Raw genomic sequence first — 914,736 nt, 5'->3', positions numbered from 1 at the left:
GCTGCCGGGCTCCGCGCGCAGTTCGGTCGTCTGGGGCCGGGTCCGGGTACAGGGGCGCTGCACGGCGACCTGGGAGTCGTAGCGACGGTCGCGGACCAGGCCGTCGGTCAGACACAGGCGTGGTGCGGAGAGGGGGCGCAGCCGCACCGCGCCGCGCGGCACGTCGGCCGCGGCGCTCGCGGCTCCCGCCCCGGCGTCGTCGGCGGCCCTCCCGGTGGCGTCCGTGGCGGCGGCCGCGCCGGGATGCGGCTTCCCGCCGCCCGGCTCGTCACGGGTGCCGACCACCGCGGCCGCGGCGGCGAGCAGCACCGCGACCGCGAGCGGCACCAGCAGGCGAGTCCGTAGAAAGCGCCGTGCCGCCCGCCGACTGGGAGCGTCGACCGGTGCCGCGGCGGGATCGACGGAAGCGGAATCGGCAACGACGGAACCGGCGACGACGGAATCGGCAGCGGCGGAACCGACGGCGTCAGCACGGGCGTCGCGCTCGGCGAGTTGGTCGCGCAGCCGGAGCCAGTCCGTCAGCCGCCGCTCGTGGCCGCAGGCCCGGACGAATGCGGCCAGCAGCTCGGGGCGGGGAAGTCGCCTGCCGCTGAGCATGGAGGAGAGCGTGCTGCGGGGAAGGTAGTCACCCGCAGCGGCGGCAAGCTCTTCGAGCTGCCGCAGCGTGAGGCCCGATGCCTCCTTGAGGGCCCGCAGGCACGCCAGGAACTCGGAGACGTCCTGAGCGTGCCGTAACCCGGTCTTCTCCTGGGAATCCATGCCGTACCCCTACCAGACGGGTGGCTGCCTGACCACTGGTTCTCTGCCGGCTCCCCGCGCTCCCACGGCAGGACAGGGCGGGTCCGCCGGCGTACGCCCGTCCCACTTTTACGATCTTCAACAGCCGGGAACCGGCCGCTCGGTCACCCGTCCCCCGTGCAATTGGGCGAAGTACGGCGGCCGGGATGCCGGGAACCGTGGCCGCGCGCGTTCGAAGATTCGCGACGCGTAGGCTGGAGCCATGGCTGACCCGAAACAATCCGAGCTCGACGCCCTGTACGAGGACGCGAACGCGGGCGTGATGGAAGCACGGCAGCGCGTGCGCGACGCGGCCGCCGGAAAGGACAGTGCCAGGCTCGACACCGCGCTGGACGAACTGGAGGCGGCGCTGGCCCATCGCGAGGCGGCGCGGCTGAGGACTCGGGAAGACGCCTGGATTCTGACCGCGCTGGGTGCGGCGAACGCGATCGACCCGGAGTTCCACGGCGGCGACCCGACGCAGGCGTCCGACGCCGACGACGACACTCCGCTCGCCAGCTGAACGCCGCTCCCCGGCTCTCGTCGGCCGTCGGCCGACGAGTCAGCGTCCCCGGGGCGCGTACATGATGACGGCCATCCCGGCGAGGCAGATCAGCGCGCCGGCGATGTCGAAGCGGTCCGGCCGGTAGCCGTCGGCGAGCACGCCCCAGAGGATCGATCCCGCGACGAAGATCCCGCCGTACGCGGCCAGGACCCGCCCGAAGTTGTCGTCGGTCTGCCAGGTCGCCACCACTCCGTACAGGCCGAGCGCGACCACACCCGCACCGGTCCACAGCAGGCCCCGTTGTTCCCGGAGCCCCTGCCACACCAGCCAGGCTCCGCCGATCTCGAAGAGGGCGGCGACGGCGAACAGGGCGAGGGAGCGGGCGACGAGCACGGCGGGGTCTTTCCGGGAGGCGGCGGAGTGAGCTTCCAGGATGCCTGTGTTCAGCGCGCGGCGACGACGTCGCCGGTCAGTGGGACGGCCGGAGCCCGGGTGTTGGAGACGAGCGTGAGACGGGGGCCGTCGGGACCCTGGCGCCACTGGCCTCCGGCAAGGGGCACCAGGGCGATGTTGGGGGTGGGTCCCTGCGTCCAGTCGAGCGGGCCCACGACCGTGTCGGTGCGTGTCTTGGCGAGGGCCTGGGCGACGGCCGCGCGGTCGGTGGGGTCCAAGGCGGTGGCCAGCGCGTGGTGCGCGACCTCGAACAGCGCGTGGGCCAGGCCGAGGGGCTGGAGCCACAGCTGTCCGGTCTCCTCGCGGTAGGCGCGGGCCAGTTCTGCGCAGCCGGTGCCGTCGAGGCTGGAGCGGTAGGGGTGCTCCGGGCTCCAGTAGACCATGGTGGCCACGCTCGCCCCGGCCAACTCCCGGTGCACGTCCGGGGAGCGTGTGGTGTGGGTGGGCGGATAGGTCAGCCAGCGCGAGCAGGTGATCAGCCGGGGAACCGGTCCCGTGGTGCGTGCCTGCCGGAGGAACAGGGCGAGATCGGCCGCGGTGGCGGCGCTGGTGAGGATGTCGGCGCCGTGGTCGCGCAGGCGGGCGAGGTGGGAGTCGAACCCGGTTGCCGGCTCGGGGTAGCCGCCGGGGTCGACCAGGGTGTGTCCGCGTGCGGCTGCCACCGGGGTGAAGCCGAACCGCTCGTGACGCAGCAGCCGTCCTTGGAGACCGTCGTTCCACAGGCAGCCGACGGTGTGCCGGGGCCCGAGCTGTTCCCACATGTCGGCGAAGACGGTGGCGATGTCGTCCAGCCCCCAGGCGAAGTGGTAGGTCCACCGGAAGCTGCGCAGCGGGTCGCCGCCGCGTGCGCAGCCGTACGCCTGCCAGGGGAAGGTGGTCGATACGCACGGGACGCCCAGCTGTTCGCAGGTGTCGGCGGCGGCCGGCAGCACCTGGGTGCCCGCCATGGTGAGGACGATGTTCGCGCCCTCATCGTCGGCCAGTTCGTGTACGGCCAGGCGCGCGCCCTCGGGGTGTGAGCGGCTGTCCCGTACGGCGATCCGTACGTCATAGGTGCGGCCGCTGTTGTGCAGGCGCGTCAGCCGCCGCGCCAGCGTGCGTACGGCGAATGACAGAGGCTCGCCCAGCGGAGCGAGCCTTCCGGTCTGCGGAGCCACCACCCCGACGCACACCCGCGTTGCCGCCCCGGCCATCGTCATCACCGCTTCCGTGCCGCGTCGTCGATCCTGTGGTCCGGCGTCGGCCCAGTACGCCGGGCCCGAACGGAACAACGCGCCACAGTTCGCCAAGTGCGGCCTCTATGGGGTGAATCTCGGCAAACCGCACCATCGGTGCGTATTGCGCAGCACCTGCCCGGTGTGCGGCATGTGTGGTGAGGCGGCCCCGGCGGGGACATACTTCCTGGTCCGACGAGTGTGCGGAGAATCCGCGGGGGAACGGGGGACGGCCATGGTCGCCTGGCTGGTTTTCGGAGTGCTGCTTGTGCTGGTCATCGCGTGCATCACCCACTGGACGTCCAAGCCGTCCAGCCGCAATGCCCGTTCCTTGGGGCGGGGAGCGGGTTACGGCTACACGGGGCAGGCGTGGACGGCCGGTGACGGCATGGATCACGAGAGCGGAGGCGGCGAGGGCGGAGGCGGCGACAGCGGCGGAGGCGGCGCCTCATGCGGAGGCGGCGGCGGGGCCTCGTGCGGGGGCGGCGGAGGCGGCGGGTTCTGACCCCTGGGCGTCCGGCCGCGAGGCGGCGCGGCCGCGATCGGGACGAGCGCGGGGCCGCCGACGCAGTGAGCGGCCCCGGACGGTCACGACGAGCGGCGCCGGATCAGCTCCGTGGGCAGGACCAGGCGCGGCTGGTCCTGCGTACCGTTCCCGGCGTGGGTCCTGGCCCGCCCCGGAGCGTCGCCGTGGGCGCGTGCCATCAGGTCGAGCAGCATCCGGACCATGGCGCGACCCATCTCCTCGATCGGCTGCCGTACGGTCGTCAGCGGCGGGTCCATGTGCCGGGCGACGGCCGAGTCGTCGAAGCCGACGAGTGCCACGTCCTCGGGCACGTCCCGTCCGGTTTCGCGCAGCGCCAGCCTGGCGCCCGCCGCCATCACGTCCGAGGCGCAGAAGACCGCGTCGACCTCGGGGTCCCTGCGCAGCAGTTCGAGCATGCCGCGGTGACCACCTTCCTCGGTGAAGTCTCCCTCCACAACCAGGTGTTCGTCCGCCGGGGCTGTCGACCGGCCGGCGGCGCGGAGCGCCTCGTGGTAACCCTCCAGACGGCAGCGGGCCACATACATGTCCAGGGGTCCGGTGACGGTGGCGACCTTCCGGCGGCCGCGTCCGATCAGGTGCTCGACGGCCAGCTGGGCACCGAGCAGGTTGTCGGAGTCGACGTAGGGCAGGTGCTCGGCGTGTGAGCGGCGGCCGCTGAGGACCGCCGGCATGCCGACGTCGCGGAGCAGGTCGGGCAGTGGGTCGTCGCCGTGTACGGAAACCAGCAGCACACCGTCGACGCGGTGTGCCGCGGCGTACTGGGCGAAGCGTTCGCGTCCGCGCTCGTCGCGGATGAGGGTCAGCAGGAGCTGCATGTCCGTGTCGCCGAGTTCGGTGCTGACGCCGCGCAGGATCTCGGAGAAGTAGGGCTCGGCGAACAGCCGGTTCTCCTGTTCGGGGACGACGAGTGCGATGGCGTCCATGCTTCCGGCCGCCAGGGCCCGCGCGGCACGGTTGGGGACGTAGCCCAGCTCGGCGACGGCTGCCTGGACCGCGGCCCGGGTGCGTTCGCTGACCCGCGGCGAGCCGTTGATCACCCGGGAGGCCGTGCCCCGGCCGACGCCCGCACGCGCGGCGACCTGCTCCAGGGTCGGTCCGGACTTACCGGCGCCTTCCGCGCGGGCTGCTGGCATGGACGCGTCCTCCTTGCTCCAGTGCCCTGGCGGGCGCTCTTCCTGCCGCCCTGTCGGGCGCTTGGTTCTCCTGCCCTGGTGGGGCGGTTGCTCGTCGCCCTGGTGGGCGCGTCCGGGGCGGCCGGTGTGGTGTGTCGGGCCCATTGAACTACATCCCGGGCCGCCCGGTACCGGGAGCGCTCCCTTGACATAGACCTTGACGGGAGCGGCTGCCTCGCGCATGCTGCAACGCATCGTTGGGAGCGCTCCCACACTGACGTGCACCGGGGCGGCTCCCTGCTCTTCGCGGGTCCGGGAGGGACGGCACAGCCATGCGTACGACCAGAAAGAGAACGATGCGGCACCCACTGAGCAGCCGACCCGTCGCCTACGGTCTCGTGGCCGTGCTGGGGGCGGGTTTACTGGCCGGGTGCGCCGAGGACGGCGGCGGCTCGGAAAGCGGTGACGGCAAGAAGACCATCTCCGTCGGAGTGTTCGGCGTCTTCGGCTACAAGCAGGCCGGCCTCTACGACGAGTACGAGAAGCTCCACCCCGGCATCCGGATCAAGGAGAACTCCACAGAGCGCAACGAGGACTACTACCCGGCCCTGCTCAACCACCTGACCGCCAACAGCGGGCTCAGCGACATCCAGGCCGTCGAGGTCGACAACATCAACGAGATCGCCGGCCGGCACGCGGACAAGCTCGTCGACTTCACGAAGGTCGACGGGGTGGACAAGTCCGACTGGCTCGACTGGAAGTGGAACCAGGCCAAGTCCGAAAAGGGCCAGGTCGTCGGGCTGGGCACGGACATCGGCCCGATGGGCGTGTGCTACCGCAAGGACCTGTTCGAGAAGGCCGGGCTGCCCACCGACCGGGAAGAGGTCGGCAAGCTGTGGCAGGGCGACTGGGGGAAGTACGTCCAGGCCGGTGAGAAGTACATGAAGTCGGCGCCCAAGGGCACCGCGTTCATGGACGGTGCCGCCGGTCTCTACAACGGCGCCGTCTCCAGCTACCCGGTCAAGTACTACAACGCCGACGGCAAGCTGATCTACAAGAAGAGCAAGGGCGTCCGGGAGTCCTGGGACCTGGCCATGCGTGCCGTCAAGGGCAAGATGACCGGCAAGCTCAAGCAGTTCGACAAGGAGTGGGACCAGGCGTACGCCAACGGCGACTTCGCCACCGTCGTCTGCCCGCCCTGGATGCTCGGATACATCAAGGAGAAGGCCGGCGACAAGGGCGCGGGCAAGTGGGACGTGGCCGCGGCGCCCAAGCCCGCCAACTGGGGCGGCTCGTTCCTGACCGTGCCCAAGGGCGGCAAGAACGAGAAGGAGGCCGTCAAGCTCGCCAAGTGGCTGACCGCGCCCGAGCAGCAGGCCAAGCTGTTCAAGAAGCAGGCCAGCTTCCCCAGCTCCAAGACGGCCTACGCGCTGCCCGAGGTGAAGGACGCCGAGCACGCGTACTTCAGCAACGCACCCATCGGGAAGATCTTCTCCGGTGCCGCCGAGGGCATCCCGACCACCCCGCTCGGCCCCAAGGACCAGGTCATCAAGACGACCATCTCCGACATCGGCATCCTCCAGGTGGAACAGCAGGGCAAGAAGCCCGAGGAGGGCTGGAACGCCGCGGTGAAGAAGATCGATGACGTCGTCGAGGACTGAGCCGCTCCCCCGCGTCCAGAAGGACGGGCTCGCCGCTGGGGCGGACGGCGACCGCGAGCGCTCCCCGGAGCGCCGCGGCCGCCGGCGCCACCGGTGGGACGCCCGGTGGAGCCCCTACGCCTTCATCGCACCGTTCTTCGTCTTCTTCGCCGCCTTCGGCCTCTTCCCGCTGCTGTACACGGGCTGGGCCTCGCTGCACCGGGTCTCGCTGCACGATCCCTCGCACATGGAGTGGGTCGGGATGCGCAACTTCTCCCGGCTGCTGGAGGACGATTTCTTCTGGAACGCGCTGCAGAACACCTTCACCATCGGCGTGCTCTCGACGGTGCCGCAACTGCTGATGGCCCTGGGCCTGGCACACCTGCTCAACTACAAGCTGCGCGGGTCGACGTTCTTCCGCGTCGCCATGCTCACTCCGTACGCCACCTCGGTCGCCGCGGCGACGCTGGTGTTCACGATGCTCTACGGCCGCGACTACGGGATGATCAACTGGGGCCTTGGGCTGGTCGGCATCGACCACATCGACTGGGAGAACGGCACCTGGACTTCGCAACTGGCCGTCTCCTCCATCGTCATCTGGCGGTGGACCGGCTACAACGCGCTGATCTACCTCGCCGCCATGCAGGCCGTGCCCGACGACCTGTACGAGTCGGCGGCGCTGGACGGAGCCAACCGGTGGCAGCAGTTCCTGCACGTCACCATCCCCTCGCTGCGGCCGACGATCCTGTTCACCGTGGTCGCCTCCACCATCGGCGCGACGCAACTCTTCGGTGAGCCGCTGCTGTTCGGCGGCTCCCAGACCGGTGGCGGCTCGCACCAGTACCAGACGCTGGGCCTGTACCTGTACGAGCAGGGCTGGTTCGACTTCCAGCTCGGCCGGGCCTCCGCCATCGCCTGGACGATGTTCCTGATCCTCATCGTGGTCGGCCTGCTCAACTGGCTGATCGCCAAACGACTCAACAAGACCCACTGAAGGGGGCGGGACATGCTGCCGACCACGGCCCAGCGCCGCACCCGTACGGCCGCCACACCGGCTGTCGGAACGAGCACCACCACAGCGGCCGGCCCTCCGGCGGGCCCACCTCCCCGCAAGGCCGGCCGGAGGGCTGGCAGTGCCGGAAAACACCTGCACGCGGGGCGGATCACCTACGGCATCCTGCTGCTGTTCACGGCCGGTTCGCTCTTTCCGCTGCTCTGGACCGCCATCGCCGCCTCCCGGGACAACCAGCGGCTGGCCGAGACACCGCCGCCGTTCTGGTTCGGCGGCAACCTGCTGACCAATATGACCACCGCGTGGCAGGACGCGAACATGGGCAAGGCGCTGCTCAACACGACGTTCGTGGCGGGCGCCATCGCGCTGAGCACCGTCCTGTTCGCCACGCTCGCCGGGTACGCCTTCGCCAAGCTCCGCTTCCGCGCGAAGAACGCCCTGCTGCTGATGGTGATCGGCACGATGATGGTGCCTCCGCAGCTCAGCGTCGTACCGCTGTTCATGGCGATAGCCGAGCTGGAGTGGACCAATCAGCTCCAGGCGGTCATCCTGCCGATGATGGTCAACGCCTTCGGCGTGTTCTTCATGCGGCAGTACCTGGTCAACGCGCTGCCGACCGAGCTGATCGAGGCCGCGCGCGTCGACGGCGCGCACAGCCTGCGCATCGTCTGGCACGTCGTCTTCCCCGTCGCCCGGCCCGCGATGGCCGTGCTGGGGATGCTGACGTTCGTGCTGGCCTGGAACGAGTTCTTCTGGCCGATCATCGCGCTCACCCAGGACAACCCCACCGTCCAGGTGGCGCTGACCGGGCTCGGCCAGGGCTACGTCCCCGACGAGTCCGTCATCATGGCGGGCGCTCTGCTGGGGACCCTGCCGCTGCTGGTCGCCTTCGCCCTGTTCGGCAAGCAGATAGTCGGCGGCGTCATGCAGGGGGCCGTCAAGGGCTGACCCGATCCCGGACGGCACCGGAGCCGTGGGACCCGGTGCCGCACCGGCCGGAGCCGTGAGGGAGGCCGTGTGGGGCGGCTTTCCTCACGGCTCCACCCCCGGCTCTCCGCCCGGCTCCCCTCCCCTACCCTCCCCTCCCCTCCCGCACCTCCGCACCATGACGAACCAGGGCACCACTGTGCCCGCACAAAACTATGGGAGCGCTCCTATGACATCCGTGCAGGCTGATACCGCGGTGGACACCACCGCGCCCCTCCGCTTCCCCGCCGGCTTCCTGTGGGGCGCTTCCACCGCCGCCTACCAGATCGAAGGCGCGGTGCGGGAGGACGGACGCACCCCGTCCATCTGGGACACCTTCTCCCACACCCCGGGCAAGGTGGCCGGCGGCGACACCGGAGACGTGGCCTGCGAGCACTACCGCCGCTACCGGGACGACGTCGCGCTGATGGCCGAACTGGGCCTGGGCGCCTACCGCTTCTCCGTCTCCTGGTCGCGCGTCCAGCCGACCGGACGCGGCCCCGCCTCGCAGCGGGGGCTCGACTTCTACCGGGCGCTGACCGACGAGCTGCTCGCCGCCGGCATCACGCCTGCTGTGACCCTCTACCACTGGGATCTGCCCCAGGAGCTGGAGGACGCCGGAGGCTGGCCGGCGCGGGAGACCGCGTACCGCTTCGCGGAGTACGCGCAGCTCGTCGCCGAGGCGCTCGGTGACCGCGTCGAGTTGTGGACGACCCTCAACGAGCCGTGGTGCAGCGCCTTTCTGGGCTACGGCTCCGGTGTGCACGCGCCCGGCCGTACCGACCCCGTCGCGGCGCTGCGTGCCGCGCACCACCTCAACCTCGGCCACGGCCTGGCCGTACAGGCACTGCGCACGGCCCTTCCGGAGGGCGCCCGGATCTGCGTGAGCCTCAACCCGGCCGCCGTACGGCCCCGTACCGGGTCCCCGGCCGACCGGGACGCGGCCCGGCGCATCGACGCCCTGGCCAACCGGGTCTTCACCGGCCCCATGCTGCACGGCAGGTACGACGAGGACCTGCTGGCGGACACCACCCACCTCACCGACTGGGCCTTCGTCCAGGACGGCGACGCGGCACTCGCCGGTCAGCCGCTCGACGGGATCGGGGTGAACTACTACACGCCCAGCGTGGTCTCCGCCGTACCGGAGGGCACCGTGCCCGAGCGCAACGACGGACACGGCGGCGGCGAGCACTCGCCCTGGCCGGGCGCCGACCGGGTCGCCTTCCACCAGCCGCCGGGCAACCGGACGGCCATGGGCTGGAGCATCGACCCCAGCGGCCTGACCGAACTGCTCCTGCGCTTCCACCGCGAGGCCCCCGCGACGCCGCTGTACGTGACCGAGAACGGCGCCTCCTACCCCGACGCACCCGACGCCGACGGCCGGTTCCACGATCCCCAGCGCATCGACTACGTCCACCGCCATCTGCGGGCCGTGCACCGCGCCATCCAGCAGGGCGTCGATGTACGGGGCTACTTCATGTGGTCGCTGATGGACAACTTCGAATGGGCCTGGGGGTACGACAAGCGCTTCGGACTGGTGCACGTCGACTACGAGACCCAGCGCCGCACCCCCAAGTCCAGCGCCCACTGGTACTCCCGCATCGCCCGCACGGGAGAGCTGCCCCCGGAGTGAGCCAGGGGGCGGGGATCACGGCTCCCCGTCGTAGACCAGCAGCCCGTCCTCGCGCAGCCGGGCGCCGGGGGTGGGCGGATGCTCGGTGAGGCGGCCGTCGTGAGCGAGGTGCAGCACAGGCCGCCCCCTGGCCAGCACCGCGAAGTCGGCGATCAGCCGCCGGTGGCAGCGCCACCACACCGACTCGCCGCACATTACGGCTGTGCGCTGCTGTGCGGCGTCGCGCAGCAGCTCGTCCATGGCGGCGAGGAACTCGGGGCTGCGGGTGTGGCCCGCGTAGCCGCGGAAGGAGGCGTTGCGCCAGAAGGTGTCGGGTGCGTCGGGCACGGCCCGGCGGAAGCCGCCCAGCCGCCGCTCCCACCGGTAGCCGACGCCCTCGGCCGGCAGCCACTCGCGCAGCGCCTCCCGGTGCACGTCGGGGTTGCGCCGGCTGCCGGGCGCGGTGCGTACGTCCACCACCGACCGCACCCCGGCGCCGTGCAGCAGCCGGGCGAGCTCTTCCCGCCCGGCGGTGCCGTGGCCCAGGGTCAGCAGCGGCTGGACGCTCTCCACCCGCCCAGGATGACACCGCCCAGGCTGCTCGGCCGGGCGGCGCCCCTCACAGGCCGCACCGGTCGGCGCCCCTCACAGGCCGTGCCGGGCGTTGCCGGTCACCAGCTCGCTGACCCGCGCCTCGGTCGCTGCGGAGAAGGGGGCGCGGTCGCGGTGTGCGGCGACAGCGCGGCGGGTCTCCTCGGCGATGAGGTCGGCGTTGATCTGCGCCGCAGCCCCGGCTCCGGCGGCCGCGGCGCCGCCCACCTGCGCCGAGAGCTCGGTGACGTTGCCCGCTACCCACAGCCCGGGCACGTCGGTGCGGCCGGTCGCGTCGGCCGGGAGGTGCTCGCCGATCCCCGACGGGTGCGGCACCGGCCGCAGCCCGAGCGGTGCCAGGAACGCGGCACGCGCCACCAGTCGCGACGCGACGGCCACCACCTGGCGGCCGACGACGGTGCCGTCCGCCAGCCGTACCCCTGCCAGGCGGTCCGCGACGATCTCCAGGCCCGACACCTCGCCCTCCACCACCGGGATGCCGCGGGCGGCCAGCTGCTCCGCCTCCTGACCCGCGGGCGACGGCAGGGTGTGGGTGAAGAGCGTGACGTCGGCGCTCCACTGGCGGAACAGCAGCGCCTGGTGCACCGCCATCGGTCCGCAGGCCAGCACGCCGATGGCCCGGTCCCTGACCTCCCAGCCGTGGCAGTACGGGCAGTGCACCACGTCGCGGCCCCAGCGCTCGCGCAGGCCCGGCACCTGGGGCAGCTCGTCCACGAGTCCGGTGGCCACCAGCAGGCGGCGGGCCTCGACTGTCCGGCCGTCGGCCAGGGTCACCACGAATCCGGGGACCTCGCCGGGCGGCGCGGACGCGGACGCCTGCCGGGTCACGGACTCGACCTGGCCGGAGACGAGGTGGCCGCCGTAGCCGCCGACCTCGGCGCGGCCGCGTTCCAGGAGTTCGGCCGGGGGGACCCCGTCGTGTCCCAGGAGCCCGTGCACGCCCTCGGCCGGGGCGTTGCGCGGGGTACCGGCGTCGATCACCGCCACCGAACGCCGGGCCCGGGCCAGCATCAGCGCCCCGCTCAGTCCTGCGGCGCCGCCGCCGATCACCACCACGTCGTAGCCGTCTGCCTGCTGCTGTGTCATCTCGACCACCTCCGCCACCGACCTTGCGACCACCGTGGGTCAAGCGGCAAATTCCGTTGCCGGTCTGGCAAACTGGAGACATGGACGACGATCTGGACCAGGCACTCGACGCGGTCGGCCCCCGGCTCCGCGCGCTGCGGCGACAGCGCGAGACCACGCTGGCCGAGCTGTCGGCGACCACCGGCATCTCGGTGAGCACGCTCTCCCGGCTGGAGTCCGGCGCCCGGCGCCCGACCCTCGAACTGCTGCTGCCGCTGGCCATGGCACACGGGGTCACGCTCGACGAACTCGTCGACGCGCCGCCCACCGGTGACCCGCGCATCCATCTGCGTCCGGTCTCCGCACACGGGATGACCCTGCTGCCGCTGACCCGCCGGGCCGGTGGCATCCAGGCGTACAAGCTCGTCATCCCGGCCGACACCGCCGACAAGGAGCCCGAGCTGAAGACCCACGACGGCTACGACTGGGTGTACGTCCTCAACGGGCGGCTGCGGCTGGTGCTGGGCGAGCACGATCTGCAGCTCGGTCCGGGGGAGGCGGCCGAGTTCGACACCCGGGTGCCGCACTGGTTCGGCGCCGCCACCGCGGAGCCGGTCGAGATCCTCAGCCTGTTCGGCAGACAGGGCGAACGCGCCCATCTCCGCGCCCGCCCCAGCTCGGCGGGCACAGCGAATTCGGTGGGCGCGGCCGGTCCGGCAGGCACGACGGCCTCGGCGGACCAGGACTGAGCGCGGGCCGAGCTGCGCGGGTGGTCAGCTCGGCTGCGCGGGTGGTCAGCTCGCGGGGTTGTGTGCGAGCACTGCTTCGATGAGGCCCGGCTCCCCCTGCGGGAAGTCCATGGGAACGATGCCCAGCCCCGTACGCCCGGCCATCTCGGACCCGTTGAGGAAGTCCTTCACCTGGGGGTTGAGCCGGTCCGCGTTCCACTCCGGCGGGAGTCCCGCCGCGGTGCTCACGAAGTTGATGTAGAAGGGGCCGGGGTGCGCCGCGGCCTCGCGGAACTGCTCCGTGATCCTGCGGTACTTGGCGAACGGCTCGGCCTGGTAGTCGTCCTGGACATCGAAGATGGCGGAATCGGCCCAGCGCACCCCGGGCAGCCCGCCGTTGTCGGCGAGCAGCACGACCTTGCCGCGCGCCTCGCCCAGCGTCGGAAGGGTGTCGGCGAGCCGGAAGAGGGAGCGCCAGCCCTTCTGGTCGAGGTACACATCGAAGATCCGGCGGAACTCCTCGTCGCTGACCGTCGAATACTCCTGCTTGACGCGCATCAGCACCGTCTCGCCGGGGTGCGCGGCGAGGAAGTCACGGCAGGCGATCAGCACATCCCCGAACATCAGCTGCTGGAAGAAGGCGCCGTGATGGATGGCGAACACCCCGTCGATGGCCCGGCAGCGGACGTCCAGGAACCGGATTCCGGCCGCCAGTTGGTCGGCGATCGACGTGTCCTGGCACTCGACCCAGGCGCCGCCGTGCCGCGCACCCGAGTCGTGGGTGCCGGGTATGGTCAGCGAGCGCAGCGCGGTCGACGCCGCCAGCGGCTTCATCCAGTCCTGCGGCGCCTGGCGGGTACGGGCGCGGGTCGCGCTCCGTGCGGTGGCGACACCGCTGCCGCCCGCGTACGCCAGCACCCCTGCCGCCGGCAGTACGGCCGCGCCTCTCAGGAATCCCCGCCTGTCCATGTCCGAACTCCCCCCATGTGCCCTGGCCGATGTCGGTGGACATCCTGGTTCACGCCGTGACGCGGGGGAAGGGTGCGTCGGGCGGGGTGACCGTTCGACCGCACGCCTGTGACGGGGCCACGACATCTGCCGCCCACCACGCCGCCCCGGGTGGGCGACGGGGCGCCTGAGTGGCCGTCAGCTGTCCCCGCCGTACGATCGGCGGGAAGGAAGCGCGCGGGGAGGCGGGAGAGGGCGGAGCGACACCATGGATGCGCAGCAGGAGGCGGAGCCCGGCGCCGGTACCGTGGCCTTCCGGTCACCCACCGGACGCTGGGTGCTCCTGGCGACCGTCCTGGGATCGGCCATGGGCTTCCTCGACGCGACTGTCGTCAATGTGGCGCTGCCGGTGATCGGGCGGGACGTCGGCGCCGGGGTGTCCGAGCTGCAGTGGGTGCTCGACGGCTATCTGCTCACGCTCGCCGCGCTCATCCTGCTGGGCGGCTCGCTGGCTGACCGCTACGGGCGCAGGCGGGTCTTCACCCTCGGTGTCGTCTGCTTCACTCTCCCCTCCGTCCTGTGCGCCGTGGCACCGACCGCGGAAGTCCTCATCCTCGCCAGAGCCCTTCAGGGCATCGGGGCCGCGCTGCTCACCCCGGGGAGCCTGGCCATCATCCAGGCGACCTACCGCCCCGCCGACCGGCCCGCGGCCATCGGCGCCTGGTCGGCACTCACCGGGGTGGCCTCGGCGCTCGGTCCGATCGTCGGCGGCTATCTCATCGACGCCTTCTCCTGGAGGTGGATCTTCCTCATCAACGTGCCGATCGGCGTCTTCGTCGTCGCGGCCACCGCCCGCCGGGTCCCGGAGAGCAGCGACCCGGCCGCCACCGGCCGACTGGACCTACGGGGTGCCGGGCTGGCCACCGTGGGGCTGGCCGGAGTCACCTACGCGCTGATCGAGGGGCCGCGCGGCGAGTCCCCCGGCTGGCTGACCGTGACCGCGCTCGTCGTCGGCATCGCCGCGCTCGCGGGCTTCGCCCGGACGGAGAGCCGTGCGGCCCACCCGATGCTGCCTCCGGGCGTCTTCACGGCCCGTCAGTTCCTCAGCGCCAACGCCGTCACCTTCGTGGTGTACGCGGCGCTGGGCGGCGTCTTCTTCCTGCTCGTCGTCTTCCTGCAGACCTCACTGGGCTACAGCCCGCTGGAAGCCGGGGCCGCCTCGCTGCCGGTGACGCTGCTGATGCTGGCCCTCTCCTCGCGGGCCGGGACGCTGGCCCAGCGGATCGGACCGCGTGTTCCGCTGACGGTCGGGCCGCTGCTGCTGGCCGCGGGCATGCTGCTGATGCTGCGTATCCCGGTGGGCGAGAGCGGTGCGGGTGGCTACGCCGCCTCCGTGCTGCCCGCTGTCCTCGTCTTCGGGCTCGGCCTGGCCACCACCGTCGCGCCGGTCACCGCGACGGCCCTTGCCGCGGCACCTTCCGAGCACTCCGGCGTGGCCTCAGGCGTCAACAACGCCGTCTCCCGCGTGGCCCAGCTCGCGGCCGTCGCCGCCCTTCCGGTACTCGCCGGGATCAGCGGCGGCGACTTCCAGGACCCCCGCGCCTTCGCCGACGGCTTCCGTGCCGCCATGCTCATCACCGCGGGGCTCGCGGTGGCCGGAGCGGTTCTCGCCTTCGCGACGATCCGCAGCGATGTGCTGGCGCCCGCGCCGGAACCGGTGACGGAGCCGGGTTCCCCGTACGAGTGCCCTATGGCGGGCGCCCCTTTGCGGCCCGCGCCCCCTCACGAGTCGCACAGCGGCGCCCCCTCATCGGAACAGGAACCGCAGGACGAGCCCTAGTCGAGGTTGTCGTCGTCCCAGTCGACGGCGGGCTGGAGGACGGGCCAGGTCGTACGGCCCATGCCGTGCGGGCACGTCCAGGTCGCGACGCCGTTCAGCTCGGCGGCGACGGCGGGGTGGCCGTGGCCGGGACAGGGAGGGCCCGCCACGCCGCCGGTCTCCTCCAGCACCGCGTCCTGGAACCGGTCGGCCAGCAGCACCACCGCGTCGGTCTCGTTCGTCCCCGCGTCCAGTTCCACGGAGACGGCCGAGCCGTCGGCGAAGCTCAGCGTGGCCTCGATACGGGCCCGTCCCGGCCCGGCCATGGCCTCTTCGGCTCCGTCGGCCGGGAGCGCGCCGCCCTCCTCGTCCCAGACCAGTTCGAGGGAGGATTCGAAGGCGGATGCCACGCCCGCGCCCCCGCCCCTGTCCTCCGGAGCCTCCACGTTCCCGTCGCCGGGGCGTTCGCTCACGGCGAGTGTGGCTCCGGACGGTGCTCCCACCTGCCGGAGGACCGATTCCGCCCAGCGGCGGACGAGTTCGCGCGTCGCCTGCCGACCCGTCTGCCGCCCGCTCATCGCCACTTCTTCCCGCATGCGTCGCTGGTCCAGGGCACGGTACCGATGCCGGTCCGGCCGCCGCGTGCCACCGGGGCGACGGCCACCGTGAGGTATCTCCGCGTCGACATCCCTGGTTCTCCCTCGGGGCGCTGTGGTCGGTCGTCACCGTGGGCGGCCGCGACGACCGTGATCGTACAGCCGCGGCAGCGCTGAGCCGCCGTCACACACCGTGCCCCGCCGGGGTGTCGTCCTCCGGCCGCCGGTGCCCCGTACAACCGAACGAGCCACACCCGGGCGACCCGCGGGTGCCGCGCGTGCCGGTGCGGCGCGCGTAAGTTCGTCGTCGCGGAACCGTCTCGGACAGCGATGGGGTCGATGGGGGCCGGATGCGCGTTTCTGCGTACGTCATCGTGCCGGCGAGCGTGCTCGTCGTAGTGGCCGCGCTGCTGGGGTCGGTCCCGCTCTCGCACGCCCGCGACGGAAGCACGGCCGGGTCACGGACCGCGCCAGTGGGCGAGGCCGCGGGCGGGCCGGTGACCGCGCCGGGGGTCAGCCGGGGATTCGACCAGCCCGCACGGGGCTTCGCGCCGGCCGACACCGTGCTGCTGCGCAGGACACCCCGCGAAGTCGGGCTGAATCCCGCACCCATCGACGCCTTCCTCCGCCGGCTCGCGGACTGGACCGACCCGGCGCGCGGTGCCGGGTATCTCTTTCCCGGGGCCACCGCGCTGCTGGCGCACGACGGTGCCGTCGTGGCCCGGCGGGCGAGCGGTGACGCCGTACGCTACGCACGCCCGGGGGTCGAGCTGCCCCCGGGTGAGCGCGTACCGGCCCGCCCCGACACCATCTACGACCTGGCGTCGCTCTCGAAGCTGTTCACCACCCTCGTCGCCATGCAGCAGGTCGAGGCCGGGCGGCTGCGCCTGGACGCGCCGGTCGCCCGCTATCTCCCCGCGTTCGCCGCCGACGGGAAGGGCGCCATCACCGTCGAGCAACTCCTCACCCACACCTCGGGACTGCCCGCCAACCCCCCGACCCCGCTGTGGGAGGTGAGCGGCGGACTGTCCGCGCGGAAACAGGTGATCCTCCGCGCCCGGCCCTTCGCCCGGCCGGGCACCCGCTACCGTTACTCCGACCTCAACATGCTCATCATGCAGTTGCTGCTGGAGAAGGTGACCGGCGACCGTCTCGACACCCTCGTTCAGGAAGGCATCACCGAGCCGCTGCGGATGCGCGACACGGCGTACAACCCGCCCGCCGCCTGGCGCCCCCGCATCGCCGCGACCGCGTACGCGCCACGCCCCGGGACTGGCGTGCTGCGCGGCTCGGTGCACGACGACAACGCCTGGGCCATGGGCGGCGTCGCCGGTCACGCCGGGCTCTTCTCCACCGTCGACGATCTGGCGGTACTCGCGCAGACCCTGCTCAACGGCGGTACGTACCGGGGCCGGCGGATTCTCGGCCCGCACTCCGTCGAGCTGCTTGGGCGCAACTACACCGCCCGCTTCCCCGGGAACGAGCACGGACTCGGCTTCGAACTCGACCAGGCCTGGTACATGGGCGGGCTCTCGTCCCCGCAGACACTCGGGCACACCGGGTTCACCGGAACCTCGCTGGTGATCGACCCGCAGTCGCGCTCGTTCGCGATCCTGCTGGCCAACCGGGTGCACCCCAAGGACGAGACGCCCTCCACCAACCCCGCGCGCCGCGCCGCGGGCCAGGCACTCGCCCGGTCCATCCCGGTGCGGGCGCCCGGCGGCGGGCGCTCGTGGTTCGACGGGCCGACGGACGGCGAAGGGAGCGAGGGCGAAACGGGCGGGCATGGCGGCACGCTGACGTCCGGGCAGCTCATAAGGGTCGCTCCGGGCCGCACCACCCGGCCGCGTGACAGGGCCGGGCGGCTCGGTACGCGCGGTCCGCTGCACATCCGCTACGACGCCTTCGTCGACACCGACGCGAGTGACCTGTTCGTGCTGGAGCGGAGCACCGACGGCGGCCACACCTGGCAGACAGTGCCCCAGACCGCGCGGTCGGGGTACCACCGCCGCACCTGGCAGCGGGTGCGGGCCACCTTGCCGGCCGGCCCGTATCCGCAGGGCCTGCGGCTGCGCTGGCGCTACGCCGGTACCGCGCTCTCCGGCGGCCGGGGCGTGAACCTCTCGGGTGTACTGGTGACGGAAGGGACACGGGTGCTGTTCAACAGCGACTGCCCCGACGCCCCGCTGACCGCGCGCGGCTGGCAGCCGTTGCCCCCGCCCTGGCCGCTGGCGACCGCGGCCGGACTCCCCTACGGCGGCGCCCCTTTCGGCTGCCGGTAGGCCATCGGCCCGCTCCCGGGCGGGCCCGCGGTCGGAGGGTGGTGGCTGCCCGCTCGCCGTTCGCGAGCTCTCCGGACGCTGCCGCACGCGTGCGGCAGCTCGCGCACACGGCCGACAGGGGCCCTGAGGGCCGCGGGCGGTGCGGGAGCCGCTGCGGTCAGGCGGCGGACGGCGACTGTCGTCCGGGGCCGAGCATCTCGTAGGCGGCCGCGGTCACCGCGCCGTAGACCAGGTGCGGCACCAGGTCCGACAGCCAGTCGGCCGGTCGCCAGGTACGCGGCTGTGAGACCTTCAGCAGCGCCATCGGCAGGTCGGAGCCCGCCATCGCCGCCAGGCCCGTGGCGAGCCCGGCCAGCGGCGGCGCCGGGCGCCATGGGAGCGCCCGGGAGGCGCCGTACAGCGCGCCGACGCCGACGCCGGTGAGGATGCCCAACAGCGCGCCCGTCGCCGAGGCGCGGTTCTCCCGCGCCTCGGCCTCGCCCGGTACGGGCACATGCGTGCGAGCGCTGAGCCGGTGGACGACGTCCTCGGGTGCGGAGCTGGCGCCCCGGCCGCGCACCGCCATGTCCAGGTACGTGACGGTGTTGAGTGCGGTCGTACCGGCCGCCCCGGCGACGATCCCAGCCCATGTCCGGCGCATCATGTGCCCGCCGTTCCCGGGACGACCGCGTTCTCAAACCTCGCACGCGCGCTTCCCGGTGCCCCACCGGGAGAGCTCGCGACGGGTGTCACTCGAAGGGCGTCATCGTGAGCTTCAGCTCCGTCGCTGCGCCGTCCTCGATGTACGAGGCGAAACCGGCCACGTCGTCGAAGGCGAAGCCGTACGCCTTTCCGTCCTCCGTCGCGGCGTGCATCGCCTTGGCGTAGTGGTGGGTGACCTCGCCCTGGTAGAAGGTGGCGGGGTCGGTGGTGGGCTGGGCGGCCGAGGAGAGCAGTGTGGTGCGGTTGAAGGCGGCGCCCAGGACGGCGGCCACCGGGCCGGTGGTCCCGTCGTTGGGTGCCGCCAGAGCGCCGTCGCAGAAGAGGACGTCCTTGGTGCTCGGCTTGGCGAAGGAGACCTCGGCCGGTCCGGTGAAGGCCAGCCTGCCGCCGCTGATGCGGCCGGTGAAGGTGCCCGCGTTGGTGGTGACCTTCAGGTCCTTGCTCCCGTAGGCGTCCCACACCTGGTCGATGTACGAAGCGAAGTAGTCGTCGGCGAACAGTCCGGAGCCGATGCCATGGCCGGGCGCGATGACGCGCTTGTCGTCGATGACGAGCTTGGAGAAGGCCTCGACCGAGCGGACGGAGTCGAATATCCGGCCGCGCGCCCCGGGCTTGAGCGTGCCGGTGGTCTGGCTCCTGTCGCCCTTCAGCTCGATGGACAGGGGGACGCTGAACATGTCGACCATGGTGGTGTTGCAGTACATCGCGCCGCCCTTGTACGTGAACTCCGCACAGTCGTGCACAACCGGGTAGTTGGGGTCCGACTTCACCCATCCGGCGGGATAGGCGAGGGCCGCGCCGTTGTCGGTCTCGACGGCCTTGAACTTCAGCTTCTCGCCGCAGGCGACATAGATACGGCCGGACATCTCGGGCAGCGAGATCGTGGTCTCGGTGCCGGTCAGCGGGATGGCGTAGTCGGTGAAGCCGTCCGGACCGTTGTCGGACATCTGGACCTGCTTCAGCGCGCCTTCCGGGGTGACACGGCACTGGTTCTTGCCGTCGTTGCCCACGATGTAGACGTGGACCGAGGTGTTGTCATAGGCGCCGCTGTTGTTGACGATCTTCAGCGCGAGCCCGGCGGTCTGCCCGCCGAAGAGGCTGCCCGCACTCGCCTGGTGGGTGACGAGCCCGGCAGCGGGGACGGCGACGGCTGCTGCTGCGGCTCCGCGGATCAGGGCGCGGCGGCTGACGGGACTCATCGGACGGTACCTCCGGAGACGGCGGAGACGGATGGGCGGACAGGGTTGACATCGTTGTCGGCGACGGCACGCGCGAGGAAGGAGCCGCCAGGGCAGGCGGCGGATGGCGCACCCGGGACACCGGATTCGGCCGGGCGGGGTTTTCGCGCAGGCGTGGTCAACGCAGTCATGACATGCGCTCCTCTGAGGTGGGGGGTGGGTGAGCGCTCTCACGTCACGGCACAGCACGGTGCCGAAGGTATGGACCTTCGTCAAGGGCTTCGCCGGAACCGGCCGCTCCGAAGCGGAGCCCGCAAACCCCGTGCGGGTGCGGGGAGTTGCCGTCGGCCCAGGCAGCGCAGCCGTGCCAGACGGCCGCCCCCGAGCGGCCCGGCCGCACCAGACAGCTCGCCGCCTCAGGCCAGGGGTGGCTCCTGAGGAACGGTTGTCAGCGGCAGCTCGGCCCAGATGGTCTTGCCCTCCGGGGTGTACCGGGTGCCCCAGTGCTGGGCCAGCTGAGCGATCAGGAAGAGGCCGCGGCCGCCCTCGTCCACCGTGGTGGCCCGACGCAGATGCGGGGCCGTGCTGCTCCGGTCGGAGACCTCGCAGGTCAGGTACCGGTCGCACAGGAGCCGTACGGTGACCGGGGGTTCGCCGTAGCGAATGGCGTTGGTGATCAGTTCGCTGAGGATGAGCTCCGCTGTGAAGGCGGTCTCCTCCAGGCCCCACTCGGTCAGTTGGGACATACAGGCGGCGCGGACGGGGGCGACGGCTTCGGGGTCGCTGGGGACGTCCCACTGGGCGATCCGGGAGGACGGCAGCATGCGGGTCTCGGCGACGAGCAGCGCGATGTCGTCCCGGTCTTCGTTGGTACGGTCGGGCAGCAGGGCCTCCAGCACGGCGGCGCAGGTCTCCTCGGGACCGTGCTCGACACGGGTGAGGGCGGTGCGCAGCATGTCCAGGCGGTCGTCCAGGTCGCGGCTGCGCACCTGCACCAGACCGTTGGTGTAGAGCACCAGGCGGCTGCCCTCCGGCAGGATGAGGGAGAAGGTCTCGAACGGTGAGGTGCCCAGTCCCAGCGGCAGGTTCTCCGGAGGGTCCAGCACCGTGGTGGTGCCGTCGGGGCGCGCCAGCGCGGGCGGCGGGTGGCCGGCCATGGCCAGGTGGCACTGACCGGATGTGGGGTCGTAGATGGCGTACAGCACGGTGGCGCCGGTGACCGGCTCGGTCTCCGGACCGAGAGTGGGGTCCTGGTCGATGCGCGCGACCAGCTCGTCCAGGTGCGCCAGCAGTTCATCCGGCGGCAGGTCGAGCGAGGAGAAGTTGTGCACCGCGGTGCGCAACCGCCCCATGGTGGCGGCCGCGTGCAGCCCGTGCCCGACCACGTCACCGACGACGAGCGCCACCCGGGCGCCCGGCAGCGGGATGACGTCGAACCAGTCGCCGCCGACCCCGGCCTGCGCGGGCAGATAGCGGTAGGCGGCGCCGACCGCGTTCTGTTCTGGCAGGCCGCCGGGGAGCAGGCTGCGCTGGAGCGTGACGGCGAGGCCGTGTTCCCGTGCGTAGCGGCGGGCGTTGTCGACGCACACCGCGGTGCGCGCGACCAGTTCCTCGGCCGAGGCGAGGTCCTCGGGCTGGAACGGCCGCTGGTCCCTGCGCCAGAAGCTGGCGAGCCCGAACACGGTGCCCCGGGCCCGCATCGGCACGGTGATCAGGGAGTGGAAGCCGGCGCCCAGGAGGCGCTCGGCCCGTTCGGGGTCGACGGCCCGCCACTCGGTCGCGGCGGCCAGGTCGGCTTCCACTACCGGCTCGACCGCCTCGCCGCCCGCCTCCCCCGCCACGGCGTGCCCGGCACCGCTGCCCGCTCCGGCTGCCCCGCCTTCCCCGCCTTCGACGCCCTCCACGCCTTCCCTTCCCTCCACGCCCTCCTGACGAATCGTCACGGGCGGGATGGACGGCCTGCTGCCGACGGGCTGGAGCGGGTGGGCCTCACCGACGGCCGAGCGCAGCGCGACGCGGCGCACGGGCGCGGAAGCGGGGTCGGGCAACGGCTCCTTGCCGCTGATCACATGGTCGAACAGGTCGACGGTGACCACGTCGGCGAATCGGGGGACCGCGACCTCGGCGAGCTCCTCCGCTGTTCGCACCACGTCGAGTGTCGTACCGATGCGCAGGCCCGCCGTGTAGAGCAGTTCCAGGCGCTGGGCCGCGACCTGGGCCTGTCCGGCCACTTCCCGCAGCTCGGTGGTGTCGCGCAGGGTGGCCACACTGCCGGCGGGTCCGTCGCCGCGGCCGGTGGTGCGCTGGTTGACGGCCAGCATCCGGTCGCCGACCACGTGCACTTCGTCGCTGGCGGTGCGGCCCGAGGACAGCAGCTCGCCCAAGTCCGACTCCAGCCGCAGTTCGTCGACGTGCTGTCCCTGGGCCTGGTCCGGCAGCCCCAGTAGCCGGTGCGCCTCGTCGTTGGCGAGCACCAGCCGCCGTTCGCCGTCGAGTACGAGCACTCCTTCGCGTACCGAGTGCAGCACCGCGTCATGGTGCTCGTACATCCGGGTGACCTCGGCCGGACCGAGGCCGCGGGTCTGCCGGTTCAGCCGCCTGCTGACAAGTGCGGCGCCCGCCGTGGCCAGGAGCAGCGCGCCGGCCGCGCCCACCCCGACCCACGGCAGTTCGCGGTTGAGCCGGGCGGCGACGGTCGTGAGGTCGACGCCCGCCGTGACCAGCCCGATGTTCTTTCCGTCCGCGTCGCGTACGGGGGCCACGGCACGCACGGAGTCCTTGGGCTCGCCCTGGAACTGCTCGCTGTAGGACTCTCCGGCCAGCGCCCGGCTGAAGTCGCCGGAGGCCCGCTTGCCGATCAGGTCAGGGATGGGGTCGCTGAGCCTGACGCCCTTCGTGTCGAGGATCGCGACGAAGTCGATCCCGCACACCCGGGTCGCCCGCACACTCAACGGCTGCAGCCCGCGGGTCGGCTCGGAGGACCGCAGGGCCGCTGCCACGGAGGGTGCCAGGGCCAGCGTTCTGGCGCAGGTGAGTGAGCGCTCCCGGGCACTGCGGACGTCCGCTGCGCGGGCCTGCCAGGCCAGAATCGCGGCTGCCCCGATCACCAGCAGCAGCACGATCGCCAACTGCAGTACGAAAACCTGCCCGGCGACGCTCCGCCTCGCGAACCTCGGGCCGCGTTCCCCTGCCCCTGGACGCTTTAGAGTCATGCAGCATGGTTTACCGTTATTTGCCGTGAATTACGCGGATGTACAATTCGCCCATGTCTGGGCGCGGCCAGAGCGCGGCGCGCCGGACTGCCGGATCAGGCGGAACGGTCGTCGATGTCCTTCAGGGCGCTCAGCCGGTGCGCCGGTGCGGTTCCCTCCGCCGCGTCACGGAACGCCTTGAGTCCTTCGTAGAGCACGCTGCGCGCTCGCGGCGGCATCGACGCCAGTGTCGTGGTCAGCGCTTCCTCGCGCTTGAGCCGAAGGTCGCTGAGGTACTTCCTGCCCTGGTGCGTCAGGTTCAGTTCCAGTTCACGGCGGCTGACCTGACTGGGGAGCCGTTCGAGGAAACCCAGCGCCTGGAGGCGGTCGCACAGCCGGCTGACCGAGGAGGGGGCCGAGCCCAGCATCTCCCCCAGCGTGCGCAGGTTCATGCCTTCGTCACGGTCGAGGCAGTAGAGCACGCGCAGTTGCGAGGCGGAGACCGGCGAGGAGGAGACCGCGTCACGGCCGTGCTCCCAGAGGACCTCCAGCAGTTCGATGACCTCGCCGGCCGTCTCGGCCGCCTGCTGCGCACCACAGCGCCCCGGCTGGCCCCTACGGGGGTTCTCGCCCGTCACAGCGCCGCTCCGAACCGGTGCGACCGGTCGATGGCGGGGGTCGACGTCACGTTTCTCTCCACAACTTCGGCACTCTTGCCGCCCGGCTCTGCGAGGCTCCCTCGCCGCTGTCAAGGGCCAGGGAGAGCTTATCTCTCCGCACGCCCGTCGGACAGGCCCGCACCGGCAGCCGGCGCCGACCCGCGCGGTGACCACGGTCGGAGCTCCACCGAGGTCGCACCACGCGCATCTGTTGTCATGCGGCGAATGTTTCCGTGCGACGATAATGTCTGTCCGGTCCGTGGAGGAAGCAGTGCTTCACCGCCCGGCCGCTGCACGTATGGCAGACAGAGAAGCAGGAGACGTGGACAGATTCGCCGTGGTCGAGCGCGCCCTGCGCACCGCCGCACCGCCCGCGTTGACGGACGTCGTCAAAAAGGCACTGCGAGAGCACTACGGCGCCGTCCATGCCGAGTTGCGTCTGGCCGACTACGGTATGCGAACCCTGCAGGTGGTGGAGGACGTACCGCTGACCGCGGAGCCGCTGCTCATTCAGGACAGTCCCCAGGGCCGGGCGCTGCGGGCACCGGAACCCGTGGTACTGACCGACCGGGCGACGGACACCGTGGCGATACATCTGCCCGTGAGCGTCCGGGGTGACCGGCTGGGGGTGCTCTCGGTGACGCTGCCGCACCAGGACCAGGCCATCGGCCTGCTGCCCGAGTTGGAAGACCTGTGCGAGGCGCTCGGACACGCCATCACGGTCGCCGAGCGGGACACCGACCTGTACGAGCGGTCCCGCCGGGCGACCCGGCTGACCGTCGCCGCCGAGATGCAGTGGCAGCTGCTGCCAGGACACTCCTTCCGGCGCCGGGAGTTCGCCCTGGGCGCCCATCTGGAGCCGGCGTACTCCATTTCCGGCGACAACTTCGACTGGTCGGTCTCCGCCGAGCACCTGACCGTGACCGTCACCAACGGCATGGGCGAGGGGGTCGAGGCGGCGCTGCTGACCAACCTCGCCGTCAGCGCGATGCGCAACGCGCGCCGAGCCGGTCTCGGCCTCGCCGACCAGGCGGCCCTGACCGATCAGGCCGTCTACGCCCACTACCGGGGCTCGGCCTACGTCTCGATGGTGCTGTTCCGCTTCGAACTCGCCACCGGCGAGGTGGAGATAGTCGAGGCGGGCTCGCCCCGCGCGTGGCTGTGCAGGGACTCCAAGGCCGAGAATCTGATCTTCGACGCGCAGCTTCCGCTGGGCATGTTCGAGGACACCCACTACGTCACCGAGCACTTCCGGGTCCAGCCCGGCGACCGGCTGCTGCTGGCGACCGACGGCGTGTACGAGCCGCTGTCCCGCGCGGGTGAGCCGTTCGGCGACCATGCGCTGGCCCGCTCCCTGGCCGGGAACCGGCTGCTGCCGCCGACGCAGGTGCCGCGCGCGGTCTTCCACGACCTGGCGAGTCACCGGGGCGCCGGTCCGCTCGAGGACGACGCGCTTGTCGTGTGCGTCGACTGGTACGGGCGCGAGGAGCACGGCGACGCCGCTGGCTGACGGGACGGGCGCGCGGGCCGGGGACTCACAGTCGCCGCACAGGTTCAGCACAGGTGGATGACAGCGCGGTTCGCGATGTTCGGGGCACTACGGACCTGACAGAGAGCGGACCACCGAATGACCACCCTCACCTCTTCCGGCAGTGCGGCGGACACGCCCGGCACCGGCGACGGTTCCGCCGCCGGAGACCGGCAACCACTCGGCGACCGGCTACGGGCCCGGTCACGGCACCGACGTGCCTCACGACCACGCTGGGAGACGCCCGCCTTCTGGACGCTGCTGGCGGCCACCGCTGTGCTGTACCTGTACGGCCTCGGCTCCTCGGGCTACGCCAACTCCTTCTACTCCGCCGCGGCGCAGGCGGGCAGCGTGAGCTGGAAGGCGTTCCTGTTCGGCTCGCTGGACGCGGGCAACGCCATCACCGTCGACAAACCGCCGGCCGCGCTGTGGCCGATGGCCCTGTCCGTACGGCTTTTCGGCCTCGGCTCCTGGCAGATCCTGGTGCCGCAGGCGCTGCTGGGCGTGGCCTCGGTCGGCGTGCTGTACTCCGCCGTGCGGCGCCGTACCGGACCGGCCTCCGCGCTGCTCGCCGGAGCGCTGCTGGCGCTGACCCCGGTGGCGGCCCTGATGTTCCGCTTCAACAATCCGGACGCGCTGCTGTGCCTGCTGATGGTGGCCGCGCTGTGGTGCGTGAGCAGGGCCATGGAGGACGCCCGTACCACGTGGCTGGTGCTGGCGGGCGCCTGTTTCGGCGTCGGCTTCCTGGCCAAGGCGCTGCAGGCGTGGCTGATCCTGCCGGTGGCCGCGCTGGTCTACCTGGTCTGCGGGCCGACCAGGCTGCGCCGCCGGATCGGGCAACTCCTGCTCGGCGGGCTCACCCTCCTCGTCACTGCCGGCTGGTGGGTCGCGCTCGTCGAACTGTGGCCCGCCTCCTCGCGGCCGTACATCGGCGGCTCGCAGGAGAACAGCTTCCTGGAATTGACCTTCGGCTACAACGGCTTCGGCCGGCTCACCGGGGACGAGACCGGCAGCGTCGGCCGCGGAGGCGGCGCCCGGGGCCCCGGCGGCGGTGGCGGTATGTGGGGACAGACCGGGCCGGGACGGCTGTTCGGCGACACGATCGGCGGCCAGATCGCCTGGTTGCTGCCCGCCGCGCTGCTGCTGTTCGTCGCGGGCCTGGTGGTGACGCGCAAGGCGGCGCGCACCGACGCGCTGCGGGCCGCGTTCCTGCTGTGGGGCGGCTCGCTGCTGATCACCGGGCTGACCTTCAGCTTCATGTCCGGGATCTTCCACGAGTACTACACCGTCGCGCTCGCGCCCTACCTCGCCGCCGTGGTGGCCATGGGAGCCACCCTCCTGTGGCGCGAGCGGAACCGGCTCCCGTGCGCCGCGGTGCTGGCGGCGGCGGTCGCCGGAACGGCCGGATGGGCGTTCGTGCTGCTGGGCCGGGCGACGGACTGGCTGCCGTGGCTGCGCTGGGCCGTACTGGTGGTGGGCATCGTGGCGGCCTGCGGGCTGCTCGCGGCCACCGTACTGCCGCGCACCGTCGGCGTGGCCCTCGCCGGGCTGGGGCTGCTCGCCGCGGTCGCCGGGCCGGTGGCGTTCACCCTGAGCACGGTCGGTACGCCGCACACCGGCTCGATCGTCACCGCGGGGCCCGCCGTGAGCCGGGGCGGCCCACCCGGCATGCCGGGCGGCGGCACGGGCATGCCGGGCCCGGGGCAGGGCACCGGACAAGGCCAGGGCCAGGGTGCCGGACCAGGACAGGGCGCCGGGCAAGGACAAGGCGACGGGCAGGGGCCGGGTGCCGGTCAGGGCCCGCCCGGCCAGGCGGCGGGGAACCGTCCGGGCGTCGGCAACCAGCAGGGCATGCCGCGCCCTCCGGGAGGCAACGCGCAGCGTCCGGGCACGCCGGAAGGCGCGGGCGGCCGCCAGGGTCCCCGCGGAGGGATGGGCGGGCTGCTCAACGGCAGCGAGGTCTCCGCGAAGGCCGAAGCGCTGCTGCGCAAGAACGCCGCAGGTCACACGTGGGCAGCGGCGGCCGTCGGCTCGCAGAACGCGGCCGGCTACCAACTGGCCACCGGCCTGCCGGTGATGGCCATCGGCGGCTTCAACGGAACCGACCCTTCCCCGACCCTGGCCCAGTTCAAGACGTACGTGGAGCAGGGCAGGATCCACTACTTCATCGCCGGTCCGCGGGGCGGCCCCGGAGGCGGACAGGGCACGGCGTCGAAGATCACCTCCTGGGTCACGAAGAACTACACCAAGGTGACGGCGGGCAGCACCACCTTCTACGACCTGACCCGGCCCAAGTAACGCACACGGAGTTACGGACACGAGCGGGGCGGCGCGACCGGTACGGGCGCGCCGCCCCGCCGCGCGCTCGGCGCTCGCAGCTCGGAGCTCGGAGCTCGGCCCTCGGAGCCGTTTTCCGTCCGGGCTATTGACGGCTCTGTGGGCCGAGCTCTAGGTTCCCGGGCATCGATAGGAAAGTTTCCTAACGAACGCCGCCCACGCACCGCACACACCCGGGCGGCCCGACGCACAGGGCACCAGCCCGGACAGAGGGCACCACCATGGCCACACTCCCCGGCCCGAGCGGCACACCGGCGACCCCCGGCACCCCGCGTGTGCTGCGCGCGATGAACGACCGCGCCGCACTCGATCTCCTCGTGGCCCATGGGCCGCTCACCCGCACCAAGATCAGTGAGCTGACCGGTCTTTCCAAGCCCACCGCCTCCCAACTCCTCGGCAGGCTGGAGGAGACGGGGCTGGTCCGCACCCGCAGCAAGGAGCGCGGCAGGCCGGGACCGAACGCTCTGCTGTACGAGATCGAGCCGGCGGCCGCCCATGTGGCGGCGCTGTCCGCCGATCCGCACGGCATCTCGGCCGTCGTCGCCGACATCACCGGAACCGTCGTCGGCCGGGCCCGCGTGGAGGCCGATTCCGTCGCCGAGGACGTCCGGCACCGCACCGCGCAGCTGGTCAAGGAGGCCGTCGACGGAGCGCTGCGGGAGGCCGGGCTGGGGCCCGCCGAGCCGCACACCACGGTCATCGGCACCCCCGGCGCGCTCGACCCGCACACGGGCGAGCTGCGCTACGCGCCGCACCTGCCCGGCTGGCACTCCCGCACGCTCCGCGCCGAGCTGGCCGAGGTGCTCGGCACGCCCGTGACCATCGAGAACGACGTCAACCTCGCGGCCGTCGCGGAGCAGCACGCGGGCGCGGCCCAGGACCACGACGACTTCGTCCTGGTCTGGGTGGACAGCGGCACCGGCGCCGCCATCGTCGTGAACGGAACCCTGCTGCGCGGGGCCACCGGAGGAGCCGGCGAGATCGGCTACATGCCACTGCCCGGTGCTCCGCTGGCACGCGGCGGTCCCGGCACCTACGCCGCCTCGAGCGCGGGCGGCGGCTTCCAGAGCCTGGTCTCGGCACCGGCCGTGTGCCGACTCGCGGGCGGCAAGCCGCTGGCCGACGCGCTGACCGATCCGTCCGTGCGGGAGGAGACCGCGCGCCGGCTGGCGGACGGAATCGCCGCCGTCGTGGCGGTCATCGATCCGCAACTCGTGGTCCTGTCCGGTGCGGTGCCGCGAACCGGGGGTGAGGAGTTGCGCACGCTGGTGGAGCGGGAGCTGACCGGGCTCGCACTGCCCAGGCCGCTGCTGCGGCTGAGCGAGCTGGAGGACGATCCGATCCTCAGCGGAGCCCTGCTGTCCGCGCTGGCGCAGGCGCGTGACGACGTGTTCGACACCGCCTGAGGGCACCCTGCGGCTTCCGCACGGCATCCCTTGAGCCGCTCCCCCTGAGCCGTTCCTCTTCGGCCGTCCCGCTTCCCCTTCTCCCTCCCGTTCCCGTCTGCCGTCTGCCACTCCGTCCTGCCGTGAAGGAGACCGCCATGCCGCCTCCGCGTCCGCGCATCTGGTCGGCCGCGCTGCTCGCCACCGGGCTGCTGCTGTCCGGATGCGCCAATCCGAGCGTCGGCAGCGCCGACGACGATCCGAAAGCGCCGGTCACGCTCAAGTTCTGGCACGGCTGGTCGGAGCCGGGCGAGGTCAAGGCGCTCGACGAGAGCATCGAGCGCTTCGAGAAGCTGCACCGCAACATCCACGTCGAGACCACCGGCAACGTCAACGACGCCACCGTCAACCAGGCCCTGCGGGCAGGCGGTGACAAGGCTCCGGATGTGGTGTCCTCCTTCACCACCAACAACGTGGGGCAGTACTGCGACTCGGGGATGTGGGCCGATCTCGACCCGTTCCTGGCCAAGAGCGGGATCGACAAGCGGAAGGTCTTCCCGCGCACGCTGCTCGGGTACACCCAGTACGAGGGCACGCAGTGCGCGCTGCCGCTGCTGGCCGACGCCTTCGGGCTCTACTACAACAAGGACGCCTTCGCCGAGGCGGGCATCGAGCGCCCGCCCCGCACGATGTCCGAGTTCCGCGAGGTCGCGGCCAAGCTGACCGAGCGCGACGGCGACCGGATCGAGCGGGCCGGGTTCATGCCCAACTTCCGGCTGTACCAGAACAGTCCCGACCGGATGTTCGCGCAGTGGGGGCCGCGCTACTTCGACGCGCACGGCAAGGCACGGCTCTCCGAGGACCCCCGCACCGGGCAGTTCTTCCGCACGATGCGGAAGCTGTCCGACGCGCAGGGCGGCTACCAGGCCCTGGAGCGGCTGCGGCAGAGCTTCGGCGACGAGATGTCCAAGCAGAGCGGCTTCATGACCGGGAAGCTCGCGATGCATCTGGACGGTGAGTGGCGCGGGCTGATGCTGAAGGAGGCGGAACCCGGCTTCGACTGGGGGGTGGCGCCGTTCCCGGTCCCCGACGACCAGGCGGACACCTATGGGCGGGGCTATCTGACCGGGACGGTCGCCGGTATCGCGCACAGCAGCAGGCATCAGAACGCCGCCTGGGAGCTGCTGAAGTTCCTCACCACGGACACCGAGCAGGTGGTGTCCTTCGCGAACGCGATCCACAACGTGCCGTCCACCAAGGCGGCCTTGAACTCCCCGCGGCTGGACGCCGACCCGTCCTTCCGCACCTTTCTGCGGATCGCGAGGAACCCGCACAGCCAGGCGCTGCCGCCCTCCACGACCGGCGGCCAGTACGTGACGGCGCTGCAGGACTTCGCGTACTCGGTCGAGGCCGGCCGGGTGCCGGACCTGGACGCCGGCCTGCGCGCCCTCGACCGGCAGATCGACGCCGACACCCTCCAGGCACAGGAGTAGGAGCCGGGCATGGCACTCTCCCTCTCCCCCGGCGGCGCCGACCCGCTGCGCCGTAAGAAGACGCGGGACAGGCTGCGGACGGTCGGCTTCCTCTCGCCCTGGCTCGTCGGCTTCTCGGTCTTCTTCGGCTATCCGCTGATCGCGACCGGCTACTTCTCGTTCATGCACTACAACCAGATCAAAGAGCCGGAGTTCGTGGGCTGGCGGAACTGGTCGTATGTGTTCACGCAGATGCCGCTGTTCGGCCCCGCGCTGTGGAACACGCTGTGGCTCGTGGTGGTGATGGTGGCGCTGCGAGTGGTCTTCGGTATCGGCGTCGGGCTGCTGGTGACGAAGCTCAAGAGCGGCATCGGCTTCTTCCGTACCGCCTTCTACGTGCCGTACCTGGCACCGCCGGTGGCCGCCACGGTGGCCTTCGTCTTCCTGCTCAACCCGGCCACGGGGCCGGTGAACGAACTGCTGTCGGCCATCGGCGTCGACGCGCCGAACTGGTTCAACGACCCGTCCTGGGCCAAGCCCTCGCTGGTGATGCTGTCGCTGTGGGGCATCGGGGACCTGATGGTCATCTTCATGGCCGCGCTGCTGGACGTGCCCAAGGAGCAGTACGAGGCCGCCGAACTCGACGGCGCGGGGCCCTGGGCCCGGTTCCGCTATGTCACCTGGCCGAACATCACCCCGATCGTGATGTTCGCCGTGGTGACCGGCGTGGTGCAGACGATGCAGTACTACACGCAGGCCCTCGTCGCCGGAAAACTGGCATCCGGCGTCACGATCGGCCCCGGAACGGTCATCCAGCCGGGCTACCCCGATCACTCGACGATCACCGTGCCGCAGCTCGTGTACCAGCTCGGCTTCCAGAACTTCAACACGGGCGCGGCCTGCGTGCTCTCCCTCGTGCTGTTCGCGCTCGCGATGGCCGTCACTGTTCTGCTCATGCGCCGCAACAGCGGCCTGCTGTCGGCGGAGGACTGAACCGATGACCACTCCGACCCCCTCGGCCGCCCGCGCCGCCACCGTGCCGGCACCCGCGGCCGGCCGGCTCCCGGCACCCCGTGAACCCGCGTCCTCGTCCTCGCCCTCCCCCGAATCCGCCGCTGCCCTGCGCCGCGCCCGCCGCATCAGGGTCCTGCAGTGGATCGCGGTGCACTCCACGGCGGTCGCGCTGGCGCTGGCGTTCGTGCTGCCGTTCGTCTTCGTCTTCCTCACCTCGGTGATGAGCGACGGACAGGCCATGAGCGGCGAGCTGTGGCCGGCCTCCTGGCACTGGGAGAACTACGCCACGGTCTTCCGCACCCCGGGCTTCCTGGACTGGTGGCGCAACTCGCTGATGTACGCGCTGCTGGGCACACTCTTGACCGTCTGCTCCTCGCTGCCGGTGGCGTACGCGCTGGCCAAGTTCCGCTTCCGGGGGCGGCGGGCGGCGATGCTCCTGGTGATCTCCACCATGATGCTGCCGCCGCAGGTGATCGTGGTGCCGATGTACCTGGTGTGGGCCCAGCAGTTCCAGCTGTCCGGCACGCTGTGGCCGCTGATCATTCCGATGGCCTTCGGCGACGCGTACTCCATCTTTCTGCTGCGGCAGTTCCTGCTGACGATTCCCAGGGAGTACATCGAGTCGGCCCGGGTGGACGGCTGCGGTGAGCTGCGTACGCTGCTGCGGATCATCGTCCCGATGGCGAAGCCGGGAATTGCGGCCGTCGCGCTCTTCCAGTTCTTCTACTGCTGGAACGACTACTTCGGCCCGCAGATCTACGCGGCCCAGAACCCCGGTGCCTGGACGCTCAGTTACGGGCTGGAGTCCTTCAAGTCGGCGCACAGCGTGGACTGGAACCTCACCATGGCGGCCACCTTGCTGGTCATGGCGCCGGTCATCATCGTCTTCTTCCTCGCACAGAAGGCCTTCGTCGAAGGCGTCACCCTCACCGGAGTAAAGGGCTAAGGCATGAAGCTCGCAGTGGTCGGCGGAGGATCGACCTACACCCCCGAACTCATCGACGGCTTCGCGCGGCTGCGCGAGGTGCTGCCGATCGACGAGCTGGCGCTGATCGACCCCGCCACCGAACGGCTGGAGCTCATCGGCGGACTGGCCCGGCGCATCTTCGCCGGACAGGGTCACCCCGGGAGCGTCACCACAACCGCCGACCTGGACGCGGGCGTGGACGGCGCCGACGCCGTGCTGCTCCAGCTGCGTGTCGGCGGGCAGGCGGCGCGCGAGCGGGACGAGACCTGGCCGCTGGAGTGCGGCTGTGTGGGACAGGAGACCACCGGCGCCGGCGGGCTGGCCAAGGCGCTGCGCACCGTACCGGTCGTCCTGGACATCGCCGAGCGGGTCAGGCGCGCCAATCCGGAGGCTTGGATCATCGACTTCACCAACCCGGTCGGCATCGTCACCCGTGCGCTGCTCGACGCGGGGCACAAGGCGGTGGGCCTGTGCAACGTGGCGATCGGCTTCCAGCGGAAGTTCGCCGCGCTGCTGGACGTCGCCCCTCACGAGGTGCACCTGGAGCACGTCGGCCTCAACCACCTCACCTGGGAGCTCGGCGTCCGGCTCGGCGGCCCGGAGGGCACCGACGTGCTGCCGAGGCTGCTGGCCGAACACGGCAAGGCCGTCGCCGAGGACCTGCGCCTGCCCCGGGCCCTGGTCGACCGCCTCGGTGTCGTCCCGTCCTACTATCTGCGCTACTACTACGCGCACGACGAAGTGGTGTCGGCGCAGCGCGGCAAGCCCACGCGCGCGCGGGAAGTCGCGGAGCTGGAGCGGCAGTTGCTCGAGATGTACGCCGATCCGAGCCTGGACACCAAGCCCGAGCTGCTGGCCCGGCGCGGCGGCGCCTACTACTCGGAGGCCGCCGTCGACCTGGCCGCCTCGCTGCTGCGCGAGGGCGGCAGCACCCACCAGGCGGTCAACGCCCGCAACCGGGGAACACTGCCCTTCCTGCCCGACGACGCCGTGATCGAGACCCAGGCCCGTATCGGCCGGGACGGCGCCCATCCGCTGCCGGTGCCAGCGCTCGACCCGCAGTTCACCGGGCTGATCGCCCATGTGACGGCCTATGAGGAGCTGGCACTGCGGGCCGCGCTGCACGGCGGCAGGGACCGTGTCTTCCAGGCGCTGCTCGCCCATCCCCTCGTCGGCCAGTCCGGCTACGCCGAAGAGCTGACCGACCAACTCCTCGCACACAACAAGGAGCACCTGGCGTGGGCCTGAGCCGACCCCGTTCCGGCCCGGACCCCGTACCGGCCCTCCTCGCCATCGACGCGGGCAACAGCAAGACCGACGTCGCGCTGCTCGGCTCTGACGGCACCGTGCTGGGCACCGCGCGGGGCGGCGGCTTCCGCCCCCCGGCGGTGGGGATCGACGCCGCAGTCGACGTCCTGGCCGAGGCCGTGGCGCGGGCCCGTGCGGCAGCCGGTGCCGACCGGGCGGGCGCCCCGGGGCAGGGCCCGGCGCCCGTCCGCCAGGTGATGGCCTGCCTGGCCAACGCCGACCTGCCCGTCGAGGAGGAACAGCTGGCCGCCGCGCTGGCCGGGCGCGGCTGGGGCCGGCGTGTCACCGTGCACAACGACACCTTCGCCGTCCTGCGCGCCGGGCTGACCCGGCACGACGGTGACGCGGCGCCCTGTGGGGTCGCGGTCGTGTGCGGGGCCGGTATCAACTGCGTCGGCCTGCGGCCGGACGGGCGCACCGCGCGCTTCCCCGCCATCGGCCGGCTCTCCGGTGACTGGGGCGGCGGCGGGGGGCTGGGCGAGGAGGCGCTGTGGCACGCGGCCCGCGCCGAGGACGGCCGCGGCGAGCCCACTGTGCTGCGTACAGCGCTGCCCGCGCACTTCGGGCTGGACTCGATGTACGCGCTGATCGAGGCCGTGCACCTGGGCCGTATCCCGCACGCGCGGCGGCTGGAGCTGGTGCCGGTCCTGTTCGATGCGGCCGACCGGGACGATGCGGTGGCGGACTCGCTGGTGGCGCGGCTGGCCGAGGAGGTCGTCACCATGGCGGTTGTGGCGCTGCGCAGGCTGGAGCTGCTGGAGGAAGAGGTTCCGGTGCTGCTGGGCGGCGGCATCCTCGCGGCGGGCCGTCCCCGCCTCGACGACCGCGTCACCCGGCTCCTCGCACAGCGCGCCCCCCGCGCCGTGCCGCGCGTCGTCCGTGCCCGTCCGGTGCTGGGCGCGGCGCTGCTGGGGCTCGACGCGCTCGGCACCCCGGTGACCGCACACGAGCGGGCGCGCCGCTACTTCGAGACCCGGACGGAGCCGGGCGGCCGGGCGGACACCGGGAACCCGGCGGAAGTCCGGAACCCGGCGGGCACCCGGGACCCGGCGGACGCCGGGAGCCCCCGGAGCACCGAGGCACACTCCCCCGGACCCGTCGATGGGCACTCCGGGGTTCCGCGAGGGAGGATGGGAGAGTACGGCCCCGGCCAGGAAGGTAGCCGCCGTCGTGAGGAACCGCGAGGAGCCGCCCCAGGGTGATGCCGACGGGACCCCGGGCGTCAGCCTCTCCCCGCCCGGCGGGCTCCTGGATGTGCTGACTGTCGGCGCGGTGGTGCTGGACGACCGGGGACGGATCGTCCTGTGGAGCCCCCAGGCCGAGCAGTTGTTCGGGTACTCGGCCCAGGAGGCGCTGGGCCGGTACGCGGCCCCGCTGCTGGTGCCGGACGAACACATCGAGCTCGTCCTGAGGCTGTTCGACGAGGTGATGCGGGAGGGAAAGAGCTGGGCGGGGACCTTCCCCGTCAAGTGCAGGGACGGCAAGGTCCGCGCCTTCGAGTTCCGCAACATGCGGCTGCGCGACGATCAGAGCGCCGTCTACGCGCTGGGGCTGGTGACCGACCAGGCGGCGCTCCGCCAGGTCGAGCGCGACCTGGCCTTCTCGACGCTGCTGATCCAGCAGTCCCCCATGGGCATCGCGGTCATGGACACCGACCTGCGCTATGTCTCCGTCAACCCTGCCCTGAGCCGCCTCGACGGGGTCGGCGAGGAGAGACACCTGGGCAGAACTGTCCACGACGTCCTGCCCCCGGGCCACGCCAGGGACTCCGAGGCGGCGCTGCGGCAGGTCCTGGAGACGGGCGAGCCGGTCATCGACCGGGAGGTGCTGGGCGGCGAGACCCCGGCGGGCAAGGGCCACGCCTGGTCGGTGTCGATCAACCGGCTCGACGACGCGGGCGGACGTCCGCTGGGGCTGTCCGTCGCGGTCACCGACATCACGGCGCGGCACCGGGCGGCGATCCAGGCCGAGCAGGCCCGGCGGCACCTCTCCCACCTGGCCGAGGCCTCGGTACGCATCGGCACCACACTCGACCTGGAACAGACGGCGCACGAACTCGCCGAGATCGCCGTTCCCGAGCTGGCCGACGTCGCCGCGGTGGACGTGCTCGACGCCGCCGTACGCGATCACCCCGTCCGCATCCCGCACGAGGAGACCGCCGCCTTCCGCGCGCTGGCACTGGCCACCGCGTACCCCACCGTCGCGGCAGAGGCTGCCGACCCGACGGGAGAGGTCGCGCACTACAGCGCCGAGCGGCTGGTCACCCGCTGTGTCGCCCTGGGGCAGCCGGTCGTCGTACCCGCGGTCCAGCCCGAGGACCTGGGCAAGATCGCCCGCGACGAGCACGCCGCGGCGCTCCTGGCACGCGCGGGCGTCCACTCCTACATGGCGGTCCCGCTGATCGCCCGCGGCGAGGTGCTGGGAGCGCTGGACCTCAAGCGCAGCCGGAACCCCAAGCCCTTCGACCACGACGACACCATCCTGGCCTGCGAACTCGCCGGCCGCGCCGCCGTGTGCATCGACAATGCCCGGCTCTACCGGCAGCAGCACAGCATCGCCCTCACACTGCAGCGCAGCATGCTGCCGACCCCTGCCACCACCTCGACTCGGCTGCGCATCGCCTCCCGCTACCAGCCGGCCGGGGCGCACAGCGAGATCGGCGGCGACTGGTTCGACGTCCTCGAACTGGAAGAGGAGTGCACAGCGCTGGTCGTCGGCGATGTGATGGGCAGCGGCGTCAACGCGGCCGCCACCATGGGCCGGCTGCGCACCGCGACCCAGACGCTCACCCAGCTGGCGCTGCCGCCTTCGGACGTGCTGCGCCACCTGGACCAGATCACCACGGGTCTGGACCCCTACTTCGCCACCTGCCTCTACGCCGTCTACGAGCCCCGGAACCACCGGTGCCTGATCTCGTCCGCCGGGCACCTGCCGCCCGTCCTCGTCCCCACCCGGGGCGAGCCCCGGCTGGTCGAGGTGCCCACCGGGACGCCGCTGGGCATCGGCGGCGGCGAGCACGGCACGGTCACCGTCGACCTCAACCCGGGCGATCTGCTGGTGCTCTACACCGACGGGCTGATCGAGACCCGGCACGACGACATCGAGGACCGGCTCGCCGTCCTGCTGGACCTGCTGCGTCCCGTCGCCGGTTCCGCCCGTTCCCTGGAGGAGACCTGCGACCACCTCCTCGAAGCGCTGCGCAACCCCGAGAACCACGACGACGTGGCGCTGCTGCTGATGAGCCCCACGGAATAGCCCTGCGACAGCGCGGTCGGCGCGGACGTAGGGTCGGGCGGTAACGGGGCCGCGGCAGGATGCGGCCCGTGCTGGCTGGAAGGCGACCGTGACTGCGAACACCGAGCACCCGTCCCTGCTGGATCTGCCTCCGCTGAGCGCGGAGCACTTCGCCGCCATCGAGGACAAGATCGCCTCGTTGCTGCGGACGCGCTGCGACATCGTCACGATGCAGGGCGAGGCGCTGCTGCCCCTTGAGGCGTGCATCCGTGCGGCGGCGCCGCGCGGCAGTACGGCGCTGAACATCGTCACCGGCCCCTACGGTGAGACGTTCGGCGGCTGGCTGCGCTCGTGCGGAGCCGAGGTCGTCACGCTGAACGCGCCGTTCAGCGGTTCCGTCGGACCGGACGAGGTCGCCCGGGCTCTGCGGGAGCACCCGGAGACCGGGCTGGTGAGCCTCGTCCACGCCGAGGCGGCGACCGGCAACACCAACCCGGTGGCGCAGATCGGCGCGGTGGTGCGCGAGCACGGGGCGCTGCTGATGCTGGACGCGGTCGCCTCGGTGGGCGCCGAGCCGCTGCTGACCGACGACTGGGGTGTCGACCTGTGCGTCATCGGCGGCCAGAAGGCGCTGGCGGGCCCGGCCGGGGTGTCGGCCGTCTCGGTCAGCGCACGGGCGTGGGAGCGGATCGCAGCGAACGACCAGGCCCCGCGCCGCTCCTACCTCTCGCTGCTCGACTGGAAGGAACGGTGGCTGGACAGCGGCCGGACGGCGCTGCCGCACGCCCCGGCGCAGTTGGAGATGCTGGCGCTGGAGCAGGCCGTCGACCGGGTACTCGCCGAGGGCCTTGACGCGTCGATCGCCCGGCACCGTGCCGCGTCGGCCGCACTGCGCGCGGGCGCCCGTGAGCTGCCTGGGCTCGCCCCGTATGTGGTGCGGGACCAGGACGCGGCCCCGGCTGCCACGACGCTGCGCGTACCGGCCGAGGGCGTGGACGCGCGTGAACTGGTGGCCGCGGCGCTCAAGTCGGAAGCGGGAGTGCCTCTGCAGGCCGCTGGGGGTGCGCTGGCCGCCGAGATGCTGCGCGTCAACCACTACGGGCAGGCGGCCGACCGCACGGTGGTGCTGGACTCGCTGCGAGCGCTGGCCGCCGGGCTGGAGACGCTGGGCGTGGCCGGCGCCGGAGCCGCCCGCGACCAGGCCCTCGAAGCGGCGGGCGCGGCCTGGGACGCCACAGCGGCGGCCTGACGCTCCGCTGTCCTCCCCACCCGCACGTCCGGCCCGCCCGCCCGTCCGGCCCGCGGTCCGTCGTCAGAAGGTCACTCCGGCCAAGGGGAGTCCAGGACCATGCGCACGAAGTCGCCGCGCCGGAAGTGCGGGTCGTAGTGGGCGAGCACGTCGGCCTGCGCGGTGCCGTACGTGGTCTGCGGCCGGGACCCCGCGCCGTCCGCGAGCGCCCGCAGGATGCCCTGTTTGAACGCGGGGCGCGGGTGCGCGGCGACCACGGCGTCCCGGTCGGCGGCCTCGATCTCGTCGTACGCGGAACCGAGCACGTCGTAGTCCACCCCGGCCGCCAACAGCGCCACCTCGGGCTCCATGAACTCCGGGAGGCCCGGGGTGGTGTGCAGAGCGACCGCCGTCCACACGCGCCGGACGCGGTCCTGGGGGACCTGGCGGGCCTCGAGGAAGCGGCGGGCCTCCTCGGCACCGTCCACCTCGAAGCGCCGCCCGCTGTCGCGGAACGGCTCCCCCAGCCCCACGTCGTGGAACAGCGCCGCCACATAGAGCAGTTCCGGATCCCAGTCGATCCCGCGGGCCCGGCCCAGCAGGCTGCCGAAGAAGTACACCCGGCGCGCGTGGTCGTAGAGCAGGTCACTGGTGGTGTCGCGCACCAGCTCGGTGGCCTCCGCTGCCAGCCGGGAGTCCGGCACCCGAACCCCCGCAGGACCGTACGCGTGGCTCACCACTGCCCGCCCGGGGTGGGCTCCAGCACGAGGACCGGGATCTCGCGCGCCGTCATGTCCGGCCGTACTGGGCCGTCCACGCCGCCGGAGCGCTCGTACAGCTCGACCTGGTCCCGCACCCACGGCTCAGGGCTCGGCTCGTACTCACCGTCGATCGGCATGCTGGGTACGTCCCCTCGTCGGATCCGCTCGGGCCTTCTCGGCTTACCACGGGGAGCGCGGACGTACACGTACGCGACGCCGGACCGCACCGGCCCCAGGTCAGGGGCGGCTGCGGCGCGTGCGCGGGGCGAGGATAGCGTGACCGGGAGCGTGCCGACGGGCACGTGATCGGTACATTCACTCGGAGGTAGAGGCTGTCGTGGCCCGTATAGAGGACGCACGCAAGACCTTTGAAAAGTTCGATCGGGACGGTGACGGCTACGTCACCCCCACCGAGTTCCAGCAGGCCATGGTGGAGCTGGGCGACCGGCACTACACCGTGGGCCTCGCGGAGGCCATCGTGAAGACCCGGGATGCGAACGGCGACGGCGTCCTGTCCTTCGAGGAGTTCTTCGAGAAGGCCAAGGACCTCTGACGGCGGGCGTCCTGCCCGACGCCTCCCTCTGACGGAGACCAGGCGGCCGCCCGGACGGGCGGCCGCCTTCGCCGTCCGCTGCTGCTTCCGCTCTGGGTCCCCGTGCTCTTTGTTGCCGTGTTCTTGGTCGCCGTGCCTGCTGTCGCCTTGCTCTTCCATCGTCTCGCGGGCACCGGTTCCGCGGTTTCGCGGGCACCGGCCTGTGGGCCGTCATGTGACCGCCAGCGGCCCGCCGGACGGACACCGCACGGTACAGCGCGAGTTGGGCCGGGCCGCGTACGGCTGCTCAGGCGTTCGCCTTCGTCTTCGCGGTGCCCGGGCGGGGCTTCTTGGGCAACTGTCCCTGGCTCCCCGCGGGCTCTTCCTTCGCGCCGGTGATCTCCGCGCTGGCTTCGGCCGCGATGTCGTACAGCTCCTCGTTCACCTCGTGGGCAGCGCGCTTCGCGTCCGACGCGATTTTCACCGAGGTCCTCACCACGCCCCGTACGACCGGCTTCAGCATTTTTTTGACGAGCGGTGCGGCGATCACTCCGACCGCGAAAACAGGAACTACGGGGGGCATGGCAATACGTTCCTCTCAGCTCTCCATTCGCGGAATCCTCAGCTTTTCCGAGGGTAGCTGGCCGAGCATACGCCCGGCCAGCCCTGTTACCGCTCTTCACCCTTTCGAGTATTCAGCGGCCGGAATTGAGCATTTCCGTTCCCACGCGTGAAAAGTGAGACGCCCGGGAAAATTGAGGCTGTTATTTTCTCAGTAGCGCACGGTGCGCTGACCCGACCTGGAAGGACCCATGTCCCAGAAGACAGATACCCCAGCGGACAACGTCCTCTACTCCGCGCAGGTACGGTACGAGGACGGCCGCTACACATTGACGGTGACCGATCTGGTGAACGACACCGTGCAGGTGTTCCCGGTGGCCGAGAAGGCCGTGGACCGGCTCCCCTTCTACCTCGACATACTCAAGCGGAAGCTGTCGTGAAAACCCGCCGACAGCAGCGGGTGCCGCTGCCGGCGATCCGGCAACGGTGGCCGGCCACCGTTGCCGGTCTCGAAGTCAGACGCCTTGGAAGTCAGTGCGCCTTGGTGGCGGAGCGGCTCTTCGGAACCGTCTTCTGCTCCGGCTCCGCAATGTCGTCCATAAGGACCTCGGCACCCGCCTCTGCTGCGATATCACGCAGCTCATCATTGAGCTCGTGAGCGGCGCGCCGGGTATCAGCGGCCAGCTTCAGCGAAGTTTTCACCGCACCACGGACAGCGGGCCTGGCCACCTTCTTCGCGAGCGCGGAGACGAGAATACCCGCCACGAAGGCAGGGAGTACGGGCATGGGGATTGGTTTCCTCTCCGGGGAAGTGAGCTACGCAGCCCGAAGCCTAGGCCACGGATCACGCCCGCCTCCCCGCATTCACCCGTACGGGTATTCCCCGCGCAGAATTTCCCCCTTTTCAGTCAATCGGCCGGTCCGGGCGCGGAATGTGGTCGAAGCCGTCCCCGCGCAGCGCCTCGGCGGTGGCCGTGCCGGTGATACCGGCGACGGGGCCCTGGTAGAGGATCCGTCCGCCGTACCGCCCCGGGCCGGGGCCCAGATCGATCATCCAGTCGGCTCTCCGGATGACATCGAGGTTGTGCTCGATCAGTACGACGGTGTGCCCGCGGTCCACCAGTCCGTCGAGGAGGCCGAGCAGAGTGTCGACGTCCTGCAGGTGCAGTCCGGTGGTGGGCTCGTCGAGGACGTAGAGGGCCGGGCCGACGGAGTCGCGAAGCTCCTTGGCGATCTTCACGCGCTGGCACTCACCTCCGGAGAGAGTCGTCAACGGCTGGCCGAGCCTGAGGTATCCGAGACCGACCTCGTCCAGGTGGCGCAGAGCTCTCACGATCGCCCGGTCCCCGAGCCGGTCGATGGCCTCGCTGATCGTGAGGTTGTCGACGTCGGCGATGGACAGCCCGTCGACCGTGTGTTTCAGCACCTCGGGCGTGAACCGGCGTCCCTGGCAGGTCTCGCAGACCGTCTCCTGGTCCTCCAGGAAGGCGAGGTCGGTGCGGACGACCCCGAGCCCCTTGCAGTCCGGGCAGCCGCCCTCGGAGTTGGGGCTGAACAGGCTCGCGGAGACGCCGTTGTGCCGGGCGAACAGCTTGCGGACGAGGGTGGCGATACCGGTGTAGGTGACGGGGGTGGAGCGGCGGTTGGTGCTGACCGGTTTCTGGTCGATCACCACGGCGTCGTGCTGGTCGACGAGTTCGCCCGCGAGACTCGTCTTCCCCGACCCGGCCACCCCGGTGAGCACCGTCATCACGCCCGTGGGGATGTCAGCGGTGACGTGTGCGAGGTTGTTCCGCGTGGCGTCGGCCACGGTGATGTGCCCCCGCGGCGTCCGCGGCCGGTCCTTGACGGGCCGGTGCCGGGCCAGTGCGGCCGCCGTGGCGGTGCCGGCCCGGCCGAGTCCCTCGAAGGTGCCCTGGTAGACGAGCCTGCCCCCCTGCTCACCGGCGCCGGGCCCGACCTCGATGACCTGGTCGGCGATGGCCATGACGGCGGGGTCGTGCTCGACGACCAGGACGCAGTTGCCCTTGTCCCGCAGCTGTTTGAGCAGCTCTGTCATGGCGGAGACGTCGTGCGGGTGCAGTCCGACGGTCGGCTCGTCGAAGAGGTAGATCATCTCGGTGAGGCTGCTGCCCAGGTGCCGAAGGGTCTTGATCCGCTGGGACTCGCCGCCGGAGAGCGTCGCGGTGCCGCGGCCCAGGTGGAGATAGCCGAGCCCGATGGTGACCATCGCCCGGAGCCGGTCCGTCAGCGCCGAGACGACCGGTGCCACGCTGGGCTCGGTCACCCCTGCCACCAGCTCCGCGAGTTCGCCAACCTCCAGCCGCGCCATGTCACCGATGGTGCGGCCGAGCACCGTTGCGGTGCGGCTCGCTTCGTTCAGCCGGTCCCCTCGGCACTCCGGGCACACCTGGGAGCGGGTGAACCTGGTGAGCGTCTCCTTCTTGCGCTCGGACATGTCCTCGGAGCCGCGCAGGTAGATGCGCTCGAAGCGCTCGACCACGCCCTCGTAGCCCGTGGGGAGCCTGTCCGCCTGCGGTCCGGCCGCACCGGTGCCGTACAGCAGCGCGTCCAGCTCGCTGCGGCTCCAGTGGCGCAGCGGCGTATCGAGGCGGAAGACCCCGATGTCGGCGAAGTTGGCGTACCAGTAGCCTCCGGCGGCGAACCCGGGCAGCAGGACAGCGCCCTCGCTCAGCGACTTGTCCATGTCGAGGAACCGGTCGACGGCGCCGGCCACCACCTCGCCCAGGCCCGAGCAGGTGGGGCACATGCCGGCCGGGTCGTTGAAGGAGAAGCAGGTGGACTCGCCGACGTGCGGGGTGCTCAGCCGGGAGAACAGGAGCCTCAGCAAGGTCCAGCTGTCGGTGATGGTGCCGACCGTCGAGCGGGCGTTGCCGCCCAGCCGTCGCTGGTCGACGACCACGACCGGCGAGAGGCCGTCGATGTGGCCGACGTCCGGACGGCCCCACTTCGGCAGACGGTTGCGGATATAGGGCGGGTACGTCTCGTTGAGCTGGTAGCCGGCCTCGGCGGCGATCGTGTCGAAGACCAACGACGACTTTCCCGAGCCGGACACTCCGACGAACACCACGATGTGCGCCCGGGGCACATCGACATCGAGGTGCTGCAAGTTGTTGGTGCGGGCTCCCCGGATGCGGATGCTGTGCTGGATGCGGATGCTGCGCTGCGGCATGGTCCGGACCGTAGGTCAGGATGTGGCCGGAAAATGGCCTCGATTCCTGCGAGACTGTGGGCATGGCCGACGTCATGCACCGGGTTCTCGCGCTGCTGGCGGTGCTGCAGACCGGCAAGAGGTTCTCGGGTGAGGAGCTGGCGGCTCGGCTGGACGTGCCCCCGCGCACGCTGCGGCGCGACATCAGCCGGCTGCGCGGCTACGGATACCCGGTCGAGACCCAGCCGGGCCCTGGCGGCCATTACCGGCTCGCGGCCGGGCGTGCCATGCCACCGCTGCTGCTCGACGACGACGAGGCCGTGGCCACCCTGCTGGGTCTGGCCGCTCTCGGCTCGACCGGCAGCGCGCGCGAGGGCAGCATCGATGAGGCAGCCGTGCGCGCCTACGGCAAGGTGGACCAGTTCCTGCCCAAGCGGCTGCGCCCCCGGGTGGCCGCCCTGCGCGCCAGTCTGGAGACGATGCCGACGCCCGCGCCGAGCACCAGCGCGGAGACGATGACCGAGCTCGCCGAGGCGATCGCACACGAGCGTGTCGTCACCTTCGACTACGTCGGTGCGAGCGGGAAGGCCACCGCTCGCCAGGTCGAGCCCCATCGCCATCTCCATCTGCACCAGCGCTGGTACCTGCTGGGCTGGGACGTCGACAAGCGGGACTGGCGCGTCTTCCGGCTCGACCGCGTCGCCGGGCTCCGGGCGCGGAACCGCAGGTTCTCGCTGCGCCCACTGCCGGCGGGCACCGGCCTCGACTACCTCAGGGAGGGCCTCAACAAGCACCGGAAGCGCGTGGTGCTCACCATCGAGGCGCCGATGGCGAAGGTGGCCGACGCCTTCACCCGGCAGGACGTCGAGCTCACCGCGGCACCAGGCGGCGGGACCCGGGCTGTGCTCGCGCTGGACACCTGGCAGTGGCTGCTGCCGGGGCTCGCCTTCCTCGACGCCGACTTCACCGTCGAGGAGCCCGAGGAGTTCGGCGCGGCGCTCCGGCGGTTCGCCGCGCGCCTCGGCCGCGGCTGACCCGGCCCCGGCAGCGCGCGTTCGCCGCCCTCATCCGGTGCGCGGTTCCCCTCGCCGTCCCAGCGTGGCGGTGGCGATCTCGAGAAAGTCGCGCAGCAGCTTCTCGCGCCGGTCCGCGAGGACGGCCAGGCACCGTTCGAACGCCGGAGCGTCCACGACGGGGGTGTGGACCAGGTCGGCGCGTGCGTAGGAGCGCGCGACGCTCAGCGGTACGAGCGCGATGCCGTGCCCCGAGGCGACGAGCTCGAACTTCTCTTCGAGGGACGACGTACGCCGGGTCGGTGTGTCGAGCTTCCGCACCCCCTCCAGGTCCGCGAAGGTCAGCTCCTCGCGGGCCGCCAGCGGGTGCGCCGTCGGCATACAGGCGACCCTGGGCTCGTGGCCGACCGGGATGGTGCGCAGCCCCGTGTCGTCGAACGGCCGCCGCAGATATCCGACCTGGGCCCGGCCGTCCCGCAGCGGCGCGTCCTGCTCCCACCAGCGCGCCGGGACGACACCGATCTCGACCTCCGGATGACGTGCGGTGAACGCCCGCAGGGCGTCCGACACGTGCAGCCCGGGCGAGAAGGCGACGGCCAGTCGCTGGACGCCCCGGTCGACGTCGTGCACGCGCCGTACCGCCGTTTCGACGGTCGCGAGAATCGCCTGCGCCTCCTCGTAGAGCTGTTTCCCGGCTGCCGTCAGCTCCACGCTGCGGGTGGTCCGGTCCAGCAGCGTGCACTCCAGCTCCTGCTCGAAGGCCTTGATCTGACGGCTGAGAACCGGCTGGGCTATGTAGAGCTGTTCAGCGGCTCGGCCGAAGTGCCGGTGGTCGGCCACCGCGACGAAGTAGCGGAGCTTGCGCAGATCGAGATCCATGTCCTCACGGTATCGATGGCCCAGGAAGGGTATTGGACGCCGCGGTTGGGCCGCCGCGAGACTCGACACATGATCGTCATCACCGCACCGACCGGCCAGATCGGCGGCCGGCTCCTGGACATCCTGCTCGACGAGGCTCCCGCTCACGGCGAAGAGCTGCGCGTCATCGCCCGCGACCCCGGGAAACTCCCCGACCCGGTCCGCGCCCGTGTCGAGGTCGTCACCGGCTCGCACGCCGACGCCGAGGTCGTCGGCCGGGCCTTCGAGGGCGCCGACGCCGTCTTCTGGCTGGTCCCGCCGGCCTACCGGGCACCGAGCCTGGACACCGCGTACGCCGGGTTCACCCGCGCCGCCGCGAAGGCGTTCACGGCCCACGAAGTGGGGCATGTCGTCGGCGTCTCGGCGCTCGGCCGGGGCACACCCGTCGCAGACCGCGCCGGACTGGTCACCGCGTCGCTGGCCATGGACGACCTCATAGCGAGCACAGGAGTGGCCTACCGGGCGCTCGCGAACCCGAGCTTCATGGACAACCTTCTGCGGCAGGCCGCTTCGATCCGCGACAACGGCGTGTTCACCGACACCGTCGCCGCCGACCGCAGAGCACCGGCGGCCGCCACCCGGGACATCGCCGCAGCCGCCGCCGGACTGCTGCTCGACCGGTCGTGGACGGGGACCGGCGAGGTGCCCGTGCTGGGCCCCGAGGACCTGTCGGCGAACGACATGGCGCGCGTCATGTCCGAGGTCCTCGGCCGCCCCGTCCGCTACGAGCGGCAGCCGCTCGACGACGTCCGTGCCTCGCTCACCGGACACGGAATGTCGGAGGCGTTCGTCGAAGGCTTGGTCGACATGATGCGCGCCAAGGACGACGGCCTCGACGAGGGCGTGCAGCGCACGCCGCAGACCGCGAGCCCGACGACCTTCCGCGCATGGTGCGAAGAGGTCTTGAGGCCGGCGGTCCAGGCGTGAGCGGCAAGACAGCTCTCATCAGGACATGGTCGAGGGAGGCCAAGGAGCCGCCCCGGTCGCCGTCCGCGATTCACCGGTCGGTTCAGGAGGCTGCCCGGACCCGGCGATCCCGTGCGGAGGCGAAGCCCAGCCAGGTGTGCCGGTTGCCCGCCCAGCACCAGCCGACCTTGGCGGCGTCGCGGCGTTCGCGGCCGTCCCGCCCGGTGCCGTTGCTGATCCAGATCGCCGGAGTGCGGGAGTCCAGGCTGCCGTTGGCCTTGCGCAGCCGGGAGCCGATGGTCATGAAGCAGTGGTTGCGCTCCAGGACGGCCGGCTGCTGCAACACCCAGTGGATGCCCTCGGTGAGCAGCAGTGGGGTGCGGACCTGTTCGACAAGAGCGGGGAGCGCCTCGTTCGGGCTCCAATTGGCCATCCCGTCACCGCGGTCGGGGCCGGCGACGAGGTAGAGCGGCGCGTCGGGCAACGTGACCGTCTCCAGCGGGGCGAACAGGTCGACGTCGGGCATGTCGGTGACGACGAAACCGGGCTTGGCGTCGCGGCGGATCAGCGGCGCGAGGGCGGAGGCAGGCGCCCGGTCCGGGTGAACGGCGAGCAGGGCGGGTTCTTCGTCCCCGGATATTCCGGCCTCCGCGGCGAACGTACGCAGCTCCGTGGCCGACAGCCCGGCGATCTCTGGCACCCCCAGCTCGATCAGACGCTCGGCCTGCGCGCTCAGGGGCGGGAGTGCGGGGAGAGTGGTGGAGGTGACGGACGTCGTTTCGTGCACGATGCTCCCAGGGGCGGCGAGGCGTACAGGGCTCCTTGGCAACGGGCCGGCCCCCCGAAAGATTCCCCCGCAGCCGTCTCATCCGTAGCCGCGAACCGTGCTTGGCCCGTGGGGCGGTGGCGCTTCATCCACGGCTGGACGGTCATTGCCGCAGCAGGTGGTCCAGGTGGCGTCGGAGAATGGTCCGCGCCGTTTCTGGAGAGTGGTGGCCTGCCAGAACATGGACCGTCAGCCCATCGGCCACCGCGAGGAGGCTCTGCGCCTCGCTCGCGGGGTCGAAGTGCCGGGGGATCTCCCCGGTGTCCTGGCCGTAGCGGATGAGCCACTCGACGAGGTCGTGCAGCTTGACGTAGGTGTCGTGCAGGACGGCGGCCAGTTTGCCGCTGGACGGGGCATGGGTGACGAATGCCAGCCAGACATGTGCCTGCGCCTTCGACTCCTCGTCCAGCAGCGCGACTTCGGCCAGGGTGTGAGACAGCAAAGTGGCTGCGGCCTGCGGGCTGGGGGCTGGGGGCTGCGGCGATGCGCTGGTTGGCGCGGTCGCTGACGCGTTGGGAGACGTGCTCCAGGGCGAAGAGCAGCATGTCGTCCGTACGACACGATCCAGCCGGTCTCCCAATGACTGTACGTACCAGGCTGCGAGTCCGACGGCCGGATCAGCTTCGTTGCGCGCGCAACGCCTGTGACAGCGCGTCGACGGTCACGCCCACGACAGCCAGGAGCTCCGCCGGGCTCGCCCCGGCCCTGCTCATGACGGCGAGCGACTGGTTCACGGCAGCCGCGTGTACAGCGAAGGCTTCGGCCTCCTGGTCGGTCAGTCGGCCGGCCTTCAGCGCGGCGCGCAGGCGTTTGCGCTGGAAGCTGAGCTTCTGCTCAGCGTGCGCTGCGACGCTCGGACGCAGGACCGGAATTGCCATGACTGACTGGGCAATCAGGCATCCATCAGGTAGTTCGGGATCGGCGATGCGCTCGAGGGTGACGTCGAAGAATTCACGTACAGCGGCAACGGGTTCCGAGGCTGCACACGACAGGGCGGCGTCGTACTTCTCGCCATAGCGCGCGGCGTAGAGATCCAGGCAGCGCAGGAAGAGCGTGTCCTTGTCGCCGAGGGAGGAGTAGATGGAACTGCGGTTCAGGCCGGTTGCCCGCGACAGATCGTCCAGCGAGGTGTCGGCGTAGCCGTCGCGCCAGAACTGGATCATCGCGGCGTCGAGCGCCGTGTCCATGTCGAACTGCTTCTTGCCTGCCACGCCGTACTTCCTTGCCGATGCGTCGATGGTTCGGACCGTGCTGGGCACCATTCTATCTTGAACTGGTTAGTTCAAGATGTGTTAGCCTTCGATCGTGGCCATGACGGGAATACGGCGCACTTCGCGACCGCGCGAGTGACACGCCACGTGGTTCCAGCCGCCGTCAGCCACACCGCCCCAACCTCACACCTGACACCTGACTCCGACGGAGGATCCCCGTGGCCGGCTCAGCAACCAGCACTCCGCAAATCTCCGAAAGCAATCCCGTCCGCGACCTGCCCCTGCAGCATCTGGCCGGATTCACTCATCGCTGGGTCGACGCGGACGGCGTCCGCCTTCATGCCGTCGAAGGCGGACGGCCGAGCGGCCCGGCCGTCGTCCTGCTCGCTGGATTCCCGCAAACCTGGTGGGCCTGGCGAAAGGTGATGCCCAGCCTCACCCACCGGTTCCGCGTCATCGCGATCGACCTGCCGGGGCAGGGCCACTCCGAGCGTCCGGAGCGCAGTTACGACACACACACGGTCGCCGCGCACGTCCACTCCGCCGTGAAGGTTCTCGGAGTGTCGACCTACTCCCTGGTCGCCCACGACATCGGCGCCTGGGTCGGTTTCTCCCTCGCCCTCAACTTCGAGAGCCATCTGCGCGGGGTCGCTCTGCTCGACGCCGGAATCCCCGGTATCACTCTCCCGGAGACGATTCCCACCGACCCGGAGCGAGCGTGGAAGACCTGGCATTTCGCGTTCCATATCGTGCCCGACCTCCCCGAGATGCTGCTTGCCGGCCGCGAACGCGAGTACGTCGGCTGGTTCCTGAAGGCGAAGACCCTGTCTCCCGACACGTTCGACGACGCCGAGATCGACCACTACGCGGCGGCCATCGCCGTCGACGGCGGCCTGCGCGCCTCTCTCGCGTACTACCGAGACGCCGCGGAGTCAGCGCGCAGGAACCGGGAGGCGCTCAAGTCGCGGCACCTGACCGTGCCCGTCCTCGGTATCTCCAGCAGCCACGGCTCCGTTCCGGACATGGCCGCGTCCCTCAGCCCATGGGCCGACAACACCACCCGAGTCGTCGTGCCCGACGCTGGACACTTCATCCCCGACGAGCAGCCCGAAGCTGTCGCTGCCGCGACAACAGACTTCATCGCCGACGACGACTGACACCCTTCGGACCTACCGCTGCCTGCATCCTCAGCAGCAGAGGCGGCCGGGCGACTGAGACACCGAATACCTCGCTAGCAGTGGAGCGGGAGCGCAGTCGCTGTTCGAGAGCGACACATGGACGCCATACTCGGTATCCACTGCCTGGTCACGGAGTACGCAACGGGCCGGCACGGAGACCGGGGCGCGACTCACTCGGACTGGATGACAACTGCACCCCTGCGATCACGCAGTACAGGGCTGTCCAGGTGTGCCCCACGGAGCCGAGGTACGCCTTGCTCACGCAATGGCCGGGGCGGGCCGCAGACCTGCTGCGGCGCAGCGTCGGGCCGGCCTGAGCTGCGCAACCCGCCAAGGACGGGTCCCGATGGGCGCCGCCTTTCTCAGCTCTACGCCTCCGCGCAGCGTGTGCTGAGCCGGTCGTGCGATCCACTGGTCCCCCGGAGGCAACAAGACCCCGAGAGGTCACGCGGGTATCAGATGCGTGACGGCCCACGCCCTACGCGAGAGACTGTCCCGGGACGGACGATGGCGATCAGAAGTTCGACTGATGTGCCGTCAGGAGAGCCAGCGACAACTCAGCATCAGCCCCCGACAGTTCCCCGACCCCGAGGCGCCGTGAAGCGCCGAGATCAACACCCCTTCGATCCACCGCCAACCTGTTGTGACCTGCAAAGATACTGGTCACAGCGGCAGCCGCTACCCTCGCGTGGAGGTACACATGAAGATGCTGATCAACGTTCCCGAGTCGGTCGTGCCCGATGCGTTGCGCGGGATGGCGGCGGCTCATCCGGAGCTGACGGTGGACGTCGACCGGCGGGTGGTGGTCCGCAGAGACGCGCCCGTGGCCGGGAAGGTGGCGCTGATCTCGGGCGGTGGTTCGGGGCACGAACCGCTGCACGGCGGGTTCGTGGGGCCCGGAATGCTGGACGCCGCATGTCCGGGCGAGATCTTCACCTCCCCCGTCCCCGACCAGATGGTCGCCGCGGCGGCGGCCGTGGACAGCGGCGAGGGCGTGCTGTTCATCGTCAAGAACTACACCGGGGACGTCCTCAACTTCGACATGGCCGCCGAGCTGGCCGAGGACGAGGGGATGCGCGTCGCCAAGGTGCTGGTCGAGGACGATGTGGCGGTCACAGACAGCACGCACACGGCCGGGCGCCGCGGTACCGGTGCCACCCTTTTCGTGGAGAAGATCGCGGGCGCGCTCGCCGCCGAGGGGGCACCGCTGGAGCGCGTGGAGGCCGTCGCGCGCCAGGTGGCCGAGTCCGCGCGCAGCTTCGGGGTGGCGCTGAGCGCCTGTACGACGCCCGCGAAGGGCAGCCCGATGTTCGAGCTGCCGTCGGGCGAGCTGGAGTTGGGCGTGGGCATCCATGGTGAGCCGGGCCGTGAGCGGCGCGCGATGATGACCTCCGGCGAGATCGCGGACTTCGCCGTTGACGCCGTGCTCGAGGACCTGCGGCCGGAGGAGCCGGTGCTGGCCCTGGTCAACGGTATGGGTGCGACGCCGCTGCTGGAGCTGTACGGCTTCTGCGGCGAGGTCCACCGGGTGCTGGCCGAGCGGCGGATCCCGGTCGCCCGTACGCTCGTCGGCAACTACGTGACCTCGCTGGACATGGCGGGCGCCTCCGTGACGCTGTGCCGGGCCGACGAGGAGCTGCTGCGGCTGTGGGACGCGCCGGTGCGCACTCCGGGGCTGCGGTGGGGCGCCTGAGCCCACGCCGGCGGCGGCACGGCACCACGGCGCGCGGTACGGCGCGGCGTGGCTCGGCGCGGCGTTTCAGCAGTACCGCGTTACAACAGCACAGCATTTGCACCACTACAGCAGCACAGCAGCACAGCGTCACAGCGGTAGAGCGGTAGAGCGGTAGAGCGGTAGAGCGGTAGAGCGGCAAGGTCTCAGCTCTGCCGCACCGTACGCAGCAGCGCTGCCGTAGTCGACAGCAGCAGGACCGGGACCGGGACAGCGGCGAAGGAGCAGGAGTGAGCGGCAAGGTGACGAACAACGCCGGTGGGTCCGGCGAAGGTGGCGAAGGCACGAGCGAGCTGGACGCCGCCTTCTTCGCGCGCTGGATGACAGCCACCGCGGACGCGGTGACCCGGGAGGCCGACCGGCTGACCGAGCTGGACTCGGCGATCGGCGACGCGGACCACGGCGAGAACATGCGCCGCGGTTTCGAGGCGGCACGCGCGGAGCTGGGTGAGGAGATTCCCGCGACGCCCGGTGCCGTGCTGATGACGGTGGGCAGGAAGCTCGTCTCCACTGTCGGCGGAGCATCCGGGCCGCTGTACGGAACGCTGCTGCGCCGCACCGGCAAGGCGCTCGGCAGCGGGGAGCGGGTGAGCCGCGAGGAGCTGGCCGGCGCGCTGCGTGCCGGAGTCGAGGCGGTGGCGCAGCTGGGTGGTGCCGCCGCGGGTGACAAGACGATGCTCGACGCGCTGTTCCCCGCCGTCGAGGCGATGGCGGACAGCGGCGGCAAGGACTTCGAGGCGGCACGTGCGGCGGCGGAGCGGGGCGCGGAGGAGACCGTGCCGCTCCAGGCGCGCAAGGGCCGGGCCAGCTATCTGGGCGAGCGCAGCATCGGGCACCAGGATCCCGGGGCGACTTCAGCGGCGCTGCTGATGGCCGCTTTGGCGGCTGCGGACACCGCGCAGGACGCGGAACCCGGCGACAGCGGCGGGAGTGAGTGAGCGTGGTGGAGGCGAAGGAGACGAATCGGGTCGGGATCGTCCTGGTCTCGCACAGCAAGGAGGTCGCCGACTCGGTCGCACAGTTGGCCGCCGGTCTCGCCGGGGTGCCGGACGCTCCGGTGGCGGGCGCGGGCGGGCGGCCCGACGGCGGCCTGGGCACCAGCGAGGAGCTGATCGTCGAGGCTGCTCGGCGGGTGGACCAGGGAGCAGGTGTCGCGCTCCTGGTCGATCTGGGCAGCGCGGTACTGACCGTCAAGACGCTGCTGGCCGAGGGCGACGAGCTGCCCGAGCCCGCGCGGCTGGTGGACGCCCCGCTGATCGAGGGTGCCGTGGCCGCCGTTGTGACGGCCGCGGGCGGCGGCGACCTGGCGGCGGTGGCCGCGGCGGCGGAGGAGGCGTACACCTACCGCAAGGTGTGAACGGCGGGGCCGCGCGCAGGCTGTGAACAGCGCGGCGGTTCTGGTGGGGCCCGGGTGCGTCGGGCCCCACTACCGCCCTCGGTCCCGTCTCAGTCCCCGGCGGGCGGGGACGCGGCGAACCAGGCGGGGCCTTCCTGGGTGGCCTGCTTGATGCGGAAGTGCGCGTACTCCTTCATCGTCGGCAGTTCGTCCAGACCGAACCAGCCGACCTCCAGGGACTCGTCGTCGTTGACCCGCACAGCTCCGGCCGCCTCCGCGTCGGCGCGGCAACGGAATGTGATGTCCATGAACTGACAGACATCGCCGTTGGGATAGGTGACGGGTTTGTCCAGGCCGTACACGGAGACGACGCGCTCCGGCACACAGCGCACATTGGTCTCCTCGAAGACCTCGCGCACCGCGCAGTCCGCCGGCTGCTCGCCGGGCTCCGGGATCCCGCCGATCACCGACCACTTGCCGGTATCGGCACGCCGCCCGAGTAGCACCCGCCGCTGGTCGTCGAAGACGATGACGCTGACGCCGGGCAGATAGAGCAACTGGTGCCCTGCGGAACGCCGCAGGTCGCGGATGAAGTCGGGTGTGGCCATGCCCAGACCCTACGCCGCGGTCGCACGGCCGGTACGACAGGTCGGTCCGCGTGCCGGTCGCGCGCAGGAGCCACAGGCCGGTGCCGCAGGCCAGCACCCCAACCTCGGCCGGTCTGCCCGGCCGGTCCCCCGGTCCGTCAGGCCGGCTCGGTGGTGCCCAGTGCCTGGAGGCGGGCGCGGATGTGGCGGACGGCTGCCTCGGCGTCGTCCACCGTGACGGTGAACAGCCGGCCGTCACCCAGCCGGAGGACGATCCCCTCGCCTCGGCGGATCACGACCGCTGTGCCCTTCTCGGGCCGCCAGCGGTAGCCCCAGCCGCCCCAGTGCCGTGGGGTGACGCTGGGGGCGTGGTCGGCCTCCACCACGTCCCGCAGCGGGATCCGGCGACGCGGCACTCCGGCGTGCCCGCACCGCACCTCGACCGTGTCGCCCTCGACCTTGACCTCGACGTGGACGAAGGCGAGGGTGCCGAAGAGGATGAGCAGCCCGGCCGCGACGCAGCCGACGACCGACATGACCAGCGGTACCAGCCCGCCGGACCAGGTCACATCCACCGCCAGGTCGATACCGAGGGCCACACAGCCGGCACCGACGGCGGCCAGCGCCCACTGCAGGCGACTGGTCGCCCTGCCGGTCCACACCTCGGAGCCCGGCGGCAGGACGGCGTTCTCCACGGGCGCGGGGCTGCCGGTGGTGTGTTCGCTTCCGCTGAAAGACGCGGCGCCACCCTCGGCGAGTGGTGCGCCGTCGCGGGGATGGTCACTCATGTTCGGCAGCGTACTCCCGGGGACCGGCACCGGCAGCTCATGCAGGCAGTGACCGCCGAACGCCGCTGCGGCACGCTCCGTGAGGGGGAGAAACGCTACGTCAGGAGAGGGAGGCGGGCGCGGCGGCCAGCAGCCTGCCCTCGGCGTAGGTGAGGGCCGCTTCCGGCAGCGCGGCCGCCCTGCCGCTGTGCAGGACGGTGAGGTCCCCGGTGGGCGCGGCGCCGGGGTCCGGCCGGGCGCCCGCACGGCGCAGCGCCTGGGCGCAGACAGCGGCGGCCGAGCCCTGGAGCGCGGGTCCCTCGGTGCGGGTGCCGCGCAGTGCTTCCCGGATGCGGTTGCCGACCAGCTCGTAGTGGGTGCAGCCGAGTACGACGGTCTCCACGTCGGCCGGGGTGCGCTCGGCGGCGGCCTGGACGGCGGCCGTGATGAGGTCCTCGTCGCCGCTCTCGACGGCGTCGGCGAGTCCGTGGCAGGGCACTGGGGTGATGTCGGCGCCGTTGCCGAACTCGTTGATCAGTCGGCGCTGGTAGGGGCTGCCGGTGGTGGCCGGGGTGGCCCAGATGGCGACGCGGCCGCCGGTGCGGACTGCGGCGGCCGCCGCCGGTTTGACGGCGGGGACGGTCCCGATGACCGGCAGCGCGGGCTCCAGTTCGGCGCGGAGGGTGGGCAGCGCGTGCACGGAGGCGGTGTTGCAGGCGACGATCAGCGCGTCGGGCCGGTGTGCAGCGGCGGCGCGTGCGCACTGCAGAGCGCGCTCGATGATGCCCTCCGGGTCGCGGGGGCCCCAGGGCAGACCGTCCGGGTCGGAGGAGAGCACGAGGTCGGCGTCGGGGCGTGCGCGGCGTACCGCCGCGGCTGCGGCCAGCAGGCCGATACCGGAGTCCATCAGCGCGATCTTCACGTCAAGCAACTGTACTTCACGCGCAGCGAGGGGCTCCGCTCAGCGCCTCCGGTCGCACCCGGCGGCCGGTCGAACCACCACCAGTCGCCCGGCCGCTCTCACCCACCGCCAGTCGCACCCACCGCCGTCGGCGCCGCAGGCGGCTGCGGCAGGCGTGGCCGACGCGCCGAAGGGTGCTGTCGGGCGGTGGCGTGCGGCAGACTGCCGCACGTGCTCACCTGGACCGCCGTCGTTCCGCTCGCCTCGCTGGCCGCGTGGGTGTGGCTGCTGCTGGGGCAGGGGTTCTTCTGGCGGACCGATGTGCGCATGCCGCCCGTGCCCGCCGACGGGGAGCCGGCCGACTGGCCCTCCGTCGCCGTCGTGGTGCCCGCCCGCGACGAGGCCGAGGTGCTTCCGCTGACCCTGCCCACGCTGCTGGCGCAGGACTATCCGGGGCATGCGCGCATCCTGCTGGTGGACGACGGCTCCGGCGACGGTACCGGCGCGCTCGCCCGGGAGCTGGCCGACCGCGCGCCCGACGGACCGCCCTTGACCGTCCTGCGCCCCGGCGAGCCCGAGCCCGGTTGGACGGGCAAGCTGTGGGCCGTACGGCACGGCATCGCTCACGCCCGGTCCGGCACGGCCGAGCCGGAGTTCCTGCTGCTGACGGACGCGGATATCGCGCACGAGCCCGACTCGCTGCGCCGGCTGGTGCGCGGGGCGCTCGCCCAGCGGCTCGATCTGGTCTCGCAGATGGCGCGGCTGCGGGTGCGGACGGGCTGGGAGCGGCTGATCGTTCCCGCATTCGTGTACTTCTTCTCGCAGCTCTATCCGTTCCGCTGGGTCAACAGTCCCCGAGCGCGCACCGCCGCCGCGGCGGGCGGCTGTGTGCTGCTGCGGACACAGGCCGCGGTGCGGGCGGGGGTGCCGGACAGCATCCGGGACGCGGTGATCGACGACGTGACGCTGGGCCGGGCCGTCAAGCGGTCCGGCGGCCGGATCTGGCTGGGGCTGGCGGACGGAGTGAGCAGCGTGCGTCCGTATGCGGGGCTGGGCCCGCTGTGGCGGATGGTCTCGCGCAGTGCGTATGCGCAGCTGCTCAACAACCCCGTTCTGCTGGTTGCCACCGTTCTGGGGCTGCTTGTGGTGTATGTGGTGCCGCCGGTGTGGGCGTGTGCCGGCTCGCCGGTGGGCGGGGCGGCCTGGCTGCTGATGGCGCTTTCGTACGTGCCGACGCTGCGCTACTACGGGCAGCCGCTGTGGCAGGCGCCGCTGTTGCCGGTGACTGCGGTGCTGTATCTGGCGATGACGGTCGATTCGGCGGTACAGCACTACCGGGGCCGGGGTGCGGCCTGGAAAGGCCGCACCTACTCGTGAGCCACGACGCTCACTCAGCCATGACGGTCACTTGCGGCCGGGGGTCCACTTCATGCCCCAGCCGTACTCCTCGTCGACGGTGCGCTGCGGGCTGATGCCCCGCCGGGGCACGAGATAGCGCGACTCGCGGCGGACCATCAGCTCGCCGTTCTGGTTGGTGATCAGCGCGAGGGCGCACACGTTGGAGGGGACCGTGCACTCGTCGAGGGAGAAGTCGACGGGTGCGCCGTGCTGCGGCTGGAGTGTGACGGTGGCGTGCAGTCCGGCGAAGCTGCGGGCCCCTTCGTAGATGGTGACGAAGATGAGGATGCGGCGCAGCTCGGAGGTGTGGTCCAGGTTGATGGTGAGGTTCTCACCGGTGGCGACGGCGCCGGTGCGGTCGTCGCCGTCGAGGTGGATGTAGGGCGGACGGTTCAGCGCCCCGAAGGAGTTGCCGAGCGCCTGGACGACGCCCTTGCGGCCGTCGGCGAGTTCGTAGAGGGCGCACAGGTCCAGGTCGGGTCCGGTGAGTGCGCCCATGGCGCGGGTGAGCCGCCCGGCCAGGCCCTTGGGCGGCTGCGCCTGGGTGGTCCAGTTGAGGTTGACGCGCATGGCGCCGGAGGTGCCGCCCTGCTTGGTGAGCGAGACGGAGGGCGCCTCCTTGGTGAGCGTCACCTTGCTCAGCCGTACGGGCGCGGCGGGCGCGCCGGAAGAAGTGGGTGCCGAGGGTGCGGCGGGGGCGGTCGGCGCCGGGGGCGGCGTGGGCGCGGACGGCGGGGTGGGCGCCTGCGGTACGCGCGGCGCCTGCACACCGGGCGGCGCGGGCACATCGGGGGGCCCGGCGGTGTGCGGTTGCGGCGGCACGGCGGTGCCGGGGGCCGAGGGCGCGGCGGGGGCCGGTGCGGGGTCGTCGACACTGATGCCGAAGTCGGTCGCCAGGCCCGCCAGTCCGCTGTCGTAGCCCTGTCCGACGGCACGGAACTTCCAGGTGCCCTGGCGGCGGTAGAGCTCACCGAGGAGGTACGCGGTCTCGCCTGCCGCGTCCGCCGGGTCGAAACGGGCGATCTCCCGGCCCGCGCCTGGGCCGCCGCCGGCACTCGCGTCGAGCAGCCGTACGTACAGGCCGGGCACCTGGCCGAAGCTGCCGCCGTCAGCCGAGGCCGCGATGACGACGCGGTCGATGTCCGGTTCGACGCTGTCGAGGTCGACGGTCAGCTCGTCGGTGCAGGAGGCGCCCATCGGCTTCTTGCCCTCGTGCCGTACGGCGGCGGAGGAGTGCCGCGGCTGGTTGTAGAAGACGAAGTCGCCGTCGGAGCGGACCTTGCCCCCTTCGGTGAGCAGCAGGGCCGAGGCGTCGACGTCCGGCACTTGTGGGCCGGACGACCAGCCCAGTTCGACTCGCACGGCCGTGGCGGGTACAGGGACATTTGTCCCCTTGCGCATCGTCATGGCCACTCCCCCTGGGCTCGGTTGCCTGCGTGCCGTCCCCAACCTATTGCACGGTGCCGCCGCTGCCGAAGCCCTCTTCTCCAGGAGTCACCACGAGTCGTCGGGCTCGAACCTCCGAGAACGACATGGGCGTTCTCAGTCATGGCCGGTGGGCTTATGCTTCTGTCAGCTTCCTCTCCCGCGCGCCCGAAACAGGGACAGGCGGGAACAAGCCAGTTCCCTGTGCCTGACCAGCCGTCACCGTGGTCGGCATGGGGGGTATTCGCCCTGTTCGGGCTCCCGCGCGTGCGCCGTTGGCGCGGCTGCCCCCGTCGGGGCGGAAACCGGCTCCCGCCTGCACTGATGCGGGTGGGGCAGGCGTTCCTTCTGTACCTCTCTAGTGCCGATGCTGATTTTGGGCTTAACTTATGAGCATGACCTCCCCCCGCAGCTCTTATAGCGGCGGCTACTACGCTGCACCGTCCTACCCCGAGACGCCGATCTACGACAGTCTCGTCGCCGAGCGGGGCACGCCGCAGATCGCTCCCATCCGGGTGCCGTCGGCCTATGACACGGGGGGCACGGGCAGCGCGCTCGCAGCGCTGCCTCCCGCGCTGCCTTCGGGCCCTTCCGCGCCGCAGCAGCAGATGCACCCCGCGCCTCTGCAGCACACCCCCGCGCCCTCCTACGGCGGCTACCCGGGACCTGCCGCGCCCCAGCCGCAGATGCCGCAGCCCGCGCCGCAGCAGTCGGCACCGATGCGGCAGCAGCCGATGCGACAGGCACCGGCGGCGCTTCCGCCCGGCGGTGGCGGAGCCGGCCAGGGTGGTCCCGTACCGCTGCAGCACACACCCGCACCGCACATCCCGCAGCAGGCGCCGCCGCGGGGCTACGGCTACCCGGGGCCGGGGGGCCCGGCACAGCAGCAGCCCATGCAGCAGCAGCCGCAGCAGCCGCAGGTCCAGGTGCAGCAGTACCAGCAGCAGCCGGTGCACAACCAGGCGACGCAGTACATGCGCCCCGTAGCGCCCCGGCCTGCTGCACCCCGGCCGATGCCCAACCAGTACGAGGACCCCTACGACGGCGGCCACCAGTACCCGGGCCGCGGCTACTGAGCCCCGCGCGCACCAAGACTGTCGGCCTCCGCACCTCCCCTGGCAGCCACCGGCCGAGGCCCCAGGGCGGCGCCCCGGGGCCGGGCGTGGTGCGGCGCTTCAGTCCAGCAGACGGGATCTGATCAGGAAGCGGACTCCCTCCGGTGCTTCAAGGGAGAAGCCGCTGCCCCGGCCGGGGACGACGTCGACGGTCAGATGGGTGTGGCTCCAGTACGCGAACTGGCTGGCGGACATCCAGAACGGCACCGGCTCCGGCACGCCTTCGATCTCCAGCTCGCCGAGGAGGACATCGCTGTCCCCGGTGCGGAACTCGCCACGCTGGTAGCACATGGGACTGCTGCCGTCGCAGCAGCCGCCGGACTGATGGAACATCAGCGGTCCGTGTTTTCCGGTCAGCTCCCGCAGGAGCCGGGCCGCCGCCTCGGTGACGGCGACCCGCTCCGGTTGCGTTCCGTCCATCAGAACAGGCCGAGTTTCTGCGCGGAGTAGCTCACCAGCAGGTTCTTCGTCTGCTGGTAGTGGTCGAGCATCATGTGGTGGTTCTCGCGGCCGATGCCCGACTGCTTGTAGCCCCCGAATGCAGCGTGAGCCGGATATTGGTGGTAGCAGTTCGTCCACACCCGTCCGGCCTGGATGGCGCGCCCGGCACGGTAGGCGCGGGAGCCGTCCCTGGTCCACACACCGGCGCCGAGGCCGTAGAGGGTGTCGTTGGCGATCGCGATGGCGTCGTCGAAGTCCTCGAACCCGGTGACGGAGACGACGGGGCCGAAGATCTCCTCCTGGAAGACCCGCATCCGGTTGCCGCCCTCCAGGATGGTCGGCCGTACGTAGTAGCCGCCCTCCAGTTCGCCGCCCAGTTCGGCGCGGGTGCCGCCGGTGAGGACCTTGGCGCCCTCCTGCCTGCCGATGTCGAGGTAGGAGAGGATCTTCTCCAGCTGGTCGTTGGAGGCCTGCGCGCCCACCATGGTGTCGGTGTCCAGCGGGTGGCCCTGCACGATGGCCTCGGTACGCTCGACGCCCGCGTCCAGGAAGGCGCGGTAGTGGCTGCGCTGGATGAGGGCGCGTGAGGGGCAGGTGCACACTTCGCCCTGGTTGAGGGCGAACATGGTGAAGCCTTCGAGGGCCTTGTCGTAGAAGTCGTCCTGGTCGGCCGAGACGTCGTCGAAGAAGATGTTGGGGCTCTTGCCGCCCAGCTCCAGGGTGACGGGCTTGAGGTTCTCCGAGGCGTACTGCATGATCAGCCGCCCTGTCGTGGTCTCGCCGGTGAAGGCGACCTTGGCGACGCGGGCGCTGCTCGCCAGCGGTTTGCCCGCCTCGGCGCCGAAGCCGTTGACGATGTTGACGACGCCGGGCGGCAGCAGGTCGGCCACCAGGCTCATCCAGTAGTGGATGGAGGCCGGTGTCTGTTCGGCGGGCTTGAGGACGACGGCGTTGCCCGCGGCGAGCGCGGGGGCCAGCTTCCAGGCGGCCATCAGGATGGGGAAGTTCCACGGGATGATCTGGGCGACCACACCCAGGGGCTCGTGGAAGTGGTAGGCGACGGTGTCCTCGTCCAGCTGGGAGAGCGAGCCCTCCTGGGCGCGGATCGCGGCGGCGAAGTACCGGAAGTGGTCGATGGCCAGTGGAATGTCGGCGGCGAGCGTCTCGCGGACCGGCTTGCCGTTCTCCCAGCTCTCGGCGACCGCCAGTTCCTCCAGGTGTGCCTCCATCCGCTGCGCGATCTGGTTGAGGAGCTGGGCGCGCTCGGCGGGCGGCGTACGGCCCCAGGCGGGTGCCGCCTCGTGGGCCGCGTCGATGGCGCGCTCGACGTCCTCGGCCGTACCGCGGGCGATCTCGGTGAAGGGCCGGCCCGTCACCGGGGTGGGGTTCTCGAAGTAGCCGCCCTGTTTCGGGGCGACATAGCTGCCGCCGATCCAGTGGTCGTAGCGCGGCTGGTAGCTCATCAGCGCGCCATCGGTTCCCGGTGCGGCGTAGCGGCTCATTGCTGTGCCTCCCTGTGCTCGGCGTACCAGGCGTCCTGCCCGGTACTCGGCGGTCCCGGCCGCCCTCGGTCGGCGGCGCGGTTGCCCGGGAGGCTAGTTCCGGGAACGTTGCGGATACGTTGCGCGCCGCTCCCCGGTCCTGGGGGGCGGCGGATCGGGCGGCAACAGACCGTAGGACTCCCGCAGTTCGGCCACGCGTATCGCCGTGCGCGGGGTGGGCCGTACGGCGTGCAGCGCCTCCCACACCTCCAGGTCCTGCTCCCCCTCCGCGGTGCACAGCCAGCTCTCCAGCAGCCGCGCCTCCGGCCTGGCCAGCAGGCGGCGGCGCAGACGCTGCTCCAGCAGCCTGCGCAGCCGTACGACGCCCGGCGCCTGGGAGCAGGGCAGCGGGGGGCCGCTGTACGCGTCGAGGGCGGCCGCGGGGTCGTCGGCGGCGAGCGCGTCGGCGACGGTGTCGTAGTCGGTGTGCGGGCGGTCCCGCAACCGGTAGGGGCGGGAGGCCAGCAGCGGTCCGAGAAGGTGCCGCAGCCTGGAGAGTTCGGCGCGCAGGGTGACGGGGTTGACGTCACGCTCGCCGTACAGTTCCCGTGCGAGCTCCTCGCCGCTCAGCCCGTCGGGGTGGGCCGCGAGCAGCAGCAGGATCTCGCTGTGCCGCCGGCCCAGCCGCAGCGGCCCGCCGTCGGCGCGGGTCGCCGGGGTGTGCAGCAGTGCCTCGTCCCTGCCGAGGACGGCGAGCGTGCAGCCGTTCGGCGGCGGCGGTGTGCCGCCCGTGGTGGGTGCCGGTTCGAGTGCGGCCAGCCGTGCCTCGGCCGCGCGTGCCGTGGCCTGGACGAGCGCCAGGCTGTGCGGTGAGGCGAGGTGGTCGCCGCCGGTGAGGTCCACTGCGCCGATGACCCGCCCGGTGTGCGGGTCGTGCACGGGCGCCGCCGCACAGGTCCAGGACTGTACGGGCCGGCAGTAGTGCTCGGCGGCGAAGATCTGGACGGCGTGGTCGACGGCGAGCGCGGTGCCGGGCGCGTTGGTGCCGCTGGCGCGCTCGGTCCACTGGGAGCCCGGCACGAAGTTCATCCGCTCGGCACGGCGCAGCACCTGGCGGTGGCCCTCGACCCACAGCATCGTGCCCCGCTCGTCGCAGACGGACAGCAGATGGGCTCCGTCGTCGGCGATGGTCCCCAGCAGCTCGCGGAAGACGGGCATCGCGTGGGCCAGCGGGTGGGTGGCGCGGCGCAGGGCGAGTCCGGCGTCGTCCACCTCGACTCTGGCCATGCTCTCGGGGCCCAGCCGCGCCCCGGCGCAGCGGCGCCAGGAGTCGGCCACCACCTCGCGGACGGGGGCGGCGATGGGGCCGCCGGTCAGGAACCGTTCGTGGGCGCGGCGCAGCTGCCCGGCCCGCTGGGTCGCGTCCGCGCCCGCCTCGAGCGCCAGCCATGGATTGCGCACCCCGTCATCGTGCAGCGCACGCGGGCGGCAGACAACGGCTCCGGCGCAGTATCGCCCCCACTGACCACGGTTCGGCCACCTGACCCCGTTCCGGCCCGCTGACCGGGGATCACGGGTGTCGGAACCGGTGCGCCCTGGTACCCATCGGGCATGCCGGAACACATGTCCCTCACCGACCGCGAGGCCGAGGCGCTGGACGCACACTGGCGTGCCCTGAACTACCTCTCGGCCTGCCAGCTGTATCTGCGTGCCAACCCGCTGCTGCGCGAGCCGCTGCGGCCCGAGCACATCAAGCCGAGGCTGCTGGGCCACTGGGGCACCTGCCCCGGTCTCGCCCTTGTCCACACCCATCTCAACCGGCTGATCCGCGAGCGGGGGCAGCGCGCCATGGGGGTGTGGGGGCCGGGGCACGGGGCCGCTGCCGTACTGGCGGGGGCCTGGCTGGACGGCAGCTATCAGGAGCTGCGGCCGGACGTGCCGCGGGACGGCGCCGGTATGGAGCGGCTGTTCGCGGACTTCTCCCAGCCGGGCGGCGTCCCCAGCCATACGTCGCCGAGCGTCCCCGGGTCGATCCAGGAGGGCGGCGAGCTGGGCTATGCGCTGGCGCACGCCTACGGTGCCGCGTTCGACAACCCGGATCTGCTGGTGTGCGCGGTGGTCGGCGACGGCGAGGCGGAGACGGGGCCGCTGGCCACCTCCTGGCACGCGAACAAGTTCCTGGACCCGGTGCACGACGGCGCCGTACTGCCGGTGCTGCATCTGAACGGGTACAAGATCGCGAACCCGACGGTGCTGGCCCGGCTGCCCGAGGACGAGCTGGGCGCGCTGATGCGCGGCTACGGCTACGAGCCGCTGTTCGTCACGGCTGAGCAGGACACCCCGCCGCTGGAGGCGCACCGGGCGCTGGCCGAGGTCTTCGACGGGGCGCTGGAGCGGATCGGCGCCATCCAGCGCGCGGCACGCTCGGGTGCCGCCGAGGCGGATGGGCGGCCGCGCTGGCCGATGGTGGTGCTGCGTACGCCCAAGGGCTGGTCGGGCCCCCGCGAGCTGGACGGGGAACCGGTCGAGGGCACCTGGCGCTCCCACCAGGTGCCGCTGCCGGGGGTACGGGACGATCCGGAGCGGCTGCGGCAGCTGGAGGGGTGGCTGCGTTCGTACCGGCCCGAGGAGCTGTTCGACCAGGACGGCAGGCCGCGGCCCGAGGTGCTGGAGTGCGTGCCGGAGGGGGATCTGAGGCTGGGCGCCGTCCCCGAAGCGAACGGCGGCCGGCTGCTGCGGGAGCTGCCGCTTCCCCCGCTGGAGTCGTGCGCGGTGCCGGTGGAGCGACCAGGGGCCGGGGCGCACGAGCCGACACGGGCGCTCGGTGAGCTGCTGAGGGGGCTGCTGACGGCCACCGAGGAGCGCCGCGACTTCCGGCTGTTCGGCCCCGACGAGACGGACTCCAACCACCTCTCGGCGGTCTACAGCGCCTCCGACCGCGGCTGGCAGGCCGGGCTGCTGGGCACCGACGAGCATCTGGGCCGGCACGGGCGGGTACTGGAAGTGCTCTCCGAACACCTGTGCCAGGGCTGGCTGGAGGGGTATGTACTGACCGGCAGGAACGGGCTGTTCGCCTCCTACGAGGCGTTCGCCAACCTCGTCGCGAGCATGGCGGCGCAGCATGTGAAGTGGGTGCACAGCGCCCGTGAGGTGTCCTGGCGGCGGCCGGTCGCCGCGCTCAACTACCTGCTCACCTCGCACGCCTGGCGCCAGGACCACAACGGCTTCTCGCACCAGGACCCCGGCTTCATCGACCATGTACTCAGCAAGAGCCCGGACGTGGTGCGGGTCTATCTGCCGCCGGACACCAACACCCTGCTGTGCGTGGCCGACCACGCGCTGCGGACCCGGGACACGGTGAACGTGGTGGTGGCGGGCAAGCACCCGTGCTTCGACTGGCTGGATCTCGACCAGGCGCGGGCGCACTGTGCTCGCGGCGTGGGCGTCTGGGAGTGGGCCGGCACCGAGCGCGGTGACACCGGGCCCGATGTGGTGCTGGCCTGCGCGGGGGACGTGCCCACGCAGGAGACGCTGGCGGCCGCCTCACTGCTGCGTGAGTGGCTGCCGCAGTTGGCGGTGCGGGTGGTCAATGTGGTGGACATCGCGCGGCTGATGAGCCCCACCGAGCATCCGCACGGTCTGAGTGACGCGGAGTTCGACACCGTCTTCACCCGGGACCGGCCGGTGATCTTCGCGTACCACGGCTATCCGTGGCTGGTGCACCGGCTGACGTACTCCCGCGCCGTGCACGGACAGCTGGCGGTACGCGGCTACCGCGAGTCCGGCTCGACGACGACGCCGTTCGACATGGTGGTGCGCAACGGCATGGACCGCTACCACCTGGTGATGGACGTCATCGACCGGACCCCGGGGCTGGGCGCGCGGGCCGCGGGCGTGCGGCAGCGGGCGGCCGATCTGCGCGAGCGGCACCGGGAGTACGTGCTGGCACACGGCGCGGACATGCCGGAGGTCACCGACTGGCGCTGGCCGAGCCGGTGACCTCCGGAGCGGGGTCCGGCCCCTGCCACCTGGGGCCGGACCCCTGCTGAGGGGGTCGGTCGGGTCCGGTCAGACCTCGACGTCCTCCAGGATGCCCAGCGCGTCCGGCACCAGGACGGCGGCCGAGAAGTAGACGCTCACCAGGTAGGAGATCAGCGCCTTCTCGTCGATGCCCATGAAGCGGACGTTGAGGGAGGGCTGGACCTCGTCGGGGATGCCGGTCTGGTGCAGCCCGATGACGCCCTGGTCCTCCAGGCCCGTGCGCATGGCCAGTACCGAACTGGTCCCGTCCTCGCGTACCGGGATCTTGTCGCAGGGCAGCAGCGGGATGCCGCGCCAGGCGTGCGCCCTGGCGCCCTCGACCTGGGTCTGTTCGGGGTAGATGCCGCGCTTGCTGCACTCGCGGCCGATGGCGGCGATGGTGCGTGGATGCGCCAGCAGATAGCGGGTCTTGCGGCGGCGTGAGATCAGCTCGTCCAGGTCCTCGGGGGCCGGCGGGCCCGACCGGGCGCGGATGCGCTGGCTGAGGTCCGCGTTGTACAGCAGCCCGAACTCGCGGTTGTTGACCAGCTCGTTCTCCTGGCGCTCGCGCAGCGCCTCGATGGTGAGCCGCAGCTGCTCCTGCACCTGGTTCATCGGGTCGTTGTAGAGGTCGGCGACCCGGCTGTGGACCCTGAGCACGGTCTGTGCGACGGCCAGCTCGTACTCGCGGGGGCGCAGCTCGTAGTCGACGAAGGTGCCGGGCAGCGGTTGCTCGCCGACGTGTCCCGAGGCCAGCGCGATATCGGCCTCGCCGCGCCGGTTCTGCGCGGGTACGGAGCGGGCCAGCAGGGTGTCGAGGTGCCGGCGCAGCGGCGGGGCGGCGTCCGCCGTCTGCTGGAACGTGCTGCGGGGCAGCGCGAGTACGGTGCAGCGCGTGGTGGCGCGCAGCGTGTACTCCCAGCTGCCGGGGTCGCTGGTGAGGATCTGATCGCCGGCGTGGTCGCCGTCGGCGATGACACCGAGCTCGATCTCGTCGTCGTACTGGCCCGCGGCCTGCTTGACGACGCGGCCGTGCGCGATCAGCAGCAGCTCGTCGGTGGGCTCGCCGCGGACGGCCAGCGCCTCGCCGGGCGCGTACTCACGCTGGGTGAAGCCGTCGGCCAGCGCGCGCAGGGACGCCTCGTCCTCCAGGCCGCGCAGCAGCGGGATCTCCCGCAGCTCGGCCGGGATGACGCTGACGTCGGTGCCGGTGGAGACGAACTCGATCCTGCCGTCGCCCAGGGTGTGGGTGAGCCGCCGGTTGACGCGGTAGCTGCCGCCGGTGGTCTCCGTCCAGGGCAGTACCCGCAGCAGCCAGCGAGGGGAGATCCCCTGCATCTGCGGCGGCGTCTTGGTGGTGGTGGTCAGCTTGCGCGCGGCCGCTGTGGAGAGGCTCGAGCGGTCGTGCTGCTGGACTTCTTCGGGATGCGTCGTCATCTGTACCCGGTTCCTGGTGTTTCCGACTGCCTGTTGTCCTGGTGTGCCGACGGCGGCTGTCCGCCGGTGCCCCGAGTCCGGGCGCGGTGTCAGTGCCCGAGTTCGACGTCCTCGAGAATTCCGAGCGCGTCGGGCACGAGGACGGCAGCGGAGTAGTAGGCGCTCACCAGGTAGGACATGACGGCCTTTTCGTTGATGCCCATGAAGCGCACCGAGAGACCGGGGCTGTATTCGTCCGGGATTCCCGTCTGGTGCAGTCCGACGACTCCCTGTGCCTTCTCGCCGGTGCGCATCGCCATGATGGAGGTGCTGCCCTGCCGGCTGACCGGGATCTTGTTGCAGGGCAGGATGGGCACACCTCGCCAGGCGGGCAGGGAGTGACCCTCGTAGTCGACCGACTGCGGGTAGACCCCGCGCCTGCTGCACTCGCGGCCGAACGCGGCGATCGCCTTGGGGTGGGCCAGGATGACGCTGGGGTCCTTCCACACGGTGGCCAGCAGCTCGTCGAGGTCGTCCGGCGTGGGCGGGCCGGAGCGGGTGTGGACGCGCTGCCTCATCTCGGCGTTGTGCAGCAGGCCGATCTGACGGTTGTTGACCAGCTCGTGCTCCTGGCGCTCGCGCAGTGCCTCGATGGTGAGCCGCAGCTGCTCCTCGAGCTGGTTCATCGGGTGGTTGTACAGGTCGGCGACCCTGGTGTGGACGCGCAGCACGGTCTGGGCGACTTCCAGTTCGTACTCGCGCGGGCTCAGGTCGTAGTCGACGAAGGTGCCCGGCAGGGGCGGCTCGCCCACGTGGCCGGAGGCCAGCTCGATCGCGGACTCGCCGTTCTCCGTGCGCTGGGACGGGATCAGCGAGCGGGTGGCGGCCAGATGGGAGCGGAGCGAGTCGGAGTCGGCGAGGACGGCGTCGAAGGCGCGCCGCTCCAGATAGAGGACGGTGCCGCTGGTGAGTGAGGTGAGGGTGTGGTCCCAGGTGCCGGTCTGGCCGGTCAGCCGGTCGTCACCGACGAAGTCCCCGTCGGCGAGCACGCCCTGGGTGATGTCCTCGTCGTACCTGCCGCGGACGGAGCGGCGCAGTTTGCCGTGGGCGATCAGGACCAGCCGGTCCGCCGGCGCGCCCTCCTCGACGATCACCTCACCGGGGCGGAAGTCGCGCTGTTCGCAGCGGTCCGCCAGGGCGCTCAGGACCTCCTGGTCCTCGTAGCCGCGCAGCGGCGGCAGCTCGGTCAGCTCCAGCGGGATGACCCGCACCTCGGAGCCGGTGGAGACGAACTCGACCCGGCCGTCGCCCAGAGTGTGGCTCAGCCGCCGGTTCACCCGGAAGGTGCCACCGGTGACCTGGACCCATGGCAGGACCCGCAGCAGCCACCGCGAGGTGATCCCCTGCATCTGCGGAGGTGTCTTCGTGGTGGTCGCGAGATTCCGTGCCGCTGCTGTGGCGAGGCTCTGCTGGGCCTGCTCCGCGCTCTCGCTACCGGAATTCCGCTCCGCCGCAGTCGTCATCCGACACCGCCTGTCCTCGTGATGATCAGTCAATTCACGTGCTGCGGATCGAAGTTAGGTGAGCGGCGAGAACAGCGGCAATCGCTCAAAAGATGCGAGCGGCCCCCGAATGCCCGCGCGATCAGCTGGGTACGGACCGCCCTTCGGCCATACTTTCCTCACGTACGGTAATGAAACTCCATAAATGATCACCGCCCGCAACAACTCCGGGAGCGGGAATATCATCCGCCGCTCCCTGAACCTCTCCGGAGGTGCAGGCGCGCAAGGGGGCGCACGCCACTCTGATCCGCGCCCGCTGTCGGAGGCCGGAAAGCCACTCAGTAAACTCGTTCCGACCACGAGGGGAACGAAGCGAGCCGGCGAAGAGCCCGACGGACGGACGAAGAGCCCGACGGACGGACAGGGAGACAGCGGACCCGAAGACCGCAAGACGGTCGCATCCCGCGGTTCGGGGCCCTTCGGCCCTTCTCGTGCATGCACCGCTCCCGGTGAGGTACGTAAAGGGACGGCGAGAAGGGGGTGAGCGGCCGTGCGCATGATCGTCGGCCTGTGGCGCTGGCGCGGAAATCCGCTGTGCCGCGGCACCGACCGCCGTGAGGCGTGGCTGTCCCTGTGGGCCGCGCTGCTGATCGTCCTGGGTGCCCCGCTGGCGGGCTGGGGCGCGGCGGCGGCCGCCCACGACATGCTGCTGCGCACGGCACACGAGCAGCAGCGGGAACGGCAGCGGATCTGGGCGACGGCCGAGCACGTCACCGTTCTGCCGCCGCTGGACTCCGAAACCGAGACAGCGGCCGGGGCGCCGAACCGCAACCGGGTCGCGGCACGCTGGACGGGCCCCGACGGCACCCCGCACACCGGAACGGTCATGCTGCGCCACCCCGTGGAGCCCGGCGGCCGGTTCCATGTGTGGGCCGACTCGCACGGCCGTCTGACCTCCCGCCCGATGAGCGCGCGCAGCGCCGGCTCGTACGCGCTGCTGGCCGGACTGGCCGCCGCGGCCTGCACCGCCACAGCGCTGGAGGCCGGGCGCCGGGTGACCGTACGGCTGCTGATGCGGCGACGGTACGCGCGCTGGGACGCGGAGTGGGTGCGGATCGGTCCCGACTGGGGCCGCACCGGCACCAGCAACTGACGCGGCACCCGGCAGCTTTCGAAACGGTTCCGAAAAAGGTTCCAAAAGGGTGTCCGTGCCGGTCACTCGGTTGGACCCGTCACCGAGGACCACCAGCGCACGCTACGGTGGTGCGGCCGGCACGGGCGGCGCACTCGGCATTCCGTGCGACAGGCTTAACGCATCTTGGCACGCACGAGGTTGGGGCACAGCACTCCATGGCACAGGGCTCGGTCCAGGTGACGCACAGCGGCACGTCACGGTGGCGGCGGCGTACGGGCGAATACGCGTCGTTGTCCGCCGCGCTGGAGGCGGCGGGCGACGGTGACGTACTCACCGTGGCGCCCGGCACCTACCGGGAGAACCTCGTCATCGAGCGCATGGTGACCCTGCGCGGCCCGGAGCGCGGCGGCTCAGGACCCGTGCGTATCGCACCCTCCGACGGCGTGGCGCTGACCGTGCGCTCCGCCGCGCTCGTCCAGGACCTCCAGATCGAGGGCCAGGACTCGGCCGTGCCCGCCGTGCTGGTGGAGGACGCGGCGCCGGAGCTGGCCGGGCTGCGGGTGATGACCCGCTCGGCCTCGGGCATCGAGGTGCGCGGCGGCGCCCGGCCCACGGTGCGGCGCTGCACCGTGGACAACCCGGCCGGGATCGGCATCAGCATCACCGGTGGGGCGAGCGGCGTCTACGAGGAGTGCGAGGTGGTCGCCGCCGGCCAGTCCGGGGTCCAGGTGCGGGACGGCGCCCGTCCGCGCCTGGCGCACTGCAAGGTGCACCTCGCCTCGGGTGCCGGTATCGCGCTCCAGGGCGAGGGCAGCACACTGGAGGCGCTGGACTGCGAGGTGTACGAGATCAAGGGCAGCGGGCTGCGCGTCGCCGCGCGTGCCAGCGGGCACTTCACCGACTGCCGGGTGCACCGCACCTCGGCCGACGGCGTCACCCTGGAGGGCGACGCGGTGCTCACCCTCGCCGACTGCGACATCCACGACATCCCGGAGAACGCGGTCGATCTGCGCTCCCGTTCGGTGCTCACGCTGACCCGCTCGACGGTGCGCCGCTTCGGCCGTAACGGTCTGTCGGTGTGGGACCCGGGCACCCGTGCGGACGCCAACGGCTGTGAGATACATGAGAGTACGGGCGACTATCCGGCGGTGTGGGTGAGCGACGGCGCCACTGCGGTGCTGGACACCTGCCGGGTGCACTCGGTGCCCGACGCGCTGTTCGTCCTGGACCGGGGCTCGCGCGCGGATGTGCTCGACAGCGACCTCTCCCAGGTGCGCGGCACCGCCGTCTCGGTGAGCGACGGCGCGATCGTCCAGCTGGACGACTGCCGGATCAGCAAGGCGGCCACCGGTGCCTGGTTCCGCGACCACGGCAGCGGCGGGGTGCTCAACGGCTGCACCATCGACCAGGCTGCGACCGGCGTCATCGTCACCAAGGGCGCGGACCCCACCGTCGAGCGCTGCACGGTCAGCGGCTCGGGCGAGGCCGGGTTCTATGTGTCGGCCGAGGGGCGCGGGACCTTCCACAACTGCCGGGTGACCGGCTCGCGCGGCTACGGCTTCCACGTCATCGACGGCTGCCGCACGACGCTGCGCCGCTGTCGCACCGACCGGTGCACGCGCGGGGGCTACGAGTTCGCCGAAGAAGGCCCGATCGTGGAGGACTGCACCAGCGACGAGAGTGCGGCAGCCGTCACCGCGCTGCCCGCCACCGCCACGAGCGGCGCGGCCTCCGCCACCGCCCCGCAGGCCGCTGACGCCTCCGCCGCCGAGGGCTCGGCCGGGCTGCTGACCGCGCAGGCCGCACTCCCCAGGCAGCGCTCGGAAAGCTCGCTCACGTCGGGGCTCGCGGCGGCTCCGGCAGCCACCGGTGCGCCCGGCGACGATCCGGCGGGCGGGGACCCGGCAGGGGACGCGCCGCGTCCGGCCAAGGAGGTGCTGGGCGAACTCGACGCGCTGGTCGGGCTGGAGAGCGTCAAGCGCGAGGTGCGGGCGCTCACCGACATGATCGAGGTCGGCCGCAGGCGGGAGGCAGCGGGGCTCAAGGCGGCCTCCGCGCGACGGCACCTGGTCTTCACCGGCTCACCGGGCACCGGCAAGACGACGGTGGCCCGCCTCTACGGCGAGATCCTGCGCTCCCTCGGTGTGCTGCGGCGTGGCCACCTGGTCGAGGTCTCCCGCGTCGACCTGGTGGGCGAGCACATCGGCTCGACGGCGATCCGCACCCAGGAGGCGTTCGAGAAGGCCAAGGGCGGGGTGCTGTTCATCGACGAGGCGTACGCGCTCGCCCCGCAGGACTCGGGCCGCGACTTCGGCCGCGAGGCCATCGACACACTGGTGAAGCTGATGGAGGACCACCGCGACGACGTGGTGGTGATCGTGGCGGGCTACACCACCGAGATGGAGCACTTCCTGGCCGCCAACCCGGGCGTTGCCTCCCGCTTCTCGCGCACGATCACCTTCGGTGACTACGCGCCGGAGGAGCTGCTGCACATCGTCGAACAGCAGGCCGAGGAGCACGAGTACCACCTGAGCGAGGGCTCGCGGCAGGCGCTGCTCGGCTACTTCGCGCGGATGCCCAAGGGGCCCTCGTTCGGCAACGGGCGTACGGCGCGGCAGACGTTCGAGGCGATGGTCGAGCGGCACGCGGGCCGGGTCGCCCAGTTGCCCGACCCGAGCACCGAGGACCTCACCCTGCTCTACCCGTCTGACCTGCCCGACTCCGCCTGAGCCGGTCCGCAGCCGGGTCCGGGACGGACTCCGGCTCCGGCTCCGGCTGCCGCGGTACGCCCTCCGTGGGCTGCCGGAACCGTACGGAGCGCTCCTCCAGTCGGGCCAGCAGCCCGGCGCGCTCCTGTGCGAAGGCAGGGTCCGCCTGATAGTCGCCGTGCGCCAGGATCGGCTCCGGCAGCGGCAGTTCACGCGTGCGGCCGTAGACGAGCGGGTCGCGCAGCGGGCCGCGGTCCACGCCGCGGCACTCCTCGGGCGGTCCGGGCTCGGGGGTGTCGGCGCTCTCCGGCCGCACGGGGCCCCCGATCGGGTCGGTCAGCCGCCACAGGTTGCGCCAGCACTCCAGACCGCCGTGGAACGAGGCGAGCCGGTGCGGCCCGAAATAGGCGGGGAACCAGCGCCCGTAGAGGCGTTCCAGCGGGGAACCGTAGGTGAGCAGCGCGATCTGGCGGCGGGTGTCCGGGTCCAGCTGCCAGACGGCGGCTGCCGCCAGCACGCTGCCCTGCGAGTGGCCGGAGATCACCAGGCGGCGCTCCGGCCGCTGGTCGGTCCACATCGCCATCCGCCAGGCCAGGTCGGGCACGGCGCGCTCGGCGTAGCAGGGCGGCGCGAACGGGTGGGCGCAGCGCGGCCAGAAGGTGCCCACGTCCCACAGGATGCCGACGGTGCGGCGGGCCGAGGCGTCCTTGTAGGCGCGGCGGCTCCAGGCCAGCAGCAGGACGAAGGCGAACCCGACCAGCCAGGAGCCGAGGGTCTGGACGGTGTCGGCGAACCCCGCGACGAAGTCGGGGGCGCCGTCGGTCGCCTCGCCGGGCACCTGCCCGGTCCACAGCGTGCCGACCACGGCGACGCCGCCCAGCACGAGGGTGGCGGCGGCGACGGTGGCCACCAGCCAGGGCGCCTGGTCGGTGAGGCCGGCCCTGGCGATCGCCGAGGCGATCCGGCGGGACCGCGACTCGTCGGGCAGAGAGTCCGGATAGCCGGCCGCCACATCGTCGGTGAGCCGACGCGCGTCGCGCCACACCCGGAAGACGAACCAGCAGGCCAGCAGCAGTACCAGCGCGAGCAGCACCGGGATGATGGACGCCTGCCAAGTGAGCACGATGGGCGGTCCGGCGATGTGTCCGCCGCCCTGGCCCGGGGTGCCCGGCCCGTCCAGCCAGTCCCCGACCCGCTGGGAGACGCCACCGGAGAGCAGTCCGCCCAGCCCGCAGGCGAGCATCCCGACGCAGCCGGAGGCCAGCCCGGCCAGCGCCGTACGGGGCACCCTGGTGAGGCGGTGCAGCCGCAGTCCGAGGACGCCGAGCGCGACCACGAGGGCGCCCTGGAGCACGGCGAGGACACCGAACGCCTCGTCACCGGGGAGGGGGCCGCTGGAAGTCCAGCCGGGGCGGCTCCAGCCGCTGTGCACGACGGCGAGCAGCAGTACGGCGAGGGAGGCACCGGGCAGCCCGTGCACGGCCGGCGAGTCGGCCTCGTCGTCCGGTTCGCTCTCCTTGCGGCCCCTGCGGCAGACGACGTAGAGCACCCAGACCGCGCCGGCCAGCACCAGCCCGGTCAGCAGCCAACCGCAGACATCGAGCACGGCGTTGCCGCCGGGCGTCCGGTCGTGCTTGGTCGTGGCAGCGGTGAGGGCCCCGGCCACGGTCAGGAAACCGGCGGCGGTGTGCGCCGCGCGCAGCCGGGCGACGAGGCGCTTGCCGTACCAGAAGCCGGGCAGCGACAGCGGCGGGCGCCCGTCGGCTGCGGGGTCGTCCTCGGGCACGGTGCGCTCCAGCGGCGGCTGGGACTCGTACGCGCTCCAGGTGCGGTGCGAGAGCCACCACAGCAGCACCGTCACGGCGGTGGGCAGCACGGCGGCCAGGGCGAGCCTGCGGCCGGGCTGGCTCCACCAGCCGCCGAGGTCCCCGGGTCCCTGCGGCGCGGCCATGAACCCCAGCCAGGTGCGCTCCTGGGCGCAGCGCTCGCTTCCGGCGCACTGCCAGGCGATCAGGTCGAGCGCCACCTCGCAGGCGGCGGCGATCAGCAGCACGGTCAGCGAGAGCGCGATCAGCCGGACCAGGAGGCCGTGCAGCCGCACGGTGCGGCGGCGGCCGTGTGCGGCCGGCCGGGTCCAGTGTGCGAGGTTGGCGACCATGAACGGCAGCAGGATCAGCCACAGTGCGCGGGCCCCGTTGCCCGAGGTGAGGTTCGACCAGCAGTACGCCTCCGGGACCGGTCTGCCCGCGTAGTCCTCGGGGTGCCGCTCGGCGTCCACGTCGTCGGTGCGGCGGTGTATCGCCGCCGTGCTGTCCCCCGTGACGCGCTCGGTGCGCGGGTCGCCGAGCATCTCGGCGGGAGTGGTTCCCCCCACTCCGTGTACGAGCAGTTCCAGCGCCAGGCCCGGCTTTCCGGGCGCGCTGTCGGGTGCGTGGTCTGACGGCACTGTGCTTCCCCCGAGTCCCCCGAACGGTGTGTCAGCTATGCGTCGGCTGTGTGTGACAGCGTGTCCGATACCTGTGACAGCATCACCGTCCGGGCCGCCGCTGTGCCACCCCCTCACGGGTGAAGGTGGCGTGCCCGGTGCCGGATCGTGACAGGAGCGCCCCGGTTGTACGCGTGGGAGGATGGCCCCCACCAGCGGCCTCCCCCACAGCCCGGACAAGTCGGTCAGGAAGGAACGGAGACAGCGGCAGTGAGCGACAACCAGAACCTCCTCGCCGAGCAGCGGCGTGCGCTGATCCTGGAGGAGGTGCGGCGGCGGGGCGGGGCGCGGGTCAACGAGCTGACCCGGAAGCTGTCGGTCTCGGACATGACGGTGCGGCGCGACCTGGACGCGCTGGCCCGGCAGGGCGCCCTTGAGAAGGTGCACGGTGGTGCGGTTCCGGTCGCCGAGGCGAGCACGCACGAGCCCGGGTTCGAGGCGAAGTCCTCGCTGGAGCTGAGCGCGAAGGAGGACATCGCACGCGCGGCCGCCACCATGGTCCAGCCGGGCACCGCGATCGCGCTCTCGGGCGGTACGACGACGTTCGCGCTGGCGCGGCACCTGCTGGACGTGCCGAATCTGACGGTGGTCACCAACTCGGTGCGGGTCGCCGATGTCTTCCACTCCGCGCAGCGTGCGAGCAACGGCGCGGGCGGGACCCGTGCGGGCGCGGCCACGGTGGTGCTGACGGGCGGGGTGCGTACGCCCTCGGACTCGCTGGTGGGTTCGGTGGCGGACGCGGCGATCCGCTCGCTCCACTTCGACGCGCTGTTCCTGGGAGTGCACGGGATATCGGTCGAGGCCGGGCTCTCCACGCCGAACCTGGCCGAGGCCGAGACGAACCGGCACTTCGTGGGCTCGGCGCGCCGGGTGATCGTGGTGGCCGACCACACCAAGTGGGGGACGGTGGGGCTGAGTTCGTTCGCCTCCCTGGACCAGGTGGACGCGCTGGTGACGGACGGCGGGATGCCGCCGGAGGCGCGCGAGGAGATCCGGGAGCGGCTGCCGGAGCTGGTGGTGGCCGGTGAGCAGGATGCGGAGGGGGCGGCGGACGCGCTCTGACGCGAACGGGGCGTGGACCGACAGGCGGCGCCGGGGTGCAGGCGGCGCTAGGGTGGTCGCACCGCACACCCGTTCGCGTACCGCTGGGGGTCGTTCGTATGGCACGTCAACTGCCGGTTCGGCAACTGCGTCCCGTGGTGCTGGACTTCGCAGACACCGCACCGCTGCGGCTCTCCTTCACCGCCGATCTGTCGGTGCCCGTCGAGCGGGTCTACACGGCGCTGGCTGACGAGGTGGAGGCGTGGCCGAGCTGGTTCGCCGCGGTGACCGAGCTGCGCCCGACAGCCGACGGCAAGGGGCGGGAGGTCCGGCTCAAGGGCGGGGGCTTCTTCGACGAGACGGTCATGGCGGCGCTCCCCGGTGAGCGGTACGCCTACCGGGTCGACCGCACCAACGCACCGGGCGTTCGCGCCTTGCTGGAGGACTGGCACCTGGCCCCTTCTCCGGCCGGAGGCGCGAGGGTGCGCTGGACCATGGCGGTCGACGGCACCCCCGCGCTGCGTACGGTACTGCGGCTGGGCAAGCCCGGACTGGGGGCCTCGTTCCGGGACGCCATGCGGAAGCTGGAGCGCAGGCTGCGCCCCTGACGCCGTGCGCGGCTCACGCTAGCCGGAAGTGTCGGCGCGGGCGGGCCAGGCCAGCTCCGTCCAGTCGCCGGTGGCCAGGAAGCGCTCCAGGGTGCGCGCGTAGGGCACGATGTCCAGGCCCTGTTCGGCGAGCCAGGCGTCCGAGTAGTACTTGTCCAGGTACCGCTCGCCGGGGTCGCACAGCAGGGTGACGACGCTGCCCCGCTCCCCCGCGGCCAGCATCTCGGCGACGATCCGCAGGCTGCTCCACAGCCCGGTCCCGGTGGAGCCGCCCGCCTTGCGTCCCAGCACCCGGTCGAGCGTGCGTACGGCGGCGACGCTGGCGGCGTCCGGGACCTTCATCATGCGGTCGATGGCTCCCGGGACGAAGCTGGGCTCCATCCGCGGCCGCCCGATGCCCTCGATACGGGAGCCGGTCTCGCTGGCGGCGTCCGGGTCGCCGCGCGTCCAGCCGTCGAAGAAGCAGGAGTTCTCCGGGTCGGGCACGCACACCCGGGTGTCGTACTGCATATAGCGGATGTAGCGCGCGAAGGTCGCCGAGGTCCCGCCGGTTCCCGCGGTGGCCACGATCCAGGCGGGTTCCGGGTGACGCTCGCGGCTCAACTGCCCGTAGACGCTCTCGGCGATGTTGTTGTTGCCGCGCCAGTCGGTGGCCCGCTCGGCGTAGGTGAACTGGTCCATGAAGTGGCCGCCGCTCTCGGCGGCCAGCCGTGCGGAGACCTCGTAGACGGTGCGCGGGTCGTCGACCAGATGACAGGTGCCACCGTGGAACTCGATCAGCCGGGTCTTCTCACTGCTGGTGGTGCGCGGCATCACGGCGATGAACGGCACCCCGATCAGCTTCGCGAAGTATGCCTCGCTCAGCGCGGTGGAGCCGCTGGACGCCTCGATCACGGGCCGCCCGGGGCGGATCCAGCCGTTGCACAGCGCGTACAGGAACAGCGAGCGCGCCAGGCGGTGTTTGAGGCTGCCGGTGGGGTGGGTCGACTCGTCCTTGAGGTACAGGTCGATGCCCCACTCCTCGGGGAGCGGGAAGGCGAGCAGGTGCGTGTCGGCGCTGCGGCCGCTCTCGGCCCGCACTTTGCGTACCGCCTCCTGGAGCCAGCGCCGGTGGTCCGGGTCGCTGCGGTCGACGTCCTGGGTGGGGAGGTCGGGGACGGGAGGGGCGGGTTCGGTGGTGCTCACGGGCCGATCATAGAGGGGGGTTGGTAGACAGGCCCGGACGTGGGCATGCTCACGGCGAGGGGTGGAGCTTCTCCGGGTGTACGGACACCGCTGGGGGGTACCCCTGCTCGGCAGGACGCGGTGGGAGGCGGTGTGACGTGGCGGAGCCGGAGTTCGACGCGACCGGGGTCGGGATAAGCCGGATGCTTCGCTCACTCACCCGGGCCGGCCATGTGCTGGTGCGGGACGGCGAACTGGTGCTGATGACCAGCTACGGCAGTGAGATCGACAGCGCGCCGGTCGAGGAGGTGCGGATCAGCGGCTACGGGCTGCGGGATCAGGCACTGGCGACGCTGGGCGGCAGAAGCTATCTGCTGCGCCTCGGCCTGCGGCACCGGGAGGGGCTGCTGGCGGCCGTGCGGACGGCGCGGGCCAAGGCCGCCGCCGAGCGCGGCGTGCTCGGCAGATGAACGGCCGTCGAGCGACCATCGGGCAGGCGCCGGGCAGACGCTGAGCAGACACTGAGCCCCCTGCGTGACCGAATCGTCGCTGTGCGTTTGCACCTCCGCTCGTCCGCTCTCATCCTGGCTCTGTAGCGCACGTCACATGTGATCCGTCCCCGCCCGCCGGGCGGCCCCTCGTGAGGGAGTCACAGTCGTGATCAGTCCACCGAGCAGCACGAGCAAGCACATCCCCCCGGAGCGGCACTGTGCCGTGGAGTTCCAGGCGCTGCCCTCGCGGATAGGCCAGGTCCGCAGGATCGTCTCCGCGCAGTTGCGGTACTGGCGTCTGGACGCCCTCATCGATACGACGGCCCTCGGGCTGACCGAGCTGCTGGCCAACGTACACCGGCACGCAGACCCCGAGGGGCGGAGCGGCGGCCAGAGCCCCGCGCCCGCCGACAAGCACTGCACCGTGGAACTCTCCTACATGTGGAACCGGCTCACGGTCTCGGTGCGCGACCACGATCCCCGGCTGCCGCGGATTCGCGGCGCGGCGCCCAGCGAGCCGCTGTCCACCAGCGGGCGGGGGCTGGCGCTGGTGGCGTCCCTCAGCGAGAGCTGGGGAATGCGCACCCAGCCCGACGGCGCCGGGAAGATCGTCTGGTTCTCCCTCCCGGCCCCGCCGCCGGATACGACAGCCCGGCACCGTACCCGAAAGGGCGGTGCCGCACGCGACACCGCCCAACCGGACCATCCGGCCCCCGCCCCGGCCCCCGTGCCGCCTCCCGTCGAGGCGGAGCCCGCCGCAGCGGGCTGAGGCTCGGCCCGCGCGCCCGGCGTGCGGGGTGCGCTTGCCCGCCGGCGCGCCTCACGCAGCGACAGCTCTCAGCATGTCCAGGCGCGCGGCCCTGCGCGCGGGGCGCCAGCCCGCCAGCAGCCCGGCCAGGACACCGACCAGGGCGACGACGGTCAGCTGCAGCGGCGGCAGACTGAAGACGCTCACGCCCCTGCTGTCGGTGGCCCGCACAAGGGCCCAGCCGAGGAAGGCACCGAGTCCGAGCCCGCCAGCCGTGCCGAAGGCGGCGACCAGCACCGACTCCCACCGCACCATGGCCCGCAACTGGCCGCGCGTCTGGCCGACCGACCGCAGCAGCCCCAGCTCCCTGGTGCGCTCGTACACGGCGAGCGTGAGGGTGTTGGCGATGCCCAGCAGCGCGATGAGGACGGCGAGGCCGAGCAGCGCGTAGACGAGGGTCAGCATCATGTCGATACCGGCGGCCGAGGACTGCGCGTACTCCTCGCGGGTCTGCACATCCGGCTCGCCGTAGCGGTCGGCGACCCGCTCGACGGCGGCTTTGCCCGCCGCCTGTGAGACGCCGTCCTCGAAGCTGACGGCCAGCAGGGTGTCGGTGTCCTGGGTGCGGTGCGGCGCCCACGCCCGGTGGGTGATGACGTAGTCGCCGGTCAGCTCGCTCGTCTCGTAGACGGCGCGGACGGTGAAGCGCTGTTCGGTGCCGTCGGTGAAGGCGAGCTTCGCCGTGGAGCCGGGCCGCCAGCCGTGGTCGGCGGCCTCGCTCCGGGAGACGGCCATTCCGTGTGCGCCCAGGCCGGTGAGCTTGCCGTCCACCTCGCCCAGGTGCAGCACGCGGGGCAGCGCCGCCGGGTCGGTGACGGTGAGCTCCTGGCCGACGCCGTCGACGCGGGCGACGCCCTTGCCCAGCCCGAGCGCGGTGTCCACCTCCGGCAACCGCTGCACGGCGGGCGCCAGCCGGGGGCTCAGGCCGCTCCCACCCGCGCCGAAGCCGGGGGTGCTGACCGCGACGTCTCCGGCGAAGTTGCGGCTGACCGTCTCGTCCATCATCGCCTTCAGTGAGGAGGCGAAGACGGTGAAGAGCGTGACGACGGCGACGCCGATCATCAGTGCGCCCGCGGTTGCCGCGGTGCGCTTGGGGCTGCGCAGCGCGTTGCGCTGGGCGAGCGCCCCGACCGTTCCGCGCAGCCTGGCGACCGGCCCGCCCATCACCCGTACGGCGAGAGCCGCGGCCACCGGGCCGAGGACGACGAAGGCGGCGAGCACCGCGACGGCACCGGACGCCGTCAGGGTCACCGACCTGCTGCCGGAGGCCGCGCCCAGCACGGTGAGCCCGGCACCGGCCGCGCCGAGCACGACACCCACGGCAGCACGTACCCGGGAGACGCGGGAGTGCTCGACGGCGGTCTCCCGCAGCGCGGCCAGCGGCGCGGTGCGCCCCGCCCGCACGGCGGGCAGCAGCGCGGAGCCGAGGCACACCACGATCCCGGCCCCGAGCGGCAGCAGCAGCGAGAGCCCCTTGATGACCAGCGCCTCCTCGGGGAAGGGGAACCCGATCGCCGGGAAGAGCGCCTGGAGACCGGCGGCGATGCCGATGCCGGCGGCGAGTCCCACGGCCGAGGCGACAGCGCCGACGGCCGCTGCCTCACCGAGCGTGGTGCCCAGCACCTGCCGCCGGGAAGCACCGAGGGCCCGCAGCAGCGCGTTCTCACGGGTGCGCTGGGCGACGACGATGGCGAAGGTGTTGTGGATGGAGAAGACGGCGACCAGCAGCGCGATACCCGAGAAGACCAGCAGCATGCTGGTGAACAGGGTCAGGAACTGGCCGGAGATGTTCTCGGAGTTCTCCTCGGCCGCCTCCTCGCCGGTGACCGCCTCCACGCCCTTGGGCAGCGCGGCCTCCAGGCGCTCGGCGAGCTGCTGCTGACTGGTGCCGTCCTCGGCCCGTACCCGGATCGAGGCGGCCATGCCGGGCTCGGGCATCAGGTACTTCTCGGCGTCAGCGCGGGTCAGCCCGGTGAAGGTGGCCTTCCCCATGCCGCTCTCGCCGCCGAAGGTGGCCAGGCCGACGATCTTCACTCGTACGGGGTCGGGGGTGCGCAGCGTCGTGACGTCCCCGATCTCGAGCTTGCCGGCCTCGGCGGCGCCCTCGTTGACGACGGCCTCCCCGGAGGCACGGGGCGCCCGGCCCCGCGCGAGCTCGTAGGGATTGAGCTCCTTGTCGTGTATCCAGTTGCCCGCGGTGGTGGGCGGGCCCTTGCCGCCGACGGGTTCGCCGCCCGCACCCACGAGTTGTCCGGCGCCCTCGATGCTGGGCTCCGCCGCGGCGACGCCGGGCGTGCCGCGTACGGCCCGGAGGCTCGCCGCGGTGCGCAGCGGGCCGCGGGTGCCCATGGCGTCGTCGGAGGTGGTGATGACGCCCTCGCTGCGCACCACGGCGTCGGTACCGCTGGTGGCGTTGCCGAACAGCGTGTCGAATCCCGCCCGCAGGGTGTCGCCCATGACGAGGGTGCCGGTGAGGAAGGCGACGCCCAGCAGCACGGCGGAGAAGGTGCCGGCGAAGCGCCGCTTGTGGGTGCGCAGCGAGGCGAGGCTGATCCGCAGCGCGGTGCGGGCGCTGCCGCCCGCGCTCGCACCGGCTCCGCTGTCGGCGCTCATCGGGCCACCCCCGCACGGTCGTAGGACTTGAGCTGGTCCAGCACCCGCTCCGCCGTCGGCTGCGGCATCCGCCCGGACAGCCGGCCGTCGGCGAGGAAGACGACCTCGTCGGCGTGTGCGGCGGCCACCGGGTCGTGGGTGACCATCACCACCGTGCGGCCCATCTCGTGCACCGCGCGGCCGAGCAGCCCGAGCACCTCCTCGCCGGAGCGGGAGTCGAGGTTGCCGGTGGGTTCGTCGGCGAAGACCACCTCGGGCCGGGAGGCCAGCGCCCGGGCGACGGCGACGCGCTGCTGCTGGCCGCCGGAGAGCTCGCTCGGCCTGTGGCGCAGCCGGTCACCGAGGCCGACGACGTCGATGAGGGCCTCGGTCCACTCCGGGTCGACGCGGGAGCCGGCCAGGTCCTGCGGGAGCGTGATGTTCTCGGCGACGGTGAGGGTCGGCAGCAGGTTGAACGCCTGGAAGACGAAGCCGACGCGTTCGCGGCGCAGCACGGTGAGCTTCTTGTCGCTGAGGGAGCCCAGTTCGGTGCCGCCGATGAAGGCCTGCCCCGAGGTGAGGGTGTCCAGCCCGGCCGCGCAGTGCATCAGGGTGGACTTGCCGGAGCCGGAGGGCCCCATGATGGCGGTGAAGCGGCCCGTCTCGAAGCCGAGCGTCACCTCGTCGAGTGCGCGGACCTCCACCTCACCGCTGCCGTAGACCTTCACGGCAGCGGTGACGCGGGCCGCGGCGGTGCCGCTCATCGCTTGCCGCCCTCGGATGCGCCGCGGCTGCGCTCACGGGTGCTCTCGTTCAGCACGGAGACGCGGCGCCAGTACTCGTCCTCGTCCATCTCGCCCTGCGCGAAGCGCCGGTCGAGCATCTCGAGCGGGCTCTCGGCGCCCTGTCCGCCGTGCGGCTGCGGCGTCCGCCAGGGGCCGCGAGGGCCACGGCCGCGCCAGACGGTGCGGCGCAGCAGGAAGATGCCGCCCGCGATGACGGCGGCCCAGATGACGGGGAACAGCAGGATCCAGGGCCCCGGCCCTCCGTCGCCGTGCCAGTGTGCCAGCGTCTGCATGGTTCTCAGCTCCTCGGTAGCGGTCTGTGGTGCCTTTTCGCTACCGAGAGTGCGCGCTGGGAGGGAGCCCGGTCGTCGTACGGCCAGCGGCAGTTCGCATACCTCCCGGGGAGTACGGGAGGGGATGCCCGAGTGCGACGTGGGGAGGCGGTGGGGGTGCCGTCCGGCCGCGTCGCCCCGGCTCATGGGGCCTGGCGACGCGGCCGGAGACGTGCGGGATCAGACCCGTCAGACCCGGGGTGAGGCGGTGACCGAGTAGTGCTTGTAGCCGTCGCCGTCGTTGTTCCAGTTCAGCTTCCAGGCACCGTCACCGAGTGCGTAACGGGAGATGGCGTGCCGGAAGGTCGGGGTGGTGTAGGAACCGTCACCGGCCTCGAGCCGGCCTTCGATACCGAAGTCGCGGTAGGCGCGGATCGGGTCCGGCGCGCCGGAGACGCTCTTCTTGAGGTAGACGCGGAACTTCGCGGCGTCGAAGGTCAGGTAGGGAGCGCTCCCGTGCGCATCGGGCATGTCCCAGCTCAGCTTGGCGTAGCTGTAGATGTAGCCGCCGGACCGGTACGAGCACATGGTCGACTTCAGGATCCAGTTGTCCGGCCACGGGCCGGTGTACCCGCGGTCGTCCACGGACTTTTTGGTGGTGTTGCAGGACGCAGCCGTGGCCGGGGTGGCCGTGACGACCGCTGCGCCCGCGAGGGCGGCGAGGCAGGTCGTGGTGACCGTGGCTCTGCGCAGGAAGGTGCGCAACTGTACAACTCCTCATTCTCCGCACGAGGGTGCGGCGTGGATGGGACAGGACGACCGCGCCCCGGTGCCGGCACCTGTGCGCGGACGCCGGGATCGTACGTACGCCGGCCGCTGCCCCGCCTCGTGCATCCGAGGCGGGCGACTGTGCATGTGAGGCGCCCGCCTCGGAGCCCTGTCACGCCCCTGGCGCCACCGGATCCGGTACGGCGGTCACCGGGACCCGCCCGGCGGCCACCAGCAGCCACAGCGCCTGGTACCGAGCGGCTCCCTGCTCCCCCAGCGGCAGCCTCAGCCGCGCGCCCAGCGCCGACAGCCGGGCCGCGAGGGTGTTGCGGTGCATCCCCAGTGCCTCGGCCGTCGCGCCCGCACGGCAGTCGTGCGCGAGCCAGGTGGCCAGCAACCGCTGGGCGTCGCCCTCCTGCTCCAGCAAGGCCAGCTCGCGCTTCGCCCAGTCCACGACCTGGTACTCGCGCAGCAGTGCCCGCAGTACAGGAGGTGCCTGCGGTATGTGGTCCGGCGGCACCGGCAGGTCGGTGAGCTGGAAGGCGAGATCCGCCACCGCGCGGTGTGCGACCTGCCGGTGATCCAGTCCCATGGCCTCGAGCACCAGCCGGAGCCGCTTGTTGGCCGTTGTGCGGTCGACGCCGAGCAGCCGGCCGGCGCGCAGCGCCCCGTACGACAGCGCGCGGCGAGCGGTCGGTACCGCCTGTGACCGCTGTTCCTCCGTGAGCTTCCGCAGCCCGACGCAGACCTGGTGGGACCACGAGCGCGCCCGCGGGGACAGGAACGCCAGGAGTGAGGACTCGCCGGGGTCCCGGGCGATCCCCCCGGGTTCGTTCCGGGCGGCCGCCAGCGCCCGTGTCGCGGCTTGGTAGGCCAGTGCGGTCTGCGACCACGGCCGTGGCCCGGATACACCGGCGAGGTGTCCGGGGGTCCTCTCCACCACCCGGCGCAGCCGGGCGGACGGTTCCCCGCCGTCCGGGTCGTGCGGGACCAGCACGATGACGTGCCGGGGGTTGGCCGGGCACGGGACGACCAGCCCCCGGTCGCCCACCGCCTCTTCGCAGGCGGCGACGGTCTCCGTGAGGTCCTTTCCATTGGCGCTCTGCACCACGGTCACCACACCGCGGGCGGCGGCCAGCACTTCGCCGACGCTGTACTCGGCGGCTCCGAGCCGTGCCAGCGGTTCGGCGACGCGTACCGCGCCCTCCCAGTTCCCCAGCATGAGGTACTGCAGCACGGACACCCGGACGCCTCGCAGCGCGGTGCGCAGCACCTCGCGGTTCCGGCGGTGTCGTGCCGAACAGTCCAGCAGCGCCACCTGGCCCGCCGTGTGGGCCAGCAGCTGACGCAGGTGCGGCGGCCAGTCCCCGGGTCTGAGCGCGGCCAACACCGGGTGCGGCCGGTCGCGTCCCACCGCGTGGAGCAGCAATTCCTGATCACCGAACGGCACGGCGGCCGCTCGTACCCGCCCGCACCGCACCTCCTCCAGCGTCCCCGGGTGCTCTGCGGCCAGCCGGTCCCACTCGGCCTGCCCCGGCTCGACCAGCGTCAGCGGGCCGCCGGTCAGCGCTGCCACCTCCCGCAGCAGCCGCGCCGGACCCTCCGCCTGCTCCGCGAGGGAGCTGGAGAGCGCCAGCACACGTGCTGTTCGGCGGGTGTGCTCCCGTTCGGCCGTCAGTTGCCTTCGCAGCACTCGGCGCAGGGTCTCCTCGGCGTCCCAGGGACCCGCAGGCACCAGGAGCGGCAGCCCGGCCGTCCGGGCGGCCTCCTCGGCGGCGGGAGTCGCCGCGGGTGCGAGCGCCACCGCGACCACTCCCGCGGCGAGGAGTCCCCTCAGCGCCGTCCCGGCGCACTGCGGCCCCGCGCCGTCGGCGGGGCCGGTGGGCAGCACGGCCAGCCCCGCCCGCGCCCGGGGAGTGTCCGTCGGCAGCCGCCAGCGCGCATCGCACACCACCACGTCCTCGACGTGCTGCGCCATCGTCCGTGCCGCCGCCTTCGCAGGCTGCTGGGGCTGTTCGGGCCGTTCGGGCTTTTCCGGAAAGCGCAGTATCGGGTGGGGTCCGGTGGTCAGGTGGCGGAGATTCAGCATGTGGTGAGGAGGAGAGGAAGGGGCCGGGTGTGGGACCCGTGGATGCTACCCGTTCGGTTTCACACCACACGTACTTGCTTGGGTCACCGGTCCGGCCACCGGTCCCTCACTTCGCGGCGCATGCACACCCTGGGCCAGCGGTCCAGACCGGCTGTTGACTCTCTGGCGCGGATCTCCCGCAGCCCGGGGGAGAGTTCACGCGTGTCCAGGGTGCGGAAGCCCAGCCGGGCGTAGTAGGGCGCGTTCCAGGGGACGTCGGTGAACGTGGTGAGGGTGAGCGCCGGCATCCGTCCGGCAGCCGCCCGGTCCGCGAGGTGGTCGAGGAGGGAGCGCCCGATGCCGCGCCGGGCCTGGTCCGGGTGTACGGAGAGCTGCTCGATGTGCAGGCAGCCGTCCACCGGTTCGGTGAGCGCGTAGGCGACGGCCGGGCCGCCCGCGGCTTCGGTGACGACCCACAGCCCGTCGGCCTCCGCGTACTCGCGCAGGCACTGGACCGAGGGCGGCTCGTCGTCGGCTATCTCGTCCATCCCCAGGTCGCGGAACCATCGGCCCGCCGCGCGCTCGATCGCCTGGAGCCTGTCGAATTCGCGGGCGGTACCCGCTCGGATTCGCATGGGGGTCATCCTCCCAGCGCCCCGAGCGGGTCATCGAGCACCGGTTGCCAGGCCAACTCGGCGGCGCCCACCAGGGAGTTGTGCTCCAGCTCGCTGGGCAGTACGGGCACGCTGCCGCTGCGCCCCCACAGGCTGCGGTCCGCGACGACGCCGCACAGCCGTTCGCCGTCGGCCTCGACCAGGGCGCGGTGCAGTCCGGCGAGCACGATCCGGTCGGGGTTGAGGATGTTGACGAGCCCGGCCAGACCGAGCCCCAGCCGGTCGATGAGGTGGCCGGTCGCCGCGCGGACCGCGGGGTCGGTGGCGTACTCCGTACGGATGAGTTCGGCGGCCTGGGTCAGCAGGGAGCCGGTGGTCTCGGCCGTGCGTCCCGCGGCGTCGAAGAGGGCGACCGGGTCGGTCTCCACGTCCAGGCAGCCTCGGCTGCCGCAGTGGCAGGGGCGGCCCTCGGGGTCCACGGTCAGATGGCCGACCTCCATCGCGAGGCCCGAACTCCCGGTGTGCAGACGCCCGTCCAGGACGAGCGCGCCGCCGACGCCGTGGTGTCCGGTGCCGACGACGAGCAGATGGCGGGCTCCGCGTCCGGCGCCGTGCCGGTGTTCGGCCAGCGCCGCGACGTTCAGGTCGTTGGCGGCGAAGCCGGTGACCACGGGGCCGTACGCGCGGCCGGTGACACCGGCTTCGGCCAGGCAGGCCCGGAAGGTGTCGCGGACCGGGGCGCCCGCCTCCCAGGCGAGGTGCAGCGGGTTGAGCGCGGTGCCCTCCGGCTCGGCGACGGCCGAGGGTACGGCGAGCCCCGCGCCGACGCAGCGGCGCCCCGTGCTGCGCAGCAACTCGGCGCCCACCTCGACGACTTCGCTGATGACCTGTGCGGGGTCGGCGTCCACGGTGCCGCAACCGGGCGCGGTGGCGACGATGCGCCCGCCGAGACCGACCAGCGCCGCGCGGTAGCCGTCCGCGTGGATCTGCGCGGCCAGCGCCACGGGTCCGGCGGGATCGATGGCGAGCCGGTGGGAGGGGCGGCCGTGGCTGCCGACGGGAGCGGTGGGGTGGGCGTCCACGGTGATCAGCCCGAGGGCTTCCAGCTCGGCGGCGACAGCCCCGGCGGTCGCGCGGGTCACGCCCAGTTCGGCGGTGAGCACGGCGCGGGTGGGCGCCTGCCCGGTGTGGACCAACTCCAGTGCGGGCCCGAGCGCCGAACGCCCTCTCTCCAACCTTGTTGTACGCGTCTGGGTCACGCCTCTATTCTCTCTTTGTGCCGACACTAAACAAAATACGGTCGGCGCTCGCCGGTGCAACGGGGCACGGCGGCCGGTCCTCCGCCGCCTCCCACCGCCCGGACCTGCGCCGCTTCCGCTACGCCCTGACCGCCTTCTTCGCTCTCGATGGTTTCCTCTTCGCCGGATGGGTCGTCCGGATTCCCGCAGTCAAGGCCCAGACGGGCGCCTCGGCCAGCGCACTCGGCCTCGCGCTGCTCGGCGTGTCGGCGGGAGCCGTGGCCACCATGATGGTGACCGGACGGCTGTGCGCCCGCTTCGGCAACCAACCCGTCCTCCTCGCCTGCGGTTTCCTGCTGCCCCTCAGCGTCGCACTCCCGCCGCTCACCCGCTCGGTACTCGCGCTCGGACTGGTCCTGCTGGTCTTCGGTGCCGCCTACGGCGGGATGAATGTCGCCCTCAACAGCACAGCGGTCGACCTGATCGCCGCACTGGGCCGCCCCGTCATGCCCGGCTTCCACGCCGCCTTCAGCCTCGGCGGCATGCTCGGCGCCGGTCTGGGCGGGCTGCTCGCCGGAGAGTTGGGCCCCACCCCGCACCTGCTGCTGCTCGCCGGAGCCGGACTGCTGGCCGCCGCTCTCACCGCCCGGCCGCTGCTGCGCTTCCACCTGCCGGTGGCACGGCGTGCGGAGCCGGTAGAAGAGCGTACGGGGCCGGTGACCCCCTCAGGCCACGACGCGGGCACCGGTCACCCGCGGGCCGGGACCGGGGCCGAGGCTGCGCGGACCCGCGGACTGGTCGCCGTACTGGGGCTGATCGCGCTGTGCACCGCGTACGGCGAGGGGGCGCTGGCCGACTGGAGCGCGCTGCATCTGACGGACGATCTGGGAGCGAGCGCGGGCCTGGCCGCGTCCGGCTACTCCGTCTTCGCCGGAGCGATGACACTCGGACGGCTCTCGGGGACCACGCTCGTCGAGCGGCTGGGCCCCGTACGGGTGCTGGTCGGTGGCGGGGCACTGGGCTGCTGCGGGATGCTGCTGGGCTCGCTCGCGCCGTCGGTGTGGATGGCGCTGGGCGGCTTCGTGCTGACCGGCCTGGGACTCGCCAACGTCTTTCCCATCGCCATCGGGCGCGCCGGGGACCTGGCGGGGCCCCGTGGCGTCGCCGCCGCGTCCACCTTCGGGTACGGCGGAATCCTGCTCGGCCCGGTGGCCATCGGCTTCCTGGCGGACTGGTTCTCGCTCGAGGCCGCGCTGCTGACGGTCGCGGTGCTCGCGGCGCTGGCGTCGCTGACGGCCGCGGTGACACGGCGGGCGGTGCTGCCGGAGGGGTGACGGTGGCAATGGCGGTGGCGGGGGCAGGGGCAGGGGCAGGCAGCGACGGTGGCGGTGGCCGTGGTCGTGGCCAGAATTTTGCGCTTGTCGTCGGTCAGGCCAATGTTCTGCCGCTCCCCCGGCGCGCAGAGTGGTGCCCATGAACGACACATGGACGCTGGACCGTACATTCGAGAGCTCGACCGGAACGGTGCGCTGGGCCGTCCTCGGCGACCCGGCGTCGCCGCCGGTGGTGCTGCTGCACGGGACGCCCTGGTCCTCCTACACCTGGCGGAACGTGGCCCGCGCGCTGTCGGCGGAGCACCGGGTGTACGTGTGGGACATGCCCGGGTACGGAGCCTCGGCGAAGTACGAGGGGCAGGACGTCACCCTCGGGGCACAGGCCCGGGTCTTCACCGAACTCCTGGCGCACTGGGGACTGGAGCGGCCCGCCGTACTGGCACACGACTTCGGCGGCACGGTGGCCATGCGGGCGCATCTGCTGCACGGAGCGGCCTACGAGAGGCTCGCCCTGGTCGACGTCGTGGTGGCCTTCGATTCCTGGGGCTCGCCCACCTACAAGCTGATGGGCGCGCACCCCGACATCTTCAGCCGGCTGCCGCCCGCGCTGCACCGCGCCCTGGTGCGTGAGTACATCTCCTCCGCCAGCGCGCGCGGCCTGCACCCCGATGTGCTCGACCAACTGGCCCGGCCCTGGCTGGGCGAGGAGGGACAGCCCGCGTTCTTCCGGCAGATCGCGCAGAACGACCAGCGCTGGACCCGGGAAGCCGAGGAGCGCTACGGCGAGACCGCGGTGCCGGTGCTCGTCTGCTGGGGCAGCGACGACGCGTGGATCGCGTCGGACAACGCGCGGGAGGTCGCAGCGCGCATCCCCGGGGCCCGGCTGCGGATGATCGAGGGCGCGGGCCATCTGGTGCAGGAGGACACTCCGGCGGAGCTGACCGCGGCACTGGTGAGGTTTCTGAGCGAGAAGTGATTACCAGGCAGTAATGACCGGTGCTACCGTCCCGTCATGGCCAACCCGCTGCGCACCCCGAAGGGGCTCTCCCGGGCCCTGAACTGGTATCCGCCGTACCTCTTCGCGGGCATCCGCGTCCTGGAGATCGCCGAGGACTGGAGCAGCGCCCGGGTACGGCTCAAGCTCGGCCGACTGAACCGCAACTACTTCGGCACCCAGTTCGGCGGCTCGCTCTACTCGATGAGCGACCCCTTCTGGTGCCTGCTGGCGGTCAACCGGCTGGGCCGGGACTACGTGGTGTGGGACAAGGCGGCGGAGATCGAGTTCGTCTCCCCCGGCCGCGGTGACGTCTACACCGAGTTCACGCTGGCCGAGGACCGGCTGGAGGAGATACGCGCCGCGACGGCGGACGGCTCCAAGGCACTGCCCTGGTTCGAGTCGACAGTCACCGCGGCCGACGGCACGGTCGTCGCCCGCGTCCGCAAACAGCTCTACGTACGCCGCAAACGGGACCGGTGACGGCCGCAGGCGGACTCCGGACGGCTCAGCCGAGCCAGCCCGGCCGCACCAGTCCCGACTCATACGCGAGGACGACGAGCTGGGCGCGGTCGCGGGCGCCCAGCTTGACCATCGTGCGGCTCACATGGGTCTTGGCGGTCAGCGGCGAGACGACCAGCCGGCGGGCGATCTCCTCGTTGGAGAGCCCTATGCCCACCAGTGCCATCACCTCCCGCTCCCGCTCGGTGAGTTCGGCCAGGCCCTCGACTCCTGCGGGCTGCTTGGAGCGGGCCGCGAACTCCTCGATGAGCCGCCGGGTGACCCCGGGCGAGAGCAGCGCGTCCCCGCCGACCACCGCCCGCACGGCCCGCACCAGTTCCTCCGGCTCGGTGTCCTTGACCAGGAACCCCGACGCCCCCGAGCGCAGCGCCTCGAAGACGTACTCGTCGAGCTCGAAGGTCGTCAGCATGACCACCTTCACCTCGGTCAGCTCCGGGTCCGAGGTGATCCGGCGGGTGGCGGCCAGACCGTCGACGAGCGGCATCCGGATGTCCATCAGTACCAGGTCCGGGGCGAGTTCCCGTACCAGCGCGACCGCCTCCTCGCCGTCGGCCGCCTCGCCCGCCACCTCGATGTCGGGCTGCGCGTCCAGCAGTGCGCGGAAACCGGCGCGCACCAGGACCTGGTCGTCCGCCAGCAGCACACGGATCACGAGTCCGCCTCCGTCTCCTCTTGTCTCTCCCCGCCCGGCGCGTCCCGCGGCCGGGGCCGTCACTGTAGCGGCGCCCGGTTCTCACCGGAGCGCAGTGGAATCGTCGCCCTGACCCGGAAGCCGCCGTCGGGGCGCTGTCCCGCCTCGACCGTGCCGCCGAACGCCGCTGCCCGCTCCCGCATCCCCACCAGCCCGTTGCCGCCACCGGTCGGCCCGGCGCCGGTGGCCGGCCCCTCGTCGTCGACGAGCAGCTCCAGCACATCGGCACCGTAGCGGACACCTACGCGGGCGGTGCGGGAGCCGGAGTGCCGCACGATGTTGGTGAGCGCCTCCTGGACGACGCGGAACGCCGCAAGGTCCGCGCCGGGCGGCAGCGGCACGGGCGTGCCCTCGGTCCGCGTTGTGACCCGCAGCCCGGCGCTCGCGGCCTGCTCGGTCAGCTCGCCGAGCCGGTCCAGTCCAGGCGCCGGGGCACGCGGCGCCTCGCCCTCACCCGACGCCCGGAGGGTGGCGAGCACCTGCCGCACCTCCCCGAGCGCCTCCTTGCTGGCGGACTTGATGGTGGTGAGCGCCGTCCGGGCCTGCGCCGGGTCGGAGTCCAGCAGCGCGAGCCCGACGCCCGCCTGCACATTGATGACGGAGATGCTGTGCGCCAGTACGTCGTGCAGCTCGCGGGCGATCCGCAGCCGCTCCTCGTCGGCCCGGCGCCTGGCCGCCGCCTCTGCCTCCCGTTCCCTGCGCTCCCGCTCGGCGCGGCGCACCCGGGCCAGTTCGCCCGCCGTGCACAGCGCCACCATCCATACGGCCATGAACAGGTCGGTGCCCCAGGCCCCCGGCCCGTCCCTCTGGGGCGGGAGCCAGCGGTAGAAGGTGTGGGACGCCAGCAGCTGGCCGCACCACAGCACCCCCAGCGCGCCCCAGGTCGCGTACCGGTACCCGGCCACGAGCGCGGCGAACCCGGCGACCACGACGCTGACCAGCACCGGCCCATAGGGATAGCCGGCGGCCAGATACCCCAGCGTCACCGCCGACGTGCCGAACACGGTGGTACGGGGATACCGGTGCCGCAGCAGCAGAAGGAGCGGCCCCAGCGTCAGCAGGACTCGCGCCGCGACGTCCGGGGCAACGGTGTCCGCCCGCTGGTTGTGCGCCGCGAAGCCCGTGCCGACCTGCTGGAAGACGAGGATGGCGAGCGAGGAGGGCCACGGAATGCGCCGCGCTGCCGGGGCCCGCCCGAACCCGCCCCACCACGGGGGGAACGGGGGCCGCCACGGGCCGAACGGCGGCAGCCTCCTTCCGGCACCGGCCGGGCCGGGCGGGTCGGATGGGCCGTGCGGGTCGGCGGAGGGCGGCGTGCTGGTCACATCCCTCACGCTAGCCCGGTACTTGCCGCGCGGCGTCAGCCGAGCGCGGTGCGCGCTGCTACTCCCCGGGGAGTATCAGCGGCGGAGGCCCACCTGGTCGGCCAGGCGCTCGACGGCATGGTCGAAGAACGCGTCGCGGGCGTCGACGACATTGGTGAACTGCCCGAACAGCTCGAAACTGATCAGCCCGAACAGCTGCGACCAGGCGGCGACCGCCTCCGCCGCCACGGCCGGCGGCAGTTCCACACCGATGCGCTCGACCAGCAGCTCGGCGTCCTTCAGCACGGCCTCCGGGGCCGCGGCACCGGATGCGGGCTCGCGAAGCGCTCCACTAGAGTGCGCGTCCCGCAGGACCGACAGCAGGGCCAGACCGACCCGGGAGGCCGGCCCGGTGGTGCTGGCCGGCGCGGCGTAGCCGGGCACGGGTGAGCCGTAGATCAGCGCGTACTCGTGCGGATGCGCCAGCGCCCAGGCACGCACGGCCCGGCAGACGGACCGCCAGCGGACGAGATGCGAGTCCGCCGCCGATTCCGCCTCGGCGAGCGCCGCCTCGGCCGCCGCACCGACCGCGTCGTAGGCGTCCGTGATCAGCGCCGTCAGCAGGTCGTCACGGCTGGGGAAGTACCGGTAGAGGGCCGACGAGACCATGCCGAGCTCGCGGGCCACGGCGCGGAGGGAGAGGCGGGACGCGCCCCCGTCCGCGAGGTGGCGGCGCGCCTCGTCCTTGATCGCACTGGTGATCTCCCCGCGGGCCCGCTGCCGGGCGTCCTGAATCCTGCTCGTCATGGAGAGCAGTGTCTCAACTCGGAGAGCGGTGCTCAAGAACGGGAGCGCCGCACGTGAACGAGAGCGGTGCTCGCGAGTCAGATCGGCACTCGCTTCCAAGAGCGCTGCTCTTGCATTGGAGCACCCGGGGTGCAACACTGCTCCACGGAGAGAGCAGTGCTCTCGGAGCGGATCACCGCTCCACCCGCCAGCCGCCCCCTATGGAGGAAACCGATGTCGACCACGCCGTACGTCAAGCGCCCCGGTTGGTTCACCAACAAGATGCTGAACCCCCTCGTCTCCTGGTTCTCGCGGCGAGGGGTCAGCGTGGCAGGGTCGGGCGTACTCGCGGTCAAGGGGCGCAAGAGCGGCGAGTGGCGCCGCACCCCGGTCAACCCGCTCCACCACCGAGGCGAGATCTACCTGGTGGCCGCCCGCGGGCATGTGCAGTGGACGCACAACATGCGCGCGGCGGGCGGCGGCGAGATGTTCCACGGCGGCCGCGGGCGGCGCTTCTCCGCAACCGAGGTGCCCGACGGTGAGAAGCCGGAGATCCTGCGGGCCTATCTGCGCAAGTGGAAGTGGGAGGTCGGGGCGTTCTTCCAGGGGGTGGGCCCGGACTCCTCCGACGAGGAGCTGCGCGCCGCGGCCGGACGCCACCCCGTCTTCCGGCTCACCTACCTCGACTGACCCGCGGAAGGGCTCATGGAAGGCTCGCGAGAGGTGCTCGCGGTAGGGCAGCAGGGCCCGCGAACGGTCGCGAGGGCTAAGCGGGGCGCCGGGGCGCCGCCTCCTCGCCGCTGCTGCCGCCTGCCTCGTCATCGCCGTCGGCACCGGTCCCGGCCGTGGCCGCGCCGTCAACTGCCGCCTCTCGTCCGGCCTCCCGGCGGTCGAGGGTGTCCAGCGCGCGGCGGGCGACGGGGTGGACGCGGACGACCTCGGCGAGCGAGGTGGCGCCGCGGGTGAAGCGGGCGAAGACGTTCCAGGCGGGGCGGAACCCGGTGAGCGCGGCGTGGAAGAGGCCGGGGCGGCGCGAGAAGATCCGCAGCAGCCGCCGTCCCACCCCCATCTCGACGCCGAGTCCCGCCTTGACGGCGAAGGCGTAGTTGAGGGCCTGCCGCCGTGCGTCGACCGCGTCGTGCGACTCGGCGATCCGTACGGCCCACTCGCCCGCCAGGCGCCCGGAGCGCAGCGCGAAGGAGATGCCCTCGCGGGTCCAGGGTTCCAGCAGCCCGGCCGCGTCGCCGCAGACCAGCACCCGGCCGCGGGAGAGCGGCGAGTCGTCGGCGCGACAGCGGGTCAGATGGCCCGAGGAGACGCTGGGTTCGAAACCGGCCAGGCCGAGGCGTCCGATGAAGTCGTCCAGATAGCGCTTGGTGGCCGCGCCCTCGCCACGGGCCGAGATGACGCCGACGGTGAGGGTGTCGCCCTTGGGGAAGACCCAGCCGTAACTGCCGGGCAGCGGGCCCCAGTCCACCAGAACGCGTCCGGCCCAGTCCTCGGCGACGCTCTCCGGTACCGGGATCTCGGCCTCCAGGCCGAGGTCGACCTGGTCCATCTTGACGCCTACGTGCGCCCCTATCCGGCTGGCGCTGCCGTCGGCGCCGACGACGGCGCGGGCCAGCACGGGCTCCTCCTCGCCGGCGAGGACGACGGCGACCGTGCGGCGGTCGGGCACGGCGGGTCCGTGCTGCTCGACGCGGGAGACCATGACCCCGGTGCGTACCTCGGCGCCGGCCTTGACGGCGGACTCGACCAGGCCGTTGTCGAACTCGTCCCGGTTGACGAGGCCGAAGAGCATGGTGCGGGAGCGGCGGGTGCGGGTGAGCTTGCCGTTGAGGGTGAAGGTCACGGCGTGCACACGTTCGCGCAGCGGCAGGTCGAAGCCGGGGGGCAGCGCGTCGCGGGAGGGGCCGATGATGCCGCCGCCGCAGGTCTTGTAGCGGGGCAGTTCGGCCTTCTCCAGGAGCAGTACGCTGCGGCCCGCGACGGCTGCGGCGTAGGCGGCCGAGGCTCCGGCGGGTCCGGCGCCCACCACGACGACGTCCCAGACGGGGCGGTCCTGGGCCCCGTCGGCCGCGGACTCCTCGGCCGGGCTCTCGACGGGGTTCTCCGTTCCGGATTCCGCCGCCCGGCCCGTGCCTGCGTGCTCCGCGGGTTCGACGTCTTCGTTCCCGGCTGCCTGCTCGCTGCTCACGATGTGTTGTGCTCCCGCTTGACCTCGGCTTACGGATGGCCCACCGCATCCTACGGGCCCGCCCATGTGCGATACACATGTCTCCGTACACGTGTGCCAACGTCGCGCCCACAAGGAGCGTTCCCCATGCAGCAGCCTTCGTCCGACCCGACGGCTATGCCTTCCTCGCCCGCTTCGCCTGCTTCGTCCGCGTCTTCCGGTTCCTCGGTCTCCGACGTGGCGGCGACCGTCGCCTCGCTGATGCCGCGGGCGAGGACCGAACTCGCCGAGCTGGTGGCGTTCCGGTCGGTCGCGGACCCGGAGCAGTTCCCCCGGAGCGAGTGCGAGGGCGCGGCCGACTGGGTCGCCGAGGCGCTGCGCGCCGAGGGCTTCCAGGACGTGGCGGCTCTCGACACCCCGGACGGCACCCGGTCCGTCTACGGCTACCTGCCGGGACCGGAGGGAGCGCCGACGGTGCTGCTGTACGCGCACTACGACGTACAGCCGCCGCTGGACGAAGCGGCCTGGCGCACCCCGCCGTTCGAGCTGACCGACGGCGCGGACGGGCGCTGGTACGGCCGGGGTGCGGCCGACTGCAAGGGCGGCTTCATCATGCACCTGCTCGCGCTGCGTGCCGCCAGGGAGAACGGCGGCCTGCCCGTCTCGGTGAAGATGATCGTGGAGGGCTCGGAGGAACAGGGCACCGGCGGTCTCGAGCAGTACGCGCGGCAGCACCCCGAACTGCTGGCCGCCGACACCATCGTGATCGGGGACGCCGGCAACTTCCGCTGCGGGCTGCCGACCGTCACCGCCACCCTGCGCGGTATGACGCTGCTGCGCGTACAGGTGGACACGCTCGAAGGGAACCTGCACTCGGGTCTGTTCGGCGGCGCGGCACCCGACGCGCTGGCGGCGCTGCTGCGCACCCTCGACTCGCTGCGGGACGCCGAGGGCAACACCGTCATCGACGGGCTCGACGCGGATGCGCGGTGGGAGGGCATGCCGTACCCGGAAGAGGATTTCCGGCGCGACGCCAAGGTGCTGGACGGGGTCGGTCTGATCGGTGACGGCGCCGTCGCCGACCGGCTCTGGGCGCGGCCGGCCGTGACCGTACTGGGCATCGACTGCCCGCCTGTCGTGGGCGCCACCCCCTCGGTGCACGCGTCGGCCCGCGCGCTGATCTCGCTGCGGATTCCGCCGGGCACGGACGTCGAGAAGGCCATCGAGCTGCTGATCGCGCATGTGGAGTCGCACGTGCCGTGGCAGGCCCGGGTCTCGACCGAAGTGATCGGCAAGGGCCAGCCGTTCAGCGCGGACACCTCCAGCCCGGCGTACACGGCGATGGCCACGGCGCTGAGCGCCGCGTACGACAGGCAGGAGATGCAGGTCGCCGGGATGGGCGGCTCGATCCCGCTGTGCAACGCGCTGGACGCGCTCTACCCCGACGCCGAGATCCTGCTGATCGGGCTGAGCGAGCCCGAGGCGCAGATCCACGCCGTGAACGAGAGCGTGGACCCGCGCGAGCTGGAGCGGCTGGCGGTGGCCGAGGCGCTGTTCCTGCGCGGCTACGCGGAGCAGACCACCGGAGCCTGACCATCAAACCCGTGGCGGTAGGCGCGGCAGCTGCGTTCCGCGTACAGGAGTCGCTCCGCGGGCGTCAGCGCAGCAGGCGTCCCGAGCCGGTGGCCCCGGTCGGGACGCCGCCTTCCAGGTAGAGCGGATGTCCGGCCCTGCGGGCCCGCAGGGCGCAGCGCAACCGCTCAAGACGCACCGGAGGCAGCAGTTCGGCGGCTTCCTCCTCCGTGACGAAGCGCCAGCCGCGCAGTTCGGCGCTGGGCAGCAGAAGCGCCGCTGCTTCCTCGGCCGCGAGCCGTCCGCCGTCGAAGAGCAGCCGCATCCCGCCGAACCCCGGCGGGTGCGGCGGCTCCCAGTCGACGACGAGCAGCGCGAGTTCCCCTTCTCCGGCCAGCCGCAGCCCCAGCTCCTCGAACACCTCCCGCACTCCGGCCGCGCTGGGGGCCTCGCCCTGCTCGACGACGCCGCCGGGGAACTCCCAGCCGGGCTTGTAGGTGGGGTCGACGAGCAGGACCCGGTCCCGGTCGTCGAACAGCAGAATCCCGGCGGCGACCGTCTCGGCCGTCGGCTCGGGCGTCTGCACGATGTCCACCGCGCCCTCTCCCGCGCTGATCACCTCGGCGAGACGCTGGGCCGTGCCGCGCGGGGTGAGGTGGGTGGTGTCGATGGTGTGCGCTTCCGCGGTGATCCAGGGCAGCGCCTCCCGGTACGGGCCCAGGTGGCTCAGGCACCACGCCCGGGTGGCGCCGCCGTCCGCGGCGGCGCGGGTGTCGATGCGTTCGCGCAGTACCGCCTCCTCGGCGTGCAGCAGCAGGTGACGTACGGGTATGCGGCGGGCGGCGAAGGCGCCGAACATCTCGTCCCGGTACTCGCGCCGCAGGAGCGTCATCGGGGTGATCAGCGGGCCCGGGACCTCGTTCAGCAGAGCGGCGGCCGTGTCCACCACGAGCCGCCGCCATGACCGCAGGTCCTGGAAGTCGGTTATCTGCGCGAGCCGTTCCTTGGGCAGCATCCAGCGCAGTTCGGCGCCGATGACCTCGGGATCGTAGAGCGTGCTGCCTGGCAGCAGGTCCAGGAGTTCGTACGCCGCGGTGGTCTTGCCCGCGCCGAACGCGCCGTTCAGCCAGACGATCACGGTGTTCCCCCCTCATCCGTTTCCCCGTTCAGTTGCCCGCATCACCCGGTGCGGGAAACGCGCCGGGTCGGCTCTCCCGGCGCGGAAAGAGGCACGGCGCCCGCGCCCCGGCGCGTTCGGCAGGCGCGTGCGACCCCTGGGGGGATCCGGAACGACCGGAGGGGGATCAGCTCGGGGTCCAGCCCGGGTCCCGCCCTGTGACCATCAGCAGCCGCTCGAAGGGGGTGGCGTCGGGCGGCGGCGGGATCTCCTCACCGAACGCGCCGGCCTTGCGGGCCATGGGCGCCATCTCCTCGAACCCGGGGGCGACCTCACCGAGCGCGGCCGGATCGGGGCGGTAGTCCTGGCCCGTGGCGCGGGCCAGGTCCCAGCCGTGCACGACCAGATCGCCCATCACCATGTGCGCGACCGTGCGCTGCGGCAGGCCCATGCCCTGGGAGACGCCTTCCAGCGCGTCGGGCGCCGACCACGCCTCGGCCAGTTTCACCGTCTCGTCGCTGAAGCGGGTACGCCAGTCGCCCTCGAGGTAGTCGGGGGTGGTGCTGAAGTCGGCGGTTCCCCGGGCGGCCAGCGCCTGGAAGCTGACGACGACGTGGAAGAGGTGGTTGAGCAGTGCCCGCACGTCGTACTCGGCGCAGGGCGTGGGCCAGGAGAGCTGCTCGTCCTTGACACCGCGGATGACGGGGTCGGTGGCGCGGGCAGCGCTGTCGATGAGGGGAGAGAGTGCGTTCGCCATACCGTCACGCTATGCCGAGCCACCCGCCGCGACTTGAAGAAACGCGACATAGGATTCCCGTCATGGCAGGTCACAGCGACCGCGGCGAGAGCGGCACAGCCGGGTGGACGGTGCCTGGCGACGCCGACGACACCGGCGGCACCCGGCGGCCCGGGAGCCCGGAGGGCGGCACCCGTCCGCGCCGGGACACCTCGGGGGCCGGTCCGCGCCGGGACACCCGGGGGATCGTGCTGGCCCCCGACCTGCTGGCGCGGGTCCGCTTCCGCCGCAGGCTCCCGGCAGAGCCGCTCCGCCGCTGGGTAGAGCACTACTGGCTGATCGACTGGGACCTCCAGGAGCCGTACGTGTCCCAGGTCGTCCCGCATCCCTGCGTCAATCTGGTCTTCGAGCGGCGCGGTCCGGCCGGACTCGCGCCCGGCACCGGGCTGGTCGCCGGGGTCGGCACCGGGGTGTTCACCACCAAGCTGGAGGGGACCGGCAGGGTGTGCGGGGTGCAGTTCCGGCCCGGCGGCTTCCGCCCCTTCCTCGCCCAGCCCCGCCCGCTGTCCACGCTGACCGGCCGCCACCTCCCCCTCGACGAGGCGTTCGGCACCGGAGGAGACGCCACCTCCCGCGTCCTCGGCCCCGGCCTGGAGGACGACCGGGTGGCGGCACTCGACGCCTTCCTGCTCGCCCTCTCCCCCGCCCCCGACCCGGCCGCCGACCGGGCCATGGCGCTGGCACACCGGGTACGTGCCGACCGCTCCGTACTGCGCGTCGAGCGCCTCGCGGCGGACGCGGGCATGTCCGTACGGACCCTCCAGCGGCTGTTCGGCACCTATGTGGGCGTCACACCGAAGTGGACGATCCTGCGCTACCGCGTGCACGAGGCCATGGAGCACGCCACCGCGCACCCCGGGACGGACTGGGCCCGGCTGGCGGCCGAACTCGGCTACAGCGACCAGGCGCATCTGGTCCGCGACTTCACAGCCGCGGTGGGCGTCACGCCGTCCGCGTACGCCCGCGCCGCAGCGCAGGCCGCGCCGGTGCGTGACGTCGAGCGGGGGCCGGGCGACGAGGAGACGGTGCCGGGCCGGGCACCGTCATGACGGAAGGTTCTCCCGTCCTGGACTCGTCGGCTCCCCGGTGAGCCGGTGCAGGGTGAAGCGGGCGGTCTCCCGCAGCCCGTCCCACAGGGTGGCGCCCAGGTGCGAGGCGATGCTCGTGGGCAGGCTGAGCAGCGCGTACGGGGCGAGCGAGGGAGTGAGGCCGGTGCCGATCGCGGGGGCGGCGGCCTCGACCGCCGGCGGGGTGGCATCGGGCGGCGCGGCGGCGGTGCCGGCCGCCGTCGGAGCGGCGGCGTCGGCCGCCTCCGTGCGGCCCACCGTGCCGAAGCGGCGCTGACGCTGCTGGTACAGCTCCACGGCGTGCCGGAAGTGCGCCGTGCGGAAGTCGGGCCACAGCACGTCGAGGAAGACGAGTTCGGCGTAGGCGCAGTGCCACAGCAGGAAGTTCGACAGCCGGTGCTCGCCCCCGGTGCGCAGCAGCAGGTCGACGTCGGGCAGTTCGGGCAGCAGCATGTGGCGGGCGAGGTTCTCGTCGGTGATCTCCTCGGCCGGAACCTCCTGGAGGAGGAGGGAGCGTGCGGCCTCGCACAGGTCCTGGCGGCCGCCGTAGTTGAACGCCAGGCTCAGTTGCAGCGTGCTGTTGTCGCGGGTGAGTTCCTCCGCCTCCCGCAGCCTGTCCACCACCTCGGCGGGAACGCGGGGGTCCGTACGGCCCAGCAGGCGCAGCCGCACGCCGCGCTCGTGCAGGCTCCGTACTCCCCTGCCGATGACGTGCTGGGCGAGGAAGCGCACCAGGAAGCTGACCTCTTCCTCCGGGCGCGACCAGTTCTCCGTGGAGAAGGCGAACAGCGTCAGCCACTCGACCTCGTGCTCCAACGCGCCGTCCACAACCGCTTCGAGGGCAGCGCGTGCGGCCATATGGCCGTGGGTGCGCTCCAGCCCGCGGTGCTGGGCCCAACGGCCGTTGCCGTCCATGATGCAGGCGACATGCCTGGGGGGAACCCCGAGTGTCATCGACTCTCCAGCGCGCACATAGAGCGACTATTCAAATCCGGAGAGTGCATGCCCGGGTGCGGGTGCTTGTATCCCTTCGCCGCGGCACTCTCGGAGAAGACCGGCCGGGCTCCCCGGAGGGCACCGGCCGGCCGGTGCCGCGCGGAGCCCCTCGGAAGGTGTGCCGGGCGCCCGATGTGGTTACCCGCCGGGCTGCGGCGTACTGGAAACGCCGCAGCTTGGAGACAGCGGCGCCGCCGGTCGGCGAAGTGAGCCGGCCGGACGGCGCCGGACAACCGGAATCCCTGCCACCGAGGAGGCCGGAAGCCCATGTCAGCACAGCAGCCCGACGCGCTCCCGCTGCCCGACTACGACCAGTTGCCGGCCGGGAGTGTGGAGCACCGGATCAGGCCGCTGCGGAGTGGCGAGGTGCGGCAGCTCCTGGAGTACGAGCAGGAGCACGCCGACCGGCCGCAGGTGGAGCAGATCCTGACCGCGCGCCTGGACCAGCTCGAATCCGGTGCCGAGCCCTCCGAGGGCGACCCCGGCGCTGCGGGTCCGGACATTCCGTCCGACACCCCGGGCTCCTCCCCCGTCTCCCCGGCGAGCGCGGCCGAACCGGAGGAGCCCCTGCGCCACGGCAAGCACGAACTGTGACTCTCAGGCCACCTGCAGCCCCAGCAGCTGCCAGCCCGCCGCGGCCGCCCCGATGAGGCCGGCGTCGGTGCCGGTGGCTGCGGGGGCCAGGGTGAGGCCGTGGAGGTAGGGCAGGGTCGCGTAGCGCTTCAGCTCCGCGCGAAGGGGGTCGAAGAGGACCTCGCCGGAGCGGGCCACCCCGCCGCCGATGACGGCGATCTCGAGTTCGACCAGGGCTGCGGTGGCCGCGATTCCGGCGGCGAGGGCGCGGGCCGCACGTTCGAAAGCGGCGCGGGCCGGTGGATCACCGGCCCGCGCCGCCGCGGCGACGCCCACCGCGGTGGCATCCTGGCCGGGTCCGGGCCGCCAGCCCGCCTCCCGGGCGCGGCGGGCGATATTGGTGCCGCTGGCGATGGTCTCGACACAGCCGCGCGAGCCGCAGGGGCACGGGTCGCCGTCCATGTCGACGCTGATGTGCCCGATGTGACCTGCGTTTCCGGTGGGCCCCGAGTGGAGCGAGCCGCCGAGGATGAGTCCCCCGCCGACACCCGTGGACACGACCATGCACAGTGCGTCTGCGCGGCCCTTGGCGGCGCCCTGCCAGTGTTCGGCCGCGGCGATGGCCGGGCCGTCGCCGATCAGTGAGACGGGCAGGCCGCTCACCCGTTCGCGTACGTCGGCGACGAGCGGGTGGTCGCGCCAGGCGGGGATGTTGACCGGGCTGACGGTGCCCGCTTTGGCGTCCACCGGTCCGGCGCTGCCGATGCCGACGGCCCCGACGCGGTACCAGTGGGGCGTGGCGGTCAGTTCGCCGAGCACCCCGTCGACCGCTGCACCCAGGCGCCCGGCGCTCTCCCGCGCCGGGGTGGGCCGCTGGGTGCGGGCCAGGAGTCTGCCGCCGCTGTCCACCAGAGCACCCGCGATCTTGGTACCGCCGATGTCGAGCGCGGCGACGAGGTCGTTGGGCATGGGCAGTTGCTCCTGCACGTGCGGCGGGCGGACCCGCACGGTGCGCGGGATTGCCCGCTCAGTTTCGCAAGAGTCGGGGGATCTGACAACGTTGTCCAGACCGGTGGCGCCACCGCCGCTATGCTGCTCCGTATCGCGATCAACGACAAGGACTCCGACCGTGGCCGCCGACGTCTCCGACACCGCCGATCCCGCACGTCCCCCGCTCCCCACGAGCCCCCGAAGTGCGGGTGCGCGCCGTGGCGGACCACGCCATGCGGGCCGCCCGACGATGAAGGACGTGGCGGCGCGGGCCGGCGTCGGCCTCAAGACGGTCTCCCGCGTCGTCAACGGCGAGGCGGGCGTCTCCAGCGACACCGAGCGACGGGTGCAGGAAGCCATCACCTCGCTCGGCTTCCGGCGCAACGACAGCGCACGGGTGCTGCGCAAGGGCACCACGGCCAGCATCGGGATGGTTCTGGAGGATCTGGCCGACCCGTTCTACTCGCCGCTCAGCCGCGCGGTTGAGGAGGTGGCCCGGGCCCACGGCGCGCTGCTGATCAACGGGTCCAGCGCGGAGGACCCGGAGCGGGAACAGGAGCTGGCACTGGCGCTGTGCGCCCGCCGGGTCGACGGCCTGGTGATCGTCCCGGCCAGCGACGACCACCGCTATCTGGAGCCGGAGATCGCCGCGGGGGTCGCCACCGTCTTCGTCGACCGGCCGCCGGGGCGGATAGCTGCCGACCTGGTGCTCTCGGACAACTTCGAGGGGGCGCGCGCGGGGGTCGCCCACCTGATCGCGCACGGGCACCGGCGGATCGGCTTCATCGGCGACCGGCCCGGCATCCACACCGCCGAGGAGCGGCTGCGCGGCTACCGGACCGCGATGGACCAGGCAGGGCTGCCGGTGGCGGACTCCTGGATGGCCCCGGGCAGTACGGACTCCGCCCGGGTACGGGCGGACGCGGCGCGCATGCTGGACGGCGCCGACGGCACCGAACCGGTGACCGCGTTCTTCTCCGGCAACAACCGGGTGACCGTCACGCTGGTGCGGGTGCTGGCGGCGCCCGAGCGGCGGGACCGGCCGGTGGCGCTGGTCGGGTTCGACGACTTCGAGCTGGCCGATCTGCTCTCGCCGCCGGTCACGGTCGTCGCCCAGGACCCGGCGGACCTCGGCCGCAGCGCCGCCGAGCTGCTGTTCAGGCGACTGGACGGGGCCGACGACGAGCCCCGCACGGTCTCCCGTCCGACGACGCTGATCGCCCGCGGCTCGGGCGAGATCCCCCCGCACGAGCGGTAGCCCGCAGCTCCGGTCACCGCGTGGACGGCACCGTCGGCTGCGCCCGGAAGATGCCAACTCCCGTGCTTAAGTGGGTTCATGGCTGACGAAACCCCGGAAAAGACCACCACAACGGACCCCGCGCCCGCGGGCCCCTCCCCTGCCGCGTCCACCGCCCCCACCGCACCCGACGTGCTCACCACCGCACCCGGTTATCAGGTGCGACGTCTGCATCAGGCGTATCTGGCGGTGTGGTCGCGCCACGTCGGCCAGACGCTGACCGGACCGCAGTTCGCGGTCCTGACGACCGTACGGGCCCACCCCGGCCGGGACCAGAGTTCGCTCGCCTCCGCCGTGGCACTCGACACCTCCACCATGGCGGACTTGGCGCGGCGGCTGGAGAACCGGGGGCTCCTGGAGCGCAGAACGGCGGCCTCGGACGGCCGCCGCAAACTGCTGCACCTCACCCCGGAGGGTGAACGCGCGCTCCGCGAAGCCGAAGGCAGGGCCCGCGCTCTGGACGACCGGCTGCTGGCCCGGCACGCGCCCGGGGGCCGCGAACGGCTCCTGCACGAGCTGACATCGCTGGCCGACGAATGGGAGCGACTGGGCGCCGACTCCTAGGTGCGCCATCTGCTGCGTGTGCCGTCCGAGGGCAGCGGTTCCTCGCGGTCAGATCTGGCGAGCGCGGGACGCGAGGCGATCGGCGAGCGCCGTGACGAGGTCGCGCAGTTCATCGGGGCGTTCGATGACGAACGGCCGGTCGAGTGCGGCGAGGAGGGGAGGCAGCCAGTCGAGCCGCTCGGCGCGCAGCTCGACGCGCAGCCAGCGCTCGCTCGCCCGGTCCTGGCCTGCCGCGGGCTCGGGTTCCTCCAGGTTCGCGACGGCGGCGGGGAGGTGGGCGCGGACCTGCTCAACTGTCCCGTGGATACGCAAGGTCACCTCGTGCCGGTACTCGGCCGTGGCGAACCCTGACAACACGCGCTGTGCCGGACCGGGCCCCATGGGCGCTTCGAACGAGCCGGGCAGCACCCGCGCGTCCGCGATGCGGTCGAGCCGGAAGGTCCGGTCCTCGCGGAGCCGGGCGTCCTCGCCCGTGACGTACCACCGGCCCGCGTGGGCGACGATCCCGTAGGCGTGCAGGGTGCGTTCGCTGCGCCGTCCGTCGCGGTCGGTATAGCGGATCGAGACCGGACGGTGGTGGCGCACCGCATCGGCGAGGGTGAGCAGGACCCCGGAGTCCGGGGTGCCGGACTCCGGGGGCTGTTCCGTGAAGGCGAGGGATTCCAGAAGGGTGTCGAGCCGGCGGGCGATGTGCTTGGGCAGCACCCGCCGGATCTTCGCCGATGCCGTCTCGTTCGCCGTGTGCTGCGCGGTCGTCAGCCCTGCTCGGCGGCCGGCGACCAGGCCGAGCAGCACGGCCAGCGCCTCGTCGTCGCTGAGCATGAGCGGGGGCAAGCGGTACCCGGGAGCGAGCCGGTACCCGCCGTAGCGGCCGCGCACCGACTCCACGGGCACGTCCAGGTCGATCAGCTGGTCCACATAGCGCCGCACGGTGCGCCCTTCGACGCCGAGCCGGTCGGCCAGTTCGGCCACCGTCCGGGTGCCGCCCGACTGCAGCAGCTCCAGGAGCGTCAGTACACGGGCAGTGGGTCTGGGCATGTTCCGCAGCCTAACCCGAATACCGGACCGGTTCTGTCCACTATTTCTCCTAGCCTGCGACGTGCACGCCTCCAGCACAGCCAAGGAGATTCCCATGGAGTTCGTCTCGATCCGCATCATCACCAGCGACGTAGCGCGCCTCGTCGAGTTCTACGAGCGCGCCACAGGGGCGCGGGCGACGTGGGCCACCGGAGAATTCGCCGAGCTCAGGACCGCGGGCGCCACCCTCGCGATCGCCGGCACCAGCACGGTCCCGGTGTTCGCGCCGGGCTCCGCACGCGCGGCGGACAACCAGAGCGTGATCACCGAGTTCCTCGTCGACGACGTGGACCGCGTTCACGAGAACCTGACCGGCTTCGTCACCGACTTCGTCGCCAAGCCCACCACGATGCCCTGGGGCAACCGGTCGCTGCTCTTCCGCGACCCCGACGGCAACCTCGTCAACTTCTTCACCCCCGTCACCCCGGCGGCCATCGAGAAATTCGCACGCTGACACGCGCGCCGGTGTCGTGAGCCACGACAACCACGGGCGGCCGCGCGAGACCTGGGCGGCCGCCCGTGGAGCGGGGTCGCGGACGCGCGTCAGCGGCCCGCGAGGCGGTCGAGCGCGGCGCGGTCCAGGCCGGAGACCTCCGCCACCTCGGTGCTGTCGAGCGCGCCGCAGTCGAGGCCGCGCAGCAGATAGCCGCTGAGGGCCCGCGCTGTGGCCGGCTCGTCCATGACGTCACCCTGCGCGTCGCCCACATAGGCGGCGAGCCGTTCGCCCGCGCGCCGCATGCCCTCGCGGTAGAAGGCGTACACGGCGGCGTAGCGGGTGGGCAGGTGGCCGGGGTGCATGTCCCAGCCCTGGTAGTAGGCGCGGGCCAGTGAGCGCCGTACCAGGGAGTGGTGGAGCCGCCAGGCGTCGTGCACCTGCGCCTGGTCGCCGGTGGGGACGATATTGGTGGAGCCGTCCGAGAGCCGGACTCCGGTCCCCGCCGCGGCCACCTGCATCACGGCCTTGGCGTGGTCGGCGGCCGGGTGGTCCATCGCCTGGTGGGCCGCTGAGACTCCGCACGAGGCGCTGTAGTCGAAGGTGCCGTAGTGCAGCGAGGTGGCGCGCCCCTCGGCCGCGTCGATCAGCCGGGCGACGGTGGCCCGGCCGTCGGCGCCGAGGATGGACTGGGTGGTTTCGATCTGGATCTCGAAGCCGATACGGCCCGCGTCGAGGCCGCGCGCCTTCTCGAACTCCTCGCACAGCCGGACCATCGCGGTGACCTGCTCGGGGTAGGTCACCTTGGGCAGCGTCAGAACCAGCCCGTCGGGCAGCCCGCCGGCCTCCATCAGTCCGGTCAGGAACAGGTCCAGGGTGCGGATGCCGCGGTCGCGGACGGCAGCCTCCATGCACTTCATCCGGATGCCGGCGTACGCGGGTACGGGCCCCTCGGCGCCGTCGGCGAACGCGTCGGCGATCAGCTTCGCGGCCCGGACGGCGGCGGCGTCCTCCTCGTCGTCGGGCCGGGCGCCGTAGCCGTCCTCGAAGTCGATGCGCAGGTCCTCGACGGGTTCGCGCCGCAGCTTGTCCTGGATACGGGTGTGGACCGGCCCGGCCAGTTCCTCGTCCATCCCGAGGACGCGGGCCAGGGACGCGGCGTCGGGCGCGTGGGCTTCGAGCAGCGCGCGGGCGGCCTCGCCCCACTCCCGTACGGTGCCGGGCGTAACGGTGTCGGCGGGCACATAGACGGTGTGCACCGGCTGCCGGGTGCCCGGGTCCCCCGGGTAGCGCCGGGCGAGTTCGGCGTCCACCGGCTCCAACAGCCGGGAGACCCCCTCCAGTACGCCGCTGCCCAAGCTGGTCCCGTCCGTGACGCGCTGCGCCATCTGTACTCCCTCTGCCGCACTCCGACCCGAAATCAACAAAACGTTGAAGCCGGTGCCGTGACGCTAATGGGGGCCTGACCAGCCAGTCAAGGGTGGCCCCCGGGAACGGTGCGGCAGGGGCGACGCAGCCGCCAGGAGCGGGCCGAGCCACTGTTTCCGGTCGTCGTGGAGCGCCGGGGATCAAGCCATCAGGGCCGAACAAACGCGCTACGAAAGGACGTTGCCGCAGGCGGCACACGTATACGGGCGTCACTTTGCGCCACTGATTCAACGCGAAACGTTACCGAAACATAAGGGGCCGATGTGCTTTCTCTCCACGGAATCGGCAAACTCACTTTCGCCGATAGATCCGGCACTTACCTCAAAGCGGAAGGAAGCACACAATGCGGAAGACCGCACCCTGGCGCACCGTCCTCACCACGGCGGCTGCTGTCACGGGGGCCGTCAGCGCCCTCGCGCTCACGGCAGCACCTGCCCAGGCCGCGCCTGCGAAGCCCACCTCGCTCTACGCGCCCTCGGCCCTGGTGCTCACCATCGCGGACGGTGAGAGCGCCGCGACCACGGCACCCCAGCGTGCCGTCACGCTCAACTGCATGCCCGCGCCGTCCGGCACCCACCCCGCGGCCGAGGAGGCCTGTGCGCAGCTGCGTGCCTCGGGCGGGAACCTCGAAGCGCTCGCCAAGCCGGCCGAGGAGACCTACTGCACCAAGGAGTGGCGGCCCGTCGTCGTCACAGCGCAGGGCGTATGGGAGGGCCAGCGCGTCAACTACGAGCACGTCTTCGCCAACAACTGCATGAAGAGGGCGACGGAGGCATCCGTCTTCTCCTTCTGACAGGGCCACCGGCGGAGCTTGTGACAAACGCCGAGGAGCCCCGTACCGAGCACGTCGGTACGGGGCTCCTCTCAGGCCTTCGGGCCTCGAGCTGCCGGAGGGGTCAGCCCTTGCGGGTCTTGATCTCCTCGGTCAGCTGAGGGACGACCTCGAAGAGGTCGCCGACCACGCCGTAGTCGACCAGGTCGAAGATCGGGGCCTCGGAGTCCTTGTTGACGGCCACGATCGTCTTGGAGGTCTGCATACCGGCGCGGTGCTGGATCGCGCCGGAGATGCCGGTGGCGATGTAGAGCTGCGGCGAGACGGTCTTACCGGTCTGGCCCACCTGGTGGGAGTGCGGGTACCAGCCGGCGTCGACCGCGGCGCGGGAGGCGCCCACCGCGGCGCCCAGCGAGTCGGCGAGCTCCTCGATCAGCGGGAAGTTCTCGGCGCCGTTGAGACCGCGGCCGCCGGAGACCACGATGGCGGCCTCGGTCAGCTCCGGACGGCCGGTGGACTCGCGCGGGGTGCGCGAGGTGACCTTGGTGCCGGTCGCGGCCTCGCCGAAGCTCACCGTGAGCTGCTCGACGGCACCGGCGGCGGAGGACGCCTCCGGGGTGGCCGAGTTCGGCTTGACGGTGATGACCGGGGTGCCCTTGGTGATCCGGGACTTGGTGGTGAAGGCGGCGGCGAAGACCGACTGCGTGGCCACCGGGCCCTCGTCACCGGCCTCCAGGTCGACCGCGTCGGTGACGATTCCGGAGCCGAGGCGCACCGCGAGGCGCGCGGCGATCTCCTTGCCCTCGGCGGAGGAGGGGACCAGCACGGCGGCCGGCGAGACGGACTCGTAGGCGGCCTGCAGCGCGTCCACCTTGGGGACGACGAGGTAGTCGGCGAACTCCGGCGCGTCGGCGGCCAGTACCCGGGTGGCGCCGTACTCGCCGAGGGTCCTGGCGGCGTCCTCGGCGTTCGGGCCGAGGTGCACGGCGACCGGGTCGCCCAGCCGGCGGGCGAGGGTCAGCAGTTCGAGGGTGGGCTTACGGACGGCGCCGTCCACGTGGTCGACGTAGACAAGGACTTCAGCCATGGGGTGCTCTCCTGCGGAAGATCAAAGGGAGGTCGGAGGGAAGGTGGCGGGCGCGCTCTGCCGAGCGTGCGGCCTGCCGGGCTGCCTTAGACGAACTTGCGCTCCGCGAGGAAGCCCGCGAGCTGCTTGCCGCCGTCGCCCTCGTCCTTGACGACGGTGCCCGCGGTGCGCGGCGGGCGCTCGGCCACGTCCTCGACCTTGGTCCAGGCGCCCTCCAGGCCGACCTCCTCGGCCTCGATGTCCAGGTCGTCGAGGTCCAGCGACTCGACGGGCTTCTTCTTGGCGGCCATGATCCCCTTGAAGGAGGGGTAACGCGCCTCGCCCGACTGGTCGGTGACGGAGACGACGGCCGGAAGCTGCGCCTCCAGCTGCTCGGTGGCGGCGTCGCCGTCGCGGCGCCCGGTCACCTTGCCGTCCGCCACGGAGACCTCGGACAGCAGCGTCACCTGCGGCACGCCCAGCCGCTCGGCGAGCATGGCGGGCATGACGCCCATCGTCCCGTCGGTGGAGGCCATACCGCAGACGACCAGGTCGTAACCGGTCTTCTCGATGGCCTTGGCCAGGACGTAGGAGGTGCCCAGCGCGTCGGTGCCGTGCAGGTCGTCGTCCTCGACGTGCACGGCCTTGTCGGCCCCCATGGACAGCGCCTTGCGCAGGGCGTCCTTGGCGTCCTCCGGGCCGACGGTGAGCACGGTGATCTCCGCGTCGTCGACCTCGTCCGAGTCCGCGATCTGCAGCGCCTGCTCGACCGCGTACTCGTCCAGCTCGGAGAGCAGGCCGTCGACCGACTCACGGTCGGTGGTCAGGTCCTCCGCGAAGTGCCGGTCACCGGTGGCGTCGGGCACGTACTTCACACAGACAACGATCCTCAAGCTCACGCCGGCTCTCCTACTGCTTCGACTTACGGGTTCCGGTCCGGTGGGACCGGGCGTCCGTCCACAATATTACTCGTCAGTACATCCAGCACGTTCCCCGTTCTCAAGACCGTCGAGGTGTGACGTTGCCAACGGGGAGAGTGAACAGCCCAACTCCATCACGCGGGACGGTACGAAGCGAGTGCCACGGAGCGGGATCTGGATCACCCCGGGGGCCCGGGACCGCCCGCCTCAGGCGATGGCGAGGCCGAGCGCCGCGATGACGTCGGCCTTGCGGGGCTGCCCTGTGGCCCGCTTGACGATCCGGCCCGCCGCGTCGAGGACGAGTACCGTGGGCGTGCCCGTGATGTCCAGTTCGCGCACCAGGGACAGCTGCTCCTCGGCGTCGATCTCGACGTGTACGACGCCTTCCACCATGGCTGCGACCTCGGCAAGAGTGCGCCGGGTTGCGCGGCAGGGCTGACAGAAGGCGCTGGAGAACTGGACGAGGGTGGCCCGCTCCCCCAGCCCTGCCACGGCACCGATCGCCTCGGCGCCCACCGGTTCCGCCTGCTCCGCCACGAAGCCCTCCATTCCCGCGTGCATATGGACAAGTCTGCCGTGAGGGTAGCCAGGAGCAACGCTTTGGGGAACGATCTGCCGGAGCCGGAAGTTACGCACCCGTAAGTACCCACGGGTAAGCAGCAGGATCCGAGTAAGTCCGGCATCCCGAGACGAAGGGTTACCCCGACGTGGCAGATCTCCTCTACCCGCCGGTGATCGGTGCGGCGCGAGCGTGGTTCAAGGCTCTCGACCTGCGCTTCGACATCCGCGGCACCGCACATGTGCCCTCGCGCGGCGGCGCCGTGCTGGTGAGCAACCACATCAGCTACCTGGACTTCGTCTTCACCGGGCTGGCGGCCCGCCCCGCCAAGCGCCTGGTGCGGTTCATGGCCAAGGAGTCGGTCTTCCGGCACAAGGTCTCCGGGCCGCTGATGCGCGCCATGAAGCACATACCCGTGGACCGCTCGCGCGGCGAGGACGCGTACGCGCACGCGCTGGGAGCGCTGCGCTCCGGTGAGGTCATCGGCGTCTTCCCTGAGGCGACCATCTCGCCCTCCTTCACCCTCAAGGACTTCAAGACCGGCGCGGCGCGACTGGCGCAGGAAGCCCGGGTGCCGCTGGTCCCGGTGGCGCTGTGGGGTACGCAGCGGCTGTGGACGAAGGGCCACAAGCGGGACTTCGGCCGCAACCACTTCCCTGTCGGCATCCACGTCGGCGAACCGGTCGAGCCGGAACGGGGCGAGACGGCACTCAGCGTCACCGAGCGGCTGCGCGAGCGGGTGCAGGAGCTGCTGGAGGCGGCGCAGCGCGCCTATCCAGCCGTGCCGCAGAGCGCCGCTGACGCGTGGTGGCTGCCCGCCCACCTGGGCGGCACCGCACCGACCCCTGCACAGGCCAACGCGGTGTAGGCCGCGCCCGGTCTGCCCCTTGCCGCGACCTGCGGACTGCCCGTTCGTGGTCGCTCGCGCAGTTCCCCGCGCCCCTTCGGGGGCGCAACCCGCCCCTCGAAGCCGGGGAACCTAGCGCCCCGCGTCGGCGAGGGCTCGCAGGAGGGGGGCCGTCGCCAAAACGCCCACGGCCTCCTCGTCCGAGAGCTCGTCCAGGCGCTCCAGCAGTACGTCGGCCTCGCCGAGGGCGACGCCGCGCAGGGCGGTGATCCCCTCATCGGTGACGGCCACGCGCGTGGCGCGGCCGTCGGTGGGGTCGGGCTCCCGGCGTACGAGCCCGAGGCTCTCCAGCTCGGCGATGACGGCGGTGGCTGTCGGCTGGGAACAGGGGACCCGGTCGGCGACGACACCGATCCTGCTGGGACCGGACTCCGTCAGCAGGGACAGGACGATCAGCTGGGTGGGCTGCAGCCCGCCCGTCGGGCCGGCCCGGCGCAGCGACCGCAGCAACCGGTGCAGGGCCAGGACCATGTCGAACGCCGCGTCCTGCCGGGTCCCCATCGTTCCCCCATGGGCTCGTCCTGATCGGATCAGTGGATCATGAGCTGATCAGGTCTTGATCGGATCAGGAGAGTGTAAGCGTCGGGTGGTACATGTCCATCCACAGCGCCAGGTCGAGGACGCGCTCCAGACCGCGCCGGCCGGTCTGGGTGATCTGCGGGGTCTCCACCTTGACTGCCCGCTCCAGCCACTCCCTGCTGACCAGGTCGAAGACCTGGTGCGAGGGCTCGGCCAGCAGGTCCTTGACGTTCTCCTGGAGCGCCGTGTGGTACTTCGGGTCCTGGGTGGAGGGGTAGGGGCTCTTGACCCGCTCGTAGACGGAGCGCGGCAGCAGATCGGCTGTCGCCTCGCGCAGCAGGCTCTTCTCCCTGCCGTCGAACGACTTGAGCGCCCAGGGGGTGTTGTAGACGTACTCCACCAGCCGGTGGTCGCAGAACGGTACGCGCACCTCCAGTCCGACGGCCATGCTCGCACGGTCCTTCCGGTCCAGCAGGACGCGGACGAACCGGGTCAGATGGAGGTGGCAGATCACCCGCATCCGGTACTCGAAGTCGCTCTCCCCTTCCAGGCGCTGGACCGAGGAGACGGCCGAGGAGTAGCTGTCGCGCACATAACCGGGCAGGTCGAGAGCGCGGGTGACGGAGTCGTTGAGGACATTGCTGTCCTCCCCCATGTTCTGTGCGAACTGGACCAGCCATGGGAAGGTCTCGGCGTTGCGGGCCGCCTCGTCGAAGAACTGCTTGTAGCCGCCGAAGACCTCGTCGGCCGACTCGCCGGACAACGCGACCGTCGAGTGCTGCCGGATGGCCTTGAAGAGCAGATAGAGCGACGCGTCCATGTCGCCGAGGCCCATGGGGATGTCACGGGCCCGGATGACACGGGAGCGCACCTCGGGGTCGGCGAGGTCGTCGGAGCTGAGCACGATGTCCTGGTGCTCGGTGGCCGACTCGCGGGCGACGTCGTGCACGAAGGGCGTGTCGGGGGTGGCCCGCAGTTCGTCCGCGACGAAGTTCTCGGCCTGGCCGACGAAGTCGACGGCGAAGCTGCGGACGGTCTCGCCCCTCTCCTTCAGTTGCCGGGCCGCCAGCGCCGTCATCGCCGAGGAGTCGAGGCCGCCGGAGAGCAGGGTGCAGCGCGGTACGTCGGAGACCAGCTGGCGGCGCACGATGTCGTCCATCAGCTCGCGTACGTGCGCGAGCGTCGCGTCCTTGCCGTCGGTGTGCGGCCGGGTCTCCAACTGCCAGTAGACGTGGGTGCGCACGCCGTTCTCGCCGACGGTCACCACCGTGCCGGGCTCGACCTCGCGCATGCCCTCCCACACGGCGTGGCCGGGCGTCTTGACGAAGGCGAACAGCTCGCGCAGGCCGTCGAGTGAGACCTCGCGGCGGGCCAGCGGGTTGGCGAGGATCGCCTTGGGCTCGGAGCCGAAGAGCACGCCGTCGGCGGTCTCGGCGTAGTAGAAGGGCTTGATGCCCATCCGGTCGCGGACCATCACCAGCTGCTTGGAGCGGCTGTCCCAGATGGCGAAGGCGTACATCCCGTTCAGCCGCTCGGCCAGGGCGGGGCCCCACTCCAGATAGGCGTGGAGCACCACCTCGGTGTCCGAGTCGGTGCTGAACCGGTGGCCGCGGCCGGCCAGTTCACGGCGCAGCTCGGTGTAGTTGTAGGTCTCCCCCGAGTAGACGAGGGCGACGGTGCCCTCGGGTGTCTCGACGGTCATCGGCTGCCTGCCGCCGGGTAGGTCGATGATCGCCAGCCTGCGGTGTCCCAGCGCCGCCGGACCGGCTATCCAGGTGCCGGTGTCGTCGGGACCGCGGCAGGCCATGGTCTCCGTCATGGCGTCGACGGTCGCCCGCTCGGCCGTCAGATTCCTGTCGTAGGAGACCCACCCGGTGATTCCGCACATGCTCTTCCCGCACCTCCAGTATGTGTAGCGGCCACCTATACATCTGCCACTGTGTCACATTCAGATTTCGACGGATACCCGGGGACGGGAGGAGCGCATGGATCACGCCAACCGGGAGAGGGAACACGCCCCACCGGCAGGGGCACCCCCTCACCAGCGCAGGCGAGGGGGCGGGGCCGCGTCACAACGCCGTGTCCAGCAACTGCCACAGCTGCGTGCGGTCCGTGGCCTGCCGCAGCGCGCGCAGGACGACCGGATGCGGCTCCGCGTAGAGCACCGGGTAGTCGCACTCCCCCTTCTCCGGCCACACGGAGAAGGCGAGTTGCTCGCGGTCCAGGCTGAACTGGGCGTTCACTCCCGGCTTGTTGCCTCGCGCATCCTGCCGGACCCAGCGGCTCGAGCCGGGCAGCCGCAGCGCGACCAGCCCGTGCAGCACATTGAGCTTCTGGTAGCAGAACCCGGCCGGAATGCCCTCGGCGCGCAACAGCGCGACCAGGGCGTGAGATTTGGCGTGGCAGATGCCGACCCGCTTGGCGAGCACATCGGAGGCGCGCCAGGTGATACGCCAGTCCCCCACATCGGCGGAGTGCGGGATGGTGTCGCGGACGAACTCGTAGGCGGCGCGCGCGTAAGCGTTCAGCTCGCCGTCCGCGCCGGCGCTCAGCCGGGCAGCCGTCTCGCGGACCAGCGGGTGGGTGTGATCGACGACGTCGTCGGCGGCGAGGTAGGCGGACTCGTCAGCGGTGACGGGAGTGAGCATCATGCCGCGTCAGCGTAGAGGCCGGCCCGCCGTAACTCAATGGAATTACGGCGGGCTGCATAATTATGCAGTCTAGTAGAGTGCTGCAGGGCGCTGCCGCGACCTGTTACCGCCCCATCTCCTCCCGGAGCGCGGCCAGAAAGCCGTCCACGTCCTGCTCCGTGGTGTCGAACGAGCACATCCAGCGCACCTCGCCCGCCGCCTCGTCCCAGAAGTAGAAGCGGTAGCGCTTCTGGAGGCGTTCACTCACCTCGTTGGGCAGCCGCGCGAAGACGGCGTTGGCCTGCACCGGGTAGCTGATCTGCACACCGGGCACCTGACGGACCCCCTCGGCGAGCCGCTGCGCCATCGCGTTGGAGTGCCGCGCGTTGCGCAGCCACAGGTCCCCGGCCAGCAGCGCCTCCAGCTGCACCGATATGAAGCGCATCTTGGAGGCCAGCTGCATCGACAGCTTGCGCAGGTGCTTCATATGGCGGACGGCGTCCGGGTTGAGGACGATCACGGCCTCGCCGAAGAGCATGCCGTTCTTGGTGCCGCCGAAGGAGAGGATGTCCACACCGGCGGCGTTGGTGAACGCGCGCATCGGAACGTCCAGCGCCGCTGCCGCGTTGGCGATACGGGCCCCGTCCAGGTGGACGTACATGCCGCGCTCGTGCGCGTGGTCGCACAGGGCGCGAATCTCCTCCACCGTGTAGAGGGTGCCGAGTTCGGTGTTCTGCGCCAGGGAGACCACCTGCGGCATGGCGCGGTGCTCGTCGTCCCAGCCGAACGCCTGCCGGTCGATCAGCTCGGGGGTCAGCTTGCCGTCCTCAGTGGGCACGGTCAGCAGCTTGAGGCCCCCCACCCGCTCCGGTGCCCCGCACTCGTCGACGTGGATGTGCGCGCTCTCGGCGCAGATGACCGCACCCCAGCGGTCGGTCAGCGCCTGGAGCGCGACCACATTGGCACCGGTGCCGTTGAAGACCGGGAACGCCTCGGCACGCCGCCCGAAGTGGCTGCGTACGACGGTCTGGAGGTGCTCGGTGTAGTCGTCGGCGCCGTAGGCGGACTGGTGGCCGCCGTTGGCCACGGCAAGGGCAGCCAGGATCTCCGGGTGCGCGCCCGCGTAGTTGTCGCTGGCGAAGCCGCGGACGTCGGGATCGTGGCGGCGCCTGGCGTCGGTGACCGGCGCCGCCGCGTCCCCGGCCGGGTCGTTCAGGTGTTGGGCGTCAGCCACAGGCGGGTTCCGTTCAGTTCTTCGGCGGGCTTGTTCCAGGTGTCGACGACAGCCTTCGCAAGGTCCTTCACGTCCGTGAAGCCGGCGAACTTCGCGTTCGGCCGGTCGGCACGCATCTGGTCGTTCACCAGTGCCTTGACCACCAGGATGACAGCGGCCGCCGGGGGCCCGCTCTCGCCCCCCGCCTTGCGGAAGGAGTCGCCGAGCGCCAGGGTCCACGCCTCGGCCGCCGCCTTGGAGGCCGCGTAGGCGGCGTTGCCGGCTGTCGGCTTGCTCGCGCCCAGCGCGCTGATCAGCAGGAACCGGCCGTCGCCCGCCCGCTTGAGCGGCGCCTCGAAGGCGAGCGAGGTGTGCTGGAGGGTGCGGACCAGGAGGTTGTGCAGGGTGTCCCAGTCGGCCAGGTCGGTCTCGGCGAACGAGGCCGAGCCGCGCCAGCCGCCGACCAGGTGCACCAGGCCGTCGATCCGGCCGAACTCCTTCTCCGTCTTGTCGGCCCACGCCCGGGTCTCCTCCAGGCTGAGCAGGTCGACGGTGTCACCGGTGACGGTGGCTCCACCGTGCGCGAAGCGCGCGGCGTCCACGGCCTGCGCCAGGCGCTCCGCGTCCGCGTCGCAGGCCACCACGGTGGCGCCCTCCTCCGCGAGCCGCAGCAGCGTGGCCTGGCCCGCGGGGCCTGCCGCGCCCGCGACCGCGATCACCCGCCCCTGCAGATCGCCCTCGCCGTTGCCCTCGTAACCACGCCGTGTGGTCGAGTCCGTGATGCCTGTCATCTCCGTCGCCTCCTCGCGCTCCCGCTCCTGCCCTCCGCTGTGCCCTGGGGGCTGCCCGCTCATGCGGCGGCGGCCCGGGCCGGAGCGTCAGCGGTGATCCCCTGGGTCGATGCGATCACACTCCGGAGCTTCTTCGCGAGGGCTTCGTAGAACATGCTGAGCGGGAACTCGTCCGGCAGCACCTCGTCGACCAGCTTGCGCGGCGGAAGGGTCAGGTCCAGCGCGTCCGGGCCCTTGGCCCACTTCGAGCCGGGGTGCGGGGCCAGATAGGTGGAGACCAGCTCGTACGCCTTGAACCAGTGGACGATCTTGGGCCGGTCGATGCCCGCGCGGTAGAGCGTCTCGATCTCCTCGCGCAGCGCGACGGTGACCTTGCGGGCGAGGTCCCAGTCGATGGACAGCTTGTTGTCCCGCCAGCGCAGCGCGTCGTGCTGGTGGAGGTAGGCGAAGAGGAGCTGCCCGCCGAGGCCGTCGTAGTTGCGCTTGCGCTCACCGGTGACGGGGAAGCGGAAGAGCCGCTCCAGGATCACCGCGTACTGCACGTCGCGGCCCTGCGGGTAGCCGTCGGCCTCCAGCTTCGCCGCCTCGTGGAAGGCGGTCAGGTCGCAGCGCAGCTCCTCCAGGCCGTACATCCAGAACGGCTGCCGCTGCTTGATCATGAAGGGGTCGAAGGGCAGATCGCCGTGGCTGTGGGTGCGGTCGTGGACCATGTCCCACAGGACGAACGTCTGCTGGCAGCGCTCCTGGTCGGCCAGCAGCTCCTCGGCGTCGCCGGGCAGCTGCAGGCTGGTGACCTCGCAGGCGGCCTGGACGACGCGGCGGAAGCGGGCCGCCTCGCGGTCGCAGAAGATGCCGCCCCAGCTGAAGCGCTCGGGCGCCTCGCGCACGGCGATGGTCTCCGGGAAGAGCACCGCCGAGTGGGTGTCGTAGCCGGAGGTGAAGTCCTCGAAGGTGATGCCGCAGAAGAGCGGGTTGTCGTAGCGGGTGCGCTCCAGCTCGGCCAGCCAGTCGGGCCAGACCATGCGCAGGACGACCGCCTCCAGGTTGCGGTCGGGGTTGCCGTTCTGCGTGTACATGGGGAAGACGACCAGGTGCTGGAGACCGTCGGCCCGGTTGTGCGCGGGCTGGAAGGCGAGCAGCGAGTCGAGGAAGTCCGGGACGCCGAAGCCGTCGTCGGCCCAGCGGCGCAGGTCGGCCACGAGGGCGCGGTGGTACTCGGCGTCGTGCGGCAGCAGCGGCGAGAGCTCCTCGACCGCCGCGACGACGCGGTCGAGCTCCTGCCGGATCTCCTGACGGGCGGGGGCGCCCTCGGCCTCGAAGTCGATCGAGCCGTCCTTGGACTGTGCGGGGCGGATGGCTTCCACGGCGGCCTTCAGCACCGGCCAGGCGGGGTGCGCGGCCACACTCTCGACTGCTCCGCCGGCAGACGGCGAAACGCCGCCCTCGGCAGGCACTTGCGAAAGAATTTCCGTCATATCGACCCCTCCACAGGAGAAACTCGCGTAAGGAAACCGTATACGTGCGAGCGGTCCCGCTCAAGGGGAGAGATCAGGAGATTATCCTGTCCTGCCCGGATCAGACCGCTGTTTTTCCGGCGATCAGCGGCCTACATCGCCCCTCCTTTCAGCGCTGGACGGTACCCGTCCCGGCTCGGGACAGGCTCCGCCGCCGTCCGGCGGAACGCGTACCGGGGGCCGTTAGGCTGGCGCTCCACGACCGTCACCGCACGAAAGCGAGCGCGCCCGTGCCACTGCTCACCGTCGGACACCGCGGAGTGATGGGCGTCGAGCCCGAGAACACGCTGCGCTCCTTCGTCCGCGCCGAACGCGAAGGGCTCGACGTCCTCGAACTCGACCTGCATCTGAGCAAGGACGGCGAGCTGGTGGTGATGCACGACGCCGACGTGGCGCGTACGACCGACGGCAGCGGCCCGATCGGTGATCTCACCCTGGCCGAGCTGCGCGAGCTGGACGCGGGTCAGGGCGAGCGGGTGCCGGTCTTCGAGGAGGTCGTGGACGCGGTACGCAGCCCGCTGCAAGCGGAGATCAAGGACCGCGCCGCGGCGCGGGTGCTCGCCGAGACCATCCAGCGGCGCGGGCTGCACCAGCGGGTGACGGTGATCTCCTTCCACGCCGAGGCGCTCCGCGAGACCCGCGAACACCTGCCGGACATCCCGATCGTGCTGGTGGCCGGCCGCTCCACGCCCACCGCGCCGGAGAGGGCCGAGAAACTGGGCGCGGGGATGATCTCGGTGGAGCTGCAGCACGTGGACGCGGACGTGGTGCGCCGGGCGCACCAGGCCGGGATCGAGGTCATCACCTGGACCGTCAACACCGACGAGGACCTGGCCCGGGTACGGGAGCTGGGCCTGGACGGCGTCGTCACGGACATGCCTGACATCAAGCGGGCCGTCGAACGCGCGGACTGAGCCCGTCCCGGGCCCGGGCGGGGTGTCGCCCGCCCGCGGCCCGGATGCGCTCTCCGATCACTCACCCAGCGGTTTGACCAGCAGTTCGAAGACGAGGTCGGAGCGGCGGGGAATGCCGAAGCGCTCGTCGCCGTAGGGGAAGGGGCTCAGCTCTCCTGTACGGGTGTATCCGCGCCGCTCGTACCAGGCGATCAGGTCCGCGCGCTGCTTGATCACCTGCATCCGCATCTGCTCGGCGCCCCACTCGGCGCGGACCGTGCGCTCGGCCTCGGCGAGCACTCTGCGGCCGACCCCGCCGCCCTGCAGCAGCGGGCTGACCGCGAACATGCCGAAGTAGGCCCCCTGGTCACGGCGTTCGAGCTGGCAGCAAGCGACGACGGTGCCGTCCCGCTCGGCGAGCAGCATGATGCTCTTCGGGGCACGGACCACGCCCGCGACCCCTTCCGGGTCGGTCCGCTGGCCGTCCAGCAGATCGGCCTCGGTGGTCCACCCCGCGCGGCTCGCCTCGCCGCGGTAGGCGGACTCCACCAGCTCGGTGAGCGCCGCGATGTCGGACTCGACCGCGCGGCGGAAGATCAGGGGCGGCTCGCCCGGCTGTGCGGCATCGTTCATGTCCGCAGACTCTATCCCCACGCCGCGGAACTAGAGTGCGGGCATGGTGCATGTACTGAGCAGCCGGGTACTGCTGCGGCCCACCGATCCGGACAGGTCACGGGCCTTCTACGGCGGGACACTCGGCCTCGAGATCGCCCGCGAGTTCGGCACCGGACCCGAGCGCGGCACCGTCTACTTCCTGGGCGGCGGCTTCCTCGAGGTCTCCGGGCGGAGCGAGGAGCAGCCGACCCCCACCCTCCAGCTCTGGCTCCAGGTCGCCGACGTGGCCGCCGCGCACGAGGAGCTGCGCGCGGCGGGCGCCGACATCCTGCGGCCGCCTGTCGAGGAGCCCTGGGGCCTGATCGAGATGTGGATCGCCGACCCGGACGGCCACCGCCTGGTGCTGGTGCAGATTCCCGCGGAGCATCCGCTGCGCTACCGTCCGGGCATCTGAGCCCGGCCCGGGGCCGCGCCGCCGGGCCGCCCGTCGGCGGTCAGCAGCGTGCCGAGCACGGCGATGCCCTCCGCGATGGCGGTGGGTGCCGCGGCCGCGTAGCCGAGGACCAGTCCCGGGCGGCCGGGCAACTGGGTGTGCCAGGACAGCGGCTGGGTCTTGACGCCGTGCGCGAGGGCGCGGGAGGCCAGCTCGGTGTCGCGGACGCCGGAGGGGAAGGTGACCGTCAGATGCAGACCGGCGGCGGCGCCGTGGACACGCGCGTGCGGCAGGTGGCTGCGGATGGCCGCGATCATGGCGTCGCGGCGGACCCGGTGGCGGCGCCGGATGAGCCGTAGGTGGCGCTCCAGCGCGCCGGACTCCATCAGCCTGGCGAGCACCAGCTGGGGCAGGGCCGCGTTGCCCAGGTCGGCGAAGCGCTTGGCGTCGGTCAGCGCGTCCCGGTACCGGGCGGGGGCCAGCAGCCAGCCGACGCGGAGCGCCGGGGCGAGGAGTTTGGAGATGCTGCCGGAGTAGCAGACGTGGTCGGGGGCCATCGCGGCGAGCGCCGCCACCGGGGCGCGGTCGTAGCGGTGCTCGGCGTCGTAGTCGTCCTCGATGACCAGCCCGCCCTCCCCCGCCCACCGCACCAGCTCGCGGCGGCGCTCGCCGCCCAGCACGACACCGGTCGGGAACTGGTGCGCCGGGGTCAGCAGCACGGCGGGCGCGCCCGAGGCCCGGAGCGCGTCGACGCGTACTCCCTCGGCGTCCACGGGCACGGGCGGGGTGGTCAGCCCCCAGCTGTGCAGGTGCTGGCGTGCGCCGAGGGAGGAGGGGTCCTCGACGGCGAGCCGGTCGACTCCCTCGGCGCGCAGCACCTGGGCCAGCAGGCCGAGCGCCTGCGCGGTACCGGCGACGATGATGATCTCCTCGGGCTCCGCGGTGATGCCCCGGTTGACGCGCAGCCATCCGGCGACAGCGCCGCGCAGCGCTCGCGTGCCGCGCGGGTCGCCGTACCCCAGGTCGGAGGAGGCCAGTTCGGCCAGGACGGCGCGTTCGGCGCGCAGCCAGGCGGTACGGGGGAAGGCGGCGAGGTCGGGGAGCCCGGGCGACAGGTCGATGCGCGCTGTGGACGTACGGAAGGCGTCGAAGACGTCGGCGCCCGGCGGGGCGTCGAAGACGCCGGCCCGCTGCTGGGCGTCGAACACCTCGGTGGCGGCGGGGCCGGCCGGGGCGGCGCCGGCCGAACCGGCCGCACCGGTCGGACCGGCCGCACCGCCCGTCCCGTTCAGCGGGGTGGCGGCCACCACGGTGCCGGCGCGGCCCCGGCCGACCACATGGCCGTCGTCGACCAGGCGGCGGTACGCCTCGGTCACCACGCCGCGCGACACCTTGAGGTCGGCGGCGAGCACGCGGGTGGCGGGCAGCCGGCTGCCGGTGGGCAGCCGGCCGTCGGCGATGGCCTGCCTGATCCGGTCGACGAGCCAGTCCGACAGGCCGCCCCTGGGTACCGCTTCGGCGGTGAGCTGGAGGAAGTCGGAGGCCGCCGGAGCCGCCGAGCCGCCCTTTATGGTCCTGTCGACCGCAGATCCATTGGCTCTGTTCACAGGCCCATTCTGCCGACAGGGTCAAGGCATGGACTTTCTGCTGACCGCACTGGTGATCGTGGTGACCCCCGGGACGGGCGTGCTGTTCACGATCGCCGCCGGGCTCTCGCGCGGGAGACGGGCGAGCCTGGTGGCCGCCCTCGGCTGCACGCTCGGCACCCTCCCGCAGGCCCTCGCGGCCATCACAGGGCTCGCCGCGCTGCTGCACGCCAGCGCCATGGCCTTCCAGATCCTCAAGTACCTCGGTGTCGCCTACCTGCTGTGGATGGCATGGAGCACACTGCGGGACAAGAGCGCCCTCGCGGCGCCCGACGCCGAGGGCCGGGAGGCCGGGAGCGCTCCGCGTACGGCGTCGAGCGTCGTGGTGTCGGCCGTCCTGCTCAACGTGCTCAACCCCAAGCTGACACTGTTCTTCATGGCGTTCCTGCCGCAGTTCGTGCAGGAGGACGATCCGCACGCCGTGTTGCGCATGACGGAGCTCAGCGCCGTCTTCGTACTGCTGACCTTCGCCGTCTTCGCCTGCTACGGGCTGGCGGCCGCGACCATGCGCGCGCACGTCATCTCCCGCCCGCGGGTGGTGCGGTGGATGCGCCGGGTCTTCGCCGGTACGTTCGCCGCGCTCGGCGCCCGACTCGCCTTCTTCTGACCGCACCGGCTCCCCGACCCAGCCGGCTCCACGACCCAGCCGACGCCGACCCGAACACTCCTTGGAGGAAACCGCACCATGCACTTCGAGCACTCCCCGCACCTGTGGCAGGACTTCCCCCAGTTGGTGCCCGGGGTACTGCACGCCAAGGGCATCACCGCCCGGCCGTCCGTCCCCGTCGACGCGTCCGTACGGGAGCTGTGGTCGCGGGCGGCGGCACGCAACGCCGCGGGCGAGGGTACGGAGAGCGGGCTGCCGCAGATCCAGGCCTGGCGGCGCGCCTTCGCGTCGATGGGGCTCAAGCCGACCCAGTACCGCTGCGCCGCCGAGTCGCTGCTGCGGCGCTTCCGCAGGGAGGGGTCGCTGCCCGAAATCCACCCGCTGATCGACCTGTGCAACGCGGCCTCGCTCGCCTACGCCATCCCGGTGGGCGTCTTCGATCTGGCGCGGATCGAGGGGGATCTCCAGGTGCGGTACGCGCTGGGCGACGAGCGTTACGAGACCTTCGCCGGGGACGAGGAGCGGCCGGAGCCCGGCGAGGTGGTCTTCGCCGACGAGGCGGGCCGGGCCCACGCGCGCCGCTGGACCAACCGGCAGAGCGGCCGGTCCGCCGTGCGCGAGGACACGGAGGAGGTACTGATCGTGGCCGAGGCGCTGCACGAGACCGCACCGGGTGAGATGGCCGAGCTGACGGACGTGCTCGCCGACGCGCTGCGCACCCACTGGGAGACCGTTCCGCGCTCCGCCGTTCTCACCCGGTCGGCGCCCCGGTTCGAGGTGTAGCCGGGCCCGGGTCGGTGCTCTAGCGGATCGGCATACCCGAGAGGGTGCGGGCGATGACCAGGCGCTGGATCTCGCTGGTGCCCTCGAATATGGAGTAGATGGCCGCGTCCCTGTGCATCCGTTCGACCGGGTACTCGCGGGTGTAGCCGTTGCCGCCCAGGAGCTGGATGGCCTGGGCCGTGACCTTCTTGGCCGTCTCGCTGGCGAACAGCTTGGACATCGAGCCCTCGGCCGACTCGAACTTACGGCCGGTCACGCCCATCCACGAGGCGCGCCACACCAGCAGCCGGGCCGCGTCGACGCTGGTGCGCATGTCGGCCAGTTGGAAGGCGACGCCCTGGTTGTCGATGATGGGGCGGCCGAACTGCTCGCGGGTCTTGGCGTATTCGAGCGCGACCTCATAGGCGGCACGCGCGGTGCCGACCGCCATGGCGCCGACGGCGGGGCGGGACGCCTCGAAGGTGGCCATGGCGGCGTTCTTGACCCTCTCGCCGCTCCCCTTCGCCCGCTCACGCGCGCGGGCCAGGCGCTCGTCCAGCTTCTCCTTGCCGCCGAGCAGGCAGTGCCCGGGGACCCGGACGTCGTCGAGGACGACTTCGGCGGTGTGCGAGGCGCGGATGCCGTGCTTCTTGAACTTCTGCCCCTGGGAGAGGCCGGGGGTGCCGGGCGGGACGATGAAGGAGGCGTGGCCCTTGGAGCCGAGTTCCGGGTCGACGCTCGCCACGACCACGTGGACGTTGGCGATGCCGCCGTTGGTGGCCCAGGTCTTGGTGCCGCGCAGGACCCATTCGTCCTTGGCCTCGTCGTAGACGGCGCGGGTGCGCATCGAGGCCACGTCCGAGCCGGCGTCCGGCTCGGAGGAGCAGAAGGCGGCGACCTTCACATCGTTCGCGTCGCCGTACATCTGCGGCACCCAGGTGCCGATCTGCTCCTCGGTTCCGTTGGCGAGCACCCCGACGGCGGCCAGCCCCGTGCCGACGATGGACAGCGCGATACCCGCGTCGCCCCAGAACAGCTCCTCCATCGTCATCGGGATGCCGAGTCCGGTGGGGTCGAAGTACTGCTGGGCGTAGAAGTCGAGCGAGTACAGGCCGATCTTGGCGGCTTCCTGGATGATCGGCCAGGGGGTCTCCTCGCGTTCGTCCCACTCGGCGGCCGCGGGGCGCATCACATCGGCGGCGAATCCGTGGAGCCAGCTTCGGACCTCCTTCTGGTCGTCGTTGAGATCCAGTGCGAACTCGGTCTCGGCCATCGTCGGGGTCCTCCGCCTGTCTCAGAAGCTCGTTACCATCGGTAATCCGCAGTCTGTTACCCGTGAGTAGCCTCTGTCAACTCCCCTTCGCCGAGGCATCAGTGCACGTGAGGGTGTTACGTTGCGGCGGGGAAACGCAGACAGGGGCGGGGAGAGACACCGTGGAGTCCACACAGCAGGCCGACCGGGCCGACAGCACCGAGCAGCGCCGCAGACAGCTGCTGGAAGCCGCCGAACGGGTCGTGCTCCGCGACGGTCCCGGGGCCTCCATGAACGCGATCGCCGCCGAGGCGGGTATCACCAAACCCATCCTCTACCGGCACTTCGGCGACAAGGGCGGCCTCTACCGGGCGCTGGCCACCCGGCACACCGAGGCGCTGCTGGCCTCACTCCGCGCCGCGCTCGACGCCCCGCGCCAGCGGCGCGAGCGCGTGGAGGCCACCCTGGACACCTACCTGGCCGCCATCGAGGCCCATCCGCAGGTCTACCGCTTCCTGATGCATCCGGCCGAGGACTCCTCCAGCAGCGAACGCGGATTCGACGTGGGCCAGCACTCGGCGCCGCTGCTGCGGCGGCTGGGCGAGGAGCTGGCCAAGGTGATCGCCGAACGGCTCGACCTGGGACCCGAGAGCGAGGAGCTGGCCCGGGTCTGGGGGCACGGGATCGTCGGCATGATGCATGCCGCCGGGGACTGGTGGCTGCGCGAAAAGCCCTGCGAGCGGGCTGTGTTGGTGCGGCACCTGGCTGATCTGCTGTGGGGGCGGCTCGCTGCCGCCGGTGACCGCGTGGGCGGTACCCCGTTCTGAGCCCAGGGGGCCGGTCGCTACAACTTGCGGGCCGCGCGCAGTGTGCGGCGGCGGGCCCACCCGGTGAGGCGGTCGACGTAGACGCGGCCCTCCAGGTGGTCGTACTCGTGCTGGAGGCAGCGGGCGAAATAGCCGCTGCCCTCCACCCGCACCGGCGCTCCGGTCAGGTCCTCGCCCTCGATCACGGCCACGTCGGCGCGCGGGGTGGGCGCCTCCAGACCGGGCAGCGAGAGGCATCCCTCGGGACCGCGCACGGTCATCCCGTCCAGACGCGTCAGACGGGGGTTGACCACGTGGCCCCGATGGCGGCGGTCCTCGTCGTCCGGGCAGTCGTAGACGAACACCCGCAGCGGCACCCCGATCTGGCAGGCCGCCAGCCCGACGCCGTACGCCGCGTACATGGTCGCGTACAGGTCCTCGACCAGCGCGGGCAGCGAGGCGCGGTCCTCAGCGGCGACCGGGCGGCCGGCGGTGTGCAGCACCGGATCGCCGTACGTCCGCAGCGGGTGTACGGCGCCCGTGCTGCCGGGGATGGGGCCGCGTCTCATGACTGTCAGCCTACGCCCGGTACCGCATTGTCGATCTTTGCAGGGGTGGCGCGGTCAGGTGCCCGGCGGGATCTCGGTAGGCTTCTCTCCTATGCGCGAGGGGCAAGGAGGTTCAGACACGATGGCAGGCAACACGGAGCCGCTGTCGCCGCGGTCCCGGCTGGCCGTGACGGCGGGCAAGGCGGCCGCGGCGGTGTCGCGGGCTGCGGGCCGCGGGAGCGGGTCGGTGATCGGCGGCAAGGTAGCGCTCAGGCTCGACCCCGACCTGCTGCAACGGCTTGCCCAGCACCTGGACGTGGTCCTGGTGTCCGCCACCAACGGCAAGACGACGACCACCCGGCTGATCGCCGAGGCGCTGCGCGCCAACGGCGAGGTGGTCTCCAACGCGCTGGGCGCCAACATGCCTGCCGGTATCACCTCGGCGCTGGCCGGCGGTTCCAACGCGCGCTACGGCGTCATCGAGGTGGACGAGAAGTACCTCTCCGGTGTGGCCAAGGATGTGACGCCCAAGGCCATAGCGCTGCTGAACCTCTCGCGTGACCAGCTCGACCGCGCCGCCGAGACCCGGATGCTCGCCGAGCGGTGGCGCGAGGGCCTCTCCGGGCAGAAGGCGGTCATCGTCGCCAACGCGGACGACCCGCTGGTGGTCTGGGCGGCCTCCTCCTCCCCCAACGTGGTGTGGGTGGCCGCGGGACAGGAGTGGAAGGACGACGCCTGGTCCTGCCCGGCGTGCGGCGGCGTGATGCAGCGCCCCGGCGACGACTGGTTCTGCGCCGAGTGCGGCTTCCGCCGTCCGACGCCGACCTGGGCGCTCTCCGGCGACCACGTACTCGACCCGCACGGCTCCGCCTGGCCCATCCACCTCCAGCTCCCCGGCCGCGCCAACAAGGCCAACGCCGCGACCTCCGCCGCCGTGGCCGCCGCCTTCGGGGTGCCGCCGCAGGTCGCGCTGGAGCGGATGTACGCGGTCAAGGCCGTCGCCGGGCGGTACGACGTGGTCCAGTACGAGGGCCGGGACATGCGGCTGCTGCTGGCCAAGAACCCCGCCGGGTGGCTGGAGACCTTCTCCCTGATCGACCCGCCGCCCACCCCGGTGATCCTCTCGGTGAACGCGCGCGGCGCGGACGGCACCGACACCTCCTGGCTGTGGGACGTGGACTACGGACGGCTGGCCGGGCACCCGATCTGTGTGATCGGCGACCGCAAGCTGGACCTCGCGGTGCGCCTGGAGGTCGCGGGCGTGAACTTCCAGGTCTGCGAGAGCCCAGCGGACGCGGTGCGCCGGTGTCCGCCCGGGCGGATCGAGACGATTGCCAACTACACCGCTTTCCAGGACCTGCGCCGCGCAGTCGGCAACTGATCACCCGTATCTTGGGGGTTCCGGGCCTTCGCGCGCCCGACCCATCGATCCGCTCGAGGAGACTGGCGGCATGAGTGACACGAGTCTGCGTCTGGTCTGGGTCTACCCCGACCTGCTGAGCACGTACGGCGACCAGGGCAACGCGCTCGTGGTGGAGCGGCGGGCGCGGCAGCGCGGGCTGGACGTCCAGCGGCTGGACGTCCGCTCGGACCAGCCGATCCCGACGTCCGGCGACATCTATCTGATCGGCGGCGGCGAGGACCGGCCGCAGCGGCTGGCGGCCGAGCGGCTGCTGCGCGACGGCGGTCTGAACCGGGCCGTGGACAACGGCGCCATCGTCTTCGCGGTGTGCGCCGGCTACCAGATCATGGGCCACGAGTTCGTCAACGATCTGGGCGAGCGCTCGGCCGGACTCGGGCTGCTGGACGTGGTCAGCAGCCGGGGCGAGGCCGAGCGGTGCGTGGGCGACGTCCTGGGCGAAGCCGACGAGCAGCTGCGCCTCCCGCAGCTCACCGGCTTCGAGAACCACCAGGGCATCACCCACCTCGGCCCCGGCGTGCGCCCGCTCGCCCGGGTGCGGCTCGGCAACGGCAACGGCACGGGCGACGGCACCGAGGGCGCCTGGCGGGACACGGTCTTCGGCACGTATCTGCACGGCCCGGTGCTGGCCCGTAACCCGCAGATCGCGGACCTCCTGATCAAGCTGTCGCTGGATGTCAACGCGCTGCCACCGACCGACGACACCTGGTACGAGGCGCTGCGGCAGGAGCGGATCGCGGCGGCGACCCAGCCCGCCTGATCCGGACACCTCCATACGTCGTCACACGCGCGACGTCGTCATACACGCGCCTCGCGGCGGAACCGCCCGCCTCGGCCGCCCCCGTGCGGGCGGCGGAGGCGGGCGTTCTAGTCTGGTGCGGGCTTATCGGTCGGTTGCGGGAGAGTTCGGATGGATCACGGCGGACACGGCATGACGATGGACCTACCGCCGTTCACGCTCGCGCGGGGCCTGGAGTTCACCGGCGAGCCGTTCTTCCTGACCGGGTGTCTGCTCGCGCTGGCGCTCTACGGCTGGGGAGTGGCGCGGCTGCGGCGCCGGGGCGATGCCTGGCCGGTCAGCCGCACGGTGGGCTTCACCGCGGGTGTGGCCACGGTGGCGCTGGTGATGTGCACGGGGCTCAACGAGTACGGCATGGTGCTCTTCAGCGTGCACATGGTGCAGCACATGGTGATCAGCATGCTGTCGCCGATCCTGCTGCTGCTGGGCGCCCCTGTCACGCTCGCGCTGCGGGCGCTGCCCTCGGCGGCGCGCAGCCAGGGGATGCGCAAGGGCCCCCGGGAGCTGCTGGTGGCGCTGCTGCACAGCCGCTATGTGCGGGTGATCTCGCATCCGGCGTTCACCATCCCGCTGTTCATCGCGAGCCTGTACGCGCTGTACTTCACGCCGCTGTTCGACCTGCTGATGGGCTCCAAGGCCGGGCACATCGCGATGATGGTGCACTTCCTCGCCGTCGGCCTGGTCTTCTTCTGGCCGATCATGGGCGTGGATCCCGGCCCGCACCGCCCCGGCTATGTGATGCGGATGCTGGAGCTGTTCGCGGGGATGCCGTTCCACGCCTTCTTCGGCATCGCGCTGATGATGGCCTCCGAGCCGATGGTGGACACCTACGCGAACCCGCCGGCCTCGCTCGGCGTCAGCGCGCTCTCCGACCAGACGGCGGCCGGCGGTATCGCCTGGGCGTTCAGCGAGATCCCCTCCGTGCTGGTGCTGATCGCGCTGGTGTTCCAGTGGTACGTCAGCGAGCAGCGCCAGGCCCGCCGCCGGGACCGCCGCGCCGACCGGGACGGCGACAAGGAGCTGGCCGCCTACAACGCCTACCTCGCCTCCCTCCAGACCCGGGGTGACTCCGGGGGCACGTGAGGGCGATCGGCACGGGCGCGTTGGAGCGCGCAGTGGCGCACGGGGCCACGGACGGGTGACCATAGGGACCTGGCCGCGGCCCCTGTCCGTGCGCGATCCGTAGGTCTCGGGGCCGCCGGGAGGAGGACGTGCTGTGATGTCTGGGATGACGCGCATGCCGGTGTCCGCGAAGGCGATGACCGTGTGCACGGTCATCGGTCTCGTGGTGGTGACGGCGTACACCGCGGCGCTGGGGAGCAGCGGATGGCTCTGGTTCTGCTGGATCGTGCTGGGGTTGGTCACACTGGGAGTTTTCGCGACGCGTGACTGAGGGGTCGCGCCGCGTAACTGGGGGGACGCGCCGCGTGACTGAGGGAGGAGCGTCACGCGTGACTGAGAGAAAGCCACGCGTGACCGGGGGACGCGTCACGCGTGGCTGAGGGGGACGGGAATCGGGGGGGGGGAAGCGACTACGACGGACGGTGCCGGGGCGCGTCAGCTCCCGGCGCCGAACTCCGTCAGGAACGCCTTGTCGAACGCCTCCAGATCGGCCGGCTTGCGGCTGGTGATCAGCTTGTTGTTGCCGCCGTCGCAGACCCTGACCTGCTCGTCGACCCAGGTGCCCCCGGCGTTCTCGATGTCGGTGCGCAGGCTCGGATAGGAGGTCAGCGTACGGCCGCGCACCACATCGGCCTCGACCAGCGTCCAGGGCGCGTGGCAGATGGCCGCGACGGGCAGCCCCGCGTCGAAGAAGCCCTTCACGAACGCGACGGCGTTCTTGTCCGTCCGCAGGAAGTCGGGGTTGGCTACGCCGCCGGGCAGTACGAGTCCGTCGAAGTCGCCGGGCCCGGCCTGCGAGACCAGTTGGTCGACGGGGAAGGTGTCGGCCTTGTCCAGGTGGTTGAACGCCTGGACGGTGTCCCCCCGGGTGGAGAGCAGGACAGGCGAGCCGCCCGCCTCCTTGACGGCGTCCCACGGGTCGGTCAGCTCGATCTGTTCGGCGCCCTCGGGCGCGACGAGAAAGGCAACACGCACGTATCTCACGTCCTTTCCGTCATCTCGCGTGCGCTCCGCCGGGTCCCCACCGGGACGGTCACCTATGCGTCGGGGCGCGGGAACGGGAAGCGCGCGCCGTCAGCCTTCCTCGGTGCCCGGCTGCTTCCCCGTCGGCAGCACCGGGTGCCTGCCGAGGATGAAGACCCCGACCACCACGGCCAGCAGCCCGATGACCTCGCCTGCCAGCGCGCCCGGCGTGAGCCGGATGGAGTCCCCCAGGAAGCCGATGCCGCAGGCGATGCCGGCCAGCGGCTCGGAAGCCGTCAGGGACGGCAGCGACATCCGCAGCGGGCCGCCCTCGAAGGCGCTCTGTACGAGCACCAGTCCGATCACGGCGAGGGCGACGATGGTGTAGCCCTGCCAGGTCAGCAGCACCCCGACCAGACCGGAGGAGTCGTAGATGTCGCCGACGACGCGGGTCAGGGCGTCCTGGAGGCCGTAGAGCGAGCCGGCCGCGGTCGCCAGCAGTGGCGGTTCCTTGAACAGTTCGAGGTGGCGCGCGATGAGCACCAGAATCACCGCGATGCCGACGAGGATGCCGAAGATCAGCCAGTGGCGCAGGGGCCCGGCCTCGCGGTCGGTGCCCTCCGGCCGGCCCGCGAGGATGAAGGCGGTCACTCCGCCGCTGAGCAGTACCACCCCGCCCCAGCCCGACCAGCCCAGCCGCTGGCTGCTCAGCCGCCGCGCGAAGACCATCGCGAACACCAGATTGGTCGCCAGCAGCGGCTCGACCGTGGACAGGTCGCCCTGCATCAGTGCGTAGGCGCTGGTGAGCTGGCCGGCCACCATGCTGGCGATGCCCAGCAGCCAGCGCGGGACCCGCACCAGGTCCAGGAGCAGCCGGAAGGACAGTACGTCGGCAATCGGGGCGCGGGAGGCGGCGTCCTGTTGCAGTACGAAGCCCAGGCCGAGGAAGCAGGCGGCGACCAGCCCGTAGACGTAGACAGCCACGGGACGCCCCTTTCCGCCGACCGGACGGTGCGAGTGCCCTCCAGCGCGTGCGCACGCCTGTCCGCGCCGTCCGCCTGGGAACAGCGCCGCCGAGATTAGGTGGCCGGGGAGGCGGAGACCACGACACCCGGCCCTCGGCCGGGCGGCACACCCCCTAAGCATGAAAGCCCGAGGGCCGAATGGCGCTTCCAGGGTGCCTCTAGCCGGAGCCGCCACCCTGGGGCCGACATGCGCGACATCGCCACCGGACCTCGGACGGGACATGACCAAGGATCTGAGAGTCGGCCCGTTCCCCAGGCAGCGCCGGCACACCGCCTGCTTCCTGAGCGAGCTGCGCGGCTTCGCGCCGGTGTTCCTGGGCGCGGAGATCGATATGAGCGCCGTACGGCGCCACCAGGCGAGCGCGGACAGTGGCGGCTGTTCGACCCTCGGCTATGTGCTGTACACGGCGGCGCGGGTACTGGCCGCTCATCCCGAGGCCAACGCCGCACTGCGCGGCCGGCTGCGCCCGCGAGTGGCCCACTACCGCACGGTGGCCGGGAAACTGACGCTGGACAAGCGGCTCGGCGGGCGCCGTGTGGTGCTCTCGGCGGTGCTGCCCGAGCTGCATCTGATGAGTCTTCAGGAGATCGCCGAGCAGCTCGCGCACCACCGTGACGGCGACCCCGCGGTGATGCCCGAGTACGCCGGTGTGCGCACCCTGCACCGGCTCCCGGGGCTGCTGGGGCGGCTCGCTTACCGGATGGCGACCCGGCCGCTGCGCCGCCGGGCGGAGACCACCGGCACATTCTCCGTGACGTCGCTGGGCCGCCGCCCTGTGACCTCGTTCCACTCGGTCGGCGGCACGACGGTCACTCTCGGCCTGGGAGCGGTGGCCGACCGTCCTGTCGTACGGGACGGAGAGCTCGCCGTCGCTCCGGTGCTGCCGCTGTCGCTCACCTTCGACCACCGGGTGATCGACGGCGCCGAGGCGGCGGATGTGCTCGGCGAGCTCAAGGAGGCACTGGAGAGCTTCGGCGACTTTTGCGACACCCCCCGGCGAGTTCCGCGAAACCGCGACGACGTCTCAAAACTGTCTCATAATGAGGGGGCTACTTTTTGAGATGCCGGTAGACGGTCGCCCGGGACACCCCGAGCCGCGCCGCGATGGAGTCCACCGTGTGCTCACCGCTGGCGTGCCACTCCCGGGCCAGGTCGGCGTCGGCCGTCGACAGTGATCTGGGACGTCCGCCCCGCGCCCGGCGCGCGCCGGGGGCCGAATCCGGAAGCAGGCGCCAGGCCCCGGCCAGCAAGTGGTCCCGCAGCACCTCGTTGGTCAGCTGCGGCATCAGTGCGACCGGGTCGGTGACCGCCGAGACGGCCTGTGCGACGGCGATGCGCTCGGGGATGCCCGCCTCGGCGCCGGCTCCGACCTCGATGCCGTACTCCATGGTGCGCAGCAGGCGGCTGAAGGAGTCCGAGGGCGTCGCCGGCAGCTCCCTCAAAAGGGTGACGAGGGTATTGCGGTAGCGCAGGAAGACATCCAGCCAGCCGGTTATCAGCGTCCTGCGCACCGCCCCGATACCGCCGGCCTCCTGCTGGGCGACCGCGTCCTCCAGCACCTGCTCCAGCTCGGCCGTCATCGGGTTGAGCAGATCCCCGAGGATCTCCGCCTTCGAGGGGAAGTGGTAGTACAGCGCGGCCTTGGTGATGCCCACCCGGTCGGCGACCTCCTGCAGGGCCGTCGCGTGGTAACCGCGTTCGACGAACAGCCGCTCCGCCTCGTGCAGAATCCGCTCGCGCGTACTGGCCTGCTGATCCAATGTCCGCACCCCCGCTTACCCTCGGTCAGTTTTGCATGTACGCTCTACCTACCAAGAGTAGGCACAGCGGCAAGGAGTTTTGCAATGCTGACCAACGTCCCGTCGCCCGGTGGTGATCCCGGTGTCGCGATCAGTATCCGCGACCTGGTCAAAACTTTCGGTGACACGACGGCGCTCGACCATCTCCAGCTGACGGCCCGCTCCGGCGAGGTCCACGGCTTCCTCGGACCGAACGGCGCCGGCAAGTCCACCACCATCAGGGTCCTGCTCGGGCTGCTGCGCAAAGACTCCGGACACGCCACTCTGCTCGGCGGCGATCCGTGGAACGACGCGGTCGAGCTGCACCGCAGGCTCGCCTACGTACCCGGGGATGTGAACCTGTGGCCGAACCTGACGGGCGGCGAGGCGATCGATCTGCTGGGCTCCCTGCGCGGCGGACTGAACGAGGCCCGCAGGCGTGACCTGCTGGAGAAGTTCTCGCTCGACCCGGGCAAGAAGATGCGCACCTACTCCAAGGGCAACCGGCAGAAGGTCGCCCTGGTGGCCGCGTTCTCCTCCGACGTCGAGCTGTACATCCTGGACGAGCCGACCTCCGGTCTCGACCCGCTGATGGAGGCGGTCTTCCAGGAGTGCGTCCAGGAACTCCGCGAGGCGGGCAAGACCATCCTGCTCTCCAGCCACATCCTCGCCGAGGTGGAGAAGCTCTGCGACCGGGTGAGCATCATCAGGGAGGGCCGCACGGTCGAGTCGGGCACCCTCTCCGAGCTGCGCCACCTGACCCGCACCTCGCTCCAGGTGGAGACCGAGACACCGCCGGCCGAGCTGCACTCGATGCCCGGCGTGCACAAGCTCGTCGTGGAGGGCCACCACGCCACGTTCGAGGCGGACACCGCCCAGCTCGGCGAGGTGCACCGGCACCTGGCAGCGCTCGGGGTCCGCTCGCTGACGAGCACCCCGCCCACCCTCGAGGAGCTGTTCCTGCGCCACTACGGCGACCAGGAGACCGCCGAGACCGCCGACAGCGTGGTGGGTGTCCGGTGAGGGCGCTGACCGGCACCGGGGTACTGACCCGGCTGGCACTGCGGCGCGACCGCATCCGGCTGCCGCTGTGGGTGGTCGGACTGGCCGGGCTGTTCGCCTCCATCGGCAACAGCATCACCGGCCTGTACGAGAACGAGGCGGCGCGGCTGGAGAACGCCCAGGTCCGCGCGGACAACGTGGTGACCCGCGCGTTCACGGGACCGGCACCGGGCAGCAGTTCGGGTGCGCTGACCGTGTCCGAGGGACTGGTCTTCACCTGTGTCCTCGTCGCGCTGATGAACATCCTGCTCGTGGTCCGGCACACCCGGCAGAACGAGGAGCTGGGCCGGGCCGAACTGGTCGGATCCGCGGCCGTCGGCAGGCACGCGGGGCTGACAGCCGCCCTGCTGGTCGCGGGTCTCGCCAATGTGCTGCTCATCGTCCTCAGCACGCTGGCCCTGATCGGCATGGGGATGCCGGCCGGCGGCTCCGTGCTGGCCGGAGTGGCACTCGGCACGGTGGGGCTGGCCTTCGCCGGCCTCACGGCGATCGCCGCCCAGCTGACCGAGAGCGCCCGCGCCGCAACCGGGCTTGGAGGTCTCGTGCTCGCCACGACATTCCTGCTGCGCGCCGCGGGTGACGCCTTCGGCAACACCGCCTCGGACGACATCACCGTCAACCCCGCCTGGCCGAGCTGGTTCTCGCCGCTGGGCTGGGGCCAGCAGCTGCGCCCCTACGGAGAGAGCCGGGTGTGGCCGGTGGCGCTGCTGCTGGTGTGCACCGCCGTCAGTGTGCTGCTCGCGGTGTGGCTGAGCGTCCACCGGGACGTGGGCACGGGCATGCTGCCCGCACGGCGCGGCTCCGTCCGGGCGAGCTCGTCCCTGCTCAAGCCGCTGGGGCTGGTCTGGCGCCTGCAGCGCGGGCTGCTGCTCGGCTGGATGGTCGGCATCGCGGTCTTCGGCGCGGTCTTCGGCGGCATCGGCGACCAGGTCGAGGATCTGTTCAGCAGCGAGGAGAGCGCTCAGTTCGTCCGGGACCTGGGCGGCGAGGGCGACCTGGTGAACGCGTACTTCGCCGGAATGATGGGCCTGCTCGCGGTGGTCGTCTCCGGCTTCACCGTGCAGGCGCTGATCCGGCTGCGCTCCGACGAGGAGGGCGGTCCCGCCGAGGCGGTTCTGGCCACCTCGGTGAGCCGGGCGCACTGGGTGCTGGCGCACGCGCTGGTGGCCCTCGTGGGCACGGCGCTGGTGCTCGCGGTGCTCGGGCTGAGCACCGGCCTGGCCTACGGAGCGGTGTCGGACGATCTGACGGGGGCGCTGGGTGACCTGCTGGAGACGACACTGGCACAGCTCGCGCCGACCGCGGTGCTTGCGGGCTTCGCGCTGGCGGCCTTCGGCCTGCTGCCCCGGCTGGCGGCGGCGGTGACCTGGGCGGCGTTCGCCGTCTGCCTGGTGATCGGCCAGTTCGGCACCCTGCTGGACCTGCCGGACGGGCTGATCGACATCTCGCCCTTCAGCCACCTGCCGAACCTGCCGGCCGAATCGCTCACCGCGACGCCGATCGTGGTGATGGCGGCGCTCGCCGCCGTGCTCGCCGCGGTCGGAGTGGCGGGCTTCCGTCGGCGCAGCCTCGCACTCGGCGGCTGACCAACCACGAAGGGAGGAAGTGCACGGTGGAGATCGTCAAGGAGTTGAACCATCCGGAAGGACTGGCCCTCAAGTTGCTGAGACTGCCCGTCCACTTCTACCGAATCGGTCTGGGACGGCTGTTCGGCGAGCGCATGCTCATGATCAACCATGTCGGGCGGGTCACCGGGAAACAGCGCAGCACCGTGGTGGAGGTGATCCGTCACGAGCAGCAGGACGACAGCTATCTGATCGCCTCCGGATGGGGGCCGCGGACGGACTGGTACCGCAACCTGCTGGCCAGGCGCCGGGCCACCATCCAGGTCGCCGGCCGGACGAAGCCGGTACGGGTCGAGCCCCTTCCCCAGGAAGAGGCGACGGAGATCGTGGCGGGCTACTTCTGGCGGAACCGCGCCATGGCCAAGCGGCTGCTCCCCCGGCTCTACGGCTACGCGGTCGACGGCTCGAAGTCCGACTTCTACGAGGTCGCCAGGCACGTGCCCATGGTGCGGCTGGTCCCGACCCGATGATCCGGCCGCAGCGGCCCGCCCCCGGCTGGGGGCGGGCCGCTGGGCGGCGGGGCGGAGCCTCCGCCCCGCCGCCCAGCGGCCCGGACACGGGCTCAGACGAGGAACAGCGACACCGTGTCCGCCACACAGGCCGGGCGCGGCTCGTCCTCGATCTCCACCGTCATCCTGGCCGAGACCAGCCAGCCCCCGGGAACGCCCTGCGCCCCGGTGAGTTCGGCACCGCCGCGCACCCGGGCGCCCACCGTGACCGCGCGTGGGAAGCGCACCCGCTCCAGCCCGAAGTTGACCCCGGTACGGGACCGTTCGACCGTGAAGATCGCCCGCATCATCGACGGCAGCAGACCGAGCAGCAGAAATCCGTCAGGGGCGGCCGGATCGGCGGCGGGGCCGGCCGGTGTTCCGGAATTCCCGGAACTCACGGGCGGCCGCGGAGAATCACCCGCTGCTCGCGCGAATTTCTCCACCCTCTCCGGAGTGATCTCCAGCCATTCGCTGTAGCCGAGGTGCTGGCCCTTCGCTGAGACCAGTTCGTCCAGTCCGGAGAAGTTTCTCATGGCCCCGATTCTGTTGACCGGTGCACGGGCGTACAAGAGTTCAGCTCCCATTCCCGACGAGCCGTCAGCGGCTTGTCAGCCGGCTCTCAGCAGCACGTCAGTGCGGGATCAGCCGGGCTCGGCACACTCCGTTCCATGGCTGCGACTTCCGCCGCCCGCGGCGAGCGCACGCGGGCGCGCCTGCTCGACGCCGCGGTACGGCTCATCGTCGAGCAGGGCTGGGGCGAGGTGACCACCCGGAGGGTGGCCGCACGCGCGGGGGTTCCGCAGGGAACGGTGCACTACCACTTCGCCACCGTCGGCGACCTGCGTATCGAAGCCGCGCTGGACGCGCTGGCGCGTGCGCGAGTGACGGTGGACGGCGCCGATCCGTCCACCGCGGTGCTGCTGACCGAGACCCTGCTGGCGGCCACCCGCGAGGACCGGCTGCGCGGGGAGCTGTCCGCGCTGATGCGGCAGTGGCACGCCGGGGAAGAAGATGTCGTCACGGCCGCGGTGCTCGCTGCCACCCTGCACAGTCTGGTGCTGCACCGCCTCGTCGATCCCGGGACGCCCGCCACGCCGCCGCAGGGGGCGCTGCGGCGGCTGGCAAGGCCGGACGCGGGGGGTGGGTCAGCCGGCGGCTGACCCACCCCCCGCGTCCGGCCGGGGATCTCAGAAGAAGACCGAGTCCCGTCGTTCGAGCGTCTCGTTGAGCGCGTGCTGGATCGTGTCCTTGACCTCTCCGGCGAGTTTCTCCACGACGCGGGCATCGTCCGCGGCGCCCGCCGGGAAAGTGTCGGTGCATACCGGGGGGTGGAAACGGATGGTCCATTTCGTCGGCATCGGCACCAGTCCCAGCGCCCCGAACAGCGGGAAGGTGGGCGTGATGGGGAAATAGGGCAGGCGCAGCATACGGGCCAGCGTGCGGGATTCGCCGACCATCGGGTAGATCTCCTCGGCGCCCACGATCGAACAGGGCACCATCGGGCGGCCGGTGCGCAGCGCGGCGGCCGCGAAGCCGCCACGGCCGAAGCGCTGGAGGCGGTAGCGGTCCTCGAAGGGCTTGCCCAGGCCCCGGTAGCCCTCCGGCATGACGCCCACCAGCGCGTCGGACTCCAGCAGCCGCATGGCGTTCTCGGGGCAGGCGCGGACGTGACCGAGCTTGCGGACGATGTCGCGGACGACGGGATAGGCGAAGGCGAGGTCCGCCGCGAGCAGCCGGAGGCTCCGCTGGACCGGGTGGTGGTCGCGGATGGCCAACTGCAGCATGAGCGCGTCCAGCGGGAGCGTACCGCTGTGGTTGGCCACCACCAGGGCGGCGCCGTGGGCCGGTATGTGCTCCAGTCCCGCGACCTCGACCCGGAAGTACTTCTCGTACAAGGGGCGCAGGGCCGGCATGAGCGCCTCGTCGACCAGTGCGGGATCGAAGCCGAAGTCGTCGACGGCCCCCTCGTCGGAGGACAGCCTGCCGTAGAGCTCCATGCCGCTGGCGAGGATCTCCTTGAGCACGTCGGCGATCAGTGAGGCCTGCTCGCCGGGGCCGGATGTGTTCTTGTCGCTCTCTTCGCGCTCCCCCCGGGGGCCACGGCTCCTCGGCGAAACGGGCAGCTCCTCGTCTTCTGGCATGCGCTCTCCTCACTGAGTGATCGCTGTCCCTGCGGTCTCACAAGGGGTGGTGCGCCGCGGCGCGGCGGCCGTACCGCCGCGCCGCGGGCTCCCCTCCCGGTCCGGACCGGGCCGTACCGGGCATCCGGGGCGAGGCAGTCCGTGCTCAGGACCTCGCCGCCGCGCGGTCCCCGGACGGGTTGTCCTCCTGCTCGGCGGGCACGGCGGCGCTGTTGCCCCTTCCGTTGGTGGCGCTGCCGTTGGTGGCAGCGCTGCCGTTGGTGGCGGCCCCGCCATTGGCGCTGCCGTTCCCGTTCGCGCCGCTTCCGTTGGCGTGCCCGTTCGTCCGGCCGTTGGCCTGCCCGTTGCCTTTGGCCCGGCCGTTGGAGCGGGCGGGGGTGCGGCGTTTGCCCTCCAGTGCGGCCGGCTGTCCCGGTCCGACCTCGTCGGTGGCCATGTCCAGGTCGCCGACCATACCGTCGGAGACGTCCCCGGCCGTGACCGTGCCCTCGCGGCGCTCCCTGGCTTCCCTCAGCAGCCGGGCGCGGGTCTTGATGAACTTGGCGTTCATCTCGTCCACGGGGATGAACTTGTTGACGCCGCCGCCGCTGATCCTGGGCTCCTGCCGGGCCATGATCTTGTAGTCCTGCGGGTCCTGGACGTACTTCTCCAGGTAGCACTGGAGCGTCGACATGGCGCGCCGCAGCTTCTCGTGCCGCAGGATCGGCTTGAGCTGGGGGAACTCGTAGACGCGGAAGATGTGTTCGGTGTGCTCCTCGTCGATCGGCGAGAACCACGACGTCGTCGCGAACGCCTCGGTCTCCACATGCACCATGCACGGGAAGGAGAACGTGATGACGTAGTGGATGCTCCGCTCGGGGTTGTCCTCCTCCCCGTGGTCGAACGAGTAACGGAAGGTCATTCCGTCGTCGTCCGTCTCCACGTGGTGATTGTGGATCATCGTGGCTTTGAGGTAGTTCTCCTTGCCGTCCAGCCCGAACTTCTTCTTCGTCCCGTAGAGGAACATGAAGTCCAGCCAGTTCAGCCAGTGGTCCCGGTGCACATAGGTGACGTGGTAGAACTCCTGGACGCTTTCGATGTACCGGGTGTAGTGGACCGGCTTGTTCCACGAGATGGTGTCGTAGACCCGGTCGTTCTCCCTGATCTCGCGGGGCGCGATGATCTCCGGGAGTTCGCTCTCGGGCCGGTCGTCACCCCACCACACCCAGATCAGGCCGTACTTCTCCCGCACCGGATAGACCGGCACCTTCAGCGATCCCGGGATGCGGGCGTTCTTGCCCATCGCCGGCGTCAGGGTGCACTTGCCCTCCGGGTTGAACAGAAACCCGTGGTAGGGGCATTCGATCGCGTTGCCCTTCATCCGCCCGTCGCCGAGCCAGGCCCCCTTGTGCGGGCACCGGGCACCCTGGCAGACCACCTTCCCGTCGAGGTCGCGCCAGAGGACGATCTCCTCGCCGAGACGGCGGATACCTTTCGGCTTCTTGTCGGTGACATCCCCGGATATAGCCACGGGATACCACAAATCGGGAATCATGCAGTCCCTCTCTTTTCCGAGTTTCCCGCCGAGCACCGGCGGGCTTTCCTGGCCTGCGGCACCGACCGTCGAGGGGCGGCCGTCCGGTCAGGAGTTCTCGACGACCTCGACCGTGCCGGCGTCCCCGTCGACCACGATCAGGTCCCCGGTGCGGATGACCTGCGTCGCGTACTTGGTGTTCACGACGGACGGCACATGGAATTCCCGCGACACGATCGAGCTGTGCGAGAGCATCGACCCGATGTCGGTGACGACGCCGCCCGCGATGGCGAACAGCGGGGTCCAGGTGGCGTCCGTGTAGCGGGTGATCAGGATTTCCCCGGCCTGGAACTCGTCGGCCTGCCAGACCAGGTCCTCGATGATGCGGGCCCGGCCCACCACGCGGCCCGGGCTGGAGCCGAGCCCCTCGAGGCGTTCCCCGTCGGGCACGGGCCGGACGGCGGAGGCCGGGTCGTGCTCCCCGACGAAGGTGAGCGGCGGCTCCGGCAGCCGCTTGTGGTACTCGTGCAGCCGCCGAGCCGCGTCGATCTTCGCCCGGTCGAAGGCCACCGCCTCGGAGTCCTCACCCGCCACATAGGCGCGTACGTCCTCGAAGTCGAGATACGCCACCTCGTCCATGGAGTGCAGCACCCCCGCCTCCAGCAGGCGCCGGCCCACCTCGTAGACCACGTTCCGCACCAGCCAGATCGAGGTGATCATCGACATCCGGGTGATCTCCCGGAGCTCGCTGTAGGTCCGGTACATGGCGATGGCCGTCTCCACAGCCTTCCGCTTGGGCAGCGGCAGCCGCTCCAGCGCCTTGCGCGAGGTGTCCTGGTGACCGCCGCTGCGCCGCAGGATGTCGTCGGCGGAGAAGCCGTCAGCGGCGTAGCGGCGGATCATCTGGAAGACGTACGAGGGATCGTCGATCCACCGGGGATGGGTGATCTCCATCTCCTGGGGGCCGCGGGTGCCGTGGGCGCGCAGGAAGGGCTCCATCCGCTCCTGCCAGAACTCGCGCCCCTCCTCGTCGGCGCGCAGGGCCGTCTCGACGCCGTCCAGCGGCAGGTCCTCGATGATGCGCAGCACCCGGGGCCGGTCCTTGGCGGCCTGCGCCAGCGACCAGATCTCCTTGGCGGACTCGACCGTGCGCAGGTTCGACATATCGGTCTTGATGCGGTTCTGCAGGTTGACGCCCTCGGCGCCGAGCCACCGTTTGCACAGCTCCGCCAGCACCGCGTAGAAGCCGAACGCGTGGATGTAGTAGGGCATGTAGCCCACATGCATGTCGTGGAAGTACGCCAGGCGGCGCTCCAGCTCCACCTTCAGCTCGGACCGGCTCAACCGGCTCAGGTCCATGGCCCGGTCGCGGTCGAACTCGTAGCTGCGGGAGGAGGACATCCGCTCGGCCCGCGCCCTCATGTCCGTCAGCTCGTTGGCGGTGGAACGGAACCAGAACGCCGTCGACAGGGCGTCGGCGACGCCGCCGGGGAATTCACCGAAGGGGTTGCGGTAGTCGGTCAGGTCCACCTCCTCGCTGACGAACCGGCTGGTGAACCGCCACTGGTCCCGCGTGGGCAGGCACTGCGCCATCACATACGCGCTGTAGGAGATGTTGAGGTAGACGTGCCCTTGCACATAGCCCATCGGAAGGTCGGGGTCGCCGGTCACCCGGGCGCCGAGCGCCGAGGTGCAGTCCAGGTGCACATGCTGCTGGTAGTACCGGGCGAAGCTCAGTCCCAGCGGGGTCATCAGCCCGACGAAGATCTCCCCGATGTCCATCCGCGACCAGAGGGTGCCCTGCTCGATCTCCTCCGTCTGCTCAGTCACATAGGGGCTGGCGGCACTGCCCGGGTTGCCGCCGGAACCGGCCGCGGGCGCCGTGGTGATGGGCCGGGTCTGGAAGAGCTGGAGGACGCCGTCGCGCATGCCCCACTCGATGTCCTGGTCACAGCCGTACCGGCGGCGCAGGCGCAGGGCGTGGCCGCAGAGTTCGGCCAGCTGCTCCCGGGAGAGGCAGGGCACATTGCGGTCGGCGGCGTCGACCCTGGTCATGCCGATCTTCCCGGGCTCCAGCGGGGCGCACTTGGTCACCTTGTGCCTGACCCGCTCCTCGACGACCTCCAGGGTGCGGTCGTCGACCACGAAGTAGTCGCTGGAGACCCGGCCGGACACCAGCCCCTCCCCCAGCCCCTGGCACGCCTCGACCACGATCCGGTGCGGGCGCGCGCTGACGGGGTCGACGGTGAAGACGACGCCGCTCACATCGGAGTGGACCATCTCCTGTACGACCACGGCGATGGCTGCGGGCGCGCCGTCGTCGTCGCGGTAGGTCGTGGCACGGTCCGACCACAGGGAGGCCCAGCAGCGCCGTACGGCGTCCAGCAGCGCGGCGTCGCCGGCCACGTCCAGGATCGTGTCGTGCTGGCCGGCGAAGGACTGGGCCGCTGAGTCCTCCCGCGGCGCCGAGGAGCGGACGGCCACCCGGGGCCGCCCGAGCCTCGCGTACGCGGCCAGGACCGCCTCCGCGATCGAGGGGGGTATCTCGGTGGCCAGCACCTGCTCCCGCAGGGCACGGCCGTCGGTTCCCGGCACCTTGGCCGCCAGGCCGGTCTCCTCCAGGAACGCGGTGAACAACTCGGTGGTGAGGCAGAAGGCGGGCGGTACCGGCAGCCCGTCGGCCAGCATCTCGCCGAGCCTGGCGGCCTTGCCGCCGAGGACGGCCGGGTCCGGCTGGGGTCCGTCGCCGAGGACGACCACCTGGCCGGCGTGCGGCCCGGCAACGGGGGTTCGGGTGGCGTGCGTTGTCATCGTGAGGTCTCCTGACCGTTCAGTCCAGCGCGAGCTGTGCGTTGGTGCCCGTGCAGGCGCGGAACTGCTCGCCCGGGATGATCTGGGCCGCTTCGACGTCGGTGAACCCCGCCTCCTCCAACTGCCCTACGAGTTCGCCCTCACTGGGCAGCGGACCGCCGAAGTCGGAGAAGTGGAACCACAGGTTGAGCGCCTCCAGTCCTGCGTTGCCGCCCTGGCAGGAGGTGGTCAGCAGGAGCTTGCCGCCGGGCGCGAGCATCCGGCGGGCCCTCCGCAGCGTCTCGACCCGTTCGTCCTGCGGGAAGTAGTAGATGTTGTTGTGCATGGTGACCAGGTCGAACTGCGGCTCGAGGTCCAGCGCGCGCAGATCGCCCTGCCGGGTCTCGACCCGGTCGGTGAGCCCCCACTCGGCCATGTTGGCGGCCGCCTGGTCGGCGACGCTCTTCTGCATGTCGATGGCGAGCGCCGAGAGCCTGGGGTTGAGCTCGGCCGCGTAGCGCACATACGTTCCGCTGCCGCAGCCGATCTCCAGCAGCCGCACCGGCCGGGAGCGCTCCAGGCTCCGGTCGACGGCCGCCTCGACGAAGGACTCGACGACCCGCGTCGAGCGGGCGATGACCGCCCCGTCCTGGTCGTCCAGCGAGAACCGCTCGCCCCCGCGCAGCATGCTCGGCCCGTGCAGCAGGGCCGGGACATGGAAGCGGATCACTTCCTCCAGCGCGGCGGCCACCGCGTCGTTGCCCGGCTGTGCGAGGAACTTCGCGGTGAAGCTGTTGAGCCGGTAGCAGCCCTCCCCGGTGCCGAAGTCGCCCAGCTTGACGCCCATGTCGAGCCAGGCGCGGAGCCGGTCCTTGTCGGCAGGGCCGACCGCGAGCCTTTCGGCGAGCGACTCCAGGTCGCAGGGGCGCGCCGCCAGACAGCGCAGTACGCCCGAGTTGGAGGCGGAGGCGAGGAAGGCCAGCCGGTATGTCGGCTCGATGAGGCCCTTGGACAGCGCCAGCAGCACCGGCATCCGGGGGTTGCCCAGGACTTTCAGTATCTGCAGCAGGCCGCTCACCGGTTCCTCGACACGGTTGCGGACAGTGGTGGCGAGACTCAACAGATCCATGGTGCGTTCCTTCGCGCGTTGGCGGGCTGGGGTCCGACGGGTCGGGCGTCCTGTCCTGTGCGCACTCCGGCGAGCTCGTCGCGCAGGCTCCGCAGCAGCCGCTCCCGGGAGGGCCCGCCGTTCAGGAAGAAGTGATCGCCTTCCAGATGGCGGCGCAGGAAGGAACTGGAGGTGTACGCGCGCCACGCCTCCGTATGCGGCGCGGAGGCGAGCGCGTCCCGGGTGGCGGAGAAAGCCGTCATCGGGCACCCCAGCGGGGCGCGCGGCCGCCACCGGTAGGTCTCGCACACACGCAGGTCGGCACGGAGGACCGGCAGCCTGCGCTCGAAGTAGGCCGCGTCGACGGCCCGGTCCCGGTCCAGTCCGCCCAGGTCGCTGACGAGCCTGCGCAGTTCCTCGTCGGGCAGGAGGTGGTCCTCGCGGGTCCCGTACAGGTGGGGTGCCCTGCTGCCGGAGACGAACAGATGCGCGGGCTCGGGCGCGCCCCGCTCGCGCAACTCGCACGCCACCTCGTAGGCGAGCAGCGCTCCCATGCTGTGGCCGAACAGCGCGTAGTCGTGGCACAGCCGGGCCTCCAGCAGCGCGGTGGCCAGCTGGGAGACGAGCGGTCCGAGCGCCTCGTAAGGTGCCTCGCGCAGCCGCAGGCCCCGGCCCGGCAGCTGGACGGGCACCACGTGGACGTCTGCTCCCAGCCGCTCCTGCCAGGCCCGGTAGACCGATGCTGTGCCGCCCGCGTACGGGATGCACACCAGCCGCCTGGGGCCGGCCTCCTCGGGGCTGGTGCCGGGGAACCAGGCAGCGGCCGGCGAGGTGGTCTCAACGGGCAACATGTTTACGCCCTTCGGCGGAGTCGAGCCAGGCGACGGTGCGGCGCATGCCCTCCGCGAAGCCGACGGGGCTCTTGAAGCCGAAGTCCCGCTGCGCCCGCTTGATGCCGTAGGACTGGTCGCGGTCGAAGAGGTGGACGGTGTGCCGGGTGAGGATCGGGCGGGAGGTGATGCCCAGGGCACCGTAGATCTTCTCGGAGGCAGTGGCGGCGGCGGTGGCCACGGAGGCGGGCAGGTTGAGCCGGGGCGGCTTGACGCCCATCCCCGCCGCGAGGGCCTCCACGTACTGCCGCCAGGTCGTCTGTTCGGGGTCACGCAGGTTGTAGGCCTTGTCGACCGTCTCCTGGGAGGTGGCGGCGGCGATCATGGCGTCGACCGCGTTGTCGACGTAGAGCAGGCCGGCCGGGACCTTGCCGCCGCGGATGTAGAGCATCTGCTTCTGCAGCAGGAGATTGCCGATCTCGATCACGAAGTCCTTGCTGCGCGGCCCGTACACCGACACCGGGCGCACGATGGTCACCGGCACACCGGTCTCGCCCGCGGCCTTGCGCACCGCGCGCTCGCCCAGGATCTTGCTGCGGTTGTACGGCAGGCCGATGTCCTTGCAGGCCGCCGACTCGTCACCGGGCTGCTTCGGATAGCCGTACACATCGGTGGTGCTGACGTGCAGCACCCGGTCGACCGTGCCGGCCAGGTGGGCGGCCTCGACGACCTTCCTTGCGCCCTGGACGTTCGCCCGGTGGAAGTCCTCCCAGGGCCCCCAGTCGGCGGACATGCCCGCACAGTTGTAGATGTAGGAGACGCCTTTCGCCGCGCGGGCCAGGCTGTCCAGATCGTCCAGGTCTCCGGTCTCGGTCTCGATCTCGTCCGCCACGTCCTCGAAAGCCGAGCGGTCGCTCTCGGGGCGCACCAGGACCCGGACGCGGTGGCCGCGTTCGGCCAGCCGCCGGGTGAGGTGGCCGCCGATGAATCCGCTGGCGCCGGTGACCAGGACATCGGGCGTGCCGTCGCGGGACGCGTTGCTCGCTTCGGCCGGGGAGGGGTCAGTGTTGTGGGTAGCCATGATCACACCAGAAGGTCGAGGGACTGTTCGAGGTCGGCTTCGCTGTGGTCGGCGTTGATGAAGAAGCGGAGGCGGCAGGCGTCGCGGGGCACTGCGGGGTAGCCGATGGGCATGACGTTGACGCCCTGCTCCAGCAGCGAGTTGGACAGCGCCATGGTCTTGTTCCAGTCGCCGACGATGACCGGGATCACCGCCGACTCCCGGGACACCCCGACGTCCAGGCCGCGCTCCCTGGCCCCTGTACGGAACAGCTCCGCGAGCTGCCGCACCCGCGCCACCCGCTCGGGCTCGTCCCGGATGACCCGGAACGCCTCCAGGGCCGCCGCCGTGTTGGCCGGCGAGATCCCGGTGGAGAAGATGTGCAGCGGCGCCGTGTACTTGAGGTACTCGATGATCGGGTGGCGGGCCGCGATATAGCCGCCGAGGCTGCCGATCGCCTTGCTGAGGGTGCCCATCCACAGGTCCACGTCGTCGCGCGCGATGTGGAAGTGCTCGCCGACGCCGCGGCCCGTGCGGCCGAGCACCCCCAGGGAGTGGGCCTCGTCGATCATCAGCATGGCGCCGTGCCGCTGCTTGACCTCGACGAAGCGGGGCAGCTCGGGGATGTCGCCGTCCTGGCTGTAGGCGCCCTCGATGACGACCAGCGCCCGGCGGTAGCGGGACCGGCCGGCGGCGAGGATCCGGTCGAGGGCTTCCCAGTCGTTGTGCGGGAACGGCCTGCGCTGGGCGCCGGAGAGGATGCAGCCGCGCACCGTGCTGTCGTGGCTCCACTCGTCGTGGACGATCAGATCCTCCGGTCCGAACAGGTGCCCGACCGTGGCCACGTTGGTGGCGTGGCCTCCCGAGAAGACGATGGCGCCCTCGGTCCCCAGGAAGGAGGCGACCTCCGCGTCGAGTTCGTGGTGCAGCGGTGTCTCGCCGAAGAGCAGCGGTGTCGCCGAGCTGGAGGTGCCGTAGGTGTCGATCGCCTCCTTGGCGGCCTGGCGTACCCGCGGGTGGTGGGAGAGGGCGAGGTAGTTGAAGGCGGCGAAGTTGACGGCCTTACGGCCGCCCACGGTGACGATGCCGGAGTTGAAGCCCTCGTGGGTACGGCCGTAGGGGTTCTCACCGTGTGCGACGGTCTGCCGCAGGCGGTCCTGGAGTTCCGCGTACTCCGGCCACTCCTCGATGGTGTACTCGGGCTTCACCGCGGGCGCCTGCCGGTTCGGCGGCTCGGCCGCGAGTACCGGCGGCACGGCTGCGGCCTGTGCCGCGGCCTGCGCTGTCGCCTGCGCTGCGGCCTGTGGGGACACCGGCAGCCGTGCGCCGCCGCCCTGGCCCGCGCCCGCTTCGGTGAGCAGGTCGATCACGTCCCGCACGGTGGGGTCTTCCGGCAGGTTGTGCCGCAGCCGCTCCGCCTCGTAGGGGAAGCAGGCCGAGATCCGGCGCTGCAGGTCGGTACGCATCAGCGAGTCGAGGCCCAGGTCCATGGCGAGCCGGGCGTGGGCGGGTATCTGGTCGGCGGGAAAGCCGCAGACCCGGGCCACGCTCTCCAGCACGATCTCGCCGACGGCGGCCGGTGCGCCGGAGCCGGTCGTCGGGGAGGGTGGGGAGGGCACGGCAGGGGACGGGGGACGGGGGAAGGCGGTGTCGGGCAAGGCGTCCTCCGGGCCGGGGAAGCAGGGCGATGCCGGGGAAGCGGGGAAGGCGCCGGAGGCGCTCCCCGTGCCGGGTGCCGGGACGGCCGTGTGCGGCGTGAACCAGTACGACTCGCGCTCGAAGACCGTGTGCGGCGCGTGGGTACGGACGGGCGGGGTGTCCCGGTCGAGTTCGCGCCAGTCCACGGCACCGCCGGCACAGTGCAGACGGCCGAGCGAGCCCAGGAGCGTGGCCCACTCGCCCGCGCCCCGGCGCGCCGACGGCAGCCACAGCGGCCGCCCGTCCGCCGCCTGGTGGTCCTGGGACATGACACGCGCCGAGGAGAGCAGCGTGGGGTGCGGGCCGATCTCGACGAAGGAGTCGCAGCCCATCCGGCGCAGCGTCGCGAACCCGTCGGCGAACCGGACGGTGCCCAGCATGTGCCGTACCCAGTAGTCGGCGTCCACTCGCTCGACGCGTTCGCCGGTGGCGTCCGAGACCCAGGGGATCTCCGGCTGCCCGAAGGCGACGCCGTCCAGGGCCTTCCGCAGCGGGGCCGCCGCCTGGTCCATCATCGCGGAGTGGAAGGCGTGCGAGACGGCGAGCCGGCGCACCGTGATCTGCCGCGCCTCCAGCTCCTGGCCGGCGGCACGGACATCCACCGCAGGTCCGGAGAGCACCACATGGCGGTCGGTGTTGACGGCGGCCACCGAGAGGGACGGGAACCGCGCCGCCACTTCGAGCGAGACCTCGGCCTCACCCGCGCACGCGATCATCTCGCCCTCGCCGGGCTGTGCGTCCATGTGCCGGCCGCGCTCGACGGCCAGCACGAGTGCGTCCTCAAGTGAGACGGCGCCTGCCACGCAGGCCGCGCCGATGGCGCCGACGCTGTGTCCGAGCACGGCTGCGGGCCGCACGCCGAGCGCCTTCCACAGTTCCGCCAGCGCGACGGAGAACGCCACCATGGCGGGCTGGCAGTACCGGGTGCGTCGCAGCCGCTCGCCCCCGTCCTCGTCGAAGAGGAGGTCGAGCAGCGAGAGGCCCAGCAGCGGCCGCACGGTCTTCTCGGCACGGTCCAGGACGTCGGCGAAGGCGCTGTGCGCGGCGTACAGTTCGCGGCCCATGCCCGCGTACTGCGTCCCCTGGCCGCTGAAGAGGAAGGCCGTCGTGGGCGCGGGCGCCTCGACGGTGCTGCCGCGGGTCACCGCCATCGACCGTTCGTCCCGGGCCAGCGCGTCGAGGGCCGCGTCGAGTTCGGTGGCCGTGGAGAAGGTGAGCGCGGCCCGGTAGGGCAGATGCGTACGGCCGGTGTTCGCCGTATGGCACAGGCCGGCCAGTGACAGCTCCGGCCGCGCGGCGACATGGGTGCGGTAGCGGTGGGCGAGCGAGGTGAGGGCCGTGGGGGTGTGCGCCGACAGACACAGGGCGTGCGCCGGGCGAGCGGTGGTCACCTGCTCCTCCTCCCGTACGGTTTCGGGCGGGGCCTCGACGATCAGGTGGACGTTGGTGCCACCGAAGCCGAAGGAGCTGACACCGGCCCGCGCTGTGGCACCGCTCGGGAGCGGCCCGCGTTCGGTGGGGACGGCCAGTCCCGAACCGTCCCAGTCCAGGCGCCGGTTCGGGGTGGCCAGATGGAGCAGTGGCGGTACCTCGCGGTGGCCGACCACCAACGCGGCCTTGATCAGCCCCGCGACGCCCGCCGCCGCCTCCAGGTGCCCGATGTTGGTCTTGACCGACCCGACGAGGCAGGGCCGCCGCGCGGGCCGCTCACTGCCGTACACCTCGGCGAGCGCCTCCCACTCGACGGGGTCGCCCAGCGCGGTGCCCGTGCCGTGCGCCTCGACGTAGTCGATCTGCCCGGCGGTCACCCCGGCCTGGTCGAGCGCCTTGGTGATGACGGAGCGCTGCGCCGAACCGCGCGGCGCGGTGAGGCCGTTGCCGCGGCCGCCGTGTACCAGCGCCGAGCCGGTGATCGTCGCGTACACGCGGTCGCCGTCGGCCAGCGCGGCCGAGAGCGGCTTGAGGCACACCAGGCCGACGCCCTCGCCGCGTACATAGCCGTCGGCGGCGTCGTCGAACGTGCGGCAGCGGCCGCCCGGCGAGAGCATCTCGCCGTCGGACAGCGCCGCCGACAGGCCCGGGGTGAGCAGCAGATTGACTCCCCCGGCCAGCGCGAGCCGGCTCTCGCCGCTGCGCAGGCTCTGGCAGGCCATATGGACCCCGGCGAGCGAGGCGGAGCAGGCGGTGTCCACGACGAGGCTCGGGCCGCGCAGGTCGAAGAAGTAGGAGAGCCGGTTGGCCGCGACAGACGGTGCGTTGCCGGTCGCCGCGTAGACGTCCGCGGACCCCGGGTCTGCGAGCTGGAGCTGCCCGTAGTCCTGGCTGCTCATCCCGATGACGACGGCGGTGTCGCTGCCGGCCAGCCCGGCGGGTGCGATACCCGCGTCCTCCAGCGTCTGCCACGCGGTCTCCAGCAGCAGCCGTTGCTGCGGGTCCATGCGGAGCGCTTCGCGGGCCGAGATGCCGAAGAAGCGGGCGTCGAACTCGTCCACCCGGTCCAGGAAGCCGCCCTGCGCCGGGGTCCGTGCCGCGTGCGGGTTCCACCGCTCGCCGGGCACCTCGCCCACCGCGTCCCGGCCGTCGAGGAGGAGCCGCCAGTAGCTCTCCACGTCAGGAGCGCCGGGGAAGCGGCACCCGATTCCCACGATCGCGATCGGCTCGCCGGGGGCTGTGGGGGCACCGGTGCGGCCGGTGGTACGGACGGTGGCGGTGGCCGCGGTGCCACCGGTCGCGGCCTGTGCTGTGCCGTGCGCGCCGAAACGTATGGCGACGTCCCGCACGGTGGGGTGGTCGAAGACGACGCCGGTGGGCAGCCGGCGGCCGAGCAGTTCGCCCAGCTCCCCGGCGACCGCCACGGCCTGCTTGGAGTCGAGTCCGAGGGAGGCGAACGTCCGGGTGGGGTCGATCACCTCCGTCGGCAGGCCGAGCCGGCGGGCGACCCGCTCGGTCAGCCAGCCTTCGAGCTCGGCGCTGTCCGGCTCCGTCCGGTCACGGTTCCCGTCGGACTTCCCGTCGGACTTCCCGGCGGACGGGCCGGTCGTCGGGCCCTGTGCGGCGCCATCGCGCTCCGCGTCGGCCAGTTCGGCGAGCAGGAGTTCGACCAGGGTGCCGGTGTCCGGGCGTACCAGCAGTTCACCGACCGGAATGTGTACCCCCAGCTGCTGTTCGAGCGCCGCCACTAGTTGCAGCAGCCGGGGGTAGTCGAGGCCCAGCGAGGCCAGATCGCGCGGGACGGGCGGCTCGGCAGGGGTACCGCTCGCCTCCGCCGTGGCGGAACCGCCCGCCGAGGCCAGTGCCTCGGTGACGAGGGCGGCCACCTGGGAGCGGCGCTCCTGCTCGGACAGGCCGGACAGCGCCGTCGGCCGGGAGGAGGTCCCCTCGGTGGCCGCTTCGGCGTCCTGCGCGGGCTCCTCCGCCTCGCGTGCGACGCTGGCGGCGACCACGGTCATACGGAGGTCGAGGAAGGCCCGGCGGGTCGCCTGGCGCTGGATCTTGCCGCTGGTCGTCTTGGCCACGGAGGAGTGCCGCACCAGCGCCACGGTGTGCGGGGTGACCTGGTGCTCCTCGGCGAGCGCTGTGCGCAGCCGCGCCAGCACGGAGGCGGGGTCGTCGGTGCCGCGGCCGATCTCGTAGACGAGCGCGAGCTGTTCTCCGCCGGGGGTGGGGACGCCGAAGGCCGCTCCGTTGTCCGGGCGTACGGCCTCGGTGGCCTGCTCGGCGGTCAGTTCCATGTCGTGCGGGTAGAAGTTGCGGCCCTGGACGATGACGACGTCCTTGGTGCGGCCGACGAGGTAGAGCTGGCCGTCCCGCTGGAACCCCAGGTCGCCGGTGCGCAGCCAGGCCTGTTCGGGTTCGTCGTCGAGGCGCGCGTCGAAGGTCTCGGCGGTCAGTTCGGGGCGGTTCCAGTAGCCGAGGGCCACGCTCGGGCCCGACAGCCACACTTCACCGATCTGTTCGCTTCCGGTGCGTCGCCGCGTGGCGGGGTCGACGACCGCGACCCGGGCGTCCGGGACCGCCGGACCGCAGCCGACGACACGGGTACGGCGGGACGTCCCGGTTCCGGCCTCCCGCACCTCGCCCGCCGCGAGCGCGTCGGCATCGAACGCCTGCACGGTGGGCGGCTCGCCGGGGCCGATGCCGGTGGCCATCAGGGTGGCTTCGGCCAGCCCGTAGCAGGGCAGCAGGGCGCGGCGGTCGAAACCGGCCGGGGCGAAGTAGTCGGCGAAGCGCTCCAGCGTCTCGGCGCGCACCGGCTCGGCTCCGTTCAGCGCCAGCCGCCAGTGGCTCAGGTCCAGCGCGTCACGCTCCTGCGCGGTGACGCGGCGCAGGCACTGCTCGAAGCCGAAGTTGGGCGACACGCTCATCGAGGCGCGGGTGCGGGAGAGGGTCTCCAGCCACAGCAGGGGCCGCTGCACAAAGGTCATCGGGGCCATGAGGTGCGCGGTGAACCCCCCGTACATGGGGGTGAGCAGTCCCCCGATGAGACCCATGTCGTGGTAGGGCGGCAGCCAGGAGACCATGCCGGAGCCGTCGTCGAGTTCGAGCCTCAGATGGGAGGAGCGCAGGTTCCGCACCAGGTTGCCGTTGCTGACCATGACGCCCTTGGGCGTGGCGGTCGACCCGGAGGTGTACTGCAGGAAGGCGAGTGAGTCGCCGTTGGTGCCGGGCTCCTCCCACTCGTCCGCCTCGGCCGTGCTCAGCTCCTCCTCGGTCAGCCAGGTCAGCCGGTCCAGGCCCAGTGCGGCGAGCTCGGCGCGGTTGCCGTGCGCGGCTTCCCGTACCTCGCGGGTGGTGAGGGCGTGGTCGGCGCCCGAGTCATGGGCGATGGCGGCCAGACGCTGCATGGTCTGGCCGAACTTGGCGTTCTGGGGCGGGTAGGCGGGCACCGCGACGGCTCCCGCGTACAGGCAGCCGAAGAACGCGGCGATGTAGTCGAGCCCCGGGGGGTGGAGCAGAAGTACCGGCCGGCCCTTGAGCTGTGCGCGCTGGAGGTACGCCGCGACAGCGCGGGCGCGCCGGTCGAGCCGGGTGTGGTCCCACGACTCCTCGGCGCCGGAGGTGTCGGTCAGAAAACGGTAGGCGACCGCGTGCGGAGCCAGTTCGAGGCGCCGCCGCAGCAGCCCGGCGACGGTCGTCGGCTCGGCACCTTGCCAATGCGCCTCGAGAGAATCTGGAGTCACAGTCGTCCGCTCCGTCACTGTCGAGCCGCGCCGGTGGGCGCCGCTGTGGACTGGGCCGGGCCGTGCGCCAGCCGGCGGTAGTCGGCCTTGCCGTTGGCGTTGCGCGGCAGTTGGTCGAGGCAGGTCGCCGAGTGCGGCAGCATGTAGGTCGGCAGGCGCCGTGCGCAGTGCTGCTTGATCCGCACCAGGCTCGGCTTGGGCGCTCCCGGGTGCAGCGTGTAGTAGAGGACGAGGCGCGCCTGGGGTCCCTCTCCGGTGAGGAGCACCGCGGCGTCCGCGATGTCCGGGTGCTGCTGGACGGCCGCCTCGATCTCACCGAGTTCGATCCGGTAGCCGGAGACCTTGACCATGCGGTCCTCGCGGCCCCGGTACACCAGCAGGCCGTCGTCCTCGTAGCTGACCAGGTCACCTGTGGGGTGTTGCCCGGCGCAGTGGAAGGCGGTCGCCGGGTCGGTGGTGCGCCGCCAGTAGCCGGGGGTGACGCAGGCTCCCCCGACGATCAGATGTCCGATCACGCCGGGCTCGGTGACCGGGGCCCCGTAGTCGTCGACGACGTCGAGCCGGGCGCCGGTGATCGGCCCGCCGATGGGGACGGGTGTCTCGCGCCGCAGATCCTGTGACCTGACCCGGTGGAAGGTGCAGACGTTGGTCTCGGTCGGCCCGTAGAGGTTGTACAGCGCGGTCTCCTCGGGCAGCAGCGCCGCCAGCTCCCGGAGCCGGGGTACGGGGAAGACCTCGCCGGCGAACAGCACGTAGCGCAGCGAGCCCGCCCCCTCCCGGGTGAGCGCTCCGGAGGCGGTGAGCAGGCCGAGGATGGAGGGGACGGAGTACCACACGGTGACGCCGTGTTCGCGGATGCCGGCCGCGAGCGCGGACACGTCCCGGGCCGCCGAGTCGCCGACGATCCACACGGCGGCACCCACGGTCAGCGCGGTGAACAGGTCGAAGGTGCTCAGATCGAAGTTGAACGAGGCGTGGTTGGCGAACACGTCGTCGGGGCCGACGTCGAGCTCCTCGCGGGCCCAGCCGATGAAGTTGGCGAGGTTGCGGTGGGAGATCCGCACGCCCTTGGGCGCGCCCGTGGAGCCGGAGGTGTAGAGGATCGCGGCCAGGTCCGTCGACCGGAGGGAGGGCAGCAGGGTGATGCGGCCCGCGGCGCCGCCCGCGAAGTCGGTCCAGGAGCGGACGGGAACACCGGAGACGGTGGCGGGTGACGCGGCACCGTCGACGACGATCATCGTGAGGGAGGACGGCAGTTGGCCGCCGTCGAGGGCCGCCAGGTGGCGCTGGTCGGTGAAGAGGACGGTCGGTTCGGCGTCGGCCAGGATGGTCAGCACCCGCCGGCTGGGCTGGCCGCCGTCGAGCGGTACGTAGGCGCAGCCGACGTCCAGCGCGGCGAAGACCGCCTCCGCGTAGCGGGGCTGCTTGTCCATCCAGACGGCGATCCGGTCGCCTGGCCGTACGGCCAGGTCGAGCAGCCGGACCGAAAGGGCGTCGACGCGAGCGGTGAACTCGGCGTAGCTGACCGGTTCGGCTCCCACGAACGCCGGGCGCTCGGCCTGCTCGGCCGACAAGTCGCGGGGCAGCCGGATCACGGCGGGGTGTGCGTCCATCGTCCTTGCCTCCTGTGCGCTCACCGGTCGGCCCGCAGCACGCCGGTCTCACGGGCCGCGTCGAGGAAGATGTCCGCGGCGAGTTCGAGATCCTCCGGGGTGTGCTCACAGGTCACGCTGACCCGCAGCCGGGCGTCTCCGAGCGGTACGCCGGGGAAGACCACGGTCTGGCAGTACAGGCCCCGGGCCCGTACCGCGCGGCCCATCTCCATCGCCAGCCGCTCGTCGCCGATGCGGATGGGCAGGATGGCGCTCTCGGAGTTCTCCAGATCGAACCCGGCCTCCAGCAGCCGTGCGCGGAGCGCGCCGATGTTCGTCCACAGGCGCTTGACCCGCTCCGGCTCCGCCTCCATGACATCGATCGAGGCGATCAGTCCGGCGGCGACTCCGGCGGGGATGTTGGCCGCGAAGACGTAGGAGTTCGAGTAGAAGCGGAGGTACTCGACGACTTCCTCGTCACCGACGACGAACCCGCCCATGCCGGCCAGTGTCTTGCTCATGGTGCCGAGTTCCAGATCGACCTCGCCCTTGAGGTTGAAGTGCTCGGTGGTTCCGGAGCCGCGGGCGCCCAGGACGCCGGTCGCGTGCGCGTCGTCGATCATCACGCGGGCGCCGTACGTCTTGGCCAGCCCTACGATGCCGGGCAGGTCGCAGATGTCGCCGTGCATGCTGAAGACGCCGTCGGCGACGATGAGGGTGCCGCCGGGCGAGTCGGCGCCGCGCTTGAGCACGCGTTCGAGATCCGCCATGTCGTTGTGCTGGTAGATCCTGCGGCCGGCGCCGGAGAGCTTGGCACCGTCGACGATGCTCATGTGGTTGAGCTTGTCGACGACGAGCGTGTCGTAGCTTTTGACCAGCGCCGAGATGGCGCCCAGGTTGGCGGAGTAGCCGCCCGGGTAGACGATGCAGGCCGGGCGCTGCTTGAAGGCGGCCAGGCGGCGTTCCAGCTCCTTGTGCAGCATGTTGGTCCCGCCGATGAACCGCGATCCGGTGTGTGTCGCCCCGTAGGCGCGGGTGGCGTCGCAGACGGCTTCGATCACCCTGGGGTGGTTGGCGAGGCCGAGGTAGTTGTTCGAGGCGAACATCAGGAACTCGCGCTTGCGGCCGGCCAGTTCGTCGAAGATGACCGCACGGTTCTCGCAGCGGGAGTGCAGTGGCATGCCGTACCAGTAGAGCTGGTCCGCCTCGCGGCCGCGCAGATAGGTGCCGAAGGTGCGGGCCTTGGCGAAGATGTCGGGGTCGCGCTGCTCCACGAAGTCCTTCATCGAGCGGCCGTCCCACCCGTCCTCGGCCGCGTCGGGTGCCGGCTGCCGCTGCGCTTCCCCGCCCGGTGCGGGCAGGTCCGGGGCCGGGGCCGCCTCGGTCTGCGCCGCCTGTGCCGGTTCGGGTCGGGGGGCCATGGTGCGGGGGGCCGTGGTCCGGGGGGTCACGGTGTGGGGTGCCATGGTGCGGGGGGTGTGCTGGGACCAGGCCGCGCTCAGCCGGTCGGCCAGCTCCCGGAGCGTGGTGGCCTCGCCGAAGCCGGGCACTGTTTCCGGCGCCCCGAAGGACTGTGCCACCTCCGCCACGACAGAGGTCAGGATCACCGAGTCGATGCCCAGGTCCCGCTCCAGGTGGGCGTCGAGGCCGAGTTGTTCCGGTCGGTACTGCGTCTGGCGCTGCGCCGCCGACAGGAGGGCCGACAGGATGGCGTCGGGGCCGTCGGACCAGGCGGCCCCGGCACCGCCCCGTCCCAGTTCGGCGGCGACGGCGGCGACCAGTTCGCGGAGGGTGGTCACCTGCCCGCTCAGCCTGTCGGGCAGACCGAAGTGCTCCTTCACCGCGGCGAGGATCGACTCCAGGATCACCGAGTCGATGCCCAGGTCCGCCTCGAAATGGCTGTCGGGCAGCAGGTAGGACTCGTCGTACAGAGTGCGCTCGGCGACGATTTCCACCACCTGCTCGTGCAGGCGCGCCAGATCGGAATGTTCTGCACCGGTCTCCGTCATGCGGCATTTCCCCCCTCGTCCTGGCGCAACCGGCCGACCAGCGCGGAAATGGTGTGCACGGAACGGAAGTTCTTCAGCGTGACCTCCTGAATGGGGACGGTGATGGAGAATTCACGCTGGAGGAATCCGACGAGGTCGAAGATTCCCATCGAGTCGATGATGTTGAGTTCGGTGAGCGGGGTGTCCGGTTCCAGGCTCTCGGCGTCGCCGTCCATCCAGACATCGACGATGTAGTCGCTGATGAGTTTCTGAGGTGTCATTGCCGTCCTCGGTTCGGTCGCCGTGGCGTGCCTGTCCGGCAGCGCTGCTCACGGTCCGTCGGTCAGCTCCGTTCGACAGCGGGCCAGGTGAGCGTCGTCGCGCCCCACGTCAGGCCGCCGCCGAACGCGGTCAGCAGCACACGGTCGCCGGACGTCAGCACGCCCTCGGCGTGCGCGTGGGCGAGTGCCAGGGGGATGGAGGCCGCTGCGGTGTTGCCGACCTCGGCGATATTGCTGACGGCCCGCTCGCGCGGGAGCCCGATCTCGTCGGCCAGCCGTCGGGTGATCCGGTGATTGGCCTGATGGGCGACGAGATGGTCCACGTCCTCGACCCGCCATCCGGTACGGTCCAGAACCGTCTGGGCGCTCTGGCCCATCCGCTGCACCGCCAGCCAGAAGACCTTCTTGCCCTGCATGGTGAAGTAGTAGTCGTCGGGTACCGGGTCGGGGTGGGCGCCGCCGGGCGGGGGGCCGCCGGCCGGCACGGTGATCAGCTCCACCCCTTCGCCGTCGCTGCCCAGGTCGAACGGGCCCAGCGCTCCCTCCTCCTGCGGGCTGCCCGCGCGCAGCACCACGGCACCGGCTCCGTCACCGAAGATCACCGAGGTGGAGCGGTCGGCCGGGTTGAGGATGCGGGAGAAGGTCTCCGCGCCGATCACCAGCGCGCGCTCGGCGACGCCGGTGGCGATGAGCCCGGCGGCTGAGGCCAGCGCGTAGAGGAATCCGGAGCACACGGCTGAGACGTCGTAGGCCGCCGCGTGGCCCAGGCCCAGCTTGCCCGCCACGGTGGGCGCTGTCGCCGGACACGGGCGGTCCGGTGTCGTGGTGGCCACCACCAGGGCGTCGACGTGCGGATCGCCGGAGGACTTCAGCGCCCTGGAGCCGGCGCCGACGGCCAGGTCGGAGGTGAGCACGCCCTCTTCCGCCACGTACCGCTGCTTGATCCCGGTCCGCGAACGCACCCATTCGTCCGAGCTGTTCAGCCGCGCGGCGAGCTCCTCGTTGGTGACGAGTCTGCGCGGCAGGCAGGCGCCGATGCCGGCCAGTACGGCCGCGCGGGTCACCGGGCGCTGCCCGCTGGACGGCTGTTGGTACGGATCCTTTGACGAGGCGCTGGACGTGGCCGAGACGTAAGACGACGGCAGGGAACCACCGCGTGCTCCTCCCCGTGGATGACAGCCCGTGGGCTTCGGTCGCTCGCAACGTATGAGTCAGGACTGACGGCACGCTGACCGATTGCTGACCCCTCGTCCCGTCAGGCATCGGTCAGCGCACGGTCAGCCGGCGACCGCATAGTTGCCGCAACGCGTCACAACGCATTTCACGCGGTGCGGTACCGGTGCGGTGCCGCGCATTCGGGACGCGTCGACACGACGAGTCGGTCGGTCTGTTCCTCAGAAGGGAAGACACAGTCATGAGTGCCATGTACGAGAAACTGGTTGACATACTCGTCAATCACTTCGCCGTGGACCGAGGAAAGATCACCCCCGAAGCCACTTTCGAAGAGCTCAAGATGGACTCCCTCTTCCTCGTCGAATTCCTGCTGGTGATCCAGTCGGAATTCGATGTGAAACTCGACGACGACGCCGCGACGCTGACCGACACCATCGGCCATGTGGCGCGGCTGCTGGAGGACCAGACCAAGGCCACGGCGCAGTGACAGCCCCCTCACCCGTCGCCGTCACCGGGCTGGGGCTGGTCACAGCGGCCGGCATCGGGGTGGAGGAGACCTGGGAGGGCGTCTGCCGGGGCCGCTCGGCGGCGGCGAGGGACCCCCGCCTCGAAGGACTCCCCGTCGACATCTCGTGCACGGTGCCGGGTCTTGACCCGGCGCGGCACGTCGGCAGGCGCAGCCCCTTGATGCACGACCGCTTCATCCAGCTGGCGATCGTCGCCGCCCGCGAAGCCGTCGCCGACTGCGGACTCGACCCGGACACCTGGGACGGAGCCCGCGTCGGCGTGGTGGTGGGCTGCGGGCTCGGCGGTATCGGCACCATGGAGACCCAGCACCGCAGGCTGCTGGAGAGCGGCCCGGAGTCGGTCTCGGCGCTGCTGCTGCCGATGCTGGTACCCAACATGGTGGCGGGCCACCTGGCGATCGATCTGCGGGCCACAGGACCCAACTTCGTGACCGCGACGGCCTGCGCCTCGGGCGGTACGGCGATCGGCACCGCCGCGAGCCTGCTGCGCGACGGCTCGTGCGACGTCGTGCTGGCGGGCGGCACCGAGGCGAATGTGACGCCGCTGATGGTCACCGGCTTCAACCAGATGGGAGCGCTCTCGCGGCGGGTGGACGAGCCGGAGGCCGCCTCCCGCCCCTTCGACCAGGACCGCGACGGATTCGTCATCGGCGAGGGCAGCGGCATCCTCGTGCTGGAGCGGGAAGCGGACGCGGCGGCCCGCGGCGCCCGGGTCCGGGCGCGGCTGTCGGGTTACGGCGCCTCCGCCGACGCGCACCACATCACCGCGCCCGAGCCGGAGGGCGCCAGCGTGCTGCGGGCCGTGCACACCGCTCTGGGCCAGGCCGGGGTCGGTCCGCGCGAGATCCGGCACGTCAACGCGCACGGTACCTCGACGCCGCTGAACGACGCCGTCGAGGCGCGGATGCTGCGCCGACTGACCGGTGACGGTGCCGCCGTCACCTCCACCAAGGGGGTGCTCGGCCACACCCTCGGCGCGGCCGGCGCGATCGAGGCGGCCTTGACGGTGCTGGCCGTGGAGCGGTCCACGATCCCGCCGACCGCCAACCTCCGGCACCAGGACCCCGCCCTCGAGCTGGACATCGTGACCGGCGAGCCGCGCGAGGAGAAGGTCGAGGTCGCCATGAGCAACTCGTTCGGCTTCGGCGGCCAGAACGCGGTCCTGATCTTCACGCCCGGCAGTTGATGCCGTGCCCGACCGGAAGGAGGTGGCGCCGCCATGACGTTCACCGTCCCTGACAGCGATCTCGGCTCTCTGGAAGAGCGCGTGCAGACAGCGCTCAGGACCAGTGACGACTCCGCGCTGAACCTGCTGGGCTACGGCGAGGTGACCCTGGTGCTGGAGCTGGAGTCCGCGAGAGGTTCCTTCGCCTGCAAGCGGCTCCCGGTCTTCCCCGACGGCGCCCGGTTCCGCGACTACGAGCAGACCCTGTGGACGTATCTGCGGCGCCTGCGACAGGGAGGTGTCCGGGTCGCCGAGACCCGGCTGTGGCACCAGCGGCGGCCCGGGGGCGGGATCGTCGGCTACTGCGTCCAGGAGACACTGCCCCGCAAGCGGCTGTGCTCCAACCTCCTGCACAGCGAGAGCGAGGCGTGGGCCTCGGACTTCTTCGCCCGGTTCCTGGACCAGGTCGACGGAGCCGTCTCCCCCACCCTCGGGCTGGACGCACAGGCGTCCAACTGGATCGACCTGGACGGCGAGCTGCTCTACATCGATGTGACCTCTCCCCTGATGCGGGACGCCACGGGACGCGAACTGCTGGATGTGCGGCTGTTCTTCGCCTCGCTCCCCTGGCTGGTGCGCGACCTCGTCCGTATCGCCACGGCCAAGTCGATCTTCGACAAATTCTACTCGACGCGCGGCGTGGTCCTCGACTTCCTCGGCAACCTGCACAAGGAGCGCCTGACCGGGCTGATACCCGGCTTCCTGGAACAGGCCAACGCGCGCCTCGAGGCGCCCCTCACCGAGCAGGAGGTCGCCGACTACTACCGGTCCGACGCCCGTGCCTGGGCCCTCATCCAGCGGCTCCGCAAGGCCGACCGGCTCTGGCACCGGGCGCTGCGCCGCCCCTACCCGTTCCTGCTGCCGCCCGATGTCGACCGCTGACGCCCCACCCCGCGCCCTCGCACCGCCGCGCCCGGCCACCGGCGCGGCCCTGGGCATCGCACTCGATCCGGGCTCGCCGCTGCGCGTGTACCACCTCGCGCGGCGGCTGACCCTGGCGGTGGTGTCCATCGCCTGGCTGGACGCGGCCGGGGACGCGGTGCGGGAGCGGCTGGCGTCCCGTCATCTGACCGCGCACGAGGCGGCGTACGCGGCCTCGCTGCCGCTGCGGCAGCGGCGGTGCGAGTGGCTCGCGGGGCGGCTCGCGCTCAAGCACAGCGTCTGCGCCCACCAGTTGCGGCACTGGGGCAGGCTCGTCAGCAGCCGCCACATCCGCGTCGACACCGTGGTGGGCGGTATGCGGGCGGGAAAGCCGGTGGTGGACGCGCCGGTCGAGGTGGGGCTGTCCCACTCGGCCGGTCTGGCGGTGGCCGTCTGCGGTCCGCACGCGGTCGGCGTCGATCTGGAGCACCGGCGGGAAGTGCCGCCCCTGCTCGCCGAGTTGCTGCTCGCCGAGGGCGAACCGCATCCGACAGAGCCCGGGCAGCGGCTGCTGGCGGGGATGCCGCTGCCGTTGCGCTGGGCGTGCAAGGAGGCCGTGCTCAAGCACTACGGCTTCGGGCTCCGGGTCGACGCCTGCGAGGTGGCACTGACCGGGTGGCGGCCCGACGGCCGCTTCTCCTGGCGGGCCCGCTCCGGGCTGCTCCGGCACGCGCCCGCCGCGGCCGACGGGCTCGAGGAGAGCTGGGCGTTCGAGATCGACGGGTATTTCCTGGCCGTGGTGAGCACCTAGGGAGGAAGCATGCAGCCGACGGGCCCTGTGGCGCCCGAGCTGGAGCGGCGTTTCGGTGAGGCTCTCGCCGGGGCTGCCGCGGTGGCCGGCCTCAGTCCCTCGTCGCACAACTGCCAGCCCTGGGGCCTCGCCCGGCTGGTCAGCGAGGGCGCGCGGGAAGCCGCGGCCGCGCTGCTGGGCCGCGAGTGCGGGCGGGACGAGGAGTACCTGGTGCTCGCCCTGGACCGGCGCCGCGAACTGGTGGCCCTGCCGGCCCACGCCGTGGAGATGCGGGTGAGCTGCGGCGCCTACTGGCGGACGCTGTCGCGCGGACTCGCGGCACAGGGCTGGACCGCCTCCCGGATGGAGGTTTCCGGGAACGGCGCTGCCCTGCCCGTCCGGGGCTGGCCGCCGGAGTGGTCGCCGCTGTGCGTGGCGGCCCTGCGGTACGGCGAGGGGTCCGGCGAGCGGCTCGAGGACCTGCGCGCGCTCGCCCGCGACCGCCGTACCCGGCGCGGCCCCTACGGTACGGAGCCGCTCGCCGCCGGTCTCCTCGACGCCCTGCAGACCGCCCGGCCCGTCGCTCAGCCGCAATCGGACGCGGTGGTCGTCCAGCATCTGACGAGTCGTGACCAGCGCGAGGCCTTCGCCGCGTTCTGCGCCCAAAGAGCCGGACGGGACTTCAGCCACCGGCGGGCGTGGCGGGAGACCCACTCCTATCTGCGCTGGAGCCCCGCGCACGCCGGCGCCGAGGGGGACGGTTTCACGCTGCCGCAGCTCTTCGGTCCCCTCTCCCCCGCCCGGCACCTGGCCAAGCGCGTACTGCTCCATCCTCGGGTGCTGCTGCCGCTGTGCCGGCTGGGCTATCACCACCGGCTGGCCGGCGGACTCGCCGCCACCGTGCGCACCGGTACCCCCGCCCTGGTGGCCATGGGCTTCACCGCCGCACGGCCCCGGACTGCCGACGCGCTGGCCGGGGGCGCCCGGCTGGCGGACTACTGGCTGACGGCGACGGAGGCGGGTCTCGCGCTGCACCCGGTAAGTGTCGTGGTCCAGCACGAGGACCTCAGACGCGAGTTGCAGTCCCTGCTCGGTCTCGAGGGCCGGACGTTCTTCGTCAGCCGCCTCGGGCGGCCCGTGGACTCGGCGGCTCCGACGGCGAGACGTCCCGACGCCACGGCTCATCTGACGCTCTGACGGCCCGCCGGGGACGGCAGGGACGGCGCTTAGCGGCCCGGCGGGTACGGCGCTCCGCCGCCCGGCGGCGGGGCGGTGCGTCTGCCGAGCCCGGGGAGAGCGAGCGTTTTCCCCGCGCCGTCAGCCTTGCCAGGAGAACACGTCACAATACGGTTGTGTGAGGCAACTGGTTACCCCATTCCATGTGTTTGAATACTGTTCAACTACCCGCGATTCACTTACTCCCATTGCCCTGGCTACCACCGTCAGACCGTGTTAAAGTGACGCATTCCAGCGGACGGGGGACGGATGCTTATGAGGGTGTGGTTGTTGACGTATCGCTCAATTACCTGGACTTACGGCAAACCTCCCCGGACCCTCCCGCGGGAAGCACACGCGTTCGACAGACCCCCTCGGCACCCCGCCCGGGGGGGTCGGTCATGAGCGCCCGCATACTGATGTGCTGCGACAAACTCATCATGTGCGAAGGCATGCGTGCACTGCTCGAGCAGCACGACATGCAGGTCAGAGGGGAGACCTCGGTACAGCGCGCGGTGGCTCTCGCCGCCGAGGACCCGCCCGAGGTGATCGTCGTGGTGAGCCCGGTGCTCTCCGTCGACGACCGGAACGAGCTCACGGCCCTGGCGCGGCTGAGCAAAGTCCTCATGCTCGCCAAAGCGGAGAACATGCACCGCGCTTTCGAGGCATTGCGCGTAGGTGTACGCGCCGTTCTTTCCGTGGAAAGCTCGGTGGAAGAACTCATTCACGTGATCAGAACTCTTGTCGAAGTGGATGCGATTGTGGTGCCGGTCGCCGCACGGAAATCCGTGGAAATGATGGCGCGCAATTGCTGCTTACCCCCTGCGGCAAACACCTTGACCGGACGGGAGAACGAGGTGTTGCTGCTCCTGGCCCAGGGGATGGCCAACGACGAGATCGCCGAGAAACTGTCGGTCTCCAGTGCCACCATTCGCTCTCACGTTCATAATGTGCTGCACAAGCTCAGTGTGCGGTCACGCGCGCAGGCCGTCGCCGTCGCCTACGAGACCGGGCTCATCAACACGATCGAGCAGAAGGTCACCCGTCGGTGAGTAGCCTCCGTCCGCGCTGCGGCCCGCAACGGAGCGGGGCCGCCGGCCCCGGAGCGGGCCGCGGGGTGTCGCCCGGCCCGGAGCGGGCGGCAGCGCCGCCCGGCCCGCCCTGTGGCCCTCAGGCCGCGCGGTAGCCGGGCTCCAGCCGCTCGCCCGCCAGCTCGTCCACGACCGTCGCCAGCTTCTCGAACTCGGCCGCCAGCCCCTGGAACGTGTCTCCTTCCATATCCCTGCGGAAGTCCTCGCGGCTGCTGACCGAGATCACCTCGAAGTAGTGGAAGGGCGCGGCGGTTTCGGCCTCGACCCGCTGCACGTCGAAGGAGACGACACTGGGCAGCAAAGGGCAGGTGGCGTAGTCCGTCTCCCGCACCCATGATTCGAACGTGGCCCGGTCGACCCCGTCCCGCAGTCGGATGCGGTGAATGATGATGTCCATTCCTGTTCCCTTTCTCTTCCTGCACGACGGCCCCGCACACTGGTCGGCGCCGCGGTTTCACCGGCGCTTGGCGCTGCGCCGAGGAGGGTTGAGGCCGAGCGCGCGGGCCACATTGTTCTTCTGGATCTCGTTCGTTCCGGAAAAGATCCGGGCGGGCAGGGCATCCCGCAGGAGGGATTCGGCCTCGCCGTCCAGGACGCCGAGGGCGCCGCGCAACTGCACCGCGTCCAAGCCCAGTTGCACCGCCGCCTCGCTCACCGCGATCTTCGCCAGTGCGGGGCCGATCTCGTCGTCGGTGCCGTCGGCCAGCCCCCGGGCCGCCTTGTAGAGCAGCAGCCTGGCCGCCTCGTGGCGCGCCATCATGTCGACGACGCGGTGGCTGACGGCCTGGAAGGCACCGATCGGCGTGCCGAACTGCTCGCGCTCCCTGACGTGCGCGACCGTGGAGTCCAGTACCCGCTTCATGGCTCCCAGGTAGGCCGCGAACAGACAGGTGCGCTCCCACTTCATCGAACAGGAGAAGATGGCGGCGCCTGATCCCTCGGCACCCAGCACCTGCGTGTCGGGCACCAGGCAGCCGTCGAAGTAGACGTCGGCCATGGGCGAGCCGCGCAGTCCGACCTTGTCGTAGCGTTGGCCCACGCTCAGCCCCGGCGTGCCCGCCTCGACGACGAAGGTGGTCAGCCCGAAGAAGCCGCCGCCGGGGTCGGTGGCGGCCTGCACGACGAACAGGTCGGCGACCGGGGAGTTGGTGGTGAAGCACTTGTGGCCGTCGAGCCGGTAGCCGGCACCGTCCCGCGTGGCCCGGGTCCGCAGCCGCAGGGTGTCGGAGCCCGCCTCCGGCTCCGTGATGCAGTGCGCCGCTATGAGCTCACCCGAACCGAGCGCGGGGAGCCAGCGCTTCTTCTGCTCCTCGGTACCGAACTCCACGACGGGCATCACGGCGGCGAACAGGTGCGCGGCGACGGAGAACGCGAAGCCGGTGTCCTCGCAGCCGAACCCGAGGGCCTCCATCGTCGCCGCGGCCTCGACCGCGTCAAGGCCGCTCCCGCCGTAGGCACGGGGAACGCAGCTGCCGACGAGCCCCTGCTGTCCTGCCGAGCGCCAACGGCGGCGGAAGTCCTCGGTGTCGAACTCGGCAGGCGGGGTGAGCTCGCGCTGGGCGAAACGCACGACCATGTCGCGCATCTCTTCCGTTTCCGGTGAGAGGTCAAAGTCCATGGCTGTCCGTGTACTCCTCTAGGAGCAGGTGATAGTTGATGCCGCCGGTGCCGAAGGAGCTGACGCCCGCACGCCGCGGCCGGCCCGGCTCCGTGCGCCAGGGCCGCGCTTCGCCACAGACCCGGGCGGGGATCAGATCGAGTTCCAGCCCGGGGTCCACCTTCCGCAGGTTGGCGTTGGGCGGAAGGGTCCGTGCGCCGACGGCCAGCAGCGCCCGCAGCAGTCCCGCGGCACCGGCGGCCGCGAAGGTGTGCCCGAAGAAGGATTTGGCCGAACCGATCTCCAGCGGCGCCTCGCGCTCCGGGCTCGCGTAGACCTCTGCCATGGCGGCGGCCTCCACCCGGTCGCCCACCCGGGTGCCGGTTCCGTGCGCCTCCACGTAGTCGACGGCGCCGGGGGCGAAGTCGACCTGTTCGAAGGCCTGCCGCATGGCGCGCGACTGGCCTGCCGCATCGGGTGCGATGAGGGATTTGGCGTCGTTCGAGCCTCCCACGCCGCGCAGCAGACCGAGGATCGGATCGCCGTCGCGCCTGGCGTCGTCGTACCGCTTCAGGAGGAAGAGCGCGCAGCCGTCACCCGGGCTGAAGCCGTCGGCCGCCAGATCGAACGGGGTGATCTTGCCGTGCGAGAGCAGCCCCAGCGCCGAGCAGAGGATCATGTCGCGTGCGTTGCAGGGCAGTTCGACGCCGCCGGCGAGAGCGTAGTCCGCGCCGCCCGTCCGCAGCCGGCTGACCGCCATGTCCACGGCGGCGAGCGAGGAAGCGCAGGCGGCCTCCACCGCGACGGGTACGGCGGCCAGCCCGTACTCGTTCGCGATGAGCGCCGCCACACCGCTGGCCAGGCAGCCGTCGAGCGCCACCGGGGAATCGACGGACCCCGCCTCGCCGTACAGCTCACGGACCGACTTCAGCAGGGGCTCCACCTCCTCCCGGGACCACGGGGCGAGCGTGGAGAGGGAGCGCACGAGGTCCTCGAGCACATCCAGGCACAGCACCGTGTTCAGCTGCCGCTCCCGGGAGAGCCCCAGATTGCTGCCCACGGCCACGAGCCCGGTCCCGCTGAGGGTGCCGGCCGGCGCCGCCCCCCGGCGGGCGAAGAGTTCACCGGCCACGGCCAGTCCGACCCGCTGTGCCGCGTCCAGTGCCTGGTAGCGGCTCGGCGGGATACGCACCCCGGGTGGAGGTGCGCCGGGTACCGGCATCGGAGCGCCCTGCTCGGCATAGCTGCGGTTGAGGCCGAGCGCTTCCGGGCTGTGGTAGAGCTCCCGGTCGAGCAGCGCCCCGGAGACCGGCCGGATACGGTCCCGGCCGGACAGCGTCGCGGCCCAGAAGGCGTCGGCGTCGGCCGCGTCGGCGAACCGCCCGCCGAACCCGACCACGGCGATCGGCTCGGGACCGGCCGCCGTCCGCCGGGAGACGGCCACGCGCTGTCCCGTACGCCTCACCGGCCCCGCGCCCCCCTGATGTCCCGCGGACTGCTCCGGCTCCCGGATGCCCTCGGTGGCCCGGTGTTCCTGGACGACCAGCCGGCACACGGTGCCGGTCAGCGAAGCGCCGGTGACCACGGCGAGACGGGGTCCGCCGTCCGCGGGCCGCTGCCACTCCTCCGCCTCCGCGGCGGCACGGAACGGTGCATCGCCGACCGCACCGAACGGCGCCTCCGCGAGCGGGAGCTGCGGCCGCGCGCCGGCGTCCGTGCGCTGCGGTGGCAGCCGCTGGTGATGGAGCGCCAGCGCGACCTTGCTGACGGCGGCCACCCCGGCGTTGGCGAAGGTGTGCCCCAGCCGGTCCCGGACGGTGCCGGCGGGTACCGGGGCTGCCGCGCCGTCCGCGAGACCGGCCCAGGCCCCGGGCTCTCGCTCCGGACCGCGCCCGGTGTACTCCACGTACTGGACACGGGCCGCCGGCACACCTGACCGCCGCCAACTGGCGGCGGTGGCCCGCCGGTACAGCTCGGCCGAGGTCGGGTAGCGGAAGACGCCGGGGCGCGCGTCCTGCTGGAGGGTGCAGTCCAGCAGCGTCGCGTAAACCCGGTCGCCGTCGCGCTCGGCCGAGGACAGCCGTTTGAGCAGCAGCCCTCCCACTCCCTCGCTCACAGCGGGGCGGCTGTCGGCAACGGCCGGATCGCCGTGCGGGCGGCCGGGTCCGGCGGTGGACAGCCCCTTGGCCGCCAGGGCACGGGCGGGAAAGCGGCCCTCGCGGCACTGGCCTGCCAGCACCAGTACGGCGTCCGTGACCTCGCTGCGGAGGCTGTCCATCGCGTGTGCGATGCCCAGGTAGGAGGTGGCGTCGGCCGACTCCAGCGCCAGGGTCCGGCCGTGCAGTCCGAACGCCGCCGCCACCCTGGCCGGGATCGTGCTCGCCATCTCGCCGATCCGGTCGTGGGGCGAGGCACCCAGATGCCGCAGCGCAGCGGAGCGGAGTTCCTCCGCGGCACGGGGTGCGGCTCCGCCGAGATCGGGGTTCTCGGCGGAGGCCATCGCCCGCTCCAGATCGCGCGCGTACCGGCTGCTGGCCACCCGCAGGGCGTTGGCGTACTGCCGGTCGAGCCCGAAGCAGGTGCCGGTCACCACGTCCGTGCGGTCGGAGGGCAACGGCCGCTGCCCGTACCCGGCGTCGTCCAGGCACTGCCGCGCAGCCTCCAGCATGAGGAGCTGCATCCGGGCCATGGAGGGCGCCTGGGCCGGCGGGATGCCGAACCGGGCGACATCGACCTCGATATCGGCCAGGCTCTCGGGGGAGGCCGGGGTGCGCGGTGCGCCCGGGGCGTCCTGTGGCGTGGCCGCGGAGTCACGCGCTGTCCCCTCGGTGAGCAGCCGCCAGTAGTCGGCCACCCCTCGGGCCGTCGGGTAGAGCGCCGCGATGCCCACGACGGCGATCGCCTCGGGTGCGGCTTCCGCCTGGTCCTCACCGGTGCTGCTGCCCCGTCCCGCGTGCATGCCGGGCTGCTCCTGTTCCTCGTCGGGGGTGGTCATCCGGTCTCAGCCCGTCGGCAATCCGTCGCGCCCACGCTCCCGGTGGCCCCACAGCGCGCTGGGGTGGCCGAGCGAGGGGTCGTGCGCGAGGATCTCCGCGTGCCGGCGCTGCAGCGGTGCCGCGGGCTGGATGCCCAGTTCCTCGTCGAGGCGCCGCTGGGTGAGGCGGAACAGCTCCAGCGCGTCGCTCTGCCGGCCGGTCCGGTACAGGGCCAGCATCAGCAGTTCGCAGAAGCGCTCGCGCAGCGGGTACTGAGCGGCGAGCTGGCGCAGCTCGGCGATCGCCCGGGATTCGTCGCCCACGATCAGCCGGGCGCTCGCCAGGTCCTCCCAGACGGTCAGCCGCCGTTCCTCGAAGAGCGCTCCCGCACTGCGGCACCGCAGGCCGTCCCCGGCGTCGAGCAATGCGGGCCCGCGCCACAGTGCGAGGGCGGATTCCAAATGCCGCAGCGCGAGTTCCGGTGCGCCGGGAAGTGCGTCCGCGCCCCGCACCGCGTGGTCGAGAAACCTGTTTCCGTCGACGCGGCCCCGGGACACATTCAGAAGATAACCATTGGGTACGGCGCGCAGAATTGTGGCGTCCCCTGCGGGCTGGCCCAGCACTTTACGGACACGCGTGGCGTGCGCCTGCAGCGCGTTACGGGGATTCCCGACCGGGTGCCCCGCCCACAGTTCGTCGGCCAGTTCCACGTGCGAGACGACATGCCCTGGCTCCAGCGCCAGCGTGGCCAGCATGGCGCGGACCTTGCTGGCACGCACCGCGACGGTGCGCCCCTCGCAAGAGACGGACAACGGACCGAGTATGTCAATGTCCACAGCGTTGTTCCCCCATGACGCTTGAACTCGTGTACCGGCCGTAGCCGATAGAAGTCGCGCTCTGAATTCTTATGTGACTCGAATTACGTCACCCGCCGGGCAGGCCGTAAGGCTGTTGCACTGTCGCGCTCGCACTTTTCGTCGGCCCGCACCAGAAAGCGGAATTCAATATCAGCGCTTGTCCACAGAACCGTGGCTCGAAACCTGTTTTCTTCTCCGCCGATACCCTCTGTCGAGAGGGTCGGTTTCTTTCAGGCAAGCCATGCTTTCAGCCACACAGGAGGGTGTCACCCATCAACCGACTCGTTTTGCCCATGAACGGACGATCGAAGGCTCCGCTGCGGCTCAACCATTCGTTGAGCGGCGGCAAGATCACCTCAACGCAGCACCAGGGACCACAGCAAAGGGGGGCCATGGTGACCAACGGGGCAAAGAGGGCCGCGGTGCGCGCACAGCCCCCACCGCAGCACGAACATGCCTGAGAGCAGTACCACGAACACAGGCCCGGCGAGGCGCTACGATCGTGTCCCGATCACATGAGGTGACGTTCAGTCAGCAGCCAACAGGGGGTCAGCATGAGTCCGGTCGGACCTGATCACAGGAGATCAGCCATGCGCACCACCCCGGCACCCCCGGTCCCCGCGCCGACCGGCGGAAACCCCACCGCCGAGCCACCGCGGTAGAGCCGGGAGAGGCACCGTGTTCTATTACGTACTCAAGTATGTACTGCTGGGACCGCTGCTGCGGCTGGTGTTCCGGCCCCGGATCGAGGGCCTGGAGAACGTACCGGACGAGGGGCCCGCCATCGTCGCGGGCAACCATCTCTCCTTCTCCGACCACTTCGTGATGCCCGCGATCCTCAAACGCCGCATCACCTTCCTCGCCAAGGCGGAGTACTTCACCGGCCCGGGCCTCAAGGGCCGGCTGACCGCCGCGTTCTTCCACAGCGTGGGCCAGATCCCCGTCGACCGCTCCGGAAAGGGCGCCGGTCAGGCGGCCATCGACGAGGGCCTGGGGGTGCTCCGCAAGGGCGAACTGCTCGGCATCTATCCGGAGGGCACCCGCTCCCACGACGGGCGGCTCTACAAGGGCAGGGTCGGCGTCGCCGCGATGGCGCTCGGCGCCGGGGTGAAGGTCGTCCCCTGCGCGATGGTCGGCACCTTCGAACTGCAGCCACCGGGCCGGAAGGTGCCCCGTATGGGCCGGGTGACGATCAGATTCGGCAAGCCCCTCGACTTCTCGCGGTTCGCGGGGATGGAGCACGAGCGTACGGTGCTGCGCGCGGTCACCGACGAGATCATCCACGAGATCATGCTGCTGTCGGGTCAGGAGTATGTCGACATGTACGCGCCCGACGCCAAGGCGGCGCAGGCCGAGGAGCGGGCCCGGGAGAAGCAGGAGAAGACCCGCCAGAAGCCGACGAAGAAGAGCGGCGGTGCGCAGCGCTGAACTCAGCGCGGTCGCCGTACGCCTGGCGTGCGGCCGTGACGTCGCTGAGCTGGAGCAGCGTCGCTGAGCCGGTGGGCCGGGCGCGAGTTGGAGCACGAACAGCTGAGGGGCGGCCCGGACTCGTCCGGGCCGCCCCTCGCCTGCCGGCCTGACGCGGTCGCCCTCTCACGGTCGCCCTCTCACGGGCGAGCGCTCACGGGGTGGGCGTCGGCACCGCCGCGGCCCTGGCCTTGGCCGTCGCCTTGGCCGGGGACTTGACCGGCTGCGGCGTGGCGTGCGGTGCGCAGGTCACATCCTTGGCGTCGACGGTGCCCTCGAGGAGGTAGGCGTCGACCCGCTCGTTGATGCACGGGTTCTTCAGATTGGTGATGCCGTGCGAGCCCGCGTCCTTCTCGGTGATCAGGCGGGAGCCCTTGAGGCGCTTGTGCAGCTCGACACCGCCCGGGTAGGGGGTGGCGGCGTCCCGGGTCGCCTGGATCAGCAGGACCGGGTGCGAGGTCTTGGCACGGATCTCCAGCGCGTCGTGCTGCTTGAGCGGCCACACGGCGCACGGGTAGTTCATCCAGGCGTTGGCCCACGTCAGGAACGGGTACTTCTCGTGCAGCCGGGTGTTGTCCCGGTCCCAGGTCTTCCAGTCGCGCGGCCACTTGGCGTCGTTGCACTCGACGGCGTTGTAGACGGCGTTGCCGTTCTCGCTCCGCTTGTTGCCCGCCACATCGGACATGTCCGGTGCCGCGGCCTCGATCAGCGGCTTCTCGTCGCCCTTGAGGTAGGCGGACCACACGGAGGCGACGGCCGCCCACGCCGAGTCGTAGTAGGGCGCGCTCTGGAAGAAGCCCAGCAGTTCGGCCGGTCCGACGACGCCGCCGATGGGGTCCTTCTTCGCGGTGGCACGCAGCTCGCGCCACTTGGCCTCGACCTTGTCGGGCGTGGAGCCGATGCCGTAGACGTCGTCGTGCTCGGCGACCCACTTCTTCCAGTCGTCCCACCGGGTCTGGAAGGCGATGTCCTGGTCGAGGTTGACGTCGTACCAGATCTTCCGCCGGGACGGGTTGACCACGCTGTCGGTGATCATCCTGCGGATGTGGCCCGGGAAGAGCTCGGCGTAGACGGCGCCCATGTAGGTGCCGTAGGAGACGCCGAGGAAGTTGAGCTTCTTGTCGCCGAGCGCGGCGCGGATGACATCCAGGTCACGTGCCGCGTTGGGCGTGGTCATCTGCGGCAGCAGGTCGCCGCTGCGCTCCTTGCAGCCGTCCGCGTACTCCTTGGCGAGCTTGCGCTGGGCGCGCTTGTCGGCCTCGCTGTCGGGGACGGGGTCGTCCTTGGGTGCCTTGACCCACTCCTGCGGGTCGGCGCAGGAGATGGGCGCCGAGTGGCCGACGCCGCGCGGGTCGAAGCCCACGAAGTCGTAGGCGGTTGCGGCCTTCGCCCACAGCGGGTTCTTGTCCGGTATGCGGTTGGGGAAGCGCAGCCCGGAGCCGCCGGGGCCGCCCGGGTTGTAGACCAGGGAGCCCTGCCGCTTGTCCTTGCCCCCGGTGCTGCGCGCCCGGTCGACGGCGAGCTTGATCTTCTTGCCGTGGGGCTTGGCGTAGTCGAGGGGAACGGTGACCCAGCCGCACTCGACGCCTGCCTTGGTGCCCCAGTCGGCGGGGCATTCCTTCCAGTCGATACCGGCCCGCGCTGCGCGGGCGGCGGCGATCTTGACGCCCCGCGCCTCGGCGGCGCCGGAGCGCTTCGCCGTCCGCTCCTGAGCGGTGGTGCCGTCCGCGACGGCGGACGGCACGGATATGAGCCCCGCCGTGAGGGCTCCGGCGGCGATGGTGCCGGCGGCGGCGATGGCCGCCTTCCGTCTGTTCACGTCTCTCCCCCTCCGGGTACTGCCGAGTGTGACGGCGGTGTCCGTGACCACGGTGGTGGTCTTCAGAGGGGATCCTTCATCGTCGTCGGCGGTAAGGGACAGTGCAGGCGATCGTTCTTTACCAAGAAGTGAATGTCAGTGCGGAGTCGAGCACTCTCCGCAGTCGGAGCGCGTCCGGCGCGACGGCGGTGACCAGCACCCCCGGCCCCGCCAGCGGGGTCACGACCGCCGAATCGCCCAGTACCCGTGCCGGGAGGGGCTCTTGGGCCTGCTCCGGGCCGACCACGAGCAGCTGCCCCACCGCCCGGTGCCCGCCGAGGACCGCGCCACCGTCCCAACCCGGCGCGCCCGGACCGAAATCGAGCTGCTGGTCCAGCAGCGGGCGCCCGCCGCGGCGCACGGTCAGGCGAGTGCGCAACCGGCCGGACTCCTCGCCCGCGCGTCCCAGCACCTGCTCGTCCCGCAGCACGAGACGGGCGCCGGGCGACAGTTCGGCGCTCAGGTGCTGCCGCAGCTCGCTGCCCCGTACGGAGATCAGCGGCTCGGGCAGCCAGTGCAGCCGCCCGCCCTCGCCGACCTCCAGGTGCACGTCGTAGCGGGCGGGTTCGGCCGTGCGGCCCGGGAGCGCGAGGGTGGCCGCGCTGCCGTCGATCCGCAGCGCGGCACCCGGTTCGGCCCGTGCCTCGATGGTGATCCGGTCACCGCCCAGCGGGGCGCTCATCGCGCCGACGAGGGTCACCCGGGCCGTTGCCGGGTCCGCCGAACGGGTGCGGCGCGGTGCCACCGGTCCCCCGCCGGCCAGCGACGGCAGCGCTGTGCCACCCCGCCCGTCGGGTACGGCGGTGATCCGGGCGCGGGCGCTGACACCCGTGGCGGGAGCCGTCATGCCGTCGCAACCGCCCGCGCCGTCCAGGCGGTGAACTGCTCGCGCACCCACGCGGCGACCGGACGGGCCCCCGGCTCACCGCGCAGCGACTGGAAGAGCACCGGGAGTTCGCCCCGCTGCTGCTTCGCGTCCCGCGCCATGCCCTCCAGGTCCGAGCCGACATAGGGGGCGAGATCGGTCTTGTTGACGACCAGCAGGTCCGCCGTGGTGACGCCGGGGCCGCCCTTGCGGGGGATGTCGTCGCCGCCGGCCACGTCGATCACGAAGATCTGCGCATCGACCAGCCCCTTGGAGAAGGTCGCGGTCAGGTTGTCGCCCCCGGACTCGACCAGCACCACATCGAGCGGCGCCCCCTTGGCGGACAGCGCTGTCTCCAGGTCCTCGACCGCCTCCAGGTTGGCGGAGATGTCGTCCCGGATCGCGGTGTGCGGACAGGCGCCCGTCTCCACCGCGGCGATCCGCTCCGGCGGCAGCACAGCCTCGCGCAGCAGGAAGGCGGCGTCCTCCTGGGTGTAGATGTCGTTGGTGACGACGGCGAGCGAGAGCCGGTCGCGCAGCTCGCGGCAGAGCGCCGCGACGGTGGCCGTCTTGCCGGAGCCGACGGGCCCGCCGAGACCGACGCGAAGCGCGCGGCGGCTGCCGTCCGGCAGGGCCGCCGAGGCGCTGTACCGCTCGGGGTGGCCGGTGTGGGAGTGATCGAGGTGCACGGGTTTCTCCGGGGGTCGAGTCGAGTCAGAGCAAGTCGAGTCAGGGCGAGTCCGGGTCGGAACAAGTCCGGTGAGCGATTCCGGGTCAGGAGGCGAAGAGGCGTACCGGCCAGGTCGCGTGCTGCTCGGCGGTGATCTCCAGGAGCGGCGCCGAGGCGGCCGGAAGGTCCTCGACCGCTCCCCTGCCCGCGGTCTCGGCACGCCGGGCCACCTCGTCCGTCTCGGGCGCGAGCCGGGCCAGTAGGGCGGTGGCGTGGAACGGGTCGAGGCTCAGCAGGCGGACGGCCGCGGTCGCGGGCCCGCTGACGTTCTCGTACGCGGAGGCCTGCGCCGCCTCCAGCGGGCCGAGCCCCGCCGAGCGGGCCGCGAGCCCCAGCACCACGGGCTGGTGCACGCCCTGCGGGCGGGCTGCGGCCAGCTCGTCCAGTTCCGGCCCCGGCCAGGTGGCCCGGGCCGCGCGCATCAGTTGCCGGCCCAGCTTGCGAGCGGTACGGCGCAGCGCGGGCGAGGGAGTACGGGCATCGGCCGCCTCGTCCAGTACCAGAGGGTCGTGTCCGGCCGCGGCCGCGGCGGCGAGGGCCGCCGCGGTCAGCCCGGCCGTGTGCAGTCGGCCCCTGCAGAACTCCTCCAGGGTGGCCGCGTCGTGCACCCGGCCCGCCTTGACGGCGGCCTCGGCACCCTGCGAGTGGGCGTGCCCGCCTGCGGGGAACCGGCCGTCGGCGAGCAACAGCAGTGCGGCTGCACCAGCCATCGTGCGGACCTCCGTTCAGAACAAGAAGTACCGCTGGGCCAGGGGCAGCGTCTCGGCGGGTGACGGGTCGACCGGGGTGCCGTCGATGGTGACGGTGAAGGTGTCGGGGTCGACCCGTACCTCGGGCCGGGCGTCGTTGTTGCGCATATCGGCCTTGGTGACGGGGCGGGTGTCGCGGATGGCGACGAACCGCTTGGCGAGCGGGAGCCGGTCGGGGAGCCCGTCGTCCAGCGCGGTCCGCGTCACGAAGTTGACGGAGTTGCTGCCCGGGGCGCGGCCCTTGGCTCCGAACATGGGGCGCGGCAGCACCGGCTGCGGGGTGGGGATGGAGGCGTTGGCGTCCCCCATCTGGGCGTAGGCGATCTGTCCGCCCTTGAGCACGAGCTGCGGCTTGACGCCGAAGAACGCCGGGTCCCACAGCACCAGATCGGCGAGCTTGCCGGCCTCGACGGAACCGATCTCGGCGTCCATGCCCTGGGCGAGCGCCGGGTTGATGGTGTATTTGGCGACATAGCGCCTCGCGCGCAGGTTGTCGGCGCGCCCGTCGCCCGCGAGAGCTCCGTACCGCTCCTTCATGACGTGCGCCGTCTGCCAGGTGCGCAGCACCACTTCGCCGATGCGGCCCATGGCCTGCGAGTCGGAGGAGATGATCGAGATGGCGCCGAGGTCGTGCAGGGTGTCCTCGGCCGCGATGGTGCTGGGCCGGATGCGGGACTCGGCGAAGGCGAGGTCCTCGGGCACGGCCGGGTTGAGGTGGTGGCAGACCATCAGCATGTCGAGGTGTTCCTCGATGGTGTTGACGGTGTGCGGCCGGGTCGGGTTGGTGGAGGAGGGCAGCACGTTCGGCTCGGCGACGACGGTGATGATGTCGGGCGCGTGCCCGCCGCCGGCCCCTTCGGTGTGGTACGCGTGGATGCCGCGTCCGGCGATGGCGGCGAGGGTGTCGCCGACGAAGCCGGCCTCGTTGAGGGTGTCGGTGTGGATGGCGACCTGGGCGCCGGTCTCGTCGCAGACCGACAGACAGGCGTCGATCACCGCGGGGGTCGCCCCCCAGTCCTCGTGGATCTTGAAGCCGACGGCGCCGCCGCGCAGTTGGGCGAGCATCGCGGCGCGCGAGACGGTGTTGCCCTTGCCGAGCAGACCGACGTTGACCGGCAGCCCGTCCATACCCTCCAGGGTGCGCGCGGTGTGCCAGGCGCCAGGGGTGACGGTGGTGGCCTTGGAACCCTCGGCGGGCCCGGTGCCGCCGCCGACGAGCGTGGTGATGCCCGCCGCGAGCGCCACGTCGGCGAGCTGGGGGCAGATGAAGTGGACGTGGGCGTCGATGGCGCCGGCGGTGAGGATCTTCCCGTTGCCCGCGATGATCTCCGTCTCGGGGCCGATGACGAGGTCGGGGTGTACGCCGTCCATGGTGTCGGGGTTGCCGGCCTTGCCCAGTGCGGTGATGCGGCCGTCGCGGATGCCGAGGTCCGCCTTGACGACGCCCCAGTGGTCGAGGACGAGAGCGCCGGTGATCACGGTGTCGGGGGCGCCTTCGGCGCGGGTGGTGAGCGCCTGGCCCATGGATTCGCGGATGACCTTGCCGCCGCCGAAGACCGCCTCGTCGCCGGCGCGTCCAGGCCCGCCGGAGAGGTCGTCCTCGATCTCGACGAAGAGCGAGGTGTCGGCGAGCCGCACCCGGTCGCCGGTGGTGGGGCCGAACAGATCGGCGTACTCGGCACGGGAGAGTTCACGCATCGAGGGCGCCCCCCGCTGCCGAGCGCAGCCCCGCGACGATCCGCTTGCCGCCGATGGGGACGAGGGCGACCTCGACGGGGATGCCGGGCTCGAAGCGGACAGCGGTGCCGGCGGCGATGCCGAGCCGCTTGCCCCATGCGGCCTCGCGGTCGAAGTCCAGGGCGGGGTTGGCCTCGGCGAAGTGGTAGTGGGAGCCGATCTGCACGGGCCGGTCGGCGGCGTTGAGCACGGTCAGCCGGGTGACCTGGGCGCTCGCGTTGAGCGGCACGGGTCCCTCGGCGTAGTGGATCTCTCCGGGGATCATGGGCGACTCCTCGTCGGCGCGGTCAGGAGATGGGCTCGTGGACGGTGACGAGCTTGGTGCCGTCCGGGAAGGTCGCCTCGACCTGGACGTCGTGGAGCATCTCGGGAATGCCCTCCATGACGTCGTCGCGGGTGAGGACCTCCCGTCCCGACTCCATGAGCTGGGCGACGCTCCGCCCGTCGCGGGCGCCTTCGAGGACATGGACCGTGATGAGGGCGACGGCCTCGGGGTGGTTCAGGCGCAGTCCGCGGTCCTTGCGCCGCTGTGCCACGTCCGCCGCGACATGAATGAGCAGCCGCTCCTGCTCATGGGGGGTCAATTGCATACTCTCCACCTCATCGTCGTCGCCGGGCCCGGGATGCCGGGACGCTCGCTGCGACGACACACGCCCGGTAGATGTATCACACACATGCCATGGGGCCGCCAACTCCCCGGACATTACGGCAGCGCCGTTTCGCCGGTGTTAACACTCACCGGGCGTGGTCCGGCCCCGTTCAGGGCGATGACCTTCCGCTCTCCGTAACTTCCTGTCCGGTATGCGCTCTTGACGGGCCGGAGCGCCCGCAGCAGTCTCATGTCCGCGTCAAAAATTGCCGCACGCGCCGGACCGGATGCCCCCAGTGCGTACCGGCATCGCACACCAAGCCGCCGCTCCGGGCGGCATTGCCGCACCCGGCAACCCACCCCCCACCACCCCCACACCATCGGAGAGCTCAGCAGTGATACGCGGACACCACAGACACCAGCGCCGTGCTGCCCTCACCGCCTCGGCGAGCACCGTGCTCGCACTCGCCCTGCTCGGCGCGGGCGGCGCAGCCGCGCAGGCGGACCCCGAAGGCACCGCCGACCACCCCAGGAGCGGCGGCAGTTCCGGCGGCAGGGCGGCCGAGGCGCCCGATATCGACGTCGCCGCCGTACAACGGGATCTGAAAGACCTCCAGTCCATCGCCGAGGCCAACGGCGGCAACCGCGCCCACGGCCGCCCCGGCTACCGCGCCTCCCTCGACCACGTGAAGAAGAAGCTGGACGCCGTCGGCTTCAAAACCACCGTGCAGAGGTTCACCAGCGGTGGCGCCACGGGCTACAACCTGATCGCCGACTGGCCCAAGGGCGGCACGGACGCGACCGTCATGGCCGGCTCCCACCTGGACTCGGTCACCTCGGGCCCTGGCATCAACGACAACGGCTCGGGCTCCGCGGGGATACTGGAGACCGCGCTGGCCGTCGCCAAGGCGGATCTGAAGCCCGCCAAGCATCTGCGGTTCGCCTGGTGGGGAGCCGAGGAGCGGGGCATGGTGGGCTCGGCCCACTACGTCAAGAGCCTGTCGAAGGGCGAACTCGGCAAGATTGACACTTATTTGAACTTCGACATGATCGGCTCCCCCAACGCGGGCCACTTCGTCTATGACGACGACGCCGCTGTCGCGTCGGTCTTCAAGGACTGGTTCAGCACCAAGGGCGTGTCCACGGAGGCGTCCGAGGAGACCAACGGGCGCAGCGACCACGCCCCGTTCAAGCAGGCGGGCGTCACCGTCGGCGGCACCTTCACAGGCGCGGGCGAACGGAAGACCCAGGCGCAGGCGGCCAAGTGGGGCGGCGAGGCCGGCCGACCGTACGACCCGTGCTACCACTCGGCCTGCGACGACACCTCGAACATCGACGAGAAGGTGCTCGACCTGCACAGCGACGCCATCGCGCACGCGGTCTGGAAGCTCAGCTCCTGACCTTCGGCCCGCAGGGGCTCAGTTCTCCCGGCCCGGCCGCCGCTCCCCGGCGGCCGGGCCGCGGTGTTCGGCGGCGATCCCGAACCGCCGCGCCTCGCGCGGCACCGCGCCCTGGCCGATCTCCCGGAATCCGGAGACGGTGCTGATGATCTCCTCGGACTCCGGCTGCTCCCGCTCGGCGGCGTCCAGGGCCTCCAGGCGCTCCAGGTCGGCGGCGGAAACCAGTCCGACGAGCGGCTTTCCGTGCCGGGTGACCACCACGCGCTCCTCGCCGTAGACGACCCGATTGATCAGATCCGCCAGCTCGGCCCGCGCCTGCGTCACCGGAATCTCGTAAGCCATGCCGCCATTCTAGGGGCGAGCACGAAACCGCAGGTCAGAGCGGTATCACGGGCTCTTCTCGCCGACTGCCCCCGCTTCGCCTTCAGCGGAATCCGCCCTGCTCGGGGGGACGTTGGGCGCCGGCCGTGGCAGGCTGCTCCCCGTACGTTCTGTACGTCCTGTACATTTTCTCGCCCGAGAGCGGAGTGCGACGCCATGCGGAACCAGCCGACAGCCCCGACGGCCCGGTACGTCCTGCCCGAGTTCACCGAGCGCACCAGCAGCGGCATGCGGACGATGGATCCGTACTCCAAGCTGATGGAGGAGCGGATCGTCTTCCTCGGCACCCAGATCGACGACACCTCCGCCAACGACGTGATGGCACAGTTCATCCACCTCGAACACGCGGCGCCCGATCAGGACATCTCGCTGTACATCAACTCGCCGGGCGGCTCGTTCACGGCGATGACCGCGATCTACGACACGATGCGATTCGTCTCCTGCGACATCGAGACCGTCTGCCTGGGCCAGGCCGCCTCCGCCGCCTCCGTACTGCTGGCCGCCGGAACGCCCGGCAAGCGGCTCGCGCTGCCGAGCGCCCGCATCCTCATCCACCAGCCCTCGCTCCACGAGCCGCTGCGGGGCCAGGCGACCGATCTGGAGATCCAGGCCCAGGAACTGCTGCGGACCCGCGAACGGCTGGAGGAGCTCTACGAGCGCCACACAGGACAGCCGCGCAACAAGATCAGCCAGGACATCGAGCGCGACAAGATCTTCACAGCCCAGCAGGCCGTCGAGTACGGCCTCATCGACCGGCTCACCACCAGCCGCAAAACGGCGCCCGTCTCGCCGGTGCGGCGGTGAGGCACGGATGGACCGCCAGTGGCCGCCGGAGCTGCCACCGCTCCCCGCGCTGACCCGCGCCGAGTGCGAGGTGGTGGACGCCTATCTGGAGGTGCTGGACCTGCTCGGCCGCATCAACCCGGCACGCGGCCGCGACACCTACGGTGGACTGCGTGCCGCACAGGGCCTGGTCGGCAAGGCGGCACGACTGCGGGACGCGCTCGTAGTGATGCACGAGCGCGGGGAGAACGAACTGCACGCGGCCACCCTGGAGCGGGCGCTGCGGGTCCTTGACGGGGAGCGGCGGGCCGGGCTGGTCGGACCGCCCGACCCGAAGCCCGGTGAGAAGTCTTAGACCGCGGGGGAAGGTTTCCCCGCCCAGTCCCGCCCCGCCTCGCCTGTGCCGGGCAGGGGGTGCCCCTGCCCGGCCGTCGCGGACTGCGGGGTGTTCTCCGGCTGGGCGCGCAGCTCCCCGCGCCGCTTCGGGGCACTGGTCGAAATCCAGGTGACGACTGTCGGACCGGGTGCTTAGAGTGCCGACCATGATCTCGGCGAAGCTGACGCTCTCCCCGCCCACCGCGTAGGGCGGGCGGCCACGCGCGACTGCCGCGACGGACGGATGACCGTCCGCCGCGGGGGTCGGTGGTGCCCGCGGACGGGACCACCATCCGACCCTCCTTGCGCGGAGAGCACTCTTGTCGACATCTTCCGCCGGTTCCGCCGGCTCCTGCGGCCTGCCCGTCGGGCGTGGGCTGCTGTTCCTCGCCGCTGCCGGTGCCACCTGGGGCACCACTGGCGCGGCCATCGATCTCCTCTTCTCCTCCAGCGATCTGGGCCCTGTCGCCGCCTCCTTCTGGCGCTATGTCAGCGGGCTGGCGCTGCTGCTGACCGGGCGCGCCGTGCTGGTGCGGCTGCGTCCGCGCGGCGTTGCCACGGCACCCCGGCTGCGCCCGGGACTGCCCCGGTCCCGGTTCGCGCTGCGGCTGGCGACCGGGCTGCTGCTGGCCGTCTTCCAGACCGCGTACTTCGCCGCCGTACCGGCGACCGGAGTGGCCGTCGCGACCATCGTGACGCTGGGCGGTGCACCGGTGTTCGTGGCGCTCGGCGCCTGGCCCGCGCTGCGCGAGCGGCCCGGCCGGGGCGGCGCCGGTGCCGTCGCCGCCGCGCTGACGGGGCTGACCGTGCTGGTGCTGGGTGACGGGGGCGGCCAGGTGCGGCTGGGCGGTGTGGCCCTCGCGCTGCTGTCCGCGGCGGCGTTCGCCGGCTCGGTGCTGCTGGCCCGGTGGGTGGGCAGCGCCGGGCCGGCGGAGAGCTCCTTCACCCTCACCGCGTGGTCGTTCGGGGTGGGCGCCGTCGTCCTGCTGCCGTTCGCGGTGGCCGAGGGGATCTGGCCACACTCCGGTGAACCGCTGCGGGTGCTGCTGCTGTTGCTGTACGTGGGCGCGGTGCCCACGGCGCTGGCGTACCCGCTCTACTTCGCCGGTGTGGCAGTCGTACGTGCCGCCACCGCCTCGGTGGTCATGCTGATCGAGCCGGTCAGCGCGGCGGTGCTGGCAGTCGGACTGCTCGGCGAACGGCTGACGGTGCCGATGGTGGTGGGCACGCTGGTGCTGCTGAGCGCCGTGGTCTTCCTCACCCGTGCCGAGGCGGCGCGGACCGCTTAGGCTCCACGGGTGGACGAGCTGGCGAAGATCCTCGAAGCCGCCGCGCGAGGCGAATTCCCGCCCGCCGACGGCGGATTGACCGTACTGCCGCAGCCGTCACCGCGTGACGCGGGCGTGCTGGCGCTCACCGGCCATGCGGTCGTCTTCGCCGATGTGCCACCCGAGTGGATACGGCGCCAGGTCCCGCCGGGTGACCTCGGCGCTCCGCTCGGGCCGCCGTTCCTGACGGCCCTGTGCGCCCGTACCGGCCGGGAGGCGGGCAGCATCGACGTGCTGCTCGCCCTCCCGCCCGGGAGGGGCACCGCCGGGCACGGAACCGCCGCGGCCCGGGAGCTGGTGGAGACCACGGACCAGTCCCATCCGCGCGTGGTCAGAGCCCTGGCGCACCGTTCGGATGTGCGGGTATGGACGGCGGCGGACGGCGGGACGGTGCTGACCGGACGCGGTGTCGCGGGCCGCTGGGAGGTCGCCGTCGAGGTGGAGGCGGCGGCGCGCGGCACCGGCCTGGGCCGGGAGCTGGCCGCGGCGGCCCGGGCCCGGGCACCGGCGGACGAGACGCTGTGGGCGCAGGTCGCCCCGGGGAACGCGGCGAGCCTGCGGGCCTTTCTGGCGGCGGGATTCACCCCGGTCGGCGCCGAGGTGCTGCTCTCCTCGCCGGAGGTCCCGCGCTGAGCACGGCGCGGGGTACCGCCGAGAACGACGCAGGGCACGGATTCACGCCGCCGGCACCGGCAGCCAGGGAAGCTCGACCCAGACCGTCTTGCCGCCGTCCGGCGTGGGCGTGATCCGCAGTCTGCCACCGGACTCGGCAGCCAGCGTACGGATGATCACCAGCCCGCGCCCGTTGTCCTGCTGCACGGCGGCGGGGAGCCGGCGCGGCCTGCCGGGGTGGCTGTCGGTGACGCCGAGGCACAGCCTTTCGGCTCTCTCCAGCCGCAGCTGGACGGTGAAGGTCGGCGACCTGCCGAAGGTGTGCTGGACGGCGTTGGTGGCCAGCTCGGAGACGATCAGGCGCAGCGAGTCCACGGCGTCCGCTGCCTCGGGCAGCCCCCAGGCCACGAGGGTGTCCGTGACATGTCTGCGGGCGGCGGTGACGGAAGCGGGCGCACTCGGCAGGGTGAGCGTCGCTTCCTGGTGGTCTGCCATGGCGAGGCCGTCCCTTTCCCGGGGCCGTTGGCTCCTCAGTCGCGCGGCAGCGGGCCCGCGCTCCGCCCTCGCGAAGAGACGGAGAGCGTCCCGGAACCGCTGCGCGACAGAGTGCCACTCCCGGCGACGCCGTGCGGCCGATCCACCTGCTTGCGCGGAGTTCTGTCGCCCGAAGCGGTGAACTCTGCCAGGTGAGCGCACATGGAGCCGCACGGCCCGCTCCGGGTCAGACGGCCGTGGTGGGTGCCTTCGCGATCACGGTGTCGGCGGCCCGGGCGAGCACGGAAGCAGACAGGTCGCCACGCGCGGTCAGGCGGAGGCGCGAGACGCCGTCGGGGACGGACGGCGGGCGGAAGCAGCCGACATGGAGCCCGGCGGCCCGGCAGTCGGCGGCCCATCGCACGGCGGCCTGCGGCGAGGGGGCGCGTACCGAGACGACGGCCGCGTCGGGACGGGTGGCGTCCAGCCCGGCTGCTGTCAGCCTGGCATGCAGTTCGGTGGCGACGGCGCGGGTGCGTGCCGCGCGTTCCGGTTCGCGGCGCAGCAGTCGCAGGGCGCCCAGCGCGGCGCCGGCCGCCGCGGGTGCCAGTCCGGTGTCGAAGATGAAGGTCCGCGCGGTGTTGACCAGGTGCGCGATGACGTGCGCCGGTCCCAGGACAGCGCCGCCCTGGCTGCCCAGCGACTTGGACAGGGTGGCGGTCACCACCGTGCCGGTGCTGCCCGCGAGCCCCGCGGCGTACGGCGCGCCGCGGCCGCCGTCGCCGAGGACGCCGAGGCCGTGCGCGTCGTCGACGAGCAGCCCGGCGCCCGCCGTGGCGCAGACGGCGGCGAGTTCGGCCAGCGGTGCGGCGTCGCCGTCGACGGAGAAGACGGAGTCCGTGACGACGAGCGCCGGCCCGTCGTCGGTGTGCCCCTCCAGTTCCTTGGCCACGGCCTCCGGGTCGGCGTGCGCGGCGACGGCGGTACGGGCGCGGGAGAGGCGGCAGCCGTCGATCAGCGAGGCGTGGTTGTAGGCGTCGGAGACCAGCAGTCCTCCGCCGCCCGGCGCGTTGGTGAGCGCGGTGACGGCTGCGAGGTTGGCGGCGTACCCGGAGGAGAGGACGAGTGCCGCCTCGAAGCCGCAGAAGGCTGCCAGCTCCCGCTCCAGTTGGGCGTGGAGTTCGGTGGAGCCGGTCACCAGCCGGGAGCCGCCGGCCCCCGCGCCCCAGTGGCGGGCCGCATCGGCGGCGGCGGAGACGACTTCGGGGTGCCGGGAGAGCCCGAGGTAGTCGTTGCCCGCCAGGTCGAGCAGCGGCGAGTCGGCTGGGCGCGGCGCGAGCGTGCGCAGCAGCCCGGCGGCGCGGCGGGTCTCCAGCGCCGCCGCCGTCCATCCGAAGGGGTCAGCGGCGCGGGCTGAGGGGTCCTGGGGCATGGCGGCTCTCTTCGTCGCCGGAGCGTTCGGTTTGTTGGCAGTCAATAGAACCTAACCTGCCATGCCGGACGTCGACGTGTGACAACATCCACACCTCGCTCAAGCGGTCTTGTAGGCTTCCTCCATTACCCGGCACGGTCGCATGGGCAAGGATCGTGCCCATGGACGACCTGCTGAACTCACTGGTGAACAAGGGGCTCCGCGGCGAGACGCCCACCCGCGACGAGGCACTGGCGGTGCTGCGGACCACGGATGACGACCTGCTCGATGTGGTGGCGGCGGCGGGCAAGGTGCGCCGCCGGTGGTTCGGGAAGCGGGTGAAGCTCAACTACCTGGTCAACCTCAAGTCCGGACTGTGCCCCGAGGACTGCTCGTACTGCTCGCAGCGGCTCGGCTCCGAGGCCGGGATTCTCAAGTACACCTGGCTCAAGCCCGAGGAGGCGGCCGACGCGGCGGCCGCCGGTGTGCAGGGGGGCGCCAAGCGGGTCTGCGTGGTGGCCAGCGGGCGGGGGCCGACCGACCGCGACATCGACCGGGTCTCCAGGACGATCGAGGCCATCAAGGACCGCAACGAGGGCGTCGAGGTGTGCGCCTGCCTCGGCCTGCTCTCCGACGGCCAGGCGGAGCGGCTGCGCGAGGCGGGGGCCGACGCCTACAACCACAACCTCAACACGTCCGAGGCCACCTACGGCGACATCTGCACCACGCACACGTACGAGGACCGGGTGGGGACCGTCAAGCAGGCCCGGGGCGCCGGGCTGTCGCCGTGCTCCGGGCTGATCGCCGGGATGGGCGAGACGGACGAGGACCTGGTCGATGTGGCGTTCTCGCTGCGGGAGCTGGACGCGGACTCGGTGCCGGTCAACTTCCTGCTGCCGTTCGAGGGCACGCCGCTGGCCGAGGAATGGAACCTGACGCCGCAGCGCGCGCTGCGCATCCTGGCCATGGTGCGGTTCGTCTGCCCCGATGTGGAGGTGCGGCTGGCGGCCGGGCGCGAGGTGCATCTGCGGTCGCTGCAGCCGCTGGCGCTGCACCTGGCCAACTCCCTCTTCCTGGGGGACTACCTCACCAGTGAGGGCCAGGCGGGCAAGGCCGATCTGGAGATGATCGCCGACTCGGGCTTCGAGGTGGAGGGCACCGAGGAGACCACGCTGCCCGAGCACCGGCGCGAGGAGCAGGCCCGTCCGCACGAGCGGGTGGCCGTACGGCTGCGGGGAGCTGGGACGGAGCTGCCGCCCAATGCCTGAGAGCACCACCCTCGGGACCCCGCACGGCCCAGAGCCGGGCGAGGTGCCCGGGAGCGCCACCGACGCGCTCCTCACGCTGGACCGGCAGCATGTGTGGCACCCCTACGCGCCGATGCCGGGGACGAGCGACCCGCTGGTGGTGGAGTCCGCTTCCGGCGTACGGCTGCGGCTGGCCGAGGCGGCGCACGGGCAGCGGGAACTGATCGACGGGATGTCGTCCTGGTGGTCGGCCATCCACGGCTACGGCCACCCGGTGCTCGATAAGGCAGCGCGTGACCAGCTCGGCAGGATGAGCCATGTGATGTTCGGCGGGCTCACCCACGAGCCCGCCGTACGGCTGGCAGCGCGGCTCGCCGAGATCTCGCCCGGCGACCTGGAGCACGTCTTCCTGAGCGACTCGGGCTCGGTCTCGGTCGAGGTGGCCGTCAAGATGTCCCTCCAGTACTGGCGTTCGCTGGGGCGGCCGGAGAAGCGGCGGCTGCTGACCTGGCGCGGCGGCTATCACGGGGACACCTGGCAGCCGATGTCGGTGTGCGACCCGGAGGGCGGTATGCACCATCTGTGGTCCGGTGCGCTGCCCGTGCAGGTCTTCGCCGAGGCGCCGCCTGCGGGTTTCGCCGCGGAGCCCGACGAGGAGTACGTGGCCCACCTGCACAAGATGGTGGAGCAGCACGCGCACGAGCTGGCGGCCGTCATCGTCGAGCCCGTGGTGCAGGGTGCCGGCGGGATGCGGTTCCACTCCCCCGCGTATGTGCGGGCGCTGCGCGAGGCGTGCGACGAGCACAGTGTACTGCTGGTGCTGGACGAGATCGCGACCGGGTTCGGCCGTACCGGGGAGCTGTTCGCCGCGCAGCACGCCGGTGTCACCCCGGATGTGATGTGCGTCGGCAAGGCGTTGACCGGCGGCTATGTGTCGATGGCAGCGACGCTGTGCACACCGCGCGTGGCGCGCGGGATCGCCAGGGGCTCGGTGCCGGTGCTGGCGCACGGCCCGACGTTCATGGGCAACCCGCTGGCCTCCGCGATCGCGGGCGCCTCGCTGGATCTGCTGCTCTCCCAGGACTGGCGTGCCGAGGTGCGGCGGGTGGGCGAGGGCCTGCGTGCCGGGCTGGCCGGGGCCGCCGGGCTGCCGGGGGTGCGGGAGGTGAGCGTGCTGGGCGCCATCGGCGTCGTACGGCTGGACCACGAGGTGGACCTCGCCGCGGCGACGCGGGCCGCCGTACGGGCCGGGGTGTGGCTGCGGCCGTTCCGCGACATGGTCTACGCCATGCCGCCGTACGTCACCCAGGACGAGGACGTCGCACGGATCGCCGCCGCGATGTGCGCGGCCGCGCGGGAAGGCTGACGGGAGGCCGAGAATGCGGAACAGCCCGGACATGCCGGACACCAGGGGCGTGCTGTGCGTCTCCGGGGCCGGGACGGAGATCGGCAAGACGGTGACGACCGCGGCGCTGGCGGCGTGCGCGCTGCGCGCCGGCCGCTCGGTGGCCGTGCTCAAACCGGCGCAGACGGGCGTGCCGGCCGGGGAGCCGGGGGACGTGGCGGAAGTGCTGCGGCTGGCCGGCGGCCAGAGCACGGCGCCGGGCGCGCTGACCGGCGCCGAACTGGCCCGCTACCCCGAACCGCTGGCGCCCGAGACGGCGGCCCGCCGCGCGGAGCTGCCCTACGTCTCGGCCGGTCAGATCGCGGAAGCGGCCGAAAAGCTGGCGGCCTCGCACGACCTGGTGCTGGTCGAGGGCGCGGGCGGGCTGCTGGTGCGGTTCGACGACCAGGGCTCGACCCTGGCGGACGCCGCCCGGCTGCTGGCTGCGCCGGTGCTGGTCGTCGTCCAGGCGGGGCTGGGCACGCTGAACACGGCGACGCTGACGGCCGAAGCGCTGCGGGCCCGGCGGGTGGAGTGCGCGGGGCTGGTGATCGGCAGCATGCCCGCTGAGCCGGGGCTCGCGGAGCGCTGCAACCTCGCGGACCTGCCGCGGTACTCGGGGCTGCCGCTGCTGGGGGCTCTGCCCGAGGGCGCAGGCGCTTTGGCACCGCCGCGGTTCGCTGCGGAAGCGCCCGGCTGGCTGGTGCCCGCGCTGGGCGGCACCGCGACGGCCCAGAGCTGAGGGTGTGCCCCTGGCCGGCGTCCGCACGGTGCGGGTGTGCTCGGGCTGATCGCGCCGTTCCCCGCGCCCTTTGCGGGGCGCGTTGCCCCCTTACCGGGTGGGCGCGATGTGCCGGGCGTGTTTAGGATCAGGGCCGGTCCAACTCGGCGCTGTCCCAGGAGGCTTGGCGTGTCCCATCCCATACGGCCGTTCCGGTTCGGCGTCAACATGGTGACTTTCGGCTCGGGCGAGGAGTTCCGGGAGCGCTGCCGCCGGGCCGAGGAGCAGGGCTACGACATCGTCCAGGTGCCCGACCATCTGGGCCTCAGCGCGCCCTTCCCGGCACTGGCGGCCGCCGCCGAGGTGACCGAGCGGCCCCGGCTGGGCACCTTCGTGCTCAACGCCGGCTTCTGGAACCCGGCACTGCTGGCCCGCGAGGTGGCCACCGTCGACCAGCTCTCCGGCGGCCGGCTGGAGCTGGGGCTGGGCGCGGGCTATGTGAAGGCCGAGCACGACACGGCAGGTCTGCCGTGGGCCTCGCCGGGTGGCCGGGTGGACCACCTGGAGCACCTGGTCGCCGAGGTGAGCCGGCTGCTGGCCGACCCCGACCACGCGCCGCGCCCCGTACAGCAGCCGGTGCCGCTGCTGATCGGCGGCAACGGTGACCGCGTGCTGAGGCTGGCGGCGCGCACCGCAGCTGTGGCCGCCTTCACCGGTGGGCGGCAGGTGCCGGGCGAGCCGGAAGGCACGATGAAGCTGATCTCCCCTGCCGAGCTGGAGCAGCGCACAGGGGCGCTCCGCGCGTTCGCGGCGGAGCGGGCCGAACCGCCCGAGCTGAACTACCTCATCCAGTACGTCGCACAGACGTCCGGCCCCGGCGAGGCGCTGGAGCGCCTGCGCCCGTACGGTCCGGCGATGAGCGACGAGGAACTGCTGGCGCATCCGGCCCTCCTCCTGGGCTCCCCCGAGGAGATGGCCGAACAGCTACGCGCCAACCGGGAGCGCTACGGCTTCTCGTACTTCACCGTGCTCGACCCCTGTATGGACGCGTTCGCTCCGGTGGTGGCGGAGCTGAGCGGCAACTGACCGGTGGCTGAGCCACGCCGTAGACCAGTGGCTCACCAGGCGAAACAGCGTGGCGGCCGACGCACGGGTGGTGCTGGGATGCGGCCCATGAGCGATCTTTCGATACGGGCCGCCGACGAGCGGGACATCGACCAGGTACTGGCCTTCTGGCGGGAGGCCGCCGAGGGCACCAGCGTCAGCGACGACCGGGATGGGGTCGCCCGGCTGATCGCCCGCGATCCGGAGGCCCTGCTGCTGGCGGAGCGGGACGGGCGCCTGGTCGGCACCGTCATCGCGGGCTGGGACGGGTGGAGGTGTTCCCTCTACCGGCTGGCCGTACTGCCGTCCCAGCGGCGGCAGGGGATCTCCCGAGCCCTGCTGGCCGCGGCCGAGGAGCGGTTCACCGCACTGGGCGGGCGGCGCGGCGACGCCATGGTGTTGGACGAGAACGAGCGGGCACACCGGGCATGGCAGGCCGCCGGTTACACCCCGCAACCCCAGTGGAGCCGCTGGGTCAAAACGCTCACCCCGTGAGGCGCGCCTCGCGCCGGCGTGGGGAACCGGTCAGCCGTCCGCTCCGTTTACGCTGTACAGCGCCGGACCCGCATTCCCGCGGGCCCGGCACAGTCATCGGATTCCGAAAGGTGTGAGCGTCCGCCCATGGGCGACCCTCCCAGTAGTGGCTCCCGAAGCAACCACCGACATCGCGCGTCCCGGCGCCCCCTGCCCCACGATGGGAAGGAGGTGAAGGGCCGATGACGGAAGTTCTGCTGCTGTTCGTGGCACTGCTGCTGTCGCTGGCCTGCGGTGGCTTCGTGGCGGCCGAGTTCTCCCTGACGACCGTCGAGCGCAGCGAGCTGGAGCGGGCCGAGCAGCGCGGCGACCGGGGCGCCGCCAGCGCGCTGTCGGCTGTGCGGTCCCTCACCTTCCAGCTCTCCGGCGCACAGCTGGGCATCACCGTGACCAACCTGATCGTCGGTATGCTCGCGGAGCCTTCCATCGCGAAGCTGATCGCCGGACCGCTGCGCTCGCTCGGCGTACCGACCTCGGCCGCCTCGTCGGTCGCCCTGGTGCTCGGTACCGGGCTCTCCACGATCGTGCTGATGGTGGTCGGCGAGCTGGTGCCCAAGAACTGGGCGATCTCCATGCCGCTGCCGGTCGCCCGGAGGGTGGCCACCCCGCAGCGGGTCTTCTCGGCCGCCTTCCGCCCGCTGATCCGGCACCTGAACAACACCGCCAACCGGGTGCTGCTGCGGATGGGCCTCGAGCCCACCGAGGAGCTGGCCTCGGCCCGCTCGCCGCAGGAGCTGGTGGCGCTGGCCAGGCACTCCGCCAAGGAGGGCGCGCTGGAGGAGGACACCGCGGATCTGTTCGTGCGCACCCTGCACCTGGCCGAGCTGACGGCGGAGAACGTGATGACGCCGCGCGTACAGGTCACCTCGCTGGAGGTACAGGCCACGGTCGAGGACGTCGCCAACGCCACCCGCGCCACGGGGCTGTCCCGCTTCCCCGTCTACCGGGGGAACCTGGACACCGTCGTCGGCATCGTACGGATCAAGGACGTGCTGGCCGTGCCCGCCGCTGAGCGGCGGCTGCGCCCGGTGACCGATCTGATGCGCGAGCCGCTGCTGGTGCCCGAGTCGCTGACCGTGGACCGGCTGCTGGACCAGCTCTCCGGCGGTGACCGCAGCATCGCGGTGGTCATCGACGAGTACGGCGGCACGGCCGGCGTGGTCACCCTGGAGGACATCATCGAGGAGGTCGTGGGCGAGGTCCGCGACGAACACGACCCGCTGGAGACGCCGGACCTGGCGCCCGCCGGGCAGGACGCGGAGGGCCGGCGCCTCTACGTCGCCGACGGCTCCGCCCGCACCGACCAGCTGCAGAGCATCGGACTGCGCGCCCCTGAGGGCCCCTACGAGACGCTCGCCGGGCTGATCGCCACCGAGCTGGGACGCATCCCGGCCGCCGGTGACACGGTCTCGGTCGCCGGCTGGCTGATCGAGGTCATGGACGCGACCGGACGGCGGGCGGCGCAGGTGCGGCTGCACGGACCGAGGCCGGGCGAAGAGGCGGCCGCCTCGGAGGACACCGACCGGGCGGAGGCGCGACGATGACGGTACTTCAGCTCTTGCTCGGACTGCTGACGCTGGTCGCCAACGCGTTCTTCGTCGGCGCCGAGTTCGCCCTGATCTCGGTGCGGCGCGCCCAGATCGAACCGCTGGCCGAGGACGGCGACAAGAGGGCCCGCAAGGTGCTGTGGGGCCTGGAGCATGTGTCGCAGATGCTGGCCGCCGCCCAGCTCGGGATCACGCTGAGCACCCTGGTGCTCGGCGCCGTGGCCGAGCCGGCGATCGCGCACCTGCTGGAGCCGGTCTTCCACGCGATGGGCGTGGCCGACGGCGTGGCACACGGTGTCTCCTTCGTCATCGCACTGTCGCTGGCCACCTACCTGCACATGCTGCTGGGCGAGATGGTGCCCAAGAACATCGCGCTGGCCGGCCCCGAGCGGACGGCGCTGCTGCTGGGCCCGCCGCTGGTGGCGCTGTCGCGGGCGCTGCGCCCGGTGATCTTCGCCGTGAACTCCTTCGCCAACGGGCTGCTCAAACTGATCCGGGTCGAGCCCAGGAACGAGGTCGAGGCCGCGTTCTCGGACGACGACCTGGCACAGATGGTGGCCGACTCCAGTGAGGCCGGACTGCTGGACGACCGCTCGACCGAGCGGCTGCGGGACGCGCTGGAGCTGGGCAGGCGCCCGATCGGTGATGTGGCGCAGCCGCTGCCCAAGGTGGTGACGGCAGGCCGCGGCGTGACGCCCGAGGGGCTGGAGAACCTCTCGGCGCGGTCCGGCTTCTCCCGCTTCCCCGTGGTGGACGACGACGGGCGGGTGCTGGGCTATCTGCACGTCAAGGACGCGCTGGACGCCTCGCCCCGTGAGGCACCGTTCCCGCTGACGGCGATGCGCCCCATCGCCCGGGTGCGGGCCTCGCTGCCGCTGGACGACGTGCTGGCCGCGATGCGCTCCAGCGGCACCCATCTGGCGGCCGTCACCGGGCCGGACGGGCGTGCGACGGGCGTGGTGACGATGGAGGACGTGCTGCGGGAGCTGGTGGGGCAGGCGTAGGCCCGCCGGGCGGTCGTCGCACCGGGCGGGGGTCGTTGCACTGGGCGGGCGGTCGTTGCTCCGGGCAACCGGATACCATCGGCGACCGTGACCAGTGCAGCGATCACCGCCTCAGCGGAAGGCACCCGACCGTCTCCCGCCTTCCGCTCCTTCGTCGCCCTCGGCGACTCCTTCACCGAAGGCATGTCCGACGTACTGCCGGACGGCAGCTACCGGGGCTGGGCCGACCTGCTGGCGGCCCGGCTGGCGGAATTGGAGCCCGGGTTCCGGTACGCGAACCTCGCGGTGCGCGGCAAGCTCATCGGACAGATCGCGGCCGACCAGATCGCCCCGGCCGCCGCGATGAAGGCCGATCTGGTGACGCTGGTGGGCGGCCTCAACGACGTCCTGCGGCCGGGCTGCGACACCGCGCGGGTGTGCGCGCTGCTGGAGGAGTCGGTCGCCGCGCTCGCTCCCTCCTGCGGCACGCTGGTGCTGATGCGCAGCCCGGGCCGGCGCGGCCCGGTACTGGAGCGCTACCGGTCCCGGATGGAGCAGCTGTTCGATTTCATCGAGGACCTGGCCGACCGGTACGGCGCTGTGGTGGTGGATCTCTTCGCCTCGGAGGCATTGGGCGATCCGAGGATGTGGGCCGACGACCGGCTGCACCTCACCGACGAGGGACACCGGCGGGTGGCCGAGGCCGTCTGGCAACGTCTCGGGCTGCCCGCCGAGTCCGACTGGAACGCTCCGCTGCCGCCCGCCGAGCCGCCTTCCTGGACGGCCCGCCGTGCCGCGGATGTGCGCTTTGCGCGGGTTCACCTGCTGCCGTGGATCGGGCGCCGCCTCACGGGCCGCTCCTCCGGCGACGGCCGCACCCCCAAACGGCCGGAGCTGGCCCCCATGTAGGCGCACCCGGCAAGGGGGCGCTGCGCTTGCCCACCCTGCGCCCCTGGCGCAGACTGCCCAAGCGCAGAGGGGGCCCCGTCAGGGGCGCGGGGAACGGCGCGACAAGCCACAACCCACCCGCAGCCCGCAACGGCGAGCAAGGGGCACCCCCTCCCCGCAAGGAGCGGACCCTCTCCCGCAAGGGGCGGCACAGGCACCGCGCAGCGGCCCGTAGACTCGGGCGACGTGAGTGACAAGCCGCGCATCCCGAACGTCCTGGCGTCCCGCTACGCCTCCCCCGAACTGGTCCGCATCTGGTCCCCGGAGTCGAAGATCGTGCTGGAGCGGCGGCTGTGGCTCGCCGTCCTCAAGGCACAGCGGGACCTGGGCATCGCCGTGCCGGACGAGGCGCTGGCCGACTACGAGCGGGTGGTCGAGAACGTCGACCTCGCCTCGATCGCGGAGCGCGAGAAGGTCACGCGGCACGACGTGAAGGCGCGGATCGAGGAGTTCAACGCGCTGGCCGGCCACGAGCACGTCCACAAGGGCATGACCTCGCGCGACCTCACGGAGAACGTCGAGCAGCTGCAGATCCGCCTCTCCCTGGAGCTGGCCCGCGACCGTACGGTCGCGCTGCTGCACCGGCTGGGCGCGCTGGCGGGCGAGCACGCGGCGCTGGTGATGGCCGGCCGCTCGCACAACGTCGCCGCACAGGCCACCACGCTGGGCAAGCGGTTCGCGACCGGCGCCGACGAGCTGCTGGTCGCCTTCGAGCGGCTGGAGGAGCTGCTGCGCCGCTACCCGCTGCGCGGCATCAAGGGCCCGGTCGGCACCGCGCAGGACATGCTGGACCTGCTCGGGGGTGACCAGGAGCGGCTGACCGACCTGGAGCGCAGGATCGCCGAGCACCTCGGTTTCGGCCGGGTGTTCACCTCCGTCGGGCAGGTCTACCCGCGCTCGCTGGACCACGAGGTGGTCACCGCGCTGGTGCAGCTCGCCGGTGCCCCCTCGTCGCTGGCCAAGACGATCCGGCTGATGGCGGGCCAGGAGCTGGTGACCGAGGGCTTCAAGGAGGGGCAGGTCGGCTCCTCGGCGATGCCGCACAAGATGAACACCCGCTCCTGCGAGCGCGTCAACGGCCTCATGGTGATCCTGCGCGGCTACGCCTCCATGGCGGGCGAGCTGGCCGGTGACCAGTGGAACGAGGGCGATGTGTCCTGCTCGGTGGTGCGGCGCGTGGCACTGCCGGACGCGTTCTTCGCCTTCGACGGGATGCTGGAGACGTTCTTGACGGTGCTGGACGAGTTCGGCGTCTTCCCTGCCGTGGTCTCCCGGGAGCTGGACCGCTACCTGCCGTTCCTGGCCACCACCAAGGTGCTGATGGGCGCCGTACGCGCCGGGGTCGGCCGGGAGGTGGCACACGAGGTGATCAAGGAGCACGCGGTGGCGTCCGCGCTGGCGATGCGCGAGGGCGCCGAGCACAACGAGCTGCTGGACCGGCTGGCGGCGGACTCGCGCATCCCGCTGGACCGCGCGGCGCTGGGCGAGCTGATGGCGGACCGGCTGTCGTTCACCGGCGCTGCCGCCGCGCAGACGGCCGAGGTCGTCAGCCGCGTCCAGGAGGTCGCCGAGCTGCACCCCGAGGCCGCCGCCTACCGTCCGGGAGCGATCCTCTGAGTCCGCGGTTCACCAAGCAGGAGCTGGAGGCGGCCCGCGGCAAGCTGGTGCCCGATGTGGCCGCCGAGGGGCTGCGGGTGCTGTTCTGCGGCATCAACCCGGGTCTGCTCTCGGCGGCGACGGGTCACCACTTCGCCCGCCCCGGCAATCGCTTCTGGCCCGCACTGCACGCCTCCGGGTTCACCCCGCGCAGGCTGCGCCCGGACGAGGAGCGGGAGCTGCTGTCGTACGGGCTGGGCATCACCAACGTCGTCGCCCGGGCGACGGCGCGTGCCGATGAGCTGACCCGCGCGGAGTTCACGGAGGGCGGCCGGCTGCTGGAGGCGAAAGTGGCGCGGCTGCGGCCGAAGTGGCTGGCGGTGCTGGGCATAACGGCCTACCGCGCCGCCTTCGACGAGCCGGCCGCTGCCGTGGGGCCGCAGGACCGGCTGGTCGGCGGAGCGCCGGTGTGGGTGCTGCCCAACCCCAGCGGGCTCAACGCGCACTACACGCCCGCGGCGCTGGCCGAGGAGTTCGGCAAGCTGCGGGTGGCCGCCTCAGCCGAGGACTGAGACCGCGCTCCTGCCCGGCTCCCCCGCCGCCGCGAGCAGTTGCAGCGGTATCTCCTCGCCGCGGCGGGCCAGGCCGACGCCCATCCAGCGCTGGTCCACGCGCCACACGGACAGCTGGGCGACGCGCCAGCACAGCGTGCGCTCGGGTTCGGGCAGCGGCTTCCCCTCGGCGGCTGCCAGCAGCAGCGCGTCGAGGTCGACGGTCTCCGGCTCGCCCCACTGCTGGGACAGCAGCACGACCAGCGCCTCGTGGTCGGCCCGCACTTCCTGCTCGGCCTCCAGGAGCGCGACAGGGTCGCCCTCCGGGTCCGGGTCGGCCGTGCGTAAGGCGGCGACCTGGGCGGCGGGCTCGGCCTGCAGGCGGCCGATGGCGGCGAGATGCTGTGCGAGTCGCATGAGAACAGTCAACCTCCCGGCACTGACAGCCGGTTGAGCGGCCGGTTGGGACGTAGGGCGTAACCGTGGGGTCGGCCGGGGTACCCCGGCCGCTCGCCGTGACTCCCCACAGCGGTTACGATCCGCCCCACGCGCACAGGCAGGGAGGCGGAGCGTGAGCAGGCTGACCGGAAGGGACCCGTCACTGCTGCGGCGGATCAACTCCACGGTCGTGTTGCGGGCGCTGCGCGGCACCACGACCCCGTCGGCGCTGACCCTCACCGAGCTGGTGCACGCCACCGAGCTGTCCCGGCCCACGGTCGAGGGCGTGGTCGAGGATCTGATCGAGGCGGGTCTGGTGGCCGAGGCCGCCGACGAGCCGGGCGGTACGGCACGACGGGGACGCCCGGCGCGCAGATTCCGCTTCCGTGCCGAGGCGGGCCAGCTGCTGGGGCTCGAGATCGGACCGCACCGGGTGGCGGCCGTCCTCTCGGACCTGACCGGCCGTCTCACCGGCTCCCTCTCCAGGGAGGTGGCCGAGACCGCGGAGGCCGACGCGCGGCTGGAGCGGATCCGCGCCACCGTCGCCGAACTGCTGCGCAGGACCGGCACAGCGCGCGACACCCTGCGCGCGGTCGGGGTGGGCACCCCCGGCATCGTGGAGGCCGACGGGACGGTACGGCTGGGCACGGCGCTGCCCGGCTGGACGGGCCTGGCGCTGGGTGAGCGGCTGCGGCGGTCGTTCCGCTGCCCGGTGCTGGTGGAGAACGACGCCAACGCGGCGGTGCTGGCCGAGCACTGGAAGGGCGCGGCGCGCGGCGTGGACGATGTGGTGATGGTGCTGGCCGGGTTGAGTCCTGGCGCGGGTTCGCTGATCGGCGGCCGGCTGCACCGCGGGTTCGGCGGCGCGGCCGGGGAGATCGGGGCGCTGCACCTGCTCGGCAGGGAGGCCAGGCCGGAACGGTTGCTGTCCACGACGGACGAGCCGCTGCACCCGCTCGACGAGGCCGCCGTCGCCCAGGTGTTCGCGCGGGCCCGGGGCGGGGACGACCGGGCGCGCCGGGCGATGGACCGCTTCCTGGCCCGGCTGGTGCACGACGTGGCGGCGCTGGTGCTGGCGCTGGACCCGGAGCTGCTGGTGGTCGGCGGCTGGGCCTCGGGGCTGGACGGCGTGCTGGACCCGCTGCGCGCCGAACTGGAGCGCTACTGCCTGCGCCCGCCGCGGGTGGCTCTCTCCCGGCTGGGCGAGACGGCGGTGGCGACGGGGGCGCTGCGGGTCGCCCTGGACCACGCGGAGAGCGAGCTGTTCACCCTGGAGGAGACCGAGCCGGCGCGCTGACGGCCGCCTCGGGTCGTCGGCCGGTCCCGGTCGGCTCGCCTCCGAGTCGGCTCGCCGATGAGTCAGCTCGGCTCGGAGTCAGCTCACCTCTGGGTCAGCTCGCCGATGCGTCAGCTCGCCAGCAGCGAGACGTCCTCACCGTCGCTGAACGAGAGCCGGCAGGTGTCGGCGCGGTAGGTCGCCACGGAGACCGCGGCGGTGCCGCCCTCGGCGACGTACCGCGTCGTGACGACCAGCACCGGGGCGCCGGGCAGCCGGTCGAGCCGGCGTGCGTCGTCGGCGCGCGCCGAGCCCAGTTCGACCGTACGGTCCTGCCCGGCGAGCTGGAGCCGGTGGAGTTCGCGCAGCACAGCGCGGGCCCTGGCCGCTGTGTTCGGCTCCTCCTCGGCACCTGACGGAATGGCGGGGACCGATTCGGTGGGCACGTACAGCACCTCGGACGCCACCTGCTGGCCGCCGGTGGTCCGGCTGCGGAGCACCGCGTGCACGGCGGCGTCACGCGCCACACCGAGCATCCGGGCCACCGGCGCCGGGGCCGGGGCCGTCCGGTGCTCCTCGGTGTGCCAGGCGTCGCCCGCGGCGCCCGGCCAGGCGTGCGGGCCGGCCTCGGAGCCGACGTCCACGCCCACCCGGGGCGGCGCGACGGTGGTGCCGACGCCGCGGCGGCGCTGGAGGCGGCCCTCCAGCTCCAGCTGTTCGAGGGCTTGGCGGAGCGTCGCGCGGGCCACGCCGAACCTGGCGGCCAGCTCGCGCTCGTTCGGCAGGATCTCGCCGACCGTGAACTCGGAGTCGAGCGCCTCGGAGAGCACCGTCTTCAAGTGCCAGTACTTCGGCTCCGGCACCGTCTCCAGCTGCGTGGTCCCCACCCTTGCCTCCGCGATCCCCGTGCGCCCAACGGGCGGTGTGTGTGGCGGTGTTTACGTGCACTTGTTTTTTAAAGGTTCTTGCGTATGCCCAGACCATAGGACGGCCCCCACCCTTGGTCAAGACCAATGCCCTGGCCCCTGGCACTTGCCGAGCTGCGGCTGCGAGTGCTTTGATCGATCATCGATCATTCCTGACCGCCACCGGTCACCGACGCCCGGAGGACCCCATGGCCCGTCCCCTCAGCCCCGCCTCCCGGCAACGGGTCACCGTGGTGACCGGCGGCAGCCGCGGCATCGGTGCCGCCACAGCGCTGCGGCTCGCCCGGGACGGCCACCACCTGGGCATCGGCTACGCGACCGACGAGCCGGCCGCGGCCCGTACGGCGGCCCTGGTGCGCGAGGCAGGCGGCGAAGCCGTCACCGTCCAGGTGGACATCAGCGAGACCGACGCCGTGGACCGCCTCTTCGGCACCGTGCGCGAAGCGCTCGGTCCGGTCACCGGGCTGGTCGCCAACGCGGGCGTCTCCGGGCCGCTCGGCCGGTTCACCGAGACGTCGCCGGAGGTGATGCGCCGGGTGGTGGACGTCAATGTGACGGGCACGCTGCTGTGCGCGCGCCGTGCCCTGCGGGAGATGTCCACGGCGTACGGCGGGTCCGGCGGCGCCATCGTGAACATCTCCTCCAGCGCCGCCACCCTCGGCTCCCCCGGTGAATATGTGCACTACGCCGCCTCGAAAGCGGCCGTCGACGCCATGACGGTGGGGCTGGCCAAGGAGTTCAGCGGTGAGGGCGTACGCGTCAACTGCGTACAGCCGGGCTCGGTGCTCACCGAGATGCACGCCAAGATGGGCGATCCGGACAGGGCGTGGAAGAAGGCCGAGATCACCCCGGCCGGGCGCCCCGGCGAGCCGGAGGAGATCGCCGACGCCGTCGCCTGGCTGCTCTCCGACGCCGCGTCCTACACCTCGGGTGCCGTGCTCAGGGTCGCGGGCGGCCTGTGACGGCGAGCCGCCGGTCGCCTCACTCCGCGAGCTCCGCCAGGTGGGCGAGCTTGCCCGGGTTCCTGATCAGGTAGACGGCCCGGATGACCCCGTCGGCCACATCCACGGAGAAGACCGTGTCGGGCCGTCCCTGGTAGGTCGTCAGCACCGCGGGGCCGCCGTTGAGCTCAAGGAACCGGATGCCGAACGCCGGGTCGCGCGCACCCTCCGGGGCGACCGCCGCGACGAAGCGGCTGACCTTGTCGGCGCCCAGGATGACGCGGCGCGGCGCCTTGGCACCGCCCGCGCTGTCGGAGACCAGCCGCGCCTCGGGCGCCAGCACCGAGACCAGCCCCTGCACATCGCCTTCCACGGCGGCCTTCAAGAAGCGCTCGGTGAGCTTCCGCCGCTGCTCGGGGTCGACCTCGAAGCGCGGCTTGCGCTCCGCCACGTGCTGCCGGGCACGTCCGGCGAGCTGACGCACGGCGGCCTCGCTGCGCTCCAGCGTCTCGGCGATCTCCGCGTACGGGAAGCCGAACGCCTCGCGCAGTACGAAAACCGCGCGCTCCAGCGGCGAGAGGGATTCGAGCACCACCAGCATCGCCAGTGACACCGACTCGGCCAGCACCGCCCGTTCCTCGCCCTCCTGGGTGCGCCCCGCCGTCAGGTCCAGGTCGGTGACCAGCGGCTCGGGGAGCCAGGAGCCGACGTAGGACTCCCGCCGGGCCTGGGCCTGACGGAGCCGGTCGATCGCCAGCCGGGTGGTGATCCGTACCAGATAGCCGCGCGGCTCGCGCACCCGCCCGCGGTCGGCCGCCGACCACCGCAGCCACGCCTCCTGCACCACGTCCTCGGCGTCGGCCACCCGGCCCAGCATCCGGTAGGCCACCCCGTCGAGGACCTGCCGGTGCTCCTCGAAGACCTTGGTCACATCAGCGGTCAGGTCAGCGCTCACGCCGTCATCATGCACCGGGCACGCGACGGCGGGCCACCCGGGGCTTCCCCGGACGGACGCTTGCTGACATCGTGTCAACGAGCCCATGAGCCGAGGCGGCGTCCGGGCCCCGGCTCACCGGCCCCGCCCCACCCCGCCGCCCAGCACCGCAGGAACCGTAGGGAGTGGCCATGCCAGCCGTCTTCACCCCGCAGACGCCCGTCCGACGCTCCGCCTCCGTCGTGGAGGTCAGGGCCGCAGGGCGGCCGACGGTCCAGCTCGCCTACGAGCGGCGGGGCCGAGGCGAGCCGATGCTGCTGCTGCACGGCATCGGACACCACTGGCAGGCGTGGGAGCCCGTACTGACCGTGCTCGCGGGAAGCTACGACGTGATCGCCCTCGACCTGCCGGGGTTCGGTGACTCGCCGGGACTGCCCGAGGGCGTCTCCTACGGGATGGAGAGCGTGGTGCCGATGCTCGCCGAAGCCTGTGCGGCGCTCGGCGTCGACCGCCCGCACGTGGTGGGCAACTCGCTGGGTGGCCTGCTCGCACTGGAGATGGGGCTGCACGGCTCCGCCCGTTCGGTCACCGCCCTCTCCCCCGCCGGATTCTTCACCCGTCCCGAACGCGTCTACGCCTACGCGGTGCTGCGCGGGATGCGCGCCGGCGCACGGGCGCTGCCGGACCCGGTCCTCTCGCTGCTCGCCCGTACCGCCGCCGGACGCGCCGCGCTGACCAGCACCATCTACGCCCGCCCCGGCCGGCGTTCCGCCGACGCGGTGGTCGCCGAGACCCGCGCCCTGCGGCAGGCGCCCGGTTTCGCGCCGGTACTGGCCGAGGGGCAGCGCCCCGGAGCCCTCTTCAGCCAGGACGTCCCGGACATCCCGGTGACCATCGGCTGGGGCGACCGCGACCGGCTGCTGCTGCGGCGGCAGGGCATACGCGCCAAGCGCACGATCCCCGGCGCCCGCCTCGTCCGGCTGCGCGGCTGCGGTCACGTGCCCATGAACGACGACCCCGCCACGGTCGCCCGCGTCATCGCGGACACCGCCCGCGCCCTCGTCTGAGACAGCGGCGCCGCTCAGCTCAGCGCGCTCTCGATCCGCAGCTCCAGCGCCTCGGCCTCGCTCACCCGCTCGGCCACCGCACCGTACGGGTCGGGCGTGCCCGCAGGGTAGGCGGCCCGCACCCGGGTGAGCCGGTCGACGGCCTGGTCGTACCGGCCCAGTTCCACCTCGAGTCCGGCGGCCCGCAGCTGGGCGCTCGTCGCCTCGTGCAGCCCCGCCTCACCGCAGGCGTGGAAGGCGCTCACGGCGCGGTCCGCGTACTCGATGCCGCGCGCCAGGCGGTCCAGCGCGGCCGCACCCTGCACGGCGCCCGACTCGCCGGGCGCGGGGGCCGGCGGCACCGCCACCGGCTCCACCAGCAGTTCGGCGGTCTGCCGGTAGGTGTGGCCCGTCTCCAGCCGCAGCCGGAGTCGCTGTTCCTCGTCCAGTACGCCCTCCGGGTCGCCGAGCACCTGGGTGATCTCGCGCTGGGCCGCGTCCATGAAGCGCAGCGACTCCTCCACCGGGGCACCCGACTCCATCGCCAGCCAGCCGCGCGCGTGCAGCGTACGGATCACCGCGTGCGGGTCGCCCACCTCCCGCCACAGCCCCTCGGCGCGCGCGTACAGCTCCGCGGCAGCGGGGTACCGGCCGGAAGCGCGGTGGGTGTCGGCGGCCAGGTGGGTGACGACGGCACGACCGTACCGGTCCTGCCACGGACGCGGCGGCTCGGCCGCCCGGCGGAACAGCCCCGCGGCAGCGCTGAGCTGTGCGGGCCGCGCACAGGACTGGCCGAGCCACACGCAGGCCTGCACGATGCCCGGTTCGTCGGCCGGCTCGGGCTCCTCCAGCAGCTCGCCGAGGGCCGCGACGAGGAAGGCCGCCGCCTCGTCCGGCTGTTCGAGGGCGAGCAGGCAGCCACCGAGCCGGAGCCTGGCACGGGTGGCCTCGGCGGCGGCGCCCGAGCTCTGGAGCGCGTGCACGGCGTGCCGGAGGGATTCGGCCTCCTCGGCCAGCAGGCCCTGGGCCGCGTGCACATCGGCGTGCGCCAGATGGAGCCGCGCGAGGTCGGCAGGGGTGCGGGCGGCGCCCTCGCGGTCGTGCAGGGCCCCGCGCAGCACCTCGGCGGCCCGCTTGTGGTCGCCGGTCTCGCTCAGCAGCCGGGCCAGGGCGAGTTCGGGCCCGGTGGCCGACCAGGGGCGGCCCGCCTCGTGGAAGAGACCGGCGGCCTCGGCCAGCAGCTCGCCGGCGCGTACCGCGTCGCCGCGCCGGGCCGCCAGCCGCCCGCGGGTCTCGGTGGCCTCGGCGATCCGGGCGCGGACCGCGGGCTCGGAGCTGTCGGGCAACGCGAGGGCGACCAGGCCGGCCAGTTCCGCGTCGAGCGCGTCGGCGGCCGGTCCCAGCGGGTCGGCGGCCGGGCCCGGCCGGTCCGCGGCGCCGTCCGTGTCCGTGTGCTCCGTCCCTCTGGCCGTCGCCCGGGCCGGGTCGCCCGCGTCGAACGGCGTACCGTCTCCGCCCACCTCGCCGTCCCGCGTCCCGCCGAGGTCGTGGGCCCGCATCCGGGCGCGGGTCAGCAGTACGGCGGTGGCGTGCCGGGTCCCGATCCGCCCTTCGGCGTGCAGGCGCAGCGCCTCGGCGCAGAGCGCGTCGACCGGCTCGGGCGGCAGGGTGTCGCCTTCCGGCGCGAAGGAGGCGGCGAAGACGGCGCGGGCCCGGCAGGCGAGGGCCTCGCCTGGCAGTCCGGCACCGGCGAAGAGGCTCGCCGCCTCGGTGAAGCGGGCGGCAGCCGCGGCGGGGTCGGTGAGGGCCAGTTCCATGGCGCGGTGGTCGAGGAGTTCGGCCCGCTCGTGCTGCGGGAGCCGGTGGCCGGCCCGGGCGACCGCGTCCTCGGCGGCAGCCCACCGGGTTGCCGCGTCCGGGTGCCCTTCGGCACTCAGCCGCCGCGCCTCGTCCAGCAGCCGGTCTGGATCAGCGGCCTCGCTGCTCCCCCCGGCGGGCCCGGCCTGCGGGAGTGCCACCGCGCCGAGGCCGAGCGGCAGGAACGGGACCAGCTGCGGCGCGGCGAGCCGGGCCCGGACGGCGGCGCCGTGCACCGTGGTGCCGGCCCGCCGGTCGAAGCGGTCGGCCACGTCCTGCGCCTGCGCGGTCGCGTACTCCAGCAGCGAGGCCGCGTTCCACTCCCGCCCGCGGGGTCCGGGTACGGGGAGGGCGCCCTGTCCTTGTTCGTCCAGTCGCCGCATCAGCAGCGCCACCGCACACATCCACGCCTGGTGGCCGGGGGCGTCGTCCTGCCACTCCCAGCGGGTCTCGTCCTGCTCGGCGAGGATCTCCAGTCCGCGTGGCTCGTTGCCGGTGCGGGCGCAGAACTCCACGTGCCGGGCGAGGGCACCGCGGCCGGTCGGGTCCTCGCGCACCAGCAACTGGCCCGAGAGGTGCCTGCCGCGGGCCTCGGCGGCGCGGCCGAGGCGCAGCAGCGGGGCCAGCGAGGCGGCGAGCAGATACGGCTGCTGTTCGGCGCACGGGTACTCGCCGCGCAGCACCGGCTCCCACATCCGCAGCGCCGCCTCGTCCTCGGCGGCGCCACCGCCCGGCGCCCGGGCCTCGGCCTCCTCGGCGCGTGCGGCGTGCGCCCGCCCACGCCAGGCCAGCTCGCAGCCCGCGCAGTCGGCGCCGCGGTCGCGCTCCGCCTCCAGCCAGGCGTCGTAGGCGCGGGCGGCACGCTGCCGGTCGCCGAACCGCTGCGCGGCGAGGAACTCGCGTGCGTGTACGGCACGTTGGGACAGGCCCGCTTCGGTGTGCGCGCGGGCCATCAGGGCGAGCCACTCCTCGACGTCCGCGACCGGTGTCGCCGGGTCGGCGATCAGGTCCTCCACCGCCCATCGGAGGGACCACAGGAGTGCGAAAGCGGTCTCGGCGTCGAACGCCTCCGGGTCCTCGTCCCGCAGCCGCAGCGCGCGGGCCACGGGGGCCGGTGTGGTGCGTCCGGCGGAGCCGAAGGCGCGGCTCGCTGCCAGGTGCACCAGCGCGGCGCCCAGCGCGGCACGCGCCTCACGGGTGCCCGCCGCCGATTCCTCGGCTTCCGCCCCCAGAGTCTCGCCGTCTGCTACCAGTGCCTCGGCTTCCGCCACCAGGTCGGCGGCGCGGGCGACGCGCTCGGGCCCGTGCGGCGCCGATCCCCACGCCCGGATGTCCGCGCGGAGCTGCGCGTGCGTACGGCTGGTGCTCATCGGGCCTCCTGGGCCGGGGTGGGGGAGCGGGCGGCATGCGGGTGGAGTGGTCCGTGGAGCGGCATCCTAGGCCGCCCGGCGCTGCGGGACACCCGTGGCGGGCTGCCCCCTTCTGTCCGGTGTGACACCGGTGTTCACTGGGGCTTCGTGTGCACGGCACACGACCGGGATACAGGTATCCACGAGACCGGTAAGAGCTGACACGCTTCAAGGAGGCCCGCACATGGCACAAGGCGATCCGGCGACCGGCAGATCCCCCGGGCGGCGGGCGGTGCTGCGCGGCACGGTTGGTGCGGGCGCGGCGCTGTCCGTGCCGCTGCTCAGCGGCGCGGCACCGGCGCAGGCGCGGCGCGGCCGCCCGTCGGCCGAGTGGGGTGTGCAGGCCGGGGACGTGACGATGTCCTCCGGGCTGGTGTGGGTACGTGCGGACCGCCGGGCGCGGATGGTGGTGGAGACCTCGGCCACCGAGACGTTCCGCAACCCGAAGCGGTGGTACGGCCCCGTCGTGGGTCCTCAGACCGACTTCACGGGGCGTACGGCGCTGCACGGGCTGCCACCGGGCGAGCAGATCCACTACCGGGTGACGCTGACCGACCCCGACGACCCGCGGCGCTCCGGACGGCCGGTCGAGGGCACCTTCCGTACCGCGCCGGCGCGCCGCCGCGATGTGCGGTTCCTGTGGTCGGGTGACCTGGCGGGCCAGGGCTGGGGCATCAACCCGGACCGGGGCGGCTATCCGATCTTCGATCAGATGCGGAAGCTGAACCCGGACTTCTTCCTCAACAGCGGCGACACCATCTACGCCGACTCCCCCATCCAGGAGCGGGTGGAGCTGCCGGACGGCGGGGTGTGGCGGAACGTCACCACAGAGGAGAAGTCCAAGGTCGCCGAGACGCTGGCGGAGTTCCGCGGCAACTTCCGCTACAACCTGCTGGCCGAGAACCTGCGCCGGTTCAACGCGCAGGTGCCGTGCGTCGTGCAGTGGGACGACCACGAGGTGCTCAACAACTGGTATCCGGGCGAGATCCTGGACGACGACCGCTACACCGTCAAGGACGTCTCCACCCTCGCGGCCCGTTCGCAGCGGGCCTTCAGCGAGTACTTCCCCATCAGCACGCTGCCGCCGAAGGACGAGGAGGGCCGCGTCTACCGGGTCGTGCGGCACGGGCCGCTGCTGGACGTCTTCGTGCTGGACATGCGCTCCTACCGGAACGCCAACTCGCCGGGCCGCCGGCCGGACGACACCCAGGGCATCCTGGGCGAGCGGCAGCTCAAGTGGCTCAAGCGGGAGCTGTCGCGCTCCCGCGCGGTGTGGAAGGTCATCGCCTCGGACATGCCACTGGGGCTGGTCGTAGCGGACGGCAAGACCGACTTCGAGGCCGTCGCGCAGGGCGATCCGGGTGCGCCGCTCGGCCGGGAGCTGCAGATCGCGGAGCTGCTGCGGCACATCAAGCACCGCCGGATCACCGGCACCGTGTGGTTCACCACGGATGTGCACTACACCAGCGCGCAGCGGTACGCCCCCGAGCGGGCGGCCTTCAAGGACTTCGCGCCGTTCTGGGAGTTCGTCTCCGGGCCGCTGAACGCGGGTGGTTTCAAGGCGCTGAAGCTGGACGGCACCTTCGGCCCCGAACAGAAGTTCCTCAAGGCCCCGGACCGCGCCAATACGCCGCCGACCGAGGGCGGACAGTATTTCGGCCAGGTGGACATCAACGGCTCGACCGGAGAGCTGACGGTACGGCTGCGCGAGGAGAGCGGCGCGGTGCTGTTCACCAAGGTTCTGCAGCCGGGCCGGGTGGGCCAGTAGCGCGGGCGGCGAGGCCGTGACCACGCACCCCGGCTTCAGCTACGCGCCCGTCGGCCGCACCGCCCACGGGGTGACGCCGCCCGCCTTCCGCGCGCTGTGCGTACACACCTGGCTGGGCTCCGGCGAGGCCGTCTTCGCGGCGGCCTCGCGGGCCGTGCTGGAGTGGCGTATGCACCGCGCGATGGGCGTGCGGATGGTGACCGACGCCGAACGGGCGGCGCCCGGCGTCCGGGTCACGGTCGGCCTCGGCGTCGGTCGGCTGCGGGTGCACGGGCCGTGCCGGGTGGTGTGGGCGGTCGAGGAGGAGCGGCGGGCCGGCTGGGCGTACGGAACGCTGCCGGGGCACCCGCAGTGCGGCGAGGAGGCGTTCTGGGTCGAGCACGCCGAGGACGGCCGGGTCCGGCTGTCCGTGTGGGCCTACAGCAGACCGGCCGTGTGGTGGACGCGTGCGGCGGGCCCCGTGGTACCGGTGCTGCAGCGGCTCTACGCGCACCGGTGCGGACAGGTGCTGCGGCGGCTGGTCCGGGACTGACCCGCCGGAGGATGAATACTCAACAGATGGCCTAAATAGGGCGTTTGACGGCCAGGTGCTCTTTTTACGCACCTGTCACGCCTCGTTCGTGGTCAGGCAATGACCGTCCTGAAGGGTGGTCGTATGGCTGATGACTCTGCCGACGGGAAGACCGGCACCACGACCGGAGCGGCGACAAGCCCCTGGCTCCGCGCGAGGACGGCTGCGCGGGACGGGTGGCGGGCGTGGCGCGCCCGGCGGGCCCGCGACGGGCGCACCGGCGGGGGCCCCGCGGCGGGTGACCGTCCGCGCCACAAGGACGCCACCACGCTGTGGCGGGTGCGCACGACCGTACGGGAGGAACCAGGCTCCCTCGCACAGGTGTGCGGCGCACTGGCGGCGGCCGGAGTCGACATCCTGACCCTCCAGACCCACCCGCTCGGGGACCGCACAGTGGACGAGTTCCTGCTGCGCGCCCCCGCGGCGCTGGAGCCGCACGAGCTGACACGGCTGCTGTCGGACGCCGGCGGCAGCGACACCTGGAGCGAGCGGGCCGACGCGCACGACCTGGTCGACACCCCGACCCGGATACTGGGCCTGGCCACCCGCGCAGCCGTCGACACCGCCGAACTCCCCATGGCGCTGCGCGCGTTGCTGGGCCGCTGCACCATCCGTTCGGTCCCCGGCAGTACACCTCGGGAGGGCACACTGGAGGGAACGTTGCTGCGCCTGCCCGACCCTGCCGGAGGAGAGATCGTCGTGGAACGGCACCATGTGCCCTTCACCCCCACCGAGTTCGCGCGGGCACAGGCCCTGGTGGAGCTCGACGCGCGGCTCGGGCGCCGTACCCCGCGCGAGCAGCACGCGTACACCCTTCCCGAGGGGCGTGCCGTCACGATCCGCCGGGCCGACGAGGGCGACCTGGAGGCCGCGCTGGCGATGCACGCCCGCTGCTCCCGGCAGACGCTCGGCCGCCGCTACCACGGGCCGGTCAAGGACGCCGACCGCTATCTGCGCCACCTGCTCTCGCCGCGCTTCGGCCGCACCCTCGCCGTCGAGTCGCCCGCCGGTGAGCTGGTCGCCCTCGGCCATCTGCTGTGGGACGGCGACGAGACGGAGACCGCGCTGCTGGTCGAGGACGCCTGGCAGCGGCGCGGCATCGGCTCGGCACTGCTGCGGCGGCTGGTCGCGATGGCCCGAGAGGCGCGCTGCGAGAGCGTCTACGCGGTCACCCAGTCGTCCAACACGGGCATGGCCGCGACAATGCGGGGGCTCGGGCTGCCGCTCGACTACCAGATGGAGGAGGGCACCCTGGTGGTGACCGCAGCGCTGACACCGGCGGCGGTGGCCCGACGCTGACCGCCGGGCGGCGCGACATGGTGCATCCCGGTATCTCCCGGGTGCCTCCCGGTGCTGACGGCAGGGCGACCGGCATACGAGGATGGGGCCCATGTCCGATTCGATCAACACAGCGACCACCGGCTCCCTGCCCCGTCAGGTGGCCGACACCTACGTCGACGCGCTCGTCGAACTCGACCCGATCGCCGGCACCTACCTCGGGGTGCCCGAGAGCCACGGCAAGCTGCCCGACTTCTCTCCCGAGGGCCAGGAGGCGATCGCAGCGCTGAGCCGCGCCACCCTGGCTGAGCTGGCCGCGGCCGAGGCGCGGCCCGGCGGCGACAGCGACGAGGAACGGCGCTGCGCGCGGCTGCTGCGCGAGCGGCTGACCGCCGAGCTGGCCATCCACGAGGCGGGCGAGGGACTGCGCGCCCTCAGCAACATCAGCTCGCCGCTCCACTCGGTGCGCGGCATCTTCACCGTGATGCCCACCGAGACGGAGGAGGACTGGAAGGCGGTCGCCGACCGGATGCGGGCCATGCCCCTCGCCTTCGACGGCTACCGCGCCTCCCTCGCCGAGGGGCTCTCGCGCGGCCTGTACACCGGACCGCGGCAGGTCTCCACCGTGCTGGGGCAACTGGCGCAGTGGCTGGGCGAGAAGGACTCGGACGACGACCGCGGCTGGTTCGCGCAGTTCGCCGGCGGCTGTCCCGACGCGCTCCGCTCCGAACTCGGCGAGGCCGCCGCCGAAGCCACCCGCGCCGTCGCGGAGATCCGCGACTGGCTGCGGGACGTGTACGCGCCGGGCATCGCCGGCGCCCCCGAGACGGTGGGCCGTGAGCGGTACGCGCGCTGGGCGCGCTACTGGAACGGCGCCGACCTCGACCTGGAGGAGGCGTACCGCTACGGCTGGGAGGAGTTCCACCGGCTGCTCGGCGAGATGCGCACCGAAGCGGAGAAGATCCTGCCCGGCGCGAAGACCCCCTGGGAGGCGCTGCGCCACCTGGACACGCACGGCGAGGCCATCGAGGGCGTCGAGGCGGTGCGCGAGTGGCTCCAGGGACTGATGGACGAGGCCATCTCCGAGCTGGACGGCACCCACTTCGAACTGGCCGAGCCGGTGCGCCGGGTGGAGGCCATGATCGCCCCGCCCGGCAGCGCGGCGGCGCCGTACTACACCCAGCCGTCGCTGGACTTCTCCCGGCCGGGCCGCACCTGGCTGCCCACCATGGGCGAGACCCGGTTCCCCGTCTACGACCTGGTCACCACCTGGTACCACGAGGGCGTGCCTGGACACCATCTGCAGCTGGCGCAGTGGACGTACGTCGCCGACAAGCTCTCGCGCTACCAGACGACCGTCGGCATGGTCAGCGCCAACGCCGAGGGCTGGGCCCTGTACGCCGAGCGGCTCATGGACGAGCTGGGGTTCCTGACCACCCCGGAGCGGCGGCTGGGCTACCTGGACGCCCAGATGATGCGCTCCACCCGGGTGATCGTCGACATCGGCATGCACCTGGAGCTGGAGATCCCGGCCGACTCCCCCTTCCACCCCGGTGAGCGCTGGACACCTCAGCTGGCGCAGGAGTTCTTCGGTATGCACAGCGGCAGGCCCGCGGACTTCGTGGAGAGCGAGCTGGTGCGCTACCTGGGCATTCCGGGCCAGGCGATCGGCTACAAGCTGGGCGAGCGCGCCTGGCTGGAGGGCCGCGACGCGGCGCGGCGCGAGCGCGGCGCCGCCTTCGATGCCAAGGCGTGGCACATGGCAGCACTCTCGCTGGGTTCGCTGGGGCTGGACGACCTGGTCGCGGAGCTGTCGGTGCTGTGAGCTGAGGCTCTTCCGCTTTGTGACGGTGCCGGATCCGCCCTGGGTCGGGGTGGGTTCGGCACCGCCGGACGGGTGCGTCGGGTGCGGACGTCAGACATCCGCCGGGGTGGTGTGGTGGCGCAAGGTGGAGCCGGACCGTGCCTTGACGACCTCCAGTTGTGCGGGCACCCGCTGCCGCAGGTCCGTCACATGGCTGACGATGCCCACGCAGCGGTCCCTCTCGCGCAGCGAGTCCAGCACGTCCAGCACCTCGTCCAGCGTCTGCTCGTCCAAGGTGCCGAAGCCCTCGTCGATGAACAGGGTCTCCAGCCGGGTGCCGCCCGCCTCCTCGGTCACCACGTCGGCCAGGCCGAGGGCAAGGGCCAACGAGGCGAAGAAGGTCTCGCCGCCGGAGAGAGTGGCGGTGTCCCGCTCGGCGCCGGTCCAGGCGTCCACCACATGCAGCCCGAGCCCGGATCTACCGCGCCCCGAGGCCCGTTCGTCGGAGTGCACCAGCGTGTAGCGGCCGCCGGACATCCGGGCGAGACGCGTGGAAGCCGCAGCGGCCACCTGTTCGAGCCGCGCTGCCAGCACATACGACTCCAGCCGCATCCGGCGCTCGTTCTCGGCCGAGGTGCCTGCCGCGAGACCGGCGAGGCGGGCGATACGGTCGTAGGCCGTACGCAGCGGCGCCAGCCGGCGGGCGCGGTCGGTGGCGCGCGCTCCCAGCCCGTCCAGCGCCTCGACCCGGGCGCGTGCGGCGTGGTGTTCGGCGTCCGCCGCGCGCAGCCGCCCTTCGGCGGCCTCCGCGGCGGCCTGCGCCCGCTGAGGATCCGCCGGGGGCGCGGCGGCCGCCGCAGCGAGCGCGGGGTCGGCCAACTCCTCGTGGACAGCCGCCTCTTCGGCCCGCAGTTGCTCCAGCCGGCTACGCAGCTGTTGCTGCTCGGATTCGGGCAGTACGGCCCGCTCGGCCTCCTCTGGCGTGCTGAATCCCGCCCGGTCGGCGGCCTCGGCCAGCTGCTCCGCCGCCTCGGTGAGCCGGTCGGCTGCGCGTGCCGCCGCGTGGGCGGCCTCCGCCGCCTGGGACAGCAGTCCGACACGGCGCTCCAGTTCCGCGAAGCGGGCAGCGACGCTGGGCGCTTCGCCACGGGCTCTCGTCAGCCGCTCGGTGAGGGCGGCCAGTTCTCGCTGGAGCGCGTCCCGGGTGGAGGTGCCGGCCGCGAGGCGGCGTTCGGCTTCCTGGCGTGCCGCCTGCCGCTCGGTGTACTCGCGCTCGGCGGCGGCCAGTTCCTCCTCCGCTTCGCGGATGCCGGACGCCTGGGCGCGGGCCTGCGCGTGCTCCCGCTCCAGCGAGGCGACGGCGTCCGCCAGGGCCTCGGTGCTCGGGGGCGCGTCCGCTCCCGCGTCCTCACCGACGGCGGCGCCCTCACCGACGGCGTCCCCCTCGCTGTCGGCTTCTCCCTCGGACACGGCTGCCGTCCGGCCGCCTGCCGCTTCCTTCTCGGCAGCGGCATGGTTCTCGCGCAGCGCGGCGAGCCGCTGCTCGGCCGACTGGCGGCGCTCCGCAGCCCGTTGGGAGACGGTGAGCGCTTCCTCCTCGGCCGCGCGGTCCACGTGGCCGGGCTCCTCGCGGGCGGGGTCCGGATGGGAGGTGGAGCCGCAGACCGCGCAGGGCTCGCCTTCGGTCAGGTTCGCGGCGAGTTCGGCGGCGATGCCGCGCAGCCGCCGCTCGCGCACGGCGAGCCAGCGTTCCTTGGCCTCGGCTGCCTCGTCGCGGGCGCCCCGCAGGTTCTCGGCGGCTGCCTCGATCTCGCCGGCGAGCTGGTCACGGCGGCGCGCGGCCTGGAGGCGGGCGCGGGCCGGGTGGAGCAGGCCACCGAGGTGCTCGGCGCGGAGGGCGGCGTCCCGGGCCTCCTCGATACGGCGTTCGAGTGCGGGCCGCCGCTCCTCCCAGCCCGCGAGCCACTCCCCCGCCTCGCGCAGCACCTCCTCGTCGGCCCTGGACTCGGCGTCCAAGCGGCGCAGTTCGGTCTCGATCCCGGCGGCTCGCGGCTCCTCCTCGCGGGCGGCGCGCAGTGCGCCCAGCTCCTGGCGCAGTTCGCGCTCGAGCTCCGCCAGCCGCTCGGGCGCTGCCCCCGCCAGGGTCCCGGGCAGCCGGGCACGTGCTTCCCGCTCCGCCTCCTGGGCGCGGGAGTGTCCGTCGTGTGCCGTACGACGCAGGTGGAGCGCGGGGGCCACGGCCTCTGCGGACTGCGCCCGCTCCAGCTGTCGCCGCAGCGCCTCCCGCTCCCCGGCCCTGGCCGCCAGCTCGTCGGCGCGCTGCCGGGCGCGGGCGAACCGCTGCTGCTCGCGGCCCAGTTCGCGGGCCGCCTCCAGGTCCCCCGCAGCGGTCCGGTACCGCTCGCGGGCGGTCTCGGCGGCGAGCGCGGCGCAGGTGAGGCGCTCACGGGCGTACGAGCGGGCCTGCGCGGCCCAGGCCAGCACCGCGTCGGCGAGGCCGGGGTCACCGGGAGCGAGCCCGGCGCGCCCGGGGGCCTTGGTCTGCCTGCCACGCGAGCCACCGCGCCGCGCGCCGCGCCCGTCCGCGCGGTTACCGGCCGCCGGGGCGGTGCGCTGAGCCGGGAGCGGGTCCGGGAACGCGTCCGATTCGGAGGCTTCCGTGGGGCCCTCGGCCAGCTCCGGCGGGTCCCCGACCGCCTGCCGCATCCGGTGGGCGAGGCCCAGCAGTTCCTCGTCGGCGGTGGCGACCTCCTGCTGCGCGCCCTTGCGCATCCGCGCCAGCTCTTCCTCCACCGCGGCGAACCTGCCGGTGTCGAAGAGGCGTCCCAGCAGCTTGGCGCGGTCCTCGGCGCCGGAGCGCAGGAACCGTGCGAAGTCGCCCTGCGGCAGCAGGACCACCTGGCAGAACTGGTCCTTGCTCATGCCGAGCGCCTGCTTGATCTCCTCCCCGGTCTCCTGGTGCGAGCGGCTGAGGCCGTGCCACTGGCCGGTCGCCGGGTCCCATACGCGCAGTTCGCAGCGGGCCCGTTCGCGGGTGAGGCCGGTGCCGCGGGCCTTGGGGCGGAGCTGTTCCGGAGCGCGGGTCAGCTCCAGGCGCCGGCCGGCGACGGTGAGTTCCAGAACGACCTCGGTGCGGGTGCGCGGGTCGGCGTGGTCGCTGCGCAGGGTGCCGCCCGGCTGCTGGCGGGCGCCGGGTACACCGCCGTAGAGGGCGAAGCAGACGGCGTCCAGCACGGAGGTCTTGCCCGCGCCGGTGGGGCCGTGCAGCAGGAACAGCCCGGCCGAGCAGAGGGCGTCGAAGTCGACGGTGTGGGTGCCGCTGAACGGGCCGAAGGCGGTCAGGGTGAGCCGGTGGAGCCTCATCGGGCCACCTCGCGGTGGCCTTCGCGCGCCCCTGGCCCGTTGCCGGCAGCGGCGTGTTGCCCGGATGTGGTCGGCCCGGCGGCGGGTCCCGTACGGGACACGGCGGACGCGGCCGACCCGTCCGGCTCGGCCGCCTCCGCGACCCGCACCGCCTCCAACGCCTCACCCAGCATGTCGCGTTCCTCGGGCGCGGCCCGCCTGCCCGGGCGTACGTGGCCGACGAAGTCCTCGGCGATCTGCCGGTCGGTACGGCCCTTGAGCCGTACGGCGTAGGAGCGCCCGTCGTCGGTCTCCTCCCGCTCCGGTGCGAAGACGAGGCTGACGGTGTGCGGGAAGCGCTTGGTCAGCCGCGCCATCGGGTCGTGCGGGCGCGCTGCGTCGGTGAGGGTGGCCTCCACCCAGGCTTCCGTGTGCTGCTCGTACGCCGGGTCCTCCAGGAGTTCTTGGAGTGTGCCGCGCAGCCGGGCGAGTGCGCGTGGCACGGGGCAGTGCAGCCGCTCGGCGGTGAGTTCCCCCGCGGGGCCGAGGTCGACCAGCCACATGGACTTCGGGTGCCCGGCCTCGGAGAAGGAGTAGGCGAGGGGGGTGCCGGAGTAGCGCACCCGTTCGGTGATGCTCTGACAGTTGTGCAGGTGGCCGAGGGCCACGTAGTCGACGCCGTCGAAGACGGAGGCGGGCACCGAGGCCACCCCGCCCACCGTGATGTCCCGTTCGCTGTCGGAGACTTCGGCGCCGGTGACGAACGCGTGCGCCAGGACGACGGAGCGGGTGCCGGCGGGCCTGGTGGCCAGGTCGGCGCGGACCCGGTCCATCGCGGCGCGGAGCACCGCCGTGTGCCCGGTGCCCTCGGCGCCGAGCGTCTGCCGCACCAGCGAGGGCTCCAGATAGGGCAGCCCGTATACGGCGACCTGGCCGCCGGAGCCGGCGCCGTCGAGCAGCACGGGGGTACCGCACTCGCGTGGGTCGGTGCGCAGATGGACGCCCGCGCGGCCCAGCAGCTTCGAGCCGACGCCCAGGCGGCGTGCCGAGTCGTGGTTGCCGGAGATCATCACGGTGGGCACGCCGAGGTCCGCGAGGCGGTACAGCGCCTGGTCGAACATCTCGACGGCGGCGAGGGAGGGGACGGCCCGGTCGTAGATGTCGCCGGAGACCAGGACGGCGTCCACCGCTCGCTCCTCGACGGTGGCCACCAGGTGGTCGAGGAAGGCGCGCTGGGCATCGAGGAGGCTCACGCGGTGGAAGCTCCGGCCCAGATGCCAGTCCGAGGTGTGCAGCAGACGCATGGTCAACGACCTTAAGCCCCACCACTGACAGCGCGTGCCACACCCTGGCAGCACGTGCAGCCCACGGGCGGGCCGGCCGCTCGCTCAGACGGTGCCGAACGCCTCGCCGCCCACCTCGAGGCGCGCGGTTCCCGCTGTGGCGTCGGCCAGCCAGCCCGGGAAGTCGGCGAGATCGGCGTCGGGGAGCTGGAGCTCGATGCTGACTTCGGCGCCGTACCGCACGTCCCGCACCTGGCGCCCGGCAGCCCGCAGCTCGTTCTCCAGCCGTCCGGCGCGCTCGTGCCCGACGGTGACGGTCACCACCCGGTAGCGCCGCCGGGTGACGGTCCCGATGGCGTCCAGCGCCTCGCCCACCGCGCCCCCGTACGCGCGGATCAGACCGCCCGCGCCCAGTTTGACGCCGCCGAAGTAGCGGGTGACGACGGCGACGGCGTAGCGCACGTCGCGGCGCAGCAGCATCTGGAGCATCGGCACGCCCGCGGTGCCGCCCGGCTCGCCGTCGTCGTTCGCCTTCTGGACGCTCGCGTCGGCGCCGATGACGTAGGCCGAGCAGTTGTGGTTGGCGCCGGGGTGCTCCTTGCGGACGCGGGCGATGAACTCCTGCGCCTCGGCCTCCGTGGCGGCCGGTGCCAGGGCGCACAGGAAGCGGGAGCGGTTGACCTCGGTCTCGTGCACGCCCTCCGCCGCCACGGTGAGGTACTCCGCAGGCCCCTCGGGCCGTTCCTGCTGTGCGCGCTGGTCGTGCTGCATCATGCCAGCCTATGGCCGCACACCGCGGGAATCGCCACGGGGTGCGCACCGTTGTGCGGGGGTGTGTGCCCGCCACGGGCCCGCTGACGGAGGAGAGAGCGATGTACGGCGATTCCGGGACGGTACGGAGGATTCTCACCGAGCTGGGTGACACCTGGGCGGTGGTGGGGCTCTCCGGCAACACCGCGCGGCCCGCGCACGGGGTGGCCGAGGTGCTCCAGCGCTACGGGAAGCGGATCGTGCCCGTCCACCCCAAGGCGGAGACGGTGCACGGCGAGCGCGGCTACCCGAGCCTGGCCGACATTCCCTTCCCGGTGGACGTCGTGGACGTCTTCGTCAACTCCGAGCTGGCGGGCCGGGTGGCCGACGAGGCGGTGGCGGTCGGCGCCAAGGCCGTGTGGTTCCAGCTCGGGGTGGTGGACGAGGCGGCGTACGAGCGCACCCGGGCTGCCGGTCTGTCGATGGTGATGGACCGCTGTCCGGCGATCGAAATTCCCCGGCTGGGGTGAGTACCGGTGCGCTAGCGTCCGGCCATGAACGCCATACGCCGAGCCACGCCTGACGACGCCGAGGAGATCGTGCGGCTGCGCCGGGTCATGTTCGCCGCGATGCTCGGGCGGGACGAGCCGGGGCCGTGGGAGAAGGAAGCCGTGCGGATCGCCCGGCGGCAGCTCGCACAGCCGGACTCCCCGCTGCTGGCCTTCGTGGTGGACGGCGAGTCCGCGCACCCGGCCCATCTGGCGGCGTGCGCGGTGGGCCGGATCGAGGAGCGGCTGCCCGCGCCGGTGAGCCCGCAGGGGCTGTTCGGCTTCGTCTTCAACGTGTGCACCGACGAGCGCTACCGCGGCCGGGGCCACGCCCGGGCGACGACCGCGGCGCTGCTGGCGGAGTTCGCCCGCCGCGGCGTCACCCGCGTGGATCTCCACGCGACGCCGGAGGCCGAGGCGATGTACCGGTCCTTCGGCTTCGCCGAGCACTCCATCCCCTTGTCCCTGGATGTGAGCACCCTGGATGCCGCCCGGCCTCCCCGGGCCTGAGCGCCGGGCTAGCCGCGCACTCCCAGCCCCTCCACGATCTCGGCGCCGGGGAGCGTCGCGAGCGCCTTGCCGGGGACGATGAGCTTGCCCCTGCGGCTGCCGCTGCCGATCAGCACCCAGGGCAGCGCCGCCACTTCGGCGTCCAGCAGCAGCGGCCAGCCGGCGGGCAGCCCGATGGGGGTGATGCCGCCGTACTCCATGCCGGTCTCACCGACGGCGGTCTCGTGCGGTGCGAAGGACACCTTCCGGGCGCCGAGGCCGCGGCGCACCGCCCCGTTGACGTCCACCCGGCAGGACGAGAGGACCACGCACCCGGCGAGGGTGCGCGCTCCGCCCTGTTTGGCGGCCACCACGACGCAGTTGGCCGACGTCTCCAGCAGGTCCTGGCCGTAGGTCTCCAGGAAGACGGCCGTGTCGGCCTTCTCCGCGTCGGTGTCGACGTGCAGCAACTGGTCGACGGGGACGGGGCCTTCCCAGTCGCGCACGGCGGCGGCGACGGGAGCGGCCAGCTGGTCCAGCAGCTCGGCGGCCGGACCGGCGTTGTCGAAGTCTCCGATGGGCGCTCGCATATCGGCAGCCTAGCCAGTCGCCGCCGCGGGGTCAGCGCGGTTCGGGGACCGAGACGGCCATGGTCATCTCGACGTCTTCCGTTCCGTCGTTGCGGTAGCCGTGCGGTACGTGCGACTCGAAGCAGGCGGAGGTGCCGGCCGGGACGGTGTAGGTGTCACCGTCCACCTCCAGGGTGAGCGTGCCGGCGGTGACGTGGACGAGTTCGGTGGCGCCTATGGGGTGCGGGTCGGAGCTGCTGGCGTCGCCCGGTACCAGCTTCCAGTGCCACAGCTCCAGCGGACCGGGCGCCTCGGTGCCCGCGAGCAGCGTGCTGTGGCTGCCCGCCTCGGTGGCCCACAGCCGTACGGCCTGCTCCGGGGGGACCAGCCGGACCTGTGGCTCCTGGTCGAAGTCGAGCAGCGAGGTGATGCTGACCCCGAGCGCGTCGCCGATCTTGACGACGGTGCCGACGCTGGGGTTGGTGCGGGCCTGTTCGATCTGGATGAGCATGCCCCGGCTGACTCCCGCCCGCGCGGCGAGCGCGTCGAGGGTGAAGCCGCGCTCGGCCCGCAGGTGCTTGAGGTTGCGGGCGAGGGCCTGCGTGAGGTGGTCGAGGTCCGTCACTGTGTTCGGCACCATCCAAAATATTAGATTGCAGAGTGCACTGCTCTGAACTACGGTGTGGTGGACTTGAGTGTTCACCACACTGTACTGCGAGGGATTCCGCCATGACCGCTGTCTTCGCCCTGGCCACCAGTCTGCTGTGGGGGCTGGCCGACTTCGGCGGCGGGCTGCTCAGCAAGCGACTGCGCGAGCTGACCGTGGTGGTCGTCTCCCAGGGCGCGGCCTGCCTGGTGCTCGGCGTCATCGTGCTGGCCACGGGCGCCTGGAGCGAGCTGGACGCCCGTCTGCTGTGGTGCGCGGTGGCGGCCGGTGCCATCGGGCCGGTGTCCATGCTCTGCTTCTACCGGGCACTGGCCATCGGCCCGATGGGCGTGGTGTCCCCCGTCGCCACTCTCGGCAGTGTGGCCGTACCGGTCGCCGTCGGCATGGTGCTGCACGGCGAACGGCCCGGTCCCATACAGGCGGTGGGCACCCTGGTCGCGGTCACAGGCGTGGTGCTGGCCGGCGGTGTGGGCGGCGGCGGAGCGCCCGTGCAGCAGCGCACCATCCTGCTCACCCTGGTCGCGGCCTTCGGCTTCGGCGCGACGATGAGCCTGGTCGCCGAGGCGTCCACCACCGTCGCGGGGCTCTTCCTGACGCTGTTCGTCCAGCGGGTGGTCAACGTGGTGGTGGGCGGCGGCGCGCTGTACGCCTCGGTGCGGCGCGGCAGCCCCGCGCTCCCCGAGGAGGGGATACGGGCGGTGTGGCGGATGCTGCCCGCACTGGCCTTCGTGGGTCTCGCCGACGTCGCCGCCAACGGGACATACGCCGTCGCCGCGCAGCACGGCCCGGTCACCGTGGCAGCTGTGCTCGCCTCGCTGTACCCGGTGGTCACCGCGCTGGCCGCCCGGGGCGTTCTCCACGAACGGCTGCGGGCCCTGCAGACAGCGGGCGCCTCACTGGCGCTGCTGGGCACCGTACTGCTCGCCTCCGGCTGACGGCTCCCGGGCTCAGCCACCGTCCGCGCCCCCGTCCCGGTCGCCCCGGAAGGTCCCGTCGCCGCCCGGCGAGGTGCCCTTCTCGCCCCTGAGGGTCCCGTCCCAGGGGCCGTGCGGGCGGGGCAGCTCGGCCAGGGCCAGCAGCTGCTGCGGAGTGACGCCCTCCGGGACGGGAACGGGCGGCGGGGTGCGCAGCGGCGGCTGCCACCCCTCCTCCGGGTCGAAGCGGCGCACCACCTTGGCCGGGGCGCCGGCGACCACCGCGTGGTCCGGCACCTCGCCGCGCACCACGGCACCGGCCGCGACCACCACGTTCCGCCCCAGCGTCGCGCCCGGCAGTACGACGGCGCCCGCACCGATCCAGCTCCCGGAGCCGATCTCGACGGGCGCGGTACGCGGCCACTGCTTGCCGACCGGCTGCGCCGGATCGTCGTAGGAGTGGTTGGTCGAGGTGATGTAGACATACGGACCGCAGAACACATCGTCCCCGAGGCTGACCCGGGTGTCCGCGATGACGTGGCTGCCCCGCCCCAGCACCACGCCGTTGCCCAGCCGCAGCACGGTCTCGGGGCCCAGGTCCAGGTCCGGCATCATCCCGGCCGTCAGCGTGACGTCCTGGCCGACGATGCAGTGGTCACCGATCTCGATCCACGGTGTGCCGAAGAGCGTCCCCTGCGGAAAGGCGAGCCGGCTCCCGGTCCCCAGGCGGCGGAACGCGTACGGCCCGGGGCGTTCGGCCGTGACGGCTCCCGCGCGCTGCGCCCGGCGCCAGATGCCGTGCACGGCGCGGGAGGTAAGGGACGAGAACGTGTTCTTGAGGGATGGCACGCCGTCACCGTAGCGCTCCACCGCTCTTCTGCCGCCATGAAGTTCCTCACGAGTAACCCCGCCGCCGCGGCTCAGGAGGGCGAGGGGCCCTCGGCCACGGACGCCTCGCGGTGCCGCTTGGCGAGCTCCACATACGCCAGAGCGTTGAAGCGGATGCTCTCGCGCTCCTCGTCGGTCAGCTCGCGCCGCACCTTGCCGGGCACCCCGGCGACCAGCGAGCCGGGCGGTACCACGGTGCCCTGCGGCACCAGGGTCTGCGCGGCGACGAGGGACCCGGCACCGATCCGGGCGCCGTTGAGGACGGTGGCGCCCATCCCGATCAGCACATCGTCCTCGACGGTGCAGCCGTGCAGCACGGCGTTGTGGCCCACGGTCACGCGGGCGCCGACGGTGACGGGGAAGCCGGGATCGCCGTGCACGGTGCAGTTGTCCTGCACATTGCTCTCCTCGCCCAGCACGATGGGGCCCGCGTCGGCACGCATGACGGCGCCGTACCACAGGCTCGACCCGGCGGCCATGGTGACCTGCCCGGCGATCACGGAGGTCGGGGTGTGGAAAGCCGTGGGGTCCAGCCGGGGTTCGTGCCCGCCGACGTTCACGATCAGTCCGCCCTGTGCCACGTCTGTTCTCCTTCTCGGGGTGCTGCTGAGGGGTGCCCTGACGGGGCGCGCACCCTCTAGTCGGCGGCCGGCGCCGGTGCGGCCTCCGCGAGTTCCTCGGTGGCGGCGTCAGCCGCCTTCGCCGCGCGGCGCTTGACGATCACCATGGAGCCCAGCCCGAACAGCAGGGCCACCACCAGTCCGAGCCAGGAGAAGCGCTTGAGCCACGCCTCGGCGACGATGCCGACGTAGTAGATGACGGCGGTCGTACCACCGGCCCACACCACACCGCCCAGCACGTTCGCCGTCAGGAACTTCCAGTACGGCATCCTCAGCACGCCCGCGAGCGGCCCGGCGAAGATCCGCAGCAGGGCGATGAACCGGCCGAAGAAGACCGCCCACATGCCCCACCGCTGGAAAGAGCGCTCCGCGGTGGCCACATGGCTGGGCCCGAAGTGCTTGGGGAACTTCCTGCCCAGCCACTCCAGCAGCGGCTTGCCGCCCTTGCGGCCGATGGCGTACCCGATCGAGTCGCCCACCACGGCGCCGACGGTGGCGCACGTGCCCAGGATCAGCGGGTCGATGTGGCCCTGCTGCGAGGCCAGCAGCGCGGAGCTGACCAGGACGATCTCCCCGGGCAGCGGAATCCCCAGGCTCTCCAACCCGATGACCACCCCCACCAGGAGGTACACGCTGACGGCCGGGACGCTCTCCAGCCACTCCTGGATGTGCAACTGCGGCTTCCTCTCACGTCATCGGGGCATGAGCTGTCATGCCTGCACGAATCCGGAAGCCTACTCGACCCCGCCTCGGCCCGTGCCGAGGCCCGGGGCCGCTCCGCGCGGGGTCAGTCGTTGGGCCGCAGGGTCCACACGATGGTCATCTCGCTGGTGACGGCGCCGTCGGGGCGGCTGAGCGCGACCTTGACCGGGAACTCCGGGCGCTGCCCGCTGTCGAGCTCGGCGACCACGTCGGCCACCGGACGGCCGAGTTCGGCGGTGGCGGTGACGACGCCCGTGGCGATCTTCTTGAAGTCCATCTCCGCGTGCACCGGGAGCGGGACGGCCCGGGAGAGCTGGTCGGCGAACGCGGCCAGGGTGATCGCGCCGCTCGCGGATTCGGCGAGGGTGAACATCGCTCCGGCGTGCGGGCCGCCGACGTGGTTGTGGTACTCGCTCTGGTCGGGCAGCGAGACGACGACCCGCTCCGGCGAGGTCTCCAGGTACTCCAGGTTGAGCGTGCGGGCCATGGGCACGGAGGCCCTCATCAGCTCGCCGATGTCCGGCTGCGACTGTGTGGTCATGGCCGCACGTTACCACCGAGTAACTGCTGGCGGGAGGGCCGCTCCTTCGCGCTCCGGACCCATTCATGTAGCGGGTGCGTACCGATCGGCGGGCGGCCGTGGCCGCCATGGACAGCGCACCATAGGGTTATCAGCCATGTGGCCAGGACAGCAGCAGCCCGGGGGCGAGCAGAACCCGCAGCAGCCGAACCCGTATCAACAGCCCGGCTATGGGCAGCCGAACCCGTACCAGCAGCCCGGATACGGACAACCGCCGTCAGGTCAGCAGCCCGGCTACGGGCAGCCGCCGGCCGGCCAGCCGTCCGGTTACGGGCAGCAGGGCACCCCGCCGTACCCCTACGGCCAGCAGCCGGGCGGTCCCGGCCAGTCGGGCCAGTGGGGTCCGGGGAGCATGCCCGGCGGCCCGCAGTCGCCCAAGGGCGGCGGAGGCGGCGGCAAGAAGAAGACGATCGTGATCTCGATCGTCGCCGCTGTGGCGGTGATCGCGGCGACGGTGACCGGTGTCGTCGTGCTGGGCGGTGACGACTCGGGTGGCAAGAAGAACGAGGCCGACAAGTCCGCCTCGCCCTCGGTGAAGACGAAACCGGAGAAGAGCAAGAAGGGCGAGCCGGGCGGCGGCGGGGCCTCCAAGGACCCGTCGGACCCGGTGATCGCCGGGTGGCAGACCGTCATCAATCCCAAGTGGTACTCCGCCTTCGACGTCCCCGACACCAAGGACTGGACGCTCGCGAGCCAGGGAACCATCACCGGCTTCGAGAACGACAAGGGCAAGGTCCTGGTCGCCATGTCGGCGCCCGCCTACTACAAGGACAACTGGTGCAAGGAGTCCACCCGCGCCGCCGTCGGCACCAAGGGCGGGCAGGGCTCCAAGAACACCAAGGAGGCGGCCCGGATCGCGGCGGGCAACTTCGCGATAGCCGGCTACGACCAGAAGCAGAAGGGCACCCTCAAGGTCTCCAAGCCCAAGCCGTTCACGAACAAGCACGGCATCAAGGGCCACACCGCCACCGCGAAGGTCACCGGGGCGCCCAAGGCGGACAAGTGCTCCACCAGCGCGGGCAAGGTCGTCACCGTCTCCTGGATCAACTCCAACGGTGACCTGGCGATCTGGGTGCTCTACACCGACGCGGGCGTCAAGGATGAGCTCTCGGACGCCACCATCAAGAAGATCATGGGCAGCCTCCGCACCTACGACGGCGGCGGGGACGAGCCCCGCGGCTGACCCAGCACCGCTCCGCGCGGTCCAGGCCAGGGACGGCGCCCTCAGCCGATGCTGAAGGCGCCGTCCGGCGGTTCGGGGGACGGTACGGCATCGCCGTCGTCGACCGGCCGCACGCCGCGCGTGAAACGCTCCAGCGCGGCGCCGTGCTCGACCCGCGCCGGGAACGGGTCCGCCGAGCAGCGGCGGGCCAGCTCGGACAGCGGCTGCTCGTCGTGCGAGGCGAGCAGCAGGATGTTGCCGAACCGCCGCCCGCGCAGCACCGCCGGCTCGGCCACGAGCGCGAGCTGCTCGAAGACCGCGGCGGCCGTGGCCAGTTGCGAGGCGAGGAAGGAGAACGGCGCGGCGTCGGCGAGGTTGGCCACATAGCTCCCACCCGGCCGCAGCACCCTGGCCGCCTCCCTCGCGTACGGCAGCGTGGTCAGATGCGCCGGGACCCGCGATCCGCCGTAGACGTCGGCCAGCAGTACATCGGCGCTCCCGTCCGGTGCGGACTCCAGCAGCGCCCGTCCGTCGACCGCCTCCACCTCGATCCCGGCTCCTTCGGGAAGCGGCAGGTGTTCGACGACGAACGCGGTCAGCTCCGCGTCCGGCTCGGCCACCCGCTGCCGGGAGCCCGGCCGGGTCGCCGCGAGGTAGCGGGGAAGCGTGAGCGCTCCCCCGCCCAGGTGCAGCACGTCCAGCGGCGCTCCGTGCGGCGCCGCCACATCGAGCAGATGGCCGACCCGGCGCGCGTACTCGAACTCCAGGTGCTCGGGAGCGTCGAGATCGACGTACGACTGCGGGGCTCCGTCCAGGGTCAGCAGCCACGCCCGCTCGCGGTCGATGTCCGGCAGCAGTTTGGCGGTGCCGCCCGCGACGGCTCGGATGCGGGGTATCTGCTCCCCGTCGGCGTCGGTGTCCACGGCTCCATTGTGCGGCCCGTCCGAGGGCTCACAGCACCTCGGGCAGCGGTACATAGGTGTCGACGGCGTCCAGCAGCGCCTCGATGGTGCCTTGCCAGCGCGGATCGCCCTGGAGCGCGCTGCGGGCCGAGACCCGGACGGCCGGGAGCGTCTCGCCCGCGTAGCCGTGCCGGGTCAGCAGCTCCCGTACCTCGGTCTCGACCAGCTCGGTCAGCTCGTCGCTGCCCGCGTCGGCCATGGTGAGGGCCACGACCAGGTGGGCGAGACCGCTGCGGCGCGCCAGCGCCAGCTGACCGGCGGTGCAGGGCCGGACGCCCTCCAGGACGGAGACGACGATCACCGCGCCGTCGAGCCCGCGCAGGGCCTCGGCGCCGAGCGAACTTCCAGCGCTTTCAAGGCTTTCAGGACAGCCAGGGCTTCCTGGACATTCCGTGTGGCCCGGGTCCAGCAGTGTGTAGCGCCGGGTGTCGGTGGCGTACCGGAAGCTGCGGGTGCCGGTCGCGCGGCGGGATCGCCGTCGCCGCGGATCCGGGCGGACGGGGGCGCCGTGCGCGGCGGCAGGGTCTCGTGCCGCCGCCAGCGCCGCGGCCAGCGTGGTCTTGCCATGGCCTCGGTGCCCCAAGGTGCCGATGGTCAGGTGCGGGATCGGGTGCGGGATGCAGGACGGGTGGGTGTGGCCGGACATGGGTGCCCTCCTGGGCCGGTACGGGACGAGGCCGGACCCCACGGAATGACCGACCCTCCCCCTGTGGGGTCCTCGGGCGGTCCGGGAAGGGTCAGCGTCGGCGCAGCCGGACGCCGGGAGGGAGGTGAAGGGCGTGCACGCCCCTGGTCACCGCGCACACGCTCCGGGACGGGGACACACACCCGCCGGGGGTCGGGAAGAGGGCAGCCGGCGCGGCGGCCGCGACGGCGGCCGGAGCAGAGAGCGGGGGCTGCCGGAACACCGACAGATCATCGCTCGCTCAACCGTCCTCGGTCGAACGGTTTTCGACGGCGGCCTCACCCGGCCGGACCGGTCCGGTGCGCACAGTCTCCGTCGCAGGTGAAAGCGGAGATGGACGGCGAGCGAACACCGGTTCCGACAGGCATCTTTCGGGCTTTACGTACAGCACCGAACAGCGGAAGGGTCCATTCGTCGGTTACGCTCCCAGCGTGCCCGTCCCCGCCGTGCAGCCAGACGGACTCCCCGGCCGTCTCACCAAGACGCTGCTCTCACCATGGTCCCGCCTCGCCCTGCTGGCCGTACTCCTGTGCGGGGCGGCGACGACGATGCTGCTGTACGAGCCCCAGCGCCTGCTCGCCCACGGCTGGCCGCCCGAGGCCGCCGGCGGTGTGGCGGTCGCGCTCTTCGGCGCCGCCTACGGGCTGTGCACCGCCGCCTTCGTGCCCCGCCCGGTGCTCAATGTGGCGGCGGGTGTCCTCTTCGGCGCCCAGGCAGGCACCTTCTCGGCGACGGCCGGCACGGTGATCGGCGCGGGCATCGCCTTCGGGCTGGGCCGGCTGCTGGGCCAGGACGCGCTGCGCCGACTGCTGCGCGGCCGCTGGCTGACGGCGGCCGACCGGCAGTTGAGCAAGCACGGCTTCCGCTCGATGCTGGTGATCCGGCTGCTGCCCGGTGTGCCGTTCGCGGCCTCGAACTACGGCGCCGCCGTCTCCCGGATGAGCTGGCCCGCCTTCTTGAGCGCGACGGCGCTCGGCTCGGTTCCCAACACCGCCGCCTACGTCATCGCGGGCAGCAGCGCGGCGAAGCCCACCTCGCCGGTCTTCCTGGCCTCGTTCGGCTTCATCGCGCTCTCCGGACTGGCGGGCGGCGTGGTCGCCTGGCGCAAACGCGGCCAGCTGCGGGGCCCGGCCGCGCGGGACAGCACCCGGCCGGCGGCCCCGCCCGAAGCCTGCTCGCCGGCCGTGCGCGAGCCGGTCTCCCCGCACTGACCTCCGACTACCACAGGGACGAGCCCCGCCGCAGATGTCTTGGTTTGAATCCTTTGTCCTCGGACTCGTCCAGGGACTGACAGAGTTTCTCCCGATCTCCTCCAGCGCCCATCTGCGGCTGGTCGCGGCGTTCGCCGGCTGGCACGACCCGGGCGCGGCCTTCACCGCCGTCACCCAGATCGGCACCGAGACCGCCGTCCTGATCTTCTTCCGCAAGGACATCGGCCGCATCCTCGCCGCCTGGTTCCGCTCGCTCTACAACCGCGAGGCCCGAGCCGACCACAACGCGCGGATGGGCTGGCTCGTCATCGTCGGCTCCATCCCGATCGGGGTGCTCGGGCTGGCCTTCAAGGACCAGATCGAGGGCCCGTTCCGCGATCTTCGGCTGATCGCCACCACCCTGGTGGGCATCGGCCTCGTGCTGGGCGTCGCAGACCGGATGGCCGCCCGCGACACCAAGGGCGGCCGCCACCGGGCTCGCCGCGAGCGCAAGTCCCTCGAGCAGCTGACCGTGCGCGACGGCCTGCTCTACGGCTGCGCGCAGGCGATGGCGCTGGTACCCGGCGTGTCCCGGTCGGGCGCCACCATCAGCGGCGGCCTGTTCATGGGGTACCGGCGCGAGGCGGCGGCCCGCTACTCGTTCCTGCTGGCGGTCCCCGCTGTGCTCGCCTCCGGCCTGTTCGAGCTCAAGGACATCGGCGAGGGCCATGTCTCCTGGGGGCCCACGCTCTTCGCCACCGCGCTGGCCTTTGTGGTGGCATATGCCGTCATCGCGTGGTTCATGAAGTTCATTTCAACCCGCAGCTTCATGCCGTTCGTCATCTACCGCATCCTGCTGGGGCTGGCGCTGTTCGCGCTGATGGCGGCGGGCGTGCTCAGCCCGCACGCGGGCGAGTCGGTCGGCTGAGCGGGTATTTTCGGGGCGCGGTGACCGGGTGAATGCCCTAGTGGCTTCTAGTAGTTTTTAGAGTCAGATCGAGCCTGCTCCCCATGATCATCTCCCACTCGTCTCCCAGCGTCTCCCAACGTCTCCCAACGCAGGCGGCCGGCCACTCGGGGGCACCTACTTGGGAGGTAGGACTGGCGCCCCAAGGGTCGACCACCTGCTGATCATTAACCGTAGGGACGGGCTGGCCGAAATTCGATCACTCATTCGAGTGATGAGTGTGCCGTGACTCCCACACAAGGGGGGTGCAGAGGGAGTCACGGCAGCTCAGGGGGCGGCTAAGCACGAGTACCCGCAGCGTGGACCCCTAATCGGAGGACAGGTGAAGGCGTTGGGAATTCAGCCACCTACCCCCACCCCTCTTGCAGCCGCGTTGGGCCGAACCGCCGATCACGACAACCCCTCTGAGGGTAGCCGCTATGCATCGCTACCTATAGCTATAGGGAGCTACCCATCGATCTGTGCAGCTCAGGGGCGCTCTACCGTGTGACAACATGGGAGATGATCTTGGTGGGCGGGTTGACCCCAGCCTGCCGGTCTACGTGTATGTCCAGGTGGCCGACGACCTCACGCGTCGCATCGAAGCCGGTGAGCTCCAACCCGGCGCCCGCCTGCCCGCAGAACCAGACCTTGCCCGCGAATACGGGGTCTCCTACATGAGTGCACGGAGGGCAATCCGGGTGCTCCGCGACCGCGGGCTGGCCATAACGGTCCCTTCCAAAGGCACCTACATTCAGGCCCCCGAGGGCGGCTTCGCTGACGGTGCGAGCTCTTAGACTCGCCCCATGACCACGACGGGGGTGTGCTGCGGCCGGTGCATCACGGCGACTGCGGCGAACGCGGCGATCCGCCGCCATGTCGCCGGCCGTGTGGTGTGGACGCCGGAGGCTCTGGCGGAGCTGGACAGGCTGCGTGCGGTGTGGCGGGAGGCCGTGGCGCGGGAGCTGACGGCCGCGGCGTGAGTTGTCAGACGGCAACCGTAGGATCGCAGCATGGCGAATGTGATCGACCCCGAGAAACACGCGCACCTGATCGAGCTGCAGCTGAAGGTGTTCGCCGCGGACCGTGAGCTGATGGCGTACACGGGGGATGATCCGGAGCCGCTGCGGGAGAAGATGCGGCAGGCCGCCGCCGCGAAGAACGCCGCCCTTGAGGACTCCGGGCTCGTGGCGGAGCATGGCTGGAACGCCGCCGAGCAGGGGCTCAAGCAGGCCGCACGGGCAGCCGAGGCAGGCTAGGGCTCCTCGTCGCCCAGGCCGCTCCACACGCGATCCACCTCAAGTGACGGGCATTTGCAGGGCTGCCCGTAAGAGTCGTAGCCCGAGCACGGTCCGTGGGGGTGACGGAAGTCCGCGTGCATGCACGTACAGACGCGGGCCGCGCGGGGGTCGAGCCGGTCATCATCGGCGGGGCGGGGCTTCATGGCTCCCCCTTTCTCACGGCGTCGGCCCCGCCGCGCTGTTGGCGGGGCCTGCCGTCCACATGCAGCCAGCACGATGGATGATGCGTCCAGTGTGGCAGGCCAGGGTGACAGGCGGTGGGCTATGAGATGCCCTGTGCGCGGGCGTTGGCGAGGAGCGCCTTCAGCCCGCTCACGTCGAAGTGGACGAGCTTGCCCATGTTGCTGGTGTGGTAGCCGCCGCTGGGCGAGCACATGATCGGCTTGTTGCCGTAGCTGGTGGCGACGCACTCATACGGCTCGACGGTGCCGTCGCCGTCGAGATCCACGTTGGGGTGGTTGAGTCCCATGGCGTGTAGGACCTCGTGGACGATGGTGTTGTGGAGGTTGGCTTTGCTGATGTACCACGAGCCGTCCCAGTACTCCGAGTTGTAGATGACGAGGCCGCCGCGCCCGAGGCCCTGCGGTTGCCAGGGGCAGGGGACGCCCTTGCTCCAGCCGGGGGTGCCGACGGGCCTGTAGCGTTCGGTGACCTGGATGTGGTTCTTGGGCCCGCACTGGTTGATGTCGACGGGTTCGACGCCGCCGATTTCGATGTGGATGCCGGCGTCGCGGATCTGCTTCAGCGCTTCGGTGTAGTACGGCGCGTAGCGGGCTTTCATCGCGGCCGTCTCGAACGTGATGGTGTACGTCTCGCTGGGGCTGATGGCGTACACGCCGACGATGTCGGTGAGTTTCCAGCCGTAGCCCTGCATGGTGAGGGTGCTGCTGGTGGCCTGCTGCGCCGTGGCCTGGGAGCCGGTGAGGAACGTCACGGCGGCGATGGTGGCGGCTATGACGCCGAGGGTTCTACCCAAGATGATCTCCTTATTCAGTTGTGGGGGGTCACGCCCGTTGTGGCGGCCTATGCGTGGATTCATCAGGCTGACGCATGGGATACCCGCATGATTGCGGGTTCAACCAGAGTTGCGTATGCGCGCCTGACCCGGGCTCCAGGGCACAAGCCGGTGAAGCAGAAGACCCCCGCCCACAAGACGGGCGGGGGTCCTAACGCGTAGCCCCGCAGTGGCGGGGAGCAGGCGCCGGGCACTGTGCAAGAACCGGCGCTAGCTACGCCTGCGCGTTGCAGCAGGCGATCGCAGCCAGGAGTGGAGCTGCGCGCCTCACGCAGGCGAGCTCGTTGATTATGGCACGGACAGAGAAGAGTCACACAACCCCCCTTGCGCTTTCCTATTTTAGGAAGCTACATTGGTGGCATGAGGTCAGGGGAACAGCCCCAGACCCCACCGGAAGGACCCGGACGATGAACACCACCGCAGCCGCCGCCCAGGCAAACGTCACCGTCGACACCATCCGCACCTGGTGCCGCTACGGAGCCGTCTCCGCCGTCAAGCAGGCCGGCCGCTGGGTCATCGACTCCGCCTCCCTCGCCGCCCGCATCGCCATCGGCGCCCTCAAGCGCCCCGCCCGCACAGTCGAGTTCACCGTCGACACCATGACCGCGATCGGCGGCAACCGGTGGCAGAAGAACGGCCACGACCGCGTCTACATCAACAACTGGGCGCACTTCGCGGGCATCGAGACCAGCCGCTACAACACCGGCAACATCTCCTCTGCCAGCTACCAGGGCGAGCGCATCCCCAACTCCCAGGCGGGCAAGCTCCTCGGCTCCATCGACAAGGTGTGGTACGACGCCGCCGACGGCAAGCTGCACTGCCGGTTCGGCTGGAGCGAGTCCCGCGTCGCCGACCGCGACGAACTGTGGGAGGCCGTCGTTGACGGTATCCGCAGCGCCATCGCCGCCCTCTGACTCAGAAGCACCGACATCCAATCAAGCAAAGGGGACTGCTATGACCACCACCACCGACTACGGCACCTGGTGCAATCACGGCGACAGCTACAACGTGTCGGTCGAGGCCACCATCCTGGACGCCATCAACGGCGGCGACAGCGAATGGCAGAAGCGTATGGAGACCTCCGGCGCCCTCGACCGCATCGCCTCCGACTACCGCGACGCCATCGACAACGCACTCCCCGAGGGCGTGCACCTGGTGGGCAACGACTTCATCGGCCCCTTCTACCCGGACGACTACACGTGGGACGGCGAGCTGGACATCAGCGAAATCATCGAGGGCATCGACCTGTTCGCCATCATCCAGCGCCACGACGTCGACAACGACAGCGCCCCGCTCGCGGTCGGCGACAAGGTCAGCGTCTCCCCCGACTCACTCCCCGAGGGCTGGTCGTCCACCGGCGAGGTCGAGGACGTGACGAACGAGACCGTGGTCGTGCTCCTTGACGACGGGCACCGCCAGGAGGTCCCGGACAGCGAGGTCACCCGAGCCCTTCGCGACGCCTGACCATCATCACGTGCACGAGGGCCGCCTCACCCCGGTCGAGGCGGCCCGCTGCTATCCCTGGAGGGACGCACCATGACCGAGTACACCGATCCACCCGGCATGCCCGAGGACGAGCGGATGACGCCCGCCGAGTTCAAGGTCGTGCGGGAATTCCTCGGCCTGACGGGGGACTGGCTCGCCGAGCACCTCGGGGTCTCGGGGCGCACGGTGCGGCACTGGGAGCAGGGCAAGTACGCCATCCCCGACGGGGTCCGTCTGGAGATCGAGGACCTGGAGCGGCGGACCGGGGAGTTCGTCTCCGGCATCATCGGCAAGCTGATGGATCTGCCCGACCCGGGGGTGATCACGTACCGGGACGATGCCGAGTACCACGCTGCGCATCCCGAGGTCCCGTTCCCCGCGTCCTGGCACCGTGCCGTCATCGCCCGCGTCGCCCAGGAAGTTCCCGCCCTGTCCATCGCCTACGCAGACGCCGCCGACCGGCACGAGGCGCAGGCATGAGCGACTGCGCAGCGTACCGGCGCGGTTGCGGCACCCCGAACGGCTGGCGCAAGGGAGGCCGCTGCTGGCGCTGCCGGGCCGCACACAACGCGGAGACCCGCAAGTACCGCGGCCTGACCCCGGAGCAACGCAGCGACTTCCTCGCCGCACGCCGCGCGGGGGAAAGCGTCGATCAGGCCGCCGCCAGGGTCGGCGTCACCCGCTCCGCGCTGTCGAACCACGCCGTAACCGACGGTGAGCTGCGCGCCGCCATTGACGGGCTCCCTGAGACCGTCCAGAAGGCCGCGCAGATGGGCGACTACCTCGCTGCCCTCACCCGCACCGGCGGCGCGGTCAGTCTGTCCATGACCGTCACCGGTCTCTCTGCCGGGGCTCTTGAGCGCTACCGCAGGGCTGATCCCCATTTCGCGGCAGCGGAAGAAGCGGTGCTGAAGTGGCTCGACCAGCTCACCGTTGTCCCTCAGAACGCGGTGACCCAGCGGCGCCTCGATATGGCAGTTCAGGTTTTGAAGGAAGGCGGAACCATCAGCGCTGCTGCTGCGAAAGCCCGGTTGAGCATCACGCATCTACGCTCCCAGGCCGCGCGCCACCCGCAGCTTGCGGCCGTCCTTCCTCCGCCGAGGCGCCGTGGGGGACGCCCGAAGCGCACGATGAGCGCCGCACAGGAGCAGCAGTTACGCGAAATGTGGACCGATCTGTCTTTCACCGTGACGGACGTGCACCGCCGCCTCGGCGTCTCTTACGCGGTGATGCGCCGCTGGGCCGACGAACTTGAGCTTGACCCACGACCGGTGGCAAAGCGGGGTAAGCAGCCAAGGCGTCGAGGCGCGCGACAGCACATCGGAACAGCTCTCAGCCACGACTGAGCATGGGCCCCGTCCACCAGGTCGGATAGCTGCCAAGATGCGCCCGCGCCCACCGTGTCGCACGGTGGGTGTATGGCCCCCGTCGTCGTGTATCCGCCTGACGCTGAGGGCGGCCGGCGGGTGGTAGCTCGGGGCCGGATCCTCGGCGTCGCCTACAACGCGATGGACGTGCTGGACATGCTGGAAGAGGTCGGGCTGGAACGGGAGCATGTGCGGCTCGACGACACCGCCCTCATCGACTGGCGCGGCGGCGGAGCCTGGGAGTGGGCACCCAGCGGCGGGTAGGGTCACACAGCGGTGCCCCCGCCACTACGACTGGCGGGGGCACCGTTCTGCGGGCGGGTCAGCGGCGTTCGCTCTGCTCAGCGCAGCACTCCGCGCGCCACCCCAGCGAGGCGCGCATGCGGATCGCAGCACCGGGCTTGAACCGCTTCCCGCAGCCCTCACAAGTGCCGGGGAAGACGGCAGGGAACCAGCCCTGTTCAGAGTCCAGCAAGCGGGTACGTAGGGGATTGGTGTCGGACTTCGGCATGGTCACTTCTCCTCTTCGGTGTTGAGTCTGGCGGCGAGTTTCGCGGCGAGGCTGTAGGCGGGATGGTCAGTCGTCGGGTTCGGTGCGGCGTGCGAGCTTGAGCCACGGGTTCTCGGCGCGGGACTGTGCCCGATCGAGGTACTCGCGTTTCACCACGGCGCTGCCCGCCTTCCAGCGGCCTTGGGCGGTTGGGTCTCCCCCGGCGTCGGCGATGGCTTGGGCGCCGCCTCGTCGCAGCCCGTGCGCGGTGATCTTTTCCCAGCCGGTGATGCCGGCTTGCCGTGCGCGCCCTCGTACCCAGTCGTTGATGGCGTCGCCGGTGACGTGTTCGCCTCGTTCGGTCGCGGTGATGCGGGACTGAAGGCGGCCTTCGCGGGTGAGTGCGCGGATGAACGCACCGTCGTGGACGTCGAGGCGGTGGAGGACGTCGAGCCAGGCGCGGGTGGCGCGGACGGGGTCGAGGAGCGGGTCGTCCCAGGCGGGGATAAACGTCTCCTCCCCTTTGGCCTCCTGGTCGGTCTTGGAAGCCGCGAACCAGAGAGCGACGCCGTCGGTCTCTACCGTCACGTTGCCGATGGTGAGGTCGGCGAGTTCGATGCGGCGGTTGAGTGCGCCGCGGCCGAGGAGGAGGACGGCTCGGTCGCGGATGCCGATGGGGTGCTGCTCGTCGCAGGTGGCCACCATGGCGCGGAGCATGGTGTCGGTGATGGCGGGTGCCTTCTTCACGCCGACGCGGCGGGCCCACTCCTTCTTGTACTCGTTGAGCATGCCGCGTGCTTCTTGGGTGCCGGGTTTCTTGTCGTCGGGCATCCAGGTGCGGATGGCGGACATGGCGACGGAGATGCTGTTCGGTGACTTGCCGGACTCGATCAGCTCGGCGACGTACTCGACGTAGGTGGCGGTGGTGCAGGGCTTCGCCACCCGGCCCTGTCGCGTGCACCAGGCTTCGAAGAGGTCGCGCTGGTTCCTGTAGGTGCGGCTGGTGTTCTTCGGCTTCGACTTGTTCTTGAGCCGTTCGGCGGTGCGCTCGGAGACGCGGATGTCGCGTTCGGTGTAGGTGGGTTGGTCGGCTTCGGTGGGGAGTGGGTCGCCGGGGGCGAGAATGGTGTGTTGGTCCACCACCGGCCGGGCGGGCTCGGTGGCGGGTAGCGGGGCGGGGAGGTGGCCGTCGTCCACCAGCTCGGCGTCGACCGTCTCCTCGGGCTCGCCGGTCATCGCGCGTCCTCGCCAGAGACAAGGTCGCCGTCCGAGGTAACGAGCCGCAGCCGGAACGGCTCCTTCTCGGGCGCAGACTCCTCGCCGGACGTAGGCCAGTCGTCAGCCCGCAGCCCGTACTTCTTCGGGGGCTCCCACCGCCTGTCGCGCTTCCATTCAGCGGCTTCTCCATAGAGTCGCGCCCACGCCTGCTCCTCACCCTCGGCCATCAGGTAAGAGACCACGAGGCCGCCGGCATTGGGGATCGGCTCCGGTCCGGGATTTTCGTGGCGTGCAGCGCGAAGGCTTCGCCCCCAAGTCTCATGGCGGCGGCAATACCAGACCGCTGTCCGCCACCCAGTCTCCTGGTCGACGATCCAGTCGTGGTCGACGCCGTGTTGCCCGCACAGGCCAACTCGGCGGATCATCGGCGCCGCGCACTCTCTCGTTTCCCAGCCGCTGCGCTTGTCCTCGTAGCGGGGGCGGTCCGCGTACAGCAGGTCCGCGAGGCGAGATCCCTTACGTGGGCCGGGACCGTACTCGCCGAGGATCGCGGAGGCACGCTTCCTCCAACTGATGAGCTGGCCGTCTTCGTCGAACCTGTCGGGGTCGCGGGCAGCAAGCCAGGCGAGCAGGAGGATCAGTTCGCGAGCTTCGGGCGTCATCCGCTTGTCCTGGTAGACGCGGTGGACGAGCTTGTCGTAGCCGTCGCCTCCCCCTCCGCCACGCTTGCGTTTCCTCTTCGGCGGCGGAGGTGCCTGCGTGGCGTGTGCAAGGTGTAGCGCTGCCCCCATCTTGGTCTCCTTCGGGCGGTCGAGATTCCCTCGTATAAGGGAAATTATACGGGGCTACCGTCGGTAACGCCCGTCATGCGGAGGAAGTTGGAGACGCCATTCCGCAACGACGAAGGGCCCCACTCCGATGGAGTGGGGCCCGCGATATTGCATGTTATCGAGGGTGAGGCAGCGTCAAGCGGGCGCGCGTTCTGAGCACACACATCAGGGCCCCATCCCGGGATGGGGCCCTGATGTTGCAGCCAGTCAGTTGAAGCAGGCGAAGTTGAAGGTGACGTCGGCGCCCCCCTCGTCGAGGACCTGGATGCCCCAGGCTTCGCCGCGGTCGGCGGCGCGGACCAGGAGTGCGCCGATGGTTTCGACACCCTTGCTGCCGCTGGCGGTCTTGGTGGCCGGCCCGCCAGGGGTGGTGTAGGTGAGGGTGTACTGGGGCTCGACGCCGAGGTAGGTGCCGGACCCGCGGAAGTCGGGGTACTGCTCGCGGACCTCGCTCCAAGAGGGGCGTGTGCGGGGGCTGAGGACGCGGGCGATGCGCTGCTCACTGTTGGCGGCGTAGGCGATGAGGTGAATGGCCATGGGAGCCTCCTGGGCGCCTAGGTGGGTGGCGGAACACCAGTACCGTAAGGGGACCCCTTATAGAATGTCAACCCTCCCCCTACACTGGCTCCATGACGACCCCGCCAAGCCCCTTCGAGAACCTCAACCACCTCGCCCAGCAAGACGATCCAACCCAGCGAGCCAAAGACGTGAGTACCGCACTCCAGGCCATCCCCGACCTACAGAAATGGCTCCGAGAGATTAGGCAGCGAGCAGTGCAAGAGATGCGCAGCGACGGACTGAGCCACGCCCGAGTGGCCGCCGAGCTCGGCATCAGCCGGGCGCGTGCACAGCAGATCGCAGAAGGACGCGCTACAGGAAAGCGGGCCGAGTCATAGGTCTCCACGCGACGAATCGCCCCGCCGCCCGAAGGCAGCGGGGCGTTGTCATGCCGCCTCGTCCGGCGGCGGTGCGGGTTCGAGGAACGGCTGCGTGCTGGGCGGTGGCGGCGGCTCCGGCGACGGTTCGGGCGGCGGCTCCACCCACCCCATATCCACCTGGGAGCCCAGGTCGGCGCCGGCCGGGTCCGGGCGAGGGGTGACAGGCTGGGGCGACTGCAGAGGCATAACGTCCTCCTAAGGGTAGGTGCGGCGGCTCGGATCGAGAGCAGCGGTCTCGGGTTTCGTGCCGCCCCCGTCAGGCTCACCACCGCCAGACGGCTGGCAGTTGTACGACGTGGACCCCTCAGAGGTCGGGCTGCACCGGTAGGTGACTCCGTTGTAGGTGAACGTCCAGCCGGACGGCGCCGGGCCGGCGGGCCCACGCTCTCCCCGCGGCCCCTGCTCCCCGCGAGGGCCAGATGGTCCAGGTTCACCCTTCGGGCCTTGAGGTCCGGGCTCGCCCTGCTTGCCGTCCTCGCCCGGCTCACCTTTCTCACCCTTGGGTCCGTCCGACCCTGCCTTACCGGTCTTGCCATGGGAGCCGGTGTCGCCGTCCTTTCCGGAAACGCCCCGCTTGCCGGTGGGGCCGGGGCTTCCACGGTCGCCTTTTTCCCCCGCCGGCCCGCGCGGACCGCGGGGGCCACGCTTCGCCTCGTCGGGGTCACCACGCGATCCGGGCGGGCCGGCCACCGGCTTCTCGCCGAGCTGCTCAACCTGCTTGGCGAGAGCGTCACGGGCTTCGTTGGCGTCGCGCAGGTCACCGTTGAGGCCCTGCACCACCAGCACGATCCAGGCGATGGCACCGCCGATAGCGACCGCGCAGAGGATGGCCAGCACGTCTCCGCGGCGCCAGCGTCGCTCCTCTTGCCGCAGATGGAGGGGTGTCACGATCCGCCCCCTCGAGTCAGCAGCAGCACGACCGGCAGGAGGATGCCCACCAGCGGCACGATGACAGCGCCGAGGAGCCAGCGGCGGGTGGCGACGATGCGTTCGGTGTCCTTCTCCCGCAGAGTTTCCAGGGCTGCGACGCGGGAGGCGAGCGCTTCGTGCCGCAGGTCGTACACCTCTTGGGAGACCTTGCCGTCGATGCGCTCGCCGAGTTGCCTGATGTCGTCTCGGACGTCTGCGAACCGATCCTCGAATCGGCGGACGATCTCGCCGAGGGTCGGCTCGTCGCTCATGGTGGGCTCCCCGGTCAGGCTCCGGCTGCCGGTGCGTCGGGCTTGGAGGGGGTCACCTGCCCGCGGGACAGCAGGGCGAGGGCGGCGAGGACGAGGCCGTTGACGGCGCCCACGGTTTCCGGGGCTACCTCGAAGCCGAAGGCGGCGACGAGTACGGCGACGGCGGCGACGAGGCCGGTGAACGCGTTCGGGGCGATGGGCCGGGTGACGGCCGCCGCTACTGCGGCAAACACGGCGCTGACGACGGCGACGATGGAGCCGGCCTGCTCGGTGGACAGGCCGAACTGGAAGGTGACCAGCAGGGACAGGGCGGCGGATACGGTGTTGATGACGAGCGCTGGCTCACGCATGAAGGTTCTCACGGCAGAATCCTTCTGAGAGAAGAAATGGACTGATCGCGTTCCGGTTCAGGCATGTCCTGCTAGCCAGCGCCGGACGATCTGGTTGTGGCGGGCGTCGGCGAGCGCGTTATGCTCGCCGCTCTCCTGCTGGGGCAACTCGTCCCAGCCGAAGCCGAGGCGGCGAGCCTCCTGCTGGATGTCGTTGGTGAACATCGGCACGCCCGACGGCAGGTCGATCATCCGGCCCCAGAGCTGGGCGAGACACACGTGGTCGTAGGCGCCGTAGTTCGCCCACAGTTCGACGTCGGGTCCGGCCGCTTGGATGAAGTCGCGGACCTCGTTGGCGATGGCCCAGTGCGGCTTCACCTGGATGTCTTTGGTGTCCGCCCCAACCATGTCCAACGGGGGCTTCGGGTAACTGTTCGCAGGGACCTTGAGGTAGCTGTCGATCGAGGTTCGGCCGGTGATGGGCAACGAGGGGAGGACGTTGCGGATCAGCCAGTCGTTCTTGCGGATGCGGTCCCAGGGCGCATCGGAGTTGACGGCGTAGTATTCGCGGTCGTCGTCGCACACCATCCCGATGGAGATCAGCTCGATGGTGCGGCCGTCCTCCAGGAACTCCAGGTCGTAGTCGATGGCCGTCACGTCTGGTCCGCGCTGAGTGCGTCCCCCAGCCTGTCGAGCGCGGCCTGCGCGCCGGCCTCGGCCGCAGCCTGCACCTCGGCGGCCGTCAGCCCGCCGCCCTCGGCAAGCTTCGCGAGGACCGCGTCCCGGGCCGCACCCTTCGCCGCCAGCTCGGCGACCGCAGTCTCCAGGTTCTTCACCCGTCCCCGGGTCTCCCGCGCTACCTCACCGACGTGGATGAGGACGCTCTTGGGCTTCCATTCGGGGTTCGTGTCGCTGCCCCAGGGAACGGCCATCTGGCCGTCGAGTTCCCAGACGCCGTCGTACAGCTCCTTCTGAGTGGGCATGTTGTCCTCCTGTGTGCTGCCACTGCTGCCGGTGGCCCACGCCTTCATGGCGGCGCGGGACGCGAACCGGGCGACGTTGGTGTCGACGGGGGTACTCGTGTACTGGTGGATCAGCCACGGCGCCCGGATGCTCGGCGAGCCGGGATGGCCGTTGTACTGGGCGATCCACAGGGCGTCGCCCGCGTTGCTGGTGGTGTCGCGGCGCGTCCAATAGTCGACGTTGCAGTACAGGCCCACCTTGTGGGTGCCGCCACGGAGCCGCTTCACCTCGGCAAGGAAGCGGTCCTTGTCCGCGCAGCTCACGCGCGGGTCCTCCCAGTCGGCCCACAGCGGGTCACCGTGTTGGCTGGCGCACTTCTCCACGAAGTAGCGGGCCTGCGCGGACATGCTGCCGGGGCGCAGAAAGTGGTAGAAGCCCACCACGAGCCCTGCCTTCCGTGCCCGGTCGGCCTGCGCTCGCATCTTCGGGTTGATGTACGCCGTGCCCTCGGTGGCCTTGACGAATACGAAGTCGTAGCCGCGGGTGCTGTACGTGCTCGACTGGTAGGAGCTGACGTCGATGCCCTTAATGGTCATGGGGCCTCCAGGCATGAGAAAGGCCCCGACTCGGCGGGGCTGGAAACGGGAAACGTGCAGATCAGGCTACGGTGATGTTCGACCAGGTGGGCTTGTTCGTGAGACTGTTGACGCTGCCGACGGACAGGTGCCAGTACTGCCCGCGGCGTGAGGTGTCATTGACGGTCAGCGTGTAGGGGCCTACATCCGACCGAGTGATGATCACCTGCGTGGCGGTGACCTGAATCGAGAAGTCCATGTAGGCGCCGGCGACCGGGGTCTCGGTGGTCATTGAGTCGACCAGCGTGGACGATGACGACCCGGACGTGTGGGTGCGCAGCTCGACGTCCCCGTTGGCACGCAGGAAGAGGGTGTAGCCCGCGCTGTTGTCGGTGGCGAAGTACTCGAACTTGTCGTCGCTGGCCTTGCAGAACGCCACGTCGGAGTGGAGCGTCGGTGTCGGCAACGTGTCCCACTTCATGGAGAACGCGATGGTGTGCGCGTTGCCGTCGGGTGCCCGGTGCCCGCCCATGAGTACGGCCTCGTTGGGCACGACGTTGATGTAGGCGCCGCCGGATCCGTCGTACTTCAACGCGTAGGTCGGGTTGTAGTTGGCGACTCCGAGGGTGCCGGGGATGCTGACCTGGGAGGCGAACAGGTCGACACCGACCTCGGGCTGGTTGTTGAGGTACACCCACTGGGCCTCCATCAGGCCCTGCACCCCGAGTCCGGTGAGCCGGGTGACGTCGGTGTGGCGGTGGACTTCCCAGCAGATGACAGGCTTGCCGCGGTTGACGACGTCAGTGATGCGGGCGTCGGTCATGCCGTGCGGCACGCCCCACATATCGACGTTGGCGTCGACGGCGTCCATCTGCGCATCGGTGGTGCCAGCGTCCACGTAGGCCCAGGTCGTGAACTCGTTGCTCTTGGCCCAGGTGAGGCTGGTGGACTGATAGTACGCCTTCCACACGACGCTGCGCGTGGCCCCGGGGTAGCGGGCGAGCAGCAGATCCTGCAGGGGCACGATGGCGTCGTTGCTCTTGGCTTCCAGGAAGATCACACACCGGCCGTACAGGGCCTGCATGACTTCCTCAAGTGTGGGGATGGGCTGGTCGGCCCAGCCGGCGCCGAGCAGCCCTTGCGGCGTCACACGGACCTGCTCGCGGAGTGCTGCGAATGTCCAGTCGGCGAGGTTGCCGGTGTGGTCGGTGACTCGGTCCAGGGTGGCGTCGTGGAAGGCGACGAGGACGCCGTCGGCGGTGCGCCGCACGGACACCTCAATCGCGGTCGCCCCCGCGGCGAGTGCGGCCTCGTAGGCGCGCAGCGTGTGCTCGGGAAACTCGCCGCCCGAGCCGCGGTGGGCGATCGTGAACGGATTGTCGACGAGCAGGGCGTCGATACTCGGGGCGTACACGTCGGCTAGATCGCTGAGCCTGGTGCCGTGCGGATTGGCCGCCCCGGTGTGGGCATCCAGGTCCGTGCGCAGGGTAGTGACGTCGTCGCCGAGGTCCGTGGCAAGGGCCCGCCGGCGTGGGCCCGCGCCCCCGTTGGCGTCGAGGTAAACGCTACGGACGCCGTCGGGCCCGTAGAACTGGGGCACGGCCCCGTTCGCGTCGGCGGTCAACTCGCCGTTGACGATCGCGGTGGTGCCATCGGATTCGGTGAGGTCGGTGTACTGGGTGCCGCCGGTCGTCATGTTCCAGCAGGTCACTGTGGCGCCGGGCTGGAGTACGGCGGCGTTGCCCGCCCCGAGGCTGATCACATAGTCGGCTATGCCGCCGAACCGATGCCGAGCCATCTCTCTCCTAGATCTTCAGGTAGCTCATGGTGAGGGACAGCACCCGGCCAACGGTGACGTTGGAGTCGTTCTCGGTGATCCAGATTTCTCCGGTGTCCCCTCGCACTTCCACCCGGGCGTTTCCTCCGGATCCGGTGAACCGGGCGGGGAAGAAATTGTTGTAGGCCGACACCAGCTCCGACGGGACCACGCCGATCTTTGAGCCGTCCGGGTCGTTCACGGAGAACGTGGAGCCGGTGCGCTGTACCCACACCCGTAGGTACACCCAGCCGTTACGGAGCTGGCCGACGTTGTTGTAGATCTGGTTCCACGTGGAGAACCCCGGGGCGATGGTCAGCAGGCCGGTGTCTTCGTAGATGCTGACCCAGTTGGAGCCGTTCCAGCCGCGCCATTTGCCAACGTTCGGCCGGTAGGAGATTTCCCCCAGGTCCGGGTTCGGATGTGCCGAGCCGTCGTTCTCGGGGCGGATGCGACTGCCGATGTACTGCGGCCGGGAGGAGACAGTCACCGATGATGCTCCGTCGGGGACCGTCACATACGCGAGCAGGATCTCATAGGCGCCGGTATCGCCGATATCCTGTGTGAGCGTCGGAACGCCGGAGCCCGCCGCGCCTTCCACCACCACCGCCCGCACGTCCCATGTGGAGCGGTCGAGACGCAGCACCACCGCGTCGTACCGTGTCGACCCCGCCGCGTTGGCTGAGATCGTCAGCGTGTCGTCCACCGAGCCCGAATACCAGGTGAAGCCCCGAACTGAGGCATACACTCCGGACCGCACCACGACCTGCAGCCCGGTACCGGCAGAGACCACCGCGGCATCGAGTGGGGTGCCGTCCACGCCGTCGTCGGAGAACCGGGCGGCTATCCGCTCGTATTCGGGGTCGGTGACGTTTCTGCTGTTGTGGTTCGGCGACGGCCAGCTGTCCTGCGCCACGTGCTACCTCGCTTCCAGTCGGCCGAGCCGGCGGCCGAGCTTTCGTACCAGCTGCACCATTCGCGGGTCGCTGGTGGCCTCAGGTGATCCGATCAGCGTGGTGACGTATTCGCCGCTGGTCGGGGTGGCCTGCAGGTGGATGGACCGCACAACGTCCGCTACCTCAAGTCCCGTCGGCAGTTCGACGGTGACTTTGTCGCCGAGGTCGAAATCGGCGCCGGCACGCAAATCTTCGGTGTCGACTGTGACGGTGGCGAGTTCGATAGGGGCCGCGCCCTCGGCAAGCTCGGCATTCCCGTCTTGGGTCAGCTCGCCGTCGGTGTCAGTCTCCGCGGATCCGTCGATCAGCTGCTCGACCCTCCACCAGTCGCTGGCTGCGGTCGCGTGCGAGACCTCCACGAAGATGCGATCCGCTGGAGCCTCGACTTCGCTGCCCTGCACCAGGGCGTGCGTGATGGTTGGCGCGGACTGCTTGTATTGGACGCTGCGGAGGTTACCCAATCCGGTGGAGAACCGGGCGGTGGCGGTGAGGTCCTGCGGTGCATACACCTCGAAGAGGATCTGTGTGCTGGTAGCGCGGGTGCGGAAGCCGAGGCCGCCGCCGTCGACAGCGACGCGGCGGCACGTCTCCAGCAGTCCCTCGAACCTTGTGTTCACAGACGTGGTGGTGCCGACCCCTGCGGCTGTGTCGAGTGCGAAGTTGGCGAGCCGCCTCGCTGCGAGAGCACTGGGGCCGCAGTTGACGTCCACGAGGGTGCGGATGATGGTTTCGGCGTTCGTGTTGGTGATCGAGTAGGCGGCGGTGTCTGGCTGGTTGGCCCAGGTTGCTGTTGGGTCTGCCCAGGTGATGTATCCAGCGGGCAGAGCCAGGTCGTCGGTGAATTCGACGGTGACCTTGCCGACGCCCGGCTCCGGGGACTCTCCGATGCTCCACGAATAGTCCTGGGGGATCTCCATCGGGCCGGACATCCACACTTGGCCGTCACGGATCACCATCAACCTGTAGCCGGGCTGCAGTTGCGCCATGACCTCCGGGTAGGCGGGCAGTTCCACAGTGCCCGACCCAGGCTCGTTGAACCTGCGGGTGCAGTCCAGGCTGGTCCAGTGCCCGATCGGATCGCCCACTACCGTCAGGTTCCCATCGGTGATGAGCAGGTCAATCGCCATGTCAAGCCGTCTCGTACCGAGGATGGAACGACAGGTCCACAGCGCTGCCGGCCCCAGACCCGTCGAGTTGGAAGGTGACTGCGTTGTCTCCGGGTTCGAGCGCCCACAGCACGGCGCCGGGCCAGTTCAGCGCGCCGACCCAGTTGGTGGTGGCGCCCGGTGTGGTCGTCGCGACGGTGACGGTGCCGCCGGTCAGCCCAGTCGGGGTGATCGTCACCTCGGGCACGTCCACACCTAGGTATTGGCCTGCGAAGGACAGGCTGATCGTGGCGGGTAGCGGGCCGCCGGTCACGGTGATGTCACCCGCATCAACGTTCGGCAGGGCCTCAAGCGCGGCCTGCACCGTGGCGGCGTCCGCGTCGTAGGCGATGTCCGTCGTGGTGTAGCCGTCGAAGGTGATGGTGATGGTGCCTGCGGTTGCCCCGCCCAAGTCGATCGTCTGCACCTCTGCGGTCTGCTTCCGTACTCGCGGGGGGTCGGTGGTGACGGTGACCTGCTCGGTTGCCAGTAGAGAGCCGCCCAGCAGTGTGGGGTCGAGGGTGAAGGCGTCACCGGAGTCGCTGCGGGTGAATGTCACGGACGATGCCGGGCCGGTGATCACCCATTCTGGCCACACCACCACATCGCCCGGATTCGTCACCGTCGTCGCACCCAGCACCTGCGAGCTGGACACCGACGGGTAGGGCACGAAGAAGTCCTCCCCCACGCCCTGCTCGCGGTGCACCACTCGCGGGACGGCGTCGTACCAGTAGGGATCCTCGCAGTACAAGGTGAGCACCGCTCGGTCCCAGGTGACGCCGGTGCCCGGCTGGCCGAGCCCCTCGAACCCCTCCTGGTAGTAGACGTGGATCTGCCGACGGCCGCCGTCCGGGCGAGCGAACTCCAACACTCCCGGGCCCTCCCGCAGGGTGCGTGTGAACGCTCTCGCGAGCCGCCGCCACGTGTTGACGAATTCCTGGTGGTTGTCGCCCTGCACATGGATGGGCCAGACGATGCTGCGCGAGACCGGCTGCGCGTGCCGCAGCCGCGAGCCGCCTCGCGGGTAGTCGTCTGTCGTCAGCTCCACCGGGGCGGCCCCCAGCCCCGAGATGCCATCCGAAAGGGCGTAGTAGTCCCGGGCCCGGTCCGTCATCGGCCACACGGCCCCTGTCGGGTCGATGTAGGTGACCGACGCGTAACCGACCCCGGGCACCTCGACCGGCGGTGTGGTGGGCGCGCCGGACGACGCAGTAGTGATGATGGGCATCTACCGCGGCCTCCCAACCCTCGCGCGGGCCTCCTGGCGGCGCTGCAGCAGCTCTAGGTCACGCAGCGTCATGTCCCGCTGGTACAGGTGGTAGGTGCTCTGGTAGGTGTCTCCACCACGCGCGCCCTGCCTGGCCAGCATCTCCAGGCCGCGGGTTGCCTCCGGGGACAGCACCCTCCCGGGCTGGTCAAACATCAGCAGTTCGCGGCCACGGTCGCCGACACCGATCATTTGGCCGGCCTGGAAAGTGCCGCCGTGCCCGTACCAGTGTGGGGACCGGTGCTGCCAGGCTGCCAGCGCAGCGGCTGGCGAGCCGTACCGGGATTTGATGTAGCGCATCCCCCACTTGATCTGGGTGGCCGGGTTGGTGCGCCAGTCCTTACCGGCTGACGCCATTTTCGACGCGGGGAGCGAGTTACCCGTGAGAAAGACATCGTCACCTTGACGGGCTGTCCAGCTTCCCAGGTCGGTAGTCACGCACCACACGTCCTGAACGCCGATCGACTCGTCCTTCCAGCACTCCTTCCCGTTCACGGAAGTTCGCGGTTCACCTGTACGGGGGGACGTCAACGTGATCGTCCACACCGGCACCGTGCCGTGACGCTCACCTGTGCGCTTGCTGACGTACACGCTGGGGCGGCGCCCGGAGAGATACACCGCCAGTACGATCGCCTCAGCAAGCGGACCGGCCTTCTGAGTGATCTGAGTGACAGGCTTTGCCTTGCCTCGCGGCGCCGACACATTCCCCTCGGCTGCGATGATGGCCTCTAGCCATGCTTCCCGCTGGGCGGTGGACATCCCGAGAACCTGCTGTACGCAGTCGGTCTTCGGGTTGCCTGCTCGCTCAGTGAGGTCCCTGGCATAGGGGGCCGAGAGACGCCACTCGCGGTCTCGCCGCAGCTCACCCTTGACGTGGCGCTCCCGCGTGCGGGTGATACGACCATGGTCGCCGACGGCAGCGTCGATTGCCTCCCAGTTCTCCTCCTTGGTCTGACCGATGAAGTAGGTCATCGACGTCGACCCGGACTTGTAGCCCTTCTCGACGTTCTTCCCGCGAACAGGGCGCGGCTTCTGCTGCCAGCCGTCACCCGCTATCCACGCAAGCAGGGCCGCCTCTTGGATGGTGATGCCCAAGCTGGATGCAGTCGCGGCCGGCCGGGCGAGGACGATCTGCTGCCCGCGCTGCAGCGCCTGCTGCTCGACGAAGTACTCGTGGGTCGAATCAGGGTTACGCCGCTTTCCGCGGGCGTGATGGCCGTGCAGGTAGAGGTTCGGCTCCCCTCGCTTGATGCCCTTCTCGGGTACAGGGTTCCTCGCCGGAGCGGTGGTCCCGCCGCAGCCGCACTGGCATTGTCCGTATGGGATCGAGCCGGGCTCCGGGGGCAGATCGCACAGGGGAACAGTGCGCTCAACCAGCCAACGGTGATTCGGAGTGGAGACTGCCGACCACAGCGATGTGCCGAACCGCCTCAGCTCACCGACGCCGTGGTGGATGTCCGTGACGCGAGTCCATTCGCTTTTGCCGGTGCTCTGGTTGTAGCCGATGGTTTCGTCGCCGACACGAACCTGGTCATGCGTCAGCCAGCCTCGGCGAGTCAGGATTTGTGTGTTTAGATCCACACACTGAGGTATACCGTAGGCGCCGCTGCTACGGTTCAGCGCCCTGTGGTTCCAGCCGGATTCGCCCTGCCACAGCGCCCGTAGTGCGGACCACTGGTATCCGGTCCAGCCGTAGGCGGCGGCCATGGCCCGGCCGAGACGCTGGTTCGCGTTTGAGTTGCCCCCTCCGCTGAAGCCGATGAGGTCCAAGAACTGGCCGCCGAGCCCACCGAGGGCTTTGAGTGCCTTCCCGGGCAGGTTCTGGACCGACACCAGTCCCTTCTTGACGAGTGCCCCCAGTGCGGATGGCATGTCACCGAAGATCTTCTTCGCGATGGCCTTTCCGCTCGTCCTGGCCAAGCCCTTCATCAGGCCGGCGACGAGGTTGCCGCCGATCCCGGCGAAGACGCGGCTGGGAGAGTGGATGCCGAAGAACCGCTTGACCGCACGGACGATGGGGTCGATCAGGTGGGACTTGAGCCAGCGTCCGATGCCCTTGACTGCGCTGATGATGCCGTTCTTCAGGCCGGAGACCAGGGACTTGCCTTTGCCGTACAGCCAGGATCCGGCTGCTGAGAAGCGGCTCCTGATTGGCGAGACGACGTGACTGCCCATCCATCCCTTGATCCCGGAGGCCGTCTTCAGGACGCCGCGCTTGAGTCCGCCGACGAAAGCTTTCCCCTTGCTGTACAGCCAGGATCCGGCTTTGGCGAACACGTTGACGGCAGGGCGTCCTGTGTGGCGCCAGATCCAGGAGCCGATGCTCTTTCCGATAGCCAGAGCGCCGCGCTTGAACCCGCTGACGAACGCCTTGCCTTTGCCGTACAGCCACGATCCGGCTCGCTTGAACGCGTCGACCACGGGCTTGCCGACTCTGACCCATACCCAGGAGCCCATGCCTTTGGCCCGGTTCGCTATGCCGCGAGCCAGACCCGCGACAACTCGCCCCCCGCGCTTGACCAGCCAGGACCCTGCCTTGGCGAACGGTTTGAGCAGCCAGCCGATCAGTTCGCCGATCTTTGAGATGACCCAGCCGGTACCACGCTTGATACCACTTCCCAGGCCGCGGACTGCTTTGCCTCCTGCTTTGAGCAGGTCGAGACCCCACACGCCCAGGCGGGTAGTGAGCAGCCCCGCTTCACGCTCGAGGACGGCAGCGGCCCGGGGAAAGACTCGGGCTATGCCCTTCCACAGCGAGCTTCCGAAGAATTTGATCACCTTGCCGACAGCTTTGGAGATCGGCGCGGTCACCTTGTCGATCTTTTTCAGGAACGGGGCGATGGCCCGCAACACAGGGATCTTCGTGAAGATCTTCCCGAGTACACCCGCGACCTTCCCGACACCCGTAATGGAGAGGAGGCCGACGATCAGGTCCCAAAAATGCTTCTTCCAGAACGTCGGGTTGACGATCTCACTACCGAAGGAGGCCAGGAATCCGATCAAGAACCCGAACGACTGGGAGCCCACCTTCTTGCCGATGTCGGTCCAGTCCAGCTTGCTCAGCGCACCGAGCAGCTTGTTGGAAATCTCGCCGATGTGCCCTGACAGCCAGGTGATGGCCTTGCCGATCCCCGCACCGAGCGATGAGCCGAGCTTCCCCCAGTCCAGCTTCGAGAGGCCGCCGGCCACCGCATCCCGGATCTGCCCACCGACGCGCTTCGCCGCGGATGGCTTCATGCCTGCGACAGTCGGAGCCGGATCGTAGGCGTGCCCCTTCCCTCCCTTGGGCATCGGCGCCTTGCGGGGCCCCGCAAGGGCGCCGAAGAAGTCCCCGACCAGCTTCTTGGCCGTCCCGAACGTGTGCTTGATGTCCTTGACCGGGAGCATCTCGGACATCCGGTCGCTGAAGGCGTCGATAGCGGGCAGCCCGTGCTCGTTGACGAGCTCAGACAACCCGCGTGTGGCTGTGGTCAGGCCCTCAACAGCTCCCGTGGCGACCTTCAGCACGCCAAGATCGCCCAGCTCAATGAGGAAGCCCTCCCAGGCACTTTTCAGGGCCACCATCTGCCCCTTGAGGCCCTCCATCTGCACCTTGGCGATGTGGTCCGCTGTCCCGCCCGAGTTCTCCAACTTCTTCGTCAGCTTCACCAGGGCGCCCGCCCCCTGGTCGACGAGAGAGGCCATCGCCGGGCCCGCACGCTGACCGAAGATCGTCATCATTTGGCCGGTGGTAGCGCCACTGTCGTGCAGCTGCTTGATGATCTGGTTTAGTGGCAGCAGGTTGCCGTGGGCGTCCTTGACCGTGATGCCGAGGTCATCCAGTACGCCCTGCACTTTCTTCGTCGGCGCGAGGAGTCGCGAGATGGCGCCGCGCAACGCGGTGCCCGCCATGGACGCCTGGATGCCGGCGTTGCCCATCAAGCCGATCGCGGCGCTGGCTTCCTCGAACTTCACCCCAGCCGAGTGCGCTACGGGCCCGGCGTACTTGAAGGCGTCACCAAGCTGCTGGAGATTCGTGTTCGTGCTGGTGAACGTCTTGGCGAGGACATCGACGACCTTGCCGGTCTTCTCGGCCTTGAAGCCGTAGCCGGTGAGGATGTTACTGGAGATGTCCGCCGCTCGGGCCAGGTTCATCTGCCCAGCGGCTGCCAGGTTCAGTGTGCCCGGCATCGCCTTCATGATCTGGGTCGTGCTGAACCCGGCCATGGCGAGGAATCCCATGGCGTCCGCCGCCTGTGTAGCGCTGTACTGCGTCGTCGCACCGAGATGTTTGGCCTGCTCGCGTAGGGCCTTGAAGTCCTTACCGGAGGCGCCGGTGACAGCCCGCACCCGGTTCATGGCCTTCTCGAAGTCGCCGGCCGCCTTCAACGTGGCGTAGGCCAGCCCGCCAGCCGCGACCCCGCCGATTGCCAGGCCCGCCTTGACTGCTGCGCCGACGCCTCGGGATGTACGAGACAGGCCATGCATGCTCTGCCCGACCCGGGTGAAGGTGCGGCTCGCCCTGTCGCGGGCGATGACGTCGTAGACCACACGGCGACCGGCCACGGCTCACCCCCTACGCTTCTCGCGCTCCACTGCTTTGTCGATCTCGCTGCAGAAGGTGAAGAACGCGCTCGCGGGCAGCCGCCACGCGTGCGGGTAGGTCAGGCCGAAGTACCGCCAAAGGCCGGCGGAATAGTGCCGGACCTGTCCGTCGAGCCCACCGTGCTCAGCGCTCCATTGAGGATCGGGGTCGGGTCGACGGGGGCGGCTGCCGGTTTTCCCGCTGCGGCCTCAGCCAGCCGGGCAGCCTCTTTCTCCTCTTCGTCATCGATCATGTCGAATCCGGTGAAGTCGACATCGATCGCGTCGAAGGGGATCTCCACACCGTCCCGGCGGTGCAGGAGATCCAGCAGGCACGCCATGGCGTCGGGATCCCCGTCCACCATGGCTTCCTGGAAGCCGCGCGCTGTCCAGCCGAACATCTTCTTGATGCGCCGCAGTTCTAGCAGGGTCGGCTCGTCGTATACCCACTCGTGGGGGGTGCCGCAGTTACGGCACTTGTCGATCTTCGCGATCACGTGATGTTCCTCGTCACTCGTCCCAGCGCGTCGTTGATGCCGCGGCGGGTCTTCACCGCGAGCGGCCGAACCGTCTTGTAGAAGAAGGGGTGCGGTTCCTGCTGCACCCACACGTCTCGCCCGTACACCGGGTGACGCCACCGGGTGTCTGCGCGCCGCCCGCGGACTACAGCCTCACCCTCCATCAGCGCCGGAAGGGCCTTCTCGCCCCACGGCATCTTCTTCGGATCCACCGAGATGGACACCCCGGCATGGCGGCCAGTGGTGCGCACGTTGACGGTGACCGCGCGGGCCAGACGCTGCCGCAGGCCACTGTGCTTGGGGCCCTTCGCGGGGATCGCCAGAGCCGCCTGACGCACGGCAGGCACCAGCAACTGCACCTCGGCCCGCACGCCCGAGGTGAGTTGCCGCCGCAGCTGCGGCCCACCCGCGTCCCGCACCTGGCGGGCCAGGCGAGCGAGGTCCCCGCCGCCGCGCACCCGCACGTCGATGCTCACGGGATGGTCACATCCTCTTCGGGCTCGCGGGTGACCGCAAAGTTCACCTGGATCTGCGCGGGGTTGTCCATCTCCCGCTGCTTCGGTACGGAAACCACCTGCACCGGGAAGACGTCCATCAACTGGCCGGCGACGTCGCCCTCGTCCATCCACACCACGTATCCGGTGGTGCCGCGGGGCAGCAGTGTGCGCACGTCCGAGGAAGTCTTGTCCGCGTACAGGGTCAGGCTGGAGTCGTCCGCACTGATCGTGCCGTTGATCTTGCCGTTGAACAGGCTTCCGAGCGCTGGGGTCTCGACTGTGTCGGAGGTGACCTCCCAGCCGTCGATGGCCGCCACCTCATCCGACAGATCCGTGCCGGCGTCGAGCTCGACGCGGGTGGGGCTGGCCGGGGCGCTGATAGTCGGCACCCAGTACACCTTTGTGACGCCGCGCCGGAAATACCGGCTCGCTGCGGCGATCGGAGTCGCAGACATCAGTCACTCTCCTCTGCTGCACGCCGACGCTTCGGCGGCGTCTTGGACTGCGATGACGAGCCCCCAGGCGAATCACCTGGGGTGGGGTGGGGTGCGGCTTCGGGTGGTGTGTCGTCGGCGACTTGCCAGCCGGCGGCCCGGTGGTGCGGCACTGACCGCTCGGCCACCTCGATTTCCCGCCCTGGCAGATCCGGGTGGCGCATCCGCACGGCGCTCATGACGCGGCCGTCCGGATCACAGCGACGGTCACCGACGTGACAGCGTCGTAGGTGATCGAACAGCGGCCGGTGGACGGATCCCGATACCGGTCGGTCACCGGGATGGCCGCATCCTGGCCGGCGGCCACAGCGACAGCTCGGTCTTCCAGTGCGAGGTCACCGTCGAACGTCTGCGGCGTCGCCAGCGTGACCGTGTGCGAGGCAGCGTCGCCGTTCTTGACCAGCAGGAGTACCCCTGCGCCGGTGGCGCAGTTATCCCCGCCAGCAGCCGCCGCGGTGAATAGGTTGTCGGTCCGCAGCCCCGCGAGTGGGACCACGTTGGTGGTGAGCGCGGCCATGTTTCTCCCAACAAGGATCAGGCGGCTCGTTGACCGCCGTTGCACGGGGGCGGACAATCCGCCCGACGAAGGGGGGTGCGTCGCTGTGAACTTGCGCGATGCCAAGGCGCAGATCGAGCGGAACCATCCGGAGCTCACCGGCACAGCGAAGATCGAAGCCATCAAGGCCCTACGCGAGGCTGTGGCTGCGGAACAGCAAGACGGCCACTCGGCGCCCGAGAAAGCCGAGCCGGACACCGAGCAACTCACAGTGCCTCAGGCATGGTCGTTCTTCGTGGTCGTGTTCGCGGGCGTCCGTGTCATCGGCTGGGCCATCTGGGGCGACCCATGGGGCATGCCCGTCTGGTTCGACGTGGTGTACCTCGTGCTGCTCGGCGCCGCCGTAGCCGGACTCGTCAGCGCCTACCGGCAGCGCCCCTAGACGGTGAACGCGTCCACTGCCACGCCGAACGTGGCCATTGCGGTGGCGCCGCGGTCGTCCTGAGTCTGCCGCAGCGACCACGACCCGACACTGGCCTGCAGTACCGTGCCGCCCAGTGTGCGGTCCCGCGCGATCGCAGCGCCGCATGCCGCCAGCAGCTCGAACACCCGGCTACGGGCGGCAGAGATGTCTCCCGCGCCGTTCAGGACGGCCGCCGCGCACTGGATGGTGTACCGCTCCCGGTCCGGTGAGGCGGCCATCCCCTCCGGCTCGACCTCAGCCTCGATATCCAGCTCCTCGTCGCCGCCGGCGTAGCCCACCGACACGACCTCCAACGCTGCCTTGTCGACCACCGTCGGCCCGTCCCGCACATCCACGCCAGCCAGCCCGTCCGCCGTCTGGATCGTGGCCAGCAGCGCACTCAGCGCTATCGGTGCTGTTGACCCCCACGCCATCTACGCCACCCCCGGCAGTGGGGTACCCAGCAGCTCCAGCGCCCGGCGTGGCAGTGCGAACCCCAGACCGAACACCGGCTCCCCCTCCCCGCCGACGGACACACCCATCGCGCCACGTTGCGTCTCCCACAGATGCTGCACGATGATCAACGCGGCGAGCTGGTAGTCCTCGGGTACCGTCGCGTACCCCGCCGTGTACGTGACGGCCACAAGACCTGTCACCGCGGGCCCGGACAGTACCGTCACCTCACCCGACGCCGAGTCGACATGCATGTCTGCCACGGCCCAGATCTGCGTGCCGTCGACTGTGGCCACCGCATCCAGGGAAATCACCGGCGTCCCGGACAGCATGAACGACGTCGCCCCCGACAGTCGCAACTCGTCGGTGAGCTGACGCTGGTCGACAACCTCGCCGAGATGGCGCTCCACCGGCGTCGTCACGGCGTCGACATACCGCTGCAGCTCGACATCCTGACTCGAGTCAGACGTGGCGATATTCAGCTGCTCCTTCGCTGCGTCCAGCGTGACGATCGCCACCGGTCACTCGCCTCCGTGCGCAACCTGGTACGCCTCCACAACGGAGTCCGGGAGCTTCCCGCGGGCAGGCACCTCCAGGCCCTGCTCGGCGGCCCACGCCCGCACAGCCTTCGCGTCCACCTTCGCCGCAGGCTTCTCGGGCTTTTGCGGCTTCGGTTCGACCGCGGCCTCCGGCGGCCTTTCCTGATCGGCACGCTCCAGCCCCGCCGCCCTAGACTGTGGCTCGTCGGATTCGGATTGCTCCACGTTGGTGCCGTACCGCTCCCGGAGAAGCGCCGCCACGCGGGCAGCGTCCTTCGTGCGGCCGGCCCTGCGGTATGCGTGGTACTCGTCGAGGTGAGCGGCACGGTAGTCCGCCTCGATGTCGCGTGTGGCCACCGGAGCCTCCTCATTCCGCAAGCAGGTAGTAGTGGTTATTCAGTCCCCAGCTGCCCGTCCGGTAGTGCGGGTGCCGCACCACGCGGAGCCGGCCGCCGTAGGTGGGCCGCAGCAGGTCGGCGATCTGCTCTCCCAGGTCAGCGTGGTGGATTTCGATGAACAGTTGCGGAGCCGACTGAAGCACCTGACGGGCGCCGCGTATGACGGCGACCTCATGCCCCTCTACGTCGATCTTGATGAAGTCCGGGGTGCCGTAACGCTCGGCGAGAGCATCCAGCCGGGCCCCGGGAACCTCGCGCTGCCCCAGTACCGGCCCCCAGGTGGCTTCTGACAGGCCCTCCGGGACGCTGTCGCCCGGGTGGGTGGTGAGCTGCCCCGTGCGGATTGAATTCTCCTGCACATCCAGACGAGCCGGCCCATCGTGGTCTGTGACCGCAAGCTGGACAGCCTCCAGGTTCGGCACTTCTGCGGCGTTCTCGGCGAGGATCCCGAACGACTCGTCGGCCGGTTCGAAAGAGACCACATGCCCGAATCGTTGGGCGAGCCGGGCAGCCACATGCCCCCAGTTCCCGCCAACGTCGAACGCCAGAGCCCCGGAGAAGCCGAACAAGATCCGCTGTATCTCCTCTGGGTCTCCCGGGGCTGGCCCTCTGGGTCGCATCCGTCATCCCCCCACCTGCTCGAGTGCCGGCTTCCAGTAGTCAGCCGCTACCCGGTCAGCGTCGTAGCTGAGGGCGAACTCGCGTGCCCGCCGCCCCATGTCGGGGTCACCCGCCGCGCTGTACGCCTGCTCCAGGCAGGCAACGATCGAGCCGACATCCGGCTGTTGAAACCAGGCTTGCATCAGCTCGTTCCACGCCCGCTCCCCCTCGCACTGCCACCCTGCGCCGCACAGCTCCGGCATCGACGAGAAGCCGTTGACGATGACGGGGGTGCCGCAGGCCTGCGCCTCCACGATTGGGATGCCGAAGCCCTCGCAGTACGAGGGGGACAGCAGCACATCCATCGCCGAGTAGGCGGCGGCCAGATACTGCGGCGGCAGACCCATCGCATAGGCGTCCTGGTCCACGGTGCGCACCGCGGACTCTGGAAGCCCGATCTGCCTCATGTAGTGCAGCAGATCCATGCCGATGTGCGTGGGCCCGCCCAGCAGCTCGGTGTGCAGGTAAAGCAGCGCATCCGGATGCGTGCGCCGGAACTCGGCAAACGCCATCAGCGCCTGCGGGAACGCCTTCCGCGGCGGCGCGGTGCCCTTGTTGGCCGCCACCATGCCCACCAGAAACGCAGACTCGGGGATGCCCAAAGCCGCCCGCACCGCGGCCCGGTCCTGCGGCTGGTACACGTGCGTGTCGATGCCGTGCGGCACGTACACCGGGTCGAAGCCGGCATCCTGCAGCATCCGCTCCCCGAACCGGGACATCGCGATGGGCTGGGCCTCATGGTGGGCCAGCGCCATCACGGTCTGCGGCGGCACCGGATCGTGATCGACTGGTATCCACGCTGCCACGCGGTGCTGCCGCATGCCGACGGTTTTCATCATCACCCACAGATCCAGCAGGGTGACGATCAACCCATCGTCGTCGAGATGCCGCCGCGCATACGGGCCGACGATGTCGTTGCCGTGCGGGTCCTCCCCGCCCGGCCACACCTCCAGGCCGCCCCAGTGCAGCGCGGCCCCCTGCAGGCCGTAGTAGGCCGAGACAACCACGTCGTGCCCCATGCCGGCCAGCCGCGGCGCGAACAGCGCGGTCTGCTGCCCGTAGCCGGTCAAGTGGGCACCCAGGGAGCATTGGAATGCCAGAGGATGCGCACGAAATCACCTCCCCAGGGTCACCACGGTGCATTACTATGAAGCAGTGCCTAGAGGTGACAAATATCGCAAACTGACACCGACTCAGATCGAAGAGATCGTAAGTCGCTATACAACTCGCCTTCCGGACGGAACGTGGGAAGGAACTTCAACGCTCGCGCGGGAGTTCGACGTCAGCCCCACCACGATCAACCGATGGCTTCGCATCCACGGTGTCGACGTGCGTTCAGCGTCCGAATCTCACTCAGGCGGCAAGCGATGCAAGCCGGTCAAGAATCTGCCCTATGGGGATCCTCCTGGCTGCGGATGCGGGTGCGGTAAAAGCACCGCATGGAACCGCCGCAAGAACCGATGGAACCGCTACGTCGTCGGCCACTACCGGCGACCCGCCCTGTACAAGCAGGACGCCTGGCTGCGTGCCGAGTACGTCGACAAACGACGCACGGCCGCTGAACTGGCCACCGAGTGCGAGGTGTCCAAGTCGACAATCCTGAAGTTCATGAACCAGTTCGAGATCAGTCGACGCAACCTGAGCGAATCCCGCATGGGGCGCCACGTAGGTACGCTCAATCCAGCCTGGAGAGGCGGAGTGGCTGATTGGCCATACTCGCCGGACTGGAAGGTCCTAGCCCGAAGGATCCGCGACGAAGCGATTTGGACCTGCCAGGACTGCGGTGCGACTCGAAAGCGTTGGGGTAACCAGTTGCACGTCCACCACATCGACGGCAACAAGCTAAACAACGAGCGACACAACCTCGTCGCTATCTGCGCTCCTTGCCACCGAGAACGCCACCGGCAGATGAATCTCCCTCTGGTGTGAAGATCCTCTCCAAGGCGGGTGCCCGTTCGACGGAGAGACGGGCACCCAGCCTTCGCGATCAGAACGTCGGGCTGACCAGACCGGATCCGCCGATCTCGACCACGCTCTTCGGGTACCGCTCGGCGGTGAAGGCGAGGTAGCCGTACACCTGCAGACGCACCGTGAGCGTCCCCGATCCCACCTCTGGCAGGACCCGGGTACGAATGCCCGACTCGTACAGCAGCACGTCGGATGCACGCAGAACATGCACGACGTCCTCGTTGGTGCCTGCGCCCAGGTTGGTGGGCATGGACGGGTCGGTGACGACGGGCAGCCCGTGCATCTGGCCGACTACCTGCTCCGAGCCGACCGCACCGAGGGTGGCGACCGCGTTCTGCGGATTACCCGCACTCGGCACGACCAGCGGCCGACCAGAGTTGTCCGAGGCGGCGAGGAACCATGCCCACCGCCGCGGGTGCATCACGATGACCGTCGGGGCCATGAACCGCAGCGTGTGGACGCGCTGCACCGCGTCCGCGATCTTCGAATACACCTCGGCGACCGTCGGCGACCCCGAGGTGTATGTGACAGTCTCGATGCCGGATGTGTTACGTACACCTGTGACCTGACCTGCCGAACCAGATCCGGAGATGACCTGCTCGTCCAGCTTCGTCGCGTAGTCGGCCACCAGGTCACGGAAGATGACCTCGTCGAACGACACCGGGGACTGGTCCAGCAGTTGGATCGCCACGTCCTGCTGGCCGGCGATCGTGCGCACCGGCGCGTTGATGAACGTGTCCGTCAGGTCCGTCTCCGAGACCGCCGCATTGTCCGCGGTCTGGACGGCGGCCGTAGTGCCAGTGGCGACCTTCGGGATGTTGATGGAGTCGGTACCGCCCGGCAGCGGCTGCATGTTGACGACGTTCGCGTAGGCGCGGCCCGCACGGGCCAGCTCCACGAACTGCGACATGAGCCACAATGGGGGGACGAAGTAGCCGCCCTGCCCGTCAGTGCGGTCCAGGTCGCGGTACTCCCGCTCCGAGGCGACCTCCTGCGCGTGCCGGACCAGCCGCTCGCGGGCACCGCCATCGGCGTCCATGTTGAGCTGCAGCTTCGCCAGGTCCTGCAGGTAGGAGCGCCCGTTGCCCTTGTCGTAGGTGCGGCCCTCCGACACGGACTCCACCCGGGCCTGGGCCCGCTTGACGGCCATGGCGCCCTCGGTGAGCTGCTGGGAGCGTTCGGACTCCTCCGTCAGCTCCTTGATGCGCTCATCGAGACCGGCGAGTTCCTCGTCCTTGGCCTTGATCTGGCCGGTGAGTTCACGGTGCTCGGCGTCCTCCTCCGGGAGGAGGTCCTCGCGGGCCTCCTCCTCGGCGAGGTCGGTGATGGCCTTGCGTGACGCTACCAGCGCTTCGCGGTCCTTGGCGGCCCGGTCGCGCCTGGCGATGAGCCGCTTGAGTCGCTCGTCCACGACGAGCCTCCTTATGTGGATTCGGTTCATGACGGCGGCCAGTGCCAGGCCGTGATGAGCCGTCGGCGGCCAGTGCCAGGCGGTCGACAGCAGCCCGCGTCAGCGCGTGATCAGCGCGCGGGTGCGGAAGTTCAAGATGTGTCAGTCGGCGTCGGCGAGGTGACGGCGCAGGTGCGCCTCGGCCTCGGCAATCTGCTCGTCGGTCATGTCCGTCTGGTGCGGCAGACGCGACAGGGCGTAGCGCACCGCAGACAGGTTCGCCGGAGCGCCGATCCGGCCCTCATGGTGTGCGAACCGATAGGACTTCTTGTCCTGCGGGTCACCCTGCGGGTCGACCCAGGCGTGCATATATCGCAGCGTCGTCGGATCGGCGGGTGCCTCCCGGACGATGGACAGCCGCTCGAAATCGCCGTCCACCACCGGCGTCCTGTGGGTGGGGATCGCCGCCGCCAGCCGCACCTCGCCCGAGCCGTCCGCCTCCAGCGCCCGCGCCTCTGCTACCGATAGGCGCCGTTTGCCCTGCGTGGGTCGGGCGGACCGGTGCAGGGCGATCACGGTGTCCCGGGCGCGGGTCAACTGCTCGAGGTCGATGACGCCGCCCGAGCGGAGTTCCGCCATGGCGGCGTCCGGCTCCATGCCGGCAAGCACTTCCAGCGCGCTCGCGCTGTTCATCTGCGCACTCGTCGCCGGGTTCGCCCCGAAGTTGACCACGGACACGTCGCCCTTGTGGAGGGAAATCTCCGTCAGGCGCCGCTCGCTGTAGTCGTCGTTCCACTCCTGCCGTTTCACGCGGAAACCGAACGACATCTCGTCCATGTCGCCGCGGGACATCTTGCTGCGCAGCCGCTGCACGTCCGGGTCTTCCGCGTCGAGTTCGGCCTCCACGTGCAGGCCGGTCTTGTCTGCGGCCAGGCGCAGCGTGCCCGACTTGGTCCGCGCGAGCGGCATCCCCTCATGGTTGATCAGGAGATGCAGGTCGGGTTTCGCCGCGAGGGTGGTGTCGAACGCCCGCTTGTCGACGATCTCCGTCCATCCCAGCGGCGGCCCCCCATATACCTCGTAAGGGGACTCGAAAACGCTGGCGTAGCCGGTGAGCTTCAGCCCGTCCCCACCGGCACGCAGCTCCAGCCCGCCGCTCATCCTGATAGCGCGCCGCTCGGGCACGTCCAGGAGGTCTCGACGGTCAACCATGGTTCCCCCTCGGGGTTCTCACCAGGTGCAGCCCGGCATTGTCGTCGTGGGCCCGTACCTGCGGGACGGTGACACTGGTGCCAGCCTGGATCGGCAGCGGCGTGTAGTCCTCGCCCTCACCGTTCGGCAGGGGCGGCATGTCCTCCCGCGCCCGGATCTCGTCCCGGTTGAGGACACCGATCAGACGGCCCTTCTCGTAGGTGTCGAAGCGGGTAGCGATATCGGTGCGGATCAGGGCGTCGGCGTTGAACCGGATGTACTGGCCGCGGGGCAGCAGCGCGGTCAGATGGGACTCGAGCTTGGTCAGCCACGGCAGCAGCGCGTCTTGGATGAACTCGATCTGCCGCTGCTCCGGGCTGGAATACGTGTAGGAGCCGCCGGTCTCCCCGCCGATCTTCTCCGGCGGAATGCCGTAGATCGCAGCCACCTGCGTTGCCGTCAGCCGCAGCGTCTCGACGAACTGAGCCTCCTGCGGCGAGACGGTGATCGGCTCGTAGTCCCAGTCCTTGCCGTACACGATCGGCTCATGCGAGCGGATCGCCTGGATCAGGCGCCGCTTGATGACGTTCGCTTCCTTCTGGTTAACGGTCTGCTCAGCGTTCTTGAACCTGCCCGGCGGCACCCCACCGGAGCGGAACCAGTCATCCGAGAAACGCTGCGCCGCCAAACCCGTCGACACCGTCACCGCATAAGCGCCGATCGGCGATAGACCCCACACCTTGCCGGGCAGCGTGAACCAGGGGATGTGCACGATGTCGTAGGCCGGGATCTCCACTCCCTGATAGCGCCACACCGGCTCCGTAGGCGAGCCACGCCGACCGAGATTCTGCGAGTCCTCCACCCGCACATCCGCCGGGTTCAACCACTCAATCCGCGTCGGGTACTCCAGATAATCCCGCTCCGTGATCAGCCCGACAGCGTTACCCCGGTACACCAGACTCGTCATCGCCCGCCACAGCCAGTCATCTAGCGTGCCCTGCGCAGCTGGCTGCACAAACAGCGGCGACGTCGCAATGCGGGTCCGCTCGTCGCCACGCCGCCGGTACTGCTGGATCGGAAGCGACGCCACCGATGACGCCAGCAGTCGGCCCGCCGCGAACACCGGGGCCAGCCGCAGCGCACCATCCACCGTCACCGCCGATGGAGCCGCCAGATCCTCAACCGGCCACGGCACTGAGCCGGCCGTCAGATCACGCTGCTCCGCACCACCAGTCCGGCGAAACAATCCTCGGAAGGGGTTACGCACCGGCGGCCCCCTTCCTCAGAAGATCGACGCGAGGACGTCATATTCGGCCCCCGCCAGCAAATGCGACCGCGTCACGAACGACCACATGGCCAGCGTCATCGCCACCAGCGGGCTGATATCCACGTCCGCACCCTTAGCCGTCCACGCGATCGTGTCGGCCGTCTGCCGCGTTTTTGCCCCCGCCACCGCCACATCCAGATGCCGCGACGGCACGTACCGGAACGCCTCCTCCCGGACCGCCTCCAGGACCTGGCCCGCGGCAGCGGCCATATCGACCGCGCTCGTCACCGCCAGATCCCCATGCCGCGGCGCCTCCGGATCCTCCGGCCGGACGAACCCCGCCTTGTCCAGCGCCGTCTCCAAGAACGCGAACGTGCCCCGGCCCATAGCCACCGCAACCGGCCCCAGCGCCTCCCGCAACTCCACCAGCCGCGGAATTACCCACTTCGTGCCCGGCCGGTAGTCCGCCAACTGCGCATGCCCCAGACCGTCCTCACGCAGCCCGTACACGCACACCGCGGCATAATCCCGCAGGGGCGAGATATCCAGCCCCAGCGCTACCCCGCCCGAACGGCGCGACTCCGGATCCGCCAGACGCACCCACGTACCGGGATCAATGACCGTGTTGCCCTGCGACACCCGCGGCCACACACACAACCGCTCCCGGGCAAAACCCGCGTCGCTCATGGCCCGCCGCTCACGGAGAATCTTCTCCTCCGTCAACCGCGTCCCGAGCGCCGGATTCGACGCCGCCCACAGCGACCGGTCATCCAAATCGATCTGATCAATGTGGTCCAGGTCGCCGGCCACACCCCAATCCCGCCACCCCAGGCTGTCGTCCCCGCCGGAGTCCGCGCGCTGCTTCAGCGCGAACATCACCTCGCCCGACTCGCCATCCAGAGGCGGCGATGACGTGTAGATGATCTGCGGGTTCGGGCGGGAAATCAGCGTCGGCATCAACGCGTCCTGATGCAGCAGCGTGTAGGCGAACGCCTCATCGATGATGTTCAGGTCACCGGAGAAGCCTCGCCCGCTGCCCTTGGAGCGGGCGATGAACTTCACCCGCGCCCCCGTGTCCAGCCGCTCGAAGGACTCTTCCCCGTTGGTGTTGATGACCTTGATACGGACGCCGTCAATATCGAGCAGATTCTCGGTGAGCATCTCGCCGAGCTGCTTCAACAGTGCCTTGAACCGGCGAAACGCCTCCATCGACGTCTTGTACTCGTGAGACGACCACATTATGAGCTGCTCACCCAACAGCAACAGCCCCGCCAGCACCCGGGCCTCGAGAATCGCACCCTTGCCGTTCTGCCGCGCCACAATCTCGCCGTACTCGTAGCACGCCCACCGGCCATCCGCCCGCACGGACAGCATCAGGTCGACCGCATCCGCCTGCCAGTCGTCCAACACCAGGCCCGCACGGCGAGCCAGCTCACGCGCCTCCGGCCCCAACGTGTACGAAAACGACGGGCGCACCTCAACTCGAGGCTTCGCCCCGCCGCTCAGCGATCCGGGCACTGAGGTCTGCGACACCCGCACCCCCCGACCCCGAAGAAGACGGCGGCTTCGCCGCCTTCTGCTGACCCGCCCGCAGCTCGCCGAGAATCCCCTTCAACGTGCTCTGCTGCTGCCGAGACTCCGCCAAAAGCGCCTGAACATCACCGATATCGGCCTCACGGATCGCACCATCCAGCTTGTTCAGCCGGTCAGCGATGCGGCATGCCTCCTCCAGCAGCACCAAGTGCGCCGGCGACAAGTCCCACGCCTCCGCCGACTCCCGCCACATTCGACGGCCCCGAGCAGCCAATCCCACCGGTGTCTTCATCCGCCACCCCCGCATGCTGTTGACAGCGGCCCACACTCGCAGGAATATGGGATCCAAGGCAGGAACGAGCCCCCGGGAGAGCAACAGAGCGCCGGATGCAGGCCACCGCCTCAGATCCCGAACCGGATCAGCGAATCCACTTCAGAACCATCGAGCTCCCTCCAAGGTTGGACCACCCTGTGGCCGGCTTCGGGGGGAGATTTTGGTTGAGGGGGTTGCGGGGTCAGTCAAGATCGTGATCAAAAAACGGATCCGAGATCACCCCAACGCCGATCACCGAAAACCCCCAGGTCAGAGACTCGAAGCATCGACGATCACCACATCGCCCCGCCTCTCCCCTCTCATCTGATTCGACTTGATCGAGTTGCAACGCCGATGCGCGAGCCGGGCGTTCGTCCGGTCCAGAGGGTCACCGCCCTGCCACAACTCCTGCAGGTGGTCCACCGTGCGGGACATCGGATGCGTCATCGGCAATGACTGGTCCACCCACCGGCCACAGAGCCAGCAGTGCGTCTCCTCCGCGAACACCCGCGCCCGCACCCGATCCCACGGTCGGCCACTACGACCACGACGCACACGCATACTGGGACGGATACCAGCCACAGCCGACCCCTCTCGTAGGTGCCGGCCGCCCGTTCGACTCAGTGGCGGGCAGCTGGGGTATCGGTTCCCGCCGCCTGCCGCGGACCCCAGGCGGCGGGAGGATGTTGGTGGCCGCCCCGTGCCCTCAACAGGGCGGCCACCGCGGGGCTCAACAGCAGGGGGCTGGAGCACCCGAGCTCAGGCAGCCCGCGGGGCGCGTTGGGGCAGGGGTGGGGTGTCTTCGTGCCACAGCACTTCGCGCGTGTACTCGTCGCGCACAGCGAGGGGCAGCTCGTTGAGGTCGTAGCGCACCTTGCCGCGGCCGGAGCCGTACCGGTGGATACGGCCTTCGGCGGCCCACCGTCGGATGGTGGAGGCTGGCCGGCCTGCGTGGTAGGCGGCGAGGTCTTCCGGGACGAGAGTCGGAGCAACTGGGGGCATCGAACCTCCCCGGAACAGCACGAAGGGCCACCCGCAGCGGATGGCCCTGAGCGACACAGTGGTCCAATTGAGAACCATGGTGCGCTCGCGCAGGTCAGGCTGTCAACTCAGGCTGACCTACGGGCGAGTGGCCCCGCCGCGCTGGGGGTTTGGCGGGGCCACGGTCTTCACGGTGCTGGGGTGCTGCTGGTGCTGGTAGGGCCGGACGGCCCGGGACTACAGTGCGGGCACCGCCCCTCCCGATCACCCCGGGAGGGGCGGGCCTATGCGGCGAAGGTGCCGACCATCGCGTCGGGGGACTTGGCCAGCGGGTCCGGCTTATCGCACGGCTCCTCGACGGCTTCCTCGTGGCGGCCGTCGCAGTCCACACGTCGGGTGCGCATCCGGTCGGGCTGGTGGACGATGCGGCCGGCGAGGTCCATCTGCCCGTCGGGCAGCGTGGTCTCTCGGGCTACACGGACGGCCACCCGGTGCACGGCATCGTCGAGGCCGCACAGCAGCAGGCCGGCCTCGGTGTGCCACCCGTACAGGTCGTTGCCGTCGCTGTAGCCGAGGGCGTACTGGACGGCCTCCTCGACCGTGGGCAGGTGCATCAGGTCGTCGTCCTCGTCGTACAGCACGCCGCACACACTGCACACCGCGACATAGCATCCGGACACGATCTCCTCCTCAGTGGTTGAGCGCGTCAGATGCGGACGAGTGCCTTCTGCAATTCCTTGAGGAACTCCTGCTGGGTCTTCTTGGCGACGTCCTTGTCGGAGCACACCTCGCTGTTGTTGTACTCGGCGAGGGTCTGGAGTCCCTTGGGGATGTACTCGAAGAACGGGCCGTACAGGTTCCAGGCCCTCTCGGCGCTCATGGTTCCGCACATGGGCATGGGCCGACCGGTGATGGTGCTGCTCATGCGGTCGAACACGTACTCGTGGACCAGGTCGCTCCAAGAGCCGGACCATGTCCGGTTGGGGACGATGCAGTAGTACTTCTTCCCGAGGACGACGCTCTTCGCGAATTTCCGCCCGTCCTTGCCTGCCTTGTACTGGCCGATCTGCTGGTCGATGGCGCTGAGGATTCCCATGCTGTGCTCCTTCTGTAGGTGTGTGTCAGGCGATGCGGGTGGCCTTGAACTTGAGGGTTTTGGCGTGCGCGGGGACCTTGCCCCTGGCGGCCATGTCAGCGCGCAGGCCGTCGTGGATTTCCTCGCCCTGGGCTCCCGCCCCGGCGACGGTCTCGCCCCGGTAGGTGACTTCCTTGCCGCCGTGCAGGACTGTGATCTCCCACTGCCATGTGCTCGTTGCCATTGGGTGTCCTCCCTGGGGTGTTGGTTTCTGCGATTGCGGGATGGGTGGGTTAGCGCCAGGTCCAGGCGCTGCGGGTGTCGGCGGCCTTGCGTGCCGAGTCGGCGAGCTGCTGGGCGTCCTGCGCCCAGTCGGCGGGCATCTTGGGGTGCTGTGCGGAGGCGGTGAGGATGCGCGCCATGTCGCCGGCGTCCCGGGCGCTGACCGTGAACGGGTCTCCGGACCGCCGGTCGAAAAGCGGGCGGACGCGGCGCCAGTCGCGGGCGGGCAGCACGTGCGCGATCTGCTGGCCGAGGTTGTGCGTGCTCGTGGCCGAGTAGCACATGTCGTCGGCGTCGGGGCGGTGCGAGATGTTCCAACCCATGCGGGTTCTCCTTCAGTGGATGGTCGGGCTGTGGTTACAGCCCGCGTTGTGTGGCGAGGTCTGCTGCGGCGGCGAGGATGGCTGCGGCGTGTGCGGTGTTGGTGAGGCGCCGGTTCTGCTCAGGGATGGGGTCGCCTCCACCGAGGGCCCGGCGCAGCAGCAGACGGGCTTCGCCCTCCTCGGCGTGGCTGCGGGCTTCGACGTGGATGGCCTCCAGGAGGCACATGCCGCCGCCGCTGTTGTGTGCGGCGCCCCGGCACCAGCCGTCGCGCAGGATGCGGGCTCGGGCCCGGTGCAGCAGCGCGGCGACGGGGTTCTGTTCGGCGGCCGACTGGGTGTCGACGGGCAGATGCGGAAGCGTCGGGCTGTCGGGCAGGTGGGCGGTGTTCACCGCGTGAGCGAGCGCGGCCCGGTCGAGGCGAACGATCACCGCAGCGTCGGCCATGGCCATGCGCGTCTCCAGGTCCAGCTCCCCCACCGGGGCCGCCACGGGGGCGAGCGTGGCCGCGGTCATCGGGCCACCTCTTCGAGGAAGCGCCGCAGGGGCCCAGTACCGGACGGCCCCCACACCGGATGCACGACGGCGACGGGCTGGGCGTCGGCCACGGCTCGGTAGGCGGTGCGGTGAATGCCGGGCCACATGCTGCGCAGTACCCGGCCGTCGACACGCTGCCCGAACGCGGTGATCGGCTCGCCGGCGCGCTCGGTGACGACCGTCCACTGGCCGCCGGTGGTGGCCCGGAGTCCATGCCGCTGTGCGGCGCGGCGTACTCGCTGCAGCATGTCCGGGTCGGCGACGAAGCCTTCGACGGCGGCGCGTTGCCGCCAGCGGGCGCCGTCAAAGCCGGCGCCGTCCGATCCGGGCTGCGAACAGGTGGTGAGGAATCCGGCCCGGTTGGCAGCGGCCAGAGCCAGCACGAGGGGGCGGGTTTCGTCGTCGGGCCCGTAGCCGGCTTCGTAGCCGGGCCACGACTTGAGGTCGCCGGTGAGCCAGCGGGCCATCAGGTGGCCGAGGTCTGCGACGGTGCGGGCGTCGGCCCATGTGCGGCGGTCCGCGCGGGACATCCCCATGATCGAGTCTCCTGTTCAGTCGATGGTGCATGTGTGGATCTTTCGGGCATTACGGTGCGTGCTCAGCCTGCTCCGTTGCAGGTCAGAGGGTTTCCGGTTCCTGCTCGGCCTCTGCTCAGAGCAGATGCTGAGCAGGCTCTGAGCAGCATCCTGAGCGGCTGCGACCTGCGACGATGCAGGGCTGAGCAGGCTTGAGCAGGGGGACGATCAGGACTTATCGGTCACAGAAGACGGGCCAATGCCTCCCGCTTGAAGCCCCGCGGATTGGCCATCCCATCCAGTGCTCCAAGCGGTACGGGACTGCCAGCCCCCGCCTCGCGGAGCAGAGACTTCAGTTCCTCAACAGTGATGAGGCCATAGAGGTCCGGCATGAAGTCGGCGAGGGCCGCAACCAGCGGCTCTGGCCGCATCCGGTCCACACCGGCCTTGTCCATGACATCGACCGCAGCGGCGACGGCGAGGCGAGCCGGACCTTCCTCAACCTCCTGCTCGGCCGGCTCCGCATCGCACAGCCTCAGCAGTTGCTCCCAGGTGAGGAGCTGCACCGGCGCCTCGCGCTTGATGTTGCCCTCAGCGTCGAAAGTCGGCTCCACGTATTCGGGAAGATCGACGCCGGCCATGGCCTCCAGGCTGTCCCGGTCCGGCTCCACCAGCCCAGCCTCGCGCCGCTCGGCGGCCAGCTTCTTCAACCTCTCCGGCTGGGGCTCGTGCACGGCGTACTCGATCGGCTCGTCGGCCATCCCCGGCACACCCTGGAGGTAGAGGTGCCCAGCATCCTTCGGGTCGATCTCCGTGGCCGGGGACAGGCGGTGAGGCAGCCAGCCCTCAGCCACAGCCCCGTCACCGAAGACCGCCCGGGTGTCACCGACCTTGCAGGGTCCCACGGCCTTCAGAGCGACCATCTGGGCGAAGTTCTCCCCCAGGTACAGTTTCGTGCCGCCTTGGGAGGCGATCTCGACCTCGATCAGCTCCTTACGGCCGACCAGCAGCAGATCGAACGCGATCTGCTTCGCCAGTTCGGACGCCTTCGGGAACTCGTCGAAGAAGATCGTGACCGCAGGATGCTCGGGGCTAGCCTTCCACTTCCGGCCCATGCCCAGCTTCTTCCGCAGCCTGGCCCGCGCCTTCGACATGACCAGGAAGAACAGCAGCACCGCTTCGATCTTCCGATTGTCGCGAGCGGTGATCCGGACCGCGTCATGCAGATCCTCCAGGCCATCACCGTGCGGGTCCAAGTCGATCGTGATGTTGTCGTAGCAGGCAGTGGTGCCCTCGGCCAGCGCCTGCAGAATGCTCGTCTTACCGCCACCGGACGCCGCCACCCACAGGCCCATCACCCCAGCCAGGCACACCTCCAACGGATCACCGCCGACCGACGTGCCGATACGGAACTTGTCCGAGATGGACATCGACTTCGGAGCCCGGTACGGCATGCCCGGCGCCGAAGCGAAGGGGTCCGCACCGCGGTCCACGAACCGCATCACAGTGCAGGCCCGCCGCTCCCTCAGCGGGGTCGGTCGGACGCCGTTGGCGGCAAGATCCAGCCGGGTCTCCAGATCACCGGCCTTCTTGATGATGGCCTCTGGGGTGCCCTCACTGACTCGGACGATGCACTGCCACCCCCACGACAGCCGCACCACGTCGCTGACCTCGGCGACCGGCAGCCCCTCGGCGACGCACGCCGCCAGCACGCATTCGGCGAGCTGCATAGGGGTACGCGCCTGGGCAATCGGGAACGGGCTGGCCCCCTCCGGCAGCTGATCGACGGTCATGAACACCTGGCCTGTGTCGAGGCCGAAACCACCGTCGGCCTGCTCGATGACGGACAGCGGAGGAGCGGCGATTCCGGCAGCACGCTCAGGTCGCCCGTGCCACACGCCGACGGTGTACGCACCCAGCGCCATGGCGAGATCGATGAGTCCCCCGCCGGCTACTGCCCCGGTGACTGCCCCGGCCGCACCAGCCACGCTCCAGCCGGCCGTCTTGCCGAGGTGCATCAGCTTGTGCTGGCGGTACTCCTTGCGGCGCGACTTCACGAGGTCGTGCGCATCCGATTCGGCGCTGGTGTTGCCCTTCGCGGCTTTCCGGTCGGCTTTCGCCGAGGCGATCATCTGGGGGTAGTCATCGCGGTACGCCGCGAGCCAGCGCTGGGCGAGGTTCTTGTAGCCGCGGGCCGACCAGCCGATGTACAGCTTGTTGCCGACCGCATGGTCCTTGACTGCGGTCACCCTGGCGGCGGCGGACTCGATCCACGCCGGCCGGACCGCCGCGCCCTGGTGCTCGATGACGGTGCCCTGCACCGGCTCGGGGGTGTCCTTCACGAGGGCCAGCGGGGGCCGCTCCGCGGTCGTCTCGGCAGCGCCGTCAGCGACCCGCATGGTGGTGTCGATACTCATCTCGTCGGGTCCTCTCACTTACCGCCGACGGCGGGCTTGGACTTGCGCTCGAAGCTCGCCTGCTTCTTCGCGATCGGACTGACCGGCTGGCTGTCGCCAGGCGTCCGACGGGGCGGTGTCCCGCCGTTGAAGCGGCGCCCATCGGGGGCCTCCGGGTCACGCTTCGCCTGGCGGGGTCGATGGGAATCGACCTGCGCGAAGTCGCCCAGTATCGGCATCTCGCCGACGGCCTTCATGCGGGCCTGCGCCGCCCGGCTCTGCTCCTCGATCGTGGCGTCGATACCGACGCGCTTGGAACCGGTGACGAGGTACCAGGCGTCGCCCCAGATCTGTTCGGTGACGGTCGCCGAACCGCGGGCGGACCGCAGCTTCTCGGCAACCTTCCACACCTCCGGGTGGTGGTTCCGCCGGTCCTCGTCGCGCCAGCCCTGCTCGATCTCGGCCTCGCGCTTCTGCGCCGCCTTCTCGTCCGCGGCCTTCTTCGCCGCCGCAGCCCGCTCGGCCTGCGCGCGGGCCTTCTCGGCGGCTTCCAGCTTCTGCTTCTTCTCCTCGGCGCGTCGCTCCCGGTACGAGGGGATGCCGTCGGCCTTCTGCGCGATGCCGTGCTCGTAGGCCATCAGCACGATCGGCCCACCCAGGGAGGCGATGGCACCAATCAGACCGGCGTTGAAACCGATCGCCCTGTCGGTCATGCCGCCGTACAGGTTGATCGCAGCGGCGATCAACGCGCCGAGCATGATGCCCACCCGGTACGGGGCCACGTCACGCTTGTGGGCCACCGCCCACGCGGCGCCGCACGCCAGGACCAGGGCGAAGCCCTCCAGCAGGCCGGGCGCGGCGATGAGGAACGGACGCTCGGGGTCCCAGAAGTGCAGGAACTGCACCGGCGCCGCGATGATCAGGCCGACGGCGTAGATGCCGCGGGCGCCCCACTTCCAGTACCTCTCGCTGCGCTGCTGCTCCGCAGCCCGGTCGGCCTCCTGCTGGGCCTCCTCGGCAGCCTGCCGCTCGGCCTTCTCCTTCGCGGCCCGCTCTTCGGCTGCCTTCCGCTGCTGCTCGGCGACGTGCCGCTCGTGCGCTACCCGGTCCCGCTCCAGCTTCATGGCGGCCCGCTCGTTCGCGAGGCGCTGCTTCTCCGCCTCTTCCTTCGCGCGGATCTTCGTAGCCTCCGCCTCGGCCTCGGCCTTGATCCGGGCGGCCTCGGTGTCGGCGTAGGACTTGGATCGGATCGCGTCCGCCTCAGCCTGCGCCACCGGGTCGGCGGCCTGGCGCTCGTAGCCATTCACGTGCTCGGTAGCGGTAGACATCGTTCAGCCTCCTTCCTGGTCAGACGGTTGAGTGCGGTCGGTTCTGGTGCTTGCTGGCGGCCTCGGTGCGGACACGGCCCTCATCCACGGCCCCGTCGAACACGAGGGCGGCGAGGACGAGGCCGGCGATGGCGATCCGCACCGGGGCCGGGGCGTCCAACCCGACGAACCAGGCCAGACCCGCGATCAACAACGCGAGACGCGCCCTCGTCGCCGCGATCAACACGGAGATGTTCATGACGTCCTTCCAAAGACAGTGGGGGTGGGGGTGCTCGGCCGGTTCTCCTTGAGCGCCCGGCACGGAGGTCCGGGCGCCCGCGGACAGCCGGTCAGCGACCTCGCCGCACCTGCTGCTCCTGCGCGTAGTTGTCCAGCAGGTGATCCAGACGCTGCTCAAGGTTCCGCTCGCGCGTCCCGTCACCCTCACGGCGGGCCTCGTCGATCAGGCCGCGCACGTTGGAGATCTGCGTCTCCCGCTCCTCCTTGCTGAGGAACACGTCATTCGAGTTGCGGACCTTCATGGGTCTCCTCTCCGGTGCCGGACTGTCCGGCCCCACCACGCCCGCCAGCCCGCAGGGGCTGGTTGGCGCGGAAGGGCCAGTCAGCGCTGGATGACCGGCTTGTCAATGTCCCGATGCGACAGCGACACCGACAACCCGCGGCCCAGATACGACACGCCCAGCGCCCCCAGCGACGGGTGCATGTCGCGGGCCGTGTCGACGAACCCCGACATCACCGCATGGAGGGCGATGGCGACGGTGGGGGCGCGGTGCCGGCCGCCGGTGCAGCCGACCGCGATCCGCACCGGGCCCTCGTACTCGGCATCCAGATAGGCGTCCACCGACGCCAGCACCGACACCACCAGATTCACGACCCCGGGAGTGGCCATCACCGTGCGGCGCACCTTGAGGTCCTTCGCCGTCATGTGCCGGAACTCCGGCGACAGGTGCGGGTCGCGGAACGGGCGCAGGTCGCGCACGTCGTGGGCTGCGGGGGCCGGGTCGTGGCCAAAGCCGAAGCTCGACACCTCGATCAGACGAGACATCACCGGTCACCCGCCTCGACGACAGCGGGCCCGTAGTGGCGGGCATACGCCTCGCCCTCGGCCAGCAGGTTCAGGACCTGCTCGATGGTGCGGCCCGGCACCAGGTCCCACAGGATCGGATCCGCCGCGGACGCCCCGGTACGGGCGCAGATCAGCAGTTCCAGCACCTGCCGGGCGACCATCCGCACATCCCGGTCCCCGTCCAGCACCTCCCACAGACCGAACTCGCCCGGCATCCAGCCGTCCCGGCGGAACGTCGCCGACGCCTGGGCCAGCCCGTCCGCCAGCCGCCGGGCCGGCACCAACTCACCCGACGAGCCGAACCACGCCCGGCGGCCCGTGTACCAGCTCGCCTCGAGGGCGGCAGCCTGCTCCAACACGCCACTCACGCCGCCACCCCCTCGACCGGCTGGGCGCCGAACAGCTGGGCGGCGTGAAGCTGCTCGAACAGGGGGTCCCGCGACGGGTGCGCCACGTCGAAGTCCTTCGCGGCCTGCAGCGCCCGCAGCTCCCCACACTCGTCGCCCTCGGCCCGCGCCCGATCGAACGCCACCTCCAGCTCGGTGCGACGCTCCGCGACCTGCCGGGCCTCGATGTAGGCGGCCTCCACCTCAGCCTCCGCCACCGACATACGCGACCGACGCGCCGCAGTGAACGAAAACACCGTGGCCGCATCGCCATCCGACAGCAGCGACAGAGGAGCAGGAGACGAAGACAGGGTCGTGACAGGATTCATTGCGGGTCCCTCCATGGGGGATCAAGGCCCCGGCCGGCGGTTGGGTCGCACGGCCGGGGCCGCTACGGGGTGAGAGTGAGATCAGGCGCCGGGCATGGCGTCGACGACGCGGCGCAGGTGCTCGACGTGGGCGGCGATCCGGTCCAGCTCGGCGCGCGCCTGGTGCTTCGACAGCTCGGAGAACTCGCCACTACCGGTCGCGTCGAACGCGAACCTCGGGCGGGACTCGCCGGCGAACGACCACTCGGCAACGTGCCCGACCAGAACGTCCTCCCGGCGGCTCACGCCCACCGGCGCCGACACCGACAGGGAATCGGACGAGTGGGAGACGTCCTCCAGGAAGTACTCGTCCCGGGCGGCATGCACGACGGTGCACCACGCCGGACAGTCGACGATCAGACGCTGACCGCGGACGTAGGCGACGGCCTGGCGGGGGTGGTCCCCCGAGCTGGCGGGGGCGGACGTGGCTACACTGCTGCTCATGGGGTTGCTCCTTCTGCGATAAGGGGCTTCCTCGCCCCGTTCGGTGTTGGCGCACCGGGCGGGGCATTTTTCGTGGCCTGTTCTTCTGCCGCGATGACTCCTATAGTTGCAACATGACGCATCAGATGCAAGCCCTTCGAGGAATCCGCTTCAGACCACACCCCGGCGGTTGCAACCACATGTGGGAACATGCGGTCATGACGAGCGAGGAGAGAGAGCGGGAAGCGGCAGCCCTGGCGGAGCTCGACGAGCTCACAGCCGCCTATCAAGAGGCCGAGGAAGTCCTCGACCGAGCCCGCGAAGCTCTCCAGGCGTCGATCATCAAGCACCTCATGGAGCGCAACGCCGCCCCAGGAAAGATCGCGGCACACAGTCCCTATGACCGGAACCACATCCGGCGCATCGGCGTGCAAGCCGGCGTCCCTCCGCTGCGCGGCAAGACCGTGCGCAGCGCAAAGACGTCCGACTGATTGGTGATCGTTCATGTCGCCCTCCCTCGCACCCTGAGGGAATCGCGGAGCGCGCACGTGAGGACACCGTGAGCAGCACTCACTCATAGATCACGCACAGGCACAGGGGGACCCATGCCTGAAAGGCAGCAAGGCGCAGACTTCGTCGCCGAGCTGAAGTATTGGCGGGACGTGCGGGGGTTCTCGCAGTCGAGGCTCGCGCATGCGGTGGGCTACACGCCGTCCTACGTCTCGAAGGTCGAGGGCGGCAGTCAGCGGCCGTCGGAGTCCTTCGCGCGTCAAGCCGACACGGTGCTACGGGCAGGCGGTGCCATCATGCACGCCTTCCGCGAGCTGGAGGCACACGGCCGACCCATTCCCACCCAGCACTCGGGACTGGATCACGGCGCGCCGCACGAGGCGAGCCTCATTGTCGAGCACGAGGACACGGCGCTGTTCTACGACGGGTCGACGTACCGGGCGACGCAGCGGCGCCGCCTGTACAACGACTCCCCTGACCCGATCACCCAGTACCTCATTCGCATCTCCGTCGACCGCTACCCGGGCAACCCCGAGCGGTCGAATCAGCACTACCGGGAGAACCCGCTGACCTGGGGAGAGATCGACCTCAGCGCCAGCATCGACGGGGAACCGCTCACCTGGACAGTGCGCCACGACCGCGACGCGTTCAAGGAGCTGTGGCTCCTGTTGGAGAACGAGCACGGGCGGTATCCGCTGTACCCGGGCGAATCGGCTTGGCTGGAGTACAGCTACACCGTCGGCGACGACAAATGGGGATCCTGGTTCCAGCGCGCGGTCCGGCTCCCGACCAGGCGCCTGAGCGTCCGGCTGGATTTCCCGGCCGAGCTGGACCCGACCGTGTGGGGCACCGAGACCACGATGACCGCGACGGCGATGCCGTTCCGTACCGCGATCCGCCGCACCGATGAGGACGGCCGGCGCGTCTTCTCGTGGTCGACGGAGGACCCGCCGTTGCACGCCCGCTACAGGCTCGAGTGGAAGTTCCGCAGTCAACCCGAGGAGGAGATCACCACGGACGTGACCGCCGTGAGGCCCAGTGACCGCATGCAGGAGATCGGCATCGTCCAGGAGGGCGACCCGATCCTGACGAAGGCGGCACGCGAGTTCGCCCTGCCCGACGAGGCCGAGGACGCCCGCCGCGTCATCGCCGAGCTCGTGTCCGCGACTGAGCGCGCATCCACGGTGCACACCTTCGGCAAGGGCATGGGGATCGCCGCCCCGCAGATCGGCATCGACCGGGCTGCCGCCATCGTCCGCACGCCCGACGGCGAGAACATCACGCTGCTGAATCCGCGGTACGTCGAGGAGTCGCAGGAGACCGACGAGCAGTACGAGGGCTGCCTCTCGTTCTTCGACGTGCGGGGCATGGTGCCGCGCCCCCTGTCGATCAGCATCGAGCACACTGGCATCGACGGACAGAAGAGGATCACCATCTTCGAGCGGGGTGTTGCCCGGCTCGTCGCCCACGAGGTCGACCACCTGCACGGGATGCTCTACCGGTCCCGCATGCGGCCCGGAGTCGACCCCATTCCGGTCTCCGAGTATCGGGGCACCGGGAACCGATGGAGCTACGGGGAGGGACGATGACACGGCCGACCACCGAGCATGTATACGTGATCGGGGTGCCCGGCAGCAGCACAGTGAAGATCGGCCGGTCAGTGGACGTACAGAAGCGCCTCAAAGAGATTCAACGCATGTCACCCGTGCCGCTCCAGGTCCTGTGGATACATCCTGGTGGGCACGAGTTGGAGACCAACCTTCACCGCCATTTCAAGGCCCGTCGATCTCACGGCGAGTGGTTCACGTTCGATGATGACCCGCTGGAGATGGTGCGGCGCGCGGTGGCGGAACGCCCCTGGGATGCGAAACGCCTCTTGGCGGTGCCACGCACCTTCCGTGGACCCGCACAGGCGGTGCAACTGTCGCTCCCTGACTCACTTCCCTCCACGCCCTTCAGTGAACAGCCAGTGATGCACCGGCTGACGGAGGTCCTCGCTTCTGCAGAGGCCGACCTGGCGCGCATCCCGAACACAGTCGAACGGGTACAGAAGATAGTTGAGCATCGCGAGAAGATCGCGAAGGCTAAGCGCGAAGCCCTTCGGCTCCAGAGAGAGTCTCTGCGCGAGATGAAGAAGACCAGGACCTGGAAAGAAATGGGCGAGTTCCTCGGCGTGAGCACCGCACGCGCACACGCAATCACCCAAGGCGACTAACCGCCGCGGCGGCCGGCCAGCGAGCGGGAGCGCTGGGTGCGGGTACTGCTGGCCCACCGGGAGGGCTACAGCCGCGACGAGGTGCAGGAGGCGTTCGCGGCCATGTAGCCGCGCATGAGAGGAGCCCCCGGCCGCAGTGCGGTCGGGGGCTACCCGGTGAGGGTCCAAGACTGGACCCTTCGGCGTCAGGCCCTACGAATGATTCGTAGATGGCGGGAGCGGCGGCTTCATGCGTTCGAGTGGTTGCTGGTGGGCTCTTCGGCAAGGCCGGTGATACACATGTGACCTGCGGTTTTCGATCTGGGCGAGGTCAATACAAGCTCAATCGTTGTCTTGCAACGCCTCGTGGCCGGCTGTAGTGTTTTAAGAGTCAGGAGCCCGCTGGAGGGCTGCCGGGATGAAGGTCGGAACCAGGGAACTGGATCCCTCCACCCGTTGAGGTGGTTGTGGCCCCCGGGAGTCCCCCAGCGGGTTTTCTGCTGTTCAGGGGCGTGCCCAGTCTGGCCACCAGGCTCGTCCCGTGACGAACGTTTCGTCACCGATCACCTTCACTCCGTGTCCGAGGACCCTGCCGTCCCGGGAGCGGCGGAGCTGGTGTCTGCACAGCAGTAGGTTGCTGGCGCAGTCGCGGTCCGCGGGATCTCCGGAGAGCGCGGCATTGAGGAGGCCGGCATGGATGTCGGCAAGCTGGATGCCGTCCCGTTGGGTTGTTTCCCAGGTCGGCGGCCATTTGATCAACGCCCAGGGGACCGAGTAGGTCTCGCATCCTCCGTTGCGCACGTGGTCGAGGTGGCTTTCGGAGGTGGAGTGGTCCATGTGTTTGACGGCGCCGAGCCGGACGATGGCAAGACGCTTCCCGCCGGGCCAGCCTTGAGCGGCGCGGGCGACACGCTCGAGGAGGAGCCTCGCCGTGTAGTTGTAGAAGTGCTCCTTGCTGCGCCGCATGACGGAGTCGTGGCCAAGGCTGTCTTTGTGGGTGATGACGTGGATGACCTTGGCGTCGGGCATTTGTGCGAGCACTTTCGCGGCGTGCAGCCGGCGCTCCGGCCGTTTGGCCTTAAAGTGCTCCACCCAGTGCAGCGGCTTGAGGCGCGCTTCGGGCGGCCCGCTGTGGACGAGGGCCCGCAATCCGCCAGCGGTGTACTTGACCGTCCATTCCTCTTCCGCGGGGACGAGGAGGGCCGTCATAGCGAAGAAGGGAGACTTGGCGCGGGACTTGTCGCTGAACCCGCGGTCGCCGGTCTCGTCGACGTATACGTGCAGTTTGGGGAGGTGGCCGAAGTCTTGGCGGAAGTAGAGCGGCGTCATGCGGGCCGCCGACTGTCACGCCTCTGCGCGGGCAGCGTCGCGCTACGGTTGTTGTGCACCACGGGAGGCTGCTTCTCCTCTGGTCTTGCTCTCGGCGGGATGGGCCCCGCCGAGAGCTTTCTTCTGTACGTGTCCGGGCCGTTGCCCCCGCCGCGCTCCGTCCGGTTGTACGACGTTACACCCGATTGGCCGTCAGCTTTCCAGTGAGAATCGGGACGTCACAAAGCGGCGTCACCCGTTTGGGTGACGCCGCTTTGTCATGCCGCGGCCTGGTTGGCGAGGGGCAACTGCCGGAGTTCGGCCCACCCGTATTGGGTGCCACATTGGCAGCGTCGTCCAGGGGTGTCGAGCGTGATCCGCATCGTGGCATCGCACAAGACACACACGACGGTGACGCGGCGGGCCGGGGGCTCGCCGGACACCTGCGCTTTGCAGGCGCCTACCGCGTCCCGTACTTCGGTGAACAGTTCGCGGAACGCCTCGTGGTTCTCGGCGGCCCACGGGAGGAGGATGCGGAGCCGGCTGACGGCTTGGTCGAGCTGGCCTTGCAGCCCGCCCTCCCAGCGGGGGTGCTGCCAGCCGAGCTGCTCGTGAAAATCAACGAGCCACGTCTGCAGCACGGTGACGACTCCCCCGCGGCTGGCGAGTGACAGCGGCTCCAGCCGTATCGGGAGGGGTGCGGTGCGGCTGCCGGAGACGCGGGCGGTGTCGCCGACGGTGCCGGGGCGGAGCACGGTGGCGAGCTGGGCATACAGCCCGCGGGGCCCGGCGAGATCCTGCAACAGCCGGTCGAGCTTGCGGGTGCAGGCGCCGCACGCCTGGTGTCCGAGCTCGCTGTCCCACAGGGGCTGCTGGCAGACGGTGCAGGTGGTGTCGTCCATGGGTGGCTCCTGTCGCGCGGTGCGGGGTGGTGGCCCGGCCGGAGGGGAACGACCGGGCGGTGGGCTAGTGGGTGTAGCGGCGGGTGGCGATGGCGTCGGAGAGGGCGCCGTCGTGGGGGATGGACACGCCGTGCGTCTGGCGGGTGGTGGGTGGGGCCACGGCAGAAGACACAGCGGCGGGCGCGTAGGCCGTGCAGTCGCACACCAGGCACGGCCCGGCGTCCGGCTGGTGCTCCGGCTCGATGTGCGTGCAGCTGCTGCACGGCGTGTACTCCGGGCCCTGCGGCGGCGGGAGCAGCGTCGGCTCGCGGTGCTGGAGTTCGGCGTTCAGGAGGTCGACGACGGAGGGCAGCGTGTCGTCGGGCTGGGCGGGGCGGAACCGGGCGGCCTGCTCGGCGTGCTGGGAGGCGAGTCCGAGAGCGGCGCGCAGGATTTCGGTGGGCTCGTTGGCGAACGGTCGGTCGGCGGGCTGGTTGGTCATGGTGGTCTCCGGGGTGGCGCGGAAGGTGTCGGGGACAGCCGCCGACGGCGTGAGGGTGTCGAGGGCGCGGTCGAGCCAGGCGCGGGACTGGATCACTGCTGCTCCTGGTTGATGGCGGGCTGGCCGCAGGTGGCTTCGTGTTCGGCGAGATCGGTTTCGCGGGTACCGGGTGGGCGTCGGAGGCCGCAGCGCCCGCATTCCCAGACGGGGCAGCCGTTGACGTAGATCGACCGGAAGCGGGCGCGGCGGCGGGTGGTGGGCGGCATGAGCACGTAGTCCTGTTGCTGGGCTTCCTGCGCCCGACGCGCAGCTCTGGCGATGCGGCGGAGTGCTGCCGCGATAACGGCGTCGGTCACGGCTGGCCTCCTGCGTGGTGTGCGGCGATGCGGAGCCCGGCGGCGATGCCGTCGTGAGCTGCGGCAGCCTCAGGCGTGCGGGACCGGGTGGCGGCCTGGTCTTCGCGGTCGGCCTCGGCACGGCACCAGGCGGCATGGGCAGCGAACTCGTTCTCCAGCCGGACCGCCACCTCCCGGGCCCGGTCACGCTCGGCGCGGAGTTCGGCCTGCTCGGCGACGGCAACGCGAATGGCCGCTGCGGCGAGGTCGTCGAGGACGTGCGGGTCGAAGCGCCACTCGTCGCTCAGCGCTTCCGCGTACCGCTCCCGCCGCCGTGCGGCGGGTGCCTGGTCGGTGGGGCAGCCGCAGCCCCAGTTGTGGGTCTCCGGTGTGGGGCAGTGCTCGTCGTGGTCGAGACCCGCGTCGCACGCCGGGCAGTCGGGGTTCTGTGCGCCTGTCTGCGGCTCGTTCTCGGTGTCGGGCGGGCACGGTGTCGCCGGGGCGCCTGTCGCGCCGTCCTGAAGCCATATGAGGCCCGGCACGGGCGTGTTGGGGTGGTCGGTCATGCGGCGGTCTCCTTGGGTGTGGTCGTTGCGGGGGCCGTGCGGGTGACTGTGCGCCCGCTGGACGGCCGTTGGGGGTTCGGGTGGGGCTCGGGAGCCTCGCGGGCTCCTGCGGCGCTCTGGCGGCCGTGTGGCGGCTCGGCGGCTTTCCGGCGGGCCTTCAGTCGCCGCCGGTACTCGCGGTCGCCCTCCCGGCACGCCTCGCACGGCTCCTCGCCCCGGTACATGTGCGCCGCGAACCCGGCGTGGTCCCCGTGCCGTCGCGGTCGGCCGTCCAAAAGGCCCGCCCGGCATGCCAGCAGCACCGCGTGGGCGATCGTGTGGGCGCCGAGCTTGCGAAGGGCGTGCGAACCGTGGGACCGGACTGTGCTCTCGTCGACGCCCAACTCGCGGCCCAGCAGCCGGTACGACGCGCCCTCCGACATGCGCCGCAGAACCTCAAGCTCCCGCTCGCTCAGCACCGGGCCGGTCATGCGGCGACCGCCAGTTCCGGGCCGCGGTCCTGCGGCGTGTGAATGACGGCCCGCAGCCGGGACCCGATCCAGGCCCCCACCTGCGGCGAGACAGCGTTCCCGAAGCCGTCGACCTGGTTGCGGGCCGAGCCCCACACGGTGAAGTTGCCGCGGTGGCCGGGAAAGTCGACGTCGAAGCCGCAGCCGCGGCCGATCTCGTACTCCCGCATCATCCGGTAGTGGCAGTCCTCGAGCGGCAGCTCCGCGAGCGTCGACCGCCACAGCGCGGAGAGCTGGGCTGCCGCGACGCTGTCGCCGACCGTCGCCGCCGCCGACAGCAGGCCCGGGATCTGGTCCGAGGTGAACGTCGGCATCGCCTCGCCGTGCACCGCGGGAAGAGTGTTCCTGCGGTAGGGGACGACCCCGGACGACACCACGGCGAGCGTCTCCGAGCCGACCTGGGTGGGCAGCGGCTCTCCGGCCCCGCGCGGGCCGCCCTGGAAGTTGTCCACGGCCACGGCGACCGCGGACTCGTCCCACAACTGCTGGATGACCGGGCCGGTCGAGAGGATCGCCGTCTCCTGCTGGCTCGTCTGTGTCGCCATCGGCTGCAGCAGGAGCCGCTCCGAACCGTGCACGCCCTTCGCCGGCATGAGGATCGCGGGGAAGTCCGCGAACCGCTGGCGGCACCGTTCCGCGCGGGCCATGGTCGACGCCGCGAACGGCCCACTGGTGCCGTCTTTGAACTTGCGGATCGGCCGGTCGCCGATGCGGGTCCCCAGGTCGCTCAGGTCGAGCGCGGCCAGCGACGGCGTCATCGGCGGGACGACTTCGCGGCGGCACGAGGGGCACCGGTACTCGTACTGCTTGCCGTAGGCCACCGTTCCGGTGGGCGGGATCCCGGTGCGCCAGGTCCACACCGCCTCGACGTCCTTGTCGCAGTGGTGGCACCGCGTCACCGGCCGGTGCTCGAGGTCGGGGGCCGGGAGGGACTTGTCCCAGAACGCCCAGTAGCCCCGGTCACGGGACTGCGGCACGCCGAAGAACTGGCTGTTGAGGTACAGCACCTTGTGGTCGTAGCCGAGCGCGTCGAACTGCTTGAGCCACCACCGGTAGGTGGAGCCGTCCCCGACCTTCGGCCGGTTTGGCAGCGCTGGCCCCCACGAGGTGAGCTGGGTGGTGCATTCGACGAGGATCATCCGCGGGCGGTGCTGTGCGGCGTAGTGCAGGACGCAGTTCGCGGTGGCCCGGTCTCGCTCGGACCTGGTGACTCGCGTCTCGAAGTCGGGGTCGTCCAGCTCGAACAGCGTCAGGCCCTCCTCGTATGCCTTGACCGTGTTGGCCTGCGAGTGGTTGACGCAGCTCACGCCGGCTACCAGGAGGTCTGCCGGGGGGAGGTCGCGGGCGGAGTGGTAGTCGGCGGCCTCGGGGTCGACGAGGTCGGCGATCCAGTGCTCGGCGTGGGGGTGGTTCGCCTCGTGGACTTCGACCTTGTAGCTGTTGTGATTCGCAGCCATGATCGTGGTGAATCCGGCGATCTCGACACCGCGGGTGAGGCCGCCGAAGCCGGAGAACAGGTCGACCGCGATGAGGTCGTCGTGCCGGAAGCGGCGGCGCCTGCTGGCCGGCCGGTGCGTGGCGGTGCGGGTCGTCTTCTTGGACACGGCGGACATCAGGCGGCTTCTCCTTCGAGTCGGATCTGGGGCGGGGGTGGGAGTTGGCGGCCGGGGACGAGGGTCCAGGTGCAGGTCCATATGTGGCGGCAGGCCCGGCACCGGTACGCGGCGGTCAAAGACCCGCCAGCGGCGATGCCGTTGGTCGGCGGGTTGTCGCGGTGCAGGCAGCGGGGGCAGCCGTCGCAGTAGAACGGGTTCAGATCCGTCACGCAGCCACCTCCTGGCCGTTAGCGACGCGGGGCGCCCAGGACAGATCGGCCATGTCGACGAACCGGCTGTAGTGCGGCTGAGCGGCAACGGTGATCGAGGCGCGGGCTCCCCCGCGGTGCTTGTCGACGATGAGGTCGGCCTCGCCGGCGCGCGGGGATTCGGGGTCGTGCATGTCGGGCCGGTGCAGCAGGATCACCATGTCGGCGTCCTGCTCGACCGCTCCGCTTTCACGAAGGTCGGAGATCATCGGGCGCTTGTCGGTGCGCTGCTCGGAGGCCCGGTTGAGCTGACACAGCACCACGACGACGAGTTGGAACTCTTTGGCCAGCAGCTTGAGTTCCCGCGACATGGTGGCAACGGCGACCTGCCGGGACTCGGCCTTCGGGGCCTGCATCAGCTGGAGGTAGTCGACGATGACCATGCGGAGGCCCTGGGTACGGACCATGGTGCGAACCTGGTTACGCAGGGAGGGGATGGAGACACCTGGGGTGGCATCGATCCACAGCGGGGCATCCGCTACGGCCTGGCGCTTCCGTGCCAGCTTGCGTACCTCGTTCGCGTCGCAGGAGCCCGACACGAGGTGATGCTGTGCAACGCTGGCTTCGGCAGCGACGACGAGGTCAGTGATCTCCTCGTCGCCCATCTCCAGGGTCTTGAACAGCGTCGGGAGGCCGCCCTTGATGGCGGCGGCTCGGGCAAGTCCGGTACCGAAGAGGGTTTTGCCGACACCGGGGCGGGCACCGACGACGACCATGCGGCCGGGGCGCAGGCCGCCGCTCGTCAAGGCGTCGAGGTCGGCGAAGCCGGTGGGGATACGGTCGCCCGGGTCGGGCGGGGTGACGGCCCGCTCGAGAGCATCATCGACGAGGTCACCGACTCGCTTAGCGCCGCCGGTGTCGTTTCCAGCCCGGAGGATCCCGTCGAAGGCAGCCTGCAGCGCGGCGAGGTCTGCGTTCTCGTCGAAGGCGGCGTTCATCCCGGCCTGCTGCACCTTCAGGCCGAAGTCGACGAGGCGGCTCGCAACGGCCTTCTTGGCGACCTGCTCGGCGAAGTAGCCGGCTGACGCGGGCATCGCCTCGCGGAACAGGATCGACAGGTCGCCTTCGTCGAAGGGCACCCCGGGGATACGGCCCTCGGCGCGCATCTTCAGCAGCCGCTTGTGCACGGCGTGCGGGGCGATGGGGCCGCGGATGTCGTGGCGGAGCTCGTCGACGGCGTACCAGATGTGGGCGTAGCGGGGGTCGGAGAAGTCGACGGGGTCGACGAGGCCGTCGAGTTCGTCGATCAGCTCGGACCGTTCCATGATTGAGGCGGCGACGGTGCGTTCGGCTTCAAGGTCGCGGGGCCGCGTCCAGGTCTGCTCGTCAGCGGGTTCGGTGAGTTCGCCGGTCCACAGGTCGGTCATGCGGCACCTGCCAGACGGCGGTCGGCGCCGCGCATCAGGTGGATACCGCCGCGGCACATCTCGGCGAGGCGGGAGGCGACCCGGTCACCGACGACGTCGGCGAGCTTGGCGGGCAGCACGTCGCAGGTGATGAGGACGGGCAGCTGGCTGGTGTACCGCTCGTCGAAGATCTCGTACAGCCTCTCCTGGGTCCAGCCGCTGGGGCTGACGCGGGCGGCGGCGAGGTCGTCGAGGTACAGCAGCCCGCAGGACTGGGCGGCCTTCGTGACGGCGCGCGGGTCGTCGCCCTCGGGGCGGAGCGCGTCGAACAGCTGCGTGGACCGCCACGTCTGGATGCTGGGGCTGCCGGGCCGGCTGTCGCGGTGCTGCCGGTCGAGCCAGCGGCGGGCGGTGTGCCACGCGGTGTGGGTCTTGCCGACGCCGATGTTGCCGGTGAGGAACAGGCTGGCGGGGGCGTCGTCGATGCTGTCGGCCCAGTCGGCGGCGGCCTGGGGCAGGTCGATGGGCTTGCGGTAGAGGGCGGGGATGCGCTCGTCGAAGCGGGCCAGGACGTTGCGGCGGCGTTCGTCGAGCCACTGCTGCTGGGGGGTGAGCTCGTCACCTGAAACTGAGTGCACTCTGGATCTCCTCCTCGGTCATGTCGTCGACGTTTTTGGTGGGGGCAGGGCCGGCCGGCTGCTTGCGCCGCTCGCTCATGGCTTGGCGGCGGAGGGTTTCGTACTTGGCGCGGAGCTTGGCGGGGCTGAGGATGTGCGCCTGCCAGAAGTCGTTGGCGAGGGCCCAGTCGATGGCGGCGATGGCCTGGTCCGGTGTGATGCCGTCCTTGTCGAGCAGGAGCCGCGTGTCGTTGCGCCACTTCTTGGTGATGGCGGGCCGTTTGGTGCCGCCGGCCTCGATGGCTGTGGCGAGGTGCTTGCAGACGCGTTCGACGTCGTGTCGGGCCGGGGCGTTGTCGGGCTCCGCAGGAGTTCGACTGTTCTTTTCTTTTACTTCTGTCTCTGTCTCTGTCTCTGCTTCGGTTTTGCTTCGGTTTTGCTTCACCAAATCCGAAGCAAGTGCTTCGCGGTTTGCTTCGGCGGTGGAAGCGGCGCGGCGGGACTCGCCGGACCGCTTGCCACCCCTGCGACCTGCGGCTGCGCGCTTTTCGCGGAGGTCTGCGACCTCGGAAGCGGAACGCTGGTGTTCCGTGTAGTCGTGGATGACGTAGGTGTCGGGGGCTGCCTGGGGGCATCGCGGGCAGTCGTGTTGGCCTTCGTGCCACAAGCCGACGCGTAGCAACGCTGAAGCACTTGCTTCGGGGTTGCTTCCGTCCGTCAGGCGAGGGACGAGGCGCTTAGGGATCACGCCGTCGGTCAGCTGGCGGGAGGAGTAGGCGAGCCCGCAGATGTAGAGCCAGCCGGCTTCCCCTCCCGCTTCGATGATCTTCGGGTGGTCCGGCAGCCCGTCGTGCACCTTCACGTAGGTGCGCTTGTCCTTCTCGGCCATCGGGAACGTCCTTCAGCTTGTGGCGGTTCGGCTGCTATGCGGCGGCGGGTGCGGGGAGGGTGGGGTCGAGTACGGCGCGCTCTGCCGGTGTGTGTCCGCCGGCGATGCCGTGGCGGTCGCCAGCTCGGCGGCCTTGCTCGGCGTCCAGCGCTTCTCGGAGGCACTGCTGGCGGATGGGGCAGCGTGTGCGGCAGATGTGCGCGGCTTCGGCGGCTGCGGTCTTCCAGGCGCGGGTGTGGCTGTTGCCAGGCGGGAACCAGCCGTCGGGGTTCTTCAGGCAGGGCGCCGGCTTGGGCCAGAGGTCGCGGATGGTCATGCCGCCTCCACCAGTTGGGCGGCTTCGGCCTCGGCGGCGGCTTTGGCTGCTGCTTCCTTGGCTGCCTTCTTCGCAGCGGCTTTCTCCTCGGCCCGCTTGGCCTGGAGGTGGGAAACGCACAGGCCGCGTCCGACCTTGGCCCGGTTGCAGTCGTCGGCAGTGCAGATCCGCTCCGGGGGCAGGAGGCCGGCGTCGGCGAACCATTCGCAGATGAGCCGCTCGTAAATGCACAGGCGGGTGGAGGTGGGTTTGATGCCGTATCCGGCGCGGCCGAGGAGGAGTGCGGCTTCGCGGCGCTCGTCGTCGGTGAGGAGCCTTGGGTCGTAGTCGTCGCGGGCGGCCCGTTCGACGGCGATCCAGTCGACGCCGGTGGTTTCGTCGGTTGGGGTGGCGGATGGGGTGGTGAGCCGGATGAGGTTGCTGTAGGTGCGGGCTGCGGTGAGGGGGCGGTCTGCGTAGCGGGTCATGAGCGGTTCTCCTTCCTGGTGGTTGATGGCGACGCCGAGTGCGAGGCCGGCGGCGGTGGAGAGGGCGGTCCAGGCGGCGAGGACGACGAGGAGGGTCATGCGGCGGCCTCCCACAGCGTTCGGGGCATGTGCTCGGTGCCGTGGGGATCGCGTGGACGGGACGGGCAGTCCCAGCCGGGGCGGGCGGGGCGTTGAGCGATGACCCTCCAGCCAGCTGCGCGAAGGCTTGCGCCGCTTTCTCCCGCCTGCGTGTACGTGATCAGCCGGGTGTAGCCGAGGGCCCAGGCCGCTCGGGTTGCGGCGCCGTACAGCATCGAGTTGGCGTTGGCTGTGCCGTCTGTGGCGGTTCGGGTCACCTCGAGGGTTTGTCCGTTGTCGAGGTGTCGGGCGACGGGCCGGCCGACGATGGCGACGCCGCGGAGTATGCGGTTCTCGTCGGCGACTCCGACGGCGAAGACCATGCCGACGGGTGGCGGGTGGTGGCGGTGCCACATGGCGCAGTAGTCGCGGGCATCGCGGAAGCGCACGGGAGTCAGGTGGAGGGTCATGCGGCGGCCCGTCCTTCGCGTGCGGCGCGGGTGCCGATCCAGCGGCGGACTCCGGATTTGTCGCGGGTGAGGCCGAAGCCGTTGGTGCGGATGAGTCCGTCGCGGTGGAGGCTGGCCATGAGCCGGCCCCAGTCGTGGTCGCGGTCTGGGGGGTCGGGCAGGTTGTGGTCGCGGGCTATCTGCCAGCAGAGGAAGCTGCGGCCCGAGGCGGCGACCTGCTCGAAGGTGGGTCGCACTTCGTTGACCCACAGTTCGTAGTCCTCGACGCGGCGGCGGGCCTTGGAGACGCTGGCGGCGGGGATGGTGCCGTCCAGGGCGGGCTGCACCGTGTCCGTGGCGGCCAGACGCTCAGCCGGAGACAGGCGGCGAGTCATCGGGTCACCTCCGCGGCCGGAATGGTGCTGTAGGAGGCCCACCAGGTCTCGCGGGTCTCGGGGTTGTCGAGGCTCGGGCGGCGGGAGAAGTCCTCGGTGGCCAGCACGCGGTACTCGTAGGCGCCGTCCGAGTAGGGCCCCTCGATCTCGCGGATCGTGGCAGTGCCCTTGCACGCGGCATGCCACTGCTGGCCGATGTGCCTGACGCGGGTTCCGACGGGAAGGGGGTGTGTCACGGCGTGGTTTCCTTTCGGGTGGGGCCGCCCCGCCTGTTAGCGGCGGGCGGGGCGGCCCGAGCGGGGTTACTGGGTGGGGGTGTCGTTCCAGAGCGGGGGCTCGTCGTCCTGCGGCGCGCTGTCGGCCGTCGCCTCGTCGCTGCCGTTGTCGGGCGCGGGCGGCGTGACCTCGGGCTCGGGGGCCGGGGCGGGCTCGGTCTTCTTCCGCGAGATCTTGCGGGTCTTCGGTGCGGGCGCCGTGTCGTCGTTCTCGTCGGCGAGCTCTTCGGCGCTGTACGGCATGCCCATCAGCACGTCGGCGGCGATGAGGCGGGCGCACTCGGAGGTGGCGCGGGCCAGCAGCATGTTCTGCGGCTGCGTCTTGTAGTTGGGGTTCTTCGCGGGGAACCCGGCCTTCGTGGCGCGGTCCATCGTCCAAGTGACGCGCTCCTCCTGGGCCTGGCCCTTGCGGCGCCCGCACACGATCGCCCGGGTGGAGGTGGACTCCTCGGTCCACATCTCGTGGCCGTGGGCCTGGACGAGGCCGCGGAGGGAGATGGCGGACAGTCCGGCGGTGCCCTGGATGACGTGCATGGAGCGGAGGGCGGCCATCGGTGAGAGGCCCATCTCCTGGCCGGCGAGGATCGCGGCGGTGACCTCGTCGGGCTTGCCCTGGAATGCCTTGGGGACGAAGGACGTCTTGGCGAGGGACTGTGCGATGTTGTTGGCGGCTACGGCGGACTCGGCCCAGGCGACGAGTTCGGAGCCGGGGTGCTGGGGCTGTTCGTCGGTGAGGGCGGGTGTGTTGCCGTTCTGGCGGATGGCGAGTTCGGTCATGCTGCGGGTGTCTCCTTGGTCCAGGTGGGTGTGTCGAGGGCGGGGCTGATGAAGGTGTCTTTGAGGGAGCGGGCGGCGCGGGCCACGTGGGCGACGTGCTTGAACACCTGGAAGGCGCCGTCGAGGTCCTCGACGAGGTAGGTGTCGTAGCCGTCGGGGCGGAGCCACACGGCGAGTCCGGCGTCCACGTGCGGGACGGGCTGCTCGATGCCGTGCTCGTCGAGGTAGAACTCGGCTTTGGCGTAGGCGGCGAGCTGGAGTGCGGTCTCTCCCCAGATGCCGGAGCGGCCCGACTTGTAGTCGCAGATGAGGCGCCGCCCGTCGGGCACGTCCCCGAACAGGTCGGGGGTGCCGGAGTACCACCAGGTGCGCGATGCGAGGGGCCGCTCGACGATGACGGGCTGGATGCGCCAGTCGTCGAGGAAGCGGGCGCAGGACTCGATGTAGCCGACCAGCTCCTCCGGCGCCTCGACCTCTTCGCCGGCGACGAGTTGCTCGGCGTAGGCATGGATGCTGGTGCCCCGTACCGCCGCGGTGTCGCGGGCCTTTTGGTGGCGGGTCTTGAGGTGGTCGACGAGCTGCTCGCGTCCCGCGTCGCGGTGGGACTCGACGTCGGCCCAGTTGTCAGCGACGTACTCGGCGACCTCCCGGGCGGCCCAGTCGATGAGCTTGGGTTTGGGCAGGCCGCCGTTGATGAGGGTGGTGACGCCGGTGACGCGCCGCCCGTCGAGTTTGTAGTAGTGGCCGGTCTTCGTCTCGATCCGCTGGAGGGTCATGCGGCGCCGCCGACGGGTTCGTCGCGGACGGGGATGCCGACCATGCGCATGCCGCCCTGGCCCATGCGGTTGCCTACTCGGTACGCGGCGGATACGTCGTAGGGGTGGTCGTCGTCGGAGATGAAGTACTGGAGGTTTCCCTCGTAGCTGTCGCCTGTGGCGACGCGTTCACGAATGTCGTCGAGAAGAGCGACGAGGTCTTCGCGGCTCATGTTCTGCATGTCGGTCGCCTCCTTTCTGGGTGTGCTGGTCCTGGGGCACCGCGTGTGCGGTGTCCCTGTGGGTGGTTGGTGGCCCGCGCCGGGGGCCTTTGGTCATCCGCCGGCGCGGGACGAATCAGGCGGCCTCGGCCCGCTCGGTGGCGGCGGCGATGCCGTCGCAGGTGGCCTTGTCGGCGGCCTGCTGGGCGAGGATGCGGCTGTTGTTGGCCGCCGCGCCGAGGAGGAACGCGGTGGCCTCCTCCTCGGCGGCGGACATCGGCATGTTGTCTTCGCGCTCCCGCTCGGCGCCCCAGCAGCGGACGCACAGGAGGGGCTGCTTCTCCCGGTCGCACCACTCGCAGGGCACGGGGATGGCGTGCATGTTGTGGTCGGGCTCGTACAGGAACAGGGGCCGGGTCTGCTTGCAGTGGTCGCAGCGGGCCTCGATCGGCGTCGTCACTGCCCCTCCTTGGGGAGTTCGTGGTTGGTGGTGGCTCGGATCGCCCGGGGCTGGCTGCCGTGGTGGAGCCGCGTGGCCTGGTGGCTGGCCTGCTCCATCTCCACGGCTTCGCGGGCGCCGTCGAGGGCGTCTTGGAGGTCGGCGATCTGCTGCTGCAGGCGGGTGATCTCGATGGCGGCGGCGAGGCAGACGAGGAGGGTGAAGCCGTACATCTCGGCGGCGGTCCCGTTCACGCGGCCTCCCTCAGTGCGTGTGGCGGCTGGTACTGGGCCCACGTCTCGGCGTCCATCTCGGGCGGCGGCTGGTACTGGGTCCACACGTCGTTGATGGCGGCGTCGTAGGCGTCCCACGTGCCCGCGAGCCACGAGTCGTCCGGGCCGTGTACGCGGTGGAACGTCTCGTCCACGTCGGCCAACTCGAACTGGATCTGGTCCGCGGCGGGCAGGGCCGCCAGGTGCAGGGAATCGAGAGTCACGGCCGGTCACCCGCCTCGGATTCCGTGCGGAGTGCGTGTGCCGTGGCGTGCAAGGCGACGACGATGGTGTCGAGGTCCGCAGTCTGCTGCCAGGTCAGAATGTCGGCACCCACGTGACGGCGGAGAGATTCACGCGCCCAGCCCACCGCGTCCTGCTGGCCACTCCGGCCGCTCCCGTCGGGGCGCAAGCCCGCAGCCGTGTTGATGGCGCCCAGTACGTCGAGGCGTCCCTGCATGTCGGTGAACGTGGCCGGCTGCCACCCGCGGTGGACGAGGAGTTTCGCCGCCTGGTCGAGGACGGCGGCAACGTCCAGTGCAGTGGCCACGCCGAGGTCCCTGGTCCAGTCGGGGAGCTGATTGAGCAGGCGTGCTGCGGAACGCTGCGCCGGGCTGGTGAAAGTGGAAGGGCTCAGCATGAGGAGTCTCCTGCGGTGTCGGCCCGGTGGTACAGCTCGTCGCGGATCTCCTCCACGACCTCCGGCAGCCCCCAGGTGGCAGGGTCGCCGCCCGAGCGGCGCATGTAGTCCACCCAGTCCGCGGTCTCGCGCAGCACCTCGGCGCGGTAGGCGTTGAGCAGCTGCTCGGGAGTGGCGTCGCCGATGGTGCTGCCGTCGGCTGCGCGGAGCCCGGCGAGGATGTCTTCGCGGGCGTTCATGCGGTGCCTCCGGGGGTCCAGCCGGGGTAGTCGGCGTCGGTGTGGCATGCCTCGGGGTGGGCGAGGAGGTACAGGTCGAGGGCGTACACCGAGCGGTCGGCGTCGGAGGTGGCGCCCTTCATCGCGTCGCGCAGGGTCTGGCAGTCCGCCTCGTACTGCTCGTCGGTGGCCCGGTGCCAGCGCTGGCTGTCGCCACAGGCAGCGCACAGGCCCGGGGCGCGGGGAGCGTCCGAGATGAAGCCGCTGCACTGCTCGTGACCCTCCGGCGCGGGCGCGGGAATCGCGAGAGCCATCACCACGCACCTCCCAGGCGCTGCGGGACGTTGCCGAGTTGCTTGTCGGCCCAGGCGATGTCGGCGAGGACGTCCTCGCGGGTCGCCGTGTCGGGCAGGAGCGTGAGGTTGCGTTCGGCGTCGGCGCGGACCAGCAGCGCGGTACGCACCTCGTCGGGCCACTGGGCGGCCTTGAAGTCCGCCACCGCGTCCGGGATCGGGGTCGGCTGGGTCATCGCGCACCCCCTGCGGCTCGGACGTGCGACGGTTCGACCGGCTCGGCGTCGGCCAGCCGAGCAGTGGGGCACGGGTGGGAAACCAGTCCGTCGCCTCCGGCTACGTAGGCATCTGAGTCGAAGCACGTCGGGCAGGGACCCATCGGCGAGTCCGTGTGGATCGCCCGGATCTGCCGCTGCGCAGCCTCCAGCTCGGCGACGCGGGCCCGCAGCCGGGCAGCTTCCTCGGCTTCGGCCAGCAGCAGGAGCATCGACTCCTTCGCACGCGCGCTGTGGAAGCTGATCGAGGACTCGTACCGCAGGAGCGCGCGGGCCTCGGCCAGCCGCTCCGGGGAGAGCGGTGTGGTGGGGTTCGTCATCGCGCACCGCCTGTCCGCAGCGCGTCGATGGCGGCGATGACGTCGGAGACGGCCCGGTTGTAGGCGCGGTCCTCGTCGGAGCCGGTGTCGTCCGTCAGGTACTCGCCACGGGCCTGTTCGATCGCGTGCCGCAGCGTCTTCGCCCGGGTCTCCTCCTGCACCTCGGCAAGGGCAGCGTTGCATTGCTCCAGCCATTCGTCAGATCCGTCAGCGTTGACGAGCAGCGCCCACGCGCCGCTGGCCTTCGGGTTCTGGGATGATGTGGACACGGTCCACTCCTGTTCTTCAGGGTTCTGGTGGTGGATCGAGGCCCCTGCTGCCGGTGTGTGGAAGCTCGGCGGTTGGGGCCGCTTGCCGCTCAGGCAGTCGCAGCCAGCTCGGCGTCACACGGAGTCGGCTTCTTCACAGCCGGCTTGCGGGCCTTACGGACGCGTCCGCGGCGCTCGGGAGCGTTGACGTGCATCTCCGCGATCTGCGCGAGCTGCGACTCGGAGAACATCAACTTCCCGGCCATGCGGGTGCAGGGGAACGGCTCCCCCTTGCTGCCGTCGGCCGGCCGGTTGGCTCCGTCACGCAGCCACTTCTGACCGCTCCAGTCGGACTCGTCTTCTGTGGCGATGCCGAGTCGGACGGTGGCCTGCTTGACGGTGTAGTAGGTCTCGAGTCCGCGGGGCGTGGGGGTCGAGCGGGGAGACATGGTCACCTCTTTTCGCGTGTTGGTTCCTCGTCGATTGGTGCGAGGAGTTGGTCGTCGGTGGCGCATAGGGCTGTGCGGAGTGCGGCGTAGGTGTCCGGCCTCATCTGGGTGCGGGTCCCGGTCTCCAGGCGGCTGAGGTAACTGGCAGTGATGCCTGCCGCACGTGCCGCTTGTTTCTGGTCGAGCCCGTGGCGCATTCGGATGTGTCGGACAGCCGCCCCGTTCACCTGGTAGGTGGCTGGGGGTTGTTCCATGAAGAGAAGGTAGCTGCTTCTTCTAGCGGTTTCTAGTAGGACTCCCGAGTAACATAGATGTTTCTCGCTGTTTCTGGTGGTAGCGCTACGGACAGGAACCAGCCGATTACAGACCTTCCTGGCGGTTCCTAGGCGTTCCTGAGAAGATGCAGCCCATGCCCTCCACAGCGAAGGAAGACCGCCAGCGGCTGGCCGAGCAGGTACAGCTGCGGCGCACGCAACTCGGAAAGACGAAGGTCGACGTCGCCCGCGACGCCGACCTCAACATCAACACCTACAACCAGGTCGAGGCCGGCCAGTCCGTCCGCGACAGCACCTACGGAAAGATCGAGCCCGCACTCGGCTGGGCTGCAGGCTCATGCCGAGAGATCCTGCGCGGCGGCAGCCCCACTCTTGTCGAGGCCGGGCCCAGCGGGGCCGTGTTCTCCCCCGTCGCGCAAGAGGACCTGCAGGGCGCAGTCGAGCGGGCCGTACAGGACGCTGTTGTCGCCACGACGGACCTGACCGCGAGTGAGATCCGGAAGCTCAAGCAGCGCGTCATTGAGGAGCTGCAGCGGCAGGGAAAGTTGGGTTAGGCGTACAACCTTTGCCGTTCACCAACTTGTTACGTCACTCCCGTAACTCCCGTAACTCCCGTAACTCCCGTAACGGATGCAATTGCAAGAGCAGTTGAATATGCCACTATTGGCGACCACTTGGGAGGTTCCCCAGCGCTTCCGGGAAGGGGGAGCCCATGCCTCACGACATGGTCACGTTGGACCTCGGGGCCGAGTTCTACGGCTTCCGAGGAAAGATCGATGACAGAATCGTGTGTGCAGCGACGCCGAGAGTCGAGCATGACGCCCGCATCCGCGGCATTGTGCGAGACATGATCAGGCGTCAGGGAGGAGACTGCGCAACCTGCCAGGCGTGCATCATCGGGCGTTTGGCATAGCGCGGTCGAGCGGGAAAGCGCGGCGGACAGGGGGTGCCCGCCGCGCACCGCCGAACCGAAGGAGCGCATGATGCCGTACATCGAGCGGCGAGGCCGAAGCGTTCGAGTGCGATGGGACACCGGACGGGTAGACCCCGAGACCGGCAAGAAGATCTACGACTCCAAGTCGTCCACCGAATGGGACGAGCAGGAGGCATACGACTACGGGCTCGACCGGGAAGCCGACGTCCGCAACGACCGGTACATCAGCCGGCGTGACGGCTCCATCCTCATGCGGGACTACTGCCGCACCTGGCCCGACACCCTCGACGTCGGCCACCTGCGCCTACACAACGTCAAGTCGTACATCCGCCTGTACATCGAGCCGCGGTGGGGCGACGTTCCTGTGGGCGACATCAAACCCAGCCAGTACCGGCTGTGGGAGAAGGAGCTGAAGGCCAAACCGAACGTCGGCCCCCGGTACGCGCAGGAGATCCTGTTGGTCTTCTCGATGATGATGGACGACGCGGTCGACGACGGGCTGCGGGCCGCCTCCCCCGTGAAGCGCAAGAGCCGCCGCGGGAAGTACAAGAAGAAGCCGCGTGAGAAGAAGCGCGAGCTGCGCGTCGAGGACGTGCACCGTCTCGCACTGAACGCGCTGGCCTTCTGGGGGCTCGACGGGTACGTCTTCATGTACACGATGCCGTTCACCGGGATGCGTCCCGGTGAGCTGTACGCTCTGCGCCGCGAGTTCTGCCACCCGGTATGGCCGACGTCGGACCCGGACGCGGAGCGGCGCGAGGAGGCCCTGGAGCGCTACCGCGGGGCCGATCCCATGCCGGCGCTGCGTGTCCAGTGGCAGTACCAGCGGGAGAACGGCACAGGGCCCATCGCGCTGTTCCCGCCGAAGTACGAGTCCTACCGGGACCTGGTGCTGCCGCCGTTCCTGGCGGAGCTGCTGGACATGCTCCTCGCCTCGCATGAGGCTCCGACCGTCTTCCGTGCGATCGGCGGCGGGTCGCTCGCCAACGCCAACTTCACCTACCACTACTGGCGCCCCATCGCCGACGGTCGGGAGAGCCGCGAGAAGTACGACCGCGTGTGGAAGGGGAAGGAGCAGACGGCCGGCTCACGGCGACCGGTGCCGGAGCTTCCGGCGACCGGGTATGCAGGGAAGCGCCTGTATCTGCTTCGGCACGGCCATAAGGAGTGGCTGGACGAGGACGGGCACAGCCGGATCGCCACGGAGACCCGCATGGGTCACGAGGTGGCCGGCGTGGAGGGCCTGTACGCGAACGTGACAACGGGCATGGAGCGGGCCATCATGGAAACGCTGCAGGCCAGGTGGCTGCGGTTTGTCGCCCGGGAGGGTGAACGCCTGTGGGAGGCGTCTCCCATTTCTCTCCCATCACCACTCATGGAGTGGATGAAGGCGCAGGTCAAAGCCGCCGCAGACTTGAATTGATGTACTGGTTCATGAAGTTCATTTCAACCCGCAGCTTCATGCCGTTCGTCATCTACCGCATCCTGCTGGGGCTGGCGCTGTTCGCGCTGATGGCGGCGGGCGTGCTCAGCCCGCACGCGGGCGAGTCGGTCGGCTGAGCGGCCCGGCCCGGCGAAGCTGAACGGCCGGGCGTCGCCGCGAAGCCGAGCTGCCGGGCGCGACTCACGGTCGTCCGCGCTCCTCGCGCTCCTGCCGTCGGCGGCGCTTGAGCACCAGCAGATCGACGGCCGCGCCCAGCGTCAGCGCCCCGCAGACGGCGGCCAGCACGGTCAGGAGCCGGTCGCTGGGGGTGCTGTGGCTGTCGGAGACGGCGGCCCACCAAGCGAACAGCGCCGTGGCCGCGGCGAAGAACGGCACCCCGATGGACGACAGCAGAGTGCGCAGCCAGATGTCGCTGCGCGCGGTCACAGGCTCCGTACCGGAGCGGGGGCGACGGCGGGAGCGGCGGCCGTCGCGGTGCGGTCCTGGCTGCGGGGGCTGGGACACGGTGCTGCCTTTCGCCGGTGGACTCCCCCATGATTCCCACCGGGTCCCCGGAATCCGGGATCACACGCGGAAACCGGGTCACAGGCGGAAACCAGCCCACCGGCGAGAACCAGGTCACAGGCGAGAACCAGCCCACAGGCGAGAACCAGCCCGCAGGCGAGAACCAGGCCACGGGCGGGAATTCCGGATCACAGTCCGGGCAGCGCGTCCTGGTCGACCTCCTGCGGGGGCGGTGTGGGGGCGGTCCGCAGGGCGAGTTTGTGTCGGCAGTCGGGGCCCAGGCCCCACAGCCGGGAGGCGCGGTCGCGCAGCGGCTGGCCGCACATCCGGCACAGCACCCGCCGCCCGGCCACCGGCTCACTGCCGGGCAGCACACCCGGCTCCCCCGCCCCCTGACCTGCGGTGTTGTCCGTGGACCGGTCCCCGTTCACCTGCGGCCCCCTTTCCGTGCCCCGCACGAGTCCCCTCGGCCACGCACGGTACCAACACGAACACCCGCCCGGAGTAGTCCGAAATGCGCGGCGCCTTTGGAGCCGCACACGGTGGGCGTGGAGACAACAACCACCTCTCTCTGGGAGAGACCATGCGTATTCGTACCGCCATCGCAGTCGGCGCGCTCTGCGCCACGGCCCTGCTCGGCTCCACCGCCGGCACGGCCGTCGCCGACGATCCGGTCGTAGGCAAAACCGGTAAATCACCCGGCAACCTGTCCGGGGACAACATCCAGATCCCGGTGAACGTGGGCACCAACGTCTGCGGCAATCCCATCCTCCTCCCGCTGCTGAGCCCGGCCGCACAGAACTACTGCAAGAACAAGTTCTGAGGCTTCGGCCGAACAGCAGGTCACATACGGCACGTCGGCAGTCGGGCCCCGTCTCCCGCACCGCGGGCGGCGGGGTTCCGTCAGTCCGCGACAGGCGGAGAGCCGAGTTCACCCGACCGCGGCGGGCAGGCAGCCGCACGGCCCGTCCACCGCGGGCAGGAAAGCGGGTTTGGCCGGTTCGCGGCGAGCGATCACCCTGTCACCACAGTGCCAGGTGGGACACGGACTGCCACACTGGCCGTATGGACAACTTCTACCGTGGTCCCGCGACGTTGCTGACCGGAGCCGCCGAGGTGCCCGTCGACGCGGCGCTGTTCACGGAGACCACCGGCCCCGGAACCGCCTGGTCCGGCACCATCAGGCCGGAGGGCAGCGAGCCGCTGTGGACCGAACTGGAGGGCGACACGGCGCGGCTGCGGCTGGCCGACGGGCGCGTCTGCCAGGTCACCCTGCTGGGCAGCGGGTTCGGACCGGTCGAGGTCTCGGGCGAAGGGCCGCTCCCGGCACAGCCCTAGCCGTCGTTACGACCCTGGTCCCACACCCGGATGTCACCTGGCAGGGGGATACGACCACCTGCCCTACTCCTGTGGCTGTACATCAAGACGATCCTGACAGGTGACGACAGATCACCGTGGGCACGGAATCGTGGAAGTCATGAATCCGATGCCCAATCCGCGCAGCACGGACCGGATATGAGTGCGCTGACCATGGCGGTGCTGCTGTCCCTGGTGTCCGCCATCAGCTACGCGCTCGCCGCGATAGTGCAGGAGCGGCTCGCCACGACGACGGCAGCGAGCCGGTGGGGGCTGCTGCGCTCCGGAATGTGGTGGACCGCGGCCGTGCTGCAGGGCTCGGGTGCGCTCCTGCACGTGGTGGCGCTCGGTCTGGGGCCGCTGACGGTCGTCCAGCCGCTCGGCGTACTCACGCTCGTCCTCGCGGCGCCGATGGCCGCCCTCCTGGGGCGGCGGCCGGTGACCCCGGCCGCGTGGCGGGGCATCGTACTGGTCTCGGCCGGGCTGGCCGGGATTCTGCTGCTCACCAGCGACCGGGGCACGGGCTCCCTGGACGGCGGCGGCCAGTTGGCCCTGGCGGCCTGGGTGCTGGGCTCCGTCGCACTGCTGGTGAGCACGGCGGTGGCGGCGCGGCGGATAGGAGGCAGCCGCCCCGGCAACCGCGTGGTCGCGCTGCGCAGCGTCTCCCTGGCACTGGCCGCCGGGATCGCGTACGGCGCCGCGTCGGTCTTCGTCAAGACGCTCGCCGACAGCTGGACCTCCGAGCCCCTGGCCGCCTCCGTGCCGCTCGCCGCGCTCACGGTGGTGCTGGCGGTGACCGGTCTGGCGAGCTCGCAGGCCTCCTACCGGGACGGTGGCCTGGCCACCCCGCTGGCCACCGCCACCGTCGCCAACCCCGTGGTCGCCGCGGCCGCCGGCATCCTGCTGCTGGGCGAGGGCTTCCGGTACGGCGCGGTGGGCACGGTGCTGGCCGTGGGCGCCGGCGCGGTGGCCGCCTGGGGCCTGGTCGTCCTGACCTCCGACAGCGCGCGGCAGGCACGTACGGAGGAGACTCCGCCGGCACAGCGGCAGGAGCGGCACGGGCACAGGTCCCACGGGGCGGGCCGTACCGCGGAGGCGGAGTTCGCCTCGCGGCACGCGCCGCAGGCAGCGGTGCCGGCCGTGGTCGTCCCGGGGCCCCGTGCCCCTGCGAGCCGCCGGCCGGTGCCCACGCCGTAGCGGGCCTGTGCGCCCTCTCGCTCGCGCGCGTACCCTCCCGCACACTGGTGATCGAGACCGGAAGATCGCCGGATGAAGGAGGGGGTCCATGCGTCCGTGGCCGGCGCCCCGCTGGGCGCGCCCGGCACTGCCACTGGTGGCGGGCGCGCTGCCCGTGCTGGCGTTCCCCGAGCCCGCGCTGTGGTGGCTGGCGTATGTCGCGCTGGTGCCGTGGCTGCTGCTGCTGCGCGCCGCGCCCTCGGGCCGTGCCGCCGCGTTCGCGGGCTGGCTGGGCGGCACGGGTTTCATGCTGGCGATGCACCACTGGCTGATGCCGAGCCTGCATGTGTTCATCCTCCTTCTCGCGGCGCTGCTGGGGCTGTTGTGGCTGCCGTGGGGCTGGCTGGTGCACCGGCTGCTGGCGGGCACCCCCGGTGGCGGGCGGCTGGCGGCGGCCGTGGTGCTGATCCCTTCGGGGTGGCTGCTGGCGGAGCTGGTCAGGTCCTGGGAGTACCTGGGCGGCCCGTGGGGGCTGTTGGGGGCGAGCCAGTGGGATGTGCGGCCCGCGCTGCGGCTGGCCTCGGTGGGCGGCGTTTGGCTGGTGAGCTTCCTGGTGGTCGCGGTGAACACCGTGGCCGCGGCGCTGCTGGCCGTGCCGCGCGCCCGACGGGTGGCCGTGGTGTCGCTGGTCTCCGTCGCCGTTCTCACCGGCGCCGTCTGGCTGTGGGCCCCACGGCCCGAGCCCGCGGGCAGCACGCGGATCGCCGTCGTACAGATCGGGGAGACGCAGTCGCGGCAGGAGCGGTTCGAGCGGGGTGAGGAGCTGACCCGGCAGCTGGCCGGCCGACACCCGGACCTGGTGGTGTGGGGCGAGAGCAGCGTCGGCTACGACCTGGGGAGCCATCCCGCGCTGGTCCGCAGGCTGGCCGCGCTCTCCCGGCTGACGGACGCACCCCTGCTGGTGAACGTCGACTCGCGGCGCGCCGACCGGCCGGGCATCTACAAGAGCTCCATCCTGGTGGACGAGCACGGCCTGACCGGGCAGCGCTACGACAAGATGCGGCTGGTCCCGTTCGGCGAGTACGTCCCCGCCAGGTCGCTGCTCGGCTGGGCCACCTCGGTGGGCCGGGCGGCGGACGAGGACCGACGGCGTGGCCAGGAGCCTGTGGTGATGCGGGCCGACGGGCTGCGGTTCGGCCCGCTGGTCTGCTTCGAGACGGCGTTCCCCGACATGAGCAGGCACCTGGCGGCCGACGGCGCCCAGATTCTGGTGGCGCAGTCCTCGACGTCGACCTTCCAGCACACCTGGGCACCCGAGCAGCACGCGACGCTGGGGGCGCTGCGGGCCGCCGAGTCGGGTCGGCCCATGGTGCACGCGACGCTCACCGGCGTCAGCGCCCTCTACGGTCCCGACGGCGAGCGGGCCGGGGCGCCGATGGGCACGGAAACCAGCGCGGCGCGACTGACCGAGGTGCCGATGGCCACGGGCACGACGCTCTACGTCCGTCTCGGCGACTGGACGGTGTGGCTGGCGCTGAGCTCGCTCGCGGCGTACGGCGCGGTCGAGGGCGTGCGGGCGGTGCGTGGCCGCGGCGCCGACAGCCGGCTTCGCAGCGGTGGTCAAGGCGGCCGCGGGAAGGGCCGGGCGGAGTTCAGCTCGACTGTTCCAGCACGTCGGTGACGACGCGTTCGCACAGCTCGTGCGTGCGCAGGGCGTCCCGCGCGCTCAGCGTCCGGCCCTGGCGTACGGCGTCGAGGAAGGCGAGCACACACCCTTCGATGCCGCGCTGGCGGGCGACGGGCACCCAGTCGCCCCGGCGCCGGACACTGGGCTGGCCCTTGTGGTCGGTGATCTGAGCCAGATCGCGTACCTCGCGCTTGGTGTCCTGGCCGGAGACCTCCAGGATCTCCTCGGCCGACCCGGAGAGCCGGTTCATCACGCCGAGCGCGGTGAAGCCCTCGCCTGCGAGCTGGAGCACCACATGGTGCAGCAGCCCGGCTCGGACCCTGGCCCGTACGGCGATGTGGTCGGCCTCGGCCGGAGCGAGGAAGCGGAGGGTGTCGACGACGTGGACGAAGTCGTCCAGCACCATCGTGCGGGGCTCCTCGGGCAGGCCCACCCGGTGCTTCTGGAGGAGGATCAGATCCCGCGGGTGCTCCAGGCACTGCGCGTATCCGGGCGCGTGACGCCGGTTGAAGCCGACCGCGAGGCTGGTGCGGCGCCGCTCGGCCAGCTCCACGAGGGCGCGCGAGGTGGCCAGGTCGTAGGCGAGGGGCTTGTCGACGTAGGTGGGGACGCCCGCGTCCAGCAGCCGGCGCACCAGCTCCGGGTGGGCGCTGGTGGCGGCGTGCACGAAGGCGGCGTCGGGGCGAGCGGCGAGCAGCCCCTCGAGGCCGGTGTGCCGGTGGGCGGCCGGCACCCGGTAGGCGTCCGAGAGGGTCGCCAGCGTGGCCGGATCACGGGTGACCAGATGCGGTTCGAGGCCGGGCTGGGCCATGAGCACCGGCAGGTACGCCTTCTTGGCGATGTCACCGAGACCTATCACACCGATCCTCACGGGCCCTCCCTCACTGCGGCACGGGTGACTGCGCCTGCGCAGCATACGTGCGCCCGGGAACGGGCAGAGCTCCCACCCCGCACGCCGCCTGGGCCTTGCCGCGAAGCATGAGGGATTCGGCGACGCGGAGACGGGCGCCGAGGCGCCGGCCGTCTGGCAGCGCGAGGTCAACCGCCTCTCCGCGATGGGTCTATCTGCACATGATCGGCGAGTACGCACGCGCACGGCCCCGCCGACCTGTTGCGGGAGCGCATCGACGGAGCGACCGGCTTCTGAGCGCTCCGCGATCACCCGTGGGGGGACTTCCGTACCGGGGCGCGGGTGGGAAGAGTTGCCGGAGTGTCACGTATGACGAAAGCCATGGCCGTCGCGGGCGTGGCGCTCTCGGCCGCGACAGGGTGCATCACCGTCTCCGGGAACCCCGCCGGGCCCGGCGACGGGCCCTCGACCCAGCACTCCTCAGCTCCCGGCCGGGGTGCGGCGCCGACCCGTCTGGTACGGCCGCCCACGAAGGAGGGGCTGTCCCGCCTTCCCCGCCAGGACGCCTCCCCGGGCAGCCGGCGCGACGGAACCGCACGCACGGGCGGGACCGCTCCCCGTGCGGGCGGTAGCGGGTCCGCTGGGGGCGCGGAAGCCGGTTCGGGGCAGCAGCACGCTCCACTTCCGGTGCCGCGCAACCGGAGACAGGGCCCGGCAGCCGGTGGCGGGGGCTTGGGCCACGCGCACCCGGGAGGCGAGCGGCGCGGCGGCGGGGGCGGCCGTGACGAGCACCACCGCCACCACGGCCCCGCGCGGCCCGGCGCGGGGCACGGCGCCGGGGTGTGCGAGCTGGGTGAGGCCTATGGGCGCTGGGATGCGGACAGCGCGCAGGCGCGGATCTGCCGGGAAGCGTATGGGAGATGAGCCGCACTGACGGGGCGCCGGCCACCATCGGGCCTCGGCGACTGTCGCGGGGCTGCCTCACCGTCGCGGAGGTGGCAGAAGCGCTGCACTGCACGGGCCGAATACGGCAGAGAGCCGCGTGCGGCACAGGGGCGGCGGTCACGAGGATCGGGCGGCCACGAAAGAGAGCTGGCTACGGCAGCCGGGACGGCCACACAGAGAGCCGCCTGCGGCAATGGGCCAGCCACACCGGAAGGACGACCACGGCACAGGGCCGGGGACGGCACAAAGCCGGTGACCGCAGAGTGCGGCCACGGCACCGACGCGGTACAGCACCGACGGGCTACAACACAGGGCCCGCGCCGTCGCCCGGACCGCGCCTCCCCTCGCCGGGTGAGGCGGCGCCGTCGGCGATCCGCTTCTCCAGGCGCACGATGGCGGCGCGGATGCCCTCCCCGTACGCATCGGCGGGCAGCGCGTCGAGCCTGCTCCGTGCCCGCTCCAGCTCACAGCGGGCCGCCTCCTCGTCGCCCAGCTTGACGTGGTCGGCGGCGAGGTTGAGGTACAGCGAGGGGTAGAGCGAGCGGACCGCGAGCTGGTGCTCGCCCCAGCTGACCCGGTCCCGGTCCAGCGCGTCGGCGGCGGCCAGGGCTCGCAGGTCCCAGGCGAGCTCGTCGGCCGGGTCGTCCTGGGTGTCCGCCATGTAGTGCGCGATGGTGCAGCGGTGGAACAGGTCGGCTTCCACATCGGTCTCCGCCCACAGCGCCGCGAAGCGGTTCCGGGCCTCTTCCCGGTCTCCACCGCGGTGCAGCATGATCGCCTGGCCGATTCTGACCATCGTCGCGTCCTGGTCGCCCTGGGGCGCGTCCTGCTGGGCCTCCGCCACGAGGGGGCTCCTCCCGTTCGCCATCTGCCGGTTCCCGGTCGCCATCCACCGGCACATACGACGCTAACGGCCACCACTGACAATGGCGCTCACCCAGGGAGGAGCCCCGCGTGGCTCAGCCCAGGTCGGGGATCCGCCAGTCGATGGGGGTGTGCCCCTGCGCCGCGACGGCCTCGTTGATCTGGGTGAAGGGCCGGGAGCCGAAGAACCGCTTGGCCGACAGCGGCGAGGGGTGGGCGCCCTGCACCACCGCGTGCCGCTCGGTGTCGATGAGCGGCAGCTTCTTCTTCGCGTAGTTGCCCCAGAGCACGAACACCGCCGGGTCGGGGCGGTCGGCGACGGCCCGGATGACGGCGTCGGTGAACTTCTCCCAGCCCTTGCCCTTGTGCGAGTTGGCCTCGCCCTCGCGTACGGTCAGCACCGCGTTCAGCAGCAGCACGCCCTGCTCGGCCCATGGCATCAGATAGCCGTTGTCGGGGACGGGGTGGCCCAGCTCGTCCCGCATCTCCTTGTAGATGTTCCGCAGCGACGGCGGGGTCTTGACGCCCGGGCGCACCGAGAAGCACAGCCCGTGGCCCTGGCCCGGGCCGTGGTACGGATCCTGGCCCAGGACGAGCACCTTCACCTGCTCGTACGGCGTCGCGTCGAGGGCGGCGAAGACCTCCTCACGGGGCGGGTAGACCGGCCCGCGCTCCCGCTCCTCCTCGACGAACTCCGCCAGCTCCTTGAAGTAGGGCTTCTCGGTCTCCTCGCCGAGGACGCCCTGCCAGGACTGGGGCAGCATCTCTTTCACGCGCTGGTACCTCCGCTGCGGTGGTGCTCTTGGGGACTCTCGGGGGTGGTGCTCATTGATCGTCCCGAAGGTACCGCCCGGCACTGACAGCCCGTCGGCCGCCTACCAGTTCGACTTCTTGTACAGCTCCCACATGCGCATGATCATCGAGGCGTCGATCGCCCACTCGACACCGGCGACGTCCTTCTCGGCCGCGATGTAGACGTTGCCCTGCCACAGCGGCAGCAGCTGTACGTCGTCGGCCATCAGGCGCTGTGCCCTCGCGAACGACTGTCCGGCCGCGCCGCGGTCGCTCTGCCGGCGCGAGTACGGGAGCAGTTCCTCGGTCAGCTTCCGGTTCCGGTAGGGGGCGCCCATCGCGTTCTTCTCGCCGACGAAGGGCGTGATGTAGGTGTCGGCGTCCGGGAAGTCGCCGGACCAGCCACGGCCGAAGACCGGGTACTCGCCTTTGAGGTAGCCCTTCTGGAACGCGTCCCAGGGGCGTGACTTGAGGGTGATCTCGAAGAGTCCCGAGTCCTCCAGCTGCTCCTTCAGCTCGGCGAACTCCCGGCCGGCCGAGTCCCCGTAGCGGTCGTTGGCGTACCACAGGGTGAGGTGGACCTTGTCGGTGATACCCGCTTCCCTGAGCATCCTGCGGGCCTTCTTGGTGTCGGGCTCACCGTAGCGGTCGAGGAAGGCGTTGGTGTGCCCGGTCACGCCTGTCGGCACCATGGAGTAGAGCGGCTCTGCGGTCCGGTCGTAGACCTTGCGCACCAGCTTCTCGCGGTCGACTATCTGGGCTATCGCGCGGCGTACGGCGGGCTTGGCGGCCTGCTTGTCCTTCGGGTTGAAGACCAGGTAGTGCACCTCGGAACCGGTTATCTCACTCAGGTCGATGGAGGTGTCCCCCTCGGTGGCGGCGTCCTGGAACTCCATGATCTCTTCGGGGGTCAGACCGCGGTAGGTGAGGTCTGTCCGGCCGGCCTTCAAGTCGCTGACCATCTGCGTCGACCGCTTGTAGTACCTGATGGTGACCGTGTCGTTCCGGATCTTCGCGGTGCCCTTGTAGTCGTCGTTCCTGGTGAGCACGGCCCGCTCCCCCGGCTCGTAGCTGGTGAGCTCGTACGGACCGGAACCGGTGGCCGTGTTGCCGGGGTGCAGGGTGGCGTCCGGATAGTCCTCCGGATCGACGAGGGACGTCGCGGGGGTGGAGAGGATGTACGGGAAGGTCGCGTCCGGCTTCTCGAGCCGGAAGACCACCACACGGCTGCCCTTGGCCTCGACCTGCCGGAGGTTGGCGAGCAGCGCCGCCGGGCCCGAAGGGGAGTCGATGGCGGTGACGCGGTCGAAGGAGTGCTTGACCGCTTGCGCGTCCAGCGGCCTGCCGCTGGAGAATTTCAGTCCCTTGCGGAGTACGCAGCGGTAGACCCGGCTGGCCGAGTCGGTGAAGCCGCACTCCTTGGCGGCCTCCGGCTCGGGCGTGGCGCCGGAGTTGGGAATGGTCATCAGGGTCTGGAAGATGTTCCGGTACAGCTCCCAGGAGCCGTCCCAGGCAGCAGCCGGATCGAGGGAACTGGGTTCGCTGGTGGTGCCGACCACGATTTTGCGCTCCTCGTCCCCACCACCGCCGGGGAGCGAACCGCACCCGGAGACGAGTGCGAGGGAAAGTATGGTCGCTGCGGCTCTCGGCAGCCCGTTCCGGTCGAACACATGCGCTCCTCAGTCGGCGGTGCCTGTGCTGCTGGTGCGGTGCCCATGGGATGCGCCCACGCTCGGAGGGGGGCGTCACCCAACTGCGGGAAAACGTTTGGACACTACCCCAGCCACAGCCGTGAGGGAGCCGAACCGGATGTCCGGGTGCCGGTACCTGCGGTCCGGCACCCGGACATCCGGGCCAGAGGATGTTCACCGCGCGGAAAGGCGGCGCCCGCCCAGCGGCCGCTCATGCCGGCCCAGCGCCCGTCCCGCGCCCGCCCGGCGCCCCGACGGGCGGAGCCGAACCGGCCCACGCGCGAGCCAGAGCGGCTATTCGACGCCGGCGTTGAGGAACAGGCCGCCGTCCACGGTCAGCGTCTGGCCGGTGATCCAGCCGGCATCGTCGGAGGTCAGGAACCGCGCGGCACCCGCCACGTCCTCCGGGGCGCCGAGCCTGCCCATCGGGTAGCGGGCGGCCGCCTCCTCCTCACGCCCCTCGTAGAGCGCGACGGCGAACTTCGTCTTGACCACGGCCGGCGCCACCGCGTTCACCCGGACCTTCGGCGCGAACTCGTGCGCGAGCTGCTGCGTCAGGTTGATCATCGCGGCCTTGCTCATGCCGTACGCGCCGATGAACGGCGAGGCGGAGATGCCCGCGATCGAGGCGACATTGACGATCGTCCCGCCGTGCTCCTGCTGCCAGGCCGCCCAGGTGCGCTGCGCGAAGCCGAGCGCCGAGATCACATTCGTCTCGAACACCTTGCGCGCCACCGCCAGGTCCAGCTCGGCCATGGGGCCGAAGACCGGGTTGGTTCCGGCATTGTTGACCAGGTGGTCGACACGCCCGTAGGCCGCCATCACCCGCTCGACGGCGGCCGCCTGGTGGTCGAGGTCGTGCGCCTTGCCCGCGACCCCCATCGCCCGGTCCGCGCCGAGCCGTTCGACCGCCTCCTTGAGCGCGTCCTCGTTCCGGCCGGTGATGCACACCCGGTCGCCGCGCGCCACCAGCGCCTCGGCGATGCCGTAGCCGATGCCGCGGCTGCCGCCCGTCACGAGGGCGACCTTCCCGGTGTCCGGGCGCGGTCCGCCCGCTGTCTGCTCCGTCATCTCTTCCGCTCCTCGCCGGCCGTCAGTTGAGGGGTCCGCCTGCGACGTACAGCACCTGGCCGGAGACGAAGCCGGCCTTCTCGTCGGCGAAGAACGCGACGGCGTTGGCGATGTCCTCGGGCTCCCCCACGCGCTGCACCGGGATCTGAGTGGCGGCCGCCGCCTTGAAGTCGTCGAAGCCCATGCCGACGCGCTCGGCGGTGGCAGCGGTCATATCGGTGGCGATGAAGCCCGGGGCCACCGCGTTGGCCGTGATGCCGAACTTGCCCAGCTCCTTGGCGAGGGTCTTGGTGAAGCCCTGCATACCGGCCTTCGCCGCCGCGTAGTTGACCTGGCCGCGATTGCCGAGCGCCGAGGAGGAGGAGAGGTTGACGATGCGGCCGTAGCCGGCGTCCACCATGTGCTTCTGGCAGGCGCGGGACATCAGGAACGCGCCCCGCAGGTGCACGTTCATGACCGTGTCCCAGTCGCTGTCGCTCATCTTGAACAGCAGGTTGTCGCGCAGCACCCCGGCGTTGTTCACCAGCACCAGGGGGGCGCCGAGCTCCTCGGCGACGCGTGCGACAGCGGTCTCGACCTGCGCCGAGTCGGAGACGTCACAGCCGACGGCGAGCGCCTTGCCGCCCTGCTCGGTGATCTGCTCGACGGTGTCGGCGCAGGCGGCCTCGTCGAGGTCGAGGACGGCGACGGCGTGGCCCTCCGCCGCCAGGCGGACGGCCGTGGCCGCGCCGATCCCTCGGGCGGCGCCCGTCACGATGGCGACTCGCTGCTCGGTGCTGGACATGCTGGTCTCTCCTCGGCCTGAGTGGGTGAGCAACCGCTTAGTACCTTTAGCAGTCGTGACGCTATGGGGCGGGCGATGCGGTGTCAACGCCCGCCCCTGGCGAGCAGCCGGTGAGCAGTCGGAGCAGTCGGCTCCTTGCGGCCGTCACCGCACCAGCAGGTCCAGCAGGCGCTCGCTCTCGGCCTCCGGGTCGGCGGTGAGCCCCGTGTGCACCGGGCCGGGCTGGACGACCGTGCTGCGCGGCGCCACCAGCCACCGGAAGCGCCGCCCCACCTCTTCCCCGGCCGCCTGCCCGGCCTGCGGACCGCCGCTGCACACTCCCTCGACGGCGTGCAGCGCGGCTCGTACGCCGCGCACATCGGCGCACGGATCGAGGGCGAACAGCCGGTCCTCGTCGAGATGGGTGCGCGCGGCGAGGAAGGAACGCGCCCGGCAGTAGACCAGGACCCCCGCGTTGATCAGCTCGCCGCGCTCGATGTGGGGAACGACACGCAGCAGCGCGTACTCGAACACATCGAGATCGCCGCGCGCCTCGCGCGCCCCTGCCGCCGTACGAATCCGCTTCACTTGGCACCGCCGCCCTTCCCGGTGAGCCACCCCGGCGCTTGCGAGGGCCCGTCCTTGCTCGGCTCGCCGAGCGTGATCCGCTCATGGATCGTAAGGGCGCGGGAGGCCAGGACCTCGGTGTACGCGGCGCGCACCTCGTCCGCGTCGGCGAAACCGGGCTCGTCGGCGAGCCACTCGTCGGGGATCTCGGCGGCACACTCGGCCAGCAGCTCCCCCGTCACCCGTGGCGCCAGCGCTGCGGCGGCCTCCTCGACGTCCGGCGCGAAGGGGGCCAGCGCGTGGTCGGACGCGTCGTAGGGCCGCTCGGCGGAGGCCCGCGCCGTCGGCCAGTTGTGGTGGAAGATCAGCGTCGCGCCATGGTCGATCAGCCAGAGATCGCCGTGCCACACCAGCATGTTGGGGTTGCGCCACGACCGGTCCACGTTGTTGACCAACGCGTCGAACCACACCACACGGCCGGCCTCTTCGGCCCCCACCTGATAGGCGAGCGGGTCGAAGCCCAGCGAGCCGGGCAGGAAGTCCATCCCGAGATTGAGTCCGCCGCTCGCCTTCAGCAGCTCCTGCACCTCCTCGTCGGGCTCGGACAGACCGATCACCGGATCGAGCCAGGTCCGCACCAACTCGGGCACCCGCAGACCGAGCCGCTGCGCGAGCCGCCCGCACAACACCTCGGCCACCAGCGTCTTGCGACCCTGGCCTGCGCCGGTGAACTTCATGACATAGGTCCCCAGGTCGTCGGCCTCGACCAGACCGGGGAGCGAACCGCCCTCGCGCAGTGGTGTGACGTAGCGCGTGGCTGTGACTTCGGGGAGCATTTTCCCAGGTTATACGGCCGTGCACCCTTGAGATCGACGGTGGGTTGCCGGACCCCTCCGACCCGACAACCCGCCCTGACCCCCTGGGGAGAATGCGGGGAGTAGCGTGGTGGGCGGGGAGAGCCGCGATCGGGTGCCGCTGGGGGCGCATCCGGAAGCACAGACAGGGTGGGCAGGAGCTTCCAGGCGTCGGCGTCCGGTGTACCGGCATCGGCGCTGTGGGCGGTGAAGGAAAGACCGTCCTCACCCGGCGGGTCCAGCCTTTCGGGGATGAGTGCCATCTTGCCCACCGTCAGGCGCAGGAAATCGCTTCATCCCTGTGGTGCAGTCGGACACGTGGCACCGGGGGTACCCTTCGCAATTCCGCCCAGAAGGCGATCTCAGGGCGGAAGAATGCAGACAAATACCAACAGGCGTTGCCCGTTCGACCTGGGGAATCCAGGTGCGGTGTCCTCGTCTGCTCCGTGCCCTGCCGCTACCCAGTAATTTCCCAAGTGTTCCATAGAATTTACAAACTTATCTATGATGCGTGTCACGTCCCGGTTCTCCAGGGGAGGGGAGCCGAGGGCGCGGAACGGTGCGGTCAGGTATGGACCGGCGCCGTGCGTAGGGAGGGGTGTGCATGCCCGAGGGGCAGGCGGTTTCCGCAGCGTCGCGAAAAGTCGCAGAGCTGGTCCGCGCTTTCCCATCCGGAATCTCTGAGCGGGACCTGGCCGTCGAGGCGAAGAGGCAGTTCGGCAGGTTACCCGAGCAGCGGTTGGTCAAGCTCGTCGCCGAAGCGGTCCGCGGAGGTCTGCTGATCGCCTCCGGGGGCCGCCTCCTGCCTGCTGCTCCGCAGGAATCGGTGATCCCGGAACAGGGGGCGCCGGAACGACGGAAGCCGGGCACCAAGGCGGCTGTTGTCACGCCGTTGGACGAGACATCCGTGTTGCGGGCCGTCGCCCTCGACGTCGAGAGCATCGTGCGGACGACGGCGACCGCTCCCTACCTGGAGCGGCACGTCTACGAGGTGGCAGCCGTCAGGTTCGGCGCCGACCGGGAGTGGGTCGCGGCGGCGCCCCGTTGGCAGCGGTACCTCAGGTTCCCGGACGATGGTGAGGAGCTGCGTGACGGCAGCGTACGGGACGCCGTGCTGAGCCAGGGGGTACCCGGGCAGCAGGCATGGAACGAGCTGGGCGACTTCCTGTCGGACGCCGATGTCATTGTCGCTTACAACGGCACGGCACTGGACTTCCCCGTCATCAGCCAAGCGGCGAAGGAGGCCGGTAGAAGCGATCCGCTCTCCTCCGTTCGCCCCGTCGACGCCTTGTACCTCGCGCTCGCTGTCTGGCCGACCGCCACCTCCCACCGGCTTCAGGACCTGGCGCTCCAGCTCGGCGTGTCGCGTTCGGGCCTACGAGCCCACACAGCGGACGGTGACGCGGTCCTGCTCGTCCGCCTCCTGGAACGGGCCGCCGCCGATTTCGCCTCGAGAACAGCCGAGTTGCGCGACCTCGTAGCCGACGTCTGCCCCGACTCCGACGCGTGGCGGCTACTGCGCGAACTGGCCAAGGGCAAGGCCACCACCGAACGGGAGCCGCTCGTGTGGGAGCAGGCGCACGTAGCCCGCATCTTGGGTGCTGAGTTCGCACACCACGCACCGCGCCGCACCCCTGATCGAAGGGCACCGGGCCGGGGCGCCGTAGACGTACCGGACACCTTGCGAGGGGCGGGCAAGCGGGTTGAGCCGACCGCTCTCGCTCGGGTCGTACACGGCTCCCGCGTGGAACCCCGGCCTGCCCAGCAGGAGATGACGACGACACTGCACGACTGGACCGACCGCGGCGTCAGTGGCCTGCTGGAGGCACCCACCGGCACCGGAAAGAGCTACGCCGTTCTCGCCGCCGCGCTCGACTGGCTCGCCGGAAGCGAGAGCCGTACCGCTGTCATCGCCACGTACACCAAACAGCTACAGAGCCAGCTGGCGAAGGACATCCAGGATCTGGAGCGGGCCCTGCCCGGCATCCTCGAGCTGGCTGACCTGGTCAAGGGCAAGTCCAACCGGCTCTCCCTTGCTGCCCTGACGAAGGCCCTCGCCGAAGCCACCCGCCGGCGCCCCTCCGCGGGTGCGACCCGCACCCGGCTCTCCAAGCCGCGCCGCTTCCGTGAACTCGCGGTCTTCCTCGCGCTCCGCCTGCTCACTGCCGAAGCTCCCCCTCAGTCGTGGACGGCGCGCTCCGTCGACCCGGTGGACCTGCCCGCCTTCTTCACCGACTACATGGGGCGCGGTCTTGCGCGGTGGCTCGAGTCGCTGTCCCAGCGGGACGGCGACTACGGGCCCGCCGCAAGCAACCCGCTCACCGTGCACACCGACACCGTCCGGGAGGCCATCGGGGGTCACCGCCTCATCCTCGCCAATCACGCGCTCGTCCTCTCCCACCTGGACGACCTGCGCGCACTCGGGTCCGATGTGCTCCTGGTGATCGACGAGGCTCACGAGTTGGAGAACGCCGCCACCTCCGCGCTGACCGTGGCCGTCGACTACCAGGACCTGGAAGCGCTGCTGCCGGAATACCACGCCTGGGTCACGGACGCACACCCGGGCACCGCACGCGACCACGCCGCCGCGGCGATCACCAACCTCGAACGGTTACTCGATGACGAACGGCTCCCCCGGCTCGCGGCTCAGGCCTTCGACGCACAGGCCAAGGGGGTGGGCGTACGGATCGGCAGCCGGGCGACCACGCTCGCCAGCCCCTACACAGGCACCTCCGGTACCAGGAACACGCGACGGCTCGCGCTGGTGCTGGAGAGCATCGCCAAGGCACTCGCGAGCTGCCGCATCGCCCTGGAGCGGTACGTGGCCCAGCATGCGGCCGGGATCGACCCGCTGGTGCGGGAACGCCTGACCGCGCTCGGGGAGCACACCGACTCCCTCACCACGGCCCTCGACCGCATCACATCCGACGTCCGCGCCTTCCTCGACCCCGCCCTGCCCCTGGACGAGGTGCTCCCTTCCCGGGTGATCCACCTGGAGGAACTGGCCGATCCCGAGCCAGAGTTGCGCTCCTACCGCTTCCGCGTCGCCACCAGCCCCGTGGACCTGCCCGCCGATCCGGAGTGGCGGCGCTACCTGGAGTCCTTCGACCGCGTCCACTACGTCTCCGCGACGCTGCGCGTCGCAGGAGAGTGGGACTTCATACGGAGCCGGCTGGGGCTGCCCGAGGACCTGCCTGTGCTGGCCCTGCCCTCCCCGTTCGACCTGAGCGGCCAGGCCGAAGTCGTGTGCTTCTCCGACTTCCCCTCCTGGGCCGAACAGGAGGAGGGCGCCCTGCGGACCGTCGCCCACCAGGTGGCCGGTTTCGCCGCCGAGATGACGCGTGAACGCGCCGACGGAAGCGGGTTCGACGGCGGCGGCATGATCCTCACGACCGCCCGGTCGACTGCCGCCGGCATCGGCTTCCACCTTGTGGAAGAGCTGCGCTCCCGAGCCCTGGACACTCCGGTCGTCGAGGCGCTCACCCTCGGCAACGGCCGGGCCTACCAGGCCTTCACCGACCGGAGGGACGGCGGAGGGTTCCTCGTCGGCACCAAGGGGCTCTGGCAGGGAGTGGATGTCTCCGACGCCGAGCGGCTGCGTCTGGTCTGGATCAACAAGCTGCCTTTCGCTCCCTTCGCCGCTCCGATCGTGGAAGCCCGGCGCGCGGCGGTCGCCGAGCGCGCCGGGCGTGCCGGCCACCCCGATCCGGACGGCGCCGCCACTGAGCACTTCTATCTGCCGCTCGCCGCGCTCCAGCTCCGCCAAGCGGTCGGTAGGCTCATCCGCTCCGACCGGCACCGCGGCGTCGTCGTCATCAGCGACCGGAAACTCGCCGGAGAGAGCAGCCTGCGCCGCTCCTACCGGCGCGCCTTCCTCGGCAGCCTCGACGACGGGCTGGAACGCCCCGACCCGGACACCGGCGACACCGGCGGTGGCAACGTCACCACCATGGCCGAAGGCTGGCGTCGGATCTGGGAGTTCATGGCGGCCCACAACCTTCTGGAAACCGCCCGGGCCGGCGAACTGTGCACAGACGAAGCCCTCGAACGGCACACTCTCCTGCCGCACACCCGGCGCATCCGCGCACTCGCGCTGACCGCGAAGGAGACGCGGATACTGCGGGAACAGGGGCTGCTCGCCGACGAGGTCAGGGACCGCTGCGCCCGTATCGGCGGCCTGCTGCGGCTCACCGACGAACCCGTGGCCCTCAAACCGGCCCAGCAGGCCGTCATCACCGCTGTCGCGGAGGGCCGCAACGCACTCGGACTGCTGCCCACCGGCTTCGGGAAGAGCTTCACCTTCCAGCTTCCCGCGCTGGTCCTGCCCGGCGTCACCGTGGTCGTCAGCCCGCTCGTCGCCCTCATGCACGACCAGGCCCTCGAACTCAACCGGTCCATCGGCGGCGCGGTCCGGGCCTTGATCTCTCCGCTGCGCGAGTCCAGCAGCAGGGCCGGCAAGACGGAAGTGACGGACCAGTTGCTCGGCCGCGCCGACCACGGCATCCGCCTGGTCTACGTCAGCCCGGAACGCCTGTGCCAGCGGCGCTTCAGAGAGACCGTGCGCGCGGCCGCGGGGGCGGGCCGGGTGTCCCGGATCGCCGTCGATGAGGCACACACCCTGGCGCAGTGGGAGGACTTCCGGCCCAGCATGCGGCGGGTCAGCAGATTCCTGGACGAGTTACGCCGGGACCATGGGGTCGCGGTCACCGCGGTGACCGCGACCGCCAACCGTGCGGTTCACGAGGCGCTGCGCGAAGGGCTGTTCGGCCTGGCAGCCGAGGTGCCGGAGCCCGCCTCGGCAGCGGCGGGGGCGGAAGCTGAGAATCCCGGTGTGGTCGGTGGGCTGGTGACGGTGCACGAAAGTCCGATCCGGCCCGAACTCGCCGTCTTCCGCCGCTCCCTCGACCGGTTCGGTCAGAGCGGGGTGGCCGGACTGGTGGAGAGCGTCGTGGATGTGATCGACGGTCACGCCATCCTCTACTGCCTCACCGTCAAGGAGGTGAACACCCTCTACAAACACCTGCGCGAGTACATAGGTGATGCCGGTATACGCGTGCTGCGCTTCCACGGTCGGCTGACGGAGGCGGAGAAGGCAGCCGTCATGACGGAGTTCCGGGAAGCGCCCCGGGAGGGGGACGACGGCTTCGTACCAGTCGTGGTGATAGCCACCTCCGCGTTCGGGCTCGGCGTCAACAGGCCCGACATACGAACCGTGCTGTGCGTGTCGCCGCCCACCGACCTCGCCGCGCTCTACCAGCAGCTGGGACGGGCCGGACGCGACAGCGCGGGCCTGGGAACGACCGGCGAGGGCCCGGTCAACAGCGGTCTCGCCCTGGCGACGAGCCGGGGCCTGGGCATGGTCCGCTTCATGACGGGCCATGAAGTCCCTGCCTCGCTCCTGCGACGCATGGGCGCCCTCGTCCTCGCACAGCGGAACGGCACGCTGGACCCGGCACGACTGGCCGACGCACTCATGGCCGAGGACGCCGCGAGCGGTGCGCTCAGCGAGGCGGAGCTGGAGGACCGGCACACACACGAGCGCTACCAGGGCGGCGTCATGCGAGCGTTCAGCGCGCTCGCCGACCTAGGCGCGGTCGAGGACCTCGGCGACCACCCACCGTACTGCGCGGTCCGGCCCGGCGACCTCCAGCCGGCCGGCCACGGCACGGGACGGACGCACACCGCATCTGAAGGGCCCGGAGACACCGAAGCTGAAGAGTGCAGTACGGAGTGCGATGCGGAAGCGGCCGGGCTCGCGCGGCTGGAGCAGGACCTCATCGACACCGCCCTGTCCTGGCCCACCCGAAAGCCCGTCGATGTGCGGATCCTCGACCGGGAACTCTCCGCCCGCTGCCCCGAGTACCGTTCGGTTGCCGACGGACCGGCGGCGACCTGGGAACTGCTGGCCGATCTCCACGACCGTGGACTCCTGGACGTCTCCGCGGCACCCAGCCGCCGCCTCGTGACCGGCCTGACGATTCGAACCCGCACTCTGCCGGACGGCTTTCTCCCGGTGCTCGGCCGACGCGGGCGCCGAGCCGTCGAGGAGCTGGGCAGGCTGCGGCACTTCTTCGACGCGAGCACGGTCTGTGCCCAGCGGATCTTCGCTGACTACTTCGGCCTCACCGACCTGCCCGAGGGCTGCTGCACCACGGCCCGCTGCCGCTGCTCCGCCTGCTGGGACACCGGCCACTGGCCCGTGGAAGAGCGCCGCCCAGCCGTCGCCCAAGCCTTCGGCAGCCCGCGCCCCCGCGAAGGCGGCAGCACCGACACCGCGCTGCGGAACCGGCGGGTCGACATCCAAATGCACCGGCTGCTGCAACTCCAGCCGCAGGGCGCGCACCCGCGCCGACTGTGGCACGCACTGCGCGGGGACGAGTCCTCCTACAACCCGAGGAACCGGAAGATGACCCTACTGCCAAGGGCGATACGGGAGAGCCGCCACTTCGGCGGCCGGGCCGATCTCCCCTTCGCCGAAGTCGGCGCGAGCCTCGCACGGCTGGCCGCAGCCGAAGCGGCCGTCGAAGGGCCGGACGGCCTCTGGCGCGCCGTCCGCCCGGCGCGGCATCCGGGGTCCACTCGGCCGGGAAGCGGCCCAGCGCGGAAGGGGGGCGAGGCATGACCACGGTGATCACCAACGGGGCGGACATCTGGCAGCCGTACGACGCCGAGCCGGTGCTCACCCCCTCCATGACCGGCGGACACCGGAACACGCCCCCCGAGGACCTGGAGCGGCTGCGCCGCTATCTGGAGGCGGTGGTCGCAGCCCGTGCGTGTCCGGTGCACACCACGGTCGCCTTCAACGCCGCCTACTTCGGCTACGAACTCGGCGGCGACGGCCATGGGAACGGTCCCTTCGACCTGGACGCCTTCCCCTCCCTGACGCTGGGTGACGAGGCACCGGCCCTGCCCGTCGGAGCGCTCGTCCGGATCGCAACCGGCTCCGATCCGCTGTTCGCCGAGATCGTCTACAAAGAGGGCCGCCACCCGGCGATCGAGGACGGCGCCGACGTACCCGCGTGGGTGTCCGGGGCCCCGGCAGGCGTGCGGGAGCCGCAGGAGAGTCACAAGGCACCGCGGCCCGTTCGCCGGGAGCTGCTGGTACCCGACCTCACGGCCTTCGGCCCGGCGCTACAGCTCGGCGAGGCAAAGCTGACGAGGTTCCGGGCACACCAGAAGTGGCTCAACAGGGACGGACATGTCGTCATCGACGCCCGGTACGGTTCCGCACGGCAGACCGAGCTGGACGACTCGACCGCCTTCGTGCACCACCTGCTCACCCACCAGCGGGAGGCGCTGCTGAGCCCTCTCGTTCCGGTGTCCGTCGCCCACCTGGCTGGAAGCAGCACCCAGGAGCGGATCGAAGCGGCCCTCATCGGGCTGCTGGACACGGTCGCTCATGCCCTGCGCACCAGCGACGCACTGCGAAGCTGGGGCCACTACGCGCTGACCCGTAGCCGCATCGGGGCCGGGCTGTGCCACGACGGGCCACTGGGCGGAGCCGATCTGCGAGCGCTGACGGGCTCACTGGAGCGCAGCGCCGCACCGGCCACTCGCCGACGTCATGGCTTGAGCGACTCCCGCACCGTGTACACGGCGATCGGGCCCTGGCTGCGCGGCGTGGACGGTGCCGAACCACTGCTGACGGGTGTGGAGTACGCGGTCTCGGTGTGCCGCGCCAACCTCGCGGTCGCGGACTTCATCCGCGGGGACACGGACCACGGCCTTCGCGCCGGGGCCGACGTACGGATCACGCTCGACGACGACTTCGAGAGCGGCGGGATCTGGCGGGCGCACCATCCCGGCTCCGAGGAAGCGGACGACAGCAACCCGTTGCGCCCGGCGGGACGCGGCTGGCATGGCGCGGTGCAGCCACCCGAACCGCCCCTGCGGAGCGCTTTCCACGAGGAAACCGAGGAAGAGCGGTACCTCGAAGCGGAACCCGCCGACGCGCCGCTCCAGGACAGCGACCGGATCGGCCCGCCCAGCTACGTACGGATCGACGACAGCGAGATCTGCTGGCAACTCCCGCTGCGTCTCGCCCACCTCCTGGAGGACAGACTGCCGCTGAGGCGGATGGTCCGGGACGGGCTGAGGTATCTCGGCCTGGAGCGTGTCCCCGCCCGCCTGGAGCTCAGCCATCCCGGTGGGGAGCTCGACCCGTCCGAGGAGGCCCAGGAGGTCCTTGTGGACCTCACCGAGGGAAGCGGCATGCTGCGGAACGTCCAGTGGCCCATCGACTTCTTCCCCGGGCTGTGCCTGTACATCCAGTGGCCGCGCGGGGGCACTGCGTTCCGCGTCCATACCGTCGAGCTGGAGGACCCCGTCGAGATCGACGGGCAGCTGATCGCGCACCGCTACGCCCCCGCGGTCCTCACCCGGGAAGGAGCTCCGGGCAGCGACCGGGACGGCGACTCCTCCGTCGGCCTGGACACCCGACGCCTCGTCCTTCGGGCCGTACGACGCTTCGGCCGGCTCACGCCCGACGGGCATGCCCTGCTCGACCGGAGCGCCCTTCCCCGCGGCGTCTACGACACGGCTCCAGCCCCGCACCAAGTCACCGCGTTGGAGCAGGCCGTGGAGGAACTCCTCGTCGAACGGCACCTCTTCCCAGCCGTCGGCAGCCGTGGCGCGGACGGCGAGCCCCACTACCCCGCCCGCGAGGACGAGCCCACGATCGCCCTGATCGGCTACGCGCCGAACCCCGTGATGGTGCCACGGCCAGGCTCGGGATTCGGTAGGCCCGCACAGGTAGGGGGTGTGGAGCACTTCGTCCACGGTTTCCTGCGGAGGCTGCCCCCGAACTCGGAACCGACCGACGCGCAGCGCGCCGCCTACCGCGAACACTGCCGCCACGTGGGAAAGGCGGACGGCTGGGAGCTGCCAACCGGCTACACCTTCGTCACCGCACACTTCCGCCGTCGCTGACCTTCTGGCGGACCGAGCACGCCAGCGCGCCGTACACCCCCCGCATCCACACCACGGAATCCAAGAGATCGGGACTGAATGACCGCCAGCTATCGCGTGGTTGCCGAACCACCGTTCTCCCCGCAGGGCACACCGCCGACTGTGCTCAAGGAACTCGCCGCAGCCCTCGACGGGCTCGGCCCGGTCCTTGACGGTGCCCTGGACGGCCTCACCGTCACAGAGACGGAACTCGCGCTCAACTCGCTCGGGCCCAAGGACCGTCAGACCATCATGAGCGGCCTCGGGTTCCGCAAGGTGGAGCCGCGGCGCTTCGGGCACGTACTCAGCGAGCAGGTACTCAAACGGATGCGACGGGTGGAGCCGGTCGCCCGCAGGCACGCCGCGTCCCACCTCACGGCGCGGATCATGGACGACCTCGACCGCACGGTCGGGGAGCACGGAGCCGCCCGCAACGGGCCCGGCCTCGTGGACCGCTGGGGAGCACGCCTGCTCCGCCTGGCGTTGTTCTCCCACATCCAGGCGTCGGCGTACGACGCCCGTGTCCTCATCTGGGCCGCCGACCACGACTGGTTCGGCATCGAAGCGGGCGAGTCCGCCCGGGACGCGGTGGCCAAGGCCGCCCAGCGGGTGATCGACGAGACTTCCGCCTTCGACCGGCCCCCGGAGCCGCATGAGGACGCGGCGGCCGAGGGCACCTCGCAGATGGCGGCCATCCCGGCTCCCCGACCCGACGACACGGAGCCCCCGAAGCAGGCCGGGCCCACCGCGGAGGACGGACGCCGGCCCCGCGGTGAGCGGGAGTCCCTGGATGAGTTGGCCGCGGCTGAGGAGGAACTCCAGCGCGTCATCGAGGAGGCGCGAGGAGCCGCCGACCGCCTGCGCACCTCCCTGCTGGACGGGCGTCCGCCCGCCGACACCGATCTGGCACCGCTCACCGCCGTCGCTCCCGCGTTCTCCCGCGCGCTCTCCGTACTCGCCGCGCTCGGCGCCACCAGCGTCACAGAACGCCTCACCGATATCCGCACGGCGATCGACGAGCTCCGAGCGCGCGCCGAACAGAACGAGAGGAACGCCGAGACCCGTCGCATGCTGGCGACGGTGACAACCTTCGACTGCTTTCCGGACAGTGCTGTTGCCACGGTGGTCGCTGATGCCAGACAGCTTGCGGAGGGGCTGCTGGCCAAGCAGCGGTGGGACGAGAAGGACGACACCTGCGCGCGCTTCCTCACGCTGCTGGCACGCCTCGCCCTCATGGAGGACCAGTCCGACACACAGCAGGAGATCATCGACCTCCAGCAGCAGCTGTCGGTCGCGCATCCGCCCTACGCCGTCGCCGCGGTGCTGTACAAGCAGATCACGGTGGGCGAGAACAGGATCGCCGATGACGACACGGCGGCCCCGCTGGGCACGGGCAACGCCGAGGCCGCCGATGCTCAGGAGACCCCGGCCCCAGCCGTTGCCTCGGAAGCGGCCACTGCTGCGGGCGGCGACACCGGCACGCCCGTGGCGCAGGACCGGCAGAACCAACACACCGCCGTTTCCGGTCCGGAGGAGCATCCTTCCCGGTCCAGCGATGCCGCGGAGCCGCAGCCTGCGCCGGCCCTGCCGGTCATCGCCGAGCCAACGGCGACCGCAGAGACCGTCACCCGTGACGCCGACGGCACTCGCTCCAAGAAAATCGAGCCGGTCCTCGCCCGGCTCATCGCCGAAAAGCGCTTCGGGCTCGCCGCCCATCTGTCGCAGGCCGCCGACCGCCCGGAAACCGAGTCCGCGGTCCTGCGCCTTGCAGTCGCGGCGACACTGCTGCGCTCCAGGACCGGCCGCGTGGCTCAGGTGATCGAGGAGTCGCTGCACGAGTGGGAGGCCCGCAAGGAGAGCGACACCGACGCTCTGTCCCTGCTCCTGCTGCCCACGCTGGTCCGAGCAGCTCTGGTGACGGGCGCGCCCGTGGTCGGTGCGCAATTGCGGGCGCTGGCCCCTCAACTGCCGGACGCACTGCACGAGGTGGCCACCACGGTGGCGGAGCGCGCCCTTCAGGGCGCACTGCTCGTGGCGCCGCCCGACACCGTCGTCGCCGATGTCTCCCACACCGAGAGCGAGCTGCGGTCCGCCGTGGAGGCCTGCCAGGTTCTGCTCACCGTGCCTCGGATGCGATTCCAGCGGGCCAGCGCCATGGTGCAGCACTGGCTGGCTCCGACCGGGCTGCTCGGCAGCGTGCTGACCGCGATCGTGGCGGGGGCCCCGGATGCCGCGACTCGAGCGGACGAGCTGCTGGAGAACCTCGCGCGGCGCACGCAGGTCGAGGCGGCGATAGACGAAATGGACGCAGCACTGCGTGGGCCGGGCGGTCGCAGCATCCAGGGGTCGGGCCGCAACAACGTCCGCCACTGCATGGAGCGGGTGCGAGACGCCGTGCGGCGGTGGCGTGCGGTCAAGCGCGACCTGGAAGCAGAACGTGCGGAGGAGAACGTGTGGGCGTTCCAGTCCGTCGCCTCGCTGCGACTCTCCCTCCTCGATCTGCGCGAACGGGTCACCGACGACCTCACCGCGGCCGAACGCAGTTCCTCGGTCCTGGCGAGATCCACCGCTTACGTGGCCCGGGACCTGTTCGCCGAGATCTTCGCCGGCCTGGACGCCGGCAGCCGGCCGGTCCAGAAGGGAGCCGAGCCGGATGTCCAGCAGGTCATGGACGTCGAGCTGTACAAGGCACGGCCGACCATGCTGGGCGAGAGGCCAACCCTGGACGGCCTGCTGGAAGCCGTGGACCGTACCTGGGACGACGCGATCGAGCACCGGCTGGCTGGTGACGAGTTCGGGGTCGTCCGTACGATTCTGGGGCTCGCCGACCTCGGCCTGCTCGCGGCGGCCCACACACTGACCCTGTCCGAGGAGCGCCGCGCACAGCTCACCACGTTGGAGATCGAGCGCCGCTCGGCGCTCGGCGAGAAGCAGCGGCACTTGGCCGCCCGGCTCCGCCGGTCCCAGGCGGACGAGGCGCTCACCGTCGAGCAGGACGTCAGCCTCCAGGAGCTGCTGGTGGACGCCAGAGCACATCTGGCGCACGACGGGCCGGACGAGCTTGCCGCGGTCCGCCGCAACCTCGACCGGGTCGAGGAACTCCTGCCCCGCTACCGCAAGGAAGCCGCCGACCGGCTGCGTGCCCGACTGGCCGCGCTGACGGACGTGAGCGCGGAGGACCGCGAACGAGTCCAGCGCAATCTGGACACCGACAACCTGGCCACCGCGGCCGAACTGGTCTACTTCCTCGAACTGGGTGAGCCGGTACCGGAGATCAGGTCCGAGGACTCTCATCTGGAGGCGTTCTTCCCCGCAGTGCCCGAAGCGCTGCCCGGCGGTATCTGCCCCGAGCTGATCGCGGCCGTCCGGGCCCGAGGACGACACGGTGACGACACCGTTCTCGACTACGCCGGGCTCTCGGAAGAAGAGGCCGAACGCGCTGCCGGGGCCCTGGAACTGTGGAGCACGCTGGCCGCGACCAAGGACCGCATCAAGATCAACCCTCGTGCGAGCCTCACCCCGGCCCTGTCCCTGCTCGGATACGAGGCGCGGCGGGCCCGGCCCCTGGACGACCTGCCGCGCGGCAAGGATTACCGGTTCTTCGAGCTCGCGGAGGTGCACGTCACCGGCCGTGCCTGGGCTCCGGCGTTCGGGTCGCAGATCAAGGACCGGGGCGGCAAACTGCGTGCCCTGCTGATCTGGGGCCGCCCCGCGGCGAAACTGCTCATCAGCCGCGCGCTCCAGGACCCCGACGAGAGCAGCCTGCTCGTCGTCCACTTCGGGACGCTGGACAGCAGGACCCGTATCGAGCTGGCCGCCGCCTCCCAGGGCACCAAGCCGATCCTGGTCGTCGACGACGCCGCGCTGGCTTACCTCGTCGCGCACGGCAACCGGCGGGTGGACGCCACCACCGAGACGCTGTTGCCCTTCTCCGCTGTGAACCCGTACATCAAGGAGAAGCGGGGCCAGATCGGCCGGGAGATGTTCTACGGCCGGGACCGCGAGCGCAAGAACATCCATGACCCCGCGGGGACCCAGATCCTCTACGGTGGCCGGGGGCTCGGCAAGTCGGCCCTGCTCGCCGACGCCGGCGACCGCTTCGAAGAACAGCGCCCCGGAGCACACCGCAAGCTCTACCTCAATCTGGACAAGATCGGCATCGGCCGGGGCACCGCACTCGGCGCGGAAGCCATCTGGCCCACGCTGGACCAGGAGCTGATCAGGGAAGGGGTCCTGGAGGAGCCCCGGCGCCGGGGGCCACGGCAGGAGTCGTGGCAGCGGGTCACCGGCGGGATCGCCCGCTGGCTCGCTGAGGACCCCGACCGGCGGCTGCTCATCCTCCTCGACGAATGCGACCGCTTCTTCGAGGCGGACGTTCCCGAGTGCACAGAGACCCGACGGCTGCGCGGGCTGGGCGAGGACTCGCGCGGCCGTGCCAAGGTCGTCTTCGCCGGTCTGCACTCGGTGCAGCGCTTCACCCGGCTCGCCAGGAACGGCCCGTTCAGCCATCTGGCGCAGACGCCGACGGTCGTCGGACCGCTTGCTCCCCAGTTCGCAGCCGACCTGATCGTGCACCCGATGCGGGCGCTCGGCTTCGAGTTCGCCGACGTCGACCTCGTCAACCGGGTGCTGGGCTTCTGCTCGTACCAGCCCTTCTTGCTGCAGATCTTCGGCAGCAGGATGGTGCAGGTCATGCAGGGCAAGAGGGCGGGCACACCGCTCGGCCCGCCTCCCTACACGATCGAGGAGTCCGACGTGGACGCGGTGGAGCAGGATGCTTCGCTGCGTTCGGATATCACCGCGGCGTTCAAGGACACCCTCGCCCTGGACGACCGCTACCACGTCATCGCCAACGTCCTCGCTCAGCACGCCCGTGACAACGGCCTCGAAACGCGGCTCAGCGACCGGGAGTTGCGGGAGGAATGCGCCGGCTGGTGGCCCCGCGGATTCGAGCAGCTGGACAGCGAGGGCTTCCGCGCCTACCTCCAAGAGATGGTGGGCCTCGGTGTCCTTGCGCCCAACAACGACGGGCAGGGCTGGCACCTGCGAGGGCCCAACGCCCTCCGCATGATCGGCACTGCCCAGGAGATCGAGGCGCGGCTGCTGCGCGCGGAGAAGGAGTCCCGGCTGGAGGAGACGGTCGTGTTGGAGAGCCGTCCGGACCTCTTCGACGACCGATCCACCCCGCTCACCGTCAACCAGATCGACTACCTGCTGGGAGAGTCCGGCAACCAGGTGCGTGTCGTGCTCGGTACACAGGCAACGGGCATCGCGGACGTGGAGCGGACCTTGCGGGCAGTGACCGGCAAGGTGGCCGGCTGGTCGGTGCCCCCGATCGGCAGCGCCAAGACGTTCCGCAGAGAACTCGCCGCAGGCCGGGCAGGCGAGCGGCGACTGCTCATCAGCGATCTCTCACTGAGCAGTGAGAAGTCCTGCCGTGAGTCCCTCGACCTGGCAAGCACGGTCCTGCCCGAGGCTGCCGAGGCCACCAGGTCCGTGGTCCTGGTGTCGGGTGTGGCCCAGCTCGGTTTCTGGTCCGACCTCCTCACCGGGCCCGACGCCGACCACGACACCGTCGTAGTGTTGCGCCGACACGATCTGCGCAGCCTGAAGGACTGGACGCAGCGCTACAGCCTGTGCGAGACAGAGGAACGACTGACCCGTCTCGCGGCGGCGACCGGCGGCTGGCCGTACCTGCTGGACCTGGCCTTGCAATTGCGAAAGGGTCGGCCCGACCAGGACAGAGTGCTGAGCGACCTGACGTCGTGGCTGGCGCAGAGCAACGGTGCCGAACAGTTCGTCGAGGCCGTGGGTCTGCTGGAGAGCGACGTCCTCAAGACCGCATACGACGAGGTCGTCGAACAGCTTGGTACGGAATGGCACGACGACATCTACCTCGTCACCGCTGCCGAGATGGCCGGCCTCTCCACCGACGAGGCGCGCGAGGCCATCAACTGCCTGGAAGCCCTTCAGGTGTTCGACCGGGACGGCACGCGCCTACACGTCGAACCTGTGCTCCACACGGCGTTGGGCGTGCTCGAGGGAAAGGGGTGAGCTGCTGGGGCGACCTGGGCCCGTAAAGACGTTGGGCGGCTGTGGTGCCACGATGCTCATTCGGCCATGGGACCTGTCCGACCGGGCGCGCGGCACCACCACGGGCGCCCGGGCCGCTGTCGAAGACGTGATCAACACCGACGGCGACCACCCCTGACAGTGCCACAGGCGGCACCTTTCCCGCCCCCGCCGGCCAGGGTCCGCGACACCTCGCTGCCCGGCAGCGCACCGCCCCCTGCTCAGCGCTCGCGCTCCCGCCTGCTTCTTGAGCCGACCGACCGTGCGCGGCTCAGCCGGGGCCGGGTTCCACCGGTGCCCACAGCCGGTCGGCGTCGCCCTTGGCCACGCTCTTCCGGTAGGTCTCGATCTTGCGGTCGATCGTCTTCAAGTTCTCCTGGGTCTCGGCCAGTCTGGCCAGGACATCGGCACGGTGGGCTTCCATCAGGGCGAGCCGTTCGGCTTCGTTGCCCGGTCCCGCGGCGACCAGTTCGGCGTAGCGGCGAATGCCTCTGATGGGCATGCCGGTGGCGCGCAGTTTGGTGCAGACGACGATCCACTTGAGGTCGAGTTCCCGGTACCGGCGGCGGCCGCCGCTCGTGCGGTCGACCGGGGTGACGACCAGGCCGGCGCGCTCGTAGTAGCGGAGCGTGTGCACGCTCACCCCGGTGCGGCGGGCCGCCTCGCCGATGGTCAGGCCCTCCGCGGGCACGGCGTCGGCGCGTGCTTTCGGCTCGGCGGCAGCACCGGAGGCCGATTGGGGTTTGATTTCGAGCACGCTCTAAATCCTAGCGTCCTTGCCATGAGTTCCTCAGTGCTGTCTCCCCCCAGGGCTGCCGAGATGAGCCGGCGCCGCAAGTTCCTGGTGCTCGCGGTCTGCTGCGCCAGCATGATCGTCGTGGTGATGGACATTTCCATCGTCAACGTCGCGCTTCCCGCCATGGGCCGTGATCTGGGCGCCTCGGAGTCCGGTCTCCAGTGGACGGTCGACGCCTACACCCTGGTGCTGGCCGGGTTCCTGGTACTGGCCGGGTCCACTGCCGACCGGGTCGGCCGACGGCGCGTCTTCCAGGCGGGGCTCGCCGCCTTCGGCCTCGGGTCGCTGCTGTGCGGCGTGGCGCCGGGCATGGGCTGGCTGATCGCGGCGCGCGTGCTGCAGGCCGTCGGCGGAACCATGCTCAACCCGGTGGCCATGGCGATCGTCGCGAACACGTTCACAGGCGCCGCCGAGCGGGCACGGGCCATCGGGATCTTCGGCTCGACGTCCGGGCTGGCGCTGGCGCTCGGCCCCATCCTGGGCGGCGTGCTGGTCGACGCTCTCGGCTGGCGGTCGGTCTTCTGGATCAACGTCCCGGTCGTGGCCGCGGCGATCGTGTGCGCCGCGCTGTTCGTGCCCGAGTCCCGTGCCACCCGGGCTCGCCGGTTCGACCCGGTCGGGCAGATCTTGATGGTCCTGGTCCTGGGCAGCGTCGTCTACGCGGTCATCGAGTCGGGGTCGCTCGGCTGGTCCTCGCCGGTCATCGTCGGGCTGCTCGTCGTGGCCGCGCTCGGTGCGGCGGGGCTGCTCCGGTACGAGTCGCGCCGTACCGACCCGCTTCTGGAGCTGCGTCTCTTCCGCAGCGTGCCGTTCAGTTCGGCGATCGTGGCGGCGCTGTGCGCTCTGTGCGGCTTCGGCGCGTTCTTGTTCGTGACCACCCAGTACCTGCAGGACGTACGCGGGCTGCCGCCCGTGGCGGCGGGGCTGTGCCTGCTTCCGGTCGGGCTGCCGGTCCTGGTGGTCTCCCCGCTCGCCGGGCGGATGGTCGGCGAGCGCGGCCCCCGGCTGCCGCTGGTGGCAGCCGGGAGCGTCCTGGCCCTCGGCGGCGGCGTGTCACTCACGCTGCGGCCGGACACCCCCCTCCCGGCCGTGCTGGCGGTCTACCTGCTGTTCGGCGTCTTCCTCGGTGCCGTCAACCCGCCGATCAGCAACTCGGCGATCTCCGGGATGCCCCGCTCGATGGCCGGGCTGGCCGGCTCCCTGGCGTCCACCGGCCGCCAGGCCGGCACCACACTGGGCGTCGCGATATCCGGAACAGTGATCGGCCCGCAGATCGCACGCGGCGGAACGGCGTTCACAGGCGCGGCGCACGGCGTGTGGTGGATGACCCTCGCACTCGGCGCGAGCATCGTGGCCCTCGGCGCGATCGGCTCCACCCGCTGGGCCCACGGCACAGCCGAACGCGTGGGCACCCTGACCGGTCCCCGGCTGTGAGCTGGGGGCGCAGCAGCGGGGAAGGGCTGTGCAGTTGGGCCGTGCACGGAACGATCGAATATCGGGTGCCGGGTGGGAGAGGGGAAGGCAGACTTGGCGCATGGCGGACATGGGGGCGTTCCGGGACGCGGTCAGTGGTTGGGCGAATGGTGGTTCCGGCGGGTCGGCGGGCGAATTGGCCCGGCGGCTGGGGGTGCGGACGGCCGTGCTGCTGGAGGGGGCGAGCGACTTCGCCGCCGTTGAGACGCTGGCCGCGCGGCGGGGGCGGGACCTGGCCGCCGAGGGGGTGTGCGTCGTACCGATGGGCGGGGCCATGAGCGTCGGCCGGTACGCCGGGCTCCTCGGACCGCCCGGCCTCGGCCTGCGTCTGACGGGTCTGTGCGACGAGGGCGAGCAGGGCTTCTACGACCGGGGGCTGAGACGTGCGCGGGTGCCACAGGGGGGTTTCTTCGTATGCGTGACCGATCTGGAGGACGAGCTCATCCGTGCGCTGGGCACCGCGAGAGTGGAGGGGATCATCCGAGCGGAGGGCGACCTCCGCGCCTGGCAGACGTTCGTCCGCCAGCCCGCGCAGCGCGGTCGGCCCCGGCAGCAGCAGTTGCGGCGGTTCCTCGGTACGAAGAAAGGCCGCAAGATCCGCTACGGCCACCTCCTCGTGGATGCCCTGGCCCCCGAACAGGTGCCGGCTCCGCTCGACGATCTCCTGGCGAGCTTGTGACCGGCCCGCCTGCCCGCCCCGGGGCGGCGGCGTCGTAAGGGCGGGCATCCTGCCGCGAGGGCGGAGCAACCTGATACGCCATCCCTCCGGAGGGCATCCGCCTGTGTGAGGTGCCTGTCAGGCCAGGCCGTTGCGCTGCGTCAGCCTGCTGCTCGCGGTCCCCCTGGCCGCCGTCGGACCGGAAGCCGCCTCGACTTGCGGCAACCGGCAGGACGGCGACGGCGGGAATCCCCAGGTCAGTAGGAATGTTCTGCGGAATACTTTCCCGGATTCCCCGGCATCGGTGATCTCCCCGTGCCACGATCCCCGCCATGCGTATTCACAAGGCCGCGGCCTGCCTTCTCGCCGCGACGGCACTGTTGCTGGCGGGCTGCTCCGATGACGGTGGCGGCAGCAAGAAGTCAGCGCGTGGCGGCGGCAGTAGCAGCAGCGGCGGCAGCGATGCGAAGGCGGACGGCGGCGACGGCATGGTGACCGTCGAGATCAAGGTGACCGGCGACTCCCCGGCAAATGTCTACGTTCCGGGCGTCCTCGGCAAGGGAGTCGACAGGGAGGACCTGGACATCGACGGGCTCAAGACGCCCTGGTCGAAGAAGTTCAAGCTGGAGTCGGGCCGCATGGTGAACATGCAGACGTCGTCCTCCGAGCCCAAGGCGGAGATCGGCTGCCAGGTACTCGTCAACGGCAAGGTCGTGAAGCAGAAGGTCACCAAGGCGAAGCCGGGCAAGACCCTCGTCTCCTACTGCTACACCACCGTGTAGTCCGGAGCCTGTCTGCCGGGAGGCATGGGTGGCGGACGCGGCGGGTCAGTCCGTCCAGCGTGCCCGCACCTCGTCGGCGGTCGTGACCGTCGCGACCAGCGCCAGCGTGTGCTGGATCATCGCAGCCGTGTAGTCGGCGGGCACTCCGGCGATGGCGTCGGCGGGCACCACGGCGGTGTAGCCGAGGTTGACGGCGTCGAAGACCGCGTTCGGCACCGCCACATTCGCCGAGACGCCCGTGACGACGAGCGTACGCACGCCGAGGTTGCGCAGCAGGGCGTCCACGTCGGTGCCGGCGAGCGGCGAGAGGCCGTGCAGTCGCCGCACGACCAGATCCTCCTCCGCGACCGGGACGGGCTCGGCCACCTGTACGGCGGGCGAGCCCGCCAACTGCCGTACGGGCAGCCGTTCGGCAGCGCGGAAGAGCCGCGCGTTGCGGTTGGCGCCCCTGCCGTCCGGGCGGCGCTCCGCGACGGCGTGCAGGACCTGTACGCCCGCCCGGTGCGCCGTGGCGGTCAGCTCCGCGATACGGTCCAGCACGCCCGTGCTCCGTACCTGGTGGGCGAGTTCGGGCAGGGCGCTGTCCGCGCCGACCACGCCTCGCTGGCATTCGACGGTCAGCAGCGCGGTGGAGGCGGGGGCGAGTTGGGCGGCGAGCGGGTCGGGCGAGGGCTGCGAAGACATGCGCCCTCCCTTCGGTCGTCGGAACACCATCAGCCGGAGCACCCAGGAGTCGGAGCGCCCGCAGGATAGGGAGCATTGCGCGAGACGAGAAGAGCCTTCATGCTTTTCTGACGGGCAGTCAGCAACGACGAACAACAACCGGTCAGACCGGCTCGCCTCGGCGAAAGAGGACAGATGGCCGACGTGCAGCAGCGGCGGGGTCGCCGGATCATGATGACGCCGCAGGAGCGGGACGCTTTCCTGCGCACCCGGCGCACCTGCCGGGTCGCCACGGTCGGCCGGCGGGGCGCGCCCCATGTGGGCGCGCTGTGGTTCTGCTGGGACGGCCGGGCGCTGTGGATGTACTCGCTCACCCGCAGCAGGAGATGGGCGCAGCTGTGCCACGATCCGCGGCTGGCCGTGCTGGTGGACGACGGCGAGGAGTACGGGGAGCTGCGCGGGGTCGAGCTGTCCGGCCGCGCCGAGTTCGTCGGCGAGGCCCCCCGCACGGGCGAGCCGTGTCCGGAACTCTCCGAGGTGGAGCGGCTGTTCCCCGCCAAGTACTTCGCCATGGACCGAATGCCGTACGACGGTCGGCACGCCTGGCTGAGGCTGGTCCCCGAGTCGGTGGTCTCCTGGGACTTCCGCAAAGTGTGAACCGGCCGCATGAGTAGTGGCCCCGCGCCCCGCCCCATCCCCGGCCTCCAGACCCGTGACCGCCTCGGCGTCAGTCGTACCGCGCAGCCTCCGCCGGGCGCAGCGCCGCGGCGACGTCGTCGGCGAGGCACTCGATGTCGGCCAGGGACAGCGGTGAGACCGTCAGCCGCAGCCCGGGCGGCGAGCCGAGCCGGAAGCGGGCGCCGGGTGCCGCCGCCCAGCCCGCCTGGAGCAGCCGCGCCACCGGTCCGGTCTCGTCCCGCACGGGCACCCATACATTCATGCCGCTGCGCCCCCGCGCCGGGACGCCCCGCGCCGTCAGCGCGTCCACCAGTGCGGTTCGGCGGGCACCGTACGCGGCGGCCACCCGCGCCGGGTCGGCAGCGCCGGTCTCCCACAGGTGCGCGACGGCGCGCTGCAGCAGGTGGCTGACCCAGCCGGGGCCCAACCGCTGGCGGCCGCGTACCCGGTCGACGGTGAGCGAGTCACCCGTCAGTACGGCCAGCCGCAGATCCGGCCCGTACGCCTTGGCCGTGGAGCGCACCAGCGCCCACCGGCTGGTGGTGCCCGCGAGGGGATGCAGCGGGAGGTCGACGATGCCGTGGCCGTGGTCGTCCTCGATCAGCAGCGTCCCGGGGTGTGCCGCCAGCACGGTGCGCAGTTCGCGGGCGCGCACTGCCGAGACGGCGGCGCCTGTCGGGTTCTGCGCGCGGGCGGTGACGATTGCGGCGCGCGCCCCCCGGCCGAGCGCGCCCTCCAGTTCGGCGGGGAGCGGCCCGTCGTCGTCCACGGGCACCGGGAACGGTCGCAGCCCGAGCGCCGGGACGAGGTCGAGCAGGGAGCCCCAGCCGGGGTCCTCGACGGCTACGGCGTCGCCCGGCCGCAGGTGTGTCGCCAGCACGCGTTCGATGGCGTCGAGCGAGCCGGAGGTGACGGCGAGCGGCCCGCCCCGCACCCCGTCGGCGTCCAGCGCCTGGCGGGCCAGGGCGGCGAACCGCGGGTCGGCGTCCGGAGCGCCGTAGAGCACCGGGGCGCGTGCCGCAAGGTCGGCCGAGACGGCGAGGGCTTCGGTGAGGGAAGGGAGCAGCGCGGGATCGGGGTTGCCCGTGGAGAGGTCCACGCCGCCGACGGGCGGCTCGACCCGAACGGCTTCGCGCGGCGCGGTGGCCGGTCGCTGCCGCACGCGGCTGCCCCGTCGGCCGGCGGTCTCGATGACGCCGCGGTCGCGGAGCGTGCGGTACGCCGCCGCGACGGTGTTCGGGTTCACACCCAGTTCGGCCGCCAACTCCCGCAGGGGCGGAAGCGGTTCGCCCGGCAGCAGGGCGCCGCTGCCGACGCCGTGCTCCACGCTGTCGGCGATCTCTGCTGCACCCCGGCCTTTGATCCGGTACTCTCCTAGCACAAACAAGATTATGCACTAGTGCAATAGGAGTATGCAAATGGCCGACTCGCCCTCCGGTGCGGACAGCTACCCCCGGACCCCGCGCACCACTGGCAGCAGGGCTCGCGACCGCATGTCCTACGACCGCGCAGCAGTGCACGCCGTGCTGGACGACGGCTACCTGTGCCACTTCGCCTACGTCCGCGACGGTGCGCCCGTCGTCCTGCCCACGCTGTACGCACGGGTGGGCGAACGGCTGTATGTGCACGGCTCCACGGGGTCCCGGCCGTTGCGCGAGGCGGGCCGTGAGGACGGCGGCATGCCGGTGTGCGTCACGGTGACCCACCTGGACGGGCTGGTGCTGGCCAAGTCCGCCTTCCACCACTCCGTCAACTATCGCTCGGTGGTGGTACACGGCCTCGCCCACCAGGTGACGGACCACGAGGAGCGGCTGATGGCACTGGACGCCATCGTGGACAACGCCATCCCGGGCCGGGCGGCCGACTCGCGCAGGGCCGACCCGAAGGAGCTGGCCGCGACCGCGGTCGTACGCGTCGACCTGGAGGAGGTGTCGGTCAAGTCCCGCGCGGGCGGACCCAACGACGAGCCCGAAGACCTCGACCTGCCGTACTGGAGCGGCGTTCTGCCCGTCTCCCCCGTATACGGCACGCCGATACCGGCGGACGACCTGGCACCTGACATCCCCGTCCCCGGCTACCTCACCGCGCGCTGACGTCCTCCGCCGCACCGCCGGTTCCGGGTGCGGTACCGGAACCCGCGGCGGGGTCGGCGCGGGCTTCGGGCACTGCCTCGCCGCTCCGCGCCTTGGGCGTGGAGCGCTGCGCGATGAAGGCACCGAGCAGCACCACAACTCCGCCCGCCAACTGGACGGCGCTCAAGTGCTCCTCGAGCAGCACCCAGGCGAGCACCGTCGCGACGACGGCCTCCAGACAAGCGACCACACCCGCCACCGCCGGGGAGAGCCGCCGCACCGCGACCACCCCGGTCAGATACGCGGTGGCGGTGGCCACCAGCACGATCCAGACCAGCAGCCCCAGCCCGTGCACCTGCGTACCGTGCACAGTGGCCGTCCCGGTCAGCACCGGCCAGTCGGTGCGCCACGGCCTGGCGACGACGGTCAGCGCCAGCGCGCCGAACAGCAGCCCGTAGGCGATGACCCCCATCGGGTCGGCGGGCGGCTTGGCCGTATCGCCCTCCTCGGCCGTGCTGCCGTGGTCCGCGAGGACGAAGTAGCCCACCTGGCAGCAGGCCGCCCCCAGCGCCAGCAGCAGCCCCAGTCCGTCCAGCCGGAGCCCGGCCCACACCTCGACGACACAGCTGAGGCCGCCGACCGCCAGCACCATGCCGACGGCGGCGGCCCGGGTGACCGTACGGCGCTGGACGAACCGCACCCACAGCAGGACCAGGGCCGGGGCGAGATATTCGATCAGCAGCGCGACACCGACGGGGATGCGGGAGAGCGCGGTGAAGTAGAAGGCCTGCACCCCCGCGACCGCCAGCAGCCCGAAACCCAGCAGCAGCCAAGGCCGCTCCCGCACCAGGGCGCGGTGCCGCCAGGCGAGTGGCAGCAGCACCAGCGCAGCGCCGGTGGCCCGCAGCCATGTGACGTGCAGGGGCTCCAGGCCCGCCTCGATGAGCGGCTTCGCCGCGACGCCCGAGCTGCCGAACGCGCAGGCGGAGACCAGGGCGAGCACGAGGCCCGAGGTCCGGGCGCGGGAGACGTCCATGGCGGACGGGTCGGTTCGCATCGCCGCATCATCTCAGCGGACGACAGGAGTGTCATCCCCGAGACCCCTGACACGGGCTGTGACTGACGCTTTGCGGGGGGCGCTGCGACCAGCGCTCTGCGATCGGCACCGCGCTTGATACCGCGGCCCGGTTGTCGCCGCCTCAGACCTCGTCGCCCATCCCGAGCCGGCCGGCCAGCCGGGCCACGTCCACTCCGGCGCGGCGCAGCACCTCGACCGCTCGGCACTCGGGGTCGGCCACCACCCCGGCGAACAGATCGACGCCCTCGGTCCGCTCCTTGGCCAGCCGCCGGGCGCGGTCTGCTGCGAGCTCCAGCGCCGCCTGCGCGCTGGGCGACCAGCCGGGCACACCGCCGGGCTGGTCGGATACGGCGGGCACGGCGCCGGAGTCCTCCACGGTGCTCTGCCAGCGCAGGCCGTAGCCGATGCTGCGCTGCACGAGATAGCCGAGCAGTTTGCCGAGCTGCGGGCCACCGCCGTCCAGCAGCTCCCAGGTGCCGCCGTCGGACTCCAGCAGGCTGTGCAGCAGGTGCGCCGTGTCGATCTGCCGGTCGCCGTCCCGTGCCGCACGGCGGCGCGCGGTGGCGATCACATCAGCCAGCGCAGCACTGACCTGCGGGTCGACGACGGCGTCGACTCCCGCTTCGGCCGAGAGACTGGGCGGTGTAGAGCTGTGCACCGAACCACCACATCACACGCACCTGTGAGAATTCATCAACGTGCCGTGGCATATGCCGGTCCCCCCAAAGGTGGGCACGGAGGTCGGACGTCTCCTCCCTGGGAAGGAGACACGGTGGCCCGGACGCTGCGGCGCACGCCCCAGCCCGCCGTGGCGGACGAGGGACACCGGCGAGCCGGGGCCTGGACTCAGTCCTCCTCGGCGAGGATCAGGTAGAGGCTCTTCTTGGCGTCGTTGACGACCCGGAGCGCCTTCTGCCGCTGCTCCTCGGTGCCGGTCGCCCACACCTGCTGGAAGGCCGCCGCGAGCCCGCCGGCCGCGGAGCGCACCTCCTGCACGGCCTCCCAGTCGAGGCCGCGTCCCGCGTCCTCCCAGGGGGCCTCGGCACCGGCCTCGGCCTCGGACCTGCCCGCTTCGGTGAGCGAGAAGTGCTTCTTGCCGCCCTCGCTCTCGCTGGCGATCAGACCCTCGTCCTCCAGCAGTTGCAGCGTCGGGTAGACGGAGCCGGGGCTGGGCTTCCAGGCGCCGCCGCTGCGTTCGGCGATCTCCTGGATCATCTCGTAGCCGTGCATCGGACGCTCCTTGAGCAGCGCCAGGATCGATGCCCGCACGTCACCGCGCCGGGCCCGGCCCCGGGGCCCGCCCCCGCGCCCCCGGCCACCGAAGGGCCCGCCGAAGGGAGGCCCGAAGGGGCCGAAGGCCGCACGCCCCCTGCCGGGGCCGTACCCCCGGCCCCGGCCATGACCGTGCCCGCGGCCGCGCGGACCGAAGGGCACGCCACCGGCCGGCATCTCGCCGCGCTCCCCGCCGGGACCGTACTGCCGGGCGCCCTGTTCCATGCCACGTTCTGCACCGTAGGGATACATCGTTGACTCCTTCGCATCACATCTTTGATCCGTCGCGATGCTTCGACGATATATCGGAAGCAGTCGCCTGGCAAGGACTCGCGACAACGGCACGCACAGTCACACGACAGCGGCCCCCGGCAGCGCCCCACAGCCCGGCCCGGCCGCCGGGCCCGCAACCGCGCCGACCAGGGGCTCAGCCGCCAGGAACGGCTCCGTAAGCTGTACGCAGGGGGGCGGTCGGCGCCTTCCGCGCACTGTCAGGAGCCGCCCGCATGTCCACGCCCGCCGCCTCGGCAGCCCGCAGCCGTCGGGTCCCGGCGCTCGTCGCCGCCCTCCTCGCAGTGGCCGGCCTCGCCGCGTGCGGCGGCGGCCCGGACGGTGGCACCCCGGACCACGAACGCACCTCCACGGCCGACCGGCCCGCACTGCCGCCGGTGCACGCGGGCTTCGACTACCAGATCGGCGGCGGCTACACCCCGCCCGACGGGGTACGGGTGGTCTCCCGAGACCGCTCGGACAAGCCGGCGGCCGGGCGGTACAGCATCTGCTACGTCAACGGCTTCCAGGCCCAGCCGGGCGCCCTGGACTGGTGGCAGGAGAACCATCCCGAGCTGGTGCTGCACGACGCGGACGGCAAGCCGGTGATGGACACCGACTGGAACGAGGCGCTGCTCGACACCCGCACCGCCGCCCGCCGCAAGGCGCTGGCCCGTATCGTCGGGCGCTGGATCGAGGGCTGCGCCGAGAAGGGGTTCCAGGCGGTCGAGCTGGACAACCTCGACTCCTACGAGCGCTCGGGCAAGCGCCTCACGCGGGGCGACAACGTGAAGTTCGCCGCGCTGCTGACCCGGCGCGCACACCGCAGCGGCCTGGCAGCCGGCCAGAAGAACGGCCAGGAACTGCTGGAGCAGCGCTCCGCGATGGGGTTCGACTTCGCGGTGACGGAGGAGTGCGGGCAGTACAAGGAGTGCGGGCAGTACGCGAAGGCGTACGACGACCGGGTGCTGGACGTGGAGTACACGGCAAAGGGGCTGGCGGCGGCGTGCCGCACATGGGGCGAGCGGCTGTCGATCGTCCGGCGTGACCTGGACGTCAGTGCCGAGGGCGAGGACGGGTACCTCTACAAGCGGTGCTGAGCCACTCGGTGCCAATTGGACCTGCACTCGAAAGCCCCGGCGCCGTAGCGTGCCAGAGCATGAGAATCCGTACCGTTGACGCCTTCGCCGCCCGCCCCTACACCGGGAACCCCGCCGCTGTCGTGCTCCTGGACGGGGACGGATTCCCGGAGGAGAGCCGCCTCCAGGCCGTCGCGGCGGAGCTGAACCTCTCCGAGACCGCCTACGCCCATCCGCTGCCCGGCGACCGGGACGCCGACTGGGCACTGCGCTGGTTCACGCCGACGACGGAGGTGGACATGTGCGGCCACGCCACACTCGCCACCGCCCAGGTTCTCGCCGAGGACGGCCTGCTGCACGAGGGCGAGCGGGTGCGCTTCCGCACCCGCAGCGGGGTGCTGAGCGCGTCGCGCGAGCCGGATTCCACCCTCACTCTGGACTTTCCCACCGCAGAGCTGACGCGGATCCCGGTACCGGACGGCGCCGGACAGGCGCTGGGGGCCGAGGCCGTGGCGGCCTGGGACACCGGCACGCTGGGCATGCTGGTGCTGGAGATCGCCGACGAGAAGACGGTGTGGGAACTCGCCCCCGTCTCCGCCGCCGTCGCCGCCCTCCCGGCCCCGGTCGTGGTGGTGACGGCCGCCGCGGCAGTGCCGGCCCAGGACAGGTCCGGACCCGGTGAGCCGGGGCACGACTTCGTTTCGCGGGTCTTCGCGCCGTCGCAGGGGCTGCCGGAGGACCCCGTCACCGGCAGCGCGCACACCGCGCTCGCTCCCCTGTGGTCGGGGCGGCTCGGCCGCGAAACGCTGACGGGCCTTCAGGCGTCACGGCGCACCGGCCGTGTCCGTACGATACTGCGCGGCGACCGCACCCTGCTGAACGGGCAGGCGATCACCGTGCTGGACGCGGAGCTGCGCACCGGGCTGTAGCCGCTGTCACGGTGTGGGCAGCCAGTCCACCCGGCCGGCGAGCAGCGCGTACCCCACGAACGCGACGATGTCGATCAGCGCGTGGGCCGCCACCAGCGGCCCCACGCGGCCCCAGCGCCGGTAGAGGAGACCGAAGACCAGGCCCATCGCCAGGTTGCCGAAGAACCCGCCGATGCCCTGGTAGAGGTGGTAGGAGCCGCGCAGCACGGCGCTCGTGGAGAGCGAGGCGAGGGGCGACCAGCCCAGTTGGTCGAGCCGGCGCAGCAGATAGCCGACGACGATCACCTCCTCCAGCACGGAGTTCTGCACGGCGGAGGCGATCAGCACGGGGTACTTCCACCACACGGCAGGCAGTGACTCCGGCTCCACGGTGAGGTTGAAGCCGCCGGCCTGTGCCAGCAGGTAGAGGCCGATCCCGCAGCCGCCGATGCCCGCTGCCACCACTGCACCCCGGCTCAGGTCGAAGGCCGGCTTACGGAGATCGAAGCCGAGTACGCGCAGCCCGCCGGTGCCCTCGCGGACCAGCAGATGTGCCACCAGCGCGACGGGAACCAGCGCTGTGGCGATCCCGAACAGCTGCCAGGCCAGGTCGAGCCAGGGCCGCCCGGGCGCCTGCGAGGAGTTGAGCCGGGCCGCCTGGTCGGCCAGCCCGCCCGGTCGGGTGAGTGCTCCGAGGAAGCTGATCAGCGACGAGACGGCGCTGGCCCCCAGCGAGAGGGCGAGGACGAGCAGCAGCTCGGTGCGGAGCCCTCGTCGCGACAACCCCTCGGCGGGGGCCGCTGGTGCGGGCAGTGGGTCGTCAGGCGCCTGTGCGCGCACGCGAACCTCCCGTTGCGAACGCCGTGTCCATCCCGTCTCCTCCTGTCACCCCCACCTGCCCCGGCCCGCTGCCGACCGGCGGCACACGGGCCGCAGTACCGCCGTCAGGGCCGCAGTACAGCCGTCGTGCCACGTCACAGCTTGCCCGATGGCTTCGGCGGGCCGGACACGCGGGGCCCGCCGTCCCGGCAACCGGGATCGGCGGGCGTTGCAACGGACTCGGCCACCTGGTCGCCCCTGCGCTGATGTTCCGCTACGGCCCCTCCGTCCAGGTGTGCACCGCGGCGCCGTCCGACGCCCGGTCGCAGTAGGCGCGGGCCACGGCGGCCAGCGCCTTCTCCCGGTCGAGGCCGGAATCGACGGCCCGGTGGTAGGCCGCCGCCTGCCAGGAGGCGCCGTTGACCCGCAGCCGGCAGCGCTCCTCGATGACGGAGAGGTACCGGTCGCGGTCCGCCGCCTCCACGCCCCAGGCGTCGAGCCCGGCGGCGGCCAGCGGCAGCAGTTCGTCGCGCACCAGCCGGGTGGCGGGCTGCCGCACCAGCCCGGCCCCCCGGCCCGAGCGCGGCCACCACAGCTCGGCCTCGATCCCGTACCGGCAGGCCGCGTCGAAGTTCCGCTCCGCGTATTCGAACGGCATCCGGTTCCACACCGGCCGCGGATCGTCGGCCAGGGCGCGCACCAGCCCGTAATAGAAGGCGGTGTTGGCCAGCACGTCGGTCACCGTGGGACCGGCCGGCAGCACTCTGTTCTCCACCCGCAGATGCGGGGCGCCGTCCATCACTCCGTAGACGGGCCGGTTCCAGCGGTAGATGGTGCCGTTGTGCAAGGTCAGCTCCGGCAGCGCGGGAACTCCGCCCGCGGCCAGCACCCGCTGCGGGTCCTCCTCGTCACAGATGGGCAGCAGGGCAGGGAAGTAGCGCAGGTTCTCCTCGAACAGGTCGTACGCGGAGGAGATCCACCGCTCCCCGAACCAGGTGCGCGGGCGTACGCCCTGGGCGGTCAGCTCCGGGGGGCGGGTGTCGGTGGCCTGGAGGAACAGCGGGATGCGCGACTCGCGCCACAGCTCGTGCCCGAACAGGAAGGGCGAGTTGGCCCCCATGGCGATCTGCGCGCCGCTGACGGCCTGCGCCGCGTTCCATACGTCGGCGAACCGGCCGGGCGTCACCTGGAGGTGGAGCTGCACGGAGGTGCAGGCGGACTCCGGCGCTATCGACTCCGAGGTGCTCACCAGGTGTTCGACGCCCTCGATGTCGAGGGCCACTTCCTCGCCCCTGGCCGCCATGATCTGGTCGTTGAGCAGCCGGTAGCGGTCGCCCTCGGTGAGATTGGCCAGGGTCAGGTCGCGCGCTGTCAGTGTCGGCAGGGTTCCGATCATGACAATACGCGCGTCGACCTCGCTGGCCTGCCGGTCCGCGTACGCCAGCCCGGTGCGGAGTTCTTCGGCGAGCTGATCGAGAACTCTGCCGGACAGCGCGTGCGGCACGATATTCACTTCTAGATTGAACTGCCCCAGTTCGGTCTGGAAATCCGAGCTGGCGATGTGCTGGAGTACCTCCGCATTCACCATGAGGGGCTGACCCTGGGCGTCCGCGAGATTCAGCTCGATCTCCAGCCCCATCAGATTCCTGGGGCGATCGAACCTCTTCTCTTCCAGGAGCTGCCACAGTCCCTGGAGGCACTTGTGCAGCTTCTGCCGGTATCGCCGTCGATCGGACAGGTCGAACCTGTCGGCGACGACCTTCTCTCCCATCGGAGGCTTCCTCCCTGCTGGTGGATGCTGCCGGAGGTCCCGGCCGAGCGTGCACCGATGATGCCCTGCCGCGCCCCGGATAACGCCTGGCAGGGCTGACGCGGCGGGTAACTGCCGCTAGGCTGGCGTACGGCGGACGGCACATTCCCTCGGCATACGGCGGCGTCCAGCCCGTGCGGCACAGATCTCCGGAAAATCACCGACGCCATCCGGCCGACCGCGTTTCCCCCAGAATCCGAGGTCATCCACGCATCCTCGCCATCCGTGCAGGTGAAAAGCCTGCCGATTCGGCCGGATATGACCTTACGGGAAACAACGGGGCACGTTAGCAGAAACACTTCTCGAACACATCTCGTATAAACTGCGCGAACGAGGCAGAGACTTGGCGATCCCGGCCCGCCCCCGTCGACCCCTCCTGCCGCTTCCGCGGCCATCCCGCGCCGACACAGCCGTCGCGCCCCCGCCAGCACCTTGTGTCTCCCAAGAGAGGCGACCCGCCATGCCGCTGCACGTACCCTCGGCCCCGGCCCCCGCCCTGCGCAGTGTCCTGACCGCCCTCGGCTCCCCGAGCGCGGTCCGGAGCTCCCGAGCCCCCATGGCACTGCGCACCGCTCAGGGCCCCCTGCGTCCCGAACTTCCGCTCCCGGCGTACGAGATGGCGCGTGTCGCGCCGCGCACCACCGAACACGCCGTCGAGCGCTCCACCGGACGCGCCGACGAACCGGCGGCCGCCGCTCCGCGCACCCGGCTGACGGGCTGGCGCTTTCTGCTGTCCGACGAGGGCATGGGCGGCGACGGTGCTCAAGGAGCGTACGTCGGGACAGCCGAAGCCGTACTGACGGCGGACGGCTGGGCCTTCGGCCAGTTCCGGCAGGGCCCCTACGTCCTCTCGACCGTCCGGGCCATGCGCCAGGCCGAGTTGCTGCCGGCGCCGTACCAGCCGCGGCTGCTGTCGATGCCCGAGCTGTACATGCTCACCCTGTGGCTGCACGCGGACACCGCGGCCGACCCCTGCGGCGGTACGCCAGATCCGGCCGACCTGCTGATCCCGCTCGCCCCCGCGCCGCCCGGCATCGCCCCGCACACCGCGCACCGCGTGGACGCGCTGCTGCCCGTGCTGACCCGCAGGCTGGTCGCCTCCGCGACCCCGGCGACCGGACACGGCCCCGGGACGGGCTCGCAGCCGGCTCCCCTGCTGCGTACCGCCTGAGAGGGGTGGGCAATCGGCGTCCGGGACCGTCGTGCGACCGGCGGCTGTCCCCGCGACTCGCCCTTTCACCGCTGTGCGCCCCTCCGGATGGGCTAGTCTTCGCGAGAGCCGAACCCCCCGGAATGACCGTGCAGTTGGGCGCAACCGCCCGCCCGGGTGATGCGTCTGTGCGGTTGGGTACGAGCTGACGCGAAATCCCTGCGGATTCGAGCCGGCAGCGGAACACTGGGAGATGACCGGAACGTACGCACGTACGTGGTTACGGGGGAACGGCCATGCACAGCAAGAGCCGCACAACAGACGCCACTACACGACGGAAGACGACACCGACAATGTGCCAGCACCAGCCACCGTGCCCGACAGCGGAGTCAGCAGACCGGGAGGCCGCGCAGCCCGTGGCCCACCACCCCGAGCAGGGCTGGAGCCTGCTCTGCAACGGAGTTCTGCTCTTCGAGGACACGGGAGAGCTGCTGCCGGACGGCCAGATCATCGCTCCGCACAAGCCGCTCGGCACGCGCCACGTCATCACCGCCGCGTAACCCGCGGTCGCGGGCCGGCCGAACGTGACCGTTGCGGTCGTCGCAGGGCCGCCGGATCCTCACCCTGGTGGTTGCCCTCCCCCGGCCTTCGGCCGGGAGGTGCCCCCGGTCGCGGCGGAGATATCCGCGAGGACGAGAGTCCGGCGGCCCTTACGACGGGCTCAGCCGAAACTTTCGGCGCCCGACTACCCCGCGTCGTACTCCGCCATCGGCGGGCAGGAGCAGATCAGGTTGCGGTCACCGTAGGCGCCGTCGATGCGGCGCACCGGCGGCCAGTACTTGTCGGTGGCCCGGACGCCCACCGGGAAGACGGCCTCCTCACGTCCGTAACCCTGCTGCCACTCGCCGCTGAGCATCGCGGCCGTGTGGGGGGCGTTGCGCAGCGGGTTGTCCTGCGCGTCCCACTCCCCCGTGCCGACCTTCTCGATCTCCGCACGGATGGCGATCATCGCTTCGCAGAAGCGGTCGACCTCGGTCAGATCCTCGCTCTCGGTCGGCTCGATCATCAGCGTGCCTGCGACGGGGAAGGACATCGTCGGCGCGTGGAAGCCGTAGTCGATCAGCCGCTTGGCGACGTCGTCGATGCTCACGCCCGTCTGCTTGGTCAGCTGCCGTACGTCGACGATGCACTCGTGCGCCACCAGGCCGTTCGGCCCGGTGTAGAGCACCGGGTAGTGCGGCTCCAGGCGCTTGGCGATGTAGTTGGCGCTGAGCACGGCCACCTGCGTCGCCCTGCGCAGCCCCTCGGCGCCCATCAGCCGCACATACGCCCACGAGATCGGCAGGATCCCGGCCGAGCCCCACGGCGCCCCGGAGACCGGCCCGATGCCCGTCTCGGGGCCGGCGGCCGGCTGGAGCGGGTGGTTGGGCAGGTACGGCGCCAGGTGCTCGCGCACCCCGATCGGACCGACACCAGGGCCACCGCCGCCGTGCGGGATGCAGAACGTCTTGTGCAGGTTGAGGTGCGAGACATCAGCGCCGAACCGGCCCGGCCTGGCCAGCCCCAGCAGCGCGTTGAGGTTGGCGCCGTCCACGTACACCTGACCGCCCGCGTCGTGCACGGCGGCGCAGACCTCGGTGATGTGCTCCTCGAACACACCGTGCGTCGAGGGGTAGGTGACCATCAGGACGGCCAGCTCGTCGCCGTGCTGCTCGATCTTGGCGCGCAGGTCGGCCACGTCCACGTCACCGTTGTCGCTGGTCTTGACCACGACGACCTTCATCCCCGCCATCACGGCACTGGCCGCGTTGGTGCCGTGCGCCGAGGACGGGATGAGGCAGACGGTGCGCTGCGGCTCGCCGTTTGCCCGGTGGTAGGCGCGTACGGCCAGCAGCCCGGCCAGCTCGCCCTGGGAGCCGGCGTTGGGCTGCAAGGAGACCTTGTCGTAGCCGGTGACCTCGGCCAGCCGCTCCTCCAGCTCGCGGATCAGCGTCAGATAGCCCTCGGCCTGCTCGGCGGGCGCGAAGGGGTGCAGCGCGCCGAACTCGGGCCAGGTGACCGGCTCCATCTCCGTGGTGGCGTTGAGCTTCATCGTGCAGGAGCCGAGCGGGATCATGCCGCGGTCCAGCGCGTAGTCGCGGTCGGCCAGTCGGCGCAGGTAGCGCAGCATCGCCGTCTCGGAGCGGTGCTCGTGGAAGACCGGGTGCGTGAGGTACTCGTCGGTGCGCAGCAGCTCGCCGGGGAGCGCGTCCTGACCGAGCGCGGCGTCCAGCGCGTCCAGGTCGTCGGCCACGGTCACCCCGAAGGCCCGCCACACCGCGGTGATCTGCTCGCGCCCGGTGGTCTCGTCGCAGGCGATGCCGATGTGGTCGGCATCCACCTGGCGCACATTGATCCCGGCCTCGCGGGCCCGCTCGGTGATCTCGGCGGCGCGGCCGGGGACGCGTGCGGTGACGGTGTCGAAGAAGCGCTCGTGGACGATCTCCACGCCGCCGTCCCGCAGCCCAGCGGCCAGCAGCGTCGCGTAGCGGTGGATGCGCCGGGCGATGGCGGCCAGCCCGTCGGGGCCGTGGTACGCGGCGTACATCCCGGCCATCACGGCGAGCAGCACCTGCGCGGTGCAGATGTTGCTGGTGGCCTTCTCGCGGCGGATGTGCTGCTCGCGGGTCTGCAGGGCGAGACGGTAGGCCTGCTCGCCGTCGACGTCCTTGGAGACGCCGACGAGCCGGCCGGGGAGGCTGCGGGCGAACTTCTCGCGGACGGACATATAGCCCGCGTGCGGCCCGCCGAAGCCCATCGGCACACCGAAGCGCTGGCTGGAGCCGACGGCGATGTCGGCGCCCAGCTCACCCGGCGAGGTCAGCAGGGTGAGCGCCAGCAGATCGGCCGCGACGGTGACGACCGCGCCCAGCTCGTGCGCCTGCTCGATCACCCGGCGCTGGTCGCGGACCGCGCCCGATGCGCCCGGGTACTGGAGGAGTACGCCGAAGACACCGCCGCGCCCGGCCAGCTCCTCGGGGATGCCGTCGCTCAGGTCGGCGGCCACGACCTCCACCCCGGTCGGCTCAGCGCGCGTGCGCAGCACGGCGATCGTCTGCGGCAGGCAGTCGGCATCGACCAGGAAGACGTCCCCGCCGCTCTTGCCGACCTTGCCGACCCGGCGCGAGAGAGCCATCGCCTCGGCGGCGGCCGTGGGCTCGTCCAGCAGCGAGGCACCGGCCGTCGGCAGCCCGGTCAGATCGGAGACGACGGTCTGGAAGTTGAGCAGCGCCTCCAGCCGGCCCTGGGAGATCTCCGGCTGGTAAGGGGTGTAGGCGGTGTACCAGGCGGGGTTCTCCAGCACATTGCGCAGGATGACCGCCGGGGTGACGGTGCCGTAGTAGCCCAGGCCGATCATGGAGTGCAGCACCTGGTTGCGGCGCGCGAGGGAGCGCAGCTCGGCCAGCACCTCGGCCTCGCTCCGCGCCTCGGGGAGCCGGAGCCGCTCGGTGCTGCGGATCACCTCGGGAACCGCAGCAGCGGTCAGCTCGTCGAGCGACCCGTAACCGACCTGCGCGAGCATCTTGGCCTGGGCGCCGGCGTCGGGTCCGATGTGGCGGCTCTCGAAGGGAGTGCCGTTCTCCAGTTCGGAGAGCGGGGTGCGATGGGAAGTCATCTGCGGGGGCCTCCTGGTCTCTGCGACCTGCGAGGGGCACCTTCCACGGGTGCCCGGACGGCCTCCCCCTCTGTCATCTCGACCTGAGAGTTTCACCGAGCCGCCCAGGTGCGGGACGCCCGGCTTACACCGTCGGTGAGGAGGGGCTTCGGCGCTGGTCCGGGGCCCGCCCTGCTTTCCAGAGTGACCTCGTCCGCGCGGTACGTGAGCCTGAGAGATTCCGGGGAGGAGTTGCTCCTTCGGCGCCTCCGGATGCTGCACCGGAGGACTCTCCCGCACGGGGTCGACAGCCACTTCGAGAGTATCAGCGCCCCCTTGAGTGGTAACCCGGTGTGCGCTCAAGTAGCCATCCGTCGAAAAGTGCCTTTTCGTGGAGATTACGAGCATTGGTGAGCCGAGCGTGGCGAGCCCGAGCTTGGTGAGGACGAGCGTGGCGAGCACGCTGCGACCCTGTGGGAGGAGACCCGTGCAGACCGAGATAGATCCGCGGAGCCTGATCGGCCGTAAAGCGTTCGACAGCGAGGGTGTCAAGATCGGCACGGTGGACGAGGTGTACCTCGACGACGCCACAGGTGAGCCGGAGTGGGCAGCGCTGCGCACCGGCATCTTCAGCCGCGACGCCTTCGTACCGCTGGAGCCCTCCAGCCTGGACGAGACAGGACTGCGCATCCCGTTCGAGCGCGCGCTGATCAAGGGAGCCCCCGACTTCGGCGTCGGCCGGCACCTCTCCCCGCAGCAGGAGCTCCAGCTCTACCGCCACTACGGGCTCGACGTCCCGGCGGACGAGGACACTCCCCCGCCGCCGGACCGGGACTTCGGGCGGATCGCCGGCGCCGGGGACTGAGCCGGCGGCGGGGACTGAGCCGCCAGCGCGGCGGCGATGTCCGCGTCCAGCATCCTCGGCTCGGCCGGCAGCAGATCGGGGTCGTCGACGGAGAAGGTGCGCACCCGGCCCGGCGGCGTGTCCGGCTCCTCGAAGCGCACCGTGACCTTGCCGACGCCGCTGCCCTGCACCCAGCCTCTGCCGTACGCGGAGTGGCACACGTCCTGGCCCGGAATCCAGCGCCGGTCGGCGGGCACGGCCGCGCCCGGCTCCTCCACGGCGGACGCGGGCTCCAGCGCGGCGCGGGCCGTCCGCGGCTGCCCCTCGGCCCCGCTGTGGCTCCCTTCGGCCCCGCGGTGGCCTCCCTCGGCTTCCTCCGTCTCGGCCGGGCCGGGGGCACGCTGCGGCCCGCTGCCCTCGGTCCTCCCCTCGGCCCTACCGTCGGCCCGCTCCTCGCTCAGCGCCGCCTGAGCCTGGGCGAACAGGTCCTCCTGCGTGAAGTCGGCGAGCCCGCTGACCCCCACGCCCAGCAGCCGCACACCGGCCGTGGTGTCCACCCCGTCCAGCAGCCGCAGCGCCGCCTCCCTGACCACCCCGGGATCGTCGGTCGGGCCCCGGAGGGTCTCCGATCTGGTGAGGGTCGAGAAGTCGTAGCTGCGCACCTTGATGACCACGGTGCGCCCGGATCTGCCGGCGGCGCGCAGCCGCGTCACACAGCGCTCGGCCAGCCGCTCCACCTCGAGCCGCACCCGGGTGCGGTCGGTGAGGTCCACGTCGTAGGTGTCCTCGACGGAGACCGACTTGGCGTCCCGCTCGGCCACCACCGGACGGTCGTCGATGCCGTGGGCCATCGCGTGCACCGAGGTGCCATGGGCCTTGCCGAGCAGGCGCAGCAGTTCGTCCTCTCCCGCCTCGACGATCTCCCCGACGGTGGTGATGCCGGCCTTGCGCAACACCTCGGCGGTGGCGGGGCCGACCCCCGGCAGCGTCCGCACGGACAGCGGCGCCAGCATCCCGCGCTCCGTGGCCACCGGGATGAGCACCAAGCCGTCCGGCTTCGCCTGCTCCGAGGCGATCTTCGCCAGCATCTTGGACCCCGCGAGCCCCACCGAGCCGGTCAGCCCCGTCGCCGCCCTGATGTCCCGCCGCAGCCGCTCACCGACCTGACGCGCCCCCTCGGTGCCGCTCTGCGTCCCTTTCAGCGCCTCCCCGGCCTCCAGGTCCACAAAGGCCTCATCGAGGCTCAGGGGCTCCACCAGAGGCGACAGCTCGTGCAGCAACTCCATCACCACCTCGCTGACCGCGCGGTAGAGGCCGAAGCGCGCACCCAGATACGCCGCGTTCGGCGCCAACCGTCTGGCCTGGGCCGTGGGCATGGCCGAGTGCACCCCGAACCGCCTTGCCTCGTAGGAGGCGGTGGAGACCACCCCGCGCGGCCCCAGGCCGCCGACCACCACCGGCTTCCCACGCAGGCTGGGCTTGGATGCCTGCTCCACGGCTGCGAAGAAGGCATCCATGTCCAGATGCAGGATGGTCGGCGACGCTCTCACGCCCTTGATGGTGCCGCACCCCACTGACAATCGGACCGCGCCCCGTCAGGGGCAGGGCACTGCGCACACAGCCACAGCGGACCGGAGGCTCGCGCCAACAGTCAGGGCAGCCTCGGCCGACATGGGGTCGCCTCGCTAGCCGGCGCGATTCCTGCGCCGCGCCAGCTCGTCCTCGGGGTGATCCCTGACCAGCGTCTCGCCGGTGTCGACGCGCTCCCCGTGCAGCTGTGAGAGAGCGCCCTCGACGTCCTTCCAGACCACCCCTACGGCGATACCGAAGACGCCCTGACCGCCCTGCAGGAGGTCGACCACCTCGTCGGGCGAGGAGCACTCGTAGACGGTGGCCCCGTCGCTCATCAGCGTCATCCGCGCCAGGTCGGTACGGCCTCGGGAGCGCAGGTGCCGGACAGCGGCGCGGATGTTCTGCAGCGAGACACCGGTGTCCAGCAGACGCTTGACGATCTTGAGGACGACGATGTCCTGAAAGCTGTAGAGGCGCTGGGTGCCCGAGCCGTAGGCGGGGCGGATGCTGGGCTCGACCAGCCCGGTACGGGCCCAGTAGTCGAGCTGGCGGTAGGTGATCCCGGCCGCCGAGCAGGCGGTCGGGCCGCGGTAGCCGACCTGCTCGGCCGGGGAGTCGGCCGTGGGCCCCGAGGCGCCACCCGGCAGCGGGCCGGGGGACGGTGCGGGGGACGGCCGCCCTGGGGCGACCTCCCGGCCGGAGGCCGGGGGTGGGCCGTCGGGTAGGGACGAGTCGCCAGCCGCCGTACCTTCGCCGCCGGTGCTTGTCACGCCGACCTCCGTCCTTCACATCCCGGGTTACCCCCGGAACCTGCCCACATGAAGGTAGGCAGTCACTCCGAGTGCGTCAACGATCGCCACACTCGGCACGGCGAGTGATATTCCCCCAGAGGGTGGTTTCGCGTACCCCCGGCCGGGGAATAGCTGGCCGAATGGTCAGCGGCGCCACTCCGCACCGCACACTCCTCCCCGGCCTCCGGCCCGTGGCATCCGGTCCGGCGGCGGCTCCCGCGGAGCGTCACTGGCTGCTGGTGCCGAAGTCCTCCGGAGAGATCTGGTCGAGGAACTCGCGGAACTTCTCCACCTCGTCCTCCTGCTCGTCCGGAATCGCGATACCCGCGTCGTCCAGCACACCGTCACTGCCGTAGATCGGCGTGCCGGTGCGCAGAGCGAGCGCTATGGCGTCGGACGGGCGGGCACTGACTTCCACACCACTGGCGAAGACCAGTTCCGCGTAGAACACGCCTTCCCGCAGATCCACGATGCGGACCGCGGTCAGCTCCTGACCCACTGCTTCCAGGACGTCCTTGAACAGGTCATGGGTGAGTGGGCGTGCGGGGGTCATGCCCTGCTGGGCGAAGGCGATCGCGGTCGCCTCCCCCGGGCCGATCCAGATGGGGAGGTAACGGTCGCCTCCCACTTCTCGCAGGAGCACGATCGGTTGGTTGGTGGGCATTTCCACCCGGACACCCACGACGTCGAGCTCATTCACACAGCAACCCTAGGCCGTGCCGCGCCTGTTTGGGTAGTCGGGCAGCCGTCCGGCACCGGCATCCGTGTGCTGATTCAGTCACCCCGCGTGCCGACTGCCTGTACCGCGGACTCCACAAAGGCCCCGTAGAGCCGCACGGAGAGATCGACCAGTTCGTCCGCCGTGCTCTCGGCACGCTCCCTCGTCCGCTGGTCCGGATGGCGCCGAAGGGGGGCGACCAACTGCTCGACGAGATCGAGCTGGCGGTCCGCCGTGGCCTTCACCGCCCGTAGATGACGCGCCTCCACCCCGTGCCTGCCCAGCTCAGCGACCAGCCGGGCCACGGCCACCTCACCGAGCCGGTAGGTGCCGTCCTCGGCCGGGGCGAGCAGTCCGTACTCCTCCCACTCGGCCAGTTCCCACTCCTCGGCGCCCACGAGCCCGAGCAGCTCCTTGCGCCCGGTACGGACGACCGGAGCCGGAGGGATCGCCTCAGGTCCCTCCGGGTCACGGGGCCCCACCACCGGTGCGGGCGGCTGGGCAGCGGCCTCGCCGCCCGCTTCGAGGTGCTCCCTGATGACCTTCAGCGGCAGATAGTGGTCACGCTGCATCCGCAGCACATAGGCCAGCCGCTCGACGTCCTCGGCCCGGAACTTGCGGTATCCGGACGGTGAGCGCGCCGGCTCGACCAGCCCCTCGGCCTCGAGAAACCGGATCTTGGAGACGGTGACCTCGGGAAACTCCGCACGGAGCGCCTGGAGGACGGCCCCGATGCTCATCGACGCGCTCTCGGGCCCGGCGGCGGCGCCCGTTCGGGCACCGCCGGACGGCGTGTGCAGCATGACCCTCCCTGCCGGGACTGTCAGTAGGTGCGCTGGTTCGCGTAGAAGACCAGCCGGTACTTTCCGATCTGGACCTCGTCGCCGTTGCTGAGCGGCACTCCGGTCTCGATCCGCTCGCGGTTGACATAGGTGCCGTTCAGGCTGCCGACATCGGAGACGGTGAAGACCCCGTCCGGGCCGCGCCGGAACTCGACGTGGCGGCGCGAGACGGTGACATCGTCCAGGAAGATGTCGCTCTCCGGATGGCGCCCGGCGGTGGTCAGCTCACCGTCGAGCAGGAACCGGCTGCCCGAGTTGGGGCCGCGCCGCACGATCAGCAGTGCCGAGCCCATGGGCAGCGCGTCCACCGCCGCCTGCGCCTCGGGCGGCAGCACCGGGGAGGCGTGCTGGCCGGTCGATTCGGAGTCGTACGCCTCGAGCCCCGAGATGGAGATCGTGGACGTCGTCTCGGACGACCCTTCCGCGGGCACGCCGCCCCGCAGTGGAGCGCCGCAGTTGGAGCAGAACCGGCTCGCTTCCGCGACGCGGGCTCCACACCTGTTACACACCGGCAAGGCAGAACCTCCACCCGAATTTGAGGTTGGCGGTGCCTGGGAACCTATGCGTCCCTGTGTGCCAGGGTCAACAGAAACCGCGCCGTGACCACCCGAATTGTCCCCTCCGGGTCCGGCCACCTCATCGCGGAACAGTGGGCGCTCGGTGCCGCTCTCCGGGGCACCGCCCGGGGTGTCCGCGCCCTGGGGGGCACGGTGCCGTGCAGTTCCCGTGTCGCCGCCCCGACGGCCCTTGCCGAACAACTTCGAAAAAAAACTCACGGGCGATTCCCCTCGCACGAAACAGACCCGCCCGTGGGGCAGGACAGACCCTCGATGCTCTCATTGGTCACTCTCGACGCCGGGATAACGTCCGTGACCCCTAGACAGTTTCCACCACGCGGTGCCCAACTCGCCCGCCGACCCCCCGAAACTCCTATCACCATCTCAGCGCGATGACGACCGAGCGTAGTCAGGCCGCTTCGCCTGTCGCAAGGCGTCCACGGTGACCTTCCCCGAGCGGGTCACATCCACTGTGGCCTGCTTGTTCTTCAGCGTCTGCACGACACCGCCGGGGATGTTGAGCGCCGGCTCCAGATCGGCGGGCTTGCCGATCACCTCGAAACGGTAAGGCTGTTTGATCCTATGCCCGTCCACGTCGACTCCGCCGCCACTGTCGGTGAAATGCGTGCTGGCGACCACCCGCACACCGTTGACCTCCATGGCTTCGGCTCCCGCGGCCCGCAGCTCCTGGACCGCGTCGAGCAGCGTATCCGAATCGGCCGCTCCCGCCCGGTCCTTGATCGTCATCCGGATACCGGGCCCCTCGGCCGCCACCGTACCGGCGAGCACCCCGAGCTGGGCCTCCTTTTCCTTGGTCTGCTTACGGGCCTCTTCGGCCTGGTCCGAGGACGTCTCCAGCTCGGTTCGCTGCCCCTCCAGCTTCCGCTTCTCGTCCTCCAGCCGCTTGGTGCGGTCGTCCAGCTCGTCGAGGATACGGACCAGATCCTCGCGCCGAGCCCCTCGCAGGGCGCTGTTCTCGCTGGTGGAGCGCACCTGGATGGCCAGCCCAAGGCCGAGGACGAAGAGCAGGAGCGCCACGATGAGTTGGGCGCGCGTCACCCGCGGGGGCCATACCGCCTGGGCGAGCCGCTGCCGTCCCGTGAGCCGCCGGCCGCCGTCCTCCGCCCGCTCCCGGGGCGCGGACGGGCGCTCTGGGGGGCGCTCGCGCTCGGGAGGCAGCTCGTTCTCCGGGAGCCGGCGCTCCGGGGGCAGCCCGCGCTCCGGCGGAAGGCCGTTCTCCGGCGTGTTGTCGTCACTCATCGGCCTCACGCCCTGAACACATGGCGACGGATGGCGGCCGCGTTGGAGAAGATCCGGATCCCCAGAACGACAACCACACCGGTGGAGAGCTGGGCGCCGACCCCGAGCTTGTCGCCAAGGAAGACGATCAGCGCGGCCACCACCACGTTGGACAGGAACGAGACGACGAAGACCTTGTCGTCGAAGATGCCGTCCAGCATCGCGCGCAACCCGCCGAAGACCGCGTCCAGCGCGGCGACGACGGCGATGGGCAGATACGGTTCGACCGCCAGCGGCACCACGGGCCGGACGACGAGTCCGGCCACGACTCCCACGACGAGGCCCAGTACGGCGATCACGATGTGCTGCCCTTCCCTGTCCGCACAGGTTTCGCTGTTCTCAGAATCAGACTCGGCGCGGCAGGCAGCCGCACCTCGTCCTGGACGGAAATGCTGGTCCTGGCACCGTAGTCCTTGTGCAGGATGTACAGGTACTGGCCGTCGACGCTGTCCTGGAAGGTCCGGGAGAATCGTTGCCCGGGACCGATCGCCAGCAGCGTGTAGGGCGGGACCAGCGGCTTGTTGTCGACCAGGATCGCATCGCCGGCAGCGCGGATGGCCGAGCGTGAGGTGAGACGCTGGCCGTTGATCGAAACGGCCTCGGCACCGGCGGCCCACAGCCCGTTGACGACCCGCTGGAGATCCCGGTCGCGGATCCGACCCGTGTCGGAGAACCCGTCCGTCTTCCGGGGCCCGTCGCCGTCGCCGGACTCGGTGTCCTTCGCGTCGTCCACCACGAGCTTGAGGCCCGGCCCCTTGACCGCGGTCGCACCGGAGAGCAGCGCCGTGGTCTTCCCCCGCTCGTCGCCGTGCTCCTCCAGAGCTTTCCGCTGCTGACGTTCCACCGTGGTCCGCAGCTTGTCCACGTCCTTCTGGAGCCGGTCGGCACGGTGACCCCCCGACTCGATCCGCTCGATCAGCTCCTGCTTCTCCTTGGCGACGCTCGGCGCCGAGATCTGCGCCTGCGCCGCGCCCACGGTCACCACCAGCGCCGCCAGCACCAGCCCGAACGCCAGCCCCAGCTTGGCCCGCAACGTACGCGGCATCTTCGAGCGCCCCACCTCGCCCCTACGGGCGGCCGCCTCCGCATAGCCGTCGTCGAGGCTGTGCTCCATCACGTTGGTCAGCAGCGACATGGAAGCGTCTGGCCGCGGGGACCGCGGCGGAGTGCTCCGGGTGGGGTGCTGCTGCGACATGCCGCACATCGTCGCACGTCGGGATCCCCGGCGCCGAATGCACCCACCCCAGCGCCCAGCGGCGGGACTTGCCCTCGCGAGGAGGGCGAGCCCCGCCGGGGTGCTCAGTGACCGGCACCTGCCCAGTGGCCGGGTGCCGGCTCAGTGACCGGCGCTGTCGACCACGGCCGCCCACTCGTCCAGCAGCGCCTGCGCCGACGCCTCGTCGGGCCCCTCGGCCCACAGGTGGGTGACCGCCTCGGCCGGGTCGGGCAGCACCATCACCCAACGGCCGTCGGACTCGACCACGCGCACCCCGTCCGTGGTGTCCACGGACCGGTCCCCGGCCGCCTCGACGACGGTACGCATCACAAGTCCCTTGACCGCCCATGGCGTTGCCAGATCGCGTCGGCTCACATGCGCACGCGGAATGCGCGCGTCGATCTGGCTGAGGGTGAGCTGGGTACGCGCCACCAGTCCGATGAGCCGTACGAAGGCGGCAGCGCCGTCGAAGACGGAGCTGAACTCGGGGACGATGAAACCGCCCCGCCCGTCCCCGCCGAAGATGGTCCCGTCGTCCCGGCTGACCCGGGTGAGATCGTCGGGCGACGTCGTCGTCCACTCGACCTGCGTGCCGTGATAGGCGGCGACCTGCTCGGCGATCCGGGTCGTGGTCACCGGCAGCGCCACGCGGCCGCTGCGCCGCTCGGCCGCGACCAGGTCGAGCATCACCAGCAGCGCACGGTCGTCCTCCACGATCCTGCCGTGCTCGTCCACCAGCGAGATGCGCTCCCCCACCGGATCGAAGCGCACACCGAAGGCCGCGCGAGCCGAAGCGACGATCTCCCCGAGCCGCACCAGCCCGGCACGCCGGGACTCCGCCGACTCCGTGGGACGCGACTCGTCCAGCCCCGGGTTGATCGTCAGCGAGTCCACGCCCAGCCGGCCCAGCAGGCTCGGCAGGACCAGCCCCGCACTTCCGTTGGAGGCGTCGACCACGACCTTCAGGCCGGATTCTGCGACCCCGGTGGTGTCCACGGCACGCAGCAGGGAGCCCGTGTACGAGTCGTAGACGCTGGAGGGGAAGCTGAGGTCACCGATCTCACCCGGGAAGGCACGACGGTACTCCTGGCGCGCATAGACCCGGTCGAGCTTGCGCTGCGCAGCCTGGGACAGGTCGGCTCCCCGCTCGTCGAGGAACAAGATGTCGACCGAATCCGGCACCCCGGGCGTCGTACGGATCATGATGCCGCCGGCGCTGCCCCGTGCCGTCTGCTGCCGGGCCACCGGAAGCGGCACGTTCTCCAGGTCGCGCACGTCGATGGCGCTGGCCTGGAGCGCCGAGATGATCGCCCGTTTGAGGGCGCGCGCGCCCCGGGAGTGGTCACGCGCGGTGCAGACGGTGGAGCCCTTCTTGAGCGTCGTCGCATACGCGCCCGCCAGCCGCACGGCCAGCTCCGGGGTGATCTCCACATTCAGGATGCCGGAGACACCGCGCGCCCCGAACAGATGCGCCTGCCCACGCGATTCCCAGATGACGGAGGTGTTGACGAACGCACCGGCCTCGATCGTCTTGAAGGGGTAGATCCGCACGTTCCCCTGGACGATGGATTCTTCGCCGATCAGGCACTCGTCGCCGACGACCGCGCCGTCCTCGATCCGCGAGGCCCGCATGATGTCGGTGTTCTTGCCGATGACACAGCCGCGCAGATTGCTCTGCGGCCCGATGTAGACGTTGTCGTGGACGACGGCCCGGTGCAGGAAGGCACCGCTCTTGACGACCACGTTCGAGCCGATGACGGAGTGCTCCCTGATCTCAGCGCCGGCCTCGACCTTCGCGTAGTCCCCGATGTACAGCGGACCGCGCAGCACGGCGTCCGGGTGCACCTCGGCGCCCTCGGCGACCCAGACTCCGGGCGAGATCTCGAAACCGTCCCGCTCCGCGTCGACCTTGCCCTCGAGCACATCGGCCTGGGCCTTCACATAGCTCTCGTGGGTGCCGACGTCCTCCCAGTACCCCTCGGCGATATAGCCGTAGATCGGCTTGCCTTCCTTCATCAGCTGCGGGAAGACATCACCGGACCAGTCGACGGGCACATCCGGCTCGACGTAGTCGAAGACCTCGGGCTCCATCACATAGATGCCGGTGTTCACCGTGTCGGAGAAGACCTGGCCCCAGGTCGGCTTCTCCAGGAACCTTTCGACCTTCCCGTCCTCGTCCACGATGGTGATACCGAATTCCAGCGGGTTCGGCACCCGGGTCAGACAGACGGTCACCATCGCACCGCGTTCCCGGTGAAAGCGGATGAGGTCGGTGAGGTCGAAGTCGGTGAGCGCGTCGCCGGAGATGACGAGAAACGAGTCATCCCGCAGGGCTTCCTCGGCGTTCTTGACGCTGCCGGCCGTTCCCAGTGGCTTCTCTTCGTTGGCGTAGGTGAGCTCCATGCCGAGCTCCTCGCCGTCACCGAAGTAATTCTTGACCAGCGAAGCCAGGAATTGCACGGTCACGACGGTCTCGGAGAGCCCGTGACGCTTGAGCAGCTTCAGCACATGCTCCATGATCGGCTTGTTGACCACCGGCAGGAGCGGCTTGGGCATGCTCGCGGTCATCGGGCGAAGGCGCGTGCCTTCGCCGCCAGCCATCACGACGGCCTTCATCTCGGAAGCGTCCTCCTCGTACAGACGACGGTCATCCCGACCATGACCCCTCCAGGATGACCTACAAAGGCGTAATCAGGGCAACCGACCTCCGGAGCGAGGAAAGGCGGGTTTCAGTCGGTCGTCTCGGTGTCAGCCCTGACCAGACGGCGGACCTGGACCACATAGAGGATCCCTGCCCACCAATAGAGAGCAGTACCCCAACCTGCGAAGGCCCACCCGAAAATCGCTGCCAGTGATGAAACCCAGCCACTTCCGTCACTGAGCAACAGCAGCGGGAAGGCATACATCAGGTTGAAGGTCGCGGCCTTGCCCAGGAAGTTGACCTGCGGCGGGGCATAGCCATGGCGGTCGAGGATCCACACCATGACCAACAGCAACAGCTCTCGGGCCAGCAGAGTGGCGGTGAGCCAGAGCGGCAGAATCTCCCGCCACGTCAGGCCCACCAGAGTGGAGAGGATGTACAACCGGTCGGCGGCCGGGTCGAGAATACGGCCGAGACTGCTGATCTGATTCCACCTGCGGGCCAGTTTGCCGTCCAGGTAGTCGCTCACGCCGCTCAGCGCGAGGACGAGCAGCGCCCACAGATCGCGGTTGGGGCCGCCGAACTCGGGCCAGAGAATCAGCCACAGGAACACCGGCACGCCCACCAGGCGAGCCATGCTGAGGACGTTCGGGATGGTGAGGACCCGATCCGTCTGGACCCGCGTCTCCTGGACCTCCACCCGTGGGCCTCCTGAGCAACCGTGCCGACGCTACCCCCTGACCCTACCCGGCAGCACTCACCCAGCGTGCACGGGGTCGGCGGTGGGCGGCGAAATGGCGTCGAAACGGGCGCCGGCATGGACGCCAGTGGGACGCCCAAAACACGAAAAGGGCCCTGCCGACTGAAGTCGGCAGGGCCCTTTTCGTTCTTCAAGAATAGTTCGGCGGTGTCCTACTCTCCCACACGCTCCCGCATGCAGTACCATCGGCGCTGAAAGGCTTAGCTTCCGGGTTCGGAATGTAACCGGGCGTTTCCCTCACGCTATGACCACCGAAACACGGCGAAACAACAACCAGGTTGTTGTCTCAGAACCAACACAGTGGACGCGAGCCTCTATGGACAAGCCCTCGGCCTATTAGTACCGGTCACCTCCACCCATTACTGGGCTTCCAGATCCGGCCTATCAACCCCGTCATCTCCAGGGAGCCTTAACCCCTCCAAGGGGGTGGGAGTCCTCATCTCGAAGCAGGCTTCCCGCTTAGATGCTTTCAGCGGTTATCCTTCCCGAACGTAGCCAACCAGCCATGCCCTTGGCAGAACAACTGGCACACCAGAGGTCCGTCCGTCCCGGTCCTCTCGTACTAGGGACAGCCCTTCTCAAGACTCCTACGCGCGCAGCGGATAGGGACCGAACTGTCTCACGACGTTCTAAACCCAGCTCGCGTACCGCTTTAATGGGCGAACAGCCCAACCCTTGGGACCGACTCCAGCCCCAGGATGCGACGAGCCGACATCGAGGTGCCAAACCATCCCGTCGATATGGACTCTTGGGGAAGATCAGCCTGTTATCCCCGGGGTACCTTTTATCCGTTGAGCGACGGCGCTTCCACAAGCCACCGCCGGATCACTAGTCCCGACTTTCGTCCCTGCTCGACCCGTCAGTCTCACAGTCAAGCTCCCTTGTGCACTTACACTCACCACCTGATGACCAACCAGGCTGAGGGAACCTTTGGGCGCCTCCGTTACCCTTTAGGAGGCAACCGCCCCAGTTAAACTACCCACCAGACACTGTCCCCGATCCGGATCACGGACCCAGGTTAGACATCCAGCACGACCAGAGTGGTATTTCAACAACGACTCCACGAACACTGGCGTGCCCGCTTCACAGTCTCCCACCTATCCTACACAAGCCGAACCGAACACCAATATCAAGCTGTAGTAAAGGTCCCGGGGTCTTTCCGTCCTGCTGCGCGAAACGAGCATCTTTACTCGTACTGCAATTTCACCGGGCCTATGGTTGAGACAGTCAAGAAGTCGTTACGCCATTCGTGCAGGTCGGAACTTACCCGACAAGGAATTTCGCTACCTTAGGATGGTTATAGTTACCACCGCCGTTTACTGGCGCTTAAGTTCTCAGCTTCACCAGGACGAATCCTGACTAACCGGTCCCCTTAACGTTCCAGCACCGGGCAGGCGTCAGTCCGTATACATCGCCTTACGGCTTCGCACGGACCTGTGTTTTTAGTAAACAGTCGCTTCTCGCTGGTCTCTGCGGCCACCCCCAGCTCACCAAGCATGTTGGATCACCAGGCGTGGCCCCCCTTCTCCCGAAGTTACGGGGGCATTTTGCCGAGTTCCTTAACCATAGTTCACCCGAACGCCTCGGTATTCTCTACCAGACCACCTGAGTCGGTTTAGGGTACGGGCCGCCACACAACTCGCTAGAGGCTTTTCTCGACAGCACAGGATCACCCACTTCACCACAAACGGCTCGGCATCAGGTCTCACCCCTATGCCAGGCGGATTTACCTACCTGACGGGCTACACCCTTACCCCGGGACAACCATCGCCCGGGCTGGACTACCTCACTGCGTCACCCCATCACTCACCTACTACAAGCTCGGACCGTCGGCTCCACCACACTCCCACTCCGAAGAGCAGAAGGGGCTTCACGGACTTAGCATCACCTGATTCGATGTTTGACGCTGCATAGCGGGTACCGGAATATCAACCGGTTCTCCATCGACTACGCCTGTCGGCCTCGCCTTAGGTCCCGACTTACCCTGGGCAGATCAGCTTGACCCAGGAACCCTTAGTCAATCGGCGCACACGTTTCTCACGCATGTATCGCTACTCATGCCTGCATTCTCACTCGTGAACCATCCACAACTCGCTTCCACGGCTGCTTCACCCGGCACACGACGCTCCCCTACCCACCCACACACCCGTTAGAGCTATTGTGTGAGTGACACGACTTCGGCGGTGTACTTGAGCCCCGCTACATTATCGGCGCGGAATCACTTGACCAGTGAGCTATTACGCACTCTTTCAAGGATGGCTGCTTCTAAGCCAACCTCCTGGTTGTCCCTGCGACTCCACATCCTTTCCCACTTAGCACACGCTTAGGGGCCTTAGTCGATGCTCTGGGCTGTTTCCCTCTCGACCATGGAGCTTATCCCCCACAGTCTCACTGCCGCGCTCTCACTTACCGGCATTCGGAGTTTGGCTAAGGTCAGTAACCCGGTAGGGCCCATCGCCTATCCAGTGCTCTACCTCCGGCAAGAAACACACGACGCTGCACCTAAATGCATTTCGGGGAGAACCAGCTATCACGGAGTTTGATTGGCCTTTCACCCCTAACCACAGGTCATCCCCCAGGTTTTCAACCCTGGTGGGTTCGGGCCTCCACGAAGTCTTACCTCCGCTTCACCCTGCCCATGGCTAGATCACTCCGCTTCGGGTCTTGAACACGCTACTCAAACGCCCTCTTCGGACTCGCTTTCGCTACGGCTCCCCCACACGGGTTAACCTCGCAACATGCCGCAAACTCGCAGGCTCATTCTTCAAAAGGCACGCAGTCACGACAGACAGTGCGAACACTGCCTGCGACGCTCCCACGGCTTGTAGGCACACGGTTTCAGGTACTCTTTCACTCCGCTCCCGCGGTACTTTTCACCATTCCCTCACGGTACTATCCGCTATCGGTCACCAGGGAATATTTAGGCTTGACGGGTGGTCCCGCCAGATTCACACAGGATTTCTCGGGCCCCATGCTACTTGGGAACAACACAAGCGAGCCGTGCAGATTTCAGCTACGGGGGTCTTACCCTCTACGCCGGGCCTTTCGCATGCCCTTCGCCTATCCACACGGTTTCTAACTCACCCAGCCGCCGGCAGACGACTGAAGCGCAGTCCCACAACCCCGCATGCGCAACCCCTGCCGGGTATCACACACATACGGTTTAGCCTCCTCCGGTTTCGCTCACCACTACTCCCGGAATCACGGTTGTTTTCTCTTCCTACGGGTACTGAGATGTTTCACTTCCCCGCGTTCCCTCCACACCGCCTATACATTCAGCGGCAGGTGACAGCCCATGACGACTGCCGGGTTCCCCCATTCGGACACCCCCGGATCACAGCTCGGTTGACAGCTCCCCGGGGCCTATCGCGGCCTCCCACGTCCTTCATCGGTTCCTGGTGCCAAGGCATCCACCGTGCGCCCTTAAAAACTTGGCCACAGATGCTCGCGTCCACTGTGCAGTTCTCAAACAACAACCAGCCACCCACCACCCCAACCACACAAGCTGAGTTCACTGGGACCGGCGCAGAAGGACAGCCACCAACGGCCGCACCCTCAGACACCCAACAGCGCGCCCGACACGACCAGATCACCTGCGTTCCACGCCGAAGCAGTACTAACAGACACCCTGACCGTGCCGAATAGTCAACGTTCCACCCATGAGCAACCCACCGTCAGACACTCGCTGACGCAGTGGGCCTCTGGACCGCCGAAGCGGCCAAAGATGCTCCTTAGAAAGGAGGTGATCCAGCCGCACCTTCCGGTACGGCTACCTTGTTACGACTTCGTCCCAATCGCCAGTCCCACCTTCGACGATTCCCTCCCCACAAAGGGGGTTGGGCCACCGGCTTCGGGTGTTACCGACTTTCGTGACGTGACGGGCGGTGTGTACAAGGCCCGGGAACGTATTCACCGCAGCAATGCTGATCTGCGATTACTAGCGACTCCGACTTCATGGGGTCGAGTTGCAGACCCCAATCCGAACTGAGACCGGCTTTTTGAGATTCGCTCCACCTCACGGCATCGCAGCTCATTGTACCGGCCATTGTAGCACGTGTGCAGCCCAAGACATAAGGGGCATGATGACTTGACGTCGTCCCCACCTTCCTCCGAGTTGACCCCGGCAGTCTCCCGTGAGTCCCCAACCACCCGAAGGTGTTGCTGGCAACACAGGACAAGGGTTGCGCTCGTTGCGGGACTTAACCCAACATCTCACGACACGAGCTGACGACAGCCATGCACCACCTGTACACCGACCCAAAGGGGGGCACTGTCTCCAGCGCTTTCCGGTGTATGTCAAGCCTTGGTAAGGTTCTTCGCGTTGCGTCGAATTAAGCCACATGCTCCGCCGCTTGTGCGGGCCCCCGTCAATTCCTTTGAGTTTTAGCCTTGCGGCCGTACTCCCCAGGCGGGGCACTTAATGCGTTAGCTGCGGCACGGACGACGTGGAATGCCGCCCACACCTAGTGCCCAACGTTTACGGCGTGGACTACCAGGGTATCTAATCCTGTTCGCTCCCCACGCTTTCGCTCCTCAGCGTCAGTATCGGCCCAGAGATCCGCCTTCGCCACCGGTGTTCCTCCTGATATCTGCGCATTTCACCGCTACACCAGGAATTCCAATCTCCCCTGCCGAACTCCAGCCTGCCCGTATCGAATGCAGACCCGGGGTTAAGCCCCGGGCTTTCACATCCGACGCGACAAGCCGCCTACGAGCTCTTTACGCCCAATAATTCCGGACAACGCTCGCACCCTACGTATTACCGCGGCTGCTGGCACGTAGTTAGCCGGTGCTTCTTCTGCAGGTACCGTCACTTGCGCTTCTTCCCTGCTGAAAGAGGTTTACAACCCGAAGGCCGTCATCCCTCACGCGGCGTCGCTGCATCAGGCTTGCGCCCATTGTGCAATATTCCCCACTGCTGCCTCCCGTAGGAGTCTGGGCCGTGTCTCAGTCCCAGTGTGGCCGGTCGCCCTCTCAGGCCGGCTACCCGTCGTCGCCTTGGTAGGCCATCACCCCACCAACAAGCTGATAGGCCGCGGGCTCATCCTGCACCGCCGGAGCTTTCCACCACCAGACCATGCGGCCGGTGGTCATATCCGGTATTAGACCCCGTTTCCAGGGCTTGTCCCGAAGTGCAGGGCAGATTGCCCACGTGTTACTCACCCGTTCGCCACTAATCCACCACCGAAGCGGCTTCATCGTTCGACTTGCATGTGTTAAGCACGCCGCCAGCGTTCGTCCTGAGCCAGGATCAAACTCTCCGTGAATGCTTTCGCTTCGCGGAAGAGCGGAACCAGGGGAGGAATAATCCCCATGGTTCACAGCGTCCTCGCTGCTAATTTTCCAAAGGAACCTCAACCCACCACTGAAGGATGGGCCGGGGTATCAACATATCTGGCGTTGACTTTTGGCACGCTGTTGAGTTCTCAAGGAACGGACGCTTCCTTCGAAACCGTTTCACCGGTCTCTCCGGACGTTTGCCCTTTCGCTTCTTCCCAAGCTTACCACCGTGATTTCGATGCTCGGAAACCGCTCCGCGCCGAGGCGCGACGATCGGCGGACCGAAATCAGTTGGTAGTGAGAAGTGCTGCCGACGCCTCTCGGCGCCCGGCAGGCATACGACAGTACAGCGGGCCTCACGGCAGAGGCAAATCGGTTCTGCGGCTCCGACGCCGCCGGCACCGTCCCACTGCCGTCCGGACACTGCCGCAACAGTGCGCCGACGAGGCACGACGGTGGGTAGCGGCCCGGCCGCGCCTCTTGCGGAAGGGGATGTTCCTATGACTTACGCTTCTGCACGGTGCGCCGTCCTGAACAGGTAGCGACGGCGGCTGATCGAGACTCCGCCCTTGGGAGGTCCCCATGACCACCGTGTCGTCCCCGCTGACCGGACGGGCCATCGGCTTGGCCGCTGTGCCTGATCCGGTGTTCTCCGGGGCGATGGTGGGCCCCGGTACCGCCGTCGACCCCGTGCGGGAGCGCACGGAGGCCGTCGCGCCTGTCGACGGAATCGTCGTCTCACTGCACCCGCACGCGTTCGTGGTGGTGGACTCCGAGGGGCACGGTGTGCTCACGCACCTGGGCATCGACACCGTTCAGTTGAACGGGGAGGGTTTCGAGCTGCTGGCCGCGAAGGGAGACACCGTCACCCGAGGACAGCCGGTGGTGCGCTGGGACCCGGCGGCCGTGGAGGAGAAGGGGAAGTCCCCCATCTCCCCGGTCATCGCGCTGGAGGCCACCGCCGAAGCGCTCGGTGATGTGCTGGAGGACGGGGACGTCGAGCGCGGACAGGCGCTCTTCGGCTGGAGCTGACGTACGGGCCCGGCCCGCTCCCTTTTGTCATCCCCCACGCGCCACCGGGAGCCTCCCGCCGCGCGTGTCCGGGCCGGGCGGAAACGACTGCGGTGGTCACTGGCCGCCGCCGAGCGGAGACGGGTGAGATGGACACAACGCTTCGAGGCGTGGGCGTGAGCCACGGGGTGGCGATCGGCGAGGCGCGGCACATGGGCACGGCCGTGCTCGAGCCCCCGGCCAAGCAGATCGCCGCCGATGAGGCGCCCCGCGAGCAGCAGCGTGCGCGGCAGGCGGTGGAGGCCGTCGCCGCGGACCTGGTCGCCCGCGGAAATCTCGCCGGCGGTGAGGCGCAGGCCGTGCTGGAGGCACAGGCCATGATGGCGCAGGACCCCGAGCTGATGGCCGATGTGGAGCGGCGGATCGCCGTGGGCAGCACGGCTGAGCGTGCGGTCTACGACGCCTTCGCCGCGTATCGCGCGCTGCTGGCCCAGGCCGGTGACTACCTGGCCGGGCGAGTGGCGGACCTGGACGACGTGCGCAACCGTATCGTCGCCCGGCTGCTGGGCGTCCCCATGCCGGGGGTGCCGGACAGCGACCGGCCGTATGTGCTGATCGCGCGGGATCTGGCGCCGGCCGACACGGCGCTGCTGGACCCCTCTCTGGTGCTGGGCTTTGTGACGGAGGAGGGCGGGCCCACCAGCCACAGCGCGATTCTCGCGCGGGCGCTTGGCGTGCCCGCCGTGGTGGCGCTGCCCGGCGCGGGCGAGCTCGCGGAGGGCACGGTCATCGCGGTGGACGGCAGTACCGGCGAGGTCATGGTGAACCCGACCGACGCCGAGCGCGATGAGCTGGCGCGGGCGGCCGACGAGCGCAAGGCCGCTGTGGAGGCGGCCAAGGGTCCGGGGGCGACCTCGGACGGTCACAAGGTGCCGCTGCTGGCCAACGTGGGTGGTCCGGCCGATGTGCCGGCTGCGGTGGAGGCCGGTGCTGAGGGCGTGGGGCTGTTCCGCACGGAGTTCCTGTTCCTGGACGACAGTGAGCGGGCGCCGTCGGAGGAGAAGCAGGTCCAGGCGTACCGGCAGGTGCTGGAGGCGTTCCCGGAGGGGCGTGTCGTGGTGCGCGTGCTGGACGCGGGCGCCGACAAACCGCTGAGCTTCCTGACGCCGGCCGACGAGCCGAACCCCGCCCTCGGGGTGCGCGGGCTGCGGACGCTGCTGGACCACCCGGAGGTGCTCCAGGGGCAGCTTCGGGCGCTGGCGAAGGCCGCCGAGGGGCTGCCGGTCTACCTCGAGGTCATGGCGCCGATGGTGGCGGACAGGACCGATGCGCGGGCGTTCGCCGACGCTTGCCGGGAGGCGGGGCTGAGCGCGAAGTTCGGCGCGATGGTGGAGGTGCCGTCGGCTGCGCTGCGGGCGCGTTCGGTCCTGCAGGAGGTGGAGTTCCTGTCGCTGGGGACCAACGACCTGGCGCAGTACACCTTCGCGGCCGACCGGCAGGTCGGTGCCGTCTCGCGGTTGCAGGACCCGTGGCAGCCGGCGCTGCTGGACCTGGTGGCTCTCTCGGCTGAGGCCGCGAAGGCGGAGGGCAAGAGCTGCGGCGTGTGCGGTGAGGCCGCTTCCGACCCGCTGCTGGCGTGTGTGCTGGCGGGGCTCGGGGTGACGAGCCTGTCGATGGGGGCTTCGGCGATTCCGTTCGTACGGGCGCAGCTGGCCAAGCACACGATGGCGCAGTGCGAGCGGGCGGCGGCGGCCGCGCGTGCCGCGGACAGCGGTCCTGACGCGCGTGCTGCCGCGCAGGCGGTGCTGTCCGGGGAGTGATCCGGTCGGACGACTGACCCGGTGAGGGCCGCTCCGCTGTTGCGGGGCGGCCCTCAGCGTTCGACCGATTGTCTGTCAGCCGCGCTCGCGGGCGAGTTGTTCGTAGAAGTGGAGCAGTTCCGCGTTGTCGACGGAGCCGGGGTTGACGGCCTTCTCCATGGCGGTGCCCTGGAGGAGCCGTTTGACGGGCACTTCCAGGCGCTTGCCGGTGAGGGTGTGCGGGACGGCGGGGATCTCGATGATCTCGTCGGGCACGTGGCGGGGCGAGAGGCTCTGCCGGATGGTCTGCTTGACGCGGTCGCGGAGTGCGTCGTCCAGGACGGCGCCTTCGGCGAGGTGGACGAAGAGCGGCATCCAGTAGCCGCCGTCGGGCTGTTCGACGCCGATGACGAGGGATTCGCGGATCTCGGGGAGGCGTTCGACGGCCTCGTAGATGTCGGCGGAGCCCATCCGGACGCCCTGCCGGTTGAGGGTGGAGTCGGAGCGGCCGTGGATGACGACGGTGTTGCGGCTGGTGAGGGTGATCCAGTCGCCGTGCCGCCAGACGCCGGGGTACATGTCGAAGTAGCTGTCGTGGTAGCGGGTGCCGTCGGGGTCGTTCCAGAAGCGGACCGGCATGGAGGGCATGGGCTGGGTGACGACCAGTTCGCCGACCTCGTCCACCAGTGGCTTGCCGTGCGGGTCCCAGGCGGCGAGGTCGGTGGCGAGGGAGGGTGCCTGGAGTTCGCCGGTGTAGACGGGGAGGGTGGGGACGGCTCCGGCGAAGCAGCTGCACACGTCGGTGCCGCCGCTGACGGAGGCGATCCACATGTCGGGCGAGACCTCGTCGTGAATCCAGCGGAACCCGTCGGGTGGCAGCGGGGAGCCGGTGGTGGCCACGCACTTGACGCGGGAGAGGTCGAAGTCGCGCGCGGGGTGGACGTCGGCCTTGCGGCAGGCCATGACGTAGGCGGCGGAGGTGCCGTAGATGGTCGTGCCGGTGCGTTCGGCGACGCGCCACTGCGCTGCTGTGTCGGGGTAGCCGGGGCTGCCGTCGTAGGTGACGACGGTGGCGCCGGTCAGCAGCCCGGAGATCAGCAGGTTCCACATCATCCAGCCGGTGGAGGTGAACCAGAAGAACCGGTCGCCCGGTCCCATGTCGTTGTGCAGGGTGAGCTGCTTGAGGTGTTCGACCAGGATGCCGCCCTGGGACTGGACGATCGCCTTGGGCAGTCCTGTGGTGCCGGAGGAGTAGAGGACCCACAGCGGATGGTCGAAGGGCACCTGCTCGTAGTGGGGCTCCGCGTCCTGTGCGGTCAGGACGGCCCACTCCAGTGCGCCCTCCGGCGCCGGAGTGCCCAGCAGCGGTACGTGGACGACGGCGCGGAGGGTGGGCAGCGCGGAGCGGAGTTCGGCCACGGTCTCGCGGCGGTCGTGTTCCTTGCCGCCGTAGCGGTAGCCGTCGACGGTGAACAGTACGACCGGTTCGACCTGCTGGAAGCGGTCCAGGACGCTGCGGGCGCCGAAGTCGGGTGCGCAGGAGGTCCATACGCCGCCGACCGCCGCGGTGGCCAGCAGTGCGACGGCCGCTTGGGGGATGTTGGGCAGGTAGCCGCTGATCCGGTCGCCGGGGCGGACGCCGAGGCGGCGCAGCTCTTGTGCGAGGGAGGCGACCTGGGCACGCAGTTCGGTCCAGCTGACCGGGGTGGGCTCGTGGGTCTCGTCGACGTGCAGGAGCGCCGGCTCGGCGGCGCGTGCGGGGTCCTCGGCCGGGCGCAGTGCGTGTTCGGCGTAGTTGAGGGTGGCGCCGGGGAACCACTGGGCGCCGGGCATCCGTGTATCGGCGAGGACGGTCTCGTACGGGGTGGTGAAGCGGATGCCGGACCACTCGGCGAACGCGCCCCAGAAGGTGGCCAGGTGCTCGGTGGACCAGCGGTGCAGGGCCGCGTACGAGGCGACGGGGTCGGCCGGGTCGGGAGCCGGCGCTCCGTGGTGGCGGGCCGCCCAGTCCTGGAACCGGGTGAGGCGGGCCGAGGGGAAGTCGCCGGGGTCGGGCCGCCAGAGTGGCGCAGGCTGCGCAGACGCGGAGGACTGCGGGGTCTGGGCGGTTCTGTCGGCTGCGGTCATGGCGGCTCCCTGACGTCCTGTACGCGTCGTCGCGTCCCTTCGCGCGGGACGATGCCATGTGATCATCGGTTGTGCCAGGGCAGGAGTCACACAGCGCGGCGGTGTGGAGTGTGCGCGGCGCCCAGGGGCCGGGGTGACCACCAGGTGAACGGCCATTGAACAGCCCTGACGCGGCCGGTTGCCGATGGCAGGCTGAGCAGCATGGACGGGCGGGGCCTGGTGCGGTCGATGACGGTGGTCGGTAGGGGGCGGAGGGCGCTGGCTCTGCGCGCTGCCTGGCGCAGACGGCGGGCCGACGCGGCGGGGCTGCCGCGGCAGCGTGCCGAGCGGGCGCGGACACCGGGTGAGGCGACGGGTGCGGAGCCTGGGCCCGGCGGCGGGCGGGTGGACTTCGCCCGGTCGGCGCTCGAGGTGCGGGTGACGGTGGGCGGTGCGGTGTTCCTCGGGTGGGACGGCGCGGAGCCCGAGCCGTCGTACGCGCTGGCGGGTGGGGGTCCTGAGCCGGATCCGCGAGCACGGCTGGAGCCGGACAAGGACGGCGGCTGGCGGGTGGTCTCCGAGCGGATGCTGGTGATCGTCTCCCGGCGGGGCGCCGTGGAGATGCGTACGCCGGGCGGCGCTCTGCTGCGCCGCGACCAGCCGCCCCGGTGGTGGGAGTGCGCGGAGGAGCCGGAGGGCGGGGCCGGGACCGGGGGCGGCCCGCGGTGGATGCAGCGCTCGCAACTGCCGCCGGACGTACGGTTCTTCGGGCTGGGCGGCAGGGCGATGGGGCCCCGGCTGCGGGCGGGCACCTATCGGCTGTGGAACACCGAAGCGGGTCCGTGCGGTCCGGGTACCGATCCGTTGTCGGTCACCATGCCGGTGCTGGTGAGCGTGGCGGACGCGGGCACGCTGCTCGTCTTCCACGACAACTCCTGGGACGGTTCGGTGACCGTGCGGGAGGGGGCCGAGGGGCGGGGCTCCGGCCACGACAGGCCCGCGCGGTGCGAGGTGCGGATGAGTGGCGGGCCCATGCGGTACTGGGTGGTGGCCGGGGCACCGTCGCGGGTGCTGCACGGCTGGGCGGCGTTGACCGGGGCCCCGGCCGTGCCGCCCCGCTGGGCGCTGGGGCACCAGCACGCGCACCGGGGCGCCGCCGGGGAACCGGAGGCGCGGCGGATCGCGGAGGGTCACCGTGAGCGGGGGCTGCCGCTGGGCGCGCTGCAGCTGGACGCCACGCACGACCGAAGCGGCCGCGGCTTCACGGGGGAGGCGTCCGCGGGGGCCCGGCCGTGGGCGGCCGGGGTGCGGTTGGTCTCGGTGGTGGCACCTGGTGTACGGGCCGAGCCGGGCAGCCCGGTGTTCGACAGTGGCAGCGCGGCCGGTCTGTTCGTACGGGACGCGCGGGAGCGCACAGTGCTGGGCGGGGCGCCGTGGGGTGATGTGGTCTTCCCCGACTTCACCGACCGGCGGGTACGCAAGTGGTGGGGCGCGCTGTACGCGGAGCCGCTGGAGCGGGGTTTCGCCGGGGTGTGGCACTCGGGTGACGAGCCGGCGTCGCTGTGCGCCTTCGGGGACCGGACGCTGCCGCGCTCGGCGCGGCACGCGCTGGAGGGCCGGGGCGGCGACCACCGCGAGGGGCACAACGTCTACGCGCTGGCCATGGCGAAGGCCGGCTACGCGGGGCTGCGGGAGCTGCGTCCCCAGGAGCGTCCGTTCGTCCTGGGCCGTGCGGGGTGGGCAGGCATCCAGCGGTACGGCGGGAGTGGCGCCGCCGAGCTGGAGACCGGCTGGGCCGGTCTGCGGGCCACGCTGTCGCTGGTGCTGGGTCTGGGGCTGTGCGGGGTGCCGTACGCGGGACCGGACGTCGGCGGTCACACCGGGCGGCCCTCTGGCGAGCTGTTCGTGCGCTGGTTCCAACTGGCCGCGTATCTGCCGCTCTTCCGTACGCACACGACGGGGCGGGCGGGCGGCGCTGCGTGGGAGTTCGGCGAGGAGGTGCTGGAGCACGCGCGTGCCGCCTCGGCGGAGCGGGAGCGGCTGCTGCCGTATCTGATGACGCTGGCCCAGCTCGCGCACCGCACCGGCGCGCCGTATGTGCGGCCGGTTTGGTGGCAGCATCCGCGGGACCGGGCGCTGCGGGACTGTGAGGACGCGTTTCTGCTGGGCGACGCCCTGTTGGTCGCGCCGGTGCTGGAGCCGGGCGCCCGGTCGCGTACGGTGCGGCTGCCCGCTGGCCGCTGGTACGACACCGGGTCCGGGCGTGGCTTCACCGGTCCGGCGACCGTGCGGGTGGCGGCGCCGTTGGGGCGGGTTCCGGTGCTGGCCCGCGCCGGCTGCGCCGTGCCGGTGCGGGGCGCGGGCGGGCGCACGGAGCTGGAGGTGTGGCCGCCCGCACCGGGCCGTACAGGTGGTGGGCTGCTGATTCCCGATCCGGGTGACGGATGGGACCGGCCGGCCGCCGAGCGGTTCACGGTGCGGCAGGGACGGGACGGTGCCGTCGTGGTGGAGCGGGACGGCGGCGGAGCCGTCGAGCACCCGGTACGCGTGCGCCGGCCCGCCGGTCAGCCCGCGTGGTAGCCCGGCCGGTCCGCGCGGGCGGTGGCCCGGCCGGTGCGCAGCGCCGCGGCTGCCGCTGTCAGCTCTTGCGGCCGACTCCGCCGTAGGCGGCGACCTCGGGCGGTTCGCCGAACGGCAGCGCCTCGGGGCGCCAGTGCGGTACGGAGACGATGCCGGGCTCCAGCAGCTCCAGCCCCTCGAAGAAACCGGCCATCTGTTCCGGGGTGCGCGGGGTGTAGGGCACGGCGCCGCTGCGTTGGTTGAAGCGGCGGATGGCCTCCACATAGGCGGGGTCGGTCGTACTGCCGTCGTTGTAGCCGAGGTAGCTGCCGGGCGGCAGTGCGTCCAGCAGCTCGCGGGTCACGGCACGCGCCTGGTCGTAGTCCCCGACCAGGCCGAGGACTCCCATCAGCATCAGCCCGACGGGCTGGTCGAAGTCGAGGGTGTCGGCGGCGGCCGCGAGGATGCCGGCCGGGTCGCGTACGTCGGCGTGCAGATAGCTGGTGGCGCCCTCGGGGGTGCTGGTGAGCAGGGCCTGCGCGTGTGCGAGGACCAGGGGATCGTTGTCGACGTAGACGATGCGGCAGTCGGGAGCCACCCGCTGGGCGATCTCGTGCGTGTTGTCGACGGTGGGCAGGCCGGTGCCGATGTCGAGGAACTGCCTGACGCCCTCCTCGGCCGCCAGGTGGCGTACGACGCGGCCGATGAAGGCCCGCGAGTGGCGGGTGATGTCGACCATCCCGGGGAAGACCTCGCAGACCTTGTCGCCTGCCTCGCGGTCGACGGCGTAGTGGTCCTTGCCGCCCAGGAGGTAGTTCCAGATCCGCGCGGAGTGCGGGACCGTGGTGTCGATCTGTGTCGCGAGCTGTTGTGCCCGTTCCATGCGGTCCGTCATGGCTGGCTCCCCTGGTCGGTCGGTGACTGTGCCGGGCTTCCCGGTGGGTGGCTGTCCGGAGGTTGGTTCCGCCTCAACCTAGCGCCAATGGTCCGGCCACCGGAGCCCTGTTCGCGCTTTGGCCCGGGGCGGCTCCGGTGGCCGGTGGTCTCAGCGGTGAGAGGTCAGCGAGTGCCGGGAGACGGGGAAGTCGAAGTAGGTGTCGGGGAAGGTCTCCGGCTTGTGCGTGAAGTGCCACCACTCCTCGGGCAGGTTGGTGAAGCCCTCGCGCTCCAGGGTGGTCTTCAGCAGTTGCCTGTTGGCGCGCTGTTTCCCGGTGATGCGGGGGTCGTCGGTGTGCGAGAGGGTGTCGAAGCAGTCGAAGCCGGTGCCGGTGTCCACGGAGTTGTCGGGGAACCGCTCCTCCTTCGGCGCGTAGCACGGCACCAGCGGTTCACCGGGGTGGTAGGGACGGGTGGGCCGTGCGGGCAGCTCGGCGACAGTGATGTCGACGGTGCTGCCGCGGCTGTGCCCGGACTTCTCCGCGATGTAGCCGTCCTCGAAGAGCCGGTTCTTGTCGACCCGGGGGTAGAACTCGGTCTTCATCTTCTGGTCGTCCAGGTCCTTGGCCCAGCGGACGAAGTGGTCGACGGCGCGCTGCGGCCGGTAGCAGTCGTACACCTTGAGGGTGTAGCCGCGGGCGAGCAGGGAGCGCTGGGCCCTGGCGAGCGCCTTGGCGGTGTCCTTGGTGACGATGCACATCGGCTGCCGGTAGCCGTCGATGGGCTCGCCGACGAAGTTGTGCGCGGTGAAGTAGCGGATGTCCTGGCGGATGGTCGGTGCCACGTCGTGGAGGGCCACGAACTCCCGGGGCGCCTTGGGTTCGTGGCCCTGCCCCTGGCTCTGTCCCTGGCCCTGTTCCTGTCCATGACCGTCTTCCGAGGCCGCCTGCGCGGGCGCGGGGGCGGCTGCGAGGGCGAGGAGGACGGCGGCAGCGGCGAGCGGGGCGTGGGGTGCGGTGCGGATACGTCTCATGCCCCTCTCCTTTATCAGGGGCCACCGGGCCTCCACCAGAGACCGGGCCTCCCGCTTCGGCGGAGAGGACGGCGGGAGAGCGGGAGAAGAAGAAGGAGAACGGCGGCTCGGGATCACCCCCGTCGGTCCCGTGCCGCCGTTCTGTTCAGTGTGGACGCCCGCCTCCCGGGGACGGTTCGCGTGTTCGGCGGGACGTACGGGGGCGTGAGGATCTGGTGACACCTCGGTGACAGTCGCGACAGGAGCGTCGCACAGGGGGGCGCGACCTTCCGGTTGTGCGCCCGGCCTTGACTGCCTCTCAGCTGGGCTGAACACTGCCGTCACGCTCGTCGCGGACACCGCCGTCAAGCCGGGTGGAGCCGCCGATCGGCGGGGCCTGAAGGCTCTGCTCGGCGGGGCTTCGGCGTGCTGCTCCGCAAGGCCGCATTCTGATCGTGACGTCCGAACGCACCTATCGAGGGGTCGTCAAACCATGACGGACAAGTACGTCGCTGCCATCGACCAGGGCACCACCTCCAGCCGCTGCATCGTCTTCGACCAGCAGGGCGGGATCGTCGCCGTCGACCAGCAGGAGCACCGCCAGATCTTCCCCAAGCCCGGCTGGGTGGAGCACGACGCGAGCGAGATCTGGACGAAGGTCCAGGCCGTGGTCGGCGGCGCTCTGGAGCGGGCAGGGCTGCGCGCCGACCAGCTGAGCGCCATCGGCATCACCAACCAGCGTGAGACGACGGTGCTGTGGGACCGGGCGACGGGCGAGCCGGTGCACAACGCCATCGTCTGGCAGGACACCCGCACCGCGGCGCTCTGCACCGAGCTGGGTGGCGAGGTGGGCCAGGACCGCTTCCGTGACCGTACGGGACTTCCGCTGGCCAGCTACTTCGCCGGGCCGAAGGTCGCCTGGCTGCTGGACAACGTGCCGGGGCTGCGGCAGCGCGCCGAGAGGGGCGAGATCGCGTTCGGCACCATGGACTCGTGGCTGATCTGGAACCTGACCGGCGGCACCGACGGCGGCCGGCACGTCACCGATGTCACCAACGCCTCCCGCACCATGCTGATGAACCTGGAGTCCCAGGAATGGGACCAGTCGGTGCTGGACGCGATGAACGTGCCTGCCGCCGTGCTGCCGGAGATCAGGTCCTCCTCGGAGGTGTACGGCACGGGTGTGGGGCAGCTGGCCGGGGTGCCGGTGGCCTCCGCGCTGGGCGACCAGCAGGCGGCCGTATTCGGACAGACGTGCTATGGCGTGGGCGAGGCCAAGAACACCTACGGCACCGGCTCCTTCCTGCTGCTGAACACCGGAAACCGACCGGTGCCCAGCAAGCACGGGCTGGTGACCACGATGGGCTACCGGCTGGGCGAGGAGCCGCCCGTCTACTGCCTGGAGGGGTCCATCGCCATCACCGGAGCCCTGGTGCAGTGGTTCCGCGACCAGTTGGGCATCATCAACGACGCCTCGGAGATCGAGCCGCTGGCGGCCAGCGTCGAGGACAACGGCGGGGCCTATATCGTGCCGGCGTTCTCCGGCCTCTTCGCTCCGTACTGGCGTTCGGACGCCCGGGGTGTCATCGCCGGGCTGACCCGGTATGTGACCAAGGCGCACCTGGCGCGGGCCGTGCTGGAGGCGACGAGCTGGCAGACCCGGGAGGTCGTCGACGCGATGTACCAGGACAGCGGGGTGGAGATCACCACGCTGAAGGTGGACGGCGGTATGACGGCCAACAGTCTGCTGATGCAGCACCAGGCCGATGTGCTGGGCGTGCCGGTGATCCGCCCGGTGGTCGCCGAGACGACCTGTCTGGGCGCCGCCTACGCCGCGGGGCTGGCCACCGGCGTCTGGTCCGACCTGGACGAGCTGCGCGCCCACTGGAAGCGGGACGCCGAGTGGACGCCGTCGATGAGCGAGGAGGAGCGCGACCGCGAGTACGCCAACTGGCACAAGGCCGTCGACCGCAGCTTCGGCTGGGAGAAGTCCGACTGAGAGCCGGAGCAGGCGCCCCGTCGACCCCTACATATCGGCGGGCGCCCGCGCAGCGTTCCGCATGGCGTGCTCGACCACCGAGACGAGCACGTCCCGCGCGGACTCGCGCACCCGCGCGTCGCACAGCAGTACGGGTATCGCCCCGTCGAGATCGAGTGCTTCACGGATGGTCTCGGCGGGGTACCGCTCCGCGTCGTCGAAGCAGTTGACCGCCACCGTGAAGGGGATGCCGCGCCGCTCGAAGTAGTCGATGGCGGCGAAGCTGTTCTCCAGCCGTCTGGTGTCGGCGAGCACCACGGCGCCGAGCGCCCCGGTCGCCAGTTCGTCCCACAGGAACCAGAACCGGTCCTGGCCCGGGGTGCCGAACAGGTACAGCACGAGCCCGTCGTTGATGGTGATACGGCCGAAGTCCATGGCGACCGTCGTCGTGGACTTCGCCTCCACCCCCTTGATGCTGTCCACGGGGAGGCTGGCCTCGGTCAGCAACTCCTCGGTGCGCAGTGGTTTGATCTCACTGACCGACCCCACCAGCGTCGTCTTGCCGACACCGAAGCCCCCGGCCACCAGGATCTTCAGTGTGACCGGTTCGGCCGGGGCCGCGGTGCCGCCCCGCTCAGAGCGCCCGAAGACCATTGATCACCTCTCTGAGGATGCTCTCGTCCGGCAGCTCCGCCGGAGGGACGGGGCGGGTGACGCGCACCAGTTCGACTTCCATCAGGTCGCCGATCAGGACGCGTACCACCCCCACGGGAAGGTCGAGCTCGGCCGCCACTTCCGCCACCGAGAGCGGCGCGCTGCGGCAGAGGGCGACGATATCGAGGTGCTCGGGCACCAGCGAGTGGTCGGCGAGGAGCTTGTCCTCCTCCTCGGGCAGGAGCCCGCTGCCGGTCGCGCCGTCCGGCTCGGGCCCGCCCGCGTTCTCGGCGATGACGAGGGCTATGAGGTCCAGCTGCGCGTCCTTGGCGCCGCTGCGGGTGCGGCCGCGCGTCATCGCGTACGGCCGCACCACGGGTCCTGCCGCGTCGTCGAACCAACGGTCCGTCATGGCCAGCCCCGCCCCCTCACTCCCTCGTCACGTCGCCCTGTCCGTCCCGTCGTCGCCCTTCAGCCCGCGCCGCCGGGCGGTGTGCTGCGCGTCGGGGTGCCCAGATGGGCCCCGACCCGCTTGACCAGGAGCGTCATCTCGTAGGCGACCTGGCCGACATCGGCCTCGGCGTCCGCCAGGACGGCCAGGCAACTGCCGTCACCGGCGGCGGTCACGAAGAGGAACGCCTCCTCCAGTTCGACCACGGTCTGCCGTACGCCGCCGGCGCCGAAGTGGCGGCCGACGCCCTTGGCGAGACTGTGGAACCCGGAGGCGACGGCCGCGAGGTGCTCGCTGTCCTCCCTGGTGAGCCCCTCCGAGGCGCCTCTGGCGAGGCCGTCCCCGGAGAGCACGAGTGCCTTGCGGATGCTTCCGACGCGCTGGACCAGCTCGTCGAGGAGCCAGTTGAGCTCACCGCCTCCAGCGTTGTGCGATGCGGCGTCTGGTGCGGTCATCGACCGTCCCCTCCCGGTGTTGTTCCTGGTGCTGACTCCCCCGCGTCGTGTGGCGGTTCGCTCTCGCGTCTGCCGCGTTCCCAGCCGCGCTGGAGGGAGGCCATCTTGCTGCGCACTTCGTCGGCGTCGCGGTCGGCGACGTCCGGCGTGCTGGATCCTTGGGTGTCCGTCGGCTCCTGCGTCCGCTCCCGCGGCATGCGGGTGTCGACGGTCGGTGCGTCCGACTTGAGCTGCGGCGCGAGGCTGGCCTGCCGGACCCGGCGCGGCAGCCCGCCCGCGCCGGACGGTGCCGCGCCGGACGAGTCCGGTGCGCCGGATGAGCCCGTTGAGTCCGATGAGTCCGGTGAGGCGCCTGTGTCGGGCTTCTTGCGGCGGGGCAGCGGTGCCGGGCCGTCGCCCCTCGTGCGCTCGGCCGGGGTCTGACGGTCAGGACCGACCGTGCGCCCGTTGTCGGAGACCAGCACCGGAGCGCCGGGCCGCCGCCGCGGCAGCGGTGTGGGGCCGCCGGAGCCGCTGTCGCCGCCCGGCCGGCCGCCGCTGCCGGAGTTCGCCTCTGCGTCGGCGCGTGCCGTGGGAGGGGCCTCGTCCCGCGCCTGCTGGTGCTGTTCACCCGCGGGCACGACCGAGGCCGACGCCGGTTCCCGCTCGCCCCTGCGGGGCCCGCCGATGCTCTTCGGCGAGGCGCCGGGGTCGTCCTCCAGCGGGGCCTCCAGCTCCACGGGCCCGTCGAGCGGCCTGCCCGGCTTGGCGGCCTCCACGGCGGGGCGGCCCGGCCGGCGCTGGTCGTCGTCCCGGCCGGGGGTCTCGGTCAGTACGCTGCCGGGAATCAGCACGACGGCGGTGGTGCCGCCGTAGGGCGAGGGTTGCAGGGAGACGCGTACGCCCTGGCGCTGGGCGAGCCGGGAGACGACGAACAGGCCGAGCCGATCGGTGTCCGACAGCTCGAACTCTGGGGTCTCGGCCAGCCGCAGGTTGGCGTCCAGCATCGCGTCCGCCGTCATGCCCAGACCGCGGTCGTGGATCTCCAGGGTGAAGCCGTTGGCGACCCGCTCTCCCAGCACCTGGACGGCGGTGTGCGGCGGGGAGAAGACCGTGGCGTTCTCCAGCAGTTCGGCGATCAGGTGCGTCAGGTCGGCCACCGCGCTGCCGTCGACGGCGAGGCGGGGCAGCCTGCGCACCTCGATCCGCTCGTAGTCCTCGACCTCGGCGACGGCGGCCCGTACGACGTCCATCAGCTGTACGGGCTTGCGCCACTGCCGGGAGGGCGCGGCGCCCGAGAGGATGACCAGCCCCTCGGCGTGGCGGCGCATGCGGGTGGTGAGGTGGTCGAGTTTGAAGAGGTCGGCGAGTTCGTCCGCGTCCTCGGTGCGGCGTTCCATCACGTCGAGGAGGGTGAGCTGCCGGTGCAGCAGCACCTGGTTGCGGCGGGCGAGGTTGACGAAGACCTCGGAGACGCCGCGGCGCATGTCGGCCTGTTTGACGGCGGCTTCGACGGCGGCCCGCTGGAGGGTGTTGACGGCGTGGCCGACCTGGCCCATCTCGTCGGTGGGGTACTCCAGCCGGGGGGCCTCGGTCTCGACGTCCACCCTCTCACCGGCGGCCAGCCTGCGCATCACGCTGGGCAGCCGCGCGTCGGCCGCCTCGTTGGCCTCCTTGCGCAGCGTGTTGAGGTCGCGTACAAGGCTGCGGGCGACGCGGATGGAGATGACCAGGGAGGCCAGTACGGCGAGGAAACCGAGCACACCCGCGGCCACGGCCTGGACGATCACGCGGGTGGCGACCGGGTCGACCCGGTCGTGGAACCGCTGGTGCGCCTGCTCGCCCAGCTCGTGGAGGTCGTGCATGACCGTGTCGATGGCGGAGCGCCAGCGCTCCTCGCCGACCGGCCCCTCGTCGGTACGCGGTCCGGCGGCGATGACGGCGTCCTCGTAACTGCGCAGGGTACGGCCGGCGGTGCCGTTCCAGTAGTTCTCGAACAGCTGCCGGTCCTCGGCGGGCAGCGTGGGCAGGTTGGTCTCGTAGCTCATGTTGCGCTCGGCGACACGGTCGGAGAGCGCGCGCTGGTCTCCGCGGGTGAACTGGCCGGCGGCGTACGCTGAGGCCATCAGCGCGTCCTCCCGGGAGAGGTACTCGCCGGCGCGGTTGACGCCGACGAGGGCGCGGCCCTCCTTCTCCAGGTCCACGTCGTCGACGGCGCTGAGCGAGTTGACCAGCGCGTAGGCGTGGTCGATGAGTTCGTTGTACGCCTGGAAGGCGCCGCCCCGGGTGATGGTGTTGTGCTCGACGCGGGACCGCAGCCCCTTGAGTCCGTCCAGCGCTTCCAGAAAGTCCTGCAGCCGGGCCCTGGAGTCCGCGCCGAGTTGAGCACGCTCGCCGCCGTCCGAGGCGTTGCGGCGTACCGCGGCGGCCTTGCGGTCCGTGGCCCGCTGGAGGTCGTGCAGCTTCGACAGGCTCGCCCCACCGCGCGGATCGGCGACATGGATCATGATCTGGCGGCGCTCGTGCTGGAGGGCCCGGACCGTGTTCTCGGCCGGCTCGCCGATCTTGTGGGTCACCTCGTCGAGTCTCAGCAGGCTGTTCGCCTCGGTAGCGGTGATGTAGGTCGCGAAGCCCCAGATGGACAGCAGGGAGACCAGCGGCACCAACAGCAGCACCACGATCTTCCGGCGGATGGACTTCCCGCGAAAGCGCATGGCCTCCCCTACGTCCTCCCCAGCTCGCGGGGGCGTGTACCGACAGCAAACGGCGTGAGCTTACTACTGACGCGCCGGCAACTCGTAGGCATGTATGAGCGTCCGAACAGGCAGTCCAGGGTGCCTCATCCTGAGTTGTCCGTCGATGCCCCGCCGGACGTACGAAGTCTGTGGCACAGCACACGTTCAGGGAACCGTGCGAGGATCGGGTGCAGTGAAGGGGGAGTGAAAAAGATGTATGCGAAGCCCCGCCTGCCGGACCCGGTACGGGCGGCGGCGGTGCGGGCGGTGATCATCGCGGCTCTGACGCTGGTGCAGCTCATGGTCGCGTTCTTCTGCTCGCTGGCCGCCGTCTGGCTGGCCTTCCCGATGGTGCTGTCCACGATCGCCAGCACCATCGTGGCGACTTGGGCCGTGCTCGACGTATGGATCACCCGGCAGGTCTGGGTGCAGCGGCACGGCGTCGTCTCGGAGCCCAGCAGCGCGGCCAGACGGCGCGCGCTGGCCGACCGCCGTCAGGCTCCGGGCGACGGGGCCGCTGGGGGCGGCGCCCCCGTGCCCGGCACGGCGCGCGGCGTCAGGGGCGGGGCGAGTGTGCCGCGTCCGGCACGTCACCCGGCGGATGAGGGGCGGGGACGTCCGGCCGGGCATCCGGCTCCGGCGGCTGCGCACTCGGCTCGTCCCGGGCGTCGGACGGGTCGCCGGGGCGGCGGAACATCCGTGTCGCGGTGATCTCGCCGTGCACCGCGGGCTCGTCCTCCTCGGCCTCCGGCCGGGGCAGGCCGGGCCGCAGATGCTCCTCGACGCTGATGTACTTCAGCCCCGCGCGCAGATCCGCGTCGTTGCGCAGCCGGATCACCAGCGGGAACTCGGCCAGTGCCGTGGTGTCGAACAGGCCCGTGGTGTAGAGCAGCTGGACGCCCAACGCGTCGGCCACCGCCCGCTGCAGCTCCAGCAGATAGGTGGCGTTGGCCCGCCCGATGGGGTTGTCCAGGAACAGCGTGCCTGCGTGCCGGTGCTTGTCGCGGCCCCGGTCGTTGCTGCGCAGCGCCGCCATCGTGCAGTAGAGGGCGATGGCCGCGGTCAGCAACTGGCCGCCCGAGAAGACGTCTCCCATCTGTCCGACCGGCACCCGCTCGGCGCGCAGCACGGCGTCCGGTTTGAGGATCTCGACCGCGACACCGCGCGGTTGCAGCGCCGCGTGCACTCCGCGCAGCAGCAGCGTCATTCCGTCGCGGCGCAGATCGGAGTTCTTGCGGACGGCCGCGCGGGTGGCCTCGTCGATGACCTCGCCCAGCCGCTCGGTGAGCGTGGCCTGGTCCGGGTCCTCGAAGCGGATACGCAGGAACTCCTGGCCCGACCACTCCCCCAGCCCCTCGGGCAGCCGGGAGAGCCGCTGCGCCGAGCGCAGGGTCGTCAGCGACGACTCCACCAGGCCGCGCAGCCGGTCCACGATGCTGTCGCGGTTGCGCTCCAGCTGCGCCAGCTCGTCCGTCAGCACGCGGAGCCGGGGCGCGAACGCCGACGCCCAGGCGGCGGCGTGGTCCGGCAGCGCGGAGGCCGGCAGCTCGCGCACCTGCTGCCGCGCCGGAGTGCGGACCTGCTCGTAGCGGCTGGAGTTGGCGTGCCGTACGAGCGCGTCGCACGCCTCACGTACGGCCTGCTCGGCGGCGGTGAGATCGGCGGCGCAGCCGCGCAGCGACCGCCGTGCCTCGGCAGCCGCCTGCCGGGCCTCGGCCGGACTGCCCGCGTACGGCTCGGGCGGCTCCTCGCCGTCCTGCTCCCCGGACGCCGGGGCCGCGGGATCGCGGAGCAGGTCGCGGAGGGTCGCCGCGGTCTCGTCGAAGCCGCCGGCGGCGTCCTCGGCGGCTGCGTGTGCGCGCTGGAGCGCGGTGTGCGCCGCGCGCGCGGCGTCCAGTTCGTCGCCGCGGGCCGCCAGTTCGGCGTTGGCCGTCCGCAGCAGGGCCTGGGCCTGCGCGGCATCGGCGGGCACCAGTTCCTCGGGAAGCTCGGTGTGGCAGTCGCCCTCGGCGGGCGCGAGACGCTCGGCCTCACCGCGGAGCCTGCCGAGCTGTTCGCTGGCGTCGGAGTTGCGTGCCTCCAGCCGCTGGACGAGCGCTTCGGCGCGGGCCGCCGCGGCCTGCCGGGAAGGGCCGTCCGCGCCGTCCGGTCCCTCCAGCAGCTGGGCCGCGCGGGTGCGCACCTTGTTGCTGAGCCGGTCGAGCGCGGCCTTGGCCGCGGACTCGTCGCCCTCGGCGCGGGCCTGTTCGGCGCGCAGGTCGGCGCCGACGCCCACCTTCTCGTACAGCTGCGAGGCCGAACGGTAGGCCTCGCGCAGGTCCGGCAGTGACGCGGTGCGCTCGGGCGCGGGCGTGGGCCGGTCACCGGCCGCCCCGCCGTCGGTGCCGTCGGCGCCGTCGTCCGCGCCCTCGGTCGGCGCGGGCGCCCGGGGAGTGTCGGGCACACCCGCGATCTCGGCGCGCTCGGCGCGCAGGGTGCGGGCCGTACGGCGTGCGTCGTCGGCCGCGCGCTGGGCCGCGCGCCGTTCGTCGTCCACCGAACGGGCCCGCTCCAGGCACTGTTCGGCGCGTTCCTGCGCGGTGGCGACGTCGTCGGCCAGCTCACGCAGCCGGCTCTGCCACTTGGCGCGTTCCCGCAGCCGGAAGGCCAGTCCTGACAGTGCGTCCGCGCTGCGGCGGGCGCGCTGGGCAGCTTCCTGGCGCTCGTCGCGGACACGCGCTGTCTCGGCGGACTGCTCGTCGGCCTCCGCGCGGGCCTCGCGTACCTCGGCGAGGTGCCGTTGGGCCGCCTCCGCTGCCTCCCGGGCCTGCTCCGCGGCCTCGGCCAGCTCGTCGAGGCGGCCTTCGGGGCAGCCGCTGCGCCAGGAGGCGAGGCGCGCCGCCAGCGACCGGTCGGCGGAGAGCCGGGCCGCCAGCCTGCGGATCTCCTCGTCCCGTGCGGCGGCGCGCTCCCGCAGTTGGCGCCGCTCGTCGTCGGCCGCGTGCTCGTCGTGCATGGCCGGGTTGGGCGGCACGAGGAAAACGCTGAACACGCCGGAGTCCGCTGCCGCACCGCCGCTGTCCGGCGCGGGCGCGGGCGCCAGCAGAGCCGCCGAGGTGCCCACGGCGACGGCGGAACGGGGCAGCAGCGCCGCGCCCGCCAGCACCTCGCGGGCACGCGCGTGGCTGTCCGGGTCGGTGATGATGACGCCGTCGACCAGTTCGGGCCGGGCCGCGAGCACCGCGGCGTGGTCGGCGGGGTCGACGGCCTGCGCGAGATAGCGCCAGCCCGGCAGCGCGGGGACACCGTGCTCGCCCAGGTACTCGACGGTGGCCGTCACATCGGGACCCGGTGGAAGCAGCCCGCCCTCGCCGAGCGCTCCCAGCATGCGCGCGTCGTCCGCCGCCGCGGTGCGCAGTTCGAACAGCTGCCGCTCGGCGGCTGCCACGCCCTCCTCCAGCAGCTCCTGGAGGGCTTCCGCGTTGCGGTCGAGCTGCTCGGCGGTGAGTGGCCCCTGGCCGGCTGCGGCGCTGCCGTCGGCGCCGGCCCGGGCGGCTGCCGGGCCCGGCCCGGTCCGGGCTGTCCGGGCGCCGCCTTGGCCCGGCACGGTGCCGTTGCCCCGGCCTGCCTCGGTGCCCCCGCCCGCCTCGGGTGAGCTGCCGGCGACCCGTTGTCCGGGGAGGGCGGCCCTGGCCGTTCCGGACGCTCCTGCCCCCGCCGCTCCGGCTGCTCCGACTCCCCCAGTTCCACCGGCCGTGTCCGGCGCGCCCGGGTGCGGGCCGGGCAGGCCGAGCAGTTCGGCGAGGCGCTCCTCGGCGCCGAGCGTCTCGGCGGTGGCGCGTTCGGCCGTGTACGCGCTCTCGGCGGCTTCGGCGGCGTCCGCCGCGCGGGCCGCGGCGAGTTCGGCGCTCGCGTGCCTGCTCGCCAGCTCGCGGGCGCGCTCGGTGCTGCGGGCCGCCGCCTCGCGAGCCGACTCGAAGGCGGCAACCGCGCTCTTCTCGGCGTCGCCGGCGGCCAGCGCCGCGCGTGCCGGATCGGCGTCCGGGTCGCTGTCGTCGAGCCAGCCGGCGCGCACCGCCTGGTCCATCTCCTGTTCCACCTCGGCGAGACGCTGACGCAGGTGTTCGGTCTCGCTGCGGGCTCGCTGCGCCTCGGTGGCGGCGGACGTGGCGTCCCGGTGGGCGCTCTCGCTCTCGGTCTGCAGCGCGGCGGAGCGCTCTTCCTGCTCGCCCGCGATGCGTTCGCTGTCCTCGGCCGCCGTGTTGAGGGCGCGCACGAGCGCGGTGGCGGCCTGGGCGCGGGCTGCCAGCGCGGGCGCCGCGTCGCGCTCGGCCTCGCGGATGGCGGCGGCGACCCGGGCCGAGCGGTCGGCGGCTGTGCGGTGCGCGAGCACCGTCTCGGCAGCCTGCCAGGCGGAGTGCAGCGTCCTGGCCTCGCTCAGCTCCCGCTTCTGTGCCGCGGCGGACTTCTCCGCTGCGGCCAGCGCCAGCGAGGCGTGCCGGTAGGCCAGCTCGGCGGCGATACGGGAGGCACGGCCGCGCGCGTCCTCGGCTTCGCCGACCGACTCACGGGCCTGCTCCAGCTGTTCGGCCAGCTCCGCTGCGCGGCCGCGCTCCTGGGTGCCGCGGGCCGTCAGCCGGTGTGCGAGGTGGCGGGTGCGGCGTTCGGCTCCGGTGTGGATCTCCCGGGCCCGGGCGCGTGCCTCGGCGGCCTCGGTGATGCGGTGCAGGTGGTCGAGGGAGCCCGCGGTGAAGTCGCGCTCGGCGGTCAGCTCCGCTCGGCGGCCGAGTTTGTGTGCGAAGCCGTGCACGAGGTCGGCCAGGCCGTCGGTGTCCCGGTTGTCGGTGACGGCGCGCAGCAGCAGGTCGGTGAAGTCGGAGTCGTTCTTGACCGCGAACAGCCCGGCCGCCTCGCCCTCGTCGGCGTTCATCTCACGCTGGTAGCGGAAGAGTTCGGGGTCGAGGCCGAGCGTGGTCAGATGCTCGTTCCAGCGCTCGTGCACCTCTTCCCACACCACATCCAGGTTGGGATAGGCCCTGCCGGTTTCGGTCAGTATGTCGCGGAAGCCCTTCATGGTGCGCCGCCTGCCGCGCGCCGAGGAGGTGCCCTCGGCCCGGGGCCGCAGCGCCGCCGACTCGGCCACGGGGAGGGAGTCCAGGGACAGCCCGGGGCCCGGCCGGAACGAATACCACGCCTCGGCGAACTTGCGGGGATCGCCCGAGACCTGACGGCCCCGCCACTCGCTGGCCTTGCCGACGACGATCGTCTCGCCGGTCCTGGTGTGCTGCCACTCCAGGGCCACATGACCGCAGTCGTCCGCCAGCAGGAACTTGCGCAGCACGCCCGAGCTGGCACCGCCCAGGGTGTTGCGGTGCCCCGGCAGCATGACCGAGAAGATCAGCTTGAGCAGCACGGACTTGCCGCCGCCGTTCTCCAGGAAGAGCACGCCCGCGGGCGCGGGGCGCCGGGGCGGGCCCTGCGGCTCCTCCTCGAAGAAGTCCGCCTGCGTCGGTGCCGGGCTGGGCACGGGCTCGCCGACTCCGCGCAGGTCCAGCACGGTGTCGGCGTAGCGCGCACCGGCGGGCCCGATGGAGTAGAGGCGGATCCGGGACAGCTCGTACATGGCGGCGGACTCTCGTCGGTGGTGCGGTGGCTGGGTCTGACAGGTCGGGTGGCGGGTCGTACGTGTCGGCGGGTGGCGGCGGTTCAGGAGTGGAAGGGCAGTCCCGCGTCCGGCGCCAGCTCCAGGCCCTCCTCCTCGGGCGGTGGCAGCAGGCTGGCCGTACCGTCCGAGACCGGGACGACGCCCAGCTCCAGCAGCTCGGCCATGGCGGCGCTGCCCGCCATGTCGCGGACCTGCAGCTGATAGCGCGCCGTGGTGCGGTAGGTGCCGCCCGCGTCGTCCCCGGTGCGCTGGAGGAAGCCGGAGTCGGCGAGGAAGGCGACGGCCTTGGCGATGATGCCCGTGGTGGAACCGGCCAGTCTGCGGGCGTCCTTGGTGGCGCCGGTGGCGCTGCGCCGCGCGTAGGCCCGCCAGGCCGCCTCCAGCCCCGGCGCGCCGGTGGCCGGGTCGGTGTTCTCGCCCTCGGCCTCGGCCCGCTCCTCCAGCCTGCGGCACGCCTGGCGGACGAAGGAGTCCACGCCGTTGACGGTGATGCGGCCGATGTAGCCGTCGTCGGCCAGGTCCTCGGGGCGCGGGAAGGCCATCGCCGCGCAGGCCAGATGGGCGAGGCCGTGCAGGAAGCGGTCCGTGGAATCGGCACCGGCCCGCCGCGCGTAGTCGCCCATGCGCACCGCGAAGACCGAGTCCTCGGCGGCGGCCAGCGCCATGCCCGCACGGGTGGAGACCTCCAGGACGACGAGGCCGAGGCCGGTGGCGACGGCGTCGGCCAGCCGCGCGAACGCGGGCTCCTCCAGATAGCGCCGCAGCAGTTCCGTGTACTCGGCGTCCCTGGCGGGGGCCAGCTTGGGGTGCAGGCCGAACGAGACGAGGCGCGCCGCGTCGGCGGCGTCGGCGGGGGTCACCTGGTGCGCGGGGCTCTTGTTGCCGAGCCCCTCGTCCGGGTCGGGCTCCGGTACGAAGTCAGTCATGGTTGCTCATTCAGCTCGTGCGGGGGGGGGGCGGTCATGTGGTGCGGGGTGCCCGTCATGCCGCCTCCGTCCGGTCCGCGGCCATGCCTGCCGCGTCCAGCAGTGCCGTACCGACGATCAGGTCGGCTCCGCCGAACTCCGGGTCGTCCAGCGGGGTGCCGTCGTCCACGGCGAACAACAGCCGCTCCTCGCCCTGCCGGTAGGCGGTGCCCACAGGCGGGCTGGCGGCGTGCACGGCGAGCAGGGCGATGAGATACGGCAGATCGGGGTCGCGGCGGCGTGCGTCGGCCAGCAGGCCGGAGAGCCGCCGCGGCGCGTCCGGCGGCAGCTCCAGCAGCTCCATGGCCGCCGCCAGCTGCTCCTCGCTGAAGCGGCTGTCGTCGGGCGTGGCGACCAGGTCGGGCTCCGGCATCTCGGCGCCGAGGTGCTCCCGGGGCGCGGGCGGGGTCAGCAGCATGTCGGTGAGGTCCCCCAGGCGTACGGCGCCGGGCGTGCGCAGCCCGGTGCCCCGGGCGAAGAACGCGTCGGTCACGCGGGTGGCCGCCTCCAGCGGCAGCGGCAGTACGGGCGCGAGGAGCTGGCCGTACAGATCGAGCCCGGCGCGGGCCGCGGGCGGCGCGAAGGCTTGGCGGTCCTGTTCGGCGCGGAAGAGCGGGCCCGCCTCCAGCAGCCGGGACTGGAGCTGGGTGTGGCGGCGGATGCAGTCCTTGACGATGTCGACCAGTTCGGCGGCGCGGCGCTTGTGGTCGGGGCCGCGTTCGGAGGCGGCCTCGTCGCGGGCCTTGCGGATGTTGGTGAGGATGGCGTTCTCGTGGCGGTAGCGGTCGGCGACGTGGTCGAGGGCTTCGCTGATCATGTCGGGGACCGCGCTGAGCCAGTCGACGGCGCGCACGTCGCGCCGGGTGGCCTCCAGGGTGCGACGCAGCGCCTCGGCGTACTGGACCGTGCGGTAGCGGGCCTGTTCGGCGGCCAGCTGGGCGTCGGCGAGGCGGCCTCGGCTGATGAGGACCTCCAGCTTGACCTCGGCGGCGATCTGGGCGCTGGTGACGTCCGTGTCGAGCGCGCCGACCAGCACGTTGACGGCCTCGTCGGTGGTGCGCAGATAGACGCTGCCGCCGGGCCCCGGCAACTCCTCGATCAGCTTGAAGTCGTAGTCCCGCCGCACGTAGGTGCCGTCGGGGTCGAAAGTGCCGTAGACGGCGCGGAAGCCGCGGTCCACGCTGCCGACGTTGATCATGTTCTCCAGCACCCAGCGGGCCACCCGTTGGTGCTCGGCGGGGTCGCGCGTGGGGGCCTGGGCCGCGACGCGGGGCAGCAGCTTGGCGACGACCTGCTCGTGGTCGGCGCCGGTGTCGAAGTCCATCTGGAGCGTGACCAGATCGATGGCGGCCAGTGCCAGCTCGGCCATCTCGTAGGTGCTGTACTCGCCGGCGAGGTTGGCCTTGCGGGTGTCCAGGTCGTGCAGCGGCGCCGTGCAGGCGAGCGCGCGCAGCCGGCGGGCCAGGCCCTCGTCGGCTGCGGGGCCCGGGGCCGGCGAGGGCATGGACACACCTGTCCTCGCCGGGGTGCTCGTCCTGGTGGCGCTCTCAGTCACGACGGACAGATTAAGCGGTCGCACTGACAAGATCCGAAACGGCACGGTTGTCACGGCCTGGGACGGCCTGGGGCGGTTGTCCCCGCCCGTCCGTGGCCCTGGTGCCGCTCGGGCCGACCGGTCAGCCTAGCCGGTGGGCGTAGCCCTCGGCGAGCCGGCGCCGGGAGTCGTCGAGGTAGACGGCGAGCTGCCGCTCTGCGCTGGGAGCTTCGCCGCGCTGCAGCGTACGCAGAATCTGCTCGTTGCGCGGCAGATAGGGTTCGTGTAACTGGCGCGGGTTTTCCATCATGTGGAACACCAGCCGCAGTTCGGCCAGCACTCCGCGCATGATCTCGTCGGCGCGCGGGCTCCCGGCGAGCGCAACCAGCGCCTGATGGAAGCGCATATTGGCGGTGCCCAGGTCGCGCCAGCGCTGTTCGGCAGCGGCGTGCCGCCCCGCCGTCACGGCCGCCTCCATGGCCCGCATGGCCTCCGGCGGGTAGGGCGGCGCGGTCAGTTGCCGCAGCGTGGCGCACTCGACGAGGCGGCGGACGCGGTAGAGATCCTCCAGGTCCTCCACGGTGAGCGTGCGCACGAACATGCCCCGGTTGAGCTCGTGCACCAGCAGCCGCTCGTGGGTGAGCAGCCGGAACGCCTCGCGCAGGGTGTTGCGCGAGATGCCCAGGGCGCTGCCGATCTCCTCCTCGGCCAGCCGCGTACCGGGCCGGAAGCGGCCTTCGGTGATCCGGGTCCGCAGGATGGCCGCGACGCGCTCGGCGGTGCTGGTCCTTCCCAACTGCTCCCGCGCGCTGCTGAGTTCGTCCAGCACCTGGTTGCTCATGCCTGAAGTCAACCGCAGTTCCGTCAACGGGACAACGAATGACCCGGCGCAGCCGGCCTGCCGTAGCCGCCGCCTCCCGGGGTGTGCAGCACCAGTGCGTCACCGGCGCCGAGTTCGGCCACATCGCGCCCGTCCAGTGCGGTGCGGGTGCCGTCCGCGCGCTCCACGGCGTTGACGCCAAGCGCACCCGGGCTTCCGCCCGCCATCCCGTAGGGTGCCACGCGCCGGTGGCCGGTCAGCAGCGCGACCGTCACCGGCTCCAGGAAGCGCAGGCGCCGCACCACGCCGTCGCCGCCGCGCCAGCGGCCGGCGCCCCCGCTGCCGCGGCGCACATGGAAGTCCTCGACGCGCACCGGGTAGCGGAATTCCAGCACTTCGGGGTCGGTCAGCCGCGAGTTGGTCATATGGGTCTGCACCGCGTCCGCGCCGTCGAAACCGTCCCCTGCTCCGGAGCCGCTGGCAACCGTCTCGTAGTACTGGACGCGCTCGTTGCCGAACGTGACGTTGTTCATCGTGCCCGAGCCCTCGGCCTGGACGCCGAGCGCGGCGTAGAGGGCGCCGGTGACGGCCTGGGAGGTCTCGACGTTGCCCGCCACCGTGGCGGCCGGGTAGCGGGGCGCCAGCATGGAGCCCTCCGGGATGCGCACCTCGAGCGGGGCGAGGCAGCCGCTGTTGAGCGGGATGTCGTCGGCCACCAGCGTGCGGAAGACGTACAGCACCGCCGCCGTCACCACCGAACTGGGCGCGTTGAGATTGTCGTCCCGCTGGGGCGAGGTGCCGGTGAAGTCGAGCAGGGCCGTACGGTTCGCGTGGTCCACGGTGACGGACAGCCGGATGACCGCTCCGCTGTCGGTCTCGTACGCGCAGCTGCCGTCGCGCAGCCGGGGGATGATGCGACGTACGGACTCCTCCGCGTTGTCGCGTACGTGCCGCATATAGGCCTGTACGACGTCGAGGCCGAACTGCTCGGTCATCTTGCGCAGTTCCGCGATGCCTTTCTCGTTGGCGGCGATCTGGGCGCGCAGGTCGGCCAGGTTGGTGTCCGGGTCGCGGGAGGGGTGGCGGGCGCGGGTGAGCAGCGCACGGGTCTCCTCCTCGCGCAGCCGCCCGTCGCGCACCAGCAGCCAGGCGTCGAACAGCACGCCCTCCTCCTCCACGGTGCGGCTGAAGGCGGGCATCGACCCCGGGGTCAGTCCGCCGATCTCGGCGTGGTGGCCGCGGGAGGCGACCAGGAAGAGCAGCCGTGGCTCCTTCGTGCCGTCCTTGTCCGCCCCCTTGGCGCCCTCGTCGTCCCTCCCCTGGTCGAAGACAGGTGTCACCACGGTGATGTCCGGGAGGTGAGTGCCCCCGTGGTACGGATCGTTGACCGCGTAGACGTCACCGGGGCGCATCTCGCCCTCCGTGCGCCGCAGCACCTCCTGGATGGACTCGCCCATCGACCCCAGGTGCACCGGGATGTGCGGGGCGTTGGCGACGAGGTTGCCCTCCGGGTCGAAGAGGGCGCAGGAGAAGTCGAGCCGCTCCTTGATGTTGACGGAGTGCGCTGTCTTCTCCAGCCGCACCCCCATCTGTTCGGCGATCGCCATGAAGAGGTTGTTGAAGACCTCCAGCCGCACCGGGTCGGCCTCGGTGCCAGCCGCGGGTGCCGCCTGCGGCGCCCGTACCCGGGTCAGCAGCAGATGCCCGTGCGGGTCGGCCGCGGCCTGCCAGCCGGGGTCGACCACGGTGGTCGCGTCGGCCTCCACGACGACGGCCGGGCCGGTCACGCGCTGTCCTGGGCGCACCTCCTCGCGCCGGTACAGCGGGGTCTCCCGCCAGCGCCCGGCGGTGAACATCCGCACCACGTCGAGGGGTTCCGGACTGCCCTCACCGGGTTCCGGCATGGCCGCGCGTGCGCTGACGGGGCCCGCTGTGCCGGTCGCCTCGGCCACCGCGGTGGCGACCACCAGCGGCTTGTCCATGGTGAATCCGTAGCGTGCCCGGTGCTCGGCTGCGAAGTTCTCCGCCATCCGGTCCGCGCCGTCCAGCGGTACGGTCAATGTGGCGTCCGTTCCGGCGTACCGCAGGTGCAGTCGGGCGGTCGTCGTGATCGCCTCGTCGGGCAGCCCGTCGGCGCGCAGTTCGTCCCTGGTCTGCCGCCGCAGCCGGGCGCACAGTTCGCGCACACCGGCCAGCCGTTGCTCGGTCAGCTCGCTCTCGACGGACTGTTCGCGCAGTGCGGTCGCGTCCGCCACGCCGATCCCGTACGCGGACAGCACGCCCGCCAGCGGCGGTACCACCACCGTGCTGATGCCCAGCGCGTCGGCGACCGCACAGGCGTGCTGCCCGCCCGCGCCGCCGAAGCTCGCCAGTGCGTAGCGGGTGACGTCGTGGCCACGCTGTACGGAGATCTTCTTGACGGCGTTGGCCATGCTGAGCACCGCGATCTCGAGGAAACCGGCCGCGACCTGCTCGGCCGTGCGCCCTCCGCCGGTCTCCTCGGCAATCCGCCGGAAGCCCGCACGGACCGCCTCGGTGTCCAGCGGCTGATCGCCCTCGGGGCCGAAGACGGCGGGAAAGTGCGCGGGGTGGATGCGGCCCAGCATCACATTGGCGTCGGTGACCGTCAGCGGCCCGCCGCGGCGGTAGCAGGCGGGGCCGGGGACCGCGCCTGCCGAGTCGGGGCCGACGCGGTAGCGGGCGCCGTCGAAGTGCAGCACCGAGCCGCCGCCGGCCGCCACCGTGTGGATGTCCATCATGGGCGCGCGCATCCGCACTCCCGCGACCTGGGTGCCGTACACGCGCTCCAGCTCTCCCGCGTAGTGCGAGACATCGGTGGACGTACCGCCCATGTCGAAGCCGATGACCCGCTCGTGCCCCACCTCGGCGCAGCTGCGTGCCATCCCGACGACGCCACCGGCCGGTCCGGACAGCACGGCGTCCTTGCCCCGGAAGTGCCCGGCCTCGCGCAGACCGCCGTTCGACTGCATGAACATCAGCCGCACCCCGTGCAGCTCACGCGCCACCTCGTCGACGTAGCGGCGCAGTACGGGCGAGAGGTAGGCGTCCACGACGGTGGTGTCCCCGCGCGGGACCAGCTTGATGAGCGGACTGACCTCGTGGGAACAGCTCACCTGGGTGAACCCGGCCTCCCGCGCCAGGCGGGCGACCTCACGCTCGTGCGCCGGGTGCCGGTAGGCGTGCAGCAGGACCACGGCAGCGCTGCTGAAGCCCGCGCGGCGCGCCTCGCGCAGGGCGTGCGCCGCGGCGTCGAGGTCGAGCGGCTGTACGACGGTCCCGTCGACGCCCATCCGCTCCGGCAGCTCCACGACCCGGTGGTACAGCGCCTCGGGCAGCACGATGTGGCGGTCGAAGATGTGCGGCCGGTTCTGGTACGCGATCGTCAGGGCGTCGCGGAAGCCCCGGGTGGTGAGCAGGACCGTCGGCTCGCCCTTGCGCTCCAGGAGGGCGTTGGTCGCCACGGTGGTGCCCATCTTGACGGCATCGATCCGGTGCGCCGGAACGGGCGCCCCTGGCGGCACCTCGAGCAGCTTCCTGATGCCCGCCACTGCGGCGTCCTGACCGGGACGCGCCGGATCGTGGGAGAGGACCTTCTCGCTGACGAGCGTCCCGTCGGGCCGTCGCCCGATCACGTCCGTGAACGTTCCGCCCCGATCGACCCAGAACTCCCACCGTCCGCTCACCCACCCATGGTGCCCCGGTCAGGCCGGGCCCGCCGTGTCCTGCGTACCCGGACAGCACAGCGGGAGGGGCGCGTGCCCCGTCAGAGGCATCGCCTCACCGGAACAGGTTCCGCGGGAGCGGCCTACGCGGGCGGGGTGAGGCGGCCGCGGATGGTGGTCTGGACTCCGGCCTCCTCGGCCGGGTCGGCGGCGAGCCGCCGCAGCCGTTCCACCACCCGCGCGTCCCCGGTGGCGGCGCACTCGGCGGCGACCTGGCGGGTGGACTCCTCGCAGTCCCACAGGCACTCGATGGCGAACCCGGCGGGGAAGGACGGGTCGGTGGCGGCGAGCGAGCGGGCGGTGCGCCCACGCAGCTGGGAGGAGGCGGTCTCGCGGTAGATGTGCCGCAGCACGGGGGCCGCGCAGCCGATGGACAGGCGTCCGGCGCCGTCCACGAGCGGCCACAGGGCCGGGCTGTCGGGGCCCTCAAGACGGATGGTGCGGCGCAGCGCGGCGAGGACGGAGTCGGCGTCCTGCTCGCCGCCCCGGCAGGCGAGCATCTCGGCCGCGGCGGCGGCCAGCCCGGGCGGCAGGGTGCCCTCGGCTGCCGCGGTCCACCGCCTGGCCCGCTCCAGCGCTGCCAGGGACCGCATACGAGCGAAGGAGGAGACCGCGGCTTGTGCGACGGTCTCGCACGGGTCGGCGGCGGCACCCTCGATCAGGTCGAGCACATCCGGGTCGTTCCGATCGGCGAGGTGGCGCAGCGCTGCGGCCCGTGCGGCCTCCTGGGGGCCGCGTGCGGCGTCCAGCAGCAGCGGCCTGTCCTCGGGCCCTGCGACGGCGGACAGACAGCGTGCCGCCGGAGCCTCACGGTGCTGGCGTGGGTGCTGTTCGTAGCCGTCCTGGGCCCATTGGAGGATCTCGCGCACGCTCCAGCCCGGACGGGGTCCAGGGGTGCGGAGCTGGCGCTGCCAGCGGTCGAAGGAGCGGCATTCCCGGGCGCGCCGCAGCCGGTCGGCCTGCTCGGGGTGTGCGGAGTCCTCGGCCCACAGCCGCCAGGGCCGGGGCTCGAAGGCGTCACGGGCGGCCGCGGCGAGCTCGGCGTCGCCCTCGGGGGTCTGCGGGAAGCGGGCCAGGATGGCCGGTCCCAGGGGGCGCAGCCCGGCGTCGTCGTCGCGGACGGCGAGCTCGTCGAGGGCCCACTGCCAGTTCGTGCCGGTGGTGGCATAGCGGCGCAGCAGCCGCAGGGGGGCGTTCTCCTGCCAGCTCTCGCCCTGTGCGGCCGCGTAGGAGGCGAGGTGGCCGAGGACGGAGAGCGCGAGGCCGGTGCGGACCTCGGCCTCTTCGGGGGTGCACAGCAGGTCGGCGGGGTCGAACAGGTGTGCGGCGATGTCGTCGAGCCCGGCTTCCAGCTCCCTGTGCAGGCGGGCGTAGTACAGGGAGCGGTGTTCGATCTGCCAGTCGCGCCTGGGGTCGCGAAGGACGCAGTGCCGTAGCGCGCTGAGCGCCTCGGCGCGCGGCGCCGCGAGGGCGTGCAGCGTCCCGTCGCCGCGGCCCCTCTGGAGGAGGCCGAGCAGCGTGCCGCTGGGCGCTATGTCTGAATCGACGGAATCGACGAACATAAGAGTCAGCATCCGGTGCGGGGTATTCGACTGGCAACGGGATTTCCGTTGCCGGGCATTCTTGCCGGTGACCGCGGTTCTACTCCTGCGTTTTACCTTTGGGAGCGGGCGCCCGGTCAAGAGCTGGAGCCTACCCGGAAGCAAAGATTCCGCCGACCCCGCGGCCCCCAGGGACATATGCCGGCGACTCACCGGGACATATGACAGCAGCACCACCGCATCGAGTGTGGCCGAATCCCTTACGGGCAGTCGCGGGCTGTGTCACAGTCGTAACCGACTCTCCCCCGTATCGGAGTTCTCCATGGCCTCCCATCTCCATGCGGATCGCTCAGCACCGCAGCCACCGGACCGCGGCACGCTGGATGCCCTGATCAGCCAGGCGCGCACCCTGCGCGGCCGCCTCGACGCGGTGCGGCGGGGCGCCGGAGGGAGCGCGGACCGAGGGACCGAGCCGGACCCCGGGGTGGCCGGTGCGGACCCGCGCACGCGGTGGCAGCGCGCGCTGTGCGAACTGGCCGTGCACCAACTCGACGACCTGGGCAGCCAGCTCGATCAATTACGCGAGGGCATGCCCCCCGAGGCACCCAGGGCGTGGCCGTCCGCCGATCAGCCGCCCGGCCGGACATCCGAGCGGACGCCCGGCGCCGCCTACGGCACACAGTCGTCGCCGGACCGGGAGCGGCCCTCCGAGCTGGTGGGCCGGGTCGGCAGCGCCGAGTGGAACCTGCTGACCGACGGGGTGGCCTGGTCCCCCGAGCTCTTCCGGATCTTCGGCAGAACCGAGGAGGACGGCCCCCTCACCCTGGACGAGCTGCCCTCCTGGGTCGTCCCCGAGGACCAGACCGCGCTCGCCACCGCGTTCACCGACTGCCTGGTGGACGGCAGGGCGATCGACCGCGAGTTCCGGCTGGTGCGGCCCGACGGCTCCGTGCGGACGGTCCACATGGTCGGCGAGCCCGTGCTCGACGACGACGGGGGCACCGCCTCGATGTGGGCGGTTGTGCGGGACGTCAGCGAACTGCGACGCAGTGAGCACGCGGTGCGCGAGAGCCGGGACTCGCTCCAGCGCGAGCGGCACATCGCGCAGACCGAACGCAGGCTCGCCGTCGAGCTGCAGGAGGCCGTGCTGCCGCCCTGGCGCGGCTCTCTCCGGTTCCCGCACGGCGACGAGCGTGTCACCGGAGCGCTCGACCTGGCGGCGCACTATCTGCCGTCCGCCTCCAGCGCGCTGATCGGCGGCGACTGGTACGACGCGATGGAGCTGCCGGACGGTGCCACGCTGCTGACAGCCGGCGATCTGACGGGGCACGGTGTCACCGCGACCTCCGGCATGGCCATGCTGCTGGGCGCCGTGCGCGGGATGGCACTTGCGGGTGTGCGGCCCGGCGCGCTGATAGGGCATCTCAACCAGCTGCTCGACTCCTCGGCGCAGCCGTCCCTGGGCAGCGCCCTGTGCTGCCGCTACGAGCCGCGCTCGTGCACGCTCACCTGGGCGCAGGCGGGCCACCCGGCGCCGCTGCTGTTCCGGGACGGCGCGGGGAGGGTGCTGCGGCGCCCCGAGGGCGTGCTGCTGGGCGTCACCTCAGGAGCGACGTACGAGCAGCGCACCGAACGGCTGCGGCCCGGCGACCTGCTGGTGCTGCACACCGACGGACTGGCGCCGGACGACACGCAGGGAGCGCCCACGAGCGGGGAGCCGGGGGACGGTGCGCCCCGTAAGCCGGGTCTCCACGCGGGCAGTGCCCGAATGCTGGGCCTGGCGGCACGGTTCGCCACGGCCGGCTCCGCACAGGAGTGCGTCCGGGTGGTCGCGGAGGAGTTCGCCGACCGGGAGCGCGAGGACGACGCCTGCGTCCTGGTCGCCCGCGTGACACCGTGAGCCGCAGCGCGACTGCCCCGGTGGGCGCGCGCGTGGTGCGGTGAGCTGCGTGGTGCTGCGAGCCGCGTGGTGCTGCGAGCGGTGAGGCGGGCCGGCCGCCGGGGCCGTCCGGCTCACTCGGCCCGCTGCCGCCTCACGCCCTCTGCACGCCTCACACGGACCTGACTCCTTTGGAGCCACGTGCGCTGCGGATGTCCCGGATGTCGCCGGGTGCCCGCTTCAGTTCGTCGGCGTCCTTGAGACCTCTGCCGCTCCGCGAGGGTTTCGGCGCCCGGGGCAGCGCCTCCTGGATCTCCGCGCGCAGCTCCTCGATCTTCCCGTAACCGGCGTACTGGCCGGTGAGCCGGTACATCTCGCGCAGCCGGTCCCAGGTGCGGTGCGAGGAGTTCTCGTTGATGGACAGCAGTGCCAGGCGGGCGTAGCGGTCCGCCTGCTCCGGGTCGTCGGAGATGAAGCAGGCCGAGGCCATCGAGATGTAGTCGAAGATCTGGGAGCGCTGCCGCCCCTCCGCACGGAGTGCCAGGGCCCGTTTGGCGTGCTGCTCAGCCGTCCGGGCCGCGACGGGTTCGTGGTCGGCGAGCGTACGGAAGGCCAGCGCCTCCATGCCGTACAGATCGGCCTCGTCGAACATCTGCATCCAACTGGGCGGCGACACATCGCCTTTGTCCGAGGCGAACAGCTCCTCGGCCCGGCCGAGGGTGCGCCGCATCTCCTGGCCGCGGCCCATGGACGCCTGCGCCCACGCCTCGATGGTGCAGAACATGGCGCGGGTGCGGGGCAGCGCCTCGTCGCCGGAGCCGGACTGGGCGAGCTGCACCAGGTCGAGCGCGTCGTCGGGACGGCCCAGGTGCACCATCTGCCGGGCGGCGCGCGAGAGGGCCTCGCCGGCGCGCGGCCGGTCACCGCCCTCCCGTGCCGCGTGGGCCGCGATCACGAAGTACTTCTGCGCTGTGGGCTCCAGGCCCACGTCGTGCGACATCCAGCCGGCGAGCACCGCGAGATTGGCCGCGACGCCCCACAGCCGGCGCCGCAGCGGCTCGGGGTGGTGGTAGGAGAGCATCCCGCCCACCTCGTTGAGCTGGCCCACCACGGCCTTGCGCTGGAGGCCGCCGCCACGCGCGGCGTCCCAGGCGCGGAAGACCTCGACGGAGTGCTCCAGCGCCTCGATCTCCTGCAGCCCCACGGGGGCCGCCTCGTAGCGGTCGTAGGACGAGTGGCCGGCCGGTACGGCCTGGGCCCCTCCTGTGGCACCCTGCGCAGCGGACCTCGCCGGGTCCGTGCTGAGCCAGTTGTGCATGGCACTGCTGAGTGCCGATCCTGCGGCGAGCGCGGCGCCCGCACCCACCAAGCCGCGTCGGTTGAGCATGAGGTCCATTCCCGTGAATTCGGTGAGGACCGCGGCGATCTGTCCGGACGGCAGCGGCAGCCCTTCGACGGGCTCCGAGTGAGCTGCCTGTCCCGGCCTGGTGAACCCGAGGTCCTCGATGGTCACGACACGGCCGAGTCGCTCGGTGAACAGGGACGCCAGCACCTTGGGCACCGGATCGCGCGGGGTCTCCCCCGTGTCGATCCAACGCCGCACCCGTGAGGTGTCCGTCGCCAGCTGCGCGTATCCCATCGCCGCGGCCTGCCGGTTGACCAGCCGGGCGAGCTCGCCCTTCGACCAGCCGGCCAGGGCGAAGAGGTCCGCGAGACGTGCGTTGGGTCCCTTTGTCACATCAAGCCCCCAGGTTCTCGGCTGAGTTGACAGTAGCTTCCGTACGACTCGGTACGGCGGCCCCGAGCGCATTCGCCAGGGTTCGCCAGGGTCCGCCAGATGGTGTGCCACCCGCGCCGGGGTGTCCTGTAGGAACGCGCCACCCCGGTCGCTCCGTCCGGCCGCATTCCCCAGGGTGCACAGGCTCCGGGCGGACCGCCGGGGAGGCGCGGAAACCCGTCGGCACACGAAGGGATCTCGCGCGCCCATGTATTCAGCCCCATCCCCCGTGTCCGTGCAGCGCCGACCGCGTGCGGCCCCCGCGCCGCAGCCGTACGGAAGGGGACCGGCAGTGCTGGCTCCCGATCCGTCGCGCGATCCCTCGCGCGCGCCGGGCCTGCCCGGCCCGCGCGCCGGCGCACGTATGGGCCTTCGCGCGCCCAGTACCGTGTCCCAATCCGTCAGCGGGAGGCTGGACTTGTCCGGCCCGCAAGGCGCGCAGCTCCGTGCCGCCATCGCCTCGATCCACCGGATCTGCCCGGAGTTCACGCCGGTCCAGCTGCTGCGCAAGCGAGGGCGCTCGGTACTGCTGGCCGGAACAGCGGGCCGCAACACCGTCATCGCCAAGTGTCTGCTGGACCACTCCCCCGCCTGGGCCGAGCGCTTCCAGCACGAAATAGCGGCCTACCGCGCGTTCGTGCGGCACCGGCCGCCCGTGCGGACCCCCCGGCTGATCGCCGCCGACCCGGACACCTGCACACTGGTGATCGAAAGGGTGCCCGGCAGGGTGGCGGCGGCGCAGCGGCATCCGTTCGAGGCTCCGCCGCGCGCGGATCTGCGAGCGGCGATCGGCACCTTCCGCCGGGTCAACCAGTGGGAGCCGCCGCCCTCGCTGTTCGAACGCCCCCTGGACTACCCGGCGCGGCTGTCCCGCTTCCACGAGCAGGGGCTGCTGACCGACCGGGACCTGGGCGACCTGCAGAAGCTGCTGCACGGACTGGCGCAGACCCGCCGCCCCGGCGGCCGACGGGGAGTGCCCTGGCAGTTCTGCCACGGGGACGCCCTGCTGACCAACGTGATGCTCGGTCCGACGGGGCCCTCGCTCGTCGACTGGGAACACGCCGGCTGGTACCTGCCCGGCTACGACCTGGCGTCGCTGTGGGCGGTGCTCGGGGACGCGCCACTGGCGCGCCGCCAGCTCAGCCAGCTCGCCCAGGCGGCCGGCCCCGCGGCACGGGACGCCTTCCTGGTGAACCTGATGCTGATCCTCACCAGGGAGATCCGCACCTACGAGATGGCGGTGCAGCGCACCATGCGGGAGCCCTCGGCGCAGGTCGCGGCCGAGGCAGCGGCGGCGGTCAGGGCCGGTGGGATTCCGACGGGCGAGGAGCAGCGGCTGCTGCTGCGCAGGCTGCACGACGACTGTGCGACCGCGCGGCGGGCCGTCCGTGCCGCGGTCGGCACCCGCTGAACCGGATGAGGTCACCCGATCGGGTGGGGCGCAGCGGCGTCACCGGTCTGCACCGGTGACGCCCCGGGTGCCCGTCACACCCGGCCACCCGGTCGACGTGCGACGTTTCCCGCCGGTCTGTCGGCCGAACGTGTGCGTCGTGCGGAATGATTGACGGATCGTCGGCAAATGGGTACGTCTGAGGACTGCTCGCGCACGTGATCCCACGGCGCCCAGTCCGAGGAGGCGGCATTGCCACGATCCGTCCGTGCCCCTGACAGCACCACCGCCGACGACGGCCGCAGCGACACAAGCGGCGGCAAGCCAACCGGCAGACGTTCCGGCAGACGTTCCGGCAGACGCAGCGACAGACACCTCAGCCGGCGCGGTCCCCGCAGCGCGGTCGTCGGCGCGGCGGCGGCCGCCCTCGTCGTACCGCTGCTGGCGGCCGGCACCAGCGCGAGCGCCAAGCAGCCCCGCCAGGACACGCTCCAGGAGCAGTTCACCGCTGCCGCCGACCGCTACCAGGTGCCCGAGAAGGTGCTGCTCGGCGTCTCGTACCTTCAGTCGCGCTGGGACACGCACCAGGGCGCGCCCAGCGTCTCGGGCGGTTACGGCCCGATGCATCTCACCGACGCGCGTACCGCGCTGGCCTCCTCCCGGCAGCACGGCCACGCCGGTTCGGAGGACGCCCGGGGCGACAGCGCGCGCCCCGCCAAGGTCGCCGCGGAGCCGGCCACGCCGAAGCGGCCGGGGAAGCTGCCCGCACGACTGCGCACGCTGGAGCGCGCGGCCGAGCTCACGGGGGTCTCCCCCGGCCGGCTGCGCACCTCGACGGAGGCGAATGTGCGGGGCGGCGCCGCGCTGCTGGCGGACGCCCAGCGGCGGCTGGGTCACCCGCTGAGCGCCGATCCCGCCGACTGGTACGAGGCCGTGGCCGCGTACCCGGGTGGCGGCCGGGGCGGGCCGAGCGCCACGGCCTTCGCCGCCGACGTGTTCGAGGTGCTGCGGGAGGGTGAGCGCCGCACCACCGACACCGGCGAATCGGTCACCCTCCGGGCCACGCCGAAGCTGCGCGTCCCGGCCGCCGCCGACCGGGCACGCCACGCCGACAGCCGGGCCGAGTGCCCGCGCAGTGTGGACTGCGAGTGGTACCCGGCGCCGTACGAGAAGTGGACGGACAGCAACGGCGAGGAGGACTACGGCAACCACGACAAGGCGCGGCGGCCCCGGTCGCAGAAGATCGACTACATCATCGTGCACGACACCGAGGGCAGCTACGAGACGACGCTCGATCTGGTGACCAATCCCAAGTACGTCTCGTGGAACTACACGCTCCGGTCGTCCGACGGCCATGTGGCGCAGCATGTGCGCAACAAGGACGCCGCCTGGCACGCGGGCAACTGGTACGTCAACTCCAAGTCGGTCGGGCTGGAGCACGAGGGGTTCCTGACCGACCCGGACGCCTGGTACACGGAGGCGATGTACCGCAGTTCGGCGCGGCTGGTGAAGTACCTCGCCAAGCGGTACGACATCCCGCTGGACCGCCAGCACATCCTCGGCCACGACAATGTGCCGGGCCCGACGGCCTCCAGCATCAGGGGCATGCACACCGACCCGGGCCCGTACTGGGACTGGCAGCACTATTTCACGCTGATGGGCAAGCCCTTCACGCCCAAGGCCGGGCCGCGGTCCGGCGTGCTGACGATCCGGCCCACCTACGACAAGCACAAGCCGCTGTACACGGGATGTGAGTCAGCGGGCAAGCCCTGCCCGGAGCACGGCTCGTCCGCCGTTCGGCTGCACGAGGCGCCGGACGCGTCGGCGCCGCTGGTCAAGGACGTCGGGCTGCGGCCGGACGGCTCGCCCTCGACCACGGGAGTCAACGACACCGGGGCCCGGGCCACCACCGGCCAGCAGTACGCCGTAGCGGACCGGAAGGGCGACTGGACGGCGATCTGGTACCTCGGCCAGAAGGCGTGGTTCCACAACCCCGCCGACCAGCCGACCGCTGTTCCGGGACGGGGCGCCGTGATCACCCCCCGTGCCGGGCTGGACGAGATCCCGGTGTACGGGCGCGCCTACCCGGAGGCCTCCGCCTTCCCCGAGGGCGTACCCGTGCAGGCTCTCTCGCCGCTGCCGTACAAGGTGGCGGCCGGTCAGCGCTATGTCGCGGGCCTGAAGACGTCGGGCGAGTACCTGTACGCGGTCACCTACGACCCGGACGCGAAGAACTTCCAGGTGGTACGGGGCAAGCAGCGGTACTACCAGATCCAGCTCGGTCACCGGGTGGCCTTCGTCAAGGCCGAGGACGTCCGCGTCCTCCGCTGAGCGGGCACGGGCCCGAGGGCGGCCGGCACAGCGCGTGCCGGCCGCCCTCGCGGCGTACGGCTACCGGGTCACTGCTGGAACATCTCCGCGGGCAGCGGCTTGAGCAGCGCGTACAGGTCGTTGGTGATGGGCCGGTCCCAGCTCGCGATGGTGACCAGCACACCGTCGCTGCGGTCGAACTGGACGCAGGAGATCCGGTCTTCGGAGAGCTTGATACGGCGCATGATCAGCAGGTTGTCCTCGTGCATCACCGGGTCGTCCTCCGTACCGACGACCTCGACGTGCTCGTCGTTCTCCAGCGCGGAGAGGAGCTGCGCCACCTCGAACGGGATCTCGCCCTCGGCGACCTCCCGGGCCGGGGAGCCCTCGGGCAGATTCCCGATGATCATCGCCGGGCCGCGGCCGCCGAACAGGTCGTAGCGCAGGAAGACGCCCTGGCAGGTGCCGTCCGGTGCGGGCAGCAGACCGGCCCCGAGATTCCCCGGCCAGTCGGACGGGTCCATGGCCAGGACATCGAAGTCCGGGCCTGCGGGCACGGCGGCGCTGCGGCGGCGGAGGAACGACATGCCGCAATAGTACGTGGCCGCTCGTGATCGCCCCCAGTCAGTGCCCCGTTACCGCCGGGCGCCCCGCTCCGCCAGGAGGGTGCGGGCCAGAGCGAGGTGTTCGCCGTGCAGTCCGGCGCGCTCGCAGGCGGCGATTCCCTCCAGCAAGAGCTGCTCGGCGCGGTCGGGTCTGCCGCAGTGCAGGAAGGTGAGAGCGACGAGAGCGGGGGTCTCGCAGCCCCAGGGGTCGTCGGTCCAGGACAGCCCTGCCGCGACGGCTTCCTCCGCGTGCCGGAGCACCGTGGCGGCGGGCTCCCCGCACCGCAGGGCCTGCCAGGCGCGGAGGGCCGGGTGGGACGGCGCTCCCTCGGTGCTGTCGGCGCCCTGGGAGGCTTCGGTGGCGCCAGTGTCGTCGGTGGCGTCAGCGCCCTCAGTGGCGTCAGTTTCGTCGGCGCGGGCCCCGGCGCGAGGGCCGGCCCCGGCGTTCAGCGCGCGCCACACGGTCAGCTCGGCGTGCAGCGCCTCCCGCTCGGCGGGTGCGCTCGCGCGTCGGGCCTGCGCTTCCAGCGCTCCCAGGGCCTCCCGTCCGCGCCCGGCACGGGAGAGCGCCCGCGCCAGGAGGCGGACGGCGGCCAGGCGCAGCTCGGCGCCGCAGGCGGGCTCTTCGAGCGCGGCGCGCAGCGGGTGCACGGCGGCGGCCGGGGCGCCGGAGCGGAAGGCGGCTGCGGCCAGCTCGTACAGGACCGTGGGCCGGTCGCGCGAGGCAGGCGGCTCCCGCAGGGCTCGCCCCAGGCACCGGTAGGCGGCCTCGGGCGCGCCCGCCACCGTGTACTCGTGCGCCGCCCGCCGCAGCTGCTCGACGAGGTCCAGGTCACCGTCGGGGTGCACCTCCAGCAGATGGCGCACCGACGAGCCGTACGGGCTGCCGGGGTCGGCTGCGAGCGCGGCTGCCGTCTGGCCGTGCAGGGCCGTACGGATGCTCGCGGGTACGGCGCGGTAGACCTCTGCGGCGACGGAGGGGTGGGCGAAGGAGAGCGGTTCGCCGTCCGCGCCGTCGGGCACCTCCAGCACCCGCGCCGCGCGGAGCCGGGCCACAGCGCCCCGTGCCGTCTCGCCGCGGAGCCCGGCGACTCGCGCCGCGAACGGGAGCGTGGCGTCGGCGCCGAGCACGGCGACGGCCCAGCAGAGCCGTACGCAGTCGGGGCCGAGGTTCTGCAGCCGGTGCGGGAGCTCCGCTCCGGGCGCCGGTGGTGCGAGTCCGGCCAGCCGCGGCACGCTGTGGTGGCGCGGCTCCAGGCCCGCATCGCGCGCCTGGTGCAACAGCTCTGTCACCGCGCGCGGGTTGCCGCCGGTGAGTTTCCGGCACTCTTCGGCGAAGGCGGTGTCGGCGACCTCGGCAGTGGTGTCCCGGGCGAGCCGGGCGACGGCGTCGGTGCTCAGCTCGGTCAGGCCGTACGGCGGCTCCGGCGCCCCGTCCGCGGCCGCCCGGAAGGGCGCCGCCTCGGGGCGCAGCTCCTGGGGGTCGTAGCCGAGCGCGCACAGCAGCCGCAGTCCGGGGGCGCGCGGCGCGAACCCGGTGAGCCAGGCCAGCGACGCGGGGTCGGCCCAGTGCGCGTCGTCGACGAGGACGGCGAGCGGCGCGTGGCGTACGGCGAGGTGGCCGAAGAGCCGGTCGAGGGCCAGGCGCACTCCGCGCGGGTGCGGCACCACGGTGCTGCCGGGGGCCGGGAGTCCGGCGGCGGGTGCGGCCAAGTCGTACCAACTGCCCAGCTCGGCGCGGAGCTCCCGTTCGTCGAGTGCGGGGCGCAGCGGTGCGAGCAGTCGGCGGACGACGTGGAAGCCGACCTCCTGTTCCTGCTCGCCTCCGCACGCGTACAGCACGGTGCCGCCGCGTGCGGTGACGTGGGCCGCGGTCTCGCGCAGCAGCGCGGTCTTGCCGAGTCCGGCCGCTCCGGTGAACGCGAGGAGACCACCCGTGGACGCCGCTCTGTTGTCGGTGTCGGGTGCTGCGGGGACGCCGGTGCCGCACAGCAGGGTGACGGCGCGCTCGACAGCGGCGAGTTCGGCCTCCCGCTCCAGCAGCGCCACCGTCGCCGTCCTCGCCGTTTCGCCGTCCGCTGTCTGTCCGTTGTTCCCGCCGTTCCATCTCCCGGGCGGATTCCGGCGGATTCCCTCCGGGACGGGCAGAGCTTACGCCCGCGGGCGGTGCCCGTGCCGGCGAAGGCCGAAAGCCGTGACACCGGACGTCGCGTCGGGGCCTCAGGTCAGATCGAACTCGCCCTCGCGCGCCCCGCGCACGAAGGCGCGCCACTCCCCCGGGTCGAAGATGAGCGCGGGCTTGTCGGGCTGGCGACCGTGCCGCATCGCCACGAACCCCTCGACGAAGGCGATCTCGACATCGCCGGTGCCCCGGCTGCTCGACTGCCACTGTGCCCGGCTCAGGTCGAGTTCGGGCTGCCCGATGGTGCTGTCGGCCACGCTGGTGCTCCTCCCGGTCATCGTCCGTCCCGGCGCCACCCTAACCACGGCCCGGGCCGCCGGGACAGGGCGCGGAACGGGGGAAAACGAGGGGATACGCCCCCTCCCGCACCCGCTGTGGCACCGCGGACACGGCACGGGTTCGCAGCACTGTGGCCCGGTGGCGTCACGTCCCGGGCGGCTCGGTTCCGACCAGCCACATGGCGAAGAACTGCGAGCCGCCTCCGTAGGCGTGTCCGAGCGCCCTGCGCGCCCCTGGGACCTGATGCGCGCCTGCCGTACCGCGTACCTGGAGGGCCGCCTCGGCGAACCGGAGCATCCCCGAGGCGCCGATCGGATTGGTGGACAGCACGCCGCCCGAAGGGTTGACCGGCAGGTCGCCGTCGAGTTCCGTCGCCCCGGACTCGGTCAGCTTCCATCCCTCGCCCTGTTCGGCGAAGCCGAGGTTCTCCAGCCACATCGGCTCGTACCAGGAGAACGGCACATACATCTCCACGGCGTCGATCTCGCGGCGCGGCTCGGTGATACCCGACTGCCGGTAGACATCGGCCGCGCAGTCGCTGCCCGCGCGGGGCGAGACCGCGTCCTTGCCCGCGAAGAGCGTGGGTTCGCTGCGCATGGCACCGCCCTGTACCCAGGCAGGCGGGCGCGGGGCGCGCGCGGCGCCCGCGCGGTCGGTCAGCACCATGGCGCAGGCCCCGTCGGAGGAGGGGCAGGTCTCCGAGTAGCGGATGGGGTCCCACAGCATCGGTGAGGAGCGCACCTTCTCCAGGGTGATGTCCTCCTCGTGCAGGTGGGCGTACGGGTTCTTCAGCGCGTTGCGGCGGTCCTTGTAGGCGACCAGTGCGCCGATGTGGTCGGGCGCCGAGGTGCGGTGCATATAGGCCCGCACATGCGGAGCGAAGAACCCGCCGGCTCCCGCCAGCAGGGGCTGCTGGAACGGGACGGGCAGCGAGAGGCCCCACATGGCGTTGGACTCGGACTGCTTCTCGAACGCCAGGGTCAGCACGGTGCGGTGCACGCGAGCGGCCACCAGACCGGCGGCCACCAGCGCTGTGCTGCCGCCGACGGAGCCTGCCGTGTGCACCCGCAGCATGGGTTTGCCGACCGCGCCGAGAGCGTCCGCCAGGTACAGCTCGGGCATCATGACGCCCTCGAAGAAGTCGGGCGCCTTTCCGATCACCACGGCGTCGATGTCGGCCCAGCCGAGCTCCGCGTCCTGGAGTGCCCGTGCCGCCGCCTCCCGCACCAGCCCCGCCATGGAGACGTCTCGGCGGGCCGAGACGTGCTTGGTCTGGCCGATGCCGACGACGCCGACGGGCTCCTTGCCGCTGCCGGGCCGGGTCTGGCCGCTCATGTGTGGCCCCCTTCGCCTTTGCCTACGCCGTCGCCCTGACCGTCGCCCTTCCCGTCGGACTCCAGGACCGCGACGAGGTTCTGCTGGAGGCAGGGTCCGGAAGTGGCGTGCGCGACAGCACGGCGGGCCTCGCCGCGGGAGACGCGCGCCGCCGCCTCACCGATCCGTACGAGCCCGGCCGCCATGACGGGGTTGGCCGCCAGCGGGCCGCCCGAGGGGTTGACGACGGTGTCCGCACCGAGCCGCAACGCCTTGCGCAGGACGACCTCCTGGGAGGTGAAGGGTGCGTGCAGTTCGGCGAGGCCCGGCGGCGGTGCACCGGGGTCGAAGAGTCCGGCGCGCTCGGCCGCCAGCCGGGTGGAGGGCGAGTCGGTGAGGTCGCGTACGCCCAGACTGTGCGCATCGATCCGGTGGTCCATTCCGCGGATCCAGGCGGGACGCCGGGCCAGGCGGCGCGCCGTGTCCCCGGCGGCGAGCACCACGGCTGCGGCACCGTCGGTCACGGGCGGTACGTCGTGCAGGCGCAGCGGCATGGCCAGATAGGCGCTCTCCAGCAGCGTGTCGGCGCCCGGTGAGCCGCCCAGTTGGGCCCAGGGGTTGTCCTCGGCCGCGTTCCTGCTGCGTGCGGCGATCCCGGCCAGCTCCCGCTCGTCGGTCTCGCCCGCGTCCAGCAGGGCGCGGGCCTGGAGGGCGGCGAGCGAGAGGGAGTCGGGCCACAGCGGGGCGACGTAGTAGGGATCGAGCTGCCGGGTGAGGACCTCGGGCAGGTCGCCGGCGGAGGACTTGCCGTAGGAGTACACCAGTGCGGTCTCCGCCTCACCGGTGAGGATCTTCACCCATGCCTCGTAGAGCGCCCAGGCGCCGTCCATCTCCACATGGGACTCGGAGATCGGCGGCCAGGCGCCCACCCCGTCCAGCGCCATGGTGAAGGAGAAGGGGCGCCCCGCCAGGTAGTCGCAGGAGCCGGAGCAGATGAAGTCGAGCTCTCCGGTGGACAGTCCCGTCCGGTCGAGCACCTCGCGCAGCACCGGCATCAGCATCTCGACCTCGGACAGGTTGTCCGCCGCGCGTACGTGCGCCGTCTGCGCGAAGGCGACAACGGCGACGTCGCGGGCGCCCGTTGAACCGTTCACCGCTCCGCCTGTCACAGCAGCTCCTTGTACGTCTCGTACTCGGCGTCGGGCTCGCCGGTGGGCCGGTAGTGGTCCGGATAGCGCCCGCTCTCGGCCCATACGGGCTCCACGCGCAGGCCCATGCGCACCTGGTCGTAGGGGATGCCGGCGATCCGGCCGTGCAGCGCGAGCCCGGCGCCGTCCAGCGCGATGTGCGCGTAGACGTACGGCACGTCGATGTCCAGGCCCTTGGCCTTGATGTTGACGACGCAGAAGGTGGTGACGGTCCCGCGCGGGCCGACCTCGACCTGTTCGCCCGTGTGCACCCCGCAGGTGGGGCAGGCGCCGCGCGGCGGTACGTACACCTTGTGGCACCGGGGACAGCGCTCGCCCAGGGTGCGGTGGGTGGCCAGCGCGTCGAGGTAGCGGGTCTGTGCCCGGCCGGGCGTGTAGGTGTAGTCGAGGCGGGCCGGTGCGACGATGCCGGTGACGGGGTCGGCGAACTCGCCGGTGTGCGGCTCGGGCCGGTGGACCGGTTCGCGCTCGCCCGCGGGCCCGGAGCTGTCGCCTGCGGGTCCGAAGCGGTCGCCCGCGGGCTCGAAGCAGGCGATGTCCGTGATGGTGCCCGCGCGGTCCGCCGCCCAGCGGATACGGACGCGCATGCCGGTGCTGACCGAGTCGGGTCCCTCCGGCGCGTCCAGTGCGTGCAGGAGGGCGGTGTCGGCACCGTCCAACCGGACCAGTGCCCAGGCGAAGGGGTGCCGCAGGGGCTGACCTCTGCGCGGGTTGCCGTTCCACGACCAGGTGGTGACGGTGCCTTCCTGTCCGACCTCCACCAGGTCGCGGATCTCCTCGCTGGTGACGGGGTCGTACTCGGTGGGCGGTACGACGACGCGGCCGTCCGACGCCTGGACGCCGAGGACCGTTCGGTCGCGGAGCCCGCTGAGGAAGGCGCTCTGAACGGGGCCGAGGGAGCGGGTGAAAGGGAACTCGACGACGAGGGGTGCGCTGAGAACTCTGGGTGAGGGGACCGCGTTCAAGGGTGGGTACCTTCCCGTGAGGTGGCTGAGGCTCCGGGGCTGCCGCCGTTGCCCGGCCTTCACTCCCGCCTGAACCGCGGCGGGCGCTTCTGGGCGAAGGCCCGTGCGCCCTCCTTGGCGTCCGCCGTCTCGAAGACGGGCCAGCCTCGCTTCAACTCGGCGGCCAGACCCTCCTCTTCCGTCATGGCTGCCGTCTCGTAGACGGACGCCTTCACCGCCTCGACGGCCAGCGGCCCGCAGGCGTTGATCCGTTCCGCCGTCTCCAGGGCCGCGTCCAGCGCTGTGCCGTCCGCCACCACGCGTCCGATCAGCCCGATGCGCGCTGCTTCCTCCGCGCTGTACGGACGCCCCGTCAGCAGCATCTCCAGCGCGTGCGTCTGGGGGATCTGCCGTGGGAGCCGGACCGTCGAGCCGCCGATGGGGAACAGGCCGCGACGTACCTCGTAGAGGCCGAACACGGCGCTCTGCCCGGCAACGCGGATGTCCGTGCCCTGGAGGATCTCCGTTCCGCCCGCCACGCAGTGGCCCTCGACGGCGGCGATCACCGGTTTGCGCGGCCTGTGGTGGCGAAGCATCGCCTTCCAGTGCAGGTCGGGGTCAGCGCGCAGCCGCTCGCGGTGAGGACCGGCTGCCATGCCGTCGCCGGCGAGGGCCTTGAGGTCCATGCCGGCGCAGAAGGTGCCGCCCGCGCCGGTGAGGACGACGGAACGGACCGTGTCGTCCGCGTCGGCCTCCAGCCAGCCGTCGTACAGGCCGACGAGCAGCGGAAGCGAGAGGGCGTTCTTCGCCTCGGGACGGTTGAGGGTGAGCACCAGGGTGGCGCCCTGGCGTTCCACGGTCAGATGCTCGGTGCCGCTCATCGCGGTTTCTCCCGTCTGCCGGCCGCCTCGGGACCTGGAACAGGTTGCAGTAAGACCGCGCGGACTTCAAGAGTTTTCTGACGCGGCGTCATATTTCTTCCGCGGAAGCCCTTCCCGTCAGCACTCGCCGGTGCTCTGATGACGCCGGACGACACGAGCACGTACGGGGGGCGCACACGAGACGAGCGGGTACGCCGGGCCGGGGTATGGAGGAGCGCGCCGTGGAGTACAACCTTGCCGATCTGTTCGAGTCGATCGTCGACACCGTCCCCCACCGTGAGGCACTGGTGCACCTGGACCACCCCGGCACCGGCGCCGAGCGCAGGCTCACCTACGCGGAGCTGGACCGGGCGGCCAACCGGCTCGCACACCACCTGACGTACGCGGGCGTCGGGCCCGGCGCGCACGTCGGGCTGCATTTGTACAACGGTGTCGAGTACGTGCAGACCCTGCTGGCCTGTCTGAAGATCCGCGCCGTCCCCGTCAACGTCAACTATCGCTATGTCGCGGACGAACTGGCCTACCTCTACCGGGACGCCGACCTGACCGCACTCGTCTTCGACGGCGAGTTCACCGACCGGGTGGCCGCCGCAGCCCCGGGCGCCAGGAAGCTGCGCCACCTCGTACGCGTGGGCGGCCGGCCGCGTGTCCGGCAGCCGGGGCCGGACATCGCGCTCACCGTCGCCCCGATCGGCGTCGCCGAGTTCGCCGAAGCGGAGGCGGCCGGGTCACCGGAGCGGGACTTCGGCCCGCGCTCGCCCGACGACCTGTTCCTCATCTACACCGGTGGCACCACGGGAATGCCCAAAGGAGTGATGTGGCGGGCCGAGGACCTGTTCTTCGCCGGGCTCGGCGGTGGCGCGCCCACCGGCCGGCCGGTCTCCCGCCCCGAGGAACTTGCCGAGCGCGTCGCGGCCGGCGGCGAGGGGCTGGTCTTCTTCCCTACTCCCCCGCTGATGCACGGCACCTCCACCCTGACCCTCTTCATCGGGCTCAACTACGGCCAGAAAGTGGTGCTGCACCGCAAGTTCGTCCCCGAGGAGGTGCTGCGCACCATCGAACGCGAGCGGGTCACGGCGGTCTCGCTGGTGGGCGACGCGATGCTGCGCCCCCTGGTGGACGCGCTGGCCGGACCACTGCGCGGCACCGACTGCTCGTCCCTGCTGGCGGTCTCCAGCTCCGGGGCGATCCTCTCCGAGACGGTACGGAATCAGTTCACCGCGCTGCTGCCGCACACCACCCTCATCAACAACTTCGGTTCCTCCGAGTCCGGGTTCAACGGCACCGCGACAGCCGACTCCGGCCCGGCGAAGGGCTTCCGGATCACTGTCAACGACCGCACGGCCGTCGTGGACCCCGCAACTCACCGACCGGTGCGGCCCGGCGAGGCCGGCCGTATCGCGCTGCGCGGGCATGTGCCGCTCGGCTACTACAACGACCCGGACAAGAGCGCGGAGACGTTCTTCCAGGCGGACGGCGCCCGGTGGGTGCTGCTCGGCGACATGGCGACCGTCGACGAGGAGGGGGTCGTCACGGTGCTGGGGCGGGGCTCGCAGTGCATCAACACCGGGGGCGAGAAGGTCTACCCGGAGGAGGTGGAGGAAGCCCTCAAGTCGCACCCGGACGTCTACGACGCGCTCGTGGCGGGAATCCCCGACGAGCGGTGGGGCCACCGCGTCGCGGCCGTGGTCCAGCCCCGGGCTGCCGCCTGTGCGCTGACCGCCGAGGGGGTGCGGGAGCATGCCCGCACCCGGCTCGCCGGTTTCAAGGTGCCGCGCACCATCGTCATCACGGAGCAGATCCAGCGCTCTCCCAGCGGCAAGGCCGACTACCGGTGGGCCCGGCGCACGCTGGAGAGCTCACGCCCCTCCTGACGCCCCGGAGCGCACTGGGATTCAGGACTCTTTCAGAAGGGACTCCTTCAGGAAGTCCAGGACCGCCCTGGTGAACTCCATCGGCCTGGCCTCATGGACCAGGTGCCCCGCGCCGTCGACGGTGAGGACCCGCGCGTCGGGCATCCGCTCGGCCATCAGCCGCAGGTCCTCCTGCGGAAGGTGGCTGCCGTTGCCGCCGCCCACCAGCAGCGTGGGCGCTGTGACGGCCTCGAGCCGCTCCCACCAGCGCGGGTCGGGGTCGTTGCGCTGCCGGGTCCACTGCACCTTGACCTCCCAGTCGAAGGCAGGGGTGCCCGGCGGCGGTTCGGGGACCTCCTGCGGGGGCCGGACCGGCCGCATCGCTGCGGTCTCCTCCAGCACCAGACGGTCCACCCGCCCGGGGTGCTGCTGGGCGAACAGATAGGCGACGACGGACCCGAAGGAGTGGCCGACCAGGATCGCCTTGCCGATGCCGAGCTCGTCCAGAAAGCCGCGCAGGTCGCCGACGAAGTCGTCCATGGCGTAGCTGCCGGGCCAGTCGCTCTCCCCGTGGCCGCGCAGGTCGAGCGCGTGGACGGGGTGCTCCCCCACGAGCGCCGAGATGAGGGGGCCGCGCCAGTCCTCACCGTCCTCACCGAGACAGTGCAGCAGGACGACGGGGACACCGTCGCCCTCGCCCCAGGAGCGGTAGCTGAGCCGGATGCCGCCCGTGTTGACCGTCTGCGTTCCGTTTTCGCTCATACGGGGGACCGTACTATCTGTCACCTACCGCTTCCCGGAGAGGGCGGAAGGGTGTCGGAGGGCCGCCTGGCCAGTTCGGACCTGCGGTAGGAGTAGCCGAAGTACACCACCATGCCGATGACGAACCACACGGCGAAGCGCAGCCACGTCTCCGAGGTGAGGTAGGTGGTCAGCCAGAGGGAGAAGACGACGCCGAGCGCCGGGGTGACGGGCATGCCGGGGACCTTGAAGGTGCGGGGCAGGTCGGGGCGGCGGTAGCGCAGCACGATGACCGCGACGCAGACCACGACGAAGGCCAGCAGGATGCCGATGTTGGTCAGCTCGGCGGCCTCCTGGATGGGCAGCAGGCCCGCGATGACGGCGGAGACGCCGCCCACGATCCAGGTGACGCGCACGGGCACGTGCCGGACGGGGTCGGTCTTGGCGAACCACTTGGGCAGCAGCCCGTCGCGGCTCATGGAGAACCACACCCGGGTGACGCCGAGCATGAAGGTGAACATCACGGTGAGGATGCCGATGATCGCGCCGACGGCGATGATGTCGGCGATACCGCCGAGCCCCACGGACTTGAAGGCGGTGGAGAAGCCGCTGTCGGGGTCGATGTCCTTGTAGTTCTGCATACCGGTCAGCACCAGACAGACGGCGACGTACAGCACCATGGAGATGACCAGCGAGTAGATGATCGCCTTGGGCATGTGCTTCTGGGCGTCGGTGGACTCCTCGGCCGCCGTGCTCATGGCGTCGTAGCCGAAGACGGCGAAGAAGACGGTGGCGGCACCGGTGAAGGCGCCCGAGATGCCGAACGGGAAGAACGGGTGCCAGTTGCCGGTCCTGACGTGGAAGACGCCTACGACGATGACCAGCAGGACCACCGCCACCTTGAGGCCCACGACGATCAGCTCGAAGCGGGCAGCGTTCTTGATGCCCCGGGTGAGCAGATAGGCGATCAGCAGGCACAGCACGGCGGCGAACAGGTCGACGCGGTGCCCGTCACCGCTCCCCGGCGCGCCCAGCATCCAGGCGGGCAGGTCGATGCCGGTCTCTCCGAGCAGGAAGGAGAAGTAGCCGGAGATGCCGATGGCGACCACGGCGACGATGGCCGTGTACTCCAGCAGCAGGTCCCAGCCGATGAACCAGCCGCCGAGTTCGCCCAGCACGGCGTAGCCGTAGGTATAGGCGGAGCCGGCCTTCGGGATGAGTCCGGCGAACTCGGCGTAGGAGAGCGCGGCGCAGGCGCTGGCCAGTCCTGCGACGAGGAAGGAGATCAGCACGGCGGGGCCCGCCTTGCCGTTGGCGACCGTGCCCGCGAGGCTGAAGACACCGGCTCCGATGATGCCGCCGACGCCGATCGCGGTCAGGTGACGCAGGCCGAGGGTGCGCGAGAGCCGGGGTCCTGCTCCGCCCTCGGTCTCCTCGATGTGCTCGATGGGTTTGCGGCGCAGTACGCCCTCGCCGCTCCAGAGCCCGGCCATGGGGTCCTCCTGACGTTGGTGCGTATGACGGCGTCGCCGTGGACGGCACCCACGACGCCCCGTGATCATCATGGCCGCGCCAGGAAGGGGTGAAAAGTGGCCACGAGGTCTGGTTTGGGCAAAGATCCAAGACGTACCCGTCTGGTCTCACCCGAGGACGCCGGTCACAGCGGCCGCTCCCGTTCCTTCCAGTACGGTTCCCGCAGTCTGCGCTTGTAGAGCTTGCCGTTGGGGTCGCGGGGCATCTCGTCGGTGAAATCCACCGTTCTGGGGCACTTGTACCCTGCGAGTCGGCCGGCGCAGTGCTCCAGGATCTCCGCCGCGAGCCGCGGCCCCGGTAGCCGGCCCGGCGCCGGTTCGACGACGGCCTTGACCTCCTCGCCCCAGTCGTCGTGCGGCACTCCGAAGGCGGCGGCGTCCGCCACCGCCGGATGGGTCAGCAGCGCTGCCTCGATCTCGGCGGGGTAGATGTTCACGCCGCCGGAGATGATCAAGTCGATCTTGCGGTCGCGCAGGAAGAGATAGCCGTCCTCGTCCAGATACCCCAGGTCACCGACGGTGAAGAAGTCCCCGATCCGGTTCTTGCGGGTCTTCCCCTCGTCCTTGTGGTACGAGAAACCCCCGGTGCTCATCTTCATGTAGACGGTGCCCAGCTCGCCGGGGCCGAGCCGGTTGCCGTCGTCATCGAAGACGGCCAGTTCGCTGATCGGCCAGGCCCTGCCGACCGTGCCGGGCTTCTTCAGCCAGTCGTCCGCGGTCGCGAAAGCGCCACCGCCCTCGCTCGCCGCGTAGTACTCCTCCACACAGCCGCCCCACCACTCGATCATGGCCCGCTTCACATGGTCGGGACAGGGCGCGGCCCCGTGGATGGCGTGCCGCATCGAGGAGACGTCGTAGGCGGTGCGCGTCTGTTCAGGCAGCGCGAGGAGCCGGTGGAACTGTGTCGGCACCATGTGCGTGTGCGTACAGCGGTGACGGTCGATCAGCCGCAGCATCTCCTCGGGGTCCCACTTGTCCATCACCACGAGCCGGTGCCCGAGGTGCAGCGCGGCGGCTGCGAACTGAAGCACGGCGGTGTGGTAGAGGGGCGAGCACACCAGATGGACGTTGTCGTCGAACGGCTTGATGCCGAAGATGCCGAGGAAGCCGCCGAGGTGCGTCTCCTCCGGCCGCTTTCCGGAGAGCGGCCGCCGGATTCCGCGTGGGCGGCCGGTGGTGCCCGAGGTGTAGTTCATCACCCAGCCGCTGGTGCGGTCCCGCTCGGCCGGCGGCTCGTCCGGTTGGCCGCTGAGCAGTTCGGCGTACGGGCGGAAGCCGTCGATCTCCCCCACGCAGTAGCGCCGCGCGTACGGCACCTCCGCCTCGTGGGCGGCCGCCCGTACCGGTTCCGCGAAGCGCGCGTGTGCCAGCAGCGCCTTGGCGCCGGAGTCGGAGAGTATCCACGCGATCTCGGGGCCCACCAAGTGGTGGTTGACCGGCACCATGTACAGCCCTGACTGGGCGGCGGCCAGATAGGCGGCGATGAACTGAGGACCGTTGGGCAGTACGGTCGCGAACGCGTCGCCCGCCGCGAGACCGGCCTCCCGGAGGGCGTGCGTGAGCCGGTTGCACTCCGCGTGCAGCCGGGCGGCCGACCACTGCTCGCCGTCCGGCGCGACGAGCACCGTGCGCCCGGGATCACGCCGGGCCTGCGCCCAGAATCCGTTGGGTGCCTCCACCGTGGCTCTCTCCTTTCGGGGGCGTACGGGCGAAGCTGCTCACTGCCGGTCCGCGAGGGCGTTGAGACGGGCCAGGGTGCGTTCGAAGCCGCGTGTGAGGTCGTCGACGACCGCCTGCACCGACCGGCGGCTGTTCATGGAGCCGACGATCTGCCCCACCGGGGTGCCCAGCAGCGGTTCCACCTCGTACCGCTGGATGCGCGAGTTGGCCTCCGCGACCAGCAGCCCCTGGAGGGGCATGGGCAGGGTGCCGGGCCGGCCCTCGCCGTCCTCCCAGGCATCGGTCCAGGCGGTCCGCAGCTGCCGCGCGGGCTTCCCGGTCAGCGCGCGCGACCGTACGGTGTCGCCGGACCCGGCGGCCAGCAGTTTGCGGGTCAGCGCCCGGGAGCCCAGATCCGCCTCGGTGGTTGTCAGCCACACGGAGCCGAGCCAGGCACCCTGCGCTCCCAACGCCAGTGCGGCCGCGAGCTGTTCGCCGCTGCCGATGCCGCCGGCGCACAGCACGGGCAGCGGGTCGACGGCGCGTACCACCTCGGGCGTGAGCACCATGGAAGCGATCTCCCCGGTGTGGCCGCCCGCCTCGTACCCCTGGGCCACCACGATGTCGATACCCGCCTCCTTGTGCCGCTGCGCGTGCCGGGGGCTTCCGGCGAGCGCCGCCACCGGGATGCCGCTTCGGTGGGCGCGCTCGATGACGTCGGGCGGGGGCGAGCCCAGTGCGCCGGCCAGGAGTTGGATCGGATAGTCGAAGGCCACGTCGAGCTGGCCGCGGGCCACGTTCTCCAGCCAGCCGGTGATGCGCCAGCCGCCGCTCTCGCCCTCGGGGAGCTCGGGGACGTCGTACGCGGCCAGGACGTCGCGCACATAGCGCCGGTGCTCCTCGGGGATCATCGCCTCGATCTCGTCCTCGCTCACGCCTTCGACCTTCTTGGCGGGCATCACCACATCCAGGCCGTACGGCAGTCCGTCGGTGTGCGCGTCCAGCCAGTCGAGGTCGCGGCGGAGGTCCTCGGCCGCGCCGTAGCGCACGGCGCCGAGCACCCCGAAGCCGCCCGCGCGGGTGAGCGCCGCCGCGACGGCCGGGAAGGGCGTGAAGCCGAAGATGGCGTGCCGGGCTCCCAGCTTTCTGCTCAGCTCCGTCTGCATGGGCGGCAGGATGCCGCAGCGGCGCCGAGGAGGGAAGACGTTTTCTGATGCCGCGTCAGATAGTCGCTTGTTCAGGCCCGTCAGCCAACTCCCGTGAGACGCCCGCCGTCAGACCGTCGCCGCCTCCCCCGGGCGGCCCAGCCGCTGAAGGCAGTGCGCCTCGTCGTTCCTGCTGGCCACGGTGGCCGGATCGGCGGGGCCCAGGACACGCTCGCGGACGGCGGTCACCTGCCGGTGCACCTCCAGTGCCTCCGCCCAGCGCCCGAGCCGCCCCAGCGCGTGCCCGAGCTCATGGCGGACCGCGAGAGTGTCGGGGTGGTCGGGGCCCAGCACTGTGGCACGGCCGGCCGCTGTGCGGACGTACTCCTCCAGCGCCTCGCGGTGGCGCCCGAGCCGGGCGAGCGCTGAGCCGGTCTCGTAGCGGCTGGCGAGGGTTTCGGGGTGGTACGGACCGAGCAGCCGTTCGCGTTCGGCGGCGACCGCGCGGTGCACCTCGTACGCCTCCTCCCAGCGGCCGAGCCTGCCCAGCCGCAGCCCGGCGTTGTGCCTGCCCGCCAGCACGGTGAGCCGTTCCCGGGGCAGCGGGGAGCGCATGGCGGCGCGCGGGGCCTGCCGCGGTATCCGGGGCGGCGTGTGCGGCGGCGCCACATGGGTGGTGTCCGCGGACTCGCGCGTGAGCTCATCGGGCCCGGCGCCCTCGGTCCAGCGTCCCGTGAGCCCGCTCAGCCCGGGTGCCCACGTCGCGGCCCGCGGCCGTGTCGCGAGGGCGCCACCGGCCGCGAGGCCGCCGTCCATGCCGTGCGTCCACGGCGGCACCGTGCCCCTCGCACCCGTCCCGGCGCCGTGGAGATGGGCCCGGGCGGCGGCCAGCTCGTCCGCCAACTGCTCCGCGCCGTACGGGCGTTCGTCCGGCGCTTTGGCCAGCAGCCGCAGGATGGCCGCCTCCAGCGGCGGCGGCAGGTCCGGCCGGTGGGCGCGCGGCGGCACCGGCGGGGTGTCGCGGTGCCCGACCAGTACGGCCCAGGGGTCGCCGCCCTCGAACGGGGGCGCTCCGGTGGCGATCTCGTAGAGAACGCACCCGAACGAGTACAGGTCGCTGCGGTGGTCGACGGCAGAGCCCGCGATCTGCTCCGGCGACATGTAGTGCGGGGTGCCCATCGCGACGCCGGTGCCCGAGAGCTTGGCGGTGAAGCCGATGTCGTGGGCGAGGCGGGCGATGCCGAAGTCGCAGATCTTGACGGCACCGTCCTCGGTGCGCATGACGTTGGCCGGCTTCAGATCGCGGTGCACCACCCCCTGGGCGTGGGTGTAGGCCAGTGCGCCCGCGACCTGTTCGGCCACGTCCACGACCTCGGCGACGGGGAGCGGCCGCCGCTCGTTGTCCACCAGGAGCTGACTGAGGTTGCGCCCCTCCAGCAGCTCCATGACCAGGTAGAGCAGCCCGTCGTCGTCCCCGAAGTCGTGCACCACCGTCACGCCCCGGTGCTGGAGCGCGGCGGCGACGCGCGCCTCGCGGCGGAAGCGTTCGCGCAGCATGCTCACGAACGCCTCGTCGTCGCGCCGGGCCAGGGGTTTGAGGCACTTGACCGCCACCCGCCTGCCCAGCGACTCGTCACGCGCCCGCCACACTTCGCCCATGCCGCCGCGCCCCACACGATCGAGCAGCCGGTACCGGCCATGGATCAGGGTGCTGTGCGCCATCCCTGTTTCTCGCCCCCGTAGTTGCCGCTTTCCGTCCCTCCCCTGTCTGCCCAGTATGGCTGCCTCGTTCCTGCGCGTGTATGCCAACCGAGGACGAGGTGTACGCGTTTGACTGGTTCGCTGCGGTACAGGCGTATACGGACGTGTTCGTTGGCGTGGATGGTGCGGAAGTTTCCTCCCCGGCGGGGAGCGGGTCAGCGCCGTACGCGTGGCATGCCCAGGCCGATCCAGGAGATGATCTCGCGCTGGATCTCGTTGTTGCCGCCGCCGAAGGTGAAGATGACGGCGCTGCGGTACCCGCGCTCCAGTTCGCCGCCCAGCACCGCGCCCGCCGAGCCGTCCTTGAGGGGGCCTGCCGCGCCGGTCACCTCCATCAGCCAGGCGTAGACGTCCCGGCGGGCCTCGCTGCCGTAGACCTTGACGGCGGAGGCGTCGTGCGGGGTCAGCGTCCCCTTGTCGAGGGCGTCGACCATCTGCCAGTTGAGCAGCTTCATCGCCTCCAGCCGGGCGTGTGCGCGGGCCAGCCGGGCGCGGACCCAGCCCAGGTCGATGACGCGGCGCCCGTCGGAGAGCTTGGTCTCGCACGCCCAGCGGCGGGTGTCCTCCAGGGCGCGGATGGCCATGGTGCCGTGCGCGGCGAGCGTGACCCGCTCGTGGTTGAGCTGTGTGGTGATCAGCTTCCAGCCGCCGTTCTCCTCGCCCACCCGGCGGCTCGCCGGCACCCGCACGTTCTCGTAGTAGCTCGCGGTGGTGTCGTGCGAGGCCAGGGTGGTGATCAGGGTGCACGAGTAGCCGGGGTCGCCGGTCGGTACGAGCAGCATGGTGATGCCCTTGTGCGGCTTGGCTTCCGGGTCGGTGCGCACCGCGAGCCAGACCCAGTCGGCGGTGTCCCCGTTGGTGGTCCAGATCTTCTGCCCGTTGACGATGTAGTGCCCGGTCCCGGTGTCGCCCTCGCGTACCGCGCGGGTGGTGAGGGACGCCAGATCGGTGCCCGCGTCCGGCTCGCTGTAGCCGATGGCGAAGTCCAGCTCCCCGGAGAGTATCCGGGGCAGGAAGAACTCCTTCTGCTCCTCGGTGCCGAAGCGCATCAGGGTGGGCCCGACGGTGTTGAGCGCCATCAACGGCAGCGGGACGCCCGCCTGCGCCGCCTCGTCGAAGAAGATGAACTGCTCGACGGCGCTCATCCCCCGGCCGCCGTACTCGCGCGGCCACCCCACGCCCAGCCATCCGTCCCGGCCGAGCTGCCGTATCGTCTCGCGGTAGAACCGCTTACGGGCCGCCGGCTCCTGGTACCGGGTGTGCGCGTCCTCGGGCACGAGCCCGTCCGGGCCGGTGAAGTAGTCCCGCAACCGGGCCCGCAGCTCCTGCTGTTCGGTGGTGTATTCGAGGTACACGGTCCCCTCCGCTCCACGACGGTGTGCCGATGGCGGCGCACACAGTAGAACGTGTTCCACCACAAGGGAATGCCCGCCGCACTCCGGGGACCGCGGAGTGCGGGCTCAGCCCTCGGTCGTCCGCGGCCGCGGGGCCAGCCAGGCGAGGGACGCGGTGACCAGCGCCCGCACCCCCGTGTCCAGGGTGGGCTGGAGCACCGGTGCGAAGCGGGGACTGTGGTTGCCGGGGATGTCCTGGTGGACGGTTCCGGCGCGCTCCGCCTTCCAGTAGGTGTCCGGGTCGGTGCCGCCCAGCCCCCAGTAGGTGCTGGGGCAGCCGAGTCCGGCCGGCAGCTCGCCGAAGTCCTCGCTGGCCGGAACGGGCCCCGTGGTCAGCGCCCGGTGCTCGCCGAAGTAGGCCGCGAAGGCCGCCGCCACCCGATCGGTGGCCTCCTCGTCGTTCTCGGTCACGGAGAACTCGCTGAGGGTCTCGAACTCCGGTTCGCGGTCCGCACCGGCGGTGGCGCACTCCCCTACGACGATCCGGCGCACCGCGGCCAGCACGCGGGAGCGGGCCTCCTGCTCGAAGGTACGGATGTTGAGCTGGATCTCGGCGCTGTCGGGGATGATGTTCGGACCGCTGCCCGCGTGGATCGCGCCGACGGTCACCACGGCAGGGGTGGTCGCGGAGATCTCCCGGGAGACGACGGTCTGCAGCCGCAGGACGGTCGCCGCTGCCAGCACCACGGGGTCCAGGGTCCGCTCAGGCATCGAGCCGTGTCCGCCGCGCCCGTGGAAGGTGACCCGGAGGCTGTCCGAGGCCGCCATCATGACGCCCGCCCGGGTCAGCAGGGTGCCCGCGGGCACGGGCAGCACATGCTGGCCGAGCGCCACGTCCGGCCGGGGGATGCGCCGGGCGAGCCCGTCGTCGACCATGGCGCGGGCGCCCGAGCCGTTCTCCTCGTTCGGCTGGAAGAGCGCGACGAGGGTGCCCCGCCACGCGTCCGTCTCGGCCGCCATCAGGCGCGCCGCGCCCAACAGACAGGTGACGTGGACGTCGTGGCCGCAGGCGTGCATCACCGGGTGTTCGACCCCGTCCGCGTCCGTGCCGGTTTCTGTCGAGGCGTAGGGCAGCTCGGTCTGTTCGCGTACGGGCAGCGCGTCCATGTCGGCGCGCAGCAGGACGGTGGGACCTTCGCCGTTGTGCAGTACGCCCACGACCCCGGTGCCGGCGATGCCTTCGGTGACTTCGTAGCCCCACTCGTTCAGCGCCTGCGCGACATGCCCTGCCGTCCGCCGCTCCTGGAAGCCGAGTTCGGGGTGCTGGTGGAGGTCCTTGTAGAAGGACTCCAGGCTGTCGCGGATGTCGGACAGGCCGGCCAGCACCGCGTCCGCGGCGACGGTTGTGGGGTCTTTGTCGTTCACGGAGGGCCCTTCCACGGGGGAGATGTGTGCCACGGGGTGCGTGTGTCCCACGAGGTGGAGCTTCCACCGGGAGCGCGGCAGCGACACGACCCGTTCAGGGGCGTTAGCCGAGGAATCACCCAGTTGCCAGCTTCATACGATCCGTCCGATCTGTGAAGCTGGTGAAACTCATGGTGACCGTCCCCTACATCAGGAGTGACTGGTGATTCTCTCGATTTCGGGTGTCGTACTGCTGGGCCTGATCGTCTTCCTCTTCTTCCGCAAGGACAACCTCAAGGTCTCCCACGCACTGGTGTGCGCCCTCTTCGGCTTCTACCTGGCGGGCACCGCCATGGCACCCAGCATCAAGGCGGGAGGCGAGAGCCTGGCGAGCCTGCTCGGCGGGCTCAAGCTCTAGCTCCGCGAGGCCGAGGAGGCCCACGCGGCAGACGAGGACGACGAGCCGACAGGGCCGACAGGGCCGACGATCAGTCAGCGGGCCGGGAGGAGCTGGGCGTGGGGCGGTGGGCGGTGCCGTCGCGGCGGGACACACGGAAACTCGTGCGTGCCACCACGGACGGCGTGCTCGACGTACTGCACCCAGTGCTCGTCCTCGGCAGGGGAGCGCGCTGTCTGGCGGCGCACGGCCGGGCCTGGTGGGCGCGGACGCCCAGCGAACGGCGGGGTCCCACGCTGTTCGCCGTCGCCGCCTGCGGGGTCCTGCTGTGGCTGCTGCCCTACGGCCCGGTGCTGGCGGTGCTGGGTGCGCTGGCCACCACCGCCTGGTACGGCAGGCAGGGCCCGGCCGGTCCGGGCACCTTCCGTGCGGGCCCCACCACCGGGGAGCGCGCTCGGCTGCAGACGGTGTACGAGGCGCTGGTGCCGTACTTCGCGCTGGACGGCGACCCGCACCCCGAACCGCTGTACGCGTACGACGGCCGATGGGAGCGCGCGTTCGAGGAGTTCGCCTTCCGGGACGGCCGGATCTGCGAGCTGCTGCTGCGCTACCCGGCCTCCTTCCGCGACGGCGAACTCGCCGAACGGCTGCGGGTCGAACAGCTGCTGGCCGCCAAGACGGGCCGCGGCCGCGAGTTCCGCTTCTGCTGGGACGAGGAGTGCAACCTGCTGGAGATGACGGCGCTGGAGCCGCTGCCCACCGGCATCCACGCCCAGCCGTTCGTGACCGCCCCCGGCGAGACGGTACTCGGCTTCACGGACGGCTGCGAGATCACAAGGACGGTGCCGGTGTGCTTCCTGGACGAGGACGCGCCCCGCGACGTACCGCCGGTGATGTGGCGTACCGGACCACGCTCGACGGAAGCGCACCTGCTGGCGGTCGGCACCCCCGGTTCGGGCACCAGTTCGCTGCTGAGGTCACTCGCCCTCCAGGCGCTGGGCCGCGGCGAGGTGCTGTTCGTGGACGGTGACGGGGGCGGCGAGTTCGCGGCTTTCGCGGCGCGGCGCGGCGTGCTGGGTGTGGAGACCACGCTTCCGGGCGCGCTGTCCGCGCTGGAGTGGGCGGCGCGTGAGACGGAGCGCAGGCTGCTGGAGACGAGCCGGTACCGGCAGCGCGGCGAGCCCGTTCCCCAGGAGACGAGCCGGCCCCTGTGGGTGCTGGTGGACCGTCCGGCGGCGCTCACCTACCTCGCACGGACCCAGGGGCGGACCGATCCGCAGGAGCTGCTGCGGATCCCGCTGCGGCACGGCCGCGCGGCCGGGGTGACCGTGGCGGTGGCCGAACAGTTCGACGGCACGGAGGAGTTGGGGGACGCCGTGCTGACGTACACCAGGGCGCGGGTGGTGCTGGGTGCCGTCTCGCCGGAGCAGGTGGGCGGCGTGCTGGGCGAGGCGCCGCAGACCGGACCCGCACCGGACGTACCGCCCGGCCGGGGCTTCGCACGGCTCGGCCACGGCCCCGTGCTGCGGCTCCAGGTCCCGGCCACCCCGGACCCGCAGGACGAGACGGCGCGCGAGGCGGCGCGCAGCGCGGTCCAGGAGCTGCTGCCCGAGCCGGTCCGCGCCCCTGCCGATGAGGAGCACCGGCAGGTGCTGTTCCGGTAAGCGGGTGCCCCCTGGGTGACGTCTGCGGTCTGCGGGGAGCGGCGGCGCTCAGGCCACGTAGGAGCGCGGGACGTCGGAGGGGGTGGGTGCCCCGGACCGCACCAGGTCGGCGGCGGCCGCCAGCCGGGATGCGGCCTCCCTCGCGAGCGGCTCACCGATGGTGAACGGCAGCCGTACGAACCCCTCGAAGGCACCGTCCACACCGAACCGCGGCCCGGAGGGCACCCGGACGCCGAGCCGTTCACCGGCCTCCGCGATCCGGGAGCCGGAGAGGCCGCCGGTGCGCACCCACAGGGTGAGGCCGCCGAGCGGTACGTCGAACTCCCAGTCGGGCAGGTGGTCGCGGAGCGCCGCCGTCAGTGCCTCCCGGTTCTCCCTGGCCCGGGCCCGGCGCTCGGTGACGGCCGCCTCCCAGCCGTTACCGCCCAGCAGTTCGGCGACGGCCAGCTGTTCGAGCACGGGGCTGCCCAGATCGACGTAGGCGCGGGCCGCCGTGAGGCTGCGGATGATCTCGGGCGCTGCCCGTACCCAGCCGATCCGCATCCCCGCCCAGATCGACTTGCTGACCGAGCCGACCGTGATGACGGCGGAGCCGCCCGGGTCGAAGGAGGCCATCGGCCGCGGCATCTCCAGCCCCGGCGCGCCGGTGCTCGGCGTTCCGGTGGCGCCGGGCGGGCCCAGCGGCAGGTCGGCCATGGTCTCGTCGGCGATCAGCACGGTCCCCGCGGCGCGCGCCGCCGCCACCAGTTCGCGGCGCTGTTCGGTACCGGCCAGCGCCCCGGTGGGGTTGTGGAAGTCCGCGACGACGTAGGCGAGGCGTGGCGCCGCCTCCCGCAGGGTGCGGTGCCAGGCGGGCAGGTCCCAGCCGGCCAGACGGTCCGCCATCGGAACGGGCACGAGCCGACCGCCCGTCTCGCGCAGCAGTTGCAGGACGTTCGCGTAGGAGGGGTGTTCGACGGCGATGCGCTCCCCGCGCGGGACCAGCATCCGCGCCAGGGCCCCCACTCCGCCCAGCGCCCCGGTGGTGACCATGATCTGCTGCGGCATCGTGGGCACGCCGAGCGCGGTGTAGCGCTCGGCCAGCGCCTCGCGGAGCACCGGCAGGCCGGCCGGATAGTCGCCGTGGGTGTGCGCGTAGGGCGGGAGGGCCGTCAGCGCGCGCTGGAGCGCCTCGCTCAGGGCCGGCTGTGCGGGGAGCGCGGCACAGCCCAGGTCGATGACGGTGCCCTCGTTCTCGGGCGGGAGGGGGTGGAGGCCGCGGCTGGGCAGCGGCTTGCCCGCAGGTACGGTCGTCCAGCTTCCCGAGCCGCGGCGGGATTCGAGGAACCCGTCGGAGCGCAGCGCCTCGAAAGCCGCGGCCACCGTGGTGCGGCTCACCGACAGCGCCGCGGCCAGCTCCCGCTCGGCGGGCAGCCGGGTCGCCACCGGAATCCGGCCCTCCAGGACGAGCAGCCGCAGCCCCTCGGCGAGCGAGCGGTAGGCGGGCACCTTCCGGGTGGCCTGGGCCGTGCGCGTCGCGACCACCCCGGTGGCCGGTGCCTCGGCGGGGCCTGCCATGCCTGCCGCGGCGGTGCTCTCCCGCGCCGCTTCGGGGTTCTCGCGCCGCGTGGCGTGCTGCGAGCCGAGCAGCCGCGCGAGCTGTGCGGCCCCCACGGCGGAGTTCCAGTGCGCCATTGTTCGGTCCACCTCTCCCGGATTGGCCGTTGAAATGGCCTGCTTCCATGCCACAGGGTGCCACGAGACAGTCCACTGGCACGAGAAGGGGTAGACCTTTGTCCATATCGAGGGGTTCTGGCAGGCATCTGGTCCGTCGGTTCACGCAGCTGTACGTGGGGCTGCTGCTGTACGGCGCGAGCGCGGCGCTGATGGTGCGCGCCGGACTGGGGCTGGACCCCTGGGACGTCTTCCACCAGGGCATCTCCGAGCGCACCGGGCTGTCCATCGGTACGGTCGCGATCATCGCGGGCGCCGCGGTGCTGCTGCTGTGGTGGCCGATGCGCGAGCGCCCCGGCCTGGGCACGGTCTCCAACGTCTTCCTGGTGGGCCTCTCGATGGACGCGACGCTGTGGCTGCTCCCCGAGGTGGAGGCGCTGGCTCACCGCGTTCCGCTGCTGCTGGGCGGGGTGGTGCTGAACGGTGCCGCGACAGGGCTCTACATCTCGGCGCGGTTCGGACCCGGACCCCGCGACGGGCTGATGACCGGACTGCACAAGATCACCGGGCGCTCGATCCGGCTGGTGCGGACGGGGATCGAGGTCGTGGTCCTGGTCACCGGGATCCTGCTGGGCGGCTCGGCCGGGGTGGGCACGGTGGTGTACGCGCTGGCGATCGGGCCCCTCGCCCAGTTCTTCCTGCGCTTGTTCGCGCTGCCGGACAGCACCGAGCCCGGCGATGCCTCCCGCGTGGTGGCCCGCGGCGGCAAGCAGGCGCGCGCGATACCGCGCCGGTGACGGCTGCGGCGATACTGCCGCGGTGACGAACACACGAACGACCAAGGGCCGCCACCCCTCCCCCGGCCGGGGCCACGGCCACCCGTTCCTGGATTCCGCCGTACCGCTGGCCTTCGCACACCGGGGCGGTGCCGCCTCGGGGCTGGAGAACACCCACGCGGCCTTCGCCCGGGCCGTCGGGCTCGGCTACCGGTATCTGGAGACCGACGTGCACACCACGGCGGACGGCGCGCTGGTGGCCTTCCACGACACCACCTTGGACCGCACCACCGACAGCGGCGGCGCGCTGGCCGAGCTCAGCTGGGCCGAGGTGAGCCGGGCTCGCGTGGCGGGCTCCGAACCCGTACCGCTCTTCGCCGACCTGCTGCGCGCGTTTCCCGGGGTGCGCTGGAACATCGATGTGAAGACCGACAGCGCCCTGGTTCCGCTGCTGGAGCTGCTGGCGCGCGAGTCCGCCTGGGACAGGGTGTGTGTGGGCTCGTTCGCCGAGGCGCGGGTGGCCAGGGCGCGTGCGCTGGCGGGCCCCCGGCTGCTGACCTCGCTGGGCACCGGCGGGGTGCTGGCACTGCGGATGCGCTCCTACCGGCTGCCGTTCCGGCTGCCGACGGGCGCCGGCTGCGCGCAGGTGCCCGAGCGCCACGGCAGGCTCCGCGTGGTGGACCGCGCCTTCGTACGTGCCGCGCACGCGCGGGGGCTGCGGGTGCACGTGTGGACGGTGAACGATCCGGCCCGCGCCGCCGCCCTGCTGGACCTCGGCGTGGACGGCATCATGACCGACGAGTTGGAGATGCTGCGCGAGGTGTTCGCCGCACGCGGCGCCTGGCCCCGGACATGACGGCTCGGCCCGGCCTCAACGCGACAGCAGGAGCGCGCTGTTGACGGCGACGGCTTCCCCGTCGGAGGGAGACGGGCTGTAGTCTCCCCGGACCGGTTGCGGAGATCGTTCGCATTCTGCGGGTCGAGCGCCGAGAGCAGCCCGCACAACCGGAGACGGGGAGGAACGGGGATGGGAACGGTCGCACCTGATGCGCCGGATGCGCCGCAGACGCCGGATCGGAGCGCGGCTCCAGGGAAGTTGGCGGCACCGGGCCGTGAGCGCCGCCGCGAGCAGCGCGGATGGTACTTCTACGACTGGGCCAACTCCGTCTTCTCCACCAGTGTGCTCACCGTTTTCCTCGGCCCGTATCTGACCGAGGTCACCAAGTCGGCCGCCGACACCGACGGCTATGTGCACCCGATGGGCATTCCGGTGCGGGCGGGCTCCTTCTTCCCGTATGCGGTCTCGGCCTCCGTACTGCTCTCGGTGCTGGTGATGCCGCTGGCCGCGGCCTTCGCCGACCGTACCGGGCGCAAGAAGCCGCTGCTGGGCGCCGCCGCCTATCTGGGCGCGGGGGCGACCACGGGGATGTACTTCCTGGACGGCGACCGCTATCTGCTGGGCGGCGTGCTGCTGGTGGTGGCGAACGTCAGCTTCGCCGTCTCCATCGTGCTCTACCACGCCTTTCTGCCTCAGATCGCCGCGCCCGAGGAGCGCGACAGGGTCTCCGCACGCGGCTGGGCCTTCGGGTACGCCTCGGGCGCACTGGTGCTGGTGGCCAACCTCGGGCTGTTCCTGGGGCACGAGGCGCTGGGCGTCGCCGAGTCGACGGCGGTCCGCATCTGTCTGGCCTCCGCCGGGCTGTGGTGGGGCATCTTCACCGTCGTCCCGCTGCTGCGGCTGCGGGAGCGGCCGGCGGTGGCGCACAGCGCGGACGGCGCCGCGCGCGCGGGGCTCGGGCAGGGGTTCCGCCAGTTGGCGGGGACGTTGCGCCAGTTGCGCCGCTATCCGCTCACCCTGATGTTCCTGCTGGCGTACCTGCTCTACAACGACGGCATCCAGACGGTGATCACCCAGGCGTCGGTCTACGGCTCGGAGGGGCTCGGGCTGGACCAGACGACGCTGATCGGGGCGATCCTGCTGGTGCAGATCCTCGCCGTGGCGGGCGCCCTGCTGCTGGGCAGGCTGGCGGCGCGCTACGGGGCCAAGCGCACCATTCTGGGCTCGCTGGTGGCCTGGACGGCGACGGTGGGCGCCGGGTACTTCCTGCCCCGCGAGGACCCGGTCTGGTTCTACGCGCTGGCGGTGGGCATCGGCCTGGTGCTGGGCGGCAGTCAGGCGCTGTCCCGCTCGCTGTTCTCGCATCTGGTCCCGGCCGGCAAGGAGGCCGAGTACTTCGCCCTGTACGAGATCAGCGACCGGGGCACCAGCTGGCTCGGCCCACTGGTGTTCGGACTGACGTACCAGCTGACGGGCGAGTACCGGAGCGCCATTCTGTCCCTGGTGGTCTTCTTCGCGCTCGGTTTCGCGCTGCTGCTGCGGGTACCCGTAAGACGTGCGGCAGCGGCCGTGGGCAACGTCGCACCGGGCCGGATTTAGACCTGTGGGTGCTGGGCCGGTAGTGTACGCCTTTGGCCCACCGGGATGGACCGTTACTGCACGCCGAAGAGATGCGAACAGTGGGTGACATCTTCTGTCAGTTGTGACAAACCGGTCACCGGGGGGTACCGCAGATCAACGAAGCGGCGGCACGAAGGAGCAGCGGCGCGCAGCCTTCCGTCACGGTTGGAGGTGCGTGACGGGTGGGCGATATCCCGATTGCGGGAATCTTCACCGGCGGCCGGACGTTGACCGGATGACGACGACAGCGACACCTGTCCTGTGGGCGACCAGCCCGGGAGGCACGAATTCATGAGTGAGCGAGCTCTTCGCGGCACGCGACTCGTGGTGACCAGCTACGAGACCGACCGCGGCATCGACCTGGCCCCGCGCCAGGCCGTGGAGTACGCATGCCAGAACGGCCATCGTTTCGAGATGCCGTTCTCGGTAGAGGCCGAGATTCCATCCGAGTGGGAGTGCAAGGTGTGCGGCGCACAGGCACTCCTGGTGGACGGCGAGGGTCCGGAGGAGAAGAAGGGCAAGCCCGCGCGTACGCACTGGGACATGCTGATGGAGCGGCGGACCCGTGAGGAGCTCGAGGAGGTTCTCGCCGAGCGGCTCGCCGTACTCCGCTCCGGCACCATGAACCTCGCGGTGCACCCCCGCGACGACAACAGCGGAAACAAGCGCAAGTCCGCCTGATATCGGTGCGGCGCGCCATCTGAGGAGCGGCGCACCGAGAACAGCATGAGAGGGCCCGAGGCACGCCGAGCGCGTGCCTCGGGCCCTCTTGTGCTGCCTTCACGGTTGGGAGCGCCCTTCACACCTGGAAGGCCGGGGTCACTCCCCGCGCTGCTCGTCGTCGCGGACGACCTCGCCCTGGACGACCTTGCCGTCCGGGCGGTGCATCCGCACCTGCTGCTCGGCCGTACGCGCCTGCTGGTAAGCGTCGCCGAGGGTGCCGCGCGGAAAGCCGCTGCGGCGGTCCAGGGAGCGCTGCACGGTGCCGCGCAGCAGCTTGGCCGTGGGCGGGAAGAGGCACAGCAGCCCTGCCGCGTCCGAGACCAGCCCGGGGATCATCAGCAGCAGCCCGCCGAGCATCGCCGTCCCGTTGCCGCCACGGCCCTCGGTGGCGGCCTTGTCGCCCGGGGCACCGGCCTCGTCGCCCCCGCGGGTCTGCTCCTGGGCGCGCTGGACGGTCTCCGCCAGGTTGCGCCAGGCGCGGCGGCCGGCCCGCTTGATCGCGGCGGCGCCGAGCACGAAGCCGCCGGCCAGCACGAGGAAGACGGTCAGGCCTCCCGCCGCCTGGCCGAGCAGGGTCAGCAGCCAGATCTCCAGCACGGCCCACGCCGCGATGCCGAGCGGCAGCAGGGTGCGGCCCTTCGACCGAGGCGGCCGGGGCGGATGCTGCCCGCCGGAGCGGGCCCCGGCTCCCTGCCCCGGACCGCCGTCTGCACCGCCCGAGTCCTGTCCCTGGGGCTCGTACGGGAAGGGTGCGCGCGTCGTCATTCTTCCAGTGTGCCTGGTGTCGCGTAGGCCCGGGATCAGCACCGCGGTGAGCGCTGCTGCCGGTGCCTCGGATCAGTGCTCCGGGCGGTTGCCCGAACGGTTCTCCCCCCGGCCCAGCACCTTCTTGACCCGGCCCTCGACGCCCCAGGCGGCGATCCGCCACAGCGCCTCGGCCATGATGTCCCGGCTCATCTTGGAGTCGCCGCGCTCCCGCTCGACGAAGGTGATGGGCACCTCCACCACGTGGTACCCGGCGTGCACGGTGCGGCGGGTGAGGTCCACCTGGAAGCAGTAGCCCTGGGAGGCGATGGAGTCCAGGCCGATGCCCTCCAGGGTCTCCTTGCGGAAGGCCCGGAAGCCGGCCGTCACATCGCGTACGTCGACGTCCAGGAGCAGCCTGGAGTAGGTGCTGGCGCCGCGCGAGAGGAACTCGCGGGACTTGGGCCAGTTGACGATCCGGCCGCCCGGCACCCAGCGCGACCCGATCACCAGGTCGGCGCCGCCCAGCGCGGTCAGCAGCCGGGGCAGTTCCTCGGGCGGGTGGGAGCCGTCGGCGTCCATCTCGATCAGTACGCCGTAGCCGTTGTCGATCCCCCATCGGAAGCCGGCCAGATAGGCGGCGCCCAGGCCCTCCTTGCCCTTGCGGTGCAGGACGTGGACGTGGTCGTCCTCGGCGGCGAGCTCGTCGGCGATCTTGCCGGTGCCGTCGGGGCTGTTGTCGTCCGCGACCAGGATGTGCGCCTCGGGCACCGCCTCGCGTACCCGGGAGACGACGGGCTGGATGTTGTCGGCCTCGTCATAGGTCGGGATGATGACCAGGGCCGTCCCTAGCGGGCCGTATCGCCGCTGTCCGCCGTCCGTCACTGGTGCTGCCCCTCCGCTTGAGCCTGTCGGTCGTGCTCGTCGTTGCCGTCCCCGTGGCCGGCGGCGTCCGGTGCCCCCGGCTGTGTGCGGGCACCGCGACTCCTGCGGCCCAGGAGCACGGCTCCGGCGCAGGCGAGCACGCCCACGATAGCGATCACCCATTCGGGAGCGGCACCGACGCGGTCGGCAAGGGTGATCTCGTCGCGCAGCGGGAGTTTCCCGTTGAGGACGTCCTGGGTGAACTCGTCCGTGCGCTGCTGGACCGTCCCGTCGGGCGAGACGATGGCGCTGATGCCGCTCGTCGCGGCGGTCACCACGGCGCGGCCGTGCTCGACGGCGCGCAGCTTGGACATCGCGAGTTGCTGCTCGGGCTGGCCGGTCCGCCCGTAGGTGGCGTTGTTGGTCTGGACGACCAGCGCCCGGGCGCCGTCCTTGACGGTGTCCCTGGGGATCTCGTCGTAGGCGACCTCGAAGCAGATCACGTCACCGAGGCGCGCCGGGCCGGTCTGCAGGACGCCGGTGTGGTCGCCCGGGTAGAAGTCGCGGGGCACCTGCTGGAGACGGGTGATGACCTTGCTGAGCTGGTCGCGGAAGGGGACGTACTCGCCGAAGGGAACCGGGTGCTGCTTGGTGTAGGAGGCGCCGGGGCCCTTCTCGGGGTCCCAGACGATGCCCTGATTCTCGACGTAGCCGGACTTGGTGGGGTGGTCCACCAGGGCGCCGACCAGCACGGGGACGCCGACCGCCTTGACGGCCTTGTCGATGCGGTTGCGCGCCTCGGGGTACTTGTACGGGTCGAGGTCGGAGGAGTTCTCCGGCCAGATCACCAGGTCGGGTCTGGGCTCCTTGCCCTTCTTGATCCGGTCGGCGAGATCGAGGGTGGCCTCGACGTGGTTGTTGAGGATCTGCATGGGCCGGCCGAGGAAGTGCATGCCCGGCTGCTGGACGTTGCCCTGCACCACGGCGATCCGCACGGTGTCGGCCGCCTTGGTCGGCACCGGCACCGCGAACCCGGCGGCGGTGACCGCCCCGGCGAGCGCGAGGGCGCCGGCTCCGGTGGCGTACGCGCGGGTGGTGCGCGCCGGCGCGGAGCGCAGCCGCCCGCCGGTCAGCGCGACGGCGGCCAGCAGGGTGCCCGTCAGGGCCACCGCGAAGGACACCAGCGGTGCGCCGCCGAGCGCGGCCAGCGGGGTGTAGGGCGAATCGGTGTTGGCGAAGGCGAGGCGGCCCCAGGAGAAGCCGCCGAACGGCAGCCTGTCGCGCAGGAATTCCTCGGTCAGCCACAGGCACGCGCCCCACAGCGGCCAGAGCGGCAGCCGAGAGGTGACGGCGAGCCCGGCGCCGAGTCCCAGCACGAACAGGCCCTGCAGGAAGGCGAGTCCGATGGTCGCGTCCCAGCCGACGACGTGCAGCCACTTGAGCAGGACGACGAAGAAGGGCCAGCCGAAGGCGAGTCCGAGCCAGGCGCCCTGGCGTCCGGTGCGCTCGCGGGTGAGAAGGCTCAGCGCGGCGACGGCGACGAACGACAGGGGCCAGATCCCGTAGGGCGGGAAGGCGAACGCGAGGGCGACGCCGCTGAGCGCGGCCAGCGCTGTGCTGCGCGCCTCCCGCCGTGCGAGCGCCGCCAGCCTGCGCGTCCGCCCGGGGCGCCCCGCCTCTTGGGACGCGGGCTGCCCGGCGTCCGCGGAGACGTTACTGCTCACATGCGGTGACTCGCCCGGCGCGCTGCGCCGCGCGGCAGGTGCCGTCTTCCGCTCCCGGGAGCCGTCCGGGGCGGAAGCGGAGGTGGTGTCGGGGCCCGATGCCAAGGTCGCGGCCTTCCTAGCAGGTCGTGCGGTGGTGTGAGCCGACGGTACAACGCTCGGGGGCCGGTGCGGGGCACGGGACCGTAAAGCGACGGTTTGGAGGGCGGGACGTGTTCGCCGGATCGCAGCATGTGATCTCTCACCGCGTGGGCGTGTTCGGCAGGGGGCCACGGCCGATCCCGTCCCGGCCAGGGACCCGGCGCCCTTCGGGCCGACCTGGGACCCGCTGGCTGCGGATCGTCCGAAAGCCGTTGTCTACTGAGCGTCCGGGCCCCGTCCCGGGTCACACCCGCCGACCGGCGGAAACCATCTGTCCCCGTGCCGCGGGCGCTGGACCTGGCTCGCAGTGGTGGTGCGCCGGTGCGGTACACCACCCCGTGGCCCAGCGGCGTTCGACGACAGCGCGGAAGATCCCCGGTCGGACGTCCTGTGGTGGACGCGGCCGAACCTACCGGGCTTCGGGCAATCATTGTCAACAGCCCGGTCACCTGGGGTGTTTCGGTGAAATACCAGGTCAGTGCGGAGAAGGCGGCGTCAGGGCGGCGGACGGAGGGGGTCTCGTTCGGCCGTATCGCCCTCCGTCAGATCACTCGTCCGGCCGTGCGTAGACCGTGCGTCCGCCGACCACCGTCCGCAGACAGACCGGGACTTGACCGCCCGGCGTCAGGTCGGGCAGCCCCGGGGTCCCCGAACGGGGGTCGGTCGACCAGTTGGCGACCCGGGTGTCGGGGGCCTGGACGATCAGCTGTCCGGTGCGCCACAGCGCGTAGTCGGCGGGGGCGCCGGGCACCAGCACTCCGGCGTCGTCACGGCCGAGGGCGCGCCAGCCGCCACGGGTGTGCGCGGTGAAGGCGCCACGGACGGAGATCCGGTGCTCGTGGGTGTGGTGGAAGGCGGCGGCGCGGATCGCCTCCCAGGGGCCGAGCGGGGTGACGGGGCTGTCGGAGCCGAGCGCGAGGGGCACTCCGGCCCGCAGCAGCGCCGCGTACGGGTTGAGTGTGGCGGCGCGTTCGACGCCCAGGCGGCGCGCGTACATGCCGTCCGCGCCGCCCCAGGCCGCGTCGAACCCCGGCTGTACGGAGGCGGTGAGGGCGAGGTCGGCGAAGTCGGCGATGGTCTGCTCGGTGAGCATCTCGGCGTGCTCGACCCGGTGCCGGGCCGCACGGACGCGGGCGAGGCCGACCCTCTCGGCGGCGCCGCGCACCCCGGCTGTCACGGCCTGGAGCGCGGCGTCGCCGATGGCGTGGAACCCTGCCTGGATCCCCGCCTCGGTGCAGGCCGCGACGTGGGCCGCGACGGCCTCGGCGTCCAGCAGAGCGCTCCCGCTGGTGTGCGGCGCGTCCGCGTAGGGGGCGCACAGGTGCGCGGTGTGCGAGCCGAGGGAGCCGTCGGCGAAGAGGTCGCCGGCGGCGCCGACCGCACCGAGCTCCCGGACCCGGGCGGCGTCCTTGGCCGAGGTGAGGTGTTCCGCCCAGTAGCCGTGGACGCGGGGGCCCGGCTCCTCGGCGGCGAGCGCCAGCAGCCCGCGCAGATCGTCCTCGCCCGAGATGTCGGGGCCCGCGCACTCGTGCAGCGCGCCGATGCCCAGCGAGGCGGCATGGGCCCGCGCCGCGCGCTGCGCCTCGGTGCGCTGGCGCTCGGTGAGCGTGGCGTAGGCGGCCTCCCGTACGGCGTGGTGTGCGTCACCCGTCAACGGTGCGTCGGGCCGGTACCCCGCACGGGTTGTGAGGTCGGGGACGAGGTCGAGCATCGCCGTGCTGGCGAGCGCGGAGTGGACGTCGATCCGGGTGAGATACAGCGGCCGCCCGCCGCTCGCCTCGTCGAGTTCGGCGCGGCCGGGGTGGCGCTGCTCGGGCCAGGCGTGGGCGTCCCAGCCGGTGCCGAGCAGCACCCGGTCGTCCGGCCGGGCCTTTGCGTATGCGCGCACTCGCGCGAGCGCGTCGGCGAGCGTGGGAGCGCCCGACAGATCGAGCCCTGTCAGCGCGAGTCCGGTCGCCGTTGTGTGCACATGGGCGTCTGTGAAGGCCGGGGTGACCAGTGCGCCGTCGAGCTGCACCACCTCGTCGACGCCATCGGCGAAGGAGTCGGCAGCACCCTCGGAGCCGATCCAGGCAATGCTGTCGCCCTCCACGACCATCGCGGTCGCGAACGGATCGGCGGGGCTGTGCACCTCGCCACCGCGCAGCAGCAGGGTACGGGGCCGGGAGGGGGTCGCACTGTCGCTCATGGCAACAGTCTCCCGCCTGCGGCCGGGCACTCCTGCCCGGGGTCGGACGCGCGGCGTCGGACCGCTGGGTCAGATGCGCGGCGGGCGCGCCTCGTACGGGGTGGACAGCACGACGGTCGTGCGGGTGGAGACCCCGGCGAGGCTGCGGATCCTGGCCAGCAGGTGCTCCAGTTCGATGGGCGTGGCCACCCGCACCTTGAGGATGTAGTTCTCGTCCCCCGCCACGCTGTGGCACGCCTCGATCTCCGGGACGTCCGCCAGCCGCTCGGAGATGTCGTCCGGCGCGCTGGGGTCGAACGGTTTGACGGAGATGAACGCCGTCATCGGCAGCCCGACGGCCTCGGGGTCCACCAGCGCGGCGTAGCCGCGGATGACGCCCCGCTGTTCGAGGCGGCGTACGCGCTGGTGCACGGCCGAGGTGGACAGGCCGGTGGCCTTGCCCAGGTCGGTGTAGCTCATCCGCCCGTCCTTGACGAGCAGTTCCACGATCTGACGGTCGAGTTCCTCCACAGCGGATCACGGTACCCGCGCTCGTGCGCCCGGCGCACCGGGAACGCTCCGGAACGAGCGGACGGCGCGCCGCGTCGCGCGAGCGCCGGGGGCGAACACAGGAACCGTGGGTATGTGACGAAGGACACACTTATGCACCCGCGTCCTCCCGTGCGAGGTGATTATGCGCGTGGCACGGCGGGAAGTGCTTGCTGTGGCCGGAGCCCAGTCGCCCGGCCGTTCCATCGAGGGGGATTACATGCGCACGACGAAGTCCGCCCACTCCGCTCGCCGGTACGACGAGACGCAGCAGCACGACGCGGCCGCTCCCCCGGACGGCCCTGACGTCTCCCCAGAGTTGACAGGACCGGTCGCCGAGGACGAGATGTACGAAGGTCTCCGCGTCAAGTGCCCCGAATGCCGCCAGGCCATCGCGGTCTTCACCCACGAGGAGAAGCTGCCGCGCCACGGGCTGTGCGCCTCACCCTGGGACCCGTTCGGGCTGACGGTGTGCCAGGGCTCGGGCCGCCCGGTGCGGGAAGCCACGCCCTGGGACAGTGAGACCCGTGAGCGCGCGGTGAGCGAACTGCTCACGCTGCCCGAGGGACTTGACTGGCGCACCCAGCCGTTCTCCCACGCGGGCCGCCCCGACCACCGGCCGGTGCGCGCCGGAGCCCGGCCGTAGTCGGCAGGTGGTCGGACGGTCGCCTTCCGTTCCCTTCCGTTCCGCTCCCTTCCGTTCAACGTTCCGTTCCGATACGGAGCGTTGCCGACACTCGGTGACGAAACGGTGCCATGGCGCTATGCGCGTTTTCGGCAGGGCCCCACTGAGGAACCCGTGAGCGGGTAGCTCCGTGCGGGCCCGGCGTGGGTCCCGCACGGGTGGGACCCGGTGCCGAGGAGGCGTCATGGCAGCGAACACGAGCACGAAGAGCAGGACGGGCAAGTCGGCGGGCACCAAGCAGGGCGGCAAGCAGGACCAGCAGCAGCGCGCCCTGGTGCGGGAGCTGCTGAAGCTGCACGGAAAGACCTACGCGGAAGAAGCGGGCATCACGCTGCGTGACACCCCGCAGCCGCTCTACCAGCTTCTGGTGCTCTCCCTGCTGCTGAGCGCCCGCATCCGCTCGGACATCGCGCTCGCCAGCTCACGAGCGCTCACGCGGGCCGGGATGAAGGACCCCAAGCGGATGGCGGAGGCCACCTGGCAGCAGCGGGTCGACGCGCTCGGCGAGGGCGGCTACCGCCGCTATGACGAGCGCACCGCCACCCAGCTCGGCAAGGGAGCCGAGCTGCTGCTGGACCGCTGGGGCGGGGACGTGCGCAGGATGCGCAAGAGCGACGATCCGGAGCAGGCGCTGCGCGAGGTCCCGGGCATCGGTCCGATGGGCGTCGCGATCTTCCTGCGGGAGGCCCAGGCGGTGTGGCCCGAGTACCAGCCGTATCTGGACGACAAGGCGCTCCAGGGCGCCGAGCGGCTGGGGCTGCCGAAGTCCCCGGAGAAGCTGGCCGGGATGGTCAAGAAGGACGAGCTGGCACCGCTCGCGGCCGGACTGGTGCGGGTGGCGCTCAGCAAGGACGTCGCCGAGGAGGTGTGGGACGCCGCCCGCGGGTGACCGGATCTCGCCCGCGGGCAGTGCCCCGTCAGAACCTAGAGCTCGATCAGCGCCTGGACCGGCAGGTGGTCGCTGGGGTACTGCCCGCCCCGCTCGAAGGTGTTGATCGAGGCCCGGCGTACCCGGACGCCGGGAGAGGCCAGTATCCAGTCGATGCGGTCTCCGTCGGGCACCAGCGGCCGGTAGCCGTGGAAGGTCCCGTACGGCTCGCTGCGACTCTCGGCCGCGTCCCAGGTGTCGACGAGCCTCCCGTCGGCCAGCAGCGTGTCGTGGACGGGGTTGCCGTGCGCCGGGACGTTGAAGTCGCCGGTCACCAGGCGCGGCAGAGCCGGGTCGAGCCCGCCGAGCCGCTCGTTGATCAGCGCGGCCGACCGCTCACGCGAGGGCTGACTCCGGTGGTCGAGGTGGGTGTTGAGGTGGTAGAGCTCGTGCCCGGTGGCCAGATCGCGGAACCGGACCCAGGTGACCATCCTGATGACGGTGTTGCCCCAGGTGGCCGAGCCGATGAGGGCGGGCTGGTCGGAGAGCCAGAAGTGGTCGTACTCCAGCGGCCGCAGCCGCCGGACGTCGTAGAAGATCGCCATGAACTCGTCCCGGCTGCCGCCCGCGCGGCCGATGCCGAGCCAGTCGTAGCGCGCCCACCCCAGGTCGGCGGCGATGTCCTGGAGCTGCGCGTACAGCCCCTCCTGGGTGCCGAGCAGATGCGGCCGCTCCCGCCGCAGCAGCGCCCGGGTGACCGGCCTGCGCTCGGGCCAGCTGTTGGGCGGGGTCTCGGACGCGTAGCGCAGATTGAAGCTCATCGTGCGAAGCGCGGCGCCGCCGGCTCTTCGCTGCTCCTGGGTGGGCTCAGTGGCGGGGTGTGCTGTCGGGGGGTGCGCTGTCTCGGCGTGGGCGGTCGCGGCACGCGCGGTCAAGGGCAGGGCGAGGGCCGCCGCCGCGGCCGTACGGATGCCGCGGCGGCGGGTGAACTGTGGTGCGGATGCGGTCATATGACGCCTCCGGCTGTGGGCGGTACCCGACGTCCGGGAGATTCTCAGACCCTCGGATGAGAGGGAAGTGGCCCGTACGGGTACGGGGCGCGAACGGCGCCGCCCGGTTCCGCAGCGCCCGCCGGCTTGCCCGCTCAGCCCTTGCTCTCCGGCCCGGCCAGGTGCCGGGCGACCACCATCCGCTGGATCTGGTTGGTGCCCTCGACGATCTGCAGGACCTTGGCCTCGCGCATGTACCGTTCGACGGGGAAGTCCGTCGTGTAGCCGTATCCGCCCAGGAGTTGCACGGCGTCCGTGGTGACGCGCATGGCGGTGTCGGTGCAGAACAGCTTGGCCATCGCCGCCTGCTTGGCGAACGGCTGCCCCGCGTCGCGCCGCCGGGCGGCGGCCAGGTAGAGGGAGCGCCCGGCCTCGATCTGGGTGGCCATGTCGGCGAGCATGAAGCGCAGGCCCTGGAAGTCGGCGAGGGGGCGGCCGAACTGTTCGCGTTCCGCCGTGTAGGCCAGCGACTCGTCCAGCGCCGCCTGTGCGACGCCGACGGCGCAGGCGGCGATGCCCAGGCGGCCGGAGTCGAGGGAGGAGAGCGCGACGCTGAAGCCCTGGCCCTCGTCCCCGAGTCTGCGGGCGTCGGGGACCCGCACGCCGTCGAAGTGGAGCTGCGCGGTGGGCGATCCGTTCAGCCCCATCTTGTGCTCCGGCGTGGCGGCGCTCAGCCCCTCGGCGTCGGCGGGGACGAGGAATGCGGTGATGCCGCAGGGCCCCTCCTCGCCGGTGCGGGCCAGGACGGTGTAGAAGTCGGCCACGCCGCCGTGGGTGATCCACGCCTTGGTGCCCTCGAGCACCCAGTCAGCGCCGTCCCGGACCGCCCGGGTGCGCAGTGAGGCGGCGTCGGAGCCGGAGGAGGGCTCGGAGAGGCAGTAGGCACCGAGCAGGCCGCCGCCGAGCATGTCGGGCAGCCACTCGGTGCGCTGTTCCTTGCTGCCGAAATGGGCCAGCCCGTGACACGAGAGGGAGTGCACGCTGGTGCCGAGCCCCACCGTGAGGCGAGCCGCGGCCAGCTCCTCGAGGACCTGGAGGTAGACCTGGTAGGGCTGGCCCCCACCGCCGTACTCCTCGGGATAGGGCAGGCCGAGGAGACCCGCCTCGGACAGCAGCCGGAAGGTCTCGCGGGGAAAGGCGCCCGCGGCCTCCTGTTCGGCCGCCACGGGCTTGATCTCCCGCTGCACCAGATCACGGACGAGGCCCAGCAGGTCCCGTGCCTCGTCGGTGGGCAGTTCACGTTCCACCGGCTGCGGACCGTCCTTGGGCATGGCGCGCTCTCCTTCGGGTCAGGAACTACGGCGACGACGCCGGGGTGAGGCGGGTCGCCGAGGGACACCGGCCCGCTGGCGGACCGGGGGTGCCGCTGCCCCTGCCGTGATACTGCACCGTCGGATCGCGAGGGTGGCTGACCAGCGGCTGCGGCGAGTTGGAGTATGCCCGATCGGGAGCCGCACGTCACCGGCGTACGGCGACGAACCGCGCGCGGGCCAGGGCGCAGCCCGGCCGGGGGCGGCCACGGAGACCGTCTCCGAGATTGGTCCGAACCATTGACGCACTGGTCTAGTCCTTCTACATTCCCCGAACGTACGACCGGCACCACACCCCCCGCACCCCACACGCGAGGTGACCATGCTCGGATCGGACAGCCAACACTCCCTCGACACCAGACGCCCCCGGCGCCTCTCCCGCCGCCCCCGCTGTCGCGGACTGATCGCCTTCCTGGGCGCACTGTGCGCGGCGCTCCTGGCGACGACACTGCTCTCGGCCACCGCCACCGCCGGAACCCGGCAGGCACCGGCGGAGCAGCGGAAGGCACCGGCCGCGGCCGCGAAAACCACGGCAGCGGGCGGCAAGACAGTCGGGTACTTCACCAACTGGGGCGTCTACCAGCGCAATTACCACGTCAAGAACATCGAGACCTCGGGCTCTGCCGACAAACTCACCCACATCAACTACGCCTTCGGCAACGTCCAGGGCGGCAAGTGCACCGTCGGCGACAGCTACGCCGACTACGAGAAGGCCTACACCGCCGCGCAGAGCGTCGACGGCAAGGCCGACACCTGGGACCAGCCGCTGCGCGGCAACTTCAACCAGCTGCTCAAGCTCAAGCAGATGCACCCGAATCTGAAGGTGCTCTGGTCGTTCGGCGGCTGGACCTGGTCCGGCGGCTTCGGCGAGGCGGCCAGGAACCCGGCGGCCTTCGCCGAGTCCTGCTACAACCTGCTCAACGACCCCCGCTGGAAGGGGCTCTTCGACGGCATCGACATCGACTGGGAGTACCCGAACGCCTGCGGCCTCAGCTGCGACACCAGCGGCCGGAACGCCTTCGCCAACCTGATGAAGGCCCTGCGCGCCAAGTTCGGCGGCAAGCTGGTGACCGCCGCGATCACCGCCGACGCCTCCCCGGGCGGCAAGCTGGAGACCACCGACTACAAGACCGCCGCACAGTACGTCGACTGGTATCTGCCGATGACGTACGACTACTTCGGCGCCTGGGACGCGCAGGGCCCCACGGCCCCGCACTCCCCGCTCAGCTCGTACCAGGGCATACCCAAGGAGGGCTTCAACACCCAGGCGACCATCGCCAAGCTCAAGGCCATGGGCGTCCCCAGCAGCAAACTGCTCTACGGGCTCGGCTTCTACGGCCGCGGCTGGAGCGGGGTGACGCAGTCGGCACCCGGCGGCACGGCGACCGGTCCGGCACCGGGAACCTATGAGCAGGGCATCGAGGACTACAAGGTCCTCAAGACCCGGTGCCCGGCGACCGGCAAGGTCGGCGGCACCGCCTACGCACACTGCGGCAACCAGTGGTGGAGCTACGACACCCCGGAGACCATCGGCTCCAAGGGCGACTGGGCAGCACAGCAGGGCCTGGCCGGCGCCTTCTTCTGGGAGCTGAGCGGGGACACCGCCAACGGAGAGCTGATCAAGGCGATCCGGTAGGCGAGCGCTCGGCGGCACACCGAGGCCCCGCGGCAGTCGGCCGCGGGGCCTCACCCGTGCCGCTGCGGCACCGTGCGCCGCAGCCCGGCCCGCTAGCGGTGCACCCGTCCGCCCGCGCGGGCGCCGTCCAGCGCGGCGACCCCGACCGCCGCCAGGGCGACCTGGATGATCAGCTCGATCCAGTCGAATCCCTTGGTGTCGGCCACACCGACGGCGCCCGCTATACCGGTGCCGACCAGTGCGGCGATGATGCCCACCACGACCGTCCACACCAGGCCGACCCGCTGCCTGCCCGGCAGCACCAGCCGGCCGAGCGCGCCGATGATGACGCCGACGATGAGCGCGCTGATGAGACCCGATATGTCCATGGTTTCCCTCTCAGCCGGATGGACACTCTTGTACTCACGAGTGTCCCGAAAGGGCGGAGATATGCCGGTGCCGCTCAGGGATCCGTCCGCGTGGGCGGCGGCAGGGCGGGGTCGAACTCTCCGACGACCTCCAGCGTGCTGTCCAAGGTGCGGGTGAGCAGCGCGCAGAGCTGTTCGCGGGAGAGCTGCTGCGGGTGGGCGAGCCAGTCGAGGGTGACGCCCTCCACCGAGGACAGCCAGCCCACCAGGGCCTTCCGGGCGAGCGGCGGGACGTCGGGGTGGCCCCAGGCGCGCTCGGCGATGGTGCCCAGCAGCTGTTCGCGCGCCCGGTCGCGGATGGCGAGGACCTGCTCGTCGTGGCCCACTCCCCCGGTGACGATGGCGCGGTAGGCCGCCTGGTTGTGCTGCGCGTAGGCCAGATAGCCGTCGATGGTGCGGTGGATACGCTCGGTGCGGGGCAGCTCTCCGCCGCTCGTCGCCCGGACGATCAGTTCGGTGACGGCCTGCTCGATGATCGCCAGGTAGTAGCCGCGCTTGTTGGTGAAGTAGTAGTAGATCAGCCCCTTCGCCACCCCGGCGCTGCGGGCGATGTCGTCCATGGACAGGGCGTCGTAGGAGGTGTCGGCGAACAGCCGGCGCCCGGTCGCCAGCAGCTCGGCGCGCCGCTCCTGCGACCGCTCGGTGCCTCCCTCCGTCCCCCGGGATGCGGCAGGAGTGCGTGAGCCACGCTGTTGGGTTCTGTTCACATCGGTCCCTGGTCTCGGCCCTTCTCGGCCCTGGTCTCGGCCTGGTCTCGGCCTGGTCTCCAAGTGGGGCGGTGGCAGGAAGTATGACACCGCCTCACCCGCGTCCGGCCCCGGATTCGATCACCTGGCGCATTCCCGGTGGCCGGCACATGTCCCGGCGGCGGCTCGGGGCCGTTGTCAGAGGTGGCTGGGAGACTCCGGGTATGGAGGAGACGGGGGCTCGGCCGGCGACGCGGATGGCGCCTGCCGCGGGAAGCGCCGAGGCGCCTGCCGCCGGAAGCGGTGAGGCACCTGCCGCGGGCCGGTGGGCGCTGGTCCCGGCGGTCGGTGGCCGGGTGCGGGTGTGCCCGCTCGACGCCCGGGGCCGCCCCGCCGGGCCGGTGCGCACGGAGGAGTCGGCGGCGGCTGCCGTACGGGCCCGGCCCGGGACGGTGCGCTGGGTGTGGCGCGCCACGCCCGAAGTGCAGCACGCGCTGGCGGCCGCCGGGGTCCGGGTCGAGCGGTGCTACGAGGTGGAGACGGCGGAGGCCCTGCTGCTGGGCCACGAGGGCCGGGCGGGCGAGCCGCGCTCGCTGCCCGCCGCCTGGGCACGGCTGCACGGCCGACCGGTGCCACCGGACCGGCAGCCGTCCCCGCGCGAGACGGACCCCCAGCCCTCGCTGTTCGAGACGGGCCCGGTCCCGCTGCCCGACGGGGTCGACCCACTGGAGGCCCTGCTGGAGGTGTACGCGGCACAGCTGGACCGCACCGCGCGGGCCGAGTATCCGGACCGGATGCGGCTGCTGCTGGCCGGGGAGTCCGCCGGAACCCTGGTGGCCGGGGAGATGACGGCCGCCGGGGTGCCCTGGAGCGCGGAGATCCACCGGGAACTGCTGGACGAACTGCTGGGCGAGCGCTATGCGGGCAGTGGGCTGCCGAGACGGCTGGTGGAGCTGGAGGAGGAGGTGTCGCGGGCCTTCGGACCGGACGTACGGGTGCGGCCGGATCTGCCCGGGGACGTACTGCAGGCGTTCGCCCGCGCGGGGATCAGGCTGGGTTCCACCCGGGCCTGGGAGCTGCGCAAGGTGGACCACCCAGCGGTCGAGCCGCTGCTGCGCTACAAGAAGCTCTACCGGCTCTACACCGCGCACGGCTGGAGCTGGCTGCGCTCCTGGGTGCGGGACGGGCGCTTCCGCGCCGAGTACGTACCCGGCGGCGCGGCCTCCGGCCGTTGGACGACCAACGGGGGCGGTGCGCTGCAGATCCCCAAGGTGGTGCGCCGGGCGGTGGTCGCCGATCCGGGCTGGCGGCTGGTGGTGGCGGACGCCGACCAGATGGAGCCGCGGGTGCTGGCCGCCGTCTCCCGGGACCCGGGCCTGATGGCCGTGGCCAGCGACGAACGGGACCTGTACACGGCCCTCTCCGAGCGGGCGTTCTCCGGCGACCGCGACCAGGCCAAACTGGCCCTGCTGGGCGCGATCTACGGCCAGACCAGCGGTGAGGGGCTGCGGAACCTGGCAGCGCTGCGAAGACGGTTCCCCGCCGCCGTGTCGTACGTCGACGAGGCGGCGCGCGCGGGAGAGGAGGGCCGGCTGGTCCGCACCCATCTGGGCCGCACCTGTCCGCCCGTGAGCCGGGGCGACGGTGGCGGCCGGGACGTGGAGGACACGGGCCCCGAGGCGGGTGAGGGGCTGGGCGGGCACGACGAGACGGAGTGGCCCTCGGACGGCGGGCCCGCAGCCCGCGCGCGGGGCCGGTTCACCCGGAACTTCGTGGTGCAGGGCAGCGCGGCCGACTGGGCAGTGCTGATGCTGGCCGCGCTGCGGCAGCGGCTCGCGCACCTCGCCGCCGAACTGGTGTTCTTCCAGCACGACGAGGTCATCGTGCACTGCCCCGCCGAGGAGGCCGAGGAGGTACGGGAGGCGATCACGGCAGCGGGCGAACAGGCGGCCGCCGCCGCGTTCGGACCGACCCCCGTGCGGTTCACCTTCACCACGGCCGCCGTGGAGTGCTACGCCGACGCCAAGTGACCCGGACGCGCCGCGGGGCAGCGGGAAGCGAGCGGTCCCGGGTGTGTCAGGAGACGATCGGTGGGCAGTCGTGCAGGCCCGGTACCCGAGAGCCAGAGGGATGGACATGACAGCTTCGCCGCAGATCGGCGTCACGGGACTGGCCGTCATGGGGCGCAACCTGGCGCGCAACTTCGCCCGCAGCGGCTGCACCGTCGCGCTGCAAAACCGCACCGAGGCGCGGACCCGGGAGCTGGTCGAGGAGTTCGGCGACGAGGGCGACTTCGTACCCACCACCTCGGCCCGGGAGTTCGTGGCGGCCCTGCGCAGGCCCCGCTGTGTGGTGGTCATGGTGAAGGCGGGCGGACCGACGGACGCGGTACTCGAGGAGTTCGCCGGACTGCTGGAGCCCGGTGACGTCGTCGTCGACGGGGGCAACGCGCACTTCGCCGACACCCGCCGCAGGGAGGCGGCGCTGCGCGAGCGCGGCATCCACTTCGCCGGTACGGGCATCTCCGGCGGCGAGGAGGGCGCGCTGCTGGGTCCGAGCATCATGCCGGGCGGCTCGGCGGAGGCGTACGAGGTGCTGGGCCCGCTGCTGGAGCGGATCGCGGCCCGCGCCCCGGACGGCGCGCCGTGCACCGCGCGCATCGGCCCCGACGGCGCCGGCCACTTCGTGAAGATGGTGCACAACGGCATCGAGTACGCGGACATGCAGCTCATCGCGGAGGCGTACGACCTGCTGCGGAAGGTCGCAGGCCGCACGCCCGCCGAGATCGCGGAGATCTTCCGCGGCTGGAACCGGGGCCGGCTGGACTCCTACCTCATCGAGATCACCGCTCAGGTCCTCACCCACACCGACGCGGACACCGGTCTGCCGTTCGTCGACGTCGTGGCGGACCGCGCGGAGCAGAAGGGCACCGGGCGCTGGACGGTGCAGACGGCACTCGATCTCGGAGTGCCGGTGCCGGGGATCGCACAGGCGGTCTTCGCCCGCTCGCAGTCCGGCCACACCGGGCTGCGCCAGGCAGCGGCGGAGCTTCCGGGACCGGGCGTGGAGCCGCTGCCGGAGGCGGAGGCGGACCGCTTCGCCGAGCAGGTGGAGCAGTCGCTGTACGCCTCCAAGGTCATCTCCTACGCCCAGGGCTGGGACATGATCCGGGCCGGCAGTGAGGAGTTCGGCTGGGGGATCGACCTGTCCCGCGTCGCCGCGATCTGGCGTGCGGGGTGCATTATCCGGGCGGCGTTCCTGGACCGTATCCGCGCGTCGTTCGCCGAGCGTCCCGGGCTCCCCACGCTGCTGGCCGACCCGGAGTTCGCGCGGGAGCTGGGCGAGGCGCAGGGGGCGTGGCGCCGGATCGCCGCCGCCTCCGCTCGACACGGGGTGCCGACGCCCGGTATCTCAGGGGCACTTGCCTACTACGACGGGCTGCGCGCCGAGCGTCTGCCCGCCGCTCTCACCCAGGCGCAGCGCGACTACTTCGGCGCGCACACGTATCGGCGCCGCGACCGGGAGGGTACGTTCCACACCCGGTGGGGCGGCGACCGTGCGGAGGTCCGCACGGACTAGGGCTCATCCGGCGGCACTTGGCGCCCCCTCCTCCTGTTCCGGTAGGGGCTGCCACTGACCGCCACTTGCGCACTGTGGCGCTGTTCGGGCTGCGCCCGCCGTTCCCCGCGCCCCGTCGGGGCGCGGTCTTCGCTCCGGATAGCGGACGCGTGCTGGCGGACAACGGACTGTTTCTGGCCAAACCCTTGATGCGCTCCTGACAGGCGCGCGTCGGGGTGGCACTCTGCGACTGGCCGCCGCGCAACCGCGCGAACGTCGAGCGGCTGTTCCCCCACGTGGTGTTCGGGGCAGCTCCGATCACCGCATCGGTTCCACCGGTTGCACTGGCCCCACCAGTGCGGCCTTGCTCTGCCTTGCTCCGCCTTGTTCTGCCGAGATCTGCCCGGACGGTCATCCGCCGCCCGGTCTCCCAGGCCGCACATCCCTGCGGCCCGCAGAAGGAGTCAGCATTGCGAAGATCAACCTCCCACAGAAAGTCCGCCACCTCCCACAGACGTGCGCACCCCAAGGCGTCGGCCGGCATCGCGCTCGGCGCGGTCGCGGCCCTGCTCTCGGTGGCCGTACAGACAGGCCCGGCGACGGCCGACGACCAGAGCCACGCCGACGCCAGGTCGGCGGCGGCCAAGGGGGCCGACCGGGGCTCTCTGCCCGCCGATCTCTCGCCGGACCAGCGCGCCTCGCTGCTGCGGAAGGCCGACAGCAAGAAGGCCGCCACCGCGAAGAAGCTGGGCCTCGGCGCCAAGGAGAAACTGGTCGTCCGCGACGTGATCAAGGACCGCGACGGCACCCTCCACACCCGCTACGAGCGCACCTACGACGGTCTGCCCGTCCTCGGCGGTGACCTGGTGGTGGAGACCACCAAGAAGGGCCGCACCGAGGAGGTCCTCCGCGCCTCGAAGCACAAGCTGAAGAACGTACCGGCCAAGGCCCGGGTGCGGCCGGCCACGGCGGAGCGGCAGGCCGTCAAGGCCGCCGACGCAGCGGGCTCGAAGAAGACCGACGCCGACCGTGCGCCCCGCAAGGTGGTATGGCTGGCCGAGGGCAAGCCGACCCTCGCCTACGAGACCGTGGTCGGCGGCCTCCAGGACGACGGCACGCCCAACGAGCTGCACGTCGTCACGGACGCCCGCTCCGGCAAGAAGCTCTACCAGTGGCAGGCCATCGAGACCGGCATCGGCAACACCCAGTACAGCGGCCAGGTCAACCTCAGCACCGCCCAGTCGGGCTCGAACTACACGCTGACCGACAACGACCGCGGCGGCCACAAGACCTACAACCTCAACCACGGGACGTCGGGCACCGGTTCGCTGTTCACCCAGACCTCCGACACCTGGGGCAACGGCAGCCCGTCCAACGCCGCGACCGCCGGTGCCGACGCGCACTACGGCGCCGCGGAGACCTGGGACTACTACAAGAACGTCTACGGCCGCTCCGGCATCAGGGGCGACGGCCGCGGCGCCTACTCCCGGGTCCACTACGGCAACAACTACGTCAACGCCTTCTGGAGCGACAGCTGCTTCTGCATGACGTACGGCGACGGTTCCGGCAACAGCAAGCCGCTGACCTCGCTGGACGTCGCGGGCCACGAGATGACGCACGGCGTCACCTCGGCCACGGCGGGCCTCATCTACAGCGGTGAGTCGGGCGGCCTGAACGAGGCGACCTCGGACATCTTCGCCACCGCGGTGGAGTTCCACTCCAACAACTCGGCCGACCCGGGCGACTACCTCATCGGCGAGAAGATAGACATCCGCGGCAACGGCACCCCGCTGCGCTACCAGGACAAGCCCAGCCGCGACGGCAACTCGAAGGACAACTGGTACGCGGGCATCGGCAACATCGACGTGCACTACTCGTCCGGCCCCGCCAACCACTGGTTCTATCTGCTGAGCGAGGGCAGCGGCGCCAAGGTCATCAACGGCGTCAGCTACAACTCGCCCACCGCCGACGGACTCCCGGTCACCGGGATCGGCCGCGAGAAGGCGGCGCTCATCTGGTACAAGGCGCTGACCACCAAGTTCACCTCCACCACCAACTACGCCTCGGCGCGCACCGGGACGCTCGCGGTGGCCGGCGAGCTGTACGGCACCAGCAGCGCCGAGTACAAGGCCGTGGCGGACGCCTGGGCAGGCGTGGCCGTCGGCGCCCGTCCCGGCGACGGCGACCCGGGTGACGGCAAGACGTTCACCAACGACACCGACGTCACGATCCCGGACTACCCCGGCCCTGCGGTCACCTCCGAGATCACCACCAGCGGGCTGACCGGGCGGGCCCCCGCCAACCTCAAGGTGGGCGTGAACATCGTCCACACCTACAGCGGTGACCTCCAGGTCGATCTGATCGGCCCGAGCGGCAGGGCGTACCGACTGCACAGTGTGGCGGCCGACCCGACGCCGAACATCGACACCACCTACACGGTCGACGCCTCGGCGGAGAACGCCAACGGCACCTGGCAGCTGAGAGTCCGGGACAGAGGCCCGGCCGACACGGGCTACATCAACAGCTTCAAGCTCACCTTCCCGTAACCCTCCGACAGCGCCTTTGACTGCGCCCTCCGCCCGGCGTGTGCCGGGCGGAGAGCACCGGGCGCACACCAAGGCCGCGCGCCGTGCCGGGAGCCCTTCTCCCGGCACGGCGCGCGCTCTTGCGCCCTGGCCTGTGTCACCGGGTCAGGTGTACCCGGGGCAGGTGTCCCTGGGTCAGGCCGCCGGGCGGTCGGTCTTCACATGGGCGTCCACGTCCCTGGCGCAGTAATAGACCTTTCCTGCCACTTTGCGGCGGCGCCAGTTGAACTGGCTTGCGAGTCGGTAGACGGAGCCGCTCTTGATCTTCGCGAGGGCCTCGACCTCCGCCACGGTGTACCACAACCGCCGCGGCTGCCGCGGGGTGTGCGCGGCTTCCGACGCCAGCCGTGCCCATTCGTCGGCGAGCCAGGCGTGTTCCGGGTCCGCGCTGCACCGGATGTCCGAGTGCCGCGCGCCGGAGGCGGAGTCGAGTTTGATGACGGCACGCAGTTTCCCGTCACATCCACTCCTTACGCATGTGCCGACGGGAACGACGCGGACGCGCCCGGGCTCGGCGGCCCTGCTCGCCCTGCGCAGGACGTCCTCGATCTCCGCCACGGCCTCCGGAGCCGCCGGGTGCGCGGCGAGCCACCCGATGTGGTCGCGGAGGAATTTCGCCAGGTGGTCGACATGCCGACAGGGCGCCGTGGCTCCATTTTCGTCTGCAATGAGAGCAGCCCAGGACGCCAGCAGCGAACTGATGGAGGAACGCGCCTCGGCAATGTTCGCGTTTATCGGCAGACTCTGGAATCCGCCGGACCCGGAAACCCTTTCTCCTGGGGAATGATTGCCGCCGAGCAGCATTTCGCAGGCACGGTAGAGAGTCGGCAGTCTCAGCAGAGCGTCAGCGAGCCGGTTTCTGCAGCTTTCACACAGAGCGGCGGCAACGCCCTGCCCTGCACATACAGAAGAATGTTGCGGGAAATGCTGTCGGTTCCGCAGAGAACGATCCATCAACGCCCCGTCCATTCCGAACGGGAAACCGCGGGCCGTGCTGCCCAGCCTCTTCACGCGCCCCCGTTCTGAGCTCCAACTTATGAAGAGGAAACTTCATCAGCAAGTGTCTCCATCATCAAGCAACATGCGAATGTCATGCTTGAATGTGAAACCTTCACGGATGGCAAAACGGCGACGCATTCACGCCAGGATCGACCGCGAGAGCATTTCAGAATTCAACCAGTCTTCGACACCTCTCATCGTCGTGAGCACGCCAAATACAAGCTCGCTTCGGACGGGGAATACCCCAAGTGGTGCCGGAGAGGTCGGGGGTTTCCCTGATGATGGCCGATTGCAGACGGCACTGGCCGAATCGGACCACGTACGTCCCGGCCAAGACGGCCGGCACTGTCGGTAACACCTATGAAACAAGGCTGCGAAATCCCGGCCGCCGGCACCGTGGCGGAGAGTAAGCGGAAGCGAATGATCTCTTCCGGTGCGACGCAGATCACTGCCGGGAATATGCACTGGACAAGTCGTGCAGTCGTCACATAAGTTTGCCGACAACTGGTCCGCTGCTCGGCCGGATTAACAGCATAGGAGTCAGCAGTTGGGCGTGACGACCTTTACGGGGCTGCACCTCCGGCAAAGACCGTCGCTGCGCGATTACGCGCAGCCGACCTGACGGTCCTCGACCCCGGAGGAATGACCAACAGCCGGGTTTCCGTTGGCCGGGTGACCCGATCCCGCTCTCGACCGCTCTGCGGCCGGGCGCAGTGGGCCGCTGAGCTCACCGCTTTCTCTCCGTTTCACCACCACATGTCCTGGGCGCCGCCTTGTGCGTACCGGCATGGCCAAACACCGAAAATCGTGCACTTTTTACTAGGGGGAAAAGTGATCGATGTTCTGCTGGCGGTAGACGAGCGTATGATCCGCGGAGCCCTTTACGCGTTGCTGCGGCTTGAGGACGACATCAAGGTGATCGCGGAGGAGGGGCGCGCCCACGAGCTCCAGTCGGCCGTGGAGTTCCACGAGCCCGACGTCCTCGTCCTCGGCATGCAGCGGACCGGCGAGGAGGAGCTGGCCCTGGCGGAGCGGATACACCAAGGGCGAACGGCGACCCGCACCCTGCTGCTCACCTCCGACTGGCGGCCCAGCGCGGTACGCAAGGCCCTGGACGTCGGGGTGGGGGCCGTGCTGTCCAAAGGGTCCCCGCCGGAGCAACTGGCCGACACCATCAGGGGACTCGCGGCCGGCCGGCGGGTGATCGACGCCGAGCTCGCCCAGTCGGTGTGGCGCGCCTCGGCCTCCCCGCTCACCGCGCGGGAGCTCGATGTGCTGCGCCGCGCCGCAACCGGCGAGGACGTCCTGGACATCGCGGCGGAGCTGCATCTGTCCCCTGGAACGATCCGCAACTATCTGACCAATGTGACCAGGAAGCTCAACGCGCGCACCCGGGTGGACGCCGTGCGGATCGCCGAGTGTTCGGGCTGGCTGTAGCCTCCGGCGACTCGGCGGACCGGGCCGGGAATCCGGCCCGGTTCCGCCTCCTGCCACCCGCTCGTCTCCTGCCGCCCGCCCTCCCCTCATGAGGCCGCCGTGCCCCCGCCGTTCTCCTGAGCGCCGGGCTGCTGGCCGGGCTGCAGCGCGTGGTATTCGTGCGCCAGCAGGGAGTCCATGGTGTCGCTCAGATGGGTGACGAACTCCTGGAACTGCCGCAGCTGCGCCGAGGTGTACCGGGAGATCTCCGCCTCCAGGCGTTCGGCGTAGGGGCCGAAGAACTTCATCGCCTGCGGTCTGACCTCCGGGCTGCTGCGCAGGGTGACGATCCGGCGGTCGGTGTGCTCCCGCTTGCGTACGACGTGGCCAGCCTTCTCCAGCCGGTTCAGCAGCGCCGTGGTGGCCCCGGAGGACAGACAGATCCGCTCGCTCAGCCGGGCCGGCGAGAGCGGGACGCCCTTGTCCTCCGCGTAGAGGATCTCGGCCAACGCCGCGGCGTCCGTGGAGTGGAGGCCCAGCCAGGCGGCGAACCGCCGGGTGAACTCGGTGTAGTTCGCACCGAAGGTCCGCAAGTCGTCGACCAGGCGCTCGGGCCGGGTGTCAATGCTTGCCACCGCGTGCTCTTCCATCGCTCACTTCACATCCCGTCGGTCCAGCTCGAGGCGCCGCTGCCGAAGCGGCCGGCCTCTTCGTCGGCCCCCTCGCCCCTCCCCACCGTTTCCTTCATCATAAAGATTCATCACCGTGGAGTCACTAGGGGGGTGCGAACTTTCGCCACCGGGAGCTCGCCCGGCCGCCTCGAGGAGGCGGTGGCGCGTGCGCCGGGCCTCCCCGCGGCGCCCGGCGCCGGCAGCGTGATCGCTGTCACTATAAGGTCGCCGCGTACGGCCCAGCGGCCGGTCAGCTCCCGTGGAACGCCTGGCACCCTCGGAACGTGCGGCAGCAGCCGCGCGGCGAAGGTGCCGGACTCCGGGTCGAAGCCCAGCTGGGCGTCCGTGAAGTTCAACGGCAGCCCCGTGAGCGGATACCAGACCTTGTAGACGCTCTCCTTGGCGCTGAAGAGCAGCTTGTCCCAGCGTACGGCGGACGCCTCGGCCAGCAGCCGACAGGTCAGCTCCCGCTCCGGCGGCAGTGCCACCATCCGCAGCACCTCGGGCGAGAGCGGTACGTTCGGCTCCGCGTCGATGCCCACGGCCGCCACCTCGCACATCCGGGCCACGGCCGCGGCCCGGTAGCCGCTGCAGTGGGTGATGCTTCCCCGCACGGCGGGCGGCCAGAGTGCGGTCCCCCGCGCGCCCCGCAGTACCGGCTGCGGCTCGGAGTGGCCGAGCTGCTCCAGTGCCTTGCGCGCGCAGTAGCGTCCCGTGGAGAACTCGCGCCGCCGCGTTTCGACCGCGCCCTGGACCAGGAGCTCCTCCTCTGGGAACAGTGCGGCGTCCGGCCGGTCCTCGGCCGTCTCCCAGGAAGCGACGTGTTCCGGCAGTATCTCGCGCAGTAACAAGGGCTCTCCTTCCATCGGGCACGAAAAAAGAGGGGTGCCGGCTGTGTGCCGGCACCCCTCGGGCTCGAACCACGTCGGTCATCGGGCTCGAACCACGTCGGTCAGGTCGGTCAGTTCGATCAGTCGATCAGCTCGGTCAGTTCGGTCTGTTCGGTCTGTTCGGTCAGGTGGCGGCCTCGAGCCGCGCCAGCCCCCGCTGCCAGGTGCTCCAGGCGTCCCGGCCCGGCTGGGCCAGCAGGGCCACGGCCTCGCTCGCCCCGCTGCCGACCGCCGGATGCCGGCGCGCGAGCGTCGCCAGCGCCGCGGCCGGTCCGGCGTCGACGAGCAGCCGCGGGGCGCCGTCGTCGAGCAGGGTCTCCAGCGCCGGCCAGAAGAGGACCGGTGCTGCCATCTGGTGGGCCCAGAAGGCGGGATCGACCGCTTCCTCGTCGGTGACCGGGCGCCCGGTGCGGGTGGAGACGATGGGCAGCACCGGCGGACGCAGCTCCTCGGCGGCGACGGCGGCGGCGAACACCCGTGCCGCCGGCCGCATCGCCGGGGAGTGCCAGGGCTCCAGGGCCCGTACCCGGCGGACGATCAGGCCCTGTGCCCGCACCAGTTCCTCGGCCCGTGACAGGTCGGGCTCCGGCCCGGAGAGGATGGTCTGCGACGGTGCGTTGTGCGCCCCCACGACGACGGAGCCCGCCGCCGGGGAGCCGCGCAGACAGGCCGTCACCCGGTCCGGAGCACCGGCCACGGCCAGCATGCCGCCCGCGGGAGCGTGTGCCAGCGCCGCGCACCGTGCGGCGATGACGCGCGCCGCGGCCGGCAGGTCGATGACGCCTGCCAGGGTGGCGGCGGCCAGTTCGCCGACGCTGTGCCCGATCAGCGCGCCGGGCCGCAGTCCGCGTGCGGCGAGCGTCCGTCCGATGGCGTAGCCGACCAGGAACAGCAGCGGCTGTGCGCTGGTGCCGCGGTCGGCTGCCGCGCCGTCCACGCCGGAGAGCCAGTCGTCGTGGAGCAGCTTTCCCTGCGGGCCCAGCGCCTCCAGGAACTCGTCGGCGGCGGCTTTGAAGTGCATCTCGCGCCAGTAGAGTTCGACGGCCATCCCGGCGTGCTGGAACCCCTGGCCGGGCAGGAGGAGCACCGGCCGGCCGGCCGTCATCCGCGCACCGGGCCCGGCACCGGCCCGGCAGCTGCCGTCCCGTGTCCCGACCCGGGTGCCGACCCGTCCGCCGCTGCCCCGTCCCGGGTGGTGACTCCGGCCGCGGCGTAGAGCCGCCCCAGGCGCGCGGCGTCGTTGGTGCGGTGCACCTCGGCCTCGGGACACAGCCGCGCGCACAGGCGGCTCAGGGCCTTGCCCGGCCCGACCTCGACGAACCGGCCGACGCCACCGTCGGCGAGCCGCAGCACGGTGTCCGCCCACAGGACGCGGCTGGTGAACTGCCGCCGCAGGCATTCGGCTGCCTCCCGCGCGCTGCGCACGGGGGCCGCCGTGACGGCCGAGACCACCTCCGAGTCCGGGTCCCGCAGGGTGACGCCTGCCAGCGCCTGGGCGAACTCCGCCTCGATGCCGGAGAGCAGGCTGCAGTGCGCCGAGCCGCCCACCTCCAGGGTCAGCACCCGTTCGGCGCCCGCGCCGGCCGCCAGTTCGAGCAGCCGGGCCACCCCGTCCACGTGGCCGGAGACGACGTACTGTCTGTGGTCGTTGTGGTTGGCGATCTCCACGACCTCGCCGGTCTCGGTCCGCGCCTGCGCGCAGAGCCGTTCGAGCTCTCCCACCGCGACCCCGACCACGGCGCCCATGCTGCCGGGCACCGTACGGTTGACCGACTCCATCAGCTCGCCGCGCAGCCGTACCAGGCGCAGCCCGTCGGTCCACTCCAGCACCCCGGCCGCGACCATGGCAGCGAACTCGCCCAGGCTGTGGCCTGCCACGACATCGGGTTCGATACCGCGCTCGCGCAGCATCTCGTACGTGACGACGCTGGTGAGGAACACCGCGGGCTGGGTGACCGGCATCGCGCGCAGTGTCTCGGCCGGCCCCTCGCGGCACAGCTCGGCCAGCGGTATCCGCAGTATCTCCTCGGCGGCCGCGAAACGCTCGGCGTACAACTGCGGGCATTCCTGCCGCAGTACGTCCGCCATTCCCACGCGCTGTGACCCCTGTCCGGGGAACACGAAGGCCGTCATGCTCATCGGTAGCACCACCTCCCAAAACGACGAGCGGCGCTCAGCGGAGTCTGAGCGCCGCGATGGGGCACGCGCGGACCGCGGTTCTGGCCGCGCTCTCCTGTGCTGTCGGTACCTGTGCGTCCACCCCGTCCGTGCCGTCCACGAGCACTTCGGCGTAGCCCTCGTCGGCGCGCAGCAGTTGCGGGGCGACGCTCTCGCACAGCCCGTGGCCCTCGCAGCGGCCACGGTCGACGCTGATCCTCATACGGAAAGCCTCCCGTCGTGCCGCGGTCACGTCCGCAGCGTCACCGGGAGGGAGGCGATACCGCGGATGGTGTTGTGCAGCCGCCAGGTGGGCTCGCCCACCTCGATGGACGTCACCCGGCCCGCCAGCGCCTTGAGCAGGCTGTGGCCCTCCAGCCGGGAGAGCGCCTGGCCCACGCAGCCGTGGATGCCGTGACCGAAGCCGATGTGCTGGGTGACGCCGGGCCGGTCGATGTCGAAGGTCTCCGGGTCCTTCCACTGCCGCTCGTCGCGGTTGGCCGAGCCGTAGAGGAGCAGCACCCGCGATTCGGGGTCGAGCCGGACGCCGCCCAGCTCCCGCTCGCGGGTGACCAGCCGGGTGAAGCCCCGCAGCGGGGACTCGATCCGCAGGATCTCGTTGAAGGCCTGCGGGATGCGGGCGGGTTCGGCGCGTAGCTGCTCCCACTGGTCCTGGTGGGTGCCCAGCAGCCACAGCATGCTGGACAGCGCGCTGACGGAGGTGTCCATCGAGGGTGCCAGGAAGTCGCCGAGCAGCCCGGGCAGCAGATACTCCTCGATCTTTCCTTCCTTGGCGTCGCTGACCAGCTGCGCGCCCCAGCTGCCGGGGCGCAGGTTGCCGGGCACCGACATCCGCTCCAGGAACTCGGACATCTCCTTCAGCAGCGGAAAGCCCCGCTGGGTGCGCTCGTTGAGCGGCCCGAAGGCGTTGAAGCCGGCGGTCGCCCACTCCAGGAGGCGCTCCTTGCCCTCCTCGATGGGCCAGCCGAGCAGGTCGGGGACGACGGCGAGGGGGAAGGCCTGCGCGAAGTCGGTGACGGCGTCGAACTCGCCCTTCTCGATGAGCTCGTCGACGAGGCGGGTGGCCCAGCCCTCGATGTAGTCGTGGAACTGCTCCAGCGCCTTGGGCTTGAGGTGGCGGGCCACCAGTCCCCGTACGTAGCCGTGGTAGGGCGGGTCGCTGGTGAAGCTGCTGCCCTTCTGCGCCTTGTTGAGGGTCTCGGTCAGTCCCACGCCGGAGGCCGAGGAGAAGGTGGTGTGGTCGTGCAGCGCGTCGTAGACCTCCCGGTACCGGGCGACCGCGAAGACCTGGTGTGCCTCCAGCCACACCACGGGGCCGAGGTCGCGCAGCCGTCGGTAGTCCTCGTAAGGGGAGAGGATCGAGTCATCCGTGTAGGGGTCGATGTCGGTGCTGGGAATGGTGGTGGCAGGCATGCTGTCGTCCTCCGTCAGCCGCGGGTCGAGGGGTCGAACAGGTGGTCGTTGACGACCTGGACGAGGTCACGGGGTGTCTCGACGTCGACGAAGACCGTGTCGTCGAACTCGACGCCGTACTCGCGGCCGATACGGCTGCCGGTCTCCAGCAGCGCGAGGGAGTCGTATCCCAGGTCCTCGAAGGTCAGGTCGAGGATGTCCCCGCTGAGGGCGCTGCCGCCGCCCGCGCCCTCCTGGAGGATGCGTTTGAGATCGTCGATACCGAATTCTTCAGTCACTTCTTCCGCCGTTCTCGGGTGGTGGGAGAGGGTGCGGCCCTGGCCGGTCACGCCGCAGCGCGTACGACGGCGGCGGAGTTGAAGCCGCCTGCCCCGCGGGCCAGTACCAGCGCGGTGCCGACCGCGGCCTCGCGCGCCGAGCCGGTGACCAGGTCCAGCTGGTGGCCGGGGGCCGGGGTGACGTTGACCGAGGGAGGGATCACCTGGTCCCGGATGGCCAGCAGCGCCGCGGCCACGTCCAGGGAGGCCGAGCCCGCCGCCAGCCGGCCCGTCATCGTCTTGGGAGCCGTGACCGGTACCCGCCCGGGGCCGAAGACGGCGTTGAGCGCCGCCGCCTCCTGCCGGTCCAGCTCCGGCAGTGCCGCCGCGTCCGCGAAGACCACGTCGATCTCTTCGGCCGTCACCGCGGCGTCGGCCAGCGCGGTGGTGATCGCCCGGCGCAGCCCGGGCTCACGCCCGCTGCCGGGGCGGGGGTCCATGGTGGCGCCGTAGCCGGCGATCTCGCCGTACACCGATGCGCCGCGCTCGCGGGCCGCTTCGCCGTCCTCGAGCACCAGCAGCGCGCCGCCCTCGCCCGGCACGTGCCCGGCGGCCCGGGAGTCGAAGGGCAGATAGGCGCTTTCCGGGTCGTCCCCTGTGCTGATCCGGTCCCCGGCCAGTTGGGCGACCCAGCCCCAGGGGCACAGCGAGCCGTCGACGCCGCCCGAGACGACCAGCCGGGTGCCCTTGCGGATCTGCCTGCGCGCCTGCGCCAGCGCGTCCAGACCTCCGGCGTGGTCGCTGACCACGACGCCGCTGGGGCCGCGCATCCCGTGCTTGATCGAGATCTGGCCGGTGTTGACCGCGTAGAACCACGCGTAGGACTGGTAGGCGCTGACGTACTTGGGCCCCTTGCTCCACAGGTTCTCCAGCTCGCGCTGGCCGAACTCGAAGCCGCCCGCGGTGCCGGCGGTGATCACTCCGGTGCTGAAGTCCGGCAGCCGGGCCGGGTCCACCGCGGCGTCCTCCAGCGCCCAGGAGGCGGCGGCCAGCGACATCCGGGTCATGTGGTCGGTCTGCGGGAGCAGCCTGCTGGACAGGTGCGCCGCCGCGTCGAAGGACACCTCGCCCGCGAGCGTGGCGGGGTAGCCGGAGGCGTCGAAGCGGCTGAGGGCGCGGATGCCGCTGACCCCTTCGAGGGTGGATTTCCAGTAGGCCGAGGTGCCTTCGCCGTTGGGCGCGATGGCGCCGATTCCGGTGACGACGACGCTGGTCACGCCGGGCTCCTTTCGGGGTGGGTGAGGACCATCGCGCTCTGGAAGCCGCCGAAACCGCTGCCGACCGTCAGGACCGCGTCGGTGTGCCAGTCGCGTGCTGTCAGCGGGACGTAGTCCAGGTCGAGTTCGGGGTCCTGGCTGTGCAGGTTCGCGGTCGGCGGCACCACGTTCGTCCTGACCGCCAGCGCGGAGGCCGCGATCTCGATGGAGCCGATCGCGCCGAGCGAGTGGCCGACCATGGACTTGATGGAGCTGACCGGCAGCCGGTGCGCCTCCTCGCCGAGGCTGCGTTTGAAAGCGGCGGTCTCGTGCCGGTCGTTCTGCTTGGTGCCCGAGCCGTGCGCGTTGACGTAGTCGAGGTCGGAGGGGTTCAGCCGGGCCTCGTCCAGCGCCGTGGTGATGGCCTCGGCCATCTCTGCGCCGTCGGCGCGAAGCCCGGTCATGTGGTAGGCGTTGCTGCGCGTGGCATAGCCCACAATCTCGGCATAAATCGTGGCGCCCCGCTTGCGCGCGCTCGTGTACTCCTCCAGCACGAAACCCGCGGCCCCCTCGCCGAGGACGAAGCCGTTGCGGGTGCTGTCGTACGGCCTGGAGGCGTGCTCCGGGTCGTCGTTGTGGACGCTGGTGGCCTTGATGGCGTCGAAGCAGGCCACGGTGATCGGGGAGATGGGCGCCTCGGTGGCCCCGGTGATCATGATGTCGGCACTGCCCTCGCGGATCAGGTCGACGGCGTGCCCCACCGCGTCGATCCCCGAGGTGCAGCCGGTGGAGACCACCGTGGCTGGGCCCTCGGCGCCGGCGGCCCAGGCCACCTCCGTGGCGAACGAGCTGGGCACCAGGTAGTCGTAGAGGTGCGGCACCGCGTAGGCGTTGTCCACCAGGTTGCGGGCGCCGTCGTCGCTGACCACCCGGTACTCGTCCTCCAGGCTGGTGGTCGCGCCGACCGCGCTGCCGATCGTCACCCCGACCCGGTGCGGGTCGGTCTCGGACAGCTCGAGACCGCTGTCGGCCAGGGCCTCGCGGGTGCAGACCACCGCGAACTGGGCCGCGCGGTCCATCCGCCTGATCTCCTGGGCGCGCAGCCCGTGCTCCTGCGGCACGAAGTCGATCTCGGCCGCGATCCGCGAGCGGTAGGGCGTGGGGTCGAAGTGGGAGAGTGTCCGGGTCGCGGTACGTCCTTCGGTGAGCAGGGACCAGAAGTTCTTGGCGCCGATACCTCCGGGCGCCAGGACCCCGAGTCCCGTGATGACGACTCGCCGCCTCATGGCTGTCCTTTCCTGGAGAACTGGAGAAACGGTCTTCACTTGCCGGCGAACCAGCGCTCGACGCACGTGTGCAGCGGGAGGTCGGCGGTGTCGGTCCACACCACGTGTCCGTCGGGCCGCAGCAGGAACGCGTCCGCGCCGTCGAGCCGGCTGCCGGCGTCCGGGTCCTGCGGCCGTGCCTCGACGATGCGCAGGCACTCGGCCCAGCCGCTGACGCTCTGCACGGTGCGTCGGCGCTCGGCCGCCGCCGCGCTGCCCTCGGCGAGTTCGAGCAGGACCCCTCGGGCGTCGTGCAGCAGGGGCAGCACCCGCGCGTCCCCGGCGCGGGTGAGCAGCCCGAGGTCGGGCATCCGCGCCCCGAGCAGCCGGTGGCCCTCGGCACCCACCTCGAAGCGTTCGCCCAGGCCGCTCACCAGGTGGCCGAAGGCCGGGTGCAGCCCGGGCCGCGCCAGCATCCCGGTGAGCAACTCGCGCAGCGGGTCGAGTTCGGGGCCGTCGAACAGCAGCATCCCCTGCGCCTGTACGTTCGCCAGGACGCGCTCCGCCGCGGCGTGCTGTTCGGTGTGATAGCTGTCGAGCACGGCCCGGGGAGCGCGCCCGGTCAGGTGCGCGGCCAGCTTCCAGCTCAGATTGGCCGCGTCGCGCAGCCCCAGGTTGAGTGCCTGGCCGCCCACCGGCATATGGGTGTGCGCGGCGTCGCCCGCCAGCATCACCCGCCCCCGGCGGTACTCGGTGGCCAGCGCCCAGGAGTCGTCGAACGCGTCCAGCCACAGCGGCTCGGCGCCGCTGAGGTCCTCCCCGGTGACGGTGTGCCACGCGCGTACGATCTCCCCGAACTCCGGGGGTCCGGTGCGGTCCCGGGGGATGGCGCCGAAGCGGTGGACCATCACGCGGGTGACGCCGTCGGGCCGCCGCGCCGAGCTGGCGAACCCCGTCTCGAAGCGCGCGAAGCGGTGTTCGCCGACGGTGACACCGCGTACATCGGCCCGCAGCAGCTCCCGCACCCCCGGCGCGCCCCCGTGGGTGAACCCGGCGAGCCCGGCGACCGTGCTGCCGCCGCCGTCGCAGCCGACGAGGTGGCCGGCCCGTACGGTGCTCGGCCCGGCCGGGGTCTCGAACTGCGCGGTCACGCCGGACCCGTCCACGTCGAGCTTCTTCAACTCGTGCCCCCTGCGCAGCTCGACGCCCAGAGAGCGGGCCCACTCGGACAGCACGGCCTCGGTGCGGTACTGCGGCACCTTCCAGTTCCCCGCGTAGCAGCTCTCGGCGGCGGCCGCGTCGAAGGGCAGCCCGCCGAAGTGCCCCCGGGGCTCGTGCGCGAGCCATTCGAAGGACTCGGCCAGGCCGCGCTGGTCCAGCAGTTCCATGGTCCGGGCCGTCAGCTGGGAGGCCCGCGACTCGGTCATGGGGCTCGGCAGCCGGTCGGCCAGCACGACCCGCACCCCGTACCGGCTCAGGTCCCCGGCGAGGAGCAGCCCCACCGGTCCCGCTCCGACCACCAGGACCTGCGTCCCGGTCTCGGCCGCCGGTCTCATGCCGGGCACCGGGCGGTCGCACGGTACGTCATGCGCGGCCCGCCTCGATATGGGCCTTGGCCTGTGCCAGCGTGGTCAGGCTGTTCGTGCCCAGCGCATGGCGCACCGCTTCGCGCGCCGCGTCCAGATCGGCGTCGGCCCCGAGGACGGTGGCGATGTTGGCCTCGTTGATGACGACCGTGTGCTGCGAGGTGGCCAGCACTCCGTCGGCGTCCTCCTGGAACTCCCAGCGGCCGGTGTGCAGCGTCATCAGGGCGGGCACCTGGATCTGCTTGTAGACGATCCGGTCGTCGGGCAGGCACACCCGCACGGAGGTGGTGGTGTGCGTGGAGCCGTCGGGGCTGCGGGTGTCCATCTCCAGCAGTTGCAGCCCCTCGTCGTCCTCCAGCCGGACACGTGCGACGTGCGGCAGGCGTTCGGGCCACAGGTCGGCCGCGTTGATGAAGTCGAAGACGTCCCTGGCACGCCCGGCGATGCGGGTGCTGTCCTCGAAGGACAGCAGGGTCTGCCGGCCCTGGGCGGCGGCCTCGGCGTGCTGTTTGAGCGCCTCCAGTTCGGCCTTGCTGTTGCGGTCGACGGCAGCGGCGATCCAGGCGAGGGAGTCGGGGTCGTCGTCGACGGCCCGGTAGTCGTGCAGCAGCCGCACCCGGCACCGCTGCTCGCCGTACGCCTCCACGATCCAGGTGCCGCCCATGGCCGCGACCGGCGGGGAGGACACCTCCTGACGGAACTCGATCACGCCCCTGGACGGTATGAGCGTGCGGCGCGAGGTCCAGGTCTTGGCGGTGCCGTTGGCCGTCGCCCAGATGCGGATGCGCTCGCCGGTCGCCTCCTGACCGGCCTGCCCTTCGGGCGCGTCCTGCTCGCTGAGGGGGCCGCCCTCCAGGCGCTCCACGTGGACGCTGGGCGGGAAGATCTGCGGCCAGTTCTCGACGTCCACGAGGAGCTCGTAGACGGCCTTGGCGGGCGCGTCGACCGTGGTGCGGTGTTCGGCGCGTTCGGTGTCGGGGTCGGTGGGGCGGTCCGTGGAGCGGTCCGTGGGTCGGGACATGATGCCTCCTGTCAGATGGCCCGGGGCGAGCCGAGCAGCGACTCGCTCCCGGCCTTTTCCCGAGCCGAGTTGACGAGCTCGATGAGGTCACGGGGACAGGTGACGGCGGTCACCTCTTCGTCGTCGAGGCCGATGCCCAGCTCGCGGGAGATGACGGCGGCCGTCTCCAGCAGTGCCAGGGAGTCGTATCCGAGGTCGATGAAGAGCGAGTCCAGGGAGTCGCTGTCGAGGTCCGCGCTCTCGTCGACGCCTGCCGCGCTGTGCATGATCCGCTTCAGGTCGGCGATGGTGAACGGTGGAACGGTCACGTCTTCCTCCTGGTCAGGAGCGCTCTTCCCAGTGGTAGAAGCGCTGAGCGATGGCGTCGGCCGGGGAGCGCCAGGTCGCGGGGTCGTAGGCGGTGATGTACTGCTTGAGGTCCTCGCTGATCCCGGTGAAGAGCGGGTGGGAGCGGGCCTCGGCGATCCGCTCGCCCCCGTCGTCGGAGCGGAAGTCCTGGAGGTGGAAGTAGAGGCCCTGGTAGCTGAACAACTGCCGGCGTACGGTGCCCATCCGCTCGGGCATGTCCGTCTTGTCGAACTCCTGGAAGAGCTTGCCGACATCGCCGGTGGACGCGGGGTCCATCCGCGCGACGATCAGGGTCGAGTGCATGCGCTGGGTCCTCGTTTCTGTCAGGTGGGTACGGCTCTGTCAGGCGGGTTCGGCTCTGTCAGGCGGGTACGGCGCTCAGGCCGGTGCGGCAGCCGGCGCCGAACCAGGTTTCGAGTGCGGTGCGCAGATCGCCGCCGTCCGGCGCGGCCCACGCGAGGTATCCGTCGGGGCGGATCAGCAGGGCGCTGGTGCCGGCCAGGCGCTCGTCGTCGGTGGTTGCCGTGACGGTGTCCAGCCGGCCGGACCACTCCGGGCCCAGGCGCCGCAGCTCGGGGTCGTCCGCCAGGTCGAGCAGCACTCCTCTGGCCCCGTGCAGCAGGTGAGCGGCCGGGTGTTCGCCGTCCTCTGTGCGGAGCACACAGGGCGGCATCCGGGTGCCGAGCAGCGGATGGGTGCCGGGCCCCATGTCGTAGCGGATGTCGAGGCCGCTGACCATTCCTGCCAGATACCGGGCGACGCCGTCGTGGCGCAGCAGTTCGGCCATGACCTCGCGCAGCGGTTCGACCTCGCTGCCGCCCAGGTAGAGCAGGCCCTGGGCGCGGGTGTTGGTCAGCACCCGCTCGCCCACCGGGTGCCGCTCGGTGTGGTAGGTGTCCAGCAGGGCCGGGCCGCTGCGTCCGGTCGCCACGGCGGCCAGCTTCCAGCCCAGATTCGCGGCGTCCTGCACACCGACGCTGAGGCCCTGGCCGCCCGCGGGTAGATGGATGTGCGCGGCGTCACCGGCCAGGAGTATCCGGCCCTTGCGGTACTCGGTGGCCAGCCGGGAGGCGTCGGTGAAGGAGCTGATCCACCGGGCCCTCCCCCGGCCGATGTCCTCACCGGTCAGCCGCTGCCAGGCGGCTGCCACTTCGGCGAAGGCGGGCGGGCGGGTGCGGTCGCCCGGTTTCCTGCCGCGCTCGCAGACGATGATCCGGTCGACGCCTTCGGCCAGCCGGGCCGACATCACCATCCCGCCCGGTACCCGCTCCCCGATGAAGCGCGGCGCGATGTCCGCGCCCTCGACGTCGGCGAGGATCATCTCGCAGGTGGCGTCGGTGCCGGCGAACTCGAACCCGGCCAGGTTCCGTACCGTGCTGCGGCCGCCGTCCGCGCCCACCAGGTAGGAGCAGCGCAGCCGCGTGGGGCCGTCGGGCCCGAGGACCTCCAGTTCGACGGAGTCCGCGGTCTGCCGCAGGCCGGTCACCTCGTGGCCTCGCCGGATCTCGGCGCCGAGTCCGGCTGCCCACTCCGCCAGCACGGCCTCGGTCGTGTGCTGTTCGACGTTGCGCACCCCGAAGTGGCCGTCGGGCAGGACGCCGTAGTCCATCGGGATGCCGCCGAAGTGGCCCTGGGCGCTGGTTTCCGCTCCCTCGAACCGGCTCAGCAGGCCGCGCTGGTCGAAGACCTCGGTGGCGCGCGCGGTGAAGCCGAGGCCGCGGGACTCGGTGACCGGTTCGGTCAGCCGGTCGAGTACCAGCACGTCGGCGCCGCCCAGGCGCAGCTCCCCCGCCAGCATCAGGCCGGTGGGGCCCGCGCCGACGACAACGACCTGCCAGGTCCGCGCTGCCGGGCCTTCGCCGGGGCCGGTGGCGCCGCTCACGCCGACGCCTTCCGGCGTACCGGCTCCAGCGCCTCGCTCCACAGCACGACCTGGTCGAGCAGTTCGTCGACGAGCGCGGTGTTCTCGGGGCTGGGCCGGAAGACGGTGCGGTCCTCGAAGTCGGTGGCGAAGGTGAGCGCCACCTGGGTGCGCACGGTGGCCATCCGCACCTCGGAGAGGATGAGCCGGAGGTGTTCCACCGCGCGGGTGGCGCCCAGCGGGCCGTATCCGACGAAGCCGGCCGCCTTGTTGCCCCACTCGGCGAACAGGTAGTCGACGGCGTTCTTGAGCGCGGCGGGCACCGAGTGGTTGTACTCGGGCGTGACGAACACGAACCCGTCCAGCCGCGCGATGCGTTCGGCCCAGGCCAGGGTGTGCGGCTGGGCGTACATTCCGGCCATCGGCGGTATCGCCTCGTCCAGCGGCGGCAGTTCCTGCTGGGCGAGGTCGATCAGTTCGTACTGGGCGTCGTCGCGCCGGGCGGCGATCTCGTGCACCCAGCGGCCGACGGCCTCCCCGCTGCGTCCGGGGCGGGTGCTGCCGATCACGATGCCGATCCTCGTCATGCCTCGGTCTCCTTCTCGGCGTAGGAGGCGGCCTCGATGCCGATGAAGCTGTCGGTGATGGTCGCTAGGCGCCGGGAGAGCAGGGGCCGCTCGAGCAGGTCCTCGATGAGCTGGTGGTACTCGGGCACCTCGGCGAAGTGCACGAGGAAGAAGTTGGTGTGCGGGCCGCCCAGTCCGGCCGCGCGGAAGGGGCGGATGTGGAGGTACTCCGAGTGCTTGCTCAGTACCGGGAAGATGTGCTCGGCCTCGAACGCCTCGCGCTCGGCCGGGTCCATCTCGTACCACTCCGGTTCGAAGCGGACGCCGAGAAAGGCCGCGTACTTCATCGTTGCTCCTCGGTGTTGCCGGGCGGTTGCCCGGGCGCTGACGGTGCTGACGTCGCTGACGGGGGCCGGCTGTGGGCGGTCAGAAGTTCCCCAGCCCGCCGCAGACGTTGAGGGCCTGGGAAGTGACGGAGTCGGCGGTCTCGGTCACCAGGTAGCCGACCATTCCGGCGACCTCCTCGGCCGTGGAGTACCGGCCGAGCGGGATCTTGGCCTGGAACTTCTCCAGAACCGCTTCCTCGGTGGTCTCCCAGTGCCGGGCGTAGCCCGTGCGCACGCGCTGCGCCATGGGCGTCTCGACATAGCCTGGGCACACCGCGTTGACGGTGATCCCGCTGCCGGCCAGTTCGTTGCCGAGGGACTTGGTGAAGCCCACCACACCGTGCTTGGAGGCCGAGTAGGGGGCCGCCAGCACCACGCCCTGCTTGCCCGCCGTAGAGGCGATGCTGATGACGCGTCCCCATTCCTTGTCCCGCATGCCGCCCACGGACAGCACGTCCCGGGTGACGTGGAAGACGCTGTTGAGGTTGGTGTCGATCACGCGCTGCCACGCCTCGTCGGTGAGGTCGGCGGTCACTCCCCCGCCGCCGGTGCCCGCGTTGTTGACGAGGATGTCGATGCTGCCGAACGCCTCGACCGCGGCCCCGACCATCTCGCGCACCTGTGCGGCGGAGCTGACGTCGCAGTCGACTCCCGCGACGTCGTGGCCCTCGGAGCGGAGGTCCTCGACGGTCAGCTTCACCTGGTCTGCGCTGCGGGCACACAGGAACACCCGGTGGCCGCGGGCGGCCAGCAGCCGGGTGACCGCCAGACCGATGCCGCTCGTCGCTCCGGTCACCAGGGCCGTCCTGCCGTTCCGGTCACTCATGTCTTCTCCTCGTTCGATAGGGGCGTCATTCGATGCGGACGTCGGGCACATAGCTGATCCAGCGGCCGCCGCCGGCGCGGAAGGCCGACTCCTTGCGGAGGATCTCGTCCTTGTGGTTCCAGGCCAGCAGCAGCGCGTAGTCGGGATGGCTCTCGCGGAACGCCTCGGGCCCGCGGATCGGGATGTGGGTGCCGGGGGTGAGCCGTCCCTGCTTCTCGGGCGTGGAGTCGCAGATGTACGAGATCAACTCGGGCCCGATGCCGCAGTAGTTGAGCAGCGTGGTGCTCTTGGCCGTGGCGCCGTATCCGACGACGGACCCGCCCTGCTCGGCGATCTCCCGCAGGGTTCGCACCAGGTCGGTGCGGAGCTTGCGGACCGCGTCGGCGAAGCCGGAGAGGGTGGCCGCCTCGGTGATGCCCTGGGCGGTCTCCCGTTCGATGAGCCGCGCCACCGCGGGCGCGGGCTCGCGGGCGCCGGCGTGTGCGAGGGTGCAGCGCAGTTCGCCGCCGTGCACCGGGATCTCCTCGACATCGACGAGTTCCAGGCCGTAGCGCGCTGCCATGTCCTGCACGGAGCGCGCGGTGAAGAAGAAGATGTGCTCGTCGTAGATCTGGTCGAACGAGGCGCGCCGCACGATGTCGCCCAGGTAGGGGTCCTCGAAGACGAAGACGCCGTCAGGTGCGAGCAGGTGCTTGATGCCGCGCAGGATCGAGTCGAGGAAGTCGATGTGCGAGAAGGTGTTCGCGGCGAAGATGACATCGGCCCTGCCGTCCTCGGCACGTACCCGCCGGGCCAGTCCCTCGTCGAAGAACTCGCTGCACACCCGGATGCCGTGGGCGCGTCCGACCTCGGCGACATCACCGCACGGCTCGACGCCCAGGTGCCGCACCCCGGCCTTGGCGACGGTGCGGAGCATGATGCCGTCGTTGCTGCCCAGCTCCACGATGAACGGGTCAGCGCCGGTCAGCTCCTCGCGCAGGAAGCGCTGTGCCACCTCCTCGAAGTGGGCGCGCATCACCGTCGAGCCGGAGGAGCGGTAGGGGTAGGCCTGGTGGAACATCCGGTCATGCCGGACGTCCTCGACCAGCTGCGCCATGGAACAGTCGCCGCACAGCGCGACGGCCAGCCGGAAGCGGAAGGCGTAGAGCTCGTCGTCCCGCTGCCGCGGGGGCACGAAGGCGTTGCCCATGGGCTGCGGGCCCAGATCGAGGAACTCGTGCAGCGGGCCGCCGCAGATGCGGCAGCTTCGGGTCTCGGACAAAGTGGCTCCTCAAGTGGTGGATGATCCGGGCGGCGGCCCGGCCGCCCGGGCCGCCGCCAGCAGCTGTGCGCCGTGCTCGCCGAGGAAGGCGCGCAGCGCCTTCCGCCACGGGCGGTTCAGCCGCTGCGCCGTGGCCGGTACGCGTGCGGTGGCGAGCGGGGTGCGGTGGGGGCGGCGTGGCTTCGGCCCCGGCGCCTCGGGGGCGGGGCGGGGAAGGGCGGGCAGGCCGAGTTCGCCGACTGCGGCGCTCGCCAGCTCGTACCAGCTGGCGGACCCCTCGTTGACGAGGTGGTACGGCCCCCCGGCCACCTCGTGCGCCACCAGCTCGACCAGAACCCGGGCGAGGTCGAGGGTGTAGGTGGGCGACATCACCAGCGAGTCGACGACCGAGGGGGCGTGGCCCGCGGCGGCCTGGCGCAGGATCTGCTCCAGGAACCCGGGCCGCCGCCTGGTGCTGGGCGGTGGCGGCCCGAACAGCGCGGCGGTGCGCACCACGAGGTGCCCGGCCTCGGCGTTGAGCGTCTCGCGTTCCCCCGCCAGCTTGGTCACCCCGTAGGTCTGCACCGGGTGGGGCGGGGCCGTCTCGTCGTACGGCGTGGCAGCGGTGCCGTCGAAGACGTAGTCGGTGCTCAGATAGACGCAGCGGATCCGGCGTTCGGCGCAGGCGGTGGCGAGCACCCGCGCACCCACGGCGTTGACCTGGTACGCGCGCTCGGGTGAGGTCTCGCAGGCGGCGACGCCGGTGAAGACGGCCGCGTTGACGACGACGTCCGGGCGGGTGGCGGACAGCAGCCGGCGCACCTGCTCCGGGCTGGTGACGTCCGCGTCCCCGCGTCCGGCGCGTACGGCCTCGCGCACCCGGGGGTCGGCGGCCGCCACCCGGGCGACGGCCGAGCCCAGCAGCCCCTCGGCGCCCACGACCAGCCACCGGGGCCGCGCGGGGTACGTCCCGGTGGCCGGGGAGTACATCGGCGGGCCGCCCGGCTCAGTCGGGACGCTCGGCGCGCAGGTGCCACACCGGCATGGTGGCCTTGCCCTGGTCGTCGAGGGCGAGGCGGGCCAGGCTCTCCTCGATCGCCTCGTCGTCCGGGTACTCCGACTCGATCACGGCCCGGATGTCGGCGGGCCCGAGCGAGCTGGAGTAGGTGGCCGGTTCCACGGAGCGCACCTTCCAGCGGCCGCCGACGACCTCGCGGAGGCTGTCGGCTGTGTGCCGGTGCGGCCCGGGGAAGGGAGCCTCGAACTCCGCCGCGAAGGCGAACAGGTGCAGCACGGCGCCGGGCCGCGCCGCCCGGTGCAGCGCGGCGATGTAGGGCTCGCGCCGGTCGGCGGCGAGCGAGTGGTAGCAGGCGCTGTCCACGATGGTGTCGAACCGCCCGGTGTACCCCTCCAGCCGGGTGGCGTCGGCCACCACGAAGTCGACCGCGACCGAGGCGGCCGCCGCACGCTGCCGGGCCTCGCGGACCGCCGTCTCCGCGATGTCGACGGCGGTGACCCGGTGCCCTCTGGAGGCGAGGAAGACGGCGTTGTCGCCGAGTCCGCAGCCCACGTCCAGCACGTCCCCTGTGAGGTGGCCCGCGTCGTGCGCGGCGACCAGGGCCGGCTGCGGGCGGCCGATGTCCCACGGCTTGGGCTGCGGCTTCGGCTCAGCGCCGGTGTAGATGCGCTCGAAGTCGTACTGCTCGGGAATGTGTTCGGACCGGTACTTCATGAGCCCTCCGTTGCGGGTGCGGCGGATGTCGACGGCAGGCGGACGGACAGCGCGTGCCGGAAGACCTCCAGCGGGTCCCAGGTCTCCTTCACCCGCTGGAGCGCCGGGTAGTTGTCCCGGTAGTAGAGGTCGTGCCACGGCGCTCCCGAGGTGTTGCGGGCCGGGTCCGCGAGGTCGGTGTCCGGGTAGTTGATGTAGGAGCCGTCGGTGCGCGGCCCCGGTGCCGGAACCCCGCCGGTGTCGGCGAACAGCTCCTCGTAGAGACCGCGCAGCCAGGCCAGGTGCCGCTCGTCCTCGGCGGGGTCGTCCCACGCTGCCGAGTAGGCGGCCTTGATGACGGAGTCGCGCTGGGCAGAGGAGGTCTCGGCGGGGCCGACGGCGTTGATGGCTCCGCCGTAGCCGTTGAGCATCATCAGCGACTCCCGGCCGAAGTAGTCCTCCTTGGTGAACCAGCGGTGCAGCGTGGCCAGTTGCTCCTCGCTGTAGGCGGTCCGCAGGTAGGCGGCCTTCGTCTTGAGGCGCGCGCCCATCACCGGGCCCGAGTCGGCCTGCCCCATGAAGCGGCTTCCGGTCAGCCACGGCAGGTGCTTGCGCAGTACGAACGGCTCGGTACCGGAGCCGGCGTTGACGGCCCTGAGGAAGCCGGAGAGTTTGGCCTCCGCCTCGGGATCGTCGTCGACATGCTGCGCGAACAGGGTCAGTCCGCCGCCGGTCCTGTGCCGCACCCACAGCGAGGCGAACAGCCCGGCGAAGGGCGTGCCGTGTGCGCTGTGCTCGGCGTGCCAGTCCATGAAGTTGCCGGTGATACGGGCGAAGGCGGCCGGGTCGCACTGGTCCCAGGACCAGTTGGCCATGGCGATGCGCAGCGCTCCGGGTGCGCGGGGCAGCAGACCGGCGGGGTCCGTCCCGGTCGTCTCCTTCGATCTCGTCCAGAAGCGGGTGACGATCCCGAAGTTGCCCCCGCCGCCGCCCGTGTGGGCCCACCACAGGTCCCGGTTGGGGTCGTCGGGTTCCCGGGTGGCGACCTGGGTGCGCACCGTTCCGGTCCGGTCCACATGGACGACCTCGACGGCGTAGAGGTGGTCGGCGACCAGCCCGTGCAGCCGCGAGAGCGGGCCGTAGCCGCCGCCGGTGATGTGCCCGCCCATGCCGACCGCCGTGCACACCCCGGCCGGGAGGGTCACGCCCCAGTTGCGGTACAGGGACTTGTAGACGTGCCCGACGGTGGCCCCGGCCTCGATCGCCACCGCGTTCATCCGCGGGTCGTAGGAGACGTCCGTCATCAGCGACAGGTCGATGACGACCCGGACATCCGAGCCGGCCACGAACGCCTCGGGGCAGTGGCCACCGCTGCGTACGGCGACCCGGCTGCCGGTCGCCAGGGCGCCGCGCAGCGCCTCGGCGGCCTGCTGTGCCGAGCGCACCAGCACCACCCGGTCGGGCTGCCCGACGAATCGGTGGTTGTCGCCGCGCACCAGTTCGGCGTACCGGGGGTCCTGCCGGTCGACCACGACCGGTCCGGACGGTACGGGCGCGCCGGGCGCGGTGGCCGCCTCGGCGCCGAAGACGGCGGTCACCGCTCGCCGGCCGGCTGACCGGGCGCGGAGCGCGCGAAGACCACCTCGTAGGTGTTGGACGACCGGGAGGTCAGCAGCGGCCGCGCCGTGGCGCGCATCCGCCGGGCGTGCACCGGCCGTTCCTCCTCGGGCATGGTGTGGAACGCCTCGTAGGCGGCGCGGCTCTCCCACTGCGCGTAGTTGACGACGAGGTCGCCGTCGAGGGCGCGCAGGATGGAGTTCGAACGGTAGCCGGGTACTTCGTGCATGTACTCGTCGGGCTTGGCGAACAGGTCGACGAGCGCGGCCTGGTTCCCGGGCTCGACCCCCATCAGGACGATCACCGTGAAGTCGTCGCGGTCGGGCGAGATCTCGATGGCGTCCAGCGACGGGTGCTTGTGCGTGGCGACGACCTCGGTCTTGAGCAGGTGCACCGAGGTGGTCAGCTCGGTGAAGTAGGGCACGGTGTTGTGCTTGAAGTTCTCGCCCTCGTAGCGCTCCTGGAGATCCTCCACGCTGCGCCACTGGATGTAGTTGGCCGCGCAGGGCTTGTCGAGGCCGCCGTGCAGCGTCGAGGAGCGCCAGCCGGGGTAGTTCGCCCCCTCGATGATCCCCTGCATGGTGTTCAGCAGGGTCTCCTGGTCCTCGCGGGTGGCCGTGTCGAACAGGTTGAAGACGGTGAGGGCTCCGTTGTCCGGGTTGATGAACGGCATCTGTGTGCGTGCCTCCGTCGGGAAGAAGGACGGGAATGAAGAGAAGAAGGATGGCGAGAAGGGTGCTCAGGCCGGGACGGCTTCGACCACGCTGTGCAGGCCCGCCGGGACGATCCGGCCGAGCCGCAGGCCGACGCGGGAGAAGAGGGCCGCGAACTCCTCCTCGGTGCGCTGCCGGCCGTCGCACAGCAGCAGCATGTTGAGGTCCATCAGGGTGACCGTGGCCGGCGGTGTGCCCTTGGCGGGCATCACGGCCTCGACCAGCAGCACCCGGCCGTGCGGTGGCAGGGCGCGCCGGCAGTTGGCGAGGATCTGCTCCGAGCGCTCGTCGTTCCAGTCGTGGATGACGTTGGAGAGCAGATAGGCGTCGCCACCCTCGGGTACGGACGCGAAGATGTCACCGGCGCGGATCTCCACCCGGTCGCCGACGCCCCGGCTCTCGAACGTCTGCCGGGCGTCCTCGACCACACCGGGCTGGTCGTAGAGCGTGCCGCGGATGCCGGGGTTGGCGGCCAGCACGGCGGCGAGCAGAGCACCCCGGCCGCCCGCCACATCGACGAGCGAGTCGATACCGCCGAAGTCGTAGGCGTCCACGACCGGCGCTATCAGCTGCCGGGACGCCTCGGTCATGGCGTCGTCGAAGACCCGCGCGACCTCGGGGTGCCCCCGCATGAAGTCCCATACGTCCTGGCCGTGCACCCGCTCGAAGGCGGAGTCACCGGTGCGCACGCTGTCGGCCAGGCCGACCCAGGTGGCGCGGTCGGCGGCGAGACCGACCCAGCGTGCGAAGTTGCGCATCGAGGTGGGCGAGTCGCTGCGCAGCGCCTCGCCGACCTGAGTGAGCGCGAACTCGCCGGGCGCCTGCTCGGTCACCAGGTCGAGGGCGGCACAGGCCCGCAACAGCCGGTGCAGGGTGGGCGGGTGCGCGTCGATCTCCTCGGCGACGGCCTCGACCGGGCGCGGGCCGGCCGCGAGCGCGTCGGCGACGCCCAGTTCGGCGGCGGCGCTCACGGCGGCTGCCAGCCAGCTGGAGGTGGCCAGTTGCAGCACCCGCACGGAAGGCGGGGGTCCTGGCGGTGAGGAAGGCATGACTGCGGGACCCTTTCGATCGGGTGGGTGAGGTGGGATTCCGGCCGGGCCGGCGGGTCAGCCGGCGAGTGCCTCCAGGTCGGCGACGACCGTGTTCGGGGAGGGCATCCCGGCCAGTTCGAGCGACAGCTCGCGTGCCCGCTTGGCGTAGCTCTCGTCGGTCAGGATCGAGCGGCAGGCCTCCAGGGTGTTGGCGGGGGACGCGGCGTCCCCGTTGAGGGCCACGGCCGAGCCCTGTTCCTGGAGCAGGCCGAGGGACTCCTCGAAGGCCCGGAACCGGTTCACCACCACCTGGGGGGTGCCGGCCGCCATGGCGTTGAGCGCGGTGAGACCGCCGGCGTGCACGACCGCGTCACAGGTGCGGGCCAGGAACTCCATGGGCACCCAGCCGCTGCGCACCTCGGGGAACCGCTGCCTGAGCTGCTCGGCCGCGGTCTCGTTCGCCGCCACCACGATCTCCGCGTCCAGCTCGGAGAGGCTTTCCACCAGCCCGCACAGGTAGTCGAACAGCTTCGGCATGGACGTACGGAAGCTGCCCAGCGTCACGCACACCCGCCGACGCCCGCCCGCGCGGTACATCCACGGTTCGAGAGGCCGCTGCCGGTTGCCCGGCACCCACCGCATGGGGCGGCCGGCCTCGGCGGATGCGGGGATGAGGCTCGGCGGGCAGATGTCGAGGAACAGATCGGGAGCGGGCAGCCGGTCGAGACCCAACTGCTCCAGCTCGGGGCCGAGTTCCTCGTCTACGTACTGCCGGACGCCGTCGAAGTGGAGCCAGTCCCACGCCTGCCGGACGTAGGGAACCGAGAGCCGGGCGCCCAGCAGGGGCCCGGCGTGCGCGTCCGTACCGCCGACGATCAGATCGGGGCGCCAGGCACCGGCGAGTTCCACCAGGTCGTCCAGGCTGACGGCCGCCTGGCGGCCGAACCACCGGCCGACGTAGGGCAGTTCCTCCTCCGGCGTCCAGGGGAAGTCCAGTGTGCCGCCGGGCCGGTCCGGCAGCTGCTTGATGCTGTCCGTGGTGTGTCCGGTGGCGACGGCGACCGCCGGCAGACCCACCTCCGTGATGGTGGGCGTGAGTTCGCCGAACGACGCGAACAGGATGTCGTGGCCGGCGTTGCGGATGGCCGTGGCCAGCGGTGCGAGGGCGAACACCCCCGCGGGGCTCGTTCCCGCGGCGATGAAGAGGACTCTCATGGTTCTCCTTGGCCTGGTGGTCCTGCGGCAGGGTCGATTGGTCCCGCGGCTGGGGCTACTGGTCCTGCAGAGGTGGCGGCACGAGTGCGCGTGGCGGCATCAGTGCGCGTGGCGGGGCCCGGGAAGGCCGACGACATCCGAGTGACTCGATGAGGTGACTCGGCGGGGCGACTCGAGGAGCGGTGGGGCTCCGCTGGGGCCTCGCTCGAAGAGGCGGGGCAAAAAAGAAGAACTCCTGGCGTGGTCACAGGAGTTCCAATCTGAGATACAGCTTCTTCGCCGCAGGTCGACTTGTCAAGGGGTCTCGTTGAACTGGCCTCGGACCGGGGCGACTCGAGGCCGCACGGGGTGACCCCGCACGGGGCGCGAGCGCCGAGCTCGCGCGCCCTCGCACGCTCCTCGCGCGTTGACAACAGCACCGCGATAAAATAACTTCACCACGGAGATACCCCAGAGTGGAGGAACCGTGAACGGCACCCCAGAAGCCCCTCCCACCACCCGCCAGTGGCTCGGTCTGATCGCCGTGTCCCTGGGTGTGGCCCTGATCGTGGTGGACATCACGATCGTCAATGTGATCCTGGCCCCGATCATCGACGACCTGAAGATCGACTCCGTCGAGGCCCAGTGGATCCAGGAGTCCTACGCGATCTCCTTCGCCGCGCTCCTCCTGCTGACCGGTCGCCTCTCCGATGTGTTCGGCGCACGCAAGGTCTTCCTCGTCGGCCTGGTGGTCTTCGGGCTGACCAGCCTGCTGGCCGCCGCCGCGCCCAGCGGCGGCATCCTGATCCTCGCCCGCTTCCTCCAAGGCCTCGGCGCCGCCGCGATCCTCCCCACCTCGCTCGCACTGGTGAACGCCACCTTCACCGGCCGCGCCCGCGGCCAGGCCTTCGCCATCTGGGGTTCCACCATCGGCGCGGCCGCCGCCGTCGGACCGCTGCTCGGCGGCTGGCTGGCCGACTTCTCCTGGCGCTGGGCCTTCGGTATCAACATCCCGCTGGTGGCGCTGATCATCGCCGGCACGCTCGTCTATCTCGACGCCTCGCCGCGGCTGCGGGCCCGCATCGACGCGGTGGGCAGCGTACTGTCGGTCGTCGGCCTCGGCCTGCTCGCCTTCGCCCTGATCGAGGGGCGCACCTACGGCTGGATGAAGACCATCGAACCGCTGGAGCTGGGGTCCTTCACCTGGAGCGCCGACCCGTCACCGGTCTTCGTGGCCTTCGCCGTCTCCGCCGTGGCCCTGGTGCTGTTCTGGCTCAGGCAGGCCGCGCTCGGGAAGGCGGAGAACGAGCCGCTGATGGACGTACGGCTGTTCTCCATCCGCTCGTTCCGCAACGGGAACTTCGTCACCCTGCTGGTGGGTGTGGGCGAGTTCGGGATCATCGCCGTGCTGCCGCTGTGGCTGCAGTTCGCCCTCGGCTACAGCGCCTTCCAGGCGGGCCTGGCCCTCGTCGCGCTCGCGGGGGGCAGCTTCTTCGCCAGCGGCGCCAGCTTCTCGATGGCCGCCTCTGTCCCCGCGCTCCAGCAGGTGCGGATCGGCCTGGTGCTGGAGGCCGCAGGGCTGGTGATGCTGGGACTCATCGCCGCCACGGACAGCGCCTGGTGGCTCATCGCCATCTCGCTGTTCATCTACGGCATCGGCGTCGGCTTCGCGACCGCCCAGGTCACCAATATCGTCCTGGTCGACGTGCCGGTACGCAGTGCCGGGCAGGGTTCCGGGATCCAGAGCGCGGCCCGGGAGCTGGGCTCGGCCCTGGGCATCGCCATTCTCACCACGCTGTTCTTCACCACCCTGGCGTCCGACCTCAAGGACCGGCTCGGCGATGCCGGTCTGAGCGGCCCGCAGGCCGACCAACTGAGCGACGTCGTCACCAAGAGCGCCGGCTCGGTCATCCCCTCCCTCTCCGACAACCCGCGCACAGCGGACGCCGCCGAGGCGGCGCGCGAGGCCATGGCACACGGCCTGGAACTGGCCAGCTACGTCTGCGCGGCACTGCTCGTACTGGCCCTCGCCGCGACGCTGTTCGTCGCGTCGAAGAAGCCGACGGCAGCGGCGGCGGCCGAACCCGCGTTGCAGAACCAGGAGTCCAGCGCGGGCTGACACCCGGCGGGTCCGCCGCCGCGACCGGCGGCAGACCCCCACCTGAGCCGGCGTCCGGCACCACGAGGTACCGGACGCCGCGGGCGACCCGGCCGACTCCCCCGACGGCCGGGTCGCTCATTTTCGTGTGCCGTGGGCAGGGGCGTGTGCCGCGATTGAGCGGCGGCTTCCGCGATTACCATGCGCGGTCGGCGGCGAAGAAATACAAAAAGCCGCGCGGAACGCAGGAAGCAGCACATGAGAAACGCAGCAGCAATCATGACGGTTTCACTTGTGGCAGCTGCCGGAGGTGAACTTGGATAAGTAATGTGCGACGCTGGCACGTTGGCCTCGGGGGTTCCTGCGGAATCCCGGGGATATCGGAGGGGATATCAGGCGCTTCGCACGGTCTCAGGGCAGCAAATTCCTATCATGAGGACGATGTCCATGAAGGCTCTCGTACTGTCGGGGGGCGCCGGAACCCGTATGCGTCCGCTGACTCACACCACCGCCAAGCAGCTTGTCCCGGTTGCCAACAAGCCGGTTCTCTTCTACGGCCTGGAGAGCATTGCCGACGCGGGTGTAACCGAGGTGGGAATCGTCGTCGGAGACACCGCCGACGAGATCGAGGCGGCAGTGGGCGACGGTTCCGCTTTCGGTATCGATGTGACCTACATTCGCCAGGAGGCGCCGCTCGGCCTCGCACATGCGGTGATGATTTCCCAGGATTTCCTCGGGGACGACGACTTCGTGATGTATCTGGGCGACAACTTCATCGTGGGCGGTATCACGGAGCTGGTGAAGAACTTCCATGAACACCGCCCCGCGGCCCATGTGCTGCTGACCCGGGTGGCCGACCCGTCCGCGTTCGGAGTGGCGGAGCTGGCCGCGGGCCGGGTGGTCGCCGTCGAGGAGAAGCCGGCCCGGCCCAGGAGCGACCTCGCCCTCGTTGGCGTGTACCTCTTCTCCGCGGCCGTTCACGAAGCCGTCCGCGCCATCGAACCCTCCGCGCGCGGCGAGCTGGAGATCACCCACGCCATCCAGTGGCTGCTGGACGAGGACCGGGACGTCCGGTCGACCGTGATCTCCGGCTACTGGAAGGACACCGGCAATGTGATGGACATGCTGGAGGTCAACCGGACGGTGCTGGAGACGCTGGACCACCACGTCGCGGGCGAGGTGGACGAGGCGAGCCAGCTCATCGGCCGGGTACGGGTCGAGGAGGGCGCGTGCGTGCGCCGTTCGCGGGTGGTCGGCCCGGCGGTCATCGGCCGGGGGGCGACCGTCACCGACTCCTACATCGGCGCCTACACCTCGATCGGTGAGAACTGCAGCATCAAGGCCAGCGAGATCGAGTTCTCGATTCTCCTGCGCGGCGCGTCGATAGAGGGAATGGGACGGATGGAAGCCTCCTTGATCGGACGGAACGTCAACGTCACACCAGCCCCCTCCGTCCCGCACGCACACCGGTTCGTGCTGGGCGACCACAGCCTGCTCCAGGTGTCGTCATGACGGCCACCAGGATTCTGGTCACCGGAGGGGCGGGCTTCATCGGCTCCCACTATGTGCGGACCCTGCTGTCCCCCGGGCACCCGGCCGGTGATGTCACCCTCACGGTGCTGGACAAGCTGACCTACGCGGGAAACCCGGCGAATCTCGATCCGGCGCGGGCCGATCCGCGGTTCCGCTTCGTGCACGGCGACATCTGCGACGTGGAGCTCGTCACCGCGCTGATGGCCGAGACCGACCAGGTGGTGCACTTCGCAGCCGAGTCGCACGTGGACCGTTCCATCAAGGGTTCCTACGATTTCGTGCGCACCAATGTGATGGGCACCCAGGTGCTGGTCGACGCGGCGATGCGGGCGGGTGTCAGTACTTTCGTGCACATATCGACCGACGAGGTGTACGGCTCGGTCGCGCACGGCTCGTCGGCCGAGGACGATCCGCTCAACCCCACGTCGCCCTATTCGGCCTCGAAAGCGGCCGGCGATCTGCTGGTACTGAGCCACTACCGCACCCATGGCTACGATGTGCGCGTCACCCGGTGCTCCAACAACTACGGGCACCACCATTTCCCGGAAAAGGCGATACCGCTCTTCGTGACCCATCTGCTGGACGGCAAGAGGGTGCCGCTCTACGGGGACGGGCTCAATGTGCGGGACTGGCTGCACATCGACGACCATGTGCACGGTATCGAGCTCGTACGGACCAAGGGCCGGGCCGGGGAGGTCTACAACATCGGCGGGGGCACCGAGCTGACCAACGTGGAGCTGACCCGGCGTCTGCTGGCCGAGTGCGGGGAGGACTGGGACATGGTCGAGTTCGTGGCCGACCGCAAGGGACACGACTACCGCTACTCGGTCGACTGCGGCAAGATCCGGCAGGAGCTGGGCTACCGGCCGCGCAAGGACTTCGCCACGGGGCTGGCCGAGACGGTGGCCTGGTACCGGGACAACCGCGCGTGGTGGCAGCCGCTGAAGGACCGGGCGGTGCTGTAGAGCAGGGGCGTTGCCGCGGGCCCGCGGCGGGGGCCCGCTCCGCTTCTCCCGCTGTTCGGCTCCAGGGGGCCGAGTGGTGCGGCCTTTCCGGGACTTCGCGCACACCGTGACGTGCGTCACAAAGAATTCACCGAAAAGCCGGGCAACTGCCCGGCGGCGCACTTTATGCCCGGCGGCCGTCACGGCTCTTTTCTCCGGGGTGCGGAAATCGCCGGTCAGTGCGGCGTGTTCAGCGCTTAGGATACAAGTACGGGCGCATCATCCAATGTCGCTCCGTACTCAACTGTCCGCACATCACAGCCTTTGCCCGAAGAATTGCACGCCCCTTTACCGGCAGTTCACCTTGCGTATGTCGAACCGCATTCTTCTTCCCCCTTACCGCCTGGAACGCACATGCCCGAGCTCTCCGTCATCGTCCCATGTCACAACGTGCAGGAATTCGCGGAGGACACTCTGAGGAGCCTCGCCGCCAACGCGGGGCCCGCAACGGAGTTCATCCTGGTCGACGACTGCTCCACTGACGCCACCCCCGAGATCCTGGACGCGTGGCAGCGGCGCATCCCCCGCACCACGGTCATCCGGCACGAGGAGAACAAGGGCATAGCGCAGAGCCGCAACAGCGGCATCGACGCCGCCCGTGGCGCCTATCTCACCTTCCTCGACGGGGACGACTGGTACGGCCCCGGCCACCTGGACGCGCTCGTCCGCGTCATCGAGGAACTGGGCTGCGACTTCGTAAGGACCGACCACGTCCAGAGCACCGAGACCACACGCGTGGTGCGCCGCGCTCCGGCGCCGGTGCGCGACACGGTGCTCGACCCGCGGGACGTGATCGCCCCGCCGCAGGCGGAGACGATGGTGGACTATCCGTTCGTCTGGGCGGGCGTCTACCGGCGCAGCCTGTTCGACAACGGCGCGTTGCGGTTCGCGGTCGACCTGCGTACCGCCGAGGACCGGCTGTGGACCTGGCGTCTGCACCTGGCGGCAAAGTCGTTCGCGGCGACCGGGCTGCTGGGCGTCTTCTACCGGCGCGGGGTGAGCACCTCGCTCACCCAGATCCGGGACGCCCGGCAACTGGACTTCATTCCGGCCCATGACGCGCTGCTCGCGGACCTCGCCGCCGACCCCGAGGGCGAGCGCTTCCTGCCCAAGGCGGTACGGACCTACTGCGCGCTGCTCGCCTTCCACCTCGCCCACATCAAGCGCTACCACCGGCCCGTCGCCAGGCGGCTGAAGAAGATGGTCACAACCGCGCTGGACGGTATGCCGCAGGACGTGCTGGAGACGACGCTGGCGGGCATGGACCACGAACGCGCCGACAAACTGCGGCGCTTCCGCACGACGGGGAAGGCGGCCTGACCGATGCCCGTAAGCACCCCCCAGCCGGTCCAGATATTCGAGGTCTCCACCCTCTACGGGGTGGCGACGCTGGCGGCCTCCCTGGACGCCGGTCAGTTCGGGCCGCCCGACGCCGCCCGCAGGATTCTCCTGGTGTCCAACAACGCCGCTACGCCCGAGGCGGCGACCCGGCTCGTCACCATGAACGGCTTCGACGCGCTCGCGCGGCGCTTCGACGAGATCGTCGACTGGAACGAGACCATCCGCCCCCACCATCCCAGCACCTGGGCTCCGCCGCGTGACGAGTCGCCGCTGTGGGAACGGATGCTGCGGGAGACCTGGCGGCTGGGCGACGCACCGGTCGAGCTGGTGGTGGAGTCCGTGCACGTCAGCCCCGCCAGGGCGCTGGCCACGGTCTTCGGCGGCAGCGCCGTGCATGTCTACGCCGACGGCCTGATGAGCTACGGGCCCACACGGGAGCGGCTGCCCCAGTGGCTGGGCTGCCGGATACAGCGGCTGCTGCACCTCGATCTGGTGCCGGGGCTGCGCCCGCTGCTGCTGGACGAGCACTCCGTACGGCCGGAGATCGTGCCCGGCGACGCCTTCGCCAAAGTGCTCGGCGAACTGGGCGAGGCCGCAGCGGGGGAACCCGAGCTGGCCCGGGTGGCGGCCGACAGCCCGACCGCCGTGCTGCTGGGGCAGTACCTCGCGGCGCTGAACATTCTCACCCCCGAGGAGGAGGAAGAGCTCCACGCGCGGATGCTGCGCGGAGCGGTGGCGGCGGGCCACGAGTGCGTGGTGTTCAAACCGCACCCCACCGCCCCGGCGCGCTACTCGCAGGTGCTGGAGAAGGCCGCGGCGCAGGCCGGTGTGCGGCTGCATGTCCTCCAGGGCCCGGTGCTGGCCGAGGCCGTCTACGACCGGTGCCGTCCGACGCTGGTGGTGGGCTGCTTCTCCACGGCGCTGCTGACCGCCGCCGCCTACTACGGCATCCCGATCGCCAAGGTGGGCACGGAGGCGCTGCTGGACCGGCTGACGCCCTATCAGAACAGCAACCGGGTGCCGGTGACCATCGTCGACTTCGGGGTCCCCGACCTGGAGGGCGCGGCCGAGTACGCCCCCATGACGGCGGAGAAGGTGGCACAACTCGGCGCGCTGGTACGGACGGTGGGGTACTGCATGCAGGCGAAGCTCCACCCGCAGCTGCGCGAGGACGCCGTCGCCTGGCTCGGCGCGCACCTCGACGAGGCGACCATCCGCTACTTCAAGCGCCGCCGGCTGACCGCGCTGGCGCTCCCCGGAGGCGGTACGTCGGTCCGCGCCCGGCTGCTGCGCACCAGCCCGTCCGCACGGTGGGCGGCACGCCGGGTCCGCTCGGCGCAGCGAAGACTGCGCCGAGCGGGGTGAGAGACGTGCGGTGGCCGGAGCCCTGTCCCGGCACCGGCCACCAGCCGTCAGGCCCCCTGAGGCGGTCCGGCCCCCCAGACCGTCAGGCCCCTCAGGCCGCCCCGGCTATCCCAGATAGCGCCGCAGTCGGAGCCGCCCCCACAGCATGCTCACAGCGAAGGACGGCACCACCGTGGCAGCCCCCAGCGCGGCCGCGGCCGCCGCTGCGCCCAGCCATCCGCGGTCGGCGGAGACGAACGAGGGCGCGAGGGTCTTCAGCACCAGGATGTGGAACATGAAGGCGCCCAGCCCGGCGTCCGTCAGCCTGGTGAGCACCGGGCGCACCCGCTCCGGGATGCGCACCCCGTTGGCGGCCAGCAGTACGCAGACGCTGAGGGCGGCCACGAAGACGCTGGCATTGGGGATCACGAAGTGGATGCGGTCCTGCGACCACAGCACGACGGCCAGCGAGACCACCGCGCCCGCGAGCCACCACCAGCGGTGAGCGCGCCTGGTGGCCGGCAGGCTGAGCAGCAGCGCACCGACGACCGCGTAGATCAGCGAATAGCTGCCCACCTGCCAGCCGAAACGGGGCACGTCCCATCCGGTGAGCTCCGCCAGGTCGCTGAAGGCCGTGGGCCCCGCTGAGATCACCACGAGCGCCGCGACGACGCCCCAGGGGCGCTTGCCGGCCTTCAGCAGCACCACGAAGCCGAGGATCAGGATCAGCGGTACGTGGGCGTAGAAGTACCACAGGTGGAAGGCGGGCTGGACGGTGCCGAAGACGGCGTCCAGGGCCAGCTTCGGCGTCGGCGCCCCGTTCGTGTCCCGCCAGCGGCCCCAGGCCAGATAGACCGCCGACCAGATACCCACCGGGATGATCATGCGCAGTGACCGCTTGCGCAGGGTTCCCCCGTTCCGCGGCGGCGCTCCCACCAGCACGGCCCACCCGGCGATCGCGAAATACATGGGAACGGCCCAACTGGTCACCGAATCGAGGAACAAGCCCGTCCAGTAGACCGCCCGTCCGTTCTCGGCGCTCTTGCCGACGGCCTGCATGCACTCGCCACCGACGTGCCCGAGAATGACGGAACAGGCGCAGATGACGCGCAGCAGGTCGATGTCGTACCGGTGTTCCCTGCGAGCCGTTTTCTTCTGCTCGGCCGGTACGTGCTCGGAATGCGAGCGAGGCGTGGGAACAGCGGCCGTCGCCGGTGGCGTGGAAGCCGCCGGTGGCGCGGAAACTTCTTCAGTTGACATGGCCAGCCCTGGAGTACGAGGAATTCTGCGCGACTTCGGCGGTCGGCGCGGCTTCGCCGGTCACCGGCGAGCGGACCTGTGAAATCGTGCCAGCCGTCCCCGCGCGGAACCTGTACGGAAAGGGAACAACAGCCGAACTCCTCCGCGGGGCCGCGGGACGTAGCCGCCGCGATCCGCTCGACGGAGTGCTGGGTGGTCCGTCTGCCATGTATAAGCTCTGCGGATGACCTTGGAATGGGAACAGGTAATCGTTCACTCGGCGGACCCGGCAGCCCTGGGGCAGTGGTGGGCCGAGGCCCTCGGCTGGGTAGTGGTCCACTCCTCGGACGACGAGTTCGAGATCCGCCCGGCGCCCGACCGTATGCCGGGGCTGGACTTCGTCCGGCTCGACGAAGCCAAGCAGAGCAAGAGCCGGCTGCATCTCGACTTCAGGCCCGACGACCAGGAGGCCGAGGTGGCGCGGCTGGTGGCTCATGGCGCCCGGCGTGTCGACATCGGCCAGGGTGACCAGTCCTGGGTCGTACTGGCAGATCCCGAGGGCAACGAGTTCTGCATTCTCGGCGAGCGGCGTTCCTGAGGCCCGCAGCTCATCATCCGCCCTGTGATCGCGTGTGCCGCAGCCGCAGCCGCAGCCGCGGCGCCGGGCTTCCCGCTGGCGGCGGGTGACGTTCCGGCGCTCGCGTCCTGCGCGAGGCTGCCCGGGCTGCCCGGTCACTCCTCGCGCGTCACCGAGAGGTGCAGGAAATGGGCGGAGCAGGAGATGCAGGGGTCGTGGTTGCGGACGGCGCGCTCGCTCAGCGCTGCGAGCTCTTCGTCGGAGGAGTGGCCGGTCGCCAGACGCCTCTCCAGCACGCGTCGTACGTCCTCCTCGATGGCGCCCTGGTTCTGGGAGGTCGGCGGGACGAGCACGGCGTCGGTGACCGTGCCGGCGGTGTCGAGGGTGTAGCGGTGGTAGAGCAGGCCGCGCGGGGCCTCCGTGGCACCGTGGCCGGTGCCCGCGCGGGCCGGGACGTCGACGTAGGCGACGGGCGGGGGCTCGTACCCGTCGATGATGCGCAGCGCTTCCTGCACGGCGTAGAGCACTTCGAGGGCGCGTACGACGATGCTGCGGAACGGGTTGCGGCACACCGCTCCCTCTCCCGGATCGCCGAGCCCCGCTTCCCGTGCCAGTTCGCGGATCTCCGGTGGCAGCCACCGGCCGCTGACGGCGAAGCGGGCGAGGGAGCCCGCCAGATGGCGACGCCCGTCGAGCCGGGCCTGCAGTGCTGTGGAGTAGGGCACCTGGTGTTCGACGACGTGCGCGCCGAAAGCGCTCAGCGGGAACGTACGTGGGGGCTCCGGCTCGGCGGCGGGGCCGGGAGCGGGCAGCACGGTCGGGGTGCCGGAATCGATGGCGTACGTACCGGGCTCGGCGAGGGCGAAGAAGTCGTGGTCACTGGCTGCGTCGGGGAAGTCGAAGCCGGCCACCCAGCGCACCGTCGCCTCCGCATCGTCCCGGGCGCGGCGCAGGCGCTCTTCCAGGGGGCGGAGCTCGGTGCGGGTGGGGACGCGGTGGAAGCCGCCGAGGCGGACGTTGATCGGGTGGATGGAGCGTCCGCCGAGCTGCTCGACGATGGCGTTGCCCGCCTGCTTGAGGCGAAGGCCGCGCTCGACGTCGGCCGTGCTGATACGGGCGAGTTCGACGACGTCGGAGCAGCCGAGGAAGTCCGGTGCGTGCAGCAGGTAGATGTGCAGGGTCTGGCTTTCGATCCATTCCCCGCAGTACAGCAGTCGGCGCAGGGCGGCCAGTTGGCCGCCGACGGTGACGCCGCAGGCGTCCTCCAGCGCGCGGCAGGCGCTCATCTGGTAGGCGACCGGACAGATCCCGCAGACGCGGGACGTGATGTCCGGCGGTTCCGTGTAGGAGCGTCCGCGCAGGAACGCTTCGAAGAAGCGCGGCGGCTCGAAGATGGCCAGCCGGCTGTGCACGATCTGGTCGCCGCGCAGCCGCAAGCGCAAGGTGCCCTGGCCTTCGACCCGGGTGAGGGCGCCGAGCGGCAGCTCTCTTTCGGCCTCCGCGCTCATCCGAGCTCCTCCTTCCTGGAAGCGGCGTCGAACTCCGGCGCGGCGGTGTTGAAGGTGCGCAACACCCGTACGACGTCCAGGGTGTTCATGCCGTCACGGCGCAGCAGGGGGATGAAGGCGGGGAACTTGGTGGAGTTCGACGGGCCGAAGCATCCGTAGCAGCCGCGTCCGTAGGCGGGGCACAGCGCCCCGCATCCCGCGTGGGTGACCGGGCCCAGACAGGGGACGCCGCGGGCGACGACGATGCAGGGTGTGCCGCGTCGCTTGCATTCGAAGCACACGCTGTGCGCGGGTGTGTCCGGGGTGCGGCCCGCGAGGTAGGCGGTGATGACTTCCAGCAGCTGTCCGCGGTCGATCGGGCAGCCGCGCAGTTCGAAGTCGACCGGCACGTGGGCGCTGATCGGGGTGGAGGTGGCGAGGGTGTCGATGTACGCGTCACTGGCGTAGACGGCTGCGCGGAACTCGGCCACGTCGGCGTAGTTGCGCAGCGCCTGGATGCCGCCGGCGGTCGCGCACGCGCCGAGGGTCACCAGACGGCGGGAGACCGCGCGTACGTGCTGAACTCGCTCGGCGTCGTCGGGGGTGGTGATGGAGCCGTCGACCAACGACAGGTCGTACATGCCCTCGTCCGGCGCGGTGACCGCCTCGTGGAAGAAGGCAACTTCCACCTTCCCGGACAGGGCGAGCAGATCGTCCTCGCAGTCGAGCAGGGTCAGTTGGCAGCCGTCGCAGGAGGCGAACTTCCAGACCGCCAGCCGGGGCCGCCGCCCGTTCTCCCGCTCCTCGTCTCCCATCTCACAACTCCCTGACAGCGAGCAGCGGTTCGGCGTGGTCCCAGCGCACCACAGGGCCGTCCCGGCACAGCAGCAGCGGGCCGAGCTGGCAGTGGCCGCAGTGCCCGGTGCCGCAGTGCATGGTGCGTTCCAGAGAGACCTGCGTCCGGTCGGGAGCGATGCCGCGGCGCACGAGATCGCGGGCGGTGGCCCGCATCATCACTTCGGGGCCGCACAGGAAGGCCGCGGTTGCGCCGGGGTCGAGGTCGGCACGGTTGAGCAGCCCGGTCACCACCCCCACGTCGCCGCGCCACGTGTCGTCGGGCCGGTCGACGGTGACCAGGACACGGGCTTCGGCGGCACGCCACCGTTCGGCCTCGTCCGCGTAGAGGAGGTCACCGGGGCTCCGGGCTCCGATCAGGACGTTCACCCGCCCGTACCGCTCCGGTGCCGTGAGCGCCTCGGTGATCAGCGGGCGCAGCGGGGCCAGACCGAGGCCCCCCGCGACGATCAGGAGGTCCCGCCCCATCGCGGCCGTCAGGTCCCAGCCGGTGCCGAAGGGGCCGCGCACGCCGACCGAGGCGCCGTCCGCCAGGCTCGCCAGCCTGGCGGAGACCGCTCCGACGGAGCGGATGGTGTGGGTCAGCCGGTCCCCCTCGATACGGGAGACCGACAGGGGGATGTCTCCCACTCCGAAGCCGTACACCATGGCGAACTGGCCGGGTGAGAAGGGCGGGAGTCCCGAGCGCACCGGCTCCAGTTCGATCGTCGCCGTGTCGGAGGTCTCAAGGCGCCGGCCCACCACCCGGTAGGGCGACGGTGGCAGTGCGGGAGCGGCGCCGGACGCCAGTACGGTCATCCGACCGCACCCCGGACGCCGGACTCGTGGCTCCCCTCGTTCCCGTACAGGTCCAGCAGCCGCGTACGCGCGGAGCGCAGCCGCTCTCCGATCACCTGGTCGGCGATGGTGCGGAAGAGCGCCAGCCCCGCGGCCGGCGAGTCCTCCATCGCCGCGCGTACCCGGGCGGCGTCGAACTCCCAGGCTTCCACCGCGCTGCGGGTGCGGGCCCCCAGGTGCCAGCGGTAGGGCTCGAAGAGCCAGGACCAGCCGAGGAGTTCTCCGTCCGCGATGGTCTCCACGACGACGGGGCCGCGTCCTGGGATGTGCACGTCCAGCGCGACCAGTCCGCTGCGCACGATCCAGAACCGGTCGGCGACGTCGTCCTCGTCGAAGATCCGGGTCTCCGCAGGGAGGGTGACCTCGTGCGCGAAGCCGAGCAGCCAGCCGCGGTGCACCCCAGGCAGCGCCTCGAGGAAGTCGCGCCGCCCGGCCGTCACCGCGCCACCTCGCCGTCGCCCGAGGCGGCGGCCCGCTCGGCGGCGAGCGCGTGGGCCTCCTCGGTGATGTCGATACCGACCGGGCACCACACGATGCACCGGCCACAGCCCACACACCCCGTGCTGTCGAACTGGTCGTGCCAGGTGCCGACCTTGTGGGTGAGCCACTGCCGGTAGCGGCTGAGCGGTGACGCCCGTACGGGGCCGGAGGACAGGTGGGTGAAGTCGACGTCGAAACAGGACTCCCACCGCCGCCACCGCTCGGCGTGCTCACCGGTCAGATCGGTGACGTCCTCCACGGTGGTACAGAAGCACGTGGGGCAGGCCATGGTGCAGTTGCCGCAGGTCAGACAGCGTGCGGTGACGTCGTTCCAGCGTTCGGCGTCCAGTGTCTCCCGCATCAGCTCCCGCAGGTCGACCTCGGGCATCGTGCGGCCCATACGCGCGGCCGCTTCCTCCACCAGTCTGCGGGCCGTCCCGGCGGTCTCCTCGTCGGCCGGGACGTGCGGCAACCGGGCCAGCACCTCCTCGCCTTCCGGGCTGCCCGCCCGGGCCAGAAAGCGATGACCTCCGCCGTCGACCACCTCGGTCAGCGCCAGGTCGTAGCCGGGCCCGACGGCCGGACCCGTGCCCATGGACACGCAGAAGCAGGTGGCGCCGGGCTCGGTGCACTCCACCGCCACCACGAACGCCTGCCGACGGCGGGCCGCGTACCGCGTGTCCGAATGGGGGCCACCGCCGAGCACCCGGTCCTGAATGGCGATCGCCCGCAGATCGCAGGGCCGCACCCCGATGAACGCGTACGACGGCGGCGGGCTCGCCTCTTCCCTGACCTCCAGGTCGCCGTCTGCCGTGAGGTCGGCGGTCCACTGGCGCTCGCGCTGCGGATGCAGATACGTCTTCCACGACTGGGGCCCCGCGCTGTGTGCGAAGGCAGCACCGTCGGCGCGGGACCGCAGCCGGTAGTGGCCTGCCTCCAACTCGACGCCCCACCCGTACGGCAGGTCTGCGCCGCTCCCGATCTCGGCCAGCACGATGGCCTGGTCGCGCACGGTCGGCCCGATCACTGTGCGCCCGTCTTCGGCCAGCAGCGTGATGAGCGCGTCCAGCCCGTCCCGGTCGAGCACCGTGCTCGCCGCTGTGCCGACAGTCATCGCTCATCTCCCGGTACGGAGGCTGGGACGCGGCCAGTATCAGGTGCGCGCCCGTCCGCCGGACCGACCCGCGGCGGCCATGGAGCCAGACGGACGCCCCTCGTCCCTCCATACGGTGGCCTCGCACGGGTGTCACCGCTCGGTACCCGGGGTGCGGTAGGAAGCAGGGAGTGACCCCACGCATCTCCGCGGGCATCTTCGCGCGCACCACCGTCGTCGGCGTCGGCAATGTCCACCGCCGCGACGACGGTGTCGGCCCCGCCGTGATCGCCCGGCTCGCGCGCCACACCGAGGAGGGCACCCTGCCCGCCTCCGTCCGGCTCCGGGTGAGCGACGGGGAGCCTGCTCGCCTGCTGGACCTGTGGGAGGGGGCGGACTCGGTCATCGTGGTCGACGCGGTCCGGACCCCACGGCCGGTTCCGGGGCGGGTCCACCGGCTGGAAGCCGACGACGTCGTGCTGCAGCCCGAGGCAGGAGCGGGCTCAGCGAGTTCACCGAGCTCGCACGGCCTCGGCCTCGGTGCCGCCCTGCGGCTCGCCCGAACCTTGGGCCGACTCCCCCGGCACCTCGTGGTCTACGGCGTCGAGGCAGCGGACACGAGCCTCGGTACCGGTCTGACGCCCAGGGCGGCCGAGGCAGTCGGGCCCTTGGCCGACCGCATCGTGCAGGAGATCCGTGGCCTCCGGCTCCGCGCGCGTCCCGTACCCGATGCCGCGTACGCGAATCCCTCACCCGATCGGTCGGCACCACTGGCAGCAGCCCCGACTCTCTGCTCACCTGGAAACGGACGACTCGCGCATCGCGGACCAAGGGCGACAGCACGCCACAGGCGGCACCTGGAGGCTGGGACGATGCATAGCGACAGGCCGCGCCCAGGCGCCCCCGACGCGAACTCCGGGAGACCGGGCGACGACACGATCGCGACGCGCTGTGCCGTGCGCCGCGAGCAGCTGGGGCTCTCCAGGGACGAGGTGGCACGCCGGGCAGGTATGTCCGTCGCCTACCTGAACCACCTCGAGACCTTGAGCGACGACTTCGACCCCGCTGCGCTCATGCGCCTCGCCGCTGTCCTGGAGATGCCGTACGACGAGCTGAGGGAAGGTCCGCGCGAGCCGGAGCCCGGCCAGCAGGCCGCCGCCGCCCGCCCCATGCTGGCACGGCTCTCGGAGGACGAGTGCTGGCAACGGCTCGGCACCCACGGCATCGGCAGGGTCGGCCTGAGCGCCGGACCGGCTCCCGTGATCCTGCCGGTGAACTTCCTGGTCGACGGCCGCACCATCGTGTACAGGACCGAGACCGGCGGCCCTGCGGCCGCCGCCGAAGGGGACCATGTCGCCTTCGAGGCCGACCACATGGACGAACACCACAGCCGCGGCTGGAGCGTCCTGATCACCGGAACGGCCCGACACCTCACCGACCGCGGAGCGGTCGCTCTTCTCGCCGACCGGCCGGGAGCGGAGCCGTGGGCCGGAGGGCGGCGCGAACTGTGGATCCGCGTCCATCCCGAGCAGGTCACCGGCCGCACCATCCACACCCGGTAGACCACCCCCTCGTCCCGCTCAGCGAAGTACCGATCGGGGCGGGATTCGTACTCGATCAGGGAGGACGCGCAGAGATGGACTACGCCCGCACCCTCACCCTCGATCTGCCCTACGACCAGGCGGTCCCGAGAGTGAAGGAAGCCTTCAAGGAACAAGGCTTCGGCACCCTCACCGAGATCGACGTGACCGCCACGCTGCGGGAGAAGCTTGGTCACACCATGGAGGACTACGTGATCCTGGGTGCCTGCAATCCGCAACTGGCTCACCGCGCCCTGGACATCGAACGTGAGATCGGCCTGCTGCTCCCGTGCAATGTCGTGGTCCGCGCGGCCGAGCACGGCCGGACCCTCGTACAGGCACTCGATCCCAACGTGATGGTCACCGTGCCCGGACGCACGGAGATGCAGCCGATCGCCGAGGAAGCCACCGCACGCATCCAAGCGGCCCTCGACACGCTCAGGTAGCCGACGAGCCACCGGAGTACCGTCATGCAGCCAGCCACGTCGGGATCGGAGCAGTCAGCGCTCCCCGTGGAGGTCGATCCGCGTGAGCCGCTGGCCCGCCTGCGGCAGGACCTCGGAACCGGGTCGCAAGGCCTGTCCCGCCGGGAGGCGGAACGGCGGGCCGCCGTATACGGACCCAACGAGGTCCGCCGGGAGCACCGTGGCCGGCTGCGGCGTGAGTTGGGGCGCCAGTTGGTGCACCCGCTCGCCCTCTTGCTCTGGGGTGCCGGAGGGCTGGCCTTCGTGGCCGGGACGAGGGTGCTGGGGGTGGCGATCGTCGCCGTCATCCTCCTCAATGCCGGGTTCGCGCTGCTCCAGGAGCGTCAGGCGGAACGCGCGGTCGAAGCGCTGGCCACCTACCTGCCTGCGCATTCGCGGGTTGTGCGGGACGGCCGGGAGCAGACCGTGGAAGCGACGCAACTCGTTCCTGGCGACCTGGTTCTCCTGGGCGAAGGCGACAAGATCCCGGCCGACGTGCGGCTCGTGGAAGGTGCCGTGGAGATCGACCTGTCGATGCTGACGGGCGAGTCGGCACCTGTGGAGAGGGCTGCGACGCGGACGGTGGCCGACGCTCCGACCCTGCGCGAACCGAACCTGGCCTTCAGCGGGACCGCTTGTATCGAGGGCCAGGCGAAGGCGATCGTCTTCGCGACCGGCCGCCACACCGAACTGGGGCGTATCGCCGCGCTCAGTCAGCGCACCCGGCGCGAGGGCAGCCCCTTGGAGCGCCAGGTCAAACGAGTCGCGTGGTTGATCGCGGCGGTCGCTGTCGGAATGGGAGCTGTGCTCCTGCTGATCGGGACAGCATCGGGCCTTCCGCTGGAGGACGCCCTGACCTTCGCGATCGGCCTGCTGGTGGCGAATGTCCCCGAAGGGCTGCTGCCGACCATCACACTCGCGCTGGCCCTGGGAGTGCGGCTCCTGGCGCGACAGGGCGCTGTCGTCAAACGTCTCAGTGCGGTCGAGACGCTGGGGTCGACGCACGTGATCTGCACCGACAAGACCGGGACTCTCACCCGCAACCGCATGCGCCTGCGGACTGTATGGACGCCCGGCAGCGGCCGGCACGACACCGCGGACGCGGGCCGTGGCGACGACTTCGCCAGGCTCGCGTGGGCAGCGGCCGAATGCACGACAGTCAGCCGCACGGAGGGCGGGGAGCTCGCCGGAGACCCCACAGAGGTCGCCCTGGTCGAGGGGGCCGCGCAGCTGGGCCGGGCCCCGGACCTCGACACCCGGGACCTGCGCAGACGAGCCCTGTTCCGCTTCGACCCCCGCCTTCGGATGATGTCGGTCGCCAGTACCGGACAGGACGCGCTGACGATCAGTGTCAAAGGCGCTCCCGAAGCGGTGCTGCCCCGGCTGGCCAACGGAGCGGACACCACAGCGGCGCGCGCCGCTGTCGACGCCATGGCCCGCGACGGGCTGCGCGTTCTCGCCGTCGCGACACGGACACTGCACGCCCCCGACCTGCCCTCGCGGCGGGAGGACGTCGAGCGTGACCTGGAGCTGCTGGGTCTCGTAGGGCTCTACGATCCGCCACGTCCCGAGGTGGCCGACGCGGTACGCCGCTGTCACCGGGCCGGGCTGCGGGTGCACGTCGTCACGGGTGACAACGGCACCACCGCCGCCGCAGTGGCCCGCGAGGTGGGCATCGGCGATGCCGGGTTGAGCGTGCTCGCGGATTCCGAGTCGGTCGGCGAGCAGCGGCTGGACGAGCTGCTCGCCGCGCCCGGTGAGGTGGTGTTCGCCCGGGCCTCTCCGGAGACGAAGCTGCGGGTGGCGGACGCGCTGCGCGACCAGGGGCAGATCGTGGCGATGACCGGGGACGGGGTCAACGACGCGCCCGCCCTGCACAGGGCACACATCGGCGTCGCGATGGGTCTGTCGGGCACGGACGTGGCCCGGGAAGCCTCCACGATGGTGCTCACGGACGACAACTTCGCCACCATCGTCAAGGCGGTGGAATCCGGGCGCCGGGTCTATGAGAACGTCCGCAAATTCATCCTCTACATCTTCGCGCACGCCGTTCCGGAGATCGTGCCGTTCCTGGTGTACGCGCTCAGCGGCGGTGCGATCCCGCTCCCGCTGACCGTGTTGCAGATCCTCGCGATCGATCTCGGCACGGAGACGCTGCCCGCCCTGGCTCTGGGCCGCGAACCGGCAGAACCAGGACTGATGACAAGACCACCCCGGCGCTCCGGGCACGGCTCCGGGGTGATCACCAGAGACATGCTGGTCCGCGCGTGGGCCTTTCTCGGACTGGTCTCCGCGGTGCTCGTGATGGGAGCCTTCTTCTACGTGCTGTGGCGGGCCGGCTGGACGCCCGGCGCCGCCACCGCCGAGGGCAGCGCTCTGCACCAGGACTACCTGACCGCCACCACCGCCACCTTCGCCGGTATCGTCATGTGCCAGGTCGGCACCGCGATGGCTGCCCGCACCGACCGGGCGTCCCTGCGTGACGTCGGGCTGACGACCAACCCCCTGCTGCTGGTGGGCATCGCGTTCGAGCTTGCCTTCACGGCGGTGCTGATCTGGGCACCGCCATTCCAGAGCGTCTTCGGGACCGCTCCACTGCCCTGGGACGTCGTACTGCTGCTGCTGACGTTCCCCGTACTGGTGTGGGGCACCGACGAGCTGCGCCGTTGGCTGCGGCGACGCCGGATGGCGCGCTGAGGGGCCCGGTCTCCGGTTGCCGAGACCCGGGGGATGCGCGAGCGTGCAAAGGAGCGCTTCTGACATCGGCCGAGAGCGAGGCGGTGGTATCCCGTGCAACTGCCGCTGACAGTCGTGGGTGCGGACGGTTCGGCCCCGGCCAGGACCGCGGTGGAGCAGGCCGCCCGGGAGGCCGCGTGCCACGGTTCGCGGCTGAGGATCGTGCACACCGTCAACTGGGTGCCGCCTCCCGGATTCGCCTCCGTGCTGAACGAAGCCGGGGAGAAAGCACTCCGGGAGGGCGGGGAGCGGGTGCTGGCCGAGGCCGAGACGACCGCGCGGTCCGTCGCGCCGGAGGTCGAGGTCAGCACCACGCTGGCGATGGGTGACCCGCGGGCGGTCCTCACGGAGCTGTCCCGGGAGGCGCTGATGACAGTCGTCGGCAGCAGTGGGACCAGCGGCATCGCCAGTGGCCTGCTCGGCTCCGTCGCCAGACATCTGGTGACGCATGCCGAGAGCCCGGTGATGGTGGCCCGCGAGCCGTCCGCCCCTTCCGCGCCCGTCGTCGTGGGCGTCGACGGCTCTCCGGAGGCGGAGGCCGCGACGGCTTTCGCCTTCGCCGAGGCGGCGGCGTGCGCGGAGCCTCTCGTTGCCCTGCACGCCTGGTCGGAGTGGAGCGTGCCGCTCTCGCCTCCGGACGATCCGGCACTGAGATACGCACGAGCCCCCGGAGAGCTCGAAGCAGGCGAGGAGAGGCTGCTGGCTCAGCTGCTGTCGGGGTGGGGCGAGCGCTACCCCCAGGTCACCGTCGAGCGTCGAACGGTGCGGGAACGGGCACGTCAGGCACTGATCGAAGCGAGCGGTTCGGCGCGGCTTCTCGTACTCGGGCGCAGAGGCAAGGGCGGCTTCGCCGGTCTCCGGCTGGGCTCGGTCAGCAACGCCGCACTCCACCATGCGCACTGCTCCGTGGTTGTGGTCCACGGCCGGAGGACCGACTCGGCGTCCGGTGGCCAGGCGCCGCTGTTCGGCAGGCCGGCTGTCTGAGGCCCCGGCATTCTGAGGAAGGGCCCGTGGGCAGGTGGCTCTTGCTGATGGGTGGATCAGCTGTGCGGGACGATCGCGACCGGGGTGCGGGAATGGTGCATGGCCGCGTGCGGGACCGGCCCCACGTGCGGGCCGAGCCGGTGTGCGCGGTGCCGCCGCCCGACCACCAACAGGGAGGCGTTCTCGGCGGCTTTCACCAACATCGGCGCGGGGTGTTCGAGCACCGCCCGCACGTCCACGTCCACGCCCGGGTATTTCTCGCACCACGGCCGCACCATCTTCGCCAGCGCGTCGGCCCGTTCGTCCAGCAAGTCCTCCAACGCCATGGGAGCCAGGGGCATGGGGCGCGAGCCGTAGACGGGAGGCGGCTCCCAGCCGTGCCGGATGTTCAGCGTCATCGACCCGCGTTGCGCCGCCTCGAAGGCGAAGGCGAACAACTCCTCGCACGGGTGGCCGAGCTCCACGCCGAGCACGATTCCCGGCGAGATGCCTTCCCGGCCTTCCCGGCCTTCCCGATCCGCGGCATCGTCGGTCCGGTCCCGGGGCCCGGACTCCGCACGGACGAGCACAACGGGGCACTGCGTATGCGCGACAGTGGGCAGCGCGACGGACCCGACCAGAAAGCCTCCGAGAGTGCTGAGCCCTCGTGAGCCGATGACCAGGAGGTCCGACGTCTTCGACAACTCCGTGAGCGCCCATGTCGGCTCTCCCGCCGCCACTTCCGTGGTCACGACAAGGCTCGGGAACCGCTCGGCCAGCACAGCAGCCACATCACCGACGAGCTGTTCGGCCTGCCGCCGCGGCGCATCGTCCTCTTCCGGAACCACCATCCGGTCGAGTGCGCTTTCCGCGACGCGGATGTGCGCGAGTTGCAGCGAGCAATGCCTTGTCATGGCTTCGCGAGCAGCCCAGTGGGCGGCAGCCGCGCTTTCCGGCGTTCCATCGATCCCCGCCGTGACGACCCGAGTCATATCCGCTCCCTCCTGACGGGAGTGACGCCTGCTTGCGACGCTTCCGCTGAAAATGACGGTCCCTAAGCGGCCCTTCCGGGAACACCGGCAACCGAAAGATCGAGTTGGACGTCGACCACGCCGTCGATGTTCCGGCAAAGCCGTTCGATCAGCGGCAGCGAGTCCTCGCTGCCGATCTCTCCACGGAGTCTCACCACTCCGTCGGTGACGTCGGCCGTCACCTGTGCCCGGGACAGGCCGAGAGCTCGGCCCAGCACCTCGTCGACCACCTCGTCCTCGATGGCGCTGTCCTTGCGGAGGAAGACGCGCAGCAGGTCGGCGCGGCTCAGCACACCGGTCACCCGGCCCGTTTCGCTCACCACGGGCAGCCGCTTCACACCGTGCTCCTGCATCGTCCGAGCGGCCTCCACCACCGTCCATTCCGGACTGGCGACCACCGCGGGACTCGTCATCAGGCCGTCCACCGTACCGCTGCGCTCCCCTGCCCCGGCGCGCTCGCCGCGTCTCCTCCGCACAGTCGGCAGCAGGCCCGCCGGCTCCGGCAGCTCTGCCTGTGCCCGCAGCAGGTCCCCCTCGGAAACCACCCCCAGCGGGCGGTCATCGTCGTCGGTCACGGGCAACGCGCTGATGTCGTGCTCGGCCAGCAGTCGGGCGGCGTCCTTGAGCCCTGTTCCGGTGTGCGCACACACCGCTGGCCGGGTCATGAGGTCCCGGACTCTTCTGTGGCTCATCGGTCGAATCCTCCTCTCGCTGTCCTCGCCTCGGCACCGCCACGACAGGGCATGGCGCATACCTGAACGCCGTGTGATCGACCAGGCCGAGTCCGGGCCGAAGACGCTCAGGCCTGCGGGCTCCGTCGCGGACGACGACCGTCGCGAAGGCTCAAGGAGTGACCTCCAGGACATCCCGTACGGCGCGGCGCGGGGCACGGGCTCCCATCGGCCCGTAGCCGAGGCGAAGAATCATCTGGACAGGACCGGCACCGCTGACCGGGTCCCGCAGCAGCCAGCGCAGATAGGGCCGCTCCAGGGCCTGGGTGGCGAAGCTGCTGGCCACATCTTCCCGAGTGGCCAGCAGAAGGACACGTTCCATGGCCTGTCCGGCGGCCAGCCACTCCTCCGGGGCGTCGTCGCGCGTCGATACGACGGCCAGCTGCGGCATACGCTCGAAGGCAGCCGAGCCCCGGTCCGTGGCCGCGTGGCCGCGGGCGAAGTCGCGTACCGGTGCCCGCCCCTCCCGCTTCCGCGCTCCGAGGCTGTACTCGGGGATACCGTCCCTGGCGGTGTCCGACTCCGCCGTACCGGTACGGACCCACCGCTGCTCATCCGGATCGCCGGTGTACTCCGACTCCGACTCGGCTTCCTCGATGACGTCAAGGATCAGCGAGAGGTGCCACCCCGTGGGAAAGCTCAGCGACGCGCCCTCGGCCTCCGCCTGCGCGGTGAGGCGCTGCCGCAGCCGGTCGGGCAGCGGTTCGTCCGCGTACGGATACCGGCTGGTGTGCCGCTTACCGATCATCTCGAAGAGCCCCGCGAGGTCGTGATCGATCTCCCGCGGCGCCGCCTCGGCCAGCCGCACGGTGGCCAGAGGACCAGCGTCGTGAGACAGGTCCGAGGTGCCGGAGACCGTGACGTCGGGGCGCAGCCCGGCGTGCCAGGCGGCGACCCGCAGATTGAGCAGCGCGGCTCCGCAGCCGATCCGCAGCGCTCTGCCCTCCGGGTCGGCTGTCGGCATCGCCCGCAGCGGATCCGCGTACAGATCGAGTACGCGGTCCCGGCGGTGGTAGAGGAACCGCCACGGCTGGGCGTTGTGCATCGACGGAGCGGCGACCGCATCGCCGACCAGCTCCCTCACCGTTTCCTCATTGATGGCCGTCGCCGGCATCTGACACCTCCTGCCCTCCCCCTCCTCCAGCGTGCCCCCTCGGCTCGACGGCGGCCACCGCAGCGCACAGCACACAGGTCTCACGGTCAGCGGCGAGTCGTACACCGACTGTGGTCGACAGCCGCACCCGCGCCTCCAGCAACCCGGCTCGCGGCGCCGAGCCGGGCACTCGCGTCAGCTCCCGGCCGAGTTCCCGAGGCTGATGGTGCGGGTCTCGCCCGGAGGCACGGTCACGGCACGGCCGCGTACGGAGAAGCGCAGCGGAGACCTCTCCGACAGCGGGAGGCCTACTTTGAGGGTGTCGCCACGGATCTGGACACTCACGCCCCAGTGCTCGCGGAAGCGGACCGAGAAGCCATACGTGCACAACTCCGGGAGGGGCGCCGGGTCGACATGGAGTGTGTTGTCCCGGACTTCCAGCCCGGCCAGCCCTCGCTGCACGAGATCGAGCGTGCCGCCCATGGCGCCCAGGTGGATGCCTTCGGGCGTCGTCCCACCCTGGACGTCGGCCACATCTCCCACCAGCGCTTCCTGCGTGTAGCGCCACGCGTCGGGGCGGCGTTCGCGCGAGAGCAGCCAGCCGTGCACCAGACCGCTGAGCGTTGAACCGTGGCTGGTACGGGGAAGGTAGAAGTCCACCGTACGGTCCCACGTCTCGTCATCGAGGCGGTATCCCAGCCGGTGGAAGACCGCAGCCAGTTCTCTCGGCGAGAAGAGGTAACCGAGCATCAGGGCGTCTGCCTGCTTGGAGACTCGATATCGGTTGACGGTGTCGCCCTCGGCTTCGAGGAGACGGTCGAGCCGGCGAACCTCCCCGTAGCGGGCGCGACAGCGCTCCCAGTCCAGCTCGGCCAACGCGTGATAGCCGTCGAACTGGTCGATGACGCCGCGGTGGAAGGGGACACGCAACCGCCGGGAGACGTCCTCCCACCGCTCCAGCTCTTCCTCGGTGAGCGCCATGTCCGCGAAGAGGTGGTCTCTTCGCGGCTGCGGGAGGTCCCCTGCCAACTCCAGAGCCCGGGTGAGCACCCAGGAAGCCGTCACATTGGTGTACGCGTTGTCATCGATCCCCGGCCGGTCGGAGTCGGGGTATGCCTCGTGGTATTCGTCGGGGCCCATCACTCCCCGGATGCGGTACCGCTCGTACGTGGAGTCGTATTCGGCCAGCCCGGACCAGAACCTGGCGATCTCCAGCAGCATCTCCGCACCTCTCGTGTGGAGGAACTCCCGGTCCCCGGTGGTCTCCGCGTACCGCCAGACGTTGTACGCGATCGCCGAGCCGACGTGGTGCTGCAACCGCGACCTGTCGGGCAGCCACCGTTGGGAGCGGGGGTTGAGATGCAGCGTCTGTGTTTCCTCCCGGCCGTCACTGCCGCTCTGCCACGGGTACATGGCGCCGGCGTGGCCGGCCTCGGCCGCATTGCGCCGGGCCGCGGGCAGTCTGCGGTGGCGATAGTCGAGCAGGGCCTTGGAAACCTCGGGAAAGTGCAGGTTGAGGTAGGGGAGAACGAACAGCTCGTCCCAGAAGACGTGCCCCCGGTACGCCTCTCCGTGCAGCCCTCGGGCCGGGACGCCGACGTCCAGGGCTGCCGTGTGCGGGGAGAGCGTCTGGAGGATGTGGAAGAGGTGGAGCCGCAGGATACGGCCTGTCAGCCCTGGAACATCGAGGTGGGCGCGCTGCCACAGGTGCCGCCACGCCCGATGGTGCGAGGCCAGAAGGTGCGGGAAGCCCGGAGCCCGGCCGACCGCCTCAGTGGCGGCGCCGAGGGGTTCGCTGATCCCCCGGTCTCCGGACATGTACATCGCCACCGTCTTGTCCACGTGCACGCTCACGCCGGAGCGGAGAGGCAGGCGGAGCCTTTGACGGGCCCGCCCGTCGCAATGCGGTCCGGGCCGTACCAAGCCCTCCCCCGCCGAACACCACAGCCGCGCCGCCTGCGCCACCGTGATGCCCGAGTTCCGCGTGCGGCAGCGGACCCACACCGCGTCATCGCCGGCCTCACCGGCCTCGAGCGACGCCAGGTGTCTCCCCTCCAGGTCCTGGTACCGTGCCACGCCGCTGTTGGTGACAGTGGCGTCCAGTTCCGCCTCGACCTCCAGCTCACCGGACCAGTTCTCAGCAGTGAACGTGGTACGCAGAGCAGCGAGATGCGGCTCGCCCATATGCACGACACGCTGCTGCCCGACCCGCAGCCGGCGCCCGGCCGCATCCTCCCAAAGGAGGTCTCTCGCCAGGCTTCCTCCCTTCAGGTCGAGAGACTGCCGGTACCTCAGGAGACCGCGCTGGTCCGGCGACCACCAGTCCGAGGCCCCGCCGCCTGCGTCCCGGATGCGGAAGCGCAGGGGCAACCAGTTCGGGAGGTTGACCATGTCCTCGTTCTCCACCTGGTGCCCCGCCACGACCGACCGCAGCCGGTCGTAGCAGCCCGCCGCATAGGTGCCGGGGTAGTGGTGGCCGTCGGCGACGGACTCGGGTGCCGCTCCGCGGGTGGCGAAGTAGCCGTTTCCCAGCGTGCACAGCGCTTCGCGCAGGCGCTCCTCAGCCGGGTCGTACCCTTCGTAGATCCACGACCATTCGGCGCTCATCGCCCTCCAAGCCAGTCACCCGAGATTCAGCAGAACCTGTTGTCTCAGGCAGAAGCTACTCGTCCAACGTTGCGGGAGCAGACGACACGGCCGTGTGTCAGGGCCGGTGGCAGTCAGCTGCCAAGGAGAGGCCACCGAGGAGGGGCCAGTAGGCGACTCCGTTCCGGGAAGCAGGCCGCCAGTGGCTCGTCGGCGGCGAACGCGTTCGGCTGGAGACTGCCACCCGACCGCTGTCAGTCGGTCAGCGCGGCAAGTGTGACTTCCAGGTCGGTGGCCCGGGGCCGGTTGTGGGGGAGCTTGGCCAGGACACGGGCCATGCCGCAGGTGTCGGTGAGGGCGGAGAAGACCAGCCCGCCGGCGACGCCCGCGGATATCCAGCGGGCCCTGGGCCAGCGGCGGGCGGCGAGCAGTCCGGTCAGCACCAGTGATCCGGCGGCGAGGCGGACCTGGCGTTCCATGGCCCAGGCCGTGCGGGAATCCGCGGGGTGGTGGAGGGTGTGGCCGAGCCGGTCCCAGGCAGTGGTGCCGCCGGTGAGCGTAGCGGCGGAGATGCCGTGCTCGGTCAGGCGCTGGGATGCTTGCGCGGAACGGGCGCCGGAGGCGCACACCAGGAGCAGGTCGCAACGGCCGGCTGCTGCCTTGAGGGCGTCGAGTGCCGCGTCCAGGTGGTCGAGGGGGACGTTGTGGGCGCCAGGCAGGTGCCCGGAGGCGTACTCGCCCGGCGTGCGCACATCGATCACGGTCAGCTTGTCCAGGCGGGCGTGTGCCTGCTCAGGGGTGAGGGCGGTGGTGGCTGTCACGGGCGTCTTTCCGTTTCTCTTCGGGTGTTCCCCTCCGGGTAGAATACCCGCAGGGGTATCCAGCAGGAGGAGGAGTAGCGGTGGAACTGACGATGGCGGCCGAGGAGCTGAAGAAGGCGGTCAACCGGCTGCGCAGAGCCCAAGGCCAGATCGCCGGGGTGATCAAGATGATCGAAGAGGGGCGGGACTGCGAGGAAGTGGTGACGCAGCTGGCGGCTGCCTCCCGGGCGCTGGACAAGGCGGGTTTCGCGATCATCGCCACCGGCCTTCAGCACTGCATGACGGACGTGGAGGGCTCCGCTCCCGGCGACCGGGAGGAGATGCGGGCCCGTCTGGAGAAGTTGTTCCTGTCCCTTGCCTGACCGCCCCCCGCGGCCGCCTCCATCGCTGCGGAATCATGTCAGGGCGTCGATGAGCATGAAGGCGGCCACGGCCAGCAGCACGACAGCGAACGCACGTCGCAGCAACGTACCGGAGATCCTGGTCGCCAATTTCCTGCCGTCCCAGGCGCCCAGGATCGCCGCCCCGGTGAACGGCGCGATCACCGCCCACTCCAGTCCTCCCAGGGTGGCTCCGCGGGTGGCGAGGGAAGCCAGTGCGTTCGTCGAGATGACCAGCAGGCTGGTGCCGACGGCGGCCTGCATCTCGAAGGCCAGAACCGTGACCAGAGCAGGAACGGCGAGGAAGCCGCCGCCCACCCCGAGCAGCCCGGTCAGGGCACCCAGCCCCGCACCGGTGCCGGCGGCTCTGGCCGGCCGCACGGGCTGCGATTCCCGGTCGGTGGCTATGCGGCGCGAGCGCAACATCTCGACGGCCGCGAGGGCTGCGACGGCGGCGAACGCGGCCGTCAGGACCGGCTGTGGCAGGCGGTCCGCGGCGGCCCCGGCTGCCGCGGCAGGCAAGAGGCCCGCCGCGGCGAACAGCGCGCCGGTTCGCCACCGTACGTTCCCCGCACGGCTGTGGGCGTAGAGAGCGGTGAGCGAGGTGACGGTGACGATGACCAGACTCGCGGTAGTGGCCGCGACCGGGGTGAAGCCGAGCAGGTAGATCAGAGCGGGCACCGCCAGCACACTGCCGCCTCCGCCCAGCGCACCGAGGGCCAGCCCGACCACGCCACCGGCGACAAGAGCAAGGAGCAGGGCACTCACGCTGTGGAACCGCTGCTCTCCTCGGTGTCATTGACCGGAAGGCCGCGCTCCACCGTCTGCTCGTCACGCATGTGCTGGAGGGGCTGGGTGAGGGTGAGCCCGGCGTCGGAGGCGGCATCGAAGCCGTCATCGACGGCGATCACCTCGCGGCCGACCGCGTCCAGGAGGGAGGCGGCGATCGCCGCGCGCATCCCGCTGGCGCAGTGCACCCACACCTGGCCGGGCGGCACCTCGCCGGTACGGTCGGGCAGTTGGTGGATGGGGATGTGAACCGAGCCGTCGATGTAACCGTTCGCACGCTCCGAGTCGCGCCTCACGTCCAGCACGACCAGGTCCTTGCCCAGTTCCTTGCCGCTCTCACGCGCGTCGGCCAGGTCCGCGAAGCGGGCCCGGGGGAAGGAGGCGAGCCGGCCGGGGTCCCGGACCCAGGCGTGCGGTCCGCCGGTGGCGGCAGCGGCCGGCCGGTCGATACCCACCCGGGTCAGCTCCCGCTGCGCGTCGGCGAGCTGCTCGGGAGTTTCGGCCAGCAGCGTGACGGGCTTGCCCCACGGGATCAACCACGCGAGGTAGGTGGCCAGCTTGCCCTCGCCCTCGAAGTTGAACGACCCGGCCACATGCCCCTCGGAGAAGGCGACACGGTTGCGCAGATCCACCACCCACTCCCCTGCCGCGAGCCGCTCGGAGATCTGCTCGGCGTCCGCCTGCCGGGGTGGTGTGAGGTCGACGGGCGCCGGCCCGGCGGCGTTGACCGGCCCCATGTGGGTGTAGTACGCGGGCACGTCGTCCAGTCCGGCGAGCATCTCGGCGACAAACGTGTCCACGTCCTTGACCAGCGCCTCGTTCGCCCTGCGTTCCGCCCCGATGGTGGTTGTGTCCCCTTCGGCCTGGGAGCTGGAGCAGAAGCTGCCGAAGCCATGGGTGGGCAGCAACCGCACCGCGTCGTCCAGCTGGTCGGCCAGCCGGTGAGCTGAGGCGTGCTGGGCGCGGGCCAGTTGCTCGGTGAGCCTGGGCTCGACCAGGTCCGGCCGCCCGACCGTGCCGATCAGCAGTGACCCGCCGGTGAAGGCTGCCACCGCCTGTCCGTCCTGTTCCAGCACGTACGAGGTGTGGTGCGGAGTGTGACCGGGGGTGGCCACCGCACGCAGCACCAGCCCCTCGTCCAGGGCGACGGTGTCACCGTCGTCGACGGACGTGTGCTCGAACGAGACCGAGGCACCCGTCGGCACCAGGTACCGGGCGCCGCTGACGCGGGCCAGCTCCAGGCCGCCGGTGACGTAGTCGTTGTGCAAGTGGGTCTCGGCGACGAGGGCGATGCGCACACCGCGCCGCGCGGCTGCGGCCATGACCCGGTCGATGTCACGAGGCGGGTCCACCGCCACGGCAGACGTGGAGCCCCCGACCAGATAGCTGCGATTGCCCAGGCCCTGGACTTCCAGGGTGTCGATGAAGAACACAGGCTGCGCCTCCTCTCGTGCGTGTACCCCGGGGGGTATTACGCTCCACCATAACAGGGATACGGGAGGGGGTATTCCTGAGCGGTGGGCGTCACCGGGCCGACCGGCAGCGGTCCTGCCTGGTCCCGGTGGCCGCCGACACCTGTGAGCCACATCGCCGACTGCCCCGGACACGCGGGTGCCTCACGGAGCGAGGGAGAAGAAGGTCTCTTCCTCCTGTGCGAAGTGCAGGCGCAACACGCTGTGCAGCCCGTACAAACAGGCGCGCAGGTCATCGAGTTGCTCCAGCGCCAGGCCACCCTCAGCGGCGGCCAGTTCCAGATGGGTTGCGATGCGCCGGGTGAGGCGCTCGATCTCGGTGTGAGCACGACTCATGGTGGCGGTCGCTTCAGGGCCCCCGAGAGTGGGTGCGAGGGCGGGATAGAGCTGATGCTCCTCGGCGTACTCATGCGGGAGGAGCCGTTCGGTGAGCAGCCGGTGCACCTCGCCCACGGCCGTGAGAGCCTTCGGGCCGGAACTGTCCGACAGCTGATCGGCGGCGTCCCGTACGGCTTCGAGGACGTCCTGGAGGTCCTCGTGCTCGGCCGCGAGACGGTGGACGAGCGCTTCCGCTGCGGGCTGGAGCGCGGGGCCGCGCGCGGCCCGGTCGAGGCGCAGCGCACGCAGCGCGTTGAGGATGACCGCGACGTCAATGCCCTCCTGAAGCAGCGCACCGACGGCTGGCGGGAGCAGACCCACGGCAGCCGCTGCCATGGCGGCAAGGGACATCAGCATGCCGCCGAGCGCACTCTGTACGGCGATGCGACGTGCTCGCACGGCGATGGCGACAGCGTCGGCGAGACGGTCCACACGGTCGGTGGTCAGAACGACGTCAGCGGCCTCGGAGGAGGCGGTGGAGCCGCGGGCCCCCATGGCCACGCCGACGTCCGCCGCCGCGAGCGCCGGGGCGTCGTTCACTCCGTCGCCCACCATCACTGTGACCGCGCGCTCGCGCTCGGCACGTACGGCGGCGACCTTGTCGGCCGGGGTGAGTTCGGCCTGCACGTCGTCGAGGCCGAGGACCGCCGCGATCTCGCGGGCCGGTTCCGGCCGGTCGCCGGTGAGCAGCGTCAGCCGTCCGATGCCCGTCGTACGTAGTCGCCGGAGCGTCCGTGGCGCATCGCGGCGCAGCGGGTCACGAAGGAGGACGGCGCCGACGGGACCGCCGTCGACAGTGAGCCAGGCGACGGCCGCCCCGTCCAGGAGCGCCCGGTTCTCGGCGGCTCGTGCCCACTCGGGCCTCTCGGAGCCGGTCTCGAGGCGGCCGACGGACATGCGGTGCCCGTCGAGAGTCGCGGTGGCGCCGCGTCCGGGTTCCTCGGTCACGTCCGCGGGGGGCGAGAGTTCCAGTCCGCGATCGCCGGCCGCGTCGACGATGGCCTGCGCGAGGACGTGCGGGGAGTACTGGTCGAGCGAGGCGGCCAGCCGCAGCACGTCCGCGGGCTTCCAGCCGGGTGCGGCAACGACGTCCAGGGCGCGTGGGCGTCCGCTGGTCAGGGTGCCGGTCTTGTCGAGCAGTAGGGTCCGGGCCCGGCCGAGGCTCTCCAGCGCGCCGCCGTCGCGGATCACCACACCCAGGCGGGAAGCCCGCGACAGGCCGGAGACGACAGCAACCGGTGCCGCGAGGAGCAGCGGACACGGAGTGGCGACGACCAGGACCGCCACTGCCCGTACAGCTGAACCGCTGATCAGCCAGGCCATCCCCGCCACTGCGAGGGACAGCGGCAGGAACCAGGCCGCGTAGCGATCGGCCAGCCGGACGACCGGAGCGGACTCCGCGCCGGCCTCGCGGGCCAGCCGCACGATCCCCGCGTAGGTGCTGTCCTGCGCGGTGGCAGTGGCCCGCAGCTCGAAGGCGCCACCGGCATTGACCGCGCCACTGCGCACCGTCCCGCCCGCGGGGCACTCCCGGGTCAGCGGCTCTCCGGTGAGTACCGACTCATCGAGTACGGCAGTTGAGCCGACCACGCGGCCGTCGACGGGAACCACTTCTCCCGGGCCGACGACGAGCACGTCAGCGACAGTGACCTCGGCCAGCGGCACCGTCTGCACGTCGCTGCCGATACGGCGGCGGGCGGAGCGCGGTGCGTGTTCCAGGAGTGCCCGCAGATCGTGGGAGGCGCGGCGCTGTGCCGCCGCCTCCAGTGTGCGCCCGGTGGCGAGCATCAGCGCGATCAAGGCCCCCGCCAGGTACTCGCCCACGGCAAGCGTGCCGCCGAGAGCGAGTACGGCGATCAGGTCCACCCCGGCGCGGTGCTGCCGCAGCGCGCTCACCACCCATGCCACCGCGGGCCCGATGGCCGCAACGGTCCCCAGGGCCCAGCACAGGTCGGCGATACCGCGGGCGCCGACGAGCCAGGCGGCCCCGCCGGCGGCCAGGGCTGCGGCTGTCACCCACAGGAGTGCCTGCTCGAGGCGCGAGCGCGGGACCGCTGAGAACACACGGCGGACGGACTCGACGGAGATGAAGCGGAGGAGGTGATCCATGGCATTCCTCGGTCCGACGCCGACCCTGGGCCTGCTGCTCTTCCAGCACACTGCCACGGCTTGTGCCAGCAGCGAGGGACGCTCCACCAACAGCGGAGCCACTCGGACGTATGGCCGGATCGTACGGCGCCGGACGCGGCACCGAGGAACCATGGCACGCCGGTGCGGCCGTCTGACGTACGACGTACGACGGCCGCAGCCTGGGCGAGCCGCGCCCGTGGCAGGCTCAGCAGACCCCGTGCTTGTGCAGGACCCGGCGCTGGGCGTGTGTCGGGTTGACGGGCCAGTAGAGGTAGCAGACGCCGCCGGTGCCGCTGAGGACCTTGCCGTCGGCGTTCTTGCGCTTGGTCCTCAGCCAGATGTTCTCGAACTGCCGGCGCTTGTAGACGTGGCGGACCGAGGGGTTGTCCGGGGAGTTGGGGTCATTGGCGATGACGTCGCCGGACTTGGTGAAGCCGATGACGGTCATCAGGTGGCCTGAGGTGCCGTAGCCGGCGCCGTCGAGTTCGGACTCGATGAAGGACTGCGAGGTGATCAGCGGGATGCCCGCGGCGATGAACTCCTCGGCGTCGTTGAGGGAGTTCAGACGGGTGACGACCGCGTTCATGTTCCGGTAGGTGCTGGCGTAGGCGCTGTTGAAGGGCCAGTTGCCGCAGCCTTCGTACTGGTAGTCGTAGGTGTAGCGGGCCGCGTGGCAGACCTGGGGGTCGGCGTAGTCGGGGTTGACCCAGGCGAGGTCCTCGGCGGTGGGCTTGCGGCCCCAGTACTCGATGATCATCTGTGAGGAGGTGGGGCTGCACCAGGCCTCGCCGCCGTTGTCGTACTCGGGGTACTGGCCCTTGTGGATCTCCTGCGAATAGCGCGGCACCTTCAGCTCGACCGCCCTGCCCAGACCGGGTTCGGAGGCGGGGACCTCGAAGCGGTCGGGTACGTCGGAGCACATCACACCGGCCCGCCACACCGTGGGGGTGGCCTCGCTGCCGGGGGTGCGGCACAGGGTCAGCCGCAGCCGGTAGGCCTTCAGCCGCAGCCCGCTCGCGGAGTCGTCGATGGAGAAGGTGTCGGTCCAGATGCTGCTCTTGCCGTCCTTCTGCCCGTCGACGGAGGTGCGGCGCGGTACATCGGCTCCGTCCCCCGAGGTCCAGATGCCCATGGTGTACCAGGGGGTGGACGTGCCGTCGGAGTAGGTGCCCCGCAGCTCGATCCGGATCCAGGTGCCCTTGGGTGTGTGGGCGTTCCAGGAGGCGATGGCCTCCCCGGCGGGTACGGCGCACTCGTGTACGGGCGAGGTCCAGGTGGCGTACTCCCAGTCGGCCTTCTTGCCGGTGTGCGGGTCCTTGTAGGAGGTGGTGCCCGCGGGGGACGCCAGGACGATGCCGGGGCGCCCGCTGGAGAGTACCCGGGTTCCCTTGCCACGGCCCGAGGCCCACTCGCGCTGCGAGGCCCAGTCGTGGAACTCCACGTTTCCTGCCTTCCCGGGCCGGTGCCGCCAGGCCGGGCGGCCCGTGCCGTAGGTGCCCGCGGTTCCACCCGAGCGGGTGTCGGCCGCCAGGGCGGCGGGGGCTGCGACTGCTGAGGCCGCCGCGGCGACGGCGGCGGCCAGAACGGTACGGCGGTTGGCGGATCTGCTGGTCATGCGGAGTGCCCCCAGTCGTGGGTCGGTGCGGCGTTCGTCACAGGTGGTGCGTCGGATCGTGGTCCAGGCGGTGGGCGGTTCCGTACGCGGTCGTACCCGGCAGTCGTACCCCGCGGTCGTACCCGGCCGTGCGCGGAAGCCAACTATTACGGCTCAGCACGGTGCGTGCCAGAGCTTCGGCCTCTCGGCATGCCGTCGTCATTGGCCCGGCCAGTGACACAGCGTGGCCGGTCCCGGGGAGGAGACGGCACCGCACATCTGTCCGAGCCGGACGTACGCTGGGGGAATGCCCGCTCCGCTCACCCTCGAAGCGCTCGCCGAACGGCTGGCCGCGCTGCCCGCTTCCTGCGGCCCGGTGCGGCTGGTGGGGCTGGACGGGCACGCGGGGTCCGGCAAGACGACGCTGGCGCGGCGGCTCTCTCAGCTGCTGGGCGGGGCGCCGGTGCTCCACCTGGACGATCTGGCCAGCCACGAGGCGCTGTTCGGCTGGACCGAGCGGCTCACCCGGCAGGTGCTCGAACCATTGGGGCGTGGCGAGCCCGCACGCTATGTGATGTACGACTGGGTGGCGGGCGCGTATACGACCGAGGCCGTGCTGCCGCCCGCTCCGGTCGTCCTCGTCGAGGGCGTGGGAGCGGGACGGGCAGCGCTGCGACCGCTGCTGGCCTGCCTGTTGTGGTCCGATATGGCGGCAGAGGACGCGTGGCGGCGCGGCCGGCGGCGGGACGGGCCCGGTCAACGGGGCTTCTGGGCGCGGTGGGTTCCGGCGGAGCGCGCGCACTTCGCTGCCGACCCCTCGCGCCCGTTCGCGGACTTCCTGGTGCGCGAGACGGGCGAGGGACGCACGGGGTACGAGGTACGGGAGAGCGCGGGCGAGGCGCCGGACGCCCCGTTGAATATGACCCTCCGTATAACTCGTGGCAGTTGACAGCCATCCGACGGCACCGAGTGCAACCGGGCGGCTTGACCATTGGCGCCGGACCGATTACGTTTCCAACAAGCGGCCTACGCAGGCCGTCTTCATACGCGAAGCCCCCGGTTGTTCCCCCGTGACCGGGGGCTTCGTTCTGCCCCGGGACAGTCAAGCGGAATGACTTCTTTCCGTTTCTCTTACTCTTCGTAGCGCTCTTATGAAAGCCTCCGCGCCCGAACCCCCTCTCGTGCTCTGCTCGGCCGCCCTGTTCCGCGCCCCGTGATGCGGCCTGCGGCGCCCTTCGACAGCGCCCTGAGCACGGGTACGATGCGAAACAGCGTGGGAACCCCGGGTGATACCCGGCAGATCGGGGGACGTTTCGTGGGGGACGTGATGAACTTCGGCACGCAGGACCCCCAGGGCCTGCACGCCCCGGCCGAACTCGCCTGGCTTCGTGGGGTGGACGCGTACACCGTCGGCGGATACGCCCAGGCCGAGGAGGAGTTCCGCACGGCCGTGCGGCTCGATCCGGGAATGGCGGACGCCTGGCTGGGACTGCACGCGCTGCGCGCCGACACCGCGACCGCGCTGCTGCGGATGTACCACCACAGGGACCGCTTCGGGGAACAGCGCACCCGGCACGGACGCACCCTCAACTCCTGGTACTGGCTGGGCTGGTGGGTTCAGCCGGTGCTCGAGTACGAGCGCGATCTGCTGCTCGCGCACGCCTCGCACTGGCTCGACGGCCGCCATGTGGCCGAACTCGACCGCGCCCTGGCCGGCTGCCCCCCGGTCGACACCGACCCGCAGGTACGGTTCCTGCACGCCTGCCGCGCCTACCTGGCCAAGGACTGGGAGGGGCTGGTCGCCCACACCGAGCCGCTGGTGGACGACCCGCTGCTGGGTATCGAGGCCGGACTGTTCGCGGGCATGGCCCGGGTGCGGCTGGAGATGTACGGGCAGGCCGAGCCGCTGCTGGCCGCCGCGCTGATGCGCTGCCGCAGCGAACAGCCGCAGCGCAAGGAGCTGCGCTACTGGCTGGCCCGCGCCCGCGAGGGCACCGGCCGCAGCGCGGCGGCCCTGCCGCTGTACCGGGCCGTGCACCGTATCGACCCGACGTTCATGGACACCTCGGCCCGGCTGACGACCATCGCCGAGAACGACGGCATAGGCGGCTCGGCCGAGGATCTGGCGGCCGCCGTGCTCTCCGGCGGCCTGGGCGGACCGGACGGCGCCGCCGGCAACGCGACCCAGGAGCGCTTCGACCGGGGCCCCGAGGCGCCCGGCGACCCGGCACAGCCCGCTGACCCGGCCGAGCCCTCCGACGGCGCCCTGCCCACCGACCGCGGCAGGCGTCTGGACGACGACCGGACCTGGCCCGGGGACGGCGCGGCCCCCCGGGACGGCGCCGGGCTCCGGGACAGCGACACCGAGCGCCGTCAGGACACCGGGCCCCCGGGAGGCGGGGCGCAGGAGACGGGCATACCGGACCCGGCCCAGGACGGACCCCCGGCGGGGCTGCGGGACGCGGCCGAGTCCGCCGACCCGGTGGTGGACCCGGAGGCCGACGGACTGCGGCTGGAGGACTCCGGCGACCCGGCCGAACCGATCCGGGTGGACAGCAGCGTGCTGCTGCGGCGCGGATCCCCGCCCGGCGACGGCAGACTGCCCTCGGGCCCCTCCGATCCGGTGCTGCTCGCCCAGGCGCTGGAGGAGCTGGAGCGGATGGTCGGCCTGGAGCCGGTCAAACGCCAAGTACGGGCCCTCTCGGCGCAGTTGCACATGGCACGGCTGCGGGCCGGCCAGGGCCTGCCGGTGCAGCCGCCGAAGCGGCACTTCGTCTTCTCCGGCCCCTCGGGTACGGGCAAGACCACGGTGGCGCGCATCCTGGGACGGGCCTTCTACGCGCTGGGCCTGCTCGACGGCGATCATCTGGTCGAGGCCCAGCGCGCCGATCTGGTGGGCGAGTTCCTGGGGCAGACCGCGGTCAAGGCCAACGAGCTGATCGACTCGGCGCTCGGCGGTGTGCTGTTCGTCGACGAGGCGTACGCGCTGTCCAACTCGGGCTACACCAAGGGCGACGCGTACGGCGACGAGGCGCTGCAGGTGCTGCTCAAGCGCGCCGAGGACAACCGGGACCAGCTGGTGGTGATCCTGGCCGGCTACCCGGAGGGGATGGACAGGCTGCTGGCGGCCAACCCGGGGCTCTCCTCCCGCTTCACCACGCGGGTCGACTTCCCCAGCTACCGGCCGCTGGAGCTGACGGCCATCGGCGAGGTGCTGGCGGCCGACAACGGCGATGTGTGGGACGAGGAGGCGCTGGAGGAGCTGCGCAGCATCAGCGGGCACGTGGTCGACCAGGGCTGGATCGACGAGTTGGGCAACGGCCGCTTCCTGCGCACCCTCTACGAGAAGAGCTGCGCCTACCGCGATCTGCGGCTGTCCGGCTACGCGGGCAACCCCACCCGTGACGACCTGGCCACGCTGCGGCTGCCCGACCTCATGCAGGCGTACGGCGAGGTGCTGTCGGGGCGGGGTCCCGACGGTCCTCGTCCCGGCCCGCAGCCGCCGCTGGGCTGAAGTCGTCCGGCAGGTGCCGGGCGGTGGGCAGCCCATGTCCTGGCCCGCTCCCTGCAGGTTCCGTACGGGTGTCGGTGCACGTCTCCGTGTGGGTGTCGGTATGGGCGGGGTCGTGCACCTCGCCCACCAGCATCTCCAGCACGTCCTCCAGCGCCGCCAGGCCCAGCACCCGGCCCGAGGCGTCCGCGACGGCCGCCAGATGCGAGGCGCCGGCCCGCATGGCGGTGAGGGCGTCGTCCAGCGGCAGCTCGCCTCGCAGTGTCGTCATCGGCCGCCAGAGCCGCTGCGGCACCGCGCGGTCCGCCTCCTCCAGGTCGAGTACGTCCTTGACGTGCAGATATCCCAGGAAGCCGCCGTCGTCGGCGCGTACCGGGAAGCGGGAGTAGCCGGTGCGTACGGTCAGCTCCTCCACCTGGCGCGGGGTGACATCGGTACCGACGGTGACCAGCTCGGTACCGCCCAGCAGGACCTCGGTCAGCGGCCGGGAACCCAGCTCCAGGGCGTCGGCCAGCCGTTCGTGTTCGTCGGCCTCCAGCAGCCCGGCCTGCCGGGAGTCCTGCACCAGTTGGTTGAGCTGTTCGCTGGTGAAGGCGGCGGCGACCTCGTCCTTGGGCTCGACGCGGAAGAGCCGCAGGATGACGGTCGAGCACGCCCCCAGTGCCGCGGTGACGGGGCGGGTCAGCCGCGCGAAGGCGACCAGCCCGGGGCCGAGCCACAGCGCGGTGCGCTCGGGCGCCGCCATGGCGAGGTTCTTGGGCACCATCTCGCCCACCACCAGGTGGAAGAAGACCACCACGGCCAGGGCGATCACATAGCCCACGGGGTGCACCAGCGCATGCGGCAGCCGCACGGCGTGGAAGGCGGGCTCCAGCAGGTGTGCCAGCGTGGGCTCGGCGACGGCGCCCAGGGTCAGCGAGCACACCGTGATGCCGAACTGCGCCGCCGCCATCATCTGCGGCAGCGTCTCCAGCCCGCGCAGCACGCGCCGGGCACGCGCCGAGCCGTCGGCCGCGAGGGGTTCGATCTGGCTGCGTCGTACGGACACGAGCGCGAACTCGGCGCCGACGAAGAAGCCGTTGGCCAGCACCAGCAGCGCGGCGAACAGGAGTTGGAGGACGCTCATGACGCCGCCGCCTCCATGCTGCGCGCCGGGAGCGGGGGTTCGCCGTCCCGCCGGCCTGCGGGTCCGCCCGTGGCGGGGCCCGCGGCGCGGTCCTGGGCCACGATGCGGACCCGCTCGGCACGGTGGTGTGCCACCTGCCGCACCTTCAGCTGCCACTCCCGGCCGCCGTCCCCGGTGCGGGCGTGCGGCACCCGCAGGCGTGCGGTGTCGCCGGGCGCCGGGATGCGGCCCAGCAGGTCGGCGACGAGTCCCGCCACGGTCTCGTAGGGCCCCTCTGGCACCTCCAGGCCGATACCGCGCAGCGCGCCCACCCGGCAGCTGCCGTCGGCGTCCCAGGCGGGGCGGCCCTCCTGGTCGGGCGGGGCCGGGGCCAGTTCGGGCAGTTCGGCGTAGAGCTGCCCGTCGTGTTCGTCGCGTACCTCGCCGACGATCTCCTCGACGATGTCCTCCAGCGTGACGACGCCCGCGGTGCCGCCGTACTCGTCCACGACGACCGCGATGGGCTGTTCGCTGCGCAGCCGCGCCAGCAGCGGCCGGACGGGGAGGGTCTGCGGGACGTGCAGCGCGGGGACGGCGATACGGACCGCCGGTGTGTGCAGCCGCAGGTCAGCGGGGACGGCGAGGGCGTCCTTGAGGTGCACCATGCCGACGACCTCGTCGAGCGTGTCCTGGTAGACGGGGAAGCGGGAGAGCCCGGTGGCGCGGGTGAGGTTGAGGACGTCCTCCGCGGTGGCCAGTGCCTGCAGGGCGCTGACCCGCACCCGGGGTGTCATCACGTGCTGCGCCGTCAGCCCGCCCAGCGCCAGGGTGCGCACGAACAGGTCGGCGGTGTCCTGTTCGAGGGCGCCGGCGCGGGCCGAGTGGTGGGCCAGCGAGACGAGTTCGCCGGGGGTGCGGGCCGAGGCCAGCTCCTCGGCGGGCTGGACGCCGAAGAGCCGCACCATACGGTTGGCCGCCGCGTTCAGGCCCGCGATCACGGGCCGGAACGTGCGCGAGAAGAGGCGCTGCGGCCCGGCCACGAACCTGGCCACCGCCAGCGGCCGGGAGACGGCCCAGTTCTTGGGCACCAGTTCGCCCACGACCATCTGGACGGCTGAGGCGATCAGCATGCCGGTGCCGACGGCGACCCCGCCGACCGCGCCCGGTGGTGTCCCCACCGCGGTCAACGGGCCGTCCAGCAGCCGGGCCAGCGCGGGTTCGGCGAGCATGCCGGTGATCAGGGAGGTGAGGGTGATGCCGAGCTGTGTGCCGGAGAGCTGGAAGGACAGCTCCGGCAGGGCACGGACAACGGCGCGGGCCTTCCGGTCGCCCTGTGCGGCGGCGCGTTCGGCCTCGGGTTTCTCGACGGTGACGAGCCCGAACTCCGCCGCGACGAAGAAGCCGTTGGCGAGGACGAGCAGGAACGCCACACCGAGCAGCACTAGCGGGAGGGTCATGCCACGCCCCCGTTCAGCCGGGACGCGGCGCACGTACTACAGGACGATCCGTCCATCGCTGGAGGTGGTCACTCCTCGGTTCGCAGGTGCCCGCGCGCGAGCGCGGGGCGGCTCATGCCGGTGTGCACCAGAGTAGACACTGGTCGACACCCCGCGAAGACGCGCGGCACCGTGCCGTAGGTTGCCGGACCCGGCGGCGGAGCTGCTACTTTCCGGCGTCGGTCCCGGTCTCGCCCGCGGCGGGGTTCGACGTGCCGTTCGAGGCGTCCTGGGACGTGCCCTTGAGCTCGACGAGAGCGCGCAGGGTACGCGCTTGGGCGAGCGCCTGCTGCTTGGCGATGCCCGGCTGGATGCCCATGGCGGGCAGGTTGGTGCCGTCGGCCAGGTCCAGCAAGACCCACGGGTCGCCGGGCCGCAGCCGGACGGCGAGCACCTGCGCCCATGCGAGACGCCGCTTGGTCGTGAGGTTGACGACCGTCACCCCGTCCTCGTCGGCCGTCACCCGGGGGCGGCTCAACAGCACCAGCACGCCGAGGAAGAGCACGCCCGTGCAGATGAAGCTCGCCCGCTCGCCGCCGCCGATCTGGAGCATCAGCGAGACGACGGTGAGGACCAGGAAGGCGGCGAGCCCCGCCGTCAGCAGCACCGCGCGGGTGCGGGTGGGCCGGAAGGTGACGGGAAGCGCGCAGGGCGCTGGGCTGTCGGTCATCAGTGAGCTCCGGACGCGGGTCACAGGCGGCAGGCGTGGATGCCGGTGGTGAGGATGGCACGGGCGCCCAGGTCGTAGAGGTCGTCCATGATCCGCTGCGCCTCGGTGGTGCGCACCATGGAGCGGACGGCGACCCAGCCCTGGTCGTGCAGCGGGGAGATGGTCGGCGACTCCAGGCCCGGGGTGAGCGCCACGGCCTGCTCCAGGTGCTCGGCGCGGATGTCGTAGTCCATCATCACGTAGCTGCGGGCCACCAGGACGCCCTGGAGGCGGCGCAGGAACTGCTGCACCTTGGGCCCGTCCGGGTCGGCTCCGGTGCGCCGGATGACAACGGCCTCTGACTGCATGATCGGCTCGCCGACGATCTCCAGACCCGCGTTGCGCAGCGAGGTGCCGGTCTCCACGACGTCCGCGATGACCTGTGCCACACCCAGTTCGATGGCCGTCTCCACGGCACCGTCCAGGTGCACGACGGAGGCGTCGATGCCCTTGTCCGCCAGGTGCTTGGCGACGATGCCCTCGTAGGAGGTGGCGACCGTCAGCCCGGTCAGGTCGTCCAGCGTCTCGACGGTGCCGGGCTTGGCGGCGTAGCGGAAGGTGGAGCGGGCGAACCCGAGCGGGAGGACCTCTTCGGCCTGCGCCCCGGAGTCCAGCAGCAGATCCCGTCCCGTGATGCCGATGTCGAGCCGGCCGGAGCTGACGTAGATCGCGATGTCGCGGGGGCGCAGATAGAAGAACTCGACCTCGTTCTCCGGGTCCACCAGGACGAGTTCCTTGGTCGCCTTGCGCTGCTGGTACCCGGCCTCATGCAGCATCTCCCCGGCAGGGCCGGAGAGGGAACCCTTGTTGGGGACGGCGATGCGCAGCATGAGCTTCCTTTGTTCGTGAAGTGGAGGAGGAGCGGGAGGAACGGAAAGGGGAGCGACGGCGCTCAGAGGTGAGCGTATACGTCGTCGAGGGAGAGGCCCTTGGCGGCCATGAGCACCTGCAGATGGTAGAGGAGCTGCGAGATCTCCTCGGCGGTGCGCTCGTCGCCCTCGTGCTCGGCCGCCATCCAGACTTCGGCGGCCTCCTCCACGATCTTCTTGCCGATGGCGTGCACGCCCTGCGCGGCGAGCTCGGCGGTGCGGGAGGTGCTGGGGTCGCCGGTGGCGGCCTTGTGCTGCAGCTCGGCGAAGAGCTGCTCGAATGTCTTGTTCGCCATGGTGCCTGACACCCTACGCGGTGGCGCAGGGCGCTCACCGCCAGGGCTCCGCGACGGTGCGCAGGGTCGCGGCCGTGGCCACGGCCGCGGTGACGGCCTCGTGGCCCTTGTCCTCGGTGGAGCCGGGCAGTCCGGCGCGTGCGATGGCCTGCTCCTCGTCGTCGCAGGTCAGCACGCCGAACCCGATGGGGACGCCGGTACGGACCGAGACCTCGGTGAGGCCCTGGGTGACGCCCTGGCAGACGTAGTCGAAGTGCGGGGTGCCGCCCCGGACGACGACGCCGAGCGCCACGATCGCGTCGTATCCGCGGTCGGCGAGGACCTTGGCGACGACGGGCAGCTCGAAGCTGCCGGGGACGCGCAGCAGGGTGGGCTCGTCGATGCCCAGCTCGCCCAGCGCCCGCAGGGCGCCGTCGACGAGGCCGTCCATGACCTGCTGGTGCCACTGCGCGGCGACCACGGCCACGCGCAGGTCCTGGCAGTTCTTGACGGTCAGTTCGGGTGCGCCCTTGCCGCTCACGGTGCTCCTCGGGTTCGAAGTGTGGTGGTGGTGTCGTCGGTGGCCTACGGGGCCGGTTGTTACTGCGTACCGCAGGGTGAGGTGCGGTCGGCGTCCAGCCACGGCAGGTCGTGGCCCATCCGGTCGCGCTTGGTGCGCAGGTAGCGCAGGTTGTGCTCGCCCGCCTGCACCGGCATCGGCTCCCGGCCGGTGACGCGCAGCCCGTGCCGCACCATCGCGGCGGTCTTCTCCGGGTTGTTGGTCATCAGCCGCAGGGACCTGACGCCCAGGTCGGTGAGGATCTGCGCGGCGGCCGCGTAGTCGCGGGCGTCGGCGGGGAGGCCCAGTTCCAGGTTGGCGTCGAGGGTGTCGCGGCCGCGCTCCTGCAGCTCGTAGGCGCGCAGCTTGGACATCAGCCCGATCCCCCGGCCCTCGTGCCCGCGCAGGTAGAGCACCACGCCCCGGCCCTCCTGCTGGACGCGCTCCAAGGACGCCTCCAGCTGGGGCCCGCAGTCGCAGCGCTGGGAGCCGAAGACGTCACCGGTCAGGCACTCGGAATGCACCCGTACGAGCACGTCCTCACCGCCCGCGGGGTCCCCCGGACCGGTGAGGTCGCCGGTGACCAGGGCGATGTGCTCCACCCCGTCGACGGTCGAGCGGTAGCCGTAGGCGCGGAACTCGCCGTGCCGGGTGGGCAGCCGGGTCTCCGCCTCGCGCCGCACGGTGGGCTCGGCGGAGCGGCGGTAGGCGATCAGGTCCTCGATGGAGATGATCCGCAGCCCGTGCTTGCGCGCGAACGGCACCAACTCGGGCAGCCGCAGCATGGTGCCGTCCTCGCCGGCGATCTCCACGATCGCTGCGGCGGGCCGCAGCCCGGCCAGCCGGGCCAGGTCGACACCCGCCTCGGTGTGCCCGGCGCGGGCGAGCACCCCGCCCGGCTTGGCGCGCAGCGGGAAGGCGTGCCCGGGGCGGACGAAGTCCTCAGGGGTGGTGTCGGGGTCGGCGAGCAGCCGGATGGTGGCGGCGCGGTCGGCGGCCGAGATGCCGGTGGTGACGCCGTGGGCGCGCGTCGCGTCGACGGTGACGGTGAACGCGGTGCCCATGGACTCGGTGTTCTCGGCGACCATCTGGGGCAGTGCGAGCCGGTCCAGGTCGGCGCCCTCCATGGGGGTGCAGATCAGGCCGCGGCACTCGCTCATCATGAAGGCGACGATCTCGGGGGTGACCAGCTCGGCTGCCATCACCAGGTCGCCCTCGTTCTCCCGGCTCTCGTCGTCGACGACCACGACCGGACGGCCCTCGCCGATGTCGCGGATCGCCTCCTCGACGGGGTCGAGCGCGAGCACGAACTCCGCGTCGGCCTCCGCCGGTTCCCCGGGGACGGGGAGGCGCGGGGCCGGCGGTGCGTCGTACCAGTTCGGCAGCGCGGTCATGGGCGTGCTCCTTCCTTGGTGGTGCGCTCGGGTGGCGTGCTCCGCGTCCGCTGCGCGGCTCCGGCCGGCGTTCACAGGGCGGCCCCGGCGGAGTTGAGCGCGGGCTCCGCGCGCGCTGCGGCCAGTGCGCGGGCCTCCACGCGGGAGCGCTGCCACCAGGCGCGCAGGCCCCACAGGACGAGGCCGAGGTAGACGACGTAGACGAGGCCGGAGAAGGCCAGCCCGCTGCTGAAGGCGAGCGGCACCCCGACCACGTCCACCAGCAGCCAGGCGAACCAGAACTCGACCAGGCCGCGGGCCTGGGCCACCATCGCCGCCAGCGTGCCCACGAAGATGTAGGCGTCAGCCCAGGGGCTCCACGAGAGAGAGGGGACGAGGGTGAAGAGGGTGCCGACGGCGGCGGTGCCCAGCGCGGTGCCGAGCGCCAGCAGGCCCCGTTCGCGCCAGGTGGCGAACCGTACGGCGATGGAGCCGTCCTGCGCCCGCTGGTTGCCGCGCCGCCACTGGCGCCAGCCCCACAGCGCCACCCCGATGACCAGGAGCTGCTTGCCGACCCCGCCCGCCAGATGCGCGGAGGCGAAGGCGCTGACGAGTATCAGCCCGGACAGCAGCTGCGCGGGCCAGGTGCCTATGGAGCGCCGCCAGCCCAGCGCCAGGCCGAGCAGCCCCATGAGGTTGCCGAGCATGTCGGACCAGATGACGTGCTGCCCGAAGGCGGAGAACGCCTCCTGGTTCAACCAGTGGAAGCCGCTCATCGGGTCGCCTCGCTTCGGCGGAGCTCGTTGGCGAGGCCCGGCGCCGAGGCGCCCAGCAGCCGCTCGACGTACTTGGCCAGGACGTCGACCTCCAGGTTGACCGGATCGCCCGGCTGCTTGGTGCCCAGCGTGGTGAGCGAGAGCGTGGTGGGGATGAGGGAGACGGTGAAGTGGTCGTCGGCGGCCTCCACGACCGTGAGGCTGACGCCGTCCACGGTGATGGAGCCCTTCTCGACCAGGTACCGCCCCAGCCCCTCGGGCAGCGCGACCGTGAGCTCCGTGCCGCTGTCCGCGTCGTGCCGTGCGGTGAGGGTGCCGGTGCCGTCGACGTGGCCCTGGACGAGGTGGCCGTCGAGCCGCCCGCCGAGCGCCATCGGGCGCTCCAGGTTGACGGGCGAGCCCGCGGTGAGTGCTCCGAGGCTGGAGCGGTGCAGGGTCTCGGCCATGACGTCGGCGGTGAACTCGCCGTCCCCCGTCTCCACGACGGTCAGGCACACGCCGTTGACCGCGATCGAGTCGCCGTGCCGCGCGTCGGCGGTGACGCGCGGTCCGCGCAGCCGCAGCCGGGCCGAAGCGCCCTGGTCCTCTACGGCGACGACCTCGCCCAGCTCTTCCACGATTCCGGTGAACACTCAGGACTCCTCGGGCTGCTCGGACTGCTCGGACTGCTCGGCCCGCGCGGTGGCGGGGCCGGTGGCGGTGCTCGCTGTGGTGCTCGCGGCGGCGGCCGTGCGTACTGTCTGGGGCGCGGTGGCGCCCACGGCGGTGATCCGCAGGTCGGGCCCGAGCCGCACGGTCTCGCTCACGGTCAGCCGCAACGCCTGTGCGATCGTGCTGATTCCGGCCCCGCCCAGAGCGGGCGGTCCCGCGCCCAGCAGTACGGGGGCGAGGTAGCCGACCACCCGGTCGACCAGCCCGGCGGCGACGAAGGAGCCCGCCAGGGTGGCGCCGCCCTCCAGCAGCACGGCGCGCACATCGCGGGTCTGCAGGGCGGTCAGCAGCGCGTCCAGGTCGAGCCCCGCGCCGTCCGCCGAGCGGGGCAGCCGCAGCACCTCGGCCGGGCTCGCGCCTGCTGCGGCCTCCAGTGCGGCGGTGTCCGCGTCCTGGGCGACGGCGATCACTGTGGGCGCCGCGTCGTCGAGCACGCGCGCCCCGGCCCGTACGACCGACGCCTCGGTGTCGAGGACGACGCGGAGCGGCTGGACGGCGCCGGGCACATCGCGCACGGCCAGGTGCGGGTCGTCGGCGCGGGCGGTACCGGCACCGACCAGGACGGCGTCGGACTCGGCGCGCAGCCGGTGCACGTCGGCACGGGCCTCGGCCGAGGTGATCCAGCGGCTGGAGCCGTCGGCCGCCGCGGTTCTGCCGTCGAGGGTGGCGGCGTACTTCCAGGTCACATACGGACGGCCGTGCAGTACGGAGGTCAGCCAGGCGGCGTTGCCCGCCGCGGCCTCGTCGGCCAGCAGACCGCCCTCGACGTCGAGACCGGCGGCGGCCAGCGTGAGCGCGCCGCCCGCGGCGTCGGGGCTGGGGTCGGCGACGGCGTAGACGACACGGGAGATGCCCGCGTCGATGAGCGCCTGCGCGCAAGGGCCGGTGCGGCCGGTGTGGTCGCAGGGTTCGAGAGTGACGACAGCGGTGCCGCCGCGGGCGTCCTCGCCGGCTTCGGCGAGCGCGTGCACCTCCGCGTGCGGGCCGCCTGCGCGCTGGTGCCAGCCCTCCCCCACGGTGCGTCCCGCCTGGTCGAGAACGACGCAGCCGACGACGGGATTGGGGCTGGTGGAGCCGAGTCCCCGCGCGGCGAGGGCGATGGCACGGCGCATCGCGTCGCGCTCCGCCTGCGGCGCGTACGGCGCTTGGGGGTGGGGGGCCACCGGGTCCTCCTGCCTCTTCGGGCACGGACTCCGGGGCTGCTTCGGGACTTTGTGACGGACGCGCGCCTTGGAACGACCCGGCCGGACGGGAGGGGCCCGATTCCGGTTCTGCCTTCTCCGGAACGGGACCGCCGCCGACGGCGGTGCACCGGTTGCGGTCCGCCGCGCACTGCCTCCCATCCGGACTTTAACCGTCGGTCCAGGAATCTCACCTGGTCAACCGGCCGCTGGCTGCGGCCGGGTCGCGGACTGTAACCGCCGGTTCGGACTTTCACCGACCCCGGAGTGCGCTGACGTCACTGGTACTCCCCCAGCCTGTGGCCGGGAGGTACCCCCAGTCTGCCACGTGGTGCCGGGGACTATGCGAGTCGAGCCTGTGTGGTGACTCACAGCAGCCCCGGAGATCCCATGCGTTGCCGGGCCCGCACGGGTTCGAGCGGCGGGCGAGCGGGGCACGATCTGCCGGGGGCCCGCAGGCGGCACCGGTACGGCTGGGAGGCGAGATGCGTACGGGCGAGAGCGGGCCGGGGCGGCGGACCGGGGCGCGGACGGGTTCGAGAGCGCCTGCCGACTCGCCGTCGGGGCGCCAGGTGGAGGGCGTTCCTACTGGGCACCCGGCCGACACCGGCAGCGGTGAGCGTCCGGCGCCTGCCGTACGGGCCGCGCGTGCGGCGGTCTCCGTGAGCTTCGCGGTGCACGGGACCGCGAGCGGCACCTTCGCCACCCGGATTCCCTGGCTGCGCGAACATCTGGGCCTCAGCCCCGGCTGGCTGGGCCTGGCACTGGTGTTCATGACGGTCGGCGCTTCGGCCGCCATGCCGCTCTCGGCACGGCTGGCACACCGCTACGGGCCGCGCAGGGCGCTGGCCGCCGTATCACTGGCCTGCTGCGCCGGACTGGCGCTGCCGCCGCTCGCCCCCGCGCTGGGCTGGCTGTGCCTGGCGCTGTTCGTGTACGGCTGCGGCCTCGGGCTGATGGACGTGGCGATGAACGCCCAGGGGGTGCGGGTCGAGGCCGCCTACGGCCGCTCGGTGATGTCGGGGCTGCACGGTCTGTGGAGCGTGGGCACCCTGGTGGGCGGCGCCGGAGGCGTGGTCGCCGCGCACGCCGGGCTGGACGCGCGGGTGCATCTGGGGGTGGCTGCGCCGCTGCTGGCCGCGGTGGCGGTGGTGGCGGCGAGGTGGACGCCGGGAGGGGACGGCTGGGGCGCACGACGGCCGGACGTCGCCGACGGAGCCGACGGAGACGACACGGCCGGGGAGGCCGGCGAGCCCGGGGAGGCTCAGGCCCCGCCCCGATTCGCGCTGCCCTCACGCGGAGTGCTGGCGATCGGTCTGCTCGGCTTCTGCGCGGTGTTCGCCGAGGGCGCCTCGATGGACTGGTCGGGCATCTACCTGGCCGATGTGACGGGTGCCGGGCCCGGTCCGGCCGCCTCCGCGTACACGGCGTTCGCCTGCACGATGGCGCTGGCGCGGCTGTGCGGGGACGCCGTGGTGCGGCGGTTCGGGCCGGTGGCGACCGTACGCGTCGGCGGGGTGCTGGCCTCGGCCGGCGCCGCGCTGGTGGTCGCAGCGCGGACGCCGCCCGCGGCCGTGGCGGGGTTCGCACTGATCGGGGTGGGGATCGCGGTGATCGTGCCGCTGTGCTTCGCGGCGGCGGGTCGCCTGTCCGCCGCGGCGCCCGGGCAGGGCATCGCGGGGGTCGCCACGCTGGCGTACGCGTCGGGGCTCGCGGCGCCGGCTGCCGTGGGCTGGATCGCCGAGTCGACGAGCCTGTCCGTGTCGTTCGCCGTGGTCACGGCGCTGTTGCTGGCGCTGCCGGTCGCCGCTCGGGTGCTCCGTACCTAGCTTCTCCCGGAGGGGGCTGCCCTCCAGAGCAGCGCCCCCGCACCCGGCGGAGGAGCCCCGTGCGGTCGAACTAGTATGTGGGCCGATCAAAATCGGCCAAGGAAGCGGGAGCGACATGGGCGGGCTCGGCGTGCGGTGGAAGGTGCACGGCGACGGGCGCGTCCCGGCGCCCGGCGCCGTGGTGCGGCCGGACGAGCGGCTGTCCTGGCCGCGCACCGCGGGGCTCGGCGCCCAGCATGTGGTGGCGATGTTCGGGGCCAGTTTCGTGGCACCGGTCCTGATGGGCCTGGACCCGAATCTGGCCATCATGATGTCCGGGCTGGCGACGATGATCTTTCTGCTCGCCACCCGCGGCCGGGTACCGAGCTATCTGGGGTGCAGCCTCTCCTTCGTCGGGGTGGCCGCGGTCATCCGCGGCCAGGGGGGCAGCAGCGCCACGGTGACCGGCGCGATCCTGGTGGTCGGCGCCGTGCTCTTCCTCGTCGGGCTGGCCGTGCAGCGGTTCGGTGCGCGGATCATCCACGCGGTGATGCCGCCGGTGGTGACCGGCGCGGTCGTCATGCTGATCGGCTTCAACCTGGCTCCCGTGACGGCGTCGACGTACTGGCCGCAGGACCAGTGGACGGCGCTGCTGACCATGCTGCTGACCGGGCTCGCCGTGGTGTGCCTGCGCGGCTTCTGGTCGCGGATCGCGATCTTTCTGGGGCTGGTGGCCGGGTATCTGATGTCGTGGGCGTTCGACACCGTCTTCGGCCGGATTCATTCGCCGGACGCGAGTGGCAAGACGGTGGATCACTGGCGGCTGGATCTGTCGGGTGTGGGCAAGGCCGACTGGTTCGGGCTGCCGTCCGTGCACGCGCCCGACTTCTCCTGGTCGCCGGTGCTGGTGGCGCTTCCGGTGGTGATCGCGCTGGTGGCGGAGAACGCGGGACATGTGAAGGCGGTCGGCGAGATGACCGGCGACCCGCTGGACGACAAGCTCGGCACGGCGATCTCCGCGGACGGTGCCGGCAGTGTCCTCTCGACGGCGTTCGGCGGCCCGGCCACGACGACGTACTCGGAGAACATCGGCGTCATGGCCGCCACCCGGGTCTACTCGACGGCCGCGTACTGGGCTGCCGCCTGCTTCGCGCTGCTCTTCGGGCTCTGCCCCAAGTTCGGCGCCGTCGTCGCGGCCATCCCCGGCGGGGTGCTGGGCGGTATCACCGTGATCCTCTACGGGATGATCGGTCTGCTCGGCGCGCAGATCTGGATCAACAACGGTGTCGACATGCGCAATCCGCTGAACCTGGTACCGGTCGCCGCGGGCATCATCATCGGGATCGGCGGCGTCGATCTGAAGATCACCGAGAACTTCGAGCTCGGCGGCATCGCCCTGGGCACCCTGGTGGTGCTCACCGGCTACCACGCGCTCAAGGCACTGGCCCCGGCCCATCTCAAGCGGCAGGAGCCGCTGCTGGACGAGGGGACCAGCGGCTACGACGAGGGGTACGACGAGCCGCGCTGAGCCGACCCCGCCGGCACGGCCGTCGCTGCGGCGCCGTCCTCCGTCCGGGGGCCGTACCGGCCGGGCTGCCCGCACGGCGTGCGAGTGGCTGTCAGGCTGCGGGCATGACCTCAACGGACCAGGTTCCGGCGCAGCGCGTGGCCTCGTCGGCGCCCATCGCCGAAGTGACGGCCCAGATGCGCGAGATCGGTGCGACTCTGCCCAGACAGGACGGTGTGGCGGTCTTCAACCGGGTGTATCTGTCGGTGACCGAGGAGCTGGAACGGCGCCTGGTCGCGGGGTATTTCGAGGACCGGGCCGCCACCGGGGAGCTGGGCACCCGGTTCGCGCGGCGCTTCCTGGACGCGGTGGACGCCGAGGCCGCCGGGCTGCGGCTGCCCTCCTGCTGGCGGCCGCTCTTCCGCTTCCGGCGCCATCCCTCCGTCCACCCGCTGCAGTTCGCCCTGGCGGGCATCAACGCGCACATCTGCCACGACCTCCCGCTGGCGCTGGTGGACACCTGCCGGGCGCTGTCGGCCGTTCCGGAGGATCTGGAGGCGGACTTCGAACGGATCGGGGAGTTGCTGACCGGGCTGGAGGAGCGCATCCGCGAGGAGCTGATGCCGGGGCCCGACCTGCTGGATGTCGCCGATCCGCTCACCCATCTGGTCGGCTCGTGGAGCCTGGAGCGGGCCAGGGGCGGCGCCTGGGTCTCGTTCCGTGCGCTGTGGGGACTGCGCAGGTGCGGGGAGCTGCTGGAGGAGATGGCGGAGGGGCTGGACGCGACGGTCGGGACGGCCGGGCGGTGCCTGCTGACGCCGCTGTGGCACTGAGCAGGCACGCCCGGGCACGCCCCCGTACGTCCGGTCAGTCCTCCGGGAGCTTCACCGGCTCGATCTCGTCGAACACGTCACCGGGCCCGGGGTTGGCCGGGTCGGTGCTGCCGCCCAGGTGGTGCATGACGCCCCAGACGGCGTTGAGCGCGGTCTGCACGGCGCCCTCGGCCCAGCCGGCGGTCCAGGAGATGTCGTCACCGGCGAGGAAGAGGCCCCGCCGGTCGGCGGGCAGCGTCTCCTGCATGAAGTGGGTGAACAGCCGCCGCTGGTAACGGTAGTGGCCGGGCAGGTTCGCCTTGAACGCGCCCAGGAAGTAGGGCTCGTCCTCCCAGGAGACGGTCAGCGGGTTGCCCGTGATGTGCTTGCGGATGTCGACGCCGGGATAGATCTCGCCGAGCGACTTGAGCATGACCTCCATCCGCTCGCCCGCGTCCAGCGGCAGCCACTTGAGGCTGTCGTCGCACCAGGTGTAGGAGAGGCAGATCACGGCCGGCTTGTCGGGGCCGTCGTCCAGCAGGTAGGTGCCGCGGGTCATCCGGTCGGTGAGGGTCATGCTCATCGTGTCGCGCCCGGTCTCGGGGTCCTTGTCCAGCCAGAACGGCCGGTCGACCGGCACGAACAGCTTGGAGGACTCCATGTAGTGGGTGCGCTCCACCGCCGTCCAGTGGTCGATGGGCAGCAGCGCGTCGTCGCAGTCGATACGGCTCAGCAGCAGCCAGGACTGCGCGGTGAAGACGGCGGCGCGGTAGGTGCGGATGTCACCGTCCGCGTCGGTGACCGTCACGCGGTTCCCGGCCGTACGGTGCAGCCTGGTGACGGCGGGGCGGTGTACGCCGCCCGGGTGCAGCGACTTGAGGCTGGTGCCCTGCGGCCAGTGGACGAGCTTGTCCGGCTCGCGCTCCCACAGCCGCAGCGGAAGCTGCTGGCAGCCGCCGACGATGCCGCGGTGGTCGTCGTCGGCGCCGGTGTAGACGACGCGCAGGATCTCCAGGATGGAGTTGGGGAAGTCGGTGTCCCAGCCGCCGGTGCCGAACCCGACCTGGCCGAAGATCTCCCGGTGTCGGAAGGAGGCGAAGGCCGCCGAGTCGCACAGGAAGCCGTAGAAGGTCTGGTTGTCCAGCTTCTCCACCAGCTGGGACCAGATCTCGCGGATGCGGGGCACGTCCCGCTCGCGTATCGCCTGCTGCATCGCGGAGAAGTCGGCGCCCTCCTCCAGGCACGCGTTCCAGGCGTCCATCACCTGGTGGTAGACGGGCGGCAGGTCCTCCAGCGTGCGCGCGTAGTGCGTCTCGCCCTTGAGGTCGATGACGGTGGAGGGCGTATCGGGTGCCAGCGGGTTGGGGAACGGCTTGGTCTCCAGGTCCACCAGGTCGATGTAGTGCTGGAGCGCGGTGGAGGACGGCGGGAACCGCATGGCGCCCATCTCCGCGTTCAGCGAGGGGTCGCCGCCCTCGAATGTCGCCGTCCGCAGCCGCCCGCCGAGCTGGTCGGCCTCGTAGACGACCGGCTTGAGCCCCATCTTCATCAGCTCGTAGGCGGCCACCAGGCCCGAAAGGCCGCCGCCGATGACGGCGACCTCGGTGCCGTGTTCGGTCGGCGGCACGGCGCCGAGACCCGCGGGGTGCGTGAGGAAGTCATCGTAGGCGAACGGGAAGTCGGGCCCGAACATGGTCAGCGGGGGCTGCGGGCGCTGCTGGGCTTCCTGCCGCTCGTCGTGCTCGTGGGCAGCGTTGGGCACGGTGGGCACGGTGGACGTCATGAGGGGTCGGCTCCTGGGTGGTGCGGGAGTGCTTGAGGGCGTGCGCGCGTGAGGCTTCGGCGGCTAGCGCGGGTACAGCTCGGGGCGGCGGTCGGCCAGATACGGGTTGCGGTCGCGGGAGGCGCGCAGCGCCACCGGGTCCGCGTCGGCGACCAGCAGGGCCTCGCCGCTGCCGTCGGCGCGCACGGGGACGCTGCCGTCGGGTGCGGCCAGGCAGCTCAGTCCCGCGAAGTCGAACTCGCCCTCACGGCCGACGCGGTTGGCGTAGGCGACATACAGCTGGCTCTCCACCGCGCGCGCCACCACCAGCGTCTCGGCGACGGTGTCGTACGGGCGCATCAGCGCGGTGGGCACCAGCAGGACGTCGGTGCCCGCCAGCGCGTGCGCGCGGACCGCCTCGGGGAACTCCACGTCGTAGCAGATCAGCAGCCCGAGCCGGAGACCGTCCAGCTCGGCCTGGACGGGCAGCAGCTCGCCGGGCGTGTAGTGCTTGGCCTCGTAGGGGCCGTACAGGTGCGTCTTGCGGTAGTTGGCGAGTGCGGTGCCGTCCGGGCCGACGAGCTGTGCGGAGTTGTGGACCGCGCCGTCCTCGCCCCGCTCGGGGTAGCCGTAGACGATGGCCACGCCGTGCTCGGCGGCGATCCGGGAGACGGCGGCCGCGCCGTCTCCCGCTGCCGGTTCCGCCGACCGCGCCGGGTCCTCGAGCGCGTAGCCGGTGAGGGACAGCTCCGGGGTGACCAGCAGCCTGGCACCCCGCGCCGCGGCTTGCTCGGCGGCGCCGTCGAGGGAGGCCAGGCCGCCGGAGCCCGCGGTGGAGGGCTGGGCCTGGGACTGGTGAAGAGCGATTCGCACGCCTTCGACGCTACGGTCGGCCCAGGTGCGCCACAAGCGGGGGATCTTGCGAAGTGACCCGCGGTCTGTTGCGTGTCAAGCCGGGATCGCGTCGATCTGTTGCGCACAGCTCGTGAGAATGGCGCCGCTCACAGCGGCGGGCCCGCGGTGTAGCGGCGCAGCAGTGGGGAGAGCACCAGAACGGACTTGGTGCGCTCGACGAAGGGCTCCCCCGCGATCCGTTCCAGCACGGCCTCGAAGTGCCGCATATCGGCGGCGAACACCTGTACGAGGGCATCGGCCTCCCCGGTGACCGTGGAGGCCGCCACCACCTCGGGATAGGGGGCCAGCGCCCGGTGGATGTCCTCCGGCGAGGTACGCGAGCGGCAGTACATCTCGATGAACCCCTCCGTCTGCCACCCCAGCGCGGAGGGGTCGACCCGTACGGTGAACCCGGTGATCGCGCCCCGCTCCCGCAGCCGGTCGACCCGCCGTTTCACGGCGGGCGCCGACAGGCCGACCTCGGCTCCGATGTCGGCGTACGTACGGCGGGCATCCTCGGCGAGGGCGTGGACGATGCGTTCGTCGAGATCGTTCAGTGACACGGCGCTCAGTAGAACACGGGTCATGTTCCGGCCACGGGGTGCCACTGTTCGTTGTTTGCGGGCTGCGGGTGTTGCGTGGCTGGTCGTACGGCACCCCGCACCCCTTCGGGGCGCCGCCCTAGCCGCGTGCCGGTACCGCACGCACCCAGTCGTGCCGGTCCGTCAGCCAGCGGTCCACCTTCAGGCCCGAGGCGGCCAGCACCTCGGTGAAGACGGGTTCGGGCAGCACTCGCGAGAAGTACGTCTGCGTCCAGGTGTGTTCCTCGACCACGTACTCCACGCGGGTACGCACGACGCCGTCCCCCACGGGCTCCACCTCTGTGGTGGTGATGGAGATGCCCTCGCCCCTCCAGCCGTGTCCCGGGCGTACGTCCTCGTTGCGGGTGTCGTGCTGGCGCTGGATGACCACGCAGCCGTCGTCGGCGACGTGCCGGGCGCAGGCGGACAGCAGCCCGGTGCGCTGGTCGTCGTCGGCGCTGTTGACGAGGAAGGAGGCGAGGGTCACCACGTCGAAGCGCTCGCCCAGGTCGAGGTCCTCGATGGTGGAGCGCACGGTCCTGGCGTCCTCGATCAGGTCGAGCATGCCGGGCGACTCGTCCACGGCCGTGACCCGGAAGCCCTGCCGGACCAGAGCCCTGGTCATCCGCCCTGCGCCCGCGCCGAGTTCGAGCAGGGTGCGGCCACGGGGCTCCGCGACGGCGGAGGCGACGATCGCCGCCTCGCCCATGTCGGGCAGCCGGGAGTAGACCTCGACGGCACAGCCGTCCGGAGTGATCTCACCAGGACCCGTACCGGCGTTCGCATGACGCGTATATGTGCTCATGGGCGCCATCCGATCATGCAACGGGCGCCCGGGGAAGGGCAGTTGTGCAACCGGCGCCGCACCCCCTGCGGGGCGCGGCGCCGGCGTGGTGGGGCGGCGGTGAGGTCACCGGCCGACGTGCGGGGAGATCACCAACTGGCGTGCAGCGGCTTGCCCTCCGCGTAACCGGCGGCGCTCTGCACGCCGACGACGGCGTTCTCGGCGAACTCGTCCAGCGTGGCGGCTCCCGCGTAGGTGCAGGCGGAACGGACCCCGGCGATGATCGAGTCGATCAGGTCCTCGACGCCGGGACGGGCCGGGTCCAGGAACATCCGGGAGGTGGAGATGCCCTCCTCGAACAGCCCCTTGCGGGCCCGGTCGTAGGCCGACTCCTCGGCCGTACGGTTGCGTACGGCACGCGCCGAGGCCATGCCGAAGGACTCCTTGTAGAACCGCCCGTCGGCGGACTGCTGGAGGTCGCCAGGCGACTCGTAGGTGCCGGCGAACCAGGACCCGATCATCACATTGGAGGCACCGGCGGCCAGGGCCATGGCGACATCGCGCGGGTGCCGCACACCGCCGTCGGCCCACACGTGCTTGCCGTGCTTGCGGGCCTCGGCCGCGCACTCCAGCACGGCGGAGAACTGCGGCCTGCCGACGCCGGTCATCATGCGGGTGGTGCACATGGCGCCGGGGCCGACGCCGACCTTGACGATGTCGGCGCCCGCCTCGATCAGGTCGCGTACGCCCTCGGCGGCCACCACGTTGCCCGCCACGATCGGCACGGCCGGGTCGAGGCCGCGGACGGCGCTCAGCACCTCGAGCATGCCCTCCTGGTGCCCGTGCGCGGTGTCCACCACGAGGGTGTCGACGCCCGCGTCGAGCAGCGCCTTGGCCCGCGCCACGGCCTCGCCGTTGATGCCGACAGCGGCGGCGATGCGCAGAGCTCCGTCGGCGTCGACGGCGGGGGTGTAGAGCGTGGCCCGCAGCGCGCCCTTGCGGGTGAGGATGCCGGCGAGCCTGCCGTCGGAGTCCACGGCGGGCGCGAACTTGAAGTGCGCCGCGTCGAGCTTGTTGAAGGCGTCGCGCGGGTCGATGTCCGCGTCGAGCACCATCAGCTCGCTCGTCATGACCTCGGAGAGCTGGGTGAAGCGGTCGACGCCGGTCAGGTCCGACTCGGTGACGACGCCGACGGGCCGGCCGTCGCGGACCACGACACCGGCGCCGTGCGCCCGCTTGGGCAGCAGCGAGAGCGCGTCGGCCACGGTCTGCGTGGGGGCGAGGGTGATGGGGGTGTCGAGGACGTGGTGCCGTCGCTTGACCCAGCCGATGACCTCGGTGACGACGTCGATCGGGATGTCCTGGGGGATCACCACGAGCCCGCCCCGGCGGGCCACGGTCTCGGCCATCCGGCGTCCGGCGATGGCGGTCATGTTGGCGACCACCAGCGGGATGGTGGTGCCGGTGCCGTCGGGCGAGGACAGGTCCACGCCCTGCCGGGAGCCGACCGCTGAGCGGTTCGGCACCATGAAGACGTCGTCGTACGTCAGGTCGTACGGGGGCCGCTGATCATTGAGAAAACGCACGTACTTAAGTCTCCCACGTCCGCACATCCATGCGACCACGGACGATCCGCCGGAGTGCCGCGAGGGCTCTGGTGGGATCGCACAGCGCGGTTACGCACCCCGGGGCGGCCGGTTCCGAAGGGTGACCACGTGGGAGGCCGAACCCACGGTGGGTGGCCGCTCATGACGAGTGGCCGGCCCCCGCCACCTGGTCCGGGGTGCGCTCCTCGGACCGGCCCGCGGAGTCCTCATGCCGGGCGCCGTCCGTGCGTCCGGCCTCCCGGCGCGTACGACGAGTGTCGGCCAGGCCCTTGAGCCCCCGTACGGCGGGCTCCGTCCAGCGCGCTGTCAGCGGCCCGAAGATCACCAGGATCATCACATACGCCGTCGCCAGCGGAGTGATCCGCGGATCGGTGCCGGCGGCGAGCCCCGCGATGACGATGGAGAACTCGCCCCGCGCCACCAGGGCCCCGCCCGCGCGCAGTCTGCCCTTGCTCCCCACACCGGCGCGCCCCGCCGCGTACCAGCCGGTCATCACCTTGGTGATCACGGTGACGACCGCCAGTGCCAGCGCGGGCAGCAGCACCGGCGGGATATCGGCCGGCACGGTGTTGAGCCCGAAGAAGACGAAGAACACCGCCGCGAACAGATCGCGCAGCGGGGTCAGCAGGCTGCGCGCGTTCTCCGCCGTCTCCCCCGACAGCGCGATACCCACCAGGAAGGCCCCGACAGCCGCGGAGACCTGGAGCTTGGCTGCGATACCGGCGATCAGCAGGGTCAGCCCGAAGACGACGAGCAGCAGCATCTCGGGGGTGTCGGAGCTGACGGCGCGGCTGATGTGGCGGCCGAACCGCAGCGCCACGAACAGCACGAGGCCCGCGCTGCCGACCGCGACGACCATCGTCAGGCTGGTGCCCGCCACACCGAGCCCGGCCACCAGCGCCGTCAGCAGCGGCAGATAGAGGGCCATGGACAGGTCCTCGATCACCAGCACACCCAGGATGACGGGGGTCTCCCGGTTGCCCAGCCTGCCCAGGTCGGTGAGCACCTTGGCGATCACACCGGACGAGGAGATCCAGGTGACGCCGGCCAGCGCGACGGCCGCCACCGGCCCCCAGCCCAGCAGCACTGCGGCCACCGCGCCCGGCACCGCGTTCAGCGCGAAGTCCACGAGCCCGGACGGGTACTGGGTCTTCAAGCTGGTCACCAGCTCCGAGGCGCTGTACTCCAGGCCGAGCAGCAGCAGGAGCAGGATCACCCCGATCTCCGCGCCGACCTCGATGAACCCCTCGCTGGCGGTCAGCGGGAAGAAGCCGCCGTGTCCGAAGGCCAGGCCGCCCAGCAGGTACAGCGGGATCGGGGAGAGCCCGATCCGGCCCGCGAAGCGGCCGACCAGCCCCAGGCCCAGAATGACGGCGCCGAGCTCGATCAGCAGAACGGTGGTGTCGTGCACAAAGGGCCTTTCAGTTGTCCAGCGGCTGCCTGGTCCTGCTCAGGTGCCGGCGATGATCCGGGTGAGCTCCTCCACGCCCTCCCGGGTGCCGACCGCGACCAGGGTGTCGCCCGCCTCCAGGCGGAAGTCCGGTCCCGGCGAGGGAACGGCACCGGTACGGCGCAGCACGGCGACGATCGAGGCACCGGTGCGGGTCCTGGCCCGGGTCGCGCCCAGCGGCTCCCCGCTGAACGGCGACTGGCCGGACATCGGGATGCGGACGGTGACCAGGTCGATCTCCATCTCGCACGTCCCCAGCCTGGGGTTCTCCCCCGGCGCGAGGATCTCGGCGAGCGAGGCGGCCTCCTCCTGGTCGAGCTGCACCGTCGCCTGGCAGGCGTCCGGGTCGTCCTCCCGGTAGAAGCCGAGGAACCTGCGGCCGTCCTGGTGCGCCACCACCGAGATGTGCCGGCCGCCGCGGGTGGCGATGTCGTACTGCTTGCCGAGCCCTGGCAGCTTGGTGCTCTTGGTCGTCATGGCGTGCTGCCCTTCTGAGAACCTTCCGGGACGCGAACCGCTAGGAAGCGGCGGTGCTGTCCGGGTCCGTACGCTCCAACGCCGGACGGGGGCCCGGCTGTTCCTCGTTCAGCAGCCAGTCGGCGGCCGCCGTGTCCGTGACCAGGCTGGTGACCAGGCCGGAGCGGAGCACGGCACCGATGGCCGCCGCCTTGCGGTGCCCGCCGGCGATGGCGACGACCTCCGGGATCCGGCGCAGCCGCTCGGCCTCCACGGTGATGCAGCGCTCCCCCAGGTCGCGGCCGATCCGCCGGCCCTGCGCGTCGAACAGGTGGGCCGACATCTCGGCGGCCACCCCGAGTGACGAGTAGTGGTCGCGCTCCTTGTCGCTGAGCATGTCGTGCACCGTGGAGATGCCCGGCTCCCAGGAGCCGATGGAGACTGCGGCGACGGTCACCTTGTCGAAGTACTCGAAGGCGCGTGCGATGCCGGTCTGACTGCGCAGCGCGGCCGCCGTGGCGCTGTCCGGGAGCAGCATCGGCGCGTAGATGGGGTGCGCTTCGCCCCCGGCCACCTCGGCCGCCCGCCGTACGGCCTCGACCGAGCCGCGGTCGGCCGTTCCGGCGTCGTACACCCCCGTCAGTTGTACGACCGTGCAGGGCGGCAACTGGCGTAGCGCGGTCGCCATGTGGATGGTGGAGCGGCCCCAGGCCAGCCCCAGCACGTCGCCGTCGGTCACCAGCTCGCCGAGCAGATCCGCTGCGACCTCGCCGAGGTTCTCCGGGTCCGCCGCGTCGTCCACGGCCTCGGTGGGCGACTCGACGACGACCGCGTGCCGCAGCCCGAAGCGGGCACGCAGCGCGTCCGAACGCTCGGCGTCCAGCTCGGCGGGCACCCGGATCTCGATGCGCACCAGGTCACGTTCGAGCGCTGTCTCCAGGACCCTGGCCACCTTGAAGCGGCTCACCCCGAACTCGTCAGCGATCTGGATCTTGGATTTGCCCTCCAGATAGAAGCGGCGCGCCATCGCCGCAGCCTGCATGAGTTCGGCGGGTCCCATTCGCGTGGCTCGCCCCGACGACACCGCTCTCACCTCACTGTCTTGCCGTGTCCGCGCTCTCGGCACAGTCGCGCCGCGCGTTCATCCTTGCAGATCCCCTGACGTGTGTGACCGTGGTCACCCAGCGTTCACCTCAGCCCTCCCGGCCCGACCCCGCCGCTTCCTCCGCCTGCTGCCGCAGCGCGCGGACGGCTGCCGCCGGATCGTCCGCGCCGTAGACGGCCGAACCCGCGACGAACACATCGGCGCCCGCCTCGGCGCAGCGCTCGATGGTGGAGGCCGAGACGCCGCCGTCGACCTGCAGCCACATCTCGAGGCCGTGCTTGTCGATGAGCTGCCGCGTTCTGCGGATCTTCGGCAGCATGATGTCCAGGAACGCCTGCCCGCCGAAGCCCGGCTCCACCGTCATCACCAGCAGCATGTCCAGCTCGGGCAGCAGGTCCTCGTACGGCTCGATCGGGGTGGCGGGCTTCAGCGCCATCGAGGCGCGCGCTCCCTTGGCCCGGATCTCGCGGGCCAGCCGCACCGGCGCGGCCGCGGCCTCCGCGTGGAAGGTGACCGAACCGGCCCCGGCCTCCACATAGGCGGGCGCCCAGCGGTCCGGCTCCTCGATCATCAGATGGCAGTCCAGCGGGATGTCCGTCGCCCTGCGCAGCGACTCCACCACGGGCACGCCCAGGGTCAGATTGGGCACGAAGTGGTTGTCCATCACATCGACGTGCAGCCAGTCGGCACCGGCCGCCCCGTCGGCGCCTTCGACGCGCCGCGCCTCCTCGGCGAGGCGTGCGAAGTCGGCGGACAGGATGCTGGGGTTGATCTGAGCCATGACTACCAGTATTCCGTGTGGGTGTTCGAGGTGATCACGCGGTACGGCGCAGCAGCGCCAGATACATCGCGTCGGTGCCGTGCAGGTGCGGCCACAGCTGGATGTCGGGGCCCTCCCCCAGATCCGGCACGCCCGGCAGCAGCGGACGCGCGTCCACCCGCTCAGCGGCCGGTGTCCCCGGCTCCGTGGTGTCCCGCTCCTTCTCCAGCCCGCGCAGCACGTCGTCCACCACGGCGCGGGTCTCCGCCAGATGCGGCGAGCAGGTCGCATACGCCACCACACCGCCGACCCGGGCCGACTGAAGCGCCTGCCGCAGCAGTCCCCGCTGCAACGACGCGAACCCCGCCAGGTCCTCAGGGGTGCGCCGCCAGCGCGCCTCGGGCCTGCGCCGCAGCGCCCCCAGCCCGGTGCAGGGCACATCGACCAGCACCCGGTCGAAACTGCCGGGCGCCCAGGCGGGCCGGGTACCGTCCGCGGCGACAACCGCCCACGGCCCCGGGTTCCCCTCCAGAGCGCGGGCGACCAGCCGGGCCCGATGCGGCTGCTTCTCGGACGCCAGCAGCGCCGCGCCCCGCTCGGCCGCCAGCGCGCCCAGCAGCGCCGCCTTGCCGCCCGGACCCGCACAGGAGTCCAGCCAGCGCTCGTCGGCACCCTCCAGCGGCGCCTGCGCCAGCGCGAGCGCCACAAGCTGGCTGCCCTCGTCCTGTACCCCGGCCCTGCCCTCGCGTACGGCGTCCAGCGCCCCGGGCTCGCCGCCCTCGGCCAGCCGTACCGCGTACGGCGACCAGCGGCCCGGCGCCATCCTTCCGGTGCGGTCCGCCGCCGCGCTCAGCTCCTCGACGGTGGCCCGGCCGGGGCGGGCGACCAAGGTGACCTCGGGCCGCTCGTTGTCGGCCTCCAGCAGCGCGGTGATGTCCTTGCGCCCGCCTCCGAGCGCGTCCCACAGCGCGGAGACCACCCAGCGGGGGTGTGCGTGACGCAGCGCGAGGTGCTCCTCGGGGTCCTCGTCGTAGGGCGGTGCGATCCGCTCCAGCCAGCCGTCCAGATCGTCGGCCGTGACGCGCCGCAGCACCGCGTTGACGAACTTGGCCCGGCCGTCCCCCAGCACCACGCGGGCCAGCTCCACCGTGGCGCTGACCGCGGCGTGCTGCGGAATACGGGTGCCCAGAAGCTGGTGGGCGCCGAGCGAGAGCACGTCCAGCACGGGCGGGTCCACCTCGCGCAGCGGCCGGTCGACGCACTCGGCGAGGATCGCGTCGTAGGTGCCCTGCCTGCGCAGGGTGCCGTACACCAGCTCGGTCGCCAGCGCGGCGTCCCGCGCGTCGAGGCCGCCGTCGGCCGGGTCCTTCTCGCGGGCCTTCCGCAGCAGCGGCGGCAGTACCAGGTTGGCGTAGGCGTCCCGCTCGTCCACCGCGCGCAGCGCCTCGAAAGCGAGGATGCGGACGGGGTCCTTGCGCGGACGCCGGTACCGGTTGCCGCCCCGGCGGTTGCCGCCCCGGCGGGGTTGAGTGCTCACAGGTGAAGGTGCTCCGCAAGATGGGGGTTTCGAGACCTCCACCCTACGACCCCGCTGCCCGGAGCCGGTCACGGGTCGTGCGGGGCCGGGCGGCGGCGGACGCGACCGGGGGTCCTACGGCGCGCCCGCACGGCTCGTACGGCGCGCCGGCGTGGCTCGTACGCGGGAACAGAGGACTCAGGCGGCAACCGAGGGCTCAGGCGGCCGGGGCGTCGAAGCGGGCGCCCTCCTCGATACGGGTGCCGCGGGCCCAGTCGGCGGCCCGCATCGGCTTCTTGCCCTGCGGCTGCACCCACTCCAGCTCCACCGGGTGCGAGCCCGTACCGACGTGCACCGCGTTCTTGCCGGCCCGCAGCTGCCCGGGGGGCAGCTCGTCGAGGCCCGCGTCCGCTACGGGCATGAGCGAGCGCACCTTCAGTCGCTCCCCGCGGAACTCGGTCCACGCGCCGGGAGCCGGCGAGCACGCCCGCACCACCCGGTCCACCCGCAGGGCCGGCGCCGTCCAGTCGATCCTCGCGTCCTCCACCGTGATCTTCGGGGCGAGCGAGACACCCTCCTCCGGCTGCGGCACCGCCTGCAGCGTGCCGTCCTCGATGCCGTCCATGGTGGCCGCCAGCAGCCCGGCGCCCGCGAAAGCGAGCCGGGTGAGCAGATCGCCGCTGGTGTCCCTGGGCCGCACCTCTTCGGTCACCACCCCGTAGACCGGTCCCGAGTCCAGCCCCTCCTCGATCAGGAAGGTCGTCGCCCCGCTCATCTCGTCCCCCGCCAGCAGCGCGTGCTGCACCGGCGCGGCGCCGCGCCAGGCGGGCAGCAGCGAGAAATGCAGGTTCACCCAGCCCCTGGCCGGTACGTCCAGCGCGACGCGGGGCAGCAGCGCCCCGTAAGCGACGACGGGGCAGCAGTCGGGCCCGATCTCGCGCAGCCGCGCCAGGAAGTCCTCGTCCCTGGGGCGTGCGGGCTTGAGGACCTCGATGCCCTCCTCCTCGGCACGCTGGGCCACCGGGCTGGGCACCAGGCGCCTGCCGCGCCCCGCACGGGCGTCGGGCCGGGTGACCACGGCGGCGACCTCGTGCCGTTCGGAGGCGATCAGAGTGTCGAGCGCGGGGACGGCGACCTCGGGGGTACCTGCGAAGACGAGCCTCATCAGTGGCGAACTACCTCTCACCCGTGGGAAGTGCGGGAAACACGGAAAACCGGCTCCCGGGCCCGGGAGCCCCGACGGCCGGAACCGGAGCCGGAGCGCCGGAGCGGGAGCCCCGGAGCCGGAGGCCCGGAGCCGGAGGCCGGAATCCCGGAAAGCGCGGAAAGGCAGTCAGTTTACGGTCAGCGCGATGTCGCTGTCCGAGGGGGCGTGCGGGCCCCCGCGCGCCCTGTCGGTGCTCCTTCCGCGCCCCCGCAGCGTGACCAGAGAGCCCATCGCGGCGTTGGTCAAGTCAGATTGACCGAACCGAGCGCCGCCCCGCCCACCGCGCACCGCGGCCTCGCCCCCCTTTTCCCACAGCCAGTCACCCCATCCAGCACCACAGCTGAACACCCCCATGTCAGCCGGTCCGAGAGGCTTCTTCATGGCCGACCACGCAACCCACGACGCCCAGGCGCGGGCAAGCCTGCACCTTCTGGTGCGGGACATCGAGCGGGTCCGCCGGCAGGTGGACGCGCTGCGCACCCTCACCGCGCAGTTGGGCAACGTCTATCGCCCACGGCGCACCGGCCCTTCCGCGGGCTTCGTCGTCTACGGCCGCGCTCCTGCGCCGACCGTCAGGCTCGCCCAGGAACTACGTGACAGCGTCGAGACGCTGGTCACCGCGGCGGTGGACTTCGACCGCTCGCTCGGCTTCTCCTGGGACGCCGTGGGGTCGGCCCTGGGCGTCACCAAGCAGGCCGTGCACCGCAGGTACGGTTCTGCACGGCGCGGCAGCGCCCGGAACGCGCCCGAGAGCGCGGAGACCTCCCCTTCGGCTCCGTCGGCCCCGGCGGCCGCACCGGTCCCGTCGACCGCCTCGGGGGTGCCCAGGCAGCCCGAGGGCGGACCCCGGCAGCCCGAGGGCGGACCCCGGCAGCCCGAGTCCGTTCCCGCCGCTGCCTCCCGCACCCTCCCCACGGCTCCCGGCACGGCGACGGCGCCCCGTACGCCCGCGGTGCCCGCCGCCCGCGCGATCCCCCCACAGCAGCCGGGCCCGGCACAGCCGTACGACACGCGCCGCGAAGCGCGGGAGCAGCGCCCCGGAGCTCTGCCGTCCCCCCGGAACGGCTAGCCCTCCCCGACGCGGGGCGCGGGGCGCTGACCCGCTGGGCGCTGGGCGACACGGTGCAGTAGCGCCGGCACGGTGCAACGGCGTCGGCACGGTGAAGCCGCGCCGGCACGGTGCAGACCGACCGGCCACCGTGCAGACGAACGTGCAGCAGACCGGCCACCGTGCAGACACGCCAGCCACGGCGCAGCGCCCCGCGCGGTCGGTGGCTCAGCCGATGTCGAGCGGGTCGATCCGTACGTGGGCGATGGGCCCCTCCCGCCGGGTCAAGCGTCCCACCTGGGCGGTCTTCAGCGCCGCGGCCAGCGCCGCGCCACTGCCGCGTGGCACCCGCACCAGCGCCCGCTCCCACAGCTCGCCGGGCGGCGGGTCGCCCGGGTTGCGAGGGCGGCCCGGCTCCGGCACGGGAAGCGGCACCGGCCCCAACACCTGTGCACCCTCGGGCAGTCCGGCGTCCCCGGCCGCGGCCAGCAGTCCGGCGACGGCCTCCGGGGGGCCGGTGACCGCGGCCATCCGGGACACCGGCGGAAAGCCGAGCTCCGCACGGTCGGCCAGCTCCCGCAGCGCGTGCCCCGCCGGGTCCCACCGCACCAGGGCCTGCACCGGCCGCATCGACTCCTCCGCGACCACCACCACACTCCCGCCCTCGCCCTGCGGCCGCACCAGCGAGGCGGCGCCCAGCCAGCGGCGCAGGGCCTCCTCGCCCGACCGCAGATCGGGGCGGCTCAGCAGCGCCCAGCCGTCGAGCAGCAGCGCGGCCGCGTACCCCGCCTCCCCCTCGGGCACCGGCTCGGCACCCGGGGTGGCGACGACCAGCGCCGGGCGGTCCGGCACCGACTCCAGCACGTGCTCACCGCCCGACGTGCGGATGGGCACCGAGGGGAATGCCCGCCCCAACTCCTCGGCCGTCCTGCGGGCGCCGATGACGCTGCCGCGCAGCCGCGTCCCCGAGCACATCGGGCAGCGCCACTGCGGTGTCTCCCTGGCGCACCAGCCGCAGCGCAGCGCGGTGCCCTCGCCCGCTGCCTCCAGCGGACCCGAACAGTGCGCGCAGCGCGCCGGCTCCCGGCACCGCTCGCACACCAGCCGTGGCACATAGCCGCGGCGCGGCACCTGCACCAGCACCGGTCCGCGCTCCAGCGCCTCCCGCGCGGTGCGCCAGGCCAGGCTCGGCAGCCGGGCACTGCGCGCCGCCGGGTCCCGCCCCTCGTCCCCCTCGGCCGCCGTACGGACCCGGGGCATCACCGCCCGCACGGTGTCCCGGTCTGCGGCCAACGGCCGGGCGAAACCGGACTCCACGAGCTGCGCCGCCTCCACGGTGCAGCTGTGGGCGCCCAGCAGGAACGCGGCCTGCTCGGTGACCGCACGCTGGAGCAGCACTTCACGGGCGTGCGGCTGCGGCGCGCGCTCCTCGCTGTGGCTGCTGTCCCCGTCCTCCCAGATCGCGGCGAGGCCCAGACGGCGCACGGGTGCGAACATCGCGGCTCGGGTCCCCACGACGGCCCGTACGGCGCCCCGGCTGACGGCCAGCCAGCGCCGGTAGCGCGGCTCCGGCCCGGCGTCCGCCGTCAGCAGCACATGCTGTCCCTCGCCGACGAGTGCGGTGAGCGCGGCGTCCACCCGCGCCGCCGACTTCCCGTCGGGCAGCACCGCCAGGGCGCCCCGGCCCGTCGCGAGGGTGGTGGCCATCGCGCGGGCCAGTTCGTCAGCCCAGCCGCCGGGGCCGGGCAGCGCCGTCCACACCGCACGGGGCGCGGCCTTCTCGGCGAGCGCCCGCAGGAAGGCCGGGCCCTCCGGGTAGCGCTCCCACCCGCCGGGTTCGGGCACCGGCGGCTTGGCCGGGCGGCGCGGCGAGGGCTGCTTCTCCGCCTTCGCCCGGCGCGGCGGCACGGCGAGCTGCACCACGTCGGCCAGCGAGCCCGCGTACCGGTCGGCCACCGCGCGGCACAGCTGCAGCAGTTCGGGCGTGAGCACCGGTTCGGGCGACAGCACCTGGGCGAGGGGCGCGAGCCGCCCGGTGAAGTCGGTGTCGGCCCGCCGCTCCACGATGAACCCGTTGATGAGCCCGCCTCCCTCACGGCGCCCCTCCCGCTCCCCCGCCCCGAAGCGCACCCGGACCCGCACCCCGGGCTGGGCCTCCTCGTCCATCGCCGCGGGGACGGCGTAGTCGAAGTACCGGTCGAGATGGACCAGCCCCTTGTCGACCAGCACCCGCGCCACCGGCAGCCGCTCGGCCATCTCGGCGCCCCGCCAGGTACGCGGCTTGGCCCTGGGCTGCCGCTCCTTGCGCTCCCGCACGGTCTCCCGGATCAGCGCGAGCTGCTCCGGCGCATGCCGCTGCGAGCCCCCTTCACCGTTCCCATCGCCCCTGCTCACAGCCTCAGTCTCGCAAACACCACCGACACCCGCCGCCGGTCACCGCTCGTCCCCCTTCTGTCCTTTTCCACCCTCGGCACGGTGACATCCGGCATCATCAGCAGCACCCCCAGCGCCAGCAGACCCCCGACGGCGCCCGTCCACCCGACCGTCAGACCGATCGCGGACGCGTCCGCCGTCATGGCGCCACCGTGCGTGCCATGCGCGCTGTGTGGGCCGCGCCCGCCGTACTGGGCCAGCAGCGTCTGCGCGACGGCCAGTCCGACGGCCCCACCGAGCTGCTTGGTCAGCGCGGACCCGGCCGTGGCCGTGCCCATGTCCCCACGGGGCACGCTGTTCTGGGTCGCTATGGTCAGGCCGCCCATGGCAGGTCCGGTGCCCAGCCCGGCGAGCAGCAGCCATACGCCGGTCAACGCGACGGGGGTCCGGGACCCCAAGGCGAGGAAGGAGCCCGCGCCGAGCGCCAGCAGCGTGGCGCCCGCGAGCAGCACCGGTTTGGTGCGGCCACTGCGCAGGACGGCCGCAGCCGTGACCCGATTGCCCACGGTCATCCCTATCAGAAGCGGCAGCAGCAACAGCCCGGAGACAGTGGCTGAATGGCCACGCACCTGCTGGAAGTAGAGGGGCAGCAGAACACCCACCGGCAGCGCCGCAATCTGGAAGAAGAAGCCCGCCCCCAGCAACGCCCCATAAGCACGGTGGCCGAACAGCCGCAGCGGCAGCACCGGCACTTCGGCGCGACGCTCCACCGGGAGCAGCAGCCCCAGCAGCACCGCCCCGACGGCCAGCGGCCCGGCAACCACGGGATCGGTCCAGCCCACAGGGTGCTCCCCCGCGTTGCCCCTGAGGCTGAGGCCGATCAGCACGAGTGAGAGTCCGCCGGTCAGCAGCAGGATGCCGAGCAGATCCAGCCGACCTCCGCCCCGACCGGCCGGACCGGCGTTCGCACCGGGCGTACCGACTCGGCCCGGCGGCCCCCCGGGCGGTCTCCGGTCAGGAAGGACAACGACCAGGACCGACGCGGCAGCCAGCCCGAGCGGAAGATTCAGCCAGAAGGCCCAGCGCCAACCCACATGGTCGGTCAGCAGCCCGCCGACGAGCGGCCCGCCCACCAGCCCGAGCACCATCATCCCGGCGAGCACCGTCTGCATACGCACCAAGCCCGCAGTGCGCTCGGGCGGATACAGGTCCCGGATGAGAGCCATGCCGAGGGTGAGCAACGCTCCCGCGCCCAGGCCCTGCACAGCGCGCGCCGCGATCAGCGTGGCCGGCGTTCCGGCGAGTCCGCAGGCCAGAGAGCCGACAAGGAACAGCCCCAGCCCGCCCAGCAGCAGCCGCCGGCGCCCGTGCAGGTCCGAGAAGCGGCCGTAGACGGGAACGCTCACCGATGAGGTCAGCAGATAGGCGGTGACCAGCCAGACGTACCAGGACTCTCCGCCGCCGACCTGCTCGACGATCCGGGGCAGCGCCGTGCCCACCACGGTGCCATCGAGCATGGCCAGGAACGCACATCCCAGCAGCGCGAACGTCACCAGGCGCCGACGCGCGCGGCCGAGCGCCTCGTACGGGTCCTCAGGGCCCTCGGCCGTGCCCGGCCGGGTATTCATCCCTCGGCTCCCGGTTCGGCGGACTGCCCGGCCAGGGCCCCGTGCAGAAAGAGGTCGACGAGCTCGGCATCGCCCAACGGCTCCGGCGAAGGCGAACGTCCGGCGCTCATCAGCATCAACTGGAAGATCTCGGCGAGGCGCTCGGGCGCCAGTCGCAGCACCTCCCGGTCGGGCTCCAGCAACGCCGCCAACGCGGCACGCGGCGCTGCCAGCCCGGCCTCACGCTGCCGCTGCCCCTCCTCCATGCCCTTGGCACCCGGACCGGGCGGCCGTGTCGCCTTGCCGAGGGAGGCCAGGGCCCCGGCCACGTCCCCTATCCGGTTCATATAGCCCCGCAACACCTCTGCCGCCTCGGTCAGCCGCGCGGCCAGCGGCTGGTCCAGCGAGATGCCCTCCAGGTGCGCGACGGTGTCGTCGGGCCGCAGCGCCTCATCCATACAGGCGGCGAGCAGCGCTTCCTTGTCCGTGAACACCCGGAAGATCGTCCCCTCCCCGATACCGGCGGCCCGCGCGATCTTCGCCGTCGTCACCAGCGGCCCGTACTCCACCACGAGCGGCAGCGCAGCCGAAACGATCATCGCCCGCCGCTGCTCAGGATCCATCGCAGGCGCCCTGCGCCTGCCAGTCGTCTCACCCATGCCCCAGAGCATACGGAGTGAGTCCTCACTCCGTCAATGAGTGAGGACTCACTCCGTTCTGCCGCCCTCTCGACGTGCAGGGCTCTTCCTGCTTGCCTGCCCGTGAGGGGGCGTCGCCCGTGGGAGCTCACAACCGAGATGAAGAGCGGTGCTCCGGCGGAGACAGGAGAGGTCGAGAGGAAACGGGAAACGCCTCCCGCGACTTGTTGGTCCGGGCGGGCGCAACCAAGCTGAAGTCCTGGCGAGGGGCCGCCTTACCGGAAGGAGAGACACGGAGGTCATCAGTGCTTCGACGGGAGCAAGCGCCCCTCTTCGGTCCGGAACTCCGCAGACTCCGCCTCGCCAGAGGGCTCACCCTCGGCCAACTGAGCGCAACCGTCCACTACAGCAAGAGCCAACTGAGCAAGGTCGAACGAGGCCTCAAAGCACCGTCACCCGAGCTCGCTCGCCTGTGCGATGCCGCGCTCGGAGCAGAAGGCGCCCTCGCAGCGCTGGTTCCGCCACCTCGCTTGGGAACTCCCACGCCCGAGTCCGATCCCGACGAAGACGAGACCTGGCTGATGCATCTGGACCCCAGTGGCAGTGCCTCTTTCCAGTCCGTGCCCCGCAGGACGGTGATGGCCGCGGGCGCGGCCTCAGTCATCCCGCTGGGCCAACCGACGCCGCAGACGGACTGGGCCACGCTTCTCCGGACGGCCCGTTCGCTGTTCACCCACTACCGCCGTCTGGGGCAGAGCGCGGGCTCCCAGCTCGTGCTGCCGCCGCTCATCGCCCAGACCCACACACTTCGCGCGCTGGCCGGGCAAGCGGGGCCAGGCACGCGCGAGGCGTTGTTGTCGCTGGCCTCCCGCTATGCGGAGTACATCGGCTGGCTCGTGCAGGAAACCGGGGACGAGCGGGGAGCCGTGTGGTGGACCGACCGCGCAGTCGAACTCGCGGAGGCCGGTGCTGATCATGGGCTGGCCGCCTACGCGCTGGTGCGCCGCGCGCTGATCACTCTCTACCGGGGCGACGCGGCACAAACCGTGGAACTGGCCCGCCGTGCCCAGCGGCTGGCCGACAGCGACCGAGTACGCGGTCTCGCCGCGCAGCGCGAGGCACAGGGTCATGCCCTGGCCGGCGACCATCGCTCGTGCATGCGTGGCCTCGACGCCGCGAGGGCATTGCTGGTCGCCGCCGACCGTCCCTCGAACAGCGACCCGCAGGCTCTCTCGCCGGTCTCGCCCGTCATCGGCCCCAGCACGCTCACCGACCCGGTATCGATGATCACCGGCTGGTGTCTGCACGACCTGGGCCGTCCGGCCGAGGCCGCTGAGGTTCTCGACCGCGAGACGGCAAAGCTCCCCCACAGCGCCCTCAGGTCGCAGGCGCGGTACGGGATACGGCGTGCACTCGCCCACGCGACAGCGGGCGAGATCGACCACGCGTGCGCCCTGGTCCAGAGCCTCATCGCGGCAACGGACGCCGTCGCCTCCGCAACGATCACGACAGACCTGCGCCGCCTCGCCCACGTGCTGCGCCGCCATCCCACCCGAGCCACCCAGGACCTCTCACCCTGGCTGGCCACCCACATCTGACCGCACTCCGGCCGCGACCCGACCAGGCCACTCTCGATCACCGACAAGGAGCCCTCATGCCGCATGTCTTTGTCAACTACCGGACCGGCGACGGTGAGCAGGCCGCCACTACCGTCGCCCGCGACCTGACGCACCGGTTCGGCCCCGGACTGGTCTTCCGTGCCAGCGAATCCATCCGTCCGGGACAGCTCTACCCGGAGGAGCTACTGGCGGGGGTCCGCCGCAGTGACGCGCTTGTGGCCCTCATCGGGCCGCACTGGCTGGAGGCGCCCGACACCTCCGACCCGCACAGCAGGGCACTGGACAACCCGGAGGACTGGGTGCGGAAGGAAATCCTCGAGGCGTTCTCCCGCGGTCTTCCGGTGATCCCTGTACTGCTGGGCCGCCGTACGGAACGTCTCACCGCTGCCGCGCTGCCTCGACCGCTCGCTCGGCTGGCGTATGTGCAGTCCCTGCGCTACGACCATCAGCAGGCCTCCACCGACCTCGACCGTATCGCCGAGGTACTGGTCGAACTCGTTCCCGGCCTGGAGGATGCCGGCTCCCCGGAGCAGGGCGCGGGCCCAGCACCCGGCACCGTCACCAACGCACTCAGCGGTGGCGGTGACGGCCACACCCAGGCTCGCGACATCAGCGGTGGCCTCAACTCCACCGTCATCCGCGATTCCCACGGGCCTGTCAACACCGGCTCAGGCCCACAGAACGTTCACCAGCCGCATCTCAACGGCGACGGATCCACCTACATCAGTGGCGACAACGAGGGAGGCGTCAACCACCGATTCGGGGGACGACGGTGACGACCAGCTCACATATCGACAGCTCGCACGGTCCCGTCAACTCCGGCTCGGGCCCCCAGTACATCTCCTACTACCAGGACATCAGGGCGTCCGCGGCGAACGACAGAAGCGGCCGGGACCCGCGCCGAGCAGCCGTGGAAGAGCTCCGCAGTCTCAGGCAGCGATTCGTGTCCCCGCCGGGCTCCGACCGGGCCCGGCGGCTGCTGGAGGACAAACGTGCCGTTCTTCTCCATGCTCGCCCCGGCCACGGTGCTGTCACGGCTGCCAAGGTTTTGCTGTGCGAACTGCCCCAAGGGGCACGGCGGTTCCAGGAACTCGTCGACCAGGCCGAGGAGGAGGACGTCGGCCGAGCGATTGACACAGACCACGTGGACGAGGGTGCTGCTCTTCTGCTCGACCTGTCCGTAGTCTCCGGCAGCCGCTACGCCGCCTTCATGGCCGAGCTGCCCGGCTTCCTCGAAGTGGTGCGTGAGCGAGACGCATGGCTGGTCACTGTGCTCCCCGGGGAGTGGCGAACAGGTTTCGACCACCTGTTGCAGGGGCTCGTGGCTCCACTGGGACGTCCTGACGCCCTGGATGTACTGCGAGCGCATTTGCGGGAACACCACATCTGTCCTTCCCCTTCGGAACTGGCCGGGGAAGAGCTGGGACTCCTGCTGGAGAAGGCCACCATGGCCGAGGTGGCCGATCTGGCCCAGGGAATCGCCTCGGCCGCCGAGGACGCCTCCAGCGAGTCCGGCTTCGGCTCCTGGCTCAGCACAGCCCTCACAGCACGCCGCCCGGGTATGGACGACGTCGAGAAGCATCTGGCGGAATTGCACAGCGGAACGCAACGTGCCCTGTTGTTGGCGACGGCGCTGTTGCACGGAGCGCGCACCGATACCATCCATGAGGCAGCGATCCGGTTGATGAGAGCAGCGAAGCACCCGGAAGTGGTCGCACCGCCCCTCCAGCACCGCACGCTGTCCGCTCGGCTCAGCGACATCAGGGCAGCCGCTGACACCGCCTCTCGCGTCCAGTTCGAGGCGCCCGCGTACGACGACAGGGTGCGCACGTACTTCTGGGACAACTACCCGCAGCTGCGTGCTCCGCTCGGTCACTGGGTGTCGCAAGCAACGGAGTTTCCCGCTCTCGGCACATCCGACCGGCTCGATCTGGTCACTCGCTTCGCCCGCGAGTGCCTGCGCACGGGGCCGCCGCAGGAGCTCGGCAACCTGGCCGAACGCTGGACCAGGTCGTCCGCCTCGAAGGAGGAGCTGTCCATGGCCGCTCGCGCTCTCGGGGAGGGTGTCGCGCATTCCCGGTACGGCAGCGTCTTCCGGCACCGGCTGTACGCCTGGGCGCAGGATGCGGCGCTGCCCACACCCCGTGCCCACGTACTGATCGGAGTGTGCTCCGAAGTGCTCTCCCGGAGATTCCCCGATCAGGCGATGGTCCGGCTGCGTCATCTGAGCCGGCACCAACAGCCCGACGTCCGCGAAGCGGCACGTGAGGCCCTGTCGCGCATCACCGACTCGGACGACCGCCTCTACCGCAGCCTGCTCGGACGACTGCGGCCCGGTGCGGACCCCCGGGGCCGCCGCGACGTCGAAGTCTTCCTCCGCGTCGCCGATCCGTTGCGTCTCAGGGACGACAGTGACCTGCACACCCTGCTCGCCGACCACTGGACAGCCGCGCTCGCTCATACGCCCCGCGCCGGCTGGGAAGCGCCGCTGTGCGGATGGCTGGACCGCGCCCACTCCGAGCCCGATGCCTCACCAGCGGCGCTCGGCATCCTGGCGGCGGCCTGCGCACGCCACCGGGCGGCCTTCAGCGCCGTCTACGCCGCCGCCTGTGCCTGGGCCGGTACGGATCAGTTCCGCACCCGCACGGTGGACATGCTCTGGGCCGCCACCCGCTCCGCGCCGTCACCCCGTACCCCGGCGTCGCCATGACCGAGGCCGCACACCACATGATGTGTCAGGAGATTCCATGAGTTCTGGCCACAAGACGGTGACAGGTTTCTGCACCGTCCTCCTGGGCCTCGTGCTGGCCCTGGTCGGCCTGGTCGTGCACTGGCCCGTATGGGCATGGGCCGTTGCCACGCTTGTCTTCGCAGCCCTCGCCCTGGCGCTGCCACGGCTGACGACTCCGGCTGTGGACCCTCTTGCACACGAGTTCACGGCAGAGCCCGACCGCCCCACCGATCCACCCGAGCGCCGCGAGCACACTGTGACCGACGTGGTGCTCCCCTCAGCAGCCGAAGACTACGACTTCCGCTTCTCGGCCACCGTGCGCTGGTGGCCGCAGGACCTGCCCAAGGACAGTCCGCCCTTCTCCTCCGTCGGTGTAGCCGTCAGCGCGGTGCTCGAGCGGGCCCGCGCGGTGACCGAGAGCTGGCAGCCGGAGCGTGCCTCACTGGCGCAGCATCGGCTCGTCGGCGAACTGGCGGTCATGCTGCCGGATCCTGCCGGCCGCCTGCTCGCCATGGCGGAGAATGTGACGCTCGGTCTGGCGGAGGCCGACGCGGTACGGCTGCGCAAGCTCGCCACGGTCCGCAAGGACGAGGTCCTGTGGTCTCATGAACGCCGATACGAGCGCGACCGGCGTGAGTACCTGGGCAAGGATGTGCTCCGGGACGCCGGCAGCGCCGTGGTGTGGTGGCTGGCCAAGAACGACGACCAGATCCACAAGGCCGTCGACGACCTCGGGGTGCTCGCCCAGCTCTCCGCTGCCGCCAACGACAAGGACGTCCCGGACCGCTATGCCCATCTCGTACCGCACCGGCGCACGCCGGAGACGGAGGACCGGCCCGGCGGAGATCCCGGCCACAATGGGCACCATGGCATGCCCCATCCGTGCGAGCCGTTCACGGTGAACGGCTCAGCGACTCCGGAACCCGTGAACGCGTTCGAGCGGCTGCTGGCCACCATGGACGTGCCGACCGGGCACGAGGATTCCGGTGTCCTGGCCCGCGCACTCCATGAGGGGGCGGCGCAGGTCGGCCGGGAGCAAGCCACCGAAGCCATCCGGCAACGGTTCGATCCGGGTGCCGCCCGGGAGCCGGAACCACCGGACGCGCACGCCGAAGGTGGCTGGGCGGACGCGCCCGAGGTCTGAGTGGGTGGGGAGGGGGCGTACGCCCCGGCCACTGCCTTCGGCCGCTCGGCCACGCCGCGTCGCGCGGGGCGACGGCGGTGACGGGATTCGAACCCGTGAGGAGTAGGAACTCCGGTGGAGAAGTATCCCCTGCCCGCGCACCGGGCGCGTCCGCGCTCAGCCTAGGGGCGTGACCGGCGGCACGGCGAGTGGATTGCGGAGGGGCGGGTGATCATCGGCGGTGCGTGCGCGCAGCCGCCGGGCGGGCGCGGGAGGGGGAACGCCGGAGGCCCGGCACCCCGCCAGCATGGGGTACCGGACCTCCGGTTGTGAGACGTGCCGAGACGGAAGGACGTCGGCGCGGGCGGTGGGCTAGAGCCCGGCCGCCTTGCGCAGCGCGTCCACCCGGTCCGTACGCTCCCAGGTGAAGTCGGGCAGCGCACGGCCGAAGTGGCCGTAGGCGGCCGTCTGCGCGTAGATGGGACGCAGCAGGTCGAGGTCGCGGATGATCGCGGCCGGGCGGAGGTCGAAGACCTCCGAGATGGCCTGCTCGATCTTCTCGACGTCCACCGTCGCGGTGCCGAAGGTCTCCACGAAGAGACCGACCGGCTCGGCCTTGCCGATGGCGTACGCGACCTGCACCTCGCAGCGGGAGGCGAGTCCGGCGGCCACCACGTTCTTGGCGACCCAGCGCATGGCGTAGGCGGCGGAGCGGTCGACCTTGGACGGGTCCTTGCCGGAGAAGGCACCGCCACCGTGGCGGGCCATACCGCCGTAGGTGTCGATGATGATCTTCCGGCCGGTGAGGCCGGCGTCACCCATCGGGCCGCCGATCTCGAAGCGCCCGGTCGGGTTGACCAGCAGCCGGTAGCCCTCGGTCTCCAGCTTGATGCCCTCGTCCACCAGGGCCTTCAGCTCGGGCTCGACGACGAACTCGCGGATGTCGGGTGCCAGCAGCGAGTCCAGGTCGATGTCGGCGGCGTGCTGGGAGGAGACCACGACGGTGTCCAGCCGCACGGCCTTGTCACCGTCGTACTCGATGGTGACCTGGGTCTTTCCGTCGGGGCGCAGGTAAGGGATGGTCCCGTTCTTGCGGACGGCCGAGAGCCGCTCCGAGAGCCGGTGTGCCAGTGTGATCGGCAGCGGCATGTACTCGGCGGTCTCGTCGCAGGCGTAGCCGAACATCAGGCCCTGGTCGCCGGCGCCCTGCTCGTCGAGCTCGTCCTCGTCGCCTTCCACCCGCTTCTCGTAAGCGGTGTCGACACCCTGCGCGATGTCGGGCGACTGGGCACCGATGGACTCGGAGACGCCGCAGGAGGCGCCGTCGAAGCCCTTCTTGGAGGAGTCGTAGCCGATCTCGAGGACCTTGTTGCGCACGAGCGTCGAAATCGGGGCGTAAGCCTTGGTCGTCACCTCTCCGGCCACGTGCACGAGGCCGGTGGTGATCAGCGTCTCGACGGCGACCCTGGAGTGCGGGTCTTCCTTGAGGAGGGCGTCGAGGATGGTGTCGCTGATCTGGTCAGCGATCTTGTCAGGGTGACCCTCGGTCACAGATTCCGAGGTGAACAAGCGGCGCGACACATCGCTCCCTGGGGTTGCAGCGGCTGCTGGCTGAGCATGGGGCGGACCGGTCGGGGGCTGCGCCCAAGCACGGTCCGCGGCCAGTTTATCCATCTCCACCGGCATCCAATCACGGACTCTCGAACTACGAGACGACCATGACCTGCTCAATCCGAACTCCAATGGCGCCGGAAGGCCACCTGAGATCCGGATATGTCGGGGCGTGTCGGTCGGCGAAGGTGCTGGTCAAGAGCGCCGTTCCGGCCTCGTACGACGACTTCCGGCCCACTCGGGCGCAGGGCCGATTTTCTTCCGGCGAGCACCGGAAGGAGCCATTCCGTCCCGGTCGGCCCCCGGCACGCCGCCCGCTCACTCGCCCGGCCCGGCCGACGCTCACTCCCCCTGCCCGGCCCGCGCTCGCTCCCCCCGGCGCCGCCCGGCGCTCACTCCCGCGGGGCCGCCGGGAGACGCTCCGCGATCAAGTCCCACACCGTCTCGGCGAGCGTCTCCTTCGGCCCGTACGGCACCGGCGTCTCGCTGCCGTCGGCGCCCAGCACCACGGCCTCGTTCTCCTCCGAGCCGAAGGTCTTGCTCTCCCCGACCTCGTTGACGACCAGCAGATCGCAGCCCTTGGCCGCGAGCTTGGCGCGGCCGTGGGCGAGTACGTCGTCCGTCTCGGCGGCGAAGCCGACCACCACCTGACCGGGCCGGGGGCGACTCGCGGAGAGTTCGGCGAGGATGTCCGGATTGCGGACGAGCGCCAGCGGCTCCGGTTCCCGGTCGTCCTTTTTCTTGATCTTCCCGGTGGCGTACACGGCGGGGCGGAAGTCGGCCACGGCGGCGGCCATCACCACCGCGTCCGCTTCGGCGGCCGCCTTGGTGACCGCCTCCCGCAGCTCCAGCGTGCTCCCGGCCCGTACGACGTCCACCCCGGCGGGGTCCGGCAGTGCGCTGTTGGCGGAGACGAGCGTCACGCGGGCGCCGCGCGCCGCGGCCGTACGGGCGAGTGCGTAGCCCTGCTTCCCGGAGGACCGGTTGCCGAGGAATCGCACCGGATCGAGTGGTTCCCGGGTGCCGCCCGCGCTGACGACGACGTGCCGCCCCGCGAGATCGGCGCTGCTGCCCGCCGCGCCGCGCAGCAGCGCCCGGCGGCAGACGTCGAAGATCGCGTCGGGGTCGGGCAGCCGCCCCTTGCCGGTGTCCTTCCCGGTCAGCCGGCCGACGGCGGGCTCGATGACCAGGGCGCCGCGCCGCCGCAGGGTGGCCACGTTCTCCTGGGTCGCGGGGTGCTCCCACATCTCGGTGTGCATAGCGGGAGCGAAGACGACGGGACAGCGTGCGGTGAGCAGCGTGTTGGTGAGCAGGTCGTCGGCGAGGCCATGGGCTGCCTTGGCCAGCAGATCGGCCGTTGCGGGTGCGACGACGACCAGGTCGGCCGTCTGACCGATGCGCACGTGCGGCACCTCGTGCACGGACTCCCACACCTCGGTGGCGACCGGGTGACCGGTCAGCGCCGACCAGGTGGCGGCGCCGACGAAGTGCAGCGCCGACTCGGTGGGCACGGCGCGCACGTCGTGGCCGCTCTCGGTCAGCCGCCGCGCCAGCTCGCACGCCTTGTAGGCGGCGATTCCGCCGCTCACGCCGAGCACGACCTTCGGCTTGCCGGTGGCTGCCGCCTGTCCGTCGTCCCGCTGCTGCGTCACTCGTCTCTCCCCGGATGCCACACGCGTCGTTATGCCTTATGACACACCAGGGGCCCGGCAGCCGCGCTGCCGGGCCCCTGGTGGAAAGTGGTGCCGACCGGCTACTGGGCGACCGGCGGAGCCTCCACGGGCTCGGAGGTGAGAAGGCCGGCGTTGATCTCGCGGAGCGCGATGGACAGCGGCTTCTCGTGCACGTGGGTGTCCACCAGCGGGCCGACGTACTCGAGGAGACCCTCACCGAGCTGGGAGTAGTACGCGTTGATCTGACGCGCGCGCTTGGCGGCGTAGATCACAAGGCTGTACTTGGAGTCGGTGGCCTCGAGCAGCTCATCAATCGGCGGGTTGATGATCCCCTCGGGCGTGGTGATGGAAGAGGCCACTCTCTGCCTTCCGTTTCGATGCTCGCTCGGTGCCCTTGGGCGTCTGCCGAGCGCTGGAGGTCAGGTCAATCGATACGCATCAAGGCTAGCAGCTCAGCGCTGACCTCTTCGACGGAGGTGTTGACCAGGGTCCGGTCGAACTCGGCCTCGGCCGCCAGCTCGGTACGGGCGACCTCCAGCCGGCGCTCGATGACCTCGGGCGCCTCGGTGCCGCGGCCGGTCAGCCGCCTGACCAGCTCCTCCCAGCTGGGCGGAGCCAGAAAGACGAGCTGCGCCTCGGGCATGGACTGCTTGACGAGCCGCGCGCCCTGCAGATCGATCTCCAGCAGGACCGGCTCCCCGCGCTCGAGGTGCTCGAGCACCGCGTTCCGGGGGGTGCCGTAGCGATTGCCCGCGAACTCGGCCCACTCGAGCAGCTCACCGTTGGCGATCAGCTTGTCGAACTCTTCGTCGCCCACGAAGAAGTACTGCACCCCATGGCGCTCGCCGGGGCGGGGCCTTCGGGTGGTGGCGGAGACGGAGAGCCAGACCTCGGGATGGGCCTTGCGCATATGTGCGACGACCGTGCTCTTACCGACCCCGGAGGGGCCGGAGAGCACGGTCAGCCGCGATGTGCCGACCGGGGGTGCCGGGGTCTCCCCCCGGGGAACTGCAGAACTCATGCAGCGATTATCCCGGTTAACGCGAGTGCCTGAGACCTCAGGCGTTGGCACCGCCGAACTCGCGCTCCAGGGCAGCGATCTGGTTGGAGCCGAGGCCGCGGACGCGCCGGCTCTCGGAGATCCCCAGCCGCTCCATGATCTGCTTGGCGCGGACCTTGCCGACGCCGGGCAGGGACTCCAGGAGAGCCGAGACCTTCATCTTGCCGATCACGTCGTTTTCCTGGCCCTGCTTGATGACCTCGTGCAGAGACGCGCCGGAGTGCTTGAGCCGGTTCTTGACCTCGGCGCGCTCCCGGCGAGCCGCGGCGGCCTTTTCGAGCGCGGCTGCGCGCTGTTCAGGGGTAAGGGGCGGAAGAGCCACGCCTACGTCACCTCGGATGTCGAACTGTCGGATACGGATCGGTGAGGAACCTAGTAGGCCCGCACCTGCGGAGCAATGAGCAACGCGCCTGTTCGCGGTGCTCTGGACGGAGACTAGCGGGCGTGAGCGCCACAGTCAGCGAGAACAGACGAAAAGTCCTGGTCAGCCTCTGTCGACCTGGGCTTTTTGGGACATAACCGGCACATTTTCCGCTCTCAGCGAGGGCGCAGCCCGCTCTCAGCGAGGACGCAGCCCGCTCCCGGCGCCGGTCTCAGCCCACCGCGGACCAGTCTCAGTCCACCGCGCCGCGCACCTCGTCCGCGAACCTGATCGCCGAATCCCGCAGTCCTGCCACGTCCGGACCGTGTCGCAGGACTCCCCGGCTGACGCTCGGCACCACATTGCGGACCGCGTCGCCGAAGACGGCGGGCAGGTCGCCGGGGGTCGCGCCCTGCGCCCCGATGCCCGGCGCCAGCAGGGGACCGTTCACCGCCAAATCGAACGCGGACAGATCGCCCAGCGTCGCGCCGACCACCGCGCCGAAGGAGCCGAGCGGCTCGGCACCCGCGTTCCGGTCGGCGAGGTGCCTCAGCACCGTCTGTGCCACCGTCGTGCCGTCGGCACGGACCGCGCGCTGCACTTCCTCGCCCTCCGGGTTGGAGGTGAGCGCCAGGACGAACAGCCCGGACCCGCTCGCCGTGGCCGCCGTGACGGCGGGTTCCAGGGCGCCGAAGCCCAGGTAGGGGCTGACGGTGAGCGCGTCCGAGAACAGCGGGCTGCCGCTGTCGAGGAACGCCGCGGCGTAGGCGTCCATCGTGGAGCCGATGTCGCCGCGCTTGGCGTCCATGACGACGAGCGCCCCGGCCTGCCTGGCCTCGGCCACCGTCCGCTCCAGCACGGCGACGCCGCGCGAGCCGAAGCGCTCGAAGAACGCCGCCTGCGGCTTGAGCACGGCCACCCGGTCGGCCAGCGCCTCGACCACCGTACGGCTGAACCGCTCCAGCCCCGTCACATCGTCGTTGAGGCCCCAGGAGTGCAGCAGGGAGGCGTGCGGGTCGATGCCGACGCACAGCGGGCCCCGGGTGTCCAGGGAGCGGCGCAGGCGGGCGCCGAAGGACTCGGGGGCCGGGGTGTCGGGCCCGGTCGTCCCGGTGGCTGTCATGCGGCGGCCTCCTGCTGCTCGGTGTCCTGCGGGCGGTGCTCGGCGCCGACGGCCTCGGCGAGGGTCGCGTAGGGGCTGGCGGCCAGCAGTTCGGCCAGTCCCCGGTGCATCCTGCGCATCCAGAACGGGCCCTCGTACAGGAACGCGGTGTAGCCCTGGACGAGCGTGGCGCCGGCCAGGATGCGGCGCCAGGCGTCCTCGGCGGTGGTGATGCCGCCGACGCCGACGAGCGTGAGCCGGTCCCCGACCCGCGCGTAGAGCCGGCGCAGCACCTCCAGGGAGCGGTCGCGCACGGGGGCCCCGGACAGCCCGCCGGTCTCGGCCGTCAGGGCCGGGTCCGAGGTGAGGCCGAGCCCGTCGCGCGCGATGGTGGTGTTGGTGGCGATGATCCCGTCCAGTCCCAGCTCGACGGCGAGATCGGCCACCGCGTCGATGTCCTCGTCGGCGAGGTCGGGCGCGATCTTGACCAGCAGGGGGACACGGCGCCCGGTGACCGTGCGGTCGGCCGCCTCGCGTACGGCGGTCAGCAGGGGGCGCAGGTGTTCGGTGGCCTGGAGGTTGCGCAAGCCGGGTGTGTTGGGCGAGGAGACGTTGACGACCAGGTAGTCGGCGTGCGGGGCCAGCGCCTCGGCGGAGGTGACGTAGTCGGCGGCAGCCTCGGCCTCCGGCACGGCCTTGGTCTTGCCGATGTTGACGCCGACAGTTGTGCGGAAGATCGGATTCCGGTCGGCCAGCCGGGCGGCGACGGCGGCCGAGCCCTCGTTGTTGAAGCCCATCCGGTTGATCAGCGCCCGGTCCTGGACCAGGCGGAACAGCCGCTTCTTCGGATTGCCCGGCTGGGCGCCGCCGGTGACGGTGCCGACCTCGACGTGGTCGAAGCCGAGCATGGCGAGCCCGTCGACGCCCTCGGCGTTCTTGTCGAACCCGGCGGCCAGCCCGAACGGGCCGTGCATCCGGCGGCCCAGGGCCTCGACCCGGAGCTGCTTGTACCGCGGGGCGAGGGCCGCTGCCGCGAAGGTACGGAGAACGGGGGTGCGGGCTGCCCTGCGGATCCAGGAGAAGGCCAGGTGGTGGGCGCTTTCCGGGTCCATGCGGCAGAAGACGGTGCGGAAGAGGAGTCCGTACATGGAGTGTGGTGGGTTCCTGTGGAGGGGAGCGGCCCTGCCCTCCCCCGGCCGGAGGCCGGAGGAGGGCGGAGGGGTCAGCTCCGGCGGGCGGCGACCAGGTGCTCGGCGTGCTCCTGCAAGGACCGGACGCTGACCTCGTCGCGGGCCATGGCGTCGATTCCCTGGACGGCCGCGGCCAGCGCCTGCACCGTGGTCAGGCAGGGCACCGACCGGGCGACGGCCGCGGTGCGGATGTCGTAGCCGTCGAGCCGGCCGCCCGTGCCGTACGGGGTGTTGACGATCAGGTCGACCTCGCCGTCGTGGATGAGCTGCACGACGGTCGGCTCGCCGTTCGGGCCGGGGCCCTGGCTGTGCTTGCGGACGACCCTGGCGTTGATGCCGTTGCGCTTGAGAACTTCCGCGGTGCCGGAGGTCGCCAGCAGCTCGAAGCCCATGGCGACCAGTTCCCTGGCGGGGAAGATCAGCGAGCGCTTGTCGCGGTTGGCGACCGAGACGAAGGCGCGGCCCTTGGCCGGCAGCGCCCCGTACGCGGCGGTCTGCGACTTGGCGTACGCGGTGCCGAAGACCGAGTCGATGCCCATGACCTCGCCGGTGGAGCGCATCTCCGGGCCGAGCACGGTGTCCACGCCGCGGCCCTGCACATCGCGGAACCTGCTCCAGGGCATGACCGCCTCCTTGACGGAGATCGGCGCGTCCAGCGGCAGGTCGCCGCCGTCGCCCTCGGCCGGGAGCAGCCCCTCGGCGCGCAGCTCCGCGATGGTGGCGCCCAGCGAGATCCGGGCTGCCGCCTTTGCGAGCGGGACGGCCGTCGCCTTGGAGGTGAACGGCACCGTACGGGAGGCGCGCGGGTTGGCCTCCAGCACATAGAGGATGTCGCCCGCCATCGCGAACTGGATGTTGATCAGGCCCTGGACGCCGACGCCGCGTGCGATGGCCTCGGTGGATGCGCGCAGCCGCTTGATGTCGTAGCCGCCGAGGGTGATCGGGGGCAGGGCGCAGGCCGAGTCGCCGGAGTGGATGCCGGCCTCCTCGATGTGCTCCATGACTCCGCCGAGGTAGAGCTCGTGGCCGTCGTAGAGCGCGTCCACGTCGATCTCTATGGCGTCGTCGAGGAACCGGTCGATGAGGACCGGGTGCTTCTCGATCAGCCCTGCGTGCCGCTGGAGGTAGGACTCCAGCGAGGGCTCGTCGTAGACGATCTCCATGCCGCGGCCGCCCAGCACATAGGAGGGGCGGACCATGACGGGGTAGCCGATCTGAGCCGCGATGCCCTTGGCCTGTTCGAAGGAGAAGGCGGTGCCGTACTTGGGGGCCGGCAGTCCGGCCTCGGTGAGCACCCGGCCGAACGCGCCGCGCTCCTCGGCCAGTTCGATGGCCTCGGGCGAGGTGCCGACGATCGGCACACCGTTGTCCTTGAGGGCCTGGGCGAGGCCGAGCGGGGTCTGGCCGCCGAGCTGCACCAGGACACCGGCGACGGGCCCGGCCTGCTGCTCCGCGTGCACGATCTCCAGCACGTCCTCCAGGGTGAGCGGCTCGAAGTAGAGCCGGTCGGAGGTGTCGTAGTCGGTGGAGACCGTCTCGGGGTTGCAGTTGACCATGACGGTCTCGAACCCGGCGTCCCGCAGCGCGAAGGAGGCGTGGACACAGGAGTAGTCGAACTCGATGCCCTGGCCGATGCGGTTGGGGCCCGAGCCCAGGATGATCACCGCGGGCTTCTCGCGCCGCGCGACCTCGGTCTCCTCGTCGTAGGAGGAGTAGAAGTACGGCGTCCTGGCGGCGAACTCGGCGGCGCAGGTGTCCACGGTCTTGTAGACGGGGCGCACGCCCAGCGCGTGCCGTACCTCGCGCACCACGTCCTCGCGCAGCGAGCGGATGCCGGCGATCTGCGCGTCGGAGAAGCCATGGCGCTTAGCTTCTGCGAACATCGTGGAGCTCAGCTCGGGCGCAGCCGCGATCTCGTCGGCGATCTCCTTGACGAGGAAGAGCTGATCGACGAACCAGGGGTCGATCTTCGTCGCGTCGAAGACCTCCTGCCGGGTGGCGCCGGCCCGGATGGCGGCCATGACGGTGTTGATCCGGCCGTCGGTGGGGCGCTCGGCCTCGGCGAGCAGCTCGTCCTTGTCGCCGAGTTCGGGGACGGGGGTGGCGAAGTCGAACTGGCTGCCCTTCTTCTCCAGCGAGCGGAGCGCCTTGTTGAACGCCTCGGTGAAGTTGCGGCCGATGGCCATGGCCTCGCCGACGGACTTCATGGTGGTGGTCAGCCTGGAGTCGGCGGCCGGGAACTTCTCGAAGGCGAAGCGGGGCGCCTTGACGACCACGTAGTCGAGCGTGGGCTCGAAGGAGGCCGGGGTCTCCTCGGTGATGTCGTTGGGGATCTCGTCCAGCGTGTAGCCCACCGCGAGCTTCGCGGCGATCTTCGCGATCGGGAACCCGGTGGCCTTGGAAGCCAGCGCCGAGGACCGCGAGACGCGCGGGTTCATCTCGATGACGACGACCCGCCCGTCGGCGGGGTTGACGGCGAACTGGATGTTGCAGCCGCCGGTGTCGACGCCGACCTCGCGGATGACGGCGATACCGATGTCCCGCAGGATCTGGTACTCGCGGTCGGTGAGCGTCATGGCGGGCGCCACGGTGATCGAGTCGCCGGTGTGCACGCCCATCGGGTCGAAGTTCTCGATGGAGCAGACGACCACGACGTTGTCGTTCTTGTCCCGCATCAGCTCCAGCTCGTACTCCTTCCAGCCGAGGATGGACTCCTCCAGGAGCACCTCGGTGGTCGGCGAGAGCGTGAGGCCCTGCCCGGCGATCCGGCGCAGCTCCTCCTCGTCGTGTGCGAAGCCGGAGCCGGCGCCGCCCATGGTGAAGGAGGGGCGGACCACCACCGGGTAGCCGCCGAGCTCCTCGACGCCGCGCAGGACGTCGTCCATGGAGTGGCAGATGTAGGAGCGCGCGGACTCGCCGTGGCCGATCTTGCCGCGGACGGCCTCGACGACCTCCTTGAACTGGTCGCGGTCCTCGCCCTTGTGGATGGCCTCGGGCCGGGCGCCGATCAGCTCGACGCCGTACTTGGCCAGCGTCCCTGACTCGTGCAGGGAGATCGCGGTGTTGAGCGCGGTCTGGCCGCCGAGGGTGGGCAGCAGCGCGTCGGGCCGCTCCTTGGCGATGATCTTCTCGACGAAGTCGGGGGTGATCGGCTCGACGTAGGTGGCGTCGGCGATCTCCGGGTCGGTCATGATCGTCGCCGGGTTGGAGTTGACCAGGATCACGCGCAGGCCCTCGGCCCTGAGCACGCGGCACGCCTGGGTGCCGGAGTAGTCGAACTCGGCGGCCTGCCCGATGACGATCGGTCCTGAGCCGATGACCAGGACGGACTGGATATCGGTGCGCTTAGGCACGCTGGTCCTCCATGAGGGATACGAAGCGGTCGAACAGGTAGGCGGCGTCGTGCGGACCCGCGGCTGCTTCGGGGTGGTACTGGACGCTGAAAGCCGGCCGGTCGAGGAGCCGCAGGCCCTCCACCACGTTGTCGTTGAGGCACACGTGGGAGACCTCGGCGCGGCCGTAGGGGGTGTCGGAGATCCGGTCGAGCGGCGCGTCGACGGCGAAGCCGTGGTTGTGCGCGGTGACCTCGACCTTGCCCGTCGTACGGTCCTGGACCGGCTGGTTGATGCCGCGGTGGCCGTACTTGAGCTTGAAGGTGCCGAACCCGAGGGCGCGGCCGAGGATCTGGTTGCCGAAGCAGATCCCGAACAGCGGGGTGCCTCGCTCCAGCACTCCGCGCATCAGGGCCACGGGGTGCTCGGCGGTGGCCGGGTCACCGGGGCCGTTGGAGAAGAAGACCCCGTCCGGCTTGACGGCGTAGATGTCCTCGACGGTCGCGGTGGCGGGCAGGACGTGCACCTCTATGCCGCGCTCGGCCATCCGGTGCGGGGTCATGCCCTTGATACCGAGGTCGACGGCGGCGACGGTGAACCGCTTCTCGCCGATCGCGGGGACGACGTACGCCTGCTGGGTGGCGACCTCCCCGGCGAGGTCGGCGCCCTTCATGGCGGGCACGGCCCGGACGGCGGCGAGAAGTTCGGCCTCGCTCCGCGCCGCGGCCTCGCCGGAGAAGATGCCGACCCGCATGGCGCCGCGCTCGCGCAGGTGCCGGGTCAGGGCCCTGGTGTCGACGCCACTGATTCCCACCACGCCCTGGTCGCGCAACTCCTGGTCGAGGGAGCGGGTGGCGCGCCAGTTGGAGGGGGTGCGGGCGGGGTCGCGTACGACGTAGCCGGCCACCCAGATGCGGCCCGACTCGGGGTCCTCGTCGTTGACGCCGGTGTTGCCGACGTGCGGGGCCGTCATGACGACGACCTGGCGGTGGTAGGAGGGGTCGGTCAGGGTTTCCTGGTATCCGGTCATGCCGGTGGAGAACACGGCCTCGCCGAACGTCTCCCCCACGGCCCCGTAGGCACGCCCGCGGAAGGTGCGGCCGTCCTCCAGGACAAGAAGGGCGGGATTCGCCGTGGTTCCGGTCGCTCCCCTGGCGGAGGTCGTCATCATGCGCCTTCCTTGTGCTGCTGCATTGCCGCGACGCCGTTGTCGCCGCACATTGCGTTGATCTTCTCGACCCATCCGGCCTGCTCGGCCGAGTGGTCGAAGCGGAATCCGGAGTCGAGCCGCCGGCCGCCGTGCTCCCAGGTGACGATCAGCAGACCGCCCTCGGTGAGGACCTTGCCCGCGATGCCGGTGTCGAGCCGGGCTCCGCGCAGCCGGTCCGCGGGGACGAAGAAGTCCTGCGCCCCGGGGCGCACGACGTCCAGCCCGCGCTCGGTCAGGGTCAGCTCGGCACGGCTGCGGGTGCCCAGGCCGTGCGCGACGATCCGGTCGAGCCACTGGCCCGCGGTGGTGGAGCCGTGGTACCGGCCGCCGGCGCTCAGCAGCGGCTCGCCGCTGCCGTGCTCGGGCGGCTGCGGGAGCTCGGGCAGGTCGCCCTGGAGGGTGCCGCGCCACTTCCAGCCCTGGCGCATCAGCCAGTACAGCAGCGCGACGAACAGGACGAGCCCGACGACCCACCCGATCCGGGCCGCCCAGTCGGTGACTTGCTGTGACTCCCGATCGGCGGCGAGGCCGATCAGGGGGAGGTTTGTCGTACTCACACTGCTCACACCGCTCACGCTGCTCCCACGAGTTTCCCGTCCACGACCGTCGGGCGGCCCCGCAGCCAGGTGTGGGTGACGCGTCCGGGCAGCTCACGGCCCTCATAGGGGGTGTTGGCGCTGCGGGAGGCGAAGCCCGCGGGGTCCACCTGTCCACGGTAGTCCGCGTCCAGAAGAACGAGGTTGGCTGGCTCGCCGGGTGAGACGGGGCGGCCGTGGCCCTCCAGCCGGCCGATGGCCGCGGGCCGGAAGGACATCCGGTCGGCGACCTGCGCCCAGTCCAGCAGCCCGGTGTCGACCATGGTGTGCTGCACCACCGACAGGGCCGTCTCCAGGCCCACCATGCCCATGGCGGCCGCGCCCCACTCGCAGTCCTTGTCCTCGTGCGGGTGCGGGGCGTGGTCGGTGGCGACGCAGTCGATGGTGCCGTCGGCCAGCGCCTCGCGGAGCGCCATCACATCGGCCTCGGTGCGCAGCGGCGGGTTGACCTTGTAGACGGGGTTGTAGGAGCGCACCAGCTCGTCGGTGAGCAGCAGGTGGTGCGGGGTGACCTCGGCTGTGACGTTCCAGCCCTTGGACTTGGCCCAGCGGACGATCTCCACGGAGCCGGCCGTCGACAGGTGGCAGATGTGGACGCGGGAGCCGACGTGCGCGGCGAGCAGCACGTCACGGGCGATGATCGACTCCTCCGCCACGGCGGGCCAGCCGGCCAGACCGAGTTCGGCGGAGACGATGCCCTCGTTCATCTGGGCGCCCGCGGTCAGCCGGGGCTCCTGGGCGTGCTGGGCCACCACACCGTCGAAGGCCTTCACATACTCCAGGGCGCGCCGCATGATCACCGCGTCGTCCACGCACTTGCCGTCGTCGGAGAAGACCCGCACCTCGGCGGCGGAGTCGTGCATGGCGCCCAGCTCCGCGAGCTGCTTGCCCTCCAGGCCGACGGTGACGGCGCCGACGGGGCGCACGTCGCAGTAGCCGTACTCCTTGCCCAGCCGCCACACCTGCTCGACCACGCCCGCTGTGTCGGCGACGGGGAAGGTGTTGGCCATGGCGTGCACGGCGGTGTAGCCGCCCTTGGCCGCGGCCCGGGTGCCGGTCAGCACGGTCTCGGAGTCCTCGCGGCCGGGCTCGCGCAGATGGGTGTGCAGGTCGACCAGGCCCGGCAGCAGCACGGCGCCGCCGGTCTCGACGACCTCGGCGTCCGCCGCCTCCAGCTCCCGGCCGATCTCGGCGACGGTGCCGCCCTCGATCAGGACGTCCTGCGGCTCGCCACCGAGGATCCTGGCACCGCGCAGCAGTGTCTTGTTCTGCTCAGTCATCTCAGTTGTTCTCCTCTACGACTCGGCGGCGCGCAGCGCCTCCATCCGGGGCGGCGGCGGGTGACGGGTGGGCAGTCTCGTCGCGGGACAGGGCGGGCTCGGAGCCGCCCAGCAGCAGGTACATCACGGCCATCCGGATGCTGACCCCGTTGGCGACCTGCTCGACGGCGGTGCAGCGGGGCGAGTCGGCCACCTCGGCGGTGATCTCCATACCGCGGTTCATCGGCCCGGGGTGCATCACGATGGCCTGCTCGGGCATCCGCGCCATCCGCTCGCCGTCCAGGCCGTAGCGGCGGGCGTACTCGCGCTCGGTGGGGAAGAAGGCGGCGTTCATCCGCTCCCGCTGGACGCGCAGCATCATCACGGCGTCGGACTTGGTCAGTACGGCGTCCAGGTCGTAGGAGACCTCGCACGGCCAGCTCTCCACACCGATGGGCACGAGGGTGGGCGGCGCGACGAGGGTGACGTGGGCGCCCAGGGTGGACAGCAGGTGGACGTTGGAGCGGGCGACGCGGCTGTGCAGGATGTCGCCGACGATGGTGATCCGCCTGCCGTCGAGCGCCGCGCCCTCCTCGCCCACCAGCCTGCGGCGCATGGTGAAGGCGTCCAGCAGCGCCTGGGTGGGGTGCTCGTGGGTGCCGTCACCTGCGTTGATGACCGAGCCGCCGATCCACCCTGAGGTGGCCAGGCGGTGCGGAGCGCCGGAGTCGCCGTGCCGGATGACGACGGCGTCGGCGCCCATCGCCTCCAGGGTGAGCGCGGTGTCCTTGAGGGACTCGCCCTTGGAGACGGAGGAGCCCTTCGCGGAGAAGTTGATGACGTCGGCCGAGAGCCGCTTGGCCGCCGCCTCGAAGGAGATCCGGGTGCGGGTGGAGTCCTCGAAGAAGAGGTTGACGATGGTGCGGCCGCGCAGCGTGGGCAGCTTCTTGATCGGCCGGTCGGCGAACCTGGCCATCTCCTCGGCGGTGTCGAGGATGAGGACGGCGTCGTCGCGGGTGAGGTCGGCGGCCGAGATGAGGTGGCGCTTCATCTGTTGCCTTGTGCCTTCCGTGGGTGGGATGTGAGTCGTCGCGAGGGCGGGCGCGCCGAGGGGCGCATCCGGGCAGGGCGCGCTTGCGGGCAGCGTGCGCCGGGGTGGGGCGGGGCAGGGTGGGTCGTGGCGAGCCGCACGCGGGCGTGCGGCGGCGCTCCGTGCGCCGGGGGTGGTACCGGCTCGGCACGCTCGCGGGAACGCCGGGCGCGGTCCGGTGTGGTGCGCTAGCCGGCGGGGGCCGTGCCCCGGCGGGGACGAGTGCTGCCTTCGGCGTGCTCGGATTCGGACGCGCGGGTGCCGAGCAGGACGCCGTCGTGGCCGTCCTCCTCGGTCAACTGGACCTTGACGGTCTCGCGCTGCGAGGTGGGCAGGTTCTTGCCGACGTAGTCGGCACGGATCGGAAGCTCGCGGTGACCGCGGTCCACGAGGACGGCCAGCTGTACCGCGCGGGGACGCCCGATGTCACCCAGGGCATCGAGTGCGGCGCGGATGGTGCGGCCGGAGTAGAGCACGTCGTCGACGAGGACGATGAGTCGTGCGTCGACGCCTTCGGCCGGGATCTCGGTGTGCGCGAGCGTCCGCGCGGGGCCCAGACGGAGATCGTCCCGGTACATGGTGATGTCGAGCGAGCCGACCGGGATCGCGCTGCCGGTGATCTCTTCGAGCTTGGCGGCCAGCCGTCGGGCGAGGAAGACGCCGCGGGTGGGAATGCCGAGAAGTACCACGTCGTCGGCGCCCTTGGCGCGTTCGACGATCTCGTGGGCGATGCGGGTGAGCACCCGCTTGATGTCCGGCCCCTCCAGTACGGGGCGTGCCGGATGCAGGCTGGAGCTGTTGTCGTCCATGGAAATCGGACCTCCTTCCCCGCCTCACGGGACGGGCCTTAAAGGACGTCTGTGCTGTCGTCGCTCAACGCTACCAGGACCCGCCGACGAACCCGCGCGGGGGCGGTGCCAGCCGTTCGGACCCCCTCGGCTTGACGCGGCACATTACGCTGCGTAACCTCACAGTGAGTTACGAAGCGCGAGGCGCGCGGCGCAGCGAACCGCCTGGCGCAGCCGCTTTAGCGATACAGCGTCCGGGGAGCCATATGTCCAGCGAATACGCCAAACAGCTCGGAGCCAAGCTCCGCGCCATCCGCACCCAGCAGGGCCTCTCCCTCCACGGTGTCGAGGAGAAGTCCCAGGGCCGTTGGAAGGCGGTCGTGGTGGGCTCGTACGAGCGCGGCGACCGGGCCGTGACCGTGCAGCGCCTCGCCGAGCTCGCAGACTTCTACGGAGTACCGGTGCAGGAGCTGCTGCCCGGTACCACTCCCGGTGGAGCCGCCGAGCCGCCGCCGAAGCTGGTGCTCGACCTGGAGCGCCTGGCCCACGTACCGGCCGAGAAGGCGGGTCCGCTCCAGCGGTACGCCGCGACGATCCAGTCGCAGCGCGGGGACTACAACGGCAAGGTCCTCTCCATCCGCCAGGACGACCTGCGCACGCTGGCCGTCATCTACGACCAGTCGCCGTCCGTGCTCACCGAGCAGCTGATCAGCTGGGGCGTGCTGGACGCTGACGCGCGTCGAGCCGTCTCGCATGAAGAGGTCTGAGCGCCGGCACCGGTCCGACAAGCGACAAGGGGGTGCCCCCTCACACCCGGTGTGAGAGGGCACCCCGTCCTGTCTTTCGGTCCCTGACCACCAGGGGTCACCGCAACAGCGTCGGCTTCAGTTCTTTCAGCCGGCCCAGCAGGCCGTTGATGAAGCCCGGGGATTCATCGGTGGAGAACTCCTTCGCCAGCTGGACCGCCTCGTCGATGACGACCGCGTCCGGGACGTCGTCGGCCCACAGCAGCTCATAGACGCCCAGCCGCAGGATGCTCCGGTCCACATCGGGCATCCGGTCCAGGGTCCAGTCCACCGCGTAGGTGGACAGCAGTTCGTCGATCCGGGGGGCGTTGTCCGCGTACCCCTCCACGAGCGTCATCGAGTACTCGGAGACCGGCGGCTGCCGGGAGTCCGTCCGGGCGAGCCGCAACCAGTCCGCGAGCACGGTGCGCACATCGGCACCGCGCTGGTCGGCCTCGAAGAGGATCTGGAAGGCGCGCTTGCGGGCCTTGTTGCGTGCGGCCACGGTTAGCTGTTCACCCGACCGAGGTACTCACCGGAGCGCGTGTCGACCTTGATCTTCTCGCCGGTCGTGATGAAGAGCGGGACCTGGATGCTGTGGCCCGTCTCCAGCTCGGCCGGCTTGGAGCCGCCGGTGGAGCGGTCGCCCTGGACGCCCGGCTCGGTGTGCTTGATCGTCAGCTCCACAGCGGCAGGCAGCTCGACGTAGAGCACCTCGCCCTCGTGCTGCGCCACCGTGGCGTCGAAGCCCTCGACCAGGAAGTTGGCCGCGTCGCCCACGGTCTTGCGGTCGACGTGGAGCTGGTCGAAGGTCTGCATGTCCATGAAGACGAAGTAGTCGCCGTCCATGTACGAGAACTGCATGTCCCGTCGGTCCACGGTGGCCGTTTCGACCTTGGTGCCCGCGTTGAACGTCTTGTCGACGATCTTGCCGGAGAGGACGTTCTTCAGCTTCGTACGGACAAAAGCCGGCCCCTTGCCGGGCTTGACGTGCTGGAACTCGACAACGGACCAGAGCTGGTCGCCGTCGAGCTTGAGCACCATGCCGTTCTTGAGGTCGTTCGTGGATGCCACGGTCGCGGAATCTCCTGAGACTGCTGCGGAGACCAGGGCGCCTGCCCGCCTCCGACGACCCGTGGGCCGAGCCCCCGCGGGGGCTAGAGGGCGAGCAGCTCCTTGGTCGTGATGGTGAGTAGCTCGGGTCCGCCGTCCGCCTGCGGGCGGACGACGAGCGTGTCGTCGATCCGGACGCCGCCCCGGCCCGGGAGATGGACCCCCGGTTCGACGGTGACCGGCACACAAGCGTCCAGTTTACCCACGGCCTCAGGTGAGAGCCGAGGGTCCTCACCGATTTCCAGCCCGACCCCGTGCCCCGTCGACTCGCCCAGCGCCTCGCCGTGCCCCGCCGCGCCGAGAACCTGGCGTGCTGCCCGGTCCACCTCCCGGCACTCGGTACCCGGGCCCAGCGACTCCCGCGCGGCCCGCTGAGCGGCGAAGACGGTGTCGTACAGCTCGATCTGCCACGCCTCGGGCGCGGTGCCGATGACGAAGGTACGGCCGATCTGGCAGCCGTAGCCCCGGTAGCGGGCGCCCAGCCGGACGGAGAGGAAATCCCCCTCCTCCACCCGCCGGTCGGTGGGACGGTGACCGGCGAGGCCCGAGTTGGGGCCGGTGGCGACCGAGGTGGGCAGCGCGGCGCCCTCGGCCCCGTGGTCGATCAGCCGGCGCTCCAGTTCCAGGGCCAGATGCCGCTCGGTGCGGCCCACCAGGATCGACTCCAGCAGCTCGCCGAGCGCCTGGTCGGTGATCTCGGCGGCGATCCGCAGCGCCGAGATCTCCTCCTCGTCCTTGACGACCCGCTGCTGCTCCACCGCCAGGCCGAGGTCCGCGAGCCGCACGGAGGGCGCCACATCGGCCAGCGCCCGGTGCCGGGCCACGGTCAGATGGTGCTCCTCGACAGCCAGCGCACGGGCTCCACTCTTCTCGGCGAGGCCGGCGGCGGCCACGGCGGCGTCGTTCCGGGCGCCGCCGTGCGGCTCAGCGGCGTAAGCGCCGCTCGGTACGTCCAGGACGACCTCACGGAGGTCGTCGGCCGGGTGGGCGCCGTTGGCGGGCCCTTCGCCTGGGGCCGAGACGAGGGTGTCCTGGCCGTCCGGGCCGAGCAGCAGCACGCTGCCGGGCGCCGCGCGGCCGGTCAGATACCGGACGTTGGCGGGGCGGGAGATCAGCACCGCGTCCGCGGAACCGTCATGGGCGGTGTTCGCCGCACAACGGTCGCGCAGCCGGGCGCGGCGGGACACATGCACCTCGGACATATGCCGAGGGTACGCAGCGCCGGGCCCGTCGGCCCGCCGGGACACGGCCGTGTGGGCGAGGCAATGAGGATTGTCAGCTCAGCACGGAGGGCTTCGCCCCACCCGGGCCCCCTGACGGGGCGCCGACCGTCACGTCACCAGCTCACCGGGCTGGCCAGGCTGCGGGCCACCACGTTGTCGAGCATCTGCGCCGTGCTGGCCACGTCCTGCCGGGAGTTGTCGATGATCGGGAGTCCGGAGCTGTACCAGCCCGCCATCCGGCCGTGGATGTGCGCCACCTCCTCGTCGGCCAGCCGCCTGTTGCCCGTACGCTCGGCGTTCCGCTCCAGGACGATGTCCAGCCCCGGCAGCAGCACCACCGGGATGAGACCGGGGCCCACATGCCGCTTCCAGCCACCGAGGCCGATGACGGGCCAGTCGGGGAAGACGGCGTCGTCCAGGATGCAGGAGATGCCGTTGGCCAGGAAGTTACGGGCAGCGAAGCCGCAGGTGCGGCGGGCGAGGCGGTACTGCGCCTCGGAGTTGTCGTTCCAGCCCGTCTGCGGGTCGGCGAAGCCGGAGCGCACCCACTCGCGTACGTCGTCGAGGCTGATGTGCGCGGTGGGCACGGCACGGTGGTCCGCCCAGTAGCGCGCCACGGTCGTCTTGCCCGCGCCCGCCGGACCGATCAGCAGCACGGCGACGGCGGCGCGGGTGGCGTCCAGCTGGGCGGGGGACGCGCCGGGGGCCGGGACCTGGACCGGGGCGCCCGGCGGCAGCTTCACATGGCCCGTCGACTCGCCGGCCGGAGCGCCGGTCGGTGCCCCGCCGGCCGGCTGCGGGGGCGCGCCCGAGGGTGGTGCCGGTGCGGCCGGGGGCTGGGCCGGGAGCGGGCGGGTGTGCTGCCGGGGAGGCTGGTGGGGCTGCTGCGGCTGGTGCGGGGGCTGGGGTGGCTGGGGTGCCGGAGCGGGCGGGTGCGGCGGCTGGGAGTGGGGGTGCGGGGGTTGCGGCTGCGGCGCCTGGGTCTGCGGGGGCATCTGGGTCTGCGGGCGCGACGGGGGCGCCTGCGGATGGGGGTGCGGCTGTCGCTGTGCCGGGCCCTGGGCCGAGCGGGCACCGGGGGCCGGCGGGGGTGCGGGCCACTGTGCCCCGAAGCCTCCGTAGGCGCCTTGGGCACCGCTGTGCTGCATCCGGACCCCAACTCCGTCCCACGTGTGAAGGCGCTGCGACGCAACGCCAGGTGTTGTGCGAATACTGACGGTACCTTCCCCGACCGTCTCCGTGTGAACGGCCGGGTCGGCTCCCGAGTGCCCGACGCTCCCGAAGACCCACCCGGTTCCCCGCGTGACGAACGTCAAAGGGCTTCGGGGCTGCGGGACTTCAGGCGGCGATCTCGGCGTGTGCCGCCAGCAGCATCGCGGGGTCGGGGCTCTCCAGGACCGCCGGTTTGGCGAGCCCTTCGAGCACGATGAAGCGCAGCCGGTTCCCGCGCGACTTCTTGTCGACCTTCATGGTCTCCAGCAGCTTGGGCCACTGGTCGCCGCGGTAGGTGACGGGCAGCCCCACCGACTCCAGCACCGTGCGGTGCCGTTCGGCCGTGGCGTCGTCCAGCCGTCCGGCGATCCGCCCCAGCTCGGCGGCGAAGACCATACCGACCGAAACGGCCGCGCCGTGCCGCCAGTTGTAGCGCTCGTTCTTCTCGATGGCGTGCCCGAGGGTGTGCCCGTAGTTGAGGATCTCCCGGCGGCCCGACTCCTTCAGGTCCTCGGAGACCACCTCGGCCTTCACCCGGATCGAGCGCTCGATCAGTTCGGCGGTGTGCGGCCCCTGCGGGGTGCGCGCCGCGGCCGGGTCGGACTCGATCAGCTCCAGGATGGCCGGGTCGGCGATGAAGCCCGCCTTGATGATCTCCGCGAGGCCGCTGACGTAGTCGTGCACGCCCAGCGACTCCAGCGCCGCCAGATCGCACAGCACCCCGGCCGGCGGGTGGAAGGCGCCCACCAGGTTCTTGCCCTCGGCGGTGTTGATGCCGGTCTTGCCGCCGACCGCCGCGTCGACCATGGCCAGCACCGTGGTGGGCACCGCGATCCAGCGCACTCCGCGCAGCCAGGTCGCCGCGACGAACCCGGCCACATCGGTGGTGGCCCCTCCCCCGACGCCGACGATCACATCCGTGCGGGTGAACCCGGTCTGGCCCAGCGCCTTCCAGCAGTACGCCGCCACCTCGGCGGTCTTGGACTCCTCGGCGTTGGGCAGCTGGACCGCGATGGCCTCGTACCCCTGCGCCGCCAGGTCCTCGCGCAGCGCCTCCCCGGTGGAGGCCAGCGCCTCGGGGTGCAGTACGGCGACCCGCTGCGCCCCGTCGCCGATGAGACCGGGGAGTTCGCCGAGGAGCTGCCGTCCGACGAGCACCTCGTAGGGGTCCGTGCCCGCCGTGCCACCGACGGCGATACGGGTCACGGCGGGGTCCTGGGTGGTCATTGCTGCTTCTCCGGCTGGGTGGACGGTGGCTGAAGGGCGGCGAGGATCTCGTCGGCGACCTCGTCGGGCGTGCGGTCCTCGGTGCTGACGACGGCGCGGGCCACCTCGGTGTAGAGCGGCCTGCGCTCCTCCATCAGCTTGCGCCACTGCTGGCGCGGGTTGATGACGAGCAGCGGGCGCGGGGCGTCCAGTCCGACGCGCTTGACGGCCTCCGTCACCCCCATCTCCAGGAAGACGACCGGGTGTCCGGCCAGCAGCTCCCTGGTCTCCTCGGCCAGTACGGCGCCGCCGCCCAGCGCGAGCACGCCCGTGTGCTCGGCCAGCGCCCTGCGGACGGCCGCCCGTTCCAGCTCGCGGAAGTGCGGTTCGCCCTCGTCCAGGAAGATCTCCGAGATGGGCTTGCCCGCCTGCTCCTCGATGTCCTTGTCGGTGTCGCGGCAGGTCACCCCGAGCCGCTCGGCCAGGATCGCGCCGACGGTCGACTTGCCGACCCCCATCGGGCCGACGAGCACGACGGCGGGCCCGGTCACTTGACCTCCAGGTTGTCCAGGAAGCCGCGGACGTTGCGCCGGGTCTCGGCGACGCTGTCCCCGCCGAACTTCTCGGCCACCGCGTCCGCCAGCACCAGTGCGACCATCGCCTCGGCGACGATCCCGGCAGCGGGCACGGCGCACACGTCGGAGCGCTGGTGGTGGGCCTTGTCGGCCTCGCCGGTGCGGACGTCGACCGTGGCCAGGGCGCGCGGCACGGTGGCGATCGGCTTCATCGCGGCCCGCACCCGCAGCAGCTCGCCGGTGGACAGCCCGCCCTCGGTGCCGCCGCTGCGCCCCGAGGCGCGGCGGATGCCGTCCGGGGTCGGCAGGATCTCGTCGTGCGCCTGCGAGCCCGGCACCCGGGCGAGGCCGAAGCCGTCGCCCAGCTCCACGCCCTTGATGGCCTGGATGCCCATGAGCGCCCCGGCCAGCCGCGAGTCCAGCCGCCGGTCCCAGTGCACATGGGAGCCGAGCCCGACGGGCACCCCGTGTGCGACGACCTCGACGACGCCGCCGAGGGTGTCGCCGTCCTTGTGGGCCTGGTCGATCTCGGCGACCATCGCCTCGCTCGCCTCGGCGTCCAGGCAGCGCACCGGGTCGGCGTCCAGCCGCGCCACGTCGCCGGGCTCCGGGACCGAACCGTACGGCGCCTTGGCCGCGCCCAGCTCGACAACATGGGAGACGATCTCGATACCGGCGGTCTCCTTGAGGAAGGAGCGTGCGACGGTGCCGAGCGCGACCCGCGCGGCGGTCTCCCGCGCCGAGGCGCGCTCCAGCACCGGGCGGGCCTCGTCGAAGCCGTACTTCTGCATACCGGCGAGGTCGGCGTGGCCGGGGCGGGGCCGGGTGAGGGGGGCGTTGCGGGCCAGCTGCTCCAGCTCGGCGGGGTCGACCGGGTCGGCCGCCATGACCTGCTCCCACTTGGGCCACTCGGTGTTGCCGACCATGATGGCGACCGGGGAGCCGAGGGTGCGTCCGTGGCGTACGCCGCCGAGGAAGGTGACCTCGTCGCGCTCGAACTTCATCCGGGCGCCGCGGCCGTAGCCGAGGCGGCGGCGGGCCAGCTCGTCGGCGACCATGTCGGTGGTCACCGGTACGCCGGAGGGGAGGCCCTCCAGGGTCGCCACGAGTGCGGGGCCGTGCGACTCCCCCGCGGTCAGCCAGCGCAACCTGCTCAACGGTGCTCCTCTCGGCCGCTTCGCGGCCCGTCCCACTTCCTGGGGTTTTCCTGGGACCGATCCTCCCATGCCGCCGGGAGGAGCCTTTCCCCGAGCCGTCTCCGTCTCGGAATGTGGGCGGCGGGCTGGTCAGACGGCGCGTCGGCTCACGCGGCGCGGGCCCGCAGTTCGGCCTCTCCCGCGGCCCGCATGGCGGCCAGCGGGGCTGGGCCGCACCCTGTCATCAGCTCCACCTGGAGCACCGCCTGGTGCACCAGCAGATCGAGGCCGCCGATGACAGCGCCTCTCCAGGCTCCGGCCAGCGCGGTCGGCCACGGGTCGTAGAGGACGTCGAAGAGGGTGCCGCCCGAGGCGGGCACGGCCTGGGCGAGCCCGTCGGTGGCGCCCGCGGGCGTGGTGGAGATGACGAGCGGCGCCCGCAGCCCCTCGGCCGCCCGGACCCAGTCGGCCGTCCGCACGGCGACCCCGAGCCGCTCCCCCCAGCCCCGCATCTCGCGGGCGCGCTCCTCGCTCCGTACATAGGCGGTGACCTCGCCCTCGCAGATCCGGGCGAGGGCTGCCAGCGCGGAGGACGCCGTGGCGCCGGCGCCCAGCACGGTGGCGCTCTCGACCGCGCGGATGCCGCGCTCCTCCAGCGCTGCGACCATGCCGGGGATGTCGGTGTTGTCCCCGGTGCGCCGCCCGTCGTCGCTGAAGAGCACCGTGTTGACGGCCTCCACGGAGGCGGCCGTGACGGTGATCTCGTCCAGCAGTGGGATGACGGCGCGCTTCAGCGGCATGGTGAGGGAGAGCCCCGCCCAGCGCCGGGCGCCGGGCTCCGGCTCGTCCAGACCGGACAGAAAGCCCGCGATGCGCTGTTCGTCCACGTCATAGCGGTCGTAGGTCCAGCCGCCGAGGCCGAGTTCGGCGTAGGCGGCCCGGTGCAGCACCGGGGAGAGGGAGTGCGCGACCGGCGAGCCGAGGACGGCGGCACGCCTGGCCTCGTGCGAGGAAGTGGTGGGCATCAGCCGCCGTGCTCCTTACTTCTTGCGCTGTTCCTTGTTGAAGTCTTCGACATTCCTCTGATGTTCGTGCGCATCGTCGGTGAACCGCGTGTCGCCCGGTTTCACCGTGACGAAGAACAGCCAGTCGCCCTTGGTCGGCTTGAGTGCCGCTTCTATCGCCTGGTGGCCCGGGTTGCCGATGGGGCCGGGCGGGAGCCCCTTGTGCAGATAGGTGTTGTACGGCGAGGGGTACTTGGTGTCGGCGACCGAGGTGTTCAGCGTGGAGCGGCCCATCGCGTAGTTGATGGTGGAGTCGAAGCCGAGCCGCATGTCCTTGTCGAGCCGGTTGTAGATGACGCGGGAGACCTTGCCGAACTCGTCGTCCTGCTGCGCCTCCGCCTGTACGAGGGAGGCGATGGTGATGATCTGCTCCGGCGTCTTGCCGATGCTCTTGGCCTTCTGCTCCAGACCCACCTTGGCGTACTCGGACTCGGCCCGCTTGACCATCTGCCGCAGCACGTCGAGCGGCTTGCTCTTCTTGCTGACGCTGTACTTGGAGGGGAAGAGGAAACCTTCCGGCTTGCCGTGTGCCCACTTGGGAAGGCCCAGATCGCCGGATTCGGCGGCCTTCTTCGTCGTTCCCTTGGCGACGTCGAGCTTCTTGTCGATCTCCGCGTAGACCTTGGTGGCGCGCCAGCCCTCGGCCACGATGAGGCCGTTCTGGCTGGCCGGGTCGAGCATCATCGCGACGGCACTGGCGCCGGACATCTTCTTGCGCAGCGTGTAGGTGCCGGCCTGGATGCTCCGCGCCTTCTGATTGCTGCCTGCCGCCTCGACGAAGGCGCCCGGGCTCTTGACCACACCCTCCTTCTCCAGCACCGCTCCCATCTCGGCGAGCGAGGCGCCCTCGGGGATGTCGACCATCACCTCGCCGGTGCCGTCGCCCGCGTAGTCGGGCGCGGGGCCGAAGTGGGTCTGGTAGAAGTCGTAGCCCACGTATCCGACGACGCTCACCCCGGCCACCAGGGCCGCCGTGATGACCAGCCCGCAGCCGCGCCCGCGCTTGGTCCTGCCCCCGCGCCCTCGGCGGCGGCGGTCCTCGTCCTCGCCGTAGTCGTCGTAGTCGTCCTCGTACGGCTCGTCGTCGCCGTCGCGGTCCTGGAAGAAGGCGTGTTCACCCTGGTCGGGCCCGGGGTCCCAGCCGGTCTCCGGGTCGGCCGTCGGCTCGGGCCCCTGCCGGGGCCGGGGCACGGTCTGCTGCTGCGACGGGTGCGGCTGGGAGGGCTGCGCCGGATAGCCGCCCTGCTGGGCGTAGGGGCCCGGGTGCTCCCCGGTGGGGTACTCCCCGGTGCCGTACCCCCCGGCGGTGGGGTACTCGCCCGTCCCGTACCCGCCGCCGGGGTACTCGCCGGTGCTGTACTCGCCAGTGCTGTACTCGCCGCTGGGGTGCTGCATGTACTGCTGACCCGTGGCGTACTCGCCGGTGCTGTAGTTCCCGCTCGGGTACTCGCCGGTGTGGTACTCCCCGGTGGGGTACTCGCCCGTGCCGTACTCCCCGGTGGGGTACTCGCCCGTGCCGTACTCCCCGGTGGGGTACTCGCCCGTGTGGTAGTCGGCTGTGGGGTACTGGCCGGTGCCGTACGGGTCGGCTTGCCCTCCGGCGTGCGGCTGCGCGGCGTACGACGGGTCGTAGTAGGCGCCCGGCGCTGCCTGCTGGGTGCCGTCCCAGCTGCCCTGCGCGTACTGCTGCTGCGGGTCCGGGTAGGGCTGCTGCTGGTACTGCTGTTCCGCGTACTGCTGGGGGCCGGGGTGGCCGGAATACTCCCCCTGCTGGGGAGCCTGGTTCCAGCCACCCTGATATTCGGGCTGCCGGCCACCGTCCCACTCCTGGTCCCCGTAGAGGGGGTCGTCAGGGTGCCACGGTTGGGAGCCATGTCCCCGGCCATAGTCAGTCATCGATCCCCTTGCGACGCGAGAGCGGCAGCCGGTGACGCGCCGGACGCCCCGCCGGGCCCCCGCACCGGGCGGGTCCCGTACGCGTGCGTCACGCAGGTGCGTCGACGGCTGCCGTGTCGCGCGGAACGTTACCGTACAGCGATCAGACAACCACCTCGACGCAATGGCCCGGGGGGCGGCCCGAGGTGTGCTCCGTGTCCAGCGCACTCTGCAGGATCACCACTGCGGCCGCCTGGTCGATACGTGAACGTCCCTTTTTGGAACTGACTCCCGATGCCCGCATCCCCTGCGCGGCGGTGACCGTCGACATCCGTTCGTCGACGAGTCTGACCGGAACAGGTGTGATGTTTTTCGCCAACTGCTGAGCGAATTCGCGGACCTTGGCCGCCGCCGGGCCCTCCCCGCCGCTGAGCGAGCGTGGCAGTCCGACGACGACCTCCAAGGGCTCGTACTCCTCCACCAGCGCCCTCAGCCGACGCTGGGCCGCCGGGACGTCACGCCCCGGCACCGTCTCCACCGGAGTGGCCAGCAGCCCGTCGGGGTCGCTGCTCGCGACCCCGATCCGGGCGTCTCCGACGTCGACTGCGAGGCGCCTGCCGCGCCGGAAGGACTCCGGACCTTCGGCGTCCTTACCGGCAGCGGCGTCGTCGGGGACCATCAGGCGTTGCCCCCGGCCTCGGCGACCAGGCGCTCGACGGCGGCCACGGCGTCGTCCACGGCCTCCGGGTTCTGGCCGCCGCCCTGGGCGACGTCCGGCTTGCCGCCGCCACCGCCACCGAGCGTCTTGGCCGCCGTGCGCACCAGGTCACCGGCGCGCAGCCCGGCGTCCCTGGCGCCCTCGTTGGTGGCGATCACCGTGAGCGGACGCCCGCCCGTGACGGCGAACAGCGCCACGACCGCCGGGCGGCTGCCGAGCCGCTGGCGTACGTCCAGCACCAGGGTGCGCAGGTCGTCGGCCGTGGTGCCGTCCGGCACCCGGGCCGCGGCCAGCGCGATACCGCGCACGTCCTCGGCGTTCTGGGCGATCCCGGCGGCGGCCTGGAGGACCTTCTCGGCCCGGAACCGCTCGATCTCCTTCTCGGCGTCCTTGAGCCGGGTCAGCATCCCGGAGATCCGCTCGGGCAGCTCCTCGGCCCGGCCCTTGACCAGCTCGGTCAGCTGCGAGACGACGGTGTGCTCGCGGGCGAGGAACTTGTAGGCGTCCACGCCCACCAGGGCCTCGACGCGGCGCACGCCCGAGCCGATGGAGGACTCGCCCAGCAGCTTGACCAGGCCGAGCTGCGCCGTGTTGTGCACGTGCGTGCCGCCGCACAGCTCCTTGGAGAAGTCGCCGATGGTCACCACGCGCACGGTCTGGCCGTACTTCTCGCCGAACTCGGCCAGCGCGCCCTGCTTCCTGGCGTCGTCGATGCCCATGTACTCGGCGTGCACATCGAGTTCCCTGGCGAGCACCTCGTTGATCTTCTGCTCGACGTCGGTGAGCACCGTGCCGGGGACGGCGGTGGGCGAGCCGAAGTCGAAGCGGAAGCGGCCGGGGGCGTTCTCGGAACCGGCCTGGGCTGCCGTCGGGCCCAGCGCGTCGCGCAGCGCCTGGTGGGTGAGGTGGGTGGCGCTGTGGGCGCGGGCGATGGAGCGGCGGCGGTCGCCGTCGATCTGCGCGTAGGCGGACGCGCCGACGGTGACCTCACCGACCTGGACGGAGCCCTTGTGCACGCTGACGCCGGGCACCGGCTGCTGCACGTCGCGGACCTGGATGACGGCGCCGCCCTCCAGCCGGATGCGCCCGGTGTCGGCGAGCTGGCCGCCGCCCTCGGCGTAGAACGGGGTGCGGTCCAGGACGACCTCGACCTCGTCGCCCTCACCGGCGGCCGGCGAGGAGACGCCGTCGACCAGCAGTCCGACGATGGTGGCCTCGCCCGCCGTCTCGCCGTAGCCGGTGAAGTCGGTGGCACCGGCCGTGTCGGCGATCTCGCGGTAGGCCGACAGGTCGGCGTGGCCCGTCTTCTTGGCCTTGGCGTCGGCCTTGGCGCGCTCCCGCTGCTCCTTCATCAGCCGGCGGAAGCCCTGCTCGTCCACCGACAGCCCCTGCTCGGCCGCCATCTCCAGGGTGAGGTCGATGGGGAAGCCCCAGGTGTCGTGGAGCTGGAAGGCCTTGTCGCCCGGCAGGACGGTGCTGCCGGTCTTCTTGGTCTCGGCGACGGCGGTGTCGAGGATGTTGGTGCCGGCCTTCAGCGTCTTGAGGAAGGCGGCCTCCTCGGCGAGCGCGACGGTCTCGATGCGCTTCCGGTCGGTGATCAGCTCGGGATACTGCCGGCCCATCGTCGTGATGACGACGTCGATCAGCTCCTCGGCCACCGGCCCCGTGGCGCCCAGGATGCGCATGTTGCGGATGGCGCGGCGCATGATGCGGCGCAGCACATAGCCGCGGCCCTCGTTGCCGGGGGTGACGCCGTCCCCGATGAGCATCACGGAGGTACGGATGTGGTCGCAGACGACGCGCAGCGACACATCGGTGTGCTCGGCGGCACCGTAGGCGACGCCGGTCAGCTCGGTGGCCTTGTCGATGACGGCACGCGAGGTGTCGATCTCGTACATGTTGTGCACGCCCTGCAGGACCATCGCCAGGCGTTCGAGGCCGAGACCGGTGTCGATGTTCTTGCTGGGCAGCTCGCCGAGGATCTCGAAGTCGGTCTTGGTGGAGCCCTCGCCGCGCTCGTACTGCATGAACACCAGGTTCCACAGCTCCACATACCGCTCGTCGTTGACGGCGGGGCCGCCCTCGGGGCCGAACTCGGGCCCGCGGTCGTAGTTGATCTCCGAGCAGGGGCCGCACGGGCCAGGCACGCCCATCGACCAGTAGTTCTCCTCCATGCCCAGGCGCTGGATGCGTTCGGCGGGCACGCCGACGACGTCCTTCCAGATCCGCTCCGCCTCGTCGTCCTGCTCGTAGACGGTGATCCACAGGCGCTCGGGGTCCAGTCCGTAGCCGCCCTGCTCCTGCGAGGAGGTCAGCAGCTCCCAGGCGAGCTTGGCCGCCCCCTCCTTGAAGTAGTCGCCGAAGGAGAAGTTGCCGCACATCTGGAAGAAGGTGCCGTGCCGGGTGGTCTTGCCGACCTCTTCGATGTCCGGCGTGCGCACACACTTCTGCACGCTGGTGGCCCGCGGCCAGGGCGGGGTGGTCTCGCCCAGGAAGTACGGCTTGAAGGGCACCATGCCCGCGTTGACCAGCAGCAGCGTCGGGTCGTCCGCGATCAGCGACGCCGACGGCACGACGTGGTGCCCTCGCTCCTCGAAGAAGCGCAGCCAGCGGCGGCGGATTTCAGCCGACTCCATCAGTGGTCCTCATTCCGGTCGTTCGGGTGGTTGGGGGTGGAGGGCTGGTCCTGGCGGTCCAGCCGGTCCGGGTCGCGCGGCGGAGCCTGCGGGTTTCTCCCCGCCTCAGGCCGGGGGGCGCCGCCGAGCTGCCGCTTGCGCTGCTGGCGCGGGAGGGGCTTGCCGCGCTGCGACGCGACGGAGGCCGGCTGCGCGGCGGGCAGCTCCCGGAACCTGTCGGCCTCCCCGGCCGACAGGCCCAGTGCGTCCTTGAGTTCGCTCTCCCGCTGGACCATGCCGGCGCGCACGTCGAGCGCGAACTCGCGCAGCCGGTTGCCGCCTTCGACGGCCTTGTCGGCGGCGCGCAGCGCCAGCGCGTCGGGCGCGAGGCTGCGGATCTTGCGCTGGACCTTGGTGGTGGCCCAGACACCGGCGGCGGCGCCGGTGGTGAACCAGAAGGCACGGCGGAACATCTGCGCTCAGCCCCTTCCACGCTTGCGGCCGCCGCGGCGCGCTGCGGGCACGGTGCGGCGGACGACGACCTTGCGGCCACCGCGGCTCCGGCCCTCGGGCGCCTCCTTCCGCCCCAGCGCCCGCCTCACGCCGTAGCCGAAGGCCGCGACCTTGACGAGCGGGCCGCCGAAGGCGGTCGAGACGGTGGAGGAGAGCGCGGAGGCGTTGGAGGTGACCTCCTGGACGTCCGTCGCGATGGCGTCGACGCGGTCGAGCTGGGTCTGCGCGGAACGGACGGTCGCCGATGCCTCTCCCAGGAGGGGGACCGCCTGTTCCGTCACGCCTGTCACCAGCTTGGTCGCCGCCTTGAGCGTCTGCGCGAGCCTCACCAGCACAACGGCGAGGAACGACACCAGAATCGCCCAGAAGACGGCCACGAGGAGGCCGGCCACTTCTCCACCGGACACGCTGCACCGCTTCCCTTGATGGTCATGGGGGTCGGCCGCCGCTCGCCGGGGGCCGACCGCGGCGGCGTACGAGGTATCGACCTTATCGCGCCGGGCCGCTCGCTCCGTACCGCATTAGGGGGCGGCGCCCGGGAACGCCGCAGCCCGCCGTGCCCTGCCGGAGGGAACCGGCGTCGGGCAGGCGGGCTGGCGGGGCTGAGCCGAAGCGGGCGGTCAGCGGGCGTAGTACTCGACGACCAGCTGCTCGTCGCAGATCACCGGGATCTCCTTGCGGTTGGGGTCCCGGTCCAGGCGGAAGGCGAGCGCCTGCAGGTTGACCTGGAGGTAGCGGGGGGTCTCCCCCTCGCCCGCGTAGCCACCCTCACGGGCGACCTGGAAGGGGTACTTGTCGCGGCTGCGCTCGCGGACCATCACCACGTCGTCGGGACGGACGCGGAAGGACGGCTTGTCGACCTTCCGGTCGTTGACCGCGATGTGGCCGTGCACCACCATCTGGCGGGCCTGGTAGATCGTGCGGGCCAGGCCGGAGCGCAGCACGAGCGCGTCCAACCGCCGCTCGAGCTCGACGACCAGGGCCTCGCCCGTCTTCTGGCCGGTCTTACGGGCGCGCTCGTAGGCGCGGCGCATCTGGCTCTCGCTGATGTCGTACTGCGCGCGCAGGCGCTGCTTCTCCAGCAGACGGACCTTGTAGTCACTGTTCTGCTTACGGCCCCGGCCGTGCTCCCCGGGCGGGTACGGGCGCTGTTCGAAGTACTTGACGGCCTTCGGGGTCAGCGCGACGCCCAGGGCACGCGACTTCTTGACCTTGGGACGCGACTGGTTCACGTTGAACGGACCTCCGTGTAAGTTAGGTGAGCCTTACCTTAGCTGAGGAGCACGTATGTTTCGACCTGGGATTTCCCTGCCTGGCACCGACGCCGAGGAGGAACAGCCGCGTCCCGTGGAAGACGACCGGCGGCCCACCGCCGCCGAACGTGTACGAACCCTCGCGCAATCCAGCGTATCCGCCCTGCTGACCATTCCCGGGGCCGAGCCCGACCTGCGGGAACCGGGCTCAGGCGTACCCGAGGCCCGCACCGTGACCCCCGACGGAGACGTCCTGTTGCTGGTCCCCGCGGACTCGCTGGAAGCGCGCGTGAGTTCCTACGCGCACGACGACGACCTCGCCGCGGTGATGGAGATCACGGATGTGGCGCCGGTCTCCGTACCGCACCGGGTGCGGGGCCGCGCCTGGGTCGCCGGCTGGCTCACCCCCGTACGCGGTGACGACCGCGCCGCCTGCGCCCGGCTGCTCGCCGAGGCCGCCCCCTCGGCGCCCGTCGCCGGAACCTCCCGGCGGATGCTGCGGCTGGAGGTCGGCGAGGCCTACGTCGACGACCTGTGGGGCGAGGAGCCCGTGGAACCCGACGACTTCGCCGCCGCCCTTCCCGACCCGCTCGCCACCCACGAGGCGGAGCTGCTGCAGCACCTGGCCGCCGCGCACCAGGAGCAGGTGCGCGGGCTGTGTGCCTGCCAGGGCTGGGAGCGAGCCGTTCCACTGGCGCTCGACCGCTTCGGGTTCCGCGTACGCGGATGGAGCGGTACGGGACCGTGCGTGGACGCCCGCTTCGACTTCGCGGAGCCCGTCAGCACGGTGGCTGAGCTCCGGCATGCGATGCACACCTTGTTCGCCGCGGGCGGTTAGCGGAACGGACGCAGGTCAGTCCGCCTCGCCGCGCAGGCGGGCCCGCACGCGGTCGGCGATGTCCGCGTACCGCGCCTCCGCCCCATAGCGGGTGGGCTCGTAATAGCGGCGCCCATGCACCGCGTCCGGCGCGTACTGCTGGGCGGCGATCCCCCCGGGAAGGTCGTGCGGGTACTGATACCCCTGCCCGTGCCCCAGCTTCTGGGACCCCTTGTAGTGGCTGTCCCGCAGGTGCGGCGGAACGGGCCCGGCGAGCCCGGCCCGTACGTCCGCCAGCGCCGCGTCGATGGCGAGGTACGCCGCGTTCGACTTGGGCGCCAGCGCGAGCGCGACCGTCGCCTGGCCGAGGGTGATCCGCGCTTCGGGAAAGCCGATCATGGCGACGGCCTGCGCTGCGGCCACAGCGGTCTGCAGCGCGGTCGGATCGGCGAGTCCGATGTCCTCGCTGGCGGAGATCATCAGGCGCCGCGCGATGAACCTCGGGTCCTCACCGGCCTCGATCATCCGCGCCAGGTAGTGCAGCGCGGCATCCACATCCGAGCCCCGGATGGACTTGATCAGCGCGCTGGCCACGTCGTAGTGCTGGTCTCCGGCACGGTCGTACTTCACGGCCGCGCGGTCGACGGCCTCCTCGACGGTGGCCAGCGAGATGGCGCTCTCGCCCTTGGCGAGCGCCGCCCCGGCGCCCGCCTCCAGCGCCGTCAGCGCGCGCCGCGCGTCACCGCCCGCGATCCGCAGCAGATGGTCCTCGGAGTCCTCGGGCAGCGTCACCTCTGCGGCGAGGCCGCGCTCGTCGGCCACCGCGCGGCGCAGCAGACCGCGGATGTCGTCGTCGGTCAGCGGCTCCAGCGTCAGCAGCAGGGAGCGGGAGAGCAGCGGCGAGATCACCGAGAAGTACGGGTTCTCGGTGGTGGCCGCGATCAGCGTGACCCAGCGGTTCTCCACGGCGGGCAGCAGGGAGTCCTGCTGGGCCTTGCTGAAGCGGTGGATCTCGTCGAGGAAGAGGACGGTGTCCTTGCCGTAGGCGCCGGAGGCGCGGCGGGCGCCGTCGATGACACTGCGCACCTCCTTGACCCCGGCGGTGATGGCCGACAGTTCGACGAACCGCTTGTCGGTGGCCTTGCTGACGACGTACGCGAGGGTCGTCTTGCCGGTGCCGGGCGGTCCCCACAGCATCACCGAGGACGTTCCGGCCGGGCCGCCGCCGCCCTCCCCCACCAGACGGCGCAGCGGCGAGCCGGGGCGCAGCAGATGCTGCTGCCCCACCACCTCGTCCAGGGTGCGCGGCCGCATCCGGACGGCCAGCGGGCTGGCGGACGGGTCCTTGGCCTGGCGGTCCTCTGCTGCTGCGGTGAAAAGATCGGGCTCCACACCGGAAACCCTAAGTCAGGGCGCTGACAACCGCGCCGCCCGCGGCCCGCGACTCAGCTGGTCCAGAAGTCCCACCAGCGGGTCAGGATCAGAATGCCGATCACCCCGATGTGCAGCACCGGGATCACCCACGGGAACTCGTCGGCGAAGCCGCGCACGGCGGCCGGGGCGGGCAGGAAGCGGTTGCGGACGTTGTGCGCTGTGACGTACCAGAACATGATGATCGTCGCGACCCAGGCCAGCGAGCACCACAGGCACAGGTTCCCGATGGTGTACAGCGACTCGTACTGGAGCCAGGTCACGAAGCCGACGCCGAACAGGCAGCCCGCGTTGAAGGTGAGCCAATACCAGCGCGGGAAGGTCGCGCGGGTGAGCAGGGTGACCCCGACACAGATCACGATGCCGTAGGCCACCAGCCCGATCATCGGGTTGGGCACACCGAAGGCCGAGGCCTGGTCGCTCTGCATGATGTTGCCGCAGGAGACGACCGGGTTGATGCTGCACGCCGGCTTGAAGTTCTTGTCCTCCAGGAGCTTGAACTTGTCCAGCGTGATGACCCAGGCCGCGAGCAGTCCGGCGGCACCGGTGACGATGAGCATCCAGGCGAAGCCCCTGCTCGCGCCGACGGCACCCCCCTTCGGTCCGTCCACGCCCATGTGCGCCTCGTCAGGGGGTGCCGTCGTCGTCATAGCCTGTCTCGTCCCGTCATCTGGTCCATGGCCGGTACCGGGGCACATTCTGCCCCAACCGGCCGCGCGGTCACCGCAGCTTGGCCCGCACTTCGGCCACCACGCGATCGAGTGCGAGGGCCGTCTGCTCGCCGCTGGCGAGGTCCTTGAGCTGGGCCACGCCCTCGGCCAGATCCCGCTCCCCGAGCAGCAGCGCGAACCGGGCGCCGGAGCGATTGGCCGACTTCATGGCGTTCTTCATGCCCTTGCCGCCGTACGCCATGTCCGCCGCGACGCCTTCCCGGCGCAACGCGGTGACCAGGCGGAACAGCCGCCGGCGCGCCTCGTCGCCGATCGGTACGGCGAACAGCTCGGTGGGCGGCGCCAGTTCGAGTCCGACCCCCTCGGCCTCCAGCGCCAGCACCGTGCGGTCCACGCCCAGCGCCCAGCCGACGGACGGCAGCGCGGGACCGCCGATCATCTCGGAGAGGCCGTCGTACCGGCCGCCGCCGCCGATGGCCGACTGCGAGCCCAGGCCGTCGTGGACGAACTCGAAAGTGGTACGCGTGTAGTAGTCCAGGCCGCGCACCAGCCGCGGGTCGTCCTCGAAGGGCACGCCCGCCTCGGTGAGCAGCGCGCGCACCTCCTCGTGGAAGGCCTTGCACTCCTCGCACAGGTGGTCGCGCATCATCGGAGCGCCGGTCAACTGCCGCTGGACGCTCTCGCGTTTGTCGTCCAGGACGCGCAGCGGGTTGATCTCGATCCTGGCCCGGGTGTCCTCGTCCAGGTCGAGCCCGCGCAGGAAGTCCTGGAGCGCGGCCCGGTAGACGGGGCGGCAGGTGCGGTCGCCCAGCGAGTTGAGCAGCAGCCGGAAGCCGGTCAGCCCCAGCGAGCGGTAGGCGTCGTACGCCAGGATGATCAGCTCGGCGTCCAGCGTCGGGTCCTCGGTGCCCAGCGCCTCGGCTCCCACCTGCGAGAAGTGCCGGTAGCGGCCCTTCTGGGGGCGCTCGTAGCGGTAGTACGAACCCGAATACCACAGCTTCACCGGGAGGTTGCCCGCCTTGTGGAGGTTGGCCTCCAGCGCGGCGCGCAGCACCGAGGCGGTGCCCTCGGGGCGCAGGGCCAGCTCGTCGCCGCCCTTGGTGGTGAGGGTGTACATCTCCTTGGTCACGATGTCGGTGGACTCACCGACACCGCGCGCGAACAGCTCGACGCTCTCGAATCCGGGGGTCTCCACATAGCCGTAGCCGGACCTGCGCAGCGGCGCGGCGATCGCCTCGCGCACGGCGAGATACGTCGCGGAGTCGGGCGGCAGCAGATCGTAGGTGCCCTTGGGGGCCTTGAAGGTGCTCACGTGGCTTCTCGTCACATTCCTCGTCGCGGGGTGGCGGCGGCGTCCGTGCCCCCGCCTCCCGGGCCGTGCTCCGCCACCTGTCGCAGAAAGGGATTGGTGGCACGCTCGCGGCCGATGGTCGTCTGGTGCATGTGCCCGGGCAGGACCACGGTCTCGTCCTCCAGCGGAAGGCACACACGCGCCAGGGACCGGAGGATCTCGTCCGGGTCGCCGCCGGGCAGATCGGTGCGTCCGATGGAGCCGGGGAACAGCAGGTCGCCCGAGAACAGCACGGGCGGCACATCCGCCTGTTCGGGCATCCTGAAGGTCACCGACCCCTTGGTATGGCCCGGCGCGTGCGCGACGGTCAGCTCCAGCCCTGCCAGGTTCAGCACGGCGCCGTCGGACAGCTCCTGGACGTCGTCCGGCTCGCCCACCGTCAGCTCGCCCATCAGCGGCTGCCCGATGGTCATTCCCAGCGCCTTCTCCGGGTCGCTCATCATGTAGCGGTCGTCCGGGTGGATCCAGGCGGGCACGTCGTGCGAGCCGCAGACCGGGACGACGGAGGCGACGTGATCGAGGTGCCCGTGGGTGAGGACCACCGCGACCGGCTTCAGCCGGTGCTTGGCGACGACCTCCTCGACACCCTGCGCGGCCTGGTGGCCCGGATCGATGATCACGCACTCCTCGCCGGCGGCGGGGGCGACCAGATAACAGTTGGTCCCCCAGGCCCCGGCGGGGAACCCGGCAACGAGCACGATCGTCCTTCATTCGTCCGACAGCGGGGTCGGCGACACGGCCGAGCAGGCCCGTCGCCGGTCAGGCAGCTGCCAGCCTACCGGCGCGGGTCCGCGCGCGGCGAACCCGTAACGGGCGGGGCGAGCCCGTGAGGGTCGCGTATACGGTACGTGAGGCCCGCAGGTGCGACGCCTTGAAGACGCCTCGCCAGACGCCTCGAAGGAGACGAGACCGTGGTCAGCAGTGAGCAGCGCAGAAAGCAGCTCGCCCGGCAGAAGTACGAGCGGCAGCTCAAGCGGCGGGAAGCGGCCCGCCGCAGGGCCCGCATACGCAATATCTCCATCGCCCTCGGCCTGGTGATCGTCCTGGCCGCCGGAGGGGCCTACGCCGCCTCAGGCGGGCTCAACGGCGACAAGAAGGACGACGCCGAAGGCGCGGCCGAGAAGCCCTCGGCGCCTCCCACCAGCAAGGCCCCGGACCCCTGCGACAAGCCCGCCAAGGGAAGGCCGACGGGCAAGAAGTGGAAGAAGGAGCCGGCCATGAAGGTGGACAAGTCGGCCTCCTACACCATGGAGCTGAGCACCACCTGCGGTGAGATCGACATCGCCATGGACGCCGCCAAGGCGCCGCACACCGTCAACTCCTTCCACTTCCTGGCAGGCGAGAAGTACTTCGACCACACGGCCTGCCACCGCATGACCGGCCCGCCCCAGCAGCTCTACGTGTTGCAGTGCGGCGACCCGACCGGCACCGGCAGCGGCGACCCCGGCTACGAGCTGCCCGACGAGAACCTCAAGGGCGCCGAGTACCCGGCCGGTACCGTGGCGATGGCCAACAGCGGCCCCGACACCGGCGGCAGCCAGTTCTTCCTCGTCTACAAGGACAGTCAGCTCCCGCCCAAGTACACGCCGTTCGGCAAGGTCTCGGCGTCGGGTATGAAGGTGCTGAAGAAGATCGCCAAGGCCGGGCTGACCCCGATGCAGGCCCAGGGCGACGGGCGGCCCAACGCCACCGTGGTGATCGACAAGGCTACGGTCCGTAAGTCCTGACCGGGCCCGGCCGCCGCCGCGCGCGGTACCGTTCGCCGAACCGCTCCCGACCGGCAATTCGCCGCTCGCCGGATGCGGACAGCGCGGGCGCCGGTCGCCTATGTTGGCTGTGACGAGATACGTGGACGATGCCGGGGGGCCGCAGCCCCCAGGCATCTTGTGGAGGAGGCGCTGTGAGCAGCGACCCGTGGGGCCGCGTCGACGACGCGGGGACTGTGTACGTGCGTACGGCGGACGGCGAGAAGGTCGCCGGCTCGTGGCAGGCCGGCTCGCCTGACGAAGCCCTCGCCTACTTCAAGCGCAAGTACGACGGTCTGGTCGTGGAGATCGACCTGCTTGAGCGCCGGGTGAAGACCACCGACCTGTCGGCCAAGGACGCCACAGCGGCGATCGACCACCTGCGCGAGCAGATCGACGCGCACAACGCGGTGGGCGACCTGGACGCGCTGCGCGGCCGGCTCGACGGCCTCACCGAGGTCGTCGAGAAGCGCCGCGAGGAGCGCAGGGCCCGCAAGGCCCAGCAGGCCGAGGAAGCCCGCCGCGCCAAGGAGGAGCTGGTCGCCGAGGCCGAGGAGCTGGCCCGGAGCGAGCAGTGGCGGGCCGCGGGCGAGCGGCTGCGGGCCCTGGTCGACACCTGGAAGGGCCTGCCGAGGCTGGACCGCAAGAGCGACGACGAGCTGTGGCACCGCTTCTCGCACGCCCGCTCCGCGTTCTCCAAGCGCCGCAAGGCCCATTTCGCGCAGCTGGACGCACAGCGCGAAGAGGCACGGCAGCGCAAGGAGAAGCTGGTCGCGGAGGCCGAGGCGCTCTCCGGCTCGCGGGACTGGGGCCCCACAGCGGCCAAGTACCGCGAGCTGATGCAGGAGTGGAAGGCCGCGGGCCGGGCGCAGCGCGAGCACGAGGACGACCTGTGGGCCCGGTTCCGGGGCGCCCAGGACGTCTTCTTCCAGGCCCGCAGCGAGGTCTTCGCCGAGCGCGACAGCGAACAGCGGGAGAACCTCGCCCGCAAGGAGGAGCTGGCCGCCGAGGCGGAGAAGCTGCTGCCGATCACCGATCTGAAGACCGCACGGAGCGCTTTCCGTGCGATCAACGAGCGCTGGGACGCCATCGGCCATGTGCCGCGTGACGCCCGGCCGAAGATCGAGGGCCGGATGCACGCCGTCGAGCGGGCCATCCAGGACGCCGAGGAGGCCGAGTGGCGCCGCACCAACCCCGAGGCGCGGGCCCGCGCCACCGGGCTGGCCGGTCAGCTCCAGGACGCGGTCGACAAGCTGAAGGCCCAGATCGAGCAGGCCCGCTCCGCCGGGAACGAGGCCAAGGCCGCCAAGCTCGAGCAGGAGCTGGCCGGCCGCCAGGCCCTCCTGGACCAGGCCCTCAAGGGCCTCCAGGAGTTCCAGGGCTGACCGCGCGCCCCTGGCGGGGCCGCCCCTCCTCTCAGGAGGGGCGCCGCGCCGAGGTGACGCGGTAGACGTCGTAGACGCCCTCCACGCCACGTACTGCCTTCAGTACGTGGCCGAGGTGCTTGGGGTCGCCCATCTCGAAGGTGAAGCGGGAGATGGCGACCCGGTCGCGGGAGGTCTGCACGGCGGCCGAGAGGATGTTGACGTGCTGGTCGGACAGGACCCGGGTGACGTCCGACAGCAGGCGGGAGCGGTCCAGGGCCTCGACCTGGATGGCGACCAGGAAGACGGAGGACTGGGTGGGCGCCCACTCGACCTCCAGGATCCGCTCGGGTTCCCGGGTGAGGGAGTCCACGTTGACGCAGTCGGCGCGGTGCACCGAGACACCGTTGCCGCGGGTGACGAACCCGATGATCGGATCGCCGGGAACCGGCGTACAGCAGCGGGCGAGCTTGACCCACACGTCCGAGCCCGCGCCCTTGACGACGACCCCGGGGTCCGCGCTGGAGCGGCGCCGCGCGCTGCGGGCCGGCATGGGGGGCGCGGTCTCGGCGATGTCCTCCTTGGCCTCGTCCTCACCGCCGAGCGCCTGCACCAGCTTCTGGCAGACGTTCTGCGCTGAGACATGGCCCTCGCCGATCGCCGCGTAGAGCGCGGAGATGTCCGGATAGCGCATCTCGTGGGCGAGGGTGACCAGCGAGTCACCGGTGAGGATGCGCTGGATGGGCAGGTTCTGCTTGCGCATGGCCCGCGCTATGGCGTCCTTGCCCTGTTCGATGGCCTCGTCGCGGCGCTCCTTGGTGAACCAGGCGCGGATCTTGTTGCGGGCGCGCGGTGACTTGACGAAGCCCAGCCAGTCACGGGAGGGCCCGGCGCCGGACGCCTTGGAGGTGAAGACCTCGACCGTATCGCCGTTGTCGAGGGTGGACTCCAGCGGCACCAGGCGGCCGTTGACCCGCGCTCCGATGGTGCGGTGCCCGACCTCGGTGTGGACGGCGTAGGCGAAGTCCACGGGGGTGGCGCCCGCCGGGAGCGCTATGACGTCGCCCTTGGGGGTGAAGACGAAAGTCTCGTTGCGGGAGAGGTCGAAGCGCAGGGACTCCAGGAACTCGCCGGGGTCCTCGGTCTCCTTCTGCCAGTCGAGCAGCTGCCGCAGCCACGACATGTCGTTGATCGTCTCATCGCCGGCCCCGCCCTTGCCCGTGCTCTTGGGCACGTCGGTGCGCACCTTGGAGGCCCCGGCGACGGCCTGCTGCTTGTACTTCCAGTGCGCCGCGATGCCGTACTCGGCGCGGCGGTGCATGTCGAAGGTGCGGATCTGCAGTTCGACCGGCTTGCCGCCGGGCCCGATGACCGTCGTGTGCAGCGACTGGTACATGTTGAACTTGGGCATCGCGATGTAGTCCTTGAACCGCCCGGGAACCGGGTTCCAGCGGGCGTGGACGGTGCCCAGCGCCGCGTAGCAGTCACGGACGGTGTCCACCAGGACGCGGATGCCCACCAGGTCGTAGATCTCCGCGAAGTCCCGGCCGCGGACGATCATCTTCTGGTAGACGCTGTAGTAGTGCTTGGGCCGCCCGGTGACGGTGGCCTTGATACGGGCGGCGCGCAGATCGGCCTGGACCTCGTCGGTGACCAGGGCCAGGTACTCGTCGCGCTTGGGCGCCCGCTCGGCGACCAGCCGCACGATCTCGTCGTACATCTTGGGGTAGAGGATCGCGAAGGCGAGGTCCTCCAGCTCCCATTTGATGGTGTTCATGCCCAGCCGGTGGGCCAGCGGCGCGAAGATCTCCAGCGTCTCGCGGGCCTTCTGCTCCTGCTTGGACCGCTTCAGGTAGCGCATGGTGCGCATGTTGTGCAGCCGGTCGGCGAGCTTGATGACCAGGACGCGGGGGTCCTTGGCCATGGCGACGACCATCTTGCGCACCGTCTCGGCCTGCGCGGCCTCGCCGAACTTGACCTTGTCCAGCTTGGTGACGCCGTCGACGAGGAGGGCGACCTGGTCGCCGAAGTCGCGGCGCAGGGTGTCGAGGCCGTACTCGGTGTCCTCGACGGTGTCGTGCAGCAGCCCTGCCATCAGCGTCGCCGGGTCCATGCCGAGCTCGGCGAGGATGGTGGTGACGGCGAGTGGATGGGTGATGTACGGGTCGCCGCTCTTGCGCTTCTGGCCGCGGTGCCAGCGCTCGGCGACCTGGTAGGCGCGCTCGATCTGGCGGAGCGTGGAGGACTCGATCTTGGGGTCGTTGCTGCGGACTATCCGCAGCAGCGGCTCCAGAACGGGGTTGAACGGGCTGGAGCGCTGCACCCCGAGGCGTGCCAGGCGGGCGCGTACGCGGTTGGAGGAGCCGGAGCGGCCCGATACCCCGGAGACGGCCCGGGCGGGCGCCACACGGTCGCGTGCGCCGTTCTCGGTGCCCTTTCCGCTCCGGTCGGAGCCCTTGCCGCCACGGCCCGGAGAGCTGTGCGCGGTGCCGGACTGCTTGCCGCCCGTCTGCGCTGAGCCGTCGGCGGAACGGGAACGCACGGTGCCCTCGCCCTTGGCGGGCAGCCCGCCGTCGGCCGCGGCGCCGGACCGGCGCCGGGCCGCCTCGCCGGCGGCCTCCGCTTCCTGGCGCTGAGCGGCGGTGAGCTGCTGGGCCTCTTCTGGCAAGAGCACTCCTCGGTGGACCCCAGGTCGGACTGCCATGGTAGCCACCCGCGCGGCGCCGGGCCCGCCCGCAGGGGAGCGGGGACGGCGAAGGCGGCCACCCCTCATCGCGTGAACGTATCGGGTGGCCGCCTTATGCCGACGGCTGTCTCAGACGGTGACCAGGGCGTCGAGCGGGGCACCCGCCAGGGCACGCTCCACCCGCTCCCGCCCCGCGAGGAAGCCGAGCTCCAGCAGTATCGCCACGCCCGCGACCTCCGCGCCGGTGCGCCGGATCAGTTGGACGGACGCCTCGGCGGTGCCGCCGGTGGCCAGGACGTCGTCGACCACCAGCACCCGGTCGCCCTCGGCCAGACCGGCGGAGTGCACCTCGATCTGGGCGCTGCCGTACTCCAGGTCGTAGGCCTGGGAGAGCGTGGTGCCGGGGAGCTTGCCGGACTTGCGTACGGGCACGAAGCCGACGCCCGCACGCACGGCGGCGGGGGCGCCGAGGATGAACCCGCGCGCCTCCAGACCGACGATCTTCGTGGCCCCGTGCCGCTCAGCGAGCCCGGCGAGCACGTCCGTGAGGACGGAGAACGCCTTGGCGTCGGCGAGCAGCGGGGTGATGTCCTTGAACATCACCCCGGGCTTGGGGTAGTCGGGCACGTCGTGGATCAGATCGGTCAGCAGGGTCCGCACATCGGCGGGGACCAGCGGCGCCGCTGAGGATTCCATCGCGCTCACCGGCTCACCTGCGCTTTCCGGACGGCCTGCCGCGACCCCGGCCCCGGGAGGGCGGCTGACGGCGCTGTCCTCCGACTCCGGCGCCGGCGGCCGCCGGGCCGCCGTTGTCCACGGCCACGGCGGGGCGTACGCCGCCGTCGTCAGCCGGCGGCTCGTCGTTCGGTTCCGCACTCTCGTCGTCCGCCTCGTGCGCCTCGCGCTGGGCGGCCTTCAGACGCTTGGTGCGCACCCGCTTGGCGAGGGACTTCATCTCGGGCTGGCGCTCCTTGAGGTCGGCGACCAGCGGGGTGGCGATGAAGATCGAGGAGTACGCGCCGGCGGCGAGGCCGACGAACAGGGACAGCGCGATGTCGTTGAGCATGCCGCCGCCGAGCATCCCGCCACCGATGAACAGCAGGCCCGCGACCGGGAGCAGCGCGACGACGGTGGTGTTGATGGAGCGGACCAGCGTGGCGTTGATGCTGCGGTTGGCGATCTCGCTGTAGGTGAACTTGGTCTGCTTGGTGACGTTCTTGCTGCCCTCTCTCAGACCGTCGAAGACGACGACCGTGTCGTAGAGCGAGTAGCCGAGGATCGTCAGCAGTCCGATCACCGTGCCTGGTGTGACCTCGAAGCCGACGAGGGAGTAGACACCGACGGTGATGGTGATGTCGTGGATCAGCGCGACGAGCGCTGCCAGCGCCATACGCCACTCGAAGGCGATGGCGAGATAGATCACCACCAGGATCATGAAGATCCCGAGCCCCTGCCACGCCTTGTTGGCGATCTGCTCACCCCAGCTGGGTCCGACCAGCTGTGCGTCGATCTTCTCCGGGTTCACATGGAGCTCTTCGGCCAGCTTCTCCTTGACCTTGGTGGAGGTCTTGGTGTCGACGCTGGCGATCTGCACCCGCATACCGCCGTCGCCCAGCTGCTGGACGATGGCCGTGTGCCCGGAGATCTTCTCCGCCGAGTGCGTGGTCTGCTCCACGGAGGAGCTGGTCCTGGGCGTGGTGAAGACGGCACCGCCCTCGAACTCGATGCCCATGTTGAGGCCGCGGACGACGACACCGACGATGGCCGTGATGGTGATCAGGATCGAGAGGCCGTACCAGAGCTTGCGGTGCCCGACGAAGTCGTAGCCGACCTCACCGCGGTACAGCCGGGCGCCGAGACTGCCGAGACGGGACACCTCAGACCTCCTTCGGGTCGGTGCTGACGGTGCGGCGACGGCGCCGCAGGGGTGGCCTGGCTCCGAGCCGCTTGGGGTCGAGACCGGACCAGGGGTGCCCATCGGCGAAGAACTTCCTGCGGGCGAGCAACGTCATGATCGGCTTGGTGAAGAAGAAGACCACGACGACGTCGAGCGCGGTGGTGAGGCCCAGGGTGAAGGCGAAGCCCTGCACCTTGCCGACCGAGACGATGAACAGCACCGCCGCGGCCAGGAACGAGACGAAGTCGGAGACGAGGATGGTGCGCCGGGCGCGCGGCCAGGCCCGCTCGACCGCCGGCCGCAGCGTACGGCCCTCGCGGACCTCGTCTCTGATGCGTTCGAAGTAGACGATGAACGAGTCGGCCGTGATGCCGATGGCGACGATGGCGCCACAGACCGCCGGCAGGTTGAGCGCGAAGCCGATCGCCGGGCCCAGCAAGGTCATGATCATGTAAGTCATGGCCGCGGAGACGATCAGACTCACGATGGCGATCAGCGCGAGGCCGCGGTAGTAGGCCACGAGGTAGACGACGACCAGGGCGAGACCGATGGCGCCCGCGATGAGCCCCGCTTGCAGCTGGTCGCTGCCCAGCGCCGCGGTGACCGTGGTGACGTCCGACTCCTCGAAGGAGAGCGGCAGCGCACCGTAGGAGAGGATGTTGCCCAGTTCCTCGGCGGACTCCTGGGTGAAGCTGCCGGAGATCTCCGCGTTGTTCGTCAGCTTCTGGTTGACGGTCGGCGCCGACTGCACCTGGCCGTCCAGCACGATGGCGAACTGGTTCTGCGGCTGGGGCTTCTTCATCAGCTTGCCGGTGATGTCACCGAACTGGTCGGAGCCCTTGTCGTTGAACGACATCTGGACGATCCACTGACCGCGCTGCTGGTCGAAGACCGCCTTGGCCTTGCTGACGTTCTTGCCCCGCACGGAGACCGGGCCGAGCGCGTACTTGACCGGGTCGTGCGCGTCACAGGCGACGACCGGCTCGGAGCCCTTGGTGCCAGCGGCCTTCTCGCTGGCCTTGGCCCGGGCTTCCTCGGTGCTGCAGTCCAGCGCGCTCAGCTTCTTGGCGAGCGCCGCCGAGACACCGGGGGCCTGCGGCTGCTGGGGCGGGGTCGTCGGCTTCGGGCTCTCCTTCTTGCCGCCGGACTCGCTGGGGTCAGGGCTGGGGCTCTTGTCCGCGGTGGCCTTCAGACCCTCGGTGACGGCGCGGCCCTGGCCGCCGGCCGAGGGGGAGGCCGAGGACGAGGCCGAGGGCGACGAGGAGGGGTTCGCCTTCTCGTCCTGCTTGCCCTTGTCCTGCTCTCCGCTCTTGTCCTGCTTGTCGGAGCCGGACTGCTTGGCCGAGCCGGACTTGGAGGGCTTGGGCTGCTGGGGCTTCTGGGCCTGCGCCAGGGTCAGCACCGGACGGAAAGCGAGCTGCGCCGTGGTGCCCACCTGTTCGCGCGCCTGCTTGGAGTTGGTGCCCTTGGGGATGTTGACGATGATGTGCCGGTCACCCTGGGTCTGGACCTCGGCCTCCTGCACACCAAGACCGTTGACGCGCCGCTCGATGATGCCGACGGCGGTGTTCATATTGGTCTTGTTGATCGCGTTGGGCTTGCCCGGCTGGTTCTTCGCCTCCAGCGTGATGCTGGTGCCGCCCGCCAGATCGATGCCCAGCCGGGGCGTCATATCGGTCGTACCGGCCGAGGCGAACATCCCCACGACCAGCCCGGCGATGATCACCAGAATCAGCCCTAGGGCGCGCCATGGACTCCCCTTGGCGCCGGAGGCCCTGCGACCCCTCTTCGGTGCTGCCACCTTCTCGTCTCTCCCTGTCCAACCGCCCGTGCCGCCCCCGCGAGTTCGGCCGGGCGCGGCACAGCGGCGCGCGAAGTGGTCTGTGGACGTGCTACGCCGCCGGACCCGGTCCTGCTCCCCCAGTCCGGCGGCGCTGACCTTACTTGGAGTCGGCGTCCTCGTCCCGCTTGCCGTCCTTTGCCTGGACGGTGTCGGACTCGTCCGCTTCGGCCTTCGGCTCGTCGGACGCCGCGGCGTGCTCCTCGCCGTCCTTGTCCTCGGCGGCGTCGGAGGCGTCGTCGGCGTCCTTCTTGGCCAGGTCGAGCTTCGCCTCGGAGGAAGTGTCCTCCTGGGTCAGCGAAGAGGCGTCATCGGGAACCACCGTGTCGACATCGAACTCTTCGCCCTCGGGGCCGTTCGTGATGCGGTCGAACTCCTCATCGGAGAGCACGGCGCCGATGGCGTTCTTGGCGAAGAGCGCGTGCGTGCCCGGCTCGATCTCCACAAGGACGCTGTCCTCGCGGATCTCCTTGACGACGGCGTACATGCCCCCGATGGTGCGGATGCCCGTGCCAGGCTGCATCTGGTCACGCATCTGCATGGCCTGACGCTGCTTCTTCTTGGCGGAGCGAGTCATCAGGAACATGGCCCCGATGATCACAATGAACGGGAGCAGAGCAATAGGATCCACGGCGGAAGATATTCCTTCGCATGGCCGCGTCTCAGCGGCCTGGGTATTCGGGGTGGGCAAGCCTCCGCAAAGGGAGGGCGTCGGCGGAGTCTAAGCGAGCCTTCGCCGATGGAACAACGTCAAGCATGGCACCGAGGTTCCCGGCCCGACGAGTCCCCGCGCCGTCACGCTCCGAACAGGCCTGGTTGCCCCGGCCCTCCGGCGGCCGGCCGCGAGGACTGCTGAGGCGGGGTGAGACCCATATGAGTCCAGGCGGCGGGTGTGGCCACGCGACCACGGGGAGTGCGGGCGAGCAGCCCCTCACGTACGAGGAACGGCTCGGCCACTTCCTCCACTGTCTCACGCTCCTCGCCAACCGCGACGGCAAGCGTGGAGAGGCCCACTGGACCGCCGCCGAACAGCTTGAGCAGCGAACCGAGCACCGCGCGGTCGAGCCGGTCGAGACCGCGCCCGTCCACCTCGTAGACCTCCAGCGCGGCCGCCGCCACCTCGCGGGTGATGACGCCGTCCGCCTTGACCTGTGCGTAGTCCCTCACCCTGCGCAACAGCCGGTTGGCGATACGCGGCGTGCCCCGGGAGCGCCCGGCGATCTCGACCGCGCCCTCCGCGTCCGTGTGCACCTCCAGCAGCTCCGCTGACCGGCGTACGACCTGCTCCAGCTCCTCGGGCTCGTAGAACTCCATGTGGGCCGTGAACCCGAAGCGGTCCCGCAGCGGCGGCGGCAGCAGTCCCGCCCGGGTGGTGGCGCCCACCAGCGTGAAGGGCGGCAGCTCCAGCGGAATGGCCGTGGCGCCCGGCCCCTTGCCGACGATCACATCGACGCGGAAGTCCTCCATGGCCATGTAGAGCATCTCCTCGGCCGGGCGGGACATCCGGTGGATCTCGTCCAGGAAGAGCACCTCGCCCTCCTGGAGCGAGGAGAGGATCGCGGCGAGGTCGCCGGCGTGCTGGATGGCGGGGCCCGAGGTGATGCGGATGGGCGCGTTCATCTCCGCCGCGATGATCATCGACAGCGTCGTCTTGCCCAGCCCCGGAGCGCCGGACAGCAGCACATGGTCGGCGGTGCCGCCGCGGGCCCGCGCGGCGCGCAGCACCAGGTCGAGCTGCTCGCGGACCTTGGGCTGGCCGATGAACTCCCCCAACTGCTTGGGGCGCAGCGCGGCTTCGACGGCCTGCTCTTCGCTGTCGACCTCGGCGCCGACGAGCCTTTCCTCCGGACTCACGGCGTCACCTGGCCCGGTTCAGCGACTGGAGGGCGGCCTTGAGCAGCGCGCCGACCTGGGGCTCACCGCCGTCCGCGACCACGGCCTCCGCCTGCGGGGCCACCGCCACGACGGCGTCCTCCGCCTCCTTGGCTGCGTATCCCAGACCGACCAGGGCCGCGTGGAGCTGCTCCTGCCAGCCCGGCGCTGCGGCTGCCGCGGCCCCCCGCGACGCCGGGACCGTGCCGAGCGGCTTGCCCAGCCGGTCCTTGAGTTCCAGCAGCAACTTCTGCGCGCCCTTCTTGCCGATGCCCGGCACGGCCGTCAGCGCCTTCTCGTCGCCGCCGGCGACGGCGCGCCGCAGTGCGTCGGGACTGTGCACAGCCAGCATCGCCTGGGCCAGCCGCGGACCCACCCCGCTGGCGGTCTGCAGCAGTTCGAAGGTCTGCCGCTCGTCGTCGTCGGCGAAGCCGTAGAGGGTCAGCGAGTCCTCGCGGACGACCAACGAGGTGGCGAGCCTTGCCGGTTCGCCCATGCGCAGCTGACCGAGCGTGCCGGGCGTGCACTGCACGGCCATGCCCACCCCGCCGACCTCGATCACGGCGGAGTCGGGACCGAGCGCGGCGACGGAGCCCGAGACGGAGGCGATCATCGAACAGTGCCCTTCCTGCGGTGCTGCGGATGGTGCGCGCGGGACGCGGGGTCGGCCTGCCGCGCCGCGACGGCCTGTTGGAGCCGGTTCTGCGCCGGGCCGCGCCAGATGTGGCAGACGGCGAGTGCCAGCGCGTCCGCCGCGTCGGCGGGCTTCGGCGTGGCGGACAGCCCCAGCAGGCGCGTCACCATCGCGCCGACCTGCGCCTTCTCGGCCCGCCCCGAACCGGTGACGGCGGCCTTGACCTCGCTGGGGGTGTGCAGCGCGACGGGGAGTCCACGCCGGGCCGCGCACAGCATGGCCACGGCGCTGGCCTGCGCTGTACCCATGACGGTGCGGACGTTGTGCTGGCTGAACACCCGCTCCACCGCGACGGCTTCGGGCCGGTGCTCGTCCAGCCACTCCTCCAGCCCGCGCTCGATCAGCACCAGCCGCTCGGGGACGTCCGCCTCGGCGGGGGTACGGATGACGCCGACGCCGGCCATGGTGAGCCGGCGCCCTGCGACTCCTTCGACCACGCCGATGCCGCAGCGGGTCAGCCCCGGGTCGACCCCCAGCACGCGCAATGCCATCCCTCTCTGCGGCCGTTTCCTGTGTTCCCGCCGCAGGCTACCGGCAACCTCTGACAGAACCGGGCACCCCGCAAGGGGCGCTGCGCTTGCCCACCCTGCTCCCCCAACCTTCGGCCGGGAGGTACCCCCAGGGCGCAGACTGCCCAGGCTTCGCGGGTGGCAACGTCAGGGGCGCGGGGAACTGCGCGCGCAACCCCCAACGTGCCCGCAGGCTGCGGGATCGAGCAAGGGGCAGCCCCTCATCAGCACAAAGCGAGGGACCTACGCGTCGACCTTGGCCATCACATCATCCGGCACATCGAAGTTGGCGAAAACGTTCTGGACGTCATCACTGTCGTCCAGCGCGTCGATCAGCTTGAAGATCTTCCGCGCACCCTCCTCGTCCAGCTCCACCTGCATGCTGGGGACGAAGCTGGCCTCGGCCGAGTCGTAGTCGATCCCGGCGTCGACGAGTGCGGTACGCACATCGACCAGATCGGTGGCCTCGCTGATCACCTCGAAGTTCTCGCCGAGGTCGTTGACCTCTTCCACACCGGCCTCCAGCACGGCGGCGAGGATGTCGTCCTCGGTCCGGCCGTTCTTCGGGACGATGACGACGCCCTTGCGGTTGAACAGGTAGGAGACCGAGCCCGGGTCGGCCATCGAGCCACCGTTGCGGGTCATGGCGACCCGCACGTCGGAGGCCGCGCGGTTGCGGTTGTCGGTGAGGCACTCGATCAGCACGGCGACACCGTTGGGGCCGTAGCCCTCGTACAGGATCGTCTCGTAGTCGGCACCGCCGGCCTCCAGGCCGGCGCCACGCTTGACCGCGCTGTCGATGTTCTTGTTGGGAACCGACTGCTTCTTCGCCTTCTGAATGGCGTCGTAGAGGGTCGGGTTGCCCTCCGGGTCGGCACCGCCCATCCGGGCCGCGACCTCGATGTTCTTGATCAGCTTCGCGAAGAGCTTGCCGCGCTTGGCATCGATCACGGCCTTCTTGTGCTTGGTGGTAGCCCACTTAGAGTGGCCGGACACAGCCTCGCTCCTTCACAGTCCCAACTTCTTCTCGACGCGGAGATCCTACCGCCAGCAACTCACTGTGCTGACCGCACCATCTCCGTGAACAGCGCGTGCACCCGCTGGTCGCCGGTCAGCTCCGGGTGGAAGGCGGTGGCCAGCAGCTGACCCTGGCGGACCGCCACCGGGTGGCCGTCGTAGGAGGCGAGCGTCTCGGCCGCCGCGCCGGTCGACTCGACCCAGGGGGCGCGGATGAAGACGCCCTCCACCGGGCCTCCGGGGACGGCGGGCATGTCGAGGGCCGCCTCGAACGACTCGTTCTGACGTCCGAACGCGTTGCGGCGGACGATCATGTCGATGCCGCCGATGGTCTCCTGCCCGGAGCGTGGGTCGAGAATCTTGTCGGCGAGCATGATCATGCCGGCGCACGATCCGTAGGCGGGCATCCCCTGGGACACCCTCTCGCGGAGCCGGTCCATCAGACCGAATGTGACGGCGAGCTTGCTGATCGTGGTCGATTCGCCGCCGGGGATGACGAGGCCGTGGACCGCGTCGAGCTCCTCGAGACGCCTGACCTGTACGGGCTCGGCTCCCGAGGCACTGAGAGCTGCGAGGTGTTCGCGGACGTCGCCCTGGAGGGCGAGCACGCCGATGGTGGGCACAGACACTGTGCGGGTCCTTCGTTGTCGCGGTGCGCTACGCGGGGTGGTGGTGCGGTGGTGGGCGGGCACACCGTGCTCGTGCCCGCCCACCGGCAGTCAGCCCTTACCAACCGCGGCTTGCGTAGCGCTCCGTCTCCGGGAGGGTGTCGCAGTTGATGCCGACCATGGCCTCACCGAGACCACGGGAGGCGTCGGCGATGATCTTGGGGTCGTCGTAGAAGGTGGTGGCCTTCACGATGGCCGCGGCGCGCTTGGCCGGGTCGCCCGACTTGAAGATGCCGGAGCCGACGAAGACGCCCTCGGCGCCGAGCTGGCGCATCAGCGCCGCGTCCGCCGGGGTGGCCACGCCGCCCGCCGAGAAGAGGACGACCGGCAGCTTGCCCGCCACCGAGACCTCCTTGACCAGCTCGTACGGCGCACGCAGTTCCTTGGCCGCCGCGTAGAGCTCGTTGTCGTCCAGGACGGTCAGCTTGCCGATCTCGTTCTTGATCTGGCGCATGTGCCGGACGGCCTCGACGACGTTGCCGGTGCCCGCCTCGCCCTTGGAGCGGATCATGGCAGCGCCCTCGGCGATCCGGCGGAGGGCCTCGCCCAGGTTGGTGGCGCCGCAGACGAAGGGAGTGGTGAAGGCGAACTTGTCGCTGTGGTTGACCTCGTCGGCCGGGGTGAGGACCTCGGACTCGTCGATGTAGTCGACACCGAGCGCCTGGAGGACCTGGGCCTCCACGAGGTGGCCGATGCGGGACTTGGCCATCACCGGGATCGAGACGGCCTCGATGATGCCCTCGATCATGTCGGGGTCCGACATCCTGGCCACGCCGCCGTCCTTGCGGATGTCGGCGGGCACACGCTCCAGCGCCATGACGGCGACGGCGCCGGAGTCCTCGGCGATCTTCGCCTGCTCCGGCGTGACGACGTCCATGATCACGCCGCCCTTGAGCTGCTCGGCCATGCCCCGCTTGACCCGGGCCGTGCCGGTCTCGGGGCGCTGCTGCGCGGCGGACGCCGCGGTGGACTCAGTGGCGGTGGACGGAGTTGACACGTTCGACCTCGCTGCAGGGGTGGTGTTCGACAGGACTTCTCAGGTCCTCGGCCACCCTCCTCGAACAGGCTTGCCCGCGAAAAGGGCCAATCGCGGGGATGTGGCCTGCATGGCGCCTGCCACTTTCCCCGGAAGGGGCCGGGTCAGCCTTCGGCGGAGTGCCCGCGCACGGTCAGTACCGGCGGTGGCTCGTCGTCCATCTCGAAGGCCAGCGGCGAGGCGGCGTGCCCGGCCAGCCGGAACCAGCGGACCGTACGGTGCCGGCGCAGCGCCCTCGCCGCCCGTACGGCGTCGTTGTGGAACCGCCGCGCCATCGGCACCCTGCGCACCGCGGCGCTCAGCTCGGCGGCCGTCTCGTGCCCGCCGGGGGCCTCCCGCACCGCCTCCAGCTGGGCGCTCTCGGCGAAGACGGCCCGCAGCGCCTGGCTCAGCTCGCTCTCGGCGACCTCGCGCTGCTCCTCCTCGGCCTGCCGTGCGCCGTGCGCCGCCTGGTAGAGCACCATCGAGGCCGCGGGGTCGAGGACACCGGCCGTGGCGAGCTCCTGCGCGATGGAGGCGCGGCGCAGCAAGGTGGCGTCCAGCGCCGCCTTCGCCGCGTCGATCCGCGCGTGCAGCCGGTCCAGGCGTCCGGCTGTCCAGCTCAGGTAGACGCCGACGAGCAGCAGCGCGACGACGATCCAGATGAGAGTGGTGAGGGTCGGCATCTCGGGTTCCGGGTCCTAGGGCTCAGTCCCTGGCGAGGCCGAACCGGGCCCACAGCCCGGTGCGCTCGTCGGGCGCTACGGAGGCGGCACCGTCCGTGACGGTTTCATAGACAGCGAGGATGTCCGCGCCGACGGTGGACCAGTCGAACCGCCGCACGTGCCGGGTGCCGCGTTCCCGCAGGTCGGCACGGTGTGCGGAGTCGGCCAGCAGGCGTACGGCAGCGGCGGCCAGCGCGTCGGCCTCCCCCACGGGGAACAACTCGCCCGCCGCTCCCCCGTCGAGCACCTGCTCGAAGGCGTCCAGGTCGCTGGCGAGCACCGGGGCACCGGCGGACATGGCCTCCACCAGGATGATCCCGAAGGACTCGCCGCCCGTGTTGGGCGCCACGTACAGATCCACGCTGCGCAGCAGCCGGGCCTTGTCCTCGTCGCTGATCATGCCGAGGAACTCGACGCTTTCCCGCATGGCGGGCGGAAGCTGGGCCACCGCCTCCTGTTCGTCCCCCCGTCCGGCGACCAGCAGCCGGGTGCCGGGGGCCGCCTCCAGGATGGCGGGCAGCGCCTTCATCAGCACAGGCAGGCCCTTGCGGGGCTCGTCGATCCGGCCGATGAAGCCGATGGTGTGCCGGTCGGGACCGCCCTGCCACTCGGGTTCGGGTTCGGCGTCGGCGAAGAAGCCCACATCGACGCCGTTGGGGATGGTGACGGCATCGCCGCCCAGGTGTTCGACCAGAGTGCGGCGCGCGTACTCGCTCACCGCGATCCGGGCGCTGATCTTCTCCAGCGCCGGCTGGAGGATCGGGTAGGCCGCGATCATCGCCCTGGAGCGCGGGTTGGAGGTGTGGAACGTGGCGACGATGGGGCCCTGCGCCGCCCAGCACGCCAGCAGCGCCAGCGAGGGCGTGGCCGGCTCGTGGATGTGCAGCACGTCGAAGTCGCCCTCGTGCACCCAGCGGCGCACCCGCGCTGCGGACAGGAAACCGAAGTTCAGCCTGGCCACCGAGCCGTTGTACGGCACGGGCACGGCCCGCCCCGCCGAGACGACGTAGGAGGGCAGCGGAGTCTCGTCGTCCGACGGCGCGAGCACGGACACCTGGTGCCCCAGCCCGATCAGATGCTCGGCCAGGTCGCGGACGTGGAACTGGACACCGCCGGGCACGTCCCACGAGTAGGGACAGACGACACCGATCCTCATCCGCTCCCCCGCTCGCGCGCCTGAGGCGCCTTCCCCCGGCCCTCCGCCGCCTTCCCCGGCGCGGCTTCCAGGTCGGCGAGCCAGAAGCGCTGCAGCATGTGCCAGTCCTGCGGATGCTCGGCGATCCCCGCGGCGAAGGTGTCGGCGAGGGTCTGCGTCATGGCTGCGACCCGCTCCCTGCGCCCCTCGATGTCCGGCACCGGAATCGGCTCGTGGACCCTGGCCTTCATCCGCGGCGGAGCCTCGTACCACAGCGTCACCGGCATCAGCAGCGCGCCGGTCTGCTGGGCCAGCAGTGCGGGCCCTGCGGGCATCCGGGTGGCCTCGCCGAAGAACTTGACCTCGATCCCGCTGGCCGACAGGTCACGGTCGGCTACCAGACAGACCAGTCCGCCCGCGCGCAGCCTGCGCGCCAGCGTGCCGAAGGCGGAGCCGCCGCCGTGCGGCAGCACCTCCATCCCGAGGCTCTCGCGGTAGGCGACGAACCGGTCGTAGAGGCTCTCCGGCTTGAGGCGCTCGGCGACGGTGGTGAAGGGCCTGCTGGTCGCGGTCACCACCCAGGCGCCGGCCAGGTCCCAGTTGCCCATGTGCGGCAGGGCCAGTATGACGCCGCGCCCGGAGGCGAGGCCCTCGGTGAGCCGGTCGGCGTTCTCGACGTCGACGCTGTCGAGGATGTGCCGTTCGCTGTAGGCGGGCAGCCGGAAGGACTCCATCCAGTAGCGCAGGTACGAGCGCATCCCCGCGCGCGAGAGCTGCCGCAGATGGGCCGGGGAGGCGTCGGGCACCACCCGGGCGAGATTGGTCTCCAGGCGCGTGACGCCCTTGCCGCGACGGCGCCACACCGTGTCGGCGAGCCGACGGCCCAGCGCAGCGGCAGCCGGCTCGGGCAGCCGCTTGACTCCGGCCCAGCCCAGCCCGTAGAGCGAGTCGGTGAGCCGGTCCCGCAGCGCGCTCAAGCGGTCCTCCCCTTCTCCTCCGCCTCGCCCGCGGCCTCCGTCCCGCCCGCGGCCCGCTGCCCTTCGTCGGCGGCCTGCCGCTCCTCAGCCTCGGCCACCTCGGCGGCCTCACGGCGTACCGTAACCACCCGCTGGCCGAGGGTGACGGCGCTGCCGACGGCGACCACCCACAGGGCGATCGGCAGCAGTACCCCGATGTGGGGGACGCCGAAGGTGGCCTCGAAGCCTGAGAAGCCCGCGAGCACCAGGGTGATCACCAGTCGCTCGGACCGCTCCACCAGCCCGTTCACATTCACCGGCAGCCCGATGCTCTCGCCGCGCGCCTTGGTGTACGAGACGACCTGTCCGCTGGAGAGGCAGAACAGCGTCACCGCGCACAGCACCAGATCGTCGCCCCGGCCCGCGTACCACATGGCGATCCCGCCGAAGACGGCCGCGTCGGCCACCCGGTCGAGCGTGGAGTCCAGGAAGGCACCCCACCGGCTGGAGCGGCCCAGCTGCCGCGCCATGTTGCCGTCCACCATGTCCGAGAAGACGAACAGCGTGATGACGACGGTGCCCCAGAAGAACTCCCCGATGGGGTAGAAGATCAACGCTCCCGCCGCCACTCCGACGGTGCCGACCAGGGTGACGGCATCGGGGCTCACGCCCCGGCGCAGCAGCAGCGCGGCAAACGGGGTGAGGACACGCGTGAAGAAAGCACGCGCGTACTTGTTCAGCATGACCGTCCCTGGTACGTCGAGGGCGAGCCGGATGACGGTGTGGCCACCGGGTGGCCCATCGTAGTCACGCCGCGGAAGCACACGGTGCACACGGTCGGGTATGCGGCGGCGCACACGGTCGGGCCGTGCGCCGCCGGTCGCGGTCCCACGTATGGACGGCTGTCGGCAGCGGTGTAAAGCTCGAAGGAACGGTGGTCTTCGCGACCGCTCGGCCCCTCCAGCGTGCTCCAGCAGGTGACAACCGGAAGGCGGGACACATGGCCGACAAAGCGAACGCACACCCCGGAGCCGCCGGCAGGGCAGCGGCGGCCGACCACCCCGCCGCGATACGGAACGTGGTGCTGGTCGGCCACAGCCAGTCAGGCAAGACGACTCTGGTCGAATCCCTCGCACTCGCCTCGGGTGCGATCAACCGGCCGGGCAAGGTGGAGGACGGCACATCGCTGTCCGACTACGACGAGATCGAGCACCGGCAGCAGCGCTCGGTCCAGCTCTCCCTGGTACCCGTCACCTGGAACGGCATCCGGATCAACCTTCTGGACACCCCCGGCTACGCGGACTTCGTCGGCGAGCTGCGGGCCGGACTGCGCGCGGCGGACGCCGCCCTGTTCGTCGTCTCCGCCGCCGACGGCGTGGACGGAGCGACCCGCCTGGTGTGGCAGGAGTGCGCAGCGGTCGGTATGCCCCGCGCCATCGTCCTCACCCACCTCGACGCCGCCCGCGCGGACTTCGACGAGATGACGGCCGTCTGCCAGGAGGTGCTGGGCGGCGACGACCCCGACGCCGTCATCCCGCTCTACCTGCCGGCCCTGGGCGAACGCCGCTCGGACGGCACGGCCCCGGTCACCGGACTGATCGGGCTGCTCACCCGGAAGCTGTTCGACTACGGCAGCGGACAGCGCACCGAACGCGACCCGGACGAGGGACACCTTCCGCTGCTCGCCGAGGCCAGGAACCGGCTGATCGAGGGCATCATCGCGCAGAGCGAGGACGAGTCGCTGATGGACCGCTACCTCGGTGGCGAGGACTGCGACGTCAAGACGCTCATCGAGGACCTGGAGAAGGCCGTGGCCCGCGGCACCTTCCACCCCGTACTGGCCGCGGCGCCCGCCGCCGAGGGCGCCAAAGCGGGCCTGGGCACCGTCGAACTGCTGGAGCTGATCACCGGCGGCTTCCCCACCCCCGACGAACACGGCATCCCCGCCGTCACCACCCCGGACGGCAAACCCCGGCCGGCGCTCAGCTGCGACCCGGCCGGCCCGCTCGCCGCCGAGGTCGTCAAGACCTCCTCCGACCCCTACGTCGGCCGGATCTCCCTGGTACGCGTCTTCTCCGGCACCCTGCGCCCCGACGAGACCGTCCACGTCTCCGGACACGGCCTGGCCGACCGGGGCCACGAGGACCACGACGTGGACGAGCGGATCGGCGCCCTGTCCGCGCCCTTCGGCAAACAGCAGCGCTCCCTGGACGCCGCCATCGCGGGCGACCTGGCCTGCGTGGCCAAGCTCGGCCGCGCCGAGACCGGCGACACCCTCTCGGCCAAGGACGACCCGCTGCTGATGGCGCCCTGGGTGATGCCCGACCCGCTGCTGCCCGTCGCCATCGAGGCGCACAGCAAGGCCGACGAGGACAAGCTCTCGCAGGGGCTCGCCCGGCTGGTGGCCGAGGACCCGACGATGCGGCTGGAGCAGAACCCCGACACCCACCAGCTCGTCCTGTGGTGCATGGGCGAAGCGCACCGGGACGTCGCCCTGGAGCGGCTGCGCTCCCGCTACGGGGTGCAGGTCGACACCGTCGAGCACAAGGTCTCGCTGCGCGAGACCTTCGCCTCTCCCGCAGGCGGGCGCGGACGGCACGTCAAACAGTCCGGTGGGCACGGGCAGTACGCCATCTGCGACATCACCGTCGAACCCCTGCCGGGCGGCTCCGGTATCGAGTTCGTCGACAAGGTGGTGGGCGGCGCGGTACCCCGCCAGTTCATCCCTTCGGTGGAGAAGGGCGTCCGGGCCCAGGCCGCCAAGGGCGTGGCCGCCGGCTACCCGCTGGTGGACGTACGGGTCACTCTCGTCGACGGCAAGGCGCACTCCGTCGACTCCTCCGACGCGGCCTTCCAGACTGCCGGTGCGCTCGCGCTGCGCGAGTGCGCGGCACAGGCGAAGATCCATCTTCTGGAACCGGTCGCCGAGGTCGAGGTCATGGTCCCGGACGACTACGTGGGCGCCGTGATGAGCGACCTGTCCTCCCGGCGCGGCCGGGTGCTGGGCACCGAACAGGCCGGCGGGGGCAGCACCTTGGTCCGCGCCTCGGTACCGGAGATCGAGATCAGCCGCTACGCGATCGACCTGCGGTCGATGTCGCACGGCACCGGTCGCTTCGCGCGGGCGTACGCCCAGCACGAACCGATGCCCCAGCAGCAGGCAGCGCGCATCTTGGAGGCGGCGGACTGAGCGTGCCCCGCATGGGGGCTGCGCTTGCCAGCCCTGCGCCTCTGGCGCAGACCTCCCAAGCTTCGCGGGCAAACCATTCAGGGGCGCGGGGAACTGCGCGACGAGCCACAGACGACCCGCAGACGGGGGACGACGGGCAGAGGCAGACTGCTCCCCATCGGTTGCGGCAAGATGTGTGCGGACCACGGCAGTTGGGAAGCCGTCTGTCGTGGTCGGCCAGAACAGCGCGGCGGAGTGGGGGCCCAGTGGCCGGATTCGACGATCTCAGCAGCCATCCGGACGTGGCGGCGGAGTTCACACCAGGTGCCCAGGTGCCCATCTCCGGGTCGGGCGGCCAGACGGCGGCGACCCAGGCGCTGGCCTCCGCCGCCTACCGCGACGACGAGGTCGAGAAGCTCATCGCGGCCAACCCCGAGGCGAGTTTCAAGAAGCCGCGGCTCTCGCTGTTCGAACCCAACCTGGGCGAGGCGTTCTCCCGGGCCGTACAGACCCGGCTGCTGGGCGGTGCACGCAAGCCGCTCATCCAGTCCTTCGGCATCGAGCCGCAGACCGTGGTCGAGCACTGCCTGGCCGCCACCCGGGTACGCAAACAGCGCGACGCGCGGCTGACCTTGGTGATGACCCTGTTCGGCCTGCTGTTCCTGCCCGGCGTGCTGCTGTGGCTGCTCGCCTTCCAACTGCGCCGTATGATCGCCGGCTCCAAGGACAAACGCGCCGGGGCCATCGGCATGGTGGTGCTGGTCGCCGTCGGCGCGCTGGTCGTCCTCTTCGCGATCAAACTCCCGGTCAGCGGCTTCTGGGGGATATACCTGAGGGCCATGCTGGTCGCGCCGATCATCGGCGGAGTGTGGGCCAAACAGATCTGCGAGCGGTACGCCAAGGATCTGCGCGGCCGTTGGGAGAGCCTGCTCGGCGGCGCGGGGGTCGGCGCCAAGATCCCCGAGGCGGTGCCCCAGGACCCGGGCGACGCGGGCGCCGAACGCATCCGCCTCGGCCTGGCCAAGGTCGCCGCCGAACAGGCCAGCAACCTCGTCTACTACGCAGGGCCCAAGGGGATACTCGGCATGGGCACCCGCTGGGGAAGCTGGCAGCTCGCCGAGGAGCTGTCCCCCGCGCGTGAGGGTGAGGACATCAACCCGTTCCGCAGCTGGGACGTCATCCGCGCCATCCACGACCAGCTCCGCATGCTGGAGCGCGGCCCCCTGCACACCGGCGGCTTCCCCACCCCCTCCATACGGCACTGGATCGTCTCTCCCATCGCGGAGGGCGCCAAGGAGGTCAAGCGCCCGGACGGCCAGGAGGTCGAGGGCTACCGCATCAAGGACTTCGAGATACAGCGCATCTGCAACGAGCAGCAGTTCGGCGCCGGCAACCGGCACTATCTGGGCGTCCAGTTCGTGCTGTGGGACGGCCAGTTGGTGATCACCCTGCTGATCAGCGTCACCGTGCTGCACCACACGCTGCGCATCGAGGTCACGGGCCACGCCCTCGGCCCGGTCGACGGCCTGTTCACCAGCGGCCCGAAGGCCAAGACCAAGGAGGTCGCCAAGAGCGTCAAGTTCTGGGAGACCCGCACGGTCAAGCTGCCGCTGGTGGAGACCAACGAGGTGGTGCGCCTCGCCGCGCGCGCCCCGCTGACCTGGTTCCCTCCGGTGCTGGACTTCCTCGGCGGCAAGCTCAGCCTGCCCGAGCCCTTCGGCCTGCGGCACGCCTGGGCCAAGAAGCCCTGGCGGCACCGGTTCATGGCCGACGACGCGATGCGCGCGGCGACCCCGGTGCTGCGGGTAGTGCACACGGCGGCCATCAAGGTGCTGGAGGAGAACGGCTGCAACGTCGAGAAGTTCGGCAGCCGCTCGCTCAACCTCAGCGCCGCGGTCCAGGACGCCAAGCCGTTCAAGGCGGACGTCTACGACGCGTGAGCCGGCGCGGCAGCGCCCGCGCCGGCGGGGCGGCGGGCCTGCCGGCGTGGCGGCGGGCCTCCGGCTACCAGGCCTCGGCCAGCATCGCCCGGGTGTCCGCCAGCAGCTGGGGCAGCACCCGGGTGTGGCCGACGACAGGCATGAAGTTGCTGTCCCCGCCCCAGCGCGGCACCACGTGCTGGTGCAGATGCGCGGCGATACCGGCGCCCGCGACCGCGCCCTGGTTCATGCCGAGATTGAAGCCGTGCGCTCCGGAGACGCGGCGCAGCACCGTCATGGCCCGCTTGGTGTACGCCGCCATCTCGGCGGTCTCGCCCTCGTCGGTCTCGGTGTAGTCCGCGATGTGCCGGAAGGGCACGATCAGCAGGTGTCCACCGGCGTAGGGGTACAGATTGAGCACCGCGTAGACGTGCTCCCCCCGGGAGACGATCAGCCCGTCCTCGTCGGACTTCTCCGGGATGGCGCAGAACGGGCAGCCCTCGTCGGCACCGGGACCGGTCGGCTTGTTCTCGCCCTGGATGTACGCCATCCGGTGGGGCGTCCACAGGCGCTGGAACGCGTCCGGCGTCCCCACTCCGATCTGCTGCTCCGGCTCACTCGTCATGTCCGCCAGCTTATGCGCCGGGCGGCTCCGGGGACGAGGAGGGGCGGCCCCGCACCGGGACCGCCCCTCGCCCTTGGGTGACCGTGTGCTCACACCTGGATACGGCGCTCCACGGCGTCGGCGATCTCTGCCAGGGCCTGGTCGCGCGGAATGCCGTTCTTCTGCGAGCCGTCCCGGTACCGGAAGGAGACCGCGCCGTTGGCGATGTCCTCGTCACCCGCGATGACCATGAACGGCACCTTGGCTTTCTGGGCGTTCCTGATCTTCTTCTGCATCCGGTCCGACGACGAGTCCACCTCCATCCGCAGCCCCTTGGCCTTCGCCGCTGCGGCGAACTCCGTCAGATACGGCACGTGGTCGTCGCCGATCGGAATGCCGACCGCCTGCACCGGCGCCAGCCACGCGGGGAAGGCGCCCGCGTAGTGCTCCAGCAGGACGGCGAAGAACCGCTCGATGGAGCCGAACAGCGCGCGGTGGATCATCACCGGCTGCTGGCGGGAGCCGTCGGCCGCGGTGTACTCCAGCTCGAAGCGGGCGGGCTGCTGGAAGTCGACCTGGATGGTGGACATCTGCCAAGTGCGGCCGATGGCGTCGCGGGCCTGTACGGAGATCTTCGGCCCGTAGAAGGCGGCGCCGCCCGGGTCCATGACCAGCTCCAGGCCCTGCTTGCCCGCTGCCTGCCGCAGCGCCTCGGTGGCCTCTTCCCACTCCTCGTCGGTGCCCAGGAACTTGTCCGACTCGGGGTCGCGGGTGGACAGCTCCAGATAGAAGTCGGACAGGCCGTAGTCGCGGAGCAGGTTGAGGACGAAGGTGAGCAGGTTGTCCAGCTCGTCCGGCATCTGCTCCTTGGTGCAGTAGATGTGCGAGTCGTCCTGGGTGAAGCCGCGTGCGCGGGTGAGCCCGTGCACGACGCCGGACTTCTCGTACCGGTAGACGGTGCCGAACTCGAACAGCCGCATCGGCAGTTCCCGGTAGGAGCGTCCCCGGGCCCGGAAGATCAGGTTGTGCATCGGGCAGTTCATCGCCTTGAGGCGGTAGTTCTGCTCGTCGAACTCCAGCGGCGGGAACATGCCGTCCGCGTAGTGCGGCAGGTGCCCGGAGATCTCGAAGAGCCGCTCCTTGGTGATGTGCGGCGTGTTGACGAACTCGTACCCGGACTCCTCGTGCCGCCGGCGGGAGTAGTCCTCCATCACCTTGCGGACGACGCCGCCCTTGGGGTGGAAGACCGCGAGGCCGGAGCCCAGCTCCTCGGGGATGGAGAAGAGGTCCAGTTCGGTACCGAGCTTGCGGTGGTCGCGCTTCTCGGCCTCGGCGAGGAACTCCAGGTACTGCTTGAGCTCGTCCTTGGTCGGCCACGCGGTGCCGTAGATCCGCTGCAGCTGCGGGTTCTTCTCACTGCCGCGCCAGTACGCGGCGGCCGACCGCATCAGCTTGAAGGCCGGGATCAGCCGGGTGGAGGGCAGGTGCGGGCCCCGGCACAGGTCCTTCCAGCACAGCTCGCCGCTCTTGGCGTCGAGGTTGTCGTAGATCGTCAGCTCGCCGGAGCCGACCTCGGCCGAGGCGCCCTCGGCGGCGTTGGCCGCGTTGCCCTTGAGGCCGATCAGCTCCAGCTTGTACGGCTCGTCCGCCAGCTCCTCGCGGGCCGCCTCGTCGGTGGTGACGCGGCGGGAGAAGCGCTGCCCCTGCTTCTGGATCTGCTGCATCTTCTTCTCGATGCGCTTGAGATCGTCCGGGGTGAAGGGCTCGGCGACGTCGAAGTCGTAGTAGAAGCCGTCCTTGACGGGCGGGCCGATGCCGAGCTTGGCCTCGGGGAAGAGTTCCTGGACCGCCTGGGCCAGGACGTGCGCGGTGGAGTGGCGCAGGATGTTCAGGCCGTCGTCGCTGGTGATCTCGACGGGCTCGACCTCGTCGCCGTCGCCCAGCGGGTGGGTGAGGTCCTTCAGCTCACCGCCGACGCGTGCGGCCACGACGGAGCGCTCGCCCTCGAAGAGCGCGGCGGCCGTAGTGCCCGTCGTCACCACGCGCTCTTCCCGCTCGGAATCGCGTTGGATGGTCACACGGACATCTGACACCGGTCTCTCCTGACTCTCACCTGGGACGCGTGGCCGTCGCCACACCGTGAGCGCGGGCATACGCCGCGCCGTCGAATCGTACCGAGCCGAGCGGCCCGACCGCGAAACGGTAACGGCCCCCGGACGGTGACCGGCCGCCCATTGCGAGGGGCGCGGGTGGGCAGGCTTCGGCCGGGCCGTTCAGCGGTGCATGCCACGCTCGAAGTCGTCGAGGCCGTTGTGCAGCCGCTTCAGCAGCCGCTCCCTCGCCTGGTCCGGCACCGGGGCGGGCGCGATGTCGTGACAGCCGCTGAGCCGCCGGAAGCCGCCTCTGCTCTCCAGCAGTCCCGCGATCCGCAGCGGCAGCCCCGCCAGGTGGGCATGGACGGCCCGGCGGTAGCCCTCCTCCTCCAGCCGGGCCCGCACCTGGGTCACCTCGGCGCCCGCGAGCACATCCAGCCGTACCGACCCCGGGCCGTCGGGCCGAGCGCGGCGCAGCCGTACGACGGTGCCCGTCAGCCGGACCGGGACGGAGGGCTCGGCGCGTTCGTAGTGCCGCCCGGCCAGCTCCAGCGCCGCCAGGTCACCGGGGGTGAAGACCACGGGCAGCGGCCGCTGGGGGCAGCCCTGCGGCGTTCCGGCCGTCCGCGACCAGCCGAGGGTGATCCGCACGCCTTCGGTTCCGCGCACCATCTGGCAGAGGGATTCGGTGAGTTCGGCGCAGCAGCCGTCGGCGACAGCGGCGTCGAAGTGCTCGGTGGCGCCGGTGGCGCGGTAGCGGCAGACGGCGTCGGCTGTCGCCCGCAGGGCGCGGCTCAGCACGGCGAGTTCCCGGTCGCCGTGCTGAGCCTCCGGTGGGACGCGGGCGCTCAGCTGACGGCCGGCGCTACCCTCCTCCGCGCTCTCGGCGTAGCGCACGCGGTCGGCGAAGGCGTCGGCCAGGCGTTCGCCGCGTGCCCCGTGGAAACCGGTGCTGCGCTGGGCCGCCAGGGCAGCGGCGCGCAGCATCGCCCGGGCGGCCGTGCTCAGCTTCTGCCGCGCACGCCAGGTGGCTGCCGTGTTGCTCGCGGGCAGTTCGCGTCTCCAGTGGATCTCATCGTCGTCGGCGGCGACTCGCATCACGCTCTCCGTGTCCCGGCCACTCCCCTCTTCTCCTGACCACGGAACGGTGCCGCAAACGGCCGCTCGGGGATGTGGAAAAACCGGAGATGACACGGAAATCGGGGAAAAGGAAAGAGGCCGTTCCGCCTGCTGGCGGTCCGGCCTCTGCTGCTCTCAGCTGAACACGGGGTGGGCGATACTGGGTTCGAACCAGTGACCTCTTCGGTGTGAACGAAGCGCTCTCCCACTGAGCTAATCGCCCCGGGTGTTCCGCCGTCGGTGCGGCGGCACGCACAGAACAATACAGTGCGTCTCACTCTTCATCCAAACCCCTTTCCAGCAGGGCCCGCAGACCGCGGTGTCCGCTGCGCATCATCAGCTTGTGGTTGGCGATGAACAGGGGGCGGCCCGGTATGGCGAGCAGGCGCAGCAGCCGCTTGTTGACCTCCACGTCCTGCTCGAAGAGGGCGACGGCTCCGGTGCCTGTGGCGCGTATGGTCCAGCGGGCCCAGCCGTCCAGGTCGCCGCTCATACCGATCTGGAGAACCCCGGCCGCCGGGTCGCGGCGCGAGAGGCGCATCGCTACGGAGAGTTCGTAGGGCAGTACGGACCGGATGCGCAGGGTGCCGCTTTCGGTGCCGGTCCGGGCGAGGCGGCGCACCTGGGGCCACCACTCGGGATAGCTCTCGGCGCGTTCCAGCACGGCGAAGACGCGCGTCGGCGGAGCCGGGACCCACCATGCCGTGCGGAAGCTGTAGTGGTTCCGGCCCCCGCTCGCGCCCATGCGCTCCCCCTCCCGGCAACGCCTCGGGGCCCGGAAGCTGGTCGCTTCCGGGCCCCGGTGCACAGTGTGGGCGATACTGGGTTCGAACCAGTGACCTCTTCGGTGTGAACGAAGCGCTCTCCCGCTGAGCTAATCGCCCGCTGGCGCGCACAACATTACCGCATGTCAGCGGGTGCTCATGACCATCAGCGGGACTGCCGCCCGGCGCGCTGGGCGATCTTGCGCTCCTTGCGTGCCGCCCGGCGCTCCTTCATCCACTGGGTGCCTTCCCGGTACTTGCGCTTGGTCCACCGCAGGACGTGCTGTGCCCAGACGAACTCGGTCGCCCACACGGCCATCCCGCCGAAGATCACCAGCCAGCCAGGACCCGGCAGCGGCAGCATGATCACGCCGCCGGTCACGATCGCCAGACCGACGATGAAGATCCCGACCCGCCAGCTCATGTGCAGCGGCCGGGAGGCCCGCACGAACTTCGGCGCACGGGAGCCGAGAGGCTTCTCCTCCCGGATATCACGCGGCATCGCGTCACTCTCCGCAGTCATGAGGGACAAGGTACCCGACGCCTTCCGGTCGGACCGGATTCACTGGAATGGGCGCACTCCTCAAACCTACAAGAGCCGTATGAAGGATTCGATTCCGTACAAATCAGTCAGAGGGGTTTACAACCGGCGCGTAGGTGGCATGTCGATTTCGCCGACGTGCGAATCCCCGAGCGCACACTGAGCGAAAGGCCCTGGCGCTTATGAACACAACGGTGAGCTGTGAGCTGCACCTGCGCCTCGTTGTTTCGAGCGAGTCCTCACTGCCTGTACCAGCGGGCCTGCGGTACGACACGGCGGACCCCTACGCCGTGCACGCCACTTTCCACACCGGTGCCGAGGAGACCGTGGAGTGGGTCTTCGCCCGCGATCTCCTGGCCGAGGGCCTGCACAGGCCCACAGGCACCGGGGACGTCCGAGTCTGGCCGTCCCGCAGCCACGGCCAGTCCGTGGCATGCATCGCCCTCAGCTCTCCGGAGGGCGAGGCCCTGCTCGAGGCCCCGGCGCGGGCACTGGAATCCTTCCTCAAGCGGACCGACGCGGCTGTGCCGCCCGGTACCGAGCACCGCCACTTCGACCTCGACACCGAGCTCTCGCACATCCTCGCCGAGAGCTGAGACCGCCGGTCACCGCGGCCGTCCGACTCGGGGCGACGGCCGACGGTCCCGGCAGCCGTGTGCCACGGCACCACTTCGTGTAACGGCACACTGCGACGCCGCCGCCGCGTGACTTCACGTGGCGGCGGCGTCGCTGCGTTCGGCCACCGGGCCGCCACCGTCCGGAACCGACCGGCCCCCGACCGGCGGGCAGCGACTAGGCTTCCGCATCAGGCCGGAGATGTTCCCGGACACGGCAGGAGCGGCCCGTGCAGATCAACCACGACACCCGGTGTGCGCTCGACCAGGCGGTCGAGCTGCTCAACACCATGGCGGACGGCGACACCCCCGACACGCTGGTGTCCGTGGCGGATCTGCGTGCCTACGTCCAGCAGAACGACGTCAGCGGGGTCGGTGACCTCACCGAGGACGACCTGCGGGCCGTACGCGAGGTGCGGGACCGCTTCGCGCAGGTGTTCGCGGCGGAGGACTCGCGAACGGCCGCCGGGCTGATCAACGCGCTGGTCGCGGAGGCCGGGACGACACCGCAGCTCACCGACCACGACGGCTACGACTGGCACGTCCATTACTTCGCCCCGGACGCCTCCCTCGCCCAGCATCTGGCGGCCGACTGCGGCATGGCGCTGGCGTTCGTCCTCGTCTCCGGGGAGCGCGACCGGCTGCGGCGCTGTTCGGCACCGGACTGCCGGCGCGCTTTCATCGACCTGTCCCGCAACCGCTCCCGGCGCTACTGCGACAGCCGCACCTGCGGCAACCGCCTCCATGTGGCCGCCTACCGCGCACGCCGCCGGGAGTCGGCAGAGGCCGGCTCCAGCAGCTGAGGCGGAGCGTTCACAGCAGCAGCAGGTCGTGTGCCCCGGCCGCGCCGAGCAGTACCGCGATCACGGCGAGGAACAGCATCAGCGGCGGCTGGGAGAGTGCGTAGAGGCATCCCTTGGGCTCGGGCGGCAGCTCGTCGAGCTCGATCGTGGAGTTCGGCGTCGTGTCCATCTCGCCGCGATCATGTCGCAGCCCCCGCGACCCCGTCCGACCGCGCACCCCCATTACCGGTGGTTTCCCGGTAAAAGTCCCTCATTGTCCCGATCGGCCTGCTAGAGGGGCCGACGTACGCCCGGAGGGCGTGTCAGATCCCGTGCTTCTTGAGGATCGCTTCGATGTCGGAGAAGTCCTCACCGGGCTCGGCGGACTTGCCCTTGCCGGGCTTGGCCTTCTCCGCTTTGGACTTCTCGGCCTTGGGCTTCTCGGCCCTGGGCTTCGGCTGGGTCGCAGGCTGGTTGGCGGCCCCGAGCGCGGGGGCAGCGGCGGCGGGCTCCGCCGCTCGGCTCCCGCGGGCGGACCGCGCCGCGGTCCGTCCGGCCGCGGCGCGGCCGATGATCCACAGCACGACGGCGCAGGCCAGCACGGCGAAGCCGCCCCACACGGTGGGCTTGAGCACCAGGTCCGCCGCCCAGCTACCGAACGCCCTGCCGATCTTGCCGCCGAGGCCGACCAGCCCCGACATCGCCAGCCCGACCGGCACCAGCGCGACGGCGGCGATACGCGTCGCGGCGGCGAAGCGGCGGCGCCACGCCGTCAAAAACGCGACGGCCAGGCCCGCGGCGGAGAGCGCGGCGCAGACGGTGGTGGTGAGCATGTCTCCATCGTCGCACCGGCCGGGCGGTGGCCGCCACGGTCGGGCACGGGGATCAGGGACATCTCGGGGTAGGGCCCCTCCCGGAGGCTGAGAGACTGTGACCATGGACAACTCCACCGACTCCGGCACCACCCTCCCCCAGCCTTCGGCCGCGAGGGACCCCCGTGCCCGCGCCACCCTCGACGTGTGGTGCGACCTCCAGTGCCCGGACTGCCACCTGGCCCAGGACGATCTGCGGGCCCTGCGCGAGCGGTACGGCGACGCACTGGAGATCCGGCTGCGGCACTTCCCGCTGGAGAAGAACAAGCACGCCTACGCCGCGGCACAGGCGTTCGAGGAGGCGTACGAGCAGGGCAGGGGCGAGGAGTACGCCGGGGCTCTGCTGGAGCGCACCAAGGAGCTGTCCCAGCGCGGCGAGGAGCTGCTGACCCAGGTGGCGGGCGAGCTGGGCCTGGACGCCGAGGAGGTCTCCTCGGCGCTGATCGACGGCCGGCATCTGCTGGTGGTGGACGCCGATCAGGCCGAGGGCAAGGCTCTCGGGGTGACGGGCACGCCGACGTACGTCATCGACGGGCAGCGGCTGGACGGCGGCAAGAGCCAGGAGGGGCTGCGGGAGCGCATCGAGGAGATCGCCGACCGGCTCCTCGGCCGCTGACCGACGGCCGGACGGCCACAGCGGCCTGCTGACGTGGCGGCGGCTTCAGCGCGGCTAGAGCAGCGTCTTGACGTAGCAGCCCTGCACCGGGCGGAAGCCCAGCGAGGTGTAGAGCCGCCGCGCTGTCGTGTTCCCGGCGAAGACGTTGAGCCCGAGCCGCCGGGCCCCCGCGTCCAGACAGACCTGCTCGGCGGCGAGCATCAGCGAGCGCCCATGGCCCTCGCCGCGCCGCTCGGGCGTCACGTTGATGTCGTACACCCAGGCGTCCACGTCGGTGCGGGGCAGCCCGGTGAAGCCCAGCCAGACGGAGCCCACGTCGGTGCCGTCGCGGGTGAGGACCCGGAGCGCGGTGCCCGGTGAGGCGGCGCTGTCCGGCAGTTGGGTACGCCGGGCGGCCGCGGACCTGGCCGCGGCCTGTTCCGGGGTGAAGCCGCGGGCGACCAGTCCCTCGATGAAGGTGGCGGCCCCCGCCTCCCACCAGGCGTCGAACTCGCCCTCCGTCAGCGGCCGGACGGCGCTGCCAGGCGGCAGTCGGGGCCGCTCGCCGAGCTGCTTGATCATGTGGCGGCTGTGCTCGGTGTAGCCGAGCACGCCCAGCAGGCGCACGCCCGCGGGTATCGCCTCTCCGGCACCGCCGGCGTCTTCCCCTTCCCCGAGGCCGTCGAGCCGGACGTTCGCCTCCACCTGGGTGCAGCCCCAGCCCCGCAGCGCCTCCTCGGCGGCCAGCGCCGCGACGGTGCCGCGTCCCCGGCGCCGTTCGCCCTCCTCGATGAACAGCCGCTCGAGCCGTCCCACCGCCGGACCGTCGCCGGACGGGCCCAGGAGGGTGACGGCGCCCACCGGGCGGGAGTTGACGCACACCTCGTACGCGCGCGAGCGTCTGCCCTCGGCAGTGCGGCTCTCGGGGCCGGTGGGGCGAAGAGTGGTCGTCACGGTCCGGTTCTACCCGGCGGACGCGGCCACCACCACTTCTTTACGGATCGACGTCGGCGGCCGAGCGCTCCTCGAAGACCCGCATCGCCTTGGCGGTCACCGGTCCGGGGGCGCCGGGCAGGGTGCGTCCGTCCAGCCGCGCCACGGCCTGGACGTCGCGCAGGCTGGAGGTCACGAAGATCTCCTCGGCGCGCTCCAGCGCCTCCATCGGCAGCTCGGTCTCGCGGGCGCCCGTCCATTCGAGGACCAGGGCCCGGGTGATGCCCGCCAGGCAGCCGGAGGACAGCGGCGGGGTGTGCAGCTCGCCGTCGAGAACGACGAAGACGTTGGTGCCGGTGCCCTCGCACAACAGGCCGTGGGTGTTGGGGAAGAGGGCCTCGGTGGCGGCCTGTTGGCGGGCGCGGGCGAGGGCGACGACGTTCTCCGCGTACGAAGTGGTCTTCAGCCCGGCGATGGCGCCGCGCTCGTTGCGGGTCCAGGGGACGGTGACGACGGAGGTGGTGTCCGGCCTGCGGGCCGCCTGGCCCAGGGCGACGACCAGGGTGGGCGTCGCCTCACCGCGGTCGGAGCCGAGCGGCGAGAGACCGCCGGTGTAGGTGATCCGCAGCCTGCCGTACGGCATGGGGTTCGCGGCGACGACGGCCTCGCAGGCCCGCCGTACCTCGTCCAGGTCGGGCTCGGGAAGGCCTAGGCCGCGCGCGGAGGAGGTGAGCCGGTGCAGGTGGCGGGTGAGCGCGAACGGGGTGCCGTCCGTGGTCTTGACGGTCTCGAAGACGCCGTCGCCGACCGTGAGCCCGTGGTCGAGCACGGAGACGTTCGCGCTGTGCTCGTCCCGCAGTCCGCCGTCAAGCCAGATCTTCACTGTTCACCTCAGGGAGCCTCGAGGAGCCGCTGTGTCACGGTCGTCGTACTCCCCCGACGCTACCGCGAGCAGCCGGGAAGCCTTCAGCTCGGTCTCCCGCCACTCCTGCTCCGGGTCGGAGTCCCAGATGATGCCCGCGCCGGCGCCGAAGCGCAGCAGCGGGCGCGGGTGGTCGCGCTCGATCCAGAAGGTGCGGATGCCGACGGCCAGCTCGCCCACGCCCCGGTCGGCGTCGACCCAGCCGATGCCCCCGGTGTACGGGCCTCTCGGCACCGTCTCCAGCTCGTCGATCAGCCGCAGGGCGCTGGATTTGGGCGCTCCGGTGATCGAGCCGGGCGGGAAGGTGCCCTCCAGCAGCCTGGCCCACACCCCGGAGGCGGGGTCCACAGAACCGGGATCCACCGTTCCGGCGTCCGCGCCCCCTGCGACGGCGGGCCCGGCGGTGTCCGGCAGCTCCCCGCGGACCGTGGAGACCAGGTGGACCAGCCCCCGGTAGGGCTCCGCCGCGCACAGCTGGGGGACGGTGATGGAGCCGGGCACACAGACCCGGCCCAGGTCGTTGCGGACCAGGTCGGTGATCATCACGTTCTCGGCCCGTTCCTTCTCGCCCAGGTCCGCCTCGCGGCGGCCGGTGCCCTTGATGGGGCCGGACTCGACGGTGCTTCCCGCGCGGCGCAGATACAGCTCGGGGGAGGCGGTGGCTATCTCCACCCCGTGCGCGGGCAGGCGTACGGTGCCCGCGTACGCCGCCGGGGTGCCGAGGGCGAGCCGAGCCGTGAGCTGGTCGATGTCGGCGGCCCGGGGTGAGGGGTCGGGCAGCGGCGCCGACAGGACCCGGCAGAGGTTGACCTGGTAGACGTCGCCCGTGCCGATGGCCGCACGGATGCGCCGTACGCCCTCGGTGTAGGCGGCCCGGTCCAGGGAGCTGACCCAGTCGTCGGGGGCGGGGCCGCGCCAGCGGCCGGGCACCGGCGTGGGCAGGGGGGCGGGGCGCACGTCGCCGAAGCGGGCGCAGCACAGCCCGCCCTCGTAGTCGGCGACCACGGCCCACCAGCCCGAGGAGTCGAGGGCCTCGGGGTCGCTGGTCACGTCGCGGAGGTCGGTGGCAAGGTGGCCGCCCAGCCGGGCGAGCGGGGTCAGATCGGACACGGTTTCGAGTCTATGGGGCCGGTGAACGGCCGCCCCTCGGACCGCTGGGCGGCCACGCTGCGGAAACGGAATTTGAGCTGGCCCGGGAATCCGCTAAAGTTCAACACGTCGCCGAGGCGCGGAAGCGCTCCGGGGACGGCCTCCCGGGCACGGCCCGGACAGGCGCTGCGGACGTGGCTCAGCTGGTAGAGCATCACCTTGCCAAGGTGAGGGTCGCGAGTTCGAATCTCGTCGTCCGCTCGACGTGGGGGACCTCCCGGACCCCCGCACCTGGTGGAGTGGCCGAGAGGCGAGGCAACGGCCTGCAAAGCCGTCTACACGGGTTCAAATCCCGTCTCCACCTCCAAGGACGATTAGCTCAGCGGGAGAGCGCTTCCCTGACACGGAAGAGGTCACTGGTTCAATCCCAGTATCGTCCACCAGGTCCGGTCACCACCGGACCTCCCGCGCGGTTAGCTCAGCGGGAGAGCGCTTCCCTGACACGGAAGAGGTCACTGGTTCAATCCCAGTACCGCGCACGGACGATTAGCTCAGCGGGAGAGCGCTTCCCTGACACGGAAGAGGTCACTGGTTCAATCCCAGTATCGTCCACGAAGGCGAGGGCGAAGTGTGCCCGCGTAAAGCGCGGGCCACTTCGCCCTCGTTGTTTTTGCTCGGCTTCGCCTCGCGTTGCGGGGGCTTCGCCACCCGCACCCCCGCAGAGGAGCGCGGCCCTCGTCTCTGGGCTCAGGAGGAGAAGAGCATCCGCCCGAAGCCGCGGTGACCATGGTGGCCGTGGTGTCCATGGTGCCCGTGACCGTGCTGCCCGTGGCCGTGCGAGCCGTGGTGCGCGGCGCCCCAGGCGGGACCGGCCGGGTAGGCCTGCGGACCCGGCGGAGGCGGCGGTGCGGACTGCGCCCACTGGGCCTCCAGCCTGGTGAGGGCCTCCAGCTCGCCGTAGTCGAGGAAGATTCCCCGGCAGCTGTCGCACTGCTCTATCTGCACGCCGTTGCGGTTGTACGTGCGCATCGGCGCACCGCACTTGGGACACTGCATCATTCGTCGGCTTCCTCTCGCTACCGGTTGGACCCCAGCCTACGGCCCCTGAGGCGCGGGGAGTTCGGCCCGTGCGAAGAGAGCCGCGATCCGGGCGCACGCGGCCACACACGCCTCCTCCGCCTCGTCCAGCTGCCGTTCCTCGGTGCGGGCCTTGGCGACGCCGAGCGCCGCGCCCTGCACCGTCAACGCACGGGCGGGCGCGTCCAGATACGGCCACGGGTCCGGACCGGCGAGCCCTGCCGGGATGCCGCGCTGCCGGGTCGGGCCGGCTGCGGCCGCCCGGACCGTACGGGCGTAGGCGCCGAGGAAGCGCTCCCAGTCGGCGGGCGCCAGGAGACCGGCCGCGTACCAGGCGGCCGGGCGCGCCAGGTCCCACGCCGGGTCGCCGAGGCCCAGGTCGTCGACGTCGATGAGGTGCCAGGGGCCGTCGGGCGGCGGGTACCGGACGAGCTGGCCGAGGTGGAAGTCGCCATGGCACAGGGTGCGGGCCTCACAGGGCGGCTCCTCGTCGCGGCACCACGGTGGCAGCACGGCCCAGGCGCGCTCGACGACCTCGGCCGCACCGGTGTGCGCGCCCCGCGGAGCGCTCCGCATCCGCGCCAGCGCGCGGGCCGCCTTGGCGGGCCCGCGCATCGGCGGCAGCGGGCCGGGGAGTTGGCCGGCGGCGGGCAGCGGCGCGATGTGCAGCCGGGCCAGCAGCTCGCCCGCCGCCTCCCAGGGGGCGGCTGCCGCGTCGGCGGGGTCCACGGGGGCTCCGTACGGCCAGACGCTGCCGACCCGTCCGCCCGGCAGCGGAACCGTCCGGCCGCCCGAGGCGGGCGGCAGCAGAATCCCCCGGTATCCGGCGGCTGCCGCGACCCGGACCCGGACGTGCAGCGGGCCCGCTTCCGCGTCGGGTGCGTGCGCTTTGGCGACCCGGTCGCCGGCCCGCACGACGGTGGCGTCGGCGCGCTCGGCGATCACCTCGCCGTGGCCCCCGGAGCCCCCGGCGAGCCCGCCGAGTGCCCGGTGCAGCGCCGTATGGCGGGCGGGGGTACCGGGGAGGGCCACGAGATCTCCAAGTGTCGACGACCACAACGTACGGCGAGTGCCTGTCCGGCCGTACAGCTCCCCGGGCGGGTGGCAGGCCGTGGATACGCGAGGGCCCGGGCAGCTCCCCAGCTACCCGGGCCTCGTGCCGTCCGCCGCACCCCCGTCCCCACGGGGCTGTTGAAGCCGGAAGTCCCCGACCCGGTCCGCTCCACCGGGCCTGGGATCGCTCAGGACCCCAGCATTCCGGCCACGGACGACGCCTGTGTCAGCACCATCCGGCCCCAGCCCGTGACGAGGCCGAGGAGGAGGGCGAGCGGCAGCACCATGGCGGCTGCCACCAGCGGATGGCGACGGCCGCCGGGACGGGTGCCGAAGTCGGCGAGTGCCGCGAGCCTTCCCTTCCCTGTGGGCGTGGGACGCCCAGCCGTGTGTGCCATGTCCGCTCCTGATCGTTGTCTGGGGCGGCGGACGTCTGACCTCGGGGGACGAGTGCTGCGTCCGCCGCTTGACCACAACATTAGGCAAGGGCGTACTCAGTGGCGTCATGCGCGCGTACCGAGTCAGGGGCCTCCGGAAGGATGACGTGGCGTGGGGACACCTACTCCCCAGGGTGGAGGCATCGTCAGCTTTGCCGGGGTCTTCCCCCAGGGGACGGGCAGCCTGGCCGCCCGGCCGCCCGAGGGGGTGAGTTCGCTCACTCCCCCGCCGGGTCCCCGCCCGGGTCCGGCGGCCGCGTGCGCTCCCGGACGTGCGGGCATGTGGGTACTCCGCCGTAGCCGGCGCGGCTTCGACTCCGTACCCGTCACGCCGTCAAACGCCGTATGCCGCCGCCGGTTTGACGCGGCCGGGCCGGGGGCGCACGGGCGCACGGGGTCGGCGCGCCCCGGGGAATTCCCGTCCTGCGCCGGGCTCTGACATTCCGTCTGGCGCCGCGTGCGCGGCCTATCGTCGCCTTGCCACGGCAGTCCGTAAGCTGTGGTCGTCAGACGGACCGGTCGGCGGTGGGCTGCTCCCCCACCGGGCGCCGGAGGTGGGGGCACTCGCCCACCGGACACCGGAGGTAGGAACGGACATGGCGATGATGCGGCTCCGGCGCGAGGACCCGCGAGTCGTCGGCTCGTTCAGGCTCCACCGGCGCCTGGGAGCCGGCGGCATGGGCGTGGTCTACCTCGGTTCCGACCGGCGCGGCCAGCGGGTCGCGCTCAAGGTGATCCGGCCCGACCTCGCCGAGGACCAGGAGTTCCGCTCCCGCTTCGCCCGCGAGGTGTCGGCGGCGCGGCGTATCCGGGGCGGCTGCACGGCCCGCCTGGTGGCAGCGGACCTGGAGGCCGAGCGCCCCTGGTTCGCCACCCAGTACGTCCCTGGCCCCTCGCTGCACGACAAGGTGAACGAGTCGGGCCCGCTGCCGGCCGCGCAGGTCGCCTCGATCGGCGCCGCGCTCGCCGAGGGCCTGGTGGCGGTGCACGAGGCGGGCGTCGTGCACCGCGATCTGAAGCCGTCGAACATCCTGCTGTCCCCCAAGGGCCCGCGCATCATCGACTTCGGTATCGCCTGGGCGACGGGCGCCAGCACCCTGACGCACGTGGGCACCGCCGTCGGCTCCCCCGGCTTCCTGGCGCCCGAGCAGGTACGGGGCGCGGCCGTGACCCCGGCCACCGACGTCTTCGCGCTGGGCGCCACGCTGGCGTACGCGGCCACGGCCGACTCGCCGTTCGGGCAGGGCAGTTCCGAGGTGATGCTCTACCGGGTGGTGCACGAGGAGCCGCACCTGGACGCCGTGCACGCCGCGCTGGCCCCGCTGATCCACGCCTGCCTCGTCAAGTCGCCGGAGGACCGGCCCAGCACCCTGCAGCTCTCGCTTCGGCTCAAGGAGATCGCCGCGCGCGAGGCCCGGGGCCTGACCGACGGCGGGGAGGCCGCCCTGGGGGACCGGCCCCGCGCCGGTGCCCGGCCGGCCGCCGGGGGGCCGGCGTCCGGCAGGTCGGCGCCCGGCAGGTCGGCCCCTGGCCGGCCGGTGCCCGGCAGACGGCACGAGTCGGCCCCCGGGGAGCGGCACGCGCACGACCACGCGCAGCAGCGCACCCAGCGGGACGGACTCGGCCGGGAACGCGAACGGGCAGCGAGCGCGCCCCGTGCCTCCACTCCGCGCGCCCCTCGGCCGACCACTCCCGGCGCCTCGCGCGCCGGGCGCCCCGCACGGGACGCCGGGCATACGACCGGCAACGGCAGCCGCAGGGCCGGGGAGCGCCCCGCCCGGCGTCCCGCGGACCCGCCGCACCCACGCGGTGGCGAGCGGACGGGCAGCGGCAGGCCGGCCACCGGCGCCCGGCGCCCCGCCACCCGGGGCGGCCGTCCGGGCGGGCTCAGCCCCGCGGCGCGCAAGCGACGGCTCCTGCGGCAGCGCCTCATCGTCTTTGTGACGGTGACGCTGCTGGTCGCCCTCGGGATCGCGGCGGCCCAGGGCTGCGAGGGCCCCACCCGTGGCCTGGGCAGCGTCTCCTCGGAGCAGGGGCCGCACGGGCAGGTGCGGTAGCGGGCACGGACAGGTGCCGCGGCTGCAGTGCCCGGTCCGGTCCGGGTGCGGTCAGCGGGTCACCGCGTAGAAGGCGACGGCCGCCGCGGCGCCCACGTTGAGGGAGTCGACGCCGTGGGCCATCGGGATACGGACCCACTCGTCGGCGGCGCGCAGTGCGCGGGTGCTCAGACCGCCGCCCTCGGCGCCGAGCATCAGCGCCGTGCGGCCCTGACCGCCGGTGGCGACGGTGTCGAGGGGAACGGCCTTCTCGTCCGGGGTGAGGGCGAGCAGCGGGAACCCGGCGTCGCGTACCGTCTCCAGCCCCTGCGGCCAGTTCTCCAGCCGGGCGTACGGCACGGCGAAGACGGCGCCCATCGAGACCTTGACCGAGCGGCGGTAGAGCGGGTCGGCGCAGTCGGGCGAGAGCAGCACCGCGTCCATGCCCAGCGCGGCGGCGCTGCGGAAGATGGCACCGATGTTGGTGTGGTCGTTCACCGACTCCATGATCACCACGCGGCGGGCCGTGGCCAGCAGTTCCTCCGGTGCGGGGAGGGGCTTGCGCTGCATGGAGGCGAGGGCTCCGCGGTGCACGTGGTAGCCGGTCACGCGCTCGGCGAGCTCGGGGCTGACGGCGTAGACGGGCGCGGGCACCTCGTCGATGACGTCGCGCATGACGTCGATCCACTTGGCGGACAGCAGCATCGACCGCATCCGGTACCCGGCGTGCCTGGCCCGGCGGATCACCTTCTCGCCCTCGGCGATGAACAGCCCCTCGGCGGGCTCGCGCTTACGGCGCAGCTCGACGTCGGTCAGGCCGGTGTAGTCGCTCAGCCGGGGGTCGTCGGGATCGTCGACGGTGACGAGCCCTGCGGGTGCGCCGTCGGAGGATGGTGTAGCCACAGGCCGATACTGCCCTCTCCCGCTCGAAGTTCCAATGCGTTCGTTACTGCCGCGTAAAGGGGCGCCCCGTAGGGGCACGGGGAACTGCTCCCCCAGCCTCCGGCCGGGAGGTGCCCCCACAACCACGACGAACCCGCAGCCCGCAGCGGACAGGCAGGAGCAGCCCCCACCGGGAGGACCTACTGAGGGCCGCCTCCCAGCGAGGTACCCACCGAAACCACGTCTCCGATCACGACGACGGCCGGGGGACGTACCCCCTCGGCGGCGGCGCGCTCCGCAGCCGTCGCCAACGTGGCGTCGACACGCCGCTCCGTCGCCATGGTGCCCTCCTGGATGATGGCCACAGGCGTGTCATCCGCGCGGCCGTGCTCACACAGCGCGGCCGCGATCGCCCCGAGGTTCTCCACGGCCATCAGCAGCACGAGCGTGCCGCGCAGCCGCGCGAGCGCCGGCCAGTCCACCAGCGACCGCGGGTCGTCGGGGGCGACATGGCCGCTGACGACGGTGAACTCGTGCGCGACGCCCCGGTGGGTGACCGGGATACCGACCGCGCCGGGCACACTGATCGAACTGGAGATGCCCGGGACGACGGTCACCTGGACGCCCTCGGCCGCGAGCTGTTCGGCCTCCTCCATGCCCCGGCCGAAGACGAAGGGGTCGCCGCCCTTGAGGCGTACGACGGACCGCCCGGCCTTGGCGTGCTCGACGAGAACGGCGTTGATGGCCTCCTGCGCCATCGCGCGCCCGTAGGGGATCTTGGCCGCGTCGATGATCTCGACGTGCGGCGGGAGCTCGTCCAGCAGATCGCGGGGCCCGAGCCGGTCGGCGACCACCACATCGGCCTGTGCCAGCAGCCGACGGCCCCGCACCGTGATCAGATCCGGGTCACCGGGCCCGCCGCCGACGAGGGCCACACCCGGGGTGCGGGGGCCGCGCTGCTCCCCGACGAGCGTGCCGTCCCCCAGGCCGGAGACGATGGCGTCCCTGATCGCGGCCGCGCGGCGCGGATCGCGGCCGCCCGCGCCGTGTACACCGCTGGTGAGGACGGCCACGGTGACTCCGTCGCTGCGCCCGGTCGCCGGGGTCCAGGCGGTGCCCTCGTCCGCGTCGTCGGTGCGTACGCACCACACGCGGCGGGCCTCGGCCTCGGCGACGATGGCGGCGTTGACGTCCGGGTCGTCGGTGGCCGCCAGCGCGTACCACGCCTCGGCCAGATCGCCGTCCCGCCAGGTGCGGCGCTCCCAGGTGAGCTCGCCACCGGTCACCATCGCCTCGACCGAGGGCGTGACCTCGGGCGCGATGACCGTGACGTCCGCGCCCGCCGCCAGCAGCGCCGGGAGGCGGCGCTGTGCCACGGTGCCGCCGCCGACCATCACGACGCGGCGCCCGGCCAGGCGGAGTCCTACGGGGTAGGCGGGAGTGGCGGAGGTTTCCGACATCTGGGACGGCATCCTTCTCGGGAGGGCGAGTCGGCTCGCATACCGAGCCGACGACGATGCCGCTGCGGCGATGGAGCGGCCGGGGGACGGTGGGGACAGCCTATGCCGGACCAGCCGGACGGTGCTGTCTCGCAGGTCACGGGGGGGGAACGGCCACGGGCACAGGCACACGGGTACGGGCACGGGCATGGCCGACGTGGGCGGCCGGGGGTGCCCCCGGCACCCGGGGTGCGGGTGCGGTGCCGGGGACGCCGCCGGGTCGGCGGTTCGCGTCAGCCTTTCTCGGTGACACCCGCCGCGTCGAACGTGGCGACCTCGTGCATCGCGCGGGCCGCGCTCTGCACCATGGGAAGGGCCAGCAGCGCGCCCGTGCCCTCGCCCAGCCGCAGGTCGAGGTCGACCAGCGGCCGCAGCCCCAGCTTGGTGAGCGCCGCGACATGGCCCGGCTCCGCGCTGCGGTGCCCAGCGATGCACGCGGCCAGCGCCTCGGGCGCCACGGCACGCGCCACCAGCGCGGCGGCTCCGGCGCTGACGCCGTCCAGGATGACGGGCGTACGCAGCGAGGCGCCGCCGAGGATCAGTCCGACCATCGCGGCGTGCTCGAGACCGCCGAACGCGGAGAGCATGCCCAGGGGGTCGGCCGGATCGGGCTGGTGCAGCTCCAGCGCCCGGCGGACGACCTCGACCTTGCGGGCGTGCGTCTCGTCGTTGATACCGGTGCCGCGCCCTGTGACCTCGGCCGGGTCGGCGCCCGTACAGGCGGCGATCAGCGCGGCGGACGCCGTGGTGTTCGCGATGCCCATCTCGCCGGTGAGGAGCGCCTTGTTGCCCGCCGCGACAAGATCGCGAGCGGTCTCGATGCCCACCTCCAGAGCCCGCTCGACCTCCTGCTGGGTCAGCGCGGGACCCGCGGTCATGTCCGCGGTCCCCGGCCGGACCTTACGGGGCAGCAGGCCGGGCGTGGCGGGCAGTTCGGCGGCCACTCCCACGTCCACGACACACACCTCGGCGCCCACCTGGTTGGCGAACGCGTTGCAGACGGCCCCGCCGCCCAGGAAGTTGGCCACCATCTGCGCGGTGACCTCCTGCGGCCAGGGCGTGACGCCCTGCGCGTGCACCCCGTGGTCCCCCGCGAAGATGGCGACGGCGGCCGGCTCGGGCACCGGCGGCGGGCACTTGCGGGAGAGCCCGCACAGCTGCGCCGAGATGATCTCCAGCATGCCCAGCGCCCCGGCCGGCTTGGTCATCCGCTTCTGCCGCTCCCACGCCTCGCCGAGCGCCTTCGCGTCCAGCGGGCGGATGGTGCCCAGCGTCTCGGCGAGCATGCCGGTCGGCTCGGCGCCGGGCAGCGCACGGCGCCCGTACGACTCCTCGTGGACGACCCACGACAGCGGTCGCCGCTTCGACCAGCCCGCCTGCATCAGCTCGGGCTCGTCCGGGAACTCGTCGACGTAGCCGATGCACAGATAGGCCACGACCTCCAGGTGCTCCGGCAGCTCCAGGGTGCGCACCAGCTCCCGCTCGTCGAAGAAGCTGACCCAGCCCACGCCGAGGCCCTCGGCCCGCGCCGCGAGCCACAGGTTCTCCACCGCCAGCGCCGAGGAGTACGGCGCCATCTGCGGCTGCGTCTGGCGGCCGAGGGTGTGCCGGCCGCCGCGCGTCGGGTCGGCCGTGACGACGATGTTGACCGGGGTGTCGAGGATGGCCTCGATCTTCATTTCCTTGAACTGCTTGGCCCGGCCCTTGGGCAGCGACTTGGCGTACGCCTGCCGCTGCCGCTCGGCCAGCTCGTGCATGGTCCGCCGGGTCTCCTCGGAGCGGATGACCACGAAGTCCCACGGCTGCGAGTGGCCGACGCTGGGCGCCGTGTGCGCCGCCTCCAGCACGCGGAGCAGCACCTCGTGCGGGATCGGGTCCGGCCGGAAGCCGTTGCGGATGTCCCGCCGCTCCCGCATCAACCGGTGCACGGCCTCCCGCTCCGCCTCCGCGTACCCCGGCGCGGGCTCCCCCTCGGGAGCGGCCTCGGCAGCGACGGCCCCACCCTCGGCCACCTCGTCGCCGGGCTCGGTGACGGTGGCCTCGGTGGTGGGGGCTTCGGCGGTGGAGGACTCGGTGACGGGTGCTTCAGCCGTGGGTGCTTGCTCCTCGGAGGCGGCGGCAACGGGGGCCGCTGCCGCTTCGGCATCCGATGCGGCTTCTGCGGGAGGTACTTCGCCGGTGGGCGGCGCTTCCCCACCGGAGGCCGCTTCGTCGCTGGGTGCGGCCCCGGCGTCGACAGCCTCCGTCCCCCTCTGCTCGGCGCCGGGCGCCTCTCCTGTGGAGGCTTCGGCGACGGGTGCTTCAGCTGTGGGTGCTTGCCCGTCGGGGGCGTCGGCGGCCGATGCCGCCTCGGGCGCCTCGGCCTCGGCGGGCTCTGCGGCGGGTACCTCACCAACGGGCGCCTCGCCGTCATCGGCCTCGGCGCCGGGCGCGGCAGCGCCGGGCGCCACCTGCACGTCACCGGGCTCCGTCGCAGAGGCCTGCCCACCGGCAGCCTCGGCGGGCTCAGCGGGGGCGGGCTCGCCGGTGGACACCTCCGCCTCGGAGACCTCACCTGCCGGTGCCTCGCCGCCATCGCTCTCCGCGTCACCGGACTCGGCGTTCACGGCGCCGGCGCTCCCGGCGTCAGTCCGCTCGGCCTCAGCGGGGGTGTCCCCGCCGGTCTCCCCGCTCCGGTCCGCTTCCGCCTCCGTGACGGCGGCAGGTTCGGCGCCGTCGGGTGCCGGGGCCGTGACCTCGGCCGACTCGGGGTGCGGCTGGGGCTCGGATGCGTCGCCCGGGGAGGCGGGGGCTGTTGCCTGTTCGGGGATCGCGGCGCTGTCCGCGCGAGCACCGCCCTGCTCCTCGCTGCCCTGGTCTATCGGCGGTGCCATCGAGGCGGTGGGCTCGGTGCCGTCCTGCTGGGGCTGGGACTCGCCGCCCTGGGCGGGAACCGTCGGCACTCCGCCGGGCTGCGCCTCCTGACGGGGGCCGGGCACCGTCTCGTTGGGGGCGGAGCCTTCCTGCGCGGGCACGGGCCCTGGCAAGGGTCCGGCAACCGGCGCGGGCGTCTCCTGCGCGGCGGCCGGGCCTTCGGCCTGACCGCCCTCGGCCGGAGCGGTCTCTTCGGGAGCGGCGTGCTCGGGCGCCTGGGCCTGCTGGGTGGCCCAGCCGTCCTGTTGGGGCGGAAGCTGGCCGAGCTGGGGGCCCGGCAGCGGCTCCTCGACGACCGGTTGGGGCGCCGGCTGCGGGGTCTCCGGCTGCGGGGCAACGGGCGCCTGGGCGCCTGCGGCCGCCTGCGCGGGCTGCTCGTCACCCGGCTGCTGAGCGCCTTCCGGCTGAGGCTGGGGCTGAGTCTGAGGCCGGATCTGCGCCTCCGGCTGCTGCGGCAGCGGTTCGGCCGGTGCGGGCTGGGGACCGGCGGGCTGCACGGCTTCCGGTGCCTGCACGTTCTGCGGGTCCATGACAGCGGGAGCTGTCGGCTGCTGGCCGGACGCTGCGGCATCCTGCGCCGCCGTCGCCTGCTGGGGCTGTTCCGCGGGAAGCCGACCGTCGGCGGGCGCGGCGAGCTGCGGTGCGGCGGCCCCCACGGGCCCGTTCGGCGCGGCCTGTACGGGAGCGCCCTGTACGGGTGCGGCCTGCGGCGCGACGGGCGCCGCGGGTGCGGCGGCCCGTTCGGAGAGGGGACGTACGGTGCCCGACTGTTCGGGCACCGGCGGGCCGAGGTGCAGCGGACGCCGTGGCCCCTGACCGGGCGCCCCGGGCGTGCCCGACGTGCCGGGCGCCGAGGCGGGTGCCCCGGACGGCTGTTGGGGCGTGGGAGCTGCGCTCATGTCGGGGGAGCCGGAGTCGCCGCTGTCGGCCACGTGCGGTCCCGACGCGTCAGCGGGCGCGGGCCCGGCCTCCGGCTGATCTGCGGAGGCGGGTGCGGGTGCACCCTCGGGCTGCGGGGCGGACGCGGGCGCCGCGTCGGGCGACGGCTGTTCCTGCTGGGTGGCCTGCGCGTCCTGGACGTACGCGGCGGCGGCGTCGTGCACGTACGCCGCGTCCTGCGGCTGATATCCGTGCTGCGCGTACCCGTTGACGGCGTGTTCCTCGCCCTGCACGGGGCCGCCCTCGTGCGCGTACGGCGCCTCGGGGGTCAACTGGCCGTCCTGCGGGAGCTGCTGGCCGGCGACCGGCTGCGGCCCGCCCTGCGCGTCGTACGCGTACGGGGTCTCCGGCTGAGGCTGGGCTTGAGGCTGGGGGATCGGCCGGCCCGGCGCCGACGCCGGCTGCTCGTTCCAGGCTCCCTGTGCCGAGGGCATCAGCAGGTCCTCTTCCTCGTGCGGTTCGTGGTGAACCTGCCCGCCTGCGTTCTCCGGCAGCCCCTCTCCCGGGATCTGGCCGGTGTCAGTCATGCGATCCCCTCGCCCATCGCTAGTGCTCCTTCCAACCCGGCGGACGGACCGCCGCGCCCCGCAGATGAAGAACGAGCACGCACTCTGTGCGGCACGTGCCTCCGCCTACACCATTCGGACAATGACGGACGAAGCGTCAACCCCGAACAGTGGCACAACAGTCCACCAGCCTACCCGTCCAACCAGGGCCCACCGGCCACGGGTGGGCGAGAATGCGCACTTCGCCGGGGTTCGTCACGCACGACGTCACACCGCCGTCACACCGGCGCCGAAGAGGCTCAGGCCCGGACGGCGGACAGCAGGAAGACGACGGAGCGTTCGGTCTCCGTCCACTGCGCGGTCTCCAGCTCCACCGACTGGAGGAGGGCGCACTCGACGGTGTAACCCCGCTCCCCGAGCGCCCTTCCGACCGCCTCTGCCTCATCTCTGGTGGTGGCGTGGGTGACGATGCGCGTGGGGCGGCGGTCGGCGACCGCGGTGACGGTGACCGCTCCCCCGCCTCCCACCCGCACCACATCGGGCTCGGGCAGATCCTCCAGGATGTGCGGCGCCAGGCCGTGCACGGTCTCCAGCTGGACGCCGAACCGCCGCGCTGCCGCGTAGATACGGGCGCAGGCGTCCGCGTCGCTGTCGACGGCGATGACGGCGGCACCGAACCGCGCGGCCTCCACGGCGAGGGCCCCGCTGCCCGCACCGATGTCCCAGACCAGATCGCCGACGCGCGGTCCCAGCCAGGCGAGTTGGGCCGCCCGCAGCTGCGCCGACTCGCTGTCGCGCGGTGCGCCGCCGTCCCCTTCCGGTGCTCCCGTGTACTCGACCGTCGGCAGCGCCCAGCCGCGCACGGCGGGCGGGTAGCCGACCTCGTGACCGGCGAGCCAGCCGCTGCCCTGGGTGGCGCCGGTGTCGGCGCCGGCTCCGGTGCCGCCGACGACGATGACCACGTTGGGGTCACGCCAGGTGTGGTCGGCGACCTTGTCGGAGGTGAGGACGGTGACCTGCTCGCGCTCGGTGCCCAGTGCCTCGCAGATGACGAAGGTGCGGTGCACTCCGGTCAGCAGCAGCGCGAGTTCGGCGGGCCCGGCGCCGGGCGAGGTGAGCACCGCGACCTTGTTGTGGGCGCGGCAGACGTTGACGGCACGGCGCAGGGTGCGGCTGGTGGCGACGACGAGCTGGGCGTCGTCCCAGGGCATTCCGGCGCGTGCGAAGGCCGCGGCGACCGACGAGACGGCGGGCACGACCTCGACCTCCAGGCCGTGCTCGGGGGCGCGGAGGGTGCGTACGACGCCGAAGAAGCCGGGGTCTCCGTCGGCGAGGACGACGGCCGTGCCGCGGTGGCGCGCGATCCGGCGCGCGGCGAGGGAGGTGCTGCCGAGCCGGATGCGCTCGGCGCGCGGCGGGACCTCGGGCAGGGCGAGGTGGTGCGCGGCTCCGGCGACGAGGGTGGCCGCTGCGAGTGCCGAGCGGGCGGCGTCGGTCAGCGGCGAACCGTCCCACCCGATCACGGTGACGCGGTCGGCCATGGCGGGTGTCTCCTGGCTGTCTGTGCTCATCGCAGGTCGGGGCCCACTGAGGGTACCCCCTGCGGCGGCGGACGGCTCCGGCACCCGGCGCGCGGGGCGGTCAGTGCCGCTGGGGCCAGCCCGGGTAGGGAGCGTAGCCGCCCGCCTCAGCGGACTGGTCGAAGGTGCCCTCGAAGGATCCGTCGAGGTCTTCGGGGAGCAGGCTCCAGACGATGAGGTCGGTACGGATGTCCGCCCAGCCGCCGCCGGAGTCCGGCCGCGACGAGTCCCAGTTCTCGGTGCGGGTGCGCGCTATCCAGGCGTTGCGCAGCACTCCCTCGCTGATGCAGCCGAGCTTCTGGGCGACCTGCTGGGCCGCGGTGTTGTCGGCGGCCGTGCGGATCTCCAGGCGTTCGAACTTCTGGTCCTGGAAGAGCCATTGCGCGACGGCCGCCAGCGACTCGGAGGCGTAGCCCTCGCCGCGGGCCCAGGAGGCTGTGGCGTAGGAGGCGTGCGCGGAGAGCACCCGCCAGTCGGTGTCGCGCAGTTCGACCAGGCCCACGAGGCGCTCGGTGAGCAGTTCGGTGACGGCGAAGACGATGCCGTCGCCCGAGGTGCGCCGGGCGGGGGCGCCGCGGGTGATGAAGGTACGGGCCTCCGCCTCGGTGTAGGGCACCGGCGCCGCCATCCAGGCGGTGATCTGGTCGTCGGCCATCATCGCGGTGAGCGCTGGGACGTCCGCTTCCTCGAACGGGCGCAGCACGAGCCGGTCCGTGCTGATCGAGATGTCCGGGAAGGTCGAGGTCATGCGCCGCTCCTACACGTCGGGGTGCACAGCATGCAGCATCGGCACCGGGATGTGCAGCGCCGGGCCCCCTCGGCGGATGGGGCCCGGCGCTGATCAGAGACTTGTCGACACGGGGACTTTCCCCGGCTCAGTCCATGGGGTTCGCCGTGGTGTTCACGATCCCACATTCCCGAAGACCGGTTCGATGGCCCCCTGGTATTTGTCCTCGATGAACTTCTTGACCTGCTTGGAGTTGAGCAGCTTGGCCAGCTTCTTGATCCGCGGGTCGTCCTGGTTGCCGTCCTTGACCGCGAGGAAGTTGGCGTACGGGTTGCCCTTGGCCTGCTCGGCGACCAGCGCGTCCTTGGCCGGGTTGAGGCCGGCGTCGACGGCGTAGTTGCCGTTGATCACGGCGGCGTCCACGTCGTCGAGCGCGCGCGGCACCGCGGCGGCCTCCAGCTCCTTGAACTTCAGGCCCTTGTCGTCGGCGATGTCGCCCAGGGTGGCCTCCTGGCCGGCGCCGGGCTTCAGCTCGATGAGGCCGTGCTCGGCCAGCAGGTGGAGGGAGCGGCCCTCGTTGGTGCTGTCGTTGGGGACGGCGAGGGTGTCTCCGGGCCCGATGCCTCCGGCGCTCTTCTCCTTCTTGGAGTAGAGGCCCAGCGGCTCCAGCTCGACGTTGACCACCGGCCTGATGTGGGTGTGCTGCTTCTTGTTGAAGTCGTCGAGGTAGGGCTTGTGCTGGAAGAAGTTCGCGTCGACCTCGCCGCTCTCGGTGGCCGTGTTGGGCACCACGTAGTCGTTGAACTTGCGGATGTCGAGGTCGAGCCCCTCCTTGGCGGCCAGGTGCTTCTCGACGTACTCCAGGATCTCGGCGTGCGGGGTCGGCGAGGCGGCGACCTTGAGGGTCTGCTTGTCCTCGCCGCCCTGGCCGAGCCCGTAGCCGATCAGCGCCAGCGGGACGACGACAGCGGCGGCCACCGCGACGGTACGGCCGCGGCCCAGCCGGGCGAGCCGCCGGCCGGCTCCCCCGTCGCCGCCCGCACCGCCCCGGCGCGCGGCCAGCAGCCGTACGACGGCGTCACCGACGAGCTGCACGGCGGTGACGATGACGATGAGCGCGACGACCGTGGCGATCATGACGCTGGTCTCGAAGCGCTGGTAGCCGTACTGCACGGCCACCGAGCCGAGGCCGCCGCCGCCGACGGTGCCGGCCATCGCCGAGTAGCCGATCAGTACGATCACGGTCGTGGTCAGCCCCGCCACCAGGGACGGCAGCGCCTGCGGGAGCAGCGCCTTGAAGACGACGGTGGGGGTGCCGCCGCCCATCGCCTGCACGGCCTCGACCAGCCCCCGGTCGACCTCGCGGACGGCGGTCTCCACCAGCCGGGCGAAGAACGGGATCGCGCCGATGGCCAGCGGCACGATGGCGGCCGTCGAGCCGACGGACTGGCCGACGACCAGGCGGGTGAAGGGGATCAGCGCGATCAGCAGGATGATGAACGGCAGCGACCTGCCGACGTTGACGATCGCGCCGACGACCTTGTTGACGGGCGCGTTCTGCAGCATTCCGCCCTTGTCGGTCAGCACGAGCAGCACGCCGAGCGGCAGGCCCCCGATGAGCGCGATCAGCGCCGACCAGCCGACCATGTAGAGGGTGTCCCAGAAGCCCTGGAACAGCAGCGGCTGTATCTCCGACCAGGTCACTTGGCACCCTCCTTGACGAGGCCGGCGGTGCTGCCGGCGGCGTCGGTGTTCGCGTCTTCCTTGTCGCCCTTCGCGTCCTTGGTGACGTCCGCGACGGCCGCGACATCGACGGTCAGGCCCTGCTCGCGCAGAAAGCCGATGGGCACCACGTTGTCCTCGAAGCTGCCGGGCAGCTCGATCCGCATCCGGCCGACCTGCCTGCCCGCGACGGTGTCCATGGCGGCGCCCAGGATGGAGATGTCCACCTCGTAGGTCCGGGCCAGCTTGGAGATCACCGGCTCGGTCGTCGTCTCCCCGTGGAAGGTGACGTCCACGACCGTACGGTCCGGTGCCGAGGGCACCCCGCCGACCGGGAAGAGCTCGCGGGCCAGCTCGGAGCCGGGGGTGGCCAGCAGCTCGGGAACGGTGCCGGACTCGGTGATCCGCCCGTTCTTCATCAGCGCCGCCGAGTCGCAGACGGCTTTGACGACATCCATCTCGTGCGTGATCAGCAGCACGGTGAGGCCGAGTTGCTCCTTGAGGTCGCGGAGCAGCTGGAGGACGGAGCGGGTGGTCTCCGGGTCGAGCGCCGAGGTCGCCTCGTCGGAGAGCAGCACCTTGGGGTCGCCCGCCAGCGCACGGGCGATGCCGACGCGCTGCTTCTGGCCGCCGGAGAGCTGCGCCGGGTGGGCCTTGGCCTGGTCGGCGAGGCCGACCAGGTCGAGCAGCTCGTGCGCCTTGCGGGTGCGCTCCTGCCCGGAGTGGCCCAGGATCTCCAGCGGCAGCTCGACGTTGCCGAGCACGGTGCGCGAGGACAGCAGGTTGAAGTGCTGGAAGACCATGCCGATCCGGCCGCGTGCCGCGCGCAGTTCCCTGCCCGCGCGCTTGCCGTTGCCGGCGAGCTCCGTGAGCTCCTGGCCGTCGACGGTGACGGTCCCCGAGGTGGGGCGTTCGAGGAGGTTGACGCAGCGGATCAGCGAGGATTTCCCGGCGCCGCTCTGGCCGACGACGCCGAAGACCTCGCCTTCCCTGACGTGGAGGTCGACGCCGTCCAGTGCGGTGACCTCGCGGTCCCGCGTGCGGTAGACCTTGGTGAGGTCCGTTGTCGTGATCACAGAAACATCCGTGGTGTCGGTGGGATGAGCGCTTACGGTGCCGTCGAGGCAGGCGCGCGGCGCGGTCCGCTGCGGTGCGGGCAGAGTGCGCCCACGGCTGCCGTGTTCGCGGTGCGCGTGGGAGTCCGCCACGGCTTCGGCCGGCAGCCCGGAAGGGCTCGGCGGGGTGGCGGGGGGCTCTGCCCGCGGTGCTCGGTGCGCGGGCTCGTGACTCGCTTCGGGGCGCGAGTCGCCTCGGTCAGCTCAGGCGGGGGCCCTCAGCAGGCACACATTCGCCGCGCGGTGCGCGACGGCCAGGCGCTCAGAGGCATACAACGAGCACCGGGCGTCAAGGTCGCCTCGGTCGCAAGTGTGCGGCAGCTCGTCGTGTTCATGGGCCAAAGTAAACCAGACGGTGAGGACGGCACGGAGACCGCTGTCCGCATTCCGGACGCTGAAATGGACAGGTACCCGGTGCGCCGGGGCTCGCTCAGTCCTCTGCGACGAGCGCCACGCCCGAGGCTGTGACCTGCGCCGTTATCGAGCCCAGATGGTCGACGACCACCTCGGCCGCCAGCTGCTCGCGGGGGTGCGTTGTGGCCAAGCCCACGGTGCGCATCCCCGCCCTGCGGCCCGCCTCCAGCCCTGCGGGCGCGTCCTCGAAGACCACGCAGCCGGCCGGATCGGCGCCCAGCTTCTCGGCCGCCAGCAGATAGGGCTCCGGGTCGGGCTTGCCCCGGGTGATGTCGTCGGCGGCGACGACCAGCGGCGCCTCGATGCCCACGGCGCGCAGCCGGGCCTCGGCCAGCTCGCGGGTGGCCGAGGTCACCACGGCCCAGCTCCCCTTTGGCAACGAGGCCAGCAGTTCGGCGGTGCCGGGCAGCGGCACGACGCCGCCCCGGGGCACGTCCTCGACCTCCAGCCGCTCGATCCGGGCCAGCGCCTCGGGTATCAGCTCGGCGGGCAGCAGATCACCGACGATCTCCGCGGCCGGCCGGCCGTGCAGTTCGACGGCGGCGAAGTCCTCCGCGCTGATCCCGTACTCCCGCGCCCACTGCGTCCAGCACTTGAGCACCGAGTCCATGGACGAGAGCAGCGTGCCGTCGTTGTCGAACAGCAAGGTCAGAGGGGCTTCGAACTTCATGCCGGGCAGCGTACGCGGGCGCTCGGGGGCGCGCGTCGGCGGGTCGAGGCGCCCTTTTAGACTCCTTCACATGCTCACCCCGCTCACCGTCACGCTCGCCGTGGCCGCGCTCTTGCTGGCCGCGTGGTGCGGCTGGGCGGCCTATCGCGACCAGCCCACCAAGGACTGGCACTTCATCGGCATGGCCGTGGTGACGCTGCTCGCGCTGGCACAGCTGGTCGTCGGCATCGTGCAGGCAGCGCGCGGGCAGACAGCTGCCGACGGCTCGGTGATCTTCTTCTCGTACCTGGTCGGCGTCGTCGCCTGCGTACCCGTGGTGGGACTGGTCTCCCTCACGGAGCGCACCAAGTGGGGCTCGCTGACGGTGGTCGCGGGCGCCGTCGTCCTGGCGGTGCTCCAAGTGCGGCTCTACGACATCTGGGGAGGCGGCGCCGGTGGCTGAACCGACGACCCCGAAGACCGAGTCCGCGCCCCGGCGCGCGGGCATCAACACCGGCCCGGGCAAGCTCCTGGTCACGCTGTACGGCATCTTCACGGTGGGCGCCGCCTCGCGCTCGGCCGTCCAGCTGTCGACCCGCTTCCACGAGGCGCCGCTGGCCTACATCCTCTCGGCGATCGCCGCCGTGGTGTACGCGTTCATCACGCTCTCCCTCGTCCGCGGCGGTGAGGGCGCCCGGAAGGCCGCCCTCACCTGCTGCGCACTGGAGCTGTTCGGCGTCCTGGCGGTGGGCACCTGGACTTTGGTGGAGCCCTCCGCCTTCCCGGACGCCACCGTCTGGTCCGACTACGGAATGGGCTATCTCTTCATCCCGGTCGCCCTACCGGTGACGGGCCTGTGGTGGCTCCGGTCCCGTCACGATTAGCTCTGCCTACGCGCTGGTTGCGTACTCCGTCGCGTCCTTGGCGAGAGCCACCAGCGTCACCCGGCGGTCGCGCTCGGTCCCCACCGGGGTGTAGCCCAGGCGGCGGTACAGCCGCAGATTGCCCTCGCTGCGGCTGCCGGTCACCAGGTGGTAGCGCTTGGGCGCGAACTCCTCGGCGAGTCTCGACTCGACGGCGGCGAGCAGCCGCCCGCCGAGGCCGTGGCCCTGGAGACGGGGGTGCACACACAGCCGGCCGATCCGCGCCGTTCCCTCGGCGTCGACCTTGCCGCGCACGGTGCCGACGACCTCCTCGCCCAGCCGGGCCACCATCACGCAGCCCCCGGCCAGTTCGTCCCGGAGTTCGTCCAGCGTCTGGACGAGCGGCTCGATGCGGTAGTCGCCGTACAGCTCTGCCTCGCTCTGGAAGCAGAGGTACTGCAGCTTCAGTATCTGTTCGGCGTCGCGCTCGTCCGCCGCAGAGATGGTCACGCTCATGCCCATGTGCGCATGCCTCCCCAAGTTGTGTGCGCACGGGCACGGGAGAGTGAGGGTGCCGTGTCCGTGCAGTCTGCCCTGGTGACGCCGGTTGCCTCTCGCACCCTTCCCTGAGTTCCGGGTGGTGGAACCTTTGCCGCGAGCATTCTGCGCAGGCATTCCAGACAGCGGGAACGCAGCGGGCCCAGCGCACCCTGTGAGATTTCCAACTCATGGGCGATTTGGGGGTATGTGGGCTCTTTCCGGGAGAGCAGTGCCCGCAGTACCGCGGGGCAGCGCCCCGGCAGTCCGCCGAGGGCGGCCACCAGTTCGCGGCGCCGTTCGGCGGCCAGCAGCGGCGCCTCGGTGTCGCTGACCGGGTCGCCGGTGCCGTCTGCTGCGGTGATCCGCCGCTGCCGGGGCGGGTGGGGCGCGGGCTCGGCACCCCGCGGCACCTCGCGCCCCCAGGCGCCCGCCGCCACCCGTGCCTCGGCCCGCACGGCGGTGGCCAGCCAGCCGGCGGGCTCCGCGGGCGGTCCGGCCTCCCGCAGCCGCTCGAGCCAGCGCAGCCAGACGCCCTGCCGCAGATCGTCGGCGTCCGCGCCGGGCCGCACCGCGGCTTCCGCGGCGCACTCGGCGTCCAGCAGGGCCGCCAGGCCCGGCTCCATCAGTGAGGAGGGTGGGGTCATACGACGCTGCACGCGCGCCGCCCGCTCCCGGTTGCGGAACGGGCGGCGCCTCACTCGTGCGGGTGGAGTCGGACCCCGTCGGACCCCGTCGGCTCAGTGGTCGCCGCGGAAGTCCGCAGCGGCCAGCAGCGCAGTGTCGCAGTTGTCCGAGAAGATGCCGTCGATACCCGTCTCGAACCAGCGCTTGAAGGCGCCGAACGCGTCGCCGTACGCGTTCGGGTCGTCGCCCACCCGGAAGTCGGCGGGCAGGAAGGTGTTCTCGTTGCGCATGGTGTACGGGTGCAGCACCAGCTTCCGCGCGTGCGCGTCCCGCACGAGGGTGGTCTCCTCGCCGAGGGAGCCGTCCTCCTTACGGGGGATGATCAGGTCGAGGGTGGGGCCGATGCCCTGCGCGAAGCCCGCTATCCACTTCAGGCCCTCGGGCTTGACCAGGTCGGCGACGGTGCGCGGGTCGCCCGCCTCCACGAAGTCCCAGGGGCGCGAGGTGGGGCCCGACAGCAGGACGACGCGGGGACAGTCCACCAGCTCGCTCAGCTTCTGGATGCTGCTGGGCTCGAAGGACTGCAGGAAGTTGGGCGAGTGCGCCTTGTGCCGGCCGTACCGGCGCAACAGCTTGGCCAGCGGCTTCTCCAGACCGAGGCCCAGCTTGCCGAAGTACGAGGGATGCTTCGTCTCGACGTGGAGCCATACCGGACGGCCGCGCCGCCTGCCCTCCTTCTCGGCCCACCGGAGGACCTCTTCGAAGCTGGGCACCTCCCAGCGGCCGTTGTAGAGGGTGTTGTGCTGACGCTGCTGCGGGATGCGCTCCTTGGCGCGCAGCGTCTTGAGCTCCTTGAGGGTGAAGTCCTCGGTGAACCAGCCGGTGATCTTCCTGCCGTCCACCGTCTTGGTGGTCTTGCGGGAGGCGAACTCCGGGTGGTCGGCGACATCGGTGGTGGCGGTGATGTCGTTCTCGTGCCGGCACACCAGGTGACCGTCCTTGGTGGGCACCAGGTCCTGCTCGATGACGTCGGCGCCCATGTCGAGAGCGAGCTGGTAGGAGCCGAAGGTGTGCTCGGGGCGGTAGCCACTGGTGCCGCGGTGCGCGATGACGGCCGGGGTGGGCAGACCGCGGTGGCCTCTCCCGCGCCCGTCGGTACGGGTCCGCGAGCGGTCCGCTGCCTGCGCGGTACCGCCGCCGAGCGCGACCGCGCCCGTGCCCGCCGCGCCCAGCACCGCCGCCGCCCCGAGCACGGTTCTGCGGCCCGGCTGCTGCTCCTGTCCCATGCGCTCTCCCCTTCTCCCGGTGGCACCGATGTCCGGCCCTGCCACGCGTCGGGGTGATCGTAGGACCGCCCCGGCGGCGCCGGGGAGACGTGCGTGCGAACACGGCGGAAACACAGGCGAGTCGGGAACCGGGGATCGCGGCAATACGGAGGTAAACCGCGTCAATTCCCCGTAACGGTGCAAGCGACCCGGTGTACCGGGTACCCGAAGCGGCGAGTATCGTCCTCATCTGCGCGTCCGTGCGCATCGACCAAGCGCACGGCCATATCGACTTGGGCGGAGGGTCCGTTGTCCCGTTTCCGGCTGATCAAGGCAGTGCTCGGCCCGCTTCTTCGCGTGCTGTTCCGGCCGAAGGTCGAAGGGGCCGACCGTATCCCTGGCTCGGGTCCGGTGATCCTGGCCGGCAACCACCTCACCTTCATCGACTCGATGGTGCTGCCGCTGGTCACCACCCGGCAGGTCTTCTTCATCGGCAAGGACGAGTACGTCACGGGCAAGAGCCTGAAGGGCCGGCTGATGGCGTGGTTCTTCACCGGGGTCGGCATGATCCCCGTCGACCGGGACGGCGGCCGCGGGGGCGTCGCCGCGCTGATGACCGGCCGCCGCGTGCTGGAGGAAGGCAACATCTTCGCCATCTACCCCGAGGGCACCCGCTCCCCCGACGGCCGGCTCTACCGCGGCCGTACGGGCATCGCCCGCCTGGCGCTGATGACGGGCGCGCCCGTGGTGCCGTTCGCGATGATCGGCACGGACGAGGTGCAGCCGGGCGGCAAGGGCCTGCCGAGGATCGGCCGGGGTCGCCGGATCACGGTCCGCTTCGGCGAGCCGCTGGACTTCTCGCGGTACGAGGGCATGGACCGTGACCGCTATGTGCTCCGCGCGGTGACCGACGAGGTCATGAGCGACGTGATGCGGCTGTCCGGCCAGGAGTACGTCGACGTCTACGCGACGAAGGCGAAGGCGGCCTGAGGGGCGGTAACCATTCCCGCCGCGACGGCGAGAACCCCGACGGCGAGGGTCCGGCGGAACGAGCGACGGCCGCAGCCACCGCGTCCGACGCCCCTCACAAGCGCTGGCCGCGCAGCAGGCGCCAGGCCAGTACCGCGGCGGCCAGCAGGACGACGGCACCCGCGGTGGCGCCGTACCGCAGGCCCTCCGTGAAGCTGTCACGGGCGGCCGTCAGCAGCGCCTCACCCTGCGCGGGCGGCAGCGCGTCTGCCGTCCGTACGGCCTCGCCCAGCGACTGCCGGGCGTGTTCCGCGGCGCCCTCCGGGACGCCCGCGGGGGTCGTGAAGGAGCGGTAGACGCCCGTCACCACGGAACCCAGCAGGGCGATGCCCAGCGCCGCGCCCAGTTCGTATGCGGTCTCCGAGACCGCGGAGGCTGCGCCGGCCTGCTCCTTGGGCACCGTGGAGAGGATCACGTCGGCGGTCACCGTGAACGCCAGCCCCGCGCCGACGCCGACGACCAGCAGCACACTGCCCAGCAGCAGGTAGCTCGTGGTCGCCTGGAGCCACAGGAAGGCGCCCAGGGCCAGCCCCACGGCCGTCAGCCCGCCGGAGACGGCGCCCCGGACCGAGGTGCGGCGCGCGGCCCACCCCGCGAACAGACCGGCGACCACCGAGCCGATCGCGGCGGGCAGTTCGGCCAGACCGGCCTCCAGCGGGGTGCGGGCCTGCACCATCTGGAGGAACTGGGAGAGGAAGAAGACCAGTCCCGACAGGCCGAAGATGGTCAGCAGGTCGGCGAGGACGGCACCGCTGAAGCCGCGGTGGGCGAACAGCCGCATGTCCAGCAGCGGGGCGGGCAACCGCAGTTGGCGCCGTACGAACGCGTACAGCGCCGCCGGCCCGAGGACGGCGGCCGAGGCGGCGTCCCAGCGCAAGCCGTAGGCCGCGCTCTCCTTGACCGCGTAGACGAGTGCGACCAGACCCACCATCGACAGTCCGACGCTCGGCAGGTCCCACGGTCCGGGCGCCGGGTTCCTGGACTCCGGCAGCAGCCTGCTGCCGACCAGCACCAGTACGGCCATCACCGGCAGGTTGATCAGGAAGACGGAGCCCCACCAGTAGTGCTCCAGCAGGAACCCGCCGACGACGGGGCCGACGGCCGTGCCGGCCGCCGTCATGGCGCCCCAGATACCGACGGCCAGGCTGCGCTCGCGCGGGTCGGGGAAGATGTTGCGGATCAGCGCCAGGGTTGCGGGCATCAGGGTGGCGCCCGCCACGCCCATCAGGGCGCGCCACAGGATCATCGCCTCGGGGCTGTGCGCGTAGGCGGTCAGCACCGACAGCCCGCCGAACGCCGCCGAACCGGCCAGCAGCAGCTTCTTGCGGCCGATCCGGTCGCCGAGGCTGCCCATGGAGACCAGGAGTCCGGCGATGACGAACGAGTAGACGTCGCCGATCCACAGCAGCTGGGTGCTGGAGGGCCGCAGATCCTCGCTGAGGAAGGGCGCCGCCAGGCCGAGCACGGTGACGTCGATACCGACCAGCAGCACAGCCAGCACCAGCACCGAGAGAGCGACCCAGCGCAGCGGCGAGGGGGTGGGGACGACGGTCTCGGTGCTCATTTCTCCCCGCTTCGCCGTGCGCCGCCGAGCAGCAGCTCGGCCGTCATCCGTACCGAGTCGCGGGCCGCGACCCTGCCGTCCTGGACGGCCCAGGCCGAGGCGGTGATCAGCGCGTAGAGCGCTTCGGTGAGCCAGGCCGGGGACAGATCGATCCGGAAGGTGCCCTCCTGCTGTCCCCGCTGGAAGAGGGCGCTGATGCGCTCGTCGATCCGGGTCCAGCCCTCGTGCTGCTCGCCGGGTTCGAACAGCTGGTTCTCGGTGACCAGGAAGCCGAGGAAGCCGGCGAGCGGTTCGGTCGCGGCGATGACGCGCCGTACGGCGTCGGCGGCCCCGCCCTCCTCCATCCGCGCGGCGTCCAGGGCCGCGTCCAGGCGGCGCAGGCCGAGCTGTTCGAGCGCCCGGACGAGCGCGTCCCGGCCGGCGAAGTGCCGGTGCAGTGTCGCCCGGCTGATGCCCGCCGCCTTGGCGATGTCGTCCATCGAGGACGTCGGCCGCCGCGTCAGGACGTCGGCGGCGGTGCTCAGCAGCTCTTCCCGGTCCAGGCTCATGAGACAACCATACTTCAGATGAGACATGGATGTCGCATAAGAGACACCGGTGCCTCCGAGGCGGCGGACCGCACAGCAGCGCCCCGCCACACAGGGTGACGGGGCGCGGATGGGATCGGGGCCGCTGCGCTCGGGCAGACCCAGGGGGCCTGCAACTTCGACAGGTCAGGGTCGTCACTGCCACGGCAGCTCCGAGCGGCGCCGCCAGTACACCTCCGGCTCCTCCACCAGCTCGGCCAGCAGGGCCAGTTGGGCCTCGTCCAGTTCGACCGCTGTGGCCAGCAGATTGGCGTGCAGCGCGGCGACGGTGGCCGCGCCCGAGAGGACGACGCCCGCCCACGGCTGCCGCAGCACAGCGGCCAGCGCGACGGCATCCGGCGTGGTGCCCGCCGCCTCCGCCACCAGATGCAGATCGCGAGGCTCCTGACCACCCGCCAGCCGCCCGTTGGCCATCGCCTCCTTGACGATCACCGTCAGCCCCGCCTCGTGCGCCTCGGCCAGCGCCTCCCCCGCCGAGGTCTCCAGCAGGTTGTAGGTGCTCTGGACGGTACGGAAGAGCGGCTCGCCATCCGCGGTGACCGCCAGCGCGGCGCGGATGGCGTCGGCCTGTGCGGGGCCGCTGGTGCTGAAGCCGACGGTGACGCCCTCGGCCGCCAGCCGGGCCAGCCGCTCGTGCAGCGCCGTGTCGGTCAGCGCGGGGCTGTCCGGGGTGAGGGAGTGGATCTGGTACAGGTCCAGCCGGTCACCGAGCAGCTCGCGGCTCTCGGCCGACTGCCGTTCGAACACCTCGAGGGAGTGGTCCTTGACCTCGTGCACCTCGGCTTCCGTGCGCCACTCCCCCACGTAGGTGTAGCCCCACTTGCTGCCGACGACCACGTCGTCGGCCTCCGGGTGCTCGCTCAGCCAGGCCGCCAGGAACTCCTCGGCCCGCCCGTAGGACCGCGCCACGTCGAAGTAGCGCACGCCCTGCGCGTAGGCGGCGTCGAGCAGTTCGTGCGTACGGGCGCGCATCGCCTCCGGCGTGCGGTTGCCGGGAAGCTCCGCTTCCCGGCCGAGCGTGATGTACGCGGGGCGGCCGACGGCGGCCAGGCCGAGGCCGAGGTGGGCCGTCGGTGTGGTGGCGGAAGCGAGACGGGTGAAGGGCATCGGCATCTCCCGGCGCGGCGGTGGGGCGGCTGTTTGCCGCCCCACCGTACTGGGCGGATGACGCCGCGCCCCGTACCTCGGCCCGGGCCCCCTCCCCATGTCTGGTGAGGGGGTGCCCCTTTGCTGTGCGCTGCAGACCGCGGGTGCTCCCCCGGCCTCCGGCCGGGAGGTGCCCCAGGCCGGTCGCGCTCGCGCGGCGGAGCCGCATCTCAGCACAGCCCCGCGCCCCTGACGGGGCGCGGCTCAACGCTTGGCGTCGGCCCACTCGCGCTGGAGGTCCAGGTCGGCGCGGAAGTCGGCGAGCTGGGCCGCAACCGCGGAGGGCGCCGTTCCGCCCTTGCCGTCCCGGGCGGCCAGCGCGCCCGGGACGTTCAGCACCTCGCGCACCTCGGGGGTGAGGTGCGGGGAGATCGCGGCGAACTGCTCGTCGGTGAGCTGGTCCAGCTCGATACCCGTACGCTCGCACTCCTTCACGCACGCGCCGGCCACCTCGTGCGCCACCCGGAACGGGACGCCGCGCTTGACCAGCCACTCGGCCACATCGGTGGCCAGCGAGAACCCGGCGGGTGCCAGCTCGGCCATCCGGTCGCCGTGCACGGTCAGCGTCGCCATCATGCCCGTGAAGGCGGGCAACAGCAGCTCCAGTTGGTCGATGGAGTCGAAGACCGGCTCCTTGTCCTCCTGGAGGTCCCGGTTGTAGGCGAGCGGCAGCGCCTTGAGCGTCGACATCAGCCCGGTCAGATTGCCGATCAGCCGGCCGGACTTGCCGCGCGCCAGCTCCGCGATGTCCGGGTTCTTCTTCTGCGGCATGATCGAGGAACCGGTCGAGAAGGCATCGTGCAGGGTCACGAAGGAGAACTCCTTCGTGTTCCAGAGGATGATCTCCTCGGCGATCTTGGAGACATCCACGCCGATCATCGCGGTGACGAAGGCGAACTCCGCCACGAAGTCGCGCGAGGCCGTTCCGTCGATGGAATTGGCTGCGCTGCCGCCCTCGAAGCCGAGGTCGGCGGCGACGGCCTCCGGGTCGAGGCCGAGCGAGGAGCCGGCCAGCGCACCCGAGCCGTACGGGGAGACCGCGGTGCGCGCGTCCCACTGGCGCAGCCGCTCCGCGTCCCGGGCGAGCGCCTGGGCGTGCGCCAGCACATGGTGCGCGAACAGCACCGGCTGTGCGTGCTGGAGGTGGGTGCGGCCCGGCATCGCCACGTGGGGGTGGGCCTCAGCGAGCCCGACGAGCGCGGCCTGGAGGTCGGCGAGCAGGCCGCCGATGACCCGGGCGTGGTCCCGCAGATACATCCGGAAGAGCGTGGCGACCTGGTCGTTCCTGGACCTGCCCGCGCGCAGCTTGCCGCCGAGGTCCTTGCCGAGCCGCTCCAGCAGGCCCCGCTCCAGCGCGGTGTGCACATCCTCGTCCGCGATCGTGCCCTGGAAGTCCCCGGAGGCCACGTCCCGCTCCAGCGCGTCGAGCCCGGCGATCATCTGCCGCAGCTCGTCCTCGGTGAGCAGTCCCGCCTTGTGCAGGACGCGGGCGTGTGCCCGCGAGCCCGCGATGTCGTACGGCGCCAGGCGCCAGTCGAAGTGCACCGATGCGGACAGTTTCTCCAGGGCCTCCGCCGGTCCGTCCGCGAAACGTCCACCCCAGAGGCGGACATCACCCTTGTCTTCGCTGCTGCTCACTTGTTCGCGCCTGTTCGTGTGAGTTGGTGGAGGTGCCACGGCTTGCTCGTCTGGTGCGCACGCTGACTGGCATAAGTATGCGGACCTCTGCATTATTTTGTCAACGCACCCCCCTGACCCCGCCCCCTATCCGGCGCGCCCCTCCAGCTCCTCGGCCAGCACGCGGGTGTGGCCGATCGACGGGTCCTTGACGGCGGTCAGCAGAGTGAGCACCCCCGCCCCGGAGGCGGCCTCCAACAGCTCACCCGTCGCCCGCTCACCCTCGTCGGTGGCCAGCTCGGCGCGGTAGCGCTCGGCGAACTCCTCGAAGCGGTCCGGATCGTGCCCGTACCACTTGCGCAGCTCCGCACTGGGGGCGACCTCCTTGTGCCAGGCGTCCAGCGCGGCCTCTTCCTTGGACAGGCCGCGCGGCCAGACCCGGTCGACAAGGACGCGCGTGCCGTCCGAGCCGGGATCGGGCTCCTCGTAGACGCGGCGCACCTGGATCCGCAGTTTCCCGCGCGCCTTCTTGGCGCCCTTCTCGCCATCCTTCTTGGCAGCCATGACGCCAGCGTGCGGCCGACTGCCGCCCGCTCGCATGTTGACGGCGTTCACATTGGCGGCTAGCTTACCGCCATGGCCGACTTCCCGAGTCTCGCGCGACAGACGTGGCACCAGCTCGAACCCGTCTACGCGTCCGTCTACTTCGCCCCCGAGGTCTACGCACAGACCGCCGCCCTCGGCTACGCCGACACCGAGCGCTGGCCCTCCTACTTCGCGCTGCGCGCGGCTCCGCTCGGAGCGGCGACGGCCGAGCTGGTGACCGCGACCTTCTACAGCTTCAGCCCGCGCACCGTCGCGGCCCATGTGCCCGGCGTCTGGCGGACCGCCTCGCCCGAGGCCGTACTGGAGGCGCGCACCCGGGGCGTGGACGCGACCCTGCGCGCCATGCTCGGTGACCGGATCGACGACCCCGGCCTCGCCGAGGCCGCCGAGCTGGCCCGTACCGCTGCCGAGAGCGCGGACCTGGCCGGGCGCCCGCTGGCCGCCGCCAACGCCGCGCTGGGCCGCCCGAGTGAGCCGCACATGGTGCTCTGGCACGCGGCCAACGTCCTGCGCGAGCACCGCGGCGACGGCCATCTGGCCGCGCTCCAGGCCGCCGGACTCGACGGCTGCGAGGCGCTGGTCTCCTTCGCGGGCATCGGTGCCGCGCCGGTGGCGAACTTCGCCTCACGGGGCTGGAGCGAACAGGAGTGGGCGGCGGCCCGCACCAGGCTGCGGGAGCGCGGTCTGCTCGACGCCGACGGCACGGCGACCGAACGCGGACGCGAGGTGCGCGACGAGGTGGAGCGGATGACGGACGAGCTGGCCGCCGCGCCGTACCGGGCTCTCGGCGCGGACGGCTGCGCCCGGCTGGCGGAGCTGAACCGCCCGGCGTTCACGGCCGTCGTCAACTCCGGACGGCTGCCGGCTCAGTCCACGCTGGGCATCCTCACCGTCCAGGCACCCGGGCCGCGGTAGGGCCTACGCCGCCCCGGCGGGTCACATCGCGAGACGGCCTTGCCAACCGGCCGCGCCGGGGCGTTTTCTCTCCGGGTGCGAACCGAACACCAGAACACCTCGCCGAGCGCTCCGGAACCCTCCGACTCCCCGGAGGCCGCAGCCGAGCAGCGCGGGGCGCGCCGCGCGGTCACCCTCTTCCCCCTCCTGGTCGTCCTCGCGGGCGCCCTCGGCCTCGTGAGCCCGGGGAGCTTCACCGGGGGCGGCGAAGCGGTGCCGTATCTGCTCGGCGTCGTGATGTTCTGCATGGGGCTGACCATGACGCTGCCGGACTTCCGGGGCATCGTGCGCAGGCCCTGGGCGGTCGCGCTCGGACTCGCGGCGCAGTACCTCGTGATGCCGGGGCTCGGCTGGCTGGTCGCCCAGACGCTGGGCCTCTCCCCGCAGCTCGCGGCGGGGGTGATCCTCGTCGGCTGCTCACCGGGCGGCACGGCGTCGAATGTCGTCACCTATCTGGCCCGCGGTGATGTGGCCCTCTCCGTCTCCGTCACCTCGGTCTCCACGCTCGTCGCGCCGCTGCTGACCCCACCGCTCACCCTGTTCCTCGCGGGCGAGTTCCTGCCGGTGGACACCGGCTCGATGTTCGCCGACATCCTCAAGACCGTACTGCTGCCGGTTCTGGGCGGGTTGGTGGTACGGCTGCTGGCCGGGCGCCACGTGCGGCGGGCGCTGCCCGTCCTCCCCTGGCTCTCGGCGGTCACCATCGCGGCGATCGTCACCATCGTGGTGGCCGCCAGCGCGGACACGATCAAGTCGGCCGCTGCGCTGGTCTTCCTGGCCGTCGTCCTGCACAACGGCCTGGGCCTGACGATCGGTTACGCCGTGGGGCGGCTGTCCCGGCTCGGTGAACCGGCGGGCCGCGCCATGGCCTTCGAGGTCGGTATGCAGAACTCGGGGCTGGCCGCCTCCCTGGCCGCGGCGCACTTCAGCCCGCTCGCGGCGCTGCCGGCCGCCGTCTTCTCCGTGTGGCACAACGTCTCGGGGTCGCTGGCCGCAGCGTGGTTCGCCCGCCGCGACGGCAAGGGGAAGCCGTAGCACTCAGCGGGCGATCCCGCTCACCAGCCGATCCCGCCCACCCGGCGTGGGGGCCCGCCCACGCCGGAACGGGTCCCCCAAGGGCGAAGCCCTCAGCGCTCCTTCTGCGCCAACGCCAGCAGGTGGTCCGCGAGAGCCTGTCCGCCGTCCGGCGCCCGGCTGATCAGCAGCAGTGTGTCGTCCCCGGCGATGGTGCCGATGATCTCGTGCACCCCGGCCTGGTCGATGGCCGAGGCCAGGAACTGCGCTGCGCCCGGAGGGGTGCGCAGCACGACGAGGTTGGCGGACGCCTCGGCCGAGATGAGGAGTTCACCGGCGAGCCGCGCCATCCGCGCCTCGGTGGCGGACTCGCCCAGCGGCGCGCGGGGGGTGGGATCGCCCCCCTCGGCGGGGACCGCGTAGATCAGCTCGCCCCCGGTGTTGCGGATCTTGACGGCGCCCAGTTCGTCGAGGTCCCGGGAGAGGGTGGCCTGGGTGACCGTGAGCCCGTCGTCGGCCAGGAGCTTGGCGAGCTGGCTCTGCGAGCGGACCGGCTGCCTGCTCAGAATGTCGACGATGCGGCGGTGCCGGGCCGTCCGCGTCTGCGGGACGGCCTGTCCCCCGTGCTGCTCCTCGGTCATCGTGCGCGTACCCCTCTGGCTCATCTGCTTCAGCTCATCGCTGTCTGTCGGACGCGGCGTCGGCCGCTGCCGCCTGGCCGGCCGCTGCCCGTTCCCCGGCCACTGCCGCGTCGAGAACGGCGGGCAGCGCACCGACGAGCGCGTCCACCTCCGCCTCGCCGACGATCAGCGGCGGGGCGAGCCGGACGACGTCCGGGGCGACCGCGTTCACCAGGAATCCCGCGTCCTGTGCCGCCTGCTGCACGCGCGGCGCGACCGGCTCGGTGAGCACGATACCCAGCAGCAGCCCCGCACCACGGACCTGTGCGACCGCGGGGTGGCCGAGGCCCAGTACGCCCTCGCACAGCCGGGCACCGGCGCGCTTGACGTGGTCGAGCAGCCCATCGGCCGCGATCGTCTCCAGCACCGCGAGGCCGGCCGCGCAGGCCACCGGGTTGCCGCCGAAGGTTGAGCCGTGCTGGCCGGGCTCCAGCAGTTCGGCTGCCGGACCGAAGGCGAGGGTGGCGCCCAACGGCAGTCCGCCGCCCAGCCCCTTGGCCAGCGTGATGAGATCCGGTTCGACACCCTGGGCCTGGCATGCGAACCAGTGCCCCGTCCGGCCGATGCCGGTCTGGATCTCGTCCACCACCAGCAGCGTGCCGGTAGCGGCGGTGATCTCGCGGGCCGCGGCCAGATAGCCCTCGGGCGGTACGACGACGCCGTTCTCGCCCTGGACGGGTTCGACGATCACCAGCGCCGTCTCCTCGGTGACCGCGGCGCGCAGCGCCTCGGCGTCGCCGTAGGGCACGTGCGTGACGTCGCCGGGCAGCGGGCGGAACGGGTCCTGCTTGGCCGGCTGGCCCGTCAGGGCGAGGGCGCCCATGGTGCGGCCGTGGAAACCGCCCTGGGTGGCGACCATGTGGGTGCGTCCGGTGCGCCGTGAGATCTTGACCGCGGCTTCGACGGCCTCGGCGCCGGAGTTGGCGAAGTAGACCCTCCCCGGCCGGCCCGCCACCTCCAGCAGCTTCTCGGCGAGCGCGACGGGCGGCTCGGCGATGAACAGGTTGGAGACATGGCCGAGGGTGGCGACCTGGTCGGAGACGGCGCGCACCACGGCGGGGTGCGCGGTGCCCAGCGCGTTGACGGCGATGCCGCCGACGAAGTCGGTGTACTGCTTGCCCTCGGCGTCCCACAGCTTGCTGCCCTCGCCGTGGGTCAGCGGGAGGCGCGGGGTGCCGTAGTTGTTCATCAGCGCGCCCTGCCACCGGCCGGTGAGGGCGGAGTTGTCGTGCGCGATGGTGGTCATACGGGGCCCTCCGCGTTCGGTGCGGCGCTCTGGTGAGCGTCACGTGGGTCGGGGACGGCGTCGGGCACGACCATGGTGCCGATGCCCTCGTCCGTGAAGATCTCCAGCAGGATGGAGTGCGGCACCCGGCCGTCCAGGACGCGCGCGGTGTGCACCCCGTTGCGCACGGCGTACAGACAGCCCTCCATCTTGGGGACCATCCCGCTGGCCAGTTCGGGCAGCAGCTTCTCCAGCTCGGCGGCGGTCAGTTCGCTGATCACGTCGTCGCTGTTCGGCCAGTCCGCGTACAGGCCCTCCACATCGGTGAGGACCATCAGCGTCTCGGCGCCGAGCGAGGCGGCGAGCGCTGCCGCGGCCGTGTCGGCGTTGACGTTGTACACGTGGTCGTCATCGGCGCTACGGGCGATGGAGGAGATGACCGGAATCCGGCCGTCGTCCAACAGCGCCTCTATCGCACCGGTCTCGACGGAGCTGATCCGGCCCACCCTCCCCAGGTCGACCTCTTCCCCGTCGACCTCGGCCAAGTGCTTGGTGGCAGCCATGATGTGGGCGTCCTCGCCGGTCATGCCGACGGCGAGCGGGCCGTGCTGGTTGAGCAGATTGACCAGCTCCCGCTGCACCTGGCCGGCCAGCACCATCCGTACGACGTCCATCGTCTCGGGGGTGGTCACCCGCAGCCCGGCGCGGAACTCGGACTCCAGGCCGAGCCGGTCGAGCTGCTTGCTGATCTGCGGGCCACCGCCGTGCACCACGACGGGACGCAGCCCGGCGTGCCGCAGGAAGACCACGTCCTGCGCGAAGGCCGCCTTCAACTCCTCGTCCACCATGGCGTTGCCGCCGAACTTGATGACGACGGTCCTGCCGTGGTGCCGGGTCAGCCAGGGCAGCGCCTCGATGAGGATCTGCGCCTTGGGCAGCGCGTTGTGTTTACGAGCGGTGCTCGGTTTCCGGATGCTCATGACGAGTAGGCGCTGTTCTCGTGGACGTAGTCGGCCGTCAGGTCGTTGGACCAGATGACCGCGGAAGCGGAGCCGGCGTGCAGGTCGGCAGTGATCCGGACCTCGCGGAAGCGCATGTCGACCTTGTCGCGGTCCTCGCCGACAGCGCCGCCGCGGCAGACCTGGACGCCGTTGATGGCCACGTCCAGCTCGTCCGGCTCGAAGGCCGCGTCGGTGGTGCCGATGGCGGCCAGCACCCGGCCCCAGTTGGGGTCCTCGCCGTGGATGGCGCACTTGAGCAGGTTGTTGCGGGCGATGGTGCGGCCGACCGTGACGGCCTCGTCCTCGCTGGCCGCGCCCACGACCTCGATCCTGATGTCCTTCGAGGCGCCCTCGGCGTCCCGGATGAGCTGCTGACCCAGGTCCGCGCAGACCGCGTGCACCGCCTCGGCGAACTCGGCCTGCTCGGGGCGCACCCCGCTCGCGCCGGAGGCGAGCAGCAGCACCATGTCGTTGGTGGACATCGCGCCGTCCGAATCGATGCGGTCGAAGGTGGTGCGGGTGGCGGCGCGCAGCGCGGTGTCGAGCTCGTCCGCCGTCAGGTCGGCGTCGGTGGTCAGTACGACGAGCATGGTGGCCAGGCCCGGCGCCAGCATCCCCGCGCCCTTGGCCATGCCGCCGACGGTCCAGCCCGCGGGGCTGGTGACGACGGCCGTCTTGTGCACGGTGTCGGTGGTCTTGATGGCGAGCGCCGCCTTCTCGCCGCCGTGCTCGGACAGCGCCGCGGCTGCCGTCGCTACGCCCGGCAGCAGTTTGTCCATCGGCAGCCGCACCCCGATCAGCCCCGTGGAGGCGACCGCGACCTCGCCGGCGCTGTGCTCGGTGCCGGTCGCTGCGGTCAGCGCCTCGGCCGCCTTCTCCGCTGTCGCGTGGGTGTCCTGGAAGCCGGGAGCGCCCGTGCAGGCGTTGGCGCCGCCGGAGTTGAGCACCACGGCGGAGACCCTGCCGCCCTTGAGGACCTGCTCGGACCAGAGCACCGGCGCCGCCTTGACGCGGTTGGCGGTGAAGACGCCGGCGGCCTCCAGGCGCGGCCCGTTGTTGACGACGAGCGCGAGGTCGGGGGCCCCGCTCTCCTTGATTCCGGCGGCGATGCCCGTCGCCGTGAATCCGCCGGCCGCTGTGACGCTCATGGTGCGACTCCGATCGTGGAAAGTCCCAGTCCCTCGTCCAGGCCGAGGGCGATGTTCATGCTCTGCACGGCACCGCCGGCGGTGCCCTTGGTGAGGTTGTCGACAGCGCTGACGACGATGATCCGGCCCGCCTCCTGGTCGTACGCGACCTGGAGATGCACGGAGTTGGAGCCCTGCACGGCGGCCGTCGCGGGCCACTGGCCCTCCGGGAGCAGGGTGACGAACGGCTCGTCCTGGTACGCCTTCTCGTAGGCGGCCCTCAGCTGCTCCCCGCCGACGCCGGTGGCGGCCTTGGCGCTGCAGGTGGCGAGGATGCCGCGCGGCATGGGGGCGAGGGTCGGGGTGAAGGAGACGCTGACGCGCTGCCCGGCGGCGGCCGAGAGGTTCTGGATCATCTCCGGGGTGTGCCGGTGGGTGCCGCCGACGCCGTAGGGGCTCATCGAGCCCATGACCTCGCTGCCCAGCAGGTGCGGCTTGAGGGCCTTGCCCGCCCCGGAGGTGCCGGTCGCGGCGACGATCACCGCTTCGGGTTCGGCCAGGCCCGCGGCGTAGGCGGGTGCCAGTGCGAGCGAGACGGCCGTGGGGAAGCAGCCCGGCACGGCTATCCGCCTGGCCCCGCGCAGGGCCTCGCGAGCGCCGGGCAGCTCGGGGAGCCCGTAGGGCCAAGTGCCGGCGTGCGGGGTGCCGTAGAACCGCTCCCAGTCGGCCGCGTCGGCCAGCCGGAAGTCGGCGCCGCAGTCGATGATCAGCGGCCCCTGGCCGGCGGAGCCGAGCTGCTCGGCGAGGGCGGCGGACTGCCCGTGCGGGAGGGCGAGGAAGACCACGTCGTGGTCGCGCAGCACCTCGGCGGTGGTCTCCTCCAGCACGCGGTCGGCGAACGGGACCAGGTGCGGCTGGAGCGCCCCGAACCGCTGTCCGGCGTTGCTGTTGCCGGTCAGCGCCCCGACCTCGACCTCCGGGTGCCCGGCGAGCAGGCGCAGCACCTCACCCCCCGCGTATCCGCTCGCTCCCGCCACCGCCGTGCGCACTGCCATGAATCCTCCTCCTTGGAGGCATGACTATACGCATCGCAGCAGTTTTATGCAATGAATCATGTGACCGGCGGCTGTCCGCGACCGGCGGGAACAATCGTTCTCCCGGCCCGCTGAAGCACTCACGTCAGCGCCCGCCCGGCCCGGGCCCGAGGGGTGGAAAAGCGGTCGCACGCAGGAGGTACCGGCCGCGATACTCGCGCGCATGCTTGATTTCTCCGACTTCGACACCCGCGGCTACCGCACCGTGGACGTCGCCACCGGGTACGGCCAGTGGGTCGACACATACGAGGACACCGTCGAGGACGTGATGGACCTCGCGCTGCTGGACGAACTGACCGTGCCCCGCTGGAGCAGTGTGCGGCGCGCGGCCGATCTGGGGTGCGGGACCGGGCGGACCGGTGCCTGGCTGCGGCGGCAGGGGCTCGCCGGGACGCTCGACGGGGTGGACCTCACGCCCGGGATGCTGCACCGGGCCCGCGCCAAGGGCGTCCACGACCGGCTGCTGGAGGGCGACGTACGCGCCACCGAGCTGGCGTCGGGCGCCTACGACCTGGTGATCTCCTCGCTCATCGACGAGCACCTGCCGGATCTGCGGCCCTTCTACCAGGAGGCGTGGCGGCTGGCGGCGCCGGGCGCCCACTGCGTGGTCATCGCCTTCCACCCGCACTTCATCATGGCCTCCGGGATGCCCACCCACTTCACCGACTCCTCGGGTGAGCACGTCGCCATCAGCACCCACGTCCACCTGCTCAGCGACCATGTGACGGCCGGGCTGGGTGCCGGATGGCGGCTCGCGGAGATGCGGGAGGGAGTCGTCGACGAGCGGTGGCTGGAGCGCAAGCCGAAGTGGGAGAAGTTCCGGCACCACCCCGTCTCGGCCGCGCTGGTGTGGGAGCGGGAGCCCCAGGACGGGTGAGACGGCGGGCGAGGCGGGGCGGCGGGAAACGGGGGTTTGCGTTGGAGTGCGCTCCAACGCCTAGCGTCAGCGACCAGATCGCAGCAACCGGCGCCCGGACACGAGATCAACCGGCCGGCGCCCCCGTAGCAGGAGGTATCAGCATGACCGCCCTTCCCACCCGCCGTCTGGGACAGCTCACCGTCTCCGCGCAGGGTCTCGGCTGCATGGGGATGAGCCACGGCTACGGCTCCTCCGACGACGAGACCTCCATCGCCACCCTCCACCGGGCCCTCGACCTGGGCGTCAACCTCCTGGACACCGCCGACTTCTACGGCTCCGGGGCCAACGAGGAGCTGATCGGCCGGGCGATGGCCGGCCGCCGCGACGAAGTGGTGCTGGCGACCAAGTTCGGCTTCGCCAACAAGCTGGGCGAGCCCACCGTCATCCGGGGCGACGCCGCGTACGTACGCCAGGCCTGCGAGGCGTCGCTGCGGCGGCTGGGCACCGACCACATCGACCTGTACTACCAGCACCGCGTCGACCCCGAGGTCCCCATCGAGGAGACGGTCGGCGCGATGGCCGAGCTGGTGGCCGAGGGCAAGGTGCGCCACCTGGGGCTGTCCGAGGCGAGCGCGGAGACCATCCGGCGCGCCCACGCGGTGCACCCGATCAGCGCGCTGCAGAGCGAGTGGTCACTGTGGACCCGCGACCTGGAGGACGAGGTGGCGCCGGTCTGCCGCGAGCTGGGCATCGGCGTCGTGCCCTTCTCCCCGCTGGGGCGCGGCTTCCTGACGGGGCGCTACTCCTCGGTCGAGACGCTGGAGGAGGGTGACGCCCGACGGAGCATGCCGCGGTTCGCGGGTGACAACTTCGACCGCAACCTGGCCATCGTCGAGCGGCTGAACGAACTGGCCGAGCGGCGCGGCGTCACGGCGGGACAGCTCGCCCTGGCGTGGGTCCAGCACCGGGGCGACAACGTGGTGCCGATCCCCGGCACGCGGCGCCAGAAGTACCTGGAGGAGAACGTGGCGGCTCTCTCGATCTCCCTTACCGCCGAGGAGCTGGCCGACATCGAGGCGGCGGCGCCCCGGGACGAGATCGCCGGTGCCCGCTACGACGAGAGCGCCCTGTCCTACGTCAACCGCTGAGCGGACGAGCCGACGGCAGCTCGGCCGCGGGCTCTGCGCTGTCGGTCCCCGCGTCCATACTTGTCACCGTGACCGAAGGCGCTGAAGGTAGGGAACTGCTCGACGAGCTGGGCCTGGCGGACTCGTCCCTGGCGGATTCGTCCCTGGCGGCGGAGGAGCCCTTCCGCTCCTTCCTCGCGGGGTTGGGACCCGGCGTCGTGCCGGAGATGGAGCGCTACGGCGCGGAGCTGGCCGCGCGGCACAACGGCCTGGCCGACGACGCGCTGTGCACCCTGGCGCTGGCCGTCCTGGACGGCTGTGGTCCGCCCGAGGGCCGCAGCGGACTACGGGCCGACCTCGCGTCCCGGGCCGCGGCAGGCAGCGGTCAGGAAAGCGGCGAGGCGGCCGAGCGCCGCGCCGCGGTGTGGCGGGCGCTGGGGGATCTGCTGGCCCGCGAGGAGGGCGCTCCCGGCGACGGACCTGAGCCCTTCTCCCGGCTCGCCCGCGCGATGGCCGACGGCCGGCGTACCCCGGAGTCGGAGCGCTTCGAGCTGCTGCGGGCCCTCCACCGGGCCGCCCTCGCCCGGTCACAGCAGACCTAGCCGCCACTCTCCCGTGCGGCCGGTCAGGGTGAGGGTGGCGAGGGGCTGCGTCTCGATGTGCCAGTAGGCGTGCGGCGGGGCCTTGAGGACGTAGCACAGCGCCGCCCGTAACACGGACGGTTCGGTGACGGCGACTGCCCACTCCCCCGCCGCCGTCGGGCGGGTGTCCAGCCAGCCGCCGATCCGGCGGATGAAGGACAGCAGGGACTCGCCGCCGTGCGGGGCCGAGCGCGGGTCGGTGCACCACTGCTGGACCGCCTCCGGCTCGCGCGCCGTCACCTCGGCGAGGGTGGCGCCGCGCCAGCGGCCCATGTCCCAGTCGAGCAGCGCCGGCTGGGCGAGCGGGGTGAGGCCGAGCACGGCGCCGGTCTCCCGGCAGCGGGGCGACGGCGAGCAGTAGCGCAGCTCGGCCGCGGCGAGGTAGGAGAGCGAGGGGGCTCTCCGGACGACCTCCTCCCACCCGGTGGCGTCCAGTGACCGGTCGTCGTCGAAGCGCACGTCCGCCACGGGGGAGCTGCGGCCGGCGGCGAGCAGCGTCATACGCACGTGCATGCGGTGAGAGTAGAGCCGTGGCGCCAGGTGTTCGAGAGGCGGACACCCGGCAGTTTTCCGCGAATCGGAGCGGAAGGGTCTCATCCGCCGGGCAGCGTGTCCGCGCAGGCTGTACGGAGGCGTCGTACCCCCTCCAGGATGTCCCCCGCGGCCGCCGTGGGCCCGAACGCCAGCCGCAGGTAGGGCGCCGGGGGTTCGGCGGCGAAGTAGGAGCGGCCCGGCGCGACGGCGACCCCCGCGCGCAGTGCCGCGGCCATGAGTGCGTGCTCGTCCGTCCCGTCGGGCAGCCGCAGCCACAGGTGATAGCCGCCGCGGGGGAGGTGGTCGAGGCCGAGCGCGGGCAGCTCGGAGGCGAGCGCGCCGGCCATGAGCGCGCGGCGGGTACGCAACTCGGCTGCGATGGTGCGCAGATGCCGCGGCCAGGCGGGAGCGCCGACCAGTTCGACCGCCGCTTCCTGCAGCGGCCGGGGCACGAAGAAGCTGTCGACGATCTGGATGGCGCGCAGCCGCTCCAGCACGGGCCCGCGCGCGGCCAGCGCGCCCACCCGCAGGCTGGGCGAGGTCACCTTGGACAACGAGCGGACGTGGACGACGACGCCGTCGCGGTCCTCGGCGCGCAGTGCGGGCGGGAGCGGCCCGGCGTCCTGGTGGGCGAGGTACCGGGCGAAGTCGTCCTCGATCACGAACGCTCCCGACGCGCGCGCCACCCGCAGCACCTCGCCTCGGCGCTCGGGCGCGAGGACGGCCCCGGTGGGGTTCTGGAACAGCGGCTGGCAGACGAACACGCGCGCGCCGCTGGCCCGGAACGCGTCCGCCAGCAGCTCGGGGCGTACGCCGTGGGCGTCCACGGGTACCGGCACGGGGCGCAGTCCCGAGGCCCGGGCGGCGGCGAGCATGCCGGGGTAGGTCGGGGACTCCACGAGTACGGCGGCGCCCGGGGCCGCGAGGGCGCGCAGCGCGGTGGTGAGCGCCGCCTGTCCGCCCGCGGTGACCAGTACGTCCTCGGCGGCGACGGTGCCGGACGGTCCGCCGATCTCCCGGGCGAACCAGCCACGCAGCTCCTCCATCCCTTCCAGGGGCGGCCGTCGCCACGCGCCGGGCCGGCGCCCCGCGCGGGCGAGCGCGGCGGCGAGGGCCTTCTCCGGCTGGAGTCCGGGCGGCAGATAGCCGCCGCCCAGGTCGAGCACGCCGGGTGGGGTCTCGAGCGTGGTGGTCAGCCCGCTCGCGTCGACGCTGCGGGGCACCTGGTCGGCGGAGGCCTCGGCGCTCAGCGTCACCTCCTGCCACGAGACGTCGCCCTGCTGCTGGAGCGCGCCCGGTGCCGGACGCGGCTCGGCGCGGAACGCGCCGACTCCGGGCCGGGTGACCACCAGGCCCTCGGCGGCCAGCACGGCCAGTGCCCGCGAAACGGTGACCGGGCTGGCTCTGAACCGCTCGACCAGCGCCCGGCTGGACGGCAGCTTCTCTCCTGGAGAGTAGCGGTCCAGCTCACTTCGCAAGGAAGCGGCCAGGTCGGCAACGCTGCTACGCTCTGACATGAGAGCCAACGATAGCGCTACTCCCGTCACCACGATAGCGGCGCCGGCCCCGGAGACGCGGATATGCGCCCCCTCAGGGGCGCGGGGAACCGCGCACTCGGCCACGAGTCACCCGCAGTCCGCAGCGGACGGGCAGGGGCAGCTGCTGACCGGGGCCCCGCGAAGCTCCCGCGCCGGGGTCGTGTTCGCCGTGCTCGGGGTCGTCCTCTTCTCGCTGACCTTCCCCGCGACCAGTTGGTCGCTGGAGGGGTTCGGCCCCTGGTCGGCGGCGTCGCTGCGGACCCTGATCGCGGGGCTCGTCGCCGGCGGAGTGCTCCTGGTGCGGCGGGTACCGCTTCCGGAGCGGCGGCACTGGGGCGGGCTCGCGCTTGCCGCCTCCGGCGTCGTGATCGGATTCCCGCTGCTGACCACCCTCGCCCTGCAGACCTCCACCACCTCGCACGCGGCGGTGGTGGTCGGCCTGCTCCCGCTGACGACGGCCCTCTACTCCTCGGTCCGTACCGGGTCCCGGCCGGCGCCGCTGTTCTGGGTGGCGGCGGTGGCGGGCGCCGCCGCAGTGGTCGCGTTCGCGCTCCACCAGAGCGGTGGTGCCCCCGGCGTGGGCGACCTCTACCTGTGCGGGGCGCTGCTGATCTGCGCCGCCGGGTACGCCGAGGGCGGCAGGCTGGCACGGGAGCTGCCCGCGCTGGAGGTGATCGGGTGGGCGGTGGTCTGCTGTCTGCCGGTCGCCCTGGTCGGCGCCGCTCTCGCACTGGCGCACGAACCGGTGACGCTGACCGCACACTCCGTGCCCGGACTGGTATGGGGCGCGGTCTGCTCGCAGTTCGTGGGGATGTTCTTCTGGTACCGCGCGATGGGGCTCGCCGGAGTGGCTCGAACCAGCCAGGTGCAACTCGGGCAGCCGCTGCTTACGCTGGTGTGGGCGGTGCTCCTAGTCGGTGAGCGCCTTACTCCCGCCGCGCCGGCGGCGGCGCTCGCCGTGCTGGTGTGCATCGTGGTCGTACAGCGCAGCCGCGCCTGACCACCGGGAACTGGAGGGCATGTGTCATGCGAGCGAACAGAGGCGACCAACTGCTGATGCACGGAAGGACCGTGGGGCAGCACGACCGTACGGCCGAGATCGTCGAGGTCATGGGCACCAAGGGCGAGCCCCCGTACCGTGTGCGTTTCGACGACGGCCACGAGGCCGTGGTCTCCCCCGGCCCCGACTCCGTCGTGCAGGGCCGCCGGGAACCGCACGAAGAGAAGCGCTGAGCCACCGGGAGGCCCTGCGGCCCCTCGTCCTCCACGGCGCCCGCACCTGGTGCGGGCGCCGTTGGCGTATCCGCCTGTACTGCGCGCGCCGGTGCTGTGCGCGCCCCGGGCGGAGGCTACCGGCCGGTTCAGACATAGGTGACCTTTCGCCCCCGGCCGCCCTACCCCGCCGTCGCACAGGTAACGTCGGGCGGCGAGGCGGCGCGTCCCGGCGCCCTCGGTGGAGGCGGGGCGATCCTGCCGAGGACCGTGAAATTCAGCGAAAGGCACGAGGTGACGGAGTCTGTAGCCGGCGTGGAACGCGTCGGAGTGGTGGGCTGTGGCCAGATGGGTGCGGGTATCGCGGAGGTGTGCGCGCGGTCCGGCCTGGAGGTGATGGTCGCGGAGACCACCGGTGAGGCCCTGGAGCTCGGCCGCACCCGGCTGGTCAACTCGCTCGGCAAGGCAGCCGACCGCGGCAAGATCACTCAGCAGGAGTGCGACGACGCGCTGGAGCGGCTCTCCTTCACCACCGACCTGGGCGACTTCGCCGACCGGGACCTGGTCATCGAGGCCGTGATCGAGAACGAGCAGGTCAAGACGGAGATCTTCCAGGTGCTCGACCAGGTGGTGACCCGTACCGACGCCATCCTGGCCTCGAACACCTCCTCGATCCCGCTGGTGAAGCTCGCCGTCGCGACCTCGCGCCCCGACCAGGTCATCGGCATCCACTTCTTCAACCCGGCGCCGGTCCAGCAGCTGGTGGAGCTCATCCCGGCGCTGACCACCGGCGAGGAGACCGTCAAGCGTGCCGAGGCCGTGGTCGGCCAGGTGCTGGGCAAGCACACCATCCGCGCGCAGGACCGCTCCGGTTTCGTGGTCAACGCGCTGCTGATCCCGTATCTGCTTTCCGCCATCCGGATGTTCGAGTCGGGCATCGCCAGCCGCGAGGACATCGACAACGGCATGGAGCTCGGCTGCGCCCACCCCATGGGCCCCCTCAAGCTCACCGACCTCATCGGCCTCGACACCGTCGCCTCGGTCGCCGACTCGATGTACTCGGAGTTCAAGGAGCCGCTGTACGCCGCTCCCCCGCTCCTCCAGCGCATGGTCGACGCGGGCCGCCTGGGCCGCAAGGCGGGAGCCGGCTTCTACACCTACTCCTGAGCGGGGCCCCACCGCATCCGGACGCCACCGCACCGGGACCCCGCCCCCGGGCACCCCCGCCCTCAGACCGCGGGGGTGCCGGCGTGTGGCTCGTCGCCGGGCGAGTCCGGTTCGTCGCCGGGCGGGTCCGGCTTGTCGCCGGGCGGGTCCGGCTTGTCGCCCGGCTTCTTGAGCTTGTTGACCGTACGGCGGCCTGCCGCGCCGACGGAGGTCCGTACCACCGAGAGGGGCCTGGCGACCGACTCCAGCGACTTGCGCTCGGCGTCCACCCCCAGGAAGGTCTCCGCCAGCCCGCCGACGACCATGATGACGGCGCCCATCAGAAAGCCGATGTAGAGCCTGCCCCGCTCGGTTCCGTCGCCGATGAGCCAGCCGTAGAAGTAGGGCCCGGTGGCTCCGGCCGCCTGGCCGATGGCGAAGAAGAGCGCGATGGCCTTGCCCCGTACCTCCAGCGGGAAGATCTCGCCCGCCGTCAGATAGCCGGAGGAGGCCCCGGCCGAGGCGAAGAAGAAGATGACGCACCAGGCCAAGGTCTGCGTGGTGGCGGTCAGCACATCGGCCACGAACAGCGTCGCGGTCACCGCCAGCGCGCACCCGGAGAAGAGATAGGTCCCCGCGATCATCCAGCGGCGGCCCACGATGTCGAACAGCGGTCCGAGGACGATCGGGCCGAGCAAGTTGCCGGCGGCGAACGCCAGCAGATACATCGGCGCGTCCTTGTCGGAGACGCCGTAGAACTTCGTCAGCACCAGGGTGTACGTGAAGAAGATCGCGTTGTACAGGAACGACTGCGTGATCATCAGCGTCGAGGCCAGCACGGCCCGTTTGGGGTACTCCTTGAAGAGCACCCGCAGCAGCGTGACGTAGGTGGCGTGCTCCGACTCGCTGATCTCGATGGCGTCCCGCTCGTCCACCGGCGGCAGCTTCTTGCCGTGGCTGCGCACCGCCGACTCGATCCGCTCGATGGCGGCCTCGGCCTCGGCCTCCCGCCCGTTCATGATCAGCCAGCGTGGGCTCTCCGGCAGATGGCGGCGTACGAACAGCACGGAGAAGCCCAGCACCGGGCCGAGCAGGAAGCCGATCCGCCAGGCGACCGAGTCGTCGAAGGTGGAGAGGATCATCAGCTCGGCGATGGTGCCGACCATGGCCCCCGCCCAATAGGTGCCGTTGACCAGCAGGTCGACCCGGCCCCTGAAGCGCGCCGGCATCATCTCCTGGATGGCCGAGTTGATGGCCGCGTACTCGCCGCCGATGCCCGTTCCGGCGATGAAGCGGGTCAGGTACAGGTACATGTCCCAGCCCGGCCCCTGGCCGTAGGTCAGCGCGGTCAGCCCGCTGCCGAACAGATAGACGCCGAACGTGAGCAGGAAGAGCTTCCGGCGTCCGAAGCGGTCGGCCATCCGCCCGAAGAAGAGGGCACCCGTCACCTGGCCGACCAGGTAGACGGTCGCGATCAGCCCGGCCTCGCTGGAGGAGAGCCCCAGGGTCTCCGAGCGGGTGAGGACCGAGGTGACCGAGCTGGCGACCGTGATCTCCAGGCCGTCCAGGATCCACGCACAGCCCAGCGCCGCGATCATTTTCGTATGGAAGCCGGACCAGGGCATCCGGTCGATACGTGCAGGGATCAGGCTGCGGAGCGGTGAGTCCGCCGGACGGGATGATGAGTTCGCTGCTGCCACGCCGTCACCCGTAACCGCCACCGACCGTCCGTCAGAAGATCGTCCGGGCTTCTCACCCGAAAAGATGAGGGGACATCCGCCAGTGACGGATGTCCCCTCGAACGCCGTGGCGAGGCTCGCTCAGGCGCCCCGCAGCACCGCGCCTGTCCGCTCGACCGCCTCGGCGACCGCCGCGTCCCGCGCGGCGGAGGCCTCCTCGGCCTTCAGCGTGCGGTCCGGAGCACGGAAACGCAGCGCGTACGCCAGCGACTTGCGGCCCTCACCCAGCTGCTCGCCGGTGAAGACGTCGAACAGCCGCAGCGACTCCAGCAGCGCGCCCGCGCCCGCGCGCAGCGCGCTCTCCACCTCGGCCGCCGGAACCGACGCGTCCACCACGAGGGCGACGTCCTGGGTGGCCACCGGGAAGGTGGACACGTGCGGGCTCCGCACCGGTCCGGCCGCGGCGCGCTCGACCAGATCGAGGTCGAGCTCCATGGCGCAGGTGCGCTCCGGCAGCCCCAGGGCCTTCACCACGCGCGGGTGCAACTCACCCGCGTGCCCGGCCGCCACCCGCTCGCCGTCCAGCCGGACGTACAGCGCCGCGCACCGGCCCGGGTGCCAGGGCGCGAAGGCGGCGCTCTCCACGGTCAGTTCCGCGCCCGCCTCGGCTGCCACGGTGCGCGCGGCCTCGATGGCGTCGGCCCAGTCGGCGGGGCGGCCCCCGCCCCACCAGCCGGCGCGCTCCCGGGCGCCCGCCAGCACCACGGCCAGGTGGCGGGGCTGCTCGGGCAGTGCCGCGTCCAGCCCGGCCAGCTCCTCGGCGGTGGGCCGCTGGGTGACCGGCAGCCGCTCGGCGGCGGTCTCGGTGCCGGTCGGCAGGAAGACCAGCCCGGTCTCGAACAGCGCGAGGTCGTGGCTGCCGCGTCCGTCGTTGCGGCGCAGCGCGGCCAGCAGCCCGGGCAGCAGCGTGGTGCGCAGCCCCGGCTCCTCGTCCGAGAGCGGATTGACCAGCTGCACGGTGCGGCGGCGCGGGTCGTCGGCCGCCAGGCCCAGCGCGTCGAAGACGGCGTCGCCCACGAAGGGGTACGACAGCGCCTCGACGTAGCCGGCGCCCGCCAGCGCGCGGCCGACGCGGCGGTGCAGCCGCTGGCGCTCGGTCAGCCCGCGCCCCGGCAGCGGCCTGGGCAGCGTGGAGGGCAGGTTCTCGTAGCCCTCCAGCCGGATGACCTCCTCGGCCAGGTCGTTCGGGTCGGTCAGATCGGGCCGCCAGGACGGCACGGTGACCGTCAGCTGCTCGTCCTGCCCGGTGCCCCCGTACACGTCGCAGCCGACCTGCTGGAGGCGGCGCACGACCGTCTCGCGGCCGTAGGCGACGCCCGCGACCTTGTCCGGGTGGTCGGCGGCGATCCGTACCGTACGCGGGCCCGACGGCGTGGTGATCTCGGTGACGCCCGGCTCGGCGGTGCCGCCCGCGAGCAGCACCAGCAGGTCGACGGTACGCTGCGCCGCCGCCGACGCCGCCTCCGGGTCGACACCCCGTTCGAAGCGGCGCGACGCCTCGGAGGAGAGCTTGTGGCGGCGCGCGGTACGGGCGACGGAGACCGCGTCGAAGTGCGCGGCCTCGATCACCACCTCGGTGGTCCGCTGCGCTTCGCCGTCACCGTCCGCGATCTCGCTGTTGGCGCCGCCCATCACCCCGGCCAGGCCGATGGGGCCGCGGTCGTCGGTGATGACCAGGTCACCGGGGGCCAGCACCCGCTTGGTGCCGTCGAGCGTGGTCAGCTTCTCGCCGTCCTCCGCCCTGCGCACCCCGATGGCGCCCTCGATCCGAGCCCTGTCGTAGGCGTGCAGCGGCTGGCCCAGCTCCAGCATCACGTAGTTGGTGATGTCGACGGGCAGCGAGACCGGGCGCATCCCGGCCTTCTGCAGCCTGCGCTGGAGCCAGATCGGGGACTGCGCCTCGGGCCGCAGCCCGGTGACGGTGCGCGCGGTGAAGCGGTCGCAGCCCAGCGGGTCGGCGACCTTGACCGGGTAGCCGTGCGCGTTGGGCGCGGGCACGTCCAGCAGCGCCGGGTCGCGCAGCGGCACCCCGTAGGCGGTGGCCGTCTCGCGGGCGATGCCCCGCAGCGACAGGCAGTAGCCGCGGTCCGGTGTCACCGCGATGTCGAGGACCTCGTCGACGAGCTCCAGCAGCTCGATCGCGTCGGTGCCGACCTCGTGCTCGGGCGGCAGCACCAGGATGCCTCCGTGGTCCTCGCCCATGCCCAGCTCGCGCTCGGAGCAGATCATGCCCTCCGAGACGTGCCCGTAGGTCTTACGGGCGCTGATCTTGAACCCGCCGGGCAGCTCGGCCCCCGGCAGCACGACGACGACCTTGTCGCCGACGGCGAAGTTGGTGGCACCGCAGATGAGGTTCTGCGGGTCGTCGGGGCCTCGGCCGACATCCACCTGGCAGTAGCGGATCGGCTTCTTGAACTCCGTCAACTCCTCGATGGCCAGCACCTGGCCGACCACCAGCGGGCCCTTGAGCCCGGCACCGGTCTGCTCGACCGTCTCGACCTCGAGACCGGCGGCGATCAGCCTGGCGGCCACATCCCGGCCGGTCTCGGAGGCCGGCAGGTCCACGTACTCCCGGAGCCACGACAGCGGCGCCCGCATCAGATCTCCATCCCGAACGGCTGGGTGAAGCGCACATCACCCTCGACCATGTCTCGCATGTCCTCGACGTTGTGGCGGAACATCAGCATCCGCTCGATGCCGAACCCGAAGGCGAATCCGCTGTACTTCTCCGGGTCGACGCCGCAGGCGGTCAGCACCCGGGGGTTGACCATGCCGCAGCCGCCCAACTCGATCCAGCCCTCGCTGCTGCACGTACGGCAGGGGTTGTCCGGGTCGCCGACGGACTTGCCCCGGCACACGAAGCAGACCATGTCCATCTCGGCGGACGGCTCGGTGAAGGGGAAGTAGGACGGGCGCAGCCGGGTGCCCAGGCCCTCGCCGAAGAGCGCCGAGACCATGTGGTCGAGGGTGCCCTTCAGATCGGCCATGGTCAGCCCCTCGTCGATGGCCAGCAGCTCGACCTGGCCGAAGACGGGGGTGTGCGTGGCGTCCAGCTCGTCGGTGCGGTAGACCCGGCCGGGGCAGATGACGTAGACGGGCAGCTCGCGGCCGAGCAGCGAGCGGATCTGCACCGGCGAGGTGTGGGTGCGCAGCACCACGCCGGAGTTCTCCCCGCCGTCCGTGCCGCGCACGAAGAAGGTGTCCTGCATGGTGCGGGCCGGATGGTCGGGACCCAGGTTGAGGGCGTCGAAGTTGAACCACTCGGCCTCCACCTCGGGGCCCTCGGCGACCTCGTAGCCCATCGCCACGAAGACGTCCTCGATGCGCTCCGAGAGCGTGGTCAGCGGGTGCCGGGCGCCTGCCGGGCGGCGGTCGTAGGGCAGCGTGACATCCACGGCCTCCTCGACCAGCACCCGCTCGTCGCGCTCGCGCTCCAGCTCCTCCTGGCGGGCCTTGAGGGCCTTGTTGACGGCCCCCCTGGCCTGTCCGACGCGCTTGCCCGCCTCCGCCTTGGCGTGCGGGGGCAGCGCGCCGATCTCACGGTTGGCCAGCGCCAGCGGGGAGCGGTCACCCGCGTGTGCTGCCTTGACCTCGCGCAGCGCCTCCAGATCCCCGGCGGCGGCGACGGCGGCGAGCGCCTCGTCCCTGGCCCGGTCGATCGCTTCCGGTTTCAGTGCCTCGACCTCGACAGGGTCGTACGACTTGTTGGGTGCCGACATCTCTTCCCGTGTTTCCGATAGTCCCCCAGCTGTCGCTGGGAGGTGCCCCCAGGCTGCGCCCTGCCCATGACTGCTGACATGACTGCCGACTGCGTGCCGAAGCCCGAGTCTAAAGGGGGCCGCCTGGTGGCGGATGAGCGGAGGCCAGGGGCCCGGCCTCCGATGCTGGCTGCGGGGTCGGCCCGTGGGCGCCGTGCGACCGGACAGGTCAGGCCATGAAGGCCGGGGCGCCCACGGGCAGGATAAATCGGAATCTGGCGCCGCCTTCCGGCGCCCGGTCGACGGTGATGACCCCGCCGTGCGCCTCGACGATTCCCTTGACGATGTAGAGACCCAGGCCGGTGCCGCCGCGCCGGCTGCCACGCCAGAAGCGGGTGAACACGCGGCTCATGGACTCCTCCGGAATGCCTGGGCCCTCGTCGCTGACCGTCACGGCCGTCGCCGTACCGCCCGGCTCGCGCGGGGAAGAGGTGGGTTCGACCTCGATGGTGACAGTTCCCTCACCGTGCCGCACCGCGTTTTCCAGCAGGTTGGCCAGCACCTGGTCGACCTTGTCCGGATCGGCCCACAGATCGGGCAGCTCGTCGGCGATCCGGATCTTGAACCGGGAGGAGGGACGGCCGGCGGCGACGTGCGCCTCCACGTGCCGCCGCACTGCGGCCGCCATGTCCAGCCGCTGACGCCGCACCTCCAGCCGTCCGGAGTCGATACGGGAGATGTCCAGCAGCTCGGCGATGAGCCGGGTGACGCGGTTGGCGTCGGCGTTGACGGTCTCCAGCATCAGCCGCTTCTGGTCGTCGGTGAACCGCTCCCACTTGGCCAGCAGCGTCGCCGTGAACCCTTTGACCGAGGTCAGCGGCGAGCGCAGCTCGTGCGCGACGGTGGCGATCAGCTCGGCGTGACTGCGTTCGGTACGCCGTCTGGCCTCGGTGCCGCGCAGGGTGACCACGACCCGCTCCACCGGCCCCAGCGGGCGTTCCCGCACGTAGCGCGCCGCGACCAGCACCTCGTGGCCGCCGGGCAGCAGCAGGTTCCGCTCGGGCTGCCCGGTGCGGATGGCAGGGCCGCCGTAGGGGTCGGTCAGCTGCCACCAGCGGCGCCCGTCCAGGTCCTCCAGCGGGAGCGCGGCGTGCAGGGGGGTGCCCAGCGCCTCCTCGCGCGTCCGCCCGGTGATCCGGACCGCCGCGGCGTTGAAGCAGACGACGTGCCCGGTGCCGTCGGCGATCACGAGCCCGTCGGGCAGGTCGTCGGGCCGCACATCCATCCCGTTCCGCCCCTCCTCCTGCGCCCTCGCTGCACGGCACCCTACTAGCTCTCAGTGACCGCGTGGCACCCTCAGCGGGACCGCTGGGCGCGGGCGGAGGCGTAGAGGCAGACGGCTGCCGCCGTCGCCAGGTTGAGGCTCTCGGCGCGGCCGTGCAGGGGCACCCGCACCACCGAGTCGGCCAGCGCACGGGTCTCCTCCGGCAGCCCCCAGGCCTCGTTGCCGAACACCCATGCGGTGGGCCCGGCCATCGCGCCGGAGTCCAGTTCCTCGTCCAGGTCCCGCTCCCCCGCGCCGTCGGCGGCCAGCACCCGCACCCCGGCCCCGGCCAGCCCGCGGGCGGCCTCCTCGACGGGCACGTCGACCACGACCGGCAGGTGGAAGAGCGATCCGGCCGAGGCGCGCACCGCCTTGGGGTTGTAGATGTCCACCGAGGCGTCGGTCAGCACCACGGCGTCGGCTCCGGCGGCATCGGCGCAGCGCAGCACGGTCCCGGCGTTGCCGGGGTCGCGTACGTGCGCGAGGACGGCGACCAGCCGCGGCCGCGCCGCGAGGACCTCCGTCAGCGGCCGGTCCAGGAAACGGCACAGCCCCACGATGCCCTGCGGGGTCACGGTGTCGGACATCTCCGCGACGACCTCGTCGGACGCGGTGAGCACCGGGACGCGCGCCGAGCGGGCCGCGTCGAGCAGCTCCGCGTGCCGTTCCGCGGCCTCCGGTGTCACATACACCTCGACCAGATGCTCCAGCGCCTCCCGCACCGCCTGCGGCCCCTCGGCGAGGAACCGTCGCTCCTTGCCGCGGAAACTCCGCTTGCCGAGCTTGCGCGCGGCGGTGACACGGGGAGAGCGCAGGGAGGTCAGCTCGGGGGGCATGGGAGGGCCTTCGCTCGCTTTCGCAAAGAGGGATTCGCAAAAAAATTTCTCGCCGCCGCGGCGAGGAACCACGACGGCGAGAGTTGGGGTACCGCCCGGCCGGAGGCTGGGGGGATACCGACGGCGTCAGTCCCCACGTCCGGTCAACGGCGAAGCCGAAGCGCTCAGGCGGCCTTCGGCGCGTTGACGTCGCTCGGCAGTGCCTTCTGCGCGACCTCGACCAGCGCGGTGAAGGCGGCGGCGTCGTTGACCGCGAGGTCGGCCAGCATCTTGCGGTCGACCTCGATGGAGGCGGCCTTCAGACCCTGGATGAAGCGGTTGTAGGTGATGCCGTTGGCGCGGGCAGCGGCGTTGATCCGCTGGATCCACAGCTGACGGAAGTCGCCCTTGCGCTTCTTGCGGTCGTTGTAGTTGTAGACGTAGGAGTGGGTGACCTGCTCCTTCGCCTTGCGGTACAGGCGGGAACGCTGGCCGCGGTAGCCGCTGGCCTGCTCCAGGATCGCCCGGCGCTTCTTCTGAGCGTTTACTGCCCGCTTGACGCGTGCCACGTGATTACTCCTTGTTGGCGGGGCCGGGAGGGGACCTCACTCCGGCCCAGGTCGATGGGGTCCCGGTCGTGCGGGGACTTACTTGCCGAGAAGCTTCTTGATCTTCTTGGCGTCGGCCGGGGCCGCTTCGGTCTTGCCGGCAAGGCGGCGCGTCAGCGTGGACGGCTTGTGCTCGAGAAGGTGGCGGCGGCCGGCGCGCTGGCGCATCACCTTGCCGGAGCCGGTGACCTTGAAGCGCTTGCGGGCACCACTGTGCGTCTTGTTCTTCGGCATGTCGCCGTTTCACTCCTCGTCAGTGACGCTCCCGCGCTCGTGTGGGCAGGCGGAAGCGCCAGTTGTTCGTTATGGGTTCCAGGGCGGGTGCCCCGGGAGGGCTCACGCCTCGGCAGGCTCCTCGGCGGACTCCTCAGCGGGAGCTGACCCCTGCTGGCGCTCCGCCTTGCGGGCGGCCTGCGCCTCACGGGCCTCGGCCATCGCCTCGGTCTTCTTCTTGTGCGGACCGAGAACCATGATCATGTTGCGGCCGTCCTGCTTCGGGTTGGACTCCACGAAGCCCAGGTCCGACACGTCGTCCGCGAGCCGCTGGAGCAGCCGGAAGCCCAGCTCGGGGCGGGACTGCTCACGACCGCGGAACATGATCGTGATCTTGACCTTGTCACCCTGCTTGAGGAACCGGACGACGTGACCCTTCTTGGTGTCGTAGTCGTGCGGATCGATCTTCGGCCGGAGCTTCATCTCCTTGATGACCGTGTGCGCCTGGTTCTTGCGCGCTTCACGGGCCTTCATGGCCGACTCGTACTTGAACTTGCCGTAGTCCATGAGCTTGCACACCGGCGGACGGGCGTTCGCCGCGACCTCGACCAGATCGAGGTCGTACTCCTGGGCGAGCTCCAGGGCCTTGGCAAGCGGCACGATGCCGACCTGCTCGCCGCTGGGACCGACGAGTCGCACCTCGGGGACGCGAATGCGGTCGTTGATGCGGGGCTCGGCGCTGATGGGGCCTCCTCGGGTACACCGCGCGAGCGTCTGGCGGACGGCCGCGCATGAGTTACGTAATCAGTGGGTGACCACCGCTCGCGAGCGCAAAAAACGCCCCGGACGGGTCACAGGCGGGGCTCCTCACAGACCGGGAGCACCGCCGCGGAACTCCGCGGGGCGCAGCCTGACCGTTGACCCGCGGCCCGCAGGGCCACCAGGTGGGAGATCGGAGCCTCCACTTGCGGGCTGGAGCCCGGCCCCCGTCGTTGCTGACAAGGGACAGTCCTCAGCCGGTCGATATCCCAGCATAGCAGCAGAGCCTGCGGAGCGCCGCGCGCGGCACCGGTGGGGGCGTCCGGCGCGGCCCCCGCGGGGCCACCGGCCGCTACGGCGGCGGGCGGGACGGCCCGTACGACAATACGGGAGCGGCGGGGCTTAGGCTGACCCGCATGAGCGACGCCGCAGCCGCCGGGCAGCCCTCCGGTGAGAACCCCGACTTCGACAGCCTGACCCGCGACATCGCGGATGTTCCCGCGGTCGAGGTGATCACCACCGTCGCGGTGCACCTGATGAGCTCCGCCGCGGTCAATCTGGGCCTGGCCGAGGAGGGCGAGCAGCACAAGGACCTGGACGAGGCGCGCAAGCTGATCCACGCCCTGGCCGGGCTGATCACCGCGAGCGCCACCGAGATCGGCTCCTACCACGCGGCACCGCTGCGCGACGGCCTCAAGTCGCTCCAGCTCGCCTTCCGTGAGGCCTCCACCGTGCCCGACGAGCCGGGCCAGGGGCCCGGCGAGAAGTTCACCGGGCCCGTGCACGGCTGAGCCTCCGGGGCGCACCGGTCTCAGCTGACCCTCATCTCGCGCCGGGGCCGCCGGTTCGGTTGCGGGTGCGTGATCATGTGCACATATGCCGCGACGGCCGCGCCGACCAGCGGCGCCACGATGAACATCCACAGCTGGGTCAGCGCCGCTCCACCGGCGAAGACGGCCGGGCCCAGGCTCCGCGCCGGGTTCACCGAGGTGCCGGTCAGCGGGATGCCGACCAGGTGGACGGTGGCCAGCGCGATCCCGATGGGCAGCCCGTCGAAGCCGACGACCGCCACCTTGTGGGTCACCGCGAGCACCGTGTAGACGAACAGGAACGTCAGGATCAGCTCGGCGACGAAGGCCCCGCCGGTGTTGATGTGCACCGCGGAGCGGTCGCCGAAGCCGTTGCTGCCGAAGCTGCCGCTCGTCTCCAGCCCCGGAACCTGCTTGGCGACCAGGAAGAGCAGCGCGGCTCCCGCGATGCCGCCCACCAGCTGTGCGACCCAGTACTTGACGGCCAACTCGATGTCCAGCCGTCCGGCCAGGAACATCCCCAGCGTCACCGCCGGGTTCACATGGGAGCCGGAGATCGGGCCGATGGCGTACGCGAGCGCGAGCATGACGAAGCCGAAGGTGAGCGCGATGCCCAGCGAGCCGACGTACTCGGCCGCCAGCACGGCCGCACCGACCCCGAAGAACACCAGCAGCAGGGTGCCCAGGAACTCCGCGGCGATCGGTTGTGGCTTGTCTTCCAGGTCTCTGAGCTGTTCCGGGCTCGCCTGGAGCGACTTGACCTGCATGTCGACCTCCCGTGGGGGTCGTAGGAGGCAGCCGGGACTCGGAACTGTCCCGGCGCTCTCCTGAGTGTCCGACGCGTCCGCCGGGCTCGCACGTCGGCGAGGTCAGTCCTGCTCCGAGCGGTAGAAGGCCGCCTTCGGCAGCGGGCTGCCCGGCGGCAGCAGCGCCAGGTCGAGCCCGCCGACCAGCCGGGAGCGCAGCGTCTCGTCGGTGGCCAGCGCCCCGGCGACCCGTTGCGCGACGGCCGAGACCTCTGCGCCCGGTTCGAGGGCGAGTGCGAGGGTGCCGTCCGCGGCTCCCTCGCCGTCGGGCGCCCCTGGCATCAGGTGGGCGCCGGTCACCGCGGGCTCGGCCGCGAGCACGGCCCGCAGCGCGTCGGCGACGGCCGGGTCTGCCGACGCCGGGGTGCGCACCCGGCCCTCGGCGAGCGCGTGCAGAGCGGGCCCGGTCACCTCGAAGGTGACCGGCCCGGCCACGTCGAGGAGCAGGGTGTCCGCCTGCTCGTGCGCCACGGCCTGCAGCGCCTGGTGCAGCGGTACGGCCACCGGGCGCGCGTCGGGACGCCAGCGGGCCAGCGCCCCGGTCGAGGTGAAGGCGGGCAGCGCCCTGCGGCCACCGGGTGCGTTGAGGGTGGGGACCGCCATCTCGCTGGTCTTGTCCCGGCGCAGCCCGTCCTCGCCGGTCTCGGCCTCGGTGAGGACGGCGACGACCGGCACCAGCAGCCGGGCGCCGCGCAGCGCCGCCAGGACGCGGTTCTCGGCCCCGGGCGCCCGGCGGTCGCCCTGCCAGGCGGCGAGCGCGTCCGTGAGCTCGGCGTCGGCGGTGCCGTCGTCACTGGAGAAGGCCGACTGAGGAATGTTCTTGAGCGCCACGCCCCGAGCGTATCGGGTGCCCCGCGGCAGACACCCCGTCAGGGGCGCGGGGAACTGCGCGAGCAACCACAATCAGCCCGCAGCCCGCAGACAACGGGCAGGGGCACCCCCTCCACGGCACAAGACCGACCGAGAACGGTCTAACGTCGTCGCGGTGAACAAGCGAAGCGCAACCGCGTCGGCACGCCTGGCCATCGCCGCGCAGCCCTTGAACGGGGGCGGCCTCGAACCAGTGGCCCGGGCCGAGCGCCGGCGATTCGTCGCGGCGAGCGTGATGAAGGTGCACATCCTCGCGGCCCTGCTCCTACGGGTGCGCGGCACGCGGGAGGTCACCCCTCAGGAGAGAACGTGGGCCGCCGCGATGATCGAGCGGAGCGACAACGAGGCGGCGAACGCGCTGTGGCGGGCCGCAGGGGGCGCCGAAGGCGTGGCCGCCGCCGGCCGTCTGCTGGGACTGGCCGATACCCGCCCGGCCGAGGACGGACGGTGGGGCCTGACCACCACCACGGCCGCCGACCAGTTGGCGCTGCTGCGCGCCGTGCACGGGCGCGGGCCCCGGGCGCAGGTCCTCACGCCGCGGGAACGGCTGTGGGTGCGCGAGCTGATGCGCGGCGTCGTCCCCTCGCAGCGCTGGGGCGTGACGGCGGCCGGGGACAGCGCGGGCACGGCCCCGGGCGCCGCGGCCGACGAGGTGAAGAACGGCTGGCTGCCGCGTACGGCGACCGGGCTGTGGGTGATCAACAGCGTGGGGCGGGTGACCGTGGCGGGCCGCCCCTGGCTGCTCGCCGTCCTCTCGGACGGGCATCCCACGGCCGAGGAGGGCATCGCCGCGGTCGAAGAGGCGGCCCGCGCGGCCGTCGGCGCACCCACGGACACCCTCGCGGCTCCCCTCACGGCCACACTCGCGGCCCCTTTCACAGACGGCCGGGCGGCGGCCCCTGACCCCCCGGGCCGGAGCCCGGCCAGCCGACGCGGGCCGACGGCCGACGCGGAATCCGCGGGGTGAATCCGCGGTGGACGGCGAGGGCGGTGCCGATCAGCACGGCGCCCAGCACGGCCGCCAGGATCGCGAACCAGCCCGGCCCGCCGCCGTCGCCCGGCCGCGCCGAGCCGAAGAACTTCTTGCCGTACGTACCGACGGCCGGGCGCTGTTCGCGGGGCTCGACGTGTGAGCCCATCTCGATGGCGGCGGCCGGGTCCACGATGCCGGTGCCGACCGCGTCGCTGCGCCCGCCCTCCGGGGTGTGCCCGGCGGTGTCCGAGATCAGCTTCTTGATCTGCGCGGGACTCAGGTCGGGGTGTGCGGCGCGGACGAGCGCCACCGCGCCCGAGGTGAAGGCCGCCGCCGCGCTGGTGCCCCAGCCCTGGTAGTAGGTGCGGTCCGGGTCGGCGATCAGGATGTCCTTGCCGGGCGCCGCCACGGTCGCGTACCAGCGGCGGGTGGAGAAGGCGGCCCGCGCGCCCTTGCGGTCGACGGCGGCCACCGCGATCACACCCGGGTAGGCGGCGGGATAGGAGACGTGGTCGCCGTTCTCGCCGCCGTTCCCGGCCGACGCGACGACCACGGCGCCCTTGCGCAGCGCGTAGCGCACGGCGGCGTCCTCGCGGGCGTCGGGGTGCGCGGAGTCGCTGTCGTCGCCGAGGGAGAGGTTGATGACGTCGGCGCCGTGGTCGGCGGCCCAGCGGATACCGTCGGCCAGGGCGGACTTGCGCTGGGCGCGGGCCTTGGCGCGGTCCGGATCCTTCTCCTCCAGCAGTACCCGCACCGGGAGGATGCGCGCCTCGGGCGCGATGCCGAGCACCCCGTCCTTGCCGCCCTCGCCATGGCCGTGACCGGCGATGATCCCGGCCATCGCGGTACCGTGCCGGGCCCAGTAGCGGTCACCCTTCTCGGCGCCCATGCGGATCATGTCCTTGCCGCCGCGGACGTTCCTGCGCAGGTCGGGATGGCTGCCGTCGACCCCGGTGTCCAGCACCGCGACGGTGATGCCCCGGCCCTTGGTCGTCTTCCACGCCTCCTTGGCGTGCAGCGCTCTGAGGGCCCACTCCTGCCGCTGCAGGCCCTCGCCCTCGGCGTGTGCCGTGCCCGCGGTGACGGGCAGCAGGGCGAGCAGGGCGCACAGCATGGTGACCAGGGCGCGACCGGCCGCCGCGGGGCGCGGAGGGCGCTGCGAGCGCGGCGCACGCTTCATCGGGCCTTCCCTTCCGCCTCGTCGTCCTTGCCTTTGCCGTCCGAGCGGTTGCCGTCCCGGCCCTTGCCGTCGCCGTCCGCCTCGGACTCCCGCTCGCCGGGCTCCCGCCGGGTGGTGGCCTCGCGCAGGCCGCGCTCGATGCGGTCGGCGATGCCCTGGGCGTCGTGACCGAGCCCTGCCTGCGCCGCAGCCGACGTCTCGCCCTTGCGGGTGGCGTCGTTGGCCGGCTGGGGGTCGGTGACGACGCGGCCGTCGGCGAAGCCGGAGACGGAGTAGACGACCACGGGCGCGTCCCGCAGCACGCGTACGGTCCAGCTCGCCCGCTGCGCGTCACCGAACTCGGCGGCGACCGTGCCGCGCGCCGCGTACGGACGGGGCATCAGATCCGTGCGCTCCGCGAGGTTCTGGGCCGCGAACCGCTCCCGCAGGTCCCGCATGGCTGCCGGGTCGGCCTTGGTGAACATCAGGCCGACCGTGGTGACGCTGGTGGAGGTCTCGTCGGTGTAGGTGGCCCGCACCAGCCTGCCGCAGCCCACCGGGGCCAGCGCCTTGGCCAGCAACGGGTCGAAGGCGCGCGCGCAGCCGCTGTCGGGTGCCACAGCGACGCGCGTCCAGCGCCGGTCCGCGCCGCCGGGCCCTGCGCCCTTGCCCTTGAGGGTGCGGGGGAACAGCTCGTCGACGGGCAGCTGGTGCCAGGCGGCACGTGCGCCGTCGAAGCCCGCCGCCACGGCGGGCCGTTCGGCGGCGTCCCCGGAGAGCAGCACGCCCGTGCCCGCACCGCCCAGCAGACCGACACCGAGCACGAGGCAGACGGCGACGACGACCGAACGGATGGTCAGCTGCGCGTGCCCGCCGCCGGAATCCGCGGCCGACGCCGGTCCGAAGAGAGTGACGGCGGGCCGCGGAGGCGGCGGGACGGACGCGGACGGAACGGTGGAGGCGGACGGCGCAGTGGGGGCGGACGGCACAGCGGACGTGGACGGCACAGCAGACGTGGACGGCACGGGCGGCGCCGCAGGCGCAGGCGGTTGGACGGGGCCGGACGACGGGTCCGGCGCGGCAGGTGCGCCCAGCCGTCGTTCGGCCGCGCCCGTGCGGGCCCGGCCCTCCGGGTGGCCGTTGTCGAGCGGACCGGCGGCGCTGTCACCGGTCCCGGTGCGGTCCCCGTTGGAGAGGCTGTCCTGGGCCTGGGCCGGGGCGGCGGACGCGGGTCTGTCGGCGCGGCCCCGCCCTCGCGGGGCGGGTCTGCGGGGGGTTGTGAGGGGTTCGCCGGTGGGGGGCGCGGGCTGCGGCGGCGGGGTGGGGACGGGGGGACGGAGGGTGTGCGCGGGGTCGCGGGGGGCGGGTACCGAGACCTGCTCGGAGCGCTCCGCGACGTCCCCCTCTTCCCTCTCCTGTGCCCTCTCCCTGAAATATGACATCTGTGGGCTGGACTCGTCTTCCGTGGGCGGCTCCGCCTCCGGCTCGCGCCCCTTCTCCCGGCCGGTACGGGCCGTACCGTCACCGGCCGGTTCCGCGGCCGACGGCGGGGAGGGGGGACGTGGGGGGACACCAGGACGCGGAGGGACAGCGGGGCGGGGCGGGACGGCGGGCCTGGGTGGGGTGGCCGGGGGCTCGGGGACTGCGGCGCGGTCGGCGTCGGTGCCCATGTGCGCCCCCCTTCGCGCCCTACCGCCACGCACGAACGCCGGGCTGAGCGGGCATGTTCGTCGTGGCCACAGTGAACTGTTCGCCGTGCGCCGTCCCGTCACGGCGTGCGGCGTCACTCTACGGTGCGCACCGGGAGGGACGGCAACCCGGCCGAAACAGCGGTGACCCCCTTGTCAGGTGCGCGAACGCGCTCGTCAGATGCGCGAACGCGCCGTGCGGGGCACGGTGCCGCGGTTCCGGGGCTGTGCGGCGGCGGACGCCCGTGGCAAGCTGCGAGGGTGTTCGATACGACTGCCGATCCTGTCGCCGACCGCGCCCGGTACGACCGGGCGACGGCCCAGCTGGACGCGCCGCTCGCGCTGGTCGACCTGGCCGCGTTCGACGCCAACGCGGAGGACCTCCTGCGCCGTGCCGGGGGCAAGCAGCTGCGGGTGGCCAGCAAATCGGTGCGCTGTCGCGCGCTGTTGGAGCGGGTGCTGGCGAAGGACGGCTTCAGCGGGGTGATGAGCTACACCCTCGCCGAGTCGCTGTGGCTGGCCCGGTCGGGCATCAGCGATGTGCTACTGGCCTACCCCTCGGCCGACCGCGCCGGGTACGCGGAGCTGGCCTCGGACCCGAAGCTGGCCGCGGCCGTGACCGTGATGGTGGACGACCCGGCGCAGCTCGCACTGATCGACGCGGCTCGGGACGGCGGCCGCGAGGAGATCCGGGTCTGTCTCGAACTCGACACCTCGCTGCGGCTGCTGGGCGGCCGGGTCCGCATCGGTGCCCGCCGCTCCCCGCTGCACTCCCCCGCCGACCTGGCCGAAATGGCCCGTACCATCCAGCGGCGCCCCGGTGTCCAGCTGGTGGGTGTGATGGGGTACGAGGGCCATGTGGCGGGAGTGGGGGACGCCGTTCCCGGCGCTGCCCTGCGCTCGCGCGCCGTACGGCTGATGCAGGCGGCGGCCCGGCGCGAGCTGGCCGGGCGCCGCGACGCGGCGGTGCGTGCCGTCCGCGCGGTGGCGCCGGACCTCGAGTTCGTCAACGGCGGCGGTACGGGCAGCGTCCAGCACACGGCGGCAGAGGAGACGGTGACGGAGGTGGCGGCCGGCTCCGGCCTGTATATGCCGCATCTGTTCGACAACTTCACCTCGTTCACCGGCCGCCCCGCCGCGCTGTTCGCCATGCCGGTGGTGCGCAGGCCCGGGGTGGGGGTCGTCACGGTGCTGGGCGGCGGCTACCCCGCTTCCGGCGCCGCGGGCCCCGACCGGCTGCCCCGGCCCTATCTGCCCGGCGGGCTGCGTTACGACCCGCAGGAAGGGCCCGGCGAGGTGCAGACCCCGCTGCTGGGCCAGGCCGCCGACGATCTGCTCATCGGCGACAAGGTGTGGTTCCGGCACGCCAAGGCGGGCGAGCTGTGCGAACGGTTCGACGCGCTGCACCTGGTGGAGGGCGACCGGGTGACGGGTTCGGTGCCCACCTATCGGGGCGAGGGCATGACGTTCCTGTGACGACGGACGCGGGACCACCGCGTCCGCGTCCGTCGGACGGCCCGGCGTCCCCGTCCCTCTGGAGGTCTGGCGTGGGCCGTCCTCGTCAGACGGTCTTCCTCGGGCCCTCGTCCTGGCCGGTGCCGGTCGCGACCACGCCCTTGCGCAGGTCGTCCAGGACGGACACCGGCGAGGCGTCCTCGGCGTCCGCCATGTCCACGCTGCTCCACAGCACGAGCGTGCTCGCCGAGCTCTCCGGCGAGCGGAAGACGACGGCCTCCACGTAGGCGTCCGGCTTGAGCTTGTTCTTCACCCGCCATCGGACGCGGTAGCCCTTCTCACCGGCGACGGTCACGGCACCGGACTCGACGACCTTGTGCGACGTGATACCGCCGTACGACTTCTTCGGGTACGACGCCTTGGCGTTCTTCGCCACCTGGGCCTCGGTCAGCTCCCGCAGCTCGTCGTCGTCGCTCCAGGACCCCCTGGTCTCCTTGATGAAGCCGCCGCCGCGGACACACTTCTTCCCGGCGGAGTCCGCGGGACACCGGTAGGCGCTCTTGCTGAGCGCTGCTGCGTTGTGGTCGTTGGCCCGCTGCCAGCCGTCCGGGACGGTGAGGCCGATACCGAGCAGCGGGTCGCGGGCCACTCGGGGAATCGGGGACGGCGAGTCCGAGGGCGGGTTCGAAGGCGAGTCCTCGTCCTCGGGCGGAGCGGACTCGCCCTTGCCCTTGGACCGGTCCGGCTCGGAGGACGAGGAGCGGGCCGCCTCCGGCTTCTCCTCGTCCGAGCCGCCGCCCAGCAGCAGCACCCCGCCGAGCGCGAGTGCGGCCGTCAGCACGACCGCGCCCAGGATGCCGGCGATGAGCGGTCCGCGCCCGGCAGCCGCGCCGTTGCGGCCCGGCTGCCCGGCGGTGCCGGCGCCCGTGCCCGTGCCCGACCGCGTGTGGCTGGTCCAGGCGCTGCCGTCCCACCAGCGCTCCTGCGGCGGGTGTTGGGGCGTCTGTCCGGGATCGGGGTACCAGCCGGGCGGGGTCGTCATACTCACGGTCGCAGCCTATGGCACACCTGTACGACTTTGCGGGGCGGCCCTGACATGGGACTCCGTCGGGCCCCTATGCCTTTTCGCCGTACGCGGTGTCCTTCTGGTCGGGGACGATCGAACCGTCGCTCCTGCGAACCGGGCCCAGTGAGCCGTCAGGGTTGGTGAAGCCCTCGGTGGCGCACGGGTACGGCCCCTTCTTGCGGGGCAGCGGCTCGATGAACATCGGATTCACCGCCCAGCGCCCGTCCGCGTCGTCGTAGCCCCGGCACATGATCTCCGGCTTGTTGCGGTTGAGCACGAGGTGGGTGCCCGTCGCGTCCCCCACAAAGGTCACATCGGTGTCCGCGTCACCGCCGCCGATCGCGATGCGGTGCCGCCAGTCCTGCTTCTGCCAGGCACGGGCGCCCTTGATGCCGAAGATCTCCTGGTTGACGACGCAGCGCTTGCCCTCGATGTAAGGGATCATCTCCCCCTTGCTGGGCGGCATGCCGCCGCAGCCCTCGGTGTAGGTGGTGATTCTGCCGTGCTTGACGACGCTGCGGATCGCGAGGGTGTGTTCGCGGTCGATGCCGACGCCGGCCGCCCACTCCTCGGCCACCGGCTCCGAGCCCGCCGAGACGATGTAGACGTCGAACCCGGCCTTCTCGAGCGTGCGGAGCAGGTCCTGCTGCTGCGCGTAGTAGCGGCTGTAGGCGGGCACGGTGTGCGTGCCGACCTTCTGCTCGCTGCCGATGGGGGCCGCCAGCGCTTCGTCGCGCGCGGCGCGTGCGTAGGCGCGGAGCTCTTCTACTGTGTGGCCCGCGAACAATTGGGGGACCCAGGCGTACTCCGGAACGGTGCGGCGGTGGTTCCACTTTCCGGCGAACGCCGGGTCGCCGCTCATCGTCTCGGCTTCGCCGCGCACCTGGAGGATCTCGTCGGCACATGCGGCGTTGCTGGAGGTGGGGAGGGGGTGCCCGACAGGTACGTCGGTGCCGCACGCCTCGGTGAGGGCCCGGTCGGCGGCGGGCGTGAGCCACTTGCTGGTGGCCGCCCAGTCCTCGGGGCGGAGGATCTTGTCGTGCTTGAGGGCCCAGGCGATGGTGGCGTCGGTCGCGTCGTTCTTGACGATGGTGTTGTCCCAGTCGAACGCGGCCACGGGGCGGTGCCCTCGTTTGCCGCCCCGCCAATGGGACGAGCACTTGCCGCGCTCGTCGATGGTGCGTTGGAGTTTGGCGCGGTTCGCCCCGTACCACGTCAGCTTCGCTGAGAGCCGCGGACAATGGTGCCTGTCTCTTGAGGCCTCCGCTTGGGCGTCGGCCGCTTGGGCGTTGGCCGGGATGAGGGTTGCGGCGAGGGCCGCGGCCGTGGTGAGGGCGGTCAGGACGGATCTGCTGCGCATGTGGCGCCCCTCCTGGTGATCGAGTTGACTCTGTGTACGCTACACGGATTGAGGCCCCCGCCCCTGGAGCTCCACCCCGTGGTGGCCCGCCCCGTTTGTGTCCCGGCTCGCCGCCGAGTGGTCGTGTCGGGGGGCGAACCCCTCACGGGGTGGCCCCCCGCTTGTGGACGCACGCCCCGTTTGTTGCTTCGGCTCGCCGCCGAGTGGTCGTGTCGGGGGGCTCCGCCCCCCAACAGCCCCCCGCCAGGTGGGCTTCGCCCCCCTAGAACCCCCCTGCCGCATGGGACCACCCCATTGCCTTTCAAGCATCCCCTCAGTGGTGCGGGTCCTTGGACCGGCCGGTGACGACCCTGCGGGAGTCACCGACCGGACCAAGGGCCTCAGGCCTGAGCCGGGATGAGTGAACGTCTACCGGATTGTGCTGTTGCGGAAGGGGGCTCCTAGGGGGGGCGAAGCCCCCGTAGCGGGGGGTGGTTGGGTGGGGGTCCCCCCGGACGGAGTCTGGGGGAGGAGCCCCCCAACGCCCGTCCGGCGAGGACCCGGGGGTATGGGGGCGGGAGCCCCCAACAACGGAGAGGGTCAGAGGGCTGGGCCCTCAGCCATTGGCGGCGGTCACACAGGGGTGACGTACGCCCCCGCAATGCCGCCGTCCACCAAGAACTCCGCGGCGTTCACAAATGACGCATCATCGCTGGCGAGAAAAGCAACCGCCGCAGCAATCTCCTCCGCCTCGGCGAACCGCCCCACGGGCACATGCACCAGCCGCCGCTGAGCCCGCTCCGGGTCCTTCGCGAAGAGCTCCTTCAGCAGGGGGGTGTTCACAGGGCCGGGGCACAGCGCGTTCACCCGGATGCCCTCCCGCGCGAACTGGACTCCCAGTTCGCGGGACATGGCGAGGACCCCACCCTTGGACGCGGTGTAGCTGATCTGCGAGGTGGCGGCGCCCATCACGGCTACGAAGGAGGCAGTGTTGATGATGGAGCCCCTCCCCTGCTCCCGCATATAGGGGAGCACCGCCTTGCAGCACAGGTAGACCGACGTGAGGTTGACGTGCTGGACGCGCTGCCAGGCGTCCAACCCGGTCTCCAGGATGGAGTCGTCGTCGGGCGGCGAGATGCCGGCGTTGTTGAAGGCGACATCGACGGAGCCGTACGTCTCGTTCGCGATGCGGAAGAGGGCTTCGACCTGTTCGGGGTCGGTGACGTCGGCTGCGACGTACAGCCCGCCGGTCTCCGCGGCCGCAGCCGCACCACGCTCGGCGTCCACGTCGGCGCAGACGACATGTGCTCCCTCGGAGGCGAGGCGGCGGGCGGTCGCCAGACCGATGCCGCTGCCCGCGCCGGTGACGACGGCCGTACGCCCGACCAGGCGACGGCAGACGACGGCCTCGGTTTCGGTGGGGCTCACTGGCTCTCCTCAGTGCTGATGAAGACGTTCTTGGTCTCGGTGAAGGCGGCGAGCGCGCCGGGGCCGAGTTCGCGGCCGAGTCCGGACTGCTTGTAGCCGCCGAAGGGGGTGGAGTAGCGCACGCTGCTGTGCGAGTTGACGGAGAGGTTTCCGGCGGCGACGGCGCGGGAGAGGCGCAGGGCGCGGGCGCTGTCGCGGGTCCAGATGGAGCCGGAGAGCCCGTAGTCGGTGTCGTTGGCGAGCCGTACCGCCTCGTCCTCGTCGTCGAAGGGGATGACGACGGCGACGGGTCCGAAGACCTCCTCCACCGCGGCCCGCTCCCCCGCGGTGCCCTCCAGCACGGTGGCGGGGTACCAGTAGCCGGGGCCGTCGGGGACGGTGCCGCGGATGAGGGCCGGGGTGTCCTCGGGTACGTAGCCGCGTACCCGCTCCCGGTGGCGGGCCGAGATGAGGGGTCCCATGGAGGTGGTGCTGTCGGCCGGGTTGCCGGCCCGGAAGGCGTGGACCGCGGGTTCCAGGAGTTCGAGGAACCGGTCGTGGACGCTGCGGTGGACGAGGATGCGGCTGCGGGCGCAGCAGTCCTGGCCGGTGTTGTCGAGGAAGGAGCCGGGTGCTGCGGCAGCGGCGCGCTCCAGGTCGGCGTCGGCGAAGACGATGTTGGGGCTCTTGCCGCCGAGTTCGAGCGTCACGCGCTTCACGGAGGCCGCGCACTGGGCCATGATGCGTTTTCCGACGGCGGTCGAGCCGGTGAAGACGACCTTGGCGACGCGTGGGTGTTCGACCAGTGCGGTGCCGGTGACGGGCCCCTCGCCCGGCAGCACCTGGAAGAGGCCCTCGGGCAGTCCGGCCTCCAGGGCCAGCTCGGCCAGGCGCAGCGCGGTCAGCGGGGTGGTCTCGGCGGGCTTGAGGAGTACCGCGTTGCCGGCGGCGAGCGCGGGAGCGGTGCCCCAGGCGGCGATGGGCATCGGGAAGTTCCACGGCGCGATGACGGCGACGACGCCGAGCGGTTCCGCGAAGGTGATGTTGACGCCGCCGGCGACCGGGATCTGCTGTCCGGTCAGCCGTTCGACGCCGCCCGCCGCGTAGTCGAGCAGGTCGCGTACGTTGCTCGCTTCCCAGCAGGCGTTGCCCAGCGGGTGTCCGGCCTCGCGCATCTCCAGGACGCCGAGTTCCTCGATGTGTCCGTCGACGACGGAGGCGAACCGGCGCAGCATTCCGGCCCGGTCGGCCGGGGGCAGCGCGGCCCACTTCGACTGGGCCGCGGTGGCCCGGGCGACCGCGCGGTCGACTTCCTCGGGGGTGGTGACGGGGACGGTGGTGATCAGTTCCTCGGTCGCCGGGTTGACGATCTGGAGCTTCTCGGCCGGTGGTCCGGCGGGTTCCTCTTGCTCGTGCTGCACTGCGGTGAAGTCCTTACCTGCGCTCGGGAGGGTTACATACGTTCGAAGGAGCGGTAGCGCTCCCAGTCCGTCACGGCGGTGTCGTAGGCCTGCTGTTCCACCCGGGCCATGTTGCTGTAGTGCTCCACCACTTCGCTGCCGAACGCCTCCTGGGCCAGGGTGCTCTCCTGCCACAGCGCGGCGGCCTCGCGCAGGGTGGTGGGTACGTGTTCGGCGTCACCGGTGTAGGCGTTGCCGGTGCAGGGCCGCGGGAGTTCCAGCTTGTTGTCGATACCGTGCAGTCCGGCCGCGATCATTCCGGCGACGGCGAGGTAGGGGTTGACGTCGCCGCCGGGGACGCGGTTCTCCAGCCGGTGGCCCTGGCCGTGGCCGATGACGCGCAGCGCGCAGGTGCGGTTGTCGGGTCCCCAGGCGACGGCGGTGGGCGCGAACGAGCCGGGCTGGTAGCGCTTGTAGGAGTTGATGTTGGGCGCGTACAGCAGGGTGAACTCGCGGAGGGCTGCGAGCTGTCCGGCGAGGAAGTGCCGCATCAGCGGCGACATCCCGTGCTCGCCCGTCTCGTCGGCGAGGACCGCGCCGCCTTCCTCGTCGCGCAGCGAGAGGTGGATGTGGCAGGAGTTGCCCTCGCGCTCGTCGTACTTGGCCATGAAGGTGAGCGCCTGGCCCTGCTGCGCCGCGATCTCCTTGGCGCCGGTCTTGTAGATGACGTGCTGGTCGCAGGTGGTGAGCGCGTCGGCGTAGCGGAAGGCGATCTCGTGCTGCCCCAGATTGCACTCACCCTTGGCCGACTCGACGACCATTCCGGCCACGGCCATCTCGTTGCGGATGCGGCGCAGCAGGGGCTCGACGCGGCCGGTGCCGAGGATGGAGTAGTCGACGTTGTACTGGTTGGCGGGGGTCAGGCCACGGTAGGCGCTGTCCCAGGCCTGTTCGTAGGTGTCCTGGAAGACCATGAACTCCAGCTCGGTGCCGACGTACGCGTGCCAGCCGCGCTCGGCGAGCCGGTCGAGCTGGCGCTGGAGGATCTGCCGGGGCGAGGCGGCGACGGGTGAGCCGTCGTGCCAGGCCAGGTCGGCGGTGAGCAGCGCGGTGCCGGGGTTCCAGGGGACGCGGCGCAGGGTGGCGGTGTCGCCGTGCATGGCGAAGTCGCCGTAGCCGCGCTCCCAGGAGGACATCTCGTAGCCGTCCACGGTGTTGAGCTCGACGTCGACGGCGAGCAGGTAGTTGCAGCCTTCGGAGCCGCCGTCGAGTACGTCGCTGAGGAAGAAGGGCGCGGCGAACCGCTTGCCCTGGAGGCGTCCTTGCATATCGGTGAAGGCCAGGACGACGGTGTCGATCTCGCCCGCGTCGACGAGTCTCCTCAGCTCGGAAACGCTGAGCGGTGGTGTGCGGTCTGCCACGAGTGGGCCTCCTGTCGGTCCGCGGAAGCCATAAGGTAGCCGTGCAGACCTTTGGAACGGAAGAGGGTCATCGAAACGGAAGGGGGTTCCATGCCGGAGGACGACAGGCTGGCCACGGTGCTGCGTACCGTACACGCGGGAAACGGGTTCGAAGAGGCGCTGGAGCAGATCCTGCAGATCATCCGGCTGGGCCTGGTGGCCGAGGGCGAACGGCTGCCCGCCGAACGGGAGCTGGCCGAACGCCTCGGCATCAGCCGCGTCACCCTGCGCGAAGTGCTCAAGGTGCTGGCCGAACAGGGCGTGGTGGCCAGCAGGCGCGGCAGGTACGGCGGCACCTTCGTGCTCCCCCAGCCGGTCACCGGCGCGGCGGAAGGCGCGGCGGGCGGCCGGGTGCGGCTGCCGGCCGGGGCCCCGGATCTGGCGGACACCCTCACCTTCCGCGAGGTCCTGGAGGCGGGCGCCGCCGAGCTGTGCGCCGCGCGCGGGCTGTCCTCGGCCGAGGCGGCACGGCTGCGGGAGGCGCTGGACGCCACGCGCGAGGCGACGCCCGGCGACTACCGCCGGCGCGACACGCTGCTGCACCTGACCCTGGTCGAGCTGGCCGGCTCCCCCTCGCTGACCGCGCAGTACGCCGCCGTACGGGCCAGGCTCAACGATCTGCTGAACCGCATTCCGCTGCTGGTGCGGAACCTGGAGCACGCCCAGCGGCAGCACGCGGCGCTGGTGGCGGCCGTACTGGACGGGGACGGCGAGGAGGCCCGCGCCATCGCCCGTGAGCACTGCGCCGGCACGGCGTCGCTGCTGCGGGGGTTCCTGGCGTGAGGCGGAGCGCGGCCGCGGCGCCCGGGATGTCCGGTGCGCCCCGCGGTGCCGCTTGCGGTTACAGCTCCTTCACGCACAAGGGTTGCGCTCGGCCGTCTCCGGCCACAAAGGTATGCCAGCACACCAATGGCTGACGGCGGGAGTGTGGCACATGTCCGAACAATCCGAGTCCCCCACCCGGGACGGCACCCCGAGCACCCCGAACTCCTCGAGCGCCCCGGACATCCCGGGCGCCCGGAACGCCCCGAGTCCGGAAGCGGCGTACCTGGAGCGCCGCACACTGCGGCGCGGCAGCGCCGGCCCGCTGCTGCTGACCGGGCTCGGCGTCGCCTACGTCGTCTCCGGTGACTACTCCGGCTGGAACGCCGGTCTGGCCGAGGGCGGCTTCGGCGGCCTGGCCGTCGCGGCAGTGCTGATGGGCCTGATGTACACCTGCATGGTCTTCGCACTGGCCGAGCTGTCGGCCATCCTGCCCACGGCGGGCGGCGGCTACGGCTTCGCACGGCGCGCCCTGGGGCCCTGGGGCGGCTTTCTGACCGGCACCGCCATCCTCATCGAGTACGTCCTCGCACCGGCGGCCATCGTCTGCTTCATCGGCGACTACATCGAGTCCCTCGGCCTGTTCGGACTGGAGTCCGGCTGGCCGGTCTACCTGGCCTGCTTCGCCCTGTTCATCGGCGTCCACCTGTGGGGCGTCGGCGAGGCGCTGCGCTTCTCGCTCATCGTGACCGCCGTCGCCGTCGCCGCGCTGCTGGTGTTCGTCCTCGGCGCCCTCACCGACTTCCACACCAGCGCCCTCGACGACATCCCGGTCGACCACAGCGCGTTCGGCTCCGGCTCCTGGCTGCCGTTCGGCATCCTGGGCATCTGGGCGGCGTTCCCGTTCGGCATGTGGTTCTTCCTCGGTATCGAGGGCGTACCGCTGGCGGCCGAGGAGACCCGCGACCCCGCCCGTACGCTGCCGAAGGCCATGGCCTGGTCGATGGGCATCCTGCTGCTGCTCGCGCTCCTCACCTTCGTGACCGCCACCGGGGCCCGCGGCTCGGCGGCCATCCAGGACGTCGGCAACCCGCTGGTCGAGGCGCTGCAACCGGACGGCAAGGCGACCGCGCTCTCCCGCGTCGTCAACTACGCGGGCCTGGCCGGTCTGGTCGCCTCGTTCTTCTCCCTCATCTTCGCCGGATCGCGCCAGCTCTTCGCCCTCTCCCGGGCCGGCTACCTGCCCCGCTTCCTCTCGCTGACCAGCCGCCGCAAGGCCCCCTACCTGGGTCTGCTCCTCCCCGGCGCCCTGGGCTTCGCGCTGGCGGCGGGCAGCGGCGACGGTGCGACGATGCTGAACATCGCCGTCTTCGGCGCCACCATCTCCTACGCGCTGATGTCCCTCTCCCATATCGTGCTGCGCAAGCGCGAGCCGCACCTGGAGCGCCCGTACCGCACCCCGGGCGGCATCCTCACCTCCTCCGTCGCCCTGGTCCTGGCTCTCGCGGCGCTGGTCGCCACCTTCCTGGTCGACAAGCAGGCCGCACTGATCGCTCTCGCGGTCTACGCGGTCGCCGTCGCCTACTTCGCCTTCTACAGCCGCCACCGCCTGGTGGCGGCAGCGCCGGAGGAGGAGTTCGCGGCGCTGGCCGAGGCGGAAGAAGAACTGAAGGGCTGAACCGAAGGGCGGACGGGAGGCCGCGGGCCACCGGCCCGGACCCCCTCCGCGAAGGAGAACCGTGAAACCACCCCTCATCGGCATCACCACCTACCTCGAACCCTCGGCCCGCTGGGGCGACTGGGACCTGCCCGCAGCACTCCTCCCGGCGGGCTACCACCGCATGGCACAGCGGGCCGGCGCCCGCGCGGTGCTCCTCCCGCCCGACGACGACCCCGCGGCGGCGGCCGAGACCCTCTCCCGCCTCGACGGCCTGGTCACAGCGGGCGGCCCCGACATCGACCCGGCCCGCTACGGCGCCGACCGCGACCCGCGTACCGGCCCGGCCTACCCGGAACGGGACGCCTGGGAGCTGGCCCTCACCCGCGAGGCGCTGGCCCGGCGGGTGCCGCTCCTGGCGGTCTGCCGGGGCATGCAGCTGCTCAACGTCGCGCTAGGCGGCACCCTCGTCCAGCACATGGCCACCACGGAAGCGCATCGCGGGCCGCGCGGCGTCTTCACCCCCCACGACGTCTCTCCCGTCCCGGGCAGCCTGCTCGCCAAGGTGCTGGGCCACGAGGCGGTGGTCCCGGTTCCGACGTACCACCACCAGGCGGTGGACACTCTGGGCGAGGGCCTTGTCGCCACGGCGCACGCCACGCACGACGGCACCGTCGAAGCCCTCGAACTGGTGGACGCCTCCCACTTCGTGCTCGGCGTCCAATGGCACCCGGAGGCGGGCGAGGACCTGCGGCTGATGCAGGCCCTGGCCGACGCGGCAGCGGCCCTCAGCGGGTGAGGGCCAGCAGCTGACGTGCGGGCCCGGCCGGTCTGGCCCCGTGGGGCCAGACCGCACGCAACGCGCGGCCGAGCTCCGGTCCGGCGACCGGCACCTCGGCCAGCCGCCGCGCTGCCAGTTCCTCGCCCACGGCCAGTTCGCTGAGCACGGCCGGGCCCGCGCCGCTGACGGCCGCCGCCTTGACGGCCGTGGTGGAGGCCAGCTCCAGCAGCGGTGGGGCCAGTCCGCCATGTGCGGCCAGCGCGGCGTCCAGGACCTGCCGCGTGCCGGAGCCCGGCTCGCGCAGCACCAGCCCGGTGGCGGCCAGCTCGGCGAGACCGACCGGCTCGCGGCGCCGGGTCCACGGGTGGCCGGGGGCCGCGACGACGAGCAGCCGGTCGCGGGCGATGACGGTGCCGTCCAGCCCCGCCGGTACGCCGAGCCCCTCCACGAAGCCCAGGTCGGCCTCGGTGTCCAGCACCATCCGGGCGACGGCCGCGCTGTTGCCCGCGCGCAGCGAGACGGCGGTGTCCGGCCGCTCGGTGCGCAGTGCGATCAGCCAGCCGGGCAGCAGGTATTCGGCGATGGTCATGGAGGCCGCGACGGCCAGCCGGGAGTCGCGCCGGTCGCGCAGCGCGCTGACGCCCGCGTCGAAGGACTCGGCGGACTCCACGATGCGCCGCGCCCAGTCGGTGACCAGCACCCCGGACGCCGTCAGCCGCGAGCCGCGCGGCGAGCGCTCCAGCAGGGTGACGCCCAGCATCCGTTCCATGGCGCGGACCCGGCCGCTGGCGGCGGGCTGGCTGACGCCTGTCGCGCGTGCCGCGCGGCCCAGGCTGCCGAGCCGGGCGACGGCCAGCAGCAGCTCAAGAGCGCCCAGGTCCGGCACCCGGTGTGCCAGACCGCCCGGCACACCCTCCGTCTCACTCATAGGTTCAGCTTATGCCCTCATAGGGAGGTGCTCCCTGGCGGCGGATTCCGGCCCCGGGGAGCGTGAGGGCATGACCACGTCCGCCGTACGCACCGCCTCCACCGGGCGCGCCACCGCCGTGAGCGCCACCCCTGCCGTACGCGCCACCCCCGAACCCGCCGCCTCCGGCTCACGCGCTCCTTCCCGGCTGCGCGCTCTGGGCCCGAACTGGTACGCGGCGGTGATGGGCACCGCCATCGTCCCCGCCGCCGGCACCGTGGTGCCCGTACGTCCGCCGCACGCCGTGCTGGCGGGCGTTTGGGGGCTGGCGGCGGTGGGGCTGCTGGTGCTGCTGGTGGCCCGCGCCGGGCACTGGCTGCGCCACCGGGACCGGGCCCGCGCCCAGTTGCTCGACCCGGTGGAGGCGCCGGCCTCCGCCCCGTTCCACGCCTGTACGGCGATGGCGCTGCTGGCCGTCGGCGGCGCGGCACTGGCGCTCCGGGTGCCGGGCGCCGTCGGCGTCGACGCGGCGCTGTGGACGGCCGGTACGGCGGTGGGTCTTGTGGCGGCGGTGGGCGTGCCGTATCTGATGATCACCCGGCACGAGGTGGGCCCGCGGGACGCCGGGCCGGTGTGGCTGCTGCCGGTGGTGGCGCCGATGGTCTCGGCGGCGCTCGGTCCGCCACTGGCGGCGCACCTGCCCGCGGGGCAGCCCAGAGCGACGATGCTGCTGGGCTGCCTCGCGCTCTTCGGGATGAGCCTGCTGGCGACCCTGCTCATCCTGCCGCTGGTCTTCGGGCGGCTCCTGTTCCACGGCCCGCTGCCGGTCCCGGCGACTCCTCTGCTCTTCCTGGTCCTCGGCCCGTTGGGGCAGTCCACGACGGCGCTGGGCAACCTCGCCGACGCCGAGCCCGGCTCGTACGGTGCGCTGTCGGTGCTGTACGGCGTGCCGGTGCTGGGCTTCGCGCTGCTGTGGCTGGCGCTGTCCGGCGCGCTGGTGGTGCGGGCCGCGCGGCGGGGCATGGGTTTCTCGCTGACCTGGTGGGCCTTCACCTTCCCCGTCGGCACCTGTGTGACGGGAGCCGCGGCGGTGTGGCGGCACACCGGCGCCGAGGTGTTCGGCTGGCTGGCGACGGGTCTGTACGTCCTGCTCGTCGCCGCCTGGGCCACAGCCGCCGTACGGACTCTGGGCGGGCTGTTCGGCGGAGCGCTGCCCGCGGCGCCGCGCTGAGCACGCCGGGCGCCCGCGCCAGGAAGGTGAGGATCTGCCCGATCCGTTTCGGTAAGGCGTGAAACGGTACCTCTTCTGGCATGGTCAGCATCGGATACTTTCTTGCCTGCGAGGAGTTCGGACCGCAGGAGCTGGTCCGCCAGGCGCGGATGGCCGAGGAGGCGGGCTTCCAACGGCTGTGGATCTCCGACCACTTCCACCCGTGGATGGACGCCCAGGGCAACAGCCCCTTCGTCTGGTCCGTCATCGGGGCGCTCTCCCAGGCCACCTCGCTCCCGGTGGGCACCGCCGTCACCTGCCCCACCTTCCGGATGCACCCGGCGATCGTCGCGCACGCCTCGGCCACCGCCGCCGTGCAGCTGGAGGGCCGGTTCACCCTGGGGGTCGGCAGCGGTGAGGCGCTGAACGAGCACGTGCTGGGACAGCAGTGGCCGCCCGCGCGCGAGCGGCTGGAGCGGCTGGAGGAGGCCGTGGAGATCATCCGGCTGCTGCACCGCGGCAAGCGCACCACCTTCCGCGGCACCTACTACCGGGTGGACGAGGCGCGCCTCTACACCGTCCCCGACGAGCCGGTGCCGATCTCCGTCTCGGCGTTCGGCCCCAAGGCCGCCGAGCTCGCCGCACGGATCGGGGACGCCTTCTGCACCGCCTCGCCCGACGCCGGACTGGTGGAGCACTACCGGGCTGCGGGCGGCGGGAAGCGCCCGGTGCAAGGCGGGATGAAGGTGTGCTGGGCGCCCAGCGAGGAGGAGGGGCTGCAGACGGCGCACCGGCTGTGGGCCAACGAGCTGCTGCCGGGCCGGCTGCCGTCGACCCTCACCCGGCAGAAGGACTTCGCGGCCGCCGCCTCCCTGGTGCCGCGCGAGGCGGTGGCCGGGCAGATGGTGTGCGGACCCGACCCGGCACACCACCGCGAGCGGGTGCAGCGGTACGCCGACGCCGGGTTCGACGAGGTGTACGTCCAGCAGATCGGCAGCCGGCACGAGGACTTCTTCCGCGTCTGGCGGGACGAGGTGCTCCCGGCGTTCCATTCGGGCTGACGCCTCAGCCCGGGCGGCCGTGGGGCCCGCGGCAGTGCGGGCCCCACGGTGCTACATGCGGCTCTCCCAGGGCCATCCGACGGCGCGCTCGCCCTCGCTCAGCAGCGCCATCATGGTGAACAGCTTGTCGGAGAAGCCGCCGATCTCGAACCGGTTGGGCCGCGAGGTGTCCAGCGCGGCCGGTGCGTAGCCCGAGGTGTTGACGCCGAACACCGGCACGGAGTCCGGCACCGCCTCGGAGACGGAGACGCCGCGCGCGTCACTGCCCGGGTAGTGGAACGCCTGCATGTCCGAGACGATCACGACCCGGTCGTGTCCGTCGTAGGTCGCCCGCAGCGCGGCCACCGTCTCCGTGCCGTAGCCGACCTCCCCCAGCCGGGAGCGGAACGCCTCGACGGCCGGGAGCACCGAGCCGCCCCGGGGCAGCTCGTGCCGGAAGTGCCCGTTGGCGAACCCGTACATCTCCACCTGCTCACCGCGGTGGGCGAGCGTGGCGCCGAACAGGGCGCCGACGTCCGCGTGCGAGACGGTGGAGCGGGCCGAGACCGAGCCCTGCATGGAGCCCGAGGAGTCGACCAGCAGCAGCGTACGGCCGGGCAGCGACGGCACGTTCGCGGTGGAGTGGGCGAGTGCCTGTTCCAGCGCGTGCGCCCAGCGCAGCGACGGCGCGGCACGGTAGGCGGACAGGAAACGGTACGGGAACTGCCGGGAGCGGGCGATCTGCTCCGGGTCCCGCAGCCGGTCGAGGACCTGCTGCGCCGCCTCGTCCGAGACGCCGACGCGGTCGAAGTTGCGCAGGTTGCGCAACTGCGCCATCAGCCCCATCGAGGGCAGCACGGCCTCCCACGCCGCCGCGTCCATCGGCCCCTGGAGCCAGCCCGCCAGCGCCTCCCACGTCATACCGGCGCGGGCGAGGACGGCGGGGCCGTCGGGCTGGGTGGGCACGAACTGCCGGTCGACGGCGGGTACGGCCATCAGCTCGGCGCGCGCCGCCACCGTCGGCAGTGCCTCGGGAACCGGCGCCCCGCGGCCGTGCCTGCGGTCGATCGCGTGCCGGAACAGCTCGCCCTGCCACGGCTTGTCCGGGTCGGGGGCCGCGTGGATCAGCTCCAGCACGTCGCCGAACCGGAAGGCGTGGCTGTCCGTGTCGTACTTCAGCAGCGCCTTCTCGGTGTAGAGGCGGCGCACCGCGTCGCCGAGGCCCCGCTTGACGGGCTTGGGCACGGCGCGGCCGAACGTGGCGGTCCAGAAGGCGAGGAACTCGCCCGGCTCGTCGGCGCGCCGGCAGGCGGCGGCCACGATCCGGCGGTTGTCCCCGTGCGCGCCCTCGGCCAGCCGTGCCCAGACGGCGTGCGCTGCGGCGACCAGCGAGGCGGAGCGCATCTGCGCCTCGTCACGCAGCCACGCCACGAAGCGGGCCGTCCAGGCGCCGTCCTCCACGGCGACGGTGTGCACGAGGTCCGCGTAGCGGTTGTCGCGGTCGGCGGCCGACTCGTAGAAGGTGTCCTCACCGACCATGTTGACGACGGCGAGCAGGACCAGCTCGGACTTGGCGTCCCGTACGTAGGACTTGCCGCCCTCGTGGGTGACGGTCAGCGCGTTGCGGGCATGCGTGTGCTGCTTGTTGAACTTGCTCATGACTCCCCCGAATTGTCTGCACAGTGAGCGGAACGGCATACGACTCGGGGAGAGCTCGACGAAGCGGCGTGCGGCATTCCGGAAGCGCCCGAGGACAGAGACGTAACGACGGGCCGGTTCAAGGAGAGTGAAGTAACCGTCGTCCACGCACCGGGCGCTCCGGTGAGTGCCGAGCACGCCTCCCGAGATCGATGCGACGACGGGTTGTCAGGATTCGAACCTGTTTCCACCCAAAGGAGTAACCGTCGTCTGCGCACCGGGAGGTGCGTTCGTTCACGTCTACGACGGTAGAGCCCGCCCGGCGGCGCGTCATACGAATTTCCGCCGCCCCGCGCCTGCGATGCGAATTCACCGCCCGGCGCCTGCGCGCGTGCCCGCCAAAGGCGTGCTGTCAGTGCGGTACGGCATCATCGTCCCGTGACCATCACCCCATCTGACGCAGCCGACGCGGCGAGCACGGCCGAGGCCCCGGGCGGCGGCCGGCTGATGCTCCTGGACACCGCCTCGCTCTACTTCCGCGCGTATTTCGGCGTCCCGGAGAGCGTCCGGGCGCCGGACGGCACGCCCGTCAACGCCGTGCGCGGACTGCTCGACTTCATCGCCCGGCTCGTCCAGGACCACCGCCCCACGGCGCTGGCCGCCTGTATGGACGCCGACTGGCGCCCGCAGTGGCGAGTGGAGCTGATCCCCTCCTACAAGGCGCACCGGGTGGCCGAGGAGGTCCCCGGCGGCCCGGACGAGGAGGAGACACCCGATACCCTCGGACCGCAGATCCCGGTGATCGAGCAGGTGCTCGACGCCATCGGCCTGGCCCGGCCGGGCGCCGAGGGGTACGAGGCGGACGATGTGATCGGCACCCTCGCCACTCGCGCCACCTCCCCTGTGGACGTGGTCACCGGCGACCGCGACCTGTTCCAGCTGATCGACGACGCGCGCGGTGTGCGGGTGCTCTACCCCGTCAAGGGCGTCGGCAGCCTGGACGCCTACGACGGTGCGGCGCTGCGCGCCAAGTACGGGGTGGACGGGGCCGGGTACGCCGACCTGGCCGTACTGCGCGGTGACCCCAGCGACGGCCTGCCCGGAGTGCGGGGCGTCGGCGAGAAGACGGCCGCCAAGCTGCTGGCCCAGTACGGCGACCTGGCCGGCATCCGCGCGGCGGCCGCCGACCCGGTCTCCCGGCTCACGCCTGCCCAGCGCACCAAGTTCAAGGAGGCCGCCGCCTATCTGGACGTCGCACCGACGGTGGTGCGGGTCGCCCGGGACGTCTCCCTCCCCGAGGTGGATCTCGCCCTGCCCCGGACCCCGCGCGACCCGGCGCTCCTGGAGGAGCTGGCCGGGCGCTGGGGGCTGGGCGGCTCCCTGCGACGGCTGCTGGAGGCACTGGAGGGCTGATCTTCGCTGATCTTCGCTGATCTTTCCGGCCCTCCCGGACAACAGTCTGTTAGCTTAGGTATACCTAAGTTGCTCTGTGTCCAGGGAGGCCCTGTGCCCGAACGCCCGGCCCGTCCGGCCCGCAACGCACCACAGCTCCACCACGCACGCGTGGTCCGTACCGAGCAGCTGACGCCGCACATGGTGCGCGTCGTCCTCGGCGGCGAGTCCCTTGCGGGCTTCCCGGCCGGTGACTGCACCGACCACTACGTCAAGCTGCTCTTCCCGGCCCCGGGTGTGCGCTACCCGGAGCCGTTCGACATCGCCCGGATACGCGCCGAGCTGCCGCGCGCGCAGTGGCCCTCGATGCGCACCTACACCGTGCGCGCCTGGGACCCGGCCGCGCTGGAGCTGACCCTCGACTTCGTCGTCCACGGCGACCAGGGGCTGGCCGGGCCGTGGGCCCGCTCGGCAAAGGTGGGCGATCAGGTGCGCTTCCTGGGCCCCGGTGGTGCCTACGCGCCCAGCCCGGAAGCCGACTGGCATCTGCTGGCCGGGGACGAGAGCGCGCTCCCGGCCATCGCGGCCTCGCTGGCCCGGGTGCCCGCCGGAGCCCCGGTGCGGGCGCTCATCGAGGTCGCGGGGCCCGAGGAGGAGCAGCCGCTCAACGCACCGCCCGGGGCCCAGCTCCGCTGGCTGCACCGGGGCGCTGCGCCGGTGGGCGAGCGCCTGGTCGCCGCCGTCCGCGCGCTGGAGTTCCCTCCGGGGCGGGTGCACGCCTTCGTCCACGGCGAGGCGAACTTCGTCAAGGAGCTGCGCGGCCATCTGCGGCTGGAGCGGGGCATCGCACGCGAGCAGCTGTCCATCTCCGGCTACTGGCGGCTCGGCGCCGACGAGGACGGCTGGCAGGCCTCGAAGAAGGAGTGGAACGCCCGCGTCGAGGCGGAGCAGGAGCACCAGCCGGCCGCCTGAGTACCTTCGCCCCGCCGGGCCCGGGGTCGGGCAGGCGGGGCGGGGCGGGAATCAGCGCGGCTCCAGCGGACCCCGCGGGCAGTGCCGGGGGCCCGTCACCGGATTGCATCGTACGGCGCGGTCCCGGTCCCCCGGCAGCTCGGCGACGTAGTCGGAGCCGTACCGGGCCGCCAGTCCGGGCACCGGGAAGTCGGTGCTCACCATCTGCGCCCCGGAGGAGAGGGCGTCGCGCAGCATCCCGGTGTCCCCGCTGCGCGCCTGCTCCAACGGCACGTCGGAGCGGGTTCGGACGAAGAACCCGCGCCGCACCAGGTCGCGGATGACGGCCTTGTTGGCTCCGGTGGGGTCGTTGACCTTCATGAACGCCGCGTCGGGCCGCCCCGGCTCGGAGTCGGTGAACAGCACCCTGCCCTGCAGGCTCTCGCGGCCGCCGGCGCGGTAGGCGTCCTGGATCTCCTTGCCGTCGTTGTCCATGAAGAACATCACCTGACCCCGGGTGTCACGCACCTTCGGCCACCCGTGGCGCAGTACCGACTCCTCCAGGGTGCGGCCGGGGCGCCGGATGTCGTCCGGGGTGACCGTCTCGTCGTCGGGGAAGACCGAGCGGATCTCCTTGTCCAGCGCGTCGAGCATCGCGGTGTCCCACGGCGGGCTCTTGGCACCGCCCTGCTCCTCCAGCCGCGGATCGGTCTGCTTCAGCTCCAGCAGGATCGGCACGGCCACATGTCCGGGCCGGCGCTCGGACCACTTCTTGACCTGGCGCAGACAGCTTCGCAGCGTCACACAGGTCGAGCGGTAGTCGAAGTCCGCCCAGTGCAGCACCTTGAAGCCGGGCTTCTTCAGCTCGGGCTCGTCGAGCGGGGGCAGCCCGGCGCGCTTGCGCAGCAGCGGGTCGGCGTAGAGCCCGCCCTCGGGGTCGGGGAAGACGTCCAGCTCGATGCCCCGGGCGCGCTGGCGCTCGAACTGCACGGGAAGCGTGGAGTGGCTGTAGAGCAGCGTCTGCCAGTTGGGGTCGTACCGGGACATCAGGTTCTGCTCGGCCAACGAGGTGGTCTCGCGGTGGTAGCTGTTGTGCGTGGCCATCGCCTGGAGCTGGGTCAGCCGCAGATTCCCGGCCGGGTCCCGGTGCCCGCCTCGTCCGGCGGCGGTGTCCGGCTGGGCGGTGGCTGAGGTGACGGAGAGCGCCGCGACCGCGGCGACGGCGGTCACGGCGCAGGCCCAACGGCGGATCAGGGATCTGGCTCGGCTGGTCGTGCTCGTACGCACTTGGCCCCCTGTCGAGTACGGGATACGCGCGGGTGGCGCGCGCCACGGAAGACTGCCGGGCCCCTACTACCTCTCGGTGCCCGGCAGTTGACGCACGCCTGAACATCCCGCCCCGCGCGACGGCCGTCAACACCGCCCGCCCGCCCCGGCCGCGCCGCGGCTCTCACCGCACCTTGGCGAAGAACTCCCTCATGTCCGCGGCCATCGCCTCCGGCTGATCCATGGCCGCGAGCCAGGCCAGCGCTCCGGCGGGCGAATGGCCACCCGTCACCCGACGCTGGAGTACGCCACCACGCCGCGCAGCATGCCGTCGATCGCTCTGCGGGCGTTCCTCGGCACCGTACCGGCCTCCGGTGCGGCAGCCGCCAACTGGCCGAGGACATCGATGACTTGCTTGCACCAGCGCACGAAGTCGCCGGCGGGCATGTCGGCCTCGCGCAGCACCTCGTCCAGGCCGTGGCCGTCCGCCCAGCGGTAGGCGGCCCAGGCGAAGCCCAGATCCGGCTCGCGCTGGCCGACGCCCTCGGTCGCGGTGATGCGGTGCTCCTCCTCCAGCGCGTCCAGCCGCCCCCAGATCCGCACCATCTCACCGAGCGCAGCCCGCGCCCGGCCGCCCGGCAACTTGGGGGGCAGCGCCTCGTCGTTGCTGCGGGCCTCGAAGACCAGCGCCGAGACACACGCGGCCAGCTCGGCGGGCGGCAGGCCCTCCCAGACGCCCTCGCGCAGGCACTCCGAGGCGAGCAGATCCAGCTCGCCGTAGAGCCTGGCCAGCACCCGGCCGTCGTCGGTGACGTGGTCGCCCGAGAGGTAGCCGAGCTCCGAGAGCAGCGCGTAGACCCGGTCGAAGGTGCGGGCGATGGTGTTCGTCCGGCCCTCGATGCGCCGCTCCAGCTGCCGGGTGTCCCGCTTGAGCCGGTGGTAGCGCTCCGCCCAGCGGGCGTGGTCCTCACGCTCGTCACATCCGTGACAGGGGTGCTGCCGGATGGCCTTGCGCAGCTGCTCGATCTCGGGGTCGTCCGCGGCGGCCGAGCGCTGCTTGCGGTGCCGCTCGGGCGCGTAGTGGCCCGCCTTGCTGCGCAGCGCCGAGGCCAGATCGCGGCGGGACTGGGGGCTGCGCGCGTTGAACGACTTGGGGACGCGCATCCGGTCCAGCGGCTCGACCGGCACCGGGAAGTCGATCGGCCCCAGCCGCTTGACCTGCCGCTGCGCCGTCAGCACCAGCGGCCGCGGCCCTTCGTTGCCCGTCGATCCGTCGTACCCCCGGCGGGCGCCGGACCCGCGGCCGCCCGCCACACCCGGGTCCAGCACCAGCGCCAGCCCCGCGTACTTACCGGTGGGGACATGGATGACATCGCCGGGCTTGAGCCTCTCCAGCGCTGCCGCCGCCTGCGCGCGGCGCTGGTTGGCGCCCTGCTTGGCCAGCTCGTTCTCACGTTCCTTGAGCTGTCTGCGCAGCCTCGCGTACTCCTCGAAGTCCCCCAGGTGGCAGGTCATGGAGGCGCGGTAGCCCGCCATGCCCTCCTCGTTCTTCTGCACCTGCCGGGAGATGCCCACCACCGAGCGGTCGGCCTGGAACTGCGCGAAGGACGTCTCCAGCAGCTCGCGCGAGCGGTGCCTGCCGAACTGCGAGACGAGGTTGACCGCCATGTTGTACGACGGCTTGAACGAGGAGCGCAGCGGATAGGTGCGCGCACCGGCCAGGCCCGCGAGCGCGCCCGGGTCCATACCGCGCTGCCACAGCACCACGGCATGGCCCTCGATGTCGATGCCGCGCCGCCCCGCGCGCCCGGTGAGCTGGGTGAACTCGCCCGGGGTGATGTCGGCGTGCTGTTCGCCGTTCCATTTGACGAGCTTCTCCAGCACTACCGAGCGAGCCGGCATGTTGATACCGAGAGCCAGCGTCTCGGTGGCGAAGACGGCCTTGACCAGACCGCGCACGAACAGCTCTTCGACCACCTCCTTGAAGGTGGGCAGCATGCCCGCGTGGTGCGCCGCGATCCCCCGCTCCAGCCCCTCCAGCCACTCGAAGTAGCCCAGGACGTGCAGATCCTTGTCGGGGATGTCGGCGGTGCGCTCCTCGACGATCTCCCGGACCCGGGCCCGGGCAGCGTTGTCGTTGAGCCGCAGGCCCGAGTAGAGGCACTGCTGGACGGCGGCCTCGCAGCCCGCTCGGCTGAAGATGAACGTGATGGCCGGGAGCAGCCCCTCCGAGTCCAGCCGGTCGATCACCTCGGGACGGCTCGGTGTCCAGATCCGGGCGCGCTGGCGGCGCTCCCGCTCACGGTCGGCCTCCCGCTGGGGGCGGCCCCGGCGCCGGTCGCGCCCGTTGCCGACCCGGCTGTTCTCCATCCGGGCCATCCGCACCAGGTCGGGGTTGACCTCGCGCTTGTCGCGGGACTCCTCGAACAGGTCGTACATCCGCCGGCCGGCCAGCACGTGCTGCCACAGCGGCACCGGACGGTCCTCGGAGACGATCACCTGGGTGTCGCCTCGCACGGTGTCCAGCCAGTCGCCGAACTCCTCGGCGTTGGAGACGGTGGCCGAGAGCGAGACGATGGTGACCGACTCGGGAAGGTGGATGATCACCTCTTCCCATACGGCGCCCCGGAACCGGTCCGAGAGGTAGTGGACCTCGTCCATGACGACATAGCCCAGGCCGAGCAGCGACTTCGAGCCCGCGTAGAGCATGTTCCGCAGCACCTCGGTCGTCATCACGACGATGGGCGCCTCGGAGTTGACGCTGTTGTCGCCGGTCAGCAGGCCGACCTTGGCGGGGCCGTACCGCTTGACCAGATCGCTGAACTTCTGGTTCGACAGCGCCTTGATGGGCGTCGTGTAGAAGCACTTGCGGCCCTGGCTGAGGGCCAGGTGGACGGCGAACTCGCCCACGATGGTCTTTCCGGAGCCGGTCGGCGCCGCGACCAGCACACCCTTTCCTGCTTCGAGGGCTTGGCACGCCTCGATCTGGAAGGGATCCAGATCGAAGTCGTACAGGTCTCGGAAGGGCGCGAGAGCGGTGGCCTCATCGGCGGCACGCCTGCGCGCCGCCGCGTACCGCTCCGCGGGGGACAGATCCTCGGTCATCGTGTCTACGAGCGTACCGGTCACCGCCGACAGAACTCACGATCTTTACCCGACCATGAGGCGAACCCCGTGGTCAGAGCCGCTCACAGCGGCGAGCGGCAGGCCGCGGCCGCGCCTGGCTCCTGCCGGGCTCGTGCCGGGCCCCTGCCCGGGTTCACGCCGGGGCCGACGGCGCGGTCCGGCCGGCTCAGGTGGCGTCGTCGTAGCCGTTCGGCCGCTGCGGGCCGCCCGAGCCGCCGTCCGGCGAGCCGCCCTCGGTGTCGGGGCGCGGGCCCGGCACGGACTCGGCGGCGCCCACCGCCTCCGGGGTGTGGTCGAGCGGCGACGCCTCGTCGTCGTCCAGCCCGGCGTAGGGATTGCTGCGGCTGCGGCGGCGGTCGTTGAACAGGCTGATGCCCACGGCGGCGAAGTAGAGCAGCACGATGGGGGCCGCGAGCGCGCACATCGTCAGCGGGTCACCGGTGGGGGTCGCGACGGCGGCGAAGACGGTGATGCCGATGACCATCCCGCGCCACCAGCCCAGCAGCCGCTTGCCCGTCAGCACGCCGCCGAAGTTGAGGAGCACGAGCAGCAGCGGCAGCTCGAAGGCGAGGCCGAAGACGATCACCAGTCGGGTGACGATGTCGAGGAAGTCGTCCAGCGGAATGAGGTTGCCCGCACCGTCCGGGGAGAAGTCCAGCAGCGTCTTGGCGGCCTTCGGCAGCAGCACATAGGCCAGGAAGGCGCCCGCCAGGAACAGCGGGACGCCCGCCGCGACGAAGGAGCGCGCGTACCGCTTCTCATGTTTGTGCAGGCCGGGGGCGAGGAAGCCCCACAGCTGGTAGAGCCAGACCGGGGAGGCGAGGACCACGCCGGTGGTCAGCGCCACCTTCAGCATGATCGTGAACGGCGCGATCAGCCCGTTGATGGTGATCTCGGCGCAGGTCTCGCCGTCCTTGGCGGCCTCGCCGAAGCCCTTGGTGCAGCCGACCGACTCCCGCACCGGGTGCATCAGGAAGTCGGCGATCTGCTTGTAGTAGACCATCGCCACGATGGTGACGACGAGGATCGCCAGCACCGACTTCATCAAGCGGTTGCGCAACTCCCGCAGGTGGTCCGCGAGAGGCATCCGCCCCTCGGGGTCCTTCTGCTCTTTACCCTGCTTCCGGGCCGACTTGAGCAACCCTCGTCCTCAGTCTCGAAGTGTCGGATACGGCTGGCTCCGCCACTCCGCGGCAGGCCACGGAGCGGTACGGCCGGCGGAACGGCCGCTGCTGCGGCCGGGTCGCTCAGCTCTGCTTGGGCTGGTCCGCCGGCTCGGTGACGGGGCGGGACGTCGAGACGTCGCCGGGAGCCGCCTGAATCGTCTTCGGAGCGGACTGCTGCGCCTCGCCCGACTTGTCGGCCTCGGCGTCCGAGCCGCCCTCCTTCTTCATCTGCTTGGCTTCGCTCTTGAGGATGCGGGCCGACTTGCCCAGCGAACGCGCCATGTCCGGAAGCTTCTTGGCGCCGAACAGCAGCAGGATGACAAGGAGAATCAGAACGATCTCCATGGGCCTCAAACCGTTGAACATTGCCACTACCTTCTCGCCGGGGCGGCGCGTTCCGTGCCTGCCGGATGAATCGGACTGGCTCCATCTTGCTGACGTGCCGACATCGATCGTAACCCTGCGGAGTGAACACCAGGCAATCCCCGTGCATCCGCCCGATTGCGCGCTCCGCGCCCCTCGACGCGGCACCTGGCAGCCTACCGCTCCCGGAATTCCGACCGAAGACCGCCCGTACGTCGGCTATGTCTCGTTCCGCACATCGGTTATGTCTCGTCCCCGTCTTGCGCCCCGCCGGAGCCCGTCCCCCGGCCGGTCCGCGCGGCCAGCGGGACGGCCGCCCGCTCCAGGTTCTCGGCGGCCCGCGTGATCCGCTCGGAGCTGTCACCGACCGCCCGGGAGAAGCGGCGCACCTCCAGGCCCACCCGCACGGCGAGCACTCCGAGCACGGCGATCCCGCAGAAGGCGAGCGCCAGGAAGAACATCGGCCAGAGCATGAGGGCAGCCTAGTGCTGCTCCTGTTCCTGCGACGGCCATGGGGGTGCCCCTTGACGGGGCGCGTCCGCTACGCGGTTCTACGCGCCGTACGCCGCCAATGCCTTGCGTGCCGCGTCCCGTGCGCTCTCGGCGAGCTCCTGCGGCGCCGTGATGCGGCCGTCCGGGCCGAGCCGGAGCGCCAGCCTGCGCAGCGAGGCCGGGTCCGGCGTACGCAGCGTGATGCGCAGGCCACCGTCGGGCAGCTCCTCGGCGCTGTCGTGCGGGTAGTACTCGGCCACCCAGCGCCCGCCGGGGCCGACCTCGACGACCACCTCGGGGTCGGTGGCGGCCGGCTGCACCAGCCCCGCACTCAGATCCCGCGGCTCTATCGGCGGCGGGTCGGAGCGCTCGTCCAGCAGCTTGATCTCGGCCACCCGGTCCAGCCGGAAGGTGCGCCGCGCCTCCGAGAGCCGGCACCAGGCCTCGACGTAGGTGTGGCCGACGGCGAACAGCCGGATCGGGTCCACCTCGCGCTCGGTCAGCTCGTCCCTGGCAGGCGAGTAGTAGCGGATCCACAGCCTGCGGCGCTCGGCGATGGCCCGGTCGACATCGGCGAAGACGCCGCCCTCGGACTCGAAGGTGACCGACAGCCGCGAGCTGGCGCCCGCGCTCTCGCCCGCCGCTGTCTCCAGCTTCGCCACCGCGCGCTGCAGCGCGTCCCGGTCGCTCTCGCGCAGCCCCGGCAGGGTGGCCACGGCACGGGCCGCGACCAGCAGCGCCGTCGCCTCGTCGGCGGCGAGCCGCAGCGGCTGCGCCGTGTCGCTGCCCAGCGCCTCCGCGTTGCGCCACCAGATGCGCTCGCCGTCGGTGTCGATCTCCAGCAGATCGCCGCCCCGGAAGCTGGTGCCGCACATCGGCAGCACGTTCAGATCGGAGATCAGCTCGTCCGCTGAGATCCCGAAGGCGCGCGCGACCTCCTCGACCCGGGCTCCTGGCCGGTCCTTGAGATAGGTGACCAGCGAGAGCATTCTGCGCGTCTGGTCGATGGCGTTGACCGCCATGTGCCGCTCCTCCCCCTCAGCCCTGTGCCACGGCACGCAGCCGCTCGATGACGTCGGCGCGCAGTTCGGCGGGCTCCAGCACGACGACGTCCGGGCCGAACTCCACCAGCCAGGCGTCCAGACCGTGCCCGTACGGAATCTCCAACTCGTCCCACCCGTCACCGAGTTCCCTGGTGTGCAGCGCCCGTGCCCGCAGCGGATAGCCGGCGCCGGCGCGCAGCCTGATCCGCGCGGTGCTCGTGGCGCCCTCGCCGGCCCAGCGCTCCACGGTCTCGCGCACCGTCACCTGATCGGGTACCGGCACGGTGAAGGCAGCCGCGCGGGAGCGGACGGGCCCGGTGATCCGCGAGAGCCGGAAGACCCGCTCGGCCTGCCGCTCCCGGTCCCAGCCCGCCAGGTACCAGTGACCGCGCCAGCACTCCAGTGTCCAGGGCTCGACGTGCCGCTTCTCGGAGTGTGCCGCGTTGGACTTGCGGTAGTCGAAGGCCACCGGGCGGCGGTCCCGGCAGGCCAGCATCAGCGGCTCGAACGCGGCCTCGCGCGCCGGGATGTGCGGCTCCAGGGTGCTGAGCTGGCGCTCCCCGCCCTGCTCCGGGATGGCGCCGGGGGGCATACCGCCGGCCGCGTGCAGTTTCTGCAGCGCGCCGCTGGCCGCCGCGGCCAGCCGGGCCTGCTGCCAGACGCGGGCCGCCAGCCCCAGCGCGGTGGCCTCGGCGGCGTCCAGCGTGACGGGTGGGAGGCGGTTGCTGTCGCGGCGGGCGACGTAGGCGGTCTCCCCGTCGAGGTTCTCGACGGTGTCGATGACAAGGCCGAGCTCGCGCAGGTCGTCCTTGTCGCGCTCGAACATCCGGCTGAAGGACTCCTCGGTCCCGGCGGCTCCCTCGCTCCGGCCGAAGGCAGCGCCGGCGCCTCCAGGGCCGTGGACCGCTGCCTCTCCAAGGCCGTAGGCCGGATTCGCGGTCTCCCCCGAGCCGTAGGCCGCTGCCTCCCCCGAGCCGTACGCCTCGACATAGGCCTCGATCGAGGCCCGCAGCTCACGCTTGGTGAGTGGGCGGCGGGCCCCCAGCAGGCACAGCGCCAGATTCATCAGCCGCTCGGCCTTGGCAATCGCCATGGGTTCCCTCGTGCCCTCTCTCATGCTGTTCTGGGCCCTCGACCGTACCGTCGGCGCGGCGAGAGGCAAAAGCCGGGAGCCCCGCGGTAGGCGGGGCTCCCGTTCGGTGTGATATGCGGCCGTCAGACCGCGACGAGGTCGCAGACGAAGATCAGCGTCTCGTTGGGCTTGATCCGGCCGCCGCCCGCGCCGTGCTCCCCGTAGGCGAGGTGCGGCGGGATGGTCAGCCGGCGCCGGCCGCCGACCTTCATGCCCTGGACGCCCTTGTCCCAGCCCTCGATGACCTGGCCGGCGCCGAGCTGGAACTGGAGCGGCTTGCCGCGGTTCCAGCTCGCGTCGAACTCCTCACCGGTGGAGAAGGAGACGCCCACGTAGTGCACGGAGACATTGTCCCCGGCCTTGGCCTCGGCGCCTTCCCCCTCCCACAGGTCCTGGATCTCCAGGTCGGACGGCGGCTCGCCGTCGGGGAAGTCGACCTCGGGCTTGTCGATGCTCACGAAATTGCTCCTACGAACGTATCTGCGGGACAACCGCGCCAGTCTGCCACGGACGCGGTCACTTCACGTCGAGCACGTCCACCGAGAAGACGACCCCGTCCTTGAACTGCTTCCGCTGCTGCTTGGGGAACTCGCTCTGCGGTACCGAGATCACCACACGGCTGCCGGCCTTGACCCCCTTCAGCCCTTCCTTCCAGCCGGGGATCTGGGCGACGGGGATGTCCTGCGGCGCCCCGTTCTGCGCCCAGGTGTCGTCCAACTGCTTGCCGCCCTTCCACGTCTTGGCGGTGAAGTGCGTCAGGATGGTGCTGTCCGCTTCGACCTTCTTCTTGCCCTCGCCCTGCACGATGGTCTCGCTGATCAGCTTGTCGGGCGCCGTCTCCTTGCCCTTGGGCATCTGCATCGACGGGGCCTTGTCCTTCTCGACCTTGGTGCTCACCTCGGGCAGCTGCGGGTTCTGCGGCTTGTCCACCGGCTTGCCGTCGATCTTGCTCGGGGCGATCTTCTCCAGGTCCACCACGAAGACCAGCGTGGAGTTGCCGGGAATCGTCGGCGGCTGCCCCTTCTTGCCGTATCCCTTGTCCGGCGGAGCGACGATCTCGATCCGGCTGCCGGTCTTCTTGCCGACCAGCGCCTCGTCCCAGCCCTTGATGACCTTTCCGGTGCCGATCTGGAAGGTCGCCGGCATCTTCCGCTTCCAGCTGCTGTCGAACTCCTTGCCGTTCCACAGCTGACCCACGTACTGGGCGCTGACCGCGTCGCCCTTGCGCACCTTCTGCCCGTTGCCGCTCTTGAGCACCTTGGTCTTGAGCTCGGAGGGCGGGTCCCCCTCGCCCTTCTCGATCTTGGGCTTCTTGCCCCAGGAGCCGCTCACCGCCGGTGGGGCACCCTTCCCGTCGTCACTGCCGCAGCCCGCCGCCGAGACGGCCAGCAGCGGCACGGTCAGCAGGGCTGCGATACGGCGCGCACTGTTCCTGCGCGGCGTCCGAAGGGCTCGGGGGGTGCGGGGGGACGAGCCCCCGGAGAAATACAACATGTGTCCCACTCGCGGGTATAGGGATGGTCCTGCAGTCCTGACAGCCTACGACCCGGCAACGAGAGGCCCGTCGCGCACGACACGGAAGCCGCCCGGCGCCGGTCAACTCACGCTGACGCAAGCTGCGGAGGGCGCCCCGGAAGCCCGGGCCGCCCTCCGCACAGCATCCATGACGCGACCTCAGCGCGTCTGTAGGACCGTCACATCCCCGCGATCAGTTTCTCCACCCTCTCGTCCACCGAGCGGAACGGGTCCTTGCACAGCACCGTGCGCTGCGCCTGGTCGTTCAGCTTGAGGTGCACCCAGTCGACGGTGAAGTCCCGGCGCTGCTCCTGCGCGCGGCGGATGAAGTCGCCGCGCAGCCGGGCCCGGGTCGTCTGCGGCGGCACCGACTTGCCCTCGAAAATCTTCACGTCGTTGCAGATCCGGGCAGCCTTGCCGCTGCGCTCCAGGAGGTAGTAGAGGCCCCGGCGGCGGTGGATGTCGTGGTAGGCGAGGTCTATCTGGGCGATCCTGGGGTGCGACATCGTGATGTTGTGCTTGTTCCGGTACCGCTCGATGAGCTGGTACTTCATCACCCAGTCGATCTCGGTGTTGATCTTGTCCAGCTCCTGGGTGCGGACCGCCTCCAAGGCGCGGCCCCACAGCTCCAGGACCTGCTCGACCCGGCCGGTACGGATGCCGCGCCGGTCGCAGAAGTCCAGCGCCTTGTCGAAGTACTCCTGCTGGACCTCCAGCGCGGACGCCTCCCGTCCGCTGGCCAGCCGTACCTTGCGCTGGCCCGTGATGTCGTGGCTGACCTCGCGGATCGCCCGGATCGGGTTCTCCAGCGTGAGGTCCCGCATCACCGTGCCGGCCTCGATCATGCGCAGCACCAGGTCGGTGGCGCCGACCTTGAGCAGCATCGTCGTCTCCGACATGTTGGAGTCGCCGACGATGACGTGCAGCCTGCGGTACCGCTCAGCGTCCGCGTGCGGCTCGTCACGGGTGTTGATGATGGGGCGGGAGCGGGTCGTGGCCGAGCTGACGCCTTCCCAGATGTGCTCGGCACGCTGGCTGACGCAGTAGACGGCCCCGCGCGGGGTCTGCAGCACCTTGCCCGCGCCGCACACGAGCTGCCGCGTCACCAGGAACGGGATGAGGACGTCCGCCAGCCGGGAGAACTCCCCGTGCCGGGCCACCAGATAGTTCTCATGGCAGCCGTAGGAGTTGCCGGCCGAGTCGGTGTTGTTCTTGAAGAGGTAGACGTCGCCCGCGATGCCCTCCTCGTGCAGGCGGCGTTCCGCGTCGACCAGCAGGCCCTCGAGGATGCGCTCGCCCGACTTGTCGTGCGTGACCAGCTCGGTCACGCTGTCACACTCCGGAGTGGCGTACTCCGGATGTGAGCCCACGTCCAGATAGAGGCGCGCGCCGTTCCGCAGAAACACATTGCTGCTGCGGCCCCATGACACAACACGGCGGAAGAGGTACCGCGCCACCTCGTCGGGGGACAGCCGGCGCTGGCCCCGGAACGTACATGTGACGCCGTACTCGTTCTCCAGCCCGAAGATTCGGCGGTCCATGACTGAACAGTACGCCTACGTGGAGGATCTGAAACCGGGTTCGGGGCAGGGGTTCGGATCGGTTTCCGCACCTGGGGGACGCCCCTGGCGTTCGGTTCCGGTCTGCGGAAGGCCCGGCCGGGGCCCCTCCTCGCCGCCCGCGGGCACCGCACCGGCGGGCGCGGATCCGGCCACCGCCCCTGAAGGGGGGACCGAGCCCGCGACCACCCCGCCGTGCCCTGAGCCGTCGGGAGGCTCCAGGAAGCGGCGCGCCGCCACGATGACGGCCAGCGCCGCCAGCCCGCCGGCCCCGGCCAGGCCGAAGCCCGTCCCGGTGCCGCCCCACTCGATGACCGAGCCCACCGCGGCCGTCCCCGCAGCGGCGCCCACCCCGAACGTGGTGACCAGCCAGGAGAACGCCTCGGTCACCGTACCCGACGGAGCGTGCCGGTCCACCACGACGAAGGCGCAGGCCAGCGCCGGGGCCAGGAAGAGCCCTGAGAGGCCGCCGAGGACCACCATCACCGGGATGCCGGGCACCAGGGCCAGCGGCAGGTTTCCGGCCGCGAACAGGCCCACCAGCACCCGCAGCCGCCCCTCGTGGCTGCCCGGCCAGCCCCGCGCTCCGTAGCCGACCCCGCCCACCAGCGCTCCCGCCCCCTGGGCCGCCAGCAGATAGGTGGAGATCAGCTTGTCGTGGTGGTCGTCGGCGTAGGAGACGGCGGCCAGCGCGAAGGTGCCCAGCGCCAGGCCCACGAAGAAGAACGAGGCCAGCAGGGTCTTCAGCCCGGACGAGCGCAGCGCGCCCAGCCAGTGCGGCTTGCGGGGCGAGGAGCGCCAGCGGCGCGACGGGGGCGAGACGACAACCGAGAGGGCGCCGAGCACCCCCAGCGCGTTGACCACGAGCAGCGCCGCGGCCTCGCTCCACCCGGCGACCAGCAGCGTCACCAGCAGCGGCCCGGCCGCGAACATCACCTCCTGGGCTACCGCGTCCAGTGCGTAGGCGCTGTGCACCTGCTCCTCGCGCCGCAGCACGCTGGGCCACAGCGCCCGCAGCCCGCCTTCCAGCGGCGGGGTGAACAGTCCGAAGACCAGCACACAGGCGTAGGCCAGCGGCAGCGAGCCGATACCCGCGAGCGCCAGCGTGGCCGCGCCTGCCGCGGAGACCACCGCGGCGGGCAGCATCACCCGCGGCTGTCCGTACAGGTCCACCAGGCGGCCGAGCATCGGCTGGCCGAACGCGGTGGCCAGCCCGTACATCGCCGAGAGGGCCCCGGCGACCGCCATGCTGCCGCCCTCGGCGCGGATGAACAGCGCAATGGCGATCGGCCCCGTGGCGTTCGGCAGTCTGCCCAGCAGGGTCCCTGCCAGCAGGCGCATCGCGTGTCTGGCCCGCAGCAGCTCGGCGTAGCCCGTCCCCATCCGCCACCCCTCTCGTTTTACGTATAACTGGACGACCATACGTACCATGCCAGGGCAGCAGCGGTGAAGGAGTTTTTCCGTGCCAGGACGACACGCACCGGCCGCCGGGGACCATGGCACCCGGTCCCGCGGCCGCTCCAGGCCCACCGGCCATGACGTGGCCGGCGCGGCGGGCGTCTCCCAGGCCACCGTCTCGCTCGTACTCGGCGGCAAATGGGAGGGCCGGGTCTCCGCGCGCACCGCCGAGGCCGTCCGCACCGCAGCCCGCGAGCTCGGCTACCGGCCCAACCTGGCTGCCCGCACCCTGCGGCTCGGCCGCACCCGCACGGCACTGCTGGTCGTGCCCGCGCTCACCAACGACTTCTTCGCCACCGTGCACCGGGGAGCCGCCGAGGTCGCGGGCGCGCACGACTTCGGGCTCGTCCTCTACCCCTCACCCGAAGGCATCGACGCGGCCCCCGACCCGTTCGCCTCGGCACGTACCGCGCTCGACGGCGTCATCGCCTCCTCGATGGCCCCGGAAGCCCTCACGGCGCTGCGCGGCGAGGGACTGCCGCTGGTGATGCTGGACAGCGACGAGGGCGCCTGCGACGCCACCGTCAACGTCGATCTCGCCGACGGCATCCGGCAAGTCGTGGCCCACCTGCGGGACATGGGCCACCGCCGGATCGCCCATATCGCGGCCGATGTGGACTCCTGGACCTTCGAGGTGCGGGCCCGGGCGCTGGAGGAGGAGCTGCACGCCGGCGGAGCCACACTGGTGGGCGCCGCGCGCGGGCCACTGAGTGTCGCGGGGGGCCTGGAGGCGGCCACCCAGGTGCTGACGGCGGCATACGGGCCGCACGCCGCTGACACCGCCGAAGGCCCGCCGACCGCACTCATGTGCGACGACGACCTGCTGGCGGTCGGCGCGCTGAAGGCGGCGCGGCGGCTCGGGCTGCGGGTGCCGGAGGATGTGTCGGTGACCGGGATCGACGACGTCGCGCTGGCCACCGCCGTGGAGCCGGAGTTGACGACCGTACGACTGCCCGCCGAGCGGGTGGGGGCCGCGGGCATGCGGGCACTGCTGGCCGTACTGGACGGTCAGCAGGTGGAACCGGCCCGGCTGCCGGTACAGCTGGTGGTGCGGGGGTCGACCGGGCCCTCCCCGTCCGGCGGCCTCCCGCGCCCCTGACGGGGCGCGGGAAACCGGGCCGGGCCCTACTTCTCCTCGCCGCCCTCGCTCTCGTCCTCCGTGCTCTCCGGCGCCGGGGTCTCCTCCAGGAGGCGGGCCACCTGACCGGCGGGCACGCGCTTGAACTTGCGGCGCTGGGGGCGCGAACGGTCGAGCACGGCCACCTCCAACTGCTCCGCGGTCAGCGTCCGTTCACTGCCGTTGCTGTCCCGCTTGAGCGCTTCGACGGCGAGCTTGAGCGCTTCGCCCAGCGACATTCCCTCCCGGTGCCGCTGGTCCATGTAGCTGCCGATCTGGTCGGAGTTGCCACCGACGGCGACCGAGCCGTGCTCGTCCACGATCGAACCGTCGTGCGGCAGCCGGTAGATCTGGTCGTCCTCGGGGGCCGGGCCCACCTCGGCGACGATCAGCTCCACCTCATAGGGCTTCTCCGCGTTCGCCGAGAAGATGGTGCCCAGCGTCTGGGCGTAGACATTGGCCAGACCGCGCGCGGTGACGTCCTCGCGGTCGTAGGTGTAGCCGCGCAGGTCGGCGTAGCGGACACCGCCGATCCGCAGATTCTCGAACTCGTTGTACTTGCCGACCGCGGCGAAGGCGATCCGGTCGTAGATCTCGCTGACCTTGTGCAGTGCCCGAGAGGGGTTCTCGGCGACGAAAACGATGCCGTCCGCGTACTGCAACACGACCACGCTGCGCCCGCGCGCGATGCCCTTGCGGGCGTACTCGGCGCGGTCCGCCATTGCCTGCTGGGGTGACACATAGAACGGCGTCGACACCGGCTATCCGTCCCTTCCTGTCCGAATGAGTGCTCTAGGAGACGGGGGCCTGCGGCCCGTTGGGCAGCCGGAGACGGCCGTCGTACACCGTCTGCGCCAGCCCGGAGACCTCCTCCTCGCTCAGCCTGCGGTAGCCGTCCTCGGTGATCGCCACCACGACCGGGTAGATACGGCGCGTCATATCCGGGCCGCCGGTGGCCGAGTCGTCGTCCGCGGCGTCGTAGAGCGCCTGGAGGACCACCGTGGCGGCCTGCTCCTCGGTCATCTCGTCGCGGTAGAGCTTCTTGAGCGAGCCGCGCGCGAAGACCGAGCCGGAGCCGACTCCGGCGAAGCCCTGCTCCTCGGAACGGCCACCGGTCACGTCGTAGGAGAAGATGCGGCCCTTGCCGCGGTCCAGGTCGTACCCGGCGAACAGCGGCACCACGGCCAGCCCCTGCATCGCCATGCCCAGATTGCTGCGGATCATCGTGGAGAGGCGGTTCGCCTTGCCCTCCAGGGAGAGCGTGGACCCCTCCACCTTCTCGAAGTGCTCCAGCTCGAGCTGGAACAGCTTCACCATCTCCACCGCCAGGCCCGCGGTGCCCGCGATCCCCACGGCGGAGTGCTCGTCGGCGGGAAAGACCTTCTCGATGTCCCGCTGCGCGATGACATTGCCCATCGTCGCCCGCCTGTCCCCGGCGAGCACCACGCCGCCGGCGAAGGTCGCGGCCACGATCGTGGTCCCGTGCGGCGCCTGCACGGCACCCTCCACGGGGGGCAGCGGCCGATTGCCCGGCAGCTGCTCGGGGGCGTGAGCTGACAGAAAATCCATGAAGGAGGACGATCCCGGCGTCAGGAAGGCAGCCGGTAGACGCCCGGTGCTACCAATTTCGGCTTCCACACGTTTCCTTCCACGTAGGCAATAGCCCGGCGCATGGCATTGGGGTCATCCCGCAACTTGCCAATTGCCGAGTTGCAGTTGAAGCACAGTACGCCTCGAACCTTACCCGTAGCATGATCGTGATCAACGTGCTCGGGGTCCGGCTTCAGGCAGATGGGACAGATCCCGAACTGTCCGTCGACCAGCTTTTGCCGCTCCTCGACAGTCATGCCGTACTGGCGCTTGAGATGCCCCGCCCGCCCCTGCAAAGCCCGGCACGCTTTGCAGCGCGTCGAGAGGCCGTCAGAGGCCGTGGCGTTCCGGTGCCACTCGGAGTGCGGTTTGATTTTGTCGCAAACGCGGCAAAGCTTGTGGCCAGCGGGAACCAGCACCTTTTCCCGCACCTTCTTCCCCATGGCCTCACGGCGCCGCCGATAGTGCGTGGCGGAATATTCCGCCACGCACTTCCGGCAATACGGCTGGAGCCCGTCACGGCGTTTCCGATTCGCAGTAAAGGACGCCAGCGGAAGCATCCTGTCACATTTGCGACAGTGCTTCTTGCTGAACGAAACGGACATTACTCACTGTCCACCCTTTTGCACGAAACTCCGAACGAAGTCCTCCGCATTTTCCTCGAGCACGTCGTCGATCTCGTCCAGCACCGAGTCCACGTCGTCCGAGAGCGCCTCCTGGCGCTCCTTGAGGTCCTCGGAGACCTGCGCGTCCTCGGTCTGCTCCTCGGTCTCCTCGGTGTGGCGCGTGGACTTCTGCTGTCCGCCGCCGGTGTCCTTGGTCGCCATTTCCCTCACCCCGCTCGGTTCGGTGGTGTACGCGGAACGTACAAGATCAGACCCTACAAGCCGGGACTGACATCGGCTCCTTCGTTGTTACAACGTCCGGCAACCACCTCGATGATTCCCGGACCGGGGACCGAATAGCCGCGATTCAGCCGCCCGAAAGCACCTTCACCAGCTCTTCCGCGGTGCGGCAGCGGTCGAGCAGCTCCTTGACGTGGTTACGGGTACCCCGCAGCGGCTCCAGGGTGGGGACCCGTTGCAGAGAGTCACGGCCGGGCAGGTCGAAGATGACCGAGTCCCAGGACGCGGCCGCCACGTCGTCGGCGTACTGCTCCAAGCAGCGGCCACGGAAGTAGGCCCGGGTGTCCTCCGGAGGCTTGAAGGTGGCCTCCTTGACCTCCGCCTCGGACAGCAGCCGCTGCATGCTCCCACGGGAGACCAGCCGGTTGTAGAGGCCCTTGTCGGGGCGTACGTCCGCGTACTGGAGGTCCACCAGGTGCAGCCTGGGGGCGTCCCAGTCGAGCTGGTCGCGGCGGCGGTAGCCCTCCATCAGCTCCCGTTTGGCGACCCAGTCCAGTTCGCCGGCCAGGCTCATGGGGTCGCGCTCCAGCCGGCCCAGCACGTCCTCCCAGCGGGCCAGCACGTCCCGGGTCTGGTCGTCGGCGTCGGCGCCCCAGCGCTCCTCCACGTACTTGCGGGCCAGCTCGTAGTACTCCATCTGGAGCTGTACCGCCGTGAGGGTGCGGCCGTTGCGGAGAGTGATCAGCCGTTCGAGTGTCGGGTCGTGGGAGACCTGGTGCAGAGTGCGGACCGGCTGGTCGACGGCGAGGTCGACGGCGATGAAGCCGTCCTCGATCATGGACAGCACCAGCGAGGTGGTGCCCAGTTTGAGGTAGGTCGAGACCTCCGAGAGGTTGGCGTCCCCGATGATCACGTGGAGCCGCCGGTATTTCTCGGCGTCCGCGTGCGGCTCGTCCCTGGTGTTGATGATGGGCCGTTTGAGCGTCGTCTCCAGCCCGACCTCGACCTCGAAGTAGTCGGCCCGCTGGCTGAGCTGGAAGCCGTGCTCGCTGCCGTCCTGGCCCAGCCCCACCCGTCCGGCGCCGCACACGACCTGCCGGGAGACGAAGAAGGGCGTCAGGTGCCGCACGATGTCCGAGAAGGGGGTCTCCCGCTTCATCAGATAGTTCTCGTGCGTGCCGTAGGAGGCGCCCTTGTTGTCGGTGTTGTTCTTGTAGAGGTGGATCGGGCTGGTGCCGGGCACCTCGGCCGCGCGCTCGGCGGCCTCCGCCATGATCCGCTCGCCCGCCTTGTCCCACAGCACCGCGTCCCGGGGGTTGGTGACCTCGGGCGCGCTGTACTCGGGGTGTGCGTGATCGACGTAGAGCCGGGCTCCGTTGGTGAGGATGACGTTGGCCAGGCCGATGTCCTCGTCCGTCAGCTGGCTGGCGTCGGCCGACTCGCGTGCCAGGTCGAAGCCGCGGGCGTCCCGCAGCGGGTTCTCCTCCTCGAAGTCCCAGCGGGCGCGGCGCGCCCGGTGCATCGCCGCCGCGTAGGCGTTGACGACCTGGGACGAGGTGAGCATGGCATTGGCGTTGGGGTGACCGGGCACGGAGATGCCGTACTCGGTCTCGATGCCCATTACGCGCCGTACGGTCACGCTTCCCTCCTTGCCTGACGGCGGCCCGCCGGTGGACCACCGTCCAAGTCCCGCTGCGCATCCGTCCCGTGTGCGGCCCCCTCCTGCGCACTGCGCTTCGCGGCGGTAGGGAAGAGCCTATGCCGCACGCACTGGAGTGGGGAGATCACTCTGCGGACTTCCTTGGTGCTCCGGGAAACAATCCGGCTGCGGGTGCCCCGCCCGGGGTCCCGCAGCCGGACTCGATCCTCGTTACAGGTACTGACCCGTGTTGGCGACGGTGTCGATGGAGCGGCCGGTGTCCGCACCCTGCTTTCCGGTGACGAGGGTGCGGATGTATACGATCCGCTCGCCCTTCTTGCCGGAGATGCGGGCCCAGTCGTCCGGGTTGGTGGTGTTGGGCAGGTCCTCGTTCTCCTTGAACTCGTCCACACAGGCCGACAGGAGATGGGAGACGCGCAGACCCTTCTGGTTGTGGTCCAGGTACGCCTTGATGGCCATCTTCTTGGCCCGGCCGACGATGTTCTCGATCATGGCGCCGGAGTTGAAGTCCTTGAAGTAGAGGACTTCCTTGTCCCCGTTGGCGTAGGTCACCTCGAGGAAGCGGTTCTCCTCCGACTCCGCGTACATCTGCTCGACGACCGACTGGATCATGGCGTCGCAGGCGGCCTCCACATTGCCGCCGTGCTCCGCGACGTCGTCCGCGTGGAGCGGCAGGTTCGGCGTGAGGTACTTGGAGAAGATGTCCTTGGCGGCCTCGGCGTCCGGACGCTCGATCTTGATCTTCACGTCCAGCCGGCCGGGGCGCAGGATCGCCGGGTCGATCATGTCCTCGCGGTTCGAGGCACCGATGACGATGACGTTCTCCAGGCCCTCCACACCGTCGATCTCGGAGAGCAGCTGCGGGACGATGGTGTTCTCCACGTCCGAGCTTACGCCCGAGCCGCGGGTGCGGAAGAGGGAGTCCATCTCGTCGAAGAAGACGATCACGGGCGTGCCCTCACTGGCCTTCTCCCGGGCCCGCTGGAAGACGAGCCGGATGTGGCGCTCGGTCTCACCCACGTACTTGTTGAGCAGCTCGGGGCCCTTGATGTTGAGGAAGTAGCTCTTCCCCTGCGGCTTGCCGGTCACCTCGGCGACCTTCTTGGCCAGCGAGTTGGCCACCGCCTTGGCGATCAGTGTCTTGCCGCAGCCGGGCGGGCCGTAGAGCAGGACACCCTTGGGCGGGCGCAGTTCGTGCTCCCGGAAGAGGTCCGGGTACAGGTACGGGAGCTCGACGGCGTCTCTGATCTGCTCGATCTGTCCGCCGAGGCCGCCGATCTTGGTGTAGTCGATGTCGGGGACCTCTTCGAGGACCAGTTCCTCGACCTCGCTCTTGGGCACGACCTCGAAGACGTAGCCGGAGCGGCTCTCCAGCAGCAGGGCGTCCCCGGCCCGCAGCGTGGTGCCCAGCAGCGGCTCGGCGAGGCGTACGACGCGCTCCTCGTCGGTGTGGCCGACGACCAGCGCTCGCTCTCCGTCGTCGAGTACTTCCTTGAGGGTGACGATGTCACCCGCGCGCTCGAACTCCATGGCCTCGACCACGTTGAGCGCTTCGTTCAGCATGACCTCCTGGCCGCGCTGGAGCGACTGCAGGTCGACATTGGGGCTCACGTTCACCCGCAGCTTGCGGCCGCCGGTGAAGATGTCGGCCGTGTCGTCCTCGTTGGCCTGCAGGAAGACGCCGAAGCCGGCCGGCGGCTGGGCGAGCCTGTCGACCTCTTCCTTGAGGGCCACGATCTGGTCACGCGCCTCGCGGAGCGTGTTGGAGAGCCGCTCGTTCTGGGCGGACACACCGGCCAGGTTGGTCTGCAGCTCGACGATCCGCTCCTCGAGAATACGAGTGTGCCGCGGAGAGTCGGCGAGCTTGCGGCGCAGGACGGCGATTTCCTGCTCAAGGTAGGCAATCTGGCCGGACGGGTCTTCGGAACCCCGACCGGGCCGGATGCCGCGGTTGGTGTCGTCGTCGTGGGCTGCCACGGTCCTCACCTCCTCCAGGGGGAGCTGGACGCTTCGACCCTACCTGGGCCGGTGCGGGTTGAAACCCCTAGATCACAAAGACGGTCGGGGTGTGTCCGATCTTCACCCTTGCGCACTCCCTCAGGACTGGGAATACCCACCCACAACCATCTGAAAGCGACGGGTATGTGACCGGTTGCGGTGCCGAGGCGTTCAACACCCTTCAAGGGCCGCACTATTTCGGCCCGAGCGGGGCCCGAGGCAGCGGCTCCCGCCGGGCGGCCGGAGGGCGGCCGTCGCCACCCGTCAGACGCTGACGCCACCGCCCGCCACCGGCCCTGGACGGAGGGCGAACTTCCCCTGGCTCCACTCCCACTTGACCGTGCGTCGCTTGTCGGGGCAGCAGCGCGGCACATCAGCCGAGGAGTAGCCGAGGAGGGTGGCGGAGATGGTGGTGCCCCGCACGGCGAGGTCGTCGACCGACATCCCCTCGCGCTGCTCGACGAGGGTGGCGCCGATCCGCGGCTGCCCGGGCGCTCCGGTGAGCACGAAGACCGCACTGGGCGGGGTCCCCCCGCGCGCCTGGCAGCGGACGACAGCGACGGTCTCCTGCGCGCCGTCGCCGTCGAAGTCGGCGGCGGCCTTGTCGAGTACGTCGACCCCCGCTTCGGCGGGCCCGCAGTCCAGCGGGTAGCGGGCGCGCTCCGGGTCGGGGGCCCGGCCGGGGGCGGTGGCGGGGGTGGCGGTCGCGGGCTGGAGGAGGGCCGTACCGCCGAGCACGGCGGCGAGGGCTGCTGCGGTGGCGAGCCAGTGGAGGGCGCGGCTACGGGTGTGCGGCAGTTCCGTCACGCGGGGTGACTCCTGTGCGGGACGAGGCGGAAGCGGAGCGCTTCGCATCGTGCCACAGGTCACACTGGCGCGGAACGGCGGCCCCCTCTTGTGAGGGGCCGCCCCGCCTCAACCACGCTGCCCCGCGCCCGGGTTCGGGGCGTGCAAGGGCGCGGACCCGCGCAGGGGATGCGCGGGGGAGAAGGGCGCCCCCTCCCCGGGACAGTCCTACGCCCGGCCCCCGCCGGACTGGCTGCCCGGACCCGTGTAGTCCTCCCCGTACGCGCCCTTCGCCGGGCGCCGTCGGCGCAGCGGCGGCTCGACACCGTCGGCCAGCCGGCGTGCGGTGAGCAGGAAACCGGTGTGTCCGATCATGCGATGGTCGGGGCGGACGGCGAGGCCCTCGATGTGCCAGTTGCGCACCATCGTCTCCCAGGCCTGCGGCTCGTTGAACGTCCCGAACTCGCGGATGGACTCGACCATGCGCGCCATCTGCGTGGTGGTGGCCACATAGGCGCACAGGATGCCGCCGGGCACCAGGGCCTTGGAGACGGCCTCCAGGCACTCCCAGGGGGCGAGCATGTCGAGGATGACGCGGTCCACGTCGGTGTCGCTGAGGTTGTCCTGGAGGTCACCGACGGTGAGCGTCCAGGCCGGGTGCGGGCTGCCGAAGTAGCGCTCCACGTTCTGCCGGGCGATGTCGGCGAAGTCGGCACGGCGCTCGTAGGAGTGCAGCATGCCCTGGTCGCCGATGGCGCGGAGCAGGAAGGTGCTCAGCGAGCCGGAGCCGACCCCCGCCTCGACGACGCGTGCGCCGGGGAAGATGTCGGCCATGGCGAGCACCTGGCCGGCGTCCTTGGGGTAGACGACGGCGGCTCCCCGCGGCATGGACAGGACATAGTCGGGGAGCAGTGGACGCAGCGCGAGGTAGGCGACGTTTCCGGTGGTACGGACGACACTCCCCTCGGGCGCACCGATCAGCTCGTCGTGGGGGAAGGCTCCCTTGTGGGTGTGGAAGCTCTTTCCCTCTTCGAGGGTGATCGTGTAGTGGCGTCCCTTGGGGTCGGTGAGCTGGACCTGGTCCCCGACCTTGAAGGGCCCGCGACGGCGGGCGGCACCGGTCGGTTCGGACATACGCACAGCCTAGCCGGTCCGCGGGGCACGGCCGCGCGGAGGGTTGCGGGCGCGGGGCAGGCGGGCCCGCCGGGTCAGCCGGAGGGCTTGGTGCCGCCCTGGTCCGGACGCTTGGACATGGCCTCGACGAACGCGCGCTCGACATCGGCGGTGGACAGCACCCCGTAGATCTCGCCGGTCTCCTCCACCACCAGGTACTCGGTGGCCGGAGTGGCCCGCAGCCACTCCAGCAGGTCCTCCCCCGCCAGCTCGGCGGGCACCCGCATGCCGTCCTTCAGCTCCTGCGCCAGGGTGCTGACCGCGACCCAGGGGCGCCGGTGCTCGGGCACGGAGGCGATGGCGGCCTCCCGGACCAGCGAGAGCGGGTCGCCCCTGCCGTCGACGACGACCAGCCCGCGGGCGCCCGCCGCGTTGGCCCGGCGCAGCGCCTCGGAGAGGGGGGTGTCCGTCTCCACGGGGACGGCGCGCCGGGTCAGCGTACGGGCTCGCAGCTGCGGGAGGCGTTCGCGCAGCCGGGCCATCCGCAGGCTGTTGCCCGCCCCCGTCCAGATGATCGCGGCGAGGATCGCGGCGAGCAGCGCGTCGGTGAGGGAGTCCGTGCCGCTGACGCGGTCCCGCGCCAAGCCGCCCGCGTGGGTGGCAAGCGGGAGGCCGATCAGCACGGTGACGGCCAGCGCCCGGCCGATCCAGGCGGCCGCGACGGTGCCGGTCATCGGCTTGCCGCTGATCTTCCAGATGATGGCGCGCAGCATCCGGCCGCCGTCCAGCGGGAGGCCGGGCAGCAGGTTGAAGGCGGCGACGAGGAGGTTGGAGAGCATCAGCCCGGCCAGCAGTACGCCGGGGACGCTGCGGGGCTCCACCGTGCGCATCGCCCCGTAGAAGACGCCGGCCAGGGCCAGGGAGAGCAGCGGGCCGACGAAGGCGAGGACGAATTCGCGGCCGGGGGTCTCCGACTCCTTCTCGATCTCCGAGACACCGCCGAAGAACTGGAGCTGGATACGGCGCACCGGCAGCTTGAAGCGGAGCGCGGCGACCGTGTGCGCGAGTTCGTGGACGAGCACGGAGGCGTAGAAGGCGACGGCGAAGAAAAGCGCGATCAGATAGCGGACGGCACCCAGCTGGGGCAGTACGCGGTCGAGCTGGCCGCCGAAGACCCAGGTGATCAGGATGGCGACCAGGAACCAGGAGGGTGCCACATAGACGGGCACCCCGAAGGGACGGCCCATCAGGATGCCGCCGCCGGGCGGCGCGGGACGCACTGGCTTGCGGGGGAGGGGCTGGCGGCGCCGCTGGGGCTCCTCGGGGCCCGGGGCGCTCCCCTGGCCGGAGCCGCCGGACCGCGGCCTCCCGTCGTTGTCCTCGTCCGCCACGGGTTCCCCTCTGCTGCTTCCCTCGCGCCCCGCCGCGCCGCGCGGCTGCCGGTCGTCTTCACGTTGGCGATCATCCGGTGCGAGGGGGTCTGCCGTCGATGGTAAGTGTCCGCTGTCAGTGGTGGGCCGTAGGGTCTTACCCCATGAGTACCAGCGCGGCCACACCGCCGACCTCGCTGTCGCCCTCCAGGGCAGGGGACTTCATGCAGTGCCCGCTGCTCTACCGCTTCCGGGTGATCGACAAACTGCCGGAGAAGCCTTCGGCAGCCGCCACCCGGGGGACGGTGGTGCATGCGGTGCTTGAAAGGCTGTTCGACGCCCCGGCGCAGGAGCGCGACGCGCGGCGGGCGCGGGCCATGGTCGCCGGGGAGTGGGAGCGGCTGCTGGCCAAGCGCCCGGAGCTGGCCGAGCTGTTCGCCCAGGACACCTCCGACGGTGCCCAGTTGGCGCAGTGGCTCGCGGAGGCCGAGGCGCTGGTCGAGCGGTGGTTCACGCTGGAGGACCCCACCCGATTGGAGCCGGCGGAGCGGGAGCTGTTCGTGGAGGCGCGGCTGGATTCGGGGCTGCGGCTGCGCGGGATCATCGACCGGGTCGATGTGGCGCCCACCGGCGAGGTGCGGATCGTCGACTACAAGACCGGCAAGGCGCCCCGGCCGGAGTACACCGACGGCCCGCTGTTCCAGATGAAGTTCTACGCGCTGGTGCTGTGGCGGCTGCGCGGTGTGGTGCCCCGGCGCCTGCAGCTCGTCTTCCTGGGCAGCGGCGACGTGCTCACCTACGACCCGGACGAGCGCGATCTGCGGTCCACCGAGCGCAAGCTGCTGGCCCTGTGGGACGCGATCACGCGGGCGACGGAGACGGGCGACTGGCGCCCCAGGCCGAGCAAGCTGTGCGGCTGGTGCGACCACCAGGCCCACTGTCCGGAGTTCGGCGGCACTCCCCCGCCGTATCCGCTGATGATCCAGCCACGGCTTCCCGAACCCCGGGAGCCGGACCGGGCCCCGAGCCCGGCGGAGTCGGCCTCCGACTCGGCCTCGGACTCCGAAGGGGCAGCGGGCCACAGCCTCGGGGGCTGAGTGAGAATAGGGCGACCGCTGCCGTCCCCTTGAGGAGTTCCCGTGGCAATCCGCGTTCTGCTGGTCGACGACCAGCCGCTGCTGCGCACCGGCTTCCGGATGATTCTGGAGGCCGAGCAGGACATAGCGGTGGTCGGTGAGGCGGGGGACGGCCTGCAGGCGCTCGACCAGGTGCGCGCCCTGCAGCCGGACGTGGTCCTGATGGACATCCGGATGCCCCGGATGGACGGGGTCGAGGCCACCCGCCGGATCACCGGGCCCGCCAAGGACGGCCCCGCGAAGGTCCTGGTGCTGACCACCTTCGACCTGGACGAGTACGTGGTCGAGGCGCTGCGCGCCGGGGCCAGCGGCTTCCTGCTCAAGGACGCGCCCGCCGGCGAGCTGGTGCAGGCCATCCGGGTGGTGGCCGCGGGCGAGGCCATGCTGGCGCCGAGCATCACCCGCCGCCTGCTGGACAAGTACGCGGGCAAGCTGCCCTCGGGCGAGGAGCCGGTGCCGGACACGCTGCATCAGCTGACCGAGCGTGAGGTCGAGGTGCTCAAGCTGGTGGCGCGCGGGCTGTCGAACGCGGAGATCGCGGCCGACCTCTTCGTGAGCGAGACGACCGTCAAGACGCACGTCGGCCATGTGCTGACGAAGCTGGGGCTGCGCGACCGGGTGCAGGCGGCGGTGTACGCGTACGAGAGCGGACTGGTGCGGCCCGGTTCGTCCTGAGCCGGCGGCCGGACGTGCGGGTTGCGGCCCCGGACCCGGGGCGCCCCCGTACCCCGGGGCTTCGGCCTCCTCCCCTGCTCCCGTAGCCGGGGCGAGGCCGGAGGCCTTGCGGCCCCCTGGCCCTGGACGGTTCAGTCCGCCTGGCCCCTGCCCAGCTCCCACAGCTGGAGCACCGAGGAGGAGTTGAGGGTCCATTCGACGCCGGTGATGTCGTCGCGGGCCGCCAGGTACTGCTTGCCCTGCCAGAGCGGAAGTACGGGCACGTCCTCGGCGACGATGTCCTGGACGCGGCCGAAGGTGCCCGTGGTGGCGGAACGTTCGGTCTGGCGGCGGGTCCGCGGGACGAGCTCGTCGCGGATCTCGTGGTTGGCGTAGGGCGAGCCGAGGAAGTTGTCCTTCTCGAAGAAGGGGGCGACGAAATTGTCCGCGTCGGGGAAGTCCGGGTACCAGCCGTAGCCGAATACCTGGTACTTGCCGTCGGTGGCCGCGGGGCGGAACCGGTCCCACTTGACGCCCTTGATGCGCACATCGAAGAGGCCGCTGTCGTTGAGCTGCTTCTTGAGGACGGCGAACTCCTCCGCGGTGGCGTCGCCGTAGTGGTCCGTGGTGTAGGTGAGGGTGAGCTTGACGGGCTTGTCGATGCCCGCGGCGTGCAGGGTCCGCTCGGCCGCCGCCTTGCTGGGGTCGCCGTACTTGTTGAAGAACGAGTTGCGGTGAGCGGGCAGCCCGGCCGGCACGATGCTGTAGAGCGGCTCGGTGCTGCGGTCGTAGGCGTCCCGCACGATCTTCTTGCGGTCGACCAGCTGGGCGATGGCCTGGCGGACGGCCTTCTTGCCCGCGGTCCCGTCGTCGGTGTCGAAGGCGAGGTAGCGGATCTCCTGCCCGGGCTGCTGGACCAGCTCGATCCCCTGGTCCTGGGCCTCGTCCAGCCGGCTGACCTGGTCGGGGGAGATGGTGCGGCCCATGACATCGATGTCGCCGGACTTGAGCGCCTTCTCCATCCCCTCGGCACGGTCGAAGAAGCGCAGCTCGATCCTGCTGTTGTGCAGCTTCAGGCGGCCACTGTAGTGCGGGTTCTTGGCCAGCACCGCGGACTTGGCGTCGATGTGCTCGAGGGCGTAGGGGCCCGAGCCGGTGAGCTGGTCGCCCTTGGTGAGGGAGTCGGCCGGGTAGGTCTCGCTGTCGACGATCGCTGCGGCCGGGGTGGTCAGCTTGTACGGGAAGGTCGCGTCGGGCTTCTTGAGACGGAAGACGACCTCGTTCTTCCCGTTGGCCCGGACGCTGGCCAGGTTGCTGAAGAGGACGGCGGGGCCGCCCTTGTGGTTGATGCGCTTGAGGCGCCGCAGGGAGAACTCGACGTCCTCGGCGTCCAGCGTGTGTCCGTTGGAGAACGTCTGGCCCTTGCGCACCGTGCAGCGGTACTGCTCGTTGTTCGCGTCGAGGAAGCCGCACTCGCCGGCGGCGTCCGTCACCGGGGTGGTGCCGGTGCGCGGGAAGCGCAGGAGCGTCTGGAAGGTGTTGCGCATGACCCCCCAGGCCGCGACGTCGTACGCGGCCGCCGGATCGAACGGGGCCGGCGCGTCCTTGCCGACCGCGAAGTGGTCCGTCGTACCGACGACGATCGCATCGCCACCGGCGCTCCCGCCCTTCTCGGACCCGCACCCGGCGAGCAGAGGCGTGAGCAGCCCGGCGGCAAGCACGGGCAGCACCACAGTTCTACGGTTCATGGTCGACGATCTCCTCGGCCGGCCAGGGTTTGCTGCAGGGAGGAATGGCCGGTACACCGACATTAATGGTCTACTCCGGTCGCTTCTGAATCGCGGGCCATGGAATCGGTTTCACAGACAGAAACCGCGGCCTTCCCGTCCGCTATCCGGACGCCGGAACGATCTTCGCTTCATCCCACCAATGGGGACACAAGGGAAGGACAATTCCCCCACCAGCCCCAGGGGCACCACGTCTTCGCCCCGCCGTCGAGGGGGTAGCGCGTGACGAACGTCACTGGACCAATCTCGGCACCGGACACTCGAGTTCGGCCGTTTCTGCCCCGGCGCCGGGCTCGGCACAGGCCCGCGCGGCGGGATTTCCGCAGTCCGCGAAAAGCGGTCTGCGAAATACAGGTTCCGGACGGAAGTAGTCCGCTCAGCGCACGACCATGATCCGCGAACGGAGGAATTCGAGATCGACTTCTTCGAGCGAACTCACAATGGTGCGGCCGGACTTCGGCTCGATCGGCGCGAGGGACGGCACGGCCACCACATGGCAGCCGGCGGCCTCGGCGGCGGCGACACCGGTGGCGGTGTCCTCCAGCACCGCGCAGCGCGCCGGATCGGCGCCCAGCCGCCGTGCCGCGGTCAGATAGGGGTCGGGGTGCGGCTTGGTACGGGCCAGCTCGTCGCCCGCGACCGTGAAGGCGAAGTGCTCGGGGCCGATCCAGGTCAGCATCCGGTCGACGACCGTGCGGTGCGAGGCCGAGACGAGCGCGGCGGGGATACGGTGCGCCGACAGCTCCGCCAACAGGCGGCGGGCGCCCGGCATCAGCGGAACGCCCCGCTCCAGCCGCTCGACGAACTTGGCGTTCAACAGCACGCTGAGCTCCTCGAGACCGATGTCGGCGGCCGTGGCCTCGATCAGGAAGCCGGCGCTGCGCGACATCGGTCCGCCGACCACCACCGAGCGCCACTCGTCGCGCAGCTCGTGCCCCAGTTCGGCGAAGACCTCGACCTCGGCGTCCCACCAGAAGTCCTCGGTGTCCACGAGGGTGCCGTCCATGTCCAGCAGGACGGCCTGAAGCGCTGGCTCTTCACCCGTCAGAGTGGTGACGGCGGGGGATGGATCGGCCATCCGCGGCACCTCCTTGAAAGACGACTCCAAAGGGACGACAAGGCCGGCCGCCCCCTGCCGACGGGCCCGGATGGCTCCGGGGACTCCGCCGGAAAGGGACGACCGGCCTCTACCGGACCGATCAGTGTATGACGTATACCCTCATCGGGCGTTGAAATACTTCGCCTCGGGGTGGTGCAGCACGATGGCGTCGGTCGACTGTTCGGGGTGCAGCTGGAACTCCTCGGACAGCTCGACACCGATCCGCTCGGGGCGCAGCAGCTCAGCGATCTTGGCGCGGTCCTCCAGGTTGGGGCAGGCGCCGTAGCCCAGGGAGAAGCGGGCGCCCCGGTACTTCAGGTCGAACATGCCCTGCATCTGGTCGGGGTCCTCACCCGCGAAGCCCAGCTCGCCACGGACCCGGGCGTGCCAGTACTCGGCCAGCGCCTCGGCGAGCTGTACGGACAGACCGTGCAGCTCCAGGTAGTCGCGGTAGGCGTCACCGGCGAAGAGCTCGGCGGTCTTCTCGCCGATCCTGGAGCCGACGGTGACGACCTGCAGCCCGACCACATCCGTCTCGCCCGAGTCCTCCGGACGGAAGAAATCAGCCAGGCAGAGCCGGCGGCCCCGCCGCTGGCGGGGGAAGGTGAAGCGGGTGCGCTCGTTGCCCTGTTCGTCCAGCAGGATCAGGTCGTCGCCCTTGGAGTAGCAGGGGAAGTAGCCGTAGACGACGGACGCCTCCAGCAGGTTCTCCGTCTGCAGCCGCTCCAGCCAGCCGCGCAGCCGGGGACGGCCCTCGGTCTCCACCAGCTCCTGGTAGGAGGGGCCGTCGCCCTTGCGGGACTCCTTGAGCCCCCACTGGCCCTTGAACAGCGCCCCCTCGTCCAGCCAGGAGGCGTAGTCCTGCTGCTGGATGCCCTTGACGACCCGGGTGCCCCAGAAGGGCGGCTCGGGAACGGGATTGTCGAGAGCCACATCGGAGCGGATGGAGCCGTCGTTGGCCTCGGGCTCGGGGATGTCGAGATCCCGCTTGGCGACCCTGCGCTGCTTGAGCTCGGGCAGCTTGGCGCCGGGCACCCCGCGCTTGACGTCCATCAGGGCGTCCATGAGGCTCAGGCCCTCGAAGGCGTCCTTGGCGTAGCGGACCTCGCCCTCGTAGATCTCGTGCAGGTCCTGCTCGACATAGGCGCGGGTGAGCGCGGCGCCGCCGAGGATGACCGGGAAGTCCTGGGCCATCTTGCGCTGGTTGAGCTCCTCCAGGTTCTCCTTCATGATCACCGTGGACTTCACCAGCAGGCCCGACATGCCGATCACATCGGCGCGGTGTTCGGCCGCGGCCTCCAGGATGGCGCTCACCGGCTGCTTGATGCCGAGGTTGACGACCTGGTAGCCGTTGTTGGACAGGATGATGTCCACCAGGTTCTTGCCGATGTCGTGGACGTCGCCGCGCACGGTGGCCAGCACGATGGTGCCCTTGCCCTGCTCGTCCTCCTTCTTCTCCATGTGCGGTTCGAGGTGGGCCACGGCGGCCTTCATCACCTCGGCCGACTGGAGCACGAACGGCAGCTGCATCTGGCCGGAGCCGAACAGCTCACCGACGACCTTCATGCCCGCCAGCAGCGTGTCGTTGACGATGTCGAGCGCCGGCCGCTCCTGCAGGGCCTCGTCCAGGTCGGCCTCCAGGCCGTTGCGCTCGCCGTCGATGATGCGGCGCTGGAGGCGCTCCTCCAGCGGGAGCGCTGCCAGCTCCTCGGCCTTGCCCGCCTTCATCGACTTGGCGGTGGCGCCCTCGAACAGCTCCATCAGCTTCTGCAGCGGGTCGTAGCCCTCGCTGCGGCGGTCGTAGATCAGGTCGCGGGCCGTGGTGACCTGCTCCTCCTCGAAGCGGGAGATCGGCAGGATCTTGCTGGCGTGCACGATCGCGGAGTCCAGCCCCGCCTTGACGCACTCGTCGAGGAAGACCGAGTTGAGCACGATGCGGGCCGCCGGGTTGAGGCCGAAGGAGATGTTCGACAGGCCCAGCACTGTCTGCACGTCCGGGTGCTTCTGCTTGAGCTGCCGGATGGCCTCGATGGTGTTGAGACCGTCCTTGCGGGACTCCTCCTGGCCGGTGCAGATGGTGAAGGTGAGGACGTCGATGAGGATGTCCGACTCTTGGATGCCGTAGTTGCCGGTCAGGTCCGCGATGAGGCGTTCGGCGATGGCGACCTTGTGTTCGGCGGTACGGGCCTGGCCCTCCTCGTCGATGGTCAGCGCGATGAGGGCCGCGCCGTGCTCGGCCGCCAGCTTGGTGACCTTCGCGAAGCGCGAGTCGGGGCCGTCGCCGTCCTCGTAGTTGACGGAGTTGATGACGGCTCGGCCGCCCAGCTTCTCGAGGCCGGCCTGGATGACGGCGATCTCGGTGGAGTCCAGCACGATCGGCAGCGTGGAGGCCGTGGCCAGCCGTCCGGCCAGCTCCGTCATGTCGGCGACGCCGTCCCGGCCCACGTAGTCGACGCACAGGTCGAGCATGTGGGCGCCCTCGCGGATCTGCTCGCGGGCCAGCTCGACGCAGTCGTCCCAGCGCTCGTCCAGCATCGCCTCGCGGAACTTCTTGGACCCGTTGGCGTTGGTCCGCTCCCCGATGGCCAGATACGAGGTGTCCTGCCGGAAGGGCACGGCCTGGTAGAGGGAGGCGGCCGCGGGCTCGGGCTGCGGGTTGCGCTCGGCGGGCTCGCGGCCGCGCACTCGCTCCACCAGCTGCCGCAGGTGCTCGGGCGTCGTACCGCAGCAGCCGCCCACCAGGGAGAGGCCGTAGTCGCGGACGAAGGTGTCGTGCGCGTCGGCCAGCTCCTGCGGGGTGAGCGGGTAGCTGGCGCCGTCCTTGCCGAGCACCGGCAGACCGGCGTTCGGCATGCACGACAGCGGGACGCGGGCGTGCTGGGCCAGGTAGCGCAGGTGCTCGCTCATCTCGGCGGGCCCGGTCGCACAGTTCAGGCCGATCATGTCGATGCCCAGCGGCTCCAGGGCCGCGAGCGCCGCGCCGATCTCGGACCCGAGCAGCATGGTGCCGGTCGTCTCGACGGTGACCGAGCACAGCAGCGGCAGGTTCACGCCCGCCGCCTCCATCGCACGGCGGGCGCCGATGACGGCCGCCTTGGTCTGCAGCAGGTCCTGGGTGGTCTCCACCAGCAGCGCGTCGGCGCCGCCCGCGATCATGCCTTCGGCGTTCTGCTGGTAGGCGTCCCGCAGTGTGGGGTACGGGGCGTGGCCGAGGGTCGGCAGCTTGGTGCCCGGGCCCATGGAGCCCAGCACCCAGCGCATCCGGCCGTCCCCGGATTCGAACTCCTCGGCGACGTCACGGGCGATGCGTACGCCCTTTTCGGACAGCTCGAAGATCCGGTCGGTGATGTCGTACTCCCCCAGCGCCGCGTGGTTGGCGCCGAAGGTGTTGGTCTCCACACAGTCCACGCCGGCGGCGAAGTACTCCTCGTGCACCGTGCGGATGATGTCGGGGCGGGTCACGTTCAGAATCTCGTTGCAGCCCTCCAGCTGCTCGAAATCCTCCAGCGTCGGGTCCTGCGCCTGGATCATCGTCCCCATCGCGCCATCGGCGACGACCACGCGCGAGGCCAGCGCCTGGCGGAGGGCATCGGCCCGGGTGGGGTTCGAGGATGCGGACGTGCTGCTCGGCGACGAGGCCATGGAAGAGGCTCCCTGGGTTGCGACGGCTGTCGGCTTTGCGCGCCGGTGAGGCAGCGCACCCGGTCAGCGTAGCGGGCGAACGCAAGAGTGCCGGTCGACATTCCGACCATCGGACACCCCGCTACTCGATCCCGGCTCGATCCCGACTACCGTCGCGTCGGCATCAAGCGATACCGTTCGGCATTGTCGAATTCAGAAGGCAGCAGGTCAGGGAGGACCGATGGCCCGGACCATCCAGTCGCTGGAGCGTGCGGCGGCCGTACTACGGCTGTTGGCCGGCGGCGAGCGGCGGCTCGGGCTCTCCGAGATCGCCTCGGCGCTCGACCTTGCCAAGGGTACGGCGCACGGACTCCTGCGCACCCTCCAGCAGGAGGGCTTCGTGGAGCAGGAGCAGGTCACGGGCCGCTATCAGCTGGGAGCCGAGCTGCTGCGGCTGGGCAACAGCTATCTGGACGTCCACGAGCTGCGGGCCCGCGCCCTGGTGTGGACCGACGACCTGGCCCGGTCCAGCGGCGAGAGCGTCTATCTCGGCGTACTGCACCAGCAGGGCGTGCTGATCGTGCACCACGTCTTCCGCCCGGACGACAGCCGCCAGGTGCTGGAGGTGGGCGCCATGCAGCCGCTGCACAGCACGGCGCTGGGCAAGGTGCTGTCCGCCTACGACCCGGTGGCGCTGAGCGAGGCGCTGGAAGGGGAGCGGCCGGCGTTCACCGAGCGCACGGTGACCGAGCCCGACCGGTTCGAGAAGCTGCTGGAGACCGTGCGGGCGCGCGGCTGGGCGGCGGACGTGGAGGAGACCTGGGACGGGCTCGCCTCGGTGGCGGCGCCGATCCACGACCGGCGCCGGATGCCGGTGGGCGCGGTGGGCATCACCGGTGCCGTTGAACGGGTGTGCGAGGGCGACGAGCTGATCCCCCGGCTGGTCGCAGCCGTCCGGGACACGGCGCGTGCGGTCTCCCGCGACCTGGGAGCCCAGCGGTTCTGAGCCGGGTCCCGGCGCCCTCCTCGGAGCCGGGGTCCCGGTGCCCTCCTCCGAGCCGGGCACGGGGCTCCCTCCCGGGCCCGGGCGCGGGCCCTCCGGAGGGAATCGGTCACGCCGTCTGGCCGCCTGCGGGGTGCCGCATCCGCTGTGTGCCCGCAGGATGACAGCCAGGAGTCATCTGTCACAGACCCTTGACGGGACCCCCACGAAGGAGAAAAGTTGCCGTTCGGCGGTCGACATTGTCGAACACCGGACGAACGACCGGCCCGCCGCACCTCCCCGCCCCCGGCCGGGAGGCAGCCAGGACAAAAGGACAAAGGAGTCTCGCGGGTGTCCAGCTCCGACATTTTCACGAGTGAGGTCACCGGCACCATGGTGCTGATCCTCCTCGGTGGCGGCGTAGTGGCCGCAGTCAATCTGAAGCGTTCCAAGGCGTTCGCGGCCGGCTGGGTCGCCATCGCCTTCGGCTGGGGCTTCGCGGTCCTCACCGGCGCCTACATCGCCCAGCCGTCCGGCGCCCACCTCAACCCGGCCGTCACCCTGGCCCTCGCCATCAAGGGCGACACCCCCTGGAGCGACGTACCGCTCTACATGGGCAGTGAGCTGCTGGGCGCCATCCTCGGTGCCGTACTGGTATGGGTCGCCTACTACAGCCAGTTCCAGGCCACACTGCACGAGCCGGACGCGGTCGAGTTGAAGGACGCGAATCCCGGGCCCGTGCACGGCGTGTTCTTCACCTCCCCCGAGGTGCGCCACAGCCTGATGAACTTCCTCACGGAGGTCATCGCCACCTTCGTTCTGATCTTCGCGATCCTCACCCAGGGCCTGGTCAAGGACGCCGACGGGACCGTCGGTCTCGGCAAGCTGGGTGCCTTGATCACCGCACTGGTCGTCGTCGGTATCGGTCTCTCGCTCGGTGGCCCCACGGGCTACGCCATCAACCCGGCACGAGACCTCGGTCCCCGGATCACCCACTCGCTGCTGCCGCTGCCCAACAAGGGCGGCAGCGACTGGAGCTACGCCTGGGTGCCGGTGGTGGGCCCGCTTGCAGGCGCCGCCATCGCCGGCGGGCTCTACAACCTCGCCTGGGGATGAGCGGTCCGCCCGCACACTGAGACGAACCGATGACGCAAGGGAGCACACACACCATGAGCGAGACCCACGGCACCCACGCCTCCGCGCACGGCGGCGGCCCCTTCATAGCCGCGATCGACCAGGGCACCACCTCCAGCCGCTGCATCGTCTTCGACAAGGACGGCCGGATCGTGGCGGTCGACCAGAAGGAGCACGAGCAGATCCTCCCGAAGCCGGGCTGGGTCGAGCACGACGCCGCCGAGATCTGGACCAACGTCCAGCAGGTGGTCACGGGAGCGCTGGAGAAGGCCGGAGTCACCAAGAGCGACGTCCTGGCCCTGGGTATCACCAACCAGCGCGAGACCACCGTCCTGTGGGAGAAGGCCACCGGCAAGCCGGTGCACAACGCCATCGTCTGGCAGGACACCCGTACCGACACCCTCTGCAAGGAGCTGGGCCGCAACGTCGGCCAGGACCGGTTCCGCCGCGAGACCGGACTGCCGCTGGCGTCCTACTTCGCCGGGCCGAAGATCCGCTGGCTGCTCGACAACGTCGAGGGGCTGCGGGAGCGCGCCGAGCGGGGCGAGATCCTCTTCGGCACCATGGACTCGTGGGTCATCTGGAACCTGACCGGCGGGCCCAACGGCGGCAAGCACGTCACCGACGTCACCAACGCCTCCCGCACCCTGCTGATGAACCTGCACACCATGGCGTGGGACGAGAAGATCTGCGCCTCCATCGGGATCCCCATGGAGGTGCTGCCCGAGATCCGGTCCTCGTCCGAGGTGTACGGCGAGGCCACCGGTGAGCTGGCGGGGCTGCCCGTCGCCTCCGCTCTGGGCGACCAGCAGGCGGCGCTGTTCGGCCAGACCTGCTTCGCACAGGGCGAGGCGAAGTCCACCTACGGCACCGGCACCTTCCTGCTGATGAACACCGGCCACGAGCCGGTCAACTCCTACAACGGGCTGCTCACCACGGTCGGCTACCGCATCGGCGACCAGCAGCCGGTCTTCGCGCTGGAGGGCTCCATCGCGGTCACCGGCTCGCTGGTGCAGTGGATGCGCGACCAGATGGGGCTGATCAACAGCGCTGCGGAGATCGAGACGCTGGCCAGCTCCGTCGAGGACAACGGAGGCGCCTACTTCGTCCCGGCGTTCTCCGGTCTGTTCGCACCGTACTGGCGCTCGGACGCCCGCGGTGTCATAGCGGGCCTGACCCGCTACGTCACCAAGGCGCACCTGGCCCGCGCGGTGCTGGAGGCGACCGCCTGGCAGACCAGGGAGATCGTCGACGCGATGCAGAAGGACTCGGACGTCGAGCTGGCGGCCCTGAAGGTGGACGGCGGTATGACCGCCAACAACCTGCTGATGCAGACCATCTCGGACGTGCTGGACGCGCCTGTCGTCCGTCCGATGGTTGCCGAGACCACCTGTCTCGGTGCGGCGTACGCGGCCGGTCTGGCCGTCGGTTTCTGGTCGGACACCGACGAGCTGCGGGCCAACTGGAAGCGCGCCGCTGAATGGACCCCCCGCATGGACGCGGACACGCGTGAGCGGGAATACCGGAACTGGCTCAAGGCCGTGGAGCGGACCATGGGCTGGATCGAAGAGGAGAACTGAGTCAGATGAACACCTCGCAGAGCGTCCCCACCCTCGGGACGCACCCGACTGCCGGCAGCAACCCGGGCCGCGCAGAGACCAGAGGGCTGCTCGCGAACGCGACGTACGACCTCCTGGTCATAGGCGGCGGCATCCTGGGCACCTCGGTGGCCTGGCATGCGGCGCAGTCGGGACTGCGGGTGGCCATGGTGGACGCCGGCGACTTCGCCGGCGCCACCTCCTCCGCGTCCTCCAAGCTGGTGCACGGCGGCCTGCGCTACCTGCAGACCGGCGCGGTCAAGCTCGTCGCGGAGAACCACCACGAGCGGCGTGTGCTGGCCAAGGACGTGGCCCCCCACCTGGTCAACCCGCTCACCTTCTACCTGCCCGTCTACAAGGGCGGTCCGCACGGCGCCACCAAGCTGGGTGCCGGCGTCTTCGCCTACTCGGCGCTTTCCGCCTTCGGCGACGGCGTCGGCCGGGTCATCTCCCCCGCCAAGGCCGCCGCCGACAACCCGGCGCTGCGCACCGACAACCTCAAGGCCGTCGCGGTCTACGGCGACCACCAGATGAACGACTCGCGGATGGCCGTGATGACCGTCCGCGCCGCCGTGGAGTCGGGTGCGGTCGTCCTCAACCACGCCGAGGTCACCGGGCTGCGCTTCACCCGCGGCCGGGTCACCGGCGCCGAGCTCAAGGACCGCACGGACGGCACGGAGTTCGGCGTCGACGCGCGGCTGGTGCTCAATGCGACCGGGCCGTGGGTGGACCACCTGCGCAGGATGGAGGACAGCGGTGCGGCGCCCTCCATCCGGCTGTCCAAGGGCGCCCACCTGGTGCTCAAGCGCAAGTCGCCGTGGCGGGCCGCGATGGCCACCCCCATCGACAAGTACCGCATCACCTTCGCTCTGCCGTGGGAGGACCAGCTGCTGCTGGGCACCACGGACGAGGAGTACACCGGCGACCCGGCCGACGTACGCGCCACCGAGGCCGACATCCAGCAGATCCTGGACGAGGCCGCGTTCTCGGTGCGGGACGCCGACCTGAACCGCGACCTGATGACCTACGCGTTCGCCGGGCTGCGCGTGCTGCCTGGCGGCCCCGGCGGCGTGGAGTCGGCCAAGCGCGAGACCGTCGTCACCGAGGGCAAGGGCGGCATGCTGTCGGTGGCCGGCGGCAAGTGGACCACCTACCGGCACATCGGCCGCACGGTGATGAACAAGCTGGAGAGGCTGCCCGGCGGGGGCCTCGCGGAGGACAGCGTTCCCGTCAAGGAACTGGTACGGCGCACCCCGCTGCCCGGCATCGCCAACCCCAACGCGGTCGCGCACCGGCTGCTGGTCGACCGCGAACCGGGCGTCCGGATGGACCCGCTGACCGCCCGCCAGCTGGCCACCCACTACGGCTCGCTCTCCTTCGACATCGCCCGGCTGGTCAACGAGGACCCGTCGCTGGGCGAGCGCATCCACCCGGACGGGCCGGAGATCTGGGCCCAGGTCGTCTACGCCCGGGACCACGAGTGGGCGGAAACGGTCGACGACGTCGCCCGCCGCCGCACCACCCTGACCATCCGCGGTCTGGACACCGAAGAGGTCCGCGGCCGCATCGAGGACCTCCTCAAGCAGCGCGGCTGACACACCGGCGGCTGAGACCGCACAGCCGGCAAAGGTGGGGGCGTACGACGATTCCGTCGTACGCCCCCACCTCTTTTTACCGATCACCAGTTCGGCAACGTCCGTAACGACTCCGTTCCGAACCGCCCTTCCGCGGCAAACGCCATGGCACCGTCCTGGCCATGGATGGGGCGGATGGACCGGAACGACGCGGACCACGGCTGCGGATGCCGAGACGGCCGCGTCCGGCGGGACGGCCGTGGATACGGATGCCCGGGCGCACGCGCGCGCGGCGGATACTGGGCTGGGTCGCGGTGGTGCTCGTCGTTTTCGTGGTGCTGCCGGTGGCGGGTGCGGCGACGGCGTTGCGGGTCTCCTACGCGGGTGAGCCGCGGGCGGACGCGCACACCCGGGGGCGTGACGCGATCTGGCTCGGGCACGCGTGGGTGGACGGGCGCCGGGGTGAGGACGATCTGAAGGCCCTCAAGCGGCGGTTGGCGGGGACCGGGATCCGTGATCTGTACGTCCACACCGGCCCGCTGGAGCACGACGGCTCCCTCCCGGCGAAGCGGTACCCGCGCGCCAAGTGGCTGCTGAGCGCGGTCAAGAGGCAGCTTCCGGAAGTACGTGTCCAGGCGTGGCTCGGTGACCGGCTCGTCTACGACGAGGGCGAGCGCGGCGGGCTCCGGCTCGCCGACGGCGCGGCGCGCCGCGCGGTGGTGGGGAGCGCGCGGCAAGTGCTGAAGGCGGGCTTCGACGGGGTGCACTTCGATCTGGAGCCGCTCCGCTCGGACGACGGCGACTATCTGCGGCTGCTGGAGAGGCTGCGCCCGGCCGTGCGGGCGCGGGGCGGGCTGCTGTCCGTCGCCGCGCACCAGATCGACCCGCTGCCGGGCCTGCACCACGTCTCCGGCACCCTGGCCGGGCACGGCAAGTGGTGGTCGCAGGAGTACTTCGGCAAGGTGGCGCGCCGGGTCGACCAGATCGCGTTGATGTCCTACGACACGGCGCTGCCGGCGGAGAGTCTGTACGGCGGCTACGTGGCACAGCAGACCGCGCTCGCCCTGGAGGCGGCACCCGCGCGGGTGGACGTGCTGATGGGGCTGCCCTTCTACCACACCGACGACGTGGGCCACCACGCCTCGGCGGAGACCGTCGCGGCCGCGGTGCGCGGGGTACGGCTGGGCCTTGGCCGCGAGGCCCCGGGGCGCCGCCGGTTCGGCGTCGCTCTCTATGTCGACTTCGCGGCGACGGAGCAGGACTGGAAGGACTACCGGCGCGGCTGGGGCGCGCCGGCGGAATCGTGAGCGAGCACACCTCGACCAGCACACAAGCGTCGGACGTCCGGGGGGGGAGACGACATGGCCGTCACCGATGAAGCGATCGGAAAGATCAAGGAGATGATCGTCACAGGGGCGCTCGGCCCCGGTGACCGGCTGCCCAAGGAGAGCGAGCTGGCCACCGAACTGGGCCTGTCCCGCAACTCGCTGCGCGAGGCGGTCCGCGCGCTGGCGCTGATCCGCGTACTCGACGTACGCCAGGGCGACGGCACCTATGTGACCAGCCTGGACCCGCAGATCATGGTGGAGGCCATGCGCTTCGTGCTGGACTTCCAGCGCGGCGACACCGACGGGGAGCTGTGGACCGTACGCCGCATCCTGGAGCCCACGGCGACGGCGCTGGCGGGAACCCGGATCGCGGTGGCGGAGCTGGACGCGCTGGAGTCCCGGCTGGACGCACTGGAGCTCCGGCTGGAGCCGCCCGCTCCGGAGCTCTCGGCGGAGGAACTGGTCGCCGCCGACCTGGAGTTCCACCACCGCATCGCGACCGCCTCCGGCAACTCCGCGCTGTGCGCACTGCTGGACGGCCTGGCCGAGGCCACCACACCGGACCTGTCCCGGCAGGGGCCCGGCCCGGCGGACGCCGTCGGCCGCACCCTGCACGAGCACCGGCAGATCGTCTCGGCACTGCGCGCAGGCGACACCGAGGCCGCACGCGCCTGGGCAACCGTGCACCTCGTCGGCGTGGAAGCGGCGCTGCGCCAGGTGCCGGGTTCGAGATCGGGAGTGTCCGGGGGCTGCGGTGCGGGTGTCGGCACGCCGTAGGCTGGGCCCCGCACGAAACGACCGGCAGCCGTCCGCGGGCAGGGCCGACGGCGGGGTCGGCGGCAGGCGACAGCAAGGTTAAGGAGGAGCTGGGTGATCGAGCTGGAGGGGGTTCCCGAGCTGGTCGACCCAGTCATGGTGGCCGCGTTCGAAGGGTGGAACGACGCCGGAGACGCCGCCTCCACCGCGGTCGCGCACCTGGAGCGGGAGTGGAAGGGCGAGGTGTTCGCCGCGCTGGACGCGGAGGACTACTACGACTTCCAGGTGAACCGGCCGCAGGTCTTCATGGACGGCGGGGTCCGCAAGGTGACCTGGCCGACCACGCGGCTGTCCGTCGTCCGGGTGGAGGACGCCGACGGCAAGGGGAAGCGGCGCGATCTGGTGCTGGTCCGCGGGATCGAGCCCAGCATGCGGTGGCGCTCGTTCTGCAACGAGATCCTGGGATTCGCGCACGAGTTGGGCGTGGAGCTGGTGGTCGTGCTGGGCGCGCTGCTCGGCGACACCCCGCACACCAGGCCGGTTCCGGTCACCGGCGTGACCTCGGATTCCGATCTGGCCCGCACGATGAACCTGGAGGAGTCCCGGTACGAGGGCCCCACCGGCATCGTCGGCATCCTCCAGGAGGCCTGCACCCACGCGGGCGTCCCGGCGGCCAGCCTGTGGGCGGCCGTACCGCACTACGTCTCCCAGCCGCCCAACCCCAAGGCGACGCTCGCGCTGCTCAACCGGCTGGAGGATCTGCTGGGCATCCGGATTCCGATGGGTGAGCTGCCGGAGGACGCCCGCGCGTGGCAGATCGGTGTCGATCAGCTCGCGGCCGAGGACAGCGAGGTCGCCGAGTACGTGCAGTCGCTGGAGGAGGCGCGGGACACCGCCGAGCTGCCGGAGGCGTCGGGGGAAGCGATCGCCAAGGAGTTCGAGCGCTATCTGCGCCGCCGCGACGGCGGCGGCTCCGCCGATGGGGGCTCCGCGCCTGGTGCTCCCCCTTATCTGCGGGACCCGGGACAGCAGCCCCCGCCCCCGCCGAAGCCCGGCGGTGAGCCGCCGCGCCCTGACGACTCCGACGAGGAGTAGGGCTCGCCCCCTTCGCAGGGGGCAAGCCCTCAGGCGTTACAAGGCCACGCCCAGCAGCGCGTCCACCGTGCGGGACGCCAGGCCAGGGGATCCCTCGTCGGCGCCGCCCGCGGTGGCCTGCTCCTCCACCCAGGCGTCGACCGCCGCCAGCGCGGCAGGCGTGTCCAGGTCGTCGGCGAGGGCGACCCGTACCGACTCCAGCATGGACTCGGCGGGCGGCCCGTCAGGCCGCGAGACCGCCGAACGCCAGCGGGCGAGGCGGGCCTTGGCCTCGTCCAGCACCGCGTCGGTGTACTCCCAGTCGGCGCGGTAGTGGTGCGCCAGCAGGGCGAGCCTGATGGCGGCCGGGTCGACGCCGTCCTTCCGCAGCTGGGAGACGAAGACGAGATTGCCCTTGGACTTGGACATCTTCTCGCCGTCCAGACCGACCATTCCGGCGTGCACATAGGTCCGTGCGAAGGGGAACTCGCCGGTCAGCGCCTGCGCGTGCGAGGCGCCCATCTCGTGGTGCGGGAAGGCGAGGTCGGAGCCGCCGCCCTGGATGTCGAAGCCCATGCCCAGGTGTTCGAGCGCGATGGCCACGCACTCGATGTGCCAGCCGGGGCGTCCGGGGCCGAGGGAGGCGCCGTCCCAGTGCGGCTCGCCCTCGCGGGCCGCCGTCCACAGCATCGGGTCGAGCGGGTTCTTCTTGCCGGGCCGCTCGGGGTCGCCGCCGCGCTCGGCGGACAGCAGCCGCATCGTCTCGGCGTCGTAGCGCGACACCTCGCCGAAGTGGGCGTCGGATTCGACGGAGAAGTAGATGTCGCCCTCGAGCTCGTAGGCCGCACCCATGTCGCGCAGCCGTTCGACCAGCGGGACGATCTTCGGGATGGACTCGACGGCGCCGATGTAGTGCTTGGGCGGCAGCATCCGAAGAGCCGTCATGTCCTCGCGGAAGAGCGCGGTTTCACGCTCGGCGAGCGCCGTCCAGTCCATGTTCGTCGCGGTGGCCCGCTCCAGGAGTGGATCATCCACATCGGTGACGTTCTGTATGTAGTGAACCTGGCGCTTGGTGTCGAGCCACACGCGCTGCACGAGGTCGAACGCGTTGTAGGTCGCCGCGTGTCCGAGGTGAGTGGCGTCGTAGGGGGTGATCCCACACACATAGATACGGGCGACGGGGCCGGGGGTGAGGGTCACTCGACCACCGGTCGCGGTGTCGTGGATGTCGAGGTCGCGGCCCTGCCCAGGCAGGACGGGGACCTCGGTAGCGGGCCAGGCATGCATGCCTTGAGCCTAACCCGGACTGGTGTTCCGTATCCGGCCGGATGGGCGCCGATCGGGGCGCCCGGGGCGGCCGTCCGGGGCTAGACGGGTGGCCAGGGGATCGCGGGCCACTCGCCGCTCGGCAGCGGGTGCCGTCCCGAGCTGAGCAGCGCCTCCACGCGCTTGCGCACAGCGTCCACCTCGGCGCCGGTCAGCAGCGCGGAGAGGCGCTCGGCCAGCGGTACGTCCCGGGACAGCGCGGCCGACAGCGCACGCAGGACCTCGACGGCCTCGCCGGTCAGCTCCTCGCCCGCCCAGCCCCACAGCAGAGTGCGCAGCTTGTCGTCCACATGGAAGGTCACGCCGTGGTCGATGGCGTAGAGCGCGCCGTCCGCGCGTGGCAGCAGATGGCCGCCCTTGCGGTCACCGTTGTTGATCACCGCGTCGAGTACGGCGAGGCGGCGCAGCCGGGGGTCGTCGGCGTGTACGAGCAGCGCCGTGCGTCCCTCCCCCACCTCCGCGAAGCCGACCGCCTTCCAGCCCTCGCCTGGTTCGTCGCCGTCGACCAGCGCGAGCAGCGGAGCGGGCTCGTCCGCCGCCGGGTCGTCACCGGCCGCAGCGGCCGCGTCCGCCGCAGCCGCTTCCGCGTCGTCCCCCTCCGGACCCGCCTCGTCGTCCGCCTCCGCGTCCGGTGGCTCGCCGACCCACGCCTGGCACATGCCGAGCCCGTACGGGCCGTCGCGCAGCACGGTGGCCGGTATCAGATCCCAGCCGGTGGCGCGGGAGATCTCGTAGGCGGCGACCTCCCGTTGGGCGAGGTTGCCGTCGGGGAAGTCCCACAGTGGACGCTCGCCCGCCACGGGCTTGTAGACGCACGGGAGGCTGCGCCCCTCGTGTTCGACGGTGCCGAACAGAACGGCGTTGGAGGCCGCCCTGATCTGCCCGCGCACCGTCAGGGTGCCTTGTGCCAGCAGCTCGCGGGTGGCCTCGGCCGCGGGAGCCGCGGCGAAACCGGGTACGGGTGGTGGTGTGCCTTTCATTCGCCCCGGCGGTATCCGTTCTGACGCGGACATACGTGTCCCTCCGGGTCGAGCGGCAGGCTGCACAGGGGGCACGGCGGGCGGCCCGCGTTCACGACCTCCATCGCCCGTTTGGCGAAGGCCCGTGCCATGCTCCCGCTGATCCGGACCCGCAGCATCGGGGGGCCGTTCTCGTCGTCCTGGAGCAGCCGCTCCTCGGCCTCGGCGAGGTCCTCGTCCTCGCCGGGCTCCAGCTCCACGATGGCCTGGGCCTCGACGACCATCCGCTCGCCCTCGCCGTCCCAGGCCAGTGCCATGGTGCCGACCCGGAACTCCTCCTCGACCGGCGTCTCCAGCGGCCCGGTGTCATCGACCTCGGAGGGGGCGACGGCGGGGACGGGCGCGCTGCCGCCCGAGCGGCGCACCACCTCGTCCAGCAGCTCGTCGATCCGTTCGGCGAGCGCTTCCACCTGTGCCTTCTCCAGGGCCACGCTGGTGGTGCGGCCTCCTGCGCTGGCCTGGAGAAAGAAGGTGCGGCGGCCAGGCAGACCGACGGTACCGGCGACGAACCGGTCCGGCGGGTCGTACAGAAATACCTGACGGGACACGTTCTGCTCCGTTGGGTTCGACGGCTTGAGTGGCTTCGGACATCCGCACCCTACTGTGCGTTCCGATCATCGTGCTCAGGCGCTTCCGCCCACGGTCGCGTCGCCCTCCCCGGCACTCCCCCCGGTACTTCCAGTGTCGCCCTCACCGTCCGTGCGGTCCGGTGGCGCGAGGGAGGCCAGCTCCCCGGTGTCCCCGAGCCGCAGCAGGAAGGGGCGCAGCGGCGTATAGGCGATCGCGGTCACCGAGCAGGGGGCCACGGATATCCGCTGGAAGAGATCGAGATGCATGCCGAGCGCGTCCGCGACGATCGACTTGACGATGTCACCGTGCGAACACATCAGGTAGACGGCGTCGGCCCCGTGCTCGGCCTCGATGCGCGCGTTCCAGTCGCGTACCGCGTCCACGGCGCGCGCCTGCATGGCGCGCATCGACTCGCCGCCCGGGAACGCGGCGGCCGAGGGGTGCCGCTGGACCGTGGTCATGAGGGGCTCGTCGTTGAGCTCGGCCAGCTTGCGGCCCGACCAGTCGCCGTAGTCGCACTCGGTGATGCGCTCCTCGGTGTGCAGCGGCAGCTCGGGGCGGGCCTCGGTCAGGGGCGTGAGGGTCTCCTGACAGCGGCGCATCGGGCTGCTGACGGCCGCCGCCAGCGGGAGGTCACGGAGCCGGCCGGGCAGCGCGGCCGCCTGCCGCTGGCCCTGCTCGTCCAGGGCGACTCCGGGGGTGCGGCCGGCCAGCAGCCCTTCGGTGTTCGCTGTGGACCTGCCGTGGCGTACGAGGATCAGCGTGGGCATGCGGCAACCCTAAGCGAGGCGCGGCCGGGAGCGCTCTCCGGTTGTGGTGCCGCGCTGGGGCGGGAGAATTCGAGGAGTGATCGTCGATTGTGCGCTCTACCGGCAGGGGCACCGAGCGGAGCGCCCGCAGGACTTCTCGGCGGCGCTGCGCGAGGCCCGGTCGTCGTCCGACACCTTCTTGTGGCTCGGTATGCACGAGCCGACCGAGGCCGAGTTCGACGAGGTCACCAGGGCCTTCGGGCTCCATCCGCTGGCCGTGGAGGACTCGCTCCACGCCCACCAGCGGCCCAAGCTGGAGGTGTACGCGGACTCGCTGTTCCTGGTGCTCAAGCCGGTGGGCTACGACGAGGCCGGCGGCGGGCTCAGCACGGGTGAGCTGATGGTGTTCGTGGGCGACTCCTTCGTGCTGACGGTGCGGCACGGCGAGGCCAATCCGCTGGGCTCGGTGCGGGGGCGGCTGGAGAAGGAGCCGGAGGTGCTGCGGCACGGCCCGACAGCGGTGATGTACGCCGTCAGTGACACCGTGGTCGACCACTATCTGGAGGTCGCGGCAGCGCTGCACACGGACCTCGACGAGCTGGAGGCAGCCGTCTTCGCCAAGGACGCCCGGCTGGGCAAGGGCACGGCGACCCGGATCTACGAGTTCAAGCGGCGCGCGCTGGAGTTCCGCCGGGCGACGGTGCCGCTGACGGACCCGGTGACCCGGCTGACGGGTGCGAGCTTGCCGTTCGTGCACAAGGACGCGCGGCTGTTCTTCCGGGACGTCGCGGACCATCTGTCACGGGTGAACGAACAGGTGGAGTCCATCGACCGGCTGCTGACGGACATTCTCTCGGCGTACCTGGCGCAGATGGGTGTGCGGCAGAACGACGACATGCGCAAGATCTCCGCGTGGGCGGCGATGTTCGCCGTGCCGACCGCCATCGCGGGCGTGTACGGCATGAACTTCGACCACATGCCGGAGCTGCACTGGGTGTGGGGCTATCCGGCCACGCTGCTGCTGATGGTGACCATCTGCGTGGTGCTGTTCCGGATCTTCAAACGCCGCGACTGGTTCTGACGGCCGCGGCCTTCGTCCGTGGGCGGTCAGGCGTACTCGGGCGCCCCCCGAGGTCGGTCAGGCGTATTCGGGCTCCGCGTCCGCCCGCCCGGTGCCCAGCGCGTTGCGGCGCTCGGGCATCCGGAGGCTGACCATCCGCCGCCAGCCGCCCAGCCGCTCCCAGACGTACCGCCCGTGGATCCCCAGCGCGACGAGCCCGTACTTGGCGCCCGACCAGCCCAGAATGCGCGCCATACAGCTCATGACGGCCAGGCTGACGTCGCGGTAGACCTTGATCTCGGCGAGCGCGCTCTCGCGCAGCAGCGCCCGAATGGCACGGGAGTGCCCGGCCTCGGCCAGGCGCAGCAGTTCTTCGTGGCAGTAGGCGAGGTGGTTGTCCTCGTCCTTGGAGATCATCTTCACCGCGCGGCCGAGCTCCGGATGGTCCCCGGCCACCTTCTTGAGCAGGATCATCTCCTCGGCGGCACGCTGCTCGGTGACCCGGCTGTGGGCGAGATAGGTGAGGATGTCGTGCTCGGTCAGCGGCTCGTCGCGGCGCAGCTTCTCGTGCGCGAGGCCGATGCCCAGGCCCTCCAGAATCATCGTGTAGTCGGTGTCGTCCGGGATCTCGGCCGCTTCCAGACCGCGCTTGTGCAGCAGAGCCATGAAGATCCGGCCGTGTTTGTCCTCGTCGGCACCGTGCCGGACGATCTTGGGGGCGAGGTGGCGCTGGGACTCGGGGACGAGCGCGGCGATCCGGCCGTTCTCCCAGCCGCCCTGCGCCTCACCGCTGGCGGCGATCGAGCAGAAGAGCCGGAACGACTCGTCGTTGTCGAGGATTTCCTGGAACAGACTCCTGGCCGAGAGCATCTCTGCCACCTCCGTGCGCGAGTTCCCGTACAGCACGACATCCGCAAAGAACGAGTCAAATGCCGCCTACGCGAACGGGCAACAGGTGAGCGGCCGGCCTGCGCCGAATGTGGGAGCCGCGCCGCCAACCCGCGTAACCGGGCGGGTGGCGCCGCGTTGTGCTCCGTGACGGCCGTGGCGGGGTAGACCCCGAGCCCCCACCACGGCCGCGGACCTCTCCGGCGCTCCGCGCCGTACGGGACCGGCCCCGCCTCCTGCGGGGCCGGTCCCGTTGTCCGGAAGGCCCTCGTCTTCTGGGGGCCGGGTTCCGGCAGGTCCTCGTCTCAGGAGGCGAGTCCTGCCCGCTCCAGCGCCTCGATGCCGGCACGCAGGCTGGTCAGCCGCTCCTCGCGGGAGAACCCCGCGGGCGCCAGCGACAGCGTCGTCACCCCGGCGTCGGCGTAGGCCCGCATCCGGTCGGCGATCCGGTCGACGGGGCCGATCAGGGTGGTGGAGTCGATCAGCTCGCGGGGAACCGCCGCCGCCGCGCCCTCCTTGTCGCCGGCCAGGTACTTCTCCTGGATCTCGGCGGCCTCCTTCTCGTAGCCCATGCGCTGGGCCAGCTTGTTGTAGAAGTTCTGCTTGCGGCTGCCCATACCGCCGACGTAGAGCGCGGTGTAGGGGCGGAAGAGGTCGGCGAGTGTGTCGATGTCGTCACCGACGGCCATCGGGACGGTCGGACACACATCGAAGCCGTCCATCGTCCTGCCCGCCGCCTCCCGGCCCGCGCGCAGGTACTGCAGGGTCGTCTCCTCGGCGTGTTCCGGGGAGAAGAAGACCAGCAGCACACCGTTGGCGATCTCGCCGGTCTGCTCCAGGTTCTTGGGGCCGATGGCGGCGATGTAGAGCGGGATCTCCTCGCGCTCCGGGTGGACGGTCAGCTTGATCGGCTTGCCGGGGCCGCCGGGCAGCGGCAGCGTCCAGTGCTGCCCCTCGTAGGACAGGCGCTCGCGGGACATGGCGCGCCGGATGATCTCTACGTACTCGCGGGTGCGGGCGAGCGGCTTGTCGAACTTCACCCCGTACCAGCCCTCGGACACCTGCGGGCCCGAGACGCCGAGGCCCAGCCGGAAGCGACCGCCCGAGAGCGAGTCGAGGGTGGCGGCCGTCATGGCGGTCATGGCGGGGGCCCGGGCCGGGATCTGGAAGATCCCGGAGGCCACGTCGATCCGCTCGGTGTGCGCCGCGACCCAGGTGAGCACGGTGGCCGCGTCCGAGCCGTACGCCTCCGCCGCCCAGCACACGTCGTAGCCGAGCCGGTCGGCCTCCTGTGCGACGGCGAGGTTGTCCGCATCCATCCCGGCGCCCCAGTAGCCGAGGTTGATGCCCAGTCGCATCCCCATCCCGCACCCACTTTCCCTACTGATCAGTAATGTCCCTGTCCCCGGGACTCTAACGCCTGCCACAACTACGCTCAACGCCCATGGAGCGAAGGCACCTCGGCCGCACTGGCCTGCGCGTATCCCGGATCGGACTGGGCACTCTCAGCTGGGCGCGCGGCGGCGGCACGGGTGGCGCGCCCGATCGCGCGGGGCGCGGCGGGCAGCACGACACCTACCAGCAGCACGACCAGCACTTCCAGCTCGCCGCCGACCAGCTCAAAACGTTCTGGGAAGCCGGCGGCACGCTGGTGGACACCGCCGACGTGTACGGCGACGGCGAGGCCGAGTACCTGCTGGGCCGGCTGATGCGGGACTTCGTACCGCGCCGCGACCTGGTCATCGCCACCAAGGCGGGCAGTGTCCCCGAACCCGACCGCCGCTTCGACTGCTCGCGCGGCCACCTCCTCGCCGCACTGGACGCCTCCCTCGACCGGCTCGGCACCGACCATGTGGATCTGTGGCAGGTGCACGCCTGGGACCCGTACACACCGCTGGAGGAGACCCTCCAGGCGCTGGACGAGGCCGTCAGCAGCGGGCGCGCCCGCTACGCCGGGGTGTCCAACTTCTCCGGCTGGCAGCTGGCCAAGGCGGGCACCTGGCAGCGCGCGGCCCCGGGCGCACGCCACCCGCTGGCCAGTACCCAGATGGAGTACTCGCTGCTCCAGCGCGGCATCGAACGTGAGGTACTGCCCGCAGCGCTGGACCTGGGCATCGGACTGCTGCCGTCCTCACCGCTGGGCCGGGGCGTGCTCACCGGCAAATACCGGCAGCCGGGCCCGCCACCCGCCGGATCGCGGGGCGCCGACGAGCGGCTGGCGGCGTTCGTAGAGCCGTATCTGGACGAGACAGCGGGGCGGATCGTGGATGCCGTTGCCATAGCGGCCGACGGGCTCGCCCTGCCCCCGCTCCAGGTGGCACTGGCATGGGTGCGCGACCGGCCGGGGGTGGTGGCGCCGATCGTCGGCGCGCGGACATCGGAGCAGCTCGCGGAGGCTCTGTCAGTGGAGGGCCTTAGTCTTCCAGACGAAATCCGCGCGGCGCTGGACGATGTCTCGGCTCCCGTGCACCGCTACCCCGACCATGACTGGAGCGAGCTGTGAGCAACGACAAGGCAGCCGAACTCCTCGCGGCCGTCCGCGCGGTGGAGAGCGGCGAACGCTCCGCCGCCTCCTTCTTCAACGAACCCGCGCCCGCCGAGCGGGCGCGGGCGGGCCACGGGCAGGCCACAGGACGGGGCCGGGAACAGCCACGGAGGGCCGGGGCACCGCCGCGCCAGGGTGCCGGTGCCGACGCGGCCTCCGGCCGTCCCGGGGCCGGAGGTCTGACGGGGGACGGGGATCGGCCGGTCGCCGTGCCGGACGAGATCAGGGCGCTCCTTGCGCAGGGCGGGGCCCCCGAGTCCCTGGCGCGGCCCGTGGCCGAGACGCTCGGCGAGGGCGCGGCCGGACTGCTGCGGGCCGACCCCTGGCAGCTCCTGGCGCTCCCCGGAGTCCGTCCCGAGCAGGCGGACGGCTTCGCGCGCGCACTGCTCGAAGGCGAGGCGGCACCCGGGGACCCGCGCCGCGCTGTCGCGCTGGTCGGCCATCTGCTGGAGCGCGCGGCGCTGCGTGGCGACACGGTGCTGGCACCCGAAGCGCTGGCCAAGGGCCTGGCCCAGCACGCGGTGCCGGACCCCGAGCAGGCGGTGCGCGAAGCCGTGGACGCGGGAGCCGTGCTGGTCTTCGAGGACGCGCTGGACGCGGGCCCGTCCGCCCCGGCCGCCGCATCCGCTTCGGCCGCCGCGTCCGCCGCCCGGTCGGCGGCCGGAGGGGAAACCGACGAAGAGGAAGAGCGCCCGGTCAACGTCCTGGTGGGGCTGGACCGGTACGCGCTCGCGGAGGAGAGCCTGGCCGACGGGCTGGCCCGGATCGCGGGCACGTTCCGTTCCGCGCAGGCAGTGGGAGAGGGACCGGCGGCCGAGGGGATGACGGCTGGGGGTGCGACGGCCGAGGGGACGACGGCCGAGCGTGGAACGGCCACGGGGACGACAGCATCTGAGGGGAAGACGGCTGAGGGCCCGGCGGGCGGTTGGGCGGCGGCGGCCGGGGACGCCCGCTCGCCCTCCGCCCGCGAGCTGATCCGGGCCGTGGCCGGGCACGGCCTGGTCACCCACGCGGGCGGTGAGGCCTCCCGCGCCGAGATCGCCGCCCTCGCCGCCGCGGCCCGGGGGCTCGGCCTCCGCTCCTGGGTCCTCACCCATACGGAGGACGGCAGCGCCCGGATGTCACACCTCCTCGCGGAGCAGCCGGCCTTCGGTCCGTACGGGGCGTACGGGGCGGGGGACGCGGCGGCAGAGCACGCGGCCGATGAGGCGGAGGCGGGTGCCCGCGGGGACGCTGTCACTGGCCCCGGCTGCGCCACCGTTGCGGGGCTGCTGGCGGGGACCGAGGGGCCCGGCCGGGACGAGGAAGGGGCGCTCGCCGTCGACCTGCTGGCCGTCTGCGACGCACCGCAGCTCGACGCGGAGACCGCCGCAGCGCTGCTGGAATCCCTGCCGGACGGGGTGCGGCTGGTGCTCAGCGGGGACCCCGGAGTGCTGGGCGCCGCCGGTCCAGGACAGGTGTTCCGGGACCTGATGGCGGCCAAGTTCTGCCCGCACATCGCCTCGCGCACCCCGGACCCTGGGCCGGTGGGCGAACTGGTCTCGGGCATCGGTATCGGCGAGCTGAACCAGGTCGAGGCGCCGGGCAAGGAGGTCGTCATCGTCCCGGTGGCCGACCCGGGTGAAGCCGTGCACCGCACGGTGCAGCTCGTCGCGGACTCGGTGCCCCGGGCGCTCTCGGTCCCGTCAGCCGAGACGCAGGTCATCACCCCGGGGCACGGCGGCCCGGCGGGTACGCGCGCGCTGAACGCGGCCCTCAAGGAGCGGCTCAACCCCGGCCCCGGCCGCTTCGGCGGCTTCGACCCCGGCGACCGGGTCGCCTACTCCCCCGCACCCGGCCGCACCACCATCTGCACCGTGGCCTCAGCCGACGACCGGGGCCTCCACCTCACGCACGGGGAAGGCGGTCTGACGGTCCCGCCCGAGCGGGTCCCCGAAACGGTGCGGCACGGCTGGGCGGTCACGGCCCACCAGGCAGCGGGCATCCGCTGGCCCGCCGCCGTTGTCGTGCTGCCCGGGGACGCGACAGGAGCACTGAGCCGGGAGTGGGTCTACACCGCGTTCAGCCGCGGCGAGCGCCATCTGTCGGTCGTACACGGCGCGGGCGACGCGCTCCCCCGCGCCGTCGCCTCGGTGGTCGGCCGGGAGCGCACCACGCGGCTGCGCACCCTCCTGACGGAGTCCGCCCGCGCGGCCGAGGCAGGGCGGGCGGCGGAGTCCGGTGGACAGGACGGGGAGGGAGAGCAGGCCCCGTAACGGGGCGGCGGGGCTTGACCTCCCGGCCGGGGGCCGGGGGCGACTCGCGGCCCGCAAGCTCCGGACGGGGGCACTCCCTCACCCCGGGACGGTCACCAGGAACGGCCGGGGCGGCCGACGCGCCGCCTCGTCACCTACCTCGCCGGCCGGTGGGAGCGGCCCCGCTCCCGTCGAGACCGTCGGTGTCCTCGGCCTCCTCCTCGGGGTCCTCCGCGTCGTCCTCGTCCTCCCCCTCGTACCCCTCTTCGTCCTCGTCCTCTTCCTCGTCTTCGTCGTCGCCGCGGGCCTCCAGGACCAGGTCCTCCTCGTCCTCGTCGAAGACGGAGCTGACGTCGAAGCGGCAGATCACCCGCTGGGTGTCGGCCTGGTCGAACGGCGAGGAGAGCCACTCACCGGGCTCGGCGGGTTCGTCGGCTGCCGTGACCCACAGCGTGGAGTCGCCCTCCTCCAGGCCGAACTCCTTGTGGCGGGTGGCGATCTCGTCCGGCTCGTACTCGCCGAAGAGCACCCCGAGTGCCGCGTGCACGCTGTTGCCCGGCGCGGCGCTCTCGACGCGTTCGTCCTCGGCCGCCTCCGGGTCCAGCTCGGTGACGCGCTCGGCCTGGGCCTGCAGCCGCTGGGGCTCGGAGATGACGTAATCCCGCCGGATCAGGACGCTCAGCGCATGGGGCACCTCGGGACCGGTGTATGCGGGCAGGCCGTCGCTGCTGGGGATCTCGAAGGGGGTGACCTCGTCGTAGACCTCGTACAGCATCTCGTCGTAGTGCTCCCCCGCGGCGGCCAGCGCGTCGAAGGCGGCGTAGACGGCGGAGTCGAGTTCGGCGGCGTACTGCTCCGCCGAGGAAGCGTCCCGCTCAGCCGCACCGGCGGGCGCCCGGGATTCCCCCGCACGGCGCTCGACGGCCTCGAGGTGCCGGTCCAGCGCGGCTTTGACCGCCTCGGCAGCGGCGCGTACGTCGGCAGCGGTGGGCTGCGCAGCATCAGACATAGTGCAGACGCTATCGGCAGACGGGGTCCATACGCACAATAGAGAGGATGCCGGAATACGAATTTCGCGATGTGTACGTCCCTCGGGGCGTGTCCCGCAAGGCTGCGACCCAACTGCTGACCGACCACGCCGAGTACGGGCACTGGGAACTGGCACGGATGCGCCTGTACCCGGACGGGAGCCGCCGGGTGCGGCTCCGCCGCCGCATCATCCGTCAACTGCGCCCCACCTGGTGATCACCCACCACGGCTGAACGGGGGAGCGGCAGGGTCTCCGGGGCCGGGTGAGTGGCCGGGCCGAGAGGCCGAGGGCGAGAAGCCGAGGGCGAGAGGCCAGCGCACATGGCCTGAGGGAGCGGTCCGCTGGATGCGGGACCGCTCCCTCTGCTGTGCCCGGTCGCCGAACCTGCGGTCCAGGGCCCGTCAGCGACGGGTGGCCGCCCTGGAGCGCCGGTAGAGCACGTAGCCGCCCGCGAGCATCCCCACGCTGAGCGGCGCTGCCAGGCCGAGCTGGGAGCCCGCGCCCGTGTGCGCCAGCGAACCGTCGGAGCTCGGCTCCTTCGCGCCGGACTTGTCGGACGCCGCTACGGCCTCCGGCTCGGACGGGGCGTGCACCTCGCCGGTGCTGCCGGGCTCGTTGGGCGCACCCGGCTGCGAGGGCTTCCCGGGCTCACCCGGCTGCCCAGGCTTCCCGGGCTCTCCCGGATTCCCCGGCTCACCCGGCTGTCCAGGGTTGCCCGGCTCGCCCGGCTCGCCCGGCTCACCGGGATTACCCGGCTGTCCAGGCTCCCCGGGCTCTCCCGGGTTCCCCGGCTCGCCTGGCTCGCCCGGCTCACCGGGGTTACCCGGCTCCTCCGGGTACCCCGGGTCGACCGGCGGCCCGGGGTGCGACGGCTTCGACTCATTGGCGCAGCCGTTTCCGTGCGCCGGGTTGAGCGCTCCTACGACGTCGACGGTGTTGCCGCAGACGTTCACCGGTACATCGACCGGAACCTGCGCGGTGTTGCCCGAGCCGACGCCCGGCGAACCGTGCGCGGAGCCCCCCGCATGGCCCCCGTGTCCGCCCTGCGGGCTGTGGCCGTCACCGCCGCGGCTTCCATTGCCGCAGGCGTTGCCGGACGCGGGGTTGAGTACCCCGACGACGTTGACGGTGTTGCCGCAGACGTTGACCGCGACGTTCACGGGCGCCTGCACGGTGTTGCCGGAGAGCACGCCCGGCGAGTTCGCGCTGCCGCCGTGGGCGCCCGAGTCGGCGAACGCGGTCCCCCCTGACATCGCGAGGAGGCCGCTCGCGGCGGCCATGGTCATCAGGCCCTTTCTGGTGCCCTGTCGCATGCTGTGGATTCCCCTGCCTTTACTGGCTGTCGTTAACCGGCCAGGGGGAGGCGCCCTGCGCGCCGTCCCGCCCCCTCAGAACCCGAGGACCCCGGAGCGCGTGGCGCGTGCTCCGGGGGCACTCGGATGAATTGCTCACCGAACAGGTCGGATGAGGCTCGGCGTCAGTCGTTGACGCAGGTGTTGCCGAACGCGGGGTTCAGCAGCCCGACCACGGAGATGGTGTTGCCGCAGGCGTTCACCGGAACGTGGACCGGGACCTGCACGACGTTGCCGGAAACGACGCCCGGGGAGTGCACGGCGGCACCCTGCGCACCGGAGTCGGCGACGGCCATACCCGCACCAGCCAGCACAAGACCGCTGGTGGCAGCCGCGGCGGCGATGACCTTCTTGAACATTGATCCTCCTTGTTGGCAATACGGTCCCGGCCGGGGACCGCACTCCCTGTAACGAGGATGGCGGAATCGGGCTACGAACTGACTAGATCATTCACTCGTCTCAGTCAGCTCCGTACAGGTGGCCGATTAACCGATTACCGCCCTGAGCGGTCAACGCGACGCGACGGCAGCCGCTCTCAGGCCTGATCCAGGAACCGGTCCAGTACCCGGACCCCGAACTGGAGTCCGTCGACCGGAACCCGCTCGTCCACCCCGTGGAACATCCCGGCGAAGTCCAGCTCCGGCGGCAGCTTCAGCGGCGCGAAGCCGAAGCAGCGGATACCCAGATCGTCGAAGGACTTGGCGTCGGTGCCGCCGGAGAGCATGTACGGCACGGCACGCGCGATGGGGTCCTCGGCGCGCAGCGACGCCTGCATGGCCTCCACCAGCGCGCCGTCGAACGTCGTCTCCAGCGCCTTGTCGGCGTGCACGTCCTCGCGCCGTACCCGCGGCCCCAGCAGCCGGTCCAGGTCGGCCAGGAACTCCTCCTCGTGCCCCGGCAGGAACCTTCCGTCCACGTGCGCGGTCGCCTGCCCGGGGATGACGTTGACCTTGTAGCCGGCCCCGAGCTGGGTGGGCGCCGCGGTGTTCTGCAGGGTGGCGCCGATGATCTTGGCGATGCCACCGAGCCGGGCGAGGGTCTCCTCCATGTCCTCGGGGTCGAGCTCGACGCCGAGCGCGTCGGAGAGCTCGTCCAGGAACGAGCGGACCGTCTTGGTCACCCGCACCGGGAACTTGTGCCGGCCCAGCCGCCCCACGGCCTCGCACAGCTCGGTGATCGCGTTGTCGTTGTTGGTCATCGACCCGTGCCCGGCCGTGCCGTCCACCGTCAGGCGCATCCAGTGCATGCCCTTCTGGGCCGTCTCGACGAGATACAGCCGCAGATCCTCGTTGACCGTGAAGGAGAACCCGCCGACCTCCCCGATGGCCTCCGTGACCCCTTCGAAGAGGTCGGCGTGGTTGTCGACCAGGTGCCGCGCCCCGTAGACACCGCCGGCCTCCTCGTCCGCCAGGAAGGCCAGCACGATGTCGCGGGGCGGCTTACGGCCGGTACGCATCCGGTCCCGTACGACCGCCAGCGTCATGGCGTCCATGTCCTTCATGTCGACGGCGCCGCGCCCCCACACACAGCCGTCGGCGATCTCCCCGGAGAACGGATGATGCGTCCAGTCGTCGGCGTTCGCCGGCACCACGTCGGTGTGCCCGTGGATGAGCAGGGCGGGACGGGAGGGGTCCTCGCCTGTGATCCGCGCCACGGTCGAGGCGCGCCCCGGACTGGACTCGATGATCTGCGGCTCGAGCCCGACCTCGGCCAGCTTCTCGGCGACGTACTCCGCCGCCACCCGCTCCCCGGGGCCCTCGTTGTTGCCGTAATTGCTGGTGTCGATCCGGATCAGCTCGCGGCAGAGATCGACGACCTCGCTCTCGGCGCTAGCGGCACTCGCGGTCGCGGCACTATCGGCACTCACGCTGCCTCCTCTTCTCGCAGGTAGGCCCCCATCCTCCCGCCCACACCCCGGCACCCCAAGAGCCGGGTGATCGCAGTCCTCATCGGGTGCTAAGGTTTAACCCGTCGCAAGGCCACCCACCGGCCCTGCGGCACACCCGGTCGGGGTGGCGGAATGGCAGACGCGCTAGCTTGAGGTGCTAGTGCCCTTTACAGGGCGTGGGGGTTCAAGTCCCCCTCCCGACACGCACCATACGTACACGCGGCGGCAGATCGTGACCGAAAGGTCACAGTCTGCCGCCGCGAGTCGTATGTGAGGGCAGGCCGGAGCGGAGCGCTTCGGGGATCGGGCCGCTCATCTGCGGGGACGGCCGCGAGGAGCCGACTTCCATGTGCCGCCGGCGCGCCGAGGGAGCCCAGCGTGACTGCGTGTGTCCGGCTGGGCGCGTCGCACCGCTCGTCGGTGGGGCCTGTCCGTCAGGCTGCCGTCAGGTGCGGACGCGCCCGGGCATTCCGCGGGCGGGTGGCGGAACCCTCGCGTTGGGTACCGCCACCCGCCCGTCGGCCTCTTACCTGGTGTAGTCCGTGATCCAGTAGGAGCAGTCGATCCACCCCGGGAGCCTGCCGCTGAAGTCCTTCGCGCAGGCTTTGAACTGGACTTGGGAGCGATGCGGGATGTTGCTGATCCTGCAGTACTCGACCCCGTTGTTCGCACCGTTCCGGTCGTCGCACGACGTGATCTCGGAGCGGCCGGGGAACTTGATGCGGAGCACCATGCCGTAGCCGTCCTTCTTGGTGTCCGCGATCCGGAACTTGTTGTTGTCGATGCTGTTGAATCCCCCGGTTCCGCGACCGTTCGACGCGTCCGCGATGTGCCAGGACCCGACGGCGTTCGCCGGTGCCTGCGCCAGGGCGGCACAGGCGGCGGCGCCGACCGCCACGGTCAGAACACGCTTGATACGGGACATACGCCCCCCACTTTCCTCATTCAAAGCTCCCCGAGCGGCTGATCCGTCGGGTGGTCAGAGAGGATCATGCCCCGGACAAGCGCGATTTGCCAGCGTTGCATGGGTACTTCTTTGCCGACGCACTGTGTGCGGTATGTCGAATAGATGAGTTCGCAGAGGCACGCATGTGAAACGCCCGGACGCGGGGCTCCCGCCCGCCCGTAGAGCCGCCCAGAGCGCCGCCCGCTCTCTGTCACGGCGCCCTTGACGGGCGATCGGCCGGTGCGGGGCGGCGAGTGGTTGTTCAGCGCAGGTGGAGCACGCTCCGGACGCCGGCATGGTCGGAGGGCCACAGGCCCGACGGAGTGCGGTCAGCCGGGTCCTCACCGACTCGGTTTGCCGTCGACGCGGTGAACCCGCCGCTGTAGAGCACATGGTCGAGGCGCTGGCTGCGGCCGGAGTCCTCGTTACGCAGGTCGGCGGCTGGCCGCAGGTGAAGCCCGGGTCGTCCCGGTGGGCGTCCGCCCAGGTGTCGCCGCGGCCGTTCTTCAGCAACGCGTAGGTCTCACTGCCAGGCGGCGCGTTGAGGTCGCCCAAAAGCACGCTGGGCTGTTCCGTGTGCAGCGGGCCGTCGAGGAGTTCCCGGGCCTGCGCCTGCTGAACGGCGGCGTTGACGTTCTCCAGGTGCGCGCTGACCACCCTGACGGGTCTGCCGTGCAGCGTGACGTCGGCGGAGATCCAGCAGTGCAGGACCTCGATCGGAGGCAGCTGAGGGGCCACCGGGTTGGGCACGGTCACGCGGGCGGTGAACCCGGCCATGTCCGTACGGGTGACGGCGAACACGTTTGCGGGTAAGTCGGTGCGGGCCAGCATCGCCTCGCGGTCGGTCAGACGAATGTCCTGCAAGCCGTGCTCCGAGGGGCCTCGTAGTCGCCTGCCGTGAGGGTGGCCACGGCGCTGTAGTGCAGGCCCCGCTCGGCCGGCTCACTGAGCAGGGTCTGAAGGAAGTCGTGTTCGACTTGCCTCGCCTGTGGCCACAGAGAATCCTCACCTACGCCGTCGGAGAGTTTTCGGGTTGCCTCGGATCACGCGCCGTGGTGCGGGACACGCGGAGCGTGCGGGAGGTCAGGATGACCCGAGCCGGAGGCCGAGCGGTAGAGGGCCCCACGTGGGGCGCCTCCTCACCGGCAAACCAGCCCACCGGCCAACCAACCGGCCTACCACCCAACCGGCCAACCGGCGCCCAGGGGCCCGGTGTTCAGCGTGATGCCGCCGCTCAACGCGTTCCCGCTGTCACCGGCGTTCCCGCTGTCACCCGATCGAGGTGTTTGACCTCGAACCCGGTTTGCGGAGCGTGTGCCCGCCGAGGATGACGGTGCGATCAGAAGACCGGCTGCAAAGGATCACCATGGGCCCGACTCCCGAACAGATCCGCGCCGCACTGCCCGAACGCTGGCACAAGGAGTACGACAGGAGCATCTCGGGACTGACCGGCTCGCCACTGGAGGTGACGCTCGACTTCTGGGACCACCACTCCAGGACGCTGACCGCGCTCGGCCCCGTCACCGAGCAGGAGCGCCACACCGGGGAGCTGTTGCGTCAGCGCGACGCGGTCCTTCAGCGCAGCCCGGACGCGCGTGAGGCATTGCGACTCGACGGCGAAGCCAGCGGCGGCTACCGCATCCGTTTCACCGAGACGGCCAAGGAACAGGTGCGGGAGCGGTACCACGAGGAATACGACATGCGCCGAGTCATCTCCGAGAGACTGCCCGATCCACGCGCTGAGAGCACCGTCGTGCGCCCAGGCGCCGAATCGGACGACTTTCGCGAAGCGCTGATCTACAAGTGGGCCATCGCCTACATCGCGGGCAGCGACGGCAAAAAGCCGCTCATCATGGTGACGACGTTCAACTGCTGACCACTGGAAGCGTCAGCCGGTGACGGCCATCTCGTGCGGTGCCGCCTTCCGTGCTGTGGGCTCCGGCAGCAGGTCGGGGCTCTCCGGCTCGCGCAGCCGCCGCAGGAAGGTCAGGATGCCGGCGTAGCCCTGTGCCCAGGAGTAGGGGGCCTCCTTGGTGAGGTTGTTGGTGACAAGGGCAGGCGCGTCGTCGGGGCCGTGGCTGCGGCGGAGCAGATGGCGGGCGGCCTCGTGGGCGGCGTCGAGGTACTGGTCGTCCCCGCAGTCCACGGCCAGGTCCAGCAGCGCCGAGCCCAGACCGGCCGTGCCGCAGCACTGGCCGAGTGTGCTGAGCCTGGTGCTCCAGGTCAGACAGCCCTTGGTGGCGCTCTCGGCGGCCCGCCGGAATGCGGGTTCGTCGAAGATCAGCCAGGCGTGGCGCAGCACCCGCGCGAGGCCGCCGAGACCACGGCACCAGGAGACCGCCATCTGGGAGGCGGAGGGCGCGTCGGCGGCAGCCACCAGGTCGGGGACGAGACCGGCCAGCTGTCCGGCCCGTCGCCTACCGGTCCGCAGCAGCTCCCGGTCCGCGGTGCGGGCGGCGAGCAGGAGGAGGAAGTCGGTGATGCCCAGGTACCCGTGCGCGTAGCCGAAGGCGGTCTCCTTCCCCAAATCGTCGGCCACATGGGCGGGCAGGACGGCCAGGTCCTCGCGCGCCAGCAGCGGTTCGGCGAGCGATGCCGCGGCCTCCAGGGCCCCCGTGTCACCGAGGTCGGCCAGGAGAAGCCTGCCCAGTCCGACGCCCGCGTGACCGGAGACGACGTCGAAGTCGACGGCCTTCAGTACCTCGGGCGCCTCCGCCGAGGGGGGCGCCGGGCTGCGGGGGACGGCGGGCAGTACGGGCTCGGACGGGACCTCGACTCCGGCGCGGCGGGCGGCGGCGAGGAACACCTCGGTGCCGGTGCGCCCGGAGAAAAGGCCGTCGGCGGTGGGAACCGCGGCCAGGCTGTGGTGTGCGTGCCGCGCCAGCCGCCGCAGCAGGTCCGGGACGCCCGGTCGGTGGCGGTGGTGCAGCAGTTCGAGGCCGATGCCCGCGCTGCCGGTGTAGAGACTGGCGTCGACGGCGGGGAAGTCGGATGCCTCTCCCCCGAGGTGGTACTCCCCCGCTTCCGCCAGCAGTACGTCCAGCACCCGGTCCGCCAGGTCGGCGACCTGGTCCGCGGTGGCGGCCGGAGGCGGCGCGCCACGGTGCGCGGTCGTCCCACGGGTGCGCCACGCCCCGGAGACGAGATCGGCGAGCGCCCGGGTGGAGCGTTCCGGCTCGCGCGAGAGGAGGTCGCCGACCACGGCGAACAGGCCCGGCCGGCGTCCGGCGTGGACGGCATCGAGGCACTGGAGCGCCCGGGTACGGGCGAGGGCGGTCGACGCCTCCCCGGTGACGGGCGGCAGTCCGGTGGCGGCGAAGACGAGGACCATGCCGAGCGCGTAGTGGTCGTCGACCACCGACGGCCCCTGGCTGCGGTCGAGTTGCTCCCTGGGGGCGTAGCCCGGCGTACCGCCCGGCAGGTGGAGGCCGTCGAGCGCCGAGATGCCGAAGTCGATGAGGTGGGCGCGCCCCGTGCCGTCCAGGACGATGTTGCGCGGCGTCACGTCCCGCATGACCACGCCCCTGGAGTGCAGCGCCTCGAGCGTGGTGGCGAGTTCCCTCGCCAGGCGGGCGAAGGTCTCGTCGTCGCCCGGGGTGGTGGCGGAACCGGCTGGGAGCAGTGCGCCGTTGCGCCCCACGTGCTCCAGGAGGTTCAGCTCGCCGACATCGCTGGTGACGAGGTATTCGTCGGTGTCGTGGGCGAAGTGGTCGAGGAAGACGGGGATGCCCGGCGTGCCGGCGCAGGCCGTCAGGATGCGGCGTTCGTTGCGCAGTCTGACGCGTACGTCGTTGCCGTCGCGATCCTCACTGACGTGAGCGCGGGCGGTCTTGACGATGACGGTGCTCGCTCGTGGAGCGCTCTCCCGCCCGTCGACTTGTTGCCCGTCCTCTTCTCGGGTCCGGGCGGGGACTTCTCGCGGGACGTCTTCGGCGCCGAGCGCGGTGTCCACAGCACGGTAGACGTTGCCACGGGCCGACTCGTACACCCCTTCGACGGCGCGGTACCTGCCGCCCAGCAGCACGTCGGCGCCGGACCGCGGGGCGCCCTCGTCCGGCCGCGAGCGGTGTGCCGTGTGCGTCGCGGCGGCGGTGTGCGGTGGTCCGCCCTCTCGGAAGGGATCGCTCACCCAGGGGGGCTGGCGGTAGCCGAGGGAGGCGGCAGCCTCGAACTCCTCGCCGTCCGGCCCGTCGATGACGGCGACCAGGGTGCCGTAGGGGCCGCTGCGCCAGTGGGTACGGAAGGGGCCGTAGCGGTAGTACACGGGGGCGTCATCTGCCACCCGCCGGTCGCTGGGCACCACCGGCCCGTGGTGCCCGCGCAGCAACTCGGCGAGGGACAGGCCGAGGTCGCGTACGCGCTCAGGTCGCGGGTAGACCGTGACGGCCTTCCCCACGGCACCCGAGCCGACTTCGGCGCCGTTGAGCCGGCGCAGCACACGGTCCGAGCGCGCCACCTTGAACGAGCATCCCTCGGCGAGAAGGTACGGGAAGAGCGTCTCGGCCAGCTGCGGCAGCCCGTCGACCCGGGAAGAGACATGGAGCTTCCAGCCGTGGTCGGGAAGGCGGGGCGTGGGCTCGCACCGCACGCGGGTCCAAGTGGCCCCCGTGGCCAGCGAGTGCGATGTCCGATGGTCCTCGATCAGCCGGCGGAGTACGTCCTCCGCGTTCCAGTCGGCCACGCTGCTGCTCCTCGATCGTTGCGACCCGGGCTGTTGCGGTCCCGCGCAGGCGTGCGCCGTTCGCCGGCGCACGTCGCGGACAGACCGACGGCCCGAGGCGGCACCGGCCGCGAACGCCGTGGCGTTCGGGACGGGGTTCTCCTCGGGCCGTCGTGAGGTGCGTCGGCCACCGCGCGGGGGCCGACGCAATCAGGGGTGACGCGCCGGGTCAGCCAGTGTTCCCGGTACCCATGCAGGTGTAGTCGCAGTAGGTGATCGGACAGCGGTCGGTGGCTCCGGCAGCGAGGTCGTTCTCGTGGAACGACACCTCGGGCTCTTGGTTCAACACCCCGGCTTCCCTGGGGGTGAACTGGGACAGGAATTCCATGGTGTCTCCCGGGTTGGGGAATCTATGAAATCCGTTCTGTGCCACGGCACTTGAGGTTCCAGGGCCGTGTGATGCGAAAGAGCCTAAAGTACCGGTTGAGCGTGCGGCAATACCTGCGCCGGGCATCGACAGCAGCCTCATACGGGTGGCAAGTGTCCGCCCCGGCCGCCCTCGCGCCCCCCCAACCCACCCGGTGGAGCCCGGCCGCCTCTCGTGCCGCTCGTGGCTCCGGCCCCCAGCTCCCGGTCCCCAACCCCCACCCCGCACCCGTCTCCAGAAAGTCGGGGCATGTCGTGAACTTTCTGCGGGGACTCGGCATCGAACATCCCGGAGACCGACGCACCAGCACCAGGGGGGACATTCCGATGCGTTCACGACTTGGCACCCGGCCCGTCCGAGCCGTGCCGGCCGCCGACGCGGCAGCGGCCCTCACCGCGCCCGCGACGGCCCTCGCCGCAGACGCGACAGCCCTCACCACGGACACGGCGCCCTTCACCGACTGACAGGCGCGCGCGTCGAGGGGCGGCGCGCACGCGTCGAGGAGGCGGCGCGCGCGGCGCCCCTCGTGGTCCCTCGCTGCGGTGACGCGGCGCCCGGGGGCACATCTTTCCAAACCAGAGCACAAGAATGAGGGTCAATGCACATCTCGTTTCTCATCTTCAGCGCGTACGGGATGGGCGGAACCGTCCGCACCACGTTCAACCTGGCGCAGGCGCTCGCCGAGCAGCACGACGTGGAGGTCGTATCGGTCTTCCGCTACCGGGACAGGCCGTTCTTCGAGCCGGGCAACGGCGTACGGCTGAGATCGCTGGTCGACATGCGGCGGCACCAGCCGACCTACGAAGGCGACGATCCCGAGCACGCCCGTCCTGCCCGGGTCTTCCCGTCGGCCGACGGCCAGTTCTCCCAGCACAGCGCGTTGACGGACCGCCGGATCGGTGAGTACCTCGCCCACACCGAAGCGGACGTCGTGATCGGCACACGGCCCGGGCTCAACGTTCACGTGGCCCGGCAGACGCGCCGTGGCCCCGTGCGGCTGGGGCAGGAGCACCTCACGCTCGCCACGCACTCCACACGGCTGAAGCTGCTGCTGCGCCGCACCTACCCCCGGCTGGACGCGGTCACCACGGTGACGGAGGCCGACGCCCGTGACTACCGCAGCACTCTGCGACTGCCGGGCGTGCGCGTCGAGGGGCTTCCCAACAGCGTGCCCGAGCCGGACGTCGCCCCGACCGACGGCAGCGGCAAATGGGTCGTCGCCGCCGGCCGGCTCGCCCCCGCCAAGCGGTACGACATGCTGATACGCGCCTTCGGCGAGGTCGTGCGCGAGCGTCCCGACTGGGGTCTGCGCATCTACGGCCACGGCCGCGAGCACGACAAGCTGCGGGCCCTCGTCGACGAACTCGGCCTCTACAACCACGTCTTCCTGATGGGCTCGGCACATCCCATCGAGGCCGAATGGGTGAAGGGCTCGGTCTGCGCCGTGACTTCGAGCCTCGAGTCCTTCGGCATGACCATCGTCGAGGCGATGCGGTGCGGTCTTCCGGTCGTGGCCACCGACTGCCCGCACGGCCCCCGGGAGATCATCCGCGACGGCGAGGACGGACTCCTGGTTCCCACGGGGGATGTGAGCGCGATGTCCGGGGCGCTGCTCCGGCTCATCAACGACGAGCAGCTCCGGGTACGGATGGGACGAGCCGCTCTCGCCGCGTCGGCCCGGTTCGATCCGGCGCAGGTGGCCGCCCGCTACGAGGATCTGCTCACCTCGCTGGTCAAGCGCCCGGCCGGGACACTGCACCGAGCACGCGGCACCGTTCTGGGCGGAGCGTACGCGGCCCGGGAGAGGGTCCGCCTGGGACTGGGACAAGCGCTGGCGGGGGCACGGGCATGAGCCGGCGTATCCACGACATGTCATCGGACGGCGCGGCGGCGAGCGCCCCGGCAAATGGCGCTACTTCCTCCGGCAGACCCCACCACGCGCGCGCGGACTGCACGGCCGACGGCGCCGGAGGGCTCACCTTCGACGTACGGTTCTTCGACCGGAACGACGCGGAGACCCCTGCTCCGTATCCGCCGGAGCGCGCGGCCGTGCTTCTGCGCCCGCGCCATCACAGCGGCCCGGACGACGGCCTGAGGCTGCCGCTCGGCCGTTCAGGGGCGGGTGGCAGGCTGCGCGCCACGCTGCCCAGTACCGCCGGGCTGCGGGAGGGGCGTTGGGATGCCTATCTCGCCTGGGCCGACGAGGAGCCCCAGCGGCTGCTGCCCGGAGTGGTCGACCTGCGCTCCCTCGTCGACCGGGTGCCGGTCGATACGCACACCGGGCTCGTCGCCCGCATCCCCTACACCACCAAGTACGGCAATCTCACCGTCCGCGCGTGGCATCGCCGGCCGCACGCCGAGGCCGGGGCGCTGCACGTCGAGGACGGCGCGATGGCGCTGGAAGGCAGGCTCTACGGCGCGCGGCTCTCCACGGCCGCTCAGCTGGAGGCGCGGTCCCGCGACGCGTCGGTGTCGCCGGTGCGTGTACCGGTGCGCCGGGAGAGTGAGGACGAAGCCGGAGTGAGTGCAGCACCCGGCGACGGCGACAGTGACGGCGACGGGGACGGCGGAGGCGGGGGCCATCCGGGCAGCGGGTTCACCGCAGAACTGCCCTTCGGCCCCCTCGTGCCCGGAGATCAGGTCTGGGATCTGTGGGTGCGCCCTTCCGACGACGAGGAGCCGGTTCGTCTCGCCCGGATACTCGACGACGTTCCGGACAAGAAGCGGATCTTCCGCTATCCGTCGCGGCGAGTGGCAGGCCCCGACGGCGCCGTCCACTCGGTGAGGCCGTATTACACGGTCAACAACAACCTGTCCGTGGAGGTGAGTTCTAAGGCGTCGGAGGAGTAGCCGTGCTGGTGTGGCGGAGCGCCAGGACGGTGGCTGCCGACTCGAGCCAGCGGGCGAGCTGCTCCTCGCCGTCCAGGTCGGTGGGCTTCAGTACGGAGGAGGCGGTGGCCAGCCACTCCTTGGCGGTACGGGACGCCTCCAGGCCCGGCAGGGGTTCCGGGAGTCCGGCTGCGGCCCGCAGGCCGTCGCGGCGTACCACCTCGGCGAGGAACGCCAGCGCGCGGGGCAGGACGCCGAGTTCCTCCGCTGTCAGTGCGGCCGCCACGGCGCCGTCGCCGAAGAGGGCGGTGCGATGGGGGCCGCCCAGGGTCAGTCCGTAGCGGAGCATGAGGGGGATGTCGAGGGCTCGCAGTTCGGCGTCGGTCGTCCGCTCCTGTGACATGGGGGTGTCACTCCTTCACCGTGATGCGGAAGACGACCTCGGGGCCCTTCTTGCCGGCTTTCGGGGACTTCTCCGCTTCGTCGTCGCACTGGAAGCAGTTCTTGCGCAGGCGCACTTGTGCTCTTCCCTCGGTCCTGGCGCGGTAGTCGAGGAAGAGGGAGCCCGGGGAGCCCATCCGGTCCGGTGAATCCGCCTCCTCGCGCTGGCCGATCTTGACCACCACGCCGGTGCCGGGCTCCGGGTCCACAGGCTGCCAGTCGTATCCGGCGCTGGGATTGATGCGCATTGTCAGTGTGAACCTGTCGCCGGGTGCGACCCGCACGTCGGTGTGCTTCCTGTCGAAGACCTTGTCGGGGGTGGGCGACGCGGTGGGCGACGCTGACGTCGGTGCAGTGGAGGCGGAGACGGGCGATGATGCGGCCGGCCTCCCCTCGCTGTGCTCCCCGCCGGTGTCGTCCGCTCCTCCGCAGGCGGAGAGGGCCAACAGCAGTGGGAGGGCGGCGGCCGTGACCGCCGGGGCGGTGGGCCGACTGCGGGGGCTTGTCATCGTGGCCTATTCCGTACGAGGAAGGTGAACTTCTGCGGGGGTGGTGTACTTGTAGTTCGACGCCCCGGCCATGGTGCCGTTGACGAAGTCGTCCTCGGTGACCCAGGTGGTGAATCCCCAGGGATTGTAGATCTGGAGCCGGCCGCCTTCCTCGCCGATGATCATCATCTGATGGCCGCCCTTGTAGCTGCCGTCTACGCCCACGGGTACGGGCTGGCCGCTGTTGACGGCGTCGCGGACCTGGGGCAGAACGTCTGCGCGGGCCTCCTTGCTCTTGAGGAAGTGGGTGTCGTAGTCGGCACCGGTGTGGGCGCCGATCTCGTCGTCAGCGATCATCTCGCTCTCCCGGGGCACCATCCCGACCTGGCCCTCGGCACGCCTGTCGTAGACCCTGGTCTCCTCGTCGCGCAGCCGCTCCTCGAAGGCCTCACCGTTGTCGTAGTCCGGGTCCCCGGGGTGCCCGCCGGTGGTCAGTTCCAAGGCGTACAGCGGGTCGCTCTGCGCGTGCATGGTGACGGTGGAGAGCGCCACGCAGGTCGGGCCCTCCTGATCCCACATCTGGCCGTCGAAGGTCACCTTGTTCGACTGGTCGCCCTCCCGGCGGGAGTCGTCGGAGCGGGTGACGATGGGCGTCAGATGCTTCTGCAGCCAGGCGGGCTTGTCGCCGTACGGGTGGATCTTGTGGGCGAAGTCCTGGATGCGGGACATCGGATAGCCGGCGGCCAGCGCCTTGACCAGATAGGCGCGCTCCTGCGGTGACTTGGCGCCGTCGAGCAGCTTGTCGTAGGCCGCCCGGTCGTGGGCGCTGAGGCTGTTGAGACGTACGCCGGAGCGTTCCAGGTCCCGGTTGGTGAGGATCTCGTTCTCGTCGGGGTCCCCGCCGTGTGCGGCCGCGTCGGTGAGCACGACGCGGTCGGCGTCCGACAGGTGCCGGGTGTCCAGCCTGCCGGAGCGGGCCTCGGACGCCAGCTTGTCCAGCTCCCGTTCGGCCCGCTTGCCCGCCTCCTCGGCGGCCTCCACGCCCGACTCCAGGTAGCCGATGCCGTCGAGCGCCGCCTTGCGGGCCCGTTTGGCGTCCTCGGCGTTGGCGAAGAACGCGTTGTCGCCCTCGGGCAGCATGTTCCGTGCGGCGCGCAGCGCGTCGAGGCCGAAGCCGTGTTTGCTCTGCGCGGTGCCGATCCCCTCGGCCAGTCTGACCAGCTCGCGGGCGGCCGTGCCGAACGTCTCCGACATGCGCTCCGCCGACCGCGCGGCGGCCTTGGTCACCTCGCTCGCCTTGGAACCGGCCTCCCCCACCCAGGTGTTCGGGAGCCCCGCGGTGGCCACGGCGCTCACTCCGCTGCGGACCTCGTCGGCCAGCGTGGCGGCCCTGCGGTAGTCGGCGGCCTTGCCCGCGACCGTGTCCGGGGAGCCGTCGGGGGCGGGAAAGCCGAGCGCCTCGTCGATGAGGTGGGCGAGCTTGATGTTGTCCGTGTCGCCGTCGAATCCGCCCTTGCCGTCGAAGTGGAGGGCTTCGAGCTTTCCGCGCAGCTTCTCCAGCGCTCCCTTGCGCCGCCGGCCCAGCGCGGTCACCGCTCCTTCTCTTTCGGCACCGAGATGGAGTGCAGCTTGCTGCGGATGCCGTGGTCGTTGTTCGCGTTCAGATTGACGCCGTCCCCGATCTTGCGGTGGATCTCCCGCAGCGCCCCGGCGAGCACCTCCATCTCCTCGTGCCAGGCCTGGGCGAAGGAGGTGAACGCCTGCTGGCCGCCGTACTCACCGAAATCCGCGCCGCCGAAGGGGTTCAGGACCCACGTCGGGAACGCGGACCACGGCGCGCCGCCGCCCAGGGACTTCCCCATCCCGTCGAGCGTCCGGGCGGCCTCGTCGAGCCGGTCGCCCTGGCTGAGCGTGGGTTTGCGCTGCAGCCCCAGGTCCGCCCTTCCCTGCCCCATCGCCTTCTCCGCCCTCCCGCGACATACGCCGCCCCGGCCCCGGCCCACGACACCCAGGGGCCTACCAGGTCCACGTCAAATGGCCGTCATCATAACGAGTCCCGGGCAGCCGGCCGCCGACGGCCCATCCGTCCGCTGCGCGAGGGACAGGCCGCTGACCAGTGAACTCTCCCATAGGTGCGCAACTGCGCTGCTAACGTCGCCATTTGCGACGAGAGGGAAGAGTGAATCGATGGCAGCAGACACGTTCCGCATCGGCGGAACGCTCGAGGTGGGGCGGCTCGGTTTCGGAGCGATGCACTTGCCGACCGGAACCGGCCCCGAGCGCGACGCCGCCCGCGCGGTCGCCCGGCGGGCGGTCGAGCTGGGCGTCACGCTCATCGACACGGCCCACCTGTACGGCGGAGGTGCCAACGAGGAACTCCTCGCCGAAGCCCTGCACCCCTACCCGGACGGTTTGCTGATCACGACCAAGGTCGGTGTCGCACGCACCGGCCCAGGGGGCGAGTGGAAGCTCGACGCCCGTCCGGCCGTCCTGCGCGAGCAGGTCGACCAGGCGCTGCGCCGACTCCGCGTCGAACGCCTGGAACTGCTGCAACTGCACCGCATCGACCCGGACACTCCGATGGCCGACCAGCTCGGGACGCTGCGGGAGCTGCAGGACGAGGGCAAGGTCGGGATGATCGGCCTGTCCGAGGTCGATGTCCATGAACTCGGCCGCGCCCGGGAGCTCGTGGAGGTCGCGAGCGTACAGAACCGCTACAACCTGCTCGACCGCGCGCACGAGCCCGTCCTCGCGGCCTGTGAGGCGGCGGGGATCGCGTTTCTGCCGTGGCGGCCCGTGGCGTCTGGTTCCTCGGAGACACGGGAGGAGGTTGCCGCAGTGGCGGCCGAACTCGGCGCCACCGGCAGCCAGGTCGCCCTCGCCTGGCTTCTCGGCCGCTCTCCGGTCATGCTGCCCATCCCCGGCACCGGACGGGTGGAGCACCTGGAGGAGAACCTCGCCGCGGCGGACCTCCAGCTGACACCGGCACAGCGCGAGCGGCTCGACGGGATCGGTGCCACCGGCCATCTCGACGCGCCGGCCCCGCACCGGCCCGGCAGCTGAGGGTGGCGTGGCGGTGAGCGGCTGGCCCTGAAATCGCTTGTCGAGTGCGGTGAGCTCCGGGATGCTGCACCGATGCTGACTTCAGTGCTCGCTTTCGTCGGTGCGGCCTTTCTGATCGCGATGGTTCCGGGGCCCAGCACGGTGGTGATTCTGCGCCGTGCCGTGGTGGACGGCAGAAGAACGGGGATGGCCGCCGTGCTGGGCAACGAGTGCGGGGTGCTGTTGTGGGGGCTCGCGGCGGCTTTCGGGCTGTCGGTCCTGTTGCTGGCCTCGCAGGTCGCCTACGACGTCATCCGGATCACCGGCGCCGCCGTGCTGGTCTGGATGGGAGCGCGGGCGCTGTGGCAGGCACGGCGGGCCGCGGGTCCTGGCCGAGAGGAGGCACAGGCAGCGCCGGTGTCGTACCGGCGGGCGTTCTGGCAGGGCCTGGCCACCAACGCCGCCAACCCGAAGGCGGGCCTGTTCGCGGTCTCCTTCCTCCCGCAGTTCGTGCCGGACGGCGCCCCGGTTCTGGCGATGCTGCTCGCCTTCTCCGTAATCTGGGTGGTGGCCGATCTGATCTGGTACGTGCCGCTGGTCGCCCTGGCCGGACGGGTCGGCGGCGTGCTGCGGCGACCGTCCGTCCGCCGCCGGATGGAACAGGTCTCGGGCGCGGTCCTGGTGGGGCTCGGCGTCAGGCTGGCCGTCGACGCGTAGGCGTACCGGCGTGAAGGGGCTGCACCCCGAAGGGGCGCGGGGAACTGCGCGAGCAACCACGCACACGCCCGCAGCCCGCGACCTTTGCTCGCAGCGCGCGGATGCTCGAACAGTGCCGGGATCACTCCGCCGGTTTGCGGCCCCAGATACGGACGGCGTCGCCGACCCTCATCCAGTTCCACAGGCGCTCCGCGTCCTCGTAGCGCATATTGACGCAGCCGTGCGAACCGGGCGGGTCGTAGATGTTCACCCGCGTCCCGTGGAAGGCCTGGCCGCCGCTGAAGTACTGGCTGAACGGCATGGGCTGGTGGTAGAGGGTCGAATAGTCGTCCCGTACCCGGCGCTGGATCTTGAAGCGTCCGGTGCGCGTCTCGTACCCCGGCGCGCCGCTGCGGATGGGCACCGCGCGGATGACGACCTTGTGGTTCTTGACCAGCCACATCACCTGGTGCGTCAGATCGAGGCAGGCCAGCCGCGCGCGCGTCGGCGGACAGTGCTTGTCCGCGAGCAGCGCCTCCGGATGGCCCGCCGCCCAGCGCGCGTACAGGGCCCGGTAGGTGGCCGGGGACGCGTAGCCGTCGGCGGGCAGCACGCCTTCCACTTCCTGGAAGTGCTGGATCGCCGCGCAGTCCTCCGGCGACTGCCGGCCGTCCACCGGGAGCCCCAGATACTTCTCGACCTCCCGCTGTTGCGGGCCGGTCCGGGTGGAGCACGCCGCCGCGGAGGCGTCCGGGCTGCCCTGCCCCGCCGGTTGCGGGGCGTGCGCCTGGGAGGGTGCGGCCTCGGCGAGGCCGAGCACCAGCAGCAGCGCCAGGACGGGCAGCTGCGCTGTGCGGGTCGGGAGAGGGAAATTCTTCGCTGGCATGCCCGGGCATCTGCCCAAGCTGCTGCGAACGCAGCAGCGGAACCGCGCGGATTCACCCGACCGCCGCACTCGGGTTGCTCCGTCCCCGCGTCCGTGCCCCTTCCTGTCCGGGGCTCCGGGCTCGGACCCACCGGCCCCGGGAGGGCCGGAGCCGGTGGGTCCGGGCGGTCGAGGGGTCAGGCCGTCAGTGTGGCCGGGTCGCTGACGCCGGTCCCGCCGGTCTCGACATGGCCCGCGAGACGGCGCTGCCAGTCGGTGCCGGTGTCGGAGGTGACCGTCAGGTCGTACCAGCGCTTGCTCGCGCGCAGACTCACCGTGCGCACCACCGTGCCGCCGGCCGGCACCTTGTGGGTGGCCTTGGCGCCGCCGTAGGCATTGGTCACCGTCAGTTCGCAGTCGGTGTCGCCCGCGTTGGTGAGGGTGAGCTCGATGTCGCCGCTCTTCTCCAGGTGGCGTGCCATCACCTCGGGCCCCGCCTGCTTGCCCGGGCCCTTGAAGGTGCGCAGAAAGCCGTTGGGTCCATGCGCTGTCAGGTCGTAGCTGCCATGGGAGTAGGCGCTGTTCCAGGTGTCGGAGAGCCGCTTGCCCGCCTCGGTGCTGTAGGTCCAGGGGCCGTCGGTGCGGTTGGCCGAGGTGACCAGGAAAAAGGCGCCCGCCGAGGGGCCGCCGCTGAAGGTGAGGGTGAACTTGCCCTGCTCCGGGTGGGCCGTGCCGTCCACCAGCGGCGCGTACGGCAGCGGCCGCGTGGGCCGGGAGCCCGCCTCCTGCTTGGGCAGCGCCGGCTTGGCCGGCGGCTTGGGCACATAGCTGTCGTGCCGCTCGTTGTCCGGCGGCTCATAGGCGTCCGTGCTGGGCAGGTCAGCGGGGTCGGTGTCCTTGAGAGTGAAGTCGAAAGCGGAGGTCAGGTCGCCGCACAGGGCGCGCCGCCAGGGCGAGATATGGGGCTCGTGCACACCGAAGCGGCGCTCCATGAAGCGGATGATGGAGGTGTGGTCGAACAGTTCGGAGCACACATAGCCGCCCGTGCTCCACGGGGAGACCACGAACATGGGCACGCGCTGGCCGAAGCCGTAGGGTCCGGGCTCGTAGCCGGCGACGCCGCCCTTGTAGTAGTCGGGCGCGGTGTCCACGGTGGAGCGGCCCTGCGCTGCGGAGGCCGGCGGGTAGGGCGGGACGACGTGGTCGAAGTAGCCGTCGTTCTCGTCGTAGGTGATCAGCAGCGCCGTCTTCGCCCACACCTCCGGGTTGGAGGTGAGCGCGTCCAGCACCTGCGAGATGTACCAGGCGCCGTAGTTGGCGGGGAAGTTGGGGTGCTCGGTGAAGGCCTCGGGGGAGGCGATCCAGGAGACCTGCGGCAGCCGGTCGGCCTTGACGTCGGCCTTGAGGAGGTCGAAGAAGCCGTCGCCTCTCTTGGCGTCGGTTCCGGTGCGGGCCTTGTCGTAGAGGGGATCGCCGGGCTTGGCGTCGCGGTACTTGTTGAAGTACAGCAGCGAGTTGTCGCCGTAGTTGCCCCGGTAGGCGTCCTCGATCCAGCCCCAGCTGCCGTCCGCGTCGAGGCCGTCGCCGATGTCCTGGTAGATCTTCCAGGAGATGCCGGCCTGCTCCAGCCGCTCCGGGTACGTCGTCCAGCCGTACCCGGCCTCCTCGTTGCCCAGGACGGGTCCGCCGCCCTCGCCGTCGTTTCCGGCGTAGCCGCTCCACATGTAGTAGCGGTTGGGGTCGGTGGCGCCGATCATCGAGCAGTGGTACGCGTCGCAGATGGTGAAGGCGTCGGCGAGCGCGTAGTGGAAGGGGATGTCCTGGCGGGTCAGATACGCCATGGTGCCGGTGCCCTTGGCGGGGATCCACTGGTCGTACTTGCCCTCGTTCCACGCCTGGTGGCCGCCGCCCCAGTCGTGGTTGAGGCCCGCGATGAACTGCATGCCCAGGTTCTCGGCGTCCGGGTGGTAGGGCAGTACGTCCTTGCCGCCGCCGGACTGCTGCCAGACCGTCCGCTTGCCGGTCGGCGCGGCCGGACGCGGGTCGCCGAAGCCCCGGACGCCCCTCAGGGTGCCGAAGTAGTGGTCGAACGACCGGTTCTCCTGCATCAGCACGACGATGTGCTCGACGTCGTCGATCGTGCCGGAACGGCGGGCTGCGGGGATGGCGGCGGCGCGCTCGATGCTGCCGGACAGGGCCGAGAAGCCCGCGGTCGCGCCGGCTATCTGCAGGAACCGGCGCCGGTTGAGTTCTGGCATGGGTCTGCTGACCTCACAGGGGGTGGTCGGAAACGTCGGACCGGCAGAGTGTGTCAAGGACACCCGCCCCATGGAAGGCAACCTGTATGAACAAGTTGACAACAACTGAGGACGGAACCGAGCGAACACGCCCCTGCTACCAGTGAAGACGCCAGCAGCAGGCTGGTCGATTTGCCGCCGTGCTGCGTTCCGTTACCCGCGAATCCAGCACAGTGACCACCGCCACACGCCGCCGACCGGGAAAACGGGCACCCCGACACCTGCCCGGTCGCAGCACCGAGGCTTCGCAGGACGGACGATGGCGCGGTGAGGGAGCCGCGATGAGCGAGGAGGCGGATGTGTCCCACGACGAGCGGGCACCACGTACCCAGAGCCGGCCTGCGCGGGCACGGCAATGGCTGGCACGCGCCAGGGGGACGGCGGGACACGAACGCCACCTCCTGGAGATCATCGGCAAGAGCACCCTGGCGGCCTCCGCCTCCTGGTACGTGGCCCACGCTCTGATGGCCGCCCAGTCTCCGGCGTTCGCCCCCTTCTCCGCCGTACTGATCATGCAGGTGACCATCTACCAGTCACTGCTCCAGGCGCTCCGCTATCTCGGCGCGGTATCCGCCGGGGTGTTCGTGCAAGCCGCGCTGGGCTTCCTGGCCGGGCCCGACCTGCTCACCTTTGTCCTGGTCGCACTGATCGCGATGACGATCGGCCGCTGGAGGCGGCTCGGCTCGCAGGGCTCCCAGGTGGCGACCGCCGCCTTCTTCGCCTTCTCCACCTACGCCGCAGCCACCGACAACACACAGCGGATCGAACAGCTCGGTCAGATCCTCGCGCTGGTCTGCATCGGCTGCGGGATCGGCGTACTGGTCAATCTCACCGTGCTGCCGCCGATGCGCTACCGCGGCGCCGAAGAGGGCATCCGTGCCCTGGCCCACTCCCAGTGCGACCTGATGAGCGACATGTATCCCGCACTGCGCGAGGGCGACATGGACGAGGAGCGCACCCGTCACTGGCGGCAGCGCGCCGCGACGCTGGGCCCGCTGGTCACCCAGGCCCGCTCGGCTCTGCACACCGCGGTGGAGAGCAAGTACTACAACCCCCGGCGGCTGCTGCCCGGCCGTTGGGGGGACGAGGACTTCTCCGGCTACATCGAACTCGTCGACGCGCTGGAGCGCGTCACCCACCAGCTCACGTCCATGGCCCGGACCCTGGACCAGTGGCCGCAGGACGAGGACGGCGAGGAGTGCCGCGCGTTCCTCACGGACTACGCCGCGCTGTTGGAGGCGCTCGCCGAGATCACCCGCCAGTTCGGCGAAATCGAACAGCGACAGCTCACCCAGCAGGCCAAGCGGTTGTGCCAAGCGGCGGAGACGGCACAGGAGACCCGGAGGACCCTGGTCGAGAACGCCCGCGAGACCTCACTGCCGCTGAGCGACCCTTCCCGTCCCTATGGCATCCTCCTCACCGAGGCCACCCGGCTGATGGACGAGGCGCAGCACTCCTGTGACACCCTCCAGCACTCGGTGCGGGAAGCCGCACAGACCGGCGAACTGCAGGAGAAGGCCGCCCAGTGAGCAGGCGAGAGGCCCTCGTGGCCGCCTGGTCAGCGCCGCAGGCTGTAGCGGATGATCCGGGATCTCGCCTCCCGTTCGCTCAGGCCCAGCGCCTCGCCCGCCGCCTCCCAGGGGATCTCGTCGGCGTGGATGTTCCGGGCCGCCAGATGGCCGACGTCCACGGTGATGCGCTCCAGCTCGGCCACGGCGCGGACCGCTGCCAGCGGCGCCTGGTCGGCGAGGGCTAACAGCTCGTCACCCAGCTGCTCCAGCCGTTCCGTCAGCCCGACGGGCAGCGGCACCGAACGCCGCTCCACCTCGCGGATGTGCCGGCTCCACTCCTTGCGGGCGGCCGAGTCGTCGAACCCGGCCCGGCTCCGCCACCGCTCCCAGTCGAGGGGGTAGCGCTGCTCGCCCCGCCATCCGCAGGCGCACGCCGCACGCGCCCAGGCCGCACGAGGGGTGGACGGCAGCCGACCGTCGTACGCCCACCACTCGGTGGTCTTCTCCATCCGGGGACCACTGCCGGCGTCCAGGTACACCGGCCCCGGTTCGCTGCCGTCCGCAAGCAGCGCTCCCGCCCACCCCTCGTGCGACGCGCCGAACTCCTCGGTTCGCCATCCCATCGACGTCCCCCTGTCCCCCTCCGTGCCGCTGGCCCGGTGCCCCGGCTCCCTGCCGAGCATGCCCCAGCAGGGCGCGCGGGACCCGGGGAACGGTCAGAAGACCCGGGGAAGTCCGGAAGAAGCTGGAAGAAGGCGGAAGAAGCCCGGGGAAGGGCAGAAGGTGGGAAGGTCAGAAGAAGGAGGAGTCTCCGGCGAACTGGACCGCCAGGTAGTAGGCCTTCGACGCGTTGACGCAGTTGGTGTGGCGCAGCGGTGTCTTGTAGCTGTCGTCGCAGATGCGCCGCATCTCGGTGCGGAAGCGGCCGTCGATCCAGTTCTTGGTCTTCCGCGTCGGGTCCAGCTTCAGCTCGTGGTTGCCGCCGTAGTTGCGGTAGCCGAAGTCGTGCTGGACGCAGGCGGGGCGGAAGACCTCGCTGTAGGGCGCGTATCCGGTCGGCACGGAGCAGCCGTCCGTCGTCCAGTTGAACGGCGGCACATGGGGGGCGCGCGCGAACTCGCCGTAGGTGAGGTTCATCAGCTCGTCCGCCTTGGCCCGGACCGCCGGTGGGGCCGGCGCGACGGCCACGATTCCGCGGCCGGCGGTCGGGTGGGAGCGGGAGTGGGAGTGGGAGTGGGAGGCCGCGACGGCGGTGCCGGGGGCCGCGAGGGCGCCGCCCAGGGCGGCGGAGACGGCGAGGGTGCCCGCGGTCAGCGTGGTGGAGAACTTCGCGCGCATCGTGACCCCCAGGTCTCGGCTCGGAGCGCTGTCGGCCTGGGCAACGAGCCGCCCCCGCCCTCAGGTGCGCCGCTTCCCCCCTCCGGGTGAGAGGGCTGTCTCCGAGGCCGGCTCCGCGTGAGAGGGCCCGTCGGGCGGTCAGCGGAGTGCGGCCGTCAGCAGGGCGAGCAACTCCTCCTCGGGGACCTCGCCGCCGTTCACCAGCCGGTCGAAGACCAGGCCGTCCACGCAGGCCAGCAGGGTGAGGGTGCGCTCCTCGCAGTCCGGGACGCCGCGGTCGGCCAGGAAGGTGCGCATCGCGTCGCGGGCGGCGTTCTCGCGGGGCGTCAGGATCTCGCGGAGTTCGGGGTGATGGACGCTCTCGACGGTGCACGCGTAGCGGGCGAGGGTGCGGCGGCGCCCCTCGCCCGTCAGCCGGCGCCGTACGAACTGCGCCAGCGCCGAGGCCATTTCCTCGGCGCTCCGGGGAGGGGGCAGGCGGCGGCCGGCCGCCTCCAGCTCCGCCTGGTCGCGTTCGACCAGGCGGCTGACGAGCGCGGTCAGCAGCGCTCGGCGGGTGCGGTAGTAGGCGGAGGTGGTGCCGGGGGGCAGCTGGGCGGCCCGGTCCACGGCGCGGTGGGTCAGGCCCCGGATGCCCTCGTCGGCCAGCACGTCGATGGCCGCGTCGGCGAGCACGGTGCGGCGGTGGCTCTCTTTCTGCACCCCCCATTTCTACACCTGTAGAGGTCCTTCTCTAGACTCCTTCTACAACTGTAGAAACAGGAGGCTCGGACATGGGACAGCGTGCGGTGGTCGTGGGCGGCGGCATCGGCGGGCTGGCCGCCGCCATCGGGCTGCGGCGGATCGGCTGGGAGGTGACGGTCGTCGAGCGGGCCCGCGAGCTCGCCGACGCGGGCGCCGGGATCTCCCTGCACGCCAACGGCATCCGCGCCCTGGAGGCGCTGGGGGTGGACGGCCCGGTACGCGAGGCCGCCAGGCCCCAGTACACCGGCGGCACCCGCAGCCCGGGCGGCCGGTGGCTGGCCCGGATGGACGGGGCGGCGCTGGAGCGCGAGCTGGGCACACCGATCGTCGGCATACCCCGCGCCGCGCTGCACCGGGCGCTGCGTCGGGCCCTGCCGTCCGGCGCCCTGGTGACGGGTGAACAGGTGCTGTCCGTCGAGGACGACGCGGCAGCCGACCGGGTACGGGTGCCGCTCGGCGACACCGTGCTGTACGCCGATCTGGTGGTGGCGGCCGACGGCGTCGGCAGCAGGCTGCGCCCGCTGCTCTTCCCGCACCACCCCGGTCCGGTGTACAGCGGATCGACCGTGCTGCGCGCGCTCACCGACGGGCCGTTCGAGCCGGGGACCGACTTCACGCTGACCTGGGGCGGGGGCGCGGAGTTCGGGCACATCGCGTTGGCCGACGGCCGGGCCGAGTGGCACGCGGTCCTCACCACGCCGCCCGGTGTGCGGCACGCCGACCCGCTGGCAGTGCTGCGCCGCCGCTTCGGGAGCTGGCACGACCCGGTACCGCGGCTGCTGGACGCCACCAGGCCCGAGGCCGTTCTGCACCACGACATCCACGAACTGGCCACGCCACTGCCGCGCTTCACCAAAGGCCGGGTCGCACTGCTCGGCGACGCGGCCCACGCCATGACACCCAACCTGGGGCAGGGCGCCTGCCAGGCCCTGGAGGACGCCGCGGTGCTGGCCGCCGCGCTCGCCACGGCACCCGACGTGGCGGCGGCGCTGGCCCGCTACGACGCCGAACGGCGCCCCCGCAGCCAGGCGGTCGCCCGCGACGCGCGGCGGGCCGGCCGGCTGGGACAGCGGCTGTCCCACCCCGTGGCCGTAGCGCTGCGCAACACGGCGCTGCGGCTCGCTCCCTCGGGTGCGACGCTCCGTACCGTGCTGCGGCACGCCGACTGGCGACCGCCCGCGCTGGACCGGTGAAACCCCCACCGAGCCACCGGACTGCCGGACCGCCCGCTCCCGGAGGGTGCGAGCGGTCCGGCAGAGGGGTCGAGTCAGAGGAGCCCGAGCATGCCGAGCCCGAGAAGCCCCTTGCCGTCACCGAGCTTCAGCAACTGCGGGGTGCCCTCGGAGCGCACCTCCTGATACGGCACCGGGGCCGAAGCGGTGGTCCCCCGGTCGTCGGACGGGGCGGCGGCCTGGGCGACCCCGCACAGCGGCACCAGAGCGGTCACCGTGAGGGCTGCGAGGGCGGTCGCGGTGCGGGACAGCTGAGGAATGCGGCGCATGGGAACTCCTTCTGTTCGGCTGAGCCGCGTCCGGCGGTCGGGCCGAACGCGGTCGTGCACCTGGTCGTAGCGGTGATCGAGCGGTCCTCCCCGTTGGACGGCCGAAACCGGACCGCTCGGCTGACCCACCGGGCGGGACCTGGCTGCGGGCGCTGACTCCACGCTGCCCCGCCCCGGGGGCGCGTGCGCGCGCTGTTGAGCCGGACAGGGCACGCGATACCCCTGGGTGGCCCACTCCGGGGGCCGGACCGCGCCGCGTGGCGGCTCGCCTCAGCGCCCCGCGCGGGCAGCGGCCCAGCGGCGCACCCCGAAGACGCCGACGCCGAGGAGGAGGACGGCGGCTCCGGAGACGACGGACGACAGCGGCAGCGCGCACGCCAGGGCCAGACAGCCGGCCAGCCCGACGACGGGCACGATCCTGCGCGGCCGGCCCTCGTCGGAAGTGAGGGTCCAGGCGGAGGCGTTGGCGACGGCGTAGTAGACGAGCACGCCGAAGGAGGAGAACCCGATGGCACCGCGTACATCGGCCGTCGCCGCGGCCACGGCCACCACCGCGCCGACCGCCAGCTCGGCCCGGTGCGGCACCCCGAAGCGCGGGTGCACCGCAGCCAGCACGGGCGGCAGATGCCGGTCGCGGGCCATGGCGAGGGTGGTACGCGAGACGCCCAGCACGAGCGCCAGCAGCGAGCCGAGCGCGGCGACGGCGGCTCCCACCCGTACCACCGGAACCAGCTGGTCGGCACCCGCGGCACGCGCCGCGTCGGCGAGCGGCGCGGTGGCCTCGGCCAGCCGACCGGGACCCAGCACGGCCAGCGCCGCGCCCGCCACCGCCGCGTAGACGACCAGGGTCAGGCCGAGCGCGAGCGGGACGGCGAGCGGGATGGTGCGGCGTGGATCGCGCACCTCCTCGCCCAGGGTGGCGATACGGGCGTACCCGGCGAAGGCGAAGAACAGCAGCCCCGCCGCCTGGAGGACGCCGCCGGCCGAGACGTCGCCGCCGGGCGCCAGCCGGCCGGCCGCCGCGCCGGGCGCGGTGAGCGCGGCGACCACCACGGCGGCGAGGACCGCCAGCACCACGGCGACGATCGCCCGCGTCAGCCAGGCCGTCTTCCGCACGCCCGCGTAGTTGACCGCGGTCAGTGCCACCACAGCGGCCACCGCGACCGCGTGCGCCTGCCCGGGCCATACGTAGGAGCCGACGGTCAGCGCCATCGCCGCGCACGAGGCGGACTTGCCGACGACGAACGCCCAGCCCGCCAGATAGCCCCAGAACTCGCCCAGCCGTTCGCGCCCGTACACATAGGTGCCGCCGGAGGTCGGATAGCGTGCCGCCAGCCGCGCCGAGGACGTGGCGTTGCAGTAGGCGACGACGGCCGCCAGCGCGAGAGCGGGCAGCAGCCCGGACCCGGCGGCGCGGGCCGCCGGTGCCAGAGCCGCGAAGATTCCGGCGCCGAGCATGGCGCCGAGGCCGATGATGACGGCGTCCGGTACGCCGAGTCGCCTTTGCAACTCGTCCGGGACTCCTCGGGTCCCGGACGGCGATTCCGGCATCGCTTTTCCCTCCCTGCGTGGACGGTCCGCGTCGGACCCTAGCCGAGTGAGGTTGCGGGCTCTTCTTCCCGTACCTGCGCCGGGGGTGCCCCTTGCTCGACGTCGCAGGCTGCGGGCGCGTGGGGGTTGCCCCTGCATTGCCTCCCCGCTACGCCACGCCGGCCGGAAACTGGGGGACGGCCTCAGGAGTCAGCTCCGCGCGCAAGCGGCGGGCCTGTACGGGGTGGCGCCAGCGGCCCTCGTCGAAGGCGACGTCCGCCTCGAACTCGACGACCCGGTCGGGGACGACGCAGCGGTGGTCGAGGATGTCGCGGGTGCCCCAGCCGGAGCGGAAGCGGGTGTGGGTCCAGGGGTGGTCGGGGCCCGCGGGGGTGAGCAGGGGGCCGAGTTCGCGGCGCAGCGTTTTGGTGACAGGGGCGCTCTGGGCGACCAGCCGGAGTACTCCGTCGGCGTCGTACCGGCCCAGGAGGAGCACATCGGGCGAGGTCACCGGGCCGGTCACCGCGCCGACGACGGCCTCGGCGGTGGCGCGGGCGCGCAGCTTGCGCCAGCCGCGTTCGCCGGGCCGGTAGGGCTGGCCCAGGCCCTTGACGACCATGCCCTCGACGCCGACGGCGCCCCAGGCCGGGTCGAGCCATTCGGCGGCCCGGTCCGGGTCGGTGGTCATCGGGCACAGGGCCCACGGGGGCTGCAGGTCGCGGCGGGTGAAGACTTCTTCCAGCAGGGCGCGGCGCTCCCGGTAGGGGCGTGCCATGGTCACCTCGTCGCCGAGCTGGAGCAGGTCGAAGGCGATGAAGTGGGCCGGGTGCGCGGCAGCTGCGGCCCGGGCGCCGGGGCCGGTGCGCTGGGCGCGGGACTGGAGCGCGGAGAAATCGACGGCTCCGTTCTCGATGACCACCAGCTCCCCGTCGAAGACGGCCTCCTCACCGAGTCCGGCGGCTGCCCGCAGGATGTCGGGGAAACCGGGGCCGAGGTCGGTGCCGCGGCGCGACTGGAGGTGGGGCGCGTCGGCGCGGGCGAAGAGCAGCACCCGGTAGCCGTCCCACTTGGCCTCGTAGGCGAGGCCGGGCGCGCGGGGCGGCACATCGACCGTGCGGGCGGTCATCGGGGAGATGGGCGGGACGAGCCGCCTCACGTTCTCACCCATAGGTCACATATAGCCCGGAATATTCGGCCTCGCGAGCCGGGGTCCCGTCGCCCCGAAGGGGCGCGGGGAACTGCGCGCCCAGCCACAGCGTCACCCGCAGTCTGCAACGAACAGCAAGGGGCAGCCCCTGTCCAGCACGCACCCGGCGGCGTACACAGGGAAGCGCGGCGTATGAAGGGAAGCTGCGGGCGAGGTTAAGAAATCCTCGATGGACCCTGGAGCACCCGTACGGCACATTCGTCCCGGCGGCGCGCGCGGAACCCGGCGCCCGCCCCCATCCCGTTCCAGGGCACAGGGCCGGCCGGCCCTGTGCCCTGCCGTGGCGCGAGACGACAGGAGCCGTGGCGTGAAGGCGCTGGTCAAACAGAAGGCCGAACCGGGACTGTGGCTGGCCGATGTGCCGGAGCCCCAGGCCGGGCCCGGCGAGGTGCTGATCAAGGTGGAGCGGACCGGTATCTGCGGCACCGATCTGCACATCCGCGACTGGGACGGCTGGGCCCGGCAGGCGGTGTCCGCGCCGCTGGTGGTGGGGCACGAATTCACCGGCGAGGTCGTGGAGACCGGCCGGGACGTCACCGACATCCGGCCCGGCGACCGGGTGAGCGGCGAGGGCCACCTGGTGTGCGGCAAGTGCCGCAACTGCCTGGCCGGGCGCCGGCACCTGTGCCGCGCCACGGTGGGGCTGGGCGTCGGTCGCGACGGCGCCTTCGCCGAGTACGTGTCGCTTCCCGCGGAGAACGTATGGGTGCACCGCGGCCCGGTGGACCCGGACATCGCGGCGATCTTCGACCCGTTCGGCAACGCGGTGCACACCGCGCTCTCCTTCCCGCTCGTCGGAGAGGACGTACTGATCACCGGCGCGGGCCCGATCGGGCTGATGGCGGTGGCGGTGGCCAAGCACGCCGGGGCGCGGAACGTCGTGGTCACCGATCTGAGCGAGGAGCGTCTGGAGCTGGCCCGCAAGGTCGGCGCCTCGCTCGCGCTGGACGTCTCGCGGGAGAGCATCGCCGACGGCCAGCGGAAGCTGGGGCTGCGCGAGGGCTTCGACGTCGGTCTGGAGATGTCCGGCAACCCGGTGGCGCTGCGCGACATGCTCGCCAACATGACCCACGGCGGGAAGATCGCGATGCTCGGCCTCCCCGCCGAGGAGTTCGCCGTGGACTGGGCGCGGATCGTCACCTCGATGATCACGCTCAAGGGCATCTACGGCCGGGAGATGTTCGAGACCTGGTACGCGATGTCGGTGCTGCTGGAGGGCGGGCTCGACCTCTCCCCCGTGATCACCGGCCGGTACGGCTACCGCGAGTTCGAGGCCGCCTTCGACGACGCGGCCAGTGGGCGCGGCGGCAAGGTCGTCCTCGACTGGACCTGCTGACCCCCCGACCCCTTCCACCTCCTGGAGACCCCTGGCATGTTCGATTCCGTACGCGACCAGCTGCGCGCCACCCTCGACGAGATCACCGCGGCCGGGCTGCACAAGCCCGAGCGGGTCATCGGCACCCCGCAGTCGGCGACCGTCGAGGTGACCGCCGGCGGCCGCCCCGGCGAGGTGCTCAACTTCTGCGCCAACAACTACCTGGGCCTGGCCGACCACCCCGAGGTACTCGCCGCGGCGCACGCGGCCCTCGACCGCTGGGGCTACGGAATGGCCTCGGTCCGCTTCATCTGCGGCACCCAGGAGGTGCACAAGGAGCTGGAGGCCCGGCTCTCGGCCTTCCTGGGCCAGGAGGACACCATCCTGTACTCCTCCTGCTTCGACGCCAACGGCGGCGTCTTCGAGACGCTGCTGGGCGAGCAGGACGCGGTGATCTCCGACGCCCTCAACCACGCCTCGATCATCGACGGCATCCGGCTCTCCAAGGCCCGCCGCTTCCGCTACGCCAACCGCGACATGGCCGACCTGGAGAAGCAGCTCGAGCAGGCGCAGGACGCGCGGCGACGGCTGATCGTCACCGACGGCGTCTTCTCGATGGACGGCTACCTGGCACCGCTGCCCGAGATCTGCGACCTGGCGGAGCGCTACGACGCGATGGTGATGGTCGACGACTCGCACGCGGTCGGCTTCGTGGGCGCCGGCGGGCGCGGTACGCCCGAGCTGCACGGCGTCATGGACCGGGTGGACATCGTCACCGGCACCCTCGGCAAGGCGCTGGGCGGCGCCTCGGGCGGCTATGTGGCGGCCCGCGCCGAGATCGTCGCGCTGCTGCGCCAGCGCTCGCGCCCGTATCTGTTCTCCAACACCCTGGCGCCGGTGATCGCGGCGGCCTCGCTGAAGGTGCTCGACCTGCTGGAGTCGGCCGGTGACCTGCGGGAGAGGCTGAGGGACAACACCGAGCTGTTCCGCCGCCGGATGACCGAGGAGGGCTTCACCCTCCTCCCGGGCGAGCACCCCATCGCGCCCGTGATGATCGGGGACGCGGCCGAGGCGGCGCGGATGGCCGAGCTGCTGCTGGAGCGCGGCGTGTATGTGATCGGGTTCTCCTATCCGGTGGTGCCCCAGGGGCAGGCCCGGATACGGGTGCAGCTCTCGGCGGCCCACTCCACCGAGGACGTGGACCGGGCGGTCGACGCGTTTGTCGCATCCCGGGCGGAGCTCGCGAAGACGACTGGGGGACAATCGGCAGCGTGATCGAAGCGCGGCGGCTGCACATCCTCCGTGCGGTGGCCGACCACCGCACGGTGACCGCCGCTGCCGCCGCGCTCTATCTGACCCCCTCCGCCGTCTCCCAGCAGCTGACCGCGCTGGAGCAGGAGACCGGCCACCGGCTGGTCGAGCGCGGCGCCAAGGGGGTGCGCCTCACCCCGGCAGGGGAGATCCTGCTCGCCCACACCAACGAGGTCCTCGCGCAGCTGGAGCGGGCCGAGGCGGAGCTGGCCGCGTACGGCTCAGGCGCTGCGGGCCGGGTGGACCTGGCCTCTTTCGCGACCGGGATCGGCCTCGTGGTGGCCCCGGCGCTCGCCCGACTGGCCCGCACGGCGCCCGGTATCCGGGTACGGGTGCAGGACGCGGAGGGCGACGCGAGCCTGCCGATGGTGCTGGACCGGGAGACGGACGTGGCGGTGGCCGTCGAGTACCGGGGCGCGCCGAGCCCGGACGACCCGCGCCTGACGCGGGTACCGCTGTACGCGGAGCCGTTCGACGCGGTGCTGCCGCAAGGGCACAGGCTGGCCGGTGCCGAGCGGGTGCCCCTGGGCGAGCTGGCCAAGGACACCTGGATCGGCCCCTTCCCCGGCAACCCGTGCCACGACGTGGTGGTGCTGGCCTGCGAGCACGCGGGTTTCGAGCCGGTCATGGAGCACTTCTCCGACGACTTCAGCGCCGTGGTGGCGCTCGCCTCGGCGGGCGTGGGCGTGGCCCTGGTACCGCGCTCCGCGCTGCTCGGCACCGAGCCGGCCGGGGTCGCCGTGCAGCCGGTCGAGGGCGCGGCGCCGACGCGGCGGGTCTTCGCGGCCGTACGGCGCGGTGCGGAGGAGCACCCGCTGATCAGCCCGGTGCTGGACGCGCTGCGCGAGGCCGCCGGCTGAGGAGCCCGGCAGCGGACGCAAGAAGTTTCCCCGCATGACCTTCACCGGCGCGTGGTAGCCGGTACCCACCTCCCGCGAGGCGCATTTTCCCCACTCGCGAGATGGGCGACGATACGGCACATTCCATACGAACTGCTCAGGGTGGCGTCACCGATGGTTGAGACGGCTCAGGAAGCACCGGCCCCGGCGTCCTCCCGTCACCACGGCAAAGCGGTGGGCATCTCCATCGCCGCCGCGGTCGGCGGGTTCCTCTTCGGCTTCGACTCCTCCGTCATCAACGGCGCCGTCGGCGCGCTCTCGGGCCACTTCGGGCTGGGCGCGTTCCTGTCCGGGTTCGTCGTCTCCATCGCCCTGCTGGGCTGCGCGGTCGGCGCCTGGTACGCGGGACGCCTCGCCGACGGCTGGGGGCGGCGGAACGTGATGCTGCTGGGCTCGGGCATGTTCGTCCTCAGCTCGGCCGGCTCGGCGTTCGCCTTCTCGGTACCGGATCTGCTGCTGTGGCGGGTGATCGGCGGGCTGGGCATCGGCATCGCCTCGGTGATCGCGCCCGCCTACATCTCCGAAGTGGCCCCGGCCTCGGGGCGCGGCGCGCTCGGCTCGCTCCAGCAACTGGCCATCACCATCGGCCAGCTGGTGGTGCTCAGCTCCAACAAGGGGCTGGCGGGCGCAGCGGGCGGCTCGGCGAACGAGCTGTGGTTCGGGATGCCCGCGTGGCGCTGGATGTTCCTGGTCGGCGTCATCCCGGCCGCCGTCTACGGGGTGCTGGCGCTGCTGATCCCCGAGTCCCCGCGCTATCTGGTGCTCACCGGCAAATACGAGCAGGCTGCCGCGGTGCTGGGCCGGGTCAGCGGTGAGCGCGACCCCGAGGCGAAGGTGGCCGAGATCCGTGACACGCTCCGCAAGGAGCACCGCAGCAGCTTCAGCGACATCCGCGGCGACCGGTTCGGCCTGCATCCGCTGGTGTGGGCGGGCATCATCATGGCCGCCTTCCAGCAACTCGTCGGTATCAACGCGATCTTCTACTACTCGACGACCCTGTGGAAGTCGGTCGGCTTCAGCGAGTCCAACTCCTTCACCACCTCCGTCATCACCGCCGGCATCAATGTGGTGATGACGGTCGTCGCCATGTTCTTCGTCGACCGGGCCGGCCGGCGCAGGCTGCTGACCATCGGCTCCCTCGGGATGTTCTGCGCCCTGGCGCTGACGGCGCTGGCCTTCTCCCACCAGCGGGGCAGCGGCAGCGATGTGACGCTGCCCGACCCGTACGGGCCGATGGCGCTGATCGGCGCCAACGCCTTCGTCGTCTTCTTCGCCCTGTCCTGGGGGCCGGTGATGTGGGTGATGCTGGCGGAGATGTTCCCCAACCGGATGCGGGCGATGGCCCTGGCCATCGGGACCACGTCCAACTGGCTCTTCAACTTCCTGGTCACCTTCTCCTTCGAGCCGATGACCCGCAAGGTCGGACTGACGTGGCTGTACGGCGCGTTCGCCGCCTTCGCGCTGCTGTCGTTCTTCTTCGTACGCGCCAAGCTCCCGGAGACCAAGCGGCGGGAGCTGGAGGAGATGACGGGCGAGACCTATCGGCGGCCGTGATCCCTTTGAACCGGTGAGCCGGTGAGCCGGACGGCTCCAGCCCCGGCCCGGCTCCAGCCCTCCGGTCGGCTCAGCGCGTCGCCAGGCCCGCCTCCTGGGCAGCCGCGCGCAGCACCTCCCGCAGCATCGCGGGGGTCAGTCTGCCGGTGAAGGTGTTGCGCGGGGTGACGTGATAACACCCGTACACCGCGAGCGGCGCCGCATCCCCCTCGGCGGGCGCCAGTTCGACCCGCAGGCCGTGCCCGAACGCCGGGCGGGGGCGCGGGACGTGCCAGCCTCCCAGGGCCAGTACGGGAAGCACCGCCTGCCAGCCGAAGGCACCGAGGGCGACCACGGTGCGCACCGTGGGGTGCAGCAGTTCCATCTCCCGTACCAGCCAGGGGCGGCAGGTGTCGCGCTCGGCCGGGGTCGGCTTGTGGGCAGGCGGCGCGCAGTGCACCGGCGAGGTGAAGCGCACCCCGCGCAGTTCGAGCCCGTCGCCGCGGTGGGTGGAGGTGGGCTGTGAGGCCAGCCCGAGGTCGTAGAGCGCCGCGACCAGTGCGTCACCCGAACGGTCGCCGGTGAACATCCGCCCGGTGCGGTTGCCGCCGTGCGCGGCCGGGGCGAGGCCGACGAGCAGCATCCGCGCGTCCACCGGGCCGAACCCGGGCACCGGCCGCGCCCAGTACTCCCAGTCCCGGAAGGCGGGCCGCTTGACCCGGGCCGCCTCCTGGCGCCACTCCACCAGCCGCGGACAGGCCGCGCACTCGGGCAGCGTCGCGTCGAGCGCCCGCAGATCCGGGGAGAGCGCCGCCTGCCTGCTGGGGTAGCTCATCGCCGCGTGCCCTTCCGCTCCGTACCGCCGGTGGCCCTGCCGTCCGCCACGGCCCGGCGCCCTGCCGTGCGCCGCCGGGCCGTCAGCCGGTGTAGTCGTCCAGATAGCGCTCGACGCGAGCCACATGCGACCGCACCCGTGCCGGGACGCCCCCGGCCTCGATGACCGTACGGGAGCTGGTGCGGTACCCGGCGGCCATCAGCGCGGGCAGGTTCTCGCGCATGCCCTCCTTCTTGTACTGCTGGTCGAGCCAGCATACGAAGTCGGACATGGCCGAGATCGCGTCGGCCGGTGACATATAGCTCTTCCTGCCGTCGCGGTCGCCGTCCCTGGCCCAGCCCTTGAAGACGGACGGGGTCCACATCGCGATGCCGTACTCGTCGGTTGCGGGCCGTCTGGCGTCGGCGTCGAAGCCGCTCTCCGCCTTCAGCATGGCGGCGAGGAGGGCGGGGGTGACCTCCTGCTCGGCGCACTGCAGCGCCGCCCTGGTGATGACCGGCCGCAGCTTGTGGGGCACGTCGGAGTCCGCGGGGATGGCGCCGGAGACGGACGGTGAGGCGCTGGGTGCTCCCCCGCCCTGGGAGGTGCCCCGGTCGTCCTCGGCCTGGAGCAGGACGGTGCCGACGGCCACGAGCGGAACGGTGACGGCGGCGGCGGCGAGGGCGGTCAGGCGCCGCCCGCGGCCCGTACGCAGCCGGCCGAGGACGCGCGGGCGCGGCCTGCCGGTGCGCTCCAGTTCCCGGACCCGGGCGGCGAGTCGTCCGGCGTCGAGCGCAGCGCGTGAGGTGTGGTCGGGCGCCAGGCAGTCGGAGATCAGCTCTCGCCAGTGCTGCGGGAGGCCGTTGTCCAGCCGGAGCTCGGCGTTGCCGCGCGCGTAGGCCTGGGCGCCCAGCGCGCGGGCCCGCGGGGTGCTGCCGGGGAAGGGGTGCAGTCCGCCGGTGAGCACCTGGTGGGCCAGGACCCCGAACGCCCAGATGTCCGCGGTGGGCCGCACCACGCTGCGGCCGCCCTCGCGGTCGGACCACCACTCGGGCGGTACGTGGTCGAGGGAGCCGAGCGGCGGCACATAGGCGTGGGTGCCGTCCAGTTCGGCGGTGAGTCCGAAGTCGCCCAGCCACACCTCACCGTCGCGGGACAGCAGGACGTTGCCGGGCTTGAGGTCGCCGTGCACCCAGCCGCGTGCGTGGATGTGCGCGAGCCCCGCGCTGACACCGGCGAGAACGCGGGCGGCGTCCGGCAGCGGCGCGCGCCCCTCGCGGGCACGCGCCGTCAGCCGTTCCTGGAGGCTGGTCTCGGCCCGGTCCATGACCAGCACGGTGACGCCGTCCAGCTCGGGGCGGTCGGCGTCGTTGACGGTGCGGGCCTCGCGGGTGCGCACCACGTTGGGGTGCCGGGTCTCCAGGCTGAAGCGGACCTCGCGCCGCACCAGTTGGGCCATGGACTCGCGCTGTCCCGGCGGCAGCAGGTGGGTCGGCAGGAATTTGACCGCGGCCCGGGTGCCGTCCGCTGTCCCGCGCGCCGCGTAGACGACGCCCCAGCTCCCCCTGCCGATCGGTCCGGTCAGCTCCCAGTCCCCCACCCGGTAGCCGACGGGCAGGTCGAGTCGGCCGGCCGGGTCGCCGTCAGTCATGCGCGCTGCTCTTGCTCCGGCCGGGCCGCGCGGGGCGCAGCAGCGTGAGGTGCTCTTCGCGTACGAGGTCGAAGCGGAGGGCGAGGGCGACGAGTTCGGCGCGCTTGTGGTGGGGCCCCGTGGCGCGTTCCCCGTCGTTGCGCAGCCGCAGCTTCACCGTCGCCAGGTACTCGATGTGGTAGTTGACGGCGGAACGCGTCAGGTCCTGGCAGCCCTCCACGGCGCGCAGCCGGTCGAGGATCTCGCTGACGCCGGGGACGGCCCCGCTGGAGGGGTCGCGCAGCCGCGGCTCGCACAGGGCGAGCAGCACCATGAAGTACTTGGCCGTGTGGTCGAGTGTGAACGGACTCTGGGTCGGCTCCCCCGACCGCACCACGCCCAGGCCGCCGTCCAGGTACATGTGCTCGGGCGCGAAGACCTTGAAGTGGACCTCGCCGTCGCGGGAGGGCAGCACGACGCGGGAGAACTCGAACGGTACCGGCGCGCCCAGCCTGCCGGGCGCGACCTTGATGTGCTCCCCCGCGCCCTCCATGTTCTCCACCACGTAGGTGACGTTCCCGCTGTAGTTGGACAGCCGCCAGTAGTCCTCCGCCGCGGTGATCTGGCCGGCCCGCCGGGAGACGCCCGGGTCGGGCAGGGGGACCTGCACCGGGCTGTCGGGGCCGCCCCTGCCGAAGTCCGCCGTCTCGCCTGGGCCCAGGTGCAGCAGACGCGGCCGCTCGGTGAACTCGCCGGTGTGGTCGTCCTGTTGTTCCGGCAGCTGAACGATGACCGTGTCCAAGATCTGCCTCCCCCTTCGGCCGCGGGCATCCTATATCGGCCCTGACATCTGTCAGGGACCACGCTGAACGCTCACCTGCCAGTGTGGAAGGTTTTCCGCCGCGGCCCCCCGCTCGTCACCCTTCAGGGTTACTCACCACTCGGCGAACGATCCGTCCGGGTGACGCCACACCGGGTTGTGCCAGCTCGCGGCATTGCCGTCGGCCTCGCGCACGGCCTTCTCGTCCACGGTCACCCCCAGCCCCGGCCCGGTGGGGCGGAGCAGATACCCGTCGTGGAAGCGGAAGACCTCGCGGTCCACCACGTAGTCCAGCAGCTCGGCCCCGGCGTTGTAGTGGATGCCGATGGACTGTTCCTGGATCAGGAAGTTCGGGGTGCAGAAGGCCAGCTGGAGGCCGGCAGCCAGGGCCAGCGGGCCGAGCGGGCAGTGCGGGGCGAGCGCCACGTCCCACACCTCGGCGAGCGAGGCGATCCGCCGTACCTCGGACAGGCCACCCGCGTGCGAGAGGTCCGGCTGGAGGACGGCGACCCCGGCGCGGAGCGCGGGCAGCACCTCGGTACGGGAGAAGAGGCGCTCCCCCGTGGCGATCGGCACCGTGGTCGCGGCGGTCACCCGGTCCAGCAGATGGGTGTACTCGGGCAGTACGGGCTCCTCCGCGAACATCGGTCCGTACGGTTCCAGCACGGCCAGTGCCCGGACGGCCCCCGCCGCGGAGAAGCGGCCGTGGAAGTCGACGGCGAAGTCCCGGTCGGGGCCCAGCACTTCGCGGGCCGCTTCGGCGCGCGCCGCCAGCGCGTCGAGAGCCGCCGGGGTGGGCAGCCGGTCGGTGCGCCCGGAGGCGTTCATCTTGACGGCGGTGAAGCCGGCCGCCACCTGCGCCGCCACCTGCTCGCGTACCTCGGCCGGCTCGTCGCCGCCCACCCAGCCGTAGGCGCGCGCCCTCTCGCGCACCGGCCCGCCGAGGAGCTGGTGCACGGGCGCGCCGTACGCCTTTCCCGCCAGGTCCCACAGGGCCTGGTCGAGGCCCGCGACGGCCGAGGAGAGAACGGGTCCGCCACGGTAGAAGGAGCCCTTGGTCATCACCTGCCAGTGGTCCTCGATGCGCAGCGGGTCGGCGCCGAGCAGGAACTGCTCGGCGAGTTCGGCAACGGCGGTGCGCACGGTCCGGGCCCGGCCCTCGACCACGGGCTCGCCCCAGCCGACGAGCCCGCTGTCGGTCTCGATCCGGCACAGCAGCCAGCGCGGCGGTACGGCGAAGGTCTCCACCCTGGTGATCCTCAAGTGCGTCTCCTCCTGCTACTCCTTGACGCTTCCCTCGGTCAGCCCGGTGCGCCAGTAGCGCTGGAGGACGAGCATGGCGACGGCGAGCGGGATGACGGAGACGAACGCGCCTCCGACGGTGTACTGGGTCAGTTCCGGCGCCCGGTCGGCGGCCTCCTTCCAGGTGACCAGGCCGAGAGTGATCGGGTACTTGCGGTCGTCGGAGAGCATCGCCAGGGGCAGGAAGTAGTTGTTCCAGATGTGCACGAACTGGAACAGGAAGACGGTCACCAGCGCCGGGGTCATCAGCCGCAGCACGAGGGTGAAGAAGATCCGCTCCTCCCGCGCGCCGTCCACCCGGGCGGCCTCCAGCAGATTGTCGGAGATCGCGGACTCGGCGTAGATCCGGCACAGATAGACGCCGAAGGGGCTGACGACGCTGGGGATGAGAACGCTCCAGTAGGTGTTGGTCAGCCCCAGTTTGTTGAACATCAAGTAGAGCGGCAGCGCCAGCGCCGTCGACGGCAGCAGGACACCCGCCAGCACGCACCTGAAGACGGCCTCCCGGCCCCGGAAGCGGTACTTGGCCAGGGCGAACCCCGCTGCGGCCGACAGCAGCGTGGCCAGCACCGCCCCCACGCCCGCGTACAGCAGGGAGTTGAGCACCCAGCGGGGGTAGATGTGGCCGTTGTAGGTGAAGACCTGGGTCAGGTTGTGCCACAGCCGCGGGTTGTCGAACCACAGCCCGAAGCTGCCGTAGAGGTCCGCGTTCGACTTCGTGGCGGCGACGGTCAGCCAGTAGACGGGCAGCAGGAAGTAGCAGGCGGCCAGCGCGAGGAACGCGACGAGCAGAATCCGGCCCGGACGCGGTCCCCCGCCCGGCGGGGAGGCTGTCATCGGTCGTCCTTCCGCTTGCGGTTGACCAGACTGAGGAACGTGAAGGACAGCACCATCGCCACGGCGGCCAGCAGCACCGACTTCGCGGCTGCCAGATAGACGTTGGCGTTGCCGAAGGCGTCGAAGTAGGCGCTGAGGTTGGGTGTGTAGTCGCTGGTCACCGCGGGTGCCAGTCTCTTGAGCACCAGTGGCTCCGCGAACAGCTGCATGGTGCCGATGATCGAGAAGACGCAGGTGAGGACCAGGGCAGGACGCACCAGCGGCACTTTGATCCGCAGCGCCGTCTGCCACGGGCCGGCTCCGTCGATCCTCGCCGCCTCGTAGAGTTCCTGCGGGACCGACTTGAGCTGGGCGACGATGACCAGCATGTTGTAGCCGGTGAACTCCCACACCACGATGTTCGCGATGGACCACAGGACGTTGTCGTAGCCGAGGAAGTCCGGCTGGACATCCAGCTTGCCCAGCAGATCGGTGACCGGGCTGATCCCCGGCACGTACAGAAACCCCCACAGCAGGGTGGCGATGACGCCGGGGACGCCGTACGGCAGGAAGTAGGTGGCCCGCAGCAGCCCGGCCCAGCGGTCCTTCACCTGGTCGAGCAGGAGGGCGAGGACGAGCGCCAGCAGCAGCATCACCGGCACCTGGACGGCACCGAACAGCAGCACGCGGCCGAAGCTCTCCAGGAAAGCCGTCTGCTCCAGCGCCAGCGCGTAGTTGTCCAGCCCGGCGAAGACCACCGACGGCTCGCCGAGGCCCAGCGGACCGGAGCGTTCGACCTTCAGCAGGCTCTGGTAGACCGCGTAGCCGATCGGCAGGATCATCGCGAACAGATAGACGGCGAGGAACGGTGCGAGGAACGTCCACGCCTTGCGGTCGGGCCGGGCGCTGCGCCGGCGGCGGGCGGGTCCGGCTGCGCCGCGACCGGCGGGTCGCGCTCGGGTGGCAGGCGCGCCGGTGGGAGGCGCTCCGGTGGGACGCGGTGGCTCGGTCTCGGGGCCGGAGGTCGTCATCGGGCGCTCCTCGCATCCAGGCCCTTGGCCTGGAGGTCGTCGACGAACATGCCCTGCGCGTCGGCGAGCGCCTGCCGGAGGGTGCCGTGACCGGCGACGGCGCGGCCGATGTTGTCCTGGATGTGGGCGTAGGACTGGGTGGTGGTGGGCGCGAAGCGCCAGCTGGTGTCCACGTTCCGGTCCGAGGTCCGGAAGACCTCGTTGTAGACCTGGCCGCCGAAGAACGGGTCGGGCTTGTCCAGCGGGGAGCCCGCCAGCTCCAGCTCGGCCGAGGGCCAGCCGTATCCGGCGGCCACCAGCAGCTCGATGCTCCCGGGGTCGGTGTTGAGCCAGTGGGCGAACTTCAACGCCTCCGCCGGGTGCCGGGTGCCCTGCAGGATCGCGGTCGCCGAGCCGCCCCAGTTCGCCGAGGCGTGCTCGCCCCGCTCCCACTGGGGCAGCTCGGCGACCCGCCACTTGCCCTTGGTGCCGGGTGCGTTGCCGCGCAGGAGGGCGTCCTGCCACTGGGCGCCGAGCCAGCCGGCGAGCTGTCCGGTCTGCAGGCCCTTGAAGAAGGAGCTCTGCGAGTCCTGGAGGGGAGCGACGAGCTTGTCGCGGACCATCCCGTCCCAGAAGTCGGCGACCTGGCGCGTCTTCTCGTCGGTCAGGTCCACGATCCAGGTGTCGCCCTCGGTGCGCACCCAGTGAGCACCGCGCTGCCAGGGGAACGAGGCGAACCACTGGGCGTTGACGGGCGGGAACGCGGTGACGAACGAGTCACCGCCGCTCAGCTTCTTGATCCTTTTTGCGGCCTGCCGGAACTCGTCCCAGGTGCGGGGCGCCTCCAGATCCCACTTGTCGTACAGGTCGGCGCGGTAGAAGAACCCCATGGGTCCCGAGCCCTGCGGGATGGCGTACGTCCGGCCCGCGAAGACGCCCTGCTGCCACTGCCAGTCGACATAGTGCTTCTTGAGCCGGTCGGCGCCGTACGCGGTGAGGTCGGTCAGGCCGCGTACCAGCATGAACTCCGGCAGCGCGTAGTACTCCACCTGCGCCAGGTCGGGCGGGTCGCCTGCCTTGAGTGAGGCGTGCATCTTCTGATACCCGCCGGAGGTGTTGGCCGGGACCGTCTGCACGGTGACGTGGATATCCGGGTGCAGCTTGTTCCACAGGGCGACGGCCTTCTGCAAGGGGACCCAGGTCCAGAAGGCGAGGTTCACCCTCTCGCCGGGTGCGCGGTGTGCTTGGCGCGTCATCCGGGCGGCGCCCGCCTGTTCGCCGCAGGCCGCTAGCGCGGGGCTTGCGGCCGCTGCAGCTGTGGCCGCCAGGAGTGTTCTTCGGGTTGGCATCCGACCTCCTTGTCGGAGAGGCTCAATTTCTTTCCGCCGCGACCCGTTGTGTGAGGGGAGTCGGCCGACTGCGGGTGCGTTATGGCTGGTCGCGCCGTTCCCCGCGCCCCTTACGGGGCGCCACCTCTTCCAGTACGGCCACGCCGCGCGGCGGCAGGGTGAGAGTGGTGGCGGGCTCAGCGGAGGTGAGCAGGTTCCGCATGGGGTGCGGCAGAGCCGGCGTCGCCGGGGTGGAGCCGTGGTTGAGGAGGAACAGGAAGCGGCCGTCCGCTCCCTCGCGCCTGGTGGCCTGGACGCCTGGTGGCAGGCCGGGCAGTACGGGGGCCGCGCCGGATTCCTCGCGTACCCGGTCCATGAGGGTGCGCATCAGTCCAGGTTCCGGGCGGGTGCCCGCGTACCAGGCCACGCCGGCGCCGAAGGGGTGCCGGGTCAGTGCCGGGCGCCCGGCGAGTTCGCCGTCCCCGAACGTGGCAACGGCCTGGGCCCCTTCCAGGTCGATGGCCTCCGACCACAGGTCGGCCCTCCCGCTCAGCTCGCCGCGCAGGGACACCTCGGCGCCCTCCGCCAGCGGCCAGAACTCCTCGACGCGCAGCCCCAGCACCTCGCGCAGCGGCGCCGGGTAGCCGCCTGGGTGGAGGCGGTCGTACTCGTCGGCGATGCCGGTGAAGTACGACACGAACAGGTGGCCGCCGTCGCGTACGTAGGCCGTGAGCCGTTCGGCTGTCTGTTCGCTCATCAGATAGAGATTGGGGACGACCAGCAGCCGGTAGCGGTCCAGTTCCCGGTCGGGCGGCAGGATGTCGCAGAAGACTCCGGCCTCGAACAGCGGCGCGTAGTGGCGCAGCAGCGTCTCGCGGTGGCTGAGGGCCGAGGAGGGGTGAGAGCTCTGCTCCAGCGCCCACCAGCTGTTCCAGTCGGCCAGCAGTGCGACTTCGGCCGTGCAGCGGGTGCCGGCGAGCTGCCCCACCGTGGCCAGTTCCTGACCGAGCGCACTGACCTCCCGGAAGATCCGGGTGTCCGTCCCGGCGTGCGGCACCATCGCGGAGTGGAACTTCTCGGCGCCGCCCCGGGACTGGCGCCATTGGAAGAAGAGCACCGCGTCCGCGCCCTGGGCGACCGCCTGCCAGCTCCACAGCCGCATCGCTCCGGGCGGCTTGGGGCTGTTGCGTGCCCGCCAGTTGACGGCGCCCGGTGCCTGTTCCATCAGCATCCAGGGCGCTCCGTCCCCGGCGCAGCGTGTCACGTCGAAGGCGGCTGCCGCGTCGATGTGCGTACGGAGGTCGTAGGGCTCGTGGTAGTAGTCCAGCGCAGTGACGTCCTCGTAGGCGGCCCAGCGGAACGGGTCGACCGGCTTGTGGTGCGGCATGTGGTTGGTGGTCACGGGCACGTCGGGGGTGATACGGCGCAGCACCTCGCGCTCGGCCAGACAGCACCGCAGCAGCGCGTCGTCGCTGAAGCGGGCGTAGTCCATCTGCTGGGTGGGGTTGGGGTGGGTCGGCGTGCTGCGCGGCGGCAGGATCTGCTCGAAGTCGCCGTAACGCTGTGACCAGAACGTGGTGGACCAGGCGGAGTTGAGGGCTTCGACGGTGCCGTAGCGCTCGCGCAGCCAGCGGCGGAAGTCCTCGGCCGAAACGTCGCAGTAGCAGACCGGGTTGCTGCAGCCGTACTCGTTGCCGATGTGCCACAGGGCCAGGGCCGGGTGTCCGGCGTAGCGGGTGGCGAGCTGTTCGACGAGGCGGACGGCGTACCGACGGTAGACCGGGCTGGAGGGGCAGTAGTGCTGCCGGGAGCCGGGCCACCTGCGGACGCCCTCGGCGGTCACCGGCAGGATCTCGGGGTGCTGCCGGCTGAGCCAGGGCGGCGGTGAGGCGGTCATGGTCGCGAGGCAGACCTGGATACCCGCGTCGGCGAGGCCCGCCATGACGCGGTCGAACCAGTCGAAGTCGTAGGAGCCGGACCGCTGTTCGACCAGACCCCAGGAGAAGATCCCTGCGGTGACCATGGTGACCCCGACTTCCCTCATCAGCCGGAGGTCCTCGGCCCACACCTCCTCGGGCCAGTGCTCGGGGTTGTAGTCGCCGCCGAAGTGCAGACGGTTGGGCTCGAAGGCAGGGATACCGGTGCGGGTTGTCGGATGGTGGTCGGCTGCCGTCATAGTGTCGCGCCCCCTGCGAGAAGTCGGGTGCCGGGCGGAGCGGAGGACCGTGATGACGCCGGACCGTACAAGAACTCGTTATTTATGAATAGTTCCTTGACGGCCATCCGTCCGGGATCGTGGACTGGAACCGCGGGTGTACGGGGACGCAACGGGAGGTCGGATGGCGGGGTACGCGCCACGGGGTGTGCACGGACAGACCGTGGAGGCCCTCGCCCACCGGGTGCTCAGCGGCACCCTCCGCGAGGGCGCCACCCTCGACCTCGGGGCGCTCCGTGCCGAGTTGGGCGTCAGCCTCACCGCGCTGCGCGAGTCCCTGAAGGTGCTGGCTGCCAAGGGCATGGTCGACGCCAGGCAGAAGCGCGGCACTTTCATCAGGCCGCGTACCGACTGGAACCTGCTGGACGCGGACGTGCTGCGCTGGCAGTTCCAGTCCGCCACCGCCGCGTCCGAGGCCGCCCCTCCCCTGCTGCGGGACCTGGACGAAGTGCGGGGCATCGTGGAACCGGCCGCGGTGCGGCTCGCGGCCGTGCGCCGTACCGAAGCCGATCTGGTCGCGCTGGAGCAGGCGCTGGCCGCGATGTGCGAGGCCGCCGACGGGGCGCCCGAGGCGGTCGAGGCGGACCTCGCCTTCCACCGGGCGCTGCTGGCCGCCTCGCACAACGAGCTGCTCGAGCGGATGGAGATGGTCATCTCCTCCGCGCTGGCCGCGCGGGACCGGCTCGTCCACGGTCCTGGGCACCACCCGCTCGATCCGGTGCCCAGCCATCGGGCGGTCCTGGACGCGGTGCGCGCCGGAGAGGCGGACGCCGCGGAGGCTGCGATGCGCGGGTTGCTGGCGCAGGCCGCGGAGGACGTGGCGCTGCTGCGGGAGGGGACGCCTGACGGGTAGAGGGTGCCCCTGTGCGTTTGTTCGCGGGCTGCGGGTTCATTGTGGTCGCTCGCGCAGTTCCCCGCGCCCCTTCGGGGCACGGCTCACAGTTCGAACGGCTCCAGGTGGCGGGGGTCGATGACGCGGGTGCCGGGGCCGACCGCCTCGCGGAGCCGGTCGACCGCCCCGCGGTTCACGCTGTCGTGAACCGCGGGATCGTCCAGTGGCGTCACCATGTCGTCGTGGTGGCTCGGCACGACGACGCGGGGCCGGCCGAGGGCTTTGACGGCGCGGGCGAAGTAGTCGTGCACGGCCGCGTGCCCGCTGGCGCCCAGCACCAGGACGTCCGGGGTGGCGCCGGAGACCTCGCGCGCGGCGAAGTTGGCCGTACCGCTCAGGAACATCACGCACAGCCGGTCGCCCACCGTCACCTGGTAGCCCAGCGTGCCGCCCTCCACCAGGTCGCCCAGCGTCCGGGGCCGGGCGGGCGGTGCGGTCAGGGTGCCGTACGGGTCGAAGCCGTAGCCGCCGACCTGGCTGTGCAGGCTGCGCACCACCTCGACGGTGTAGTCGGGGCGTGTGCGTTTACCGGACGGCTGGAGCGGATGGCGCAGCACCTCGCCGCCGGAGACCGGCACGGGCCGGTGAGCACGCCCCTTGCCGGGGACGCCCATGGCCTTCAGCAGGTGCAGATGCGTCTCGGTGCCCAGCACGTTGATCTCCGCTTTCCGCCAGGACGGATGGTCCAGGAGGTAGGGCACATCCGCGATGTGGTCCCAGTGGCCGTGGGTCAGCAGCAGGAACTCGGGAGCGCCGGTGAGGTGTTCACCGAGCACCTGGTCGATGATGCGCTGATCGACCTCCAGCTTCCTGGTCATGTCGGCGTTGCCCGCGGAGTCCGTGAAGCGCTGCCGGGTCAGATACGGGTCGACCAGCAGCCGGTGCCCGTCGAACGTCAGCTCCCAGCCCGCGACCCCGAGCCAGCGCAGCCGGACGCCGCTGCGCCCCCGGGCGCCGCTGCCGCGTGCGGGGCTTTCCTCGCGCGCCGCCGCCGGGGCGGTCGCGGCCGCTCCCGTGACACCGGCGGCCCCGGCGGCGACGCCGGTCCGCAGCACGCTGCGACGGCTCGGTCTGCTGTGCGCTGCTGCGGGCTGCTGAGTGGACATGGCGGTACTCCTTCATCTGGTGCGGTTTCGACTGCTGTTCGTGTCCGGGCCCGGGGAAGGGAGTCAAGCCGCAGCCGCCGCCCGGTGTCGAATACGCTCTCGACCGTGTGCCGATTCGCTCGGCGTATCACCGCAGACCATGGGGGGCGCATGCTGACGGAGCGGCACCTGGAAATCTTCGTCGCGCTCGCGGAGGAGGGGCACTTCGGCGACGCCGCACAGCGCGTGGGCATCACCCAGCCGCCGCTCTCGCAGGCGCTGCGGCGGCTGGAGGCGCTGCTGGGTGTGCGGCTGTTCGACCGGGAGCGCGGGGTCTCCCTCACCGAGGAGGGCGCGCTGCTGCTGCCGCACGCCCGCCGGGCGCTCCTGGCGCTGACGGAACTGCGGGAGACCGGTGCGCGGGAGCACACCGACGGGCAGCGCCTGCGGCTCGGCCTGCCACCCGAACTGCCGCCGCCGCTGGGCGCGTCCGTCGCCGCCGCGCCCGTCCGCGCCGGTGTCCGCGGCCGGGTGTCGGTGCTGACGGCTCCCACGGCAGCGCTGCTGACGGACGTGTCCGCCGGCCGCCTCGACCTGGCCGTCGTCCGCCACCCCGCGGTGCTCCACGGTCTGGCAGCGGGTCCGGTGACGCTGCTGCCGACCTGGCTGCTGAGCCCGGACGGCGCTGACATCCGTCCGGGAGGGCGGGCGGACGGAGCACGGGCCGCGCGCCCGCTGCCGTACGCCGTCCGTCCGCGCGCCGAGGCGCCCGCGGCGCACGACCTGTTCCTGGACACCCTCGCGGGACGCGGGCGCCGGGTGGAGACGGTGGTGATCTCGGACGAACGGGCCGGGCTGGCCCTCGTCGCCGCCGGTCAGGCCGTACTCGTCACGGCCGACGAGACGCTCACGGCCGACGGCGTCACCCGGCAGCCCACCAGCGACCCGGAGCTGCCACTGCGGCTTCGGGTGGTGTGGGACGCCCGGCGGTCGGCCACCGGGCAGGCGGGCGAGGCAGCCGAAGGCCTGATCGGCGCGCTGGCGGCGGCCGGCCGCACGGCCCGGGCGGGAGCCCGGTGAGCGCGGCGGCGCCCGGCGGGGCGATCGCGCGCAAGCTGCGGGAGATGTTCGACGACGCGGGGGTGCGCGGCTGGCTCCACGTGGCCGAACTGCGCAGGCCCGCGGCGCGGATCACCGTGGACGCGGACGAGGCGGTGCTGATGGGCTCGGTCTACAAGGTGCCGCTGATGGTGGCCTACTGCCGCCAGGTGGACGCGGGCACGCTCGACCCCCGGCACCGGGTCACCCTGCCGCCCGGGGACCGGCTACCGGGCCCCACCGGCATCTCGCTGCTCCAGGACGAGGTGTCGATGTCCCTGCGGGATCTGGTCGTGATGATGATGAGCGTCTCCGACAACGCGGCCGCCGACGCGGTCCTCCGCCACGTCGGGAGTCGGGCGGTCGAGGCCACCTGCCGGTCGCTCGGGCTGCTCCGTACCCGGATCGGCGGCGGGGCCGCGGACACTTTGCGGCGGCTGGTGGCCGAGACCGGCGCGGAGTCGGTGGACGCGGCGATGGCCCGGATCGCCGACAACGACCGGGCGGTGCCGCCCGGCGTCTACGACCCCGCGTGGGCGACCTCCACCACGCCCGCCGAGATGGCGCACCTGCTGCGCGCCATCTGGCTGGACGAGGCGGCCTCCCCGGACAGTTGCGCCTTCATGCGCCGCACGATGGGCCTGCAGCCCTGGCAGCACAGGCTCGCTTCCGGTTTCCCGTACGACGACGTTGCGGTGTACGGGAAGACCGGGACGTTCGGCGCCATGCGGCATGAGGCCGGGGTCGTTCAGCTGGCCGACGGCCGGCTCTACACGGCCGTCGTCTTCACCCAGGCCGCCCGCGCCGACCGGCGGCTGCCGCGGGCCGACGCGGTCGTCGGCGAGGCGGCCCGCGCCGCGGTCGAGCATCTGCGAGGCGCCGAGTAACGGCGGGGCGCGCGGGGCACCCCCGGCCGGAACGTCAGCGGGTGAGCGGCAGTTCGCGCAGCGCGTGCGAGCGGAAGGAGGTCTGCCAGCGCAGTTCGTCGGGTTCGACTGCCGGCCGCAGCGACGGAAAGCGGTCGCGGTCCAGCAGCGTCTCCAGCGCCAGCCCGATCTCCATCCGCGCCAGCGGAGCGCCCAGGCAGTAGTGCATGCCCTGCCCGAAGGCCAGATGCGCGCCACCGGCCGGGCGGCGGATGTCCAGCCGGTCCGGCGCCTCGTAGCGCTCCGGGTCGCGATTGGCGGAGGCCAGGCAGAACAGCACCGTGTCACCGGCCGGGATACGCACCCCGCCGTACTCCACCGGCTCGGTGGGGAACCGGCGGATCGCCGTCAGGTTCGGGTGTGCGTACCGCATCAGTTCCTCGACCGCTTCCGGCAGCAGCGAGGGGTCGCCGCGCAGCGCCTCGAGCTGCCTCGGGTGCCGCAGCAGGGCGAGGATGCCCGCGCTCAGCAGATGCTGGACGTTCTCGATGCCGGCGCCCAGGACGAGGAAGGCCAGGGAGCACAGTTCGTCCTCGGAGAGCCGGTCGCCCTCGTCGCGGGCCGCGACGAGCGCGGAGAGGAGGTCGTCTCCGGGTGCGCTCCTGCGCTCGGCCACCAGCCGGCGCAGGAAGTCGTGCATGGCGCCGATCGCCTCGCCCACCTGCTGCGGGCTCTCCATCGCGAGCATCGTGGTCACCCAGGAGGCGAACGGCTGCCGGTCGGCCTCGGGTACCGCGAGCAGGTCGCCGACGACGGTCAGCGGCAGCGGCGTGGTGAATTCCCGTACCAGGTCGGCTGCTTCGCCGTTGTCCAGCCTGCGGGCCAGACCGTCGGCGAGCCGGTCGGCGACCGCCTGGATACCGGCGCGCATCGCCTCGGCACGCCGGGGGGTGAAGCCCTGCGCGACGAGCCGCCGCAGCCGTATGTGGTCGTCGTGGTCGAGGTTGAGCAGGTTCGCGTCCAGCGCGGGCGGCAGCGAGAAGCCCTGGTAACCACCGTTGGAGTGGGCCTTGTTGACGGACAGCCGGGCGTCGGCCAGACCGGCGCGCACATCCTGGTCCCGCGTCACGAGCCAGACGGCCGACCCGTCGGGCAACGCGACCTGATGCACCGCGCCCTCGTCGCGCAGTTTGTTGCAGACCGCGTGCGGCATGGCGCGGAACGACTCGTCGAAGGGCTGCGGCAGTGCCGTCATCTCTCGTCTCCGTCAGTCTGTGAGCCGGCTCGTAACTGGCGCGAACGTGCTGGCGCACAGGCTAGAACCCCGCCTCCCGGTCCCGGACGACACCCCTGGGCCGGGGGCTGCGCGAGCCGCCCTCAGCTCTCCGGTGGCGCGGCGGGCGGATCGAGCAGTTTCCCCGCCACCTCGGTCAGGTCCGCTCCGACGACGTGCGGCCCCGCGAACATGTCGCCGTGCCGGCCCTCCAACCGGGCGCACCAGCCGGCCAGGCATCCGGCGCGTACCGCACCGTGGCAGTCCCAGGCGTGCACCGCCACCACGGCTGTCGCGGCGGGCGGCGCGCCCAGCCGTTCGGCCGTCGCGTGGTAGACGGCCGGTGCGGGTTTCCAGGCGCCCGCCTGGGCCGCGGTGACGACATGACCGACGTACGGGGCGAGGCCGTTGCGCTCCAGGAACGCGCGGGTGACGGCCGCGTCGCCGACCGTCAGACAGCCCACCGTCACGCCCGCCTCGTGCAGCCGGCGTACGGCCGGCAGCGCGTCCTCGTACGAGGGCAGCCCGGGGAAACCGTCCAGTACGTGGGCGATCTGGTCGTCGGAGGCGGACTGGCCGCTCTCCACCTGAAGCGCCTGCCGGGCCGCGAGGAGGAAGTCGGCGCTGTCCCCGCTGAGCGCGAGCGCCATGCAGTCGCGCTGAACTCGCAGGAACCAGGGGTGGAGCGCCGCCGGCGGCTGCCCGATCTCCTCGAAGCGGTCCGCAAGCGGGTCGAGCCGCATCAGCGTCTCCAGTACATCGAACGCGACGGCTCGTGGGCGTTGGAACGGCGCTGCCATACTCGTCTCACCTCCGGTCGGCCGGAACCACCCGGGTACCCGGCATGGGGGGTTGCGAGGCGAGGACTCCGACAGAGCAGCGGTTTCAGGCCGCGGCACGCGGCGGCTTGGCAGGAGCCTCCTCGTCGCGTTCCTCCTCGATCTCCTCCCGTACCCGGCGGCACGCCGCCGCCAGCAGGCGGGAGACGTGCATCTGGGAGACGCCCAGCCGACGGGCTATCTGCGACTGGGTGAGCTCGCGGAAGAAGCGCAGGTAGAGCAGGCGCTGCTCCCGCTCGGGGAGCCGGCACAGACAGGACCGGACGGCTTCGCGGTCGACCACGTGGTCGTAGCCGTTCTCGTCGGAGCTGAGGGTGTCCATCAGACAGATGGCTCCGTCACCCGTGCCGTCCCCTCCCCCGCCTGCCTCGGAGGAGACGGGCGCGTCCAGGGAGAGGGAGTTGAAGCACTGGAGGGCTTCCATGCCGGTGAGGGTTTCCTCCTCGGAGAGACCACTGTGCGCTGCCAGTTCGGCGACGGTGGGTGACCGTCCCGAGGAGGTCAGCTCCAGTTCCCGCATGCTCGCGCGGACGCGGTTGCGCAGGTCCTGTACGCGGCGGGGGACGTGGATCTCCCACATGTTGTCCCGGAAGTGCCGCTTGAGCTCGCCGTAGATCGTGGGGATGGCGAAGGTCTCGAAGGCGTTGCCCCGGGCCGGGTCGTAGCGCTCGACCGATTTGACCAGCGCGAGCGCGGCGACCTGCTCCAGGTCCTCCAGTGACTCGCCGCGGTTGCGGAATTTGCGCGCCAGCCGGTGTGCCATCGGCAGCCAGGCCGTGACCACGCAGTCCTGGAGCCGCTGCCGCTCGGGGCAGCCTTCGGGCAGCTTCACCAACTCGGCGAAGTCGGCTGCGGTATCGGGTGCGTCGTGGTGGGTACGCCGAGGGGCGTGGGACGCGGTGGTGGTCCCCTCCGTGGCGTCCGCGGCGCTTGCAGCGTCCACGGTTGCTCCGTCCACGGTTTCCGTGTCGTCCACGGTCTCCGTGTCGTCCGTGGCGCCTGGGGCGTCCGCGGCGCCAGGGGCGTCCGTGCCCTCGGTCGGAATGGCGGGGATGGTGCCGTTCTCGGTGGTGCGGAACCGCGTGGTGGTGTTCATGGGCTGCTCACTCCACGTCTCACATGGGTGCCGTGTAAGACAGGCGAGAAGCGATCCCCCAGTCCGCTTCCGGACAGGATTCACAAGAGGTGCCGCCGGGTCCCCAGCGGCCCGATTTCACCGTGACACAAACCACGCCACGCGGCATCTTCGCAGGTCATGCCCGTTTGCAGGGGGTGAGCGGGTAGCCGACCCACCGTAGTCGCCCGGCCGGGGCGGCGTTTGCCACTGATCGGGAACGGGCACCCGGGCCCTCTGCGCGGCGGCCTCCCACAGCCGCCGCCGCTGCGATGTGTGGTGGCCGCGGAGGAGGAACGCGATGAGGGTCCGACCAGGGGCGCCGTGCTGGGTCAGTCTGACGACTCACGACCGGAAGGCCACCGAGGCGTTCTACGGCGGCGTGCTCGGCTGGTCCTTCGAGGACGGCGCCCTGGCGCCGGAGTTCCGGGTCGCCACCGCGGCGGGCCGGCCGGTGGGCGGGGTCAACGAGGCCGCAGCGGCGCGCGGACTGCCGGCGCGGTGGACGGCGTTCTTCCTGGTCGAGGACGCGGACAGGGCGGCAGAGCTGATGGCCGAGCGCGGTGGCACGGTGGCTGTCGGCCCGCTGGAGACGGGCAGCGGCCGTACGGTGCTGGGCGCCGATCCGTGCGGAGCGGCGTTCGGCCTGTGGCAGGGCGAGGCCCCCGCCGAGTGGGGCGCGGGCGCCGGTTCCGCTCCCGTGGAGCTGTGTCTGCGCACCTGCGACACGGGCGCCATGGAGGCGTTCTACAGCACGGTGCTGGGATGGCCCGGGAACGGGGACGGGGACGGGGACCGGTGGCCGGATGTCCGGCTGCGGGGCGGGGCGCGGCCCGGGGACGCCGATCCGGGCGCCTGTCCCCGGTGGGAGATCGCGTTCCGGGTGGCGGACCCGGGAGGGATCGTCCCGGCGGCCGTCCACTCCGGCGGGGCGGTCGGCTCGGCGCCGGAGGAGGTCGCCGAGGGGCGCCGGGTCACGCTGTACGACCCGCACGGGGCACTGTTCACCGTCGTCGGGGCGTGAGGCCCCAGACGGCGGCCTGAGAGCCCCGGGCGGCGGCGTGCGACCCCCTGGGCAGCGGACAGCTCCCGGGCGCGTGAGGCGCCCAGAAGGGCTGCTCGTGGGACCGTCGCGCAGGCCCGCTGCCGCAGGCCGCTACTGCAGGCCGACGAGGTAGCCCACGAAGAAGACGAGCATGGCCGCGACGACGAGCCCGATCAGGATGAGCGGCACCGTGCTCCAGCCCTTGGTCGGGTTGTGCGTCTCACGCGGGCCGGCCTCGGACAGACCGCCCTCGCCGGGCGGCGTCTCACCGGGCGGGACCTGGCCGCCCTTCTCCAGGCCGGTGGTCTGCTCCGGGTCAGGATCAGGATTGGCGTACCTCATGCCTTCCGGGTGGACCCCGACGCACCCTCGTACACCTGGGTCACCGAAGCTAGACTGTTCGGAGCTTCGATCGATTGTTGATATCTCGAACAGGAGGGGCCATGGGACGGCTCGTGCCCGCTGTGACCCGGGCGCTCGACATTCTGGAGCTGTTCCTGGAAGGGGACGGCACACTCTCGGCACCCGACATCGTGCGCAAGCTGCGCCTGCCCAGGACCACGGTGCACGAGCTGGTCGGCACCCTGGCCGCCCGCTCCTACCTCGTGCCCGTCCCGGGCAGGGCCGGCCACTACCGGCTGGGAGTGCGCGCCTACCAGCTCGGCAGCCGCTACGCCGAGCAGCTCGACCTCGCGGCCGAAGGGCAGCAGGTGGCCCGCTCGGTGGCCGAGACCTGCGAGGAGACGGTACACGTGGCGATCCTGGAGGACACCGACGTCATCTATGTCGCGAAGGTGGACTCCACCCAGGCCGTGCGCATGGTCTCGGCCGCCGGCCGGCGGCTGCCCGCGCACTGCACGGCGGTCGGCAAGATGCTGCTCGCCTCGCTGCCCGACGGCGAGCTCGCCGCACGGCTGCCCGACAGTGCCGAGCTGCCGGCCATGACGCCCAACAGCATCACCGACGTGGCCAGGCTGCGCGAGGAGCTGGCCAGGACAGCCGAGCGCGGGTTCGCCGTCGAGGAGAGCGAGTCCAACCCCGACGTCAGCTGTGTGGCGGCGCCCGTACGGGACCGCTCGGGCCGGGTGGTGGCGGCCCTGTCCATCTCCGTACCGTTGATCCGGTGGAGCGAGGAACGCCGCGCCGAGCTGGCGGAGTTGGCGCGGCGCGGCGCCGGACGGCTGTCCGAACGACTGGGTCACAGGGGGCTGTGATGAGGGTGGAGACGGCACTGCGCGCGTCCGCCGAGCTGGGCGAGGGACCGACCTGGGACACCGCGGCCGGACGGCTGATCTGGGTGGACATCCTCGCCTCCCGGGTCCACACCTTCGGCCCTTCGACGGGCCACCGCACGCTGATGAGCACCGAGCAGCACGTGGGCGCCGCCAAGCCGCGCGCGGGTGGCGGAGTCGTCGTCAATCTGCGCGACGGTGTCGGGCTGTACGACGCGGACGGCCGCTTCTCCTGGCTGCGGCGCGCCCCGGTGCCGGGCCGCCGCGGCAACGACGCGGCGGTCGCTCCCGACGGCGCGCTGTGGGCGGGGACCATGCGCTACGACGAGGAGGCCTCAGGCGGCGACCTCGTCCGGTACGCGTCGGACGGTACGGCGACCACCGTCCTCGACGACGTCACCGTCTCCAACGGCACCGGCTGGAGCCCGGACGGTACGCGGATGTACTACGTCGACACTCCTACGCGGCGCATCGATGTCTTCGACGTCCGCGACGACGGGTCGGCCACCGGCCGCAGGCCCCTGGCTCAGGTCGAGGAAGGCGCCGGCTTCCCGGACGGGCTGACCGTGGACGCGGACGGCTGCGTGTGGGTGGCCCTGTGGGACGGCGGCGCCGTCCGCCGCTACACCCCCGAAGGGGCGCTGGACCGGGTGGTGGACCTCCCCGTCCGGCGCCCCACGGCGTGCGCCTTCGGCGGCACCGACCTGAGCGACCTCTACGTCACCTCGGCCCGCGTCGGCCTTGCGGCCCCCACCCCCCAGGACGGCTCCCTCCTGGTGGTGTCGGACGCCGGCACAGGGCTGGCGCAGCCGCCCTTCGCGGGGTGAGGCCGCGCCCCAAAGGGGCGCGGGGAACGGCGCGCTCAGCCACGAGGCACCCGCACCCCGCAACGCACAACCAGGGGCAGCCCCTTCCCGGGTTTCGCCGGGAAGGGGCTGCCCCCTCACGCGAGAGAACCGCCGGTCAGCGGCCGGCTTTCCGCTTGTTCCAGACGTCGAACCCGACCGCCGCCAGCAACACCAGCCCCTTGATGACCTGCTGGTAGTCGGTGCCGATGCCCACCAACGACATACCGTTGTTGAGAACACCCAGCACGAGGCCGCCGATGACGGCACCCATCACGGTGCCGACGCCACCACTCATGGAGGCGCCGCCGATGAAGGAGGCGGCGATGGCCTCCAGCTCGAAGTTGAGGCCCGCCTGCGGGGTGCCCGCGTTGAGCCGCGCGGCGTAGACACAGCCGGCCAGCGCCGCAAGCACGCCCATGTTGACGAAGACCAGGAAGGTGACGCGCTGGTCCTTGACGCCGGACAGCTTGGCAGCCGCCTTGTTGCCGCCGAGCGCGTAGACGTGCCGGCCGACCACCGCGTTGCGCATCACATAGCCGAGGCCGAGCAGGAGTCCGGTCATCACCAGCATGACGACGGGCACGCCGTGGAAGCTGGCCAGCGTCAGGGTGAAGGCGACGACGGCCGCGGTCAGCGCCACGCACTTGGCGACCCACAGCCCGGTGGGCAGCACCTCGAGCTCGTACGCCAGCTGCCGCTTGCGGTCGCGGCGCTCGCGCAGCAGCAGGAAGACGATGGCGACGAGGCCGATCACCAGCGTGGGGTTGTGGTACTGCGTGTAGGGGCCCATCTCGGGGATGAAGCCCTTGGCGAGGTTCTGGAAGCCGCTCGGGAAGGGCGAGAGGGACTGGCCCTCCAGCACGATCTGGGTCAGACCGCGGAAGAGCAGCATCCCGGCCAGCGTCACGATGAAGGACGGGATTCCGACGTAGGCGATGAAGAAGCCCTGCCACGCTCCGGCGACGGCGCCGATCAGCAGCGAGAGCGCCAGCGCCAGCACCCACGGCATATCGTGTTTGACCATCATCACGGCGGCCATCGCGCCGACGAAGGCCACCAGCGAGCCGACCGAGAGGTCGATATGGCCGGCGATGATGACGATCATCATGCCCATGGCCAGGATGAGGATGTAGCCGTTCTGCTGGATCAGATTGGAGACGTTGTTCGGCAGCAGCAGCGTGCCGTCCGTCCATATCTGGAACAGCACGATGATGAACACGAGCGCGGTGAGCATGCCGTACTGGCGCATATGGCCGCGCATGTTCTCCAGCAGCACGGCGCCCGCCGAGCGCGCGGCGGCCTGCACGGGGGGCGGCGCGTCCTCGGGTGGGGTGGGTGAGGAAGGCTTGGTCGTGGTGGTCATGGCGGGCCTCAGCTTCTGTTCCGGGTCATGTGGCGCATCAGGACTTCCTGGGTGGCGTCCGCACGGTCGATCTCTGCGGTGAGGCGGCCCTCGGCCATGGTGTAGATGCGGTCGCACATCCCCAGCAGCTCGGGGAGTTCGGAGGAGATGAAGAGCACGGCCTTCCCCTGCGCGGCGAGTTTGTCGATGACGGTGTAGATCTCGTACTTGGCACCCACGTCGATGCCCCGGGTCGGCTCGTCGAGGATGAGCACCTCGGGGTCGGCGTGGATCCACTTGCTGAGCACGACCTTCTGCTGGTTGCCGCCGGAGAGCCGGCCGGTCTGCTCGTGGACCGTGGGGGCCTTGATGTTCATGGACTTGCGGTAGCGCTCGGCGACGGAGCGCTCCTCGTGCTCGTCCACCAGGCCGTGCCGCGCCATCCCGCTCAGCGAGGCCAGCGAGACGTTGCGGTTGATGGTGTCGAGCAGGTTGAGCCCGTACTGCTTGCGGTCCTCGGTGACATAGGCGATACCGGCGTCGATCGCCGCCGGCACGGTCTTGGTGCGCACCTCACGGCCGCCGACCTGTACGGTTCCTGACTCGTAGCGCCCGTAGGAGCGGCCGAAGACGGACATGGCCAGCTCGGTGCGGCCGGCGCCCATCAGCCCGGCGATCCCTACGATCTCGCCCCTGCGCACCGTCAGCGAGGCGTCGTCGACGACCTTGCGCTGCTGGTCGACGGGGTGCCGCACCGTCCACCCGGATACTTCCAGCGCGGTGGTGTGCTCGCCCTCGTAGGGGGTGCGGTCGGGGAAGCGGTGGTCGAGGTCGCGGCCGACCATGCCGCGGATGATCCGGTCCTCCGACAGCTCGGGGGTGTCGCCGGGGTGTTCGCGCACGGTCAGCGTCTCGATGGTGCGGCCGTCGCGCAGGATGGTGAGGGAGTCGGCGATCCGGCGGACCTCGCCCAGCTTGTGGGAGATGACGATGCTGGCGATGCCCTGCTCGCGCAGCTCCAGGATGAGGTCCAGGAGGGTGGCGCTGTCCTCGTCGTTGAGCGCGGCCGTCGGCTCGTCCAGGATGAGCAGCTTCACCTCCTTCGACAGCGCCTTGGCGATCTCCACCAGCTGCTGCTTGCCGACGCCGATGTCGGCCACGGGGGTCTGCGGGTTCTCCCGCAGACCGACCCGCCGCAGCAGCTCGGTCGCCCGCCGCATGGTGGCGTTCCAGTCCACGAGGCCGCGGGCGCCGGAGCGCTGCTCGTTGCCGAGGAAGATGTTCTCGGCGATGGACAGGAACGGCACCAGCGCCAGCTCCTGGTGGATGATGACGATGCCGCGCTGCTCGCTGGCGCGGATGTCCTTGAAGGCGACCGGCTCGCCCTGGAAGAAGATCTCACCCTCGTAGCTGCCGTGCGGGTGGACGCCGCTGAGGACCTTCATCAGCGTCGACTTGCCCGCGCCGTTCTCACCGCAGACGGCGTGGATCTCACCGGGGCGCACCGTGAGGTTGACGTCGCTGAGCGCCTTGACGCCGGGGAAGGTCTTGGTGATGCCCCGCATCTCGAGGACCGGGCGCTCCTGCTCGGTGCGCTCGGCGCTGTCGGCTGCCGGGCTCACTTGAGCTGCCCCTTGGTGAAGTAGCCCTCGTCGATGAGGAGCTGGGTGTTGGACTTGTCGACGGAGACGGGCTTGAGCAGGTAGGCGGGTACGACCTTCTTGCCGTTGTCGTAGTCGGTGGTGTTGTTGACCTCGACCTTCTTGCCGGTCAGTACGGCGTCGCCCATCTGGACGGCCTGCTTGGCCAGCTTGCGGGTGTCCTTGAAGACGGTCTGGGTCTGCTGCCCGGCGATGATGGACTTGACCGAGGCCAGCTCGGCGTCCTGGCCTGTGACGATGGGCAGCGGGTGGCGCTTGCCGCCGTAGCCGGCGCTCTTGAGCGCGGAGATGATGCCGATGGAGATGCCGTCGTAGGGCGAGAGGACCGCGTCCACGTCGGCGCTGCCGTAGTTCTTGCTGATCAGGTCGTCCATCCGCTTCTGCGCGGTGCCGCCGTCCCAGCGCAGTGTGGTGGCCTGGTTCATCTTCGTCTGCTTGCTGCGCACCACCAGCTGGCCGGACTTCATGAAGGGCTTGAGCTTCTTCATGGCGCCGTTCCAGAAATACTTGGTGTTGTTGTCGTCCGGCGACCCGGCGAACAGCTCGATGTTGTAGTGCTTGTCCGCGTCCTTGTCCGGCTTCTTCAGCTTGAGCTTGTCGAGGATGTACTGGCCCTGGAGTTCGCCGACGCGCTCGTTGTCGAAGGACGCGTAGTAGTCGACGTTCTTGGTGCCGAGGATGAGCCGGTCGTAGGAGATGACCGGGATGTGCGCGTCGGCGGCCCGCTTGAGGACGTTGGTGAGGGCCGAGCCGTCGATGGCGGCGATGACCAGCAGCCGGTGGCCCTTGGTGATCATGTTCTCGATCTGGGCGATCTGGTTCTCGACCTTGTCGTCCCCGTACTGGAGGTCGGTCTTGTAGCCGGCCTTCTGGAACTGCTTGGCCATGTTCCTGCCGTCGGCTATCCACCGCTCGGACGACTTGGTGGGCATGGCCAGGCCGATGGTGCCGCCCTTGCCCTTGTCGGGCTGGTAGCGGCTGCCGCCGCGGGCCTCCTGGCCGCAGGAGGCCAGTCCGGCGACGAGCGTGGTGGCCAGCACCGCCGAAGCGGCGATGCGGGCTCTGCGGGTGCGCATGTTCAGTTCCCTCCAGGCTCGGTGTGCTCGAAGCGGTGCAGCGGGCCCGGCAGCCGGGAGCCGAGCGGGGACATACCGCCGTCGGCGCCGTGCCTGGCCAGCAGGTCCAGGGCGAGCCGGCCGCGGCGCACCCGCTCGCGCGCCGTGTCCAGCACGGTGTCGCGCATATGGCGGCCCGACGGGTAGATGCCGGGTGCCTTGGCCAGCCCGAACTTCAGATAGAGCGGGGCTCCGCGGCGGATCAGCTCGGCCAGCTCGTACATCCGCACATAGCCGCCGAGGTCGTCGGGCGCCTCGATGTACATGTCCATGGGCGCCGCGCTGACCCGCCTGATCTCGGTGAGGTGGTCGAGCGTCAGATCGCTGGGCACGTTCAGGGAGTCGGCGCCGAGCCGCTCGTAGACGGCGTAGGAGGCGGGGTTGACCGGCCCGATCAGCGCGGAGACCTTCAGGGTGGTGTCGGCGGGGAGGATGCCGGTGGCGCGGGCCCGGTGCAGAGTCCACAGCACCCCCTCGTCGGCGACGAGCAGGCAGCGGACCCCCAGTTCGGTGGCGCGCACGGCGTCCTCGACACAGCCGGCGAGCGCGCTGTGGCCGCGGGCCCGCAGCCCGGCGCCGCCGGAGTCGGTACGGGTCGCAGCGCCGGTGTCCCAGGTGCCGCGCGGCCCCGTGAACAGGCACAGCTCGATGTCCCGTTCGGCACACGCCTCGACCATCTCGGTGATCTCGGCATCGGTGAGCATCCAGATGCCGCTGCCCTGGCTGATGCGGTGCAGCGGTACGTCGAGCCGCGCGGACTCCTTCAGTACGACGGCCAGCGCCTCGGGTCCTTCACAGGAGGGCACCTCGGTGCGCCACAGGCCGCCGTCGGGGAAGGTGTGTGGGGAGGCGTCGGCGGGCTCGGGCCGGGGTACGGCCATCTCCAGCGCGCTGAGCGCGGGTTCGCCGGGGAGGCGAGGGGTGGTGCTGGTGGTCACGGGGCTCCTTCGGTACGGGGGCTGGGGCCTGGTGCCAGGCGGGTCTTCAGGGGTGCAGCAGCACCTTGCCGACGGCCGGGTCGCCGTCGGCCACGAGCGCGACGGCCTTGTCGAACTCGGAGAGCGGCAGCCGGTGGGTGACCAGCGGCAGCGGGTTCAGCAGCCCGCGGGCGAAGGTGCGCACCGCGTGCGCCCAGGCCGCGGGCGGGGCACCGAAGACGGTGTCCACCCGCACCTGGCCCCAGACCAGCGCCGCCGGGTCGAGCTCGGCCTCTCCGGCGGGCGGGATACCGGTCAGCACCAGCCGTCCACCGCGCCGCAGCAGTCCGGCCGCCTGCCGCGCCGCGCCGGGCACGCCCGCCGCCTCGACGACGGTGTCGTAGCCGCCGAGCCCTTCGGTCTCCCGGTGGTGGCGGTAGGCGGTGGCGCCGAACTCGGCGGCGAGCGCCGCGCGTCCGGTCCTGGCGCCGACCAGCAGCAGCTCGGCGGGCGAGCCCAGCCCCAGCAGCTGGACGGCGAGCATCCCCAGCGTGCCGTCACCGACGACGGCGACCCGGTCACCGGGCCTGACCCGGGCCCGCAGCGCGGCGGCCGCGACACAGGCGGCGGGCTCCAGCAGCGCGGCGGCCGTCAGGTCCGCCTCGTCGGGCAGCGGGTGCAGCAGGCGGGCCGGGAGGGTGAGGGTGGGTGCCATGGCGCCGGGCTCGGTGAACCCGGTCTCCGCATATCCGGCGGTGCACAGCGTGGTCTCGCCGACGTGGCAGCGCTCGCACACCTGGCAGTTGCGGAACCCCTCCCCCACCACCTTGCGCCCCACCAGCCCGCCGGGTACGCCCTCGCCGGCCCCCTCGACCGTGCCTGACCACTCGTGGCCCGGAGTGACGGGGTAGCGCGCGTACGGAGCCGGACGGTTGCCCTGGTACAGCTCGCGGTCGCTGCCGCAGATCCCGGCCGCGTGCACCCGCACCAGCGCCTCTCCCGGGCCGGGCGGTCGCGGGGTGTGCGGGACGAGGCGGGCGGCGCCGGGCGCGTCCAGTACGACGGCCAGGCCCTCGCCCTGTGCGGCGTTCACCGGTCGCCGCCGTCGGGGTTGCGGGTCTCCCAGCCCTCGGCCCACAGGTCGAAGCGGGCGCGCTGCTGAGGGAACTCGGCCGCCGCGTCGGTGTCCAGTTCGACGCCGAGCCCCGGCGCGTGGGGAAGGGTGAAGCAGCCGGTCTCCGGGTCGATCTGCGGCGCGCCCTTGACCACCTTCTTGATCTCGGCGTCGGCGAAGTCGTTGAAGTGCTCCAGCACCTTGAAGTTGGGCGTCGCGAAGCCCATCTGGAGGCTGGCGGCGGTCAGCACCGAGCCGCCCACGTTGTGCGGGGCCACGAGCATGTAGTGGGTCTCGGCGGTGGCCGCCAGCTTGCGGGTCTCCGCGATCCCGCCGAGGTGGCCCAGGTCGGGCTGGACGATGTCGGCGGCCTGGCTCTCGAACAGCTCCCGGAACTCGATCCGGTCGTGGATGCGCTCGCCGGTCGCCACCGGCATGTCCACCTTCCCCGCGACCTTCGCGAGCGCCTTGAGGTTCTCCGGCGGCACCGGCTCCTCCAGCCAGGCGGGCCGGAACGGCGCCATCTCGTGGGCGAGCCGGACGGCGGTGGCGGGAGCGAAGCGGCCGTGCATCTCCAGCATCAGCTCGGCGTCGGGGCCGATGGCGTCCCGTACCGCCTCGATGAGGGAGACCGCGTAGCGGGTGTCCTCGTGCGAGAGCTCCAGGTGGCCGGTGCCGAACGGGTCGATCTTCAGGGCGCGGTAGCCGCGCGCCATGACGTCCTTGGCGGCCTGGTGGTACGCCTCGGGGGTGCGCTCGGTGGTGTACCAGCCGTTGGCGTACGCCTTGACGGAGTCGGTGACGTTGCCGCCCAGCAGCTGCCATACGGGCACGCCCAGCGCCTTGCCCTTGATGTCCCAGCAGGCCATCTCCACACAGGCGATGCCGGACATCACGATCTCGCCGGCCCGCCCGTAGTCGCCGTACTTCATCCGGCGCACCAGGTCCTCGATGCGGAACGGGTCGGAGCCTGCGATGTGGTTGACCTCGGCCTCGCGCAGGTAGCCGAGCAGCGCGTCGGTGTGGCCCAGCATCCGCGTCTCTCCGACGCCGGTGAGCCCTTCGTCGGTGTGGACCTGGACGTAGGTCAGGTTCCGCCAGGGTGTCCCGACCACATGGGTGCTGATACCGGTGATGCGCACGAGAGCCGCTCCTGTGAAGTCGTTCGCTACGTTCGATATTTCGTCACGCGTTCGAAATAGCGATGTGACACTAAGGAGGGGCAAGAGGGGTGTCAATGGTCGCGGCGCGCTTTTCTGTGCGAGTTTCTGGTCGGCGCTGATCGACCTTGTTGCCCGGTGTCAGGTATACCCAAAACTGGCGCCCGGCGCCCCGACGCCGGGCGCCCGATTCACTGCGGCGGCCCCATCAGGGGCGCGGGGAACTGCTCCCCCAGCCTTCGGCCGGGAGGTGCCCCCAAACCACAGCGCGCCCGCACCCCGCGACACACAGCCAGGGGCACCCCCTCCCTGCAAGCGTGCCCCGCACGGGGGCTGCGCTTGCCAGCCCTGCGCCTCTGGCGCAGACCTCCCAAGCTTGCGGGGAAGCATTCAGGGGCGCGGGGAACTGCGCGACAAGCCACAACGCACCCGCACCCCGCAAGCGGCGGACAGGGGCACCCCCTCAGCGGCGGCGGGTCTCGACGTGGAGGCCCATCGCTTCGACCAGCTCTTGCACATTCCTGAAGCGCGCATCCGCGGGAAGGCCCTGCGCCATCTCCACCAGGCGGTCCGGCGCGTGCTCCGCACGCAACGCGTCCAGCACTTCCTCGCGCCCGGTCGGGTACAGATGCCTGCCCAGGTACTGCGCGATCTCCGAGCGGAGCTCGACATCGCGCGGAGTCATCCCGTCGGGCGTGCCACCGCTGCGCAGCGACTGCGGGTCCCTGAAGGGCTCGGGCTGGTCCTCACCGGAGGGCTCCATCTCGCGGGCTTCCTCGCGGTTGGAGCGCAGATCGCCGCGGAGCCGCTTCTTGGCCTCGTCGTCCTGGATCGGTCCGTTCTTGTCGTTCTCCTGCATGGTGTGCTCCTTAGGTGCTGAGCAGACAGAAGGAGGCTCCCTTGTGGTCGCGGAGCGTCGCCGACCGCCCCAGAGGTCCCTCCCGGGGCGGGGAGACGACTTCGCCGCCCTCCCGTTCCGCGACGCTCACCGCCGCGTCAAGATCGGGTACCCGGAAGTACGGCTCCCATCGCGGCCGGATGCCCGGGTCGGGCGGCGACTCCAGCGCGCCGCCGCGCAAGCCGGCCACCGGGTGACCGTCCACCCGGACGACGATCTCGTCGTACTGCTCCTCGTAGGTGACCCCATGGCTGGGGTCGTCCATCCAGCCGAAGATCTCGCCGTAGAACACTGCGGCGGCGAAGGCGTCGGCGGTGTGGAGCTGGAGCCAGGCGGGTGCCGGGCCGGAGCCGACCCACCAGGAGGCGGGTCCGTCGCCCTGCCACAGTCCGAACGGCGCGCCCGACTGGTCGGCCGCGATGACGGCACGGCCGCCGCCCTTTCTGAGCGGGCCCACCGCCACGGTCGCACTCCGCTCGGCGATCCTCTCGGCCACCAGGTCGGCGTCCTCGACGTGGAAGTACACCGTCCAGCGCTCGGCCTCGGGGCCCGCGCCGGCTGCCAGCTGGTTGATCCCGGCGACCGGCTGCCCCTCCACGGTGGCGATGCGCGCGTCGGGGCCCGCGTCCGAGGAGACGAACGTCCAGCTCAGTACGGGTCCGTAGAACTCCTCGGCGGCCCGTTGATCGGGGGTCATCAGACTCACCCAGCAGGGCACTCCGCCGACCGAAGCCATGTGTCCGCCTTCCCGCCGCGTGGCGACATCGTGCGTGCTCCACTCAGGGTACCTACCGGTGCGGAACGGGCATAACGGACAGAGGTCCCTGGGTGACACCAGGCCCCAAGGCCCAGGGCTCAGGGCTCAGGGCCCAGGGCTCAGGGCTCAGGGCTCAGGGCTCAGGGCCCAGGGTTCAGGGCCGCCCAGACCCCAGGCCCCCTCACCGGCGCTTGACCCCGATGCCCCCGTAGGCGTCCACAGCCGGGACCTGCACCTCGCCGCCCTCGGGGCGCCACTCGGGGCAGGGCACGACCCCGGGTGCCACCAGCTCCAGCCCCTCGAAGAACGCCGCGATCTGCTCCGGCGACCGCAGGAAGTACTGCACCTCTCCCCCGGCGTTGTGCCGCCGCTGCGCCTTCAACAGCTCCGCGTTCGTACTGGTGCCGTCGCACACCAGCAGATAGCTGCCGGGCGCCAGTCCGGCCAGCAGCTTCCTGACGATGCCCCGGGCCTCGGCGTGGTCGGCCACATGCCCCAGGATGCCGCTGAGGATCAGCGCAACGGGACGTTCGAAGTCCAAGGTGGCGGCGGCCTGCTCGAGGATGGCCGCCGGCTGCCGCAGGTCGGCGTGGAGGTAGGCGGTGAAGCCCTCGGGGTGGCTGGTCAGCAGCGCGTTCGCGTGCAGCAGCACCAGCGGGTCGTTGTCGACGTAGACGATCCGCGCGCGGGGGTTCACCCGCTGTGCGACCTCGTGGGTGTTGTCGACGGTGGGCAGCCCCGTGCCCACGTCGAGGAACTGGTCGACGCCCGCCTCGTCGGCCAGCCAGCGGATACCGCGCGAGAGGAAGAGCCGGAAGGAGCGGGCGTTCTCCACGATGCCGGGGAACGCCTTGCGGAACTGGTCGCCCGCCACCCGGTCGGCCTCGTAGTGGTCCTTGCCGCCGAGCCAGTAGTTCCAGATCCGCGCGGAGTGCGGCCGGTCGGGGTCGATCTCCTCCGGCCGCTCGCCGGGCGCTGCTGTCAGGTCGTCAGCCATGAGAACTCCACGTGTGCGGGCCGGTGTTGACCCGCACAACTTAGACGCTGCCGCCGAGCACCCCACAGTGCCCCCCGAGGGCGGTCAGGTCGAGGACGAGACCGGGAGCAGCGGTACCGAGCGGCCCCTGCCAGGCTCGCGCGGCCGCTTCGTGAGCGGCGTGCGGATCGGTGCCCGGCCACAGGTGGGTGAGCAGGAGCGCGGCGGCCCCCGCCAGGGCCGCGTACTGGCCCGCCAGGCGCGCCGTCAGCAGATACGGCGCGTCGGCGGTCGGCACCTGGTGGACATAGGTGGCCTCCGACAGCAGCAGGTCGGCGCCGCGTGCCAGGTCGGGGATGTCGGGGCTGGGCCCGGTGTCGCCGGTGTAGGCGAGCACGGCGTCCGGGGTGGTCAGCCGCAGACCGGCGTTGGGCACGAAGTGCGGCAGCAGCCAGGTGCCGACCGCGAACGGACCGATCTCGAACCCGTCGCCGGGCCGGAACTCACACAGCCGGTAGGCCGCTCGCAGCATGCTCGGCTTGTCCAGCGCGAGGACGGCGTCGAGGGCGCCGTGCGGGGCGTGGACCGGCAGCGCGGGCGGCGGGGTGTCGCTCAAACCCCTGGCGCGCAGCAGCGGGTTGAGGTCGGCGCAGTGGTCGGGATGGCCGTGGCTGACCAGCACGGCGTCGACCGCGTCGGCCGTGCCGCTCGCGAGGAGCCGCGGCAGCGTGGCGTACCCGGGGTCGACCAGCAGCCGGAATCCCTCGTGTTCGACGAGGTAGCCGCTGCACGCCTGGTCGGCCGTGGGCCAGGCGCCGCAGCCGCCGAGAACAGTGAGTCGCACGCAGCGGACCCTAGCGCGGGACGGCAGCGGCGAGCAGCCGCATTTCCGAGCCTGTGCTGCAGCGCTTCGCCGACGGTCAGCGTGGTCGGCGGCGGGTGGCCTTGCTGGTGATCCGGTAGGCCGCGTAGAGGAAGGCGATCAGCGCGACGAAGATGCCGATGATCAGCAGATAGAACAGCCCTTTGACGACCGAGCCGAAGATCCCCAGCGCGATCGCCACCAGGACCAGGAACAAGAACAGCGCCATGTCGGCCTCCCGGCTTCTCAGCGGCGCGCGAGGCGGCGCTCGCCGCCCGCGCCCGGGGTGTACTCGATCTCGTAGTGCGCGAAGACGGAGGGCTCGTCCGAGGCGGGCAGCACATCGTCGGTCCCGATGGACGGAGCGTCCTTCACCAGGTTCCTGGGGTACCGCACCTTCAGATATCCGGGCCCCACACCGGCCCCCGCCAGCGGCACGAAGACGAGCCGGCGCCGGGTCGGCGCACCGACCGTCACGGTCGCGAAGGACGGCTGGTCGGTCGCGGTGTCCACGTAGACGGACTCCAGCGAGCCGATCTTGCTGCCGCCCTCGTCCACCACGTCGTGCCCGCGCCACTCCCGGATGTCGTCCGGCTCGAACATCTCTTCCTCCACGTCGGCGAGCCCTGTTCCATGGTGGCACCGCCTCCCCCGCCGCTCGCGGAGGCGCCCCGGGGCCGTACAGGTGTTTGTCGGCGGTCGCAGTCGCGTACTCGCGGTAGCGGTCGAGCTTTTCCTCAGGCTTGTTGCAGTGGCGTTTCCAGGGTCGGCATCGCGGGTCAGAGGTACATCTGTACGGATATCGGCCACTTGAGCGAGCCCTTCGAGCGATCAATTCTCGCCGTTGCGGCTGAAAACAAGAGGCTGTGAGCAGAACTCCCCGTATCTCCCAGGCGAGTTCACCTTTCGTTCACCTTCGCCGTGCGGGTTCGTCACACCCTGTGGGTGAGGATGGAATCGGCCCAGCTCGGAGCCATGAATCGAGGGGAGGACGATGCGACGCAGCGTGACCATTATCCGGACATGCGTCTCCGCCCTCGTCCTGCTCCTCTCCGTCCTGCTCGCCGTCGACTGCGCCGAAGCGCGGCCCGCTCCGCCGGGCGGCACCGAGGTCGCCACCGGGACCGCCTCGGCCCCCGTGGCCGACGAGACCGAGCACGGTGCCGACGACTGCCATCCGCGCCGCACCGTCCGGCACCAGCAGACGCCCCCGGCTCCCGGCGAGCGTCCGCTCCACGCCGGAGGCCGCCAGGCCCGGTCCCTCGCCGCGGACTTTCCGGCCGCGCTGCCCGGGAACGGCAGCGCCGGCATGCCGTGGCGCAGATCCGTGGAGGTTCCCGTACTGCACCAGGTGTTGCGGCACTGATATCGGCCGCGGCAGCCGCGTAACGGCGCGCCTGTCCGCGACCAGCCGGTACCGGCCCACGCTGCCGTGTCCGACTTCTCGCCGACTTCCGACCGCAGAGTCCGTACCGCGACCACGCGCACCGCGGAGTCCTCCCCCGGCTCCCGAGTGCCGCGGGGTCCGTACGCCGACTCCGTACGCCGACTGCGTACGCACCTGAACGCAAGGTAACCCTGATGCGCTCTCTCATTCCTCACGCGCGCGCCTTTTCCGCACGGATAGGCGACCGCACCGACGAACGCGAACGCTACCGCCGGCTGGCCCAGGGCCAGTCACCGGAAGCCCTCTTCATCTCCTGCTCCGACTCCCGCGTACAGCCCGCCGTCTTCACCGGAGCCCGGCCCGGGCAGCTGTTCGAGCTGCGTACCGCGGGCAACGCGGTGCCGCCCTACGGCGGAACCGACCGGCCGCACGGGGAGTCCGCCACCATCGAGTACGCCGTCCGGGTGCTGGAAGTGCCCGAGATCGTGGTGTGCGGGCATTCGCACTGCGGCGCCGTCGGCGCCCGGGTGCGCGGCGAGGACCTGGCCGCCGTGCCCGCCGTACGCGGCTGGCTGACCACCCAGCTGCCGTCGCCCGGCGAACTGGCGCCCAGCGACGACGAACGCGGGCAGCCCGATGTGGCCGCCGCCGTGCAGCGCCACGTGCGGGCGCAGCTGGCCCGGCTGCGGGAATACCCGTGCGTCGCCGAACGGGAAGCAGCCGGCCGACTGGGGCTGCGCGGCTGGTTCTACACGGTCGACACCGGACGGATTCTCGAACTCGACACGCGTTCCGGCGCGTTCCTCCCGCTGTGAGAGGTGGCGTCATGACGTACTCGAAAAGCCTGCTGCGGGCGGACTTCACCGCCTCGCTCGTCGTCTTCCTCGTCGCGGTGCCGCTGTGCGTGGGCATCGCCGTCGCCTCCGGGGTTCCGGCCGAACTCGGTCTGGTCACCGGCATCGTGGGCGGGCTGGTGACCGGCTTCCTGCCGGGCAGCAGCATCCAGGTCAGCGGCCCGGCCGCCGGGCTGACGGTACTGGTGTACGAGGCCGTGCAGACCTACGGCGTCAGCGCGCTCGGCGCCCTGGTGCTGCTGGCCGGGCTGCTGCAGCTGCTGATGGGCGCGCTGCGGCTCGGCCGCTGGTTCCGGGCGATCTCCGTATCGGTCGTCCAGGGCATGCTCGCCGGTATCGGCCTGGTGCTGATCGCCGGTCAGCTCTACTCGCTGGCGGACGCCAAGGCCCCCGGCAGCGGCCCGGAGAAGATCCTCGGTCTGGGCGGGCTGGTACTGGACACGGTGGGCGACGGCGCCGCGCTGACCGCCTTCGCCGTCGGCGCCGGGACGATCGCCGTGCTGCTGTTGTGGCCCAAGTGGTCCGCCGGTGCCCGGGTGCTGCCCGCGCCGCTGGCCGCCGTTCTGCTGGCCACCGCCGCTACGGCGGTCTTCGACCTGCCCATCGCACGCGTCGAGGTCAAGGGCCTGCTGGACGCCGTACAGCCGCCAGGGCTGGGCGACTTCGGCAATCTCGCCTCGATCGGCATGCTGAGCACGGTGCTCGCCTTCACCCTGATCGCCTCGGCCGAGTCGCTGTTCAGCGCGGCCGCCGTCGACCGGCTGCACGACGGGCCGCGTACCGACTACGACAAGGAGCTGATGGCCCAGGGCGCGGGTAACACCGTGTGCGGTGTGCTGGGCGCGCTGCCCATGACGGCGGTCATCGTCCGCAGCTCGGCCAACGTGGCCGCCGGCGCGAAGACGAAGGTCTCCCGGGTGCTGCACGGCGTGTGGCTGCTGGTGTTCGCCGCCGCGATCCCCGGCGCGCTGGGCATGATCCCGCTCTCCGCGCTGGCGGGCATCCTGGTCCACGCGGGCTGGAAACTGATCCCGCTGCGCGAGCTGGGCCCGATGTGGCGTCAGCACCGGGCCGAGGCGGTGGTGCTGGCCGTCACCGCGCTGGCCATCGTCCTCACCAACATGTTCGAGGGCGTGCTGCTGGGGCTGCTGATGGCGGTCGTCAAGACCGCCTGGGAGACCTCGCACATCCACGTGGAGACCGAGGACCCGGGCGAGGACCTGCCGCTGCGGGTCACCGTGCTGGGCAACGCCACGTTCCTGCGGCTCCCCAAGCTCCAGGACCAGTTGGACGCGCTCCCCGCCGACCGCCGCGTCGAGCTGCGCCTGGAGAAGCTGCGGCACATGGACCACGCCTGCGGACTCGCCCTGTCCACCTGGGAGGAGCAGCACAACAAGATGGCCGACCAGACGGCGGAGCGGGCCCGGACGGCGGAACCCGCCGCGGCCGAGCGGGAGGGAGAGGACCTTCTGACATGATCGGATGATGCGATTCGACGGGTACGGGGCGCTGGTGACCGGCGCCGGACAAGGCATCGGGGCGGCCGTGGCACGCCGCCTCGCCGAGGAGGGCGCCCGGGTCCTGGTCACGGACCGGGACCCGGAGCGCGCGGCCCGGGCCGCCGACGGCATCCGCGCCGACGGCGGCCGGGCCGAGTCCCTCGGCTGCGACGTGACCGACGGCGCGGCCGTGCAGGCTGCTGTCGACCGCGCCGCCGAGGCGTTCGGCGGGCTGGAGGTCCTCGTCAACAACGCCTACGCCTGCCACCGCGACCCGGCCCGGTTCGAGGAGGGCGAAGAGGCGCCCTGGTACGAGGACTTCGAGGTCTCCCTGCACGGTGCCGCACGCTGCGCCCGCGCTGCGCTGCCGCTGCTGACCCGGGCCCCGGGCCGGGGCGCCGTCGTCAGCATCGGCTCGGTCAACGCCGAACAGCACTTCGGCAACCACGCCTACAGCGCCGCCAAGGCCGCGCTGGCCTCCCTCACCCGCACCCTGGCCGTCGAATCCGCACCGCGCGGGGTGCGGGTCAACCTGGTGGAGCCCGGCACGGTGCGCACCGACGTGTGGCGGGACCGGGCCCAGGTGCTGGAGGATGTCCGGGAACACTATCCGCTGGGCCGGGTCGGCGAGCCGTCCGACATCGCCGCCGCCGTGGCCTTCCTGGCCTCCCGCGACGCGGCCTGGATCACCGGCGTCAGCCTTCCGGTGGACGGCGGACTGCTGGTGTCCAACCTGGCGATGAACCGCACGATGGCACAGCCGTGACCGCCTGAACCGCCGGTCGGTGCGGGGTGTGCGGTGGAAACAGCGGCCGGACTCCGCCCTGATGTGCTTGCGGACCGAGGCTGCTCAGACGTTCACCCCGCGGCTGCGCAGCCACGGCACCGGGTCGATGCCCGAGCCCACCTCGGGGGTGAGCCGTACCTCGAAGTGGAGGTGCGGGCCCGTCGAGTTGCCGGTGTTGCCGGAGAGGCCGATCTGCTCCCCCGCCCGTACGTGGTCGCCCGGCCTGGTCTGGATACGGGACAGGTGCGCGTACTGGGTGTAGTAGCCGTTGGGGTGCCTGATGACGATGTGGTTGCCGAACGGCCCGCCGCAGCTCGTCTTGACGACGGTGCCCGCGCCGACGGCCCGCACCGGGGTGCCGACGCCGACCGCGAAGTCCTGGCCCGTGTGGCTGCCGGCCCAGCGCTTGCCCGCGGAGGCGAACCCCGCCGACAGCTGGTAGTCCTTCACCGGCGCCACCCAGGTCGCGTCGACGGCCCGGTGCTTGGGCGGCGGGCTGTAGGCACAGCCGCCGGAGCCGGGGTCGGCCCGCAGCGCCGCGCGGGAGATCGGCCCCGCGGCCCGCGCCGCGCGCTCCTCGCGCGCCTGGCGCATCCGCTCCCTGGCCTGCGCCAGCCGCTCCTCGACGACGTGCTTGGCGCGGCGCTGCCGCTCGGCGTTGGCCTGCAGCCCGGCCAGCTGGGTCCGCTGCCGCGCCCGGTCGCGGACCAGATGGCGCTGGGTGTCCTGGGTGGTGTGCAGCAGCCGCCGGAAGGCGTGGTCGCCCTGGCGCTGGGAGCGCAGCTTGTCCAGCAGGGTGTCAGGGGCGCTGGTCATCAGCAGCCGGGTGGCGGGGGCCCAGCCGCCGTCCCGGTACTGCTTGCGGGCAACGGCGCCGAGTTGCTGGTGCAGCAGCCGCAGCTTGTGCTCTCCCGCTCTGACGGCCCGGCTGGTGCGGGCGAGATCCGCGCGCTGCGCAGCCGCCTTGCGGTGGGCGGCCTCGTAGCGCGCCGAGGCCGCCGCGGCCTCCCGGTAGAGCGAGGCGATCCGGGCGGGCAGCGGCTGCGCGGCCTCGGCCGCGCCCTTCGTGGGGGCGTCTCCCGCCGCCCGGGGGGCACCGCTTGCGAGAACCACGGCACACACCAGTGCGGTCAGCGGAGCCGCCGTCCGTCTCTTGCGTACGACCTGAGTCATGCCACGATCGTGGGGCCGCGAACCGGGTGGGAGCGGGTGCGGCGGCGCGGCACGCGGGGGGCTTGAGCCGTTCGTCGCAGCGTGCTGTCCCCAGGACGGGTGTACTTCGGCGCCGGTGCGGGAGCCCCCGGACTGCTGCGGGAGCGCCTGCGCACCGGCGCCGGATGCGGCTGGTGGCCGTCAGTGGCGGACGGCCCGGGTCAGCCGGGGCCTCCGCTGCCGAAGGATCCGCTCTTGCCGGGCTCCCACTTCTTGCGCTTGGGCGGTTCGTCGGGGTGGCTCTCGCGGTCGCCGTGGTCGTACACACCGCTGTGCGGCAGCCTGCGGATGCCGTCGCGGGGCAACTCGTCCGGCTCGCGGTTCTCCGTGACCTCCACTGTCGGGCCGCTGTCCGGCAGGTGCGGCTGCTCGTCGGGCTCGGGCGGTTCGGGCTCGCGGTTCTTGATCCGGATGCCGAGCCAGACGGCACCGATCAGCGCGGCCACGATCAGCAGCCCGATGAGCCCGGGCACCAGGCCGATCAGGTGGTCACGAGCGGCGAGGTCCATGGCCGTCCCGGTGACGTCCGCGTTCATGTGCTCAGCCCCCTTCGGCTCGCGGTGTCACCACTCGGGGTTTCCGTGGGGGACAAAAGGAAACGTGGTTCCCACCCCGGAGGCGAACAACTGAACGGGACGCGGTACGGCACGACGCTCAGTCCCCCTCGTGCGCTTCTGCGGCGGACCTGCCGTTGACCGCGAGCACACCGGGCACCGTCATCAGCTCCCCCACCAGCTCCGGCACCGAGCCGGGTCCTGACACCGAGAGGGTGAGCTTGGTCAGCTCGGGGCGCGGCTCCTCCATCTGCTCGATATTCGTCTCGGTCACCACGAAACCGCGCTCCGTGCACATGGTCAGCGTGGTGGCGAGCACTCCTCTGCCCTCCTCGTAGGTGAGCCGCAGATGTCCTGGCTCCACACCGGGCAGCCGGTCGCTGAGCTTGGTGAACCCCCACACCGTGAGGAAGTGCATCGCCACCACCGCAACGGCCAGCAGCGGCAGCCCGGCGCCGCACGCCATCCCGACCGCCGCCGAGAGCCAGACGATCGCCGCCGTGGTCAGCCCGCGCACCACGTCGCGGCGCAGGAAGATGACGCCGGCGCCGAGGAAGCCGACGCCCGAGACCACCTGGGCCGCGACCCGCGACGGGTCGAAGGAGACGTCCTCCATGCCCATCAGATCGGCGAAGCCGTACTTGCTGACCAGCATGAAGAGCGCGGCACCGAGCCCCACCAGCGTATGGGTGCGCAGCCCGGCGCTCTTGCGCTTGGCCCGCCGCTCCAAGCCGATCAGCGAGGTCAGGACGAAGGCCAGGGCCAGGTCGGCGAACTGCGGCCAGCCCTGGCCCAGCGAAGAGAAGAACGCGTCGTTCATAGGCGAGATCCAACAGTTCGGGGAGGATTCAGTCGGTAGGCAGCAGGGGACCCAGCGGGCCGAGGTCCAGGTTCAGCTCCTCGGGTGTCAGCCCGAATCGTTCCCGCAGCAGCTCCATGCGGTCCTCCAGGAGCATCAGCGTCATTCCGATGCGCTCCTCCTGCTCCTCGTCCAGGTCCCCCACCTCCACGCGGCGGAGGGCCTGCCGCTCCACCAGTTGCCGCAGCAGCTCGACGACGGTCAGCACCAGCGCGGCGAGGTCGTGCTCGACCGTGTCGGGGTCGAAGTCGAGCCGCCGGGTCGCCGAGCGGGTCTCGGTCGTGCGTGTCACAGGGGCTGCCCTCCCTCCCAGGGCGAGGGGACGCGTGCGTTGACGGAGCTGATCAGGGCGCGCAGATCGATCCGCACCAGGTCCACATCGGCGATCCCCAGGGTGAGCGACCCGGTGAGCACGGCGCCCGTGCCCAGCAGCCGGTCCAGCAGATCGACCAGGGCGACCTGCCGCCGGGCCAGCGGCTCCTGGGAGTCGACGGCCACCGGGCCGCGCGGCGCGGCGGGCTCGTACGTCGCGTACGGCTCGTACGGCTCAGGAGACGGCGCTGTCATGGACACCCTCCCGGCGCCGGTCCGGCGTGTCCGCCGCCGCGAACGAGTACGGCGCCCACGGGCCGGTCAGCTCGACCCGCACCGTGGGGTCGTGCGCGCCCAGCCGCTCCACGCGGGCGACGAACTCCTCGGACCGCTCGCGGGGCACCAGATAGGCGGCGTTCAGCAGATTCTGCCCGGGCACCCGCGAGAGCTGCGGGTTCTGCGCGGGGTACACCCGCACGTCCTCGGCCTGGGCCGTGAGCGCCGCGTGCAGCGTACGGCCGAGCTCCTCGGCCTCGGCCAGCGCGTTCTCCCGCGAGGTGACCTCCTGCCTGCGCCGGCGCAGGAACTCCCGCCCGCTGGCCGGCGCCGACCCCGCCGCTGCGGCCGGTTCGGGGGCCGGGCGCGCGTAGACCTTCACGCCCCACTCGACGCGGCCGTCCAGCCGGTCGAGCGTCGCCCTGAAGTCCTGACGGCCGTCCTCCAGCGCGCGCCGCACGCCCTCCTCGTCCCGGTAGACGGTGGCCAGGCGCAGCGGCAGGGGGCAGGTGAGTGCGGTGAGCGCGTCCACCACCGCCTGGTGGGCCCTGGCCGTCTCCTCCAACCACGCCAGGTCCTCCAGATGGGCGCGGAGCGACTCCTCGCCGAAGTCCGCCTCGGGGACCCGGCTGACGACGGCCTGCAGTCCCGCGTGGTGGACGGCGTACGGGACGGAGCCGCTCACGCCCCGTACGCCGTCGGGCAGGGGCGCCCGGAGGGGCGCGGTCACCGCGTAGACGTACCGCAGCTCACCGTTCATGGCGCTCTCCCTCCAGGCGTTCCGGCTCGCGCTGCTCCAGTTCTGCGACACGGCGGCGCAACTGTTCGTTCTCCTCGGCCAGTTGCCCCCGCCGGGCGTGGGAGCTGAGCGCGGGGTCGGTCTCCCACCAGTCGATGCCCATCTCCTTGGCTTTGTCGACGGACGCGACGATCAGCCGCAGCTTGATGGTCAGCAGTTCGATGTCGAGCAGGTTGATCCGGATGTCACCCGCGATCACCACGCCCTTGTCCAGGACGCGCTCCAGGATGTCGGCGAGGTTCGCGCTGCTGCCGCCCTCATAGCGCTCGGGCAGCCTGCCGGGCATCGTCATGAGCGCTCACCCGCCGCCGCGTACGGCCCGTCGGCATCGTCCGCCACGCCGGCGCCGCTGCCCGCCTCGTCGGCGTCATCGGCCTCGTCGGCCTCGTCGGTCTCGTCGGCCTCATCGGAAGCTCCGGACTCACGCTGCTCGCCGGGCGTCTCGTGCGGCGCGCGGCCGGTCAGCGCTTCGACCTTGCCGGCGGCCCGGCCCAGTGTGCGGCCCAGCGCCACGAGCAGCCGCTGGGTGCTCTCGGGGCGGGCGGCGGCGAGCACCAGCGTGGCGGCGACCCCGAAGGCGAACGGTGCCCTTCCCGCCCGGCCACCGCCCGTCCGGCCCAGGACGTATCCTCCCGCGACGGCGAGCGCCGTCGTCAGTCTGTCGTTCATGTCCACGGGTTCCTGTTCTCCAGCCGCGCGAGGAGCTCGTCCTCGCGGCGGTCGAACTCGTCTTCGTCGATCTCGCCGGCGAGCAACTGCCGCTCCGCCTCCGCGAGCTCGCGCTGGACGGTGGCGGGGTCGCGGTACTGGCGCTCCGCCTCGGCCTGCACCTGGCGCAGCACCCAGGCGGTGCCGCGCAGCGGGGCCGCGGGCAGTAGCAGCAGTTCGCTGATCAGCCCCATACGGACCTCCCGGCCGCTGCCGCCCCGTCAGCCGGCCGCCGGTGCGGTGCGTGCACCCGCGGCCGCGTCGGCCGAAGCGTCGGTCTTCTCCACGAAGCTGTAGGGCGGCAGCGGCCCGTTCACCTTCAGTTCCAGCTGCGGTGCCGAGGTGCCCAGCTCCTCGACCGCGGCGAGCAGCTCGTCGGCCGCCTCCCGTTCCACCAGGACGGAGAGGTTCGTCAGCCAGCCCGCGCTCTGCGGGCCCTCGCTCACCTCGGCGGCCAGCGGCTCCAGCGCGCGGCGCAGCAGGGCCGCGTCCACGGGCTCGCGGGCCTGGACGGCACGGGCCACCTTCTCGCCCAGCGCCAGCTTCTGCTCGTAACTCCCGCCGCCCGCAGCACGGTTGGCCTCGCTCTCGGCGCGCAGCTCCGGCTGCTCGGCCATCACGATGTGCAGCACGGCCTCCTGGTCGTGGCTGGCCTTGATGTTGTACTCGACCTTGCCCTCGAGCGTGTCGAGGCGTTCCAGGAAGTGCTCGGCGCGCTCCACCAGCACCTCGCCGACCGTGCTGTCGTCGTCCGAGACGCTGCCGAAGCGCATCGGAAGCACCACCCGCTCGGCGTTCACCTGCGCGAGAACCTGCTGGTGTGCGAGCAGTTCACGGCGCTTGGGCCGCAGGTCGGCCGGGGCGTCGCTGACCACCGCCACCAGGCCGTCCCGCTGGAGCACCCGCACCGGGCGTGGCGGATCGCCCACACCGGTCAGCCCGTCGGGCAGGGGTGGTGCCGGGGTCCGGGTGATGCCGTAGACGTAGGTGCTCACTCCCGCTCCTCCTTCTTGCGGGTGGCGGTGCGCCTGCGCGTGCCGCTCTCCTGGGACTCGTCACGCGCCTGCTGGAACGCGTCGGACACGGTCTGCGCCGCGCCGCTGAGCGCACCCTTGGCCTTTCCCTGGGCGCCGGACTCGGTGACCTGGCCCACCACGTCGGGCAGGCCGGGGCTCTTGTTGCGGCCCGACTCCAGGTCGAGGCGGTTGCACGCCTCGGCGAACTTCAGGTAGGTGTCGACGCTCGCGACGACGACCCGGACATCGATCTTGAGGATCTCGATGCCGACGAGGGACACTCGCACGAACGCGTCGATGACCAGACCGCGGTCGAGGACGAGTTCCAGTACGTCGTAGAGATTGCCGGTTCCGCCGCCTTGTTGCTGTGCCGGAGCGACAGTCATGAGGCATAGCCTCCTTCGCTTCTTCTGGCGCCGCTTGTGGCTTGGCTTCACGGGACAACTCCCGTGCGGCCCGGGACGGGTAGCCTCCGCGCCCCGGACCAAACCCGCTGCGGCCCGGAGCCGCCCGTCCCCCCGCCCGTCCCTCGCCGGACCTTCGCCCGTCCCCGCCGGTCAGCCGTCCGTCAGCCAGCGGGCCGCCTCGGCGCCCAGTGCGCGCAGTTCCCGGCGCCCGAGCTGTGCCCGCAGCGGCGCGAAGACCTCGGCCTCCTCACGTGCGGCGTGCTCGCGCACCTGGTCGAGCAGGGCGCTCATCCGCTGCCGCGCGGCGGCCGAGTCCGGCTCGACGGCCCGCAGCTCCCGCACGGTCGCCGCCGTCTCCTCCCAGCGCCGCCGGGCCGCGGTGACGAGCCGGTCGCCGTCGGGCAGCACCCGGCGGACGGCGGGGTGCAGCGCGTGCCCCTCGGCGAGGGCGTGCCGCTCCAGACCGGTGGCCAGTTCCGCGGCGAGGGCGGCGCGGCGCTGCGGGTCGCGGGTCGCCTCGTAGGCGGCGACGAGGCGCTCGGCCTCCGCGCGCTCGTCCGTGAGCAGTTCGAGCAGGTCCGGATGGTGCGCCATCGCCCCTCCTTGGTCCGCTTCCGGCCACGGCGACCGTTACCTCCCGGTCGCCGTTTCGCCCCCGGGAGGCTGGGGACCCGCCAGCGTGAGCCGACAACGGAGGTGATCTCACGTGCAGCAGGACCAGTCGACCACCCGTGACGAGACGACCCGCGAACCCGGCACGACGGTGAACGTCTCACGGACAGTACGCCGCCCCGACGGCCCCATGGGCTACGGGCCGCACGCCACGTCCGGGGACCGGGACCCCGAGTCCCACATCTTCCGCGGCGAGGACTGATTCCGCGGGGCGAGGGAGCGGGCCGCTCTTCCGCCTCTTCCCGGTACCCGGCTCCGGCCGGTTCACTCGGCGTGCAGCGGGCACCCGGCCTCCCACCGGAAGGACGGGGAAGGACCGGGAAGGACGAGGAGGAGGATCGCGCGTGAGTGACGACAAGACGCCCGCCGTCGAGCCCAAGGCCCCTGGCACCGCACAGGTCCTGCGCTCCGCGCGGGAGGCCATCGAGGAGCTGACCGGACTGGAGTCGGAGTCGGTCTCGTCCGTGACCAGAGGCGAGGACGGAAGCTGGACGCTGCACGTCGAAGTCGTCGAGCTGCGCCGGATCCCGGACAGCGTCAGCATGCTCGGCTCGTACGAGATGTCGCTGGACCCGGACGGCGAGCTGACCGGCTACCGCAGGCTCCGCCGCTACGAACGCGGCAAGGCGGACCCGCGCTGAGGTGCCGGGCCCGGGCAACGGACAGGCCGGGCAACGGACAGGCCGGGAAACGGACTTCAGGACTTCAGGACAGATACAGGGCGAGGACGGTCGCGTCGTCCTCCGCCTCGTCGCTCAGCAGGCTGGCGACCAGGCAGTCCGTGGCCGCTTTGGCCGACCTGCCGCGCGCCGCGCACTCCCCTGCCGCCGCCAGCAGCGCCTCGACCCCCTCGTCCAGGTCCATGCCGCGGCGTTCGATGACGCCGTCCGTGTAGCAGAGCAGCAGGTCACCGGCGCGCAACTGGGTTTCGTTGATGGGGTACGCCGTGTGGGGTGTGACGCCCAGCATCAGGCCGTGCTCAGCCTCCAGCAGCCGTGGTACGCCGTCCCGTACCAGGACCGGCGCGGGGTGCCCGGCGCTCGCCCAGCGGAACAGGCGGGAGGCGGGGTGCAGATGCCCCACCACGCAGGTCGCTGTGGTGTCCAGTCCGCCGTAGTAGACGACCTCCCCCAGCGCCATGGTCAGCTCGGCCGCGTCCTCGTCCGTGTAGGCGAGCCCGGCCAGCGCGGAGCGCTGCTGCACAGCACGGTGCGCCGCGTCCACGCCGTGTCCCGAGGCGTCACCGACGGCCAGCAGCACCCGGCCGTCGGGCAGCTCCCGGCACTTGTACCAGTCGCCGCCGACCCCGGAGTCGGACGGCACATAGGCGGCGCTGACCGACAGCCACTGCGGGGTGAGCACGCCCAGTGGCGGGGTGAGCGCCTTGCGGAACGTCTCGGAGACGCGGTGATCGACAGCCGCCTCCTCGCGCAGCCGCTCTGTCTCGCTCAGCGCCCGGCGCAGCTGCTCCTCCTGGCCGCTGACGTTCCGCGCGGCGAACAGCAGGGACTCGGGCACCTCGGCGCCTTCCGGCTGGGCATGACCGAACCAGCGCACGCGACGCGTGGCCTCCCCCACGTGCACGGTCAGCTCCCGGTCTGGGACCTCGCCGCCGGCCAGCAGCGTGCGCATGTCGTCGACGAACGCGGGCAGGTCCGCCACGTCGACCATCCGCCCCACGGTGAACAGGTCGGCGGCGACCTCCTTGGCCGAGGTCACCGAGCGGGCGGCACCCTCCAGCTCGTGGCTCCGCCCCGCCGAGTGCCCCTCCGGCGGCGGCGCGGCGAGGCCCAGCAGCTCGCGCATCCCCTGTGACCAGCGGGCCCGGCCGGTGACCAGGTCCCACTCCACCCATCCGAGGCGGCCCCGCTCCTGGATACGGCGGCTGAGCCTGGCCTCGCCGATCGGCTCCCAGTTCGTCAGCAGCAGTCCCTCGTCCGGCAGCAGGGTCACGGTGCCGCGCAGCCGGGCACGCTGGAGGACGCCGTCGATGATGTCGACGTAGTCGATGGTGTCGCCGGAGACCGGGCCGCCGCTGGTCAGGGCCGCTCGGTAGACGTCGTACATCCCGCTGGTACGGACGCCCGGTCTGGTCTCGGACAGCCGTTTGCCGAGGAAATCGTAGGAGCCGCGTTCGATGCCGCTCAGCTCGAAGTGGTTGGCGCCGACGACGATGAAGTCGCAGACCGTGCCGTCCGGGGCGTACTCGGGGCGCAGCAGCGTCGAGCTGCCCCGCAGCACGCCCAGCACGGCCGGCATCCAGGACGGCAGTCCGGGCAGTACCGCCACGTCGCTGGGCGGTGCGGTCTCCGCGCCGTCGTAGGCGAACGGCCCGGTCGTCGGCCGGCCCGACCGGGCCGAGCAGGGGCCGGTGCGTGCGGGGTGTGCGGGGTTCGCCTCGGCGATCCGGACGCGGGCCCGGTGCCGGGCACGCGCCTCCGTGCGCATCGCCACCTGGTTCAGCTCCTGGAGCGCCCGCTCCGGAACTGCCGCGGCGGCTGCGGGGTCGCGCTCCACAGATGAAGCGTTCATATATCACCATTGTCGCCCTTGCGGCGATTCTCCGCCGGGTGACGGGCCGCCGGGGAGACCGAGCGGGGCACACTTCGCAGCCCCGCTCGCCTAAAGTCGGGACCATGACGGCAGACGAGGGGTCGGTACGGGTCGACAGCTGGATCTGGTCCGTACGGCTGGCGAAGACGCGCTCCCAGGCGGCGACCGCGGCCCGCGGTGGACACGTCAAGGTCAATGGCGAGCGGGTGAAGGCCGCACACGCCCTCCGGGTGGGCGACGAGGTACGGGTGCGCCAGGCGGGGCGGGAGCGCATCGTGATCGTCAAGCGGCTGATCAAGAAGCGGGTGGGTGCCCCGGTCGCCGTCGAGTGCTACCAGGACAACAGTCCGCCGCCGCCGTCACCGGTGGAGGTCCCCGTCGTGGCCCGCCGCGAGCGGGGGGCCGGGCGCCCCACGAAGCGTGACCGGCGCGAGTTGGACCGGCTCCGCGGGGCGAATCAGCGGAGCCGCGCATCAGCACAGCCCCCGCTCTCCTGACGGGGCGCTCAGGACTCGCGCAGGCGCTCCGCGATGACGGCGGCCTGGACGCGGCGGCCCACACCCAGCTTGGCGAGGATGGCGGAGATCCGGTTCTTCACCGTCTTCTCCGCGAGGAACAGCCGCTCGCCGATCTGCCGGTTGGTCAGCCCCTCCCCGATCAGCGCGAGCACCTCCCGCTCGCGCGGCGTGAGCCGGGCGAGCTCCGGCGGGGCCGCCCGGTTCTCGCGGGCCCGCACCCGCGCCATGACCCGCGCCCGCGTCTCCGGGTCGAGCAGCGGGACCCCGGCCGCGACCGTCCGGATGGCGCTGACCAGGTCGGCGCCCCTGATCTGCTTGAGCACATAGCCGGCGGCCCCTGCCATGACCGCGTCCACCATCGCCTCGTCGTCGTCGAAGGACGTCAGGATCAGGCAGACCAGGTCGGGCATCCCGGCCCGCAGTTCGCGGCAGACCTCGATGCCCGCGTGGTCACCCTCCGGCTCGGCGCCGCCCAGCCTGACGTCGAGCACGGCGACGTCGGGGCGCACCGCCGGGACCCGGGCCAGCGCCTCCTCGGCGCCGCCCGCCTCGCCGACGACCTCCAGATCCGGCTCCGCCTCCAGCAGATCGCGCAGCCCTCGGCGCACCACCTCGTGATCGTCGAGCAGGAAGACCCGGACAGGGGCTGGGGGATGGACGGACTCGCCGCCCGGGCTGTCGGAACCCGGCACTGGACCTCCTCGGGACGGGCGGCTTCCAGCCTGCGCCACCGGTGGCCGGAAGAGTAGGGGCCGTTCGGTCCCGCTCAAAGGGGGCGGTCTAGGGTTCCGGTATGACCGAGCGGAGCCGACGGCCGCTGGCGGGCGTGCTGGCGGCGATGGCCGTGTCGTTGACCGGCACCCGGATCTCGGCCGTCGCTCTCCCCTGGTTCGTCCTCGTCACCACCGGCAGCACCGCGCGGACGGGGCTGGTGGCCCTGTGCGAGATGACCCCGTACGTACTGGTCAAGGCCTTCACCGGGCCGCTGGTGGACCGGGCGGGGCCGCGTAGGGTCTCCTGGCTCACCGATGTGGTCAGCGCGGCGGCGGTGGCCGCCGTGGGGCTGCTGCACCTGGTGGACGTGCTCTCCTTCTGGCTGCTGCTGCTCCTCGTCGCCGTGATCGGAGCGGCCCGCGGGCCCGGCGACCTGTCGAAAGAGATCATGGTCCCGGAAGCCGCGGAGCGCGCCCGGGTGCCGCTGGAGCGGGCGGCGGGGCTGGCCGGGGTGACCGAACGGCTCGCCTCCACGGTGGGCCCGGCGGCCGGCGGTGCCGTGGTGGCCCTGCTCGGCGCGCAGGCCGCGCTGTTCGCCATCGCCTGCTGTTTCGCGTCGGGTTCTGCCGTCATCGTCGTGCTGGCTCCGCGCCGCAGGACCAGCGGCCCGGAGGACGGCAGTCCCGGCACCGCGGCCGCTGAACCGGCCGGCTACTGGCGGCGGCTGGCCGCGGGATTCCGCTTCCTGCGCGGTGACCCGCTGCTGCTGACGGTGATCGCGATGGTCGGGGTCACCAATCTGCTGGACGCCGCGTTCGCCACGCTGCTGCTGCCCGTGTGGGCCCGGGAGTCGGGGAACGGCCCGGCTGCGATCGGGCTGGCCAACAGCGCGCTGGGGATCGCGGCGGTCGCGGGCAGTCTGGTGGCCGCCGCGATCGGGCACCGGATGCGCCGCCGTCCCGTCTTCTTCGCCGGGTTCCTGCTGGCGGGCGCGCCCCGGTTCCTGGTCCTGGCCGTGGACGTGCCGCTGTGGGCGGTGCTCGGGGTCTTCGCGCTCGGCGGCTTCGGGGCCGGCTTCCTCAACCCGATACTGGGGGCGCTCAACTTCGAGCGGGTGCCCGGCGAGTTGCGGGGCCGGGTCAACGCGCTGGGGGACTCGCTGGCGTGGGCCGGTATCCCCCTCGGCGGCCTCCTGGCCGGTGCGGCGGTCGCCTCCTTCGGGTTGGCGCCGGTGCTGCTGGCGTGCGGCGCGGGGTACTTCCTCACCACGAACCTGACCGGATTGCGACCGGAGTGGCGTGAGATGGACCGGCCGCGGCCCTCCTTCCGCCGGAGCGGGAACAGCCGGACCGGGAACGGCAGTACGAGCATCGAAACCGAGTCCGAAAGCGCCGAGGTCGAGACGGAAACGACCGGAGATTTGTCGCCTGTTCGGCCGTAGACTGCCGGTTCCGGGGTTCGTGCGGGGGCCCGGGTGAAGTACGGCCTGCGGAGGTGCGCATGGCAGAGGCTGCCAGAGCGGGGCAGCGGCATCCGGACCAGCGAGAGGACCGGGACGAGGACCGGGACGGCGACGAGGGCCGGGCCGAGGCCGAGAGCCGCGAGGAACTGCCGCACTTCCGGCTGGACGAACTGCTGGACGAACTCCAGACCCGGCTGGATGCCGCGCGCCTCACCCAGGACCGGATGCACAGCCTCCTGGAGGCGGTGCTCAGCGTCGGGCGGGAGCTGGATCTGGACCAGGTGCTGCGCCGCATCGTGGAGGCGGCGCTGGCGCTGACCAACGCGGAGTACGGGGCGCTGGGCGTCATCGGGGAGGGGCAGCGGCTGTCCACGTTCCTGCCCGTGGGCATCTCGCCCGAGCAGGCCGCTCGCATCGGACCGCTGCCCTCGGGACACGGCGTGCTCGGTGAACTGATCCGCGACCCGCGGCCGTTACGGCTCACCGATCTGAGCGAACATCCGGCCAGCCAGGGCTTCCCCGAACACCATCCGCGGATGCGCACGTTCCTGGGCGTGCCCGTACGGGTGCGCGACGAGGTCTTCGGCAACCTGTATCTGACCCAGAAGCGCGGGGGCGCGCACTTCGACGCCGACGACGAGGCCGTCGTCACCACCCTGGCCGTCGCCGCGGGCGTCGCCGTCGACAACGCCCGGCTGTACGCGGAGAGCCGGCGCCGCGAACAGTGGCTGGAGGCGCTGGGCGAGATCACCCGACTGCTGCTGAGCGGCGCGACGTCCAACGAGGTGCTGCGGCTGATCGCGCAGCGGGCCCTGGAGGTCGCGCAGTCCGACACCTCGTGCGTGATGCTGCCGGACACCGAGGGCGGCGCCGAGGCGCTGCGGGTCGTGGTGGCGGTCGGCAACCTGGCCGAGGAGCAGACGGGCGTGGTCGTGCCCTACGACGACACGCTCTCCGGGCTCGCGGCCCGTACCGGCGAGTCGGCCGTGACGGCGGACATCTCCAGCGACCCGCGTACCCACGCGTTCCCGGACGGGGAGGTGGAGCACGGCCCCGTCGTCGCCGTACCGCTGCTGGCGCAGCAGGACGCGCCCGGCGCGCTGCGGCTGAGCCGGCTCAAGGGACGTCCGCCGTTCGACGAAACCGAGGTGCGGCTGCTGAAGGACTTCGCCGCGCAGGCTGCCCTCGCGCTGGAGATGGCCCAGCACCGCGCCGAGTCCGAGCAGCTGGCACTGTTGCACGAGCGCGACCGGATCGCCCGCGACCTGCACGACCTGGCCATCCAGCGGCTGTTCGCCACCGGGATGACGCTGCAGAGCGCGGGGCGGCTCATCGACCGGCCGGAGGCTGCGGAGCGGGTGAACCGCGCCGTGGACGACCTGGACGAGACCATCAAGATCATCCGCTCCACCATTTTCGCCCTGCGCACCTCGGGGAAGGGCGCGCAGTCCGGCCCCAGCCTGCGCAGAACCCTGGCGAAGGCCGTCAGCGACGCGGCCGACCGGCTCGGCTTCCTGCCCTCGCTGCGGATGGAGGGGCCGGTCGACACGGACGTACCGGCCGAGGCGGCCGAAGAGGTGAGCGCCGTGCTGGCCGAGGCGCTGAGCAACATCGTGCGGCACGCGCGCGCCCACCGGGCGGATGTGGCGCTGCACGTCGGCAAGACGATCGCCCTGACCGTCACCGACGACGGCGTGGGGCTCGGCGACACGGCGCAACGCCGGGCCGGACGGCACGGGGGAGGGCTCGCCAACATGCGGTCGCGTGCCGAGCTGCTCGGCGGCACGCTGACGCTGTCGTCGGTGCCGGGCCGGGGTGACGGCACCCACATCGTGTGGGAGGTGCCGCTGCGCCAGGGGTAGCCGAGTCGGCGCCTTCGCACGACAGGCGTGGGCACCCCCTCACCGGACAGACGCCCAGCCGGGCGGCAAAACGCGGGGGCAGGCATGGCGAGTGGGCGGCCGGGGGACCCGGCACGCATGACGAACCTCGGTCTGCCGGACAGCATCCGCGCATGTCTGTTCGATCTCGACGGCGTCCTCACCAGGACGGCCGTCGTCCACGCCGCCGCCTGGAAGGAGATGTTCGACGCCTATCTGCGCGGCAGGGACGGACCCGGCTTCCGCCCGTTCGACCCGGTGGCGGAGTACGACGCGTACGTGGACGGGCGACCGCGTGCCGACGGGGTCCGCACCTTCCTCGCCGCGCGCGACATCCGGCTGCCCGAGGGCACCCCCGACGACCCGCCCGGCGCGGAGACCGTCAACGGGCTGGGCAACCGGAAGAACGAGCTGCTGCTGGAGAAGATCCGCAAGGACGGCGTCGAGGCGTACGACGGCTCACTGCGCTATCTGCGCGCGGTACGGGAGGCCGGGCTGTACACGGCCGTGGTCTCCTCCAGCGCCAACTGCCGCGACATCCTCGCCTCGGTCGGCATCGAGGACCGGTTCGACGTGCGGATCGACGGCATCGTGGCCAGGGAGCGCGGCCTGCCCGGCAAGCCGCGTCCCGACACCTTCCTCGCCGCCGCGCGGGAACTGGGCGTCGAGGCGGGCGAGTCGGCGGTCTTCGAGGACGCGCTGGCCGGAATGGACGCCGGACGCTCCGGCCACTTCGGGTACGTCGTCGGCGTCGACCGAACCGGACAGGCCGACGCGCTGCGCGCACACGGCGCCGACACGGTCGTCCAGGACCTGCGAGAACTGCTCGAAGACGGCGCCGCGCAGCAGACCCGGCAGGCGCGGCAGACACAGCAGGTCCGGCAGACACAGCAGGTGCCGGGACAGGAGGAGCGCCCGTGATCAGCCACTCGTCCTACGCCGTCCAGCCCTGGTCGCTGCGCGAGAGCACACTCAACCTCGATGTGCTGCCGCAGAGCGAGTCCGTCTTCGCCCTCTCCAACGGCCACATCGGCTGGCGCGGCAACCTCGACGAAGGAGAGCCGCACGGCCTGCCGGGCACCTACCTCAACGGGGTGCACGAGCTGCGCCCCCTGCCGTACGCGGAAGCCGGCTACGGCTATCCGGAGTCCGGACAGACCGTCATCAACGTCACCAACGGCAAGATCATGCGTCTGCTCGTGGACGACGAGCCGTTCGACGTCCGCTACGGCAAACTCCGCTTCCACGAGCGCGTACTGGATCTGCGCACCGGGCTGCTGCGCCGGGTCTGCGAGTGGAGCTCACCGGCCGGCTGCACCGTACGGGTGACCTCCACCCGGCTGGTCTCCTTCAGCCAGCGCGCCATCGCCGCCGTCGCCTTCGAGGTGGAGCCCCTGGACACCGACGCGCGGGTGGTCGTGCAGTCCGAGCTGGTCGCCAATGAACAACTGCCGAAGAAGAGCGGCGAGGACCCGCGGGTCGCCGCCGCGCTGGAGGACGTGCTGCTGCCGGAGGAGGACTTCGCCTCCGACATGCGGCTGCGCCTGGTGCACCGTACCGACCGCAGCGGACTGCGGGTCGGCGCTGCGGCCGACCACACCGTGCACGGCCCCGAGTCGACCAGCACCTCGAGCGAAAGCGGGGAGAACGTCGCCCGGCTCACCGTCACCTCCGAGCTGCGGCCCGGCGAACCGCTGCGGGTGGAGAAGCTGGTCTCCTACGGCTGGTCCGGCGTCCGCTCGCTGCCCGCCGTACGCGACCAGGTCGACGCGGCCCTGGCCGGCGCCCGCAGCAAGGGCTGGCAGGGGCTGGTCGACCAGCAGCGGGAATACCTGGACAGCTTCTGGGCGCGCGCCGATGTGGAGGTGGACGGCGACGCGGAGATCCAGCAGGCGGTACGCTTCGCGCTCTTCCACGTCCTGCAGGCGGGCGCGCGCGCCGAGAAGCGCGCCATCCCCTCCAAAGGGCTCACCGGCTCCGGCTACGACGGCCACTCGTTCTGGGACAGCGAGCAGTTCGTCCTGCCGGTGCTCACCTACACCTCACCGGACTCGGTGGCCGAGGCCCTGCGCTGGCGGCAGGAGACACTGCCCCCGGCGCGCGACCGGGCACGCCAGCTGGGCCTGCGCGGAGCGGCCTTCCCCTGGCGGACGATCGACGGAAGCGAGTGTTCCGCCTACTGGCCGGCCGGCACCGCAGCCTTCCACGTCAACGCGGACATCGCCGACGCCGTCACCCGGTATGTGCAGGCCACCGGCGATACCGAGTTCGAGCGCGAGACGGCTGTGGAGATCCTGGTCGAGACCGCCCGGCTGTGGCACTCGCTGGGCCACCACGACCACCACGGCATCTTCCACTTCGACGGGGTGACAGGCCCCGACGAGTACAGCGCCGTCGCCGACGACAACCTCTACACCAATCTGATGGCGCAGCAGAATCTGCGCGCCGCCGCCGACGCGGTGGAGCGCTACCCCGAGCAGGCCGCCGCGCTGGGCGTGGACGACGAGGAGGCCGCGGCCTGGCGGGACGCGGCCGAAGCGGTGGCCATACCGGTCAACGAGACACTGGGGGTGCACGAGCAGTCGGCCGGCTTCACCGGGCACCAGATGTGGGACTTCGCCTCCACCCGGCCCGACCACTATCCGCTGATGCTGCACTTCCCCTACTTCGACCTGTACCGCAAGCAGGTCATCAAACAGGCCGACCTGGTGCTCGCCCTCTACAAGCGCGGAGACGCCTTCGACGCGGACGAGAAGGCACGCAACTTCGCCTACTACGAGCAGATGACCGTCCGCGACTCCTCCCTCTCGGCGTGCTGCCAGGCCGTGATGGCCGCCGAGGTCGGCCATCTCCGGCTCGCCTACGACTATGTGGGCGAGGCGGCGCTGATGGACCTGGAGGACCTGGAGAGCAACACGCGTGACGGGCTGCACATCGCCTCGCTGGCCGGCGCGTGGATCGCGCTGGTCGCCGGGTTCGGCGGGATGCGGCTGCGGCACGGGGGTCTCGACTTCTCCCCGCTGCTGCCCGACCAGCTCACCCGGCTGGCCTTCCGGGTACAGGTGCTGGGGCGGCGGCTACGGGTGGAGATCAGCGGTACGCAGGCGACGTACACGCTGCTGGAGGGCGAATCGCTCGAGCTGTGCCACTGTGGGCAGCCGTTCACGGTCGCGGCCGGTGAGTCGCAGTCCTTCCGGGTGCGGAGGCCGCCGCCGCGCGATGAGCCGACGCCGCCATTGGGGCGCCAACCGGCACGGCGCCATGGGAGGGCGGGGGCCCCGGAGTAGGGCCCCCGTTCCAGCTGTGCTGCGCTTGGGCAGTCTGCGCCATGGGGGTACCTCCCGGACGGAGTCTGGGGGAGCAGGGTGGGCAAGCGCAGCCCCCATGCGGGGTGCCCTACGCGCTGTACCGCTTCAATTCGCGGCGGGCGAGGGAGCGCTGGTGGACCTCATCGGGGCCGTCAGCCAAGCGCAGCGTCCGCGCTGAGGCCCACAGGTGCGCGAGGGGGAAGTCCTGGGAGACGCCGCCGGCGCCGTGGAGCTGGATGGCATCATCAATGATGCGCACCACCGCTCGCGGGGTGGCGATCTTGATGGCCTGGATCTCGGTGTGCGCCCCCCGGTTGCCGACGGTGTCCATCAGCCACGCCGTCTTCAGCACCAGCAGCCGCAGCTGCTCCACCTGCACCCGCGCGTCGGCGATCCACTCGTGCACCACGCCCTGCCGGGCCAGCGGCTTGCCGAATGCCGTACGGTCCACCGCGCGCCGGCACATCAGCTCGATGGCCCGCTCGGCCATCCCGATCAGCCGCATGCAGTGGTGGATTCGACCGGGGCCGAGCCGGGCCTGGGCGATGGCGAAGCCGCCGCCCTCCTCGCCGACGAGGTTGGCGACGGGTACGCGTACGTCATCGAAGACCACCTCCGCGTGGCCGCCGTGGTAGTGGTCCTCGTAGCCGTAGACGGACATCGCACGGCGCACCTCGACGCCTGGCGTGTCGCGCGGGACGAGCACCATGGACTGCTGGCGGCGCACGTCCTCGCCGTCCGGGTCGGTCTTGCCCATGACGATGAAGATCTCGCAGTCCGGGTGCATGGCCCCGGAGATGTACCACTTGCGGCCCGAGATGACATAAAAGTCGCCTTCGCGTCGGATGCGGGTGGCGATGTTGGTGGCGTCCGAGGAGGCGACCTGTGGCTCCGTCATCGCGAACGCCGAGCGGATCTCACCCGCGAGCAGCGGCTCCAGCCACCGCTTCTTCTGCTCGGCGGAGCCGAACTGGGCCAGCAGCTCCATGTTCCCGGTGTCGGGGGCCGCGCAGTTGAGGGCGGTCGGCGCGAGCTGCGGGCTGCGCCCGGTGATCTCCGCCAGCGGCGCGTACTGGAGGTTGCTGAGCCCGGCACCGTACTCCGTATCGGGCAAGCTGTGCTGGTCCACAAAGAAGAGGTTCCACAGGCCCAGCTTCCGCGCCGTGGCCTTGAGTTCCTCCTGGACCGGCACGGTGGCCCAGGGGGAGTCCTGCGCGGCACGCTGTTCCTCGGCGACCTGCTCGGCCGGGTACACGTGCTCGTCCATGAAGGCGAGCAGCCGCTCGCGGAGCTCCTCGGTGCGCGCGTCGTATGCGAAGTCCATGTGCTGCTCAGCCCTTCCGCAAGGTGGTGAGTCCGTTGTCGATGAAGACCGGCACCAGCTCGCCGATCCGGTCGAAGCCCGCGCCGACGGTCTGGCCGAGCGTGAAGCGGTAGTGGATGCCCTCGAGGATCACGGCGAGCTTGAAGTAGGCGAACGCGGTGTACCAGTGGACCCGGGAGACATCGCGCCCGGACAGCTCGGCGTACCTCTCGATCAGCTCTGCCGCCGAGGGGTGGCCCGGGGCCCCGCTGGTGGTGCTGACCGGCGAGTCGGGCACCTCCTGGCGCTCGCTGTACATCGCCAGCAGCCCGAGGTCGGTCAGCGGGTCGCCGAGCGTGGACATCTCCCAGTCCAGCACCGCGGCCACCTTGTCGTCGGCGCCGACCAGCACGTTGTCGAGGCGGAAGTCACCGTGGACGACGGTGGGCCGGGGCGAGTCGGGCAGGGTCTCGGCGAGCCCCGCGCGCAGCTCGTCGATTCCGGCGAGGTCGCGGCTGCGGGACGCCTCCAGCTGTTTGTTCCAGCGCCGCAGCTGCCGTTCCAGGAAGCCCTCGGGACGGCCGAAGTCGCCCAGTCCGACGGCTTCGGGGTCGACGGAGTGCAGCGCCACCAGTGTCTCGGGCAGCGCCAGTACGACCTGGCGGGTGCGCTCCGCGCCGAGCGGCGCGAGCTGTTCGGCCGTGCGGTACGGGGTGCCCTCGACGTGCTCCATCACATAGAACGGCGCGCCGATCACCTCCGGGTCCTGGCACAGCAGTTCGGTCCGCGGGACCGGGACGGGGGTCTCGCTCAGCGCGCTGATGACGCGGTGTTCCCGGCCCATGTCGTGCGCGGTGGCCAGCACGTGCCCGAGCGGCGGCCGCCGCACCACCCACCGGCCGCTTCCGTCGGTGACCCGGTAGGTCAGATTCGACCTGCCGCCCTGCACGACCTCGGCACTCAGCGGCCCCTGCACCAGCCCCGGACGTTCGCGCTCCAGATGCGCGGCCAGCCGTGCCAGATCGAGCCCGGGCGGATTCTCTTCCCTCATCGTGCGCGCTCCTTCAGCATCGGTCGCACCCGATCATGCCGACTAGTCGGTATGTGCGTCCACCCCTTGTTCCCGCCACACCGCAGGACGCCCTGTTTGACCCGTATGTGACCGGCTCGGTGTGCGATGCACCGCTTTCCGCCCGTAGGCCCATGACACACACCCCGGTCGCGCCCTAGCCTCGGGGCATGCCCATGGGTGACAACGAGCCGCTGTTCGTACGCGACGAGCGCTCAAGGAACGGCTACGTACTCAACCACCGCAACCCCTCAGGTCTGGCCCTGATCATCGTCCTCACCGTCGGAGTGCTGATCCTGACCGCCGTCACGCTCGCCTGACGTCCGCTCAGCGCTCCCCCGCGTCCTCCAGCGCACCGCGCACCGCGGCGCGGGTCTCGTCCGGCGTACCGGCGACGGACACCGTGGCCCCCCGCTCGTCCCGGCCCAGCGGCTCCAGGGCCTCGAACTGCGAACGCAGCAGGCTCGACGGCATGAAGTGGCCCCGGCGCCGGGCCACCCGGGCCGCTATCAGCTCGTAGGAGCCGTCCAGGTGGACGAAGAACAGCCGCGGCGAGGCCCGGCGCAGCCGCTCGCGGTACCGGCGCTTGAGCGCCGAGCAGACCAGTACCGCGCCACCGGCGGTACGGTCGGCCAGCCAGTCGGCCATCGCGTCCAGCCAAGGCTCCCGGTCCGCGTCGTCCAGCGGGACGCCGGCCGACATCTTCCGGATGTTGTGCTCGGGGTGGAAGTCGTCCGCGTCGGCGAACGGCAGCTCCAGCACCTGCGCCAGCCACTCACCGACGGTGCTCTTGCCCGAGCCGGACACCCCCATCACCACGACGAGCGGCCCCTGCTCCCCCTCAGCGCCGTTCACAGCACCATCATCCCTCCCACGCCGATCAGCACCAGCACACAGGCCAGCGTTCCGACGGTCTCGGCCGCACCCATCGTCTCCGGCCTGGGCCGCGAGAGCCCGCGGATCCGCCGGTGCGCTGTCACCAACAGGCCGATCCAGGCCAGCGCACCGAGGCAGGCGGCGCCCGCGGCGAGGCCGAACGGCTGCGCGACCGCCACCCGTGCCGCCAGCGCCACGGAGACCGCACAGGTCAGGGTCGTACGCCGCCAGGCCAGCCAGGTGCGCTCCGGCTGCGCGCCCGGATCACGCGGCGGCTCCCCGGTCACCGGCCCGCCAGACCGAGCACCACGACGGCGATGATCAGCAGCGCCGCGAACGCCGTGCCGCTCGCCAGCAGCACCGGGAAGCGCGAAGCCGGCAGGTCCTCGCCGCGCCGCATGGCCCGCTCGCACCGCACCCAGTGGTTCACGGCACGGAAGGCGCACAGCGCCGCACCGGCCAGCAGCACGATCGCGACGCCCGTCCGCACCCCCCAGCGCAGGTCCGTCAGGAACTGGTCGACGGCGATCCCGCCCGCGACCAGGGCCAGGGCCGTGCGGATCCAGGCGAGGAAGGTGCGCTCGTTGGCGAGCGAGAAGCGGTAGTCGGGCGTGGAGCCCTCCTCCCTGAGCCGCTGGGGGGCGAGCCACAGCCGGGCAGTCACCCGGATCCGGTCAAGCATGCTTCAACCGTACGCGGTGACCTGCGGCTCCTCCCCCAGGGGGCGCAGCCGCACCGGGAGCGGGTCAGCGCGCGGTCAGCCGGCGGTGGCACTCCAGCCCGTCCGGGACGACCTCCCCCCGGGCCTCCCAGCCGGTCAGCCGCCGCTCCAGCGCCTCCTCGGGCAGGAAGTCCCACCACTCGACCTCCTCGGGCTGCGGCCGGACGGGCAGCGTGCACACCACCTCGTACACCTGGAGGAACCAGGAGAACTCCGGCGTCTCGAAGAGGAACTTCAGCCGCCGCTCGGGCTGCGGCAGCCCGCTGACACCCAGCTCCTCCTCGGCCTCCCGCAGCGCCGCCGTGTCGTAGTCCTCGCCCGCGCCCAGGACACCGCCCACCACCACGTCGTACATCCCCGGGAAGATCAGCTTGGTCGGGGTACGGCGGTGTACGAAGATCCGGCCCGCCGCGTCCCGCACCCGGATGGAAGTGCTGCGGTGCCGAAGCCGCTGCGCGTAGACCTCGCCGCGCGGCCGCTGCCCGACGACCCGGTCCTGCTCGTCCACGATGTCCAGCAGCTCGTCCGCCGCCCGCCCCTGCATCCGCTGTCGCTCCGTCATACGCCCATCCAAGCAGCGCGGCGGGGCGCGAACCGCTCCGGAGGGGTGCCCGTCGGTCCGCGGGAAGGTTACTCTCCGGTCACCAGCCGGTGCAGCCGTAGGAGAGGTGGGAGCATGGCGTACGACGCCGATGTGATCGTGGTCGGAGCCGGGCTGGCGGGTCTGGCCGCGACGGCCGAACTCGCCGACGCCGGACGGCGCGTCGTCCTCCTCGACCAGGAGCCCGAGCAGTCGCTCGGCGGCCAGGCCCACTGGTCCTTCGGCGGCCTCTTCTTCGTCGACTCCCCCGAACAGCGCCGGCTGCGCATCAAGGACAGCCGCGAGCTGGCCTGGCAGGACTGGCTCGGCACGGCCGGCTTCGACCGCCCGGAGGACCACTGGCCGCGCCGCTGGGCCGAGGCGTACGTGGACTTCGCCGCCGGCGAGAAGCGGTCCTGGCTGCGCTCCCAGGGGCTGAAGCTCTTCCCCGTCGTCGGCTGGGCCGAGCGCGGCGGCTACGACGCGGGCGGGCACGGCAACTCGGTGCCCCGTTTCCACATCACCTGGGGCACCGGCCCTGGACTCGTCGAGCCGTTCGAGCGCAGGGTGCGCGCGGGCGTGGCGAAGGGCCTGGTCGAGCTGCGCTTCCGGCACCGCGTCACCGGGCTGTCCCGTACGGCCGGAGCGGTCGACACCGTGACCGGCGAGGTACTGGTGCCCAGCGACGCGCGGCGCGGCACCGCGAGCAGCCGTGAGGTGACCGGAAGCTTCCAGCTGCGCGCCCAGGCCGTGATCGTCACCTCCGGCGGCATCGGCGGCAACCACGGCCTGGTACGCGCCAACTGGCCCGACCGGCTGGGCACTCCGCCCGAGAAGCTGCTCTCCGGCGTCCCCGCGCACGTGGACGGACTGATGCTCGGCATCACCGAACAGGCGGGCGGACGGCTCATCAACCGCGACCGGATGTGGCACTACACCGAGGGCATCGAGAACTGGAACCCCATCTGGGACCGGCACGGCATCCGCATCCTGCCCGGCCCCTCCTCGCTGTGGCTGGACGCCACCGGAAGACGGCTGCCGGTACCGCTCTTCCCCGGCTTCGACACCCTCGGCACCCTCGACCACATCATGCGGACCGGCTACGGCCACACCTGGTTCGTACTGAGCCGGAAGATCATCGAGAAGGAGTTCACCCTCTCCGGCTCCGAACAGAACCCCGACCTGACCGGGCGGTCCGTACGCGACGTCCTCGGCCGGGCGCGCCAGGGTGCGCCAGGGCCCGTGCAGGCGTTCATGGACCACGGCGCCGACTTCGTGATCGAGCACGATGTCGCCGCACTGGCCCGCCGTATGAACGAGCTGACCGGCGACAAGCTGATCGACGCCGACGCGCTGCGCCGCGAGATTGCCGCGCGCGACCGCGAGATCCGCAACCCGTTCACCAAGGACCTCCAGATCACCGCGATCCACGGCGCCCGCCGCTATCTCGGCGACCGCCTCATCCGCGTCGCACCCCCGCACCGCCTCCTCGACCCCGCCGCCGGGCCACTGATCGCCGTCCGCCTCAACATCCTCACCCGCAAGACGCTGGGCGGCCTGGAGACGGACCTGTCCTCGCGGGTGCTCACCGAGGGCGGCGAACCCCTGCCCGGCGTCTACGCGGCAGGTGAGGCCGCCGGCTTCGGTGGCGGCGGTGTCCACGGCTACCGCTCCCTGGAAGGCACCTTCCTGGGCGGCTGCCTCTTCTCGGGCCGCACAGCGGGCCGCGCCGCTGCCCGCGCTGTCGGCTGACGCGTCAGCCGACCGTCACCACCACGCGCCCCGTGGTCACGCCGTCGAAGACCCGCTGGACGGCGTCGGCGGCGGCGTCCAGTGCCACACGTTCGCTCACCAGGGGCTTGACGGTGCCCTCCGCCGCGAGGCGGGTGAGCTCCTCGTGACAGCGGTCGACCGCCGAGGGGTCCCGTTGCGCGTACAGACCCCAGTGCAGCCCGAGGATCGAGTAGTTCTTCACCAGGGCGTGGTTGAGGCCGGGGGTGGGCACGGCGCCGCTGGCGAAGCCGACGACCACGATGCGCCCCTCGAAGGCCACACACTTGGCTGACGCCTTGTAGGCGTCGCCGCCCACCGGGTCGTACACCACGTCGGCACCCTTGCCGCCGGTGGCCTCCTTGACGGCGGCGACGACATCGTCGCTGCGCCGGTCGATGACGACGTCACAGCCCAGTTCGCGGGCCGCCTCGGCCTTCGCAGCGCCGCCCACCACGCCCAGCACCCGGGCCCCCGCCGCCTTGCCGAGCTGGACGGCGGCGCTGCCGACGCCGCCTGCCGCGGCGTGCACCAGCAGGGTCTCGCCCTTCTGGAGGCCGGCGCGCCGGTGGAGGCCGAACCAGCCGGTCTGGTAGCCGATGTGCAGCGCGGCGGCCTCGGCGTCGTCCAGCGCCTCGGGCGCGGGCCGGGCGCTCTCCTCGCTGATGACGGCCAGTTCACCGAAGGCACCGCAGGGCAGCACCGGCTGGCCCAGCACCCGCTCCCCCGCCCTGGGCCCCTCGACGATCTCGCCGCACAGCTCCACACCGGGGGTGAACGGCAGCGGGGGACGCACCTGGTACTCGCCCCGGCACAGCAGGGCGTCGGGGTAGTTGACGTTGCCGGCCCGCACTCGCACCAGCAACTGGCCGGTCCCCGGCTCGGGCTCCGGTATCTCCTCCAGCCGCATCACATCGCGGGGTTCGCCATTGCTGTGAACGCGCCAGCCCTTCACGGGGGTGTCCTTTCTGCCGAACGTTGTGGTTGAGCTTGTCGTAGTTGCCGCCGGACCCTCACCGTCGTGGTTGCTCGCCGTTGCGGCGGGATCGAACGCGGGGGCTACGCCCCCGCTCCTCCACCGCGCCGCGCGCCCCGCCTCACGGCCTGAGCGCCCGCAGCAGCAGATCGGCCAGGTGGTCGGCGACCTCTTGCGGGGTGAGCGGACCGTCGGCGCTGTACCAGCTGCCGAGGTGGTGCACGGAACCGAAGTGGTAGTCCACGACCAGATCCGCGGGGGTGGCGTCGCTGAACACCCCGCAGCGCCGGCCCTCTTCGATCAGGGCACGGAACCGCTCGTGGTAGCGGCGCCGCTCCGCCCGCACCTGCTTCTGCTTCTCGGGCGAGAGCTGGTGCATGGAGCGGAAGAAGATCATGGCGTCGTCGAGGTTCTCGATGGTGGTGACGACGACATCGGCGGCGGCCAGCCGCAGCCGCTCCTCGACGGGTGCCTCGCGCTCGGCGAGCAGATCGAGGCGCTCCTGCTGGAGCCGCAGCAGGCGGCCGTAGATCTCGTGCAGCAGGTCGTCCTTGGAGCCGAAGTAGTGGTAGAGGGCGCCCTTGGTGACGCCCGCGGCCTCCACGATCTCCTGTACGGAGGTGCGGTCGTAGCCCTGCTCGGCGAAGAGGCGGGTGGCGGCCGCCAACAGCCGCTGCGGTACGGGGGCCGGGGTGCCGCCCCGGGAGTCGGGGCCCGCAGCTCCCGTCTCGCCCCCGCGCGCCTGACGTCCCGTACCGGCCCTGGTCGCCATGGCCGCCACCTGCCTCTCGTTCATCGTTCACCGACCGGGGTCGCTCGGCTCTTCCCGGTCCTCGCTCGTGTGCCGGGAGCCGCCCGGCTGCCGGGAACGCAGCTCCCGCCGCAGGATCTTGCCACTGGTGGTCTTGGGCAGCTCCCGCAGGATCTCCACCTCACGCGGGTATTTGTAGGCGGCCAGCCGCTCCTCGCAGTACGCGCTCAGTTCCTCGGGCGCGGCGTCGGCACCGTCGCGCAGGCTGACGTACGCCTTGACGGTCTCGCCCCGGTATTCGTCCGGGACGCCGACCACCGCTGCCTCGCGGACGGCCGGGTGCGCGTAGAGGACGTCCTCCACCTCCCGCGGCCAGATCTTGAAGCCGGAGGCGTTGATCATGTCCTTCTTGCGGTCGACGACATACAGCCAGCCGTCCTCGTCCATGAACCCGATGTCGCCGGTGCGCAGCTCACCGCCGGGCATCCCGGTGGCCGTCTCGGCGGGCCGCCGCCAGTAGCCGGGGACGACCTGCGGGCCGCGCACGGCGATCTCCCCCTGCTGCCCGAGGGGAACAGGCTCGCCCGCCTCGTCCAGGATGCGGACGACCGTGTCCGGGCCGGGTACGCCCACCGCGAGGGTGCCGGATTCCGGGTCGACCGGCGCCTGCCTGCCGGGCGGTACCGAGGCACACGGGGCCGAACACTCGGTGAGCCCGTAGCCGTTGCCGATGTAGGGGCCGAAGGCGGCGCGGAACTTCTCCACCAGCGCGGGCGGCAGCGGTGCGCCGCCGGAGGAGATGTGGTGGAAGGAGGCGAAGTGCTCGCGGGTCACTCCCGGGTGCGCGGCCAGCGCCATGAACGCGGTGGAGGGGCCGACGGTGTACGCGGGCCGGTGCTCGTGGAAGGCGTCGAGGACGACACCGGGCTCGAAGCGGTATGCCAGCGCGAGAGTGCCCCTGTTCACGATGCAGCCGCACAGCTGTACGACCATGCCGGTGATGTGGAAGAGCGGTGCCAGCGCGAAGACGCAGGAGCCTTCGGGGATGGCGTGACCGACGCGCTGCCGCTCGGCGTTGTGGGCGAGGTTGGCATGGGTGTTCATGGCGCCCTTGGGCGCTCCGCTGGTGCCGGAGGTGTAGCTGATGAGGGCGATGTCGTCGCCGGCCGGTTCGCGCCCGGTGGGCGCGGGCGCGCCGGTGCGCGCGACCGCGAGCAGGTCCTGCGCGTCGTCGGCTGGCGCACACCGCTCGAAGTCGAGCACGCGGGCGTCGTCGCGGGTCTGCAGGTCCAGTTCGCACGCCGTCAGTACGGTGTGCACGGTGCTGCCGGCCGCGGTGGCGCGCAGCCGGTCCTCCCAAGCGCGGTCGGAGCACACCAGCGCGGCGACCTCGGCGTCCTCGAGTACGTGCGCCACCTCGCGTTCCTTGTACATCGGATTGACGGGCACGACGATGGCGCCCGCCTTCCACGCGCCGAGCAGCGCGAGGACGTAGTGCGGGGTGTTCTGCAGCATGAGGGCGAGCCGGTCGCCCTTGCGCAGCCCGCGTTCGGCGAGGTGCGCTGCGACGGCGTCGGAGAGCGCGTCGGTCTCGGCGTAGCCGAGCCGGCCGTCGAAGTAGGTGAGCGCGGTGCGGTCGGGCACTTCGCGGGCGGCGGCGCGGAAGGCGTGCAGCACCGTCTCGGGGGGCGTGACGGGGGCGCGCTGGGCCTCGGTGAGCTGTGCGAGCCAGGGCTTGTCCTCGTAGCGCGCTGCGGCCGCCGGTGTCATGCCGGCTCCCCCTCCCGCGCTGCGGCGGGCGGGGCCGGTGCGTTGCGCGTGTCCGGGATATCCGGTGCGGCGGCGCCCGTGCGGCGTTCGACCTTCTGCTGGAGGTGGTTCATGGCGCCGAGCCAGTCGTCGGTGCTGGTGGCCCGCGCGGTGTAGTGGCCCTGGGTGGTGGCGTGCGGGAGGACGAGGAAGCGCCCGTCGGCGAGCGCGGCGAACAGCGCTTCGGCGACGGCCTCGGGCGCTATGGCGCCCGGCCGCAGCACCACGTCGCCCGCCGTGCCGGTGGCCTCCAGCATGTCGGTGCGTACGCCCTCCGGGCAGATGGCGTGGACGTCCACACCGCGGTGCCGGTAGGTGACCGAGAGCCACTCGGCGAAGGCGAGCGCCGCGTGCTTGGTGACGCTGTAGGGGGCCGAGCCGACCATGGTCAGCAGACCGGCCGCCGAGACGGTGGAGACGAAGCGGCCCCGCCCGCGCTCCAGCCAGCCGGGCAGCAGTTCACGCGCGGCCCGCACGTGTGCCATCACGTTGAGGTCCCAGGCCGCGTTCCACTGGGCATCCGGGGCCTCGGGGCCGCCCTCGGTGCCGACACCGGCGTTGGCGCAGAACGTGTCGACGGCGCCGCCGAGCGCCTCCTGCGCGCGGGCGACGATCGTGGCCGCGTCGCCGGGTACGGCGATGCCGCCGATCTCCTCGGCGACGGCGCGCGCCCGGCCGGAGTCGAGGTCGTTGACGACGACCCGCGCCCCCTCGGCGGCGAATCTGCGGGCGAGGGCCGCCCCTATGCCACCGCCGGCTCCGGTGACGACGACGCCACTGTCGCGCAAGGACTCCATCGGCTGCGCCTCCCACTTCCTCGGGCTTGTGCATTTGCGGCCCCGTTCGGATACGTACGGCACGACGGCGTGGCCGTGGCCGGGCCCGCATCCGTCGAGCAGACTAACCAGTCGGTATGTCGTTGCGGAAGGGGCGCCCGGCGATCCGGGAGAGCCGGTTCCCGCGCCGGTCCCACGTCGTTCCCGCGCCAGTCACGCGCCGGTCGGGCGCCGGTCCCCGCGCCGGTCCGGGAACGACAGCGGCGCAAGGCTCGTTCTTCTGCTGTGTGCGGCGCGCGACGCCGCCCATGCGTGACAGGTGGAGAGTTCCGGAAGCGACTGCGCCCGCTGAGGTGGGAAACCGGCCCTTACAGGAATAGAGGGCCACATCCGGGGTAATCCGCCACGCCGAAGCAAGTACGCGCTCTCCGCGCGAAAAAGCATCGCCGGAGACGGATCCGAACTGCGGGGCCGTACGTCACATCCCCGACGACACGGGTCCTCTCCGCCGGAGGTGGGATGATTGGCCGGTTTCAGAGCGCTCGCCCGACAAGTCCGTGACCCAGACAGAGATCCGTCCCAGCGGCGGCAGGCACTGCGCAAGTGCCTGGAACGGTTCGCCCCCTACGGCCACCGCGCCACCTGGCAACACCTGTGCAGAAACGCCGGGTTCCATCCCGACGACCGGGAACCGGACCCCGCGCTGCTCGTCGCGGCCCTGGAGGAGCTGGAGGAGGCCCGCGCGGTCTGGCTCGCCTACGAGTCCGAAGTGGCGGCCCGCCGCAAGCGGGAGAAGCGCGAGGGGATCAGACAGCCCACCGCGCTCGACGAGTGGCACCGCCGCACCTGGGGCGGCAGGTCGCTGATGCGGTGCGACCCGGCGCAGCCGCCCACGCCCCGGCTGGCCGAGGTGCTGCGGCGCATGATCGCCATGACGGACGACCTGTGCGAGACGCCTCCGCAGCGCCGCGGGCTGCTGATGGACCGGGGTGTGCGCACGGAGATCCGCACCGACGGCACCGGCCGCCGCGAGAGCCGCAACCCGCACCGGCAGGGCGCCGGCTCCCGGCTGGGGTTCAGTAGTCCGCTGCCTTCCCAGGGGTGACCTCCCGGGGACGGCCCCCGCATGTTCCGGGGTGATCCTCCAGGGGCCGGGCCCCGGGGGCGGGGTGGCGCCCTCCCGGCGCTGCTGGCATGCTGACGTGGCACGTGCTGAGCGGTCGCTTATTCGCGAGACGCTCATCCGCACCTGCTCCGTACACACGTGACACAGCTGCGTGGGAGGTTGTTTCCATGGCGGAACCCCGGGTCTTCACCACGGCCGACGAACTGCGGGCCGCGGTCGGCCAGGAGCTGGGCACCAGCGACTGGCTGGAGGTGGACCAGAAGCGGATCGACCTCTTCGCCGACGCCACCGGCGACCACCAGTGGATCCATGTGGACCCGGAGCGTGCCGCCGAGGGGCCGTTCGGCAGCACCATCGCCCACGGCTATCTGACGCTCTCGCTGCTGCCCGCCCTCGTGCCGCAGGTGCTGCGCGTGGAGGGCATGCGGATGGGCGTCAACTACGGCACCAACAAGGTGCGTTTCCCCGCACCCGTACCCGTCGGCGCCCGGCTGCGCGCCCGGGTGACCCTGTCCGACGTCAGCGAGACGCCCGACGGCGGGGTGCAGCTCGCCGCTCAGGTGTCCGTGGAACGGGAGGGCGGCGACAAGCCGGTGTGCGTGGCGGAGAGCCTCAGCCGCTACTACTGGTGAGACCGGCGGACCGGTGCCCCGCCATCCGCAGGGCGAGGTCGGCATACAGCTCGCCGATCTCGCCCGGCGTCCTGCGCCCTTCCGGGCTGAACCAGCGGGCGACGTCGATGCACAGCGACATCACCGCCAGCGCCGTCCCACGGATGTCCGGAATGTCGAACTCGCCTGATCTGACGCCCTCTTCGAGAACCCCGCGCAGGATCTCCTCGCTGCGGCGGCGCAGCACCACGATCCGCGCGTAGTGCTCCTCTCCCAGCGCCGCGAGCTCGTACTGGACGACGCGCGCCGTGGTGTGGTGCTCGGCGTGCCAGCGCACGAAAGCGCGGACAGCGCGGGCGAGGCGCTCCGCGCTGTCTGCCGCGCCCTCCACGGCCTCCTCCAGGACCGCGACGGACCGCTCGTGACCCACCCTGCTGATGTGGAAGAGCAGCTCTTCCTTGGTCTTGTAGTGGATGTAGAGCGCCGCGGGGGACATCCCGGCGCGGCCTGCGATGTCGCGGGTGGTGGTGGCATGGAAACCCCGCTCGGCGAAGGCCTGTACAGCGCCCAGGAGAAGGCGGCGGGCGGCATCGGGGGTGACGCCGCCAAACGATTCGTCGATCTCGCCCGTCGTCATCCGGCCAGCTTACCGGGAACTGAGCGATTGCTTAGCCCCCTGGCCCCGGCAGCCACTCCCCTGGCCTCAGAACACCACCAGGGTGCGCCCGCCCCGCCCGGCGCGCATCGCGGCGAAAGCCTCACCGATGCCCTCGAGACCGACCCGCTCGGTCACCAGCGCCCCGAGCTCCAGCCGCCCGTCTCTCACGTGCTGTGCCAGCACCGGAACGTCCCGGGCCGGGTCCGAGTCCCCGTAGACGCAGCCCCGCAGCTCCCGGGCGAAGTGGAAGATCTCCAGCGCGGAGAACGAGACCTGTTCGTCCTTGCCGCCGATACCGACGACGGTGGTGCGCCCGCCCCGCCGGGTGGAGTCCCAGGCCGCGCGTACGGTCGCCGCGCGACCCACGCACTCGATGGCCACATCGGCCCCGAAGCCGCCTTCGGTCAGCCCGCGGACGGCCTTGGCGGTCTTCTCCCCGGCCACGACGTAGTCCGTCGCCCCGGCGGCCCGCGCCATCTCCTCCTTCTCCGCCGAGACGTCCACCGCGATGATCTGCCCGGCGCCCGCCAGCCGCGCCGACTGCAAGGTGGCCAGCCCGACCCCGCCCACGCCGTACACCGCCACCGACTCGCCCACCCGCACCCGGGCGCTGTGGTGCACGGCCCCGTACCCGGTGAGCATGGCGCAGCCCAGCAGCGCCGCGTCCTCCAGCGGCACCCCGGCGGGTAGCGGGAGGACCGCGCGCCGGGGGACGACCGTCTCCTCGGCGAAGGCGGCGACGCTCAGCCCGGGGTAGAGGCCGTCGCCGCTGCGGGTGCTGGCGTAGGGGGTCGTGGTGGCCTCGTTGGCGCGCACGCACAGCCACGGCTCCGACAGCTGAGCGCAGAAGTGGCACTCGCCGCAGTTCGGCGCCCAGTTGAGCACCACGCGGTCACCGGGCGCCACGTCCAGCACGTCCTCGCCGACGGCGACGACGGTGCCGGCGCCCTCGTGGCCGAGTACGGCGGGCACGGGCTGGCGCAGGGTGCCGTTGGCCAAGGACAGGTCGGAGTGGCAGACCCCGGCGGCGGCGAGCCGCACCCGCACCTGGCCGGGCCCGGGCTCCGGCAGGGCTATCGAGGTGACCTTGAGCGGTGCCGAGACGGCGGGCAGTACGGCGGCGCGAACCATGGGAGCTCCAAGCGGCGTGCGGGGTCGGGGGGTTGCCTCGGCCGGTCGGCGGGTCGAATGGACGTCACAGCTGAGCGGCCAAGGGCTTCAGAGCTGTAGGGACTTGGTCTGCAGGTACTCCTCGAGGCCGTGGACGCCCAACTCCCGTCCGACGCCCGACTGCTTGTAGCCGCCGAAGGGCGCCAGCGGGTTGAACCGGCCACCGTTGATGTCGACCTGCCCGGTCTCCATCCGGCGTGCGAAGGCGACGGCCTCCTCCTCGTCCTCGGACCACACGGCGCCCGCGAGGCCGTAGACGGTGCCGTTGGCGATGCGCAGCGCGTCCTCGGTGTCGTCGTACTCGAGGACGGACAGCACCGGGCCGAAGATCTCCTCCTGCGCGATGGTCATCTCCGGGGTGACGTCGGCGAAGACGGTGGGCCGCACGTAGTGGCCGCGCTCGTGTCCCTCGGGGGGCTCGGCGCCGCCCACCACGAGCCGGGCGCCCTCTTCCTGGCCGCGCCTGATGTAGCCGGTCACGCGCTCGCGCTGCTTCGCGTTGACGACGGGACCGACGCGGGTGGCCTCGTCCAGGGGGTCGCCGGTGACGTACTTGGCCGCGGCCTCGGCGGCGAGCCGTACGGCCTCGTCGTAGCGCTCGGAGTCCACCAGCATCCGGGTCCAGGCGCTGCACGTCTGGCCGGAGTTGGACATCACATTGGCGACGCCGACCTTGACCGCCTTGGCCAGATCGGCGCCGGGCAGGATGACGTTGGCCGACTTGCCGCCGAGTTCGAGCGCGACGCGCTTGACGCCGGCCGCCGCGAGCGCGCCGACGCGACGGCCGACGGCCGTCGACCCGGTGAACGAGAGCAGGTCGACACCCGGGTGTTCGGCGAGCGCCTGCCCGGCGACCGGCCCGAGCCCGGTGACGAGGTTGAAGACACCGGCCGGCACCCCCGCCTCGTGTACGGCTTCCGCGAACAGTTGGGCCACCAGCGGCGTGTCCTCGGCCGGTTTGAGCACCATGGTGCAGCCGGCCGCGAGCGCCGGGGCCGCCTTGGCGACGATCTGGTGCAGCGGATAGTTCCACGGCGTGATGGCCCCCACGACACCGACCGGCTCGCGCAGCACCCGGGAGTTGCCCGTCTCCTGCTCGAAGGCGTACTCGGCGGCGAGTTCGGCGTAGCTGCCGCACACCGCGATCGGCACGGCGGCGTGCACCTTCCGCGAGAGGGTGAGGGGCGAGCCCAGCTCGGCGGTGACGGTCTCGGCCATCTCCTCGCGCCGGTCGACGAGTATCCCCCGCAGCGCTTCGAGGCGTGCGGCCCGTTCGGCGGGTGGGGTGGCGGCCCAGCCCGGCAGGGCGGCGCGGGCGGCGCGCACGGCGGCTTCGATGTCCTCGGGCCCGCCCGCGGGCACGGTCGCCAGCAGGCTCTCGTCGGCGGGGTTGGTGACCTGGATCGTCCCGGTGCCCGCTGCGGGCCGCCAGGCGCCGTCGATGTACATGCCATCGTGTGCCTTCATGGGGCCAACCTACTGTCGAGTCACCTAGGTGTCAGCACGGCGTCGGAGTGCCCTGGGTCACCGGCGCGCGGCGCCACGGCCCGCGCCGGTGGCGCGTTGACGGGCCCTCGGGATATTCCTATGGTCACCTATAGGAATCCTTGATGCGGCGGGAGTTGGCGATGGGCCAGGGCACCGACAGCACCACCAGCACCTCCACCGACCGGACCCGGGAGCGGGCACGCAAGGCCGCCGAGGGCCTGGCCTACCTGTCCGGCTTCGGCAACGAGCACAGCAGCGAGGCGGAACCGGGCGCGCTGCCCCTCGGCCGCAACTCTCCCCAGCGCGCCCCGCTGGGGCTGTACGCGGAGCAGCTGAGCGGCAGCGCGTTCACCGAGCCCCGGGCGCAGAACCGGCGCTCCTGGCTCTACCGCATCCGCCCCTCCGCTGCGCACCCGCGGTTCTCGCGCACCGGCAACGGCAATCTGCGCAGCGCCCCCTTCGAGGAGACGGTGCCCGACCCGAACCGGCTGCGCTGGAGCCCGCTGCCCGAGCCTCCCGCGGGCACCGACTTCCTGGCGGGTCTGTGGACGCTGGGCGGCAACGGTGACGCGCGGCAGCGCAGCGGTATGGCCGTGCACCTGTACGCCGCCAACGCGTCGATGACCGACCGGGTGTTCAGCGACGCCGACGGCGAGCTGCTGATCGTCCCCGAGCGCGGCGGGCTGCTGCTGCGCACCGAGTTCGGCCTGCTGCGCGTCGAGCCGAGCCAGGTGGCCCTGATCCCGCGCGGGGTGCGCTTCCGTGTCGAACTGCTGGAGGAGCACGCGCGCGGGTACGTCTGCGAGAACTACGGGCGCCCCTTCGCCCTGCCGGACCTGGGGCCGATCGGCGCCAACGGGCTGGCCAACGCCCGGGACTTCCTGGCGCCCACGGCCGCCTACGAGGACGTGGAGGGCCCGGTCGAGGTCGTCAACAAGTTCTGCGGAAACCTGTGGGCGGCCACCTATGACCACTCGCCGCTGGACGTCGTCGCCTGGCACGGCAACCACCTCCCGTACGTCTACGACCTGCGGCGCTTCAATGTGCTGGGCACCATCAGCTACGACCACCCCGACCCCTCGATCTTCACCGTGCTGACCTCGCCCTCGGACACCCCGGGGCTGGCGGGCGTGGACTTCGTGGTCTTCGCGCCCCGCTGGCTGGTGGGCGAGGACACCTTCCGGCCGCCGTACTTCCACCGGAACGTGATGAGCGAGTACATGGGCCTGATCGAGGGCGCCTACGACGCCAAGGCCGAGGGCTTCGTCCCCGGCGGCGGCTCGCTGCACAACATGATGTCGGCACACGGCCCCGACCGGGAGACCTTCGAGCGGGCCTCGGCCGCCGAGCTGAAGCCGCAGAAGGTCGACGACGGACTCGCCTTCATGTTCGAGACCCGCTGGCCCGTCACGCTCACCGAGCAGGCGGCCGGGGCCGGCCGGCTGCAGCCGGACTACGACGCCGTGTGGCAGGGTCTTGAGCGCCATTTCCCGGCCCCCTGACGCTTGGGGGCGGTCGGGACAGGCCGTGCGCACGGCCTGTCCCGACCGCCGGAAGGGCCGAGCTCACCCGTGGAGGCACCGCCCATGACGCCGCTGTTCACCCCGGACTCCGTCGAACTGAACCGGAAGCTGCCGCTGTGGTACCAGGTCTCGCAGTCGCTCCGGGCCTCCATACTCGGCCGGCCGCCACAGGCCCCCGACCGGCTGCCCCCCGAGGACCAGCTGGCCGGCCACTACGGGGTCAGCGTGCTGACCATGCGCCAGGCCCTCAAGGAACTGGAGGCGGAGGGGCTGATCAGCAGACACCGGCGGCGCGGCACCTTCATCGAGCCGGACGCCCGCCGCTCCCGTCCGGTGCGGCTGCTGGGTTCGGTCGACACGATCGTGGCCCAGCAGTCCGGGGAGCCCACCACGCTGCTGGGGTACGGCCCCGAGCCGGTGCCAGCCGAGCTTGCCGAGCACTTCCCCGGCCAGCAGGACGCGATGGCCTACCGCAGGCTGCGCTGCGAGCGGGAGAGCGGTGAGCCGACCAACTGGGCGCTCAACCTCATCCGCCGGGACGTGGCCGAGCACATCGACCCGGCCGATCTGCGCCGCGGCTGGCCGATGACGAAGGTGCTGCGGGACGGGGTGGGGGTGCGCATCAGCAGGATCACGGACACGGTCGAGGCGCGGCTGGCCGATCCGGAAACGGCCCGGCTGCTGCGCGTACCGCTGCTGAGCCCGATCCTGCACTACACGGGGGTGACCTACGACGGGGAGGGAGCGGTGGTGGACGTCGTACGCATCCACTACCGGGGCGACCGCTTCGCCTTCTCCGTCACGCTGGAGAACGTCTCGGACTGATCCGCGCTGCTTCGGAGTGACCCTGTCGGCAGTCGCGGGGTGGGGCCCGGGGGAGAACGGCCGCCGGGAGAAGTTCCGGCGGCCGTCTTCAGCCGCGCCCGCCGAACAGCGTTCGGCGCAGCTTGCGCAGCGGGGCGAAGAGCGAGACCCGCGCGCCGCGGTTGCTCGCCCGGCTCCGCACCGCGTCGCGCTGCGTGATCTCACGCATCAGCGTGGTCGCGTCCTCCGTCTCGCCCTGGGGGACGGCGGGGCCTGCGAGCACGGAGAGGTGCCGGTCGAGGCGCGAACTCGTCGCACCCGTACCGCATTTGATCGCGGGCACACGCGCCCTGCTGCCGACTGTTATCTGTTCCATGTCACTCCCCACCCGTACGAGGGCACCCGGCCCGGGCAGAGTAACCCTATCTCCCGACTACGACATGCGTGTATCTCGGCCACAGCATTCACCTGCCCCACAAGGCTGTTGACCAACACGGTACGCCGTCCAGGCACCTGCCGGGCACCCCGGGAAACGCAGCAAAACCGGACATACCAGCCGGAGTTCGGAAGCCGACCGGCGCACACAGGGGGCGGACGGCAGTTACCGGTGCGCGGGTGGCGCGCCGCGAAACCCGCGTGCAAGGGAAGCCATGATGCCGGATCATGGCCCTCATGTGTACCGACCGCCGACCCGACGACAGGAGCGCGGCCCTGGCTTCCGAGACCTCGACGACGCCCCCGACCACGCCTGACCCGGGCTCCGCCGCGCACGCGTCGCCGCAGGCCGTGCCCCATCCTACGACCCCGCCCGAGCAGGCGCTGGTCTCCCGGCTGCAGATCGACGACAGCGACTCCACCAGCGACATCATCGACGCCCTCTTCCTGGGCCGCTTCACCCTGGGGGAACAGCCGTACTCGCGCAGCCACACCGTCGACCATGTCAAGAAGGGGCGCACCCTCCTGCCGCCGGGCGCGCAGGTGCTGCGCGAGGCCAAGGACGACAACTCCGGCTCGGTCCTCGCCGAGGGGGACGGCTGGACGGTACGGGTCTCGCGCTGGAACCGCGGCGCCGAGGTCACGGTCACGGCGGTCAGCGACGAGCTGGCCGAGCAGCGGCTGAAGCAGGCCGTCGACGGCGCGGAGGACGAGCCCGAGCCCCAGGAGGACCAGGTCTCCATGGGGTTCTGGTACCACTCCCCCATGCGCGGCCCGCGCCGCACCTCCCGCACCATCAGCGCCGGGTCGTGGGCCGATGTGCGGCAGAACTACACCACGCGGGTGGCCACCGCCATGGACGACCTGATGAAGGTCACCCCGGACGACATCTCGGGGCGCCTCCTGCTGCTGCACGGTCCGCCGGGCACCGGCAAGACCTCGGCGCTGCGCACGCTCGCCCGCTCGTGGAGCGACTGGTGCCAGGTCGACTGCGTGCTCGACCCCGAGCACCTGTTCAACAACATCGGCTATCTGATGGACATCGCCATCGGCTCCGACGACTCCGACCCGGAGTCGGGGCGCTGGCGCCTGCTGCTCCTGGAGGACTGCGACGAGCTGATCCGCGGCGAGGCCAAGTACGCGGCGGGGCAGGCGCTCTCCAGGCTGCTGAACCTCACCGACGGGCTGCTCGGGCAGGGCCGCAACGTGCTGGTCGGCGTCACCACGAACGAGGACCTGGAACGGCTGCACCCGGCGGTCGTCCGGCCGGGGCGGTGCCTGGCCCGGATCGAGGTCGGCTCACTCAGCCGGGAGGAGGCCGTCGCCTGGCTCGGCACCGAGGAGGGCATCGGCCGCGACGGTGCCACCCTGGCCGAGCTCTACGCGCTCAAGAAGGGCAAGCGCCCCGCCGGCGTCCCCCACCAGGAGCGAGAGGGCTCGGGCCTGTATCTGTGACCGACCGCAGGTGGCCGGCCCGGCCGCCTGCGGACAACCATCGGGCGCGCTCGGCGGTCTGTTCCCACAACAGCCCGCCTCAGGGGGAGGACCCACCCATGCGCACTCGCCCGATCGCCGTCGCGGCCACCGCCGTCGCGGCCACCGCGTTGCTCACCTCCGCGACGGCCACCGCCACCGCGGCGCCGGCCTCGCCCCGGACCGCGGCACCCGGCTTCCTGACCGCCGACGATCTGCCACCACACGCGACCTCGCCCTGGTACGCGGGCCCGGTCACCAAGGGCCTGCCGGAGGAGCTCTTCTGTGTGGACGGCGCGCTCCCGAAGCGGCCCGGCGCCTACCACCGGACCTTCCACACCGAGTACGACACCCACGCCTCGCAGGTCGCCGTCAAGACCGCGTCCGCGAAGGCGGCCGGAAAGCTCGCGGCCAAGTTGGAGAAGCGGGTCGCCAACTGCGCGGCCGACTGGCTGCGCGACAACCCCGGCTCCACGGCGTCCTGGGACGACTACGGCACGGTGGAAGCGGGGAACAGCGCCCACATCTACGGCGTGCACACCGCGCCGCCGGAGTCGGAGCACGGGGTCAACCTGTTCGCGGTGGTCCGCAAGGGCACCAAGGTCACCGTGGTCCGCTGGGCCCAGATGGGCACCCTCCCGGACGCCCCGGTCCCCGCGTTCCGCCAGACGACCACCATGGCGGCAGCCCGCCTCTGAAGGGGAGGCGCCCCTTCAGGGGCGCGCCCCGAAGGGGCGCGGGGAACGGCGCGACCAGCCCCCCCCCACCCGCAGCCTGCGAACAACAAACAGGGGCAGACGCTGACCAGAAACACCGGAAGAGGGTCACAAAAAGCGCCGCCCCAGCATCAAGTGCCGTACTCCGCACGAAGCGCATCCCGAACCGCACCCAGCGCCGCGTCCTGCCCGGCGCCCAACCGCCGAGCGCGGGCCGCGAACACCCGTGCGGCCTCCGCCAATTCACGCTCGGCCGCACCACCCGCCGCGGCGACAAAAGTCCCATTGCGGCCCCGGGTCTCGATCACACCGTCGGCCTCCAGCGCCCGGTATGCCTTGGCGACCGTGTTCGCCGCGAGCCCCAGCTCCTCGGCGAGCCCGCGCACGGTCGGGAGCTTGTACCCCGTGGGCAACTCGCCGCCGCGCGCCAGCGCGGCGATCCGCGCCCGCACCTGCTCGTACGGTGCCTCCGGCGCGTCGGCGTCGAGGGTGATGCTCAGGGCGTTCGATGGGTTCCGCGGCACGGGTCCTCCGGGGAGCGAGGGGTTACGGGGGCCGATTCTCCCCCACCCGGGAAATCTCCCCCACCCGGGAAATCTCCCACCCCGGGAAATCGGGCAGCGGCGCGCCGTGTCGCCGCCGTAGCCTCCGCGCCATGACGTTCACGGTCCGCTCCCTGCGCCCCGACGATCCCCGGGACGCCGAGTCCTGTGCCGCGGTCCGCCGCGCGGCGATTCCGTATCTGGTCTGCACCGCCGAGACGCTCGCCTGGCAGCTGGCGCACGGTGCCGCCGGCCAGCGGCTGCACCGGTTCGTCGCCGAACGGCCGGACGGCACGGTCGCGGGCTGCATCGAGGCGGGCCTGGTGGCGGGCAGCACCGAGCCGGGGCAGGGGTTCGTGCACACGGCGGTGGAGCCCGGCGCGACCGGCCGGGGCGCCGGCTCCGCGCTGGTGGCCGCGGGCGAGACGTATCTGGCGGGGCTCGGGGTGCGGCGGGTGTTCAGCTGGGTGGCCGACGAGGAGCATGCCGCGCGCTTCGCCGAGCACCGCGGATACGCCCGCTCCAGGCAGGCTCGCTTCCTCGGCCTGGAGCTGCGCCGTGCCGCCCTTCCCGAGCTGCCCGATCCGCTGCCCGCGGGTGTCACCCTGCACCGGGTCGCGGAGTTCGCCGACGATCTGCGGCCGCTGTACGAGGCGGACACCGAGTGTTCGGCGGACGAGCCGGGCGATGTGCCCGTGGGCCGTACCCCGTTCCCCGAGTGGCTGCGGCACAACTGGCAGCGACCCGACTGGAACGCCGAGCTGAGCAGCGTGGTGCTGGTGGATGGGCAGGTGGCGGCATACAGCGTCGCGCAGACGGACGGGGTGGACCGCTACTGGTCGGGGATGACCGGCACCCGGCGCGCCTTCCGCGGCCGGGGGCTGGCGCGGCTGGCCAAACTGGCCGCGCTGCGCCGGGCCCGGGCCGCGGGCTACGCGCACGCCTACACCGGGAACGACGCGGGCAACGCGCCCATGCTGGCCGTCAACCGACGCCTGGGCTACACCGAGGTCGCCACGGAGTGGCGGTGTGCCAAGCGGCTGTGCGAGCCGACAGAGAAGGCCGGGCCCGGGCGCGACTGACCGCCCGTCACAGCGCCGAGCGGTCCCCGGTGTCGACCGCGGCGGTGGCGTGCTCGGCCTGCTGTGCGGCAGCCCGCACCTGGTCGGCCGTGAGCGCGTACCCGGTTCCCGCGTCGGTGGTGGAGCGGGCGAAGACGACTCCGTACACCCGTCCGCCCGGCGTCAGCAGCGGGCCGCCGGAGTTGCCGGGTCTGACCTGGGAGCGGATGGCGTAGATGTCGCGGGTGGTCAGCGCGTCGCCGTAGATGTCCTGGCCGCGCGCCGGGGTGCGGGCCGCCACGGCTGCCGCCCGCAGGTCGAGGCCGCCGTTCTCCGGGTATCCGGCGACCACGGCCTGGTCGCCCCGGCTCGCGTCGCCTGCGAAGTGGAGCGCGGGCGCGTCCAGGCCCGGCACGTCGAGGACGGCGATGTCCTTCTCGGGGTCGAAGAGGACGACCTTCGCCGCGTACGGGCGGCCGACCCCGCCGACGCGAACCGTCGGCTCGTCCACCCCGGCGACGACGTGCGCATTGGTCATCACATGGCCGCGGGCATAGACGAAGCCGCTGCCCTCCTGCCCCTGGCGGCCGCCGTTCACATCGGCGACGCCCTCGATCTTGACGGTGCTGCGCTGGGCCGCGGCCGTCGCCGCCTTGGTGACGGCGTCGCCGGAGGGCTGGGGCACCGAGGCGCCCGGCTCCTGCTCGAACGGGTTGAAGACCGGCGGGAAGCCCGCTGTGGTGAGCGCTCCGGTGGCGCGGTTGAACCATGTCGCCGCGCTGCTGGGCATCCGCTCGTGCACGCCCTCCAGCAGCGAGGAGCCTCTTATCGCCTGGTTGAGCGCCGGTGAGGGCGAGGCGGCGAGCGCGCTGCCCGCCACCCAGCCGACGACGAGCACGGCGACGACGTTGACGAGGGCACCGCCCACCCCGTCCACCCAGCGGGCGGGGGTGCGGTCGAGCGCCTCACGTATCCGCCAGCCGAGCGGCGCTGCCAGCGCGTGCCCGGCGAGCGCGGGCACCAGCACGGTCAGCAGGGCCAGGACGGTGGCGGTCGTCGTTCCGCGCTCCGCGAGGTCGAGGACGAACGGCAGCAGCCAGACGCCGAGGACGGCGCCCGAGACGAAGCCGACCAGCGAGACGAGCCCGGCGACCAGCCCCCGGCGGAATCCGGAGCCCGCGTAGGCGAGGGCGGCGAAGATCAGGAGCAGATCCAGCAGGTTCACGGCCCGCTCCCTCCCTTCGTGCTCTCGCCCTCTGCACCGTCGGCCCGCACCGTTGTTCGCAGGCACGGCCAGGCGGGGCGTTCAGGGAGAAAAACGCACAACACCAGCTCGCGGTTCCCCCGGGCGGTGATCCCACCCGTGTGAGAGAGCGCACCCCGCTCCGCTGTCTGTGCGGGTGCTTAGACGCGCCTTAAGCGATCCCTAAAGATCGCCGGAGTGGCGCTCGGCGGGCACTTTCGGGCCTCTGGCGTGGCTAACGTGCCGGTCACCGGGGCGGGTCGCACGGTGCGTCGCTGGGGAGGCGGCTCCCGTGGGCCTGTCCCGGACCCCCCACGTGCCACGCCCGTGTGGCACTCCGTCCCTGTGACAAGGAGCCATTCAGATGACCGTTCGCCGCACGGCCGCAGGACGTACCGCCGCCGGGATCGTCGCGCTGGGCTTCGCTCCGCTGGCACTCAACCTGGCGACGGCCGCTCCCGCCGCCGCGCACGGTTCGATGGAGGACCCCGTCAGCCGGGTCTCCACCTGCTTCGCCGAGGGGCCGGAGAGCCCCGATTCGGCGGCGTGCAAGGCCGCGGTGGCCGCGAGCGGCACCCAGGCCTTCTACGACTGGAACGAGGTCAACATCCCCGACGCGGCGGGCAAGCACCGGGAGATCATCCCGGACGGGAAGCTGTGCAGCGCGGGCCGCGACAAGTACAAGGGGCTGGACCTGCCCCGCGCGGACTGGCCGGCCACGGCGATGAAGCCGGGCGAGCACACCTTCCGCTACAAGGCCACGGCACCGCACAAGGGCACCTTCGAGCTGTACATCACCAAGGACGGCTACGACCCGGCCAAGCCGCTCAAGTGGTCCGACCTGGAGCCGAAGCCGTTCGCCAAGGTGACCGAACCGGCGCTGAAGGACGGCAGCTACGTCATCGACGGCACCGTGCCGAAGAAGGAAGGGCGCCATCTGATCTACAGCATCTGGCAGCGCTCGGACAGCCCCGAGGCGTTCTACACCTGCTCGGACGTGACCTTCGGCGGAAAGGGCGGCGCCAAGGCCGGGAGCAGCCCCGAGGTCCCCGACGAGCAGCAGATCGCGGCGGACAGGGACAAGTCGACCGTCGACCACGGCGGCCACGGCGGTGACCAGCACGGCGCCGGGCACCGGGCGGGGAACGGCGCGGCGCCCGCTTCGGCCGGCGACGACCGGTCGGCGGAGCCCGGCGCCGAAGCCGGCTCAGGCCCCAACGCGCCCGCGCCCGCCGGCGGAGCCGAGAAGGCGAACCTCGCCGAGACCGGCGGCGACGACAGCACGGCGCCGCTGGCCATCGGCGGTGCCGCCGTGCTGGCCGCCGGTGCCGGGGTGCTCTTCGCCACCGCGCGCCGCCGGGCCGCCAGGTCGCGCGGCTGAGCGGACATGACCGCCGGACGCCGCTTTCCCCGGTGCGCCCGGGGGAAGCGGCGTCGTACGCTCTTTCCCTCTACGGCCGGAAGGGCGGAGCGTTCATGACGATTCCGGAAGCGATGGTGGAGGTCACCAGCGAGGAGGAGCTGCGCGGCCTTGTCGGGGAGCCCGCCTCGCACACGGTGAACAAGGCCAGGACCGCGCTGCACCCCTTGGACCGCGACTGGCTGGCGCACTCGCCGTTCTGTCTGGTGGCCACCTCGGCGGCCGACGGAAGCTGCGACGTCTCCCCCAAGGGCGACCCGCCCGGTTTCGCCAAGGTTCTGGACGACCGCACGATCGCCATCCCCGACCGGCCGGGCAACAAGCGCATCGACGGACTGCGCAACATCCTGTCCAACCCACATGTGGGCCTCATCTTCTTCCTGCCGGGCCGCGGCGACACCCTGCGGATCAACGGGCGGGCACGGATCGTGCGCGAGGCGCCGTTCTTCGACGAGATGGTGGCGCGGCGCAACCGCCCGAAGCTGGCGCTGGTGGTGGAGATCGAGGAGGTCTTCCACCACTGCTCCAAGGCCTTCCTGCGCTCCGGCACCTGGCAGCCGGAGACCTGGCAGCCGGACGCGCTCCCGAACCGCGCCCGGCTGGCCAAGGCCCTCGACCGGGCCGAGGACTCGCTGGAGTTCCTGGAGGAGTACTACGGCCCGTCGTACGCCGAGAAGATCCACACCGAGGGCTGAGCCCCTCTCCTCAGGAGAAGCAGGTCGTGGGAGTGGCGTGGGCCGGGTCGAGCGCGTTGGCCGTCTCGTGCCACGCCATCCGGTCGACGAGCGCGACGGCCAGGTGCTCGGAGATGTTGAGGGGGCACAGCTCCTGGAGCGTCACGTTCTTCACGTCCGGCCCTTCGAGGAACTGTGTCTTGTAGGGCGTGACGACCTCGTCGTACCTGGTGGCGATCACGGTGTACTTGACGCCGGGCACCGTGTCGCCGCCCGCGTTGAGCTTCTTGAGGAAGTCCGATCCCTCCTTCTGCTGGAGCAGCGCCGGGCCGATCTCGTCGACCACGTCGCCGATGGGCGGGAACTTGTCGGCCAGCTCCGCAAGACCGCTGAGGGTGGTCCCGTGGTTGCTGGGAGCGATACCGATGAGCGCATTCACCTTGGGGGCGCCGCCCAGGAACTTGAGGTACTGGCGGGGCATCATGCCGCCCTGTGAGTGGCCGACGATGTCGACCTTGTCGGTGCCGGTCGCGGCGAGCACCTTGTCGACGTAGGCGGCGAGCTGCCGGGCGGAGTCCTCGATGGGGCCGAGCCCGTGGAAGAAGGGCTTGCCCGGCAGCTGCCCGTAGTCCAGGGAGAAGACGCAGTATCCCCGCCTGACCAGGTAGGGGGCGAGTCCCAGCCAGTTGTCCACGGAGTTGCCGAAGGTGCCGTGGACCAGGACGACGGCGCGTGGGTGCGCGGCCGAGGGCTTGCAGGAGTAGTCGTTCCAGCCGCCGGTGGTCCCGCTGCGCGTCCCGGCGCTCTCGGACGCGGGGGCGGCGGTGGGGGTGGCGGCCGCTGTGGTGGTGGCGGGCATGGCCACGACCGCGACGGCCATGGCCACAGCCGTGGCCGTTGAGCCGCGCACTCGCTTCGACGGTCTGCGTACTCGTTTCGACGGTCTGCGCACTCGCTCCGACGGCAGCATCGACTGCTTCGGCTTCATGTCCGGCTCCTCGTGCTGTGAGGGGAGGGGGGTGGGAGCGGAGCTGTGGGAAACGCCGTCAACTTACGCGCGAGTAAGGTCACTGACCAGTACCCGCGTACGACCAATTTCGGACAGCCGAGAAGCCGTGCACTCCTTGCACTGAGTACCCCTAGGGGGTATACATGAGGGCGGCGCTACTCATACCCCAGGCGGGTATGAAACAGTAGTGCGGAGGCACTCGTGACCCGGGCCGCGCCGGGCACCACCGAGGAGAGACGATGACCGCGACGCATGAGAGCACCGAGAGCACCACGGCCACCGGCCCGGCCGCCGGCACCGAGGTCGAGCTGGCGATCGGCGGTATGACCTGCGCTTCCTGCGCCGCCCGCGTCGAGAAGAAGCTCAACCGGATGGACGGCGTCACCGCCACGGTCAACTACGCCACCGAGAAGGCCAAGGTCAGCATGGGCGAGGGCGTCCAGGTCGCCGACCTGATCGCCACCGTCGAGGCCACCGGCTACACCGCGGCCCCGCCCCCCGAACCGCGCCGCCCGGCCCCGGAAGGGGACCGGAGCAGCGCGGGCGCGGCCGAGGAGGGCGGCCGGGACGACGAGCTGCGCTCCCTGCGCGAGCGGCTGATCGGCTCCGTACTCCTCGCCGTGCCGGTCATCGCGATGGCGATGGTCCCAGCGCTCCAGTTCGAGTACTGGCAGTGGCTGTCCCTCACGCTCGCCGCGCCCGTCGTCGTCTGGGGCGCCTGGCCCTTCCACCGCGCCGCCTGGACGAACGCCCGGCACGGCGCGGCCACCATGGACACCCTCATCTCGCTCGGCACCTCGGCCGCCATGCTCTGGTCGCTGTGGGCGCTGTTCTTCGGTACGGCGGGCATGCCGGGGATGACCCACCCCTTCGAGCTGTCGATCGAACGGAGCGACGGCGCGGGGAACATCTACCTGGAGGCCGCCGCCGGAGTCACCGCCTTCATCCTGGCCGGGCGGTACTTCGAGGCCCGCTCCAAGCGGAAGGCGGGCGCGGCGCTCAAGGCGCTGCTTGAGCTGGGCGCCAAGGAGGTGACCGTCCTGCGGGACGGCCGCCAGGTGCTGATCCGCACCGAGGAGCTGGCGGTCGGCGACCGCTTCGTCGTCCGCCCCGGCGAGAAGATCGCCACGGACGGCACCGTGGTCGAGGGCAGCTCGGCCGTGGACGCCTCGATGCTCACCGGCGAGTCCGTGCCCGTGGAGGTCTCCACCGGCGACAGCGTCACGGGTGCGACGCTCAACGCGGGCGGCCGGCTGGTGGTCGAGGCCACCCGCGTCGGCTCCGACACCCAGCTGGCGCGGATGGCCAAGCTGGTCGAGGACGCCCAGAACGGCAAGGCCGCAGCCCAGCGGCTCGCTGACCGGATCTCCGCCGTCTTCGTGCCCGTGGTGATCCTGCTCGCGCTGGCCACCGCCGGCTTCTGGATGGTCAGCGGCGCCGGGCTGACCGCCGCCTTCACCGCGGCGGTCGCCGTCCTGATCATCGCCTGCCCCTGCGCCCTGGGGCTGGCCACGCCGACCGCGCTGATGGTCGGCACCGGGCGGGGTGCCCAGCTCGGCATCCTGATCAAGGGCCCGGAGGTGCTGGAGAACACCCGCAAGGCCGACACCGTCGTCCTGGACAAGACCGGCACCGTGACCACCGGCGAGATGACGCTGCTGGCCGCACACGTGGCGGACGGCACCACCGAGGAGGAGGTCCTGCGGCTGGCGGGCGCCCTGGAGAACGCCTCCGAGCACCCCATCGCGCAGGCCGTGGCCAAGGGCGCCGAGCGGGAGTACGGCACGCTGCCCACCCCCGAGGACTTCGCCAACGTCCCCGGACTCGGCGTCCAGGGCGTCGTCGAGGGCCACGCGGTGCTGGTCGGCCGCGAGAAACTCCTCGAAGTGGGGGCACCCTCTGGACCGGAGCTTGCCGGAGGTCCTTGGGGGAGGGCGATGACACTGCCTCAGGAGCTGGCCGCCGCCAAGGAGGCAGCCGAGCGTGCCGGTCGTACGGCCATCACCGTCGCCTGGGACGGCGAGGCGCGCGCCGTCCTGGAGGTCGCCGACGCGGTCAAGCCGACCAGCGCCGAGGCCATCCGGCGGCTGCGCGAGCTGGGTCTGACGCCGATGCTGCTGACCGGCGACAACCGCGCCGTGGCCGAGTCGGTGGCAGCCGAGGTCGGCATCCCTGCCGGGGACGTGATCGCCGAGGTCATGCCCGAGGACAAGGTCGGGGTCGTCAAGCGCCTCCAGGACGAGGGCCGCTCGGTGGCGATGGTCGGCGACGGCGTCAACGACGCGGCCGCGCTCGCCCAGGCCGACCTCGGCCTGGCGATGGGCACCGGCACCGACGCGGCCATCGAGGCCGGTGACCTCACCCTGGTGCGGGGCGACCTGCGCGTGGCAGCCGACGCCATCCGGCTCTCCCGCCGCACGCTGGGCACCATCAAGAGCAACCTCTTCTGGGCCTTCGCCTACAACGTCGCAGCGCTGCCGCTGGCCGCGGCCGGCCTGCTGAACCCGATGATCGCCGGGGCCGCGATGGCCTTCTCCTCCGTCTTCGTCGTCGGCAACAGCCTCCGCCTGCGGAGCTTCCGGGCGGCGGGGTGAGCCGACGCCGGGCACGGCCTGTGATCCGTACCGGCCTGTGATCCGTACGACTCCCGCTGCCGTGGCGACCGGCCACGGCAGCGGGTTCTCCCATGACATCCTGACGGGATGCGGTGGGGAACGGGGAACAGAAGAGCGGGAATCGCCGCCGGAGCGGGCCTCGTGGCTCTCGCTGCCGCCGGCGGCTGGTACGCCCTGTCTCCGTCCGCGTACTCGGTCGAGGCAGCGCCCTTCGCCGACGACCCGGCCTGTTCGGACGTGCTGTCCAAGGCTCCCCGGACCCTGCTGGGAGAAGGCCGGGACGAGGTCGACGGGAAGAGCGCCGCCGCGTGGGGTGACGCCTCGGTCGTCCTGCGATGCGGCGTCGAACCGCCGTCCTCAACCCTCGATGTGTGCGTGGCCGTCGACGGCGTGCACTGGGTGCTCGACGAGAAGAGACTCGACAGCGACGGGGACAAGGTCCTCAGGACATTCGGCCGCGACCCCGCCGTCGAGGTGACCATCGACGCGAAGAGCGGACTGAGCGGCGACGCGCTGGTTGTCCTGAACCGGACGGTCGAGAAGATCCCGCAGAAGTCGAAGTGCACCGATCTGAGCGACGTCCCGCTCTGAGCCCCCTGCCGGGGCGCCTCCCTCCCGCTGCGGACACCCTCTAGGCCGCCCTCGGTGGGTGCGAACCGGCTGGGCGTACGGCGGAGACGCCGAAGCGGCGGCGGGCGCGGTCGGCTGCCGCCTCGGCCCGGCGGGCCTTCTCCTCCCGTACGTCGAACGAGAGCTGGTGCGCGGCGAGTTCCGCGGCCGTCAACTCCTCGGCCCGCAGGGTGACGCCGCGGACCCGGGCACGCTGGAGGGCCAGCGCGTCGTGCAGGGCGTAGGCCACGGCGGCCAGCGCGGGGGTGTGCGCGGTGGGTTCGGGCAGCGCGCGGGTACGGGTGGTGGCGGTGCGGTCGGCGTACCGGACGGTGAGCGTGAGCGCCCGCGCCACCTGCTCCTCGGCACGCAGCCGGAACCCCAGGTCGTCGGCGAGGGTGAGCAGTGCGCCGCGGCGGCGTCCGGCGTCGAGCTCGTCCCGCTCGAAGAGGTGTTCAGCACTCGCCGAGCGCGGTGGCGCCGTAGGAGTGACGGGCGTGGGGTCGATGCCCCGCGCCCGCTCGTGCAGCCGGCGGCCGGCCGCGGCGCCGAGGATGCGCTGGAGGGTGGCGAGCGGCGCGGCGGCGAGACGGCCGACGCTGTCGAGCCCGTACCCGCACAGCGCCCGCGCCGTCGCCGGACCGACCCCGTGCAGCGCCGCCACCGGTCTGCTGTCGAGGAAGGCGGCGGTCTCCTCCGGGCGCACCTCACGTACCTGCCCCGGTGCGCCCGCCTGTGCGGCCATCCGGGCGAGCAGCGGTCCTGCGGCGACGCCGACGGTGCAGTCGACGCCGTACAGCGCGAGCGCGCGCAGCCTCACCAGCCGCGCCAGCTCGACGGCGTCCCGCCGGAAGTACCGCAGTGCCCCCCGGACATCGGCGAGCGCAGCGTCCGGCGGGAGGGCCTGGACCACCGGCGTGATGTCGGTGAGCAGCGCCAGGAGCGCCTCGTAGTGCTCATCCCCGGCGTCCGCCGTCGGACCGCCGAAGTGCACATAGAGCACATGCGTCTCCCCGCGCTGGTGCGTGTTCTCCCCCGCGTGCCCGCTCATCCCGCGCTCCCCGGGCTGGAGTGCCACATCTTGCGGAGCGCCTTGGGAGAGCCCGCGGCCTCACCCGCGGGACGCAGGTCGGCCCACGGGTGCATCTCGTAGCCGGGCGCGACCTCGATGGTGCGGCCGGGCCCGGTGGCGGATTCCCCCGCACCCTCCGGGGGCTCCCCCAGCCGCGCTGTGACCGCCTCCAGACCGCCCTCGCGGCGCAGTTCGACCAGTTCGGCCAGGTCCCAGGCGGCGGAGCCGACGACAGTGAGGCTGCGCGGGCCGCGCCGCTGGACGACGCCGCGCACCAGCAGCAGCCAGGAGTGGAAGACGGTGTGGGCGCAGGCCGCGTGCGAGTCCTCGAAGAAGGCGAGGTCGGACAGGCCGGTGCCGTCGTCCAGGGTGGTGAAGATGACGCGCTTGCCCGAGGCGAGCGGCGGCGTCTGGGTGGCGGCCTTGGCGCCCGCGATCAGTACCGTCTCGCCGTGCCGCGCCGAGCGCAGGGTGCGGGCCGAGTGGGCGCCCAGCTCCCGCAGGAAGGCGACGTGGTCGGCCATCAGATGGCGGGAGGTGTCCATGCCCAGGACGTCGAGTTCGGCGCCGAGGCGTTCCTCGCTGTCCAGGTCGGGCAGGTGGACGGGCTCCGCCTGCCGGGCCGTGCCCGCGGTTCCGCTCGCGGCCTCGCTCTCCCCCAGCGCCAGCTGGCCCTCGCGCGCCCCGGCAGCGCGCTGGGCGCGGTGCAGTTCGGCGATGTGCAGCAGCAGGTCACGGCGGTTGCCGCCGGGTGCGAAGGCGTCCAGCGCGCCGACCTGGGCGAGCCGCTCGGCCACCGGCCGGGAGGGGCGGGCCCGGCGCCAGAAGTCGGCGAGCGAGTCGTAGGGCTGCCCGGCCTCGATCCGGGCGGCGTCGGCCTCGCTGATGCCGTGCACCTCCGCGAGCGCGAGGCGTAGCCCCCATACGCCGGAATCGGACTCCAGTTCGATCCGATAGGCGACCGAGGACCGGTTCACCTCCAGCGGCAGCACCGGCACCCCGCGCCGCCGCGCGTCCGCCAGCAGCAGCCGCTTGGGGTACATACCCGGATCGTGCTCCAGCAGCCCGGCGTAGAAAGCCGCAGGATGGTGCGCCTTGAGCCAGGCCGACTGGTAGGTCGGCACGGCGAACGCCACCGCGTGCGCCTTGCAGAACCCGTACGAACCGAACGACTCCACGACCTCCCAGGCGTGGGCGATCACCTCCGGCGCGACCCCCCGCCGCGCGGCCGCCCGCTCGAACCAGAGCTTCGCGCCCGGCCGCTGCTCGTCGTCCTTGAGTACCCGCCGCACCTCGTCCGCCCGGCCCCGGTCGCAGCCGGTCAGCCGGGAGAGGATGCGGATCACCTGCTCGTGGAAGATCGCCACCCCGTACGTCTCGGCCAGCGGCTCGGTCAGGCCGGGGTGCGGATGACGGATACGGCGCCGCCCGTGCCGCGCCTCGATGAAGGGGTGGACCATGTCGGCGCCGACCGGCCCCGGCCGGAAGAGGGAGATGTCGACGACCAGATCGTGGAAGGTCTCCGGCTGGAGCCGCCCGATCAGCTCGCGCTGCCCCGGCGACTCGATCTGGAAACAGCCCAGCGTCTCGGAGGAGCGGATCAGCTCATAGGTCGCGCTGTCACCCTCGGGGACCGCGTCCAGCTCGATCCGCTCCCCCGTCGCCCGCTCGACCTCGGCGACCGCGTGCGCCATCGCCGACTGGAGCCTGACACCCAGCACATCCAGCTTGAGCAGCCCGAGGTCCTCCACGTCGTCCTTGTCGAACTGCGCCATCGCGAAGCCCTCGCCGCTGGTGGGCACCACAGGCGTACGGGCCCGCAGCGAAGCGTCCGACAGCAGCACTCCGCACGGGTGCATGGCCACCCCGCGCGGCAGCCCGTCCAGCGCCTCCACCAGCTCCCAGAACCGCTCCCCGTGCTCCGCGGGCGCCCCCTCCCGCCGCAGCTGCTCCAGCTCCGGCAGCTCGGCCAGCGCCGCGCGCGCGTCCCGCGCCCTGATGTGCGGAAACGCCTTGGCGAGCCGGTCGGTCTCGGCCGGGTCCAGACCCAGCGCCGCGCCCACATCGCGGATCGCGTGCCGCACCCGGTAGGTCTCGGGCATCGCCACGGTGGCCACCCGCTCCTCGCCGAACCGTTCGAAAATGGCGCGGTAGACCTCCAGTCGCCGGGCCGACTCCACATCGATGTCGATGTCCGGCAGCTCGACGCGGCGCGGCGAGAGGAACCGCTCCATCAGCAGCCCGTGCTCGACCGGGTCGGCGTGCGCGATGCCCAGCAGATGGTTCACGAACGACCCGGCACCCGAGCCGCGGGCCGCCACCCGGATGCCCCGCTCACGGATGTCCTCGACGATGCGCGCGACGGTCAGGAAGTACGAGGAGTAACCGAGCCCCTCGATGATGGCCAGCTCCTCGTCGAGCCGACGCCACCGCTTCACATCCCGGTCGTAACGCCGGGTGACCATCCCGGCGGCACACCGTGAGCGCAGGGCCCGCACCGCCGTACGGCCGCCGGTCCCGGCCAGGCGCGACTCGGGAAAGTGCACCCGGCCCAGCCCCAGGTCCTCCTCCGGATCGACCCGGCAGGCCGCCGCGGTCTCCTCGGTGAGAGCGAGCAGCCGCCGTGCGGTGCTGTGCCCGTACCCGGCGGCCTCCGCGATCCGCTCCGCCGCCCCGGCCATCTCGTCCGGCCCCTTCAGCCAGCGCTCCCCGTTGTCGAGCCCCCTGCGCGGGTCGACGGGGACGAGGCGGCGGGCGGCGTCCAGCACATCGGCGACGTTCACCTCGGCCGCCGGGGCCGGGTCGGCGTAGCGCACGGCATTGGTCAGTACGGGTTTCACCCCCTCTTGAGCCGCCAGCCCCAGCATCCTGGCCGCCTCCCGCAGCGGCCCGGAGCCGGCGACCGCCAGCCGGAGCGCGTCCCCGTAGATCTCCCGCCATCCGGTGAGGAGGGCCGCCGCGCGGTCGGGACGGCCCGCCGCGAGGGCGCGGCCGATGTCGGAGTCGGCGCCCAGCAACACGGTTACGGCTTCGCCGTGCAGCGCCGCCCACGGGAGGAGCGGCTTGTCCTGGTTGATCCCCATTTGGGAGGAGGTGTCGGCCCCATGGTCGTGGGCTGCGGTGATCATCCGGCACAGTTCGGACCAGCCGTGTGCGCCGTCGCGAGCGAGGAAGACGGCCCGCTGGGCCGACTCGTCGATGAAGCGCCCACCCCTGGTCGGCGTACGCCCCTTGTTGGTGCCGCCGCCCCTGATACCACCGCTCCGGTCCGGCTGCCGCTCGACGGCGAGCTCGACCCCGTACACCGGGCGCACGCCGGCGCGGGTGCAGGCCTTGGTGAAGCGGACGGCGCCCGCGAGGGTGTCCCGGTCGGTGAGGGCGACCGAATCCATCCCCCGTTCGGCGGTGCGCTCCGCGAGGGTTTCGGGGTGGGAGGCTCCGTATCGCATGGAGAAGCCCGAGGTCACGTGCAGGTGCGTGAAGCTGAGGCCTGGCCTCATCTGTGCCACCTCCTGCCTCTGCGCCCCCTCTCTCTGTCCCGAGCCACCACAATAAACCAGCCATCGAAACTTTATTCGAATCTCGCCGCCACCCTTGGCACCCCCTCCCTGCGGGGTCCGTGGGTTGTGGACACACACCCCGTTTGTTGCTTCGGCTGCCGCCGAGGGGTCGTGTCGGGGGGCGAGCCCCTCACGGGGTGGCCCGCCGCTTGTGGACGCACGCCCCGTTTGTTGCTTCGGCTCGCCGCCGAGGGGTCGTGTCGGGGGGCTCCGCCCCCCAACAGCCCCCCGCCAGGTGGGCTTCGCCCCCTAGAACCCCCCTGCCGCCTGGGACCACCCCATTGCCTTTCAAGCATCCCCTCAGTGGTGCGGGTCCTTGGACCGGCCGGTGACGACCCTGCGGGAGTCACCGACAGGTCCAAGGGCCTGGGGCATGAGCCGGGATGAGTGAACGTCTACCGGATTGTGCTGTTGCGGAAGGGGGCTCCTAGGGGGGCGAAGCCCCCGTAGCGGGGGGCGGTTGGGGGGCGGAGCCCCCCAACGCCCGTCCGGCGAGGACCCGGGGGTTTGGGGGCGGAGCCCCCATCAACGACAGACGGTCAGAGGGCCGGGCCCTCAACCGATGGAAGCGGCGCCCACCCACCCGCGGAGCCCCCATGAACGGGAGGGGGCCCAAGAATGGGCCCTCAGCCAATGGAGGCGGGCCCCAGCCCTTGGCAGCTGTGACTCAAATCAAAGTGCTGGCCCCCCGTACCCGACACCAGGCAGGGTAGAAGCGGAACACGCACGTAACCCGAGCACACAGCGGCGGCCCCAGGCGCCGCCGCCCCCGCTCAGCAAGGCAAAAGGAGCCCCATGAAGGTCGGGATTGTCGGAGCCACCGGTCAGGTCGGCACAGTGATGCGCGAGATTCTGGCCGAGCGCAATTTCCCGGTCGACGAACTGCGCCTGTTCGCCTCCGCCCGCTCCGCGGGCCGCACGCTGCCCTGGAAGGACGGCGAGGTGACCGTCGAGGACGCGGCGGCGGCCGACTACACCGGGCTGGACATCGTCCTGTTCTCGGCGGGTGGCGCCACCTCCAAGGCGATCGCTGAGAAGGTCGCGGCGCAGGGTCCGGTCGTCATCGACAACTCCTCGGCCTGGCGGCTGGACCCCGAGGTGCCGCTGGTCGTCTCCGAGGTGAACCCGGAGGCCGCCAAGCGTCGCCCCAAGGGGATCATCGCCAATCCGAACTGCACCACCATGGCCGCGATGCCGGTGCTGCGTCCGCTGCACGAGGAGGCGGAGCTGACGGCGCTGGTCGTCGCCACCTATCAGGCGGTCTCCGGCAGCGGTCTGGCGGGCGTCGCGGAGCTGGAGAGCCAGGCCCGTAAGGCGGTGGAGAACGACGCCGCGCGGCTGACCTTCGACGGCGAGGCGGTGGACTTCCCCGAGCCGGACAAGTTCAAGCGTCCGATCGCCTTCAATGTGCTGCCGCTGGCCGGCTCGATCGTCGACGACGGTCTGGCCGAGACGGACGAGGAGCACAAGCTCCGCAACGAGAGCCGCAAGATTCTGGACATTCCGGACCTGAAGGTGTCCGGCACCTGTGTGCGGGTTCCCGTCTTCACCGGCCACTCGCTCCAGGTCAATGCCCGGTTCGCCCGTCCGCTCAGCCCGGAGCGCGCCGCCGAGCTGCTCGGGAAGGCGCCGGGTGTGGAGCTCTCGCCGATCCCCACCCCGCTCCAGGCGGCGGGCAAGGACGCCAGCTACGTGGGCCGTATCCGCGCTGACGAGACGGTGGAGCACGGCCTGTCGCTCTTCCTGTCCAACGACAACCTCCGCAAGGGTGCCGCGCTCAACGCCGTGCAGATCGCGGAGCTGGTCGCGGCCGAACTGGGCTGACAGCCCACAGCCCCCGGCCGAAAGCCGCACGGAACCCCCCGGACCTCGTCCGGGGGGTTCCGCTGTGGGGGGGGGTGAGCCCCTCCACGAGGGGCTCACCAGAATCCCGCAGGGGGGCCGGGCACCGAACCGGCCGACGCGTCAGCCGGAGGCACAAGCCGGAGGCACAAGCCAGCGGCGTCAGCCGATCTTGGCTCCGAGCGCGTCCAGCGCGGCAGGCACCGGCTGGAAGTACGTCTCACCGCCGGAGGAGCAGTCACCGCTGCCGCCGGAGGTCAGACCCAGCGCCTTGTCGCCGGCGAAGAGCGAGCCGCCGCTGTCGCCGGGCTCGGCGCACACATCGGTCTGGATCAGCCCGTTGACGGTGCCCTCCGGGTAGGAGACGGAGGCGTCCAGCGCCTTGACCGTGCCGTCGTGCACCTGGGTGGTGCTGCCGCTGCGGGTGACCTTCTGGCCGACCTGCGCCTCACCGGCGCCGGAGATGGCCTGGGTGCCGCCGTCGTAGAGGTTGACCTCGCTCGGGTGATCGGTGTCGCCGGTGTAGGTGGCGATGCCGTAGTCGTTGCCAGGGAACTTGCCGTCGCCGCTCTTGGCGATCTCCTGGCCGCCCTGCTTGTCGGACCAGGACGAGATCGCGGTGGTGCAGTGGCCCGCGGTCAGGAAGCCGGGCTTGCCGTCCTTGGTGGTGACGTTGAAGCCGAGCGAGCAGCGGCCGCTGCCGCCCCAGATGGCGTCGCCACCGGCGATCTTGGTGGTGAACTTGCCGTTGGTGCGCTTGAGTTCGGCCTTGCCGTCCTGGGCCTTGATCTGCTTCTTCAGCGCGGCGAGCTCGGCGCCCTTGACCGTGCTGTCGGCGGTGACCACGACCTTGTTGGCCTTCACGTCGACGGCGCGGGCCGTTCCGGTGACACCGTGCTCGGTGAGGGTCTCCTTGGCGGAGGCGAGCTGGGAGAGGGTGTGGTCGACAACCCGCGCCTTGGCGCCCGCCGCCTCGACCTTCTTCTTGGCCGCGTCGTCGGTGACGTTGACGACGAGTTGCCTGGCCTTGGCGTCGTAGTAGGAGCCCGCGTGGCCCTTGAGGCCCGAGGTGAGCTTCGAGGCCAGCTTGGCCGCCGAGGCGGAGGAGAGGGTCTTGGCCGTGGGGGCTTCGGGTGCGGCGTTGGCGGTGGTGACCGTCAGCGCTCCGGCGGCGAGGGCGGCGGCGCCCGCACCGGCGAGCAGAATCCGCCGTTTGGGTACGCGTCGGTGGTTGGACAACGTGATACCTCCAGTGGGGGGTTGGGCCCGCCCGAGGCGTGGGCGGTCCCGGAGGATGTACGGACACGGCCCTCTTACCCAAGAGGAAGTCGCGTCCATGCCAACTTGTGCGCCGAGTATTGCGAGTCGGCGATCTCCGCACAAGACTCAGATCGCGTCAGCCGACCGGAAGTTCGGTCTGCCGGTCAAGGTGCCGAACGTCCCTTCCTGTCCCTGACGTCCGGTAGAACGAACACGCGGGGCAACGCGGTGTGTTCAGCACGTAAGGCATGGACCTGTCCGGTATTCGTCCCCTCCAACGGCCGGATTTCGGCGAGGAATCGAAGCATCCGCGACAGCCGGCGCCCGCGCGGACAGCGCGTCCGCGCTCGCGCACGCGAACACACCCGCGCAACGGCACACAAAGACGCGCGCACCCAGGGAGATGCGCACCCGCCGCCGAACCCGGAGGCGGCCGGCGCCGGCGTCGGCACGCGGCACGCGGCACGCGGCACCGGTACCGGTACCGGCACCGGCACCGGCACGCGGCCCGTACACGCGGAAGTGCCCGTGCACGCACCCAGGGGGCGCGCACGGGCACAGGGTGACCGCGCCGCGTTCAGCGCGGCTGGTGACGGAGCGTCAGTAGACGTTCACGCCGTACCTGCTGAGCGCCTCGGTCACCGGCTGGAAGAAGGTCGTCCCGCCGGTACGGCAGTTGCCACTGCCGCCGGAGGTCAGACCGTAGGCGGTGCTGCCCCGGTAGAGGGGGCCGCCGCTGTCGCCCGGCTCCGCACAGACGGAGGTGCGGATGAGGCCGTAGACGATGTCACCGCCGCCGTAGTTGACGGTGGCGTTGAGCCCGGTCACCGTGCCGCTGTGGGTGCCGGTGGTGCTGCCGCGCCGGGTCACCGTCTGGCCGACGGACGGCGTGCCGGCGCTGGTGATGTCCTGGCCGCCGACGGTGCCGGGGTGCGAGACGGAGGAGTTGCTGTAGCGGACGATCCCGTAGTCGTTGCCGGGGAAGCTGGAGCCGGCGGTGGGACCGATGAGAGTGGAGTGGCTGGAGTTGGTGTACCAGTTGCCTCCGCCCTCGGTGCAGTGCCCGGCGGTCAGGAAGTAGTAGGTACTGCCGCTGCGCACGTTGAAGCCCAGCGAGCAGCGGTAGGACCCGGCGTAGATGGCGTCCCCGCCCGAGATGTACTTCTGGAACTTGCCCTTGACGTGCTCGATCTTCAGGGCGCCCGCGTTCTTGCCCGCGGCCTGCCGGATCTCTGCGATCTCGGCACGGGAGACGCGGCTGTCGACGGCGACGACGAGCTTGTTGCTCTTCTTGTCGACGTGCCACGCCGTGCCCGCGACATCGGCGGCCCGCACGGCGTCACTTGCCGTGCTGAGCTGGCTTGCGGTGAAGGTGTGGGGGGCCGGAGCTTCTGCTGAGGCGGTGGCCGGCGCGATGAGCGCCCCCGCCGCCGCCATGCCCGACGCGACGGCGATCAGCCCGTTGCGTCTCCGGCGTGCCAAGCTGCCGTTGGCTTTTGTGCGTTTGATCCTCACTTTTCCTCCCGATCAGGGAAACCAAGCGTGCTCCTGACAAACGCTGCATGGAGTATTCGCAGCGGCTTTCCAGCCCCGCAAGGGCGTCTTTCGGACTCCTTGGGTCCAGTTCGCGTGCCGTCCACGCCGTTTGGCAACGGGAGGAGTGGGGGAGGAGACGATTCTGGCCTACAGCCGGCCAGCCCCCGGTCAACCTGGGAACACGGCGGGGCAGTCGCTCACTCGGATGGCATCGACGGCCACCCGTCCGGCCGGAACGGGACAAGGCGGAACATCCCGCACCCCGTCACCTGCCGCTCGGAGCAACAATCTTGGTCGAGCGCCACCCCGTTGTGCACCAGAACCGTCACGAATGCCGTGCTGGACGGGTAACCGCTTGGCGCATCATCAGCATCATGGACGACCATAGGGGTTGCGGACCCGCGGCGGAGCGCTAGAGAACGGTGGGACACCGCGCAGAGGAGAGGAGGCGTCCATGGGATCGGTGCGCAAGGCGAGTGCCTGGCTGGGCCTCGTCGACGACAGCGAGATGCGGTACTACGACTACGCCGACGGGGCGGACGGCCCCGCCGAGGCTCCCGAGCCCGGGGACGCCGCACGCGAGCCGTGGGTCACCGACCCCAGAGTGCGCGTCACGGCCGAGACGGCGCAGGACCAGGGCACCAAGATCGCGACGGTCAGCCCGGAGTGCTTCCGCGACGCCCGCGGCATCGGCGAACTCTTCCGGGACGGGGTACCGGTCATCGTCAACCTCACCGCGATGGAGCCCGCGGACGCCAAGCGGGTCGTCGACTTCGCTGCGGGGCTGACCTTCGGGCTGCGCGGCTCCATCGAGCGGGTCGCCAACCGGGTCTTCCTGCTCACACCGCCCGACTACAGCGTCGTCACCAACGAGGACCGCCGCGACCCGGGCGGCTTCTTCAACCAGAGCTGACCACCGCAGGGGCTACCCGGTAGCCCCTGCGGGCCGGCGGGCGTCTCCCCGAGGGGAGACGGAGCCCCGCTACCCCCGGAACGCGTCGATCCCCGTCAACGCCTTCCCGAGCACCAACTGGTGCATCTCCACGGTCCCCTCGTAGGTGAGCACCGACTCCAGGTTGGTGGCGTGCCGCATCACGGGGTACTCCAGCGAGATCCCGTTCGCCCCCAGCACGGTCCGTGCGGTGCGGCAGATCTCGATCGCCTCCCGCGTGTTGTTGAGCTTGCCGAAGCTGATCTGCTCCGGCCGCAGCCGTCCCGCGTCCATCCGCTGCCCCAGGTGGTGCGCGAGCAGCACGCCCTTGTGCAGTTCGACCGCCATGTCGGCCAGCTTCGCCTGGGTGAGCTGGAAGCCCGCCAGCGGTCTGCCGAACTGCTCGCGCTCCTTGGCGTACGACAGCGCTGCCTCGAAGCAGGACCGTGCCGCTCCCATCGAGCCCCACACGATGCCGTACCGGGCGTGGCTCAAACAGCTCAGCGGGCCGCGCAGTCCCTCGGCGCCGGGCAGCACCGCGTCCGCCGGCAGCCGCACCTCGTCCAGCACCAGCTCGCTGGTGACCGAGGCGCGCAGCGAGAGCTTGTGCTTGATCTCGGGTGCGGAGAAGCCCGGGGTGTCGGCGGGTACGACGAACCCGCGCACGCCCTCGTCGGTGCGGGCCCAGACCACGGCGACCCCGGCCACCGAGCCGTTGGTGATCCACATCTTGCGCCCGGTGAGCACCCAGTCCGAGCCGTCACGCTTGGCGAAGGTGCGCATGCCGCCCGGGTCGGAGCCGTGGTCGGGCTCGGTCAGCCCGAAGCAGCCGATCACCTCGCCGGCGGCCATCGGCGGCAGCCAGCGCTGCTTGTGCTCCTCGCTGCCGAACCGGTGGATGGCGTACATCGCCAGCGAGCCCTGGACGGAGACCAGGGAGCGGATACCGGAGTCGGCGGCCTCGAGCTCCAGGCAGGCCAGGCCGTACTGGACGGCACTGGCGCCCGCGCAGCCGTAGCCGGTCAGCGACATCCCGAGGGCGCCGAGGGAGCCGAGTTCACGGGCGAGGTCACGGATGCCGGGCAGCTCGCCACGCTCGTACCACTCGGCGACGTGCGGCAGAACGCGGTCGGCGGCCCAGGAGCGCACGGTGTCCCGCACGGCGCGGTCCTCGTCGCTGAGCAGGTCGTCGATCCCCAGCGGATCGTGCGCGTCGAACGCGGGCAGTGAGCTCATGGGCAGCGCCTTTCGTGAAGAGCACGCGTCGTGAAGAGCACGCGTCGTGAAGAACACGCGGTGGGGGCATCACCCGGTGGGGAGACACCCGGAGGGGACGGTCCCGGCACCGAGCCGACGCTACGACCCGGTAACGCCCCGCGACAAGGGGTGCCCGGAGCGTCGTGGCCGGTCATGTGGCGCCCTCTCGCACTTTTCCGCACCACCGTGTGCGGCCCCGTGGCTCGCACCGCAGCGGGCGGCGCTGCCGGTGCTCTCCATCCGGCGCGGCAGCCGCAGCGCCGCCAGCGCGCCGAGCAGCAGCAGGCAGGCGCTGACCAGCAGCGTCACATGGAGTCCTGTGACGAACGAGGAGCGTGCCGCCGACCGCAGCGCCTCCCCCGGGCCGCCGCCGAGGTGCCCGGCGACCTCGTACGCCTCCCCCAGCGAGTGGCTGGCGTCGGCCCCGGTCGTCCCGGGCAGCCCGAGGCGGTGCGCGGCGCTGCGTACGCCAGGGCCGTACGCGGCGTTCATCACGCTGCCCAGCAGGGCGATGCCGATGCCGGCGCCGAGCTGGTAGGCGGTCTCGCCGACGGCCGCCGCGCCGCCGGACTGGCCGGGCGGCGCCTCGCTCAGCATGGATTCGTAGCAGCCGAACAGAGTTGTCTCCAGGCCGAAGCCCAGCAGCACGAAGGCGCCGATCAGCAGGCCCGGCCGGTCGTGCTCGCCCACTCCGGTCAGGCACAGCACCGCCAGCGCCGTGACCACGAAGCCGAGCGCGACCATGAGGCGCGGCCCCAGCAGCGCCAGCAGCCGGGAGCCGAGGAGCCCGGCCGCGATGGCGGCGACCGACAGCGGCAGCAGCCGCAGCCCGGTCTCCAGCGGGGAGAGCCCGAGGACGAGCTGGAGGTACTGGGCCGCGATCAGCGCGAGACCGACCAGCGCGAGGACGGTCAGCACGATGCAGCCGACGGAGGTGCCGAAGGCGGCGCGGGTCAGGGTGCCGAAGTCGATCAACGGGTGGGGGCGCCGCTGCTGCCTGCGTACGAACAGCGCGATCAGCACGGCACCGGTCAGCAGCGGGAGCCAGCACAGCGGGGTGAGCACCTCGCCGCCGCCCGCCTGTTTGACGCCGAGTATCACCCCGAAGAGGCCGAGTGCCGCCATTCCGGCGCCCAGCACGTCCCAGGGGCCGTCGCTGCCGGTCGCGGACTCCGGCAGCAGCCACCGTCCCACCGGCAGGCCCGCGGCCATCAGCGGAATGTTGATCAGGAAGACCGAGCCCCACCAGAAGTGTTCCAGCAGCGCCCCGCCCACGAGCGGGCCGACGGCCGCGCCGACCGCGGCGACGGCGCTCCAGATGCCGACGGCAAGCGCGCGCTCGCGGCGGTCGGGGAAGACCTGGCGGAGTATCGAGAGCGTGGCCGGCATGATCATGGCGCCGCCGACGCCGAGCAGCCCCCGGGCGCCGATCAGCACGGCGGGGGTGGCAGCGTAGGCGGCGACGGCCGAGGCCGCGGCGAACAGCGCATAGCCGAACAGCAGCACCCGGCGGGTGCCGATCTTGTCGCCGAGCGTGCCGAAGAGGATCAGCAGCGAGGCGCACACCAGCGGATAGGTGTCGACGATCCACAGCAGCTCGATGGAGCCGGGCCGCAGGTCCTCGGAGACGGCGGGCACGGCGACGTGCAGCACGGTGGCGTCCACGGCCACCAGGAGCAGGCTCGCGCACAGCACGACGAGCACGGTCCACCGGCTCACGTCCCGGCCCGGCCGCCGTGCTCCCGCTCCGCTTACGGGGACGTCCGCCGCCTTCCGCGATATGGCCGTGGTCGTCCCGGACATGTACGCACCTCCTGTTGCTCTCGCACCCGCGGGGCGGACCGTGGGGGTGGGGGACGGTCACCCGGGTCGCGGCACCTGCCCGCGCGGCCCGTTCGGCGTCGGCGTCCGGCCCCGATGGAGAGGGGCGAGTGCCGGTCAGCGTACGCGAACCGGCGCAGGCGTCCAGCGCTCCCCCATACATCTGGTGGATCGTCGCCGGTGCATCTGCCCGAGACGCGGCCGTCCATGACCGCGATTTTCCAGCGGTTTCCCCGCGTCGGTCACCTTCGCGAAGGTTTCCGTCCCGCCGCGCGGCGCTGCGCAGCGGTGGCCAATAATCGTCCGAATGACTGACCTCGCCGACCCCGGCAAGCCCCGGACGCGGAGCGGGTCCGCCGCGCGCGACCCCATCCGGACCCCGCCCGGGCCCGCCGGCGCGCTGCTGGCGTACGTGGGCGTGCGCGCGCTGGGCCTGCTGGCGCTGGCCGTCTGGAGCGCCGCCCGTGGCACGAGCGCGCACACGCTGCTCACGGCCCGCTGGGACTCCCTGTGGTACACCAGGGTCGCCGAGGGCTGGTACGGCTACCAGGTACGGCTGCCGGACGGCGGGGTCCACTCCGACCTTGCGTTCTTCCCGCTGCTGCCGGCGCTGGAGCGGGGGCTGTCGCAGCTCTCGCCGCTGGCCGCGCCCGACGCCGGGATGGTGGTGAGCTGGCTCTCCTCACTGGCGGCGGCCTGGGCGCTGTATCTGACCGGCACGCGGCTGCACGGGCACCGGGCAGGGGTGTGTCTCGCGGTGCTGTGGGCGGCGGTGCCGGTGGGTGTGGTGCAGTCGATGGCCTACAGCGAGTCGCTGTTCACCGCGCTTGCCGCGTGGGCGCTGTGGTCGGTGCTGAACGGCCGCTGGGTGTGGGCCGGCACGCTGGCGGCGCTGGCGGGGCTGACCCGCCCGGTCGGGGCCGCGGTGGTCGCCGCCGTGTGGATCGCGGCTCTGCTGGAGCTGCGCGGCCGGTGGCGGGCGCCCGGTGCCCGGATGGTGCTCGGACTGCTGCTGGCGCCGGTGGGCTGGTTCGGGTACGTCGTGTGGGTGGGGGTGCGCACCGGAAGTGTCACGGGATATCTGGACATCCAGGGTCAGTGGGGCAACGGCTTCGACGGCGGCTGGGCGTTCGCCGGTTTCATCTGGGAGAACCTGACCGGCACGGTCGTCGGCGGCCTCGGACTGCTCGCGGGTGTCGCGCTGGTGATCTGGCTGTACGTGCTGTGCGTACGGCAGCGGCAGCCCGCCGCGCTGCTGGTGTACGCGGGCGTGGTGGTGACCCTCGCGCTGTGCGCCAAGGGGTACTTCGGCTCCAAGCCGCGGCTTCTGCTGCCCGCCTTCCCGCTGCTGCTGCCGGCGGCGGCCGCGCTGGCGCGGTGGCGTCCGGCACGCGCCGCGGCGGCGCTGGCCGCGCTGGCGGTGGTGTCGGCCTGCTACGGCGCCTGGTGGCTCAACGGCGCGGGCCCGCCGTGAGAAGTGGGACGGGAGGTGTGCGGGAGGACAGAGGTGCACTGGGGGCGGGAGGTGCGCAGGGGACGTTTGTACCCGGAAAACAGCGCGCGGGAGCGGGGAATGAAGGAATTTCCCGTCAACCCGCCTGTGACCAAAGTCGCTTCACGGCCCCGTCCGGACAATCAATCGGCGCCGGAAACGCGGGAGATAAACAGAACCTAAGCCCGCGCGGGACGCTTTTGCACATCACATCGGCATCACGAAGGGGCCGTCATCGCCGGAGCGGCTCTTCACGCCCGGTAATCTCGATTAGGTGCGTACCGACCGAATCTTCTCCCGGCTGGAGCAGGAGCCTCATCGCCCCCGCGGGCCCTTCCCGCGCATGAGCCCTGTCCGGCTGGGCCTGTTCAGCGCCACGGTCGCCTTCTATCTGGCGATCGTGGTGGCCGTGCTGGGTACGACGTGGCTGGTGCGGCTCGACTGGCAGGTCATGCTCTTCCGCCCGTACAAGCAGTGGCCGCAGATCCACGGCTTCCTGGACGCCTTCGTGGTGCTGGGACAGCGCGGCCCCACCGCGGTGCTGGTGGCGGCGTGGCTGGGCTGGCGCTCCTGGCGTCAGCGGACGCTCCGGCCGCTGCTGGCACTGGGGTTCGCACTGCTCCTGCTCAACGCCTCGGTCGGCGCCGTCAAGATCGGCCTGGGCCGCCTGGGTCCGCACTACGCCACGGAGATCGGCTCGGCCGAACTGTGGGCCGGCGGCGATATATTTCCTTCCGGCCACACCGCGAACGCCGTGGTGACCTGGGGCATCCTCGCCTACCTGGCCACCACCCCGCGGGCTCGCCGATGGCTGTCCGTGGTGGCGGCCGTCTTCGCGCTCGGTGTGGGCGCGACCACCGTCTACCTCGGTACGCACTGGGTGAGCGACGTGCTCCTGGGCTGGGCCGCCGGGCTGCTGATCCTGCTCGGGCTGCCCTGGTGCGAGCCCGCGATCGCCCGGGTCGAGGCGTTGGTCTTCGCCCTGCGGGAGCGATTCGGCACCGCCGGCTCACCGCTGGCGCCCAAACCGTCAGCGGCGTCCTCGCCCGCCGCGCAGCCGGTGCCGGCCCGGCAGCCGCTGGTCGGCGCGCGGGTACCGGCGCAGGACTCCGGAAGCGGGACCCGCGCGGCGCTGCCGCGTACGGCCGAGGAGACGCGGGCCCCGGCCTCCTCGCGGTACTGAGGCACCGGCTGAGGCTTTCTCCGCCACCGGGAGCTGCCGGCCTGCCGAGCCGGGCCGTCAGCCCGCCCAGCAGCGCACCACCTGGCCGTTCTCGACCGCCAGGTTCAGCCGTCCGGTGACGTACTCCATGGTGATGATCGCGTCCGGCGCCAGGTGGCGCACGCTGGACCAGCCGCGTTCCCGGGCGCGCCGTTCGGCCTCCTGTGCGGCGAGGCCGACATAGCTGTCCGGGTCGTCGTCGGGCGGTTGCGGTGCGAAGGATTCCGGTGCCATGGGGCCACCGTATGCGGACGGGAAGGCAGCCGGAAGTCCCGTCCTCGCAGCGGCGGCGTCACGCTTGCGTCACAACGCTCGGTGCACGCCTGTGCGTTGTCGGCTTCACTCGTCCGTGGCTTCCGCTCACTCGTTCCACTCGCAATTCGACGCATTCGATATTCCGCTTCCGGCTCCGGAATCAGCGGCGTCGACAGCGCTCTCGGGTATTTCCGAACTGCGCGGGAAGGACATATGAAAAGCGGTGGAAGAGTTACCGAAGAGCCGATTACCTGCCCTCCCCGCCCGGCGCCGCGGGGGTCAGCGAGCGGGACAGCCGGTCCCGCAGCGTGCCGACGTACTCCGTCAGCTCAGCGGGCTCGCGCACCTCGAAATCGAAGCCGAGCATGAGGATGTGGACCAGAATCCCGTCCAGCGAGACGGCCCCCGTGCGCAGCAGGCAGCTGTGCTCGTCGACCGGCTCCAGGGTTCCGGCCGACATGGAGATCCGCTCGGCGGCCTGTTCCATCGGCGCACGCAGCAGCACGGTCGCCCGCGCCGGGTAGACGCGGGTGGAGACGCCCTCGGAGACCCAGGCGGCCAGGTCCTCGGCCGGGGGCGTACGGGGTTCGAAGCGCGGCCCGTGCGGCGGGGTCAGCGTGATGCGGTCGGCCCGGAAGGTGCGCCAGTCGGCCCGGTCCAGGTCCCAGCCGACCAGGTACCAGCGACGGTGTGTGGTCACCAGCCGGTGCGGCTCCACGGCGCGACGACCGCTCTCGCCGCCGTGTGTCTCGTACCGGAAGCGGAGCCGTTCGTGGTCGCGGCAGGCGTGAGCGAGCTCGGCCAGGGTGGCGGCGTCGACCGCGGGGCCGCGGTGGGCGCCGACCATCGGCACGGTGAACTCGCTGAGCGCGCTCACCCTGCGGCGCAGCCTGTGCGGGAGGACCTGTTCCAGTTTGACCAGGGCGCGGGCCGAGGCGTCGCTGATGCCGTCCACGCCGCCGTCGGCAGCGCCGCGGAGCCCCACCGCGACGGCCACCGCTTCCTCGTCGTCCAGCAGCAGCGGCGGCAGCTGGGCCCCGGCGCCGAGCTGGTAGCCGCCTGCCGTGCCGCTGGTGGAGTGGACGGGGTAGCCCAGCTCGCGCAGCCGGTCGATGTCCCGCCGCACGGTGCGGGGGCTGACGTCGAGCCGCCGGGCCAGGTCGGTGCCCGACCAGTCGCGGTGGGTCTGCAGCAGTGAGAGCAGCCGTAGCAGGCGTGCCGAGGTCTCCAGCATGCGCCGAGTCTGACACCGCTCGCGGACAGCCCGCGTCCGCGAGGGCCTGCGGGGAGCCGGCACTCACCGGGACCTGGGGGCCGCTCAGGGGGGCCGCCCAGGGGGGCCGCTCAGTCCACGCGGTCCACGCGTACGGCCAGGTCGTTGTTGAGCGTGTAGTAGGGCTTGGCCCTGGCCGTGGGCTGCTCGTCCGCCGGCTGCGGTCCGGTGTGCGGTTCGAGGGCGTGCGCGGGGTAGGTGAAGATCCGCTTCTTGTCCGGGATGTCGTCCAGGATGCGCGCGATCCGCACTGCCTCAGCGCCCTTCTCGGGGCGCAGCCACAGGTCCCACAGCCGGTTGGCGGCCAGCGGCGGGTAGGGCAGGACGGCGGTGAACTCCCGCGGGTCGGTACCGGCGAGGGCGTCCGCGACGACCGGCTCGACCTCGCCGCGGCGCGGCCACGCCTCCAGCCGCGCGGTGTCGGTGACCTCGGTTCCGTACAGCCGCCCCGCCAGCTCCAGCGCGCCGTCGCCCACCTGCAGCGTTCCGGCCTCGGCGTGCGGCCAGCGCATCCAGGCGCGGACGCTGAGATTGCCGTGCTTGGTGGCGTAGGGGATGCGGACGCCCAGCCAGCTGCGGGTCTCCTGCGGGACGCGGTCGACCAGCGAGCGCAGGTCGTTGACGCCGGGCGCCAGCCTGCGCGGCGGCCGCCCCGGGAGCGCGAGGAAGACGTTCCAGCGGCCCTCGGCCATCCGCACCGTGCTGGGCAGCGCGGCACGCAGAGTGCCGGGTTCCGCCTCCTGTACGGGCGTCAGCGGCAGCCGGATCTCCTCGGTCTCGCCGGAGAGGGCCGGACGGCGGCGCAGCAGCAGCCCCACGTCGCCGCCCTGGGCCTCGGCGACGGGAAGTCTCAGATCGAAGGTGAGGCCCCCGGCGCTGTCGGCGGTGCAGTCGACGGCCGGGCCGCGCTGGGCGGACTGTGAGGGCAACGGTTCTCCAGCGTTGTGGCGGTGCTTCTCCCTGGCGGTGGCCAGCGGCGCGAGCGGGCTGTCGGCGGTGGTGGCCGCCGGCGGTGGAACGGTCTCGGTGGTGCCGCCGCTCACGCTGTGTGTCCTCCCTGGAGCGCTCCTGGCCCGGTGCCGGTGAGGGCGTCCTTGACGGCGTAGGCCCCGCCCAGCAGCGAGGCACGGGTGCGGTGCAGTCCGCGGCTGCCCTTGCCGACCAGGTCGCGCAGTATCGACTCGTAGCGGGCGCCGATGTGCGCCGGATCGAAGCGCGCGGAGTCGGCGAGCGCCGCCCGGCCCATGCGGTGCCGCAGTTCGTCGTCGTTGATGAGGCCGAGCAGCGCGCCCGCGACGGCGTCCTCGTCCCCCGTGGGCACCAGGCGGCCGTCGACCCCGGGGCGGACTATCTCCGCGGGGCCGTGCGGGCAGTCCGTCGCCACGACGGGCAGTCCGCAGCGCATGGCCTCGACGATGGTCATGCCGAAGGACTCCAGGCTGGAGGTGACGGCGGCTATCGATCCCTTGGCCCACTCCGGCTCGATGGGATGTATGGGTCCCATCAGGAAGACGTGGTTGTAGAGGCCGAGTTCGTCGATGAGCGCACGCAGCCCCGGCTGCTCCCGGCCGCCCCCGTAGATCCGCAGCCGCCAGTCGGGGCGCTCGGCCACCACCTTGGCGAAGGCCCGCACGAGCAGGTCGTACCGTTTGGCCGGGGCGAGGCGGCCGGCCGCGACGACCCATTTGCTGTTGCCGTCGGCCGGGGTGACGCCGGGCTCGGGCACGCTGTTGGGCACGGCGTCTATCCGCACCCCGGGCAGCCGCAGCATGCGGCGGTAGTCGGCGGCGTCGGCCTCGGTGACGGTGGTCAGCGCGTCGAGCCGGGGATAGACGCTGCGCAGTACGAGTTTCAGGCGGCGGGAGTGGGTCGCGAGGGTGAGGTGCTCCTGCCCCAGCCGCACGGGACCGCGCCTGGTCTGGCGGGCGATATGGGTGTTGAGGCCGGGGCGCGTCCCGATGACGACGTCCGCCTCGGTGCTGCCCAGGTGTTCCCCGATGAGGCGGTCGGTCAGCGCGCTGTACATCGGGTACTTGCCGTCGGCCTCGGGGAAGACCTCGGCGGGCCGGGCATGGTCGGTGCCCAGCGCGTCCGGGGTCCGCACTCCCCTGGTGTCGACGAGATGGCGCAGCTTCACCCCCGGCCCCGGGTCGAAGACGGGCCGGTCCCGGGTCCGGAAGACCGAGACGACCTCCACGTCGTGGTGCTCGGCCAGGGTGCGGGCCAGGTTGTAGGTGGTGCGGACGGTTCCCCCGATGGCATACCCGTTGTGGAGCAAAAAGGAAATGTGCATTTTTACCCGAGTCCCACGCATCCTCGCGGTCAGTCCCCCTCTGTCCGCCTGTCACCGAGCTAGACCGTTAAGTACCGGCGAGGGTTGGGCACTCTGAGCAGGTTGTTTCAGAAGAGTTCTGAATAGTTTTACTTTTGTGACCCTGTGCGGGGAACTTCCGCTGTGGGTGGGACGTTCGCGGACCGCGACAAGTGGCGGCCCCGCCAGGCAGGTGCCTGGCGGGGCCGCCACTCCTCTCGGCCGGAGCTCCCGTCGGTCGGAGACCGGCCGCCGGACGGGCTCAGACCTTGAGCTTCTGCCCGACGAGGATCAGATCGGGGTCGCCACCGATGACGTCCTTGTTGGCGCTGTAGACGTCCTTCCAGCCCTTCCCGTGCGCTGCCGCGATCGAGCCGAGCGTGTCACCGGTCTTGACGGTGTAGTTGCCGGAACCCCCGCGTCCGGAGCCCCGGTCGGGGTGCGAGGCAGGGCGGTCGTCCGACGGGGACCCGGCCTGCGGCGCCGACTGCTGTCCGGACCCCTGCCCGGACTGCTGCGACCCGGCGGCCGGCTGGGAAGCCTGCGGCGGCGTGCCGGAGGCCCCGGCCTTGACCGAGCAGTTGGGCCAGGCACCCCAGCCCTGGGCCTGCTGCACCTTGGTGGCGACAGCGATCTGCTGCGCCTTGCTGGCCTTGTCGGCGGTGGGGGCGTAGGCACCGCCGCCGTACGCCCGCCAGGTGCCGGCCGAGAACTGCAGGCCGCCGTAGTAGCCGTTGCCGGTGTTGGTCTGCCAGTTCCCTCCGCTCTCGCACTGGGCGATGCGGTCCCACACTCCGTCGTTCGGCGCCGCCGAGGCCGTCGGAGCCGTGGCGGCGAGCAGGGCGAGCGGGGCGGCGAGACCGGCACCCGTGAGCACTGCTGTACGACGCTTGGACAAATCAAACCCTCTCGACGAACCCGGGCAACCCCCGTTGCTCCCCCGTGTGGACGAGTGCCGGTGGACGCATCCGGCGCCCGCACTCGGCTCCACCTGTCCCGGGTGGTGCTCGTTGCACCGCCGAGGAATGTAGGGAGCGTCTCGCCCGAGTTTCAACCAGAACCGTGTCTTTGCAGGCCATGCGCCGGTTACCGGGTATAACAGCGGTTTTAGGACACCCCGCAAATGCATATAATCCGGGCGATAGTTGACAGCCCGACACCTCTTCTGTGAGTCACTTCACCCGTCGAACCTTCTTGCCTACGGCAGATATTGACGGGGTGTGAACTCTTCCGCCTCCTATGTGACCGGTTGCGTACGAACAGGGGACGCGCGCAGGCGCCCGCGCGTGACCGTGACCACAGCTCGCCCGTTGTCCAGGCGAACCGGAACCCAACGCCAGGAGCTCCCGTGTCCCCCATGCTCGATGTCAGCGACGCCGTACGCGCCGAGATCGGCGAAGCAGAAGCCGACAGGCTGCTCGCCGGAGAGAACGACCCAGGAGACTACGACTGCACCTCGTGCCGCACCCGGGGCAACACCAACCAGGAGCGCACCAGCACCGTGCTGTTCGTCGGCGAGGAGACCGCCGTCCTCGCCTTCGCCCACGCCGCGTGCATCCCCTCCCAGGTGGTGACGGTCAGCGAGGACCAACTCCAGGGCGCCGTGCGCTCCATCACCGCGAACGAGACCGCGCCACCCGCCGGTCAGCCCGCCTCGTCACTCGCGGGGCAGCCCGCCGCGCCGTCCGCCGGACAGCCCGAGCCGTCCGCCGCGCCCGCCCCGCCCTCCCCCGGCGTCCCGTCACCGGCAGCGCCGCCCGCCACGGCGCCGCAGGACTCCGGGGCGCGCCAGGCGGTACTGGGCGTCACCTGCGGTCAGGTCCTCATCGACGACACACCGCACCCGGCCCTGGTCGTCGAGCCCACCGGACCCATCGCGCGCCCGGGTTCGGACGGCCCCGGCGACGACTTCCTGCCGCTGCTGATCGAGCAGGGCTTCATGCCCGTCACCGAGGTCGGGCGGCTGCCCGCGCCGGTGGCCGGCTGGTCGGTGCTGGTGGCCATGGGCCGGCTGCACGCCGTCTTCCAGCCCCCCGCCACCCCGGGCGGGCAGCCGGTCCCCTGGTGGCAGGCGCACCAGCCGCTCGCCGTCACCGAGGGCTGGCGTACGGCGGCGGCCAAGAACCACACGGTCGTGGTCTATGCGGCACCCGCCGGTTCGATCGGCCAGCAGCCCCGTGAGGACCTGATGCGGGAGGCCCTGGAGAAGGCGGCGGCGAGCGGCGTCCTGGTCGCCGGCACGATGCCGCTGACGGGCACATGAGCCGCCCTCAGCCGCCGCACCCGAACCGTGCCAGGGTCCAGGGGGCGGCGGGGAACGACGCCGGCAGAAGACAGGGACAACCCGTACGATCCGGTCATTCGTCACACGGGCCCGCATCCGGGGCGCCGCACGGTCGTTGGGCAGACGTGCAGCAATACGAGCCTCTACGAGCCCACCACCCCCACCTCGGCCACGGGCGCGCGGTGTCCGCATCCGGAGCCCCGGCGGTTCCCCGGATGCGGACACCGCACAGCGCGGCCCCGGAGGGGTCCACGCCCATCTACGACTCGCTGTACGCGGAGTACCGCAGACTCTTCCGCGCGCTGCCCGGGGACCGGACGGGCGAGGAGGAGCTGCGGTTCGAGGGGTTCGGCACGGTGCACGGTACGGGCACGGGCTCCTGGGGCGACCAGGAGACGTCTGCCGGCTCCTGGCACACCCCCTCCTGGCACCTGCCCGCGCTGCCCCCGGCCCCCCGCCACGGCCACCCGCACTGAGACCGGCCGTCGGCCGGGCGGGCGCGGGCTGGGGGGCGGTGCGGGTCGGTACAGGCGGGGCGGCGCGGGCCCCCGCCGACGGCAGCCCCGGGCCGGCGGCTACTTCTTGCGGCCGCGCTTCTCGCGCACCCGCACCGAGATCTGCACCGGCGTCCCCTCGAAGCCGAACTCCTCACGAAGCCGCCGCTCCACGAACCGGCGGTAGCCGGCCTCCAGGAAGCCGGAGGCGAACAGCACGAAGCGCGGCGGCCTGGTGCCCGCCTGGGTGCCGAAGAGGATGCGGGGCTGCTTGCCGCCGCGCACCGGGTGCGGGTGCGAGGCGACGATCTCACCGAGGAAGGCGTTCAGCTTGCCCGTGGGAACCCGGGTCTCCCAGCTGGCCAGCGCCGTCTCGATCGCCGGCACCAGCTTCTCCACATGACGGCCCGTGCGTGCCGAGACATTGACCCTGGGCGCCCAGCGCACCTGGACGAGCTCCTGCTCGATCTCCCGCTCCAGGTAGTAGCGGCGCTCCTCGTCCAGGGTGTCCCACTTGTTGTACGCCAGCACCACGGCCCGCCCCGACTCCACGGCCATGGTGATGATGCGCAGGTCCTGCACGCTGATCGACTCGCTGACATCGATCAGTACGACCGCGACCTCCGCCTTCTCCAGCGCCGCCGCGGTGCGCAGCGAGGCGTAGTAGTCGGCGCCCTCGGTCATATGGACCCGCCGCCTGATGCCCGCGGTGTCGACGAACTTCCAGGTCTTGCCGCCCAGTTCGATCAGCTCGTCCACCGGGTCACGGGTGGTGCCCGCCTGCTCGTTGACGACGACGCGCTCCTCGCCCGCCACCTTGTTCAGCAGCGAGGACTTGCCGACGTTGGGGCGGCCGATCAGCGCGACCCGGCGCGGCCCGCCCAGCGGGGTGCCGCCGAAGGTCTGCTGGGGCGCACTGGGCAGTGCCTTGAGCACCTCGTCCAGCATGTCGCCCGTACCCCGGCCGTGCAGCGCCGAGACCGGATACGGCTCGCCAAGCCCCAGCGACCACAGATAGGCGGCGTCCGCCTCGCCCGAGGGGCCGTCGACCTTGTTGGCGCACAGCACCACGGGCTTGCCGGCCCGGCGCAGCAGCTTGACGACGGCCTCGTCGGTGTCGGTGGCCCCCACCATGGCGTCCACCACGAACACCACGGCGTCGGCGGCCTCGACGGCGAACTCGGCCTGCGCGGCGACGGAGGCGTCGATGCCCAGCACGTCCTGCTCCCAGCCGCCGGTGTCCACCACCTTGAAGCGGCGGCCCGCCCACTCGGCCTCATAGGTGACCCGGTCCCTGGTGACCCCCGGGCGGTCCTCAACCACGGCCTCACGGCGGCCGATGATCCGGTTCACCAGCGTCGACTTGCCGACATTCGGGCGGCCGACGACGGCGAGGACGGGCAGCGGCCCGTGCCCCGCCTCGCCGAGCGCGCCCTCGACCTCCTCCTGGTCGAAGCCCTCCTCGGCGGCGAGCTCCATGAACTCGGCGAACTCGGCGTCACCCAGCTCACCGTGTACCGGCTCGGTGCCGTCGTCGGCGGGGTGCATCTGGTCGTTCATGACGTCTCGTCCTCGTCGTTCAGCGGGGTCTGCTTGAGCTGCTGCCGGTGCCGCGGCTCAGGTTGCGGATCTGCGGGTCAGCGGCCGGTGAACCGCCTGGCCTCGGTCAGGTGCCCGGCGAGCCGCTCCTGGAGCCGTACGGTGGCCTCGTCCAGCGCCGTCCGCGTCCGGCGCCCGGAGCCGTCGCCCACGGTGAACGGCTCACCGAACACCACGTCGACCCGGCTGCGCAGCGGCGGCAGGGCCCGTATCACCCGGCCGGGGCGGTCCGCGCTGCCCAGCACCGCTACCGGGACCACGGGCGCGCCGGAGCGCAGCGCGAAGTAGGCGAGCCCACCGCGCAGCGCCGCGAAGTCGCCCTCTCCCCTGGTGCCCTCCGGGAAGATGCCCAGCACCCCACCGGCCTCCAGCACCGCCAGCGCCCTGGTTATGGCGGTGCGGTCGGCGGCGCTGCGGTCCACCTCGAGCTGGCCGATACCGTGCAGGAACTTGTCGAGCGGCCCGACGAACGCCTCTTTCTTGATCAGGAAGTGCACCGGGCGGGGCGCCGTGCCCATCAGCATGGGTCCGTCGATGTTGTGCGCGTGGTTGACCGCCAGGATCACCGGACCCGTCGGCGGCACCCGCCAGGCGCCCAGCACCCGGGGCCGCCACAGCGAGTACATCAGCCCGATGCCGATCCGGCGGCCGACGGCGGCGCCGCGCTCGCTGGGCGCTCCGCCCCCGGCCGGGTCGCTCGTCGTCACCTGGCCGCCTTCTCCATGCCCGTCGCGTTCTGCGCGGACCCCGCCTTGCCCGCCGCCGCCTTCTCCACCAGGGTGACGACGCACTCGACGACCTGCTCCAGGGTCAGCTCGGTGGTGTCCACCTCGACCGCGTCGTCGGCCTTCTTCAGCGGCGAGGTCTTACGGCTGGAGTCCGCCTTGTCCCGCGCGGTCAGCGCCTGCTGGGTGGCGGCCAGGTCGCTGACGGGTTTGCCGTCGGCGGCCTTCAGCTCGCCGTTCCGGCGTGCGGCCCTGGCCTCGGGCGAAGCGGTGAGGAAGACCTTCAGATCCGCGTCGGGCAGCACCGTGGTGCCGATGTCCCGGCCCTCGACGACGATGCCGCCGCGCGCCTCGGCAGCGATGGTCCGCTGCAGCTCGGTGATCCGCTCCCGCACCTCGGGCACCGCGCTGACGGCGCTCACCGCCGCGGTGACCTCCTGGGTACGGATCGGGCCCGAGGCGTCCACGCCGTCGGCGGAGATCGCCGGGGCCAGCGGATCGGTGCCCGAGACGATGCTGGGCTTGCCGGCGGCGGCCGCGATCGCGTCGGGGTCGGCCACGTCCACGCCGTTGTTCAGCATCCACCAGGTGATCGCCCGGTACTGCGCGCCGGTGTCGAGGTAGCTCAGCCCCAGCTGTGCCGCGACGGCCTTGGAGGTGCTCGACTTGCCCGTGCCGGAGGGGCCGTCGATGGCGACAATCACCGAAGACGCTGAAGACGCTGCCGGGGTTGCAGACACGGTTGTGAGCACCTTTCGTGGGTCTGAGGCTCGGCGCACGCGGCGCACGGACTGACGGGGACCGGTCCGGGTCCCCGTACAGGACGGGCCTGGGTCCTCGCACAAGGCTACCGGCTGCCATGGACGCGCTGGGCCGCGCGTCCGGGCCGCTGCCGTCACGTCGGGGCCACTGCCCTCACGTCCGGGGCACTGCCCCCTCCCCGCCGGGCCGCTGCCCTCACTGCCGGAGGGACCAGCCCCGTTCCCGTAGCACCTGCTCCAGCACCGGCACCGCGCCCGGCTCCACCATCAGCTGCATACGGCCGGCCTGCTGTCCGGTCGCGTGCTCGATACGGACGTCCTCGATGTTGACGCCCACGGAACCGGCGTCGGCGAAGATCCTGGCGAGCTGCCCGGGGCGGTCGCTGATCAGCACCGTCACCGTCTCGTACGTGGTCGGCGCCTGGCCGTGCTTGCCCGGCACCCGGGCCCGCCCCGCGTTGCCGCGGCGCAGCAGCGCCTCCACGTCAGCGGCGCCGCCGGCCCGCTTGGCCTCGTCCGCCGAGTCCAGCTCGCGCAGCGCCCGGACCGCCGCCTGGAGATCCGTGGCCACCTCGGCCAGGATGTCGGCCACCGGGCCCGGGTTGGCGGACAGGATGTCCACCCACATCGCCGGGTCGGACCCCGCGACCCTGGTGACGTCCCGGATGCCCTGGCCGCACAGCCGCACATCCGTCTCGGCGGCCTCCTCCAGCCGCGCGGCCACCAGGGAGGAGAGCAGCTGCGGAGTGTGCGAGACCAGCGCGACCGCCCGGTCGTGCGCGTCCGCGTCCATCACCACCGGCACCGCACCGCACAGCGCGATCAGCTCCAGCGCGAGGTTCAGCACCTCCGTGTCGGTGCCCGGCGCCGTGTCGGTGCCCTGGGTGGGGGTGAGGACCCACGGCCGCCCCTCGAACAGGTCGGCCGTCGCCGCGAGCGGTCCCGACTGCTCACGGCCCGACATCGGGTGGCTGCCCAGGTAGGTCGTCAGATCGCCGCCCAGCTCCACCAGCTCCCGGCGCGGGCCGCCCTTGACGCTGCCCACGTCGATCACCCCGCGGGCCAGCCCCCGGCGCTGTACGTCGGCCACGGCCGACGCCAGGTGAGCGGGGGGTACGGCCACGATCGCCAGGTCGACGGGGGCGCCCGGCGCCGGCTCCCCCTCCGTCCCGGCGCCCAGCGCGGCGGCCGTCCTGGCCCGCTCCGGGTCCCGGTCGCTGAGGTGCACCTTCACGCCCCGCGCGGAGAGGGCCAGCGCGGCCGAGGTGCCGATGAGTCCCGTGCCGAGCACGAGGGCGGTGCGCATTGCCGGGGGATGTCCTTACGCGGTACTGAGGGAGGTCCCTACTGAGCGATGTCCTTGCGGAGGGCCGCGGCCGCTCCGAGGTAGACGTGAGAGATCTCCGACCTGGGCAGCGTGGTCTCCGTGTGAGCCAGGATACGGACCACGCGGGGCATCGCACCCTCGACCTCCAGCTCCTGCGCGCAGATCAGGGGCACGTCCACGAGGCCCAGCCTGCGGGCCGCGGCCGCGGGGAAGTCGCTGTGCAGGTCCGGGGTGGCGGTGAACCAGATGCTGATGAGGTCCTCGGCGGAGAGGTTGTTCCGCTCCAGCACCGTGGTCAGCAGCTCGCCCACCCGTTCGGCCATGTGTTCGGCCTCGTCCCGGTCGAGCTGGACGGCGCCACGCACCGCACGTACCGCCTGTCTGGAACCCGTGGCGTGTTCGGACACCGCCGCTCCTCTCCTGGACCGGTACCTGGCCGGGTCAGGGTAGATACGCCCACGCGCGGATGTCCGGGCCGCCCGCCCACTGAGACGGTACAAGTGAAGCATGCTCTTCCACGTGGTCCCGCTCGACGACTGGTTGCTCGCCCCGGACCGCCCTTACGCGCCGCGGGCGCTGGCCGAGGACGGGTTCATTCCGTGTACGGAGGACGAGGCTCGGGCGCTTGCCGTCGCCGACTCCCATTTCCGGGACGCCGTCGGGCCTGTGATGGCGCTCATGATCGACGAGCGGCGCCTGGACGCCCGGGTGTGCTGGGAGCCGGAGCCGCGGATCCGTGGGCGGGTGAATCGGTCCGCGGTGGCGGGGATGCTGGAGATTCGGCGCGACGCGGATGGGAGGGCCGTCGAGTTGGCCCTCTGGTCCTGAGACCTTTCCCATTGGTGCCCCCGCTTGTGGACGCACGCCCCGTTTCTGTCCCGGCTTGCGCCGACAGGTCGTGTCGGGGGGCTCCGCCCCCCAACAGCCCCCCGCTAGGTGGGCTTCGCCCCCCTAGAACCCCCCTGCCGCAATCCCGAACCCCATCGACACAAAGAGCATCCCCTCATCGGTGCGGGTCCTTGGACCGGCCGGTGACGACCCTGCGGGAGTCACCGGCACAAGCCAAGGGCCTCAGGCATGAGCCGGGACGAGGGAACGTCTACAGGGGTGCCCTTTTGCGGAAGGGGGCTCCTAGGGGGGCGAAGCCCCCGTAGCGGGGGGCGGTTGGGTGGGGGTCCCCCCGGACGGAGTCTGGGGGAGGAGCCCCCCAACGCCCGTCCGGCGAGGACCCGGGGGTTTGGGGGCGGAGCCCCCATCAAAGGAAGAGGGCCACAGGGCTCGGCCCTCAGCCAACGGCGGCGGCGCCCACCCACCCGCGGAGCCCCCATAAACGACAGACGGTCAGAGGGCCGGGCCCTCAGTCATCAGAGGTCGACCTCTTTCATGAGCATGCCGACTTCAGTGTTGGTGAGGCGCCGGAGCCATCCGGACTTCTGGTCCCCAAGGGCGATGGGCCCAAAGCGGGTCCGCACCAGCTTGTCCACCGGAAAACCCGCCTCGGCCAGCATGCGCCGCACAATGTGCTTGCGACCCTCGTGGAGGGAGACCTCCACGAGGTAGTTCTTGCCGGTGTTCTCGACGACCTTGAAGTGGTCGGCCCGCGCATAGCCGTCGTCCAGCCGGATACCGGCCTTCAGCTGCTTGCCCAGGTCCCGGGGTAGGGGCCCCTGGATCGCGGCGAGGTAGGTCTTGGTGACGCCGTAGCGGGGATGCGTGAGGCGGTGGGCCAGCTCACCGTGGTTGGTGAGCAGGATGATCCCCTCCGTCTCGGTGTCGAGGCGGCCGACGTGGAAGAGCCGGGTCTCCCGGTTCTGTACGTAGTCGCCCAGGCACTGACGGCCCTCGGGGTCCTCCATGGAGGCGACGACCCCGGCGGGCTTGTTGAGGGCGAAGAAGACGTAGGACTGGGTCGCGATGGTCAGCCCGTCGACCTTGATCTCGTCCTTGGCTGGGTCGACGCGCAGGCCCTGCTCGCGGACGATCTCGCCGTTGACCTCGACCCTGGCCTGCTCGACGAGTTCCTCGCAGGCGCGCCGGGAGCCCATACCCGCGCGGGCCAGCACCTTCTGCAGGCGCTCGCCCTCCTGCTCGCCGAAGGTCTTGGGGAGCTTGACCGGGGGCTTGGTGTGGCGGGCCCGGTTACGCTCCTCGATCTTGGCGTCGTACTCGCGGGGGCGCGCGGGCGCGGAGGCCTTGCGGGCCCGCGCCTTGGGTGCGCCGCTCTTGGTCACATCCTTGCGGACGTTGCTCTTGGCACCACCGGGCTTGCTGCCGGGCTTGCCGCCGGAGCTCTTCGGCGCACCGGGCCGGGGGCCACCCGTCTTCGGGGCACCGGCCTTGGGCGCGCCAGGCTTCCCCGCCGGCTTTCCGCCCGCCGGCTTTCCGCCCGCGGGCTTCCCGCCCACTGGCTTCCCGCCGCCGGGCTGGCCGCCGCCCTGGGTGTAGCGGCGCTCCTCGGGGCGGAGCGGCCGGGAGCCCGAGGACTGCTGCCGCCCTCGCTGCCCGCCGCCCTGGCCCCGCTCGCCGCGGGGCGCGCCCTGGCCTCGGGGGGCGCCCTGACCGCGCTGGCCGCCTTGCCCGCGCCGGCCCCCCTGGCCGGCGCGTCCCGCGCCGCCCTGCTTGCCGCCTCGGTTTCCGCCGGTGTTCCTGCCACTGCTTCGCATCAATGTTCCGTCTGGGAGTCGGGGGAAGGATCGTCTACGTCGAACGACGGCATACCTTCCTGGGTCTCCCCCTCCACGGCCTCCGCTTCCGGAAGGAAGGGCGCCAGCTCCGGAAGCTCGTCCAGGCCGCGCAGGCCCATCCGCTCCAGAAAGTAATGCGTCGTCCTGTAAAGGATCGCACCTGTTTCGGGTTCCGTGCCCGCCTCCTCCAGCAGACCCCGCTGGAGGAGGGTGCGCATCACGCCGTCGCAGTTCACTCCGCGTACGGCGGAGACCCGGGAGCGGCTGACCGGCTGCCGGTAGGCGACGACGGCGAGGGTCTCCAGCGCGGCCTGGGTCAGCCGGGCCTGCTGCCCGTCGAGGACGAAGCGCTCGACCGCGTCCGCGTAGTCACCGCGTGTGTAGAAGCGCCAACCGCCCGCGACCAGGCGCAGTTCGAAGCCGCGGCCCTGTGTGGTGTATTCGTCGGCGAGCTCACGCAGCGCGTCCGAGACCTCACGGGGGCGCCGCTCGAGGACCTTGGCCAGGTGCTCGGGAGTGGCGGGCTCGTCCACGACCATCAGAACGGCCTCCAGCGCGGGCTTGAGCGGCAGCTGTGCGGCCTCCAGGGCTCCGGCCGGCTCCGGGTCCGCCCGGTCGTGGGCGGTCTCGGCGACGGCTTCCTGCACCTCGTAGCCCTCGGACCTCTCGTCGGTCCCGGTGCTCTCAGTCATCCTTGCGCTCCCCTGGCTCCTGGTCGAACTCGTCGGTCACCAGCGGTTCGGTGTCCGCCGTGCCGCTCCATCTGACGAGGAGCGCGCCCAGCGCCTCGTCCTGCTCCAGCGCGACCGCCCGCTCCCGGTACAGCTCCAGCAGCGCAAGGAAGCGCGCGACCACGGTGAGGGTGTCGGGGGCGTCCTCGGTGAGCTCCTGGAAGCTGGCCTCGCCCCGCTCCCGCAGCCGGGCGACGACCACTTCGGCCTGTTCGCGGACGCTGACGAGCGGGGCGTGGATGTGCTCGACGTACACCTGCGGTCTGGGCTTGGGCCGCATCGCCTTGACGGCCAGCTTGGCGAACCCCTCGGGGCCGACGCTGAGCGCCACTTCGGGCAGCAGCTCCGCGTGGTGGGGTTCCAGCCCCACGGTACGGGGGTGGCGCCGGGCCTCCTCGTCCAGCCGGGCCGCGAAGATGCCCGCGATCTCCTTGTAGGCGCGGTACTGGAGCAGCCGCGCGAAGAGCAGGTCGCGGGCCTCCAGCAGTGCCAGGTCCGCCTCGTCCTCCACTTCGGCCTGGGGCAGCAGCCGCGCGGCCTTGAGGTCGAGCAGGGTGGCTGCGACGACGAGGAACTCGGTGGTCTGGTCGAGATCCCACTCCGGGCCCATGGCCCGGATGTGGGCCATGAACTCGTCCGTGACCTTGGAGAGGGCGACTTCGGTGACGTCCAGCTTGTGCTTGGAGATCAGCTGGAGCAACAGGTCGAAGGGGCCCTCGAAGTTGTCGAGCACGACCCGGAAACGGCCGTCGTCGGGCTCGTCCTCACGCTCCTTCGCCGGTTCGTCCGGCGCCGGTTGCGCGGCAGCCTGCTCCGGTTCGGCGGCAGCCTGCTCCCGTTCGGCCTCGGGCTCATCCCGCTCCGCGGCAGTCTGTTCCGGTTCGTCCGCGGGCTGTTCCGGTTCGTCCGCGGGCTGTTCCGGCACGGGGGCCGGGGCGGCCGGCGGGGGTGTCTGGGCCGGTGCGGCGGGCGCCGCTGCCACGGGCTCCGGTTCCGACTCGTACGCCGCTCCGGGCCCCCGCCCCAGCGGTCGGCGGGAGCCCCGGCTGCGGAGTGCGTCGTCAGGAGTGGGCATCGCAGGCAGCGTACTGGCAAGCAGGTCAGCGCCCGCGCAACCGCCGTACGAGAATGCTCGCGTCTCCTCGCGATTCGAGATCGGCCAGCACGACGGCGACGGCCTCGCGCACGATCCGGCCGCGGTCGACGGCGAGTCCGTGCTCGCCGCGCAGCACGAGCCGGGCGTGCTCGAGGTCCATCAGCTCCTCGGCCGAGACATAAACGGTGATCTTCTCGTCGTGCCGTTCGCGTCCGCTGGGGCGGCGGGCAGCCCGGCCGCGGCGGGAGGCGGCGGGTGCCGGCGCCGCGGAGGACGAGGCGGCCGACGCCGAAGCGCCTGTCGCCTGGCGGCCCTTGGCAGCGCCACCGCGTCGGCCGGTCCGTTCGGCCGGTGCGGGGACGGACTGTTGGGGCGGTGCGGCGGCGCGCTGCTCGTCCGTCTTGGCTCCACCGCGCGTCCCGCGGGCCGTACGACGGCCGCCGCCCACCGGCTCGGCGCCGAGCTCACCGGTCCCGGCCGCCACCGCCTGTCCGTCCGTGCCGACCTCCGGGTCGGGCTCGGAGGCGGGTGCGGGCACCTTGGGCCCCGGGGACGGGGCGGGCGCGGCCGGGCCCGGCTGCGGGGTCTCCCCGTTGGTCTGGCCGGCCTGTGCGGACGGCTCCTGTTGCGGCGCGGAGGGCTGTACGGCGGCACCGCCGGTCGTACGGAACAATTCGTCGGCTGCCGGGAGACTCACTCGGCGTGGCACCGGGCGAGCACCTCCCTGGCGAGCTGGCGATAGGCGGCGGCACCGACGGAGTTGGAGGCGTAGGTGGTGATCGGCTCGCCCGCGACGGTGGTCTCGGGGAAGCGGACGGTGCGCCCGATGACGGTGTGGTAGACGTTGTCGTCGAACGCCTCCACGACCCGGGCGAGCACCTCGCGGCTGTGCACGGTACGCGAGTCGTACATCGTCGCCAGGATGCCGTCCAGCTCCAGTTCCGGGTTGAGCCGCTCCTGCACCTTCTCGATCGTCTCGGTGAGCAGCGCGACACCGCGCAGCGCGAAGAACTCGCACTCCAGCGGCACGATCACCTTGTGCGCCGCGGTGAGCGCGTTGACGGTGAGCAGGCCGAGCGAGGGCTGGCAGTCGATGACGATGAAGTCGTAGTCGTTGAGCAGCGGGCCCAGCGCGCGCTGGAGTGTCGACTCCCGGGCCACCTCGCTGACCAGCTGCACCTCGGCTGCCGACAGGTCGATATTGCTGGGCAGCAGGTCCATCCCGGCCACCGCGGTCTTCAACAGCACCTCGTCGGGTGCCAGACCGCGCTCCATCAGGAGGTTGTAGACCGTCAGGTCCAGCTCCATGGGGTTGACGCCGAGGCCGACCGAGAGTGCGCCCTGCGGGTCGAAGTCGACGAGCAGTACGCGGCGTCCGTATTCGGCGAGGGCCGCTCCCAGGTTGATGGTCGACGTCGTCTTGCCGACGCCGCCCTTCTGGTTGCACATCGCGATGATCTTGGCCGGGCCGTGTTCGTTCACCGGCCCCGGGATCGGGAAGTACGGCAGCGGGCGCCCGGTCGGACCGATCCGCTCGCGGCGCTGGCGCGCGGCGTCGGGTGCGAGCGTGGCCGCGTACTCCGGATCGGGTTCGTACTCCGCGTCCGGGTCGTAGAAGTGACCCTCGGGCAGTTCGCCGTAGTTGGGGTCGTAGTGCGGGTCACTGTAGTCGGCGAAACGCTCGGCGGACTGACCGTTCGTAGCGTCGCCGGCCGTGGCGTTCACGTGTTGGCCGTCCGTGCTCTGGTTGGCTGTCATGGTGGGCGTCGGGTTCTGGTGGGCTGCGAAGGTGCGGACAGCGACGGAGCCGACACCCTCGGGTCCTGTGGGACCTGAGGACCCCTGGCCTCGTACAGGCGCTCCTGGTTGACCACCCCCGGGAGAAAATGTCGACTCGTTCACAAGTCGTCGTACCTCCAATGGTGACCAGGAAATTTCTCGACTAGTCAGCGTGACACCATGCCGACGGTTGGCGACTCTATGGCGTGTCGGCGGTCCGCAGCAACACAATCCGCCTCAGACGGCCCGATGTGTCGGTATGCGAGCCCCCCGATGTCAAGAGGCTCCCGGGTGACGTGCGGGTGGTTTCCCGGGTGGGCAAAAAGGTCGGACAGTTACGTTACGGGCAAGTTGGGTCGGCGTCCCGGGGACACGACGACGTCACCGTCCGGACCTTCCCTCCAAGGTCCGGACGGTGACGTGAGGTTGCCGACGTTGACGCCGGGGGTTGACCCCGGCTACGGGCCCTGTCCCAGCCCGTTGCCGTCAGCGCGCCGGTGGGCCGGGAGTCAGCCCAGCAGCGTGGCGATGTCCCGCACCGGGAGACCGTGCGCCTCGCCGACGGGGCCGTAAGTGACCTCTCCCTCATGCACGTTGAGGCCCTTGGCCAGCGCCGCGTCGCGGCGCAGCGCGTCCCGCCAGCCGTGGTTGGCCAGCTCCACGATGTAGGGCAGCGTCGCGTTGGTCAGCGCGTGCGTCGAGGTGTTGGGCACGGCGCCGGGCATGTTGGCGACGCAGTAGAAGACCGAGTCGTGGACGCGGAAGGTCGGCTCGGCGTGGGTGGTCGGCCGCGAGTCCTCGAAGCAGCCGCCCTGGTCGATCGCGATGTCGACAAGAACACTTCCCGGCTTCATCCGGGAGACCAGCTCGTTGCTGATCAGCTTCGGGGCCTTGGCGCCCGGGATGAGCACAGCGCCCACCACGAGGTCGGCGTCGAGCACCGCGCGCTCCAGCTCGAAGGCGTTGGAGGTGATGGTGCGCACCCGGTTGCCGAAGATCTTGTCGGCCTCGCGGAGCTTGTTGACGTCCTTGTCCAGCAGCGTGACGTGGAAGCCGAGGCCGACGGCGATCTGGGTGGCGTTCCAGCCGGAGACGCCGCCGCCGATGACGACCGCGCGGCCCGGGTTGACGCCGGGCACGCCGCCGGGCAGCACGCCGCGGCCGCCCGCCGAGGCCATCAGGTGGTAGGCGCCGACCTGCGGTGCGATGCGGCCCGCGACCTCCGACATGGGGGCGAGCAGCGGCAGCGTCCGGTTGGCCGGCTCGACCGTCTCGTAGGCGATGGCCGTGGTGCCCGACTCCAGCAGCGCGTCCGTGCACTCACGGGAGGCGGCGAGGTGGAGGTAGGTGAAGAGGGTCTGGTCCTTGCGGAGCCTGTGGTACTCCTCGGCCACCGGCTCCTTGACCTTCAGCAGCAGGTCGGCGGTGGCCCACACCTCGTCCGCCGTGGCCAGGATGGTGGCGCCGGCGGCTGTGTACTCGGCGTCGGGGATGGAGGAGCCGGCTCCGGCCTCCTGCTCCACGAACACCTCGTGCCCGTTCCGCACCAGTTCGTTGACCCCGGCCGGGGTGATGGCGACACGGAACTCGTTGTTCTTGACCTCGCGGGGGATACCGACCTTCACGTCGATCACGGTCCTTCACTCAGGGTGCAGAAGGCAGAGAAAGCCGGGTCGCGCATGCTCGAAAACACCGGGGGGACCGCGGCTCGACCAGTCTAATGAAGGAAGCTGAGCTGTCCAGCCTTACAAACGGTCGATCTTTTTCGAGATTGCTATACGTTTCGCAGGTTGCTGGTGGGGAGGCGTGGACAGGCCGCCGTGGGCGTCGCGGACGGCCGTCCAGTGGCGCTCGTCACGCCGCACACCGGGTACCCAACGACGCGGTTCCGCTTCTCCGCTGTCACGTGCCGGGTACTCGCCCAGTCAGGACCGGCTCAGCACCGGCTCAGGACCGCTCCGCCCCGGCTCAGGTCCGGCTCACGGCCGCTCCACCCCGGCTCAGGTCCCGCTCAGACCCGCTGCCGCGCCCCCGCCCGGCCGGGCTCCGCCTCGGCGCCGTCCCGCTCGGCGTCGGCTCCCACCGGCCGGGCGCCCGCCCACAGGTCCGCCTCCGCCCTCGGGTCCGTCTCCCCGGCCCAAGCCGTCGGGCCCAGCAGCCGGGTGGCCGCCGCACGGTGCCGCTGGGCAGCGCGCAGGTGCCCGGCGCCCGCCGAGGCGTCGGCGGCCCGCAGCTCCAGGGCCGCCTCCAGCCGGGCGTCCCCGGCGCCCCGGGAGACCTCCAGGGCCTGCCCGACCGTGCGCAGCGCGTCCCGCGGCCGGCCCGCGTACTCCTGCACCCTGGCCGCCTCCGCCAGCGCCCGCGCGTGCGCCCCCGGGTCCGGGAGCCTGCGGAACGCCGCCGCCGAGGCCCGCCAGGCCCGCAGCGCCTCCTCCCACCGCTCCGCCTGCGTATGGACGGCGCCGATCCGGCCGTGCAGCCGCGCGGTCGCCTCGCGGTCGGCCCGCTCCTGGCGGGTCAGCCGCAGTGCCAGCGCCCTGCCGTACCAGTCGGCGGCCCGGTCCCAGTCGCCCAGCTCCGCGTAGCAGCCGCCCAGCGATTCCAGGGCCCGGCCCGCAGCCCGCTCGTCGTCCGCCTGGCGCGCCGCGTCCAGCGCCGTGCGGTACCGGACCAGGGCCTGCTCCAGACGGCCGGTGCGCGCGTCGAGAGCGGCGAGGTTGAGCAGCGCCGCGGCGCGCTCGCGGTGCGCCCGGTTGCGCTCGGCCACCCGCAGCACCAGCTCGTGCAGCCGGTACAGCTCGGCCTCGGCGTCCTCGGGTTCGCAGTGCGCGTCGAAAGCGCGGGCCAGCCCGGAGACCAGCCGGCGGGCCAGCGTGTCGAGCCGGCCTTCGCCCTCCGAGACGGCGGCCCTGGCCGCGGCCAGCAGCACCGTCCGCCGCTCCTCCAGCCAGCCCCGCGCTTCCAGAGGGTGCAGAAAGCGCAGCGCGCGCGGCATCTCCGCCAGCTGCCCGCGGGCCTCGGACCCGGAGGGCTCGCACACCGCCCAGCAGGCCTGGACCCGGCGGATCAGCCGCTCCAGCATCCGTGCCCGCGCCAGCAGCGCCTCGCCGGGCCGCTCGTGCACCGCCAGCTGGGCCCGCAGCAGCGGATCCAGGCAGCCGGGCACCTGGTAGCGCTCGCCCTCCAGCGGGCGCAGCAGGCCGAGCCGTACGTACTCCTCCAGGGCAGCCTGCGCGGTGCTCACCGAGCAGCCACCGAGCGCCGAGGCCAGTTGCGGATCGACGAACCCGGCAGGCGCGAGGACCAGCAGCCGCAGCAGCCGCGCGTGCGAGCGGGACAGGGAGTCGTGGACGAGCCGGAAGGCGCGCACCAGCGGAGCGGGCGGTGCGGGGGGCGCGGCGGAGCGGTGCCCGGCGGAACCTGCGGGATCGGCGGCCTCCTCGCCCTCCCGCCCAGCGGACGGGGACGGGGACGGGGGCGTGGACGACTGCGACTGCGAGTGCGCCGTGGAGCTCTCCGCCGGCTCGGCCTCCGTCGCAGCCAGCATCTTGACCGCGTCGTGCACCGAGACCTTGGGGTGGGCGCCGAGCCAGCCGCCCATCAGGGTGAGCGCCGCCGGAAGGTCGCCGCACTGCTCGGCCAGCACCTCGGCGCTGCGCGGGTCGACGGTGATACGGGGCGAGGAGCCCGCGTGCCGGGCCAGGAGGGCGACGGCCGTGGCCCGGCCCAGCCCGCCCAGGGTGCAGGGGCGTACGTCGGGCACCTCGGTGAGCGGCCCGGAGGAGACGGCGACGACGAGGCAGTCCCGGCTCTCCGGGGCCAGGTCGAGAAGCTGGTCGGAGTGTGCCACGTCGTCGAGCAGCAGCACCGTGCGGCCGCGGCGGGCCAGAGCGGTACGGAACGCCTCCGCCACGGTTTCCTCGTCGGCGCCCGGCGGCGGTGTACCGGGGCGGGTCCGACCGGTTTCGCCGGACTCCCGGGGGCGTGGCGTGCTCGACCGGGCGAGGGCCGCCAGCAGATCGCGCGCTGCGCGCTCGGTGGTGACCGGGGTTCCGCCGGGTTCGGTCAGCCGGGCGCGCAGTACACCGCCCGGGTAGCGGTCGGCGATCCGGCGCACGAACTCCTCGGCGAGCGCGGTACGGCCCGAGCCGGGAGCCCCGGCGATCAGCAGTACCCGGCTCTGCTGCGGTGGATGGCCGGAGAGGGTGTGCAGCCCGGCGCGTTCGATGTCCTCGCGCAGTGCGCGCAGTTCGCGATCGCGGCCGGTGAACGAGTGGGGGCCCGGCCCCGCGGTCGTGGGCTGCACCGCCTGATCTGTCACGGGCTACGCTCCCGTTCGCTGTTCACCTGGTGTGTGCGCGGACGAATTGCTGCGAGCGTAGTTCACCGTCCGGTGCGGAAAGCCGCCAACGGCCGCCCCACCCGGCCCGAAAATCACCACATCGGCTCAGGTGACCTGTCCCCTCCCCCGCCCCCGGGCCCCGCACCGGGGGAGGAGAAGCGGTCACCTCGGGTCGAAGGGCCGCGCCGGCCACGGCGCTTGCGCGTGACGCAGCGCGCCCAGGCCGCCGCCGCTGCTCAGTGCGGCGTTCAGCGCCAGGCACCCCACCACGAGGCAGTTGTTGTGCAGCTGTCCGGCCAGCGCTCCGCGTACCAGCTCCTCCAGCGGCACCCGGGCCAGCTCCATGTCGGCCTCTTCCTCGGCGACCTCGAAGCGCTCGCCCTCCACCTCGGAGAGCTGCCGGGCCAGGAAGATCCGTACGGCCTCGTCGCTGCCGCCGGGGGTGGTGTAGACGTCGACGAGGACGCGCCAGTCCTCGGCCTTGACGTGGGCCTCCTCGTACAGCTCACGCTCCGCGGCGGCCAGCGGGTTCTCACCGGGGACGTCCAGCAGCCCGGCCGGGATCTCCCACAGCTTCTCGCGGACCGGGTGCCGGTACTGGCTGAGGACCAGGACGTGGTCCTGGTCGTCGAGGGCCAGGATGGCGACAGAGCCGGGGTGGGTCTGGTAGTCGCGGCTGACCACCGAGCCGTCCGGCATGACGACCTGGTCGGTACGGACCCCGGTCTTGTTGCCCTGGAAGGGGGAGGAGGTCGCGGTGACCTCCCACTCCTCCGGGGTGTCGGCGATACGGCTGGCCATGGCGGTCACTCCCCCTGCTGGCGCTCGACGGCGGCCTTGACCAGGCCGGCGAAGAGCGGGTGCGGGCGGGTGGGGCGGGAGCGCAGCTCCGGGTGGGCCTGGGTGGCGACCAGGTAGGGGTGGACCTCGCGCGGGTATTCGACGTACTCGACCAGCTTGTTGTCGGGCGAGGTGCCGGAGAAGACCAGCCCGGCCTTCTTCTCCAGCTCGGTGCGGTAGTGGTTGTTGACCTCGTACCGGTGCCGGTGGCGCTCCTCGACGTAGGGCTCGCCGCCGTATGTCTCGCGCACGATGGAGCCCTCGGCCAGCTTGGCCGGGTACATGCCCAGCCGCATGGTGCCGCCCATGTCGCCCTCGCCGGCGACGATGTCGAGCTGCTCCTCCATGGTGGAGATGACCGGGTGCGCTGTGGACTGGTCGAACTCGGTGGAGTTGGCGTCCTTGATCCCCGCCAGGTTGCGGGCGCCCTCGATCACGATGCACTGCAGGCCCAGGCAGAGGCCGAGCAGCGGTACGCGGTTCTCCCGTGCGTAGGTGATGGCGCCGACCTTGCCGTCCACGCCGCGCTCGCCGAAGCCGCCGGGGATGCAGATGGCGTCACAGTCGCCGAGCTGCCGCTTGGCGCCCTCGGGGGTCTTGCAGTCGTCGGAGGTGACCCACTTGATCTTGACGCGGGCCCGGTTGGCGAAGCCGCCGGCGCGCAGCGCCTCGGTGACCGACAGATAGGCGTCCGGCAGGTCGATGTACTTGCCCACCAGCGCGACCGTCACCTCGTGGTCCGGCTGGTGCACCCGGCGCAGCAGGTCGTCCCACTGGGTCCAGTCCACGTCACGGAAGGGCAGGTCGAGCTTGCGTACGACATAGGCGTCCAGCCCCTCGGAGTGCAGCACCTTGGGGATGTCGTAGATGGAGCGGGCGTCCTTGCAGGCGACCACCGCGGCGTCGTCCACGTCGCACATGAGCCCGATCTTCCGCTTGATGGAGACGGGCACGTCGCGGTCTGCGCGCAGCACGATCGCGTCCGGCTGGATACCGATGTTGCGCAGCGCGGCGACCGAGTGCTGGGTGGGCTTGGTCTTCAGCTCGCCGGACGGGCCGATGTAGGGCAGCAGCGAGATGTGGACGACGAAGACGTTGTCGCGGCCGACCTCGTGGCGGACCTGGCGGACGGCCTCCAGGAAGGGCAGCGACTCGATGTCGCCGACGGTGCCGCCGACCTCGGTGATGACGACATCCACGTCGTCGGTAGCCATCCGGCGGATGCGGTGCTTGATCTCGTTGGTGATGTGCGGGATGACCTGAACGGTGTCGCCCAGGTACTCGCCGCGCCGCTCCTTGGCGATGACCGTCGAGTAGACCTGTCCGGTGGTGACGTTGGCGGTGCCGTTGAGGTCGACGTCGAGGAAGCGCTCGTAGTGGCCGATGTCCAGGTCGGTCTCGGCGCCGTCGTTGGTGACGAACACCTCACCGTGCTGGAAGGGGTTCATCGTGCCGGGGTCGACGTTCAGATAGGGGTCCAGCTTCTGCATGGTGACCCGCAGGCCACGCGCCTTGAGCAGCGCACCCAGGCTGGAGGCGGTGAGCCCCTTGCCGAGCGAGGAGGCGACACCCCCGGTGACGAAGAGGTGCTTGGTCGTCATGGATGTAGGCGGCATGGCCAAGAGGGGGCTCCCGTGGTCGCTTGGTGGGGTGCGGAGGCTGCATCCTGGGATCGTCCCGAAGGGGCTTTCCGGGGTGGCCTCGCTGCGGTTCGGGGGGCTGTCGTCTCGAACAGAACGCGTTCACGTGCCCACCGCTCCACGGGCTACCAGCGTAACAGTGCCGCCGGGTCGCCGCGGCTGCCCGTGCCTACGGCCGGGTAGCCGAGCAGCCGGGCGCGTCCCAGCGTGACAAGGGAGTCGCAGCAGGTGAACGCGGTAGCGAAGGTCACCTAATCGGCGCATCCGGACCCAGCCGACCGTCGGGCGGAAGGGATCGCTGCGTCGTATCCTTCACGGACACTTGCCACTGACAGGCAGAAATACACACGTCACCAGCACGTCCCGCGGGGGCGTCGCAGTTCGTTCGACTGGAGATGCACGTGGCTGGGCGCATCGAGGATTACGCACTCATCGGAGACATGCAGACTGCCGCCCTCGTCGGCAGGGACGGCACGGTCGACTGGCTCTGCCTACCCCGCTTCGACTCCCACGCGGTGTTCGCCGGCCTGCTCGGCACCGAGGAGCACGGCTTCTGGCGGGTGGGCCCCGCACACCCGGCCGGCGGCGATCCGCCACCCGCCGACCGCCGCCGCTACCGGGGCGACTCGCTGGTGCTGGAATCGGAGTGGGACACCCCGCGGGGTACCGTCCGGATCATCGACTTCATGCCTCCGCGTGAGAACCACGCGCCCCAGTTGGTGCGGATCGTGGAGGGCGTCAGCGGGCGGGTGCGGATGCGCTCGGCACTGCGGATGCGCTTCTCCTACGGCTGGGTCGTGCCGTGGGTGCACAAGGCGGGGAACCGCACGGTGGCCGTGGCAGGGCCCGACTCGGTGTGGCTGGACACCGAGGCCGACACCTACGGCAAGGACCTGACGACCTACTCCGACTTCACCGTCGGCCCCGGCGACCGGATGGCGTTCACCATCAGCTGGGAGGCGTCGCACCGGGAGGCACCGGAGCTTCCGGAGCCGGAGGAGGCGCTGCGCACCACCGAGGACTTCTGGCGCGACTGGGTCGAGACCTGCACCTACCACGGGCCCTACCGGGAGGCCGTGGTCCGCTCGCTGATCACGCTCAAGGCGCTGACCTACGCGCCCACCGGCGGAATCGTCGCCGCGCCGACCACCTCGCTGCCCGAGGAGATCGGCGGGGAGCGCAACTGGGACTACCGCTTCACCTGGCTCAGGGACGCGGCCATCACCCTCTCCTCCCTCCTGCGCACCGGCTACCGCGAAGAGGCCCGCGCCTGGCGCGAATGGCTGCTGCGCGCGGTCGCCGGCGACCCGGAGAACCTTCAGATCATGTACGGCATCGCGGGCGAACGCGAGCTGTCCGAGGCCGAGTTGACCTGGCTGCCGGGGTACGAGGGCTCCAAGCCGGTACGGGTGGGCAACGGCGCGGCCGGCCAGCTCCAGCTCGATGTGTACGGCGAGATGGTCGAGGCCCTGCACCTGGGCCATATGACGGGCCTGGCGCGCAACGACTACGCCCAGCTCCTCCAGCTCAAGCTGATCGGCTATCTGGAGAACCACTGGGAGGAGAAGGACGAGGGCATCTGGGAGGTGCGCGGCCCGCGCCGGCACTTCGTGCACTCGAAGGTGATGGCGTGGGTGGCCGTCGACCGTACGGTCAAGCTCATCGAGTCGGGCGACGTGGACGGGCCGCTGGAGCGCTGGCGCAATCTGCGTGACGAGATCCACCGCCAGGTCTGCGAGAAGGGGTACGACAAGGAGCGCAACACCTTCACCCAGTCCTACGGCTCCAAGGAGCTGGACGCCTCGCTGCTGCTGATCCCGCAGATGGGCTTCCTGCCGCCGGACGACAAGCGGGTCATCGGCACCATCGAGGCGATCCAGCGGGAGCTGACGACCGAGGACGGGTTCGTGCTGCGCTACCCCACCAGCAGCGAGGCGGGCGCCGACGGGGCTGCCGAGAACGTGGACGGGCTCGCGGGCGAGGAAGGCGCCTTCCTGGCCTGCTCGTTCTGGCTCGCCGACGACCTCGCGATGATCGGCCGGGTCGACGAGGCCCGCAAGCTGTTCGAGAAGCTGCTGGCCCTGCGCAACGATGTGGGTCTGCTGGCCGAGGAATGGGACTCCGCGCGCCAACGCCAGGTCGGCAACTTCCCCCAGGCCTTCAGCCATGTGCCGCTGATCGACACGGCCCTGCGGCTGACCGCGTCGGGGGCGTACGGGGTGTAGACCCGCGCCCCTGAATGGTCACCCGCAAGCTTGGGCAGTCTGCTCCCCCAGCCTTCGGCCGGGAGGTGCCCCCAGGGCGCAGGGTGGGCAAGCGCAGCCCACCGTGCGGGGCAACACACCTGCACGGGTCAGCCCAAGAGCTCGTCGTAGACAGTCAGAACTTGCGCGGCGACCTGGTCCTCCGTGGGCCAGGTCCGCGCCTGGGCGCGCCCGGCGGCAGCCAACTCGGCGCGCCGGTCCGGATCGGCGAGCAAACTCACAACGGCCGAGGACAACAAATCGGCGTCCCCGCAGGGCACCAGCACGGCGGCGGAGCCGACAAGCTCCGGTACCCCGCCACCGTCGGCGGCAACCAACGGCACCCCGGCCCGCAGCGCCTCCTGCGCCACCAGCGAGTGGCCCCGGCAACGGGCAGGCAGCAGAGCGATGTCGGCGCCCGCCAGCAACCGCAGCGCGTCGGCCCGCCGCCCCAACAGCCGCACGGGCAGCCGCTCCTCCTCGATACGGCGCTGGAGCGCGCCGCGCTCGGGGCCTTCTCCCGCGATGGCGAGCAGCGGTTGCGGGGTGAGGCCGCGCCAGCCACGGGAGGCGGTCAGCGCGCTGTCGTGGCCGCGCCGCCCGTCGAGCCGGCCGACGGTGAGGATCAGGGGGCGGTCGAGGGCGCCGATACCCGCGCGCGCCTTGTGCCCCAGCACCTCCTCGCCGTCCGGGCTCTCCTCCCCCGGCGTGGCCTCGGCGTCGGGCACCGGAATGGGCGCGGGGGCGAGCCGCGCGTCGCGTGCGCCGCCGCGGCGCGCCATGTCGACCAGTTCGGTGGTGGCGCCCAGGACGACGGTGGCGGCCCTGGCCACCCGCCGCACCAGCAGCCGGGTCACCAGTTCGCGGGCGGCCTCCGTACGGGATGCGGGTGAGGCCGCGGCCCGTGGCAGGGCGTGCCAGGTGACCACCAGCGGCACGGTGCCGCGCCGTCTGCCGAGCGCCAGCGCTGCCAGCAGTCCGGCGCGCAGGCCGTGGGCGTGGATCAGGTCGGCGTCGGCGCAGACGGTGCGCAGCCGGGCGGCCGCGTCGGCCTCCGTCCGGCCCGGCAGGGCGGCGAACTCGGCGCCGGTCCCGGTGATGGCGTGCCGCAGCGGTCCGTCGTGCCGGGCGCACACGGTCACCCGTACTCCGCGTGCTGTCAGGCCCCGGGCGAGGGAGCGCGCATGGGCCGCCGTACGCGCCGAGGGTGTCTCGGTGCCGTCGGCCGCAGGACCGCCGCCGAGCACATGCACGGCGTGCGGCGGCCGCGCACCGACCGCGGGCCGACGCGGTGCATGAGTACGACTCGGGCTCACGGCAGGCGGGCTCCCTGGGTCGGGCGGTGGGGGCGGGGCCTGCCCAGGATGCCAGGCGAGGGGGCCCCGCCGCGCCGCCGTACGGTCCCGACGGCCGTCACAGCGGGGCGCACACCAGACGCTCTCACTCACACGAGTGACGGCGCTCGCAAATCAGCCATGCGCCCCTCGAAAGCCCTGCACGCCGCCCCGCGCACCATGGCGCCCCCAGCTCGCCGGCTCGGCGTACGGTCGCCGCCGTGGCGGCCGTCAGGCTCCGGTGCGGGCCGCCTCCAGAAGCTCCTCCGCGTGGGCGCGGGCGAGTTCGGAGTCCTCCTGGCCCGCGAGCATCCGGGACAGCTCGCGCACCCGGTCCTCGCCCTCCATGGCCCGTACGCCGCTGCGGGTCACCGAGCCGTCATCGGTCTTCTGCACCACCAGGTGACGGTCGGCGAACGCGGCCACCTGCGGCAGATGCGTGACCACCACGACCTGCGCCGACTTGGCCAGCCGCGCCAGCCTGCGGCCCACCTCCACGGCCGCCTTGCCGCCGACCCCGGCGTCCACCTCGTCGAAGAGGTAGGTCGGCACCGGGTCGGAGTCGGCGAAGACCACCTCGACGGCGAGCATCACCCGGGACAGCTCACCGCCCGAGGCGCCCTTGGCAATGGGCCGGGCCGGTGCGCCCGGGTGCGGCGCGAGCAGCAGTTCGACCTCGTCCGTGCCGTGCGGGCCGAAGGCGAGGGTGCGCCCGTCGACCTCGAGGCCGTCCGGGTCCTCGGTGTGCTTGAGTTCGAAGGTCACCCGGGCGTGCGGCATGGCCAGCTCGGCCAGCTCCTCGGTGACCGCGTCCGCGAACCGCTTGGCGGCGTCCGCGCGCGCCTCGGTGAGCGTACGGGCGAGGGAGGCGAGTTCGGCGCGGAGCGCGTCCCGCTCGGCGGTCAGCTCACCGATCCGGTCGTCGTCGCCCTCCAGCTCGGTCAGCCGCTCGGTGCTGTTCTCGGCCCAGGCCAGGACGGCGGTGATGTCCTCGCCGTACTTGCGGGTGAGCTGGGCCAGCGCGGCGCGGCGCTCCTCGACGGCGGCCAGCCGGAGCGGGTCCGCGTCCAGGTCGTCGGCGTATCCGGCCAGTTCGCCCGCGATGTCGGAGAGCAGGATGTGCACCTCGCCCAGCCGGTCGGCGAGCGCGGCCAGCGCCGGGTCGTGGGAGCGCACCGCCTCCAGGGCGCGGTGGGCACCCGCGACCAGCGTGGCGGCGTCCACACCCTCCGGGTCGGCCGGATCTCCGGCCAGCGCGCCGTGCGCTGTGGTGGCCGCGGAGGCCAGGGCCTCGGCGTGGCCCAGCCGCTCGGCCTCGGCCGCGAGTTCGGCGTCCTCGCCCGGACGGGGTTCGGCGGCCTCGACCTCCTGGATACCGAAGCGCAGCATGTCGGCTTCCTGGGCGCGCTCGCGGGCGCGGGTGGTCAGCTCGGCCAGCTCCGCAGCGACGGTGCGCAGCCTGCGGTACGCCTCCTGGTAGGCGGCCAGGTGCCGCGCCACGGCGTCCCCCGCGTAGCGGTCCAGCGCGGCGCGCTGCCGCGCCGCGCGCAGCAGGCCCTGCTGGTCGGTCTGGCCGTGTACGGCCACCAGGTCGTCACTCAGCTCGGCCAGCAGTCCGACCGGCACCGAGCGCCCGCCCAGGTGGGCCCGCGAGCGGCCTTCGGCCGAGACCGTACGGCTGACCAGCAGCGCCCCCTCGTCCAGCTCCGCGCCCGCCTCCTCGGCGCGGCGGGCGGCCGGGGCGTCCGGCGCCAGCGCGATCCGTCCCTCGACCAGAGCCGACTTGGCGCCGACCCGGACGAGCCCGGCGTCGGCACGCCCACCGAGCAGCAACCCGAGGCTCGTGACGACCATGGTCTTGCCCGCGCCGGTCTCGCCGGTCACCGCGGTGAAGCCGGGCGACAGCTCGACAACGGCGTCGTCGATCACGCCCAGGGCTTTGATCCGCATCTCCTCCAACACGGATACGACCATACGAGGTCTCCTCGTGTCGGCCACACCAGTGGTCCGCCCGGCACCCGGACGTGGGGCACCCCACCATGCCGATCCGTCACCATTCACCCGCCTTGGCGGTTTTCTCCCCTCACTTCGGGCGCCCCTCAGCGCGGCGCCCCTCGCCAGCCCGTGACCGGAAGAGCGAACTTCGCCACCAGGCGATCCGTGAACGACGCGTGGTGCAGCCGTGCCAGCCGCACCGGCACCGCGCCGCGCCGCACCTCCACCCGCGCCCCGGCCGGCAGCTCGACGCTGCGCCGTCCGTCGGCCCACAGCACCCCATGCGGCGTCTGCGGCTGCACCTCGACGGCCAGCACCGAATCGGGCGCGGTCACCAGAGGCTTGGCGAACAGCGCGTGCGCGCTGATCGGCACCATCAGCAGCGCCTCCACCTCGGGCCACACCACGGGCCCGCCCGCCGAGAACGCGTAGGCGGTGGACCCGGTGGGGCTGGCACACACCACGCCGTCGCCGCCGAAGCTGGAGACGGGGCGGCCGTCGACCTCGATGACGACCTCCAGCATCCGTTCGCGGGCCGCCTTTTCGACGGAGACCTCGTTGAGCGCCCAGTCGGCGTGCACGATGTGCCCGCTGCCGGGGCTGTGCGCGTTGTAGCCCGCGTTGCGTACGATCACATCGAGGGTCATCCGCTCTTCGACCTCGTAGGCCCGGGAGACCACGCGGTCCACGACCTTGTCCAGGTCGTCGCGCTCGGCTTCCGCGAGGAAGCCGACCCGGCCGAGGTTGACGCCGAGCATCGGCACCCCCGAGGCCCGCGCGAACTCGGCGCCGCGCAGCAGCGTCCCGTCGCCGCCGAGCACCACCAGCAGCTCGCAGCCCTCGGCTGCGTCCGGCTTGGCGCTCACCGTCTGCACCCGGTCGGGGAGCGGCAGGTCGGCCGCCTCCTCGGCGAGCACCCGGACCCCGATGCCGCAGCGCAGCAGCCCCTGGACGACCAGTTCGGCGCTGCGCACGGCGGCGGGTCTGCCGGTGTGCGCGAGGAGGAAGACCGTGCGGTCGCCGTCCTGGGCGGCCGGACGGTCCACGCTGACCGGGTAGGTGCTCCCGGAGGGCTGTGCTGGCTGTGCAGCTCGGCTGTCCTCGGTCACTTGGGCCCCTCTGCCACCGCTCGCTCGACTTCGGCCGGGTCGAGGTCGTCGGCCCCGGCGCGCAGCCACAGAAAGTATTCGACGTTTCCCGAAGGTCCTGGCAGTGGGCTGGAGGTGACGCCCAGCGCGCCCAGACCCAGGGCTGCCGCGTGTCCGGCGACCGTTCGCACGGCCTCGGCACGCAGTTCGGGGCTGCGGACGACACCGCCGCTGCCCAGCCGCTCCCGGCCCACCTCGAACTGTGGTTTCACCATCAGCACCAGGTCGGCCTCGGGTACGGCACAGCGGACGAGCGCGGGCAGTACGAGCCCCAGGGGGATGAACGACAGGTCACCGACGACCAGTTCCACCGGCAGGCCGCCGATGTCCTCCACGGTCAGTTCCCGGACATTCGTACGGTCCTTGACGGTGACCCGGGGGTCGCTCCGCAGCGACCAGGCGAGCTGTCCGTAGCCCACGTCCACGGCCACGACGTGCTCTGCTCCCGCGCGCAGCAGCACGTCGGTGAAGCCGCCGGTCGAGGCGCCCGCGTCCAGCGCACGCCGGCCCTGGACCCGCAGCCCGCGCGGAACGAACGCTTCCAGCGCTCCGGCGAGCTTGTGGCCGCCGCGCGAGACATAGTCCGGATCGCTCTCGTCCGTCTTGACGACCAGCGCCGCGCTGGTCTCGACCTGGGTGGCCGGTTTGGCCGCCACATTGCCCCCGACCGTGACCCGTCCCGCGGCGATCAACTGGCCGGCGTGCTCCCGCGAACGGGCGAGGTTGCGGCGCACCAGCTCCGCGTCGAGTCGGCGTCGTGCCACGGCTCAGCTCCGGGGGGTGTGGGGTCGGTCCAGCGCGGCCAGGCTCTCGCGCAGGCCACGGTGGACATCTTCGTACACCTCCAGATGACCGGAGACAGCGAGGTGGTCGGCGTCCTCCAGCCGCCGGAGGTGGGCGTCGACCGGACCGTGGCCGGTGGGGCGCAGGGACACGCCGAGGGGCCGCGGGCCGTCGTCGGGCCCACCGGGCTGCTCCTGGCCGCCTCCGGCGTCTTCGGCTTCCTCGGCCTGCTCCGTCCGCCCGTACGGCTTCTCGGGCTGCGCTGTCTCGTCGTACCGCTCGGTGCCGTCTGCCGAGGGCTGCTGCTCGGGGGTGGGGGCGTGCCCGGGCCCGGGTCCCTGCGCGAACTCGCTCATGCCCCGACGCTACCTCCCGGGTCCGACAGACCGCCGGGTCGACAGACTGCCGACTCGACAGCCTGCCCGGTCGACGGACTGCCGGGCTCAGCGCCGGGCCGCCGGCACCACCAGCGGAGTGCCGGTCTCCGGGTCGTCGATCACCCGGCAGGGCATCCCGAAGACCTCCTCGACCAGCTCCGCCGTCACCACCTCGCCCGGCTCCCCCTGTGCGACGATCCGGCCCTCCCGCATCGCGATCAGATGGGTGGCGTAGCGGGCCGCGTGGTTGAGGTCGTGCAGTACGGCTACGAGGGTGCGCCCCTCCTCCTCGTGCAGGCGCGCGCACAGGTCGAGAATCTCGATCTGGTGCGCGATGTCCAGGTAGGTGGTGGGCTCGTCCAGCAGCAGCAGCGGCGTCTGCTGGGCCAGCGCCATGGCGATCCACACGCGCTGCCGCTGGCCGCCGGAGAGCTCGTCCACGAACCGGTCGCCGAGTCCTTCGACGCCGGTGGCCGCCATGGACTCCGCCACCACCTGCTCGTCGTCCCGCGACCACTGGCGCAGCAGCCCCTGGTGCGGGTAGCGGCCGCGGGCCACCAGATCGGCGACGGTGATGCCCTCGGGAGCCGTGGACGACTGGGGCAGCAGACCCAGGGTGCGGGCCAGGGCCTTGGCCGGCATGCCCGCGATGTCGCCGCCGTCCAGCAGGACCTGCCCCTCGGCGGGCTTGAGCATCCGGGAGAGTGCCCGCAGCAGCGTGGACTTTCCGCAGGCGTTGGGGCCGACCACGACCGTGAACGACCGGTCGGGCACCGCGACGTCGAGTTCGCGGGCGATGGTTCGCTGGTCGTAGGCGAGGGTGAGACCGTGCCCGGTCAGCCGGGGCTCTCCGGCCGCCTGCGCGGCGCGGCCGGAGGCGGCCGCCTTGTCTCCGGCAGCGTCTCCGGCGGCCTCCGGCCGGGAGATGTCCCCAGTGGCGGTCTTCATCGTGTCCCCGCTTCCGTCGGGTGCGTGCATTTCTCCGAGGCCCGAGCCGGTGCGTCCGGCTCCCTCATATCCGGCTCCCTCATATCCGTCCGGCCCTGCGCTCGGTGGCCAGCAGCCACACCAGATACCCACCGCCCACCACTCCGGTGATCACGCCGACGGGGAGCTGGTGCTCTCCGAAGGCCCGCCGGGCCACCAGGTCGGCGCAGATCAGCAGCGCCGCGCCCATGCACAGCGAGGGCAGCAGGTTGGGCCCCGGCGTCCTGGTGAGGCGCCGGGCGAGCTGCGGTGCCGTCAGCGCGACGAAGGAGACGGGTCCTGCGGCTGCGGCGGACAGTGCCACCAGCAGCACCCCGGCGGCCAGCAGCACGAGCCGGGTGCGTTCCACACGGACGCCGAGCGCGCAGGCTGCGTCGTCACCCATCTCCATCATCCGCAGGGCGCGTCCGCAGCCCAGCAGCACCATCGGTACGAGCACCACCATGCCGACGGCCAGCGGCACGACGTCGTTCCAGCCGCGCCCGTCCAGGCTGCCTGTCATCCACAGCACGGCGCGGGACGCCTCGGTGATACCGGCGCGGGTGATGAGATAGCTGTTGACGCCGGTCAGGATGGCGGTGGCGCCCACTCCGACGAGCACCAGCCGGTAGCCGTGCATACCGCGCTTCCAGGCGAGAGCGTAGATGAGCGCCCCGGTGACGACGGCTCCGGCGACGGCGCCGCCCGCCAGCAGTGCGCTGCTGCCGCCCGCGGCGAAGATGACCAACAGCGCTCCGGCGGCGGCCCCGTTGGTGAAGCCGAGGATGTCCGGGCTGCCGAGCGGGTTGCGCACCACGGCCTGGAAGACGGCGCCGCACAGTCCCAGGCTCGCGCCGACGAGCAACGCGGTGACGGTGCGGGGCAGCCGCAGTTCGTTGACGATGAACGCGTCGGCGGGGTCGCCCTGCCCGAGCAGGGTGCGGATCACCTCGCCCGGTGCCATGGGGTATTCGCCGCTGCCGATCGCGAACACGGCGGCGACCAGCGCGAGTACCAGACAGCCGGTGCCGACGAGCAGGGCGCGCGGCCGGTAGTTGACCGAGAGACCGCCCGGGGTGCGCAGGACGTTCTCACGGGTGCCGGTGAGGCTCATGCGTGTGCCACCCTCCGCCTGCGCACGAAGTAGAGGAAGAACGGGCCGCCGAGTACGACGGTGACGATGCCGACCTGGAGTTCGCTGGGCCGGCCGAGGATGCGTCCGAGGACGTCGGCGCCGAGCAGCAGCACGGGCGCCAGGACGGCGCAGTACGGCAGCAGCCAGCGCTGGTCGGGGCCGGTGAGCGCGCGCACCATGTGCGGCACCATCAGCCCGACGAAGACGATCGGCCCGCAGGCGGCGGTGGCGGCCCCGCACAGCAGAGTGATGGCCACGATGGCGGCGGCGCGGGTGCGGCCGGGCCGGGAGCCGAGGGCTCGTGCCGCGTCGTCGCCGAGTGCGAGCGCGTTCAGCGGGCGGGCCAGGGCGAGTGCGAGAAGGGTGCCGACGGCGATGAAGGGCAGCGCCTGGAGGACGGTCGAGTCCTGGGCGCGGGCCAGGGAGCCGACCATCCAGAACCGCATCCGGTCCAGCGAGGCGGTGTCCAGGAGCTGAACGGCGCTCACATAGGAGATCAGCGCCGCGTTGAGCGCCGTCCCCGCGAGGGCCAGCCGCGCGGGGGTGGCGCCGCGTCCGCCGCCGACGGCGTAGACGAGTACGGAGACGGCGGCGGCGCCGAGGAAGGCGAAGCCGATGTAGCCGGTGTACCCGGCGACGCCGAAGAAGGAGATGGCCGTGACCACGGCGGCAGCCGCGCCGGCGTTGATGCCCAGCAGTCCCGGGTCGGCCAGCGGGTTGCGGGTGAGCGCCTGCATCACGCCGCCCGCCAGACCGAGCGCGGCACCGGCGAGCAGGCCCAGGAGAGTGCGCGGCAGCCGCATCTCGTGGACGACGGTGTAGTCGGCCGACCCGCTGTCGACGAGCCCCGACCACGCCTCGCCGAGCGAGAGCGGCCGGGCACCGAAGGCGAGGCTGAGGAGGACGACGAGCAGCAGCACGAGGGCGGCGGCCAGCAGCCCGGCGGCCCGGGCGAGCGGGGTCCGGGCACGCGCCGGCTGTTCCGCTGCGGCCGTCGGCTGTCCGTCGCCACGGCGTACTGCCGCTGAATCCCCTTGGACCTGCGGGGACTTGGTGAAAGTCACGTACGCGCTCCGGTCGGGGCCGGGGAGGCGGGGGCGCCCGGCCACTGGACAACAACAACTTTGGTTAGGTTAGCCTAACTGCGAACTCGGCCCCACGGCCGCCCCGCAGGTACGTCCGCGGCATGCCCGCGGGCCGTCCCCGTACCTGGTCCCCAGTACGTCGAGAGAAGGCCCAAGAAATGCCCAGCTCTTCCCCTGTGCCCTCCCTTTCCCGCCGCGGTCTGCTCGCCGCGGGCGGTGCCGCCGGTCTCGGGGCGCTGCTCGCCGCCTGCGGCAGTGAGGGGTCAGGTTCCGGTTCGGGTGGCGACGCCAAGGGCGAGGGGTGGGCCTTCACTGACGGCCGCAAGAAGAAGGTCACCCTGGACGCCGTTCCCGAGCGGATCGTCGCCTATACGGCCACCGCCGCCGCGCTGTGGGACTTCGGAGTGCGCGACAAGGTCGTCGGTGTCTTCGGTCCGACGAAGAAGAAGAACGGCGAGCCGGATGTGCTCGCCGGCGATCTGGACATCTCCAAGGTGAAGATCATCGGCAACGCCTTCGGCGAGTTCGACCTGGAGAAGTACGCCAAGCTCCGTCCCCAGCTGCTGATCAGCAACATGTACCTCAAGGACGCGCTCTTCTACGTCCCCGAGGAGAGCAAGGACAAGATCTACAAGCTCGCGCCCCAGGTGGCCATGAAGGCCGCGGGCATCCCGATGAACGAGGTCATCCAGCAGTACGCGAAGCTCGCCGAGTCGCTGGGTGCCGATGTGAAGGCCAAGTCCGTCACGGACGCCAAGGCCCGCTTCGAGAAGGCGGCCGAGCGGCTGCGCAAGGCGGCCAAGAGCGGAATCCGGGTCCTCGCCGCCTCGGGCGCCCCCGACCTGTTCTACGTCTCCGACCCGGACGCCAACTCCGACCTGCAGTACTTCAAGCAGCTCGGCGTCGACCTGGTGAAGCCCAAGAAGCTCAGCAAGCAGGGCTTCTTCGAGGAGCTGAGCTGGGAGAACGCCGACAAGTACAAGGCGGACCTGATCATCCTGGACAACCGCACCCAGTCCCTCCAGCCCAAGGCCCTCAAGTCGAAGCCGTCCTGGAACGACCTGCCGGCCGTCAAGGCGGGCCAGGTCGCCTCGTGGGCGGCCGAGCCCCGCTTCTCGTACGCGGGCGCGGCGCCGCTGCTGGAGGACCTCGCGGACGCGATCGACAAGGCCAAGAAGCTCGGCTGACGCCTCCGCCCTCCGGCTCTGCCTGCCGCCCGCACCACACGCACAGGCCGCACCCCCATCCCTTTCGCCGAGGAGCAGACACGATGAGTACGGTCAGCACGGCGCAGTCCGCGCCCTCCACCGTTCCGTTCGAGTTCTTCGATCTGCACGTCGTACGGACCCGCCGGCTGGGTCCGACCATGCTGCGGATCACCTTCGGGGGCGAAGGGCTGGATCGTTTCGCCTCCGGCGGCCGGGACCAGCGCTTCAAACTCTTCCTGCCGCAGCCGGGACAGACCACCCCTGTGGTGCCCACCGAGGCGGGCGAGGACTGGTTCGCGCAGTGGCGTGCGATGGACGAGAACATCCGCGGCATCATGCGGAGTTACACGGTGCGGGCGCTGCGCAGGGGCGGCCGGTACGGGGCCGACGACGAGTTGGACGTCGACTTCGCGCTGCACGGCGAGACCGGCCCGGCATCGCGCTGGGCGCTGCGGGCCATGCCCGGGGACCGGGTGACGCTGCTCGGGCCGGTCGTGGAGGACAACGCGGGCGTCGACTTCCGGCCGCCCGAGGGCACCGACTGGGTGCTGCTGAGCGGCGACGAGACCGCGCTGCCCGCCATCGGCGCCACCCTGGAGTGGCTGCCTGCCGGGATGCCCGCGCGCGTGTTCGTCGAGGTGGCGCACCGGGAGGACGTCCAGGACCTGCCGACCCTGGCCGACGCCCGGTTCACCTGGCTGGTGCGCGACGAGGCGGCCGAAGTACCGCGCACGGAGCGGATGGTCGAGTCCGTGCGCGGTGACCGGTTCCCCGACGGCACGCCCTACGCGTGGATCGCGGGCGAGTCCGGCACCGTCAAGGCGCTGCGCCGCCACCTGGTGAGCGAGCGCGGCTTCGCCCGGCGCGCGGTCACGTTCACCGGCTACTGGCGGCTGGGCGCGACCGAGGAGCAGCTGGTCGCCGAAGCCCTGGCTGCCGCCGGCTGACAACGCCGCTCGTGTGACCCGGCCGGGCCCTCAAAGGCCCAGCCGGGTCAGCGCTTCGCCCGCGTCCAGCCGGCACTCCCCCTCGCCCGCCGCCGACCAGGCGGCCCCGCACAGGGCGCGCAGGCCGTCCACCGGATCGCCGTCGCCCACCAGCTCCAGTTGCTCCGCGCCCGCGTGCGCCGTCCAGCCGCCGCACCCGAAGCCACTGCCGGCGTCCCCCGTCACTTCCGGCTGGGCCCGCAACAGACCGCGCAGGTCGCGGGCCACATAGGTCGGGCGGTGCACCGGGCGGGCGGCGATCAGCTGGGCGGCGTCGGTCACCCCGGTGAGGACGAGAAGTGAGTCCACGCGCCCCGCGTGCGCCCCCTCGATGTCGGTGTCGAGCCGGTCGCCGACCACCAACGGCCGCCGCGCGCCGGTCCGCAGGATGGACTCCCGGTGCATCGGCGGCAGCGGCTTGCCGGCGACCACGGGTTCGGGCGGGGTGCGCATCCACCGGGTGGCGATGCGGACGACCTCGACGGCCGAACCGTTGCCCGGCGCGATGCCGCGCCCGCTGGGGATGGTCAGATCGGTGTTGGAGGCGAACCAGGGCACGCCGCGCTGCACGGCGATCGCCGCCTCGACCAGGCGCCCCCACTCCATCGAGGGCCCGCCGTAGCCCTGCACCACGGCCGCGGGCTCCTCGTCGGCCGTCTCGACGACGGTCAGCCCGCGCTCCTCCAGCGCGACCCGCAGCCCGTCGGCGCCGACGGCCAGTACCCGCGCGCCCCGGGGGACGCGCTCGGCGATCAGCCGGGCGACCGCCTGCGCCGAGGTGATGATCTCGTCGGCAGCCGCCGGCACCCCCAGCCGCGTCAGATGTGCCGCGACGGTCTGCGGTGTGCGGGCCGCGTTGTTGGTCACATACGCCAGCCGCAGCCCGCTCCCGCGCGCCGTGGCCAGCGAGTCGACCGCGTGCGGCACGGCCTCTCCCCCGGCGTACACCACCCCGTCCAGGTCCAGCAGTGCCGTGTCGTACGAGGTGTGCAGCGGCTCCTCGGCGGCCAGCGGGCGGGACGGCTCAGCCGCGGTGGCGGTGCCGGCAGCGGGGCTGTGGTGCATGAGGGCTCGCTCCTTGTGCTCTCTCCCGGGGCAGACGGCGGCCGTGACCGTGCCGCGCGCCGTACCGATCCTCTCGTATGCCCCGGGCGCGCTCCGCACCCCTGCGCCCCCTGTGCCCCGGTCCACCGGCTATCGGGCACCGGCATACCATGCACAGATGACCGTCCGAGGACTGAGACTCGCCCCGTTCCGGGGACTGCGCTACGCGCCGGAGAGGATCAGCGGCCTCGCTGCCGTGACCTCGCCGCCGTACGACGTGGTGGTCAGGCCGGACGGGCTGCGTCACCTGGAGACGGCGGACCCGTACAACATCGTGCGGCTGATCCTGCCCCAGGCCGCGGACCCGGCGGCCCGGCACCGCCAGGCGGCCGAGACGCTGGACCGCTGGCGGGCCGACGGGGTGCTGGCCCAGGACGCGGAACCGGCGCTGTACGTCTACGAGCAGCGCAAGGGCGAGTTGCTGCAGCGCGGCCTCATCGGTGCGCTGCGGCTGACGGCTCCCGAGGAGGGAGTCGTGCTGCCGCACGAGGGAGTGATAGACGAGGTCGTCGCCGACCGCGCTGAGCTGATGCGCGAGCTGGCCGCCAATCCCGAGCCGCTGCTGCTGTCCTACCGCGGGGACGGCACCCGCACAGGGGCCACGGCGGTCATCGAGCGGGCGACGCGCGGGGCACCGCTGATGGCGACGACGACGGAGGACGGTTTCGCCCACCGGCTGTGGGCGGTCACGGACCCGGCCGAACTCGCCGAGGTGGACGCGGAGCTGTCCCGGCACAGCGCGCTGATCGCCGACGGCCATCACCGCTGGGCGACGTATCTGCGGCTGCGTGCCGAGCAGGGCGGCGGCGAGGGTTCGCCGTGGAACTACGGCCTGGTCCTGCTGGTCGACACCGCGCGCTACCCCCTCCAGGTGCGCGCCATCCACCGGGTGCTGCCCCGGCTCCCGTTGAAGCGGGCGCTCGACCTCCTCGACCGGGCCGGCGCGGCGCACGGGGAGGGTGCCGCCTTCCGTGTCCGTACGCTGGAGGCACCGCTGGACGAGGCGCTGGAAGAGCTGGAGGACACCCCGGGGAACGCGTTCCTGCTGACCGAGGGCGACGGCGTCTTCCACCTGCTGGACAGACCCTCGCCCGCGCTGCTGGCCCGCACGGTCGACGCGCGCCGGCCGTCGGCGTGGCGGGAGTTGGACGCCACGGTGCTGCACTCGACGCTGTTGGACGCCGTCTGGCAGGTGCCGGACCGCCCCGAGCACATCGGCTATCTGCACCACATCGAGGCGGCCGTGGAGCAGGCGGCGACGCACGGCGGTACGGCCGTGCTGATGCGCGCCGTTCCGGAGGAGACGGTACGGTCGCTCGCCGAGCAGGGCGTCACGATGCCCCGTAAGTCCACTTCGTTCGGCCCGAAGCCCGCCACGGGTCTGGTGCTGCGCACCCTGCACTGACCGCGCCTTCCCTCGGCCCCACCAGCGCCTTTCCGGCGAGGGTGGGGCCGGTTTGCGTGCCGACCGACGGGTTTAGTTAGGGTAGCCTTACCTAACTTGGTGCATCCCACTTCCACGGAGGTAGCCCCCGATGAGCAGCAGGTCCCACCTGCTCAACGACAGGACGGCGGAGCAGTACCGGCGCTCCGTCACCCACGGCGTCGAGCGCGTCGCCGCGAAACTCGCCGACGCTCAGCAGCCGTTCACCGGCGTCACACCGGCCGAACTCGCCCCCACCGTCTCCGCCGTGGACCTGGACAAACCCCTGGGCACCGCCGGCGAGGCGCTGGACGAACTGGAGCGTGTGTACCTCCGCGACGCCGTCTACTTCCACCACCCGCGCTACCTCGCGCACCTCAACTGCCCCGTGGTCATACCGGCCGTCCTCGGCGAAGCCGTCATCGCCGCCGTCAACTCCTCCCTGGACACCTGGGACCAGAGCGCGGGCGGCACCCTGATCGAGCGCCGCCTCATCGAGTGGACGACGCGGCGCATCGGCTTCGACACCGCTGCCGACGGCATCTTCACCAGCGGCGGCTCCCAGTCCAACCTCCAGGCGCTGCTGCTCGCCCGCGAGGAGACCTGCCGCCTGGTACGCAAGAACTCCGAGACGCCGCTCAGCACCGCGCAGCTCCTGCCGAGACTGCGCATCCTCACCTCCGAGTGCAGCCACTTCAGCATCGAGAAGGCCGCCGTCCTGCTGGGGCTGGGCCCGCAGGCCGTCATCCCGGTGCCGTGCGACGAGCGGCGCCGGATGCGCCTCGACGCGCTGGCCGAGGAGCTGGCGCGCTGCGAGAGGGCGGGTGAGACGGTGATGGCCGTCGTCGCCACCGCGGGCACCACCGACTTCGGCAGCATCGACCCGCTGCCGGGCATCGCCGACCTGTGCGACCGGGCGGGCACGTGGCTGCACGTGGACGCCGCCTACGGCTGCGGCCTGCTCACCTCGCGGCGCCGCCGCGCGCTGCTGGACGGTGTGGAGCGCGCCGACTCGGTGACCGTGGACTACCACAAGTCCTTCTTCCAGCCGGTCAGCTCCAGCGCCGTCCTGGTCCGCGACCGGGACACCCTGCGCCACGTCACCTACCACGCCGACTACCTCAACCCGGCGCACAGCGTGGAGAAGGAGATCCCCAACCAGGTCGACAAGTCGATCCAGACCACCCGCCGCTTCGACGCGCTCAAGCTGTGGATGACGCTCCGGGTGATGGGCGCCGACGCGCTCGGTGAGCTCTTCGACGAGGTGGTGGACCGCGCCGCCGACGCCTGGCGACTGCTGGACGGCGACGACAGGTTCGAGGTCGTCGTGGAACCTCAGCTGTCCACCCTCGTCTTCCGCTACCTGCCCGGCGAAGGGGCCGGCGAACGGCCCGGCGACGACGGGACGCTGACCGACCGGGCCAATCTGCACGCCCGCGAGGCGCTGTTCGCCTCCGGCGAGGCCATCGTCGCGGGCACTGTCGTCGACGGCCGCCACTACCTCAAGTTCACCCTGCTCAACCCGGAGACCACGCCGGCCGACATCGCCACGGTCCTCGAGCTGATCGCCGCGCACGCGGACAGCTACGTCGCCCAGCACAGCACCGTACCGACGCCCGCTCTCAGCGCCGCCCAGGCAAGCTGACCGACCACACGGAGCCCCCACGTGACTCCCTCCAGCGCCCATCCGGCCGACGCACCGGTCCACGACTTCGTCGCCATCGGTCTGGGCCCCTTCAACCTGGGCCTCGCCTGTCTGACCGCACCGATACCGGAGCTCGACGGGGTCTTCCTCGACGACAAGCCGGAGTTCAGCTGGCACCCCGGCATGCTGCTGGACGACAGCACCCTGCAGACCCCGTTCATGTCCGACCTGGTCACCCTCGCCGACCCGACCTCGCCGTTCTCCTTCCTCAACTACCTCAAGGAGTCCGGCCGGCTGTACTCGTTCTACATACGCGAGAGCTTCTACCCGCTCCGCGCCGAGTTCAGCGACTACTGCGCCTGGGCCGCCGGTCGCCTCGGCGAGACCGTCCGCTTCGGCCACCGCGTCAGCAGCGTCGAGTACGACGAGGCCGCCGGGCTCTACCTCGTCCACGCCGAGCACCGGCCCGACGGCGAGCGCCCGGTGTCCCGCACCTTCCGCGCGCGGAAACTCGTCCTGGGCACCGGCACCCCGCCCTACCTCCCCGAACCCTGCCAGGGCCTGGGCGGCGACCTGATCCACAACTCCCGCTACCTGGAGCACAAGGAAGCCCTCCAGCAGAAGAAGAGCATCACCCTGGTCGGCAGCGGTCAGAGCGCGGCGGAGATCTACTTCGACCTCCTCCAGGACATCGACAGCCACGACTACTCCCTCACCTGGCTCACCCGCTCCCCCCGGTTCTTCCCGCTCGAATACACCAAGCTGACGCTGGAGATGACCTCGCCGGAGTACGTGGACTACTTCCACTCCCTCCCGCCCGACACCCGGGACGCGCTGGTCGCCTCGCAGAAGAACCTCTACAAAGGCATCAACTCCGAGCTGATCGACGCGATCTTCGACCTGCTCTACCAGAAGAACCGCCGCGAGCCCTGCCCCACCAGGCTGATGACCAACACCACGCTCACCGACGCCTCGTACGACGAGTCGAGCGGCACCTACACCCTCGGGCTGCGCCAGGAAGAGCAGAAACGGGACTTCAGCCTCACCACCGAGGGACTGGTCCTGGCAACCGGCTACCGCTACCAGCGGCCCGCCTTCCTCGACCCGATCGCCGACCGCATCGAGTGGGACGCCCGCGGCCGCTTGGCCGTACGCCGCGACTACAGCATCGACACCGCGGGGCAGGAGATCTACGTCCAGAACGCGGAGCTCCACACCCACGGCTTCGTCGCCCCCGACCTGGGGATGGCCGCCTACCGCAACTCCTGCATCATCCGCGCACTGCTCGGCCGCGAGGTCTACCCGGTCGAGAAGTCCATCGCCTTCCAGGAGTTCGCAGCGCCGGAGGCCGCACTGTGACAGCCGCCGACACCTCCGCGGTCTTCACCCGCACCGACGAGACGCTGGGCACCTTCGAGCTGCGCCCCCTCGACCCGCTCACCGACGCCGAACTGCTGCACCACTGGGTGACCCACCCCAAGTCCGCGTTCTACCTGCTCCAGGACGCCACCCTCCCGGACGTCGAGCGCGAGTTCATGAGCATCGCGGCCTCCCCGCACCACGACGCCTTCCTCGGACTGCACAACGGCTCACCGGCCTTCCTCATGGAGCGCTACGACCCGCGCCACGTGGAGCTGGCCGGGCTCTACCCGCACCAGCCGGGCGACATCGGCATGCACTTCCTGTGCGCACCCACCCGACAGCCCGTGCACGGCTTCACCCGCGCCGTCCTCACCACCGTCATGGCGATGCTCTTCGCCGACCCGGACACCCACCGCGTCGTCGTCGAGCCCGACATCCGCAACACCGCCGTGCACGCCCTCAACGAAGCGGTCGGCTTCCGCGTCGATGCCACCCTCACCAAACCGGAGAAGGAAGCCCTGCTCAGCTTCTGCACCCGCGAGCAGTTCCGGACCGCCACAGGAGTGACCCCAGCATGACCCTCCCCGTCACACCCCAGCCGACCCAGCCGTACGAGGCCGTCAGCCACCTCACCCCCGGGCGCTGGGCGCAAGCCACCCGGCTCCTCATCCGCAAAGCACTGGCCGAGTTCAGCCACGAGCGACTGCTGAGGCCGGCACCGCTGGACGAGGGCGCGAACCGCTACGCGGTCCGCTCCGACGACGGCGCCACCGAGTACCGCTTCACAGCCCGCCGCTTCGCCCTCGACCACTGGCAGGTCGACCCCGACAGCGTCACCCGCCACCGCGACCGGGCCGAACTCCCCCTGGACGCCCTCGCCTTCATCACCGAGCTGCGCACCACCCTCGGTCTCGGCGAGGAGATCCTCCCCGTCTACCTGGAGGAAATCAGCTCCACCCTGGCGAGCACCGCCTACAAACTGGCCGCCCCCTCGGTGACCGCGACAAAGCTGGCCGCCGCCTCCTTCCAGGACATCGAGTCCGGCATGACCGAGGGCCACCCCTGCTTCGTCGCCAACAACGGCCGCCTCGGCTTCGACATCGCCGAGTACCGCGCCTACGCGCCCGAGACCGGCTCGCCCGTACGCCTCATCTGGGTCGCGGCCCGCCGCGACCGCGCCACCTTCACCGCCTGCGCGGACTTCAGCTACGACAAACTGCTGCTCTCCGAGCTCTCCGCCGCCACCCTGCGCCGCTTCTCCGCCGCCATGACCGAGCAGGGCCTGGATCTGGACGACTACTACCTGCTGCCCGTCCACCCCTGGCAGTGGTGGAACAAGCTCGCGGTGACCTTCGCCGCCGAGGTCGCCCAGCGCAACCTGGTCTGCCTCGGGCACGGCGACGACGAACACCTCGCCCAGCAGTCCATCCGCACCTTCTTCAACGCCACCAACCCCGCCAAGCACTATGTGAAGACCGCGCTCTCCGTCCTCAACATGGGCTTCGTACGCGGCCTGTCAGCCACCTATATGGAAGCCACCCCGGCCATCAACGACTGGCTGGCCGAGCTGGTGGCCGGGGACGACATCCTGCGCGAGACGGGCCTGGGCGTGCTGCGCGAACGCGCCGCCGTCGGCTACCACCCGGCCCCCTACGAGGCAGCGGCCCCCAAGGGCTCCCCCTACCTGAAGATGCTGGCGGCCCTGTGGCGCGAGAGCCCCGTACCGTTCCTGCGGGAGGGCGAGAACCCCGCCACCATGGCGTCCCTGCTGCACGTCGACCGCGACGGCAACTCGCTGGCGGCCGCCCTCATCCGCGGCTCAGGCCTGGAGCCGACCGAGTGGCTGCGCACCTATCTGAACGCCTATCTGACCCCGCTGCTGCACTGCTTCTACGCCTACGACCTGGTGTTCATGCCGCACGGTGAGAACGTGATCCTCGTCCTGGACGAGCACGGCGTCCCGCGCCGCGCCCTGTTCAAGGATCTCGCCGAGGAGATCGCCGTCATGAGCGAGGACGCCGAGCTGCCGCCCGAGGTGGAGCGCATCCGCGCGGACGTCCCCGAGGACATGAAGATCCTCTCCCTCTTCACCGACGTCTTCGACTGCTTCTTCCGCTTCCTGGCTCCCACGCTCGACGCGGCGGGCGTACTGGACGAGGAGGCGTTCTGGTCCACGGTGGCCGATGTGACGAAGAGCTACCAGAAAGCGACCCCCCACCTGGCGACCCGGCACACCCGGTACGACCTCTTCGCCGAGGAGTTCGCCCTCTCCTGCCTCAACCGCCTCCAGTTGCGCGACAACCAGCAAATGGTCGACCTCCAGGACCCCGCCGGCGCCCTCCAGCTGACCGGCACCCTGAAGAACCCCTTGGCCCGGTACAAGTAGCCGGCAGACGGCAGAAGAAAGGGCGGACCCCCCACGGGGGTCCGCCCTTCGCTTCGGCTTCGGCGTGCGACGCGCCGCCAGGGGCCAGCCGCGTCAGCCCTGGCGGGGCTCGCCCTCGTCTGTCTCGCCCTCGCTCTCGCCCTCTTCCTCGATCGCGTCATCGGGCGCTTCCTCGTCCAGCGCGTCGATGAACTCGACACCGTCCAGCTCGGCCAGCCGGTCGGAGGCGTCGGTCACCCCGCCCTGATCCGCCTCCAGCGCCTTGGCGAACCACTCGCGGGCCTCTTCCTCCCGCCCGACCTCCAGCAGGGCGTCCGCGTACGCATACCGCAGCCGGGCCGTCCACGGCTGCACGGAGTTGGACGCCAGCTCAGGGCTCTGCAGCGTCACCACAGCGGCGTCCGGCTGCCCCATGTCACGACGGGCGCCCGCCGCGACCAGCCGCATCTCGACCTGGCCGGCCTTGTCCAGCTTCTGCACCTCGGGCTCGCCCGCCATCGCCAGCGCCTTCTCCGGGCGGCCAAGACCGCGCTCGCAGTCGGCCATCACCGGCCACAGGTGCTGCAGCCCGGTCATCCGCCGGGCGGCTCGGAACTCCGCCAGCGCCTCGGCGTACTTCTGCACCCCGTACGCGGCGAACCCGGCAGCCTCGCGCACCGACGGCACCCGCGAAGCGAGCCGCAGCGCCACCTTCGCGTACGCGTAAGCCTGCTCGGGGTCCTCGTCCAGCAGCCGCGCCACCATGACCAGGTTCCGCGCGACGTCCTCGGCCAGCGTCTTGGGCAGGCTCATCAGCTCCTGCTTGACGTCCTTGTCCAGCTCGTCACCGGTGACGTCCTCATCGATCGGCAGCCGCCGCAGCGGCTCACGCTCCGGCCGCTCCCGGCCCCGGTCACGATCCCTGTCACCCCGCCCGTACGGCCGGTCCCGGTCACCGCCCCGGCGGAAGCCGCCACCACGGCTGTCGTCCCGGTCCCGCCGGAAGCCGCCGCCACCACGGCGATCGTCCCGCCTGTCGTCCCGTCCACGGCCGCCGCCCTGGCCGTAGCCCTGGCCGTACGGCCGACGCCCGGTGCGGTCGTCGTCGCGACGCGGCCCCCGGCCATCCTCGCGGTCGTCCCGACGGTACGGCGCGCGCTCCCGGTCCCGGTCACTCCGCTGCGGCCGGTCGCCCCGGAAGCCACCACGCCGGTCGTCCTGCCGCTCACCGCGGCCACGGTCGTCACGGCGCCGATCGTCGCGGCTGCGGTCGTCACGCCCACGGTCGCCCCGGCCCCGGTCGTCGCGCCGGAACTCCTCGCGCCTGCGGTTGTCACGGTCGCCGCCCCGTGCATCGCGCCCGCGCTCGGACGCGCCACGGTCCGGGCGGCCGGCGGAACCCGGCCGGCCCCGCTCGTCACGCCGCTCCGCGCGGCCACCGTCGCGGCGGTCGTCACGCCGGTCGTCACGGCGGTCGTCACGGCGAAAGGGAGGGCGGCCCTGGCCCTCGCCACGTCCACGGCGATCGTCACGCCCCCGGTTGTCGAACGTGCGCTCCCCGCGCGGCCGGTCGTCCCGACGCCGCTCGTCTCCACGCCGCTCACCACCGCCCCGGCGCTCATCCCGGCGCTCGTCCCGACGCAAGCCGCCTGGGGAGCCACCTCGCTCGTCGCGCCGGAAGCCCCCGCCGGGCCGGCCACCCTCGTCCCGCCTGGGTCCACGGCGCTCACGGCTGTCGCCGCCGCGCGGGGCGGACTGTCGGGGGCGACGTTCGGATCGGCCGCGATCGTCGGAGGAACTGGGGGACATGGTGACTCCTGTCTGCGTGCCTGCGGCAGCACTTCTCTCGCAGGCGGTGGAACGACGTTCTTCGGAAAGCAAGGGAAAAACAAAAAAGCCCTTGGCCTTCAGCGCATGCACGCTGAAGGCCAAGGGCCCTAAAGATTGTTCGGCGGCGTCCTACTCTCCCACACGCTCCCGCATGCAGTACCATCGGCGCTGAAAGGCTTAGCTTCCGGGTTCGGAATGTAACCGGGCGTTTCCCTCACGCTATGGCCACCGAAACTCTGATCGGGACGACCGGATCAAAGATCCAGGTCCCGGAGTCTCCAAGCGAACAAGCACACTCTTCAATTTGAAGTGCGGTTGTTGTCTCAGAACCAACACAGTGGACGCGAGCCTCTATGGACAAGCCCTCGGCCTATTAGTACCGGTCACCTCCACCCATTACTGGGCTTCCAGATCCGGCCTATCAACCCCGTCATCTCCAGGGAGCCTTAACCCCTCAAAGGGGGTGGGAGTCCTCATCTCGAAGCAGGCTTCCCGCTTAGATGCTTTCAGCGGTTATCCTTCCCGAACGTAGCCAACCAGCCATGCCCTTGGCAGAACAACTGGCACACCAGAGGTCCGTCCGTCCCGGTCCTCTCGTACTAGGGACAGCCCTTCTCAAGACTCCTACGCGCGCAGCGGATAGGGACCGAACTGTCTCACGACGTTCTAAACCCAGCTCGCGTACCGCTTTAATGGGCGAACAGCCCAACCCTTGGGACCGACTCCAGCCCCAGGATGCGACGAGCCGACATCGAGGTGCCAAACCATCCCGTCGATATGGACTCTTGGGGAAGATCAGCCTGTTATCCCCGGGGTACCTTTTATCCGTTGAGCGACGGCGCTTCCACAAGCCACCGCCGGATCACTAGTCCCGACTTTCGTCCCTGCTCGACCCGTCAGTCTCACAGTCAAGCTCCCTTGTGCACTTACACTCACCACCTGATGACCAACCAGGCTGAGGGAACCTTTGGGCGCCTCCGTTACCCTTTAGGAGGCAACCGCCCCAGTTAAACTACCCACCAGACACTGTCCCCGATCCGGATCACGGACCCAGGTTAGACATCCAGCACGACCAGAGTGGTATTTCAACAACGACTCCACGAACACTGGCGTGCCCGCTTCACAGTCTCCCACCTATCCTACACAAGCCGAACCGAACACCAATATCAAGCTGTAGTAAAGGTCCCGGGGTCTTTCCGTCCTGCTGCGCGAAACGAGCATCTTTACTCGTACTGCAATTTCACCGGGCCTATGGTTGAGACAGTCAAGAAGTCGTTACGCCATTCGTGCAGGTCGGAACTTACCCGACAAGGAATTTCGCTACCTTAGGATGGTTATAGTTACCACCGCCGTTTACTGGCGCTTAAGTTCTCAGCTTCACCAGGACGAATCCTGACTAACCGGTCCCCTTAACGTTCCAGCACCGGGCAGGCGTCAGTCCGTATACATCGCCTTACGGCTTCGCACGGACCTGTGTTTTTAGTAAACAGTCGCTTCTCGCTGGTCTCTGCGGCCACCCCCAGCTCACCAAGCATGTTGGATCACCAGGCGTGGCCCCCCTTCTCCCGAAGTTACGGGGGCATTTTGCCGAGTTCCTTAACCATAGTTCACCCGAACGCCTCGGTATTCTCTACCAGACCACCTGAGTCGGTTTAGGGTACGGGCCGCCACACAACTCGCTAGAGGCTTTTCTCGACAGCACAGGATCACCCACTTCACCACAAACGGCTCGGCATCAGGTCTCACCCCTATGCCAGGCGGATTTACCTACCTGACGGGCTACACCCTTACCCCGGGACAACCATCGCCCGGGCTGGACTACCTCACTGCGTCACCCCATCACTCACCTACTACAAGCTCGGACCGTCGGCTCCACCACACTCCCACTCCGAAGAGCAGAAGGGGCTTCACGGACTTAGCATCACCTGATTCGATGTTTGACGCTGCATAGCGGGTACCGGAATATCAACCGGTTCTCCATCGACTACGCCTGTCGGCCTCGCCTTAGGTCCCGACTTACCCTGGGCAGATCAGCTTGACCCAGGAACCCTTAGTCAATCGGCGCACACGTTTCTCACGCATGTATCGCTACTCATGCCTGCATTCTCACTCGTGAACCATCCACAACTCGCTTCCACGGCTGCTTCACCCGGCACACGACGCTCCCCTACCCACCCACACACCCGTTAGAGCTATTGTGTGAGTGACACGACTTCGGCGGTGTACTTGAGCCCCGCTACATTATCGGCGCGGAATCACTTGACCAGTGAGCTATTACGCACTCTTTCAAGGATGGCTGCTTCTAAGCCAACCTCCTGGTTGTCCCTGCGACTCCACATCCTTTCCCACTTAGCACACGCTTAGGGGCCTTAGTCGATGCTCTGGGCTGTTTCCCTCTCGACCATGGAGCTTATCCCCCACAGTCTCACTGCCGCGCTCTCACTTACCGGCATTCGGAGTTTGGCTAAGGTCAGTAACCCGGTAGGGCCCATCGCCTATCCAGTGCTCTACCTCCGGCAAGAAACACACGACGCTGCACCTAAATGCATTTCGGGGAGAACCAGCTATCACGGAGTTTGATTGGCCTTTCACCCCTAACCACAGGTCATCCCCCAGGTTTTCAACCCTGGTGGGTTCGGGCCTCCACGAAGTCTTACCTCCGCTTCACCCTGCCCATGGCTAGATCACTCCGCTTCGGGTCTTGAACACGCTACTCAAACGCCCTCTTCGGACTCGCTTTCGCTACGGCTCCCCCACACGGGTTAACCTCGCAACATGCCGCAAACTCGCAGGCTCATTCTTCAAAAGGCACGCAGTCACGACAGACAGTGCGAACACTGCCTGCGACGCTCCCACGGCTTGTAGGCACACGGTTTCAGGTACTCTTTCACTCCGCTCCCGCGGTACTTTTCACCATTCCCTCACGGTACTATCCGCTATCGGTCACCAGGGAATATTTAGGCTTGACGGGTGGTCCCGCCAGATTCACACAGGATTTCTCGGGCCCCATGCTACTTGGGAACAACACAAGCGAGCCGTGCAGATTTCAGCTACGGGGGTCTTACCCTCTACGCCGGGCCTTTCGCATGCCCTTCGCCTATCCACACGGTTTCTAACTCACCCAGCCGCCGGCAGACGACTGAAGCGCAGTCCCACAACCCCGCATGCGCAACCCCTGCCGGGTATCACACACATACGGTTTAGCCTCCTCCGGTTTCGCTCACCACTACTCCCGGAATCACGGTTGTTTTCTCTTCCTACGGGTACTGAGATGTTTCACTTCCCCGCGTTCCCTCCACACCGCCTATACATTCAGCGGCAGGTGACAGCCCATGACGACTGCCGGGTTCCCCCATTCGGACACCCCCGGATCACAGCTCGGTTGACAGCTCCCCGGGGCCTATCGCGGCCTCCCACGTCCTTCATCGGTTCCTGGTGCCAAGGCATCCACCGTGCGCCCTTAAAAACTTGGCCACAGATGCTCGCGTCCACTGTGCAGTTCTCAAACAACAACCAGCCACCCACCACCCCAACCACACAAGCTGAGTTCACTGGGACCGGCGCAGAAGGACAGCTCAACGGCCGCACCCTCAGACACCCAACAGCGCGCCCGACACGACCAGATCACCTGCGTTCCACGCCGAAGCAGTACTAACAGACACCCTGACCGTGCCGAATAGTCAACGTTCCACCCATGAGCAACCCACCGTCAGACACTCGCTGACGCAGTGGGCCTCTGGACCGCCGAAGCGGCCAAAGATGCTCCTTAGAAAGGAGGTGATCCAGCCGCACCTTCCGGTACGGCTACCTTGTTACGACTTCGTCCCAATCGCCAGTCCCACCTTCGACGATTCCCTCCCCACAAAGGGGGTTGGGCCACCGGCTTCGGGTGTTACCGACTTTCGTGACGTGACGGGCGGTGTGTACAAGGCCCGGGAACGTATTCACCGCAGCAATGCTGATCTGCGATTACTAGCGACTCCGACTTCATGGGGTCGAGTTGCAGACCCCAATCCGAACTGAGACCGGCTTTTTGAGATTCGCTCCACCTCACGGCATCGCAGCTCATTGTACCGGCCATTGTAGCACGTGTGCAGCCCAAGACATAAGGGGCATGATGACTTGACGTCGTCCCCACCTTCCTCCGAGTTGACCCCGGCAGTCTCCCGTGAGTCCCCAACCACCCGAAGGTGTTGCTGGCAACACAGGACAAGGGTTGCGCTCGTTGCGGGACTTAACCCAACATCTCACGACACGAGCTGACGACAGCCATGCACCACCTGTACACCGACCCAAAGGGGGGCACTGTCTCCAGCGCTTTCCGGTGTATGTCAAGCCTTGGTAAGGTTCTTCGCGTTGCGTCGAATTAAGCCACATGCTCCGCCGCTTGTGCGGGCCCCCGTCAATTCCTTTGAGTTTTAGCCTTGCGGCCGTACTCCCCAGGCGGGGCACTTAATGCGTTAGCTGCGGCACGGACGACGTGGAATGCCGCCCACACCTAGTGCCCAACGTTTACGGCGTGGACTACCAGGGTATCTAATCCTGTTCGCTCCCCACGCTTTCGCTCCTCAGCGTCAGTATCGGCCCAGAGATCCGCCTTCGCCACCGGTGTTCCTCCTGATATCTGCGCATTTCACCGCTACACCAGGAATTCCAATCTCCCCTGCCGAACTCCAGCCTGCCCGTATCGAATGCAGACCCGGGGTTAAGCCCCGGGCTTTCACATCCGACGCGACAAGCCGCCTACGAGCTCTTTACGCCCAATAATTCCGGACAACGCTCGCACCCTACGTATTACCGCGGCTGCTGGCACGTAGTTAGCCGGTGCTTCTTCTGCAGGTACCGTCACTTGCGCTTCTTCCCTGCTGAAAGAGGTTTACAACCCGAAGGCCGTCATCCCTCACGCGGCGTCGCTGCATCAGGCTTGCGCCCATTGTGCAATATTCCCCACTGCTGCCTCCCGTAGGAGTCTGGGCCGTGTCTCAGTCCCAGTGTGGCCGGTCGCCCTCTCAGGCCGGCTACCCGTCGTCGCCTTGGTAGGCCATCACCCCACCAACAAGCTGATAGGCCGCGGGCTCATCCTGCACCGCCGGAGCTTTCCACCACCAGACCATGCGGCCGGTGGTCATATCCGGTATTAGACCCCGTTTCCAGGGCTTGTCCCGAAGTGCAGGGCAGATTGCCCACGTGTTACTCACCCGTTCGCCACTAATCCACCACCGAAGCGGCTTCATCGTTCGACTTGCATGTGTTAAGCACGCCGCCAGCGTTCGTCCTGAGCCAGGATCAAACTCTCCGTGAATGCTTATCGCTTCGCGGAAGAGCGGAACCAAGGGGAGGAATAATCCCCACGGTTCACAGCGTCCTCGCTGTTAATTTTCCAAAGGAACCTCAACCCACCACTGAAGGATGGGCCGGGGTATCAACATATCTGGCGTTGACTTTTGGCACGCTGTTGAGTTCTCAAGGAACGGACGCTTCCTTCGAAACCGTTTCACCGGTCTCTCCGGACGTTTGCCCTTTCGGTGTCCACTACGTTAGCGCGTTTCCTCGGAGACTCATAATCGAGCCCTCGGAGTCAGTTTTCGGCGTACCGAAAGTGACCCCGAATCCGGGGTACGTCGAAGGTAGTGAATGTCCGCTTCCGGGGGCCGCTCTCACTGAGTCTTCAGACCCGTGGCAAGCCGTCCCGTTTCCAGCGGCTCGTCCAACGTTAGGTGGTCGAGCGGCTTGCGTCAAGCGAGGGTCGGCGCCGGTTCCGGGGCTTGTGGGCCCGGTAGGGGCTGACCGTCGGGTCGTCCGCGAGCCAGAAGCGCCACGGGTAGTGGGCGGCGTCACCGCCCACGCCGGTGCGGGGACCGCTCTTGACCGTATCCGGGTCGGCCGGCTCGCCCGCCAGCACGCTCAGCGGGGCGTAGTCGTCATGGGTGCACACGTCGGCGCCGTTCAGCTCGCGGTCCACGGCGAGGGCGGTGGCCAGCCGGGCCGGGCCCTTGGCCAGCTCCAGGTCCTTGCGCGCCTTGGGGCGTCGCTTGCGTGCCTGCTCCACCCCTTCCAGCACCTCTCCGGCGCGGATCAGCACACCGCTGGCCTGGCCCTCGGGTCCGCAGACGAGGTTGAGGCTGTACCACATGCCGTAGATGAAGTAGACGTACGCATGACCGGGCGGACCGAACATCGAGGCGTTCCGTTCCGTCCTGCCCCGGTAGGCGTGGGAGCCGGGGTCCGCCTCTCCTGCGTAGGCCTCCACCTCGGTGATGCGCAACCGCATTCGGCCGTCCGACGTCGTGCGTACCAGGACGCGTCCGATCAGGTCGGGGGCGACATCCAGGACAGGACGGTCGAAGAAGGCCCGGGGTAGGTGCGGGTCACCGCTGGTCGTGCTGGGGTGGCGGTCTCGGCCTGCGATCATGCCGTCCGAGCGTACAAGAACCGCGTACGCGACCGCGTGGGCGCGAGCCGCGCGGGGAACGTCGTGCTTCCCGGCGCGAAGCGGACGGGGAGCGAAAGGGGAGGACAAGAGGATGGGCTTCAAGAAGCTGTTCGCGAGCATGGGGATGGGCGGCGCGTCGGTGGACACGGTGCTGCACCAGCCGCACGCCGTGCCCGGTGGCGTGGTGCAGGGCGAGGTGCGGATCGAGGGGGGCTCGGTCACCCAGGAGATCCAGTCGCTGTCGGTGGGGCTGCAGGCCCGCGTCGAGGTCGAGACGAACGACGGTGAGATGCACCAGAACATCGAGTTCGGCACCCAGCGGCTGGGCGGGGAGCTCACCCTGCACGAGGGGGAGTCGCACGTGGTGCCGTTCACTCTCGAGGTGCCGTGGGAGACGCCGATCACCGCGTTCATGGGGCAGCAGCTGCGGGGCATGCAGATCGGGGTGACCACCGAGCTGGCGATCGCGCGGGCGCTGGATTCGAGCGATCTGGATCCGGTGGAGATCCACCCGCTGCCGGCCCAGGAGGCGATTCTGGACGCGTTCGGGCAGCTCGGGTTCCGCTTCAAGTCGGCCGACATGGAGAAGGGCCACATCCGCAACACGCGGCAGCGGCTCCCCTTCTACCAGGAGATCGAGTTCTTCGCGCCGCAGCAGTACCGGGGGCTCAACCAGGTCGAGCTGTCGTTCGTTGCGGACGCGCGGGGCATGGACGTGGTGCTGGAGATGGACAAGAAGCCGGGGCTGTTCTCCGAGGGCAGTGACACCTTCCGGGCGTTCCCCGTGGACTTCGACTCCTACCAGCAGACGGACTGGGCCGGGTACCTCAACCAGTGGCTGGCCGAGGTCGGCGGCAAGCGGAACTGGTTCTGAAGCCGCCGCGCGGACCGGCCGTCCGGTGACGGGACCCCGGTCAGCCTGCTGGTCAGCCCAGCAGGATGCTGAGCGGGGTCTCGCGTACCGCCCAGAAGCCGACTGCCGCGGTGAAGACCTCCGCAGCTGCCGCGGCGTCCTCCGGGTCGGCCTGTTCGAATTCGGACCAGCCGGTGGCCAGCATCAGATAGCCGCGGGGCTTGCCCCACCAGGACAGGTCGGTGAGGAGGTCGGCCAGCGCGTCCCAGTTGCGGCCGAAGTAGTCGGGGAGCTCCAGACCGGTGGCGCAACGTTCCATGAAGTCGGCTTTGTTGTCGACGCCGGTCAGGTCGACCACGGTGCCGAACCAGCCCGCCGCGTCCGCCTGCATCAGGGCGTCGGGTCCCACGGAGGGCAACCGGTAGACGCCGGGGGGCACCGAGTCGTCGAAGAGGCCGGGGAGGTCGGCCTGGGGCAGCTCGGGCAGGTCCACGGGGCTGGTCATGGTCGCACCACCGCTTCGGGGTCTCGTCGTGGTCACTCACCTGATGGCGTTGACGGCTGCGGGCACAGGGCTGGGGTGTACGGGGTGTGCTCTCGCACCCCGTCATGGTGGCAAAGAGAGGCTGTCCGGATCGTTAGGCTGGCCGTTGCAGCGATTCGCGTGACGAGGAGGTTCCCGACGTGACCGACCAGCAACGGCGCCCGCTCCCCCATGACTTCCACCCCCCGGTGCCGTCGATTCGCGTACTGAGCAACGATCTGGCGGATGGCGGCCATCTGGGTACCGCACAGGTGTACGCGGAGGGGAACACCTCTCCGCACCTGCGCTGGGAGGGCTTCCCCGAGGCGACGAAGAGCTTCGCCGTGACCTGCTTCGATCCGGACGCGCCGACCGGGAGCGGCTTCTGGCACTGGTCCGTCTTCGACATCCCCGCCTCGGTGACCGAGCTGCCCACGGGCGCCGGTACGGGTGAGATGCAGGGGCTCCCCGAGGGGGCCGTGCATGTGCGCAACGACTTCGGGACGCGTGACTTCGGCGGGGCCGCGCCGCCGCCCGGGGACGGGCCGCACCGCTATGTCTTCACCGTGTACGCCGTGGACACCGAGAAGCTCGGGCCGGACTCCGGCGCGTCGCCGGCCTTCGTCGGGTTCAACCTGCGCTTCCACACCCTGGCGCGCGGGCACCTGATCGGCGAGTACGAGATCCCCGCCGAGGGCTGACCCCGCTCGCTCGTCCGCCCGTCCGTCCGTCCGGAAGAATTCCGTTGCGCCGCGCTCCCCGCGCGGCGCAACGTGTATGTGGGCAGTCGGCACCGCGCCGCGGACATCACCGCGAGCGGGGGCGGCAGGCGCTTGTCGGCGCCGCCGTCCGCCGGAGTCCGGCCGGGGGCCGGACGACCGCGCCGGCTGCCTTCGGTCCCGGCGGGGCTCCTCCCGGCCCCAAGCGCAAGGCAGCCCCGGATTTGTCCCTTGCTGATCCTTTTCTTCCCTCTGTGACCTGGCGTTCCCGGGTGCTTCATCTCTTGGACAGCCCCGGGAAATTGCGTTGTCGGCCTGGGTGGACAGCGGCACAGTTGGTGCCACCCGGCGCGGGCGCGTCCGGGCCGAGACGGGAGAAGGGGAGGCGGTCGGGATGCGGGAGACGCTGGTGCTGAACGCGAGCTTCGAGCCGCTGTCGACGGTGTCGCTGCGGCGAGCGGTGGTGCTCGTGATGCGGGAGAAGGCCGTCGTCGAGCAGTCGCATCCCGGTCTGCGGGTGCGCGCTGCGCAGGTGGAACTGCCGGTGCCGCAGGTGATCAGACTTCGCCGGTACGTGCGGGTGCCCTTCCGACAACGGGCACCGTGGTCGCGGCGGGGCGT

The 914,736-nt window shown here is 71.5% G+C and carries 826 protein-coding genes, 8 tRNA genes, 6 rRNA genes, 7 pseudogenes and 2 riboswitches (2 of these 849 cut by a window edge); of the genes and pseudogenes, 283 read left to right on the top strand and 564 right to left on the bottom strand.

What is annotated here, in order from left to right:
• On the bottom strand, positions 1-759 hold the 5' portion of the coding sequence (locus tag HC362_RS30990) for a helix-turn-helix domain-containing protein (RefSeq protein WP_243087571.1). 288 nt of this gene lie to the left of the window's left edge; 759 of the gene's 1,047 nt are visible here — the first part of the coding sequence; the start codon lies at positions 757-759; the stop codon falls past the left edge of the window.
• A gap of 241 nt (positions 760-1,000) precedes the next feature.
• On the opposite strand from HC362_RS30990, the gene HC362_RS30985 reads away from it, so the two are divergent.
• The gene (locus HC362_RS30985) at positions 1,001-1,300 is read left to right on the top strand and encodes a hypothetical protein (protein WP_243087569.1); all 300 of its coding nucleotides are present in this window, start codon (positions 1,001-1,003) and stop codon (positions 1,298-1,300) included.
• 39 nt (positions 1,301-1,339) lie between these two features.
• On the opposite strand, the gene HC362_RS30980 is transcribed toward HC362_RS30985, so the two are convergent.
• The 3 genes from HC362_RS30980 to HC362_RS30970 form a co-directional block, all read right to left on the bottom strand.
• Positions 1,340-1,675, bottom strand: a complete 336-nt coding sequence (locus HC362_RS30980; RefSeq protein ID WP_243087567.1) for a YnfA family protein — start codon at positions 1,673-1,675, stop codon at positions 1,340-1,342.
• Between the two features lie 50 nt (positions 1,676-1,725).
• Entirely contained in the window at positions 1,726-2,934 is a 1,209-nt protein-coding gene (locus HC362_RS30975; RefSeq protein WP_243087565.1) for an ABC transporter substrate-binding protein, read from the bottom strand.
• Between the two features lie 603 nt (positions 2,935-3,537).
• Complete coding sequence (locus HC362_RS30970) at positions 3,538-4,629, bottom strand: LacI family DNA-binding transcriptional regulator (protein WP_243087563.1); 1,092 nt, start codon at positions 4,627-4,629, stop codon at positions 3,538-3,540.
• 311 nt (positions 4,630-4,940) lie between these two features.
• On the opposite strand from HC362_RS30970, the gene HC362_RS30965 reads away from it, so the two are divergent.
• The 4 genes from HC362_RS30965 to HC362_RS30950 all read left to right on the top strand — a co-directional run bounded on the left by HC362_RS30965 (position 4,941) and on the right by HC362_RS30950 (position 9,859).
• A complete protein-coding gene (locus HC362_RS30965; protein WP_243087561.1) occupies positions 4,941-6,269 on the top strand; it encodes an extracellular solute-binding protein in 1,329 nt (442 codons plus the stop codon).
• A complete protein-coding gene (locus HC362_RS30960) occupies positions 6,250-7,242 on the top strand; it encodes a sugar ABC transporter permease (protein WP_243087560.1) in 993 nt (330 codons plus the stop codon). The genes HC362_RS30965 and HC362_RS30960 overlap by 20 nt, the downstream gene beginning before the upstream one ends.
• Positions 7,243-7,254: 12 nt before the next feature.
• Complete coding sequence (locus HC362_RS30955) at positions 7,255-8,208, top strand: carbohydrate ABC transporter permease (protein WP_243087558.1); 954 nt, start codon at positions 7,255-7,257, stop codon at positions 8,206-8,208.
• A gap of 208 nt (positions 8,209-8,416) precedes the next feature.
• On the top strand, positions 8,417-9,859 hold the full coding sequence (locus HC362_RS30950) for a GH1 family beta-glucosidase (protein ID WP_243087556.1): 1,443 nt from the start codon (positions 8,417-8,419) through the stop codon (positions 9,857-9,859).
• 15 nt (positions 9,860-9,874) lie between these two features.
• Here HC362_RS30950 and HC362_RS30945 read toward each other — a convergent pair whose 3' ends face one another.
• Together HC362_RS30945 and HC362_RS30940 are read right to left on the bottom strand one after the other, a co-directional pair.
• Positions 9,875-10,411, bottom strand: a complete 537-nt coding sequence (locus tag HC362_RS30945; protein WP_243087555.1) for a DUF488 domain-containing protein — start codon at positions 10,409-10,411, stop codon at positions 9,875-9,877.
• 72 nt (positions 10,412-10,483) lie between these two features.
• Complete coding sequence (locus HC362_RS30940; RefSeq protein ID WP_243087554.1) at positions 10,484-11,536, bottom strand: NAD(P)/FAD-dependent oxidoreductase; 1,053 nt, start codon at positions 11,534-11,536, stop codon at positions 10,484-10,486.
• Between the two features lie 80 nt (positions 11,537-11,616).
• Here HC362_RS30940 and HC362_RS30935 point away from each other — a divergent pair, with 80 nt between their 5' ends.
• Positions 11,617-12,264, top strand: coding sequence for an XRE family transcriptional regulator (locus HC362_RS30935; RefSeq protein WP_243087544.1), 648 nt, complete (start codon positions 11,617-11,619; stop codon positions 12,262-12,264).
• A 45-nt stretch (positions 12,265-12,309) separates the two neighbouring features.
• Here HC362_RS30935 and HC362_RS30930 read toward each other — a convergent pair whose 3' ends face one another.
• Entirely contained in the window at positions 12,310-13,212 is a 903-nt protein-coding gene (locus HC362_RS30930) for a phosphatidylinositol-specific phospholipase C (protein WP_243087543.1), read from the bottom strand.
• A 247-nt stretch (positions 13,213-13,459) separates the two neighbouring features.
• Between HC362_RS30930 and HC362_RS30925 the strand changes: the two genes are divergently transcribed.
• A complete protein-coding gene (locus HC362_RS30925; protein ID WP_243087542.1) occupies positions 13,460-15,031 on the top strand; it encodes a DHA2 family efflux MFS transporter permease subunit in 1,572 nt (523 codons plus the stop codon).
• Here the strand turns inward: HC362_RS30925 and HC362_RS30920 are convergent.
• Positions 15,028-15,588, bottom strand: a complete 561-nt coding sequence (locus tag HC362_RS30920; protein ID WP_243087541.1) for a hypothetical protein — start codon at positions 15,586-15,588, stop codon at positions 15,028-15,030. The two genes, HC362_RS30925 and HC362_RS30920, sit on opposite strands and share 4 nt — an antisense overlap.
• 368 nt (positions 15,589-15,956) lie before the next feature.
• Here HC362_RS30920 and HC362_RS30915 point away from each other — a divergent pair, with 368 nt between their 5' ends.
• Positions 15,957-17,888 (top strand): serine hydrolase, encoded by a 1,932-nt coding sequence (locus HC362_RS30915; protein ID WP_243087540.1) that lies wholly within the window; start codon positions 15,957-15,959, stop codon positions 17,886-17,888.
• Between the two features lie 157 nt (positions 17,889-18,045).
• Here the strand turns inward: HC362_RS30915 and HC362_RS30910 are convergent, their stop codons facing one another.
• From HC362_RS30910 to HC362_RS30895, 4 genes are all read right to left on the bottom strand, one after another.
• The gene (locus HC362_RS30910) at positions 18,046-18,531 is read right to left on the bottom strand and encodes a hypothetical protein (RefSeq protein WP_243087539.1); all 486 of its coding nucleotides are present in this window, start codon (positions 18,529-18,531) and stop codon (positions 18,046-18,048) included.
• 85 nt (positions 18,532-18,616) lie between these two features.
• Entirely contained in the window at positions 18,617-19,789 is a 1,173-nt protein-coding gene (locus tag HC362_RS30905) for a beta-1,3-glucanase family protein (RefSeq protein WP_243087538.1), read from the bottom strand.
• A gap of 395 nt (positions 19,790-20,184) precedes the next feature.
• On the bottom strand, positions 20,185-22,980 hold the full coding sequence (locus tag HC362_RS30900) for a SpoIIE family protein phosphatase (protein ID WP_243087537.1): 2,796 nt from the start codon (positions 22,978-22,980) through the stop codon (positions 20,185-20,187).
• A gap of 95 nt (positions 22,981-23,075) precedes the next feature.
• On the bottom strand, positions 23,076-23,597 hold the full coding sequence (locus HC362_RS30895; protein ID WP_243087536.1) for a MarR family transcriptional regulator: 522 nt from the start codon (positions 23,595-23,597) through the stop codon (positions 23,076-23,078).
• Positions 23,598-23,940: 343 nt separating this feature from the next.
• Here HC362_RS30895 and HC362_RS30890 point away from each other — a divergent pair, with 343 nt between their 5' ends.
• From HC362_RS30890 to HC362_RS30845, 10 genes and pseudogenes are all read left to right on the top strand, one after another.
• Positions 23,941-25,128, top strand: coding sequence for a PP2C family protein-serine/threonine phosphatase (locus HC362_RS30890; RefSeq protein ID WP_243087535.1), 1,188 nt, complete (start codon positions 23,941-23,943; stop codon positions 25,126-25,128).
• A gap of 117 nt (positions 25,129-25,245) precedes the next feature.
• Positions 25,246-27,444 carry a glycosyltransferase family 39 protein gene (locus HC362_RS30885; RefSeq protein WP_243087534.1) on the top strand — a complete coding sequence of 733 codons (2,199 nt, stop codon included), beginning with the start codon at positions 25,246-25,248 and terminating at the stop codon, positions 27,442-27,444.
• A 260-nt stretch (positions 27,445-27,704) separates the two neighbouring features.
• Positions 27,705-28,889, top strand: a complete 1,185-nt coding sequence (locus tag HC362_RS30880; RefSeq protein WP_243087533.1) for an ROK family transcriptional regulator — start codon at positions 27,705-27,707, stop codon at positions 28,887-28,889.
• Positions 28,890-29,026: 137 nt separating this feature from the next.
• Positions 29,027-30,361 carry an ABC transporter substrate-binding protein gene (locus tag HC362_RS30875; RefSeq protein WP_243087532.1) on the top strand — a complete coding sequence of 445 codons (1,335 nt, stop codon included), beginning with the start codon at positions 29,027-29,029 and terminating at the stop codon, positions 30,359-30,361.
• A gap of 9 nt (positions 30,362-30,370) precedes the next feature.
• A complete protein-coding gene (locus tag HC362_RS30870; protein ID WP_243087530.1) occupies positions 30,371-31,333 on the top strand; it encodes a sugar ABC transporter permease in 963 nt (320 codons plus the stop codon).
• 4 nt (positions 31,334-31,337) lie between these two features.
• Entirely contained in the window at positions 31,338-32,300 is a 963-nt protein-coding gene (locus HC362_RS30865) for a carbohydrate ABC transporter permease (protein WP_243087528.1), read from the top strand.
• Between the two features lie 3 nt (positions 32,301-32,303).
• Positions 32,304-33,569, top strand: coding sequence for a 6-phospho-beta-glucosidase (locus HC362_RS30860; RefSeq protein ID WP_243087527.1), 1,266 nt, complete (start codon positions 32,304-32,306; stop codon positions 33,567-33,569).
• Positions 33,560-34,558 (top strand): annotated as a pseudogene (locus tag HC362_RS30855) (BadF/BadG/BcrA/BcrD ATPase family protein); the annotation flags it as partial. The gene HC362_RS30860 and the pseudogene HC362_RS30855, both read left to right, overlap by 10 nt.
• 241 nt (positions 34,559-34,799) lie before the next feature.
• On the top strand, positions 34,800-36,884 hold the full coding sequence (locus HC362_RS30850; protein ID WP_243088889.1) for a SpoIIE family protein phosphatase: 2,085 nt from the start codon (positions 34,800-34,802) through the stop codon (positions 36,882-36,884).
• 88 nt (positions 36,885-36,972) lie between these two features.
• Positions 36,973-38,112 carry an aminotransferase class V-fold PLP-dependent enzyme gene (locus HC362_RS30845; RefSeq protein WP_243087525.1) on the top strand — a complete coding sequence of 380 codons (1,140 nt, stop codon included), beginning with the start codon at positions 36,973-36,975 and terminating at the stop codon, positions 38,110-38,112.
• Between the two features lie 71 nt (positions 38,113-38,183).
• Here the strand turns inward: HC362_RS30845 and HC362_RS30840 are convergent, their stop codons facing one another.
• Together HC362_RS30840 and HC362_RS30835 are read right to left on the bottom strand one after the other, a co-directional pair.
• The gene (locus HC362_RS30840) at positions 38,184-38,828 is read right to left on the bottom strand and encodes an HD domain-containing protein (protein ID WP_243087523.1); all 645 of its coding nucleotides are present in this window, start codon (positions 38,826-38,828) and stop codon (positions 38,184-38,186) included.
• A gap of 71 nt (positions 38,829-38,899) precedes the next feature.
• A pseudogene (locus tag HC362_RS30835) lies at positions 38,900-38,989 on the bottom strand (nitroreductase family deazaflavin-dependent oxidoreductase); the annotation flags it as partial.
• A 200-nt stretch (positions 38,990-39,189) separates the two neighbouring features.
• Between HC362_RS30835 and HC362_RS30830 the strand changes: the two are divergent.
• Entirely contained in the window at positions 39,190-39,405 is a 216-nt protein-coding gene (locus HC362_RS30830) for an EF-hand domain-containing protein (RefSeq protein WP_243087522.1), read from the top strand.
• Between the two features lie 286 nt (positions 39,406-39,691).
• Here HC362_RS30830 and HC362_RS30825 read toward each other — a convergent pair whose 3' ends face one another.
• Positions 39,692-39,967: a DUF5132 domain-containing protein gene (locus HC362_RS30825; protein ID WP_243087520.1), complete on the bottom strand. Its 276-nt coding sequence runs from the start codon at positions 39,965-39,967 to the stop codon at positions 39,692-39,694.
• A 229-nt stretch (positions 39,968-40,196) separates the two neighbouring features.
• On the opposite strand from HC362_RS30825, the gene HC362_RS30820 reads away from it, so the two are divergent.
• Positions 40,197-40,385: a hypothetical protein gene (locus tag HC362_RS30820; protein WP_243087518.1), complete on the top strand. Its 189-nt coding sequence runs from the start codon at positions 40,197-40,199 to the stop codon at positions 40,383-40,385.
• A 91-nt stretch (positions 40,386-40,476) separates the two neighbouring features.
• On the opposite strand, the gene HC362_RS30815 is transcribed toward HC362_RS30820, so the two are convergent.
• A complete protein-coding gene (locus HC362_RS30815) occupies positions 40,477-40,710 on the bottom strand; it encodes a DUF5132 domain-containing protein (protein ID WP_243087517.1) in 234 nt (77 codons plus the stop codon).
• 139 nt (positions 40,711-40,849) lie between these two features.
• Positions 40,850-43,138, bottom strand: a complete 2,289-nt coding sequence (locus tag HC362_RS30810; RefSeq protein WP_243087515.1) for an ATP-binding cassette domain-containing protein — start codon at positions 43,136-43,138, stop codon at positions 40,850-40,852.
• Between the two features lie 62 nt (positions 43,139-43,200).
• Between HC362_RS30810 and HC362_RS30805 the strand changes: the two genes are divergently transcribed.
• Positions 43,201-44,151 (top strand): YafY family protein, encoded by a 951-nt coding sequence (locus HC362_RS30805; protein ID WP_243087505.1) that lies wholly within the window; start codon positions 43,201-43,203, stop codon positions 44,149-44,151.
• 30 nt (positions 44,152-44,181) lie between these two features.
• Here the strand turns inward: HC362_RS30805 and HC362_RS30800 are convergent, their stop codons facing one another.
• Complete coding sequence (locus tag HC362_RS30800) at positions 44,182-45,009, bottom strand: LysR substrate-binding domain-containing protein (RefSeq protein ID WP_243087504.1); 828 nt, start codon at positions 45,007-45,009, stop codon at positions 44,182-44,184.
• Positions 45,010-45,078: 69 nt separating this feature from the next.
• Between HC362_RS30800 and HC362_RS30795 the strand changes: the two genes are divergently transcribed.
• Complete coding sequence (locus tag HC362_RS30795; RefSeq protein ID WP_243087502.1) at positions 45,079-45,975, top strand: NAD(P)H-binding protein; 897 nt, start codon at positions 45,079-45,081, stop codon at positions 45,973-45,975.
• Positions 45,976-46,057: 82 nt separating this feature from the next.
• On the opposite strand, the gene HC362_RS30790 is transcribed toward HC362_RS30795, so the two are convergent.
• The 3 genes from HC362_RS30790 to HC362_RS30780 all read right to left on the bottom strand — a co-directional run bounded on the left by HC362_RS30790 (position 46,058) and on the right by HC362_RS30780 (position 47,991).
• Positions 46,058-46,741, bottom strand: coding sequence for a DUF5701 family protein (locus tag HC362_RS30790; RefSeq protein WP_243087500.1), 684 nt, complete (start codon positions 46,739-46,741; stop codon positions 46,058-46,060).
• Positions 46,742-46,883: 142 nt separating this feature from the next.
• Positions 46,884-47,222 carry a TetR family transcriptional regulator C-terminal domain-containing protein gene (locus tag HC362_RS30785; RefSeq protein WP_243087498.1) on the bottom strand — a complete coding sequence of 113 codons (339 nt, stop codon included), beginning with the start codon at positions 47,220-47,222 and terminating at the stop codon, positions 46,884-46,886.
• A 175-nt stretch (positions 47,223-47,397) separates the two neighbouring features.
• On the bottom strand, positions 47,398-47,991 hold the full coding sequence (locus tag HC362_RS30780) for a TetR/AcrR family transcriptional regulator (protein ID WP_243087496.1): 594 nt from the start codon (positions 47,989-47,991) through the stop codon (positions 47,398-47,400).
• A 218-nt stretch (positions 47,992-48,209) separates the two neighbouring features.
• Here HC362_RS30780 and HC362_RS30775 point away from each other — a divergent pair, with 218 nt between their 5' ends.
• The 4 genes from HC362_RS30775 (at position 48,210) to HC362_RS30760 (ending at position 52,258) form a co-directional block, all read left to right on the top strand.
• Complete coding sequence (locus HC362_RS30775; RefSeq protein WP_243087494.1) at positions 48,210-49,148, top strand: alpha/beta hydrolase; 939 nt, start codon at positions 48,210-48,212, stop codon at positions 49,146-49,148.
• 721 nt (positions 49,149-49,869) lie between these two features.
• Complete coding sequence (gene dhaK / locus HC362_RS30770) at positions 49,870-50,862, top strand: dihydroxyacetone kinase subunit DhaK (RefSeq protein WP_243087492.1); 993 nt, start codon at positions 49,870-49,872, stop codon at positions 50,860-50,862.
• A gap of 359 nt (positions 50,863-51,221) precedes the next feature.
• A complete protein-coding gene (gene dhaL / locus HC362_RS30765; protein ID WP_243088888.1) occupies positions 51,222-51,839 on the top strand; it encodes a dihydroxyacetone kinase subunit DhaL in 618 nt (205 codons plus the stop codon).
• A 2-nt stretch (positions 51,840-51,841) separates the two neighbouring features.
• Positions 51,842-52,258: a PTS fructose transporter subunit IIA gene (locus HC362_RS30760; RefSeq protein WP_243087491.1), complete on the top strand. Its 417-nt coding sequence runs from the start codon at positions 51,842-51,844 to the stop codon at positions 52,256-52,258.
• An 89-nt stretch (positions 52,259-52,347) separates the two neighbouring features.
• Here the strand turns inward: HC362_RS30760 and HC362_RS30755 are convergent, their stop codons facing one another.
• The 3 genes from HC362_RS30755 to HC362_RS30745 all read right to left on the bottom strand — a co-directional run bounded on the left by HC362_RS30755 (position 52,348) and on the right by HC362_RS30745 (position 54,513).
• Positions 52,348-52,845 carry an NUDIX domain-containing protein gene (locus tag HC362_RS30755; protein WP_243087490.1) on the bottom strand — a complete coding sequence of 166 codons (498 nt, stop codon included), beginning with the start codon at positions 52,843-52,845 and terminating at the stop codon, positions 52,348-52,350.
• A 137-nt stretch (positions 52,846-52,982) separates the two neighbouring features.
• On the bottom strand, positions 52,983-53,612 hold the full coding sequence (locus HC362_RS30750; RefSeq protein ID WP_243087489.1) for a hypothetical protein: 630 nt from the start codon (positions 53,610-53,612) through the stop codon (positions 52,983-52,985).
• 100 nt (positions 53,613-53,712) lie between these two features.
• Positions 53,713-54,513, bottom strand: a complete 801-nt coding sequence (locus HC362_RS30745; protein ID WP_243087487.1) for an aspartate/glutamate racemase family protein — start codon at positions 54,511-54,513, stop codon at positions 53,713-53,715.
• A 210-nt stretch (positions 54,514-54,723) separates the two neighbouring features.
• Between HC362_RS30745 and HC362_RS30740 the strand changes: the two genes are divergently transcribed.
• Positions 54,724-55,869: a glycosyltransferase gene (locus HC362_RS30740; RefSeq protein WP_243087479.1), complete on the top strand. Its 1,146-nt coding sequence runs from the start codon at positions 54,724-54,726 to the stop codon at positions 55,867-55,869.
• 27 nt (positions 55,870-55,896) lie between these two features.
• Here the strand turns inward: HC362_RS30740 and HC362_RS30735 are convergent, their stop codons facing one another.
• Entirely contained in the window at positions 55,897-57,297 is a 1,401-nt protein-coding gene (locus tag HC362_RS30735; protein WP_243087478.1) for a TerD family protein, read from the bottom strand.
• A gap of 413 nt (positions 57,298-57,710) precedes the next feature.
• On the opposite strand from HC362_RS30735, the gene HC362_RS30730 reads away from it, so the two are divergent.
• Positions 57,711-58,391 carry a DUF6643 family protein gene (locus tag HC362_RS30730; RefSeq protein ID WP_243087477.1) on the top strand — a complete coding sequence of 227 codons (681 nt, stop codon included), beginning with the start codon at positions 57,711-57,713 and terminating at the stop codon, positions 58,389-58,391.
• A 99-nt stretch (positions 58,392-58,490) separates the two neighbouring features.
• On the opposite strand, the gene HC362_RS30725 is transcribed toward HC362_RS30730, so the two are convergent.
• From HC362_RS30725 to HC362_RS30715, 3 genes are all read right to left on the bottom strand, one after another.
• On the bottom strand, positions 58,491-58,850 hold the full coding sequence (locus HC362_RS30725) for a DUF779 domain-containing protein (RefSeq protein ID WP_243087476.1): 360 nt from the start codon (positions 58,848-58,850) through the stop codon (positions 58,491-58,493).
• Positions 58,850-60,373, bottom strand: coding sequence for an aldehyde dehydrogenase family protein (locus tag HC362_RS30720; RefSeq protein WP_243087474.1), 1,524 nt, complete (start codon positions 60,371-60,373; stop codon positions 58,850-58,852). Before HC362_RS30720 ends, HC362_RS30725 begins: the two co-directional genes overlap by 1 nt.
• 93 nt (positions 60,374-60,466) lie before the next feature.
• Positions 60,467-61,813: a helix-turn-helix domain-containing protein gene (locus HC362_RS30715; protein WP_243087472.1), complete on the bottom strand. Its 1,347-nt coding sequence runs from the start codon at positions 61,811-61,813 to the stop codon at positions 60,467-60,469.
• 150 nt (positions 61,814-61,963) lie between these two features.
• Here HC362_RS30715 and HC362_RS30710 point away from each other — a divergent pair, with 150 nt between their 5' ends.
• Positions 61,964-64,351 carry a phosphoketolase family protein gene (locus HC362_RS30710; protein WP_243087470.1) on the top strand — a complete coding sequence of 796 codons (2,388 nt, stop codon included), beginning with the start codon at positions 61,964-61,966 and terminating at the stop codon, positions 64,349-64,351.
• A 69-nt stretch (positions 64,352-64,420) separates the two neighbouring features.
• On the opposite strand, the gene HC362_RS30705 is transcribed toward HC362_RS30710, so the two are convergent.
• A complete protein-coding gene (locus tag HC362_RS30705; protein ID WP_243087468.1) occupies positions 64,421-65,809 on the bottom strand; it encodes a family 2B encapsulin nanocompartment shell protein in 1,389 nt (462 codons plus the stop codon).
• 89 nt (positions 65,810-65,898) lie between these two features.
• On the bottom strand, positions 65,899-67,311 hold the full coding sequence (locus HC362_RS30700; RefSeq protein WP_243087467.1) for a family 2B encapsulin nanocompartment shell protein: 1,413 nt from the start codon (positions 67,309-67,311) through the stop codon (positions 65,899-65,901).
• A gap of 535 nt (positions 67,312-67,846) precedes the next feature.
• Between HC362_RS30700 and HC362_RS30695 the strand changes: the two genes are divergently transcribed.
• Together HC362_RS30695 and HC362_RS30690 are read left to right on the top strand one after the other, a co-directional pair.
• Positions 67,847-68,443, top strand: a complete 597-nt coding sequence (locus HC362_RS30695) for a hypothetical protein (RefSeq protein ID WP_347568546.1) — start codon at positions 67,847-67,849, stop codon at positions 68,441-68,443.
• Between the two features lie 197 nt (positions 68,444-68,640).
• On the top strand, positions 68,641-71,154 hold the full coding sequence (locus HC362_RS30690; protein WP_243087463.1) for a right-handed parallel beta-helix repeat-containing protein: 2,514 nt from the start codon (positions 68,641-68,643) through the stop codon (positions 71,152-71,154).
• On the opposite strand, the gene HC362_RS30685 is transcribed toward HC362_RS30690, so the two are convergent.
• Positions 71,114-73,579: a lipase family protein gene (locus HC362_RS30685; RefSeq protein ID WP_243087461.1), complete on the bottom strand. Its 2,466-nt coding sequence runs from the start codon at positions 73,577-73,579 to the stop codon at positions 71,114-71,116. The two genes, HC362_RS30690 and HC362_RS30685, sit on opposite strands and share 41 nt — an antisense overlap.
• 249 nt (positions 73,580-73,828) lie before the next feature.
• Between HC362_RS30685 and HC362_RS30680 the strand changes: the two genes are divergently transcribed.
• Together HC362_RS30680 and HC362_RS30675 are read left to right on the top strand one after the other, a co-directional pair.
• Positions 73,829-74,680, top strand: a complete 852-nt coding sequence (locus HC362_RS30680) for a DeoR/GlpR family DNA-binding transcription regulator (protein ID WP_243087459.1) — start codon at positions 73,829-73,831, stop codon at positions 74,678-74,680.
• A 98-nt stretch (positions 74,681-74,778) separates the two neighbouring features.
• A complete protein-coding gene (locus HC362_RS30675; RefSeq protein ID WP_243087457.1) occupies positions 74,779-75,267 on the top strand; it encodes an SRPBCC family protein in 489 nt (162 codons plus the stop codon).
• Between the two features lie 18 nt (positions 75,268-75,285).
• Here the strand turns inward: HC362_RS30675 and HC362_RS30670 are convergent, their stop codons facing one another.
• Positions 75,286-76,452 carry a PLP-dependent cysteine synthase family protein gene (locus tag HC362_RS30670; RefSeq protein WP_279240154.1) on the bottom strand — a complete coding sequence of 389 codons (1,167 nt, stop codon included), beginning with the start codon at positions 76,450-76,452 and terminating at the stop codon, positions 75,286-75,288.
• 137 nt (positions 76,453-76,589) lie between these two features.
• Here HC362_RS30670 and HC362_RS30665 point away from each other — a divergent pair, with 137 nt between their 5' ends.
• A complete protein-coding gene (locus tag HC362_RS30665) occupies positions 76,590-76,901 on the top strand; it encodes a hypothetical protein (RefSeq protein ID WP_209263048.1) in 312 nt (103 codons plus the stop codon).
• A 187-nt stretch (positions 76,902-77,088) separates the two neighbouring features.
• The gene (locus tag HC362_RS30660; protein ID WP_243087455.1) at positions 77,089-77,691 is read left to right on the top strand and encodes an ATP-binding protein; all 603 of its coding nucleotides are present in this window, start codon (positions 77,089-77,091) and stop codon (positions 77,689-77,691) included.
• Between the two features lie 51 nt (positions 77,692-77,742).
• Here HC362_RS30660 and HC362_RS30655 read toward each other — a convergent pair whose 3' ends face one another.
• The 7 genes from HC362_RS30655 to HC362_RS30625 all read right to left on the bottom strand — a co-directional run bounded on the left by HC362_RS30655 (position 77,743) and on the right by HC362_RS30625 (position 86,088).
• Positions 77,743-80,343 (bottom strand): ABC transporter permease, encoded by a 2,601-nt coding sequence (locus tag HC362_RS30655; RefSeq protein ID WP_243087453.1) that lies wholly within the window; start codon positions 80,341-80,343, stop codon positions 77,743-77,745.
• Positions 80,340-81,086, bottom strand: coding sequence for an ABC transporter ATP-binding protein (locus tag HC362_RS30650; protein WP_243087452.1), 747 nt, complete (start codon positions 81,084-81,086; stop codon positions 80,340-80,342). Before HC362_RS30650 ends, HC362_RS30655 begins: the two co-directional genes overlap by 4 nt.
• Complete coding sequence (locus HC362_RS30645) at positions 81,083-81,400, bottom strand: SHOCT domain-containing protein (RefSeq protein ID WP_243087451.1); 318 nt, start codon at positions 81,398-81,400, stop codon at positions 81,083-81,085. The genes HC362_RS30650 and HC362_RS30645 overlap by 4 nt, the downstream gene beginning before the upstream one ends.
• A 228-nt stretch (positions 81,401-81,628) precedes the next feature.
• On the bottom strand, positions 81,629-82,144 hold the full coding sequence (locus tag HC362_RS30640; RefSeq protein WP_243087450.1) for a hypothetical protein: 516 nt from the start codon (positions 82,142-82,144) through the stop codon (positions 81,629-81,631).
• Positions 82,145-82,319: 175 nt separating this feature from the next.
• Complete coding sequence (locus HC362_RS30635; RefSeq protein WP_243087449.1) at positions 82,320-84,236, bottom strand: helix-turn-helix domain-containing protein; 1,917 nt, start codon at positions 84,234-84,236, stop codon at positions 82,320-82,322.
• Positions 84,237-84,319: 83 nt separating this feature from the next.
• Positions 84,320-84,850: a GNAT family N-acetyltransferase gene (locus tag HC362_RS30630; protein ID WP_243087448.1), complete on the bottom strand. Its 531-nt coding sequence runs from the start codon at positions 84,848-84,850 to the stop codon at positions 84,320-84,322.
• A 5-nt stretch (positions 84,851-84,855) separates the two neighbouring features.
• Entirely contained in the window at positions 84,856-86,088 is a 1,233-nt protein-coding gene (locus HC362_RS30625; protein WP_243087447.1) for an ROK family protein, read from the bottom strand.
• Between the two features lie 17 nt (positions 86,089-86,105).
• Here HC362_RS30625 and HC362_RS30620 point away from each other — a divergent pair, with 17 nt between their 5' ends.
• The 3 genes from HC362_RS30620 to HC362_RS30610 all read left to right on the top strand — a co-directional run bounded on the left by HC362_RS30620 (position 86,106) and on the right by HC362_RS30610 (position 88,878).
• Entirely contained in the window at positions 86,106-87,401 is a 1,296-nt protein-coding gene (locus HC362_RS30620; protein WP_243087446.1) for an MFS transporter, read from the top strand.
• Between the two features lie 139 nt (positions 87,402-87,540).
• Entirely contained in the window at positions 87,541-88,377 is an 837-nt protein-coding gene (locus HC362_RS30615; RefSeq protein WP_243087445.1) for an alpha/beta hydrolase, read from the top strand.
• Between the two features lie 36 nt (positions 88,378-88,413).
• Positions 88,414-88,878: a DUF4442 domain-containing protein gene (locus HC362_RS30610; protein WP_243087444.1), complete on the top strand. Its 465-nt coding sequence runs from the start codon at positions 88,414-88,416 to the stop codon at positions 88,876-88,878.
• Between the two features lie 25 nt (positions 88,879-88,903).
• Here the strand turns inward: HC362_RS30610 and HC362_RS30605 are convergent, their stop codons facing one another.
• The 3 genes from HC362_RS30605 to HC362_RS30595 form a co-directional block, all read right to left on the bottom strand.
• Positions 88,904-89,569, bottom strand: a complete 666-nt coding sequence (locus HC362_RS30605; RefSeq protein WP_243087443.1) for a response regulator transcription factor — start codon at positions 89,567-89,569, stop codon at positions 88,904-88,906.
• 59 nt (positions 89,570-89,628) lie between these two features.
• A complete protein-coding gene (locus tag HC362_RS30600) occupies positions 89,629-90,933 on the bottom strand; it encodes a sensor histidine kinase (RefSeq protein WP_243087442.1) in 1,305 nt (434 codons plus the stop codon).
• 75 nt (positions 90,934-91,008) lie between these two features.
• The gene (locus HC362_RS30595; RefSeq protein ID WP_243087441.1) at positions 91,009-91,719 is read right to left on the bottom strand and encodes a WHG domain-containing protein; all 711 of its coding nucleotides are present in this window, start codon (positions 91,717-91,719) and stop codon (positions 91,009-91,011) included.
• A gap of 213 nt (positions 91,720-91,932) precedes the next feature.
• On the opposite strand from HC362_RS30595, the gene HC362_RS30590 reads away from it, so the two are divergent.
• Positions 91,933-92,388, top strand: a complete 456-nt coding sequence (locus HC362_RS30590; RefSeq protein WP_243087440.1) for a nitroreductase family deazaflavin-dependent oxidoreductase — start codon at positions 91,933-91,935, stop codon at positions 92,386-92,388.
• 76 nt (positions 92,389-92,464) lie between these two features.
• On the opposite strand, the gene HC362_RS30585 is transcribed toward HC362_RS30590, so the two are convergent.
• Entirely contained in the window at positions 92,465-93,736 is a 1,272-nt protein-coding gene (locus tag HC362_RS30585; RefSeq protein WP_243088886.1) for a geranylgeranyl reductase family protein, read from the bottom strand.
• 315 nt (positions 93,737-94,051) lie between these two features.
• Between HC362_RS30585 and HC362_RS30580 the strand changes: the two genes are divergently transcribed.
• Positions 94,052-95,467 carry a dipeptidase gene (locus HC362_RS30580; RefSeq protein ID WP_243088885.1) on the top strand — a complete coding sequence of 472 codons (1,416 nt, stop codon included), beginning with the start codon at positions 94,052-94,054 and terminating at the stop codon, positions 95,465-95,467.
• 64 nt (positions 95,468-95,531) lie between these two features.
• On the opposite strand, the gene HC362_RS30575 is transcribed toward HC362_RS30580, so the two are convergent.
• Together HC362_RS30575 and HC362_RS30570 are read right to left on the bottom strand one after the other, a co-directional pair.
• Positions 95,532-96,584: an NUDIX hydrolase gene (locus HC362_RS30575; protein ID WP_243087439.1), complete on the bottom strand. Its 1,053-nt coding sequence runs from the start codon at positions 96,582-96,584 to the stop codon at positions 95,532-95,534.
• A gap of 166 nt (positions 96,585-96,750) precedes the next feature.
• The gene (locus HC362_RS30570; RefSeq protein ID WP_243087438.1) at positions 96,751-97,320 is read right to left on the bottom strand and encodes a TIGR03086 family metal-binding protein; all 570 of its coding nucleotides are present in this window, start codon (positions 97,318-97,320) and stop codon (positions 96,751-96,753) included.
• A 62-nt stretch (positions 97,321-97,382) separates the two neighbouring features.
• On the opposite strand from HC362_RS30570, the gene HC362_RS30565 reads away from it, so the two are divergent.
• Positions 97,383-98,408: an AraC family transcriptional regulator gene (locus HC362_RS30565; protein WP_243087436.1), complete on the top strand. Its 1,026-nt coding sequence runs from the start codon at positions 97,383-97,385 to the stop codon at positions 98,406-98,408.
• Here HC362_RS30565 and uppS read toward each other — a convergent pair.
• The gene (uppS, locus tag HC362_RS30560; RefSeq protein WP_243087434.1) at positions 98,403-99,380 is read right to left on the bottom strand and encodes a polyprenyl diphosphate synthase; all 978 of its coding nucleotides are present in this window, start codon (positions 99,378-99,380) and stop codon (positions 98,403-98,405) included. The genes HC362_RS30565 and uppS overlap by 6 nt on opposite strands.
• Positions 99,381-99,689: 309 nt before the next feature.
• On the opposite strand from uppS, the gene HC362_RS30555 reads away from it, so the two are divergent.
• Positions 99,690-100,016 carry a hypothetical protein gene (locus tag HC362_RS30555; protein ID WP_243087432.1) on the top strand — a complete coding sequence of 109 codons (327 nt, stop codon included), beginning with the start codon at positions 99,690-99,692 and terminating at the stop codon, positions 100,014-100,016.
• A 3-nt stretch (positions 100,017-100,019) separates the two neighbouring features.
• Here HC362_RS30555 and HC362_RS30550 read toward each other — a convergent pair whose 3' ends face one another.
• Complete coding sequence (locus HC362_RS30550) at positions 100,020-100,964, bottom strand: ROK family protein (protein WP_243087431.1); 945 nt, start codon at positions 100,962-100,964, stop codon at positions 100,020-100,022.
• Between the two features lie 271 nt (positions 100,965-101,235).
• Here HC362_RS30550 and HC362_RS30545 point away from each other — a divergent pair, with 271 nt between their 5' ends.
• Positions 101,236-102,243, top strand: a complete 1,008-nt coding sequence (locus HC362_RS30545) for a LacI family DNA-binding transcriptional regulator (RefSeq protein ID WP_243088884.1) — start codon at positions 101,236-101,238, stop codon at positions 102,241-102,243.
• A gap of 78 nt (positions 102,244-102,321) precedes the next feature.
• Complete coding sequence (locus tag HC362_RS30540) at positions 102,322-102,846, top strand: MarR family winged helix-turn-helix transcriptional regulator (RefSeq protein ID WP_243087429.1); 525 nt, start codon at positions 102,322-102,324, stop codon at positions 102,844-102,846.
• 48 nt (positions 102,847-102,894) lie between these two features.
• On the opposite strand, the gene HC362_RS30535 is transcribed toward HC362_RS30540, so the two are convergent.
• Positions 102,895-103,884, bottom strand: a complete 990-nt coding sequence (locus tag HC362_RS30535) for a YafY family protein (protein ID WP_243087427.1) — start codon at positions 103,882-103,884, stop codon at positions 102,895-102,897.
• A gap of 94 nt (positions 103,885-103,978) precedes the next feature.
• On the opposite strand from HC362_RS30535, the gene HC362_RS30530 reads away from it, so the two are divergent.
• Complete coding sequence (locus HC362_RS30530; RefSeq protein ID WP_243087425.1) at positions 103,979-104,377, top strand: VOC family protein; 399 nt, start codon at positions 103,979-103,981, stop codon at positions 104,375-104,377.
• A gap of 89 nt (positions 104,378-104,466) precedes the next feature.
• Here the strand turns inward: HC362_RS30530 and HC362_RS30525 are convergent, their stop codons facing one another.
• A complete protein-coding gene (locus HC362_RS30525) occupies positions 104,467-105,744 on the bottom strand; it encodes an aldolase/citrate lyase family protein (RefSeq protein ID WP_243087423.1) in 1,278 nt (425 codons plus the stop codon).
• A 383-nt stretch (positions 105,745-106,127) separates the two neighbouring features.
• On the opposite strand from HC362_RS30525, the gene HC362_RS30520 reads away from it, so the two are divergent.
• Entirely contained in the window at positions 106,128-106,577 is a 450-nt protein-coding gene (locus HC362_RS30520; protein WP_243087422.1) for a subtilase-type protease inhibitor, read from the top strand.
• 103 nt (positions 106,578-106,680) lie between these two features.
• Here the strand turns inward: HC362_RS30520 and HC362_RS30515 are convergent, their stop codons facing one another.
• The 3 genes from HC362_RS30515 to HC362_RS30505 all read right to left on the bottom strand — a co-directional run bounded on the left by HC362_RS30515 (position 106,681) and on the right by HC362_RS30505 (position 109,103).
• Positions 106,681-107,643, bottom strand: coding sequence for an electron transfer flavoprotein subunit alpha/FixB family protein (locus HC362_RS30515; RefSeq protein WP_243087420.1), 963 nt, complete (start codon positions 107,641-107,643; stop codon positions 106,681-106,683).
• A gap of 86 nt (positions 107,644-107,729) precedes the next feature.
• Positions 107,730-108,521, bottom strand: coding sequence for an electron transfer flavoprotein subunit beta/FixA family protein (locus HC362_RS30510; protein ID WP_243087418.1), 792 nt, complete (start codon positions 108,519-108,521; stop codon positions 107,730-107,732).
• A 228-nt stretch (positions 108,522-108,749) separates the two neighbouring features.
• Positions 108,750-109,103, bottom strand: a complete 354-nt coding sequence (locus HC362_RS30505) for a thioredoxin family protein (protein ID WP_243087416.1) — start codon at positions 109,101-109,103, stop codon at positions 108,750-108,752.
• Between the two features lie 146 nt (positions 109,104-109,249).
• Here HC362_RS30505 and HC362_RS30500 point away from each other — a divergent pair, with 146 nt between their 5' ends.
• Positions 109,250-109,969 carry a lysophospholipid acyltransferase family protein gene (locus HC362_RS30500; protein WP_243087411.1) on the top strand — a complete coding sequence of 240 codons (720 nt, stop codon included), beginning with the start codon at positions 109,250-109,252 and terminating at the stop codon, positions 109,967-109,969.
• A gap of 111 nt (positions 109,970-110,080) precedes the next feature.
• Here HC362_RS30500 and HC362_RS30495 read toward each other — a convergent pair whose 3' ends face one another.
• From HC362_RS30495 to HC362_RS30470, 6 genes are all read right to left on the bottom strand, one after another.
• Positions 110,081-110,509, bottom strand: a complete 429-nt coding sequence (locus tag HC362_RS30495; protein ID WP_243087410.1) for a MarR family transcriptional regulator — start codon at positions 110,507-110,509, stop codon at positions 110,081-110,083.
• 64 nt (positions 110,510-110,573) lie between these two features.
• Positions 110,574-112,415, bottom strand: a complete 1,842-nt coding sequence (gene asnB, locus HC362_RS30490) for an asparagine synthase (glutamine-hydrolyzing) (protein ID WP_243087409.1) — start codon at positions 112,413-112,415, stop codon at positions 110,574-110,576.
• 181 nt (positions 112,416-112,596) lie between these two features.
• Positions 112,597-113,178, bottom strand: a complete 582-nt coding sequence (locus HC362_RS30485; protein ID WP_243087408.1) for a transglutaminase family protein — start codon at positions 113,176-113,178, stop codon at positions 112,597-112,599.
• Between the two features lie 103 nt (positions 113,179-113,281).
• Entirely contained in the window at positions 113,282-114,391 is a 1,110-nt protein-coding gene (locus HC362_RS30480) for a low specificity L-threonine aldolase (RefSeq protein ID WP_243087406.1), read from the bottom strand.
• Entirely contained in the window at positions 114,370-115,161 is a 792-nt protein-coding gene (locus HC362_RS30475; RefSeq protein WP_243087405.1) for an SDR family NAD(P)-dependent oxidoreductase, read from the bottom strand. The genes HC362_RS30480 and HC362_RS30475 overlap by 22 nt, the downstream gene beginning before the upstream one ends.
• Before the next feature lie 59 nt (positions 115,162-115,220).
• The gene (locus tag HC362_RS30470) at positions 115,221-116,636 is read right to left on the bottom strand and encodes a DUF6421 family protein (RefSeq protein ID WP_243087404.1); all 1,416 of its coding nucleotides are present in this window, start codon (positions 116,634-116,636) and stop codon (positions 115,221-115,223) included.
• Between the two features lie 269 nt (positions 116,637-116,905).
• Between HC362_RS30470 and HC362_RS30465 the strand changes: the two genes are divergently transcribed.
• Positions 116,906-117,589, top strand: coding sequence for a glycerophosphodiester phosphodiesterase family protein (locus HC362_RS30465; RefSeq protein WP_243087403.1), 684 nt, complete (start codon positions 116,906-116,908; stop codon positions 117,587-117,589).
• Positions 117,590-117,646: 57 nt separating this feature from the next.
• On the opposite strand, the gene HC362_RS30460 is transcribed toward HC362_RS30465, so the two are convergent.
• The gene (locus tag HC362_RS30460; RefSeq protein ID WP_243087402.1) at positions 117,647-118,201 is read right to left on the bottom strand and encodes a GNAT family N-acetyltransferase; all 555 of its coding nucleotides are present in this window, start codon (positions 118,199-118,201) and stop codon (positions 117,647-117,649) included.
• Between the two features lie 43 nt (positions 118,202-118,244).
• Between HC362_RS30460 and HC362_RS30455 the strand changes: the two genes are divergently transcribed.
• Entirely contained in the window at positions 118,245-118,637 is a 393-nt protein-coding gene (locus HC362_RS30455; protein WP_243087401.1) for a VOC family protein, read from the top strand.
• Here HC362_RS30455 and HC362_RS30450 read toward each other — a convergent pair.
• Positions 118,619-120,223, bottom strand: a complete 1,605-nt coding sequence (locus HC362_RS30450; RefSeq protein WP_243087400.1) for a PLP-dependent aminotransferase family protein — start codon at positions 120,221-120,223, stop codon at positions 118,619-118,621. The genes HC362_RS30455 and HC362_RS30450 overlap by 19 nt on opposite strands.
• 28 nt (positions 120,224-120,251) lie before the next feature.
• Between HC362_RS30450 and HC362_RS30445 the strand changes: the two genes are divergently transcribed.
• Together HC362_RS30445 and HC362_RS30440 are read left to right on the top strand one after the other, a co-directional pair.
• Positions 120,252-120,869 carry a LysE family translocator gene (locus HC362_RS30445; protein ID WP_243087399.1) on the top strand — a complete coding sequence of 206 codons (618 nt, stop codon included), beginning with the start codon at positions 120,252-120,254 and terminating at the stop codon, positions 120,867-120,869.
• A 78-nt stretch (positions 120,870-120,947) separates the two neighbouring features.
• On the top strand, positions 120,948-121,652 hold the full coding sequence (locus HC362_RS30440) for a phenylalanine--tRNA ligase beta subunit-related protein (RefSeq protein WP_243087397.1): 705 nt from the start codon (positions 120,948-120,950) through the stop codon (positions 121,650-121,652).
• Positions 121,653-121,671: 19 nt separating this feature from the next.
• Here HC362_RS30440 and HC362_RS30435 read toward each other — a convergent pair whose 3' ends face one another.
• The gene (locus HC362_RS30435; protein ID WP_243087396.1) at positions 121,672-122,904 is read right to left on the bottom strand and encodes an acyl-CoA dehydrogenase family protein; all 1,233 of its coding nucleotides are present in this window, start codon (positions 122,902-122,904) and stop codon (positions 121,672-121,674) included.
• 161 nt (positions 122,905-123,065) lie between these two features.
• Between HC362_RS30435 and HC362_RS30430 the strand changes: the two genes are divergently transcribed.
• A complete protein-coding gene (locus tag HC362_RS30430; RefSeq protein WP_243087388.1) occupies positions 123,066-123,710 on the top strand; it encodes a TetR family transcriptional regulator in 645 nt (214 codons plus the stop codon).
• 17 nt (positions 123,711-123,727) lie between these two features.
• On the opposite strand, the gene def is transcribed toward HC362_RS30430, so the two are convergent.
• Positions 123,728-124,258 carry a peptide deformylase gene (gene def, locus HC362_RS30425; protein ID WP_243087387.1) on the bottom strand — a complete coding sequence of 177 codons (531 nt, stop codon included), beginning with the start codon at positions 124,256-124,258 and terminating at the stop codon, positions 123,728-123,730.
• A gap of 121 nt (positions 124,259-124,379) precedes the next feature.
• On the opposite strand from def, the gene HC362_RS30420 reads away from it, so the two are divergent.
• The 4 genes from HC362_RS30420 to HC362_RS30405 all read left to right on the top strand — a co-directional run bounded on the left by HC362_RS30420 (position 124,380) and on the right by HC362_RS30405 (position 127,849).
• The gene (locus HC362_RS30420; RefSeq protein WP_243087385.1) at positions 124,380-125,618 is read left to right on the top strand and encodes a MurT ligase domain-containing protein; all 1,239 of its coding nucleotides are present in this window, start codon (positions 124,380-124,382) and stop codon (positions 125,616-125,618) included.
• Positions 125,619-125,688: 70 nt separating this feature from the next.
• Positions 125,689-126,417 carry a glutamine amidotransferase gene (locus tag HC362_RS30415; RefSeq protein ID WP_243087383.1) on the top strand — a complete coding sequence of 243 codons (729 nt, stop codon included), beginning with the start codon at positions 125,689-125,691 and terminating at the stop codon, positions 126,415-126,417.
• Between the two features lie 150 nt (positions 126,418-126,567).
• On the top strand, positions 126,568-127,539 hold the full coding sequence (locus HC362_RS30410; protein ID WP_243087382.1) for a cytochrome c oxidase assembly protein: 972 nt from the start codon (positions 126,568-126,570) through the stop codon (positions 127,537-127,539).
• Between the two features lie 136 nt (positions 127,540-127,675).
• Entirely contained in the window at positions 127,676-127,849 is a 174-nt protein-coding gene (locus HC362_RS30405) for a hypothetical protein (RefSeq protein WP_243088953.1), read from the top strand.
• 164 nt (positions 127,850-128,013) lie between these two features.
• Here HC362_RS30405 and HC362_RS30400 read toward each other — a convergent pair whose 3' ends face one another.
• Complete coding sequence (locus HC362_RS30400; RefSeq protein ID WP_243087381.1) at positions 128,014-128,553, bottom strand: type 1 glutamine amidotransferase domain-containing protein; 540 nt, start codon at positions 128,551-128,553, stop codon at positions 128,014-128,016.
• A gap of 99 nt (positions 128,554-128,652) precedes the next feature.
• Positions 128,653-129,525: a DMT family transporter gene (locus tag HC362_RS30395; RefSeq protein ID WP_243087379.1), complete on the bottom strand. Its 873-nt coding sequence runs from the start codon at positions 129,523-129,525 to the stop codon at positions 128,653-128,655.
• A gap of 262 nt (positions 129,526-129,787) precedes the next feature.
• On the opposite strand from HC362_RS30395, the gene HC362_RS30390 reads away from it, so the two are divergent.
• Entirely contained in the window at positions 129,788-130,627 is an 840-nt protein-coding gene (locus tag HC362_RS30390) for a 2-oxo acid dehydrogenase subunit E2 (protein WP_243087377.1), read from the top strand.
• Here the strand turns inward: HC362_RS30390 and HC362_RS30385 are convergent.
• A complete protein-coding gene (locus HC362_RS30385) occupies positions 130,617-131,336 on the bottom strand; it encodes a TetR family transcriptional regulator (RefSeq protein WP_243087376.1) in 720 nt (239 codons plus the stop codon). The two genes, HC362_RS30390 and HC362_RS30385, sit on opposite strands and share 11 nt — an antisense overlap.
• A 75-nt stretch (positions 131,337-131,411) precedes the next feature.
• Here HC362_RS30385 and HC362_RS30380 point away from each other — a divergent pair, with 75 nt between their 5' ends.
• From HC362_RS30380 to HC362_RS30370, 3 genes are read left to right on the top strand one after another with little or no spacing between them, the layout of a single operon-like run.
• Positions 131,412-132,368, top strand: a complete 957-nt coding sequence (locus HC362_RS30380) for an ABC transporter ATP-binding protein (protein WP_243087375.1) — start codon at positions 131,412-131,414, stop codon at positions 132,366-132,368.
• A complete protein-coding gene (locus tag HC362_RS30375; protein WP_243087369.1) occupies positions 132,365-133,993 on the top strand; it encodes an anibiotic ABC transporter in 1,629 nt (542 codons plus the stop codon). The genes HC362_RS30380 and HC362_RS30375 overlap by 4 nt, the downstream gene beginning before the upstream one ends.
• A gap of 26 nt (positions 133,994-134,019) precedes the next feature.
• Entirely contained in the window at positions 134,020-134,502 is a 483-nt protein-coding gene (locus tag HC362_RS30370; RefSeq protein WP_243087368.1) for a nitroreductase family deazaflavin-dependent oxidoreductase, read from the top strand.
• A gap of 92 nt (positions 134,503-134,594) precedes the next feature.
• Here the strand turns inward: HC362_RS30370 and HC362_RS30365 are convergent, their stop codons facing one another.
• The gene (locus HC362_RS30365; protein ID WP_243087367.1) at positions 134,595-135,056 is read right to left on the bottom strand and encodes a dehydratase; all 462 of its coding nucleotides are present in this window, start codon (positions 135,054-135,056) and stop codon (positions 134,595-134,597) included.
• A 135-nt stretch (positions 135,057-135,191) separates the two neighbouring features.
• On the opposite strand from HC362_RS30365, the gene HC362_RS30360 reads away from it, so the two are divergent.
• Positions 135,192-135,683 (top strand): TetR/AcrR family transcriptional regulator, encoded by a 492-nt coding sequence (locus HC362_RS30360; protein WP_243087366.1) that lies wholly within the window; start codon positions 135,192-135,194, stop codon positions 135,681-135,683.
• 27 nt (positions 135,684-135,710) lie between these two features.
• On the opposite strand, the gene HC362_RS30355 is transcribed toward HC362_RS30360, so the two are convergent.
• The 11 genes from HC362_RS30355 to HC362_RS30305 all read right to left on the bottom strand — a co-directional run bounded on the left by HC362_RS30355 (position 135,711) and on the right by HC362_RS30305 (position 155,768).
• On the bottom strand, positions 135,711-136,664 hold the full coding sequence (locus HC362_RS30355; protein WP_243087365.1) for a lysophospholipid acyltransferase family protein: 954 nt from the start codon (positions 136,662-136,664) through the stop codon (positions 135,711-135,713).
• Between the two features lie 145 nt (positions 136,665-136,809).
• The gene (locus HC362_RS30350) at positions 136,810-138,198 is read right to left on the bottom strand and encodes an aromatic ring-hydroxylating dioxygenase subunit alpha (RefSeq protein WP_243087364.1); all 1,389 of its coding nucleotides are present in this window, start codon (positions 138,196-138,198) and stop codon (positions 136,810-136,812) included.
• 87 nt (positions 138,199-138,285) lie between these two features.
• On the bottom strand, positions 138,286-140,988 hold the full coding sequence (locus HC362_RS30345; RefSeq protein WP_243087363.1) for a PEP/pyruvate-binding domain-containing protein: 2,703 nt from the start codon (positions 140,986-140,988) through the stop codon (positions 138,286-138,288).
• A 19-nt stretch (positions 140,989-141,007) separates the two neighbouring features.
• Complete coding sequence (locus HC362_RS30340; RefSeq protein WP_243087362.1) at positions 141,008-142,096, bottom strand: class I SAM-dependent methyltransferase; 1,089 nt, start codon at positions 142,094-142,096, stop codon at positions 141,008-141,010.
• Positions 142,084-142,926, bottom strand: coding sequence for an alpha/beta fold hydrolase (locus HC362_RS30335; RefSeq protein ID WP_243087361.1), 843 nt, complete (start codon positions 142,924-142,926; stop codon positions 142,084-142,086). The genes HC362_RS30340 and HC362_RS30335 overlap by 13 nt, the downstream gene beginning before the upstream one ends.
• Complete coding sequence (locus tag HC362_RS30330) at positions 142,913-143,986, bottom strand: NAD-dependent epimerase/dehydratase family protein (protein ID WP_243087360.1); 1,074 nt, start codon at positions 143,984-143,986, stop codon at positions 142,913-142,915. The genes HC362_RS30335 and HC362_RS30330 overlap by 14 nt, the downstream gene beginning before the upstream one ends.
• A gap of 2 nt (positions 143,987-143,988) precedes the next feature.
• Entirely contained in the window at positions 143,989-150,843 is a 6,855-nt protein-coding gene (locus HC362_RS30325; protein WP_243087359.1) for a type I polyketide synthase, read from the bottom strand.
• Positions 150,844-150,857: 14 nt separating this feature from the next.
• A complete protein-coding gene (locus HC362_RS30320; protein WP_243087358.1) occupies positions 150,858-152,456 on the bottom strand; it encodes a D-alanine--poly(phosphoribitol) ligase in 1,599 nt (532 codons plus the stop codon).
• Between the two features lie 20 nt (positions 152,457-152,476).
• On the bottom strand, positions 152,477-154,444 hold the full coding sequence (locus tag HC362_RS30315) for an aminotransferase class I/II-fold pyridoxal phosphate-dependent enzyme (RefSeq protein WP_243087357.1): 1,968 nt from the start codon (positions 154,442-154,444) through the stop codon (positions 152,477-152,479).
• A complete protein-coding gene (locus tag HC362_RS30310) occupies positions 154,441-154,704 on the bottom strand; it encodes an acyl carrier protein (protein WP_243087356.1) in 264 nt (87 codons plus the stop codon). Before HC362_RS30310 ends, HC362_RS30315 begins: the two co-directional genes overlap by 4 nt.
• Before the next feature lie 62 nt (positions 154,705-154,766).
• Positions 154,767-155,768 carry a beta-ketoacyl-ACP synthase III gene (locus tag HC362_RS30305; protein ID WP_243087355.1) on the bottom strand — a complete coding sequence of 334 codons (1,002 nt, stop codon included), beginning with the start codon at positions 155,766-155,768 and terminating at the stop codon, positions 154,767-154,769.
• A 350-nt stretch (positions 155,769-156,118) separates the two neighbouring features.
• On the opposite strand from HC362_RS30305, the gene HC362_RS30300 reads away from it, so the two are divergent.
• From HC362_RS30300 to HC362_RS30275, 6 genes are all read left to right on the top strand, one after another.
• Positions 156,119-156,364 (top strand): acyl carrier protein, encoded by a 246-nt coding sequence (locus tag HC362_RS30300; RefSeq protein WP_209267401.1) that lies wholly within the window; start codon positions 156,119-156,121, stop codon positions 156,362-156,364.
• On the top strand, positions 156,361-157,590 hold the full coding sequence (locus HC362_RS30295; protein WP_243087354.1) for a beta-ketoacyl-[acyl-carrier-protein] synthase family protein: 1,230 nt from the start codon (positions 156,361-156,363) through the stop codon (positions 157,588-157,590). The genes HC362_RS30300 and HC362_RS30295 overlap by 4 nt, the downstream gene beginning before the upstream one ends.
• Positions 157,591-157,623: 33 nt before the next feature.
• Complete coding sequence (locus HC362_RS30290; protein ID WP_243087353.1) at positions 157,624-158,511, top strand: DUF6206 family protein; 888 nt, start codon at positions 157,624-157,626, stop codon at positions 158,509-158,511.
• Positions 158,498-159,301 carry a hypothetical protein gene (locus HC362_RS30285; protein WP_243087352.1) on the top strand — a complete coding sequence of 268 codons (804 nt, stop codon included), beginning with the start codon at positions 158,498-158,500 and terminating at the stop codon, positions 159,299-159,301. Before HC362_RS30290 ends, HC362_RS30285 begins: the two co-directional genes overlap by 14 nt.
• Before the next feature lie 9 nt (positions 159,302-159,310).
• A complete protein-coding gene (locus HC362_RS30280; protein ID WP_243087351.1) occupies positions 159,311-160,477 on the top strand; it encodes a RedV protein in 1,167 nt (388 codons plus the stop codon).
• A 419-nt stretch (positions 160,478-160,896) separates the two neighbouring features.
• Complete coding sequence (locus tag HC362_RS30275; protein WP_243087350.1) at positions 160,897-161,547, top strand: response regulator transcription factor; 651 nt, start codon at positions 160,897-160,899, stop codon at positions 161,545-161,547.
• 118 nt (positions 161,548-161,665) lie between these two features.
• Here the strand turns inward: HC362_RS30275 and HC362_RS30270 are convergent, their stop codons facing one another.
• Genes HC362_RS30270 through HC362_RS30255 form a run of 4 tightly spaced genes read right to left on the bottom strand, consistent with a single transcriptional unit; the run spans position 161,666 to position 166,970 of the window.
• Complete coding sequence (locus HC362_RS30270) at positions 161,666-161,983, bottom strand: RedY protein (protein WP_243087349.1); 318 nt, start codon at positions 161,981-161,983, stop codon at positions 161,666-161,668.
• A gap of 57 nt (positions 161,984-162,040) precedes the next feature.
• The gene (gene redW / locus HC362_RS30265) at positions 162,041-163,204 is read right to left on the bottom strand and encodes an L-prolyl-[peptidyl-carrier protein] dehydrogenase (protein WP_243087348.1); all 1,164 of its coding nucleotides are present in this window, start codon (positions 163,202-163,204) and stop codon (positions 162,041-162,043) included.
• Positions 163,194-166,178, bottom strand: coding sequence for a polyketide synthase (locus tag HC362_RS30260; RefSeq protein WP_243087347.1), 2,985 nt, complete (start codon positions 166,176-166,178; stop codon positions 163,194-163,196). Before HC362_RS30260 ends, redW begins: the two co-directional genes overlap by 11 nt.
• A gap of 6 nt (positions 166,179-166,184) precedes the next feature.
• Entirely contained in the window at positions 166,185-166,970 is a 786-nt protein-coding gene (locus tag HC362_RS30255; RefSeq protein WP_279240153.1) for an AfsR/SARP family transcriptional regulator, read from the bottom strand.
• Positions 166,971-167,693: 723 nt separating this feature from the next.
• On the opposite strand from HC362_RS30255, the gene HC362_RS30250 reads away from it, so the two are divergent.
• Positions 167,694-168,443 carry a lysophospholipid acyltransferase family protein gene (locus HC362_RS30250; RefSeq protein WP_243087345.1) on the top strand — a complete coding sequence of 250 codons (750 nt, stop codon included), beginning with the start codon at positions 167,694-167,696 and terminating at the stop codon, positions 168,441-168,443.
• Between the two features lie 193 nt (positions 168,444-168,636).
• Here HC362_RS30250 and HC362_RS30245 read toward each other — a convergent pair whose 3' ends face one another.
• From HC362_RS30245 to HC362_RS30215, 7 genes are all read right to left on the bottom strand, one after another.
• Positions 168,637-170,301, bottom strand: a complete 1,665-nt coding sequence (locus HC362_RS30245; RefSeq protein WP_243087344.1) for an alpha/beta hydrolase — start codon at positions 170,299-170,301, stop codon at positions 168,637-168,639.
• Between the two features lie 118 nt (positions 170,302-170,419).
• Complete coding sequence (locus HC362_RS30240) at positions 170,420-171,187, bottom strand: urease accessory protein UreD (protein WP_243087343.1); 768 nt, start codon at positions 171,185-171,187, stop codon at positions 170,420-170,422.
• Complete coding sequence (gene ureG / locus HC362_RS30235; RefSeq protein ID WP_243087342.1) at positions 171,184-171,894, bottom strand: urease accessory protein UreG; 711 nt, start codon at positions 171,892-171,894, stop codon at positions 171,184-171,186. Before ureG ends, HC362_RS30240 begins: the two co-directional genes overlap by 4 nt.
• 85 nt (positions 171,895-171,979) lie before the next feature.
• Positions 171,980-172,645, bottom strand: coding sequence for an urease accessory UreF family protein (locus tag HC362_RS30230; RefSeq protein WP_243087341.1), 666 nt, complete (start codon positions 172,643-172,645; stop codon positions 171,980-171,982).
• 15 nt (positions 172,646-172,660) lie between these two features.
• Positions 172,661-174,382, bottom strand: coding sequence for an urease subunit alpha (locus tag HC362_RS30225; protein WP_243087340.1), 1,722 nt, complete (start codon positions 174,380-174,382; stop codon positions 172,661-172,663).
• Entirely contained in the window at positions 174,375-174,686 is a 312-nt protein-coding gene (locus HC362_RS30220; protein ID WP_243087339.1) for an urease subunit beta, read from the bottom strand. The genes HC362_RS30225 and HC362_RS30220 overlap by 8 nt, the downstream gene beginning before the upstream one ends.
• Before the next feature lie 22 nt (positions 174,687-174,708).
• Positions 174,709-175,011, bottom strand: coding sequence for an urease subunit gamma (locus tag HC362_RS30215; protein ID WP_243087338.1), 303 nt, complete (start codon positions 175,009-175,011; stop codon positions 174,709-174,711).
• 397 nt (positions 175,012-175,408) lie between these two features.
• Here HC362_RS30215 and HC362_RS30210 point away from each other — a divergent pair, with 397 nt between their 5' ends.
• Positions 175,409-176,410: a M28 family metallopeptidase gene (locus tag HC362_RS30210; RefSeq protein ID WP_243088883.1), complete on the top strand. Its 1,002-nt coding sequence runs from the start codon at positions 175,409-175,411 to the stop codon at positions 176,408-176,410.
• Between the two features lie 18 nt (positions 176,411-176,428).
• Here HC362_RS30210 and HC362_RS30205 read toward each other — a convergent pair whose 3' ends face one another.
• A complete protein-coding gene (locus HC362_RS30205) occupies positions 176,429-176,752 on the bottom strand; it encodes a type II toxin-antitoxin system Phd/YefM family antitoxin (RefSeq protein WP_243087337.1) in 324 nt (107 codons plus the stop codon).
• A 195-nt stretch (positions 176,753-176,947) separates the two neighbouring features.
• On the opposite strand from HC362_RS30205, the gene HC362_RS30200 reads away from it, so the two are divergent.
• From HC362_RS30200 to HC362_RS30185, 4 genes are all read left to right on the top strand, one after another.
• Positions 176,948-177,595, top strand: coding sequence for an ATP-dependent Clp protease proteolytic subunit (locus HC362_RS30200; RefSeq protein ID WP_243087336.1), 648 nt, complete (start codon positions 176,948-176,950; stop codon positions 177,593-177,595).
• 7 nt (positions 177,596-177,602) lie between these two features.
• A complete protein-coding gene (locus HC362_RS30195; RefSeq protein WP_243087335.1) occupies positions 177,603-177,929 on the top strand; it encodes a hypothetical protein in 327 nt (108 codons plus the stop codon).
• A 340-nt stretch (positions 177,930-178,269) separates the two neighbouring features.
• Complete coding sequence (locus tag HC362_RS30190; RefSeq protein WP_243087334.1) at positions 178,270-179,238, top strand: EamA family transporter; 969 nt, start codon at positions 178,270-178,272, stop codon at positions 179,236-179,238.
• Positions 179,239-179,247: 9 nt separating this feature from the next.
• Positions 179,248-179,910 (top strand): GNAT family N-acetyltransferase, encoded by a 663-nt coding sequence (locus HC362_RS30185; RefSeq protein WP_243087333.1) that lies wholly within the window; start codon positions 179,248-179,250, stop codon positions 179,908-179,910.
• 42 nt (positions 179,911-179,952) lie between these two features.
• Here the strand turns inward: HC362_RS30185 and HC362_RS30180 are convergent, their stop codons facing one another.
• Positions 179,953-180,384, bottom strand: a complete 432-nt coding sequence (locus HC362_RS30180) for an ATP-binding protein (protein ID WP_243087332.1) — start codon at positions 180,382-180,384, stop codon at positions 179,953-179,955.
• Positions 180,385-180,610: 226 nt separating this feature from the next.
• Complete coding sequence (locus HC362_RS30175; RefSeq protein ID WP_243087331.1) at positions 180,611-181,795, bottom strand: 8-amino-7-oxononanoate synthase; 1,185 nt, start codon at positions 181,793-181,795, stop codon at positions 180,611-180,613.
• A 161-nt stretch (positions 181,796-181,956) separates the two neighbouring features.
• Here HC362_RS30175 and bioB point away from each other — a divergent pair, with 161 nt between their 5' ends.
• From bioB to mug, 10 genes are all read left to right on the top strand, one after another.
• Positions 181,957-183,042 (top strand): biotin synthase BioB, encoded by a 1,086-nt coding sequence (gene bioB / locus HC362_RS30170; RefSeq protein ID WP_243087330.1) that lies wholly within the window; start codon positions 181,957-181,959, stop codon positions 183,040-183,042.
• Positions 183,035-184,387 carry an adenosylmethionine--8-amino-7-oxononanoate transaminase gene (locus tag HC362_RS30165; protein ID WP_243087329.1) on the top strand — a complete coding sequence of 451 codons (1,353 nt, stop codon included), beginning with the start codon at positions 183,035-183,037 and terminating at the stop codon, positions 184,385-184,387. Before bioB ends, HC362_RS30165 begins: the two co-directional genes overlap by 8 nt.
• A 13-nt stretch (positions 184,388-184,400) precedes the next feature.
• The gene (gene bioD, locus HC362_RS30160) at positions 184,401-185,147 is read left to right on the top strand and encodes a dethiobiotin synthase (protein ID WP_243087328.1); all 747 of its coding nucleotides are present in this window, start codon (positions 184,401-184,403) and stop codon (positions 185,145-185,147) included.
• 168 nt (positions 185,148-185,315) lie between these two features.
• On the top strand, positions 185,316-186,212 hold the full coding sequence (locus HC362_RS30155; RefSeq protein ID WP_243087327.1) for a TIGR03621 family F420-dependent LLM class oxidoreductase: 897 nt from the start codon (positions 185,316-185,318) through the stop codon (positions 186,210-186,212).
• An 87-nt stretch (positions 186,213-186,299) separates the two neighbouring features.
• Positions 186,300-186,725 carry a GNAT family N-acetyltransferase gene (locus HC362_RS30150; RefSeq protein ID WP_243087326.1) on the top strand — a complete coding sequence of 142 codons (426 nt, stop codon included), beginning with the start codon at positions 186,300-186,302 and terminating at the stop codon, positions 186,723-186,725.
• A 221-nt stretch (positions 186,726-186,946) separates the two neighbouring features.
• Positions 186,947-188,308: a hemolysin family protein gene (locus HC362_RS30145; protein ID WP_243087325.1), complete on the top strand. Its 1,362-nt coding sequence runs from the start codon at positions 186,947-186,949 to the stop codon at positions 188,306-188,308.
• The gene (locus tag HC362_RS30140; RefSeq protein WP_243087324.1) at positions 188,305-189,315 is read left to right on the top strand and encodes a hemolysin family protein; all 1,011 of its coding nucleotides are present in this window, start codon (positions 188,305-188,307) and stop codon (positions 189,313-189,315) included. Before HC362_RS30145 ends, HC362_RS30140 begins: the two co-directional genes overlap by 4 nt.
• A gap of 87 nt (positions 189,316-189,402) precedes the next feature.
• Positions 189,403-190,203 carry an SGNH/GDSL hydrolase family protein gene (locus tag HC362_RS30135; RefSeq protein ID WP_279240152.1) on the top strand — a complete coding sequence of 267 codons (801 nt, stop codon included), beginning with the start codon at positions 189,403-189,405 and terminating at the stop codon, positions 190,201-190,203.
• A gap of 225 nt (positions 190,204-190,428) precedes the next feature.
• Entirely contained in the window at positions 190,429-191,859 is a 1,431-nt protein-coding gene (purB, locus tag HC362_RS30130) for an adenylosuccinate lyase (RefSeq protein WP_243087323.1), read from the top strand.
• Positions 191,860-191,906: 47 nt separating this feature from the next.
• Positions 191,907-192,410: a G/U mismatch-specific DNA glycosylase gene (mug, locus tag HC362_RS30125; RefSeq protein WP_243087322.1), complete on the top strand. Its 504-nt coding sequence runs from the start codon at positions 191,907-191,909 to the stop codon at positions 192,408-192,410.
• Here the strand turns inward: mug and HC362_RS30120 are convergent.
• Positions 192,396-192,806 carry a hypothetical protein gene (locus HC362_RS30120; protein WP_243087321.1) on the bottom strand — a complete coding sequence of 137 codons (411 nt, stop codon included), beginning with the start codon at positions 192,804-192,806 and terminating at the stop codon, positions 192,396-192,398. The two genes, mug and HC362_RS30120, sit on opposite strands and share 15 nt — an antisense overlap.
• Before the next feature lie 154 nt (positions 192,807-192,960).
• Here HC362_RS30120 and HC362_RS30115 point away from each other — a divergent pair, with 154 nt between their 5' ends.
• Positions 192,961-194,124 (top strand): ROK family protein, encoded by a 1,164-nt coding sequence (locus HC362_RS30115; protein ID WP_243087320.1) that lies wholly within the window; start codon positions 192,961-192,963, stop codon positions 194,122-194,124.
• A gap of 110 nt (positions 194,125-194,234) precedes the next feature.
• On the opposite strand, the gene HC362_RS30110 is transcribed toward HC362_RS30115, so the two are convergent.
• Entirely contained in the window at positions 194,235-194,990 is a 756-nt protein-coding gene (locus HC362_RS30110; protein WP_243087319.1) for a GntR family transcriptional regulator, read from the bottom strand.
• A 227-nt stretch (positions 194,991-195,217) separates the two neighbouring features.
• On the opposite strand from HC362_RS30110, the gene HC362_RS30105 reads away from it, so the two are divergent.
• Positions 195,218-195,991, top strand: a complete 774-nt coding sequence (locus HC362_RS30105) for an SDR family oxidoreductase (RefSeq protein ID WP_243087318.1) — start codon at positions 195,218-195,220, stop codon at positions 195,989-195,991.
• Between the two features lie 19 nt (positions 195,992-196,010).
• On the opposite strand, the gene sigJ is transcribed toward HC362_RS30105, so the two are convergent.
• The gene (gene sigJ, locus HC362_RS30100) at positions 196,011-196,913 is read right to left on the bottom strand and encodes an RNA polymerase sigma factor SigJ (protein ID WP_243088881.1); all 903 of its coding nucleotides are present in this window, start codon (positions 196,911-196,913) and stop codon (positions 196,011-196,013) included.
• A 182-nt stretch (positions 196,914-197,095) separates the two neighbouring features.
• Between sigJ and HC362_RS30095 the strand changes: the two genes are divergently transcribed.
• On the top strand, positions 197,096-197,971 hold the full coding sequence (locus tag HC362_RS30095) for an alpha/beta hydrolase (protein ID WP_243087317.1): 876 nt from the start codon (positions 197,096-197,098) through the stop codon (positions 197,969-197,971).
• Between the two features lie 14 nt (positions 197,972-197,985).
• Here HC362_RS30095 and HC362_RS30090 read toward each other — a convergent pair whose 3' ends face one another.
• Complete coding sequence (locus tag HC362_RS30090) at positions 197,986-201,177, bottom strand: hypothetical protein (RefSeq protein ID WP_243087316.1); 3,192 nt, start codon at positions 201,175-201,177, stop codon at positions 197,986-197,988.
• Positions 201,178-201,400: 223 nt separating this feature from the next.
• Between HC362_RS30090 and HC362_RS30085 the strand changes: the two genes are divergently transcribed.
• The 4 genes from HC362_RS30085 to HC362_RS30070 all read left to right on the top strand — a co-directional run bounded on the left by HC362_RS30085 (position 201,401) and on the right by HC362_RS30070 (position 206,658).
• The gene (locus tag HC362_RS30085; protein WP_243087315.1) at positions 201,401-202,984 is read left to right on the top strand and encodes an alkaline phosphatase D family protein; all 1,584 of its coding nucleotides are present in this window, start codon (positions 201,401-201,403) and stop codon (positions 202,982-202,984) included.
• 16 nt (positions 202,985-203,000) lie between these two features.
• Entirely contained in the window at positions 203,001-203,516 is a 516-nt protein-coding gene (locus tag HC362_RS30080; protein ID WP_243087314.1) for a DUF1990 domain-containing protein, read from the top strand.
• 123 nt (positions 203,517-203,639) lie between these two features.
• Positions 203,640-204,854, top strand: a complete 1,215-nt coding sequence (locus HC362_RS30075) for a GNAT family N-acetyltransferase (protein ID WP_243087313.1) — start codon at positions 203,640-203,642, stop codon at positions 204,852-204,854.
• A gap of 91 nt (positions 204,855-204,945) precedes the next feature.
• Positions 204,946-206,658, top strand: a complete 1,713-nt coding sequence (locus tag HC362_RS30070; RefSeq protein WP_243087312.1) for a DUF885 domain-containing protein — start codon at positions 204,946-204,948, stop codon at positions 206,656-206,658.
• Between the two features lie 90 nt (positions 206,659-206,748).
• Here HC362_RS30070 and HC362_RS30065 read toward each other — a convergent pair whose 3' ends face one another.
• The 3 genes from HC362_RS30065 to HC362_RS30055 all read right to left on the bottom strand — a co-directional run bounded on the left by HC362_RS30065 (position 206,749) and on the right by HC362_RS30055 (position 212,033).
• Positions 206,749-210,000 (bottom strand): SMC family ATPase, encoded by a 3,252-nt coding sequence (locus tag HC362_RS30065; protein WP_243087311.1) that lies wholly within the window; start codon positions 209,998-210,000, stop codon positions 206,749-206,751.
• Complete coding sequence (locus tag HC362_RS30060; protein WP_243087310.1) at positions 209,997-211,283, bottom strand: exonuclease SbcCD subunit D; 1,287 nt, start codon at positions 211,281-211,283, stop codon at positions 209,997-209,999. Before HC362_RS30060 ends, HC362_RS30065 begins: the two co-directional genes overlap by 4 nt.
• 84 nt (positions 211,284-211,367) lie before the next feature.
• Entirely contained in the window at positions 211,368-212,033 is a 666-nt protein-coding gene (locus HC362_RS30055) for a YigZ family protein (protein WP_243087309.1), read from the bottom strand.
• A 101-nt stretch (positions 212,034-212,134) separates the two neighbouring features.
• On the opposite strand from HC362_RS30055, the gene HC362_RS30050 reads away from it, so the two are divergent.
• Both HC362_RS30050 and HC362_RS30045 read left to right on the top strand, forming a co-directional pair.
• Complete coding sequence (locus HC362_RS30050; RefSeq protein WP_243087308.1) at positions 212,135-212,542, top strand: CoA-binding protein; 408 nt, start codon at positions 212,135-212,137, stop codon at positions 212,540-212,542.
• Between the two features lie 24 nt (positions 212,543-212,566).
• Positions 212,567-213,070, top strand: a complete 504-nt coding sequence (locus HC362_RS30045) for a GNAT family N-acetyltransferase (protein WP_243087307.1) — start codon at positions 212,567-212,569, stop codon at positions 213,068-213,070.
• A gap of 8 nt (positions 213,071-213,078) precedes the next feature.
• Here the strand turns inward: HC362_RS30045 and HC362_RS30040 are convergent, their stop codons facing one another.
• Both HC362_RS30040 and HC362_RS30035 read right to left on the bottom strand, forming a co-directional pair.
• Positions 213,079-213,639, bottom strand: coding sequence for a YbaK/EbsC family protein (locus HC362_RS30040; RefSeq protein WP_243087306.1), 561 nt, complete (start codon positions 213,637-213,639; stop codon positions 213,079-213,081).
• Between the two features lie 31 nt (positions 213,640-213,670).
• A complete protein-coding gene (locus HC362_RS30035) occupies positions 213,671-214,258 on the bottom strand; it encodes an XRE family transcriptional regulator (protein WP_243087305.1) in 588 nt (195 codons plus the stop codon).
• A gap of 89 nt (positions 214,259-214,347) precedes the next feature.
• Here HC362_RS30035 and HC362_RS30030 point away from each other — a divergent pair, with 89 nt between their 5' ends.
• Positions 214,348-215,220 (top strand): DMT family transporter, encoded by an 873-nt coding sequence (locus tag HC362_RS30030; RefSeq protein ID WP_243087304.1) that lies wholly within the window; start codon positions 214,348-214,350, stop codon positions 215,218-215,220.
• Positions 215,221-215,232: 12 nt separating this feature from the next.
• Here HC362_RS30030 and HC362_RS30025 read toward each other — a convergent pair whose 3' ends face one another.
• From HC362_RS30025 to HC362_RS30010, 4 genes are all read right to left on the bottom strand, one after another.
• Entirely contained in the window at positions 215,233-216,048 is an 816-nt protein-coding gene (locus tag HC362_RS30025; RefSeq protein ID WP_243087303.1) for an acyltransferase, read from the bottom strand.
• A gap of 71 nt (positions 216,049-216,119) precedes the next feature.
• Positions 216,120-216,668, bottom strand: a complete 549-nt coding sequence (locus HC362_RS30020; RefSeq protein WP_243087302.1) for a gamma carbonic anhydrase family protein — start codon at positions 216,666-216,668, stop codon at positions 216,120-216,122.
• A gap of 56 nt (positions 216,669-216,724) precedes the next feature.
• The gene (locus HC362_RS30015; RefSeq protein WP_243087301.1) at positions 216,725-217,381 is read right to left on the bottom strand and encodes a DedA family protein; all 657 of its coding nucleotides are present in this window, start codon (positions 217,379-217,381) and stop codon (positions 216,725-216,727) included.
• A 113-nt stretch (positions 217,382-217,494) separates the two neighbouring features.
• Positions 217,495-217,950 carry a DUF4442 domain-containing protein gene (locus HC362_RS30010; RefSeq protein ID WP_243087300.1) on the bottom strand — a complete coding sequence of 152 codons (456 nt, stop codon included), beginning with the start codon at positions 217,948-217,950 and terminating at the stop codon, positions 217,495-217,497.
• Positions 217,951-218,086: 136 nt separating this feature from the next.
• Between HC362_RS30010 and HC362_RS30005 the strand changes: the two genes are divergently transcribed.
• On the top strand, positions 218,087-219,172 hold the full coding sequence (locus tag HC362_RS30005; RefSeq protein WP_243087299.1) for a DUF1720 domain-containing protein: 1,086 nt from the start codon (positions 218,087-218,089) through the stop codon (positions 219,170-219,172).
• A 41-nt stretch (positions 219,173-219,213) separates the two neighbouring features.
• On the opposite strand, the gene HC362_RS30000 is transcribed toward HC362_RS30005, so the two are convergent.
• The gene (locus HC362_RS30000; protein WP_243087298.1) at positions 219,214-220,074 is read right to left on the bottom strand and encodes a fused MFS/spermidine synthase; all 861 of its coding nucleotides are present in this window, start codon (positions 220,072-220,074) and stop codon (positions 219,214-219,216) included.
• 28 nt (positions 220,075-220,102) lie between these two features.
• On the bottom strand, positions 220,103-220,759 hold the full coding sequence (locus tag HC362_RS29995) for a GTP-binding protein (protein ID WP_243087297.1): 657 nt from the start codon (positions 220,757-220,759) through the stop codon (positions 220,103-220,105).
• Between the two features lie 470 nt (positions 220,760-221,229).
• On the opposite strand from HC362_RS29995, the gene HC362_RS29990 reads away from it, so the two are divergent.
• The 5 genes from HC362_RS29990 (at position 221,230) to HC362_RS29970 (ending at position 224,193) form a co-directional block, all read left to right on the top strand.
• The gene (locus HC362_RS29990) at positions 221,230-222,009 is read left to right on the top strand and encodes a TVP38/TMEM64 family protein (RefSeq protein ID WP_243087296.1); all 780 of its coding nucleotides are present in this window, start codon (positions 221,230-221,232) and stop codon (positions 222,007-222,009) included.
• 34 nt (positions 222,010-222,043) lie between these two features.
• A complete protein-coding gene (locus HC362_RS29985) occupies positions 222,044-222,916 on the top strand; it encodes an undecaprenyl-diphosphate phosphatase (protein ID WP_243087295.1) in 873 nt (290 codons plus the stop codon).
• Positions 222,917-223,449: 533 nt separating this feature from the next.
• Positions 223,450-223,731 (top strand): winged helix-turn-helix domain-containing protein, encoded by a 282-nt coding sequence (locus tag HC362_RS29980; protein WP_243087294.1) that lies wholly within the window; start codon positions 223,450-223,452, stop codon positions 223,729-223,731.
• Positions 223,732-223,740: 9 nt separating this feature from the next.
• Positions 223,741-223,917, top strand: coding sequence for a hypothetical protein (locus HC362_RS29975; protein ID WP_243087293.1), 177 nt, complete (start codon positions 223,741-223,743; stop codon positions 223,915-223,917).
• Positions 223,918-223,947: 30 nt separating this feature from the next.
• Positions 223,948-224,193, top strand: a complete 246-nt coding sequence (locus HC362_RS29970) for a hypothetical protein (RefSeq protein WP_243087292.1) — start codon at positions 223,948-223,950, stop codon at positions 224,191-224,193.
• 304 nt (positions 224,194-224,497) lie between these two features.
• Here HC362_RS29970 and HC362_RS29965 read toward each other — a convergent pair whose 3' ends face one another.
• Entirely contained in the window at positions 224,498-225,211 is a 714-nt protein-coding gene (locus tag HC362_RS29965; protein ID WP_243087291.1) for a hypothetical protein, read from the bottom strand.
• A 446-nt stretch (positions 225,212-225,657) separates the two neighbouring features.
• Between HC362_RS29965 and HC362_RS29960 the strand changes: the two genes are divergently transcribed.
• The 5 genes from HC362_RS29960 to HC362_RS29940 all read left to right on the top strand — a co-directional run bounded on the left by HC362_RS29960 (position 225,658) and on the right by HC362_RS29940 (position 228,366).
• On the top strand, positions 225,658-226,164 hold the full coding sequence (locus HC362_RS29960; protein WP_243088952.1) for a hypothetical protein: 507 nt from the start codon (positions 225,658-225,660) through the stop codon (positions 226,162-226,164).
• A gap of 40 nt (positions 226,165-226,204) precedes the next feature.
• Complete coding sequence (locus tag HC362_RS29955) at positions 226,205-226,714, top strand: hypothetical protein (protein WP_243087290.1); 510 nt, start codon at positions 226,205-226,207, stop codon at positions 226,712-226,714.
• A 72-nt stretch (positions 226,715-226,786) separates the two neighbouring features.
• Entirely contained in the window at positions 226,787-227,215 is a 429-nt protein-coding gene (locus HC362_RS29950) for a DUF1870 family protein (protein WP_243087289.1), read from the top strand.
• Positions 227,212-228,081 (top strand): hypothetical protein, encoded by an 870-nt coding sequence (locus HC362_RS29945; protein WP_243087288.1) that lies wholly within the window; start codon positions 227,212-227,214, stop codon positions 228,079-228,081. Before HC362_RS29950 ends, HC362_RS29945 begins: the two co-directional genes overlap by 4 nt.
• A 72-nt stretch (positions 228,082-228,153) precedes the next feature.
• Positions 228,154-228,366, top strand: coding sequence for a hypothetical protein (locus HC362_RS29940; RefSeq protein ID WP_243087287.1), 213 nt, complete (start codon positions 228,154-228,156; stop codon positions 228,364-228,366).
• Between the two features lie 313 nt (positions 228,367-228,679).
• Here HC362_RS29940 and HC362_RS29935 read toward each other — a convergent pair whose 3' ends face one another.
• The 18 genes from HC362_RS29935 to HC362_RS29850 all read right to left on the bottom strand — a co-directional run bounded on the left by HC362_RS29935 (position 228,680) and on the right by HC362_RS29850 (position 246,399).
• Positions 228,680-229,828 carry a tyrosine-type recombinase/integrase gene (locus HC362_RS29935; protein WP_243087286.1) on the bottom strand — a complete coding sequence of 383 codons (1,149 nt, stop codon included), beginning with the start codon at positions 229,826-229,828 and terminating at the stop codon, positions 228,680-228,682.
• Positions 229,825-230,601 (bottom strand): hypothetical protein, encoded by a 777-nt coding sequence (locus HC362_RS29930; RefSeq protein ID WP_243087285.1) that lies wholly within the window; start codon positions 230,599-230,601, stop codon positions 229,825-229,827. Before HC362_RS29930 ends, HC362_RS29935 begins: the two co-directional genes overlap by 4 nt.
• A gap of 246 nt (positions 230,602-230,847) precedes the next feature.
• On the bottom strand, positions 230,848-231,177 hold the full coding sequence (locus HC362_RS29925; protein WP_243087284.1) for a hypothetical protein: 330 nt from the start codon (positions 231,175-231,177) through the stop codon (positions 230,848-230,850).
• A 407-nt stretch (positions 231,178-231,584) separates the two neighbouring features.
• Positions 231,585-231,764: a hypothetical protein gene (locus tag HC362_RS29920; RefSeq protein WP_243087283.1), complete on the bottom strand. Its 180-nt coding sequence runs from the start codon at positions 231,762-231,764 to the stop codon at positions 231,585-231,587.
• A gap of 9 nt (positions 231,765-231,773) precedes the next feature.
• Complete coding sequence (locus HC362_RS29915; RefSeq protein WP_243087282.1) at positions 231,774-232,466, bottom strand: collagen-like protein; 693 nt, start codon at positions 232,464-232,466, stop codon at positions 231,774-231,776.
• A complete protein-coding gene (locus HC362_RS29910; protein ID WP_243087281.1) occupies positions 232,463-232,759 on the bottom strand; it encodes a hypothetical protein in 297 nt (98 codons plus the stop codon). Before HC362_RS29910 ends, HC362_RS29915 begins: the two co-directional genes overlap by 4 nt.
• A 14-nt stretch (positions 232,760-232,773) precedes the next feature.
• Complete coding sequence (locus HC362_RS29905) at positions 232,774-233,121, bottom strand: hypothetical protein (protein WP_243087280.1); 348 nt, start codon at positions 233,119-233,121, stop codon at positions 232,774-232,776.
• Between the two features lie 45 nt (positions 233,122-233,166).
• Positions 233,167-233,745: a 3'-5' exoribonuclease gene (locus HC362_RS29900; protein ID WP_243087279.1), complete on the bottom strand. Its 579-nt coding sequence runs from the start codon at positions 233,743-233,745 to the stop codon at positions 233,167-233,169.
• Positions 233,742-234,647: a glycoside hydrolase family 25 protein gene (locus HC362_RS29895; RefSeq protein ID WP_243087278.1), complete on the bottom strand. Its 906-nt coding sequence runs from the start codon at positions 234,645-234,647 to the stop codon at positions 233,742-233,744. The genes HC362_RS29900 and HC362_RS29895 overlap by 4 nt, the downstream gene beginning before the upstream one ends.
• 61 nt (positions 234,648-234,708) lie before the next feature.
• Complete coding sequence (locus HC362_RS29890; protein ID WP_243087277.1) at positions 234,709-236,424, bottom strand: glycerophosphodiester phosphodiesterase family protein; 1,716 nt, start codon at positions 236,422-236,424, stop codon at positions 234,709-234,711.
• 7 nt (positions 236,425-236,431) lie between these two features.
• The gene (locus HC362_RS29885; RefSeq protein ID WP_243087276.1) at positions 236,432-237,358 is read right to left on the bottom strand and encodes a hypothetical protein; all 927 of its coding nucleotides are present in this window, start codon (positions 237,356-237,358) and stop codon (positions 236,432-236,434) included.
• 3 nt (positions 237,359-237,361) lie between these two features.
• Positions 237,362-238,525 carry a siphovirus ReqiPepy6 Gp37-like family protein gene (locus HC362_RS29880; RefSeq protein WP_243087275.1) on the bottom strand — a complete coding sequence of 388 codons (1,164 nt, stop codon included), beginning with the start codon at positions 238,523-238,525 and terminating at the stop codon, positions 237,362-237,364.
• 1 nt (position 238,526) lies between these two features.
• Complete coding sequence (locus HC362_RS29875) at positions 238,527-239,771, bottom strand: phage tail domain-containing protein (protein WP_243087274.1); 1,245 nt, start codon at positions 239,769-239,771, stop codon at positions 238,527-238,529.
• A complete protein-coding gene (locus HC362_RS29870) occupies positions 239,772-244,340 on the bottom strand; it encodes a phage tail tape measure protein (RefSeq protein WP_243087273.1) in 4,569 nt (1,522 codons plus the stop codon). It abuts the gene before it with no gap.
• A gap of 113 nt (positions 244,341-244,453) precedes the next feature.
• Complete coding sequence (locus tag HC362_RS29865) at positions 244,454-244,870, bottom strand: hypothetical protein (protein ID WP_243087272.1); 417 nt, start codon at positions 244,868-244,870, stop codon at positions 244,454-244,456.
• Complete coding sequence (locus tag HC362_RS29860) at positions 244,867-245,367, bottom strand: hypothetical protein (protein WP_243087271.1); 501 nt, start codon at positions 245,365-245,367, stop codon at positions 244,867-244,869. The genes HC362_RS29865 and HC362_RS29860 overlap by 4 nt, the downstream gene beginning before the upstream one ends.
• Positions 245,364-245,843 (bottom strand): hypothetical protein, encoded by a 480-nt coding sequence (locus tag HC362_RS29855; RefSeq protein WP_243087270.1) that lies wholly within the window; start codon positions 245,841-245,843, stop codon positions 245,364-245,366. Before HC362_RS29855 ends, HC362_RS29860 begins: the two co-directional genes overlap by 4 nt.
• Before the next feature lie 214 nt (positions 245,844-246,057).
• Positions 246,058-246,399, bottom strand: a complete 342-nt coding sequence (locus tag HC362_RS29850) for a hypothetical protein (protein ID WP_243087269.1) — start codon at positions 246,397-246,399, stop codon at positions 246,058-246,060.
• A gap of 85 nt (positions 246,400-246,484) precedes the next feature.
• On the opposite strand from HC362_RS29850, the gene HC362_RS29845 reads away from it, so the two are divergent.
• Positions 246,485-246,820, top strand: coding sequence for a hypothetical protein (locus tag HC362_RS29845; protein WP_243087268.1), 336 nt, complete (start codon positions 246,485-246,487; stop codon positions 246,818-246,820).
• On the opposite strand, the gene HC362_RS29840 is transcribed toward HC362_RS29845, so the two are convergent.
• Genes HC362_RS29840 through HC362_RS29820 form a run of 5 tightly spaced genes read right to left on the bottom strand, consistent with a single transcriptional unit; the run spans position 246,817 to position 249,961 of the window.
• Positions 246,817-247,275 (bottom strand): hypothetical protein, encoded by a 459-nt coding sequence (locus HC362_RS29840; RefSeq protein ID WP_243087267.1) that lies wholly within the window; start codon positions 247,273-247,275, stop codon positions 246,817-246,819. The two genes, HC362_RS29845 and HC362_RS29840, sit on opposite strands and share 4 nt — an antisense overlap.
• Positions 247,276-247,812, bottom strand: coding sequence for a hypothetical protein (locus HC362_RS29835; RefSeq protein WP_243087266.1), 537 nt, complete (start codon positions 247,810-247,812; stop codon positions 247,276-247,278). It lies immediately after the preceding gene.
• 3 nt (positions 247,813-247,815) lie between these two features.
• Entirely contained in the window at positions 247,816-248,190 is a 375-nt protein-coding gene (locus HC362_RS29830) for a histone-like nucleoid-structuring protein Lsr2 (protein WP_243087265.1), read from the bottom strand.
• A 10-nt stretch (positions 248,191-248,200) separates the two neighbouring features.
• On the bottom strand, positions 248,201-248,800 hold the full coding sequence (locus tag HC362_RS29825) for an FkbM family methyltransferase (protein ID WP_243087264.1): 600 nt from the start codon (positions 248,798-248,800) through the stop codon (positions 248,201-248,203).
• Between the two features lie 54 nt (positions 248,801-248,854).
• Positions 248,855-249,961, bottom strand: a complete 1,107-nt coding sequence (locus HC362_RS29820; protein WP_243087263.1) for a glycosyltransferase — start codon at positions 249,959-249,961, stop codon at positions 248,855-248,857.
• A gap of 67 nt (positions 249,962-250,028) precedes the next feature.
• Between HC362_RS29820 and HC362_RS29815 the strand changes: the two genes are divergently transcribed.
• The gene (locus HC362_RS29815; RefSeq protein WP_243087262.1) at positions 250,029-250,820 is read left to right on the top strand and encodes an HNH endonuclease; all 792 of its coding nucleotides are present in this window, start codon (positions 250,029-250,031) and stop codon (positions 250,818-250,820) included.
• 58 nt (positions 250,821-250,878) lie between these two features.
• Here HC362_RS29815 and HC362_RS29810 read toward each other — a convergent pair whose 3' ends face one another.
• The 21 genes from HC362_RS29810 to HC362_RS29710 all read right to left on the bottom strand — a co-directional run bounded on the left by HC362_RS29810 (position 250,879) and on the right by HC362_RS29710 (position 266,252).
• Positions 250,879-252,270, bottom strand: coding sequence for a phage major capsid protein (locus tag HC362_RS29810; RefSeq protein ID WP_243087261.1), 1,392 nt, complete (start codon positions 252,268-252,270; stop codon positions 250,879-250,881).
• 141 nt (positions 252,271-252,411) lie between these two features.
• Positions 252,412-253,461, bottom strand: a complete 1,050-nt coding sequence (locus tag HC362_RS29805) for an HK97 family phage prohead protease (protein ID WP_243087260.1) — start codon at positions 253,459-253,461, stop codon at positions 252,412-252,414.
• Positions 253,454-254,707, bottom strand: a complete 1,254-nt coding sequence (locus tag HC362_RS29800; protein ID WP_243087259.1) for a phage portal protein — start codon at positions 254,705-254,707, stop codon at positions 253,454-253,456. The genes HC362_RS29805 and HC362_RS29800 overlap by 8 nt, the downstream gene beginning before the upstream one ends.
• Before the next feature lie 15 nt (positions 254,708-254,722).
• On the bottom strand, positions 254,723-256,240 hold the full coding sequence (locus HC362_RS29795; protein WP_243087258.1) for a hypothetical protein: 1,518 nt from the start codon (positions 256,238-256,240) through the stop codon (positions 254,723-254,725).
• Positions 256,185-256,532, bottom strand: coding sequence for a hypothetical protein (locus HC362_RS29790; protein ID WP_243087257.1), 348 nt, complete (start codon positions 256,530-256,532; stop codon positions 256,185-256,187). Before HC362_RS29790 ends, HC362_RS29795 begins: the two co-directional genes overlap by 56 nt.
• 291 nt (positions 256,533-256,823) lie before the next feature.
• Positions 256,824-257,114, bottom strand: a complete 291-nt coding sequence (locus HC362_RS34955; protein WP_279240187.1) for an HNH endonuclease — start codon at positions 257,112-257,114, stop codon at positions 256,824-256,826.
• 198 nt (positions 257,115-257,312) lie between these two features.
• On the bottom strand, positions 257,313-257,555 hold the full coding sequence (locus tag HC362_RS29780; protein ID WP_243087256.1) for a DNA-binding protein: 243 nt from the start codon (positions 257,553-257,555) through the stop codon (positions 257,313-257,315).
• Between the two features lie 263 nt (positions 257,556-257,818).
• Entirely contained in the window at positions 257,819-258,214 is a 396-nt protein-coding gene (locus tag HC362_RS29775) for a hypothetical protein (RefSeq protein WP_243087255.1), read from the bottom strand.
• A gap of 26 nt (positions 258,215-258,240) precedes the next feature.
• Positions 258,241-258,630, bottom strand: a complete 390-nt coding sequence (locus HC362_RS29770; protein WP_243087254.1) for a hypothetical protein — start codon at positions 258,628-258,630, stop codon at positions 258,241-258,243.
• Positions 258,631-258,655: 25 nt separating this feature from the next.
• Positions 258,656-258,853, bottom strand: a complete 198-nt coding sequence (locus tag HC362_RS29765; RefSeq protein WP_243087253.1) for a hypothetical protein — start codon at positions 258,851-258,853, stop codon at positions 258,656-258,658.
• Between the two features lie 49 nt (positions 258,854-258,902).
• Entirely contained in the window at positions 258,903-259,214 is a 312-nt protein-coding gene (locus HC362_RS29760; protein WP_243087252.1) for a hypothetical protein, read from the bottom strand.
• A gap of 34 nt (positions 259,215-259,248) precedes the next feature.
• Entirely contained in the window at positions 259,249-259,728 is a 480-nt protein-coding gene (locus HC362_RS29755; RefSeq protein ID WP_243087251.1) for a hypothetical protein, read from the bottom strand.
• Entirely contained in the window at positions 259,725-260,285 is a 561-nt protein-coding gene (locus tag HC362_RS29750) for a hypothetical protein (protein ID WP_243087250.1), read from the bottom strand. Before HC362_RS29750 ends, HC362_RS29755 begins: the two co-directional genes overlap by 4 nt.
• Before the next feature lie 221 nt (positions 260,286-260,506).
• Positions 260,507-262,585, bottom strand: a complete 2,079-nt coding sequence (locus tag HC362_RS29745) for a hypothetical protein (protein ID WP_243087249.1) — start codon at positions 262,583-262,585, stop codon at positions 260,507-260,509.
• Between the two features lie 110 nt (positions 262,586-262,695).
• Positions 262,696-263,988, bottom strand: a complete 1,293-nt coding sequence (locus HC362_RS29740; RefSeq protein ID WP_243087248.1) for a hypothetical protein — start codon at positions 263,986-263,988, stop codon at positions 262,696-262,698.
• A 19-nt stretch (positions 263,989-264,007) separates the two neighbouring features.
• A complete protein-coding gene (locus HC362_RS29735) occupies positions 264,008-264,226 on the bottom strand; it encodes a hypothetical protein (RefSeq protein WP_243087247.1) in 219 nt (72 codons plus the stop codon).
• 91 nt (positions 264,227-264,317) lie between these two features.
• Complete coding sequence (locus tag HC362_RS29730; RefSeq protein WP_243087246.1) at positions 264,318-264,509, bottom strand: hypothetical protein; 192 nt, start codon at positions 264,507-264,509, stop codon at positions 264,318-264,320.
• 80 nt (positions 264,510-264,589) lie between these two features.
• On the bottom strand, positions 264,590-265,033 hold the full coding sequence (locus HC362_RS29725) for an RNase adapter RapZ (protein ID WP_243087245.1): 444 nt from the start codon (positions 265,031-265,033) through the stop codon (positions 264,590-264,592).
• Positions 265,033-265,422, bottom strand: coding sequence for a hypothetical protein (locus HC362_RS29720; RefSeq protein WP_243087244.1), 390 nt, complete (start codon positions 265,420-265,422; stop codon positions 265,033-265,035). The genes HC362_RS29725 and HC362_RS29720 overlap by 1 nt, the downstream gene beginning before the upstream one ends.
• A complete protein-coding gene (locus HC362_RS29715; RefSeq protein ID WP_243087243.1) occupies positions 265,419-265,658 on the bottom strand; it encodes a hypothetical protein in 240 nt (79 codons plus the stop codon). Before HC362_RS29715 ends, HC362_RS29720 begins: the two co-directional genes overlap by 4 nt.
• A gap of 192 nt (positions 265,659-265,850) precedes the next feature.
• Entirely contained in the window at positions 265,851-266,252 is a 402-nt protein-coding gene (locus HC362_RS29710) for a hypothetical protein (RefSeq protein WP_243087242.1), read from the bottom strand.
• Positions 266,253-266,365: 113 nt separating this feature from the next.
• On the opposite strand from HC362_RS29710, the gene HC362_RS29705 reads away from it, so the two are divergent.
• The 3 genes from HC362_RS29705 (at position 266,366) to HC362_RS29695 (ending at position 268,956) form a co-directional block, all read left to right on the top strand.
• Positions 266,366-266,722, top strand: coding sequence for a hypothetical protein (locus tag HC362_RS29705; protein ID WP_243087241.1), 357 nt, complete (start codon positions 266,366-266,368; stop codon positions 266,720-266,722).
• Between the two features lie 114 nt (positions 266,723-266,836).
• Positions 266,837-268,330, top strand: coding sequence for a peptide deformylase (locus tag HC362_RS29700; RefSeq protein ID WP_243087240.1), 1,494 nt, complete (start codon positions 266,837-266,839; stop codon positions 268,328-268,330).
• Complete coding sequence (locus tag HC362_RS29695) at positions 268,327-268,956, top strand: GIY-YIG nuclease family protein (protein ID WP_243087239.1); 630 nt, start codon at positions 268,327-268,329, stop codon at positions 268,954-268,956. Before HC362_RS29700 ends, HC362_RS29695 begins: the two co-directional genes overlap by 4 nt.
• A gap of 483 nt (positions 268,957-269,439) precedes the next feature.
• Here HC362_RS29695 and HC362_RS29690 read toward each other — a convergent pair whose 3' ends face one another.
• The 30 genes from HC362_RS29690 to HC362_RS29545 form a co-directional block, all read right to left on the bottom strand.
• Positions 269,440-270,264 carry a DUF3800 domain-containing protein gene (locus HC362_RS29690; RefSeq protein ID WP_243087238.1) on the bottom strand — a complete coding sequence of 275 codons (825 nt, stop codon included), beginning with the start codon at positions 270,262-270,264 and terminating at the stop codon, positions 269,440-269,442.
• Positions 270,265-270,521: 257 nt separating this feature from the next.
• The gene (locus HC362_RS29685; protein WP_243087237.1) at positions 270,522-271,145 is read right to left on the bottom strand and encodes a hypothetical protein; all 624 of its coding nucleotides are present in this window, start codon (positions 271,143-271,145) and stop codon (positions 270,522-270,524) included.
• 64 nt (positions 271,146-271,209) lie between these two features.
• A complete protein-coding gene (locus tag HC362_RS29680; protein ID WP_243087236.1) occupies positions 271,210-271,722 on the bottom strand; it encodes a hypothetical protein in 513 nt (170 codons plus the stop codon).
• Complete coding sequence (locus tag HC362_RS29675) at positions 271,719-271,982, bottom strand: hypothetical protein (RefSeq protein ID WP_243087235.1); 264 nt, start codon at positions 271,980-271,982, stop codon at positions 271,719-271,721. The genes HC362_RS29680 and HC362_RS29675 overlap by 4 nt, the downstream gene beginning before the upstream one ends.
• On the bottom strand, positions 271,979-272,527 hold the full coding sequence (locus HC362_RS29670; RefSeq protein ID WP_243087234.1) for a hypothetical protein: 549 nt from the start codon (positions 272,525-272,527) through the stop codon (positions 271,979-271,981). Before HC362_RS29670 ends, HC362_RS29675 begins: the two co-directional genes overlap by 4 nt.
• Positions 272,524-272,997 carry a helix-turn-helix transcriptional regulator gene (locus tag HC362_RS29665; protein WP_243087233.1) on the bottom strand — a complete coding sequence of 158 codons (474 nt, stop codon included), beginning with the start codon at positions 272,995-272,997 and terminating at the stop codon, positions 272,524-272,526. The genes HC362_RS29670 and HC362_RS29665 overlap by 4 nt, the downstream gene beginning before the upstream one ends.
• The gene (locus HC362_RS29660; protein WP_243087232.1) at positions 272,994-274,649 is read right to left on the bottom strand and encodes a DNA cytosine methyltransferase; all 1,656 of its coding nucleotides are present in this window, start codon (positions 274,647-274,649) and stop codon (positions 272,994-272,996) included. The genes HC362_RS29665 and HC362_RS29660 overlap by 4 nt, the downstream gene beginning before the upstream one ends.
• Positions 274,649-274,861: a hypothetical protein gene (locus tag HC362_RS29655; RefSeq protein WP_243087231.1), complete on the bottom strand. Its 213-nt coding sequence runs from the start codon at positions 274,859-274,861 to the stop codon at positions 274,649-274,651. Before HC362_RS29655 ends, HC362_RS29660 begins: the two co-directional genes overlap by 1 nt.
• Positions 274,858-276,267: a replicative DNA helicase gene (locus tag HC362_RS29650; protein ID WP_243087230.1), complete on the bottom strand. Its 1,410-nt coding sequence runs from the start codon at positions 276,265-276,267 to the stop codon at positions 274,858-274,860. Before HC362_RS29650 ends, HC362_RS29655 begins: the two co-directional genes overlap by 4 nt.
• A complete protein-coding gene (locus HC362_RS29645; protein ID WP_243087229.1) occupies positions 276,264-276,884 on the bottom strand; it encodes a DnaA/Hda family protein in 621 nt (206 codons plus the stop codon). The genes HC362_RS29650 and HC362_RS29645 overlap by 4 nt, the downstream gene beginning before the upstream one ends.
• Positions 276,865-277,752, bottom strand: a complete 888-nt coding sequence (locus HC362_RS29640; RefSeq protein WP_243087228.1) for a hypothetical protein — start codon at positions 277,750-277,752, stop codon at positions 276,865-276,867. The genes HC362_RS29645 and HC362_RS29640 overlap by 20 nt, the downstream gene beginning before the upstream one ends.
• Before the next feature lie 34 nt (positions 277,753-277,786).
• On the bottom strand, positions 277,787-278,068 hold the full coding sequence (locus tag HC362_RS29635; RefSeq protein WP_243087227.1) for a WhiB family transcriptional regulator: 282 nt from the start codon (positions 278,066-278,068) through the stop codon (positions 277,787-277,789).
• Positions 278,065-278,634, bottom strand: coding sequence for a hypothetical protein (locus tag HC362_RS29630; protein WP_243087226.1), 570 nt, complete (start codon positions 278,632-278,634; stop codon positions 278,065-278,067). Before HC362_RS29630 ends, HC362_RS29635 begins: the two co-directional genes overlap by 4 nt.
• Positions 278,631-279,083 carry an XF1762 family protein gene (locus tag HC362_RS29625; protein WP_243087225.1) on the bottom strand — a complete coding sequence of 151 codons (453 nt, stop codon included), beginning with the start codon at positions 279,081-279,083 and terminating at the stop codon, positions 278,631-278,633. Before HC362_RS29625 ends, HC362_RS29630 begins: the two co-directional genes overlap by 4 nt.
• Positions 279,080-279,457: a hypothetical protein gene (locus HC362_RS29620; RefSeq protein ID WP_243087224.1), complete on the bottom strand. Its 378-nt coding sequence runs from the start codon at positions 279,455-279,457 to the stop codon at positions 279,080-279,082. Before HC362_RS29620 ends, HC362_RS29625 begins: the two co-directional genes overlap by 4 nt.
• The gene (locus HC362_RS29615; protein ID WP_243087223.1) at positions 279,454-279,693 is read right to left on the bottom strand and encodes a hypothetical protein; all 240 of its coding nucleotides are present in this window, start codon (positions 279,691-279,693) and stop codon (positions 279,454-279,456) included. Before HC362_RS29615 ends, HC362_RS29620 begins: the two co-directional genes overlap by 4 nt.
• Positions 279,694-279,759: 66 nt before the next feature.
• Positions 279,760-280,509, bottom strand: a complete 750-nt coding sequence (locus tag HC362_RS29610) for a hypothetical protein (protein WP_243087222.1) — start codon at positions 280,507-280,509, stop codon at positions 279,760-279,762.
• Entirely contained in the window at positions 280,506-281,285 is a 780-nt protein-coding gene (locus HC362_RS29605) for a PD-(D/E)XK nuclease family protein (RefSeq protein ID WP_243087221.1), read from the bottom strand. Before HC362_RS29605 ends, HC362_RS29610 begins: the two co-directional genes overlap by 4 nt.
• Positions 281,282-281,506, bottom strand: coding sequence for a hypothetical protein (locus HC362_RS29600; RefSeq protein ID WP_243087220.1), 225 nt, complete (start codon positions 281,504-281,506; stop codon positions 281,282-281,284). The genes HC362_RS29605 and HC362_RS29600 overlap by 4 nt, the downstream gene beginning before the upstream one ends.
• A gap of 115 nt (positions 281,507-281,621) precedes the next feature.
• Positions 281,622-281,945 (bottom strand): hypothetical protein, encoded by a 324-nt coding sequence (locus tag HC362_RS29595; protein WP_243087219.1) that lies wholly within the window; start codon positions 281,943-281,945, stop codon positions 281,622-281,624.
• Complete coding sequence (locus tag HC362_RS29590; RefSeq protein WP_243087218.1) at positions 281,942-282,178, bottom strand: hypothetical protein; 237 nt, start codon at positions 282,176-282,178, stop codon at positions 281,942-281,944. Before HC362_RS29590 ends, HC362_RS29595 begins: the two co-directional genes overlap by 4 nt.
• Entirely contained in the window at positions 282,175-282,420 is a 246-nt protein-coding gene (locus HC362_RS29585) for a hypothetical protein (RefSeq protein WP_243087217.1), read from the bottom strand. Before HC362_RS29585 ends, HC362_RS29590 begins: the two co-directional genes overlap by 4 nt.
• Positions 282,417-282,836, bottom strand: a complete 420-nt coding sequence (locus HC362_RS29580) for a hypothetical protein (RefSeq protein WP_243087216.1) — start codon at positions 282,834-282,836, stop codon at positions 282,417-282,419. Before HC362_RS29580 ends, HC362_RS29585 begins: the two co-directional genes overlap by 4 nt.
• Positions 282,830-283,075: a hypothetical protein gene (locus HC362_RS29575; protein ID WP_243087215.1), complete on the bottom strand. Its 246-nt coding sequence runs from the start codon at positions 283,073-283,075 to the stop codon at positions 282,830-282,832. The genes HC362_RS29580 and HC362_RS29575 overlap by 7 nt, the downstream gene beginning before the upstream one ends.
• On the bottom strand, positions 283,072-283,368 hold the full coding sequence (locus HC362_RS29570; protein WP_243087214.1) for a hypothetical protein: 297 nt from the start codon (positions 283,366-283,368) through the stop codon (positions 283,072-283,074). Before HC362_RS29570 ends, HC362_RS29575 begins: the two co-directional genes overlap by 4 nt.
• A complete protein-coding gene (locus HC362_RS29565; protein ID WP_243087213.1) occupies positions 283,368-283,583 on the bottom strand; it encodes a hypothetical protein in 216 nt (71 codons plus the stop codon). The genes HC362_RS29570 and HC362_RS29565 overlap by 1 nt, the downstream gene beginning before the upstream one ends.
• Positions 283,580-283,942 (bottom strand): hypothetical protein, encoded by a 363-nt coding sequence (locus HC362_RS29560; RefSeq protein WP_243087212.1) that lies wholly within the window; start codon positions 283,940-283,942, stop codon positions 283,580-283,582. Before HC362_RS29560 ends, HC362_RS29565 begins: the two co-directional genes overlap by 4 nt.
• Entirely contained in the window at positions 283,939-284,211 is a 273-nt protein-coding gene (locus tag HC362_RS29555) for a hypothetical protein (protein WP_243087211.1), read from the bottom strand. Before HC362_RS29555 ends, HC362_RS29560 begins: the two co-directional genes overlap by 4 nt.
• Positions 284,212-284,300: 89 nt before the next feature.
• Positions 284,301-284,639 (bottom strand): hypothetical protein, encoded by a 339-nt coding sequence (locus HC362_RS29550; RefSeq protein WP_243087210.1) that lies wholly within the window; start codon positions 284,637-284,639, stop codon positions 284,301-284,303.
• Positions 284,640-284,641: 2 nt separating this feature from the next.
• Positions 284,642-284,893, bottom strand: coding sequence for a helix-turn-helix transcriptional regulator (locus HC362_RS29545; protein ID WP_279240151.1), 252 nt, complete (start codon positions 284,891-284,893; stop codon positions 284,642-284,644).
• A gap of 155 nt (positions 284,894-285,048) precedes the next feature.
• On the opposite strand from HC362_RS29545, the gene HC362_RS29540 reads away from it, so the two are divergent.
• From HC362_RS29540 to HC362_RS29530, 3 genes and pseudogenes are all read left to right on the top strand, one after another.
• Positions 285,049-285,468: a hypothetical protein gene (locus tag HC362_RS29540; protein WP_243087209.1), complete on the top strand. Its 420-nt coding sequence runs from the start codon at positions 285,049-285,051 to the stop codon at positions 285,466-285,468.
• A gap of 429 nt (positions 285,469-285,897) precedes the next feature.
• The gene (locus HC362_RS29535) at positions 285,898-287,271 is read left to right on the top strand and encodes an integrase (RefSeq protein ID WP_243087208.1); all 1,374 of its coding nucleotides are present in this window, start codon (positions 285,898-285,900) and stop codon (positions 287,269-287,271) included.
• Positions 287,268-287,408 (top strand): annotated as a pseudogene (locus HC362_RS29530) (undecaprenyl-diphosphatase); the annotation flags it as partial. The gene HC362_RS29535 and the pseudogene HC362_RS29530, both read left to right, overlap by 4 nt.
• Positions 287,409-287,472: 64 nt before the next feature.
• On the opposite strand, the gene HC362_RS29525 reads toward HC362_RS29530, so the two are convergent.
• Together HC362_RS29525 and HC362_RS29520 are read right to left on the bottom strand one after the other, a co-directional pair.
• A complete protein-coding gene (locus tag HC362_RS29525) occupies positions 287,473-287,796 on the bottom strand; it encodes a DUF6343 family protein (RefSeq protein ID WP_243087207.1) in 324 nt (107 codons plus the stop codon).
• 188 nt (positions 287,797-287,984) lie between these two features.
• Entirely contained in the window at positions 287,985-288,227 is a 243-nt protein-coding gene (locus HC362_RS29520; RefSeq protein ID WP_243087206.1) for a DUF6011 domain-containing protein, read from the bottom strand.
• A gap of 152 nt (positions 288,228-288,379) precedes the next feature.
• On the opposite strand from HC362_RS29520, the gene HC362_RS29515 reads away from it, so the two are divergent.
• From HC362_RS29515 to lnt (HC362_RS29500), 4 genes are all read left to right on the top strand, one after another.
• The gene (locus tag HC362_RS29515; protein ID WP_243087205.1) at positions 288,380-288,619 is read left to right on the top strand and encodes a chaplin; all 240 of its coding nucleotides are present in this window, start codon (positions 288,380-288,382) and stop codon (positions 288,617-288,619) included.
• A 242-nt stretch (positions 288,620-288,861) separates the two neighbouring features.
• A complete protein-coding gene (locus HC362_RS29510; RefSeq protein ID WP_209267342.1) occupies positions 288,862-289,134 on the top strand; it encodes a hypothetical protein in 273 nt (90 codons plus the stop codon).
• A 177-nt stretch (positions 289,135-289,311) separates the two neighbouring features.
• Entirely contained in the window at positions 289,312-290,349 is a 1,038-nt protein-coding gene (locus HC362_RS29505) for a DMT family transporter (RefSeq protein WP_243087204.1), read from the top strand.
• 88 nt (positions 290,350-290,437) lie between these two features.
• Positions 290,438-292,009 carry an apolipoprotein N-acyltransferase gene (gene lnt / locus HC362_RS29500; protein ID WP_243087203.1) on the top strand — a complete coding sequence of 524 codons (1,572 nt, stop codon included), beginning with the start codon at positions 290,438-290,440 and terminating at the stop codon, positions 292,007-292,009.
• Here the strand turns inward: lnt (HC362_RS29500) and HC362_RS29495 are convergent.
• The 8 genes from HC362_RS29495 to HC362_RS29460 form a co-directional block, all read right to left on the bottom strand.
• Entirely contained in the window at positions 291,981-292,886 is a 906-nt protein-coding gene (locus HC362_RS29495) for a Gfo/Idh/MocA family oxidoreductase (protein ID WP_243087202.1), read from the bottom strand. The genes lnt (HC362_RS29500) and HC362_RS29495 overlap by 29 nt on opposite strands.
• 1,225 nt (positions 292,887-294,111) lie before the next feature.
• Positions 294,112-294,654 carry a hypothetical protein gene (locus HC362_RS29490; RefSeq protein WP_243087201.1) on the bottom strand — a complete coding sequence of 181 codons (543 nt, stop codon included), beginning with the start codon at positions 294,652-294,654 and terminating at the stop codon, positions 294,112-294,114.
• Between the two features lie 115 nt (positions 294,655-294,769).
• Positions 294,770-295,447, bottom strand: a complete 678-nt coding sequence (locus HC362_RS29485; protein WP_279240150.1) for a uracil-DNA glycosylase — start codon at positions 295,445-295,447, stop codon at positions 294,770-294,772.
• Positions 295,448-295,549: 102 nt separating this feature from the next.
• Positions 295,550-297,136 carry an ABC transporter substrate-binding protein gene (locus HC362_RS29480; protein WP_243087200.1) on the bottom strand — a complete coding sequence of 529 codons (1,587 nt, stop codon included), beginning with the start codon at positions 297,134-297,136 and terminating at the stop codon, positions 295,550-295,552.
• Positions 297,137-297,451: 315 nt separating this feature from the next.
• The gene (locus HC362_RS29475; RefSeq protein WP_243087199.1) at positions 297,452-298,228 is read right to left on the bottom strand and encodes an SDR family oxidoreductase; all 777 of its coding nucleotides are present in this window, start codon (positions 298,226-298,228) and stop codon (positions 297,452-297,454) included.
• 22 nt (positions 298,229-298,250) lie between these two features.
• Positions 298,251-299,012 carry a 3-oxoacyl-ACP reductase FabG gene (gene fabG / locus HC362_RS29470; RefSeq protein WP_243087198.1) on the bottom strand — a complete coding sequence of 254 codons (762 nt, stop codon included), beginning with the start codon at positions 299,010-299,012 and terminating at the stop codon, positions 298,251-298,253.
• 144 nt (positions 299,013-299,156) lie between these two features.
• Complete coding sequence (locus HC362_RS29465) at positions 299,157-299,579, bottom strand: DUF3037 domain-containing protein (RefSeq protein WP_243087197.1); 423 nt, start codon at positions 299,577-299,579, stop codon at positions 299,157-299,159.
• Positions 299,576-300,394 (bottom strand): HipA family kinase, encoded by an 819-nt coding sequence (locus HC362_RS29460; RefSeq protein ID WP_243087196.1) that lies wholly within the window; start codon positions 300,392-300,394, stop codon positions 299,576-299,578. The genes HC362_RS29465 and HC362_RS29460 overlap by 4 nt, the downstream gene beginning before the upstream one ends.
• Before the next feature lie 622 nt (positions 300,395-301,016).
• Between HC362_RS29460 and HC362_RS29455 the strand changes: the two genes are divergently transcribed.
• The 3 genes from HC362_RS29455 (at position 301,017) to HC362_RS29445 (ending at position 315,412) form a co-directional block, all read left to right on the top strand.
• Positions 301,017-307,034: a DEAD/DEAH box helicase gene (locus HC362_RS29455; RefSeq protein WP_243087195.1), complete on the top strand. Its 6,018-nt coding sequence runs from the start codon at positions 301,017-301,019 to the stop codon at positions 307,032-307,034.
• On the top strand, positions 307,031-309,340 hold the full coding sequence (locus HC362_RS29450; RefSeq protein ID WP_243087194.1) for a hypothetical protein: 2,310 nt from the start codon (positions 307,031-307,033) through the stop codon (positions 309,338-309,340). The genes HC362_RS29455 and HC362_RS29450 overlap by 4 nt, the downstream gene beginning before the upstream one ends.
• 78 nt (positions 309,341-309,418) lie before the next feature.
• On the top strand, positions 309,419-315,412 hold the full coding sequence (locus tag HC362_RS29445; RefSeq protein ID WP_243087193.1) for a hypothetical protein: 5,994 nt from the start codon (positions 309,419-309,421) through the stop codon (positions 315,410-315,412).
• 289 nt (positions 315,413-315,701) lie between these two features.
• Here the strand turns inward: HC362_RS29445 and HC362_RS29440 are convergent, their stop codons facing one another.
• Positions 315,702-316,187: a MerR family transcriptional regulator gene (locus HC362_RS29440; RefSeq protein WP_243087192.1), complete on the bottom strand. Its 486-nt coding sequence runs from the start codon at positions 316,185-316,187 to the stop codon at positions 315,702-315,704.
• A gap of 24 nt (positions 316,188-316,211) precedes the next feature.
• Between HC362_RS29440 and HC362_RS29435 the strand changes: the two genes are divergently transcribed.
• The 3 genes from HC362_RS29435 to HC362_RS29425 all read left to right on the top strand — a co-directional run bounded on the left by HC362_RS29435 (position 316,212) and on the right by HC362_RS29425 (position 319,139).
• Positions 316,212-317,660, top strand: coding sequence for a DHA2 family efflux MFS transporter permease subunit (locus tag HC362_RS29435; RefSeq protein ID WP_243087191.1), 1,449 nt, complete (start codon positions 316,212-316,214; stop codon positions 317,658-317,660).
• A gap of 100 nt (positions 317,661-317,760) precedes the next feature.
• Complete coding sequence (locus HC362_RS29430) at positions 317,761-318,378, top strand: TOPRIM nucleotidyl transferase/hydrolase domain-containing protein (protein WP_243087190.1); 618 nt, start codon at positions 317,761-317,763, stop codon at positions 318,376-318,378.
• A gap of 311 nt (positions 318,379-318,689) precedes the next feature.
• On the top strand, positions 318,690-319,139 hold the full coding sequence (locus HC362_RS29425) for a hypothetical protein (RefSeq protein ID WP_243087189.1): 450 nt from the start codon (positions 318,690-318,692) through the stop codon (positions 319,137-319,139).
• A gap of 45 nt (positions 319,140-319,184) precedes the next feature.
• On the opposite strand, the gene HC362_RS29420 is transcribed toward HC362_RS29425, so the two are convergent.
• Complete coding sequence (locus HC362_RS29420; protein ID WP_243087188.1) at positions 319,185-319,823, bottom strand: cysteine hydrolase; 639 nt, start codon at positions 319,821-319,823, stop codon at positions 319,185-319,187.
• A gap of 174 nt (positions 319,824-319,997) precedes the next feature.
• Between HC362_RS29420 and HC362_RS29415 the strand changes: the two genes are divergently transcribed.
• Positions 319,998-320,459, top strand: a complete 462-nt coding sequence (locus HC362_RS29415) for a pyridoxamine 5'-phosphate oxidase family protein (protein WP_243087187.1) — start codon at positions 319,998-320,000, stop codon at positions 320,457-320,459.
• Between the two features lie 70 nt (positions 320,460-320,529).
• Here the strand turns inward: HC362_RS29415 and HC362_RS29410 are convergent, their stop codons facing one another.
• Complete coding sequence (locus tag HC362_RS29410) at positions 320,530-321,861, bottom strand: aminotransferase class I/II-fold pyridoxal phosphate-dependent enzyme (RefSeq protein ID WP_243087186.1); 1,332 nt, start codon at positions 321,859-321,861, stop codon at positions 320,530-320,532.
• A gap of 37 nt (positions 321,862-321,898) precedes the next feature.
• Here HC362_RS29410 and HC362_RS29405 point away from each other — a divergent pair, with 37 nt between their 5' ends.
• Positions 321,899-322,573: a pyridoxamine 5'-phosphate oxidase family protein gene (locus HC362_RS29405; protein ID WP_243087185.1), complete on the top strand. Its 675-nt coding sequence runs from the start codon at positions 321,899-321,901 to the stop codon at positions 322,571-322,573.
• On the opposite strand, the gene HC362_RS29400 is transcribed toward HC362_RS29405, so the two are convergent.
• The 3 genes from HC362_RS29400 to HC362_RS29390 all read right to left on the bottom strand — a co-directional run bounded on the left by HC362_RS29400 (position 322,560) and on the right by HC362_RS29390 (position 325,154).
• Complete coding sequence (locus HC362_RS29400; protein ID WP_243088877.1) at positions 322,560-323,588, bottom strand: DMT family transporter; 1,029 nt, start codon at positions 323,586-323,588, stop codon at positions 322,560-322,562. The genes HC362_RS29405 and HC362_RS29400 overlap by 14 nt on opposite strands.
• A gap of 163 nt (positions 323,589-323,751) precedes the next feature.
• Positions 323,752-324,288, bottom strand: a complete 537-nt coding sequence (locus tag HC362_RS29395; protein ID WP_243087184.1) for a Clp protease N-terminal domain-containing protein — start codon at positions 324,286-324,288, stop codon at positions 323,752-323,754.
• 188 nt (positions 324,289-324,476) lie between these two features.
• Positions 324,477-325,154 carry a PadR family transcriptional regulator gene (locus tag HC362_RS29390; protein WP_243087183.1) on the bottom strand — a complete coding sequence of 226 codons (678 nt, stop codon included), beginning with the start codon at positions 325,152-325,154 and terminating at the stop codon, positions 324,477-324,479.
• Between the two features lie 254 nt (positions 325,155-325,408).
• On the opposite strand from HC362_RS29390, the gene HC362_RS29385 reads away from it, so the two are divergent.
• Both HC362_RS29385 and HC362_RS29380 read left to right on the top strand, forming a co-directional pair.
• On the top strand, positions 325,409-326,272 hold the full coding sequence (locus HC362_RS29385) for an endo alpha-1,4 polygalactosaminidase (RefSeq protein WP_243087182.1): 864 nt from the start codon (positions 325,409-325,411) through the stop codon (positions 326,270-326,272).
• 59 nt (positions 326,273-326,331) lie between these two features.
• Positions 326,332-327,180 carry a PhzF family phenazine biosynthesis protein gene (locus tag HC362_RS29380; RefSeq protein WP_243087181.1) on the top strand — a complete coding sequence of 283 codons (849 nt, stop codon included), beginning with the start codon at positions 326,332-326,334 and terminating at the stop codon, positions 327,178-327,180.
• 6 nt (positions 327,181-327,186) lie between these two features.
• On the opposite strand, the gene HC362_RS29375 is transcribed toward HC362_RS29380, so the two are convergent.
• Together HC362_RS29375 and HC362_RS29370 are read right to left on the bottom strand one after the other, a co-directional pair.
• Positions 327,187-327,972: a CPBP family intramembrane glutamic endopeptidase gene (locus tag HC362_RS29375; protein WP_243088876.1), complete on the bottom strand. Its 786-nt coding sequence runs from the start codon at positions 327,970-327,972 to the stop codon at positions 327,187-327,189.
• A gap of 280 nt (positions 327,973-328,252) precedes the next feature.
• Positions 328,253-329,749 carry a glutamate--cysteine ligase gene (locus tag HC362_RS29370; protein ID WP_243087180.1) on the bottom strand — a complete coding sequence of 499 codons (1,497 nt, stop codon included), beginning with the start codon at positions 329,747-329,749 and terminating at the stop codon, positions 328,253-328,255.
• 499 nt (positions 329,750-330,248) lie between these two features.
• Between HC362_RS29370 and HC362_RS29365 the strand changes: the two genes are divergently transcribed.
• Both HC362_RS29365 and HC362_RS29360 read left to right on the top strand, forming a co-directional pair.
• Positions 330,249-330,959, top strand: coding sequence for a hypothetical protein (locus HC362_RS29365; RefSeq protein ID WP_243087179.1), 711 nt, complete (start codon positions 330,249-330,251; stop codon positions 330,957-330,959).
• A gap of 332 nt (positions 330,960-331,291) precedes the next feature.
• Positions 331,292-331,498: a DUF5999 family protein gene (locus tag HC362_RS29360; protein WP_243087178.1), complete on the top strand. Its 207-nt coding sequence runs from the start codon at positions 331,292-331,294 to the stop codon at positions 331,496-331,498.
• Between the two features lie 185 nt (positions 331,499-331,683).
• Here HC362_RS29360 and gcvP read toward each other — a convergent pair whose 3' ends face one another.
• On the bottom strand, positions 331,684-334,593 hold the full coding sequence (gcvP, locus tag HC362_RS29355) for an aminomethyl-transferring glycine dehydrogenase (RefSeq protein WP_243087177.1): 2,910 nt from the start codon (positions 334,591-334,593) through the stop codon (positions 331,684-331,686).
• Positions 334,594-334,781: 188 nt separating this feature from the next.
• Positions 334,782-334,879: riboswitch (glycine riboswitch) on the bottom strand.
• Between the two features lie 180 nt (positions 334,880-335,059).
• On the opposite strand from gcvP, the gene HC362_RS29350 reads away from it, so the two are divergent.
• Positions 335,060-335,437 (top strand): PRC-barrel domain-containing protein, encoded by a 378-nt coding sequence (locus HC362_RS29350; protein ID WP_243087176.1) that lies wholly within the window; start codon positions 335,060-335,062, stop codon positions 335,435-335,437.
• Here HC362_RS29350 and HC362_RS29345 read toward each other — a convergent pair.
• From HC362_RS29345 to HC362_RS29285, 14 genes and pseudogenes are all read right to left on the bottom strand, one after another.
• Entirely contained in the window at positions 335,353-336,966 is a 1,614-nt protein-coding gene (locus HC362_RS29345; RefSeq protein WP_243087175.1) for a DNA polymerase IV, read from the bottom strand. The two genes, HC362_RS29350 and HC362_RS29345, sit on opposite strands and share 85 nt — an antisense overlap.
• Positions 336,967-337,101: 135 nt before the next feature.
• Complete coding sequence (locus HC362_RS29340; RefSeq protein WP_243087174.1) at positions 337,102-337,758, bottom strand: MerR family transcriptional regulator; 657 nt, start codon at positions 337,756-337,758, stop codon at positions 337,102-337,104.
• 247 nt (positions 337,759-338,005) lie between these two features.
• Positions 338,006-338,479: a bifunctional nuclease family protein gene (locus HC362_RS29335; protein ID WP_026004895.1), complete on the bottom strand. Its 474-nt coding sequence runs from the start codon at positions 338,477-338,479 to the stop codon at positions 338,006-338,008.
• Positions 338,480-338,553: 74 nt separating this feature from the next.
• Positions 338,554-339,300 carry a MerR family transcriptional regulator gene (locus HC362_RS29330; RefSeq protein WP_243087173.1) on the bottom strand — a complete coding sequence of 249 codons (747 nt, stop codon included), beginning with the start codon at positions 339,298-339,300 and terminating at the stop codon, positions 338,554-338,556.
• Between the two features lie 20 nt (positions 339,301-339,320).
• Positions 339,321-339,770, bottom strand: a complete 450-nt coding sequence (locus HC362_RS35110) for an FHA domain-containing protein (RefSeq protein WP_347568545.1) — start codon at positions 339,768-339,770, stop codon at positions 339,321-339,323.
• A 15-nt stretch (positions 339,771-339,785) separates the two neighbouring features.
• Positions 339,786-339,848, bottom strand: a pseudogene (locus HC362_RS35105) (zinc-ribbon domain-containing protein); the annotation flags it as partial.
• A 432-nt stretch (positions 339,849-340,280) separates the two neighbouring features.
• On the bottom strand, positions 340,281-341,156 hold the full coding sequence (locus HC362_RS29320; protein ID WP_243087172.1) for a DUF881 domain-containing protein: 876 nt from the start codon (positions 341,154-341,156) through the stop codon (positions 340,281-340,283).
• A gap of 5 nt (positions 341,157-341,161) precedes the next feature.
• Entirely contained in the window at positions 341,162-341,494 is a 333-nt protein-coding gene (locus tag HC362_RS29315) for a small basic family protein (protein WP_019358093.1), read from the bottom strand.
• Positions 341,491-342,390: a DUF881 domain-containing protein gene (locus tag HC362_RS29310; protein WP_209267316.1), complete on the bottom strand. Its 900-nt coding sequence runs from the start codon at positions 342,388-342,390 to the stop codon at positions 341,491-341,493. Before HC362_RS29310 ends, HC362_RS29315 begins: the two co-directional genes overlap by 4 nt.
• Before the next feature lie 141 nt (positions 342,391-342,531).
• Positions 342,532-345,027, bottom strand: a complete 2,496-nt coding sequence (locus tag HC362_RS29305; RefSeq protein ID WP_243087171.1) for a mannose-1-phosphate guanyltransferase — start codon at positions 345,025-345,027, stop codon at positions 342,532-342,534.
• Positions 345,028-345,140: 113 nt separating this feature from the next.
• Positions 345,141-345,752: a CDP-alcohol phosphatidyltransferase family protein gene (locus HC362_RS29300; RefSeq protein WP_243087170.1), complete on the bottom strand. Its 612-nt coding sequence runs from the start codon at positions 345,750-345,752 to the stop codon at positions 345,141-345,143.
• A 199-nt stretch (positions 345,753-345,951) separates the two neighbouring features.
• Positions 345,952-346,068, bottom strand: a 5S ribosomal RNA gene (gene rrf / locus HC362_RS29295).
• Positions 346,069-346,128: 60 nt separating this feature from the next.
• Positions 346,129-349,249: ribosomal RNA gene (locus HC362_RS29290) — 23S ribosomal RNA — on the bottom strand.
• A gap of 298 nt (positions 349,250-349,547) precedes the next feature.
• Positions 349,548-351,079: ribosomal RNA gene (locus tag HC362_RS29285) — 16S ribosomal RNA — on the bottom strand.
• The 16S, 23S and 5S rRNA genes sit together here, the layout of an rRNA operon.
• A 595-nt stretch (positions 351,080-351,674) precedes the next feature.
• Here HC362_RS29285 and HC362_RS29280 point away from each other — a divergent pair.
• Positions 351,675-352,124: a PTS glucose transporter subunit IIA gene (locus tag HC362_RS29280; RefSeq protein WP_099878389.1), complete on the top strand. Its 450-nt coding sequence runs from the start codon at positions 351,675-351,677 to the stop codon at positions 352,122-352,124.
• A gap of 128 nt (positions 352,125-352,252) precedes the next feature.
• Positions 352,253-353,923 (top strand): phosphoenolpyruvate--protein phosphotransferase, encoded by a 1,671-nt coding sequence (ptsP, locus tag HC362_RS29275; protein WP_243087169.1) that lies wholly within the window; start codon positions 352,253-352,255, stop codon positions 353,921-353,923.
• Between the two features lie 75 nt (positions 353,924-353,998).
• On the opposite strand, the gene HC362_RS29270 is transcribed toward ptsP, so the two are convergent.
• A complete protein-coding gene (locus HC362_RS29270) occupies positions 353,999-356,029 on the bottom strand; it encodes an acetoacetate--CoA ligase (protein ID WP_243087168.1) in 2,031 nt (676 codons plus the stop codon).
• Between the two features lie 201 nt (positions 356,030-356,230).
• On the opposite strand from HC362_RS29270, the gene HC362_RS29265 reads away from it, so the two are divergent.
• Entirely contained in the window at positions 356,231-358,588 is a 2,358-nt protein-coding gene (locus HC362_RS29265) for a TIM-barrel domain-containing protein (RefSeq protein WP_243087167.1), read from the top strand.
• 58 nt (positions 358,589-358,646) lie between these two features.
• On the opposite strand, the gene HC362_RS29260 is transcribed toward HC362_RS29265, so the two are convergent.
• Positions 358,647-359,462: an SAM-dependent methyltransferase gene (locus tag HC362_RS29260; protein ID WP_243087166.1), complete on the bottom strand. Its 816-nt coding sequence runs from the start codon at positions 359,460-359,462 to the stop codon at positions 358,647-358,649.
• 150 nt (positions 359,463-359,612) lie between these two features.
• Positions 359,613-360,476, bottom strand: a complete 864-nt coding sequence (locus tag HC362_RS29255; RefSeq protein ID WP_243087165.1) for a M15 family metallopeptidase — start codon at positions 360,474-360,476, stop codon at positions 359,613-359,615.
• 472 nt (positions 360,477-360,948) lie between these two features.
• Between HC362_RS29255 and glpK (HC362_RS29250) the strand changes: the two genes are divergently transcribed.
• A complete protein-coding gene (gene glpK, locus HC362_RS29250; protein WP_243087164.1) occupies positions 360,949-362,454 on the top strand; it encodes a glycerol kinase GlpK in 1,506 nt (501 codons plus the stop codon).
• 27 nt (positions 362,455-362,481) lie between these two features.
• Here the strand turns inward: glpK (HC362_RS29250) and HC362_RS29245 are convergent, their stop codons facing one another.
• The 4 genes from HC362_RS29245 to HC362_RS29230 are packed head-to-tail and all read right to left on the bottom strand — an operon-like array spanning position 362,482 to position 366,686.
• Entirely contained in the window at positions 362,482-363,087 is a 606-nt protein-coding gene (locus HC362_RS29245; protein WP_243087163.1) for an ATP/GTP-binding protein, read from the bottom strand.
• Complete coding sequence (locus HC362_RS29240; protein ID WP_243087162.1) at positions 363,068-363,499, bottom strand: DUF742 domain-containing protein; 432 nt, start codon at positions 363,497-363,499, stop codon at positions 363,068-363,070. Before HC362_RS29240 ends, HC362_RS29245 begins: the two co-directional genes overlap by 20 nt.
• Before the next feature lie 59 nt (positions 363,500-363,558).
• A complete protein-coding gene (locus HC362_RS29235; RefSeq protein ID WP_209266660.1) occupies positions 363,559-363,993 on the bottom strand; it encodes a roadblock/LC7 domain-containing protein in 435 nt (144 codons plus the stop codon).
• Complete coding sequence (locus HC362_RS29230; protein ID WP_243087161.1) at positions 363,990-366,686, bottom strand: nitrate- and nitrite sensing domain-containing protein; 2,697 nt, start codon at positions 366,684-366,686, stop codon at positions 363,990-363,992. Before HC362_RS29230 ends, HC362_RS29235 begins: the two co-directional genes overlap by 4 nt.
• Positions 366,687-366,920: 234 nt before the next feature.
• On the opposite strand from HC362_RS29230, the pseudogene HC362_RS29225 reads away from it, so the two are divergent.
• Positions 366,921-367,184 (top strand): annotated as a pseudogene (locus HC362_RS29225) (hypothetical protein); the annotation flags it as partial.
• A gap of 79 nt (positions 367,185-367,263) precedes the next feature.
• Here HC362_RS29225 and HC362_RS29220 read toward each other — a convergent pair.
• The 6 genes from HC362_RS29220 to HC362_RS29195 all read right to left on the bottom strand — a co-directional run bounded on the left by HC362_RS29220 (position 367,264) and on the right by HC362_RS29195 (position 380,975).
• Complete coding sequence (locus HC362_RS29220; protein ID WP_243087160.1) at positions 367,264-372,309, bottom strand: hypothetical protein; 5,046 nt, start codon at positions 372,307-372,309, stop codon at positions 367,264-367,266.
• Between the two features lie 83 nt (positions 372,310-372,392).
• The gene (locus HC362_RS29215; RefSeq protein WP_243087159.1) at positions 372,393-373,277 is read right to left on the bottom strand and encodes a hypothetical protein; all 885 of its coding nucleotides are present in this window, start codon (positions 373,275-373,277) and stop codon (positions 372,393-372,395) included.
• A 55-nt stretch (positions 373,278-373,332) separates the two neighbouring features.
• Positions 373,333-374,820 carry a hypothetical protein gene (locus tag HC362_RS29210; RefSeq protein ID WP_243088874.1) on the bottom strand — a complete coding sequence of 496 codons (1,488 nt, stop codon included), beginning with the start codon at positions 374,818-374,820 and terminating at the stop codon, positions 373,333-373,335.
• A gap of 172 nt (positions 374,821-374,992) precedes the next feature.
• Complete coding sequence (locus HC362_RS29205) at positions 374,993-375,691, bottom strand: GntR family transcriptional regulator (RefSeq protein ID WP_243087158.1); 699 nt, start codon at positions 375,689-375,691, stop codon at positions 374,993-374,995.
• A 23-nt stretch (positions 375,692-375,714) separates the two neighbouring features.
• The gene (locus HC362_RS29200) at positions 375,715-379,374 is read right to left on the bottom strand and encodes a hydantoinase B/oxoprolinase family protein (RefSeq protein WP_243087157.1); all 3,660 of its coding nucleotides are present in this window, start codon (positions 379,372-379,374) and stop codon (positions 375,715-375,717) included.
• Positions 379,375-379,496: 122 nt separating this feature from the next.
• The gene (locus HC362_RS29195) at positions 379,497-380,975 is read right to left on the bottom strand and encodes a HEAT repeat domain-containing protein (protein WP_243088873.1); all 1,479 of its coding nucleotides are present in this window, start codon (positions 380,973-380,975) and stop codon (positions 379,497-379,499) included.
• A 301-nt stretch (positions 380,976-381,276) separates the two neighbouring features.
• On the opposite strand from HC362_RS29195, the gene HC362_RS29190 reads away from it, so the two are divergent.
• Positions 381,277-382,854: a SpoIIE family protein phosphatase gene (locus HC362_RS29190; protein ID WP_243087156.1), complete on the top strand. Its 1,578-nt coding sequence runs from the start codon at positions 381,277-381,279 to the stop codon at positions 382,852-382,854.
• Positions 382,855-383,005: 151 nt separating this feature from the next.
• Here HC362_RS29190 and HC362_RS29185 read toward each other — a convergent pair whose 3' ends face one another.
• Entirely contained in the window at positions 383,006-384,571 is a 1,566-nt protein-coding gene (locus tag HC362_RS29185) for a hypothetical protein (protein WP_243087155.1), read from the bottom strand.
• Between the two features lie 247 nt (positions 384,572-384,818).
• Here HC362_RS29185 and HC362_RS29180 point away from each other — a divergent pair, with 247 nt between their 5' ends.
• Positions 384,819-386,021, top strand: a complete 1,203-nt coding sequence (locus HC362_RS29180) for an aminoglycoside phosphotransferase family protein (RefSeq protein WP_243087154.1) — start codon at positions 384,819-384,821, stop codon at positions 386,019-386,021.
• A 417-nt stretch (positions 386,022-386,438) separates the two neighbouring features.
• Positions 386,439-388,331, top strand: a complete 1,893-nt coding sequence (locus HC362_RS29175; protein WP_243088872.1) for an N-acetylmuramoyl-L-alanine amidase — start codon at positions 386,439-386,441, stop codon at positions 388,329-388,331.
• A 68-nt stretch (positions 388,332-388,399) separates the two neighbouring features.
• Here the strand turns inward: HC362_RS29175 and HC362_RS29170 are convergent, their stop codons facing one another.
• The 7 genes from HC362_RS29170 to HC362_RS29140 all read right to left on the bottom strand — a co-directional run bounded on the left by HC362_RS29170 (position 388,400) and on the right by HC362_RS29140 (position 395,723).
• Positions 388,400-388,897: a hypothetical protein gene (locus HC362_RS29170; protein WP_243087153.1), complete on the bottom strand. Its 498-nt coding sequence runs from the start codon at positions 388,895-388,897 to the stop codon at positions 388,400-388,402.
• Between the two features lie 48 nt (positions 388,898-388,945).
• Complete coding sequence (locus HC362_RS29165; protein WP_243087152.1) at positions 388,946-390,964, bottom strand: ATP-binding protein; 2,019 nt, start codon at positions 390,962-390,964, stop codon at positions 388,946-388,948.
• A gap of 171 nt (positions 390,965-391,135) precedes the next feature.
• Entirely contained in the window at positions 391,136-391,375 is a 240-nt protein-coding gene (locus HC362_RS29160) for a DUF397 domain-containing protein (protein ID WP_209238062.1), read from the bottom strand.
• Positions 391,376-391,520: 145 nt separating this feature from the next.
• Positions 391,521-392,711, bottom strand: a complete 1,191-nt coding sequence (locus HC362_RS29155; protein ID WP_243087151.1) for a thiolase domain-containing protein — start codon at positions 392,709-392,711, stop codon at positions 391,521-391,523.
• Entirely contained in the window at positions 392,708-393,859 is a 1,152-nt protein-coding gene (locus HC362_RS29150) for a thiolase domain-containing protein (protein WP_243087150.1), read from the bottom strand. The genes HC362_RS29155 and HC362_RS29150 overlap by 4 nt, the downstream gene beginning before the upstream one ends.
• Positions 393,856-394,863: an OB-fold nucleic acid binding domain-containing protein gene (locus HC362_RS29145; RefSeq protein ID WP_243087149.1), complete on the bottom strand. Its 1,008-nt coding sequence runs from the start codon at positions 394,861-394,863 to the stop codon at positions 393,856-393,858. The genes HC362_RS29150 and HC362_RS29145 overlap by 4 nt, the downstream gene beginning before the upstream one ends.
• Before the next feature lie 59 nt (positions 394,864-394,922).
• The gene (locus HC362_RS29140; RefSeq protein WP_243087148.1) at positions 394,923-395,723 is read right to left on the bottom strand and encodes a crotonase/enoyl-CoA hydratase family protein; all 801 of its coding nucleotides are present in this window, start codon (positions 395,721-395,723) and stop codon (positions 394,923-394,925) included.
• A gap of 221 nt (positions 395,724-395,944) precedes the next feature.
• Between HC362_RS29140 and HC362_RS29135 the strand changes: the two genes are divergently transcribed.
• A complete protein-coding gene (locus HC362_RS29135) occupies positions 395,945-397,597 on the top strand; it encodes an acyl-CoA synthetase (protein WP_243087147.1) in 1,653 nt (550 codons plus the stop codon).
• Positions 397,598-397,618: 21 nt separating this feature from the next.
• Here HC362_RS29135 and HC362_RS29130 read toward each other — a convergent pair whose 3' ends face one another.
• The 7 genes from HC362_RS29130 to HC362_RS29100 form a co-directional block, all read right to left on the bottom strand.
• The gene (locus HC362_RS29130) at positions 397,619-398,338 is read right to left on the bottom strand and encodes an alpha/beta hydrolase (protein ID WP_243087146.1); all 720 of its coding nucleotides are present in this window, start codon (positions 398,336-398,338) and stop codon (positions 397,619-397,621) included.
• Between the two features lie 20 nt (positions 398,339-398,358).
• Positions 398,359-399,810, bottom strand: coding sequence for an amino acid permease (locus tag HC362_RS29125; protein ID WP_243087145.1), 1,452 nt, complete (start codon positions 399,808-399,810; stop codon positions 398,359-398,361).
• Between the two features lie 164 nt (positions 399,811-399,974).
• Entirely contained in the window at positions 399,975-401,528 is a 1,554-nt protein-coding gene (locus HC362_RS29120) for an acyl-CoA synthetase (protein WP_243087144.1), read from the bottom strand.
• A gap of 39 nt (positions 401,529-401,567) precedes the next feature.
• Positions 401,568-402,674 (bottom strand): nitronate monooxygenase, encoded by a 1,107-nt coding sequence (locus HC362_RS29115; protein WP_243087143.1) that lies wholly within the window; start codon positions 402,672-402,674, stop codon positions 401,568-401,570.
• Between the two features lie 108 nt (positions 402,675-402,782).
• The gene (locus HC362_RS29110) at positions 402,783-404,375 is read right to left on the bottom strand and encodes a protein kinase (protein ID WP_347568503.1); all 1,593 of its coding nucleotides are present in this window, start codon (positions 404,373-404,375) and stop codon (positions 402,783-402,785) included.
• 194 nt (positions 404,376-404,569) lie between these two features.
• Positions 404,570-405,769, bottom strand: a complete 1,200-nt coding sequence (locus HC362_RS29105; RefSeq protein ID WP_243087142.1) for an acyl-CoA dehydrogenase family protein — start codon at positions 405,767-405,769, stop codon at positions 404,570-404,572.
• A gap of 105 nt (positions 405,770-405,874) precedes the next feature.
• On the bottom strand, positions 405,875-407,173 hold the full coding sequence (locus HC362_RS29100) for a M20 family metallopeptidase (protein ID WP_243087141.1): 1,299 nt from the start codon (positions 407,171-407,173) through the stop codon (positions 405,875-405,877).
• 202 nt (positions 407,174-407,375) lie between these two features.
• Here HC362_RS29100 and HC362_RS29095 point away from each other — a divergent pair, with 202 nt between their 5' ends.
• Positions 407,376-407,570: a hypothetical protein gene (locus tag HC362_RS29095; protein ID WP_173868609.1), complete on the top strand. Its 195-nt coding sequence runs from the start codon at positions 407,376-407,378 to the stop codon at positions 407,568-407,570.
• 143 nt (positions 407,571-407,713) lie between these two features.
• Complete coding sequence (locus HC362_RS29090; RefSeq protein WP_243087140.1) at positions 407,714-409,213, top strand: hypothetical protein; 1,500 nt, start codon at positions 407,714-407,716, stop codon at positions 409,211-409,213.
• A gap of 48 nt (positions 409,214-409,261) precedes the next feature.
• Here HC362_RS29090 and HC362_RS29085 read toward each other — a convergent pair whose 3' ends face one another.
• Entirely contained in the window at positions 409,262-410,887 is a 1,626-nt protein-coding gene (locus HC362_RS29085) for a PLP-dependent aminotransferase family protein (protein ID WP_243087139.1), read from the bottom strand.
• A gap of 98 nt (positions 410,888-410,985) precedes the next feature.
• Here HC362_RS29085 and HC362_RS29080 point away from each other — a divergent pair, with 98 nt between their 5' ends.
• The 4 genes from HC362_RS29080 to HC362_RS29065 all read left to right on the top strand — a co-directional run bounded on the left by HC362_RS29080 (position 410,986) and on the right by HC362_RS29065 (position 414,781).
• On the top strand, positions 410,986-411,663 hold the full coding sequence (locus HC362_RS29080) for a hypothetical protein (RefSeq protein ID WP_243087138.1): 678 nt from the start codon (positions 410,986-410,988) through the stop codon (positions 411,661-411,663).
• 22 nt (positions 411,664-411,685) lie between these two features.
• Positions 411,686-412,498 carry a glycerophosphodiester phosphodiesterase gene (locus tag HC362_RS29075; RefSeq protein ID WP_243087137.1) on the top strand — a complete coding sequence of 271 codons (813 nt, stop codon included), beginning with the start codon at positions 411,686-411,688 and terminating at the stop codon, positions 412,496-412,498.
• 171 nt (positions 412,499-412,669) lie between these two features.
• Positions 412,670-414,079 carry an MFS transporter gene (locus HC362_RS29070; protein ID WP_243087136.1) on the top strand — a complete coding sequence of 470 codons (1,410 nt, stop codon included), beginning with the start codon at positions 412,670-412,672 and terminating at the stop codon, positions 414,077-414,079.
• 312 nt (positions 414,080-414,391) lie between these two features.
• On the top strand, positions 414,392-414,781 hold the full coding sequence (locus tag HC362_RS29065) for an RNA polymerase-binding protein RbpA (protein WP_243087135.1): 390 nt from the start codon (positions 414,392-414,394) through the stop codon (positions 414,779-414,781).
• A 138-nt stretch (positions 414,782-414,919) separates the two neighbouring features.
• On the opposite strand, the gene fxsA is transcribed toward HC362_RS29065, so the two are convergent.
• The 5 genes from fxsA to HC362_RS29040 form a co-directional block, all read right to left on the bottom strand.
• A complete protein-coding gene (gene fxsA, locus HC362_RS29060; RefSeq protein WP_243087134.1) occupies positions 414,920-415,588 on the bottom strand; it encodes an FxsA family membrane protein in 669 nt (222 codons plus the stop codon).
• A 72-nt stretch (positions 415,589-415,660) separates the two neighbouring features.
• Positions 415,661-416,452 (bottom strand): polyprenol monophosphomannose synthase, encoded by a 792-nt coding sequence (locus tag HC362_RS29055; protein WP_243087133.1) that lies wholly within the window; start codon positions 416,450-416,452, stop codon positions 415,661-415,663.
• The gene (gene lnt, locus HC362_RS29050) at positions 416,449-418,260 is read right to left on the bottom strand and encodes an apolipoprotein N-acyltransferase (RefSeq protein WP_243087132.1); all 1,812 of its coding nucleotides are present in this window, start codon (positions 418,258-418,260) and stop codon (positions 416,449-416,451) included. The genes HC362_RS29055 and lnt (HC362_RS29050) overlap by 4 nt, the downstream gene beginning before the upstream one ends.
• Positions 418,261-418,843: 583 nt before the next feature.
• A complete protein-coding gene (locus HC362_RS29045) occupies positions 418,844-420,484 on the bottom strand; it encodes an amidohydrolase (RefSeq protein WP_243087131.1) in 1,641 nt (546 codons plus the stop codon).
• 69 nt (positions 420,485-420,553) lie between these two features.
• A complete protein-coding gene (locus HC362_RS29040) occupies positions 420,554-420,994 on the bottom strand; it encodes an Lrp/AsnC family transcriptional regulator (RefSeq protein ID WP_243087130.1) in 441 nt (146 codons plus the stop codon).
• Positions 420,995-421,232: 238 nt separating this feature from the next.
• Between HC362_RS29040 and HC362_RS29035 the strand changes: the two genes are divergently transcribed.
• Both HC362_RS29035 and HC362_RS29030 read left to right on the top strand, forming a co-directional pair.
• The gene (locus HC362_RS29035; RefSeq protein ID WP_243087129.1) at positions 421,233-421,658 is read left to right on the top strand and encodes a hypothetical protein; all 426 of its coding nucleotides are present in this window, start codon (positions 421,233-421,235) and stop codon (positions 421,656-421,658) included.
• Positions 421,659-421,881: 223 nt separating this feature from the next.
• Positions 421,882-422,586 carry a hypothetical protein gene (locus HC362_RS29030; RefSeq protein ID WP_243087128.1) on the top strand — a complete coding sequence of 235 codons (705 nt, stop codon included), beginning with the start codon at positions 421,882-421,884 and terminating at the stop codon, positions 422,584-422,586.
• 35 nt (positions 422,587-422,621) lie between these two features.
• Here the strand turns inward: HC362_RS29030 and HC362_RS29025 are convergent, their stop codons facing one another.
• Together HC362_RS29025 and HC362_RS29020 are read right to left on the bottom strand one after the other, a co-directional pair.
• Positions 422,622-423,575 carry an endonuclease/exonuclease/phosphatase family protein gene (locus tag HC362_RS29025; protein WP_243087127.1) on the bottom strand — a complete coding sequence of 318 codons (954 nt, stop codon included), beginning with the start codon at positions 423,573-423,575 and terminating at the stop codon, positions 422,622-422,624.
• Positions 423,576-423,709: 134 nt separating this feature from the next.
• Entirely contained in the window at positions 423,710-424,885 is a 1,176-nt protein-coding gene (locus HC362_RS29020; protein WP_243087126.1) for an acyl-CoA dehydrogenase, read from the bottom strand.
• A gap of 361 nt (positions 424,886-425,246) precedes the next feature.
• Between HC362_RS29020 and HC362_RS29015 the strand changes: the two genes are divergently transcribed.
• The gene (locus tag HC362_RS29015; protein ID WP_243087125.1) at positions 425,247-426,560 is read left to right on the top strand and encodes a glycoside hydrolase family 18 protein; all 1,314 of its coding nucleotides are present in this window, start codon (positions 425,247-425,249) and stop codon (positions 426,558-426,560) included.
• A gap of 92 nt (positions 426,561-426,652) precedes the next feature.
• Here HC362_RS29015 and HC362_RS29010 read toward each other — a convergent pair whose 3' ends face one another.
• Together HC362_RS29010 and HC362_RS29005 are read right to left on the bottom strand one after the other, a co-directional pair.
• Positions 426,653-426,928 carry a GlsB/YeaQ/YmgE family stress response membrane protein gene (locus HC362_RS29010; protein WP_243087124.1) on the bottom strand — a complete coding sequence of 92 codons (276 nt, stop codon included), beginning with the start codon at positions 426,926-426,928 and terminating at the stop codon, positions 426,653-426,655.
• A gap of 74 nt (positions 426,929-427,002) precedes the next feature.
• Positions 427,003-427,674, bottom strand: coding sequence for a TetR/AcrR family transcriptional regulator (locus HC362_RS29005; RefSeq protein ID WP_243087123.1), 672 nt, complete (start codon positions 427,672-427,674; stop codon positions 427,003-427,005).
• A gap of 236 nt (positions 427,675-427,910) precedes the next feature.
• Here HC362_RS29005 and HC362_RS29000 point away from each other — a divergent pair, with 236 nt between their 5' ends.
• The 3 genes from HC362_RS29000 to HC362_RS28990 all read left to right on the top strand — a co-directional run bounded on the left by HC362_RS29000 (position 427,911) and on the right by HC362_RS28990 (position 433,757).
• Positions 427,911-429,683 carry a bifunctional 3'-5' exonuclease/DNA polymerase gene (locus HC362_RS29000; RefSeq protein WP_243088871.1) on the top strand — a complete coding sequence of 591 codons (1,773 nt, stop codon included), beginning with the start codon at positions 427,911-427,913 and terminating at the stop codon, positions 429,681-429,683.
• A 106-nt stretch (positions 429,684-429,789) separates the two neighbouring features.
• On the top strand, positions 429,790-431,232 hold the full coding sequence (gene gndA, locus HC362_RS28995) for an NADP-dependent phosphogluconate dehydrogenase (protein ID WP_243087122.1): 1,443 nt from the start codon (positions 429,790-429,792) through the stop codon (positions 431,230-431,232).
• A gap of 449 nt (positions 431,233-431,681) precedes the next feature.
• A complete protein-coding gene (locus tag HC362_RS28990) occupies positions 431,682-433,757 on the top strand; it encodes a M4 family metallopeptidase (protein WP_243087121.1) in 2,076 nt (691 codons plus the stop codon).
• 174 nt (positions 433,758-433,931) lie between these two features.
• On the opposite strand, the gene HC362_RS28985 is transcribed toward HC362_RS28990, so the two are convergent.
• Entirely contained in the window at positions 433,932-434,354 is a 423-nt protein-coding gene (locus tag HC362_RS28985; protein ID WP_243087120.1) for a hypothetical protein, read from the bottom strand.
• A gap of 1,248 nt (positions 434,355-435,602) precedes the next feature.
• Between HC362_RS28985 and HC362_RS28980 the strand changes: the two genes are divergently transcribed.
• Positions 435,603-436,232 carry a response regulator transcription factor gene (locus tag HC362_RS28980; RefSeq protein WP_347568502.1) on the top strand — a complete coding sequence of 210 codons (630 nt, stop codon included), beginning with the start codon at positions 435,603-435,605 and terminating at the stop codon, positions 436,230-436,232.
• Between the two features lie 86 nt (positions 436,233-436,318).
• Here the strand turns inward: HC362_RS28980 and HC362_RS28975 are convergent, their stop codons facing one another.
• The 24 genes from HC362_RS28975 to HC362_RS28860 form a co-directional block, all read right to left on the bottom strand.
• Entirely contained in the window at positions 436,319-436,861 is a 543-nt protein-coding gene (locus HC362_RS28975) for a MarR family transcriptional regulator (protein WP_243087118.1), read from the bottom strand.
• 110 nt (positions 436,862-436,971) lie between these two features.
• Positions 436,972-437,733, bottom strand: coding sequence for a 4'-phosphopantetheinyl transferase superfamily protein (locus tag HC362_RS28970; RefSeq protein WP_243087117.1), 762 nt, complete (start codon positions 437,731-437,733; stop codon positions 436,972-436,974).
• Between the two features lie 163 nt (positions 437,734-437,896).
• Positions 437,897-438,877, bottom strand: coding sequence for an acyltransferase domain-containing protein (locus HC362_RS28965; RefSeq protein ID WP_243087116.1), 981 nt, complete (start codon positions 438,875-438,877; stop codon positions 437,897-437,899).
• A complete protein-coding gene (gene fabD, locus HC362_RS28960; RefSeq protein WP_243087115.1) occupies positions 438,874-439,911 on the bottom strand; it encodes an ACP S-malonyltransferase in 1,038 nt (345 codons plus the stop codon). Before fabD ends, HC362_RS28965 begins: the two co-directional genes overlap by 4 nt.
• Before the next feature lie 34 nt (positions 439,912-439,945).
• A complete protein-coding gene (locus HC362_RS28955) occupies positions 439,946-440,152 on the bottom strand; it encodes a ferredoxin (RefSeq protein ID WP_243087114.1) in 207 nt (68 codons plus the stop codon).
• 26 nt (positions 440,153-440,178) lie between these two features.
• A complete protein-coding gene (locus HC362_RS28950) occupies positions 440,179-441,363 on the bottom strand; it encodes a cytochrome P450 (RefSeq protein ID WP_243087113.1) in 1,185 nt (394 codons plus the stop codon).
• Between the two features lie 14 nt (positions 441,364-441,377).
• A complete protein-coding gene (locus HC362_RS28945) occupies positions 441,378-441,641 on the bottom strand; it encodes an acyl carrier protein (RefSeq protein ID WP_243088870.1) in 264 nt (87 codons plus the stop codon).
• A gap of 47 nt (positions 441,642-441,688) precedes the next feature.
• The gene (locus HC362_RS28940; RefSeq protein ID WP_243087112.1) at positions 441,689-442,897 is read right to left on the bottom strand and encodes a ketosynthase chain-length factor; all 1,209 of its coding nucleotides are present in this window, start codon (positions 442,895-442,897) and stop codon (positions 441,689-441,691) included.
• Entirely contained in the window at positions 442,894-444,162 is a 1,269-nt protein-coding gene (locus HC362_RS28935) for a beta-ketoacyl-[acyl-carrier-protein] synthase family protein (protein WP_243087111.1), read from the bottom strand. The genes HC362_RS28940 and HC362_RS28935 overlap by 4 nt, the downstream gene beginning before the upstream one ends.
• A 35-nt stretch (positions 444,163-444,197) precedes the next feature.
• Positions 444,198-445,697, bottom strand: a complete 1,500-nt coding sequence (locus HC362_RS28930; protein ID WP_243087110.1) for an FAD-dependent monooxygenase — start codon at positions 445,695-445,697, stop codon at positions 444,198-444,200.
• Positions 445,698-445,725: 28 nt separating this feature from the next.
• Entirely contained in the window at positions 445,726-446,748 is a 1,023-nt protein-coding gene (locus tag HC362_RS28925; RefSeq protein ID WP_243087109.1) for an aromatase/cyclase, read from the bottom strand.
• An 11-nt stretch (positions 446,749-446,759) separates the two neighbouring features.
• Positions 446,760-447,056, bottom strand: coding sequence for an acyl carrier protein (locus HC362_RS28920; protein ID WP_279240148.1), 297 nt, complete (start codon positions 447,054-447,056; stop codon positions 446,760-446,762).
• A gap of 13 nt (positions 447,057-447,069) precedes the next feature.
• On the bottom strand, positions 447,070-447,399 hold the full coding sequence (locus tag HC362_RS28915) for a TcmI family type II polyketide cyclase (protein WP_243087108.1): 330 nt from the start codon (positions 447,397-447,399) through the stop codon (positions 447,070-447,072).
• A 58-nt stretch (positions 447,400-447,457) separates the two neighbouring features.
• A complete protein-coding gene (locus HC362_RS28910) occupies positions 447,458-448,978 on the bottom strand; it encodes an FAD-dependent monooxygenase (RefSeq protein WP_279240147.1) in 1,521 nt (506 codons plus the stop codon).
• Positions 448,975-449,544, bottom strand: coding sequence for an NAD(P)H-dependent oxidoreductase (locus HC362_RS28905; protein WP_243087107.1), 570 nt, complete (start codon positions 449,542-449,544; stop codon positions 448,975-448,977). The genes HC362_RS28910 and HC362_RS28905 overlap by 4 nt, the downstream gene beginning before the upstream one ends.
• A complete protein-coding gene (locus HC362_RS28900) occupies positions 449,541-449,870 on the bottom strand; it encodes a hypothetical protein (protein ID WP_243087106.1) in 330 nt (109 codons plus the stop codon). Before HC362_RS28900 ends, HC362_RS28905 begins: the two co-directional genes overlap by 4 nt.
• Before the next feature lie 79 nt (positions 449,871-449,949).
• Positions 449,950-450,735, bottom strand: a complete 786-nt coding sequence (gene fabG / locus HC362_RS28895) for a 3-oxoacyl-ACP reductase FabG (protein ID WP_243087105.1) — start codon at positions 450,733-450,735, stop codon at positions 449,950-449,952.
• Positions 450,736-450,760: 25 nt separating this feature from the next.
• Positions 450,761-451,996 carry a class I SAM-dependent methyltransferase gene (locus HC362_RS28890; RefSeq protein ID WP_243087104.1) on the bottom strand — a complete coding sequence of 412 codons (1,236 nt, stop codon included), beginning with the start codon at positions 451,994-451,996 and terminating at the stop codon, positions 450,761-450,763.
• A gap of 9 nt (positions 451,997-452,005) precedes the next feature.
• Positions 452,006-452,965 carry a dTDP-4-dehydrorhamnose reductase gene (gene rfbD / locus HC362_RS28885; protein WP_243087103.1) on the bottom strand — a complete coding sequence of 320 codons (960 nt, stop codon included), beginning with the start codon at positions 452,963-452,965 and terminating at the stop codon, positions 452,006-452,008.
• A gap of 16 nt (positions 452,966-452,981) precedes the next feature.
• Positions 452,982-453,707, bottom strand: coding sequence for a class I SAM-dependent methyltransferase (locus HC362_RS28880; protein ID WP_243087102.1), 726 nt, complete (start codon positions 453,705-453,707; stop codon positions 452,982-452,984).
• The gene (locus HC362_RS28875; protein WP_243087101.1) at positions 453,704-455,284 is read right to left on the bottom strand and encodes an FAD-binding protein; all 1,581 of its coding nucleotides are present in this window, start codon (positions 455,282-455,284) and stop codon (positions 453,704-453,706) included. Before HC362_RS28875 ends, HC362_RS28880 begins: the two co-directional genes overlap by 4 nt.
• The gene (locus HC362_RS28870; protein ID WP_243087100.1) at positions 455,281-455,976 is read right to left on the bottom strand and encodes an antibiotic biosynthesis monooxygenase family protein; all 696 of its coding nucleotides are present in this window, start codon (positions 455,974-455,976) and stop codon (positions 455,281-455,283) included. The genes HC362_RS28875 and HC362_RS28870 overlap by 4 nt, the downstream gene beginning before the upstream one ends.
• A gap of 66 nt (positions 455,977-456,042) precedes the next feature.
• The gene (locus HC362_RS28865) at positions 456,043-457,065 is read right to left on the bottom strand and encodes an acetylserotonin O-methyltransferase (RefSeq protein ID WP_243087099.1); all 1,023 of its coding nucleotides are present in this window, start codon (positions 457,063-457,065) and stop codon (positions 456,043-456,045) included.
• Positions 457,066-457,122: 57 nt separating this feature from the next.
• The gene (locus HC362_RS28860) at positions 457,123-458,262 is read right to left on the bottom strand and encodes a nucleotide disphospho-sugar-binding domain-containing protein (protein WP_243087098.1); all 1,140 of its coding nucleotides are present in this window, start codon (positions 458,260-458,262) and stop codon (positions 457,123-457,125) included.
• 466 nt (positions 458,263-458,728) lie between these two features.
• Between HC362_RS28860 and HC362_RS28855 the strand changes: the two genes are divergently transcribed.
• The 5 genes from HC362_RS28855 (at position 458,729) to HC362_RS28835 (ending at position 465,582) form a co-directional block, all read left to right on the top strand.
• Positions 458,729-460,360 (top strand): DHA2 family efflux MFS transporter permease subunit, encoded by a 1,632-nt coding sequence (locus HC362_RS28855; RefSeq protein ID WP_243087097.1) that lies wholly within the window; start codon positions 458,729-458,731, stop codon positions 460,358-460,360.
• Positions 460,361-460,786: 426 nt separating this feature from the next.
• Entirely contained in the window at positions 460,787-461,851 is a 1,065-nt protein-coding gene (locus HC362_RS28850; protein ID WP_243088867.1) for a glucose-1-phosphate thymidylyltransferase, read from the top strand.
• Positions 461,848-462,837, top strand: coding sequence for a dTDP-glucose 4,6-dehydratase (gene rfbB, locus HC362_RS28845; RefSeq protein WP_243087096.1), 990 nt, complete (start codon positions 461,848-461,850; stop codon positions 462,835-462,837). Before HC362_RS28850 ends, rfbB begins: the two co-directional genes overlap by 4 nt.
• A 393-nt stretch (positions 462,838-463,230) precedes the next feature.
• Positions 463,231-464,196 carry a glycosyltransferase family 2 protein gene (locus HC362_RS28840; protein ID WP_243087095.1) on the top strand — a complete coding sequence of 322 codons (966 nt, stop codon included), beginning with the start codon at positions 463,231-463,233 and terminating at the stop codon, positions 464,194-464,196.
• 3 nt (positions 464,197-464,199) lie between these two features.
• Entirely contained in the window at positions 464,200-465,582 is a 1,383-nt protein-coding gene (locus tag HC362_RS28835; RefSeq protein ID WP_243087094.1) for an alpha-2,8-polysialyltransferase family protein, read from the top strand.
• A gap of 105 nt (positions 465,583-465,687) precedes the next feature.
• Here HC362_RS28835 and HC362_RS28830 read toward each other — a convergent pair whose 3' ends face one another.
• Positions 465,688-466,821: an acyltransferase gene (locus HC362_RS28830; RefSeq protein ID WP_243087093.1), complete on the bottom strand. Its 1,134-nt coding sequence runs from the start codon at positions 466,819-466,821 to the stop codon at positions 465,688-465,690.
• Positions 466,822-467,044: 223 nt separating this feature from the next.
• Here HC362_RS28830 and HC362_RS28825 point away from each other — a divergent pair, with 223 nt between their 5' ends.
• Positions 467,045-467,398 (top strand): VOC family protein, encoded by a 354-nt coding sequence (locus HC362_RS28825; protein WP_209266610.1) that lies wholly within the window; start codon positions 467,045-467,047, stop codon positions 467,396-467,398.
• Between the two features lie 134 nt (positions 467,399-467,532).
• Here HC362_RS28825 and HC362_RS28820 read toward each other — a convergent pair whose 3' ends face one another.
• From HC362_RS28820 to HC362_RS28800, 5 genes are read right to left on the bottom strand one after another with little or no spacing between them, the layout of a single operon-like run.
• A complete protein-coding gene (locus HC362_RS28820) occupies positions 467,533-468,885 on the bottom strand; it encodes a nickel-dependent hydrogenase large subunit (protein WP_243087092.1) in 1,353 nt (450 codons plus the stop codon).
• Positions 468,882-469,679, bottom strand: coding sequence for an oxidoreductase (locus HC362_RS28815; RefSeq protein WP_243087091.1), 798 nt, complete (start codon positions 469,677-469,679; stop codon positions 468,882-468,884). Before HC362_RS28815 ends, HC362_RS28820 begins: the two co-directional genes overlap by 4 nt.
• A gap of 1 nt (position 469,680) precedes the next feature.
• Positions 469,681-470,517: an FAD/NAD(P)-binding protein gene (locus HC362_RS28810; protein ID WP_243087090.1), complete on the bottom strand. Its 837-nt coding sequence runs from the start codon at positions 470,515-470,517 to the stop codon at positions 469,681-469,683.
• A complete protein-coding gene (locus HC362_RS28805; protein WP_243087089.1) occupies positions 470,514-470,996 on the bottom strand; it encodes a cyclic nucleotide-binding domain-containing protein in 483 nt (160 codons plus the stop codon). The genes HC362_RS28810 and HC362_RS28805 overlap by 4 nt, the downstream gene beginning before the upstream one ends.
• The gene (locus HC362_RS28800; RefSeq protein WP_243087088.1) at positions 470,993-472,150 is read right to left on the bottom strand and encodes a 4Fe-4S dicluster domain-containing protein; all 1,158 of its coding nucleotides are present in this window, start codon (positions 472,148-472,150) and stop codon (positions 470,993-470,995) included. Before HC362_RS28800 ends, HC362_RS28805 begins: the two co-directional genes overlap by 4 nt.
• Positions 472,151-472,320: 170 nt before the next feature.
• Here HC362_RS28800 and HC362_RS28795 point away from each other — a divergent pair, with 170 nt between their 5' ends.
• From HC362_RS28795 to HC362_RS28780, 4 genes are all read left to right on the top strand, one after another.
• Positions 472,321-473,691, top strand: coding sequence for a hydrogenase maturation protease (locus HC362_RS28795; RefSeq protein ID WP_243087087.1), 1,371 nt, complete (start codon positions 472,321-472,323; stop codon positions 473,689-473,691).
• Between the two features lie 74 nt (positions 473,692-473,765).
• The gene (locus HC362_RS28790) at positions 473,766-474,155 is read left to right on the top strand and encodes a DUF302 domain-containing protein (protein ID WP_243087086.1); all 390 of its coding nucleotides are present in this window, start codon (positions 473,766-473,768) and stop codon (positions 474,153-474,155) included.
• A 24-nt stretch (positions 474,156-474,179) separates the two neighbouring features.
• Positions 474,180-476,870, top strand: a complete 2,691-nt coding sequence (locus HC362_RS28785) for a cation-transporting P-type ATPase (RefSeq protein ID WP_243087085.1) — start codon at positions 474,180-474,182, stop codon at positions 476,868-476,870.
• Between the two features lie 93 nt (positions 476,871-476,963).
• Positions 476,964-477,893, top strand: a complete 930-nt coding sequence (locus HC362_RS28780; RefSeq protein WP_243087084.1) for a universal stress protein — start codon at positions 476,964-476,966, stop codon at positions 477,891-477,893.
• Between the two features lie 56 nt (positions 477,894-477,949).
• On the opposite strand, the gene HC362_RS28775 is transcribed toward HC362_RS28780, so the two are convergent.
• The 5 genes from HC362_RS28775 to HC362_RS28755 form a co-directional block, all read right to left on the bottom strand.
• Complete coding sequence (locus HC362_RS28775; RefSeq protein ID WP_243087083.1) at positions 477,950-478,864, bottom strand: universal stress protein; 915 nt, start codon at positions 478,862-478,864, stop codon at positions 477,950-477,952.
• Between the two features lie 62 nt (positions 478,865-478,926).
• Entirely contained in the window at positions 478,927-479,595 is a 669-nt protein-coding gene (locus tag HC362_RS28770; RefSeq protein ID WP_243087082.1) for a CBS domain-containing protein, read from the bottom strand.
• 151 nt (positions 479,596-479,746) lie between these two features.
• Complete coding sequence (locus tag HC362_RS28765) at positions 479,747-480,748, bottom strand: nitroreductase family protein (RefSeq protein ID WP_243087081.1); 1,002 nt, start codon at positions 480,746-480,748, stop codon at positions 479,747-479,749.
• 174 nt (positions 480,749-480,922) lie between these two features.
• Entirely contained in the window at positions 480,923-483,334 is a 2,412-nt protein-coding gene (locus HC362_RS28760) for a glycosyl hydrolase family 65 protein (protein ID WP_243087080.1), read from the bottom strand.
• 233 nt (positions 483,335-483,567) lie between these two features.
• Positions 483,568-484,134, bottom strand: coding sequence for a rhodanese-like domain-containing protein (locus tag HC362_RS28755; protein ID WP_243087079.1), 567 nt, complete (start codon positions 484,132-484,134; stop codon positions 483,568-483,570).
• Between the two features lie 80 nt (positions 484,135-484,214).
• Here HC362_RS28755 and HC362_RS28750 point away from each other — a divergent pair, with 80 nt between their 5' ends.
• Positions 484,215-484,496, top strand: a complete 282-nt coding sequence (locus tag HC362_RS28750; RefSeq protein ID WP_243087078.1) for a metal-sensitive transcriptional regulator — start codon at positions 484,215-484,217, stop codon at positions 484,494-484,496.
• Between the two features lie 33 nt (positions 484,497-484,529).
• Here HC362_RS28750 and HC362_RS28745 read toward each other — a convergent pair whose 3' ends face one another.
• The 4 genes from HC362_RS28745 to HC362_RS28730 all read right to left on the bottom strand — a co-directional run bounded on the left by HC362_RS28745 (position 484,530) and on the right by HC362_RS28730 (position 490,898).
• On the bottom strand, positions 484,530-485,282 hold the full coding sequence (locus HC362_RS28745; RefSeq protein ID WP_243087077.1) for a sulfite exporter TauE/SafE family protein: 753 nt from the start codon (positions 485,280-485,282) through the stop codon (positions 484,530-484,532).
• Positions 485,279-486,736 carry an MBL fold metallo-hydrolase gene (locus HC362_RS28740; RefSeq protein WP_243087076.1) on the bottom strand — a complete coding sequence of 486 codons (1,458 nt, stop codon included), beginning with the start codon at positions 486,734-486,736 and terminating at the stop codon, positions 485,279-485,281. Before HC362_RS28740 ends, HC362_RS28745 begins: the two co-directional genes overlap by 4 nt.
• A 183-nt stretch (positions 486,737-486,919) precedes the next feature.
• Complete coding sequence (locus HC362_RS28735) at positions 486,920-489,262, bottom strand: heavy metal translocating P-type ATPase (protein WP_243087075.1); 2,343 nt, start codon at positions 489,260-489,262, stop codon at positions 486,920-486,922.
• 226 nt (positions 489,263-489,488) lie between these two features.
• Entirely contained in the window at positions 489,489-490,898 is a 1,410-nt protein-coding gene (locus HC362_RS28730) for a peptidase C39 family protein (RefSeq protein WP_243087074.1), read from the bottom strand.
• Between the two features lie 286 nt (positions 490,899-491,184).
• Here HC362_RS28730 and HC362_RS28725 point away from each other — a divergent pair, with 286 nt between their 5' ends.
• Entirely contained in the window at positions 491,185-491,826 is a 642-nt protein-coding gene (locus HC362_RS28725) for a hypothetical protein (protein ID WP_243087073.1), read from the top strand.
• A gap of 378 nt (positions 491,827-492,204) precedes the next feature.
• Positions 492,205-494,391 carry an AAA family ATPase gene (locus HC362_RS28720; RefSeq protein ID WP_243088866.1) on the top strand — a complete coding sequence of 729 codons (2,187 nt, stop codon included), beginning with the start codon at positions 492,205-492,207 and terminating at the stop codon, positions 494,389-494,391.
• Here the strand turns inward: HC362_RS28720 and HC362_RS28715 are convergent.
• The 10 genes from HC362_RS28715 to ribD form a co-directional block, all read right to left on the bottom strand.
• Complete coding sequence (locus tag HC362_RS28715) at positions 494,312-495,514, bottom strand: hemolysin family protein (RefSeq protein ID WP_243087072.1); 1,203 nt, start codon at positions 495,512-495,514, stop codon at positions 494,312-494,314. The two genes, HC362_RS28720 and HC362_RS28715, sit on opposite strands and share 80 nt — an antisense overlap.
• Positions 495,511-496,950 carry a hemolysin family protein gene (locus HC362_RS28710; RefSeq protein ID WP_243087071.1) on the bottom strand — a complete coding sequence of 480 codons (1,440 nt, stop codon included), beginning with the start codon at positions 496,948-496,950 and terminating at the stop codon, positions 495,511-495,513. Before HC362_RS28710 ends, HC362_RS28715 begins: the two co-directional genes overlap by 4 nt.
• Before the next feature lie 205 nt (positions 496,951-497,155).
• Positions 497,156-497,659 carry a PH domain-containing protein gene (locus HC362_RS28705; protein WP_243087070.1) on the bottom strand — a complete coding sequence of 168 codons (504 nt, stop codon included), beginning with the start codon at positions 497,657-497,659 and terminating at the stop codon, positions 497,156-497,158.
• Between the two features lie 20 nt (positions 497,660-497,679).
• Positions 497,680-498,528: an ATP phosphoribosyltransferase gene (hisG, locus tag HC362_RS28700; protein WP_243087069.1), complete on the bottom strand. Its 849-nt coding sequence runs from the start codon at positions 498,526-498,528 to the stop codon at positions 497,680-497,682.
• 62 nt (positions 498,529-498,590) lie between these two features.
• Positions 498,591-498,863, bottom strand: a complete 273-nt coding sequence (locus HC362_RS28695; protein WP_209266586.1) for a phosphoribosyl-ATP diphosphatase — start codon at positions 498,861-498,863, stop codon at positions 498,591-498,593.
• Between the two features lie 34 nt (positions 498,864-498,897).
• Positions 498,898-499,383 carry a 6,7-dimethyl-8-ribityllumazine synthase gene (ribH, locus tag HC362_RS28690; protein ID WP_209266585.1) on the bottom strand — a complete coding sequence of 162 codons (486 nt, stop codon included), beginning with the start codon at positions 499,381-499,383 and terminating at the stop codon, positions 498,898-498,900.
• Between the two features lie 59 nt (positions 499,384-499,442).
• Positions 499,443-500,795 carry a bifunctional 3,4-dihydroxy-2-butanone-4-phosphate synthase/GTP cyclohydrolase II gene (locus tag HC362_RS28685; protein ID WP_243087068.1) on the bottom strand — a complete coding sequence of 451 codons (1,353 nt, stop codon included), beginning with the start codon at positions 500,793-500,795 and terminating at the stop codon, positions 499,443-499,445.
• Between the two features lie 71 nt (positions 500,796-500,866).
• On the bottom strand, positions 500,867-501,550 hold the full coding sequence (locus tag HC362_RS28680) for a nicotinamide mononucleotide transporter family protein (RefSeq protein ID WP_243087067.1): 684 nt from the start codon (positions 501,548-501,550) through the stop codon (positions 500,867-500,869).
• On the bottom strand, positions 501,547-502,182 hold the full coding sequence (locus tag HC362_RS28675) for a riboflavin synthase (RefSeq protein WP_243087066.1): 636 nt from the start codon (positions 502,180-502,182) through the stop codon (positions 501,547-501,549). Before HC362_RS28675 ends, HC362_RS28680 begins: the two co-directional genes overlap by 4 nt.
• Positions 502,183-503,373 carry a bifunctional diaminohydroxyphosphoribosylaminopyrimidine deaminase/5-amino-6-(5-phosphoribosylamino)uracil reductase RibD gene (ribD, locus tag HC362_RS28670; RefSeq protein WP_243088865.1) on the bottom strand — a complete coding sequence of 397 codons (1,191 nt, stop codon included), beginning with the start codon at positions 503,371-503,373 and terminating at the stop codon, positions 502,183-502,185. It lies immediately after the preceding gene.
• 213 nt (positions 503,374-503,586) lie between these two features.
• A riboswitch (FMN riboswitch) is annotated at positions 503,587-503,717 on the bottom strand.
• Between the two features lie 210 nt (positions 503,718-503,927).
• Here ribD and HC362_RS28665 point away from each other — a divergent pair.
• From HC362_RS28665 to HC362_RS28655, 3 genes are all read left to right on the top strand, one after another.
• A complete protein-coding gene (locus HC362_RS28665) occupies positions 503,928-505,271 on the top strand; it encodes an MFS transporter (RefSeq protein WP_243087065.1) in 1,344 nt (447 codons plus the stop codon).
• 115 nt (positions 505,272-505,386) lie between these two features.
• Positions 505,387-506,778: a solute carrier family 23 protein gene (locus HC362_RS28660; protein ID WP_243087064.1), complete on the top strand. Its 1,392-nt coding sequence runs from the start codon at positions 505,387-505,389 to the stop codon at positions 506,776-506,778.
• A gap of 104 nt (positions 506,779-506,882) precedes the next feature.
• Positions 506,883-507,590 carry a DUF5995 family protein gene (locus tag HC362_RS28655; protein ID WP_243087063.1) on the top strand — a complete coding sequence of 236 codons (708 nt, stop codon included), beginning with the start codon at positions 506,883-506,885 and terminating at the stop codon, positions 507,588-507,590.
• 34 nt (positions 507,591-507,624) lie between these two features.
• Here HC362_RS28655 and HC362_RS28650 read toward each other — a convergent pair whose 3' ends face one another.
• From HC362_RS28650 to fmt, 11 genes are all read right to left on the bottom strand, one after another.
• Positions 507,625-509,352, bottom strand: a complete 1,728-nt coding sequence (locus tag HC362_RS28650; RefSeq protein ID WP_243087062.1) for an NAD(P)/FAD-dependent oxidoreductase — start codon at positions 509,350-509,352, stop codon at positions 507,625-507,627.
• A gap of 63 nt (positions 509,353-509,415) precedes the next feature.
• Complete coding sequence (locus tag HC362_RS28645; RefSeq protein WP_243088864.1) at positions 509,416-510,198, bottom strand: carbon-nitrogen hydrolase family protein; 783 nt, start codon at positions 510,196-510,198, stop codon at positions 509,416-509,418.
• A 134-nt stretch (positions 510,199-510,332) separates the two neighbouring features.
• Complete coding sequence (locus HC362_RS28640; RefSeq protein ID WP_209266577.1) at positions 510,333-510,788, bottom strand: Lrp/AsnC family transcriptional regulator; 456 nt, start codon at positions 510,786-510,788, stop codon at positions 510,333-510,335.
• A gap of 118 nt (positions 510,789-510,906) precedes the next feature.
• Positions 510,907-511,611: a class I SAM-dependent methyltransferase gene (locus tag HC362_RS28635; protein WP_243087061.1), complete on the bottom strand. Its 705-nt coding sequence runs from the start codon at positions 511,609-511,611 to the stop codon at positions 510,907-510,909.
• Positions 511,612-511,739: 128 nt separating this feature from the next.
• A complete protein-coding gene (locus HC362_RS28630) occupies positions 511,740-513,203 on the bottom strand; it encodes a GuaB1 family IMP dehydrogenase-related protein (protein WP_243088863.1) in 1,464 nt (487 codons plus the stop codon).
• A gap of 133 nt (positions 513,204-513,336) precedes the next feature.
• A complete protein-coding gene (locus HC362_RS28625; RefSeq protein ID WP_243087060.1) occupies positions 513,337-514,608 on the bottom strand; it encodes a cation:proton antiporter in 1,272 nt (423 codons plus the stop codon).
• Between the two features lie 39 nt (positions 514,609-514,647).
• The gene (locus HC362_RS28620) at positions 514,648-515,124 is read right to left on the bottom strand and encodes a TrkA C-terminal domain-containing protein (RefSeq protein ID WP_243087059.1); all 477 of its coding nucleotides are present in this window, start codon (positions 515,122-515,124) and stop codon (positions 514,648-514,650) included.
• Between the two features lie 40 nt (positions 515,125-515,164).
• A complete protein-coding gene (locus HC362_RS28615; protein WP_209266574.1) occupies positions 515,165-516,163 on the bottom strand; it encodes a sugar-binding domain-containing protein in 999 nt (332 codons plus the stop codon).
• Positions 516,164-516,296: 133 nt separating this feature from the next.
• The gene (gene rpe / locus HC362_RS28610; protein WP_243087058.1) at positions 516,297-516,989 is read right to left on the bottom strand and encodes a ribulose-phosphate 3-epimerase; all 693 of its coding nucleotides are present in this window, start codon (positions 516,987-516,989) and stop codon (positions 516,297-516,299) included.
• Between the two features lie 34 nt (positions 516,990-517,023).
• On the bottom strand, positions 517,024-518,505 hold the full coding sequence (locus HC362_RS28605; protein ID WP_243087057.1) for a transcription antitermination factor NusB: 1,482 nt from the start codon (positions 518,503-518,505) through the stop codon (positions 517,024-517,026).
• Positions 518,506-518,701: 196 nt separating this feature from the next.
• Complete coding sequence (gene fmt / locus HC362_RS28600; protein WP_243087056.1) at positions 518,702-519,649, bottom strand: methionyl-tRNA formyltransferase; 948 nt, start codon at positions 519,647-519,649, stop codon at positions 518,702-518,704.
• Between the two features lie 421 nt (positions 519,650-520,070).
• Between fmt and HC362_RS28595 the strand changes: the two genes are divergently transcribed.
• The gene (locus HC362_RS28595) at positions 520,071-520,760 is read left to right on the top strand and encodes a hypothetical protein (protein ID WP_243087055.1); all 690 of its coding nucleotides are present in this window, start codon (positions 520,071-520,073) and stop codon (positions 520,758-520,760) included.
• 207 nt (positions 520,761-520,967) lie between these two features.
• Here the strand turns inward: HC362_RS28595 and HC362_RS28590 are convergent, their stop codons facing one another.
• Genes HC362_RS28590 through HC362_RS28580 form a run of 3 tightly spaced genes read right to left on the bottom strand, consistent with a single transcriptional unit; the run spans position 520,968 to position 525,378 of the window.
• On the bottom strand, positions 520,968-523,133 hold the full coding sequence (locus HC362_RS28590; protein ID WP_243087054.1) for a primosomal protein N': 2,166 nt from the start codon (positions 523,131-523,133) through the stop codon (positions 520,968-520,970).
• A complete protein-coding gene (locus tag HC362_RS28585; RefSeq protein WP_243087053.1) occupies positions 523,130-524,740 on the bottom strand; it encodes an MFS transporter in 1,611 nt (536 codons plus the stop codon). Before HC362_RS28585 ends, HC362_RS28590 begins: the two co-directional genes overlap by 4 nt.
• Positions 524,737-525,378, bottom strand: a complete 642-nt coding sequence (locus HC362_RS28580) for a TetR/AcrR family transcriptional regulator (RefSeq protein ID WP_243087052.1) — start codon at positions 525,376-525,378, stop codon at positions 524,737-524,739. The genes HC362_RS28585 and HC362_RS28580 overlap by 4 nt, the downstream gene beginning before the upstream one ends.
• Positions 525,379-525,662: 284 nt before the next feature.
• Here HC362_RS28580 and HC362_RS28575 point away from each other — a divergent pair, with 284 nt between their 5' ends.
• From HC362_RS28575 to HC362_RS28560, 4 genes are read left to right on the top strand one after another with little or no spacing between them, the layout of a single operon-like run.
• The gene (locus tag HC362_RS28575) at positions 525,663-526,955 is read left to right on the top strand and encodes a helix-turn-helix domain-containing protein (protein WP_243087051.1); all 1,293 of its coding nucleotides are present in this window, start codon (positions 525,663-525,665) and stop codon (positions 526,953-526,955) included.
• 56 nt (positions 526,956-527,011) lie between these two features.
• Positions 527,012-527,752, top strand: coding sequence for a toll/interleukin-1 receptor domain-containing protein (locus tag HC362_RS28570; protein WP_243087050.1), 741 nt, complete (start codon positions 527,012-527,014; stop codon positions 527,750-527,752).
• A complete protein-coding gene (locus HC362_RS28565; protein ID WP_243087049.1) occupies positions 527,749-529,686 on the top strand; it encodes a hypothetical protein in 1,938 nt (645 codons plus the stop codon). Before HC362_RS28570 ends, HC362_RS28565 begins: the two co-directional genes overlap by 4 nt.
• A 37-nt stretch (positions 529,687-529,723) precedes the next feature.
• Positions 529,724-530,851, top strand: a complete 1,128-nt coding sequence (locus tag HC362_RS28560; protein WP_243087048.1) for a hypothetical protein — start codon at positions 529,724-529,726, stop codon at positions 530,849-530,851.
• A 351-nt stretch (positions 530,852-531,202) separates the two neighbouring features.
• Here HC362_RS28560 and metK read toward each other — a convergent pair whose 3' ends face one another.
• The 13 genes from metK to pyrR form a co-directional block, all read right to left on the bottom strand.
• Positions 531,203-532,411, bottom strand: a complete 1,209-nt coding sequence (metK, locus tag HC362_RS28555; RefSeq protein ID WP_209267939.1) for a methionine adenosyltransferase — start codon at positions 532,409-532,411, stop codon at positions 531,203-531,205.
• A gap of 422 nt (positions 532,412-532,833) precedes the next feature.
• Positions 532,834-534,093 (bottom strand): bifunctional phosphopantothenoylcysteine decarboxylase/phosphopantothenate--cysteine ligase CoaBC, encoded by a 1,260-nt coding sequence (gene coaBC / locus HC362_RS28550; RefSeq protein ID WP_243087047.1) that lies wholly within the window; start codon positions 534,091-534,093, stop codon positions 532,834-532,836.
• Positions 534,094-534,194: 101 nt separating this feature from the next.
• Entirely contained in the window at positions 534,195-534,473 is a 279-nt protein-coding gene (gene rpoZ, locus HC362_RS28545; RefSeq protein WP_209211601.1) for a DNA-directed RNA polymerase subunit omega, read from the bottom strand.
• A gap of 65 nt (positions 534,474-534,538) precedes the next feature.
• On the bottom strand, positions 534,539-535,135 hold the full coding sequence (gene gmk, locus HC362_RS28540) for a guanylate kinase (protein ID WP_209267937.1): 597 nt from the start codon (positions 535,133-535,135) through the stop codon (positions 534,539-534,541).
• Between the two features lie 37 nt (positions 535,136-535,172).
• Entirely contained in the window at positions 535,173-535,496 is a 324-nt protein-coding gene (locus HC362_RS28535) for an integration host factor (RefSeq protein ID WP_019356158.1), read from the bottom strand.
• 292 nt (positions 535,497-535,788) lie between these two features.
• On the bottom strand, positions 535,789-536,658 hold the full coding sequence (gene pyrF, locus HC362_RS28530) for an orotidine-5'-phosphate decarboxylase (RefSeq protein ID WP_243087046.1): 870 nt from the start codon (positions 536,656-536,658) through the stop codon (positions 535,789-535,791).
• Positions 536,655-537,785 carry a quinone-dependent dihydroorotate dehydrogenase gene (locus HC362_RS28525; protein WP_243087045.1) on the bottom strand — a complete coding sequence of 377 codons (1,131 nt, stop codon included), beginning with the start codon at positions 537,783-537,785 and terminating at the stop codon, positions 536,655-536,657. Before HC362_RS28525 ends, pyrF begins: the two co-directional genes overlap by 4 nt.
• Positions 537,786-537,859: 74 nt before the next feature.
• A complete protein-coding gene (gene carB / locus HC362_RS28520) occupies positions 537,860-541,180 on the bottom strand; it encodes a carbamoyl-phosphate synthase large subunit (RefSeq protein WP_243087044.1) in 3,321 nt (1,106 codons plus the stop codon).
• Positions 541,173-542,327 (bottom strand): glutamine-hydrolyzing carbamoyl-phosphate synthase small subunit, encoded by a 1,155-nt coding sequence (gene carA, locus HC362_RS28515; protein ID WP_243088862.1) that lies wholly within the window; start codon positions 542,325-542,327, stop codon positions 541,173-541,175. The genes carB and carA overlap by 8 nt, the downstream gene beginning before the upstream one ends.
• Positions 542,327-542,944 carry a hypothetical protein gene (locus tag HC362_RS28510; protein WP_243087043.1) on the bottom strand — a complete coding sequence of 206 codons (618 nt, stop codon included), beginning with the start codon at positions 542,942-542,944 and terminating at the stop codon, positions 542,327-542,329. The genes carA and HC362_RS28510 overlap by 1 nt, the downstream gene beginning before the upstream one ends.
• Positions 542,941-544,245 carry a dihydroorotase gene (locus HC362_RS28505; RefSeq protein ID WP_243087042.1) on the bottom strand — a complete coding sequence of 435 codons (1,305 nt, stop codon included), beginning with the start codon at positions 544,243-544,245 and terminating at the stop codon, positions 542,941-542,943. The genes HC362_RS28510 and HC362_RS28505 overlap by 4 nt, the downstream gene beginning before the upstream one ends.
• A 1-nt stretch (position 544,246) precedes the next feature.
• Positions 544,247-545,275 carry an aspartate carbamoyltransferase catalytic subunit gene (locus HC362_RS28500; protein ID WP_243087041.1) on the bottom strand — a complete coding sequence of 343 codons (1,029 nt, stop codon included), beginning with the start codon at positions 545,273-545,275 and terminating at the stop codon, positions 544,247-544,249.
• Positions 545,276-545,502: 227 nt separating this feature from the next.
• A complete protein-coding gene (gene pyrR, locus HC362_RS28495) occupies positions 545,503-546,123 on the bottom strand; it encodes a bifunctional pyr operon transcriptional regulator/uracil phosphoribosyltransferase PyrR (protein ID WP_243087040.1) in 621 nt (206 codons plus the stop codon).
• Between the two features lie 245 nt (positions 546,124-546,368).
• Here pyrR and bldD point away from each other — a divergent pair, with 245 nt between their 5' ends.
• Positions 546,369-546,869: a transcriptional regulator BldD gene (bldD, locus tag HC362_RS28490; protein WP_030407913.1), complete on the top strand. Its 501-nt coding sequence runs from the start codon at positions 546,369-546,371 to the stop codon at positions 546,867-546,869.
• Between the two features lie 97 nt (positions 546,870-546,966).
• Here bldD and nusB read toward each other — a convergent pair whose 3' ends face one another.
• The 14 genes from nusB to rpsD form a co-directional block, all read right to left on the bottom strand.
• Positions 546,967-547,392, bottom strand: coding sequence for a transcription antitermination factor NusB (gene nusB, locus HC362_RS28485; protein ID WP_243087039.1), 426 nt, complete (start codon positions 547,390-547,392; stop codon positions 546,967-546,969).
• A gap of 2 nt (positions 547,393-547,394) precedes the next feature.
• A complete protein-coding gene (efp, locus tag HC362_RS28480) occupies positions 547,395-547,961 on the bottom strand; it encodes an elongation factor P (protein ID WP_243087038.1) in 567 nt (188 codons plus the stop codon).
• Between the two features lie 83 nt (positions 547,962-548,044).
• A complete protein-coding gene (locus HC362_RS28475) occupies positions 548,045-549,202 on the bottom strand; it encodes an aminopeptidase P family protein (protein WP_243087037.1) in 1,158 nt (385 codons plus the stop codon).
• 134 nt (positions 549,203-549,336) lie between these two features.
• Positions 549,337-550,371: an AAA family ATPase gene (locus HC362_RS28470; protein WP_243087036.1), complete on the bottom strand. Its 1,035-nt coding sequence runs from the start codon at positions 550,369-550,371 to the stop codon at positions 549,337-549,339.
• Positions 550,372-550,561: 190 nt separating this feature from the next.
• Complete coding sequence (aroB, locus tag HC362_RS28465; RefSeq protein WP_243087035.1) at positions 550,562-551,662, bottom strand: 3-dehydroquinate synthase; 1,101 nt, start codon at positions 551,660-551,662, stop codon at positions 550,562-550,564.
• Positions 551,659-552,192, bottom strand: coding sequence for a shikimate kinase (locus tag HC362_RS28460; RefSeq protein ID WP_243087034.1), 534 nt, complete (start codon positions 552,190-552,192; stop codon positions 551,659-551,661). Before HC362_RS28460 ends, aroB begins: the two co-directional genes overlap by 4 nt.
• Complete coding sequence (aroC, locus tag HC362_RS28455) at positions 552,189-553,373, bottom strand: chorismate synthase (RefSeq protein WP_243087033.1); 1,185 nt, start codon at positions 553,371-553,373, stop codon at positions 552,189-552,191. Before aroC ends, HC362_RS28460 begins: the two co-directional genes overlap by 4 nt.
• Positions 553,374-553,519: 146 nt before the next feature.
• Positions 553,520-554,377 carry a shikimate dehydrogenase gene (locus HC362_RS28450; protein WP_243087032.1) on the bottom strand — a complete coding sequence of 286 codons (858 nt, stop codon included), beginning with the start codon at positions 554,375-554,377 and terminating at the stop codon, positions 553,520-553,522.
• A 15-nt stretch (positions 554,378-554,392) separates the two neighbouring features.
• The gene (gene mltG, locus HC362_RS28445; RefSeq protein ID WP_243087031.1) at positions 554,393-556,312 is read right to left on the bottom strand and encodes an endolytic transglycosylase MltG; all 1,920 of its coding nucleotides are present in this window, start codon (positions 556,310-556,312) and stop codon (positions 554,393-554,395) included.
• 142 nt (positions 556,313-556,454) lie between these two features.
• Entirely contained in the window at positions 556,455-556,970 is a 516-nt protein-coding gene (gene ruvX, locus HC362_RS28440) for a Holliday junction resolvase RuvX (protein WP_243087030.1), read from the bottom strand.
• The gene (gene alaS / locus HC362_RS28435; RefSeq protein ID WP_243087029.1) at positions 556,970-559,645 is read right to left on the bottom strand and encodes an alanine--tRNA ligase; all 2,676 of its coding nucleotides are present in this window, start codon (positions 559,643-559,645) and stop codon (positions 556,970-556,972) included. Before alaS ends, ruvX begins: the two co-directional genes overlap by 1 nt.
• Positions 559,645-560,097: a DUF6167 family protein gene (locus HC362_RS28430; RefSeq protein WP_243087028.1), complete on the bottom strand. Its 453-nt coding sequence runs from the start codon at positions 560,095-560,097 to the stop codon at positions 559,645-559,647. Before HC362_RS28430 ends, alaS begins: the two co-directional genes overlap by 1 nt.
• Positions 560,098-560,103: 6 nt before the next feature.
• Positions 560,104-560,529 (bottom strand): DUF948 domain-containing protein, encoded by a 426-nt coding sequence (locus tag HC362_RS28425; protein WP_243088861.1) that lies wholly within the window; start codon positions 560,527-560,529, stop codon positions 560,104-560,106.
• A 228-nt stretch (positions 560,530-560,757) separates the two neighbouring features.
• Positions 560,758-561,369, bottom strand: a complete 612-nt coding sequence (gene rpsD, locus HC362_RS28420; protein WP_209267919.1) for a 30S ribosomal protein S4 — start codon at positions 561,367-561,369, stop codon at positions 560,758-560,760.
• Positions 561,370-561,424: 55 nt separating this feature from the next.
• On the opposite strand from rpsD, the gene HC362_RS28415 reads away from it, so the two are divergent.
• Positions 561,425-562,228, top strand: coding sequence for a DUF2470 domain-containing protein (locus tag HC362_RS28415; RefSeq protein ID WP_243087027.1), 804 nt, complete (start codon positions 561,425-561,427; stop codon positions 562,226-562,228).
• Between the two features lie 15 nt (positions 562,229-562,243).
• Here HC362_RS28415 and HC362_RS28410 read toward each other — a convergent pair whose 3' ends face one another.
• From HC362_RS28410 to HC362_RS28395, 4 genes are all read right to left on the bottom strand, one after another.
• The gene (locus HC362_RS28410) at positions 562,244-563,599 is read right to left on the bottom strand and encodes a replication-associated recombination protein A (RefSeq protein ID WP_243087026.1); all 1,356 of its coding nucleotides are present in this window, start codon (positions 563,597-563,599) and stop codon (positions 562,244-562,246) included.
• Positions 563,600-563,652: 53 nt separating this feature from the next.
• Complete coding sequence (locus HC362_RS28405; protein ID WP_243087025.1) at positions 563,653-564,288, bottom strand: vitamin K epoxide reductase family protein; 636 nt, start codon at positions 564,286-564,288, stop codon at positions 563,653-563,655.
• Between the two features lie 70 nt (positions 564,289-564,358).
• Positions 564,359-565,621, bottom strand: a complete 1,263-nt coding sequence (gene hisS / locus HC362_RS28400; protein WP_243087024.1) for a histidine--tRNA ligase — start codon at positions 565,619-565,621, stop codon at positions 564,359-564,361.
• Between the two features lie 11 nt (positions 565,622-565,632).
• A complete protein-coding gene (locus HC362_RS28395) occupies positions 565,633-566,358 on the bottom strand; it encodes an MBL fold metallo-hydrolase (protein ID WP_243087023.1) in 726 nt (241 codons plus the stop codon).
• Between the two features lie 213 nt (positions 566,359-566,571).
• Here HC362_RS28395 and HC362_RS28390 point away from each other — a divergent pair, with 213 nt between their 5' ends.
• Both HC362_RS28390 and HC362_RS28385 read left to right on the top strand, forming a co-directional pair.
• A complete protein-coding gene (locus HC362_RS28390; protein WP_243087022.1) occupies positions 566,572-567,387 on the top strand; it encodes a peptidylprolyl isomerase in 816 nt (271 codons plus the stop codon).
• A gap of 173 nt (positions 567,388-567,560) precedes the next feature.
• Positions 567,561-568,790 carry a DUF349 domain-containing protein gene (locus HC362_RS28385; protein WP_243087021.1) on the top strand — a complete coding sequence of 410 codons (1,230 nt, stop codon included), beginning with the start codon at positions 567,561-567,563 and terminating at the stop codon, positions 568,788-568,790.
• Between the two features lie 31 nt (positions 568,791-568,821).
• On the opposite strand, the gene HC362_RS28380 is transcribed toward HC362_RS28385, so the two are convergent.
• The 15 genes from HC362_RS28380 to pgsA form a co-directional block, all read right to left on the bottom strand.
• Complete coding sequence (locus HC362_RS28380) at positions 568,822-571,437, bottom strand: bifunctional (p)ppGpp synthetase/guanosine-3',5'-bis(diphosphate) 3'-pyrophosphohydrolase (RefSeq protein WP_243087020.1); 2,616 nt, start codon at positions 571,435-571,437, stop codon at positions 568,822-568,824.
• Positions 571,438-571,584: 147 nt separating this feature from the next.
• A complete protein-coding gene (locus HC362_RS28375) occupies positions 571,585-572,151 on the bottom strand; it encodes an adenine phosphoribosyltransferase (protein ID WP_243088860.1) in 567 nt (188 codons plus the stop codon).
• 13 nt (positions 572,152-572,164) lie between these two features.
• The gene (gene secF, locus HC362_RS28370) at positions 572,165-573,331 is read right to left on the bottom strand and encodes a protein translocase subunit SecF (RefSeq protein ID WP_243087019.1); all 1,167 of its coding nucleotides are present in this window, start codon (positions 573,329-573,331) and stop codon (positions 572,165-572,167) included.
• Between the two features lies 1 nt (position 573,332).
• Positions 573,333-575,153: a protein translocase subunit SecD gene (gene secD / locus HC362_RS28365; RefSeq protein ID WP_243087018.1), complete on the bottom strand. Its 1,821-nt coding sequence runs from the start codon at positions 575,151-575,153 to the stop codon at positions 573,333-573,335.
• Positions 575,154-575,292: 139 nt separating this feature from the next.
• Positions 575,293-575,823 (bottom strand): preprotein translocase subunit YajC, encoded by a 531-nt coding sequence (gene yajC, locus HC362_RS28360; RefSeq protein WP_243087017.1) that lies wholly within the window; start codon positions 575,821-575,823, stop codon positions 575,293-575,295.
• Positions 575,824-575,987: 164 nt separating this feature from the next.
• Positions 575,988-577,046, bottom strand: coding sequence for a Holliday junction branch migration DNA helicase RuvB (gene ruvB, locus HC362_RS28355; protein ID WP_243087016.1), 1,059 nt, complete (start codon positions 577,044-577,046; stop codon positions 575,988-575,990).
• 4 nt (positions 577,047-577,050) lie between these two features.
• Entirely contained in the window at positions 577,051-577,677 is a 627-nt protein-coding gene (gene ruvA / locus HC362_RS28350) for a Holliday junction branch migration protein RuvA (protein WP_243087015.1), read from the bottom strand.
• On the bottom strand, positions 577,674-578,243 hold the full coding sequence (gene ruvC / locus HC362_RS28345) for a crossover junction endodeoxyribonuclease RuvC (protein ID WP_243088859.1): 570 nt from the start codon (positions 578,241-578,243) through the stop codon (positions 577,674-577,676). The genes ruvA and ruvC overlap by 4 nt, the downstream gene beginning before the upstream one ends.
• Positions 578,244-578,510: 267 nt before the next feature.
• Entirely contained in the window at positions 578,511-579,263 is a 753-nt protein-coding gene (locus tag HC362_RS28340) for a YebC/PmpR family DNA-binding transcriptional regulator (RefSeq protein WP_209267905.1), read from the bottom strand.
• 59 nt (positions 579,264-579,322) lie between these two features.
• Positions 579,323-579,913: a pyridoxal 5'-phosphate synthase glutaminase subunit PdxT gene (pdxT, locus tag HC362_RS28335; protein ID WP_279240146.1), complete on the bottom strand. Its 591-nt coding sequence runs from the start codon at positions 579,911-579,913 to the stop codon at positions 579,323-579,325.
• 97 nt (positions 579,914-580,010) lie between these two features.
• Positions 580,011-580,949, bottom strand: coding sequence for a pyridoxal 5'-phosphate synthase lyase subunit PdxS (pdxS, locus tag HC362_RS28330; protein WP_209267904.1), 939 nt, complete (start codon positions 580,947-580,949; stop codon positions 580,011-580,013).
• 143 nt (positions 580,950-581,092) lie between these two features.
• A complete protein-coding gene (locus HC362_RS28325; protein ID WP_243087014.1) occupies positions 581,093-581,653 on the bottom strand; it encodes a hypothetical protein in 561 nt (186 codons plus the stop codon).
• 22 nt (positions 581,654-581,675) lie between these two features.
• On the bottom strand, positions 581,676-582,848 hold the full coding sequence (locus HC362_RS28320) for a glycosyltransferase family 4 protein (RefSeq protein WP_243087013.1): 1,173 nt from the start codon (positions 582,846-582,848) through the stop codon (positions 581,676-581,678).
• Positions 582,845-583,804, bottom strand: coding sequence for a phosphatidylinositol mannoside acyltransferase (locus HC362_RS28315; RefSeq protein WP_243087012.1), 960 nt, complete (start codon positions 583,802-583,804; stop codon positions 582,845-582,847). Before HC362_RS28315 ends, HC362_RS28320 begins: the two co-directional genes overlap by 4 nt.
• A complete protein-coding gene (pgsA, locus tag HC362_RS28310; protein WP_243088857.1) occupies positions 583,801-584,526 on the bottom strand; it encodes a phosphatidylinositol phosphate synthase in 726 nt (241 codons plus the stop codon). The genes HC362_RS28315 and pgsA overlap by 4 nt, the downstream gene beginning before the upstream one ends.
• 257 nt (positions 584,527-584,783) lie before the next feature.
• Here pgsA and HC362_RS28305 point away from each other — a divergent pair, with 257 nt between their 5' ends.
• Together HC362_RS28305 and HC362_RS28300 are read left to right on the top strand one after the other, a co-directional pair.
• A complete protein-coding gene (locus HC362_RS28305; protein ID WP_243087011.1) occupies positions 584,784-586,973 on the top strand; it encodes an elongation factor G-like protein EF-G2 in 2,190 nt (729 codons plus the stop codon).
• Positions 586,974-587,218: 245 nt separating this feature from the next.
• Entirely contained in the window at positions 587,219-588,892 is a 1,674-nt protein-coding gene (locus tag HC362_RS28300) for a hypothetical protein (RefSeq protein ID WP_243087010.1), read from the top strand.
• A 64-nt stretch (positions 588,893-588,956) separates the two neighbouring features.
• On the opposite strand, the gene HC362_RS28295 is transcribed toward HC362_RS28300, so the two are convergent.
• The 7 genes from HC362_RS28295 to HC362_RS28265 all read right to left on the bottom strand — a co-directional run bounded on the left by HC362_RS28295 (position 588,957) and on the right by HC362_RS28265 (position 593,974).
• A complete protein-coding gene (locus HC362_RS28295; protein ID WP_209267897.1) occupies positions 588,957-589,496 on the bottom strand; it encodes an HIT domain-containing protein in 540 nt (179 codons plus the stop codon).
• A gap of 89 nt (positions 589,497-589,585) precedes the next feature.
• Positions 589,586-591,568: a threonine--tRNA ligase gene (thrS, locus tag HC362_RS28290; RefSeq protein WP_243087009.1), complete on the bottom strand. Its 1,983-nt coding sequence runs from the start codon at positions 591,566-591,568 to the stop codon at positions 589,586-589,588.
• A 180-nt stretch (positions 591,569-591,748) separates the two neighbouring features.
• Positions 591,749-592,666 (bottom strand): hypothetical protein, encoded by a 918-nt coding sequence (locus HC362_RS28285; protein WP_243087008.1) that lies wholly within the window; start codon positions 592,664-592,666, stop codon positions 591,749-591,751.
• Between the two features lie 172 nt (positions 592,667-592,838).
• Positions 592,839-592,910 (bottom strand) — tRNA-Val (locus HC362_RS28280).
• A gap of 51 nt (positions 592,911-592,961) precedes the next feature.
• Complete coding sequence (locus HC362_RS28275; protein ID WP_243087007.1) at positions 592,962-593,432, bottom strand: SRPBCC family protein; 471 nt, start codon at positions 593,430-593,432, stop codon at positions 592,962-592,964.
• A gap of 67 nt (positions 593,433-593,499) precedes the next feature.
• Positions 593,500-593,571: transfer RNA gene (locus HC362_RS28270), tRNA-Val, on the bottom strand.
• A gap of 46 nt (positions 593,572-593,617) precedes the next feature.
• Positions 593,618-593,974, bottom strand: coding sequence for a TIGR02611 family protein (locus HC362_RS28265; protein WP_243087006.1), 357 nt, complete (start codon positions 593,972-593,974; stop codon positions 593,618-593,620).
• A 200-nt stretch (positions 593,975-594,174) separates the two neighbouring features.
• Between HC362_RS28265 and HC362_RS28260 the strand changes: the two genes are divergently transcribed.
• Positions 594,175-594,588 (top strand): SsgA family sporulation/cell division regulator, encoded by a 414-nt coding sequence (locus HC362_RS28260; RefSeq protein WP_026005227.1) that lies wholly within the window; start codon positions 594,175-594,177, stop codon positions 594,586-594,588.
• 248 nt (positions 594,589-594,836) lie between these two features.
• The gene (locus HC362_RS28255) at positions 594,837-595,409 is read left to right on the top strand and encodes a CGNR zinc finger domain-containing protein (RefSeq protein WP_209267893.1); all 573 of its coding nucleotides are present in this window, start codon (positions 594,837-594,839) and stop codon (positions 595,407-595,409) included.
• 10 nt (positions 595,410-595,419) lie between these two features.
• Here HC362_RS28255 and HC362_RS28250 read toward each other — a convergent pair whose 3' ends face one another.
• Together HC362_RS28250 and HC362_RS28245 are read right to left on the bottom strand one after the other, a co-directional pair.
• Positions 595,420-595,578, bottom strand: coding sequence for a hypothetical protein (locus HC362_RS28250; protein WP_243087005.1), 159 nt, complete (start codon positions 595,576-595,578; stop codon positions 595,420-595,422).
• A 133-nt stretch (positions 595,579-595,711) separates the two neighbouring features.
• The gene (locus tag HC362_RS28245; protein ID WP_243087004.1) at positions 595,712-596,221 is read right to left on the bottom strand and encodes a hypothetical protein; all 510 of its coding nucleotides are present in this window, start codon (positions 596,219-596,221) and stop codon (positions 595,712-595,714) included.
• Between the two features lie 103 nt (positions 596,222-596,324).
• Here HC362_RS28245 and HC362_RS28240 point away from each other — a divergent pair, with 103 nt between their 5' ends.
• Complete coding sequence (locus HC362_RS28240) at positions 596,325-596,876, top strand: DsbA family protein (protein ID WP_243087003.1); 552 nt, start codon at positions 596,325-596,327, stop codon at positions 596,874-596,876.
• Between the two features lie 54 nt (positions 596,877-596,930).
• On the opposite strand, the gene HC362_RS28235 is transcribed toward HC362_RS28240, so the two are convergent.
• The 3 genes from HC362_RS28235 to HC362_RS28225 are packed head-to-tail and all read right to left on the bottom strand — an operon-like array spanning position 596,931 to position 599,820.
• Complete coding sequence (locus tag HC362_RS28235) at positions 596,931-597,809, bottom strand: GNAT family N-acetyltransferase (RefSeq protein WP_243087002.1); 879 nt, start codon at positions 597,807-597,809, stop codon at positions 596,931-596,933.
• A 40-nt stretch (positions 597,810-597,849) separates the two neighbouring features.
• Entirely contained in the window at positions 597,850-598,671 is an 822-nt protein-coding gene (locus HC362_RS28230) for an aminodeoxychorismate lyase (protein WP_243087001.1), read from the bottom strand.
• Positions 598,672-598,674: 3 nt separating this feature from the next.
• Positions 598,675-599,820 carry a chorismate-binding protein gene (locus HC362_RS28225; protein WP_243087000.1) on the bottom strand — a complete coding sequence of 382 codons (1,146 nt, stop codon included), beginning with the start codon at positions 599,818-599,820 and terminating at the stop codon, positions 598,675-598,677.
• Between the two features lie 167 nt (positions 599,821-599,987).
• Here HC362_RS28225 and HC362_RS28220 point away from each other — a divergent pair.
• From HC362_RS28220 to HC362_RS28200, 5 genes are all read left to right on the top strand, one after another.
• Positions 599,988-600,060, top strand: a tRNA-Gly gene (locus HC362_RS28220).
• 32 nt (positions 600,061-600,092) lie between these two features.
• Positions 600,093-600,166 (top strand) — tRNA-Cys (locus HC362_RS28215).
• 1 nt (position 600,167) lies between these two features.
• Positions 600,168-600,242, top strand: a tRNA-Val gene (locus tag HC362_RS28210).
• A gap of 24 nt (positions 600,243-600,266) precedes the next feature.
• Positions 600,267-600,338, top strand: a tRNA-Val gene (locus HC362_RS28205).
• Position 600,339: 1 nt separating this feature from the next.
• Positions 600,340-600,411, top strand: a tRNA-Val gene (locus HC362_RS28200).
• Between the two features lie 135 nt (positions 600,412-600,546).
• On the opposite strand, the gene HC362_RS28195 is transcribed toward HC362_RS28200, so the two are convergent.
• From HC362_RS28195 to HC362_RS28185, 3 genes are all read right to left on the bottom strand, one after another.
• Positions 600,547-600,858 (bottom strand): zf-TFIIB domain-containing protein, encoded by a 312-nt coding sequence (locus HC362_RS28195; protein WP_243086999.1) that lies wholly within the window; start codon positions 600,856-600,858, stop codon positions 600,547-600,549.
• Positions 600,859-600,894: 36 nt separating this feature from the next.
• Positions 600,895-601,872 (bottom strand): aminoglycoside phosphotransferase family protein, encoded by a 978-nt coding sequence (locus tag HC362_RS28190; protein ID WP_243088856.1) that lies wholly within the window; start codon positions 601,870-601,872, stop codon positions 600,895-600,897.
• Between the two features lie 245 nt (positions 601,873-602,117).
• Positions 602,118-602,327 carry a hypothetical protein gene (locus HC362_RS28185; RefSeq protein WP_209267886.1) on the bottom strand — a complete coding sequence of 70 codons (210 nt, stop codon included), beginning with the start codon at positions 602,325-602,327 and terminating at the stop codon, positions 602,118-602,120.
• A gap of 635 nt (positions 602,328-602,962) precedes the next feature.
• On the opposite strand from HC362_RS28185, the gene HC362_RS28180 reads away from it, so the two are divergent.
• Complete coding sequence (locus tag HC362_RS28180) at positions 602,963-604,423, top strand: serine/threonine-protein kinase (protein ID WP_243086998.1); 1,461 nt, start codon at positions 602,963-602,965, stop codon at positions 604,421-604,423.
• 51 nt (positions 604,424-604,474) lie between these two features.
• Here HC362_RS28180 and HC362_RS28175 read toward each other — a convergent pair whose 3' ends face one another.
• From HC362_RS28175 to HC362_RS28135, 9 genes and pseudogenes are all read right to left on the bottom strand, one after another.
• Positions 604,475-605,305, bottom strand: a complete 831-nt coding sequence (locus HC362_RS28175) for an RNA methyltransferase (protein ID WP_243086997.1) — start codon at positions 605,303-605,305, stop codon at positions 604,475-604,477.
• 179 nt (positions 605,306-605,484) lie between these two features.
• Positions 605,485-606,744: a uroporphyrinogen-III C-methyltransferase gene (cobA, locus tag HC362_RS28170; protein WP_243086996.1), complete on the bottom strand. Its 1,260-nt coding sequence runs from the start codon at positions 606,742-606,744 to the stop codon at positions 605,485-605,487.
• A 272-nt stretch (positions 606,745-607,016) separates the two neighbouring features.
• Positions 607,017-611,162: a nicotinate-nucleotide--dimethylbenzimidazole phosphoribosyltransferase gene (cobT, locus tag HC362_RS28165; RefSeq protein ID WP_243086995.1), complete on the bottom strand. Its 4,146-nt coding sequence runs from the start codon at positions 611,160-611,162 to the stop codon at positions 607,017-607,019.
• A 278-nt stretch (positions 611,163-611,440) separates the two neighbouring features.
• Positions 611,441-612,682, bottom strand: coding sequence for a precorrin-6y C5,15-methyltransferase (decarboxylating) subunit CbiE (gene cbiE / locus HC362_RS28160; protein WP_243088855.1), 1,242 nt, complete (start codon positions 612,680-612,682; stop codon positions 611,441-611,443).
• A gap of 100 nt (positions 612,683-612,782) precedes the next feature.
• Positions 612,783-613,469, bottom strand: a complete 687-nt coding sequence (locus HC362_RS28155; RefSeq protein ID WP_243086994.1) for a GNAT family N-acetyltransferase — start codon at positions 613,467-613,469, stop codon at positions 612,783-612,785.
• A 153-nt stretch (positions 613,470-613,622) separates the two neighbouring features.
• Positions 613,623-614,339: pseudogene (locus HC362_RS28150) on the bottom strand (MetQ/NlpA family ABC transporter substrate-binding protein); the annotation flags it as partial.
• A 153-nt stretch (positions 614,340-614,492) separates the two neighbouring features.
• Positions 614,493-615,152, bottom strand: a pseudogene (locus HC362_RS28145) (methionine ABC transporter permease); the annotation flags it as partial.
• Positions 615,149-616,246 carry an ATP-binding cassette domain-containing protein gene (locus HC362_RS28140; RefSeq protein WP_243086993.1) on the bottom strand — a complete coding sequence of 366 codons (1,098 nt, stop codon included), beginning with the start codon at positions 616,244-616,246 and terminating at the stop codon, positions 615,149-615,151. The gene HC362_RS28140 and the pseudogene HC362_RS28145, both read right to left, overlap by 4 nt.
• A 469-nt stretch (positions 616,247-616,715) precedes the next feature.
• Positions 616,716-617,369: an HAD-IA family hydrolase gene (locus tag HC362_RS28135; protein WP_243086992.1), complete on the bottom strand. Its 654-nt coding sequence runs from the start codon at positions 617,367-617,369 to the stop codon at positions 616,716-616,718.
• A gap of 70 nt (positions 617,370-617,439) precedes the next feature.
• On the opposite strand from HC362_RS28135, the gene HC362_RS28130 reads away from it, so the two are divergent.
• Positions 617,440-617,811: a hypothetical protein gene (locus HC362_RS28130; RefSeq protein WP_243086991.1), complete on the top strand. Its 372-nt coding sequence runs from the start codon at positions 617,440-617,442 to the stop codon at positions 617,809-617,811.
• Positions 617,804-618,232: a hypothetical protein gene (locus HC362_RS28125; RefSeq protein ID WP_243086990.1), complete on the top strand. Its 429-nt coding sequence runs from the start codon at positions 617,804-617,806 to the stop codon at positions 618,230-618,232. The genes HC362_RS28130 and HC362_RS28125 overlap by 8 nt, the downstream gene beginning before the upstream one ends.
• A gap of 6 nt (positions 618,233-618,238) precedes the next feature.
• Here the strand turns inward: HC362_RS28125 and HC362_RS28120 are convergent, their stop codons facing one another.
• The 3 genes from HC362_RS28120 to HC362_RS28110 all read right to left on the bottom strand — a co-directional run bounded on the left by HC362_RS28120 (position 618,239) and on the right by HC362_RS28110 (position 620,661).
• The gene (locus HC362_RS28120) at positions 618,239-618,733 is read right to left on the bottom strand and encodes a GNAT family N-acetyltransferase (protein WP_243086989.1); all 495 of its coding nucleotides are present in this window, start codon (positions 618,731-618,733) and stop codon (positions 618,239-618,241) included.
• Positions 618,724-619,395, bottom strand: coding sequence for a sigma-70 family RNA polymerase sigma factor (locus tag HC362_RS28115; RefSeq protein WP_347568497.1), 672 nt, complete (start codon positions 619,393-619,395; stop codon positions 618,724-618,726). The genes HC362_RS28120 and HC362_RS28115 overlap by 10 nt, the downstream gene beginning before the upstream one ends.
• Positions 619,396-619,488: 93 nt before the next feature.
• Entirely contained in the window at positions 619,489-620,661 is a 1,173-nt protein-coding gene (locus tag HC362_RS28110) for a glycerophosphodiester phosphodiesterase (RefSeq protein ID WP_243086988.1), read from the bottom strand.
• Positions 620,662-620,949: 288 nt separating this feature from the next.
• Between HC362_RS28110 and HC362_RS28105 the strand changes: the two genes are divergently transcribed.
• Complete coding sequence (locus HC362_RS28105; protein WP_243086987.1) at positions 620,950-621,630, top strand: lysophospholipid acyltransferase family protein; 681 nt, start codon at positions 620,950-620,952, stop codon at positions 621,628-621,630.
• A gap of 94 nt (positions 621,631-621,724) precedes the next feature.
• On the opposite strand, the gene HC362_RS28100 is transcribed toward HC362_RS28105, so the two are convergent.
• From HC362_RS28100 to HC362_RS28080, 5 genes are all read right to left on the bottom strand, one after another.
• Entirely contained in the window at positions 621,725-623,233 is a 1,509-nt protein-coding gene (locus tag HC362_RS28100; RefSeq protein ID WP_243086970.1) for an MFS transporter, read from the bottom strand.
• On the bottom strand, positions 623,230-623,781 hold the full coding sequence (locus HC362_RS28095; RefSeq protein ID WP_243086965.1) for a TetR/AcrR family transcriptional regulator: 552 nt from the start codon (positions 623,779-623,781) through the stop codon (positions 623,230-623,232). The genes HC362_RS28100 and HC362_RS28095 overlap by 4 nt, the downstream gene beginning before the upstream one ends.
• A gap of 174 nt (positions 623,782-623,955) precedes the next feature.
• Complete coding sequence (locus HC362_RS28090; protein WP_243086963.1) at positions 623,956-624,927, bottom strand: aldo/keto reductase; 972 nt, start codon at positions 624,925-624,927, stop codon at positions 623,956-623,958.
• 243 nt (positions 624,928-625,170) lie between these two features.
• A complete protein-coding gene (argH, locus tag HC362_RS28085; RefSeq protein ID WP_243086961.1) occupies positions 625,171-626,604 on the bottom strand; it encodes an argininosuccinate lyase in 1,434 nt (477 codons plus the stop codon).
• Between the two features lie 126 nt (positions 626,605-626,730).
• Positions 626,731-627,147, bottom strand: coding sequence for a DUF488 family protein (locus HC362_RS28080; protein ID WP_243086959.1), 417 nt, complete (start codon positions 627,145-627,147; stop codon positions 626,731-626,733).
• Positions 627,148-627,219: 72 nt separating this feature from the next.
• Between HC362_RS28080 and HC362_RS28075 the strand changes: the two genes are divergently transcribed.
• Both HC362_RS28075 and HC362_RS28070 read left to right on the top strand, forming a co-directional pair.
• Positions 627,220-628,104: a hypothetical protein gene (locus HC362_RS28075; RefSeq protein ID WP_243086958.1), complete on the top strand. Its 885-nt coding sequence runs from the start codon at positions 627,220-627,222 to the stop codon at positions 628,102-628,104.
• A gap of 75 nt (positions 628,105-628,179) precedes the next feature.
• A complete protein-coding gene (locus HC362_RS28070; RefSeq protein WP_243086956.1) occupies positions 628,180-629,178 on the top strand; it encodes a bile acid:sodium symporter family protein in 999 nt (332 codons plus the stop codon).
• Positions 629,179-629,270: 92 nt separating this feature from the next.
• Here the strand turns inward: HC362_RS28070 and HC362_RS28065 are convergent, their stop codons facing one another.
• From HC362_RS28065 to argC, 5 genes are read right to left on the bottom strand one after another with little or no spacing between them, the layout of a single operon-like run.
• A complete protein-coding gene (locus HC362_RS28065; RefSeq protein ID WP_099886328.1) occupies positions 629,271-629,798 on the bottom strand; it encodes an arginine repressor in 528 nt (175 codons plus the stop codon).
• Positions 629,799-629,832: 34 nt separating this feature from the next.
• Positions 629,833-631,083, bottom strand: coding sequence for an acetylornithine transaminase (locus tag HC362_RS28060; RefSeq protein WP_243086954.1), 1,251 nt, complete (start codon positions 631,081-631,083; stop codon positions 629,833-629,835).
• The gene (gene argB, locus HC362_RS28055; RefSeq protein WP_243086953.1) at positions 631,080-632,042 is read right to left on the bottom strand and encodes an acetylglutamate kinase; all 963 of its coding nucleotides are present in this window, start codon (positions 632,040-632,042) and stop codon (positions 631,080-631,082) included. Before argB ends, HC362_RS28060 begins: the two co-directional genes overlap by 4 nt.
• On the bottom strand, positions 632,039-633,211 hold the full coding sequence (gene argJ, locus HC362_RS28050) for a bifunctional glutamate N-acetyltransferase/amino-acid acetyltransferase ArgJ (RefSeq protein ID WP_243086951.1): 1,173 nt from the start codon (positions 633,209-633,211) through the stop codon (positions 632,039-632,041). Before argJ ends, argB begins: the two co-directional genes overlap by 4 nt.
• Positions 633,208-634,245 (bottom strand): N-acetyl-gamma-glutamyl-phosphate reductase, encoded by a 1,038-nt coding sequence (argC, locus tag HC362_RS28045; protein ID WP_243086949.1) that lies wholly within the window; start codon positions 634,243-634,245, stop codon positions 633,208-633,210. The genes argJ and argC overlap by 4 nt, the downstream gene beginning before the upstream one ends.
• Before the next feature lie 202 nt (positions 634,246-634,447).
• Here argC and HC362_RS28040 point away from each other — a divergent pair, with 202 nt between their 5' ends.
• The 3 genes from HC362_RS28040 (at position 634,448) to HC362_RS28030 (ending at position 636,872) form a co-directional block, all read left to right on the top strand.
• Entirely contained in the window at positions 634,448-635,161 is a 714-nt protein-coding gene (locus HC362_RS28040) for a class I SAM-dependent methyltransferase (RefSeq protein WP_243086948.1), read from the top strand.
• 143 nt (positions 635,162-635,304) lie between these two features.
• Complete coding sequence (locus HC362_RS28035) at positions 635,305-636,291, top strand: aldo/keto reductase (RefSeq protein WP_243086946.1); 987 nt, start codon at positions 635,305-635,307, stop codon at positions 636,289-636,291.
• Positions 636,292-636,359: 68 nt separating this feature from the next.
• Positions 636,360-636,872 (top strand): hypothetical protein, encoded by a 513-nt coding sequence (locus HC362_RS28030; protein ID WP_243086945.1) that lies wholly within the window; start codon positions 636,360-636,362, stop codon positions 636,870-636,872.
• Here HC362_RS28030 and HC362_RS28025 read toward each other — a convergent pair.
• A complete protein-coding gene (locus HC362_RS28025) occupies positions 636,858-637,424 on the bottom strand; it encodes a histidine phosphatase family protein (RefSeq protein WP_243086944.1) in 567 nt (188 codons plus the stop codon). The genes HC362_RS28030 and HC362_RS28025 overlap by 15 nt on opposite strands.
• A gap of 80 nt (positions 637,425-637,504) precedes the next feature.
• Positions 637,505-638,962 (bottom strand): PLP-dependent aminotransferase family protein, encoded by a 1,458-nt coding sequence (locus tag HC362_RS28020; protein WP_243086943.1) that lies wholly within the window; start codon positions 638,960-638,962, stop codon positions 637,505-637,507.
• Between HC362_RS28020 and HC362_RS28015 the strand changes: the two genes are divergently transcribed.
• From HC362_RS28015 to HC362_RS28005, 3 genes are all read left to right on the top strand, one after another.
• Entirely contained in the window at positions 638,961-639,983 is a 1,023-nt protein-coding gene (locus tag HC362_RS28015) for a DMT family transporter (protein ID WP_243086942.1), read from the top strand. The two genes, HC362_RS28020 and HC362_RS28015, sit on opposite strands and share 2 nt — an antisense overlap.
• A 26-nt stretch (positions 639,984-640,009) precedes the next feature.
• A complete protein-coding gene (locus HC362_RS28010) occupies positions 640,010-640,216 on the top strand; it encodes a DUF1918 domain-containing protein (RefSeq protein WP_243086941.1) in 207 nt (68 codons plus the stop codon).
• Positions 640,217-640,489: 273 nt separating this feature from the next.
• Complete coding sequence (locus HC362_RS28005) at positions 640,490-641,362, top strand: 3-hydroxybutyryl-CoA dehydrogenase (RefSeq protein ID WP_279240145.1); 873 nt, start codon at positions 640,490-640,492, stop codon at positions 641,360-641,362.
• A 62-nt stretch (positions 641,363-641,424) separates the two neighbouring features.
• On the opposite strand, the gene HC362_RS28000 is transcribed toward HC362_RS28005, so the two are convergent.
• The 8 genes from HC362_RS28000 to infC all read right to left on the bottom strand — a co-directional run bounded on the left by HC362_RS28000 (position 641,425) and on the right by infC (position 650,482).
• Positions 641,425-643,041 (bottom strand): MFS transporter, encoded by a 1,617-nt coding sequence (locus HC362_RS28000; RefSeq protein ID WP_243086939.1) that lies wholly within the window; start codon positions 643,039-643,041, stop codon positions 641,425-641,427.
• 120 nt (positions 643,042-643,161) lie between these two features.
• Entirely contained in the window at positions 643,162-645,678 is a 2,517-nt protein-coding gene (gene pheT, locus HC362_RS27995; protein ID WP_243086938.1) for a phenylalanine--tRNA ligase subunit beta, read from the bottom strand.
• A complete protein-coding gene (gene pheS / locus HC362_RS27990; RefSeq protein ID WP_243086936.1) occupies positions 645,678-646,799 on the bottom strand; it encodes a phenylalanine--tRNA ligase subunit alpha in 1,122 nt (373 codons plus the stop codon). The genes pheT and pheS overlap by 1 nt, the downstream gene beginning before the upstream one ends.
• 208 nt (positions 646,800-647,007) lie before the next feature.
• The gene (locus tag HC362_RS27985; RefSeq protein WP_243086935.1) at positions 647,008-648,063 is read right to left on the bottom strand and encodes an ATP-binding protein; all 1,056 of its coding nucleotides are present in this window, start codon (positions 648,061-648,063) and stop codon (positions 647,008-647,010) included.
• 71 nt (positions 648,064-648,134) lie between these two features.
• Complete coding sequence (locus HC362_RS27980) at positions 648,135-648,938, bottom strand: RNA methyltransferase (RefSeq protein WP_243086933.1); 804 nt, start codon at positions 648,936-648,938, stop codon at positions 648,135-648,137.
• A 164-nt stretch (positions 648,939-649,102) separates the two neighbouring features.
• The gene (rplT, locus tag HC362_RS27975) at positions 649,103-649,486 is read right to left on the bottom strand and encodes a 50S ribosomal protein L20 (protein ID WP_114020547.1); all 384 of its coding nucleotides are present in this window, start codon (positions 649,484-649,486) and stop codon (positions 649,103-649,105) included.
• A 78-nt stretch (positions 649,487-649,564) separates the two neighbouring features.
• Entirely contained in the window at positions 649,565-649,759 is a 195-nt protein-coding gene (rpmI, locus tag HC362_RS27970; protein ID WP_019360090.1) for a 50S ribosomal protein L35, read from the bottom strand.
• 102 nt (positions 649,760-649,861) lie between these two features.
• Positions 649,862-650,482 carry a translation initiation factor IF-3 gene (infC, locus tag HC362_RS27965; protein WP_209211742.1) on the bottom strand — a complete coding sequence of 207 codons (621 nt, stop codon included), beginning with the start codon at positions 650,480-650,482 and terminating at the stop codon, positions 649,862-649,864.
• Positions 650,483-650,913: 431 nt separating this feature from the next.
• Between infC and HC362_RS27960 the strand changes: the two genes are divergently transcribed.
• The gene (locus tag HC362_RS27960; RefSeq protein WP_209264526.1) at positions 650,914-651,288 is read left to right on the top strand and encodes a DUF1844 domain-containing protein; all 375 of its coding nucleotides are present in this window, start codon (positions 650,914-650,916) and stop codon (positions 651,286-651,288) included.
• A gap of 20 nt (positions 651,289-651,308) precedes the next feature.
• Here the strand turns inward: HC362_RS27960 and HC362_RS27955 are convergent, their stop codons facing one another.
• Together HC362_RS27955 and HC362_RS27950 are read right to left on the bottom strand one after the other, a co-directional pair.
• The gene (locus tag HC362_RS27955) at positions 651,309-652,073 is read right to left on the bottom strand and encodes an MIP family channel protein (protein ID WP_243086931.1); all 765 of its coding nucleotides are present in this window, start codon (positions 652,071-652,073) and stop codon (positions 651,309-651,311) included.
• Positions 652,074-652,175: 102 nt separating this feature from the next.
• A complete protein-coding gene (locus tag HC362_RS27950; protein WP_243086930.1) occupies positions 652,176-652,943 on the bottom strand; it encodes an SseB family protein in 768 nt (255 codons plus the stop codon).
• A 154-nt stretch (positions 652,944-653,097) separates the two neighbouring features.
• Between HC362_RS27950 and HC362_RS27945 the strand changes: the two genes are divergently transcribed.
• Complete coding sequence (locus HC362_RS27945) at positions 653,098-653,949, top strand: serine hydrolase (RefSeq protein ID WP_243086928.1); 852 nt, start codon at positions 653,098-653,100, stop codon at positions 653,947-653,949.
• Here HC362_RS27945 and mycP read toward each other — a convergent pair.
• Complete coding sequence (gene mycP, locus HC362_RS27940; protein ID WP_243088852.1) at positions 653,858-655,069, bottom strand: type VII secretion-associated serine protease mycosin; 1,212 nt, start codon at positions 655,067-655,069, stop codon at positions 653,858-653,860. The genes HC362_RS27945 and mycP overlap by 92 nt on opposite strands.
• 62 nt (positions 655,070-655,131) lie before the next feature.
• Positions 655,132-656,556 (bottom strand): hypothetical protein, encoded by a 1,425-nt coding sequence (locus HC362_RS27935; RefSeq protein ID WP_243086927.1) that lies wholly within the window; start codon positions 656,554-656,556, stop codon positions 655,132-655,134.
• A gap of 507 nt (positions 656,557-657,063) precedes the next feature.
• Between HC362_RS27935 and HC362_RS27930 the strand changes: the two genes are divergently transcribed.
• The gene (locus HC362_RS27930) at positions 657,064-658,278 is read left to right on the top strand and encodes an amino acid deaminase/aldolase (protein WP_243086926.1); all 1,215 of its coding nucleotides are present in this window, start codon (positions 657,064-657,066) and stop codon (positions 658,276-658,278) included.
• Between the two features lie 85 nt (positions 658,279-658,363).
• Here the strand turns inward: HC362_RS27930 and HC362_RS27925 are convergent, their stop codons facing one another.
• The 5 genes from HC362_RS27925 to HC362_RS27905 all read right to left on the bottom strand — a co-directional run bounded on the left by HC362_RS27925 (position 658,364) and on the right by HC362_RS27905 (position 664,890).
• Positions 658,364-659,299, bottom strand: a complete 936-nt coding sequence (locus tag HC362_RS27925) for a DUF2510 domain-containing protein (RefSeq protein WP_243088851.1) — start codon at positions 659,297-659,299, stop codon at positions 658,364-658,366.
• Positions 659,300-659,372: 73 nt separating this feature from the next.
• Complete coding sequence (locus tag HC362_RS27920) at positions 659,373-660,683, bottom strand: haloacid dehalogenase-like hydrolase (protein ID WP_243086925.1); 1,311 nt, start codon at positions 660,681-660,683, stop codon at positions 659,373-659,375.
• 612 nt (positions 660,684-661,295) lie between these two features.
• Positions 661,296-662,090, bottom strand: coding sequence for a 3-oxoacyl-ACP reductase (locus tag HC362_RS27915; protein ID WP_243086924.1), 795 nt, complete (start codon positions 662,088-662,090; stop codon positions 661,296-661,298).
• On the bottom strand, positions 662,087-663,490 hold the full coding sequence (locus tag HC362_RS27910) for an aldehyde dehydrogenase family protein (RefSeq protein WP_243086923.1): 1,404 nt from the start codon (positions 663,488-663,490) through the stop codon (positions 662,087-662,089). Before HC362_RS27910 ends, HC362_RS27915 begins: the two co-directional genes overlap by 4 nt.
• A gap of 32 nt (positions 663,491-663,522) precedes the next feature.
• The gene (locus HC362_RS27905) at positions 663,523-664,890 is read right to left on the bottom strand and encodes a glutamine synthetase family protein (RefSeq protein ID WP_243086914.1); all 1,368 of its coding nucleotides are present in this window, start codon (positions 664,888-664,890) and stop codon (positions 663,523-663,525) included.
• Positions 664,891-664,980: 90 nt separating this feature from the next.
• Here HC362_RS27905 and HC362_RS27900 point away from each other — a divergent pair, with 90 nt between their 5' ends.
• The 3 genes from HC362_RS27900 (at position 664,981) to HC362_RS27890 (ending at position 668,147) form a co-directional block, all read left to right on the top strand.
• Positions 664,981-665,712 (top strand): FCD domain-containing protein, encoded by a 732-nt coding sequence (locus tag HC362_RS27900; protein WP_243086907.1) that lies wholly within the window; start codon positions 664,981-664,983, stop codon positions 665,710-665,712.
• Positions 665,713-665,863: 151 nt separating this feature from the next.
• A complete protein-coding gene (gene eat / locus HC362_RS27895; protein WP_243086900.1) occupies positions 665,864-667,369 on the top strand; it encodes an ethanolamine permease in 1,506 nt (501 codons plus the stop codon).
• A 61-nt stretch (positions 667,370-667,430) separates the two neighbouring features.
• Entirely contained in the window at positions 667,431-668,147 is a 717-nt protein-coding gene (locus tag HC362_RS27890) for a gamma-glutamyl-gamma-aminobutyrate hydrolase family protein (RefSeq protein WP_243086899.1), read from the top strand.
• Here the strand turns inward: HC362_RS27890 and HC362_RS27885 are convergent.
• Positions 668,137-669,057 (bottom strand): LysR family transcriptional regulator, encoded by a 921-nt coding sequence (locus HC362_RS27885; protein WP_243086898.1) that lies wholly within the window; start codon positions 669,055-669,057, stop codon positions 668,137-668,139. The two genes, HC362_RS27890 and HC362_RS27885, sit on opposite strands and share 11 nt — an antisense overlap.
• Before the next feature lie 70 nt (positions 669,058-669,127).
• On the opposite strand from HC362_RS27885, the gene HC362_RS27880 reads away from it, so the two are divergent.
• Positions 669,128-670,267, top strand: coding sequence for a TDT family transporter (locus HC362_RS27880; RefSeq protein ID WP_243086896.1), 1,140 nt, complete (start codon positions 669,128-669,130; stop codon positions 670,265-670,267).
• Positions 670,268-670,347: 80 nt separating this feature from the next.
• Complete coding sequence (locus tag HC362_RS27875) at positions 670,348-671,307, top strand: TIGR03557 family F420-dependent LLM class oxidoreductase (RefSeq protein ID WP_243086894.1); 960 nt, start codon at positions 670,348-670,350, stop codon at positions 671,305-671,307.
• A 51-nt stretch (positions 671,308-671,358) separates the two neighbouring features.
• Here the strand turns inward: HC362_RS27875 and HC362_RS27870 are convergent, their stop codons facing one another.
• Entirely contained in the window at positions 671,359-672,945 is a 1,587-nt protein-coding gene (locus HC362_RS27870; RefSeq protein ID WP_243086893.1) for a TROVE domain-containing protein, read from the bottom strand.
• 486 nt (positions 672,946-673,431) lie between these two features.
• On the opposite strand from HC362_RS27870, the gene HC362_RS27865 reads away from it, so the two are divergent.
• On the top strand, positions 673,432-674,337 hold the full coding sequence (locus HC362_RS27865) for a 5'-3' exonuclease (protein WP_243088850.1): 906 nt from the start codon (positions 673,432-673,434) through the stop codon (positions 674,335-674,337).
• Positions 674,338-674,430: 93 nt separating this feature from the next.
• Positions 674,431-675,288 carry a siderophore-interacting protein gene (locus HC362_RS27860; protein ID WP_243086891.1) on the top strand — a complete coding sequence of 286 codons (858 nt, stop codon included), beginning with the start codon at positions 674,431-674,433 and terminating at the stop codon, positions 675,286-675,288.
• Between the two features lie 51 nt (positions 675,289-675,339).
• Here the strand turns inward: HC362_RS27860 and HC362_RS27855 are convergent, their stop codons facing one another.
• From HC362_RS27855 to HC362_RS27805, 11 genes are all read right to left on the bottom strand, one after another.
• A complete protein-coding gene (locus HC362_RS27855) occupies positions 675,340-676,554 on the bottom strand; it encodes a phosphatidylinositol-specific phospholipase C1-like protein (RefSeq protein WP_243086884.1) in 1,215 nt (404 codons plus the stop codon).
• Positions 676,555-676,821: 267 nt separating this feature from the next.
• The gene (locus tag HC362_RS27850) at positions 676,822-679,638 is read right to left on the bottom strand and encodes a DEAD/DEAH box helicase (protein ID WP_243086882.1); all 2,817 of its coding nucleotides are present in this window, start codon (positions 679,636-679,638) and stop codon (positions 676,822-676,824) included.
• A gap of 187 nt (positions 679,639-679,825) precedes the next feature.
• Positions 679,826-680,800 carry a twin-arginine translocase subunit TatC gene (tatC, locus tag HC362_RS27845; RefSeq protein WP_243086880.1) on the bottom strand — a complete coding sequence of 325 codons (975 nt, stop codon included), beginning with the start codon at positions 680,798-680,800 and terminating at the stop codon, positions 679,826-679,828.
• Between the two features lie 106 nt (positions 680,801-680,906).
• The gene (gene tatA, locus HC362_RS27840) at positions 680,907-681,191 is read right to left on the bottom strand and encodes a Sec-independent protein translocase subunit TatA (protein ID WP_243086879.1); all 285 of its coding nucleotides are present in this window, start codon (positions 681,189-681,191) and stop codon (positions 680,907-680,909) included.
• Between the two features lie 239 nt (positions 681,192-681,430).
• On the bottom strand, positions 681,431-681,661 hold the full coding sequence (locus HC362_RS27835) for a hypothetical protein (RefSeq protein ID WP_243086878.1): 231 nt from the start codon (positions 681,659-681,661) through the stop codon (positions 681,431-681,433).
• 78 nt (positions 681,662-681,739) lie between these two features.
• Positions 681,740-682,702 (bottom strand): WYL domain-containing protein, encoded by a 963-nt coding sequence (locus HC362_RS27830; RefSeq protein WP_209264507.1) that lies wholly within the window; start codon positions 682,700-682,702, stop codon positions 681,740-681,742.
• 16 nt (positions 682,703-682,718) lie between these two features.
• On the bottom strand, positions 682,719-683,816 hold the full coding sequence (locus tag HC362_RS27825) for a WYL domain-containing protein (protein WP_243086877.1): 1,098 nt from the start codon (positions 683,814-683,816) through the stop codon (positions 682,719-682,721).
• Positions 683,817-683,938: 122 nt separating this feature from the next.
• Positions 683,939-684,313 carry an FKBP-type peptidyl-prolyl cis-trans isomerase gene (locus HC362_RS27820; protein WP_243086876.1) on the bottom strand — a complete coding sequence of 125 codons (375 nt, stop codon included), beginning with the start codon at positions 684,311-684,313 and terminating at the stop codon, positions 683,939-683,941.
• Positions 684,314-684,371: 58 nt separating this feature from the next.
• A complete protein-coding gene (locus HC362_RS27815) occupies positions 684,372-685,349 on the bottom strand; it encodes an FKBP-type peptidyl-prolyl cis-trans isomerase (RefSeq protein ID WP_243086874.1) in 978 nt (325 codons plus the stop codon).
• Between the two features lie 200 nt (positions 685,350-685,549).
• The gene (pafA, locus tag HC362_RS27810; protein ID WP_027737208.1) at positions 685,550-686,911 is read right to left on the bottom strand and encodes a Pup--protein ligase; all 1,362 of its coding nucleotides are present in this window, start codon (positions 686,909-686,911) and stop codon (positions 685,550-685,552) included.
• A 15-nt stretch (positions 686,912-686,926) separates the two neighbouring features.
• Entirely contained in the window at positions 686,927-688,312 is a 1,386-nt protein-coding gene (locus tag HC362_RS27805) for an MFS transporter (RefSeq protein WP_243086872.1), read from the bottom strand.
• A gap of 79 nt (positions 688,313-688,391) precedes the next feature.
• Between HC362_RS27805 and HC362_RS27800 the strand changes: the two genes are divergently transcribed.
• Complete coding sequence (locus tag HC362_RS27800; RefSeq protein ID WP_243086870.1) at positions 688,392-689,486, top strand: LacI family DNA-binding transcriptional regulator; 1,095 nt, start codon at positions 688,392-688,394, stop codon at positions 689,484-689,486.
• A gap of 26 nt (positions 689,487-689,512) precedes the next feature.
• Here HC362_RS27800 and prcA read toward each other — a convergent pair whose 3' ends face one another.
• The 9 genes from prcA to HC362_RS27755 form a co-directional block, all read right to left on the bottom strand.
• Positions 689,513-690,262 (bottom strand): proteasome subunit alpha, encoded by a 750-nt coding sequence (gene prcA, locus HC362_RS27795; protein WP_209264501.1) that lies wholly within the window; start codon positions 690,260-690,262, stop codon positions 689,513-689,515.
• Between the two features lie 34 nt (positions 690,263-690,296).
• Positions 690,297-691,142: a proteasome subunit beta gene (gene prcB, locus HC362_RS27790; RefSeq protein ID WP_243086869.1), complete on the bottom strand. Its 846-nt coding sequence runs from the start codon at positions 691,140-691,142 to the stop codon at positions 690,297-690,299.
• Complete coding sequence (locus tag HC362_RS27785; protein ID WP_347568494.1) at positions 691,094-691,582, bottom strand: endonuclease VII domain-containing protein; 489 nt, start codon at positions 691,580-691,582, stop codon at positions 691,094-691,096. The genes prcB and HC362_RS27785 overlap by 49 nt, the downstream gene beginning before the upstream one ends.
• Positions 691,583-691,702: 120 nt before the next feature.
• Positions 691,703-691,921 carry a ubiquitin-like protein Pup gene (locus tag HC362_RS27780; RefSeq protein WP_243086866.1) on the bottom strand — a complete coding sequence of 73 codons (219 nt, stop codon included), beginning with the start codon at positions 691,919-691,921 and terminating at the stop codon, positions 691,703-691,705.
• 145 nt (positions 691,922-692,066) lie between these two features.
• Entirely contained in the window at positions 692,067-693,578 is a 1,512-nt protein-coding gene (gene dop, locus HC362_RS27775) for a depupylase/deamidase Dop (protein WP_279240144.1), read from the bottom strand.
• Positions 693,579-693,809: 231 nt separating this feature from the next.
• Positions 693,810-695,576: a proteasome ATPase gene (gene arc, locus HC362_RS27770; protein ID WP_209264498.1), complete on the bottom strand. Its 1,767-nt coding sequence runs from the start codon at positions 695,574-695,576 to the stop codon at positions 693,810-693,812.
• Positions 695,577-695,861: 285 nt separating this feature from the next.
• Positions 695,862-696,404: a hypothetical protein gene (locus HC362_RS27765; RefSeq protein WP_243086864.1), complete on the bottom strand. Its 543-nt coding sequence runs from the start codon at positions 696,402-696,404 to the stop codon at positions 695,862-695,864.
• Positions 696,405-696,611: 207 nt separating this feature from the next.
• Positions 696,612-697,517, bottom strand: a complete 906-nt coding sequence (locus HC362_RS27760; protein WP_209264496.1) for a tRNA (adenine-N1)-methyltransferase — start codon at positions 697,515-697,517, stop codon at positions 696,612-696,614.
• Positions 697,518-697,591: 74 nt separating this feature from the next.
• Positions 697,592-698,887 carry a site-2 protease family protein gene (locus tag HC362_RS27755; protein ID WP_243086863.1) on the bottom strand — a complete coding sequence of 432 codons (1,296 nt, stop codon included), beginning with the start codon at positions 698,885-698,887 and terminating at the stop codon, positions 697,592-697,594.
• Between the two features lie 143 nt (positions 698,888-699,030).
• Between HC362_RS27755 and HC362_RS27750 the strand changes: the two genes are divergently transcribed.
• Together HC362_RS27750 and HC362_RS27745 are read left to right on the top strand one after the other, a co-directional pair.
• Complete coding sequence (locus HC362_RS27750) at positions 699,031-699,963, top strand: RecB family exonuclease (protein WP_243086861.1); 933 nt, start codon at positions 699,031-699,033, stop codon at positions 699,961-699,963.
• Positions 699,964-700,005: 42 nt separating this feature from the next.
• Positions 700,006-700,677, top strand: coding sequence for a response regulator transcription factor (locus tag HC362_RS27745; protein ID WP_209264493.1), 672 nt, complete (start codon positions 700,006-700,008; stop codon positions 700,675-700,677).
• A gap of 131 nt (positions 700,678-700,808) precedes the next feature.
• Here HC362_RS27745 and HC362_RS27740 read toward each other — a convergent pair whose 3' ends face one another.
• The 3 genes from HC362_RS27740 to metH form a co-directional block, all read right to left on the bottom strand.
• Positions 700,809-702,404 (bottom strand): ABC transporter substrate-binding protein, encoded by a 1,596-nt coding sequence (locus HC362_RS27740; RefSeq protein WP_243086859.1) that lies wholly within the window; start codon positions 702,402-702,404, stop codon positions 700,809-700,811.
• A 415-nt stretch (positions 702,405-702,819) separates the two neighbouring features.
• Positions 702,820-703,521: an HAD family phosphatase gene (locus tag HC362_RS27735; protein WP_243086858.1), complete on the bottom strand. Its 702-nt coding sequence runs from the start codon at positions 703,519-703,521 to the stop codon at positions 702,820-702,822.
• A 141-nt stretch (positions 703,522-703,662) separates the two neighbouring features.
• A complete protein-coding gene (gene metH / locus HC362_RS27730; protein ID WP_243086856.1) occupies positions 703,663-707,184 on the bottom strand; it encodes a methionine synthase in 3,522 nt (1,173 codons plus the stop codon).
• A gap of 220 nt (positions 707,185-707,404) precedes the next feature.
• Between metH and HC362_RS27725 the strand changes: the two genes are divergently transcribed.
• The 7 genes from HC362_RS27725 (at position 707,405) to HC362_RS27695 (ending at position 715,630) form a co-directional block, all read left to right on the top strand.
• Entirely contained in the window at positions 707,405-708,169 is a 765-nt protein-coding gene (locus HC362_RS27725; protein ID WP_209264489.1) for an IclR family transcriptional regulator, read from the top strand.
• A gap of 327 nt (positions 708,170-708,496) precedes the next feature.
• Positions 708,497-709,261 (top strand): MIP/aquaporin family protein, encoded by a 765-nt coding sequence (locus HC362_RS27720; RefSeq protein WP_243086855.1) that lies wholly within the window; start codon positions 708,497-708,499, stop codon positions 709,259-709,261.
• A 53-nt stretch (positions 709,262-709,314) separates the two neighbouring features.
• Positions 709,315-710,859 carry a glycerol kinase GlpK gene (glpK, locus tag HC362_RS27715; protein WP_209264487.1) on the top strand — a complete coding sequence of 515 codons (1,545 nt, stop codon included), beginning with the start codon at positions 709,315-709,317 and terminating at the stop codon, positions 710,857-710,859.
• Between the two features lie 5 nt (positions 710,860-710,864).
• Positions 710,865-712,472: a glycerol-3-phosphate dehydrogenase/oxidase gene (locus tag HC362_RS27710; RefSeq protein ID WP_243086853.1), complete on the top strand. Its 1,608-nt coding sequence runs from the start codon at positions 710,865-710,867 to the stop codon at positions 712,470-712,472.
• Positions 712,473-712,720: 248 nt separating this feature from the next.
• Positions 712,721-713,758: a glycosyl hydrolase family 18 protein gene (locus tag HC362_RS27705; protein ID WP_243086852.1), complete on the top strand. Its 1,038-nt coding sequence runs from the start codon at positions 712,721-712,723 to the stop codon at positions 713,756-713,758.
• A gap of 54 nt (positions 713,759-713,812) precedes the next feature.
• A complete protein-coding gene (locus HC362_RS27700) occupies positions 713,813-714,556 on the top strand; it encodes a FadR/GntR family transcriptional regulator (RefSeq protein ID WP_243086851.1) in 744 nt (247 codons plus the stop codon).
• A 93-nt stretch (positions 714,557-714,649) separates the two neighbouring features.
• Positions 714,650-715,630 (top strand): PAC2 family protein, encoded by a 981-nt coding sequence (locus HC362_RS27695; RefSeq protein WP_243086850.1) that lies wholly within the window; start codon positions 714,650-714,652, stop codon positions 715,628-715,630.
• Positions 715,631-715,666: 36 nt separating this feature from the next.
• Here the strand turns inward: HC362_RS27695 and mshC are convergent, their stop codons facing one another.
• The 4 genes from mshC to HC362_RS27675 form a co-directional block, all read right to left on the bottom strand.
• A complete protein-coding gene (gene mshC / locus HC362_RS27690) occupies positions 715,667-716,896 on the bottom strand; it encodes a cysteine--1-D-myo-inosityl 2-amino-2-deoxy-alpha-D-glucopyranoside ligase (protein WP_243086849.1) in 1,230 nt (409 codons plus the stop codon).
• An 80-nt stretch (positions 716,897-716,976) separates the two neighbouring features.
• The gene (locus HC362_RS27685) at positions 716,977-717,915 is read right to left on the bottom strand and encodes an SCO1664 family protein (protein WP_243086848.1); all 939 of its coding nucleotides are present in this window, start codon (positions 717,913-717,915) and stop codon (positions 716,977-716,979) included.
• Positions 717,912-718,502 carry a DUF3090 domain-containing protein gene (locus HC362_RS27680; protein ID WP_243086847.1) on the bottom strand — a complete coding sequence of 197 codons (591 nt, stop codon included), beginning with the start codon at positions 718,500-718,502 and terminating at the stop codon, positions 717,912-717,914. Before HC362_RS27680 ends, HC362_RS27685 begins: the two co-directional genes overlap by 4 nt.
• Positions 718,503-718,577: 75 nt before the next feature.
• Complete coding sequence (locus HC362_RS27675; RefSeq protein ID WP_243086846.1) at positions 718,578-719,294, bottom strand: histidine phosphatase family protein; 717 nt, start codon at positions 719,292-719,294, stop codon at positions 718,578-718,580.
• A gap of 67 nt (positions 719,295-719,361) precedes the next feature.
• Here HC362_RS27675 and corA point away from each other — a divergent pair, with 67 nt between their 5' ends.
• A complete protein-coding gene (gene corA / locus HC362_RS27670; RefSeq protein WP_243088848.1) occupies positions 719,362-720,354 on the top strand; it encodes a magnesium/cobalt transporter CorA in 993 nt (330 codons plus the stop codon).
• A gap of 57 nt (positions 720,355-720,411) precedes the next feature.
• Here the strand turns inward: corA and HC362_RS27665 are convergent, their stop codons facing one another.
• Both HC362_RS27665 and HC362_RS27660 read right to left on the bottom strand, forming a co-directional pair.
• Positions 720,412-721,203: a ferritin-like domain-containing protein gene (locus HC362_RS27665; RefSeq protein ID WP_243086845.1), complete on the bottom strand. Its 792-nt coding sequence runs from the start codon at positions 721,201-721,203 to the stop codon at positions 720,412-720,414.
• Between the two features lie 323 nt (positions 721,204-721,526).
• On the bottom strand, positions 721,527-722,579 hold the full coding sequence (locus tag HC362_RS27660) for an LLM class F420-dependent oxidoreductase (RefSeq protein WP_243088847.1): 1,053 nt from the start codon (positions 722,577-722,579) through the stop codon (positions 721,527-721,529).
• An 86-nt stretch (positions 722,580-722,665) separates the two neighbouring features.
• On the opposite strand from HC362_RS27660, the gene HC362_RS27655 reads away from it, so the two are divergent.
• On the top strand, positions 722,666-723,724 hold the full coding sequence (locus HC362_RS27655) for an aldo/keto reductase (RefSeq protein WP_243086844.1): 1,059 nt from the start codon (positions 722,666-722,668) through the stop codon (positions 723,722-723,724).
• Positions 723,721-726,021: a helix-hairpin-helix domain-containing protein gene (locus HC362_RS27650; protein ID WP_243086843.1), complete on the top strand. Its 2,301-nt coding sequence runs from the start codon at positions 723,721-723,723 to the stop codon at positions 726,019-726,021. Before HC362_RS27655 ends, HC362_RS27650 begins: the two co-directional genes overlap by 4 nt.
• A gap of 130 nt (positions 726,022-726,151) precedes the next feature.
• Here the strand turns inward: HC362_RS27650 and HC362_RS27645 are convergent, their stop codons facing one another.
• Positions 726,152-727,009, bottom strand: coding sequence for a hypothetical protein (locus HC362_RS27645; protein ID WP_243086842.1), 858 nt, complete (start codon positions 727,007-727,009; stop codon positions 726,152-726,154).
• A 47-nt stretch (positions 727,010-727,056) separates the two neighbouring features.
• On the opposite strand from HC362_RS27645, the gene HC362_RS27640 reads away from it, so the two are divergent.
• Positions 727,057-727,245: a DUF5703 family protein gene (locus tag HC362_RS27640; protein WP_030408284.1), complete on the top strand. Its 189-nt coding sequence runs from the start codon at positions 727,057-727,059 to the stop codon at positions 727,243-727,245.
• A gap of 186 nt (positions 727,246-727,431) precedes the next feature.
• Here HC362_RS27640 and HC362_RS27635 read toward each other — a convergent pair whose 3' ends face one another.
• From HC362_RS27635 to HC362_RS27625, 3 genes are all read right to left on the bottom strand, one after another.
• Positions 727,432-728,343, bottom strand: coding sequence for a chaplin (locus HC362_RS27635; RefSeq protein WP_243086841.1), 912 nt, complete (start codon positions 728,341-728,343; stop codon positions 727,432-727,434).
• A gap of 164 nt (positions 728,344-728,507) precedes the next feature.
• Positions 728,508-728,741, bottom strand: coding sequence for a chaplin ChpH (gene chpH / locus HC362_RS27630; RefSeq protein WP_243086840.1), 234 nt, complete (start codon positions 728,739-728,741; stop codon positions 728,508-728,510).
• Positions 728,742-728,917: 176 nt separating this feature from the next.
• Complete coding sequence (locus HC362_RS27625; protein ID WP_243086839.1) at positions 728,918-730,249, bottom strand: M20/M25/M40 family metallo-hydrolase; 1,332 nt, start codon at positions 730,247-730,249, stop codon at positions 728,918-728,920.
• A 139-nt stretch (positions 730,250-730,388) separates the two neighbouring features.
• Here HC362_RS27625 and HC362_RS27620 point away from each other — a divergent pair.
• Positions 730,389-730,473 (top strand) — tRNA-Leu (locus HC362_RS27620).
• Positions 730,474-730,796: 323 nt separating this feature from the next.
• Here the strand turns inward: HC362_RS27620 and HC362_RS27615 are convergent.
• Entirely contained in the window at positions 730,797-731,195 is a 399-nt protein-coding gene (locus HC362_RS27615) for a hypothetical protein (protein ID WP_243086838.1), read from the bottom strand.
• Between the two features lie 1,387 nt (positions 731,196-732,582).
• Between HC362_RS27615 and HC362_RS27610 the strand changes: the two genes are divergently transcribed.
• A complete protein-coding gene (locus HC362_RS27610) occupies positions 732,583-733,092 on the top strand; it encodes a hypothetical protein (protein WP_243086837.1) in 510 nt (169 codons plus the stop codon).
• Between the two features lie 12 nt (positions 733,093-733,104).
• Here the strand turns inward: HC362_RS27610 and HC362_RS27605 are convergent, their stop codons facing one another.
• Both HC362_RS27605 and HC362_RS27600 read right to left on the bottom strand, forming a co-directional pair.
• The gene (locus HC362_RS27605; protein ID WP_243086836.1) at positions 733,105-735,897 is read right to left on the bottom strand and encodes a lanthionine synthetase LanC family protein; all 2,793 of its coding nucleotides are present in this window, start codon (positions 735,895-735,897) and stop codon (positions 733,105-733,107) included.
• 208 nt (positions 735,898-736,105) lie between these two features.
• A complete protein-coding gene (locus HC362_RS27600) occupies positions 736,106-736,264 on the bottom strand; it encodes a hypothetical protein (RefSeq protein ID WP_209264464.1) in 159 nt (52 codons plus the stop codon).
• Between the two features lie 365 nt (positions 736,265-736,629).
• On the opposite strand from HC362_RS27600, the gene HC362_RS27595 reads away from it, so the two are divergent.
• From HC362_RS27595 to HC362_RS27585, 3 genes are all read left to right on the top strand, one after another.
• Positions 736,630-736,767, top strand: a complete 138-nt coding sequence (locus HC362_RS27595; RefSeq protein ID WP_243086835.1) for a hypothetical protein — start codon at positions 736,630-736,632, stop codon at positions 736,765-736,767.
• Positions 736,768-736,901: 134 nt separating this feature from the next.
• The gene (locus HC362_RS27590; protein WP_243086834.1) at positions 736,902-738,155 is read left to right on the top strand and encodes a glycosyltransferase family 4 protein; all 1,254 of its coding nucleotides are present in this window, start codon (positions 736,902-736,904) and stop codon (positions 738,153-738,155) included.
• Positions 738,152-739,153 carry a hypothetical protein gene (locus tag HC362_RS27585; protein WP_243086833.1) on the top strand — a complete coding sequence of 334 codons (1,002 nt, stop codon included), beginning with the start codon at positions 738,152-738,154 and terminating at the stop codon, positions 739,151-739,153. The genes HC362_RS27590 and HC362_RS27585 overlap by 4 nt, the downstream gene beginning before the upstream one ends.
• Here the strand turns inward: HC362_RS27585 and HC362_RS27580 are convergent.
• Genes HC362_RS27580 through HC362_RS27565 form a run of 4 tightly spaced genes read right to left on the bottom strand, consistent with a single transcriptional unit; the run spans position 739,134 to position 742,016 of the window.
• The gene (locus tag HC362_RS27580; RefSeq protein ID WP_243086832.1) at positions 739,134-739,535 is read right to left on the bottom strand and encodes a hypothetical protein; all 402 of its coding nucleotides are present in this window, start codon (positions 739,533-739,535) and stop codon (positions 739,134-739,136) included. The two genes, HC362_RS27585 and HC362_RS27580, sit on opposite strands and share 20 nt — an antisense overlap.
• A gap of 7 nt (positions 739,536-739,542) precedes the next feature.
• Entirely contained in the window at positions 739,543-740,082 is a 540-nt protein-coding gene (locus tag HC362_RS27575) for a protease inhibitor I42 family protein (RefSeq protein ID WP_243086831.1), read from the bottom strand.
• 6 nt (positions 740,083-740,088) lie between these two features.
• Positions 740,089-741,654, bottom strand: a complete 1,566-nt coding sequence (locus HC362_RS27570) for a peptidoglycan-binding protein (protein WP_243086830.1) — start codon at positions 741,652-741,654, stop codon at positions 740,089-740,091.
• On the bottom strand, positions 741,651-742,016 hold the full coding sequence (locus HC362_RS27565) for a hypothetical protein (RefSeq protein WP_243086829.1): 366 nt from the start codon (positions 742,014-742,016) through the stop codon (positions 741,651-741,653). Before HC362_RS27565 ends, HC362_RS27570 begins: the two co-directional genes overlap by 4 nt.
• A 232-nt stretch (positions 742,017-742,248) precedes the next feature.
• Here HC362_RS27565 and HC362_RS27560 point away from each other — a divergent pair, with 232 nt between their 5' ends.
• Positions 742,249-743,124, top strand: a complete 876-nt coding sequence (locus tag HC362_RS27560) for an aldo/keto reductase (RefSeq protein WP_243086828.1) — start codon at positions 742,249-742,251, stop codon at positions 743,122-743,124.
• A 72-nt stretch (positions 743,125-743,196) separates the two neighbouring features.
• Positions 743,197-743,820: a LysE family translocator gene (locus tag HC362_RS27555; protein ID WP_243086827.1), complete on the top strand. Its 624-nt coding sequence runs from the start codon at positions 743,197-743,199 to the stop codon at positions 743,818-743,820.
• Between the two features lie 121 nt (positions 743,821-743,941).
• Here the strand turns inward: HC362_RS27555 and HC362_RS27550 are convergent, their stop codons facing one another.
• Both HC362_RS27550 and HC362_RS27545 read right to left on the bottom strand, forming a co-directional pair.
• Positions 743,942-744,685 (bottom strand): L,D-transpeptidase family protein, encoded by a 744-nt coding sequence (locus HC362_RS27550; protein WP_243086826.1) that lies wholly within the window; start codon positions 744,683-744,685, stop codon positions 743,942-743,944.
• Between the two features lie 176 nt (positions 744,686-744,861).
• The gene (locus HC362_RS27545; protein ID WP_243086825.1) at positions 744,862-746,922 is read right to left on the bottom strand and encodes a phospholipase C, phosphocholine-specific; all 2,061 of its coding nucleotides are present in this window, start codon (positions 746,920-746,922) and stop codon (positions 744,862-744,864) included.
• Positions 746,923-747,242: 320 nt separating this feature from the next.
• Between HC362_RS27545 and HC362_RS27540 the strand changes: the two genes are divergently transcribed.
• Positions 747,243-748,490 carry an aromatic acid exporter family protein gene (locus HC362_RS27540; RefSeq protein WP_243086824.1) on the top strand — a complete coding sequence of 416 codons (1,248 nt, stop codon included), beginning with the start codon at positions 747,243-747,245 and terminating at the stop codon, positions 748,488-748,490.
• Positions 748,491-748,519: 29 nt separating this feature from the next.
• On the opposite strand, the gene HC362_RS27535 is transcribed toward HC362_RS27540, so the two are convergent.
• The 3 genes from HC362_RS27535 to HC362_RS27525 all read right to left on the bottom strand — a co-directional run bounded on the left by HC362_RS27535 (position 748,520) and on the right by HC362_RS27525 (position 750,512).
• Complete coding sequence (locus HC362_RS27535) at positions 748,520-749,095, bottom strand: hypothetical protein (RefSeq protein WP_243086823.1); 576 nt, start codon at positions 749,093-749,095, stop codon at positions 748,520-748,522.
• A gap of 169 nt (positions 749,096-749,264) precedes the next feature.
• Positions 749,265-749,810, bottom strand: a complete 546-nt coding sequence (locus HC362_RS34950) for a phospholipase A2 (RefSeq protein WP_279240143.1) — start codon at positions 749,808-749,810, stop codon at positions 749,265-749,267.
• A 138-nt stretch (positions 749,811-749,948) separates the two neighbouring features.
• Entirely contained in the window at positions 749,949-750,512 is a 564-nt protein-coding gene (locus HC362_RS27525; RefSeq protein WP_243086822.1) for a TetR family transcriptional regulator C-terminal domain-containing protein, read from the bottom strand.
• Positions 750,513-750,583: 71 nt separating this feature from the next.
• Between HC362_RS27525 and HC362_RS27520 the strand changes: the two genes are divergently transcribed.
• Positions 750,584-751,747, top strand: coding sequence for an FAD-dependent monooxygenase (locus HC362_RS27520; RefSeq protein ID WP_243086821.1), 1,164 nt, complete (start codon positions 750,584-750,586; stop codon positions 751,745-751,747).
• 74 nt (positions 751,748-751,821) lie between these two features.
• Here HC362_RS27520 and HC362_RS27515 read toward each other — a convergent pair whose 3' ends face one another.
• From HC362_RS27515 to HC362_RS27505, 3 genes are all read right to left on the bottom strand, one after another.
• The gene (locus tag HC362_RS27515) at positions 751,822-752,055 is read right to left on the bottom strand and encodes a hypothetical protein (RefSeq protein WP_243086820.1); all 234 of its coding nucleotides are present in this window, start codon (positions 752,053-752,055) and stop codon (positions 751,822-751,824) included.
• Between the two features lie 270 nt (positions 752,056-752,325).
• Complete coding sequence (locus tag HC362_RS27510; protein ID WP_243086819.1) at positions 752,326-753,606, bottom strand: APC family permease; 1,281 nt, start codon at positions 753,604-753,606, stop codon at positions 752,326-752,328.
• 148 nt (positions 753,607-753,754) lie between these two features.
• Entirely contained in the window at positions 753,755-754,753 is a 999-nt protein-coding gene (locus tag HC362_RS27505; RefSeq protein WP_243086818.1) for an ATP-dependent DNA ligase, read from the bottom strand.
• A gap of 346 nt (positions 754,754-755,099) precedes the next feature.
• Here HC362_RS27505 and tdh point away from each other — a divergent pair, with 346 nt between their 5' ends.
• The 4 genes from tdh to HC362_RS27485 all read left to right on the top strand — a co-directional run bounded on the left by tdh (position 755,100) and on the right by HC362_RS27485 (position 759,871).
• A complete protein-coding gene (tdh, locus tag HC362_RS27500; RefSeq protein WP_243086817.1) occupies positions 755,100-756,128 on the top strand; it encodes an L-threonine 3-dehydrogenase in 1,029 nt (342 codons plus the stop codon).
• A 36-nt stretch (positions 756,129-756,164) separates the two neighbouring features.
• Positions 756,165-757,382: a glycine C-acetyltransferase gene (locus HC362_RS27495; protein WP_243086816.1), complete on the top strand. Its 1,218-nt coding sequence runs from the start codon at positions 756,165-756,167 to the stop codon at positions 757,380-757,382.
• Complete coding sequence (locus HC362_RS27490) at positions 757,379-758,278, top strand: LysR family transcriptional regulator (protein WP_243086815.1); 900 nt, start codon at positions 757,379-757,381, stop codon at positions 758,276-758,278. The genes HC362_RS27495 and HC362_RS27490 overlap by 4 nt, the downstream gene beginning before the upstream one ends.
• Before the next feature lie 153 nt (positions 758,279-758,431).
• Positions 758,432-759,871: a sugar porter family MFS transporter gene (locus tag HC362_RS27485; RefSeq protein WP_243086814.1), complete on the top strand. Its 1,440-nt coding sequence runs from the start codon at positions 758,432-758,434 to the stop codon at positions 759,869-759,871.
• Positions 759,872-759,941: 70 nt separating this feature from the next.
• Here the strand turns inward: HC362_RS27485 and HC362_RS27480 are convergent, their stop codons facing one another.
• From HC362_RS27480 to HC362_RS27445, 8 genes are all read right to left on the bottom strand, one after another.
• Entirely contained in the window at positions 759,942-760,685 is a 744-nt protein-coding gene (locus HC362_RS27480) for a uracil-DNA glycosylase (protein ID WP_243086813.1), read from the bottom strand.
• Positions 760,686-760,767: 82 nt separating this feature from the next.
• Complete coding sequence (locus HC362_RS27475) at positions 760,768-762,315, bottom strand: serine/threonine-protein kinase (RefSeq protein WP_243086812.1); 1,548 nt, start codon at positions 762,313-762,315, stop codon at positions 760,768-760,770.
• On the bottom strand, positions 762,308-763,096 hold the full coding sequence (locus HC362_RS27470; protein WP_243086811.1) for a serine/threonine protein kinase: 789 nt from the start codon (positions 763,094-763,096) through the stop codon (positions 762,308-762,310). The genes HC362_RS27475 and HC362_RS27470 overlap by 8 nt, the downstream gene beginning before the upstream one ends.
• Before the next feature lie 132 nt (positions 763,097-763,228).
• Entirely contained in the window at positions 763,229-764,377 is a 1,149-nt protein-coding gene (gene dgoD / locus HC362_RS27465; protein WP_243086810.1) for a galactonate dehydratase, read from the bottom strand.
• Between the two features lie 15 nt (positions 764,378-764,392).
• Positions 764,393-765,253, bottom strand: coding sequence for a carbohydrate ABC transporter permease (locus HC362_RS27460; protein ID WP_243086809.1), 861 nt, complete (start codon positions 765,251-765,253; stop codon positions 764,393-764,395).
• The gene (locus HC362_RS27455; RefSeq protein WP_243086808.1) at positions 765,250-766,263 is read right to left on the bottom strand and encodes a sugar ABC transporter permease; all 1,014 of its coding nucleotides are present in this window, start codon (positions 766,261-766,263) and stop codon (positions 765,250-765,252) included. The genes HC362_RS27460 and HC362_RS27455 overlap by 4 nt, the downstream gene beginning before the upstream one ends.
• Positions 766,260-767,591 (bottom strand): extracellular solute-binding protein, encoded by a 1,332-nt coding sequence (locus HC362_RS27450; RefSeq protein WP_243086807.1) that lies wholly within the window; start codon positions 767,589-767,591, stop codon positions 766,260-766,262. Before HC362_RS27450 ends, HC362_RS27455 begins: the two co-directional genes overlap by 4 nt.
• A gap of 79 nt (positions 767,592-767,670) precedes the next feature.
• The gene (locus tag HC362_RS27445; RefSeq protein WP_243086806.1) at positions 767,671-769,746 is read right to left on the bottom strand and encodes a beta-galactosidase; all 2,076 of its coding nucleotides are present in this window, start codon (positions 769,744-769,746) and stop codon (positions 767,671-767,673) included.
• 163 nt (positions 769,747-769,909) lie between these two features.
• On the opposite strand from HC362_RS27445, the gene HC362_RS27440 reads away from it, so the two are divergent.
• Entirely contained in the window at positions 769,910-770,638 is a 729-nt protein-coding gene (locus HC362_RS27440; protein WP_243086805.1) for an FCD domain-containing protein, read from the top strand.
• A gap of 83 nt (positions 770,639-770,721) precedes the next feature.
• On the opposite strand, the gene HC362_RS27435 is transcribed toward HC362_RS27440, so the two are convergent.
• Positions 770,722-771,783 (bottom strand): MBL fold metallo-hydrolase, encoded by a 1,062-nt coding sequence (locus HC362_RS27435; protein ID WP_243086804.1) that lies wholly within the window; start codon positions 771,781-771,783, stop codon positions 770,722-770,724.
• Positions 771,784-771,933: 150 nt separating this feature from the next.
• Here HC362_RS27435 and HC362_RS27430 point away from each other — a divergent pair, with 150 nt between their 5' ends.
• Both HC362_RS27430 and HC362_RS27425 read left to right on the top strand, forming a co-directional pair.
• A complete protein-coding gene (locus HC362_RS27430) occupies positions 771,934-772,842 on the top strand; it encodes a LysR family transcriptional regulator (protein WP_243086803.1) in 909 nt (302 codons plus the stop codon).
• Positions 772,839-773,747, top strand: coding sequence for a serine hydrolase (locus tag HC362_RS27425; protein ID WP_243086802.1), 909 nt, complete (start codon positions 772,839-772,841; stop codon positions 773,745-773,747). Before HC362_RS27430 ends, HC362_RS27425 begins: the two co-directional genes overlap by 4 nt.
• Positions 773,748-773,781: 34 nt before the next feature.
• On the opposite strand, the gene HC362_RS27420 is transcribed toward HC362_RS27425, so the two are convergent.
• The 3 genes from HC362_RS27420 to HC362_RS27410 form a co-directional block, all read right to left on the bottom strand.
• Positions 773,782-774,981, bottom strand: coding sequence for a cytochrome P450 (locus HC362_RS27420; RefSeq protein WP_243086801.1), 1,200 nt, complete (start codon positions 774,979-774,981; stop codon positions 773,782-773,784).
• 122 nt (positions 774,982-775,103) lie between these two features.
• A complete protein-coding gene (locus tag HC362_RS27415) occupies positions 775,104-775,799 on the bottom strand; it encodes an HAD family hydrolase (protein ID WP_243086800.1) in 696 nt (231 codons plus the stop codon).
• A gap of 85 nt (positions 775,800-775,884) precedes the next feature.
• On the bottom strand, positions 775,885-776,934 hold the full coding sequence (locus tag HC362_RS27410; RefSeq protein WP_243086799.1) for a SigB/SigF/SigG family RNA polymerase sigma factor: 1,050 nt from the start codon (positions 776,932-776,934) through the stop codon (positions 775,885-775,887).
• 319 nt (positions 776,935-777,253) lie between these two features.
• Here HC362_RS27410 and HC362_RS27405 point away from each other — a divergent pair, with 319 nt between their 5' ends.
• Entirely contained in the window at positions 777,254-777,976 is a 723-nt protein-coding gene (locus HC362_RS27405) for a VOC family protein (protein WP_243086798.1), read from the top strand.
• Between the two features lie 132 nt (positions 777,977-778,108).
• On the opposite strand, the gene HC362_RS27400 is transcribed toward HC362_RS27405, so the two are convergent.
• The gene (locus HC362_RS27400) at positions 778,109-778,339 is read right to left on the bottom strand and encodes a DUF6480 family protein (RefSeq protein ID WP_243086797.1); all 231 of its coding nucleotides are present in this window, start codon (positions 778,337-778,339) and stop codon (positions 778,109-778,111) included.
• Positions 778,340-778,440: 101 nt separating this feature from the next.
• Between HC362_RS27400 and HC362_RS27395 the strand changes: the two genes are divergently transcribed.
• The gene (locus tag HC362_RS27395; RefSeq protein ID WP_243086796.1) at positions 778,441-779,211 is read left to right on the top strand and encodes an IclR family transcriptional regulator; all 771 of its coding nucleotides are present in this window, start codon (positions 778,441-778,443) and stop codon (positions 779,209-779,211) included.
• Complete coding sequence (locus HC362_RS27390) at positions 779,211-780,056, top strand: SMP-30/gluconolactonase/LRE family protein (protein ID WP_243086795.1); 846 nt, start codon at positions 779,211-779,213, stop codon at positions 780,054-780,056. Before HC362_RS27395 ends, HC362_RS27390 begins: the two co-directional genes overlap by 1 nt.
• Before the next feature lie 136 nt (positions 780,057-780,192).
• On the opposite strand, the gene mmsB is transcribed toward HC362_RS27390, so the two are convergent.
• The 12 genes from mmsB to HC362_RS27330 form a co-directional block, all read right to left on the bottom strand.
• Positions 780,193-781,440, bottom strand: coding sequence for a multiple monosaccharide ABC transporter permease (gene mmsB / locus HC362_RS27385; RefSeq protein ID WP_279240142.1), 1,248 nt, complete (start codon positions 781,438-781,440; stop codon positions 780,193-780,195).
• 8 nt (positions 781,441-781,448) lie between these two features.
• Positions 781,449-782,984 (bottom strand): multiple monosaccharide ABC transporter ATP-binding protein, encoded by a 1,536-nt coding sequence (mmsA, locus tag HC362_RS27380; RefSeq protein WP_243088844.1) that lies wholly within the window; start codon positions 782,982-782,984, stop codon positions 781,449-781,451.
• A gap of 53 nt (positions 782,985-783,037) precedes the next feature.
• Entirely contained in the window at positions 783,038-784,156 is a 1,119-nt protein-coding gene (gene chvE, locus HC362_RS27375) for a multiple monosaccharide ABC transporter substrate-binding protein (protein ID WP_243086794.1), read from the bottom strand.
• A 2-nt stretch (positions 784,157-784,158) separates the two neighbouring features.
• Positions 784,159-785,076: a hypothetical protein gene (locus HC362_RS27370; RefSeq protein WP_243088843.1), complete on the bottom strand. Its 918-nt coding sequence runs from the start codon at positions 785,074-785,076 to the stop codon at positions 784,159-784,161.
• A 103-nt stretch (positions 785,077-785,179) separates the two neighbouring features.
• Positions 785,180-786,205 carry an alcohol dehydrogenase catalytic domain-containing protein gene (locus HC362_RS27365; protein WP_243086793.1) on the bottom strand — a complete coding sequence of 342 codons (1,026 nt, stop codon included), beginning with the start codon at positions 786,203-786,205 and terminating at the stop codon, positions 785,180-785,182.
• Positions 786,202-787,368: a mandelate racemase/muconate lactonizing enzyme family protein gene (locus HC362_RS27360; protein WP_243086792.1), complete on the bottom strand. Its 1,167-nt coding sequence runs from the start codon at positions 787,366-787,368 to the stop codon at positions 786,202-786,204. Before HC362_RS27360 ends, HC362_RS27365 begins: the two co-directional genes overlap by 4 nt.
• A 481-nt stretch (positions 787,369-787,849) precedes the next feature.
• Positions 787,850-788,245: a DUF2795 domain-containing protein gene (locus tag HC362_RS27355; RefSeq protein WP_243086791.1), complete on the bottom strand. Its 396-nt coding sequence runs from the start codon at positions 788,243-788,245 to the stop codon at positions 787,850-787,852.
• A gap of 10 nt (positions 788,246-788,255) precedes the next feature.
• A complete protein-coding gene (locus HC362_RS27350) occupies positions 788,256-788,981 on the bottom strand; it encodes a VOC family protein (RefSeq protein ID WP_307805348.1) in 726 nt (241 codons plus the stop codon).
• Positions 788,982-789,222: 241 nt separating this feature from the next.
• Complete coding sequence (locus HC362_RS27345; RefSeq protein WP_243086790.1) at positions 789,223-790,038, bottom strand: SAM-dependent methyltransferase; 816 nt, start codon at positions 790,036-790,038, stop codon at positions 789,223-789,225.
• A 40-nt stretch (positions 790,039-790,078) separates the two neighbouring features.
• A complete protein-coding gene (locus HC362_RS27340; RefSeq protein ID WP_243086789.1) occupies positions 790,079-790,861 on the bottom strand; it encodes an MBL fold metallo-hydrolase in 783 nt (260 codons plus the stop codon).
• Between the two features lie 76 nt (positions 790,862-790,937).
• Complete coding sequence (locus HC362_RS27335) at positions 790,938-791,108, bottom strand: hypothetical protein (protein ID WP_243086788.1); 171 nt, start codon at positions 791,106-791,108, stop codon at positions 790,938-790,940.
• A 17-nt stretch (positions 791,109-791,125) separates the two neighbouring features.
• A complete protein-coding gene (locus tag HC362_RS27330; protein WP_243086787.1) occupies positions 791,126-791,482 on the bottom strand; it encodes a PRC-barrel domain-containing protein in 357 nt (118 codons plus the stop codon).
• Between the two features lie 391 nt (positions 791,483-791,873).
• Here HC362_RS27330 and HC362_RS27325 point away from each other — a divergent pair, with 391 nt between their 5' ends.
• The 4 genes from HC362_RS27325 (at position 791,874) to HC362_RS27310 (ending at position 795,385) form a co-directional block, all read left to right on the top strand.
• Positions 791,874-792,245, top strand: a complete 372-nt coding sequence (locus HC362_RS27325) for a hypothetical protein (protein ID WP_243086786.1) — start codon at positions 791,874-791,876, stop codon at positions 792,243-792,245.
• A gap of 215 nt (positions 792,246-792,460) precedes the next feature.
• Positions 792,461-793,081, top strand: a complete 621-nt coding sequence (locus HC362_RS27320) for a carbonic anhydrase (RefSeq protein WP_243086785.1) — start codon at positions 792,461-792,463, stop codon at positions 793,079-793,081.
• Positions 793,082-793,092: 11 nt separating this feature from the next.
• Positions 793,093-794,598 (top strand): SulP family inorganic anion transporter, encoded by a 1,506-nt coding sequence (locus tag HC362_RS27315; RefSeq protein ID WP_243086784.1) that lies wholly within the window; start codon positions 793,093-793,095, stop codon positions 794,596-794,598.
• Between the two features lie 4 nt (positions 794,599-794,602).
• Positions 794,603-795,385 carry an SDR family NAD(P)-dependent oxidoreductase gene (locus HC362_RS27310; protein WP_243086783.1) on the top strand — a complete coding sequence of 261 codons (783 nt, stop codon included), beginning with the start codon at positions 794,603-794,605 and terminating at the stop codon, positions 795,383-795,385.
• Between the two features lie 84 nt (positions 795,386-795,469).
• Here HC362_RS27310 and HC362_RS27305 read toward each other — a convergent pair whose 3' ends face one another.
• The 12 genes from HC362_RS27305 to HC362_RS27250 all read right to left on the bottom strand — a co-directional run bounded on the left by HC362_RS27305 (position 795,470) and on the right by HC362_RS27250 (position 802,143).
• On the bottom strand, positions 795,470-796,579 hold the full coding sequence (locus HC362_RS27305; protein WP_243086782.1) for a M23 family metallopeptidase: 1,110 nt from the start codon (positions 796,577-796,579) through the stop codon (positions 795,470-795,472).
• Between the two features lie 200 nt (positions 796,580-796,779).
• Positions 796,780-797,154 carry a DUF6479 family protein gene (locus tag HC362_RS27300; RefSeq protein WP_243086781.1) on the bottom strand — a complete coding sequence of 125 codons (375 nt, stop codon included), beginning with the start codon at positions 797,152-797,154 and terminating at the stop codon, positions 796,780-796,782.
• Positions 797,155-797,272: 118 nt separating this feature from the next.
• A complete protein-coding gene (locus HC362_RS27295; RefSeq protein ID WP_243086780.1) occupies positions 797,273-797,992 on the bottom strand; it encodes an MgtC/SapB family protein in 720 nt (239 codons plus the stop codon).
• A gap of 28 nt (positions 797,993-798,020) precedes the next feature.
• Entirely contained in the window at positions 798,021-798,323 is a 303-nt protein-coding gene (locus HC362_RS27290; protein ID WP_243086779.1) for a gas vesicle protein K, read from the bottom strand.
• Complete coding sequence (locus HC362_RS27285) at positions 798,320-798,529, bottom strand: gas vesicle protein (protein ID WP_243088842.1); 210 nt, start codon at positions 798,527-798,529, stop codon at positions 798,320-798,322. The genes HC362_RS27290 and HC362_RS27285 overlap by 4 nt, the downstream gene beginning before the upstream one ends.
• Before the next feature lie 49 nt (positions 798,530-798,578).
• On the bottom strand, positions 798,579-799,379 hold the full coding sequence (locus tag HC362_RS27280) for a GvpL/GvpF family gas vesicle protein (RefSeq protein ID WP_243086778.1): 801 nt from the start codon (positions 799,377-799,379) through the stop codon (positions 798,579-798,581).
• A complete protein-coding gene (locus HC362_RS27275) occupies positions 799,369-799,710 on the bottom strand; it encodes a gas vesicle protein (protein ID WP_243086777.1) in 342 nt (113 codons plus the stop codon). Before HC362_RS27275 ends, HC362_RS27280 begins: the two co-directional genes overlap by 11 nt.
• Complete coding sequence (locus HC362_RS27270) at positions 799,707-800,087, bottom strand: hypothetical protein (protein WP_243086776.1); 381 nt, start codon at positions 800,085-800,087, stop codon at positions 799,707-799,709. The genes HC362_RS27275 and HC362_RS27270 overlap by 4 nt, the downstream gene beginning before the upstream one ends.
• The gene (locus HC362_RS27265) at positions 800,084-800,320 is read right to left on the bottom strand and encodes a gas vesicle protein GvpG (protein ID WP_243086775.1); all 237 of its coding nucleotides are present in this window, start codon (positions 800,318-800,320) and stop codon (positions 800,084-800,086) included. Before HC362_RS27265 ends, HC362_RS27270 begins: the two co-directional genes overlap by 4 nt.
• 27 nt (positions 800,321-800,347) lie before the next feature.
• Entirely contained in the window at positions 800,348-801,121 is a 774-nt protein-coding gene (locus HC362_RS27260; RefSeq protein WP_243086774.1) for a GvpL/GvpF family gas vesicle protein, read from the bottom strand.
• Entirely contained in the window at positions 801,118-801,528 is a 411-nt protein-coding gene (locus tag HC362_RS27255) for a gas vesicle structural protein GvpA (RefSeq protein WP_243086773.1), read from the bottom strand. Before HC362_RS27255 ends, HC362_RS27260 begins: the two co-directional genes overlap by 4 nt.
• A gap of 171 nt (positions 801,529-801,699) precedes the next feature.
• Complete coding sequence (locus tag HC362_RS27250) at positions 801,700-802,143, bottom strand: hemerythrin domain-containing protein (protein WP_243086772.1); 444 nt, start codon at positions 802,141-802,143, stop codon at positions 801,700-801,702.
• Positions 802,144-802,255: 112 nt separating this feature from the next.
• On the opposite strand from HC362_RS27250, the gene HC362_RS27245 reads away from it, so the two are divergent.
• Positions 802,256-802,423, top strand: coding sequence for a hypothetical protein (locus HC362_RS27245; protein ID WP_243086771.1), 168 nt, complete (start codon positions 802,256-802,258; stop codon positions 802,421-802,423).
• Positions 802,424-802,565: 142 nt separating this feature from the next.
• Positions 802,566-802,862 carry a gas vesicle protein gene (locus tag HC362_RS27240; protein ID WP_243086770.1) on the top strand — a complete coding sequence of 99 codons (297 nt, stop codon included), beginning with the start codon at positions 802,566-802,568 and terminating at the stop codon, positions 802,860-802,862.
• Between the two features lie 64 nt (positions 802,863-802,926).
• Here HC362_RS27240 and HC362_RS27235 read toward each other — a convergent pair whose 3' ends face one another.
• Complete coding sequence (locus HC362_RS27235) at positions 802,927-804,753, bottom strand: PP2C family protein-serine/threonine phosphatase (RefSeq protein ID WP_243086769.1); 1,827 nt, start codon at positions 804,751-804,753, stop codon at positions 802,927-802,929.
• Between the two features lie 104 nt (positions 804,754-804,857).
• Here HC362_RS27235 and HC362_RS27230 point away from each other — a divergent pair, with 104 nt between their 5' ends.
• Positions 804,858-805,271, top strand: a complete 414-nt coding sequence (locus tag HC362_RS27230; protein ID WP_243086768.1) for an RNA-binding S4 domain-containing protein — start codon at positions 804,858-804,860, stop codon at positions 805,269-805,271.
• Between the two features lie 8 nt (positions 805,272-805,279).
• Here the strand turns inward: HC362_RS27230 and HC362_RS27225 are convergent, their stop codons facing one another.
• Positions 805,280-805,984: a response regulator transcription factor gene (locus tag HC362_RS27225; RefSeq protein WP_243086767.1), complete on the bottom strand. Its 705-nt coding sequence runs from the start codon at positions 805,982-805,984 to the stop codon at positions 805,280-805,282.
• A 101-nt stretch (positions 805,985-806,085) separates the two neighbouring features.
• On the opposite strand from HC362_RS27225, the gene HC362_RS27220 reads away from it, so the two are divergent.
• The 4 genes from HC362_RS27220 to HC362_RS27205 all read left to right on the top strand — a co-directional run bounded on the left by HC362_RS27220 (position 806,086) and on the right by HC362_RS27205 (position 812,635).
• Positions 806,086-807,447: an MFS transporter gene (locus HC362_RS27220; RefSeq protein ID WP_243086766.1), complete on the top strand. Its 1,362-nt coding sequence runs from the start codon at positions 806,086-806,088 to the stop codon at positions 807,445-807,447.
• Positions 807,448-807,692: 245 nt separating this feature from the next.
• Entirely contained in the window at positions 807,693-809,330 is a 1,638-nt protein-coding gene (locus HC362_RS27215; protein WP_243088841.1) for a GAF domain-containing sensor histidine kinase, read from the top strand.
• A gap of 117 nt (positions 809,331-809,447) precedes the next feature.
• A complete protein-coding gene (locus HC362_RS27210) occupies positions 809,448-810,269 on the top strand; it encodes a beta-phosphoglucomutase family hydrolase (protein WP_243086765.1) in 822 nt (273 codons plus the stop codon).
• On the top strand, positions 810,266-812,635 hold the full coding sequence (locus tag HC362_RS27205) for a glycosyl hydrolase family 65 protein (protein ID WP_243086764.1): 2,370 nt from the start codon (positions 810,266-810,268) through the stop codon (positions 812,633-812,635). The genes HC362_RS27210 and HC362_RS27205 overlap by 4 nt, the downstream gene beginning before the upstream one ends.
• Positions 812,636-812,744: 109 nt before the next feature.
• On the opposite strand, the gene HC362_RS27200 is transcribed toward HC362_RS27205, so the two are convergent.
• The gene (locus tag HC362_RS27200) at positions 812,745-813,980 is read right to left on the bottom strand and encodes an acyl-CoA dehydrogenase family protein (protein WP_243086763.1); all 1,236 of its coding nucleotides are present in this window, start codon (positions 813,978-813,980) and stop codon (positions 812,745-812,747) included.
• A 7-nt stretch (positions 813,981-813,987) separates the two neighbouring features.
• A complete protein-coding gene (locus tag HC362_RS27195; protein ID WP_243086762.1) occupies positions 813,988-815,010 on the bottom strand; it encodes a phosphotransferase family protein in 1,023 nt (340 codons plus the stop codon).
• Between the two features lie 188 nt (positions 815,011-815,198).
• Here HC362_RS27195 and HC362_RS27190 point away from each other — a divergent pair, with 188 nt between their 5' ends.
• Positions 815,199-815,348 carry a hypothetical protein gene (locus tag HC362_RS27190; RefSeq protein ID WP_243086761.1) on the top strand — a complete coding sequence of 50 codons (150 nt, stop codon included), beginning with the start codon at positions 815,199-815,201 and terminating at the stop codon, positions 815,346-815,348.
• A 7-nt stretch (positions 815,349-815,355) separates the two neighbouring features.
• Here the strand turns inward: HC362_RS27190 and HC362_RS27185 are convergent, their stop codons facing one another.
• The 4 genes from HC362_RS27185 to HC362_RS27170 form a co-directional block, all read right to left on the bottom strand.
• The gene (locus HC362_RS27185; protein WP_243088840.1) at positions 815,356-815,841 is read right to left on the bottom strand and encodes a gluconokinase; all 486 of its coding nucleotides are present in this window, start codon (positions 815,839-815,841) and stop codon (positions 815,356-815,358) included.
• 38 nt (positions 815,842-815,879) lie between these two features.
• Positions 815,880-816,191 (bottom strand): DUF202 domain-containing protein, encoded by a 312-nt coding sequence (locus tag HC362_RS27180; RefSeq protein WP_243086760.1) that lies wholly within the window; start codon positions 816,189-816,191, stop codon positions 815,880-815,882.
• On the bottom strand, positions 816,188-816,586 hold the full coding sequence (locus HC362_RS27175; RefSeq protein WP_243086759.1) for a DUF202 domain-containing protein: 399 nt from the start codon (positions 816,584-816,586) through the stop codon (positions 816,188-816,190). Before HC362_RS27175 ends, HC362_RS27180 begins: the two co-directional genes overlap by 4 nt.
• Positions 816,587-816,650: 64 nt before the next feature.
• Positions 816,651-817,187 (bottom strand): NUDIX domain-containing protein, encoded by a 537-nt coding sequence (locus tag HC362_RS27170; RefSeq protein ID WP_243086758.1) that lies wholly within the window; start codon positions 817,185-817,187, stop codon positions 816,651-816,653.
• 114 nt (positions 817,188-817,301) lie between these two features.
• Between HC362_RS27170 and HC362_RS27165 the strand changes: the two genes are divergently transcribed.
• Complete coding sequence (locus HC362_RS27165; protein WP_243086757.1) at positions 817,302-818,957, top strand: FAD-binding dehydrogenase; 1,656 nt, start codon at positions 817,302-817,304, stop codon at positions 818,955-818,957.
• Between the two features lie 4 nt (positions 818,958-818,961).
• Here the strand turns inward: HC362_RS27165 and HC362_RS27160 are convergent, their stop codons facing one another.
• From HC362_RS27160 to HC362_RS27145, 4 genes are all read right to left on the bottom strand, one after another.
• Entirely contained in the window at positions 818,962-819,930 is a 969-nt protein-coding gene (locus tag HC362_RS27160; protein ID WP_243086756.1) for an NADPH:quinone oxidoreductase family protein, read from the bottom strand.
• Positions 819,931-820,072: 142 nt separating this feature from the next.
• On the bottom strand, positions 820,073-820,747 hold the full coding sequence (locus tag HC362_RS27155; RefSeq protein WP_243086755.1) for a TetR/AcrR family transcriptional regulator: 675 nt from the start codon (positions 820,745-820,747) through the stop codon (positions 820,073-820,075).
• Positions 820,748-820,750: 3 nt separating this feature from the next.
• Positions 820,751-822,472, bottom strand: a complete 1,722-nt coding sequence (locus HC362_RS27150; RefSeq protein WP_243086754.1) for an AMP-binding protein — start codon at positions 822,470-822,472, stop codon at positions 820,751-820,753.
• The gene (locus HC362_RS27145) at positions 822,469-823,308 is read right to left on the bottom strand and encodes an SDR family oxidoreductase (protein WP_243086753.1); all 840 of its coding nucleotides are present in this window, start codon (positions 823,306-823,308) and stop codon (positions 822,469-822,471) included. The genes HC362_RS27150 and HC362_RS27145 overlap by 4 nt, the downstream gene beginning before the upstream one ends.
• A 502-nt stretch (positions 823,309-823,810) precedes the next feature.
• Here HC362_RS27145 and HC362_RS27140 point away from each other — a divergent pair.
• Together HC362_RS27140 and HC362_RS27135 are read left to right on the top strand one after the other, a co-directional pair.
• Positions 823,811-824,392: a hypothetical protein gene (locus tag HC362_RS27140; RefSeq protein ID WP_243086752.1), complete on the top strand. Its 582-nt coding sequence runs from the start codon at positions 823,811-823,813 to the stop codon at positions 824,390-824,392.
• A 188-nt stretch (positions 824,393-824,580) separates the two neighbouring features.
• Positions 824,581-825,045, top strand: a complete 465-nt coding sequence (locus tag HC362_RS27135) for a MaoC family dehydratase (protein ID WP_243086751.1) — start codon at positions 824,581-824,583, stop codon at positions 825,043-825,045.
• Here the strand turns inward: HC362_RS27135 and HC362_RS27130 are convergent.
• From HC362_RS27130 to HC362_RS27120, 3 genes are all read right to left on the bottom strand, one after another.
• Positions 825,026-825,661 (bottom strand): TetR/AcrR family transcriptional regulator, encoded by a 636-nt coding sequence (locus HC362_RS27130; RefSeq protein ID WP_243086750.1) that lies wholly within the window; start codon positions 825,659-825,661, stop codon positions 825,026-825,028. The two genes, HC362_RS27135 and HC362_RS27130, sit on opposite strands and share 20 nt — an antisense overlap.
• 66 nt (positions 825,662-825,727) lie before the next feature.
• A complete protein-coding gene (locus HC362_RS27125; RefSeq protein WP_243086749.1) occupies positions 825,728-826,813 on the bottom strand; it encodes a zinc-binding dehydrogenase in 1,086 nt (361 codons plus the stop codon).
• Between the two features lie 87 nt (positions 826,814-826,900).
• Positions 826,901-828,319 (bottom strand): aldehyde dehydrogenase family protein, encoded by a 1,419-nt coding sequence (locus HC362_RS27120; protein WP_243086748.1) that lies wholly within the window; start codon positions 828,317-828,319, stop codon positions 826,901-826,903.
• A 161-nt stretch (positions 828,320-828,480) separates the two neighbouring features.
• Between HC362_RS27120 and hmgA the strand changes: the two genes are divergently transcribed.
• Together hmgA and HC362_RS27110 are read left to right on the top strand one after the other, a co-directional pair.
• Entirely contained in the window at positions 828,481-829,842 is a 1,362-nt protein-coding gene (gene hmgA, locus HC362_RS27115) for a homogentisate 1,2-dioxygenase (protein WP_243088839.1), read from the top strand.
• Between the two features lie 84 nt (positions 829,843-829,926).
• The gene (locus HC362_RS27110; protein ID WP_243086747.1) at positions 829,927-830,688 is read left to right on the top strand and encodes a GntR family transcriptional regulator; all 762 of its coding nucleotides are present in this window, start codon (positions 829,927-829,929) and stop codon (positions 830,686-830,688) included.
• Positions 830,689-830,776: 88 nt separating this feature from the next.
• Here the strand turns inward: HC362_RS27110 and HC362_RS27105 are convergent, their stop codons facing one another.
• A complete protein-coding gene (locus tag HC362_RS27105; RefSeq protein WP_099879189.1) occupies positions 830,777-831,043 on the bottom strand; it encodes a hypothetical protein in 267 nt (88 codons plus the stop codon).
• A gap of 296 nt (positions 831,044-831,339) precedes the next feature.
• Here HC362_RS27105 and HC362_RS27100 point away from each other — a divergent pair, with 296 nt between their 5' ends.
• Positions 831,340-832,557, top strand: a complete 1,218-nt coding sequence (locus HC362_RS27100) for a DUF5925 domain-containing protein (RefSeq protein ID WP_243088838.1) — start codon at positions 831,340-831,342, stop codon at positions 832,555-832,557.
• 98 nt (positions 832,558-832,655) lie between these two features.
• Complete coding sequence (locus tag HC362_RS27095; RefSeq protein WP_243086746.1) at positions 832,656-833,273, top strand: hypothetical protein; 618 nt, start codon at positions 832,656-832,658, stop codon at positions 833,271-833,273.
• A 149-nt stretch (positions 833,274-833,422) separates the two neighbouring features.
• On the opposite strand, the gene HC362_RS27090 is transcribed toward HC362_RS27095, so the two are convergent.
• Positions 833,423-833,815 carry a GntR family transcriptional regulator gene (locus tag HC362_RS27090; RefSeq protein WP_243086745.1) on the bottom strand — a complete coding sequence of 131 codons (393 nt, stop codon included), beginning with the start codon at positions 833,813-833,815 and terminating at the stop codon, positions 833,423-833,425.
• A gap of 131 nt (positions 833,816-833,946) precedes the next feature.
• On the opposite strand from HC362_RS27090, the gene HC362_RS27085 reads away from it, so the two are divergent.
• Positions 833,947-834,915 carry a GNAT family N-acetyltransferase gene (locus tag HC362_RS27085; protein ID WP_243086744.1) on the top strand — a complete coding sequence of 323 codons (969 nt, stop codon included), beginning with the start codon at positions 833,947-833,949 and terminating at the stop codon, positions 834,913-834,915.
• A 7-nt stretch (positions 834,916-834,922) separates the two neighbouring features.
• Here the strand turns inward: HC362_RS27085 and HC362_RS27080 are convergent, their stop codons facing one another.
• Positions 834,923-836,119, bottom strand: coding sequence for a MarP family serine protease (locus HC362_RS27080; RefSeq protein ID WP_243086743.1), 1,197 nt, complete (start codon positions 836,117-836,119; stop codon positions 834,923-834,925).
• A gap of 382 nt (positions 836,120-836,501) precedes the next feature.
• On the opposite strand from HC362_RS27080, the gene HC362_RS27075 reads away from it, so the two are divergent.
• Together HC362_RS27075 and HC362_RS27070 are read left to right on the top strand one after the other, a co-directional pair.
• Complete coding sequence (locus HC362_RS27075) at positions 836,502-837,518, top strand: lytic polysaccharide monooxygenase (RefSeq protein WP_243086742.1); 1,017 nt, start codon at positions 836,502-836,504, stop codon at positions 837,516-837,518.
• Positions 837,519-837,613: 95 nt separating this feature from the next.
• Positions 837,614-838,252, top strand: a complete 639-nt coding sequence (locus tag HC362_RS27070; RefSeq protein WP_243086741.1) for a pyridoxamine 5'-phosphate oxidase family protein — start codon at positions 837,614-837,616, stop codon at positions 838,250-838,252.
• A 10-nt stretch (positions 838,253-838,262) separates the two neighbouring features.
• Here the strand turns inward: HC362_RS27070 and HC362_RS27065 are convergent, their stop codons facing one another.
• The gene (locus HC362_RS27065) at positions 838,263-839,111 is read right to left on the bottom strand and encodes an alpha/beta fold hydrolase (RefSeq protein WP_243088837.1); all 849 of its coding nucleotides are present in this window, start codon (positions 839,109-839,111) and stop codon (positions 838,263-838,265) included.
• 368 nt (positions 839,112-839,479) lie between these two features.
• Between HC362_RS27065 and HC362_RS27060 the strand changes: the two genes are divergently transcribed.
• Both HC362_RS27060 and HC362_RS27055 read left to right on the top strand, forming a co-directional pair.
• Positions 839,480-841,834, top strand: coding sequence for a heavy metal translocating P-type ATPase (locus HC362_RS27060; protein WP_243086740.1), 2,355 nt, complete (start codon positions 839,480-839,482; stop codon positions 841,832-841,834).
• A 162-nt stretch (positions 841,835-841,996) separates the two neighbouring features.
• The gene (locus tag HC362_RS27055; protein WP_243086739.1) at positions 841,997-842,446 is read left to right on the top strand and encodes a DUF3515 family protein; all 450 of its coding nucleotides are present in this window, start codon (positions 841,997-841,999) and stop codon (positions 842,444-842,446) included.
• A gap of 40 nt (positions 842,447-842,486) precedes the next feature.
• Here HC362_RS27055 and HC362_RS27050 read toward each other — a convergent pair whose 3' ends face one another.
• Together HC362_RS27050 and dnaE are read right to left on the bottom strand one after the other, a co-directional pair.
• Positions 842,487-843,515, bottom strand: a complete 1,029-nt coding sequence (locus tag HC362_RS27050; RefSeq protein ID WP_243086738.1) for a hypothetical protein — start codon at positions 843,513-843,515, stop codon at positions 842,487-842,489.
• The gene (dnaE, locus tag HC362_RS27045; RefSeq protein ID WP_243086737.1) at positions 843,512-847,036 is read right to left on the bottom strand and encodes a DNA polymerase III subunit alpha; all 3,525 of its coding nucleotides are present in this window, start codon (positions 847,034-847,036) and stop codon (positions 843,512-843,514) included. The genes HC362_RS27050 and dnaE overlap by 4 nt, the downstream gene beginning before the upstream one ends.
• 855 nt (positions 847,037-847,891) lie before the next feature.
• On the opposite strand from dnaE, the gene HC362_RS27040 reads away from it, so the two are divergent.
• Entirely contained in the window at positions 847,892-848,920 is a 1,029-nt protein-coding gene (locus HC362_RS27040) for an aspartate-semialdehyde dehydrogenase (protein WP_243086736.1), read from the top strand.
• Between the two features lie 180 nt (positions 848,921-849,100).
• On the opposite strand, the gene HC362_RS27035 is transcribed toward HC362_RS27040, so the two are convergent.
• Both HC362_RS27035 and HC362_RS27030 read right to left on the bottom strand, forming a co-directional pair.
• A complete protein-coding gene (locus tag HC362_RS27035; protein WP_243086735.1) occupies positions 849,101-850,276 on the bottom strand; it encodes a S1 family peptidase in 1,176 nt (391 codons plus the stop codon).
• 522 nt (positions 850,277-850,798) lie between these two features.
• Entirely contained in the window at positions 850,799-851,713 is a 915-nt protein-coding gene (locus tag HC362_RS27030; RefSeq protein WP_243086734.1) for a S1 family peptidase, read from the bottom strand.
• A gap of 475 nt (positions 851,714-852,188) precedes the next feature.
• Here HC362_RS27030 and sepF point away from each other — a divergent pair, with 475 nt between their 5' ends.
• On the top strand, positions 852,189-852,647 hold the full coding sequence (gene sepF / locus HC362_RS27025; RefSeq protein WP_209264373.1) for a cell division protein SepF: 459 nt from the start codon (positions 852,189-852,191) through the stop codon (positions 852,645-852,647).
• A 69-nt stretch (positions 852,648-852,716) separates the two neighbouring features.
• Here sepF and HC362_RS27020 read toward each other — a convergent pair whose 3' ends face one another.
• Positions 852,717-853,901 carry an acyl-CoA dehydrogenase family protein gene (locus HC362_RS27020; protein ID WP_243086733.1) on the bottom strand — a complete coding sequence of 395 codons (1,185 nt, stop codon included), beginning with the start codon at positions 853,899-853,901 and terminating at the stop codon, positions 852,717-852,719.
• Between the two features lie 120 nt (positions 853,902-854,021).
• Positions 854,022-855,725 carry an MFS transporter gene (locus HC362_RS27015; protein WP_243086732.1) on the bottom strand — a complete coding sequence of 568 codons (1,704 nt, stop codon included), beginning with the start codon at positions 855,723-855,725 and terminating at the stop codon, positions 854,022-854,024.
• A 325-nt stretch (positions 855,726-856,050) separates the two neighbouring features.
• Between HC362_RS27015 and HC362_RS27010 the strand changes: the two genes are divergently transcribed.
• Positions 856,051-857,217 carry a glycosyltransferase family 39 protein gene (locus HC362_RS27010; RefSeq protein WP_243086731.1) on the top strand — a complete coding sequence of 389 codons (1,167 nt, stop codon included), beginning with the start codon at positions 856,051-856,053 and terminating at the stop codon, positions 857,215-857,217.
• A 292-nt stretch (positions 857,218-857,509) separates the two neighbouring features.
• Positions 857,510-858,418: a phosphatase PAP2 family protein gene (locus tag HC362_RS27005; protein WP_243086730.1), complete on the top strand. Its 909-nt coding sequence runs from the start codon at positions 857,510-857,512 to the stop codon at positions 858,416-858,418.
• A gap of 57 nt (positions 858,419-858,475) precedes the next feature.
• On the opposite strand, the gene HC362_RS27000 is transcribed toward HC362_RS27005, so the two are convergent.
• The 5 genes from HC362_RS27000 to HC362_RS26980 all read right to left on the bottom strand — a co-directional run bounded on the left by HC362_RS27000 (position 858,476) and on the right by HC362_RS26980 (position 863,194).
• Complete coding sequence (locus tag HC362_RS27000; RefSeq protein ID WP_243086729.1) at positions 858,476-858,691, bottom strand: I78 family peptidase inhibitor; 216 nt, start codon at positions 858,689-858,691, stop codon at positions 858,476-858,478.
• A 268-nt stretch (positions 858,692-858,959) separates the two neighbouring features.
• A complete protein-coding gene (locus HC362_RS26995) occupies positions 858,960-859,946 on the bottom strand; it encodes a YafY family protein (RefSeq protein WP_243086728.1) in 987 nt (328 codons plus the stop codon).
• Positions 859,947-860,056: 110 nt separating this feature from the next.
• Positions 860,057-861,028 (bottom strand): hypothetical protein, encoded by a 972-nt coding sequence (locus tag HC362_RS26990; protein WP_243086727.1) that lies wholly within the window; start codon positions 861,026-861,028, stop codon positions 860,057-860,059.
• On the bottom strand, positions 861,025-862,278 hold the full coding sequence (locus tag HC362_RS26985; protein WP_243086726.1) for a glycosyltransferase family 4 protein: 1,254 nt from the start codon (positions 862,276-862,278) through the stop codon (positions 861,025-861,027). Before HC362_RS26985 ends, HC362_RS26990 begins: the two co-directional genes overlap by 4 nt.
• Positions 862,279-862,558: 280 nt before the next feature.
• Complete coding sequence (locus HC362_RS26980) at positions 862,559-863,194, bottom strand: transglycosylase family protein (RefSeq protein WP_243086725.1); 636 nt, start codon at positions 863,192-863,194, stop codon at positions 862,559-862,561.
• 459 nt (positions 863,195-863,653) lie between these two features.
• Between HC362_RS26980 and HC362_RS26975 the strand changes: the two genes are divergently transcribed.
• Together HC362_RS26975 and HC362_RS26970 are read left to right on the top strand one after the other, a co-directional pair.
• Positions 863,654-864,559 (top strand): hypothetical protein, encoded by a 906-nt coding sequence (locus tag HC362_RS26975; RefSeq protein WP_243088836.1) that lies wholly within the window; start codon positions 863,654-863,656, stop codon positions 864,557-864,559.
• Positions 864,560-864,795: 236 nt separating this feature from the next.
• Complete coding sequence (locus HC362_RS26970; RefSeq protein ID WP_209268612.1) at positions 864,796-865,056, top strand: hypothetical protein; 261 nt, start codon at positions 864,796-864,798, stop codon at positions 865,054-865,056.
• 99 nt (positions 865,057-865,155) lie between these two features.
• On the opposite strand, the gene der is transcribed toward HC362_RS26970, so the two are convergent.
• The 5 genes from der to aroH all read right to left on the bottom strand — a co-directional run bounded on the left by der (position 865,156) and on the right by aroH (position 869,893).
• On the bottom strand, positions 865,156-866,634 hold the full coding sequence (gene der, locus HC362_RS26965; protein ID WP_243086724.1) for a ribosome biogenesis GTPase Der: 1,479 nt from the start codon (positions 866,632-866,634) through the stop codon (positions 865,156-865,158).
• A 77-nt stretch (positions 866,635-866,711) separates the two neighbouring features.
• Positions 866,712-867,380 carry a lysophospholipid acyltransferase family protein gene (locus HC362_RS26960; RefSeq protein WP_243086723.1) on the bottom strand — a complete coding sequence of 223 codons (669 nt, stop codon included), beginning with the start codon at positions 867,378-867,380 and terminating at the stop codon, positions 866,712-866,714.
• Complete coding sequence (cmk, locus tag HC362_RS26955) at positions 867,377-868,102, bottom strand: (d)CMP kinase (protein WP_243086722.1); 726 nt, start codon at positions 868,100-868,102, stop codon at positions 867,377-867,379. Before cmk ends, HC362_RS26960 begins: the two co-directional genes overlap by 4 nt.
• Positions 868,103-868,355: 253 nt before the next feature.
• Positions 868,356-869,465: a prephenate dehydrogenase gene (locus tag HC362_RS26950; protein WP_243086721.1), complete on the bottom strand. Its 1,110-nt coding sequence runs from the start codon at positions 869,463-869,465 to the stop codon at positions 868,356-868,358.
• A gap of 38 nt (positions 869,466-869,503) precedes the next feature.
• Positions 869,504-869,893 (bottom strand): chorismate mutase, encoded by a 390-nt coding sequence (gene aroH, locus HC362_RS26945; protein WP_279240141.1) that lies wholly within the window; start codon positions 869,891-869,893, stop codon positions 869,504-869,506.
• 100 nt (positions 869,894-869,993) lie between these two features.
• On the opposite strand from aroH, the gene HC362_RS26940 reads away from it, so the two are divergent.
• A complete protein-coding gene (locus HC362_RS26940; RefSeq protein ID WP_243086720.1) occupies positions 869,994-870,314 on the top strand; it encodes a DUF952 domain-containing protein in 321 nt (106 codons plus the stop codon).
• 536 nt (positions 870,315-870,850) lie between these two features.
• Here the strand turns inward: HC362_RS26940 and HC362_RS26935 are convergent.
• From HC362_RS26935 to HC362_RS26895, 9 genes are all read right to left on the bottom strand, one after another.
• On the bottom strand, positions 870,851-872,149 hold the full coding sequence (locus HC362_RS26935; RefSeq protein WP_243086719.1) for a pseudouridine synthase: 1,299 nt from the start codon (positions 872,147-872,149) through the stop codon (positions 870,851-870,853).
• Complete coding sequence (gene scpB, locus HC362_RS26930) at positions 872,149-872,862, bottom strand: SMC-Scp complex subunit ScpB (protein ID WP_243086718.1); 714 nt, start codon at positions 872,860-872,862, stop codon at positions 872,149-872,151. The genes HC362_RS26935 and scpB overlap by 1 nt, the downstream gene beginning before the upstream one ends.
• Positions 872,855-873,976, bottom strand: coding sequence for a segregation/condensation protein A (locus HC362_RS26925; protein WP_243086717.1), 1,122 nt, complete (start codon positions 873,974-873,976; stop codon positions 872,855-872,857). Before HC362_RS26925 ends, scpB begins: the two co-directional genes overlap by 8 nt.
• Positions 873,977-874,001: 25 nt before the next feature.
• Positions 874,002-874,694 carry a hypothetical protein gene (locus HC362_RS26920; RefSeq protein WP_243088834.1) on the bottom strand — a complete coding sequence of 231 codons (693 nt, stop codon included), beginning with the start codon at positions 874,692-874,694 and terminating at the stop codon, positions 874,002-874,004.
• On the bottom strand, positions 874,691-875,899 hold the full coding sequence (locus tag HC362_RS26915) for a ParA family protein (protein ID WP_243086716.1): 1,209 nt from the start codon (positions 875,897-875,899) through the stop codon (positions 874,691-874,693). Before HC362_RS26915 ends, HC362_RS26920 begins: the two co-directional genes overlap by 4 nt.
• Positions 875,900-876,285: 386 nt before the next feature.
• Positions 876,286-877,401 (bottom strand): alanine dehydrogenase, encoded by a 1,116-nt coding sequence (gene ald, locus HC362_RS26910; protein WP_243088833.1) that lies wholly within the window; start codon positions 877,399-877,401, stop codon positions 876,286-876,288.
• Between the two features lie 386 nt (positions 877,402-877,787).
• On the bottom strand, positions 877,788-880,097 hold the full coding sequence (locus tag HC362_RS26905; RefSeq protein WP_243086715.1) for a tetratricopeptide repeat protein: 2,310 nt from the start codon (positions 880,095-880,097) through the stop codon (positions 877,788-877,790).
• A 183-nt stretch (positions 880,098-880,280) separates the two neighbouring features.
• A complete protein-coding gene (locus HC362_RS26900; RefSeq protein WP_243086714.1) occupies positions 880,281-880,919 on the bottom strand; it encodes an NUDIX hydrolase in 639 nt (212 codons plus the stop codon).
• A 5-nt stretch (positions 880,920-880,924) separates the two neighbouring features.
• On the bottom strand, positions 880,925-882,574 hold the full coding sequence (locus HC362_RS26895; RefSeq protein WP_243086713.1) for a CTP synthase: 1,650 nt from the start codon (positions 882,572-882,574) through the stop codon (positions 880,925-880,927).
• Between the two features lie 419 nt (positions 882,575-882,993).
• Between HC362_RS26895 and HC362_RS26890 the strand changes: the two genes are divergently transcribed.
• Positions 882,994-884,823 carry a glycoside hydrolase family 15 protein gene (locus HC362_RS26890; RefSeq protein WP_243086712.1) on the top strand — a complete coding sequence of 610 codons (1,830 nt, stop codon included), beginning with the start codon at positions 882,994-882,996 and terminating at the stop codon, positions 884,821-884,823.
• Between the two features lie 128 nt (positions 884,824-884,951).
• Here the strand turns inward: HC362_RS26890 and HC362_RS26885 are convergent, their stop codons facing one another.
• From HC362_RS26885 to HC362_RS26850, 8 genes are all read right to left on the bottom strand, one after another.
• Positions 884,952-886,157, bottom strand: coding sequence for a glycosyltransferase family 4 protein (locus HC362_RS26885; protein ID WP_243086711.1), 1,206 nt, complete (start codon positions 886,155-886,157; stop codon positions 884,952-884,954).
• Positions 886,158-886,406: 249 nt separating this feature from the next.
• The gene (gene recN, locus HC362_RS26880; protein WP_243086710.1) at positions 886,407-888,149 is read right to left on the bottom strand and encodes a DNA repair protein RecN; all 1,743 of its coding nucleotides are present in this window, start codon (positions 888,147-888,149) and stop codon (positions 886,407-886,409) included.
• 125 nt (positions 888,150-888,274) lie between these two features.
• Positions 888,275-889,216, bottom strand: coding sequence for an NAD kinase (locus HC362_RS26875; RefSeq protein WP_243088832.1), 942 nt, complete (start codon positions 889,214-889,216; stop codon positions 888,275-888,277).
• Between the two features lie 59 nt (positions 889,217-889,275).
• Positions 889,276-890,082, bottom strand: coding sequence for a TlyA family RNA methyltransferase (locus HC362_RS26870; protein ID WP_243086709.1), 807 nt, complete (start codon positions 890,080-890,082; stop codon positions 889,276-889,278).
• Positions 890,083-890,085: 3 nt separating this feature from the next.
• Complete coding sequence (locus tag HC362_RS26865) at positions 890,086-890,457, bottom strand: hypothetical protein (RefSeq protein ID WP_243086708.1); 372 nt, start codon at positions 890,455-890,457, stop codon at positions 890,086-890,088.
• Positions 890,458-890,544: 87 nt separating this feature from the next.
• Positions 890,545-891,426, bottom strand: coding sequence for an ABC transporter ATP-binding protein (locus HC362_RS26860; protein ID WP_243086707.1), 882 nt, complete (start codon positions 891,424-891,426; stop codon positions 890,545-890,547).
• Between the two features lie 79 nt (positions 891,427-891,505).
• Positions 891,506-892,558 (bottom strand): iron chelate uptake ABC transporter family permease subunit, encoded by a 1,053-nt coding sequence (locus HC362_RS26855; RefSeq protein WP_243086706.1) that lies wholly within the window; start codon positions 892,556-892,558, stop codon positions 891,506-891,508.
• Positions 892,555-893,517 carry an iron chelate uptake ABC transporter family permease subunit gene (locus tag HC362_RS26850; protein WP_243088831.1) on the bottom strand — a complete coding sequence of 321 codons (963 nt, stop codon included), beginning with the start codon at positions 893,515-893,517 and terminating at the stop codon, positions 892,555-892,557. Before HC362_RS26850 ends, HC362_RS26855 begins: the two co-directional genes overlap by 4 nt.
• A gap of 305 nt (positions 893,518-893,822) precedes the next feature.
• Here HC362_RS26850 and HC362_RS26845 point away from each other — a divergent pair, with 305 nt between their 5' ends.
• Positions 893,823-894,851 (top strand): ABC transporter substrate-binding protein, encoded by a 1,029-nt coding sequence (locus HC362_RS26845; protein WP_243086705.1) that lies wholly within the window; start codon positions 893,823-893,825, stop codon positions 894,849-894,851.
• An 83-nt stretch (positions 894,852-894,934) separates the two neighbouring features.
• A complete protein-coding gene (locus HC362_RS26840) occupies positions 894,935-895,819 on the top strand; it encodes a siderophore-interacting protein (protein WP_243086704.1) in 885 nt (294 codons plus the stop codon).
• Between the two features lie 30 nt (positions 895,820-895,849).
• Here the strand turns inward: HC362_RS26840 and HC362_RS26835 are convergent, their stop codons facing one another.
• Complete coding sequence (locus HC362_RS26835) at positions 895,850-896,923, bottom strand: HAD hydrolase-like protein (RefSeq protein WP_243086703.1); 1,074 nt, start codon at positions 896,921-896,923, stop codon at positions 895,850-895,852.
• A gap of 157 nt (positions 896,924-897,080) precedes the next feature.
• Between HC362_RS26835 and HC362_RS26830 the strand changes: the two genes are divergently transcribed.
• From HC362_RS26830 to HC362_RS26810, 5 genes are all read left to right on the top strand, one after another.
• Positions 897,081-898,367, top strand: a complete 1,287-nt coding sequence (locus tag HC362_RS26830; RefSeq protein ID WP_243086702.1) for a DUF1015 domain-containing protein — start codon at positions 897,081-897,083, stop codon at positions 898,365-898,367.
• 130 nt (positions 898,368-898,497) lie between these two features.
• The gene (locus HC362_RS26825; RefSeq protein WP_243086701.1) at positions 898,498-900,030 is read left to right on the top strand and encodes an aspartate aminotransferase family protein; all 1,533 of its coding nucleotides are present in this window, start codon (positions 898,498-898,500) and stop codon (positions 900,028-900,030) included.
• A 21-nt stretch (positions 900,031-900,051) separates the two neighbouring features.
• A complete protein-coding gene (locus HC362_RS26820) occupies positions 900,052-901,389 on the top strand; it encodes a lysine N(6)-hydroxylase/L-ornithine N(5)-oxygenase family protein (RefSeq protein ID WP_243086700.1) in 1,338 nt (445 codons plus the stop codon).
• Positions 901,386-901,970, top strand: coding sequence for a GNAT family N-acetyltransferase (locus HC362_RS26815; RefSeq protein ID WP_243086699.1), 585 nt, complete (start codon positions 901,386-901,388; stop codon positions 901,968-901,970). Before HC362_RS26820 ends, HC362_RS26815 begins: the two co-directional genes overlap by 4 nt.
• Positions 901,967-903,778 (top strand): IucA/IucC family siderophore biosynthesis protein, encoded by a 1,812-nt coding sequence (locus tag HC362_RS26810; protein WP_243086698.1) that lies wholly within the window; start codon positions 901,967-901,969, stop codon positions 903,776-903,778. The genes HC362_RS26815 and HC362_RS26810 overlap by 4 nt, the downstream gene beginning before the upstream one ends.
• Before the next feature lie 93 nt (positions 903,779-903,871).
• On the opposite strand, the gene HC362_RS35100 is transcribed toward HC362_RS26810, so the two are convergent.
• The 5 genes from HC362_RS35100 to HC362_RS26785 form a co-directional block, all read right to left on the bottom strand.
• Entirely contained in the window at positions 903,872-904,630 is a 759-nt protein-coding gene (locus tag HC362_RS35100; RefSeq protein ID WP_347568544.1) for a hypothetical protein, read from the bottom strand.
• A gap of 1,073 nt (positions 904,631-905,703) precedes the next feature.
• Positions 905,704-905,820: ribosomal RNA gene (rrf, locus tag HC362_RS26800) — 5S ribosomal RNA — on the bottom strand.
• 120 nt (positions 905,821-905,940) lie between these two features.
• Positions 905,941-909,061, bottom strand: a 23S ribosomal RNA gene (locus HC362_RS26795).
• Positions 909,062-909,357: 296 nt separating this feature from the next.
• Positions 909,358-910,889 (bottom strand): 16S ribosomal RNA (locus HC362_RS26790).
• 411 nt (positions 910,890-911,300) lie between these two features.
• Positions 911,301-911,999, bottom strand: a complete 699-nt coding sequence (locus HC362_RS26785; RefSeq protein WP_243086696.1) for a DNA-3-methyladenine glycosylase — start codon at positions 911,997-911,999, stop codon at positions 911,301-911,303.
• 112 nt (positions 912,000-912,111) lie between these two features.
• Here HC362_RS26785 and HC362_RS26780 point away from each other — a divergent pair, with 112 nt between their 5' ends.
• On the top strand, positions 912,112-912,894 hold the full coding sequence (locus HC362_RS26780) for a sporulation protein (protein ID WP_243086695.1): 783 nt from the start codon (positions 912,112-912,114) through the stop codon (positions 912,892-912,894).
• Positions 912,895-912,946: 52 nt separating this feature from the next.
• Here the strand turns inward: HC362_RS26780 and HC362_RS26775 are convergent, their stop codons facing one another.
• Entirely contained in the window at positions 912,947-913,378 is a 432-nt protein-coding gene (locus HC362_RS26775) for a barstar family protein (protein WP_243086694.1), read from the bottom strand.
• A 179-nt stretch (positions 913,379-913,557) separates the two neighbouring features.
• On the opposite strand from HC362_RS26775, the gene HC362_RS26770 reads away from it, so the two are divergent.
• Positions 913,558-914,097 (top strand): YbhB/YbcL family Raf kinase inhibitor-like protein, encoded by a 540-nt coding sequence (locus HC362_RS26770; RefSeq protein ID WP_243086693.1) that lies wholly within the window; start codon positions 913,558-913,560, stop codon positions 914,095-914,097.
• A gap of 412 nt (positions 914,098-914,509) precedes the next feature.
• Positions 914,510-914,736, top strand: the 5' end (the start) of a protein-coding gene (locus tag HC362_RS26765) for an HNH endonuclease (RefSeq protein ID WP_243086692.1). 283 nt of this gene lie beyond the right edge of the window; the window shows 227 of its 510 coding nt (coding positions 1-227); the start codon lies at positions 914,510-914,512; its stop codon lies beyond the right edge, outside the window.

Source organism: Streptomyces sp. 891-h, from assembly GCF_022760275.1.
GTDB lineage: Bacteria > Actinomycetota > Actinomycetes > Streptomycetales > Streptomycetaceae > Streptomyces > Streptomyces spirodelae.
The sequence above is the reverse complement of the archived record's forward strand: the minus strand, read 5'-3'. Positions and strand labels throughout refer to the sequence as shown.

Bases quoted from the DNA above. Each gene is read 5' to 3' on its own strand.
- HC362_RS30440 (WP_243087397.1), top strand. From the start codon at position 120,948: ATGCACTTCGAGCACTCCCCGCACCTGTGGCAGGACTTCCCCCAGTTG.
- HC362_RS28860 (WP_243087098.1), bottom strand. From the start codon at position 458,262: ATGAGAGTCCTCTTCATCGCCGCGGGAACGAGCCCCGCGGGGGTGTTC.
- HC362_RS27825 (WP_243086877.1), bottom strand. From the start codon at position 683,816: ATGGCGATTGCCAAGGCCGAGCGGCTGATGAATCTGGCGCTGTGCCTG.
- HC362_RS30940 (WP_243087554.1), bottom strand. From the start codon at position 11,536: ATGACACAGCAGCAGGCAGACGGCTACGACGTGGTGGTGATCGGCGGC.
- HC362_RS29425 (WP_243087189.1), top strand. From the start codon at position 318,690: ATGCGTATTCACAAGGCCGCGGCCTGCCTTCTCGCCGCGACGGCACTG.
- HC362_RS29660 (WP_243087232.1), bottom strand. From the start codon at position 274,649: ATGTCCGCCGTGTCCAAGAAGACGACCCGCACCGCCACGCACCGGCCG.
- mmsB (WP_279240142.1), bottom strand. From the start codon at position 781,440: ATGACCACCACGACCAAGCCTTCCTCACCCACCCCACCCGAGGACGCG.
- argJ (WP_243086951.1), bottom strand. From the start codon at position 633,211: ATGAGCGTCACAGCGGCCGGCGGATTCACGGCGACGGGCATCGCCGCC.
- HC362_RS28650 (WP_243087062.1), bottom strand. From the start codon at position 509,352: ATGACGTCCACCGTGCCCACCGTGCCCAACGCTGCCCACGAGCACGAC.
- HC362_RS28375 (WP_243088860.1), bottom strand. From the start codon at position 572,151: ATGGAATCCTCAGCGGCGCCGCTGGTCCCCGCCGATGTGCGGACCCTG.
- gndA (WP_243087122.1), top strand. From the start codon at position 429,790: ATGACAGCTTCGCCGCAGATCGGCGTCACGGGACTGGCCGTCATGGGG.
- HC362_RS29035 (WP_243087129.1), top strand. From the start codon at position 421,233: ATGCGCACGACGAAGTCCGCCCACTCCGCTCGCCGGTACGACGAGACG.
- HC362_RS28450 (WP_243087032.1), bottom strand. From the start codon at position 554,377: ATGCCCACCACTTCCTCGCACGAGGCCAGGCGTGCCGCCGTCCTCGGC.
- HC362_RS29280 (WP_099878389.1), top strand. From the start codon at position 351,675: ATGACCACCGTGTCGTCCCCGCTGACCGGACGGGCCATCGGCTTGGCC.
- HC362_RS30705 (WP_243087468.1), bottom strand. From the start codon at position 65,809: ATGACGACGCATCCCGAAGAAGTCCAGCAGCACGACCGCTCGAGCCTC.
- redW (WP_243087348.1), bottom strand. From the start codon at position 163,204: ATGGACTTTGACCTCTCACCGGAAACGGAAGAGATGCGCGACATGGTC.
- HC362_RS28725 (WP_243087073.1), top strand. From the start codon at position 491,185: ATGCCCGCTCCGCTCACCCTCGAAGCGCTCGCCGAACGGCTGGCCGCG.
- HC362_RS28760 (WP_243087080.1), bottom strand. From the start codon at position 483,334: ATGAGCGCCGAATGGTCGTGGATCTACGAAGGGTACGACCCGGCTGAG.
- pheT (WP_243086938.1), bottom strand. From the start codon at position 645,678: ATGCGGGCGCCGCTGTCGTGGCTCCGGGAGTACGTGGACCTGCCGGCC.
- HC362_RS30060 (WP_243087310.1), bottom strand. From the start codon at position 211,283: ATGCGTCTGCTGCACACCTCGGACTGGCATCTGGGCCGGAGCTTCCAC.
- HC362_RS29140 (WP_243087148.1), bottom strand. From the start codon at position 395,723: ATGAGCGGCACCGAGCATCTGACCGTGGAACGCCAGGGCGCCACCCTG.
- HC362_RS30310 (WP_243087356.1), bottom strand. From the start codon at position 154,704: ATGACACCTCAGAAACTCATCAGCGACTACATCGTCGATGTCTGGATG.
- HC362_RS27015 (WP_243086732.1), bottom strand. From the start codon at position 855,725: ATGTCCGGGACGACCACGGCCATATCGCGGAAGGCGGCGGACGTCCCC.
- HC362_RS27405 (WP_243086798.1), top strand. From the start codon at position 777,254: ATGAGGGTCCGACCAGGGGCGCCGTGCTGGGTCAGTCTGACGACTCAC.
- sepF (WP_209264373.1), top strand. From the start codon at position 852,189: ATGGGATCGGTGCGCAAGGCGAGTGCCTGGCTGGGCCTCGTCGACGAC.
- HC362_RS28325 (WP_243087014.1), bottom strand. From the start codon at position 581,653: ATGCCGACCCTCACCACTCTCATCTGGATCGTCGTCGCGCTGCTGCTC.
- HC362_RS30215 (WP_243087338.1), bottom strand. From the start codon at position 175,011: ATGCAATTGACCCCCCATGAGCAGGAGCGGCTGCTCATTCATGTCGCG.
- pgsA (WP_243088857.1), bottom strand. From the start codon at position 584,526: ATGCTGAACAAGTACGCGCGTGCTTTCTTCACGCGTGTCCTCACCCCG.
- fmt (WP_243087056.1), bottom strand. From the start codon at position 519,649: ATGAGGCTCGTCTTCGCAGGTACCCCCGAGGTCGCCGTCCCCGCGCTC.
- HC362_RS30240 (WP_243087343.1), bottom strand. From the start codon at position 171,187: ATGACGGCTCCCGCCACGGGTGTCAGCGCCCGCGCCCGGATCACCGCC.
- HC362_RS28865 (WP_243087099.1), bottom strand. From the start codon at position 457,065: ATGCCTTCCTCACCGCCAGGACCCCCGCCTTCCGTGCGGGTGCTGCAA.
- ruvX (WP_243087030.1), bottom strand. From the start codon at position 556,970: ATGGTCCCCGACGACGCCGCTGCCGGTAAGGACGCCGAAGGTCCGGAG.
- HC362_RS30905 (WP_243087538.1), bottom strand. From the start codon at position 19,789: ATGAGTCCCGTCAGCCGCCGCGCCCTGATCCGCGGAGCCGCAGCAGCA.
- HC362_RS29650 (WP_243087230.1), bottom strand. From the start codon at position 276,267: ATGACCGACCTGTGGACCGGCGAACTCACCGAACCCGCTGACGAGCAG.
- HC362_RS27480 (WP_243086813.1), bottom strand. From the start codon at position 760,685: ATGAGCTACCCCAGCAGGCAGGCGGCGCTCTCCCCGGATCTGCGGGCG.
- HC362_RS30540 (WP_243087429.1), top strand. From the start codon at position 102,322: ATGGCTGACGAAACCCCGGAAAAGACCACCACAACGGACCCCGCGCCC.
- HC362_RS30615 (WP_243087445.1), top strand. From the start codon at position 87,541: ATGAACGACACATGGACGCTGGACCGTACATTCGAGAGCTCGACCGGA.
- HC362_RS27035 (WP_243086735.1), bottom strand. From the start codon at position 850,276: ATGGACGCGACTTCCTCTTGGGTAAGAGGGCCGTGTCCGTACATCCTC.
- HC362_RS28240 (WP_243087003.1), top strand. From the start codon at position 596,325: ATGGACAACTCCACCGACTCCGGCACCACCCTCCCCCAGCCTTCGGCC.
- HC362_RS27560 (WP_243086828.1), top strand. From the start codon at position 742,249: ATGGCAGCAGACACGTTCCGCATCGGCGGAACGCTCGAGGTGGGGCGG.
- HC362_RS28075 (WP_243086958.1), top strand. From the start codon at position 627,220: ATGGCCGACTTCCCGAGTCTCGCGCGACAGACGTGGCACCAGCTCGAA.
- HC362_RS30730 (WP_243087477.1), top strand. From the start codon at position 57,711: ATGACCTCCCCCCGCAGCTCTTATAGCGGCGGCTACTACGCTGCACCG.
- HC362_RS30965 (WP_243087561.1), top strand. From the start codon at position 4,941: ATGCGTACGACCAGAAAGAGAACGATGCGGCACCCACTGAGCAGCCGA.
- HC362_RS29460 (WP_243087196.1), bottom strand. From the start codon at position 300,394: ATGCTCCCCGAAGTCACAGCCACGCGCTACGTCACACCACTGCGCGAG.
- HC362_RS34955 (WP_279240187.1), bottom strand. From the start codon at position 257,114: ATGCGTGTGCGTCGTGGTCGTAGTGGCCGACCGTGGGATCGGGTGCGG.
- HC362_RS30195 (WP_243087335.1), top strand. From the start codon at position 177,603: ATGGACCGCCAGTGGCCGCCGGAGCTGCCACCGCTCCCCGCGCTGACC.
- HC362_RS30875 (WP_243087532.1), top strand. From the start codon at position 29,027: ATGCCGCCTCCGCGTCCGCGCATCTGGTCGGCCGCGCTGCTCGCCACC.
- HC362_RS28265 (WP_243087006.1), bottom strand. From the start codon at position 593,974: ATGACTGCGGAGAGTGACGCGATGCCGCGTGATATCCGGGAGGAGAAG.
- HC362_RS30140 (WP_243087324.1), top strand. From the start codon at position 188,305: ATGACGGTACTTCAGCTCTTGCTCGGACTGCTGACGCTGGTCGCCAAC.
- HC362_RS29170 (WP_243087153.1), bottom strand. From the start codon at position 388,897: ATGTCGTTCCTCCGCCGCCGCAGCGCCGCCGTGCCCGCAGGCCCGGAC.
- HC362_RS27590 (WP_243086834.1), top strand. From the start codon at position 736,902: ATGCACATCTCGTTTCTCATCTTCAGCGCGTACGGGATGGGCGGAACC.
- HC362_RS27195 (WP_243086762.1), bottom strand. From the start codon at position 815,010: ATGAGGGAAGAGAATCCGCCCGGGCTCGATCTGGCACGGCTGGCCGCG.
- HC362_RS30800 (WP_243087504.1), bottom strand. From the start codon at position 45,009: ATGGATCTCGATCTGCGCAAGCTCCGCTACTTCGTCGCGGTGGCCGAC.
- dnaE (WP_243086737.1), bottom strand. From the start codon at position 847,036: ATGAGGCCAGGCCTCAGCTTCACGCACCTGCACGTGACCTCGGGCTTC.
- HC362_RS28285 (WP_243087008.1), bottom strand. From the start codon at position 592,666: ATGCGAGTCGCCGCCGACGACGATGAGATCCACTGGAGACGCGAACTG.
- HC362_RS27920 (WP_243086925.1), bottom strand. From the start codon at position 660,683: ATGCGCAGCAGATCCGTCCTGACCGCCCTCACCACGGCCGCGGCCCTC.
- ribD (WP_243088865.1), bottom strand. From the start codon at position 503,373: ATGCGCCGTGCCATCGCCCTCGCCGCGCGGGGACTCGGCTCCACCAGC.
- HC362_RS30405 (WP_243088953.1), top strand. From the start codon at position 127,676: ATGTCTGGGATGACGCGCATGCCGGTGTCCGCGAAGGCGATGACCGTG.
- HC362_RS28035 (WP_243086946.1), top strand. From the start codon at position 635,305: ATGACCGCCCTTCCCACCCGCCGTCTGGGACAGCTCACCGTCTCCGCG.
- HC362_RS30460 (WP_243087402.1), bottom strand. From the start codon at position 118,201: ATGAACGATGCCGCACAGCCGGGCGAGCCGCCCCTGATCTTCCGCCGC.
- HC362_RS27070 (WP_243086741.1), top strand. From the start codon at position 837,614: ATGACGATTCCGGAAGCGATGGTGGAGGTCACCAGCGAGGAGGAGCTG.
- HC362_RS28180 (WP_243086998.1), top strand. From the start codon at position 602,963: ATGGCGATGATGCGGCTCCGGCGCGAGGACCCGCGAGTCGTCGGCTCG.
- HC362_RS29070 (WP_243087136.1), top strand. From the start codon at position 412,670: ATGGGAACGGTCGCACCTGATGCGCCGGATGCGCCGCAGACGCCGGAT.
- HC362_RS27460 (WP_243086809.1), bottom strand. From the start codon at position 765,253: ATGACAGCCTCCCCGCCGGGCGGGGGACCGCGTCCGGGCCGGATTCTG.
- HC362_RS30445 (WP_243087399.1), top strand. From the start codon at position 120,252: ATGGACTTTCTGCTGACCGCACTGGTGATCGTGGTGACCCCCGGGACG.
- HC362_RS29180 (WP_243087154.1), top strand. From the start codon at position 384,819: ATGTATTCAGCCCCATCCCCCGTGTCCGTGCAGCGCCGACCGCGTGCG.
- HC362_RS29155 (WP_243087151.1), bottom strand. From the start codon at position 392,711: ATGAGCGGCCAGACCCGGCCCGGCAGCGGCAAGGAGCCCGTCGGCGTC.
- HC362_RS28710 (WP_243087071.1), bottom strand. From the start codon at position 496,950: ATGACCCTCCCGCTAGTGCTGCTCGGTGTGGCGTTCCTGCTCGTCCTC.
- HC362_RS28630 (WP_243088863.1), bottom strand. From the start codon at position 513,203: ATGTGCGGACGTGGGAGACTTAAGTACGTGCGTTTTCTCAATGATCAG.
- HC362_RS29620 (WP_243087224.1), bottom strand. From the start codon at position 279,457: ATGACTCGCCGCCTGTCTCCGGCTGAGCGTCTGGCCGCCACGGACACG.
- HC362_RS28405 (WP_243087025.1), bottom strand. From the start codon at position 564,288: ATGACGACGACGGCACCCCCTGACGAGGCGCACATGGGCGTGGACGGA.
- HC362_RS29740 (WP_243087248.1), bottom strand. From the start codon at position 263,988: ATGTCTACCGCTACCGAGCACGTGAATGGCTACGAGCGCCAGGCCGCC.
- HC362_RS29975 (WP_243087293.1), top strand. From the start codon at position 223,741: ATGACCACGACGGGGGTGTGCTGCGGCCGGTGCATCACGGCGACTGCG.
- rfbB (WP_243087096.1), top strand. From the start codon at position 461,848: ATGACGGCCACCAGGATTCTGGTCACCGGAGGGGCGGGCTTCATCGGC.
- HC362_RS26845 (WP_243086705.1), top strand. From the start codon at position 893,823: ATGCCCAGCTCTTCCCCTGTGCCCTCCCTTTCCCGCCGCGGTCTGCTC.
- HC362_RS29305 (WP_243087171.1), bottom strand. From the start codon at position 345,027: ATGAAGGCCGTCGTGATGGCTGGCGGCGAAGGCACGCGCCTTCGCCCG.
- HC362_RS30865 (WP_243087528.1), top strand. From the start codon at position 31,338: ATGACCACTCCGACCCCCTCGGCCGCCCGCGCCGCCACCGTGCCGGCA.
- HC362_RS29365 (WP_243087179.1), top strand. From the start codon at position 330,249: ATGCCGCTGCACGTACCCTCGGCCCCGGCCCCCGCCCTGCGCAGTGTC.
- HC362_RS27450 (WP_243086807.1), bottom strand. From the start codon at position 767,591: ATGCCAACCCGAAGAACACTCCTGGCGGCCACAGCTGCAGCGGCCGCA.
- HC362_RS27935 (WP_243086927.1), bottom strand. From the start codon at position 656,556: ATGTCATATTTCAGGGAGAGGGCACAGGAGAGGGAAGAGGGGGACGTC.
- fabG (WP_243087198.1), bottom strand. From the start codon at position 299,012: ATGTCCAGCACCGAGCAGCGAGTCGCCATCGTGACGGGCGCCGCCCGA.
- HC362_RS28135 (WP_243086992.1), bottom strand. From the start codon at position 617,369: ATGAAGTTCGAAGCCCCTCTGACCTTGCTGTTCGACAACGACGGCACG.
- mltG (WP_243087031.1), bottom strand. From the start codon at position 556,312: ATGACTGACTATGGCCGGGGACATGGCTCCCAACCGTGGCACCCTGAC.
- HC362_RS28925 (WP_243087109.1), bottom strand. From the start codon at position 446,748: ATGTCCCGACCCACGGACCGCTCCACGGACCGCCCCACCGACCCCGAC.
- HC362_RS28715 (WP_243087072.1), bottom strand. From the start codon at position 495,514: ATGAGCGTCCTCCAACTCCTGTTCGCCGCGCTGCTGGTGCTGGCCAAC.
- rpmI (WP_019360090.1), bottom strand. From the start codon at position 649,759: ATGCCGAAGAACAAGACGCACAGTGGTGCCCGCAAGCGCTTCAAGGTC.
- HC362_RS27400 (WP_243086797.1), bottom strand. From the start codon at position 778,339: ATGAGGTACGCCAATCCTGATCCTGACCCGGAGCAGACCACCGGCCTG.
- HC362_RS30380 (WP_243087375.1), top strand. From the start codon at position 131,412: ATGCTGACCAACGTCCCGTCGCCCGGTGGTGATCCCGGTGTCGCGATC.
- HC362_RS28470 (WP_243087036.1), bottom strand. From the start codon at position 550,371: ATGCAGCACAGCGGTGCCCAAGGCGCCTACGGAGGCTTCGGGGCACAG.
- HC362_RS27505 (WP_243086818.1), bottom strand. From the start codon at position 754,753: ATGGGTGAGAACGTGAGGCGGCTCGTCCCGCCCATCTCCCCGATGACC.
- HC362_RS27760 (WP_209264496.1), bottom strand. From the start codon at position 697,517: ATGTCCGAACCGACCGGTGCCGCCCGCCGTCGCGGGCCCTTCAAGGTC.
- HC362_RS28815 (WP_243087091.1), bottom strand. From the start codon at position 469,679: ATGGGAGACGAGGAGCGGGAGAACGGGCGGCGGCCCCGGCTGGCGGTC.
- recN (WP_243086710.1), bottom strand. From the start codon at position 888,149: ATGGTCGTATCCGTGTTGGAGGAGATGCGGATCAAAGCCCTGGGCGTG.
- HC362_RS29610 (WP_243087222.1), bottom strand. From the start codon at position 280,509: ATGACCGAACTCGCCATCCGCCAGAACGGCAACACACCCGCCCTCACC.
- HC362_RS28655 (WP_243087063.1), top strand. From the start codon at position 506,883: ATGACCTCAACGGACCAGGTTCCGGCGCAGCGCGTGGCCTCGTCGGCG.
- HC362_RS28800 (WP_243087088.1), bottom strand. From the start codon at position 472,150: ATGACTGTCGGCACAGCGGCGAGCACGGTGCTCGACCGGGACGGGCTG.
- HC362_RS29015 (WP_243087125.1), top strand. From the start codon at position 425,247: ATGCTCGGATCGGACAGCCAACACTCCCTCGACACCAGACGCCCCCGG.
- HC362_RS29960 (WP_243088952.1), top strand. From the start codon at position 225,658: ATGAACACCACCGCAGCCGCCGCCCAGGCAAACGTCACCGTCGACACC.
- HC362_RS29190 (WP_243087156.1), top strand. From the start codon at position 381,277: ATGGCCTCCCATCTCCATGCGGATCGCTCAGCACCGCAGCCACCGGAC.
- HC362_RS28010 (WP_243086941.1), top strand. From the start codon at position 640,010: ATGCGAGCGAACAGAGGCGACCAACTGCTGATGCACGGAAGGACCGTG.
- HC362_RS26940 (WP_243086720.1), top strand. From the start codon at position 869,994: ATGCTCTTCCACGTGGTCCCGCTCGACGACTGGTTGCTCGCCCCGGAC.
- HC362_RS28850 (WP_243088867.1), top strand. From the start codon at position 460,787: ATGAAGGCTCTCGTACTGTCGGGGGGCGCCGGAACCCGTATGCGTCCG.
- HC362_RS29930 (WP_243087285.1), bottom strand. From the start codon at position 230,601: ATGGGGGCAGCGCTACACCTTGCACACGCCACGCAGGCACCTCCGCCG.
- HC362_RS30520 (WP_243087422.1), top strand. From the start codon at position 106,128: ATGCGGAAGACCGCACCCTGGCGCACCGTCCTCACCACGGCGGCTGCT.
- HC362_RS30505 (WP_243087416.1), bottom strand. From the start codon at position 109,103: ATGCACGCGGGAATGGAGGGCTTCGTGGCGGAGCAGGCGGAACCGGTG.
- HC362_RS27330 (WP_243086787.1), bottom strand. From the start codon at position 791,482: ATGTTCGAGCCGGACGACATCCGGGAGTGGCGCGGGCACGACGTGGTG.
- HC362_RS27520 (WP_243086821.1), top strand. From the start codon at position 750,584: ATGGGACAGCGTGCGGTGGTCGTGGGCGGCGGCATCGGCGGGCTGGCC.
- HC362_RS28810 (WP_243087090.1), bottom strand. From the start codon at position 470,517: ATGACCGTACTGGCGTCCGGCGCCGCTCCCGCACTGCCACCGTCGCCC.
- chpH (WP_243086840.1), bottom strand. From the start codon at position 728,741: ATGTTCAAGAAGGTCATCGCCGCCGCGGCTGCCACCAGCGGTCTTGTG.
- HC362_RS29310 (WP_209267316.1), bottom strand. From the start codon at position 342,390: ATGTCGCAGCAGCACCCCACCCGGAGCACTCCGCCGCGGTCCCCGCGG.
- HC362_RS29950 (WP_243087289.1), top strand. From the start codon at position 226,787: ATGACCGAGTACACCGATCCACCCGGCATGCCCGAGGACGAGCGGATG.
- HC362_RS30335 (WP_243087361.1), bottom strand. From the start codon at position 142,926: ATGTTGCCCGTTGAGACCACCTCGCCGGCCGCTGCCTGGTTCCCCGGC.
- HC362_RS28500 (WP_243087041.1), bottom strand. From the start codon at position 545,275: ATGAAGCGCCACCTCATCTCGGCCGCCGACCTCACCCGCGACGACGCC.
- cobT (WP_243086995.1), bottom strand. From the start codon at position 611,162: ATGACTGACACCGGCCAGATCCCGGGAGAGGGGCTGCCGGAGAACGCA.
- HC362_RS26935 (WP_243086719.1), bottom strand. From the start codon at position 872,149: ATGCGAAGCAGTGGCAGGAACACCGGCGGAAACCGAGGCGGCAAGCAG.
- HC362_RS30175 (WP_243087331.1), bottom strand. From the start codon at position 181,795: ATGCCCCAGGACCCCTCAGCCCGCGCCGCTGACCCCTTCGGATGGACG.
- HC362_RS29330 (WP_243087173.1), bottom strand. From the start codon at position 339,300: ATGCTGCACACGCCGTCCGGCGGTGCCCGAACGGGCGCCGCCGCCGGG.
- HC362_RS30415 (WP_243087383.1), top strand. From the start codon at position 125,689: ATGAGTGACACGAGTCTGCGTCTGGTCTGGGTCTACCCCGACCTGCTG.
- glpK (WP_243087164.1), top strand. From the start codon at position 360,949: ATGACGGACAAGTACGTCGCTGCCATCGACCAGGGCACCACCTCCAGC.
- HC362_RS27095 (WP_243086746.1), top strand. From the start codon at position 832,656: ATGCGCACTCGCCCGATCGCCGTCGCGGCCACCGCCGTCGCGGCCACC.
- HC362_RS29415 (WP_243087187.1), top strand. From the start codon at position 319,998: ATGGCCGACGTGCAGCAGCGGCGGGGTCGCCGGATCATGATGACGCCG.
- HC362_RS27635 (WP_243086841.1), bottom strand. From the start codon at position 728,343: ATGCGACAGGGCACCAGAAAGGGCCTGATGACCATGGCCGCCGCGAGC.
- lnt (WP_243087203.1), top strand. From the start codon at position 290,438: ATGCGTCCGTGGCCGGCGCCCCGCTGGGCGCGCCCGGCACTGCCACTG.
- HC362_RS27850 (WP_243086882.1), bottom strand. From the start codon at position 679,638: ATGACCGAGGATCTGTCCCCCGCGGAGCGGTACGCGGCGGCGCGCAGG.
- HC362_RS27705 (WP_243086852.1), top strand. From the start codon at position 712,721: ATGCCCGGGCGCACGCGCGCGCGGCGGATACTGGGCTGGGTCGCGGTG.
- HC362_RS30900 (WP_243087537.1), bottom strand. From the start codon at position 22,980: ATGACTCTAAAGCGTCCAGGGGCAGGGGAACGCGGCCCGAGGTTCGCG.
- HC362_RS28695 (WP_209266586.1), bottom strand. From the start codon at position 498,863: ATGGCGAACAAGACATTCGAGCAGCTCTTCGCCGAGCTGCAGCACAAG.
- HC362_RS27065 (WP_243088837.1), bottom strand. From the start codon at position 839,111: ATGGCCGTCGCGGTCGTGGCCATGCCCGCCACCACCACAGCGGCCGCC.
- HC362_RS30285 (WP_243087352.1), top strand. From the start codon at position 158,498: ATGTCGACCGCTGACGCCCCACCCCGCGCCCTCGCACCGCCGCGCCCG.
- HC362_RS26835 (WP_243086703.1), bottom strand. From the start codon at position 896,923: ATGCACCACAGCCCCGCTGCCGGCACCGCCACCGCGGCTGAGCCGTCC.
- HC362_RS30630 (WP_243087448.1), bottom strand. From the start codon at position 84,850: ATGCGAATCCGAGCGGGTACCGCCCGCGAATTCGACAGGCTCCAGGCG.
- chvE (WP_243086794.1), bottom strand. From the start codon at position 784,156: ATGCGCACCCGCAGAGCCCGCATCGCCGCTTCGGCGGTGCTGGCCACC.
- HC362_RS27105 (WP_099879189.1), bottom strand. From the start codon at position 831,043: ATGGAACAGATAACAGTCGGCAGCAGGGCGCGTGTGCCCGCGATCAAA.
- mycP (WP_243088852.1), bottom strand. From the start codon at position 655,069: ATGCTGTGCGCCCTGCTCGCCCTGCTGCCCGTCACCGCGGGCACGGCA.
- HC362_RS28790 (WP_243087086.1), top strand. From the start codon at position 473,766: ATGGACTACGCCCGCACCCTCACCCTCGATCTGCCCTACGACCAGGCG.
- HC362_RS27200 (WP_243086763.1), bottom strand. From the start codon at position 813,980: ATGGACTTCGCATACGACGCGCGCACCGAGGAGCTCCGCGAGCGGCTG.
- HC362_RS29880 (WP_243087275.1), bottom strand. From the start codon at position 238,525: ATGGCGATTGACCTGCTCATCACCGATGGGAACCTGACGGTAGTGGGC.
- pyrF (WP_243087046.1), bottom strand. From the start codon at position 536,658: ATGACAGCCACCGGGACGACCGGGCCCGACACCCCGGCCCCCGAGTCC.
- HC362_RS29130 (WP_243087146.1), bottom strand. From the start codon at position 398,338: ATGAGCGAAAACGGAACGCAGACGGTCAACACGGGCGGCATCCGGCTC.
- HC362_RS30435 (WP_243087396.1), bottom strand. From the start codon at position 122,904: ATGGCCGAGACCGAGTTCGCACTGGATCTCAACGACGACCAGAAGGAG.
- HC362_RS30300 (WP_209267401.1), top strand. From the start codon at position 156,119: ATGAGTGCCATGTACGAGAAACTGGTTGACATACTCGTCAATCACTTC.
- HC362_RS27145 (WP_243086753.1), bottom strand. From the start codon at position 823,308: ATGGAGTCCTTGCGCGACAGTGGCGTCGTCGTCACCGGAGCCGGCGGT.
- HC362_RS27455 (WP_243086808.1), bottom strand. From the start codon at position 766,263: ATGACGACCTCCGGCCCCGAGACCGAGCCACCGCGTCCCACCGGAGCG.
- HC362_RS26985 (WP_243086726.1), bottom strand. From the start codon at position 862,278: ATGCACATTTCCTTTTTGCTCCACAACGGGTATGCCATCGGGGGAACC.
- HC362_RS27415 (WP_243086800.1), bottom strand. From the start codon at position 775,799: ATGGCAGCGCCGTTCCAACGCCCACGAGCCGTCGCGTTCGATGTACTG.
- HC362_RS30180 (WP_243087332.1), bottom strand. From the start codon at position 180,384: ATGGCAGACCACCAGGAAGCGACGCTCACCCTGCCGAGTGCGCCCGCT.
- HC362_RS29765 (WP_243087253.1), bottom strand. From the start codon at position 258,853: ATGGCAACGAGCACATGGCAGTGGGAGATCACAGTCCTGCACGGCGGC.
- HC362_RS27550 (WP_243086826.1), bottom strand. From the start codon at position 744,685: ATGCCAGCGAAGAATTTCCCTCTCCCGACCCGCACAGCGCAGCTGCCC.
- der (WP_243086724.1), bottom strand. From the start codon at position 866,634: ATGAACGACCAGATGCACCCCGCCGACGACGGCACCGAGCCGGTACAC.
- hmgA (WP_243088839.1), top strand. From the start codon at position 828,481: ATGGGCCAGGGCACCGACAGCACCACCAGCACCTCCACCGACCGGACC.
- HC362_RS28580 (WP_243087052.1), bottom strand. From the start codon at position 525,378: ATGGGTGAGACGACTGGCAGGCGCAGGGCGCCTGCGATGGATCCTGAG.
- HC362_RS29790 (WP_243087257.1), bottom strand. From the start codon at position 256,532: ATGAAGACACCGGTGGGATTGGCTGCTCGGGGCCGTCGAATGTGGCGG.
- HC362_RS27580 (WP_243086832.1), bottom strand. From the start codon at position 739,535: ATGTCACAGGAGCGGACGACCGACGCCGAACTGCGAGCCCTCGACATC.
- HC362_RS27780 (WP_243086866.1), bottom strand. From the start codon at position 691,921: ATGGCGACCAAGGACACCGGCGGCGGACAGCAGAAGTCCACGCGCCAC.
- HC362_RS29370 (WP_243087180.1), bottom strand. From the start codon at position 329,749: ATGGGAGAGAAGGTCGTCGCCGACAGGTTCGACCTGTCCGATCGACGG.
- gmk (WP_209267937.1), bottom strand. From the start codon at position 535,135: ATGAGTTCTGCAGTTCCCCGGGGGGAGACCCCGGCACCCCCGGTCGGC.
- HC362_RS29945 (WP_243087288.1), top strand. From the start codon at position 227,212: ATGAGCGACTGCGCAGCGTACCGGCGCGGTTGCGGCACCCCGAACGGC.
- HC362_RS27495 (WP_243086816.1), top strand. From the start codon at position 756,165: ATGTTCGATTCCGTACGCGACCAGCTGCGCGCCACCCTCGACGAGATC.
- HC362_RS27925 (WP_243088851.1), bottom strand. From the start codon at position 659,299: ATGACGACCCCGCCCGGCTGGTACCCCGATCCCGGACAGACGCCCCAA.
- HC362_RS27050 (WP_243086738.1), bottom strand. From the start codon at position 843,515: ATGAGCGGGCACGCGGGGGAGAACACGCACCAGCGCGGGGAGACGCAT.
- HC362_RS30710 (WP_243087470.1), top strand. From the start codon at position 61,964: ATGCCGGAACACATGTCCCTCACCGACCGCGAGGCCGAGGCGCTGGAC.
- HC362_RS34950 (WP_279240143.1), bottom strand. From the start codon at position 749,810: ATGCGCGCGAAGTTCTCCACCACGCTGACCGCGGGCACCCTCGCCGTC.
- HC362_RS28185 (WP_209267886.1), bottom strand. From the start codon at position 602,327: ATGGCACACACGGCTGGGCGTCCCACGCCCACAGGGAAGGGAAGGCTC.
- HC362_RS30975 (WP_243087565.1), bottom strand. From the start codon at position 2,934: ATGACGATGGCCGGGGCGGCAACGCGGGTGTGCGTCGGGGTGGTGGCT.
- HC362_RS29540 (WP_243087209.1), top strand. From the start codon at position 285,049: ATGCCCTCCACAGCGAAGGAAGACCGCCAGCGGCTGGCCGAGCAGGTA.
- HC362_RS28765 (WP_243087081.1), bottom strand. From the start codon at position 480,748: ATGCCGGCGACGGCCATCAATGAGGAAACGGTGAGGGAGCTGGTCGGC.
- mshC (WP_243086849.1), bottom strand. From the start codon at position 716,896: ATGCATGCCTGGCCCGCTACCGAGGTCCCCGTCCTGCCTGGGCAGGGC.
- HC362_RS29380 (WP_243087181.1), top strand. From the start codon at position 326,332: ATGAGAATCCGTACCGTTGACGCCTTCGCCGCCCGCCCCTACACCGGG.
- HC362_RS28975 (WP_243087118.1), bottom strand. From the start codon at position 436,861: ATGGAAGAGCACGCGGTGGCAAGCATTGACACCCGGCCCGAGCGCCTG.
- HC362_RS28120 (WP_243086989.1), bottom strand. From the start codon at position 618,733: ATGGGCATGAGCGTGACCATCTCTGCGGCGGACGAGCGCGACGCCGAA.
- HC362_RS27540 (WP_243086824.1), top strand. From the start codon at position 747,243: ATGAGCGAGGAGGCGGATGTGTCCCACGACGAGCGGGCACCACGTACC.
- HC362_RS29115 (WP_243087143.1), bottom strand. From the start codon at position 402,674: ATGCAGACGGAGCTGAGCAGAAAGCTGGGAGCCCGGCACGCCATCTTC.
- HC362_RS28730 (WP_243087074.1), bottom strand. From the start codon at position 490,898: ATGACCAGCAGATCCGCCAACCGCCGTACCGTTCTGGCCGCCGCCGTC.
- HC362_RS30545 (WP_243088884.1), top strand. From the start codon at position 101,236: ATGAAGGACGTGGCGGCGCGGGCCGGCGTCGGCCTCAAGACGGTCTCC.
- HC362_RS27130 (WP_243086750.1), bottom strand. From the start codon at position 825,661: ATGACGACGGGCGAGATCGACGAATCGTTTGGCGGCGTCACCCCCGAT.
- bioD (WP_243087328.1), top strand. From the start codon at position 184,401: ATGCGGAACAGCCCGGACATGCCGGACACCAGGGGCGTGCTGTGCGTC.
- HC362_RS27310 (WP_243086783.1), top strand. From the start codon at position 794,603: ATGATGCGATTCGACGGGTACGGGGCGCTGGTGACCGGCGCCGGACAA.
- mmsA (WP_243088844.1), bottom strand. From the start codon at position 782,984: ATGCGGGGCATCACCAAGACCTTCCCCGGCGTCAAGGCGCTCAGCGAC.
- HC362_RS30595 (WP_243087441.1), bottom strand. From the start codon at position 91,719: ATGACGAGCAGGATTCAGGACGCCCGGCAGCGGGCCCGCGGGGAGATC.
- HC362_RS29890 (WP_243087277.1), bottom strand. From the start codon at position 236,424: ATGGCTCGGCATCGGTTCGGCGGCATAGCCGACTATGTGATCAGCCTC.
- HC362_RS29970 (WP_243087292.1), top strand. From the start codon at position 223,948: ATGGCGAATGTGATCGACCCCGAGAAACACGCGCACCTGATCGAGCTG.
- scpB (WP_243086718.1), bottom strand. From the start codon at position 872,862: ATGACTGAGAGCACCGGGACCGACGAGAGGTCCGAGGGCTACGAGGTG.
- HC362_RS30950 (WP_243087556.1), top strand. From the start codon at position 8,417: ATGACATCCGTGCAGGCTGATACCGCGGTGGACACCACCGCGCCCCTC.
- HC362_RS28620 (WP_243087059.1), bottom strand. From the start codon at position 515,124: ATGACGACCAAGAGCACCAAGCTGCCAGGGCTCGGCAAGCAGTACGAC.
- HC362_RS29575 (WP_243087215.1), bottom strand. From the start codon at position 283,075: ATGAACGCCCGCGAAGACATCCTCGCCGGGCTCCGCGCAGCCGACGGC.
- rfbD (WP_243087103.1), bottom strand. From the start codon at position 452,965: ATGTACTCCCCGGCCACCGGGACGTACCCCGCGCGGCCCCGGTGGCTG.
- HC362_RS30860 (WP_243087527.1), top strand. From the start codon at position 32,304: ATGAAGCTCGCAGTGGTCGGCGGAGGATCGACCTACACCCCCGAACTC.
- HC362_RS27165 (WP_243086757.1), top strand. From the start codon at position 817,302: ATGGCGTACGACGCCGATGTGATCGTGGTCGGAGCCGGGCTGGCGGGT.
- HC362_RS29400 (WP_243088877.1), bottom strand. From the start codon at position 323,588: ATGGACGTCTCCCGCGCCCGGACCTCGGGCCTCGTGCTCGCCCTGGTC.
- HC362_RS30635 (WP_243087449.1), bottom strand. From the start codon at position 84,236: ATGCTGAATCTCCGCCACCTGACCACCGGACCCCACCCGATACTGCGC.
- HC362_RS27585 (WP_243086833.1), top strand. From the start codon at position 738,152: ATGAGCCGGCGTATCCACGACATGTCATCGGACGGCGCGGCGGCGAGC.
- HC362_RS28840 (WP_243087095.1), top strand. From the start codon at position 463,231: ATGCCCGAGCTCTCCGTCATCGTCCCATGTCACAACGTGCAGGAATTC.
- HC362_RS29710 (WP_243087242.1), bottom strand. From the start codon at position 266,252: ATGAGCAGCAGTGTAGCCACGTCCGCCCCCGCCAGCTCGGGGGACCAC.
- HC362_RS27210 (WP_243086765.1), top strand. From the start codon at position 809,448: ATGACGAACCTCGGTCTGCCGGACAGCATCCGCGCATGTCTGTTCGAT.
- HC362_RS30355 (WP_243087365.1), bottom strand. From the start codon at position 136,664: ATGCCAGAAGACGAGGAGCTGCCCGTTTCGCCGAGGAGCCGTGGCCCC.
- HC362_RS30535 (WP_243087427.1), bottom strand. From the start codon at position 103,884: ATGCCCAGACCCACTGCCCGTGTACTGACGCTCCTGGAGCTGCTGCAG.
- glpK (WP_209264487.1), top strand. From the start codon at position 709,315: ATGAGCGAGACCCACGGCACCCACGCCTCCGCGCACGGCGGCGGCCCC.
- HC362_RS28615 (WP_209266574.1), bottom strand. From the start codon at position 516,163: ATGGGACCCGCCGAACTCATGCAGGCTGCGGCGATGGCGCGCCGCTTC.
- HC362_RS27700 (WP_243086851.1), top strand. From the start codon at position 713,813: ATGGCCGTCACCGATGAAGCGATCGGAAAGATCAAGGAGATGATCGTC.
- HC362_RS27645 (WP_243086842.1), bottom strand. From the start codon at position 727,009: ATGTCTGATGCTGCGCAGCCCACCGCTGCCGACGTACGCGCCGCTGCC.
- HC362_RS30040 (WP_243087306.1), bottom strand. From the start codon at position 213,639: ATGCGAGCGCCCATCGGAGACTTCGACAACGCCGGTCCGGCCGCCGAG.
- HC362_RS29025 (WP_243087127.1), bottom strand. From the start codon at position 423,575: ATGACCGCATCCGCACCACAGTTCACCCGCCGCCGCGGCATCCGTACG.
- HC362_RS27600 (WP_209264464.1), bottom strand. From the start codon at position 736,264: ATGGAATTCCTGTCCCAGTTCACCCCCAGGGAAGCCGGGGTGTTGAAC.
- HC362_RS30205 (WP_243087337.1), bottom strand. From the start codon at position 176,752: ATGGCTTACGAGATTCCGGTGACGCAGGCGCGGGCCGAGCTGGCGGAT.
- HC362_RS29910 (WP_243087281.1), bottom strand. From the start codon at position 232,759: ATGAGCGACGAGCCGACCCTCGGCGAGATCGTCCGCCGATTCGAGGAT.
- bioB (WP_243087330.1), top strand. From the start codon at position 181,957: ATGGACGACCTGCTGAACTCACTGGTGAACAAGGGGCTCCGCGGCGAG.
- HC362_RS30650 (WP_243087452.1), bottom strand. From the start codon at position 81,086: ATGAGCGGCACCGCCGCGGCCCGCGTCACCGCTGCCGTGAAGGTCTAC.
- HC362_RS30035 (WP_243087305.1), bottom strand. From the start codon at position 214,258: ATGGTGCCGAACACAGTGACGGACCTCGACCACCTCACGCAGGCCCTC.
- metH (WP_243086856.1), bottom strand. From the start codon at position 707,184: ATGGCCTCGTCGCCGAGCAGCACGTCCGCATCCTCGAACCCCACCCGG.
- HC362_RS29840 (WP_243087267.1), bottom strand. From the start codon at position 247,275: ATGGCGTGGGGGTCAACAGCACCGATAGCGCTGAGTGCGCTGCTGGCC.
- HC362_RS29640 (WP_243087228.1), bottom strand. From the start codon at position 277,752: ATGGCCGAGAAGGACAAGCGCACCTACGTGAAGGTGCACGACGGGCTG.
- HC362_RS30485 (WP_243087408.1), bottom strand. From the start codon at position 113,178: ATGATGCTCACTCCCGTCACCGCTGACGAGTCCGCCTACCTCGCCGCC.
- def (WP_243087387.1), bottom strand. From the start codon at position 124,258: ATGAGACGCGGCCCCATCCCCGGCAGCACGGGCGCCGTACACCCGCTG.
- HC362_RS29570 (WP_243087214.1), bottom strand. From the start codon at position 283,368: ATGGCTCTCGCGATTCCCGCGCCCGCGCCGGAGGGTCACGAGCAGTGC.
- HC362_RS28595 (WP_243087055.1), top strand. From the start codon at position 520,071: ATGGCCGACCACGCAACCCACGACGCCCAGGCGCGGGCAAGCCTGCAC.
- HC362_RS29160 (WP_209238062.1), bottom strand. From the start codon at position 391,375: ATGACCGGGAGGAGCACCAGCGTGGCCGACAGCACCATCGGGCAGCCC.
- HC362_RS27985 (WP_243086935.1), bottom strand. From the start codon at position 648,063: ATGGATGTGCGGCCCGACGACCTGCCCGACGGGCTCGTGATCGCCGAC.
- fabD (WP_243087115.1), bottom strand. From the start codon at position 439,911: ATGAGCATGACGGCCTTCGTGTTCCCCGGACAGGGGTCACAGCGCGTG.
- HC362_RS30515 (WP_243087420.1), bottom strand. From the start codon at position 107,643: ATGGCTGAAGTCCTTGTCTACGTCGACCACGTGGACGGCGCCGTCCGT.
- HC362_RS28905 (WP_243087107.1), bottom strand. From the start codon at position 449,544: ATGACGAGGATCGGCATCGTGATCGGCAGCACCCGCCCCGGACGCAGC.
- uppS (WP_243087434.1), bottom strand. From the start codon at position 99,380: ATGACACTCGGGGTTCCCCCCAGGCATGTCGCCTGCATCATGGACGGC.
- HC362_RS27335 (WP_243086788.1), bottom strand. From the start codon at position 791,108: ATGGCGCTGTTCTTGTTCCTGGTCCTGGTGGCGATCGCGCTGGGGATC.
- HC362_RS29685 (WP_243087237.1), bottom strand. From the start codon at position 271,145: ATGGACGACACCACCTGCACCGTCTGCCAGCAGCCCCTGTGGGACAGC.
- HC362_RS27555 (WP_243086827.1), top strand. From the start codon at position 743,197: ATGCTGACTTCAGTGCTCGCTTTCGTCGGTGCGGCCTTTCTGATCGCG.
- HC362_RS30970 (WP_243087563.1), bottom strand. From the start codon at position 4,629: ATGCCAGCAGCCCGCGCGGAAGGCGCCGGTAAGTCCGGACCGACCCTG.
- HC362_RS27315 (WP_243086784.1), top strand. From the start codon at position 793,093: ATGACGTACTCGAAAAGCCTGCTGCGGGCGGACTTCACCGCCTCGCTC.
- HC362_RS30410 (WP_243087382.1), top strand. From the start codon at position 126,568: ATGGATCACGGCGGACACGGCATGACGATGGACCTACCGCCGTTCACG.
- HC362_RS29125 (WP_243087145.1), bottom strand. From the start codon at position 399,810: ATGGCCGGGCTCTGGAGCGGCGAGGGCGTACTGCGCCGCAAACCCATC.
- HC362_RS27665 (WP_243086845.1), bottom strand. From the start codon at position 721,203: ATGCTCTCGGCCAGGAGTCTGTTCCAGGAAATCCTCGACAACGACGAG.
- HC362_RS27075 (WP_243086742.1), top strand. From the start codon at position 836,502: ATGACCGTTCGCCGCACGGCCGCAGGACGTACCGCCGCCGGGATCGTC.
- HC362_RS29605 (WP_243087221.1), bottom strand. From the start codon at position 281,285: ATGACCCTCCAGCGGATCGAGACGAAGACCGGCCACTACTACAAACTC.
- HC362_RS27565 (WP_243086829.1), bottom strand. From the start codon at position 742,016: ATGGGGCAGGGAAGGGCGGACCTGGGGCTGCAGCGCAAACCCACGCTC.
- HC362_RS27255 (WP_243086773.1), bottom strand. From the start codon at position 801,528: ATGACTGTCGCTCCGGCACAGCAACAAGGCGGCGGAACCGGCAATCTC.
- HC362_RS29455 (WP_243087195.1), top strand. From the start codon at position 301,017: ATGCCCGAGGGGCAGGCGGTTTCCGCAGCGTCGCGAAAAGTCGCAGAG.
- HC362_RS29510 (WP_209267342.1), top strand. From the start codon at position 288,862: ATGGACAACTTCTACCGTGGTCCCGCGACGTTGCTGACCGGAGCCGCC.
- HC362_RS26925 (WP_243086717.1), bottom strand. From the start codon at position 873,976: ATGCCCACTCCTGACGACGCACTCCGCAGCCGGGGCTCCCGCCGACCG.
- HC362_RS28155 (WP_243086994.1), bottom strand. From the start codon at position 613,469: ATGACCTCGACCTTCCCGGACATCTCGATCAGCACGGACCGGCTCGTG.
- HC362_RS27430 (WP_243086803.1), top strand. From the start codon at position 771,934: ATGCTGACGGAGCGGCACCTGGAAATCTTCGTCGCGCTCGCGGAGGAG.
- HC362_RS28295 (WP_209267897.1), bottom strand. From the start codon at position 589,496: ATGACGAGTGAGCCGGAGCAGCAGATCGGAGTGGGGACGCCGGACGCG.
- HC362_RS28880 (WP_243087102.1), bottom strand. From the start codon at position 453,707: ATGAAGTACCGGTCCGAACACATTCCCGAGCAGTACGACTTCGAGCGC.
- HC362_RS30225 (WP_243087340.1), bottom strand. From the start codon at position 174,382: ATGCGTGAACTCTCCCGTGCCGAGTACGCCGATCTGTTCGGCCCCACC.
- HC362_RS28130 (WP_243086991.1), top strand. From the start codon at position 617,440: ATGCTCACCCCGCTCACCGTCACGCTCGCCGTGGCCGCGCTCTTGCTG.
- pheS (WP_243086936.1), bottom strand. From the start codon at position 646,799: ATGTCGGCACCCAACAAGTCGTACGACCCTGTCGAGGTCGAGGCACTG.
- HC362_RS29065 (WP_243087135.1), top strand. From the start codon at position 414,392: ATGAGTGAGCGAGCTCTTCGCGGCACGCGACTCGTGGTGACCAGCTAC.
- HC362_RS29855 (WP_243087270.1), bottom strand. From the start codon at position 245,843: ATGTCTGCGACTCCGATCGCCGCAGCGAGCCGGTATTTCCGGCGCGGC.
- HC362_RS29445 (WP_243087193.1), top strand. From the start codon at position 309,419: ATGACCGCCAGCTATCGCGTGGTTGCCGAACCACCGTTCTCCCCGCAG.
- HC362_RS28775 (WP_243087083.1), bottom strand. From the start codon at position 478,864: ATGACTCGGGTCGTCACGGCGGGGATCGATGGAACGCCGGAAAGCGCG.
- HC362_RS27445 (WP_243086806.1), bottom strand. From the start codon at position 769,746: ATGACGGCAGCCGACCACCATCCGACAACCCGCACCGGTATCCCTGCC.
- HC362_RS28100 (WP_243086970.1), bottom strand. From the start codon at position 623,233: ATGAGCACCGAGACCGTCGTCCCCACCCCCTCGCCGCTGCGCTGGGTC.
- HC362_RS29565 (WP_243087213.1), bottom strand. From the start codon at position 283,583: ATGACCCAGCCGACCCCGATCCCGGACGCGGTGGCGGACTTCAAGGCC.
- HC362_RS26825 (WP_243086701.1), top strand. From the start codon at position 898,498: ATGAGCAGCAGGTCCCACCTGCTCAACGACAGGACGGCGGAGCAGTAC.
- HC362_RS28095 (WP_243086965.1), bottom strand. From the start codon at position 623,781: ATGAGCCTGGACCGGGAAGAGCTGCTGAGCACCGCCGCCGACGTCCTG.
- HC362_RS27710 (WP_243086853.1), top strand. From the start codon at position 710,865: ATGAACACCTCGCAGAGCGTCCCCACCCTCGGGACGCACCCGACTGCC.
- carA (WP_243088862.1), bottom strand. From the start codon at position 542,327: ATGACGACCTCCGCCAGGGGAGCGACCGGAACCACGGCGAATCCCGCC.
- HC362_RS30675 (WP_243087457.1), top strand. From the start codon at position 74,779: ATGGCACGTCAACTGCCGGTTCGGCAACTGCGTCCCGTGGTGCTGGAC.
- HC362_RS30365 (WP_243087367.1), bottom strand. From the start codon at position 135,056: ATGAGAAACTTCTCCGGACTGGACGAACTGGTCTCAGCGAAGGGCCAG.
- HC362_RS30820 (WP_243087518.1), top strand. From the start codon at position 40,197: ATGTCCCAGAAGACAGATACCCCAGCGGACAACGTCCTCTACTCCGCG.
- HC362_RS26775 (WP_243086694.1), bottom strand. From the start codon at position 913,378: ATGACCAGCCCCGTGGACCTGCCCGAGCTGCCCCAGGCCGACCTCCCC.
- HC362_RS27390 (WP_243086795.1), top strand. From the start codon at position 779,211: ATGAGGGTGGAGACGGCACTGCGCGCGTCCGCCGAGCTGGGCGAGGGA.
- HC362_RS28660 (WP_243087064.1), top strand. From the start codon at position 505,387: ATGGGCGGGCTCGGCGTGCGGTGGAAGGTGCACGGCGACGGGCGCGTC.
- HC362_RS29560 (WP_243087212.1), bottom strand. From the start codon at position 283,942: ATGACGAACCCCACCACACCGCTCTCCCCGGAGCGGCTGGCCGAGGCC.
- HC362_RS26995 (WP_243086728.1), bottom strand. From the start codon at position 859,946: ATGCTGGAGACCTCGGCACGCCTGCTACGGCTGCTCTCACTGCTGCAG.
- HC362_RS26975 (WP_243088836.1), top strand. From the start codon at position 863,654: ATGCTCGATGTCAGCGACGCCGTACGCGCCGAGATCGGCGAAGCAGAA.
- HC362_RS30330 (WP_243087360.1), bottom strand. From the start codon at position 143,986: ATGGCTACCCACAACACTGACCCCTCCCCGGCCGAAGCGAGCAACGCG.
- HC362_RS28685 (WP_243087068.1), bottom strand. From the start codon at position 500,795: ATGACCGCGCTGCCGAACTGGTACGACGCACCGCCGGCCCCGCGCCTC.
- HC362_RS29695 (WP_243087239.1), top strand. From the start codon at position 268,327: ATGACACGGCCGACCACCGAGCATGTATACGTGATCGGGGTGCCCGGC.
- HC362_RS29085 (WP_243087139.1), bottom strand. From the start codon at position 410,887: ATGGCGCACTGGAACTCCGCCGTGGGGGCCGCACAGCTCGCGCGGCTG.
- HC362_RS27175 (WP_243086759.1), bottom strand. From the start codon at position 816,586: ATGCTTGACCGGATCCGGGTGACTGCCCGGCTGTGGCTCGCCCCCCAG.
- dhaK (WP_243087492.1), top strand. From the start codon at position 49,870: ATGAAGATGCTGATCAACGTTCCCGAGTCGGTCGTGCCCGATGCGTTG.
- HC362_RS27535 (WP_243086823.1), bottom strand. From the start codon at position 749,095: ATGGGATGGCGAACCGAGGAGTTCGGCGCGTCGCACGAGGGGTGGGCG.
- HC362_RS30720 (WP_243087474.1), bottom strand. From the start codon at position 60,373: ATGAGCCGCTACGCCGCACCGGGAACCGATGGCGCGCTGATGAGCTAC.
- HC362_RS28025 (WP_243086944.1), bottom strand. From the start codon at position 637,424: ATGCACGTGCGTATGACGCTGCTCGCCGCCGGCCGCAGCTCCCCCGTG.
- HC362_RS28430 (WP_243087028.1), bottom strand. From the start codon at position 560,097: ATGTTCCGCCGTGCCTTCTGGTTCACCACCGGCGCCGCCGCCGGTGTC.
- HC362_RS29550 (WP_243087210.1), bottom strand. From the start codon at position 284,639: ATGTCTCCCCGCTCGACCCCCACGCCCCGCGGACTCGAGACCTACTAC.
- HC362_RS30470 (WP_243087404.1), bottom strand. From the start codon at position 116,636: ATGACGGAAATTCTTTCGCAAGTGCCTGCCGAGGGCGGCGTTTCGCCG.
- HC362_RS27435 (WP_243086804.1), bottom strand. From the start codon at position 771,783: ATGTCCACTCAGCAGCCCGCAGCAGCGCACAGCAGACCGAGCCGTCGC.
- HC362_RS29895 (WP_243087278.1), bottom strand. From the start codon at position 234,647: ATGACCATTAAGGGCATCGACGTCAGCTCCTACCAGTCGAGCACGTAC.
- HC362_RS27875 (WP_243086894.1), top strand. From the start codon at position 670,348: ATGGTCAGCATCGGATACTTTCTTGCCTGCGAGGAGTTCGGACCGCAG.
- HC362_RS27000 (WP_243086729.1), bottom strand. From the start codon at position 858,691: ATGGCACCGGAATCCTTCGCACCGCAACCGCCCGACGACGACCCGGAC.
- HC362_RS28525 (WP_243087045.1), bottom strand. From the start codon at position 537,785: ATGTACGGACTCCTCTTCCGCACCGTCTTCTGCCGCATGGACCCGGAA.
- HC362_RS29935 (WP_243087286.1), bottom strand. From the start codon at position 229,828: ATGACCGGCGAGCCCGAGGAGACGGTCGACGCCGAGCTGGTGGACGAC.
- HC362_RS27020 (WP_243086733.1), bottom strand. From the start codon at position 853,901: ATGAGCTCACTGCCCGCGTTCGACGCGCACGATCCGCTGGGGATCGAC.
- cobA (WP_243086996.1), bottom strand. From the start codon at position 606,744: ATGTCGGAAACCTCCGCCACTCCCGCCTACCCCGTAGGACTCCGCCTG.
- ruvA (WP_243087015.1), bottom strand. From the start codon at position 577,677: ATGATCGCCTCCGTCTCGGGCTCCGTCGCCGCGCTCGGTCCCGACTCC.
- HC362_RS30525 (WP_243087423.1), bottom strand. From the start codon at position 105,744: ATGGCGCAGCGCGTCACGGACGGGACCAGCTTGGGCAGCGGCGTACTG.
- HC362_RS28020 (WP_243086943.1), bottom strand. From the start codon at position 638,962: ATGTCAGAGCGTAGCAGCGTTGCCGACCTGGCCGCTTCCTTGCGAAGT.
- HC362_RS27220 (WP_243086766.1), top strand. From the start codon at position 806,086: ATGACCGAGCGGAGCCGACGGCCGCTGGCGGGCGTGCTGGCGGCGATG.
- tatA (WP_243086879.1), bottom strand. From the start codon at position 681,191: ATGTTCAACGGTTTGAGGCCCATGGAGATCGTTCTGATTCTCCTTGTC.
- HC362_RS30880 (WP_243087533.1), top strand. From the start codon at position 27,705: ATGGCCACACTCCCCGGCCCGAGCGGCACACCGGCGACCCCCGGCACC.
- HC362_RS30695 (WP_347568546.1), top strand. From the start codon at position 67,847: ATGATCGTCGGCCTGTGGCGCTGGCGCGGAAATCCGCTGTGCCGCGGC.
- HC362_RS27830 (WP_209264507.1), bottom strand. From the start codon at position 682,702: ATGGCGGTCAACGCCATCGACCAGACGCGCAGAATGCTCTCGCTGGTC.
- HC362_RS26785 (WP_243086696.1), bottom strand. From the start codon at position 911,999: ATGATCGCAGGCCGAGACCGCCACCCCAGCACGACCAGCGGTGACCCG.
- HC362_RS28720 (WP_243088866.1), top strand. From the start codon at position 492,205: ATGAACTTCGGCACGCAGGACCCCCAGGGCCTGCACGCCCCGGCCGAA.
- HC362_RS30165 (WP_243087329.1), top strand. From the start codon at position 183,035: ATGCCTGAGAGCACCACCCTCGGGACCCCGCACGGCCCAGAGCCGGGC.
- HC362_RS30010 (WP_243087300.1), bottom strand. From the start codon at position 217,950: ATGACCACACAGTCGCAGCCGGACATCGGCGAGCTGATGAGGGCCTCC.
- HC362_RS30065 (WP_243087311.1), bottom strand. From the start codon at position 210,000: ATGAGGCTCCACCGGCTCACCCTGACCGCCTTCGGCCCGTTCAGCGGC.
- HC362_RS30985 (WP_243087569.1), top strand. From the start codon at position 1,001: ATGGCTGACCCGAAACAATCCGAGCTCGACGCCCTGTACGAGGACGCG.
- HC362_RS29755 (WP_243087251.1), bottom strand. From the start codon at position 259,728: ATGACCGCGGCCACGCTCGCCCCCGTGGCGGCCCCGGTGGGGGAGCTG.
- HC362_RS29390 (WP_243087183.1), bottom strand. From the start codon at position 325,154: ATGTATCCCTACGGTGCAGAACGTGGCATGGAACAGGGCGCCCGGCAG.
- HC362_RS27410 (WP_243086799.1), bottom strand. From the start codon at position 776,934: ATGAACACCACCACGCGGTTCCGCACCACCGAGAACGGCACCATCCCC.
- HC362_RS26865 (WP_243086708.1), bottom strand. From the start codon at position 890,457: ATGAGCGAGTTCGCGCAGGGACCCGGGCCCGGGCACGCCCCCACCCCC.
- HC362_RS30320 (WP_243087358.1), bottom strand. From the start codon at position 152,456: ATGGACGCACACCCCGCCGTGATCCGGCTGCCCCGCGACTTGTCGGCC.
- HC362_RS28870 (WP_243087100.1), bottom strand. From the start codon at position 455,976: ATGCCGTTCATCAACCCGGACAACGGAGCCCTCACCGTCTTCAACCTG.
- HC362_RS29925 (WP_243087284.1), bottom strand. From the start codon at position 231,177: ATGGCCATTCACCTCATCGCCTACGCCGCCAACAGTGAGCAGCGCATC.
- HC362_RS27280 (WP_243086778.1), bottom strand. From the start codon at position 799,379: ATGAACGGTGAGCTGCGGTACGTCTACGCGGTGACCGCGCCCCTCCGG.
- HC362_RS27305 (WP_243086782.1), bottom strand. From the start codon at position 796,579: ATGACTCAGGTCGTACGCAAGAGACGGACGGCGGCTCCGCTGACCGCA.
- HC362_RS29045 (WP_243087131.1), bottom strand. From the start codon at position 420,484: ATGAGCGACAGTGCGACCCCCTCCCGGCCCCGTACCCTGCTGCTGCGC.
- HC362_RS30645 (WP_243087451.1), bottom strand. From the start codon at position 81,400: ATGCAGACGCTGGCACACTGGCACGGCGACGGAGGGCCGGGGCCCTGG.
- HC362_RS27395 (WP_243086796.1), top strand. From the start codon at position 778,441: ATGGGACGGCTCGTGCCCGCTGTGACCCGGGCGCTCGACATTCTGGAG.
- HC362_RS26840 (WP_243086704.1), top strand. From the start codon at position 894,935: ATGAGTACGGTCAGCACGGCGCAGTCCGCGCCCTCCACCGTTCCGTTC.
- HC362_RS29600 (WP_243087220.1), bottom strand. From the start codon at position 281,506: ATGCAGAACATGAGCCGCGAAGACCTCGTCGCTCTTCTCGACGACATT.
- argC (WP_243086949.1), bottom strand. From the start codon at position 634,245: ATGGCAGTGCGCACGGCGGTGGCGGGAGCGAGCGGATACGCGGGGGGT.
- HC362_RS30915 (WP_243087540.1), top strand. From the start codon at position 15,957: ATGCGCGTTTCTGCGTACGTCATCGTGCCGGCGAGCGTGCTCGTCGTA.
- HC362_RS30495 (WP_243087410.1), bottom strand. From the start codon at position 110,509: ATGGGGACCCGGCAGGACGCGGCGTTCGACATGGTCCTGGCCCTGCAC.
- HC362_RS30920 (WP_243087541.1), bottom strand. From the start codon at position 15,588: ATGAGCGGGCGGCAGACGGGTCGGCAGGCGACGCGCGAACTCGTCCGC.
- HC362_RS30550 (WP_243087431.1), bottom strand. From the start codon at position 100,964: ATGCCCAACGACCTCGTCGCCGCGCTCGACATCGGCGGTACCAAGATC.
- HC362_RS30530 (WP_243087425.1), top strand. From the start codon at position 103,979: ATGGAGTTCGTCTCGATCCGCATCATCACCAGCGACGTAGCGCGCCTC.
- alaS (WP_243087029.1), bottom strand. From the start codon at position 559,645: ATGGAGTCGGCTGAAATCCGCCGCCGCTGGCTGCGCTTCTTCGAGGAG.
- HC362_RS29730 (WP_243087246.1), bottom strand. From the start codon at position 264,509: ATGAAGGTCCGCAACTCGAATGACGTGTTCCTCAGCAAGGAGGAGCGG.
- HC362_RS30580 (WP_243088885.1), top strand. From the start codon at position 94,052: ATGCCTTCCTCGCCCGCTTCGCCTGCTTCGTCCGCGTCTTCCGGTTCC.
- HC362_RS29760 (WP_243087252.1), bottom strand. From the start codon at position 259,214: ATGGGTTGGAACATCTCGCACCGCCCCGACGCCGACGACATGTGCTAC.
- HC362_RS27085 (WP_243086744.1), top strand. From the start codon at position 833,947: ATGACGTTCACGGTCCGCTCCCTGCGCCCCGACGATCCCCGGGACGCC.
- hisG (WP_243087069.1), bottom strand. From the start codon at position 498,528: ATGCTGCGCATCGCCGTCCCCAACAAGGGTTCCCTCTCCGGCCCTGCC.
- HC362_RS28475 (WP_243087037.1), bottom strand. From the start codon at position 549,202: ATGTCCGAGGTGCATGTGTCCCGCCGCGCCCGGCTGCGCGACCGTTGT.
- HC362_RS30070 (WP_243087312.1), top strand. From the start codon at position 204,946: ATGTCCGATTCGATCAACACAGCGACCACCGGCTCCCTGCCCCGTCAG.
- HC362_RS27880 (WP_243086896.1), top strand. From the start codon at position 669,128: ATGACCACGTCCGCCGTACGCACCGCCTCCACCGGGCGCGCCACCGCC.
- HC362_RS30055 (WP_243087309.1), bottom strand. From the start codon at position 212,033: ATGCAGCACGACCAGCGCGCACAGCAGGAACGGCCCGAGGGGCCTGCG.
- HC362_RS30930 (WP_243087543.1), bottom strand. From the start codon at position 13,212: ATGGACAGGCGGGGATTCCTGAGAGGCGCGGCCGTACTGCCGGCGGCA.
- HC362_RS29875 (WP_243087274.1), bottom strand. From the start codon at position 239,771: ATGCCCATCATCACTACTGCGTCGTCCGGCGCGCCCACCACACCGCCG.
- HC362_RS30555 (WP_243087432.1), top strand. From the start codon at position 99,690: ATGTCAGCACAGCAGCCCGACGCGCTCCCGCTGCCCGACTACGACCAG.
- HC362_RS29385 (WP_243087182.1), top strand. From the start codon at position 325,409: ATGTCCACGCCCGCCGCCTCGGCAGCCCGCAGCCGTCGGGTCCCGGCG.
- HC362_RS27420 (WP_243086801.1), bottom strand. From the start codon at position 774,981: ATGACGGCACTGCCGCAGCCCTTCGACGAGTCGTTCCGCGCCATGCCG.
- HC362_RS29215 (WP_243087159.1), bottom strand. From the start codon at position 373,277: ATGACTGACTTCGTACCGGAGCCCGACCCGGACGAGGGGCTCGGCAAC.
- HC362_RS30805 (WP_243087505.1), top strand. From the start codon at position 43,201: ATGGCCGACGTCATGCACCGGGTTCTCGCGCTGCTGGCGGTGCTGCAG.
- HC362_RS30795 (WP_243087502.1), top strand. From the start codon at position 45,079: ATGATCGTCATCACCGCACCGACCGGCCAGATCGGCGGCCGGCTCCTG.
- HC362_RS29210 (WP_243088874.1), bottom strand. From the start codon at position 374,820: ATGCCCTCGCCGGCCCCGGGCCCCGCAGCCGACGAGGGCCTGGCCCGC.
- HC362_RS27355 (WP_243086791.1), bottom strand. From the start codon at position 788,245: ATGCAGGAGAACGACAAGAACGGACCGATCCAGGACGACGAGGCCAAG.
- HC362_RS27955 (WP_243086931.1), bottom strand. From the start codon at position 652,073: ATGCAGGTCAAGTCGCTCCAGGCGAGCCCGGAACAGCTCAGAGACCTG.
- HC362_RS27270 (WP_243086776.1), bottom strand. From the start codon at position 800,087: ATGAACGACAGACTGACGACGGCGCTCGCCGTCGCGGGAGGATACGTC.
- HC362_RS27655 (WP_243086844.1), top strand. From the start codon at position 722,666: ATGGAGCGAAGGCACCTCGGCCGCACTGGCCTGCGCGTATCCCGGATC.
- HC362_RS29020 (WP_243087126.1), bottom strand. From the start codon at position 424,885: ATGCCCAAGGACGGTCCGCAGCCGGTGGAACGTGAACTGCCCACCGAC.
- HC362_RS28060 (WP_243086954.1), bottom strand. From the start codon at position 631,083: ATGACCACCATCGCGCACGACAACTCCGCCCTCACCGGCCGGTGGCAG.
- HC362_RS29735 (WP_243087247.1), bottom strand. From the start codon at position 264,226: ATGAACATCTCCGTGTTGATCGCGGCGACGAGGGCGCGTCTCGCGTTG.
- HC362_RS27545 (WP_243086825.1), bottom strand. From the start codon at position 746,922: ATGCCAGAACTCAACCGGCGCCGGTTCCTGCAGATAGCCGGCGCGACC.
- HC362_RS30345 (WP_243087363.1), bottom strand. From the start codon at position 140,988: ATGACAACGCACGCCACCCGAACCCCCGTTGCCGGGCCGCACGCCGGC.
- HC362_RS29245 (WP_243087163.1), bottom strand. From the start codon at position 363,087: ATGGTCTTCGGGCGCTCTGAGCGGGGCGGCACCGCGGCCCCGGCCGAA.
- HC362_RS30030 (WP_243087304.1), top strand. From the start codon at position 214,348: ATGACCGCTGTCTTCGCCCTGGCCACCAGTCTGCTGTGGGGGCTGGCC.
- fxsA (WP_243087134.1), bottom strand. From the start codon at position 415,588: ATGACGACGCGCGCACCCTTCCCGTACGAGCCCCAGGGACAGGACTCG.
- HC362_RS27125 (WP_243086749.1), bottom strand. From the start codon at position 826,813: ATGGTTCGCGCCGCCGTACTGCCCGCCGTCTCGGCACCGCTCAAGGTC.
- pafA (WP_027737208.1), bottom strand. From the start codon at position 686,911: ATGGACCGCCGAATCTTCGGGCTGGAGAACGAGTACGGCGTCACATGT.
- HC362_RS27190 (WP_243086761.1), top strand. From the start codon at position 815,199: ATGCCCATGGGTGACAACGAGCCGCTGTTCGTACGCGACGAGCGCTCA.
- HC362_RS30150 (WP_243087326.1), top strand. From the start codon at position 186,300: ATGAGCGATCTTTCGATACGGGCCGCCGACGAGCGGGACATCGACCAG.
- HC362_RS29240 (WP_243087162.1), bottom strand. From the start codon at position 363,499: ATGACGGACCGTTGGTTCGACGACGCGGCAGGACCCGTGGTGCGGCCG.
- HC362_RS28825 (WP_209266610.1), top strand. From the start codon at position 467,045: ATGACCTTGGAATGGGAACAGGTAATCGTTCACTCGGCGGACCCGGCA.
- HC362_RS27100 (WP_243088838.1), top strand. From the start codon at position 831,340: ATGTGTACCGACCGCCGACCCGACGACAGGAGCGCGGCCCTGGCTTCC.
- cbiE (WP_243088855.1), bottom strand. From the start codon at position 612,682: ATGGCCGACCGCGTCACCGTGATCGGGTGGGACGGTTCGCCGCTGACC.
- HC362_RS28955 (WP_243087114.1), bottom strand. From the start codon at position 440,152: ATGAGGATCAGCGTCGACCGTGGCCGCTGCGAGGGCCACGGGCTGTGC.
- HC362_RS28090 (WP_243086963.1), bottom strand. From the start codon at position 624,927: ATGCCCTTCACCCGTCTCGCTTCCGCCACCACACCGACGGCCCACCTC.
- HC362_RS28080 (WP_243086959.1), bottom strand. From the start codon at position 627,147: ATGGCTGCCAAGAAGGATGGCGAGAAGGGCGCCAAGAAGGCGCGCGGG.
- HC362_RS27135 (WP_243086751.1), top strand. From the start codon at position 824,581: ATGGCGGAACCCCGGGTCTTCACCACGGCCGACGAACTGCGGGCCGCG.
- bldD (WP_030407913.1), top strand. From the start codon at position 546,369: ATGTCCAGCGAATACGCCAAACAGCTCGGAGCCAAGCTCCGCGCCATC.
- HC362_RS28835 (WP_243087094.1), top strand. From the start codon at position 464,200: ATGCCCGTAAGCACCCCCCAGCCGGTCCAGATATTCGAGGTCTCCACC.
- eat (WP_243086900.1), top strand. From the start codon at position 665,864: ATGTCCGAACAATCCGAGTCCCCCACCCGGGACGGCACCCCGAGCACC.
- HC362_RS30005 (WP_243087299.1), top strand. From the start codon at position 218,087: ATGTGGCCAGGACAGCAGCAGCCCGGGGGCGAGCAGAACCCGCAGCAG.
- HC362_RS29940 (WP_243087287.1), top strand. From the start codon at position 228,154: ATGGCCCCCGTCGTCGTGTATCCGCCTGACGCTGAGGGCGGCCGGCGG.
- HC362_RS30910 (WP_243087539.1), bottom strand. From the start codon at position 18,531: ATGATGCGCCGGACATGGGCTGGGATCGTCGCCGGGGCGGCCGGTACG.
- HC362_RS29260 (WP_243087166.1), bottom strand. From the start codon at position 359,462: ATGACGGACCGCATGGAACGGGCACAACAGCTCGCGACACAGATCGAC.
- HC362_RS27250 (WP_243086772.1), bottom strand. From the start codon at position 802,143: ATGGCGCACCATCCGGACCTGCTCGAACTGCTCACGGACGAGCGCGCG.
- aroB (WP_243087035.1), bottom strand. From the start codon at position 551,662: ATGACCACCCAGGACCCCGCCGTGACCCGTATCGCCGTCGGTGGCACG.
- argB (WP_243086953.1), bottom strand. From the start codon at position 632,042: ATGAGCATCCGGAAACCGAGCACCGCTCGTAAACACAACGCGCTGCCC.
- HC362_RS27350 (WP_307805348.1), bottom strand. From the start codon at position 788,981: ATGACCCCCGATCAACGGGCCGCCGAGGAGTTCTACGGACCCGTACTG.
- HC362_RS29670 (WP_243087234.1), bottom strand. From the start codon at position 272,527: ATGACCGACCACCCCAACACGCCCGTGCCGGGCCTCATATGGCTTCAG.
- HC362_RS30610 (WP_243087444.1), top strand. From the start codon at position 88,414: ATGGCCAACCCGCTGCGCACCCCGAAGGGGCTCTCCCGGGCCCTGAAC.
- HC362_RS27295 (WP_243086780.1), bottom strand. From the start codon at position 797,992: ATGAACGACGCGTTCTTCTCTTCGCTGGGCCAGGGCTGGCCGCAGTTC.
- pyrR (WP_243087040.1), bottom strand. From the start codon at position 546,123: ATGGACGACAACAGCTCCAGCCTGCATCCGGCACGCCCCGTACTGGAG.
- HC362_RS30750 (WP_243087489.1), bottom strand. From the start codon at position 53,612: ATGAGTGACCATCCCCGCGACGGCGCACCACTCGCCGAGGGTGGCGCC.
- HC362_RS27485 (WP_243086814.1), top strand. From the start codon at position 758,432: ATGGTTGAGACGGCTCAGGAAGCACCGGCCCCGGCGTCCTCCCGTCAC.
- HC362_RS26860 (WP_243086707.1), bottom strand. From the start codon at position 891,426: ATGAAGACCGCCACTGGGGACATCTCCCGGCCGGAGGCCGCCGGAGAC.
- HC362_RS30590 (WP_243087440.1), top strand. From the start codon at position 91,933: ATGTCGACCACGCCGTACGTCAAGCGCCCCGGTTGGTTCACCAACAAG.
- HC362_RS29635 (WP_243087227.1), bottom strand. From the start codon at position 278,068: ATGACCATCCGCGACCTCTGGCCCAAGCCGGCGCCCTGCCTGAAGAAC.
- HC362_RS29630 (WP_243087226.1), bottom strand. From the start codon at position 278,634: ATGACCCTCCTCGTCGTCCTCGCCGCCTGGACCGCCCTCTCCACCGCC.
- HC362_RS30220 (WP_243087339.1), bottom strand. From the start codon at position 174,686: ATGATCCCCGGAGAGATCCACTACGCCGAGGGACCCGTGCCGCTCAAC.
- HC362_RS30870 (WP_243087530.1), top strand. From the start codon at position 30,371: ATGGCACTCTCCCTCTCCCCCGGCGGCGCCGACCCGCTGCGCCGTAAG.
- HC362_RS30935 (WP_243087544.1), top strand. From the start codon at position 11,617: ATGGACGACGATCTGGACCAGGCACTCGACGCGGTCGGCCCCCGGCTC.
- HC362_RS27740 (WP_243086859.1), bottom strand. From the start codon at position 702,404: ATGAACCGTAGAACTGTGGTGCTGCCCGTGCTTGCCGCCGGGCTGCTC.
- HC362_RS30280 (WP_243087351.1), top strand. From the start codon at position 159,311: ATGCAGCCGACGGGCCCTGTGGCGCCCGAGCTGGAGCGGCGTTTCGGT.
- HC362_RS29255 (WP_243087165.1), bottom strand. From the start codon at position 360,476: ATGAGACGTATCCGCACCGCACCCCACGCCCCGCTCGCCGCTGCCGCC.
- HC362_RS26810 (WP_243086698.1), top strand. From the start codon at position 901,967: ATGACCCTCCCCGTCACACCCCAGCCGACCCAGCCGTACGAGGCCGTC.
- HC362_RS29010 (WP_243087124.1), bottom strand. From the start codon at position 426,928: ATGGACATATCGGGTCTCATCAGCGCGCTCATCGTCGGCGTCATCATC.
- HC362_RS30420 (WP_243087385.1), top strand. From the start codon at position 124,380: ATGGCAGGCAACACGGAGCCGCTGTCGCCGCGGTCCCGGCTGGCCGTG.
- HC362_RS30145 (WP_243087325.1), top strand. From the start codon at position 186,947: ATGACGGAAGTTCTGCTGCTGTTCGTGGCACTGCTGCTGTCGCTGGCC.
- HC362_RS28915 (WP_243087108.1), bottom strand. From the start codon at position 447,399: ATGCACTCGACCCTGATCGTCGCGCGGATGGACCCCGCGTCCACCGGC.
- HC362_RS30260 (WP_243087347.1), bottom strand. From the start codon at position 166,178: ATGACCACCCCCGACGAGGAACAGGAGCAGCCCGGCATGCACGCGGGA.
- HC362_RS30755 (WP_243087490.1), bottom strand. From the start codon at position 52,845: ATGGCCACACCCGACTTCATCCGCGACCTGCGGCGTTCCGCAGGGCAC.
- HC362_RS28950 (WP_243087113.1), bottom strand. From the start codon at position 441,363: ATGCCTGCCACCACCATTCCCAGCACCGACATCGACCCCTACACGGAT.
- HC362_RS29430 (WP_243087190.1), top strand. From the start codon at position 317,761: ATGGCGGACATGGGGGCGTTCCGGGACGCGGTCAGTGGTTGGGCGAAT.
- HC362_RS27215 (WP_243088841.1), top strand. From the start codon at position 807,693: ATGCACAGCCTCCTGGAGGCGGTGCTCAGCGTCGGGCGGGAGCTGGAT.
- HC362_RS30050 (WP_243087308.1), top strand. From the start codon at position 212,135: ATGTACGGCGATTCCGGGACGGTACGGAGGATTCTCACCGAGCTGGGT.
- HC362_RS29360 (WP_243087178.1), top strand. From the start codon at position 331,292: ATGTGCCAGCACCAGCCACCGTGCCCGACAGCGGAGTCAGCAGACCGG.
- HC362_RS30960 (WP_243087560.1), top strand. From the start codon at position 6,250: ATGACGTCGTCGAGGACTGAGCCGCTCCCCCGCGTCCAGAAGGACGGG.
- HC362_RS26970 (WP_209268612.1), top strand. From the start codon at position 864,796: ATGCGGACACCGCACAGCGCGGCCCCGGAGGGGTCCACGCCCATCTAC.
- HC362_RS30120 (WP_243087321.1), bottom strand. From the start codon at position 192,806: ATGCGACTCGCACAGCATCTCGCCGCCATCGGCCGCCTGCAGGCCGAG.
- HC362_RS28260 (WP_026005227.1), top strand. From the start codon at position 594,175: ATGAACACAACGGTGAGCTGTGAGCTGCACCTGCGCCTCGTTGTTTCG.
- HC362_RS30925 (WP_243087542.1), top strand. From the start codon at position 13,460: ATGGATGCGCAGCAGGAGGCGGAGCCCGGCGCCGGTACCGTGGCCTTC.
- HC362_RS30105 (WP_243087318.1), top strand. From the start codon at position 195,218: ATGGCCCGTCCCCTCAGCCCCGCCTCCCGGCAACGGGTCACCGTGGTG.
- HC362_RS27960 (WP_209264526.1), top strand. From the start codon at position 650,914: ATGAGCGACGCCGCAGCCGCCGGGCAGCCCTCCGGTGAGAACCCCGAC.
- HC362_RS29545 (WP_279240151.1), bottom strand. From the start codon at position 284,893: ATGGAACAACCCCCAGCCACCTACCAGGTGAACGGGGCGGCTGTCCGA.
- HC362_RS28820 (WP_243087092.1), bottom strand. From the start codon at position 468,885: ATGAGCGCGGAGGCCGAAAGAGAGCTGCCGCTCGGCGCCCTCACCCGG.
- HC362_RS27725 (WP_209264489.1), top strand. From the start codon at position 707,405: ATGGCCCGGACCATCCAGTCGCTGGAGCGTGCGGCGGCCGTACTACGG.
- HC362_RS28110 (WP_243086988.1), bottom strand. From the start codon at position 620,661: ATGGGACAGGAGCAGCAGCCGGGCCGCAGAACCGTGCTCGGGGCGGCG.
- HC362_RS27510 (WP_243086819.1), bottom strand. From the start codon at position 753,606: ATGCCGGAATCGCCGTCCGGGACCCGAGGAGTCCCGGACGAGTTGCAA.
- HC362_RS28635 (WP_243087061.1), bottom strand. From the start codon at position 511,611: ATGAGCACATATACGCGTCATGCGAACGCCGGTACGGGTCCTGGTGAG.
- HC362_RS29505 (WP_243087204.1), top strand. From the start codon at position 289,312: ATGAGTGCGCTGACCATGGCGGTGCTGCTGTCCCTGGTGTCCGCCATC.
- HC362_RS28965 (WP_243087116.1), bottom strand. From the start codon at position 438,877: ATGACGGCCGGCCGGCCGGTGCTCCTCCTGCCCGGCCAGGGGTTCCAG.
- HC362_RS28785 (WP_243087085.1), top strand. From the start codon at position 474,180: ATGCAGCCAGCCACGTCGGGATCGGAGCAGTCAGCGCTCCCCGTGGAG.
- HC362_RS28320 (WP_243087013.1), bottom strand. From the start codon at position 582,848: ATGAGGATCGGTGTCGTCTGTCCCTACTCGTGGGACGTGCCCGGCGGT.
- HC362_RS29030 (WP_243087128.1), top strand. From the start codon at position 421,882: ATGGCAGCGAACACGAGCACGAAGAGCAGGACGGGCAAGTCGGCGGGC.
- HC362_RS27865 (WP_243088850.1), top strand. From the start codon at position 673,432: ATGCTCCTGGACACCGCCTCGCTCTACTTCCGCGCGTATTTCGGCGTC.
- HC362_RS26855 (WP_243086706.1), bottom strand. From the start codon at position 892,558: ATGAGCCTCACCGGCACCCGTGAGAACGTCCTGCGCACCCCGGGCGGT.
- HC362_RS28665 (WP_243087065.1), top strand. From the start codon at position 503,928: ATGCGTACGGGCGAGAGCGGGCCGGGGCGGCGGACCGGGGCGCGGACG.
- HC362_RS27885 (WP_243086898.1), bottom strand. From the start codon at position 669,057: ATGAGTGAGACGGAGGGTGTGCCGGGCGGTCTGGCACACCGGGTGCCG.
- HC362_RS29625 (WP_243087225.1), bottom strand. From the start codon at position 279,083: ATGACCCTCCACCTGACTCCCGTGCGCTTCCGCGATGCCCGCGACTAC.
- HC362_RS27155 (WP_243086755.1), bottom strand. From the start codon at position 820,747: ATGAACGAGAGGCAGGTGGCGGCCATGGCGACCAGGGCCGGTACGGGA.
- HC362_RS27515 (WP_243086820.1), bottom strand. From the start codon at position 752,055: ATGCGCCGCATTCCTCAGCTGTCCCGCACCGCGACCGCCCTCGCAGCC.
- HC362_RS28250 (WP_243087005.1), bottom strand. From the start codon at position 595,578: ATGGACACGACGCCGAACTCCACGATCGAGCTCGACGAGCTGCCGCCC.
- HC362_RS28560 (WP_243087048.1), top strand. From the start codon at position 529,724: ATGAGTTCTGGCCACAAGACGGTGACAGGTTTCTGCACCGTCCTCCTG.
- HC362_RS27320 (WP_243086785.1), top strand. From the start codon at position 792,461: ATGCGCTCTCTCATTCCTCACGCGCGCGCCTTTTCCGCACGGATAGGC.
- HC362_RS27835 (WP_243086878.1), bottom strand. From the start codon at position 681,661: ATGCTCTGGCCGATGTTCTTCCTGGCGCTCGCCTTCTGCGGGATCGCC.
- HC362_RS29535 (WP_243087208.1), top strand. From the start codon at position 285,898: ATGCCGTACATCGAGCGGCGAGGCCGAAGCGTTCGAGTGCGATGGGAC.
- HC362_RS27060 (WP_243086740.1), top strand. From the start codon at position 839,480: ATGACCGCGACGCATGAGAGCACCGAGAGCACCACGGCCACCGGCCCG.
- HC362_RS28115 (WP_347568497.1), bottom strand. From the start codon at position 619,395: ATGACCCCACCCTCCTCACTGATGGAGCCGGGCCTGGCGGCCCTGCTG.
- HC362_RS30230 (WP_243087341.1), bottom strand. From the start codon at position 172,645: ATGGCTGGTGCAGCCGCACTGCTGTTGCTCGCCGACGGCCGGTTCCCC.
- HC362_RS26830 (WP_243086702.1), top strand. From the start codon at position 897,081: ATGACCGTCCGAGGACTGAGACTCGCCCCGTTCCGGGGACTGCGCTAC.
- HC362_RS30455 (WP_243087401.1), top strand. From the start codon at position 118,245: ATGGTGCATGTACTGAGCAGCCGGGTACTGCTGCGGCCCACCGATCCG.
- HC362_RS28735 (WP_243087075.1), bottom strand. From the start codon at position 489,262: ATGGATCACCTCCTCCGCTTCATCTCCGTCGAGTCCGTCCGCCGTGTG.
- HC362_RS27265 (WP_243086775.1), bottom strand. From the start codon at position 800,320: ATGGGGCTGATCAGCGAACTGCTGCTACTGCCCGCGGCCCCGCTGCGC.
- HC362_RS30570 (WP_243087438.1), bottom strand. From the start codon at position 97,320: ATGGCGAACGCACTCTCTCCCCTCATCGACAGCGCTGCCCGCGCCACC.
- HC362_RS30090 (WP_243087316.1), bottom strand. From the start codon at position 201,177: ATGAGCACCAGCCGTACGCACGCGCAGCTCCGCGCGGACATCCGGGCG.
- HC362_RS30955 (WP_243087558.1), top strand. From the start codon at position 7,255: ATGCTGCCGACCACGGCCCAGCGCCGCACCCGTACGGCCGCCACACCG.
- HC362_RS29420 (WP_243087188.1), bottom strand. From the start codon at position 319,823: ATGTCTTCGCAGCCCTCGCCCGACCCGCTCGCCGCCCAACTCGCCCCC.
- HC362_RS29475 (WP_243087199.1), bottom strand. From the start codon at position 298,228: ATGACGGAGCAGACAGCGGGCGGACCGCGCCCGGACACCGGGAAGGTC.
- HC362_RS30350 (WP_243087364.1), bottom strand. From the start codon at position 138,198: ATGATTCCCGATTTGTGGTATCCCGTGGCTATATCCGGGGATGTCACC.
- HC362_RS30700 (WP_243087467.1), bottom strand. From the start codon at position 67,311: ATGACGACTGCGGCGGAGCGGAATTCCGGTAGCGAGAGCGCGGAGCAG.
- HC362_RS30340 (WP_243087362.1), bottom strand. From the start codon at position 142,096: ATGGATCTGTTGAGTCTCGCCACCACTGTCCGCAACCGTGTCGAGGAA.
- HC362_RS27980 (WP_243086933.1), bottom strand. From the start codon at position 648,938: ATGCCCCCCGAGCTGACCTCCCTGCGCTCTCCCCGTGTCACCGCCGCG.
- fabG (WP_243087105.1), bottom strand. From the start codon at position 450,735: ATGAGTGACCGGAACGGCAGGACGGCCCTGGTGACCGGAGCGACGAGC.
- HC362_RS27610 (WP_243086837.1), top strand. From the start codon at position 732,583: ATGGGCCCGACTCCCGAACAGATCCGCGCCGCACTGCCCGAACGCTGG.
- HC362_RS30270 (WP_243087349.1), bottom strand. From the start codon at position 161,983: ATGGACATCATCATTCACCGCATCCGACTGCGGGACGGGGTCGACCGG.
- HC362_RS29195 (WP_243088873.1), bottom strand. From the start codon at position 380,975: ATGTTCGTCGATTCCGTCGATTCAGACATAGCGCCCAGCGGCACGCTG.
- HC362_RS28935 (WP_243087111.1), bottom strand. From the start codon at position 444,162: ATGAGGCGGCGAGTCGTCATCACGGGACTCGGGGTCCTGGCGCCCGGA.
- HC362_RS30885 (WP_243087534.1), top strand. From the start codon at position 25,246: ATGACCACCCTCACCTCTTCCGGCAGTGCGGCGGACACGCCCGGCACC.
- ptsP (WP_243087169.1), top strand. From the start codon at position 352,253: ATGGACACAACGCTTCGAGGCGTGGGCGTGAGCCACGGGGTGGCGATC.
- HC362_RS27150 (WP_243086754.1), bottom strand. From the start codon at position 822,472: ATGACACCGGCGGCCGCAGCGCGCTACGAGGACAAGCCCTGGCTCGCA.
- HC362_RS28040 (WP_243086948.1), top strand. From the start codon at position 634,448: ATGCTTGATTTCTCCGACTTCGACACCCGCGGCTACCGCACCGTGGAC.
- HC362_RS29850 (WP_243087269.1), bottom strand. From the start codon at position 246,399: ATGGCCGCGCTCACCACCAACGTGGTCCCACTCGCGGGGCTGCGGACC.
- HC362_RS30315 (WP_243087357.1), bottom strand. From the start codon at position 154,444: ATGACGGAGACCGGTGCAGAACATTCCGATCTGGCGCGCCTGCACGAG.
- HC362_RS29270 (WP_243087168.1), bottom strand. From the start codon at position 356,029: ATGACCGCAGCCGACAGAACCGCCCAGACCCCGCAGTCCTCCGCGTCT.
- HC362_RS27575 (WP_243086831.1), bottom strand. From the start codon at position 740,082: ATGACAAGCCCCCGCAGTCGGCCCACCGCCCCGGCGGTCACGGCCGCC.
- HC362_RS30735 (WP_243087478.1), bottom strand. From the start codon at position 57,297: ATGACGATGCGCAAGGGGACAAATGTCCCTGTACCCGCCACGGCCGTG.
- HC362_RS27345 (WP_243086790.1), bottom strand. From the start codon at position 790,038: ATGGCTGACGACCTGACAGCAGCGCCCGGCGAGCGGCCGGAGGAGATC.
- HC362_RS27685 (WP_243086848.1), bottom strand. From the start codon at position 717,915: ATGAAAGGCACACCACCACCCGTACCCGGTTTCGCCGCGGCTCCCGCG.
- HC362_RS28275 (WP_243087007.1), bottom strand. From the start codon at position 593,432: ATGGGCGCGAGCGGGGGCCGGAACCACTACAGCTTCCGCACGGCATGG.
- HC362_RS26900 (WP_243086714.1), bottom strand. From the start codon at position 880,919: ATGGCCAGCCGTATCGCCGACACCCCGGAGGAGTGGGAGGTCACCGCG.
- HC362_RS28305 (WP_243087011.1), top strand. From the start codon at position 584,784: ATGGCCGACAAAGCGAACGCACACCCCGGAGCCGCCGGCAGGGCAGCG.
- HC362_RS28195 (WP_243086999.1), bottom strand. From the start codon at position 600,858: ATGATGCAGTGTCCCAAGTGCGGTGCGCCGATGCGCACGTACAACCGC.
- HC362_RS29220 (WP_243087160.1), bottom strand. From the start codon at position 372,309: ATGTACGAGCTGTCCCGGATCCGCCTCTACTCCATCGGGCCCGCCGGT.
- HC362_RS28585 (WP_243087053.1), bottom strand. From the start codon at position 524,740: ATGAATACCCGGCCGGGCACGGCCGAGGGCCCTGAGGACCCGTACGAG.
- HC362_RS28245 (WP_243087004.1), bottom strand. From the start codon at position 596,221: ATGCTCACCACCACCGTCTGCGCCGCGCTCTCCGCCGCGGGCCTGGCC.
- HC362_RS30390 (WP_243087377.1), top strand. From the start codon at position 129,788: ATGACCAAGGATCTGAGAGTCGGCCCGTTCCCCAGGCAGCGCCGGCAC.
- HC362_RS29725 (WP_243087245.1), bottom strand. From the start codon at position 265,033: ATGTCTCGTCTGATCGAGGTGTCGAGCTTCGGCTTTGGCCACGACCCG.
- HC362_RS29750 (WP_243087250.1), bottom strand. From the start codon at position 260,285: ATGGGGATGTCCCGCGCGGACCGCCGCACATGGGCCGACGCCCGCACC.
- HC362_RS30565 (WP_243087436.1), top strand. From the start codon at position 97,383: ATGGCAGGTCACAGCGACCGCGGCGAGAGCGGCACAGCCGGGTGGACG.
- HC362_RS30825 (WP_243087520.1), bottom strand. From the start codon at position 39,967: ATGCCCCCCGTAGTTCCTGTTTTCGCGGTCGGAGTGATCGCCGCACCG.
- HC362_RS28505 (WP_243087042.1), bottom strand. From the start codon at position 544,245: ATGACTGAGCAGAACAAGACACTGCTGCGCGGTGCCAGGATCCTCGGT.
- rpe (WP_243087058.1), bottom strand. From the start codon at position 516,989: ATGGCTCAGATCAACCCCAGCATCCTGTCCGCCGACTTCGCACGCCTC.
- HC362_RS29435 (WP_243087191.1), top strand. From the start codon at position 316,212: ATGAGTTCCTCAGTGCTGTCTCCCCCCAGGGCTGCCGAGATGAGCCGG.
- HC362_RS29205 (WP_243087158.1), bottom strand. From the start codon at position 375,691: ATGAGCAACCAGGTGCTGGACGAACTCAGCAGCGCGCGGGAGCAGTTG.
- HC362_RS27300 (WP_243086781.1), bottom strand. From the start codon at position 797,154: ATGAACGCGGACGTCACCGGGACGGCCATGGACCTCGCCGCTCGTGAC.
- HC362_RS29985 (WP_243087295.1), top strand. From the start codon at position 222,044: ATGTCTTGGTTTGAATCCTTTGTCCTCGGACTCGTCCAGGGACTGACA.
- HC362_RS27815 (WP_243086874.1), bottom strand. From the start codon at position 685,349: ATGTTGTATTTCTCCGGGGGCTCGTCCCCCCGCACCCCCCGAGCCCTT.
- HC362_RS30290 (WP_243087353.1), top strand. From the start codon at position 157,624: ATGACGTTCACCGTCCCTGACAGCGATCTCGGCTCTCTGGAAGAGCGC.
- HC362_RS28770 (WP_243087082.1), bottom strand. From the start codon at position 479,595: ATGAGCCACAGAAGAGTCCGGGACCTCATGACCCGGCCAGCGGTGTGT.
- HC362_RS28570 (WP_243087050.1), top strand. From the start codon at position 527,012: ATGCCGCATGTCTTTGTCAACTACCGGACCGGCGACGGTGAGCAGGCC.
- HC362_RS26890 (WP_243086712.1), top strand. From the start codon at position 882,994: ATGCACGTGGCTGGGCGCATCGAGGATTACGCACTCATCGGAGACATG.
- HC362_RS29690 (WP_243087238.1), bottom strand. From the start codon at position 270,264: ATGACGCCGCTCTACTTCCGCCAAGACTTCGGCCACCTCCCCAAACTG.
- gcvP (WP_243087177.1), bottom strand. From the start codon at position 334,593: ATGACTTCCCATCGCACCCCGCTCTCCGAACTGGAGAACGGCACTCCC.
- HC362_RS29980 (WP_243087294.1), top strand. From the start codon at position 223,450: ATGGGAGATGATCTTGGTGGGCGGGTTGACCCCAGCCTGCCGGTCTAC.
- HC362_RS29580 (WP_243087216.1), bottom strand. From the start codon at position 282,836: ATGCTGAGCCCTTCCACTTTCACCAGCCCGGCGCAGCGTTCCGCAGCA.
- HC362_RS29265 (WP_243087167.1), top strand. From the start codon at position 356,231: ATGGACGGGCGGGGCCTGGTGCGGTCGATGACGGTGGTCGGTAGGGGG.
- HC362_RS27370 (WP_243088843.1), bottom strand. From the start codon at position 785,076: ATGGCCGTACCCCGGCCCGAGCCCGCCGACGCCTCCCCACACACCTTC.
- HC362_RS29230 (WP_243087161.1), bottom strand. From the start codon at position 366,686: ATGCGCTTTCGCGGGAAGTCCATCCGCCGGAAGATCGTGGTGCTGCTG.
- HC362_RS30045 (WP_243087307.1), top strand. From the start codon at position 212,567: ATGAACGCCATACGCCGAGCCACGCCTGACGACGCCGAGGAGATCGTG.
- HC362_RS29780 (WP_243087256.1), bottom strand. From the start codon at position 257,555: ATGCCCCCAGTTGCTCCGACTCTCGTCCCGGAAGACCTCGCCGCCTAC.
- HC362_RS27230 (WP_243086768.1), top strand. From the start codon at position 804,858: ATGACGGCAGACGAGGGGTCGGTACGGGTCGACAGCTGGATCTGGTCC.
- HC362_RS29665 (WP_243087233.1), bottom strand. From the start codon at position 272,997: ATGACCGGCCCGGTGCTGAGCGAGCGGGAGCTTGAGGTTCTGCGGCGC.
- HC362_RS29320 (WP_243087172.1), bottom strand. From the start codon at position 341,156: ATGAGTGACGACAACACGCCGGAGAACGGCCTTCCGCCGGAGCGCGGG.
- HC362_RS26780 (WP_243086695.1), top strand. From the start codon at position 912,112: ATGGGCTTCAAGAAGCTGTTCGCGAGCATGGGGATGGGCGGCGCGTCG.
- HC362_RS30810 (WP_243087515.1), bottom strand. From the start codon at position 43,138: ATGCCGCAGCGCAGCATCCGCATCCAGCACAGCATCCGCATCCGGGGA.
- HC362_RS27660 (WP_243088847.1), bottom strand. From the start codon at position 722,579: ATGCGACTGGGCATCAACCTCGGCTACTGGGGCGCCGGGATGGATGCG.
- HC362_RS27325 (WP_243086786.1), top strand. From the start codon at position 791,874: ATGCGACGCAGCGTGACCATTATCCGGACATGCGTCTCCGCCCTCGTC.
- HC362_RS28015 (WP_243086942.1), top strand. From the start codon at position 638,961: ATGAGAGCCAACGATAGCGCTACTCCCGTCACCACGATAGCGGCGCCG.
- HC362_RS30075 (WP_243087313.1), top strand. From the start codon at position 203,640: ATGGCTGATGACTCTGCCGACGGGAAGACCGGCACCACGACCGGAGCG.
- HC362_RS28830 (WP_243087093.1), bottom strand. From the start codon at position 466,821: ATGTCAACTGAAGAAGTTTCCGCGCCACCGGCGGCTTCCACGCCACCG.
- asnB (WP_243087409.1), bottom strand. From the start codon at position 112,415: ATGTGCGGAATCACCGGGTGGGTCTCCTACGACAGGAATCTGACGGCC.
- HC362_RS27110 (WP_243086747.1), top strand. From the start codon at position 829,927: ATGACGCCGCTGTTCACCCCGGACTCCGTCGAACTGAACCGGAAGCTG.
- HC362_RS27440 (WP_243086805.1), top strand. From the start codon at position 769,910: ATGGCGGGGTACGCGCCACGGGGTGTGCACGGACAGACCGTGGAGGCC.
- HC362_RS27275 (WP_243086777.1), bottom strand. From the start codon at position 799,710: ATGACGATGCCCGGCAGGCTGCCCGAGCGCTATGAGGGCGGCAGCAGC.
- HC362_RS29700 (WP_243087240.1), top strand. From the start codon at position 266,837: ATGCCTGAAAGGCAGCAAGGCGCAGACTTCGTCGCCGAGCTGAAGTAT.
- HC362_RS29955 (WP_243087290.1), top strand. From the start codon at position 226,205: ATGACCACCACCACCGACTACGGCACCTGGTGCAATCACGGCGACAGC.
- HC362_RS29235 (WP_209266660.1), bottom strand. From the start codon at position 363,993: ATGACCGCACCAGACGCCGCATCGCACAACGCTGGAGGCGGTGAGCTC.
- HC362_RS28900 (WP_243087106.1), bottom strand. From the start codon at position 449,870: ATGAAGTACGCGGCCTTTCTCGGCGTCCGCTTCGAACCGGAGTGGTAC.
- HC362_RS30085 (WP_243087315.1), top strand. From the start codon at position 201,401: ATGGCACAAGGCGATCCGGCGACCGGCAGATCCCCCGGGCGGCGGGCG.
- HC362_RS29770 (WP_243087254.1), bottom strand. From the start codon at position 258,630: ATGGGAATCCTCAGCGCCATCGACCAGCAGATCGGCCAGTACAAGGCA.
- HC362_RS27900 (WP_243086907.1), top strand. From the start codon at position 664,981: ATGCCGGAGGACGACAGGCTGGCCACGGTGCTGCGTACCGTACACGCG.
- HC362_RS27640 (WP_030408284.1), top strand. From the start codon at position 727,057: ATGCCGGAATACGAATTTCGCGATGTGTACGTCCCTCGGGGCGTGTCC.
- HC362_RS27870 (WP_243086893.1), bottom strand. From the start codon at position 672,945: ATGAGCAAGTTCAACAAGCAGCACACGCATGCCCGCAACGCGCTGACC.
- HC362_RS30725 (WP_243087476.1), bottom strand. From the start codon at position 58,850: ATGGACGGAACGCAACCGGAGCGGGTCGCCGTCACCGAGGCGGCGGCC.
- HC362_RS29920 (WP_243087283.1), bottom strand. From the start codon at position 231,764: ATGCCTCTGCAGTCGCCCCAGCCTGTCACCCCTCGCCCGGACCCGGCC.
- HC362_RS26950 (WP_243086721.1), bottom strand. From the start codon at position 869,465: ATGCGCACCGCCCTCGTGCTCGGCACGGGACTCATCGGCACCTCGGCC.
- HC362_RS29515 (WP_243087205.1), top strand. From the start codon at position 288,380: ATGCGTATTCGTACCGCCATCGCAGTCGGCGCGCTCTGCGCCACGGCC.
- HC362_RS28705 (WP_243087070.1), bottom strand. From the start codon at position 497,659: ATGACCGACAGCCCAGCGCCCTGCGCGCTTCCCGTCACCTTCCGGCCC.
- HC362_RS26895 (WP_243086713.1), bottom strand. From the start codon at position 882,574: ATGCCGCCTACATCCATGACGACCAAGCACCTCTTCGTCACCGGGGGT.
- HC362_RS29705 (WP_243087241.1), top strand. From the start codon at position 266,366: ATGACGCATCAGATGCAAGCCCTTCGAGGAATCCGCTTCAGACCACAC.
- HC362_RS27185 (WP_243088840.1), bottom strand. From the start codon at position 815,841: ATGGGGGTGTCCGGCTCGGGCAAGAGCACCGTCGGTGAGTGGCTGGCG.
- HC362_RS30360 (WP_243087366.1), top strand. From the start codon at position 135,192: ATGGCTGCGACTTCCGCCGCCCGCGGCGAGCGCACGCGGGCGCGCCTG.
- HC362_RS29000 (WP_243088871.1), top strand. From the start codon at position 427,911: ATGGCGCCTGCCGCGGGAAGCGCCGAGGCGCCTGCCGCCGGAAGCGGT.
- HC362_RS29450 (WP_243087194.1), top strand. From the start codon at position 307,031: ATGACCACGGTGATCACCAACGGGGCGGACATCTGGCAGCCGTACGAC.
- HC362_RS28680 (WP_243087067.1), bottom strand. From the start codon at position 501,550: ATGAGCGGCTTCCACTGGTTGAACCAGGAGGCGTTCTCCGCCTTCGGG.
- HC362_RS27750 (WP_243086861.1), top strand. From the start codon at position 699,031: ATGAGTACCAGCGCGGCCACACCGCCGACCTCGCTGTCGCCCTCCAGG.
- HC362_RS29405 (WP_243087185.1), top strand. From the start codon at position 321,899: ATGGCCGACTCGCCCTCCGGTGCGGACAGCTACCCCCGGACCCCGCGC.
- HC362_RS27595 (WP_243086835.1), top strand. From the start codon at position 736,630: ATGCGTTCACGACTTGGCACCCGGCCCGTCCGAGCCGTGCCGGCCGCC.
- HC362_RS27675 (WP_243086846.1), bottom strand. From the start codon at position 719,294: ATGCCCACGCTGATCCTCGTACGCCACGGCAGGTCCACAGCGAACACC.
- HC362_RS30275 (WP_243087350.1), top strand. From the start codon at position 160,897: ATGAGCGCCCGCATACTGATGTGCTGCGACAAACTCATCATGTGCGAA.
- dhaL (WP_243088888.1), top strand. From the start codon at position 51,222: ATGACAGCCACCGCGGACGCGGTGACCCGGGAGGCCGACCGGCTGACC.
- HC362_RS29805 (WP_243087260.1), bottom strand. From the start codon at position 253,461: ATGGTTGACCGTCGAGACCTCCTGGACGTGCCCGAGCGGCGCGCTATC.
- HC362_RS28415 (WP_243087027.1), top strand. From the start codon at position 561,425: ATGTTTCGACCTGGGATTTCCCTGCCTGGCACCGACGCCGAGGAGGAA.
- HC362_RS30475 (WP_243087405.1), bottom strand. From the start codon at position 115,161: ATGACAGGCATCACGGACTCGACCACACGGCGTGGTTACGAGGGCAAC.
- HC362_RS27010 (WP_243086731.1), top strand. From the start codon at position 856,051: ATGACTGACCTCGCCGACCCCGGCAAGCCCCGGACGCGGAGCGGGTCC.
- HC362_RS30655 (WP_243087453.1), bottom strand. From the start codon at position 80,343: ATGAGCGCCGACAGCGGAGCCGGTGCGAGCGCGGGCGGCAGCGCCCGC.
- HC362_RS27475 (WP_243086812.1), bottom strand. From the start codon at position 762,315: ATGACTGACGGCGACCCGGCCGGCCGACTCGACCTGCCCGTCGGCTAC.
- HC362_RS27615 (WP_243086838.1), bottom strand. From the start codon at position 731,195: ATGTCCCGTATCAAGCGTGTTCTGACCGTGGCGGTCGGCGCCGCCGCC.
- HC362_RS30690 (WP_243087463.1), top strand. From the start codon at position 68,641: ATGGCACAGGGCTCGGTCCAGGTGACGCACAGCGGCACGTCACGGTGG.
- HC362_RS30200 (WP_243087336.1), top strand. From the start codon at position 176,948: ATGCGGAACCAGCCGACAGCCCCGACGGCCCGGTACGTCCTGCCCGAG.
- HC362_RS27120 (WP_243086748.1), bottom strand. From the start codon at position 828,319: ATGAAGGCACACGATGGCATGTACATCGACGGCGCCTGGCGGCCCGCA.
- HC362_RS27735 (WP_243086858.1), bottom strand. From the start codon at position 703,521: ATGGCCGATCCATCCCCCGCCGTCACCACTCTGACGGGTGAAGAGCCA.
- HC362_RS29995 (WP_243087297.1), bottom strand. From the start codon at position 220,759: ATGTCCGGCCACACCCACCCGTCCTGCATCCCGCACCCGATCCCGCAC.
- HC362_RS27170 (WP_243086758.1), bottom strand. From the start codon at position 817,187: ATGACGGAGCGACAGCGGATGCAGGGGCGGGCGGCGGACGAGCTGCTG.
- HC362_RS28930 (WP_243087110.1), bottom strand. From the start codon at position 445,697: ATGAGACCGGCGGCCGAGACCGGGACGCAGGTCCTGGTGGTCGGAGCG.
- HC362_RS27235 (WP_243086769.1), bottom strand. From the start codon at position 804,753: ATGAACGCTTCATCTGTGGAGCGCGACCCCGCAGCCGCCGCGGCAGTT.
- HC362_RS27805 (WP_243086872.1), bottom strand. From the start codon at position 688,312: ATGGGGACGGGCTACGCCGAGCTGCTGCGGGCCAGACACGCGATGCGC.
- HC362_RS27040 (WP_243086736.1), top strand. From the start codon at position 847,892: ATGAAGGTCGGGATTGTCGGAGCCACCGGTCAGGTCGGCACAGTGATG.
- HC362_RS28065 (WP_099886328.1), bottom strand. From the start codon at position 629,798: ATGACCGAGGAGCAGCACGGGGGACAGGCCGTCCCGCAGACGCGGACG.
- HC362_RS29110 (WP_347568503.1), bottom strand. From the start codon at position 404,375: ATGGCGCACAGCACCCTGATCCATGGCCGGTACCGGCTGCTCGATCGT.
- HC362_RS30095 (WP_243087317.1), top strand. From the start codon at position 197,096: ATGCCAGCCGTCTTCACCCCGCAGACGCCCGTCCGACGCTCCGCCTCC.